We start from the raw sequence: 922746 nt of genomic DNA on the forward strand, positions 1-922746 counted from the left end.
GACATTATAATAGATTTTGTCTTTGAGAAAATAGTCTGGTAATAATGGCGAGAAGGTCACACCCGTTCCCATACCGAACACGGAAGTTAAGCTTCTCAGCGCCGATGGTAGTTGGGACAAGCGTCCCTGTGAGAGTAGGACATTGCCAGGCTGTACTATATGGAGGATTAGCTCAGCTGGGAGAGCATCTGCCTTACAAGCAGAGGGTCGGCGGTTCGATCCCGTCATCCTCCACCAAAGTTTTTTGCGAAGTAAATAACCAAAGTTTTTTGCAAAGTAAATAACTTTCCATATGTGCCGGGGTAGCTCAATTGGTAGAGCAACTGACTTGTAATCAGTAGGTTGGGGGTTCAAGTCCTCTCGCCGGCACCATGCTTTACTTCCTTGATTATTCAATGGCAGCAGCAAAGAATATTACTTATCATATAAGTACCAATTATATGAGCCATTAGCTCAGTTGGTAGAGCATCTGACTTTTAATCAGAGGGTCGAAGGTTCGAGTCCTTCATGGCTCACCAAGTTTTTTCACAATAGTGAAAGTAGCTTTCCATTTTAATTTGCGGGTGTGGCGGAATTGGCAGACGCACCAGACTTAGGATCTGGCGCCGCAAGGCGTGGGGGTTCGACTCCCTTCACCCGCACCATATTACCTAATAATTAAAACGTTAAATGCGGAAGTAGTTCAGTGGTAGAACACCACCTTGCCAAGGTGGGGGTCGCGGGTTCGAATCCCGTCTTCCGCTCCAAAGAAAGTTGCCGGGGTGGCGGAACTGGCAGACGCACAGGACTTAAAATCCTGCGGTAGGTGACTACCGTACCGGTTCGATTCCGGTCCTCGGCACCATTTTAATAACAGATTAGTAAAGAAATGCGCCCGTAGCTCAATTGGATAGAGTGTCTGACTACGGATCAGAAGGTTATGGGTTCGACTCCTTTCGGGCGCGCCATATTTTACGGGAAGTAGCTCAGCTTGGTAGAGCACTTGGTTTGGGACCAAGGGGTCGCAGGTTCGAATCCTGTCTTCCCGACCATTCTTCTTAAACATAATTTGGGGCCTTAGCTCAGCTGGGAGAGCGCCTGCTTTGCACGCAGGAGGTCAGCGGTTCGATCCCGCTAGGCTCCACCAAGTTATTTTCAGGGTTATTTTCTATATTTGGCGGTGTAGCTCAGCTGGCTAGAGCGTACGGTTCATACCCGTAAGGTCGGGGGTTCGATCCCCTCCGCCGCTACCAAGTATTTTTATGAAGTAAAAATACAAAAGTTTTTTTGCACAGCAAAATAACTAAAAATACCTCAATTTGGACCTTTAGCTCAGCTGGTTAGAGCAGACGGCTCATAACCGTCCGGTCGTAGGTTCGAGTCCTACAAGGTCCACCAGTAATTTTATAATATGGAGGAATACCCAAGTCCGGCTGAAGGGATCGGTCTTGAAAACCGACAGGCGGGTTAAACCGCGCGGGGGTTCGAATCCCTCTTCCTCCGCCATATTATTACTTCAGCAACGAGCGTTACTTCAATGATTTAACCTCGAATTGTATTAGTCAAGCCGTAGCTTAATAAGCTTTCTGAGATTGATACAAAATGCATTGAAACACTTTTTATTGTCGCGGGGTGGAGCAGTCTGGTAGCTCGTCGGGCTCATAACCCGAAGGTCGCAGGTTCAAATCCTGTCCCCGCAATTAAGGTTAGTTATTTTCAAGAAAAACACTTGAAAAAACCTTGGTCTGGTAGTTCAGTTGGTTAGAATGCCTGCCTGTCACGCAGGAGGTCGCGGGTTCGAGTCCCGTCCAGACCGCCATTTTTATTGAGATGGCAAAATAAAGTGGCTCAGTAGCTCAGTCGGTAGAGCAAAGGACTGAAAATCCTTGTGTCGGCGGTTCGATTCCGTCCTGAGCCACCATTTATGTAATATTCTAATATTATGGCGATTGTGGCGAAGTGGTTAACGCACCTGATTGTGGTTCAGGCATTCGTGGGTTCGATTCCCATCAGTCGCCCCATGTATCATTTTATTTTCTGCGGGTGTAGTTTAGTGGTAAAACCTCAGCCTTCCAAGCTGATGTTGTGAGTTCGATTCTCATCACCCGCTCCAATTTATGGGCCTATAGCTCAGCTGGTTAGAGCGCACGCCTGATAAGCGTGAGGTCGATGGTTCGAGTCCATTTAGGCCCACCAGAATTTTTTGCGAAGCAAAATTATTAGAATTTTTTTTGAAAGAAAACTAACTTTCTATTATTCCGCAGTAGCTCAGTGGTAGAGCTATCGGCTGTTAACCGATCGGTCGTAGGTTCGAGTCCTACCTGCGGAGCCATTTTTATGGGGAAGTACTCAAGAGGCTGAAGAGGCGCCCCTGCTAAGGGTGTAGGTCGGGTAACCGGCGCGAGGGTTCAAATCCCTCCTTCTCCGCCATAATTATTTGGCCCCTTGGTCAAGCGGTTAAGACACCGCCCTTTCACGGCGGTAACACGGGTTCGAATCCCGTAGGGGTCATACAAAAAGGCTGATGATAAACTTATCATCAGTTTTTTTGTGCTTATTTTTATCAGACAAATGACGGCAGCACTGTGAATAAGTTATTCTTCTAGGTTAGTTCCTTCATTCAGTGCTGTAGAACCTTCACTTATTTCTTATACCAAGATAGACAGCATTTGATCCACTGTGATATCAGGATGAATTAAATCCTGCCTGTTTCTTTCTATCACTATCTGTTCTACTATTTGTTCTGCTCCATTGCTTAAACCTCTTTATAAAAGGTGATCAAATCCACTTGGTAATATAGGCAGGATTCAAGGCTGTCCTGTGCTGTTATCCCATAATGTGAGCCAATCTGTTCTATTGTTTGTATTACTGCCTAGGATCTTAAACCTGTTAGTTCTCAATGGCCTTCATTGCCCAAACCTCTCCTTAATCAAATTGCTCGTTCCCTTACCTGTAAGATATCATGCTGCTTAAGATTTAATTGTGCCAATCATCTACATTTTGCCCTACCCAAATCCCGGTGTTATATAAGAAAAAAAACAAAACAATCCTTTAAAATACGAATAGCTTGTTCTACATCTAGGGAGGCATTTTCCATGGTTAATTACTATTTTAGGATAATATTTTTCTTTTCTTTGCTACTAGGAAAAACCTTGATAACGCTTACATTCGCTGCATATTTAGCACTTTTACTTGGCAAAGTTTCTTATAAATCAAATAATATTTTTTACTCAAAAAACCAAAAAAACTTTATATATTTTTGTCGATTAATGAAGGATTTCTTGCCAATTCTTGTCGAAAGGTGTTGAAAAAAACAGGAAAATGACGGTCTGTATATTTTATTGTCAGAAAAGATAAAAAAGTTTTACAAGGCTTATTTGTAATTTGCACTTATAATTAACCCTTGAAATACATTTTCACAAGGATGAGGTTAATAATGGCAGTGAATACGTTATATCCAACAGACTATCAGTTGCATTTATTTCATGAGGGGAACCTTTTTCAAAGTCACCAGCTGTTCGGAGCACACGTCTTTAAAGAATCAGACAAAGTATATACGCGATTTTGTGTGTGGGCTCCTAACGCCAACAAAGTGAGGCTGGTCGGAAATTTCAATAACTGGAATGGAGAAGGTTACGATTTACATAGGGTAAACAATGAAGGTGTATGGATTATTGTCATTAATCAGGACCTGAATGGCTGCCTCTATAAGTATGAAATAATTACAGCACAAAATGAAAGACTTTTAAAATCGGATCCTTATGCATTTTATTCTGAACTGCGGCCAAATACCGCTTCCATCGTTTATTCTTTGAGAAATTACGATTGGCAGGATAATCATTGGATGCACCGAAAGCAAAAAAGAAACTTCTTATCTGAACCACAGATCATTTATGAGGTGCATTTTGGTTCATGGAAAAAACATGAGAATGGTGATTTTTTAACATATAAGGAAATGGCTGAAGTACTCATACCTTATGTGCTTGAACATGGATTTACACATATTGAATTATTACCTCTTATCGAGCACCCCTTTGACGGATCTTGGGGATATCAGGGTACTGGATACTTTTCAGCAACCTCCCGCTACGGCACACCAAAGGACTTCATGTACTTTGTAGATCAATGTCATCAGAATGGAATTGGCGTAATACTTGATTGGGTGCCGGGTCACTTTTGTAAGGATTCACATGGTTTATACCGTTTTGATGGTTCACATATTTATTCTTACGAAACAGAAAGTGACAGGGAAAATCATGTTTGGGGTACAGCGAACTTTGACCTTGGAAAAGGAGAGGTGCAAAGTTTCCTCATCTCAAATGCATTCTTTTGGATAGATTACTTCCATATTGATGGGTTTAGGATGGACGCCGTTGCAAACATCATATATTGGCCGAATTCAGTTGAAAACCTTGAAAACCCATTTGGGATAGACTTTCTAAAAAAATTGAATATAGAAGTTCATCAGTACGATCCAACTTTTGTCATGATTGGAGAGGATTCAACAGATTTCCCTAATGTTACTGCACCGGTCCATTATGGTGGATTAGGCTTCGATTATAAATGGAATATGGGCTGGATGAATGACATTTTAAAATATATGGAAACTCCTCCATTTGCACGCTCAAGTGTTCATACGAAAGTAACTTTTTCGATTCTTTATGCCTTTTCAGAAAACTTTATGCTCCCATTTTCACATGATGAAGTTGTCCATGGTAAAAAGTCACTGTTAGATAAAATGCCGGGTGATTATTGGGAAAAGTTCGCACAGCTGCGCATGCTTCTAGGATATATGTTCGCTCATCCTGGAAAGAATCTTTTATTTATGGGATTTGAACTGGGTCAGTTTGCAGAATGGAAAGACAAAGAACAGTTAGATTGGAACCTGTTAGATTATGAAATGCACCAGAATGTAAATCAATATGTTAAACAATTAACAAAACTCTATAAACGATCTAAAGCGATGTATGAACTAGACCATATGCATGAAGGTTTTGAATGGATTGATTGTAATAACTATAGCCAATCGGTCTTCTCGTTTATTCGAAAAGGAAAAGCCGAAAATGATTATTTGGTTATTATTTGCAATTTTACGGGTATACACTATCCGGAATATAAGATTGGTGTACCTGCTCAAGGCGAGTTTCGTGAAATATTTAATAGTGACGATGCAGACTTTGGCGGTGCTGGCTTTATTAATAAAAAAACATTTATGGCTGAAGAAGAGCCATTTCATGGAAGACCATATTCCGTTAATGTGACGATACCGCCTTTTGGCTTTCAGATCATTCGACCGGTGAAAAAACGAAAGGAGAGAAAAGGTAATGGGAAAGAAAAAGTGCGTGGCAATGCTATTGGCAGGAGGGAAAGGAAGCAGACTTAACTCACTTACGAAGGATTTGGCAAAGCCTGCTGTTCCTTTTGGAGGAAAGTACAGAATCATTGATTTTCCATTAAGCAATTGTGCTAATTCAGGTATTGATACAGTCGGAGTCTTAACTCAATATCAACCGTTGCTATTAAACTCGTATATAGGTATTGGCAGTGCTTGGGACCTTGACCGAAAAGATGGGGGCGTAACGGTTTTACCTCCATATGCTGAGACTTCTGAGGTAAAATGGTATACCGGAACTGCGAGTGCTATTTATCAAAACCTAAATTATTTAAAACAATACCAGCCTGAATATGTATTAATTCTCTCAGGTGATCATATTTACAAAATGAACTATGAAAGCATGCTTGAGTATCACATAGAAAAACGAGCTGATGTAACGATTTCTTTAATTGAAGTTCCTTGGGCGGAAGCAAGCCGTTTTGGGATTATGAATACAAACGAGGATTTAAGAATAACAGAGTTTGAGGAGAAGCCAGCAGAGCCAAAGAATAATCTAGCTTCGATGGGCATTTATATTTTTAGCTGGAATATACTGAAGGAATATCTTGAGATGGACGCTAGAAATAGTAAATCCTCCCACGATTTTGGTAAAGACATCATTCCAACTTTATTAGATGAAAATAAAAAGTTATATGCCTATCCTTTTAAAGGCTATTGGAAAGATGTTGGTACAGTCAAGAGTCTTTGGGAAGCAAATATGGATCTATTAAATGACGAATGTGATTTAGATCTATTTGATCACGATTGGAGAATCTATTCTGTCAATCCTAATCAACCCCCTCAGTATATCTCTCCTGAAGCAATAGTTAAGGAGTCACTAATTAATGAAGGCTGTACCATTGAAGGGGAAATTGATAATTCTGTTTTATTTCAAGGGGTTAGTGTTGGTAAAGGATCCATTATAAAGGAATCTGTAATCATGCCAGATGCTGTAATTGGTGAGAACGTTAAGATTGAAAAAGCGATCGTTCCAAGTGACGCTGTTATTCCAGATGGAACCGTAATACGTTCATTTGATGATGAAATTATTCTTGTTACAGAAGAAATGTTAAGTGGGATATATCCTGCTTTTAAATAAACGGGAGGGACTTGTATTGCAAAGAAAATTATTAGGTGTTATTGACGCCACCACATACCATGATGATTTAGAAGAGCTTTTGACCCATCGCTCACTCGCAGCCCTGCCTTTTGCAGGACGTTATCGTATTATCGATTTTGTACTTTCTAATATGGTGAATTCAGGAATTCAAAGTGTAGCCATCTTTCCTAAAATGATGTATCGTTCGTTAATGGATCACCTTGGATCGGGGAAGAATTGGGATTTAAATCGCAAACGTGATGGACTTTTCTTTTTTCCAACTCCCGTGGTTGATTCAGATATAAATAAAATTGGTTCTTTTGAAAACTTTGCAGCAAACTTGGATTTCTTTTACCGCAGTTCTCAAGAGTACTCTTTAATTACCAATTGTTATACCGTTTTCAATATGGATTTTGCACCATTGTTAGAATGGCATATGCATTCAGGGTGTGATATTACCGAAATATTCCATGAAAATGGGACTCCTATGAAGATGTATTTAGTGAAAACCTCTTTACTTGTTAAATTAATTGAAACAAGAAATGAAACTGGGTATACATGCATGAAAGATGTCGTTTTAGACTCTGAACATTTCTACTCCATTTGCCGCTATGAATATTCCGGATATGCGGTAATGATCAACTCTATTCAAAACTATTTTTCTACTAGTTTAAATTTATTAAATTCCGATGTCTGGAAGCAATTGTTTATAAAAGAACACCCCATCCTGACAAAGGTAAAAGATGAGCCGCCAACACGTTATTTAAAGGGCTCAACTGTCCAAAATGCCATGATTGCGAATGGCTGCTTAATAAATGGCTCAGTTGAAAATAGTATTATCTCCAGGGGCGTTAAAATTGGTAAAGGGGCAGTTATTAAGAATTGCATTATCATGCAAAAATGTGTAATTGAAGATAATTGCTACCTGGATTCCGTTATTTTAGACAAAGACGTAAAGGTAGAGGCGGGTACAATTCTAACAGGTACTGCCAGGGATCCTTATGTTGTACGGAAAGGAACTAAACAAGGAGCTCTGATGAAATCGTGAAAGTATTATTTGCAGTATCAGAATGTGGACCATTTGCGAAATCTGGGGGGCTAGCAGACGTTGCAGGCTCCCTGCCTAAGGAATTAAAAAGTCTTGGTACGGATGTAAGAGTTATCATGCCTAAATATGGTACTATTGCCGATGAATTTAAGGCGGATATGGTAAAAATTAAAGAATTTACTGTACCTGTTGGCTGGAGAAATCAATATTGCGGTATAGAAGAGCTTTCCTATGAGGGAGTAACCTATTACTTTGTTGATAATGAGTATTATTTTAAACGCGAAGGATTTTATGGCTATTATGATGATGGCGAGAGATTCGCTTATTTTAATCGAGCTGTGTTGGAAGCGCTGGAACATCTTGATTTTTATCCAGATGTACTGCATTGCCATGATTGGCATACAGCTATGATTCCTTTTTTATTAAGAATGGAGTATTACAAGCGAAAAGGCTACGGACTTATTCGTACGGTTTTCACTATCCATAATTTACAATTTCAAGGGATTTTCCCAAGAGAGGCGCTTTCTGACTTGCTGGGATTAGATTGGGGAGCATTTAACCCTGAAAATTTAGAATTCTTTGGCTGTATTAATTTCATGAAGGGTGCTCTTGTAGCAGCTGACGAAATTACAACAGTGAGCCCAACCTATAAACAAGAAATCCAAACGCCTGTATATGGTGAGAAATTGGACGGTCTCTTAAGAACAAGAGAAGAAGATCTTGTTGGGATTGTAAATGGTATCGATGATAAATTCTATAATCCTGCCGATGATTCCCTAATCTATAAAACGTACAACAGTAATAATCTTGAAGGTAAAGCAATAAATAAAAGTGAAGTCCAAAAATTCTTTGGGCTGCCACAAAAACCGAATACACCGCTAATGGTGATGATTACTCGGCTGACAAAACAAAAGGGATTAGATCTCGTTAAGTGTGTTCTAAATGATATTCTTCATGAAGATATTCAAATGGTGGTTCTAGGGACAGGGGACTATGCTTATGAGGAGTATTTACGCCATGCAGCAAGCTCTTATCCAGATAAATTAAAGGTTCACATCGGTTTTAGTGAGGGACTTGCTCACAAGCTATATGCTGCGGCAGACCTGTTTCTAATGCCATCCTTATTTGAACCATGTGGTCTTGGTCAATTAATCGCTATGAGATACGGTGCGGTGCCAATTGTACGTGAAACAGGCGGGCTAAATGATACTGTACAATCTTGGAATGAAACTACCAATGAGGGAAATGGTTTTTCTTTTAAGAATTTTAATGCCCATGACATGTTATATACGATTAGAAGGGCATTACGCTTTTATCATGATCCCGAGTGGGAAACAATCGTTCAAAAAGCAATGAAAAAAGATAATAGCTGGGCCCAGTCTGCATTTAAGTATAATCAGCTGTATGCAGAGCTGATCTCGAGGAGTGAAACCCATGTTTTCTAATACAACAGAGTTTAAGGATACTTTTTTAAAGAGGTTGAATATGGTATGCGGTAAGAGCTTTTCAGAAAGCTCAGAGCGTGATCATTATCAAACACTTGGTATTATGATTCGTGAATTTGTTAGCCATGATTGGATTAAAACGAATGAACGATACCTTGCTGCAAAGGGAAAACAAGTCTATTATCTTTCAATAGAATATTTATTAGGAAAGCTCCTTAGGCAAAATCTAATTAATTTGGGAATCGAAGAAACAGTACAAGTTGGTCTTAGAGAACTTGGTATCGATTTGAGTAACCTAGAGGAATTAGAAAGTGATGCAGGATTGGGAAATGGCGGCTTAGGTAGATTAGCCGCTTGTTTTCTTGACTCTCTTGCTTCCCTAAATCTCCCCGGACACGGTCATGGAATCCGCTATAAACATGGACTATTTGAACAGAAGATTGTCGATGGATATCAAGTCGAACTTCCGGAGCAATGGCTCAGAAGCGGGAATGTTTGGGAAGTTCGCAAGGCTGACTTAGCGGTTAAAATACCTTTTTGGGGTAAGGTGGAAGGAAGAACAGAGAATGGCCGTCTAGTGTTTCAACATTTGAATGCAGAATCCGTTACTGCAGTCCCACATGATATGCCTGTTATTGGATATAACTCTGAAACAGTTAATACACTTAGATTATGGAATGCAGAGCCATCTCAATTCCCTATTCATGAAGACATTTTAAAGTACAAACGGGAAACAGAATTAGTCTCAGAATTCCTATACCCGGATGATACACATGATGAAGGGAAAATACTGCGGCTAAAGCAGCAATATTTTTTAGTATCTGCAAGTATTCAGTCCATCATCAAAACGTATCGAAAGCAACACGGAAACTTGAAGGAACTTCACCAACATGTCTGCATTCATATTAATGATACCCACCCAGTTTTAGCAATCCCTGAACTAATGAGAATCTTAATTGATGAGGAAGGATTTGATTGGGATCTTGCCTGGTATATAACAAGGCATACGATTTCCTATACAAACCATACGACCTTATCTGAAGCATTGGAAAAATGGCCCATTCGGATTTTTCAGCCGTTATTACCACGAATTTATATGATTGTAGAAGAAATAAATGAACGGTTTTGCGGAGATTTGTGGGATAAATACACAGGAGATTGGGATAAGATTGCACGGCTCGCAATCATCGCTGATGGATTTGTAAAAATGGCTCATTTAGCTATAGTGGGGAGCTTTAGTGTTAACGGGGTTGCAAAGCTCCATACAGAAATTCTAAAGACTCGTGAAATGAATCAATTTTATCAATTGTTTCCAGAGAAATTTAATAATAAAACGAATGGAATTGCCCATCGCCGCTGGCTGCTGAAAGGGAATCCAGAATTATCAAACCTAATTACTGATTCGATTGGTTCTTCATGGACTCAATCACCTGCGGACTTAATTCAATTGCTAAACTATCAACATGATTCATCCTTCATGGAACAGCTATTGAAAATAAAAAGGGATAATAAGGAACGACTTTCTGAAGTAATCCAGAGTAAGAATGGGATTGTTGTGGACTCCTCTGCTATCTTTGATGTGCAAGTAAAGCGCCTGCATGCCTATAAAAGACAGCTTCTAAAGGTATTACATATCATGTATCTTTATAATCGAATTAAAGAGGATTCTAGTTTTTCTATGGTTCCAAGAGTATTCATTTTTGGTGCCAAGGCGTCGCCTGGTTATTACTATGCAAAGAAAATTATTAAGCTCATTAATACGGTAGCAGAAAAGGTTAACAATGACCCATTTATAGGCGATAAAATGAAAGTGGTTTTTCTTGAAAATTATCGCGTTTCGCTCGCAGAAAAAGTCTTTCCGGCAGCTGATTTAAGTGAACAAATTTCTACAGCGAGTAAAGAAGCCTCTGGTACTGGTAACATGAAGTTTATGATTAATGGGGCACTTACAGTAGGAACAATGGATGGGGCAAATATTGAAATTCATGAATTGGTCGGAGATGAGAACATCTTTACCTTCGGACTTTCTGCGGATGAGGTCCTACACTTTTACCAGCATGGAGGCTATCAATCGATTGAATATTATCACCATGACAGCCGTATCCGCCAAGCTGTTGACCAGCTCGTAAATGGATTTTTCCCTGGTGTTTATAACGAATTTGAACCGATTTTTGACTCATTGCTGGAGGAAAATGACCAATACTTTGTACTAAAGGATTTTGCTTCCTATGCGGACACTCAAAAGTTAATTGGTGAGACCTTTAGGGACCAGCAAGTCTGGCAAAAGAAGTGTCTAGTTAATATTGCTCACGCAGGTTATTTTTCAAGCGATCGGACAATCAAAGAGTATGCGGACCATATTTGGGGAATTAAGCCTCTATAATAAAAAGCATCTGCTGTTAAATAGCAGATGCTTTTATCAATTAAGAAACAAAGTGTCCAAGGAAAATCCCAATGGCTAGTAAAAAGCCAAAGATTGTATTGGTTTGTGCTGTTGCTTTCATAGCAGGAGCCATTTGGATGGGAGAAACACCCGCTTTAAAACCTTTAATTGCCTTCATTGCTTTAGGAATACTAAGAACTACGAGCAGCGTCCAAATGGGAGCAACATTTGTAATGATTAGACCTGCTATCCAAAGAAATGAAAAAACGAACATATAACCCATTAAGGTTACTGCTTTGTTTTTTCCTATTAAAATGGCTAGTGTTTTGCGGCCATTTTCTTTATCGCCTTCTAAATCCCTAATGTTATTAGAAAAATTAATCGCACCAACAAGAACTAAAATAGGCACTGAGATTAAGACGCTGTAGGTTGTTACAGTTCCAGTTTGTATGAAAAATGAAATTAAAATAATTAACATACCCATAAAGAACCCTGCAAAAATCTCTCCAAATGGTGTATATGCAATTGGATAAGGCCCGCCTGTATATAAATAGCCGACTGCCATACAAACAAGCCCAAGAATTGCCAGCCACCAGCTAGTACTCATACAAATATATACCCCAATCAATAAGGCAATTCCATAGAGGCTTAGTGCGATTTGCATTACCGTTTTCGGCTTAATTCCATCACGAACAATTGAACCGCCAATTCCGATGGAGTGCTCATTGTCGAGTCCTCGTTTATAATCATAATACTCATTGAACATATTAGTAGCTGCTTGGATTAATAAACTTGCGATTAACATCGCAAAGAAAAGACCGAAATGTATCTCTCCATGTGTTAATGAAAGTGCTGTACCTAACAAAACTGGGACGAATGAAGCAGTTAACGTATGAGGACGGGTCATTTGCCACCAAACCTGAAAACCACGATTCGATTCAACAGCAGGCTTTGACGTATGCTGTAAATTTGGCTGCATTGTTTTCTCTCCCTTGTATGAAATTTTTTCTATTATCTATAGTAAAATCATTAAATTATACGATTATTGTCTAAAGATTGTCCAAACCTTAGTTTAGGGAATTTGGCAACTGCAGTCAATTATTTTTTATTAGTGAATTTAGTAGATAATTCCTGCTTGGTTAGTAATGAGTTTTTGGAGGGAAAATGAAATAAACGAATGTAAATCAAATACAACCCTGCGCGGAAGGAATTAAGATATAATAAGATAGTCATGAGTATACTTAGTGACAAGTATTACTGACTTCTTTACAATAAGGTAGTATGTTAATTAGGCATAAAAATGAATGGATGACAGTCACTTGACTGTTTTGGAGGGATTTTTTTGGTTACCATTCAGGAAACGGAATTGAAGGACAGAGGGATATCGGCAGTCCAGTCTGCTCAAAAACTAGGTCGCCCCATTTTAATTAGCGAAGTTCATAAAATGGACAGAATTGATCCTATATCCTTTTTCAATGTCGGAAGAGAGCGCTATCTTGGGGAACGTTTCTATTGGAAAGACCCATCAGAAGAGGTTGTGCTTATTGGCATTGGCATAACAAAACAAATTCAGTCGGATCAGGCTACTGACCGCTTTTTTCATGTTGAAGAAGAGTGGAAGAAATTTTTAACCGATAGTTTAATCTTTAACCCATTCAATAAAAATGGGTTAGGACCTGTGATGTTTGGCGGTTTTTCCTTTGATCCACTTAAAGCAAAAACACCGCTGTGGTCTAAATACGCTGATTCTCTATTTCATGTTCCAAAATATATGTTAACAATTGTTAAGGGACAAACGTATTTAACGACGAATATTGTTTGTACCCCAAATGATGATTATACACTTTTTGAAAAAGTAATAACGGAGCGAACACAGCTCCTTGCATCACTAAAAGAAAATACTGACTTTATACCAGCTAAACTTCTCGAAATGAAAGAAATTTTACCTCTGCAGTGGAAACAGACTGTGGATGATGTGGTAGAGGATTTGAAAACCGGTTCACTGAAGAAGGTAGTACTAGCACGCGAATTAAGATTATTCTTTGATCATCCCGTTAAAGCAGATGTTATTCTTGAAAATTTATACAATCAACAACGAGATAGCTTTATCTTTGCTTTTGAATCCAACGGAGATTGTTTTATTGGTGCTACACCTGAAAGACTTGTGAAAAAACAAGGGGAAAATGTGTTCTCAACCTGTCTGGCAGGTTCGATTAGACGCGGTAAAAACGAAGAAGAAGACAATAAGTTAGGGCAAACATTACTAAATGATCAGAAAAACCTTAATGAACACGGATTTGTGGTTGAAATGATTAAGGAAGCATTAGAGGAATCATGTGAGGAAATTATCCTTCCAGATAAGCCTCAATTAATGAAAATCCGGGACATTCAACATCTTTATACACCGGTTATTGGTAAATGCCAAAAGGATGCTTCGCTGCTTTTGTTAGTAGAGAGACTACACCCAACTCCTGCTTTAGGGGGTCTTCCTAAACAAGAAGCTGTTGAAAAAATTAGGCAGGTAGAAGTGCTAGACCGTGGTTTTTATGCTTCTCCGCTGGGCTGGGTGGATTATCGAGGAAATGGCGAGTTTTCTGTTTCTATTCGTTCTGGTCTCATTCAAGGAAAAGAGGCTTCATTATTTGCTGGCTGCGGTGTTGTTGCGAATTCTGACTCAGAAAGTGAATACCTGGAAACAAGCTTAAAATTTAGGCCGATGCTTCGCGCACTTGGAGGAAATTAATATGAATCAACAAGACTCGTTAACAGCTTATTTAGCGGCATTTGTAGCAGAGTTAGTACAGACAGGAATAAAGGATGTCGTCGTCAGTCCAGGGTCAAGATCAACCCCAATGGCAATGGTAATGGCCGAGCATCAAGAGATAAGTACCCATATTCATGTGGATGAACGTTCTGCTGCCTTCTTTGCTTTGGGAATCGCTAAAGTAACAAATAAGCCAGTGGCAATTTTATGTACTTCCGGAACGGCTGCTGCGAACTATTTTCCGGCAATCATTGAAGCACGCTATTCACGTGTACCGCTACTTGTCTTGACTGCTGACCGACCTCATGAGCTAAGAGAAGTAGGTGCACCCCAGGCAATTGACCAAATCCATTTGTATGGTCATCATGTCAAATGGTTTGCAGACATGGCATTGCCTGAAAGCAGTACTGAAATCATACGTTATGCCCGTACTGTTGGTGCACGGGCGGCAGCGATTGCAAGCCAAGCTCCAGCGGGTCCAGTCCATTTGAATTTTCCGTTTAGGGAACCACTGATACCCAACTTGGATGAAGCTATGTTTCAGTTAGAAGAGAGACCAATGGGGTATGTCAAAGTCCGAAATGGAGATTTAACGATTGGTGAGAATGAAATGAAGGACATTTCATTGAAACTTAAGGAATATAACAATGGAATCATTGTTTGTGGTAATATTGCTGACGACCGTTTTGCTCAGGCTGTCACAGACTTATCTGACATGTTAAAGTTTCCAATTTTAGCGGATCCATTATCACAACTTAGAAGTGGACAACATAACCTCGAAAATATTGTTGAAACCTATGATACATTTTTAAGAAATGAAGACGCAAAGGAATACTTGAAACCCGATGTAATTCTGCGCTTTGGGGCGATGCCTTTATCAAAAGCACTTACTATCTTCTTAAAGGAAAACCACCAAGCAGAACAATTTGTTATAGATGGAGCAGGAGGCTGGCGTGATCCATCATCACTATCAACGGAAATGATTTACTGTAATGAAACCATCTTTTGCGAGCAAATGTTAGCTGTTAGTGAAACAAGGACTTCTCCTGAGTTCTTGGACAGGTGGCGGGCAGTTAATAATCTTACAAAAGCAAACATGGCGTTAATAAAGGATAGTCAGCAATTAAGTGAAGGTCGATTGTTCTATCAATTAGCGGATATGCTTCCTGATGAGGCAACATTGTTTGTTGGCAACAGCATGCCCATTCGAGATTTGGATAGCTTCTTTCTCAATAACCATAAATCAATAAAAGTCATCGCGAATAGAGGAGCAAATGGCATTGATGGCACCGTATCAACAGCATTAGGTGCAGGATTATACACACAACCTTTATATCTTGTCTTAGGTGACTTAACATTTTTCCATGATTTAAATGGTTTGGTGACAGCAAAGCTGTATGGGATTGATATCACGGTTATTGTTGTCAACAACAATGGCGGTGGAATATTCTCCTTCCTGCCGCAATCGCAGCATCCTAAGAATTTTGAACTTTTATTTGGCACTCCGTTAAACCTAGACTTTGAGCATGCAGTACGAATGTTCAATGGCAACTTTACAAGGGTCCGAGATTGGGAACAATTAGGGGAACTTATGAAGGAATCCATCGAGGGCAAGGGATTAAATGTCTATGAGGTAGTAACGAACCGAAATAGTAATTTGACAGAACACCGCGAATTTTGGCGTATTGTTTCCGAGGAAATATCAAACTTTGTCAAAGGTGTTCGCTAATGCAGATAGAGGTTAACGATAGTAGGTATCAAGTCGAAGTTTGCGGGGAAGGATTTCCTTTACTTTTATTACATGGCTTTACTGGAGATTCCTCCACTTGGACACCTTTTTGTCAGGTTTGGGGCAAGCATTCAAAATTAATCATACCTGATATTATCGGTCATGGTAAAACAGATTCACCAGAAGATTTAAATCGCTATCAAATAGAATCTGCTGCTGAAGACTTAATTCTCCTATTGGATCAGCTTGAAATTGAAAAATTTGACCTGCTTGGATATTCAATGGGGGGCAGATTAGCACTGACTCTTGCAATACTATATCCAGAAAGAGTTAGAAAGGTTATTTTAGAGAGTGCTTCACCTGGATTGAAAACAGATGAAGAAAGAATCCTGCGCCGTATGAAAGACGAGGAACTAGCAAACTTTATTAAAGACCAAGGGATCATGTCCTTTGTTAACTATTGGGAAGCAATTCCTCTCTTTTCCACTATGAGAAGTCTGCCTAACTCAATTAGAGATTCAATTAGAGAGCAGCGATTGTCCAATAATGCACAAGGCCTTGCGAATAGCTTATTAGGAATGGGAACAGGTTCTCAAGCCTCATGGTGGGAAAAGTTGGACCTGCTAGGCTGTGAAGTGTTATTGTTAACGGGAGAAAAGGATGAAAAGTTTTGTAAGATTGCTGAAAGAATGACAGAGGAAATGAATAGAGCTACATGGATTGTCATTAATGATTCTGGTCATGCAATTCATGTGGAATCAAAAGAAAAATTTGGTACAATAGTAAGTGACTTTTTGTCGAACTAAAACAAAGGAGGAAGATCGTTTTGACAGTAGAATGGATTGCAGGACGTAATTATGATGAAATTTTATATGAAACATATAACGGAATCGCAAAAATTACGATTAATCGCCCCCATGTACATAATGCATTCACACCAAGAACCGTTATGGAATTAATTGATGCTTTTGCCTATGCACGTGATGATTCAAGTGTAGGAGTAATCGTACTAACAGGTGCCGGAGACAAAGCGTTTTGTTCAGGTGGAGACCAAAAGGTACGCGGACATGGAGGCTATGTGGGTGAAGACCAAATTCCTCGTTTGAATGTGCTTGATCTTCAACGTTTAATCCGTGTGATTCCGAAACCAGTTATTGCAATGGTTAAGGGTTATGCGATCGGTGGCGGACACGTCCTTCACGTAGTTTGTGATTTAACGATTGCGGCAGATAATGCTGTCTTTGGACAAACAGGTCCGAATGTTGGAAGCTTTGATGCTGGTTATGGCTCAGGCTATCTTGCTAGAATAATCGGTCATAAAAAGGCTCGTGAAATTTGGTACCTATGCCGTCAGTATAATGCACAGGAAGCACTTGATATGGGCTTAGTAAATACGGTTGTTCCACTTGAAAGAGTGGAAGAGGAAACAATTCAGTGGTGTAATGAAATTCTTGAGAAAAGTCCAACAGCGCTTCGTTTCTTAAAGGCTGCTATGAATGCAGACACAGATGGCTTAGCTGGACTGCAGCAATTAGCTGGTGATGCAACACTTCTTTACTATACAACTGAAGAAGCCAAAGAAGGCCGAGACGCTTTTAAAGAAAAACGTAAGCCTGACTTTGGTCAATTCCCGCGTTTCCCTTGATTCAAAATGTTGCAGCTTGATGGTTTCCATCAGGCTGTTTTTGTATAGAAAAGCGGAAGAGCCTAGCTAGAAATTAGAAAAGGGTAACTAACTTGAAGTAGGTGAAAATGAATGCAACATGAAACCATGCCAAACTTTCTTAAAAAAAGGGCATTTCTCACCCCTGAAAGGACGGCAGTTTATTTCAATGAAACAGCAATATCTTTTAAAGAATTATATGAAAAATCCTCTCAAACTGCTGGAAAGCTGAAGAGTGTAGGAGTAAAAAAAGATCAATATATTGGGGTATTACTCAAAAATCATCTTGATACCATTGTGATTTTATTTGCACTTCAGCTCATTGGAGCCAAGGCAGTTATTTTAAATAATCGATTATCAAAAAAAGAATTGATATGGCAGTTAAATGATTCAAGGGCAGCCTCGTTAATTCTTGAAAATGATTTTTACGAAATCAAACAGGCATTAGAAGTTCCGGTTTTTACAAAAGACGAATTGTTTGCAGCAGCTACAGAAACTCCAGATATACAGGAAGAAATTAATTTAAATGATGTCTGTACCGTCATGTATACATCCGGTACAACAGGAAATCCGAAAGGTGTCCTTCATACATATGGGAACCATTGGTGGAGTGCTGTGGGTTCTGCGCTTAACTTGGGATATACCGATCGTGATCGCTGGCTTTGCAGCGTTCCACTTTTTCATATTAGTGGTTATTCCATTTTAATGAAAAGTGTTATATATGGAATGCCGATTATACTCCATGAAAGCTTTGATGCGCATAAAGCCATTAATGATATTAAAAACAAACATGTTACGATTATGTCTGTGGTTGGAACGATGCTATTTCGGATGGTGGAAGCACTATCGGGTTCACAACTGCCAAATCATTTCCGCTGTGCGCTATTAGGAGGCGGTCCTGCACCGTTACCATTGCTAGAGGCTTGTAAGGCAATAGAAGTTCCTGTTTTTCAATCCTACGGCATGACAGAGACGGCGTCTCAAATCGTTACATTAGCTCCCGAGTACAGTATCACAAAACTTGGTTCAGCGGGTAAACCATTATTTCCTTCACAAATTGAGATTATTTTAGAGGATGGAAAAATAGCACAGGCAAAACAAGCTGGTGAAATTATTGTAAAAGGCCCAAATGTGACATTGGGTTATTTAAATCGTCCAGACGTCATAAAGGAAAAATTTAATCAAGGATGGTTTCATACAGGAGACATCGGCTTTATGGATGAGGAAGGCTTTTTATACGTGCTTGACCGGCGTTCTGACCTCATAATTTCGGGCGGGGAAAACATTTATCCTGCAGAAATTGAATCTGTTTTATTAGCTCATCCTGATGTTGTGGATGCGGGTGTTACTGGCTTCAATGATGAAACATGGGGACAAGTTCCCGTTGCATTTATTGTACGCAAAATAAATGCACATGTTACGGAGGACGAACTTAAACGGTACTGTTTAGAAAACTTGGCGAAATACAAAGTACCTAAATCATTCTATTTTACGGAAAAACTTCCGAGGAATGCTTCTAAAAAACTTCTTCGCAGGAAGCTATCAGAATTGGTTCATGAGGGCAGGATTCATAAATGAGAATAGCTCAAATTAAACTTAGAGTCATCAGTATGCCATTGAAGTCCCCTTTTCACACTCACTTAGGTACGGTTACAGAGCGTGAAGGGATTATTGTAGAGGTAATCGATTCGAATGGCATTTCCGGATATGGAGAGGGTGTCGCTTTTACCACACCGTGGTACACAGAAGAGACGGTAAGGACTAGTTTACATATTATGAGTGATGTTTTAATCCCTTTACTCCAAAAAAATTTAATTAAACACCCTGAAGACGCTGCGATTTTATTTCAGTCCATCAGAAGAAACCATATGGCTAAGGCTGGGTTAGAAATGGCCATTTGGGATCTATATGCCAAAGCCAGTTTAACATCACTCTCAAAGGTCATTGGAGGAACGAGAAGTGAAATTGCTTCAGGTGTGGTGATTGCTGCTGATTCACTCCCAAGTGCACTCAACCAAATTGAAAAATATGTAGAAGAAGGATACCAGAGATATAAGATTAAGATTCATCCTGGTCAGGATTATACTGTCTTAGAAAAAATACGCCGTTATTATCCGGAACTTCCTATTATGGCAGACGCTAATTCTGCATATACCTTGAATGATATGGACAGATTGAAGGCTTTAGATGACTTTAATCTTTTAATGATAGAGCAGCCGCTTGCCAGTGACGATATCATTGAACACTCACTACTTCAAAAAGGTATAAATACACCAATCTGTTTAGACGAAAGTATTGTCAGCTTTCATGACGCAAAAAATGCGATTGAACTTGGCAGTTGTAAGATTATTAATATTAAAGCGGGAAGGGTGGGAGGTCTATACGAAGCAAAAAGAATTCATGATTATTGCCTGAAAAGGGGTATCGATGTTTGGTGTGGCGGAATGATAGAATTCGGTATATCCCGTGCGCATAACATAGCACTTGCTTCACTACCTGGATTTACAATCCCTGGTGATATTTCTGCTTCAAATCGATTTTGGGAGGAAGATATTATTGCACCTGAGGTAAGTGTTAAAAATGGTTTTGTAAGTGTCCCAGATACACCAGGCATTGGGTTCGGCATTAATGAAAAGAGGCTGAAGGAAACCACCCGAATAGAAAAGGTATTTAAATTCTAACAAAATTAAACCAGACAAAAAGTCTGGTTTAATTTTATGTTTATGCTCTATAGATCTGAGGGTTCGAATGTTTTACAATCGGTTTCTTGACTGTTATCTGCTGTTTTTCCTTTGTGACTGACAACATATATACTATCTGCACTGCATTTATTTCCCTTTGCCCAAAAAGAGCAATTGTTAACTTCGCATAATACATCTTGTGCCATTTGTATCACTCCTTGTCGAATATTCGTAATACAAAAATAGCTTTTGATTTTTTACAACTGCTCATCCCTGTAAGTTAAAGGGAACTAACCAATTAATCGTTTAAAGCAGTTTTAAGTGATGATAAATTCTGTTCCATTAGAGAAAAATAAGTTTCATTATCTTTAATGTTTTCTTTGGTTAAAATTCCTAGATTATGAACAGGTAATGCCTTAGCTCCAATTTCCTTCTGAACAATTTGTGCTAATTTAGATTGGACGTTTTGTTCAAACAGAATATAATGCAGTCCCTGTTCATCTGCGAGTGAGATAATCTTTTCTAGCTCTCGCTGCGTTGGTTCGTTTGTTGTAGAAAGACCAGAAATACTGATTTCTTCTAAACCGTATCTTTGTTCCCAATAGCTAAATGCTGCATGTGTGACAAGGATTTCTTTATGTTTCGCGTTTTGAATGGTAGTTGCAAATTCCGAATTTAATTGATCTAATTCATCTGCAAGCTTCTGATAATTTTGATTAAATGTCTCTTTATTTTGAGGCATTTTTTCAGTTAAAGAATCCCTAATGACAGCAGCCATTTCTTTGGAATATAGTGGGTCAAGCCATACATGGGGATTCAAATCTCCATGACCGTCATCCTCATGGTCGTCATGTGCCTCATGTTCTTCAGCGGGATCTAAAATCAAGCTCTCAGCGGTTGGAATCAACGACACGTTTTCGTTTTTTAATGAACCCTTTGCTTTTTCTACAAAGCCTTCTAACCCTAAGCCAATGTAGAAAAATAAATCTGAATCAGCCAGTTTAATCATATCTTTCTGGGATGGTTCAAATGTATGCTCATCTGCTCCTGGTGGATAAATTGTATGGACATTAACGTATTTTCCTCCGATACGCTCCGTAAAATATTGAAGAGGGAATACGGTGGAATAAATGGTTAATTGCTCTTTCTTTTTTTCCAATTTTCCGTTTTCAGGACTGCAGGCAGTTATGACTATGATGGTAATAAGTAAAATAATGGGTAAAAAAATATTTTTTCTCATATATGCTCCTTTAAAAATGTTTATAAACCGGAGTTATTACGATTTGTACTCGAAAATTTTTTTAGTATTAAGGTGATAAAAAAATGTATAATACGGAACGATTCCGATTTCCTTATGTATCTTACAAAAAAAACACCGTAAATGCAAGCAAAATATTTTTTCATTCTTTAGTATTTATGTATGCTTATAGTAATCAAAATTAAGGTGGGATAATTGTGGCGTTATTAAATGAAATTCTAGATTATAACCAAAAATTTGTAGAAAGCCGTGAATATGAGAAGTATGAAACAACAAAATTTCCAAATAAACGAGCAGTCATACTAACATGTATGGACACACGATTATTGGAATTGCTGCCAAAGGCAATGAACTTAAGCAACGGTGACATAAAAACGATTAAAAATGCCGGGGCATTGGTTTCTCATCCATTTGGAAGTATTATGAGAAGTATTCTTATCGCAGTATATCAGCTGCAGGCAGAGGAAGTGCTAGTCATCGCCCATCACGATTGTGGGATGAGCGGATTAAAGGCTGAACCGGTTATCGAAAGTATGTTGAGCCGTGGAGTAGCAGAAGAAACGTTTGATACTCTTACTTATTCCGGTATTGATATTAAAAACTGGCTTCATGGATTTGAGAATGTTACAGAAAGCGTGGAGCATAGTGTGGGAGTAATAAAAAACCATCCTTTAATGCCAGAAGGTGTGCCGGTGCATGGGTTAGTCATTGACCCTAAGACAGGAAAACTTGACCTTGTGGTCGATGGTTACCAAGATTAGTTCTCCTTTTTCTCTGGCACCGGATCTATGCCGCCCGGATGAAAAGGATGACATTTAAGAATTCTCTTTAATGTAAGCCAACCGCCTTTTAAAGCTCCAAACCGTTGAACAGCCTCCAACCCATAATGAGAACATGTGGGGTAAAAACGGCAGCTTGGTGGTTTAATAGGAGAAATAACCAATTGATAAAATCGAATAACAGAAATTAAAATCTTTTTAAACATAGGGAGACTCCCTTCAACAAATTACTTAAAAGATATCATAAATAGAAAAAAACGTCTAAATTGTTAATTATGCCTAAGTAGATGAAAAAACTCGGAATTTATAGTAAGATACAAATTAGATGTAAAAAAGGAGTGGGGAATAATGCCTTCAGTAGAAAGCTTTGATTTAGATCATAATGCCGTTAAAGCACCGTATGTTAGACATTGCGGCGTTCATAAAGTAGGAAGCGACGGTATTGTTAATAAATACGATATACGTTTTTGTCAGCCGAATAAACAGGCCATGAAGCCTGATGTCATTCATACACTGGAACATCTGCTGGCATTTAATCTCCGAGCACACGTAGAGAAATACAATCATTTCGATATTATCGATATTTCACCTATGGGTTGTCAAACAGGTTACTATTTAGTAGTTAGCGGAGAGCCAACTGTTGAAGAAATCATTGACCTTCTTGAAGATACAATGAAGACCGCAGTGGAAATTACTGAGATTCCAGCAGCAAATGAGAGACAATGCGGACAAGCAAAGCTTCATGATTTAGAAGGTGCAAAACGCTTGATGCGCTTTTGGCTTGAGCAAAGTAAAGAAGACTTAAAGCAAGTTTTTGCTTAGGCGTTAGAGCTATAAAAAATTCCTATTCGTGATGAATAGGAATTTTTTTATGACCTGTTTTCTTCATTTTCGTTTTTTAAATAAGGATTGTCTTCAAGTGAGTCTACTGTATGTTTAAATTTATAAGCCTTTGACGTAGTGATAACTGCAAGCAACAAAACCACGATGATGATAATGATACTTACCACGAAAATCGTATACATGTTTTCTCCTCCCCTTCTTCTCCTATATTTTAGCATGTTTTTACTCCTTTTTAACAAAAATAAGGAACTGCTTTATACAGTTCCAGAACTTGAATGGTATGTAATGATTAGTGGATATTTCTTGGATAATAAGTATGGGTGCGTTGACCGTACTCTTCCTGAGCGAATTTACCTTTTAAGCTTTCAATTAAATAAAGCCCCATTAAATCGTATAATTCTTGCTTATCCATCTCTTTAATTAAGTGTAGAAGATCCTCATGTGACATTTCTTCTAAGAAGGCGAATGCTAACATATCAATATCCTCTTCATCACCTGTCAGCTTGTCTCGATACATTTGAAATAATTCATCGACTAACCTCATTCCTTTCACCTCCAAAGAATTTTTAAAATTTTTTCCTTACTTATTCAATTCCCTTAATGATGAAAAATATCCTCTATGGCTGAAGCAAAAGTTTGAAAAAATGGTGAAAATGCATTTTCTTAATATTATGACAATTATACCTCATTCATTTCTAAAAAATGAGTCGAAATTTGAAAAAGAATAAATTTTATTTGATTGTGGGAAATTTTAAATAATATTAGTAAGGGGATGACATAATGGATGATCAAAAGAAGACCTATTATATAGATGTTGGGCATGGAGAAATATCGCGAAGTGCAACAGCATCTACTTGGAGTTTTAAAATTCAGGCAAATGATGAGGAAATTACTCAGCTTCGTGAGTTATTTGACCAAAATTATTCAACAGAATGGCAAAATTTCTTTAGAGCCCATGTTCCATATGTTCAATATCATTATGACCGTGAAAACGACGCATATGACAGTACAATCCAACAAGTGTATGGGATGATTTACAAACTGGGTGACCAAGAAGCTAGAAATCATATTGAAACGATGAATATATTACCAAAGTAGAGTCAAAGGGGAAATCCTATTAATAAGGATTTTCCTTTTTTTCGATTATAATAAATACATAAGAGGTCCAACGGGGTGAGGATAGTGAGAAAGTTTTTAGATAAATTAGGGAATAAGGTTGAGTTATCATTTTCTAGCAATGCCTTTGAACAGGAAGCGAAACATGTGTTGGTAATATGTAGATATTTAAATGATTGGTTACTAACAATGCATGGTGTTCGAGGATTGGAATTTCCGGGGGGCAAAGTAGAACCTGGAGAGTCCCTCGAAGAAGCAGCTATCCGAGAAGTTTATGAGGAGACGGGTGCTACTTTGGAGGAACTTTTACAGATAGCTGAATATAGAGTAACAGATGAAAAAAATACTTTTGTAAAGGCTGTATTTTCGGGGAAAATAAAATCGATACATAAAATGAATAGCTACTACGAGACAAGTGGGCCTGTATTAGTAGAAGGTGATCTGTTAGAATTGCGGTTTGGCAAAGAGTACAGTTTTATCATGAAGGATGAAGTGGTAGCAGAATGTTTGGAGTATATCCATAAGCTTCAAAACGAAAAAGAATAGCGACAAATTTAGATAAGCCGCTACTCCTTGATAAGTTTTTTTTCCAATAGCTCGACAAGCTGATACATAATCGTTGCAACGACGGCGATGACCAGCAAGGATAAAAAGACCAGGGTGAAATTAAAGACTTGGAAGCCATAAATAATAAAGTAACCTAGTCCTCTTGAGGAAACCAAAAATTCTCCAACAATGACACCTACCCATGATAAACCAACATTGACCTTTAAGGTTGAAATAATGGTTGGAAAACTGGCAGGTAGTATAGCTTCCTTAAAGCATTGTAGACGTGTGGCTCCAAATGTTTGCAGTACTTTCAAATAGTTTGGGTCAACTTCTTTAAAAGAAGTATAAACAACAATAGTGGTAATAATCACAGAGATAATGGCTCCCATTGCAATAATGGAAGGATACCCAGGTCCAAGGGCTACGATTAATATGGGACCTAAGGCCACCTTGGGCATCGCGTTTAGAATGACGAGATAGGGGTCAACAATTTTTGAGAGTAATGGCGACCACCAGAGTAATGCTGCTAATACGGTTCCAAGTAATGTACCTAAAAGGAAACCAAAAATCGTTTCTGTTAAGGTTACACCAAGATTGGACATCAAGGAGCCATCTTGTATTTTCTCGAGAAATAATTTCCAAATTTTCGAAGGGGAACTGAACAGCAGAGGGTCTATCCAGCGTTGTTGACTCGAGATTTCCCAACTAGAAAAAAAGAGCAGGAAAATGACAATTTGATAAAAACGTACCCATCTTTTTTGAATGCTCAGGGAATGTAAATAATTTTTATGGAGGAGGTTCACACTATTTTTTTCCTGTTTCAAGTGAATCCAGCTCCTTCCATATTGTTTGAAAGATACCCGAAAAGGCTTCGTGGTTTCTAGCGTGAAAAGGGGTTAAGCTTCTTAGTTCATCTGGCATGTCAAAAATCCTATGAATCTTGCCGGGACTTGGTGAAAAGAGTACGACTCGGTCACTCATCGCTATGGCTTCACCAATATCATGTGTGACCAGAATGGCTGTTTTACCAAAAGAATCGAGTGTGTTTGATACTAGATCCTCTAACTTTAACTTAGTTTGATAATCTAATGCTGAAAATGGTTCATCCAGCATAAGCAGCTTAGGCTCTGTTGCCAGAGTTCTTACGAGAGCAGCACGCTGCCTCATACCGCCCGAAAGCTGCTTTGGCAATTGTTTTTCTATTCCGCTTAATCCCATTTGATTTAAAAGATCTAAAGCTGCATTTTTGGTTTTCTCATTCAATTGTTTGGATAATTTTAGGCCAAGAAGGATATTTTCTTCGATTGTTTTCCATGGGAATAAATAATCTTGTTGAAGCATATAGCCGATTTGGTTCTTTAGCCCCGTTATTGGTTTTTTTTCAAGTAAAATGGTTCCTTGTGTGGGCTTTATTAGCCCGGCAATGATGGAAAGCAAGGTTGTTTTCCCACAGCCGCTAGGGCCGAGGAAGGAAACAAACTCACCTTCCTCAATTTGTAAACTTATTTCCGAGAGGGCCGTTGTTGCAGAGGCTTTTGTGAAATAAGTGTGATGGATATCTTTAATCGCTAAAAAACTCATTTGGACGGCCTCCCATATTTTTTATTCTTTTTTCACTTTTTCAGCGATATCGGTATTTACAAGTGTCGCATGGTCCACCTCTTTTGGAAGCTCGCCAGCTTCATCCATGATGTCTTGGAGATTGTTCCATTCTTCCACATCTAGGACTGGATCAGTTGCAAACGAGCCTTGCTGTTTATAGCGGTCCACGACTGTACTAATCAGTTCAAGATCTGTATCTGGGAAATAGGATTGAATAGCCTCTGCTATTTCGTCAGCGCTATGTGTGTCAACCCATTGCTGTGCCTTGTAAACGGCTCTTGTGAATTTTTCTACAATATCCTTGTTTTCTTTCATGTAACTGTCCTTGGCCATAAAGGTTGTATATGGAACATGGCCAGATTCTGTTCCAAAGGAAGCAATAATATGTCCTTTTCCTTCTTTTTCGAAGATACTCGCCTGTGGTTCAAATAATTGAACAAAATCGCCTGTTCCAGAAGCAAATGCACTCGGAATGTTTGCAAAATCAATGTTTTGAATAAGATTTAAATCTTGATGAGGATCGATACCATGTTTCTTGAGAACGAACTCCCCAACCATTTGCGGCATACCGCCAGTACGCTGCCCTAGAAAAGTAGACTCTTTAAGAAGATCCCATGAGAAATTATCAATTTTTTCTCTTGAGACTAGGAAGGTACCATCTGTCTGCGTGAGCTGGGCAAAATTAATAACCGGATCATTGGACCCTTGAGCATAAACATAAATAGAAGTCTCAGAGCCAACCAATGCAATATCAGCACCATTTGATAACAGTGTTGTCATTGTTTTATCGCCGCCAAAGGCTGTAGAAAGTTCAACATCTAGGCCCTCTTCTTCAAAGAATCCTTTTGCGATAGCAACATATTCAGGGGCATAGAAGATAGAACGAGTAACTTCAACCAAACGAACCTTTTCTATTTTCTCTGAATCGGTTTTGTCAGCATCGTTACAAGCAGCTAGAGAGAACATGAGAAGTACAATAAGTAGTGAAGACAAGCTGATTTTTAACCATTTTTTCATACCAAACCCTCCTTAATACAATAAAAATCTGGGCTGTTGACCTAACATATCGTATGAAAGAGAACTAAATGTGTGAATGCCTATTTATATAAATTTTTTTACGGAATAATGGAAAGGTGAAATGTAGTGAACAATCAGAATGGAAAAATCATTGAAATTTATCGTTTTCCTTCACCCAATCCCAATGTGGTTTTAAGGGAGATTACTTATCTTTCAAATGGCTTGAGAGTAAAAGGACTACTAGCACAACCAAAAATACAAGGAAACTATGATGGCTTCTTATATTTGCGCGGCGGTATTAAGAATGTGGGGAAGGTGAGACCCGCAAGAATTGCCCAATTTGCCTCTGAGGGATTCATCGTATTTGCTCCTTACTATCGAGGAAATCAAGGAGGAGAGGGAAATGAGGATTTTGCCGGGGAGGACAGGGGGGATGCTTTTGCGGGCTATCAGCTTTTAAAATCGCTTCCTAATGTTGGGCATATCCACGTTTTTGGTTTTTCTCGAGGTGGTGTAATGGCATTGTTGACAGCACTTCAATACCCTGAGGCAGCTTCGATTGTTACTTGGGGCGGGGTAAGTGATATGTCACTAACCTATGAAGAGAGAAAAGATTTACGGAAAATGATGAAAAGGGTGATTGGCGGTACACCTGGAAAATATCCTGAGAGATATGAAGAACGAACGCCTCTTTATGAGCTTGAAAAGCTTATAGCTCCTGTTTTAATCATTCATGGAGTTAATGATCAGAATGTATCGGTGGAGCATGCCTATAGGCTGGAAAAAAGGCTTAAGATGTTAAATAAACAGGTGGAATGTTGGTATTTTGATGATTTCACCCACTACTTTCCTCCTGCAGTTAATAGAAAAATCGTGAAGGATTTAGCGAAGTGGATGAAATCCCAAATCAAAAGATGTTAAAATAACAGTAAGACCAATTAAAGAGGAGCGGGTAGATATGGGTATGCCCCTTGAGTTGAATACGATGATCGTTACAAAAGGAAGAGAAAAAAGAATTGAAGAAAATCTTTTCGTATTAGAAAAAGAAGGCTATCGACTTTATCCGATTGATATTCAAATTGAAGTAAGAAAAACTATTGAAAGCGATACGAGCGGAACAGCTGTCATTAAAAAAGTAGAATGGCAAGGAAGCCGCACTTTGTTAACTTATCAATTAATTTCACTAAATTCTACAAATTAGTAAAAAGCCCTTATCGACAGCGATAAGGGCCTACTTTTTTCTAGGCAATAGGTCCGCCTTTTTCTTCAATCTCAGCTGAAACTTTTGTGAATTTCTTAAAGTTTGCACGGAACTTACCTGCTAATTCTTTTGCTTTATTTTCATAATCTTGAGGGTCAGCCCAGGTTTTGCTTGGTTGAAGGACCTCATCAGGTACACCTGCAATGTGGAGTGGAATATTCAGTCCAAAAATATCATCTTTTACGGTTTCAACATTGTTTAGTTCACCTTCAAGTGCTGCCTGAATCATCGCCCTTGTATAGGATAACTTCATGCGGCTGCCCACTCCGAATTCTCCCCCAGTCCAGCCAGTATTCACTAGGAAGACATTTGCATTGTGCTCAAGGATTTTTTCACCCAGCATTTCTGCATAACGTGTTGCTGGCAATGGCAAGAACGGTGCACCAAAGCAGGTAGAGAAGGTTGCTTCTGGTGAGGTAACTCCTCGCTCGGTTCCTGCCAGTTTGGACGTATAACCACTCAAGAAATGATACATTGCCTGCTCTTTTGTTAACTTTGAGATTGGAGGCAGTACTCCAAATGCATCGGCGGTTAAAAAGACGATGGTATTCGGATGACCAGCAATGCTTGGTTGAACAATGTTATCGATGGCATGCATCGGATATGCAGCCCTCGTATTCTCAGTTAGAGAACCGTCGTCATAATCTGCTATTCTTGTATCTGGATTCAGAACAACATTTTCTAATACAGAACCAAAATGGATGGCGTCAAAAATTTGCGGCTCTTTTTCCCTTGAAAGATTAATGGTTTTTGCATAGCAGCCACCTTCGATATTAAACACACCATTTGATGACCAGCCATGCTCATCATCACCAATTAAGCGGCGTTTTGGGTCCGCAGATAAAGTGGTTTTACCGGTTCCAGATAGACCAAAAAACAGTGCAACATCACCTTCAACACCAATATTAGCAGAGCAATGCATAGAGAAAATATTATTCTCAGGTAAAAGATAGTTCATAATCGAAAAGATCGATTTTTTCATTTCACCAGCATATTCTGTACCGCCAATTAAGATGGTTCGTTTTTCAAAAGAGATAATAATAAAGGTTTCAGACTTTGTTCCGTCTACGATAGGATTTGCTTTGAAGTTAGGAGCGGAAATCACAGTGAAACCAGGTTTATGTGTCAGCAATTCTTCTTCACTTGGCCTAATAAATAATTGATGGGCGAATAGATTATGCCAAGCCAATTCATTGACCACTTGGATCGGTAATTGGGTTTTTTTATCTGCCCCAGCAAACCCTTTAAAAACGAAGATTTCATTTTGTCCTTTTAAGTATTCTAATACTTTATGATAGAGGTTATTAAAGACATCTTCAGATATTGGCTGATTTAAATTGCCCCAATCAATTTTATCCTTAATGGAGTCTTCCATAACAATAAATTTGTCTTGAGGCGACCTGCCAGTATATTTACCCGTTGATACACTAATGGCACCAGTTGAGGTTAATTTTCCTTCATTTCTAGATAAGACTTTTTCCACTAATTGAGGAACTGACATTTGAATGTGCACATGACTTTCTTCCAGCAATTGGCTTAATTCATTTGGGATGTGGACTGAATTCATATCAGAACGAACCTTCCTTTGCAAGTTTTTAATATTCAATATATTCACAAAAAGTATAACACATTTAATTGAATAGTCTATACTAATTAGTAAATTTAGGTTGTATTAATAAACCGTAAATTAAAAATGGTAAAATTTCGTATGTTTATCCTAATTTTGCTAAAAAATTCATTGACAATGTTCGACAGCTTCAAGTATGATACTTATTTGAACGGATACTCTCTTATCCTGAGCTGGTGGAGGGACAGGCCCTATGAAACCCAGCAACCTGCTTTATGAGAAGACCATTATATTTATTGGTTCTATTCTCAAGTGCGAAGGTGCTAATCTGACGCAAGGCTTTGACCTTGAACGATAAGAGTGAAAGGACCGGAACAACCTTTCCTCGTAATGGTAAGGTTTTTTGTTTTGTATAAGACCTTTTATCAATAGAGTTATAATAAAAATCCTTTGTTTATTTCATACTAAGGGAATGAGTACCGTATCAATTTCAGTGGTTCTTGAAGTATACCTGTAACCTTCACATGAACCTTGATTTATCTCATATAAGAGGAGGAAATCAGATGTCAACAAAACGTCGTTTGTTCACTTCTGAGTCAGTTACGGAAGGTCATCCAGATAAAATCTGTGACCAAATATCTGATTCGATTTTAGATGCGATTTTAGCAAAGGATGCAAATGCTCGTGTTGCAGCTGAAACATCAGTTACAACCGGGTTAGTATTAGTTGCAGGGGAAATTACTACATCTACTTACGTTGATATTCCTAAAATTGTTCGTGAGACAGTTAAAGGTATTGGTTACGATCGTGCAAAATATGGCTTTGATTCCGAAACTTGTGCAGTATTAACTTCAATTGGAGAACAAAGTCCTGATATTGCAATGGGTGTGGATCAGGCACTTGAAGCTCGTGAAGGACTAATGTCTGATGAAGAAATTGAAGCAATCGGAGCAGGGGACCAAGGTTTAATGTTTGGTTTTGCTTGTAATGAAACAAAAGAACTTATGCCTCTTCCGATCTCTCTGGCACATAAGCTTGCTCGTAAGTTAACAGAGGTAAGAAAAGATGGGGTGCTTGAGTACCTTCGTCCTGATGGAAAGACTCAAGTTACGGTTGAGTATGATGAAAATGATAAGCCTGTTCGTATTGATACCATTGTTATTTCAACTCAACATAATCCTGAGGTAACATTGGAGCAAATCCAACGTAATTTGAAGGAATATGTTATTAATCCAGTGGTACCTAAAGAATTAATCGATGAAAATACAAAGTACTTTATCAACCCAACAGGACGTTTTGTTATTGGCGGACCTCAAGGGGATGCTGGTTTAACAGGTCGTAAAATCATTGTTGATACATATGGCGGATATGCTCGCCATGGCGGAGGCGCTTTCTCCGGCAAGGATCCTACAAAGGTTGACCGTTCTGCGGCTTATGCAGCGCGTTATGTTGCGAAGAATATTGTAGCAGCAGGACTTGCTGATAAAGTGGAAGTACAGCTTGCTTATGCAATTGGGGTAGCGAGACCCGTTTCAATTTCGATTGATACCTTTGGAACTGGTAAAGTGACCGAAGATGTATTAGTTGAACTTGTAGGTTCAAATTTTGACCTCCGTCCAGCTGGAATTATTAAAATGTTGGATCTCAGGCGCCCAATCTACAAACAAACAGCTGCATATGGTCATTTTGGCCGTACAGATGTGGACCTCCCTTGGGAGCGTACAGATAAAGCTGATGAATTACGTCAACAAGCAAATACTAAGTAAACCCAATACGGGAGTTGCATTTAATGTAACTCTCTTTTTCATTTCTACGTCTAAGTTTAGGGCAATGTGTTTAGGTGAAAACTATTTGTACCTGAATTTTCCTACCTTTCACACTGCCATTTTTATGTGAATAGTGGTAGGATAGGAGAGTATGTTTTTTAAGTTTTGATATTTAGATTGGAGTAGGTGACGTACATAATGTGTGGTTTTATTGGTTGTGTACACGACAAGGAACAAAACTATCGTGATGAACAAAAACAACAATTCAAAAATATGAACGATATTATAACCCATCGTGGACCTGATGATGATGGCTTTTATTATGATGGTCATATTCAATTCGGTTTTCGCCGTTTAAGTATTATTGATATTGAATGTGGGCATCAGCCATTAACGTATGAAAATGAGCGCTATTGGATTATTTTTAATGGTGAAGTTTATAACTACCTAGAACTTCGTGAAGAATTGCTCAAAGAGGGCTTACAATTTGTAACTAACTCTGATACAGAAGTTATTATTGCCTTGTATAGTCATTTGAAAGAAAAAGCGGTTGAAAAATTGCGCGGGATGTTTGCCTTTACCATTTGGGATAAACAAGAACAAACAGTGTTTGGTGCAAGGGATCCTTTCGGGATTAAACCATACTTCTATTTTGAGGATGGGGAAAGGACGTTTTTTGCTTCAGAGAAGAAGAGTATCCTTCTAGCACTAGAAAACGATGTTTTAGATTATGATTCTCTGCAGCATTATTTAACGTATCAATTTGTTCCTGAACCAAATACGATGTCAAAAGGCATTCATAAGTTAGAGCCTGGACATTATTTTACAAAAAAAATCGGCTCTCCAATGGAAGTTAAAAAATATTGGAAGGCACATTTTAATCCGGTTCAGAAATCAGAAGCGGCATTTATCAAAGAAATTCAAGAGGTATTAATCGATTCTGTTAAAATGCATATGAGAAGTGATGTTCCTGTTGGTTCATTCCTTTCAGGCGGGATTGACTCTTCGATTATTGCTTCGATTGCTAAACAATTTCATCCTGCCATTAAGACATTTTCAGTAGGTTTCGAGCATAATGGTTTTAGTGAAATCGATGTTGCAAAAGAAACGGCAGATAAACTTGGGGTAGAAAATATCAGTTATGTGATTACTCCTCAAGAATACATGAATGAACTTCCAAAGATCATTTGGCATATGGATGATCCACTTGCAGACCCAGCTGCAATTCCGTTGTACTTTGTGGCACGTGAAGCAAGAAAGCATGTTACGGTTGTTCTTTCTGGTGAAGGTGCGGATGAATTGTTTGGCGGCTACAATATTTATCGTGAACCACAGGATTTAGAAGTGTTTAATAAAATCCCAAGAGTAGGAAAAGTATTACTAAAAGGCATTGCGAACATGATGCCTGAAGGAATGAAAGGGAAGAGCTTTATTGAACGTGGAGTAACTCCTATGGAAGAACGTTATATTGGGAATGCTAAAATGTTCACAGAGGAAGAAAAAAGGGATTTGCTATCTGTTTACCGAGAAGGTATAAATTACTTGGATATCACAAAACCACTTTATGCTGAATCAAAAGGCTATGATCCAGTTGATCGTATGCAATTTATTGATATCCATACATGGATGCGCGGAGATATTTTATTAAAAGCGGATAAAATGACGATGGCTCATTCATTAGAGCTTCGAGTTCCATTTTTGGATAAAGTGGTTTTTGAAGCGGCGTCAAAAATTCCAACTAGCTTGAAAACCGCTAATGGTACAACGAAGTATATTTTACGAAAAGCTGCAGAAGGAATTGTTCCAGAGCATGTATTAAATCGTAAAAAACTAGGGTTCCCAGTGCCGATTCGCCACTGGTTGAAGAATGAAATGAACGAGTGGGCAAAAACGATTATTAGGGAAAGCAACACGGATCATTTATTAAATAAATCTTACGTTTTGAGACTTCTTGAAGACCACTGTCAAGGGAAGGCGGATAACAGCCGTAAAATATGGACCGTGCTAATCTTTATGGTTTGGCACCAGGTTTATGTAGAGGGGAAATATTCCTTTTCAGGACAGAAAGAACTCTTGACTATGAAAAACTAAAAAATTATTAATGGTGTCACTTGTGAGGGGCAAATAGGTTGCAATCTTACCACTTAACTCATAATTTACACTAAAAAAAGAATGGCTCGAAGTTATCTTCAAGCCATTCTTTTTTTTATCGGATAAATACTTTGGTAGATTATAACCTTGTGTCATGTTTTAGTGGTGCAGGTTCGAATAAAGGGAGAGACGAGTCCGAATAGGGAAAGCATTCGGACAAGGCAAGTCAGATTTGAGAGAGACGAGTCCGATTCGAGTAAGCATTTGGACAACGTAAGTCGGATTCGAAAGAGACGAGTCCGAATCGGGCAAGCATTCGGACAAGGCAAGTATTTGAGAGAGACGAGTCCGAATCGGGCAAGTATTTGGACAAGGAGACTCAGATTTCAGAGAGTCATGTCCGAATAAGGCAAGTATTCGGACAACCTGTGTAAGAATCGTGAGAGTCGAGTCCGAATCGGGCAAGCATTCGGACAAGGTAAGTCAGATTTGAGAGAGACGAGTCCGAATCGGGCAAGTATTTGGACAAGGAAAGTCAGATTTCAGAGAGTCATGTCCGAATCAGGAAAGTATTCGGACAAGGCAAGTCAGATTCCAGAGAGTCATGTCCGAATAAGGCAAGTATTCGGACAAGGCAAGTCAGATTCCAGAGAGTCATGTTCGAATAAGGCAAGCAATCGGACAACCCGAATCAGAGAGTCCAGTCCGAATTTGACCCAGTCTGAAAACTGAACTATTTTTTGTGTGTCTGAATTATTCATGTTATTTCTGTAACGACTTATAATATTGAGCCTTCTCTGCATATTCTGTATAGATCCTGTGCATTTCTTTTTTATCGTGCTCATTTAATTCCCTAATAACTTTAGCTGGTCTGCCAAATGCTAATGTATTAGGAGGGATTTTTTTTCCTTGAGGTACAAGACTGCCTGCACCGATAAAAGCACCTTCGCCAATCTCGGCTTGGTCTAGAATAATCGATCCCATACCAATCAATGCCTTCTTTCGTATAATACAACTGTGAAGGATGACCTGATGACCCACGGTTACCTCATCCTCTAAAATTAATGGGTTATTTGGGCTTTGGTGTAGAACAGAGTTGTCTTGGATATTTACTTTTTTCCCGATGACTGTAGGTGCAACATCTCCTCTAATCACAGAGTTAAACCAAACGCTTGATTCCTCACCTATTTCAACATCACCTGTAATGGTGGTAAAATCTGCAATGAAAGCAGAGTCCGCGATTTTGGGGTGTTTATCTTTGTATGGATAAATCATTTAGGTCGCTCCTTTTTGACTGAAATACATATTCATTCTAATATAATACTAAATAGAATATTTTTCTAGGAGGAAAAACTATGTGGAAGTGGGAAGCAGAAGGGGAAGTGAAGGCTGTAATTGTGATCGTTCATGGTGCAATGGAACATCACGGGCGATACGGCTGGCTCATTGAAATGTGGCGCATGTCTGGTTTTCATGTCATAATGGGTGATCTTCCTGGACAAGGCATGACAACAAGATCCCGACGAGGCCATATAGATTCATTTGAAGAGTACATAGATGAAGTCAAGGATTGGATTAAAGCAGCTTATCGTTATGAATTGCCTGTATTTTTATTAGGGCATAGTATGGGGGGCTTAATTGCGATTCGTTTGATACAGGAAGAAAAATTTGACTTGGCAGGAGTCATTCTCTCATCACCATGTCTAGGTTTAGTCCACACTCCTCCGAAAATTTTAGATATATTGTCTTACGGAATTAATGTGGTTTTCCCTTCATTTAAAATGAATTCGGGCTTAACCGTTGAAATGGCTACCAGAAACCAAGACGTGATTGAGGCGGATAGAGATGATAGCCTCTATATCACAAAGGTCTCTGTTAGGTGGTACCGTGAATTAGTAGAGGCCATGAAAGAGGCCTTTCTGTCAATCGAAGGCACAAAGGATGTCCCGATGCTTGTTATGCAAGCCGGGGATGATAAGATTGTTAATAAGATCCCCGTTAAGGAATGGTTCAACCAAGCACCACTATCAGAAAAGCGATTTAAGGAATGGCCAAAGCTTTATCATGAAATTTTTAATGAACCAGAACGGGATGATATTTTTGAATATGCCAAGGATTTTGTTATCAGTCAATTAAAAGCAATAGGGTACATTGTTTAAGAAGGGGAAGGATAGCTCCATGATGCCAATTAGACTCATGTCGAAAGTTTATCGTAAAATTATTCCAGCAGTACATCAAGAGCTAAGGTATTGGAGGTCCCGGGCAGATAGTATCCCTAATGAGGAGCTTAGAATGCAGGCTTTGGCAAGTATTGAACATAAAACCTTTCATTGTGAGGGCGGCGGGATACTTGCTCTTTCCGCTAACGAGGAGTATAAAAAAGCAGTAAAGTTTATCGTTGCGTATCAAACCATTAGTGATTATTTGGATAATCTTTGTGATCGGAGTACCTCACTTGATCCCAAGGACTTTGAAGCCCTCCATGAATCCATGCAAGATGCTCTAACACTTGGCAGCGAACCAAAAAATTATTACCGTTTCCGCGATGATCAGAATGATGGCGGTTATTTAAATGATCTTGCGGAAACGTGCAGATCAGTATTAAAAGATTTAGAGCATTATCACTTAATCAAAGATTACCTATTGGAACTTTGCGAATATTACTGTGACTTGCAAATTCACAAGCATGTTATCCATGAAGAACGTGTTCCCAGATTGGAAAAATGGTTTGAAGTCCATCAAAACAAACTTCCTGACATGGAGTGGTATGAATTTTCTGCTTGTTCGGGTTCAACCTTGGGGATATTCTGTCTGATTTCTTATGCAATGAGAGATGATTTTCATGCCAAGGATGCAGAAAATATTCGTAAAGGATATTTTCCATACATACAAGGCCTTCATATCTTATTAGATTATTTTATCGACCAAGAAGAAGATCGGGAAGGCGGGGACTTGAATTTTTGTTTTTATTATGAAAATCAGGAAACGCTGTTTAAGCGGTTAAGTCATTTTGTCCGTGAAGCAGACCGACATACCGAATTTTTGCCGCATAAAAAGTTTCACCAACTCATAAATCGAGGGCTGTTAGGAATTTATTTATCGGATGGAAAGGTTCGAAAACAGAAAAAGGTGCGAAAACTAGCCAGGGGAATCATAAAGACTGGCGGTATAGTCAGCTATTTCTTTTATATCAACGGACTGGTCTATCGTTCTGTGCAAAAATGGATCCCTTCATTTGTAACAAGACTTATCATAAAATAATAAACCAGGCTGGCAGCCTGGTTTATCTTTTTTCAATTGCAACAATAAAGGGAGGATTATTTTGTTGATTAATAAATCGATACATGAGGACATGCGCTGTTTTCTGATCTATTTCTTGACAATACGTTAGTAAAGCATCTCTCTCAATCGCTCCCTCTGTATGGCCATGGTAGATGACAAGGATAATGATTCCCTCTGGCAACATCATCTCGAGCAATTGTTCAATTGCAGAAATGGTGGTCTCAGGCTTTGTTACAACTGATTTATCACTGCCAGGCAAATAACCTAAATTAAAAATTGCAGCTTTAACCTTTCCGTGGTGTTCAGCAGGTATTAAGTTAGAAAGCTGCTCATGACCTCTATGAAAGATAGTTACGCGGTCCGTCAAACCATGTTGAATTAATCTTTCCTGACTGGTTCGAATAGCGTCCTCTTGTACATCAAAACCATACACGGTGCCATTTTCACCTACGAGATTAGCTAAAAAAAGAGTATCATGACCATTTCCCAGTGTTGCATCAACAACGACATCACCACTAGCAATAGTCATTTGAAGTAATTTCTTTGTATATGGAAGTATCCGATCGAGCTTCATTCTTAGTTCCTCACGATACTCTCATGATAAAATTTCCCCTGATAGCTATCTCTTCTTTTTAGCTCTGCGTCAATGGAATTTAGTACTTCCCACTTGTTCACACTCCACATAGGTCCCACCATTAAGTCAATCGGTCCATCCCCAGTAATACGATGAACAATCATTTCCGGCGGTAAAATTTCTAATTGGTCACAAACTAAATTCACATAGTCCTCTTGAGAAAGAAATTCAAGCATACCTTTCTCATATTGTTTCACCATTGGAGTCCCTTTAAGTAAGTGAAGCAAATGAATTTTTATCCCTTGAACATCAAGCTTAGCAACCTCTCTTGCTGTTTCCATCATCATTTCATATGATTCGAGCGGCAGGCCGTTGATAATGTGAGAACATATACGGATGCCATGTTTTCTAAGTTTATTTACACCCTCAACATAACATTGAAAATCATGGGCACGGTTGATAAGTAATGCAGTACGTTCATGCACTGTTTGCAAGCCAAGTTCAACCCATAGGTACGTTCTTTGGTTTAATTCAGCTAGATATTCAACTACATCATCCGGAAGGCAGTCTGGACGTGTTGCAATCGATAAACCGACTACTCCCTCTTGGTTGAGAACCTTCTCGAATTTTTCACGTAGAACGTCAACCGGTGCATGTGTATTTGTATAGGCTTGGAAGTAGGCCATATATTTGCCATCTTTCCATTTAGTATGCATTTTTTCCTTAATATCAAGGAATTGTGTCTCTAAATCATCGGTGCGGTCTCCAGCAAAATCGCCTGATCCTGCTGCACTACAAAAAGTACAGCCGCCGTGTGCAACCGTACCGTCACGGTTAGGGCAGTCAAAGCCGCCATCTAAAGCAACCTTAAAAACCTTATGTCCAAATTGCTGTCGTAAGTGATAATTCCAGGTATGGTAACGTTTATCGTCAGTAGCATATGGAAAAGGGTTGGTCTGAGTCAATTCAGAAACCTCCTTTTAGTTTTTAGTGTGATAAAGCTATTTGTTGATTTGCACCTGCAGCACAAATCAACAGCCATTTTTTTAAGCATAAAGTCAATTTTATCATGAAAATAAACACTTATCCAACTGAATTGTTTACCAGTAATTATCACGTTATAGGAAAGGGGAGAGAGAACAAAATAAGATATGAAGCACTTTGACTCATTGAGGGAAGTGTTTTACCAAGGCTCTTTAAAGAGCCTGCAAGCTAAATACAAAAGTGCAAAATGACTATTTCCACGTTAAAACCGGCTTTAGGATTTTAACAACAATCTTTAAGAAATAGCCTTTGCCAAAAAAAAGGGGGTCCTTAGATGGCTACTCGTGCTTCAATGGATGCTTTAATGCAGCAATGTGAGGATGTTATTCGTAACGCACAGGATCAATTTAAAGAAAGCAGCCTTCAAGAGCATTACAACAATGATGCATATACACAGGCCTTACAACAGCTAGAGCAAACCTATCAGGATATTGCGAAAATGGCTCATAGTGCCAATGGGCAGCAGCGGGATCAACTCCATCGGATGAGGCTTCAAATTCAACAGCTCCAAAATAATATGATTTTAGAGGGGCAAGCATTTAGAGGAGGAGATCTTTCTTGAAAAAACGATCTAAACAACAAAATCCTGAACAAAAAACCCGCAATGGCAATAACAATCAGGATCTTGAACTTGGTCAGGATGTGGATCTTGTTAAACAATCTAAAAAGAAATATGAAAAATCTGGTGGTCAGCCGGTAAAATCAAAATTTCATCAAGAAAAGGATCAGTCATCTTAATAATTCGCTTCAGACCTTCAACCTGGTGTTGAAGGTCTTTTTAATAATGAAAAAACTATAAAAACACTGTGAAAATAAGGTAAAAACGCCGTTCACAAATTAGAAATAACTCAATATCTTTTTGTGATTTTGGTCACAGAATGGGTTTAAGTATCATGGGATAAATAAAGTATGTAAATTGACTACTAAAAGTTTAGTTCTAATGAGTCTTGTGAATGTATTCACAAAAAGTTCACAATTTGGAAGGAAGTAAGTACCATGAAAAAATTACTGCTTAACATAAATATCCTCCTGTTCTTACTGATATTAAATCCGGTGGTTACCGCCGCAGAAGAGAATCGAAACATTCTGACTTTGGAGGAGCTTTCAATAAAGGTAATGCCAGAATACGCTTACCATCCTAATGATGTTAAGAAAGATCATCCTCCATTATTGATTGGTTATCAAGGAACTATGCGGAATCTCTCGGACCAGCCTCAAAAGGGACATATTGAACTGCCGCTGCCGATGGAAGAACAGAATTTTCGGATTGGCTATGTTGCTGATTATTCAAGTGATTTATCAAAGGTGTATGAAATTGAGTACATAATCAACCAAGAAAAAGGAACTATTTCTTGGACAACAAGTGAAGAGATACAGCCAAATGATGTTTATAAATTCGTTGTTGAATTTTATACCGATACCATAATGGTTGAAAAAGAAAAGAAGGTAGTGTCTTACCAATTTAAAAGCTTTACGAATATTGGCTTGTTCAATGTTTCATTTATAGAACCTCTAAAGGCACAAAATGTAAAAATGGATCCAGAAACAGAAAAGAAAAAGACTCATGCTGACGAAGACGGTGTTCACTCCTATTTCTTTAAAGGATTAAAAGCTGGAGAAGAGAAAAGTTTTACTCTTTCGTATGAGCGTAATGAAACGTCGACTGCAATCGAGATGATGGAAACACAGAAACAACAACCGATTGACAGCGCGGCCAATGAAAAAAGTCCTGCTATCCTTTCTATCGCAGCTGTTAGTGGAGCGGGATTACTAGCTGGTAGTGCATTTATTTATTTTGTGAAAAGTAGGCGCAGGAAGAATTAGCTTAGCAACACATTCTTTTCGGTAATAAGGTACAAAGTACTTTATTCAATAAATTAGAGAGAAAAAGAACTATATTATGGGAGGTGAAAGGATGTTAAAAAAATCGTTTAAAAAATTACTGGCAATTGATAAAAGAGTCTTGATTTTAGGTGCTCTTTTAGCCGGTGTACTCTTTTCCTTTGGGACTGTTAAAACAATGGCTTACCTAGATTCACCAGGTTTTTGTCAAAACTGTCATACAATGAAATCTGTTTATACGTCATTTGTTGATTCTACTCATGCAGAATTACAGTGTAATGACTGCCATTTACCTCATGAGAGTGAGGTAGGGAAGTTATTTTTTAAGGGCCGCGCCGGGATGACACATATTTTTTATAACACCTTGGGTACGGAAGATATACCAGATAGAATTTATGCGACAACACGGACATTGAGAGTTATTAATAAAAACTGTGCAGAATGTCATAAGAGTACTGTAGATAATGTCTCACATGACGCGAAGGAAAACTGTATGTCATGTCACCAGACAGTACCACATGGAAGTGACTTTAAAGATGATACTTATAATCAGCCGCCTAAGTCCGGTGAACTATTAAAAAATAAGGGAGGATTTTAAGAATGAATAGGTTCCGTTATGGGGCATACCTCCTTCTGCTAGTATTTGTTCTGATCGTTACTGGCTGCAGCAATTCCAGTAATGGTGCAAGTGAAAAAACGGCAAGTGCTAAGGAAGTGAAGGGTACGACTGGCCTTTCTAAGGATGAAATAAGCAATGAAGCGTTTAAAGAGATTTTTCCACTTCAATATAATAGTTATATGAAGAATGAGAAGATGGAAGATACTACGTACGGAGGTTCAGTAAAACGCAGTAAGTATGATTCAGATAAAGAGCCATTACTTCCGGTTCTTTTCAATGGTTATGGGTTTGCGACAGAGTATAATGAAGAACGTGGTCATGTTTATGCTCTTGAAGATATTCGTAATGTTAAGCGGATTACGGATAAATCAGTTGGTTCTTGTTATACATGTAAATCAACCGCCGTACCTCAAATGATTGAAGAAATGGGCGACGATTATTGGGGAGCCAACTTTAATCAAGAAATTTGGCCGAAAGGGGAAGCAATGGGACACTCACCAATTGGATGTTCTGACTGCCATGACCCCGAAACTATGGATCTACGTGTGACACGCCCAAGCTTCTATAAAGCCTTAGAAGCGCAAGGAATCGATACTTCTAATCCAACTAAAAATGATATGCGAAGCTATGTTTGCGGTCAGTGTCATGTAGAGTATTATTTTGCAGCAGACAACAGTGAAGTTACATTCCCATGGTCAGAGGGCTTTAAGCCAGAAGACATGTATAAATACTATAATACGGTTGCTAAAGAGGAAGGGTTTGAGAAAGATTGGGTTCACAATATCTCTGGTGCACCAATGTTAAAATCGCAGCATCCTGAATATGAAACACATTCTTCTGGAACTCATGGTAAGGCGGATGTGTCCTGCGCAGACTGCCATATGCCTTATGAGCGTGTAGATGGAAAGAGAAAAATAACCTCACACTATTGGACCTCACCACTCAAAACAATGAATACATCTTGCGGACAGTGCCATGGTGATAGAGATTTAGATAAATTAAAGAATCGTGTAATTGAAATCCAAGAAGCTAACGTGAGTGCACTACATGAGGCACAGGAAATCTCAACAACCGCTCACTATTATATTAATAAGATGATTACTTCTGGAGTCAGCCAAGACAAGATTAAGCAGGCTCAAGAATTTGTACGTAAGGGGCAATGGTTCTGGGATATTATTGCGGCTGAAAACTCTTCTGGATTCCATAATCCTCAAGGTTCGATGGATTCATTAAGGGAATCGATTGTTCAATCAAACAATGCCATTCGCCTAGCAACGGAAGAGCTGGTGAAAAAAGGTGTCAGCATTGAAGAACTTAATGCAGAAATTGAAAAAGTTAAAAAAGCTGTTCAAGCCGAATCGGTAAACGAGGAGAAAAAGGATCATGCTGTAAACAGCTACTTCCCTGCACAGCAGCCAGTGGTAAAAAAATAGACTTATCCACTATTATTCTTGGTCTAATTCTCCCTATGAGAAAATATTTTATAGGGAGAATCCAATCCATAAGAATGGAGAGACCAATATGTTTGTTGTCCATTTCTTTGAAGATAAAAACGAACTATTAAATCAACTGCTTGGAAGGGTCCCTTCTGCGGGAGAAGATGTTGTGATTAAAGGTCGTAAAGGGAAAGTATCTAGCGTTGCATCCATGGATGACGCACACGTTCATGTACACCTTTTCTTTGAAAAGCCTGTCCAAAACAAAAATAAACTAGTAGTTGATAACAAAAAGAAAAAACGATAATGGTAATTAAGATTCCAGAGGTCCTTATAAAGGCCTTTTTTTTATTTTTACAACAATTTAGTAAAGGATTGCGGAGAATCATGAATGGGAATACAATATCTTTTGGAATCCGAAATTAGTGAACGTAAAGGAGCGTTTTTCATGCCGCGTGCGTTATGGCTATTAATTATTGGGATGGCAGTTAATGTAACTGGTAATTCCTTTTTATGGCCTTTAAATACAATTTATATTCATGATCATTTAGGGAAGTCTTTATCGATTGCCGGCGTTGTCTTAATGCTAAACTCAGCAGCAAGTGTAATTGGTAATCTTTATGGAGGCAGTCTTTTTGATAAAATCGGCGGCTATAAATCTATTCTCCTTGGAATATGTATATCCCTTGCAGCTCTTGTAGGGTTAACGTTCTGGCATGGCTGGCCAGAATATATTGTTTTCCTTACCATTATTGGATTTGGTAGTGGGGTCACTTTTCCTGCTATGTATGCGATGGCGGGGATGGTTTGGAAGGAAGGCGGACGTAAAGCATTTAATGCCGTTTATATTGCACAAAACCTTGGGGTAGCGGTCGGTGCCTCACTTGGCGGCATCCTAGCCGATTACTCATTTGAATTAATCTTCCTTGCTAACACCGTTATGTATATGATCTTTTTGCTAATCGCTATTTTTGGCTATAAGGGGATTTCAACTGTTTCGGCTAAACCAGCGAATATCCTTCAGGATACAGCACTTGTAAAAGGGCGAAAAAATCTTTATTCTTTATTGATTTTATGTTTAGGTTATTTGTTATGCTGGGTCGGCTATGTTCAATGGATGACAACAATTGCTTCTTATACACAGGAAATTAACATATCATTATCGCAGTACAGCCTATTATGGACTATTAACGGTGCATTAATTGTTCTTGGCCAGCCATTATTAAATGGCTTGCTTAAGCATCTTGCTGCCACACTTAAGGTGCAAATCTTAATTGGGATTGCTATTTTTATTGTTTCTTTCTTAGTAGCGGGAAATGCTAGCGCATTTTCAGGATTTCTAGTAGCGATGATTATTTTGACGATTGGGGAAATGTTTATTTGGCCTGCTGTACCAACAATTGCGTTTGACTTAGCACCAGAGGGGCGCGAAGGGTTTTATCAGGGGATTGTCAATAGTACTGCTACTGGAGGAAGAATGATTGGACCATTATTAGGTGGAATTCTTGTTGACGTCTATAGTATGTCTGCACTATTTTATGTCTTAATTGCTCTATTCGTTATTGCAATCATAACGACTTTAACGTATGAGCGTATATTGAAAACGGAAAAGAAATTCAAAGTAAAACTATCTTAAACCTATTTTCCGGGCTTCCTTTAAGGAGCCTTTTTTTATGTTTAAAAATAATATGATTGGGTCAAACTGTTTTAGGTAAAAGTTACTTGCATACTGTTGGGAAATTTAATACAATAACCGTAATACTTTTTATAATTAATAACATTGATTAGGAGTAGTAATGATTCATACCTGTCTATAGAGAGTTGACGGCTGGTGCAAGTCAACGGGGTACATCATGAACTCGCCTATGAGTTGCAAACATGAAAGGAACAGTAATGTTTGCCGTATTCCGCGTTAAGGATGAATGAAGCGAGTGTTTACAACACTAATGTGGGTGGTACCGCGGGAAGATACATAGATAATCCTCTCGTCCCTTTTGGGATGAGGGGTTTTTTTATTTTTTTAGGAGGAATAGACAATGAGTTTCGATCATCAGCATATCGAGAAAAAATGGCAACATAAATGGGAAACTGAAAAGACATTTAAAACGAGTGAAGAATTTGATAAACCAAAATTCTACGCATTAGACATGTTTCCCTATCCATCAGGGGCGGGACTTCATGTTGGACATCCAGAAGGTTACACGGCTACAGATATCCTTTCACGGTTAAAAAGAATGCAGGGCTATAATGTTTTACATCCAATGGGCTGGGATGCCTTCGGTTTACCTGCTGAGCAATATGCTCTGGACACAGGAAACGACCCTGCAGAATTTACAGAAAAGAATATTAACACCTTTCGCAGACAAATTAAATCATTAGGTTTCTCATACGACTGGGATCGAGAAGTAAATACAACCGATCCAGAATACTATAAATGGACGCAGTGGATTTTCTTGAAGCTTTGGGAAAAAGGGCTTGCGTACATTGATGAGGTTGCTGTTAACTGGTGTCCAGCACTTGGTACAGTGTTAGCAAATGAAGAAGTCATAGATGGTAAGAGTGAGCGTGGTGGTCACCCAGTTGAACGTAGACCAATGAAACAGTGGATGTTAAAAATTACAGCTTATGGTGATCGTTTACTTGAGGACTTAGAAGAGCTTGACTGGCCAGAAAGTCTTAAAGAAATGCAACGTAATTGGATCGGCCGTTCTGAGGGTGCTGAAGTAACCTTTAACATTGAAGGACATGAAGAAACATTTACGGTATTTACAACTCGCCCAGATACTTTGTTTGGTGCTACGTATGCGGTACTTGCTCCTGAACATTCTTTTGTTGATAAAATCACAACAGGGGAGCAGCGGGCAGCAGTTGATGCATATTTAGATAAAGTAAAAACAAAGAGTGACCTTGAACGAACCGACCTTGCGAAAGAGAAAACAGGAGTTTTTACTGGTGCCTATGCAATCAACCCAGCTAATGGTGAAAAAATGCCAATCTGGATTGCTGATTATGTATTAGTAAGCTATGGCACAGGAGCCATTATGGCGGTACCTGCACATGATGAACGCGACTATGAATTCGCTAAACAATTTGACCTTCCGATTAAGGCTGTTGTTGCAGGGGGAAGTATCGAAACGGAAGCCTATACTGGTGATGGTGAACATATTAACTCTGAATTCTTAAATGGTTTAAATAAAGAAGAAGCAATCACTAAGATGATTTCCTGGTTGGAAGAGAAGGAAATCGGTACAAAGAAAGTAACATTCCGTTTACGTGATTGGCTGTTTAGCCGTCAGCGTTATTGGGGTGAGCCGATTCCAATCATTCATTGGGAAGATGGCACGATGACAGCAATTCCTGAAGATCAGCTGCCACTAACCTTACCGAAAACAACCAATATCAAACCTTCTGGAACTGGTGAATCACCGCTTGCAGTGATAGAGGATTGGGTCAATGTGGTTGACCCTGAAACCGGCAAGAAGGGTCGTCGTGAAACAAATACAATGCCACAATGGGCAGGCAGCTGCTGGTATTATTTACGGTATATTGATCCTAAAAATGATCAAGCACTTGCTTCACCTGAAAAATTAAAGCACTGGCTTCCAGTTGATGTTTACATTGGTGGTGCAGAGCATGCGGTTCTTCACTTACTGTACGCACGTTTTTGGCATAAAGTTTTATATGATATTGGTGTTGTCCAAACGAAAGAACCATTCCAAAAATTATTCAATCAAGGAATGATTTTAGGTGAAAACAATGAAAAGATGAGTAAGTCAAAAGGGAATGTTGTAAACCCTGATGATATCGTTGACAGCCATGGAGCTGATACACTTCGTTTATATGAGATGTTCATGGGACCACTTGATGCTTCTATTGCTTGGTCTACAAATGGTCTTGATGGATCTCGCCGTTTCCTTGATCGAATTTGGCGTTTGATGGTGGAGGAAAGTGGAGATTTAAATCCAAAAATTCAAGAGAATGAAGAAGCTTCTAATTTAGAAAAGGTATACCATCAAACAGTGAAAAAGGTAACCGAGGATTATGAGGGCTTAAGATTTAATACGGCGATTTCACAGATGATGGTGTTTATTAATGAGGCAAATAAAGCAACCGTTCTTCCTAAGCATTATATGGAGGGATTTGTTAAATTACTAGCTCCTGTTGCACCACATATTGCGGAAGAACTTTGGGAAAAGTTAGGTCATAGTGGTACCATTTCTTATGAAACATGGCCTGCTTATGATGAAGCTAAATTAGTTGATGATGAAGTTGAAATTGTTATCCAAGTTAATGGAAAAGTAAAAACTAAGTTAAAAGTACCGACAGATGCCAGCAAGGAAGCATTAGAAGGTATTGCAATGGACGATAATCGAGTGAAGGAACAAATTGAAGGGAAAACCATTCGTAAAGTCATCACCGTTCCTGGTAAACTTGTTAATATCGTAGCTAATTAATTGGGATCCCCCTGGTAGACAGGGGGAAATCAAACATAGGGGTGAGAAAGATGGAAGAAATTCAGGTTATTACACCAGAGGAATTAAAGAAGAAGCTCGAACAAGGGGAGAAACTCGATCTTGTCGATGTTCGTGAGTACGAAGAGGTAGCACAGGGAATGATACCAGGTGCAAAGCATATCCGCATGGGTGAGATTCCTGCTAATCTTGATTATTTTGACAAAGAGAAGGAATATATCTTTATTTGCCGTTCCAGTGCTCGTAGTGGAAATGTCTGTTCCTACTTGCAAGATCAGGGCTATAAAGTTCGTAATATGATCGGCGGAATGCTTGCATGGCCAGGAGATGTAGAATAAACGATTCCATTAGAGGAATCGTTTTTTTTATACATATAATTTTTAATTTTCAGAAAAAGTGGGAAGAATGATAGAAAACCAAAAGGAGGGGTCAAATGATTCAGGTTAAATTGTTCGACCGTGAACACGAAAAAGATTTAGAAAAGGAAATGAACCGTTTTTTAAGGGGACTTGATGAAAAGAAATTGCTCGATATTAAATATAATGTAGCTGCATTACCAGAGGATGAAGAGGAAGATCAAATCTATTGTTTTTCAGCAATGATTATCTATCGGGCTTGACAGCTAGCTGTTAGCCCGTTAGGAGTTTTCTTTTGAGTCAACAGCGTCCGTAACATCTGTTTTTGTTTTGCTACTAGTAATCCTCCAAAGAAACAATGGTCCAATAATGTTAATACTAAAAATTGCCCCAACAACTATCCATAAAAACCACTCCGTATTTAACACATATTCGTAGAACCAATTATGATAAAAGTCCATTATCCCCACAACTCCATTTAAAAACCTTTCATTCCACCATTCTCGGCAGTTGAGTTTATTTTAATACCCAAAATTTGAATATATGAACATTGGTTTGGATATAAAGTGTAACAAGACTAAAATGTCGAAATTTGGAGTCGATTAAGTATGGAAAAGTTTATAGAAGAACTACTTTCAAAAAATTTCACAACAAGTTATCAAGATAATAAACAATTAATACAGGACATTCTCGTAGATAATACAGACTTAAATATTAGAGAATTTTATTTTCACGAGCAGAAGGATATAAAAATTGTTTGCTTTTTTATTGATGGATTGGTTAATGATACAAAAATTGACACAGTTATTGATTCTTTCATCTATCAAGCTCCTATGCTTTTAAGAGATCTGGACGTAACTACCTTATACAATAACTTACCTGATAGGATCATTAAGCATATCCTGCATTCCCATGCCCTTAAATTACTAACTAAGGTCGAGGCAGCTATCGAGGCAATTCTTTCAGGCGATACACTATTCATTATAGATAAATGTAAGGAAACGATTCTTGTCTCGACACGAGGCTGGTCTGAAAGGTCTGTGTCGGAGCCTCAAACAGAACAGGTAGTTATTGGACCCCGAGATGGTTTCACTGAGAATATTAGAACCAATACAGCACTTGTTAGGAGAAGAATAAGAGACCCTCTCCTTTCATTTAAGTCAACGACTGTTGGAAAAAGTTCTAAGACAACCATCAATATTGCTTATCATCGTGGCAAAGTTAAACCGGGTTTAGTAGATGAAGTAATGGAAAGATTGGATAAAATTAAAATTGATGCCATTATCGATTCGGGTTATATAGGAGAACTAATTGAAGATGCGCCATTATCCCCTTTTACCACTGTCCAGACCACCGAGAGACCTGATAAGGTGGCGGCAGCAATTTTGGAGGGCAGGGCTGCTATTTTTGTAGATAATTCTCCTTTTGCAATTATCGTACCTACTTACTTTTGGCAATTTTTACAGGCTAGTGACGATTATTACGCTAGGTATATGGTTGGTTCATTTTTTAGAATGATTCGTTATTTAGCCTTTATTATAAGTCTTGTTTTTACGTCAATCTATGTGATGTTGGTTAGTTTTCACCAAGAAATGATACCTACCTCACTTGCATTAACAATAGCCTCAGGGAGAGATGTTATCCCATTTCCTGTTTTACTAGAAGCATTACTAATGGAAATTAGTTTTGAATTGATGAGGGAAGCAGGATTGCGAATGCCTAAACCAGTGGGTCAAGCTGTAAGTATTGTTGGTTCTTTGGTTCTTGGTCAGGCTGCTGTCCAAGCAGGTCTTGTTTCCCCTTTTATGGTAATTGTTGTCGCTACAACGGGGATAGCTTCTTTTGCAATACCTAATTATACAGCGTCATTTGCAATTAGATTAGTCCGATTTCCTTTATTAATTGCTTCTGGTACGTTAGGATTGTTAGGCTTTTCGGTGGTATTTACATTACTTGCCATTCACGCGCTATCCTTACGCTCTTTTGGTGAATCCTATTTGGCTCCTGTTTCACCTTTTCAGCCATCTGATCAAAAGGACTCCATTATCCGTGTGCCTTGGTGGAAAATGAACACACTTCCTAATTTAGCTAAAGGGAAAAAAGAAGAAAGAACTAATAGAAAGCAAAAGCCACAACCTCCCCCAAAAGAATAATTAATGATAGTTAACAGCTAGTAAAGGAGGGGTCCTATTGTCTCCCAAATTTATTGTATTTTTATCGATATGTACTGTCTTGATGTTAAGCGCGTGTGAAGTAGGAAAAAGAGAATTGGGGGATTTAGCTCTGGTAATGGCTGTAGGGATAGATGAGGGTAAGAAGAAAGGATGGAAAAAAGTAACGATTCAAGTTGTTAGACCTGCTGACGCACGAGGACAAACCGGAGCTCCTTCAGGACAAACCGGTGATCCTATCTGGTCAGCATCTGCAGAAGGAGAAACTATTTTTCATGCCATACGTAACCTATCCACGTTTTCCTCAAGAAGAGTATTTTGGGCACACAACTTTATAATAGTTATTAATGAGGACGTAGCAAGAGAAGGCATAAGGGATATTATTGATTTTTTTACAAGGAACCCAGAACTAAGGATGAGGACATGGGTTGTTGTTACACCTGAAAAAGCTAGTACCGTAGTTTCAACTATGACAGGTTTAGAAACGGTACCTGGGGAGGCATTTGATAAATTATTTAGATACACGCCCATCTCCACACAAGCTCCACGAACCCAAATGATGGAACTTCAGGCAGCCTATCTAAGTGAAAGTTCGGAACCTATTTTAGCTAGAGCCTTGTTAATCAATCGAGGCATTTCAAATAAAAAGCCTGGTCAGGCAGGCTCAGTTGATCAAATTGAACTAGCTGGAGCAGGAGTTTTTAAGGATGATAAATTAGTCGGGATTTTGAAACCAGTGGAAGTGAGGCGGATACTCCCTTTTATTGAACCGCTTGATACAGGGGTGTTAATTTTAAAATGTCCTGACGATAAAGATAAAAAATTGACAGTCGAACTTAAAAATCAAAAGTTCAAGGTAAAACCATCTCTTAAAGATAAAAAACCTGTATTTGATATATATTATGAGACAGATGCAAGTGTTGTAGAAGCAGCCTGTCCAATTTCATTAGATGATAGAAAGAAAGTAAAAGAACTGGAACACCAAATGAATATAACTGTGAAAAAAGAATTAACCGCCGTACTTGATAAGGCTAAAAATGAGTATAAGTCTGATTTTATTGAGCTAGGAAAGGTTTTTTTGAATCATTATCCAGTTGAATGGAGAACAATAGGTCCGAAATGGGAAGAAATTTTCCCCACAGTTACTACAAATATACATATCAAGTCTGAAGTCGTTGACACTGTTTTGTTAAAAAAGCCTACAAAAGAATCAGGAGGTATGTTGAAGTAGATGAAAGTAAGGATTTCCAATGGAATGTTTATGGCGTTAATTATTAATATGGTATATGCGAAGGCAATTGGGTTAACCCAAGGTTCAATGGCTCGTGAAGTAGGATCAGATTTGTGGATTTCCACTATTTTCGCATCCATCCAAGGGTGTATAATGATGATTTTTACGATATTTATCATGCGCCGCTCTCCGGAGTTTAACATTTTTGAACATGGAGAATTGTTACTAGGGAAGTGGTTTGCAAAGTTAATAGGATTAGTCGTATTTTTGTTTTTCGTTGGTGCAACTGGTGCTGTATTCACTACACTAATCTATCATTTAAAGGATTATTTCTTACCAGAAGCCCCTACCTTAATATTTGTTGCTGCAGGCTTAATTATTGGTGTTTACGCATTATATCATGGGATTGAAGTAATTGGGAGAATGGCATTAATTGGCGTATTTTCAATATTAATGTTAAATATCTTAATTATTTTGGGATCCTTAAATCAATTTGATATAAGAGAGCTTATGCCTGTATTCAGGTTTGGACTTGTGTCAGATATTTGGGCAAGCAGACATAATAATACGGATTGGGCAATGGCAACGATGATGGCTATGGTCATTCTTCCAGTAGTAAAAGATAGCACTACCTGGCTGCGTTCAGGGACCTCAGGAATTCTGTTAGGCGGGCTTTTTATTGTTCTATGGCCGATACTAGAGGCGGGAGTGTTAACTGCAGAAGTTACCGGACAATATATTATATCTTGCATGCAAATGGCGAGGAGTGCTGAAATTGGATTGTTTATTCATCGCTATGAAATGATAATGATTGCCTTTTTCTCACTATCAGCTCTTACACAGATAATGATGACCTTTTTTTGTGCTACCATCTCTGTCCAAAAGGTATTTGGTTTGAAAGAGTACAAGCCGATTATTATTCCTGTTTCCCTTGTACTTAGTGCTTGGGGATATTGGATTGTTCTTGACCATCACCGTGCCATCCATTACATTGAAACCTACTGGGTAACCATTGCCATGTCGATTGCTGTTGGGTTACCATTACTATATTTTATATTAGGACTTCTATTTAAAAAGAGATTAAAAGGGTCGACTTCCCATATACAAAACCCCAGTCATTAGGACTAGGGTTTTGTATATGTCTTTTTTGCGGATAACGCCGCGTTTGTCCCAGCAAGTCTCCCTGTTACTAAAGCCGAAGTAATGTTATAGCCACCGGTATAGCCATGGACATCAAGAATCTCACCGCAAAAGTAGAGACCTCCCATCATTTTTGAAGCCATTGTCTGCGGTTCGATTTCTTTCACGGAGACACCCCCGCCAGTTACGAATGCTTTTTCCAGCGGCAAGGTTCCATTTACCTTTATTAAGAATTGTTTACAGCTTTTCGCAAAGGCGCGAATTTTCTCATTTGAAATCGTAGCCCCTTGCTCTGAAGGGTCAATTTCATTTCGCTCCAGCAGAAACAAAAGATAACGTTCAGGGACCAGGCCCTTTAATGTGTTTTTAATGCTTTTTTTTGGCTCACTTTTTACTAGCCTCACGATCTCTTGAAAAAACTCTTCCTCTTTTTTATCTGGGATTACATCCAGACTCATGGTAGCCTCGTTTAACTTCCATTTCTTCATTGCCTTCACCACAAATTGACTGCAGCGGAGGACTGCTGGACCACTAAGCCCAAAATGGGTAAAAATCATATCCATCCTGTGAGTAATAATCGCTTTTCCTTTTGGATTTAGCACACTTAGCTCAATATTCCTTAATGACAAACCTTGGAGAGATTTATTTTTAATAAACGGTTCATTTGAGGTGACCGGCACCTCAGTAGGAAACAGTTCCGTAATGGTATGTCCGGCTTTTTCAGCCCAGACATAGCCGTCTCCAGTTGAGCCGGTATGAGGTACAGATTTACCGCCGACTGCTATGACAACAGCTTTAGCAGATATCTCTTGTCCGTTTTTTAATTTTACCGATGAAACATGACCATCTTTATAAACAACTTCCGCAACCGGGCTATTCGTGTAAACCTTCACCTTAAGCTTTTCTAGCTGGTCCAAAAGTGCATCGACTACTGATTGTGCTTTATCCGAGACCGGAAACATTCTGCCATGGTCCTCTTCCTTTAATTCAATACCTAATTTTTCAAAGAACTTGATTATATCTTCATTACTAAAAATTGAAAAAGCGCTGTATAAAAATTTCCCGTTACCAGGCAAATGTTTAATGATTTCTTCAACAGGGAGACGATTTGTAACGTTACAGCGGCCGCCGCCGGAAATGGCCAGCTTCCTTCCAAGCTTGTCTCCTTTATCAATTAATAGGACGTTTAAACCTTTTTCTCCAGCAGCAATGGCAGCCATTAAACCTGATGGTCCCCCGCCAATTACCACAACATCGTATTGCATACTTCCACCAACTTTATATAAATTCATTTCTTGCACATTCTTACCATTATAAACATATTTTACGAAATTTAGCACGGCTGTTAGTGGCATCGAAGCAAAAAGAGATGTAAACTACTAATAGTGTGCAAAAATGTGTTTACCAAAAGTTTGCTCATACGCGCACAAACTTTTTCTTCACTGGGAAGGGATCCTAATCTTATGTCGTCGAAGCTTATAAGAGGAACGTTTATTTTAACATTGGGTACCATTATATCCAAGGTTCTTGGCTTATTATATGTTATACCCTTTTATCAAATTGTAGGCTCAGAAGGAACAGCGTTGTACCAGTATTCTTACATACCCTACACGATCTTTATTAGTATAGCCACAGCTGGTGTACCGCTTGCTGTTTCAAAATTCATCTCAAAGTATAACGCACTTGAAGAATATGCGGTTGGGCGGAGATTGTTCAAATCTGGACTAGTTATGATGCTTTTAACGGGTATCGTTTCCTTTTTAATTTTGTATTTGTCAGCACCGCTTATAGCTGACATGATCATCTCAGATAAAGATGATGTCGAATCAAGGGTAAACGATATCATCACCGTTATCCGTGCGGTAAGTTTTGCATTGATTGTTATCCCATTTATGAGTTTAATTAGGGGATTTTTTCAAGGACATCAATCAATGGGACCATCTGCTGTTTCTCAAGTGGTTGAACAAATTGTTCGGATTACCTTCACACTTGCAGGAGCCTATATCGTCATAAACTTTTTAAATGGAAGTATAGTAACAGCCGTTAGTGTGGCGACCTTTGCTGCGTTTGTGGGGGCCATTGGCAGTTTAGTCGTTTTATTTTGGTACTGGTATAAACGAAAACCATATTTAGACCAGCTGCTTCAACACGATAAAGGAACTGTACAGGTATCATTAAAGGAAATCTATAAAGAAATTATTATATATGCAGCACCGTTTGTATTTGTTGGGGTTGCCAATCCATTATTTCAAGCCATTGATCAAGTAACTTTTACCCGTGCCATGGAGGAGATTGGTAATAGTTATAAGGCGGCGGAGGCAGCTTTCTCTATTTTAAATTTTGAATCACATAAAATCGTCATTATCCCTGTTTCTCTTGCGACAGGATTCTCATTGGCTCTGGTTCCAAGTATCACGAAGGCATTTGTAGAGGGGGATCGGAAAGCGTTAAAACAGCAATTAAATCAAACCTTTCAGGTCTTATTGTTCTTAACACTGCCGGCAGCGATCGGACTTTCTATATTAGCAGAGCCGATCTACACTATATTTTATGAGCATAAGGAGCTTGGATTCGAAGTACTACGAGCATATGCCCCAGTTGGTATTCTATTTTCATTATTTTTAGTAACGAGTTCCATTCTGCAGGGAATTAATGAACAACGATGGACTGTATTAAGCTTATTAGTAGGATTATTGATTAAATTGTCGCTAAATATTTCTCTCATTACTATGTTTGAAACAAGAGGCGCGGTGTACGCAACGGCCCTTGGCTACATCGGAGCGATTGTGATCCAATTACTTGTTATAAAAAATTATGCAAAATATCCATTCTTATTTGTTTGGAGAAGAAGCTTGTTAATCATTATTTTTGCTGGAATCATGTTGGCAGGAACTGAAATCGTTTATCAGCTGCTATTGTTAGTTCTAACTCCAGAAACAAAGCTTCAATCACTAGTAATGATCATTGCTTGTGCAGGCGTAGGGGCTGTTATCTATTTTTACCTAGGATTAAAATCAGGACTTGTAAACAGACTATTTGGAGACAGGGTTGACCGAATAAAGAAGAAATTAAGATTGACCAATTAAACTCCTAAAAATGAAGGAGGATGACGCTTTGAGAATCGATAAAATGCTCGCTAATTTAGGTTTTGGCAGCCGTAAAGAAGTAAAGCAGCTATTAAAAACCGGAGCTGTTAAGATTGACGACGCGGTCGTGAAAGATCCAAAACAGCATGTAGATACAAATAAACAAAATGTTACCTTAAATGGTGAAGTAATTGAGTATAAAGAATTTATCTATTTAATGATGAACAAGCCTCAAGGCGTACTGTCAGCAACAGAGGACAGTGCTCAGGAAACAGTTATCGATTTATTGGAATTAGAGGACCAAGTGTATGAGCCGTTTCCGGTCGGGAGATTAGACAAGGATACCGAAGGCTTATTACTGATTACAAATGATGGGCAATTAGCCCACAGGCTGTTGTCACCCAAAAAACATGTTCCGAAGACCTATTTTGCGGTGATTGACCAGGAAGTAACACAGGAAGACATAAAGGCATTTGCAGAGGGAGTCACCCTTGATGATGGGTACGAAACAAAACCAGGTGAGCTCAAAATTTTGAAGTCTGGTATTCGTTCAGACATCGAACTGACGATAACCGAGGGGAAGTTCCATCAAGTAAAAAGAATGTTTGAAGCAGTAGGAAAAAAAGTAGTCTATTTGAAGCGAATTTCTATGGGACCATTACCTCTTGATGAGACCCTTGAATTAGGGGAGTATAGAGAATTAACGGATGAAGAAATAGAGCTACTAAGGAATTATCAAGTAAAGTAAAAAGGACAAGGCGACAGTCGCCTTGTCCTTTTTACGCTTGAAGAAAGGATGTTAACATCCAATTATGTTTGCTTAGTTTCTCAATTAATTCTGTGAACATGTCACTTGTTACCTCATCATTCTCGTGTTCGGCAGCCACTTTACCTACCTTTAATTCAGAGATAAGCTGCGAGAAATCATTAACAACATTTTGTACCATCTCTTCTGTGGTCAGGTTCTCAGAAGTTTCTTCAATAGAGGCATATTGGATGTATTCCTTTAATGTTGAAATTGGCTTTCCACCTGCAATTAATAAACGTTCGGCCAATTCATCAATCGTTCCTGCAGCCTCTTCATATAATTCCTCGAATTTCGCATGTAAAGTGAAAAAGTGTGGTCCTTTTACATACCAGTGAAAACGATGGAGCTTTGTGTATAATACATTCCAGTTTGCGAGTTGCTGATTCATCACTTGTTCAAGTGTCAATGTTTGTGTCATCGTTTCATTCCTCCTAATTTCTTATCTGTAATAATTATAACATATATCATTTAAAAGTAAATATTAAATTATAATTATTATAAATAATAGTTGAAGGGAACTTTTATATAAGTAACAATTAAAAAAATGGGTATTATAAAAATATTTACTACTCTGTACGCATTTGAAAATCCAAAAGGGGGAAGCTGCATGAAACTTTCACACAAAGAGACCATTGAACTACATGGCTTTAACAACTTGACCAAATCATTGAGTTTTAATATGTACGATATTTGTTATACACGATCAAGGGAAGAGCGTGAGGCATATTTAAAGTATATCGATGAACAATATAGCGCCGAAAGACTGCAAAAGATATTAACACATGTATCTGATATTATTGGGGCTCATGTATTAAACGTTGCAAGTCAAGATTTTGAACCGGCTGGAGCAAGTGTAACGCTTCTCGTATCAGAGGGGCCAGTCGAAAATGCTCCGTCAGAGCATTTTGAGGAATCACCAGGACCGTTGCCGGAATCGGTTGTTATGCAGTTAGATAAGAGTCATATCACGGTTCATACATACCCTGAATATCATCCAGATGAAGGAATCAGCACTTTTAGGGCGGATATTGACGTATCAACGTGCGGGGAAATATCACCGCTTAAGGCCCTGCATTATCTGATTCGTTCGTTTGAAACTGACGTGATGACAATAGATTATCGTGTTCGTGGATTTACAAGAGATAAGGATGGATATAAATTATTTATTGATCACGAAATCAGCTCAATTCAGAATTATATACCTGAGGACGTTGGCGAACTATTCGACATGATTGATGTAAATGTGTATCAAGAAAATATTTTCCATACAAAGTGTAAACTCCGCGACTTTGATTTAAACAATTATTTATTTGGCTATAAGAAAGAAACGTTACAACCAGAAGAGTTAATTGAAATTACCGAAAGAATAAAACTAGAAATGGATGAAATTTTTTATGGGAAAAATATGGTGTGATGCATGACAATTCTTTTGTTAACCTTATTATGGAGAACAGTAGCCAAAAGGAGAGTGCGCAGCTTTGCAAAAAAGTAAGGCTGCTTTTTTGCGTTAATGGTGTAAAATGGTGTTCATAAGATTTTATTAAGTAGGAGAATATTATGTTTTTAAAAAAAGTGACAATATTAAAAGAAAAGATTCCAACCTTTAACCTTTACCCCTTTTCCATACCAGCAATTGAGAGCCTTGATGAGATTAAAATAGAAAGGAACGTCACCTTTTTTGTAGGAGAAAATGGGTCGGGTAAATCTACTTTATTAGAAGCAATAGCGGACAAATGTGGCTTTAATACAGCTGGCGGCGGAAGAAATAATTCTTATGATGTTTATGAAACAGATTCTGAGCTTAGCCAATTCATAAGGCTTTCCTGGATGCCAAAAGTAACGAATGGTTTCTTTTTACGTGCAGAATCATTTTATCATTTTGCTACCCATATTGATGAGGTGGATGAGAACGGATTTAAAGATTACGGCGGGAAATCATTGTTACAACAATCGCATGGAGAATCTTTTTTGTCACTATTTTTAAACCGATTTAATGGGGAAGCCATTTATCTGTTAGATGAACCGGAGGCTGCATTATCACCTGCAAGGCAATTGACCCTCTTAAAAATCATTCATGACCTCGAAACACGAGGTGATTCCCAGTTCATCATTGCTACTCATTCTCCTATTCTATTGGGTTATCCGGAAGCAGACATTTATAGCTTCGACAATGGTGGAATTTTCAAGATTAACTATGAAGACACAGACCATTACAGCATAACAAAATACTTTTTAGAAAATAGAAAGAGATTTCTTCATGAGCTTTTTAAAGAAGACGAATAGCTCTAGCAAAAAGCAGGGATACCTAAATGATAGTAAAGGGTTCCGTTTTAAGAAAAAACTCACTCTCTTTTAGTTAAGATGTATCGTCTTTAATCGAGTAACCAGCAAAAGTATAATAAGCGGAGATTTTCCGCTTAAGCAAAGCAAAAACCCCCATTTTCCAATTTTTCGAGCCCATAGGCGGAATCTTTCCGTCTATTTTAGCCTTTTTTATACTAATTACTAATTAAGCGGAATTTCTACGGCTATTTATCAACTCAGGTGCTTAACCTCATCCCCTCCCAACCAATAAATAAAGAAAAAGACGTATGCAAATTCATACGTCAATTCACCCGAAAATGGAACCCTTTAAATAATTGGATATCACTTCTTTTTTGCTTTTAATGAAAGAACTACCAGTACTCCCACTATTAAAAGAGAGACGGTTGAGCCTATTATATTGTTTGGCGTTAAAATAAAACCAATAAAAATTAAACTTAATACTACTATAGCGATAATCGTTGTATATGGAAACCATTTAACCCTAAAAGAAGGAGTAACCTTATACTGCGGTCTCAGCTTTAAATGGGCTGAACAAATTCCTATCCAAACTATCATAATTGTGAAGCCAGGGATTGTCATAAGGTAACTAATGATATTACTAGGACTGATGTAAGCTAAGAATACACCAACTAATAGACAGAGACTGGTAATCATAAGACCAATAAAAGGAATTCCGTTACTAGAGGTTCTCATTAATCCTTTAGGAGCAACTCCGCTTTTAGCCATAGAAAATAGTGTTCTCGATGTTGCATAGATCCCTGAGTTGGCGGCTGAAAGAACGGCTGTTAATAGAATGAAATTCATTACATGTGCTGCTCCAGGAAGTCCAGTCATAGTAAAAACTTGAACGAATGGACTTTCTTGACCATTAACAGAATTCCAAGGCATAATACCACAAATAATTAAGATCGGAAAAATATAAAAAATAATAACCCGCCATACTGCACCCTTAATAATACTTGGCATAACTCGTTCAGCGTCCTTCGTTTCAGTCACAGCAACCCCAATTAACTCAGCACCGCCATATGAAAACATAACGACCAAAAAGGCACTTAGCATCCCACTGACACCGTGCGGGAAAAATCCGCCATGTGCAGTATAGTTTGCTAGTGGATCCCCAATATCACTTGGAAAAACTCCAAAAATGATAAGAGCGCCCAAAAAGATAAAAGCGACTAACGCGATTATTTTTATCCCTGCAAACCAAAACTCGAGCTCTCCATAATATTTTACCGGGAATAAATTAATCCCAATAATGACTGCAGCACATATTAGGCTAAGAAGCCATAATGGTATCGAGGGATACCAAAATTGCAGAAAACTTCCAGCTGCTAATAATTCAACCGTGATAACAATGGTCCAGTTAATCCAATATAACCAGCCCGTGATAAATGACAGCTTAAAACCAAAGGCTCGATAAAGAAGCAGCTGTACATTATGATTGGGAAAAGCAATAGCCATCTCACCTAGAGCAGCCATGACGATAAACAATAATAGCCCGCCAATAAGATAGGTAAAGATAACACTAGGTCCAGCGATATTTAACGTATCGGAACTACCTTTGAAAATTCCTGTACCAATCATGCCGGCTAAGGCAATAAACTGGACATGCCTTGGCAGTAATCCTTTTTTTAGTTCATGATGATTATTTTCCATGTTGTCCTACCTTTATTTAAAAAGTTTTCACTATCTTACATAAACGCTTTTAAGCGCTAAAGTATTATACTAATATATCATAATATACTAGATATTCAACCCTATTTTACAAATAAAAGCAAGCACGCACGCGAGATATTCGCGTGCGTGCTTGCTTTTATTTGTTTATCCATATATTACGAAGACATCTTTACTTTTTTTTGTGTGGTCGTCCATTTTCCGCGGCTTGGGCTTATTACCAAGTCATTATAGGCTAAAACATTTAAATCTCGTTGTATGGTGCGAGGAGTGATACCAAATTCCTCTACAAGTTCTTGCGTCGTGACTGTGCCCTTATTACGAATAAACATGTAGATGCATTTGATGCGGTTTAACATCCGGTTAGTTGAAGGTTTCAAAGAACCACTCCCTATCCTTTTATAAAAACCTAGTGTCTATCCCTCTACCGACAGCCTCTTTGATTAGTATGTAATTTTCTTCCCGCAGACAACTCCTTTTATTAATAGATAGTTGCAGTGGATACCCCGATGACTTACATTTATTGTACCCACAATTTCTGAAAATTTCCACCATTAGCGAAATATTTACATAAAAAACATAACTTCGTAACAATAATTGTTCGGTTATTCTCCTCCCTTACTTGATTCTTACTATAGTCTATGGATGTAAATGTTAAGTTTATGACAAATTAATTGAATTTTTTGTAAATTAACACCTTTCGACGTAAAAGTGCTAATGGAAAATATTTCGTTTTTAAACAGAATCTTGATAAGATAATGGCGAGGATATCAAAATATTGAAATTGTTCCGTTGGCTCAATAATACTAACTAAAAGGGGACTAAAGAATGGAATATGCTTTATTAAATGGGGAGATTATAGACCGGTCGGAAGCAAAGGTTGATGTTGAAGACCGTGGTTATCAGTTTGGCGATGGTGTGTACGAAGTTATCCGTGTTTATAATGGAAAAATGTTTACACTAACTGAACATTTAAAACGATTCGCTAATAGTGCTGAAAGTATAGGGATTTCTATACCATTTTCGATTGTAGAATTAACGGAAATGTTAGAAGAACTATTACTGAAAAACAATTTGCAAACAGGAAATATCTATATGCAGGTGACCAGAGGAACTGCGCCTCGGAATCATTTATTTCCAACAGGAAATGTTCCACCAACAATTGTAGCCTATACAATTAAGGGAGTACGACCTTTGGAAAACCTCAAGTCTGGAGTAAAAGCAATCTTAACAGAGGATATTCGCTGGCTTCGCTGCGATATAAAAAGTTTAAATTTACTTGGTAATCTTTTAGCTAAACAAAAAGCAAGCGAGCAAGGCTGTTTTGAGGCGATTCAGCACCGCGGCCAGGATGTCACAGAAGGAAGCTCTTCAAATATCTTTATTGTAAAAAATGGGACAGTCATAACCCATGAATCGAACCATTTAATCCTAAAAGGAATTACAAAAGATGTGATAGTAGATCTCTGTAAGAAAAATAATATCCCAGTACTTGAACGGACTTTTTCACTTGCAGAACTTGGGGAAGCAGATGAAGTATTCTTATCGAGTACAACAGCCGAAGTAATGCCGGTAATTGAAATTGACGGAAATAAAATTAAATCCGGAAATCCGGGTCCACTAACTCGAAATTTGCAAGAATTTTTTAAAAAAGAAATTGAAAAACAATGTGGAGTACTTGTTAATAACGGAATCTAGCATAGAAACGTGCAACGGAAAAAATCTGGTGCACGTTTCTATTTTTATTAACCTATATAATACATACAAGTTGGAAAAAATAGTCTAAAATAAGAAAAGGAATGATAAATATGAACAAACAAACACATTTTTTCTTTGCGATAAAAATTCCGCAAGAAACAAAGCTGATCTTGAAAGAAAATAGGGAGAGGTTAAAAGAATTTCTCCCATTCGGCCGCTGGGTTCACCATGAAGATTTGCATATAACATTAGCTTTTCTAGGAGATGCCCCTTCTGAAAAACTTACTAGAGCGATGGAGAACGTTCAAGCAGCATTAAGCGGGACAAAAGGATTTATATTGAAAATAACCAGGCTTGGAGTCTTTGGTAAACAAGATTCACCGCGGATTTTTTGGGCAGATACAAATGAAAGTAAAGAATTGCAGGTCGTTAGAAAAAAAGTATTTTCCGCATGCTTAGAGGCTGGTTTTCAACTTGAAACAAGACCCTTTAAACCCCACCTCACCCTTGCACGTAAATGGACAGGGGACAAACCTTTTCAGCAAAATCTCCTTAATGTATGGGATAAGCTTCAGCCAGAGCCGCTTTTATTTAAAGTGGATGAGGTTGTTTTATACCAAACACATCTTGATAAAACACCGAAATACGAGGAAAAAACAATATACAAATTGGAATAAGCTACAAATTAACGTAAAAGGTTGGTTGTATGAAACAAATCTATTTTATTATCAATCCAAAAGCGAGAAATGGATACTGCTTAAATGTATGGAGGAAACTTGAAACAAAACTACTCGAAGATAAAATCCCTTACTTGGCCTTCTTTACGGAATACCCTGGTCATGCGATCAAATTAGCGTCGCAAATTGCTGCAAAAGACCATGAGAAAAAAGTCATTATTGCCGTTGGCGGGGACGGAACCATGCACGAAGTCGTGAATGGAATTGTAAAATATAACAATATTACTCTTGGTTTCGTACCAGGAGGATCTGGAAATGACTTTTCTCGGGGCTTTCAAATCCCCTCAGACCCAGAAGAAGCTTTATCGGTTATTCTTCGGCTGATAAAAAAGGAAGCAACAATCATTGATATTGGAATGGTCACGATGAAGGATCATTCAGAAACCTATTTTATTAATAATATGGGTGCTGGGTTCGATGCATTAATTTCCCATGAGGTAAACCATTCTAAAGTTAAAGCTTGGCTCAATAAACTGTCTTTAGGCCGGTTGGTATACGTGTATTTTTTACTAAAAAAACTATTTTCTTATAAATGCGCAACAATTGATTTATCAATTGACGGCAGAAGGCATATACTTGAACAAACATGGTTTGTAACTGTTTCCAATCAGCCCTATTACGGGGGAGGTATGATGATTGCACCTGATGCGATCCCCGATGATGGACTCTTAGATATTACGGTAGTCCATAGTTTGTCAAAATGGAAGCTATTATTGGTTTTTATTAGCGTATTTTGGGGTAAGCACATTCAATTTAAAGAGGTACAGACCTTTAAGGGAAGAATCGTTTTCATTCAATCTTCAGCTTCCTTATATGTCCATGCTGATGGTGAGGACATAGGATACACTCCCTTAAATATCTATGTTCAAACAAAAAAACTAAAGGTTTTAACGAGGGTGGGAAGTATGCGAGAAACTGTTCTGAAAGAGAGGGACTCGAATGAACTCCAATGACCGTATTTTCCTAGCTTATTTAGATGAGATGGATATCATTACGATTCTTCTGCCACTTTCCTATCATCAAGGTTTGTCTTCCACTTTCACGATCACTGATGAGATGCAACATGTTAGAACTTTGCAAATTATCAAGAAGCAGCAAATTGAAAATAATAATAAATATATTTGTCGGCTGGCTGAGGAAATTACTTTTGGTCATTCCTACTGGATTATGGATGAGCATGGTGGAAGAACTGATCTTCAAATAGGTGCAGTAATACGAACACCTGCATTTGATGACCGTTTTTTCTATGGTGGAAACGACCTTGGTGTGAAATGCAGCGATCATCAAACGGGTTTTAAACTTTGGGCGCCAACAGCCACACAAGTAAAATTAAAATTACGAAATCCAATCAGTTCTTACTCAAAAATTGTCAAGATGAAACGCGAGAATAAAGGTGTTTGGTCAGTAGTCATTCACGAGGATTTAGAATTTTATCAGTATACCTTCCTAATCCTTGTCAACCAGGAATGGAGAGAATCGATAGATCCTTATGCTGTTGCAGTTACGGCGAATGGGGAACTAGGGGTTATTGTGAAGCTGGAGAAAACGCGGAGGAAAAAGCCTTCATTACCTCCATTTGAATATCCAGTTGATGCCATTATTTATGAAACGCATATCAGGGATTTCACCATCCATCAAAATAGTGGTGTAAAGAATAAAGGTCTTTATTTAGGGGCAAGTGAGTTAAACACAAAAGGAAAAGACACTGAGCCAACAGGACTTTCTTATATAAAGGATTTAGGTATAACTCATATTGAATTTCTGCCATTCAATGATTTCGCCGGAGTAAATGAATTGGAGCCAAATAAAGACTATAATTGGGGTTATAACCCCATACACTTTAATGTACCAGAAGGTTCCTATTCCACAAATCCATCCGATCCCTACGCCCGAATTATAGAATTGAAGCAATTGATTGATGCCATTCATGGACAAGGAATAAGGGTTATTATGGATGTAGTATACAATCATGTCTACATTCGCGAAACATCTTCCTTTGAAAAAGTTGTTCCGGGATATTATTTTCGACATAACGAGCTTGGCTTTCCTTCGAATGGTACAGGAGTTGGAAATGATATTGCCTCAGAGAGGAAAATGGTAAGAAAGTTCATCGTTGATTCTATCCGTTTTTGGATGGAGGAATATCATATTGATGGTTTTCGTTTCGACCTAATGGGGATTTTGGATGTTGAAACCATGAAGGAAGTTAGGAAAACTTGTGACAGCATTCAAGAGGGAACCCTAATTATCGGAGAAGGCTGGAACCTAAATACCCCGCTTCCCATTGATAAAAAAGCCATCATTCGCAATCACTCAAAGCTTCCTGACATCGGTCAATTCAATGATAAATTTCGTGATACGATAAAGGGAAGTACTTTTAATTTGTATGATAAAGGATACGTATTAGGGAATGAGCATTATTATGAAGGCGCTATCGATGTTATTACTGGAAGCATTGGATTAAATCAAGAAGCTGGCGGCCTCTTAACTGAACCTTTTCAGTCGGTAAATTACGCGGAATGCCATGATAACCATACCATTTGGGATAAACTTGTTTCTTGTCTTCCAGATTTAGATGATGCACTTCATATGAAATATCATAGGCTTGCAACTGGTCTTGTACTATTATCCCAAGGGATTCCTTTTCTGCACAGCGGTCAGGAATTCTTCAGGACAAAACGAGGCGATGGGAATAGTTACAAATCACCAGATCATATTAACCAGCTTGATTGGGATCGGAAGCACCTTTATCAGGATAATGTTAACTATATAAAGGGATTGATTCAGATCCGTAAAGAAATGCCTTGCTTCCGAATGAAAAGTGCTGATGAAATTCGAGCAAATACTCATCTTTTACCGCTGCTTTCGCCACTAATTGGAGTTTACTATCAGTGTTTAAGTAATGATATTAGTGAAGTTCTTCTACTCATCAACCCTTTAAGGACAAAGCAATTAGTTGAAATACCAGATGGCATCTGGACAGTAATCGCCAATGATAAAGATGCGGGAATTTCTTCCACTCAAAAGGTGGAAGGAAAAGAAATAGTACTAGAACCAGTTTGCTTAACCATTCTAGTAAAAAAATAGTTTGGTCAGATGTACTTGACGACTAAAGCTAATTGGAGATAAAATTTAGTAAGATGGCTATTGTGTGTTATTGTCCAATAGCTTTTTTTATTTTTCTAAAATATTTTTCTTAATTAAACTACTAAATGGTGTTTTGAGAGACCCATTTGAGAACGGCATAAATTGAAGGTGAACAATTTTGGAACATATATTAGGACAAGAATGGGAGATTGTCCCTGCGGGGGGCGCAACGGGAGAAGCCTTTTATGCTAGCTATGAAGACCAAAGGCTTTTTCTAAAACGCAATTCCTCTCCTTTTCTAGCAGTTTTATCTGCAGAAGGAATCGTCCCAAAGCTTGTTTGGACAAAACGATTGGAAAACGGAGATGTGATTACGGCACAGCAATGGCTCCCTGGACGTGAATTAAAGCCACATGATATGAACCATGAACGTGTTGCTAGGATGCTCAGGAAGATTCACCGCTCTGAACCAATGGTTGGGATGTTAAGCAGGCTTGAAAAGCAGCCTTTACAGCCAGATATGATATTTCAATCTGTTGTTGAGCTCTTGGATGAAGAAGTGTTATCATTCCCTGTTGTAAAAAAAGCATTGAATTTTCTATTAGAAGAGGCAGCAAATGTCTTCAGTAATGAGAAAGTCGTTTGTCATGGAGATGTCAACCATAACAACTGGCTGCTTACGGAAGACAACCAGTTGTATTTAATTGACTGGGATGGTGCGATGATTGCAGACCCAGCGATTGATCTTGGTATGCTTCTTTATTTGTACATTCCGGAAGCTAATTGGGATAGCTGGTTATCGATGTATGGAAAACCGTTAACAGAAAACCTAAAGCTTAGAATGAAATGGTATGTTGCACTTCAAACTCTATCTTCTATTCAATTTTACAAAAATAAAGACCGGCTTCTCGAAATGGATAAGTGGATTGCCTTTTTAGATGAGCTTTTGTAATCAGGAATACGTGTCTATATTAGACACCCACTGTGATAAATTACCTTGATTGGAAAGAATATGCTCGTCTAAATCTGCAGTTTGGGCGCCGTACTGACTGTAATTGTATACCTCCTGCAATATGCTTTTAACATTTTGGTCAATCTGTGTGTTCACCATTAAAGACTTTACTAATCGTTCCAATTGTTCACATTCTGAAACAGACCCACAGCAATCGGTTTGATGATTATTTAATATATCTTTTAGTAATGAAACTTGGTCCTGATGACTTAATGGCATGTTGGTACACCCTTTCAAGTGAAAATAAAAAAGAATTCACAGTTAGGTTGTGAATTCTTTTTTTGTTTATACATTAATGGGGAACCCCATTATTACCAATAATAAAAAATAATATCTTTATTAGGAGTGGCAAAGCAAAATGAGACTTAGGCATAAACCTTGGGCGAAGGAAATGATTGAGAACCATCCACAATATATTGTCGCAAACCCAGAAAATTATAAAGGAAAGTGGCATGAAGTTTTTCATAATGAACAGCCTCTTCACATTGAAGTTGGAACAGGAAAAGGCCGCTTTATAACAGAAATGGCAAAGGCACATCCCGATATAAATTATATAGGCATAGAACTTTACGACTCCGTTATTGTTGCTGCTTTAGAACGATTAATTGAAGCCGATTTGCCAAATTTAAGATTACTCAATGTCAATGCCAGCGATTTAAGTGATTACTTTGCAAAGAATGATGTTGACAGAGTCTACCTGAATTTTTCAGACCCATGGCCTAAGAGCCGCCACGAAAAAAGAAGGCTGACTTATAAGGACTTTTTGAAGCTTTACGAAAATATTCTGGCGGATAAAGGTGAAATCCATTTTAAAACAGATAATCAAGGCTTGTTTGAATATTCATTGAAAAGTTTTTCCGAGTATGGATTATTATTAACTTTCCTTAGCCTTGACCTTCATAAAAGTGATTATGAAGGAAATATCATGACAGAGTATGAACAAAAGTTTTCCGAAGCGGGTAATCGAATTTACCGCTGTGAGGTAAAATATCAAAACTAATGTCCCAGACAGTCTATTAAAAGACTGTCTTTTTTGTATATGTTAAAATATAACTAATAAATCAAAGGGGGAAAGAAATGGAGACGTTAAAAATTGGCAGGGTTCAGCTTACTTGGTTAGCAGGTGGAATTACAAACTTAGATGGCGGCGCAATGTTCGGAGTCGTTCCTAAACCGCTATGGTCCAAAAGATATCCGCCTAATGAAAACAATCAAATTGAACTCCCTACCGATCCAATCTTAATTCAAATGGATGGCATGAATATTTTGGTAGAAGCAGGACTTGGAAAAGGAAAATTATCTGAAAAACAACTTAGAAATTTTGGCGTTACCGCACAATCTAACGTGGATAGCTCTTTAAAACAAGTAGGATTAAACCCAGAAGATATCGACTATGTTTTAATGACCCATATGCATAACGATCATGCTGGCGGTCTGACAAAATTGGAAGATGGTTTTTATAAATCAGTCTTTTCTAAAGCTAAAATTATTACCTCCGCTGTTGAATGGGATGAAATGAGGAATCCGAATATTCGTTCCAAAAGTACATATTGGAAGGAAAATTGGGAAGCAATTGAATCGCAAGTGATTCCTTTTGGTGAAAAATGGAGTCTAGGAGCGCTCAGGATGTATCATACTGGCGGTCATAGCAATGGACATTCTATTCTTGTTATTGAGGATGAAGGGGAATTGGCCATCCATATGGCTGACTTAATGCCTACGCATGCGCATAAAAGCCCACTTTGGGTAATGGCCTATGATGATTATCCAATGGACTCGATTGCCGCAAAAGAAAAATGGAGTACCTATGCATTGGATAAAGAGGTTTGGTTTACTTTTTACCATGATGCATTTTATCGTGCGGTAAAATGGGGGGCAGATGGTCAAATTCAGAACAGTATAAAGAGGATAAAATAAGGTCACGATAGTAAAAAGCCGTACCTCTTTGGATACGGCTGCTGTTTATTATAGGGCTGGCTCTGTAGCTGACTTTACGTCAATCAGTGTTCCGGTCGTTGCATCTGCAATAAATTCGAACTGTTCATTTACTCCATTTTGGCTTTTAGAAATCCCGCCCTTATAAACTTGATATTTGATGTCGTGTTTCTCAAAAGGCTCCGTTATCATATGGATCCAAGAGCCATTAATGGGTCCGTTTTGATTGAATTGTTTTTTTACGTTTTCTAAAACCTTTTCAGGTGAAACATAGGTTTTCTGTGAAATGACTTCCTTGACTGCATATCCGCTTATTACTCCGACTGCAGCTCCAAGGAGAAATGATTTCCAGTTCATAATGCACCTCCGGATATTCAAATTGCTATTATTTCCAGTATATCTCATTTAATAAAAAGAACATAATAAATCCTTAAGACAAATTAATTGTTGTTAAGAGAACTATTAGTTCAGTAAGATAAAAAATATACATATTGTTATTAGACCATTAAAGGGGGAAATTTATTTTGAATGAGCAGACATTAAATTTATTTAAAACGTTAACAGAGCTTCCAGGAGCACCGGGAAATGAGCATTTAGTTAGAAACTTCATGAAAGAGCAATTATCTCAATACGCGGATGAAATCATTCAGGACAAATTAGGCAGTATTTTTGGTGTTAAAAAAGGTACTGAAAATGGACCAAGAATAATGGTTGCTGGTCATATGGATGAAGTTGGTTTTATGGTAACGGCGATTACGGATAATGGAATGCTAAGGTTTCAACCGCTTGGAGGCTGGTGGAGTCAGGTCTTATTGGCGCAGCGTGTTCAAGTAATGACAAATAATGGGCCAGTTATTGGTGTCGTAGGCTCCATTCCTCCTCACCTATTGGATGAGGCTAAGCGCAGCAAACCTATGGAAATGAAAAATATGCTAATTGATATTGGTGCGGATGATCGTGAGGACGCAGAACGAATTGGTATTAGACCTGGTCAAGCCATCCTGCCTATTTGCCCTTTTACACCGATGGCGAATGAAAAGAAGATACTAGCAAAGGCTTGGGATAACCGATATGGTTGCGGGCTTGCGGTCGAATTACTTCAAGAAGTAAAAGATGAAACTTTGCCAAATATTCTTTATTCCGGCGCAACCGTCCAAGAGGAAGTAGGTTTACGCGGCGCACAAACAGCTGCCAACATGATTAACCCCGACATCTTTTTTGCGTTAGATGCGAGCCCAGCTAACGATATGTCAGGAAGTAAATCGGAATTTGGTCAATTAGGTAAAGGCGCACTCCTCCGAATTCTTGATAAATCAATGGTGACCCACCGTGGAATGAGGGAGTTTATTCTTGATACTGCAGAAACAAATAAGATTCCTTATCAATACTTTGTTTCACAGGGCGGCACGGACGCAGGACGCGTTCATCAATCTAATGAAGGTGTTCCAAGCGGCGTTATCGGTATTTGTTCTCGTTACATTCATACACATGCTTCGATCATCCATATCGATGACTATGCAGCTGCTAAAGAACTCATTGTAAAACTCGTAAAAGCTTGTGACCAAACAACAGTGGATACCATTAAAGCAAACAGTTAATTTTTACAAAGGGGAGGCATGATATGCCTTCTTTTTATATGGGAAAGGAGAGGTTGTAAAATGAAAATTATTATTGGTTCAAATAATCCTGCTAAAGTGGATGCGGTAAAAAATGCATTTCATTATCAACAAACGGAGTTTCTTTCGTTGGATATCCCATCGGGCGTGAGTGAGCAGCCTTTTTCAGATGACGAGACCATTAAGGGAGCTATTAATCGTGCTGTTGGTGCTTTGGAAATGGGAAACGGAGATATTGGAATCGGGCTAGAGGGCGGTGTCCAAGAATCTGCCCAAGGTTTGCTGCTATGTAATTGGGGGGCGCTAGTCTCAAAAAATATGGAACCCATTATTGCCGGCGGAGCCAGGTTTCTACTTCCTCTAGAGATTGCGGATCGATTAAGAGCAGGAGAAGAACTTGGACCCATTATGGATGATTATGCAAAGAAGGAAAACGTGCGAAAGAAGGAAGGGGCAGTTGGTATCTTTACCAATGGATTGATTAACCGTTCAGAGATGTTTTCACATATTATGAACCTCCTGGTTGGTCAATATCACTATCAAAAAGCCACTAGGAAGCAGGATTAGTTTCAAATAAAAGAATCCATTCTTTTTCGACAACAAAAATCGACAAAAGACTTGTCTAATGAACATTAGGGAAGGTATGATATAGATAGGACAATTGTCATATTAGGAGGCGAAGAAAGATGAAATTCTTTAATGCCATTTTGATCATAATCTTATCTATACTCTTACTAAGTGCCTGTGGCAAGTCAAATTTTAAAGCCGAAAGCAAAGAAACGATTGGAACAGTGAAAGAAGCACTTAATGAAAAAGCGAAAAAAACAAACCAAAAAAGCGGAGATATTAACTTTTATTTGCCATTTGGGTATGAAATTGAAGACGAGTCTCCAAATAATATCATTTTGAAAAATGGATCTAAACAATATATTCTTTTTAATAATCCTCAAGAAAATAAAGTGAGCGATGTAGTTTACAAATCAACCGTTGCGCAAAATAAGAACCTGGATATTAATCAACAATTTAAGAAAAGTGACCAGTTTGGCTACCTAATCATTAAGAAACTAGACGAAGATATGAATGAAATGACTATAGGTATTGGTGGAACAAAGATTACAACATTGATTAAAACAAGCAGTATGAAAAATGAAGCTGCAGTGATGACACAAATGGTAAAATCAGTTGTAAATGTGGATTAATAATAAAGGAGGGTATTTCTTTTGAAAAACTTAGCGTCTATGGAGCAATTCGAACAACTCCGTGATGGAGGAAAAACAATATTCATGTTCTCGGCAAACTGGTGTCCAGATTGTCGGATTATCGAACCCATACTTCCAGAAATAGAAGAAAAGTTTAGTGAATTTACTTTTATTCATGTTGATAGGGACGAATTTATTGAGTTATGCCAACAGTTGGATGTATTCGGTATTCCAAGCTTTATTGCATTTGAAAATGGGAAAGAGCTTGGCCGCTTTGTTAGTAAGGATCGGAAAACGCAAGAGGAAATAGAAAGATTTATTAACGATCTAAAATAATACAGTCATACTCCTCCATCTTTTTTGAGATGGAGGATTTTTTAATGTACAATTGGATGGTAGGCTGGAGGGATAAAGATGAAGATGGATAGCATTAAAATGAAAAGAGAATTAGAAACACGCTTAGCTGCGGCCGATCGGCAAATCACGTATGATCGTGAAAAGGATCAATTACGTATTGAACATAAAACCCTTGGAAAAGGAATAACGGTAACTCTGGGGGGGATTGTTGCAAAGTGGCATTCAGAGAAGGAAAAGGCCATTGACGAAGTGGTTTATTATGTAGAAGAGGGACTAAGGGCCATGACGGATTCAGTCCAGTTAACAGACCATGAGAAAAAGATTTTTCCGGTTATTCGCTCGACATCATTTCCTAACGAATCAGAAGAAGGTGTTCACTTTTTAACGGAGGAGCACACTGCAGAAACAAAAATCTTTTATGCCTATGATATGGGCACAACGTACCGATTAATTGATTCCCGTATCATGGAAAAAGAAGGATGGCAGGCAAACCGCATTAAAGAAATCGCCTTATTTAATGTGAGGTCACTAAGGACATCTTTGAAGGAAGATCAAGTAGCAGGTAATACCTTTTATTTTCTGAATTCAAACGATGGCTATGATGCAAGCAGAATATTAAATAAAGGCTTTTTAAATGATATGCAGAAAAAAATCACAGGGACTATGGTCCTTGCTGTACCACATCAGGATGTATTAATCATTGCGGATATTCAAAACAATACGGGATATGATGTTTTGGCACAAATGGCGATGAGCTTCTTTGCTAATGGACGCGTACCAATAACAGCTTTATCATTTTTGTATGAGGATGGAGAATTAGAACCAATTTTTATATTAGGTAAAACACGAAATGAAGACGGAAAAGGATCACGGTAAGTGGTCTTTTTTGCTTATTCTTAGATTTTTTGTCGAAAATTTTATAATAACTGTTAAAATAGATTGATAGAAATAGTAGAAAGAGTGATAGTTTTGAGCTGGATCCAAAACTTTTTTCAAAGGTTTATAAAGGACAATCAGGATGAATATGCTGAATATGACATACATACCAAGAAACTGGATAGGTCGCTGCCTCATAAGATAATAGAGGGCAGTTATCATCTTGATACGAAAATTTCATATCAGTATCCAAAAGGTAAACGACAATTGTATGTGCAGCCAGAGGTTCCAACTATAAAACCTGAAAAAAACAATCGTCAAAAAAGGGTAGAGCAGCGTTCGCGTTCTGAAGTAAAAAGCTCAGAAATTAGAAATTCTGACATTAAAAGCTCAGACACAAAGACAAGGGAGGTAAATAACAAAATTATACCTCCAATTAAGAAAAAACCGTTCCAACTGACTGAAGTTCCTTCACCTATTTATGGGTTTAGCAGACCTGCTAAATCATCAGAATCCATTGTCGAGCATGAGTTAAGCCATTTTCTTGATGACGATTCTGATAAACTATTAGTTTCAATTATGGCGGCAGAGCAAAATTCAATGCCCGAAGTGGAACTCGCTACCTTGGAGACGGCTGTTGCGATACCGGAAGCAAATGAACTCAATGAAGAGGTTCCAGTAATTGAAGTGCTCCCATCAAATGAAAAGGTTCCAGTAATTGAAGTGCTCCCATCAAATGAAAAGGTTTCAGTAATTGAAGTGCTTCCAGCAAATGAAGAGCTTCCAGTAAATGAACCTAAGGTAGAGGAACAAACACCGGATTTAAGAGAAATAAAAGCCCGAAAACGTTCCCATCTTCCTTTCAATGTAATGATGCTAAAACAGGATAAGGTAAAATGGGAGGAAAGAAAAAGCAGAAGAACTTTACCAGAGGAAATAGGCAGGGATAAGGAAGAAACAAACGAAGTAAAGATAAAGCCGGGCAATCTTGAATTAAAAGAAGAAAATCCAATTGACCTTCCTGAAGATGAAGTCATCGTTAATAACCCAGTAACTGTTCAACCTGAACTCAAAGTTGAATCGCTGCCGGCTGCAAGTAACAACGTAAAAGTGGGGTCAAATGTTGAATCAGGTTCAAATTTATATGAATTTCCAAAGATGAACTTGTTAAAACCTCCTGTAATTGTTGAAGATGATACAGAATGGTTACTCTACCAAGAAGAATTATTAAACCAAACGCTGCAGAATTTTAATGTTGGTGCGAGTGTTGTAAATGTAACTCAAGGACCAGCTGTGACTCGTTTTGAAGTCCAGCCAGAGCCCGGTGTAAAGGTAAACAAAATTACAAATTTAAGCGATGATATTAAACTAAGCCTAGCGGCCAGAGATATCCGAATTGAGGCACCTATTCCAGGTAAACATACGATAGGTATTGAGGTGCCAAATCAAAAATCACGTCCTGTGTTAATCAACGAAATTATTCAGAGTCCAGTGTTTCGTGAATCGGCTTCTCCGTTAACAGCGGTATTAGGTCTCGATATTTCCGGTAAACCCATCGTGACAGATTTAAAGAAAATGCCTCATGGATTAATCGCTGGAGCAACAGGTTCTGGTAAGAGTGTATGTATTAACACAATCTTAGTAAGTTTATTATTCAAAGCAAGTCCGGAGGATTTAAAACTATTATTAATTGATCCTAAAATGGTAGAGCTTGCTCCCTATAATCGAATTCCACATTTAGTCAGCCCGGTCATAACGGATGTAAAAGCTGCCACAGCGGCCTTAAAATGGGCTGTAGAGGAAATGGAGAGACGGTATGAGTTATTCGCACATACAGGAGTTCGGGACATAAATCGTTTTAATGAGCTCGCCATCATGCATAAACAATACGCTGATAAACTTCCTTTTATTGTCATTGTTATTGACGAATTAGCTGATTTAATGATGGTATCGCCCGCCGATGTTGAAGAAGCAATTTGCAGAATTGCGCAAAAGGCAAGGGCATGTGGAATTCATTTAATTGTGGCTACGCAAAGACCGTCAGTAGATGTTATTACTGGATTAATTAAAGCTAATATTCCAACGCGAATTTCCTTTTCTGTGTCTTCACAGGTCGATTCCCGCACCATTATAGATATTAGCGGGGCCGAAAAATTACTGGGCCGAGGAGATATGCTCTTTTTAGAGAATGGCTCATCAAAACCGGTCCGTCTTCAAGGAACTTTTGTTTCGGATGAGGAAATTGATCTTGTGGTCGGGCATGTAAGAGAACAACGTGAGCCTGATTACCTGTTTGAACAAGAGGAATTATTAAAAAAGACACAGGTAACAGAAGATGAAGATGAGCTGTTTTACGAAGCATGTGAATTTATTATCGAACAAGGGCTGGCGTCGACCTCAAGCTTACAAAGGAGATTTAAAATCGGCTATAACCGTGCTGCAAGATTAATGGATATGCTCGAATCAAATGGATTTATTACTAGTGCAAACGGCAGTAAGCCCCGCGAAGTTTTGATTACGTTGGCAGACTTGGAGTCTTTGCAAGATACTGGTACAATAAACTAATCTTACGTATCCTTTGTTAAGGAAAAGCAAAAAATATATTGTTAATAAAAGTATCAAATAGTTTTTATTGATGAACAATGATATAATACTTAAATGTGAATCACTCATATATTTTTACACATTAACAAGTTAAAGCGTTAAGGCACTCAGCCTTTCGTTTTAAAAGTTAGCATTTCAAGATAGATGTCATATACTGTTTTACAGATAGACGTTGGTTGGAGGTTCTTTATATGACTATTTACCATTTTGTAGGTATAAAGGGGTCAGGAATGAGTGCATTAGCACAAATTCTCCATGATATGAATTTCGATGTACAAGGCTCCGATGTCGAAAAGCGCTTTTTTACTCAACTGGCCCTTGAAAAATCAGGAATAAAGATTCTCCCCTTTCAAAAGGAAAACATCAAACCGGGGATGACTATTATTGCTGGAAATGCATTTCCTGATACTCATGAGGAAATTCAAGAGGCTATGAAGCTCGGGCTGCCGATTATCCGTTACCACCGATTTTTAGGCGATTTTATGCAAAGTTTTACAAGCGTGGCTGTAACTGGTGCACATGGTAAAACGTCTACAACGGGTCTGCTTGCCCATGTTATTAAAGGAGCAAAGCCGACTTCGTTTTTAATTGGTGATGGTACAGGCAAAGGCGAAGAAGGCTCGAAATATTTTGTTTTTGAAGCATGTGAATACCGTAGACATTTTTTGTCCTATTTTCCTGATTATGCGATTATGACAAATATAGATTTTGATCATCCGGATTATTTTGCCAATATTGATGATGTTTTTTCTGCATTCCAAGAAATGGCAGTTCAGGTTAAGAAGGGGATATTCGCACATGGAGATGATGAACAGCTTCAGAAAATCCAGGCAAAAGTCCCTGTATTGTTTTATGGATTCGGTGAGGAGAACGACTACCAAGCCAAAAATCTGGTGAAAAGTACGAGTGGTACAACATTTGATGTCTTTATTCGTAATACATTTTATGATACATTTACCATTCCTACTTTCGGTGAGCATAGTGTTTTAAATGCACTTGCTGTTATAGGTGTTTGCCATTACGAAGAAATTGATGTTTCGATTGTTAAGGAACAATTGGATACCTTCCAAGGTGTGAAAAGAAGATTTTCTGAAAAAAGTATCGGTTCACAAATATTGATTGATGATTATGCGCATCACCCAACAGAAATTAAAGCGACCATCGATGCAGCCAATCAAAAATATCCAGATCGAGAAATTGTAGCCGTGTTTCAGCCTCATACGTTTTCGAGGACGCAGGCATTTCTAGAGGATTTTGCAAAAAGTTTGAGACTTGCAGATAAGACGTACTTGTGTGAAATTTTCGGCTCTGCTAGAGAAAATCATGGGAAGCTGACGATCAAAGATCTTCAAACAAAAATTGAAGGTGCAGAAATTTTATCGGAAGAAAATACATCCCTGCTTGAGAAACATAAAAATAGCGTCATTATCTTCATGGGTGCAGGGGATATCCAAAAATTCCAAGCATCCTATGAAAATCAGTTAACCTTGTAAAAAACAAAGGATGTCAGTCCAGCTGACATCCTTTGTTTTTTATTTTTTACTTTTTATTTTAAATTTTCAGGGTTAAGACCTTCCAGTTCTGGAATAACGAACAGACCGTCTTTACGGATTAACACATTATCAAAATAGATTTCGCCCCCTCCATATTCTGGACGCTGAATGTTAACCATATCCCAGTGAATATTTGAATGGTTTCCGTTAAAGGCCTCATCATAGCATTGACCTGGTGTAAAGTGGAAGCTGCCTGCGATTTTCTCATCAAATAAAATATCCTGCATTGGAGTTAAGATGAATGGGTTAACGCCGATAGCAAATTCTCCAACATAACGTGCTCCTTCATCAGTATCAAATATTTTGTTGATTCGCTCAGTATCGTTGGCAACAGCCTCTACGATTTTACCATCCTTAAAGGTTAACTTTACATTTTCAAAAGTAAAACCTTGGTAAGGTGATGGAGTATTATAAGAAATCACTCCATTAACTGAATCACGTACGGGTGCACTATATACTTCCCCATCAGGGATATTGGCGTGACCTGCACACTTTATAGCAGGGATATCTTTTATAGAGAAGGTAAGGTCTGTTCCTGGTCCTGTTAGACGAACCTTATCTGTCCGGTTCATCAATTCCACAAGACCGTCCATGGCTTGATCCATTTTTCCATAATCCAAATTACATACATCAAAATAGAAGTCCTCAAATGCCTCGGTGCTCATTTTAGCGAGCTGAGCCATATTTGATGTTGGGTAGCGGAGAACAACCCATTTTGTTTTAGGCACTCGGATATCTCGATGAACCTTCTTTCCAATGGTATTGCCATGAATTTTAATCTTATCGTCTGGAACATCTGCCTGCTCATTTATGTTATCACCTGAGCGCAGTCCTATGTATGCATCCATTTTGCCCATAACATTTGCTTCAAAATCTGCCATCATATTGAACTGCTCTTCTTGGGCTCCAAGTAATAATGCCCGATCAACTTGTTGATCTTTTAATAGTACAAATGGATATCCACCAGCTAAATAAGCTTCCTTAACGAGTGCTGTAACAAGCTCGCGCTGCAGACCAAAGTTTTCGATTAATACCTTTTCACCCTTTTTCAGTTCTACTGAGTAGTTTATTAGGTTTTTTGCTAGTTTTTCGATACGCGGATCCTTCATACTTATCCCTCCAAAACAAAAAATGTAAATCCATCCTCTATTGTAACCGATTCCTTAGAAAGTGAGAAATATTCAACTTAATAAGAAAACGTATTGTAATCCTTTGCAGGAAAATGAGACAATCATATTGAAGTAGTATAAGATACCTATTTAGGTTTAACACATCCTTAGATAGGTAATACATAAAGGTATAAAAAGCGGAGGTAAAAAACAAATGGAAATTATTTTATACTTAAGTGTCGCTTTAATCGCGATTGCATTTTTAGTACTAGTCATCTACCTGGCAAGAACGCTTAACTCTCTTCAAGAGACTCTTTCCAGCGTTTCAACCACTCTCACAGGATTAGAAAAACAATTGGATGGAGTCACTAAAGAAACAACTGAACTCTTACAGAAAACCAATGCATTAGCAGATGATATTCAGGAGAAATCTCAGAATTTAAATAGTGTTGTCTCTGCTGTAAAAAATGTAGGGACTACGGTAAATAAGTTCAATGGCACCTTAAAAACGTTAACTGAATCTTTTGATATACAAGTTGAAGAAAATAAAGAAAAAATTTCACAAATCGTGCAATGGAGTAATGTTTTCATTGAACTAAAGGATAAATGGAATGCTAAGAAGCAAGAAAAAAAAGCCACTCATGTGGAGGAGATTAAGAGAGTTAGGTCGCACTAATCTATTATATGAGGGAGGAATCCAGAATGAGCAGTAATGATTATGAAATGCGAGAAACAAAACAACAAAACAAAAGTGACTCATCCAGCAGTTTTTTATTAGGAGCATTTATTGGCGGACTAGTAGGTGCAGCTGCAGCCATTTTCTTAGCCCCTAAATCAGGCAGAGAGCTAAGAAGTACACTTAACACCCAAGCGGGTACGTTAAAGGAAAAAACGGTCCAGCTGATGAATAAAACAAAGGCACCAGTTGAAGTAGAAGAAGATCATTATATTCCAATTGGTGATTCGCCAAAAGCAACTAGTAAAGATTCAGTTGATGAACTTTCCGTTAGAAAAAAATTAGAAGAAGCAAAAAAAGCCTTTGAAGAGGAAGAATATAAAGTAACACATTGATAGAACAATCGAAAAATAATTCAATTATTTGTATCAAAAACGGTGAAGTGATAGAATGACTTCACCGTTTATTATTGGGAGGAAACAATATGTTGAAAAAAATTGATACATTAGAACAGTTTGAAGATTTATTGAAAAAAGAGGACAAATTTTTTATCTTAAAGCATAGTCTAACTTGCCCAATTAGTCATGCAGCCTATCAGGAGTATGAAAAATACGCAGGCGGGGATCAAGGAATACCGACGTATTATTTAGCTGTGCAAGATGCACGCCCTTTATCAAATGAAATTGCTGAGAAATTTGAAATTAAACATGAATCTCCTCAGGCACTATTGATTAAGAAAGGTGAGCCTGTCTGGAATGCTTCTCATTGGAAGATTACAAACAAATCTTTAACTAGTGCAACAAATGAAAATTTATAGTACCTTTTTTACTGTCATGCATACAATAATTTATTATAAAACCGATTTGCTTTAGTGCTTAAAAGCGTTTAATCATTAAAGAAAAAAGGCGTGACAAAAAAGCTCTTATCAGATATAATAAAGCCTAATTATTGAATAATTAAAAAACTTATATTTAAGGGAGCTAGCTGACAGTATTTAGTCATTCTGCAATCATTCTGTCAGGCTATTGAAAGGACGGGGGACAATAAATGAGCAAAAATAACTTGGAACTGTTAAGGACACGTGTCGATGATTTAAATTTAGAATTGTTGAAACTAATTAATGAGAGAGCTCAACTTGTCCAAGAGATTGGGAAGGCTAAAGAAAGTCAAGGTGTGTACAAATACGATCCGGTTCGTGAAAGAAAAATGCTTGATGTCATTAAAGAACATAATGATGGGCCATTTGATAATGCTACAATTGACCATTTGTTTAAGGAAATCTTTAAGGCTGGCTTAGATTTGCAAAAGGATGATCATCAAAAAGCACTTCTTGTTTCTAGAAAGAAGAAACCTGAAAACACAATCGTCAACTTAAAAGGTGAAACGGTAGGAGACGGAAAACAGCATTTTGTTTTTGGTCCATGTGCGGTCGAGTCCTATGAACAAGTGGCTACTGTAGCAAAAGCAATGAAAGAAAAAGGTTTAAAACTTTTGCGTGGCGGTGCTTATAAGCCAAGAACTTCTCCATATGACTTCCAAGGTTTAGGCGTTGAAGGATTAAAAATCTTGAAACGAGTGGCCGATGAGTATGATATGGCTGTTATCAGTGAGATTGTAAATCCAGCAGATATTGAGATGGCGATTGATTATATCGATGTTATTCAAATTGGTGCACGTAACATGCAAAACTTTGAATTGTTAAAAGCTGCAGGAGCAGTCAATAAGCCAGTTCTTTTAAAACGTGGAATTGCAGCGACTATTGAAGAATTTATAAATGCTGCTGAATATATTATGGCACAAGGAAATGGACAAATCATTCTTTGTGAACGAGGAATTCGAACATACGAACGGGCAACTAGAAATACGCTTGATATTTCTGCTGTGCCGATTCTTAAGCAAGAAACACACTTACCAGTAATGGTGGACGTAACTCACTCAACTGGCCGTAGAGATTTACTTCTTCCTTGCGCAAAAGCAGCACTTGCAATTGGTGCTGATGGGGTGATGGCTGAAGTTCACCCAGATCCTGCAGTAGCACTTTCAGATGCGCAGCAGCAAATGAATCTTGATCAGTTTAATACTTTTTATAGTGAACTGCTTGCTTCTAATTTAGTTAGAGTTTAATTAAGTGTAAACGACCCTCTGCATTCCTTGCGGAAGGTCTTTTTTTTATTAAATAATGAAATTATAGTGAAAATGTGAACAAACATCATTGCGACTTGTTTGTTCTTATCGTATTATTAGATACATAAATAAAAGTTTGTATATTATCTCACAAAGAGAAAAGCGGAAGCGCCTTGTTCAGCCCCGACAAGCACTGGAGGGCCTGTGGATGAAGTCGTGCTTTTTGACTTCATCTGCAGGACCGAAGTGACTCGAGGGGCTAGGCGCTGAAGCTGGACAAAAAAAAGACTAAATTATTGAAAATGCTGTAAAATAAGAGAAAATACGTATCGTGTTTAAGGAGAGTGTAAAAACGTGAATATTACAATTTATGATGTTGCCCGTGAAGCGAATGTTTCAATGGCAACCGTTTCACGTGTTGTCAATGGAAATCCAAATGTAAAGCCTGTTACTCGAAAAAAGGTATTAGAAGTCATCGACAGACTTGGTTACCGTCCTAATGCAGTTGCAAGAGGATTGGCTAGCAAAAAAACTACAACCGTTGGCGTTGTAATTCCAGATATCTCGAATATCTTCTTCGCAGAACTCGCACGTGGTATCGAAGATATCGCAACAATGTATAAGTACAATATTATTTTAAGTAATTCTGATCAAAACAAAGAGAAAGAATTACACTTATTAAATACCATGCTGGGAAAACAAGTTGATGGAATTGTTTTTATGAGTGGAAATATCACCCCAGAGCATGTTGAAGAATTTGGCAAATCACCAGTACCAATTGTCTTAGCTGGATCAATTGAAGAAACTGAACAGATTCCTTCGGTTAACATTGATTATGAGCAGGCTGTATATGACTCAGTGAAGGAATTTATTGATAAAGGTCATAAGCATATTGGATTTGTAGTTGGGCCATTACAAGAGCCGAGAAATATCCACAAAAAACTAAAAGGATATCAGCGGGCACTTGCAGATGCAGCGATTGACTATAATGAGTCACTTATTGTTGAAGGTGATTACACGTATGATTCCGGCTTAGAAGCGTTTGATAAATTATTGGAAGCTCCTAATAGACCGACGGCCATATTAGTTGGCTCTGATGAAATGGCACTTGGTGTTGTCCATGGCGCCGAGGATAAGGGATATAAAATTCCTGAAGACTTCGAAGTCATTACATCAGATAATACTAGGCTTTCATTAATGGTTCGCCCGCAGTTGACCACAATCGTTCAGCCTTTATACGATATCGGTGCAGTGGCTATGCGTCTACTTACCAAATTAATGAATAAAGAAGAGGTAGAGGAACAAACCGTTGTTCTTCCACACCGTATTGAGTACCGACAATCAACGAACTAATAAGAAAGGAAGCGCATATCGTTTATGCGCTTCCTCTTTTTTAATCTTCCATTGTAGATAGGTCACCAGTTGGCAGGTTAAGTTCCCATGCCTTTAAGACTCGTCTCATAATCTTACCGCTTCTTGTTTTAGGAAGCTTATCTCGGAAATCAATTTCTCTAGGGGCTGCATGTGCAGCAAGCCCTTTCTTTACAAATTGTCTGATTTCTTCTTTCAGCTCATCTGAAGCTACATAGCCGTCTCTTAGTGCGATAAAAGCTTTAATAATTTCACCGCGTACAGGGTCAGGTTTTCCGATTACCCCTGCCTCTGCTATAGCAGGGTGTTCGACAAGCTTGCTTTCTACTTCAAATGGTCCAACGCGCTCACCAGATGTCATGATTACATCATCCACACGTCCTTGGAACCAGAAATATCCGTCCTCATCCATATAGGCGGAATCACCGGAAAAATACCATCCGCTTGGCATAAAATAGGATTCATATTTTTCAGGATTATTCCAAATGGTGTGCATCATCGAAGGCCAGCCCTTTTTAATAGCAAGATTTCCCATACGGTAAGGAGGGAGTTCATTGCCTTGATCGTCGATGATAGCAGCCACAACACCAGGAATCGGTTTGCCCATTGATCCTGGTTTAATCTCCATACAAGGGTAGTTACTAATTAGCTGCGCACCAGTTTCCGTCATCCACCAGTTATCGTGAATTCTTTTGTTAAAGACTTTAACTCCCCATTTTACTACCTCAGGGTTTAAAGGTTCCCCAACACTCAAGACATGGCGAAGGCTGCTTAAATTGTATTTTTTCACAATTTCATCACCGGCACCCATTAACATACGGAACGCAGTAGGAGCACTATACCAAACAGTAACACCAAAGTCTTCTATCATTTTGTACCAAGTATCCGGGCTGAAACGTCCGCCTACAATCACGTTGGAAGTACCTGTTAACCAAGGTCCAAAAATACCGTATGAAGTCCCTGTAACCCATCCTGGGTCAGCTGTACACCAATATACATCTTCTTCTTTTAAATCTAATACCCATTTAGCTGTTTGGTATTGTTGGATCATTGCATTATGTACATGCAAGACTCCTTTTGGTTTGCCTGTAGATCCAGAAGTATAGTGAAGAATGAGACCATCCGTACGTTCTACCCATTCAACTCGCAGCTGGCTGCCAGCAGACTCAAATTTTTCTAGGAAGTTAATGTACAAGCCATTTTCTTCAACATTTTCACCCACAAGGAAAATGTGTTTCAAAGCTGGTAGTTCATCAACAGGTACACGATCTAATAATTCAGGAGTTGTTACCAAAACTTTTGCTTCACTATCTTGCAAACGATCACGAACCGCACCTTCCATAAAAGCTTCAAATAATGGTCCGACGATTGCTCCCAGCTTGATAGCACCTAATACAGTAAAATATAGTTCTGGTGACCGTGGCATGAAAATAAATACGCGGTCTCCTTTTTCAACATCTCCATATGTTTTTAACACATTACCAGCTTTATTTGAAAGCTCTTTCATTTCTTTGAATGTATATTTTTCATTCCTAGTATTATCGCGATAATAAAGAGCTACCTTGTTTTTTCGAAATGTTTCAGCATGACGGTCAATAGCCTCATAAGCCATATTCACAAGTCCTGTCTCGTACCAGGAAAATTCCTTTTCGGTCTCCTCCCAACTGAAGGTCTTATACTTTTCATCATAATTTGATAAGTTATGCTCCCCTTGCATTACTGGCAGCTTTTCCACTTTCATTCCATTTCCCCCTTATGCTAGTATGAGATTATTATAGTACAAATATAAACTATTCTCAATTTTTAAAAAAGTTTTATGTTTGTTGATAAATTGTCACATAGATTTCTAATTTGACAGAAAATTATGTAAAGAGGCTAATTATCGATAGAAATTATGTATAATAGAACTGATAAGCGAATGATTTTTCAGGTGGTGTAGGGATGGAACACAAAAAAACATACAATGCAAAAGAATTAAAAACTCCCCATGGGAATTTAATAATTGAAGGTCCTATTTCCTCAGATAAACTTGCTGGATATGAATTTCATGAACATTTAACTGCTTTTCGCCCTCCTGATCAGCAGCATCAAGCACTAGTTGGGATTGCGCAGCTCGAAGAGGGAAGAATTATTATCGCACGACATCACCACACAATTGTGGGTTATGTGACCTACTTATTTCCTGATCCTCTTGAACGATGGTCGGAAGACAAAATGGATAATTTAATTGAATTAGGTGCTATTGAGGTAATTCCTAAATTTAGAGGATGTGCTGTCGGAAAGAATCTCCTTACCGTGTCTATGATGGATGAAGCAATGGAGGATTACTTAATCATTACGACAGAATATTATTGGCATTGGGATTTAAAAGGAACAGGGTTAAATGTTTGGGAATATCGCAAAATCATGGAGAAAATGATGAATGCCGGGGGTCTTGAGTGGTATGCAACGGATGATCCTGAAATCTGTTCGCACCCTGCTAATTGTCTGATGGCGAGAATTGGGAAAAGGGTGGATGTGGAGACAATCCAAAGGTTTGACCGGCTTCGTTTTATGAATCGATTTATGTATTGATACAAAATTTTAATGAGGAGGCCATTCGGATGTTAGTAGAAGAAATAATGAAAACGGAGATTGTTACGGTTACCCCAAGTGTTTCAATCGCTGACACAATGAGATTAATGGAGACAAAAAAAATCCGTCATATACCAGTTATCGATGCTAATAAACAGCTTGTTGGCATTGTAACCTTAAATGATATACGTGAAGCGGCTCCATCTATTTTTCGTGCAAACGAACATTTGGAAGACCTTGAAAAACCCGTTGATACGATCATGAAAAAAGATGTTATCACTGGTCATCCTCTTGATTTTGTGGAGGAAATAGCAGCAGTCTTTTATGAGCATAAGATTAGCTGTGTTCCGATTACAAACAATCAACAGCTTGTTGGGATTGTTACTGAAACGGATTTACTCCGAACGCTCGTTGAGTTGACAGGTGCCCACCAACCTGGGTCACAAATTGAAATAAGGGTACCCAATCTTGCAGGAAAGCTTAGTGAAATTACCAGTATCATAAAGAATCGGAAAGCAAATATTTTGAGTGTACTAGTATATCCTGACAAAAAAGATGACCAATTTAAAATTCTTGTTATAAGATTACAAACCATGAACCCTACTGTCCTCATTCAGGATTTAAAACTATCGGGCTATGACGTTCTTTGGCCGAATCTGCCAGGTGTTTCTCTATGACCGACGCCTGTTCATTTGTATTTTCAGAGGAATTGTTAAATTATAAATTCGGCAATAACCATCCTTTTAATCAGTTTCGACTGAAACTCACTGTCGATTTGTTACATAAATTAAATGCCTTAGACAATATTCAGATTGTTACCCCAAGGATGGCAACGGAGGAAGAACTTTGCCTTGTTCATGATCCAAGCTATATTGATGCTGTAAAGATGGCGGGGTATGGAAAACTTCCACAACAAGTAGCTGAGAATTATGGATTAGGAACGGAAGATACACCGATATTTCCTAAAATGCACGAAGCGAGCGCTCTGCTTGTCGGGGGTACATTAACTGCCGTCGATCAAGTAATGACAGGACAGGCAGTCCATGCTCTTCACTTAGGAGGGGGATTGCATCATGGTTTTCGCGGAAAGGCTTCTGGATTTTGCATTTATAATGATAGTTCAGTAGCTATTAAGTATCTGCAAAAAAAATATAATGCAAGAGTACTATATGTTGATACGGATGCCCACCATGGTGACGGGGTTCAATGGTCCTTTTATGATGACCCCGATGTCTGCACCCTCTCCATACATGAAACAGGAAGATACCTGTTTCCTGGTACTGGAAATGTGAACGAAAGAGGACAAGGAAAGGGGTACGGGTATTCTTTTAATATTCCAGTAGATGCATTCACGGAGGATGATTCTTGGCTGCATGTGTATACCCAATCAATAAAGGAAGTAGCAGCGTTTTTTAAGCCTGATGTTATTCTGACACAAAATGGAGCAGACTCTCATTATTATGACCCTTTAACGCATTTATCGGCAACTATGAAAATCTATCGTGAAATCCCAAAGTTAGCACATGAAATTGCCCATCAATATTGCGGAGGTAAATGGATTGCTGTTGGCGGTGGGGGTTATGACATATGGCGTGTGGTTCCGAGGGCTTGGGCACTTATTTGGTTGGAAATGACTGAAAACTCAAACTGTTATGGAAGTTTACCACAGGATTGGATTGAATACTGGCAGGAAAAGGCTCCAGTGAGCCTTCCAATGAATTGGGATGATCCAGCTGATTTGTATAAGCCGATTCCTAGAAAAGCAGAAATAACGGAAAAAAACTTACTGACTCTCGAAAAAGCACTGTATCCAATTAGAAATAGTCAAAAAAGTGAATCTAAAAAATAAAGGGGCTTGGATAAAAATCCAAGCTCCTTTATTGTCATTTATTGAGGTGCAGGTGTTGGGTCAGGAGCAGGTGCAGGATCAGGATCAGGTGTAACAGTAACACCCACATCCACTTTATTAGATGGTCCAGATTCATTCCCTGCTATATCTACGGCTGTTATATAGTATGAACCGATAGATGCTGAGAAGGAAAGACTAGAGCCACTGATGATACTCCCGACTTTTGAGCCGTTATGATAGACACGGTAGCCAACAATATCATTATCTGCCGGAGGTGACCAAATGAGATTGTTACCGGATAATGAAAGTGTCACCCCATCTGGCCGTTTTCCGTTATCGACCATTTTATCATTCGGAACGAGGATTTTACTCCAACGGTCCATTTTCGGTATGAGCTGACTGTAATTATTAAAACTATTTCCAACCATTTGTTTAATGAAGTCAGGATTTAAGATAACGCCTTGCTGAGAAAATTCTGCTGGTGTTGAATCTAAAGCTAGATACTTTTTATCACCGATTTGCACATAATTTCCTGCAATTAGGCTGTCATCCTGCTTAGTCGGTACATTCTCTGCATTAAAATAATCACTTACAACTAAACCAGCTTGTGAACAAGCTGCTGAAGGCAATAAGCCTGAAACTGCACAAAATGAGCGTTTTACGATTCCAGTTGGTACAGGAAATGATTCAGCAGGACTAATTAACTCAGGTTTAATATCATAAGCAGCATTCAACAGTTCAGCCCATAGATTATTTGTTCTTTGTGAGTAAGACATTCCGCCATTATTTAATGATTTTGGCGTGTCATAACCCGTCCAAATTCCAAATGTTACACTTGGATTGGTGGCTACAAACCAAGCATCATGGAAATCATGACCCGTTCCTGTTTTACCTGCCCAATCGGCTCTGAACTTTAATTTACTATTAATACCCTGAGCCGTACCACTTTTGATTACATCTCGCATCATATCGAGTGTTAAAAATGCAGTTTGTGGTTTAAATACATCGACAGGCTTCACTTCATGTTGATAAATAGTTTTCCCGTTTTTATCGACGATTTTTTCGATCATGTATGCATCAATAAATTTACCCTCATTTGCAAAGGTTCCGAAGGCGTTGGTGTTTTCTTCGACTGTAACCCCATTTTTCAATGAACCTATAGAGGTTGAAAGATTGGTATAATCATCACTTTTTAGCGATGTAAAGCCCATTTTTTCAAGATATTTTGCAGGCTGCTGGTCTAATATATCTTTATATAACTTAACAGCAGGTACGTTATAAGATTTCTTTAGTGCAAATCTTGCTGAGGTGATACCGCTGTACCTCTTGTCATAGTTGTTAGGCCAAGGTCTTGAAATGGAAGGTTCGAGCCTTAAAGCTACGTCCGGTAAAGGTGTCCCTGGTGAGGCTTTCCCCAATTCAATTGCTGGTGCATAAACGAGAAGAGGCTTCATTGTAGAGCCATTTTGCCGAACAGCACTAGTTGCATGATTAAGTTCCTGCTTATTGTGATCTCGTCCACCGACAAAACTGATGATTTTCCCGGTTTTATTCTCGATAAGCATAGCACCGACTTCAACCGGTTCCATGACATTAATCATTTCCCCAGTTTCTGGATCCTGTTTCTGTTCTGGCTTGTCAGGTCCGTAATTTGGGTAGTTATTCTTTACAACTTGGAAAACATCATAAATATCTTTGTTGATCGTTGTATGAATTTCGTATCCATTTTGTCTTAAATTTTGTTTGGCCAAAGTTTTGTATTTATAAAAAAGATTCTCATCTTCTTTTAAATCGTTTTCCTCAAAGCCGTCATTTTTTGCCAATACATTGGTTAGGACTTCGATAGCCCGCTTTTCAATTTCAAATGATAAGTATGGATATTTTTCTAGCGGATTATCCCCCGCAGGAATAAAGTCCTTTGTAATATCATAGGCTGCGGCTTCGGCATACTGTGTTTCGGTTATATGACCGCCATCATACATTCTTTTTAGAACTGTTTTCATTCGTGTAAGTCCAGGTTCTAAATTGTTTTTCACTGTACCTTCTCTTGTAAAAGGTGTGTAGCCAAAGGGACTTTGCGGTAAACCTGCTATAAAGGCAGCTTGTGGAAGGGTTAATTCGCTCGCATTTTTCCCGAATATTCCTTTTGCTGCGGCTTGGACACCGGCGATATTTTTACCAGATGAATTTCTTCCAAATGTTGAAACGTTTAGGTAAGCTTCTAAAATTTCTTTTTTGCTAAAAAACTTTTCAAGACGGAGGGCAAGCAAAATTTCATTTGCTTTTCTTTCGAAGGAGACCTCATTCGTTAAGATTTGATTTTTGATTAATTGCTGTGTTAAGGTACTTCCGCCTGATTGAATGGAAGCGTTCGTTACTTCTTGGAAGAGTGCCCGAAAAACTGCTTTTGGGACAACTCCTTTGTGCGTATAAAAGTACTCATCTTCAGTTGCAATGACTGCTTTTACTAAAAAGTCTGAAACTTGATCAATTTTTACTTCTTCACGTTCAAGGTCTGTACGCAGCTTTCCTAAATAGACATTGTCAGAAAAGTATAAGTCCGATGTTTCTGTATAATTATAAATGTCCTTTTTCATGCTGTCATATGACCGGACAGGTTCGTCCTTAACAAGCGAAGCGAAATATCCTGCACCCACACCACCTGCAAATGCTCCCCCAAGTATTACGACAGTAATAGTCAACAGTAAAAGGTTCCAAAAGACCTGGTATGTAATACGTGCACTTTTTACTGTTTTTTTATGGGTGAACAAGTGGGTTATAGACTTTAATTTCTCTATCCACGCTTGAAATTTATCGTTCATCGAATCACCTCTTTTAAAATCACATATATTATAGCATAATGATGATTACAAAAATGACAAACTTCTACATTTTTCTGATATTACCAATTCTTGTTTGACAGTGAGAATAATTTATGGTAAAAATTCTATAAGTTATCAATTTAATAATCAAGCTATGAAGGGAATCTACTGTAGGTCTTCTATCCCTGTTTTTAGAGAGTCAGCGGCTGGTGAAAGCTGATACAAATAGAAGAGTGAATTACATCCCAGAGCATTCTCCGTGAACATAGAAGTAGTGGAGAACGGACTAAACCGTTAATTTTTCGAGTTGGAGTGATTTTTGCTCAAGCCGGGTGGTACCGCGCGTTATGCGTCCCTGCATTTTTTGCAGGGGCGCTTTTTGTGTTATTTAGGCTCCTTTCTAAGAAAAAAAGAGCTAGCAAACGTAATCAAGCACAAAAATAGGTTGTTCCACGTTAAAATCGGCTTTAGGATGTTAACAACATTTTTAGGGAACAGTCTTATTTTAAGAAATCGGAGGAAAATAAAATGGATTTATTACAAGATTTAGCGTGGCGTGGGCTCATCTACCAGCAAACAGATGAAGAGAGCCTAAGAGATTTGATTAGCAAAGAAAAGATATCCTTATACTGTGGAACTGATCCATCAGCTAACAGCTTGCATATTGGACACTTGGTGCCGTTTTTAACCCTTAGAAGATTTCAACAGCATGGACACCGTCCAATTGTTTTAGTGGGTGGATCAACAGGTTTGATTGGCGACCCAAGTGGAAAAAGTGAAGAGCGGAAGCTGCAAAGTCTTGAAGCAATTCAAAAAAATTCTGAGGGCATCCAAAATCAATTAGCTGCTATATTCGAATTTGAGGGTGAAAATGGTGCAGTTATGGTCAATAACTATGATTGGACAAAATCGATGGATGTTATTACTTTCCTAAGGGACATTGGCAAGCATATCGGTGTAAATTATTTGCTTGCAAAGGATACTATTTCTTCAAGATTGGAATCAGGCATTTCATTCACCGAATTTACCTATACCATTCTTCAGGCGATGGATTTCAATCATTTATATGATACTCATAATTGTAAATTACAAATTGGCGGCAGTGACCAGTGGGGCAATATTACATCTGGACTAGAATTAATTCGAAAAATGCAGCCAGAGGGATCCAAGGCTTTTGGTTTAACCATTCCACTTGTTACAAAAGCTGACGGAACAAAATTTGGAAAAACTGAGGGCGGAGCGGTTTGGCTGGATCCAGAAAAGACGACTCCTTACGAATTCTACCAGTTCTGGATTAATACAGCTGATGCGGATGTTGTAAAATACCTTAAATACTTTACCTTCCTTTCTCATGAAGAGATTGAAGGATTAGAGAAATCTGTACAGGAAGAACCTCATTTACGGAAAGCCCAAAAGGGATTGGCTGAGGAAATGACACGTCTGATTCATGGTGAAGAATCTCTGCAGCAGGCAATAAAAATTACAGAAGCATTATTCAGTGGGGACGTTCGGAGCTTATCTGCTTCAGAAATAGAGCAAGGATTTAAAGATGTTCCTTCTTTTAATGCTGCTGATACAGATGGAAACTTGGTTGATTTATTAGTAGCTGCCAAGATTTCTCCATCAAAGCGCCAGGCCAGAGAAGACATTACAAATGGTGCGGTCACAGTCAATGGTGAACGAGTGACAGATATATCCTATGTATTACAGGGTTCTGATCGCATTGAAGGTCAGTTTACGATTATTAGAAGAGGTAAAAAGAAATATACATTAATTAAATACTAATTATTAGCTAGCCGGCCCTAATTTGGGTCGGTTTTCTTATAATTGGAGCTGCTGGGGAAACTTGGATTGAGGTGTTCGTAAGGGAGAGGAACCACTTGCCCTAAAAAACAAAAACGGAATTGTTCGGTAGAGTGGGGAGAACCCACTTGTCCTAAAAAGCAAAAATGGAAAGGTTCGGTCGAGTGGGGAGGACCCACTTGACCTAAAAAGTTGAAACGGAATTGTTCGGTCGAGTGGAGAGGACCCACTTGCCCTAAAAAGTAAAAACGGAAAGGTTCGGTCGAGTGGGGAGGAGCCACTTGCCCTAAAAAAACAAAAACGGAAAGGTTCGGTCGAGTGGAGAGTTCCCACTTGCCCTAAAAAACAAAAACGGAAAGGTCCGGTCGAGTGGGGAGGACCTACTTGCCTTAAAAAGCTAAAACGAAATTATTCGGTCAACTAAAATAGCTCATGGAATAACAATTCACTTATGTAACAATAAAAGAAGCTACCACGTCTCATATTATAAGTCGTACTTTCGGAGGTACTTATGAAGTTACTCATCCATGCTTGTTTTATCATTCTCCTATTACTTGTTACTTTCTTTGGTGTAGGTCCGGTGCTTTATGCAGACGGGGTGCTAACAGAACGCCTATTGACTGCAGCGGTGGTGGTGATCCTATACGCTATCATTGGGTTCCTATATTCGAGAGCTATCAAGTGGATAAAAAGGAAATAAAATGCTCCTCGTTTTTTTGTTTACCTAATTTAGGAAAAGTTGCAGCCCAGTCTAATTTGACTGGGCTAAATGATATATAATTAATAGTATATTTTATATAAATAGGAAATGGCCCTTACTATTTTTTCTACGAAATTAGTAGATTTCCTTCGGTCTCCTTTTTTAACAAACTATTACAGGAGCATACATAATGAAAAGAATATTCTTCCTTTCCGTATCCATTATTATTATGGTTTCTTTTTTTTATTGGCAAAACAACGCTCTCGTCATTACCAAGCATGTGATTAATTCTGACAAAATTCCGAAAGGTTTTAACCACTATAAAATTTTGCATTTATCAGATCTCCATAATAAGAATTTTGGAAAAAGACAAGAAAAGTTAGTGGGACGCATAAAGAAAGAAAAGCCAGATGTCATCGTCTTTACTGGGGATATTATCGATAGGAGAAGTAAGGACCTAAAACCAGCAGCTTTGCTAATAGATCAATTGGTTGAACTAGCACCCGTTTATTTTGTACCTGGCAATCATGAGTGGGATTCTGACCTTAAAAGGAAACTTGAAACGCTGCTAATGAATAAGGGGGTTGTCATTCTGACTAACAAAGTTCGAATAATTGAAAGAAATGGTGAGCGTATCGAAATGGCAGGACTGGATGACCCGGAGAGTGGACTATCAATCCGTTCTAGTATCAAACGAATATCAGAAAAAATGCAGCCCGATCTCTATTCCATTGTCCTCAGTCATAGACCAACTTGGTTTAACACATATACAAGGGCAGGATTTAATCTGGTGTTTTCCGGCCATGCCCACGGAGGTCAAATACGGCTCCCTATTATTGGTGGTGTATTTGCACCAGGTGAGGGGTTAAATCCTAAGTATTCAGAAGGGATTCATCAACAAGATCATACATCCATGGTTGTTAGTAGAGGACTGGGGAATAGCAGTTTCCCGCTTCGAATCTTCAATCGACCTGAAATTGTTGTCATCACACTTCAAAGTGAGTAGTTTCATCTGTCCAAAGATAAAATAAAGAGAAAAAATAAAAAACCCTAGAAGCTGCGTTATATAAACGCTGCCTATAGGGTTTTTACAATTGCTATTTAATTAACGAGAGTAGAACTCGACGATAAGAGTTTCGTTAATTTCAGCTGGTAATTCAGAACGCTCTGGTAAGCGAGTGAATGTACCTTCAAGCTTGTCTGCATCAAATGTTAAGTAGTCAGGTACGAAGTTATTAACTTCGATAGCTTCTTTAACAACATCAAGATTACGTGATTTTTCACGAAGGCTGATAGTTTGACCAGGAGCTAAACGGTATGATGGGATATCTACGCGAGATCCATCAACCAAGATGTGACCGTGGTTAACTAATTGGCGAGCTGCACGACGAGTACGAGCTAAACCTAAACGGTAAACTACGTTGTCAAGACGTGATTCAAGTAGGATCATGAAGTTTTCACCGTGAACCCCACCCAATTTGCCAGCTTTATCAAATAGGTTACGGAATTGACGCTCAGTTACTCCATACATATGACGAAGTTTTTGCTTTTCTTGTAATTGCAATCCGTATTCAGAAAGCTTCTTACGTTGGTTAGGACCATGTTGTCCAGGAGCGTAAGGACGCTTTTCTAATTCTTTACCTGTGCCGCTTAGAGAGATTCCAAGACGACGAGAAATTTTCCAGCTTGAGCCAGTATAACGAGCCATGAATGACTCCTCCTTAGTGTTTTTATTTTTTGGTAAAATAAAAACCGTTATGAAACATCAATGATAGCCATTTTGTTTTCATGCACCTTCGCCCTAGCAGCAGAGGGTTACAAGATACACCATCAAATGAGTTCGATGACTCATGAGGAACAAAATGAATCCATTCACGTGTTCACATAGGCTGCAGTTATTTTACACAAAGGATATTATATAATTTTATTCATCAATGTGTCAAGTTAATTTCAGGAAATGAATAGTATAAAGAAATAGATGAAAAATGATAGCGTTTTCAAATAGGAGGAATCAGTTTTGGGTAATGAAAATTTTCGCTTTGAAACGGAAGCTGTTCACTCTGGATATTGTTCCAATGAACACCAAGGAAGTTTAGTCCCTCCCTTGTATCAAACTTCCACATTCACCTTTTCAACTGCAGAACAGGGGGAAAGAAGATTCGCTGGTCAAGAAGAAGGATTTATCTACTCTCGTTTGGGAAATCCAACCGTCAAAATTCTCGAAGATCGAATGGCAAAGCTGGAAAAGGGAGAAGCAGCTTTGGCCTTCTCATCAGGGATGGCAGCAGTTTCAGCTGTGTTAACTGCTTTAACGAAATCAGGTGACCATATTCTGTGTTCACAGGGTGTTTATGGTTGTACGTTTGGATTGCTGCAATTGTTAAAAGAAAAATATAACATAAACCATGATTTCTCATTTATGGCTTCAAAAGAAATTCTAGAAGAAGAGATTCGCCCAAATACTGCATGTATCTATATTGAAACCCCAATTAATCCTACCATGAAACTAGTTGACTTAGAATTAGTCGCAAGTATTGCTAAACAACGTGGTATACCAGTTGTGGTCGACAACACCTTTTGCTCTCCATATTTACAAACGCCTATTAGTCTCGGCTGTGATATTGTTATTCATAGTGCAACAAAATATATTTGTGGTCATGGTGATGTAATTGCGGGAATCGTTGTTGGGAAAAGTGATTTTATCAAACAGGTTTCAAGAACCACACAAAAAGATATCGGCGGCACCATCTCACCATTTGACGCTTGGCTTTTATTAAGAGGGTTAAAAACGCTGCCCGTTAGGATGGATCGGCATTGTGAAAATGCCAATATACTTGTTGAATTTTTACGGAATCATCCAAAAGTAGAGAAGCTCTATTTTCCTGGCAATAGTGATTATATAGATGATAACAAGATCATGCATAAACAAATGAAAAAACCTGGCGGGGTGATTTCGTTTTCTGTAATAGGAACAAAAGAAACCGCTCAATTATTTATGAATCAGTTACAATTGGTAAAAATAGCAGTAAGTTTAGGAGATGCTGAAACGTTGATACAGCACCCTGCAACCATGACACATGCAGTCGTTCCTGAGGATGAGCGAAGAAAAATGGGGATTGATGATACATTACTCCGCCTGTCTGTAGGTCTTGAAGCATGGCAGGATATACAAGAGGATATAGAACAAGCGCTTAAAAAAATATAAAAAAACTCGCCGCGGCGAGTTTTTTTTTACAAATGTTTAACAAGAATGGCTGTAATTTCTTCTAACTGCTCTTGGTCCAGCTCATCAAAGCGATTTTTCTCTGGTGAGTCAATGTCTAAGACCCCAAGTAATTTTCCATCCTTGATAAGTGGTATAACGATTTCGGAGTTGGAGGCAGCATCACAGGCAATGTGACCAGGAAATTGATGAACGTCTTCAACCCGAATGGTTTCCATTTTCTTTGCAGATGTTCCACACACTCCTCTTCCCAGCGGAATGCGGACACATGCAGGAAGTCCTTGAAAGGGCCCCAATACTAGCTCGTTATTCTCGTCCAGTAAATAGAAGCCAACCCAATTTATACGATCAAGAAACTGATTTAACAATGCAGAAGTATTGCTAAGATTAGCGATTTGGTTTTTCTCGCCATGGAGAAGGGCATCTAATTGTTTCTTAACCAATTCATAATTTTCTTGGCGGCTTCCTTTATACATTTCGACATTAAACATGTTTTTTCACCCATCCCTTAATGAATTTCTTATTTATTTTATCAAACTTACATGAAAAGTAGCATACTTTGTCGATAAATTCATGAAGGAATCCATCGTCAAAGCAAGAATTGTTATAGAAAGATATAAAACTCGTGTATACAGGAGGTGTACGATGAAAAAGGATTCGAAAGAAGAAATAGTGAAAGCAGCGATATCGCTTTTTAATTCAAATGGATATGCTGGTACATCAATACGTGATATTGCCACCGCAGCAAAAGTGAACTCAGCAACCATCGCTTACCATTTTGAGAATAAGCTTGGATTATTAGAATATTGCTTTACTTACTTTTTTGAGCGATATCTCGGTATTATCGAAGAAAAGTTTTCCTTAATGGACACAGGCGTAAAGGAATGTTTAAAACGGATTACAGCTGACCTGCTCCACTATCAATGTGAAAATATTGAACTTACAAGCTTCGTATACCGAGAAATGTCGATAGATTCTCAGGTAGTCAGGGAAATTATGTCTACCTACGCATTAAAGGAGAAGTACTATTTTCAAAAGATGTTTGAAAAAGGGTTTGAGAGGAAAGAATTCCGTCCTCATTCTATTGCGTATTTAATTATCCAGTATAAAGGTTTACTTATGATGCCGTTTATTAATGCACATTATCTAAGAGAAGTACTTTATATTTTTCCAAATGAAAGGTTCTTTGAACAAAAGTATCTTAAGGAAATTAATCGATGGATTGAAAACACGCTGGCAGCTAAAATGATAGAAAAGAAAGAGGCCATCCTGTAACGGGATTATAAAATAAAAATAATTGGCAGGCACTAGCTCGGAAACCAAATTTCCTTAAGCGAGTGCTTTTTAATTTGGAGTTTAACCCTAAATCATCTTTTTACAAGGATTTTGTCAAAAAATAGTAAATTAAAAATTTCTTTTTCAAAAAAATTGAAAATACTAGTCAAAAAATGTCGTTTACATGGTATCATAGAGGCATTGAACTTTACCGAATTTGTTGGTTTTTAATAGATTAGTTAGAAGATTTAAATGAAGTGTTTGAAACAGGGGGCTTGAACGTGACATATTTTATTGGATTTATTATCCTGCTACTAGCCTTATTTGTATTGGGGTATTTTATAAAGAAAAAGTATTTTAAAGAAATGGATCGGTTAGAAGCCTGGAAAATTGATTTGTTTAACCGGCCGATTTTGGATGAAATGTCAAAGGTAAAACAATTAAATATGACTGGACAAACCGAGGAGTTATTTGAGGGCTGGCGTAACCAATGGGACGATATCGTAACGGTTAAATTGCCAGATCTTGAAGAAATGTTATTTGACGCTGAAGAATTTATTGATAAATATCGATTTAAAAAAGCGAAAACCACTCAACAGGAGATCGAAGATAAGCTGCAGTCAACTGAAGCTGAGATTAATAAAATTGTTGAAGAGCTTCATGAACTTGTTGGAAGTGAAGAAAAGAACAGGACTGAAATCGAGCAGTTAAAGGAATTGTATCGGGAAACGAAAAAGACACTGCTTGCTCATCGACATAGCTTCGGAAAGTCAGAAAAATACTTAGAAGCTCAACTTGAGGACGTTACGAAAAAGTTTCATGAATTTGACGAGAAGACTGAACAGGGGAATTATCTTGAAGCGCGCGAGCTTGTGTTAGGAATTCATGATCAATTAATTAAGGTTAAGAATAATATGGCTGATATTCCACAGCTGTTAATCGAATGTCAATCTCTAATCCCAGCTCAATTGTCTGATATTCTCGATGGATATCGAGAAATGACTGAAAAGGGTTATTACCTCAGCCATATTCAAGTAGAAAATGAAATTGAAGGTTTGCAAGAAAAATTAGTTGAGTATTTAGGACTGATCGAAGAGACGAAAATAGAGGAAGCACTTGAAGGTATTGGTGAAGTTAAAGAGCGAATTGATATTCTGTTTGACTTATTGGAAAAAGAAGTGAATGCTAAGCACTTTATCCTTCAAAATGAAAAAGGGATGAGTGGACTCTTATCTTCAGTTCTTGAGGAACATGATCATCTTTCCAATGAAGTAAAGCATGTTCAAGAAAGCTACCATTTAACAGAAAGTGACTTTGAAATCCAGAGACATCTGGAAAAACAGCTGGCGACCGTTACCAAACACTATGACATCTTGATGGAAAAAATTAATATCAATGAAACAGCATTAACCATTCTTTGTGAAGAGCTTAAAGAAATAAAAACGCATATAGAAATGATTCAGGAAGAGCAAGAAAATTTCGGTCTCAAGTTGCAAGCTCTAAGAAAAGATGAGTTTGAAGCGCGTGAAACATTAAGGGAATTAACAAAAAAAGTTGGCGAAACGATTCGTTTAGTATCAAAAAGTAATATTCCGGGTTTACCAGAAGACTATAAATATTTAGTAGAAGATACAAATGAGAGCATACAAAACGTAAAGCTTCAGCTTCAGGAAAAGCCCCTTAACGTATCAGCGCTAACTCAATATTTGGAGATTGCAGTATTGACAGTGGAAAAACTATCAAATACAACACTCGAACTCATTGAAAATGTTTTGCTTGCTGAAAAGGCGATTCAATATGGAAACAGATACAGAAGTCAGTTCCCTTCAGTTGCCAAGGGACTTAGTGACGCAGAAAATGCATTTAGACATTATGAGTATCAAGAAGCTTTAGAACAGGCTGCTGCTTCACTTGAATCCATTGACCCAGGAGCTTTGAAGAAAATCAAGGCAACAGTCGTAAAGCAATAAGTTATCGCGTTAAACCGATTTTGCTAAAAAGTGGCAAATCGGTTTTTCTTTTTCTCGCTCACAAAGTTTTTTCAATTGATTAAGTTTGTGGTAAGATTTAGTCCTGCAAAGGTAGGTGTGTTAGTAAGATGATTTATTTTGATAATAGTGCAACGACAAGACCATATAACGAGGTTTTAGACTCATTTGTAAAGGTCTCAAGTGAATATTTTGGCAATCCTTCATCCCTTCATGGGCTAGGGCTGCAAGCTGAAAAACTTCTCACACAGGCTCGTACGCAAATAGCCAGCCTCTTAACTGTAAAACCAACAGAGATTTATTTTACTTCTGGTGGGACTGAAAGTAATAACCTGGCAATTAAAGGGGCAGCGCTGACTCATAAGAACAAAGGAAAACACTTAATTTTATCTAGTGTCGAGCATCCTTCTGTCCGCGAAGCAATGGAACAGTTAAAAAAGTTAGGATTTGACATTACCTATTTGCCGGCTGATCGAAATGGAAGAATCATGGCAGATGATGTCAAAGCTTCTATAAAAAAAGATACAATACTGGTTTCAGTTATGCAGGTAAATAATGAGGTGGGAACCATACAGCCAATAGCAGAAATTGGCAAGCTTTTGAAGCAATATCCAACCATCCTCTTTCATGTTGATGCGGTACAGGCTGTTGGAAAGGTACCACTAAATATAATGGAAAATGGTATCGATTTATGTTCTTTTTCGGCACATAAGTTTCATGGATTAAAGGGGACTGGAGCACTCTTTATAAGAGAAGGTGTTCGATTAGACGCTTTGCTTTCGGGTGGAAACCAAGAATGGAAAGTTAGAAGTGGGACTGAAAATGTTGCAGGAGCTGTCGCCATGGCAAAGGCTCTAAGAATGACGTTAGTAAATAGTGAGCTGGGAATAGAAAGAATGAAAAAGGTTAAAACCCTTTTAAGAGCGGGGTTAAGCAAGATAGATGACCTTACCATTAATACCCCATTGGAAAATTCTGCTCCTCATATTCTCAATTTTTCTATAAAAGGTGTTAAAGCAGAAGTTTTGATCCACACGCTAGAGCATAAAGGTATCTATCTTTCGACAACAAGTGCCTGTTCTTCTAAGAAACAGTTACCAAGTCAGACGCTATTAGCCATGGGTGTTCCAGATGATTTGGCTGACAGTGCATTTAGAATAAGCCTATCATATGATAATACGGAAGAAGAGGCTGAAAAAGTAATTGTGGCAATCGAAGAGGCGGCTAAACAACTAAGAAAGGTTATGAAAACATATGATTTATGATCGAATACTAATTCGCTATGGTGAAATCTCTACCAAAGGCAGAAATCGAAAGAAATTTGTAGACAAGTTAAGAAAGAGTGTTAGTGCTGCGTTGGCACCCTATCCAAATATAAAAATACGGGCAGAACGTGACAGGATGTATGTGCTTGTTAATGGGGAAAATGTTGACGATATCATCAACTCATTGAAAAATATATTTGGTATCCAATCTCTTAGTCCAGCAATAAGAGTGGAAAGAGATATTGAACAAATGAAAGAAGCAGCTCTGTCTTTAGTGACGAGCCTATATAAAGAGGGACAAACTTTTAAAATTACCCCTAAACGTTCTGATAAATCTTTTGAATTAGATACAGCTGGTATTAATCATACCTTCGGAGGCTATATTCTCCAAAACCTCCCAGGCATCAAGGTGGATGTAAAAAATCCTGATATTAATTTGAAAATAGAAGTTCTGAGTGAGGCAATCTACATGTCTTGTGAGAACATCTTAGGGGCTGGGGGATTACCAGTTGGCTCAAGTGGCAAGGCGATGTTAATGCTGTCTGGAGGTATTGATAGTCCAGTCGCTGGATATTTAACGATGAAGCGCGGAGTAGAAATAGAAGCTGTACATTTTTTCAGTCCGCCGTATACAAGTGATAGATCCAAGGAAAAAGTAATCGACTTAGCAAAAAAGCTTGCTGAAATATTTGGTTCGATGAAACTTCATATCGTTCCATTTACGGCTATTCAACAATCGATAAAAGAACAAATACCAGAAAATTACTCAATGACAACCACAAGAAGATTCATGCTGCGGATTACCGATGAAATTAGAAAAAAACAGGAAGGACTTGCGATTATTACTGGAGATAATCTTGGTCAGGTCGCCAGTCAAACTTTAGAAAGTATGTATGCAATTAATGAAGTAACCAACACTCCAATACTAAGGCCGCTGCTGACAATGGACAAAAATGATATTATAAAAATAGCCAAAGACATTGATACCTATGATATTTCCATCAGACCTTTTGAGGACTGCTGTACAATATTCGTTCCATCATCACCAAAAACAAAACCGAAAAAAGAAAAAGTCATACACTACGAAAGCTTCTTCGACTACGAACCACTAATCCAAGAAGCATTTGAAGGAACAGAAATGCTCACAATTAAGCCAGACAGAAAAGAACAACCATCAGAATTTGAGGATTTATTCTAACTCAACTGTGATAAGTTGAAATAGATATTGTCACAATGTTGATTGGAACGGAAGGCACGAAGACTCCTGCGGGAGAAGCGAGACCCCGCAGACACGCAGTGTCGAGGAGGCTCGGCGGTCGCCCGCGGAAAGCGAAGTGCCTGGAGTTCCAATCAACATTCTTATGAACAGTAGCTGTAAATAAGAAATTTGTGAAATATTTGTGAACAATTACCAATTCAAAAAAAGAATACAGCCATGTGATTCTACACATTCTATACTCACAAGGAGGTGATATCACATGGCTAATAACAACAACTCAAATCAATTACTTGTACCTGGTGTAGAGCAAGCTCTTTCTCAAATGAAATACGAAATTGCTTCTGAATTTGGTGTACAACTTGGTGGGGATACTACTTCACGCGCTAACGGTTCTGTTGGTGGTGAAATCACTAAGCGTTTAGTTGCAATGGCTGAGTCTCAATTAGGCGGCGGATTTTCACGATAACAAATGAATAAGATGGCTACAGAGAGTGGGATTTTTCCCACTCTCTTTTATTGCTGTTTTTTTAGGATAATAATTTTAAATTTTTAAATAATTTTGTATAATAGGTTTGTGATGATGTATATATCTGGAATGAGGGGGAGAATCATGAACCGCGAAGAGTTAATTGCGCCAGAAAAGTATAATCTTGTATCAGAAGTAGAACGATTTGCACAAGACCCGAAAAGATTAGCATTAAAGTGGGAAAGTGAATCAGGGGAAACAAAAGAGGTTACATATGAAGAATTAATAAAAAAAGTTAATCAAGCGGGAAATGTCTTCACACAGAATGGTTTGAAAAAAGGCGACGTCGTTTTAGTGATAATACCAAGACTTATAGAAGCCTATGTTGTATACTTGGCTGCTTTAAAGGCTGGTCTGGTTGTTATTCCAAGCTCAGAAATGCTGAGAGAAAAGGATCTTCAATATCGCATTACACATGGGGATGTTAAAGCAGTAGTCAGTTATTACCCGTACGTGGATCAATTTAAAACTATTACGAGTCAGCAGCCACTTTTAAAGGTTTCAGTTGGCGAGAAACAAGAAGGCTGGATATTTTTAGAAGAGGAAATGCAAGCAGCATCACAAGAATTTGAAATTGCAGATACACACCGTGAAGATATGGCGTTTTTATCCTATACATCAGGAACGACCGGTAATCCGAAAGGCGTAGTACATACACATGGATGGGCGTTTGCTCACTTAAAAACTGCAGCACCAAAGTGGCTCTGTATTGAAGATGGTGATACCGTGTGGGCAACTGCGGCTCCTGGCTGGCAAAAGTGGATTTGGAGTCCTTTCTTATCCGTACTTGGTTCAGGAGGAACGGGGTTAGTATATAATGGCAAGTTTGAACCCAAAAAGTATTTAAGCCTTTTAGAAAAATATTCTGTAAATGTCCTTTGTTGTACACCAACAGAATATCGGCTAATGGCGAAGGTAGAAAACCTAGATGATTATCATTTACCAAGTTTGCATAGTGCTGTTTCCGCTGGAGAACCACTTAATCGTGAGGTTATTGATACTTTTAAAAGACAGTTTAATGTTGATGTTCGTGACGGCTATGGACAAACGGAAAACACTTTGTTAGTTGGTGTGACCAAAGGGATGGAGTTAAAATCTGGTTCTATGGGTAAACCAACTCCCGGTAATCGAGTGGAAATTATTAATGAGGAAGGCGAAGTTTGTCCGGTGGGTGAAGTTGGAGATATCGCTGTACATGTTGAAACACCAGCACTGTTTAAGAACTATTATAAGGACCCGGAAAGAACGGCCATGCAATTCCGTGGTGATTACTATATAACAGGGGATAAGGCAAAAATGGATGAGGATGGATACTTTTGGTTTGAAGGCCGCGGTGATGACATCATAATCAGTTCAGGCTATACAATTGGACCTTTTGAAGTCGAGGATGCACTTGTAAAACATCCATTTGTTAAAGAATGTGCGGTAGTGGCAAGCCCTGATGAAATCCGCGGCTTTATTGTAAAGGCTTTTGTTGTTTTAAAAGAGGATGTCGATGTAAATGACCCTGAATTAACAAAGAATCTTCAAGAACATGTTAAAACACTTACTGCACCATATAAATACCCAAGAAAAATCGAATATATCTCTGAACTGCCAAAAACAACGTCAGGGAAAATTCGAAGAATAGAACTGCGCCAACAAGAATTGCAATCGACCAAACAATAGTATTGAAAAAGGCTGTCAACTTTTCGACAGCCTTTTTTGCGCTTATTACAAAAATGTTCTCTTCACCTTTTCCCAGAAAGAATTATCTTTTAGCTTAAGGGTTTTAATTTTCTTTTCACTGAGTCTAATCTGGATTTTATCAACATGACGAATGCTCAAAGCTTCATTGTCTAATCCCATTGTAGGGTGCTCATTACCTTCTGAAACGATTTTGAGTGTTAGAGAGCGATTGCCGCCAATAACAAAAGGAGCACCTAATGTACGATATTTGTTGTTATTAATGGAGGCGACCTCACTCACCTGCATGCAGGGAATTAACGGGTCAACAACAGCACCGTTAACGGATTTATTATATGCTGTACTTCCAGTTGGCGTCGCAACAATTAAACCATCGCCGCGGAAGGTTTCAAAGTGTAATTCATCAATAAAAACATCTAATTCAAGCGTTCTAATGATCGAAGAGCGGATACTAAACTCATTGAGGCATGGAAATATCCCTTGTCCATCAACCATGACTTCGATAATAGGATAACGGCGAACCTTTAGATCTTCATTCGAAACAGTCTCAACCTTTGAAACAGCTTCAACCATTTTAGAAGAATCGTTAATTTTGAAATCACAATACATGCTCAAGCTATCCTTTGTCGTTATACCACAATAGAGTACATCATCACGAAATCCTGTCTTCCGTACAGCTTGTAGGAAAGTACCATCATCCCCGATGCTTGCAATAATATTCGCATCGCGGTGGTCATTTACAATGGTTAAACCGTATTGTTTTGCAGAATCGTCTAAATTGCCGACCTTGTCCAGCATTTCTTTATCCAAATGATGATAAAAGTAGATATTACGTCTATTTCCCATAATGCCCTCCAAATTTTGATTGTAAATTTTGAGAAAAATTCCCATGAAACTTTTTATTTTGATAAACTTAGATAGTCTGCTTTAATTTTAGCATTATTTTGAAACAATATTAAATTATGTAAGGGAAATTATATGAATTAAAGGGGGATTTTTAAAATGAATGGGAAACGATGGGCAGCCCTTGGGATTGCTGCGGTATTATTTTTTGTATCAGTGATGATTAACTTTTTATCTGCATTTGCATTTAAAGGGGTTGAAACGGATTTAAGTGAGCTCTTAGCCGCATCAGAGCTGCCTTTTACAGAGGAAATTGTGCAGGAAGGTAATGAAATGAAAAAAATTGCGGTACTCGACGTTGATGGTGTTATACAAGATACAAATAGTGCGGAATCTTTTTTTCAATCTGTTGGATACAATCACCAGGGATTTATGAAAAAATTAGAGTACATAAAAGAAGATGATACCGTAAAGGGGATTGTTCTTAAGATTAACTCTCCCGGTGGCGGTGTAGTGGAAAGTGCAGAAATTCATGATAAATTAGATGAAATACAAAAGGAAACAAAGAAACCAGTCTATGTTTCAATGGGCTCAATGGCCGCTTCAGGAGGCTATTATATTTCAGCTGGTGCAAAAAAAATCTATGCGAGTGAGGAAACTCTTACAGGTTCTCTTGGAGTCATCATGCAAGGAATTAATTATGAAGGATTGGCTGATAAGTATGGGGTAGACTTTGTAACGATCAAAAGTGGCCAATATAAAGACATTATGAGCCCAACACGCCAAATGACAGAAGACGAACGGAAAATTCTCCAAAGTATGATTGACAATTCCTATGAGGGATTTGTGAAGGTAATTTCAGAGGGGAGGAACATGACAACTGAACAAGTTAAAGAGATTGCCGATGGAAGAATTTACGATGGAAGACAAGCAAAAGAGCTAAATTTAATCGATGGCTTTGGATATCTAGATGATGTCATACAACAAATGATGAAAGATGAAAAACTTAAAGACGCTAAGGTTGTCCGATATACTGACGCATTAGGTTTTGGTTCACTATTAAATTTAAAAGTTCAAAAATTAATTGGTACTGAAAATGAGATGACCGGGCTGATGGAAATTTTATCAAGGCCTAATTCTCCGCGTCTAATGTACTTGTATGCAGAGTAGGGGGGAAACAAATGGAATTTGAAAACCAAGAGGAAATGGATAAACCAGCAGCAATTCAGGATACAGATCCTGTCTCCGTTCGATTTGCAGGCTTTTGGATGCGGTTCTGGGCATACCTGCTAGATTTGATTGTTATAGGAAGTATAGAGAGATTAATCATCAATCCTTTATTTCGGATTTTTGAGATTCCATTAGTGGAATTCAATATGTTTGCCCCTATCTCAGTCGCTTCAGCAGTCATATTTTATTTATATTTTGTGTTAATGACAAAGTACTTTCATCAGACTCTTGGTAAAATGGTATTTGGATTAAGAGTCATTGATTTAAAGAGTGACAAATTATCCTGGGGAACGATTCTATTTCGAGAATGGATCGGTCGATTTATTTCCGCAACAATTGTTATAGGTTATATCGTAGTTGCTTTTTTACCAAAGAAACAAGGTATTCACGACCTCTTTACAGACACTTCTGTTATCCATGTGGAAAGATAATTTTGACTCGCTAACGAATGTTAGCGGGTTTATTTTTTTATCTTGAGGTGATACTAATAGGCTGAAAGGGTGTGAAAAAAATGGTTTGGCTGGTGATAGCATTTATTATTATCATTCTATTCATTTTACTAATCATTTTTTCGAAACTAACTATCCGCCTAAATTATTTTCATCATAATGACAACGATGAATTGAAAATACAGTTTAGAATCTGGTTTGGCTTAATTAGATACACAATAAATGTACCGCTTGTCAAAATCGATGATAACTCCCCAAGCATTGTTGTGAAGGAGAATACACAAATGGGCGAGTCAAGTGAGAAAGAGTCACCAACAAAGGAAGAGCAAATTACAAAAGAAGGCATCATGTCCAAATTTACGAACGCAAAAGAAATCGTTCAGCATGTCTTTAATATGAATGTCATCATCAGCAAATTTATCAAAAGAATAGTAATTAAACATTTCGAATGGCATTCATTAGTGGGTGTAGGTGATGCGGCACATACAGGGATTATAACTGGTGCACTTTGGATATTGAAGGGAAGCGTTATAGGTATGCTTAGTCATTTCTTGAGGCTGAAAGAAATGCCAGTACTATCCATTACACCCCATTTTCAATTAGCGATTATCCAAACCCATATCACATGTATTTTTCAGTTTCGTATCGGGTATGCTATTTTAGCAGGATTAAAACTAATTAAATTCTGGAAGGGCGGACTCCCAAATCTCAAAATGGATACTGCCTATGCGAAGGAAAAAACTAAAACCGTGTAAAAGAGGAGGAAACAGCCATGTCTGAACATCCAATTCAAGGTTTAATGACGACTGCTATGGAAAGTTTAAAAGAAATGATTGACGTTAATACCATTATAGGTGATCCTGTTGAAACTCCTGACGGAAGTGTTATTCTGACTGTCTCAAAAGTAGGCTTTGGATTTGCGGCAGGGGGAAGTGAGTTTAAACTAGACGGGTCACAATCAAAAGGACAAGATGAAGGTAAAGGTCAGCCTAAGCTTCCATTTGGCGGAGGTAGTGGTGGCGGAGTCTCCATCACTCCAATTGCATTCCTAATTGTAAACTCAAAAGGTGTAAAAATGCTTCATCTTGACGAAAGTACTCATCTGTATGAGAAAATCTTAGAATTGGCGCCTCAAGCAGTGGATAAGATTCAGCAAATGTTCTCGAAAAGAAATGAGCAGCAAGGATCACAGCAGGTAGCGCAGCAATCAAAGCAAAACGAAGCTCCTAAGCAAGAATTTGATGTATAGGATAAAAAGTTAACTTCCACATATAAAGGGAAGTTAACTTTTTTCATGAAAGTGAAAGCTTAAATCATTGCAAAAAGAATTCTGAAAAGATATATTTACACTGTACATAATTGTAATGAAGGCGAAATGGATTTGCTTTTGTTCGTACGAAAAAGGAGGATGTTTAAATGGCAAACGTAACTTTTAAGGGGAACCCAGTAACTCTATTAGGCAACGAAGTAAAGGTGGGAGACAAAGCTCCTAATTTCAGCGTGTTAGCAAATGATTTATCACCTGTAACCTTAGAAAATACAAAAGGTCAGGTAAGACTAATCAGTGCTGTTCCTTCATTAGATACTGGCGTGTGTGATGCAGAAACTCGTCGTTTTAATGAAGAAGCAAATAGTTTAGGAGATGTTAAAATCCTAACAATAAGTGTAGACCTGCCATTTGCGCAAAAACGCTGGTGTGGAGCAAACGGCATTGAAAATGTACAAACATTATCTGACCACCGCGATCTTTCTTTTGGAGAAGCATACGGTGTTGCGATTCAAGATTTAAGATTATTAACTCGTGCAGTTTTTGTTGTAGACTCAACTGATACTGTTACTTACGTGGAATATGTAAGCGAGGCAACAAATCATCCAAACTATGAAGCAGCACTTGAAGCAGCTAGAAACGCAAAGTAATTTTAAATGACGATAGAAGGCCTCGTCAATTTGATGAGGCCTTTTTCTAATATTCAGGAGGTGTATACATGAAGATCGCTCCAGTCGAACAGCTTTTCACGCTATTCAATGAAACGGCTCTTGTTTTGCAGGAAGAATTATCATGTACATATTTAGAGGCATTAGCCGAAACAGGAGAGAATCTATTTCACGGCTCAATTCTTCAGGAAGAAGTAAGTGAAATAACTGAAAAAAGACTTAATAAACAATATAAAGAATTCAATTTAGACAATTTTACAAAGGAAGAAATTCGTAAAGCCTATCAGCTGGTAATCTTAAAAGGGATGAAAGAAAATGTACAGCCTAACCATCAGATGACTCCTGATAGTGTAGGAATGTTACTTAGTTATCTAGTGGATAAATTTATGACACAGCCTTCCTTCCGCTTATTAGATCCTGCAATTGGAACAGGAAATTTAGTAACAACAGTACTAAATCAATTGCACAAAAATATCCATTCAATTGGTATTGATATTGATGACTTGTTAATTAAACTCGCCTATGTGAACGCAAATTTACAGGAACATCCCATTGAGTTGTTTAATCAGGACAGTCTGGAGCCTTTATTTATCGATCCAGTTGATGCAGTAATCGCTGATTTGCCGGTAGGATATTATCCTAATGATGTACGCGCATTAGATTACCAATTAAGAGCGGAAAAAGGTCACTCCTATGCTCACCATTTATTTATGGAGCAAAGTGTCCGCCACACCAAACCGGGAGGATATCTCTTTTTTATCATTCCAAATGGTCTTTTTGAAAGTGACCAGGCACCACAACTTCGTGAATTCTTTAAGAAAGAAATCATTGTTCAAGGGGTAATTCAACTTCCTATAAGTATGTTTAAGAATAAAAATGCTGCAAAAAGTATCTTGGTCCTGCAAAAGAAGGGTGATGGGATAGAAGCACCAAAACAAGCATTACTTGCCAATCTTCCGAATTTATCCAGTGTAGTTGAGATGGACAATATCTTGAGAAAAATTGATAAATGGTTTCAAGATAATAAGCGGTAAAACCGGAGCTAGAATCGGTTTTATCGCTTTTTTATTGGTTAAGAACAGTTTGAATAATGTGAATAAATTTTCATTTTGGAGGTAACCGTTTCCATCCAATTTCCTCCTTGAAATGTAATATATACAGTGATTAAATGAGGTGATGAAAGCAATAAACGATGTCGGTTTCGCGCAAAATAACCTTGTACGGAGTATTGAGCTTTCCCGAACCGATGTTGTTTTTATAAAAGGAGCGGTAAACGAAATGTCTAAAATTATTGCGATTAATGCAGGTAGTTCTTCATTAAAATTTCAATTATTTGAAATGCCAAGTGAAGATGTTATTACGAAAGGAATCATTGAAAGAATCGGTTTAAATGATTCGATTTTTACAATTTCTGTTAATGGTGAAAAAGTTACTGAAACTACTGATATACCTGATCATGAAGTCGGGGTTAAAATGCTGCTTGATAAGCTAACTACTCTTGGGATTATTCAATCTTTAAATGAAATTGAAGGAATTGGTCACCGTGTAGTTCATGGTGGAGAAGAGTTTAGTGATTCCGCTCTTATTACAGAAGAAGTTCTAAATAAGATTGAGGCTTTATCGGAGTTAGCTCCATTGCATAATCCTGCAAACATTACAGGAATTAAAGCATTCCAAGCTGTTCTTCCTAATGTTCCAGCTGTAGCTGTTTTCGATACAGCTTTCCATCAAACTATGCCAGAAAGTTCTTATCTATACAGCCTTCCATATGAATACTATGAGAAATACGGTATTCGTAAATATGGTTTCCATGGTACAAGTCACAAATATGTTTCCCAGCGTGCTGCTGAACTACTAGGGCGTCCTGTTGAACAACTTAGACTGCTTTCTTGTCATTTAGGTAATGGTGCAAGTATCGCAGCCATTGAAGGCGGAAAATCAATAGATACGTCAATGGGCTTTACGCCATTAGCTGGGGTAACAATGGGAACACGTTCCGGTAACATTGACCCTGCGCTTATCCCATTCATTATGGAGAAAACCAATAAAACCGCAGAAGAAGTTCTCGATGTCTTAAATAAAAAGAGTGGAATGCTGGGTGTTTCTGGATTCTCAAGTGATTTAAGAGATATTGAAATTGAATCACGTAAAGGGAATGAACGAGCACAGCTTGCATTGGATGTTTTTGCTAATCGTATCCATAAATATATTGGTTCATATGCTTCACGCATGTATGGTGTAGATGCTATCATTTTTACTGCTGGTATCGGTGAAAACAGTGATGTTGTCCGTGAAAAGGTACTAAAAGGTCTTGAATTTATGGGCGTCTATTGGGACCCAGCTTTAAATAAAATTAGAGGTGAGGAAAGATTTATTAACTATCCTCATTCACCTGTTAAAGTAATCGTTATTCCTACAAATGAAGAAGTAATGATTGCCCGCGACGTACTCAGATTGGCTAATTTAGCTTGATAAATCAGAGTTTGTAGGTTTGTAAATTGAGAAAAACATTACCTAATTAGTTTTGGGATAACCATTACCTAATTTTCAACTGACACAACTTTTTTCATGTTATTAATTCATGGGAAGGTTGTGTTTTTTTGTCTAAAAATCCAATTTACAGGAAAACGAAAAGGTACACTAATCAATTAGCAACAAAAGTTTTTACTATAGACGATGCTAGGGAGATTGTATTAAAGATTAAACAACTTGAGGGTTTAAGTGATAACTCTATTGCAAATTATGAAAAATTATTTAATGATTTTGACAGGTATTTTGGAGAAAAAACAGATATTGCTTCATTGACCAGAGAGAATGTTAGAAATTTCATTCATTGGCAGCTAAATGAGAAGGTTCAATTTGATAAACACCCTTACAGGAAGACTAAAAAGAAAGGTGTTTCAATTAGTTCAGTTAATACTTATATCAGTTATGGAAGATCAGTCTTTAACATTTTAGTTGATGAACAAATTGTAGAGGAAAATATTTTCAATGAAACAAATAATATAAAGGAAAAAGAAAAGAAAGTTGAAACTTTATCAATTGATGAGATTAATAAACTTTTACGTTCTTTAGATAAAGGGTTGTATAGTGAATTTAGAATGTTTGTTTTACTTCATACCTGCTTAGATTCATTTGGAAGGATAAATGAAATCTTATCCATCAAGAAAGATGATATTGATTTTGAGTCACATTCATTAACTTTTCAAAATACGAAAAATAACAAAATTAGAATTGTACCTTTATCGAAGAAAACCATTAAGTTACTGGAAGAATTGATTGAGGAAACAGAGGACTTTGATAGTGAATATATTTTTCTTACCCACCATGGAAAACCATTAAGACCTGATACAGCTAGGAAACATCTGAAAGAATTAACAACAAGGTTAAAACTGGATAGAATCACTGGCTTTCATATATTTAGGCATACAGCATCTGAAATGTTTCTAAGGCAAAATGGATCAATCCGAGTTTTACAAAAGTTACTCGGTCATTCGGAATTAACGACAACGAGTATTTATGCACATGTTCTGGATTCAACTATTAAACAACAACATCAGCAGTATTCTCCATTAAATCTAATTGATGAAAAAGAAAAAAGAAAAACCACTCGTAAAGGTAAGATAAAATAAGCCGCACCCTTTCAGGCTTTCATATTGTCATTCTGAATTGTTACACCAAAAATAAGGTTAATACACCTTTAATGGATTTAAACAACTGTAAACGACAAATAGAATACTTAGAAACATAAAAAAGACGATGGTTCATTTCGAACTGTCGTCTTTTTCGTCCTCAACATATTGAAACAAGTCTTCTACATTACATTGAAGTGCCTTACAGATTTTATTTATATTATCTACACTAATTGATTTTACCTTTTCTTCTTCAGTCAAAAGATCATTATTAACCCACTGACTTATTGTGTTTGGTCTAATGCCAGTAGTTTTGGATAACCAATACATTGTTTTACCTTCTGTTAGTAATTCTCCAAGCTTAAATCTAAGCACCATTCATTCCCCCCTCAAGATAATCTAATTTTATCACATAATAACGCTTGACGATAGTAACGAATTAGGTTATTATTAACTCAAGAAGTTAATAACGCTTTGGGTTAATACGGAGGGAGGTCATTTAAAAGTTGAAACCGATTAGAGTCATACTTCACAACATCGAAGGCTTCGAAGTTACTTTTGGCTACTTAATCGATGAAGAAACTACTATTGTCTTTTATCACAACCAAGTTTGGCTCGGTAGGTCGAAAGTAAATGACAATGATGTTTATGAAATAACTGAACCAATGTCTTTGCTAGGGGAACAAAAACAGGTTATTGATTTAGAAGATTATGCAAAAAGGATTATTAAACATTTAAAAAATACTTCACTCTTCAGTTATATTGTGCAAAAACATTTCTACGACGATCAGGACATTGATTGGAAAGTTACAAATATTTAACATAACGGCTCTCGAATAAGGGAGCCAAATAAAAGAAAAAGGGAGAGGTTAAAATGAAGAATCAATACTCATTCGGGGAAATCCAGTTAAGTGTAATCGGGGAAGAAAACTTTAATCTTCAAACTGTAATAGGTGGCAAAATGCAATTAGTTCTTGCGAATGGTAAAACTATAGATTTAGATGTTTGCGAAATCCTACATAACAATATAAAGCTATATGACACTGAAACAGACATTGAAATTGTCCAAGAAAGCGAAGTAACAATTTACTAATTTTTTTTCAGGGGACTTAGTTCCCCTGACCATTCTATATCTCGAAAATTCAGGAGGATTCGGTAATGTTAAATTCTAGGTTAGATAGCAACCATCAAATTTATACAGATGGATTAAAAAATTTAAAACGTTTGATGGTCGTTTCTGAATTTATTATGTCATCAGACTTAGAGGATCAGTACTTAAACTTCTTAAAAGAAATTATTTCTGATAAAGAATGGTTAGAGTATAAAGATGAAATTTTAGAGGAAATCGAAATTTACGAAATCACCGATGAAGAAATCACCCAAGAGCTGCAGATGAGTTCCTTTATTAAAATACCATTACTGGTTTAAAAATTGGGGGATTTTAAATGAGTCAGTTAACTCAACTTGCACTTGCTTATAAAATTGGGAAAGAACAAAAGTTACCTACTGGTATAGATAATTTTATAAATGCGTGTGTTATTGAAAACAAATTTGAATTGATTAAAGCAATTGATGTATTAAATGATTACTCATCGATATACATTGTTGAATCCTTTGTTTGTACAATTTTGAAAGGGATATTTTTAGAAAAGAGTAGAGAAGACATGCTTAATACCATTGCTGGGGGATCGATATTCAAGATTTATCAAAAATTATTCGATTCATTTCTAAATGATGAAGACATTAAACAGGTAATTGAGGGAGGTAATGTATATGAACAGATTCGATAATCTTCCAGATGTAAATTCCTTTGAACATTTACATGAAGCAGTAGCATATTACACAAGGGTAGTTGCTAAAGCATTTCGTTGCACAAAGGAGGATAGTGAGAAATTGATGGAATGGAAAGCAGCGTTACATGAAAGAATTAAAAAAGAGCATCGAAATGAATGAACTGCTACTTTACTGTGGCGGTCTTTTCCTTTTTAAAAATAATTAAATAAATTTTAAAATATACGTTTGTTAAATGGAAATAAATCGCTAAAATAAAGCATAGATAACAAATTTAAATATTTCAACTATTTTCACAAAATCTATTGACGATAGTTTCGTAGTTTGATATATTTAAGAGTGAACTATCTATGTCTACAAACACAAATAAGACAATCCTTTTACAGGTTTTGTCTACTTTTTATCGCACTATGTCATTTTGTTTCGCTCTTTGACAAATTAAATATTATTAAACTCTTAATACAAAGTATACTACATAATTTCAACAATGCAAGTTTTTTTATAAGTAATCGAAAATAATTTAACTTACTTGAAAGGGGTGATTATCTTCAGTTAAAAGACTGATTTTATCAAATGAAAATGCTGTAGGGAGGCGAATCAAAAATGGAATTGGAAAGAGTCGAATTCAACAGTAAAGGAGAATGTTATGAAAATAGAAAATTTAAAGTCTGGTCAAATATTTAAGAATTACAAAGCGTTGTGTGTGGAATTAGAAATGGAGATTAAAAGTAGTACTAACAGTAAGAATGCCCAGTATAAGGAGTTAGAGCGTTTTTGTAAGTTCGTTAAAGATGGACACAGAATTATTATTAAAGAATTGTATGATACCCCATTAGAAAAGGTTGATAACCGAGGGAAAAGTGAAGGTAGCCGGAGGAGTATCTATGGAAATGCAGTTCAATTGCTTATAACAGATTTGTTAGCTAGAAGTAATGGAGATGTATCGATAAGTAAAAACAAATTAATGGTGAGCATTGGCATGATCAATGGGAATTACGGTGAATGTAGTCAACAGGTTAAAAAATTAGGAAAGTTCATTGCTATGAATGAGAAGTTTATTTATGACTTTTACAACATAAATAACAGTAACTTCAGAAATATTATTCAATCTGCCTTAGAAAATTTACAAGACAAAAGTATTATCATGTATAGCAATATCCTAAAAGTTCAAGAACAAGGTAAATTCACAACTAGAAAAGCTACTACATGGGAAGTAACTCGGATTATGGAATGCGAAAAAGAAACTCTTGAGGAACTAGGGTTTGAAGAGAAATCAAAAGTCAGAGTATCAAATAAGTGGATGCAATTTAAAAAGGAAGTTCAAACAAAATTAAGTAAACGCACTGATATACAACACTATTACTCAGCATATGAAATAACGGTTAACCAGAAATACATAGAGCAAGAAAGAAACAAGTTAGCTGATTTACTACTTGAACAAGTGGTTAGGGATGAAACGCTTAATAATCTAAACTCAACCATAATTGATAATTTTATACATAATTCACAGGAAAGACATGAAAATGGATTTACTGCTGGAAAGATGTCTAAGGTTCGATTGAATAAAGAGTACATAGAAAACATGAAACAGTTAGCTAATTTACTTATTAATAAGAATGCAGCAAGAATAACAACTTTAGTAAGAAATGTTGAATTAGAAGAAGAACTACCATTAGATTTACTAAATGACTTGGAACAAGCAATGTTGTTTGGATGATAAAAAACGACCACTCTCAGATACCTATTATATAAACCTACATACATGTACCTGAAAATGGTCGAATTTTATACTAAATAATTATTAATCTGAGGAACAATTTATTGTGACGAAAAACCGAACAAATTCAACGGTTTTTGGAATTTGTGAAGGTTGCCTTTAACATCATGCTTACACATATAGGCTTGCAGCCCACTTCCCTAAAGTGCAGGGAAGTTCCTCGCTTGCTTCCAACGATAAAACTGTTGAAAACATATTAACTAATAAAAATTAAACTAATAATGGAATGGGAGAATGTTAATGTCAAATATAAATTATAAAGAAGCGCTTAAGGAAATTCAGTCACACTTGAACAATGATTTATCTGTTAAAGAAAGAATGGAACTAGTCAATAAGTTATTGGATAACGGTGTGAAATTGGAATTCGATTATAACCACTATGAGTTTGTTTTCACTTATACCGAAGAGGAATTTCAAGATATCAATATTGCATCAATTTTTGAATACATAAGCAGTCAGATTTTTATTCAACAAAATGGTCAGAAAAAGAAAAAACATTTCCGTTATGATGAAACGTATCTTGCTAAGGGTTTAAATAATGTTGCAGATTATGTACTTGATAAGTGGGATACCTCAGATGATAGAAATGCTGAATTAGACGAGTATGAAGTGTGGTCTAAATATGAGGTTGACCGGGGCAGGAAGGATAGAGAAAATAAACGTGTTATCGGGTTCAATGCAGATGTAATAGATGACTACTTGGAAAGTGGATTATCAAAAACAGTCACAAAAGGCTTAGAGGTTCACGTTGATATGATTGATGATTATCTGTCTAAGTCTCAGCAATCGTTTAAATTTAGCGAGAAAGAAAAGAGACAGCAACGCAATCAAGAGGTAATAGATAATCTTGAGAAGTATCCAGACTTAAAAGTAAATTATGATACCTGGAAGCAATTAGGTTTAAAGTACGGCTTCGATATGGAGGATTACACTAAAGAAGAAAGAAAGATTCTTAAGCAAAGTTGGATTGTTCAGTTTGAAAATGAGGATCATCCAGTTAGTCCAAAGAAACGCTATTACGAACTCAGAAAGCATTATAATGAAATGGGATATGGTTTACATATACTTCTCCAACAATTGCAAAAGAATATTAGTGTGGATAAATCTAAACAATTAGTACCTTTACAAGATACAGATAATGAAATTTATGAACTCTTTGATTTAACTAAACCTGAACATGTTGCTGCATTACTTAGGATTGACCATGACAAAAGCAAAAAGGAATATTTTCCTTTGTATTACATCTTACATAATGAATACAAGAATAAGTCTGATAGCGGATTGTATTACATCTTTGAGGAGTTCCAAAAGGCTCTACAGCTAACTGATTTCAATGAAATGGAAAAGGATATTGTTAATTTGTTAATGGGTGTACATGAGGAATATTGTATCTATAATCAAGCGTGTACGGTAAATCCATACAATTTAATTGTGAAGTACATAAATGAAAAATACAACTTGAACAAGACTAAGGCTAACATTATACATATCATAGAAAATAAGATTGCTAGTTTAATTGCCAATACATACTATAACATCAAGATTGGAACACATTCTCTCAAATGTACAAAGTGTGAAAAAGAAAAACAGGCTACATTGATTAACTTTGGAATTGATACTCGGAATAAAACAGGATTCAAGTCTATTTGCAGAAAATGTTTAGCGGAAAAGGAAAGAGAAAAAGTATCAAATATTTAAATATACCATATTTATTTATACATAATCAATCATTTTACACCAAAAAATATAAAATTTTTATACATACTCTCTAATAATAGTGTAGGGGTAGACAATCTATTCCTACCTTCTCCCAAACTTGAAGACATCTAGCGATAGGTGTCTATTTTTTCGGGAATGAGGTTATATTTTATGTGTTATAAAGACTTGAATTTAACTAGTAGGCTCAAGGTTTATATGGTTTTGAATAACATTAATCAGACAGAGTTAGGGAGACTGCTGATGGTGTCACAACCAGTAATAAGCCGCATATTAAAGGGCACTAAGCCATCATTGAAGTTAGAACAACGTATATACAAATTAATAAATTGTGATTAAAGGATTCTGCAAAATTGTGGAGTCCTTTTTTGTGTTTACAAAGAGAAAATAAACAAAGGGAGATGTTAGGTAATGGGGAGAAGAATGTACGAAGCTAACAAAATTAAGATTGTGGATCAATTAGTTTACATTAGTCTTAATGGAAAACATGGTCAAGGTAAAGAAGCAATCACAGACTTAAAGAGTTATCTTAAACATGGTATCGGTCAGTATTCTTGGTCATGTGATAAAAAAGGTTATGTCTATGCTTGGGACAGTGAAAATAAGAAGCAAATTACAATGCATAGGTTAGTCTCAGAGAACAATTCAAAACTACATTCAGATCATATAAATGGGAATCCATTAGACAATAGAGCAGTAAATTTACGTATTTGTAATGCTGTTGAGAATAATCGAAATGCAGACGCTCGAATTGACAATAAAACAGGATATAAGAATGTAACATTTAATACAGGGTTATATAGATGTCTGATTAAGATTAATAAGGTTAAAGAATACTTCGGACACTATGAGAAGCCTGAGATGGCTGCTGAAGCCTATAACCATGTAATGAGACAGTTATATCCGGAGTATGCAAGGTTAAATGTTATTCCTGACGGTAGTTTGTCTACTGAGGAAATAGAGCATGTACATAACTATGTGAATAGACGATTGGAAAAGATCAAGGAGAAGAATGAAGCGAATAAGGTAATCGTGGATATTGCTAGTATTTCATTTGTTAAGGCACATCAGGATAAAATGATTGATAAAATTGTCTAACTTGTTAATTATTAGAGTATTTTGCAGGATTCCTTTCTTTCTACCTAGAAGTGTAACGGGTAGAAAGGAGGGATATTGTTATGAGAAAAGCGATTATTAAAACTCCATCAGATAATGAAATAAAAGTTGCTGCTTCTGATTTTTCAATTGAAATTCATCACAAAGGTAGACCGGTAGTTAATTTATCCAAAACTGCTTATACTTACGAAGATGTATTTGAATATATCAAAGATGAGTATGAAGAAGACCTTGATACTATTCAAAAAATAGTTATTACACTGGATAGATAAAGGATTTTATGTGAGGAGTAGATGTAATGCCGGTAATTAATAAAGATGAACAAAGAGAATTCTTTAACAAGGCAATGAAAGAAATTGAAGCAGATCTTGAAGTATTAGAATCATTAGCATCAGATGAAAATAAAAAAGATGCGGACAGAATCACAAGACAGATAAAACATAATTTAAAGGCAGTTTGGATATTTAAAAATCATGAATAATTTTTGAAAGCAGTTCCTTCGGGGGTTGCTTTTATATTTGTCAAAAATATTTCATTTCATAAATCTTCCAAGGAACGTGTGTTTGTAATATGATTGTCCTTGGGAGGTGAGAATAGTGAAAGCAAAAGAAATTATTGATTTATTAGAAACAGGAGATTATCTATTAGAACATTTTGTTGATGATTACAATAGTGAAGTTGCAATTGTAGGGCACATTTCCAAAAAAGGTGAAAATGGACTTCCTTTAGGTGGAATGGATAGATACGAATTTGCTTTAAGGGATAAAAATGAACAAGAGGTATTTTATAATGGATATACTTCTTACTTAAAATCAAAAATTGGATAATTTATTACTACTAAGACGCTCATTTTATGGGTGTCTTTTTTGTTGTTGGGAGGGATTAAACAATGAGATCAGATAGGGAATTAAAAGAAAATGAAATTAGATTGAAACTACAATTCTTGGATAAGTTGGTCGATATTCAGCACTTAGGAATTGATGTGAAAAAGGAAGTTGAAAAACAATGGATTAATATTTCATCTCAATTGGAATGTATTAATTTACACAGTGATAAGTAAGGAGAATAAGTGAATGTTAATTACGTTTCAAATATTGTTATTTGTTGTTTTGTTTTTTAGTGGTGTAATGACTGTTGCTAATAAGGAAAGTGAAGAGTTCAGATTGAAAAGTGTTTCATTAGCGATTGCTAGTATGGTTAGTTTGCTTGTTACATTTTGGATAGGTTAAATATACATAACTCATTAAATCAGTCCTAAAGGAGGTGGAGTAATGCCTAGAGCCGAAAAGAGTAAACGTGATGAATTGACGTTCCAACAGCGTAAATTTGTGAATGAGTATTTGAAGCATGGAAACGGCAGAAATGCAGCAATATCAGCAGGTTATAGTGAAAAAAGTGCAGATAGTCAAGCGAGTCAGATACTAAAGTTACCTAAGATTAGAAAAGCAATTCAAGCAAAAGAGAAGGAATTTGAAATGGCTTCATTAATCACAGTTGAAAGTATCCTTGAAAAAATACTTGCTATTGCTGAAGATGAAAAAGCGACTAACGGTGAAAAGTTGCAAGCCTTGAAATTATTAGGGCAGCATAAAGCAATGTTCACTGATAAGCAGATTGTTACAACTCAAAATACTAATCCATTTGATCAAATGTCTGATGATGAGATTTTAAAAATGTATGAAGAACAAAAGAAATTCCAAAAACAAGCATAATGAAATGTTTATTTTATCGTTACATAAAACATTCGTTAAATGTAATTTTTAAACCTAAGTATTCAAGCTATTAAAAGCCTATTAAATCAATGTTGGTATATTACATAAAATTATTACATTTAATATTACACAAAATATTTACATTAATTATCCCCTGTATTATAATGGAATTAACAACCAATACAGGGAGTGTTAATTATGAAAATTGCATATGCTCGTGTATCTACTCAGGATCAATATTTAGATAGACAGCTTGAAGCGTTAGAGAAATATGGATATGACAAGTTAATAACTGAGAAAATTACTGGAACTAAAAAGGATAGAGAAGGATTAAATAACCTTCTTGATGTTGTTAGGGATGGTGACACAGTTATTGTTGAATCTATATCTCGTCTAGGTAGGAAAACATTAGACATACTTAATATTGTTGAAGAGTTAGGGAATATGGGTGTTACATTTGTTAGCCTCAAAGAGAACATGGACACATCTACTCCGACTGGTAAAGCAATGTTTCAAATGATGTGTGTTATTGCTGAATTGGAAAGAAACATGATAGCTGAACGTGTGAAAGAAGGTCTACAGAGTGCCAAGAAACGAGGTAAGCAGCTTGGTAGACCTAAAATGGATAACGATAAAGTAAGTGTAGCGATGAGGATGTATGATAGTGGTGATTACAGTATCAAAGAGATAATTGAGCAGGTAGGAATATCACAAGGTAAACTGTACAAAGAAATTAATAAGAGAAAGTTAAAGGCTGATCACAACTAAGTGACAGTCTTTTTTTATTGGAATGGGGGAGGTGGAATCAATAGAAGTTGAATTAATAAAGCAGCAACTTGCCCTTGAAAGAGAATTAAAACTAAGACAGGCTAGGAAATCATTTTGGGAATTCTGTAAGGTGTTAGAGCCTGATTTCTATAAAGATGACCGATTATATCTAAAAGAAATTTGCGACACTCTACAAGGATTATATGATGGTACATTAATCAATCCTAACTCAAATAAACCTTATAAAAAACTAATGATGAATATTCCACCAAGACACGGTAAATCACGTACATTAGTCAATTTTACAAAATGGCTGCTTGGTAATGATAACAAAAATAAGATTATCACAGCTTCCTATAATGATGATATGGCAACGGACTTTTCCCGTTATTGTCGTGATGGAATAAAAGAAACTAAGAATATACCTACTGATATTATTTTTGCTGATGTATTTCCTAATACTCGCATTAAAGATGGTAACGCAAGTGTTCAAACATGGGCACTAGAAGGCTCATTCTTTAGTTATAAGGGTGTTGGTATTGGTGGAGGGGTAACAGGTAAGGGTGCTAATATTCTTATCTGTGATGACTTAGTAAAGGATATAGAGGTTGCTACAAATGACGATGCATTAGAGAAGATATGGAAATGGTACACTGGTACATTTATTTCACGTGCAGAATCTAATGCAATTGAAATAATGAATATGACTAGATGGGCAAACGATGATCCATGTGGAAAGATATTGCAAACTGAAGATGCTGACCAGTGGTACATACTTAAAATGGAAGCTTATGATGAGAAAACAGATACGATGTTATGTGAAGACGTTCTATCAAAGGAACGTTATTTTTATTTAAAAAGAAATACTGATCCATTAGCATTTATGAGTAACTATCATCAAGAACCGATTGATGTTAAAGGTTCATTATATAAGGATTTACAAACTTATGATGTTATCCCAACAGATAGTAAAGGTAATCCAGACTTTGAACAGATTATAGACTACACAGATACAGCAGACTTAGGGAGTGACTATTTGTGTTCCATTGTAGCAGGTGTTAGAAAAGGTGAAGTTTATATTTTAGATGTTTACTATACAAAAGATGGTATGGAAATAACCGAACCTAGCACAGCCAAATTATTAGTTGATAATAAAGTGGATTATGCAAAGTTTGAATCTAACAATGGTGGACGAGGGTATGCTCGAAATGTAGAACGTTTATTATGGGAAAATCATAAGACACGTAAACCTGTTGTTGATTGGTTCCATCAATCTAAAAACAAGAAAGCACGTATCCTATCTAACTCACATTTTGTAATGAAACATGTTTACTTTCCTCATGATTGGAATATCAAATGGAAAGAATTCTATAAGGCTATTACCACATATCAAAAAGATAAGAAAAATAAAAATGATGATGCTGCTGATGCTTTAACTGGAATCGTTGAAATGATTGAGAACAAACAAGCATCAATCAAATTATTTAAAGGGGGGTTGTAAGAATTGCCATTATTTATCCATCCAGCAGAGCAAGAAATAACTGCTGAGGTAGTAAATGAATTTATTAAACTACATCAAGCAGAATTACCTCGTTACAACAGATTGAAAAATTTATACGAAAATAAAGCACCCATTCTTAACCGAGAAGCAAAAGATAGTTATAAGCCTGATAATAGGTTAGTCGTTAATTATGCTAAATATATCACTGATATATTTAATGGTTATTTTATTGGAATTCCTATTAAAGTATCTCATGACGATCAAAGCGTAAATGAACGTGTTGACAACTTTTTAAAACGGAATGATATGGACGATAACCAAGCGGAATTATCTAAAATAACTTCCATTTACGGACATGGTTTTGAATTACTTTATCAAAATGAATTATCTGAAACATGCTGCACTTACAATAATCCATTGGATATGTTTATTGTCTATGATGATACTATTGCACAAAAACCTTTGTTTGCAGTTAGATATCAAAAAACCGATAACGGTATTAGAGGGCAACTATTTACATCTGCTGAAGAAGTAACAATTTCAGAGGGTAAAGACGGATTGATTCTTTCTGATAATAAACCTCATTATTATGGTGATGTACCTGTCATTGAATACATAGAAAATGAAGAACGATTAAGTGTATTTGAATCAGTCGAAAGTCTTATCAATGCTTATGATAAAGCAATCTCTGAGAAAGCAAATGATGTTGATTATTTTGCCGATGCCTATCTAAAATTACTTGGCATGGAATTAGATGAGACAACTCTCAATAAGATTCGTGATAATAGAATTATAAATCTATATGGCAGTGATGATGTTGCGAAATTAATTGTCGAGTTTATGGAAAAGCCAAATGGAGATGCAAGTCAAGAACACTTATTAGACCGATTAGAACGTTTAATTTATCAAATGAGTATGGTTGCCAATATAAACGATGAATCATTTGGTAATGCTTCAGGGGTAGCTTTAGAATTTAAACTTCAACCAATGAAAAACCTTGCTTCTATGAAAGAAAGAAAGTTTGTTAGTGGTATGAACAGACGAAATAAAATGGTCTTTAATTTACCAACTAATATGGAAGCTTCTAAGAAAGACGAATGGCGAAATTTAAACTATTCATTCGTTCGTAACATTCCTCGTAATATTGCTGATGAAGCAAATGTTGCTGGATCATTAGAAGGTGTTGTATCCAAAGAAACTCAATTAAGTGTATTGTCATTTGTTGATAATCCTAAGCAAGAATTAGAGCGTATGAGGGCTGAAAATGAAGCAAATGATTATTCTACAGATGAAAATGGAGATTTCGTAACAGGTGATATTTAATGAATGATCAAGATAAAAAAACTTATTGGGAAAGTAGAATGGAGCAATTGTACGCTTCTCAGGATAAACAGAATGATAAATTCATCAAGAAAATGATCAAGGAATATCACAGAATGGAAGAAGATATTAAAAAGGATATTGGAAGTTATTATACAAAATACGGTAAAGATGATGTTATTGAATATCGTAAATTAGTACAATCCTTATCTACTTCAGAACGTGATCTATTGTACAAAAACTATGAGGATTTTATCAGAAGATATCCACAGTATTCTAATTTATTACCTGTCCGTGAAAGTATTTATAAACTAAATAGGCTAGAAGGTTTACAATTGTCAATTCGATTGAGAATGGTTGAACTAGGAGCCTTTGAACAAGAAGGCTTAGAAAAATTATTACAACAAGCATACGAAAATGGTTATCTTTCCTCAATGAATGGATTACAAAATGCCCCATCTTTCTTTAGTGTGAACAGTTATGCTATGCAACTAACTCTGGCTGAAACGTGGACAAATGGTGGTAATTTTTCAAGTCGACTTTGGGGAAATAAGTCAACATTAATTAATACTTTAAATAATGAAATTCGTGACGGTATTATCCGTGGCGATGATTATAGGCAAATGATTAAGGTGTTAAGACATCGTACAGGTGTTGGTGAATTCTGTGCAAAAAGACTTGTTGTTACAGAAACTGCATTTGTAATGAATCAAGGTAATAAACAGGCTTTTATGGATGCTGGAGTAAAAAGATACGAGATATCGGCAGTAATGGATAGACGAACTAGTAATATCTGTAAAAGATTGAATGGCGAACAATTTGAATTTAAAGATGCAAAATCAGGCACTAATTATCCACCGTTTCATGCTTTCTGCAGGTCGACTGCGATTCCAATTGAAAACGATTAGAAGTAGAGTCCTAGTTTATTGCTAAGGCTTTTTATTTTGTCCATAACCGTGCTGGTGACGTTATAAACTGCATGAGTATAAAGCCCACCAAGGCTATAAAGAGAGGGAAATTATTATGGAATCAAATAAATTTTTATTACCTTTAGATTTACAAATTTTTGCTGATCTAGAGCCTACACCTGACCCAGAACCTAATCCTAATCTTAATCCTGAACCAACACCAGAACCACCTGCTAAAACATACACGCAGGAAGAATTAGAGGAGATTATTAAACAAAGGGTATCTCGTGAAAAGAAAGCAGCGGAAAAGGCTGTTGCTGAAGCTGAAAAGTTAGCAAAAATGAATGAGGAAGAAAAGAAACAATTTGAATTTGAAAAATTACAAAAAGAATTAGCTGAGTATAAGAAGAAAGAATCATTCTATTCATTATCAAAAGAAGCTTCAAAAATGCTTTCTGAAAATGAAATCAGTGTAGACGATGATTTACTTGCCTTTGTTGTAAAAGAAACAGCAGAGGACACACAAGCGGCTGTTAACTCTTTTGTAACTTTAATTAATGCAAAAGTTGAAGAAGGGGTTAAAAAGGCATTAGCTGGAAAACCACCAAAAGTAACAACCAATAACAAAACAATCACTAAGCAACAAATTATGGAAGAAAAGGACGCAATTAAACGTCAAAAACTAATTAAAGAGAACATTCACTTGTTCCAATAGGAGGAATTTATAATGGCAGAAACAAACTTACAAGTAAAAGGTGACTTTGCAAAAGCACAATCTATCGACTTTGTTGAACGATTCGGTTCAAACTTATCAAAACTAATTGAGGCATTAGGTGTAACTCGTAAAATGCCTGTTGCAAATGGTATGACAATCAAAACTTATACATCTACTGTAACTATGGCTGCTGATAATGCAGTTGGCGAAGGTGAAACTATTCCACTTTCTAAAGTTACTACTGAACAAGCAGGAGTTATCGAATTAGCATTTAAAAAATATCGTAAAGCTGCTTCAGTAGAAGCTATTCAAAGACACGGTTATGATCAAGCAATTATTGAATCAGACGAAAAATTACTTCGTGAAATTCAAAAGGGTGTACGTACTGATTTCTTTACTTTCTTAGGAACTGGTACTGGTACAGCTTCAGCGGAAAATTTACAAGGTGCGTTTGCTCAGGCGTGGGGTAAAGTACAAGTACTATTCGAAGATGACGCTGCACAAACTGTTGCATTTGTTAACCCTCTAGATATCGCAGATCATTTAGCAAAGGCTGAGTTATCTGTTCAAACTGCATTTGGTTTACAGTATGTTCAAAACTTTGCAGGAGTGGATACAGTAATTATTAACTCATCTGTTCCAAAAGGTACCGTTTATGCTACTGCACCAGAAAATATTGTGCTTGCATACGTTCAACTTACTGGTGGAGAAATTGGTAAAGCGTTTGACTTTACAACTGAAGAACTTGGTTTAATCGGTGTAACTCACGATATTGAAAAGAAAAATTTAACTGCTGAGACTGTAGCATTATCTGGTGTTAAATTATTTGCTGAACGTCTTGACGGTGTAGTAAAAGTAACAATCGCTCCACAAGTATAAGAAAGGATGAAGCTAAATGGCTTATAAAGTAGTCAATAGCTTCTTTGATAAAGAGGATGGTAATCGCTTGTATGAGGTAGGGCAATCTTATCCTCGTACAGGCGTTAAGCCCTCTAAAGAACGAATTGAATTGTTATCGAATGATGAAAACAAGGAGAAAACGATTTTTATCAAAGAAGTTTCTGGTAAAAAGAGAGCAAACGAAAAGAAAAGTGGTGAATAACCATGGTTATCAGAAATAGAGTTTTAGTCCGTAAACCAGACATTAATCCTGATTTACTGGACGAGTTGGAAACAACTGCAATTGACCGTATTAATTTGCGATTAGGTGTATCTGAGTTTCCAAAGGAATTAGAATCTATAGCGGTAGAAGTTATATGTGCGTTGCATAATAAGTCGTTTCATCATGGTATCAAACAAGAAAATGTCGATACATTCAGTGTTTCCTTTGTTGACGATATTTTAAAAGAGTATGAGACAGACTTTGCAAGATATATAGCGATGAAGGAAAAATCAGCTAACGTAAATAGAGGGGTGTTGAGGTTCTTATGATCTTTCAACCCCTCTATTTATATGCTAAGAAACAAATAGGTATTGATGAATTAGGAAACTCCATTTCTAAATTGGATTTGTTTAAAGAATCAGAAGGAATGTTTTCTAGTTGGACTAACAAAGAATTATCAGCAGATAATATATCTTTTGCTGCCAATAATCGGAGTGTAACGGTAGAAAATCGTAAAATTATCACCAAGGCTCTTAAATCTGATTTATTAATTTCTGAAAAAATTAAATTTGATGGTAAATATCATAATATCAACGAAATCAAGGGCGATGATACTTCCCGTTGGAGGATTTTAATCGTGAATCGCTATGGGAGTGAAAACCCATGAAATTTGAATGGATTGGTACTGACAAATTAGCACAAAAATTGTTAGAAAAAAGTGTTGCTGATTTTGAAGCTGTTGCTAAAAAGAATATCCGTGATATTTACACTCGTTCTCAGCAATCAGGTGGAACTCCTGTTGATACAGCAGAATTAAGAATGTCTATGCAATATCGTGGCGATGAAACAGGATATATCAAGCATTACGCACCACACGTTGAATATGGTCATCGTACAAGAAATGGCGGTTATGTACCGGGACAATATTATTTAAAAAGAAATGTAGATACACAACTTCCAATTTATAAGCAAGATTTAAAAGACAAAATAAAGGAGTAATTAAAGGTGATTAAAAAGTTATCATTTACAACGGTACTATCTGCCGTAATCAAAAAGGTACAGGATAATACGGGTTTACGTTGTTACGATAGCGTACCGTTAAATGCTCCTATGCCTTTTTATCATGCAGAAATGGTAGGACAAATACCAGACCCAAGTAAGACTTTGTTAAAAGAACGATATCAAATATTTATTCATGTTTTTGCGGATGGTACCGACGGATCAATGAAAATATTCGATGCCATTCAAAAACTTGAAGAAGCAATGTCAGAAGTTATTGAGTTGGCTGAAGAATATGAGGTTATAATGCAGACTCCTACGGGTGTACAACAGATTATGGATGAAGCAGACGGTTCAAAACATGCCATTATTGGTTATGATTTCACCATTTTTTATGGTTATAAAATGAAAATATAGGAGGCAGACAAAATGAGTCAAGAATTATATACAGAATTATCAGGGAAATTAAATAAAGCAATTGCAGGTAAAGATATTCTCTTATCTTTATGGGATAAAACAGGATTAAATCTTTTAGCGGTAGCAGGTCAACAAGGTCTTACGATTAATCGTGACAAAGATACAATTGAGGTTACATCAAAAGATACTTTAGGTGGATGGAAAGAAAATATTGTCGGTATGAAATCATGGTCAATTGATAACGATGGTGTTTATGTTCGTGACCATGAATCTCATAAACTTTTAAAATCTGTTTTTGATGGTGATGAGCCAATCCTTATTAAAGTTACTAATCAAAAGGAAAAGACTGAAATGTTCGGTGGATTGGCTTTATTAACAAGTTATCCAATTGAAGCGCCTTATGATGATGCAGTAACTTATACTATCTCATTGACTGGTACAGGAGCATTAGTGGATTTAGAAGACGTAGCGATTACACCACAAGTTTAATTGAATAGGAGATGGAATTATTAATGTTTGAAGTAGATGGAATTACATACACGTTGAAATACAATACAAAAAAGGTCAAAACCATTGAATTAGTAACAAAATCAAGTATTGTAGGTGAAGTTACAAAAAATAATGGTATTATGCCATATGCGACATTAGAAGCTTTATTTTCTTTAGCTTTGGTTGAAGAAGCGACCAATGATGTTGTAAAACAAAAAACTGCTGCTGAAATGTTTGAAAAAGTGGTAGAAGAAAACGGACTTATTTCCGTAAATATGGCAATTGTGGAGAAACTGCAAGATGACTTGGGTTTTATGTTCCGCTAGAACTCGTTGAGAGTAATCTAGCGAAAAATTACGAACCTACTCCCCAAGATATAAAAATAGCAGCATTAGCTAGGGACTTTTCTTATGAAAGGGATCTAGCTTTTTTTGTTGTTCAAATTGGAATGTCTCGAACTGAATTTGACATGTTAACTGAAAAAGAAAAGATGTTCATCCGAAAAGAGCATGAAAATAAATTTATGTCTGATACCACATGGTTACGGAATGCAGTGTTAAACGCTGAAGCAAACATTAACAGAAAAAAGAATAAAAGATTCATTGAATTGTTTCCAAAAAATAATAAAGCAGATAAAGAATACAACCAAAATGCAGTTAAAAATATTTTGGAAATAGAAAAAACCAACGGAAAAGGTTGGGTTGATTTGGTCTACAAGGCAAATGGAATGAAAAAGCCTATCCCTAAGGGAAAGGAGTAAAGAAATGGCAGACTACACATTAAGCGCAAAGATAACGGGGGATGCAAGTGGTTTTACGAAGGCATTTCAAAGCGCAAACGAAACACTAAATGATTTATCGAATAGAACAAAAGCGGCTGGAGAAAAAATTAGCGCTTTTGGACAAAAAACAGCAATTGCTGGAGCAGGAATCACAGCTGGCGTTACTTTACCTTTTATTGCTGCAATTAAAACAACAGCTGATTTTGACAGTGCTATGCGTAAAGCAGGTGCCATTGCAGGTGCAAGTGCTTCTGAACTTGATAGTATGACACAAGCGGCTCTTGATTTAGGTGCAAGTACATCTTTATCAGGTAGTGAAGTAGCAACAGCTATGAGCGAAATGGCGGCAAAAGGTTTTGATGCGAATCAGGTTATTGCTGCTATGCCGGGTGTTATCTCTGCTGCTGAGGCTTCAGGTGAGGATTTAGCATTAACGGCTGATGTTGTAGCAAGTGCCTTGAATGGTTTTGGATTAAAAGCGGATCAATCAGGAAAAGTTGCTGACATATTAGCAATGACTGCAAATAAAACTGCTGCTGGTATTAGTGATATGGGATACGCATTAAAATATGCAGCTCCAGCAGCATCAAATCTAGGAATAAGCATTGAAGAATTATCAGCTGCAACAGGTATAATGGCAAACGCTGGTATGGATGGATCATCAGCAGGAACTACATTACGAATGGCTTTTAATAGACTAGCTGCCCCAACTAAAGAAGCAACAGGTGCTATGGCTAGTTTGGGATTCAGTGCGATTGACGCTAAAGGAAACTTTAAACCTCTGAATCAAATTGTAGGCGAGTTAAGTACATCTATGCAAGGTATGACAGAAACACAAAAGCTTGCTACTCTATCAACTATCTTTGGTACAGAAGCAGCAAGTGGAATGCTCATCCTTTTAGGTGCTGGACAAGAAGGATTACAAGGATTAACTAAAGAACTTGAAAACTCATCAGGTGCTTCAGCAGAAGCGGCGGCACAAATGAAAGCAGGTATTGGTGGAGCATTAGACAATTTAAGTGGTGCAATTGAATCAGCGACAATATCCGTTATGAGTCAATTAACCCCTTTAATTACTAAAATAGCAAAATGGACAACAAGTATTGTAGAAAAATTTAATGGTTTAGATGATGGGACTAAGAAAATGATTGCAATGGTAACAGGAATTGTTGCTGTTTCGGGTCCCTTATTAACTATTTTAGGAATTATGACTATGGGAATTGGTGGTCTTGTGTCAGCGATAGGTTTCTTAATTAGTCCTATTGGGTTAATAATCGCTGCTTTTGTTGCCTTGAGTGCTATTTTTGGGTATCAGATGGCAACAAATGAATCCTTTAAAAGTAATACCATTTCAGTGTTTAATCAGATCAAAGAAAAAATATTAGGTGTTATTCAAACAGTTATTCCAATTCTCCAAGGATTTTGGACAACTATTGAACCAATATTATCAAGTGTTGCTAGTTCTCTTATAAACGCATTTACACAAGCTATTCCCACAATAGTAAGTACATTAAGTTCATTAGGTTCACAAATAGGTTCTGTATTCCAAACCATTTGGGGAATTATTCAGACAATCATACCAATTTTTACAACATTCTTCTCAAGCCTAATTAGTGGGTTCCAATCTGCAGGAGGGGCTGGTAGTGGATTTGTCATTCAACTGATATCTATTTTAACTGGATTAAACCCAATAGTTAAAATAATCATTACGCTATTTCAAAACTTTGCACCACAGATTACATCTGCCTTTCAACAAATCGCAACGATGATCATTCCAGTGGTGGCAACAATAGGGACAGCTATTGGTCAATTAGCAAGTGCTGTAATACCAATCTTAATGCAAACTCTATCTACACTAATCCCAATTGTAATGCAAGTGGGCATGACGTTTATGGGAATTATTAATGTAGTCTTACCCGTATTAATTTCTCTGTTTAATCAACTTGTGCCAATTATTATGGAAATAGTAATGATTTTTGCTGATATTATTGCTCAAGTCGTACCATTGGTTGGCGTTTTAATTAGTGCGTTGTTACCTGTTATACAAAGTGTTATTGCTGCGTTTATGAATATTGTTCAAACGGTAGCACCTGCATTTATTGCAATTATTGGTGCTATTATGGCGGTAATAAAAGCGTTATTACCAATTATCATGAGTATTATTACCATAGTGGTACAGGTGGTTGCTGGAATAATATCAGTGGTCAGTCCTCTTGTTGCATTTGTTGCAGGTATTATTAATGCAATAATGGCGGTCATAACCCCTATCATCGTTTTTATTGCAGGAATCATAGCAAGTATTATTAATGTGATAAGACCTATTATTGTTACGGTCACAGGAATATTTAGCACAGTGTTTACAGTAATAAGCGGTGTATTTAGAAACGTATCTACTTTTATTGGTACAGCAATTAACCAAATAGGTTCAGTCATTAGTGGTTTGACTTCTACTGTATCGGGCGTATTTAACAAAATTAGAAGCACAATATCTAGCATTATGGACAGTGTGTCTAATAAAATAGCTGGGGTATTCAATGCAATACAGGGTGCTTGGTCAGGGTTAACCTCGTTTGTGAGTGGTATTTTCAGTGGCATTTCAGGGAATGTCGCTAAACTTGTAGGGCAAGTTAAAGGATTTGTAAATGGTGTAATAGGCGGCATTAATAGTGCCATCAGCCTTATTAATAAAATACCGGGTGTAAGTATAGGTAAAATCCCAATGTTAGCCCGTGGAACAGATGATTTTGCAGGTGGTTTTGCTCGTATCAATGAAGGCGGTAGAGGTGAATTAGTAAATTTACCAGATGGTACACAAGTTATTCCACATGACGTATCGATGAGATATGCAAGAGAGGCTGCTAAAACAAGTAGCAATTCCATTTACAGAGAGGAAAGAACAAATACTCAGAGTTCAGCATTTGGAAATACAACAATTGAAATTCCGGTATATGTAGACGGTTATGAAGCTGCTAGAGCAATATATCCCCACATTGATGATATGCAAGCAACAGATTTTAGCAACCGATTGAGATATGGGGGGAGGAAATCATGAATCTAACAGTTATTCGCAAAGATGGTACAGTTTATGATTTAAACAATTTAGGAATAAAAACTTTGGATTTCATTGTTTCTTCTCCTGAATATCGGAATCATTATGAGGAAGTTGAGGGTGCTGATGGTGTACTTGATTTAGGTACTACCATTGGTGCCAGAAATTTATCAGGAAAATTTGTGTTTTCAGCAGATGACATAATGAATTACACAAAAATGCGGAATGAAGTATTTCGCATTTTTTTATCTAAAGAATCTTTTTATCTCATTGATGATCGAGAACCGAATAGAAGATGGGAAGTAAAGTGTAATACAACATTCAAGCCTGATCAAATATTACATCATGGTTTATTTGAACTTGATTTTATTTGTGCTAAAGGACTTGCTGAATCGGTTAATACTTCATTAGAAACTCAGATTGTCCAAGTAAGTGGAAGTCCAATAGTTAAGTACAAACATACAACAACATCATTTGAAATATTAAATGATGGTGATGAAACAGTAAACCCAAGAAAATTTCCGTTAGTTATTACATACAAAGGTGATTCAACAAACTTAAAAATTAAAAATGTAACAACTGGTGATGAATGGTCTTACACTGGCAGTTCTACAACATCAAACACCATTGTACTAGATGGGATTCGTTCAACTAAAAGTGGATTATCTATTTTTCGTAATACGAATCATAAACTCATCACTCTTGCACCGGGTTGGAATGAGTTTGTATTAACAGGAACAAGTGGGGCATTTGAAATAACTTTTGATTTTAGATTCTATACGATTTAGTAAGGAGGATGGAAATGACAATACAGTTAAAACGTAATGACACAAAAGATGCCATTAGTTATAAATTGACTTATGCGGACGGATCGACTGTTAACTTGACAGGTGCGACCGTTCGTTTTGTAATGGGAACATCAAAACTATTAATCAGTAATGCCCCTGCAACCATTGTCAATGCTTCAACAGGAGAGGTTGAATACACCCTAACTGAAGATGATACATTATATGCTGGTACTTTCAATGCAGAATTCGAGGTAACTTTTTCTAATGGAAAGGTAAAATCGTTTCCGAACAATGGGTACATCTTAGTCAATATTCAAGCGAATGTAAACAAAGATAAATCTACACAAGCTGAGGAAACTGTTGCTTTAAGAGTTTCTCAGATTGAAGTATTTAAAACTGAGGTAAATCAAAAGGTACAAAGTGCGGAAACAAAATCTGCCTCTGCGGAAACGAAAGCTAATGCAGCAGTTACTACTTCAAATAGTGCATTAACAAAATCAGCAGCTGCAGAAACAAAGGCAGATACTGCATTAAGTTCGGCTAACTCAGCAAAAACCACTGCTGACTCTGTTAAGACACAGTTTGAACAAGTGATTGCTGAAGCTGGAAGTAGTAATCCAGAGGTTGTTCAGGCTAGAGGTGGAGAGGTAAATCTTAATGCTCGATTGAATAATTTATCTTCATCTTTGGCGCAAATTACGACGATAGATTTACCATCACAAAACAACTTACAAAACTATGCAAAGAAAATGAAAGATGGAGAAGCGGTTGTAATTGAATGTCGTGGAGATAGTACCTATTTCGGTCACGCAAGCGGAGTTGATCCATTAGGTACACAAACAGCCATTCCTGCACCAGTAGCATTGCAAACTGTATTGCGTTCTTATTTTAACAATAACAACATTACTGTTATTAATAGAGGAGTGAACGGACACAAAACAAGTGATGTTTTATCATCTTGGGATGGGTGGATGAGTAGCACAACTGCAAGTATCATTTACATTAACTATGGAATTAATGATGGTAAAGATGGTTTAGTAACTGCAAGTCAATACCGAGATAATCTACGTTCTATGGTTCGTACTGCTAGAAAATATGGAAAAACGGTTGTATTGGAAACCCCTAACGTTGTTTTACAGCTAGATTCTGCTTATGATTCAATGGGCAATCCTTCTCGTGCGGAAAATATCAAACAGTTTGCCGAGATTATGAGACAAGTTGCCCAAGAATTAAATGTGCCGTTAGTAGATAATTATGTCTTAACACAATACTACGTTCAATGGTCAGAGTATGCGGCAAGCGCACTTCCTGATGGAATGCACCCATCTGATTCACTTTATGTATATAAAGCAATGCAAATGGCTAGTGTTTTTATCTATAATCAAGCTGCTAAAATAAAGGGTACAGGTATCATTCCTGCAAGTTCTCCAGCCTTTCGAGCGTATGGTACTGTTGACGCAGTCAGTATTGTCCCTAATAGTCGTTCCGGTGTTGGGCGATTTGCTCAAAATTTAAAAATTGCTATATGGGTCGATACACCGGGAATGGATATTTATGTTGCGAATCCCCTTTACACTGCCGGTTCAAATAGTATTGATGTGGTGGTTGATAATCTGGTGGTTAAAAACTACAGCTTAAACGATAGCAATTTTACGGATTATCCGATTGATCTAGAAAGTATCATTATAGAAAATTTAAGTGTTGGTTTTCATGTGATTGAATTTGCTTCAAAAGATGTTGATACAACGAAAACGGTTGGGGTTTATTACTTAGCAGTTAGACCCACTCGCAAAGTACGAAGGAATTTATCAGGTAGTGGTGGTGCAGGACAATACGGTTCAGGAGGTACACCACCAAGCACCAGACAATCATTTAAAGTACTTGAAGACTTTGAATATACCAATAGCGCAGGGAACGAAACCCACGTTATTACCGACATACCAACTAGTAGAATGCTCTATGATTTAGATGTCGAAGTAACAGCAAAGTTTGGAATAAAAGATGGATTTGTTTTGTTTGGTAATAAACGACCTTCAGGCAAACAAAGAGGAGGTTTTCTTGTCTCCTTAGATGCGAGTGGATTCCTTGCTTGTTATGAAGGCACTGATCTTAACTATGCGAATGCTGGAGCAGTAGGTTCGGTAAACTTATCAACTGCAAGCCATAAATACCGTGTAACCGTAAACGCTTCTAGTGGGTTGGTAACTGTATTTGTAGATGGTGTACAACAGTTAACTTATACACTAACTAAGCAATACAGGGGCGGTTTCTTAGGGTTCTATCGTAACGCAGCGGGTACGACTTGGGTGGATAAGGTTTGTATTTTTAGATAGTCGCAATCGGAAAAAAAGATGAACATCTTATAGTTTAGCAGACCATAGAAAAATCCCGACTGGCTAAAGGTCGGGATTACTTTTTGAGTTCTAAAATATCGCTTATATCACAATTTAAAACTTCACATATTTTAGCAAGATTTTTTAAAGGTAGTCGAGCAGTTTGATTTCTACACATCTCATTAACGGATGGTTGCCTTATTCCTGTCAACCTAGCTAGTTCGTGTTGAGACATTTTATTTTTGGTTAACATTTGGTCTAATTTGATTATTACTTGCATAGGACTTTCTCCTTATTTTAATTTCGATACGTTTTAGTTATTGATACGTTTAGTTTATTACATTATACTTTAAATAACAATACGTTTAACGTATCGATTGATAAAGGGGGAAATATATATTGAGTAATGATATCACTCGTCTAGCAACTGACCTATTTGTAGTCATGAGTACAATTTCACCTGATGTTGAAGCACAAAAATTAGAAATACGTTTAGAAGAAGTCCTGAGTAATTATGAAATCAAAAGAAAAACACAGAAAGATATTGAAAATGACCTACAAGAAAAAATTTCAATTTTCTTGTCCGCAAGGACTATTGAGGGTTTGTCCAAGAGGACAATTGATGGGTACAGTCACGAATTACACATGTTTGCAAAATACATAAATAAAGCCGTTGTCCAAATTACTACATCTGATATTCGTAAATACCTTGCAAGCAATAATAACTGGCAGATTGGTACAGTTGACCGTAAATTATCGGTAATTAAAACCTTCTTAGGTTGGCTCGTAAAGGAAGAAATGCTCCTACGTGACGTATCAGCAAAGATTAAAGCGCCCAAGAAACCAAAACGTCTGCCAAAATCGTTGTCAATTGAAGAATTAGAGATTGTTAGAGAATCATCCGAAACACTCAGGGAGCGAAGTTTAGTTGAAACTCTTTATTCAACTGGTGCTCGTCTATCAGAGATTAAGGACATGAAGATTAAAGACTTAAATCTACAAGAAATGAGTTTAAGAGTTATTGGAAAAGGTGATAAGGAACGTATTGTATATTTGTCATTCAAATGCCTTTACCATTTAAGAAAATACTTAAAGAGTAGAAATGATAATTGTGAATATCTATTCGTAACTAAAAGAAAACCTGAACATCAAATGACAACTCGGTCAATTCAGAGGATTGTTGATAAAATTGCAGATAGAGCAAAACTGTCAAAGAAATTAACTCCTCATGTGTTTCGTCACTCCTTCGCAACGCTTGCAAGCGAAAATGGTGCAGATTTATCAGATATCCAAGCCTTATTGGGACATGAAAATCCAGCAACTACGATGATTTATAGCCAAGTTTCAGAAAATAGAAAGAAACAAGCACATAAACGATACCACGTACAGTGAGCCAATTTTGGCTCTTTTTTTATTGGGAAAGAGGGGCGGTGAAAATTTGTTAGTAATTACAGACATTGCAGGAAATACGGAAATGCTGACAGGGTATAAACCTTTAAAACGTTATCGAAGTGTAAGTGGTGAAAAGACACTCTCTTTTCTTATTATGCCTACTGAACAAAACCAACATTCTATTGAGATGGTACAGGAAGAAAGTGTACTTGAGTTTAAAGGTGATACTTACAGAATTAAACAAGCAAGGGAAAAGCCGAGAGGGAATACATACATAAAAGAAGTAGTGGCAATCAATACGCTCTTTGACTTAGTTGATGATCACATTTATGAGGTAAGAACACAATCAATGACCTTTCAAATGTTCCTTCAATTCGTGTTCGCTGGTACTCCTTATACTTGGGATATTGTAGACACGTTTTATGCACAGGATTGGGAAAACTTTGGTGATGATAACCGTCTATCATTATTTCAAGAAGGATTAAAAAGGTATGGATCAGAGTTTACCCTTAATGGTACACACTTTACTTTTAAGCGAAAAATTGGAAATGCAATGGATTTCCAATTTAGGTACAACTACAACATTAAGACTTTAAATAAAAGTGTAAATACAAACAATCTAAGTACTTACATTAAAGGTTTTGGAAAACAAAATGAGGATGGTACGTATGTAGTTCAATCAGAATACACATCCCCTAATGTTGCTAAATTTGGAATTCGTCACGCTAAACCTGTTCGGGATGAGCGTTATGCAACTCTTGAAGGGCTTAATGAACGATTAATAGCAGAATTAAAGGATACTCCAGATGTTTCTATTACCATTGATTTTGCAGACATGCGAAGGGCAGGATTTCCTTTTGATGTGCCAAATGAGGGTGATGATACATACCTGATTTATGAGCCAATGGGAATCGATGTGGAAGCCCGAATTATTGATATCACTGAAGAGTTTACAGAAAACAGTGACTACCCTATCAAAACAGATGTAACCCTTTCTAATTTAAGAAACAGAATGATTGATCAGTTTGAAGAATTTAGTCGTACTCAAAAAACGGTAGATGGGATTATGGACGGTAGTAGGAGAATCCCTTTTAATGCCTTAGATGAAGCTGTAAAGAGGGCAACGGCAGCCTTACAAAGTGCAGAAACAGAATTAACATTTGAAAATGGGATAATCGCAAGGGATAAAAATAATCCAAACTTTTTAGTATTATTCAATTCAAACGGTATTGGGATTAGTCGTGATGGTGGGCAAACCTTTAAAGAAGCACTTACAAGTGAAGGGTTTGTGGCATCTGCTGGAGTTATTGGACAGTTTGAAGCTAATAACATTCAAATCGGTGCTGATACCACTTTTGCTGATGGTTATAATCCCAAGGAAATTATCGTAGCATCAAAAAACATGATGCAAAACAGTGGTAACTTTGTTGGTACAGATTATTGGGCGTTGAATGGTGGTACTGTTTTAGAAGTTGTGTCCGATAACGGGCGAAATATTCTCCATTGTAAAGGTAGTATCATGGGTTCTAATGTCAACTTTATTAAACCAAATACAGAATATGTTTTTAGCGCAGAAGTTTATTTTAATAAAAATATCAATGTGACGAAATACAATCCATTGCATTTTTGGCTAGGTACAAGTGGTGAAACATCTGCTGCACTTGAATCCTATGAATTAATCAGTGCTAATACATCCTTAGAACCATACAAATGGCATATCATAGCGATAAAAATTAAGACAAAGGCTATTTTTCCAACAGGATCATTTTTCAAACCGTTTATTTACGATCCAGTGCAAATCAGTACAACAGAGGAATATTGGATTAGAAGTATGATGTTTGCAGAAGGTAATAAACTTGCAACTTGGAGTCCTTCTGTAGAGGATACTAATAGTGCGATTGTAAGTGCTGCTACTGGAATTAAAAATGATCTACGAATGTCAGCACCATTACCAACATCTCTAACCCTTAATCAAGATGGAATCACAGCAAGTACAAGTAATCCAAACAAATACGCACGAATGGATTATAGAGGATTCTACGCAAAGCAAGGAGCAGTACAAATCGAACGTCCAGACGGTTACTTGTCAGTGCAAGATGGTATCTTGCGCAATAGCTTATCTATTCAGGGTTCAGAACCCGCCTTTCAAACTGCAGGTGTAGAAAAATGGGGACAATTTTACAGAACCAATTCCAACAACAGATTTGAAAATATTCAACGGTTTGTATTTAAACACGATAGCCGATATGTAAGAATCATTTGTAATTTATATGCAGATGGCGGTGAACAGTACGGAAACTGGGCAAATGCAGCTTTTGATATTGTTACCGATGATGAAACAACGTCAATTGCAACGGCTGTAGTTGTGGAAAACAGGTGGTCAGATAATCAAGGTTACAGGAAAGACATTCTCATTGATTGTGGAGTGCCTACTGGAAATTTACTTGTAATGTATTGGCGCATGTGGAGCCTTGTTAATCCATATCACACATACGGTAGTGTCAGATATTTAGTGCAGGAGGGATAATATGTGTTTGTTATTTTGTGATGTTGATAGTGAAGGAAAGATTGTTGATAGCTTGATAGGTGATAGAGTTATTCCTTTGAGACAGTATCAATATTTTTTCTATCTACAAGAGGTTGTTAATGTAGTAGTTGCAAACGTACCAAACTATAGAGTAACAAATGGACAATTAACCCTAGAGGGCTGATAAATTCAGTCCTTTTTTTTATTGGAGGGATGTAAATGGAACAACTTGAAAATCGTGTTTCTAAACTCGAAGACAAAGTAACAGGTTTGGAAACTCGTGTTGCGGTTGCTGAATCAAACATTAAAGACATAAATAAAAAGTTAGACTCCATTAGTAATAATACAACTTGGATTCTTAGAATTATTATAGGTGCAATTATCATGGCTATTTTGGGATTGGTATTCAAGGGAGGTATTTAAATGGATAAATTAAAAGCAAAATTATCATCAAGAAAATTCCTAGTTACTCTTGCTGGTGTCATTACAGTTATTGCAAATGATTATTTTCAGTTAGGTCTAAATGGTGAGACTGTTTTTGCTGTTGTAAGCATGGTTGCTTCTTATGTACTTGGTCAAGGTTATGTAGATGGAAAGAAAGTATTAAAAGGGGATGGTCAATAATGACTATAAATATTACTCAAAAATTCTTAATTAAGAATGATTGTTACAAAGCAGGTAGAAAAATTACTCCAAAAGGAATAATGGTACATTCCACAGGTGCAAACAATCCTAAATTAAGTCGTTACATCCAACCTGACGATGGTGTTTTAGGTGTGAATACAAATAAAAATGACTGGAATCAAATAGGGTTAGATAGATGTGTTCACGCTTTTATCGGTAAAGATAAAAATGGGAATGCAAAAATTTATCAAACCTTACCATGGAATTATAGAGGTTGGCATGGTGGTGGAAAATCTAATGATACTCATATTGGATTTGAAATATGTGAGGATGGATTAACTGATCCAGTTTATTTTGCTGTTGTATACAAACTTGCAGTTGAGTTGTGTGTTTACCTTTGCAAAACCTTTAATTTATCAATTAACGAGATTATTGGTCACTACGAAGGATTCCAAAGAGGTATTGCATCTAACCATAGTGACCCCAAGCATTGGTTTTCAAGACATGGTAAGAGCATGGATACTTTACGATCGGATGTTAAAAAGGAAATGGAGGTAGTTCCTGTGAATTTCACAGATAAAGTAACGGTTCAGAATACTGCATTTTGGCAAGCGCAAGTGTTAGTGGAAGAGTATCAAAAAAGAGGGTTCAAATGTTACATAAATCCAGTTAGATCACATGAAACACAAGAAGATGGCTTTGCATGTCCATTTGTAGTAGAAACAAATTTCCAACACGCAAACCTAGTAAAAATGGAACTAGAAACTAAAGGCTATTCTGCTGTGTGGGAAACCATCTAATAAAAATAAGCCCTTCTCTTATTGAGTTGGGCTTATCCTATTTTTCTACCAACTACCCATTGTTGCACCGAATTCTTTAACTTCATCCGTCATTGAGTCGATTTTGGAAGCCTTAATAACAACTTCAGACATAGGCTGGTCATCGTCTGGAACAAAAGCATCTTTATTTATTGTTATCTGTGCAATCTTTATTTCTCCCTGTTTAACAGCAATAGTCACTGTTTTAGCCCCATCTAAATCCGGCTGTTGTAAAAAATCATAAGATTGATTAATGACATGTTGTGTAGCAAGACCAGACTTTAAGTCTTTACTCATTTCCACAAAAACAGTAACATGCTGATTAATATCAATAGCGTCCGTTACCTCAACAGACTTAGCATATACAAAAACCGAAGTATCAATTTCTTTTTTAACTTCCTCTAACGGCTTATTTTCAGGTGCTTTATCCTCAATCGTTTCTGGTGTGGTTTTTACAGTTTCTTCTTTTTTCTGAACTTCTTCATCTTTCTTTTTTGTTGAGTCTTCTGTTTTTTGTTTTGTAGTTACTTCATTCTTCTTAGAATCGTCTTTTTTTATTTCAGTTTTATAAGTAGCACTGGATGGTTCTACATCTGGACTTATAGCCCCACCAATAATCATTACTACGAAACAAAGTGTAGCATAAAGCATTCTCTTCTTACCCTTGCCTGTCTTTCTAAATGTGCTTACAATAGCTGTAATAATAAAAAACATAAAACCAAAAAAACCAGCCACTGCTAAAAACGTACCCATGAATTTTCCCCCTTATTTCTAATCCAATAGGATTATATCACTACTACGACAAAAAATTGGAAAAGTTTCAAAAAATACACAAAAATAACCCTTCTCTTAGAGAGGGGTTTAAAAAGGTAAATAATCAGACAATTCATGTTTTCTTTTTCTTTCTTCTTCCACTTGTTTAATGACCTTCTCTGTAATATCCTCGTTATCACAAATTACCTTTTCTAACTCAGCATGATAAGACATATTCTTCTGTATTTGCTTCCAAAATTCAAACGCTATTTGTTCCTTTGTTCTGCCTCTAAGTTCAAATGATCCTTTTTGGTATGCTCGGCTTGTAACTTGGTAATGTATTTCAACAACTGCGGTCATTTTATATCCCCTTAAAAATTAAAAAAATCATCCCTATTCACATTATAACCCATATTCTTTAATGCTTTTTGAATTTTTACCCATGTTTCTATTCTTGGACTATAATCTGGGTCACTACACATATTTGATACTGTTGTCCGTCCTACCTTTGATTCCTCAGCAATTTCCTGTTGAGTCAATCCCTTCTTATCTACCCATTTCCCAAATTTACTCCTCGTTTTTCCTAACCCAAATAATCCAAACATTGAATCTCACTCCTAGACAAGTTTTGCTATCAGTCTTGTCTAAAAATCCCGTTTTTAAACCTAATGCAAAAAAGTGGAATATTGGACAATCTAGCTCTAATACCTTGTAATATACCAAATGAATTTCCACCTCAACATACTGCCAAGGAATATTCCAGATTGAATAATATCAATATTTCGACACTGTTTTTAACTCTTCCAGATTGGAGCAACTAATTACTATGTAATTACTAAAGAGGTGGCGTTGAAAGGGGGATAAAATTCAAATGATTTTTGATGTTGTCACTACAACAATTTTTGGAGCAATTTCTTTGAAGGCTTATCTTTCTAAACATGGAACAGGAAACGATTCAAAAAAAATCAACAAGATTTTTGCATTAAGTGGATTGAATGTAAAAGACGGTAATCAGACGTTAACTGCTCAACAATTAAAAAAGAAAAATTATGATTGGGGGACTGAATATAGGTATCGTTTGCCCTTGGGACGGAGTTTTGAGGATTATTTAGCAAAGCAAAAAGCTATTGAAGCAGGGATTAATACACGTTCAATTAAACTTCAATTTAAAGACCTCAAATCATTGAAATTAGACCGAAATATCATTGCTAATATAAAAGGTCTATACACCAAGAAACTCACTGAAAACAAAGAAATAGAGATGTTATATGATGGATTATTAAAGATTAGAGTCTATAATGAATCATTGCCAACTGAGGTTAAATTCCAAGAAGGAAAGGGTTGGAAGGTGGTATTCGGAGCGACTAGGGATAGAAATAGATTAGTTTTTCACGACTTCGAAAGGATTCCTCATATTTGCTTTGGTGGTGCTACTAGATACGGTAAATCTAACTTGATTAATTGTATTATCAATTCTTTATTAAGACAGCAGCCTGATAATGTTAAATTCCATTTAATTGATCTAAAAGGTGGAGTGGAACTTTGTGACTATGAAAATATTAGGCAAACCGTATCTATTGCCTACGAACCAGAGAAAGCACTTGAAACACTTGAAAAGGCTTATCAACACATGAGAAAAATGCAACAAAGTATTAGAATATTAGGTAAAAAGAAAATTGAAGACACAAATATTAAAGAAAGAAATTTTATTATTATTGATGAAGTTGGAGAGTTAAACCCTGATGAAGCGGTATCCAAAGAGGAAAAAGCCTTGAGAAAAGAATGTCAAAAGTATATGAGTCAGATTTCACGACTTGGAGCAGGCTTAGGTTTTCGGTTAATACTAGCAACCCAGTACGGAACTGGTGATATTATACCTCGTCAATGCAAGCAAAATAGTGATGCTAAACTTTGTTTCCGAGTACAGTCGGGGGTAGCTTCAAGAGTGGTTCTTGATACAGAGGGTGCAGAATCATTACCAAGAATTAAAGGTCGAGCAATATATCAAATGGCAGATGAGCGTGTTATTGTTCAAACTCCATTAATCACAGAAAAGGATATCAAAGAAACTATAACTCCTTATATTGTTGAAAAAAAGGAGGTTGTATCAATTGAAACCCCTAAACAAAAGGCAAGAACAGATTCTTTTAAGCTTGAAGAAACTAGATTATCTTGACAGAGATCAATTAAATAAAATCCATCGACTAGGCACAATTCGCAATACTAATAGAATCCTCAGCCAACTATCCACCTATCTTGAAAAATATCGTGAAGATTATTCCACTATTTATTACCTTAACAAACAAGGTCGAGAGTATGTAACATCCGAAAAAGTCAGGAAAAAAACTAACTTTGTTAACCATGTAATCATGAGAAATCAATTTTACATTTATGCTGGATTCCCTTCTGAATGGAAAAATGAAATGAAATTAAGTGACGGTGAAATTAGCATTGTTTGTGATGCTTGGTTTAGAGCCAATGGAAAATACCACATTTTAGAAGTTGATTACCAGCAGACCATGAAAGAGAACAGAAATAAAATTGAAAAGTATAGGGGGCTTTACAATAACAAAGGTATGGAAAATAAATTAGGTCATGTTCCACCTTTAATATGGGTTACAACTACTGAACTAAGGAAAAAGAAATTAGTTGAATTATTAAAAGGATTGCCTTATGGAGTTTACACAATTAATGACATCAAATAAGGAGTGATTGATATGAGAAAAGCAAAATCAATTAAATTTGGTGAATTTATGAATGGTGAATATAAGGAGAAAGAGAAGGAGAAAAAACAAAGAATTATTCGTAAAACTACAAAGATAGCAAGTGCAGCCATACTACCTTTAGCAACTATGGGCGCAGTGGGAACATTAGGTTTTGCAATGACTACTTTAGCAGCTACTACAAATGCTGTTCCAGTATCAGTTGCCCCTACTGCAGTAGAAGCAACGGCAAAGGAATGGATGAGTGCTCAGAGTCTTGAAATGTTAGCACACGTCCTTGATCCAATTTGTGATATTTTGGTAGCTTTATCATTTCCAATTGCTAGTGTAATTATTGTAGGCTCATGCTTTCAATTCATGTTTGATAGGGCTGACAAGGGATGGACTATGATTCAAAATGCTGGTCTTGGGTATGTCTTAATTCAGGTATCTCCTCTTATCCTTAATGTATTAAAACAGGTTGGAAATGCAGTCTAGGATAAGGGTTTATATACAACTACATCTAGGAGGCTACAAGAATGGAAATTAGAATCAAACTTAATGGTAGAAAGTTAGTTGCTTGTAAAAAATGCGGTGTATACTCCGAAATTCATGGGAAGAAAAAGAAGAAGGGCTTATGCAATCACTGTACAAATAAAGTAGCAACTGTAGTGTAGGGGGATTTAACTTCTCCCTTTTTTTATTTGTCACGCATTTTACATAATTTTAACATTTAAGCGTTTCCGATATAGATTATGCTTATTCTGTAACATATTTGGGAGGTGTTTTATGGGTCATAAATTAATGACATTAGAAAGAGCTAAAAAAGAAATAAATATGCTTCAAGCTTACGTTAAATTAGTTGAATCGTATCAACCCACAACCATTGAACAGGAGATTGTTAAAGAATATGCCATAAAAAACAGTATTCCGAAAGTGTGTGAAAAGTTAAATGTTAGTCATGATAAAGTAGTAGATGTGATTAGCAGCCTAGGAAAGGATGAACTTCACAAAATTGTAAGGTCGGGATATATGAAGAAAACTAAGCATACTAGAGGTTATAGTTATGATCAATAAATGAAGATCGCTCCTTTTAAGAACGGCTGAAAACGTTACTCTTTCTTCATTATTAGTTCTGTAATAAGTTTTAATTGAATAAAGATTGATTATGGGTTTAACATAAATAAAAACACCATCTTATTATTTTGATGGTGTATTTAAATTGTTTTTGATTTTTTCCATTTCATAAATAGCTAAAAACTTATAACCATACTTAGAAGTTTGAATTCGCTGATATGGCTTTCCTGCGACTTTTACTTTCTCTAACAGATCAAGGGATATTAATTTAGGAGCGAATCTAAAAAAAAGAAAATTATCTTCAGTATCCATTCCGTAGCTATTTTCTATACCGATAGCGAATGAATCTTTAAAAATAATAAATAGCTCTAGATATGTTGCGTTTGTCCCTGCAACTTCTTTTCCAAATGCGTTTTCCGTTAATTCGATTTCATTGGACTCTAAATAATTTTTTACTTCATCAAATGAATATCCGTTTATTTCATTCTCTTTTAAAGTTACAGTTCTAAATTTTTCAATTTCTTTAGATAATCTTTGGTTTTCCTCTAATAATCTAAAATTTGATTCAAGTAACTCATGCTGATTTACAATACTCTTACCTGAAATCCATCCTGATAAAGTGCTATCTCTTTCAAATTCTTTTAAAGATTCCAACACTGTCAATTTAATATCCTTTATATCGAAGTAAAATTTGGATACTTTTCCTAAAACTTCTTTTTTAAATTCAGTATACTTAACATAATTTTCTCTTTCCAAAACACCTTGTCCATGTACTTTAACTTTTTCATCTAAAGCAGAATCCTTAATTACAATAGCAAACCTTGGCTTTCCTAATTCACCTGCATAGTCATATTCCCAATGAGTATAACTTTTACCACTATCCTCTTCTATACTTCCATATCTTCCTCCAAGAATTAGCATATAAACATCAGATTCTTCAATCCATCTTTTTATCGTTTCTTTTTGAGACTTATCTCCCGCCTTGAATAATTCCATACCAGCAGGTATATGACCTGCATTGAGTACAGCTTGGACAGCTGCTTGTCGTTCTTCATGTAAATCGGTGAATGTTGAAGAAATAAATACCTGTAATTTTTTCTGCATATAATGACCTCGTTTTAGGAATTTTTATACAAGTTTAGATAAATTATAGCAAATTCTTTCCATATTATTAACTTATTTAATATTAAATTATTTTTATAGATTGTGGTATAAACCACCTTAAATTTGACAATTAAAATAATGACAATTGAAGGGTGGTAAATTTATGGCTGATAAGTGGAGTACGGAAGAACTTGTAATTCTAAAGAATAATTTTAGTTCAGCAAAGTGGGAAGATTTACTAAATATGCTTCCAGATCGAATAGATTACCTAATTGTTGCTAAAGCATATAAATTAGGTTTAAAAAGAGAAAATGATAAGATAGCGGAATATTACGATGATGAAAAGGAAGCATGGGTGGAAACTAAAAGGTGTTATGGGAAAATATTGTCAACTGTTTCCTCAACTATCCCTGCTAAAAAAGGCACCACTTTAAAAGAAGCAAAAGATAAATTGGGTGAAAAAATTGCAAAAATTTTTATAGATAGTTTTCAAACAAGATATGAAAAATTCATTGATTCGATAGGATATAGGTTTCACAGCAGTCAATTGCAAGCACTATTTTACGGAATGGAAGTCGAATTGTTTTGTATAAGTGATGAAAAGGAACGAGCAAAGATACTTGAAAAGCACAAGAGTTTGTTAAAAAAAGCAGTATTAGAACGAATGGAAAAATGAAATGTAAAAGACTAAGCAGATGGCTGAAAAGGTGACTCTTTTTTTTGTCTTTTTTACAAATCATTACCTAATCAAATTTCATGGACAAACCAATACCTAAATGCTAAAATTGATGAAAATAATATGAAAAAAGTTGTGGGAACGTTGATTTAATAAGATTTATTAACTATCCTCATTCACCTGTTAAAGTAATCGTTATTCCTACAAATGAAGAAGTAATGATTGCCCGCGACGTTGTTCGTTTAGCACAATAATCCTTAATAAAAGGCAGGCTGTCCTAGAGACAGTTTGCCTTTTCACATTTTTTATGTATATTTCTTTGTGATATACTGGAGGGAGAAAAGGAAGGTAGGAGGATTGCCTATGCCATTAACTGACAGGGAAACAGAGGTATTGAATGCAATTAGGGAGTGGGAAAAGCAATTATTAAACTACGAGGCAAATGACCTGCAGCTTACGTATGAAAAATATTTAGAGCGTTCTTTCTCTTTGTTGCCTGAAAAAGTTCAAAGTCAATTTTTTTCAGTTATTGATAGCTGGTTGTTCCATTTGCACGGGATAATTCAGGGCTCTCAATTACAGATGGACGCAAAGGAAAGGATCCTATCTTCAGGTCGTGTTTTTAATAAGGATTTGCATCAAATTGAGGATTTAAAAAAATTAGATATTGATCAATTACAATACATAGCCATGCAGCAAATTGCAAGGCATCGATTATACTCCTTTGCACAGGGGGGCCTGGCGGGGACAGGCGGGCCGCTCCTTTTGGGTACAGACATACCAGCGATGGCGGTTATTAATTTAAGAGCAGTACAATTAATTGCCATGACATATGGTTTTGAGGTAAATACGCCTTACGAGATGATGAGTTCTTTAAAGGTGTTTCATACCGCTTCACTGCCTCCACGTCTACAAAAAGAGGGATGGTCGGTGTTAAGGAACGAAATGAAAACCAGCACTGATCATTATTTTTATGAAGGAAATGAAGAAATTACAGATGTAACTTGGCTGGAACAGCCTATCCAACAATTATTGAAAGCTATGGTCATTACGGTGTTCCGCAAAAGACTCATTCAAGGTATCCCTCTTGTTAGTATGGCCATTGGTGCAGGGACGAATTATCAGTTAACAAGAAAAGTTACGGAATTTGCCCATAACTATTACCAATTGCGTTATCTTAATCAGAAAGAGGAAATCTAATGAGTACAACAGAACATAAGCAGGGAGCTCCAAAGACTGTAAATTGTAAAGTAATTACCGTGAGTGATACGAGAAATAAGGATACGGATAAAAGCGGCAGGTTGATGATAGAATTACTAGAACAAGCTGGGCATGCCATTGTGGACTATTGTATTGTCAAAGATGAAGCAACTCCTATTAAAGAGGCTATCTTACAAGGATGTGAGCGCGAAGATATTGATGTTATTCTAACAAACGGAGGGACAGGAATAGCAAAGCGCGATGTCACCATTGAAAGTGTTCAAAGCATCCTAGATAAAGAAATAGTTGGATTTGGTGAATTATTCAGGATGTTGAGCTATCAAGAAGATATTGGCTCTGCAGCTATACTTTCTCGAGCAATTGCAGGCGTTGTAAAGAATAAAGGGATCTTTTCCACCCCAGGCTCTACTGGGGCAGTAAAATTAGCGATGAATAAGCTAATCCTGCCTGAAATAGGCCATGTAGTTAGGGAAATTAAAAAGGATCTTTAAAAATAAAGGAGAGCTCCCGGTAGATAGGGAGCTCTCTTTATTGATGCATTTTATCAGATACAGTTTGGTTTGCTCTATACCAAAGCCACAAATCATTGATGATAGACGCAAGTTCGGCAATTTCGCTGTTTAATTCACATGAGGTTTTAAAGTTACTTTCATTGGAAAGTTGTGTTTGTTTTTGATTTATCATTTTTTCAAGGTCAGCAATTCGATCCGGAATGCTGCCTCTTATTTGTTCCCATTTGAACAAGATAGCCTGCTGGGTTTCATCACTATATTGAGCCCATTCCAATGCTAGATTGGGAATAGAAATACCAAGACGTTGATCAAAGGAAAAATGTTCGTTCATGTGATAGCCTCCAAGACGAGTTATTGCTTTTATTTTACACTACATCTAGAAAGCATTCACGTATTTATTTATGTGTACGGACAATGAGGACATCACATGGTGCGTAACGAGTAATGTGTTCTGAAACACTGCCAATCAAAAACCTTTCAACTGCATTCATACCAGTAGCACCGCATATAATTAAATCAATATCATGTTTTTTAGCGATTTCCTTGGGGATTTTCACTTTTGGAGAGCCATACTCGATTTCATAGTGAACTTGTATAACTCCTTCGTGTATGGCTTGGTTTTGATATTTTTCCAGCATATCGATGGCAAGCTTGTTTGCGCGTTCGGCAATATCTGGATCATATGAATCAATTAAAAGGAATGACCTTGTGTCGATTACATGTGCTAGTAATAGTTTTGAGTTGTTTCTTTTAGCAATTTCGATCGATTTTTCTAGTGCCCACTCTGATTCTTTTGAACCATCCATTGCAACTAAAATATGGCCATATCTTTCTCCCATAGTGATCCCTCCTTACCTAAATTATACATTATTTTCTAGGAGTAAGATGTTTCAATTTTTCGAAAAATAATCGAGATAAAATCCATCGAAGGAGAGATTGAAATAATGCCAAAACAAGATCCTAGGAAGTCCTTTACATTTGAATTTAATGAACATGGAGCCAACGAGGTAAGTGAACAAATAATGGATTCCTACAATAGTGGCTTTATTGGTCAGGATTTTGAAGTGTCTAACGAAGCTGCGACACAGAGCACAAGTGAATAGGTATTTATAATTATAGGGCTCGCCAACAGGCGAGTTTTCCTATGTAAATGTCTATAAAATTTCTTTTATCGGGACAATTACCCAAGAATCTCATTTTAAACCTGCATATTCTTTAGTGTGTAAGGAATACAAATGAGGAGGAATAAAAATGCAAGAAATTACTAACTATATGGAATCAATTGATCCAAGCGATCAAAGGTTTGGTCACCATGGATTTGGTCATGGGTTTGGATTTGGAAGACCAGGGTTTGGATTTGGCAGACCAGGATTTGGATTTGGTAGACCATTTGGATTCGGCAGACCATTTGGATTTGGGTTTGGCAGACCGTTTGGATTTGGATTCGGGAGACCATTCGGATTTGGATTTGGCTTACCATTCTTAGGGGGATTAGCACTAGGGGCAGCATTAAGCCCTGGGTTTGGATATGGATATGGTTACCCTTACCCTTACCCTTACCCATATTACGGGTATCCGTTTTACCCTTGGTATTAAATATAACTATTGCAAGAGCTTTGCTATCGCAGAGCTCTTAATAATGTTTACTAAAAAAATGAAATTTATAAAAGGTTTGGGATTTCTACACTTTTTTGGTAAAATGAAAGTGTTTTCAAAGAATGTATTTATTGGAGGTAAATAAATGCAAATCGGCATACCTAAAGAAATAAAAAATAATGAAAACCGTGTTGCAATGACACCAGCCGGGGTTTTTAACCTATTGAAATATGGACACGAAGTTTATATTGAAAAAGGAGCAGGACAAGGTTCTGGTTTTACGGATGAAGATTACACGTCTGCCGGTGCAAAAATCGTAGAAACAGCCTCTGAAGCGTGGTCAATGGAAATGGTCATGAAGGTTAAAGAGCCACTTCCAAGTGAGTATCAATTTTTCCGTGAAGGATTAATTCTATTTACATACTTACACTTAGCTCCGGAGCCTGAATTAACAAAGGCTTTGATAGATAATAAAGTAGTTGGTATTGCTTATGAAACTGTGCAACTGCCAAATAAATCATTACCATTATTAACGCCAATGAGTGAAGTGGCTGGAAGAATGGCTGCACAAATTGGAGCTCAATTCTTAGAAAAAGTTCATGGTGGAAAAGGCATACTACTTTCTGGGGTACCTGGTGTACAAAGAGGGAGCGTTACAATTATCGGTGGCGGTGTAGCAGGAACAAATGCTGCGAAAATGGCAATTGGACTTGGTGCAAAGGTTACGATCATTGACTTAAATCCAGAGCGCCTTCGTCAGTTAGATGATATTTTTGGATCTGATGTTACAACTCTGATATCCAACCCTTATAATATAGCTGAAGCTGTAAGAGTTTCTGATGTTGTAATCGGTGCCGTGTTAATTCCGGGTGCAAAAGCTCCGAAACTCGTAACAGAAGAAATGATTCAATCTATGAATCCAGGAAGTGTCGTCGTTGATATTGCCATCGACCAAGGCGGCATTTTTGAAACTACTGACCGGATTACTACTCACGACAATCCAACTTATATTAAACATGGTGTTGTTCATTATGCTGTGGCGAATATGCCTGGAGCGGTACCAAGAACATCAACCATCGCTTTAACAAACGTGACAGTACCTTATGCGATCCAAATTGCCAATAAAGGGTTTAGGCAGGCATGTCTTGAGAATGATGCATTACTGAAGGGGATTAATACATTAGGTGGGTTTGTAACCTATGAAGCAGTCGCAGATGCACATGGTCTGCATTACTCTGATACTAAAACATTACTTGGGCAGATGTAAAAAACAATTGGAAGAGATTGATTCTCTTCCTTTTCTCTTAAGCAGAAAAAAGAAAGCCAGCTTCAAGTCGAAGCTGGCAGTTTAAATTCAAAATTATATAGCCGCATTTGCCGTACCTCATATAAGAAAGTTTTAAACCACCACTCCTCAAAGTGGGTGTTCGCAGAAGCCTTCCTGCATGTCCTCCATGTCGTTTAGACAGAGGCTTGTCATTTTAGCTCCGATAGTAAAACTCCCTTTTACAGCTTAAAGGTTAAAACTTTATTATCACTACGAGCAACGCAGCTTGTATTAGTATAATACTGCAATTTATTCAATTGTGCAATGGTAAAAAAAACAAATTAACTACCTTATGATTTGTAATTCCTTAGGGAATTTGGTTAATACTTTAGCTCCATCCGCAGTAATGAATACATCATCTTCAATACGTACACCTGCTACACCAGGTACATAAATGCCTGGTTCAATTGTATAAACCATTCCTTCCTCTATCACCAATGGGTTTGTTTCTGTCATCGAAGGATACTCATGGACACTGATTCCTAAACCATGGCCTAGACGGTGCGGGAAGTATTCACCAAAGCCTGCATCTGCAATGATTCTTCGGGCCGTTAAGTCTACCTCAGCTGCTGTTACACCTGGTTTACTTGCCTCTACAGCAGCTAATTGTCCTTTTAAGACGGTATCATATATTTCTTTTTGTTTATCATTAATATCACCATATGCAACGGTTCTTGTAATATCAGAACAATAGCGGTCTACCACTACGCCTAAATCGAATAGGACTAAATCGCCCTTTTTGATTTTTGTGCTTCCTGGGTTGCCGTGTGGGGACGCAGCATTTGCACCTGTTAAGACCATTGTAGAAAATGACATTTCGGTTACGCCCTTTTGCTTAAGCGCATATTCAACTGCATTTAAAACTTCTAATTCAGTTCGCCCCTCTTTAATTTCACTGCAGCCAACTTCGATTGCATAATCAGCTAATGCACACGCTTCTTCAATAATTTTTAACTCCTTGGCATCCTTTATCATCCGCAGTTTTCTCATTTTTTCCTCAGCGGAAACAAAAGCAGCACCCGGAAATAATGCTGTCAACTGCTCATAGCGTTCTACATTCATATGTTCTTTTTCGATGGCGACATTTCGTACATGGCTGATTCTTTTATTGATTGAGGTATGTACTAATTTCCATGGATTTTCGATATCACTATAGCCGATGATTTCTTGGTTCCAGCCAGATGTTTTGACATCATGAACCTCCATTCCCGGACAAACAAGGAAAGGCTCTTCCTCTTGGAATACTGCTAATGCAAGTAAACGTTCATGTGGATTTGAGAAAAATCCACTTAAATAAAATACATTTTCAGAAGAGGTGATGAAGCTGACTTCAATACCATTTTCCTTCATCCAAGCTTGAAGTTTTTGTAAACGTTGGTTCATTTCTTTTCCTCCTAAACTAAACATTTCTATTTGAGCGTATCAATTTTACTCCTGTGTGTAAACAATCTGCATATAGGTTGTGCTAAATCAATCTATTTATGGATATAAATGAGGAAGGAATTTAGAAATTTTTATGGAAGTACATAGTATTACACAAATGGAGGAGATGGGAAAATGAAAGTATCTTATCATGGGCATTCAGTTGTTCAAATTCAGGTCAATGGCAAAAATATTATCATTGATCCTTTTATTACTGGAAACCAATTAACGGACTTAAAATTGCGGGATGTAAATCCAGATGTAATTATTTTAACTCATGGTCATGGAGACCATGTTGGAGATACAGTCGAGTTAGCCAAAAGAAACAATGCGCTTGTAATAGCGAATGCCGAGCTTTCTACATTCTTAGGCTGGCAGGGGGTAAACACTCATGCAATGCATATCGGCGGAGCCTATCAATTTGATTTTGGAAAAGTTAAATTGACACAAGCCTTTCATGGTTCCAGCTATGAGACAGAAAATAAAGAACTTGTTTATTGCGGCATGCCCGCAGGAATTCTCTTTATGGCAGAAGGAAAAACGATTTATCATGCCGGAGATACAGGTTTGTTCTCAGATATGAAGCTTATTGGTGAAAGACATCCTATTGATTTAGCTTTCCTGCCAATCGGCGATAATTTCACAATGGGTCCTGAAGACGCAGCATATGCAGCTAAATTACTGGCAGCAAAAACCATTGTTCCGATTCATTACAATACATTCCCGCCAATTAAGCAGGATCCAACCCAATTTATTAAATTGCTTGAAAATAAAAATGGAAAAGTCCTAGAACCTGGAGATTTTATCGAATTATAATACTTTTTTACCCCTTCTGTGCATAAAGTGAAACAAGCAGTTGTTTGAAGGGAGATAAGTCAATTGAAAAAAAACAGATATTTACTATGCCTGTTGCTATGTGGTTTTATGCTTTATTTCGCTGTACCAAGATTATCAGTTTTTGCAGAAGGACTCGAAGGGACATTTGCTCTAACCTGGCTGGCATTTGCATTAATTGTCATTGCAGGAAATCTCACTGCGATATTGTATAGCCCAAAAAGAGCAGTGAAAAAACGACAGCAGCTCAGATTGAACAAAAAATCACGTTCTTATTATTAATAGCCGTACTGTAAGGGGGGCCTGTAAAAAGGCTCCCTTTGTGTTGGTTTATTATTCAAATTAATGGTATAAATAATATATCAATTATTATTATTAATTAATGGGTTATAGAAATGGGTGAAGGTCTTGGCTACAAAACATGAACAGATTCTGCAATATATTGATGAACTTCCTGTTGGGGAAAAAATATCAGTACGGCAAATCGCCAAGGCGATGACTGTTAGCGAAGGTACAGCTTATCGAGCAATCAAGGAAGCTGAAAATAAAGGCTACGTAAGTACAATCGAACGTGTAGGCACGATTAGGATTGAACGGAAGAAAAAAGAGAATATTGAAAAGCTTACCTTTGCAGAAGTCGTTAATATTGTGGAGGGTCAGGTTTTAGGCGGAAAGACTGGCTTGCATAAAACGCTAAATAAATTTGTTATCGGTGCAATGAAACTTGAGGCAATGATGCGCTATACCGGTCCTGACAACTTGTTAATCGTCGGAAACCGAACTCAGGCGCAGGAACTAGCACTGAAAGCAGGTGCAGCTGTCTTAATAACCGGTGGTTTTGATACAGAGGACCATATCAAAAAGCTTGCTGATAGTTTAGAAATGCCAATCATATCAACAAGTTATGATACGTTTACAGTAGCAACCATGATAAACCGGGCCATCTATGACCAGTTGATTAAAAAAGAAATTATTCTGGTTGAGGATATCCTAACACCTCTTACCGAGACGTATTATCTTAAAACTTCTGAAAAGGTTTCAAGGTGGCATACTCTCAATCTAGAAACCACCCATAGCCGTTATCCAGTTGTGGATCAGAACATGAAGATTCAGGGAATGGTAACAGCTAAAGATATCATGGGACAGGAGTCAGATACAACCATCGAAAAGATTATGACAAAACAACCGATGACCGTTTCAGGTAAAACAAGTGTAGCCTCGACAGCGCATATGATGGTTTGGGAAGGAATTGAAGTTCTTCCGGTTGTCGATGATACGAATCGTCTTGAAGGGATTATTAGCAGGCAGGATGTTTTAAAAGCATTGCAAATGAATCAGCGTCAGCCACAGGTAGGAGAGACACTTGATGATATCGTCACCAACCAAATGGTGTTAATGAGGGGAAGAGCTAAAGGGGAAGAAGTGTATACCTGTGAAGTTACCCCGCAAATGACAAACCATCTTGGTACTATATCCTACGGTGTATTTACTACGGTTGTATCGGATGCTGCGAACAGGATTTTACGGAGCTATAAAAAAGGGGATTTGGTTGTTGAGAATATGACTATTTACTTTTTAAAGCCTGTTCAGATGGAGAGTATTTTAGAAATTTATCCAAGAGTCCTTGAAGTGGGCCGAAAGTTTGGAAAGGTCGATGTAGAGGTCTTTAATGATGGAATTTTAGTTGGTAAGGCAATGATGATGTGTCAGCTTATCGATCGAAATTAAGCAAATGAAAAAAGCCGCTTGAAAATAAGCGGCTATCATTTATTTAATACTGTAACTCTCTGCTTCTTCTGCGGCAAATGGAAGATAGTGTTTATACTTTTTGTATCCAACCCAAGTAAACACACCGCCATATGCAATAAAGATGACTGATACAATCAGTGTAACCGTCGTTTGTGAAATAAAGAATAAATGATTAATACCAAATAAGAAGACAAATAAACCAAGGGCTATATTTGATTTGGCACCTAGCCATTTCTTTTCCACTGGCCGGCTGCTTCGGAAGTATTTTGTTTTATAAAATAAATAAAAGGCAAAAAGTATGACGATGAAAAAAACTAGAATTGACATTATATTTCCTCCAAGACGAAAATTCTCTTGTTAATTGTACATATTATTTTAACAAAATACTACCCTTGCTTCAAAACAATAGAGAGGTGATTCCATTGAATGAAAAAATTTTAGAAATGATTGAACAATATGAGACGATAATCGTACATCGCCATGTTCGTCCAGATCCCGATGCATACGGTTCACAATGCGGATTGGTGGAAATACTAAAGGCTTCATATCCAAACAAAAATGTGTTTGCAGTTGGAAAAGAAGAAAGATCGCTTCATTTTATGCGCCGTTTGGATTCCATTGAGGATGAAGTTTATAAAGGGGCTTTGGTTATTGTTTGTGATACCGCAAATCAGGAACGGATTTGTGACAGAAGATATACTCTAGGTGATAAACTAATTAAAATAGATCATCATCCAAATGAAGATCCTTACGGCGATTTATTGTGGGTGGATACAACGGCAAGTTCATGCAGTGAGATGATTTATGAATTTTACTTATTCGGTAAAGACAGAGGGTTAAAACTAAATGATGCAGCTGCAAGGCTTTTATTTGGTGGTATTGTCGGAGACACTGGAAGATTTCTATTTCCAAGTACGACGGACAAAACCTTTGCCTATGCAGGGGAACTGATTCATTATAATTTTTCTCGTACAGAACTCTTTGACAAAATGTACGAGCGTGATCTCAATATCATTAAATTAAACGGCTATATTCTGCAAAATTTTGAAATGCAAAGTAACGGTGTAGCTTCAGTCCGTCTTACAAAGCAGCTATTAGAAGAATATGATGCAGTGCCGTCAGAGGCTTCGTTACTTGTAGGAACATTAGGAGATGTAAAAGGGATTAAAGCGTGGGTGTTTTTTATTGAAGAGGAAGATCAAATTAGGGTGCGTCTGCGTTCAAAGGGTCCAGTCATTAATGGGGTTGCAAGGAAGTTTAAAGGCGGCGGACATCCACTTGCCTCAGGTGCTTCCATTTATTCATGGGATGAAGTGGATCATGTCCTAAAAGAACTTAGCGAAGTGTGTGACAACTACTAAAAAATCGGTCCAATTTCTGGACCGATTTTCTATTCTTCAAAACTAATTTCCAGTTGAATGGAAAGGGTGGTGAAGATGACCATTTCCTTCACCTGCAATTTATATCTTTTGTCGTTTAGTTTAACAGGTTTATTTTGAATGATTTTTTTTATTAATTCTTTGCTTTTATAGACAGTGTCAATGTCCTTTGCAATCATCATACTAATGTCATCTTTTACAGAGTCTTCGATTTCTGAAACACTTAACATATCCAGTTTGTATTTTTCCCCATTGATTATTTTGATGTTGATTTTTTGAATCGTCAACTGCTCAATGGTCCGTTTATTTATTTCCTTATATTCTTCCTGCCAGATTTTTTTTTCGCTTTCTAGGTCAACAATTTTTTCACTTTGCTTTTCAATGAGTGCAGTGTGCTCCTCCTGCCATACTCCATAAATATAAATGAAAATACACCAACTAATAGCGCCGCCAATGACCATTCCTGCAAAAAAACGCTGCCATGCAGGTCTGCGATAATAAGGAGGAATTCTCACGATATATACTCCTGTGTTAACCAATTAATAATCAGGGCACCTGTCTGGGCACCGCCTAAGGCAGATAGGATAATAAGAAGCTGTTTAAAAATGTCCCTCGTTTCTGCATTGAATATCCCTCTCTCAAAGGTGTAAACGGCATCAAATGTCCCTCCAATAGCAGCAACAATTGCCCAAATTCTTAAGTCTGTGGACAGCCTGTACACAGCCGTAAGCGGTGGTTGTCCAGTTAGAAAGGCTGCGATTCCGCCAATTAAGGAACCGCCTAGGATAACGCCCAATGCAATAAAATAGCTCTCAATAAATGTAGGAAAAAAACCAATTTCTTTCATAACCTCAACCGCCCTCACGGAATATCAATACCTTTATACATTTATATGGACAAACCGCCCTGATTATGAATTTTATAATTAAATGTGAAACGTTGAATTGATAGTGGCACTCTGTTGATTTGTGCGGAAGGCACGGAGACTCCTGCGGGAGGACGGGGCAGGGGAGACCCCGCAGGCGCTTAAGCGCTGAGGAGGCTCCCCGGACCGCCCGCGGAAAGCGAAGTGCCAGGAGCGCAAATCAACAGACAAATTACATAGCCAGAAAATAAGAACATATTTTCCTTTTTTAGAGTTTAGCTCTATAATGTAGGTAAGAGTTTTTAATGGAAGGGGTGACAAAAATGTCTTTTATTCACCTTCATGTTTATAGTGCATACAGCTTGTTAACAAGCACAGTTTCGGTTCATGAATTAGTTCAAAATGCAAAGGAAAAAGGATTTAAGGCGATTGCATTAACCGATCGAAATGTTATGTATGGAACGATTGAATTTTATAAATTATGTCTAAAAAACAATATACAACCAATTATGGGGTTAACCGTAGATGTAGAAAGTGAACACAGGAAGGAAGAATCATTTCCATTAGTCTTATTAGCTGAAAATGAAAAAGGATTTAAAAACCTTTTAAAAATTTCTAGTGCAGTTCAAACTAAAGCGTCAAAAGGTATTCCTTTTAAATGGTTAAAACATTATGCAGAAGGACTTATTGCTATTTCTCCAGGAATAGAAGGAGAGATTGAACAAAATCTATTAAGCAATCAACAAGAAGAAGCGATAGCAATCATAGAAAAGTTTCAGCGTATCTTTGGCGTAGAGTCATTTTTTCTAGCTGTGCAAAACCATCAAGTAGAAGAAGAAAAAATTTTGACACAGAGAATCCAGCGTATTGCTAAAGAACTAAGTATTCCATTGGTGGCAACAAATAGAGTTCATTACATAGAACAAGAGGATATGTTTGCCCATGAATGCCTGTTAGCCATAAAAAATGGAGATAAACTTCAGGATGAGCACCGAGAAACGCTAGAAAGTGATCAATATTATTTAAAAACGGCAAAAGAAATGATAGAAGCCTTTCCTGAATTACCCGAAGCGTTAGAGAGCAGTATTACAATCGCTAAAAGGTGCATGGTAAATATCGAATTGAACAAAACCTATTTACCTGAATATCCGACAAAGAACAAGCAGTCTGCAGAAGATTACTTGGAAATATTGTGTGAAAAAGGGTTAATGGAGCGCTACGGGTCACCTACACAAGAACACTATGAACGATTGTCTTATGAATTATCGGTCATAAACTCCATGAAATTTAGTAATTACTTTTTAATTGTTTGGGATTTTATGAGATATGCCCGTGAACGTGGTATTTTGACTGGTCCGGGAAGGGGTTCAGCAGCAGGGTCATTAGTGGCCTATGTTTTGTACATTACCGATGTCGACCCGCTAGCACATCAGTTATTATTCGAACGTTTCTTAAATCCAGAGCGGATATCGATGCCGGATATAGATATCGATTTCCCGGATCATCGCCGCGACGAAGTAATAGAATATGTTGCAAAAAAGTATGGAGAATTACATGTTGCACAAATCGTAACGTTTGGAACCATGGCCGCTAAGGCAGCAATTAGAGATGTTGGCAGAGCTTTTGGCTTGAATACAAAAGAATTAGAACAGCTGTCGAGACGTATTCCATCACGGTTGGGAATAAACCTTAAAGATGCATATAAAGAATCACAGTCTCTTAGAGCTTTTATTGATGAAAGTCCGATGAATCGAAAGCTCTATGAAACAGCATTAAAACTAGAGGGATTGCCTCGTCATACCTCCACACATGCTGCAGGTGTTGTTATTAGTGAAAAGCAGCTCGTTGAGTTAATTCCCATTCAACAGGGGCATAATCATGTTTATTTAACCCAGTATTCAATGGAACATCTTGAGGAAATAGGCTTACTAAAAATGGATTTTCTGGGGTTAAGAAACTTATCATTAATTGAATCAATATTATCTTCCATGCAAAAGAAAACCGGAAAAAAAGTAGACATTAAGACCATACCGTTAAATGATGAAAAAACATTTGAACTGTTAGCAAGAGGAGAGACAACCGGTATATTCCAGTTAGAATCTGAAGGAATGAGGAAGGTATTATTGCGTTTGAAGCCTTCACGCTTTGAAGATATTGTTGCAGTTAATGCCTTATATCGTCCAGGACCAATGGAGAATATTCCTCTATTTATTGACCGAAAACATGGAACGCAAGTAGTTGATTATCCACATGAGGATTTGCAGCCTATACTGGAAAATACTTATGGAGTTATCGTATACCAGGAGCAAATCATGCAAATAGCATCTACAATGGCCGGTTTTTCCCTCGGTGAAGCGGATTTGCTGCGCAGGGCGGTAGGTAAGAAACAAAAGGATGTATTGGACAGGGAACGAAATCATTTTGTCCAAGGTGCCCTAAAGAAAGGGTATAATATTGCACTGGCAAATGATATTTATGATTTAATTGTACGATTTGCCAATTATGGCTTTAATCGCAGCCATGCAGTGGCATACAGTATGATTACGTACCAGCTTGCCTATTTAAAGGCTAATTACCCCCTTTACTTTATGGCGGGGCTGTTAACATCCTCAATTGGGAACGAAACCAAAATCGCCCAATATATATTGGAAACAAAACAAAAGGATATTGAAATCCTTCCTCCCTCCATTAATTACAGCGGGTTTTCCTTTCAAGTAGAGAAGAATGGTATTAGATACAGCCTTGCTGCAATAAAAAGTGTAGGTGCAGCAGCATTAAGAGAAATATTCCAAGCAAGAAAAAGTAAAAAGTTTGAGGATTTATTCGATTTTTGTACAAGGGTTTCTTCAAAAGCCATCAATCGGAAGACTTTGGAGGTTCTCGTCCATTCAGGAAGTTTTGATGAATTTAAAGAAGACCGTTCTGTCCTGCTTGCAAGTTTGGATGTGGCGCTTGAACATGCGCAATTATTTAAAGTGGATGAAACAAGCCAAGTAGAATTATTTCTTGAAGAATTTCAGCTTAAACCGAAATATGTCCAAGTTGATCCTATTAGGCTAGAGGATAAGCTTTCTTTCGAAAAAGAGGCTCTTGGCTTTTATCTTTCCGATCACCCAGTCTCTATTTTTGAAAAAAGACTTAAACATGCTGGAGCAAATGTTTTGCTAGAATTATCGGCAGATAAAAAACGTGTGGCTGTTGGTGTTTATATTACCTCTTTACGGAAAATCAGAACAAAAAAAGGGGATTCGATGGCCTTCTTGAATCTTAGTGATGCAAGTGGTGAAATGGAAGCTGTCGCTTTTCCAGACGTGTACAGAAAGTATTCTCACTTGCTGGAACATGGGAAATTTGCTGTGATAGAAGGAAAAGTGGAAGAACGGGATGGTAAGCTTCAATTTATAATCCAACAGGTAGTTGAAATGGAAACATGGCTCAGTTCAAAATCTAAGCAGGAATCAATTTTATATCTAAAAATAGGCAATGGAAAGCAAGACGAGCAATCATTATTTCAATTAAAACGATTATTTAAGGATAATATAGGAACAACTAACGTTGTTTTACATTATGAAAGCAGCAAGAAAACTATCAGACTGGGCAGTGAATTTATGGTTGACCCCAGCAGTTATTTTATGAAAGTATTACGTGAGTTTCTTGGAGAAGACAATGTCGTTTTAAAAGATTAATTCTTTACAACTCTTTCAGATGTGTTATAGTGGTAAATGAAGATGGGTGTGGTCTGACCACTAAAAAATCAGACTAGGATTATTGTATTTAATGATATCTTTTTGTACTAATTTAAGGGGTGACATATCTTGACATTACGGGAAGAAGCACTACACATGCATCGAATTAACAAGGGAAAGCTTGAGTCAAAATCAAAAGTACCAGTAAGAAATGCCAAGGATTTAAGTTTAGCGTATTCTCCGGGCGTTGCCGAACCGTGTAAAGATATTTATGAAAAGCCAGAAACGGTTTACGATTACACGATGAAAGGCAATATGGTTGCTGTAGTGACAGATGGTACAGCAGTCTTAGGTCTTGGAAATATTGGACCGGAAGCTGCACTTCCAGTAATGGAAGGTAAAGCAGTTTTATTCAAAAGCTTTGCCGGCGTCGATGCCTTCCCAATTTGCTTAAACACAACCGATGTCGAAAAAATCATTGAAACTGTTAAGTTGCTCGAGCCAACATTTGGCGGTGTGAATCTCGAAGATATCGCAGCACCAAATTGCTTTGTCATTGAGGAACGATTGAAAAAAGAAGCGAATATTCCTGTTTTCCATGATGATCAACATGGTACGGCTATTGTCACTGCAGCCGGTCTTGTGAATGCACTAAAGCTGATTAACAAGAAAATTACTGAGATCAAAGTGGTTGCGAATGGTGCTGGAGCAGCTGGAATTGCTATTATAAAATTATTACACAGTTATGGAGTACGAGATATTATTATGTGTGATACAAAGGGTGCCATTTACGAGGGACGCCCGCAAGGAATGAATGACGTTAAGGCAGAAGTAGCAAAATTCACAAATCGTGATAATCTTACTGGAAGCCTTGAAGATGTCATAAAAGGTGCTGATGTATTTATTGGCGTATCGGTTGAAGGTGCTCTTACAAAAGAAATGGTTGCTTCCATGAATAAAGACGCAATCATATTTGCTATGGCAAACCCTTCTCCAGAAATTATGCCGCATGATGCAAAAGAAGCGGGAGCACGAGTGGTAGGAACGGGCAGATCAGATTTTCCAAACCAGGTAAATAACGTACTAGCCTTTCCTGGTATTTTCCGTGGTGCACTCGATGTAAGGGCTACACACATAAACGAGGAAATGAAAGTGGCAGCTGTTGAAGCAATAGCCAGCTTAATAAATGAATCTGAGCTAAACGAGGATTATGTCATCCCTGCACCATTTGATCCGCGTGTTGCCCCGGCCGTTGCTGCGGCAGTAGCAAAAGCAGCGATGGAAACAGGTGTTGCACGTTTAAAGGTTGACCCTGAAGATGTTAAAGAAAAAACAAAGAGGCTCGCTATTATTGGTAAAAGTGAGTGATTAGTTAGTGACGAATACTAAAGTATATCTTGAGATTGTCAAACAGCTAAGAGAGATGATATCTGCAGATAATTTGAAATCTGGAGATAAAATCCCATCTGAACGGGAATTATCAGAGCGCCTGAATGTCGGGCGCTCTTCCGTTCGGGAAGCTTTAAGAGCATTAGAACTGTTAGGTTTAATTGAAACGAGACGCGGTGAAGGCACCTTTATCCGGGATTTTCGAGGAAATCAACTTGTACAGCTGCTTGGAACCTTTATTCTTCAAGATGAGAAAGCAAAGTTAGATGTAATTGAAACAAAGAACCTAATAGAGATGGACATTCTTTGGTTAGTTCTAAAACGAGTTGATGAAAAGCAACTGTTGAAGCTGAAGAGCTTGATTGAATCCGATCAATTATCAGATGATCAATTTTTTTATCAACTTATTGAACTGACAGACAATTATTTGTTTTCGAGAATATGGTTAATATTAAAGGACTATCACCATTCATTGAGTTTAAAGGAAGTGGAGTATAAACGTGATAGCTATTTAATGTTAATCGATGCCTTGGTTGAAAAAGATGAAGAAAAAACATTATCTGCTTATCGCCAATTAAGAAATTTGTCTATTTTAACCGACAAATACTAACAGATTTTGAAGAATTTTTCCTTTATAGTGATAGACAAGCAATCAGCCCGATTGAATGTGGGGCATTTTTAATGTTTGGGTGGTCTGACCAATTTTAGGGGTTAGGTTTGAATTGTCATTATTTAAGGATAGACTTCATTATAAGATGATAAAAACTTTGCCGATTGGCAGATTTTTTCGAACAAAGGAGGTTTGGACAAATTGCTTAAAGAGCTTTTTACAAAAAATACAAATAAAAAGAAAAAATATGCAACGATTCCTACCGAGGCTGCAAAAAGTGATGTACCTGAAGGGATTATGACTAAATGTCCTTCCTGTAAAACGATTATGTATACGAAAGAACTAAATAAAAATTTGAAAGTTTGCCTACATTGCGGCTATCACTTTTCAATGAACGCCAAAGAGCGTATCATCGGCTTTTTAGATGAAGACAGTTTCAATGAAATCGATGAAAATATGGTTTCTGAGAACCCGTTAAATTTCCCGGATTACCTGGAAAAAGTAGAAAAAGACCGTCAAAAAACGAAGATTAATGAAGCGGTAGTTACGGGTAGTGGAACTGTTAATGGCAATAAAATCGTCCTTGCCATAATGGATTCTACTTTTAGAATGGGAAGTATGGGTTCTGTAGTAGGGGAAAAAATAACCCGTGCGATTGAAAAAGCAGATGAAATGTCAGTGCCATTTATTATTTTTACTGCCTCCGGCGGTGCTAGAATGCAAGAAGGCGTTCTTAGTTTAATGCAAATGGCGAAAACGAGTGTGGCATTAAAGAGATTTAGTGATAATGGCGGACTTATTATTTCAATTATGACCCATCCAACAACTGGCGGTGTTTCTGCAAGCTTCGCATCATTAGGAGACTATAACTTTGCAGAACCAGGTGCATTAATCGGTTTTGCAGGGCGCAGAGTTATTGAACAATCCATTCGAGAGGAACTGCCTGAAGACTTTCAAACAGCGGAGTTTCTATTAAAGCATGGCCAGCTTGACGCGATCATTTCTCGTCCTGAGCTAATTGATAAAATCACAAACTTACTAGAAATTCATCAACCAGGAGGTGAGCTCGAATGGTAGGAGAATTAGAATTCGAACGCCCGATAGTGCAGTTAAGAAATAAAATAGCTGAACTCAAAGAGTTCACAAAGACTGCAGATGTGGATTTGTCATCTGAAATTGAAAAATTAGAATTACGACTTGAAAAATTAGAAAAAGACATTTATAACAACATCAAGCCATGGGACCGTGTTCAAATTGCCAGACATCCAAATAGACCTACTACATTAGATTATATCTCTAATTTATTTGACGGTTTCTTTGAATGTCATGGAGACAGAGCATTTGGTGACGATGAAGCGATTGTTGGCGGTGTTGCGAAGTTTCGCGGGCTTCCTGTTACGGTCATCGGCCATCAAAGAGGGAAAGATACGAAAGAAAACATTCGCAGAAACTTTGGTATGCCGCACCCCGAAGGCTATAGAAAAGCACTTCGTCTAATGAAACAGGCAGATAAATTTAGTCGTCCGATTATTTGTTTTATTGATACAAAAGGTGCCTATCCAGGGAAAGCTGCAGAAGAACGGGGACAAAGCGAAGCTATTGCTCGAAACCTATTTGAAATGGCTGGACTTAAGGTGCCAGTTATTTGCATCGTTATTGGTGAGGGAGGAAGTGGTGGTGCCCTTGCTTTAGGCGTAGGTAACCGCATGTACATGCTCGAGAATTCCACTTACTCTGTAATATCACCAGAAGGTGCAGCCGCAATATTGTGGAAGGATTCTGCCCTTGCAAAGAAGGCAGCAGAGTCGATGAAAATAACAGCGCCAGACTTAAAGGAGCTTGGGATAATCGACGATATTATTCCGGAAATTAAGGGTGGTGCACATAAAGACGTTAAGGGTCAATCAGAAGCGATTGACACTTTCTTAAAGAAATCCTTAAAGGAACTTTTGGAACTCTCCGAAGATGAACTGGTTGCGGATCGCTATAACCGATTTAGAACGATAGGTGAATACTCATTTTTAAAGGATTATATAAGTATTTAAAACGTGCTCTCAGGGCACGTTTTAATTTTTGGTAAATATTTTTCATTTCACAATTATGTCAACAATTGTCCATTTTATGTAAATGATTTCGCTTCCAATTAGATGTTAAGCGTTTACAGTTAACCGACAATTCCGTCTATTAAATTTACTAATATGATTGAGTTGTTATAGGGGTCTATTTAATGGTATTTTATAAATATTACTGGATTTTCTGTAGATAATAAATGAAGTACTTATAAAATGAAAACTCCTATCTAGATATACATAAATAACTTAGTAAATCACATGAGGTGGTAGTAATGAAAAAAATTGGCGTTCTAACAAGTGGTGGAGATTCACCAGGTATGAATCCGGCTATTCGGGCTGTAGTTCGAAAAGCGATTTATCACGATGTAGAGGTTTATGGGATTTATGGCGGGTATACTGGCTTAATTTCTGGAAATATAAAAAAACTCGAGCTTGGATCTGTGGGTGATATTATCCATCGAGGAGGCACCATGCTTCATACGGCACGATGCCCAGAATTTAAAACACCTGAGGGACAGCAAAAAGGAATTGAGCAGTTAAAGGCACATGGTATTGAAGGGCTTGTGGTCATAGGAGGCGATGGTTCTTATCGTGGAGCAAGAGCCTTGACTCAGCAAGGTTATCCATGTGTGGGTGTACCTGGTACAATCGATAATGATATTCCGGGGACGGAACTAACAATTGGATTTGATACAGCATTAAATACAGTTATAGATGCCTTGGATAAAATTCGTGATACGGCTACTTCACATGAAAGAACCTTTGTGATTGAAGTAATGGGCAGGGATGCTGGGGATATTGCTTTGTATGCAGGTCTTGCAGGTGGTGCAGAAACCATCCTTATTCCTGAAGAAAACTTCGATATGGCTGAAATTGCTGAGAGGCTGAGAAAAGGTCAGGAACGCGGTAAGAAGCATAGTATCATTATCGTTGCTGAAGGAGTTTGCGGCGGAAATGAATTTGCGAAACAGTTAAGTGAAGCTACTAACTTTGACACTAGAGTATCTGTACTTGGCCATATTCAACGCGGCGGTTCGCCAACTGCAGCCGACAGGGTCCTAGCAAGCCGTTTAGGTGCGAGAGCAGTAGAATTATTAATTGAAGGTAAAGGCGGACGTGCTGTAGGGATGGAAAGTAATCGTGTTGTAGATTATGATATCGTTGAAGCATTAGAAAGAAAGCATAAGCTAGACCTAGACCTTGTTAAACTTTCAAAAGAATTATCTATCTAACCTGTGTTTAAAATTATAATAATCTAGCTCCGGTCGCCATCGGCTCGAGGCATAAGCCAATCCGTCAAGAAGGTTAAAAAGCAACCTTCATGCCGGCTCGTCTTATGCTTGTCGCCGATAAACAGGCGCCCTACGCTTTTTAATTTAGGAGGAAACAAAAGATGTTGCGTAAAACAAAAATCGTTTGTACGATTGGCCCTGCAAGTGAAAGTGTAGAAAAATTAACTCAATTAATGGAATCAGGAATGAATGTTTGCCGATTAAATTTTTCGCACGGTGATTATGAAGAACATGGTCAGCGAATCCAAAATATTCGTGAAGCCTCAAAACTAACAGGTAAGACTGTTGCTATTCTTCTTGATACAAAAGGTCCGGAAATCCGTACAAACAATATGGTTAATGGAGCAATTGAACTAAAATCAGGTGATAACATTACTGTTTCCATGACTGAAGTGGAAGGTACCACAGAAAAGTTTTCAATTACATACCCAGGATTAATTGATGATGTTCATGTGGGCTCTAAAATTTTATTAGATGATGGACTAATTGGATTAGAGGTTCTTAACATCGATAAGGAACAAAATGAAATTCAGACAAAAATCCTTAACAGTGGAACATTGAAGAACAAAAAAGGTGTCAACGTTCCAGGCGTATCGGTAAAACTTCCGGGAATCACAGAAAAAGACACAAATGATATCATTTTTGGAATTGAGCAAGGTGTTGACTTTATTGCAGCTTCTTTCGTTCGCCGTGCAAGCGATGTAATGGAAATTCGTCAGCTATTAGAGGAAAAGCAGGCTACACACATTCACATTATTCCTAAGATTGAAAACCAAGAAGGTGTCGATAACATTGATGAAATTCTTGAAATTTCTGACGGTCTAATGGTGGCACGCGGTGACTTAGGTGTAGAAATACCGGCTGAAGAAGTACCGCTTGTCCAAAAAATGTTAATTAAGAAGTGTAATGCGCATGGTAAACCAGTTATTACTGCAACACAAATGCTTGATTCAATGCAGCGTAATCCGCGTCCAACACGTGCTGAGGCTAGTGACGTTGCTAATGCCATTTTTGATGGTACAGATGCAATCATGTTATCTGGTGAAACAGCAGCCGGAATTTATCCTGTAGAAGCGGTACAAACTATGCATAATATTGCTTCTAGAGCGGAACAAGCATTAGATCACAAAGAAATTTTATCAGCACGCAGTAAAGATTCAGAACATAATCTTACTGACGCTATTGGTCAGTCTGTTGCACATACGGCTTTAAATCTTGATGTAAATGCAATTGTAACACCAACCGAAAGTGGTCATACTGCTAGGATGATCTCTAAATACCGTACGAAGGCACCAATTGTGGCAGTTACAGCAAATGAGCAAATTTGCCGCCGATTAGCGCTTGTATGGGGAGTATATCCTCAACTTGGAAGAATGTGCAGTTCAACTGACGAAATGCTAGACAGTGCTGTGGAAGAAAGTGTAAACAGCGGTATTGTAAAACATGGTGATTTAGTTGTCATCACTGCTGGCGTTCCAGTTGGAGAAACAGGTACAACAAACTTAATGAAAATTCATGTTGTCGGCGATGTTATTGCTAGAGCTCAAGGGATTGGTCGTAAGTCTGCTTTCGGTAAAGTAGTTATTGCCCAAAATGCAGCGGAAGCAATCGAGAAGGTTAAGCCTGGTTCCATTTTAGTAACGCTTGGTTCAGACCGTGATATGGTACCAGCGATTGAAAAATGTGCTGCTCTCATCACGCAAGAGGGTGGGTTAACCAGCCACGCTGCGGTAGTTGGCCTTAACCTCAGCATTCCAGTCATTGTTGGTGTAGAAAATGCATTAGAGTTATTTAGAGATGGCCAAGAAATTACCGTTGACGCGACAAGAGGTGTCATTTATAACGGTCATGCTAGTGTGCTTTAAATCATGAAGAAGGGATTATCCCTTCTTTTTTTTGTTATTCAGTATATAATAGATTTAAGCCTGTTTGAAGGAGATACAACAATGCGCTATTTAGCTCTATTAATTATTGTAATACCCGCAATCGATATCGGATTCCTGCTGTTATCAGGAAAAACAATAGGCGTGCTGCCTACCATTGCTTTTATCATACTAACAGGAGTGTTGGGTGCCTATTTGGCTAAGAGAGAAGGTTTACAGACCATAAAAAAGGCTCAGGAACAGCTTGCTTTTGGTCAAATTCCTGGTGAATCTGTCTTGGATGGTATATGTATTCTCGCTGGAGCTATTCTGCTGTTAACACCTGGATTTGTTACCGATTTATTTGGATTTTTATTGTTATTCCCCCCGTCTAGAAAGCCTTTTAAATTTCTGATGATTAACGCTTTACGAAGAAAGATCCAAAATGGAAATATAAAAATTATAAAATAACGTCAACCTCTAAAGGGAGGCTGACGTTTATTTTTTAGACTTCTTTTCCTTTTATAAAAATCCAAATATCGTGAAAAACATTTGCACGGTAGAGTGTGTTAATAATGACGAGAGTAACTGGGCCTAATATTAATCCAAGAAACCCAACTAATTTAAATCCGACGAACAAAGCGACCAGCGTAGCTAATGGATCCAGACCAATATTAGATGAGAGAATTTTTGGCTCCATAACTTGTCTTTGCACAATCACAAGTAAATACAGGACTCCTAAACCTACTGCAAGACTGATATCCCCTGCAATGACCTCATAAATAATCCATGGTACAAAAACGGCTCCGGTACCAAGGTATGGAATAATATCCACAATCCCTGTTATTAAAGCGATGGTAATCGCGTAATCAACGCGAAGTACAAGAAGTCCAATTAAGATAATAACCGTTGTAATAGAGATAAGGGTTAATTGGGCCTTTAGAAATCCAAATAAAGCTTTTTGTAAATCGACGAAAACCGTTTTTCCACTTGATTTAGCCTTCTCAGGTAAAATGCTGCTGCTAATCCGTGAAAGTCTGTACCAATCCTTACTAATGAAAAAGGTTGCTAAGAAGGAAAAAATTAATACGCTTGCCGCATTTGGGAACCAAGATAAGATAACCGGAATGTTACCGAATAAATTTTGGATGAAGTTACCAACATTTGTTCCAATAGTAGTGCCAACATTTTTTATGTTTGATATGATGGTGTTTTGCTGCCCATCTTCTAATTGATTAAACATACTTGTTAATTGATTATAAAACGGGATAATTTGACCAGTTATATACTCTTCAATATAGCCTATTAAAGTATCCAAATGCTCTGGAACAACACGGGCAAGGTAATTCGCACCGGAAACCAATTCAGCTACTAAAAGTGTAACTAAGCCTGCAACAAAGGCAAAAATAATGATTATAGCTACAAAAACGGCTAAGCCGCGGGGCATTCGAAGTTTTTTTTCAAAAATGTTAACAATTGGGTTGATAAAAAAGGCAATTACTAAGGCGATTAGAAATGGATAGGTCACTTTTGACAAATAATAAAATGATAGAAGTGCAAGAACTACAATACCAATGACTAGAAAGAACCTTAAGGTTCGATATAAGTACTTTTTTTCCAATAACTTGCCTCCTTAGCGTCATTTAAGTAATTCTAGTTTAACATTTCTTGTACAAAACTGCATGATTTTCCAATTGCAAGAAACGGAAGGATGAAATCAATGTTTAATCAGCCATTATTGTTCCTATTGCTGCTTTTAATCATAGGAATTATCGCAAAAAATAACTCATTATTGATTGCCATTGTTGTTTTATTAATTTTAAAATTAAGCGGACTTGAAACAAAATCTTTTACCTTTATACAGAGTAAAGGGATTAATTGGGGAGTTACGGTAATCACCATAGCTGTATTAGCTCCAATTGCATCGGGGGAAATTGGTTTCAAAGATTTGACTAGTGCTTTTAAATCACCGCTTGCTTGGGTAGCTCTTATTTCAGGTATGGCTGTTGCATTACTAGCAAAGGGTGGAGTATCTCTATTACAAGATGACCCGCATATTACTACCGCACTTGTTTTAGGCACAATTCTTTCCGTATCCATTTTCAAAGGGGTTGCTGTTGGTCCTCTAATTGGAGCGGGAATAGCATATACAGCCATGAAAATGATTGATTTTTTTAGTTAGCTATTTTGTAAAATAATATTTTTTTTGAACTTTTCAGCCCCTTTTCATTCACAAAAATCTGATAATTGTTTATAATAGGACTTGAAAGCGCATCCTTTTTTACATAATTCACATAAATATGCTAGATTACTTGTAAAATAACTTTTTTATTTAAAAAAAGTTATTCCGCTTGTCGGTTTTTTCCCGAGCAAGCGCTCATTCTAGATATTTGTTAAAAAGGGCGCTAGTCATTCATATTTGAAATGAAGATTTTCTTTCAACATAGCTGTGACCAATAACAGTTTGCAGCTGATAAAAATACTTCTTTTAACAAATGGCGGGTAATGGGGAAATTAGAATGAGAAGGAGAGATTTTCTATGACAGTAACTCGAGGTCTTGAAGGGGTAGTGGCAACAACTTCTTCTATCAGCTCAATTATTGATGATACTTTAACGTATGTTGGGTATGATATCGATGACTTAGCTGAGAATGCAAGCTTTGAAGAAGTAATTTATTTATTGTGGCACCGCAGATTACCAACTGAGCCTGAATTAGCAGAACTAAAGAAACAGCTTTCTGAAAATGCAGCACTTCCAAAAGAAGTAATTGAGCATTTTAAGATGTATCCGATTGAAAAGGTTCATCCTATGGCTGCACTTCGTTCCGCTGTTTCCTTACTAGGTCTTTATGATGAAGAAGCTGACTCCATGGATCCAGAGTCAAACTATCAAAAGGCGATTCGTCTTCAAGCAAAAATGCCTGCGATTGTGACAACTTTTGCACGCGTCAGAAAAGGTCTTGAACCAATTGCACCTAGAACAGATTTAAGCTTTGCAGCTAACTTCCTTTACATGTTAACTGGTAATGAGCCTGATGAAATCGCAGTTAACGCTATGGATAAAGCTCTTGTATTACATGCTGACCATGAACTTAATGCTTCTACTTTTACAGCAAGAGTTTGTGTAGCAACTTTATCAGATGTTTATTCTGGTGTAACTGCAGCAATCGGCGCGCTTAAAGGACCATTGCACGGCGGTGCAAATGAAGCAGTAATGAAAATGCTTAAAGAAATTGGTACAATTGAAAATGTTGAGCCATATGTTCGTGGAAAACTTGAAAAGAAAGAAAAAATCATGGGATTTGGACACCGCGTTTATCGCGCTGGCGATCCTCGAGCTAAACATTTGAGAGCGATGTCCAAAAAATTAACCGAACTTACAGGCGAGCCGCACTGGTATGAAATGTCTGAAAAAATTGAAAGCATTGTCACTGGCGAAAAGAATTTACCGCCAAACGTTGACTTTTATTCAGCATCCATGTACCACAGCTTAGGTATTGACCATGATTTGTTTACACCAATCTTTGCAGTAAGCAGGGTTTCAGGCTGGCTTGCACACATTCTAGAACAATATGATAACAATCGATTAATTCGTCCGCGTGCGGAATATACAGGTCCAGGTATGCAGACATATGTACCAATTAATCAAAGAGGTTAATAAATATTTACTTTTTTCAAAAAAATTGTTCTAATAGGATTGTAGGAAAAGGTTAAAGAGTCAAACCTTTAACCTTGGACGCAATCTCTTTAATACACAAGGGACAAATGAGTATGACCACTGATACATACCTAGGAGGGAGACACAACTATGCAAGGCGAAAAAATCACAGTAACAAACGGAGTATTAAATGTACCAAACAATCCAATTATCCCATTTATTGAAGGTGACGGTATCGGACCAGATATCTGGGCAGCTTCCGAGAGAGTATTAAATGCAGCGGTAGAAAAAGCATATAAAGGCGAACGCAAAGTAGTATGGAAAGAAGTTCTTGCTGGAGAAAAGGCGTTTAACCAAACAGGTGAATGGCTTCCAAAAGAAACTCTTGATGTAATCAATGAATATTTGATTGCGATCAAAGGCCCGCTTACTACTCCTGTTGGCGGTGGAATTCGTTCATTGAACGTAGCACTTCGTCAAGAATTAGATTTGTTTGTATGCTTACGACCAGTAAGATGGTTTGAGGGTGTGCCTTCACCAGTCAAGCGTCCACAAGATACTGATATGGTAATCTTCCGTGAAAATACTGAAGATATCTATGCAGGTATTGAATATGAAAAAGGTTCAGAAGCAGTTAAGAAAGTAATCGACTTCCTTCAAAATGAAATGGGAGTTAACAAAATTAGATTCCCTGAAACTTCTGGTATTGGTATTAAGCCAGTTTCTGAGGAAGGAACAAATCGTCTAGTGCGTGCAGCTATTAATTATGCGATTAAAGAAGGTCGTAAATCAGTAACACTTGTACACAAAGGTAATATCATGAAGTTCACAGAAGGCGCGTTCAAAAACTGGGGTTATGAACTTGCTGAGAAAGAATTTGGTGATAAAGTCTTTACATGGGCTCAATATGACGCCATTAAAGCTGATCAAGGCACTGACGCTGCAAACAAAGCTCAGGCTGAAGCAGAGGCAGCAGGTAAGATCATCGTGAAAGATGCGATTGCTGATATCTTCTTACAGCAAATTCTTACACGTCCACGTGAGTTTGATGTGGTAGCTACAATGAACTTAAACGGAGACTTTATTTCTGATGCTCTTGCAGCGCAAGTTGGCGGAATTGGAATTGCTCCTGGAGCAAACATCAACTATGAAACAGGACATGCGATTTTCGAAGCTACACATGGTACTGCACCTAAATACGCAGGCCTAGATAAGGTAAATCCATCATCTGTTATCCTATCAGGTGTATTACTTCTTGAACATTTAGGCTGGAATGAAGCAGCTAATATGGTCATTAAATCAGTAGAAAAAACAATTGCTTCTAAAGTTGTAACTTATGACTTCGCTCGTTTAATGGACGGAGCAACAGAAGTTAAAACATCTGAATTCGGTGATGAATTAATTAAGAACATGGAATAATTTATACAGCTTCAGTGCTTTGCGCTGAAGCTGTATAAGCGCGAGTAGGGCTGTTTTCGAACAGCTGCTTCGAATAAGGAATTTAATACTTTCAAAGGGGAGAGTTCATATGTCATTGAAACGTAAAAAGGTTTCTGTAATCGGCGGAGGATTCACTGGGGCAACAACTGCATTCTTACTTGCACAAAAAGAATTAGGTGATGTCGTTCTCGTTGATATCCCTCAAATGGAAAACCCTACAAAAGGAAAGGCATTAGATATGCTTGAAGCAAGTCCAGTTCAAGGATTTGATTCAAACATAACTGGTACATCCAATTACGAAGATACTCGTGATTCTGACATCGTTGTAATTACTGCTGGTATTGCGCGTAAGCCTGGAATGAGCCGTGATGATTTAGTTCAGACAAATCAAAAGGTAATGAAAAGTGTTACACAGGAAATCGTAAAGTATTCTCCAAACTGTACAATCCTTGTATTAACTAATCCAGTTGATGCCATGACATATACAGTGTTTAAAGAATCAGGATTCCCTAAAAACCGTGTTATTGGCCAATCAGGTGTACTTGATACGGCTCGTTTCCGGACATTCGTTGCTCAGGAATTAAATCTTTCTGTTAAAGATATTACCGGCTTTGTTTTAGGCGGGCATGGTGATGATATGGTTCCACTTGTTCGTTATTCCTATGCCGGTGGTATTCCATTAGAAACATTGATTCCTAAAGAGCGTTTAGAAGCGATTGTTGAGCGTACTAGAAAAGGCGGCGGAGAAATTGTTAACCTTCTAGGTAACGGCAGTGCTTATTATGCTCCAGCAGCATCACTTGTAGAAATGTGTGAAGCAATTTTAAAAGATCAGCGCCGTGTTCTCCCTTCCATTGCTTACCTTGAGGGAGAATTTGGATACGAGGGTATATATCTTGGAGTCCCAACAATCCTCGGTGCAAACGGAATTGAGAAGGTTATTGAGCTTGACCTAACTCCTGAAGAAAAAACGGCTTTAGACAAATCAGTTGAATCCGTTCAAAATGTAATGAAAGTCTTAGTGTAAATGATTAAAAATTCGGGGAAAAAGTTCCTCGAATTTTTTCTACTATAAATGTAACCGTTTGCAAAGAGGTGGCGAAATGCTTTTAGGAAAAAAGAGAAAGTTAGGCAGAGAAATAAAAGAAATGTCAGTCGGAGAAAAACTGTCATTAACCGAGAAAGTGGAGGATAAGGACATTCTTCTGTATCTAGGGTTAACTGATGATGCGAATCCACTCTTTATTCAGCATGATTACGCATCCCAAACTCCTTATAAAAAACCGATTGTTCCAAGTATCATGCTGACAGGCATGATTACCTCGGCTATTTCAAAGTATTTACCTGGGCCAGGCAGCCATATATTAAGTCAAGATATCGAATTTCCGAAACCTGTATACCATTATGCAACGGTCCAGCTGTTGTTAGAGGTTGTGGAAGTAGATCATGATAATCACTCAGTGATGATGACAGTTGTAGGAACTAACGAAAAAGACGAAGTAGTGATAAATGGGAAAATGAAAGTCTGTCCTCCTCATCGACTAGGAAGAATGGATGCCAATGTATTAGATAATTTTTAATCACTTAAAGGAATGTATTTCACATTCCCTTTTTTTGTCTTAAGTTCGATAGTGGGTATTCTTTTTATTTCTATATTATAATGTAGAAGGGTAGTGAAATAGATAACACATTCGGAGGTTTTTATGAAAAACAAGGTACTTGTTGTAGACGATGAACAATCAATTGTAACGTTGCTTCAATATAATTTGGAACAAGCCGGCTTTGACGTAGTAACAGCAATGGATGGTTTAGCTGGTAAACAATTAGCGGAAAGTATGGCACCTGATATTATTGTTTTAGATCTTATGCTTCCGAAAATGGATGGAATCGAAGTATGTAAGCAGCTTCGGCAGCAAAAAATTATGATACCCATTTTAATGTTAACCGCAAAAGATGATGAGTTTGATAAAATATTGGGGCTAGAGCTAGGTGCGGATGATTATATGATTAAACCATTTAGCCCAAGAGAAGTGGTTGCACGAGTAAAAGCTATTTTAAGAAGAATTCAGATACAGTCCACTAGTAATGAGGATGACCAACAGGTTGGTACTGATATTTTTATTGGAAACCTCCAAATTATCCCTGAAAAATATGAAGCCTATTTTAAAAATCAACAATTGGAACTGACCCTAAAGGAATACGAATTACTTCATTACTTGGCTCAGAATAAAAATCGTGTTTTAACTCGCGACCAATTATTAAGTGCAGTTTGGAATTATGAATTTGCTGGCGATACTCGTATAGTAGATGTTCACATTTCACATTTAAGGGAAAAGATAGAAGAGGATACGAAGAAACCTGCTTATATCAAAACCGTCCGTGGTCTAGGGTATAAGCTTGAGGAGCCGAAAGGTGAATGACCAAATATCGTACAAAGCTTCTTTTTGCATTAATTTCCTTACTTATTATCGGTTTGATCGGGCTGGAAATCCTACTCGGACAACTTTTTAAAGGCTACTATCTTGATACATATAATGAACGTCTAGATAAAGAGAGTAATCTTCTTAGCTTGCACATTGAAAATAACGGCGGCGTCAATTCATTTAATCAACAAAATATAATCGACCTAAGCAATATCCTAAATGTAAGACTTGCCATCACAGATACTAAGGGGAAGATACTCTTTGACAGTGGTGAAACGAGTCCTTCTAATATTAACGGGATAAGAGAAATTATTAACGAGGTCTTGAAGGAAAAACAACAAAATAAGACGAAGCTTGTTGAACGTGAGGAATACGACTTACACTATGCCTGGAAACCAATACTACAAGCAAATGAAAATGAAGGTTATTTGTTCATCTTTACTAAAACTAGTGAGTTGAAACAAGCGTACGGGCAAATTTGGTGGATTCTGTCCACTTGTCTACTGATGGTGTTTATTATTTTTATTTATCTAGGATATAGAATTACGGCAAGATATACGAAGCCAATAGAAGCGGCAACAAATGTGGCCATTGAGCTCGCAAAGGGTAATTACAGAGCTAGAATAGAAAATGATCAATTAACTGAAACGAGTATGTTAAGCACCTCCATAAATGTACTAGCCCAAAACCTCCAAGAAATGAGTAAAGCTCAAGAAATACAGCAAGATCGCTTAAGTGCTCTAATTGAAAATATGGGTGCAGGACTACTTCTAATGGACAGCCGTGGGTTCGTTAATTTAATTAATAGAGGTTTCATCGATATCTTTCATGTGAACTCTACTAATTATTTAAACAAACTATATTATGAAGTGATTGAGCAAGAGGAAATATGCAATATCATAGCGGATGTTTTTAGGACTGAGCAAAAAATCAGAAAACATCTCCTTCTTCCATTGGGAATCGAGAGAAGATACTTTGATGTTTATGGAATACCGATTATTGGTATAAATAATGTATGGAAAGGGGTTTTGCTCGTTTTCCATGATATTACTGAGATTAAAAAATTAGAAGTAATGAGAAAAGACTTTGTGGCAAATGTGTCACATGAATTGAAGACGCCCGTTACCTCTATCAAAGGTTTTTCTGAAACGCTGTTAGATGGTGCTATGAACAACCAAGATACACTTGAGGCATTTTTATCGATTATTAATAAAGAAAGTGAGCGCATGCAATCACTTATTCAAGATTTACTCGATTTTTCTAGAATTGAGCAGCAGGAGTTTAAGTTGAACATCCAGGACGTTGACCTCTGTGAATTAATTAACGAAGTAATCACAATGCTTACAAAAAAAGCAGAATCAAAAGAAATTCATCTTGAACTCGAGTGTCAGAAGGAAGATTTATATATACAAGGAGACCATGACCGCCTAAAGCAAGTATTCATAAACCTGATTAGTAATGCAATTTTGTATACACCGCCAGGCGGATATATAAAAGTTTCCTTGTTCGATCATGAGAGAACAGTGAAAATCCATGTGAAAGACTCGGGTGTTGGAATTAAACAGGAAGAAATTCCACGTATTTTCGAACGATTTTATCGTGTTGATCGTGCAAGAAGCCGGGATTCTGGCGGGACTGGTCTTGGATTAGCAATCGTAAAACATTTAGTTGAAGCACATCACGGAAACATTTCGGTGAAAAGTACCTTGGGTGAGGGCAGTGAGTTTATCATCGAACTTTATAAATATATGAAATAACCGAAAGGGGTAAATGGATGGAAAAGAAGAAGTTAGTATTAATTGACGGAAATAGTATTGCTTACCGTGCGTTCTTTGCACTGCCCCTGCTTAATAACGATAAAGGCGCACACACAAATGCAGTTTACGGTTTTACCATGATGTTAAATAAAATTATGGAAGATGAAAAGCCAACGCATATTCTAGTGGCATTTGACGCGGGAAAGACAACCTTTCGTCATGCTACTTTTGGTGAATATAAGGGCGGCAGGCAGAAAACACCTCCTGAATTATCGGAACAATTCCCTTTTATTCGTGATCTTCTTGATGCATATGGGATTGAGCGATATGAGCTTGAGAACTATGAGGCCGATGACATTATTGGAACGCTAGCCTTAACAGCTGAAAAAGAAGGTTATGAAATAAAGGTAATATCGGGAGATAAAGATTTAACTCAACTTTCCTCTGAACATACAACGGTATCGATTACTCGTAAAGGGATTACCGATATCGAGGAATATACCCCAGCACATGTAATGGAGAAGTATGGTTTAACGCCTGAGCAAATTATTGATATGAAGGGACTAATGGGCGACCCTTCAGATAACATTCCAGGTGTACCCGGAGTCGGTGAAAAAACAGCGATTAAATTGCTGAAGGAATTTTCAACATTAGAAAATTTACTAGAGTCCGTTGATCAGGTCACTGGAAATAAGTTAAAAGAAAAGCTGGAAGAATTTAAGGATCAAGCAGTGATGAGTAAGCAACTTGCCACCATTGAAAGACATGCACCAGTCGAAGTATCCATAGAAAATGTCGCTTATGAAGGATTTGAAAGAGAAAAACTTGTGGCTCTTTATAAGGAGCTTGGATTTCATTCTTTATTAGAAAAATTAGGTGGAGATACATCAGGTAATGAGCAGCTTGAACTTGAAGACATCGTGTTTCAAACTCCAGATGAAATAACAGATGAAGTATTTACAGATGATAATTATTTGTATGTTGAAATGCTTGATGATAATTATCATTACGCTGATATCATTGGTTTTTCTCTTGTAAATGAAACCGGAAATTATTATTTACCAACTGAATTAGTGATTAAATCTGATCATTTTAAGAAGTGGGCTGAAGATGATACAAAAAAGAAAACAGTCTACGACGCAAAGCGTTCAGAGGTATCGCTAAGAAGGTATGATATACATTTAAAAGGGGTAAATTTCGATACGTTAATGGCTTCTTATATTATTAATCCTTCTGAAACAATTGATGATATTTCAACCATTGCCAAAAAATACGGGTTAAATATCCAATCAGATGAGTCGTTTTATGGAAAAGGAGCTAAACGGAAAATACCTGAAGCAGCACTTACAGCTGAGCACCTTGTTAGAAAAAGTCTTGCAATGGTTGATCTGAGACAAACACTAGAAGACGAGTTAAAAACAAATGAACAATATGAATTGTTTACAGACCTTGAAATGCCGCTATCGCTCATTTTAGCAGATATGGAATCTTGTGGAATTAAGGTGGATAGCGATCGTCTTCAAAGAATGGGCAGTGAAATTCATGATAGACTGGTCGAAATTGAAGGAATCATTTATGAGTTAGCCGGTGAAAAGTTTAATATTAATTCTACTAAGCAATTAGGTGTTATTTTATTTGAAAAACTAAACCTGCCAACCTTAAAGAAAACGAAAACAGGCTATTCCACGTCGGCAGATGTTTTAGAGAAATTAGCAAATGATCATGAAATCATTGAGCATATTCTTAATTACAGACAGTTAGGAAAACTCCAGTCAACTTATATTGAAGGATTGCTCAAGGTGATTAATCCTAAAACGGGTAAAGTTCATACACGATATCAACAGACATTAACAGCAACAGGACGATTAAGCTCCATTGACCCGAATCTGCAGAACATTCCAATTCGTTTAGAAGAGGGCCGGAAGATTCGCCAAGCTTTTGTACCATCAGAACCAGGCTGGCTCATTTTTGCCGCCGATTATTCTCAAATCGAGCTTAGAGTTCTGGCTGACATTGCTGGTGATGAAAAACTAATACAAGCCTTTAAGGATGATCTCGATATTCACACAAAAACAGCGATGGATGTATTCCATGTGAACGCTGACGAGGTAACCTCCAATATGAGACGGCAGGCGAAGGCGGTAAACTTTGGTATTGTCTATGGGATAAGTGACTATGGACTATCGCAAAGTTTAGGAATTACCCGTAAAGAAGCTGGTCTGTTTATTGACCGTTATCTTGCCAGCTATCCTGGGGTAAAGGATTATATGGACGAAATCATCCATTCCGCTAAACAAAAAGGGTATGTAGCGACCCTTTTGCAAAGAAGAAGATATATTCCAGAGATTACACATCGTAATTTTAACATCCGAAGCTTTGCTGAAAGAACAGCAATGAACACCCCAATTCAGGGAAGTGCTGCTGATATTATTAAAAAGGCCATGATTGATATGGCAGAAGCTTTAAAGGATTATAGGTTAAAAACGAGACTGCTGCTTCAAGTGCACGATGAACTGATTTTCGAAGCCCCTGAAGAAGAAATTGAGACACTCAAGAAACTCGTTCCAAGTGTTATGGAAAATGCTCTCGAATTAAAAGTGCCATTAAAAGTTGATTTTTCCTATGGCCCAACATGGTTTGACGCGAAATAGCAAAGCGGAAGCGCCCCTAGGCGCTGCAGCTGGACAGCATAGAGAGGAGCTTATTGAATGCCGGAGCTTCCAGAAGTAGAAACAGTTAGAAAAACATTAAAGAATCTAGTACTGCATAAACAAATTCAAGATATCACCGTCCACTGGCCAAAAATCATTAAAAATCCAGTTGAGGTGGAACAATTTATTGACGCTCTTAGAGGGGAAACCATTGAGGATGTTGGAAGAAGAGGTAAGTTTTTAATCCTCTATACAACTAAGTTTGCCCTTGTTTCCCATTTAAGGATGGAAGGCAAATATGGGCTTTATCCAAAAGAAGAACCGTATGATAAACATACTCATGTTATCTTTCATTTTACCGATGGAAGTGATTTGAGGTATCGAGATGTTCGTAAATTTGGAACCATGCACCTATATCTAAAGGGAGAGGAATTTCAAAAACCTCCATTAATTGACCTTGGACCAGAACCTTTTTCAGAAGACTTCACGAAGGAATATCTATCGGACAAGCTGAAAAAGACAAACAGAAAGATAAAGCCTGCACTGCTTGATCAAAAAGTGTTTGTTGGACTGGGAAACATTTATGTGGATGAAGCCCTTTTTCGTTCTGGAATTCATCCTGAACGAATCGCAAACTCCCTGAGTGATGAGGAATTAACCTTGCTGCACAAAGAGATTGTTAAGACCCTGGATGAAGCGGTTAAAAAAGGAGGAAGTACCATTCGCTCCTACGTAAACTCACAAGGGGAGATTGGAATGTTTCAGCTTGAATTATATGCCTACGGCCGTAAAGGGGAAGAATGCAAAAGATGTGGAACCCCATTAGAAAAAACAACGGTAGGGGGACGAGGTACGCATTTTTGTCCCGCATGTCAAAAAATTTAAGTGTTAGAAGTGAGATGACAATTTAATAACAAAGGATAGGCTCCTCCCATATACTATCGTAGTGATTGACGGAAGGAGCCCTAGACATCATGTTTCAAATGTTCTCACTTCTCCTGCTGGCTTTTGCTCTCAGTCTTGATAGCTTTAGCGTAGGGTTTACGTATGGACTTAGAAAAATGGTACTGCCGCTTAAATCAGTGCTCATCATTGCAACCTGTTCAGCGATTTCTTTAATGATTGCGGTGTCAATCGGCCATGGCCTAGAAAAGATCTTGTCTCCGGATATCACGGCTAGCCTTGGGGGAATTATTCTAATTGCTCTCGGCGCCTGGGTATTATATCAATTTTTCAGGCCAGAGAAAGAAAAGGACTCAGACCTGCTTGAACATGAAAAGCTGATCATTAATTTTGAAATCCGCTCCTTAGGGATTGCGATCAATATCTTAAGGAAACCAATGTCAGCTGACTTTGACCGTTCGGGTACAATCACCGGAATCGAAGCGTTCATGCTGGGTTTTGCCTTATCCATCGATGCGTTTGGTGCTGGAATTGGTGCGGCTATGCTTGGATTCTCTCCTTTTTACCTAGCCGCCAGTGTTGCTGTTATGAGTTCTTTGTTTCTTGTATTAGGAATAAAAAGCGGTGCCTTTTTTCATAAATTTAACTGGGTCCAAAAGTTTACCTTTTTACCGGGGATTTTATTAATTATCATTGGAATATTCAAATTATAAACGTTCAAGTGGAAAGGAATAGAGTATGTCACTTGTAATAGGACTAACAGGCGGAATAGCCAGTGGAAAAAGTACAGTTTCCAACATGTTAAAAGAAATGAACCTCACTGTTATTGACGCAGACGTAGAAGCCCGCCTCGCAGTTGAAAAAGGAGAACCCGCCTATCAAAAAATCGTTGCTGAATTTGGTGATGATGTCCTGCAGTCTAACGGAGAAATTGATAGGGTTAAACTCGGTTCGATCATTTTTCATAACGTTGAAAAACGACAGCTCTTAAACAGCATTGTTCATCCCGAGGTGAGAAAAAGGATGAATAATCAAGTTGAAGCAGCCAGGGGACGCGGGGAACAAGTCATTGTCCTCGACATTCCATTGCTGTTTGAAAGTAAACTAACGCATATGGTTGAAAAAACCGTTCTCGTTTATGTTGATCGGGATATCCAGCTAAAAAGACTGATGGAACGTAATAACTTATCCATGCAAGACGCAGAGGCAAGAATAAAATCACAAATGCCTCTTTCAGAAAAAGTAGCATTAGCAGATGCAGTGATTAATAATAATGGATCCATCGCTGAAACAAAAGAACAGGTAATTGAGGTTTTGAAAAGCTGGGGGATAACAACGCGGGATTAGACAAAATTCAGAAGGGGGAACCCTTCTTTTTTTGTTGTTGTTAAAGCAATGAAATTCATGGAGCCCAAAATATCGACAGAAGAACAGAAAAGGTCCTCGTGAGTGGTTTATGAAGCCCAAAATCAAGTTGGAAGACAAAAAGGGTCTTCATGAATGGATCATGAAGCCGAAAATACCGAAAAATAGAACAGAAAAGGCTTCATGAATGGTTTATGAAGCCGATAATACCGATAGAAGAACAGAAAAGGTCTTTATGAATATATCATGAGATAAAAAGGGCAGCGTAGAAGTACTCATGATTCATCGATCCCAAAACAAAAGATACAAAGACTACATGGAGGATTCATGAGGTCTAAAGTCAAAAAGGAATAGCGGACAAGGTCCTCATGAGTGGTTTATGAAGCACATAATGAGAAGGAAAGTTAAAAAAGGACCTCATGAAACTGTCCATGAGGTCTAAAGTATATAAACTAACCTACTCCTGATGATTAGTGCCATCTAATGCATTATCTACAAAATAAGAATATTTACCGTGACCTTTTAGTATGAATTTTTTCAATAATATCTTTCTAATCCTCTTTTTACTCCTAATAACCTTGCACCAATTAAAGATGAGATTAGTGGTAATCTTTATATCTGGAAATAGTATCTTCAATTCCTCTACATGTCGCATTACCGCCATTTCCACCCGTTCCTCAAAACCACAATTCTTACAAGTTAATTTGGTTCTAGATACAGAAAAATTAAACGAGTGGCAAGCTGCACAGGTCATCCCTTTTTTCAATGTGTCATACTCATATTTTGGTAATCGAACATAAGGATTTTCTGTCTTATGTAAAGAAATTAACAAGTCTGCAAGTTTATGATGCCAATCACTTAGCTTAGCAGGTAAGCTATATAGTTTTTTTACAAAGGATTTAACTTGTGTAGGTAAGATAATCTGCGGATTTTGAGATGGCAGAAATAAGGTGAAATTAGGGTTTATAAAAACTAGGTAAGCTTCGATGGGGAATTTATAATTATATTTTTGGAGTAATTGCCGGAGCTCGGAATGACATCGTTTTAATTGAAGCATAGAATCCTTTTTTCACTGCCAGTTACTGTTTTAAAAATACCATCTTCATAACAATATTCTCCTTCGTAAGTCTTCACATCAATAAGGTAAATCCGTCCATGAAAGATAATTAAAGTGTCAATTTGAAATAGTGTATCTCCTACTTCTAGTAACAAATCATTTAGAACTAAACTTTCTAGTTCACGTATTAGGTTATCAAACTTTAATTCCCCTTCATACCCCTTCTCCTTGTTAAAGAGTTGCTGCTTTTCTTTTTCCGATAATTTCATTCTATGAGCCAAAATTCTTAAGATAACCAATTCTGCAGGAACAGACCTTTCCTTTTTAAACATAACCCACATCCTTTCTTATCTATTATTCTAGTCGAACATCCTAAAACAAAAAATGAATGTTTTGTTAATTCTTCATTGCGAATATCATTAATAATCTTTATTGTAGCTCATTTATTAACCAAGTTATCCATATTAAAAACATTTTTAAAAAATCCGCACATTATATATCGCATTTTTATCTAAATATGTTATACTAATTACATCAAAACAAGTTAATAAGTATAACATATTACGGAAGGGGCCGTGAAATGAAGGCAAGAATTGCAATAAACGGTTTTGGGAGAATTGGAAGGATGGTTTTTAGAAAAGCGATCCTTGAAAATACGCTTGATATTATTGCTATCAATGCTAGTTATCCTGCGGAAACATTAGCACATTTGATAAAATATGATACGGTTCATGGACCATTTCAAGGGGATATCATTGCGCTTGATGAAGAGCTGATTGTAAACGGTAAAAGAGTAAAATTATTAAATAATCGGAATCCTGAGCAACTTCCATGGAAAGAGTTAAATATAGATGTGGTTATTGAAGCAACAGGTAAATTTAACTCACGAGACAAGGCGGGACTGCACTTAGACGCAGGAGCAAAAAAGGTAATTATTACTGCACCGGGGAAGAATGAGGATATCACCATTGTTATGGGAGTAAACGAAGACAAACTAGACATCACTCAACATGATGTTATTTCTAATGCGTCTTGTACCACAAACTGTTTAGCACCTGTGGCGAAGGTGTTGGATGAAAAGTTTGGGATTGAAAATGGTTTAATGACAACCATTCATTCGTATACCAATGATCAACGAAACATTGACAACCCACATAAAGATTTGCGAAGAGCTAGAGCATGTGGACAATCTATCATCCCAACCACAACGGGGGCAGCTAAAGCGTTATCGCTGGTATTACCTCAGTTAAAGGGTAAGCTGCATGGAATGTCACTTCGTGTACCTACACCAAATGTATCACTAGTGGATTTAGTAGTCGATTTGAAACAAGATGTTACGATTGATGATATCAATCAGGCTTTTTCGGAAGCAAAAAATGGTCCATTAAAGGGTATCATCGACTTTACAATGGAACCGCTTGTATCCGTTGATTTCAATACAAATCCGTACTCCGCCATCATTGATGGATTATCAACCATGGTAATGGGGAACAGAAAAGTAAAAGTGCTTGCTTGGTATGATAACGAATGGGGATATTCTTCCCGGGTTGTCGATCTTACCTTATATGTCGCCCATCTAATGGCCAATTCAAATCAGGTGAAAGTTGGGTAATCCAAAAAATACTGTCGACTGGCAGTATTTTTTTTGTAGCTAATTAAAGCCTTTGTGCATAATATAGTTTGAAATTCTTTTGAGGGATAAGCCTCGGCAAGGCCGACTCTAAAAATGTTAGATTCATAGGTTGCAAAACAAATATAAACTTAGTATACTAGTCATCGTGAACTTCTTGAAATTAGGTGACGATTGATTACTTAAAGGGTTAGGACCTCTCTGGACTAACTTTCCCCCGTGGTAATTACTTGGATACCATCAAAAAAGATTTCAAGAATGAAGCAAAAATGTAAGAGGGGGAATTGAATATGGAAACAATGGGACGTCACGTAATCTCTGAATTATGGGGATGCGACTTTGAAAAATTGAATGATATGAATTTCATTGAACAAACTTTTGTCGAAGCAGCTCTCAGATCAGGTGCGGAAATCCGCGAAGTAGCATTTCATAAGTTTGCACCACAAGGCGTAAGCGGTGTGGTCATTATTTCCGAATCTCACTTAACAATTCACAGCTTCCCTGAACACGGATATGCCAGCATTGATGTATATACTTGTGGTGATTTAAATCCAAATGTAGCAGCTGATTATATTGCTAAATGCTTAAATGCACAAACACGCGAGAATATTGAAATTCCACGCGGTATGGGTCCTGTTCAAGTAAAACAGGCAAAAGCTCTATAATTATAAATAAAAAAGCGACGAGGGGTGTATTTTATAGTACACCTCTTTTTATTTTTTTCGTAAAGTATTGTAAAATTAGATAAAAGACTATATTTGGAGGCTTCTATGGCTATATTTGGTAATTTATTTATTCGTTTTAGAAAACAGATCGAAACTTCGGATCATCAGAAAGATAATTCCTTAGCTACCCATTATTATAAAGCATCTTTCAACCAGCTTTTTCAATCCGTTGAGGAATTATTTCGTCAGGATGCAGATTGCCGTATTGTTACGGTTTCCAAAGACCATGGTGAGATTGCTGTAGAAATCAATAAACCGATTCCTTGTTTTCTAATCGTTACGATAGTTTCTGTGAGAGGAATGGAAACAGCAGTAGACTTTAGTATTTCTTCTGAAAAATTTTCACCTATTGGTTTGTATCCAATTTTAAGAAAAAGGATAATTTCCTATTACGATAAAATGAATAAATTACATACTCTTGTCAGAGTCGGCAAAAGCTCATAATACTTCTTGTGTTACCGTTTTCTTTTTAATAAGATAAAGAATAGATACTTATATTTATGAATGGATTGATTTGGGAGTTGATCAAATGAAGTGCCCTTCATGTCAAAATTATGGTACACGTGTGCTTGATTCCCGGCCGGTTGATGAGGGTCGTGCAACCCGAAGAAGGCGTGAGTGTGAAGAGTGTGGATATCGTTTTACCACATTCGAGAAGATTGAAGAAATTCCACTGATCGTCGTCAAAAAGGAAGGTACGAGGGAAGAATTCAGTCGCGATAAAATTTTACGAGGCTTAATTAAGGCTTGTGAAAAGCGCCCAGTTGCTTTAAAAGAATTAGAGGATATTACTCAAGGGGTAGAAAAGGAACTGCGCAGTCAAGGAATATCAGAAATCAAAAGTGAATTAATTGGTGAAATGGTAATGGACAGGCTTGCCCATGTTGACGAAGTAGCTTATGTGCGCTTTGCTTCTGTTTACCGTCAATTTAAGGATATAAATGTTTTTATTCAAGAATTAAAAGAACTGATAAATAAGGAGAAATCCTAGGGAGCTAAAGAAAGTCTTTGGCTCTTTATTACTTTTTAAAGGGTGAATGATATGGCGCAGCATTGGCAGGAATTGATTCCGATTGACCGTTATCTTGTTACGTCAAATGGATTGCTGCATGAATACGACCGCAAAGTGCTGACTTTTTTGTATCAGCCCTTAATCGGATCCACTTGTTTAAGTGTATATATGACTCTTTGGGCAGAGCTTGAAGAAAATAAACTATGGTCTGAATCTTCGACGCATCATTTGCTAATGAATTTGTTAAGTGTGAACTTAAAGGATATCTACGAAGCTAGGTTAAAATTAGAGGGTATTGGCTTGTTAAAAACATACGTAAAAAGTGATGAAAGTGGACGTTCATTTATTTATGAACTGACTCCGCCATTGAATCCAGAGCAATTCTTTTTAGATGGAATGTTAAATATTTATTTATATCGTAAAATCGGCAAAAATCACTTTTCGCGTTTAAAACGTTTTTTTAGCACCCCTAAAAAGCCGCTGGATGAAGATTATTTAGAAGTAACCAGAGAGTTTCAGGATGTGTTTGCGTCGGCAACTCCAGGCAGTCTTCAGTATATGCAAGAGCATGCAGAAGACTTGGAAGCCGAATCCGATCAAGAATTTATTGGCCGGATGGATCAAAAACCAATTCAAATTGATACCAGGACCTTTGATTTTGATTTGTTAATGGCAGGTCTTAATGAATCACTTGTCCCACAAAAAGCATTGACCAAAAAGGTAAAAGAGGTTATCAGTAACCTTGCCTTTCTTTATGGAATTAGTCCAATCGAAATGAAAAACTTTGTATTAGGGGCAATCAATGAAAAGGATGAAATTGATATCGAGGACCTTAGAAAAGGTGCGCGTGATTGGTATCAATTTGAAAATTATGACCAGCTTCCAAGTCTTATCAATAGAACACAGCCTGCTGTTCACCAGGTCCAGTTAACGGAACCGAAAACACAGGAAGAAAAATTAATTCGTTATTATGAAACCACACCTCCCATCGTTATTTTTAAAGAACTCTCAGGCGGAGTGGAGCCTTCTGCTGCCAATTTGAAAATATTAGAGGAAATCATGATAAAATATAAACTTCCTCCTGGTGTAGTAAACGTGTTAATTGAGGTTGTTCTTAGAAAAACGGATATGAAATTTACTAAGGGTTTTGTTGAATCAATTGCAAGCCATTGGGCTCGGCTTAAAATAAAGAGTGTTAAAGAAGCAATGGAAGCAGCGAGGAAAGAAGAGCGGAGCTTTCAAGAAAGCAAAAAGACTGGTAAATCTACGAAAAAACCTATCCGGACGGAAGTTTTACCTGATTGGTTTGATGATAGTGGAAAAACAAGTGATAAATCAAATACAAAAGCAAGTGATAAAGCAGATACAAAAGACCAAAACACAGAGCTTGAAGCGAAAAAGCGTGCGATTGAAGAAAAGCTCAAAGCATTTCGTAAATAGGTGGTGAATGTAATTGGAAAAGATAAATCGAACAATTAAGCGATTAGCCTCGAATGAAAATTTTCAAAAGCGTTATGAAGAGCAGCGAAAGCAAGTATTAAATCATCCTGATATTCATGCATTTCTAACAGAACATGAAAATGAGCTGAATCAGCATTCGATTGAAAAAAGCATGAGTAAACTTTATGAATACACTCAGCAGAGTAAAGAATGTAATCGCTGTGAAAGTCTTGATGGCTGTATAAATTTCATGAAGGGATACCACCCTGATTTAGTACTGGTACGAAACTCAATTGATGTTGTTTATAAACGCTGTCCTAGAAAAGTGATGGCGGATGAGCAAAAGAAAAATCAAAAGCTTATTAAGAGTTTATATGTACCTAGAGATATATTGGAAGCTACCTTTGAGGATTTTGAGGGTGACTTGGGCCGTTTGGACGCAGGGGACCGGGCAGCAACTTTTTTAATGAATTATGAGGCGGGATTAAAGCCTAAGGGATTGTATCTATATGGAAAATTTGGAGTAGGAAAATCCTTTTTGTTAGGGGCTATAGCCAACGAACTTGCTAAAAAGCAAATCCCAACCATGATTGTTTATGTTCCAGAACTGCTGCGAGAAATGAAAAGTGCGATTGGCGATTCTACTTTAAACGAAAAAATCGAAGCATTGAAAAAAGAACCGATTTTAATGCTTGATGATATCGGCGCCGAGGCAGTATCCAGCTGGACAAGAGATGAAGTACTTGGACCAATCTTGCAGTTCAGGATGCTTGAAAAGCTTCCAACCTTCTTTACCTCAAATTTTGACTTCCAGGGGCTTGAGCACCATTTAACCTACAGCCAGCGTGGTGAAGAGGAAAAGATGAAAGCACGGAGAATTATGGAAAGAATTCGTAGTTTAAGTGATCCTGTTCTTGTTGATGGACCAAATCGCCGTGATTAAAATATAAATGTAAGTGGATTACCGAAGCATTTTCGGTAATCCTTATTTTTTTTTCACAATATTGGTGTATTCATAACGTATAAACTTCTATTTTGGCCAAGTCCCCCATATAAATGTAAAACAGAGTATGGAATAAAGGGGGGATTTGGTTGGCAGAAATCATCTTCCGAAGCAAGATGGATGCGAAGAGATGTTATGATCACTTGCTGAAGTGCTTACGGTATCATCCAAATAATGAAGATATTCTTCTTATAGAAGATCGACATATAGTGAAAATTTCGGAAAGTATTGTTAGGTTTGGAGAGGTCAAAGAGGCATTCTATGAATTTATCATAAAAATAAAACGTGATGACTGGTTTAGGGCTATTTTACAAGAGCAATATTATTTTGAGGACCAAGAAGAGCAGGAGCATATTATGGACATCATTTATTCTGTCCTTGAAGGTCAGCGGGAGGATTTAGCTGTTTTCATTAAGGAAAATGGTGAAGAATCTCAAATTAGAGAAGTTGTGGAGGAAATCTTTCAGGATCATATCTCGTTCTCGTTTGACTCCTTTTTAAAATTTCGATTGCGTCCTTATTTGAAAATGTTAGAGAGTTACGTCGAGATATCCATTGATGAATATAAAATGGAGCAAGAATATCAAATGTTTATTCAAACATTAAGGGATTTTTTAGCGAGCCGTGAGCCAAAAATGGTCACACTGCACCTTTTATTTGATGAGGAAATTACTTTTTTTGATGAGCAATTTGAAGAGATAAAAAGGGCAGAATTGATGAAAATGATTGACCGGAAGCTTTTGTTTAATCATCCGGTTTATGTAGATTCGGCTTCCATTGCACCATTACTATCAATTGCGCCAAAGAACATTTTCCTCTATACAAAGAATACGGATGAACCCCTTGTGAGAACCATTAAGAACATCTTTGAAGAAAGAGTATTAATAAAGTCATACAAAGGTTTGCGGCATACAAAGGAATGGCTTCGTCAGAAAAACTCTGCAAATGGAAATGGTGCTTGAAATATAATGGGAAATTGTATGCTTGGTGTATTGATTTTTCAAAATAGAATCATTATAATAACCTACATAGTCCGAAATGCTGAAGCGCCTTGTCCAGCCCCGACAAGCATAAGACGAGCGCTGACAGAAGGCGTCTTTTGCCTTCCGAAGCGATTGGCTTATGACTCGAGGGGCTAGGCGCTGAAGCTAGACATCAATATATCAAGCAAAAGTAATGATAAGGACAACAGTATTTATTCACGGTTACCAGAGAGGGAGGACGCAGGCTGAAAGCCTCCTAGCACGGATTGAATGCTTACCACCTTTAAACTTCAGCGGTGAACGCTTCTTTGAAGTGAGTAATCGTCTGACGGGAAACAGCCCGTTACCCTGTCCTAAAGTCGTTTTTATGTTTCTTATAAAAATGAAAAATTGGGTGGAACCACGTGTTTATTAAACTCGTCCCTTTTCCAGGGACGGGTTTTTTTATTTTTTAGGCTCTGTTAAACTGAATGTTGATTTCTCTGTGTTTGGAAAATAATCGGAGAATTTCCGTTTAAATCAGGAAACACCTATATTATCCTTAAAAATAACGGAGTTTTTCCGCTTATTGTATCCAAATTCTTGGAATTTGTCTTATTTAAAGCAGTTAACCGGAATATCACCGCTTTTATCTGCTTCTTAAGCTTCCTCAATATACAATAGCCGGAAATTCTCCGCCTATGAATTTTCAACTCTATACGAAAATCAACAATGAATAATAACAGAGCCATTTTAAACAGCGTTTTACAGACAAATTTGTCTCGAGCGCTCAAATCAAAGGAGGAATTACCATGTCAGACGTTGTTAAGATTTCGTTTCCAGATGGGGCAGTAAAGGAGTTTCCTCGTGGAACAACAACCGAAGATATTGCCGCTTCCATCAGCCCGGGACTTAAGAAAAAGGCAATCGCTGGGAAATGGAATGGTCAATTATTTGATCTTCGCCGTCCAATCGAAGAAGACGGTTCAATAGAAATCGTTGTCCCAGAATCAAAAGAGGCTTTGGAGATTTTACGTCATAGTACAGCTCACTTAATGGCTCAAGCGATTAAAAGGCTGTACGGCAAAGAGGTAAACCTTGGTGTAGGTCCAGTAATCGAAGGTGGGTTCTATTATGATATCGACCTCGAGGAATCCATTACTCCAGAGGATTTACCGAAAATTGAAAAGGAAATGGCGAAAATCGTCAATGAAAATATCGAGATCGTTCGTAAAGAAGTAAGCCGGGCAGAAGCGGTTCAGTTCTTCAAAGCAGAAGGCGACCCTTACAAGCTTGAGCTAATTGAAGCGATTCCTGATGATGAGCAAGTTACAATCTATGAACAGGGTGACTTCGCTGACCTTTGCCGAGGTATCCACGTTCCTTCAACCGGTAAAATTAAAGAATTCAAATTATTGAGCATCGCGGGAGCGTACTGGCGCGGTGACAGCAAAAACAAAATGCTTCAGCGTATTTACGGTACTGCTTTCTTCAAGAAAGAGGATTTGAAAGAGCACCTTCGTTTACTTGAAGAAGCGAAAGAACGTGATCATCGTAAGATTGGTAAAGAGTTAAACCTGTTTACTAGCTCTCAATTAGTTGGACAAGGGCTGCCATTATGGCTTCCAAAAGGCGCAACAATCCGTCGAGTGGTTGAAAGATATATTGTTGATAAAGAGCAGCGTCTTGGGTATGACCATGTTTATACTCCGATCATGGGAAGTGTCGATTTATACAAAACTTCAGGTCACTGGGATCATTACCAGGAAGATATGTTCCCTGTAATGGATATGGATAACGAGCAATTGGTTCTTCGCCCAATGAACTGTCCGCACCACATGATGGTGTACAAAAATGCGATTCACAGCTATCGTGAACTTCCAATCCGGATTGCTGAGCTTGGAACGATGCATCGTTATGAAATGTCTGGTGCTTTATCAGGTTTACAGCGTGTTCGTGGAATGACCTTAAATGATGCGCATATCTTTGTTCGACCAGACCAAATTAAAGATGAATTTAAGCGAGTTGTTAATCTTGTTCTAGAAGTATACAAAGATTTCAATATCAAGGACTATTCCTTCCGTCTATCCTACCGTGATCCACAAGATACTGAAAAGTACTTCGATGATGATGCAATGTGGGAAAAAGCGCAAAGTATGCTGAAGGAAGCAATGGATGACCTTGGCCTTGATTATTATGAAGCAGAAGGAGAAGCAGCTTTCTACGGTCCTAAACTTGATGTTCAAGTGAAAACAGCTTTAGGAAAAGAAGAAACCCTCTCTACTGTTCAGTTGGACTTCTTACTTCCTGAACGATTTGATTTAACTTATGTTGGGGAAGACGGCAAGCAGCACCGTCCAGTGGTTATCCACCGTGGAGTCGTGTCAACAATGGAACGCTTTGTAGCCTTCTTAATTGAAGAATACAAAGGGGCATTCCCAACTTGGCTTGCTCCCGTACAGGTACAAGTCATTCCAGTTTCACCTGACGTGCATTTTGACTTTGCAAAGCAGGTTCAGGAACAGCTTCAAAATCAAGGCTTCCGTGTTGAATTAGATGGCCGTAATGAAAAAATTGGCTACAAAATCAGAGAAGCCCAAATGCAAAAAATTCCATACATGCTCGTTGTCGGTGACAAAGAAGTAGAAGAAAATGCCGTCAACGTCCGCAAATACGGAGAACAAAAATCAGAAACAGTACCATTTGCAGAATACCTTGAGTCATTACTTGCAGAAGTAAAAAGAGGATAATGGTTTAACAAAGGGAGGTTTTCTCCCTTTGTTTTTTTGAAAAGAAAAAATTTCTATTGAATAATTTTTCGTTTCTTGATAAAATGAATTTCGTTGTCATACGAAATGCATGTTTGACATCACGTCTTTGCTTATGTTATAGTAACTAAGGAAAATTGAATACTAGTTTTGGGAAAAGAAGAAGCACCCGCTTCTCACCTGATTGACGCAATTGGCAGTTGGCAGGTTTTACGTGAACTCTTTGGTTTATTACTTTTGTTTCGTAAAGTGTGGGTGTATACATCCGCACTTTTTTATTTGTAAAAACAAAGCATTTAAAAAAAGTTGTTCATTTCTTGCCGAAACAGCATAGCGTCAAAAGTCAGTCAGCTGACTATCTTGACCCGAAAGTTGTATTCGTGAAAACCTTGGAGGTGGCTAATTATTAGCAAAGACATGTTGTTAAATGAGGGTATTCGCGCTCGCGAAGTTCGTCTAATTGATCAGAACGGCGAACAATTAGGTATTAAAACCAAATTTGAAGCGCTGGAGATTGCCGGACGAGTGAATCTTGATTTGGTACTAGTTGCACCAAATGCGAAGCCTCCGGTAGCCCGAATTATGGACTATGGCAAATTTAAATTCGAGAATCAAAAGAAAGAAAAAGAAGCTCGAAAGAATCAAAAGATTATTGTTACAAAAGAAGTTCGTCTCAGCCCAACAATTGATGAGCATGACTTTAATACAAAACTTCGCAATGCGATTAAGTTTTTGGAAAAAGGCGACAAGGTAAAAGCTTCAATCCGCTTCAAGGGCCGGGCGATTACCCATAAAGAAATCGGTCAACGTGTATTAGACCGTTTTGCTACAGAGTGCAAGGAAGTTGCAACAATTGAATCTCATCCAAAAATGGATGGACGAAGCATGTTCCTCGTTCTAGCACCTAAAACTGAAAAGTAATAAGGAGGACTATCCCAATGCCAAAAATGAAAACTCACCGTGGCGCTGCAAAGCGTTTCAAGAAAACTGGTTCTGGTAAACTGAAGCGTTCACACGCTTATACTAGCCATTTATTTGCAAACAAATCTACAAAAGCTAAGCGTAAGCTTCGCAAAGCTTCACTTGTTTCTAAAGGCGATTTCAAACGCATCCGTTTCTTATTAACAAATCTTAAATAATCGTTAACGATTGATATAGGAGGAAAAATTCATGCCACGTGTAAAAGGCGGTACTGTAACGCGTCAGCGTCGTAAAAAAGTTATTAAATTAGCAAAAGGTTATTATGGTTCAAAACATACATTATACAAAGTAGCTAACCAACAGGTTATGAAATCTTTAATGTATGCATTCCGCGATCGTCGCCAGAAGAAGCGCGACTTCCGCAAACTTTGGATTACTCGTATCAACGCAGCAGCTCGTATGAACGGTCTTTCTTACAGCCGTTTAATGCATGGCTTAAAGCTTGCTGGTATCGAAGTAAACCGCAAAATGCTTGCTGAATTAGCAGTAAGCGATGCAGCAGCATTTACTGAATTAGCAAACGTTGCAAAACAACAGCAGAAATAATTCATTAAGCCATTCTCAATAAGAGGATGGCTTTTTCTATAGGGGAGATGGGGAAGTGACTACCATTTTAGTTGGATACATCATCATGAATCTTATTGGTATGATTGTGATGAAAGTAGACAAAGAACGGGCAAAAAAACATCAATACCGTATTAGTGAAAAGACATTATGGCTCGTAGCGTTATTTGGAGGAGCCGTTGGCACGACATTAGGAATGCAACTATACCGTCATAAAACAAAGCATTTATCTTTTAAGGTGGGTTTTCCCCTTCTAGCAGCTGCTGAAATCATACTTTTGGGTTATTTTTTTACGTTGCAGACATAACAGCCTGCCCCTTTTTATATCTTTAATTAACAAGAAAAGAGCAGCACCCAGGGGGCATGTAAATGAATGAGGACTTGTCTTTGCTGTTAATCATGGTGGAAGCTGGCGGCGTTTTTGCTCCACTTGCTTTCGTGTTATTTCATCTGCTCAGATCGTTCTTATTTATTCCTGTATCAGTTGTCATCATTGCTGGCGGTGTTCTGTTTGGAACTTTATGGGGAACTATTTATTCCGTTATCGGTTTAATGGGGGTTAGCGTTTTCTTTTATGCATTTATTGATAGAATGCCGAAAACACAGGAGCGCATTATAAAAATTAAAAATCGGTGGTTCGGAGAATATCGAAATCTTACGGTTGGTCAAATAGCCATTTTAAGACTTATTCCTTTTGTACATTACCATCTATTGAGCTTTTGTTTAAAACAAAGAAAACCTAAATTTAAAGAGTACATGAAGGCTTCATTCCTAACCAATATTCCAATTGCTCTTTTCTTTACAATATTCGGAGAGTATATATCTACCTTTACACCTTCTCTAATCATTTTGATTCTTCTAGGTTTAACTATACTCGTTTATCTTTTAAGAGAAAAACAAAATATAATTAAATGGAAGGAGTTCTTTAAGAGAACAAAGGAAAAAGCCGCTGGTTAAGCGGCTATTTTTGTTGCAAAAACTCATGTATTGGGCTTTTCCAATGAATTTGGGCAGCAGGATATTTTTCAAGTATCTTTTTTTCAATAAAATAAAAGTCTTCCTTAGCCATTCCTTGAACCGCAGTGGGATGGTTCGGTGAAAGTGAAATAGAAACAACATCTATATTGTTTTTCGTGGCCCCTAAGTATTTTTCTCCTGTAAACACTGCACCATTGTAGGTAACCTGAAAATTCTTAATGACCTCCTCATTATCTAGCAGTAAAAAGCGTTTGTGCTTTCGTGCTGCTTCTAATTTACGAGTTGGTTTGAGGAGGAACTTCATTGTTACAAAAACAAAGAAGAAAAACAAGAAAACAAGCGCTAAGCGCAGCAGCCAAACCATGACATTGCCTCCTAGACCTTTTTCCTACTATACGAACTGGAAGGAGAAAAGTTTCATTCTCCGCGCAGTTTGATATAATTTTGCAGAGGGAGTGATAAAATGCAGTTAGAAAAATTATTTAGAATGCAGCAAGCGTTAGATCAGCATATTGTGGAGAAGCATGAATTACAGAACGAAGATTTATTTAATAGAAAGGTTCTTGCTTTGCTGGTGGAGCTAGGAGAATTGGCAAATGAAACACGCTGTTTCAAGTTTTGGAGTATCAAGCCATCGTCGGAAAAAAGTGTTGTATTAGAGGAGTTTGTTGATGGAATACACTTTATATTATCTTTAGGAATTGAATGTGGTTTTCAGAACCTAGATTACAAACTTGAATTGGAACCTTCAACAGTGAGCACTACAGAGCAATTCCTTTTGATTTATGAAAAAGTAAATGAATTTAAAGACAGCAAGAAGGATTGTGATTTCCAAATTTTACTTCAATGCTATTTACAACTAGGTACCGTGCTTGGAATATCTTATGAGGAAATGGAAAAAGCATATTTTGCAAAAAATGAAGTAAATTATCAAAGACAGCAGAATAATTATTAGCTGAATATTATTTTCTGTATAATAAGGTTGAACAGACATAAAAGGGGGCGAAGCAATGGCTAAATTAGACGAGACGTTAACAATGTTTAAGGAGTTAACCGACGCCAATGGGATTCCCGGCAACGAGAGGGAAGTTCGCGAAGTAATGAAAAAGTACATAGCGCCATATGCAGATGAAGTCACAACTGATGGACTTGGCAGTTTAATTGCCAAGAAGGTAGGAAAAGAGGGCGGGCCGAGAATCATCGTAGCTGGGCACTTGGACGAGGTAGGTTTTATGGTAACGCAAATTGATGACAAAGGTTTCCTGCGTTTTCAAACCGTAGGCGGCTGGTGGTCACAAGTTATGCTGGCACAGCGCGTCACCGTGGTTACCAATAAAGGTGATATCGTTGGGGTCATCGGATCCAAGCCACCGCACATTTTGCCGGCGGAAGCCCGTAAGAAACCTGTAGAAATCAAAGATATGTTTATTGATATTGGTGCCTCTAGTCGTGAGGAGGCTATGGAATGGGGCGTCCTGCCTGGTGATATGGTCGTACCATATTTTGAATTTACGGTTATGAATAATGAAAAATTGCTCTTGGCAAAGGCATGGGATAACCGAATTGGCTGTGCGATCGCCATTGATGTAATGAAGCAATTAAAAGGGACGGAACATCCGAATGAGGTTTATGGTCTAGGAACAACCCAAGAAGAAATTGGCTCTCGAGGTGCCCGTACTTCAGCTGAAAAAATTAATCCGGATATTGGCTTTGCAGTGGATGTTGGGATTGCTGGGGATACTCCAGGAATTTCTGAAAAAGAGGCAATGAGTAAAATGGGGAAAGGTCCGCAAATTATCCTCTACGACGCTACTCTTGTAGCCCATAAAGGCTTGCGTGATCTTATTATCAATGTTGCTGATGAGTTAAATATTCCGTATCAATTCGATGTTATTCCTGGCGGCGGAACGGATGCAGGTCCTATTCATACTGCGCACCATGGTGTTCCTTCCATTCCTATTACCATCGCAACACGTTATATTCATACTCACGCTGCAATGCTTCACCGTGATGACTATGAGAATGCGGTTAAATTGATTGTTGAAGTCATTAAGCGATTAGACCGGGAGACAGTTGATAAGATTACGTATGAATAATGGTTTAAATCCTCGACAGTGAAGTCGAGGATTTTTTTAATACTACCACGTGCCCGAACAGAAACATTTTTGCAATTTGGGTAAAGTGAGCCCCTCGCACCTGCCCCATATATTTCCTTTTTCGGTCCCATAGGTTCCATTAGAAAAGCTGCCGAAATTATTCGGCAGCCGGAAAATTATTTTAATCCACTTTCAAGTGCTGCAAGCATTTCTTTCTTTTCTTCCTCAGAAGAATTTTTCCAAATGACTTCAAATAATACACCTAATCCTGGGAGCATTTTTTCTTCTCCATTTTGAATAGCGTCAACAATTGTATCCTCTAATTCTGCTTGTGAGTTACCAGAAACATTGTGAATAATGGCATTCCGTAAATTTAAGTTCATATGAATTCACTCCTTTTTATCCTGTATTACTCTAATATGATTTCTAATTTTAGTTTTATTATGTATTTTTTTTGGGATATAATGAGAAAAAACACTGAAGGAGTACAAACTTGAAGCATATTGAATCCATTCAAAATCCAAAAGTAAAACAATGGAAAAAACTTTTAACGAAAAAGGAACGAGATAGATCCGGGACATTTTTAGTAGAAGGTTTTCATTTAGTAGAAGAAGCATTAAAACAAAGTGAAAGTGTTATCGAGATTATAGTCTCTGATAAGACAGGTCTTCCTCCGCGATGGGATTCTGGGGAAATACCAGTAACGATTGTAACCGAGGAGATTTCCAATTCATTATCTGAAACGGAGGCACCACAAGGAATCTATGCAGTTTGTCGGCAGGTTCAAGTAGACGTACCAAACGGAAAAACGTATTTGCTAATCGATGCCGTACAGGATCCAGGGAATCTAGGAACGATGATTCGTACGGCTGATGCTGCAGGCATTGACGCAGTTGTGGTAGGAAAGGGAAGTGTCGATGTTTACAACTCAAAAGTACTCCGCTCGGCACAGGGAAGTCATTTTCATTTGCCAATCATAAGAGGGGATCTACATGATTGGATTGAAAGACTCCATGAAAAAAATATTTCTGTTTACGGTACAGCACTTGAAGGTGCTTCAGCATATACTGATATTTCAACAAGTGAGTCTTATGGATTATTAGTTGGCAATGAGGGAAATGGTGTTAATAAAGAACTGCTGGCGAAGACGACTGCAAATCTTTATATTCCGATTTATGGCAAGAGCGAATCACTGAACGTTGCAGTCGCTACAGGCATCCTGTTATATTTTTTGAAAAAATAGACGATACTAGTTTGAATCATGGAGTAAAGTATTATATAATTATCTACATTATTGAAAAATAGCAAAAACGATGACGGAGAAAAGTATCTTATCAAAGACCATTTTAGGGAGAAAGTGCCTTGACTGAAAGCACTTTTATGGGAAGGTTAAGAGAAGTTCACCTCCTGAGTTGGCATCGGGACCATTTCAAATCGAAATGTAAAGATGCACCGGCCTAAGCCGTTATCTCAATGAAGCGAACACATGTGTTTTATACATACCGTGTTTACAAGGGTGGTACCGCGACTATAAACCTCGTCCCTTTCCAGGGATGGGGTTTTTTTGTTTGTTGAAAAATAACCGCTCTATATTTAACGATTAAAAAGGAGGAAATACGATGCAAGAACGATTAAAGGAATTGCAGCAAGAAGCTATTCAAAAAATTGAACAGTCTTCAAGCTTAAAAGAATTGAATGACATTCGCGTTGCCTACTTAGGAAAAAAAGGTCCAATTACGGAAGTATTGCGTGGAATGGGTAAACTTTCAGCAGAAGAGCGTCCGATTATGGGAGCACTTGCAAATGAAGTTCGTGAAGCGATTGCAACTACATTAGAAGCAAAACAAAAGGATTTAGAGGAAGCTGCGGTTTTAGAAAAACTAGCCTCTGAATCCATTGATGTTACACTGCCAGGAAGACCCGTTAAGGTTGGTAATCACCACCCATTAACACGAATCATTGAAGAAATTGAAGATTTATTCATTGGTATGGGTTATCAGGTAGCTGAAGGGCCTGAAGTGGAGCAGGATTATTATAACTTTGAGGCTTTAAATTTACCAAAAGGTCACCCTGCTCGCGATATGCAGGATTCCTTCTATATTACTGATGAGATATTACTGCGTACCCACACTTCACCCGTTCAAGCTCGAACTATGGAAAAGAACCAAGGGAAAGGGCCAATCAAAATTATTTGCCCAGGTAAAGTGTACCGCCGTGATAATGATGATGCGACACACTCTCACCAGTTCATGCAAATCGAGGGTCTTGTTGTTGGTGAAAACATCCGCATGAGTGACCTTCATGGGACATTAGAAATCTTTGCGAAAAAAATGTTTGGTGAAGACCGTGAAATCAGATTGCGCCCAAGTTTCTTCCCATTCACAGAACCATCTGTTGAAATGGACATTTCCTGTATGATTTGCGGCGGACACGGCTGTAATGTTTGTAAGAAAACAGGCTGGATTGAAATTCTTGGTGCAGGAATGGTCCATCCAAACGTTCTTGAAATGGCTGGCTATGATTCTAAAAAATACACTGGATTCGCGTTCGGTATGGGACCAGAGCGAATCGCCATGTTGAAATACGGTGTCGATGACATTCGTCATTTCTATACAAATGATGTACGTTTCTTAAAACAGTTTTCTAAGCATGAATAAGGGAGGAGATTAAAAATGTTCGTTTCATATAAATGGCTCCAGGATTATGTAGACTTATCCGGAGTATCAGCTTCTGAATTAGCAGAGAAAATCACAAAAAGCGGGATTGAGGTTGAGGGTGTAGATGTCCTTAACGAAGGAATTACAGGAGTAGTAGTTGGTCATGTTGTTGAGCGTGTGCAACATCCAAATGCTGATAAACTTAGCAAATGCCAAGTTGACATCGGTCAAGGTGAACCTGTTCAAATAATTTGCGGCGCACCGAATGTGGCACAAGGTCAAAAGGTAGCAGTTGCAACGGTTGGTGCAGTATTACCAGGAAACTTTAAAATCAAACGAGCAAAGCTTCGCGGTGAAGAATCAAATGGTATGATCTGCTCCTTAACAGAACTTGGTGTGGAAGCAAAGGTTGTGCCAAAGGAATATTCAGAAGGAATCTTTGTTTTTCCTCAGGATGCAGAAGTTGGCACTGACGCAATTGCATTATTAAATCGTAATGATGAAGTTCTTGAGCTTGGTTTAACTCCAAATCGCGCAGATTGCTTGAGCATGCTTGGGGTGGCTTACGAAGTAGCAGCGATTCTAGGAAGAGAAGTAAAGCTTCCAGAAATTGATGTTCAGCCAGTAAATGAAAAAGCCGCAGATTATATTACGGTAAAAGTAGAAGCAAATGAAGATAATCCTTTATATGCTGCTAAAGTCATTAAAAATGTAAAAATCGGTCCTGCGCCGCTATGGATGCAAACCAGATTAATATCAGCTGGCATTCGTCCGCACAATAATGTAGTCGATATTACCAACTACATTCTCTTGGAATACGGTCAGCCGCTGCATGCATTTGACTATGATCGTTTAGGTTCAAAGGAAATTCTCGTTCGTCGTGCTCATGATGGTGAAAAGTTCTTAACGCTTGATGATGTAGAACGTACATTAACTTCTGACCATTTAGTGATTACAAACGGAAAAGAGCCTGTTGCATTAGCAGGAGTAATGGGTGGAGCCAATTCTGAGGTTACTTCAGATACTACAACCGTATTGTTGGAGGCAGCTTATTTTACAGGTGGAACGGTAAGAAAAGCGTCTAAAGACCATGGTTTAAGAAGTGAAGCAAGTGCTCGTTTTGAAAAGGGTGTTGATCCTAACCGCGTACGAGCTGCCGGTGAGCGTGCTGCATACTTAATGGCAAAATACGCTGGCGGCGAAGTACTAGAAGGTGCTTCCGAAGTTAATACACTTACAGTAGAACCAGCAGTGGTTTCGATAACTCTAGAAAAAATAAATAGTGTTATCGGCACAAACTTGACTGTTCAGGATGTTGAAGCTATTTTCGAACGTCTTCAATTTACTGTAAATGTTGAAGAGAATGTAATCACTGTTACAGCTCCTACGCGACGTGGTGACATCAAAATCGAAGAAGACTTAATTGAAGAAGTAGCCCGTCTTTACGGCTATGATAACATTCCTAAAACATTGCCATTCGGTTCCGCTACACCAGGTAAGTTATCAGATTACCAAGAAAAGCGCCGAATAGTCCGCCAATATTTGGAAGGTGCAGGATTATACCAAGCAGTGACGTATTCCTTAACAAGTGAGGAAAAAGCAGCACAATTCGCACTGGAGAAACGTGACTTTATTCGTCTGGCAATGCCGATGAGTGAGGACCGCAGTATCTTGCGTTTAAGCATAATGCCGCAGCTTTTGGAAGTTTTAAAATATAACAGTGCCCGCCAAAACGACAGTCTTGCTGTTTATGAAACGGGTGCGGTATTCTTAGCAAATGGAAACGAAATATTACCTGAAGAACAAGAGCATTTAGCTGGTGCTGTCACAGGTCTTTGGCACAGTCATTCTTGGCAGGGTGAGAAAAAAGCTGTTGACTTCTATGTGTTAAAAGGCATTTTAGAAGGATTGTTTGCAAAACTTGGCCTTACTGAAAGTGTGACATATGTTCAAGCGAAAGTTGATAACATGCACCCAGGAAGAACGGCTGAAATTCACTTAAATGGTGAAAGAATCGGTTTTGTCGGCCAAGTACACCCAACTATGCAAAAAGAGCTTGATTTGAAAGATACTTATGTTTTTGAACTTTCATTGAAGGCAGTTCTAGAAGAAGCGACAGCGGCATTAAGATACGAAGCCATTCCACGTTTCCCATCCATTACAAGAGATATTGCTCTTGTCGTTGATAAAGAAACAGTATCAGGCGTGTTAAAGGACGTTATTCAATCAGCAGGCGGAAAGCTTCTTAAAGAAGTCAGCGTTTTTGATTTATATGAAGGTGAACGTATGGAAGAAGGCAAAAAATCTATTGCCTATTCACTGAAATACATGGATCCAGAACGTACATTAACAGATGAAGAAGTAACAAAAGTTCATACTCAAGTACTTGAAGCCTTAAAAGAAAAGGCAGGAGCAGTGTTGAGAGGATAATGATAGATAGAAAATATGACCTAGTGACTTTCAACTAGGTCATTTTTTATGCAGTCTATTTGTGAAGTTAAAAAATGGAAATCTAGGTCAAAGCAGAATCTTTGAGTGACCGAAGAGTATTCATAAAAAGCATTTGGGTCAATGCAGGACCTCTGGAGTGACCGAAGAGCATTCATAAAAAGCATTTGGGTCAATGCAGGACCTCTGGAGTGACCGAAGAGCATTCATAAAAAGCATTTGGGTCAATTCAGGAAGTCTGGAAGCATTTAAGTCAATCCAACATAGGGCTGGAGTGACTGAAACCGAGACAGACTAAAGCCTACTGCATTAGCTCCTCTTTTTCTTTACCAGATTCATTGCTTTTTCCGTATTAGCAAAATGAAGCTTTACAAATTGAGGCAATACCTCTCGTCCTTTTTTCAAAATCAGTTTTGCTGCAGCTTCATCGACCAACGATCCTGCTCCTTTTGGGATTTTAAAGCCTGCCGCTTCACTTAATTTATCGAAATACTGTACAAAAGCGTACCGTGCGAGGATTGAAGCTGCTGCTACTGCAAGATGAATTCCCTCAGCCTTCGTACTAAAATAAACATTTTCCTTCGCAACAGCCTTTTGATTTTTCACATGCTGAAAATAAGTACTCTCTTGAACGAATTGATCAATCAGAATACCCTCCGGTTTAACCGGTTCAATCTTCTCCAGTACATTGAGGATGGCTTGGTTATGAAGAATGGCCTTCATTTTCCCCTGTGACATCCCAGCCTTTTGCAGCTGATTGTATTTTTCATTTTTCAACGTCATTAAACTAAAAGGGACCACATCTTTAATAACCTTTGCGATAGCGATAATTTTGTCATCATTTAAATCCTTTGAATCCCTGACCCCTAATTCTTTTAATAAAGGGATATCTTCCTTTCGAACATAGGCAGCGACAACGGTGATGGGTCCAAAAAAATCACCGGTACCGACTTCATCGGAGCCAATCACCGACCAGCTGCTAAAACCTTGCGGAAGATGACCTTTAGCTGCTTTTGACTTGGCGGGAGCTTTTGCTTCTGCCATGCCCCACCTGCCTGCTTCTGCTTCAGAGCCGCTCCCTTGAAATAAAACTTTTCCAGACTTATAGGCCGTGATCATCGAGCCAGAAGTCTTGGCTGCAAACACACTTCCTGGAGGAGTTTTATCTAGCAATTTACCTTCATAGTAGCTTTTCATTTTATTAATTTCAGACATACTTAGATTTAGTACGACATTTCCCACTTCAAAAACACTCCTCGGCATTATTTAAAAAAAGTAAAAATTCACCAAATTAAACTGTTTACTTTTCGACACACATCCGTTCGTGTTATATTATAAATTAGGGATTTCTTCGAATCGAATGGAGGCAGTAATTTGTCAAATATTGAAAAAACTAGAACAACCGTTGATATATACGGACAGCAATACGTTATCTTAGGAACCGAAAACCAGAGTCATGTTCGACATGTCGCTTCCTTAGTTGACAAAAAAATGCGCGAAATTGGTTCCAGAAATCCGCTGCTAGATGTAAATAAGCTCGCTGTACTTACAGCAGTAAATGCGGTCAATGATTATATTAAAATGAAGGAACAATTAGAGCGGCTGCAATCTGAACTACAAAAGGAAAAGGACTGAATAAGTCATGCTGGATTTAGCAATTATTATTTTATTAATTTTTGGTTTTTTTATCGGGTTAAAAAGAGGATTCATATTGCAGTTGGTCCATTTAACAGGTTTTATTATTGCATACATAGTGGCAAATTTATACTATGACGATTTGGCACCTAGACTAACGCTGTGGGTGCCGTATCCGAATCTAGGTACGACTTCTCCTCTAAAACTATTAAGTGAGAATGGTAATATGGAGGAAGCTTTTTATCGTGCGATTGCTTTTGTTATAATATTTTTTGCGGTAAAGATTTTACTGCAAATCATCGGATCGATGCTTGATTTTATTGCCCATTTGCCTATTCTTAAGCAATTAAATGTGTGGGCAGGCGGGTTACTTGGTTTTGCTGAAGTCTATTTAATTCTCTTTATTTTATTATATATTGCTGCGCTAATTCCAATGGAAACTTTACAAAAACCATTGGATGATTCCATTATGGCGAATCTTATCGTTAATCATACGCCATTTCTTACAGAACAAATTAAGAATATTTGGCTGGAATATACAGCTGCAATGAATTCTCTCTGATGAGAGAATGCCCTACTTCTCTCTAGGAGAGAATGCCCTACTTCTCTCTCTAGGAGAGAAGTTTTTCTATTAAAAGGTTAAAATAATGGTAAGGTGGGTGGAAGTAATGGAGGTAAATAAAAAAGATTTAATTCGACTATTAGAAACAATCGCGATATACATGGAGCTAAAGGGTGAAAATCCTTTCAAGGTATCTGCCTTCCGCAAAGCTGGCTCTGCACTGGAATTTGATGATCGCAGCTTATCTGATATTGAAGACTTTACTTCGTTATCAGGAATCGGCAAAGGGACCGCAGCGGTTATTGAAGAATACATAAATGAAGGCACTTCTACAGTATTAAAAGAGCTAAAGGAAGAGGTTCCGAAAGGGTTGATCCCGTTATTACAATTGCCTGGCCTTGGCGGAAAAAAGATTGCCAAGCTTCACAAAGAACTAGGAATTGAAGATGTTACAACCTTAGAAGAAGCATGTAAAGCTGGAAAAGTACAAGCGCTAGCAGGCTTTGGAAAAAAAACAGAGGAAAAAATTTTAAGCGCCATTGCCAATGTTGGCTCTAGACCTGACCGACTGCCTCTTGCTTATATGCTGCCAATTGCTGATTTAATAGAGGCAAAACTTGCTGAACTTCCTGAGATTCATCAATATTCTCGTGCCGGAAGCTTGCGTAGAGTACGGGAAACCGTAAAAGACCTTGATTTTATCATTTCAAGTAAACAGCCGGAAAAAGTAAAACAATTTCTGCTGGAATTACCGAATATAAAAGAAATTATTGGCGCTGGAGATACAAAGGTATCACTGGTTTTTGGATTTGAGTATGATGTATCGGTTGATTTTCGTCTCGTTAAACCAGAGGAATTCATCACGACTCTTCACCATTTTACTGGTTCAAAGGACCATAATGTCCGGATGAGACAATTGGCTAAAGAACGTGGAGAAAAAATAAGTGAATACGGCGTTGAGAATGTTGAGAGTGGTGAAATACTTACTTTTTCATCAGAGGAAGAGTTTTTCAAGCATTTTGATCTGCCGTTTATTCCACCAGAAATACGTGAAGATGGAAAAGAAGTCGAGGATTTTCCTGCATATGAAGGTGAATTAATCGAACTAAGCGATATCAAGGGCGATCTTCACATGCACTCAACCTGGAGTGATGGGGCACATTCCATCGAGGAAATGGTGGAGGCTTGTCGTGCAAAGGGCTATAAGTACATGGCTATAACGGACCACTCCCAATACTTAAAGGTGGCGAATGGGCTCTCGCGTGAGCGGTTATTACAGCAAAAAGAAGAAATTAAAAAATTAAATGAAAAATACGATGATATACTAATTTTATCAGGCGTAGAAATGGATATCCTGCCAGATGGGACATTGGACTATGAGGATGATTTGCTTGCTGAAATGGATTTCGTCATCGCGTCGATTCACTCTGCTTTTTCACAGCCAAGAGAAAAAATCATGGAGCGGTTACGCACAGCATTAGAAAACGCACATGTTGATTTAATTGCGCACCCGACTGGCCGGAAAATTGGCAGACGTGAAGGTTATGATGTCGATATCGATATGCTGATAGAATTGGCCAAAGAAACGAATACCGCTTTAGAACTGAATGCCAATCCTAACAGATTGGACCTAAAAGCTGAATACTTACGAAAAGCACAGGAAGCAGGAGTTAAACTATTTATTAATACTGATGCCCATAAGAAAGAAACGTTATCACATATGGGTGTAGGGGTTTCAACAGCGAAAAAAGGCTGGATAAAAAAATCATCGGTCATCAATGCACTAGAACCGAATGACTTACTAGAATTTTTGCATAATCGAAAATAGGGGGTTCATCTCCATGCAAGAAAGAACGTTAAAAGTATTGGAATTTACCAAAGTGAGAGAACAGCTTATTGAACATGCTGCTTCATCACTGGGTATAGATAAATTAAAAAGGTTAGTACCATCAATAGATTATGATGAGGTCATTAAGCTGCAGGCAGAAACAGATGAGGCAACGACTGTGTTGCGAATTAAAGGAAATGTCCCGTTATCAGGTATTCACGATATACGAGCACATATTAAGCGCTCGGTCATTGGGGGAGTACTTAGCTCGCATGAGTTGATTCAGGTTGCGAGCACCATCCATGCCAGCAGGCAAATGAAACGGTTTATTGAAGATATCGCAGAAGAAAGAACCGAAATCCCACTATTATTGGAACAGGTCAATCGTATTATTCCTTTAGTCAATTTAGAGGAATCGATTAGACATGCCATTGATGAGAGTGGTGAGGTTCTTGATAGTGCCAGTGATTTGTTACGTTCATTAAGAAATCAATTGCGCTCGAATGAAGCGCGGGTCCGTGAAAAATTAGAAAGTATGATTCGTTCATCCAATGCAGCAAAAATGCTGTCAGATTCGATTATTACAATTCGAAATGATCGCTTTGTTATTCCTGTTAAACAGGAGTACCGAGGACATTATGGCGGTATTATTCATGACCAAAGCTCATCAGGGCAAACTCTATTTATTGAGCCGCAAGTGATTGTCCAATTAAACAATCAATTACAGGACATTAGAGTAAAAGAGCAGCTTGAAATTGATAGAATTTTGACCGAGCTTTCTGCAAAGACTGCTGAATATGAATCGGAGCTGCAGGTCATCGTTGAGATTCTGGGCAATCTCGATTTTATTTTTGCAAAGGCAAGATACGGCCGGAAGATGAAAGCGAGTATGCCTCGAATGAATAATGAAGGCCGAATTGCTTTATATAAAGCTAGACATCCATTAATTCCGATTGACGAAGTGGTAGCAAATGATATTTTGCTTGGCAAGGATTATACGACAATTGTCATTACCGGACCAAACACTGGCGGTAAAACCGTGACCTTAAAAACGCTTGGCTTATGTTCATTAATGGCGCAGGCAGGCTTACAGGTTCCTGCCTATGATGGCTCAGAACTTGCTGTTTTTGACGCGATTTATGCAGATATTGGTGATGAGCAGTCCATTGAACAAAGCTTAAGTACCTTTTCGTCACATATGGTAAATATTGTGGACATTTTGAAAAAGGTCGACTTTAATTCACTGGTCCTATTTGATGAGCTTGGTGCAGGAACTGACCCTCAGGAAGGTGCTGCGCTTGCTATTTCCATTTTAGATGAGGTCCATCATCGAGGGGCAAGAGTGATTGCCACAACGCATTATCCAGAATTAAAAGCCTATGGATATAATCGGGAAGGTGTCCTAAATGCAAGTGTTGAATTTGATGTTGAAACGTTAAGTCCAACCTACAAGCTCCTTCTTGGCGTACCCGGACGAAGCAATGCGTTTGAAATCTCAAAACGCTTAGGGTTAAATGAACGCGTTATTGAAGCAGCAAGATCCCATGTTAGTGAAGATACAAATCAAATCGATAAGATGATTGCGTCTCTTGAGGCAAGCAAGCGCCAAGCTGAAATTGAGCATGAGGAAGCGCGGGATTATTTAAGGCAGGCAGAAAAGCTCCATCAGGATATGCAAAATCAAATGATAGAATTTTACCAAAACAAAGACGCTATGCTTGAAAAAGCGGCTGAGCAAGCTGGTGAAATTCTTGATGAAGCAAAGAGTGAGGCGGAAAAGGTTATTCGTGACCTTCGCAAAATGAGAATTGAAAAGCATGCCGATATAAAGGAACACGAATTAATTGATGCAAAGCGCCGTCTTGAAGCAGCGACTCCAGAAATAAAGAAATCAGCGAATCAAGTCAATAAGAAAACGAAGAAGCACACCTTCACTGCAGGTGATGAAGTGAAAGTTCTAACATTTGGACAAAAGGGTATACTTCTTGAAAAAGTTACGGATAAAGAATGGCAGGTACAAATCGGCATCCTAAAAATGAAGGTGAAAGAAAAGGATTTAGAATTTGTCAGTACGCCTAAACCTGTGGAAACGAGACCAATGGCAATCGTCCAGGGCAGGGACGCTGATGTAAAGTTAGAGTTGGATTTACGCGGAGAAAGATACGAGGCTGCACTTATGAGAGTGGAAAAATATATAGATGATGCGTTATTATCAAACTATCCTCGTGTGTCCATTATACACGGAAAAGGCACAGGAGCATTAAGACAGGGAGTCCAGGAGTATTTACGAAATCACCGTTCAGTCAAGAAAATTCGGTTTGGAGAAGCGGGTGAGGGCGGTTCTGGTGTAACTGTGGTTGAATTTAAATAATATCTGGGGAGAATAGGAAATGAACCAGTTTTGGGATAACGTATATATTCAAAGTGCTGCCAATTATAGTGTGGTGATCTTATGTGTGATTGTCTTCTTAGCCATTTTTGAGTTGGTAACGAAATATAAAAATTGGGAAGAAATCCAAAAGGGCAATGTCGCCGTGGCAATGGCAACTGGAGGGAAAATCTTTGGAATTGCTAATATTTTCCGTTATTCCATTGAACAAAATGATTCATTGGTTACAATGATAAGCTGGGGAGTATTTGGCTTTGTGCTGTTACTGGCAGGATATTTTATCTTTGAATTCTTAACACCTAAATTTAACATCGATCAAGAAATTAAAAATGGTAATCGTGCAGTCGGATTTATTGCCATGATATTGTCAATCGGATTATCTTTTGTTATAGGTGCAGGAATTTCGTAAGGGGAGATTAGAGTGGAGACATTAGCGAAAGTGCTTCTTGGTTTATGCGCCTTGTTTTTGCTAATCGGTTTGGGGTACATGTTCTTTTAATTTGTAAATCATCGCTGATCATTTCAGCGGTGATTTTTTATTACTTGAAATTTTCGTGATATAGTGAGCATATATTGTTATTGTAATTGTTTAAACAGTCTGACTATATTATAATGAAAGGGAAGTGGAAAATTTTACAATAGAATAAGAAGGAGGGTTATTATGTATGATTCTAAACCATGGTTGCAGCATTATCCCGAGGAAATTCCTGCAGAACTGGAATTTCGAAAAGAACCTGTTCAGCAGTATTTAGTAAATGCAGCTAAAAGTTTTCCAGAAAAAACGGCGATTCATTTTATGGGAAAGGAAATGACGTATCAAGAGCTTTACGATGAAGCATTAACCTTTGCCAGTTATCTTCAGCAGATTGGTATTTCAAGAGGTGACCGTGTTGCCATTATGCTTGCCAATACACCACAAGCGGTCATAAGTTATTTTGGTATATTGATGGCTGGGGGAATAGTTGTTCAAACCAATCCGTTATATACCGAACGAGAACTTGAATACCAAATGAAGGACTCCGGAGCAAAAGCGATCATCACACTCGACATCCTCTATCCTCGTGCTTCTAAGGTGATGCCTAAGACTAATTTGCAGCACATTATTGTAACCGCTATCAAAGACTACCTGCCATTTCCCAAAAATTTAGTTTATCCTTTTATCCAGAAAAAGCAATATGGAATTGTTGTTAACGTTAAACATGAAGGCAATACCCATTTATTTAAAGAAATTGTCAAACTAAAACCTAATAAACTAGTCGAATATGACTTTGATTTTGAAGAGGATGTTGCGCTGCTTCAATATACAGGCGGTACAACAGGATCTCCGAAAGGGGTTATGCTGACACATCGAAATTTAGTAGCAAATTCTTCCATGTGTACGGCATGGCTATATAAAGCAAAGCCAGGTGAGGAATCAGTTTTAGGAATCGTTCCGTTTTTCCATGTATATGGAATGACGATTGTTATGATTTTATCGGTTATGCAGGCATATAAGATGATTATATTACCTAAGTTCGATCCATTAACCACCTTAAAGACAATCCAAAAGCAGCGACCTACTTTGTTTCCAGGTGCGCCAACGATTTATATCGGACTATTAAATCATCCTGATTTAAAAAAATACGATTTATCATCGATTGATTCCTGTCTAAGTGGTTCCGCCCCGCTCCCGGTTGAAGTTCAAGAGGAGTTTGAGGCCATTACAGGAGGGAAACTTGTTGAAGGATATGGATTAACAGAATCTTCTCCTGTTACTCATGCAAATTTCTTATGGGATCGTGAACGGATAAAAGGAAGTATTGGTGTTCCTTGGCCAAATACCGAAGTGAGGATTGTTTCAATGGAAGATGGAGAAGACATGCCGGTTGGAGAAATAGGAGAAATTATCATTAAAGGTCCTCAAATCATGAAAGGCTATTGGAACCGTCCAGAAGCAACCGAGGAAACGATTAAAGACGGCTGGTTGTTTACAGGTGACCTTGGCTACATGGATGATAAAGGTTATTTTTATGTAGTAGATAGAAAGAAAGATATGATTATTGCCGGAGGGTATAATATATATCCAAGAGAAATCGAAGAGGTATTATATGAACACCCAGATGTGTTGGAGGCTGTAGCTGCAGGAATTCCAGACCCTTATAGGGGTGAAACCGTTAAAGCATACGTTGTCTTAAAAGAAGGCTCGCAGATTACCTCTGATGACTTAAACCAGTACGCCAGGAAATATCTAGCCGCCTATAAGGCGCCAAGATTATATGAATTTAGAAAAGAATTGCCAAAAACAGCCGTAGGAAAGATTTTAAGAAGAACACTTGTCGAAGAAGAAATGAAAAAGATAGAAGAAGAGAACAAAAAACATGCCTAATTAGAACACAGACTGCACTAATTTTTTTTTGCACAATAATGCTTGTCCTTATGAAGGCAGTAAAGTAATATAAAAATGTCCAGTATTTCTTGACAGAAATACATCTAAAACCTATTATAAAAATATGAATGATTATTCATTCATATTTTTTCTTTTTTAATTACTTGGCTGTGATAAAGCAAAAATTTGATTTTGTTTCAACAGCCTATTACTATTATACTTTCTTCGGGAGGAGGGAGAATTACTATGAAAAAAAACAAGCCAAAATACATGCAAATCATCGACGCAGCAGTAATTGCGATTGCCGAAGTGGGTTATCATCAGGCACAGGTTTCTAAAATTGCAAAGCAGGCTGGTGTAGCAGATGGCACCATTTATCTCTATTTTAAAAACAAAGAAGACATTCTCATCTCACTCTTTGAAGAAAAAATGGGAAGCTTTATTGAAAAAATAGATGAAATGCTGGCAGGAAAACAGAGCGCCGCGGAGAAGTTATTAATGATGATAGAAGCTCATTTTAAAAACCTTTCTGATGATCATCACATGGCAATCGTAACCCAGCTTGAATTACGACAATCCAATAAAGAATTGCGTTTACGTATAAACAATGTTCTAAAAGGCTATTTAAAAGTGATTGATAAAATCATCATAGAAGGAAAAGAAACGGGAGAGTTTTCAAGCGACCTCGATGTCCGCCTTGCCAGACAAATGATATTTGGCACAATGGATGAAACCGTGACAACCTGGGTTTTAAATGAGGAGAAATACGATTTAGTGGCACTCGCTAAACCGGTTCACCAGCTGTTGATTAGGGGCTGCGGAAGTCATTAATTTTCGAGTGTAAAGGAGGAGGGGTTCTATTGGAATACTTAAAATGGTCTAATCAAGATTCGATCGCGACAATCACCATCAGTCGTCCACCGGCAAATGCCCTCTCACAAGGATTATTAAGAGAACTGTCGGCTGTTCTAGACGAAATTGAACCTAATCGTGACATTAAGGTGATTGTCATCCATGGGGAAGGGCGATTCTTCTCTGCGGGAGCTGATATTAAAGAATTCACTACCGTATCATCTTCCGAAGGATTTGCCAAGCTTGGAAAGTATGGTCAGGATTTATTTGATCGGATGGAAAAGTTTCCTAAACCAATCATTGCTGCTATTCATGGCGCAGCACTTGGCGGCGGCTTGGAGCTGGCCATGGCATGTCATATCCGTTTAGTTGGAGAAAATACTAAGCTTGGTCTTCCAGAACTACAGCTTGGACTAATCCCTGGTTTTGCTGGAACACAGCGTCTTCCAAAATATGTTGGGGTTGCACGTGCAGCAGAAATGCTGTTCACGTCTGAGCCAATCACAGGATTGGAAGCGGTTCAATTCGGTCTGGCGAACCATGCTTATCCGGAACAGGAAGTCTTTGAACATGCTCTTAAATTGGCGGGTAAAATCGCTAAGAAAAGTACAGGTTCATTAGAAGCAACGATTCAATTATTAAACTTTGCTAAAAATGAAGAGTTTTATGAAGGCTCTAAAAAGGAAGCAGAGTTGTTTGGAGAAATATTTGTTTCCGATGATGCAAAAGAAGGAATTCAGGCTTTTATTGAAAAACGAGAGCCGCATTTTAAAGGGTGAATAACTTTTATCACTCCGATAGAAGTTGCTAATAATTTTTTTTGCTGTAAATTTTCTTAATCTTTGGAACAGAAATAATGTTTGCATTATAGGAGGGAAATCATGAACATTTATGTACTATTGAAAAGAACCTTTGATACAGAAGAAAAGATTACTATTTCCGGCGGAAAAATCAATGAGGACGGCGCTGAGTTTATCATCAATCCTTATGATGAATATGCTGTGGAAGAAGCAATCCAAGTCCGCGATGCAAATGGTGGAGAAGTAACGGTTATTTCCGTAGGCACGGAAGAAGCTGAAAAGCAATTACGTACCGCACTCGCTATGGGCGCAGACAAAGCCGTTTTAATTAATACAGAAGATGATGTGGAAAATGGGGATCAGTTCACAACATCAAAAATCATTGCTGAATATCTAAAGGATAAAGAAGCGGATCTTATTATCGGTGGAAATGTAGCGATTGATGGCGGATCTGGACAAGTAGGTCCACGTGTTGCTGAATTGTTAAACATTCCTTATGTTACAACCATTACTAAGCTTGAAATTGCTGGAACAAATGTAACCGTTACCCGTGATGTTGAAGGAGATTCTGAGGTAATTGAAACGAGTCTGCCATTATTAGTTACAGCTCAACAGGGTTTAAACGAGCCTCGTTATCCATCTTTACCAGGGATTATGAAGGCAAAGAAAAAGCCGCTTGATGAACTAGAATTAGATGATCTTGATTTAGAAGAAGATGATGTTGAAGCAAAAACAAAAACAATCGAAATTTACTTGCCGCCAAAGAAGGAAGCTGGAAAAGTGTTATCTGGAGAATTAAATGATCAGGTAAAAGAACTCGTTCACCTTCTTCATACAGAAGCAAAAGTAGTTTAATCGTAACGATACTTATACGTTCAGAATGATGATTCTGATTAGCCAAAAAAGATTCGCAGGAGGGTAAAAGAATGACTAGAAAAGTATTAGTATTAGGGGAAACTCGTGACGGTTCTTTACGTAATGTTTCATTCGAAGCAATTGCTGCAGCTAAGACAGTAGCTGACGGCGGAGAAGTGATTGGTGTTTTAATCGGTGAAAATGTTAGCGCTTTAGGCACAGAATTAGTGCAATATGGTGCGGACCGAGTTGTAGTGGTTGAAGGTGAAAAATTAAAACAATATACATCTGACGGCTATGCTCAAGCATTACTTGCTGTAATCGAAAAAGAAAGCCCAGAAGGTCTAGTTTTAGGACATACTTCACAAGGAAAGGATCTTTCTCCGCGAATTGCCGCTAAGCTGTCATCCGGCTTAATTTCAGACACAACTGCAGTTGAAGTTGCTGGCGGGAATGTTGTCTTTACAAGACCTATCTATTCTGGTAAAGCATTTGAAAAGAAAATTGTAACGGACGGATTAATTTTTGCAACAGTAAGACCAAATAATATCGCACCACTTGCCAAGGATGAAAGCCGATCTGGTGAGGTTGCCTCTTTATCTGTTGAGATTAAAGACCTTCGTGCGATTATCAAAGAAGTGGTTAGAAAAGCAAGTGAAGGTGTAGATTTAAGTGAAGCAAAAGTTGTAATCTCTGGCGGACGTGGTGTCAAGAGTGCAGAAGGCTTCGAACCGCTTAAAGAATTAGCCAATGTTTTAGGCGGCGCAGTTGGGGCATCCCGTGGTGCCTGTGACGCTGACTATTGTGATTACTCTTTGCAAATCGGTCAAACTGGTAAAGTTGTAACACCTGACCTTTACATTGCTTGTGGAATTTCTGGAGCTATCCAGCATTTAGCAGGGATGTCAAACTCCAAGGTAATCGTTGCGATCAATAAAGACCCAGAAGCCAATATCTTTAAAGTAGCAGATTATGGTATTGTTGGGGATCTATTTGAAGTAGTACCACTTTTAACAGAAGAGTTTAAAAAGTTAAAGGTTCACTCATAATAAATAAGGCGAGCAGTGGAAACTGTTCGCCTTATTACATATAATAAGCCAGAATATGAACCGTTTTTTAGGGGAAATTACATCCGAGACAGATTATTAGCATGATGGTTTAAACAATGCTATACTTTCGATAGAAATTAGTAATTATTTAGGAGGAATAAACAAATGGCTATTTCAAACGTAACTGATGCAAATTTCTCTGCTGAAACAGGCTCTGGTCTTGTTCTAGCGGATTTCTGGGCTCCATGGTGTGGACCTTGTAAAATGATCGCTCCAGTTCTTGAGGAACTTGATTCCGAAATGGGCGAGAAAGTAAAAATCGTTAAATTAGATGTAGACGATAACCAAGAAACTGCTGCTAAATACGGCGTTATGAGTATCCCTACATTACTTGTTTTCAAAAATGGCGAAGTGGTTGACAAAGTAGTCGGCTTCCAGCCAAAAGACGCTTTAGCTGGTGTATTAGAAAAGCACGTTTAAGAATTGATAACCTTAGCTGGATTCCTCTGGCTAAGGTTTTTATTTTTGGAAATAGAATCAGGCTTTTCTTTATGCGGAGTTTGCTTTAAAATTTTTATGATAGATAAAGACGGGGAGGAGCAGCTAGTATGAATGAGATAATAAAACAAAAATTAACACTGCTGCCTGATCAGCCTGGCTGCTACTTGATGAAGGACCGTCAGGGAACGATCATATATGTAGGAAAAGCTAAAATACTAAAAAATCGTGTACGGTCTTATTTTACCGGTTCACATGATGGTAAAACATTTAGACTCGTCAATGAGATTGAGGACTTTGAATATATCGTCACCTCATCTAATATCGAAGCACTGTTACTCGAATTAAATCTAATCAAAAAATACGATCCTAAATATAATGTCATGCTGAAGGATGATAAAACCTATCCGTTTATTAAATTGACAGCGGAGAGACATCCAAAACTCATCATTACAAGAAAAGTAAAAAAGGATAAAGGCAAGTACTTTGGTCCTTATCCGAACGTCATGGCAGCGAATGAAACGAAAAAGCTGCTAGACCGAATCTACCCATTGCGAAAATGCTCAACCCTTCCAGACCGTGTGTGTTTGTACTACCATTTAGGTCAGTGCCTGGCACCATGTGTAAATGAAGTACATGAAGAGCAATACAAGCAAATGACCGACGAAATTACCCGTTTTCTTAATGGCGGATTTAAAGAGATAAAAAAAGAACTAACGGAGAAAATGACCAGTGCATCTGAAGAATTAGATTTCGAGCGTGCAAAGGAATTCAGAGATAAGATTATCCACATTGAAACCATTATGGAAAAGCAAAAAATCACGATGACTGATTTTACTGATCGCGATGTGTTTGGCTATGCTGTCGATAAAGGGTGGATGTGTGTTCAAGTTTTCTTTGTACGCCAAGGAAAACTGATTGAACGTGACGTTTCCATGTTTCCAATCTACAATGAGCCAGAAGAAGAAATTCTTACTTTCCTAGGTCGATTTTACGAAAAATCGAATCATATTAAACCGAAGGAAATTTTGATTCAGGATGAAATTGATTTAAATCTTGCCGAACAGCTTCTTCAGGTTAAAGTCCTAAAACCTCAGCGCGGTCAGAAAAAAGATCTTATTAAAATGGCAATTAAAAATGCGAAAATTGCATTGAATGAGAAATTCTCTCTAATCGAAAAAGACGAGGTAAGGACGATAAAGGCTGTTGAAAACCTTGGGGAGCTTATGGGTATTTATACCCCGCATCGCATTGAGTCTTTCGACAATTCTAATATTCAAGGGACGGATCCTGTATCTGCGATGGTGGTCTTCATTGATGGGAAGCCGAATAAGCGTGAATACCGAAAGTATAAGATTAAATCGGTTAAGGGACCTGATGATTATGAATCGATGCGTGAAGTAACCAGAAGAAGATATTCTAGGGCGTTGAAAGAAGGACTTCCGCTTCCGGACCTCATTATTATTGATGGCGGAAAAGGGCATGTAGAGGCGGTCAGAGACGTTTTAGAAAACGAACTGGGTTTAGATATCCCCCTAGCTGGGCTAGTCAAGGATGATAAGCACAAAACTTCTCAGCTTTTATATGGGAATCCACTTGAAATTATTCCGCTCGGCAGAAACAGCCAAGAATTTTATTTATTGCAAAGAATCCAAGATGAGGTTCACCGTTTTGCGATCACTTTTCATCGTCAAACACGAGGAAAAAGTGCGTTTCAATCGCTACTGGACGACATTCCAGGTGTTGGTGAAAAACGTAAAAAGCAGCTGTTAAAGGAATTTGGTTCCGTTAAGAAAATGAAAGAAGCTACATTTGACGAGTTTAGAGCCATTGGAATTCCAGCTCCTGTAGCAGAGGAATTAATTAAAAAACTTCAATCATAGTGATTGTCAGAAAAATCTTGCTATGCTATAATGATTGAAAATTATATTACTATCACTTTTTAATAATGAAGTGAAGGTAGAGGTGCGAGCTTCAATAGTAATGATTCGGAGAAGGATGGGCTTCTGTGATGAATCATGAAAGGGGATGGTCGCCGAAGTGAAGAAAGTCTCATTTCTTTCTTTGCTGGTCCTGTATTGAATAAATGCCGGATTGTCAAGGTTTAATGCCTTGGAGAGCTATCTTACATTGTAGACGCAGAATTTTTTTGTGTATTCAAGCAATGAGATGCCCTCTCATTGCTTTTTTATTTTTTTTGCGGGGAAACATATAGTGATTCTTAACCTATAACTGAAAGCAGGGGAAAAGATGGGTTTAATTGTACAAAAGTTTGGCGGTACTTCGGTTGGAAGTGTAGAAAAAATCCTAAATGTAGCACAACGAGTAAAAGATGAAACCGATCAAGGGAATCAGGTTGTAGTGGTTGTTTCGGCAATGGGGAAATCAACTGACCAGCTGGTGGATCTAGCAAAAGAAATTTCCGCGGCTCCTAACAAACGAGACATGGACATGCTCCTAAGTACGGGAGAACAGGTAACAATCGCTTTATTGTCAATGGCTCTAAATGAACAGAATCTTCCTGCCGTTTCGTTTACCGGCTGGCAGGCTGGAATTGTCACGGAGCCTGTTCATGGAAATGCCCGTATTACAACGATAAATACAGAAGCGGTAAAAAATCAGCTTGATGACGGTAAAGTGGTAATTGTTGCAGGCTTCCAAGGGATTACGGAAAATGGTCAAATTACTACTCTTGGCCGTGGAGGTTCAGATACGACGGCCGTGGCACTTGCTGCTGCACTAAACGCTGATAAATGTGATATTTATACCGATGTAACGGGTGTATTCACAACTGACCCTAGATATGTGAAGAGTGCACGGAAATTACAGTCCGTGTCTTATGATGAAATGCTCGAGCTTGCCAATTTAGGTGCTGGAGTGCTCCATCCCAGGGCAGTAGAATTTGCGAAAAACTATCAAGTCAAATTAGAGGTTCGCTCAAGTATGGAAAGAGTAAAAGGAACAGTAATTGAGGAGGAAGCGTCAATGGAACAAAATCTTGTAGTCCGTGGAGTGGCATTTGAAGATGAAATTACGAAGGTAAGTGTATTAGGACTTGCCAATTCTTTAACAAGTTTATCAACCATTTTTACAACCCTGGCTGAGAACCATTTGAACGTAGACATTATTGTTCAAAGTACAACAGAAGCAGAAACAGCAAATCTTGCTTTCTCTATTAAAACCCAAGACCTGATGGAGACATTGAAAGTCCTTGAAAATAGCAAGGATGTACTAAACTATGAACAGCTTGACGCAGAAAATCAACTGGCAAAAGTATCAATCGTCGGCTCAGGAATGATTTCTAACCCTGGAGTAGCAGCAAAAATGTTTGAAGTTCTAGCCGCGAACCAAATTCAAATAAAAATGGTCAGCACCTCAGAAATCAAAGTCTCAGCAGTAGTCGAAGAAAAACACATGCTAAAAGCCGTAGAAGTACTGCACCAAGCATTTGGACTAAATAGAGAAGATTAAAAAAGCCTCCTTGGAGACAACTCCAAGGAAAACTTTTTGCCAATCTGTCCGCCTGAGGTGGACAGTGTCCACGGGTGGTGACAGGCACCGACTGAAGTACCAACTGAAGCACCAGCTGCAACAAGAAAAAGCTTTCATCGGGAGGTCCTGATGAAAGCTTTTCTGCATGCTAAAGTGTGTCTTTACGATCCCATTTGACGGTGAATAGGACTTTGTTTGCTTTTTTTACTGGGTGTTCGAAGGTTTCGGCGATGGCTTGTTTTTGGAGTTCGATTTGTTGAGCGAGAAAGCCAGCTTCAATTTGGAAGTAGTGTTCTGCTTTTGATTTGACTCTCGAAACGAACAGCGGGCTGACAAGTTCAAATTCTATTTCATCTTTACGCTCTTTTTTTAATTCGAGCTGTCCCCAAGAAGCTTTTGAGAAAAAATCGATGATTTCGTCAAAGCTATTTAAAGGGTGACTGCGGGCTAATCGTTTTCCAGCCCAGTAAAGGATTTCTGGTGTGTCTTTACCTAAGATTTCTGGCAGTATGAATTCACGAATCAATTCATATCCAAACAGTGAAATATTTCTTGGTTCATTCGATTGTAAAGTAAGTTCGACGGCAGTACTTTCATTCATTTTGCTTCCCCTCTTTCTACCATTCTATTATATACAATTACGGCTTTAAGTTAAGAACACTTTTTAGGAAATATAGTGTACAGCGTTAGAGTGGTAAAGGATTGTTATTTTGCAATATAATAGCGTGTCTTTCATCATAATTATCTTTCCCATTTATGGCAACAGTCTATGGATGTAATTTAATTATTTATTGTAATTCTACTGGATTTAATACAAGATAATTCCATTTGCAAGAAGAAAACTAATAATTTATTATAATATCAATATATTTTAAAAATTAAATTTTTATATAACTTTTGTGTATCCGTTTTCTTGACGCTCCTTCCTGTTGGGAGTAAAATGGACATGTCACATAATTGTCACAGTGGTGCTAAGTTTGAGAATTCTTATTTACAAGAAAAATAGTTGAAGGCTTATCATCCTGGAAAAATTTAAGGGGGGTTAATTATGGCAGGGAATCGTGAGTTTTTGAATCGAAGATTGCATTCATTACTAGGAGTAATTCCAATAGGTTTATTCCTTGTGCAGCATCTAGTAGTCAACAATTTTGCTACAAGAGGACCAGAGGCCTTTAACAATGCGGCGAATTTTATGGGGAACCTTCCTTTTAGAATTGTCCTTGAAACAGTAATTATTTATTTACCAATTTTATTTCATGCAATCTATGGCCTTTATATTGCTTTTACTGCAAAAAATAATGCCGGAAAGTATGGATACTTCAGAAACTGGATGTTCCTATTACAGCGTGTTTCTGGTGTCATCACGTTAATCTTTATTACATGGCATGTATGGGAAACTCGTGTTGCAGCAGCATTCGGTGCGCATGTTAACTATGACATGATGGCGGATATCCTTTCTTCACCATTCATGTTTGGTTTCTATGTGGTTGGTATCATTTCAACTATTTTCCACTTTGCAAATGGTTTGTGGTCATTCTTGGTTAGCTGGGGTATTACTGTTTCCCCACGTTCACAAGTAATTTCTACATATTTCACCATTGGTGTTTTCATTATTCTATCAATCGTGGGAATTAGCACACTACTAGCATTTGTATAAAAAATTAACTTCATACTCTGTGTTGAAAAATATCGGATTTTTGGATTAAGGGAGTGAGTCACAATGAGTAAGGGTAAGGTGATCATAGTTGGTGGCGGCTTAGCCGGCTTAATGGCAACCATCAAAGTTGCAGAAGAAGGAACACCAGTAGAATTATTTTCACTTGTTCCAGTTAAACGTTCCCACTCTGTTTGTGCCCAAGGCGGTATGAATGGAGCAGTAAATACAAAAGGTGAAGGAGATTCACCATGGATTCACTTTGATGATACCGTATATGGCGGGGACTTCTTGGCTAACCAGCCGCCAGTTAAGGCGATGTGTGAAGCAGCACCTGGAATCATTCACTTAATGGACCGGATGGGTGTTATGTTTAACCGGACTCCAGAAGGACTTTTGGACTTCCGCCGTTTCGGAGGTACACAGCATTCAAGAACTGCATTTGCTGGTGCGACTACAGGTCAGCAGCTGCTTTATGCATTGGACGAGCAGGTTCGTCGTCATGAAGTAGCTGGATTAGTAACAAAGTACGAAGGCTGGGAATTTTTAGGCGCAGTTGTAGATGATGATGGCGTTTGCCGAGGAATTGTTGCTCAAAACCTCACATCGATGGAGATTAAATCCTTTTCCGGTGATGCAGTTATTATGGCAACAGGCGGCCCTGGAATCATCTTCGGAAAAACAACGAACTCTGTTATTAATACAGGTTCTGCTGCATCTATCGTATATCAACAAGGTGCATATTATGCGAATGGTGAAATGATTCAAATTCATCCAACTGCGATTCCTGGTGATGATAAGCTCCGCTTAATGAGTGAATCAGCACGTGGTGAAGGTGGACGAGTTTGGACATATAAAGATGGAAAACCTTGGTACTTCCTAGAAGAAAAATATCCAGCGTACGGAAACTTAGTACCACGTGATATTGCAACACGTGAGATTTTCTCTGTCTGTGTAGATCAGAAGTTGGGTATTAATGGCGAAAACATGGTCTACCTAGATCTTTCACATAAGGATCCAAAAGAATTAGACATTAAACTTGGCGGAATCATTGAAATCTATGAAAAATTCATGGGTGACGATCCTCGTAAAGTTCCGATGAAAATTTTCCCTGCCGTGCACTATTCAATGGGCGGGCTATGGGTTGATTATGATCAAATGACCAATATTCCAGGACTTTTTGCTGCCGGTGAGTGTGATTATTCACAGCACGGTGCCAATCGTTTAGGTGCGAATTCATTACTTTCAGCTATTTATGGCGGTATGGTCGTTGGACCGAATGCGGTTAGATATATCAAGGGTCTTGAGAAGAGTTCAGATGCCGTATCATCTACTGTATTTGATCGTCACGTAAAGGAACAAGAAGAAAAATGGTCTTCCATTATGTCTTTAAATGGCACGGAAAATGCGTACGTTCTTCATAAAGAGCTTGGTGAATGGATGACGGATAATGTGACAGTTGTACGTCACAATGACAGACTATTAAAGACTGATGAAAAGATTCAAGAGTTATTAGAACGTTACAAAAAAATAAACATTCAAGATACAAGCAAATGGAGCAATCAAGGTGCAACTTTTACGCGTCAGTTACAAAACATGCTTCAATTGGCACGCGTAATCACAATCGGTGCTTACAACCGTAATGAAAGCCGAGGCGCGCATTATAAGCCTGAATTCCCGAACCGTGATGATGAAAACTTCTTAAAAACAACAATGGCAAAATTTGTTGATGGCACATCTGCACCAGCTTTCCATTACGAGGATATTGATGTTTCCTTGATCAAGCCTCGTGAACGCAACTACGCAAAAAAGAAAGGGGAGTAGGAACACATGTCTGAAAATAAAACAGTAAAATTTATTGTTACCCGTCAAGATAGCCCTGATTCTGCTCCTTATGAAGAGGAGTTTGAGCTAGCGTATCGTCCAAATATGAACGTAATTTCTGCATTAATGGAAATTCGCAGAAACCCTGTCAATACAAAAGGTCAAGCTACTACACCTATTACTTGGGATAGTAACTGCCTCGAAGAAGTTTGTGGAGCATGTTCAATGGTGATTAACGGGAAGCCGCGCCAATCATGTTCGGCACTTGTTGATCAACTGGAGCAGCCAATCCGCCTAGAGCCGATGAGAACATTCCCGGTTGTGCGTGACCTTCAGGTTGACCGCAGCAGGATGTTTGATGCTTTAAAGAAAGTTAAAGCTTGGATTCCAATCGATGGAACATACGACTTAGGACCTGGTCCTCGTATGCCAGAGAAGAAGCGTCAATGGGCTTATGAGCTTTCAAAATGTATGACTTGTGGTGTTTGTCTTGAGGCTTGTCCGAACGTAAACAGCAATTCAAACTTTATTGGACCTCAGCCGCTTTCACAGGTGCGTTTATTCAACGCTCATCCAACTGGTGCGATGAATAAAGCTGAACGTTTAGAAGCAATTATGGGAGATGGTGGGCTAGCTAACTGTGGTAACTCACAGAACTGTGTACAGTCATGTCCGAAAGGAATTCCATTAACTACATCAATTGCAGCATTAAACCGTGATACAACATTCCAAGCATTTAGAAACTTCTTCGGAAGCGATCAGGTATAATGCAAGATTCTTTAAACCTTCTTTTCTATTACGGAAAGAAGGTTTTCTTGTTTAATGGGTAGGACTTTTAAACTCCCTTTGGTATACTAATAGTAAGATCTTTTCAAAGTTGGATAAAGGATGGTAAATAAGGGTGAAGAAGCTATCGGTACTTATAATTTTGGCAGGACTGGTTGTAATAGGAATCGGAATTTGGCAAATTGTTGAGACTAATTTTATGAGCGATGCTTCACTAAAAGAAGCTAAAAGGATAGTAGCCAAGGCAGAGTCTAACTATGATGAAGAAGAACCGTTCAAGAACCCTAAAAAAGTCGATCCTCCTAAATTCGGAGATACAATAGGTTTGCTGTCGATACCGAAGATTAAATCTGAATTAGCGATTGTTGAAGGTACGGACCCAAATGATTTAAAAAAAGGGGTCGGGCATTATAAAGGATCTTACTTTCCACGTGAAAATGGACAGATTGTTTTATCTGGTCATCGAGATACCGTCTTTCGGCGTCTAGGGGAACTTAAGCCTGGAGATATTTTTGAAATGCAAATGGCAAACGGGAAATTCAAATATGAATTAACGAATACCAAAATTGTAGATGCAGACGATCGGACAATCATTACCCTGCAAAACACAAAGGAAGAATTAATCGTTATCACCTGTTATCCATTCCGATATGTTGGAAACGCACCTCAACGATACATTATTTATGCAAAACCAATATAGTCCTTCGAGCAGGGACTTTTTTTATTGAAATTTTTTTCATAAAATTATTCTCCTTAAAGCATTTCTAGTCACTCTAGATAGGGCATTTACATAAGATATCGTGACTAAATATATACCCACCCACGGTTCATAACTGGCGAAGGCAAGGAGGGTCACAATACTTGAAGGAGAATGAATATACTCACAAGCCGTTACTCACCAAACGTGAAAGAGAAGTATTCGAACTCTTAGTACAGGATAAAACTACTAAGGAAATCGCTGGTGAATTATTTATAAGCGAGAAGACGGTTCGAAATCATATTTCCAATGCTATGCAAAAGCTTGGTGTAAAGGGGCGTTCACAAGCAGTTGTAGAGCTCCTTCGTATGGGAGAGCTAGAACTTTAATCATGACCGGCATCCTACGGGAGGCCGGTTCATGTTTTTATAAGGGGTTTTTTGCTAAAAAATTTGGCTCTATACATATGAGTTTGCAGTGGGTTATGTTTCAACTTGAAATTTTATCGAAAAAAGTAGAAAATAGAGCAAGACGAAAGAACGGTTAAAGTTTACGAAAACAAGGCAAAGGGATGCCATTATAGGAGTGTTATAGAGATGACTGTTGAAAAAACAAAAAAGGTCAGCGCGGAAATTGTTGCTAGTATAGAAAAAGATATGCGTTATATTTCAGGTATTATTAAGCAAAAAGGCAGAGAAATGCTTAGCCATTATAAAATTACTCCGCCGCAGTTTGTGGCCCTGCAGTGGCTTTTTGAAGATGGGGATATGACCATTGGAGAACTGTCTACTAAAATGTATTTGGCATTTAGTACGACAACCGACCTTGTAGACCGGATGGAAAAAAACCAACTGGTTGTTAGGGTAAAGGATCCTAAGGATCGCCGTGTCGTCAGAATTCACTTACTTGAAGAAGGCGAAAGAATAATAGATGAAGTTATAAAGAAACGTCAAGTTTACTTAGAGGAAGTTTTAACCAACTTTTCTTTAGAAGAAATACAACAACTTCAAACCAATTTGATGAAACTGCATCAAGATATGCGTTAAAAAGTGCTGTTTTCTAATAATTGTTGTTAAAATCCTAAAGCCGATTTTAACGTGGAACAACTATTTTGTGCTTGAATTTAAGTTTGCAAGCTCTTTTCTTACAATAGATGGCTAGTTTGGCACAAGTTATAGCTTGTATATGCGCTTTTAAACTTAAAAGCAATAAAGTTTAAGAAAAGAGCCTTAAAAAAGAGGCGAAAATTTTGAAACAACCAATTGGTGTCATAGATTCAGGTGTGGGTGGATTAACGGTAGCAAAAGAGATTATGAGACAGCTTCCGAATGAAAAAATTATTTACTTAGGAGATACTGCAAGGTGCCCATACGGACCTAGACCTCTTAAGGAAGTAAAAAGATTCACCTGGGAACTAACTAAATTTTTATTAGAAAAAAATATAAAGATGCTTGTCATAGCCTGTAATACAGCAACGGCAGCTGTCTTGGATGAAATTAGAAATGAGCTGAGCATACCCGTGATTGGGGTTATCTACCCAGGAGCACGAACTGCTATCAAGCGGACAAAGAACTACCGGGTAGGGATTATTGGTACAGTAGGTACAATCAAAAGCGGCGCCTATGAAAAAGCATTAAAAGCATTAAACAGCCGGTTATATGTTACGGGACAAGCCTGTCCGAAATTCGTGCCACTTGTTGAAAGTGGTGAGTACAACGGGGAGATTGCAGAAAGAATTGTTATCGAAGCATTAAAACCCTTGCAAAATCAAAATTTAGATACGCTTATCCTTGGATGTACCCATTATCCATTGCTTGAACCAGTCATTCAAAAAGTGATGGGTGAAGGTGTGAATGTTATCTCCTCAGGCGATGAAACCGCAAGAGAAATAAGTGCTATTCTTCAGTATAATAATATACTAGAGGCTGATGAAAATGAACCGGAGCACGAATTTTATACGACGGGTTCAAGGTATCTCTTTTCAAAAATTGCTTCTCAATGGCTCGGAGTACCTATAAATAATGTTAAAAAGATTAAATTATAATTAAGTTCCTATTAAAGGAGCTTATTTTTTTTTGAAAAAAATGAAAGAATGTCCTATTTTTCTTACTAAAGGCGGTCTAATTAGTTTCATAGGCTCGTATACATGATAGTACAAACTGTCTTAGGAGGGAAAAAATATGTCTAAAAATAAAGTAAAACCACTTGTTACAGCCGTTTTTGCTTCAACACTTCTTTTATCGGGGTGCGGTTTGTTCGGAAGTGAAGAGCAGAAGAAAGTGGATCCGCCAAAGCAGGTTACTGTAAAAGATACTAACCCGACTAAGGAAACCACCGGCAAGAGTGAAGAAGTCGAAGGAACAGTAAAAACAGAGTTATACTTAATTAATAAAGATGGTTTAGTGGTGCCGCAAACACTAACACTGCCAAAGACAACTTCAGTAGCAAAGCAAGCTTTAGAATACTTAGTTGCAAACGGCCCAGTTACCGATATGCTGCCAAATGATTTCCGTGCAGTGCTGCCAGAAGAAACTCAAATTTCCGTTAACATTAAAGACGGTGTAGCAGTGGTGGACTTCTCGAAGGAGTTTAAGAACTACCAGCCTGAAGATGAAAGAAAAATCCTAGAAGCGGTAACCTGGACACTCACTCAATTTGATACAGTAAATAAGGTAAAGCTTCAGATGAACGGACATGATTTAACTGAAATGCCTGTAAACGGTACACCAATCAGTGAGAACCTATCCCGAGCTACCGGTATCAATCATGATACAGCCGGTGTTACCGATATTACAAACACAAAGCCAGTGACTGTTTACTACATCGGCGGTGAAGAAGGTGCTTATTATTATGTACCTGTTACCAAACGGGTTAGCACTAGTGAAAAGAATAATGTCGTCGCAGTTGTGAATGAGCTGGTAAAAGGACCAAATGTAAAATCTAATTTGGCTTCAGAGTTTATGCCTGACGTAGAACTTCTAGAAGCTCCGAAAATTGAAAAAGGAAAGGTAACGTTAAACTTTAATGAATCCATCTATGGAAGCTTTGAAGAAAAAATTGTTTCTGAACATTTATTAAACGCCCTGGTACTTTCATTAACGGAACAAAAGGGAATTGAAAGTGTTGCCATTACAGTAGATGGCAAGGCGGAATTGGTCAACGATAAGGGTGAAAAATTATCTGAGCCAGTCACTCGTCCAGAAAAAGTCAATACAGGTAGTTTCTAAAAATGTATTTTTGATATACTATATAGTGACAATCAAGAGGTTGCCTTTAGGCTTCCTCTTCTTTATTTGATTTTTTTATGATGAGGATTCTCATCGTTAAGGAGGAAATGCTAGTGCGTGTTGATGGTAGAGAAAGACTGCAATTAAGACCAATACATATTGAAACAGGCTATTTAATGCACCCTGAAGGATCTGTCCTTATTTCAGTGGGGAATACAAAAGTAATTTGTACCGCGAGTATCGAGGAGAGAGTACCTCCTTTTATGAGAGGTGAAGGCAAAGGATGGATAACAGCAGAATATTCGATGCTGCCACGAGCAACGGAAACAAGAAACATTCGTGAATCTTCAAAGGGTAAGGTTACCGGGAGAACGATGGAGATTCAGCGTTTAATTGGACGGGCATTAAGAGCAGTTGTCGACTTATCCTCACTAGGTGAAAGAACCGTATGGATTGACTGTGATGTCATTCAAGCGGACGGCGGGACAAGAACTGCTTCCATTACAGGAGCCTTTGTTGCGATGGCGATTGCCCTTCATCGACTCAGTGAAAAAAAGGGGACAAAGTTTCCAATTACAGATTATTTGGCAGCTACCAGTGTTGGTATTTTAAAAAATAATGAAACAGTTCTAGATTTAAACTATGCTGAAGATTCTAAAGCACTTGTTGATATGAATATCGTGATGACGGGAACTGGTGAATTCGTAGAATTACAAGGAACTGGCGAAGAATCAACTTTCTCTTACCAACAGCTACAGGACCTTTTAGGTGCGGCTCAGGAGGGGCTTATGGAGCTGTTTGAACATCAAAAGAGTGCGTTAGGAGAAGAAATTACATCAAAAATTGACGCAAGACGAAAGAAATAAGGGGATACGGAGATGAAAGAAGTTATCATTGCAACCAAAAATCCTGGTAAGGCAAGGGAATTTGAACATATCTTTGCACCGAGAGGGATAGCCGTCCGGACGCTGCTTGATTATCCTGAAATCAAAGATGTAGAAGAGATCGGTACAACGTTTGAGGAAAATGCCGCTTTAAAAGCGGAAGCTGTTTCGCAGCAGTTGAATAAGATGGTGATTGGTGATGATTCTGGTTTAATTGTAGACGCATTAGAGGGAAGGCCAGGAATTTATTCAGCACGGTATGCCGGTGAATCTAAAAATGATCAGAAGAATCTAGAAAAGGTATTGGAGGAGCTGAAGGGTGTTCCTGAAGAAAATCGTACCGCTCGATTTTATTGTGCCCTTGCGGTTGCTTTGCCTGGTAAAGCAACCATCACCGTAGCTGGGACGTGTGAAGGACGTATTCTCGAACAACCAAAGGGTAACAATGGGTTTGGTTATGATCCAGTCTTTTATGTGCCAGAGAAGAGCCGAGCGATGGCAGAACTATCTTCAGAAGAAAAGAATAAAATAAGTCATCGAGCCAATGCTTTGAAAAAGCTTGAAGGTATGTTAGATTCTATTGTGGAAAGTGCGGAATAATCATGAGCAAAGTTTTAGTTGTTAGTGATAGTCATGGTTTAACGAATGAGCTCGAAATTTTAAGAGAGCGGCACATGAATGAAGTTGATTTGATGATTCATTGCGGTGATTCTGAAATGATGCCGGACGATAAAGTGATGAATGGTTATTTGACGGTGAAGGGAAATTGCGACTTTGGCGGCTTTCCACTGGAAACCACAACGGAAATTGCAGGCCGAAAGTTCTTTATAACTCATGGTCACAGGTACTCAGTAAAGGCGTCATTAATGAACTTGCAATACAAGGCAGCAGAGATGGGTGCAGATATTGTCTGTTTCGGACACTCCCATGTACTCGGGGCTGAAATTATTGGAAATACGTTGTTCTTGAACCCTGGCAGCATACGAATGCCAAGGGCACGCAATGAAAAAACCTACGTGATTCTAGAGTTAGTAGATGAAAAAATCAAATTTTTTGTCTATGATAGCAGTGGAAGTGAACTCAAAGATTTAGCCTATGAATTTGAATTGCCAAAAAGGTGAGGGAAGAGTTTTTCTTCCCCCCGATTTTATTTTTAAAAAAGTTTTAAAAGAGTGTTGACTTTTATCTATATCCTTTATATAATAAATCTTGTCGTTGAAAGTACTATAATGTCCCAGTAGCTCAGCCGGATAGAGCATACGCCTTCTAAGCGTACGGTCGGGAGTTCGAATCTCTCCTGGGACGCCATTTAACTACATACCAATAGATATTACTCACCTTTAGAAGGTGGGTTTTTTTGTTTTTATAGGATTTCTACGACATCCGGAGTGAATTGTACCGATAAATTGGAGGCAGCAGAATTACGGTAACAATCCGGAGGATGATTGTGCCGATAAATTGGTAGCAGCAGAATTACGGTAACATTCCGAGGGTGATTGTACCGATAAATTGGAACCAGCAGAATTAAGGTAAAAATCCGAAGTCAATTGTGCGGATAAATCGGAACTAACAAAATTACGGTAACAATCCAACCAACATCCCCATTGATAAGGTAAGTTTTTTTGATTTTCTTAAAATTCATGCTACACTATTTTCCATAAAGTAGCAGAGGACGGTACCAAGTATGAAAAAACGGGAACGAGCGAAACGGAAAGATAATATTATATTCCTTCCCGGACTCGAAAAAAGATTGACGGATAAGGGCCTTGAGAGCCTTCATAACAAAAGATACCAAGAGGCCATTACCCTGCTTGAGGAAGCGAGGGACCATGACTCAGAAAATAGTGACATATTAATAGGTCTCGTCCTGGCTTACTTTGAAGCAGGAGCCTATACAAAGGCGCGAGAACTGGCTAATGAGATGTTGTTAAAAGGCATCGGTGATTATTTTCATATGGTAGATCTGTATCTAACCATCTTAATTCAACTCCATGAATATCAAGAAATCGTCTCAACGATTGAAGCACTATTTGATGAAAAAGAGATTCCGCCAGACAGACATGACCATTTCCTTACCATCCTGCAATTTAGTAAACGGATGGCTGACAATAGTCAGCAGGAACCAATTGAAGAAGTAAAAGTAGAGACTCCTTTCAAAGAACTTAAACTATCCTCACTAAATAATATAAATGAGCAATTGCTAGTAATTTCAAGTTTGGCAGAAAAGAATATCCGTCCCTATATGGATGAAATCAAAGAATATCTCGACTCAGAGTCGGGCCACCCTTTCTTAAAAACTATGCTCCTGACCCTATTAAAAGAGCAGGAATACGATAAGAGAATAGTGGTGAAAAAGTTTAATGAGGGTGTAAGTATTGTGCCGACAGAACTGCCAGACATCAAAACGCAGCAGAGGTTGAAGGAAATAGAAAAAATCTTAGAAGAAAAATTAGAAAATAGTGACCCTGTTTTATTTGAAAATATTAAAGGGATGGTAGAAAGGACGTTCTTCATCACTTATCCTTTTGAACTAGAGCCTGAAGAGGTATCAGCATGGGCTGCTGCTTTTCACCTGCTGGTTCTTAATTATCTTGGTGGAGATCCAAATGTCGAGGATATTTCAGATGACTATGAGATTTCTACTAAAAAAATAGAACAGGCACTCACAAAAATCAGAGAATTAGAAGAAATTTCTTATCCCAATATATAGGTAACTCTGTTGAAAGTAAAAAATCCTGTGTTATAATGTAAGGGTTGCATTGTGTAAAAACTATCTTTTACATAAAAAAAGAGGGTAATTCATTATCCTGACAAATTCGTTACGAATGAAATGATAATAGATTGTTGGAGGGAAATAGTATGTCAGTAAAATGGGAAAAGCAAGAAGGAAACACTGGTGTCCTTACTGTTGAAGTAAGTGCTGAAAAAGTAAATGAAGGCTTAACTGCAGCTTTTAATAAAGTTGTTAAGACAGTAAATGTACCTGGTTTCCGTAAAGGAAAAATGCCACGTCAAATGTTCGAAAAGCGTTTTGGCGTAGAATCTCTTTATCAAGATGCGTTAGATATTCTTCTTCCAGAAGCATACGGAAATGCAATTGACGAAGCAGGAATTGAACCAATCGACCGTCCTGATATCGACATCGAACAAATGGAAAAAGGTAAAGAACTTATCTTCAAAGCGACTGTACAAGTTAAGCCTGAAGTAACATTAGGCGAGTACAAAGGTTTAGAAGTAGAAGAGTTCGACACGACTGTAACAGACGAAGATGTAGCAAAAGAATTAGAAACTCTTCAAAACCGTCAAGCTGAGCTTGTTGTAAAAGAAGAAGGTACTGCTGAACTTGGCGATACTGTTGTTCTTGATTTTGAAGGTTTCGTTGACGGTGAAGCATTTGAAGGCGGAAAAGCTGAAAATCATTCACTTGAATTAGGTTCTGGTTCATTCATTCCAGGATTTGAAGAGCAGTTAGTAGGAGTAGCTACTGGCGAATCTAAAGACGTTGAAGTGTCTTTCCCTGAAGAATACCATGCAGCTGAACTTGCTGGTAAGCCAGCGGTATTTAAAGTAACTGTTCATGAAATCAAAGGAAAAGAACTACCTGCATTAGATGATGAGTTTGCGAAAGATGTTGATGACGAAGTTGAAACATTAGACGCTTTAAAAGAAAAAATCAAAACTCGTTTAGAAGACAGCAAGAAGCACGAAGCTGAGCACCACCTACGTGATTCTTTAGTTGAAAAAGCTGCTGAAAATGCACAAGTTGAAATTCCAGAAGTAATGGTAACAAACGAAGTAAACCGTATGCTTCAAGAATTCGAACAACGCCTGCAAATGCAAGGTATGAACCTTGAGCTTTACTTCCAATTCTCAGGTCAAGATGAAAATGCTTTACGTGAGCAAATGAAAGAAGAAGCTGTAAACCGTGTTCGCGTTGCTTTAACACTTGAAGCAATTGTTAAAGCTGAAAACATTGAAGTAACTGACGAAGATGTTAATGCTGAACTTGAAAAAATGGCTGGCATGTACAACATGACTGTTGATAACATTAAAGCAGCACTTGGCGGCGTTGATGGGATCAAGGGTGACCTTCAAAAGCAAAAAGCGGTTGAATTCTTAATCGAAAATAAAAAATAATAACGAAATGTTAAAACATGGCACGATTTTATCGTGCCTGTTTTTATACATTTTTTCAATTACATATTATAATAAGTACAGGGAAACCTTTTTAACAAGCAAGGTTTCTATAGCAGGAAAAAGACAATTACATAGCGAATTAAGTAAAACCGGCCTTATCAAAGATTTAATTTGATGAAAAGTGGTTATGCTTAATGAGTACATAGGAATCATTTAAAGGTGCTCCAAACAAAAATCCGTTGCAAGAAAAACATAATTGAAGAAGACTTTTTATTACCAGTCCGCTGGGTCCATGTGATACAATGCAATACATACCACTGAATCGTATCGAAAAAGAAACGGATTTTTGTTTGTGTTACGCAACTTTAAATAGTGTTATAACACGTTTTCAAGGGGTGAAAGAATTGTTTAAATTTAATGATGAAAAAGGCCAATTAAAGTGTTCCTTCTGTGGAAAGACACAAGACCAAGTACGTAAATTGGTTGCCGGACCAGGTGTATATATATGTGACGAGTGTATCGAACTTTGCACAGAAATCGTTGAAGAAGAGCTTGGAACAGAAGAGGAAGTAGAATTCAAAGACGTTCCAAAGCCGAGAGAAATCTGTGAAATTCTTGATGAGTACGTCATTGGTCAAGATCAAGCTAAAAAATCGCTGTCAGTTGCAGTTTACAATCATTACAAGCGCATCAATTCTAACAGTAAGATTGATGACGTTGAACTTTCTAAGAGCAACATCGCTATGATTGGGCCAACTGGAAGTGGAAAAACGTTATTAGCTCAAACATTAGCGAGAATTTTAAATGTTCCATTTGCGATCGCTGATGCAACGTCTTTAACTGAAGCAGGTTATGTTGGGGAAGACGTAGAAAATATTCTTTTAAAATTGATTCAGGCTGCTGATTACGATGTGGAAAAAGCTGAGAAGGGTATTATTTATATCGATGAAATTGATAAAATTGCCCGTAAATCAGAAAATCCTTCGATCACAAGAGATGTATCTGGTGAAGGTGTACAGCAAGCATTATTAAAAATTCTAGAAGGTACGGTTGCGAGCGTTCCACCTCAAGGCGGACGTAAACACCCACATCAAGAATTCATACAAATCGATACAACGAATATTCTATTTATTTGCGGTGGTGCGTTTGATGGCATTGAACCAATCATTAAGCGCCGCTTAGGTCAAAAGGTTATTGGATTTGGTTCTGATGTTAAGCAGCAACAGGAAATTACACAGAAAGAACTTCTTTCTAAAGTATTGCCTGAGGACTTACTCCGCTTCGGATTAATTCCTGAATTTATCGGTCGTCTACCTGTTATTGCGAGTCTTGAGCAGTTAGATGAGGCAGCATTAATTGAAATTCTTACTAAGCCAAAAAATGCTTTAGTAAAGCAATATCAAAAAATGCTGGAAATCGACGAAGTAGAATTGGAATTCGAAGAAGGCGCACTTAGTGAAATTGCGAAGAAAGCGATTGAACGTAAAACTGGTGCACGTGGATTACGTTCTATTATTGAAGGAATCATGCTCGATGTCATGTTTGATCTTCCTTCTCGTGATGATATTCAGAAGTGTATCATTACGAAAGAAACGGTCATCGACAATAGTGTTCCGAAGCTTGTTTTAGAAGATGGAACCGTTGTAGCAGAAGAAAAATCTGCCTAATATTTGCTATCCTAAAGAACCCAGTTAATCACTGGGTTCTTTTTTCTGCGGATTATTCATACCAACAAAAACAGTTTCTTACAATTTGTGGTTTATTCCCTCTATATGCAGGAAATACTTATAGATAACTACTTAAGTTTACTGTAGCAGGAGGGAAAATTATGAGTTGGACGGGGATTGCCTTATTTATACAGCTATTTTTTGGAATTATTATCGGGCTGTATTTTTGGAATTTGCTAAGAAACCAACGGACACAAAAGGTTTCCATTGATCGGGAATCCCGTAAGGAAATGGAACAGCTTCGAAAGATGAGGTCCATATCATTAACCGAACCATTAGCGGAAAAAGTACGCCCAACAAGCTTTCAAGATATTGTTGGACAAGAAGATGGAATAAAGTCATTAAAAGCAGCATTATGCGGACCAAATCCTCAACATGTCATTATTTATGGACCGCCAGGGGTTGGGAAAACAGCTGCTGCTCGATTAGTTTTGGAAGAAGCCAAAAAAAATCAAAAATCTCCATTTAAACAAAACTCTGTATTCATTGAATTAGACGCAACAACTGCCCGATTTGATGAAAGAGGCATTGCCGATCCACTAATTGGATCTGTTCATGATCCAATTTATCAAGGTGCGGGAGCAATGGGACAAGCGGGAATACCACAGCCTAAGCAAGGTGCGGTTACCAATGCTCATGGCGGTGTATTATTTATTGATGAAATCGGCGAGCTGCATCCGATTCAAATGAATAAACTTTTAAAGGTTCTTGAGGACCGTAAAGTTTTTCTTGAGAGTGCCTACTACCATGAAGAAAACACACAAATTCCGACGCATATTCATGATATTTTTAAAAATGGACTGCCGGCAGATTTTCGCTTAATTGGTGCAACAACAAGAACTCCGAGTGAAATACCGCCTGCCATTCGTTCGCGCTGTATGGAAGTTTTTTTCAGAGACTTAACGCAAGAAGAAATCATTCAAGTAGGGCAAAAAGCAGCTGAAAAAGTGAAATTAGACATTAGTGAAGCTGGATTAGATATTTTATCTACATATGCGAGAAATGGGCGCGAAGCCGTTAACATGATTCAAATTTCTGCAGGGCTTGCCATAACCGATGACCGCAAGTTTATAAAAGACGAAGATTTAGAATGGGTTGCACACTCTAGTCAACTGTCACCAAGAATGGAAAGAAAGATTAATGACGACTCCCGGGTTGGTCTAGTAAATGGACTAGCCGTGTATGGTCCGAATACGGGGGCACTGCTAGAAATCGAAGTAACTGTCATCCCAGCCAAGGATAAGGGAACCATTAACATTACAGGAATTGTCGATGAAGAGAGTATTGGCGGACAAGGAAAATCCATTCGCAGAAAAAGTATGGCACGGGGTTCGATTGAAAATGTGATTACCGTCCTTCGGTCAATGGGTGTCCCGGCTGGTGATTTCGATATTCATGTTAATTTCCCTGGCGGGGTTCCGATTGATGGTCCATCCGCAGGAATTGCAATGGCAACTGGAATTTATTCAGCCATTTACAAAGTACCAATTGATAACAAGGTGGCCATGACGGGAGAAATCAGCATTCATGGAAATGTGAAGCCAATTGGCGGTGTATATCCTAAGGTAAAGGCTGCACAAAAAGCAGGTGCTACAACGGTTATCATCCCTGAAGAAAATATGCAATCGATATTAAATGAGATCAAGGGAATCCGGATTGTTCCGGTTACCCATTTGAGTGAAGTTTTTGACATCGCTCTCGTCAATAAACTAGCCCAGGATCTAGTCATTCCTGCATCTATCGAGCTATCTAAAAAAGAATCCATTTAACGAAAACACTTCGGTTGTTTGACCGAAGTGTTTTTTATGAAAGAAATCGTGCTAGTTGGGGAAAATTAAAATATATATTGACAAGCAGATAGTGTGCCTTTCGTATTATTAGACACATATTTGCAAATGAGATAGAATTGTACAAAGACGATTTCTGCTTTTAACAGCTAGGAATAATGATTCATGCATGTGGAGGTGCAATTTAATGGCGAAAGAGAGAGAATTGATCGTCCCCCTCCTGCCGCTTCGAGGGTTGCTTGTATATCCGACAATGGTCCTGCATTTAGATGTTGGCCGCGAAAGATCGGTTGAAGCCCTTGAAAAAGCGATGGTAGATGACCATTTAATTTTTTTAACGACACAAAAGGATATTGCAATAGACGATCCATCAGAAGATGATTTATACCAGATTGGTACATTAACGAAGGTTAAACAAATGCTTAAGCTTCCGAATGGAACCATAAGAGTATTGGTAGAGGGACTAAATAGAGCAAAGATACAATCATTTCATGATGAGGACGAATATTATTCTGTCAGTATTGTGACATATGAAGAATCTACAACAAAGGATGTAGAGGATCAGGCATTAATGAGAACAATGCTTGAGTATTTCGAGCAATACATAAAGTTATCTAAAAAAATCTCTGCGGAAACCTATGCTTCTGTTGTTGATATTGAGGAACCAGGACGAATGGCAGATATTATTGCCTCTCATTTGCCAATCAAACTGAAGGAAAAACAAGAAATCCTTGAGACACTGGATATCAAACAACGAATGAATACGGTTATTTCTACGATTCAAAATGAAAAAGAAGTGCTAAATCTTGAGAAGAAGATTGGCCAGCGTGTTAAGCGTTCTATGGAAAGAACACAAAAGGAATATTACCTTCGTGAACAAATGAAGGCCATCCAAAAGGAATTAGGCGATAAAGAAGGCAAAACTGGTGAAATTGCAGATTTAACTGAGAAAATTAAGAACGCAGGTATGCCTGATCATGTCCAGCAAACCGCATTAAAAGAACTTGACCGCTATGAAAAAGTGCCATCAAGCTCAGCAGAAAGTGCGGTTATTCGTAACTATATTGAATGGCTGATTACAATTCCATGGTCAAAGAAAACAAATGATGACATTGATATTCTTCGTGCGGAAAAGATTCTAAATCAGGATCATTTTGGACTTGAAAAAGTAAAAGAGCGTGTCTTAGAGTTTTTATCGGTTCAAAAACTAACCAATTCCTTAAAAGGCCCTATTTTATGTCTTGCTGGACCTCCAGGGGTAGGTAAAACAAGCTTAGCACGTTCCATTGCTAATTCATTAAATCGGAACTTTGTCCGTATTTCACTTGGCGGTGTACGTGACGAATCTGAAATTCGCGGTCATCGCAGAACCTATGTTGGTGCAATGCCAGGACGTATTATCCAAGGAATGAAAAAGGCAGGAACAATTAATCCAGTGTTCTTACTAGATGAAATTGATAAAATGTCCAGTGATTTCCGTGGTGATCCTTCTTCTGCGATGCTAGAGGTATTAGATCCGGAACAAAACCATAATTTTAGTGATCATTATATCGAAGAGACTTATGACCTATCAAAAGTCATGTTCATTGCGACTGCCAATAACTTGTCAACCATTCCAAGTCCACTTTTAGATAGAATGGAAATTATTACGATTGCCGGTTATACAGAAATTGAAAAAGTTCATATCACTAGAGACCATCTTCTGCCGAAACAGATTAAAGAAAATGGACTTACAAAAGGGATCCTCCAGGTACGTGATGACGCGATTCTTAAGGTTGTTCGCTATTATACCCGTGAAGCAGGAGTGCGGAGTCTCGAACGACAAATGGCAACCATCTGCCGCAAGACAGCAAAAATCGTTGTTTCAGGTGAGAAAAAGAGAGTCGTCGTTACGGAAAAGAACGTAGAAGAGTTCCTAGGCAAGCCAAGATTCCGCTACGGGCAAGCTGAAACAGAGGATCAAGTCGGAGTTGCGACTGGCCTGGCTTACACCACTGTTGGCGGGGATACATTACAAATTGAAGTATCTCTATCGCCTGGTAAAGGAAGACTCGTGTTAACTGGAAAACTAGGAGACGTGATGAAAGAATCAGCGCAGGCTGCCTTTAGCTATATTCGTTCTAAAGCAGGTGAACTGGGAATAGAAGAGAACTTTCATGAAAAATATGATGTTCACATCCATGTTCCAGAAGGCGCTGTTCCAAAAGATGGACCGTCTGCAGGTATTACAATGGCCACTGCTCTTGTTTCCGCACTCACCGGCAGAGCCATTCGCCGTGAAGTAGGAATGACAGGGGAGATTACACTAAGAGGCCGTGTACTTCCGATTGGCGGATTAAAAGAAAAAACGTTGAGTGCTCATCGAGCAGGATTAACAAAAGTCATTCTCCCTAAGGATAATGAAATGGATATTGATGATATTCCAGAAAGTGTAAGAAATGAAATAGAGTTTGTGCTTGTTTCACATGTCGATGAAGTTCTTCGGCATGCACTAGTAGAAGGTGGTTTGCAATGAAAGTAGTTAGTTCCGATATCGTCATCAGTGCCGTAAGGCCAGAGCAGTACCCAGAAACAGATTTGCCTGAGTTTGCATTAGCGGGCCGTTCGAATGTTGGTAAGTCATCTTTTATCAATAAAATGCTAAACCGAAAAGGGCTCGCGAGAATTTCGTCAAAGCCCGGGAAAACACAAACGTTGAACTTTTATTTAATAAATGAAATCCTTCACTTTGTCGATGTACCGGGTTATGGATACGCAAAAGTATCGAAGTCCGAGCGTGCTGCGTGGGGAAGAATGATTGAAACGTATTTTACCTCCCGTGAGCAATTAAGAGCGGCAGTTTTGATTGTTGACCTGCGCCACCCGCCTACACAGGATGATATCATGATGTATGATTTCTTAAAGCATTATGGTATTCCCTGTGTCATTATCGCGACAAAGGCGGATAAAATACCAAGAGGGAAATGGCAAAAACATTTAAAAGTAACGAAAGAAACGCTCGATTTGGAAGAAAATGATCAAATCGTTCTTTTCTCGTCCGAAACGGGTGAAGGAAAAGATAAAGCGTGGTCGATTTTACAGAGTTATATGTGAGCTCTTTTCCTTTTCCGCGTTAAAATCGGCTTTAGGACTTTAACACCTATCATTAGGAGAACAATCTATATGTCAGAAAAACGTCAGGCAATTTGCCTGACGTTTATTTTTTTCTCTTAAAAAGTAAGAAGAGGCCGATCAGAATGATAATTGCAGGCCAAAACTTCCAAACAATACTTAGCCCATTCTGAAGAAATCCAAGATATTCTGCAACTTTATCGTAAAATAATAGCAAGAATGCCAATACTAAAAAAAGAAACGCTTGAAACAGTCCATTGTTTGTTTTTTGAAAACGTAGAAAGTAGCCGATGGATATAAACAATACAAGCATGCCAATGGTGTTGTTTGGCCAGATTAAAATCTTGCCGGCTAAATGGTAGTGCAGACCAAATCCTGCGATGATGACTCCTGGTAAAATGGCTTCATGATCGTTTGCAGAATATCCCTGTCCTAAAAAAGCGATGCCAATAATAATAAGGAGTGTCGGCCACGAATACAATGTCTGTAGAACGGTAAATCCAGATTGCTGCAGGAATAGAAAGGCTCCAAAGCCTACGAGTATAATTCCAGGGAAAATGCGCTGATTCTTCATTTTAACACCACTTCCAGAAAGGTTTACTTGAATCTAGTCTATTTTTTTGGTACTGTACATAAGGATGATATATTTATTTACTATTTACTTTTTTACTATATTAGGCTAGCATCGGCGCCTAGAGGCGCTTCCGATTTATATAGTACCATATTCTTTCGTATTCTGTTCACATTTACCGGGTAAAAGTTGAAAAAGCCCATGTTATAATCAGACTAGTTAATAATGTACTAGTAGTTTTGTATTACTTATTGGGGGTGTTCTAAAAAAATGCATATTGTAGTGATCGGTCTAAACTATAAAACTGCCCCTGTGGAAATCCGTGAGCGGTTGACATTCAATGAAGCCGAGCTTGGGGATGCAATAAAAAAATTAAATACGAAAAAAAGCATCCTAGAAAATATCATTGTATCTACATGTAATCGTACAGAGATTTATGCGGTTGTCGATCAACTGCACACTGGACGCTATTATATTAAAGAGTTTTTATCTGAATGGTTCGGAATTGAACAATCTGAGTTTTCACCTTTTCTATTTGTTTACGAAGAAGACGGTGCGATGGAGCATTTATTCCAGGTGGCATGCGGGCTTCATTCAATGGTTTTAGGGGAAACGCAAATACTAGGGCAGGTTCGTACCAGCTTTATGCTAGCTCAAGAACTGGGAACAACAGGCACCGTTTTTAACCAACTATTTAAGCAGGCCATTACCCTTGCGAAGCGTGGACATGCTGAAACAGAAATTGGCGCCAATGCGGTCTCGGTCAGCTATGCTGCTGTTGAACTAGCAAAGAAAATTTTCGGTTCACTTGAGAATAAGCATGTTCTTATTTTTGGTGCGGGTAAAATGGGTGAACTGGCGGCGCAAAATCTGCATGGCAATGGGGTAAGAAAGGTTACGGTTATCAATCGTACATTTGAGAAGGCTGAAGTTCTTGCTAACCGATTCGCTGGTGAAGCTAAAACAGTTAATGAACTCCAAAGTTCTTTGGTTGACGCAGATATTTTGATTAGCTCTACGGGTGCAAAGGATTTTGTCATTACAAAGTCAATGATGCAAAAAGTGGAGAAAAAGCGTAAGGGCAAGCCATTATTTATGGTTGATATCGCTGTTCCTCGCGACTTGGATCCAAAAATTGCGGAGCTTGAAAGTGTATTTTTGTATGATATCGACGATTTAGAAGGCATTGTTGAGGCGAACCTTCAGGAGCGGAAGAAAGCAGCTCAAGTGATCATGTTGATGATTGAAAAGGAAATTGTTGAGTTCAAACAATGGCTCGGATTGTTAGGAGTAGTTCCGGTTATCTCGGCTTTAAGGGATAAGGCTCTCGCAATTCAAACCGAAACCATGGTCAGCATTGAACGGAAGCTGCCTCATTTATCGGACAGAGATAGAAAGGTTTTAAATAAACATACAAAGAGTATTATCAACCAGCTATTAAAAGACCCTATCTTACAAGCAAAAGAATTGGCTGCTCGTCCAGACGCTGATGAGGCATTGGATTTATTTATGAAAATATTTAATATTGAAGAGCTTGTAGAAAAACAATCGAAAGCAGCCGAAACGAATAATGCAGTGGTTAAAGTACCGCAGGCTTCCTTTCAGTCATAAGAGGTACTGAATATGTTTGACTTCCATATGACGCGGCTGCACGAATTGACAGTTGTCCTATATGCCTTCTGTGTGTTGTTATATTTTTTCGACTTTCTACATCATAACCGGAAGGCAAACCGTATCGCCTTCTGGTTACTTGCGTTTGTATGGGTATTACAAACAGTCTTTCTTACTTCTTATATGATAAAAACAGGACGATTTCCAGTCTTAACAATCTTTGAAGGTTTATATTTTTATGCTTGGATTTTGATAACGCTGTCGCTTGGAATCAACCGTCTTCTAAAGGTCGATTTCATCGTATTCTTTACCAATATTCTTGGTTTTATTGTTATGGCTATTCACACGTTTGCTCCGATTAAATATGATTCCCATGTCATCGGCAATCAGCTAATGTCTGAGCTTTTGCTTATACATATCACAATGGCGATTCTATCTTATGGAGCCTTCTCTTTATCTTTTGTTCTTTCTCTTCTCTATCTGATTCAATATGATTTATTGAAAAGGAAAAAATGGGGGACTAGACTATTGAGAATTGCAGATTTAAGTAAGCTGGAACGCTCCTCTTACATATTAGTTGTAATTGCGGTTCCAATGCTGTTATTAAGTCTCATCCTAGGTTTACAATGGGCCTTCTTAAAGGTTCCTGGAATGCCGTGGTACGATATGAAAATTATTGGATCATTTATTCTATTAACCGGATACAGTATCTATTTGTACCTGCGTATCGTAAAAAATATGTCAGGCAGACAATTAGCTCTTTGGAATGTCGGTTCTTTTTTAATTGTATTAATTAACTTTTTCTTATTTGGTCAATTATCATCATTTCATTTTTGGTACTCATAACATAGGAGGCAGTCATGAGAAAAATTATCGTAGGTTCTAGACGCAGTAAATTGGCACTAACTCAAACAAACTGGGTGATAGAACAGCTTAAAAAGCTTGGCGGCAACTTTGAATTTGAAGTAAAGGAAATTGTCACAAAAGGGGATAAAATCCTTGACGTTACACTTTCAAAAGTAGGCGGAAAAGGATTATTTGTTAAGGAAATCGAACAGGCTATGATGGATAAAGAAATTGATATGGCTGTTCATAGTATGAAGGACATGCCAGCTGTTCTGCCTGAGGGGCTGACAATCGGCTGCATTCCTTTCCGTGAGGATCACCGTGATGCATTAATTTCAAGAGATCATATTAAGCTAAAAGATTTAAAGCCAGGAGCGATTATTGGCACAAGCAGCCTTCGCCGCAGCGCCCAGATTTTAGCACAGCGTCCTGATTTAGAAATTAAATGGATCCGTGGAAATGTTGATACACGATTACAAAAGCTTAAAGATGAAGAATATGACGCTATTATCCTAGCAGCAGCAGGTCTTTCCCGCCTTGGCTGGGCAAAAGAAACCATTACCGAGTTTATTGATGCCGATGTTTGCGTACCTGCCGTTGGTCAAGGTGCGTTATCCATCGAGTGCCGTGAAGATGATAAGGAACTTCTTGAACTTTTTGAGAAATTCACTTGCAAGAAAACAGAAAGAGCAGTTCGTGCGGAACGTGCTTTCCTTCAAAAAATGGAAGGCGGCTGCCAAGTGCCAATTGCAGGGTTTGCTCATATAGCGGATAATGATGAAATCGTTCTGACTGTATTAGTCGCTTCCCCTGAAGGCCAAGAAATCTTTAAAGAGGAACTAAGAGGAACGAATCCAGAAGAGCTTGGCATTCAAGCTGCGGACCTATTAATTGAAAAAGGAGCTAAAGACCTGATTGAGAAGGTTAAACGGGAGCTCGAAGGTCAATGCTAAAACCATTAGGTTTGAAAGACAAAAAGGTCCTGGTGCCTCGTGGAGCGGGTCAGGCAAAATCCTTTTCACAACTTGTCGAAAAGTATGGAGGGATTTCAATCGAAATCCCTCTTATTGCATTTCGGCCAATTGAGCTCACAGCCCAGCTGCAACATGCTATGAATGAGATTGATACATATGACTGGATTGTTTTTACAAGCAATGTCACAGTCGAAACGTTCTTTTCTTTTTATAAAAATAAAAATCATAACTCATTTCCTAAAATTGCTGTGATCGGTAAGAAAACAGAAGAGGTATTGCTGGATAGAGGATTGAAAGCAGAGTTTGTACCTTCTGCCTATGTAACAGAGGTATTTACCGACGAGTTCTTGCCAATAGTGCCGACTGGTTCGAAAGTGTTGATTCCAAAAGGAAATCTGGCAAGGGAATATATTTCTACATCTCTTAGTAACCGAGGTGTGCTTGTAGATGAAATCGTGATCTATGAGACATATATGCCCGAAGACAGTACCAATAAACTAGCTAAAATGCTTTCTAATGATGAACTGGATATCTTAATGTTCACGAGTCCTTCAACAGTTAATCACTTTATGAGTGTGGTAAAGAAGTATAAACTAGAGAAGCATATCGAAAGATGTGTGATAAGCTGCATCGGACCCGTTACTGAAAAAAGATTACTTGCCTCTGGGTTGCCGGTTCACGTCTCTCCAGAGCAGTATACCGTTAACGATATGATTAAAAGCACGATTCAATTTTTAGAAAAATGATATTTGAAAATAGAATTTGGGGGTAAATATTCAATGGAACTTCAATTTTCACGTCATCGCCGATTACGTACAAGTGCTAGTATGCGTGCACTCGTTAGAGAAAATCACTTAACGCCAGACGACTTTATCTATCCGTTATTCATCTATGAAGGTGAAAACATCCGCAGAGAAGTATCTTCCATGCCTGGGGTTTTCCAAGTATCTATGGATAACCTGAAAGCGGAAATGGATGATATCGTTGCACATGGAATTAAGTCCGTTCTATTATTTGGCATTCCGACTACAAAAGATGAGTGCGGAACACAAGCCTTCCATGACCATGGCATTATACAAGTGGCAACCCGATGGATTAAAAAACATTATCCAGAAATCATAATTGTTGCGGATACATGCTTGTGCGAATATACCAGCCACGGACACTGTGGAATGGTCGAAGGCGATAAAATCTTAAATGACGAATCTCTTGATTTACTTGTAAAAACAGCTATCGCTCAAGCAGAAGCAGGTGCAGATATTATTGCCCCTTCAAACATGATGGATGGTTTTGTGGCAGCGATTCGTGCTGGTTTAGACGAAGCCGGATTTAAAGATATTCCAATTATGTCTTATGCCGTTAAATATGCTTCAGCTTTTTATGGACCTTTCCGTGAGGCAGCAGAGGGCGCACCGCAGTTCGGTGACCGCAAAACGTATCAAATGGATCCAGCAAACCGAATGGAGGCCTTCAGGGAAGCAGAATCCGATGTGGCTGAAGGTGCCGATTTCTTAATCGTGAAGCCAGGTATGCCGTATCTTGACATCGTTCGTGATGTTAAAAATAACTTTAATCTTCCTGTTGTAGCGTATAACGTCAGCGGTGAATATTCGATGATCAAAGCAGCTGCTGCAAACGGCTGGGTTGACGAGAAACAAACGGTGATGGAAATGCTAATTGCCTTTAAACGTGCTGGCGCAGACCTTATTATTACGTATGCTGCCAAAGACGCGTGCCGCTGGTTAAAAGAAGATCAATAATTTTATTCTGAAAAGAGGAACAGATAATGCGCTCATATACAAAATCGCAAGAAGCCTTTAAAGAAGCTAAAAACTTGATGCCTGGTGGTGTTAACAGCCCGGTGCGTGCTTTTAAATCTGTAAATATGGATCCGATTTTCATGGAAAGAGGAAAAGGTTCAAAAATCTATGATATCGATGGCAATGAATATATCGATTACGTATTATCATGGGGACCGCTAATCCTTGGTCATACAAATGACAGAGTCGTTGAAGGAATTAAAAAGGTTGCTGAGCTTGGTACAAGCTATGGTGCACCGACTTTAATGGAAAATGAACTGGCTAAACTTGTTATTGAACGTGTACCATCAATTGAAGTCGTAAGGATGGTTTCATCTGGAACAGAAGCGACTATGAGTGCGCTCCGCCTAGCACGCGGTTATACAGGCCGTAACAAGATTTTAAAATTTGAAGGCTGCTACCATGGCCATGGTGATTCCCTTTTAATTAAAGCTGGTTCTGGGGTTGCTACACTCGGTTTACCAGACAGCCCTGGTGTACCTGAAGGAGTGGCTAAGAACACGATTACTGTTGCATACAATGACCTTGAAGGCGTTAAATATGCGTTCGAACAATTCGGTGATGATATTGCTTGTATTATCGTTGAACCGGTTGCTGGAAATATGGGTCTAGTACCGCCGCTACCAGGATTCTTAGAAGGTCTTCGTGAAATTACTTCCGAAAACGGGGCATTGTTGATTTTTGATGAAGTTATGACCGGCTTCCGTGTGGGCTATAATTGTGCGCAAGGCTATTTCAATATCACGCCTGATATCACATGTCTTGGTAAAGTAATTGGCGGCGGTCTGCCAGTTGGTGCTTACGGCGGTAAGGCTGAAATCATGCAGCAAATTGCTCCTGCGGGACCAATCTATCAAGCAGGAACTCTTTCCGGAAATCCGCTTGCAATGACTGCTGGTTACGAGACATTAACACAATTAACACCAGAGCATTACGAAGAGTTCAAGCGCTTAGGTGACCTACTTGAAAAAGGAATTACAGCAGCGGCTGAAAAATATGATATTCCTGTTACGTTTAACCGTGCAGGTTCGATGATTGGATTCTTCTTTACGAAAGAACCTGTCATCAACTATGAAACAGCAAAAACTTCTAACCTAGATTATTTTGCTGCCTACTATCGTGAAATGGCTGAACAAGGAGTATTCCTGCCGCCATCTCAATTTGAAGGACTGTTCTTGTCTACTGCACATACCGAAGAAGATATTGAGAAGACAATTCAAGCAGTTGAAGTTGCTTTTTCAAAACTTAAATAATACTTTTTTCTATAAAAAGACTCAAGAATGGACGTATGCAATAGGCATACGTCTATTTCTGTATTTATACTCACTAGTCGAAAATCAGGTTAAGCATCCGAGCTGATAAATAGACGTAATAATTCCGCTTAATTATTAATTATTATTAAATAAGCTTATATAGACGGAGAGATTCCGCTTATTGGCACGAAAAATTCAAAAATAGGGGACTTTGATTTGAATAAGCGGAATATCTCCCCTTATATTCCCCGAAACTAGCTCCATTCTGCATTTAACCGGAAAAGCTCCGCTTATTTTCCTATTGCTGGTTACCCGATTAAGGAAAAGACATTTACTCACAAATCAATTGTGAGTGTTTTTTATTTTGTAAAAAGCCTTTTTTATCATATTTAAAATCACTCGTTCATAAAGTGTAAGTGACATAGTGATTTTGCTTAAAAGGAAACGAAAGGAGGAGTCGCTTTGTCTCAGGAGAATCAATCGTGCCTGCGATTTTCCTTGGAGGAGTCTTTGTGGTTTAGAAAAGGACAGGAAGTAGCTGAACTTGTGTCGATTTCTCTAGACCCGGATATTACCATCCAGGAAAATGATCAATACGTAACCATACGTGGTTCGCTGGAATTAACAGGCGAATATAGAAATGACCAAGATAGTACAGTGGAAGAGGAAGAAAATGTACCTAGCCAAAAGTATGTAGAAAGAGTGGATCCACAAGAGGAAGGCATTTGTGAGTTCTCACACCGTTTTCCTGTCGATATTACCATCCCCAACAATCGGATTCAAAGCATTTATGATATTGATGTAATTGTGGAGTCATTTGATTATTCCATTCCGGAACGCAGCTGTCTTAAATTGTCCGCAGAATTAACCATCAGCGGCCTGTACGATTCAACACAAGAAGAGGAAGAAGTTGTAGAAGAAGAAGAGTTTGAAGTTCTCCATCGCTATCAGGTAGAAGTTCCTATAGCGGAAGAACAAGAAGAAGCTGAAGAAGAGAATCACTTTGCGGATACTTTCTTATTTGAGGCAGAAGCAAGGAAACAGCCAGAAGAAGAGAAAGTTGAAGCTTTTCCGAAATTCCCAACCTTTACCTATGAAGAGCCAGAAGAAGAGGAAGAGCCACAACAGCCACAACAGCCTGTTGTTTTTGAACATGCAAGAAGTGAAGCGAGTGAGCCAGTTCAAGAGGTAGAAGAAATCATCGAGAAAGCACCAGTACAGCCAATTTCAGAAGAAAAGGCAAAAGAACCAGCAGAAGCAAAAGAGCCAGTGATGGAGGAGAGTTCTTCATCCCCAGAAGTGCCACCGAAACAAGCAAAAAAGAAGGCACAAAAAAAGAAAACAATGACCTTAACGGAGTTCTTTGCCCGTAAGGAAGACAGCTCCGATCAAGCTAGATTAAAAGTTTGTATCGTTCAAAAGGGTGATACACTGGATAGTCTTGCCGACCGTTATGACGTATCCGTTCCTAATCTGCTGCGTTACAATAATCTTGAGCTCAACCAAGATGTCTATGAGGGTCAAGTATTATACGTACCATTCGCATTAGCAAAAAAATAATCAACCAAACACATAGTGAGCGGGTTTCTAACCTGCTCACATCTTTTTAAGGATTTTGCTCTAGCTGAAAGGCAGATGAATGTCGATGCGCGACGCAAATCAGGTAGAATTATTCATCCCCATTTTAAATCACTACCAAGTAACGCCCAATTTTGTTGAGGATCACGGCAATATTAAGAAAATCTATTCCAATAAAGGGACCTTTGCATTAAAGAAAATGGACCCGACAAATGGCACAGACTTTATTCGTCATGTTCATCTTCTTTACCAAAAGGGCTACAATCGAATTGTCCCTATTTACCCAACCATGGACGGAAGATATGCTGTTCTTCATGATAAAGCCTTGTATTACTTAATGCCCTGGATGCCGAATGAAGTAAAGGAAGACAGGACACAGAAACATCAGCAGCTGTTTCGCGAATTAGCCAGGCTTCATACGTTATCTGCCAAAGAGATCACCGTGAACAAAGAGGAGCGGACAGAGCATTACGAAAAAACGATTGCCGTACTTGATAAGAATCAGGAGTTTCTTGATGGGTTTATCGATGAATGTGAAAAAAAGACGTACATGTCGCCATTTGAATTGGTGTTTTGTTTATACTATACCGAAATAACTCAAGCACTTCGCTTTTCTAAAACGAAATTCGAAGAATGGTATGAAAAAACAAAGGAAGAAGAAAAAGCACGAATGGTGATTACCCATGGAAAAGTATCTTCCGAGCATTTTCTTTATGACGACAAGGGTTATGGTTATTTTATTAACTTTGAAAATGCCCGTTACGGCTCGCCCATTCATGATTTATTGCCATACTTATCACGTTCCTTTAATACCCCGCCAACACGAAATGACGAAGCGGTTGAGTGGATTTACCATTACTATAAATATTTTCCCTTCAAAGTGGATGAAAAACTACTATTCTTTAGTTATTTAGCTTATCCAATTCCAATCATTCAGGTGGCCGAACGGTATTATAAAAAAGAACAGCCGAAAAATGAGTTGAAATTTGTTCGAATGCTGCAGCGCAAATACTGGCATTTGAAGAATTCTGAATATGTAGTCATGAGAATGACGGAAATTGATGAGCAGGAGAAACAGGCAAAAGAAGGAGCCCAGCAGCAATAACTTTTGCTTTTTGGGCTCTTAAACAATTTCAAAATAAATTGAAACGGCAATCGCAATAAAAACCGTCAATAAAAGAACATCAAATACGGTTGGAATAAACAATGTACGTATTAATTGGAATATCGTAAACGGCAAGATCAACTGCGCACACACTCTCCTAGTGGTTCGAAACCATGGAGTATAAGCATACTTGGTGATAAACTTCCTCCGCTTCATCGCAACCTTCCTCTCCAAAATAGCATTTCTTTTATATATATTCTTTTTACATAGTGAATTCTCCTAATTCCTTAACGTATTTTACAAATTCGTATATAATATAAAAAAATTGGTTATCATTATTGACGTCAAGATAACTTTTTGGGTAGTATAACTATATCAATTAAAAAGTAAAAGCAAAGACAGGGAAGAGTACGACGTTAATCTGCTTAAAGAGAGGGAACCATTAGCTGAAAGGATTCCTAAGCAGACACTCGGAAGGTCGCCCTTGAGCTTCTTCAGCGAACGGATTACATCCTACTAGTTGAGGACGGATCAAATCCGTTATCCATTTAAGCGCCAATCAGTTTCTTTATGATTGGAAAAAAGGTGGTACCGCGAAGCAAACTCCATTCGTCCTTTTATGACGAATGGGGTTTTTTGTTTGTCTAGTTTTACTTAAATGACAGAAAAAGAAAACAAGGAGATGGTCAAATGGAAACAAAAGAAATTACCATGCCGACGAAGTATGATCCACAGTCGATTGAGCAGGGACGATATGATTGGTGGGTTAAAGGTAAGTTTTTCGAAGCGCAAAATGATGAAGGAAAACAGCCTTATACAATCGTTATTCCACCGCCAAACGTAACGGGGAAGCTGCACTTAGGGCATGCTTGGGATACAACATTACAAGATATCGTTACACGTATGAAGCGGATGCAGGGCTATGATGTACTATGGCTGCCAGGTATGGACCATGCTGGAATCGCGACACAAGCGAAGGTTGAAGAAAAACTTCGCGGCGAAGGCAAAAGCCGTTACGACCTAGGACGTGAAAAGTTCGTTGAGGAAACATGGAAGTGGAAAGAGGAATACGCCTCCCATATCCGCCAACAGTGGGCGAAACTAGGTCTAGGCTTAGACTATAGCCGTGAGCGGTTCACACTTGATGAAGGTCTATCAGCAGCGGTACGTGAAGTATTTGTCACCTTATATAACAAGGGACTTATTTATCGCGGTGAATATATCATCAACTGGGATCCATCAACAAAAACAGCCTTATCAGACATCGAAGTTATCTACAAGGATGTTCAAGGTGCTTTTTATCATATGAAATATCCGTTAGCGGACGGTTCTGGACACATTGAAGTAGCTACCACTCGTCCAGAAACCATGTTAGGTGATACAGCAGTTGCAGTTCATCCAGAAGATGAGCGCTATAAGCACCTAATTGGCAAAACCGTTATCCTTCCTATCGTTGGCCGTGAAATTAAGATTGTTGGCGATGACTATGTGGATATGGAATTCGGTTCTGGGGCCGTTAAAATTACACCAGCACATGACCCGAACGATTTTGAAATCGGGAACCGTCATAATCTTGAGCGCGTACTAGTTATGAATGAAGATGGCACAATGAATGACAGAGCTGGAAAGTACAAAGGAATGGACCGTTTTGAATGCCGCAAGCAAATTGTGAAAGACCTTCAAGAACAAGGCGTTCTATTCAAAATTGAAGAGCATTTGCACTCCGTTGGCCATTCTGAGCGCAGTGGGGCAGTTGTTGAGCCATACCTTTCAACACAATGGTTTGTTAAAATGCAGCCGCTGGCAGACGAAGCCATCGCACTACAAAATAAAGAAAACAAAGTTAACTTCGTACCTGAGCGCTTTGAAAAAACGTACCTGCACTGGATGGAGAATATTCGCGACTGGTGTATTTCAAGACAGCTTTGGTGGGGCCACCGCATTCCTGCTTGGTACCATAAGGAAACTGGTGAAGTTTACGTTGGTCATGAAGCTCCTGCAGACAGTGAAAATTGGGAGCAGGATAAAGACGTATTGGATACATGGTTCAGTTCGGCACTATGGCCATTCTCCACAATGGGCTGGCCAAATGTTGAAGCAGAGGACTTCAAGCGTTTCTTCCCAACCGATGTACTCGTAACTGGTTATGATATCATTTTCTTCTGGGTATCCCGGATGATTTTCCAAAGCTTGGAATTTACAGGTGAACGACCATTTAAAGACGTTCTCATCCATGGTTTGGTTCGTGACGAACAAGGACGTAAGATGAGTAAATCTTTAGGTAACGGTGTGGACCCAATGGATGTTATCGCAAAATACGGTGCTGATTCATTGCGTTACTTCCTTTCAACCGGAAGCTCTCCTGGTCAGGATTTACGCTTTAGCTTCGAGAAAGTTGAATCGACTTGGAACTTTGCCAATAAAATTTGGAATGCTTCTCGTTTTGCATTGATGAACATGGATGGCATGACATATGAAGAAATCGATTTTAGCGGTGAAAAGTCCGTTGCAGATAAATGGATTCTAACTCAATTAAATGAAACCATTGAGAGTGTTACCAAACTTTCAGAGCGTTATGAATTCGGAGAAGCCGGCCGTGCACTATACAACTTCATCTGGGATGATTTCTGTGATTGGTACATTGAAATGGCAAAACTTCCGCTATATGGTGAGGATGAAGCTGCAAAGAAAACTACTCGTTCGATTCTTGCACATGTTCTTGATCAGACAATGCGTTTGTTACATCCGTTCATGCCATTCATTACCGAGGAAATCTGGCAGAACCTCCCTCATAATGGAGAGTCAATCACAACGGCTAAGTGGCCAGAAGTGATTCCGGCTTACTCTGATGAACAAGCGGCTCAAGAAATGAAGATGTTAATGGAAATGATTCGTTCCGTACGAAACATTCGTGCTGAGGTAAACACGCCAATGAGCAAGAAGATTAAAATGCTTGTAAAGGCAAAGGATGATTCAGTACTAAAGGCGCTTGAAAAGAACCGCAGTTATATTGAAAAATTCTGTAACCCAGAAGAATTACAATTGGGAACAAACCTTGAAACACCAGAGAAGGCAATGACAGCTGTCATTACTGGCTTGGAGATCTATCTTCCACTAGAAGGTTTAATTAACATTGACGAAGAAATTGCTCGTCTACAGAAAGAATACGACAAGTTAACCAAAGAAGTAGACAGAGTTGAAAAGAAGCTAAATAACGAGGGCTTTATGAAAAAGGCACCGGAGAGTGTAGTAGCCGAAGAACGGGCAAAGGAAAAAGACTATCGTGAAAAAAGAGCGCTAGTAGAGGCTCGTATAAATGAGTTAAAAGGATTATAATAAAGATATCGAGACGAGTCCTATAGTAGGATTCGTCTTCTTTTAGAAAATAAAGATGGGGTGGCCAAAATGTTTACAACTTATAACGAAGCCCTTGAATGGATACACGCAAGATTAAGGCTTGGGATTAAACCAGGACTTTCCCGAATGGAATGGATGATGGAAAAGCTCGGGTCTCCAGAGCGGAAAATGAAAACTGTTCATATTGGCGGAACAAATGGGAAAGGGTCAACGGTAACCTTCCTACGCAATATTCTCGAAGCAGCAGGCTATACCGTGGGTACGTTTACATCACCATATATTGAACAATTTAATGAGCGAATCTCTGTAAATGGGAAGCCCATCAGTGACGAAGAAATCCTTGAGTTAACCAATGTGATTCGTCCTCTTGCGGATGAATTGGAAGAAACTGAGTTAGGCGGACCAACTGAGTTTGAAGTTATTACAGCAATGTCTTTCTATTATTTTGCCAATATCAATCAAGTGGACATGGTTATCTATGAAGTGGGCTTAGGCGGAAGGTTTGATTCTACTAATATTATTCAGCCAATCGCTTCTATCATTACAAACATTGGGTTAGATCATACAAATATACTAGGGCACACGTACGGAGAAATTGCTTTTGAAAAGGCAGGCATTATTAAAGAAGGGATTCCTACATATACTGCCGTAAAAAATGAAGAAGCAATGAAGGTCATACAGGAACAGGCTGAAAAAAAGCATGCCTCACTATTTCGATTGAATCAGGATTTCACCATTACCTCCCACAGCCCACAAGCTAATGGAGAGATGTTTACATTAGAGTGTAATGACCATAAAATCGAACAGTTGCAAATCAGCATGATTGGTCAATACCAAACAGAAAATGCTTCCTTAGCAGTAATGGCTGTTCAAGCTATCAATCAAGATGGGGATTTTTCCATCTGCGAGGAGGACATTAGGACAGGCTTAAAGAAAGCGTATTGGCCAGGAAGATTTGAAATCCTTTCTCATCGTCCAATCGTCATTATTGATGGCGCTCATAATGATGAGGGAATTTCGGTACTGGTTAAGGAACTTTCTACTCGTTATTCTAACTATCATATTAATATTGTATTTGCAGCCTTAAAAGATAAAAAGCTGGACCAAATGATTGCCCAATTAGATCAAGTGGCAGATGAAATTTCCTTCGTGTCATTTGACTTTCCTCGTGCTGCTCAAGCAAAAGATTTATTTGCGATCAGTAAATCCAAAAATAAAGCAATGGAAGACAAATGGGACATACATCTAGCAGAGATTATTAATTCTTTAAAGAATGACCAGATACTTGTCGTAACAGGCTCTTTGTATTTCATTTCTGAGGTTAAACTTTATTTGAGTGAATTTTTGAAAAACAAGACGATTTCACTATGACAGGCTCCTAGATTTTTGGTAAAATAGAATTATCTTGATTTCAAAATAACTGTTTGATAAGGAGGGGCTAGATTGACAGTTGCCGCAAAAACAAAACGAAATATATTTCTAGTATGGCTCTTGCTCGTTCCAGCAGGATTGTGGTTTACCTATCAAACTTATCCTCCTCACATTTCAGGTAAATGGTTAGATATTGCAGCATTTTTGATTTTAACATCGGTTGTTGCCTTTATGCCAATGGTCATAAATAATACGCCTATTTTCTTAATTCAATGGGTATCACTCGCTACATTCTTAAGTTTCGGAATATTTGTTGAAATGATTTTTGCGCAGGCTGCAGTCATTGTGTTATTACTCAGGCTGCGTCTACAAAAGGAGCAACTTTTCCGTTTACCGCTAAACTTGATCATGTTTTTTCTAGTTTCTTTAGTCAGTGGTGTCGTTTACTATGCACTTGGTGGACAAACAGGTCCTACCATAATAAATAATCTGCATTCTCTTGCACTTGCAGCAGTTTATGCTGTAGTGAATTACTTCCTAAATCAGGTCATTATTTCATTTTATTTATATTTTATCTATAAAAGTAAGGAATCCTACTTTGGGAAAGATTTCATTGTGGAGACAGTTACCACATTTATGACTTTGCCGCTTGGCTTTGTACTCTATATGTTTTATAACTTTCAAGGACTATTAGCGCTATTTATTGTAGCTGTTCCATTTGCAAGTTTATCAATCATATTCAAGCTTTATTATTCAAGTCAAAAAATCAACGAATATTTACAGAAGGCTGCTGAAATTGGTCACCAAATGGCTGAACGCCTTGAGGTTGATGGAGTTATTGACCTTTTTATGCAGAAACTAAGTGAAATGCTTCCCGTTGACTATGCCTACATTTTTGATGTCATCAGTGATGACGAGCTTCAATTAGTCCGTCGCATTCAGTGTGGGACTGGAATTACTACGGAGAGTGCTAAAATCAAAAAAAATCAGGGCATAAGCGGTTTTGTATGGGATAAGAAAAAAGGTTATTTATATCATTCAAAAAAAGATTGGAAGCCCTTTACGAAGGGGTATCTTCCTAGTGACGCAGAAAGTGTGTTAGCAGTTCCTATTGTCAGAAATAAAAAAGTCATTGGAGTCTTAATGCTTGCTTCAAAGCAAAAAAGAGCTTATGAGAGATCTCAGTTGATGATCGTTGATATCCTATGTTCGTATTTTGCAGTTGCCATCGATAATGCCAAGCATTATGAAATCACAAAAACTCAGAGTGAACGCTGCGCCTTAACGAAATTATATAATTATCGATACTTTGAAAAATTACTAACGGAGGAATTCGATAAGCTATTCCAATTCCAACGAAAAGTCCTATCGTTAATCATCCTTGATATCGACCATTTTAAAGAAGTCAATGACACATATGGGCACCAGAGCGGAAATGAGATTCTTTGTGAATTGGCAGCTAGGTTAAGTAATCTTGTGGGTTCAAGGGGAACAGTCGCTCGATATGGCGGGGAAGAATTTGTAGTGTTACTGCCGGAGGCTGATAAAAAAGAAGCCTATCATCTTGCAGAAATGATAAGACAATCTATCGCCAACTGGCCATTTACCTTGCAGCAATCCTTAGAGCTAACACAACAGCAGGTAAAAATTACAGCTTCAATTGGAGTGGCAACTGCTCCTGAGGATGCGGAAGATCCGCTTGCTTTGGTGAGGCATGCGGATAGGGCTCTTTATGTTGGGGCGAAGAGGGCTGGTAGAAATCGGGTTGCGGAGTATTCGTCTTGTTAAAATTGTAGTAGAAAAGGGTGTTCCAATTTGGAACACCCTTTTCTAATGCCTAATTGTAACTAACGATTGGCTTTATTTCTTCAGCCCAATCCATAAATTGATCTGAAATTTCGATTGTCTTACCGCCATCCTGGATTATTCCTAGTGAGCAATTTTCATCAAATTTAACCTTATTATAGCTTTCAGAGTATACGGGATAGCTATAAAGACTAGAATCTCCAGTAATGGTACCTTTTACACAGATTTTAGCGGTTATGTCGAAATGGGAGAAATCTATGTCTGTCATATCAGCATTCCCCAATACATATATAGATGAATGTGAGAGATCTTTTAATTTATCCTTTCCGTCACCAAATATAGCGTCCCCAACGACTACGATTGTTGAATTGTGAATCCCTTGGTTAACCGTTTCAAATTGTGCTTTCCCGTTAACTAAAATTTTGGAGTTATGAATTCCGTTTATTTGTTTATTAAATAGAGTAGTAGTACCAGGTAATCCAGTAATATATAAAGTTGAATTTTCAATCCCCTTATTCATTTGTTTGTTAAATTGAACACCTTTGTCAAAAACTAATTCTGATCCTATTATTTCCGAAGGCTTATCAACACTAACTGGCTGATCGAAACTACATTTTAAATTATTGAATACATCTCTACCTTTGCTTCCAGTGCTAAATTCTTCTTCTTCACATGCAGTCACGCTCGTTGGTTTGGGAATTAACGTTGTATAATCATGATTTTGAACCGGGATCAACTTCTCTTTAATCTCCGCTTTGTCAATTGAAAACGTAAAAATAAATTTTCCGGTAAGTTTTTTTTCAGGATTCTGATTGGTAAAACCGTAGCTCTCATAGCTAAATTCAATAAGTTCCTCTGGTTCTTTTAAAGTCGTATTACAGGTTGGACAGGATGGTGAAGCAGTAAGATTTTTAATTTGAAAATAACTTTTTGTTGGAACATCAATATCTTTTCGAAGTACACTTCCAAAAGCAGGGAAGGCAGAAGAGCTATTAAAGGCTTGTATTAATTTTTCTCCTAGCTTTTTTTCATATTCTTCTATTTTATCAGCTGTAAGAGGGATTTTGTTTGCATAGTCATTTTGAATCAAGGTTTTGATTTCGTCTTTCTTTAATGCAATTTGTTGATGGAAAAAATCTTTTAGGAGTGTATTGTAATATTGAACTCCCATTTCCGCGGCATCAACCGTTTGGATGTCGCTTTCTGTCTTTTTTACTTGTTTAACATTATTGACAGAGGCCCCCATGACAGCCAAACCAAGAACGGAAAAAACAGTTATCGTTAATAACACAATGACAAGAGTCATCCCTCTTTCATTTTTTAGATACTTCACTTAAATTCCTCCTTATAACCTGGAAATAATAGTTTTAACCTCATAGGTTTGGCTTGGGTTCTTTTTATCTTTAATAGTGATTCTAATATATAGGGCCTGTGATGTATTGACATTCCTTGTTGTGGGGAAAGTTGTTTCAATAGTTCCACTATAATCATATAATGAGTACTCATAGTCTGGATTCGATAATTCGACGGTATTCACAACTGTACCAGCAGAATCTTTTCCTAATAATTGAATTTTACGGGCGTCAGGATTGTGATCAATCTTAATATCATAGGACCTATATGATTCGTGAAATTTCGTAATACTGGTGACGACAATATTCATTTCTTGCTGAATAGAAACTTTTTCTTGAGATTTCTTAGAGTAATCAAAGCCGTTCATTAAAACCCCATAGAGAAGAATACTTATAATGGACATGATGGCTAGGGTTGCTAGTACTTCTATGAGTGTAATTCCATCATCGTTTGACAGGGACTTATACATAATCTACACCTCCCCCTTAACTTTCGAAGTAGGTAAATGATTCAGACAAAACCTTTGTCCCTTTTTTTACCTGAACATGTATTTTCGATAGAGATGAATGTAAACTTGGATCATTGTTGGTATCAACAGTAACTTCAACATTATAGTTCTGACTGATCAACTTCATTGTAAGAATCCCGCTGTTTTTTATTATATCTTCAGTTAAATTCAGCTTAGGATAGCTGGATTTTGGAATAGTAGTCCCTGTTGAAGTTTTCGAAAAAGTGATTAAGTTTTTTAATTCTAAGTTTTTTTCCGAGTTTACTTTAAAATCCTCCTGCACCTCTCTTGCAATATTTGTTGCTTTCATTTTGTCGGATGACACAGCATTATATTGAAATGAGTTTGTGAAAAACGTCATAAAGCTGAGCAGGATAATAGATAAAATAACAATTGAGGCTAATAACTCTACGAGAGTAACCCCTTTTTCATTTTTTATTGTATGCAAAAAATATCACCAGCCATATTAAAAATTTCTAGGGTAAAATTACCTAGATAAAATATTTTTCGCCTTCTTTCAAAATACCTAATAGTATTATACAATATTTAATAGACGAATTTTGTCAATTTTTGATGGAAATGAACTATTAATATAATGTTTTGAATAAAATTGTAGTTTAAGAGAATTAGAAGGGGAGTTAATCTATGCAAACAATCATCTGGGCCATCGGTGCTATGCTGCTACTGTTGTTGATAATATCCTTTTTATCACTGGATTTCAATCTAAAAGGAAAGTTTGCTGTCGTTTTGGCTGCATTTGTCATTGCACTTGGCGGACTTGCAGCTGTTAACTTATTCCCTTTATGGCAAACATGGTTGATCCTGTTTGTACTTACTTTTTTTGCCGCATATATAATGGATAGTCGTCTAGGAAAGTTTCTATATAAGTCAATATTACCAGAAGATGAGTTGATCGAAGAAATTAATCTTACTTTTTCAAATAAACAATCGGTAAAAAATACTGAATTAGATTTACTAGATTTAGAGGAAATGGAATTAACTGCTCCCACATCAATTTCTATATCTGCAAGTCAGTCTTCTATGCAACCGGAATCATCTCACGTCTTGGAAGATAAAAGTGAAGAGATTGATCTTTCATTTTTACAGGACCTGGATACAGAGAATCATGTACTTGATCATAATGATGATCCCGAGATTGTTGATGGATACCTATCAGAAATTGAGAACATGCTTTTAGAAGATTCCCAAGAGAAGAGTGAACCAGTGGAAGATAGCTGGCTGGATGAACTAGCAGACTTTGATGATCTTTCGGTGGAGGAAAATGAATTAAAGAATAACAATAAAAATGAAGACCAATTAGATGATGGTGAATTAGAATTATTAGTCGCCTTCAAAGAAACAGCAGCAGGATTAGATAAAGAAAAAATTAATCTAAGTAAAGTACCTGAATTACAAAAGTAGAATGACAGCCGAAGGGAGGCAAATTGGTTGGGCAAACATAGACGTTTATTTAAACTATACGTAGTGCTTTTTTTAAGCATTGCATTTATTTTTAGTTTCTCTCATTTCGGTGCAAAGGCATTTGAAAATTTTACAGGCTCCGATGGAAAATATTCCGAGGGAACGACAGTTGGTACTATAGATGTGTCAGGTAAAACGGATAGTGAAGTGATATCTTTATTAGAGGAGAAGTATGTAGACTGGGTAAAGAACAATAAATTTGAGCTGCAATACAGCGAATTAATTGTCCCATTTGATACAAATTTGTTTCATTTTGATTCTGCAAAAACTGTTTCTTCTATTGTCGATGGACAACAAAATCCAGCTATCATAACAATTGATATGATGCAGGTTGAGGAACAAATTCAAGTTCTATTTCCTCAGCTAGATACTAATAAACTCGAACTTACCAAACTAACTTTGGATTTATCCAAAACAGCGTCGCAGTTTAACAATGGTTCTTTTAGCTTTAATCTAAGTTCTGATTATTTAGTTGTAGATCCTGCTGATAAAAATGCAGTTATTAGTGAAGCAATTGTGGAGTTAAAAGTTGTTCCACTCGATTTACAGACAGTGGTTGAAGCAAATCCTGAAATACTGATTGAGAAAGAATCAGAGTTTTCCCTACTAGAGTTTGCTAAAAACCAAAAGGTTGAAAACTCTTCAATACTGAGTACCATTGCAACGGGTATATATCAAACAATTCTGCCTTCAAATTTTAAGATTGAGGAAAGAAATATTGGCAGTGCACTACCTGATTACGCAGAGTTAGGTTTGGAAGCTAGTGTAAATCTTGTTAATGGATCTGACCTGGTTTTACTCAATCCAAACAAATCATTGTATTCAATAGAACTTAGAATAGATGGCAAAAATCTAGTCGTGACTTTAAAAGGAGAAAAGCTCCTTTACAATTATAAAATCAGCAAAAAAGATGAACAACAGTTAAAGCCAAAGACAATTAAACAATACAGCCCATTAGTCTTGCCAGGACAAATAAAAGTTCAAACAGAAGGGTCAGATGGGAAAATAGTAAAAGTATATCGGGACATATACCAGGATAGTCAAAAGATTAAGAGTGAGTTAATTTCAGAAGATTATTACCCTCCAGTCTACCGTGTTGAAATTCATGGATTAACAGGTACTGAACAAGAGACTGGGACACCAGCTGGAGGTGACCCTACTGTGACTCCTGACCCTAATGCAAATCAGACTCCGCCAGTTGTGGACCCTGCTCAACAGGATTCAGCTGCTGGCCTTTGGGGGAAACCAAATGAACAGCCTAAATAAAGTAAGAAGTGATATGAAATGAAACAGAGTAGAAAAAGGCTTGGGGACTTATTAATAGAGGAAGGCCTACTTACACCTGAACAGCTGCAAACGGCTTTATCAGAAAAAGCTCCAAATCAAAAAATCGGAGATGCCCTACTGCAAAGAGGGTATATAACCGATCAACAATTGGCCGAAGTTCTTGAAAGACAGTTGGGGATACCGCATGTTAATCTATTTCATTATCCGTTTGATACCAATCTTTTTTCTCTCATTTCAAAAGAAACGGCAAAGCGTAATTTAATTATTCCTCTCAAACGAGAAGGAAATAAGCTTTATGTGGCCATGGTAGATCCAATGGATTTTATTGTGATTGACGATTTACGACTGTCAACTGGATTTCAGATTGAAACTGTCATTGCAACAAAGGATGGCGTTTTAAGAGCAATTAATAAATATTACAATGTTGATGAAGATTTAGAAGAGTTATTTGATGAATTTTCGCCAAATGAGCGTGGGCGGGATGATGATGTAACAGATATTGATTCACCAATTGTGCGTATTGTTAATCAGTTGCTCACGAATGCGGTCATTCAAAAGGCAAGTGATATTCATATTGATCCACATGAAACCAAGGTTGTTATTAGGTATCGAGTGGATGGTGTTTTAAGGGTAGAACGAGTTTTACCACGACATATGCAGAGCGTGTTAACGGCTAGAGTAAAAATTATGGCTAATCTCGACATAACTGAACACCGAATACCACAGGATGGACGTATTAAATTAAATCTTGAATTCCATCCGATTGATCTCCGGGTCTCGACGTTACCGACAGTTTATGGCGAGAAAATCGTAATGCGGATTCTTGACATGGGTGCAGCTTTAAATGACCTGAGTAAAATCGGCTTTAATGCACTTAATTATAAAAGGTTCTCTGAATTAATTGAACAGCCAACGGGGATTGTGTTGATTACTGGACCAACCGGATCTGGTAAATCATCTACCCTCTATGCGGCACTAAATAAATTAAACAGCGAGCAAGTAAATATTATTACCATTGAAGATCCTGTCGAATACCAGTTAGAAGGAATCAACCAAATTCAGGTAAACACGAACGTAGGAATGACCTTTGCCGCTGGACTACGGTCGATTCTTCGCCAGGATCCGAACATTATCATGGTTGGGGAGATTCGTGATAAAGAAACAGCAGAGATTGCTGTCCGTGCTTCTTTAACAGGTCACTTAGTGTTAAGTACCATTCATACGAACGATTCACTAGGAACCATTACTAGATTAATTGATATGGGGGTAGAGCCGTTTTTAATCGCCTCCTCATTAAGCGGAATTGTTGCCCAGCGTTTAGTCCGAAAGGTGTGCCGTGATTGTGGACAAATCGAAGAGGCTTCTAAACGAGAAAAAGAAATCTTTGCAAGACGAGGGATGAAGATTGATAAAATAAACCGCGGAAAAGGCTGTCCTTCCTGCAATATGACCGGATATAAAGGGAGAATTGCACTTCATGAAGTGTTGGTTCTAAATGATGATATGCGTAGAGTCATTATGAACGACGACTCTTTACAAAATTTAAAAGAACATGCGATTAAAAATAAAACAATCTTTTTAATTGATGATGGCCTATTAAAGGTTAAACAAGGGTTAACTACAACCGAGGAAGTATTACGTGTTGCCATTTTAGAGTAGGAGAAAACGAGATGAAAGAAAAACTTGAGAATATACTGCGTGCAGCACTCGAATTTAAAGCGTCCGATATTCATTTTACGGTTGGAGTTCCTCCGATTTTTCGGATAAATGGCGATATTAAGCGCTATGGAAAAGATATACTTCTCCCAGATGATACCGAAGAAATCGCAAAACTAACAGTTCCAGAAAATATGTATGATTTATTCAAGGAAAAAGGTGAACTTGATTACTCTTATGGCCTCCCTGGAGTATCGCGTTTCCGTGTCAATGCTTACCACCAAAGGAAGAGTGTTTCCCTTGCATTAAGGGTTGTTGCATCAAAAACACCAACGCTTGAGGATTTAGATTTACCTAAAATTGTTTCAGAGCTTGTTGAAAAACCACAAGGGTTAATTCTCGTCACAGGTCCGACAGGTAGTGGTAAATCAACCACATTGGCCTCAATGATTGATTATGTGAATAGAACGATGCGAAAGCATATTGTTACACTTGAAGATCCAATTGAGTACTTGCATAGACATGGAAACTCCATTATTGATCAGCGAGAAGTTGGTTTTGATACGCAATCGTATGCCAATGGCTTAAAAGGAGCACTACGACAAGATCCAGATATTATTCTTGTTGGGGAAATGCGGGATTTAGAAACAATCGGAATCGCGATTACAGCAGCAGAAACCGGTCACTTGGTATTGGGAACACTCCATACATCGAGCGCGCCGGCTACGATTAATAGGATTATTGACGTATTTCCGCCTGCACAGCAGCCACAAATACGTGTTCAGTTGGCATCGGTTCTAGTAGGAGTAATCTCACAGCGTCTTTTTCCAACCGTTGATAAAAAAGGCAGGAAGGCAGCCACTGAAATCTTAGTTAACAATCCTGCCATTGCGAACTTAATCAGAAATGAGAAGATTCATCAAATCCAAAGCACGATGCAAACTTCACGTGCTCAAGGAATGCACACTCTTGAAATGAGCATCAGAGATTTAATTGACCGCAACTTAATTCAAAAAGAAGCTGCAACCAAATATCTACAAGAAAAGATGATGCTGGATGGCTAGATTTAAATATTCAGGACGTGATCGAAGAGGTAAAAAGCAGGGTACAATAAATGCCGCTTCTCGCCGAGAAGCAATGGTCAAGCTTAAAGAAGATGGAGTCCGTGTCATTGAAATGACAGAAATTCCTGAAACACTAATGACAAAAGATCTATCTTTTGGAAATCCCGTTAAGCTTCAGCATTTTGTCATCTATCTAAGGCAGTTTGCTACCTTAATTAAAGCAGGGGTAACGGTTGTTGATGCTACTGGGATACTTGCAGCCCAAACAGAAAGTAAAGGTTTAAAAAAAGCACTTTTAGCTGTTGAACAGGACCTTAGAGAAGGGAATCCATATTCAGAAGCGGTTTCAAAACATAAGAAAATATTTAACTCCATGTTTATTAATATGGTTAAAGCAGGAGAAGTCAGTGGTAATATTGATGAGACTCTCGAGAAACTTGCCGATGATTTTGAAAAACAGCATGACACACGACAAAAGGTAGTGTCAGCTCTAACCTATCCCGCTGTTATTGGACTTATTGCAATTGGTGCAGTAATTTTCCTGCTCACCTCAGTTGTACCAACTTTTGTAAATATGTTTGCTGATTTAGGTGGAGAACTTCCAAGAATAACAAAGTTTGTTCTAGCAGCCAGCGAATTTACGCAAAATTTTTGGTGGCTCATTTTCCTTATCATTCTTTGCTGTGTCCTTTCGATATTTTATATAAATACCAATAAGAAAACAAAGTATTATTTAGATTATTTTCTCTTAAGAATGCCAGTCTTTGGAAAAATGTTGCAGAAAGCCGCACTTGCTCGAATGATGCGAACGCTGAGCTCACTATTTTCCAGTTCAGTTCCGATTCTCCAAGCAATGTCAATTGTAGAAAAAGTTGTGGAAAATGAAGTAATTGCTAAGGTAATCATTGAATCCCGAAATTCTTTAGAAAAAGGGAGGTCAATGACAGAACCGATGGTTATTCACTGGGCTTTTCCTCCATTGGTTACTCAAATGATTTCTATAGGTGAGGGAACAGGTGCTTTAGATGCAATGTTGTCAAAAATTGCTGAATTCTATGAAAAAGAAGTAGAGCAGAGCACGGATAGACTTAAATCATTAATTGAACCAATTATGATTGTAATACTGGCAGGGATTGTTGGGGTAATCGTAATGGCCATTATGGTTCCAATGTTTGAGATGTTTAACCAAATATAATTAGTTTAAACAATAAAATACTAAATACTACAAAAATGTAAAAATTGGGACGAAATACGACGAAAAACCTCTTTATATTAAATTACATTTATTGTATACTCATAGAGAAATAATACTAGGTTCATAGAACCATAAAGGAGATATAACAATGATAAAAAGACTAAGTATTAAACTTAAGGAACAAAAGGGTTTTACATTAATTGAGTTACTAGCAGTTATAGTAATCTTGGGCATTATTGCAGCAATTGCTATACCCGCTATTGGAAATGTAATTTCTAAAAGTAAAGACGACGCTAAAATTGCAGAGGCGATTTCGATTATTGACGCAGCTAGAATAGCAAATGTTGAACTTGATCCAACTGGGACACTACCAACTGGTGTTACTACCACAAATGATGCTTCTGGAAATTTGGCAACTATTAGTTGGACTGAAGCAGCATTGAAAGAATACTTATCAAAAGTTAAAGATGCTGATTTTGATGTAACATATAATGTTACTACAAAAACTTTCAGTATAGACAATCATGATGCTGAATCAGTTGATGGTGTTGACGTTGCAACAGGTACTCCTGCTACAAGTGATGGAATTTTGACAGAAGAAGAATTAGCAAACGCTTCAAGATAATATGATAAATATAATTATGTTTATTTATGGATTAGTTCTTGGTTCTTTTTATAATGTCGTTGGTATAAGAGTTCCCATAAATAAATCCATTATATCTCCACGTTCTTCTTGTTCGACATGTGGACATAAGTTAGCTTTTTATGAATTAATCCCTATATTTTCATATTTGTTTCAAAGTGGGAAATGCCGCGGCTGTCAGTCGCGGATTTCTCCTATATATCCGGTTTTTGAATTACTTACCGGAATATTATTTGCAACCTCACCACTTGTTATTGGCTGGTTAGGAGAGCTTGTAGTGGCGCTTACTCTAATTTCGATGTTTATGATTATCATCGTATCAGATATAAACTATATGCTCATCCCTGATAAAATTTTATTTTGGTTTGCAGGGATTTTTTTATTGGAACGAATTATTTGGCCGTTAACTCCTTGGTGGGACAGCCTTCTTGGTGCTGGTACCGGTTTTATACTCTTACTTATCATTGCCCTTGTGAGTAAAGGTGGGATGGGTGGAGGAGATATTAAACTTTATGCACTAATTGGATTTGTTTTAGGTTTTAAACTTGTGCTTCTATCATTCTTCCTTTCGACATTGTTTGGTGCAGTTATAGGAGGAGTAGCATTGCTTTTGAAAATCGTAAAAAGAAAGCAACCGATTCCATTTGGTCCATTTATTGCGGCTGGGACGTTGACCGCATATTATTGGGGATCTGATTTAATCAATTTATATTTACAGTTCCTTTATCAAGGATTATAAGTAAGGGGTAATAAATATGGGATTCTCCCTTTTTTCAACTAAAAACAGAATAATAAACTTGGTACTAAATGACCACTCAATTCGTTTTTTAGAATTAAAACAAAGTAATCCCCCTACTGCCCAAAAATGGAGTGAACGTTTTTTACCACCAGGTATCATTGTTGACGGTAAAATTGTTGATAGTGACTCACTAGCCAACATTCTTGAACAATGTATTGAAGAATGGAAAATAAAAGGACGTTCAATCCGCTTCCTTGTACCCGATCCACTTGTCATTATAAGAAAAGTCTCCATTCCTTCCGATATTCAGGAAGATGAAATTAAAGGTTATCTATATTTAGAACTCGGTTCTACCATTCACTTACCATTTGAAGAACCAGTTTTTGATTACCATTTATTAATAAACAATGGGAAAACACAAGATATTCTTCTATTTGCAGCACCGGAGCAATTCGTAATGGAATATGCCGAATTATTCTCGAGTCTAAAATTAAATCCGTTGGCAGCGGATATTTCGCCGTTATCTCTTTATCGTCTCTATCATCATCTGAAAAAAGGGAATGAAAAAGAAATTCTCTTCACCGTCCAGTTTGATTTAACAAGTGTCAACTTGTGTATTTTTGAAGGTAGCGTTCCGATGGTAATGCGCCAGTTTCCATTACCATTCAACATAGAGGACTGGGAATATACCCAAGGCTTATCTGGTATCGTTGAATTTATTTATACTGGCGTTTCTGATGAATTGGCTCTTCATTTTGAGGACATATTTAGAGAAATCAATAAATTAGTAGATTATTATCGTTTTTCGCTTAGCAATGAGAAGCTTGATGTTACTAAGTTCTTGGTAAATGGTGATCACCCGATGTTAAAAGCCATTTATGATGAAATGATAGAGCGGTTAGAAGTTCCTGTGGAAATGCTTGCGCTAACTTCAGAAGAAAAAGGCAAGGCTAGTGTTCCTTCCAGTTTATTATTACCCTTAGGTCTTGCTCTGAAAGAGGTGCAGTAATGTTAGTAGAAATTAACCTCCTTCCTCAAAAAGAACCAAGGAAATTTAGTATGATTATACTAATTGTACTACTTGCACTTATTATCTTTGTTGGTGCGTACTACTTTTGGCAAATTCAATCTGCTAAAAACGAATTGCAGAATTTGGACAAACAAATTTCTGTTACAAAAGAAATTACGGTTAAAGAAGGGGAAAATGCTGATAAGAATGAATCGCAAATGTCTATCAGTTTATTAAAAAATGCGGTAGAATGGGCAAACACCTATCCGATTCAAACGATACCAATTATGCAGCATTTAACATCACTTCTACCAGAACGTGGGTTTATTCAGTCATTTGCCTATGCGGAGGCAGGGACAGTTATCTTAACAGTCCAGTTTGATAGCGCGAGAGAAGCAGCATACTTTTTAGATAATCTTGGTGATTCTGAATGGGTCGGAGAACCAACCTTAAATTCACTTACTATCCAAGAACAAAAAGAGGCTGAAGGCACTGCAACGGAGTTAACAAATGAAGTTGCTGCGGGTGCTGCAGCAGTTCAAAACCCAACACCAACACCTGAAATTGAGACTAACCTTAATTCAAATGACCCATATCTTCCAAGGTATATTGGTCAATTTGAAATTAAGTTAAATATGATAAAAATAAAAGAAGTGACTGGTAAAAATGATGAAGAAGGAGTGACACAATCATGAACATCCGTCTCTCTAAAATCGACAAAATCATTTTGTTAGCAGGAATACTTCTATTAGGATTACTAATTGTTTTTGCTCAATTTTTAAAGTTAACCCCATTAAAATCTGATGTCAGTATGAAACAGCAGTCATTAGAGACAGAACAGAAACTTTTAGACATTGTTACCCAAAAGAAAGCTGATGACACTATTAAGGTTGTTGAAGATACACGAGAGTTACAAAAAAAAGTACCAGTCAAGCCGCTCTTAGAACAGTTAATATTGGACCTAGAAAAAGCCGAAACGGTATCAAAAAGCGTTATTTCCAATATGAGCTTTTCTAAAGACGCTGATGTGGTCATAGCAACGGCTGAGACACCAACAGAGCGGTCCAATGGGACAAGCCAAGGTACGGGAACCACTATTCAAACTAACGTAGATAGTCCACAAGTAGCAGCTACGCCAGATCAAGCAACTGAACCACCTGCTACAAATGGTTTAAAAAAGCTTTCTGTTAGTTTGAGTGTTGAATCACCAACCTATGAGGATCTGGAAAAGTTTATTCAGACCCTTGAAACCTTAGAGCGGATTGTTGTTGTCGAATCAATTAGTTATTCTGGCGGAGAAGAAATCACTTCGCACGAGCAGGAAGTTGCACCTTTAACATATTCTCTTACGGTTTCAGCCTATTACCTGCCAACCTTAGATGATCTAGTTGCCGAGCTGCCGAAAATTGACGCTCCGGCACCAGCAAACAAGAAAAATCCATTAAGTTCCTTCTCTGAAACGACAAAAGCTAATTAATACTATCGCAAACTTGCAAATAATTTGACGAAAGCATTGTATAACAAGACGACAAAAGTCTTGTTATTTTTTTTTGTCTTTGTGATAGGATGGTAGAAATTGCTATTGGTAGAGGGAGGAGTACGGGTTAGTGGACAAGCCGAATCGTGGCAATACCATCAAAATAAAGCTAAATGGAGAAAACCAGACTTTTACAGAAGAGCCCATTAAGAAGGAACAAGAATCTAGCAAAGATTCTTTTACTAAAGTGATAAACATCGATGAGGATTTCAATGATCAGGATGTTTTTCTTGAGACTGCTGCAGCCAAGGATCCAATCGATGAAAGTTTTGATTGGATAATTCCTGAATCTACAGAAAACGACATTCAGGAATATAAGGTTGTCAGCAGTCAGAAGCAGAAAAAGGGCGAAAAAAGGAAGACTGCTACTTTTACAACCTTTTCAATGAAGCGTAATGGTAGTGTGTTAAAATCTATACTTGTAACAGCTGTATTTGCTATCTTGATTGGGACAAGTCTCGGGGTTCTCATGCTTAAGTTAGTTATTAGTGAAAACAGTAAACCTGCAGTCACTCAGCCGGTTGTTGAGGACAAGGGGACTGATAAAGGTTCAGAAGTAGCAACCGGTGGAAAGGGTAGTTCTATTGCCATTGGAGCTCAAACTGTGTTCATCGTACAAGGTGGAGCTTTTTCGACTAAAGATGCTGCGTCTGGGGCAGCGAACGAGGCAAAAGGGAAAGGCGCACCTGCTCAAACACTAACAATGAATGATAAAGAATTTTTGTTCTTAGGTGTGACAGACTCGATTGAAAATGCAAAGAAAATTGAAGGACATTACGAAGCCAATGGCTTTGATGATGTACTGCCAAAACAAATCCCCATTGCGGAAAAGAATTTATCCGATATAAATGAAACTGAAAAAAGCTTTTTAGAAGCAGCACCTGCCATTTTTCAACAGCTATCAAAGGTAACTTCTAACGCCATTGTCTCTGGAAATATATCATCAGAAGCTAGTAAAGAAGTCGCAGGGTTTGGTGATCAACTGAATCAATCAGCAGGCAAGCTAAAAAATGAAAAAGTAATAAATCTAAACAAGGAATTATCCAGCGCGTTGAAGAGTGTAGAAGCATTTCAAGAAAAGAAGAAAAAAGATAGTTTGGTTGAGGCACAACAGCACTTATTAAATTATCTCAGTATCTATTATTCATTGTAGTCGACAAAAGCTGATATTTTCCGGGAAATTATTTTTGAATAACGAGCCTGTCTATTTAGACGGGCCTTTTGTATGATTAAAAACCATTATCTGTCTAACCTCAAGAAAAATTCCGCATAATCTGTCATATTTCTTCAAACTTTAATGATATAAAAATTGTTTGCTTCTACAAATTCTGATACGATTAACATGTATCTCCCTAAATGATGCAAAAGGTAAGGTGATGAAATGCAAAACCTCATTTTAGCCTCTTCTTCTCCACGGCGAAAAGAACTTCTAGAAAACCTCCGATTATCATTCACGATTTCTAGCAGTGAAGTAGATGAAAGCTTTGATCCAACGCTTTCACCAGAGGATGTAGTTATGGATCTTGCCGAACGAAAAGCACAGGTGATTTTTAAAGAAAATCCTAATGCCTATGTCATTGGGTCTGACACCATTGTTGTTGCAGATGGTCAGGTCTTAGGAAAGCCTGAAGACAAGGCAGATGCCAAAAGAATGTTAGAAAAGCTTTCAGGAAGAAAGCACGAAGTTTACACCAGTGTCTCCATATTATCTCCAAATGGAACAGCCCGTTTTTATGAAAGAACAGAAGTCTGGTTTTGGGAGTTAACGGACGAGGAGATCAATTTTTATGTACAAAGTGGTGAACCGCTTGATAAAGCAGGTGGATATGGCATTCAGCAGCTTGGAAGCATGCTTGTCAAAAAAATTAATGGAGATTATTTTGCGGTTGTCGGCCTGCCGGTTGCGAAAACCTACCGCGAATTAAAAAGGCTGGGCTACCAGTTGTCGTAACGGCTAAGTAGTTCTTTAACTCCCTATCATAGGGAGGAAGTAGAATGTCAACCAATTCATTAATGATTCGTGATTTCCCTCAAGATGAACGACCTAGAGAGAGATTTGTTCAGAATGGTCCAGCAAGTTTATCGAACCATGAATTAATCGCCATCTTACTTAGAACTGGTACAAAGGATGAAAGTGTTCTTCAATTATCCAACCGGTTGCTTACAAATTTTGAAGGCTTGCGGCTTTTAAAAGATGCCACATTAGAAGAAATGACTGAAATTAAAGGAATAGGTCAGGCAAAGGCGATTCAAATCCTTGCAGCAGTTGAAATTGGCAGAAGAATTACGAACTTAAACTACACTGACCGCTATGTGATTCGCTCACCAGAAGATGGTGCAAATTACGTGATGAACGACATGCGTTTTCTATCACAAGAGCATTTCGTTTGTTTATACCTCAACACAAAAAATCAAGTACTTCATAAACAAACTATATTTATCGGAAGCTTAAATGCCAGTATCGTGCACCCTCGCGAGGTTTTTCGTGAAGCATTAAAACGTTCTGCTGCTTCTATTATCTGTCTTCACAATCATCCTTCTGGGGATCCCTCCCCAAGCCGCGAGGATATTGAGGTCACTAAGAGGCTTGTAGAGTGCGGAAAAATGATAGGCATCGACGTGCTCGATCACCTCATTATTGGTGAAAATAAATTTGTCTCTCTTAAAGAAAAAGGATATTTATAATACTATGATTTTTTTAATCGTTGGGATATAATAATGTTTATGATTTTTTAGGACATCTTTCGAGATTATCATATAAATTTACTAGAAAAATTACATGAATAGAAGGTATATTTACTTACCTTTAGCTATTTTCGTATCAGAAAGGGAGATACAACTATGTTTGGAATTGGGACAAGAGACCTTGGTATTGACTTGGGGACAGCAAATACCCTTGTGTATGCAAAAGGTAAAGGGATTGTATTAAGAGAGCCATCTGTTGTGGCGATGCAGACAGACACGAAATCCATTGTTGCGGTTGGTAATGATGCAAAGAACATGATTGGCCGTACACCAGGTAATGTGGTAGCGATGAGACCAATGAAGGATGGTGTGATTGCGGACTTTGAAATAACTGCAATCATGATGAAACATCATATTCGTCAAGCGATTAAAAGTAAGAGTATTTTCTCCGGTAAGCCGTATGTAATGGTATGTGTTCCATCAGGAATAACCGCGGTTGAGGAAAGAGCTGTTATTGACGCAACACGTCAAGCTGGTGCGAAGGACGCCTATACGATTGAGGAGCCATTTGCAGCTGCTATCGGAGCAAACCTGCCTGTATGGGAGCCGACTGGCAGCATGGTAGTTGATATAGGCGGCGGTACTACCGAAGTAGCGATCATTTCATTAGGTGGAATTGTTACAAGCATTTCCATTCGCGTTGCTGGTGATGAAATGGACGATGCAATTGTTACGTACATCCGAAAACATTATAATCTCATGATTGGTGAACGTACAGCTGAAGCCATTAAGATGGAAGTTGGTTCAGCAGGAGACTCTGAGGGTATCGATAATATGGAAATTCGCGGACGTGATTTATTAACTGGTCTTCCAAAAACCATTGAAATCACTGCGAAAGAAATTGGTGTTGCTCTAAAAGATACGGTCTATGCGATTGTAGAGGCTGTAAAAAATACATTAGAAAAAACACCGCCAGAGCTTGCTGCGGATATTATGGACCGAGGAATCGTCTTAACAGGCGGTGGTGCTCTGCTTCGAAACCTGGACAAGGTAATTAGTGAAGAAACGAATATGCCAGTTCTAATTGCTGAGAACCCGTTAGATTGTGTTGCTATCGGGACTGGAAAAGCTTTGGATCATATTCAGTTATTCAAAAATAAAGCTAAAGAATCTAGATAAAAAGAAAAGCGAAAGCGCCATGTCTAATGGCGCTGTAGGCTTGACACATTATGTATGAAGATAGAGGTGTATAATCATGCCACAGTTCTTTTTGAATAAACGATTGATCGTTTTGCTGGTTAGCATTATTGTTCTCGTGGCATTGATTGGGTTTTCGTTAAGGGAGAGAAGTAAACTATCCTGGCCGGAGCAGTTCTTAAAGGATACTGCAGGCCTTGTTCAATCCCTGGTTTCAAAGCCTGCTCATTTGGTTGCAGGTTTTTTTGAAAATCTCCAGGACTTGCAAAATACATATGAAGAGAATAAAGAATTAAAATCACGGATGGAGAAACTTGTTAGCCTTGAAGCACAGGTACAGGAGCTGGAAAAGGACAATAAAGAGCTGCGTGATATTCTCGGTGAACAAGATACCCTGAGAGATTTTGAACCATTACAAGCAACTGTAATAGGTAGAAACCCTGATCGTTGGCATGAAATGATTATTATCAATAAAGGGAAAACAAACGGAATTAAAAAAAATATGGCCGTTGTAACCGCGCATGGCTTAATAGGCAAAGTTAAGACAGTCAATCAATTTAGCTCAACGGTTCAATTGTTGAGTGCTATGGATCCAAAGAATCGAATTTCCGCCATCGTCCAAGGCGAAACAAATGTAAATGGTCTAGTCGAGGGCTATGATAAAGAGAAAAAAGCATTATTAATCAAAGCGATTCCTTCAGGTGTAGAAATTAAAAAAGGACAAAACGTCATCACCTCCGGTCTTGGCGGTGTATTCCCACAGGGCTTACAAATTGGTAAGGTCATTGACGTAAAGCCAGACCAATACGGACTAAATCAAACTGCTTTAGTTAAACCAGGTGCGGACTTTTATGATTTGGAAAATATTATTGTGATTACCAGAACCATGACTCAGCCTACTCAGGCGGAAATGGGCACAGGGGAGGAGGAGGATTTGTGAAGAAATTCCTGCTTCCTCTTTTGTTTCTATTCCTTTTCTTATTAGAGAGCATGTTTGCGCAATATGCACCGCCTGAAGTTTTTGGTGACAATTACATTTTGGCGCCTCGTTTTCTTTTCGGAGGGATTTTGTTCCTGGCCATCTATGCAGGCAGAAAATACGGAATCATTTATGCTGCAATCTTTGGACTTTTATTTGATATTGTGTGGATCGAAATTATAGGCATATACCTTTTCCTATTTCCGTTCATTACATACCTTATTTCGAAAATTATGCACGTGCTCCAAACCAATATTATTGTCGCGTTTTTGGTGTCTCTAATGGGGATTGCTCTGCTGGAATTAGGTGTCTATGAAATGGACTTTTTAATTCATATCACCACACTTGAATTTATCAGTTTTATTAAAATGCGTTTTTATCCTACACTCATTTTAAATGCCGTTTTCCTATTGATTGCAGCATATCCATTAAAGCGTTATTTTGAAAGTGTTGCACAAAGCTTGCGAGATGAATGAGGGTTGTATTTCTTTTTAAAAAAAGGAGAATACATAAAGCGTGTCGAATTGTATAATAAAAGTGTGTCTGTGGCTTGAAAATGCCTATTTCTATCGCACGTATGTGTTTCTTATTATTTGAGGTGAGTTTTCTCCATGAAAAAGCGGCAAAATGTTACGATTAAAGGTACGAAGGATGGAATTGTCCTTCATCTTGATGATAGCTGTTCCTATGAGGAACTGAAGAAGGAGCTTGATGAAAAACTTTCGGCAAATCAAACAAATGAAGGTGAGCGGCATTTAACTCCTGTTAAAGTCGATGTCGGTAATAGGTACTTAAATGACGCTCAACGTGAAGAAATAAAAAATCTCATCCGTCAAAAAAAGAATTTAGTAGTCGATGATATTGAATCAAATGTGGTCACAAGAGCAGAAGTGGACAAGCTTAAAGCGGAAAACGAAGTCGTAACGGTTTCGCGCATTATCCGCTCTGGACAGGTATTAGAAGTTCCGGGTGATTTATTGCTTATAGGGGATGTTAACCCAGGTGGAACGGTAATTGCTGGCGGGAATATTTTTATTATGGGTTCCTTAAAGGGAATAGCCCATGCAGGAGTATTTGGTAATGATCAAGCCGTTATTACCGCTTCAAGTATGCAGCCTGCACAGCTAAGGATTCATGATTGCATTAATCGTGCACCTGATAAAGCTCAAAATGCTGAAAAACGTGAAATGGAATGTGCGTACATCGACGATAACCATCAAATCATCGTAGATAGATTGCAAGTTTTAATAAATTTAAGGCCTAATTTAAATAGATTCGAAGGGGGACATTAATGTGGGAGAGGCAATAGTAATTACATCCGGTAAAGGCGGCGTCGGAAAAACCACGACTTCTGCTAATATTGGTACAGCGTTGGCCCTTCAAGGCAAAAAAGTATGTTTAGTAGATACTGATATTGGCCTTCGGAATTTAGATGTTGTGATGGGGCTGGAAAATCGAATTATTTATGATCTTGTGGATGTCGTGGAAGGCAGATGTAAAATCCACCAAGCACTCGTTAAAGATAAAAGATTCGAAGATTTATTGTATTTGCTTCCAGCAGCGCAAACAGTGGACAAATCGGCTGTTAAGCCAGAACAGATGCACAAACTAATTAATGAACTTAAACAAGATTATGACTATATTATTATCGATTGTCCTGCTGGAATTGAGCAAGGATTCCAAAACGCGATTGCCGGGGCGGACCGTGCGATTGTCGTTACGACTCCTGAAGTTTCGGCAGTACGAGACGCTGATCGAATCATCGGTCTGCTGGAGAAGACTAAGACGGTCGAGTCACCGAAATTAGTTATCAACAGAATCCGAAACCATATGATGAAAAGCGGCGATATGTTAGATGTAGATGAAATCACTACGCATTTATCGATTGAGTTAATTGGTATTGTTGCAGATGATGAAGAAGTTATCAAAGCTTCTAATCACGGTGAACCCATTGCCTTAAATCCAAATAGTAAAGCGTCGATTGCATACCGTAACATTGCTAGACGTATCCTCGGCGAATCTATTCCATTGCAGCCGCTAGAAGACAAAAATAAAAGTGTCTTTGGTAAAATTAAACAGTTCTTTGGTGTTCGATAATAACAAGCCTGTCCATATAAACGGACAGGCTTTTAGTATGCTCTAAAACGATTAATACTCAAGTAAATGAACAGTGAGTGCCGCTCTATTATAACGTGGCAATTTTCCTCTAGGAGCATAGGTGTCCACAATAAAAATACCAATTGCATCACCAGCATACAAATAAGCTTGAATATTTATTCCAGTGACAATACTTATCCCTTTTGCGTCAAAGGTAGAACCTACGAGTGGGTCGGATCCATCAGCCAGACGGTTGAGGTTGAATACGGCCGATTGTTCTTCTTCTAATAGGACGGATACATCTGCTGTGATCTGATAAACACCGGACTTGTAAACGGTAATGCTATTTGCTGAAATATCCGGCCAAGTATTTTGATAGGGTCCTGCTATTGTAAATTCTATTAGGTTCCCAGCCGTAAGTGGAGTCATTTTACCATCAGGCAAATCTTGTTTATATAAAGACCCATAAGTAAAGGGCTTTACGTTTTTCGTTCTCATATGTTTTCACCTTGGTTAAATAGGCAATATCAACCGCCTAATTCTTCACTTTGTATTAGTTGAGGATAGGAAACGCCTCGTGAAATAGAATATACCAGTGCTTGCTTTGAAGATAATTCTTTGATCAGATATTCCACTTGAGCTGTTAGTTCTAGCGTCCCACATGTATAAAAATCTAGGGATACATACTTTTCTTCTGGCCATGTATGAATGGATAAATGCGAAGTGGATAAAACGATTACACCTGTTACTCCATGTGGCTCAAATTGATGGAAGTAAGAGTATAAAATCTCCATATCTGCGTCAAGTGCTGCCTTTTTACACATTTCTTCTAAAAATTTAATGTCATTTAAATGGGTAGAATCACACTCAAATGCGTCAATGATCATATGCTTTCCTTCTTTGGTCAAAGTTTCATCATTCCCTCCGTTTTCCTATGTAAGTTATCGTATGGGATTTAGTAAAAATAAATTGTACGGTTGTCCATGCTTTCCCGAAATAGTATCTAAAAAGAGGCTCTGCTCATTCAGCAATTCCGAGCAGAGCCTTTTTTGATGGTTACCTTCGAAGTTCTTGTTTATAAATTTCATGCAATGTTAGGTTTGACAATGTATTCATTCGTGTATTTTCCTGAACTGAACGGAAGTGTGACGGAAATACAAATAAAGTGGACAGGTCTTCAGGGAGTGTTTGATGAGGGACGACTACTTTCCTATTTGTTAAATGCATGGGCTTTTTTGAGGCAAGGTGAAATCCCCAATCCCCGAAAGAAGGAACTTCGGTGTGGTAACTCTTAACTTGCATTCCAGTTCCTTTTAACGATAAGCCAATGCTCCAGTAAACGAATGGAGCATATTCTGGTGAATGAGATTGACAGACAAGAATACCATCTTCAGTTAGAAGATTAGATAATTTACAGAAGAATTCTACTGTATACAATCTACTCAATATTTCATCGCCTGGGTCTGGCAAGTCCACAATGATGACATCATAGGGCACACTTTGTTCTTTTTGGAATACCTGGATATCTTTTTGATGGACAGAAACCCTCTTATCGTGGAGTGCACGTTGGTTTAGTGACGCTACTGTTGGTAGATCGCCCGCCAAGTGAATCATTAATGGGTCAAGGTCCACTAAGTCAATATGCTGCACATCTCGGTATTTAAGAACCTCCCGAATCGCAAAACCATCCCCGCCTCCGGCAATTAGAATGCGTTCTCGCTTTCTAACCATGGAAAGGGCCGGATGAACAAGAGCCTCATGATAGATTTGCTCATCTAACGAACTAAATTGAAGTTGTTTGTCTAGATATAGACGTACATCATTAGTCTCCAAAATTTTCACACTGTCCCCTTTTGTGCCGCCTTCATAAAGTACACGGTGGGGGTTGGAGAGAAGATGACGAAGTTCTTTCGTGTCTTCAGGGTCCTGTTCTGAATAGGAGTTTAGGTTTAAGGACCTAATGGAGAGAACAACAGCCTGTTTTTGAACTGACCTCACTCGCTGGGAAAAGGTAAACCATTTTTTTAGACTTTTAGGGAGAGAACGATTTTCTACACACGGGTTTTTCTCATCATTCCATTTTAAAACTTTCTTCCCAGCGAGATGGAATCCACAATCTCCAAACCAAGGACTATTAACATGATAGTTAAGAGTGTGTAGGGAAGCACTCTGTAACGTTTTATCAATACTCCAGAATACCAACGGAGTATCTTCAGGTGACGCAGATTGGATAACCATGATTCCGCAATGTGTTAAGAGATTGGACAATTTTTTGAAGAATTCTTTTGAGTATAGTTTGCTAAGTTGATTGGTTTCAGGATCTGGAAGATTTGCGATTATTATATCGAATCGCTGCTGTTCGGTTAGGAGGAATTCATATATATTGCTCTGGATTATTTGAACACGATGATCGTAAAAAGAACGCTCATTCATTTCGAGGATTTCAGGTGTCTTCTGGGCAGCTACCAAAGTTGCTGGAGAAAGAGACACTTGACTGACGTGGCATACCGTTGAATATTTAAGGACTTCTCGCAGTGCAAATCCGCATTCATCCCCGATAATCAAAACGTGTTCCGGACGGTCTGATAAAACAAAAGCTGGATGGACTAGTGCTTCATGATAAATTCGTTCATCCAAACTGTTCCATACTAGTTGATCGTTATGGTATAAACGTATATTTTTCGTTTCTAGTAAGAGTACGTCCTGATAGGGACTCTTACCCTCAAACAGTACTTGGTGAGGACCCTTTAATAATTGCTCTAACTCAATTAAATCGTAGACATCACCACGAAAAGAATCTTGTTTGTCGCTGGCAGACAAAATTATTCACCTCTATTTATTTAACTTACAGCCATTATATGGATAAGCAATAAAAACGTGTGGCTTATCCATGTTACCAAGGAAGTTTAAAGTCACTAATTATAATAATTGGTAATATATGTCTAAAATTACAAAACCCTTTGAAAAATGTACAAAAGAGTCGATAAAATGTCCAAAACCCAATTGGAAGGAAAAATGAAAAAAGAAGGCTTCCACAAAAATTATATTTTGCGACAGCCTCCGATAATCCGAGAGATATGTTGAAGGGATACCTATTACTCTTGCCTAGGTCTATTGCAAACCGTATGGCAGCAAACCTTCTTTTTTAACCTTGATGCGCCAAACTTCATTTTTCGATGATTCGGTAACATACAGATAGCCATTATGAAAAGTCAGGTTAGTTGTAAATGTTCCCGCATCTTCAGGCAGGCGAATACTACCGTACTTAAATCCACTCGCATCCACTACGACAATTTCACCAGCTTGGAAATGTGCCACATAAAGATTACCCTCTTTATCCACAGCTAATCCATCTGGTCCAATTCCACCCTCAAACTGAGCGAAAGCAAATGCCATTTCCCGCTGGTCTTTCGCAGTCTTCGATGGAACGGAGATAATTCGGTTGCTGGCAAATTCAGAGATATATACTCGCTGTCCATCAGCAGAAATGGCTATACCATTTGGATAAGCAATGCCCTCTTGAAATAGCTGAGGCTCGGTACCGTTTGGCGGCAAATAGAAGACACGGCCAACAGGATTTGTTACGCTTGATCCAAATGGCTCGGTAAAGTAAAGCCCCCCCACTTCATCAAATACCAGGTCATTAAGTCCTTTCAAAGGCGAACCTTGGTATGAATTAACAATGGTCGTACGCTCTTTGGTTTCGGTGTTATAAGCATAAAGTTCTCCTGTGCCATCGGTGATAAAAAGGCGTCCGTCCTTATGAAACTTTGCTCCGATAGGAAATTTATACTTTTCCACAATTGAAACCTTATCTCCCTCAACCTTCATAATTTCGCCAGTGGCCGGACTGACCATCCATATTTGGCCGTTACGGTCAAAGTTAATCCCTTCCATAAATCCGCTGCCAGTGGCTACCTTTTCCCACTTGCTATTAGGATGAACAATCTCAGAAATGGTGTGTCTGTCCTTAGTTGGAACAGGCTTAGAAGGATATAATGATTTTGCACCAGCCATTGTTACAGTTACAAGGGAGATAATAATTAATAGTGTTATTGCACCTAATCTTTTTCTCATTTCAATATTTCCTCCTTATGTACTTGTGTTGTAAATTATGAAAACGCTATCTAAATATTAAACTAGCACTTTAATAATTGTGTAAACAACGGTAAAAACTATCTGAATTTTTATTAAAAGTAGTAACATTTTTCTGGTATCTAGAAAATCTATTCTGCAAGATTAATCGCTTTGTTAAGTCCAGTGTAAGGGGAAGGTGCTAACCGAAAAATGTGAGTAGCACAAACCAAAGTCTTCTTAAAAATTACCGAGTAGGCATACTCTTGAGGACAACCTCATAGACTTGTACAAAAAGGTCTCTAAAAGGTTGGTGGGATAATGCGGTCTACTCCTGAAGAAATACGGCGACGAATCGCAAAGCGGAAAAGAGAAAAAGGGTCATCAGGAACAGGTCCAGAGCGTGAAATTAATTGGCCGGGGGATGATGAAAAGTACGAATTTAATCATTATTCCTCATACGAAGCAGGCAAGGACGATGGCATTCATCCCTTGTTTAAAAAGGAAGTTTTTATTTTTAAGATTTTAGCATCAGCTGTCTTATTTTTAGTCATTGCCATTATGTTCCGTGAAAACTCGGCAACATTTGCACCAGCTAAGGATTTTGTTATGAAAACCATGGAGCAGGATTTTAAATTTGCCACAGTATCAAAATGGTATGAAGACCAATTCGGTAAGCCATTAGCTCTGCTGCCGTTTACAGAGGAAGAAAAAGGCGGCGAGAAAAACGTAGTCGAGAAAAACCACGATATACCGGTGTTTTCAGGGAAAGTCCTTGAAAATTTCGAGAAAAATGGACAGGGCATTATGATTGAAACAGCAAATGGTGCAGCAGTGGAAGCCATGAAAGAAGGAAATGTCATGTTTGCTGGTGTTAAGGAAGGCACAGGTAAAACCGTCATCATCCAGCACGCAGATCAAACGCAATCTACTTACGGGAATCTCGAGGAAATTAAGGTTAGTTTATATGAATTTATTGAAACGGAAACGGTTGTCGGCACAGCTTCAGAATCAACGGGTGAAGACAAAACGAAGGGTAAGTATTATTTTTCGATCAAAAAGGGCGATGATTTCATCGACCCGATTCAGGTGATTCGCTTTGAATAGAATCATATATTTATTACAACACGTTTATATCCATCCTTTGTTATGGTTTGTCATCGCAATATCGATTACTACAGCACATTTCCTCGAAGTATGCCTGCTAATTGGCATCATTTTCATCCATGAAATGGGGCATGCTGCTGCGGCTTCTTTTTTTTCATGGCGTATAAAAAAAATCACTCTCCTCCCATTTGGCGGGGTGGCTGAAATGGAGGAGCACGGGAATCGGCCATTAAAGGAAGAGGCTATTGTTGTTCTCGCTGGACCGCTTCAGCACATTTGGATGGTGGCATTAGCTTTTGCGCTATTCTCATTTGATTTGATGTCTGAGGATTTGTTTCAATTATTTTTTTACTACAACATTATGATTTTTATCTTCAATCTGTTTCCGGTTTGGCCGCTCGACGGTGGAAAGTTGATCTTCATGTTTCTTTCCTTAAAAAAATCATTTCCTATAGCTCACCGGCTAACATTAATCATTTCTTTTTTCAGCGTTGGAATCTTTTCTGCAGTAACGCTCCTAGCAGCTCCGCAACAACTAAATGTCTGGATTATCGTAGGCTTCTTATTATTCTCGCTTTACCATGAATGGAAGCAGCGCCGTTACATTTTTATGAGATTTCTTCTCGAGCGCTACTATGGTAAAAATAGCGACCTACAAGCCCTGAAGCCCATCCAAGCCAATGAGCAAGACTTGCTCATTGATGTGTTAGAAAAATTCCAACGCGGCTGCAAGCACCCGATTATTGTTGAGAGTGATGGCAAAGAAAAAGGGATGTTGGATGAGAATGAACTGCTGCATGCGTATTTTTCGGAAAAACGATTAACAGATAAAATCAGCGACCTTCTTTTTTCTTACTAAACGGTTATAATATAAACTATTAGTAAAAAAAGTGAGGAAGCCGGATTGGATAAACTAATTATTAATGCTATTTCTAGAGAGAAGAGATTTGCAGTCGTTAAGAATAACACAGTTGAAGAGATTATTTTTGACCGGCCAGAGCAGCGATCTCTGGTCGGTAATATTTATTATGGGACCGTAACCAAGGTGCTGCCCGGAATGAATGCAGCATTTATCGATATAGGCGAAGAGAAAAATGCCTACCTCCATCGTGATGTGCTAGCGTCATATGTTTTGTCACCGGATCGGGGTATCGAAAAAGAGAAGAAAAGTGTATCATCCTTCGTTCATCAGGGAGAAAAGTTAATAGTGCAAGTAGATAAGGATGCAACAGGTCCTAAAGGTGCTAGAGTGACAGGGATTGTTGAGTTGCTTGGGGACAACCTTATTTATATGCCTCAAGGTCGCTATGTGGCAGTTTCTAAAAAAATTGTTGATGAAAAAGACAATCTTCGCAGTTATGGGACGAAACTGAAAAGTGAAGAAGAAGGCCTGATTTTTCGTACATCAAGTACCTCAGCCACTTATGAGGAAATGGTAAACGAACTAAGTACCTTACGAAGCCAGTATACAGAATTACTGGAGAAAGCTGCTTCTTTTAAAAAGCCAGGGATTCTATATCAAAAAGATACCTTTACCGAATTGGTACTTGAATACGTCATGAAAATGTCATCAGGCGAAGTGTTTATTGATGACCTTTCCATAAAACAACTTATACAATTGAGAAATCCTAACCTAAAAGTTACTTATTATAATGGGAAAGAAAATATTTTCACCCTTCATCGAATTGAGCATGAAATTGATAAAGCCCTTAAGCGAATCGTCTGGCTCGACAATGGTGCTTATTTAATATTTGATGAGACAGAGGCTTTAACGATAATTGATGTTAATACCGGGAAATTCTCTGGTAAAAATGATTATCAAGAAACCGTGGTAAAAACCAATACCCTAGCTGCAATTGAGATTGCCCGTCAGTTGAAACTGCGTGATATAGGCGGAATCGTTCTGATTGATTTTATCGATATGAAAAACGAAAAGGACAAGCGTTACATACAAGAAACCATTGAGAAGGAATTCCAGAAGGATAAAACTAGAACTAAAATCATGGGTTTTACCTCACTTGGTATTCTGCAGCTAACGAGAAAGAAAACCAAAGTCTCACTTACAGAAGCGCTTCAAGAAAAATGTCCTGTTTGCGAAGGGACAGGAAAAATATTAAGTGCAGATACGATTGCATTTCGATTGGAACGGGAATTGTTAGAACATAGAAATTCTGATGCGGAAGCAGTATTAATTGAAACTACCGTAGAGGTACAAGAGGCGATCGAACCACACCTTGATATGATAGAAGATTGGCTGCAGTTTAAAGTTTGTTTTTCGATTCAGTCATCTGCTACACATTACTATGTGATAAAACAATTTGGGAATCTTGACGAGATAGCGCAAAAAGCTGGAGAATCCTATTGACACTTTTGCCTATTACATGATAAACTTTTCAATGTTATGTTTGTAGCACCCGTGCTACAACCGCACAGAACAGGTAGTAAGACTTATGCGTTCGCATTAGCGCCTGTATTTGGCGAGTCTGAGTTTATAAGGAGGTGCAAGTATGTACGCAATTATCGAAACAGGTGGTAAGCAAATCAAAGTAGAAGCTGGTCAAGCTGTCTACATCGAGAAGCTTAACGCAGAAGCAGGCGAAACAGTTACATTTGATAAGGTTTTATTCGTTGGCGGAGAAAACGTAAAAGTAGGAAGCCCATTAGTTGAAGGCGCTACTGTTACAGCTAAAGTTGAAAAACAAGGCCGCGCTAAGAAGATCATCGTTTTCAAATACAAAGCGAAGAAAAACAACCGTAAAAAGCAAGGTCATCGTCAGCCATACACTAAAGTAGTGATCGAAGCGATCAACGCATAAGGTGTTGGACAATAGATGATATCTATTAAAATTAATCGTTCTGAGTCCGATTCAATTCAATCATTTACAATAAGTGGTCATGCATTCTTTGCTGATCGGGGAAAGGATATCGTCTGTGCAGGCGCATCCGCAGTATCCATCGGCGCAATCAATGCGGTACATGCCTTAACAGGTGTTACGCCTCTGATTGAGCAAGGAGATGGCTTTCTCCGCTGTGTTGTTCCAGATAAACTTCCGGAAGGCACTCATGAGAAGGTTCAGCTTCTTCTAGAAGGAATGATTATTTCATTGCAGACGATTGAAGAAGAGTACGGAGAACACATAAAAATAACCTTCAAAAAGTAGGAGGTGGAATACATGTTATTAAAATTAGATCTTCAGTTGTTTGCATCTAAAAAGGGAGTAGGTTCTACAAAGAACGGACGTGACTCTATCGCAAAGCGTCTTGGCGCTAAGCGTGCAGATGGTCAATTCGTAACTGGTGGTTCAATCCTTTACCGTCAACGCGGTACAAAGATTTACCCAGGTGAAAACGTAGGCCGTGGCGGTGACGACACTCTATTTGCGAAAATCGACGGCGTTGTTAAATTCGAACGTTTAGGTCGTGACCGTAAAAAAGTGAGCGTTTATCCAACAGCTCAAGAAGCGTAAGCTTTCTATGAAAACTCTAACCTGATTGGTTAGGGTTTTCTTTTTTGAAAAATAAGGTAAAATTATCCAATAAAACTCCAATTTGATCTCCCGAAAATAGCCTCAAAGTACCTCAATTGGAAAACATTCGCGCAAAATTGCTTACTCATGTGAACTTTTTTGATATACTAACAGAAAATAGTTTTTTCGACACTTAAGCTAGGAGTGCGATTATGGACAAAGAATGGGATATCGTTGAAGTGCTGCGGCACTCACGGCATGATTGGCTGAATAGACTGCAGTTAATCAAAGGGAACTTGGATTTAGATAGAATTGATCGGGCGAAAGCATATATAAATGAAATTGTAATCGAAGCACAGCATGAATCGAAGCTGTCGAACTTTCGTTTGCCACTATTTGCCTCCTTGCTTTTGAAATCAAATTGGGAAAATCATCTATTTCAGCTTGAATATGAGGTTCTTAACGATTTAGAAGCAGTGGAAATAAATGATGACATTCTGTCTAATTGGACAAAATCCTTTTTTATTTGCTTGGATCAGGCGATTGAGGCCTTTCAAGAAAATCATTTATCAATCACAATTCAACCGCAATCAGATGGAGTTCGTTTCTTTTTTGATTTTAGCGGAATAATAATAAAAAAAGAACTGATTGAACAATTCCTCACTGGATCTCAAATAGAAGTGACAGTAAAGGAATTCTCAGAGAACGAACTTGGGTTAGAAGTCTTTATGTCGGTGATGTAGGCTTTTATTTCGTTCGTTTATCAGTCAAATCAGGAGGATTCACATGTTTGTCGATCAAACGAAGATATACGTAAAAGGCGGAGACGGCGGTAATGGAATGGTTGCGTTTCGTCGTGAAAAATATGTTCCAATGGGCGGACCTGCTGGCGGAGACGGCGGTAAGGGTGCCAATGTGGTTTTTGAAGTAAATGAGGGCTTGCGTACGTTAATGGATTTTCGTTATCAACGCCATTGGAAAGCCCCACGTGGTGAGCATGGCATGTCCAAAAATCAGCACGGGAAAAATGCCAAAGATATGATTGTTAAGGTACCGCCAGGCACAGTAGTTATGGACGCAGAAACAAAAGAAGTCATTGCCGATCTTGTGGAAAATGGTCAGCGTGCAGTCATTGCCAAGGGAGGACGCGGAGGTAGAGGGAATTCCCGTTTTGCTACCCCTTCAAATCCTGCGCCAGAACTGGCAGAAAATGGCGAACCAGGTCAAGAGCGTGATGTTATCCTTGAGTTAAAGCTGCTTGCTGACGTTGGACTAGTTGGGTTCCCAAGCGTTGGGAAATCAACTTTATTATCGGTTGTTTCATCAGCCAAACCTAAAATTGCTGAATATCATTTTACAACGATCGTTCCAAACCTTGGGATGGTGGAAACAGAAGATAACAGAAGCTTTGTCATGGCCGACCTTCCAGGATTGATTGAAGGTGCGAGTGAAGGTGTCGGACTAGGACATCAATTCTTACGTCATATTGAACGGACACGGGTTATCGTTCATGTCATTGATATGGCTGCGATGGAAGGACGCGATCCTTATGAGGATTATCTGACCATCAATAAAGAGCTAGAAGAGTATAATCTTCGCTTAACAGAACGTCCGCAAATTATTGTTGCCAATAAAATGGACATGCCGGAAGCAGAAGAAAACTTGCGAACATTTAAAGAGCGCCTTGAAGAAGATTTCCCGATTTTCCCAATTTCTGCTTTATCAAGAAAAGGCTTAAGGGAACTATTATATGCGATTGCCGACAAAATCGAGGAAACTCCAGAATTTCCACTTGATCATGAGGAAGAGGAAACGGGAGTTAATCGCGTACTTTATAAACATGAGGCAGATCCTGAGGCGTTCTATATTACCAGAGAACCAGATGGCTCATTCGTTATTCAAGGGGAAAAGGTTGAAAAATTATTTAAGATGACCAATTTCCAAACGGAAGAATCTGTTCGTCGTTTTGCTAGACAGCTTCGTGGTTTAGGGGTGGACGAGGCTTTACGGGCAAAAGGTGCAAAAGATGGGGATACCGTAAAATTATTAGACTTCGAATTTGAATTTGTTGACTAAATAATAACATGTCTTTGAGAAATTCTAGCTAGAGCGCCCCGATTTCGTTACACGGGCGCTTGTGCTTTTCAAATCGGGTGGGTAGAGAGATGAAAAATGAAAAATTTGATAAAAAATTTTACTTAATTAGAGAAGACGTCTTGCCTGAAGCGATGAAGAAAACACTCGATGTGAAGGAAATGCTCGAAAGGGGTAAGGCTGAGTCTATTTGGGATGCGGTGCAGCAAGTAGACTTAAGCAGAAGTGCCTATTATAAATATAGGGACACGGTATTTCCATTTTCCACGATTGTTAAGGAACGATTAGTTACGCTCTTTTTTCATCTCGAAGATCGTTCAGGTACTTTGTCTAAGCTTCTTAGTGTAGTTGCTTCTTCTGGCTGTAATGTGTTGACCATTCATCAAACGATTCCATTGCAAGGAAGGGCAAACGTTACACTTTCGTTGAATACCACCGAGATTTCTACCGATATAGATGAACTGCTTTCAGAACTGCGTAAGCTGGAATTCGTAGAGAAAGTTGAAGTGCTTGGAACAGGAGCATAATGAAATTTTAACAACAGAGAGATTTTTGTTAGGGAGTGTGTGAAATCATGAAAGTTGGTTTTTTAGGACCAAAGGCAACCTTTACCGAATTAGCGGTGAAAAAGGTTTTTCCTGGATTTGAGCTTGAACCATACCGTACCATTCCTGAATCTATGGATGCGGTTGTGAGTGAAAAAGTGGAGCTGGCCGTGGTTCCTGTTGAAAATACCCTTGAAGGTACAGTCAATATTACATTGGATTATTTAACCCATGTGGTTCAATTGCCGATTGTCGGGGAAATCACCATTCCTATTAAACAGCATTTGATGGTCCACCCTGATAACCAAGATATGTGGCAGGATGTTCATAAGGTGTACAGTCATTCTCATGCGATTGCACAGTGCCATAAGTTCTTACATAATCAGTTCCATGGAATTCCATATGAAAGTGTCAGCTCGACTGCTGCGGCAGCGAAGATGGTGATGGATCACCCTGAACAGCGTATTGCTGCAATCGCCAACGAATTGGCTGCTGAAGAATACGGATTATCGATTGTTCAACGTGACATTCATGATTTTGACCATAACCATACTCGCTTTTTTGTCCTATCAGAAAAGGGGATTAATTTTGAGGAGTTTAGTGGATCATCCCATTATAAAACAACTCTTATGGTCACACTTCCGACAGATAAGGCCGGAACGCTGCATATGGTTCTATCTGCTTTTGCATGGCGAAAAATAAACCTGTCAAAAATCGAATCAAGACCTATGAAAACAGGAATTGGCAATTATTTCTTTATAATTGATTTGGAAATGAAGCTTGATGAGGTATTAATTCCCGGCGCAATGGCCGAGCTCGAAGCACTAGGGTGCGGAGTTACTTTATTAGGTAGCTATCCATCTAAAATGATTAAATAAAGTGAAAAGTACCGGGCATATGCTTGGTACTTTTTTTGGAGTGTTCGGGCACAATGAAGTCGTGATTGTGCCCTTAAATGGTGTGTGGACGAAATAAGGGAACAATACTCTGGTTATTGTGCCCTTAAATGGTGTGTGGACGAAATAAGGGAACAATACTCTAGTTATTGTGCCCTTAAATGGCTGGTGGATGAAATAAGGGAACAATACTCTTGTTATTGTTCCCGTAAATGATGAGTGGAGGAAAAGGGAACAATACTCTCGTTATGATTCCCGTAATTGCAAAGTCGGTGAAATAAGGGCACAATCCTTCTGAGATTATTCGTAAACTCAAAAAAACTCCTATGTAAGAATTTCCAGCAGAAATTTTACATAGGAGGGAGAATGCTTATGCCTCAATTAAAAAACCAGCTTCTTTCAAAGCCGCTTCCGTTTTGTCAAGGGTTTGGATACTGGACGCCGCAATCGTATGAAGATGAATCCCGCCAGTTAATTCCGACAATAATGATGCCTTTGTATTTTGAATATTTTCCATGAATTGTTTTACCTCTTGGCGATTGGATACCATAATAGAAGCGGTTAAATCCCCGTAAACCGCATGCTCAATTTTAACATCTTTTACTAATACACCATGATCGACCATTAAATTTAGCTCATTAACCGTGTCATCTGGTGAGTGCTTACATGCGATGATACGCTCGATTGTTGGTGCGCCTGCATTTTGCTTGAAATATAAATAGCCTTGACTGGTTGCGATGATTGGCTCCTCTTTTGCTTTAAGGAGTGTAATATCGCCAACAATTACTTGCCTGCTTACATTTGTGCGTGTTGCTAACTCGCTTCCTGTAAGCGGCACCGGGCTTTCCTTTAACAGTTGAAGAATGAAAGCTCTCCTTTCATCTCCAAGTATCTTTTTTTGTTCACCCATAATTACCACCTCGTATTTCTACCCTATTTTAACATAATTCTAACGTTTAAATTCTTTTACGATATCGACAATAGTTTCCCCAAGCTTCACAACATCTTCCCTCTTGGTTGTCTTCCCAAAAGAAATACGGATAAATTCCTTTGCCTCTTGTGGACTTAATCCTAGAGCAACAGTCACTTTGGCAGGAGTTTGCATGCCAATTTGACAGGCGCTTCCGGTTGAAATCGCGAACCCATAGCGATTGCATTCAAGCATTATCCATTGTCCCTCAATACCAGAAACCCTTAACCCAATAATAGATGGCAACTGTGAGCCTGTATCAGCTTGATAAACATGAACATATTCCTTGATAGGATCAAGCGACTCCAACAAAATTGTACGAAGCTCTAAAAATTGATAATGGTTTTGTACAAGTTGGACATTTAATTTTTGAGCAGCTGCTGTCATAGAAGCAATAGCCGGGACATTAACCGTACCTGGTCTGAAACCACTTTCGTGGGATCCTCCCGGAAAAAAGGCTTTCCAAGAAATTGCTGGATCCACATAAACCCCGCCAATACCTTTTGGACCATATATTTTATGAGCAGAGAAGGAGAAGCTGCTGACAAGCGGAGTAATCTTTTTTAAATCGACTTTTCCAAAAGATTGAACAAAATCACTGTGAAAATGAATGTCATGCTCTCTGCAAATACGAGCAATTTCTGTAATCGGCTGAATCGTACCTATTTCAGAATTAACATGCTGTACTATAACTAAAACCGTTTCAGAAGTAATGGCACGCTCCAATTCTTTTACGTCAATGAGACCAGATGCAGTAAGCGGTAAATACGTAATGCTGTATCCTTCTAATCGGTTGAGAACACCATGAATAGACGAATGCTCAGCCATGCCAGCAATGATGTGCTTCCCAGCTTTTTTAGGAGCTGACAACAGCGCCTCAATCGCTAAAAAATTGCCCTCAGAACCACCGCTTGTAAAGTATAACCCTTTTTTATTAATTCCTAAAAGATTTGCCAGCTCTTCACGGCAATTCTCTAACAAGTCCAGTGACTGCCCGCCAATATCGTGGAGGGAACTAGAATTTCCAAAATACTCAGTTGAAGCCTGCACAAACACCTCTGCTGCTTCAGAATCTAACGGAGTAGTAGCTGCAAAATCAAAATAAATCATTAGTAATCTCCCATACTCTCATTTTTTATTATCAAAAAAAATCTTGATATTAGTTTAAATCTATGTAAATATAGATGTCAAGACACCTGTTAATCCAGGAGGAGTCAAGATGACAATAAATGATGATGTTTTAATTTTAGGAAGTGGGATCGCTGCATTACAGTTAGCCTCGCTTTTAAATAAGGATTTGAATGTGAGGATACTCACAAAGGACAAAATAAGAACAGCCAATTCTTATCTTGCTCAAGGCGGTATTGCCGCAGCTATCGGTGAGCATGATCATCCAACTAAACATATTGCCGATACATTTGAAGCAGGAAGATATCACAATAATCAAGAAGCTGTGGAACAAATCATTTGTGCCGCACCTAGATTGATTAAGTTCATTTCTGAGCAAGGATCTGTTTTTGATAAAAATCAAGATGGTAAATTGCTGCTTGGAATGGAAGGGGCACATAGTGAAAAGCGAATTGTTCATGGCGGAGGAGACGCAACGGGCAAAAACGTTGTCGAATTCCTTATTAGCACGTTGAAGGAAAACGTCACTATTGAGGAAGAAGTATTTGCTTATGAGCTATTGATGAATTCGGAGAAACGCTGCATTGGTGTAAAAGCTAAAATGCCAGATGGTGTAATAAAGAACTACTATAGCAATAATACGATTCTAGCAACAGGCGGCTGCGGGCAATTGTTCACCTATACTTCCAATGCCGATACAGTAAGTGGTGATGGAATCGCAATGGCCTATTTAGCAGGTGCTGAAATCGTTGATATGGAATTTATCCAGTTCCACCCTACACTTTTATATTTAAATGGTGAAACAAAAGGGTTAATTTCTGAAGCCGTACGGGGCGAAGGTGCAGTTCTTGTAACGGAAGATGGCACTCCGATTATGGAAGGCGTTCATCCACTCAAGGACCTTGGCCCAAGGCATGTTGTATCGCAGAAAATCTATGAATATCTTAAAAAAGGCTGCAAAGTATATTTAGATATTAGTAAAATTGAAAACTTTAAGCAGAGATTTCCGTCGATAACAGCCATTTGTGAAGATAACGGTCTTCAGTTATCAGAGGGGAGAATTCCCGTTGCTCCCGGCAGTCATTTTTTAATGGGAGGAATTAAAACAGATTTATTTGGCCGGACTTCAATAAAAGGGCTATATGCGATTGGTGAAGCTGCATGCACAGGATTGCATGGTGCCAACCGTCTTGCAAGTAATTCTTTATTAGAAGGTTTATATATGGGAGAAAAGTTATCTTCCATGCTAAATGGGTCTGTTTATGAAGATACAATTTGGACTGAAATCACGGGTCCATTTATCCCTCAGGAAAAAGTAATATTACCAGACTTAGAGGAAATTAGGGATACGATGATGGAGCGGGTTGGTATTGTCCGAAATCAGGCGAATCTCCAAATACAAAAAGTGTGGGTAGATACTTTTAAAGCAAACCAAATAAATAATCTTGAGCGTTATTCTAATGAAGAGATAACAAAGATTTTTATGCTGATTATCGCAACTTTAATTACCGAAGCTGCTCTACAACGAACAGAAAGCCGTGGAGGTCATTTTCGAAGTGATTACCCAATGGAAGACGACCATTATTGGTTAAACAAAACCATTATTCATAAAATTAGCCGGGGAATGGAGAGTAACCATGAATACATTGAAACTGCGCTCGCTACTTGAGCAATTTTTTATCGAAGATATTGGGGAACAGGATATTACCACTGATTTAATTTTTGCAGACGATACAGAAGGGGAAATCGTCTTTCTCTCAAAAGACAACGGAATTTTTTGTGGAGAAGAAATTATTAAAACGGGTTTTAAACTTTTGAATCCTGACATTGAAACGCAGCTTTTTGTGAAGGACGGTCAAAACATTGAATTCGGCCAGAAGCTTGCAACAGCCTCTGGAAAAATAGCTGATTTATTAAAAGGTGAAAGAGTTGTCCTAAACCTGGTACAAAGAATGAGTGGGATTGCGACTCTTACACGTAAAGCTGTTTCCACATTGGATAGTGGCCATACCAAAATTTGTGATACGCGGAAAACGACACCGGGCTTAAGGATGCTTGAAAAATATGCTGTTACTGCTGGAGGAGGCTTCAATCATCGTTTCGGTTTATATGACGGAATTATGATTAAAGATAACCATATTTCATTTGCCGGCTCAATTACCAATGCAGTAGAAAGTGTTCGCAAAAAAGCAGGTCATATGGTGAAGGTAGAAGTTGAAGTTGAGTCGGAGGCTCAGGTGAGAGAAGCTGTCAGCGCCGGTGCAGATGTGATTATGTTTGATAATCGTACTCCAGACGAGATAAAAGAGTTGATTAAACTAGTTCCTTCAGGATTTATAACGGAGGCTTCAGGCGGGATTCAATTAACCAATTTAGCTAGTTATCGTGATACCGGTGTTGACTATATTTCACTTGGACTCTTAACACATTCATATAAAGCACTCGATATAAGTGTAAAAGTTCTCTTTAGGGAAGGGGAGTAATAAACGTGAGTATTTTAGCAGCCATGCAAAAGAATAAAATGATTCCTGAAAAATACAAACAAATGTCAAAGGAAGAGTTAGAGGCTAGAGTCATTGAAGTAAAAAATAAGCTAGGCTCAAAACTTTTTATCCCAGGTCATCATTATCAAAAAGATGAGGTTATCCAGTTTGCTGACGCAACCGGAGACTCCTTAAAACTTGCACAACTATCTGCTGAAAATACCGAAGCAGAATATATTGTTTTCTGCGGCGTTCATTTTATGGCGGAAACGGCAGATATTCTTACAAATGATAACCAAAAGGTTATTCTCCCAGACATGCGTGCAGGCTGTTCAATGGCTGACATGGCAGACATTGATCAAACTGAAAAGGCATGGGAAATCCTACAGGGGATTTTTGGTGACAGTATTCTTCCATTAACATATGTAAATTCTACTGCAGCGATTAAATCTTTTGTAGGTGCTCATGGCGGTGCCAGTGTGACCTCTTCAAATGCAGAGACAATGGTTAAGTGGGCGTTTACCCAAAAAGAACGGATTTTATTTTTACCTGATCAGCATTTAGGTCGTAATACTGCGTATGACTTGGGTATTGGTTTAGATGAAATGGCAGTTTGGAATCCAATTACGAATAAGCTTGAATACGAAGGCGATTCTTCAAAAATAAAAGTCATCCTTTGGAAAGGTCACTGCTCTGTGCATGAGAACTTTACGGTTCAGAATATCCACGATACGCGCAGCCTATATCCAAATATGACAATCATAGTTCATCCTGAGTGCCGCCGTGAAGTCGTGGAATTATCGGATATGGCTGGTTCAACAAGTTATATCATTAATGCCATTGAAAAGGCAGAGCCAGGCTCTGAATGGGCAATCGGAACGGAAATGAATCTAGTTAATCGCCTCATTCAAAGTCATCCTGATAAAAAAATTATTTCTTTAAATCCTGCAATGTGTCCGTGTTTAACCATGAACCGTATTGATTTGCCGCATTTAGTGTGGAGTTTGGATACATTAGAAGAGACAAATAATACGATTAAAGTGGCTCCTGAGATTGCCAAAAATGCTAAATTAGCGCTAGATCGTATGTTACAAAACGCATAATGATAATGGTAGATGCAATTTTTAAAAATTGCATCTATTTTTATATTTGAAGGGTTGATTCATATTTTTGGGAAAAAAAGCATAAGTTTTTCTGAAGAATGTTAGCACTTTGCCTATCATCACATAGAATATATGGACTTATGCATAGGAGGGAAATCAGAGTGAAGATCCATATCGTACAGAAAGGGGATACTCTTTGGAAAATCGCCAAGAAGTACGGCGTGAATTTTGAAGAGCTGAAAAAGATGAATTCACAGCTCAGCAACCCTGATATGATTATGCCCGGTATGAAAATAAAAGTCCCAACAACAGGTGGAAATATAAAAAAAGAAGCGCCTATGGGAACAAAGCCGGGGGCCACAATCAACTTAGGCGCCAAAAAGGAAATGCCGATTGCCAAAGAGAAACCAAAAGAAATGCCGATTAAACCAGCTCCAAAAAAGGAGGTTCCGATAAAAGAAGCACCAATAAAAGAAGCTCCAATCAAAGAGGCACCAATAAAAGAAGTGCCGATCAAAACAGCACCAGTAAAAGAAGTTCCAATAAAAGAAGCACCGGTTAAGGAAGCACCAATAAAAGAAGCACCTAAAACACCATATACTCCAAAAATGCCTCTGCAAATCATCCCAGAAATCGATATTAACAACTATTATCTAAACAACATGACGAATATTGAGGTTAAACAGCCTCAACTGCCGCCAAAACCAACAAACATACTTCCTGAAATAAAACAACCAGTAAAAGAACCGGTAAAAGAACCGATAAAAGAATATCCAGTCATGCCTGTACATGAAGCCCCGATGGAAAACCAGCTGCCTGTACAACAGCAAATGCCGCAAGATTATTGTGTACCTATCACACCAATCATGCCTGGAGCAGGATTTTGTCCGCCACCACCACAATGGTGTCCGCCGCCTCCTTGTCCGCCAATGTCGGTTATGCCATATCCTCAAGTTCAAGGAGCGGCAATGCCACAGGGACCTACTATGTTACCGAATCAAGCTGGGTCAATGCCAGGAGTTGCAGGTGCGCAATATATGCCACATGGATTTGATGATGAATCTTCATCCTTCATGCCGCAATTACCAATGACAAACCCAATGCAAGGGGGAATGGGTCAAATGCCAATGGGCAGCCAAATGCCAGGAGGAATGGGCCAAATGCCAATGGGTGGTCAAATGCTAGGAATGGGCCAAATGCCAATGGGTGGTCAAATGCCAGGAATGGGCCAAATGCCAATGGGCGGTCAAATGCCAGCTATGGATCAAACGCCAATGGGTGCTCAAATGCCAATGGGCGGTCAAATGCCAGGAGGAATGGGCCAAATGCCGATGGGCGGTCAAATGCCAGGAGGAATGGGCCAAATGCCGATAGGCGGTCAAATGCCAGGAATGGGCCAAATGCCAATGGGTGCTCAAATGCCAGCAGATGGTCAAATGCCTTATTTTGATGAAAGTCCAGCTGATGTACCTGTAGGATCAACAGGAATGCAAGGAATGGGAGCTCCAATGATGAACCCAAGTTTAGGTCAGCCGGGCATGGGAGGTCCAATGGGAGCAGGCTTCAGCCAGCCAGGAATGGGAGCTCCAATGATGAACCCAGGCTTCGGTCAGCCAGGAATGGGAACTCCAATGATGAACCCAGGCTACGGCCAGCCAGGAATGGGAACTCCAATGATGAATCCAGGCTACGGCCAGCCAGGAATGGGAGGTCCAATGGGAACAGGCTTCGGCCAGCCGGGAATGGGGGCTCCAATGATGAATCCAGGCTTCGACCAGGGGGGAATGGGAGCGCCAATGATGAACCCAGGCTACGGCCAGCCAGGAATGGGAGGTCCAATGGGAGCAGGCTTCGGCCAGCCGGGAATGGGAGCGCCAATGATGAATCCAGGTTTCGGCCAGCCAGGAATGGGAGGTCCAATGGGAGCTCCATATAGTCAAATGCCTTTCGGATACCCGCAAACGGGTCCTTCTCCCCAGGTGATGGGAGCACAAGATTTTGAGTCCCCAGATATGGGAATGTCATATTCTGGCGGGCATATGCCAGCAATGCACCAGCAATTTCCTGCTCAGGGAGGCATACCGGTTGGGGCAGGTGGTGACTGCGGCTGTGGTGGACCACAACCACAAGCTATACAGGCGCAACCCTTTGTGCCGCCGACGCCGCCTATTTACAGTGCGCCGTATACAGGACCAGCTAATGTAGCGCACCCTCCATTTATGAACCCATATGGAATGGGACCGATGGATGGAATGCGTTACGATGACGAAAGCAATGAGTATGACTTTTAATCAAAAAGGAGACGATGATTATTTCATTCGTCTCCTCTCTTATTTACGTTCGCAATTTAAAGAAAATATTGTGGAAATGGTACCTTATCGGAAAAGTGTAATTTGGATAAAAACCGATAAAAGTTCGTATATGCTTAAAGGGTTTTACACAAATAAACGTCTTCGGCTCCAAGAAGCCTTTACCTCAACCCTTAGAAAAGAAGGATTTTCAAAAACTTATCTCTTTGTCCATCCCCAGTTAAAAGAACCACTCTTTTTTGAGGGGGCCTATTTTGGATGTATGGAATACATTACTCCAAATAAAATACCTTTTTCATTTCAATCTCAGAAAAATCGGCAGGAGGGACTTGAACTTCTAGAGCAGTTTCATCAAGTAACTTCAACGTTTGAATCACGTTATCGAACACTAATTCCAAAAGGGGTCATTATAGAAAAATGGAAAGACAGAGGTAAAACGTTTACATCGAACATCTCTACCTTAAAATATTTTATTAATGATAAAATATTGGCAGAAATGATTGGTTGGGCAAACTGGTCCCTAAGTGGGATGGAAAAAAACAGGTCTCTTTTTTCAAATGAACCATTTTGCATTCTTCACGGAGATGTGGCACATCATAATTTCTTGCGTGATTCCCATGGGGTATTAAATCTAATTGATTTTGATTTAATTAGTATTGGTCCAGCCTCTTTAGATTATTTACAATATGCGAATCGAATTCTTCCAAGTTTGGACTGGTCATTTGAAAGACTTGCCCAGTTTTCACAATATGAAGAACTGTTAATAGAGAAGGCATTTCTACACGCATTAGCCTATCCTGCTGATATTTTCCGTGAATGGAACAGGCTTATTCGTGAAGGTTCGTATAGAGATCATCAAAAATATAAACAAGTCATGGAATTAACAATTGGTCAGTTTTATTCACGGAAAAAATTTATTGATGGGTTAAAAGTGATGACGAACTAATTTTCATGGTCTATTCTGGAAGACATGAAATCCCCTCAAAGCTCACAACCTAACAATGAGCATATTTAATTATGCTCATGATACTAGCGAGGGGGTTTTTCGCTTGAATTTGAAACAGTGGATGATTCCTCTGTCCGCCTTACTAGCTGTTGGGCTGTCAGGTTGTACTAATGATGACAGTGCTGCTAGAAACAATAATAACAAAAGTATGGGACAGCCGGTGGGCTACTATTCCGATGAAAATCATAAAAATGGCTCTAATGGTATGCCTGGGGATAACGATGGTCCATTCACAGAATTAATGGATCACACTCTTGGTGTTGAAAACCAAACGAATAATGAAGAACGCAGGAAGCAATTTAATAACAGAGATGAAAATGGAAATCCACCGAACCCAACAAAACCGCTCGCAAACCATGACCATAACTTTTTCCAAAGAGACAATAAGTTCAGCACTAGTGACGCGAATTACCATGGTCATATGAATCAAAGGTTAGGGAACACAGGTACCACCACAAAACCGGAATCACAAGATCGTATAACAGAAAGAATTAAAAGCAGAGTGGCAGACGTTGAAAACGTCCGTGAAGTCCGCTCTGTTGTTTATGGGAATTCTGTTATGGTTTCGGTTAAATTAGAAAACAGTAAGAATACTGAAGAAACTAAAAGAGCTATCCAAGACGCCGTTCGGCCATTAGCTGGCGGCCGATCTGTTCAAGTCATCCTTGATGATGGTGCACTTGGACGTGAAGGTAACAGAAACAATGATTCCCAACCTTTAGAACCTAATAGCCGTAAACATTAAAATGTTAAAGAGACAAAGCTGAAAATCGCTTTGTCTCTTTTCATTTTTACTTAAAAGGATAAAAAGGGAAAATAAGGCTAAACTAGTACTGAAGCAGAGTTAGATCTCTAATAATAAGAGGTGATTATGCATGAGGTTCAATTGGGTAGCTCATTATCGGCTTGGTTTAGCCTTTGTTACGGTTGTTCTCTTCATGTCTTTCGGAATGCCAGGAGTACTAGTAACTGGTTTCGCCGAACAAATGGAAAACCATCAGGATCAACAAAATTCGGAACCTCAGCAATTGACCATTATTTTGGAAAGAATCTATCTTGATGGTGAAATAAGTGAGGAAGTAGTTTTTGATTCTTACTGGTCTATTGAAAACTTTTGGGCAAAGTATGATCAATGGCAGCTAGTTGACATTGATGAATCAACTATGGTGTTTAGAAAACAAGTGGATGACATATCACCACTACTAAAAACGAATGGTTATTTTGGAATTACAGATGATGGTGTGCTGACCATTTATAATGGCCGTCCAGATCCATCCCGAATCATTCAATCTTTTTTTCAGATAGATGTGAAAAAACTCGAAAGTAAAAAGCAAGAAGAACTGATACAAGGTATTCCCATTAAGACAAGAGATCGCTATGTAGAAGTACTAGAAACGTTTAAACACTATTCGCTGCAAGAATAATACGGTTAGAGATTGGACCGGAATATGGTTTATGAGGACAAATATTGATTACCCGAAAGAATTTTGGGCTTCATGAACGCTTCATGAGGCCCATTTTTCCGTTTTCAATAAGATTTTGGTCTTCATGAGTCATACATGAGGTCCTTTTGGGCGTATGAAAAAGAATCTTAGGCTTCATGACTTCAACATCAGCTATTTTTCTCATCCTAAAGTTGTAGATAAAGTTCAAGCTTTTTTCGGAGGGAAGTATTTCCAAAATCCTTTAAGCTAAAGACATCAAGTTAAACACTTAAAGGAGCGATTAAAGTGAAAAAAGTAGTTATGATTACAGGTGCGTCTAAAGGCTTAGGAAAAGCGTTAACACTGGCATTTGCGAAAGAAGGAGCACGGTTAGCGATTTGTTCGAGAACAGCGAAAGGGTTGTCAGCAGTTAAAGCAGAAGCAGAGGCATTAGGTGCAGAAGTACTTGCTGTCACAGCAGACGTATCATTGACTAGAGATGTAGAACGTTTTGTCGCGTTGACAGAAGAGGCATTTGGTCAAATTGATATTCTCATAAACAATGCTTCGATTCTCGGTCCAAGTCCAATGCCGCTGTTACTCGATTACCCTGAAGAAGACTTTGCTGAAGTCTTACGAGTAAATTCGATTTCGCCATTCCTCGTAACAAGAAGAGTGATTCCGGGAATGCTGCAGCGCAATCAGGGATCTATCATTAATGTAACGTCAGAAGCAGGGCATGTTGGTTATGCAGGCTGGGGAGCATACGGTATTTCAAAATTTGCTGTTGAGGGACTAACTGAAACCTGGGCAGATGAATTAAGCGCAACGAACGTACGAGTCAATATGGTGGATCCGGGAGAAATGGATACAGAAATGCACCGATTAGCGGTTCCTGAATGTGATTATCCATTAGCAAAACCAGACGATGTCATCGGAGTGTTTTTATATTTAGCTTCAGATAAGTCATCTGGAATAACAGGACAACGGTTTGAAGCTCAAGAGTTTACAAGGGAGGGATTATGATGGGAGCAACTGCATTTGATTTCTATTTACCTTCTGAGTTAAACGCTTCTCATCCGCCTGAACGGAGGGGCATTAGAAGAGACCATGTTAGGATGATGGTTTTAGATAAAAAAACAGGTTTTGTCAGCCATGATAACTTCTTTCGACTTGCTGATTATCTCAATCCTGGAGATTTGATTGTCATGAACAACAGCCGAACTGTGCCTGCAATCTTAAAAGCTGGCTTATACAGACACACAAAAAGTATCAAAAAACAAGTTGAAATCAGACTTGCAAGAAGACGCAATGAAGAGACTTGGGACGCACTAATTGTAACAGATGATGCTCAATTGGGTGATATTCTACAATTTTCATCTGATCTATCAGCGATGGTAATGGATATAAAAAAAGATTCCCCGCTCAAAACGATCCTTTTCTCCAAAAAAGGAACAGAATTGTTTAATTGTATCTATGCAATCGGAGAACCGGTTCGTTATGAATATATTCATAACAATTGGGGGCTGGATTATTATCAAACGGTATTTGCGAGCCATCCAGGCTCAGTCGAAATGCCTTCTGCGGGCAGAGCTTTCAGCTGGGAACTGCTATTTCACCTTCAGAGAAAGGGGATCGAACTGGATTATATTCAGCTTCATACGGGGCTTAGCTATCTGTTGGATGACGAGTTGGAGACATCGCCAACTGATAATTACGAAGAATATCATCTATCCGAAAATAGCATTGAAAAAATTCGGAAAACAAAAGCGTCTGGCGGCAGGGTCATTGCAGTTGGGACAACGGTGGTAAGAGCACTAGAAAGTGCAGGTATTACTGGTGCCTTGAATGGTGTAACAAACCTTTACATCAATCAAAATTTTAGGATAAAAATGGTAGATGGCATCATTACAGGTCTCCATGAACCGAAGGCGAGCCATTTGGATATGCTTACTGCATTCGTACCGCAACATTTGTTATGGAATGCCTATGAAGAAGCGATTGCCCAGCGTTACTTGTGGCACGAATTTGGGGATATGAATCTAATTCTATAAAGGGGAATTCCTATGCGCATGCACCATTTTGGGATTGAAGTAAAAGATTTAGAGACATCCGCTGCATTCTATCAGAAATATATTGGTCTTCAAGAAGAAAGCAGTTTTCTTTTTGCTGGGGAGAAAATTGTCTTTCTAAAAGAAAAGGAATTTCGGCTGGAACTCATTTCTAGTTCAGAGCAGCCAACTAGTAACCCTTCATCCATTCACTTATGCTTTCAGGTTGATAGCATAAATGAAGTTATCTTTCGGTTTAATGAAAATGGTATTTTTCCAATTGAAGGTCCCTATAAGCTTGAAAATGGCTGGGGAACTGTTTTTTATCAGGGTCCTGATAATGAGGTAATCGAGTTCATACAGATTGGAGGAAAAGCTGACAAATGATACGTCAGCTTTTTCGTTACTTCCTGCTTGCCTATAAGATTGTGCTGAGACTATGATTTAAACAATAGATATAAATTTGGGAGAGGTATAGATGTCCAGAAATGAAGAAATCGGTATCTTAAAAGAAATTGCTGAATTATTGAATGAAGGAACAGATTCGAAGACCGTTTTAGCAGCGGTATTAAAAAAACTTTTAAACCTGACGGGACTTCAAACCGGTTGGATTTTTTTAATTGATGAAAAAGGGTCACATCAGCTGGCAGCCAAAGTGTCACTCCCAGAGGTCTTGGCAGAGAACGGAAACCAAAGAATGTGTATGGGTGATTGCTGGTGTGTAAGCCGGTACAATAACCGGAAATTGAACAAGGCGGTGAATATTATTGAATGCCAGCGAATAGAGAATGTCATTCTTGAAGAAGCAGGTGATACAGGGGGTCTGACACATCATGCAACTGTCCCATTGAGAGCGGGGAACGAGCGATTTGGCTTATTAAATGTCGGATCACCGAATAAGACTCACTTTCAGAAAGATGAACTGGCATTACTCGAGGCTGTAGCCTTTCAAATTGGCACCGCACTAAAAAGAATAAAATTAACTCAAAGAGAGCAGGAGACAGCACTCATTTCTGAGCGGAATCGGCTTGCCAGGGATCTGCATGATTCTGTTAATCAGTTACTTTTCTCGCTAAGCTTGACTGCTAGAGCCGGCAGAGAAATGACAGACAACGAAGAAGTAAAGGAAACCTTCTCCTATATCCAGGATCTCGCCCAGGATGCACTTGGTGAAATGAGAGCACTAATTTGGCAGCTAAAACCACAGGGACTTGAAAACGGAATAGTGAGTGCATTAAGCAGCTATGCGGAAATGCTGGGTTTAACCATTGAAGCAAAATTAACTGGAATCTCAAGCTTTCCTGAAAAAGTGGAGGAAGCACTATGGAGAATCGGACAGGAGGCGCTTGGCAATTGTAAGAAGCATTCCCAAACCACTCATGTGTCATTATCTTTGTATCGAAGTGGTGATTCCGTAACAATGACCATTCAAGATAGGGGCTGCGGTTTTTTTTATGATGGGGGGCTTGAACTGCCGTCGTTCGGCTTAAAAAACATGAAGGCACGAACAGAGGCTTTAAACGGGACGTTCTATATAGACAGTGAACTAGGAAAAGGAACAGAAATACAAATAAAAATACCAATCTAGGGGGGAGAAACAATGGGGATTCGTATATTAATCGCAGATGATCATCATGTCGTAAGAAGGGGACTGGCTTTTTTTCTGAAAACACAAAAAGATATAGAGATTATTGGCGAAGCGGGAAATGGCAGAGAGGCGGTCGATCTAGCACGAACATTGAAACCTGACCTTATTTTAATGGATCTTGTAATGCCAGAAATGGACGGAATACAGGCAACCCAAATAATAAAAAATGAACTGCCGGAAATCAAAATCATGATGTTGACAAGTTTTTCTGATCAAGACCATGTGATTCCAGCTTTAGAAGCTGGTGCCTCAGGCTACCAATTGAAAGACATCGAGCCGGATGAATTAATTAATTGTATTAATAAAATCATGAATGGCGAAAATCAGCTTCATCCAAAAGCCACCTCTCATCTGCTTGCTAACCTATCGAATAAAGAAAGTAATGAAAAAAATTTAATCGAACAGCTAACAAAAAGAGAATTAGATGTCTTGAGGGAAATTGCCAGAGGTAAAAGTAATAAAGAAATAGCTTCCTCACTATTCATTACAGAAAAAACGGTGAAAACGCATGTTTCAAACCTCTTGTCGAAGCTTGAATTAGCAGACCGAACGCAAGCTGCTCTTTTCGCTGTCAAAAACCAGCTCGTAGAATAAACCTGGGAATCTATCGTAGCCAACGGAGGGTCCCATGTGACCGAAAAAGAAAAAAGTGAATGTTTCGGTCAAGTGGAGAAGTCCCATGTGACCGAAAAAGAAAAAAGTGAATGTTTCAGTCAAGTGGAGAGGTCCCATGTGACCGAAAAAGAAAAAAGTGAATGTTTCGGTCAAGTGGAGAGGTCCTATGTGACCGAAAAAGAAAAAAGTGAATGTTTCGGTCAAGTGGAGAGGTCCCATGTGACCGAAAAAGAAAAAAGTGAATGTTTCGGTCAAGTGGAGAGGTCCCATGTGACCGAAAAAGAAAAAAATGAATGTTTCGGTCAAGTGGGGGTCCATTGGAGGAAATTAGAGTAATCTATGGCGCAACCGTACTCTCATATTAAATAACGAAGCAAATCACAGTTTTTACAGAATATTTTTATTCTTTCTCTTCACAGCTATCTTTTTCAAATCTTTTATTTTTTTATGATAGAATGGAGTACATGAAAGCTGAGGGAGAGAAAGCGATTGTACGAATTTGTAAAAGGAACCGTGGATTTTGTCGGTCCTGAATATATTGTGATTGAGAATAATGGGATCGGCTATCAAATTTCAACACCGAATCCATTTATTTATTCCAGTAAAATGAATAATAATGTTACTGTCTATACATATCATTACGTGCGTGAAGACTTAATGGCTTTATATGGATTTGAAACAAGAGAAGAAAAAAAGCTGTTTACAAAATTGCTTAATGTATCAGGGATCGGTCCAAAAGGTGCATTAGCCATTTTGGCGTCTGGTGAAGTGCAGCAGGTCGTTTCAGCGATTGAAAGTGAAGATGAAAGCTTCCTAGTCAAGTTCCCTGGGGTCGGCAAAAAAACCGCAAGACAAATGATTCTTGACTTAAAAGGAAAATTACAGGATATTGTTCCGGATTATTTTCCAAATTTATTTAACGCAGATACATTTCCAACTCCAGCACAATCGACCAATCATGCGTTTGAAGAGGCAGTACTAGCCTTGAAAGCTCTTGGTTATTCCGATAAAGAAGTGAAAAAGATTTCACCTGAGTTAAGAAAAGAACAGCTGACAACCGACCAATATATTAAAAAAGCCCTGCAGCGGCTTTTAAAATAAGGTGATTATTCATGGATGAGAGAATTATTTCTAGTGAAGCAAACCAGAACGAACTCTCTTTAGAGCAAAGTCTCAGGCCTCAGAACTTAAGACAATATATTGGTCAAGATCAAGTGAAAAAGAGTCTTGAGATATTCATTGAGGCGGCAAGACTCCGGAAGGAAACATTGGACCATGTTCTTCTCTATGGACCTCCTGGTTTAGGAAAGACGACGCTAGCGGTGATCATTGCCAATGAAATGGGTGTAAACATCCGTACGACCTCTGGTCCCGCAATTGAAAGACCGGGTGACTTAGCGGCTATTCTTACCGCACTTGAACCAGGTGACGTGTTGTTTATTGATGAAATCCACCGACTGCCAAGGCAAATTGAAGAGGTTCTTTATCCGGCTATGGAGGACTTTTGTCTGGATATTGTTATTGGCAAAGGACCAAGTGCTCGTTCAGTTCGACTGGACCTTCCGCCGTTTACGCTTGTTGGTGCTACAACAAGGGCAGGCTCTTTGTCAGCTCCACTGCGCGACAGATTTGGAGTTTTGAGCCGTCTCGAGTATTATAAGGAAGACCAGTTGAAAAATATTGTACTAAGAACAGCTGATTTATTTGAAACTAAAATTGATGAGCAGTCAGCTGCTGAGATTGCAAGGAGAGCCCGTGGAACCCCAAGGATCGCCAACCGGTTACTTCGAAGGGTGAGAGATTTTGCTCAAGTGAAAGGCAATGGAGAAATTGATTTAGCGTTAGCTAGAGAATCTTTAGAACTTTTACAGGTAGATAAACTTGGTCTTGATCATATCGATCACAAGCTGCTAAAAGGGATTATTGAAAGATTCCGTGGTGGACCTGTCGGGCTTGATACAATCGCGGCATCCATTGGGGAAGAGTCTGAAACAATTGAGGACGTATATGAACCATATTTACTGCAAATTGGCTTTCTACAACGTACTCCAAGAGGAAGAATGGTAACAGATTTGGTCTATCGCCATTTTGGCATGGAGCCACCAAAACAGTAATTTTTGATAAGTAGGGATGTTATTTATGAAGGTAGATTTATTTGATTTTCATTTGCCTGAAGAGCTGATTGCACAGGTTCCGCTTCAAAATCGGACGGATAGCAGGGTAATGGTAGTGAATAAGGAAACAGGCGAATTAAAGCATGATATTTTTAAAAATATTAGTGAATATTTGCGTGAGGGGGATTGCCTAGTCTTAAACGATACTAAGGTACTTCCTGCACGCCTTTTTGGTGTAAAAACAGATACCGGTGCCAAAATTGAAGTTCTACTCCTAAAGCAGCTAGAAGGTGACAAATGGGAAACGCTTGTTAAACCTGCTAAGCGTATCAAAGAAGGAGCAGTAATAAATTTTGGTGATGGATTACTGACAGCTGTATGTACAGGTACTTCTGAACATGGCGGAAGAGAATTAGAATTCAAATATGAGGGTATTTTTTATGAAATGCTGGATCGTTTAGGAGAAATGCCGTTACCGCCATATATAAAAGAACAGCTTGATGACCGAGACCGATACCAAACGGTATATGCCCGGGAACCGGGATCAGCAGCAGCCCCAACGGCAGGGCTCCATTTTACCGAAGAGCTGCTCAGCGAAGTAAAGGAAAAAGGTATCCATGTTGCGTTTATTACCCTTCATGTCGGGCTTGGCACATTTAGACCTGTAAGTGTTGATGATGTACTGGAGCATGATATGCACTCAGAGTTTTATATGATTACTGAAGGGACAGCAATGCTGCTTAATGATGTACGTCAAAATGGCGGAAGAATTATAACTGTCGGAACGACATCAACCCGCACACTCGAAACCATTGCTTCAGATAACAATGGTACTTTTGTTGAAAGTAGCGGCTGGACCAACATTTTCATTTATCCGGGGTACCAGTTTAAGGCAATAGATGGCATGATTACGAATTTCCACTTACCAAAATCCACTTTGATCATGCTTGTTAGTGCGTTAGCTGGAAGAGAAAATATTTTGCACGCCTATAATACGGCTGTAAACGAGCGTTATCGTTTCTTCAGCTTTGGCGATGCAATGCTCATTATCTAGGTAACAGGTTAATCATTTTGATTAACCTTAAGGAAGGAGAAAGATAATTTGACTGCGATTCGATATGAATTTATTAAAACATGTAAGCAGACAGGTGCACGTTTAGGAAGAGTACATACACCGCATGGTTCCTTTGACACACCGGCATTTATGCCGGTAGGAACACTTGCTACGGTAAAAACGATGTCACCTGAGGACCTGAAAGAAATGGGTGCAGGGATTATTTTAAGTAATACCTATCACTTATGGCTTCGTCCTGGAAATGAAATTATCAGGGAAGCAGGCGGTCTTCATAAGTTTATGAACTGGGACCGTGCGATTTTAACGGATTCAGGCGGATTCCAGGTATTTAGCTTGAGTGAATTTCGTAAAATTGAAGAAGAAGGCGTTCATTTCCGTAATCATATGAGCGGTGAAAAGTTATTTTTATCGCCTGAAAAAGCAATGGAAATTCAAAACGACCTTGGTTCCGATATTATGATGGCATTTGATGAATGTCCGCCTTACCCAGCTACATATGAATACATGCAAAAATCAGTAGAGAGAACGTCTCGTTGGGCGGAGCGCTGTTTGAATGCTCATCAAAGACCGAATGACCAAGGACTCTTCGGTATTGTACAAGGTGGAGAGTACGAGGAGCTCAGGAAGCAGAGTGCGAAAGATTTAGTTTCACTCGATTTCCCTGGATACGCAGTTGGCGGACTTTCTGTCGGTGAACCAAAGGACGTAATGAATCGTGTCCTTGAATTTACTACACCGTTATTACCGACAAACAAACCACGTTACTTGATGGGTGTGGGATCACCGGATTCCTTGATTGATGGCGCAATTCGTGGTATTGATATGTTTGACTGCGTGTTGCCAACTCGAATTGCTAGGAATGGTACATTGATGACCAGCACTGGTCGTCTTGTTGTGAAAAATGCTCAATTTGCGAAGGATTTCGGTCCGCTTGATCCAGATTGTGATTGCTACACATGCCGAAACTATAGCAGGGCATACATTCGTCACTTAATTAAATGTGATGAAACTTTTGGAATTAGATTAACTAGTTACCATAATCTCTATTTTCTGTTAAAATTGATGGAGAAGGTCAGACAAGCTATCCGTGAGGATAGACTTGGTGATTTCCGAGAAGAGTTTTTTGAACGTTATGGTTTTAACAAACCAAACGCGAAAAATTTCTAATAGATGCATATTGGAAAGGAGGGAAACAGATGCAAGGATTAGGTTCAATCATTCCATTAATATTAATGTTTGTATTATTTTATTTCCTATTAATTCGTCCGCAGCAAAAACGTACTAAAGCGGTTCAACAAATGCAAAACGAATTAAAGAAAGGTGATAAAATTGTCACGATCGGCGGTTTACATGGATTTATCGATTCAATCGATGAAAACAAGGCCGTGATTAAATGTGGAGACGGCAGCCGTCTAACATATGACCGAAACGCGATTCGTGAAGTAACAGAATCTGCAAAGACTTCAACAACTGCAGAAGTTTCTTTAGACAAGTAAGAAAAAAGGAAGCCATTAAATCTGGCTTCCTTTTTTATGCTGTTCTCGAGTTGCTTGTTGCTATATTTACACCAAGGATTCCTCCCATCATAGCAATTAACGTATAACATACATGGTAAATGACTTGTTCCACGTCGAATAGGCGGTCATAGCCTAAGAATTGTGATAAAAAGACAATCAGGCTATAAATTAAACCAGTTACTCCTCCAATCAGCCAGCCTTTGTGCTTACGCTTTCCTCCAGACAGAAATCCTCCGCCAAACAGCCCAATAAAGGAAACTGCAGTAACAATGTATTGAAGTGAGTTTTCTTGGACTGAGGTAAATCTAAGAATCAATGAAAAAATCAAGCTGCTGACAATTGCAAATAAGAAGATAAAAATTAACCCGTACAATATAGCTGTACCAAAGCTTTTTGATTCGATTTTAATCTCCCCCTTCCCAAACCTTAGACAATCAGTTTCTTACCTAGTACAAGCATATTCATCGCATTTTAAAAGTAGAATAAAAACTTTTTAAAATTTATGGAAGATTATTCCTTAAATGATTAAGCGGAAAAAGCGAACAATATCAAAGAGTGTAAAACAAAAGGGGCGGCAGCGGTGGAACAATTCATAACAATTATTCTCCGAACAATATTTTTTTACGTACTGATCCTCATCATTTTTCGCTTAATGGGAAAACGGGAAATAGGAGAGTTAAGCATTCTCGATTTAGTTGTTTTTATAATGATTGGTGAGTTAGCCATTGTTGCTATTGATAATCCTAAACAATCCGTCACGTTAACTTCTGCTGCAATGATATTATTAATGATTATTCAAATCCTGATGGCAAAAATTTCTTTAAAAAGTAAACGATTCCGTGACCTTATTGATGGTAAACCAACGATTATCATAAACAGAGGAAAAATTGACGAAGACGCAATGAGGAAGCAACGATACAATTTTGATGACTTACTCACACAATTACGGGAAAAGGATATCCGCAGTATAGCAGATGTTGAGTTTGCCATTTTGGAGTCTTCGGGGAGCCTTTCTGTCATTGAAAAAATGAATAATCCTAATGGTGAACCTAAGGAAGGAGATATTACGATTCCGTTAATTATTGATGGAGCCGTTGAGGAAGAAAATCTCCAGCGAATCAATAAAACCAATTTTTGGCTTCGTCAGGAATTAAAAAAATTAGGATACCGTGATATCAGGCAGATTTCATTTTGCAGTTATGAAAATGGTAAGTTTTTTGTCGACATTTTGGATGAAGAGTAGGAAGACACGCACTGCAAGCAATACGTGTCTTCTTTGCTGTCAAACCGGTATCAAATTACGTATAATTGGGATTCTCTTCAAATCATCTTTTTTAATTAACCCGCCGATGATGAGCAGAATAATGTAGGCAAGGGACATACCGCTTGCTGCGGACAAAACCCTGACAACTAAATGCTCCCCTAAAAGAATGTGCTCAAAAAGCCAATAGCCTAGATAAGCAGAGACGGCCATAACGATAGCTCCTTTCACGTAATCGCGTATATAAAAACTGAACGATATTTTCTTTAATACCGTAGCGAAATGGAGTACGGTTACGAGTACAAAACCAACGATAATTCCTAATGCAACACCTGTAATTCCAAATGAAGGCTGGGAAGCTAGTAAAAATATTACAGCTGTTTTTACAACCGCCCCTATTAAACTGTTGATCATAGCCGCTCTAGCTAAATTTAGCGCCTGCAAAACAGCCTGGAGCGGTCCTTGATAATAATAAAACAAGAAGAACGGAGCCATGAGACGAATAAAGTAGGAACCTTTTGTTGAGCCATACATGAGCTCCATTAGTGGGTCTGCCAGAACATATAGGACAATAACAGATAAGCCACCTGTTAAAAAGGCAAATCTTAATGCTTGCTGCAGACGGTGTTCAATCAATTTATGGTTATTTTTTGAATTCGCTTCACTAATGGCTGGCACAAGAGACGTCGCTAAAGAATATGTGATGAACGAAGGCAGCAGTAATAACGGCATGGCGAAGCCTGTTAATGAGCCGTATTGCTTTGTGGCTGCAATGGCTGCAACACCAGCAAGGGCTAAACTATGAGCGACAACGATTGGTTCGAAAAACCAAGATACAGATCCTATCATTCTGCTGCCCATAGTAGGTAACGCAATTTCCATTAATTCTTTGAACGTTTTTTTTCCAGAATGAACAGATTTGAAGAAGTTTTTTCTCACCTTAAAGCGTTTTTTTAATTTAAAGGTAGTCATTAAGTAAAGTAAGGAAACAATTTCGCCAATGATGGCTGCAACCATGGCTGCAGCGGCAGCATATTCAATACCATAAGGCAGGAAAGCTTTCGTCATGACGGCAATTAAAGTAATCCTCACCAGCTGCTCTAAAATTTGTGATACGGCTGAGGGGCGCATATTTTGTCTGCCCTGAAAATAGCCTCTCAAAACGGATGAAACTGCAATAATGGGTACTACCGGTGCTATTGCTACTAAAGGGTAATACGTTCTTGGATCGGTAAAGAGAGTGGTAGATAAAATTGGTGCTAACAAAATTAATGCAGGAGTAAAAATCAGTGATAACGAAATGGTAATTGCCAAAGATACGACTAGAATTTTTTTTACTTCCTGATGATTTCCTTTTGCTTCAGCCTCGGCAATATTTTTTGAAATGGCGACAGGCAGTCCCATTTGAGTTAACGTCACAACAAGGATAAAGGTGGGATACGCCATCATATAGAGGCCGACACCTTCTTCACCAATACTTCTAGCTATGACAATTCTGTTAATAAATCCGAGCACCCTCGTAATTAATCCTGCTATTAATAGGATAAAGGTCCCTTTTAAAAACTTTGACATCCTACTTCCCACCTTCTCAAAAAAGAAGAATTCATATACAATTAATCTATATGCATAAGGGTGGACAAAGCATGACAAGGTGTTTTGATTTTAAAGATAATTAAGAGGGGTCTAGGGAGGCTATTTGATGGAGAAGAGTCATGCGTATAATCATTTTATCAACGAGGTAAAACCAGCTTTAATCAGCAAGTTGGAGGAATTTCGCTTGCTTGGTTATCACGATGTATCAGAAATCGGACTGTGGGATTTCTTAACAAGAAAGAAATGGAAGAAGGCAAAGGAGGATATAAGACTGTACGAAATCATAGATGATATCTTATCCGTAAAGGTCAGTGATTATATCAGCTTTACTACCATTGAGATATATAAGAACCATGATTTTAAATTAGAAGATGAAAATGAATGGAAAGAATTACTAAAATAAATTACTTTTTTATATAAAATTGACAGCATTTATAAACTATTTCATAATAAAAGCATGATTTTTTTATATATGGCTTTACGATGCAGTGCTTTGGCTCAAGCCCTAAGGAGGAACAATACATAATGGTTAAGCGCAGTAGAATTATCGCTTTCCTGCTAGTAGTTATACTATTAGGAAGTACTATGGGAATCACCACTTCTGGCATTTTAAAAAATATTAAACTAGGTCTAGACCTTCAAGGCGGCTTCGAGGTTTTGTATGAGGTAACTCCAGCGAAAAAAGGTCAAAAAATTGACAAAGAAACCTTAGCTAGCACAGCCGAGGCCCTAGATAGACGAATAAATGTTCTAGGAGTAAGTGAACCAAATATTCAAATTGAGGGTGAAAATCGGATTCGTGTCCAGCTTGCGGGTGTCACGGATCAAAATGAAGCGCGAGATATTCTTTCTACGCAAGCAAACCTTACTTTCCGTGATGCTAATGATCGCGTAATGATGGACGGTGCTGATTTAGCGGAGAATGGTGCGAGCCAAACTTTTGATGAAAATGGAGCACCTAGTGTTTCACTTAAATTAAAGAGTGCTGAAAAATTCAAAAACGTTACAGAAGAAATTGTGAAAATGACACCTAATAATTATCTGGTCATTTGGCTGGATTTTGAAGAAGGAAAAGATTCATTCAAAACGGAAATTGCAAAAGAAGATCCTAAATTTCTTTCTGCACCTACTGTAAGAGAAATTTTTAACCAAAATACAGTTTCCATTGTAGGTAGCTTCACAGCAGAAGAAGCACAAGAGCTTGCTTCCCTTTTAAATGCTGGAGCACTTCCTGTTAAGCTGACTGAAGTTTATTCCACTTCTGTTGGTGCTAAATTTGGTGAACAGGCACTAGACGAAACCATTTTAGCGGGTATTATCGGAATCGCTCTCATCTATTTATTCATGCTTGTTTATTACCGTTTTCCGGGCTTTATTGCCACTGTTACTTTATCCATTTATATCTATCTGGTATTACTAGTATTTGATTGGATGAACGGGGTTCTAACCCTGCCGGGAATTGCGGCTCTTATCTTAGGGGTCGGGATGGCCGTTGACGCTAACATTATCACCAACGAACGAATTAGAGAAGAAATCAAGGTTGGTAAATCCATTAAATCTGCCTTCCAGGCTGGTAGTAAGGGTGCGTTTACTTCCATACTTGACTCAAACTTAACGACAATCCTAACAGCTGCAGTTCTTTTCTACTTTGGGACAAGCTCTATTAAAGGGTTTGCCACTATGCTATTGGTGAGTATCCTGTTAAGCTTTATTACAGCTGTGTTTGGTTCCCGCCTATTTTTAGGTTTATGGGTAAATAGCGGTTTCTTAAACAAGAAGGCAGGCTGGTTTGGTGTAAAAAAATCTGCCATAAAAGACATTGCTGAAAATTATGATACGCTTGACCTGCCAACGAGATGGGATCGATTTGACTTTGTTAAGGTTAGAAGATTATTCTTCATCATCTCTGGAGCCCTTTTAGCTCTTGGTTTAGTTTTAATCCTTGTATTCCGTCTAAATCTCTCTATTGATTTCTCAAGTGGTACTCGAATTGAAGTATTATCTGATAAGTCTTTAACAGCAGAACAGGTTGAAGCAGCTTTTGAAAAACAGGACATTGAAATTGATGATATTACACTTTCTGGAGAGAACAACGAAGTAGCTTCTGCACGATTGAAAGGGGTTCTATCAAAGGATGAAATAGCAGATTTGAAATCAGCGTTTCATGATGAATTTGGTTCTGACCCAAGTGTAAGTACTGTTTCTCCAACGGTTGGTAAAGAATTGGCGAAAAATGGGGTAATTGCCCTCATTATTGCTTCCATTGGGATTATTATCTATGTAACGCTTCGTTTTGAATTTGCAATGGCAGTTGCGGCGATAGCTTCATTGCTTCATGATGCCTTCTTCATGGTTGCTTTTTTCAGTATAACGCGGTTAGAAGTCGATTTAACCTTTATAGCAGCTGTTCTTACCATAATCGGTTACTCTATTAATGATACGATTGTGACCTTCGACAGAATGCGTGAAAACCTACAAAAGAAGAAACGACTCAAAACGTTTGAAGATATTGCTGATGTTGTCAATGTAAGTGTTCGTCAAACATTAACTCGTTCTGTTAATACTGTTTTAACTGTACTTATAACCGTCGTAGCAATGATTGTTTTTGGCAGTGAATCAATCCGCAATTTCAACATTGCTTTGTTAGTTGGTTTAGTAACCGGCGTATACTCATCCATCTTTATCGCTACTAATCTTTGGGTAGTTCTCAAAGCGAAGGAATTGAAAAAGAAGGGTACGATTAAAACGGTTAAGGAAAAGAAAAAATACTCTGATGAACCACAAGTATAAGTTAAGGAAAACCGCCTAGTGCGGTTTTCTTTTTTATTCATTGAACAAAGAAACTTGCTCCTGTATAATAGTAAGGTCTGAGGGGTGAACGCATGTTAAAGTCGAAAACTAGATGGGTTGTTCGTAAATCTGATCAACAACTAGTAAAAACTCTCGAAAACGAATTGAAAATTACGCCACTTGTTGCGTCGCTGCTTATCAACCGCGGATTAGATACCGTTGATTCTGCACGGTATTTTTTATTTGGAAAAGAGCAATTTCATGATCCCTTTTTGTTAAAAGGTATGGATATCGCTGTAGAAAGAATTCGGGAAGCTATTGAAAAGCAAGAACCAATATTAATATTTGGGGATTATGATGCGGATGGTGTAAGCAGTACAACGGTATTAATGCTTACTCTTCGGGATTTAGGTGCGAATGTCCAATTTTATATTCCTAATCGTTTTACTGAAGGATACGGTCCGAACGAACCGGCCTTTCGCCGAGCAGCTGAAAATGGAGTCAAGTTAATAATTACTGTAGATACAGGCATATCCGCCATAAACGAAGCAGCAATTGCAAAAGAACTCGGTCTCGATTTAATCATTACCGATCATCATGAGCCGGGTCCCGTATTACCTGAAGCACTGGCAATTATTCATCCTAAATTGCCTGATAGTATTTACCCATTTCGTGAACTCGCAGGGGTAGGGGTGGCCTTTAAATTAGCCCATGCATTGTACGGAGAAGTTCCAGAGCACTTGTTAGAAATTGCCGTTATTGGTACCATTGCCGATTTAGTTTCGTTAAAAGATGAAAATCGCCTCATTGCAAAAAAAGGTTTGGAAAAACTTAAAGTCACCAAGAATAAAGGTCTAAAAGCAATTTTAAAAGTAGCGGGTGTAGACCTACAAAGCATTAACGAGGAAACAATAGGTTTTTCACTGGCACCAAGAATCAATGCAGTCGGAAGATTGGAAAGTGCAGATATGGCTGTCGAGCTTTTGCTTACCGATGATTCATACGAAGCAGAGGCTCTAGCACAAGAAATGGATGAATTAAACAAGACAAGACAGTCTATTGTGAACTCCATAACACTTGAAGCCATTGAAGAGGTTGAAAGAAATTATCCTATAGATTCAAATTCAGTACTCGTCATCGGAAAAGAAGGCTGGAATGCAGGTGTGATTGGCATCGTAGCTTCAAGATTAGTAGAAAAGTTTTACCGGCCGACAATCGTTCTTAGCTTTGACAAAGAAAAGGGATTAGCAAAAGGCTCTGCACGAAGTATAGCTGGTTTTGATTTGTTTAAAAATCTTTCGGAATGCCGGGATATTCTACCCCATTTTGGCGGCCATCCTATGGCAGCTGGAATGACATTAAAGCTAGCTGATGTTTCTGACCTGCGTCAAAGATTAAATAATCTAGCAAATGAGCAGTTAACAGAGGATGATTTTATCCCAATTACCACGCTGGACCATGAAATTCAGGTGGAAGAAATTAATTTATCTTCGCTCGATGAATTAAATCTCCTTGCTCCTTTTGGAATGGACAATCCTAAGCCTAAGGTGTTAATCAGTAATGTGGAAATATCGACAATGAGAAAGATTGGGTCAGAACAAAATCACTTGAAGGTTATGGTTAATCGAAATGGTACAAATTTAGATGGAATTGGATTTGGACTCGGACCGTTATTTGACCATATTTCACCAGCCTCAAAAATTTCATTAATTGGTGAATTAGCCGTCAATGAGTGGAATAATAACCGTAAACCACAAATTTTTATCCAAGATGTTTCGGTTGAATCGTGGCAATTATTTGATCATCGCGGGGTAAAACGGATCCACTCAATGGTTACTACAATACCTAATGAAAAGCGTAAATATATTATTTTTAACAGAGACCAGATTGAAAAAATGGACCCTGCTGTTACGAGTGAGGTTATACTCATTGAAAATGAAGCAGATGCTAAGGCATTCGATTCTCATCAGGCCAATGTGGTACTCGTTGACCTGCCGCCGTCAAAGGACCTGCTGCATCATTTATTCAATGGGAAACGTCCTGCTCGAATTTATGCGTTTTTCGATAAAGAAAATAGCGATTTCTTTAGTACGATTCCTACAAGGGATCACTTTAAATGGTTTTATGCATTTTTGTTAAAAAAAGGTCCGATAGATTTGGGTCGTTATGGGGATGAAATCGCTAAGCACCGCGGCTGGTCAACGGAAACGATAACGTTTATGTCAAAAGTGTTTTCTGAACTAGATTTTGTTACAATAAACAATGGATTTATTACTTTGAATCAACAATCACAAAAGCGTGACCTTACTGATTCCGTTACCTACCAAACCAAACAGGCTCAGTTTGCACTTGAAAGAGATTTATTATTTTCATCCTTTCAACAATTGAAGAGCTGGTTTGACCAGGTTATAGAAGAATCAGTTACTACCCGAGGAGGCATTACGTAATGGACTTAGAGCAATTTATTGCAATCGTACCGGATTACCCAAAACCAGGAATTTCATTCAAGGATATTACTCCATTAATGAACAATGGAGAAGCCTATAAGTATGCAACAGATCAAATTGTTGCTTATGCAAAAGATAAACAAATTGATTTAATTGTTGGTCCTGAGGCAAGAGGTTTTATCATTGGCTGCCCAGTTGCCTATTCTTTAGGCATTGGCTTTGCTCCAGTTCGTAAGGAAGGAAAGCTTCCTCGTGAAACAGTTAAAGTAAGCTATGGTTTAGAATATGGAAGTGATGTTTTAACCATTCATAAGGACGCAATTCAGCCTGGACAACGTGTATTGATAACTGATGACCTATTAGCAACAGGTGGAACCATCGAAGCAACAATCCAATTAGTTGAACAGCTTGGCGGTGTAGTTGCAGGAATCGCTTTCCTGATTGAATTATCTTACCTTGAAGGACGTAAGAAACTCGACGGCTACGACATCATGACATTGATGAATTATTAATAGTACCCGAGGGCACTCGTAAATGAGTGCTCTCTTGTTATAAGAAGAAAGCTATTTTTTTTATTGAATTCACTGTATTTCGACACTTTTTTCGCAAAATACAGTAAAATAATATCATTCCCTTTACATCTGAGCGTTTTTTTTCGATAATAGTAACAATCGTTAGTAACTAGTTAATATAGATAAACATTTAATAATATAGGTTTTTTTCGTAAAGATTGTAGTTGTTAAAATCTTAAAGCCGATTTTAACGAGGATCAAACTGTTTTGTGCTTGAAATCAAGATTGTCAGCTCTTTTCTTTGAAAAGAGCCATAAAAAAATGAGACGAAAAATAAGGTGATTTTTATGGCGAACGATCAAGTGTTAACCGCCGAACAAGTCATCGACAAGACGAGAATCTATTTGAACGAAGAGCATTGTGAATTTGTAAAGAGAGCCTACGAATTCGCAAAACATTCTCATCGTGAACAATATAGAAAATCAGGGGAGCCTTATATTATTCATCCTATTCAAGTTGCTGGTATACTGGCGGATTTGGAGATGGATCCTGAAACGGTTGCCGCTGGTTTCCTCCATGACGTTGTTGAAGATACAGATGTTACCTTAAAGGACATCGAGACGGAATTTAATGACGAAGTGGCCATGCTTGTCGACGGGGTTACGAAATTAGGAAAAATTAAATATAAATCACACGAGGAACAGCAGGCCGAGAACCACAGGAAAATGTTTGTGGCTATGGCTCAGGATATCCGCGTAATTTTGATTAAGCTTGCTGATCGTTTGCATAATATGAGGACGCTTAAGCACCTTCCTGTTGAGAAGCAGCGCCGGATTTCAAATGAAACACTTGAAATCTTTGCACCTTTGGCCCATCGTCTTGGAATTTCTAAGATTAAGTGGGAGCTGGAAGACACTGCATTAAGATACTTAAACCCACAGCAATATTACCGTATTGTTAACCTGATGAAAAAGAAGCGTGCAGAACGGGAACAATACTTAGTCGATGTCATGGACGAGGTTCGCAGTAGAATGAATGAAGTGTCCATTAATGCAGAGCTTTCTGGAAGACCAAAGCATATCTATAGCATATACCGCAAAATGGTGCAGCAAAATAAACAGTTTAGTGAAATCTATGATTTACTTGCCGTTCGAATAGTAGTTAATAGTATCAAGGACTGCTATGCTGTCCTAGGAATCATCCATACATGCTGGAAGCCTATGCCTGGAAGATTTAAGGATTATATCGCCATGCCGAAGCCGAATATGTACCAATCTCTTCATACCACTGTGATTGGTCCTAAGGGTGATCCTCTGGAGGTTCAGATTCGAACGTCTGAAATGCACAGAATAGCAGAATTCGGTATTGCCGCTCACTGGGCGTATAAAGAAGGCAAAGCGCTTAGTGATACAACCTCTTACGAACAAAAATTAACTTGGTTTAGGGAAATCCTTGAGTTTCAAAATGACACTGCCAATGCTGAAGAGTTTATGGAGTCATTAAAAATTGATTTGTTCTCTGATATGGTTTTTGTGTTTACACCAAAAGGAGATGTAATTGAATTGCCGTCCGGTTCGGTACCTATTGATTTTGCTTACCGTATTCACTCTGAAATTGGGAATAAAACAATAGGGGCTAAAGTGAACGGTAAAATGGTCACACTTGATTATCGACTTAAGACGGGTGATATTATTGAAATTCTCACCTCTAAGCATTCTTATGGACCAAGTCAAGACTGGTTAAAACTTGCACAAACTTCACAGGCAAAGAACAAAATACGTGCCTTTTTTAAGAAGCAGCGCCGGGATGAAAATGTCGACAAAGGCAAAGAGCTTGTAGAAAAAGAAATCCGTGCCATGGAATTTGATTTAAAAGAAATTCTAACCGCTGATAATTTGAAAAAGGTAGCCGAAAAGTTTAATTTTGCCAATGAAGACGATATGTATGCAGCGGTCGGCTATAATGGTGTAACTGCACTGCAGGTCGCGAATCGTTTAACCGAAAAATGGCGTAAAAAACGGGATCAGGAGCAATCTGCGACGATTACAAATGCTATTTCTGATATGAAAGCATTCCCTTCTACGAAAAAGCGGGAGTCCGGTGTTCGCGTTGCCGGAATTGATAATTTATTAATCCGTTTATCACGCTGCTGTAATCCTGTTCCGGGTGACGAAATTGTTGGATTTATCACAAAAGGACGCGGTGTTTCTGTTCATCGTGCCGATTGTACAAATATCGACTCAAATGACGCGCAAACCAGGTTAATACCAGTAGAATGGGAGTCCTCATTAAATGACCGCAAAGAATATAATGTGGATATCGAGATTAGTGGTTATGACCGCCGTGGGTTACTTAATGAGGTTCTGCAAGCAGTAAATGAAACGAAAACAAATATTTCAGCGGTTTCTGGCCGGTCTGATCGCAATAAAATGGCGACGATCATTATGTCTATTGCTATTCACAATGTCAGCCATTTGCAAAAAGTTGTTGACCGGATTAAACAGATACCAGATATTTATTCGGTTCGCCGGATTATGAATTAGGAGTTTACAAAAAAATGCGAGTAGTTGTACAGCGCAGTAAGAATGCAAAGGTAACAGTTAACGGAGAGATAACGGGACAAATTTCTAAAGGTCTTGTCCTTCTTGTAGGAGTAACACATCAGGATACAGAAGAAGACGCAGCCTTTCTAGCAGATAAAATTGCAAACCTAAGGATATTTGAGGATGACGCCGGAAAGATGAATTTATCCTTATTAGAGGTTGGCGGTGAAATTCTTTCTGTATCTCAATTTACTTTGTATGGTGATTGCCGTAAAGGCAGGAGACCCAATTTTATGGAAGCGGCGAGACCAGAACAGGCAAACCCTCTTTATGAAACATTCAATGGTTTATTACGTGAAAAAGGTATCAAGGTTGAAACGGGTATCTTTGGGGCGATGATGGATGTTGAATTAATCAATGATGGTCCCGTCACTCTAATTGTTGAGAGTAAAAGTTAAAAAATGCTTGGCACTTTTATAGCTGCCAAGCATTTTTTTATGTCTAGCTGCAGCGCCTGTTCAAGGCGCTGCAGCTTTTCTCATTTGTCTTTAAAATACCGTGCTAGACCATTATATATACCAGTTGCTGCATTCTCTTGGAATTGCCCTGATGTTAGGGTCATTTCTTCCGCTGAATTACTTAGGTAGCCTAACTCCATCAGCACTGCCTGCCTTTGATTTTCACGAACAACATGGAAATCACCGGTACGGACACCGCGGCTTTTTAACCTTGTTTGTGCATTCGTAGAGTTATATACATATTCAGCGAGCTTTTTTTGATAGGAATGATAGTAAAAACCTGTCATCCCGCGGACACTTCGGTTTAGGTTACTATCATAATGTAAGCTGATAAACGCATCTGACTGATGAACACTTGCTAATCTCACCCTTGAGGGAAGCGGGAGAAAAGAATCACTGCTTCTTGTAAGAAAAACATTAGCTCCAGCTGCTTTTAACTTGTCAGATAATAGGTAAGCCGTACGCAGTGTTAATTCTTTTTCAAGAGTACCACCTGCACCGGTAGCCCCATTATCAATACCACCATGCCCAGGGTCAATCACAATGGTCTTGGATCTTAAATAAGCTTCTGCCCCTTGTTTATTAATCCCGGGTCCAGTTCCATTGGTGGTTACGAGCCATCCAGCAATAAACCCTTTTGTTCCGTTTGGCAATGTAATCTCGTACCAATCATTCTTAACACTGCTTATTTGAAAGGACTCTCCCTCGTTAGCTCGTAGAAGTACGTTTGATTGAACGGTAGGATCCTTCCTTATATTTGTTCCGTTATGTAGTATGGTAACTTTGCTGTCTTTAGCAAGCTCGGGGGTAGTTGCTTTATCTTTGTTGAAATACCAGCCTGCTGCCCAGCCGAAGTTTCCAGGTGTATATTCGATTTTAAACCAATTATTCTTTTCATCTAAAATGGTAAACTTCTGCCCTTTTGTAATGGAACCAACAATGGCTGAATTTAAGGAAGAATCGCTGCGAACACTTAGATTACTAGCGGTTACAGTCCCAATTGTTCCATTAACAGGATTTGTTTGCTGATTTTCAGTTCCCATTTGAACATAATCAGCACTAATCCAAGCACTTTGGTTGGAGTATTTAATTTCAATCCAATTATTCTTCTTTGAATAAATACTAATAGAAGTCCCTTTTGCGAGTTTCCCGATAATACTTCCTGTAGTAGAAGGTTCATTGCGAACATTTAAAGTATCTGTAACAAAACCAGTATCAATCGATTTTTTGTTATTTTCTTCTTTGGAAGTAGTAGTAGATTTATTATTAAAATCTAGATATTCTCGTGCAACCCAGCCTTCCTCAAAACCAGCTGCTATTTTTACCCAGTTTTCATTATCATCCGTCACACTGACAGCTTGTCCTTTATTTAAATATCCAATGATACGAAAATTTGTTCCTGGACCAGAACGCACACGTAATTGATCGGTATTCGCCTCTGCACTCTTTTTATTTGAGCTGCCAGAACCAGTTGTGGTGGTTCCATTTGTTGTTTTAGTAATAACCCAGTTGGCAACCCAGCCCGTTTTCGCAGCGGAAAGTTGAATTTGAATCCAATCGCCTTGCTCTTTAATAATAGTGAATTTTTCTCCCTTTTTTACTTGTTTCACAAGCTGGTAGCTTAGGCTTGGACCATTACGGACATTAACTGTATTTTCAGCTATAGTAACTGTTCCATTTGCTGCCAAACCTATATCTTGCGGAAGGAATACTCCGAAGACTACCGTGAAACAGACTAACAAAAGAATAAATCTCTTTATCATCCACTCTCTCCCTTCACGATATCTTTCATTTTAGCGTAAAAGGGCATGGAAATCATTCCTTAATTGTTAAATATCTACTATTTTGAAATTTTCTATGACATGTAAGTTTTTACGAAGGATGGAAATAATAAGAACTATAGTGAAGATATGAGGTGATGGGTGATGAGATCGAGCGATAAAACAAATAGCATTCAATCCATGGACAGCAGGCTATTTGGTGTAGATTTTCATGATTTTATACAAAGTGAGCAGCATAATACGACGTTTGAGCTTGCCTCCGAATTTGGACTGACAATCGGCGATGTTAGAAAGTTGAAAAAACATCTCGAAAGATCCTAAATCCTTCTTGACATTGGATTGAATGCTCCGTAATATTATATAAATAAAATACACATGGATAACCAATGATGGAGCATAGTAATTAAGGCCAAACATGAAAAGAGAGGAAATGCCCTGGGCTGAAAGCATTTCTACATGATTCTTAATGAATGAACACTCCGTAGGCTTCTCTCTGAAAAAGGTAACGGTAGTCGGAATAATTCCGCCTCTGTTGGAAAACTTATTTCCAACTTTATTAGGAGCAGAACGTAAGCAGGCGTTAACTGTAAAAGAGGAAGTGCATGAAATTAATGCCTTCAACTAGGGTGGCACCGCGGGAATCTAACTCCCGTCCCTTGTATTTATACAAGGGACGGGAGTTTTTTGTTTTTTATAGAAAATTTTTTTACATAAAAAGTTATGGTAAGGAGGAATTCAGCTATGTCGATTAGCATTCCAAGAGGCACACAGGACATTCTGCCTGGAGAAGTAGAAAAATGGCAGCTGATTGAAGCAAAAGCGAGAGAGCTTTGTGAGAAATATCAATATCAAGAAATCCGGACTCCAATCTTTGAACATACGGACCTATTTTCTCGTGGTGTCGGTGATACCACTGATATTGTCCAGAAAGAGATGTACACATTCGATGATCGTGGAGGCCGAAGCCTCACACTAAGACCAGAAGGTACTGCTGCTGTAGTAAGGTCGTTTGTTGAGAAAAAGATGTTTGGTTATCCAAATCAACCGGTTAAGCTTTATTACATGGGACCGATGTTCCGATACGAACGCCCGCAAGCAGGTCGCTTCCGTCAATTTGTTCAATTTGGTATTGAAGCATTGGGCAGTAATGACCCTGCAATTGACGCAGAAGTTATTTCACTTGCAATGAACTTGTACAAAGAAATGGGCTTAAAAAAGCTAAGGCTTGTGATCAATAGTCTTGGAGATAAGGAGAGCAGAACTGCTCACCGAAATGCGTTAATTAATCATTTTCAGCCAAGAATCGGAGAGTTTTGCCAGGATTGTCAAAGCCGGCTTGAAAAAAATCCATTGAGAATCCTCGATTGCAAGCAGGATCACAATCACGAATTAATGAAAACTGCGCCATCTATTATAGATTATCTAAATGATGATTCTAAAGCTTATTTCGAAAAACTACAGCAGTATTTAACACAGCTAGAGATTGAATTTGTTGTAGATCCGAATCTAGTGCGCGGTTTGGATTATTATAATCACACAGCATTTGAAATTATGAGTGATGCGGAAGGTTTTGGGGCGATTACGACATTATGCGGAGGCGGCCGATACAACGGTTTAGCTGAAGAAATCGGCGGTCCTGAAACTCCGGGAATAGGATTTGCTATGAGTATTGAACGCTTCATAGCAGCACTCAATGCGGAAGCAATCGAGCTGGAGATTAATCAAGGCATTGATTGTTATCTTGCTGCGCTGGGTGATCAAGCAAAAGATTATACAGTAGGACTGCTTCAGAAACTCCGACTCGCAGGTGTATCTGCAGAGCGTGATTATTTGAACCGAAAAATTAAAGCACAATTTAAAGCAGCTGACCGATTGAATGCAAAATATGTTGCCGTTCTCGGTGATGATGAACTCACTAATAATAAAATTAATCTAAAAAATATGGCTACAGGCGAGCAAAAGGAAATAGAATTAACACAATTTGTAGAGTATTTCCAAGAACTTAAGAGATAAGAGGAGAGGATATTTTATGTATGGGAGAACGTATTTTTGTGGCGATGTACCAGAGTCAGCCATTGGTGAAAAAGTAACACTTAAAGGCTGGGTATCAAAACGCCGGGACTTGGGTGGATTAATTTTTATTGATCTGCGCGACCGGTCAGGTATTGTCCAAGTTGTATTCAATCCGGATGTATCGAAAGAAGCATTAGAAACGGCTGAGAAGATTCGCAGCGAGTATGTGCTGGATATTCAAGGAACGGTCATTAGCCGTGAGGCTGGAACGATAAATCCTAATTTAAAAACCGGGAAGATTGAAGTTCAAGCTGAAAATGTAACCATCATTAACGAAGCTAAAACACCGCCATTTACGATTTCTGATAAAACAGACGCATCCGAAGATGTGCGCCTGAAATATCGTTATTTAGATTTCCGTCGTCCGGTGATTTTTGAAACATTAAAGATGCGTCATCAAGTTACAAAGCAAATCAGAGATTTTCTTGATTCAGAAGGATTTTTAGATATTGAAACACCAATCTTAACAAAAAGCACACCAGAAGGAGCTCGTGACTATCTTGTACCGAGCCGTGTTCATCCAGGTGAGTTCTATGCACTTCCACAATCACCACAGTTGTTCAAGCAGTTGTTAATGCTCGGTGGAATTGAACGTTACTACCAAATTGCCCGCTGTTTCCGTGACGAGGATTTGCGAGCGGACCGTCAGCCTGAGTTTACTCAAATTGATATTGAAACTAGTTTTCTTGGTCAAGAGGATATCTTAAGCTTAATGGAAAAAATGATGACAGGGCTGATGAAGGAAGTAAAAGGACTTGATATTACTACTCCATTTCCACGAATGACATATGATGAGGCAATGAGCCGATTTGGATCGGATAAGCCTGATACTCGTTTTGGACTTGAGCTGGTCGATCTTTCTGAAGTAGTTAAGGAATCAGGTTTTAAGGTCTTTGCTGCTGCGGTTGCAAATGGTGGTCAAGTAAAGGGTATTAACGTAAAAGGTGCTGCTGAAAAATATTCTCGTAAAGATATTGATGCTCTAACAGAATTTGTGGGAGTTTATGGAGCAAAAGGTCTTGCGTGGCTGAAGGTAGACGCAGAAGGATTAAAAGGTCCAATTGCTAAGTTCTTTGCTGAGGAAGATTCTAATGCTTTAAGAACAGTTTTAGATGCGAATGAAGGAGACCTTCTTCTATTTGTCGCAGACAAGAATAATGTGGTTGCGGATGCCCTGGGTGCACTACGTTTAAAGCTTGGTAAAGAATTAGGTTTAATCGATCAAAGCAAGTTCAATTTCTTATGGATTACAGATTGGCCGTTGCTTGAATATGGTGAAGAAGAAGGCCGTTATTATGCTGCCCATCACCCATTCACTATGCCGGTTAGAGAAGATCTGCCATATTTAGAAACAGATCCTGCTAGAGTAAGAGCACAAGCATATGACCTTGTATTAAATGGTTATGAGCTTGGTGGCGGTAGTTTGAGAATATTTGAACGTTCTGTACAAGAAAAAATGTTTACTGTTCTTGGATTCACACCTGAAGAAGCGCAAGAGCAATTCGGTTTCTTAATGAACGCTTTCGAGTATGGTACACCGCCGCATGGTGGAATTGCTCTTGGATTAGACCGTTTGGTCATGCTGCTTGCAGGCAGTTCTAACCTGCGTGATACCATTGCTTTTCCAAAAACCGCTAGTGCAAGCGACCTGTTGACTAATGCACCTGGTGCGGTTTCTGAAGCTCAATTAAAAGAACTTCATTTGTCACTAAATGTTACTAATAAAAGTGAGTAAAACGCTTTCATAAAACCTTGAATGGTTAAAAACTTTATGATATTATTAAGTCAATCAAATAAGTGTCCTGAAATGTACGTTGTATTACCTAACTTTTGACCAACATTATTTCTTCGGGAGTCTGGGTTTTCAAGCTGCGTAAAAGCCTCAACCTATACGGTTAAAGGGACTTACAAAAACTTGGAACAAGACACCCACCTGCGAGAGTGGCGGGATCAAAAGAAGGAACCAAGCGCGACGGCACCATTGGGACCCTTATAAAAATAGTCTCCTGCATAAGCAGGGGGCTATTTTTATTTTTTCTGTTTATCTAATAATCCCTATTGATATACTTGAATTTATAGGGGAGTATGTTATATTTTTTTAGGGTAAAAGATATAAATAAGTCGAATTTAATTTTTTGGAGGAACCACATGCTGCATCAATTTTCTCGTAATGAACTTGCCATAGGCAAAGAAGGCCTTGATATCATGAAAAACTCAACAGTAGCTGTACTAGGTATTGGCGGTGTGGGCTCTTTTGCTGCTGAAGCGCTCGCACGATCTGGCGTTGGTCGTTTGATATTAGTCGATAAAGACACTGTGGATATTACGAATGTAAATCGTCAGCTCATCGCACTTTTATCAACGGTTGGACAACCTAAAGCTGAACTCATGAAAGAACGGATTAAAGACATTAATCCTGATTGTGAAGTTATCGCCTTGAAAATGTTTTATACAGAGGAGACGTATGAGGAATTCTTTAGCCATGGCTTGGACTTTGTCGTCGACGCTTCTGATACGATTATTTATAAAATTCATCTTATGAAAGAATGTCTAAAAAGAAATATCCCGATTATCTCAAGTATGGGTGCAGCCAACAAAATGGACCCAACACGCTTTAAAATTGCAGATATTTCAAAAACACACACGGATCCAATTGCGAAAGTCATTCGTACAAAGCTTCGTAAAGAAAGAATTCACAAAGGCATCCCAGTGGTCTTTTCTGATGAAAGCCCGATTGTCATTCGTGAAGATGTCAAGAAAGAGGTTGGGAATGCGAACGCGCCAATTCGAAAAGCACAAATGCCTCCATCCTCTAACGCCTTCGTTCCATCTGCTTGCGGATTAATAATGGCAAGCTATGTAGTAAGGCAATTACTTGCAGATATTAAAATTACACGTGTAGCGGACGAAAAATAGTTGTAAGCCCTGAACCTCAAAGTTCGGGGTTATTTTTTTAAATAAATGGGAAATTTTCACTATAATACGGTAAACTTGATGGAAGGAGGGGATTATCCTTGGAATCAATCGTAGTCATTAAAGATGTTACCAAAGTGATTAAAGGAAGAACGATAATAGATAATATCAGTTTCAACGTACATAAAGGTGAGGTATTTGGATTTTTAGGACCGAATGGAGCTGGTAAAACAACAACTATTCGAATGATAGTCGGTCTGATAGATATTACATCTGGGGATATTATGATTGGTGGTAAAAGTATAAAAACAAACTTTGAGGACGCAGTGAGACATGTCGGAGCGATCGTTGAGAATCCCGAAATGTACAAGTTTCTTAGCGGCTACCAAAATCTACTTCACTATGCACGTATGGTATCAGGAATTACGAAGGAAAAAATCGACGAGACCGTTAAACTTGTCGGATTATCAGACAGAATTCATGATAAAGTAAAAACTTACTCACTTGGGATGCGGCAAAGATTGGGATTGGCACAGTGCCTTTTACATGATCCAAAAGTATTAATCTTAGATGAACCGACAAACGGACTAGATCCGGCAGGGATCAGAGAGATTCGCGATTATATCCGTCTGCTCGCAAGGGAGAAAAATATGGCAGTCATTGTTTCAAGTCATATCCTTTCTGAAATGGAAATGATGTGTGACAGGATTGGGATTATTCAAAATGGGCAGCTAATTGACGTTCAATTGGTACAAGAGTTTGTACATGGCAACAGTGCAAGTTTTGAGTTTGAGGTGATTCCAAGTGAAAGAGCACTTAGTCTCGTGAAATCAAACTTTACCCATATCCCTGTCAATTCTTCGCGAAATGGCATAACGCTGGAGCTGCCAAAGGAAAATGTACCTGCTATGGTTAAGCTGTTCGTTGAAGAGGATATTCAAGTGTTTGGAATAAAAGAAGTATCAAAAACATTGGAAGACCGCTTCCTTGAAGTGACGGCAAATAAGGGAGCGATAGAACATGATTAATTTAATCCGTAATGAAATAATGAAGATTTTTAGAAGGCCAGGAACCTATGTAATGATGAGTATTCTAGTAGTCATTATCTCGGTCACAGGAATCTTTATGAAATATAATCTGGTTGAAGAGGAACCGAATGTGACGGAGGATTGGAAGCCAGTATTACAACAGGAAAATGAAGCATTGAAAAAACAATTAGAATCCAGCTCTATTAAAAGGGAGCAAGAATATTATCAAAAACAAATTGCTATCAATGAATACAGGTTAGAGCATGATATTCCTTTTAGGGAAAAATATAATGGCTGGTCATTTGTAAAAGATAATTCAGAGCTTATTTTATTAGCAGGGCTGTTTACCATTGTGATTTCTGCAGGAATCGTTGCAAGTGAATTTAATTGGGGCACGATTAAACTCTTGTTAATCCGCCCTATCAATCGAAGTAAGATTTTACTATCTAAGTATTTAACTGTACTATTATTTGCTTTGATGATGATAGGAATCTTATTTTGCTTTTCAGCCCTGCTTGGCGCCATTCTTTTTGGACTGCCGGAACAAGCACTTCCTTATTTGAATTATTTTAATGGCAAAGTCACCGAACAGAATATGATTGTTCACTTAATTATTTACTATGGATTAGGTTCGATTGATATGATTATGCTGACCACAATGGCATTTATGCTTTCTTCCGTGTTTCGAAACAGCTCTTTGGCAATTGGGTTATCTTTATTTTTAATGTTTACGGGTGGACAATTCACGGCACTATTGTCAATGAAGTTTGATTGGGCTAAATATATTTTATTTGCAAACACCAATTTAATGCAGTATATCGAGGGAACCCCGCTTCTTGAGGGGATGACAATGTCATTCTCTATCATTATGCTGATCATCTATTTCGTGATTTTTCAATTCTTGGCTTTCTATGTTTTTAAAAAGAGAGATGTTGCTGCTTAAAAAGAAGACCTCTGGGGATTTAGTTAACGGGTTCACTTGTGGGGTGTAAAAAACGTTAATTCAAGATCTAATCAGATAGTAAATCACATTTACAGTATATTTTCACATTCAAAAGGCTTAGAGATATTTTTTCATTCTCTAAGCCTTTTTTGTTTTATCTTTTTTCACTTACTCCGCCCGCAAGGTGTACACGTCATGAGTCACTAAAGCGAGTTTGATAAAGAAGCGGAGAAATTTCCCTTAATTAGGGAATTGCACGGAAATTAGCTTAAATAGGCGGAAAGATTCCGACTATTGACTCGAAAAACGTGAAAATGAGGTATTATTCTTTACTTAATCGGAAAATCTCCGCTTCTTTACCCCTAACCGAGCTCTATTCAGCAGTCAAACGGAAAATCTCCGTTTAATTTAACTATCAACATAATCCACGTAAGTAAACCCGTTAACCTCCAATCCAGAGGTTATTTTTTGCGGATAAGCTTTTCATAAACTGCTGCTAGGGCCTGTTCAAATTTACCAGTTCTCTTAGGTTGATAGTATTTCTTGTACTTTAATTTGTTAGGCAGATATTGCTGAGGTACCCAGCCGGATTCATAATCATGAGGATATAAGTATCCAATTCCTCTCCCTAACTCTTGCGCCCCTTTATAGTGAGCATCGCGCAAATGATCCGGTATTTCACCAAAGTTTCCTTTTTGAATATCGGATATGGCTTCACTGATTGCGATTACCGCAGAGTTGGATTTTGGTGATAAACATAACTCTATAACGGCGTTAGCTAACGGAATTCTAGCTTCAGGGAAACCAATTCTCTCCGAAGTTTCTATAGCAGCTAGTGTACGTGCACCTGCTTGTGGACTGGCTAAACCAACATCTTCATAGGCGATTACGAGTAATCTTCTGCTAATACTTTGAAGATCGCCAGATTCAATTAATCTTCCAAGATAATGCAGGGCCGCATTTACATCACTGCCGCGAATTGATTTTTGAAACGCAGAAAGCACATCATAATGACCATCACCGTCTTTATCCGAGCCATAACTTTTCTTTTGCATACATTCTTCCGCCGTTTTAGTATCGATGTGGATCACTTCTTGCTCATCCTTGTCGGTCGAAAGAACAGCAAGTTCGAGTGCATTTAACGAACTGCGGACATCACCATTTGAGGCAGAAGCAAAATGAGTTAATGCCTCTTCGGTAATATCAATCTTTAGCTTTCCGAACCCACGCTCTTCGTCCTTGAGGGCACGGATTAATGCAAGTTTGATTTCATCGGGAGTTAATGGTTTGAGTTCGAAAATTTGGCAGCGGCTGCGAATAGCTGGATTAATGGCGTGATAGGGGTTACTTGTTGTGGCACCGATTAATGTAATCATGCCATTTTCTAAAAAAGGTAAAAGGAAATCCTGTTTTCCTTTATCGAGTCGATGGACTTCATCTAGCAGCAGAATTACCTTTCCGGACATTTTTGCCTCGGCCGCAACGATTTCCATATCTTTTTTATTGTTTGTAACGGCGTTTAGTGTGCGGAAGGCATATTTTGTACTGCCAGCGATCGCACTTGCAATCGAGGTTTTACCAATTCCTGGCGATCCATATAAAATCATGGATGTCAGCTGTTTAGCTTTTACCATACGGGCAATAATTTTATCATCTGCCACTAGGTGCTGCTGTCCGACGATATCTTCAATTGTTCTAGGGCGCATTCGAAATGCCAGCGGCTTTTGCTGCATATTTCATCTCTCCAACTAAATATATGATAACCATTTAACTCTACCATTTTCTCGTCGAAAAGCATATTAAAGTACAATATGATATAATTGCTAATGCCTATCACATTACTATGTATTTATAATGAATTAAAAATAATAGAGGTGTAAATAAATGAGGATTTCTACAAAAGGCCGTTACGGGTTAACGATTATGATTGAATTAGCTAAAAATCAAGGGGAAGGGCCAACATCATTAAAAACGATAGCCCAAGCAAACAACTTATCTGAACATTATCTTGAACAGCTTATCGCTCCTTTAAGAAATGCTGGATTAGTAAAAAGTATCCGCGGTGCATACGGAGGTTACATCCTAGCTGACGCTCCGACAAAAATTACTGCTGGTGATGTCATTCGCGTACTCGAAGGACCGATTACACTAGTAGAAGGAATTGAGGATGAAGAGCCAGCACAGCGGGAGCTTTGGATTCGTATTCGTGACGCGATTAAATCCGTACTCGACCATACAACGTTAGAAGATTTAGCCAGTCATAGCAATGATACAGAAACAGACGGTTATATGTTTTACATTTAATGTTAACAGTAGAATAGAGAATTATTTTGATTGAAGGTGGAACGATGGAAAGAATCTATCTCGACCATGCTGCGACAACTCCCATGCACCCAAGGGTGATTGAAAAAATGATGGAAGTGATGAATAATAATTTTGGTAATCCATCTAGCATTCATTCATTTGGACGGGAAGCAAGGCACTATATTGATTTGGCACGAGAAACGTTGGCTAGGAGCATTGGCGCAAAGGAAAATGAGATTATTTTTACAAGCGGTGGCACGGAAGCAGATAATATGGCATTATTTGGTGCAGCTGAAAGTAGTCAGCATTTAGGGAAGCACATTATTACCACTCAAATAGAACACCATGCCGTATTGCACGCCTGTGAGAGACTAGAGAAAATGGGATATGAGGTCACCTACCTGCCAGTAGATGACAAAGGGGTAATTTCACTTAATGAAATCAGTAGAGCATTAAGGGACGATACTATATTGGTTTCCATCATGTACGGAAATAATGAAGTGGGAACCATTCAGCCTATAAAGGAAATTGGTGAGCTTCTCCAAACTCATCAGGCATTGTTTCACACAGATGCTGTCCAAGCCTATGGGATCGAAGAAATAAATGTGGAGGAACTGAATGTAGATTTATTATCTGTTTCTGCACACAAAATCAACGGTCCAAAAGGGACTGGATTCCTCTATGTGCGCGACAAGGTTAAATTGACACCTCGTGCCTATGGCGGCGAGCAGGAACGAAAAAGACGAGCCGGTACGGAAAATGTGGCAGCCATTGTTGGATTTCAGGAAGCAGTAAAAATCGCCACCGAAGAACGATTAGTAAAACGGGAAAAGTATCAAGAATTTAAGAAAATATTGGTTGAAAAGCTGGCTGCCCATAATATTGAGTTTTCCATAAACGGATTGCTTGAAAAATCAATGCCCCATGTATTAAACTTAAGCTTTCCAGGAACGAATGTAGAAGCGATGCTGGTAAATCTTGATTTAGCTGGCATAGCTGTTTCAAGTGGTTCTGCCTGCACCGCAGGTTCGATTGAACCTTCACACGTTCTGGTTGCCATGTTTGGTAAAGAATCAGATCGGTTGATCAATTCTATCCGTTTCAGCTTTGGTTTTAACACTACAGAAGACCAAATCATCAAAACAGCTAATGAAACTGCTAGAATTGTTTTTCGTCTGAAAAAATAAATGCATGACATTTTAAATAAAGAGAGGTGAGAATATGGAAAATAGAGAACCAAAAGATATCCGAGTGGTAGTGGGGATGTCAGGAGGTGTTGACTCCTCTGTCGCCGCCTTGCTGTTGAAACAGCAAGGTTATGACGTCATCGGAATCTTCATGAAAAACTGGGACGATACCGACGATACTGGATTTTGTACTGCAACAGAGGATTACAACGATGTCATTCGTGTTTGTAATCAAATCGGCATTCCATATTACGCAGTTAATTTCGAAAAACAATATTGGGACAAGGTATTTACGTACTTCCTTGATGAGTACAAGGCAGGCAGGACACCAAACCCTGATGTTATGTGTAATAAAGAAATTAAATTTAAAGCTTTTCTTGAGCATGCGGTGAACTTAGGTGCGGATTATCTTGCAACCGGTCATTATGCTCAAGTTGAATATCGTGACGGAGAATACAAAATGCTCCGTGGTAAAGATGAAAATAAGGACCAAACTTATTTCTTAAATCAATTGAATCAAGAGCAGCTAAGTAAGGTTATGTTTCCAATTGGAAATCTTGAGAAATCAAGAGTGCGAGAAATTGCTAAAGAGGCAAATTTAGCAACAGCGACGAAAAAGGACAGCACTGGGATTTGTTTTATTGGTGAACGTAACTTTAAAGAGTTCCTAGGTCAATACCTTCCAGCTCAGCCAGGAAACATGGAAACAATGGATGGCGAGATTAAAGGAAAACATGAAGGTTTGATGTACCATACTATTGGCCAGCGTCATGGCTTAGGAATTGGCGGTTCAGGTGAGCCATGGTTTGCAATTGGTAAGGATCTAAAAAGGAATATCCTTTACGTTGGACAAGGCTTCCATAATGAAAAACTATATTCAGACTCGATTATTGCTGATAATGTAAGCTGGGTATCCAATCAAGAAAAACCAGCGGAATTTATATGTACTGCAAAATTCCGTTATCGTCAGGAAGATAATAAAGTGACGGTACAACTTATGGAGAACAATAAAGTCAAAGTAATCTTCGATGAACCCATTCGAGCAGTAACCCCAGGACAAGCGGTTGTTTTTTACAATGGTGATGAATGTCTTGGCGGCGGTACTATCGATGAAGTTTACAAGAATGGACAACGGTTAACATATGTTGGGTAATATACACCCTGATTCCTTAATTGGAGTCAGGGCTTTTTTCGCTAATCTCAAGGAAATGATTTATGATATACTCACAATAGAACGGAGTGATAACATGGATAAAAACCAAATAGGTGTTCAATACATGCAAGAAGGCAAGTGGGAAGAGGCGGCGAAAATCTTTAATGAGATTATTGAAGAAACCCCAAACGATCCCATTGCTTACATAAATTTCGGAAATGTGCTTTCTGCTGTTGGTGATGATGAGAAAGCATTAAAGTTTTATGAAAAAGCCATTCAATTGGATGAAAATACTGCAGCCGCTTATTATAGTGCTGGTACAATTTATTTCAGCCTCGACCAATTTGATAAGGCTAAAAATATGTTTGAACAAGCAATGCAAAAAGGACTTCATACAAGTGATAATTATTTCATGTTAGGTCTAACTCTTGTGCAAATGGATCAAGGGAAATTTGCACTGCCTTATTTACAAAGAAGTGTGGAACTAAATGAGCAAGATGCGGAAGCACGTTTTCAGTATGGATTATGTCTTGCACAGCTCGAATTTATCGATGAGGCAATTGTTCAATTTGAAAAATGCATTGAATTAGACCAGGAGCATACAGACGCCCTTTATAACTTAGGAGTTTCCTATGCCTTTAAAGAACAAGCAGATAAAGCATTAGCTATGTTTGATAAAGCACTAGAAATACAACCAGATCATTTATTAGCAGGACATGCGAAAAAATTGATTGAATCCGCAAAATAAATCCAATTTTAAATAATGGCTGTGTTAGTTAATTGTTGATTTTGCACCCTGTTGATTGGAGCGGAAGGCACGAAGACTCCTGCGGGAGTACGGGGCTGGGGAGACCCCACAGGCGCTTAAGCGCCGAGGAGGCTCCCCCGGCACGCCCGCGGAAAGCGAAGTGCCGGGAGTGGAAATCAACAGGCCATATCAACATAGCCAAAATATTAGAAAGGAGGAAGCACCCGTGGATAAGCAAAGCTCGCTTGATTTATTTGCTGAGCAAGGGAAGTTTGTAAAAGGAAAACACCTTGTTACGATTTTTCATAATGAGCAAAATCTTTACACGGTTTTAAGAATACGTGTCGAAGAAACGAATCATGAATATGACGACAAAGAAGCCGTGATCACAGGCTATTTTCCAAAAATACACGAGCAGGAAACCTATATCTTTTTTGGTGAGTTTAAGGATCATCCGAAGTTTGGCATGCAATTCCAAACCAAACACTTTCGAAAGGACATTCCTCAAACCAAGCAAGGTGTAGCAGCTTATTTATCAAGTGAAATGTTTAAAGGGATTGGGAAGAAAACAGCAGAAAACATAGTAGAAACATTAGGGGAAAATGCGATTTCAAAAATTTTGAATCAGCCCTCCTTACTTGATTCTGTCCCAAAGCTTCCTCCCGATAAAGCAAAAATGCTCTATGATACCTTGATGGAACACCAGGGTCTTGAGCAAGTAATGGTCGCTTTAAACCAATATGGTTTTGGACCACAGCTTTCAATGAGAATGTATCAAACATATAAAGAGCATACTCTGGATATTATCCAAAAGAACCCCTATAAACTTGTAGAAGACATTGAGGGGATTGGGTTTGGCCGGGCAGACGAACTTGGTTATCAACTAGGAATATCCGGGAATCACCCAGACCGGATAAAAGCGGCCTGCCTTTATTCACTCGAGAGCGAGAGTATGCAGACAGGGCATGTATATGTTCATGCAGAGGATCTATTGATACAGGTTAAAAATCTACTAGAAGAAAATAAACGCGATCAAATTGAATACACCGACATTTCAACAGAAATATTGAAACTTGAAGAAGAGGGGAAAATAATTGGTGAGGAAAAGCGCGTTTATGTGCCTTCTTTGTATTACGCTGAAAAAGGGTTAGTAACAAGTATTAAAAAAATCCTTGAACAAACGGAATATAAGGAGCAATTTCCTGAATCTGAATTTTTACTGGCGTTAGGGAATCTTGAAGAAAGACTAAACGTACAATATGCCCCAACCCAAAGGGAAGCAATACAAACAGCGTTAATGTCTCCAATGCTGATTCTAACAGGAGGTCCTGGAACAGGTAAAACAACTGTTATTAAAGGGATTGTTGAGCTTTATGCAGAATTACATGGCTGCTCACTAGATCCTAAGGATTATCATAAAAAGGGAGAGCCCTTCCCGTTTTTGCTTGCTGCCCCTACAGGAAGAGCGGCAAAAAGGATGAGTGAATCAACCGGACTGCCTGCTGTAACGATTCACCGCTTACTAGGATTAAATGGCACAGAAGGGTATGATCATGAGGAGGCTAGTCCTCTTGAAGGGAAGATTCTTATCGTTGATGAGACATCGATGCTCGATATTTGGTTAGCAAATCAATTGTTTAAAGCACTCCCAGATCATATTCAAGTTATTCTCGTCGGTGATGAAGATCAGCTTCCGTCGGTTGGGCCAGGACAAGTGCTAAAAGATTTATTAAGATCAGAGGTTGTCCCCACAGTAAGATTAACGGATATTTATCGACAAGCGGAAGGTTCTTCGATTATTGAATTGGCACATGATATTAAAAAGGGATATTTGCCAGCGAATGTCGCTATGAAACAGCCAGACCGTTCTTTTATTAGATGTTCAACTGCACAAATTCCACAGGTAATCGAAAAGGTTGCCTTAAATGCAAAAAGCAAAGGGTATTCAGCAAAAGATATTCAAGTTTTAGCCCCAATGTACAGAGGTCCGGCCGGGATTGATCGCTTAAATGTATTACTACAAGAAATTTTTAATCCGAACCCTGGCGGATCACGGAAGGAACTTGCATTTGGTGATGTCAAATATCGTATTGGTGATAAAGTACTTCAGTTAGTAAATCAGCCGGAAAGCAATGTTTTTAACGGAGATATAGGGGAAATCATTTCCATTATCTATGCAAAGGAAAATACAGAAAAACAAGACATGGTGTACATTTCCTTTGAAGGGAATGAGATTGAATATACCAGGCAGGACTTAAACCAAATTACCCATGCTTATTGCTGTTCTGTACATAAGTCTCAGGGAAGTGAATTCCCAATTGTCATACTGCCAATTACGAGAAGCTATTATCGGATGTTACGAAGAAATCTCATTTATACGGCCATTACCAGGAGTAAACAATCGCTAATCCTATGCGGTGAAGAAGACGCACTGCGGATGGGGGTCGAGCGGGCTGATGAACTAAGCCGTCAAACGACTTTATGGCAAAAGCTTCAGGAAATGGTTTCAGTAAAGAAAGCAAATGACGAACGGGAAGACGAACCGGAAGATGAACAGACATTATCTGCTGAAGAAAAATTAATGCAGGTGAATCCAATGATTGGAATGGAATACGTTACACCTTATGATTTTATGTAAGGAATTAATAAAATTTGTGTTAACTGCCGATAAGCTTATCGGCAGTTTTTTTGAACTAGACCTTAATGAGTCGTTTATTCAACCTATTGTAGGTTAAAATTTTCCTGCGTTTCTAAATTGCTGCTTTTTTCTCCAATATAGATAAACCATTATCACAATGACAATTACCAACAAAAATAAATACATACTGTATTTTGATACATAAAGCCCAACTTGGTCCCATCTTTCGCCAAGTTTTCTACCTAATGTGATAAAAGTATAACTCCAAAGGATAGCACCAAGATAAGCATAAACAACGAATTTTCTAAATGAAAACTTATTTAGCGCAGCAACATATGCAGTCAGGTGACGTACGCCTGGAATAAAATAACCGATTAATATAAGTGGAGATCCAATTTTATTAAATAATTTTTGTGTGCTATTGACCTTTTCTTCTGTAATGTTAATTTTTGGACCAAACTTTTTTAATAAAGGTAATCCAAATTTGTAACCAATGTAGTAACTAAGGGAAATTCCTACCACTGAACCCAGTACAGCACATATCAGCGAAATGATATAAGATAATTTGCCGTGGTATACGTTATAGCCAACATAGGTTAAAAGGACTTCATCAGGTATAGGAAGCCCAATAATTCCTACGATTAACATGATAATGAGGCCGAAGTAACCAAAATGCTCGATAAGATAATCAATGTGTTGTTCCACTTCAAAACCTCCTGAAGCATTCCGTTAAAAAAGAGACGGCAATTTCAGATGACATTTAATCAATTGATGCTTACTTTCCTTTGATAAATAGCATTATCCAGAAAAATAATAACTTGTTTAATCTTAAATTCATCTACACAAATTATAATTGGGTATTTATCATTATGCAATGTTACGTCTTGCGTCTTAACATCTTTTAGCTGTTTTAAGAATTCAAACTAGTCATTTCCTACATGAGTTGCACAGGAAAGTTTTTTACTTCCGCAATGGAAAACGTTACACCTTATGATTTCATGGTAAATGAGTGAAACTATAAATGTTCACAGGAGGTGGGCACTCTGCGAACATTTGCTTTATTAAAAGGACAGCCAGTGTTTGAATCGAAAACGGGTTCGAAAATTGGCGAAGTAACAGACTTATGTATCACAAATGATGGGGTAGTTAAAGGCCTTATGGTTAAAAAAGGCGTTTTCTTCAAACAAACCTATTTCTTGGACATTCAGGATGTATTATCATTTGGCTGGGATGGGGTCATGATTGAAGTGAATGATTCCCTTGAGAGATTTAAAACAAATCCAGAATATACTCTTTTTCATCAACATTCTCTAAATGGAAAAATGCTTATATCAAAAAGCGGAGAGTCATTGGGATTGTTAGAGGATGTATATTTTCATGAGGAATTGGGCACAATCGTAGGGTACGAAATTACGGATGGTTTCTTTTCGGATATAACGGAAGGGAAACAAGTAATACAATCCGAGAAGCCCCCTGCGATCGGAAAGGATGCCATCATCGTAGACGTTAATCATACGTGAGGTGTTCTTTTCATGTTCAAGTGTCCAAATTGTCAGAGCAAAGATATCGGCAAAATCGGAATAAACCAATATTATTGCTGGAATTGTTATATTGAATTGTCTCTTTCCAAAGGCATAATCAATACCCATCAAGTCGAAGAAGATGGTACACTCAGTTCCTTAGATGACTTGTTTGAAGAAGAAGAGCGTCGTTACACCATTTAAAGTGGAAACACTTAGTTACTGAAGGTAGACAGTTCGAAAGCATGAAGCACTGTCAAACTACAGAAGAGGTGAAACGTATGAATAAAGTAATGACTTCCGTGGTTGCATTTGGAGTTGGAATGGCAGCCTATAATATTGCACAAAGAAATAACATGATGTCTGGCCGTCAAATGAAACGAATGCAAAGAAAAGTAAAACGTGCTTTATTCTAAATATAAATCCCCTTCATAATGAGGGGGATTTTTGCTATATGTATAAATCCGGTATTTGACTCCAAAAATATAGTAGAAGGAGGCATGTATCGGTGGAAATTCGTGTTAAATGGTTTTATCGAATCGGTTTTTTGCTTCTTTTGCTCATCGCTATTTATGTGTTTTTAAGAATTCGCTTTTTCTGGCTGCCTGTCGTTAGAGTGGCTTTTATTATTATTCTCCCATTCTTTATCGGTGGTTTTATCACTTATTTGCTCCATCCTATTGTAGAAAAGCTGCATGACAAGGGTTTACACCGGGGATTAGCCATTTTTTTAATTTACTTTCTATTTTTTGGGGGTATTGGCTTTGCTATCTATAAAGGAATTCCTGCCTTTATTTCTCAAGTGCGGGACCTTGCAGAAAGTGCTCCCATTTTAGCTGAGCAATACAGGAGCTGGATTAAGGAACTTCAATCACATACACGTGAGTGGCCAGATGGACTTCAAGAGCAAATAAATGAAGGTATAATAGGCTTTGAAAGAAAGTTAGATTCTCTCCTAACGGTGATAGCTGATTCCTTATTAAACATTTTGAATTTTGCCTTTGCACTAATGATCATCCCTTTTATCGCTTTCTATATGTTAAAAGATTTCACCATCATAAAAAGAGCTGTTTGGTATCTTACACCTAAACAATGGCGGAGAAAAGGAACCCGATTTCTTAGAGACATTGACGAATCACTTGGGAGCTATATTAGGGGCCAGCTGCTCGTTTGTCTGATTATCGGAAGTCTTTCAGCGATTTTGTTTTGGATTTTCCATTTGAAATATCCTTTGCTGCTGGGTATGATTATCGGGGTAACCAATGTGATTCCCTATTTTGGTCCAATTATAGGAGCTGTCCCTGCCGTATTTATTGCTGCTACAAGCTCGGTTAACCTAGTGATTATTACAATTGCAATCGTATTTGGATTGCAATTTTTAGAAGGAAATATCCTATCTCCCTATATTGTTGGAAAAAGTCTGCATATGCACCCATTAATGATTATGTTAGCTTTAACGGCAGGAGGGGAAGTAGGAGGTATCATCGGAATGATTGTAGCTGTACCTGTTCTGGTTGTCCTTAAAGTCAGTATTCTTCACGCTAAAAATCACTTTGTTCGTGAAAAAGTGAAGGAACCTGTCCCATAAACCAGAACTAGATTGACAAACGTTTTTGGTGTCGCTATAATCCGTTTATAGAATAGTTTGGATTAACATGTTGAAGGACCCTAAGTATGTTGTAGTCCATCTCTAAGAGAGGAGCTTCCTTGGCTGCGAGAAGCTCTAGATGAAGGATAACAGAAAGCTAGTCTGGAGTGCAGCTAACCACTGCCGTTGTTGCCGCGTTAAGGCATTATTTGAGAGATGAACACTCGTTATTTTTGTGTTCATAATCAGGGTGGTACCGCGAGTTAGCTCTCGTCCCTGTTCTGGTGAAGTTCCGCAAAAAGAAACTTCACCATGGGATGAGGGCTTTTTTGTGTTCTTTTTTAACCTTAAGGGAGGGTAATTAATATGAAATACTTGACTGGTTCAGAAATTCGTAAAATGTATTTAGACTTTTTTCAGGAGAAAGGGCATGCTGTTGAACCAAGTGCGTCGCTTGTTCCTCATGATGATCCATCGTTATTGTGGATTAATAGTGGCGTTGCTACATTAAAAAAATACTTCGATGGACGTGTAATCCCTGAGAATCCTAGGATTACAAATGCACAAAAGTCGATTCGTACAAACGATATTGAAAATGTCGGTAAAACAGCGCGCCATCACACTTTTTTCGAAATGCTTGGAAACTTTTCCATTGGTGAGTATTTCAAAGAAGAAGCGATCGAATGGGCTTGGGAATTTTTAACCGATAAAAAATGGATTGGCTGGGACCCAGAACTGCTTTCGGTTACGATTCACCCTGAAGATCATGAAGCATTTGATCTTTGGAATAAAAAAATTGGTATCCCAGAGGAACGAATTATTCGCCTTGAAGGGAACTTCTGGGATATTGGTGAAGGACCAAGTGGACCTAATACGGAAATCTTCTATGACCGAGGGCCAGAATATGGTGATGACCCGACAGATCCAGAATTATATCCCGGCGGCGAAAATGAACGTTATCTAGAGGTTTGGAATCTTGTATTTTCACAATTTAATCATAATCCTGATAATACCTATACACCACTGCCAAAGAAGAACATTGATACTGGAATGGGCCTTGAAAGAATGGCTTCCGTCGTTCAAAACGTACCAACTAACTTTGATACAGATTTGTTTATCCCGATTATCAGAGCGACTGAGGAAATTTCTAGTGTGAAATATGGCCAGGAAAAAGAAAAGGATACAGCATTTAAAGTAATTGCTGATCATATTCGTACAGTGGCATTCGCAGTTGGGGATGGAGCCCTGCCATCCAATGAAGGACGCGGATACGTATTGCGCCGTTTACTGCGCCGTGCGGTTCGTTATGCAAAACAAATAAATATCAACCGACCATTTATGTATGAACTAGTTCCTGTGGTAGGAGAAATCATGCATGATTTTTATCCAGAGGTAAAAGACAAGACGGAGTTTATTCAGAAGGTCATTAAAAATGAAGAAGAACGTTTCCACGAAACATTACACGAAGGTTTATCCATACTAGGTAATGTCATCAAGAAAGAGAAGGAAAAAGGAAGCGATACGATCTCAGGAAGCGATGTTTTCCGCCTATATGATACCTATGGTTTCCCTGTTGAGTTGACAGAGGAATATGCAGAAGAAGAGGGAATGAAGATTGATCACGCTGGTTTTGAAACGGAAATGGAATTACAGCGCGAGCGTGCTCGTTCTGCACGTCAGGATGTTGGCAGTATGCAAGTTCAAGGCGGTGTATTAGGCGACATTGTAGTCGAAAGTCAATTTGTTGGCTATGACCAGCTTGAAACGGTCTCCACAGTGGTTGCAATTGTTAAAAATGGAGAATTGGTTGACGAAGCATTCAGTGGTGACGAGGTACAGATAATTCTTGATGTTACACCTTTTTATGCGGAGAGCGGCGGGCAAATTGCAGATCGTGGCTTAATTTTTGCAGAAGGTGTTAGCGTAAGCGTAAAAGATGTACAAAAGGCACCAAATGGTCAAAATCTTCATCAAGCAGTAGTGGATTCAGGAATTCTAAAGACAAATGCAAAAGTAACTGCAACTGTTCAACAAGATAATCGAGTTCAGATTATAAAAAATCATACTGCTACTCACTTGCTTCACCAAGCATTAAAAGATGTATTGGGAACGCATGTAAACCAGGCAGGTTCACTAGTAGAACCAGATCGTCTCCGTTTTGATTTCTCTCATTTTGGTCAAGTAAAACCGGAGGAATTAGAAGAAATCGAAAAAATCGTTAACGAAAAAATTTGGAAGAATATCGAAGTTGATATTAGCTTAAAACCAATTGCTGAGGCAAAATCAATGGGTGCAATGGCACTTTTTGGTGAAAAATATGGAGATATTGTCCGTGTCGTTAAAGTAGGGGATTATAGCTTAGAGCTATGCGGCGGCTGTCATGTTCCGAATACATCTGTTATTGGGCTATTTAAAATTGTTTCCGAGGGCGGTATTGGTGCAGGTACAAGGAGAATAGAAGCTGTTACCGGAGAATCAGCCTATCAACTGATGAATGACCAGGTTGCGTTATTGAAGGACGCAGCAGACAAATTAAAAACCAATCCGAAAGAGGTAGTGAACCGAATAGAGGTCTTAATGACTGAAATCAAACAACTTCAACGGGAAAACGAGTCACTTTCAGCTAAGTTAGGTAATATAGAGGCTGGAAACCTTGTATCAAAAGCGAAGCAAATTGATGGTGTAACGGTATTAGCTGCAAAAGTTCAAGCTTCTGATATGAATAATTTACGAAATATGGCTGATGATTTGAAACAAAAAATTGGATCGGCTGTAATTCTGTTAGGCAGTGTAAATGAAGGAAAAGTAAATTTAATCGCAGCTGTAACAAAAGACCTAATTGACAAAGGGTACCATGCCGGCAAATTAATCAAAGAAGTTGCAACAAGATGCGGTGGAGGAGGCGGAGGCCGCCCGGATATGGCTCAGGCTGGCGGTAAAGATCCTGAAAAACTAGACTCTGCCCTGCAATTCGTAGAAGAATGGGTAAAATCAATTTGATAACTAGACAAAGTAGTGTAAAATGGTGGTAACAAACTAACTAGTCAAGGCAGTTATCTCCTCTACTAAAAATGCGAGGTGCATATGATGAGCTCATTTGATAAAACGATGAGATTTAATTTTCCTGAAGAGCCTTTTGAACATGACGTAAATGATGTTCTGTTTCAAGTTCATGAAGCCCTGCAAGAAAAAGGATACAATCCAATTAATCAAATCGTCGGATATCTACTATCCGGAGACCCTGCTTATATTCCACGGCATCGTGACGCACGGAATATTATTCGTAAACTCGAGCGGGATGAAATTATTGAGGAATTGGTTAAATCCTATTTAAAACAACGACGTGAGGGTTAAAAATGCGAATTATGGGATTAGATGTTGGCTCTAAGACAGTCGGTATTGCCATAAGTGACGAACTTGGCTGGACTGCACAGGGCCTCAAAACCCTAAAAATTGACGAAGAAAAAAATAAGTTTGGTTTTGACGAAATTGGTCAATTAATAAAAGAGTATGGAATTAGTCAAGTTGTCATCGGTTTACCAAAGAATATGAATGGCACGATTGGACCTCGAGGCGAAGCCAGCAAACGATACGCAGAGGAAATTGAGAACCAGTTTTCGGTTTCCACCATTTTATGGGACGAGCGTTTAACAACAATGGCAGCAGAGCGAGTCTTGCTTGAAGCGGATGTAAGCCGTAAAAAGCGAAAAAAGGTTATTGATAAAATGGCAGCTTCGATGATTCTACAAGGCTATCTGGATAGCAAAAATTAATGAGGTGAAGTTATGGAACACGGAGAAAATCAAATTACAATTGTAGATGAAAAAGGTAATGAACAATTATGTGAAGTACTTTTTACATTTGAATCAGAGGACTTTGGCAAGTCGTATGTTTTGTTTCAACAAGTAGGCGGAGTGGAAGACGATGAAGAGGGCCCAGAGATTCATGCTTATGCCTTTAATCCTAATGATGAAGACGGCGAAGGGGAATTAATTCCTATTGAAACCGAGGAAGAATGGGACATGGTAGAAGAAATGCTTAACACCTTCTATGACGAGCAAGAAGACGAAGAATAATATCAACAGTAAACGACCCTAAAAAAGGGTCGTTTTTTTATGTATTTTTGAATGCGCTTTCGCAGGAAAATTGACATTTTTCGCTATGTATGCTGAAATAATATCTGATATGCTTTTTTAAAAAACATTAAAAAAAGAGTTTGAAAGATACATGTTTAACCGGCTTATGGGAGGGGCAATAAAATGTCATCAGAAGAGACACACTCGAAAAAAGAGGTAATTCGAAAGAAAATGCTTGAGCACCAAAGTGAGGCAAGAATTGTTCGCAGAATCGTTTTAACCATTACAATTGTTACCCTTTTAATACTTATTTTTATCGGAGGAGGGGGCTATCTCTACATTAAGTCAGCCCTTGAACCCGTTGACAAAGATAGTAAAGTTCAAAAAAAGGTGGAAATTCCGATCGGTTCATCTGTTACGGGAATATCTGAAAAATTAGAAGCTAATGGAATAATTAAAAATGCTAAAGTCTTTAAATACTATGTTAAATTTAAAAATGAAGCAGGTTTTATGGCTGGAGAATATGAAATGAGTCCCTCAATGGAGATACCAGAAATTATTAATCGCTTAAAAACAGGTAAAGTACTCCAACAGGCAGCATTCCAGTTAACGATACCAGAAGGTAAGCAATTAAAAGAAATTGCCCAAATTATGGCTAAGGCCGTAAATAAATCCGAAGATGAAGTCTTTAATCAGTTAAATGATCGAACATTCATCCAAACATTGATTGGAAAGTATCCAGATTTACTAACAACAGATATTTTGAATCCAAATATTAAATATCCACTAGAGGGTTACTTGTTCCCGGCAACCTATCCATTCTATAAGCAGAATCCAACCATTGAAGAAATGGTTGTGACAATGCTAGACCAAACTCAAAAAGTAATCACACCTTATCTGCAAGAAACTAGCGAAGAGGAATTTACAGCTCATCAATTATTAACCATGTCATCATTAATTGAGGAAGAAGCGACACAAAAGGCAGATCGAAAAGATATTTCGAGTGTATTCTATAATCGTATAGAACAAGGAATGCCGTTGCAAACAGACCCAACAGTCCTTTATGCTCAAGGAAAGCATAAGGAAAGGGTATTGTATGAGGATTTGGAAGTGAATTCACCTTACAATACGTATAAACATAAGGGGCTTCCACCGGGCCCTATAGCAAATGCAGGGAAAGATTCTTTAGAAGCTGCAATGAACCCATCTGATACAAAATATTTGTACTTCCTTGCTACAAAAGAAGGCGATGTTATTTTTACCAATACTTTGGATGAACACAATGCAGCAAAAGCTGAACATATTACCAATCAATAATTAAACAATTAACTAGGAGGAATAGTTTTCTTTCCTCCTTGTTTATGATAAAATAGTTCAAGTGTTTTATGAGCAGATAATAGCGTTTCTATTGAACGCTATTTTTTCATGTCTAAGAAGCAGCATTGTGGAAACAATGCTTTTTAAAGGATAGAGGCAGGTGATGGCAGTTTGTTGAATGATAAACTGCATTCTTATATTGAGGATCTAATTCCAGGGCGTGAACCATTGTTTATCGAGATGGAAAACTACGCTAAAGAAAATAAAGTACCAATTATGGAGCTGGTGGGAATCGAAGCATTGCTTCAGCTTTTAAGAATTCAGGATTCGAAGAAAATCCTTGAGGTAGGTACTGCAATAGGATATTCGGCATTACGGATGGCTGAAGCACTGCCATTTGCGTCCATTGTGACGATAGAAAGAGATTTGGAAAGGATTCAGACGGCTGAAGAATATTTGAGTCGTTCGAAGCACGGCGAACAGATTTTATTGATTAAAGGTGACGCACTTGAAGTTGAGGACCTTGTTAGGGGACAAGCACCATACGATACCATTTTTGTAGACGCTGCAAAAGGCCAATATCAAAAATTCTTTGAAATGTATTCGAAATACCTAAGTGATGACGGAATGATTATTACCGATAATGTCTTATTTAAAGGACTAGTCACAGAATCAGAGATTGAATCTAAAAGAATTCGAAATCTTGTTAAGAAAATAGACGGTTTCAACCAATGGCTAATGAACCACCCTGATTATCATTCGGTCATTCTCCCAGTTGGGGATGGAGTCGCCATTAGTAAAAAGAAGAGGTGAGTGAAATTGAAAAAAACCGAATTACTAGTAACTCCATTATCTATTGATGATATTTTACCATTAGCAGAAGCCGGTGCTGATGCATTTGTGGTCGGCGAACAGAGATTTGGATTACGCCTAGCAGGTGAATTTAACCGGGAACAAGTAAAACAAGCTATAGGTTTAGCACAAGGACAAGGTAAAAAAGTCTATGTTGCGGTCAATGCTATTTTCCATAATGAAAAAATAGAAGAATTAAGTGATTATATTAAATTTGCTTCAGAGGCCGGTGCCGACGCGATTATTTTTGGTGACCCTGCTGTTTTAATGACTGCTCGTGAAGTGGCACCCGATATGAAACTTCATTGGAGTACTGAAACCTTAGGGACGAATTGGTTTTCATGTAACTATTGGGGTAAAAAAGGCGCGAAAAGAGCCGTTCTTGCGCGTGAAATCAATATGGACGCAATCGTGGAAATCAAAGAAAAAGCCGAGGTTGAAATTGAAGTACAGGTTCACGGGATGAGCTGTATGTTCCAATCCAAACGTTCCCTATTAGGAAACTACTATGAGTACCAAGGAAAAGTGATGGAAATCGAAAATCGTAAAATGGAAAAGAATATGTTCCTTCACGATAAAGAAAGAGAAAACAAATATCCAATCTTTGAAGATGAGAATGGTACCCATATTATGAGCCCAAATGATATTTGTATCATTGATGAGCTCCAAGATATGTTAGAAGCAGGCGTAGATTGTTTTAAAATCGATGGCATTTTAAAGTCACCGGAATATCTTCTTGCGGTAACAAAGGCATATCGTGAGGCCATTGACTTATATTTTGAGGACGCAGATTTATACGAAGACAAAAAAGATGAGTTGTTAGAAGCTATTGAAGAAATTCAGCCAGCAACCCGTAAATTAGACACAGGATTCTTTTTCAAGGAAACAGTTTATTAAAAGGAGGAGTTCATTCATGAATACAGTTAAAGATAAGATTTCTGAAGTTATCGATGGAAAACGTGTGATTGTGAAAAAGCCAGAACTCCTTGCGCCAGCAGGAAATCTTGAAAAGTTAAAAATTGCAGTTCAATACGGAGCGGACGCTGTATTTATTGGCGGTCAGGAATATGGTTTACGTTCAAACGCTGATAACTTTACGTTTGAAGAAATGAAAGAAGGCGTGGAATTTGCCAAAAAATATGGGGCGAAGGTTTATGTTACAACGAATATCTTTGCTCACAACGAAAATATTGATGGATTAGAAGAGTATATCCTTGGATTAAAAGAAACCGGGATTGCTGGAATTATCGTTGCGGATCCATTAATTATTGAAACTTGCCGCAGGCTGGCACCAGAAATTGAGATACACATTAGTACGCAGCAATCTATTACAAACTGGAAAACAGCTCAGTTTTGGAAGGAAAGTGGTGCAGAACGTGTCGTTTTAGCACGTGAGGCAAGTGCAGAAGAAATTAGGGAAATGAAAGAAAAGGTCGATGTAGAAATTGAGATCTTTATTCATGGCGCAATGTGTATTGCTTATTCTGGACGTTGTACATTGAGTAATCATATGACAGCAAGAGATTCTAACCGAGGAGGATGCTGTCAGTCATGCCGCTGGGATTATGATTTATATCAACTAGAGGACCGCACGAACGAAGTGCCGCTTTATAGTGACAATGACGCTCCATTTGCAATGAGTCCAAAAGACCTTAATCTTATCCAAGCCATTCCTCAAATGGTTGAGCTGGGAATTGATAGTTTGAAGATTGAAGGCCGTATGAAGTCGATTCACTATATTGCAACAGTTGTAAGTGTGTATCGAAAAGTAATTGATGCCTATTGTGCAGACCCTGATAACTTTGTCATAAAACGTGAATGGTTAGAAGAGTTAGACAAATGTGCGAACCGTGAAACAGCACCAGCATTTTTTGAGGGAGTTCCAGGGTATAAAGAGCAAATGTTTGGTAATCATAGCAACAAGACAAAGTTTGAATTTGTCGGTCTTGTGTTGGATTACAACGAAGAAACCCAAATGGTTACACTCCAGCAGCGAAACCACTTTAAACCGGGTCAAGAAGTAGAGTTTTTCGGTCCGGAAATTCAAAACTTTACACATGTGATTGATAAAATCTGGGATGAAAAAGGTAACGAACTGGATGCTGCTAGACATCCGCTTCAGATTGTACAATTCAAATTGGACAAACCGGTTTACCCTAACAACATGATGCGAAAGGAGAACTAGGTTGATGCGCAAACCGGTTGTTATTGGAGTTGCCGGAGGTTCCGGCTCGGGAAAGACGAGTGTAACTAAAGCTATTTATGATAGCTTTAAAGGTCACTCTATTACAATGATTCAACAAGATTTTTATTATAAAGACCAAAGTGATTTACCCTTTGAGGAACGCTTGAAGACGAATTATGATCACCCTCTTGCTTTTGATAATGACTTACTCATCGAACATATTGAAAAGCTATTACGGTATGAGCCGATTGAGAAACCAGTTTATGATTATTCCATTCATACTCGTTCAAATGAAATCATTAAAGTTGAACCGAAAGATGTAATTATTTTAGAAGGTATACTTGTTCTTGAAGATGAACGGTTAAGAAATTTGATGGATATTAAGCTGTTTGTTGATACTGATGCGGATATTCGAATTATTAGAAGGATGTCGCGTGATATTAAAGAGCGTGGACGGACATTGGATTCTGTTATCGAACAATATACAAATGTCGTTCGCCCGATGCATAACCAATTTATTGAGCCGACTAAGAGATATGCGGATGTTATTATCCCTGAGGGCGGTCAAAATCATGTGGCAATTGATTTAATGGTCACAAAAATTCAAACAATTCTTGAACAAAAGTCAATTTTATGACACAATAGCGTAAAGATTAGGTTAAAATAAATCCATATTGGATGAATACAAGTTGCGCGCCCTTTTGAGAGGACGCGCTCCTATGTATTTTTGTGATACCTACATATCCATAACGACACAATCTATGGGGGATTGTGAAGACTAGAAGGAGTGAGAAGTTTTGGCAATAGAAAAAGTATTTCCAATGACGCAGGCAGGTAAAGACAAACTGATTCAGGAGCTTGAGCATTTAAAATCAGTTAAACGTAAAGAAGTTGTGGAAAGAATTAAAATCGCTAGAAGTTTTGGTGATTTATCAGAAAACTCTGAGTATGATTCCGCGAAAGAAGAACAAGCATTTGTAGAAGGCCGTATTACAACGTTAGAGAATATGATTCGTAACGCTAAGATTATTGAAGAAGGCGATACTGTAAGTGATTCTGTTACTTTAGGAAGATCTGTTACATTTGTTGAACTTCCTGATGGTGACGAAGAAACGTATACAATCGTTGGAAGTGCTGAGGCTGATCCGTTCGAAGGGAAAATCTCTAACGATTCACCGATAGCAAAAAGTCTACTTGGCAAAAAAGTAGGCGAACAAGTATCTGTCCAAACTCCAGGCGGCGAAATGAGCGTCAGAATTACTTCCATTAAGTAATCAAATTTTCACCTATATGTTTGAAATGGGGACACCTCGTCAAAACTTTTGACGAGGTGTTTTTTATGATACGTAAACGGATTAAAGGTTTACTCATCTTATGCATTGCTGGGCTGCTGGTTCTTATCGCTCGATTAATCCAAATCCAGCTGGTCGAAACCGAAACCTTTTCGAAGCACAATGTGAATTTATTGGAAGAAAGCGTCCAACAACGAACACAAGAATTAGTGATTGATAATGGGCGAGGTAATTTTCTTGACCGAAATGGAGATTTACTTACCCATAAAAAAGTGCCCGTTCTAGTTCTCTTTCCTTTCTTAAAGAATATGACTTGGGATAGTCATGCTGTCTCAACCATTTCTGGAATATCAGAAGATAGATTAAAAATGGCCGTAGAAGGTGCAAAAAAGCCATTTGCCTATGGAGAACCAGAGCCTTTGGAATTAACTTCATCCCAAATGGAAAGAATCAACAAACTAGAGATTCCAGGTGTATTTGCGATTGATAAAAAATTTGAACGTTCTGATATTCCTGCAGAACAATTAATTGGATTAACAGGTGAAAATGCAAAAGAATTAAAAAAGCGTTATCCAGAAAAAGAGCTATCTGAGAAAACCTTGATTGGTGTTTCGGGTCTTGAAGAGAGTTTTGATGAATTTTTGCTTCCTGAAGGAAAATCAAAACTTGTTTATCATGTAGATGGGGACGGAGCTCCTTTATTTGGTATTAATGTCAAATATGTTGATCCGGCTAATCCTTTTTATCCCGTAAATGTAAGAACAACGATCGATAAAAGTGTGCAGCAAATGTCTGAGGAGCTAGTGGACAAGCATGGAATTAAAAAGGGAGGTTTAGTGCTGCTAGATATAGAAAGCAATAGTGTCTTAGCCTCTGTTTCCCGTCCGCTCATTAATCCAAATGACCCTTATAGCGGTTCAGGGATTACAAATCGAATGTTGAAGCAAGAAATAATGGGGTCTATTTTTAAAACAGTGGTTGCAGCCGCGGCTATTGATCAAAACCTTGATGACCCGACCCGGTTATTTAATTGCAGTATAAAAATTAATGGGGAACCTGAATTAAAATATAATTATGGCATGCTCTCCTTCACTGATAGTTTTGCGAGAAGTTGCAACAGGACTTTCGGTGAGCTGGCAAGGGAACTTCAAAAGAAAGATAAAGAGTTGTTGGAAGAATATGCTGCGAAACTGTCGTTAACAGGCACTGTAGGATGGAAGGGTGAAATCTACCATACCAATAATTTTAAACAGTTAGTCGATGAGGATAAAGGAAGGGTATTTTTAACAGAAGAGGCTAAAGGCGACCCCAACTTTGCTGCTATGTCAGGAATCGGTCAGCATGAGGTTCGTGCCACACCTTTGGCAGTAGCCAATATGATGGCCACAATTGCCAGAGGTGGAAAAAAAGAAATGGTTCGAACTGTTTCAAAAATCGAATATAAAAATGGTACGACCATGGTTAACTTTGGCAAACAAGAGTTATCTGGTGACATTATTTCTCCCTATACAGCAATGAAACTGCAGAAATTATTAAGAGAGGTTATTGTTAATCCAAATGGGACTGGAAAGTGGTTTAAAGACCTTCCATACGAAGTTGCTGGAAAATCAGGTACCGCGGAGACAGGAAAATTCCAAGAGGATAAACAACTGCATAATAAATGGTTTGCCGGTTATTTTCCCTATCAAAACCCTAAATACGCGCTTGTTGCCGTGAATTTGGATGTTCTTGATACAGAGGGAGGCGTTAATTTACTCTTTGCCGATATGGTTAAAATGTTACATGAACATGACAAAGAGGGACAATAAGATTAACTTTAGTGAAAATCCTTCAAGTTATTTTCGATTCATGTTAGAATGTTCACAGCCATATTAATTGTTTAGCGGCGCTCCCGCTTTTCTATTTGGAGGGATATTTTAATGAGTAACGATTTCCAATCTGGCTCACGTTCTAGTTATCGGGCTAAAAGAAAGAAAACGAACCTCGTCTTGAATAGTCTTATTGTTATTGTCCTAGCTCTCATTGTCTTTGTAGCCTATACTATTTTTTTATCAGGTGACGATAAAGCGTCTCCTAAAGAGGAACAAACAAAAACAGCAGTAAACAAAGCCTCAGAAAAAGAGGATAAAAATATTGAAGATAAAAAAGAAGTAGAAGAAACAAAGAAAGACAGTGATTCAGAGGGAAGTGCAGATGAAGAAGGAGTAGAAGCCTCTGTACCTGAACAAGAAGATGAATCTCAGGCAGTTATCACAGAGGGGGACGGAACTTCTAATGTAGTTAGAACCATCGAGAACCCAGCCTGGAAGCCTGTAGGTACAGCACAAACGGGTGAACACACCCCTGTGTATGATAGTTCCTCTGTGGATTGGCAGGAAATGCTAAAGGCCATTTCTTATGCTACAGGATTAGAAGAAAGCAATATGACTGTGTATTGGTTAGGCCGCGATAAAACTTCTGGTACTGGGACGTTCAGTACTGTTGCATCGAAAGATAAAACGCAGAAATTCAATGTCTACCTTCAATGGGTGGATGGTGAAGGCTGGACGCCAGTAAAGGTCGAGGAGCTTTCTGCAATTGAACAATAAAAAATAGGATGGGCTAACCATCCTATTTTTTACGTTTAAAATGCACAACTGCAGTAAAGTAAGTCTGACCCTTTTCGTTAGCATACATTTGATGGGAGACTGAATGAACACCTAAAAGAATTGCCTTGTTTTCCTCAATTTTTGCCTCGATTTTCTTTTCCAAGACTTTAAGATCGGTTGCATCAAAAAATTCTACTCTATCCTCAATAAATTCAAGTTTAAAATCCAGCATCGTTATCATCCTTTCCCTATGTACATTCTAGTTATTTTCTGAGAATGAATCAATGGGATAATACCAACATCTCAATAAGGATAATGTATGTGAATACTCCTCGCAATGGAAGAAAGCTGTCGAATAATGGTAGAATAGTGTTTGCGGATACAATGGATAAATCCGAGGAAGATTATAAAAATAATGTTTATGAGAGAGTAAAACAATAAGAAAGAGGTTTTAATATGAAAGTTGCGATAATTGGAGCAATGGAAGAAGAAGTAAAACTATTAAGGGATCATATCGAGGGTCAAACTCAAGAAACGGTTGCTGGATGTGAATTTACATTTGGAAAAATGAATGGGGCAGAAGTGATTTTGCTGCGCTCAGGCATTGGTAAAGTTAATGCAGCCATGTCGACAACCATTCTCCTTGAGAAGTATAAGCCGGATTGTATTATTAATACTGGCTCTGCTGGTGGTTTTAACCCTGATTTAAATGTTGGAGACGCTGTAATTTCTACAGAGGTTCGGCACCATGATGTGGATGTAACAGCCTTTGGTTATGAATACGGACAGGTACCACAGCTGCCTGCAGCCTTTTTAGCCGACGACAAGCTTGTTTACATAGCTGAAAATGCTGCAAAAGAACTAGATAAATTCCAAGTCGTTAAAGGGCTTATTGTTACAGGGGATTCATTCATGGAAGATCCTGAGCGTGTTAATTTTGTCCGTACCAAGTTCGAAAAATTACAGGCTGTCGAGATGGAAGCAGCCGCTATAGCTCAAGTAGCACACCGTTTCGGAGTTCCTTTCGTTATCATTCGCTCTTTATCCGATATCGCTGGGAAAGAATCTGAAGTTTCCTTTGACCAATTTATAGACCAAGCAGCAACCCATTCTGCAACATTGGTTATGAAAATAGTCGCTGCTTTAGGATAGGCAGTATTGATGAGGGTCCGGCCATAAGATGCCGGACCTTTTTCTTGTTTTTCTAAAATTTACATCCACATTTATTGCTTTATTTATGTTACAGTAGTTTAGTAGATTTTAAGAAAAGCAGGTGACCAACAGTGGATAAACAAACAAAAAAGATTTATGAAAAAATGGTTGATTTTAAACAATTTGCTGTCGTACTACTCGCTGTCGGTGTATTTTTCTTTTTAGGTGTAATTATTCCGTCCGACTCAAAGAGTGAGATGGATGTAAATATAATGATGATTGCCTCAATGTCCTTTTTAGCGGTGTCAATTTTACTTTTTATTCAATCAAAACAGTGCCAGCTCAAACTTATGGATATGGAAGATGGCAACCAGAGATAAGCGTTCCCTTTAGGGACGTTTATTTTTTTTTACTAAAAAACAGGCAAATTGATTATTTTTAAAAAAATTTTAAAAAGTGGTTTACAAAGGTTATGTTGATGGATATAATTACCGTAGTTAGTAAAAAATTCCGAAGGAGGTCGAAGAAAATGATGATCAAGTTAATGGCTGCTATCACTGGTAATGCTGTTTGGATGACAACTGCATATGTAAATAAATTGCATTCGACCGACAGGAATGGATTGCTTAACTAATTTTTTTAGTTACTATACATATCCATGCCGCAGGGAGAATGCTGCCCTGCGGTATTTTTGTGCCTAAAAACAGGCCGCAAGGGAGTAATTTCTTGCGGCCTTTTTGTGTGCATTTAATGGATATTAATTACAAATTTGGTAATAAAAGAAAGTGAGGTGATCGTAATGACCCTAAATATATTTTTTATCTCAATAACTTTAAAAAAACATAAGGAAAGTTTCCAACAAGCAGCTCGAAATGAAATGATTGAAAAACTTTATGAGCAAAACAAAGAACGTCAATTGTCGCTTTATCATTTACTATAAATTAACCCTAAAAAAAAGGAAGTGTATTTAAATGACCCTTAATATTTTGTTTTTTTCGATTACAGTTAGGAAACGTGAAGAAAGTCTGCAAGAAGCCATTCGTAATGAAATGATTGAAAAGCTGTATGACCAGCACAAAGACCGTCAAGTTACAGCTTACCATTTAATGTAATAAACCCTTTAGGGGAGGTGAAATTTTATGACCTTAAATATTTTATTTTTATCAATTACAATAAAAAAACGTGAGATGAGTATGGAAGAAGCGTCTCATCATGAACAAATTAAGAAAATTTATGAAACAACGAAAGATCGCCAACTATCCGTTCATCGCATTATGTATTAAAGCTAAACCATAATAAACAAAGAAAGGTGGGTTTTACGATGATATATTTAATTCAAAAACGTGGAGCAAGCTTATGGAGTATGAAAGATACCACCTAGTTAGCCTATTTAAGGAGGCAGCGAATAATGCCAGTACACAGCTTTTTATTGTTTCTATTTTTAAAGCCAAAAAAGAAAATCCCAAAATGATATATATCGAAATGATGATATATGATCATGAATAATAGAGCCGAATGTTTGTTAACAGAATGTTCACATTCCCTTTAGTTAGATACTGTGAAAATATGATAAATTCGAAGTAGATAAAAGGGTCTATCTAAAGGGGTGGGGAATATGTTCATGGTCGTAATGGCTTTGGTCATAACTGGGGCGATCAGCTGTGTAATATCAGCTGAACTTAGCGTAGAATAACAGTAAAGCATTGATCTTTTAAAGAGGTCAATGCTTTTTTTATGTGTATGCTAAAAGGCTTTATTTTCAAATAAAATGTCTTGGACAGACACAATCGGACTGTTTCTAACATAGGAATTAGTTATAGGCAAAGCCCAAAAAAGCACGGGGGTGTATGTGCATGGCAGGCATTTTTACAGCACTTGGTTATCTCATTAAGGAATTTTTATTTCTTGTCTCTTATGTAAAAAACAATGCTTTTCCGCAGCCCCTATCTGCTGCAGATGAGAGGAAATATTTACGGTTAATGGCGGAAGGGGACTCACATGCTCGTAATATGTTGATTGAACACAATTTACGGCTTGTAGCTCATATCGTTAAAAAGTTCGAAAATACGGGGGAAGATTCAGAGGATTTAATTTCCATAGGAACGATTGGATTAATAAAAGCCATTGAGAGCTATTCAGAAGGCAAAGGAACTAAACTTGCTACGTATGCAGCACGATGTATAGAAAACGAAATTCTCATGCATTTACGTGCTCTAAAGAAGACAAAAAAGGATGTCTCGCTCCATGACCCGATTGGACAGGATAAAGAAGGTAATGAGATTTCACTTATTGATGTACTAAAATCAGAATCAGAAGATGTGATTGATACGATCCAGTTAAACATGGAGCTTGAAAAGATTCGAAAATATATTGATGTTCTTGATGACAGAGAGAAGGAAGTAATCGTTGGCCGTTTTGGTCTTGACCTTCAAAAGGAAAAAACACAGCGAGAAATTGCGAAAGAATTAGGCATTTCTCGAAGCTATGTTTCTAGGATTGAAAAAAGAGCATTAATGAAGATGTTTCATGAATTTTATCGTGCTGAAAAAGAGCGTAAAAAAAAGAACTAATGGAAGAGGAGATTATGAAAGTGTTTCGGGTGCTTCCTTATTAATAAACACAAGAATTGAGGTATGAATTGGCATAAGTTTTTCTTTATATATCAAGCTGTCTACAATTTATGGTCAGCACATACGTGGTCGAGACATCAGGTGGTTTAGTTCCTGTGCTGTTTGAAAATTAAGCGGAGGAATTCCTCTTAATTAGTAATTAGTATTAAAATTAGCCTTAATTAGACGGAAGGATTCCGCCTATTGGCTCCAAAAATTCGAAAATAGGGGATTTTACCTTGATTAAGTGGAATACGTCCGCTTATTTTCCCCGAATTGCGCTCCATTTTACATTTAACCGGAAACCCTCCGCTTATTTTCCTTTTGCTGGTTAACTCGGGTAAGACAGACATTTTTAACTAAAAGAGAGTGAGTATTTTCTCAAAACGGAACCCTTGAGAAGATATACCCACTCTTTTTTTCTATGAAAACCGCTAGTGCCTATACATGTCACAAAACCGGGACATAACCTATTATAAAAAGGAAAAGGGGGGATTCATGTGTCATATGGTTATCCGAATTCTTGTTTTTACCCAGCCCCTTATCCAGTTTATCCTGTCCCTTATGCAACGGGTGTGGGAGGCTGGTACGCACTCTTCATCGTGTTATTAATACTAGTCCTCATCTTTGGCGGCTGGTGGTATTATACAACTTTCTGTTAAGGAAAAATGAAGCTTGTGCAAGCGAAGCACAAGCTATTTCTTTGAGCAACTATAATAATAGAATTATTCCATAAATATATTATAATGAAAAGGTACATATATGAGGGGGGAAAATGATGACTGGTACTACATATTCAGATGTTTGGAATCTGGAAGTATTTTTTAAAGGCGGAAGTAATTCAGCTGAACTCGCAGACCATTTAAAGGTAACGAAGGAATTAATTGAGCTTTTTGAGACAAAAGTACATAACTGGAAACTACTCCACACAGTAGAGGATAAGGTTTATTTAAAGGAACTTTTATCCGATTTTGAAATAGCAGGTAAAAAGCTTCGTCAAGCTGCAGCATTTGTAGGCTGCCTTCAAGCGCAAAATACAGAGGATAAAAAGGCATATGCTCTTGAAGCAACCGTAACAGGGCTTAGTGCGTCTTTTCAATCCGTTCTTAGTGCATTTGATAATCAATTATCAACAATCAATGATGAGGTATGGGCACAAGTGTTAGAAGATGACTACCTAACGGAGCTAACGTTTTCGCTAACAGAAAGGCGTGAGCGAGCAAAAGAAAAGCTTTCAATTGAGGAAGAAGCAATCATTAGTGCACTTGGCGTTGATGGCTATCATAGCTGGGGTCAATTGTATGATCTTATTGTTAGTAAGATAAAAGTTCCTATTGAGGAAAACGGTGAAGTAAAACAACTTTCAGTTGGCCAGGCAGCCAATCGATTTTCCAGTTCAAATCGTGCTATCCGCAAAGAAGTGTTTAAAAGCTGGGAAAAATCCTGGAATGAGCAAGCTGATTATTTATCGAAAACATTAAATCATTTATCAGGTTTTCGGTTAAATGTTTATAAAAAACGCGGCTGGGAAGAAGTATTAAAAGAACCGTTAAGCTTGAACAGAATGAAGAAAGAAACGCTAGAAACAATGTGGTCGGTTATTTCTGAAAATAAACAACCGCTCGTGCAATATCTGAATCGTAAAGCTAAACTATTAGGCCTTGAAAAATTAAGCTGGTTTGATTTAGATGCTCCATATGGGAAATCCGAGTCGAAGGTTTCTTACCAAGAGGGTGCAGAATTTATCGAGCAAAACTTCGCTCTTTTCGGTGAAAAGATGGCTGCTTTTGCTAAAAAGGCGTTTGAAAACCAATGGATTGAAGCGGAGGATCGTCCAGGAAAAGCTCCTGGTGGTTTCTGTACGGGGTTTCCTGAAAGTGAAGAATCACGGATTTTCATGACTTATTCAGGTACTCCATCTAATGTTTCAACGCTGGCTCATGAGTTAGGGCATGGTTTTCATTCCTATGCAATGAAAGGTGTACATTACCTTAACCGCGGGTATGCCATGAATGTAGCTGAAACGGCGTCCACCTTTGCAGAAATGATTGTTGCTGATGCGGCTGTAAAAAATGCTAAGGATGAAGAAGAAAAGCTCGCTTTGCTAGATGATAAAATCCAAAGAACGGTTGCTCTGTTAATGAACATCCACGCGAGGTTTTTATTTGAGACTCGTTTTTATGAGGAAAGAAAGCGTGGACCAGTATCTGTTGAAACGTTAAATGTATTAATGGAAGAAGCTCAGAAGGAGGCATACTGTGAAGCTTTAGACGAATACCACCCGCTATTCTGGGCATCCAAGCTCCATTTCTTTATTACGGGCGTTCCGTTTTATAACTTCCCATATACATTTGGCTATTTGTTCTCACTTGGTATCTATGCGCAGGCGCTTGAGGAAGGTACAGGATACGAAGAAAAGTATATTTCTTTATTAAGAGATACTGCTTCCATGAGTGTTGAAGATTTGGCTTCTAAACATTTGCAAGTGGATTTAGATCAAAAAGAATTCTGGGAAAAGGCAGTGAAAATCTGTATTGATGATATCGTTGAATTTCTTCATTTAACAGAGAATAAATAAAAAATAGAGCCCGGCAGATTCCTGCTGGGCTTTGCTTGTCTCGCTCCGGCGCCTAGGAAAAAATGCAGTTCATTTTTTCCCTGAAAAAGGCGCTTCCGTTTTCTTTATTACATTTTCCTAAGTTTAAATGGGCTAACCATAAGGAATGATAAAATGATGATAATGAATAAAAATGTTTGAGCAGGAACATACGGAATAGCTAAAAAGCTTAAGGTTGCCAAACAGCCTGCGGCTGTAATCGGTAAACCAGTAAAATAACCGTTGCTTTCGGAGATATTGAAGCGAGCCAATCTAAAAGCACCGCAACCGATATAAAAAACAGTGAAGAACGATCCAGGTCCGCCAAATTCATTTAAAATTCCTTGATATAGTAATAGTGCTGGCGCGACTCCAAATGATATAATATCACTCATGGAATCTAATTGTTTGCCTAACTCTGACTCGATATTAAATTTTCTTGCTGCCATACCATCAAATCGATCAGCTAATGCAGCGATAAAGATTAGAAGCAAACTTAATCGTAGATTTCCTTCCATTGCAAAGATTATCGCAAAACCACCAAAAGATAAATTCGTTAAAGTAATAACATTCGCCGTTTGGGACTTCAGTTTCTTAATTGTAGAATCAAAAACGTCTAATAAAAACATTTAGCTCCACCACTCCTTTTCAACAAGCAGGAAGAGAACTTTATTTATTTTCCTAACTCTATTTATTTAATATTAAGCTTTTTAATCAATTTCGTAAAGAGTATTTTTACACTTTTTGGGGGTCATGTAATGTTAAAGCATGTATATCGTTTAATGATAGAGCTAACGAATGGAAGATGGACATCAGTCATTTTACAGCGGTTTGCACGCTCGCGGATTAGCCGAGTAGTTATTCCTTCATTTGCGAAGATATATAAATTAAATCAGGATGAAATGGAAAGAGCACTTCATGAATATGACACGCTGCACGATTTATTTATCAGAACGCTGAAAAAAGACGTGAGAATGATTGATAAATATGAAGACACTGTAGTAAGCCCGGTGGATGCAGTGATCGAGGATGTCGGGACCATTAATCAAACAAGTGAAATGATGGTTAAGGGTAAGGCATATTCCATACAAGAAATGTTAGGAAACGATCAGAAAGTAACGAAGTATTTAAATGGTACATATATGGTGCTCTATTTAAGCCCGAGTCATTACCATCGGATTCATAGTCCTGTAGAGGGGATAATCGTTAAACAGTGGGAACTGGGCTCAAAATCATATCCTGTCAATAAGATGGGTTTAAAGTATGGGGTCCGAACGTTAGCAAAAAACTATCGCCTGATTACAGAGGTGAACACAGCCAGCGGGCATATAGCGATTGTGAAAGTAGGAGCCATGTTTGTAAATTCGATTGAAAAGACTCATAAAGGAATGAATCTGCACAAAGGCGAAGAAATGGCTTACTTTAGTTTTGGTTCTACAGTAGTATTGTTGTTTGAACAAGGAATTTTTAAATTAGATTCCTCTATCCATACACCAAAGGATATTCGAATTGGTGAAAAAATTGGAGTACTTGTAAAGGAACGGGACGGCGCTTTGTAAGTGCCGTACTTTTTACCAATAGTATTTGTAAAAAAGAAAAAGCCCTCAGGGGGCATATGGATAATCTCATTAAGATGAAATTTTCATTTTGTTGAATAAGGCACGACGATGAATTTCTGTTTCAATTAGATGTATAAACTCGGGGCTTAGATTTAATTCTCTTGCTTTATAGTACGATTCAATCAATAATTCATCTGACAGTTTACGCAATCTAGAATTCACCTCCATAAGGAAAATAAATGGTATAAAATGTATAAATGAAGCATAAAATGGTAAGTTCCATTGGTGTACCCTAAATCTACCAAATTACTTTCAATAGGACAACCTTTCCAATTATTCACAATTTGCAGTGGATAACTTGTGGTTAATTTGTTTATAAAGTATATAAATGTGACTGAAACAATGGGTATAATGTTAATAACTTTATCCACAGGAGTGGAAATGCTATGATTTTGTCGAAAAATATTTATTATATTTAGTATTTACAACAAAAAGCATTCATAATTAATGAAAATATGTCGGACTTTGACAAATAATAAAACATAACAGCTATAATAGTTTTATTTTGATACAACGGTTAAAATTGGTTATGATGGTACAGATAAACAGATGAATTAATGAGGTGTAAACTTAGTGCTAAAGATTTTTTTACCTGATGAGCATGTAAAAAGCATATTAGATGTTAAACCGGAAGACCTGAAAAAAAGAGGGATTAAGGGCATTATTACTGATTTGGATAATACGCTTGTGGAATGGGATCGACCGAATGCCACACCTGAGCTCATTAAATGGTTTGAACAAATAAAACAACACAATATACTTGTTACAATTGTTTCTAATAATAATGAATTGCGTGTAAAGGAATTCTCTGATCCATTAAAAATTCCATTTATTTTTCGAGCTCGTAAACCAATGGTGCGTGCATTTAATAAGGCACTTTCCGAAATGGGAATCAAAAAGGAAGAAGCTGTTGTTATTGGGGATCAATTATTAACGGATGTATTAGGTGGAAATAGAAGCGGATTTCATACGATTCTTGTGGTCCCTGTTGCACAAACGGATGGTTTTTTTACTAAATTTAACCGTTTTACTGAACGAAGAATTATGAATTGGTTCAGAAGAAAAGGTATGATTCAATGGGAGGATTAAAGTGTGAGTGAACAAGAGCAATATTTATGTGTAGGATGCGGTGTGAAGGTACAAACGGAAAACCCTGCGGAATTAGGGTATACACCGTCATCAGCACTCGAAAAGGAAAGTATTATTTGTCAGCGCTGTTTTCGTCTTAAACACTACAATGAGGTACAGGATGTCAATTTAACCGATGATGACTTCTTGAAAATCCTAAATGGCATAGGCCAGACCGATGCGTTAATCGTTATGATTGTAGATATTTTTGATTTTAATGGAAGCTGGCTCCCTGGATTACATCGATTTGTCGGCAATAACAAAATTATCTTAGTAGGTAATAAGGTGGACCTGCTGCCAAAATCGGTGAAACATAACAAATTAATTAATTGGATGAAACAAGAATCAAAAGAGCTGGGACTAAGACCTGAGGAAGTGTATTTAGTCAGTGCGGAGAAAGGCAAGTTCATCAAAGAAACAGCAGCTGCCATAGATGAAATGCGTAACGGAAAAGATGTCTATGTGGTAGGATGTACAAATGTAGGGAAATCTACTTTTATAAATAGAATTATTAAAGAAGTAACGGGTGAAGGAGATATTATTACTACTTCACACTTTCCTGGCACCACTCTAGACATCATTAAAATTCCACTTGAGGATGGCAAAGCACTGATTGATTCACCTGGAATTATCAATCACCATCAGATGGCCCACTATGTTGATAAGAAGGATTTAAAAATTATTACTCCGAAAAAAGAAATCAAACCAAAGGTGTTTCAATTAAATGAAGGACAAACATTGTTTTTTGGGGGCTTAGCTCGGTTTGATTTTATAAGCGGTGAAAGAAATTCATTTGTGTGTCATGTTTCAAATGAAATTAATATTCATCGGACCAAAACAGAAAATGCCGATGAATTATATCGAAACCATGTTGGGGAAATGCTAGCTCCACCTCGAAAGGATGAATTGGATTCATTTCCTGAGCTAGTAAGACAAGAATTTACGATTAAGGATGCAAAAACGGATGTTGTATTTTCTGGGCTTGGCTGGATTACCGTTAATCAGCCAGGGGTGAAAATTGCAGCATATGTGCCAAAGGGTGTTCAAACCTTGACACGAAAATCCTTAATTTAATTTAGACGGGGAAATGAGGGGAATCAGGTGAAGAAACTTTTTGCGGTTTTGGGAGACCCAATTGGTCACTCAATGTCACCAATTATGCTTAATGATGTTTTATCCTATTATGAAATTGACGCCCATTATCATCCTTTTAAAGTAAGTCCAGAGGATTTAGAAACAGCTATTAGAGGGTTAAAGGCAATTGGAATATCAGGTTTTAATGTAACAATTCCACATAAAAGCGCCATTCTTCCTTTTTTAGATGGTGTCGATGATTTAGCTATGAGTATTGGTGCAGTAAATACTGTGGTTAATGATAATGGTAAACTAATCGGCTATAATACGGATGGGTATGGATTTATAAAAGGTTTAGAACCTTATATAACATCCTTTTCGGACAAGAAAGTCTTAGTCATAGGAGCAGGAGGGGCTGCAAGGGCCATTTATTTCACGATGGCAAAAATGAAGCCGCTGGCAATTGATATTACCAACCGTTCTGTAGAAAGGGCGAAAGAGCTGATAGAAGCATGCCCATTTGAATCAAAATCTAAATCGTTATCTTTGAATGAGGCTGAGGCTCAACTTAACGAATACGATGTAGTGATTCAAACAACTATGGTCGGCATGTACCCTAAGGTTTCAGAAACACCGATTAATCTAAGTTACTTAACAAGCGGAGCATTAGTTTGTGATATTGTTTATAATCCACTAGAAACACAGTTCTTGATGGAAGCAAGGCAGAAGGGGGCAACCGTTCAAAATGGAGTTGAAATGTTTGTTTACCAAGGTGCTCTTGCGTTTGAGAAATGGACTGGAATTTTCCCTGATGTAAAAAGAATGCGAGAGAATGTATTAAGACAGTTGGAGGCGTGAAATGTTAACAGGTAAACAGAAAAGATTTTTAAGGTCAAAAGCCCATCATTTAGATCCAATTTTTCAAGTAGGAAAAGGCGGGGTAAATGAAAATATGATTAAGCAAGTTGCTGATGCGTTAGAGGCAAGAGAACTCTTTAAAATAAGTGTGCTGCAAAACTGTGAAGAAGATAAAGATGTTGTTGCAGAGCAGCTAGCTGCGGGAACAGGTGCTGAAATCGTCCAAATTATTGGGAATACAATCGTACTTTACAAAGAATCGGTAGAAAAGAAACAAATTTCACTTCCATAGTAAAGGAGAGGGAACATCATGACAAAGGTTGGGATATTGGGAGGGACATTTGACCCGCCTCATTACGGACATTTGTTAATTGCTAATGAGGTACTCACCAAACTTAATCTTGATGAAATTTGGTTTATGCCAAACCAAGAGCCCCCTCATAAAAAGAAATCGGAGTCAGTTGAGAATATAGACAGGCTGCAAATGCTTGAACTTTCTATCAAAGCGAATCCATTTTTTAGAATCGAAAAAAATGAGCTGGAGAGATCAGGTCCATCATTTACTGTCGATACCATGAAGATATTGCACGAACGATATCCAAACCATGAATTTTTCTTCATCATTGGTGCAGATATGATTGAATACCTTCCTAAATGGCATAAAGTAGATGAATTGATTAAGCTCGTAAAATTTGTTGGTGTTGAAAGACCAATGTATAGCACCCAAACAGATTATCCTATCATTTATGTAGATGTACCAGCATTTGATGTTTCGTCTAGTATGATAAGAGACAGAGTACAATCTGGTATGACCGTACGCTATTTATTACCCGATTCGGTCATCGATTTTATTAGGGAGAATCATTTATATGGAACGTGAAGAGGCATTGAAAATAGTTAAAGAACAGTTGACTGACCATAGATATCAGCATACGCTGGGTGTCATGGAAACTGCGATTGCATTAGCTAAACAATACGGTGCAGATGTAAAAAAGGCAGAAACAGCAGCAATCTTTCACGACTATGCAAAATTTCGTCCTAAGGATGAAATGAAACAAATTATCATTTCGCAAAAATTCCCTCAGGAGTTACTGAAATATCATTCAGAGCTTTGGCATGCACCTGCAGGGGCCTATTTAGTGGAAATGGAAGCGGGAATAAAGGATAAGGAAGTACTGGATGCCATCCGCTATCATACATCTGGAAGGCCTAGAATGACTCTGCTTGAAAAGGTAATTTATTTAGCGGATTATATTGAACCAGGCAGGCATTTTCCAGGCGTGGATGAGGTTAGAGCCTTAGCCAAAGAAAGCTTAAACTTGGCATTAATACAAGCAGTTAAAAATACCATACTATTCTTAATGAAAAAGAATCAACCGGTGTATCCGGATAGTTTTAAAACATATAATGATCTCGTAATGAGTCAGGAGGATTGATTAATGTCTAATCAAGAGTTATTAAAAATTGCTGTAAAAGCTGCAGATGATAAAAGAGCGGAAGATATTTTAGCATTAAATATGCAGGGTATTTCTTTAATTGCCGATTACTTCATCATTTGTCACGGAAACTCCGACAAACAAGTTCAGGCAATTGCTAGAGAAATTAAAGAAAAAGCAGAAGAAAATGGATATAATGTGCGAAGAATGGAAGGTTTTGATGAAGCGACATGGATTTTAATTGACCTTGGAGACGTGGTTGCACATGTTTTCCATCGTGATGAGAGAAGTTACTATAAATTAGAACGCTTATGGGGCGATGCACCTTTAGAGGATATTCGCAGTGAGCTAACAACATGAGTTATGAGCAGTTTGCCTATCTATATGATGAGCTCATGCAGGATGCTCCTTATGATGAATGGGTGAGATTTGTAAAAGAAAAGTTGGTTCAGTATCAAGTAAGTGGTAAAGATCTACTGGATTTGGCCTGTGGTACGGGAGAGCTCTCCGTTCGTTTCGCAAAGGAGGGCTTTTCGGTTACAGGTGTAGATTTATCTGCTGATATGCTCGCTGTTGCACAGGCAAAAGCACAAGAAGAGGGTTTGCAAATTCCTTTTTTTGAACAAGATATGGCAAATTTAGAAGGACACGAAGAATTTGATATTATCGGTATTTTTTGTGATTCATTAAATTACTTGCAATCTGATGAAGATGTCATACATACGTTTAAAAGTAGCTACAATCACCTTAAGGATGGCGGCATATTCTTTTTTGATGTTCATTCTCTTTATAAAATTTCTGATGTTTTTATTAACCAAAGCTTTACGTTAGCCGAGGAACACTTGTCCTATATTTGGAACAGCTTTGCTGGTGATTCCCCTAATAGTGTAGAGCATGAATTAAGTTTTTTTGTTTTAGATGAAAAGAGTGGACAGTATAATCGATTCGATGAACTTCATTATCAAAGAACATACCCTGTTCAACAATACTCTGAGTGGTTAGAACAAGCAGGTTTTGAATTACTGGAAATCAGTGCAGATTTTAAGAATCAAGAACCACAAGAACAATCGGAACGAATATTCTTTATTTCAAGAAAAAAGCCATCTTTGTAAAAAAGATGGCTTTTCTTGAAAAAAATAAAGGAATTTGTTAAATCTTAACGAATTATTGCTTATAGAACTGTGAGTGAACCTTTTCTAGGTCTTCATTAAATTTTGAATGTGTTGCTTGGAAAACATGTTCAAAAATCTCTCCAAGCTCCTCCTCCATTACTTTAATACCCTCACCTGTGATACCACCCTTAACACAGACTTTTTCTTGTAACGAAGGCAATGTATAATGTCCCTGTTTAATTAACTCTCCAAGACCCACAATCATTTCACTGGCCATCACTGTCGCCGTTTCTTGATCAATCTCAGTTTCTTTAACAGCAGCAAGGATAAAACGTTGTAACAGATAACTGAAAAATGCTGGACCGCAGCTGACAATATCAGAGGCCACCCTCGTAATTTTCTCGTCAATTGTTACTGGTACCGAAATTTTTGCAAATAAACTCTCCACTTTTGTTTTCCAACTGTTACTGCATTGTTCTCCATATGTTATAAGAGAAACTCCAGCTAATGCACGGTTTGTAATACTTGGAATAACCCTAATGACAGAACTAGTTGTTTTCGCCGCAAGTTGATTTGTATCGATTGGGCTTGTGATGGAAATAATGCATTTCCTAGTATTTAAATGGGGATTGATTTCTTCAAGGATTTTAAAAACATCCAAGGGTTTTACACAAATGAACACCAAATCGGATTGAGACGCGACAGCAGCTGCATTTTCCCCAACCCTAATATCATTATATTTATCTTTAAGCAGCATCGCTTTTGTTTTTGTTCTATTTGTTATCACCATTGAAGAAGGGGAAAGTGCTTTTCCATCAATCAAAGCCTCGATTAAAATTGTCCCCATATTACCGGTACCAATGATACCAATTTTCATTATTCCGACCCTCCTTCGCATGCAGATTCTCTAATAACAATATGAAAATTGATAGTGAAATATACCAACTGAAAGGATGAATAACTTATGAAGGATTGGATGTATCAGCATAAAATTTATCTCATTATCACTGTAATCATAGCTCTTATGACCGGTTATTATTTTTTTGATGAAAGAAAATCCTCTTCAGAAATTAATGTGGAAGAAGTTGTCCTAACAGACATAAATGGGAAAGAAGAGGCAGCCCAACCGCCGCAAAACCAAATTCAGGAAATCAAAAGCCTCATAGTAGATGTAAAGGGGCAGGTCAAAATGCCCGGAGTTTATTCAACTAGTCAGGATGAAAGAGTAATAGATGTGGTTCAGCGTGCGGGAGGCTTAACGGAAAATGCTGATGAAAGCAAGGTGAATTTTGCAGAACATGTCCAGGATGCAATGGTGATTTATATTCCCGCAAAGGGAGAGGATGGGAGTGTGACGCAGGGATTGACGACTAATCCTTCGGAAACGGGAGGCGCTAAACAAGGGAAAATTAATCTTAATAAAGCGGGTGAAATTGAATTACAAAACCTGCCTGGAATCGGTCCTTCAAAGGCGGCTGCCATTATAGAATACAGGGAAACAAATGGACTATTTAAAAATGTTGAAGATTTGAAAAATATAAGTGGAATCGGTGACAAAACATTTGATAAACTAAAAGATTTAATTACAGTTCAATAAGGAAATCTTATTGACCTATTAAAGTATCCAATATTACACTTAAGGGAGAAATAAATCGAAATTTGGAGGAGTTGGAGAGAGTGGAACGCATTTCTTGGGATCAATATTTTATGGCTCAAAGCCATTTGCTGGCATTAAGAAGTACCTGCACGCGACTTACAGTGGGAGCAACGATTGTAAGAGATAAGCGAATTATTGCGGGTGGGTATAATGGTTCGATTGCGGGAGGAGACCATTGTATCGATAAAGGCTGTTATGTGATAGATAATCATTGTGTAAGGACGATTCATGCAGAAATGAATGCTCTCCTGCAATGTGCCAAATTTGGCGTACCTACCGCTGAAGCGGAAATTTACGTCACACATTTTCCGTGCTTACAGTGCTGTAAAGCCATTATCCAAGCTGGGATTAAAACTGTCTATTATGCAGAAGATTATAAGAATCACCCGCACGCACTCGAGTTATTTCAGCAAGCAAACGTAAAGACTGAAAAGGTAGAATTAAAAGAATCTGTGATCGATTTACGCCAGTTAAATAAATAGCATGTAGACAAGCGCCGGTCTCTCCGGCGTGAAATCCTGCTGAAAAAAGGGAGAACGATATGAATGGTAAATATTTTTATTTTGCAATTGCTGCATTATTAGGTGTATTAACCTCGTTATTCTCTATGCTTCTGTTCCTTCTATTAACCCTTATTTACCTTATTCTTTTGAACAAATATAAGAGATATTCCACCCCACAGCTTACATTCGTCCTCTGTCTGTTCTTTATTTTTTATCTCACCGGTGAACATACTGCAGCAAATAATAACTCTAAACTGTCAGACAGCCTATCTATCTTCCATGTGCAATATGCAGAGAACACAAAAGTGGATGGTGATATGCTCCAGGTTACAGCGTTAGAAAAAAAGAATAAAGAAAAGCTTATAATACGCTATAAAATTAAATCTGAGGAAGAGAAAGAGAAGTTAAAAGACACCAACTTTTATGGTCGTCTCTGTCAAGTAACTGGACAATTGAAAAATCCTCCCTTTGCTAAAAATCCTAATGCATTTAACTACCGAAATTATTTATCCAGTAAACAAGTTTATAAAATCCTCGAACTAAACACACACCCTTTAAGCAAATGTTCCAGAGTTAAATCAAGTCCATTAACTGTGATTAAAGAAATGCGTTTTATTGGCATTCGTTACCTTGAAAAAAGTTTTCCACCTGAAATTGCAGCCCTTTCAGCAGCATTAATTTTTGGTGATAGGAGTATGTTTGAACCAGAGACATTAATGGACTATCAAAGGACAGGCATTGTCCATTTACTGGCCATTTCTGGTCTGCATGTTTCTTTATTAATCGGGATGCTTTTTTATTTAGGCATTAGAATCGGATTAACCAGACAGTTTATGATGAATGTTCTTCTTATTATTTTGCCAATCTACGCGATTTTAACAGGTGCATCCCCATCTGTAATTCGCGCGGTGTTAACGATTTTCCTTGTTTTATTTTTTTTAAGATGGAAGAAACAATTAAAACTGTCACCGATTGATGCTATAAGCATCACGCTGATGGTTTATGTGTTATTTACTCCGCTGATTATAACAGATGCAGGCTTTCAGTTATCTTTTTCCGTCAGTTTCGCAATTATTTTTTCTTCCACCAGCATTTTGTCTCGTTACCAGAAAATAGTTTCGGCAATGGTTGTCATATCAGTCATTGCACAACTTGCAGCGCTGCCAATATTACTGTACCACTTTTTTGAGGTTTCCTTTATGAGCATTGGTGCCAATCTTCTCTATATTCCACTCTTTTCGTTTGTTTTTCTTCCCGGTTTCTATCTTTTGTTTTTCATTCAGCTTATTTTTGATGATACTCCATCCATTCTCATAAATTTATTTATGAATATTATCACTTTGGCAAATGGCTTAATCGAACGGCTTGCAGACTTATCTTTTGCTCAACTCATAACCGGAAGACCCAATTGGCTAAGCCTTATTGTTTATATTCTGTTTATCCTGATGATTTTTCTAGTATGGGAAATGGGTTTGCAGAACAAAGGGAAACAAGTTATTATTCTTTTGGCGATTATCTTATTTACATTTCAGAACGTTTGGAATGTAGTAAATCCTTTTGGAGAAATCACCATGATTGATGTTGGACAGGGAGATAGTATATTGATCCACTACCCATTTAGTCAGGGTACTTATTTAATTGATACTGGTGGAACAGTTCAGTTCGAAGAGGAGCAATGGAAAAAGGCTGCAAAACCATTTGAAGTTGGGAGAGATGTCGTTGTTCCATTTTTGAAAGGCAAGGGAATCAAGAAAGTAGATAAATTGATTCTCACACATGGTGATAGTGATCATATTGGCGGGGCTTTGGCTGTTTTAAAGGAAATTAAAGTAAAACAGATCATTATGCCATCTGTTGCAGAACCTTCAAAATCAGAATTAACCATTATCCAGGAGGCTACTAAAAAGGGAATACAAGTAGTAAAGGTAGCTGAAGGAAGCCAATGGAAAAATAAAAAAAGCCTCTTTTATGTTTTAGGTCCTGAAAAAAATTATAAAGGTGAGCGAAATAGCGGTTCCATCGCAATAACCGCAAATATTGGAGGTCTTAAATGGTTTTTTGGCGGTGATCTCGATCAAGAAGGTGAAGAAAGGATCATTAGGAAATATCCGAATTTGGATATTGATGTTTTAAAGGCCGGCCATCATGGCAGCAAAACTTCAAGCAGTGAGAAATTTATAAACAGTATTACACCATCGATTTCCTGGATCTCGGTTGGTGAAAAAAATCGCTATGGTCATCCCGATAACGAAGTGTTAGAACAACTATCTAACACAACTATATATAGGACTGACCTGCATGGTGCAGTTTCCTTTCGGTTTTATAATGAAAGTGGAACCTTTTCTCCCTTTTTACATAATATAAAGCAATAGCTCGTGAGACACATAAGAGACTGCAAATATGCAGCCTCCAAAGGTTCATTATGTAGCGTACATTAGGATCCGATAATTTTAATAACTGTTGCAATAATAAACATTGTAGCAAAAAAACCAAAAGAAACGATAAAACCTACCCCAGAATCAATTGCGTCATTGCGTTTACTTTGCACATTCTTTTCAAATTCATTCACAGTATACCCCTCCTATTTCACATAATAGTATAAGCTTTTTTATTTAAAAAATCCAGCATACATTCAATATCTACTTCCTTTATTGACAAGAGTTGACACAAATACTTTAACCTAAAAAGGTGACACTAAATTTACACAGGAACTCCGCCAAGCAATTAAATGATCCTAGGGCTTTGATTGCAGGCGTTCATTATAGATCGGGAATTGGCGCTTGTCAGAAAAGCGTCTATTCCCTTTTAACACTTGTCAAAATGTCCAAGCTTCATTACGATAGATAATGGAACGAGAATCGAAGGGGAGCTTGGATAATGGTATTAGATATATGGAAACAAATTAAACAACGGGAAATTGCTCCCATTTATTTATTATATGGTACAGAAGCATTTTTAATCAATGAAACAAAACAATTACTGCTTAATCAAGTTCTAGAGGAAGAAGAGCAAGACTTTAATTTTACTGCCTATGATCTAGATGAAGTCCCTATTGAAGCGGCGCTAGAAGATGCTGAGACTTTCCCTTTTTTAGGTGAAAAGAAAGTAATTTTTCTACATAATCCTAAGTTTTTAACCGCAGAAAAAACAAAGGAAAAAATGGATCATAATCTCTCCCGTCTTGAAGCATACATTAATGACCCAGCACCCTATACGGTTTTGGTTATCTCAGCACCGTATGAGAAGCTGGATGAACGAAAAAAAATTACCAAGCAATTAAAAAGATCAGCCGTTTCAGTAGAGGCTAAAAAGTTAAATGAACATGAGTTAAAAAAATGGGTAAAAGAGAGAGCAACGATGAATGGCATTGTCTTTGACCCGGATGCGCTGGATTTGTTAATCACCTTGGTTGGAACCAATATGTTTATGATTTCCAGTGAGGTTGATAAACTAGCTCTATATGCCGCAGAGGAAAAAAGGATTAACGCGGCAATGGTGGAAAAGTTAGTTTCAAGGTCTCTTGAACAAAATATTTTTACACTAATTGAGAAGGTTGTACAGCGAAAGCCAGAGGATGCACTTCGAATTTATTATGATTTGTTAAAACAAAATGAGGAACCAATAAAAATTTTAGCCTTATTGGCAGGGCAGTTCAGGTTAATTTATCAAGTCAAAGAGCTCTCACGCCGAGGGTATGGACAACAGCAAATTGCTGGTTTTCTAAAAACCCATCCCTTTCGTGTAAAGCTGGCAGCAGGGCAAGCCAATCAATTTAAAGATGAAGAATTGACTCATCTTATGGCGATGCTTGCTAATGCGGATCACCAGATGAAGACTGGCGGAATGAATAAGTCATTACTAATTGAAATGCTGCTCTTTAAAATAAAACGATAAAACAAAAAACGATTCCAACAGGGGAATCGTTTTTTGCATTTCGCTCTTTATTATTATAAAGAGTTAGCTTTTTTAGCAAGACGTGATTTTTTACGAGCAGCAGCATTTTTATGGATAAGTCCTTTAGCAGCAGCCTTGTCTAGTTTGCTAGCAGCAGTTGAGAATGCTTCTTTAGCAGCAGGAGCATCGTTAAGAGTAACAGCAGCTTCTACTTTCTTAACAGCAGTACGCATTGCAGATTTAGCAGTTGTATTTTGAGCATTACGAGCTTCGCTTGTTTTTACACGCTTAATAGCAGATTTAATGTTAGGCATTACTTTCACCTCCTACAAAGAATCGAGACTATATGAACTCGACTTTACCTTCATTCACAATTAATCAGAACAAGAGATATTTTATCAAACCAAACCCTATATTGCAATACTAGATTTAACTACATATAAGAATAACCTGAATGTTTTAGCCGAAAAGGGGCAAAAATAGGAAATAGTTTCTAACTAGATAAATGATGGGAGCGAGACATGTGCAGGAGAACAAGAACATTGATATTGACTTAAGCCAGTATTCCATTCGAACGGATTTAGCGATTGAAGCAAGAGAGATGGTTATTGCCGATAGGGAAGGCTCCGTTCAACAAGGAGAAAATATCTCCCAAATCGAAGGAGTCATTATTAAAGAAAAAGATATAGATGATATAAAAATATCATTAGTGGAGGTCACGGAAGCTGGAGGAAAACAGCTCGGTAAAAAAGCGGGCCGCTATTTAACGATGGAAGTACAGGGGATTAGACAGCAGGACACTCCTTTACAACAAAAGGTGGAAGAAATTTTTTCTAAAGAATTTGCTCACTTCTTAGAAAGAACTGGGATTAAAAAGGATGCCTCTTGCCTCGTGGTAGGGCTGGGGAATTGGAATGTTACACCTGACGCACTTGGCCCAATGGTCTGTGAGAACTTATTAATCACTCGGCATTTGTTCGAATTGCAGCCTGAACATGTAGAGGATGGGTACCGTCCGGTTAGTTCTTTGGTACCTGGTGTGATGGGGCTGACTGGGATTGAGACCAGCGATATTATTTTTGGTGTAGTAGAGAAAACCAAACCTGATTTTGTCATAGCCATTGACGCCTTGGCTGCGAGGTCTATTGAAAGAGTTAATTCTACCATTCAAGTTTCTGATACAGGTATTCACCCAGGGTCTGGCGTAGGAAATAAAAGAAAAGAATTAAGTAAAGAAACATTAGGAGTTCCGGTCATTGCAATTGGTGTTCCTACCGTTGTCGATGCAGTTTCCATCACGAGTGACACCATAGATTTTATTCTTAAGCACTTTGGAAAGGAACTTAAGGAAGGAAATCGGCCTTCAAGAGCCTTGGCACCAGCGGGGATGACATTTGGGAAACGAAAAAAGCTAACGGAGGAGGATCTTCCTGAAGAAAAGCATCGTCAGACCTTCCTTGGGATGATTGGAACATTAGAAGAAGAAGAAAAACGAAAATTAATATACGAGGTCCTCTCTCCTTTGGGACACAATTTAATGGTTACTCCAAAAGAAGTAGATGTGTTTATTGAAGATATGGCTAATCTGATTGCAAGCGGGTTAAATGCTTCACTCCACAGTAATATTGATCAGGGAAATGCCGGTTACTATACGAGATGAATGATAAGTGTCCACCTCACAATTACGAATAATGGTTCTAGCAATTCTAGTAATGTCATAAGTATTTACTAGAATTAAATTGAGAGGTGGAACCATGAAATCTACTAAGAATTCTGGATTGTTTTTGACTGTGCAAGGTACTAATCTAATAAAAGTAACCTCTTTTATCCTATTGTTTATGCTATTAGTGTTTTCTATTAGTGGGTTATTAACATCTTTAAAGCCCCAATTTCGGCCAGTGTCGGCTTCGGTTAACACCGCTGCAAATCAGGTGAATGGGAAAATGCTTTATCAACTAATGGCTTGGGAGAATCATCATTTTTTATCTATAGAAGATAATTTAACAGCGAGCCCTAAGTTAACCAACTTAATTTTCCAGCTCTCAAGCAATATAAATTTAAATGATCCAAGGAGCCTCTTAGGCAGAGAACTTCCAGGATTTTTTCAGTTTGATGGAAAAATCGTAGTGGCTGGTGAAGGTTCCAATTATACGAACATGCCGATGGAATCAGCACCGCCTATTGAAATAATGAAGGCGGAGCGTGAAGCTTCCCTGCAAAATCTAGAGGGAATTGATCAAGGCAGCAGCAGTGGTGATAAACCATCACCTTCACTTACAACAGGCGGTAAAAAGGTAGTACATCTCTACTTTACGCATAATCGCGAGTCTTACTTACCATATTTACAAGGGGTAACCGATCCTAACCTTGCGTACCATTCCCAGTTAAATGTCACAAAAATCGGGGATCAATTAAAAGCGGGTCTAGAGGCAAGAGGAATTGGAACATCCATTGATAAATCAGATGTAATGGGGTCTGTAAAAATGGCTGGTGCCTATTCGAAATCTGGTGAATTGGTAAGGGAAGCAATGGCAACAAATAATGATATTCACTATTTAATTGATATCCACCGGGATGCCCGACGTAAGGATAAAACAACCCCTATTATTAATGGACAGGCATATGCGCAGCTAGTTTTTGTGGTTGGAGGAAAAAACCCTAATTATGAAAAAAATCTTAAATTAGCAACAGACCTCCATAACTTATTACAAGAAAAATATAAAGGAATTAGTTGGGGAGTTTTAATGAAAAAGGACGCTGGCTCAAACGGTGTATACAATCAAAATCTTTCTGAAAATGCTTTGTTAATTGAATTCGGCGGAGTTGATAATACATTTGAAGAGTTAAACCGTTCAGCTGAAGCGCTTGCAGATGTTTTTAGCGAATACTTTTGGCAGGCAGAGAAAGTAAATTATGATGTAGACCAATCCACAGATAAACAATAGAAGTAAAGGAGCATGTCCTATGAAAATGTTCATGCTGAAATTTTTTTGTATCGTTTCGCTTATGTTTATTTCGGTGTTAGCTGGTATGCAATTAGCGAATGACGGTATTCATAAAATGAAGGGCTATGACGACCCTAATTTTCAAAATGCTGTTGCCTTAAATGATAATGGTGACCATGTTAAGGCAACATTCTTGGGAAATGACATATCAAGCCATGACATCGATGAAAAGAAAAAGAAGCTTGAAGAAATAAGTGCCTTTAATCTATTTTCTTCGATGGGGAAGAAAATCTCGGAAGGTGTTTCTACTGCTTCTGAAAAACTTATTAACCTTATTACTCAATAATAAATATCAGCGGTTCCTCCTCGGAAACCGCTATTTTTATTTGTAAAACCCACCATCATCTTGTTTTCATTGAATCTTATTTCCCGTACTGATATAATCAAAAATAGTGTAATTGTGCGAGTTATAGTAGGAGTGAAACACATGAATAGAGAAGAAAAACTAAAAAGACAATCAAAGATTCGAAATTTCTCAATTATTGCCCATATTGACCATGGGAAATCAACATTAGCAGACCGTATACTAGAAAAAACGAATGCATTAACTTCACGTGAAATGAAATCTCAACTTTTAGATTCAATGGATTTAGAAAGAGAACGCGGGATTACGATAAAGTTAAATGCTGTTCAGTTGAAATACAAAGCGAATGATGGAGAAGAGTATATTTTCCATCTTATTGATACACCCGGGCATGTCGATTTTACCTATGAGGTTTCACGAAGTCTTGCTGCGTGTGAAGGTGCCGTTTTAGTTGTTGACGCGGCGCAGGGGATTGAGGCGCAAACCCTGGCCAACGTTTATTTGGCATTAGATAATAACCTAGAAATTTTACCTGTTATTAATAAAATCGATTTACCAAGCGCTGAGCCAGAAAGGGTTCGTAATGAGATCGAAGAAGTTATTGGACTAGACGCCTCTGGAGCGGTACTAGCCTCTGCTAAAGCAGGTATTGGGATTGAAGATATCCTTGAACAGGTAGTTAAAACGGTTCCTGCTCCGACTGGTGACCCTGATGCCCCGTTAAAAGCTCTAATTTTTGATTCCCTTTATGATGCCTATCGTGGTGTTGTTGCCTACATTCGTGTAGTAGAAGGAAGCGTCAAAGTGGGCGATAAAATTAAAATGATGGCAACAGGTGCAGAATTTGAAGTGAATGAAGTAGGTGTATTCACACCAAAATCATTATTGCTAGATGAACTAACCGTTGGGGATGTTGGATTCCTTTCAGCTTCAATTAAAAATGTCGGTGATACCCGTGTCGGTGATACAATAACTAATGCGAAAAATGGTGCAACCGAACCGCTTCCAGGATATCGTAAATTAAATCCAATGGTGTATTGTGGACTGTATCCAATCGATACTGCGAAGTTTAACGATTTACGTGAAGCATTAGAGAAGCTGCAGTTAAATGATTCTGCACTCCAGTTCGAGCCTGAAACATCACAAGCCCTAGGTTTTGGTTTTCGCTGTGGGTTCTTAGGTCTCCTTCATATGGAGATTATTCAGGAGCGGATTGAGCGGGAATTTAAGATTGATTTGATTACAACAGCACCAAGTGTTATCTATGATGTACACATGACAAATGGAACGCAATTAAAAGTGGATAACCCTTCAAATCTTCCGGATCCACAGAAAATTGACCACGTTGAAGAGCCTTACGTGAAAGCAACGATGATGGCTCCAAATGAATACGTAGGTGCAATTATGGAGCTTTGTCAGCAAAAACGTGGTATTTTTATGGATATGCAATACCAAGGTGAAAACCGTGTAGGCATCATCTATGAAATTCCGCTAGCAGAAATTGTTTATGATTTCTTTGATCAACTTAAATCTAGCACCCGAGGCTATGCATCATTTGATTATGAATTAATTGGCTACAAACCGTCTAGCTTGGTTAAGATGGATATATTGTTAAATGCTGAAAAGGTTGATGCCTTAAGCTTTATCGTCCATAAAGATTTTGCCTACGAACGCGGCAAAGTCATTGTTGAGAAGCTAAAGGAATTAATCCCAAGGCAGCAATTCGAAGTTCCTGTCCAAGCCGCTATTGGTCAAAAAATTGTTGCTCGTTCAACCATTAAATCAATGGGTAAAAACGTATTGGCTAAATGTTATGGGGGAGATATCTCTCGTAAACGAAAGCTGCTCGAGAAACAAAAAGAAGGTAAAAAGCGGATGAAACAGGTTGGTTCTGTTGAAGTCCCACAAGAAGCCTTCATGGCTGTCCTTAAAATGGATGATAACAATACAAAAAAATAAAAACGAAACGGGAGGTTAGGACAAGTCTTATTAATAGGCAAAATCCAGCCTCTTTTTCTTTCAAGAGACTAACCGAATAGAAGGTGAAAGTATGATTAAAGCTGCCTATCTCCATATCCCCTTTTGTGAACATATTTGCCATTACTGTGATTTTAATAAAGTTTTCCTAAAAGGGCAGCCGGTAGATCAATATTTAGAGGCACTTGAGCAGGAAATGATACTTACTTTACAAAAATATCCAACAGATCAACTGGATACCATATTTGTGGGTGGCGGTACACCGACCTCCTTAAATGCGAAGCAGCTTGAGAAATTTTGTGACAGTATTAGCCGAAACTTGCCGATGAGTAAACAACTTGAATTTACTTTTGAAGCGAATCCAGGAGATTTAAGCAAGGAAAAATTACAAATATTAAAGAATGCGGGTGTAAACCGACTCAGTCTTGGTGTTCAAACCTTTAATGATGAACTATTAAAGAGTATTGGTCGTGTCCATCGTGCCAAGGATGTTTACCAGACTGTAGAGAATGCAAAGTCTATTGGCTTCAAAAATATTAGCATTGATTTAATCTTCAGTCTGCCGACCCAAACCATAACAGATTTTAAAGATTCATTGATCGAGGCTTTTTCACTGGACATTCAACATTATTCGGCGTACTCGTTAATTATTGAACCAAAAACCGTTTTTTACAATCTTATGCAAAAAGGGAAACTTCCTACACCGGGAGAAGACGCGGAAGCGGAGATGTATAAACTGCTAATGGAACAAATGGAACAGTATGGATTTAGCCAGTATGAAATTAGTAATTTTTCAAAGCCTGGCTATGAAAGCAAACATAATCTAACATACTGGAATAACGATTTTTATTATGGGTTCGGTGCAGGAGCACACAGTTATGTGGATGGCTGGAGACGATCGAATGCAGGACCATTAAAAAAATATATGGAACAAATTGCTGACGGAAATCTCCCTATTTTTCAAGAACACCAAACTTCAAAAGCAGAACAAATAGAAGAAGAAATGTTTTTAGGTCTGCGAAAAACAGATGGTGTGTCTATATCCCATTTTATCGAAAAGTTTGATATGGACCCACTTCAAATTTTTGAAAATGAGATCTCTGATTTAATTGCTAAAAAATGGATAGAAGTAAAAAAAGATAATATATATTTAACTAAAACAGGGCGGCTGCTAGGAAATGAAGTTTTTCAATCATTTTTAGGTGTCATAAAGTAGGATTTTAAAAAGTTGCTTTTGTATTTTCTTGATAGCAAATGATTGACACCCTCCCCCTTTTTTTGATAATTTATTAATAGAATTAGCACTCGACTTCAATGAGTGCTAACAGAGGTGATGAAAGGTGTTAACAGATCGTCAATTATTGATTCTTCAGGTTATTGTTGATGATTTTATTCGGTCTGCACAACCTGTCGGCTCAAGGAGTTTGTCTAAAAAAGAAGAAATTTCATTTAGTTCAGCAACCATTCGGAATGAAATGGCTGACCTTGAGGAATTAGGCTATATAGAAAAAACTCATACTTCTTCAGGTCGTGTTCCTTCTGAAAAAGGCTATCGGTACTATGTAGACCATTTACTGTCGCCTCAAGTCTTAAATAAGCAGGATATTTCGATTATTCAATCGATCTTTGCGGAAAAGATTTTTGAATTCGAGAAAATCATACAAAAGTCAGCAAAGATTTTATCTGAGCTTACCAATTATACTTCAATCGTTTTAGGTCCAGCTGCAAGCTTTAATAAACTTAAAAGAATACAAATTATTCCTTTAAATAAGGAATCAGCTGTAGCTATCTTTGTTACGGATTCAGGACATGTTGAAAATCGGACATTTTATTTGCCTCCTTCCGTTGATGCAAGTGATTTGGAAAAAACAGTAAACATATTAAATGAACGGTTAACAGGGGTAGCTCTTGAGGATTTAAACGATAAAATTTATAAGGAAGTAGCAACCCTGCTGAGGCAGCATATTCGGAATTACGATTTAATGCTGCACACCATTGCCGATTCACTTAAAATGCCGGTTAATGAAAAACTCTTCTTCGGTGGAAAGACAAATATGTTAAGCCAGCCCGAATTTCATGATATCAGTAAAATACGTACTCTTCTGCAAATGATTGATCACGAAGAGTGGATCTATCCGTTAATCAAAAATGACTCTGCTGGTATCCATGTAAAAATCGGCAGGGAAAACAACAACAGTGCAATGGAAAATTGCAGTCTTATTACCGCAACCTATTCTGTTGGTGCGGAGAGTTTGGGCACCATTGCGATTCTTGGACCAACGAGAATGGAGTACTCACGTGTCATAAGCTTACTGCAGTTTTTAAGTAATGATTTAACCTCAGTATTAACAAACCTGTATCAAAAATAATAGCAGTGGAAATATTGAGTAAGGGTGTAATACTGCGTATTACACTTAGGTAAAATACTGCGTATTACACCTAAGTAAAATACTGCGTATTACACCTAAGTAAAATACTCTTTTTCACTGAGGGTGAAATGATTTGTTTTCACCCACCTTTTCATGAAATTAAACAATTACTATAAATGTTTAACGACCTTTAAGGAGGTGAGTAAGTTGACAAACGAAAAGAACAACACAGTTAATGAAGAAGTTGAATTTGAAAACAGTGAACAAGTTGAACTTACCAATGAGGAAGTTGAAACAGTTTTTGCTGAAGAAGAAACTAAAGAAGATTCAATCGATATAGACTATGCTGCTGAGATTCAAAACCTCACTAGTAAATTAGAAGAAGCAGATAATCGTTATTTGCGTCTTCAAGCAGATTTTGATAACTTCCGCCGTCGTACTCGATTAGATATCGAGGCAGGTGAAAAATATAGAGCACAAAAATTGGTCACTGATTTGCTCCCAGTTTTAGATAACTTTGAGAGAGGTTTAAAAGTTGAAGCTGATAACGAGCAGACCAAAACGTTGCTTCAAGGTATGGAAATGGTATATCGAAGTTTAGTGGATGCCTTGAAAAAAGAGGGTGTCGAGGCAATTGAAGCTGTTGGTAAAGAATTTGATCCGAATTTCCATCAAGCCGTTATGCAAGGAGAAGATGAAAATTTTGGTTCAAATATTGTGACTGATGAATTCCAAAAAGGGTACATCTTAAAGGATCGCTTGATCCGCCCATCAATGGTTAAGGTAAACCAGTAAGACCTACATATTATATTTAGGAGGAAAAGGTTATGAGTAAAATTATCGGTATTGACCTTGGTACAACAAACTCATGTGTCTCCGTACTAGAAGGCGGCGAGCCAAAGGTTATTCCAAATCCAGAAGGAAACCGTACAACACCATCTGTAGTAGCATTTAAAAACGGTGAACGCCAAATTGGGGAAGTAGCTAAGCGTCAGGCTGTTACGAACCCAAATACCATCATGTCGATTAAACGTCATATGGGAACAGATTATAAAGTGGAAGTAGAAGGTAAAAACTATACTCCACAAGAAATGTCAGCTATTATCCTTCAATATTTAAAATCTTATGCTGAAGATTATCTAGGCGAGCCAGTTACAAAAGCTGTAATTACTGTACCTGCTTACTTTAATGATGCAGAGCGTCAAGCAACAAAGGATGCAGGAAGAATTGCTGGTTTAGAAGTTGAGCGTATTATCAACGAGCCCACTGCTGCAGCGCTAGCATACGGTTTAGATAAAACCGACGAAGACCAAACCATTCTTGTTTATGACCTTGGCGGCGGTACATTCGACGTTTCTATCCTTGAATTAGGTGACGGCGTATTCGAAGTTAAATCTACTGCTGGTGATAATCGTCTAGGCGGAGATGACTTTGACCAAGTAATTATTGATTACCTAGTTGAGCAATTTAAAAAAGAAAATGGGATTGACCTATCTCAAGATAAGATGGCATTACAGCGTTTAAAGGATGCTGCAGAAAAGGCGAAAAAGGACTTATCCGGAGTAGCTTCAACGCAAATTTCTTTACCATTTATCACTGCTGGGGCTGCTGGTCCACTTCACCTTGAAGTAACCATGACTAGAGCGAAATTTGATGAGCTATCTGCTCACCTTGTTGAACGTACAATGGGACCAACTCGTCAAGCATTAAGTGACGCTGGTTTATCTCCATCTCAACTTGATAAAGTTATTCTTGTTGGGGGTTCAACGCGTATTCCTGCTGTTCAAGAGGCTATTAAGAAAGCAACAGGTAAAGAGCCGCACCGCGGAGTAAACCCTGATGAAGTAGTGGCAATGGGTGCTGCTATTCAGGGTGGCGTAATCACTGGTGATGTTAAGGATGTTGTTTTACTTGACGTAACACCACTTTCACTTGGTATTGAAACAATGGGCGGCGTATTTACAAAGTTAATCGACCGTAATACAACGATTCCAACATCAAAATCACAAGTATTCTCAACTGCTGCAGATAACCAAACGGCTGTAGATATACATGTTCTTCAAGGGGAACGTCCAATGGCAAATCTAAATAAAACTTTGGGCCGCTTCCAATTATCTGATATTCCACCGGCTCCACGTGGAATTCCACAAATTGAAGTAACGTTTGATATTGATAAAAACGGTATCGTAAATGTACGTGCAAAAGATCTTGGTACGAATAAAGAACAACAAATCACAATTAAATCTTCAACAGGTCTTTCAGATGAAGAGATTCAAAAAATGGTCAGAGAAGCTGAAGAAAACGCTGAAGCTGACAAACAGCGTAAAGAAGAAGTGGAACTTCGTAATGAAGCCGATCAGTTAGTTTTCACAACCGAAAAGACATTAAAAGATCTTGAAGGAAAAGTGGACGCTGCTGAGGTTGCAAATGCAAATGAAGCGAAGGATGCTTTAAAAGCTGCAATTGAAAGCAACGACTTAGCTGAAATTCGTGCTAAAAAGGACGCATTACAAGAAATCGTTCAAGCGTTAACCGTTAAGCTTTATGAACAAGCTGCTCAGGCAGCCCAAGGTGCACAAGGTGCAGAAGGCGGAGCGAGTGGCGCTAAAGATGACAATGTAGTCGACGCTGAATTTGAAGAAATTAAGGAAGAAAAATAAAATTTCGATTAACGAACCTATGAAAAAGTCAAAGTCAGCATCGGCTTTGGCTTTTTCTTTGTAATTTATGTTTTTATTGTGTTAGAATAATCTTTATGTGACAGATTCGGGAGTGGTAATCATGAGTAAACGAGATTACTATGAGGTGCTTGGTGTTAGTAAAAGCGCTTCTAAGGATGAAATAAAAAAAGCATATCGGAAGCTCTCAAAACAATATCATCCAGATATTAACAAAGAGCCTGATGCTGCAGATAAATTTAAAGAAATCGCTGAAGCTTATGAGGTTCTAAGCGATGATCAGAAAAAGGCGCATTATGATCAATTTGGTCATACTGATCCAAATCAAGGCTTTGGCGGCGGCGCTGATTTCGGCGGTGGTTTCGGTGGCTTTGAAGATATTTTTAATACCTTTTTTGGCGGCGGTGGTTCGCGCAGACGTGATCCAAATGCCCCAAGACAAGGTGCAGACCTGCAATATACAATGACTATTTCTTTTGAAGAAGCGGCTTTCGGAAAAGAAACAGATATTGAAATTCCTCGTGAAGAAACCTGTGGTACATGTGACGGTTCTGGTGCTAAAAAAGGAACAAAGCCAGAAACCTGTCAACACTGTCATGGAACAGGACAGTTAAATATAGAGCAAAATACACCATTTGGCAGAGTGGTTAATCGCCGTACTTGTCATCATTGTAACGGTACAGGTAAAGAGATTAAACATAAATGTTCAACCTGCGGCGGAACTGGTAAAGTGAAAAAGCGGAAAAAGATTCATGTTAAAATCCCTGCAGGTATTGATGATGGTCAACAATTAAGAATCTCAGGACAAGGTGAGGGCGGTATTAACGGTGGCCCTTCTGGAGATTTATATATTGTTTTCCACGTTCGAGAACACGAGTTTTTTGAGAGAGATGGCGATGATGTTTATTGTGAAATGCCTATCACTTTTGTTCAAGCTTCGCTTGGGGATGATATTGAAGTCCCTACCTTACATGGTAAGGTAAAACTTAAGGTTCCAGCCGGAACTCAAACTGGAACGAAATTCCGACTCAAAGGAAAAGGGATTCCTAATGTTCGTGGTTATGGAGTAGGGGATCAGCATATAATCGTTCGCATTATTACTCCTACAAAATTAACGGATAAACAAAAGCAGCTTCTTCGTGAGTTTGCGGATCTTAGTGGAAACTCGCCAATAGGTGAACATGAAGAGGGCTTCTTCTCAAAAGTAAAACGAGCCTTTAAGGGCGAATAAGGATTGGAGTTGGTAGAATGAAATGGTCTGAACTTAGTATTCACACTACAAACGAGGCGATTGAACCAATATCGCATATTTTACATGAGGCCGGTGCTAGCGGTGTAGTTATTGAGGATCCTTTTGAACTAACGAAGGAGAGGCAAGATCAGTTCGGGGAAATCTACCAACTCAATCCTGATGATTACCCTGAGGAAGGAGTTATCGTTAAAGCATATCTTCCTGTTAACAGCTTCTTAGGTGAAACGGTAGACGCGATAAAAGATTCAATTAATAACCTTATTATTCACAATATTGATATTGGAATAAATAAAGTGACCATTAGTGAAGTGAACGAGGAAGAATGGGCGACAGCTTGGAAGAAATACTATCATCCTGTTAAAATTTCAGAGAGGTTTACGATCGTTCCTACTTGGGAGATATACACTCCAGTCAGCAGTGATGAACTAATCATTGAACTGGATCCTGGAATGGCCTTCGGCACCGGAACACATCCAACGACTGTAATGTGTATCCAAGCTCTGGAAAGAACGGTTCAACCTGGTGACAGGGTAATAGATGTTGGAACTGGTTCAGGTGTGCTAAGTATTGCTGCAGCTATGCTCGGGGCAGAAGATGTACGTGCTTATGATTTAGATGAAGTTGCTGTAACATCAGCTAGGCTCAATATTAAGTTAAATAAAGTAAGTGATATAGTAACCACTTCACAAAATAATCTTTTAGATGGTGTCGAAGAGAGTTCAGCTGACGTGGTTGTTGCTAATATATTAGCTGAAGTTATTTTACGTTTTACAGATGATGTCGCTCGTGTTGTTAAACCTGGAGGAACGTTTATTGCCTCAGGTATTATCCAGCAGAAGAAAGATCAAGTAAAAGAAGGACTCATTCAGTCCGGATTTGAAATAACGGAGACCATCTTAATGGAAGATTGGGTTGCGATTATTGCTAAAAGGATATAATGCTTAAAAAAGGGGATAATGCCCCTTTTTTCTATTTGCCTGCTTTAAATGAAACAATGGTTGCAGTAAAATAAAGAGTAAAATGTTTTAGAGGGGTGCATCGTGTGCAACGCTACTTTGTTAAACAACGAGCAAATGAAAACAGTTTTGTGATTGATGGTGATGACCGTCATCATATCATTAAGGTAATGCGGATGGCGATCGGGGACAAAATCATTTGTGTTGATCCAAGTGGAAATACGGCAGTTTGTGAAATTGCAAAAATTACCGATGAACAAGTTGTTGCAGACGTTGTACAATGGAAAGATGAGAAGTCGGAGCTTCCTATTTCAATTACGATTGCAAGCGGACTTCCAAAAGGGGACAAACTTGAATGGATTATTCAAAAAAGTACTGAACTTGGTGCCCATAAATTTATTCCTTTTGCCGCACGTCGTTCTGTCGTAAAATGGGATGAAAAAAAAGCCGGCAAAAAAGTAGAGAGATGGCAAAAAATTGCCAAAGAAGCTGCGGAACAATCCCATCGTGGAATTATACCTGAGATAATAAGTCCGATGAATTTTAAAGCTCTGATAGAGAAGAGCAGAAATTTTCATTATAAATTAGTTGCTTTCGAAGAAGAAAGCAGAATTGGCGAAACGTCTGTTTTCTCAGCAACATTACAAAACATGAAACCAGGGGAATCACTGCTATTAGTTTTTGGTCCTGAGGGTGGACTTGCAGAAGAAGAAGTCAATACTTTACAGGAAAATGGTTTTGCCCTATGCGGATTAGGTCCGCGTATTTTAAGAACGGAAACTGCGCCTCTATATGCTCTATCGGCGATTTCCTACCATTTTGAATTAATGAGGAGATGAATACAATGCCAACAGTCGCTTTTCATACACTTGGATGTAAGGTGAATCATTATGAGACTGAAGCAATCTGGCAATTGTTCAAGCAAGAAGGCTACGAACGAGTTGATTATGAATCCATTTCGGATGTCTATATTATTAATACTTGCACGGTAACAAATACTGGCGACAAAAAAAGCCGCCAAGTGATTCGACGTGCTGTCCGGAAAAATCCTGACGCCGTCATTTGTGTTACAGGATGTTATGCTCAAACATCACCTGCTGAAATTATGGCTATACCTGGTGTTGATATCGTAGTTGGAACCCAGGACCGCGTGAAAATGCTTGAATATATTGAACAGTATAAAACAGAACGCCAGCCAATAAATGGTGTAGGCAATATTATGAAAAATCGTGTTTATGAAGAGCTTGATGTTCCTGCGTTTACGGATCGTACACGTGCTTCGTTGAAAATTCAAGAGGGTTGTAACAATTTCTGTACTTTCTGTATTATCCCTTGGGCACGCGGGTTAATGAGATCACGAGATCCGAAGGAAGTTATTCGCCAAGCACAGCAGCTTGTTGACGCCGGTTATAAAGAAATTGTATTAACTGGGATTCACACAGGCGGCTACGGTGAGGACATGAAGGATTACAACCTGGCCTTATTGCTTCGTGATTTAGAAGCCCAAGTTAAAGGAATTGCTAGACTTAGGATTTCTTCTATTGAAGCAAGTCAAATTACCGATGAAGTGATTGAAGTAATCAAACATTCAAATATCATCGTCCGTCATTTGCATATCCCAATCCAGTCAGGATCTAATACTGTGTTAAAAAGAATGCGCCGTAAGTATACAATGGAATTCTTCGGTGAAAGATTAGACCGTCTTAAAGAAGTACTCCCTGGACTTGCTGTTACATCTGACGTTATTGTTGGCTTTCCTGGTGAAACAGAAGAGGAATTTATGGAAACATACAATTTTATTAATGAACATAAATTTTCTGAACTCCATGTTTTCCCTTATTCCAAACGCACAGGAACACCTGCCGCACGGATGGAAGACCAAGTTGACGAAGAGGTTAAAAATGAACGTGTTCACCGGTTGATTACGCTCTCTGATCAGTTGGCAAAAGAATATGCTTCGCATTTTGAAAATGATGTCTTAGAAATAATCCCAGAAGAAGAATTTAGTGATGGGTTATATGTAGGGTATACGGATAATTATCTAAAAGTGGTTTTCCCTGCCACCGAAGAAATGATTGGTAAACTTGTTAAAGTAAAAATTACAAAAGCAGGTTATCCATACAATGAAGGACAATTTGTCAGAATTGTTGAAGACGATATTAAAGCAGAAGTATTTACAAAAGAAGAAGCTGCGATTTAAGGACCTGTTTGGTCCTTTTTTTATTGGGATTTGGGTACTCTAATATTAGAATCAAATATATTATTGAAAAGGGGCATATAAAAATGGCTACTACCAATATTGCTTCAATGATTGACCATACCTTATTAAAAGCAGACGCAACCCGCCAGCAAATTGAAACTCTTTGCCAAGAGGCAATAGAACATAAATTTTTTTCAGTTTGTGTAAATCCAACCTGGGTAAGCACTGCTAGAGAATTGCTTAGTGGAAGTGGAGTTAAGGTTTGTACGGTTATTGGTTTTCCTTTGGGAGCAACCACTTCGGAAACAAAAGCGTTTGAAACAAGCAACGCGATAGAAAACGGTGCTGACGAAGTTGATATGGTCATCAACATCGGTGCTTTGAAGGATAAAAATGACGACTTAGTTGGAAAAGATATTCGTGCTGTTGTTGAAGCTGCAAAAGGTAAAGCCTTAACAAAGGTAATTATCGAAACAAGCTTACTTACAAGGGAAGAGAAGATTCGTGCCTGTCAGCTTGCTGTAAAGGCTGGTACCGATTTTGTAAAAACATCAACAGGTTTCTCAACTGGCGGTGCAACAGTGGAGGATATAAAGCTTATGAGAGAAACAGTTGGACCTGATATTGGAGTTAAAGCTTCGGGCGGAGTTCGAAATACTGAAGATACTGAAAAGATGATACAAGCTGGAGCAACTAGAATTGGAGCAAGTGCAGGAGTCGCAATTCTACAAGGATTAACAGCCACCACTGACTACTAAAAAAGACGGCCAAGGCCGTCTTCAGATTGTAGAGAAAGTGAATTTGCAGTTTGAGGACAGATCGTAGCTCTGCCATTCAGGATATGTCCTCAATCCATGGTCTTGAGGACAAAACGGAAGTTCTGCCAGCGGGATTTGTCCTCAATCCAGGGTCTTGAGGACAAAACATAAGCTTTGTCAGAAGGATTTGTCCTCAATCCAGGGTCTTGAGGACAAAACATAAGCTTTGTCAGAAGGATATGTCCTCAATCCAGGGTCTTGAGGACAAAACATAAGCTTTGTCAGAAGGATATGTCCTCAATCCAGGGTCTTGAGGACAAAACGTAAGCTATACCAGCGGGATTTGTCCTCAATCCAGAGTCTTGAGGACAAAACGAAAGCTACGTCAGCGGAAATTGTCCTCAATCCAGGGTCTTGAGGACAAAACGAAAGCTACACCAGTCAGGATTTGTCCTCAATCCAGGATTCTTATGGACAAATCCTACGCACACAATCTAGATAAGAAAACCGCAACGCAAAAAGTGGCTGTCGAGGACTTTTTCGACAGCCTGAAGACGGCCAAGGCCGTCTTTTATTTATTTACTTGTTTTGCCACCATGGATTTTCAAAATCATTTCACCAAATTTTGTTGCAAATGGTAAAACCATAATGGATGAAACCACATTAAAAATAACACTTATGTGTGCTAACTGAATCATTTTCTCATCCGCTAATACATGGGCATTTTCAGACAAATATGGAATAAAGGGAGTAAAAATTAGAACACCCGCCACATTGAGCCAAACATGTGCAAATGCCGCCAATCTTGATTCTTTCCCGCCCCCAATTGAAGCAATTAGTGCTGTAATGCATGTCCCAATATTTGCCCCAAATACAATCGCGATCCCAGCATCAAGGTGAAGAAGACCTGCTGTTAAAAAACCCATGGTGATACCTGTCATAGCTGTACTTGATTGAATAATTGCGGTAATAAATGCTCCAGTTAAAATACTTAGTAAGATATTGTCGTTAATAGAGAGGATATAATTATTGATAAATGGGAGTGCAGTTAAGGGGTGAGCAAGAAGCTCAAATCCCTTCATTGCTGTAAACACGGAGGCGATTCCAAAGGTGACCATTCCGATACTTCTAATTTTTATTGGTTTAAAAAAGGTAAGTAATGCTCCAATAATAGCCAATGGTACTAAAACTTTATCAAGATTAAAAGTTATCAATTCAGTTTTAAATGTGGTTCCGATATTTGTGCCTAAAATAATCCCGATGGATTGAGGAAAAGTCATGATCTTTGTTGAAATCAATCCAATGGTGATAACCATTACTGCAGAACTGCTCTGTAATAATGCAGTAACAAACGTCCCAGTCACCATACCTTTTAACGGTGTACTTGTAAGTTTCGTTAACCAACCTTTTAGTTTATTACCTGATAGGTTAAATAATCCAAACCTTATTATGGTCATGCCAAATATAAATAATAAGATAAATAAAATAAATAATAGTATGTATAGCATGTCTTCTCCCCCTCCATAAATTGTATGCCCTTGGGAAAAGGACATGCCAGATTTATAGTGGTTGTTCAAAAAATTGTGGATAAATGAATAAAAATATCAAAAGCTTGTTTCAACTCTAGAAATACAGTTGACCTTGTTTCTATGATATATTATAATTGCAAGGTACATGGATTGAATGTAAGTGTGTTGTGTTTCGGAGGGAGGGAAAGAGAATGTCTAAAACCGTCGTTCGTAAAAACGAATCGCTTGAAGATGCTCTTCGTCGCTTCAAACGTACAGTATCAAAAACTGGTACTTTGCAAGAGGCAAGAAAGCGCGAATTCTACGAAAAGCCAAGTGTAAAGCGTAAGAAAAAGTCTGAAGCAGCAAGAAAACGTAAGTTCTAAGAGAGGGTGTAATTTATGAGTCTTCTCGAGCGTTTAAACAATGACATGAAACAAGCGATGAAAAATAAGGAAAAAGACAAACTCACAACAATTCGGATGGTAAAAGCTTCATTGCAAAATGAAGCGATTAAGCTTGGTACAAAAGAGCTTTCCGCCGATGATGAGTTAACGATCCTTTCTCGCGAAGTAAAGCAACGCAAAGAATCCCTCCATGAATTTGATAAAGCAGGTCGTCAAGACCTTGTTGATAAATTGCGTGCAGAGTTGGCTATTGTCGAACTGTATTTACCGAAGCAGCTTTCCGAAGAAGAGTTGTCAGAAATTGTTCAAGAAACAATCTCTGAAGTCGGTGCAAAATCAAAAGCGGATATGGGAAAAGTGATGGCTGCGATTATGCCTAAAGTAAAAGGTAAAGCAGACGGTTCACTTGTAAATAAATTTGTACAACAACACCTTTCATAATTATTCTGACAACCAAAGCCGCAAGCGTTAGCTTGCGGTTTTTCATTGTTTTTGGATAATTTGAAACTTATTTGGATATAAAACGTATACATAGTGTCGACAAGAAGGGAGGGTCATTATGGTTGAGTTCCTAACAAATCCAATCGTTGTAACACTGCTATTAACCATTGCAGGAACAGCAATTGTCTATGAGTTGTTTTCGTCAAAGTTTGGAATATCAGGATTCATAGGTTTATTTGCACTACTACTTTTCTTTTATGGACATTTTCAAGCTGGTCTTGCTGGGTTTGGAACAATTCTGTTATTTGCAGTAGGAATCATGCTCATTTTCTTAGAATTTTTTCTTCCGGGAGCCATTTCGGGCACATTAGGATTGGCAGCATTAATAGCAAGTCTGTTTATAGCAGGAGAAAATCCATTGAATATGGGAATCTCCATTTTCATTGCAATTTGTATTTCCATTGCAGTCCTATTTATTATGATAAAGGTCTTAGGCAGAAAATTGGTTTTGTTTAATCGAATGATTTTATTTGATACAGCTAAAAAAGAAGATGGCTATGTTTCTAACGTAAATCGAACAGATTTATTAGGAAAAGAAGGGATTGCGTTAACAGTATTAAGACCATCTGGAACAGCGGTTTTTAATAATGAAAGAATCGATGTTGTGAGTGAAGGTGACTTCATCGATCAAAATGCAAAAATTACTGTGATAAAGGTTGAGGGAGTACGTATCGTAGTCAGGAAAGTATAATGAATTACTAACAAGGAGGTAAGCGCTATGGAATTAACGAGTGGAAGTTTATTTATGATTGGTATTATCGTTGTTGCGTTAATTTTTCTAGGAATATTATTATCATTTGTTCCGGTAATGCTATGGGTATCTGCCCTTGCTGCAGGGGTTCGTATCAGTATTTTTACATTAGTAGGGATGAGACTTAGACGGGTTACACCAAGCCGAGTTGTAAATCCCCTAATTAAGGCACACAAGGCAGGTCTAAATGTAACAACAAATCAGCTTGAAAGTCATTACTTAGCGGGTGGTAATGTTGATAGAGTGGTAAATGCTTTAATTGCTGCCCATCGTGCGAATATTGAGCTAACATTTGAACGCTGTGCTGCAATCGATTTGGCAGGGCGTGATGTATTAGAAGCGGTACAAATGAGTGTTAATCCTAAAGTCATTGAGACACCTTTTATTGCTGGTGTTGCCATGAATGGTATTGAAGTAAAAGCAAAAGCGAGAATTACCGTTCGTGCTAATATCGACCGTCTAGTCGGAGGTGCGGGTGAGGATACTGTTGTAGCTCGTGTAGGCGAAGGGGTTATTTCGACGATTGGTTCCTCAGCCGACCACAGCAAAGTACTCGAGAATCCAGAATTGATTTCCCAAACAGTTTTGGCCAAAGGTTTAGACGCAGGTACAGCTTTTGAAATTCTGTCGATTGACATTGCTGATATTGATTTAGGAAGGAACATCGGTGCTGAACTGCAGACAGAGCAAGCAGAAGCCGATAAGAAAATAGCCCAGGCAAAAGCTGAAGAGCGGAGGGCTATGGCTGTTGCTACTGAGCAGGAAATGAAGGCAAGAGTAGAAGAAATGAGAGCAAAGGTTGTAGAGGCAGAGGCGAAAGTGCCACTGGCAATGTCAGAAGCATTAAAATCCGGTAATATTAGTGTTATGGAATATATGAATTATAAAAATATTTCTGCTGATACAGATATGCGCGGATCTATCGGCAAGATGACTGGTGATAAAAAAGACGACCGGTAAAAGGAGGTCGGGGCATGGAAACAATATTATTTTTAATTATCGCCGGTATTCTCTCCTCAATCTTTGGCAGAGCAAAGGGCAATAATAGTCCGGGTAGAAGAAAACCTTTTACAGCAAAGGGTTTTGATGATTTTCGTACAAAGGTTGAAAAACACATGGAGAACACCTCGACAAAAACAAGACAAATCTCGACTGGTCAGCCAGTGGCGCAGAAATTGCAAAATACAGTGGAAAACGTTCAACTGATGAATTCTGTTCCACCAAGGATGCCAGAAAAACTAGTTAAGCCGCATGAATCAACAAGGATAGAAGTTGAAACAGATGGTACAACATTAGAAAAACCAGATGAAAAAACCATCATTAATGGGATTATTTGGGCAGAAATCCTTGGTGAACCGCGAGCTAAAAAACCTTACATTCCAAGAAAAGGCTAAATTAATTTTTCCTAATCCGAAGCATTAAAAGAAAAAGAAGTGCTAGAACCCCCTTTCATTTCATAAATATGAGATGAAAGGGGGTTCTTTTTTTATGGCAAAAAAATGGGGCCTGCGTGTCCGAAACTGGATGGCACAAAAAATGGATCTTCCTCAAGATGTCATGATGGATTTGCCCCGAATCACAATGATTGGGCAAATCCATATTTACATCGAGAATCATAGAGGGTTAATTACCTTTACTGATAAAGAATTGCGTCTGTTGTTAAAGCAGGGTCAATTACAAATTAAAGGGAAGTCATTCGTGATAAAAACCATATTACCTGAAGAAATTTTGCTAGAAGGAAAAATTGATCAGGTTATTTATATAAATGATAATCCAGGAGGAACCAAATGAAAAACCAATGGATCGAATTCATATCTGGCAAGGTAACCGTTAAAGTAACAGGAAGAGGTATAGAAAGATTCTTAAATGTATTAATCAGGAACGGTCTCATTGTATGGAATGTAAAACGACACGGGACTGAAACGATAACCTTTACAATGAGACTGCAGGACGCATTAAAAATTAGACGTTATGCAAGAGAGAGAGAATGCTCAATTAAATTTTTAAAAAGGGCAGGTATGCCTTTTTTATTTAAACGGCTATTGAAAAATAGCGGTTTTGTAGGAGGGGCTCTTCTCTTTTTATTAATTATTATGTTTTTATCAAATGTCATTTGGGGTATTGAAATAAAAGGAGCAAAACCGGCCACAGAGTATCAGATTCGAAAAGAATTGGACAAGATGGGAGTAAAGATTGGTAAAGTCCAATTTTTTGTGGATAACGTAGAAGGAATTCAACGGAAATTGACTAATAATGTTGGTAACCTTACCTGGGTTGGTGTGGAATTAAAGGGGACAACCTACCATCTTCAAGTGGTTGAGAAGAAAGAACCTGAAAAGCCAGAACAACTGGCACCAAGAAATCTAGTTGCAAAAAAGAAAGCTGTTATTGATTCCATGTATATTGAAACAGGACAAAAAATGGTTGATATACATGACCATGTAGAGCAGGGGCAGCTGCTAGTATCAGGTGTGATTGGAAGGGAAGGTCAAACCGAGCAAGTTGCAGCCGTTGGAGAAGTTTGGGGGGAAACTTGGTATAGAAGCCATGTTGAATTACCGTTAGAAACGAAATTCTTTGTCTTCAATGGCCAGGAAAAGCAAAAGTTTTCATTCGTCTTAGGTAATCTAGAAATTCCTATTTGGGGATTTGGCGAACCAGAATTCAAGGAATATGAAACGGAAAAGAATGTGAATAAAATCCATTTCCTAAAATGGGAGCTGCCTATCTCAATTGGAAATGAAACATTACGAGCACGTGAAGAGACTATCCGGACGTATACGGAAAAAGAAGCCGAAAAAAATGCACTTGAATTAGCAAAAGATAAAATAAAAAATGGTTTGGATGAAGAAGCTATCATTAAAGACCAAAAAATTTTACACAAAGAGTTGAAAAATGGTAAAGTTATCCTAGATATCCATTTTAAGATAATCGAAAATATAGCGGTTGGACAACCAATACCTAAGGAGACTACTGAATGACAGTTAACTTAAAAACAATAAATGTACAACTTGAAAATCCAACGGAAGCGATAGCTCTCTTAGGCAACGCAGATACAAATTTAAAAATAATTGAAGAAGAACTACAAGTATCCATCGTCACGCGCGGCGAGTCAGTCAGCTTGTCTGGTGATGAGGAAAGAGTAGTACTTGCCAGTCAAATTCTTGATAAGCTTATTTTTGTCATTAGAAAAGGTGTAACAATCAGCCAGAGGGATGTTTTGTCAGCCATCCAAATGGCGCAAAAAGGTACACTGGATTACTTTGATAATCTCTATGACGAGGAAATTGCGAAGAATGTAAAAGGAAAGAGTATACGAATCAAAACGCTTGGGCAAAGACAATATATAATGGCAATAAGACAACATGACCTTGTATTTGGGATTGGTCCCGCAGGAACAGGAAAAACGTATTTAGCCGTAGTTATGGCTGTCAATGCGTTGAAAAATGGGCAAGTTAATAAGATTATTCTAACTCGTCCTGCGGTAGAGGCAGGAGAAAGTCTTGGATTTTTACCAGGTGACTTGAAAGAAAAGGTTGACCCGTATTTACGTCCCTTATATGACGCTTTAAATGACGTTCTTGGGGCTGAACATACTCAAAGATTAATTGAGCGTGGTACAATTGAAATTGCTCCGCTAGCCTATATGAGGGGCCGGACATTAGACGATGCCTTTGTCATATTAGATGAAGCACAAAATACCACACATGCTCAAATGAAGATGTTTTTAACACGGCTCGGTTTTGGTTCGAAAATGGTCATTACAGGTGACCAAACACAAATAGATTTACCAAAAGGGGCAAAGTCAGGACTAATCGCTGCCGAGAACATCTTGTTGGGTGTTAATGGAATATCCTTTGTTTTCTTAGAACAAAGTGATGTGGTTCGTCATCCGTTAGTAGGCAGAATTATTGAGGCTTATGAAAAAAAACCACAGCAAAATTAAGGTATTGAATGAAGGGATAAACCTGCTTAGGGTTTATCCTTTTTGCCATCTAATCATACAATTGACATGTAAAAAGTGGGCTTTCTTTTATTAGAAGATGAAACTTCAGGGAAAAACTGTTATCATTTTACATAAAGCGGATTACATACTTGATTAGGGTTATTTAGGTGCTTTGGAGGGAGTTCGTTGAAAAAAATACAGCAATACTTAATTCAAATAAAAAAGCTTCTAGATTATACCTTCTTCAGAGTGTTAGTTTTTGTGATTTTAGGAGTAGTCTTATTTATCTCTATGTATGGGAATGTGAAGCCGGAGAAACTTGATATAAGTCTTTTGACGGTAGCAGATAAAACCATTCGCTCCCCGGCAACGGTCGAAGATAAAATCAGTACAGAAAAAAAACGTCAAGAGGCATTGGATCAAGTCCAGGACGTCTACACACTGAAAAAGGAATATTCTACGAATCAAGTAGATTTAATTACTTCGATATTTGACTCGGCTTCAGATGTAAATGACGAAATAGAGGATGAAACAAAAAAACAAAATGTCCTCGACGAAGACCCTTTAGATGTCTTTGAACCAACCGTTGAAGAAGAAATGACCATGTTAAAGGGGAAATTAACAGATCGTGTAACAAAGGATCTTTCAGAACGTGTTTTTACTGCACTGGTACAAGCTAGCAATGATGAATTATCCATTGCAAAAGATTTAACGGTGACGGCTATTAATAATGTCATGAATAAACGAATTTCTGCGGATGATGTAGAAAATGCAAAAAAAAGTTTAGAAGAAGAATTAAAATTTACGACCTTAAATGGTGACTTAAAAAATGCAGCGATTGAATTAGGAAGATATGCTGTTATTCAGAATGAATTTTATGACCCGGAGGCAACTGAAGAGTTGCGTAAGCAAGCAGCGGAATCAGTAGAACCTGTAAAAATCCTGCAAGGGCAAATTATTATCGAAGAGGGGAAATTAATTCGTCAGGAAGAATTTCGCCAGCTAGAACTAGTGGGTCTGTTAGATAATAAACAATCGTATAAACCGTTTATTGGTTTACTGATTCTCATTTCGATTATTCTGACCTCGGTTTACTTTTACTTCTACCAGTTGAAGGAAAATCCAGAAAAGAGACAGACCAATCTTCTCTTGTTTGGGATTATTTTTATTTTGACGTTTTTTATATTGAAAATTATCAGTATGCTGCAAATCTTTAACTATTCCGGGATAGGTTACTTATTCCCTGCAGCAATGGGCGGAATGCTTATTAAGATATTAATTGAAGAGAAATTAGCGATTCTATCCTCTATCATCTTTTCGATTTTTGGCAGTATTTTATTTAATGAAGGAGTCTCCGGAACACTGAATTTTTCAGTTGGGATTTATATATTGTTTAGTGCACTTGCAGGTGTGCTCTTTTTAAGCGGGCAGAATCAGCGCTCTAAAATCTTACAGGCTGGATCTTTTGCAGCTGCAATAAATCTATTCACTATTTGGGCACTAATGTTTTTGCCGAATGGACAATTTTCTGGATTAGAATATGGGTATTATATTTTAACAGCCATTTTTTCAGGAATTGGTTCAGCTGTCCTGACAATGGGACTATTACCACTTTTGGAGACTAGCTTTGGTATACTCTCAACAATGAAATTGATTGAGCTTTCTAATCCAAATCATCCATTACTGCGAAAAATATTGATGGAAGCACCTGGAACCTATCACCATAGTGTTATGGTTGCTAACCTAGCAGATGCAGCCTGTGAAGCGATAGGAGCAAATGGTTTACTGGCAAGGGTAGGCTGTTATTATCATGATGTCGGTAAAACAAAACGGCCCAACTTTTTCATAGAAAATCAAATGCAACTTGACAATCCGCATGATCGTCTGCCGCCAGATAAAAGTGCTAATATCATTATTTCACACGTGACAGATGGGTCTGCAATATTAAAAAAATACAATATGCCAAAGGAAATCATTCATATTGCTGAACAACATCATGGTACAACACTTTTGAAGTTTTTTTACCATAAGGCGCTGCAAGGCGAAGAAAATGTTAATGAAGAGGATTATCGTTACCCTGGTCCAAAACCACAGACAAAAGAATCTGCTATTGTAGGTATTGCCGATAGTGTGGAAGCTGCAGTTAGATCTATGAACCAGCCTACACCGGAAACAATCGAATCACTTGTTAAGAAAATCGTCTCCGACCGTCTCCAAGATGGGCAATTAAACGAATGCGAATTAACCTTAAAAGAATTAGAAACGGTATCCCACTCTTTTTGTGAAACGTTAAAGGGGATTTTCCACTCTAGAATTGAATATCCAGAAATGACAAAGAAGGTGGCTGAAGTATGAATAAGTTGATGATTGATTTAGTAGATGAAACGAATCAACTGTCAGATGAGCAAATGCAAGACATCGAAACACTATTAAATTTTGCAGCTGATAAAGAAAATGTCGAGGACAATAGTGAGGTATCCGTTACATTTGTATCAAATGAAAGAATTCACGAAATTAACCGTGAATATAGAGATAAGGATGCGCCTACGGACGTGATTTCATTCGCTATGGAAGAGCTGGGTGAAGGTGAAATTGAATTAATAGGGGAGGAGCTTCCTCGTGTCTTAGGAGATATCATCATTTCCATTCCAAAGGCAGAAGAGCAGGCCAAGGAATATGGACATTCATTTATTCGAGAACTTGGATTTTTATCTGTTCACGGTTTCCTGCATCTTCTGGGCTACGATCATATGGAAAAGGAAGAGGAAGAAAAAATGTTCTCTCGACAAAAGGAAATATTAGATGAGTATGGACTCACGAGATAAGCATGTTCATTTATGGAAATCTTTTTCTTTCGCCATAACTGGAATTAAGACAGCCCTTTGGTCTGAGAGAAATATGCGCATCCATTTATTTGTGTCTTTTATCGTAATTGGGTGTTCCGTTTTCTTTTCAATTAGTAAACTGGAGTGGTTATTTGTTCTTGTAGCAATAGGCGGAATCTTATCATTAGAATTAATCAACACTGCTATCGAGCGTGTAGTTGACTTAGTGACAGAGGACTACCACCCGCTTGCTAAACAAGCTAAAGACTTAGCGGCCGGAGCGGTTTTTATTTATGCTATTACTGCGGTTGTAATTGGAAGTATTATCTTTTTACCATATATTTATAGATGGTTAATTTGAAAAGGAATTACGAATTCGGTAGAATAACTTATCAGCTTTGTGCGATACAGGTAAATTAGTTGACTTTTATGAAAATTCAAATTTTTATATTACTTTTTCGCTACAAATGATGATTTTGTGAAATTTTTAGGGTAAAATAAAGAAAGCGGCAGATTATTGCTGGAAGGGAAGAATGAACTTTGAACATCGAGAAATTAATCGAAGAATCAAAGAAAGCAAGGGAAAAAGCCTATGTTCCTTATTCTAAATTTGGGGTGGGAGCAGCATTATTAACAACAGATGGAAAAATATATCATGGCTGTAACATTGAAAATGCCGCTTATAGCATGTGCAATTGCGCTGAACGTACTGCATTATTTAAGGCTTATTCTGAAGGTGATCGAAACTTTACGATGCTTGCAGTTGTTGCTGATACTGATCGACCTTGCTCTCCATGCGGGGCATGCCGGCAAGTAATCTCGGAGCTCTGTCACAAAGACATGAAAGTCGTTTTAACTAATCTTAAAGGTGACGTTTTAGAACTTACAGTAGCAGAGTTACTTCCAGGTGCCTTTTCTCCGGAGGATTTACATGCTGAGTAATGTTAATAAAGGTTATAAATCAGGTTTCATTTCAATTATTGGGCGCCCTAATGTAGGAAAGTCCACCTATTTAAATCGAGTAATAGGTCAGAAGATTGCAATTATGAGCGATAAACCTCAAACTACTCGTAATAAAATTCAGGGTGTATTGACCTTAGATGATACCCAAATGGTGTTTATTGACACACCAGGGATTCATAAGCCAAAGCATAAACTCGGCGACTTTATGATGAAAGTTGCGCAAAATACACTAAAAGAAGTTGATTTAATTCTATTTATGGTAAATGCTGAGGAAGGTTTTGGTCGTGGCGAGGAATTTATAGTCGAAAAATTTCAAACCATCAACACACCTATTTTCCTTGTTATAAATAAAATTGACCAGATACATCCGGATGAATTACTGCCATTAATTGAATCATATAAAGAAAAGTATTCCTTTAAAGAAATTATTCCCATTTCAGCACTCGAGGGAAATAATGTTGAACGACTGTTAGAACAAATTAAAGCCTATTTACCTGAAGGACCTCAGTATTATCCGGCGGATCAGGTAACCGATCACCCAGAAAGATTTATTATCACCGAGCTAATTAGAGAAAAAGCGCTGCACTTAACACGTGAAGAAATCCCTCATTCTCTTGCTGTTGTCCTAGATAAAATGGAACGGCAGAAGGGAAAGGATATAATCCATGTGATGGCAACTGTCATTGTCGAGAGGGATTCTCAAAAAGGGATTATTATTGGGAAACAAGGAAGTATGCTCAAAGAAATTGGAAAACGAGCCCGTGTGGACATTGAAAATCTTTTAGGCTCAAAAGTTTTCTTAGAGCTTTGGGTAAAAGTTCAAAAAGATTGGCGGAATAAAATGTCCCAGCTTCGCGATTTTGGTTTTAATGAAGACGAGTATTAATACCATACACCCTAATAAAAATATTAACATTCTTATAAAATTATGCATGGACAACATTAACAATATTTTCGTCTTATGATTTTTCCATAGGCAGGCTATGATAATTGTAAGGTTTGGGATTCTTAAAATGGCTAGTTAAATCATGAAAGGTGGGGTTTTCGATGATGGATTTTACGTGGAAAGTATTCCTACAGACAGGCAATATTGACACTTATCTTCTCTTTAAAGAGCTCGAGAAGGAAAACCAAGAAATACCCGGAAATCAGAATGAAGATCTAGCGCAAATGGATTTTCCCGTTTCATAAGTTGTCTAATGTATCGGGATGGTGACAGCTATGCTTCAAAAGTGTGAAGGCATCGTCATTAGAACTACAGATTATGGTGAGACCAATAAAATTATAACTCTATATACTAGGGAGTGGGGAAAGATCGGCGTTATGGCAAGAGGGGCAAAAAAGCCTAATAGCCGGCTTTCCTCCATTACCCAACTGTTTACCCACGGTTATTTTCTAGTACAAAGAGGTACTGGATTAGGCAGTGTACAACAGGGAGAAATGATTACCAGCTTTCGCGGTATTGGGGAAGATATATTCCTCACCGCCTATGCTAGTTATATCGTTGAATTGACTGATAAATGTACGGATGATAAAAAACCAAACCCATATCATTTCGAACTTCTTTTTCAAACACTTAATTTTTTAAATGAAGGATACGATCCAGATATTCTTATGAATATTTATGAAATGAAAATGCTGAATGTGTTGGGATTACATCCTATTCTAAATCAATGTTCCGTTTGCGGCAGCACAGACGGACTTTTTTCTTTTTCCATTCGGGAAGGCGGGTTTATATGCCATCGTTGTATAGAAAAGGACCCATACCATTATAAATTATCGCCATCATCTGTAAAATTATTACGACTCTTTTATTATTTTGATCTCACGAGATTAGGAAACATTTCAGTAAAACAAGGGACAAAGGATGAGCTGAAACAGGTTATTACGGCTTACTACGAAGAGTATTCCGGCCTATATTTAAAAACAAAGAAATTTCTCCAGTCCATGGAAAAATTTCGAAACCAAATTTAGTTTGACTTATTGACTTTTATTTTAGATTTCGTTATTATGTGTCTTAATAATAAATAGTTGCTATGATGGAAAAGAGTACTTAGCAATCTCTGTAAAAGCGAACCTAGGATGGTGTGAGCTAGGGTATAGGGACCTAAGGAAGGCGTTCTTGAGCAAATCATGTGTACAACACATAAAAGAGGCTGCTGTATTGCAGCAAATAGGGTGGAACCGCGGGTAACTCTCGTCCCTATGCTTATTTTAAGCATAGCGACGAGGGTTTTTTATTTTATTGAAGAGGAGTAATGAAAATGAAAGTATCAATGGAGCAGATTGTTTCTCACGCGAAACATAGAGGATTTATTTTTCCAGGTTCAGAAATTTACGGCGGTTTGGCAAATACGTGGGATTACGGTCCACTTGGAGTAGAGTTTAAAAACAATATTAAACAAGCATGGTGGAAAAAATTCGTTCAAGAATCACCATACAATGTTGGTTTGGACGCTAGCATTCTAATGAACCCAAGAACTTGGGAAGCTTCCGGTCATATCGGCAACTTTAACGATCCAATGATTGATTGTAAAAACTGTAAAGCACGACACCGTGCCGATAAGTTAATTGAAAATGCTCTTGATGAAAAGGGAGTAGAGATGATTGTTGATGGCCTGCCATTTGATAAAATGGAAGAACTGGTAAAAGAACATAATATTGCTTGTCCTGATTGCGGCAGTCATGATTTTACCGGCATCCGTCAGTTCAACTTAATGTTTAAAACTTTCCAAGGGGTTACCGAGTCTAGTACGAATGAGATTTTCCTACGCCCTGAAACAGCACAAGGGATATTTGTTAACTTTAAAAATGTCCAGCGTACAATGAGAAAGAAATTACCTTTTGGAATTGCACAAATTGGAAAAAGCTTCCGAAATGAAATCACGCCTGGAAACTTTACCTTCCGTACGCGTGAATTTGAGCAAATGGAGCTTGAGTTCTTCTGTAAGCCTGGCGAAGAGTTAACGTGGTTTGATTATTGGAAGAATTTTGCTGAGCAATGGCTTCATTCATTAGGCTTAAATAAGGAAAATTTAAGGCTTCGAGACCATTCGGAAGATGAACTTTCGCATTATAGTAATGCAACAACCGATTTTGAATATAAATTCCCATTTGGCTGGGGAGAACTTTGGGGTGTAGCCTCAAGAACGGATTATGATTTAAAGCAGCATATGCAATTCTCTGGTGAGGACTTTAACTATATTGACCCAGAGACAAATGAAAGATATATACCATACTGTATCGAGCCTTCTCTTGGTGCGGACCGGGTAACATTAGCATTTTTAATTGATGCCTATGATGAAGAACAACTTGAAGATGGTACTTCAAGAACAGTTATGCATTTCCATCCTGCACTTGCACCATTTAAGGCAGCAGTTTTACCTTTGTCTAAAAAACTTTCTGAAGAAGCCAAAGAAGTGTTTCAAACTTTAGCCAAGCATTTCTCCGTTGACTATGATGAAGCAGGTTCAATTGGTAAACGTTACCGAAGACATGACGAGATTGGTACACCATTCTGTATCACATATGATTTTGATTCAAAAGAAGACAATATGGTAACAATCAGAGACCGTGACACCATGGAACAAACACGAGTACCACTTGCAGAATTAGTCACTTTCCTCCAAGAAAAGATAATGTTTTAGGTTTAAATTTTTCTGAGGGTGCGGTCCGTCCGCCCCTCTACATAATGGATTAAAAATGGTGGTGAGAAAAATAGAACTGACCAAACGCCAAGAACTTATCATTCAAATTGTGAAGGATAATGGACCAATAACCGGGGAAAACATTGCAGAACAGCTAAATTTGACACGAGCAACATTAAGGCCTGATTTATCCATTTTAACAATGGCTGGATATTTAGACGCAAGACCACGTGTAGGATATTTTTATACTGGTAAATCCGGAACTCAGCTTTTGACTGAAAACCTTCAAAAAATACGTGTAAGGGATTATAATTCAATCCCTATCTTAGTAAAGGAAAACGTTTCGGTATACGACGCAATTTGTACAATGTTCCTTGAGGATGTGGGGACATTATTTGTGGTAGACCAAAACTCCCTGCTAGTTGGTGTGTTATCAAGAAAGGACCTTCTAAGAGCAAGTATTGGCAAACAAGAGCTTACTGCACTACCAATCAACATCATTATGACCAGAATGCCAAATATTACAACGTGTGAAATGGATGATAATTTAATCGATGTTGCTAAATTACTAATTGATAAACAAATTGACGCTTTACCTATAGTTAGACCGTCAGAACAGGGATATGAAGTAATAGGGAGAATTACGAAGACAAATATTACGAAAGCATTCGTTGCCTTGGGTAATGGATAATAATAGGACGTCCCAAAACCTGAATGAAATAATAATAGGATTTTCTAGAGGAGCTGTTGAGGAAGAATGATTAGTCCTGTCATATATGTAGTATCTGATTCGGTAGGGGAAACAGCTGAATTGGTTACAAAAGCGGCAATTAGCCAATTTAATGGGTCAGGAATGACATTGAAAAGATTCCCTTATGTTGAGGATAAGGAACATATTGATGAAGTAGTTTCACTTGTTACGATGGACCACGCTATGATTGCTTTTACTTTGGTAAAACCAGATATGCGTGCGTATATGAAGGAAAAGGCAGATGAAGCAGGGATTTATGCTGTAGATTTAATGGGTCCGATTATGGACCAAATCCAAATTTTCAGCGGGAAAACGCCACTGTGCGAACCAGGACTTGTAAGGAAACTAGATGAAGATTACTTTAAAAAAGTAGAAGCCATTGAGTTTGCTGTTAAATATGATGATGGACGCGACCCCAGAGGGATACTAAAAGCCGATATCGTCTTAATTGGAGTATCTAGAACATCAAAAACTCCGTTGTCCCAGTATTTAGCTTTGAAGCGTTTAAAAGTTGCTAATGTACCGTTAGTTCCTGAAGTTGACCCGCCTGATGAATTGTATAAGGTTCCTGCAGAGAAATGCTTTGGACTTAAAATCAGTCCTCAAAAACTTAATAATATTAGGCGTGAGCGGTTAATTTCATTAGGTCTAAATGATCAAGCCAGCTATGCAAATATTGAGCGAATTCGTGATGAATTAACCTTCTTTGAAAAGATAGTAAATAGAATTAATTGTCCAGTTATTGACGTAACCAATAAGGCAGTTGAAGAAACGGCAAATGTTATTCTAAATTACTTTCATAAAAGAAGAGCTTAACACATAATCTTAGATTATGTGTTTTTCATTTAAACCGTAAAAAACTATGGAAATGTATAAAAGAATGTACTATAATAAAAAATTGTGATAAAAATGAATCTTTTAGGTTTAGACTTGCCTGTATACGAATAAACTATTTATTGTTAGATGTCAAGGGAACCTACAGAAAAAAATTCGACATAAGCTTTTTGGGGCTGCTCCTAAAAAGTTAGCGTCTTAAAGAAGGAATATGCGGAATGATGTAGAATTATTACTTATACAAAAGGCATTCCAACTATTTTTGTAGATGCAGATTCATGTCCGATTGATAAGGAATTTGTCGAAGGTACTTCTGCATTTTCCGCCAAAGTTCTTTTTATCGCTTCTAATGGCTATCATGGAAATAACAAGACTACATACGGTATTTTAACTTGGAAATCTATCGATTCCAGAGAGAAGCAGCGGACTTATTCATCATGAATCAAACTGCAAAGGGGGATATTACTGATACATGTATCGAAAGGATCAAAGCCTTTAATCCTGATGATCGATCAATATGTGTGAAACGACTACTAGAAAAAATGTCGAAAAATGCAGGAATTTAGATTTCTTTGTAGAATAAGTACAATGGAGATGTTTTCATGGCAGAACGGATTGCCGAAGAAAAAATTAATCAAATTCGTCAGTCTGTTGATATTGTTGAAATAATTAGTGAATATATTCAACTAAAAAAACAAGGGCGAAATTACTTCGGATTATGTCCTTTCCATGGAGAAAACTCCCCATCATTTTCCGTTTCATCCGATAAACAAATTTACCATTGCTTTGGCTGTGGAGCGGGTGGAAATGTTTTCTCATTCTTAATGGAGCTTGAAGGAATTTCGTTTCTAGAAGCAGCCATTAAATTAGCTGATAAGGCTGATATTGACTTACAAGTCAACTTCTCCGTTAATGGGAAGGGGAAGAGTGTTTCTCCGGAACTTCAGTCGATGCTTGACGCACACGAGCTATTAACCAAATTTTACCATCACTTATTGGTAAATACAAAAGATGGTCAACATGCTTTAGAGTATTTGCTGAAAAGAGGATTTACCCGAGAATCGATTGATAAATTTCAAATAGGATATTCCTTAAATTCATGGGAATTTGTTTATAAATTCCTTACTAAAAGAGATTTTTCTCCAGAATTAATGGAAAAAGCCGGTTTGATTATCAAGCGAGAAAGAGATGGAACCTATTTTGATCGCTTCAGAGATCGAATTATGTTTCCGATTTTTGACCGAAATGGAAACAGTATTGCTTTTTCAGGAAGATCTTTAGGGAATGATGAGCCCAAGTATTTAAATAGTCCCGAAACAGCAATCTTTAATAAAAGTAAAATTTTATATAACTTTCATTTGGCCAAACCGAGTATACGCAAACTGCAGCAAGCAGTTCTTTTTGAAGGATTTGCAGACGTAATTGCTGCTGACAGGTCTGGTGTGGAAAATGGTATCGCTACAATGGGTACCTCCTTGACAGAAGAGCACATCACACTAATACGTCAAAATACCCAGTCCATTACAATTTGCTTTGATTCGGACAAAGCCGGAATTGAAGCAGCTTTTAGAGCAGGAAATATGCTTAATGACGCTGGTTGTACCATTAGAGTTGCTATGATGTCCGATGGACTAGATCCAGATGAATATATAAAAAAAAATGGTCCAGAAAAGTTTCAAAATGAGGTAATAGGGGCAAGTCATACATGGATGGCGTTTAAATTTCTTTACTTTCGAAGAGGAAAAAATCTTCAAATTGAAGGAGAACGGCTTGCTTATATCGAAACAATACTTAAAGAAATAAGTAAATTGACAAAAGCTGTTGAAAAGGATCATTATTTGCGTCAACTTGCCTCAGAATTTTCGATTTCTTTAGACGCATTACAACAACAGTTAAAGCAGATTTTCTTTACGGAAAAAAGGAATTTGAGTGGTCAAAACCAAGCGCCTGCCAATAGGCCAAGTGTAATGATAAAACAGGATAACAAATTAAAACCTGCACATTATACTGCTGAAAGGCGATTAATTGCCCATATGTTAAAAGATCGCGATACCGCTTATAAGGTTCAGGACTTATTACAGGGTAACACGTTTAATACCGATGAACATCAGGCAATAATAACCTATCTAATTGGTTTTTACGAAGAACACATGAATCCTGATTCTAGTGCATTTTTAACCTATATTCAAGATGGAAATCTTAGAAGAATAGTCGCTGACATCGAAATGATGTCAGTTAATGACGAATTGAGCAATCAAGAATTAGCTGATTATATCAAACAGGTGTTGAATTATCAAAAATTGTTAAAGATAAAAGAAAAAGAAGTGGAACTTAAAGAAGCAGAGCGACTAAGTGATTATAGTAAAGCAGCTGCAATTGCTACTGAAATCAGTCAATTGCGTAAATCGCTATAGAATCCATTTTGAATGTCTTTGATTCTGGAAGGAGGGGGACATATGGCTGAAAAATCAGCACGTTCAAAAGAGGCCGAGAATGAATTGACCTTCGAACAAGTAAAAGATCAGTTAACGGTACTGGGTAAAAAAACCGGAGTCCTTGCCTACGATGATATTGCGGAAAGAATGGCAAATTTTGATTTAGAGTCCGATCAAATGGATGAATTTTATGAATTCCTCGGTGATCAAGGAATCGAATTAGTAGGAGAAAGTGACGAAGAAGATCCAAACCCTAAGCAATTAGCAAAAGGAGATGACGATGAGTTCGATTTAAATGACCTTAGCGTTCCTCCTGGTGTAAAGATAAACGATCCAGTTCGTATGTACTTAAAAGAAATTGGTCGAGTAGACCTGCTTTCTGCTGAAGAAGAAATAAAACTAGCTAACCGTATTGAGGAAGGCGACGAAGAAGCAAAACGACGCCTAGCAGAAGCTAACCTCCGTCTTGTCGTTAGTATTGCAAAACGGTATGTTGGACGCGGTATGCTATTTCTTGATTTGATTCAAGAAGGGAATATGGGACTAATCAAAGCAGTTGAAAAATTCGACTACCGTAAAGGATTTAAGTTCAGTACGTATGCAACCTGGTGGATCCGCCAAGCTATTACCCGAGCTATTGCTGACCAAGCTAGAACCATTCGTATTCCTGTGCATATGGTTGAAACCATTAATAAACTTATCCGTGTGCAGAGACAATTACTTCAGGACCTTGGCCGCGAACCAACTCCAGAAGAGATTGGCGAGGATATGGACTTAACACCGGATAAAGTTAGAGAAATCTTGAAAATTGCTCAAGAGCCTGTCTCGCTGGAAACTCCTATTGGTGAAGAAGATGATTCTCACCTAGGTGATTTCATAGAAGACCAAGACGCTACATCGCCTTCAGAGCATGCTGCCTATGAGTTATTAAAAGAGCAGCTTGAAGATGTACTGGATACACTTACAGACAGGGAAGAAAACGTACTTCGCTTACGATTTGGGCTTGATGACGGGCGGACTCGTACTCTTGAAGAGGTTGGAAAAGTCTTTGGTGTAACCCGTGAACGTATTCGACAAATTGAAGCAAAGGCATTGCGGAAATTACGACACCCTAGCCGCAGCAAACGCCTAAAAGACTTTTTAGAATAAAATTAAACATAAGAGATAGTTTACTTCTTAACTAAGGGGTAAACTATTTTTTTGAAAGAGTGAATTGGAAATGAAAGCACTTTCTATTTGGCATTTGTATTTATTTTACTGAATTGTTTTACACTTTGCAAATAGGTAAAAGTAATCCTTTTTTAAAAAATTCACAAATCACTTTTCTAAGAAAGGTTTATCTTTATTGTATTATTTAAACAGTATATGTTAGGAATGAGAAAATCATATTCAAATATAACTAAAATTTTTATATGTTTTTAATTCTTCAAATAAGTAATTGACATATTAGGGAAGAATAAAAGGGCTGACTTTAAAAATAACAGCTATTTATTGCATTTTTTAGTAATATTATCGTGACAAAATAAGTTTAGGGCTTTTCCTTCTGAAGTTTTTAAAGTAAAATAGTAGTTGTTTGTAGAAGACTATTTATTTACAGTTTTACGTACATAAGGGAGGTTATATGATGAATCGAAATCCGGTTATTCCTTACATCCTGATTTTTGTATTTGGAATCGGACTAATGTTCTTATTGTCTTTCAAAGGCCTCGGGGATATGGATGAGCTTGCCAAGGAAAAAGAAGGCGGTACTGAAACAGAACAGGTTGTAAGAGCACCTGAAGACATTTACAAGTCTTGTATAGGCTGTCACGGGGATGCATACCAAGGGGGAATGGGTCCTGCACTAACAGGTGTTGGTGACAGGTTATCCAAGGATGACATCAAAAACGTGATTACGAATGGTAGAGGGAACATGCCAGCTGGTCTCGTAAAACCAGATGAAGCTGACGCAATGGCTGATTGGTTAGCTAATATTAAATAATTTTCAATGAAAAGGTCCTTTGCTTCTGTAAAGGACTTTTTTTATACTAGTAATAATACATAAAAAGTGGTGAATGATTTGAATACAGATAAATTATCAGTTCGGTTAGAAACGGTAGCAAAATATGTTCCCTTTGGTGCAAGGGTAGCGGATATTGGTTCTGATCATGCATACCTGCCTAGTTACCTTGCTAAGAACGGACGTATTTCTTTTGGGATTGCTGGAGAAGTTGCAAAAGGTCCATTTCAGTCCGCTGAAAAAAATGTAATGGCAGAGGGGCTCTCTGACATCATTTCCGTTAGAATGGGCGATGGGTTAGAGGTGATTCAGCCTGGCGACGCAGATTGTATTACTATTGCGGGTATGGGTGGAAGTCTCATTGCAGATATTTTAGATAAAGGGAAAGAAAAGTTAGCTACTGTAAGGCGTCTTGTGCTGCAGCCAAATATCAATGCAATCGCCATTCGGCAATGGCTAATCGATAATGAGTGGGAATTGATCTCAGAAGAAATCATTGAAGAGGATAACAAAATTTATGAAATACTTGCAGCGGAAAAAGGAGACGCTTTAAAGCCCTATCGTGACGTACCCTTTGAAACGGGCATTTTAGTGGGACCTTTTCTTCTGCAAAGAAAAGAAGCACCGTTTACGAAGAAATGGCTTTTGGAAAAGAAGAATTGGAAGCGAATCTATGAACAGCTTGAAAGTGCCGCACCCTCTGCTGAAACGGAAGAGAAAAAACAAGAGGTTGTTAAAAAAATCAATCTTATAGAGGAGGTATTGGACAATGAAGAAAGTGAATGGTCATGAAATCATTCAACTATTTGAACGGTTTTCTCCCAAGGGTCTTGCGATGGAAGGTGACAAGATAGGCTTACAAATTGGACGCTTGAATAAGAAAATAGATACAGTAATGATTGCTCTTGATGTGCTTGAAGAGGTGATAGATGAAGCAATAGAAAGAAATGTACAGCTGATTATTGCCCATCATCCGCCAATCTTTCGTCCTCTTAAGAATGTCTTAACCGACACAGTACAAGGAAGAATGATTGAAAAACTGTTAAAGCATGATATCGCTGTTTATGCAGCGCATACTAACCTTGATGTGGCGAAAGGAGGGGTAAATGACCTCCTAGCTGAAGCACTCGGTTTAGAAAACTCAGAAGTGCTGGTACCTACATATGAAACAAAACTTAAGAAATTAGTGGTTTTTACACCGATAAGTCATGCGAAGGAGATAAGGAAGGTCTTAGGGGACATTGGTGCTGGATTTATTGGAAATTATAGTCATTGTTCATTTTCAACAGATGGAACAGGTCGATTTTTACCCGGAGAAAACACCAATCCACATATCGGACAGCAAGGTCAATTAGAAGAAGTGGATGAAGTAAGAATTGAGACAATTGTACCAGAGTCTTTATTAAAGAGAGCAATCACAGCGATGATAAAGGTGCATCCATATGAAGAGGTTGCATATGATGTTTATCCAGTTGAGAATAACGGTGAGGTGCTTGGACTCGGTAGAATCGGGAAGGTTAAGGAAATGACACTCGCTGAATTTGCTGAGAGGGTAAAAGAAGCTTTAGAAGTGGACAAAGTTAGGGTAGTGGGGGACTTATCTTCGCGGGTCAAGAAAGTCGCTGTATTGGGCGGAGATGGAAACAAGTATTTCATGAGCGCAAAGTTTAAGGGTGCAGATGTCTACGTTACAGGAGATATTTATTACCATACTGCTCATGACGCGATGATGCAGGGGTTAAACATGATAGATCCCGGTCATAATGTCGAAAAAGTCATGAAAAAAGGACTTACCAGTATCCTTTCAAAAATGTGCAAAGAATCTGGTTACGAAGTAGAAATATTCCCTTCAGAAGTTAACACAGATCCATTTCAATTCGTTTAAAAACTGTGAAAATAATGGGGATACGTGGGAACTTGTAAGTATTTGGACAAGGCGAGTGCAAAGGGAGCAAGCCTTTTCCGAATGGAGAAGGTATTCGGACAGCTTAGATGGAATTTGGGGCTAGCCCTGTCCGAAAAGAGAAGGTATTCAGACAGCTTAGGTGGAGTAGGGGCTAGCCTTTTCCGAATGGAGAAGGTATTCGGACAGCTTAGGTGGAAAAGGGAGCTCGCCTGTCCGAAAAGAGAAGGTATTCAGACAGCTTAGGTGGAAAAAGGAGCTCGCTTTGTCCGAAAAGAGCACGCATTCAGACAGTAAAAGTGAAAAAACAGCCAGACCTTGTCCGAATAAAGCAGTTATTCAGACAGCGTACTTGAAAAAGCAACTAGCCTTGTCCAAATACACCTTGTATTCACTATTAAGGACGATATCCTTCTAGTCCTGTCTGAGTTCGTAAAAAAATAATAAAAAAACACACGAAAATGTCGTGTGTTTTTTTATATCTCAAAGGTGACCGTCCTAAGAGATAAAAATTATTTTTTTACTTTAGGTAATATTTTATTAAGTGGTACATTTTTGCGGCGTTCCCATGTAGCTTCGTTATTGGGATCAAATTGTTCTAAAAATGTAATGACTTCTTTGGTAATCGGCGTCGGAGTAGATGCGCCAGAGGTTACGGCTACATGCTTTGCATCTTTTATCCAATCAATTTCTAACTCAGAAATATCAGCAATACGATATGCCCTTGTACCAGCAATTTCTTCAGAAACCTGTGCCAGTCTATTAGAATTATTGCTCATTGGGTCACCAACAACAATGGTCACATCGGCTTCTGTTGCCTGACCAGCGACTGCTTCTTGACGAACTTGTGTTGCCATGCAGATTTCATTGTGAGCTTCCGCATGAGGATATTTTTCCTGTACCTTTTTCATAGTATCGGCAACATCCCATTGGCTCATGGTGGTTTGATTTGTAACAATTAATTTTTCACTCGTAATGTCCAAGGCTTCCACATCACTTGGTGTTTCAACAAGATGTACGGCACCTGGAGCCACGCCTATAGCACCTTCAGGCTCTGGATGGCCCTTTTTCCCGATGTAAATAACCTGATATCCCTGTTTTGTTTTTTCTTCTATCAGATCATGAGTTTTCGTTACATCTGGACAGGTTGCGTCAATTGTTACAAGACCTTTCTTTTTCGCAAGCTCCCTAACCTCAGGAGATATACCGTGGGCTGTAAAAATGACAGTGCCTGAGTCAACTTTCTCTAGAATATCCTTACGATTTTTACCATCAAGCGTAATAATCCCCTCTTCGGCAAAAGCATCGGTTACGTGTTTATTATGAACAATCATTCCAAGAATGTAGATAGGACGCGGTAATGATTTATCTAATGCCGCATTTCTAGCAACTACCATGGCGTCAACCACACCATAACAGTATCCGCGGGGTGAAATCTTTATAATTTGCATATAATAAAGTCCTCCTAAGGAACATTTGACTTTGAATCTATGTAATTATTATATAAAACTAATAGAAATAATACAAAGATACATTTTACCTTAGAAATTTTTGTGAATTTTTCCTGTGAAAATAAGAAAGAAATAAAAAGATGCTGTTTTTTCAGCATCTCTCAATTAAATGTATAGTTTTGGAATAGAAGGACCGTTTTGAGGTTTTCTTTCAACAACTGGATCATTTTCCAAATCTTTTTTCTTTTTTTGTTTTTTCTTCGGTTCTTCCTCATCTTGGACAGATTTCTTTTCCATTATCGGTTTTTCTGTTCTATCTTCCTCAGATTTCTCCTCGGTTGGCATATCTTTAAATCCCTTATACAGTTTCCACATCATCGGAAGATTCTTTACAATTGGTCCATATTGCTGAATCATTGGACCGATAGATTGGGCTGTCTTTAAAACCTGTTGGGTATTATTTAGAAATCCTGTGAGGCCATCAGGATTACTCAGAGTTTGAAGAATGGAGCCAACTCCTCTAGAACCATTTGGAACAGCCTTGCTGGCTGTCTGTAATCCTCTAAAACCACCCATTTGATTACCTTGTTTTTTTCCGCCAAGTATCTTCGAAAGTAAACCACCGCCATTTCCTCTGCCTTGGCCTCTTCCCATCGTTTGTCCCATCATAGGTCTTCCACCGGTAAAGTTTTGCGGGTATCTCATCATTGGCCCGTAGCCGCCATACGGAGGCATTGTTTGTTGCTGACCTCCAAACGGTCGCGGACCCATCACATTGGCTCCCATATGCCCAGGCAGTGAATATCTCGGTCTTGGCTGCTGCATCGTACGTTCCCCTCTCAAAAAAGCCTTATAATTTAAGGTATGCAACGAATTAAAATTGGTTTAGGAATAAGCACAAAGATAAACTGTAAATTTTTCTGATTAAAAGTTGTTTAAAGGTAAAAGATGATAATAACTGGTTATTTCAATGAATCTTTACTATAATGATATGATGGATATAAAAGTGGAAGCTCTTGCTAAGGTAAGAAACTTACTCCATAAACGGTAGATATTAATATATAAGGAGCAATAACATGAAGCAAAATCGTTTTGAGCGTTTTAATTTTCAGCCATTTATTATAGAAGCAGTAAAGGAACAAGGTTTTTATGAACCAACAGAAATTCAAGAACGGATGATTCCATTAGTTTTAAAAAATGAAAGTGCAATTGGTCAATCACAAACTGGAACAGGGAAAACACTTGCTTTTGTTTTGCCTATATTAGAAAAAATAAATCCTGAGCGCCAAGAGGTACAAGCTGTCATCACTGCACCTACAAGAGAGCTTGCTTCGCAAATTTACCATCAAATTCTAAAGGTGACAGAGCATTGCAGTCCTGATAAGGCAATAATGACTAGATGTTATATTGGTGGAACTGACAAGCAAAGAACTATTGATAAATTAAAGATTCAGCCCCATATTGTGGTAGGAACTCCAGGTAGAATAAAAGACCTCATGGTTGAACAAGCACTCTTTGTCCATACTTCCGACGTACTTGTAGTGGATGAAGCGGATATGATGCTTGATATGGGATTTATTGAGGATCTGGATCAAGTGGCAGCGAAAATGCCTGAAAAACTACAAATGCTTGTATTCTCTGCAACCATTCCAGAAAAACTTAAACCATTTCTTAAAAAGTATATGGAGAATCCAAAAACCATTCAAATTGACGCAAAAAGGAAAACGGCAGAAAATTTAACCCATTACCTAATACCTTCCCGACACCGAAATAAAAAGCAACTAGTTCATGACGCACTTATTCAGTACAACCCATATTTAGCCATCGTTTTTACTAATACCAAAAAAATGGCTGAGGAAGTTGCCAACTTCTTGATTAACAAAGGCCTTAAAGTTGCTCGCGTTCACGGAGATTTAAACCCTCGCGAACGAAAAAAAATGATGAAGCAAATACAAGATTTAGAGTACCAGTATATTGTTGCCACTGATCTGGCTTCAAGGGGAATTGATATTGAAGGAATCAGTCATATTATCAACTATGAGTTACCAACAGATTTGGACTTTTACGTTCACCGAGTAGGAAGGACTGCTAGAGCTGGTAATACAGGAGTAGCCCTGACAATATATGATATATCGGACGAGGATGCATTAAACCGCCTTGAAAAAATGGGAATACAATTTAAGTACGTCGATCTTAAAAAAGAGGAATTTGTTGAATTAGAGGATCGTAATAAAAGAAAAACCCGTGTAAGGAAAGAGGATGAAGCAGAGAAGACGGCCAAAACTATGGTCAAAAAGCCTCAAAAGGTAAAGCCGGGTTACAAAAAGAAAATGCAGTGGGAAATGGACAAAATAAAAAAACGTCAAAGAAGATTAAAGAAGAAGTAATAGTGAAGGGAGAGAGAGGGTTTGCTGAAAATAGGTTCACATGTTTCAATGAGCGGTAAAAAAATGTTATTAGCTGCAAGTGAAGAAGCTCTATCATATAGTGCAAATACTTTTATGATCTACACGGGTGCGCCGCAAAACACTAGAAGGAAGAAAATTGAAGATTTAAATATCGAAGCAGGCAGAAGGCATATGGAGGAAAACGGGATTTCTGAAATTGTTGTCCACGCTCCGTACATTATCAATATAGGGAATACGACAAATCCTGATACGTTTGAATTGGGTGTAAGATTCTTACGCACAGAAATTGAAAGAACAGAGGCCATTGGTGCCAAGCAAATCGTGCTGCACCCTGGTGCACATGTTGGGGCAGGTACAGAGGCTGGTATAAAGAAAATCATCGAGGGTTTAAATGAGGTATTAACGGGGAAAGAGCAGTTACAAATAGCCTTAGAAACAATGGCAGGCAAAGGTTCTGAATGTGGAAAGTCGTTCGAGGAATTGGCGATGATCATGGATGGCGTAAACTATAGCGACCGGCTTTCCGTATGTTTTGATACGTGTCATACACACGACGCCGGCTATAATATCGTTGAGGATTTTGATGGTGTGTTAAATGAATTTGATAAAATTGTTGGCATAGATAAGTTAAAAGTTCTTCATATCAACGATAGTAAAAACGCAGTAGGGATGAGAAAAGACCGTCACGAAAATATCGGCTTTGGTCATATCGGCTTTAACGCTCTTAACTACATCGTACACCACCCACAGCTGACTGACATACCAAAAATACTCGAGACACCATTCGTCGGCGAGGACAAAAATAACAAAAAACCGCCATACGCATTCGAAATCGAAATGCTCCGTCAACAAAAGTTTAACGAAGACCTCCTAGATAAAATTTTACTCGGGTAACAAAAGAGCTGTGCTTTTGGCACAGCTTTTTGAATGTCATTTTGTAAATTGAACAAAAAGTTTATTTACTTCTCTTGCAACTTCAGGTCCTCCAATTTTTGCAATTTCTTTAATCAATGCTGACCTTTCACGATCATCAAATATATTTACATTCTTTCCTTTTAAGTATTGAGCAACTTTATATGCCTGCTGCCGATTTACACGGATATTAAACTGTTCTGCATACTTGAAAAGTTCATCACCAGTAATGGTATTAATCTTATGATTTATAATGTTCTCAAAAATCTTCACACTCATCACCCCTTCATCCAATGTATGAAGGGGGAAAATAGAGTGTTACAAATTGAAATCGATACCCTGTAAAGGTAAAGACTTTACATTGATAAGATCCTATTGTATACTACTTTAAGTTAAATCGGAATGATTCTTAAAATTAAGGTGTGAATGTATGAAATCACAATCTGTTATTGAAATAAACAATCTTTCTTATCGCTATGAAAAAGATACAGTCCTAGAAAATATTAATGTCACTGTACCATTTCGGTCATTTCTAGCGATTGTCGGTCCAAACGGTTCCGGGAAATCAACACTGTTAAAATTGATTTTAGGATTATTGAAACCGCAAAAAGGAGAAATTCGCTTATTTGGACAAGAAATAAATAAATTTAAAGATTGGCAGCAAATCGGTTATGTTTCACAAAAAGCTAACTCATTTAATACCGGATTCCCTGCTACGGTTTTTGAAGTTGTTTCTAGTGGATTAACAAAAAAGCTTGGGTTGTTCCGCTTTTTTAAGAAAGAGCATACCCTAAAAGTCCATGAAGCATTGGAAGCTGTAGGAATGAGGAAGTTTACTAATCGAAATATAGGCGAGTTGTCAGGAGGGCAGCAGCAAAGAGTTTTTATTGCCCGAGCACTTGTGAGTGAGCCTGAGCTATTAATTCTAGACGAGCCAACCGTTGGCGTGGATGCTGAAAATGTAAACTCATTTTACCATATGCTCGCTGACTTAAATAAACAGAGAGGGATTACCCTCCTTTTAGTTACACATGACATTGGAACCATTTCAGATAAAGTGACCCATGTTGCTTGTCTGAACAAGCATTTACATTTTCATGGTGAAACAAGTGAATTTGAAAAGCATCAAAGTGAGGGGATGTCTGAATTTTATGGAACGGATGTCCATCTTCTTTCCCATCAACATGACCACGGAGGCGTTTTAAAATGATTCAAGGAATTTTTCAATATGAATTCTTACAAAATGCCTTCCTAACAGGAATCCTGATTGGATTTCTTGCACCGTTATTAGGCGTCTTCATTGTTGTCAGGAGGCTATCTTTGATTGCGGATGCCCTAAGTCATGTTACATTAGCAGGTATTGCAGCCAGCTTATTACTAGAAAAATACTTTGTTGTATTAAGTGGCCTTAATCCCCTTTACTTAGGAATGGTTTTTTCAGTAGGGGGCTCACTGTTCATTGAAAAGCTGCGGGGCGTTTATAAACATTACCAAGAGCTCGCTATCCCGATTATTTTATCTGGGGGAATAGGGCTTGGCGTTATTTTTATTTCACTCGCTGATGGTTTTAATACGGATCTGTATAGTTATTTATTTGGCAGTGTTTCTGCGGTAAGCCGTACAGATTTATGGGTTATATTTGCTATTAGTATCGTCGTTATAGTCACGGTCATTTTATTATATAAAGAGCTATTTTTGTTATCTTTTGATGAAGAGCACGCAAAAGCCTCTGGGATTGCTGCAAAGAGCATTCATTTCATCTTTATTATCATGGTGGCACTTGTAATTGCTGCTTCTATGCGGATTGTCGGGATTATGCTTGTTTCTTCATTGATGACTTTGCCGGTGGCGGCGAGTATACGCATCGCTAAAGGATTTAAACAAACAATCTTCCTGTCAATCATTTTTGGGGAAATTGCAGTTCTTGGAGGACTGTTTAGCTCTTATTATTTAGACCTTGCCCCTGGTGGAACGATTGTTATGATTGCGGTGGTTATTTTAGTATTTACAATCATTTATAAAAAATTAATGATAAAAAGTCAGGTTTCACAAGGGGGTGCAGCAGGGTGAATGTAAATGAAGCCATACAATTCTTAAAAGAAAATGGATTTAAACAAACGGGAAAAAGAGAAGATATGCTTCAATTGTTTGCAGATAGTGATAAATATTTAACTGCCAAGGATGTTTTGGATGAATTAAAGGAAGACTATCCAGGGTTAAGCTTTGATACCATTTATCGTAATCTTTCTCTTTTTGTTAAAATGGGAATTCTTGAGATGACGGAGCTATCTGGTGAAAAGCACTTTCGCTTTTCCTGTTCACGCCACCAACACCATCATCATTTCATCTGTTTGGATTGTGGTAAGACGAAGGAAATTGAAACTTGCCCAATGAACAGTTTAAGTGAGGATTTAAAAGGGTACGACATTTCAGGACACAAATTCGAGATTTATGGACGTTGTCCAGAGTGTCATTAAATACAAACAGCATGGCAAATGCCATGCTGTTTGGTGCTATTTACCGAAGCCAATTTTTAACCCAATTATTCGCTTCCAACCAATTATTGACACGTATGACACCTTTTGGAATGGGGTCCTGGTTATAAGGTGTATTAAACAAAAGGACAGGAATGTCACATTCCTCATGAATCATGACAGCATTGTCATGTTTATCCTCGAGAAAAATATCCACTTGATGTCGTTTTGCTGTGGCTACCTTATCATGCGAACCAATTAATTCTATATGATTGTAGGACAAGCCCTTTTTACTAAACCATTTCTTTGTGTTTTCTAGAAGGTGTGAACCTCTTGCACTAATAAAAAATAACTCATGTTCCTTTTTCCATATATTAAGTATTTTTTCTGCCCCATCTGCAAGTGGGGATTGCTCATAAATGATGGGCTCGTTTTCAACAAACCATTTTGAAAATTTTTCCTCAGGTACCTTAACCACCTTATTTAGGTCATATTCTTTAATATCCTCTAATGTAATGTTTAGCCCAAATCCTTCATTAATAAACGGTACAAGTGCCGATGGACACGTTACCGTACCATCAATATCAATGCCAAATCTTTTCCTCATCTGTATTCACCTTCAACTGCCAATTTTTTAACTTTATTTTACCATACTAAAATGATGAAAGTTACAAACAATAATTAATGCTCCTATTACTGAAAGTGAGGGATTCGGATGGAAGATAAAAAAGACACGAAAGTGGCTGGGTATCTCCCAAGTCCAAAATCTAACCAAAATAGCCCAAGCAATTCTTCAGAATATAAAGAAGAAACAGCAGCTGAAATGGCAGTGCCTATTTCTAATACCCAACCATCGTTCCAGGAAAAATCAAAGAATGGTGCAGGGGCTGGCACGGGTACTAATGCTGGTGCAAACTCTTCGGAATATAGAGAAGAAACAGCTGCTGAAATTGCAGCACCTGTTCCTATAACCCGACCAACTTTCCAGGAAAGATCAAAAAGTGGTTCTGGGGCTGGCACGGATACAAAAGCTGGTACAGGAATGGGATGGGCTGCTTTAGCGTTATCGATTTTATCACTGTTTGTAATGCCGATTCTTTTTGGTGCAGCAGGTATTGTGTTAGGATTCGTTGCTAAACGCCGAGGAGCAGATAGTCTTGGCGCGTGGGCAATTGGGATAGGTGCCATTTCCATTATCGTTGGTATCTTTATCCTACCGTTCTTTTAACAGCGGCTTGCAAATATAGGGGCAAAAAGAAAAGCGGAAGCGCCTTGTCCAAGGAAAAATGCAGTTCAATTTTTCCCAGGGGCGACAGGCATAAGACGAGCCGGCGAGAAGGTGGTACTTTACCTTCTTGACGGATTGGCTTATGACCCCGAGCCCCTAGGCGCTGGAGCTAGACAAAAAAGAAACCCGGCAGCTTTGCCGGGTTTCTTAATGTTTTATTGGGTTACTTCTGCTTCCTCTAATGCTTTTTTTTGAAAATATTCCTCAGCAAGTTGATCGATTTCTTTTTTTAATTCATCGACTAACTGGTCTTCAGGTACTTTACGTACAATCTCACCCTTACGGAACAGTAATCCCTCACCACGTGCACCGGCAATTCCAATGTCAGCTTCTCTTGCTTCACCAGGGCCGTTTACAGCACACCCTAATACTGCTACTTTAATTGGCGCTTTTATTTTCGAAATATAATCTTCCACTTCATTGGCAATACTGATCAAATCAATTTCGATTCTGCCACAGGTTGGACATGAAATTAACGTTGCAGCATTTGAGGATAGACCAAATACTTTTAAAAGCTCTCTAGCAACTTTTACTTCTTCAACAGGGTCGGCACTTAAGGAAATACGGAGTGTATTACCAATGCCTTTGCTAATAATTGCTCCTAGCCCAGCAGCACTTTTTACAGTACCGGCAAACAAAGTACCTGATTCAGTAATACCTAAGTGCAGTGGATAATCGAATGCCTTTGAAGCTTTTTCGTAGGCTTCAATTGCAAGGTTAACATCTGATGCTTTCATGGAAACAATAATGTCATGAAAATCCAGATCTTCAAGGATTTTGATATGATGGAGAGCACTTTCGACCATTCCATCTGCAGTAGGATAACCGTACTTCTCGAGAATTCTTTTTTCTAGCGATCCGGCATTTACACCAATACGGATTGGAATTCCACGCTTCTTGGCAGCATTAACAACAGCTTCCACTTTTTCTCTTTTTCCGATATTCCCTGGATTAATCCGAATTTTATCAGCGCCGCCTTCAATGGCTTTAAGCGCTAATTTATAATCAAAATGTATATCTACTACTAAAGGGATATTAATTCTTTTCTTTATTTCGGGAATTGCATTTGCTGCTCTTTCGTCTGGACATGCAACACGAACAATCTGGCAGCCTGCTTCTTCAAGACGTTTGATTTCAGCAACGGTCGCTTCAACGTCATGTGTTTTAGTAGTGGTCATGCTTTGTATAAATAATTCATTACTTCCGCCAATCGTTAAATTCCCAACCTTAACGGGACGGGTTTTTGTACGATGTGTAATTTCACTCAAGGAAATTCGCTCCTTCAAATTGGATTCGAATAATAGTTAGTTTAAACATGCACCTATTATTTTATCAGTCCTTTGCTGATCTTGACAAGACAGACGCTTTTGTTTCCCTATTTAGAGTAGTCAGGAAATTCATAAGTTGATCCAATTTGAATCTTTTCTGGAGATAATCCTGGGTTTAAACTTTGAAAATCCTCAATCAGTTTGTCAATGGATACAGGTAAGGGTTTTTTTAAATGATTTTCTACGATCGATATCAGAGTTTCACCAGGTTCAACTTCGGCTTCAAAAGAATCCTCCGCCTCTTTAACGTTTGTCATTGTTACAACTGTTTGTTCTGGTTTTTGAGTTTCTTGCTTAGGCAGGGTACCGGCCGTTAAATCAATATATATTACATAAATTGTCAGAAGTCCAAACAAAAATAGAAATATCCTTTTCATAAGACATGCCTCCAAAATGGAATGTTTGTACATTCCTATGCTTGTCCACTTCTTTATAGAACGAAAAAACGCACCCAATGGGCGCGTTTAACTTTCTAAGTTTGTTTTTTCGTTTTGAATTTCTTTAATGGCTAAAAATAAGATAATTACTTCAACAAACCAATTAATATAAAAACTATTTGGTACAGGTGTATTAAGGGCGCTCATAATAGTAAAGAAAACTGTAGGCAGCGTTGCACTGTAGGCAGCCATTCTCCATAAGTGGCGATAACTAATACTTCTGCCAGCTAGATTTTTTAATAATAACCCGATCCAAGCTAGAATGGATACTTCAATAAAGTTTACAGCACTTGATATAAGGAACATAAAAAGGGAAATAGCGGGAATAATAATTCCCTTCAGCCCATCAACTGTATCCACTATATCGATGAAATCCGCTTTCGTAATCGTTAAACCTTCCATCATAGAATAGGAATAGCTATCAACTCTTCCACCTGCAGCGACGGTAATTTCATTCTTCAGCAAAGCGATGGCGTTGCCCTTGTCCTCTACATCTTCGTTTGTAATGACACCAGTAGGATCGACAATAATGGAGAACTCACCTTTATCAACCGTGATCGGTACATCTGTCTCGGCAGAGAGAGTACCATTATCTATGGTAAAAGAGGGGATATCATTGTTTATGACCGATTTTGTACTATCAATTCCTTCATTTAGCATTGTATTTATGTAATAAATTGATGGCAAAATGGATAAAAAAGTGAGAAAAAAGACAAATAAAATGGTTTTGCCAATTCCTTGAAAACGGAAAGAAGCTATATCCTTTGGAGAATAAGTACTTTTATAAAATTGCTTAAAAATATTCATAATTACCACCCTAATAAAGATTCACCATTCTATTGTAACTTTAGGAGCTGTTATAAACAAGAATGTTGATTTATGAAACTATTTAGAAAGCTGGCCGTATAGGTAAATAATACATTTTTAAAAGGATGGAGAAATCATGGAGATCGTTTATTGGTCAGTCATTTCAATTTTATTTATCATTGGGTTCGTCGGTCTGGTTTATCCCATCATTCCAAGTGTTTTGTTTTTATTAGCTGGATATCTATTATATGGTGTCTTTTTTTCATTTGAACACTTTGGATGGTTCTTTTGGCTGATTCAAGGTTTTTTTATTATTCTTTTGTTTGTCGCGGATTATATCGCCAATATGATTGGGGTACAAAAATATGGCGGTTCAAAGGCTGGAGTTTGGGGGAGCACGATAGGACTTTTAGTCGGACCATTCGTTATACCGTTTTTGGGAATTCTCATTGGTCCATTTATAGGTGCAGTAGCAGCAGAGCTTTTAGTTAATAAGCAAGATATTAAAAACAGTTTGAAAATAGGTTTTGGATCTGTTGTTGGCTTTATTAGCAGTGTCATAACAAAAGCAATTATTCAAACTCTTATGATTGTTTATTTCTTATTAGTTGTTTTTTAAAAGAAATAATCCTCCTCACTTGAAAGGGAGGAGGATTTATTTAATTTACCCCGCAGATCTCATAGGGGCAGTTTTGGCAGTCCACCTCTTCTTTTAGGTATTTAATATTTCTTATTGTGAATTTTTGCTGATCATAGGTAATAACATCTTTTTCCCGCAATTCCTTTAATGCACGTTGAATAACTTCCCTTGTTCCGAAGGTTAAATTGGCAAGTTCTTGATGTGTTAAAGGTAAATCAATAAGGATACCATCCTCTGTCATAACACCATAGGTATTGCAAAGGCGAATGAGAATGGAATATAGGCCGCCTTTTTTACCATTCATGATTAGGTCTTGGCACTTCATTTGTGCTTTTAGGTAACTTGTACTTAACCAAGAAACAAAAGCATTCATGGCATCAGGGTCATTCAAGATAAATTCCTCAAATTGCTCTTTTTTTATAGGAAGGATTTCACTGTCAGACAGTGTCTTTGCATAAAATTGATAATGAGGATTATGTTTAAAAAGTTGATATTCAACAATCAATTCGCTGCTATTTAAAATTTTTAAAATAAAGTCCTTTCCGCGCATATGGACTCTCCCTAGTGCCACTGTTCCGCTGAGCAATAGGTATACATATTCCACTGAATCTTTCTCCTGAAAAAGAACGCTTCCCGCTTTAATTTTTAGAGGTTGTTCTGTTTTCTGAAAGAATTGTTCTAATAAATTATATATCGAAAAACTAGTTTTTAGCATATGTCCATCTCCTTTACACCCTACAACTTGATTTAAACATGTATTAACAACCTATCACCGGTTGAAACATGACAATTTATTGAAAACTTGAAAAAATTAATGTATAAAATTTTGTTGTGAAGGAAATTGTATATTTGTTAGGAGCAGAGCTTTTTATTTGAAAGAAAACACTTTCTTTGATAATCTTAAGCTACAAAGCTTTAGGAATATTCTAAAATTGTTTTGATTTTAGACATATCTTTAAGCTAAAAAAACTTTTGTTTACATAGGAGGAAATACCATGGCATTTGAATTACCACAATTACCTTACGCTTATGACGCGCTTGAGCCACACATTGACAAAGAGACAATGAATATTCACCACACAAAACATCACAACACTTATGTAACAAACTTAAATAACGCACTACAAGGCAATGAAGAATTATTAGCAAAATCTGTTGAAGAGGTTATTGCTAACCTTGACGCAGTACCAGAAGCAGCTCGTACAGCTGTACGTAATAATGGCGGCGGTCACGCTAACCACTCATTATTCTGGCAAATTCTTGCACCAAATGGCGGCGGCGCACCAGCTGGCGAATTAGCTGATGCCATCAATAATAAATTTGGCAGTTTCGAAAGCTTCAAAGAAGAGTTTGCTAAAGCAGCAACTACTCGTTTTGGTTCAGGCTGGGCTTGGTTGTCTGTAAGCAATGGTGAATTAGAAGTTTCTAGCACACCAAACCAAGACTCACCTTTAATGGAAGGAAAAACACCTATCCTTGGTCTTGATGTTTGGGAGCACGCTTATTACCTTAACTATCAAAACCGTCGTCCAGACTACATCTCTTCTTTCTGGAATGTTGTTAACTGGGATGAAGTTTCAAAACGTTACACTGCAGCGAAATAATAATAGTTATGTGGAAAGACAGCTGACTTTTTTAGCTGTCTTTTTATTTTATCGTATAAAGGCTTCCTCCTTGTTAAAGAATAACCCTTATCACAAAGGGGAGTTACTATGGCGAAAAAATTTAAGTTCTTAGGTGACGTAGAATTAACAAAAGATTTATCCTTGCTGTTAATCATTGGCGGTTTATATTCTTTAAGTGTTGCTTTATCGAATACTTTTGTAAATATTTATTTATGGAAGCAAACGGGAGAATATTCAGACCTCGCGCTTTATAACCTTTCAATTGTTATTTTGCAGCCCTTAACTTTCATCCTAGCAGGCAGATGGGCAAAAAAAATTGATCGTGTTAAAGTATTAAGAATCGGAGTTAGTTTTTTAGCAATATTTTATTTAATGGTTTTAATAACAGGAAAAAATGCTTCAACCTATCTATTACTGTTAGGCGGCCTGCTTGGAGTGGGATATGGTTTTTATTGGCTTGCTTATAATGTCTTAACTTTTGAAATAACCGAACCTGAAACAAGAGATTTTTTTAACGGCTTTTTAGGAATTTTGTCCTCTACCGGTGGTATGATTGGACCAATTGCCGCAGGCATTATTATTACACGGTTTGAAAAGTTCACTGGGTATTCGATTGTATTTGGAATATCATTATCTCTTTTCGCATTAGCTGTTTTCTTAAGTTTTTCATTAAAGCCACGTCCTGCAAATGGCAGGTATGATTTTAAAAGGATTCTAGAAGAAAGAAAGAAAAATGAAAATTGGCGTCTTATTACAAATGCGCATTTCTTCCAAGGGCTGAGAGAAGGAACATTTTTATTTATAATCTCGGTACTGGTCTACATTTCCACCGGAAGCGAGCTTGCTCTAGGGACCTTTGGACTGATTAACTCCGGAATTTCCTTCATAGCCTACTATGCTGCATCCCGGTTGATTAAAAAAAACAGACGAAAAAAGGCGATCCTTATTGGTGGTATTATCCTTTATTTAGCTGTTTTGATTATCGTTTGGGATGTTAATTATGTAAAACTTTTAATTTACGCAGCGATGATTGCGGTTGCTTATCCGATCTTGCTAGTACCATATGTGTCCACTACCTATGATGTAATTGGTTCTGCTTGGAAAGCCGCCGAAATGAGAATCGAGTATATAGTCGTCCGCGAAATCTATATTAATCTGGGAAGAATTGTTTCCATACTATCCTTCTTAGCAGCAGTTACTTGGTTTAATGAGAAGGAAAGTATCCCAATCCTGCTATTATTTCTAGGGGCTGGTCACTCGCTCATTTATTTGTTTGTAAGGAGAGTCCAATTGCCTACGGCGTAACACGATGAGTAATTCCGATTACTCATCGTGTTTTTTTATTTTTATGGTTTTTGTGTGGATTGTAGGAAGTTGTCAATTGGTAAGTCTTTTTCGTAGAAAGTAAGTTGATTTTCCGCTAAAATAAGGGTTATCATGTCGAATTGGCAAGGAAGTGAGAAACCTGGTTATTAAAAAGAAAAAAACGCAGCGTGTTACTTTTCGCTTAAACATACTTTTTTTTGTTATATTTTTGTTGTTTTCTGTTCTTATTCTACGTTTAGGTTTAGTTCAAATCGTTTATGGGGAAGATTTTAAACGCGAAATTGAGAGAACGGAAGATATCACCGTTAACAATCCGGTGCCCCGAGGGAAAATGTTTGACCGCAACGGAAAAGTTATTGTAGACAATACACCATTAAATGCCATCACATATACAAAGTATCAAGATACAAGCCAAGAAGAAATGCTCAAAACCGCTGAACGCTTAGCAAAGCTGATTGATAAAGATATATCAAAAGTTCGTGAACGTGATAAACAGGACTTTTGGATATTAAAAAACCCTGAGAAAGCAAAAGCAAAAATTACAGAGAAAGAATGGGACAAATACGATCAAGAGGAATTGGATGATAAAGAGATCTATAATCTCCAGCTTAAAAGGATTACTGAGAAGGACCTGAAAAGTTTAACTCCACAGGATTTAGAAACGCTTGCGATATTTAGGGAATTTAACAGCGGTTACGCCTTAACTCAACAAATCGTAAAAAATGAAAATGTCACCCCCGAAGAGTTTGCTGTAGTCAGTGAAAACTTAGAAGCTTTACCTGGTGTTGATACTACTACAGATTGGGAACGATATTATGCATTTGGAAACACATTAAAGACTGTGCTTGGAAATGTTACATCTTCTGATGAAGGCTTACCAAAAGATAAACTAGAAGAGTACCTTGCTCGTGATTATAATCGAAATGATCGGGTCGGTAAAAGTTACATTGAGCTTCAATATGAAGATGTCTTACATGGACAAAAGGGTAAGGTCAAAAATGTTACCGATAAAGCAGGGAAAATCTTGTCTACTGAAGTTGTTTCTGAAGGACAGCGCGGAAAAGACCTTGTTCTAACCGTTGACATGGATCTTCAGCTTGAAATTGAAAAAATTATAGAAGAAGAACTTTGGAAAGCAAAACAAAATTCCAAATCAGCTTTATTAGACCGAGCATTTGTTGTTCTCATGAACCCACATACAGGCGAAATATTAACAATGGCTGGAAAGCAAATTGCTAAAAATGACGAGACCAATAAACAAGAAATGCGTGACTTTGCACTTGGGAATATTACAACCTCTTATGAAGTTGGATCTGTTGTCAAAGGTGCGACAATTTTAACTGGTTATAATACAGGGGCAATTCAGCCAGGTTCAACTCAGTACGATTCGCCTTTATTGATTAAAAATACACAACCTAAGTCTTCTTGGAAGAACTTTGGAAATATTAATGACCTAAGAGCATTACAAATATCTTCAAACGTGTATATGTGGAAAACAGTGATAGAGATGGCAGGCGGGCACTATGCACCAAATAAACCACTACCATTAGATTTAACTGCTTTTGATACTATGCGGCAATCATTTAGTCAATTTGGTCTTGGGACAAAAACAGGAATTGACCTTCCGAATGAGAGTACTGGTTATCCTGGTCCGGTTAAACAATCTGGTTTACTGCTTGACTTAGCCATTGGCCAGTACGATACCTATACGGTAATGCAATTGGCGCAGTATGTTTCAACCATTGCTAACGGCGGGTATCGTGTTCAACCTCATATCGTTAAGGAAATTCGTGAACCTATGCTTGACAACAAACAACTAGGTCCGATTTTCCAGGAAATTCAACCAACGATAATAAATCGTATCGATGGCAAGGATGAATGGATCGATCGGGTACAGGAAGGCTTTAGAATGGTTATGCAAGTAGGAGATGGTACCGGTGTTAGTACCTTTAAGGGTTCCGAGTATAATCCTGCAGGTAAAACAGGAACCGCTCAAGCTTTTTATGATGGTCCTGAAAGGAAGAAATTTGGGGAAATACCGCCAAAAGTGATGAATTTAAGTCTTGTAAGCTTTGCACCGTTTGATAATCCGGAAGTGGCAATGGCTGTTATGGTTCCATGGGCATATCAGGGAAACAGTGGTCCGGCTACTGCCAATGTGATTGGAAAAAGGGTTTTGGATACGTATTTTAATCTAAAGAAGCAGACTCCTGCGACCGAAAACCAAGATACTGCACAAAACGCCGATGGTACAGCAGAAACACCAGAAACACAGCAAAATAATCAATAGATTTAACAAACCTGTCTCAAAAATTGAGGCAGGTTTTTTCATATTATTTTTATAAATGAACATGCTATCATTAATACATTTTATTTATGATTTACAAAAGTCATACATACCTTTACAAAACCTTTACAATCCATTAAAACAAGCTTTACAGAAGGAGTATATTATTAGTCTTGTAAGGAAAACGAACAAGATAAAAACAAACCAATTTTCGTAGGGGGAATTAAGTAATGAAAAGCTTTAAGAAATTAGCACTAACAGCAATGATGTCTGGTGTGCTAGCAATCACTGCAGCTTGTGGCGCACAAGGTACTGAAGGCAACAAAGAACAAGCTGGCGAAGAAGTAAAGCAACTTCAAGGTGAAATTAAAATAGACGGTTCATCTACAGTTTTCCCAATTATGGAAGCAGTTGTTGAAGAATATGGCATGACACAACCAGGCGTTAAAGTTTCTGTTGGTTCATCAGGAACTGGAGGCGGTTTTAAAGCATTCATCGCAGGTGAAACTGAATTAAGTAATGCTTCTCGTCCTATAAAAGATGAGGAAGCAGCAGGTCTTAAAGAAAAAGGTATTGATTTTACAGAAGTAAAATTAGCATTTGACGGACTTTCAGTAGTGGTAAATAAAGACAATGATTGGGTAGAAAGCTTAACAATCGACGATTTAAAGAAGATTTGGATTGAAGATGGTACAACGAAAAAATGGTCTGATATCAATCCTGATTGGCCAAATGAAGAAATCAAATTATACTCTCCTGGTGCAGATTCAGGAACATTTGATTACTTCGATGAAGTAATTCTTGATGAACAACCGATTGTTCAAAAAGCAACTCTTTCGGAAGATGACAATATCTTAGTACAAGGTGTTAAGGGTGATAAAAATGCCATTGGATACTTCGGTTATGCTTACTATGCTGAAAACAAAGATTCTTTAAAAGTTGTTAAAATTGATGGCGGAAATGGCCCTGTTGAGCCGAACAATAAAACTATTGAATCAGGCGAGTATGCACCATTATCACGTCCATTATTCACTTATGTGAAAAACTCTGCGATTAAAGATCAAGAAGAAGTATATGATTTCGTAAAGTTCCTTTTAGAAAATGCTGCAACCTTATCTGAAGATGTTGGCTATGTAAAATTACCTGAGGCAGACTATACAAAGCAACTAGATACATTAGAAACTCTTAAGTAAGAGTTAGAATAATTTTATAGGTGAGAAGCATGGTAAAATGTGCTTCTCATCTTGTCATTGGAATGAAAGGGGTTTTCAAATTGGCCACTCAAAACACCAATTCCTTCTCGGTTCAAAAAATGATTCAAGAGAAGAAGAAAAAGAAAAGTGCTGGTGGAATTACAGAAAAAATCATGCCATATATCTTATTCCTCACGGCAGCTGTCTCTGTTTTAACAACGATTGGCATTGTCCTTACGCTTATTTTTGAAACATTTTTATTTTTTGATGCTGTATCGATTAAAGAATTCTTTACAGGTAAAGTATGGTATCCTTTTTCCGAAACCAATGGATCTTTCGGTATTCTACCGCTAATAATGGGAACTTTAAAGGTAACTGTAATAGCTGCTATTGTTGCTGTTCCTATCGGATTGGCTTCAGCCATTTATTTGAGTGAGTATGCAACTGATCGAGCTCGCAGAATTATTAAACCGATATTAGAAGTTTTAGCTGGAATTCCAACGATTGTTTATGGGTTTTTTGCGCTAACCTTTGTTACTCCTATATTACGTGATATCATTCCATCCCTTGAAATTTTTAATGCTTTAAGTCCTGGTATTGTCATTGGAATTATGATAACACCGATGATAGCTTCACTTTCAGAAGATGCGATGACTTCGGTTCCAAATGCAATGCGAGAAGGTGCACTAGCACTAGGAGCGACTAAATTTGAAGTAGCTATTAAAGTCGTTTTGCCAGCAGCTATTTCAGGAATAGTTGCCTCTATTGTATTAGGTATCTCACGCGCTATCGGCGAAACAATGATTGTGGCAGTAGCTGGGGGATCTACACCTAATCTTGAATGGAATATAACGGGTTCCATTCAAACGATGACAGCATATATTGTCCAAGTCAGCCAAGGGGATGTAGGATATGGTACGACGATCTATTATAGTATTTATGCTGTTGGGATGACGCTTTTTGTATTTACATTAGTGATGAATTTATTGGCTCAATACATCACTCGTCGTTTTAGGGAGGAATATTAATGAATCTAATTAATCATGATACCGTAGTAAAGCGGATGAAACCAAGATTATCAAAAAATTCTATTTCAAAATGGATATTTTTTGCTTTAACTATGTTTGTTTTATTAATACTAGGAATATTATTATATCGGATATTCTCTCAAGGATTTGGCTATTTAGATTTGCAATTTTTGCAAAGTCTGCCTTCAAGGAAACCTGAAAATGCAGGGGTTTATGCTGCGTTAATTGGAACCATTTGGTTAATGGCTGTTGTTGCACCTGTTTCATTGCTGCTTGGTGTAGGGACAGCCATCTATCTCGAAGAATATGCAAAAGAGAATGCGTTGACAAATTTTATTAAAGTTAATATCTCTAATCTAGCTGGTGTCCCTTCTATTGTTTTTGGGTTACTTGGTTTAACAGTATTTGTTCGTGCGTTAGCATTTGGAACAAGTGTTTTGGCCGCAGGACTTACCATGAGTCTACTTGTGTTGCCAGTTATTATTGTGGCTGCACAAGAAGCTATTCGCGCGGTGCCAAATCAATTAAGAGAGGCTTCATTTGGGTTAGGAGCTACTAAATGGCAGACTATTGTCCGTATTGTTCTTCCTGCTGCAATTCCTGGTATACTTACGGGCGGAATTTTGGCTCTATCTCGTGCCATTGGAGAAACTGCACCTCTTGTTGTCCTTGGAATGCCTTTATTTCTTGCATTTTTACCAAAAACATTTTTAGATAGTATTACTGTTTTACCTTTACAAATTTACAATTGGACAGGTCGCCCGCAGGTAGAGTTTCACGCTTTAGCTGCAGCAGGTATTATCGTTTTACTTTTCATGTTAATTGTTATGAATTCAATTGCTGTACTAATTCGAAATAAATTCCAGAAAAGATATTAAGGCTAGGATTTAGGGAGGCAAACTATAATGGAAACATCAACAGCCACTGCAAATATTGTCAACACAGAAGAAAAACAAATTGTATATAAAACAAGCGACTTAGATCTATGGTATGGTGATAATCAAGCGCTAAAGAAAATAAACCTAGATATTATGGAAAATGAAATTACTGCTATTATCGGACCTTCAGGTTGTGGAAAATCAACGTATATTAAGACATTAAATCGTATGATAGAACTTGTACCAGGTGTTAGAACTTCAGGTGAAATTCTCTATCGAGGGAAAAATATCCTAGATAAATCCTATCAAGTAGAAGAATTGAGAACAAAGGTTGGAATGGTATTCCAAAAGCCCAATCCATTTCCAAAATCAATTTATGAAAATGTGGCTTATGGACCAAAAATACATGGTATTCGCGATAAAAAAATCTTAGATCAAATTGTTGAAAAAAGCTTACGTGGGGCTGCGATTTGGGATGAGGTAAAGGATCGTCTTACTCAAAATGCTTACGGGCTGTCTGGGGGGCAGCAACAGCGTCTCTGTATCGCCCGCTGTCTTGCGATAGAACCAGATGTCATTTTAATGGATGAGCCTACTTCTGCACTTGATCCCATTTCGACATTAAAGGTAGAAGAACTTGTACAAGAATTGAAGAAGGATTTTAGTATTATTATCGTTACTCATAACATGCAGCAGGCTGCACGTATATCTAAGAAAACTGCTTTCTTTTTAAATGGAGAAGTGATAGAATTCTCTGAAACTAATAAAATTTTCTCTACTCCAGCAGATAAGAGAACTGAGGACTATATTACAGGAAGATTTGGATGATGAGGTGAAGAGATGAGTACAAGATCGAAATTTGATAGTAAATTAACGGCTTTAAAAGAGAAACTTTTAGAAATGGAACGTTTAGCGGAGACTGCTGTTCGTGATTCACTAAGTGCCCTAATTAACCATGATATTGAATTAGCTAATGCAGTCATTGATGGTGATGATAAAATAGACACCTTAGAACATGAAATTCATGATACCGTTTTGCTTTTGATTGCAAGAGAATCACCCGTCGCAAAAGATTTGAGAACACTCAATGTGGCTTTAAAGGTTTCATCGGAAGTAGAACGTATGGCCGATATGGCAGTAAATATAGCAAAAGCAGCCATTCATATTGGTAATGAAAAGCACTTTAAAGAAATTCGTGATATTCCAAAGATGATGGATCAAGCACTTGAAATGGTCACAATGTCAATTAAAGCATATATTGATGAAGATGTGATGCTTGCACAGAATTGTGCTGAGAAGGATGATGAAGTGGATAATATGTTTGGTAAATTAGTTCATGAACTAATTAGCATGGTCCCAGAAAACCCGAATGCAACAAACCAGATTATTCAACTATCTTTTGTATGCAGATTTATCGAAAGAATTGCTGATCATTCAACGAACATTGCTGAGAATGTAATCTATCTTGTAACTGGAAAAAAATTCAACCTAAATGAGTAATAATAATCCACCTAAGATGAGACCTCTAAATGATGTCTCATCTTTTTTTTATGCTAAGAAAATTGTCACTTTATGCAGAAGCAAAATACGACAAAATACGTTTATTGTACAGTTCGCTTACCGGTGGTACCATTAAGTTTATCTATGAAAGAATATTTAGATTACTTTTGCATATGTATGTGTTTGCAGAATGGAGGAGAACAATGATTGAAGAAATTATTAAACTAAGAGAGGATGGTTTATCATTCCGAAAAATCGCCTCACAACTCAACACTACGGTTGGAAGAGTCCAATACCGATGGAATAAATATATAAATAGTCAGGAAAATCATATAGTAGATGATACTGTTGAAGAGATATCTAAGAAGGAAGATGACGTTTTAGAACAGTCTTCGATGGAATATTCTCCAATTAAAGGTGAACTTCAAGTGAAACTGGTTACCCCAAGAAAAATTATCGTTTATTGGGAAGCATCAAAGATTCCCGAGAAAGTTATTACTTTATTTTATAACGGGAAGTATGAGGAATTGGTCTATATCATTAGACTATATGATGTAACAGATATCATTTTCACGGGAGAAAATGCACATCATTACTATGATATCGCGGTACCCTATCATAAGGGACATTGGTTTATCAAAGGCCTTACAGCAAATAGGAGTTATGTAGCCGAATTAGGTGTTAAATTTAATGATAATGACTTTTTTCCAATCCTGCGCTCATATTCTGTTCAAACCCCCCCATTAGGAAATGTAAATGGAAGTGAAATTTATAATAATTTAGTACACAATCAACAAATTGATCAATACTCCCCAAAATGGATTGATTATGTAAGTACGTACAGTTATTACGGAGAAGCAAAAAATGTGGGGCAGAATAATGAATGATAAATTAATAAATGAAATGACCCAAAAATATTCCTATGATTGGCGATTAAAAATTCTAATCCTGACATGGGAATACCCGCCAAACGTTGTAGGCGGGCTTTCAAGGCATGTTAATGGTCTTTCTGTACATTTAGCTGAGCAAGGCCACGAGGTCCATGTGGTAACAGCAGGCAATGCCAGTCTCGCGGCTCACGAAATCATGAGTGGCGTTCATGTCCATCGTGTCACGCCACTCAATAACCAAGACGACCATTTTCTATCTTGGATTGCTGGTTTGAATCTAGCTATAAGTTACAAAGGTGAAAAAATAGCAGAAAATATAAAGTTTGATATCGTACATGCTCATGATTGGCTGGTGGGAACGGCTGGAATTACGTTAAAAGAAGTGCTATCGATTCCATTATTATCTACGATTCATGCGACTGAACATGGCAGGAATAATGGAATTTATACAGAGATGCAGCGGTTTATCCATGAAAAAGAACTTCAGCTCATGACAGAATCAGATCAAGTCATTGTGTGCAGTAACTATATGAGAGAAGATCTTTTAGCAAACTTCCATCTCTCAGATAAAAAAATAACCATTATTCCAAACGGTATCGAACCCTGTAATAGTAAAGTAGATTCAAATAAGATTTATCCATTTATTAAGAATAAAAGATACATTTTTTCAGTCGGCCGAATCGTAAAAGAAAAAGGGTTTGAGACGTTAATTGAGGCGGCACAGGCAGCAAAGGAACAGGGACAGGAAATTTATTTTGTTATTGCGGGTAAAGGGCCAATGCTGGAAAGATATCGGAAGATGGTAACAGAAAAACAATTAGATCATTATGTGGCTTTTATTGGCTATGTTACGGATGAGGAAAGAAATGCGCTATTAATGAATAGTGAAATAGCTGTGTTCCCTAGTTTATATGAGCCTTTTGGCATTGTGGCTCTAGAAGCTATGATTCTTGGTAAACCCACCATTGTTTCAGAAACAGGAGGGCTAAAAGGGATTGTGATGGATCGGCAAACGGGCTTGCTCATGGTTCCAGGTGATGCAGAAAGCCTACTGAAGAATATTGAATTTTTATTACAGAATCCGCAAATAGCAGAAGAGATTGGTTTAAAAGGAATGAAGATTGTTAAGAGTTTATATGGATGGAAGCGAATTGCTTCCCAAACCGTTAACGTAATGGAAGATACTCTGTTACATCAAAGGGCCAATATGAGTGAAAAGACAAGATAGTTTAAGCAGAAATAATATCTAGGTTAACGAAATTCTGGATAGTAAAATAAGCTTTTAAAAAACACACTAGCATTTCCTTTTGAAAAATGATATTATAGAAAAGTCGTATGAACGAACTAGCTTAATCGTTTGGAGGGAAATTGACATGCGTGTAAATATTACGTTAGCTTGCACTGAGTGTGGAGATCGTAACTATATTTCAACAAAAAATAAACGTAACAACCCAGATCGTCTTGAGCTTAAGAAGTATTGCCCAAGAGAAAAGCGTACAACAGCACACCGTGAAACAAAATAAGCAGTAGGGCTTCCTGCTGCTTTTTTTGTTGTAAAAAAATAAGGAGATGACGATGCACTTGTCCGAAAAAAACCTTATACGTAAAGAAATGAAAGAGAGTCTAGCGCTTCTTTCTAAACCTAATTATGAACATTATTCCTATATAATTGCTAACACCCTATATAAAGATGAGGATTGGCAAAAAGCGAACGTCATCGGAATTACAATCTCGAAGGAACCTGAAGTCGATACATACCAAATTATACAAAAGGCGTGGGAGGAAGGAAAAGTGGTTGCCGCACCGAAATGCAATCCGAAGACAAAGACTTTGTCCTTTCGAAAAATAACGGAATTTTCACAACTTGAATCCGTTTTTTATGGATTACTTGAGCCCATTATAGAACAGACGATAGAGGTAAAGCCTGAGGATATCGAGCTTTTATTTGTACCTGGTTTAGCGTATACAAGACAGGGATTTCGTCTTGGTTTTGGCGGAGGGTACTATGATCGTTATTTAACGAAATATAACGGAAAAACTATTTCTCTTGCCTTTAATCTCCAAGTCATTCCCCAATTCTCTATAGAAAAGCATGATATTCCGGTTTCAAAGATAATCACAAATGATGAGGTAATAAAAATAAAATGATTCAAACTATAGTTATTAGTACAATCATTATTTTAGGCGGCATTGCAGGTTATTTAGAACGATCATTAAGCAGTAATGGCGCCATTGCTGCGGTAATAGTAGGGGCAGCTGTCTATTTTGGATTTGGAATAAAAGGACTTCTCCTTCTTGGATTATTTTTTATTACATCCAGCCTATGGTCCAAATATAAGAGCTCAGCCAAAAAAGATATTGAGGAAAAATTAGCTAAGGGAGCAACTAGGGACTGGGGTCAAGTGGCAGCAAATGGTGGTTCTGCAGCGTTAATCAGCATTATATATTATTTTCAACAGGATTTGGTTTGGCTGATTGGTTTTATCGTTTGTCTTGCTAGTTCAAATTCTGACACCTGGGCATCAGAAATCGGCACCTTAAGTAAAAGGAAACCCTTATACATACGTACGTTTAAGCCAATTGAAAAAGGGACATCAGGAGCTGTCAGTTTATTAGGGACTACAGCTGCCATTTTTGGTTCTATGCTAATAGCTTTTGCAGGTGCTTGGCTTTTTGATTTGCAACTATTCCACGTCTTTATCATTTTCTTGTTCGGCTTTTTAGGTAATGTCATCGATACAATATTTGGCGCTTATTATCAACAGGTTTACATATGCAATAAATGTGGAATTGCAACAGAGAAAAAAGTGCATTGCCAAATGGCAGCCAAAAGAATAAAAGGGTATCATTTAGTGGATAATGATATGGTGAATTTTTTGTCAGGTCTTATTGCTGCGCTATTAGCAATGATTGTTATTTATTTTGTAACTAGGTAGTTATAAGGTACGATTTCTCACCGATTAAAACTGATAAATACTTGTGAACTAATATACAATAATAGAGTAATGAATTTATTAATATATCCACTATGTCCAGAGGAGGAATATCATGGTAAAAGTAAATAGAGTTGTCCTTGTTGGAACTGGTTTTGTCGGCTCAAGCTATGCTTTTGCGCTCTTAAATCAAGGAATAACTGAAGAACTTGTGCTAGTTGATTTAAACGAGGCCAAAGCTGAGGGGGATGCGATGGATTTAAATCATGGTTTGCCATTTGCACCATCACGAACCAAAATTTGGTATGGAAGCTATGCGGATTGTGATCAAGCTGACCTTGTTGTGATCACGGCTGGCGCTAACCAAAAGCCAGGCGAAACTCGTCTTGATCTTGTAGAGAAGAACACGAATATTTTTAAAGGGATTGTTGAACAAATAATGGCAAGTGGTTTTGATGGTATTTTTCTAGTTGCAACGAATCCGGTTGATATTTTAACCTATGCAGTATGGAAGTTTTCTGGGCTTCCAAAGGAACGTGTAATTGGTTCGGGTACAATTTTAGATACTGCTCGATTCCGCTTTTTATTGGGACAATATTATGATGTGGATACACGTAATGTTCATGCCTACATTATTGGGGAACATGGAGACACTGAACTTCCAGTATGGAGCCACGCAGATATTGCTGGAATGAAAATATCTGAATGGACAAGTAAGCATGAAACGAACCAAGAGGACCTTGACAATATATTTATCAATGTACGAGATGCAGCGTATCATATTATTGAACGAAAAGGTGCGACCTATTATGGAATTGCGATGGGACTTGTTCGATTAACAAAAGCGATTTTACGTAATGAGAATTCAGTATTAACTGTTTCTGCTTATTTAGATGGGGAATACGGTCATAAAGACGTCTATATTGGCGTCCCTGCCGTGGTAAATCGCAGTGGTATCAGAGAGGTCGTAGAACTTGACCTAAATAAGAAAGAGAAGGAAAAATTCTCAAACTCCGTGAAGGTACTAAAGGAAACAATGGATCCTGTTTTAAGTAAATACTAAAAAGAGTTGGATAAAAATAGACTCCTGCTCACACAATATGGGTAGGAGGGATGAATAATGTCTCGTATGTTGACATCCATATTTATGATTGGGTCAATCGGCTATGTTGCATTCCGCTTTAGGTATCGAATCATTAACGTAATGCTAAGGTCTGGCTGGATGCGTCGACTTGCCGTAGGCTCCATCATGAGCTTTCCAGGTGTGAAAAACAAAATGATGCAGACCGTTTTTGGAGGACCAACTGAAAGACCATCTGAATGGTGAAAACCACAGATGGTTTTTTTTATTGAAAAAATGCGGTCCTTATTAACCTGTTTTTGTCATTATTAGGCGAGTTTTTCGTTTATAATGAAATAAACGGTAAACAATGTTACAAAAATAGTCCTAATAGAAAGTAGTGGGCGTATTGAACAATAAAGAAGATTACCTCTTTTGGAGATTAGCTTATTTTTTCGTTTCAGAACAAGGCTACCGAATCGTTCAATTATTTGATAATCAAAAAGAATTATGGCTGGAAAGACTGGAAAATAAAAAAGCCCCCATCATTCGGTTATTACGGCAGGATTTAGACTGGAGCAATACCATGCAAAGAGATATAGAATTTACCGCCTCAAATGGTGAAAAGGTTCGAAAACAGCTTGGTCGTGGGGAGCTTTCGATTTTAAATGTCTATATTAGTCAGTATCCGCCTGTTGATGAGTACGAATTTCGGCTGGTACGTCCATTTATTTTCCCTCAAGGTAATAAAACAAGTGTTAGTTCTGTACTAATAACCCGTGATCAATATGAGGAAGGATTTAAATCTTTATCAACCAGGCTTGAAAGCGAAGTCTCCTTCCCCGTTCATGAAGAGTATTCTGAGCAAGATGTTAATGCTCAAAAGAAGGCAACGTTAGACTTTGCGATACAATCAGCAAGGAAAGAGAAAGAAATATTTACGAATGGAAAGCCATTTTTTACATACTTTTTTATGATTATCCAGGTGGCTGTTTTTTTATTATTAGAGCTACAAGGGGGAAGTACAAATACATCTACACTAATTAAATTCGGGGCAAAATTTAATCCATATATTTATGACGGAGAATGGTGGAGATTCATTACACCCATTTTCCTGCATATAGGTTTTTTACATTTGGCCATGAACACCTTGGCACTGTATTTTTTAGGTCCTGCTGTGGAAAGAATCTTTGGGAATTTGCGATTTCTACTTATTTATCTATTTGCAGGTATATCAGGAGTTATTGCCAGTTTTATCTTTAGCCCAAATATTTCTGCAGGAGCTAGTGGAGCAATCTTTGGTTGTTTTGGAGCATTGCTTTATTTCGCTCTCATATATCCGAAACTTTTTTTTCGAACAATGGGACCAAGTGTTATAACGGTTCTTGTCTTTAATTTAATATTTGGTTTTACCGTCTCAATTGTAGATAATGCTGGACATTTAGGCGGATTAGCCGGTGGTTTTCTTGCAGCAGGGATTGTGCATTTCCCTAAAAAGAAAAAGCCATTTTTGCAGCTGCTATTTTTGTTGGTATCTGCAGGTATTATTTACGGCTCGCTATTGTATGGCTTTGAACATTCCAAGACAGGTGGAAATGAAAGTTCCACAATGATGTTAGCGCAAGAATATATAAAACAGGAAAATTACGAACAAGCATATGCCGTTTTAACGAAATATGCAGAATCCAATCAACCATCTGCGGAGGTATATTTTGCGTTATCGTTTATTGAAATCAAGCTTGGTGAGCTAAAGGATGCGAAAACACATCTTCTTAAAGTGATTGAAATGGATCCGGACTTACCGGAAGCATACTACAATCTTGCATTAATTTATCTAGAGGAAAATGACGTATTGAAAGCAAAGGAAAATGCTGAAAAGGCAGTGGAAATAAGACCAAGTCAACAAGAATACGCTGATTTGGTTCAAGAACTTAATCGACTGCTCCCATCATCTGACGGAGGAGAATAGGCTCACCCGAAGCAGTTTCGATTAACACTAAAATATGAGTCTTATCCGTTGCAATTAAAATTAGAGGAAGGGTACTGCCTCTGGGACTTTCACTAGTTCCGTCTGCTTTTTTTATACCTAGTATATAGTTTTTATATAAGCCTTCCCAAAGATTACCTACAATTGCATCGGTCTGTGATTTTGTAAAACCAGGCAATACATTCTTTGCCAGTTCATTGAATTGGCTGAGGGGGTAAGCCTGGTAATTTTTTAAATTAATTGCAAAATGGCGCAGTGCTTTGTTCCAGCTTAGCTGGAGCATTCTCTCGGTTTGTTGGTCCAGTTGTTTCTTGATTTTCTCTTCATCTGCGGCAGGGGTAATAAAGTAAATTTGATCAGATGACATTTCCTGTGAGCTGGAAATTTGATCTTCCTTACCATGAAGCTCCGCATGGTGAAAAGTAATTGCTTGTAATAGTGAACTATTATCAATCTTCTTTCTTTTTTCCTGTTCGAGCTCTGCTGTATTTTGTTTCCATTTCCACATTTCATCTAATAGGCGGCCATTGGCATATAATAGGGCAGCATCCTGTCTTAAGTAGGCTTTCCGGTCAAGAGTGGAATGTTCTTTCCAGAGGATCGTATGCGCTTGTTGATCTGTTATCGCTAGTGTAGTCTCTGCCGTTTTGAAGGTTACATTTGGGTCAATAGGGAAGTACGTAATACTCTCCTGTGCCTTTGGATTGGCATGCTGATATATACCAATAGCTAGAACAAGGGTAATTGATATTCCTAGTACTAAATAGATTCTTATCATCTAATCCCAACCTTCTTTTACTATTAATGGAGTATAGTAGTTATAGTAAAGGTTATGGGAACAACTTGTTGGACATGCAAAAATTTTATACGGTTAGAGTTGCTTTCTAAAGAACGTCTTGAGAGCAGCATGGGCTTAAGGTATACTTTACATGTAATGTTTCTTATTCTTTAAGTAAGAGGGCTAAAAAAAATGAAGTCAATCTATGATATTCAACAATTATTAAAGCAATATGGAACGATTATTTATATTGGTGACCGAATAGCTGACCTTGAATTGATGGAGTCAGAATTAAAAGATTTATATCAAGCCCAGCTAATAGAACCCAAAGAATACTCGACTGCATTGTTAATTTTAAGGCATGAAATAAGATTCTTAAAAGAAAAAGAAGAAAAAGATAGGTGATTACAGTGTCAGAACAATGGATAGTTGGAGTTGACCTTGGAGGGACAACAACCAAATTAGCTTTTATAAATTTGAACGGAGAAATTCAGCATAAATGGGAGATTCCAACGGATAATTCAAACGAAGGTCAAAATATTACCGCGAATATTTCTATTGCAATCAATCAAAAGCTAGAAGAATTGAAAGAACAGAAAACTAAATTAATTGGAATTGGTATGGGGGCTCCAGGACCGATAGATTATGAGACTGGTGTTGTCTTAAATGTTGTTAATCTAGGGTGGAAAGATAACTTTCCATTACAAGAGAGCTTGCATTCTTTAACGGGCTTACCAGTTGCTATTGAAAACGACGCTAACTGTGCTGCATTAGGCGAAATGTGGAATGGCGCAGGTAAAGGCGCAAGTAATCTAGTATGCGTGACACTTGGAACGGGTGTAGGCGGTGGAGTTATTGCTAATGGTAATATTGTTCGAGGTGTTAACGGTGCCGCTGGGGAAATTGGTCATATAGCGTCAATACCTTTTGGCGGTGCACCTTGTAATTGCGGAAAGTCTGGCTGTCTCGAAACCATTGCATCTGCAACTGGCATTGTACGCTTAGCAGAGAATGAGCTATCGAATCCTGAATCAAAGGGAGAGCTTGCTGCCCTCCTTGTGGAAAATGGAAAAGTTACAGCAAAGGATGTTTTTGATAGTGCTCGTAATGGTGATGAACTTGCAAATAAAGTCCTCCATGAAGTCAGTTTTCATTTAGGATTTGCTCTAGCGAATATTGCTAATACACTGAATCCCGAAATGATTGTTCTGGGTGGTGGAGTTTCGCGTGCCGGTGATATTTTATTGGACACGGTGAAAGCAAATTTCTCTAAGTTTACTTTTTCGGCGGCTAGGGATTCTACAAATCTTTCGCTTGCCACACTAGGAAATGATGCTGGAGCAATTGGTGCAGCATGGCTGATAAAAAATAAACTAAACTTATAAGAAAATATCCTAAAAACCTGCATCCAAATGCAGGTTTTTATTATGCTCATTTTCTACCGCCTTTTGTCATATCATTTTTATGATGGAAGGAGGATGAAATATGGAGGTTAGAGTCCGGGAAGGTGACTCCTATGCGTATTATGGCCGATTATTCATGGTTCCACTAGAACTTATTATCGATTCAAACGAGAAGGTAAATCCATCTAATTTGAAAACTGGCACGAAAATAATGATACCAGGCTATGTTTCTGTTCCATACACCATAAAAGAAGAGGATACATTATGGAAAATTAGTAAGGCAAAAAATTTATCCATTGATGCCATAATGATACTAAATCAAATGCAAAATCCAAATCAAGTAGTACCCGGTGAAACCCTATATTTGCCTGAGCGTATTTCACAACACCATGTTAGTTTGAAACTTCCTTATGGTTCGAAAATTTTAACGAAGCAGATCAAAGCGTTAAAAAAGTTTTATCCATTTATAAATGTAGATACAATTGGCACTAGTGTTCTAGGTAATCATATTCAAGAAATAAGGATTGGAAAGGGTTTAAAAAAAGTTCATATGAATGCTTCTTTTCATGCGAATGAATGGATTACATCCATGATTTTAATGAGCCTTGTTAATCAATACCTTGTTTCTTTAACGAATCGAAGCCAACTAGCAGGTATTAATTCGATAAATTTATATAATGAAACAGAACTCTCCATTGTTCCAATGGTAAATCCGGATGGGGTGGATCTCGTATTGAATGGACCGCCAACAGGCAGTCGTCAAGAGGTATTGAAGATAAATGAAGGTAGTGGTGAATTTGTCCATTGGAAAGCAAATATAAGAGGGGTAGATTTAAATAATCAGTTTCCAGCTAATTGGGAGATTGAGCAGGAAAGGAAGGCACCAAAGTCGCCTGCACCTAGAGATTATCCAGGAAGCTCTTCTTTATCAGAACCAGAAGCAAAAGCAATGGCTGATTTAATAAAGAACAATCAATTTGATCGTATTCTTGCCTTTCATACTCAAGGAGAGGAGTTTTATTGGGGATATGAAGGATTTGAACCACCTGAATCTGAATTCTTAGCAAGAGAATTTGAACGGGTGAGTGGATACAAGGCAATACAAAATGTTGATAGTCATGCTGGATTTAAAGATTGGTATATTCAAGAATATAAACGCCCTGGTTTCACACTTGAATTGGGAAGGGGCATAAATCCGCTGCCTTTATCACAAATTCATGACATTCTCAAAAGAGTTGAGGGAATATTTCTAGCGTCACTTTATTTGTAAATAACCCCCTTTACGGCTTGTAAAATGATTTCAATGACATTAAAATAAATTATTGTGTTGGTCTTTGTTGATAAGAAAAAGTCGTAAGTATGCGACTTTTTTCTTATTTCAAGAATGTTCTGTAATTATTGAAACATTTCTGTAAAATAAACGTACTAATTAATGTGAAGAAATTGGAGGGAGGGGGAAAATGAGCTTTAGCAAATGTACTTTACTAATAAAATTTATTTTTCAAATTATATTTTTGCTCGTTTTTGCCTCTTTTTTTAGTGCGTGCGCACATCAACAAGATGCCGAACCCAGCCCTTCTAAAGATACTGACAAGGAAAATGTCCCGCCCGCACAACCTGAAGATACATGGAAACTCCCCATTGAAATTCCAGAAGGTGAATTTTACAAAGTTGGCGGCTGGTATTCCGACCATCAAATACTTTATATTACCAATCTTGAACAAACATCGTCTGTTTATCTTTATAATCTTTTAACAGGCAGTAGTGAATTACTTTATAAGAGTGAAGTCCCAATTGTCACTTTACAGACAAGCCCATCAAAAAAGAATATACTTATTCAATCATCCCCTTCTACGTATGAAGGACAAGTTACCATCCTCTCTCTAGAGGGCTCAGAAATCTTGAAACAAGCTATACCATCATATGAATTAGCTTTTGAATGGAACCCATTTAATGAGTCTCAGATACTCATCTCAACTTTTAATGAAGATTGGACATTTCAAATGTTGCTTTTAGACATTGAGCAAAGAGAGACAACTGAACTAACACTTCCTCAACCATTTGTTAAATGGCTGGGAAATGAGGAAGTTGCCTATCTGAATTGGAATGATGATGGACCATCTCTTTTTGCTCCCCTCATGATGAAAAGTTTACGTGCTGAGACGGGGGAAGAAATATTTACAGATGTACTTCAATTCGCAGCTTTCAATGACATTTTAATGACTGTTACGGTTAAGGATGATGAACAGTTACAGGCTACTTATACTTTTTATGATGAGGACAAAAGGATAGTAAATTCTTTTTCGATTCCTCATTTATCAATGTTTTCCGGCTGGTTGGTCCCTTACAATGATTTAAATGTCAGTAAAGGAGAGTTTCTTACCCTTAAACCAGTGAAAAGTGCAGAGGCTGATGCTTACCGTGAAGGTTTTGAGCTTGTTTCCTATGATATTAATAACGGCAAACAAAACGTTATTTTGAATGGCCTGAAGAATGAACCAATTTTGTTATCCCCTTCTGGCAAATTTGCACTGTACGGTAATCGTTTTGAAAAAGTCATTGATTTAGAAACAGAAGAATTAAGGGAGCTTATAGAAAAATAAAAAGACTGCCAGTTGGCAGTCTTTCAATTTTGTTTAGTGTGTACCAGTAGGGAAACCACTTTCAATAAGCGTCATGATTGCAAACCAGCCAAAAACCGCCAATGTACCTACTGCAAAAAATGCTCCTAATAAATTTTTATTTTTTAGGGCAGTGAATGCACCATAAGCAGCAAGTAATGCTACCAAAGCAAAAATAATAACTACTCCCATTAATAAAGCCCCCTTTATTAGATAATACTTGGGCTTAGCCCAACACATTTCTAAGAGTTATGTAAGAATATTATATACATTCGATTCTTATTTTATATTCTTTTTAATCATTTGTCGAGGGCTAAAAGGTTAGCAATGAAGCTTACATAGTGTAAAATAATAGTAACGTAAAATAGTTGGAGGTATGTTAGAAATGAAATGGTCACAAATCCCGTTGGGAGTATTACAAACAAATTGTTACGTCGTTGAAAGTCCTGACAAATCCTGTTTAATCTTTGATCCAGGGAGCGAAGGGAAAAAGCTAATAAAGTGGTTATCAAAAAGAGAGCTTAATCCAATTGCTATTTTTTTAACACATGCACATTTCGACCATATCGGCGCTGTTGATGAGATAAGAGATCATTATAATATTCCGGTTTATATACATGAAGAGGAAGAAGATTGGCTGATAGATCCTGCATTAAATGGTTCTAAGTTTTTTCAAATGCAAGAGTTAATGAAAATGAAAAAAGCAGACTTCATCTTAAAAAAAGAAGAAACGATAACAATTGGTAATTTCACGTTTTCTATCTTTGAGACTCCAGGACATTCTCCTGGAAGCGTGTCGTATTACTTTGAGTCAGAGGGATTTGTTGTATCAGGGGACGCGTTATTCAAGAGCAGCATTGGCAGAACAGACCTGCCAGGTGGTAATCATAAACTTCTAATGAAGAGCATTCATGAAAAATTATTATTTTTACCTGAAGAAACAACGGTATTATCAGGACATGGACCAATAACCACGATTGGAGAGGAGATGGATAGTAATCCATTTTTAAATGGGTTTTAATTCATTGTTCATTGTAAACAAAGAAAAACCCTTCTCGAATGAGAAGGGTTTTTCTGGGGGACGTTCTATTCATATTAAAAATGGGAGGGGATATCGTTAAGCTACTAGAATAACAATATAATAAAGTTTTCACTATGTCAATGATGTAAACCTACATAAAGGAGCTTTTATGATTACCTACTTAAAGAGTTTAATTTCAAGCTCACCAACGAACTTAATTTCCTATGCAGAATACATTGAAGCAGTTCTCTACCATCCTGATTATGGGTACTATATGAAAGATAAACAGAAAATTGGCAGTAAAGGTGATTTTATTACTACAAGTAATATTTCCGATATCTATGGCCGAATGGTTGCGAAATGGTTTGCAAGTGTTTATAAAAAGCATGATCTTGAACCGAATTTCTGTGAAATTGGGGCCGGCAATGGACGTTTTGCCCATGCCTTTTTACAGGAATGGGAGAATTCCATCAAAACACCAATCAATTATATGATTGTAGAAAGCAGTCCATATCATCTGAAATTACAGAATGAATTGATCCCCTCTCACCATAAGGTAATCCAAGTAAACCACCTAGATGAACTAGGGTGTTTTAAAGGGATGGTTTTTTCAAATGAATTATTTGATGCCCTGCCCGTTCATGTCATAGAGAAAGAGAACGGTCAATTATACGAGGTTATGGTAGGAATAAAGAATGAAACCTTATATGAAGAGAAGGTTTTATTAACCAATCCAGCCATTTATTCCTTTTTAGAGGAAAGTATGCTGGAACTAAAAGATAATCAGCGAATAGAAGTGCCTTTGTTAATGGAAGGCATGATTCTGGATATATCGAGGGTATTAACGAAGGGGCTGGTAGTGACCGCTGATTATGGATATACGAAAGAAGATTGGAAGCATCCTTCAAGAATGAAGGGAAGTTTAAGAGGGTATTATCAGCATCAGATGATTGATGATGTTTTGGAGCATCCTGGAGAAATGGATATAACAACACACATTCATTTCGATTGGTTTATTCAAAAGGGTGAGCAAGCGGAGTTAGTATTTCATTCCAAGTTAAGACAGGATGAGTTTTTATTAAAAGCAGGAATCTTAAAGGAATTAGAAAACCATTACGACCCTAATCCTTTTTCAGAGGTTAGCAAACGAAACCGTGCAATAAGGAGTTTAATTATGCCATCTGGAATAAGTTCTTTTTTTCATTTGATCATTCAACAGAAAGGTATTATTAATACGGATCATTTTGAAGAAGAATAAAAAACACCGGAGAAGAACTCCGGTGTTTTTTATGTTGATTACTTCTTAATGTCCTCCAACTCCACCAAGCGGCATCATAAATGTTGTCCAATAAGTGAAGCCTGCGAAGAATACGGTTAAATATGCTCCGAAAACATACATATACATACGTTCGGAAAGTTTAAGATAGCTTAACAAAACAAAGAATCCAGTTTGGGCTAGGAATAGCATTGCAGTCTTATCCATATCTCCTAGATAGAACATTACGGTAAATATACCCGTCCAGAAACCCAAAACTCTGAACATGCGATCCATATGTATCCCTCCTTTTCCCCTACAGTACCATCATGCAATATTATAAAGAAAAGGAGTTCAAAAGTAAATAAAGTTTCAAATTAGTTTGTAACTAGTGCCTGGTAGGAGCAAGTTTCACAACCAGCAATGATATTATCCTTCTCAACTAACTCTACGGATTCAAATAAAGCTTCAAACATTCCTTTTAGAAACTCATGATGCATAGCACAAACACTTTCATGCTCCTCTGCGACTTCTTTGAAGGGACAATTATAGATCTGGAAGTAGATTTTTGTTTGATCTCCATTTGCTTCAAATTCTGGATAGAACCCAGCTAAAGTGGCTGCACTTTTGAGTATTGTTAATTTCTGATCAAAATCTATTTCTTCTCCAAAAGATTTTTTTGCTAGTTCTTGTTCAATAACTTCTGTACCAAATCGCTTCCCAGTTAAGTATAGTGCCTGTTTACCTGCTTCACCCAATGTCAGCATGGTAGAGATGGCTACTTTGGATAATAACATGTAATCCCGGAACGGAAAGTGCAATTGAATAACATCATCTGATAAACGGTATAACCTGCTTGGTCTGCCGCCTTTACCTGTCTTTTTAGTTTCAGATGCTAACATGTTAACATCCTCAAGCTTAGATAAGTGTAATCTTGCAACGTTCGGATGGATATTAAAATTCTCTGCAACCTCTTGTACTGTCACTTCTTGATGACGTTTTGTAATGTATTGGTAAATGTAGTACCTGGTTGGATCTGATAAAACATTTGTTATCTTTAATGTTTGTTCCATCACTGTTCACCTCGAACCCCCATAATTTAATCCAATTATAATACAGCTATTTAAACATGGGAATGAGGTTAACAATGTTAACACTATATGTTTAGAAAATGTTCACAATTGCCGAGTGCTTGGAGACCATTGCTTATACAAAGGTTAAACAGGGTATATACACGTTGTTTGTCAAGGGTTATTTTTCGGTAGAATTAGTAGTGATAAAAGTAAAAAATATTTTCAAACAGGATGATTAATGAAGGAAAATCTTGAAAGGTGTCGAATAATTGCAAAGACAAAATAAAAAGGTGGTGTTATTTATTGTAAGTGCAATCGAAATACTAGCAAATAGAATTATTACAGATGCAGCTCGAAATCAAGCAACTGATATTCACATTGTTCCCAGGAAAAAAGACACACTTATTCAAATCCGCTTAACCAACAAACTCATCCCCCGGTTATCACTTCCAAAAGATGAATGCGACAGATTAATTTCACATTTTAAATTCACAGCAAATATGGACATAGGAGAACGACGACGCCCTCAAAGCGGTGCTATTTTTTGTGAGGTGGACGGAAAACTAATGGGTCTTAGACTATCAACCCTTCCTTCTAACAACCGAGAAAGTCTTGTTATTAGACTTCTGCCCCAACAAGAACAGATTCCCTTTCATCAACTCTCACTTTTCCCTGGTATGACCAGAAAGCTACTCGCTCTCCTAAAACATGCACACGGGCTCATAATATTTACAGGTCCGACTGGATCTGGGAAAACGACCACATTATATTCCCTTTTAAATGAAACCGCACATCTTTTTCATCGAAATGTAATCACACTTGAAGACCCCATCGAAAAAAACTACGATTCTGTTTTACAAATACAAGTGAATGAAAAAGCGGGTGTGACCTATGCGGCCGGTTTAAAGGCCATTCTACGTCATGATCCAGACATTATTATGGTGGGGGAAATTCGTGATGCGGAAACAGCGAAGATTGCAGTCCGAGCTGCATTGACGGGGCATTTAGTTCTTTCAACCATGCATACAAGAGATGCAAAGGGTGCGGTTTATCGTCTCCGTGAATTTGGTGTAAATTGGCTAGAAGTAGAACAAACCTTAATTGCTGTAACTGCACAGCGATTAGTAGAATTAACATGTCCCTATTGTCAAGGGGAGTGTTCACCATTCTGTTATTCATATGGAAGATGGAAGAGGGCAAGTGTTTTTGAACTTCTATCAGGGAGAAACCTTAATGCTGCCATGAAAGAAGCAAAAGGTGAAAATATTATTTCACGGTACACCACAGTAAGGGAAGTAATCAAGAAAGGGATAGCTTTAGGTTATATTAAAGAATCTGAATATGAACGCTTGGTGTATGAACATGAAGCGACATAATTGGCCGATTAATGAGCAGGCTCTCTTATTAAAACGGATAGGAGAATTATTGGCACGGGGTTACCCAATTGCAGAAGCAATTGAATCAATATCTTTGCATTTACCTAAGAATCGAAAGGAGGAGCTGTATCAATGTTTAGTCGATTTGAGAAATGGGATATCCTTTCAGGATGTTCTAAGTAATTTAGGATTTCAAAAAGACTTAATTGGTTACGTCTATTTTGCGGAACAGCATGGCAGCTTCGCAGAAGCACTCTTGGAAGGAAGTAATTTGGCAATAGTAAAAGAGAAAGATAGAAAAAAATTATTGAAACTGTTACAGTATCCAGCTTTGCTTTTTGTTATTACTAGTTTTTTGTTTGTATTTGTCCAACAATCATTGCTGCCCAAATTTACAGACATCTTCGCCTCAATGAGGCTTGAAGCTAATTTCTTTATGAAGGTACTTTCCTCATTTAAAGTTTATTTTCCATTCGTAATGATGGTCTTCCTATCATTGGTGGCAATAGGTGCCATTTATTATGTTTTTGTATTTAGTAAAATCTCCATCCTGCAGCAGCGTTCACAGCTTGTAAGAATACCAGTGGCAGGAAAAATCCTTCGATTATTATTTACCCATTATTTTGCTGTCCAACTAAGCTTCCTTTTAGCAGGTGGAATTTCCGTGTTAGAAGCCTTGCTATTATTTGAGAAGAATACTAGACAGCCTTTTTATAGCAAGCTGGGATTGGAAATTAAGGAGAAGCTTTTAACTGGTGAGAAACTAGAGTCTATCTTATCTTCCTTTTCATTCTTTGAAAGAGAATTCCCGATGATCATAAAACATGGACAAGAAAATGGAAAATTGGAGCAAGAGTTACTTTTTTTCAGTCAGCATTGTGTTTTAAATATGGAGGAAAGAATAGAAAAATGCCTAAAAACGATTCAGCCTATACTATATCTCTTTATCGGGTTTCTCGTTGTATCAATGTACTTAGCCATCTTACTCCCAATGTTCCAGCTATTAGAAGGAATTTAGGAAAAAGGACGGCCATTCGGAACAAGATAAAATATTAAAATGGAGGAATGAATGATGATGAAAAATGAAAAAGGTTTTACTCTTGTTGAAATGATGATTGTTATGCTGGTTATCTCTGTTTTATTAATTGTAACCATCCCAAATGTAGCAAGGCATAATACCAACATTAACAACAAAGGCTGTCAGGCATTTGTGAAAATGGTTCAAGCGCAGGTACAATCTTATATTATGGAAAATAATAAGGTGCCAACGATGGCAAATCTAATTACAGATGGATATCTTATTGAAGATGCTGGTTGTCCGAATGGAACAAAGAGTATACAAATTGATTCAGAAGGAAAAGTAACGGCAGTACCTACAACGTAATGCTCGAATGTCAAAAGGGATTTACATTAATTGAATCTTTGATTGTTCTCTCCATCTTTCTAATTATCTCCTCTATAACTGCCTTTAACATAAAACCTCAATATTATTCAACTATTGATAAGGCCTTTATTTCCCAATTAAAAGCAGATTTATATTATGGTCAGCAGTATGCTATTGCTCATCAGATAGAAGTAAAAGTGATCTTTTATGAACATGAGCACATGTACACAATCGCTACAGGCAGTAAACAGCTAGTTGAAAGAAATCATTCTCCAATGATTACTGTGACTCAAGGATCGATACAATTAGTCTTTAAGTTTAACCCAAATGGAAATGTAGACAGATTCGGTACATTATTTATTCGGACACAACAAAACAATTATCGATTCATTCTTTTGATTGGAAAGGGACGGTTTTATGTTACGGAAGAGTAATGGATTCTTTTTACTTGATCTCCTATTATCGCTTGCTGCATGGTTTATGATGGGCATGTTTTTTATGCCATTATTAATAGATTTATCCAACCAATCTCAACAGCTAGTAAGGGATAAAAAAGGAGAACAGTTTTTATTTGAAGAACTCCAAGCAAATTTAACAGATGTGAGAACAAGCTCAAATTACTCGATCTTTCATAATGGAACTGAATATAAGATTTATTGGAATCATTTGTCAGGTATTGAAAAGGAGGTGTGTGTGAAGGTTGATGAAACTGCCTTACTTCGAGGAACCGAAATTTGTAAAGTACCTGAATGAAAAAGCCTTTACGCTCCTTGAAGTGCTTTTTGCTTTTTCGATTTTTATGATCATTGCATTCTTCATGCTTCCTGTTCTTCATATCATTTTAGATAATAATGACTCAACTGGAAGGCTTCAGAATATGGAATGGGATGTTTTTTGCAGCCAGATCAAAAAAGAGATTCGTATTAGCTCTAAAGCCGATGTTGTATCAGGGAGACTCGTGCTGACGAATAATAATGAAACGATTAACTACGAGAAATATGGGAGTAACATTAGAAGGCGTGTCAATTCTTTGGGTCACGAGACATTACTACAAAATGTATCTTCCGTCACTTTTATCAGGATAAATAACTCCGTGAAAATAATCGTATTAGATGTTTGGGGGAAAGAATACATTGTTGTAGTGTATCCCTATATTCAATGGGTTCCGATTGTATGAAGAATAACGAACAAGGGTTTACGTACCCATTAACGTTAGCAATGCTTCTCCTATTTCTTTCACTCTTTTCTTTTCGTGTCGATCAATTGTTAACCGAAAGGAAGCTGGCTCATGAAACTAACCTAATTCTACAGGAGGAGTATTATTTTCATTCTTCGGTTAAAAAAGTTGAAGAAATCATGCAATTGGGAGGTGTAATCCCATCAAAAGGTACATTTACCTATTTAAACGGAAGCATGGGATTTCAAGCTGACATTCCAATTGGAACTATACAGAAAATCAACTTTACTCTTAAAATGCATACTGGTGAAACAGTAGTAGGACGCGGTTTTTTCGATATTACTTCTAAAAAAATGATAAAGTGGACTGAAATTTATTAAGCGTACTAGTTGTTTGAAAAATTAAAATATGGACATACTTTTAGTGAAGAATGAAGGCAGGTGTGTCCATGAAAACAAATGATTACGTGAAATATATGACTCAAACTCTTGTTAAATATGCGGACCAGCCAAAAGATGAAAGAAAAAGGCTCAGGGAAGAAAGAAAACAAACGAGAGCGTCTTTTTGGTATCGTTGGTTCGGGATTCTTCCCTATATATTTTATATTGAAGTGAAAAACAGAAGAAGAAAAGAGTAAAGAAGCAGATTCAAAAACTGCTTCTTTACTCTTTTACACAGCATTATCGGTTAAATAAAACAATCCACCATTTATAAATGAAATGTTTATTTTTGGTTCATATTGGTCTTGCAAGGCTTTTTTCTCTGTTTCATAATTTTCATTTTCCTCTTCCACATCCTCGTAAAAATGATCAAGAAGACGCAAATCTTGCTCCCAGCGTTTCCGAGCTTCCTCGGCCCACGTATGGTCATCTTCATTAATTACAGCTTTCAGATAGTTTTCGATTCTCGACATTCCGCTTTTTGGCTTAACAAGAGGTGAAAGAGTAAACGAATAATCCGGTATTTTCGGTGTCAGTTGGACATTCTGCAGTCGCTCATGAAAATCCTCAATCATTTGTCCATTAATAAGCTGCAAACCAATTGATTTATAAATATCCCGCTTACGGTCGCATTGATACGAGATCTTAACATTCATGCAAAGCCAAGGCATTAATGGAGTTTGTTGTTGACCATTAAGGTGATTCTCATAAAGCCTGATATAGCTTGCCAGCTTTTTGGTTGATTGAAAAATTTGGTGCAGGCGAGGAGAACCAAAATGAACGGTTTCTCCCTTAATATGTTCAGGTACTATCTGAGGGTTCGTAATAAACGTAAGCTTCATCGGATTAGGTATTCCGCCCGTTTTTTCTAAGTAATGCCAATAAAAAGGTCGGTTCATTAATTCTTTATCGAGTTCGATTGTTAATTGAACCGTTAGGTATCCTGGACCATTTTCTGTTATTTCACATTCATTAGCCAGAAAATAGCGTATCAGAAAATTATGAATTTCCAGCTGCTGCATGTGAATCCTCCTTCTGCATATCTTTAGCTAAATCAATCATTGATGTAAGATTTTCCATCTTAATCCGCATTTCTCCCTCAGAGCAGGATTGTCCAAAAATATCAATTAGATGATCTTCAATACTTCCAAAGTCTAACTTCGTTAAAATATCGTCTAAATCACCTATTACTTTTTCAAATAGTTCAATTTTTTCATATAGAAGCTTTAATATATGTTCTTCCACTGTGTTCTGAATTGCAAAATTGTAGATCATTACATCCTTTTCTTGCCCTAGACGATGGATCCTCCCGATTCTCTGCTCCAATCTCATTGGATTCCATGGTAAATCGAAATTTATTATATGATTACAGAATTGAAGGTTAATACCTTCTCCACCCGCTTCAGTTGCGATGAGTACTTGTGCATGCTTTTGAAATAGCTCACGCATCCAATCTTTTTTACCTCGTTTAAAGCCCCCGCGGAACGGAACGGATGATATCCCGTTTTGTTTTAAATACCATTGGAGGTACATTTGGGTTGCTCTGTATTCAGTAAAAATAATTACCTTATCATCAATTTTTTGAATCAATTCTAAAGCCTTTTCCGCTTTAGAGTTGCTAGAAACAGCTTCCACTTTTGAAATTAAATGTTGAATCTGGTCTTGAAACTCCTTCGTAGGGTTTTCTTTTTTCTGAAGCATGTTTTTTAGTGTATAAAAAACTGCTTCCCTGCTGCTGCAGGCTTCCCTCTGCAGGGTCATCACCGAGAATGCACTTGTTTGGACCCAATCGCCTTCGCTCTTTAAATCAGTAATAGCTTGGTACAATTCTTTTTCCTCGGGTGTAAATTCAATCGGTATAGTTTCAACATGTCTTTTGGTCCATTCAATGCCTGTATCCGCACGTCGGTTTCGAATCATTACCTTATTAACCAACTCTTTTAAATGCTCATTATCATTTAATGAGCGTGCATCCCGTTTGTATTTATCATAGAATGCTGTTTCACTGCCTAAATGGCCAGGTTTTAATAGGGATACGAGGTTAAAAATTTCACCAATTCGATTTTGAATAGGTGTAGCAGTGAGAAGCAGACAAAACTTCTTTTTAAGATTTTGTACAAACTCATAGTTTTTTGTCTTGTTGTTCTTAAGTTTGTGAGCCTCATCAATAATAATTAAATCATAGTCCTGTTTATAGATAATATCGCGGTGTGGATCCCGTTTTGCAGTATCTATTGACGAAACGACAACATCGCATTGTTCCCAAACATAGCTTTTCTTTTGAGAAACCGCAGGTATAAAAAATTTACTATTCAATTCATAAGCCCATTGGGTTACTAAGGAAGCTGGGACAAGAATGAGAACTTTTTTTACAAGTCCACGAATCATGTATTCTTTTAAAATAAGACCCGCTTCTATCGTTTTTCCAAGCCCAACTTCATCAGCAAGAATGGCCTTTCCATTCATATTCTCAATTACTTGTTTTGCCGTTTCCAGCTGGTGGGGAAGCGGCGTCAAATTCGGTAAATGATTAGGTGCTTGCAGGCCTTCAAATTCATTGATAATCAGATGTTTTTCAACTCCGACTGCCAGTTTAAAAAGGTCCCAATTTCCCCATGGTCCATCATTCTCAATCCTATGTAAAAATTCATCCTGCCAGGAGGAATCAAATTCTATTTCAACTGTCATGTTTTCAGCTCCTTCATGCACAAAAAATTTATTGCTCACCTTATGCTTTAATGGTAGGATGGAAATAGATTTGAATGTTTTAATTATTGCAATAAAATAAAATTTTTTCAGATGTATATTTTAGTATGACCCGAATGTGAAAATATTATAATGCGGATGATGACAAGGGGAGAGACTACTTATGTAGCGCCGAAGGAGCAAGCACAATGTGTGAATCTCTCAGGCAAAAGAACTCTTGTTTGACGCAGCTCTGGAGAGTGCTGACTAAAAGAGCAGCCACCAAAGGGGAAAGCCGAGCTTAGGTAAACTTTCAGGTGCAAGGACAGAGACCTTCTTTTTTTAGTAAAGGGAGGTTTCTGTCCTTTTTTGTTATTTTATGCGCTGTAGTCTAAAAAATGGAACATCAAAAGGGGGATTCGTGATGACTGAATTAAAACGTACACCATTATTTGAAGTGTATAAGCAATATGGTGGGAAAACGATTGATTTTGGAGGCTGGGAGCTGCCTGTTCAATTCTCAAGCATTAAGGAAGAACATGAAGCTGTCCGTACTAAGGCTGGTTTATTCGATGTTTCTCATATGGGGGAAGTAGAAGTAAAGGGTCCAGACAGCTTAAACTACTTGCAAAAGATGTTAACGAATGATATTTCAAAAATTAATAATGGCGGAGCACAATATAATGCAATGTGCTATGAAAATGGCGGCACTGTTGATGATTTGCTCGTTTATAAAATAGAGGACAATCATTATTTGCTAGTTGTTAATGCCTCAAATATCGAAAAGGACTATAAATGGCTTGAGGATCATTTAGAGGGTAATGTGTCGATTGAAAATTTATCTGAAAAAATGGCTCAATTGGCGCTGCAAGGTCCGCTTGCTGAAAAAGTCCTTCAAAAGCTAGCAGGTAATACTAATCTTAGTACAATTGGCTTCTTTAAGTTCCAAGAGAAAGTAACGATTGATGGGAAAAATGCACTGATCTCACGAACTGGTTATACAGGGGAGGATGGCTTTGAAATATATTGCGATTCCTCAGATGCTGTTGAACTCTGGAAAGCGATTCTTTCTGCCGGGGAAGAGGAAGGGGTAGTTCCTTGTGGTTTAGGTGCCAGGGATACGCTCAGATTTGAAGCGACTCTTGCACTATATGGCCAAGAATTGTCTCCTGAAATCACTCCGCTTGAAGCTGGAATTGGCTTTGCAGTTAAGTTAAATAAAGAAGCAGATTTTATTGGTAAAGAAGTACTTAAGCAGCAAAAGGAAAAGGGTGCAGCAAGAAAATTAGTAGGAATTGAAATGATTGACCGTGGAATACCACGACATGGTTACCCTGTCTATAAAGGTGAGGAACTTATTGGTGAGGTGACAACCGGGACGCAATCACCATCTTTGAAAAAGAATATTGGACTTGTGTTAATTAAAAAAGAATACGCAGGTTTAGAATCAGAAATAGAAGTTGAAATTCGCGGAAAACGCTTAAAGGCGAAAGTAGTACCAACACCTTTTTATAAACGAGAAAAGTAAACACGAGGGGAGATTAGGTTTATGAAACATCGATATTTACCTATGACTGAAGAAGATAAAAAGGCAATGCTTGAAACAATCGGCGTTAACTCCGTTGATGAATTGTTCAGCGATATTCCAGAAAAGGTTAGATTTAAAGGTGAGTACAACATTAAAGCTGCAAAATCTGAGACTACTTTGATGAAAGAACTTTTCCAAATGGCTTCTCGTAATGCAGATTTAAAAACAAATGCATCCTTTCTGGGAGCAGGTGTTTATGACCACTATATGCCTGTAATTGTTGACCATGTTATTTCTCGGTCTGAATTTTATACGGCTTATACACCTTATCAACCTGAAATCTCACAAGGTGAGCTCCAAGCCATTTTTGAATTTCAGACAATGATCTGTGAGTTAACTGGTATGGATGTAGCTAACTCCTCTATGTATGATGGAGGAACTGCATTAGCTGAAGCAGCGATGCTGAGCGCAGGACATACGAAACGTAAAAAGATTATTGTTTCAGGTGCTGTACATCCTGAGTCAAGGGAAGTCTTAAAAACTTATGCAAAAGGTCAATATCTTGAAGTAATTGAGGTACCAGTTAAAGATGGAATTACAGATACTGAAGCATTAAAAGGATTAGCCAATGAGGAAATTGCAGCTGTTATTGTACAGTACCCAAATTTCTTCGGAAGAATTGAACCTTTAAAAGAACTAGAAGAAATTGTTCATGCTAATAAATCATTATTTGTTGTTTCAAGCAATCCACTTTCTCTTGGAGTATTAACACCTCCAGGGAAGTTTGGTGCAGATATTGTTATTGGTGACGCGCAGCCGTTTGGAATCCCTACTGCGTTTGGAGGCCCACACTGCGGTTATTTTGCCGTAACCACAAAGTTAATGAGAAAGGTACCAGGACGTCTCGTTGGCCAAACGACTGACGATCAGGGCCGCCGTGGATTTGTATTAACACTACAAGCTCGTGAACAGCATATCCGTCGCGATAAAGCGACATCAAATATATGTTCAAACCAAGCGTTAAATGCATTGGCTGCATCTGTAGCGATGACTGCCCTTGGTAAAAAAGGCGTACGTGAAATGGCCGCGGCTAACTTGCAGAAGGCACACTACGCAAAAACTGTATTTAAAGAAGCAGGCTTTCAGGTTGTCTACGAAGGACACTCCTTCAATGAATTTGTTGTGAAACTAAACAAGCCAGTAAAAGAGATCAATCAAGCCTTGTTACAAAAAGGAATCATCGGCGGTTACGACTTAGGACGTGACTATCCGGAGCTTGCCAACCATATGCTGGTTGCTGTAACAGAGCAAAGAACGAAGGAAGAAATTGATACTCTTGTTAAAGAAGTGGGGGATTTGCATGCATAACCAAGACCAGGCACTCATTTTTGAATCTAGCACACCAGGAAGAATTGGATACAGCCTCCCGGAAATGGATGTTCCTGAATTAGACCTAAGCAGTCTTCTGCCTGAAGGGTATTTGCGCAGTGAGGAGCCAGAACTTCCTGAGGTTTCAGAGCTTGATATTATGCGTCATTATACTGCTCTATCCAGAAGAAATCATGGTGTAGATTCTGGTTTCTATCCATTAGGTTCTTGTACCATGAAATATAATCCGAAAATTAATGAAAACGTAGCCCGTTTTAATGGATTTGCTCATGTTCATCCATTGCAGGACGAGAGCTCGGTTCAAGGTGCTCTTGAGTTGTTGTATGATTTGCAGCAGCATTTAATTGAAATTACAGGAATGGATGAAGTTACTTTACAACCAGCAGCTGGCGCTCATGGTGAATGGACTGGATTAATGATGATTCGTGCCTACCATGAAGCCAATGGAGATTTGAAACGTACGAAGGTTATTGTTCCAGACTCTGCTCATGGAACAAACCCTGCTTCTGCAACCGTTGCAGGTCTTGAAACGATTACAGTAAAATCAAATGAATTTGGTCTAGTAGACCTTGATGATTTAAAAAGAGTGGTTGGGGAAGATACTGCTGCCTTAATGTTAACAAATCCCAATACCCTAGGACTTTTTGAAGAAAATATTGTGGAAATGGCTGAAATCGTTCATGCTGCCGGCGGAAAGCTTTACTATGATGGGGCGAACTTAAATGCTGTTCTATCAAAAGCTAGACCTGGAGATATGGGCTTTGATGTTGTTCACTTGAATCTTCATAAAACCTTTACAGGTCCACATGGCGGCGGAGGTCCTGGTTCAGGTCCTGTTGGTGTAAAAGCAGACCTTATTCCGTATTTACCAAAGCCTGTGATTACAAAACGCGGAGAAGAGTTTGTATTTGATTATGACCGTCCGCAATCAATCGGGCGCGTGAAGCCTTACTATGGTAACTTTGGTATCAATGTTCGTGCTTATACCTACATTCGTTCTATGGGCCCTGATGGCTTAAAAGCTGTAACTGAATATGCTGTACTAAATGCAAACTATATGATGAGAAGACTTGCTGAATATTATGATCTTCCGTTCGATAAGCATTGCAAACATGAATTTGTACTAAGCGGAAGAAGACAGAAAAAATTAGGTGTTCGTACGTTGGATATAGCAAAACGCCTGCTTGATTTTGGCTATCATCCGCCAACCATCTACTTTCCATTAAATGTGGAAGAATGTATCATGATTGAGCCAACGGAAACAGAATCTAAAGAAACGCTCGATTCATTCATTGACATCATGATCCAAATTGCCAAAGAGGCAGAGGAGAATCCAGAAATCGTCCAAGAAGCGCCGCATACCACTGTGGTAGGTAGGATGGACGAAGCAACAGCTGCGCGTAAACCAATCTTAAAATACCAAAAGGCTTAGAGATTTTAGGTCAGATTCAGTTTGCTGAATCTGACCTTTTGGTTTTTGGGGAAGTGGAATTGTGCCGGTAAATTAGGCGGGACGAAAATAGGGGAAAAATCCAATAAAAGTAATAAAAATAGACTTCCAGAATATAGGAAGTCCTCATCGATTATTTCTTTGTTTTTACTTTTCCAGACCATTTTTTGAACCCGCCTTGAAGCTGGGTAAGATCCTTGTAACCTTTACGGTGCAAGAATTGAGCTGCCCTAGAGCTGCGCAATCCATTTTGGTCATATAAATAAACAGGTAAATCTGGACGAAGCTCCTTCATTCGCATTCTCATTTGTGACATTGGAATATTTCGGGCTCCTAAAATATGACCTGCTTCGAATTCGTTCGGTTCACGAACATCGATTAATTGTGCCTTTCGATAACCGGCACGAAACTCCTCTTCCGTTACCGTTTTTACAATCCTTTTTTGATAAAAATAGGTGAAAACGGAGTACGCTGCAACTGCCACGATGATGATTAGTAGGACATAAAGTGAATTCAATTTCTATTGCTCCTTTCAAGCATGGTACACTATGTTTTATTATATAAGCCAATTAAAGAAAGATAAAGAATAAACGACAAAAAACTTCAAATTCATTATACCTGAAACATCTGGTTTTGAATTTATATCAGATTTTGGTAGACTAAAACAGATAAATTAGATAAAGATGAGGTTTTTATATGAGCAAAGAGGTATGGCGTTTTATAGATTCAGGTAATTGTTCTCCATCATTTAACATGGCGTTGGATGAGGCATTACTTGATTGGCATAGTGAAGGGAAAATCCCCCCCGTTATACGCTTCTATGGCTGGGAACCAGCGACTTTATCCATTGGATATTTCCAAAAGGTTGAAAAGGAAATCGATCTGGAGGCAGTAAAAGCCCATGGATTAGGGTTTGTTCGAAGACCCACAGGCGGCCGAGGAGTGCTCCATGAGCATGAACTTACTTATAGTGTAATTGTTTCGGAAAATCACCCGGAAATGCCTAAGACGGTGACAGAGGCGTATCGTGTTATTTCTGAAGGAATCTTAAAAGGATTTCACCAGCTAGGATTAGAGGCTTACTTTGCTGTCCCAAAAACAGATGAGGAACGAAGTGCACTGAAGAATCCTCGTTCAGCAGTTTGTTTTGACGCACCAAGCTGGTATGAACTAGTGGTCGAAGGTCGTAAGGTGGCCGGTAGTGCACAAACAAGGCAAAAGGGAGTAATCCTCCAGCATGGATCGATTCTATTAGATTTAGATGAGGACAAGCTATTCAGCTTATTTAAATATCCTAGTGAAAGAGTAAAAGACAGGATGAAATCTGCTTTTAAAAGTAAGGCAGTTGCCATTAATGAAATTAGTTCAAGAAAAATTACATTAGACGAAGCAAAAGAAGCTTTCTATAAAGGCTTTGCAGAGGGTCTTAATATCGAACTACAATCCTATCAATTAACCGATGAAGAACTTGCATACGTGAATAGAATTGCTAAAGAGAGATATGAAAGTGATGAGTGGAACTTCAAAAGATAGATGAATAGGCGTACCATTTAAGGGGTACGCCTGTTTTTTATTGGTTGGTTACTTTTTCTATTTCCTTAATATACTTTTCATACCAGACTTTCCATTCTTCTTTACGCTCAATGCTCCTGCCGTCTAGAAGCGCTTCAATGACATCTAAGCATACATGCCAACCAGCAAGGTCTCTTGGTGTATGGTCAGTAATTGTATTAATTTTCTCTATTAGGCGCAATGAACATCCTTTTGATTCTTCGGTCAATTCGAACCGAACGGTGTCTTTCCACCAAGAGAATTCCAGAACAGTATTTACTTTTAAGTCTAAGATAGAAAGATCTTCAAAAGTGCCATCCCCCATATCAAATTTAATGACTCCGCCTTTATGAAGTTCGTCTACACGTAACTCCGAAAACCATTTTGGCAGTTTCTCGTTATCTGTTAAATACGACCATACCTCTTTAACTGAATGTTTAAGATGTCGTTCAAAAGTGGCAATATAGAAGTTTTCAACTTTTTCAATATGTGCTATCATCTATTTTTTCCTCCTCTTATTCGCTTATGAATTAAGTATACCTTTTTTAATATTCTAGATAATCAATTATCTCCGTTAAATTTTCCTGCATTAAAAAATCGCAACCTGCGAAATTTGTTAAAATTTCCGGTTTTATGCCGAAAATTAATAGATATCTTATCTATACTCTTGTTTCTATTTTATTTTGAGTTTGACAAAGTTTATATTTTTTGCCTCTAACACAATATGTAGTGTTGTCGAAAATATTTTCGGTACTATATATTGATTTGTGTATCCTATCTATGTTAATTTATTTATATTAAGTCAACAAGAAATACAAGATATAGTCTTGCTTACTAGAATTTCACTCAATATATAGAATTTTTTGAAGGAGTTGTTCTCATGTCTGTTGTTTTTAGACAAAAAATGAATATTGATTTTGAAAGGTTGAATGAGGATATCCACTTATTCCCCCAAGTGCACCCGGTTACCCCAGATATGAAAATAACTCATAAGGGTGTTTCACGATTGGTCATGTTGGACCGGTACACCTTCAAAGACACTGCAAAAATCACCCTAACGAATGGCGACTTTGTTGTTCTCACTATAAAAGAAGATCCAAAATTCCCAGCACGCGGTCTTGGATACATCATGGAGATTGATTGGGAGAGTAAAAAAGCAAAGGTTTTAGTAGAAGAGGAATTTAGAGGTGTCCTAGATGACCCTGAAGAAAGCACAACTGGATTAATATGGCGTTCACTTGATGTGATTGAGAAACCTCTTGAATTGTTTTATGAGCAAATTGCAAAGCGAAATGCAACTGGACTTGCTTCGGTTGAAGAGACGGAAGAGAAGCGGATTGAGTGGTTTGAGAAGTTTTACAATGAGCTTGTTTCAATGAATTTCATTCCAGCAGGTCGTGTCCTTTATGGGGCAGGAGCAGAAACGGATGTAACGTTCTTTAACTGTTATGTAATGCCTTTTGTTCCAGACTCACGTGAAGGGATCTCTGATCACCGTAAACAGGTAATGGAAATCATGAGCCGCGGCGGTGGTGTTGGTACAAATGGATCTACATTGCGCCCAAGAAACACCTTAGCAAGAGGTGTAAATGGAAAGTCATCTGGTTCGGTATCGTGGTTAGATGATATTGCGAAATTGACACATCTAGTAGAACAAGGTGGATCAAGACGCGGAGCTCAGATGATAATGTTAGCGGACTGGCATCCAGACGTTATTGAATTTATTATTTCAAAAATGCAAAACCCAAGAATTCTACGGTTCTTAATTGAAAATACAAACGATGAAACAATCAAGAAACATGCTCAGGACAAACTAAAATTAACACCGCTAACTTCCCAAGAGAGAGCCATGTATCAGGGAATTGTTAACTATAAACATATTCCTGGCCTAGGTGGTTTTGGTGAAGAAATCATTGCTGAGGCAGAAGAAAAACTTCAAACTGGCGGGAACTATACCGTTCATAATCCAGAATTCCTAACAGGAGCTAACATTTCTATCTGTTTGACAAAAGAATTCATGGAAGCTGTTGAAAATGATAGTGATTACGAGCTTCGTTTCCCATATGTAGAACATTATAGTAAAGAGGAAATGAAGAATTACAATGAGGAATGGCATAAAGTTGGTGATGTTCGCGAATGGGAGAGACTTGGTCATAAAGTACGAGTTTACAAGAAAATCAAAGCGAAAGAGCTTTGGAACCTTATAAACATTTGCGCAACCTACTCTGCAGAGCCAGGAATATTCTTCATTGATAATGCCAACGAAATGACAAATGCAAAGGCTTATGGGCAGCAAGTTGTTGCAACAAATCCGTGTGGTAAAGTAGCTTAGTTTGCCTCACGTTAAAAATTGCGGAATTAAGCGGGAACCCTGAAATGGGAATCCGAACCGAAGGCTGAGGGTAATACTTCAGTCAGGGGCAACGCATACGAAGTGATCCTGCATATGCAGACTATAATCTTCGCACGAGGCCGCAACATTACACACAATTTAATAAGGAATTAAGGAGTTATGGATATGAATAGAGGGTATGCGGGCTTTTATAAAGGGTTCTATTTAAGAAGTTCCTACGAGTATGCGTACGCGAAATTTCTAGACTTTAATTCCATTCCTTGGAGATATGAAGAGATAACCTTTGATTTAGGATATAAAATGTATAAGCCAGATTTCTTTATCTACAATTCAGCCGAAGATTTAGTTAAAATAGTTGAAATTAAATCTAGAGATAAAAATGCTAAAGAAATGGCTCTTAAATCACTTAAAATAATAGAATCTAAATACAAAATTCCATGTGAACTTATTTCTTATGAAGAACTTTTAAGGATTTATAGTTGTTTACCATTTACTTTGAACAGTACAATCTCAGAATGGATTAATGATGATAAAACCACTATAAATAAATCGTTGTACGGTTCTTTAAATGGTCATTTTAATATAATGCATTCACTAGCTACTAAAAAGAAAATTGGAGAAAACACAAAAAAATTATGGAATACAAATAGTCCCGCTAAACAAAAAATGCTTGAAGGGTTAAGAAAGTCTGGTTTGTCCCAAAAAGGCAAAATAAAGACCCTAAGAATTACTAAGCATTGTTTAAAGTGTGGTAAAGAATTCCAATGTTTAATAACTTCTCCTAAAAAATTCTGTAGCCAACAATGTTCTGGATCCATTGCTATTAAACATGCAACTGATCAATATGTTAACCAAAGGAATAAAGTTCATGGTGAAATAAGAGATTTTATTATTAAATGGTCATTGGAAAATGTTGACCTAATTCTACAAACTCCAATGAACAAAATTAAAACTTCAATCAATCCTCTTGTTCAAGAAATAGAAGAACAGTTTGGAGTTAAAGATTTAAGAGTAATTTCAAAAGCAGTCTTTGGTGAAGATCGTGGTAGAAAAGAGCTTATTAATTTTATGACAAAGGTGTGTAATGAAAAGATATGCTGAACTAACGGGAATCTAAACCGTTAGAACTAGAGGATAAAAAGCCTTTAGGATAACAAACTGGAACAACCACTTGCACCATTTTCTGTATGTAATCTTGCAGCTGTTAATCTTGCAGAAATGGCTGATAAGGAAACAAAAACAGTAGATTTTGATAAGTTAAGGAAAACAGTGGCAGTAGGCGTTAGAATGCAGGATAACGTTATTAATGCTACACCATACTTCCTTGAAGAAAATAAGAAGCAAGCTCTAGGTGAGCGTCGTGTTGGTCTTGGTGTAATGGGCTTGCATGATATGCTAATCTATTGTGAAACGGTGTATGGCTCAGAAGAAGGTAATAAACTTGTTGATCAAGTATTTGAAGTTATTGCAACCACAGCCTACAAAACATCAGTAGAACTTGCAAAAGAAAAGGGAAGCTTCCCATTCTTAAACGGTGAAACATACGAGGAAACTAACCGTTTACGACAAGCATTTATCGATACAGGATATATGAAAAAAATGCCTGAAGATGTTCGTCAATCAATATTAGAAAACGGAATAAGAAATTCACATTTGTTAACTGTTGCTCCTACAGGATCCACTGGTACAATGGTTGGGGTTTCTACAGGCCTAGAACCTTATTTCTCATTCTCATATTTCCGAAGCGGACGTCTAGGGAAATTTATCGAAGTGAAGGCTGATATTGTTCAAGAATACCTTGATAAACACCCTGAAGCAGATGCAGAAAATCTTCCAAGCTGGTTTGTTGCAGCGATGGAACTTGCACCTGAAGCGCATGCAGATGTTCAATGTGTTATCCAACGCTGGATTGATAGTTCAATTAGTAAAACTGTTAATGCCCCACAAGGGTATAGTGTTGAACAAGTGGAAAAAGTTTACGAACGTCTTTACAAAGGCGGTGCAAAGGGTGGTACAGTCTATGTGGATGGATCACGTGATTCACAAGTTCTTACCCTTAAAGCAGAAGAAAACGAAATTCCAACCCAGTTCAAAGAAAAAACCAAACAGCATGTCGTACTTGTTGATACGATTAGTGACCTTCGTTCAACAGATGTAACGATTGGTTCAGAAGTTGGCAACACATGCCCTGTCTGCCGCAAAGGAAAAGTAAAAGAAATTGGCGGCTGTAATACATGTTCAAACTGTGGCACACAGCTTAAGTGCGGTTTATAATAAATGCAAAAGAGGATGCCCCTTGGGGCATTCTTTATTTTTTTGCTAAATTTATTAAATTCACCAGACAAACCTCCAAAAAAATAGCCCAGTCTCCTATGAACTTAGGCTACACACCGTATTAAATTTCGAAGGCATGTTAAGCACCCGTTCGCTCCGATTTCCTATATTCTGAAACGAATCTTATAAATTTAATAAACATTCTAATGACTAAATATTTAACATTCATTGAAATAAAGGTATGATACCATTTCCACCACTTGTGCCATTTAACCATGTTTAGGTATCTACCTGTTAATACTTCAATAAGCAGTTGCGGGATCGTAAATAAAAATAATTTTCCAACAACACGCAGAATGGATTTGTCATTGTAAGTGAATTGATTATAAAAGACAGACACAATTGGACATAATAATAAGTCAAAGACGATATGAAACTTAAAATATTTTGGAAGGATTCGAATAGGATAAGAAAGTAATTTCTTCTCCACCAAAAAAATATCAAGTAGAATAGACGAGAGTGCTGTTGTTAAATAGACAATTATCCAATCCTTAATTAATTTTTTTTTAAAAGCAAATGGGAATGAGAATAAACCTATCAAGGCAAATATTCGTAGAATAACTTTACCCATTACACAACCCCCCCTTCATCAAAACAGGTTTCCAAAGGATATAGGTATCATTCCCTAACAATAATCAATTAACAATAAGTATGGTTTATAAAAAAATGAAAAAACGAGGATGCCCCTTAGGGAGTCCTCGTTTTCTTACTAACCAATCAAGTAACCTCCGATAATTCCAGTCACAACGATCACCCAAGGCGGCAGCTTCCAATAGGCAAGCAAGCTAAATAATAAGGCAGCAAATGCAAAATCTATTGGACCTAGAATAGAACTAATCCAAATGGGAGTATAAAAAGCAGAAATTAAAATACCCACCACAGCTGCATTTACACCCATTAATGCTCCTTTAATTTTTGGATTACCGCTTAAGCTTGCCCAAAACGGTAGTGTACCTAACACCAGTAAAAACGCTGGCAGAAAGATTGCAAAGGTAGCCAGCAAGCCGCCAGTCCATCCACCCACAACAGCACCAATATATGCAGCAAAGGTAAACAATGGTCCTGGTACTGCTTGGGCAGCTCCATACCCTGCTAGGAACGCTTCTTTACTGAGCCATCCACCTGGAACAAATTCACGTTCAAGTAATGGTAAAACTACATGCCCACCGCCAAAGACCAAAGAACCAGAACGATAAAAACTATCAAACAACGCCACCCAGCTAGAAGAAGTCATCTCCCTTAAAATAGGAAGGGCAACTAATAACCCGAAAAATAAACCTAAACAAACGAATGCCAATTTTCGAGAAAATGGAACATGTATAGCAGTTTGAGAATCTTCCTTCTGCTCCTTATATATAATAAAACCTGCAACAGCTGCGATTAGGATTACACTAACCTGAGAATATGCCGTTTGCCATAATAGGGTACATAGTAAAGCGAGTAAAGCAATTGCTTTTCGAGATAGATCAGGAGTTAACTTTTGAGCCATCCCCAAAATAGCATGAGCAACGACGGCAACTGCTACAATTTTTAAACCATGAATCCAGCCGGAATTTCCAATTTCTATTTTATTTAGAACAAGGGCAAAAAGGATCAGAATGATGACGGATGGGATTGTAAAACCAACAAAGGCTAAAATTCCTCCTACTAAACCCCCGCGCATTACGCCTATCCCTATTCCAACCTGACTACTAGCTGGACCAGGTAAGAATTGACAAAGAGCCACTAAATTTGCATATCGCTGTTCGTCAAGCCACTTTCTCTTTCGAACATATTCCTCATGAAAATAACCTAAATGAGCAATCGGACCGCCAAATGAGGTTAGTCCAAGTTTGGTAGAAACAAAAAGGATTTCTATTAGTAAACTAAGTTTAGATTGTTTCATAAATCCCCCTTTAAATTTTGAGTTTTATAAACATAAGTTTATACGTGTTTTTGGAAACATTCACTAAAAATAACCTCCATAAATATTAAGAAACTGTAAATCAATACATACCATACCAGGGTATTATATAATTAGTGTAATTTATATCGCCTCAGAATTGTCAAAAACTCTTCATACGTTCTTCATATTATCTGACTACTATTGTTATAGTATTAACTTAGGAAAAGGCCCTTTTTATCCAAAGAAAAAAAATAAGGTGATTCGATGTACAATCTCATGAGTCAATTTAGTTCATTTGTCAGCAAACCGTTTTTTATCATCGCCAATAACTTGGAATCATGGCCGATTGTATTTGCATTAATATTGGGACTAGTGGGTGCCCTGGCACCATGTCAACTAACCGGAAACATCAGTGCATTAACACTATACGGTAACCGGTCCTTTCAAGAAAAAGTCGTCTGGAAAGATGTTATCTTTTTCACTTTAGGTAAAATTGCAGCCTTTTCGTTGTTAGGTGCCCTTGTCTGGATATTAGGAAGAGAAATTCAAGATAACCTCATCTCCTATTTCCCTTGGATTCGCAAAATAATGGGGCCGTTACTAATCATTGTTGGGATATACATGTTAGGTTTAATGAAAATCAAAGGGACAATTAATTTATTCCAAAGCACAAAAGAATACAATAAGGAAACTCCATTTGGTTCATTCATGTTAGGTTTTAGTTTTTCCCTTGCATTCTGCCCGACCATGTTTATCTTATTCTTTATTACGCTTATGCCAGTTGTATTGTCCAGCTCATATGGGTTTATTCTGCCGTCTATATTTGCATTTGGAACGGCCCTGCCGCTGCTCCTATTTATATTTATAATTTGGTATCTAGGCGGCGGTGGTGTATTAATGAAAAAAGGAAGAAAGTTCGGAGTCGTTATCCAAAGGGTAGCCGGATTTATTATGATAGTACTCGGTATTATGGATACCATTACTTATTGGTCCCTTTAAGTTAAAAACCGAAGTATGAACAAAATGTGAAAGTTAGGAAATAATAAAATAAAAATATAAAAAGCACTTTACATAGGGTAGGGGGGTATGGTTAAATAGAATTAAGGTTAACAAAATTGTTAAATTGGAAAGGATGTATATAAATGGAAAAAGTAACATTAAACGTTCAAGGTATGTCTTGCAATCATTGTGTAAAGGCAGTTGAAGGCAGTGTTGGTGAACTTAATGGAGTAAGTTCTGTAAAAGTTGATTTAAAAGCTAATACAGTCGATGTTGAATTTAATAATCAAGAGGTAACCCTCGATAAAATTAAAGAAACAATCGATGACCAAGGTTACGATGTAGAGTAAAAAATTTGAAAGATACGTGCTATTTTGAGTAGCACGTTCTTTTTACAAATTATTATACCCTAAAGGGGTATAAAGGGGTGGATTTTATGGCTCAAAGTTTAAAAGAAACCAATTTGCAAATCTCTGGAATGACCTGTGCTGCTTGCGCTACAAGAATTGAAAAGGGATTAAATAAATTAGAAGGTGTAGAAACAGCAACCGTCAATTTAGCTCTAGAAAAATCAGCAATAAAATACAATCCAGAAAAACTTAAGGTTGGAGATATAGAGAAAAAGATAAGGGATCTGGGATACGATGTCGTTACTGAAAAAGCAGAGTTTGATATCACCGGAATGACCTGTGCTGCCTGCTCCACCAGAATAGAAAAAGGCTTAAATAAATTAGAAGGTGTCGTTAAGGCAAATGTGAATCTAGCCCTTGAAAAAGCGACGGTTGAGTATAACGGTTCGGCTTTATCACCGGCTGATATTATTAAGAAAGTTGAAAACCTTGGTTATGGAGCCCATATAAAGGAGGACGAAAAAGAAACAATCGATCATCGTCAAAAGGAAATTAAGAAACAAACGAAAAAGTTTATTTTTTCAAGCGTACTATCCCTCCCATTATTGTGGGCAATGGTTGGACATTTTTCATTTACCTCCTTTATCTGGGTTCCTAAAGCCTTTATGAATCCATGGGTTCAACTTGTATTGGCAACACCCGTTCAATTTATCATTGGCGGCCAGTTCTATGTAGGAGCCTATAAGGCATTGAAAAATAAAAGTGCCAATATGGATGTCCTTGTTGCTCTGGGTACATCTGCAGCTTATTTTTACAGTTTATATTTATCGATTATGTCGCTTTCAATGGATACTCACTCAGTTGAACTTTACTATGAGACTAGTGCAGTCCTGATTACATTAATCATCTTAGGTAAGCTATTTGAGGCAAAAGCAAAAGGTCGTTCGTCAGAAGCGATTAAGAAATTAATGGGACTTCAAGCTAAGATCGCAACGGTTGAAAGAAATGGGCTGGAACATGAAATCCCTCTTGAAGAAGTAATTGTTGGAGATATTCTGCATATCAAGCCTGGAGAAAAAATTCCGGTGGACGGAAAAATTATCGAAGGAAATTCAGCCATTGATGAATCCATGCTTACAGGGGAAAGCGTCCCTGTTGATAAGACTATCGGTGATGAGGTTATTGGTGCAACTCTTAACAAAAATGGCTTCCTTAAGGTTGAGGCAAAGAAGGTTGGCAGGGACACGGCTCTTGCACAAATCATTAAGGTGGTTGAAGAGGCACAAGGTTCGAAGGCGCCTATCCAGCGCTTAGCCGATAAAATATCTGGCATATTTGTTCCAATTGTGGTAGGGATTGCTGTAATAGCTTTTATCATATGGTATGTGTGGGTGGCACCTGGAGATTTTGCAGAAGCTTTAGAAAAAATGATTGCTATCCTTGTCATTGCCTGCCCATGTGCATTAGGTTTAGCAACACCAACCTCTATCATGGCTGGGTCCGGAAGAGCAGCTGAATTTGGTATTCTCTTTAAAGGTGGAGAACATTTGGAAATGACCCATCGAATTTCTACCGTAGTTTTGGATAAAACCGGGACAGTTACAAATGGAACTCCTGTATTAACCGATGTTTTTACCGATGAATTAGTTGATGAGAATGAATTTTTATCGTTAGTGGCTTCAGCTGAAAAGCAGTCGGAGCACCCGCTTGCCCAGGCCATCGTTCAAGGAATAAAGGAAAAAGGAATTCCTTTAACAAATGTAACAGAATTTGAAGCAATTCCTGGATTCGGTATCAAAGCGATGGTAGATGGGAAAGAATTATTAGTTGGTACAAGAAAATTAATGAACAAGTATAATGTCCATGTTGATGGTGCACTTGCACAAATGGATGAATTAGAAAAAGTAGGGAAAACAGCAATGCTTGCTGCTATTAATGGCCAATATGCTGGTACTGTTGCTGTTGCTGATACGATTAAGGAAACATCAAAAATGGCGATTAGCCGTCTCAAAAACATGGGACTTGATGTCATTATGATCACAGGCGATAATCAACAAACTGCATTAGCTATTGCAAAGCAAGCAGGTATTGACCACGTTATTGCTGAAGTTCTTCCGGAGGGAAAAGCGGATGAAATTAAGAACCTGCAAGCCCAAGGAAAGAAAGTGGCAATGGTCGGAGATGGAATAAATGACGCCCCAGCACTTGCGGTTGCAGACATTGGTATGGCGATAGGAACTGGAACAGATGTAGCGATGGAAGCAGCGGATATAACACTTATTCGCGGGGATTTAAATAGTATTGCTGACGCAATCTTCATGAGTAAGAAGACGATAACGAACATAAAGCAAAATCTTTTCTGGGCACTTGCCTATAATTCACTTGGGATCCCAATAGCTGCTCTTGGTTTCTTAGCTCCTTGGCTTGCAGGCGCTGCCATGGCCTTTAGTTCAGTTTCCGTTGTCTTGAATGCTTTACGTTTACAAAAAGTTAAATTATAAAAATATCTAGTCTAAAGGGCTGACACATAATTGTCAGCCTTTTTACCATTTATCACTATCCTCAGCTAGTATACTTATTATAGATAGGATTGAAAAAATAGTGGGCAGGGTGAAATATCATGAATCATATTTTACTAGTTGAAGACGAGGAAAGTGTATCAACCGTTATAAAAGGTTATTTAGAAAAAGAAGGATATAAGGTTCAGCGTGCTGCCACCGGATTAAAAGGGTTAGACCTTGTTAAAACAGTAGATTTTAAACTAATTATCTTAGATTTAATGCTTCCAGATATAAGTGGTGAAGAGGTTTGCAAAATTATACGTCAATCCTCTGATGTTCATATTTTTATGCTTACCGCTAAAGGCTCTTTAAATGATAAAATTGAGGGCTTAAATATTGGTGCCGATGAATATTTGATAAAGCCGTTCAGTCCAAGAGAACTAACTGCTAGAGTGAATGCTTTGTTTAGACGATTAGGCGCTAAATTTCCGTCATCCAAGGTAATTTTTGATGATGGGTATTTGCTGATTGATTGTGATAAGAGGACTGTAAAAGTTATGGAACAGGAAATTCCATTTACTCCAAATGAGTTTGATATTTTATGTGGACTTGTAACCGCAAAAGGAAATGTTTTATCAAGAGAACGGTTAATAGATAAAATCTTTGGTGCCGATTTTAGCGGATATGATCGAACAATTGATGTACATATTAAAAATATCCGGAAAAAAATAGAAAGAGACACGAAGAATCCTAAATATATTGTAACGGTTATGAAGGCAGGTTATAAATTTGGCGGTGAGAGATAAGTGCAATCAATCAGCAAAAAGTTAAGCATCTTATTTGTGTTATGTGCTGTTGCAGCCATCCTGCTGGTTACAATTTTCGTAAATCTTACGGTCTCCAATAAATTTAACCTGTACATGATTGATATTCAAAACAAAAGATATGAGAGAATCGTTTCCTATTTTGAAGAAGCTTATAAGAGAGAAGGGAAATGGACCAAAGATACAGGCATTGAACTAATTCATGAAGCGTATATGGGAAATTATTGTTTGACACTGATGGATAGTAAAAAACAGCCTGTATGGGGAATGGATCCGGATGATATATTAACTCAAATCCATATTGGTGATATGTCCGTCCAAAACAATGGTGTTTACACTACTAAGACATTTGAAATAACGATAGATGGAAAAGTTGTCGGCTATGTTGATATCGGTCAATACTCGTCTGTCCTGTTATCAGAAGAGGATGTAAACTTTAAGGATTCTATCAATAAAAGTATTGTTGTCAGTGGAGTTATTACACTTATGATTATCAGTATTGTAAGTCTTTTTATTTCAAAACAATTTTCCACCCCGATTCGGGAGGTGGCAAACCTGTCTGTTAGCTTGTCTCAAGGGAATTTTGAAGCTAAATCAACTAGTAAAAGTAAAATTGAAGAGCTTGAAAATTTAAGGAAAAGTGTGAATATCCTTGCCGAAAAATTAAAGCACCAGGACACGCTAAGAAAGAGGTTAGTATCGGATATAACTCACGAGATTAGAACCCCTCTAAATGTGCTGCAAAATAATCTTGAAGCCATGATTGATGGAGTGTTCCCGGTAACAAATGAAGGATTAATCTATTTAAATGAGGAAATAATTCGATTTGGCAAATTAATAAATGACTTAAACATATTAAAGGAGTTTGAATCGGAAAGTATCAAGCTTAATTATGAACCCATCCACTTGGATGATTTACTAAAAGAAATGAGTAAAGATTTCTTTATTGGGGTGGAAAAAAAAGGTATATTAATTGAGTATGAAATCCTGGCTAATGAAAAATATCAAATTATTGGCGATATCGATAAAATCAAACAAGTTATCATAAACTTACTGTCAAACGCTATTAAATTTACTGAAAGAAATGGGAAAATTACGATTAAACTATACAAAGAAATGAAGCAGATTGTCGTTGAAGTGATTGATAACGGCATTGGTATTAAGCAAGAAGATTTACCTTTTATCTTTGAACGGTTATACAGAGGAGATAAAAGCAGGAATCAAATTGAAGGAAATGGTATCGGATTAACGATTGTTAAGAATATACTAGAGCTTCATAATGCAAAGATCGAGGTTAATAGTAGGGAAGGAATAGGGACCAAGGTGAAAGTCTATTTTCCTTCAACAAATTAACAGAAGGTAAAAAGAGCTTTGGTAATCATATGATTGCCAAAGCTCTTTGTCATTACTGAATATATTTTGCTCTAATTTTTTCAACGTCAACTGTGTTTATATCATCAACAACTTCAATGATTCCAAGCAATTCTTGTTCATCCAAGAAAATGCCATAAGATCCACTATATTTAATGGAGAATTCAATATTATTAATCCCTCTGGTACCCGTAAAATCCGTTACTATTTGCTTGGTTGATGAATTCAATATCATAAAGTAACCTTCAGCATTATCAAAGGCAGTTAAATCTAAAGTCATTTTTGTCTGTATTCCCTTATTCACGACCATGATTAATGGCTCAAACTCATAACCAGTACCTTTAATCATAATCGTTTGCTCGTTAACAGCCACATCAGCTTTTTTAACTAATCGATCTGTCCCTACCTTACTATAATCATTTCCGTAGATACTAGGCTTTACAGGTTCAGCAGGGGGGGCAGTTACAGCTGAATCAAGCCCTTCGCCGTCACTGCTTGAAGCGCTAATTCCTTCAAGATCATCTACCACCTTTATGACTCCACGTTTCATTCCCATCCAACAGCTAAAATTTAGATCTTCATCCCCAGGTGTGAATTCAATAAGGTTATTACCGCTTTGCAGCTTTTGTTGAATGTTCATGTCTGGCACAACAATCGAATTATTACAGCCGGTAATCTCTTCTCCTTCTATAACCCATTTAAGCGGCATTCCTTTTTGGACATAAAGGGTTTTTGGAGTATAGCCATAGACATTGGCGGTCATATTCAATACCTGAACGCCATCTTGTATGGTTGCTTTAGTTGCATTCGAGGGGTCTGCGTTGGCGCTTGCATCACCGAAGGCACCAATACTTGACATAAGGGCCATCGGGCTTAAATTCATGCCGGCCAGAGCAAGCCCTCTATTACTCATAATAAGACCAAGCATAATTATTAACACACCGCTAAATTTAAGGATTTTTTTTGTGTACCCTTTGCTCAACAACCCTGATAATGCTCCAAATGTCATCATTAAGGGGACAGTACCAATTGAAAACATAAACATCGATAACGCACCAGCAGCTGCACTGCCTGTCCCCAGCGCAAATATTTGCATAGTTTGAAGGGGACCGCATGGCATTAATCCATTCAGAAGCCCAACAAAAAACGGAGCTTTCGGTTTGCTCATTGCTTTACAGGCAACATTAGGTAATTTAATTTGGAATTTCCTAAAAGCCTTAAACCCAGACATATTAAATCCCATCATAATCATGAAAATACCAGCAAACAGCTGTAATCCTGCTTTTGCCGTAAGGGATAGAGCAAATACTGACCCAATGGCACCAATGATACCACCCAGAATCGTATAGGCAACTACTCTTCCAGTATTATATAAAAGAGCTGGTTTTATGGCTTCAAACCTATTTTTGCTCTCTTTACCAATACTTTGTGAAAGCATGATTCCTCCGCACATTCCAACACAATGGATAGAAGTAATGACACCTGCAACAAATAATACAGCATAAGAAGCATTATTAAGGTGAGATTCCATATCATAGTTCCCAGAATTTACTCCAAGCAGCACAACGGCTGCTACCGCGATTAAAATCCCAATAAACTTATAGTCGTTAGACTTTTCTGTGGCATAGCCAACACTTTGAATAGCTGCTTTTATTTTTTTTATACTGCATAGCTTATCATTATATTCAATATCCGCAAATTGACCACTAAAACTTGCTTTTACATTTACTACTCCATCTAGTTTCTTTACTGTCCGTTCAACCCGTTTCTCACAGGATGTACAAGTCATCTCATACACCTTTATGCTCTCTCTTTTTATGCTCATAAGAGTTCCCTGCCTTTACTTGTTAATCAAAATTAACTAATGAATAGGTAAAGTATAGTGAATTCTTGTGTTGATGATGTGAAGAAAGAGAGTACTAAAGTGAACAATTTGTAGACAAAATATAAACAAATTATGAACCATGTTAATAATTAAAAATTGCCCATACTATAAAAAAAGATTGAAAAGAGGAAAACAATTTGGAACCTTTTATGCCACAATTAGTCTACTTTGAACCAAAAGCATTAGAATATCCTCTTGGAAGGGAACTAAAAGAGAAATTCGAGAAATTGAATCTTGAAATTCGTGAGACTACTTCCCATAACCAAATCCGTGATTTACCTGGAGAGAATGAACTCCAAAAATATAGAAATGCAAAATCAACTCTTGTGGTTGGTATCAGAAAGACGTTGAAATTTGATACCTCAAAGCCCTCTGCAGAATATGCTATTCCTTTGGCCACTGGCTGTATGGGGCATTGTCATTATTGCTATTTGCAAACGACGCTCGGCAGCAAACCTTATATCCGAACTTATGTAAACCTAGAGGATATCTTTGAACAGGCACAGAAATACATGGATGAGCGAAAGCCGGAGTTTACACGCTTTGAAGCCGCTTGTACCTCGGACATTGTTGGCCTGGATCATTTAACACATTCACTTAAGAAAACAATCGAATTTATCGGACAATCCGAGTTTGGATTGTTGAGATTTGTAACAAAATTCCATCATGTCGATCATCTCCTCGATGCCAATCACAATGGAAGAACAAGATTTCGTTTTAGTGTTAATTCTCGCTATGTCATAAAGAACTTTGAGCCAGGGACCTCCTCCTTTGAAGATCGTCTGGCAGCTGCAAGAAAGGTTGCAAAGGCTAAATACCCTTTAGGATTTATTGTCGCGCCTATTTATTTACATGAAGATTGGAAGGAAGGCTATCGAGAATTATTTGAACGTTTAAGTGACGAGTTAGCAGGCATAGAAATACCGGAATTAACATTTGAACTTATCCAACACCGTTTTACAAAGCCAGCAAAAAATGTGATAGCAAAAAGGTATCCAAAAACCAAGCTTGAAATGGATGAGGAAAAGCGTAAATATAAATGGGGCCGCTATGGAATAGGCAAATACGTCTATCAAACTGAGGAGGCGAATGAATTAGAAACGACCATTCGCAGTTACATTAACGAATACTTTCCAAATGCAACCATTGAATATTTCACATAAAAAATTTTTTTGCTTGTACACCGTACTATTTTGATGGTAAACCGCTTAAAGATGTAATAATGAGTACACCTTTAGGAGTGGCTGCCATGAAAATTGACGGTGTTTTTTCAGGAGGAGGGATTAAAGGATTTTCCCTCATTGGTGCAATTCAAGAAATTGAAAAAAAGGGTTTTCAATTTGAAAGGGTTGCTGGAACGAGTGCAGGTTCAATTGTTGCTGCATTCATTGCAGCAGGCTATGGCAGTGGTGAGATGGAACAACTTCTTGATGAACTGGATTTAACCAAGTTTCTTGACGCCAGAAAAATGATTATTCCTTTTCCACTCGCTAAATGGCTTTTTGTTTATTGGAAGTTGGGTTTATATAAAGGGAATGAGCTGGAAAAGTGGATTGCCGAGAAATTAGCAGCAAAAGGTATAAGAACATTTTCGGATTTGCCGCCGCAAAGCTTAAGAATAATCGCTTCTGACCTATCTAATGGAAGATTGATGGTACTCCCTGATGATTTGGTTAAATATGGTATCCCTCCGGAGTCGTTTTCAATCGCAAAAGCAGTAAGAATGAGCTGCAGCATCCCGTATTTTTTTGAGCCTGTTAAATTAAAATCGATGGATGGAATAAATGTTATCGTTGATGGAGGAGTATTAAGCAATTTTCCAATGTGGCTTTTTGACCGGGAAAATATACAAAAGTTAAGGCCAGTAATTGGAATTAAATTAAGTTCAGACGAATACGAACACGAAAAACATAAAATTAAAAATGCTATTCAATTGTTTGGTGCACTGTTTGAAACAATGAAGGATGCACATGATTCCCGTTATGTATCTAGAAAGCATGCCCAAAACATCATTTTTATTCCCTCTGAAGGGGCACTGTCAATAGAATTCCATCTTACTGACGCAAAGAAACAGGAATTGTTTGAATTAGGCAGAGAAGCTGCCAAAAAGTTTTTTAAGTCTTGGTGTTACTAAGGAGCAAATAAAAAAGTCGAGCGTTTATAATGACGCTCGATTTTTCTTTTTGCCTTTTTTGCCATCGATGACTGTTAAGTGAACAGGGGATTTCTTTTTAGTCTTGCTTTTCTTTAAAGAAGTAAGTGAACCAAAAGATGTACTTTTTGTTGACTGTTCGCCACCTTTAGTCTGCAATCGTTTTTTAGACTTCTTTGCTGCTTTGATAAAGGCCTGCTGCTCTTTATTTCTAGGAGTAGATCTGCGCATTAACCTAAAAACAAAATAAATAGCTAAACCAACTAATGCGAACACTGCGATATTCTTCAGAAAACCGATAGGATCATCTGCAAAGGTTCCAATAATGCCAATTATCCCTAACACAATAACACTGCCAACCAAAGGAACGGAAATCCGATTTTTCAAGAAAGCCACCTCCCTAAAAGCATCATAAGCATTTTCTTAATTTTTTAAACACATAAATAATAATGTTTAGACATTTTTTCTATTTTTAACATTTATTTAATACACTCTCCGATAGTTCTTTAGGAGTAAGACCGGAGATATGGACCACTTATTTCATACTTTGGAAAATTAATATGTACTTAATTTTATTCTACTTCAATCATGAAAAAACCTCTAGGATGACATAAGATTTCCAATTAAAATGTTTAATTAATGCAAGTGAATGGCAATGAAAGGGCATAATATAATGGAAATCTGCTGTATGAAGATTTTTTAAGTGAAAAAACAGATTTTAAGGGGGTAGATTATTATGGCTAATAGTTCAAAAAAATCAAATTATCCAAAACCAATGTCTTTTACTGCCGTAGTATTCTGGACGGGATTATTTGGAGGTCTATTTTGGGGGACAATCGGTTTTTTAGCATACTACTTAAATTTCACTGAAATTCGTCCAAATGTAATATTAGGACCATGGGCGTTGGGGAACTGGAAAAATGAATGGCTTGGAACTGTCATTTCAATTATTTTACTTGGGATTCTTTCTGTTGGTGCAGCATTTGTATATTCTCTGGCCTTAAAAAAATTTAATGGAATATGGCTAGGCTTAGGATATGGTATTATACTTTTTTTGTTGGTGTACTTGGTATTAAATCCAATCTTTCCAGGGATAAAACCATTTTTAGAGTTAAGTCGCAATACAGTTATTACCACTATATGCTTATATCTTGTCTATGGATTATTTATTGGCTATTCGATTAACTATGAATTTACAATTAATCATATGGAAGAAAATGAGACAGCCTCTTAACGCATTATTAGTCTTTATAGACTAAGGTGTGATAAAATAATTTTTGATATTAGTACAATAAGAAATTAATTTGTTACTGGATTACATACGGGGAGTGGGAGACGATGGAAAAGATAGATAAATTAAGATCAAGTTTTTCTACACACGGCATTGATGGTTTTTTAATTACAAGTCAATTTAACCGTCGATATATGACAAACTTTACTGGTTCAGCTGGGGTAGTACTCATTAGTGCTTCCGAGGCGCAATTTATTACTGATTTCCGATATGTTGAACAGGCTTCAAACCAATGTGAAGGGTATGAAGTTGTCAAAATGACTGGAACGCTTGTGGAAGAAGTAGCGAAGCAAGCTAAAAACCTAGGTATAAAAAAGCTTGGTTTTGAAGAAGATCATTTAACATTTTCTACTTATAAAGCTTATGAAAAAGAACTCGAAGCAGAACTTGTTCCTGTTTCAGGTGTTATTGAAAAATTACGCTTGATTAAGACACAAGCAGAGATTAAGATATTAAAGGTAGCTGCAGATATTGCCGATGCTGCGTTTAAGCATATATTGGATTTTATTCAACCAGGAAAAACGGAGCTTGAAGTATCCAATGAATTAGAGTTCTTTATGAGAAAGGCAGGCGCAACTTCTTCTTCCTTCGATATCATTGTTGCCTCTGGATATCGCTCTGCTCTTCCACATGGAGTTGCAAGTGATAAGGTGATTGAAAAAGGAGATTTTGTAACCTTAGACTTTGGTGCTTATTATGACGGCTATGTATCAGATATCACTAGAACAGTGGCAGTAGGTGAACCTGAGGCGAAGCTTAAAGAAATATATGACATCGTTCTAGAAGCCCAATTAAGGGGAATGGCGGGTATTAAACCTGGAATGACAGGAAAAGAAGCAGATGCACTAACAAGAGATTACATAACGGAAAAAGGTTATGGAGATTATTTTGGGCATTCTACTGGTCACGGAATTGGACTTGAGGTCCATGAAGGGCCGGCTCTTTCTTTCCGTTCGGATCTTGTTCTTGAACCAGGCATGATTGTAACGGTCGAGCCAGGTATCTACTTGCCAGGACTTGGCGGGGTTCGGATTGAAGATGATACTCTCATTACAAAGGACCATAACGAAGCTTTTACTCATTCTACAAAAGAACTTATTATTTTGTAATAGACATAGGAGGATAAAACAATGAGTATTTCTGTTAATGACTTTAAAACAGGTCTAACAATTGAAGTGGATGGCGGGCTTTGGCGCGTTCTTGATTTCCAACACGTAAAACCAGGGAAAGGCGCGGCATTTGTTCGTTCAAAGCTTCGTAATCTTCGTAATGGAGCAATCCAAGAGAAAACATTCCGTGCTGGTGAAAAAGTTGAAAAAGCACAAATTGATAACCGTAAAATGCAATATCTATATGCCAGCGGTGATCAGCATGTATTCATGGACATGGAATCTTACGAACAAGTAGAACTTCCTGCAAACAATATTGAATATGAATTAAAGTTTTTAAAAGAAAACATGGAAGTTCATATCATGATGTACGGTCATGAAACACTTGGTGTGGAATTGCCAAATACAGTTGTACTAGAAGTTACTGAAACAGAGCCAGGAATTAAAGGTGACACTTCTTCAGGCGGTACCAAGTCAGCTACTCTTGAAACTGGACTTAATGTTCAAGTTCCATTCTTCGTCAATCAAGGTGATAAATTAATTATTAACACAACAGAAGCTTCTTACGTGTCCCGCGCGTAATAAAAACCTTAGGCCGTAATACCCGGCCTAAGGTTTTTCTATTTATATTGTTATTATCACACATATTGTGAAAACTTCACTAAATAGTAATAATTGCTTCCTATTGCAAGGAGAGGTTTTTGCTAAAATAAAGATAGAATTACATAATAGTTGCAAAGGGGTGACACAGATAATGAAAAAACTTCTCTCTCTCTTGTTTTTCTGCACAGCTATCGCTCTGCTATTAGCAGCCTGCAGCAGTGCCAAAGATATGAATGTAACACTAGATAAAAAGCATGAGCCATTTCCAGATTATGTTCTAAATTCTTCTGATTTAGTTCAAGAAACGTATGCGATGGTATCGAACTATCCGGAAGTAGTCGCAGGTGTTCCTTGTTATTGCGGCTGTTTTGCTTCTGATGGCCATAAGAGCAATCTAGATTGCTTTATTGACCAATTTGGAGAAGGAAATGCTGTTCAACAATGGGATTCTATGGGTATAGCCTGAGACGTCTGTATAGATATCGCCCGGGAGGCGGTAGAAATGAATCTTAGCGGCAAAAGCCCACAGAAAATATATGACTTAATCACAACAAAATATCAGGATTATGGAGAGCCAACTCCAACGCCAGAACCTAAGTAAGGGATAACGTATGAAAAAAGTTTTGTATGGTCTCTACATTATCATTATAATTGGGATAATTATTAGTATTGTAAATAGTGATATTTTTAGCAGTAAAAATGCTGCAGCTATTGCTGCGGGTGAGAAGATTTATAACAAGCAATGCCTGATTTGTCATGGCGAAAGTGGCAAGGGTGAAGGAAAAAATGCTGGTACCGCTATAAATAATCAAAACTATTTAAATACTGTAAGTGACAAGGATATTTTTAATAGTGTTAAATTTGGCAGAGAAGGTACAGCAATGCCTAGCTACGGTCCAAGATTGTCGGATGAGGAGTTAAAAAATGTTGTTGCCTTTGTAAGGAATTGGCAGTCTAAGGAAATCGAGTTCGATGTTCCAAAGACCATTTCCGGTGATGTTGTTAACGGCGAAAAACTCTATAATGTTTATTGCATTAATTGTCACGGTGAAGCTGGTGCAGGTAAAGTGAAAATGGGGACTGCTCTTTCAAATCCTCAATACTTGAAATATACCACGGACAAGCAAATTTGGATTGCTACTGCTTACGGACGTGAGGATACAAGGATGGCTCCAACATTAAAAGGTCTTGACGGAGTAAGACAGCTTAAACTAGATGAAATAACGGATATTGTTAGTTATATTCGCACACTTAAACCAAAAGAAAATACTAATAATGACTATCTTGAACCTTGAAACCAATAAATTGGTCTCAAGGTTCTTTTACTTTTCATTGTTTAATAATAATAGTAAAACATGTTCCTTCTCCAACTTGACTTTTAACCGTAATTTCTCCTCCGTGTGCCTCCACTAGTTGATTTACAATAGCTAAGCCAAGGCCAAATCCACCTGTTGCTCTTGAGCGTGATTTATCTACTCTATATAGGCGGTCAAATATATGCGGAAGGTCCGCTGGTGGAATTCCTATTCCCTGGTCCTTTATCGTAATTTGAACAACTCCGTTCAGTTCAGATCCCTTAATAAACGTAGTACTAGTTTCATTTGAGTATTTAAGACTGTTATCTAATAAGTTAATTAAAACTTGTTCAAATCGAATCGGGTCAATATCAATAAATATGTTATTAGGACAGTCTAACACTAAATCTATTCCTTTATTTTTAAAGGCAGGCAAGACTCGTTCATAAATAGAGCGGAAAAAATTACTTAAATTAACTTTTTCTTTGTTTATAGAAAATGTATTTTGGTCCAATTTTGCCAGATTAAATAACTCTTTAAGTAAACTGCTGACACGCTGGGATTCTTCCTGGATAATATCTAGGTACTGTACTCTATCCTGTTCATCTAGGTTCTTTCGTCTAGCAATATCTGCATATCCATTAATATAGGTCAATGGGGTACGAAGTTCGTGAGAAATACTAGCTAAAAATTCGTTTCTTTCTTGTTTTAAATAATTTAAATCATTTGCAAGTGTTTGGATGGAATGTGAAAGCTCTCCTAATTCATCATTAGAAGGTTTTGGAAGAGTGACAGAAAAATCACCTTTACTTAATTTCTTTGTTGCTTCTTTCATGGTAATTAGAGGTTTCGTTAACGCTTTTGATAAAAAGAAAATAAAAATTAGAATCGAGAAAAGGATTAAAAATGACGCTACAAAGATATGTTTATTTAGCTGGGAAATGAGCTTTTGAACATCATCTGTGTTTTTGAACATATAAATATAACCGAATTTCTTACCCTTCTTATTAAATGCTGTAACTGTGGCTATATACTGTTCCTTTTTCCAGTCATCTTGAATGATTTTTCCTTTTCTAGGGAGGGGAGTGGTAGAAATAGGTATACTCAATATGTCCTTTATGCTCCTATTAAGCTTGCCAGAAGTAATAAGTATCTCACCCTTTGTATTAGTCACCACCACCTTGGAATCAGATTGTGATCCCATTAAACTTATATGACTTAGTGTGTGGGGGTCAGATTTCATTTCTAATACTGAACGGTGACTGTTCCCTTTTGCTAGAAGTGAATCAAATTCCTGGTGAACCCTGGTGTGTACCAAATTCCTATGTAAAAAAGTCATTGAAACCATTTCGATTAACAATATGCATAAAGACAACCATAACCCTAATTTTATTGAAATCTTCAACGTAACCACCTCTTGGTCTTAATAACGATATATAATCATCATTCGAATGACAAAATCGCTTCCTATTGGAAACGATTTTTCTTATGTCTAACTTATCTTTCAGGATCCTCTGAAATCCACTTATATCCGACGCCCCATACAGTAAATAGATGGTTATCAACTGGAAATCCGGCCGTTCGCAATTTTTCTCGTAAATTTCTTATATGGGAATCTACTGTTCGATCATCAATATGTGAGTTTAAACCCCATATGGTGGACAATAAATGGTCTCGTGAAAAGACTTTTTGAGGATTTTTTAAAAACAATCCAATTAAAGAAAATTCCTTAGGAGTTACTTGAATAGTTAGGTTTTGATATTTTAATTCGACAGATTCTTCCTTCCACTCTAAACCTTTAAAAACAAGTTGTTTCTCTATCAAATTACTTGTTCTTCTTAACAATGCTTCAATCCTTGCTAATAATTCATTTTCGTTGAAAGGTTTGGTTACATAATCATCTGCTCCAAAATTTAATCCTTTAATGACGTCGACAGTCTCAGTTCTTGCAGTAAGCATAATAATCGGAACATTTGAAAATTCCCTCATTTTTTTGCATGTAGTCCAGCCATCCATTTCGGGCATCATAACATCAAGGATCACGATGTCAATTTGATCTGCTTTTAAATAAGCTATTGCCTCTTTACCAGATTGCACCTTTATACATTTAAATCCATGGGGTTTTAAATATAGACCTAAAAGGTCGAGCATGCGGGTTTCATCATCCACAAGTAAAATGGTCTTCATACTTCCACCACCTTTAACACAGTTTATATCATAATATTAAAGGAAAAATATGAAGAATGTTTGCAGATTAAAGGATATTCTTTAAAAAATTGTGAAAATAGTACTTAGTCTAACTCCATAATTTCTGCACATATTTGTGCTAACCTATAAATTGATTAAATCATAAAAAAAGGAGTAGTTATTTAAATGGACAAGAAAATAATGAAAAAACCAGTTTTATTATTGTTATTCGTAGCTCTGTTTTTAGCTTTAGCTGCATGCTCAAATGGAAATAATGAAACTGGAGAAAAAACAAAAGATACTAATTCAACCGAAAGCACACATGATGCTCACTCTAATATGAATCACTCAGGATCAAGTGAAGTTCCTGATGGCCTAATGGCAGCTGAAAATCCAAAATATGAAGTCGGCAGTAAAGCAATTATTGAATCAGATCACATGAAAGGTATGAAGGGTGCTGAGGCAACGATTGTGGGTGCGTATGACACCACTGTTTATACAATATCGTATACTCCTACAAATGGCGGAGAAAGAGTAGAAAACCACAAATGGGTGATTCACGAGGAAATTCAGGGCGCGGGTGACGAACCATTCAAACCTGGATCAGAAGTTAAAATAAATGCGGAACACATGGAAGGTATGGATGGCGCGACTGCTGAAATTGATTCTGCAGAGGCAACAACCGTGTATATGGTTGATTTCACCACTACTGATGGAGAAAAAGTTAAAAACCATAAATGGGTAACGGAAAGTGAATTATCTCCAGCTAAATAATATTTCTTTCGTAGAGCTTTTCCTTTTATGGAATAAGCTCTTTTTTTCTTAGTGATAGATAAAGGCATGTTAAAATATTCATGTATAGAGAAATGATAGGGGAGAGGAAAATTTATGGCTGCTGAAGGCAAGAAAATAAAGATTGCCGTTAATGGCGGTATAGGTTTCGGAGCAAAGTTGAAACCAAAACAGTTAGTAACTATCGCAAAATATTTAAATGAAGATGATGAAATAGAGGTAACAACCTTTCAACAGATTTATATAGAAATACCTGATGACAAACAGGCGGAAATAATAGAGGAATTCAAAAGTGTAGGATTGGCATGTTATCCTGTTGGGAATTTTGTTAAGAGCTTAAGAACCTGTAACTTTTGTAAGGGGGAGGAAGAAGAAGGAATGCCGGTTGCCAAGGAATTAAACCGGCGTATTGCTGGTAAGGCTGTTCCGTTTACACTGAGGGTTGCCTATACAGGCTGTCCCGTTGGCTGCGGAGAGCCGATGTTAAGTGATATCGGTGTGATGAAAGTAAGGGACCATTATAACGTATATGCAGGTGGTAAAGCGAAGGGAAATGATGCGCAAGTAGGCACTATGCTGGCAGAACATTTAACCCCGGAGGAATTGTATTCCGTAATTGAGAATATCATTGACCTCTATGCAAAAGAGGGGAAAAAACGAGAAGCCTTCTTTAAATTTTTAAAACGGATAGATAATAGTTTGTTAATTAATTAAGAAGACGTGTGAAACCCTTGCTATTTAAAAGCTGGGGTTTCACATAGGATATGAATTTTAAGGCATAATGCTGACACCATTAGGCATTTTTCCTACTTTTATAGTTACCTAGGGAAGTTTAAACAATATAATCCTCGTTTTCCCATCTTGATACCAAACCTATTTAAAGGTTCACCTTAACTATTAAAATCGGTTCATCATACTTTCACTTTGCATTCTCTCTTGATTTGTTCCTTCCATCATTCCCCCATCTTTATGGCATGCATTGTACATTTCTTGCAAATCCTCTTTTGAAGAATCTGGATGCATTTCATGCATAAACGGAAGCATTTTTTCAAATGTTTTACCTTCTCCAGAGTTGTTGGTTCCTGCTGCAAATACAACTGTTCCTGCCCCAAGAATTAAAGCAGAACTTAATATTCCTACTGCCCATTTTTTCATATTTTGACAGCTCCTTTCTTTTATCACCTTCATCATATATCAGAAATTTGCAGAAAGAGTGGAAATTTCTTGTTGATTTAATGAAGATTTAAACTATTTTATAGTTGTTTTTTACAGAAGTATGAACAAATAAAGAAAAAAAGGGTTGTGCCATATTATCTCCATTAAAAATGCATAAAAACTGCAAATATACCGATTAAATTATAGTAGTAATTAAACGAATTGTTTTATTGGTAATAAACTTTTTGGAGGTGTAAATATTGAAAAAGAGATTTATAGCTTTATTTGTTTTAGCATTTATTTTCTCTTTTAATCTATCTGTAATGGCAGACGAGGGACATGGCGACAGCGTAAAACAAGCAACAGAAAAGTTCAAAGAAGGGACTAGTGAACAAGAGGGACACAGTGGAGAAACTGCAACTCATTCAGATGAGGCGGATATGCATACAGAGGAGTCAGGGGAGCATTCAGAAGAAGCAGCTAGTCATTCAAAAGAGGCTGAAGCCAATCCAGAAGAAGCTGATATGCACACTGAAGCGGAAGAGGCACATTCCGATGCAGCAGACGCCCATTCTGATGCTGGTATAGCTCACGATGAAGAGGAAGACGTGCATGGTGAAAAAGCAGGAGCTCATTCCGCAAAGGAAGGAGCACATGAAGATGGAGCGCAAGGTGATGATCACCATGGACCTGTAGAGGAGACACCGCCTAACTATAAGATATTAGGAACATATGGAGCGGTAAATCTATCATTTATCCTAATTGGTGTCTGGAATAAATGGTTTAGAAGGAAGGGGATTTAATTATGGCAATGCCTGAGGGAAAATTAAAACCAGATAAGGAACCATTTGATCTTTTATCCATTCCGTGGGTTAAGAGTTTTGTAAAAAGTAAATGGTATCCTGGAATCTTTCAATGGATGGTCATCTTTGTCTTTTCAGTAATTGTGTTTGAATTGGTAATGGGAACGGTCAATCCAAGTAAGAACTTTGGAACAACGATGACATGGGTATTATGGTGGCCGGTAATACCAATTCTATTTTTAGTAGCCGGTCGATTCTGGTGTGCGATTTGCCCATTTGGCAAGTTAAGTGATATTGTTCGGAAGTTTGTCGGCAGCAAGCGGCCCATGCCAAAGTTTCTAAAAAAATATGGAATATGGCTTATTGATTTATTCTTTATTGCTATAACATATAGTGATCACGTATGGGGAATTGTAGAATCGCCAAGAGGCTCAGGGTACCTATTACTTCTACTAGTTACAATGGTTGTAGCAACATCTGTTTTCTATGAAAGAAGAACCTTCTGTAAGACGCTATGTTTCCTCGGCGGATTGGCAGGAAACTATGCACGCTCAGGAGCAGTTAAAGTACAGGCAACTCCTGATATTTGTAAAACCTGTAAAGTTCAATCCTGCTACAAAGGAACAGAGAAGGTTGAAGGATGTCCAATGTTCCAATTTCCTCGTACAATGGAATCTAGTGCGGAATGTAATATTTGCGGGAATTGCGTGAAAAACTGTCCAAATGATTCAATCAAAATTGAAACAAGAATTCCAACAAAGGAACTATGGGGCTTAAAGAATCCCAAGCTTGAACATGCTTCCTTGGCAGCTGTTATTATGGGTATTGTGTTCGTTCAGAACATTACGATGCTTGAACCGTGGCAGGCAATATTGAATGCAATTGGAACTGTTTCCAGAACGGATAGCTACGTAGTAAACTTTACTGTTGCTTTTATCATTGCCATGGCATTACCAATTCTATTATTATTAGGAACTGCAAAAATTGCCTCTTTCTTCGGCATGGAAGGAACAGTGAAAAAGAACTTTACCCGTTTTGGCTATGCGATTATTCCATTAGACCTTGCCGGACATTTAGGTCATAACCTTTTCCATATCTTCACCGAAGGAAAGGCGATCTGGTACAACTCCATTGGATTATTTGGAGTAGAATCAAATCCAGGAAGTTTGAGTTTGGCATCTACTCCAACCGTTCAGATGATTCAATATGCCATTATTGTAATTGGATTAATTGGAACAGTTTATGTAACGTACAGAATGGGTAAGAAATCATCTTTCAAGGCTATGCTGCCGTATTATATTCTTATGATAGCACTTGCAGTTACGAATATTTACTTATTCTCCCTGCCTATGAGTCACAGAGTTTAATTAATTATTATACAAATTTCTAAATAGATAGAATTCAGCCATTAAGAATGAAGAGGAACCACTGCGGTTCTTCTTTTTTATAATTGTGGTTTTATTTTAAATAATGATTTGTTTATTGTAGTCAAAATAAGAAGATTATCATATAATTTAAATAAAAGTTGGTCTAGGGAAAATTATTAGGTTATAGGAAAATGTTTCACCTTTAATCTACAAAATTGAGGTGATGAATTTGTGTTCTTCAAATAATTTTATCGAACAACAAGCTTACGAGATGAGTGAAAAGATAAAGAAAGATTCAATATACAAATTTATTAAAGTAGTTTATTCAGGAGGTAACAATCTTGGGTCGCCTTCTGAATCAGCGCTTATTTCTCAAGTTGTCTTAGAAAGTCAAGAAGGTACTGTTTATTTTGTCGAACCGAATCCTATTGGTGTAAAATTTGCAAAGGGAGAAATTTCATTTAAAGAGTACAAAAAACTTCAAAAGAGAAATACATCCCATGGAATTGCTATTTTCTTTGGAATCATATTTTTTTTTAGCGGTTTAATGTTTATGTTAATGAAATACTTAGCCTGAATGAGGAAATGTACTCTAGGTTACTACAGGTTAGTATGTCACCAAGTTAAATTGGGGTCATTACAATAGAACAATGACATCCATGTGTGTACACAGGAAATTCATTAAATATAAAACCCTGAATCTTCGGATTCAGGGTTTTTCGTATTGTTCGATCCCAGAAATTAATCAATGAAAAAGTGAAATTGGTGCGGATTTAACAAAACGTTCATTTTCAAGTCAACTAGGTATATAGGTTAGGGTTTATAGTACTAGATGGAATACAAAAAAAACACGGAAATCTCTATGAGCTAAAAGTAAATGTGAACATTTTGTGGTGAATTATTGACGAAAACGTAACGTTTGACCTCCTTTTACAAAATGTTCAAAAGTGTAGCAGCTATACATAGATGATAAATATTATATTTATTTCAAAGAGGGCTATAGTGAAAAATAGTTTTTTATAGGAGCTCAAGGAGGATCAATATGCTTAAAAATAAGTTTTTGGCTTTAATTGTTATCACGTCATTTATCGTTAGTTTTATCGTTCCAAATGCATATGCCGAAACAACCTTTCAGCCAGAAAAGTTTCCGTATACTGAGATGCAAATCCAAGTAATGCCAGAGTTTGACTACCCTGAAAATTGGCCAAAAGACACACCATCATTACTTATAGGACAATACGGAACCTTCACAAACAAAAGTGGCCAGGATTTTGACGGCAAAGTTGAAATAGCTGTTCCCGCTGGTGAAATAGGCTTCCAAGCTTACTTAGTTGCTGAATTTCCTGAAGACAATAAGCCAGAAGTGCAACGACCATTCGATGTTGATAAGGAAAAGGGAATCATATCATGGAAACCTTCTAAAGCAATTAAGAGTAATGAAACGTATCGATTTGTAGTGGAGTACTATACCAGTGCTGTAGAAGTAAAGGACAAAAGAAGTTTTACATACGAATATAGCAACCCAACTGAGATTGGAACACTGGACGTAATCTTTTATGCCCCAATGGAGGCAAAAGAGATTACCTTAGAGCCTAAGGCACCAAACAATACAAAAAGTGAATATGATGAAGAGCTATTCTACTATCAATACAAAAATGTAAAAGCTGGTGAAAGCTATAAATATACTTTCTCCTATCAAAAGGATGGTTTTAAATCAACCTTAGATGCTATTAATGAGAAACAACCGCCTAATGATGAAAACCACACTAGTGTTAATGGAACTGCCACAGATCAAATTTCCGGGGGCTCAGGTGGAACTGGAACCGGGGGATCAGCAGGTGATCGACCAATTATTGGTATTGGCGGTGCTATCGTAATTGGTATCGCAATCGTCATTGCTGGTTTGTTTGTTTACTTAGGATTAAAAGGAAAATCATATTCTGCACCTAAAACATCTAGTTCCCAAGCACCAAAACACCACCCGAAAAAGCAGACGGTAAAAAAGGAAATTAAAGCTATCAGTGATGACGACAAAAAAGAATTACGTAAGAAACTCCTAAATGGAAAAATTGATCAAGAAACATATGATGAGGAAATGAAAAAATTAATTTAATGGGGTGAATGGGTTGAAAAAAAACACGATTGTAATGTTAGGTGGATTTATTATTGCCGGAGCTATTGTATTCTTGCTTATGGCAGCCACACCAGGATCAAGTGGTATTGAATTAACCATGAAGGAGCTTTTGACCAATCAAGAAAAACATAAAGATGATTTTGTAACTGTTGAGGGTCTATTAATAGAAGAATCTATTAAATGGAACCCAGATAAAATTGAGTTAAAGTTTGATTTAAAGGATAACGATGGTAATTTAATGCATGTCATTCATAACGGCACAAGACCTGATAATTTCTCTGAAGGTGTAATTGTTATTCTGCAGGGCTCACCAACAAAGAAAGATACGTTTGTTGCAGAAACGGTTAAAACAAGATGTCCTTCAAAATATGAGGGTGAAGATGTTGAAAACTATGATCCTGAGGCACACAAAAAATTATTAGATCAGCCACCAACAGAACCAGATACGGCAAAATAATAAGAAGGTGACGATATGTACTTATTTGCTAACGCAACAATTTATGTGGGCTTAGCGCTTGCAATCTACTCACTCCTCATCATCACATTGGGGATTAGTACCAAGAATCAAAAATTAATTAATAGTGGTAAAGGTGGAGTAATTGCAATCTTAGTTTGTGCTTCAATGGCTATGCTTTCTTTATTCTACTTACTAGCAACCTCTCAATTTCAATATGAATATGTTACTGATTATACGAGCAGTGAGCTGCCAATCATATATAAGCTTACAGCATTATGGGCTGGAAACTCAGGATCCTTGTTATTGTGGACTTTCTTCTTAGTTCTTTACACTGTAATGATTGCCTTCTCAAGAAAAATGAGAGGAAATCCGATGGTCCCTTATATTTCCGCTATTCTATTAGGAAATATCGTATTCTTCTTTTTAATACTTGGGTTTGTTGCAAAACCATTCGTCCTGCTAGACCAAGTTCCAATTGAAGGTCATGGTTTAAACCCAATGCTGCAAAATCCAGGCATGATTATCCATCCAGTTACGCTTTACCTGGGTTATGTAGGACTAGCTATTCCATTCGCTTTTGCCATGGCAGCACTTATATTGAAAAATGTTGATGATTTCTGGATTAAAATGACTAGACGCTGGACGATAATAGCTTGGTTGTTTTTGAGTCTCGGAAATATTTTTGGCGGTCAATGGGCTTATGTTGAGCTAGGCTGGGGTGGTTACTGGGCTTGGGATCCAGTTGAAAATGCGTCCTTTATGCCTTGGTTAACGGCAACTGCGTTCTTGCACTCCGTCATGATTCAGGAACGAAAAAACATGTTGAAGATTTGGAATATAAGCTTAATCATTACTTCTTATGCCTTAACATTGTTCGGAACGTTCCTTGTTCGAAGCGGTGTCCTAACCTCCGTTCATGCATTTGCTAATTCAAACCTAGGATTATATTTCCTTATTTTCATGGGTGTAGCTGTAATTGGAGCCCTCTATGTGTTAATGAGTCGTTACAGTCTCTTAAAGCGAAGCGCAGGAGAATTCAATTCTTATATATCAAAGGAAAGCAGCTTCTTAATTAATAATCTATTGTTGGTGGGAGCAGCGTTTGGTGTATTCTGGGGAACAGTTTTCCCGTTAGTATCAGAAGCGGTTCGTGGTACAAAAGTAACAGTAGGTATGCCATTTTTTAATACGGTTCAAGCGCCAATTTTATTATCAATGATGTTTGTAATGGCTGTATGTCCATTACTTGCATGGCAAAGATCATCCTTAAAGAATTTAAAGAAAAATTTCTTACTACCAGCAATCCTTGCAGTTGTTGCAATGGCTTTAATGGTCGTACTTGGTATGCAAAAAGCCTGGGCTGTAATTGGATTCGGCGTTATCGTGCTACTATTTATCACACACTTTCTTGAGTTTTACCGTGGTGTCAAAGCACGGAGAAAAATGACAAATGAAAAAGTGTATCTATCCCTATATCGCTTAATGACCAAAAACCGTCGGAGATATGGTGGGTATATTGTTCATATCGGTATTGCGTTTATCGCAATGGGAATTATCGGCTCACAAAACTATGACGTACAAACGATGAAGACAGTGAATTTAGGTGATTCCATTGAACTGAAGGATTATCGAATTAACTACGAACGCCTTGATCAAAAGAGAGAAGGTATTAATGACATCGTTTATGCGGAAATGACGGTGTTTAAGAATGGTAAACGAATTGGAAGTATTATGCCTGAAAAAGTATTTTACGGAAACTGGGATCAGCCTTCATCAGAAGTTGGTTTAATCTCATCATTAAAAGAAGACTTATACGTTGTTTTGAGTGATTGGGAAGACGATGGAAAGGCCACTTTTATTGTAAAAATTAACCCGATGATTACTTGGCTTTGGATTGGATCCTTCATGATTGTTATTGGCTCCCTATTTGCTGTTTGGAATGGAAAATATCAAAATATTACTCCACGGTACACAGGAGTACGCAAAGAGGTGTCTTAATATGAAACGTAAAATTTATATTGGACTCCTTTTGATTGCATTTATTTTTCAGGCTTCTATCATCCAAGTACAAGCGAAAGAGTTTGACTATAAATCTAAGGAATTTGAAGCAGTAGCTTCACAATTCATGTGTACATGCGGCTGTGGTCAAGATCATTTTGAATGTGACCCTAAGACTTGTAATCTCACTGTTGGCTTTAAGGAAGACATTGTTGAAATGATGAACAAGGGCTGGAATAAGGAAAAAATTCGTGAATACTACGTTAATATTTATGGAGAAGAAATTTTAACTGCCCCAGAAAAAAGTGGATTCAGTTTAGTTGCTTGGGTAATGCCTTTTGTAGTTTTAATACTTGCAGGGGTGGCGATATTCTTCATCATTCGTAAATGGGTGAAGAAAAAAGGAACAGAAGTACAGACTCCAGACAACGAAAGTGATAAGGATGAAGTGGAAGATGAAATCCTCTCATCAATGATTGAAGAAGAACGCAAAAAGTACCTTTAGGATGTGAACATAATGCAAGAAATTTCGATCATTTCAATGATATTCACAGCTGCGCTTGTGCTCATTTGTTTATTTCTCGTTCTAGCTCCTTTCTTTTCTTGGGATTCATATTTAAGTTTCGCGAACTTGGGTCAGGATACTGCCTCAAACAAAGAAATGCTTTTATCCACTCTAAATGAACTAGAGTTTGAATACAAAATGGATAAAATCTCCCACGCAGATTATAAAAATCTGAAGAAACAATATGAAGTACAAGTTGTCAGCATAATGAAGGATGAAGAAGAGCAAATGACATCTCTGGCTGTTGACAAGGATTTAATGGCTGAAATAGAAAGTGAAATCGAGGCTTCAATGAAGAGTTATCAAAATAAAAAGGGGGAAGGAAAGTGATAAAAAAAATCACCTTTTTCCTCCTCGGGCTGCTGCTGCTTATTCCTATCCACGGAATGGCAGCTGCAGAATCAGCGATATCTGTTGATATGCATTACCTCGTCGTTAGCCCTGCAGAAGATGGTTCAACCAATATGATGAACATGGTGAATTACACCAATACAACAGCAGAGGAATTTAAAGGTGACGGCACAGGTGAAGCAGTTTTGAATGTCACTATCCCAACAGGAGCAATAGGATTTACCTTTTTAGATAACAAAATGGCTCAAAAGCAGGTGGATACGGGATTTATCACTACCGATCCTATTCCAGCAAATCAGACAGTAGTTTTACCATATAGCTATAGAATCGCAAAAGGCAAAGAAATTAATTTAAGCTTTGACTACCCTGTTCAAATGATGCAAATTCTTGTTCCAGAGGGAATGGGAAGCATTGAATTTAAGAATGTTACAGCAACAAATCAAGGTCTGTTCAAAATGGATGATCAGAATTATCAAGGGTACAGTGTTGAAGGCATTCAAGCCCAACAATCCTTTACCATGGTTTATGACAAAGAGAAACAACCATCACCTAGTGAAACACAAGCGTCCACAGATCAAGGAGCAAGTGCAACAAAAGGGAATGTAACGAAAACAGCACCAGCCTTCCATAATCCCGGCCACCTTCGAATGTGGTCACAATCACCATTGCACAGCTGGGATCCACATGTTTTCTTAATTGTTATAGGTGCAATTATTATTGCAGCATTGTCCTATTTTGCCTATTTCAGGATGAAGGCAATGGCGGAAGAAAAGAGGCTTGGAGCAGATAAAGAAGAATCAGCTTTTAAAAACCTTATGGCGAAGCAAAAAGCAATTTTGGATAAAATTATTGAGTTAGAAGAAAACTTCGGTGATGGAAATATGACAGAAGAGGACTATCAAGCTAAATTGGCTGCATACAAACAGCATTTAGTGCAAGTGAAAATAAATTTACGCCAATTTGTAGAGTAACAGTCGGAATGCGAGGGATACTTGATGATTGAAATAAAAAAGCTTACGAAGCAAGCCGACAATAAGTTAATCCTGCGAGGTATTGACCTATCCATTACTCAAGGTGAAACAGTTGCAATACTTGGTCCAAATGGTGCAGGTAAAAGTACACTGCTTAAAGTACTCGCAACATTAATCAAGCCTACATCTGGCCTTGTGAAGATTAACGGATTGGATTTAAAAAAGGATCATATTGAAGTAAAGAAATTGTTTGGTTACTTGCCTCATTCCAGCTTGTTATATGATCACTACACGCCATTAGAAAACTTAGTTTTTTTTGGTGACTTATATGGTGTCAAGGATGTTGAAAAGAGAGCAAGGAATCTTGTAAATGAGGTAGGCTTATCATTCTTTATTAATGAACCTGTAAAGAATTTTTCGCGCGGAATGATTCAAAGGATAGCGATTGCGAGAGCCATCATTCATGAACCCAAAATTATGCTGCTAGACGAACCACATACCGGGTTGGATCAAGGTGCCATTTCCATATTAAACAATGTCATCCTTTCTATGAAAGAAAAAGGATGTACCACATTAATGGTAACCCATGATTTCAAGCAAGCTGCTGCAATTTGTGATCGAATTATTATCGTGAAAAATGGCAAGATTGCGGATGATTTTAAAATAAATAATAAATCACTAAATTTAGTTTCTGAAAAATATCAGGTACTAGTAGAGGGGGTTTCTTGATGTTAAGAACAGCCCTCACTATCGCAAAAAAAGATATCTATTCAGAATTAAGAACAAAGCAAGTTTTGGGAACCATGATTATTTTTGCAGGATTAGTCATCTTAGTACTAAGCTTTGCTTTCGATCCAGCAAATAATACTACAAAAGCAGTTATTCCCGGTGCTGTCTGGATTATCATAGTATTTTCAGGAATATTAGGACTAAATCGCTCATTAGTATCAGAGCAGCGAAATGACACGATGCATGGTCTGCTGGTTGCACCTATGGATGCTTCTAGCATTTACTTAGGTAAATTCCTGGCAAACTTTTCAATGATATTAGTTGTAGAGCTTGTATCCATTCCTTTTCTCTTTCTCTTATTTGATTTTAAAATCACCGGCAGCATTCTCTATTTCATTTTAGTATTATTTGTCGGTAGTTTTGGATTCATTGCGATTGGAACATTTTTGGCAGCACTTGCTTCCAATTCGAAGAGTAGTGAAATGTTATTACCGCTTTTGCTATTCCCAATGACCAGTCCTGTCTTGATTGGTGTTACGCAAGCAACAAAAATCATACTAACGAATATGGAGAAATTACCGACTGCCTTTGCCTGGCTGCAATTGGTAACTGCCTATGATGTAATTTTCTTTGTTCTATGTTTTTTATTAATTGAGTATGTTCTGGAGGTTTAAGAGATGAGTATGAATCTTGAAAGAGAAAAGGCGCAACTTCCAATGGTAGATTTGGCCCCCGTTAGAAGTTCTGTGATAACCAAACTATTATATGGTGGTATGGTAGTTTCAATGTTAGCGGCATTCTACTTTATTTTCATGTATGCCGAAATTGAAAAAACAATGGGTGCCGTACAAAAGATATTTTATATGCATGTTCCCTCAGCCTGGGTAGCATTTTTAGCATTTTTTGTAACATTTGTCTTTAGTATCCTGTTTTTAGTAAAGCGTAAACGAATTTTTGACACATATGCCTATGTATCGGCAGAAATAGGGGTAGTGTTTACAGCTATCGTTCTAACTACAGGTCCAATCTGGGCGAAATCTTCCTGGAATACATGGTGGGCATGGGAACCACGGTTAACTACAACATTGATTCTCTTTTTCCTCTTTATGGCTTATCTAATGGTTCGCCAGATGGATGGCGTTTGGGATAAAAAAGCAAGACTTGCTGCAGTATTCGGAATTATAGGGTTTGCAGATGTTCCAATTGTATTTTTTGCGATTCGCTGGTGGCAATCAAAATTCCATCCAATTGTTTTTGGAGATGGACCTTCTCAACAAGGCGGAGGGATAGCACCTAGTATGCTTGTTGCTTTGTTGGTTACGATTACTGCATTTACCTTCCTTTATGCATATATTCTTCATAAGGGAGTATCATTTGAAAATATGAGAATAAAAGTGGGTCACTACAAAGAAAAATTACGAGAAAGATTAGAAAACTAGGAGGAATTAATCATGGGATTCATGTACGCAGCATATTCAGTCGTTTGGGTAATTATTTTTGGTTACATGCTTCTGATTGGAAAACGTCATAATAGTCTTAAAAAAGATATTGAGTTTTTAAAACAATTAGATAGGTAGAAATAGAAAATGGCCTGTTTACACAGAACAGGCCATTTCTATAAAACTACTTATTTCTGTCAGGAGGAAAACAGAATGAGCAGACGAGTCATTAACTTACTCGTGTTGTTTCTATTAATTGGAATGTTTGGATTTTTTGGATATAGTTTGGCTAGCAAAGGTGACAATACTGATGTAGGGGATCAAGCCTATAATTTCGAACTGCCAAACTTAGATGGAACAAATACGAAGCTTTCTGATTACAAAGGTGAAATTATCATCCTGAATTATTTTGCTTCATGGTGTAAACCGTGTGTGGATGAAGCTCCAGAGCTAGAAGCATTCGCAAAAGATTATGGTGATCAATACCGATTAATCATGATTAACAAGGGTGAAACAAAGGAACGAGTTAAAAAATTCTTAAAAAAATATAATACACCTGCTGTTTATGTATTTGACTACAATTCTAAAGTTGCCAAAAAGTATAATGTTACCGGCCAGCCAGAAACCTTTATCATTGATAGAAAAGGAGTCATAAGAGAGCATTACAATGGTCCTGTTACTTCTGCTCAATTATATGCAATGGTAAAAAAGTATGACCAATAATGATAAAAGAGGATTGAATCACTTTTCGAGTGATTCAATCCTTTTTTTATCCACCAATGGAAATATATTTATATTCTGCTGATACACTTGCTTTGACGATCAGTTGTCCTGGTTGAATTTGTGTATTGCTCGTGATTTTAGCAAATGTAAGTTGCTGGCTTTCATAGGGCTGGATTATGTCGCCGTTTTCTATCACGAGTATGGGGGTCGGATTGAGTGTCACCCTTAGGGTATTGGCTATGGTCCTCGCTTTGTTGTTGGCATTGTTTAAAGCGGTTGTAAGAGCATGTTGATAATAATATTCTTTGTGACTAGTTGTAAATTGAACATTAGCAACATAGTTGGCGCCGTTTTGAACAGCAGTATCTACAACATTACCAATATTCGTTAAGTCCTCTATCTTCACCTGCAAAATATGTGTAATTTTATATCCACGAAATATTTGTGTTCCTTGATTATAGTCGTATTCTGGTTCAATTCGATAATCAAAGGTCTGTATGTGATTTTTAATAATCCCCGACCTAATGAGAGTATCAATTATCTTGTTTGCAGCCATTGAATTCTGCTGCTGTGCGTCAATTAATTCTTTACTATCAGTCACAATACCGAGATTAACAGAGACTGTATCTGGCTGAACGGCGATTTCTCCTTCCCCTCTTACTTTTATTATGTTGTTCTGTTGGCTCTCGGTAATAAGGTATCCAGGGTTCTGAATCTTCATGGTCTTTCCCCCCTTATAAAAAATCCTTTACTAAATAAAATACGCTGAGCCAAATGAAGTATTCCTGGTTCTAGTAACCCTCTCAAAAAAATAGAATATAAGAGTATTTTAAAAGAATTGAAATTTTCAAAGTCATATTGCTTATCAAAGGGCATACATTTTAAATAATGAGACAAGCAACAAAGGAGGAAAAAATGTGGAAACGATCATAAAATTCTTACCAAAAAACATTGCCGATCTAATCAGTAAAATCCCTCCTAATCAAAAAGCAGAATTGGAAGAAATCCGGATTCGCATCGGACGACCTATAGAAATCACGATGAAAGGAGCTCCGAGATTTCTCTCGTACATCATTCAGCAAGAAGATGCGTTCCATCTAATGAATAAAATCAGCCAATTCTCCATCTATACGCTTGAGGAAGAGTTGAAGCGAGGGTATATAACTGTTTCAGGAGGTCATCGGATTGGACTTGCAGGAAAGGTGATTCTTGAAGAAGGAAAGGTAAAAGCGTTAAGGGATATTGCTTCTTTTAATATCCGGATTGCCAAAGAGAAGTTAGGAATAGCAGAGACGATTACTCCCTTTATATTCAATGATTCCTGGATGCATACAATGATTGTCGGTCCTCCCCAAACAGGGAAAACGACGCTTTTACGTGATATTGCCAGAATCATTTCAACCGGAAATCATGAAAGAGGAATCCACGCATATAAGGTAGGGATCGTGGATGAACGTTCAGAAATTGCCGGGTGTGTTAATGGCATTCCGCAAATGTCGTTCGGTCATCGTCTAGATGTGTTAGATGCCTGCCCAAAAGCAGAGGGGATGATGATGATGATTCGTTCCATGAGTCCGGATGTGTTAGTTGTCGATGAAATTGGTCGAATTGAGGACGCAGATGCTATTCAAGAAGCTGTCCACGCAGGCATCAAACTAATTATGACCACACATGGAGCAAGCTTAGATGAGGTAAAGAACAGACCTTCATTAAAATCCATTATTGAGCAGAACATATTTCAACGATTTATTGTACTCAGCAGATCACAAGGACCAGGAACCATTACACATATTTTGGATGGAAGCGGAAAAGAACTGAGTCAAAAAGTGAGAGTGATGTAAATGGTTAAGATAATTGGCGCCATTTTTATTATACTCGCTACCACTTGGACGGGGTTTGAAGCTGCCAAACATTTAAGCGAGCGCCCGAGGCAGCTCAGGCAGTTAAAATCTGCCCTGCAATCACTTGAAGCAGAAATTATGTATGGTCATACACCCTTGCATGAAGCGGCGAGAAGATTGGCTGCACAACTTTCTCAGCCATTGTCTTCTTTTTTTGAAGGATTTGCAAAGAGATTAACTGATACAGAAACAACGGTTAAAGACGCTTGGGGAGACAGCTTAAAGGAGATTTGGAATCAAACAGCATTTAAACAAGGTGAATTTGAAATTATGAAACAATTCGGGGAAACCCTCGGTCGGCACGATCGCTTTTCCCAGCAGAAACATATTATGCTAACTCTTTCCCACCTCGAAAGAGAAGAAGCAGACGCCATTCAAAGCCAAGCAAAATATGAAAAGATGGTAAAGAGTTTAGGGTTCTTTTCAGGATTATTACTGATCATTTTATTAATTTAGGGGGAAAAGCAATGGGCTTAGAAGTGGACATTATTTTTAAAATAGCGGGAGTAGGTATAGTGGTTGCGTTTTTGCATACGGTACTCGATCAGGTTGGGAAAAAGGAATATGCCCAGTGGGTAACACTCTTTGGTTTTATTTACATTTTGTTTCAAGTCGCGTCAATTGTTGACGATCTCTTCCAAAAAATAAAATCTGTCTTCTTGTTTCAATAGAAAGGAGGGCTTTGCCATTGAAATTATTAAGATAGTTGGCGTGGCTCTTGTTGCAACCTTCCTTGCTTTAATCATTAAAGAGCAAAAACCTAATTTCGCCTTCCTGTTAATTGTATTTGTTGGCTGCAGCATTTTTCTGTTTCTTGTCGATAAAATATATGAAATTATTCATATGCTTGAAAAGCTTGCAGTGAATGCAAATGTAAATTTGATCTACGTAGAGACCATACTAAAAATCATTGGAATTGCCTATATTGCTGAGTTTGCATCTCAAATTACCAAGGACGCAGGCCAAGGGGCAGTGGCTTCAAAAATTGAACTCGCTGGAAAGGTGTTGATACTGGCGATGGCAATTCCAATATTAACCGTCATGATTGAAACAATAATTAAGCTGATTCCAAGCTAGAAAGGCATTTCCTTTTGAAAATATGAGGTGAAAATGATGAAGCAAAAGTTGCAGATTATTCCCATTATGATTCTATTATTTCTATTTTTTACTTCAACAAATGTACAAGCTAACGAAGAAGTGAAGGATAACCATACACCTCTAACACCGCAGGAATTAGTAGATGCACAGCTCGAAACTATGGATTTAACAGAACTTAAACAATATTGGGAGGATATTCAAACTAAATATGGCGGCTTCCTCCCTGAAAGCCAAAAGGGGAGTCTGTACGATTTTGTAAAGGGGGACAAGCAATTCTCCTTTAAGGAATGGACACAGGGAATCATTAAATTCTTGTTTCATGAATTTGTTGTAAATGGTAAACTGCTAGGTTCATTAATCCTGCTAACGATATTCAGTATGTTTCTCCAATCGATGCAAAATGCATTTGAGAGCAGTACCATCAGTAAAGTTGCCTACTCCATTGTCTATATGGTCCTAGTAATCATTGCCCTTAATAGTTTTCATATCGTCATACAATATACCAATGAGGCTATTGGAAGCATGATTTCATTCGTGCTTGCGCTGATTCCGCTTTTGTTAGCCTTGATCGCTTCTTCTGGAGGAATAATCTCAGCCGCTTTCTTTCATCCAGTTATCTTATTTTTAATGAATATCAGCGGAATGTTTATGCAATTTGTTATACTCCCACTTCTCTTTTTAGCCACTCTTTTAAGTATCGTGAGTACGATGTCAGACCAGTATAAAGTGACACAGCTGGCACAGCTGTTAAGAAACTGGAGCATTGGTTTAATGGGGCTTTTCTTGACGGTCTTTCTTGGAGTCATATCGGTCCAAGGTGCTTCTACTGCCATAACGGATGGTGTAGCCATCCGTACAGCAAAATTCGTTACAGGCAACTTTATTCCTGTCATTGGCAGAATCTTCACTGACGCAGCTGATACAGTGGTAAGTGCATCTGGATTATTAAAGAATTCAGTGGGTATTGCAGGGGTTGCTATTCTCCTCATTATCGTGGCATTCCCTGCTTTTAAAATATTGATAATCGCCTTTATTTATAAATTTGCAGCTGCGATATTACAGCCCTTAGGCGGGGGTCCCGTTATTAAATGCTTAGATATCATCAGCAAAAGTGTTATCTATGTTTTTGCAGCGCTAGGTATTGTCTCTCTCATGTTTTTTTTAAGTATTACAGTAATTGTCGCAGCAGGGAATTTAACAATGATGATGAGATAGGGGAGAACGTTATGCAGTTTTTAATAGAGTGGGTTACGAATATCATCCTATTTATTCTTTTAGCAACGGTTATTGATATGCTGCTGCCTAATACAAATCTACAAAAATATACAAAAATGGTTACGGGGCTGCTGCTTATTGCCATCATCCTTACGCCGATTTTTAAGTTACTCTCTAAGGATTTTGAAACCGTGATGGCTCAGATTCCCACATTTCAGGATTCTGGAGAAAAAAATATGGAAAATTTAATAGAAATGCAGAAAAAAGAAATACAAGCCTCCAATCATGCATATATTTTAGAAACAATGGCTGTCCAGCTTGAAAAGGGAGTAGAGGAGGAGTTGATGGAACAATTTGGTTTGGAAATTGCAAAAATTAATCTTACAACCAAGGATGATAGCCAAGAATCATTCCCTGAAAACCTAGAAATGGTTATCGTGCTATTAAAACAGCCAGAATCATCTTTAAGGACAGTCGAAGCTATACAACCAGTTAGTATTACTACCGAAACACCTCTTCCATCTAAGGAACCAACAGAAGAATCAGAAGAAATCGCCGCATTTCTTTCGCAGCAATGGAATGTCACTGAAAAAGCAATTGAGATCTCGGTTGAAGGGGGGATGAATAAGTAGAATGGAAAATAATAAAGGACCATTTTCATGGTTGAAAAACATAATGGCTAAGGGTGAGACTTCCGATAAAAAGTCCGGGAAATATCAATATATGATTCTAGTGCTGTGCATCGGTGCTGCATTCATGATTGTTGGAAATGTACTATTTTCCGATAAATCAGCTCCGCTTGATAGTAAGGCTGTAACCACGAGCCAAGCAGAAACTACTGATGTTGAGGCGTTTAGCCTTAAGAAGGACTCAAATAATAAAAGTATTTCTGGATACGAGGAAGAGTATGAAAAGCAGCTTAAGAAGGCACTGGAAGAAATGCTGGGTGTAGACGATGTAACGGTTGTCGTGAACATTGATTCTACTGACAAGAAAATTCTTGAGAAAAATACGGTGACAAAATCTCAGACAACGGAAGAAAAAGACAATGAGGGCGGGGAACGAAAGGTACAGGATACCTCCACGGACCAGCAATTAGTCATTATTCGTGAAGGAGAGAAAGAGGTACCCATTGTGGTTGAATATCAAAAACCTGCTATTCGTGGAGTATTAGTGGTGGCTAAAGGAGCAGGAAATATTCAAGTTAAAAAAAATATTATTGAGGCAGTAACAAGATCACTTGATGTACCAAGTCATCGCGTTGCCGTTATGCCTAAAAAATAAAAGGGGGATATTAAAAATGTTATTGAAAAAACAAACAGTTTGGTTGTTAACTATGTTAAGTTTGGTGGTTGTATTGTCCGTTTATTACATTACTTCTCCGGAACAAAAAAGCAATGAACTTGCTGCAGTGAAGCAAGAAGAGAAAGCAGATTCAAAGGAAAAAGAAACGAAAACTGATACTGAAGCAAAAGAAGGCGACACTGTTATTTCTTCAGTTGCTGGTGATGAAGAATTTGAAGCACTACGATTAAAGCTTCAAGATGAACGCAGCGAATTAAAGGAACAATTAAACGCTGTTGTGGCAACGACTGATCTTCCAGCGGCTGAAAGAAGCGAAGCAGTGGATCAAATGAAAAAATTAAATGAAATTGCCCAAAAGGAAGAAATGCTTGAAACTTTAATTAAAGCTATGGATTATGAGGATGCCCTTGTTAGAGCAGATGGTTCAACAGTTAAAATTATTGTAAAGTCTAATAAAGAGTCTTCTAAATCCGAAGCAAATGCAATTATCCAAATGGTTAAGAAAGAAATTGGCGAAACTAACTTTGTTGCTGTTGAATTCCAGCCAACTAAATAATCCGATAGACCTATAAGGAGAGCTCCTGCTTTCCTTTTTTTACTGTTCACTTAACAAGATTATTGAACTTTAATAAGATATTAGCGTATAGTATTAGTAGTTAGTCTTAATCTAGCAGGACAAGGAGTGTTTAGATTGTTAAAAGTACAAGAAATTCGTGAATTAATTAAATTAGTGGACCAATCCAGCATTGATGAATTTGTATATGAAATTGAAGGCTCAAAAATTAAAATGAAAAAAAATCTTGGAACTACAACTGTTACCACTGTACAAGTACCACAAGCAGCAGTGGCTCAGGCAGTTCCTGTCGTGCAGCCAGAAACAGTTACAAGTAAAGCGCCTGTACAAGAAATAAAGCAGGAAGAAGCAGTAACTAATGCTCCAAGTCAGGCTGATACTTCAAATTTACACAAAATTACTTCTCCAATGGTTGGGACTTTTTATGCCTCACCAACACCAGAAGCAGACGCTTATGTAAAAGCGGGTTCTGTTGTGACAAAGGATTCTATCGTATGTATTGTGGAAGCAATGAAATTATTTAATGAAATTGAAGCTGAAGTAAATGGTGAAATTGTAGAAGTTCTTGCGAAGAACGGACAATTAGTAGAATATGGACAACCATTATTTTTAGTGAAGCCAGAATAAGGAGCGATAACAGGATGATAAAGAAACTGTTAATTGCAAATAGAGGAGAAATTGCAGTAAGGATTATTCGTGCGTGTAGAGAAATGGGTATTGAATCAGTAGCCGTCTTCTCCGAAGCAGATCGTGAAGCGCTGCATGTACAACTTGCAGATGAAGCCTATTGCATTGGACCAAAATTATCAAAAGAGAGTTACTTAAATGTGACGAATATCATTAGTGTAGCAAAACTAACAGGTTGTGATGCGATTCACCCTGGCTATGGTTTTTTAGCTGAAAATGCAGATTTCGCTGAGCTTTGCCGTGAATGCAATATTATCTTCGTAGGACCAAGCCCAGAAGCGATCACGAAAATGGGAACGAAAGATATTGCAAGGGAAACAATGCGTGAAGCTGGAGTTCCGATTGTACCTGGTTCAACTGGTATCATTAATGATATTGATGAAGCGCTTGAGCTTGTAAGTAAAATTGAATATCCAGTGATTATCAAAGCAACTGCTGGCGGTGGCGGTAAAGGGATCCGCGTGGCAAAAAATGAACAAGAACTAGTTAAAGGTATTTCTATTACACAGCAGGAGGCATTGACTGCCTTTGGTAATCCAGGAGTATACATAGAAAAGTATATCGAGGATTTCCGTCATGTTGAAATACAAGTACTTGCAGACTCCTATGGAAACACGATCCATCTTGGAGAGAGAGACTGTTCTATTCAACGCAGACTTCAAAAGCTTTTAGAAGAAACACCTTCACCGGCCTTGGATGGAGAAATTCGTGCTGAAATGGGAAATGCAGCAGTTAAAGCCGCAAAAGCAGTTGATTATTCAGGTGCAGGAACGGTAGAATTTATATATGACTACCGCAATCGGAAATATTACTTTATGGAAATGAACACAAGGATACAGGTGGAGCACCCTGTAACAGAATTGGTCACAGGTGTGGATCTAATTAAGGAGCAAATCCGAGTTGCTTCTGGAGAGAAATTAACGTTAAATCAACAGGACGTTACGTTTACAGGCTGGGCAATTGAGTGCCGAATTAATGCCGAGAATCCAGAAAAGAACTTCATGCCTTCAGCAGGGAAAATTAATATGTATTTGCCTCCTGGCGGTTTTGGCGTTCGGATTGATTCAGCAGCATATCCAGGTTACACCATTCCACCTTATTATGATTCCATGATTGCGAAAGTTATCACATATGGTAGTAGCAGGGAAGAAGCAATCTCACGAATGAAACGTGCACTAAGCGAATTTGTGATTGAGGGAGTTCATACCACCATCCCTTTCCATTTAAGATTGCTTGAGCATGAAAGTTTCGTAGAGGGACAATTCAATACGAAGTTTCTTGAGTTACATGATGTGATGAAGTCTAGCTAAAATCTGGAGGTGTACTTTATGAGTGAGTATAATGTACTAGAAATGAGTCAAGGAAACAGCGGGCATGGGAAAGTAGAGATTGCACCTGAAGTCATTGAAGTCATTGCAGGTATTGCTGCTTCCGAGGTTGAAGGAGTAGCGCAAATGCGTGGGAATTTTGCTACCGGTGTAGTAGAACGTTTAGGCAAGAAAAACCATGGTAAAGGTGTTAAAGTGGAACTTTCAGAAGAAGGAATTACAGTAGATGTATACTGCTTAATGAAATTTGGCGTATCCATCCCTACAGTAGCAGGGAAAATACAGGATAACATTCGCCAGGCATTGTTAAATATGACTGCATTAGAAGCAGAGGCAGTAAACATTCACGTTGTCGGCATTTCCTTTGAAACCCAAAAGCTAGAACCAGAAGTAGAAGAAGAGATTTAACCCATTTGACCAAAGGAGTAATCCTTTGGTTTTTTTTCTTTTTTGGTTATTAGTAGACTGCTTCTAGGTAAAAATAAGTTCTTACAGTGCGAATCAGTTTTAGTTGTGCTATTATCTTTTTATGTACAAAACATTAATACGACATGGTTGTATAAAATTTGACAAAATTAATTATTATCTCTAAAGGAGTTAACGGTATAATGAAAAGAAGAACAGCAAGAGAAAAAGCGTTACAAGCTCTTTTTCAAATTGATGTAAGTAACACAGAACCATCTTCAGCAATCGATCATGTTTTGGAAGGCGAAACGGGAGATGACTACCTTACCAAGCTAGTTTTGGGCGTTGTGGAACAAAAAGATCAAATTGATCCATACATTAAAGAAAATCTTGAAAAATGGACGATGGACCGTTTAGCAACGGTTGATAGAAATTTATTAAGGATCGCTATTTACGAGTTATTATATTTCCGTGATGAAATTCCTGAAAATGTTATTTTAGATGAAGCGATAGAAATTGCTAAAATTTACGGAGATGAACAATCCAGCCGTTTTATTAATGGTGTCCTATCGAAGGTAAAAGAAAAATTATAAGACGACTAATTATGAATAGGGGGAGAAACAAATGGCAGCAACTATTATTGATGGGAAAGAAATAGCAGCGAAAAAAAAGGTAGAAATTGCATCTGAGGTCCAAAAACTAAAGGCATTGGGAATTACACCAGGACTTGCGGTTATTCTTGTTGGAAATAATCATGCATCGAGAACATATGTGACTAATAAAGAAAAAACTTGTCGAGACCTAGGTATGCACTCAGTACTAATTGAACTACCAGAAACGGCTACCCAGGAAGAATTACTTCAAAAAATAGAGGAACTAAATGTAGATCCCGCTATCCATGGCATTTTAGTACAGCTTCCTCTTCCAAAGCACATCGATGAAACAAGAGTTATTGAGTCAATATCTCCTCTAAAGGATGTAGACGGATTTCACCCGATAAATATTGGAAGAATGATGACGGGGCAAGATGCATTCTTACCGTGTACCCCTTTTGGAATCATGGTACTCTTAGAAGAAATGGGTATATCGGTTGCCGGGAAACATGTTGTTGTCGTGGGGAGAAGTAATATTGTAGGAAAGCCAGTTGGTCAGTTGTTTCTTAATCAACATGCAACGGTAACCTATTGTCATTCGAAAACAATCGATTTACAATACCATACTACTCAAGCTGATATTCTTGTCGCAGCAGTTGGCCTGGCCAACTTTATTAAGGCTGATCATGTAAAAGAAGGTGCGGTTGTGATTGATGTAGGGATCAATCGGAATGAAGCAGGTAAGCTTTGTGGCGATGTTGCGTTTGATGAAGTAAGTCAGAAGGCAGGTTATATTACCCCTGTACCAAAAGGAGTAGGTCCGATGACCATTACTATGCTCATGTATAACACTCTTAAATCAGCAAAAAATACGCTGCGGTCCTAAAAGGGAGTTCCTTATGCAGGAAAAAAAGTATTTATCTGTGCTTGCATTAACAAAATACATAAAAAGAAAATTTGATGCAGACCCTCATTTACAAGATGTACATGTTCGAGGAGAAATCTCAAACTTCAAACAGCACTCAAGCGGACATATGTATTTTACATTAAAGGATGACAAAGCTAGGATTCTTGCAGTGATGTTTGCTGGCCAATCACGTGCCATGAAGTTTTTACCAGAAAACGGAATGAAGGTGGTTGTAAAAGGGGACATCTCGGTTTATGAACCAAGTGGTCAATATCAAATATATATTAAAGAAATGCAGCCAGATGGAATCGGGGAATTATTTTTAGCCTACGAGCAGTTAAGAAAAAGACTTGAAGCTGAAGGGCTATTCTCAATAGAACAAAAAAAGCCTATTCCTAGTTATCCGAAAACGGTGGGGGTTATAACATCACCAACAGGGGCTGCAATAAGGGATATTATCACCACAATTAAAAGACGTTATCCCATTGCAAATATCCTTGTTTTACCAGCGCTTGTACAGGGTGAGAATGCAGCGGCTTCGATAGCACGGGCTATTAGTAAAGCAAACAAGATGGAAAACTTAGATATACTAATTGTTGGGCGCGGAGGCGGTTCGATTGAAGAGTTATGGGCTTTTAATGAGGAGATAGTTGCTAGGGCCATTAATCAATCGGAAATTCCTATTATTTCTGCAGTTGGCCATGAAACTGATTTTACGATTGCCGATTTTGTCGCAGACATGCGTGCTCCAACACCAACTGCAGCAGCAGAGCTTGCCGTTCCTCATATTGATGAATTAATGGAAAGACTGCTTCAGCGGAAGACCCGGATGCTTCAATCCATGAACGGTAGATTTCGATATGAAAAACAACGATTAGAGCGTGCACAAAAATCCTATGCATTTCGTTATCCACATCGTCTTTACGAACAAAAACTTGAACAGGTAGATAAATTAACAGAATCACTTGTACGTGGGACTGCTAGATTGACTGATCTAAAAAAGTCCCAATATGAAACGATTCATAACCGACTCAATCGAAACCATCCAAAAGTAGTATATCGTGACGCAGAAATTAGATTTGAGCGTTCGAAAAAAGATATCCAACGGGCAATGGGACAAATCTTCTTGAAGAAACAAAACGAATTTGAAAGAATTCTCGCTATGCTTCAAGCTTTAAGCCCGTTAAAAATAATGGAACGAGGATTTAGTCTCGTTTATTCAGAAGATAATGTGTTAATAAAAAGTGTTAAACAAGTAAAAGAGAACGAACCACTTCAAATTCAATTAACAGATGGTAGCCTTCTCTGTAATGTAGAGAACATAAAGGAGAGCGAAAATCGTGACGAATGAACAAAAGATTTCCTTTGAGGAAGCAATGAATAAGCTTGAGCAAATTGTTGATAAGCTTGAAGAAGGGGATGTCCCTCTCGAAGCGGCCATTGCCTTTTATAAAGAGGGAATGGAGCTGTCCAAACTCTGTCATGATAAGCTAAAAAATGTCGAAGAACAATTAACACAGATTATTACGGAGGACGGACGTAAACAAAACTTTACGATTGAAGAGGAGGTATAGGCTTTGACTACTAAAGTTCTAGATGCTTTTACACAAGAACATAAACAACTACTTGAATCTGAGCTTCAAACCTTGGTGGAAAAGCTTAATGCGCCTCCTATTATTAAAGAAGCAATGCATTATTCACTTAAGGCAGGCGGTAAGAGAATCCGTCCTTTACTGGTATTTGCTACGCTTGCTGCTTTTGAAAAAGATCCAAAAATCGGTCTAATGGCCGCTGCCGCAATTGAAATGATTCATACATATTCACTAATCCATGATGACCTGCCAAGTATGGACAATGATGATCTAAGAAGAGGCAAGCCTACGAATCATAAAGTATTTGGAGAGGCCATTGCCATTTTAGCAGGAGATGCATTATTGACCTATAGCTTTCAGGTAATTGGACAAACTCCTAACGAATTCGCGTCTAGTGAAACCAAACTTGAACTCATTATGGAGATGGCCAAAGCTGCTGGCAGCGAAGGAATGGTGGGTGGTCAGGTGGCTGATATGGAAGGAGAGGGAAAAACTCTTTCCGTTGAGGAACTTGAGTATATCCACATCCATAAGACAGGGAAGTTATTGAAGTTCAGCGTTATCGCTGGCGCATTGTTAGGTGGAGCAAGTCAAACTCAATTGGAAAACCTGTCTGCATTTGCCCATCATTTAGGACTTGCATTTCAAATACAAGACGACATTCTTGACCTAGAAGGAAATCAGGAATTACTAGGTAAACCTGTTGGAAGTGATTCTGCTAATGAGAAGAGCACCTATCCACGGTTATTGTCTATGGAGGGTGCGAAGAAAGCGTTAGGACAGCAATTGCACCTGTCTAAACAATATTTGTATAAGACAGGACTTAACATCCTTTTACTTAAAGAAATTGCTGATCTTATAGCATCAAGAGACCACTAAATAACTGGTATTTGAACAACAACGTAATTGTGTTATAATTGTTGTCAATGTAGAAATCGTTGTCAATGCCGTTACCACTTTTTGTGTTAGCGGCTATTTTTTACTAGGTGTATGGAAAGAAATAGAATGAAAGTGAGTGGTCCAAACATGGATCTGTTATCAATAAAAGACCCTTCCTTTTTAAAAGGGATGTCAAATCAAGAATTGGAGGTTTTAAGTCAAGAAATACGCCAATTCTTGATTGAAAAACTGTCTGTTACTGGAGGCCATATTGGACCGAATTTAGGTGTTGTCGAATTAACCATTGCCTTACATAAATGTTTTGACAGCCCCAAAGATAAATTTATTTGGGATGTAGGACATCAGTCTTATGTTCATAAAATACTTACAGGCAGAGCGTGTGAATTTGATACATTGCGTCAATTTAAGGGACTGTGCGGCTTCCCAAAAAGAATTGAAAGCGAGCATGATGTTTGGGAAACAGGGCATAGTTCAACTTCCCTTTCAGCTGCGATGGGAATGGTCATCGCTAGAGACTTGAAAAAAGAGAGTTCCTTTGTTGTACCTATCATTGGCGATGGTGCGTTAACTGGAGGAATGGCGTTAGAAGCATTAAATCATATAGGCCATGAGAAAAAGAATATGATTGTCATTCTGAACGACAATGAAATGTCCATTGCCCCAAATGTTGGTGCTCTTCATAACATTCTTGGTCAATTACGGACAGCTGGTAAATATCAATGGGTTAAAGACGAGTTAGAATTGTTATTGAAAAAGGTACCAGCTGTCGGAGGGAAACTTGCAGCCACTGCGGAACGTGTGAAAGATAGTCTTAAATATTTATTTGTGTCGGGAATGTTCTTTGAGGAGATGGGGTTTACATACTTAGGTCCGGTTGATGGTCATGATTATGAAGCTTTATTTGAAAATTTACGCTATGCCAAAAAAACGGAAGGACCAGTCCTTCTTCATGTCATCACGAAAAAAGGGAAAGGTTTTCAGCCAGCTGAAAGTGATAAAAAAGGTACTTGGCATGGCACAGGACCTTATAAGATGGACACAGGTGCCTTTGTTAAGTCTGATAAAGCCCCTCCAGCATGGAGCAGTTTAGTAAGTGAAACAGTTCGCAAGCTAGCTCGTGAGGATGAGAGGATTGTCGCGATAACGCCAGCTATGCCTGTTGGGTCAAAACTAGAAGGCTTTGCTAGTGAGTTTCCAGAAAGAATGTTTGATGTGGGGATAGCAGAACAGCATGCAGCTACCGTTGCGGCTGGTTTGGCGACCCAAAATATGAAACCCTTTTTAGCGATTTATTCAACTTTCTTACAACGAGCGTATGACCAGGTTGTTCATGATATATGCCGTCAAAATTTAAATGTTTTTATCGGGATTGATCGGGCTGGTTTAGTAGGTGCAGATGGTGAAACGCACCAGGGCGTATTTGATATAGCTTTTCTAAGACATGTTCCTAATATGGTTTTAATGATGCCTAAAGATGAAAATGAAGGGCAGCATATGGTTTATACTGCGATGACCTATGATGATGGTCCAATTGCAATGAGATTTCCACGAGGTAATGGATTGGGTGTACCGTTGGATGAAACATTTAAGAGCATTCCAATCGGAACCTGGGAGGTTTTGAAGGAAGGCGAGGATGCGGCAATTTTAACGTTTGGTACAACCATTCCTATGGCTCTAGAAGCTGCAGAAACGCTTGAGAAACAAGGGATTTCCGTAAAAGTCATAAATGCTCGTTTTATTAAGCCTTTAGATGAAAAAATGCTCAATGAGTTATTTTTAAATAATATCCCTATTCTAACCATTGAAGAAGCAGTCTTACAGGGCGGTTTTGGAAGCTCTGTTCTAGAATATGCACATGAAAAAGGATTTTACCAGCAAGCAATCGACCGAATGGGGATACCTGACCAATTTATCGAACATGGTGATGTAGAATCACTTCTGGAAGAAATTGGAATGACTACGTCGGAAGTCGTAAAAAGAATGACCATACTAGCTCGAAAAAAACAACAAAGGGCATAATTCATGAAGAATAAAGAACGATTAGATGTATTATTAGTTGAAAGAGGATTAGCAGAAACAAGAGAAAAAGCAAAACGTTCTATTATGGCAGGTTTGGTTTACTCCAACGAAGAACGTTTAGATAAGCCTGGCGAGAAAGTGAAAGTAGATATCCCGTTAATGATAAAGGGGAATGTACTTCCCTATGTCAGTCGAGGTGGTCTAAAACTGGAGAAGGCAATAAAGATTTTTGATGTCTCAGTAAAAGATAAGATTATGCTAGATATAGGTGCCTCAACTGGTGGATTTACTGATTGTGCATTACAGAACGGTGCAAAAATGTCTTATGCACTGGATGTAGGGTACAATCAGTTAGCTTGGAAGCTGCGTCAGGATGAAAGAGTAGTGGTAATGGAAAGAACCAACTTTCGGTATGTGACACCTGCTGATTTAGTTGGTGAAATGCCTAATTTTGCCACAATAGATGTTTCCTTTATATCTTTAAAATTAATATTACCTGTCTTAAAAACCCTGCTTGTACCTGGCAGTGACATTGTGGCACTTGTTAAGCCTCAATTTGAAGCAGGTCGTGAGCAAGTTGGTAAAAAAGGTATCGTACGTGATGAAAAGGTACATTTACAGGTTGTTAATAAAATCGTTGATTTTGCTCTTGTGCAAGGATTCAATGCTGTTAATTTATCCTTTTCTCCGATTACCGGTGGAGATGGAAATATTGAGTTTCTCCTTCACCTTAAATGGATGGGAGAGCAGGACGCCGGTCAAAATCAATTGCCTAGAGAGCCAGAGCACATTGTAAAAGACGCTCATCAGGAATTTAAATCTAAACAAGATGTGGAAGGATAAGCCTATGCTTTTCCTTCCTTTTTGATTGGGCCCTTTTTTGAAAAATAATAATTGTACTTCCATGGCAAAATGGGCTAACATATGGGTATAAGCGACATTTTTGTACAAAATACATGAATGTTTTGGATGATTACGGGGTGAATGGATTGAATAAGGGTCAACGTCATATAAAAATTAGAGAAATTATCACTGCTAATGATATTGAAACACAAGATGAACTTGTTGATGAATTAAAGAGTGCAGGATTTAATGTTACGCAAGCAACAGTTTCTCGAGACATTAAAGAATTGCATCTGGTTAAAGTTCCGTTATTAGATGGGAGATATAAGTATAGCCTCCCAGCTGATCAACGGTTTAATCCGTTACAGAAATTAAAAAGATCATTAATGGATGCCTTTGTTCGCATCGATTCCGCAGGTCATTTATTAGTAATGAAATGTCTGCCTGGTAATGCTATGGCCATTGGTGCTCTGTTAGATAACCTAGATTGGGATGAAGTACTAGGAACCATTTGTGGTGACGATACGATTTTAATCATTTGTCGTACGCCAGAAGATACAGAGACAATCACTAACCGGTTCCTTGATATGCTTTAATAGGGGGAATATACCTTGTTATCAGAATTATCGATAAAGAACTTTGCAATAATAGAGGCCCTTTCCATTTCGTTTGATAAAGGGCTGACCGTTTTAACAGGAGAAACAGGTGCAGGGAAATCCATTATTATAGATGCCATTCACCTGCTTGTAGGTGGCAGAGGATCCGCTGAGTTTGTCAGACATGGAGAAGAAAAAGCTGAAATTGAAGGTCTTTTCCAAATCGATGAGCACCATCCTTGCCACTCAAAGGCTTTTGAGTTTGGGATCGAAATTGAAGAAGGAATGGTTGTTTTACGAAGAGATATCTCTCGTTCGGGCAAAAGTGTGTGTAGAATTAACGGGAAACTAGTGACCATATCGACCCTTCGTGAAGTGGGATCAACCCTAGTGGATATACATAGCCAGCACGAACACCAAGATTTAATGGACGAGAGCAGACATTTACTCTTACTCGACCAATATGGATATGATGAAATATCTCAGTCACAGGCAGAATACCAGGAAGTGTTTCACCGCTATGAACAAACGTCCCAAAAGCTTAAATCGCTGAGTGAAAATGAGCAAAAAACCGCACATCGCCTCGATCTCATTCAATTTCAGTTTGATGAAATTCAAAATGCTAAATTAAAGTTGAAAGAAGACGAAGAACTTTTTGAAGAGAAAAGAAAACTTGCGAATTTTGAGCGTGTATTCGAGGCTGTTCAATCCAGTTATAATGCCTTAACTGGAGAACAAAAGGGACTTGATTGGATTAGTATGGTAATGGGTCAGCTAGAAGACGCTGCAGCACTGGATTCAGCATATAAAGAAATATATGAATCCGTTATGAACAGCTTTTATCAATTGGAAGATGCCTCACGTATGTTGAGGAATGAACTAGACGGATTAGAATATGACCCACAGCGTTTAAATGAGATTGAAGAGCGATTAAATGAAATTAATCAGTTGAAGCGTAAGTACGGAAAAACGATTGAAGAAATCTTAGAATATGCCGCTAAAATAGAAGAAGAAATTGAAACATTGCAAAACAAGGAAACACATATCGGTCAATTAGAAAAGCAGTTAACGTCCATTAAAAAAGATTTAATCCTTGAGGCTAAACAGTTAACCGAGCTTAGAAAACGCTGGGCTGATAAGCTCACTACTTTAATACATAATGAGTTAAAAGAGCTTTACATGGCAAAAACCGTGTTCGAAATTCGGTTTGAATCGATTTTACCTCATTTTTCAAAAAATGGTGTAGATCACGTGGAGTTCTATATTTCCACCAATCCTGGTGAACCGTTAAAGCCGTTATCTAAGATTGCCTCTGGCGGGGAGCTTTCAAGAATTATGCTGGCGCTTAAGAGTATTTTTTCAAAGCATCAAGGAGTTACTTCGATTATATTTGATGAGGTAGATACAGGAGTCAGCGGCAGAGTGGCTCAGTCAATTGCCGAAAAGATTTATAATGTTGCTGTTGATTCACAGGTACTATGTATTTCCCATTTACCACAAGTAGCTGCGATGGCTGATACTCATCTTTTTATTTCTAAGGTTACGGAAGGCGGCCGTACAAAAACCTCAGTTAATCCACTTAGTATTGAAGAAAAAATAAAGGAAATAGGGCGTATGATTTCAGGTGCTGAAATTACGGATTTAACAAAGAAACACGCGGAGGAATTGTTGTTTTTAGCTTCAGAAAACAAAAAAATTGTAAAGCTTCCCAATTAGGGGAGCTTTTTTATGTTGTATCAGGTTATAAATGGCGCTGATGCAGGCAAAATTAAAGATGTAGCCATTTCTATAGTGTGAAACAGAAGCGAGGAGAGTGAAGATTTTGAAGTTAGAAATAATTAGAAAGATCATTGGTGGAATTCTCCTTGTTTCATTAATCAGCGTTTTATATTATCAGCCATTACAGCAATACCTTGATATACCAAAGACCATTACAGTCTTTGAAGGGCAAAATTATACTTTCCAAAAGGCTGTACCGGTATCAGCCTCATTAGTATCTCACAATCCTAATATCACACTTGAACAGGATCCAAACACAGTTTCCCTAACAGCTAGTGAAAACGGCAAAGATGAAATGTTACTAGAATTTGCAGGAATTCCAGTAAAAAAGGTCGATGTAAATGTCTTAAAGGACTTTAAAGTCCAGCCAGGAGGTCAGTCTATCGGTGTTAAATTAAACACGGTTGGCGTATTGGTCGTAGGTCACCATTTAGTTAATACCGAAGATGGAAAAAAATCCCCTGGAGAAATTGCAGGAATAAAAATTGGTGATATTATTACCGAAATCAATGGAAACAAAATTGAAAAAATGACAGATGTAGCACCTTTTGTACAAAATGCAGGACAAAACGGGCAAGCATTAGATATGGTAATTAGCAGGGAAAGTGGAAAGTTCACAACGAAACTTACTCCACTAAAAGATAAGGGAGAGAACTCCTATAAGCTTGGATTATACATTCGTGATTCAGCAGCAGGTATTGGAACGATGACTTTTGTTCATCCACAGACGAAAAAATATGGTGCCTTAGGGCATGTAATATCTGATATGGACACGAAGAAGCCAATTGTTGTTGAAGATGGTCAAATCGTTCGTTCAACTGTCACCTCTATTGAAAAAGGAAGCAATGGTGATCCCGGTGAAAAGCTTGCACGTTTCTCTTCAGATCGTGAAATTGTCGGAAACATCACAAAAAATAGTCCATTTGGCATATTTGGAGTGTTAAATAAAGAATTAAAGAACGGTATTATGGATAAACCGTTGCCAATTGCTCTATCTCACCAAGTAAAAGAAGGGCCAGCCAAAATCTTAACCGTTGTAAATGATGACAAGGTTGAAGAATTTGAAATTGAAATTGTCAGCACGATCCCGCAGAAATTTCCAGCAACAAAAGGCATGGTATTAAAAGTTACAGACCCAAGACTTCTTGAAAAAACTGGAGGAATCGTTCAAGGTATGAGCGGAAGTCCCATCATCCAGGATGGTAAGCTGATTGGTGCCGTAACACATGTCTTTGTCAATGATCCAACCTCAGGTTATGGAGTACACATTGAATGGATGTTAAGTGAAGCAGGAATTAACATATATGAAAAACCGCAGGAAAAGGCAAGTTGAAAATGAATTGGTTGTAAAACAAAATAGGCGAAACCGCCTATTTTGTTTTATATAAAGATTATTCGACAAAAGAATAGAATTTTAAGGCTTATATGCGAATTTAGTCGAAATTTAAAGGAAAACAAAGAAAAGATAAGATATTATCACTATTTTAAGAAATATTAAAAAAACTAGAGGAATTTTAGTTGCATTGTCGAATTTCTAATTTAGAATAGAATTAAGACAATAAAGAACAATGATAAATAGAGATATGACCCATTTGGATCGAGGAGGATATAAAAGGTGAAAAAAATTAAAGTTTGTGTCGTTGACGACAATAGAGAATTAGTGGGATTATTAGAGGACTATATTTCGTCCCAGGATGATATGGAGATTGTAGGTATCGCACATAATGGTCAGGATTGTTTAGATCTTCTTGAATCCACAGATACAGATGTACTCGTTTTAGATATTATTATGCCTCATCTTGATGGGTTAGCAGTGCTTGAGCGCTTAAGAGAATTAAAAAAGGGTGCAATTCCAAACGTTATTATGTTGACTGCATTTGGTCAAGAAGACGTTACAAAGAAGGCTGTGGAACTCGGAGCTTCCTACTTTATTTTAAAGCCATTTGATATGGAGAATTTAGGAAACCATATCCGTCAGGTAAGTGGTAAAAGTAGTCAGGTTAGCCGCAAAGCCCCTACTGGAAATTACCGTTCGCATACTGAACATAAACCAAGAAATCTCGACGCCAGCATTACAAGTATTATCCATGAAATTGGTGTTCCTGCGCATATTAAGGGATATTTATATTTACGTGAGGCCATTTCGATGGTATACAATGACATTGAATTGCTTGGATCGATTACGAAGGTTTTATATCCTGATATTGCAAAGAAATATAATACGACAGCCAGCCGTGTGGAACGTGCGATTCGCCATGCAATCGAGGTAGCGTGGAGCCGTGGGAATATTGATTCCATTTCCTCTTTATTCGGGTACACTGTAAGCATGTCTAAGGCGAAACCAACAAACTCAGAGTTTATTGCTATGGTTGCAGATAAACTGCGTTTAGAGCATAAGGCCTCTTGAAGAGATCTATAATATAAGGAAAAGCCTTCATTTTAAAAATGAGGGCTTTTTTTGTATAATAAATCTTATTTATTTTCTTTTTCAAGTTCCATTAACTTTTGAATAAGTATATGTTGAGGCATATGCATAAGTTGTTCTATTGGAACATTTAATTTTTCGGCCAGCTTAACCGCTGTTTCAGGGGATAATTGTAAAGGTTTCATTGCAGGTTCGTACCTCCATTCTTTAGTTAGGGAGTGAAAAAATGACACAAATTTTTGCTCATCGAGGTTATTCTGCACTTTTTGCAGAAAATACAATGAGTGCATTCATAGCAGCTGAGAAGGCAAATGCAGACGGTTTAGAGCTAGATGTCCAATTAACCAAAGACGGTGAAGTGGTGGTCATTCATGATGAAAAAGTTGATCGGACAACAAGTGGTTCTGGCTTTGTTAAAGATTATACTTTTAATGAGTTACGAAAGCTCAATGCCAACAAAAAAAGTGCGAAAATAGAACCAATTCCATCATTAATTCAGGTTCTTGAATGGATGCAATCCAATCAATTAGTTTGTAACATAGAGTTGAAAAATAACCTGTTCCCATATGAAGGGATGGAAGAAAAGGTTATTCAGCTTGTTCGAAACTATAACTTAATGGATCGGATTATCCTTTCTTCTTTTAATCACTATAGTATCGTCTTATGTTATCGGATAGCACCTGAAATCGAGACAGCACCGCTATTTAATGAGCGAATCTATATGCCGTGGGTTTATGCGCAATCCATCCGCGCAAAAGGTATTCATCCCAAATTAGCAACGATAACAGATGATATTATCGATGGCGCAATAAAAAATGGAATTGCAGTTAGACCATACACTGTTAATAAAGACAACGATATCAGCAGGCTTTTGAAAATTAACTGTACAGCACTTATCACGGATGATCCGGTAAAGGCGATAAAAATTAAACAACAATTTGAAAAGAGACCATAGTTGGCCTCTTTTATTTTTTTGTGTTTGAAAACCGCGTTTGTACTTTATTTCTCTTTCTATCACGATGAAAAATGAAGCCTGCCACAAACCCCAAACCTCCAATGAATAGAAACAGGCCTAAAAGGAATTGAAGCCATAGGAAAGGAATTGGGCTTTGCAGAATCCCAAATGTCATATCACGCATTAATTTAATCCCATAACCTGCTAAAAAGCCTGGAATAACCAATATAAGTAGAGCAATAATCCGCCTCATAATTAAATCCTTCCAATTGTTTGATACGTTATAAGAATTATACCTTCAAAAGAAATATTAGTACAAGGATATAATTTGTCAAGGTAAGGAAAAAAATATAGAATAGATAATGAAAAATATTGCATGTTTTCGATTATGTTGGTGTGAAAAAGTTTTCTTTTTCAAATATAATAAAGGGGCGGAAAAATGCAAAATGTTATGATTGTTGGTGCCGGTAAAGGTGGTACAGCGATCCTTAAATTACTTAATGAAACAGAAGTATTGAATGTCCAGGTTGTGATTGATAGAAACTTTGATGCACCGGGGATCGTACTGGCACAAAGTGAGGGGATAAAGACCGGGATAGACTGGAAACCATACTTAAACGAACAAATTGATATCATCATAGAGGTAACTGGAAATGAACATGTTTTTCAAGAGTTAAGGAGTACGAAGGACAAGAAAACCGTTTTAATTCCTGGGAGTGTTGCATTTCTTTTAGCAAAGCTATTAGAAGAAAAGGAAGAACTAATCGTTAAGCACCAAAATGCCTCCTATCAACAAGAACTAATCTTTAATGCAACGAATGATGGAATGTTGGTAATAGACCCTAAAGGGATTGTGATTTTATTTAATCGCATGGCCGAAGAAATGACAGGTGTAAAACGAGGTCAAGCGATTGGGAAAAACGTCATTGACGTAATTCCAGAAAGTAGACTTCCTTTCATTCTTGAAACAAGAAGAATAGAGAAGAATCAAGAAATGACTTTGGGGAACGGGCGAAAAATTATCACAACCCGTATTCCTATCATTGAAGAAAATGGAACGTTAATTGGTGCGTTTGCAGTTTTTAAAGATATCACAGAAGTAGTGAACCTTGCTGAGGAAATTACGGATTTAAAAGAAATTCAAACCATGCTTCAGGCGATTATCCACTCAAGTGATGATGCGATTTCTGTAGTGGATGAAAACGGAAGAGGTCTTCTCATTAATCCGGCGTATACCCGGCTAACCGGGCTAACAAAAGAGCGCGTGATTGGACACCCGGCAACTGCTGATATATCAGAAGGTGAAAGTATGCATATGAAGGTTCTTCAAACAAGAAGAGCAGTCCGTGGAGTCCCGATGCGAGTTGGTGCAAATAAACGGGAAGTTATTGTTAATGTGGCCCCGATTATTGTAGAAGGGAAATTAAAAGGCAGTGTTGGAGTTATTCATGATATGTCAGAAATTAAATCCCTAAACCGGGAATTGAACCGTGCGCGTCAAATCATCCGAACGCTTGAAGCCAAGTATACCTTTGAGGATATTATCGGAAGTTCTGAGGAGATGACGCTTGCAATTGAGCAGGCTAAACTTGGCGCAAAAACGCCGGCAACCGTTCTTTTACGTGGTGAGTCTGGTACAGGGAAAGAATTGTTTGCCCATGCTATACATAATGCAAGTGATCGAAAATACAACAAATTTATACGTGTTAATTGTGCTGCCATTTCAGAGACCCTTCTAGAGAGTGAATTATTTGGTTATGAAGAGGGAGCCTTTTCAGGGGCAAAAAGAGGAGGGAAAAGAGGTTTTTTTGAAGAGGCGAATAATGGAAGTATTTTTCTCGATGAAATAGGTGAACTATCAGCTAATACTCAGGCGAAATTACTGAGGGTCTTGCAAGAAAATGAAATCATTAGAGTAGGCGGCACAAAACCAATTCCGATAAATGTTAGAATCATTGCTGCAACACATGTGAATCTTGAAAAAGGAATTGCGAAAGGTTCTTTTAGGGAAGACTTATACTATCGTTTAAATCGTATGCCTATACATATACCTCCACTCCGGAATCGAAAAGAAGAGATACCTGTTTTGTGTGAAAGGCTTATCCAAAAAATTAATCGTGATTATGGAAGAAATGTGGAGGGTGTTGCCCAGGCTGCACTCCTGAAATTAATGAATTATGATTGGCCGGGAAATGTACGGGAACTAGAGAATATTCTTGGACGGGCAATGATCTTTATGAATTACTATGAAACATTGATTAATATACATCACCTCCCTGAACTAAGAAAAAAAACGGGAACTGAACCACAAGTATCAGACGTTAGTGAATCCATTCAGCAGGATCGGTCCTTAACTGCTATGGTTGAAGAGTATGAATCTGAAATTATCCAACAATCGCTTCAACGTTTTAATGGGAATAAGACGGCGGCTGCTAAAGCACTTGGTTTGTCGGTAAGAAATCTTTATTATAAGTTAGAAAAATATAAACTTGAAAATAATAGCATGCAATAAATTTCATAGTATGAAAATAATTGCACTTTTTATTCTGGGTTATAAAGCGTTTTCAAGGAATTTCACTTGGCACGGATTTTGCATATTAAAATGATGGAGTTGAAGAAAGAAAGGGTTGATGACAACTTGTTGCTTGAAACACTAATAAACAAAGCAACCCAATTGGATGACATCACGGTCGCTGTTGCAGTGGCAGAAGATGAAGAAGTAATAGGAGCCGTTATCGAGGCATTAAACCGAAATCTTGCCAATTTTATCTTATTTGGTGATAATGAAAAAATTAATATGATTTTGAATCTGAATGATAAAGACCAACAAAAAAGTAATAAAAGTCTTACTATTGTTCATGCAGAATCCAACACAATGGCCGCAGAACTGGCAGTCAAGGCTGTATCGACTAAGGAAGCTACTGTTTTAATGAAAGGGAATATCCCAACGAGTGATCTATTAAAGGCTGTTTTAAATAAAGAATACGGTCTAAGAACGGGAAATGTATTATCGCATGTGGCGGTCTTTGAGGTCCCAGAGTACAATCGGTTTATCATCGTTACGGATGCAGGAATGAATATTTCACCAAATTTAGAGCAGAAAGCGCAAATTATAAGAAATGCGGCAGCCATAGCAAGAGCAATTGGAATAGAATATCCTAAAGTTGCTCCTATAGCCGCTGTTGAAGTAGTAAATCCAGCTATGCAAGCCACTATTGATGCCGCTTCATTGACCATTATGAATAAACGAGGGCAAATCACAGGCTGTATTATAGATGGTCCATTAGCATTAGATAACGCCGTTTCTGCTTTAGCCGCTGAACACAAAGGAATTCATAGTGAAGTAGCAGGAAGAGCTGATATTTTATTAGTTCCCGCTATTGAAGTTGGAAACGTCTTATATAAGTCATTCATTTACTTTGCAAAAGCGAAAGTAGGGGCGGTTATTGCTGGTGCGAAGGCTCCTATTGTATTAACCTCAAGAGCTGATTCAGCGGAAAGTAAGCTATATTCACTTGCACTTGCTATCTGCTCTGTTACAAAATAGATTGTTTAACTAAAAGGGAGGATTTTTACCATGGAAATTTTTAAGTACTTAGAACAATACGATTACGAGCAAGTTGTTTTTTGTCAGGATAAACAATCGGGATTAAAAGCAATTATTGCGATACATGATACAACATTAGGTCCTGCTCTAGGCGGTACCCGTATGTGGACATATGAATCAGAAGAAGCAGCCATTATTGATGCATTACGTTTAGCAAAAGGGATGACGTACAAAAACGCAGCAGCAGGACTAAATCTTGGCGGTGGAAAAACCGTTATTATTGGTGACCCTCGTAAAGATAAAAATGAAGAATTGTTCCGTGCTTTCGGCCGCTATGTTCAGGGATTGAATGGAAGATATATCACTGCAGAGGATGTTGGAACAACGGTTGCAGACATGGATTTAATTCATGAAGAAACAGACTATGTCACTGGTATTTCACCAGCATTCGGTTCTTCTGGCAATCCTTCACCTGTTACGGCTTATGGGGTATACCGTGGTATGAAAGCTGCAGCAAAGGAAGCGTTTGGAACAGATTCATTAGAAGGTAAAGTAATTGCGATTCAAGGTGTTGGGAATGTAGCTTATACTCTTTGTAAATACTTGCATGAAGAGGGCGCACAACTAATTGTTACGGATATTAATAAAGAGGCTGTTCAGCGTGCGGTAGAAGATTTTGGTGCACGTGCGGTTGACCCAAATGAAATATATGGAGTTGAATGTGATATCTATGCTCCTTGTGCTCTTGGGGCAACCATTAATGATGATACGATTCCACAACTTAAGGCAAAGGTTATCGCTGGGTCTGCAAATAATCAGTTAAAAGATACTCGTCATGGTGATATTATCCATGAAATGGGTATTGTTTATGCTCCCGATTATGTAATAAACGCTGGAGGCGTAATTAACGTTGCTGATGAACTTTATGGGTATAACCATGAACGTGCGATGAAGAAGGTCGACCAAATTTATGCAAGTATTCAAAAGGTAATCGAAATTTCTAAGCGTGACGGCATTCCAACATATGTTGCAGCAGATAGAATGGCTGAAGAGAGAATTGAAAAGATGCGTAATTCTCGCAGTCAATTCCTCCAAAATGGTCATCATATTTTAAGCCGTCGTTAAAAAATGAAAGGGCAGAGCGCTGAGTGAGTAATTCAGCGTCTTTTCCCTTTAAATGATGTAAAAATGTAAAAAAATGGAGGTAAAACACGTTGCCTGATACTAAATATCGAATACTCGTCATCAATCCAGGTTCCACTTCCACTAAGATTGGGGTCTTCGATAATGAAATTTCCATTTTTGAAAAAACAATCCGTCATGATTCAGAAGTCATTAATACATTTAATAATATTATTGATCAATATGAATTTAGAAAAAATACAATCCTGGAAACACTGGATAATGCCGGGATTAATATATCGAAGCTGAGTGCTGTATGTGGACGCGGCGGGTTGCTTCGTCCAATCGAAGGCGGTACCTATGCAGTCAATAATACCATGCTTGAAGATTTACGGACTGGTTTTGCTGGGCAGCATGCTTCAAATCTAGGTGGTATTATTGCCTCCGAGATTGCTTCTGGTTTAAATATACCTTCGTTTATTGTCGATCCCGTTGTTGTAGATGAACTTGAACCTATAGCTAGAATTTCTGGTTTTTCTTTAATTGAGCGGGTAAGTATTTTTCATGCACTTAATCAAAAAGCTGTTGCACGAAGAGTCGCAAGTGAATTAGGAAAAAAATATACCGAATTAAACCTTATTGTTACCCATATGGGAGGGGGCATTACGGTTGGGGTACATAAGCAGGGCAAAGTCATTGATGTAAACAATGGCCTCCACGGTGATGGTCCTTTTAGCCCGGAACGCGCTGGAACGGTTCCAGTAGGAGATTTAGTTGCGTTATGCTTTTCTGGTCAGTACTACCGTGATGAAATAATGAAGAAACTTGTCGGTCAAGGGGGGCTTGTTGGTTACCTTGGAACCAACGATGCCCTCGAAGTGGAAAAAAGAATTGAAGCTGGTGATGAACAGGCGTCTCTGATTTACGAAGCAATGGCTTACCAAGTCGCAAAGGAAATAGGAGCTGCCAGTGCAGTTTTAGCTGGGAAAGTAGACGCGATTGTGTTAACCGGCGGACTCGCGTATGGGAAAGGATTTGTGAAATCCATCACCGATAGAGTTAATTGGATTGCAGATACCATTGTCCATCCAGGTGAGAATGAACTTCAAGCATTAGCGGAAGGTGCACTAAGAGTTCTACGTGGAGAGGAAAAGGTTAAAGACTATCCTAGTACGTTTAAAACAGCAAAAATCTAACAATTTGGGGAGGAAACACAGTGTCACAGGAATACGATTTAGTCATTCTTGGCGGTGGTACCGGCGGTTATGTGGCTGCCATTCGTGCCTCTCAGCTTGGCTTAAAAACGGCAATCGTTGAAAAAGGAAAACTAGGAGGAACATGTCTTCATAAAGGGTGCATCCCAAGTAAGGCTCTTCTAAGAAGTGCTGAGGTATATGCCACTGCAAAACACAGTGAAGATTTTGGTGTCATAACAAGTGAAGTCTCCTATAACTTTGGAAAAGTACAGGAAAGAAAAAATAAAATCATTGAACAACTTCATAAAGGTGTACAACATCTCATGAAACAAGGGAAAATTGATGTTTATGAAGGGTTAGGCAGGATATTAGGGCCATCGATTTTTTCACCAATGCCTGGAACGATTTCGGTAGAAATGAATAATGGCAATGAAAATGAAATGCTCATTCCGAAAAATGTTGTCATTGCGACAGGTTCGAGACCTAGAACGCTTCCTGGACTTGAAATTGATGGAGAATTCGTTATCACCTCTGACGAAGCATTGGAGCTTACAAGCTTACCCGCTTCTATCATTATTGTCGGAGGCGGTGTGATTGGAATTGAATGGGCTTCTATGCTATCTGATTTCGGGGTCGAAGTCACGGTTATTGAATATGCAGACCGCATTATTCCAACTGAAGACCATGAGATATCTAAAGAAATGCAGCGCCTCATGAAGAAAAAGGGAATTAAACTTGTAACAGGAGCCAAGGTTCTGCCGGAAACGCTAGTAAAGAGTGATGGTGTAACTATTTCTGCAGAAGTGAAAGCTGGCATAAAAGAATTCAAGGCAGATAAACTTCTCGTATCAGTAGGCCGACAAGCAAATGTCGAAGGAATTGGATTGGAAAATACAGATATTCAGATTGAAAAGGGTTTTATTGTTACCAATGAATTCTACCAAACAAAAGAATCTCATATTTACGCCATTGGTGATGTGATAGGCGGTCTGCAGCTGGCGCATGTTGCCTCCCATGAGGGAATAATTGCAGTTGAGCATATTGCTAGAAAAGATCCTTCAGAGCTTAATTACAACCTTGTATCTAGATGTATCTATAGCAATCCTGAGGTTTCGAGTGTGGGGATTACTGAGGAACAGGCGCGCGTTAAGGGTCATAAAGTAAAAGTGGGCAAATTCTCATTCCGAGCGATCGGGAAGGCTCTTGTATTTGGAGAATCCGATGGTTTTGTCAAGATTGTCGCTGATGAGGAGACTAATGATATTTTAGGGGTGCATATGATTGGTCCTCATGTAACAGACATGATAACAGAGGCAGGATTGGCAATGGTATTGGATGCAACACCATGGGAAATAGCTCATACCATTCATCCTCATCCAACACTATCGGAGGCCATTGGTGAAGCTGCGCTTGCAGTGGACGGAAGAGCAATCCACTCATAATTTTGAATGCGTATCTATATGAGCAAACGGGAGGTAAAAATAAATGGCTGAGAATCGTCATCATGTATTAGGTTTAAGTGATGAAAAGGTTTTAGAAATGTATGAAACAATGCTTCTAGCCCGCCGGATTGATGAACGGATGTGGCTATTGAATCGTGCTGGTAAAATACCATTTGTCATTTCATGTCAAGGACAAGAAGCAGCGCAAGTAGGTGCAGCATTTGCTCTTGATAAGGAAAAAGATTATGTATTGCCCTATTATCGCGATATGGGTGTAGTTTTAACTTTTGGAATGACGCCAAAAGAACTAATGCTGTCTGGATTTGCTAAAGCGGAGGACCCAAATTCAGGCGGCAGGCAGATGCCTGGACACTTTGGGCAAAAGAGAAATCGAATTGTTACTGGATCATCTCCTGTAACAACTCAGGTTCCTCATGCAGTCGGTGTAGCGTTAGCAGGGAAGATGGAGAGGAAGGATCTTGTTACCTTTGTAACTTTTGGTGAAGGTTCTTCAAATCAAGGTGATTTCCATGAAGGAGCTAACTTTGCAGGAGTTCATAAATTACCAGTCATATTTATGTGTGAAAACAATAAATATGCCATTTCTGTTCCAATCGAGAAACAATTGGGATGTGAAAAAGTATCTGATCGTGCCATTGGATATGGTATGCCAGGATTTACTGTTGATGGAAACGATCCATTAGAAGTGTATAAAGTGGTAAAGGAAGCAGCAAACCGCGGCCGCAGAGGAGAGGGTCCTTCATTAATTGAAACAGTCTCCTATAGACTGACACCACACTCTTCAGATGATGATGACCGCTCGTACCGCGCCCCTGATGAAGTGGCTAAAGCGAAAACAAAGGATCCAATTATAACCTTTGGCGCTTATCTAAAAGAAACAGGTGTGTTGAATGATGAGTTGGAAAAAGAAATTAACGATCGTGTGATGAAACAAGTGAACGAAGCCACTGATTATGCTGAGAATGCACCGTATGCAGCACCTGAACACGCGTTGAAATACGTTTATGGTGATAAGTAAGGGGGATGTAACATGGCAGTAATTTCTTATATAGATGCGGTCACAATGGCCATTCGGGAAGAAATGGAACGTGATCCAAAGGTATTTGTGCTAGGTGAAGACGTAGGAGTAAAAGGCGGTGTTTTTAAAGCGACTCAGGGCTTATACGAACAATTTGGTGAAGAGCGTGTCATTGATACACCGCTTGCTGAATCTGCGATTGCCGGGGTAGGAATCGGAGCAGCGATGTATGGAATGAGACCGATTGCTGAAATGCAATTCGCTGATTTTATTATGCCTGCTGTGAACCAAATTATTTCAGAAGCGGCAAAAATTCGTTATCGATCAAATAATGACTGGAGTTGTCCGATTGTTATTCGGGCTCCATATGGCGGCGGCGTACATGGTGCCCTTTATCATTCGCAATCGGTTGAGGCAGTTTTTGCGAATACGCCAGGATTGAAGATTGTAATGCCATCCACACCTTATGATGTGAAAGGGTTATTAAAAGCAGCTATTCGTGATAATGATCCAGTGTTATTCTTTGAGCATAAGCGTGCATACCGGTTAATTAAAGGTGAAGTCCCAACAGCTGATTATACATTGCCAATCGGAAAAGCAGATGTAAAGCGTGAAGGTGAAGACATAACCGTGATTACTTATGGGCTTTGTGTTCATTTTGCCCTTCAGGCAGCTGAAAAATTAGCCAAGGATGGAATCTCCGCACATATTTTGGATCTAAGAACAGTCTATCCACTCGATAAAGAGGCAATCATTGAAGCAGCAGCCAAAACTGGTAAGGTTTTACTTATTACAGAAGATAACAAAGAAGGCAGTATTATTAGTGAAGTTTCTGCCATCATTGCTGAAAATTGCTTATTTGAATTAGATGCGCCAATTATGCGCCTGGCAGGACCAGATGTTCCGGCAATGCCATATGCTCCTACAATGGAGAAGTTCTTTATGGTCAATCCAGACAAAGTTGAAAAAGCAATGCGCGAGCTAGCAGAGTACTAATAGGAGGTTGGGAACTTGGTAATCGAACAAATTAAAATGCCTCAGTTAGGGGAAAGTGTAACCGAAGGAACAATCTCAAAGTGGCTTGTTTCTGTAGGAGATAAAGTAAATAAATATGATCCATTAGCCGAGGTAATGACGGATAAAGTAAATGCAGAGGTCCCTTCTTCCTTCACAGGTACAATTAAAGAGCTAATTGCTGAAGATGGTGACACACTTGCGGTCGGAGAAGTCATTTGTACCATTGAAATCGAAGGCGGTGCGGTTCAAGAAGAAAAAACTAGTGACCAAAAAGCTGATGTTCCAGAGATGGCTGCAGTTTCTGAACCAACCGACCAAAGTAACAAAGCTCGATTTTCTCCAGCAGTTTTAAAAATTTCTCAAGAACATGGTATTGATTTATCTCAGGTGACAGGCACCGGTGCAGGCGGCCGTATTACACGGAAAGATTTATTGAAATTAATAGAATCTGGTAATATCCCTACTGCAGGAGGGAAGGGAGAGGGAACTTTGGCTGAGGAGGCTCAAGTTGCTGCAGTACAAGAGACTACCCCATCTGTTGCAGCTCAGTCAGCAGCAGCTCCGAAGCAGTCTGTTCCTGCTCCGAGTATACCTGTCACTGCAGGCGATATCGAAATACCTGTAACAGGAATCCGTAAAGCAATTGCTGCAAATATGCTGCGTAGTAAGCATGAAGCACCGCATGCTTGGACCATGATAGAAGTGGATGCAACCAATCTTGTAGAATACCGCAATTCCTTAAAAGACGAATTTAAGCAAAAAGAGGGCTTTAATTTAACTTTCTTTGCCTTTTTCGTAAAAGCTGTTGCACAAGCCTTAAAGGAATTCCCACAGATTAATTCGATGTGGGCTGGGGATAAAATTATTCAAAAGAAAGATATCAATATCTCCATTGCAGTTGCAACAGAGGATGCATTGTATGTACCTGTTATTAAGCATGCCGACGAGAAGACGATAAAGGGAATTGCTCGTGAAATTTCTGAACTTGCTGTTAAAGTAAGAACCAATAAGCTTCGCTCAGAAGATATGCAGGGTGGAACGTTTACTGTCAACAATACTGGTTCATTTGGCTCTGTGCAATCCATGGGTATCATCAATTACCCACAGGCGGCAATTTTACAGGTAGAATCAATTGTTAAACGCCCTGTAGTGATGAATGGAATGATTGCCGTTCGTGATATGGTTAATCTATGTATGTCACTCGACCACAGAGTTTTAGACGGATTAATTTGCGGTCGATTCTTACAACGAGTAAAAGAAATCTTAGAAAACACATCAAAATCTACAACTTCAATTTATTAAAGAAAAATAACCGCTGCCGGATTGGTCTGCGGTTATTTTCATTGCTTGAAATCAAATAGTGTCCTAAAATAAAAAGTAACAGGAATTTAAAGAATATTATGTATTTGAGGGGGGAGTTTTATGAGTTTAGATAACCTGCGAAATCAATCTTTTCCTTTAAGTAGAATAGAGGACTGGCAAGCAAAAGCAGAAGAAACTTTGAAGGGTAAAAGTATTGAAAAGTTAAAAAGCAGTACATATGAAAATATTATTTTGAAACCGCTTTATTATCGGCGGGATAAGCAGCAAGCACCGGAGTATCCGGGAGGTACAGATTTTCGTAGAGGTATTTATCCTTTAGGATACGTAACAAATGATTGGAAGGTAGCACAGAAAATTACATATCATTCTGTTGACCAATTAAAGGAAAAGCTTCAAGGGAGCGTTGAAAAAGGACAAACAGCGCTTTCATTTGAAGTTTCGGAGGTGCTTTTTGATTCAAAAGGAATAATAAATGAATTACTTGGAGATTTACCTGCTGAATTTCCGTTTGCCGTAAATGGGAGAGGTTTGCAATCAGCATTGCTAGCAGCATTAACAGAACGTAAGGAAAATGCTGATCTGGTTAGTGGCTATGTCGGCAGCGACCCCATTTCTCTGTTTGTGGAAACCGGATTTATTGAAGAAGACTTCTTCAAGAGTTGGATGATTGATATAAAGCTTGCAAATGAAAAACTACCAAAATTACGGACAGTCCTAATAAATACCTCAACCTACCATCAAGGTGGTGCCAATGCGGTTCAAGAGTTGGGAATTGCAGCAGCGACCGGTATCTTTCATCTTCAGAAATTATTAGATAGTGGTATGAAGTTAGAGAATGTTCTTGGAAAAATGATATTTCAATTCTCAATTGGCAGTAATTTCTTTATGGAGCTAGCTAAGATACGTGCAGCGAGAATTCTTTGGAATAAAATTACTAAGGTTTATGGGGCTGATCCAAAGGACCGGGGAATGCATATTGCAGCAGAGACGTCTTCATTTACAAAAACCGTTTATGACCCATATGTTAACCTCCTACGTGCTGGAAATGAGGGATTCGCAGCAGTTCTGGGAGGAGTCCAATATCTGCATATAACTCCGTTTGATGATATAACTGGCAGTTCTCTCCTTTCAGAACGAATTGCCAGAAACACGCAAAACATTCTAAAGGAAGAAGCATATCTGCAAAAAGTGGTCGACCCTGCGGGAGGATCTTGGTACGTAGAAGCATTAACAGTAGAACTTGCAGAAAAAGCTTGGCAGTATTTTCAGCAGATTGAAGCAAAAGGCGGTATGTTGGAAGTATTAAAATCGGGCTGGTTACAAGATGAAATAACATGTATTCGAACAAAACGGGAGCAGGATGTATCTACAAGAAAACAAAGTATTGTAGGGACAAATGTGTATGCCAATCTTGCTGAAACGGCTGGTTCTTCTACAATTCAAACGTGTAATAACCTTATAGGTGTTGATGGTACTAACACGATTAAAATTAAGAGAATAAAAAATATGAGGTTATCAGAACCATTTGAAAAACTGCGGAAAATAAGTGAAGAGAATGAAAGTAAATCAGGTTCGAAACCCAAAATCGGCATGATTTGTCTAGGAGAGTTAAAAAACTTTAAACCTAGGTTAGATTTTATGAGAGGATTCGCAGCTGCTGGCGGAATTGAAGCGGTGGAAAGTGGTTCTATTACCTCCTTAGAGGATGCCAAACAATTTGTTATAGGAACAGACACAAAATATTTTTGCTTATGTGGAAGCAATGACCATTATGAATCAATTGGACATGATATTCTTTCAGAGCTAAATAGAGAATTTCCTGAGCGGACTTTTTACTTAGCAGGACTGCCAGAAAAAGAGTTGCAAACCAAATGGGCAAATGAAGGGATAAAGCAGTTTATTCATATGAATAGTAACTGTTATGAAATTCTTTCAACCATTCTAAAAGAAATGGGGGTGGCATTAAATGAGCGTACAAAAGCCTAATTTCGTAAATATTTCCTTGTTTGATGAACAAGAGTTCCTAACGAAAGAAAAGTGGCAGGAACTGGTTAACAAAGAGATAGATACTTCCATTGATGATTTGTTGTTTGAAACGAACGAACAAATTCAATTAAAACCACTCTACACATCTGATGACCATGAAGGGATCGAGCATTTAGACGACCTGCCCGGTATTCCTCCATTTACTCGTGGACCCTACCCGACGATGTATGTGAATCGTCCATGGACGGTGAGACAATATGCAGGTTTTTCTACCGCTGAGGAGAGCAATGCATTCTATCGCCGTAATCTAGCAATGGGTCAAAAGGGCTTGTCTGTTGCTTTTGATTTAGCGACACATCGAGGTTATGATTCAGATCATCCGCGTGTTGTCGGAGATGTCGGCAAGGCTGGTGTTGCCATTGATTCCGTGCTTGATATGAAGACCCTATTTGATGGAATTCCCTTGGATCAAATGTCAGTATCCATGACTATGAATGGTGCCGTTTTACCAATTCTTGCTTTTTTCATTGTTACAGCTGAGGAACAGGGAGTCACACAGGATAAGCTGTCCGGAACGATTCAAAATGATATTTTAAAAGAGTACATGGTCCGTAACACCTATATTTATCCGCCTGAGATGTCAATGAAAATTATCGCAGACATTTTTGAATATACCTCTAAATATATGCCTAAGTTTAATAGTATCAGTATTTCAGGCTATCATATGCAGGAGGCTGGGGCGCCGGCTGACTTGGAATTAGCCTACACCCTTGCTGATGGGTTGGAGTATGTAAGAACAGGGCTAGAGGCTGGAATTGACATTGATAAATTTGCACCAAGATTGTCGTTTTTCTGGGCAATAGGGATGAATTATTTTATGGAAGTTGCCAAAATGAGGGCAGCCCGATTAATCTGGGCAAAAATGATGAAATCCTTCGAGCCGAAAAGTGAGAAATCAATGGCACTTAGAACCCATTCCCAAACATCGGGTTGGAGTTTGACGGAGCAAGATCCTTTTAATAATGTCATTCGTACCTTACTTGAAGCGCATGCTGCGGCAATGGGACATACGCAATCCCTCCATACCAATGCTTTGGATGAGGCCATTGCCCTGCCCACTGATTTTTCGGCGCGAATTGCCCGTAATACGCAATTATTTTTACAAGAGGAAACGGGTATCACCAATGTAATTGATCCTTGGGCGGGATCTTATTATGTTGAAAAGCTGACGCAAGAATTGGTAGAAAGAGCTTGGACACATATTGAAGAAATTGAAAACCTAGGCGGTATGGCTAAAGCAATTGAGACGGGTCTTCCAAAAATGAGAATTGAAGAGGCTGCTGCTAGGAGACAAGCACAAATCGACTCAGGAAAAGAAACGATTATCGGTGTAAATCGATATCGACTTGAAAAGGAAGAAGCCATTGATATATTGGATATTGATAATACAGCAGTTCGATTAAAACAGATTGAGAAATTAACTAGATTAAAAGATGGCCGTGATGAATCAAAGGTTGCAGAAGCTTTGGAAGCTTTAACAAAGGGTGCTGAAACGGGCGAAAGCAACTTGTTAGAGTTAGCCGTGCAAGCTGCAAGAGTTCGTGCCACCTTAGGTGAAATTTCAGACGCGATTGAGAAGGTTTCCAGCAGACATAAAGCTGTGATTCGCTCGATTAGCGGGGTGTATAGTAAATCATTTTCAAACGAAGAGGAAATAAGCGAAGTCAAAAAGATGACCGATGAATTCCTAGAGAATGAAGGGAGAAGACCAAGAATTCTAATTGCAAAAATGGGTCAGGATGGACATGACCGAGGTGCTAAGGTCATTGCCACCGCCTTCGCTGACTTAGGGTTTGATGTTGATATCGGTCCATTATTCCAAACCCCGGAAGAAACGGCCATGCAGGCGGTTGAAAATGATGTTCATGTAATAGGAATGAGTTCATTAGCTGCAGGACACAAGACGTTATTACCACAACTTGGAGAAGAGTTAAAAAAGCTCGGTCGAGAAGACATCTTAATCGTTATTGGCGGCGTCATTCCGGCACAGGACTATCAATTTTTATATGATAATGGAGCAGCAGCTATTTTCGGACCAGGAACCATTATCCCCGTTGCCGCTCAAAAAGTGATCAAGGAAATTTATAAGCAGCTTGGCTATGAGGAAGTGGGAAAATAGATGTCTGAGGATCTGAAACCGGAATGGAGCGACCCGAATGAACCGGATAAATTCTCAAGCGTAATAAAAAGAGGACAGGAGCTGGAAGGTCAGCCCGTCACCATTGAAAAAAACACGGTCTTTCAAAAACGCAAGTCTATGGAACCAACGATTCAAGAGTTAGTTGATGGGGTGCTCACGGGAAATAGAGGCCAGCTCGCCCGCGCCATCACACTAGTTGAAAGTAATGCTGAACAACATTTTCATAAGGCGCAGGAGCTTCTCCAAAAGCTCTTGGCCCATAGTGGTAAAGCAGTCAGAATTGGGATAACCGGTGTGCCTGGTGCTGGAAAAAGTACATTTATCGAAGCGTTTGGCACCTACCTTTGTGACCTAGGTTTACGAGTGGCAGTACTAGCAATCGATCCCAGTTCGAGTCTCTCGGGTGGCAGTATTCTTGGCGATAAAACGAGGATGGAGCAATTGTCGCGGAATCCAAGAGCTTTTATTCGGCCATCACCAACGGCCGGAAAACTGGGTGGAGTACATCGGAAAACTAGAGAAGCGATGTTGATTTGCGAGGCAGCTGGCTTTGATGTGATCTTAATCGAAACTGTCGGAGTGGGCCAAAGCGAAGTAATTATTAGAGACATGGTCGACTTTTTCATGCTACTTGTCCTAACAGGTGCGGGTGATGAATTACAGGGAATGAAGAAAGGAATCATGGAGCTAGCTGATGCTGTCCTTGTTCATAAAGCAGACGGAGCCAATAAGGAAAAAGCGGAGCAGACAAGAAAAGAGTATAGCCGTGTCCTTCATTTTCTTCAGCCAGCAACTAAGGGCTGGGCATCCAAGGCGTATACCTGTTCCTCCTTAACAGGTGAGGGGATTAGAGAGGTTTGGGATGTTATTAAGGACTTTGAGGAGAAAGGAAAATCCTCTGGAGTCTTTGCAGAAAGACGAAAAGGACAGCAGCGTGATTGGATCTATTCTCTCATAACTGATCAGCTGCACTATAGCTTCTTTCACCACCCGGAAGTTAAACTCAAATTACCTCAATTGGAAAATGAGGTAATGGCTGGGGAAAAAACGGCTGCTACAGCTGTTGATATACTCTTCCAGACGTTCCTATCAGGTGAAAAGTAGTGACTGTCAATTTATTGACAATCTTTCTCGTTGAAAAAGTTCCTATTTATTTGAAAGAAACACATTTTTACTGTTATCATGTAGTTATATCGACTTAATTAGGAGTGAAATGTATGAGCATGGATTTCAATTTTTTCATGAATGATGTTGTAGCTCAAGCACGTAAAGAGATTACAGCAGCTGGCTATAAAGAATTAAAGACGCCTGAAGAGGTTGAAGAGGCGCTTGAACAAAAAGGTACAACCTTAGTGATGATTAACTCTGTATGTGGTTGTGCAGGTGGCATTGCACGACCAGCAGCCTCCCATGCCCTTCATTATGATAAACGTCCTGATCAACTTGTTACTGTTTTTGCAGGACAGGACAAAGAAGCGACAGAAAAAGCGCGCAGCTATTTTACGGGTTATCCACCGTCCTCACCATCTTTTGCCTTATTGAAGGATGGAAAAATTGTTTCAATGGTAGAAAGACACCAAATCGAAGGCTATGATCCAGCTACAGTTGTAGCAAGACTGCAAAAAGAATTCGAAGAAAACTGCGAAGAACTTTAAATCAAAGTCAAAAGAACCAATTTCCTTAACGGGAAATTGGTTTTTTTTATATTAAAAAAGTAATAATAAATTTTAATAAATATACTTGCATAGTTATTCTGTTCCGTGTTAAAATTCATTACGTTGTATAAATATTAAGCTTTAACTCTATAAAGATAGAAAAAATATTATTAATTTTTTAAATTAATTTTCAGAAAATTATAGGAGGAAAACAAATGAAAAAGTTAATGGGTTTATTCTTAATAATGATATTAGCTGTTGGTGTATTGGCAGCTTGTGGTGGAGCGAAAGATTCCAATGAAGGTGATAAAAAGACTCTTGTGATGGCTACCTCAGCGGATTATGCTCCATTTGAATATATTGAATCAGATAAAAGTGACGAAATTGTTGGCTTTGATGTTGACTTAGCTAAAGCGATCGCTGGAAAACTTGGCTATGAAGTGGAAATTAAAGATATGGATTTCGGCGGGTTGATTCAGTCGCTTAAATCTGGACAAGCAGACTTTGTATTAGCAGGAATGACTCCTACTGAAAAAAGAAAGAAAAACGTAGATTTCAGTGATATTTATTACACAGCACAGCACATGGTTATCTCTAAAACAGACAGTGGCATTGCAACAGTAGAAGATTTAAAAGGTAAAACAGTTGGCGTTCAGTTAGGCTCAATTCAAGAAGGTAAAGCAGAAGAAATTAATAAAACAGTAGCTATCAAAGTAGAAAATCGTAACCGTATTCCAGAGCTTATTCAAGAATTGAAAGCTGGACGTTTTGACGCTATCATTATTGAAGACACAGTAGCAAAAGGCTATCTTGATAAAGAATCAGATTTAACCAGCTTCACAATGAGCGATGACCCAGAAGAAGCAGGATCTGCGATTGCATTTCCAAAGGATAGCGATTTAACGGAGAAATTTAACAAAGAGCTTAAAAACATGAAAGAAAACGGCGAATTACAAGAATTGATTGTTAAATGGTTTGGCGGGGAAAACTAATTCTACAACCAAGACGTTCAGAAGTCTTCTGAACGTCTTACTAATTTCTTTAAGAGAGGACGGCAGATGAATGAACTTAGATTTCACACAATTCATTCCTTCGATGCCATATATATTAGAAGGAATACTTGTTACTCTTAAGATTGTCATTTTAGCAGGGATATTAGGATTTGCTTTAGGTATTATTCTTTCGTTGTTTAAAATTAGCAAATTTAAATTTCTCGGCTGGTTTGCGGACGCATATACGTCAATTTTTCGTGGTACTCCATTAGTTTTACAACTGATGTTGATTTATTATGGTTCGCCGCAGTTAATCGGATATCAAATTGAACCATATACAGCTGCGATATTATCCTTTGCCCTTAATTCCGGCGCTTACATATCTGAGATTATTAGAGCAGGAATTCAGGCAATTGATAAAGGACAGCAGGAGGCAGCAATGGCTCTTGGTGTGCCTTACACAAAAATGATGTGGGATATCATAATGCCTCAAGCCCTTAAAAATATCCTGCCAGCATTAATGAACGAATTTATTACCTTAACAAAGGAATCGGCCATTGTCACCACCATTGGTGTAATGGATATTATGCGTCGTTCCTACCAGGTTGGGGCTGAAAATTATTCGTTTTTTGAACCACTCTTGATTGCCGGTTTAATTTATTATGTAATGGTGGTTATCTTGACCTTCTTAGGAAAAGCGGTCGAAAGGAGAATGAGACGCAGTGATTAAGGTAGAGAATTTATATAAAAACTATGGCAAGCTTGAAGTATTAAAAGGGATTTCCACGACAATCGAGGCGGGAGAAGTTGTTGCAATTATTGGTCCCTCTGGTTCAGGAAAGTCTACCTTTCTGCGTTGCATGAACCTTCTTGAGACTCCAACTAGCGGTAGTATTTTTGTAAGAGACCAGGATGTTACCGATAAAAAAACAAATATTTTGAAGGTGCGACAAAACGTAGGAATGGTTTTTCAACACTTTCATCTATTTCCGCATAAAACTGTTCTCCAAAATCTTACTTATGCACCGATGAAGGTAAAAGGTTTGTCAAAGGGAGAAGCAGAAAAGATTGCCTTGGATTTGCTAGAAAGAGTTGGGTTAGCGGAAAAAGCGAATGAATACCCAACCAGGTTATCAGGCGGACAAAAACAGCGGGTGGCGATTGCGCGAGCACTTGCTATGGAGCCAGAAGTTATGCTTTTTGATGAGCCGACCTCTGCTCTTGACCCAGAGATGGTTAAGGAAGTTTTAGAGGTAATGAAATCACTTGCTCATACTGGAATGACAATGGCTATTGTGACACACGAAATGGGATTTGCTCGTGAAGTTGCGGATCGAGTTCTCTTTTTAGACGGCGGAGTGTTAGTAGAAGATGCAAAACCTCAAGAATTTTTCACAAACCCAAAGAGCAAGCGTGCACAAGATTTCTTGCAAAAAATGCTCTAATCAGGATATGCTAAAGATGATCAGTGATGATCATCTTTTTTTTTTAGGAGAATGCTATGAAATATCGAATTGGATACCGAACAATCAAAACGGCCTTAGGCACTGCCATCTCAATATTACTTGCTCAACAGTTAGGACTACACAACTTTGCCTCAGCAGGTATATTAACGATTTTATGTATCAAGGTTACGAAAAGAAAATCTATACGGGCTTCATGGGATCGGTTTTTAGCTTGTACATTAGCGATGCCATTTTCGAGTCTATTTTTTGAACTAATTGGCTACCATCCAATAGTAATCGGGATTATGCTATTATTTTTTATCCCGACTGTAGTGATGTTTAAAGCTAACGATGGAATTGTTACAAGCAGTGTTATTATTTTACATATTTATATGGCAAACAAATTATCACCAGCACTTTATCTTAATGAACTTGGGGTAATTATTATCGGAATTGGCGTTGCACTTCTAATTAATTTATATATGCCTAGTGCAGATGATAAATTAAAGGACTATCAATTGAGAATCGAGGAAAACTTTAAAGTTATTTTCTATGAAATGGTTTCTTATCTTAGAACAGGGGAAAGCACCTGGTCTGGAAAAGAAATTACAGAAACGGCAAACTTACTAGACGAAGCAAAATTATTCGCCTTTCGAGATGTTGAAAACCATTTTTTACGGGAAGAAAATGATTATTTTCATTATTTTAAAATGAGAGAAAAGCAATTTGAAATCATTGAACGAGTGCTGCCGATTGTTACTTCACTAACTGTAACATTACCGCAGGGAAAAATGATTGCTGAATTTCTCCAAGAATTATCCCAACATATTCAACCTGTCAATACGGCCCACATTTATCTTGAAAAGTTAAAAGAGATGAAAAAGGAATTTGAAGAAATGGATCTGCCAAAGACAAGAGAAGAATTTGAGGTGCGTGCGTCACTCCTTCAATTAGTAAAAGAGATGAATGAATATCTAATCATTAAAAGTACTTTTAATACAACGAGATGGAATAAAGTAAGGAAAGTAGAAGCAAACTAAGGAAAAAATGGCAGGTGGATTTTATGTTGAAGATGCTATCGCCAATCCTGTTTGCTTTTTTTATTTCACCCATTTGGCCTCTCGGACCGAATCCTCTTCCTGGTGATCCTTTCGTTATTGTCAATAAACAAACAAATGAATTGGCTTTCGTTGATGAAAATAAAGTCCAAACTGTTGTGAGTGTTGGTACTGGTAAGACGAAGGAGTTAACACCAGAAGGGCTTTTTACGATAACGGTAAAAGCAGAAGATCCATATTACCGCCGTAAGGATATTCCTGGAGGTGACCCCAAGAACCCACTTGGATCTAGATGGATAGGTTTTGATGCTGAAGAAACAGATGGGAGAATATACGGAGTTCATGGTACTAATCAGCCTGCTTCCATCGGAAGATATGTATCACAAGGGTGTATTCGTACACAGAATGAAGTCATTTCTTCTTTGTACCCCATCATTCCATTAGGTACAAAAATATTAGTCACTTCAACGAGTAAATCATTTGAACAGCTTGCGAAAGAATATAGAGCAATTAAATAAATTGTAAAAGGGACTGTTTTCGAACAGTCCCTTTCCTATGATTTCTAATTAAATAAATTGAGCAATCCCAATTAAGAGTGTTGAGGCTAACATAGCAATTAGCATTAAATATACGACTATTTTTCTTGTCTTTTTAGAATTCAAAGTGGGTTCCCCCTTTATTTTATTAGCTTTCTTTATATTTTACAGGGAAAAGCCCATTTGAACAATGGAACAACATCTCATTTTGGGAAGGAATTATGAACTTTTTAGCGAATATTGTAATTGTCGAAACTATTTAAATTATGAAAAATAGAGGGGTAAAAATGATTAAAAAAGTAGACCACATTGGAATTGCTGTTCGGTCGCTCGAGACCACTCTGCCTTTTTATACAGAGGTCCTTAGGCTTCCTTTATTAGGCATTGAAGAAGTAGAAAGTCAAAAAGTAAGAGTTGCATTTTTGAAAGCAGGGGAAACAAAAATAGAGCTCTTAGAACCAACAACAGAGGACAGTACAATAGCTCACTTTATTGAAAAACGTGGTGAGGGGATGCACCATATCGCTTTAGGTGTGAACTCTATTGAAGAAAGAATAATAGAGATGAAAGAAAAAGGTATTCGCATGATTGACCAAGAGCCAAGAATGGGTGCAGGAGGAGCACATATAGCATTCATGCATCCCAAGTCGGCTTCGGGTGTATTAGTTGAACTATGCGAAAAGAAGGGGTGAAGGGTAATGATAGACATCTATGAGAAAATAAATGAATTATATGATAAGCGCCGGGAAGTGGAGCTTGGCGGCGGGGACGAAAGAATTGAAAAACAACATGAGAAGGGAAAATTAACAGCAAGAGAACGAATTGAGCTTTTGGTTGATAAAGGATCATTCGTTGAATTAAGCCCATTTATAGAACACAGGACGAACGATTTTGGTCTAGATGAACAAAAAGGACCTGGTGATGGCGTTGTTACTGGTTACGGAAAAGTAAACGGGCGGCCAATTTACTTGTTTTCACAAGATTTTACTGTATTTGGCGGTGCCCTTGGGGAGATGCATGCAAAAAAAATCGCCAATGTAATGGATTTAGCTGCTAAAAACGGTACACCGTTTGTTGGTCTAAATGATTCTGGAGGAGCACGAATTCAAGAAGGTGTGGTTTCACTAGATGGTTACGGTCACATCTTTTATCGAAATGCTATTTATTCTGGAGTAATTCCGCAGATTTCTGTCATCATGGGCCCTTGTGCCGGTGGAGCTGTCTATTCACCTGCAATCACCGATTTCGTATTCATGGTTGAAAAAACAAGTCAAATGTTTATTACAGGTCCAAAAGTAATTGAAACTGTGACGGGTGAGAAGATCTCTGCAGAAGACCTTGGCGGTGCCCATGTTCATAATAGTATTAGTGGAAATGCGCATTTTGAAGCTGGTTCTGAGCAGGAGGTATTAGAAGAGGTTCGAAAGCTTCTTGGCTATCTTCCTCAAAATAATGAAGAGAAGCCACCAATACTTGCGGTAAATGAAGAAAATGACTATCGACCAGATTTGACCGACGTTATTCCTTTTGACGCTGTCCGTCCTTATGATGTTCGTAAAGTAATAGAACAAGTAGCGGATGCAGACTCTTTTATGGAAATTCAGAAAAACTTTGCAAAAAATATCGTCGTTGGCTTTGCGCGGATTAAAGGGGAAACGGTAGGACTCGTTTGTAATCAGCCAAAAGTTATGGCGGGCGGGCTTGATATTAATTCTTCCGATAAAGCTGCAAGATTTATTCGCACTTGTGATTCGTTTAATATCCCGATTATCACATTTGAAGATGTTACCGGCTTCTTCCCAGGTGTAAAACAGGAGCATGGAGGGATTATCCGACACGGTGCAAAGATTCTTTATGCCTATTCAGAAGCTACTGTTCCGAAGTTAACCGTTATTTTAAGAAAGGCTTATGGAGGCGCATATGTTGCACTCAATAGTAAGTCTATTGGAGCGGATTTAGTTTTCGCGTGGCCTAATGCTGAAATTGCGGTTATGGGACCTCAGGGAGCGGCCAATATCATTTTTGCAAAGGAAATACAAAATAGTGATAACCCAGAACAGGTAAGACAGCAAAAGATTGAAGAATATCGAGAAAAGTTTGCCAATCCATATGTTGCGGCAAGCAGAGGAATGGTCGATGATGTCATTGACCCGCGAGAAACGAGAATAAAAATTATCCAGGCATTAGAGATGCTTCGAAATAAAAAGGAATCAAGACCGTTCAAGAAACATGGGAATATCCCACTTTAATGTAATCATTTGAAGACAGGATTATGAAAGAGTATACTCTAGAGGGAATACATAAAACGGAGGGTTATTCAGATGATTAATCATGAGCGTCTTTTGAATGAATTTTTAGAACTTGTACAAATTGATTCTGAAACTAAATATGAGACTGAAATCGCTAAAGTCTTAAAACAAAAGTTTACAGATTTAGGTCTTGATGTGTTTGAAGATGATACAACGGCTATAACGGGACATGGAGCAGGTAATTTAGTTTGTACACTAGCTGCCACTAAAGATGGTGTAGATCCTATTTACTTCACTTCCCATATGGATACAGTCGTTCCAGCAAGAGGTGTTAAGCCCTCAATTAAAGACGGCTATGTCGTCACAGATGGAACAACAATTTTAGGTGCCGATGACAAAACGGGTCTATCAGTTATGCTTGAAACGATCCGCGTTCTAAAAGAACAAAATATTCCTCATGGTCAAATTCAATTTGTTATTACTGTCGGTGAAGAATCTGGCCTTGTAGGGGCAAAAGCACTAGATTCTTCCTTATTGAAAGCAAAGTATGGCTATGCATTGGACAGTGATGGTTTAGTAGGAAATATCGTGGTGGCTGCTCCTACCCAAGCCAAAATTAAAGCGGTCATTTACGGAAAAACCGCTCATGCTGGTGTTGCACCTGAAAAAGGAGTTTCTGCGATTACCATTGCAGCGAAATCGATTGCGAGAATGTCGTTAGGCAGGATTGACTCAGAAACAACCGCAAATATCGGACGCTTCGAAGGCGGCACACAAACGAATATCGTTTGCGACCGTGTTGATATTTTAGCTGAAGCTCGTTCTCTCATTGCTGAAAAAATGGAAGCGCAAGCTGCCAAAATGAAGGAAGCCTTTGAAACTGTTGCAGCTGAAATGGGCGGTAGAGCAGAAGTTGACATCGAAGTCATGTACCCAGGCTTTAAATTTGGGGAAGGCGATCAGGTTGTAGAAATCGCACGTAAAGCAGCAGCAAAAATTGGCCGCAGCTGTGAATTACAGCATAGCGGCGGCGGAAGTGACGCTAACGTTATTGCGGGCTTTAACATTCCAACCGTAAACCTTGCAGTTGGTTATGAAGATATCCATACAACGAATGAACGTATGCCAATTGAGGAATTAAACAAGCTGGCAGAAATGACAATTGCTATTATTGAAGAGGTTACAAATCAATAAGGAATGTGGAAGGGGAGCCAACTGGTTCTCCTTTTTGCTATACTATAAGTACCATTGTTTTTTAGGAGAAGTGTCACGCATGAAGGAAATGTATCCGAAAAAGGGCAGAGTCATTCTACATGTAGATATGAATAGCTTTTATGCCTCTGTGGAGATGGCTTATGACCCAGAATTGAAGGGGAAACCCGTTGCAATTGCTGGTAACGTCGAGGAGCGCCGGGGGATCATTATCACCTGCAGCTATGAAGCTAGAAAGTTTGGAGTCAAGACTACTATGCCGCTGTGGGAAGCGAAAAAGCTTTGTCCGCAATTAATTATTAGGAAACCGAATTTTGACAGGTATCGGACGGCGTCTATCGCCATGTTTGAGATTCTTAGGAATTACACAGAATTGGTCGAACCTGTATCCATTGATGAAGGATATATGGATATAACCGATTCCTTTGAGCTAGGCAGTCCAATCGAAATTGCTCAGAGTATTCAAAAAAGAGTGCTGGAACAGCTCGATTTGCCATGCAGTATTGGTATAGCTCCAAATAAATTTTTGGCAAAAACAGCTTCTGATATGAAAAAACCAATGGGAATAACGATACTGCGAAAGCGTGACATCCCTTCCATTTTGTGGCCGTTAAACACGAGTGAGATGCATGGTGTTGGAAAAAAGACTGCTGAAAAGTTAACAACCATTGGTATTCATACAATCGGAGAATTAGCGGCAGGCAATGAGATACAGCTTAAATCATTGCTTGGTATTAACGGAATACGAATAAAGGAAAGGGCAAATGGAATCGATACTCGACCGGTTGATCCTGAGTCGGTATCTGATTTTAAAAGTATTGGAAACTCAACAACACTGCCAAAGGATACGAGCAATCAACAAGAATTGTACCGGATTTTGGAATCATTAGCAGAAACGGTTTCAGTAAGGTTAAAGCGGAAAAATGTCTTAGCCACAACGCTGGGCATTACAATCCGTTTTAAGGATAGAAGAACGATTACCCGCAGTAAAAAACTTGCCAATCCTATACAGCAGAAAGAGGACATTGCTTCGATGGCTAAGCAGATTTTTATTAAGGAGTGGAACGGAAACCCTGTCCGTTTGTTAGGGATAACAGGCTATGATTTAGTGGAACATGACCTTGCTTTTAAACAGCTAGATTTATTTTCATTTGAAAAGGATGCCAAAAAGGAACCGTTATTGAAAACACTGTCCACTTTACGTGAGAAATATGGGAAAAATATCATTGAAAATGCAGGCATTCGAAAAGTAAACAATGCTCATAACATTGGTACCGGAACGAGTTTTAATAAAGATTTTCTCCGTTCTTTCCCGGAAAAAAAGAAGGAAGACAATTAAAAGCTCCGCCATTGTTTATCAACAATAACGGAGCTTTTTTTGTATTATTTACAGATATCTACATCTAAATCGGTTACAGGCCACCAGAAGAATCCATCCTTTTCTAACAGCTCGTCAGCCTCTTTCGGTCCCATTGAACCAGATTCGTAATTTGGATAGTTTTCGGCTTTTGTTTTTTCCCATACTTCAGAAATATTATCAACAAACGCCCAAGAATAAGCGACTTCATCCCAATGAGTAAAATTGGTTGCGTCTCCGCGCATGCAATCATATAGTAGCTTTTCATACCCTTCAGGTGTGTTCATAGCATGTATTCCTGTGTTGGCAAAACTTAATTTAACTTCTTGTGCATCGAGATGCCCGCCCGCCTTTTTAGCGTTGAGATGAAGGGTGATTCCTTCTTCAGGCTGAATATGAATAACAAGCAGATTCGGGTTCAACAGTTTCTCCGGCTGGTAATAAAGGTTCATCGGAATGTCTTTAAATTGAACCACAATCTTCGTCGATTTTGTTGCCATCCTTTTTCCAGTTCGAATATAAAAAGGTACACCCGCCCAGCGGAAATTATCAATCATAATCTTTCCAGCGACAAAGGTTTCTGTATTGGACTCTTTATCAACCATTGGCTCGGCCCGGTATTCAGGTACCGGTTGATCCTCTACCGTACCAGATCCATACTGCCCGCGGACAAAGTATTTATTTATTTTATCCCCTTTAATCATTCTTAATGAACGAAACACTCTGACCTTCTCAGAACGTATCTCATCTGTTGTCAATTTAATTGGGGGCTCCATTGCAAGCAATGCTACCATTTGCATGATGTGGTTTTGAACCATATCCCGAAGAGCTCCGCTTGTTTCATAATAACGTCCGCGTTCTTCCACTCCAAGTACTTCACTTGAGGTAATTTGAATATTGGAGATATAGCGGTTATTCCATAATGGTTCAAACAGGGCATTGGCAAAACGAATAACTTCGATATTACGAACCATTTCTTTGCCTAAGTAGTGATCAATTCTGTAAACTTCGCTCTCTGAAAAAGCCATACGAATTTGTTTGTTTAACAATTTTGCTGATTCTAAATCATGTCCAAAAGGTTTTTCTATTACAAGTCGTTTGTATCCTTTGACATCCGTCAAACCATCCGATTTTAAATGGAGAGCAATTGGTCCAAAGAATTCAGGTGCCATCGCAAGATAGAAAATACGATTACCTTCTAATTCATACTGATCATCAATTTGCTGTGCTAATTTTTTTAGGTTTTGATATGAGCTGGAATCGGCCACATCATGTGACTGATAATAGAAATGAGAGATAAACTCGTCAATTTTTTCCTTTTTGCCTAGAGCAGTTAATACCGAGTCTTTTACAGAATTCTGAAACTCTTCAGTAGATAAGGGTCTCCTTGCTACGCCTATAACTGCAAATTTGTCTAATTTACCTTTCTGAAACAATCGGTAAAGGGACGGAAAAAGTTTCCGAACGGCTAAATCTCCCGTTGCACCAAATATCATAATTAATGAAGTCATATTTTTAGATTGTTCCACGATAAGTACCTCTCTTTATATGTATTCAATTTATATTTCGCAAAAAACAACTCAAGAATGTATTCAAATCTATTCCTTTTAAAGAGAATATACGCACAAAGGGCAATTGTGCAAGCGATATGCTATATTATTTATATTATTATTCGGAAGGCGTGTTTATATTGGATATATTATTTTTAGGTACTGGTGCTGGAATTCCAGCAAAGCTTCGCAATGTTACATCTATAGCCCTAAAATTACTCGAAGAACGAGGTGCTATTTGGTTGTTCGATGCAGGTGAAGCCACACAGCATCAAATTTTACATACTTCGATTAAACCGCGTAGAATTGAGAAAATTTTCATTACCCACCTTCATGGTGATCATATCTATGGCCTTCCTGGACTATTGGCCAGCCGTTCTTTTCAAGGCGGAGAAACAGAAGTGATTATTTATGGACCCAAAGGACTGAAAGACTATATCACCATAAGCCTAACGGTCAGCCAAACCTATTTAAAATACCCACTAAAAATCGTTGAAATAGACGAAGGGGTTATTTTTGAAGATGAACAGTTTATTGTCGAAGCTCGACTTTTAGAACATGGTATTCCTTCATATGGATATCGGATTATTGAGAAGGATAAACCAGGGACTCTATTAGCGGAAAGACTAGTCGAGGCGGGAGTACAGCCAGGACCGATTTTCCGGAAAATTAAAGAAGGTGAAACGATTACGCTAGATGATGGCACTATTATCGTACCAGCAGATTTTCTCGGTCCGGATATAAAGGGTCGAATTGTAACGATTCTTGGAGATACAAGATACTGTGACAACGCAATTCTTTTAGCCAAGGACGCAGATTTATTAATTCATGAAGCAACTTTTTCAAAAGGTGAAGAGAAGCTTGCCTTTGATTATTTCCACTCGACCACCCATCAGGCTGCAGAAGTGGCGAAACTAGCTGGAAGTAAGCAGCTCTGTTTGACCCACATCAGCTCACGCTACGATCGGCAATCCTGGGGTGAACTTGTTGCCGAAGCACAGGAAATTTTTGCGAATACAGATATTGCAGAAGACTTTAAAGAAATCAGCATAGTGTTTAAATGAAAAGACGGTCAGAAAGCCGTCTTTATCTTTTTAAAAGGCACTTCTCATATACTGTTGCTTTTTAAAACAAAATTTAAAGATGGTGGGTTTTAGAAAATCCATCCACGCTCGTATTGTTTTGGACTCTCAATACTTACTCCTAGTTCTTTGGCAGCTGTTCTAGGCCAGTAAGGGTCACGTAATAATTCTCGAGCCAAAAATACTAAATCTGCACGGTCATTTTGAAGGATTTCCTCCGCTTGAATCGCCGTTGTAATTAATCCAACTGCTCCAGTTGCAATTTCGGCACCATCTCTAATCGTTTCTGAGAATGGAACTTGATAACCGGGGAATTCTGTTATCCTCGCTGGTACCACTGCCCCTGAGCTCACATCAATTAAATCAACACCTTGTTCCTTCATCCATTGACCGAAAAATACGTAATCCAGCGGTGTTAACCCCTCGTCATTATAATCGTGAGCTGAAACACGTACAAACAGGACACCATCCCATACTGTTTTGATAGCTTCAATAATTTCGCGAAGGAATCGGTAACGGTTTTCAGCAGATCCTCCGTATTCATCCGTTCTTTTATTCGATAATGGGGAGAGGAACTCATTTATCAGGTAGCCGTGGGCACCATGAATTTCTATGACATCAAAGCCAGCTTTTGCTGCACGCTCAGCACCTTTTTTAAAAGCATCAACAGTCTCGGCAATGTCTTGTTTATTCATTTCTTTAGGAGTCTTCCTTTGTTCATCAAAAGAAATGGCCGAAGGGGCAATGATTTCACCTTCTAGAACTGCCTTTCTACCCGCATGGGCAAGCTGGATACCCGTTTTAGCACCATGCTCCTTCATCAAGTTGATGATTTCTTTGAATCCTTGAATGTGGTCATCACTCCAAATTCCTAAATCCCTAGGAGAAATTCTGCCCTGCTTCGTTACTGCGGTTGCTTCAACAATAATCAGACCAACTTGACCAACAGCCCGGCTTGTATAATGAGTACGGTGCCAGTTTTGAATATGCCCATCTTCGTTATGACTGGAATACATGCACATCGGCGCCATTACAATTCGATTTTTCAGTGTAACATCCTTAATCGTATAGGGAGAAAATAATTTTGTAGACATATGGAACCTCCTAAAGTCATTTTCTATGTACCTGCTCATCTAAGTAGCAAATGGCAGTCTTTCAATAAACATCACTCTTTGACTCTTAATTCTCTTAATTTATATAAGGTGCCTCTCCACATAATGCCGCCGCGTTTAAAGGTTAGATAACTGGCACGAATGATTGAATAAATAAACAGCAGTGCGGTCACAGGCAGTACTAGAAACATAGCAGGGGAGAATATGGTCATTTTTTTGATGACCATAACGTAGTGAATCCCACTTAACAAAATAATTCCTAAACTTAATAGTGCAACAACTTTATTAGAAGAAAATATTGTTATAAAGGGTAGAACATTGGTAATAAAAACGCCAAATATCGCAAAAAACACCATACTAACCCGGTAATGTAATCCGGCAAATGTATTCTTTTCGAGTCCAATAAGTGCTTCCTGCAAACTTCCGTACCATTCAACCTCAATCAGCGTAAGTGCCGTGACAATCCTCTGATGATAGCCAGCTTGTTTCATTCTCATTCCAAGCTGTAAGTCATCATCCGGCCGCATTTTCACCATTTCATGTGTTCCAAAGCTGCAATATGCTTCTTTCGAAACGAGGTTAAATGCTCCAATTCCAGTCCCAATTTTTGACTTGGGATTATTCGCTGCCCAAGGTCTTTTAAAATAAGAAAACCCGAATAGAAAAAAGGCTACAAATGATTTTAACCAAAATCTTTTCGCGCTCAGGTTTGGTGCAGCTGTTAAATGGTCAAGCTTATGATTCTCAAAATAATGAAGAGCTTTTGCATATGCCTCATTTTCAAACTTTACATCGGCATCGGTGAACAATAGCCATTTTCCTGACGCTTTAAGGAAACCTTGATATAAGGCATTATTTTTCCCAAGCCACCCTTCAGGTAATTCTTCTATGTGGATAACAGAAATTCGCTGATCTTCCTTTGTTAGCTCTTCCATCACCAGCCCAGTGGCATCAGTTGAGCGATCATTGACGAGAATCCATTCAACGTTTCTATAAGTTTGCGCTAATTGACTGAGAATACTTGCTCTTATTTGATTTTCTTCATTGCGTGCCGCTACAATTACAGATAATAAAGGGCCGTTTTTTAAGCAATCCTCAACTTCTAAAGCGTCTATTTTCCGTAAACCCATTAGTCCGTCTATAAGAAAAATAGTCCAGACCAGGATTCCCATTGAAAATAATACCGTTAGCATTTCTTACACTTCCTAGTCTTTTTTACCATAGTTTAAATGAATAGACACAAATTAGGAAGTTGGTTCGGTAATTTCAAGTTGTTCACGTAAAGCCGCTCCCATTTTTTTCGATTGTGCTGTTGCAGCCTTAATACAAGAAATGAACGCTTGCTGAACTTGATGTTCTTCAAGTACTTTAACCCCCGCCTCTGTGGTACCGCCCGGGCTTGTTACGTCTCTTCGTAATTGTTCAGATGATTTAGTGGAGTTTTTCACCATCTCGGCTGCTCCAATTAACGTTTGTACGATTAATTCACTCGCCATATCCTTATCGAGTCCAACCTCAACAGCACTTTTTTCCATTGCTTCTATAAGGTAATAAATATACGCAGGCCCGCTGCCGGAGAGTCCTGTAACAGCATCAAGCTGCTCCTCTTCTACAAAAGTAGTCAAGCCGACCGTTCCAAACAGATCTTTCATTAATTCAATTTGGTGAGGGGTAACTCGTTCATTTACTGCAACAGCTGTGGCGGATTTACCTACGGCTGCGGATGTATTTGGCATTGCTCTAACAACCGCAATTGGTAATCTCGCTAATGTCTCGATGGTACTCATTGACACACCAGCTAACACAGAAACTACCAGCATGGTTTCGGTTAAATATTCACGGATATATTGGATGGCAGTTGCGGAATCTTTTGGCTTCATCGATAAAATGACGATGTCAGCTCCTTCAAACAATTCGTTTAAATCGTAAGTGGTACGGACACCATACGTATCACTTAGCCTCTTCAACCGCTCTTCATTTGAATGATTTGTAACCCATATATTCTTCCTATCAATCAGACTATTTTCTAGAATTCCTGAAATAAATGCCTCCGCCATCGAACCGGCACCGATAAATGCTATCTTTTTCATGAATATTCCCCCTCATACTTTTAATAAAAACAAAAAGACCCCTCATCCGAAAAGGACGAAAGGTCTAGCTTCCGTGGTACCACCTTCATTTACCCATACTTAATTCATGTAAGGGTTCACTCGACTCCGATAACGCCGGATTACGTTAGGTTTTCCTAAGTGCTCATAAGGTAGGTTCAATGATAAAGAGGGCTGTGAAGACTTTCAGCCGATGGTCTTCACTCTCTTATGCCATTTTTCATTTACTGGTCTTAATCATCGCGAATGTACGAATCAAATTTTACTAGTGATTATCCAAGATAACGCCCTTTCTGTCAAGTGATAAAATCTGAATTTTTTATTTATTTTAACTATATTATGCAAAAATAATGACAATGGAAAGGAAAATTCGTTACACTTACTATATAAATAATTGTAAAAAAATGTTCACATTCTATTTAAAATAACGATAGGAGTTTTTTGAATGGCAGAATGGAAAGACGATATCGCAAAAATAATTTTGCCGACTCCTTATGCAGTCGGGGACGTTAATGTTTACTTAATTAAAGGTGAGCGGCTGACACTTGTCGATTGTGGTGTGAAAACCAAGGAGTCATGGATTGCATTTAAGGCTCAGTTGTCTCAATTACACTTAAGCCCGGCAGATATTGAACAGGTGATTATTACTCATCACCACGCAGATCATGTTGGAATGCTTGATTTTTTACCCGATTTTGTAGAGGTTTTCGGGCACCCGTTGAATGAACGTTGGATTAAACCAACAGAGGCCTTTTTTCAAGAACAAGAGGATTTTTTTCGAAGACAATTTGTTGACTTTGGAATCCCCTCAGAACATTTTTCGTCCCTCTTACATCTAAGACAAACATTCAGGTACTCCTGTAACCGATCACTGACGGGAGAACTTGTGGAAGGGATGATTCCGCAAGGGTTAAGCCAGTGGAAAGTCATAGAGACACCAGGCCATGCCCAGAGTCAAATCGCTCTATTTCGAGAAAGTGATGGAATTCTAATTGGAGGGGATTTAATTCTTGCACATATCTCACCGAATCCATTCCTAGAGACGCCAGCACCAGGTGAGGTGGAAAGACCGAAGCCGCAGCTTCAGCATAATCATTCAATGAAAAAGCTGTTATCTTATCCAATTCAATTCGTTTACACAGGTCATGGGGAGGAAGTTTTCCAATTAAAAGAGCTAATTGAAAAAAGACTGATTCATCAACACGAACGGGCAATGAAGGTTAATAATTGGCTAAAGGAGGAGCAGCATACTGTATTTGAACTTTGCAAGAGGCTTTTTCCTACAGCGTATAAGCGTGAATTGATATTAACATTATCGGAAACTGTGGGCCAGCTTGACTATTTAGCCTCAATCGGCGAGATTAGTAGTAGTGAGGATCATCAACCAGTCCTATATCAAGCTAGATGAGGTGTGAGTATGGGTAGGGAACAGCTTAAAGGTAAAAATATTGTCATTACCGGTGCATCCGGGGGGATAGGTGCTGAAATCGCCAAGCTTTGTGCGGAAAGTGGTGCCAACCTTGTGCTGCTTGCAAGAAGCATTGAAAAGTTGAAACAGCTGCAAATGGATTTGCAGCAAAAGTATCAAGTAAGGGTAGAGGTCTATCAATTAGATGTCTCTAATACGGAAAAAGTAAAGGAAGTTTTTACAGCCATTTTTACGGATTTTGGCGAGGTGGACATCCTGGTTAATAATGCAGGCTTCGGTGTATTCCGTGAAGCCCATGCAGCAACAATGGATGAAATTAAAGGGATGTTCGATGTCAATGTTGTCGGACTGATGGCGTGCACTAGTATGGTGCTCCCGAAAATGCGTGAACGCCGTTATGGACATATCATTAATATTGCCTCCCAGGCGGGAAAAATCGCTACGCCAAAATCAAGTGTGTATTCGGCTACAAAGCATGCAGTTCTTGGCTATACAAATTCGCTTAGAATGGAGCTTAGTGATTACAATGTTCTTGTGACATCTGTGAACCCTGGCCCCATAGCAACGAATTTCTTTAATATTGCCGATGAAAAAGGTACCTATGTTAAAAATGTTCAGAAGTTTATGCTTCAGCCTGAATATGTCGCTCGGAAAGTTGTTGACAGCATGCTGACAAAAACGAGAGAAATTAATCTGCCGCGCTGGATGAACATGGGCAGCGTTGTCTATGTTCTCTTTCCAAGACTGTTTGAACGTATCGGAAAAAAAGCATTTAACAAAAAATAAAACCGCTAAGCGCGGTTTTTTGTGTTTTCAGCCTGTTACAAATTCGTATACAGTATCATTCACAGCCTCATATAAATCTACCCCAGGCTGCTCTGCTTTTATTTGAATAATCCGATCTGCCAGCGCCTCTAAATCATTACTGCTCATTGGCAGTGAATCTATATCGGAATAATATTGTTTAAAACAATTTTTTATCATTTTAATAATCAATTTTTTCTCCATTTATGTGCACCCCACCCATAATTATACCGTTTTTTTCTCCCGAAAAATAACCATAACCATGAAACGTGTCAAAAAATTACTATTGAACACGAACGCATATTCGCGTAATATATGTATATAATATAAGGAACAGATGTTCGATTTTTGTGAATGGAGGAAAAGTCATGGTTGATTACAGCACGTTACCGCACAATCAAATTTTATGCGTCGACATGAAGAGCTTTTATGCCAGCTGTTCCGCTGTCATGTATGGTCTTGATCCCTTGACTTGCTATCTAGCTGTGGCTGGTAACAAAGAACGAAATGGAAGTGTTGTGCTTGCCGCGTCACCACGTTTAAAGAAAGAATTCGGAATAAAAACAGGTTCCAGGCTATTTGAAATTCCCGATGACCCGCGCATTCAAGTGGTGGAGCCAAAAATGGCAACTTATTTGCGTATTTCTACTGAAATCACCCGTGTGTTTAATCGTTATGTACCAAAGGAAGCGATCCACACGTATAGCGTTGATGAAAGTTTTATCAAGGTGGATGGGGCACTTCATTTGTGGGGGGATGCCTGTACAATTGCTGCAAAAATAAAGGACGATATTGAACGTGAATTTCAGCTTCCTTGTGCAGTCGGAATTGGTCCTAATATGCTGCTGTCGAAGCTTTGCCTTGATCTCGAAGCAAAAAAGCATGGAATTGCTGAATGGAAGTATGAAGACGTCCAGAACAAGCTTTGGAAGGTTTCACCGCTAAGAGAAATGTGGGGAATTGGCAGGCGTGTTGAAAAAACACTAAATGGGATGGGCATTTTTACGGTTGGTCAGCTGGCTCGCTATGATTTAGAAGCACTGGAAAAGAAATTCGGAATCATGGGCAATCAGCTTTATCATCATGCCTGGGGAGTAGACCTTTCAGACTTGGGAGCACCCTTGGTTGAGGGGCAGATCAGCTTTGGAAAAAGCCAAATCCTTTTAAGAGATTATAAGGAAGAAGAAGAGATAAAGCACGTCATTTTAGAAATGTGTGAAGAAGTAGCCCGAAGAGCGAGATCTCGCCGTAAGGCTGGGAGAACCATCAGCCTTAGTATTGGCTATAGCCAAGATGAACTTGGCGGAGGATTTCATCGCTCAAGAACCATTCAGCAGCCAACGAATGTAACGATGGATCTTTACCGAGTCTGTCTTGAATTATTCCACGAACATTATACAGGAAAGACGGTAAGGCAAATTGCCATTAGTATCGGAAATATCGTCGATGATTATGAGTTTCAGCTCGACCTGTTTGACATGGGGGCGGTGAAGCGGCGGGAGCTTGGCTATGTAGTGGATTCTATTCGGAGACGCTTTGGTTCAGGTTCTCTGCTGCGGGCTGTTTCCTATACAACTGCCGGAACGGCAAAGCACCGGGCAACACTTGTTGGTGGACATAAGAGGTAGTAAGAAAAGCAGAAGCTCCTATGCGTGGAGCAGGACAGCGAAAGTAAGGAGGAGAATATGAATGATTCGCGACCGCGGAAGAATCAAATGGGTTTCAATGATGCTTCCTGAGCATATAAAAATGCTGAGAGACTGGGTGAAGGAAGATCAGTATGAAGAGCGGAAAGAAATCGATGAACAGCAGCTCGAACTTATGAATATGACCTTATCTGAAGCAATCGAATTCGACCAATTCGTTACCATTACTCATTATCGAAATCGAAATTATGAAATTGTCGTTGGAAAAATTCATCATTGGGACCAAATGACTGGCAGGCTTCATATTATCGATCACTTTGAAGAAGTACACCGTGTCCCGATTACAGCGATTGCGGATATCCGATTAACATAGAAAAATCGGCCTCACAAACATATGAGGCCGATTTTTTTGTTAATCTTCTGTTGAAATGCGTCTGTGATTTTGAACTTCTTAACGGAAATCAGCTTTAAATTCACCAGTAATTTTTTGGTAGCCGTTATTCTCTTCAAACAATTGCTCTTGTTCCAAGTCGAAACGGTTCATAATTGGCAAGTCGTTTACTGAGAATAAGTAAGAGTCTTCTGAGGCAGTATGTTCATACCAAGCCCAATTTGGAACAACGAAGTAATCTCCTTTTTTCCAATCGAAGCGGGTGCCATTGATAACGGTCTGACCTGAACCTTTGTGCACTTGGTAAACGGTGGAGTGCGTATGGCGCAATGCCTTTGTTTTGAAGCCATGTGGTAAATGCTGCATTCTAGTGCCAAGCGTCGGATTAGCTGATTTACCTGTAGATGGATTAATATACTCTACTGCATATCCATGGTGTGGATCTGGATCTGGATCGAATTCCATTAACCCTTTAATTCCTTCTATAGTGCGATCCCATTTATAATTTGCAAGTGGAGCAACTGTATATTTATCATCACCAACAGGACGAACCATGCCGCCGCGATAACGTCTCTCTGAGAAATTATCTGGAATATCTGGCTGTTGTAAACCATCCTCATAAGGTTCAAAGAAGGTACCGCCGATTGCGTAAATGGTAGGAATATCTAAAGCATCCATCCAATACATAGGCTCTGTTCCTAAGTGGGCGTGTCCATGCCATAAATTTTTTGGAGTAATTAAAAAGTCGCCTTCCTCCATGAAAATACGCTCACCCTGCACGATCGTATATGCACCGGAACCTTCAGAAATGAAGCGCAATGCACTTTGTGAGTGACGGTGGGATGGTGCTTTTTCACCAGGTAATAACATTTGAACTGCTGCATAGATTGTTTGGGTAGTAGATCCCCATCCCCAAGGTTCACGATACGTTAGGCCAGGATTTTGGAAATAGATAGCCCGGCGTTCCCCGCCGCGTTCTGGTGTAAAGATTTGAGCTGCTTCACTCATTTTCTTTTTAATTAATTCATCGCTCCAAAGATAAGCTTGTGCTTGAGGCTTTGGCGTTTTGTGCATAATTGTAGGAATTGCTTCCCAAAGAGGTCCTAAGTTGTATTGTTGTATATCTCTTGTGTAATCGGTTACAATCGAGCTTTTCATAAACTCTTGAACTTCTGGATTTACTTCAGCCATTTCTCATTCTCCTTTATGATTTAAAATTTATAGAGAAAAGGGGAGCAGCGAATGCTGCTTGACCCCTTGCAATGTCTAATTAAACAGTGACTACCGCTTGTGTTGCCTTTACTTTGTTTTCGAGTGCACCGATTTGGTCAATTTCAATTCGAACTACGTCTCCATCTTTTAAGAATTGCGGAGGATTCATCGCAACTCCAACGCCTCCAGGAGTACCTGTTAATACAACATCTCCAGGCTCTAAGGTCATTAAATTGGATAAGAAAGCTACTAATTTTTGAACAGAGAATACTAGATTAGCAGTATTGGTTTTTTGACGTACTTCACCATTTACTTTTAGGACAACATCTAAGCCGGATGGATTTTGCAATTCATCGGATGTAACCAAATATGGTCCCATTGGTGCACTGCCATCTACTGATTTTCCTTGTAACCATTGGAGCGTGCGTCGTTGAATATCACGATAGGTTACATCATTTGTAATGGTATAACCTGCTACATAGTCTAATGCGTCTTCTTCGGAAACATTGCGAGCTTGTTTACCTACAACAAAGGTGAATTCTGCCTCATAGTCAAGCTGATCAGAGATTGGATAGTGTGGAATGTCGTCCTCTGGCCCTAAAATTGTATTTGCGAATTTTGCAAAAATAACTGGGTTTGAAGGGATTTCACGACCCATTTCTAAAATGTGTTCGCGGTAGTTGTGGCCAACACAGATAATTTTTCCTGGTTTTTGAACGGGTGCCTCTACCTTAACTTCCTCGATGTTATAAATCACTTTTTTATCAAAGCTTTCAGGATTAGCCAAAATGAAATCGATTGCATTTTGCGCAAGTTGAAGGGATTCTTTACCGCCTTGGTATAACTCGTCTGTATTTTCTGGCACATATGCTTTAGCGATTGCTTCGAATCGGTATTTTCCTTCTGCTTTTAATTGTGCTTGGTAAGCATAGTTTAAGTCGATAACCTGGTTTTCAACGATTGCACCTGCACGTGTATGCCCAGCGACAGTATAATTTATAAGTTTCATTAATGCTCCTCCTTGTTTTTCACTAATTATGAAATCAGTTCACTATTTATAAAAATAGTAAAAGAATTCGAGATAATTGTCAATATTATTTGTTTTCAGAATTTACTTTCTAAAACCAAAATACTCTGAATTTCTTTTGCAAAACTGAGAACATATTGTCCAGTCGGATGATCCGCTGATTTAGGTAAGGTCTCCGAAATACCAACGATGGTAATAGCACCAATTAGTTCATTGGTGAAATTTAATAGAGGGACACTAAAAGAAGAGACATGCTTTACTAGAGGTTCCGTTTTTGAAGCAAAAAACACTACTCTTGTCTTCTCTTTTTCAGCTTGAAATTGCTGTAATTCACTTTCATTGAACGTTGAAAGTTCAACTTCTTCCCATTCTTTCATACGGACGTCTTTTTCAAAAGCTGAAAAAACAACGCCAGTAGAAGAGGAAAGCGGCAAGTGTGTCCCTATTTGAGCACCAATATTTATTCCATAATCATCTGCACTTTGAATATATGAAATCAGTGGACCATTTTTTGAAGGAACGGCTAATAGTACGGTTAGGTTGGTTTTATCAGTGATCTTTTTGATATAGGGAATAACCACTTCTATTAAAGAAGATTGGCCTAAAGCTGCATTTCCTAACTGAACTAATTTATGTCCAAGCGTATACGCGTTTGTATGAGGATTACGATAGATTAATCCGAATTGGGACAGTGTCGACAAATATTTATATAAATTGCTTTTTGTCATAGAAGTAAGGTTTTGTATATCAGTAAACTTTAGAGGTTCTTTTTCCCTTGCTAAGATCTCTAATATGTTTAACCCAATTTGCAAGGACTGAATACCGACCGTTTTCGTTTCAGTTGTCATCATAATCACCTCCCTTTTTGGATGATTTGGATAATACAAGAAAATTGATTAATAGAAATTTCTAAATTTTAAAAGTTTTTTGTTGACGAATTGATAAAAAATGATTTAAAGTTTTCTCATGAGGTAACGAAGTTCTCTATTTGTGGAAGATAATAACTTAGTTGGAGGGGAATTGTCAATGACTAATGTAAGCGACATCATTATAGTAGGCGGAGGAATCGGTGGTTTAGCAGCAGCGCTATCCATTCAAGAAACAGGTAAATCAGTAGCAGTTTTTGAGCAAGCACCGGAATTTGGAGAAGTAGGTGCAGGAATTCAGTTAGCACCCAATGCGTTAGAGGTTTTAGACCGTTTAGGTGTAAAGGAAGAAATTCTAAAGCATGCAGTAGTACCAAAACGTCTTGTACTAAAAGATGTTTATACAGCGAAAGAATTAGCAACGTTAGATTTGGGGGAGGGGTTCCAAAAAGAATTCGGCCAGCCTTACATCGTATTGCATCGCTCGGACTTACACAGAGTTCTTTATGAAGCATGTCAAAAAAGCAGTAATATTAAATTCTTTACCAACCAATGCATTCAAACTGCAGAACAAAATGGTGATATTGTAACCATTGTTAACCAAAATGGTGAAACGTATAGTGCAGAAGCTGTTGTTGGTGCGGATGGAGTAAAATCAAATATGCGGAAGCAGTTGGTTGATGATCATCCGGTAAACTCTGCGTATGTAGCTTACCGTGGAACGATTCCAATTGAAGAAGTGTCAAGTAATACAAACTTAGACTTAGATGATGTAATCATGTGGATTGGACCAAACCTGCACATGGTACAATATCCAGTTCGCCGCGGAGAGCTTTACAACCAAGTAGTGGTATTTAAATCATATGATGCGACAGTAGAAGATTGGGGAACTCCAGAAGAAATGGCACGTCGTTTTGAAAATTGTCATCCAAAAGTTGAAAACGCTTTAACATACATTAACCGTCAATTCCGCTGGCAAATGTATGACCGTGAACCTATCGACAATTGGACAAATGGCAACATTACGTTATTAGGAGATTCTGGTCATGCCATGCTTCAATATTTAGCACAAGGCGGCGTTCAAGCCCTTGAAGATGCATTTGTATTGGGTGAGGAATTAAAGAAACATAATTCTTACGAAGAAGCATTTAAAGCATACCAAGAAGTTCGAATCCCACGTTCATCAATGGTACAAGGATCTGCACGCAGGTGGGGCGAAATTATTCATGCTGAGGATCCGACGGCACTTGCACTTCGTAACTTTATTTTCGAAAATCACAAGCCAACTGACTACCATGTCGTGGATTTCCTATATGGCTATTTCAAGAAAAATTATGAACGTGTAAATTGCTAATTAAAAAACGCGTTAGAGCTGGCTCTAACGCATTTTTTAAATTTATGTATGAAGTGAATAAAAGGAGGACGTAAACGATGGTAACGGCAATGCTGAATGAAAAATTGGAATTATTTAAAAAGAGTATAGATGATATTGCAGCGGTATTGAAAAATACGGAAGAGGGTTCACTTTATGTTAAACCGTCTGAAACAGAATGGTCCGCAATGCAAATCATTTCTCATATTATAGAAGCTGTGAATTTTTGGGTTGAAGATTTGGAGGCGCTGCTAGTGGTTCCTGGTGCAAAATGGGGACGGAATCATGAACACGTGCGTCGTTTAGCCGCAGTAGATGAAAACGTTGTTTCTCGGATTAAGAAAGAGGAGGCTTTAACAGCATTACAAAACTTAGTCCCGAAAGTTGAGGCAGCACTTGTAAAAGTGACAGAAGAAGACTTAGTAAAAACAGCACCAAGCTATAATCCAAACTTTGACGGAAAACCGTTATCATTCTTAGTCGACCATTTAATCGTTAAGCACGTAACGGGTCATTATGGGCAACTTGTACGTCATTTAGAAAAAATTCAATAATAGAACAAAAAGGACTTCTCTGCAGGAAGTCCTTTTTCCGTCAGCATTACTCTTCTTTTGTGACCCGTACTTGAGAGTCAAATTTCCCTTTATGAGAACCATCACAAAAAGGTTTGTTGTTGGAAAGCCCGCAGCGGCAAAGAGAAAAGGCTGGCTTCGTTTCCATGACGTTGCCGGCTCCATCTAGCAATTCTACCTCACCAGTAATTCGCAGTGAACCATTATCGTTTACTTTAATTTGTACCTTTGACATTCTTGACACTCCTTTTAAAAGTAAAATGTGATGTTTTCAGAATATATTGAATACAGGGAAAATGCAAGTAAGCAGAAGTCTTGTCCTTAAGCAAGTAACCAGTAAGAGTAAAATAAGCGGAGGATTTCCGGGTAAATACAAAGTGGAGCTCTATTCGGGGTATATAAGGGGAGTTTTTCCGCCTATCAAAGTAAAATCTCCTCTTTTTTTTAACTTTTGAGTAAATAGGCGGAATCTCTCCGCCTATTTAGGCTTTTTTAAATACAATTTGCTAATTAAGCGGAATGTTTCCGTCTATTTTCAGCTCGGGTGCTTAACACTTGGGAAGGCTTTTTAGGTAAGCAGATATATTCTATAAGTCACTGATGTTATGCTTTCTCAACATACTTTTGCAAAAATGTGTCTATAACTCTGCGATATTCTTCAGGATTCTCGTTAAAAGACTGCGCATGACGGCCATTTGCTGCAAGATAAAGCATCTTTGGGCCATGTTTTTTCTCATATAATTCCTTTGTCATGGCAGGGAGTATAAAATCATCGTTTTCGCTGTGAATAAATAAAATAGGATGTTTAATATTTTCGATAACTGAAATGGGTGAGACGTGACGAATCGAATATTTCTCACGGAGGCGCAAAATGAAATCAGCAATGGGAATTAATAATGTTGAAACATTTTTCAATTCTTTTCTTAACTGATAAGATACTTGCTCTTTTAAGTCAGAGAACGGACAGTCTGCTATATAAAAATCAGCACTATCCTCGAGCATTCCAGCGTACAGAAGCATCGTAGCTGCCCCCATCGATTCACCATGAATTCCGAGCGAAAGTGTTGGCCCCTTCTCTTTTTTTAACCAATCAATAACTGCCTTTAAATCAAATTTTTCATAATGACCGAAGCTGGTTGTCTTTCCACCAGATTCACCATGTCTGCGATGATCGTAAATCATGGCATTAAAACCACGCTCTAAGAAAAGGTTCATATATTTTATCGAATTAATCTTTGTTTCCGTTACACCGTGGGAAATAATGACATAGCGATTGGACATGTGTGGTTCTACCAGCAGCGCTTTAATGGGATAGCCAAAAGGGGAATCGATGATTACCTCTCGCTTAGGTAGTGATTCGAAATGCTCGGGGTTAAATCTGCCCGCTTCCTTTTCCCTCTGTACGATAAATTGTTCATCCTTTTTTTTCATATAAATAAGCCTATTTGTAAAATAAAAACCTAAAGAAAATGTAATCAAGAATGAAATTAGAAGAGCTCGCAACGCCTTTCTCACAAGTACACCTCCAAAAGGTTCGTTAGTAGTTATTATTTGGTAATTAATGTTGGCTTTTATTTTAACATAGGAAAAGCCGCTAACTCCATTTAGCGGCTTAGTAAATATATTTAGGTCTAGCAGAAGCGCCTAGAGGCGCATCTGCATTTCTTATTGCTCAGCATTTTGTCTCTTCGTAGGATGAAGTGCCTTTTCTATTTCCTCAGCAGCAATCATTCGTTTACCTGTACCGGCAGATTCAGCATAATCCTTACCTTTTTGGCTGTATCCCTTATCGCGTTTTTGGCTCATTATCGTCAGACTCCCTTCGAAGTGGTTTCATTAAATAAGGTGCATATATATAAGCCCGATTATTCAAGGTAAATTAAACATCATTTTCCCCCTTCAATCCTCATACCTTCATTGTAGAGGTGCTGAATTTTGAAATTCAAGAATAATAGAAATTTTGACAAAATAAGAGGGTTTTCTGCGTTCACACTCGAAATAGTAAAGGAAAAAGTGCTAAAAGGAGAGGAAAATAATGAGTCAAACAGAAGTAGTAATAGTTAGCGCAGTTCGTACTGCACTAGGTAATTTTAACGGGAGTTTGAAAAATGTATCGGCGCCAGAATTAGGAGCAACGGTTATCAAAGGGGCTCTAGAACAAGCAGGAGTCAAGCCGGAGCAAGTGGACGAAGTTATTTTAGGTAATGTCTTGCAAGCAGGACTTGGTCAGAATCCAGCTAGACAGGCAGCCATTGGCGCAGGAATACCTGAAAGTGTTTCATCTATGACGATTAATAAAGTGTGTGGTTCTGGTTTAAAGGCTGTTCACCTTGCAACACAGGCAATTCTAGCAGGAGAAGCGGAGATTGTTGTTGCTGGGGGTATGGAAAATATGAGCCAAGCACCTTATCTGTTAAAAAATGCCCGTGAAGGATTTAAAATGGGTGATCAAAAATTAATCGATACGTTGACAGGTGACGGACTGACATGTGTTTTTAACCAATATCATATGGGCGTTACAGCTGAAAACTTAGCAGATAAATATTCCATTACTAGAGACGAACAGGACCAATTTTCAGCATGGAGTCAGGAAAAGGCTTCTAAAGCAATTGAAGAAGGAAAATTTAAAAATGAAATTGTTCCAGTCGTTATTCCTCAGCGCAAAGGGGATCCAATTGTTTTTGATACAGACGAATATCCGAAAAAAGGGACAACAGCAGAGAAACTCGGTGGATTACGTCCAGCATTTAAAAAAGATGGCAGTGTAACTGCTGGAAATGCCTCGGGAATCAATGATGGTGCAGCAGCTTTAGTAGTGATGAGCCGTAAAAAAGCGGATGAACTGGGGATTAAACCGTTAGTAACCATTAAAGGGAATGCAAGCGCTGGTGTTGACCCAAGCATAATGGGAATCGGGCCAGTTCCGGCAGTAAGAAAAGTACTGGAAAAAACGTCAATTTCTATGGAAGAGATTGAGTTAATTGAAGCGAATGAGGCATTTGCTGCCCAATCTTTGGCAGTTGACCGAGAACTTCATTTTAATAAAGAGATATTAAATGTAAATGGCGGTGCTATTGCTCTTGGTCACCCAATTGGTGCAAGCGGTGCTAGAATTCTCGTTACGCTAATTCATGAAATGAAGAAAAGAAACGCTCAAAAGGGATTGGCAACACTTTGTATCGGCGGCGGCCAAGGGGTAGCAACGGTAGTTGAGCTAGCTTAAGCCTACAATGAGAGGAGACGAGCACGATGAAGAAGATCAGTACATCCTTCCAGGAAGCTGTTGCAGATATTCAAGATGGAGCGACGTTAATGGTCGGCGGGTTCGGTTTGTGCGGCATACCTGAAAATCTAATCCAAGCATTGGTTGATAAGGGCGTAAAGGATTTAACAGTTATCTCCAATAACTGTGGAATTGATGATTGGGGTCTTGGGCCGCTTTTAAAATATAAACAGATAAAAAAAATGATCGGTTCCTATGTGGGGGAGAACAAGGAGTTTGAAAGACAGGTTTTAGCAGGCGAGCTTGAAGTAGAACTAACACCACAAGGTACATTAGCTGAAAAAATAAGAGCAGGCGGAGCTGGTATACCAGCCTTTTACACGCCTGCCGGGGTAGGTACACCGATTGCTGATGGCAAGGAAACAAAAGTTTTTAATGGCAGAGAGTATCTGCTAGAGGAAGCATTGACAGCTGATTTTAGTTTTGTCAGGGCATGGAAGGGAGACAAGATGGGAAATCTTGTTTACCACAAAACAGCACGAAACTTTAACCCGATGATAGCAGCAGCTGGTAAAGTAACGATTGCCGAAGTGGAGACACTCTGTGAAATTGGAGAACTCGATCCGAATTTTATCCACACTCCAAGTGTTTACGTTCAGATGATTATAGAAGGTAAGCAGGAAAAAAGGATTGAGAGATTGACAGTTAGAAAATAGATTGGTGGAGGGAGAGAAAGCAATGGTCTCTGTTAGAGAGAGAATTGCAATAAGGGCAGAGAAAGAAATTGAAGACGGTTTTTATGTGAACTTAGGAATCGGTATGCCGACGCTGGTTGCCAATTATATTTCTGATAATAAACAAGTTGTGCTGCAATCGGAAAATGGATTACTTGGAATTGGTCCATATCCAACGGAGGAAGAGGTAGACCCGGATTTAATCAATGCAGGAAAAGAAACGGTTACGGCAATTAGCGGTGCTTCTTATTTTGATAGTGCTGAATCATTTGCTATGATTCGCGGCGGACATATTAACCTAGCGATCCTTGGCGGGATGGAGGTTTCTGAAACAGGAGATCTAGCGAACTGGATGATACCAGGTAAAATGATAAAAGGAATGGGCGGTGCCATGGATTTAGTCCATGGAGCGCAAAAGATCATTATCATCATGGAGCACGTGAACAAGCGCGGTGAATCAAAAATCTTAAAACAATGTACCCTGCCGTTAACCGGTAAGGGTGTGGTTAACCGAATTATTACAGAACGTGCAGTCATGGATGTAACGGACACAGGATTAAAGTTGATTGAAGTAGCAAAAGGCTTTACAATCGAAGATGTTGTCACCTCAACAGAAGCAACGTTGACAGTGGATGAAAACGTGGTTCTAGAAGCTTATTAAAAAGTATGGCAGGCTGATCAACAGCCTGCTTTTTGTATCAAAAATAATGCTATAATACATATGGAATAATGATTATGGGGGATTTAGTATGAAAAAGAAATTGAAACAAAAAAATCAATCTAAACCAAAAAAAGAAGAAGCAGCGGTTACGCTTAAAGATATGATTAATCCGGAATTAATTAAGCAGTTAAAAGAACAGCAGGACCAGTTGAAGGCAGCAGAAGAGCGTAAACGAGCGGAAGAAGAGCAGCGGAAACGTGAGGAACGCCGCTTAAAAGAAAAAAATAAATCATTTGAGGAGCTGCTGAACGAGAGCGGCATGAACTGGAAGGAATTTAAATAGGAGAGCCAAGGGCTCTCCTATTTTAGCGATGCTCTCTATATATCCCTGCCTTTGAAATCTCTTTAATCAGTGTTACTTCTTCTTTGGTCAGGGGCTGGCTTCTTACCGCCCTAGCATTGTTTCTGACTTGTTCTGGACTGCTCGCTCCAGTAATGACTGTGGCAACACCAGAGTGGGCCAAGTTGTATTGAAGAGCAATTTCCGTAAAAGAGCGTCGTGGAGCAAGTCGATCCTTTAAGATCGGTAACACCTCAAGCAGCTCTTCCTGACTATAGTCTTGATATCCTTTTGGAGACACCTTTTCTAGCATTTTATCACTAAGCAGCCCTTTTGCTAGAGGACCACGGGTTACAACACTGATTCCATGCTCATGCAGATACGGCAATGCTTCTTCTTCCGGACGCCGGTCTAGGATACTATATTGCATCATGACAGAGACAATATGTGATTTCTTTACATACTCACGAATAACATTTGGGCGGATTGATGAAATTCCATAATAGTGGATATAGCCTTCCGATTTTAATTCCTCAAATGCTTCAATCGTTTCGTCGATTCTATCCTCGATTGTTCCCCCATGAAGTTGATAAAGGTCAATGTAATCAGTACCTAGCCGTTTTATACTTTGTTTTACAGCTTCTTTTATGTACAATTTGGATGGGTCCCAAGACCAGCCTGATTTATCTGGCTGCCAGCGGTTCCCAACCTTTGTCGCGATAATAACCTTTTCCCGAACATCCTTTAAAGCAGCCCCGACGATTTTTTCGTTTTCACCAAAATCATATAAATCAGCAGTATCAAAATAATTGATACCCTCTTCTAATGCAGTCTCGATTATCTCACGTGCTTTTTTTTCCTCTGTACCGATCGACATGCAGCCTAAGCCTAATTCAGTAACCGATAATTCTGAGCTTCCCAGTTTTCTTTTTTTCAACAATTATCACCCCGTCTTTTTATATAATTTTACGCAAGTCCGGGGAAGACTACAAACGGAAAGGTTATTTACCGGCGACTTTTTCTACCCATTCGGCAACGGTAGAATAATCCTTATTGTATTCTTTTAGCTTTTGGATGATCTGCCATCCCTTACCTACAAGAATAATTCCCTTATCATGCACGTATACCTTCATCCATACCCCTCCAAATAATGTATGGTAAAATGTATGAGCAGCATATAGCGAATTAGAACAGGAGTTGAATTTGGTGACAAATCTTCATGAAAGAACCATACAAAGCGAAGAAATTTTTTCTGGGAAAATTATTAGCCTGCATCTTCAAGATGTTGAACTTCCGAATGGGAAACAGTCAAAAAGAGAAATAATTAAACATCCAGGGGCAGTCGCTGTTTTAGCTATCACCGATGATAAAAAAATTGTTATGGTCGAACAATTCCGTAAAGCTCTTGAGCGGACAATCGTAGAAATCCCAGCAGGAAAGTTAGAAAAGGACGAGGAGCCGGCTCTCTGTGCACGACGGGAATTAGAGGAAGAAACAGGATATGCTTGTGAAAGTTTGGAGCTATTGATCTCGTTCTATACATCACCTGGATTCGCAGATGAAATCGTACATCTATTTGTAGCAAGTGGACTAACAAAAAAAGAAAATGCGGCAATGCTTGATGAAGATGAGTTTGTAAACATTGAGGAAATAACACTGGATCAAGCGATTCAATATATAAAGGAACAAAAAATTTATGACGCTAAAACTGCTTATGCAGTCCAATACTTACAGCTTCAAGAGGCACTAGAAAATAAATGAAACGCTATTATGTAGATTTACATATTCACATCGGAAGAACCTGGACAGGCAAGCCTGTAAAAATAACAGGTGCTAAATCATTAACGTTTACCAATATCATAGAACATGCCCGGCATGAAAAAGGGCTGAATATGATTGGAATTATTGACAGCCACTCACCAGAAGTAATCCTTGAAATGGAAAGCCTAGTTTCAAGTGGAGACATGGTTGAACATCCGGATGGCGGCTTAGCATTCGGAGATTTAACCGTAATCCCCGGTTCAGAGTTAGAAATCTATGATGAACAATGCAATGGTCCGATTCATGTCCTGTGTTATTTTCCTACTATCGCCATAATGAGAGAGTTCTCTAATTGGCTGGCTGCACATTTAAAAAATGTCCAGCTGAGTTCGCAGCGGATTTACGTAACAGGTATTGAATTGCAAAGAAAAGTAAAAGAACTAGGCGGCTTATTTATTCCGGCTCATGTGTTTACACCATTTAAAAGCTTATACGGTAAAGGTGTCAATAAATCTTTAACTGAAGTATTTGACCCGGCTTTGATTGATGGTATTGAGCTTGGATTAAGCTCGGATACAAGGATGGCAGACCAGATTAAAGAACTACACCATTATACATTTGTGACAAACTCAGATGCTCACTCCCTTGCCAAAATTGCCCGTGAATATCAGGTAGTATTGATGAAAGAACCTTCATTTTTAGAATTAGGAAAGGCATTGAAAAATGATGAAGGTCGACACATATTAGCGAATTACGGGTTAGACCCGCTCCTAGGTAAGTATCACAAAACTGTTTGTGCACACTGTTCCCATCCTGCCGATGAGGAAGACCAAATATGTACTCTTTGTGGAAAAAATAAGATTATTAAAGGGGTTGCCGATAGAATTCTTGAGTTGAAGACAGCCGATCAGAGTCCAGATCAACGTCCTCCCTATATTCACCAAGTTCCACTGGAGTTTATACCGGGCTTAGGACCAAAATTACTTGAAAAGCTCGTCAATCATTTTGGTTCAGAAATGGCTATATTGCATGAAGTTCCATATCAGGCATTGACCGAAGTCGTCCCACCAAAGATTGCTGATATGATTATGAATGCAAGAGAAGGTAAAGTGACTTTAACAGCAGGCGGCGGCGGAAAGTACGGAAAAATAGCAGACTAAATTTAATATGTTTATTTTTTAACCTGGCGGATTCACTAAATCTGTCAGGTTTTTGAATGTTACAGACACGAATAAACCTGAAAGTGAATATATCAGCGCTAGCTCAAATATATCGGCATTAACTAATTATATCAGCGTTAAACCACATCTCCTCTTTTAAAAAAACAAATCTATTAATTTATCGTCATAGATTTACTAGAAAGGCATAAAATGTAATAACCGATTAGGAGAAGTAGGAGGGACTGCAGATGAAGAAGCGATTGTACCAGAACGATGCCGCCAGTTATTTCCGTGAGCATTCCTCGATTTTTTTATTTATTGTTATTTTATTTTTAATGGGTGTCATCTTCGGAGCCATTGTCGTAAATAGTATGAGTATCACCCAAAAAGAGGATTTATTTTACTATTTATCACAATTTTTTGGACAAATACAAAACGGAAAAGTAGCCGAGAATAATGATTTATTTGCACAAAGTTTTCTTCATAACAGTAAGTTTATTGGGCTGATTTGGATTTTAGGAATTTCAATTATTGGGCTGCCGGTAATCCTAATTGTTTTATTTATAAAAGGTCTAGTGGTAGGTTTTACAGTTGGTTTCTTAGTTAGTCAATTAGGCTTGAAGGGTTTTTTGCTTGCATTTGTGTCCATTCTGCCACAAAATTTGATTATCATTCCCGTTTTCATTTTGATGGCTGCTTTATCTGTTATATTCTCAATGAGAATGATAAAAAAACAATTCTTTAAGGCCTATGGACAACCGATTTTACCATTTTTTAAAAACTATATTCTGGTCTTCATTGTTGCTGTAGTTCTTATTTCTGCCGCTTCAGGAGTGGAAGCTTATGTGTCACCATGGTTGATGAAATCGATGATGGGTTCACTTAATTTATAATTATTATTATATAATATATATTTTAAACTCTTGTTTATAATAATTTTATTTTGACACCTCTTTCTCATCTGTTATAATGAGAATAGCAGCGGCGAGGGAGGGACTTCGGGATGGAGACAAGGATTGAGAGAATTAAAAAGCAGTTGCATTCATCAAGCTATAAGCTTACACCTCAACGTGAAGCAACCGTTCGGGTTTTGTTAGAGCATGAAGAGGATCATTTAAGTGCAGAAGATGTATACCTCCTCGTTAAGGAAAAGTCGCCTGAAATTGGATTGGCAACTGTATATCGTACACTTGAATTATTAACTGAATTGAAAATTGTTGATAAAATTAACTTTGGTGATGGAGTTTCGCGTTATGACCTTCGCCAAGAAGGGGCAGCACATTTTCATCATCATCTTGTTTGTATTGAATGCGGAGCGGTGGATGAAATCCAAGAAGATCTTCTTGAAGATGTAGAAGCTGTAGTCGAGCGCAGATGGAATTTTAATATAAAAGATCATCGTTTAACGTTTCATGGCATCTGCTATCGCTGCCAGGATAAAGTGAAAACTGAGGAATCTGCAGAATAATAGCCAAAAGTCCTTTATAAAAAAGGGCTTTTTTTCTTTCTAACAAACTTGCCCAAAATTTATTACTGCATAATTGGAACTCTAGGTATAAAAGTTGGACAAATTGGCATATCTTTAAGTAGGCTAAACTGTTTGGGGGAAGGTAAATGCTTACTTTTATTAAAATTGCACTTCAAACCTTAAAGGTTTTTATCATATTCACTGGATGTACGATACTCTTTTACTATGGTATTATGTGGGTAAATGAGGAGTACCAAAATTATCACCGTTATGATTCACCGCAAGGATCTGCTTTAAAGGTTTCAACATTAAATAAAGACGAGAATCCAATTTGGCTGGATCGGCTGATTTTGTTTTACTTAAATGGGGAGTAGTTTCAATGGATGATTATTTAAAAAATTTTATGCAGTTTTTACTCGTTGAAAAGAGAGTGGCAAAAAACACATTGCTATCATATGAACGAGATTTAAAAACATATCTTCACTACTTGAAAAACGTGGAAGCGATTGAATCATATAATCAAGTCCAGCGGGCTCATATTATCCATTTCCTTTCTTTTTTGAAGGAGCAAGGAAAATCCACAAAAACCTTGGCTAGGCACGTTGCTTCTATTCGCGCTTATCATCAGTTTCTGCTGCGTGAACAGGTGTCGAATCAGGATCCTTCTGTCTTTATTGATCCTCCTAAGTCTGAGCGGTCAATGCCAAAGGTTTTAAGCATAAAGGAAGTTGAAAAACTATTAGATTTTCCCAATGGACAAGGGCATTTTGGTTTAAGGGACAAAGCAATGCTAGAGCTTCTCTATGCTACCGGTATTCGGGTTAGTGAGCTTATTCAAATTGATATAGACCATGTAAATGTAACGTTGGGTTTTGTCACCGTCAGCGGTAAAAATTATAAAGAACGAATCATACCAATTGGAAAAACAGCAGCTGTGGCATTAAAGGATTACATTGAAAAAGGAAGACCCAATTTTGTTACTAAAAATGAAAATCACTCAGTGAATTTTCTGCAGGAAAATCACTCAGTGAATTTTCTACAAGAAAATCACGCTGAACGGGCATTATTTTTAAATCATCATGGAAAAAGGTTAACACGTCAAGGATTCTGGAAAATTTTAAAAAAGCTTGCTCAAGAGGCTGGTATTGAGAGTGAGTTAACACCGAACACACTTCGCCATTCGTTTGCAACACACCTATTGGAAAACGGTGCAGATCTAAAAGCAGTCCAAGAAATGTTGGGACATGCTGATATCTCAACAACCCAAATATATACCCAAGTAACTAAGACAAGGTTAAAGGACGTCTATAGCAAATTCCATCCAAGAGCTTAATAGGATAGTAGTTACACATATAATTTAAAAGTGTCGAAAAGCTGCCAAAATTATTGGCAGCTTTTTCTTGTAATTTTATAATAGTTTAGTAAAATATAGAGGTCAGACTTCTGACTTTTTGTGAATAAAAGTGCATAATAATCCTATTTTATTAAGGGTAATCTATTTTTATTAATTAGAAAGTTTTAAATGGAAAAGAAAAAGGAGGCAGACTAGAATGGCAGTTAATACATATAAACGAGTATTTTTAATCGTAATGGACTCTGTTGGAATTGGTGAATCACCAGATGCAGATAAGTTTGGCGATAAAGGTGCAGATACCCTGGGACATATTGCCGAAAGAATGAACGGTCTACATATGCCAAACATGGGTCAGTTAGGTTTAAGCAATATCCGCGAAATTAAAGGGATTGAAAAAGCCTCAAAACCCTTAGCATACCATACAAAAATGATGGAAGCATCGAATGGCAAGGATACTATGACAGGTCACTGGGAAATAATGGGTTTGAATATTCAAACGCCATTTCGTGTATTCCCTGAAGGATTCCCAGATGAGCTTCTTTCAGAACTAGAAGAACGCACAGGCAGAAAAATTATTGGCAATAAACCCGCTAGTGGAACAGAAATATTGGATGAACTAGGGGAAGAACATATGAAAACAGGAGCCTTGATTGTCTATACCTCTGCAGACTCAGTGCTTCAAATTGCTGCACATGAAGAAATCATTCCAATTGAAGAACAATATAAGATCTGTAAAATTGCCCGTGAGTTAACACTTGATGAAAAATACATGGTCGGCCGCGTTATCGCTCGTCCATTCTTGGGAGAACCGGGTAATTTTAAGCGAACAGCTAATCGTCATGACTATGCATTAAAACCATTTGATAGAACCGTTATGAATGAGATGAAAGATGCTGGATTAGATGTCATTGCAATTGGAAAAATCTCAGATATTTACGATGGAGAGGGAGTTACCCAGTCTTTAAGGACGATTTCCAATATGGATGGCATGGATAAGCTTGTACAGACACTGGATATGGACTTTACGGGAATGAGTTTTTTAAATTTAGTTGATTTTGATGCACTATATGGACACCGCCGCGATCCAGAAGGCTATGGGAATGCACTACAAGAATATGATGCACGCCTTCCCGAAGTGTTTGCAAAGTTAACAGAAGACGATTTGTTAATCATTACAGCTGACCACGGAAATGATCCAGTAGCACCGGGAACGGACCACACACGTGAATATGTCCCACTCATTGTCTATTCGAAGAGAATGTCAGAGGGTAAAGAACTTCCTATTAGAGAAACATTTGCTGATATTGGAGCCACGGTTGCAGATAACTTTAAAGTGAAAATGCCTAATTACGGAAAAAGCTTTTTAAATGATCTAATATAAAAGGGGTATGAATATGAATATCGAGAAAATCCAAAATGCAGCAGGCTTTTTAAAAGAGAAATATTCAAATACACCAAAAATCGGACTTATCTTAGGCTCTGGTCTTGGTGTTCTAGCGGATGAAATTGAGAATCCTGTAAGGATACCATACAATGAAATCCCTGATTTCCCAATTTCAACAGTTGAAGGGCATGCCGGACAGCTTGTTTTTGGAGTCTTGGAGGGAGTGGAAGTGGTTGCGATGCAAGGTCGTTTCCATTTTTACGAAGGGTACGGTATGGACAAAGTAACCTTCCCTGTCCGAGTGATGAAAGAATTAGGTGTGGACATGTTAATCGTAACGAATGCTGCAGGCGGGGTCAATGAAAGTTTTGAAGCAGGAGATCTTATGATTATTAGTGACCATATTAATTTTACAGGAGCTAACCCTTTAATAGGTCCCAATGATTCCAAATTTGGTCCCCGTTTCCCTGATATGTCAGAAGCCTATACAAAAGAATTACGCAATGCAGCAAAAGAGGTTGCATCCCGCTTAAATATTAATGTGAAAGAAGGCGTATATTTCGGATTTTCAGGACCAGTCTATGAAACTCCAGCTGAGATTAGAATGGTTAGAACACTTGGAGGCGACGCTGTTGGTATGTCAACAGTCCCTGAAGTCATCGTTGCCCGCCATGGGGGGATGAAGGTCCTGGGGATTTCTTGTATAACGAATATGGCTGCTGGAATTCTAGATCAGCCTTTATCACATGAAGAAGTTATTGAAACAACCGAAAGAGTAAAAGCAAACTTTCTATTATATATTAAAGAAATTGTTAAAAGCATAGCGGTATAATCTTATAAAAGTGGTGATTAAAATGAGAATGGTTGACTTAATTGAGAAAAAAAGAGATGGGCAGGAACTGACTACTGAAGAAATAAAATATATTATTAATGGATACACAGATGGTTCTATACCAGATTATCAGGTTAGTGCTCTAACCATGGCAATCTTTTTCCAAGGGATGACAGAAAAAGAAAGAGCAGATTTAACGATGGCCATGGTTGAATCTGGCGATCAAATTGATTTGTCACAAATAGAAGGAATAAAAGTGGATAAGCATTCCACCGGCGGGGTTGGGGATACAACAACACTTGTACTTGGACCACTTGTTGCCGCATTGGGTGTTCCTGTTGCGAAAATGTCAGGGCGGGGTTTAGGCCATACCGGCGGAACCATTGACAAATTAGAAGCAGTAAAAGGATTTCATGTTGAAATCGAGAACGAAGAATTTATCGAATTGGTTAACAAAAACAAGATTGCTGTCATTGGACAAAGTGGCAATTTAACTCCTGCTGATAAAAAGTTATATGCGTTAAGGGATGTAACAGCAACGGTTAATAGTATTCCGCTAATTGCAGGCTCAATTATGAGCAAAAAAATTGCTGCTGGTGCTGATGCAATTGTTCTAGATGTAAAAACGGGTGCAGGTGCATTCATGAAGACAATTGACGACTCAAGAGAACTGGCAAAAGCAATGGTGAGTATCGGAAACAATGTCGGCAGACGAACGATGGCAGTTATCTCTGATATGAGTCAGCCGCTTGGGTTTGCAATCGGAAATGCGCTTGAAGTGAAGGAAGCGATTGATACTTTAAAGGGTGAAGGACCGGAGGATTTAACAGAGCTTTGTTTAACTCTTGGAAGTCACATGGTTTACTTAGCAGAAAAAGCAAATTCATTAGAAGAAGCACGCACCATGCTTGAAAATGTTATTAAAGATGGCTCTGCCCTTGAAAAGTTTAAGGTCTTCCTGAGCTCACAAGGTGGAGACGCTTCGATTGTGGATGATCCTTCTAAAATGCCGCAAGCCCAATTTACTTTCGAGTTAGAAGCGAAAGAAGATGGATATGTATCTGAAATTGTTGCAGATGAAGTAGGAACGGCTGCGATGATATTAGGAGCAGGAAGAGCAACGAAAGAATCGGTCATTGATTTAGCTGTTGGTCTTGTTTTAAGAAAGAAAATCGGCAATCAAGTGAAAAAAGGCGAATCATTAGTAACCATTTATAGTAACTTTGAAGATGTCAACGAAGTAAAAGAAATGCTTTATGAAAATATAATTGTATCTCCAAGTAAAGTGGAGGCACCAATCCTTATTCACGAAGAAATAACAGAATAGAACGTTGAAGTATGGTCCAGGAAAATATCCTGGACTTTTTTATTTTATTAACAGGTAAATACTGTATAAAGTTGTTGGATTTGGAAAAAATGGAATCTATATAAAGAATGGAGGGTTATGCGAATGAAACGATATATCTCTTTACTAGTAATAGTCTTGTTAGTAACAAGTCTTTGGATACCATCCGTATCTGCAGAGGAAAAACAAAGTACTGATATCACAGAAAATGTGAGATCCGCGATTTTAATCGAGCGTGACACAGGTCAGATTCTTTATGAAAAAAATAGTAATGAGGAGCTTCCACCTGCGAGTATGACAAAAATTATGACCATGCTGCTAATTATGGAAGCAATTGACCAAGGGAAACTCAAATGGGATGAAAGTGTTCGAACAAGTGAGTATGCTGCATCAATGGGCGGCTCACAAATATTCCTTGAGCCTGGAGAAGAAATGACCGTAAAACAAATGCTTCAGGGTATTGCGATTGGTTCAGGAAATGATGCTTCTGTTGCCGTGGCAGAAAAAATTGCCGGATCGGAAGAAGCCTTTGTTGACATGATGAATAACAAAGTAAAAGAACTTGGTTTAAAGAATACCGTTTTTAAAAATACTACTGGCCTTCCAGGAAGCGGTCATTATAGTTCCGCACATGATATGGCGATTATGGCCAAGGAACTATTAAAATATGAGGATATAACAAAGTTTACTGGAATGTACGAAGCGTATCTTCGTGAAAACACCGATAAAAAGTTTTGGCTTGTTAATACCAATAAACTAGTTCGCTTTTATCCTGGAGTAGATGGTCTAAAAACCGGCTTTACTGGTGAAGCAAAATACTGTCTTACTGCAACTGCACAGAAGGACGGAATGCGTGTAATTGCTGTGGTCTTCGGGGCGCCAACCTCTAAGGAAAGAAACGCTCAAGTAACAAAAATGCTAAATTATGCGTTCGCTCAATATCAAACACACCCAATGTTCAAACGAAATGAAGTAATTAGTAATGCCCACGTGAACAAGGGGAAAGACAAAAAAGTTGAAGCAGTAACAAGCGAGCCACTTTCTTTACTTACTAAAAAAGGCGAAAAGACTGAGGATGTAACACGGAAAGTAAAAATTAATAAAAACCTTAACGCACCTATAAAAAAAGGGGATAAGGTTGGAACGATCCAGTTTGTAAAAGACGGAAAAGTACTCCTTGAAAGTGAATTGGTTGCCAAAAATAATGTAACAGAAGCAACCTGGTGGACCCTATATAAACGTGCATTTGGGATGTTCACAAAAGCAGGATCATAAGCACGGTGCTTCCGCTTTTCGTGTCGAATACCTACTTTTTTTAGCAAATATCAACTAGTTTTGTCTTGAGAGAAGGAGATTGTCCTTACGGTAACGAATTGACTCACTATACCAGATGAAGGAGGCTAGGATATAGTGAGTCTTAACATTGAAATGGAAATTAAACATGATGTTTTATTGCTGCGTTTAAGTGGTGAACTAGATCATCATACTGCCGACGATTTACGGGAACAGGCAGCTCATGCAATAGAAAAGAATGAAATTCGTCATATAATTTTAAATCTTGAACAGCTTTCTTTTATGGATAGCTCGGGATTAGGAGTCATTTTAGGGCGGTACAAGCAAATAAAGCAGGTGCATGGTGAAATGGTCGTTTGTGCAATTTCCCCAGCAATACAACGTTTATTCGATATGTCGGGGATGTTTAAGATTATCAAGCTAGAACCGACAGAAGAATTTGCATTGCAAAGATTGGGGGTGGCCTGAGATGAAGAATCAGATGAATCTTCAATTCAGTGCTTTAAGTCAAAATGAATCATTTGCTCGTGTCACGGTTGCAGCTTTTATCGCACAGCTTGACCCTACTATGGATGAACTTACTGAAATTAAAACTGTTGTATCTGAAGCAGTAACCAACTCCATTATACATGGTTATGAAAATGACCCGGATGGAATTGTTTATATCCAAGTAACAATTGAGGATAATTTAGTGGATATTTCAATTAAAGATGTTGGATTAGGAATTGTAGATGTGGAAGAAGCTCGACAGCCATTATTTACAACGAAGCCAGATTTAGAAAGGTCTGGTATGGGATTCACTATCATGGAAAATTTCATGGATGAGGTTGAGGTTCTCACACAACCAGGTAAAGGAACCGAAGTAAGACTAAAAAAGCATTTACACACAAGCAAAATGCTATGCAATTAAGGAGACTTGCCAATGGATGTGGAGGTCAAAAAAGATAAAGCGCAAACGTATTTAAAGGACCATGAAGTGAAGGAATTGATTAAAAAAAGCCAAGACGGAGACCAAGCAGCAAGAGACCTAATTGCTGAAAAAAATATGCGTCTTGTTTGGTCCGTTGTCCAGCGGTTTCTAAATAGGGGATATGATCCGGATGATCTTTTCCAAATTGGATGTATCGGATTACTGAAATCAGTGGATAAGTTTGATCTTTCCTATGATGTGAAATTTTCTACCTATGCAGTTCCAATGATTATTGGTGAAATCCAAAGGTTTATACGTGATGATGGAACGGTAAAGGTAAGCCGTTCATTAAAGGAAATGGGAAATCGAATTCGAAAGGCGAAAGATGAATTATCGAAGACATATGGAAGAATTCCAACTGTTAACGAAATTTCAGAGCACCTGCAGCTGTCGCCGGAGGATGTTATACTCGCTCAGGAAGCAAGTCGGACGCCATCATCCATTCATGAAACAGTATATGAAAATGATGGAGACCCAATTACTTTATTAGATCAGATCGATGACGGAAACGAAGGCAAATGGTTCGATAAAATCGCCTTAAAAGAAGCAATACGGGAGTTGGATGAACGTGAGCGTCTCATTGTTTACTTACGATATTATAAGGATCAGACTCAATCGGAAGTAGCAGTGAGGCTGGGAATATCTCAAGTTCAAGTTTCCCGGCTTGAAAAAAAGATTTTACAACAAATGAAAGACCGTATGGATCTCTGATGATCCTACGGTCTTTTTGCTGTGTACAGCTAAAAATGGGCCGATAAACATGGATTTTCAAATTACGGTAACAATTGGCCTGGGATAGTACCGATAAATCTGGTCTCCTCAAATTATCGTAACAATAAGCCGGCGATTTTGGGTATTTCTGTTCTTTTTTTAGTAAAGAAAGATTTTTTGCTCATACTAGTTATACAAGTAAATTAATGTGTGGGGAGTGAATGTTTTGGAAAAAACAATCTACATCCGCATGCGGAATCGTGTTCTGGCTAAACCGGAGGAAATTATCTATTTAGACGACATAGCACAGATCATTGCACCAGAAACCATAATCACTATGTTAAAAAAATTAAAAGTCCATCAAATATCTATTCATGACAGAAATATTGTCATTATCGATGTTATGAAAGTTATTAAATTGATTTCCACATTAATCGAGAATGCCGATGTCCAAACCATTGGACCAGCTCAAACGATTGTAGAAGTCATATTAAAGAAAAAGCAAATGTCGTTACCTTTCTTCATCCTTATTTGGTTTTTATTATTTTTTGGTTCTGCGATGGCAATTATGAACTTTCATGACGATGTCAGTATGCGGAGTGTTCAAGAAAAGCTATACAAAATCATTACTGGAGTGGAAGACTCCAAGCCATGGATATTTCAAATCCCCTATTCAGTTGGGTTAGGCCTAGGGATGATTTTATTTTTTAATCATGTGTTTCAAAAAAGAATCAACGAAGAACCAAGTCCCCTGGAAGTAGAGATGTTTAACTATCAAATGGACCTAGATAACTATGTCATCATTCATGAAAATAAGGAAAGTATGAAGCGAACCAATGACGATTAAAGTACTTGCTGTCATGTTTATCGGTCTTGCAGGAGGATTAGCAGTTGGTTCTGGATTTGTTGCTTTTTTAACAGTTCTTGGTATTATCCCGAGACTTACGCAATTAACAAAGACAATGAAAATGATTCGGCATTACGAATGGGCAGTTGTTTTGGGGGCATTAACAGGGATAGCTGGGAGTCTAAGAGATCCTGTCTTAGGGATAAGTCCATATTTTATGGTGCCTCTTGGATTAACTGGAGGAGTTTTTGTTGGGATGTTAGCCGCAGGGTTAACAGAGGCATTAAATGTATTCCCTGTCCTAGCAAAGAGGCTGGGGATTGATGGGAAAATTATTATTCTAATCATGGCAATCGTTTTAGGGAAAATTGCAGGGTCAATTTTTCAATGGGTCTATTTTGTTCATCATTAACGTCAGCCTCTAGGCGCCATCGGCTCGAGGTCAAAAGCCGATAAGCAGGCGACTTTCGCATTTCGATTAAGAAAGGACATCCAAGGAATGAGTATTCGAAGGCGGGTAATATTAATTACTGATGGTGACGAGTATGCAAAGAGGGCAGTAGAAATTGTTGCTCGTGAAGTGGGAGGGCGTTGTATTACGCAGTCTCATGGGAATCCTTCTGCTCTAACAGGGGAGGAGATCGTGAAACTAATTAAAAAGGCTGTTAATGATCCAGTATTAGTTATGTTTGATGATAGTGGACTTGTTGGTGAAGGTGCAGGCGAACGGGCATTAAAGTATGTAGCCACCCATAAGGATATTGAAGTTTTAGGAATTATTGCTGTTGCTTCAAAAACCCATCAAGCAGAGTGGACAAGAATAGATGTAAGTATTGACCGGGATGGTGAGTTAACGCCATATGGCGTAGATAAACACGGTATCCCAGAGCTAGAGATTGGAAGATTAAATGGTGATACGGTTTACTGCCTTGATGAATTAGATGTTCCCATAATCGTCGGAATCGGAGATGTGGGAAAAATGTCGCGGCGTGACCATTATGAACGAGGGGCACCTATTACGAAAAAAGCGGTAGAGTTAATACTCGAAAGGAGTGGATTTCGTGACGAGAGAGAAAGAACACGCATGGCCGATACCTGAATCGCTACAAGAAATTGAACATTATATGAAACAGCGGGTCGGTTTAGGGGTTAGTTTTGACTTTGGAGTTCGCAAGTTAAAAATTCTCAAAAAAGATGTGCACTTCTACTGGATTACTGGATTATGTGATACTCAATTTATTATAGAAACAGTTGAAGAACTTGTTAGAATAAACGACCATGAAAAGTTATCAACGGACCTCTTTAAAATAGTTGAAAACAGGCTCGTGAATCAGTCTGTTCAGCCGGTAAAAACACTTGATGAAATGGTTACCCAGGTATTGTCTGGTCTAATCGTTGTTGTTGTCGAAGGTGCAAATACTGCACTGGCTGTTGACGTCAGAAGTTATCCTGGCCGTAGCCCCCAAGAGCCAGATACAGAAAAAGTCGTTAGAGGTTCTCGGGATGGTTTTGTAGAAAATATTGTATTGAATACGGCTTTAACAAGAAGAAGAATTCGGGATGAACGATTGCGGTTTGAAATACTGAAGGTCGGTGAGCGTTCAAAAACAGATATAGCGATCGGCTACATAAATGACATTGCAGACCCGGATTTAGTCAATATCATTAGAAAAGAGCTAAAGGCGATTAGTGTTGATGGCATTCCGATGGCAGATAAAACAGTTGAAGAGTTTCTCTTAAAACAAGGATTTAATCCTTATCCATTAGTCAGGTATACAGAACGTGCTGATGTAGCGGCAGCACATCTTTTAGAGGGGCATGTGGTTATATATGTTGATACCTCACCAAGTGTAATTATTGCACCAACCACTTATTTTCATCATGTACAGCATGCAGAGGAGTTCCGTGAATCTCCTGTTATGGGTACATTTGTACGCTGGTCTCGATTTCTAGGTATTTTAACATCGATATTTTTGCTTCCATTATGGATGTTATTTGTGTTAGAACCATCCTTGCTGCCAGAAAGGCTCTCATTTATTGGACCAAATGAGCATACCAATATTCCAATTGTACTACAGATTTTATTAGCAGATTTCGGGCTGGAGTTTTTAAAAATCGCAGCAATACATACTCCTACGCCTCTTTCAACAGCAATGGGGTTAATTGCTGCCGTGTTAATTGGCCAGATTGCTATCGATGTTGGATTATTTGTTCCAGAAGTAATCCTATATGTTGCTGTTGCTGGTATTGGTTCCTTTACGACACCAAGCTATGAGCTAAGTGTTGCAAATAAAATAGCCAGAATGATTCTAGTAATTCTTGTGGCAATCTTCCATACACCGGGCTTTGTAATCGGCGCTACTCTGTTGTTTATTCATTTAGTCACAACACGTGCCCTTAATACTCCATATTTTTGGCCATTTCTCCCTTTTGAGCCTAAGGGATTTTTACAAATTATTTTCCGCCGTGCAGTTCCCGGGTCGTTATTTCGGCCTAGTATCGTACATCCGAGGAATCGATACCGTCAACCGCCGGGTGAACAATAACTTATTGCGGAATGCAAAAGGTTATGCTAAAGTATTTTTAATTGTATAAAGTTTGTTTTCTTAAAGAGTGTTGTTAAAATCTTAAAGCCGATTTTAACGTGGAAATAGCTATTTTGCACTAAGAATTTAGTTTGCAGGCTCTTTTCTTATTTAATTTTATCCCAAAATGCAACAAAGTTTAAGAAAAGAGCCCATATAAAAGGATAAGAAGCTAAAATAGGCAGTATCCTTTCTGGATCCTGTCTATTTATTATAACTTTTTTAAAGTACGCACCATACACTAATAAAGAGTCTTTACGGAGAGAGGGAAGGAAATGTATTTTTACGGGACAACAGGCGTAAACGGCAAGGGGAATTTGGAAATAGGCGGAGTAGATGCAGTAGAGTTGACCGAGCAATTTGGAACACCTCTCTATGTTTATGACGTATCATTAATGAGGGAACGAGCTAGAGGATTTAAGAAGACATTTGAAGAGCAAAACGTGAAAGCACAGGTCGCTTATGCAAGTAAGGCATTTTCGACGATTGCCATGCTTCAACTGGCGGAAGAAGAAGGTCTATCGCTTGATGTTGTATCTGGTGGAGAGTTATATACGGCAATCGCTGCAGGGTTTCCATCTGAGAGAATTCATTTTCATGGAAACAATAAGAGTAGAGAAGAATTAGAAATGGCGTTAGATCACAAAATTGGCTGTATCGTGGTTGATAATTTTTATGAATTAGATCTATTGAAAACCATCTGTCTTGAAAAAAGTGAAACCATCAGCATTCTGCTTCGGGTAACACCTGGCATTGAAGCGCATACACATGATTACATCTTAACAGGGCAGGAAGATTCTAAGTTTGGATTTGATTTGCAAAATGGACAAGCCGAAGAGGCATTAATGAACGCACTTCGGGTTAAGCAATTTGATGTTTTAGGTCTGCATTGTCACATTGGCTCACAAATTTTTGAAACAACTGGTTTCTTGCTCGCAGCTGATAAAATTGTTGGCAAAATGAATCAATGGAAAAATACGTTAAATTTTGAAGCTAAGGTTTTAAATCTTGGCGGCGGTTTTGGAATACGCTATACAAGTGAAGATGAGCCATTGTTACCTTCACAATATGTTAGTGAAATTATTAAAGAAGTGAAGAGATTGATACAGCAATACTCCATGGAAATGCCAGAGATTTGGATAGAGCCTGGACGCTCACTTGTTGGTGACGCAGGTACGACTCTATATCAAATAGGTTCTTCGAAAGAAGTTCCAGGAGTTAGAAAATATTTAGCTGTTGATGGTGGAATGAGTGACAATATTAGACCTGCTCTCTATCAGGCTAAGTATGAAGCTGTTTTGGCAAATAGACCTTTAGCCGAAGCGACTGCAAAGGTTTCTATAGCAGGTAAATGCTGTGAATCAGGTGATATGCTGATTTGGGATTTACCACTCCCAGAGACAGAGGAAGATGACCTTTTGGCTGTATTTTGCACAGGGGCATATGGATATGCGATGGCAAACAATTATAATCGAATACCACGCCCTGCAGTCGTATTTGTAGAGAACGGCAAAGCAACTCTTGTCGTTAAAAGAGAAACGTATCAAGATCTGCTTCGGTTAGATCTTCCCTTAAAATAAATTAGCTGCCGCAATGCGGCAGTTTATTTATTTTGTTTCTTAAATGGATTATTTTTTAAATATAGTGTAGAATGACAACATGTACGCTATCTTCAAATTACATTTGGAGGATTTCTCATGAAGAAAAGTAATTGGACGGTTTTTAGTCTCCTTGTTGGACTTGCCCTGCTATGGGGGATTATTTATTGGGTTTTTATTGTACCAAAATAATAATGCTAATTGGGATTGATAGATAAACAATTATTATGTATGATTGACAATAATGAAACACTTTACGAATTTGACTACATATTATAGAGAAAACTGTTTATATAAGATGGTTAGAAAAAATATACTATCCCCTAATCTGGGTTTATTTAATATAATGAGGGAGCTATTATGTTAATTCGTTATAAGAAAACATTTGAAAAAATAGCCATGGGCTTATTGTCCTTTATGCCAACTGAAAAGGACTTGAAGAAACTCCAGTTAACCATTAAGGAGTATGAAACAGAAGAAAACTTGCAGCTTTTTCTATGGAAGGAAGAAGATATTATCGGACTTATTGGGGTTCAAATGAATGAACATGATTCTTCCATAATGATTCAACACATTTCTGTCAATCCCTCACACCGCTATCAAGGGGTGGGGAAACGAATGGTTAAAGCCTTGAAGGATTTGTATCCAGAAAAGAATATAACAGCTAATAATAATACTGCACCGTTTGTTGAAAAATGTGATTTTTGCTAACCCTATAATAGAAAGGCAACGAAAAATTATTCGTTGCCTTTTTTATTCATCAGCGCTTTCATTCGTTCTTTTATAACGTCAGTACGGTCTCGTAACATATGTCTATGAATAATAGATTCATCATCAAAATTACTTTCTTGTCCCCAGTTAAACCCTTTGTTTTCACATTCCTTTATGCAGGCTTCTAAAAGTAGGGGATCAGAAATCGGCAATGTAATGGTTTGGTAGCTTTCTTCATTTGCAGCTTGCGCTAACAGTTTTGTAAGCAAAGGGAAAATTAGATCACAATCCAATCCAAGAAGGTTTAACTCCCGATCATGGCCAGAAAAGATTTTTATCGCTTTTTCCAATGTACGTTTAGCGCCATTAAAGTTTCTTCGTCGATGATGGTACCTTGAAACCGCTAAAAGGATAAAGCCTACCCAAGTAGAATCTTTACTTTTGTCGTTAGATTCTTTCCAATACTCTTCTAGTATCTCATGGCATTCAAAATAATCTCTGTCTCCATTAAAATGGGCTAAAAATTCAATATACTGCGCTGGGTACAAAAAATCACCCCTAATTGATTAGATATGTACAGTGTAGCACATAATCAATGTTTCTTCAGTATTCCCCTATGGGAAAAACCCGCCTATGATAGGCGGGCTCGCTTGGATTTAATCTCTAACTTAGAACCAAGAAGCACCAACGATAATTAACAGAATAAATAGTACCACGATTAATGCAAAACCGCCTCCGAAACCGCATCCATCAGACATGTGTCAAAACCTCCTATATGTTTTGTTATTCTTTTCACTCTCATCATATGTACAGTCCTTGTCCAGTGTTATGGGCAAACATCAATTTTTCAATAAATAGCGAAGCCAATTCATTTTCCTATTGGATAACCTATTTGATTCCTCTATACTAGTAATAGTCATAAATATGAAATATACTTCAAGGATTCTGGTGAAAGATGATACACTATAATGTAAAAATTGATGCGTTTGAAGGTCCATTGGATTTATTGCTCCATTTAATAAATCGGCTTGAAATTGATATATACGATATTCCTGTTGCCCAAATTACTGAGCAATACTTAATCTATATAAAAACAATGTCAGAACTTAAATTGGATATAGCCAGCGAGTTTCTCGTAATGGCCGCAACCTTATTAGCCATCAAAAGTAAAATGTTATTACCCAAGCATGAAGAGGAATTGGATGATTTAGATTCCGACATTAGTTACGAAGAAGACCCTCGGGACGAGTTAGTTGAAAGGTTAATTGAGTATCGGAAATATAAAGATGCTGCTCTTGATTTAAAGTCGCTCGAGGAAGAACGAGGACTCATGTATACGAAACCCCCGAGTGACCTTTCAGATTTTGAAAAAGACAAACAGCAGGATAAGACTGAATTAAATGTTACTCTATACGACATGCTGGCCGCTTTTCAAAAGCTATTACGCAGGAAAAAGCTGCAACGTCCAATGGCTACAAAAATTGCCAGACAAGAAATATCCATAGAGGCAAGAATGACAGAAATTATGAATGAATTAAAGCATATAAAAGGACGAAAAAACTTTTTCGATTTATTTCCCGTTGCTGCAAAAGAACATATCGTTGTGACATTTTTGGCAGTATTGGAGCTTATCAAGAGAAAAGCAATAGACGTAGAACAACATGAAAACTTTGGAGATATTTTTGTTCATGCAGTTAAGGAAGGAGTAGAAGGGCTTGGAAATAGTTAATTGGCACAGTATCTTAGAGAGTCTTTTATTCGCTGCGGGTGACGAGGGGCTTACGTTAAAGCATGTGGCCGAGGTCCTCGAGGTAGAAGAACTCAAGGCAGGAGAAATAATAGAAGAATTAAGACAAATATATGAAATAGATAAGAATCGCGGCATTATGATTGTCCAGCTCGCTGGCACCTATCAGCTTGCAACAAAAAAAGAAAATGCAGCGTATCTTAAAAGACTAGTTGACTCCCCTAATACTTCTGCTTTGTCTCAGGCAGCCTTGGAAACATTGGCTATCATCGCTTATAAACAGCCAATCACACGTGCAGAAATAGAGGAGATTCGTGGTGTAAAAACAGAAAGGCCGCTCCATACCTTAATGACGAAAGCACTTATAAAGGAAGTTGGAAGGGCGGAAGGTACAGGAAGAGCATACCTATACGGGACCACAAAAGAATTTCTTGATTATTTTGGATTAAAAAACATCGCTGAATTGCCCAAACTCCCTGATAGAGTCGAAGAAGAATTTGTACAGGAAGAAGCTGACCTCTTTTTTGAAAAGTTCCAGGAAAGCATGAACCCTTAAAAGTAAAACAATTTCATTAGTTGTGATAAAATAAAAATATGATTTCAAAGAATTTCCGAAAATTCTACTTATTCGCGGCTAAAAGGGGATTGATTTAATTGTTAATTAAAGAATGCACCGGATACGAATTGGAAAAGGAAAAATCAAACACTTCTGAAGACTTCTTTAATAGAAGTGAAGTAACTTTCATCGATGGTTCTGAGGAAAGAACACTGCACGTATTGTATGTTAGATACTTTGATGAGTTTCTTCAAGAACTCACTCCTTTTCAGGAAAACCCAATTTTGTCACAAGACAATCTTGAAGTGAACTTTAAGGATATTGTGGCATTAGTATGTTTAATCAAGAACCCGGGTTTACGTAATCGAAAACGGTTATACATTAACTCCAAACAGGAATTTGCTTCATATTTTCAAGATATTGATTTTGATAAATTACCAGAAATAGTACTTGCTGTTAAGCAAAACCATAAATTTGAACTCCGTTCTCCACTGGACTACATTAAGCAATCGAGATAAGAGGAGATTTTAAGAATGCAGAAGGGGTGTTTGGATGGGAAATTCACTAGTTAAGACACAGCTAAAAGATGTTAGAGGATTTTTAACTTCGACAATCGGAACACTAGAAAATTATTTGAATGAAACAACGCTATCTCAAATGGAACAAGAATTATCAGGAGATTCAAGTTATTATAGATTAATTCTTTCCAATTTGAGAAAATTGCTTGTTTTTTGTGAAGAAGGTCTAGATGCTTGTTCAGTAATCTTGCAAAGTGAACCTTTTCAAAAGCCCACTGCTGAGAAAACTCTTTATCGTATTTTTCATCAGTGTATTGAAGAATTTTTCTCTCCCAAAAACGATGCTTGGTTTGAGGATAGTCGCTCTGCCTATACAGGACGAAATTCGATAAAATTTTATAAATCTGTACCTGAAAGTATACAAAAGTTAGTTAAAGGTCTTGAAGGTGAATTTCAAAGGGTTAGAGAAGAACTGGAATACTATGAAACAGATTATCGTACGAAAATGATTCAATCTAAATAAATGATTAAAAAACTGTCCTTTTATAAGGCCAGTTTTTTTGTTCATATTCCATAATATTTTTCATACCTTTTAGGGTTAGATTTGAAATGAAAGGGAGGGATATTATGAATCGATTTAGTCAATATGTCCAAGAGTTATTTGAATGGAACGAGCAAATGAAGGAATTTCTAGAAACAGAAGATGTCAAGGATAATTTAGAGTTATGGGAACAGCTTGAACATTTTACTGATTTAATCGAGAATACTACCGGAACATTATCTGATCATGACATGCTAAGTCTTCAATCGAAAGCTGAAGAAATTCATGAACACTTGGAAAGTTATTTTGCTCGTAAACAAGGAGTGGGGAATATCTGGGGTGAAAAAAAGAGCGTGCCGCCTGGCGGTCATACACTCCCAGAACTCCCATATGCCTATAATGCCCTAGAACCCTATATCTCAGAAGAAATTATGAGACTGCATCATGATAAGCACCATCGCTCCTATGTAGAGGGTTTAAACAAAGCAGAGGTAAATTTGAAGAAGGCTAGAGACAACAATGATTTCTCCCTTATAAAACATTGGTCAAGGGAATTAGCCTTTCATGGTTCAGGGCATTATTTGCATACAATTTTTTGGAGAAATATGATCCCAAAAGGAGGAGGAAGCCCTCAAGGACTCCTAAAAAAAGAAATAGAAAATTATTTCGGCAGCTTTGACAAATTTAAAAAACAATTCTCAGAAGCAGCGAAACAGGTTGAAGGCGTTGGGTGGGCGATCCTTGTTTGGTCCCCGAGAGCGAGACACCTTGAAATATTACAATCCGAAAGACATATGTTGTTGACACAGTGGGACACCATACCTCTCTTAGTTTTAGATGTTTGGGAACACGCGTATTATCTTCAGTATAAGAATAATAGAGCTGGTTACGTGGAAAATTGGTGGAATCTTGTTAACTGGAACGATGTCGAAATGAGGTTTGATAAAGCCTCTGAAATTAAGTGGCCAGCATACTAAATGAGAAGGCAATCGGCTAGGAGTCGATTGCCTTCTCATTTTTTAGGACAAATAGTCATATCAAGCCTTGTCCTGCATAAAATTTTAGAAAGCAAGGGCAGTAAGTATGGCTGCTAGAAATGTTAACGAAGGGGACGAGGTAAACTTATGAGAATGATTTGGAAGCTAGTCATTTTTGCCCTCATGGTCTCACTATTCATTGCAAACATTCCTCAAAAGGTGGATGCTTCCGTTTCCGTAAGTGCACGTGGTGCAGTTCTAATGGAGCAAGAATCTGGGCGTGTCCTATTTGAGAAAGATGCCCACACAAAAAGAAGGATTGCTAGTATTACGAAAATAATGACAGCAATTCTTGCGATCGAATCGGGTAAAATGGATGAGATAGTGAAAGTAAGTGAACAAGCTACCCGTGCTGAGGGATCGTCAGTGTACTTAAAGCCGGGTGAAAAGATTAAACTTAAGCATTTAGTTTATGGACTTATGCTAAGGTCAGGAAATGACACAGCTGTTGCTATAGCTGAACATGTTGGTGGAAGTATGGATGGGTTCGTATATTTAATGAACCAAAAAGCAAGAGAAATCGGAATGTTAAATACACATTTTTCGAATCCACATGGCTTAGACGACCATGAAGACCACTATTCAACCGCCTATGATATGGCTTTATTAACCCGGTATGCTATGGAAAATAAAACATACCAAAAAATCGCTGGAACAAAGACTTATAAAGCACCAAATCCTACTGAAAATTGGGATCGTCAGTGGAAAAATAAAAACCGTTTACTCACAAAATACAAATATACGACTGGCGGTAAAACTGGGTATACAAAACGGGCAAAAAGAACCCTTGTTACAACAGCAGCCAAAGGAGACATGAGTTTAATTGCTGTTACATTGAATGCTTCTGATGATTGGAATGATCATATTGCCATGTATGAAAATGCTTTTAAAACTTATGATATGGCGGAAGTGTTGTCAAAAGGGAAAATAGAAATAAAAACAAATAAGATTTATCAAAAACATCTATATATTAAAAATACTATTGTTTATCCTGCCACAAATGAGGAAATGGACTTGTTCTCCATAAAATATAAATTAAATAAGCCGGGAGAAGATTGGGAGGACTCGGACCATAATGGTGAGGCTGTTGGTAAAGCGCAGGTGTTCCTGGATGGAAAAGTGGTTAGAGAAACACCTATTTATTATCAAGGAAATCCTGAGAAGAAAAAAGGACTATTTGATTCGTTAAAAAGTATATTTCTATCAGTTATTGGCGTGAAACTAAATGGTTAATTATATTTGGGTTTTTATGACAATTGTTGGTTTCGCTTTTGCGATGATTAACGGAACAATGGAGGAAGTAAATAAAGCAATATTTGATGGAGCAAAGGAGGCAGTGACTCTTTGTATTGGTTTAATCAGCATTCTTGTTTTTTGGCTGGGGATGATGCGGATTGCTCAAGAGTCAGGGTTGCTTGAATTATTAACTAAATTATTTCGCCCGCTTGTAAAAAGATTATTTCCTGATGTGCCAACGAACCACCCCGCAATGGGATATATATTATCTAATATGATTGCTAATATGTTCGGCCTGGGTAATGCAGCTACACCGCTTGGAATTAAAGCAATGGAGGAATTAAAGCAATTGAATGGCGGCAAGAATTCAGCCAGTCGTTCAATGGTTACGTTCTTGGCTATAAATACGGCGAGTATTACCATCATTCCTACAACAGTCATTGCGATTCGAATGAACTATAATTCTGCATCCCCAACTGAAATAGTTGTACCAACGTTAATTGCAACCATCATTTCCATGCTCGGAGCTGTTTTGATAGATCGTTATTTTTATAATCGACGGAGTCGTAAAGGATGAATGGAATGGAATTTCTTTCGGTCATTTCCCTAGGTTTTATCCCAGTTTTAATAGGAATTATCCTTCTATATGGTACGGTTAAACGAGTTCCGACCTATGAGAGTTTTGTTGAAGGTGGAAAAGAAGGAATCAAAATTGCTTTTTCCATCATTCCATTTCTTGTAGGTATGCTGGTGGCGATTACGGTCTTCCGTGCTTCAGGTGCGCTAGAAGCATTAATGAACTGGATTAGACCAATGATGGAAGCAATAGGTGTTCCAGCAGAAATTGTCCCCTTAATCTTAATAAGACCGATATCTGGAACAGCTGCACTAGGTATGACTAGTGATTTAATTGCTGTATATGGTCCAGATTCTTTTATTGGAAGGCTGGCATCTGTATTGCAAGGCAGTACAGATACGACCTTTTATGTGTTAACGGTTTATTTTGGTGCCGTAGGGATCAAAAAAATGGGAGACGCATTAAAGGTTGGACTACTTGCGGATGTGGTGGGCATAATAGCAGCTATTCTTGTTGTGATAGTTGTATTTGGTGCAAAGTAAAAAGCTTAATTTGTTCATTATATAAATAAGCAGGTTCCTAGTAAATGACATTTATAGGAACCTGCTTATTTATTTTTTTTATAAAATAGCCGTTACTTTGAAAAAAGGCGATTTTGTGTCATAATTCATTAGGAAAGAATAACTAATTGTTTTCCTAACAAACTGTGGCACTGCACATAGTATTCAAAATAAAGGTAAACAGCTGAGGTGGATCATAATGGAAAGATTGCAAAAGGTAATGGCACGAGCTGGAATAGCTTCACGAAGAAAATCTGAAGAGCTAATAAAAGAAGGTAAGGTAAAAGTTAATGGGAAAATAGTTACAGAAGTAGGTGTAAAAGTTACACCTTCTGACAGGATTGAAGTGAATGGAATCCAAATTGAGAAGGAAGAACCCGTTTATTTTCTTTTGTATAAACCACGCGGTGTCATATCGAGTGTAAGTGATGATAAAGGAAGAAAGGTGGTAACAGATTTCTTTCCATATATACAAGAAAGAATCTTCCCGGTGGGACGGCTTGATTATGATACTTCCGGATTATTACTGCTAACAAATGATGGGGAGTTTGCAAATTTACTTATGCACCCTCGGAATGAGATAGAAAAAACATATGTAGCTAAAACGAAAGGAATTCCATCAAAGGAGAATCTTAGAAAACTGGAGAGAGGAATTCGTCTTGAGGATGGAAAAACTGCGCCTGCTAAAGTCAAAATGCTTTCTGTAGACAAGCAAAAACAAACTGCAATCGTCGAAATTATCATACATGAAGGGCGAAATCGTCAGGTTAGGAGAATGTTTGAAGCAATTGGACATGAAGTTTTGAAACTTAAACGGGAACGATATGGTTTCTTAACATTGCATGGTTTATCTGCTGGGGACGCTAGAGAACTAACACACCATGAAGTGAAACTATTAAGAGGACTATCATTGGAGTCTACTAAAAAAAATTCATAAAGCTGTCACAATTGTGTTTGTATGTATTTACTATTGCTATAGGGGAAAGTGATATAATTTAGACAATTGTGTTTAGAAATAGGAACTTTCAGGGGGGAGAAAAATGAAAAAACGGCGATTAGTTATGAGGACAACAATCCTCATTGTTCTTGCTGCGGCCGTTGCCTACACGCTGTATGCCAACCTTACAAAGGATAATAGAATGAAAGTGGAAGTTGGTAAACAAGCTCCTGATTTTGCATTGGTTGATATGGAAGGTGAAAAACATAAACTTTCCGATTATAAAGGGCAGGGAGTATTTTTGAATTTTTGGGGAACTTGGTGTAAGCCGTGTGAAGCGGAGATGCCTTATATTAATAACCAATACAATCATTATAAAGACAAAGGTGTTCAAGTACTGGCAGTTAATGTCAGTGAATCTGAATTAGCCGTAAATCAATTTGCAGAGCGAAAGGGGTTAGACTTTCCGATTGTGATTGATACCGACGGTCAAGTTCAAGCTGCATATGGAATTAACCCTCTTCCAGCAACATTTTTAATCGACAAGGATGGTAAAGTGGTTAAATATCATACAGGGACATTAACTGAGTCAACTGTAAGGGAGTTTATGGAGAAAATTAAACCTTAAGGGTTTGTAGGGAGTTTTTTGCAATGAAAGATATTAAATGTGAATGCGGACATGTTAATCCACATGGAACCGTATTGTGTGAGGCATGTGGTAAAGTTTTTGATGAGCAGTCAAAAGATAAATCGTTGCTGGATATGCGGTATGAAGGCAGTGCTCGCCGTTCACAAACATATAATAAATCTATTGTTGATAAAATATGGAACTTTTTTTCTTCGGTAAAGGTAGGTGTGTGGCTCATTGTCATCACCTTAGTTGCTTCTGCAGCTGGGACGATTCTTCCACAAGAAATGTACATACCCCCTACAATGCCGGCAGAAGAATACTATGAAGATCAGTATGGTTGGTTTGGGAAATTTTACTATGAGTTAGGCTTTAATAATTTGTATAGCTCATGGTGGTATCTAGTATTAATCGCAATGATAGGTATTTCTCTGGTCATTTGTAGTCTAGACAGGGTGGTGCCCTTGTATAAGGCACTAAAAGCCCAAAGAGTAACTAGGCACGAGGGATTTTTAAAACGCCAGCGTCTGTTTGGAACAAGCGAGAACGTTATCGAACAGGACATCGCTGGTGTTAGAGAACGATTGAAGGCAAAACGCTATCATATACGAGAAGAAAACGGGGACTTACTTGCTGAAAAGGGTCGTTTTTCTCGTTGGGGTCCGTATGTGAACCATGTTGGATTAATTGTCTTTTTAATCGGAGGCATGCTGCGATTTGTTCCAGGAATGTACATTGATAAAGTCTTGTGGCTTCGTGAAGGTGAAACCAAGGTTGTACCCGAAACAGACGGACAATACTATGTAGCAAACGAGAAGTTTATTCTTGAAAATTATGATAAGGAAAGAGACAAAACCTTTGAAGCGGCAATCGATCGCGCTGGCATGGTAGTTAAGAATTATCAGACAAATGCAGTGCTATATAAAAGAGTTGGACCTGCAATTCCTGGGGAAAAGCCAGAATTAAAAAAGGTTAAGGAACACGCAGTCAGAGTTAATCAGCCATTGAAGTTTGAAAAGTTTGCTCTATATCAAGTTGACTATAAACTTGATGAACTTAATACAATGTATTTCTCATTAACAAACAAATCTAGTGGTAAAACCTTTGGAGACATAAAAATAAACCTTTATGATCCAAAGCCAAAATATGACCTAGGAAATGGATATCAGGTTGAAGTTTTGAGCTTCTTTCCAGATTTTGAATTTGCAGAAAGTGGAGAGCCTACTACAAAATCAAGAATACCTAATAATCCTGCCTTTGTTTTTAAAATGACTTCACCAGAAGCACCAAATGGGGAAACTAGTTTTGTTGCGATTCAGCAAACCATTGAGCCATTAGGGGATAATCAATACAAAATGGCTTTCAAAGGAATTGAAACCAAAAATGTTACGGCCCTAACCGTTCGAAAAGATTTAACAATTTGGATTATTATGTTAGGCGGTATTCTATTTATGATTGGTGTTATCCAAGGCGCATATTGGAACCATCGCAGAATTTGGGTACAACATAAAAATGGTGAAATCTGGATTGCAGCCCATACGAATAAAAATTGGTATGGTCTAAAAAGAGAAATTGAAAGTGTACTTGCTAACACGAGTATTAATATACCTATTGACCAGATTGAAAGTCAAAAAGTGGATAAGGAGGGAGTCTAGTTGGTAACAATAAGTAGTAATTTACTTTATATTTCGTTTGTTCTTTATTTAGTTGCGACCCTCTTCTTTGGTGGGGCCATCAAGGCTAAAAAAGATATTGGAGAAAAGAAAGGTACAAACCGCTGGGGGAAAATTGCCGTTTTTTTAACAATAGTCGGCTTTATTTCTCAGGTGGGATATTTTATTACAAGATGGATTGCCGCTGGACATGCACCGGTAAGTAATCTATTTGAATTTACAACCTTTTTCGGAATGTGTCTCGTTGGTGCATTTATAGTCATTTATTTTATTTATCGGACACCGCTACTTGGGTTGTTTACAATGCCTGTTGCAATACTTGTTATTGCCTATGCAAGCATGTTTCCTAGAGATATTTCTCCATTAATACCTGCGCTGCAAAGTGACTGGCTTCATATCCATGTTACAACTGCAGCCTTAGGTGAAGCGATTTTAGCGATTAGCTTTGCTGCTGGATTGATTTATCTAGTAAAGGTAATTGATCAATCAAAAGCGAGCAAGAGAACATTTTGGCTCGAAGCGGTGATGTTTGGTTTAGTAACCACCCTTGGGTTTGTTCTTGTCTCCACATTATTCTCTGCTATGGATTACAAAGCTGAATTTAATTCGATTGATAAGAATAACCAAGTGACCACAATTGAATATGCAATGCCAGCGATTACTGGACCTCATGAAGGGGAACTCCTAACAAAAGATAAATTTGAACCGCTCGTAGAAATGCCTGCAATAATAAATGGAAAGAAAATGAATTCTGTTATTTGGTCATTTATCGGAGGTTTTATACTCTATGGGTTATTAAGATTAATACTAAGAAAACGAATTTCAGCTGCTCTTCAACCTTTAGTTAAAAACATTAATCTGGATTTTGTTGATGAAATAAGTTATCGTTCAGTATTAATTGGTTTCCCGGTATTTACCTTAGGGGCATTGATTTTTGCAATGATATGGGCACAAATTGCCTGGACAAGATTCTGGGGCTGGGATCCGAAAGAGGTATGGGCGTTAGTTACGTGGTTATTCTACGCAGCCTTTTTACACCTCCGTCTTTCAAAGGGCTGGCATGGGGAAAAATCAGCATGGCTTGCCGTGATTGGTTTTGTTATTATCATGTTTAACTTAGTGGCAGTAAACCTTGTGATCGCTGGCCTCCATTCATATGCTGGATAATAAGAAATGAACTTTATAGCCTTTACTTGTCTCAAGTAAAGGCTATTTTTCAAATAATAGTTTGTAATTAGTTGGTTTGTCAAAAAATCGACACTTTTTGCAGAGACAATTTCGTTTAGTTGTAGATTATAATAGTCACATTTTGTAAAATAACTGCATGGGGGGATTATTAATGGATAAAGACGTGAAAATTTTAGTAGTAGATGACGAGGAAAGAATTCGTCGTTTATTAAAAATGTATTTAGAGCGTGAGGAATATTCAATTGATGAAGCAGAGGATGGGAATGAGGCATTAGCCAAAGCGATCGCAAATGATTATGATGTAATCCTTTTAGACTTAATGATGCCTGGTAAAGATGGATTAGAGGTTTGCCGTGAATTAAGGGAAAAGAAGGCTACACCTGTAATCATGTTAACTGCCAAAGGTGAAGAGGTTAATCGCGTACAAGGCTTTGAAGTGGGTACAGATGACTATATTGTAAAACCATTCAGCCCGAGGGAAGTAGTTTTGCGAGTAAAGGCTTTATTAAGAAGGTCATCTCAAACAAGTTATCTCCAAACAGATACAACAACAAAGGATGTTATTGTGTTCCCACACTTAACAATTGATAATGACGCACATAGAGTTTTGGCTGATGGTAAGGAAGTAAGTTTAACGCCTAAAGAATATGAGTTACTCTATTTCCTAGCTAAAGCACCTGATAAAGTTTTTGACCGGGAGCAATTACTAAAAGAAGTATGGCATTATGAATTTTTTGGTGATTTACGTACGGTTGATACACACGTTAAGCGTCTCCGTGAAAAGTTAAATAAAGTTTCTGAGCAGGCAGCAAGAATGATTGTAACAGTTTGGGGAGTAGGCTACAAATTTGAGGTAGTTAATGAATGACCTTTTTACGCAGTGTAGTTGGTAAGCTCTGGTTTACCATAATATTTTTGGTTACCTTTATCCTTTTTATTCTAACAGTCATGCTACTTGAGTTTTTTGAGAATAACACCATTATGGGAACCAAAAATGATTTAACTCATCAGGCTGAGAAAATAGCTAATGTTCTGGAAAATCATCCTGATGAGCAATTTCCTTTAGGTTTAGAAATCTCTTGGGAAATTATTGATGAAGTTACAAATGTAGTCATCATTAAAAATGACCAGGAAGTTTATTTCTCTCCTAACTCGGAAAAATCAGTAAAGTTGTCGGTTCCAGACATCCAAAATGATATCGAATTGTCCAAAGTGTTTGAAGAAAACAGGACAGTTGAAAAAGTATCGAAGCTTTCCATTAATGAATCGGACCAAGACGCTGCAAAATATTCAATCATTGGTGTTCCGTTGCACATTGATGGACAAAATGGTGCTGTTTTTATTTATCAATCATTGGAAGTAGTCGAGGAAACCACTCATTCAACAACTAATTTTATATTGCTTGTTGCGGGTGTTGCGATTATCCTGACAACTATTTTTGCTTTCTTTTTGTCTACCAGGATTACTGCGCCATTAAGGAAAATGAGAGAAGCAGCATTCGAAGTAGCAAGAGGAAAATTTGACACGAAAGTACCAATCCTCACCCATGATGAAATAGGGGAACTTGCTACAGCTTTTAACCAAATGGGGCGGCAGTTAAAGTTCAATATGAATGCTCTTAGTCAGGAAAAAGAACAGCTTGCTAGTATTCTGAGTAGTATGGCAGATGGTGTAATAACCTTTAATCGTGATGGGACAATCTTAATAACCAACCCTCCTGCAGACCGCTTTTTACAATATTGGTACTATGAAAAAGGTGGACCTCACACCACTTCTGAAGAAATACCAACAGAAGCTATGGAACTTTTTCAAAGAGCTGTTGATACGGAGAAGGAGCAAATAGGGGAAATTTCTCTTCAGGGCCGCCATTGGGTCATTTTGGTAAGTCCGCTTTATAGTAACCGATTTATTCGTGGAGCAGTAGCTGTACTAAGAGATATGACAGAGGAACGGGTATTAGAAAAAATGAGAAAGGACTTTATTGCAAATGTTTCTCATGAACTTCGAACGCCGATTTCCATGTTACAGGGCTATAGTGAAGCCATTGTCGATGATATTGCAGAATCTCAGGAAGAAAAAAAGGAAATGGCTAAAGTCATCTATGATGAATCTCTAAGGATGGGGAGACTTGTTAATGAGCTGCTTGATCTCGCTAGAATGGAAGCAGGGCATATCCAATTAACACTTGATGAGGTTAACCTCTATTCGTTTATGAATAGAATTGTCCATAAATTTCAAGGTCTGGCTAGGGAAAATGATATCTACTTAAGTGCTGACCTAGAAAATGATTTACCTAATGTTTTATTTGACCCTGATCGTATTGAACAAGTACTAACCAATTTAATTGATAATGCGATCCGTCATACTCCACAAGGAGGATCAGTCAGGTTACTTGTCAAAGCTGATGATTTGGGAATAAAAGTGGAAGTGTCGGACTCAGGTTCAGGTATACCGGAAGAAGATTTGCCTTTCGTCTTTGAACGTTTTTATAAAGCGGATAAAGCCCGAACGAGAGGAAGAGCTGGTACAGGACTAGGATTAGCTATTGCGAAAAATATAATTGACGCCCATCGAGGGCATATTTCGGTACAAAGTAAAATTGGACAAGGAACGACATTTAGCTTTTTACTTCCACGAAAATAAGAAAAAAATGGCGATTTCTATTGATTCACGGGAAACATATTCTAAAATCTAAAACTCATCTACTACGGGTGAGTTTTTTTGTTTCCTTAGAATGCCTTCACTTTTTGGCTTAAAAAGTCTATATTTAAAATGTGAAACTTTTTGTACATAAGTATCGACTAATTCTATGAACGGGGAGGGGAATGGATGGACTCCGTTTTCGATGAACTATATCAAAAATATCATCATGACGTTTTTCAATTTTTGTTTTATATGGTTAGAAATAAAGAACAGGCAGAGGATTTAGTACAAGAAGTATATATCAGGGTGTTTAAATCGTATCATCGGTTTGAAGGAAAGAGCAGCGAAAAAACATGGCTATTTTCTATCGCGCGAAATGTTGCAATTGATTCTTTTCGGAAGCAAAAGGGATGGAAGGGCAGGCTGCTAGAAAAGTTTGATTGGTCTTCCAGCCAAGTAAAAGATGACTATCCAATCCCAGAAGAAATTATGATTCATAAGGAAGAAATTAAACGGATCTATCAATGTTTGGAACATTGTACAGTGGATCAGCGTTCTGTTGTCATATTGCGCTTTTTAAATGATTTATCAATAACTGAAACGGCCGAAGCTCTTGGATGGACCGAGGGTAAAGTGAAAACAACACAGCACCGTGCAATAAAAGTATTAAAGAAGCATATGGAAATGTTTAATGAAAAGGAGGGATTAGATAGTGAAGAAGTCAGAGTGGAGCGATAAGCAGCTCGAAGAATTACTAAGGCAAATGCCCAAAATCCATGACCATCGCAATCCTCGTGACATATACCAAAATCTTTCCATAAAAAAGCGAAAACGGTCTGCATGGATTATACCGGGTATTGCAACTGCAGCCGCATTACTTCTTTTTTTCTTATTGGTTCCAACAATGTTCGATAGAACTGAATATTCTCTTGATCGTGCTGTTCAGGAGAAAGTTTCCAAGGAGGAACAAAAAAGTCTATCTCAAGAAGATTCATCGACTCTGAAAGAGGATTCAACGAAAAACGAGACAGGAATATCAGGCGCGGAACAAAAAATGCTCATGACTTCGAGTGATAAAACAGCATTGTATGATGATGAATTAGGAAATGGGACAGTTCTTACCTACTGGATTCCTGATTCTCAAGCACAAATTTTAGTGCCTGTATCTACAGTTGTTCAACTAGATCAAAATAAAAACTGGCTCACTGCTTTCATCGAAACAATGGGATTATTAAAGGAAGAGGAATGGGGATTATCCGACTATTATCCACTAAATGCGACTTTAACATTAGATACTACAAATAACACCGTAATGGTTGATGTGCCTAATGATCATAAATATGGAGAAGGTTCTGCGTCTGAAACGAATTTTATTGATTCTTTAAAGAAAAATATCTCTTCAAATAGTCAAGTTAATAAAATTATGCTTACTACGAATGGTCAACCAGGAATAGAATTTGGTAATTTTGGCGAAATCAAAGAAATACAAGTTGAATCAGAAGGTAAACATGCCTATTTCTTTTATACACCAGATGGAACGGAAACCACCTACCTTGTCCCTACCACTGATAGTTATCAAAATATTAATGCTGCTTTCGAAGCAATGAAGACAGATCCAATAGAAATGGGTTTAACAGCCTCATTAGTACCATCCTTTTCTTTTAAGGATATTGAAATCAAGGAAAATAAATTAATTATTACAATCGATGAAAATGCAGTAATGGAAAATAATATAGAAAATGTTTACTCCTTAGAAGCTATTTTATTGACAGCAAAAGGTTTTGGAATAGATACTGTAAGGCTTCTAAACGCTCCTATCAATAGTTTAGGACCGTTTGATTTAACAAAGGATATAAAGGTTCCATTAGCGCCCAATTATCGTCCAATTCAATAAAATTAGACAAAAAAAGATTAACCAGCACAAGGTTAATCTTTTTTTATCTAGTTTCACAAGAGTAATCTCCTGGATCGAAGCCTCGCACTACGAGGAGGCACCTTTCACTTTTCGATACTTTTATGAATAGGGCTCTTTTAAAATTGAATGTTGATTTAACTGTGTTTGGAAAGTAAGCGGAGAATTTCCGTTTAAATTGGTAATTACCCATATTTCCTTAAAAATAAGCGGAGTTTTTCCACTTATTGTATCGAAATCCATGGAATTTGTCTTATTTTAAGCAGTTAACCGGAATATCTCCGCTTATTTCTGCTTTTTAAGCTCATCTTTATACAATAGCCGGAAATTCTCCGCTTATGAATTCTCGGCCCTACACGAAATCAACAATAAATAATAAAAGAGCAATGAATAAAAAACCATTTCTCTCCAAATTATAACAAGTATGTTCAACCGCTCTCATCAAATTGTATGTTCTAAACATGAAGAGATAAACATATGGTTTGTGGAGGAGAGGACAAGATTAAGGAGGAAAATAATTAAATGCGAGACTACATAAGGCGGCTTTTAATCGCCGCAATTATGGCGCTTTGTGTCAGTTTATTATTTTTAGGCGGTAAGCAGACCGAAGCGAGTATGCAGGATTCAAAAGAAATAAAAGCTGGATGGATATGGCCCACGGATGGTGTCATATCTGATACATATGGGACTAGGCATGGTACACATAAAGGAATAGATATAGCTGGAGGTCTTAACTCTCCTATAGTTGCTGTAGAGGATGGTGTAGTAGGTAAATCCTATTATTCCAAAACATATGGAAATGTTATCTTTATTAAACATCCCAATAATTTTGTTACGGTATATGCACACTTAAATAATCGACTTGTAAATGAGGGGCAGGTGATTAAGCAGGGTGATAGAATTGGAACCATGGGAAGAACGGGTGAATCTACAGGTGTTCATCTCCATTTTGAAAGTCATCAAATCGAATGGACCTATGATAAGAAAAATGCTATAGATCCTGAAAGGATGCTTGGCAATGCTGAGGTGGGTGTGGCAGTAACAGGAGGTATGGCGAGTACTTCAGATAGCTTAGCAGCTAGTACCAATGTAAATAGTGATAAATCCCATTATATTGTACAAACTGGAGACACACTGACTTCCATTGCAAAGAAAAGTCATCTTTCAGTTGAAAAGCTAAAGGAAGTAAATCAACTAAAATCAGATCTTATCATGCCTGAACAAATTTTAGTTCTCCATTGATAATTTACAGTGCACTAACCAATACATATGCGGTTAGTGCTTTTTTCTTTTCAAGACTAATTTTTATTTGTATAATAAAATGGAAACTAAATATCGATCTATCTTCGGGGCAGGGTGAAATTCCCGATCGGCGGTATTAGAGTAAAACTCTTGAGCCCGCGAGCCGTATGGCAGGATTTGGTGTGATTCCAAAGCCGACAGTATAGTCTGGATGGGAGAAGATGGAGGTTCTGCGACGTTTAAAAAATGCTGGTATTTTGAACGTTTATTAAGAGTGCCTTTGTAAAATCCCTCAAGATATTTTTCTTGGGGTTTTTTAATTTTAACTCGGACACCTTATCGCTGATGAACCTCTCTTCCTAACTTGATGGATCAAAAAGGAGAGAGGAAAAATTGAAAAAAAAAATGAGTGTCAAAGCAATTGTATCAATTGGAATGCTGAGCAGTATCGCATATCTTTTAATGCTAATTAACTTCCCGCTTCCGCCATTCCCAAATTTCTTATTTATTGATTTCAGCGATATTCCAGCATTAATCGCCGCTTTAATTTTTGGACCTGTTGCAGGAATATTAGTTGAGTTTTTCAAAAATGCACTTAATTATGTAGCTACAGGAAGTGCAACAGGAATTCCCGTTGGGCATATTGCTAATTTTCTAGCTGGTATTTTGTTTGTACTGCCTACGTACTATGTTTATAACAAAATGAAAACCAGAAAAGGAATGACTCTTGCACTCATCGTCGGAACTCTTATTATGGCGGTCATGATGAGTATTTTAAATTACTTGTTTATCTTACCTGCTTATACTTCGCTGCTAAAGTTCCCTGACATGCGTAATTTAGTAGTGCCCGCTATTTTACCTTTTAATATCATTAAAGGCATTGTAATGTCTTCAATATTTATGCTGTTATTCATTAGAATGCAGTCATGGATTAATAAATTAACCATTGTAAAAAGTGCTTAAAGCTAAGAAACCAGGTGTGAGCTTGGTTTCTTTTTATTTCAGGTACACAGATACATAAATAACCCCCGCCTAAGTTAGCGGGGGTAGCAGCTTAACAATCTTTTAATGACAAAATATTATTCGAATTTTGTTGCGTTGCCATCAAATGGTTCATCAGCAACTTTAATTGAATCTGTTGGACAGCCCTCGAAAGCATCCATCATATCATCAATTAAAACATCTGGGATTTCAACAATACCCTCATTATCATCAAGAGTTACGAATGCAATACCCTCATCATCATAATCGTAAATGTCTGGTGCTGCTGCGCCACATGCTCCACATGCAATGCAAGTTTCTTTGTCAACAATCGTATACTTTGCCATGAAAAAAAAACCTCCCAATAAAATAACTTACTATCTTCCATATATTATGGAAACGCATTACTCATTCCTATTGTAAAACTCTACGAGTAACTTTTCAATAGAAAAATGCTCTATAGGTTTTGGATTCCCCCAATCTTCCACAATTTTAAGCAACATCACCCTCAGTTTCATGGTAGAATAAAGGATAGAAAAATAGGTGATTTTGTCGATTCTCAACAAAAAGTGGTGGAATGGAATGAGTAACATTAAAAACATTTTGTTATATTGTTTAAAACAATTAAATGGTGAACGAACAATTTATTCCATCTTTCACCTATTAAATGGAAAGAAGTCGTCGCAAACCCTTCAGGATGCACATTTATTTTCATTAAAAAGGTACTTTCGAATTCTTGAACCATTAACCCGTGATGCTTTTGATGAAATTTTCAACCACTTACTTGAAAAAAAACTGGTGGAAGCTTGTGGGGAACAAAGATTTCTACTTACCTCAGCAGGTGAAGATTATTTATTAAATCATGCACAGCCGTATTATGTGAATGGATGGCGATATCAACCCTTTACTTTAATAGTATGGGAAAGACTCTCGCTGTTAGTACAAGTTACTTCAAATTTTACATTCCAAGAAACAAAATATATCCCAATTCAAAAAAATGTGGAAGTTCATAACTGGCTAAAGGAGTTTCTGAAGTCTACATCTGTACCAAAGGCAGAGCTCGGAAAATCGCTTTTTTTTGAATTAGTGCAAATCCTAGAACACGCAAGGGATGTCAATCCTGAGGTCTTGATATTTCGATTAACAGGATACAAACAAATTGGAAGGACTTCATCCCAAATTGCCAAAGAATTAGAGTTAGATTCAATACAATATCATCTTGAATTTATCAATGCAATTCATTGCTTACTTCATTTTGTTGAAAGTGAACCTGCTCGCTTTAAAGTGTTATCATCGCTGTTTACTAATTTAGACCATAAGGATACCTTAACACTTTCGGCGCGTAAAACCCTGGTACTGTTAAATCAAGGCTTTACCACTGAGGAAATCGCCGGCATTCGGAATTTAAAAATAAGCACGATCGAAGACCATCTAGTGGAATTTGCTTTGAATGTTAAAGATTTTTCAATTAACTCGTTTGTAGATGAAGAAATTCAGCTAATGATTCTAGGAATTTCAAGGCAAGAATCGACTAGGCAGCTTAAGGTAATTAGGAACCATATCAAAACAGCTTCTTACTTTCAAATCAGACTCGTTCTTGCAAAGTATGGTGATAGACAATGGAACTAGAGAATCTTTTGAATAAGCATTTTGGATATAAAACCTTTAAAACGGGGCAGAAGGAAGTGATTTCTTCTCTGTTAGGAGGAAACCACACGATTGCCATGCTTCCGACTGGCACTGGTAAATCCTTATGTTACCAACTCCCCGGTTATTGTTTGGATGGTCAAATTTTAATTATTTCTCCTCTGTTATCTCTTATGCAGGACCAGGTGGAACAATTAATGAAGTTTGGCGAGAAACGGGTCATTGCATTAAACTCGTTTCTTGACGCTGAAAAGAGAGGCTACGTATTACGTAATTTAAAACAATACAAATATATTTTTGTTTCGCCCGAGATGTTAAGCATGCCTATAATAATGAAAAAACTGCAGGCTCTTACTGTTTCATTATTTGTAGTAGATGAAGCACATTGTATTTCACAGTGGGGCTACGACTTTCGCCCGGAATATTCGAAATTAGGGGATTACCGAAAACAATTAGGGAATCCTCTAACCCTTGCTTTAACAGCAACAGCAACCAAAAAAGTAAGAGAGGATATCATTCAATCTCTCGACTTACAGAAATTTACTAAGATTGAATCAACGATTGACCGGCCAAATATTGCTTTTTATATTGAAGAAGTAACTAACTATTATGATAAACAATCAAGACTGATTGAATTAGTTCGAAAGCTTCAGAAACCTGGAATCATTTATTTTTCAAGTAAGAAAATCGCTGAACAAATGGCCTCACTATTAGCGGACAAGGGAATTACGAGAGCTATGGCCTATCATGGAGGCTTAGACCAGGAGCAAAGAATATTAATACAACAACAATTTATTCACGGACAACTCGATATTATTTGTGCAACAAGTGCTTTTGGGATGGGAGTTAATAAGGAAAATATTCGATTTATCGTTCATTATCATATGCCAATGCAAATTGAGTCATACCTGCAGGAGATTGGTCGAGCTGGACGCGATGGTGAGGATAGTGTTGCAATTTTATTATATGCTCGGGGAGACGACCAGCTTCCTATACAGCTGGCAGAAGGCGAATTACCGTCTGAACAGCAAATTGATTGGCTATTCTCATATTTTCCAAAGGAAGAGATACTGATTGACCATTTTCTTGACATGAATCAGCACTTAAGAGAGGATGGGGGATTCTCCGAGGTTCAGTGGAGGATCATTCAAGACTTTATCAAAAAGTCTCTGAAATTCACCAATTTAGAACAAGCAAAACAGCGATTGAAGGACTTTGTTAATGCTAGATTAAAGGTGAAAAAGGACAATATTCATTATCTGAAAAAGTGGATTGAATCCAAGTCGTGTAGAAGAGAATTAATTTTAAATTATTTTGAAGACGAGCTGGTACTAGAAAAAATACAGAATTGCTGCGATGTTTGTGGTATACAGCTAGAACAATACCAGGCAGCTGAAGATTTCCACAGCCATCCTGATAATGCAAAAATGTGGAAGGATTATTTAGCAAATATTCTACTAAATCGTGAGTTGAGGTAATGAAAAATAAATATAATGAACTAATCAAAGGATTAACGGATAGAGAACTTCTCTCCCATCTATATTTGACCCAAATCTTCCTGCTTGTCATTACTTTTGTTTTAGGCATTCTTTTGTTTGACCATTTTTCATATTTGTATACAATTGACTTCTCGGATATAAGAATTTTGTTAATCGGCATTCCTGCCGGTGTAGCTGTTGTCATTGTTGATATTATATTAATGAAATTACTCCCGAAGTCTTTTTACGACGATGGCGGACTGAACGAGAGGATATTTAAAAATCGAAGCGTCATCCACATAGCAGGGATAGCCGCATTGGTAGCATTTAGTGAAGAGTTGCTCTTCCGTGGTGTCATCCAAACCAAGGTTGGACTAATTTTTGCAAGTATTATTTTTGCTATCATACATTATCGTTACCTTTTTAATTGGTTTTTATTTTCTAATATTGTCATTATTAGTTTTTTAATTGGCTTCATTTATGAATGGAGTAACAATTTAGCCATAACGATAATCATGCATTTTACCATTGATTTTTTATTAGGGCTTTATATTAAATATAAAAACACCATAGATGTCGATGGAACAGGAGGATTGCTTCATGAATAAAGAAGAACCTTTTAGAAGCCAGGCAGAACGGCTAAAACGGAGAATTGAAAAAATTAATGAAGAAACAACTGAGGTTCGTGACCAATTACCTCCAAGAGAACAAATTCATAGGGAAAAAAGAAAGAAAACAAAATGGAAAGTAAAATATCCTATCATTCGTATTTTAGTATTATTTTTTATTCTTCTTCCAATCGTTATTTTTAGTGCATACTCGTATCTTGAGGAGGGAAAAGGCAGCAAAACTGAGAAAGTTACTGGTGACTCTTCTGGATATGAAGTGATTAACTTTGAAAAAACTGAAACTGAAAGTACTGTTGAAACAAAGGAAAAGGAAAATGAAAATACTCCAGTGGAGGAGGAGCAAGAGGCCGTTGAAGTTCAAAAATCTATCAGTGAAGATACTTCAATAGCAACTCCAGCTCCTGAACCAACAACGATTAGTGGGCAAGGCACAGATAAAAATGTTGAACCAGCTCCTCAAGTGATTTATCATACGGTTAAACCGGGAGAAAATCTATATCGGATTTCATTGAAATATTACCATTCAAAAGCTGGGGAGGATATTATCCGAAAGGCCAATAACATTTCTAGTAATGAAATTTATTTAGGTCAGGTTTTAAAAATTCCATTAAACAAGTAGCCGATCATGTTTGATCGGTTTTTTTTATTTAATTCTTTCATAATTTATCGGACAAGTTCATATTTATGTTACTGAGGTGGTTGATAGTATGGATAAACCAATTTGTTCACTTGAACATACTGATGAGGCAACAAAACAAATGCTAGAAAACGTACGTAAAAGGAAAATAAAGTTTGATACAGCCAAAAGATGGCACTATTTAACAATCTATTCTATGCTGTTATTTGCTCTTTTATTTTTTAGTTATTTTTATTTTAATATTGCAAAACAATACTCTTATTCTTTCTTTGCAATGTTTTCTGCCTCTGTAAGTGATGCTATAAATATTGGTTTGTTTGCCATTACAGCAATTCTATATGGAGCAATGAATGTCCTAAGACAGCAGAAGGATAAAAAGGAGAAGGAATACCAAGAATTAAGGTGTGAAATAGTAAATCGAAGTAAGGATCTTTGGAAGAAAGAAGAACATTGGAAAAATCGCCATATTGATTTTGAGGTAATGAAAAATATATATGACATTAATCTTTATCACGAAAAAAAATAAGAAGCAGTATTAAACTGCTTCTATAGTCCGATATTAAAAGAACTTCTTCTTACCCTGTTCTTCCTTTAATATTTCTACTGCTTCCATGAAGCGTTGCGAATGAATAATTTCGCGTTCACGTAGAAACCGTAACCCATCATTTAAATCTGGATCATCGCTCAGATTAATAATCCATTGATAAGTAGCTCTTGCCTTTTCTTCAGCCGCAATATCCTCGTAGAGATCAGCAATGGGGTCACCTTTAGCTTGTATATAAGTTGCTGTCCACGGTACCCCAGAGGAATTTTCATAATATAAGGCGTTATCATGAATAGCATAGTGATCTCCTAAACCGGCTGCTTTCATCATTTCTGGAGTGGCATCCTTTGTGAGTTTATAAATCATTGTAGCAATCATTTCCAGATGCGCGAATTCCTCTGTGCCGATATCCGTTAATAATCCAATTACTTTATCAGGTATAGAATATCTTTGATTTAGATATCGTAATGCCGCTGAAAGTTCGCCATCAGCACCGCCATATTGTTCAACTAAATATTTTGCCAATGTAGGATTACAAGTACTCACCCGAACTGGGTATTGAAGCTTCTTTTCGTATATCCACATGTACAATATTCCCTCCCTGAGTTTTTATATTTAGACTTGCCATGGCCATGGTGGTTCGTTCCAATTCCATGGGTGTCCAGAATAACTGTGCCCATATTGCATGAGTGGTCCAAATTGGCTTTCAAATGCCTTTTTTACGGTCTTTCTTTCTTTAACATAATGATTGAATTGCTTAATAGCTTCAAGATCATCAGGGTGTGTATCTAAATATAAGGTTAATTCAACTAAGACAAAGTCAACCGCTTGTAACTGCTCCATGATTTGATAATATTCTGGCGGGATTTGTTTCATCTAGGGTTTCCCCCTTTGGCTAACTCAAATGGGTTGAAGTAGGGATCGTAAAAAGCTTTCCACAGTGTTCCTGCCCTTAGTGCTTCCTGTGGTGAGAATTGAGGCAAATTTGGCGGCTGGAATCCGATATATAGATTCGGCGGAGTAGAAAAAGTTTTTTCTAGAATCGGCTTGCAGGGGTCAAATGGACTAGCAATAGGGTGCCAAGTTTTATATAGTGTAAACATAGTAGCCCTCCCTTGATTAATATCATTAATAAATATGAAAAATCTCTAGATTCATGACATAATATTGAAATAAAAAGGATATTCCCAATGTTTTGTTGAAGTATAAATAGGAAGGATAATTACATAGAGGTGATGGATAGTGTTTGTAAAAAATATGATGATTCCAAATCATGCCTGTGTGACGGTACAAGAAGACACAACATTGGCTGTTGCATTAGAACAATTAGAGAAAAATGAAATTGATGGAGTTCCAGTTTTACAAGGAGAAAAGTATATAGGGGTAGCAACACGTTACAAGATTTATGAGAGCTACTTTCATTCCGGCAAATCCAAAGAAGAGTATATAAATACCATCACAGTTAAAGATGTTGCAACCCATCAGGAAAAGTTTTTAGTGGGCGAAGAAGTTTTTGAAAAAACACTTCTAGATTTAAAGGATTTTCCATTATTAGCGGTGGTTGACTCAAACCGTAAATTCCTAGGGGTTGTGACACGGTCAGATGTACTATCCACTTTTCAGAGCGCTTTCGGTGTAAACCGTCCAGGGGTACGGATTGCCTTTACCTCGGTAGAAACAGAAGGTCGAATTGCTAGGCTTTCTGAAATTGCCCATCACTTCCATGAACATATTATTTCACTTGTAACGTTTGATGAGACTGATAAATTAGTTCGAAGAATTGTTATGAAGGTTGAAAAGAAAGATAATATCGATCGCTTTACAAAGAAACTGGAAGAACAAGGTTTCCGGATCTTAAGTATACAGGAAGATTAGTTAATCGAATTGGAAAGAAATTAATTCCTTCTCATACAATCTATGGGAGGGATTTTTGTGTTGAAGTTAATCTGGCGGATGTTTTTTATTTTTCTATGCGGGTATTTATTTATTGAATGGTTTCCAATTACTTATCCATTTCATATTTCTGATATTTTGGTCGGACCGATTATTTATCCATTGGAATTTTTTGCTGCCTTATTCGCTTTTTTCTTCGGATTAGTTGTAAGTGTACAACAAATTCAAGAGATTCTGAAACTTATAAAGAAGGGATTAAAGAAAAAAAGGAGCAAGCTTTAGTTGTTTTTAGTTTTAGTTTTCTTTATGGTATGATTTCCGTAGGACACCTTAGAAGGGAAAAGGGGAATTGAATGAATATTATTTTTGTTTTTGTTTTACTTTTAATTCTGGGAATAGCTTTAATCTTATATATGGCTAAAGAAGCATTCCTCAATCATGTGGTACACCATGAAATGACCTTTGAAGACTTTCCAGAGTCATTCGGAGCGGTATCAATATTTTTTATCTCTGATATACATAAGCGCCTCATTTCAGATGACATTATCAATTCAGTAAAAGGAAAAACTGATATTGTAATAATTGGCGGGGATTTAACGGAGAAGAAGGTTCCTTTTCCAAGGGTTAAGAAAAATCTAGAGAAATTGAAACAGGTAGGTCCTGTATATTTTGTATGGGGCAATAATGATTATGAAACTGACTTTCGTAAATTAGATGCCATACTCTTGGATTATGGAATAAAAGTTTTAGATAATACTTCAGCTATCTTTGAATCTAAAAATGGTGATAAACTATCTTTGCTTGGTGTGGATGAACTAGGTCAAGGGAGAGACAGATTGGACTTGGCGTTGTTAGACGCGGAGAATAACAGCTTTAAAATATTGGCAAGTCACTACCCGGATATCACAGATAAAATATTGCCAGAACATAATATTCGTCTTGTGCTAAGTGGTCATACTCATGGTGGACAAATACATATTTTGGGTTACAGCCCATTTGAAAAAGGGAAAGTAGAAAAATTAGATAATACTACTATTTTAATTAGTAATGGGTATGGTACGACAGGGGTCCCGTTAAGGTTAGGGGCACCTGCACAGTGTCATTTGATCACAATCAAAAAAGGTAGTTAATTTTTTCAAGAATGGTTTGTTAAATGTCGGAGGAATCAGGATGGACGACCAAGAAGGTAAATATAATATTAAAGCGGCTGCATTAATGTTGGGGATTCAGCCAGGAACGCTAAGAGCGTGGGAAAGAAGATATCAAATGATTGCTCCAGTTCGAAATGAAGCTGGCCATCGATTATATACAGAAGAGCATATCAAAATACTTCAGTGGTTAATAAAGAAGGTTAATCAGGGATTTACTATTAGTCAGGCCGTCTCTTTATTGGGGCACAATCAATCGCTGATGGATTCAGAAGCATTAACCCTTAAACAGGGAAATCCACTAATCAATTTAACAGACTCTCTTTATGAAGCCTTAACTCACTTTGAGCATGAGCGGATAGCCGAAATTATTAATAATATGTTTAGTATCTTTACAATGGAAAAAGTAATTATTGATATCTTTGGTCAGATTTTAAAGAAAATAGAGGATTCTTTTGTCTCAGGGAAAATAATACCTGCACAAAAGTATTTTTCCTCTTCGCTTATAAAAGCTAGAATTACGATGATTATTAACAGCTTTCCTATTAATGTACATCATAATAAAGCTATTTGTATAAACTGGGCTGAGGATCAGGATAATACTGATCTGCTATTGTTTACTTTTTATTTACAAAAACGTGGTGTTCAAGTTATAAATATAGGTAAAATTTATTCAGAAGGTGAGCATAATCAAATAATGGATATGATTCATCCAGATTTAATCATCATCTTCTGTGAAGTCCAAGAAGAGTTAACAGAAGTACTTTCATTGGTTAAACACCTATCGTTGAAACATAGGGATATTACGATTGGACTTGGAGGTAAGGCTATAACCGCCATAAAACCATCTGAAAAAGGTCAATACGCATCCTTTATTTTTGGACAAACAAGGAATGAATGGGAAATGTGGCTTTTGGAAAGGATGGTATTTTAGACAAAGCACCAACCAAAGCCATTGACATACACTAGGGATAAGAGTTATGTCACGGCAGGGGGCAAAAGAGCATGCGCTTAGAACGCTTAACAGTCAATAAGATAAAAATTTTTTTAACCTCTGATGATTTACTGGAAAGGGGACTTTCCAAAGATGATATTTGGAAAGATTCTATAAAATGGCATCAACTTTTTCACGACATGCTGGAGGAGGCAAGTGAAGAATTTGATGTTGAGATACAGGGTTCTGTTGCAGTTGAGATTTTTTCCTTGCAGGCTCAGGGGATGATTATGATCATAACCGTCGACGATTATATTGAAGATGAAGAAGTCTTGTTTGATGGCTTTGTAGAGATGCAAGTAAGGGTTGAGGGTTGTGAAAACCTACTGTATCAATTCGAAAGTATTGAAGATATTATCGCACTTTCTCATAGGCTATTTGCATTAAAAGTATGTGGTGGAAGTTTATATTCTTATAACAATCGATATTACTTAAATATGAATAACATTGATTCATCTATAATTGAGAAAATTGCAGCATTTTTATCTGAGTACGGTAATCCATCCATTCTAAGCACACACTTACTTGAAGAATATGGGAAACGAATTGTTGAAGGTAAAGCGGTGGAAACGATTCAAAAATATTTTAAATAGATTTCTGATGCTTTGAGGAAATGTAAATAGGAGTCCGCCGCTCCTTTTTCTTTTAGTAAAAACCCCAGTATATCTAAATGGAAGCGGTTACAAACAATAGATCGAAAATAGTCAATAGTGAATTTTTAATCTTGCATAAATCATTTAAACGTGTATACTTGTGTCTGAAAGCGACAACATTTGTTAAAGTGATTTTTCTAGGAGGTTTACAGGATGTCAGCCGAAAAAGGTAATGAAAAAACTAATCAAGAGGAAGAAAATAATGTATTAACTTCAACACAGACTGTTATACATAAAGCTCTTGAAAAGTTAGGTTATCCTGAAGAAGTATATGAGCTTTTAAAAGAGCCCTTACGTATGATGACAGTGAAAATTCCAATAAGAATGGATGACGGTTCAATTAAGATATTTACCGGCTACCGAGCGCAGCACAACGACGCAGTCGGTCCGACAAAGGGTGGGATTAGGTTTCATCCAAATGTTTCGGAGACAGAGGTAAAGGCCCTTTCCATTTGGATGAGCTTGAAATGTGGTATTGTTGACCTGCCATATGGCGGTGGAAAAGGCGGAATTATTTGTGACCCGCGTGATATGTCATTTAGAGAACTTGAAAGATTAAGTCGTGGATATGTACGAGCCATAAGTCAAATCGTAGGTCCTACAAAAGATATTCCTGCACCAGATGTTTTTACAAATTCCCAAATTATGGCTTGGATGATGGATGAGTATAGCCGTATTGATGAATTTAACTCTCCGGGATTTATTACTGGTAAGCCTCTGGTTCTAGGGGGCTCACATGGGCGTGAATCTGCTACTGCAAAGGGTGTAACCATTTGTATCCGTGAGGCAGCTAAAAGAAAGGGAATCCAAATTGAAGGTGCACGGGTGGTAGTTCAAGGCTTCGGTAATGCGGGAAGCTATTTGTCAAAATTTATGCATGATGCAGGAGCGAAGGTTGTAGGTATTTCCGATGCTTATGGTGCTTTATATGATCCTGAGGGGCTTGATATTGACTATCTTTTAGACCGTCGTGATAGTTTTGGTACTGTTACAAAGTTATTTAATAACACAATCTCGAATAAGGAACTGTTAGAACTTGATTGTGATATTCTTGTACCTGCTGCCATAGAAAATCAAATTACAGCTGATAATGCACATAATATTCGTGCTGGAATCGTTGTAGAGGCTGCTAATGGACCAACAACACTTGAGGCAACTGAGATACTAACCGAACGTGGTGTGTTACTGGTTCCGGATGTACTTGCTTCTGCTGGAGGCGTAACTGTTTCCTATTTTGAATGGGTACAGAATAACCAAGGTTATTACTGGTCTGAGGAAGAAGTGGAAGAAAAACTCGAAAAAGTAATGGTGAAATCATTTAATAATATTTATGAAACAGCCCAAACTCGACGTGTAGATATGCGCTTGGCCGCATACATGGTTGGTGTTCGTAAAATGGCCGAAGCAAGCCGTTTTAGAGGATGGATTTAAAAACATTACGTATTGAAACATATTGGAAAAACTCCTATCATATGACGGTAGGAGTTTTTTGTGGAATAATAAATTGAGGTGATCGTTTTGCAAATAGAAGATATTATTATAGTCGGTGGTGGACCATGCGGCTTAGCTGCAGCCATTGCCTTTAAAGAAATAGGGCTTAATCCGCTTATTATTGAAAAAGGAAATGTTGTAAATGCAATCTACCATTATCCGACACATCAAACGTTTTTTAGTACAAGTGAAAAATTGGAAATCGGAGAAGTCCCATTTATTACTGAAAGTTATAAACCTAAAAGAAATCAAGCGCTTGTATACTACCGGGATGTTGTAAAAAGGAAAAAACTGCGTATCAATTCTTTTGAAAAAGTTTCAAGTGTTTTTAAAGAAGGAGAACAATTTCAAGTAATATCGGATAGACAAATGTATCAATCTCGATTTGTTGTGATTGCTACAGGATACTATGACCACCCAAACTATATGAATATTCCTGGGGAAGATTTGCCGAAGGTATCTCATTATTTTAAAGAAGCACATCCATATTTTGATAAGGATGTCTGTGTAATCGGCGGAAAAAATTCTAGTGTAGACGCAGCGATTGAGCTCGTAAAAGCAGGTGCAAGAGTAACTGTTTTATATCGCGGAAAAGAATATTCCTCTAGTATCAAGCCATGGATACTCCCGGAATTTGAAGCATTAGTACGAAGCGGTATCCTTACAATGGAGTTTGATTCTCATATCATAAAAATAACGGAAGATCAGGTGCGATATAAAAAAGATGGAGAAGAAAAGTCAATATACAATGAATTTGTTTTTGCAATGACTGGATACAGACCAGATCACCAATTCCTAAAAAAGATGGGAATATTAATTGATGAGGAATCCGGTAGACCATTATTTAATCCTGACACAATGGAAACAAACGTTGAAGGGATTTTTATCGCAGGAGTCATCGCTGCTGGTAATAACGCAAACGAAATATTTATTGAAAATGGCAGGTTCCATGGTGGACTTATTGCACAATCAATCAAAGAAAGAGTAATGAAAGGGTGGAAAAAATGAAAAAGGTTGTTTTGTTAACCACTGGAGGAACGATTGCCAGTAAAACGAATAAGGAATCCGGGAAATTAGCTTCAGGTGAGTTAACAGGCGAAGAACTGGCAGCAATGTGTAATCTTCCAAATGATATCGAAGTTATAATCGAATCTGTATTTCAAAAGGCAAGTATACATATTACATTTGATGACCTAGTCCTCTTAAAGAATAAAATCGAAAAATATTATGAGGATGATACCGTTTCTGGAGTCGTGGTAACACATGGCACCGATACTCTTGAAGAAACAGCGTACTTTCTTGATTTAACTATAAAAGATTCAAGACCTGTGGTTATAACTGGATCTCAACGTTCCCCGGAGGAATTAGGAAGCGATGTTTATATAAACTTAAGACATGCTATATACTCTGCCTGTTCAGAGGACTTGTTAAATGCGGGTGCTGTTGTCGTGTTTAATGAACGTATCTTTGCTGCAAGGTATGTAAAGAAAGAACATGCCTCTAATATTCAAGGTTTTAACGTATTTGGGTTTGGCTATCTAGGAATCATCGATAATGATGTTGTTCAAATCTTTCAAAAGCCAATAAAGCGTGAATACTTTGCCATCCAATCACCAGTACCACAAGTAGATATCATAAAATGTTATATTGGTGCTGATGGAAAATTTATTAGAGCTGCGAGAGAATCCGGGGTAAAAGGAATTATCCTTGAAGGTGTTGGACGAGGTCAAGTAGCACCTCAAATGATGGAGGAAATAGAAAAATCACTTTCCGAAGGCATTGCCTTAGTGGTCACAACTAGCGCGGAAGAAGGTTCTGTTTATACAACTTATGATTATAAAGGAAGTGCATATGACCTTTATAATAAGGGAGTCATCCTCGGAAGTGATAATGATTCCAAAAAGGCTAGAATTAAATTAGCAGTGGCACTTGCTAGTGGACTAGAAAAAATAAATTTTTAATCGGCCATTCATAAATGGATTTAATCTTTCATTTAATTAATGACAATATCATGTTAGGATTAAAGTAACGAATTGATTGAAATGAGGATTAACCATGCTGGGAATTTTATCAGCCGGTATTGCCCCCGGACTGGCCCTATTAAGTTACTTTTATTTAAAAGATGAATATGAGTCAGAACCTATAACCGTAGTTTTAAGAACCTTTATGTTTGGTGTTCTGCTAGTGTTTCCAATCATGTTTATTCAGCATGTACTTCATACAGAGAATATAATCAAATCTGGTTTTATTGAAGCATTCCTTTCCTCAAGCCTTCTAGAGGAATTTTTCAAATGGTTTATCCTTTTTTATGCTATTTACCAGCATGTGGATTTTGATGAGCCATTCGATGGAATTGTCTATGGTGTGGCAGTATCGCTTGGTTTTGCCACCGTCGAAAATATTTTTTATTTAATTGCTAATGGAATTGAACATGCGATGGCGAGGGCGCTTCTACCTGTTTCCAGCCATGCTCTATTTGGAGTCATTATGGGATTTTACATCGGTAAAGCAAAATTCACAGAGGGAAAAAAGGCAAAATGGGTAGTTATCTCCTTACTTTTTCCATTCATACTTCATGGATTTTATGATTATATATTAATTTCACAAGAAAACTGGTTATATATTATTTTACCTTTTATGATTTTTCTTTGGTGGTTTGGTTTAAGGAAGGTTAAGCTTGCGAGAATTTTAACAACTAACCATAAGAAAAAACAATATTCAGCTCAAAATTCCTTTCATTCCTAATGAAGAATTCTCTTCATTCTAAATGAAGGGAATTTTTTTTGAATAAATTTGCCATTATGACAAAAAATAGGCTTACATCTAAAAAGATTTACAACTGGGGGTTACATTACCATGAAGAAGAAAATCGTAACATTGACTATTCCACTCTTAATCTCCCTTTGTATAATGCCATTTACGTTTCTAGAGAACAACAGGGCATTTGCATTCTCTAATCAGGTTATCCAGCAAGGTGCGGTTGGAGATGATGTCATTGAGCTTCAATCTAGACTTCAGTATTTGGGATTTTACAATAAGAAAATTGATGGAGTGTTCGGTTGGAGCACTTATTGGGCATTAAGGAATTTTCAATATGAGTTCGGGTTACCTATCGATGGCCTAGCAGGAACGGAAACAAAAGCAAAATTGGTCAAAGCAAGTAAATATAATAAACAGTTTGTGAAGGAACAAATCAATAAAGGAAATAAATTTACACATTACGGTGGAGTAGATCAAAATAAGCAGAGTGCACCACAGTCAAAAGCACCAGCTAAAGCTCCTGCCAAAGCACCTAGTCCAAAACCGGCTGCACCTGCTCCAAAAGCTGCACCAACTAAACCAACTGCGGCTAATACTCCAGGTGGATTCTCAAGTAATGATATTCAATTGATGGCTAATGCTGTATATGGAGAATCAAGGGGTGAACCATATACAGGTCAAGTGGCAGTAGCAGCTGTTATTCTAAATAGAGTCAATAGCGCTTCCTTTCCAAACACAGTGTCAGGAGTTATTTTCGAACCTGGTGCCTTTACGGCTGTTGCCGATGGACAAATTTGGCTTACCCCGAATGCAACAGCTAAAAAAGCAGTTTTGGACGCCATTAATGGCATTGATCCAACTGGCGAAGCACTTTATTATTTTAATCCGGCAACAGCTACAAGCAAGTGGATTTGGTCAAGACCACAAATCAAACGAATTGGGAAACATATTTTTTGCGAATAGAGGGGTGAAAAGGATGATAAGAGGAATAATTATTGGTGTTCTAGCACTGGGTGTGGCAGGAACAGCCTACTGGGGATATCAAGAACATCGGGAAAAAAATGCTATCTTATTAAATGCTGAAAATAATTATCAACGTGCCTTTCATGATCTTACTTATCAAATGGATTTACTTCACGATAAGATTGGAACCACTCTTGCGATGAATTCTAGGCACTCTTTATCCCCTTCACTAGTTGAAGTTTGGAGACTTACCTCTGAAGCACATAGTGATGTGGGGCAGCTGCCGTTGACATTGCTTCCATTCAATAAAACCGAGGAGTTTTTGGCTAAAATTGGAAAGTTTAGTTATCGAACAGCAGTAAGAGATTTAGAAAAAGAACCATTATCAGAAGAGGAATATGAAACCTTAAAAGTTCTATATAAGCAATCTGGGGATATTCAAAATGAACTGCGTAAAGTCCAACATATGGTTTTGCAAAATAATCTTCGCTGGATGGATGTTGAACTTGCGTTAGCCTCAGGAAAAGAACAAACCGACAATACGATTATTGATGGATTTAAAACAGTTGAAAAAACCGTATCAGGCTACGATGAAAGTGATTTTGGTCCGACCTTTACGAACTTGCAAAAGAAGGATGACAACTTTAAGAAAATTAAGGGGAAAACCATATCCGAAAAAGAAGCCATCAGCATTGCGAAGAAATATATGAAATTTGATGGGAATGCAGAGGTTAAAGTAACGGAGAATGGTAAGGGTTCAGACTACGGTTTTTATAGTATCTCGATAAGAAATAAGAAAACAGGTCAAGAGGGCAGCATGGATATTACCAAAAAAGCAGGGTATCCTATTTGGTTTATTAATCATAGAGATGTTACCAAGCAGAATCTTAGTCTAAACGATGCTAATCTTAAAGCTGCAGCATTTCTAAAGGAGAATGGGTATAAAAACCTAGAACTGTTTGAGAGCACTCAATATGATAATACTGGTGTATTTAATTTTGTCACCAAAGAAAACAATATCAGAATTTATCCTGAGGCGCTCAAAGTAGAAGTAGCGCTCGATAATGGCAGCATTATTGGATTCTCGGCAGAGGATTATTTAAAATCATTTAATGAAGCAAGAGAAATTGAAAAACCAGTATTAACTAGTGAACAAGCTCGAGCAAAGGTAAATCCTAACTTTAAAGTAATGGAAGAAAGACAAGCGGTCATTGTAAATGATTTGAACAAAGAAGTATTATGTTATGAATTCTTAGGAACTATTGGTGACGACTCCTATCGAATCTTTATTAATGCAGTAGACGGTGTCGAAGAAGAAGTAGAAAAACTAAAAAATGCCGAAGAAGTCTATGACGAAGTAATCTAAGGTTTAGAATAAAATCATGCCATCGCTCCAATAATAGGAGTAATTGGAATTTGGAGTGATGGTATGAAGATTGTAGAAAGAATTTTAATAAAAGTAATTATAATCCAATTTATCTTTCTTTTTTTCGCTCAGCTATTCTTACATCAACTAGATATTTTTCCACAATTAGAACAGTTAACAAAATACGAAGGTGTAAATGAAAATACATTTACTGAGATTCTACAAACCTTTAGTGATTAAAGAGCAGGATTCCTGCTTTTTTTTTATTCTCAAAGTGGGAACAGTATAAAAGAAAATCAATTATAAAAAATGCTAAAATAAAGAGGCATTCAGCTTTCTTATGGTAAAATAAATAAGAATGTGTCAGACGAACATGTGTAAACTTAGGAGGATCTATGGAAAAAAAATTATCAATTGCAATAGACGGACCTGCTGCAGCCGGCAAGAGTACAGTAGCAAAAGTTGTGGCAGAAAAGTTATCCTACATATATATAGATACCGGTGCAATGTATCGAGCCTTAACATATAAAGCACTGGAAAATAACCTAAATTTAGAAGATGAAAACTCACTATTAAACACTCTATTATCAACAAAATTAGAACTATTTCCGTCACCAAAGGGTCAATTGGTGTTTCTTGATAAACAAGAAGTAACTGAAAACATTCGTTCAGCAAAAGTGACAAATTCCGTTTCCATTGTGGCCAAGCACCAAATGGTCCGTAAGGAAATGGTGAGAATGCAGCAATCCTTCGCCGTAAATGGAGGGGTTGTGATGGACGGCAGGGATATTGGGACACATGTGCTTCCAAATGCGGAAGTAAAAGTTTTCCTGCTTGCAAGTGTAGAAGAAAGAGCGGTAAGACGACATACGGAAAATCTCCAAAAAGGCTATCCTTCCGATTTAGAACAATTAAAGGCAGAAATCGCCCGTCGTGATAAAATAGACTCTGAACGAGAATTTGCGCCTTTGAAAAAAGCAGACGACGCAATTGAAATTGACACAACATCTTTGACGATCCCAGAAGTTGTAGAAAAAATTATGGCTCTAGTGCATGAAAGGGTTGGATGAGTGTGACGTTTTATTCGTTTGCAAGATCAGTTGTTGCGGGAGTTATTAAACCGTTATATCGAATTGAAGTTAGTGGATTAGAGCATTTTCCTAAGGATGGCGGGGTGCTGCTTTGTACAAATCATATTCATAATTTTGATCCTTTGGTTGTTGGTATTACAGCTCCTAGACCTGTCCATTTTATGGCAAAGGAAGAACTATTTAAAGTTCCTGTATTAGGTAATATAGTGAGAAAGTGCAACGCTTTCCCGGTAAAAAGGGGGAAGGGGGACAGGGAATCACTAAGAGCTGGATTAAAGGTATTAAAAGATGGAAATGTTTTCGGGCTTTTTCCTGAAGGAACACGAAGTAAAACCGGTGAAATCGGCAAAGGTCTAGCGGGAGCAGGTTTTTTTGCTCTTAGAACAGATGCTGATGTGGTCCCCTGCGCTATAATTGGTCCCTACAAAAGTTTAGGGAAATTAAAGGTTGTTTATGGAAAACCGATTGCAATGGAGGAAATGAGGGCAGCAAAAGCCTCTGCTGAGCAGGTGACTGAATTAATAATGTCAGAAATCCATAAACTTATTAAAGAGCACCGATAGGTTCTACTTGACAAAATCCGCTATTTGTAAGAAGTTAATAAAAAGAGATTTTATTAGAATATTCACTCGTTTATCATTTTGATATTATATAATTTATTTAGTAGTAATTGGATTAAGGAGGAATACATATGTCGGAAGAAATGAACCAAGTAGAAGTAAAAAATTATACCGTTGGTGATAAAGTCACCGGACAAGTCACGAAAGTAGAAGAAAAACAGGTTATTGTAAATATTCAAGATAGTAAACATGATGGTATCATTCCAATTAGTGAGCTTTCTAGCCTTCATGTTGAAAAAGCCTCTGACGTTGTTTCTGAAGGTGATGAATTAGAACTTGAGGTATTAAAAGTGGAAGAGGACGCCCTTGTCTTATCAAAAAGAAAAGTAGATGCTGAAAAAGCATGGGTAAATCTTGAAAATCTTTTCAATAGCGGAGAAATATTTGAAACTGAAATAAAGGATGTAGTAAAGGGTGGTCTTGTCGTTGATCTTGGCGTACGAGGCTTTGTGCCAGCATCTTTAGTAGAAGCTCATTTTGTCGAAGATTTTTCAGATTATAAAGGTAAAAATCTAACTTTTAAGATTGTTGAGCTCGATAAAGAAAAAAATCGTCTAATTCTTTCACACCGTGCAGTGGTGGAAGAAGAAAAAGGAAAACATAAGAAAAACATCCTTAACAGTATTACTCCAGGATCAGTAATTGATGGAACTGTTCAAAGAATTACAGATTTTGGCGCATTCGTTGATATTGGCGGTATTGATGGCCTTGTTCATATTTCTCAACTATCATATGAACATATTAATAAACCTTCAGATGTGGTGCAAGAAGGTCAAAAAGTAACAGTTAAGGTTCTTAGTGTAGATCGTGATAATGAGAGAATTTCTTTATCTATTAAAGAAACACAGCCAGGACCATGGTCTAATATAGCTGAAAAAGCACCTAAGGGAAGCTCGTTAACAGGAACAGTGAAGAGATTAGTTTCTTATGGTGCATTTGTAGAAGTTTTCCCTGGCGTAGAAGGCTTAGTTCATATCTCCCAAATTGCCCATAAGCATATTGGTACACCTCATGAGGTATTAAAGGAAGGGCAAGAAGTGCAAGTGAAAGTACTAGATGCAAACGAACAGGAGCAGAGACTTTCACTTAGTATTAAAGATCTTCTTGAAAAAGAAGTGGAAGAAAACTTTGATTATGAACTTCCAGAAGAATCTAAAGGATTCCAGCTTGGCGAAATGATTGGCGATAAATTAAAGAATCTGGGAAAATAATGGTGATATTAAGTGTCTAGATCTGAACGGAAATGGGACCATATTCGCTATGCAATAGAAACTGGGCAAAAGCGATCAACAGCATTTGATGATGTCCAATTTATTCATCAAAGTTTACCAAACATTAATGTTTCAGATGTCACCTTTGATCAGAAAATTGGCGAACTTTCTTTAAGTTCGCCAATTTTTATCAATGCTATGACAGGCGGCGGTGGGGAAAAAACCTATTCCCTTAATAAGCAGCTGGCAATAGTGGCAAGAGAAGCTGGACTTGCCATGGCAGTGGGATCGCAAATGTCAGCATTGAAGGATCAATCTGAGCGATATACATATGAAGTAGTTAGAAGAGAAAACCCATCTGGAGTGTTGATTGCCAATTTAGGAAGTGAGGCAACACCTGCTCAAGCAAAAGCGGCAATTGATATGATTGAGGCAAATGCCCTGCAAATCCATTTAAATGTAATCCAGGAACTCACAATGCCCGAAGGAGACCGGGAATTTTCTGGCGCTTTAAAAAGAATAGAAGCCATTATAAAAGTGGTTAACGTCCCTGTCATAGTAAAGGAAGTCGGCTTTGGGATGTGTAAAGAAACGGTAGAGACGCTTTCATCAATAGGTGTTTCAGCTGTGGACATTGGAGGTTTCGGGGGAACCAATTTTGCTCAAATAGAAAACAAGCGAAGTAAAAAATCACAAGCGTTCTTTAATCAATGGGGAATACCTACAGCGATATCAATTTCTGAAGCCTCTCATGCTTCAAAATCAATTACAATCATTGGTTCTGGGGGAGTTACTTCTAGTGAAGAAATTGCTAAAGGAATAGCGTTAGGAGCTAGTGTGATAGGCTTTGCAGGCTTTTTCTTAAAAATCCTTGTTGAAGAGGGAATCGATGCACTATATGAAGAAATTTCGTCCCTTCATGATGAGTTAACCATCATTATGACGGCTTTAGGAGCGAAATCTATTCAAGAACTACAAAGAGTCCCATTGATGATAACTGGTCAAATGCATCATTGGTTAAATCAAAGAGGAATTGATACAAAAACATACAGCCAGCGAACTATAAAATAAGCTCCCGCAGCAAGCGGGAGCTTATTTTTTTCAGCTATACTTATTATCGTTTAATCCACGTGCCTCTTCTGGGCTTTGAAGCTTAGTTGAACCTGGATAATGCAGCGCCTGGTCACGGTCTGATTCAACTTTACCACTTGCTTTTAACTTTTTTTCTTGTCGATCTTTTCCCATTCCTCCACACCTCCTACTATTAACATGAATTTGTTGAGGAAAGATTATTCAGGGAAGTATGAAACTACATAAAGAATACCGATAATGGAGATAGTAGGAGGTGTGTGATATTGGAAGGTTTAATGTTTTATTGGATTTTTTGGTTATTTTGGGTATATATAACCTTTTTTATGAACAAGCAAAATCCCTATCGTACAAAATTAGCAACCGCCATTTTAGTTTTGATAATCCTTTCAAATTTAAAATTTATGTTTTTGAGCTACGAGTTTTATGCTAGTGGATTATTTATGCTGCTATTATCTTATATTATTTTTAGTAAGAAAAAGCTGGGTTCATTACTATATGCCTTTATTTGTTCATTTATTGTAACGATTGCATATGTTGCATTTAACTTATTTGTCATTTATGATCCAGTATGGCTGATTTTTCAAAAGGAATGGATGATGGGAATATTTTTTTGCTGCTTAGCAATCTTTTTACAAGCATCACTTAAAGACAGATTGTTAATGATTGTAAGTGGCAGTGTACAAGGAGAAATCTTATATGCCTTTTATTTGAGTAAATTTGAATTTTCATATTCGATTGGTTCCATGGCATACCTTGATGTGATTTCATTAATTACAATTCTTTTGGTAAGTTGGAGTATCCTAGAAAATGCAGGTTCCTTCTTTCAAAACCATTTTCATTTTTTGGAAAAGGGCAAGCAAAAATCTTCCTAACATAATTCTTCCATGTTATGGATTGCGGTAAAGGACTAACATTGCTAAAATAATATGGTTAGACCCTTCTCTTCAAAGAAGGGTTTCTTTATCATTAGTACGCAATTGCTTAATTATATAAAATTGAGTTTCTCTGCTTTAACGATAATAATAACAAAATATTGATAATCATATGGATGAAAGGATGGCGATTATAATGGTAAAACCTGTTATAGCCATTGTAGGGCGACCAAATGTTGGGAAATCAACTATTTTCAACAGAATTGTAGGGGAAAGAATTTCCATCGTTGAGGATATCCCAGGAGTGACGCGTGATCGAATCTATAGCTCAGGGGAATGGTTGACACATGATTTTAATGTAATTGATACCGGTGGTATTGATATCGGGGATGAACCGTTTCTCGAGCAAATTCGCCAGCAGGCAGAAGTAGCGATTGATGAGGCTGATGTTATCATTTTCTTAACAAACGGAAGAGAAGGGGTAACGGCTGCAGACGAAGAAGTAGCAAAAATTTTATATAAATCAAAAAAACCAGTCGTATTAGCTGTTAATAAAATTGATAATCCTGAAATGCGTGAACAAATCTACGATTTTTATTCTTTAGGATTCGGTGAACCTATACCAGTATCCGGCTCTCATGGCCTTGGATTGGGTGATCTACTAGATGAAGCCGCTAAACATTTCCCTAAAAATAAGGGACAGGACTATGGTGCAGATGTCATTAAATTTTCTTTAATAGGCCGACCTAATGTTGGGAAGTCGTCATTAGTGAATGCAATTTTGGGTGAAGATCGTGTCATTGTAAGCGATATTGCAGGTACAACGAGAGATGCTGTCGATTCTCCTTATACATATAATGGCGATAAGTATGTCATTATTGATACGGCTGGAATGCGGAAAAAAGGAAAAGTCTATGAGAGTACCGAAAAATATAGTGTACTCCGTGCCTTAAGGGCAATAGAACGGTCCGATGTTGTTTTAGTTGTCATTAATGCAGAAGAAGGAATCATTGAACAGGATAAGAAAATTGCCGGATATGCCCATGAAGCTGGAAGGGCAATTGTTATTGTAGTCAACAAATGGGATGCTGTTGAAAAAGATGAAAAAACAATGAAGGAACTTGAACAAAAAATTAGAGAGCATTTTCTCTACTTAAGTTATGCTCCGATTGTTTTCTTGTCTGCAAAGACGAAAAAACGTATTCATACTCTACTGCCAATGATTAATACAGCTAGTGAAAACCATGCAATGCGTGTCGAAACAAGTGTGTTAAATGATATAATTATGGATGCAGTAGCCATGAATCCAACACCAACGGATAAAGGTCGTCGATTAAAAATTTACTACACCACACAAGTAGCTGTTAAACCGCCAACCTTTGTTGTTTTTGTTAACGAACCAGAATTAATGCATTTCTCTTATGAGCGCTTCTTAGAAAATCGAATCCGGGAAGCGTTTGGATTCGAAGGAACCCCGATAAAAATTTATGCAAGAGAAAGAAAATAATTTTACGGTGGGAGTGATCTAAATGCGGGAAAAAAAAGAAGCTGTAGCTGTTATTGGTGCCGGCAGCTGGGGGACCGCACTCGCGATGGTCCTTGCAGACAATGAGCATGAAGTCAGATTGTGGAGTCATAATGAATCCCAGGTTAACGAAATCAATGAGTTTCACACAAATAAAAAGTACTTGCCTGAAATTGATTTACCTGCATTAATTGTTGGTTATGCTTCATTAAGTGACACTCTATCCGGAATTAAAACCGTGATATTAGCGGTACCAACCAAAGCCATACGCGAAGTACTTGGGAAAATACGTACAGTTCAAAACTCGCCATTGACGATTGCGCATGTAAGTAAAGGAATTGAGCCGGATTCCCTTTTGAGAATAACTGAGCTGATAAAGGAAGAAATGCCAAGTGAGCTTTTAAAAGCTGTGGTCGTCCTTTCTGGTCCAAGCCATGCTGAGGAAGTTAGCCTAAGACATCCGACAACTGTAACTGTTTCGTCAGAAAATATGGTTGCAGCAGAAGAGATACAAGATTTGTTTATTAACCATAATTTTCGAGTCTATACCAATCCAGACGTTATAGGGGTGGAAATTGGTGGAGCATTAAAAAATATCATTGCTTTAGCTGCCGGAATTACGGACGGGCTTGGGTACGGTGATAATGCTAAAGCTGCCTTAATAACGCGAGGACTAGCTGAAATCGCTCGACTTGGAACAAAGATGGGAGCGAACCCTCTCACTTTTTCTGGGTTAGCTGGTATCGGGGATTTAATTGTAACTTGTACAAGCGTCCATTCGAGGAACTGGAGAGCGGGAAACCTACTTGGTAAAGGGAACAATCTTGATGAGGTTCTCGATAATATGGGAATGGTTGTTGAAGGAGTTAGGACAACGAAAGCTGCCTATCAACTTGCTAAAAAGTATGAGGTCAGTATGCCGATTACATTTGCCCTTTATGATGTTTTATTTAATGGGAAAAATGCGAAAGATGCAGTTGATGTTTTAATGGCACGTGGAAAGACTCATGAAATGGAGGATTTAGTTAATATTCTCGAAGAAAGAAATCATGAAGATTAAAAAATGCGCATTTTTACTGAAAAAATAGGCATTCATTGAGTGCGTTTTCCCGCATAGTTGCATACAATGCAAGCGAAGCACACGTGTAGTATGAACCTAAATGTTTGGGTTATTTAGTCACTAAGGCTGAAGTAAGGAACTCGCCCCTCTTTACTTCAGTTTTTTTATGTTGATGGGGTGTGTTGATTTGTGCTCCACTAAGGAAGGCTACTTTGAATAATCATCGCAGGGACAGGCGGTTTCTGCCTGTCACGAGGCACTTCGCTTTCCGCAGGCGTTGCGGTGAGCCTCCTCGGCGCTAGCGCCTGCGGGGTCTCTCCAGCTCCGTACTCCTGCAGGAGTCTTCGTGCCTTCCGAACAAATCAACACGCTATAAGAATTAGAATTCCTTCTTTCTTTTATGTAAAAAACAAAAGTACTTAAGAAAGCACTGGCCATATGTTATAATAGCTTTCGGAATAAGGGGGGTGTCCTAATGTCACCAGGTATGTTGAAAATGTGGATATCGATTGCCGGAATGGGAATCATGTTCCTTGCTATTATTACAATTTATTTGAGCCGTTATAAGTTAACAGGAGTGCTAAAGTTTTTTACTGCGGTACTTGCTTACATTTTTTTAATCATTTCGGGAATCACGTTGGTTATTGTCCTTTTTACATAAGGTTGTTTTCAAGAAAAAAGAAAAAATAGGTGATTGTATGAATTGGAAGGCCATTGTCACATTGATCGTTCTAACTTCTTTGTTTTTATCGGGATGTATGTATCCATCTGAGAAGTTAGCGGAAAATCAAATCCCATATACAGACCAAATCGCTGCAGTTCAACAAGCAGTAAATTCTTTTAAGGAGGAGAATGGCGGAATCTTGCCGATAAAAACAAGAGACGCTGAGACTCCAATCTATCAAAAATATCCAATTGAATTTAAAAAATTAGCTCCTAAATATATTGCAGAGCCTCCAGGGAACGCGTTTGAAAGTGGCGGGATATTTCAATATGTCCTAGTCGATGTAGAAACCAATCCAACTGTAAAACTATTAGATTTGAGAATGGCTGATACCATTCGGGATATTAATATTAGGATAAAATCCAACGGTTACCCGCCATATAAAGAAAAAATTGCTGATAATGTATATACAATTGATTTTAACGAATTGGGGTATAAGCAGGAGCCGTACGCCATTAGTCCATACTCGAATCAAAATCTGCCGCTTATAGTAACGACAAATGCGGAGGTCTACGTCGATTACCGTCAAGATTTATTTCAGGAACTGAAGAAAACGGACGAGAAGGTAATACCAGGCGAGGATATTCGTAATATTCTTGTAAAAGATTCGATGTTTGTTCCCGCCTATTCTTTACCGTATACAGTGGATTCTAAGACTAAAGAACCAGTTTTTTTAAAGCAATAAGTAATATCAAATAGTCATAACCCTTCTCCTTCGAAATATATTGTAGGAGTAGGGTTTTTTTGGTTATATAAATGCCATATACCAGTTCGGTTAAAGATATACGGTTTGGGTGTCTCTTCCGTGTTACTTTTTCCATAAACCCTCATTCAATCAACTGTTCAGACACAACAGATACTAGCATATTCAAGAAATAAATAGTTAAGGGGGTAAAAAAATTTTAAAAAACTGTCATAACAATGTAGGACAACGTCATAAATATATATTGTCCAAAAATATCTTGATGGATAATATTATCCCACTTTACTCTATGATCGGGAGGGGATCACTTGGAAAAGGTTGATATTTTCAAAGATATTGCCGAAAGAACTGGCGGTGATATTTATTTAGGAGTAGTAGGTGCTGTTAGAACAGGAAAATCCACATTTATTAAAAAATTTATGGAGCTTGTGGTTTTACCCAATATAGACAACGAAGCAGAGAGATCTAGAACAGTGGATGAACTTCCACAAAGTGCTGCAGGGAAAACAATCATGACAACCGAGCCCAAGTTCGTTCCGAATCAAGCTGCTAGTGTGCATGTAGACGAAGGACTTAATGTAAATATTAGACTGGTTGATTGTGTCGGTTATACTGTACCAGGTGCTAAAGGGTACGAGGATGAAAATGGTCCTAGGATGATTACGACTCCTTGGTATGAAGAGCCGATTCCGTTCCATGAAGCGGCTGAAATTGGAACAAGGAAAGTCATTCAAGAGCATTCTACGATTGGTGTAGTGGTGACTACTGACGGTACAATTGGTGAAATACCAAGAAGCAATTATATCGAAGCTGAGGAAAGAGTGATTAATGAGCTTAAGGAAGTTGGCAAACCGTTTATTATGGTTGTAAATAGCGCTCAGCCATATCATCCGAGCACGGAAACACTTAGATCCAGCTTAGCCGAAAAGTATGACATTCCAGTATTAGCAATGAGTGTTGAAAGCATGCGTGACAGTGATGTACTTAACGTTCTGAGAGAGGCGCTTTACGAATTTCCAGTACTTGAGGTTAATGTTAATCTCCCTAGCTGGGTAATGGTATTGAGAGAGAATCACTGGCTGCGTGAAAGCTATCAAGAAGCAGTGAAAGAAACGGTCAAAGATATCAAGAGATTAAGAGATGTTGACCGGGTGGTGCAGCAATTTAGCGACTTTGACTACATTGAGAAAGCGGGATTAGCCGGAATTGAAATGGGTCAAGGTGTAGCAGAAATCGACTTATTTGCTCCAGATGAACTATACGATGATATTTTAAAGGAAATTGTAGGGGTAGAAATTAGGGGGAAAGACCATCTCCTTGAGCTTATGCAGGATTTTGCTCATGCAAAAGCGGAGTATGATCATATATCAGACGCCCTAAGAATGGTGAAGCAGACAGGTTACGGTATTGCCTCACCGTCACTATCTGATATGAGTCTAGAGGAACCGGAAATTATTCGCCAAGGCGCAAGATTCGGAGTAAGGCTGCGGGCTGTAGCTCCATCAATTCATATGATAAAGGTCGATGTTGAATCGGAGTTTGCTCCTATTATTGGTACTGAAAAGCAAAGTGAGGAGTTAGTTCGCTACTTAATGCAAGACTTCGAAGATGATCCTCTATCCATTTGGAATTCGGATATATTTGGACGCTCGTTAAGCTCCATCGTTAGGGAGGGTATACAAGCAAAACTATCCTTAATGCCTGAGAATGCGAGATATAAATTGAAAGAAACACTAGAAAGAATTATAAACGAAGGTTCAGGCGGTTTAATTGCAATAATTCTTTAATACTGGAGACTCCAAATTGGAGTCTTTTTTCTGTTTTTACAAAAATCAACAGCTAATTTAGTCAAAAATAGGAGGAATTTGTAGAAATGAAGAAAAGATTACCATTATTTCATGAAATATTCTTGATAAGCTTAAATGATTGTGATAATCTTTTAACAGATTCACGTTTAGTGCTTAAAACCTTTATATAATAAGGTTTTTTATTAAAAAGTAGATTAAAATATCAAAAAATGTAATTTTTAATTACTTTGCCAATAAAACCGCACTATGACGTATAGAAATTAGAAAAATTGTTTAGAAATGTAGATAAGTAATCTTATTTACGATTCTTAACTTACATTATTGGGAGGAGGTGAATAGCATGAACAAGACAGAACTAATTAACGCAGTTGCAGAAGCAAGCGAACTTTCTAAAAAAGACGCTACAAAAGCAGTTGATGCTGTTTTTGATTCAATTCTAGATGCTTTGAAAAATGGTGATAAAGTCCAATTAATCGGTTTTGGTAACTTTGAAGTACGCGAACGTGCAGCACGTAAAGGACGTAATCCTCAGACTGGTGAGGAAATCGAAATTGGTGCAAGCAAAGTTCCTGCTTTCAAACCAGGTAAAGCACTTAAAGATGCAGTAAAATAATTACATAAATTTATTGCTTCGGCAAAAAGGTCATGGTAACGTCCATGACCTTTTTTCTATGTAACTTTGAATTTATTTAGTTCTCGCTGCGTGAGGCTAATAGGTCTAGCCGCTAACACTTTTCTCTTTATCTGCAGTTGTGCTAATATGTATTTGTCATATATACTTGTTTGATACAGTATAGGGGGAATATGCATGACTGAAGTGAATCGCACCCAAATTGAGGAAGCGGTGCGTTTAATATTAAAGGCGATTGGCGAAGACCCGACGAGAGAAGGCCTTGTTGATACGCCGAAACGAGTAGCAAAAATGTATGAAGAGGTCTTTAGTGGTCTGAAAGAAGATCCGAAGAAACATTTTGAAACCATATTCAGTGAAGACCATGAAGAACTAGTTTTGGTAAAGGATATCCCATTCTATTCCATGTGTGAACATCATCTTGTACCTTTTTTCGGAAAAGCACATGTAGCATATATACCTAAAAATGGTCGTGTAACAGGATTGAGTAAATTGGCAAGGGCAGTAGAAGCTGTTGCTAAGAGACCTCAGCTGCAGGAGAGAATTACCTCTACCATTGCTGATAGCATGATGGAAAAATTAAGCCCTCATGGAGTAATGGTGGTTGTCGAGGCAGAACATATGTGTATGACGATGCGCGGGGTAAAGAAACCAGGTTCAAAAACTGTGACAACAGCAGTTAGGGGAAATCTTGCCAATGATACAATTGCTCGATCAGAAATTCTAACATTAATTAAGAATTAAGTGGGGGATACTATGGAAAAGCGTGAAGCGCAAAGTAGTGACTTTGTTGTGATAAAAGCAATCGATGATGGAGTTAGTGTAATCGGTTTAACGCGGGGAACGGATACAAAATTTCATCATTCTGAAAAGCTTGATAAAGGGGAAGTATTAATTGCTCAGTTTACAGAACATACATCAGCAATAAAAATTAGAGGAAATGCAAAAATAATGACTCAATTTGGCGAAATTGAAAGCGAAATGAATAAATAACTGAGATCTTGTCTAATTCGTTCATGTTCATTATTTTTATGATTCTTATGCCCTGCGGTAGAAATGTATTTATTTTGTGAATTTCTGCCCATACATACGCTTTTATGATATAATTGTCACTGCCTTGTTTAAACAAAAGGAACAAAAAATATATAAAATTCGGGGAAGCAAGGGTGATTATATTGCCAGACATTCGACAAAAGTTTACAGACATTAAGGAGCAAGTTGAGCAAAAAGTATTTCATCCTTACTTGCTAAAACATATCGAAATGCCTGTAATTGATGAAGATAAACTGCTTATTCTTGTATCCATTATGGATAGACTCGAATTGTCTTACAATGAGATAAAGAATTACGCAATGACAACAATGCTAATACAAATTGCCCTTGATACCCATGAGCATATATCGAATGCTGCTGTTGATGAAATTAATAGACAATTAACAGTCCTAGCTGGGGATTATTATAGTGGATTGTATTATAAACTGCTGGCTGAGTCAGAAGATATCAATATGATAAGAGAACTCTCCAGAGGTGTAAAAGAAGTTAATCAACATAAAGTATCCATTTATCAAAAAGAACTGGATGAAATAGAAAAATTAATGTCAAGTATAAAGAAAATTGAAAGCTCTTTACTCGTTAAATTCTCTGAATGTTTTAAAGTGGACTTATGGAATGAATTTATAATAAATTTATTTTTCTTTAAACGTTTGCTCCTCGAAAAAAACCGCTTCTTGGAAACTGGAAGCAGCTTCATGTTCGAATCGATGAAGGATCTTATTTTTACGAATAAAAATCTTTCAATTAAAAAATTATCAAATAATCAGCAAAGAGATTTGCTTGTGATTTGTGATCGTTATCTTGATTCTTCAAAAAAATTTCTAATAAATGGAATAAGTCAGCTCCCATATTTAAATGATATGCTTGAAGCTAGAATTACTTCGATCATTAATGAACATCAACCATTTGCGAAAACTTTAGTGGAAGAAGGGTAAGCATATGCAGCAATCCAAGGAACAACGAGTTCATAAGGTTTTTGAGAAAATTTCCGATAACTACGACAAAATGAACTCTGTGATTAGTTTCCAGCAGCACATAAAATGGCGTAAAGATACGATGAAAAGAATGAATGTCAAGCCAGGTTCAAAAGCGCTGGATGTCTGTTGTGGAACAGGGGATTGGACCATTGCATTAGCTGAGGCCGTTGGTCCTTCCGGTGAAGTTACTGGATTGGATTTTAGTCAAAATATGCTAAATGTTGGGATTGAAAAAGTAAAGAGCATGGGTCTAAAGCACGTTAACCTAATCCATGGAAATGCCATGGAGCTGCCTTTTGCTGATAATAGCTTCGATTATGTAACAATAGGTTTTGGCTTACGAAATGTACCGGATTATCTTCAAGTGCTAAAAGAAATGAACCGTGTATTAAAGCCAGGAGGCATTGCAGTCTGCTTAGAAACCTCCCAGCCTACTCTTATTGGTTATAAACAACTTTATTATTTTTATTTCCGATTTATCATGCCGTTGTTTGGCAAATTATTTGCAAAGAGCTATCAAGAATATTCTTGGCTCCATGAATCTGCACGAAATTTTCCGGGTATGAAAGAATTAGCGCGGATGTTTGAGACTGCAGGCTTTAAAGATGTTTATTTTAAGCCATATAGTGGTGGAGCGGCAGCAGTTCATATAGGGTATAAAAAGTAAAATTTTTTGATATGTAAACAGGATGAAAAGCTGGTGAATACAAATGAAATTAAAGATGATGTATTCATTTTTGAATTCAGATATTAATATAATTGAGAAAAATTTAGAAGAGACAATCCAGGCGGATTCTCCTCTTTTGAAACGGGCTTCTTTGCACACCCTGCAGGCAGGAGGTAAAAGAATTCGGCCTGTTTTTGTTTTATTGGCTGGAAAGTTTGGCCAGTACGATATTAATGTGATGAAAAACGTTGCAGTTGCACTTGAATTGATTCATATGGCTTCTCTTGTGCATGATGATGTAATCGACGATGCGGATATTAGAAGAGGCCAGCCAACAGTTAAAGCAAAATGGGACAACAAGACTGCTATGTATACGGGTGACTTTATTTTTGCCCTTTCCTTAGAATTGATGAGCAAAATTAATAAGCCCTTAGCTCATAAAATATTGGCCCATACCATTGTTGAAGTATCTATTGGTGAAATCCAGCAAATCAAAGATAAGTATCGTTTTAATCAAAATCTTAGGGATTATTTGCGTAGAATTAAGAGAAAGACTGCCTTGTTAATTTCTGCCAGCTGTCAGCTCGGTGCTATCACTGCTGGTGTTGATGAGACTATTCATAAAAAATTGTACCTTTTCGGATATTACGTAGGAATGGCATTCCAAATAACAGATGATATTTTGGATTTTACCTCGACGGAAGAAGAACTTGGTAAGCCAGCTGGCAGCGACTTACTACAGGGGAATATTACTGCTCCAGCTCTTTTTGCAATGGAAAATGATACAATTCGCCGTGAGATTGAAAAGGTTCACGAGGATATGGAACCTGATCAAATACAGAACATAATTTCCCTTATTAAAGAGTCAGGTGCTATTGAAAGATCCATCGCATTAAGCGATATGTATCTAGATAAGGCCCTAGAAGTACTAGAAGAACTCCCAGCTAATAAAGCAAAAAAAACACTGCGGGATATCGCTAAATATATTGGAAGACGCAAATATTAGGGAAAAGAGAGTGAAACCGTGGTTTACTCTCTTTTTTTATTTATTCACGTTTTGAAATCGCTTTCGACTTGCGAAATATTCGAAAAAATGTTAACATCTTCATGGATTGTCCCACTATGGCAATTATTATACATACTATATTAGGAGTGGAATACATGGAAAAAACATTTTTAATGGTGAAGCCTGATGGTGTACAGCGTAATTTAATCGGAGAGATCGTTGCTCGTTTTGAAAAAAAGGGCTTCCAATTAGTAGGCGCTAAATTAATGAGCATCCCGACAGAACTTGCTGAGGAGCACTATGGTGAACATAAAGAACGTCCATTCTTTGGTGAATTAGTAGATTTCATTACATCTGGTCCTGTTTTTGCTATGGTTTGGCAAGGTGAGAATGTTATTGCAACTGCTCGTCAAATGATGGGTGCAACAAATCCTAAAGACGCAGCACCAGGAACAATCCGCGGCGATTTTGGCTTAACTGTTGGAAAGAATGTTATTCACGGTTCGGATTCACCTGCAAGTGCGGAGCGTGAAATTGGATTGTTTTTTAAAGAAGGCGGAGTTGTTGAATACTCTAAACTAGTTAACGAATGGATTTACTAATTTAGATAAAAGAGGCACTTGTATAGCATATACAGGTGCCTTTTTGTATGCGTATACATTTGAAAAAATAAAAATATTTTAGAAACAATAGTATACAAATAGAGTATCTGTTATTATCATTAGATAAATAATCATCATGCAATTTATGCTATTTTCAGATAATTGTACTAGGTTTATTAGTCTGTTTATGGTATATTTATAAAAATCCTTTAATGAGTTGAAGGGGGAAAGTGTAATGGGAATGAGATACTTAACAGCTGGAGAATCACATGGTCCAGAATTAACAACAATATTAGAAGGACTACCAGCAGGAATGCCTTTATTAGCGGAAGATATTAATACAGAGCTGGCAAGACGCCAGCAAGGATATGGCCGTGGAAGAAGAATGCAAATAGAGAAAGATACGGTTCAAATCACATCGGGAGTTCGTCATGGTCAAACACTTGGATCTCCTATTGCATTAGTGGTTGAGAACAATGACTGGAAGCATTGGACTAAAATTATGGGAGCAGACCCACTAATTGAAGGTCAAGAGGATGAAGTAAAACGTAAAATAACTCGACCAAGACCTGGTCATGCAGACTTAAATGGTGCGATAAAATATGGTCATCGAGACATGAGAAATGTCCTAGAACGATCATCTGCGCGAGAAACTACTGTTAGAGTTGCTGCGGGTGCTGTTGCTAAGAAACTATTATCTTTAGTTGGTGTTACACTTGTTTCACATGTTGTCGAAATTGGTGGTATTAAGGCTAATGGCAACCTAAATTTATCAATTGATGAGCTAAAGGAGCGAACTGAGCTTTCACCTGTACGATGTGCAGACCCTGATGTAGAGCAGGAAATGATGAATGCTATTGACAATGCTAAGAAGAATGGTGATTCCATTGGCGGCGTTGTCGAAGTCATTGCAACTGGAATGCCGGCAGGTGTGGGCAGTTATGTTCAGTATGATAGGAAATTAGATGCAAAACTTGCAGCTGCTATCGTAAGTATCAATGCCTTTAAAGGAGTAGAATTTGGTATCGGCTTTGAGGCAGCAAGAAAGCCTGGAAGTGAAGTTCATGATGAGATTGTTTGGGATCAAGATAATGGTTATACACGAAAGACAAATCGTTTAGGCGGTTTTGAAGGTGGAATGTCCACTGGTATGCCGATTGTCGTTCGCGGAGTTATGAAGCCTATTCCAACGTTATACAAGCCGTTAATGAGTGTTGATATCGATACGAAGGAGCCGTTTTCTGCAAGTGTTGAGCGTTCAGATAGCTGTGCTGTACCTGCTGCAGCTGTTGTTGCGGAAAATGTTGTCGCATGGGAACTTGCTAATTCGCTTATCGATCAATTTTATAGTGATCGGTTTGATACATTCGCTGCTGAAATTAAACGTCAGCGTGAATACGCGAGGGGATTTTAATGGAGACCATTCAAATTCAAACAAGCTCCAAAAGCTATAATGTGTTTGTTGGCGAAGGCGTAAAAAATGAAATCAGCTCTTTTTTAAATAATCATTTTACAAAACTGACTAAAATATTAATTATTACAGATGAAACGGTTGCAAGTATTCATCTTGATAATCTATTAATGCTTCTGACTGAATGGGATCCAGTTGTTTTTACAGCCCCTAGTGGTGAAAAAGCAAAAACGTTCGAGGTATACTATGACGCCTTATCCACCGCATTAGAAAACCAACTAGACCGAAAATCTGTCATTCTTGCTTTTGGCGGTGGTGCAGTAGGTGACTTGTCAGGATTTGTTGCAGCCTCTTTTATGAGAGGTATACCATTTATTCAAGTTCCAACTACTATCCTTGCACACGATAGTGCTGTTGGTGGGAAAGTCGCTATTAATCATCCTCTGGGAAAAAATATGATTGGTGCTTTTCATCAGCCAGAGGCTGTTTTCTATGATTTAGAATTACTCCATACACTGCCTGAACAAGAAATTCGTTCAGGTTTTGCAGAGGTTATTAAACATGCACTTATTTATGACTCAGCCTTTTATGACTGGCTGAAAACAGATATTCATCATCTTGATTCGTTAACCACAGAACAATTATTCAAATCACTTACTAGAGGAATTCAAATAAAAAATGAATTTGTTTCTAAGGATGAGAAAGAAACGGGAATTCGTGCGTACTTGAATTTCGGACATACACTAGGACATGCCATTGAATCAGAAATGGGCTATGGGAATTTTACACATGGCGAAGCCGTAATGATTGGTATGATTTTTGCGTTAAAGATCAGTAAAGAGGTTTCAGGTCTAGCCTTTGATACAGAAGAGTTTATTACCTGGGTGCAAAGATTGGGATACCAAACAGAAATACCAGGTCACTTAACAAACGAGCATTTGCTGGCAAAAATGAAGCTAGATAAGAAATCAGCTGGTGGAACAGTGAAATATGTAGTATTAGAGCAAATAGGAAAACCAAAACTTTGTGAGCTTTCAGATGATTTTTTATTAACACAGCTCGAGAATTTCAAATAACAAGGGGGGCTTTTCATGATTCGAGGGGTGAGGGGAGCAATCACCGTAGATTGTAATTCTGAAGAATCTATTTTAATAGCTACAGAAGAGCTTTTGAGACAAATAATTGAGGGTAACAATATTCTTCCAGAGCAAGTTGCTTCCGTATTTATATCAACCACTGAGGACCTAAACGCTACTTTTCCTGCAAAGGCAATGCGTAAGTTTGCTGGCTGGACCTTTGTACCAGTTATTTGTATGAGAGAATTGCCAATACCTAATTCATTGCAAATGTGTGTTAGAGTTATGATGCATGTAAATACAGCTGTACCGCAGGAAGAAGTTGTACATGTTTATTTAAAAGGGGCAACGGTATTGAGACCTGACTTAGGCAATAGTGTTGCCAAATAGGCGTTTAATTTCAAGTTAATAAAAGGATGGAGTGTAGAGAAATGAGATGGAAAGAGCAATTATTAACACTGACTCCATATCAGCCAGGAAAATCAATTGAGTCAGTTAAAAAACAATATAATTTAGAACAGATTGTTAAGCTTGCATCAAATGAAAATCCTTTCGGGTGTTCAAAAAACGTTCTTTCTGCCTTACAAAGTCACCAGCCAGGCTTTGCTATTTACCCTGATGGCTACATGACAAGCTTAAGGGAAGCTGTAGCTTCTTTTTTAAAGGTAGGTCAAGATGAACTAATATTTGGTAATGGGTCGGATAACATTATTCAGATTATTTCACGGGCTCTGCTGCATCCTGGTGCCAATACCGTAATGGCGACACCTTCCTTCTCACAATACAAACATAATGCGATAATTGAAGGAGCAGAAATAAGGGAAATTCCATTACTTGATGGTCAACATGATTTAGAGAAGATGTATGCTGCGATTGATGAGAATACTAATGTTGTCTGGGTTTGCAGTCCTAATAATCCGACAGGTACATATGTCCCAGAAAGTAAATTAACACCATTCCTGGATAAAGTTCCTTCCGATGTTTTAATCGTGTTGGATGAAGCGTACTATGAATATGTATTTGCAGATGATTACTATGATTCAATTGAATTAACAAGAAAATATCCAAATTTAATCGTACTGCGAACTTTTTCGAAAATTTATGGTCTTGCATCACTAAGGGTCGGCTATGGTGTTGCCAACCGGTCAATCATTCAAGCTTTGGAACCTGCAAGAGAACCTTTTAATGTTAATTCATTTGGACAGGTAGCTGCAATCGCTGCACTTTCCGACCAAGAGTTTGTTCAAGATTGTAAAAAGAAAAATAGACAAGGTTTGACTCAATTCTATGATTTCTGCGAGAGACACAATCTAAGCTATTATCCTTCTCAAACAAACTTCGTTTTAATAGATATTAATGCAGATGCTAATCAAGGGTTCCAATTTTTATTGGAAAAAGGCTATATTGTTAGATCAGGGAGTGCGTTAGGATTTCCTTCTTCTTTAAGGATTACCGTTGGCTCTGCAGAGCAAAATGATGGGGTGCTAAAAGCATTAGGAGAATTTTTAACGCAACAAAATACAGCGAAACTCAGTGAGAACTAGGGGGACTACCAATGAAAGGCCGAGTTTTTGTTATTGGGCTTGGGTTAATTGGCGGTTCTTTAGCTTTATGTATTAAGAAAGAACATAAAGATGCTATCCTAATAGGCTATGATATCCATCAAGAACAAGCTAGACTTGGTAAAATGCTAGGTGTTATTGATGAAGTGGCTGATGATATCGTTGAAGGTGCTAAAACCGCTGATTTAATTATTATTTCCGCTCCAGTAATCGAAACGGAAAAGATTATTCACTTATTGTCAGAGCAATCGTTAAATCCAGAAGTAATTATTACGGACACCGGAAGTACAAAAAGTAAAATTGTGGGCAATGCTGCAAGCCTAAGAAAAAAAGGATACACCTTTATCGGCGGCCATCCGATGGCTGGTTCCCATAAAAGTGGTGTGTCTGCTGCAAAAGAAATTCTTTTTGAAAATGCCTTTTATCTATTTACGCCAGAGGACCATATTGAAGACTCCAAGGTGGAAAGGCTAAAGGAATGGCTCAAGGGTACCAATGCCAAATTTTTAACCGTTACCCCAGAAAATCATGATTACTTAACAGGAATTGTTAGTCATTTCCCTCATATCATTGCTGCGTCGATTGTCCGTCAAACGGAAAGGTTAGCAGAAGGTGAGAGTCTTATTCCACGTTTAGCGGCAGGAGGCTTTAGAGATATTACTAGGATTGCTTCGAGCAGCCCGGCAATGTGGAAGGACATATTACTGCATAATCGCGAGGTTTTGATAGAATTAATCGATAAATGGAAGGAAGAAATGGATTGGGTGAAGGTGTTACTCGAACAGGAGAATAGTGAAGAAATTTTCCGCTATTTTCTGCAGGCGAAGCAATACCGTGATGGTCTCCCGGTAAGAGAAAAGGGAGCCATTCCTGCATTTTACGATTTGTTTGTTGATGTTCCAGATTATCCTGGTGTTGTTTCAGAGGTTACAGGATACTTAGCAAAAGAAAATATCAGTATTACAAACATCCGCATACTAGAAACTAGAGAAGACGAAATTTATGGAGTCCTAGTCATTAGTTTTCAAACAGAAGAGGATCGTGGGCGGGCAGAAAGATGTATTCATGCCTGTTCAAGCTATGCTACATCGATTGGAACATAATTTGATTTGAATATAGGTGATGAAATGGAATTAATAGCATTAAAGCCAACACTGAAGGGTTTAAAGGGCAGTATTGAAATACCTGGAGATAAATCAATTTCACATCGTTCTGTTATGTTTGGTTCGATTGCCCAAGGTATAACAAGGGTGACAAATTTCCTGCCGGGCGATGATTGTTTAAGTACTATTTCTTGTTTCCGAAAGTTAGGAGTCGTCATTGAAGAAAGTGAAGAAGGTCTAACGATTTATGGGAATGGATTTGATGGATTAAAAGAACCTAACGAACTATTGGATGTTGGAAATTCTGGAACAACCATACGGCTATTGTTAGGAATTTTAGCGGGAAGACCATTTTACTCAGCACTTATAGGTGATCAGTCGATTGGAAAAAGACCGATGACTAGGGTAACGGAGCCATTAAGAACGATGGGGGCAAAGATCGACGGCAAAAAGAATGGAGAATTTACTCCACTTAGTATTCGCGGTGGACATCTAAATCCTATTACCTATAATATGCCAGTAGCAAGTGCTCAGGTGAAATCTGCTTTAATCCTTGCGGGTCTTCAAGCTGATGGAGAAACAACCATAATCGAAAAATCTGAATCCCGCGATCATACAGAAAGAATGATTCGTAAATTCGGTGGGGAAGTCGGGAAGGATAACCGTAAAATAACGGTAAAAGGAGGTCAAAAGCTAATTGCTTCTGATATTCTTGTGCCAGGGGATATTTCCTCAGCTTCGTTTTTCCTTGTTGCAGGTGCGATTGTTCCTGATAGCGAAATTCTTTTAAAGAATGTGGGTCTAAATCCGACTAGAACAGGGATTATTGAGATTATGAATCAAATGGGAGCTAATTTGGAAATTCACAACAATGATGAAAATTCGTTTGAACCAGCTGGTGATATTACAATTAAGACTTCCAATCTAAGAGGAACTGTTGTTGAGGGAGATGTTATCCCAAGATTAATTGATGAAATCCCAATCATTGCTCTACTAGCGACACAAGCTGAAGGGAAAACAATTATTAAAGATGCATCCGAGCTCAAAGTGAAAGAAACCAACCGAATTGATACTGTCGTTCAGGAATTAACAAAATTGGGTGCTTCAATAGAAGCCACTAATGATGGTATGATCATTAATGGTGGAACTACCCTTAGAGGTGGAAAAGTATCCAGCCATGGTGACCATAGAATTGGAATGATGCTCGCAATCGCTTCGTTGCTATGTGAGGGCCAAGTAGAGCTAGAAGATCCAGAAGCTATCTCAGTTTCGTATCCGAATTTCTTTAACCATCTAAATAGCCTGAAAAACTAAAGCTGCCTTTGTGCAGCTTTTTATGTCTTTATTTTCCGGTTCTAGTTTTTAAGGATCATTCATAGCTTGTCTTAAAGAAGTATAGCTGTGAAAAGGGTGGTAGGATGGGTTATATTATCGAAAATGCTAATATTCTAAAGGAGAAGAAACTTTCAACATCATCACTATTGATTGAAGGAGAGCACATTACTGCAAAGAAAGAACATATACACCATAATAAATTAATAAAGATGAATGCAGAGTCTTATATCATGACCCCTTCTTATGTACTTTTAGATACAAGAATACCTCTTAATGCCGCCTTTCAAGAATTTCGAGCATACATGGTTGAGAAATTTCTTATGAAAGGATGTACCACATTATTTACCTACAGTTCGATCTCGTACGAAAGTGAATTAACAGAAAAGATCAGAGAAACTAAAACGGCTCTCATTAGCAGTCCCGTCGATTTTCTCATAAGTGTAAAAATTCCATTGCGTCTTTTAACTCCCTCATTTATAAGGAAATGTAAAAAAGAAAGGGTGCCCGCCATCTTTATCGATGTAGAGGACCTTGATGAACTAAACAATATGCCATGGGGATGGATTAAAGAAGCACTTTTTCCTTATAATTGTCCGCTTGTTCCATTAATTTCTAATCACCTAAAGAAGGATGCTAAAAGGGCCATGTCGAAATGGAAGGATATAATGGAAAATCAAAAAATTCCTGCCATCTTACAAGAAATAAAAGAGAATCAGCCATTGTCCATTTCAGTATTAAATAAAATTGGCTTATATCCCCAAAAAGCAAGTTTATTGCATGGAGCTGAAGTAAGCTATAATCTATTTCATAAGGCTGAAGAAATCATCAATGTTGATGAAGTGGAATTATTTCATTATCATAGTGATAGACTTCTAGTTACAGTTCATAAAGGTAAAGTAGTACGTGCAGGGGAAGAGGTTTTATTTAAACCTGGATATGGAGAATATGTTAGGGTACGAACTCCATCTTATTTTGCACTTTAGAATTTAGTTTGCATGCTTTTTTCTTATTTTTTGTTCCTAAAAACTGCAAAGTTTAAGAAAAGAGCCTTAGTTAATTAAGGGAATCGAGAGGAAAGAGATAATGGACAGAGTTAATAAAATTATTACAATGTTGGAAAACGGCCAACATAATGAGGCCATAAATGAATATAATGTTGTATTAACAAAAGGTCAGCCCGATGAAAAATTCCTTCTTGCTGAAGAAATGTTCCAATTTGGATTTTTAGATGAATCTAAGGTACTGGTTGAAAACCTATTAACCATTTATCCTGAAGAGGGTGAACTGCTCGTCTTACTGGGTGAAATATTAGTGGACGCCGGCGATGAGGAACAAGCAATTCTTGAATTAGAAAAAATCTCCGAACACGACCCCAGCTTTGGACAATCTCTCTTGCTGTTAGCAGACTTGTATCAAGTTCAAGGTTTATATGAGGTATGTGAAAGAAAACTGCAGCAAGCAAAGGATATATTGCCGGATGAGGTTATCATTGATTTTGCACTTGGTGAACTCTACAGTGACCAAGGTGAAGTAACGAAAGCGCTGAAATCATATGAGGCTGTTTTAAAGGAGCAGCAAGAGGTTGCAGGAGTTAGTATTTATCAGCGAATGGCTGAGCTTCTAAGTGCCTCTGGTGAATTTGAAGAAGCTCTATTCTATTACGACAAAGCCATTGATGAGAAATTGGAAATTAACACACTATTTGGTTATGCTTTTACAGCACTTCAAGCAGGATATAATCGGACTGCCATCGAAAGGTTTGAGGAATTAAAAGGGCTGGACCCAGAATACCATTCCCTATATCTACATCTGGCTAAGGCATATGAACGGGAAGAAGAACTTGATAAAAGCTTAAACATAATACAAGAAGGTATTAAGCAGGATGAATTTAATAAGGATTTATTTTTCTTTGGCGGCAAAATAGCCATTAAGCTCACACAGCCAGACTTGGCAGAACAATATTTCCGTGAGGCACTTGCATTAGATCCAGGCTTTACTGAAGCAGCACTAACATTAAATAAGCTTTTCTTTCAGCAAGAAAGATATGAAGCTGTAATTGATTTGATTTCACAGCTGGACTTTGTAGAAGATGAAGAACCCCAGCTCTTATGGGATTCCGCCCTTGCCTACGATAAGTTAGAGGAATATTCCGTGGCATTAGACAAATATGAAAGTGCATATACTTTTTTTAAGAATAATGAAGCATTTTTGAACGATTATGGTTATTTTTTAATTGAAGAAGGAAAAATCGACCTTGCTGCCGAAATTTTTAAACAGTTACAAAAAGGTGATCCCACAAATGGAGAGTATGCTGATTTGCTTGACCGTCTAATTAGTAGAGAGAATTAATAAAAAGCTGAATATACAGAGGAGGGAAACTATCATATGGCAACCCCTGTTTCTGTCAACGAGAAAAAGGACTTTATTCGCTGGTTTTTAAATCATTATCAATTAAAACGAAGAGAGTGTGTTTGGATTCTGAATTATTTAATGAGTCACGACCAATTAATGGAGAAGGTTCATTTTGTAGAGCAAGCACAGTATTGTCCGCGTGGGTTGATCATGTCAACTCACTGTGTTGATAAGGTACCATTTCGCTTTTATAAAGAGAATGTTATGACAACTGATGCTGAAAAATCCTTTCATGATATTCGGTTAAATCGTGACGAAGATATTTTTATTCAATTAAACTTTCATGCTTCCAATCAAGCGCACCAGTACGCGGCTGTATTAGAGGAAAATCCATTTGTTCCGAAACACCTTCAAGTAAATGAGAAAGACGGAATTATAGCAGAACAATTTCTGCAAAACAGTATTGAGCGTTTTCAACGCGAAAAGCTGCTTCAATTAATTGACGAAGCCCTTGATAAGCAGGATAAAAAGGCCTTTAGTGACTTAACTGAAAAGCTTAATCAACTTAAGGAAGCAGAGGAAAATGGAAGCTTGCGATAAGCAGGCTTCTATTTTTTATGTTAACAGAATTTTTTCTCTCTTTTCCTTTTATGTTTTATTAAAAAAAATGATATGATAGAGCTAATGAATAAAAGGGGGGTGTATAAATGAAGTGGGTTTCAAAGGATATAGAAACATATTTATCCGCAAAGGAATATGTGGATACGGCAGTAATCCCATTGTATTCTGTTTCATTTGGGAATGAAATGAAACAATCTGCCTCAAGCGCAGAATTTATAACGTTACTAACCAATTACCTTGAGAGACAGTTTACTGGAAGACTTATGTTGGTGCCTCCATATACATACTTAAAAAGTGATCAGTATGAGGATATAATGAATGGATTGAAGAAGTGGGAAGAGAAAATTGAAAAAAACGAGTTTAAACATATATTTTACATAACGACTGAGATTGAGTGGAAAAACGTTGAGGACGAGCTTAAAGGTTCATTAATTTGGCTTCCATCCCTGCCGCTTGAGCATTTGAATGAATCACAAAAGATGTCCATGATTGAGAGTCAGGTAAAACAGCTTCTTACCCTTTTTACACAAAAGTGGCATGAAAATTTGTAATTCTTTGCTGATTAACATGTTTTTAAAATAGTATGATATTGACCTAGGATAAAGATTGATATATCATGGTTATGTCCTAGTTTTATATGTGTTTAAATTATGTCCGATGGACTTAACTTGTGAATAGAGGGGGGATAAGCATGAGTAAGCATCGCGTATCAAGAAGACAATTTTTAAGCTATACTTTGACTGGTGTAGGTGGATTTATGGCAGCAGGTATGTTAATGCCAATGGTTCGTTTTGCCATTGACCCTGTATTAAAGGCCGAAGCAGGTGGAGATTTTATTGCGACTCCATTGAAAATTAAAGATATCACCGCTGAACCACAACGAGTAGATTTTACTTTTGAGCAAAAGGATGCATGGTATACTTCAGACGTTACGAATACCGCCTGGGTGTATAAGAATGAGCAGGATAATATTGTTGCACTATCTCCTGTCTGTAAACACTTAGGTTGTACTGTAGGATGGGCGTCAGACGAATCACATCCGGATCAATTCTTCTGTCCATGTCACTTTGGTCGATATACAAAGGACGGAACGAATGTTAAGGGTACACCACCACTTGCACCACTGGATGTATATCCAATTCAGGAAAAAGACGGTTTACTTTATTTAGGAAAAGCTGAACCACGGACGAAGGAGGCGTAATCATTGTTAAACAAAATTTACGATTGGGTAGATGAACGTTTAGATATTACGCCTTTGTGGCGCGATATTGCTGACCATGAAGTTCCAGAGCATGTAAACCCTGCGCATCATTTTTCTGCGTTCGTTTATTGCTTTGGCGGTCTAACGTTTTTTGTTACTGTTATTCAAATTCTTTCTGGTATGTTCTTAACCATGTATTATGTTCCAGATATCAAAAACGCGTGGGAATCTGTTTTCTATCTTCAAAACGAAGTAGCTTTCGGACAAATCGTACGCGGTATGCACCACTGGGGTGCAAGTTTAGTAATTGTAATGATGTTCTTACATACATTACGCGTTTTCTTCCAAGGCGCATACAAAAAACCTCGTGAACTTAACTGGATTGTTGGAGTTCTCATTTTCTTCATCATGCTGGCATTAGGATTAACAGGTTATTTATTACCTTGGGATATGAAAGCGTTGTTCGCAACTAAGGTTACGCTTCAAATTATCGAAGCGGTGCCGTTTATTGGTGTATACTTAAAAACATTGCTTTCGGGCCATGAAACGATTGTTGGAGCTCAAACCTTAACTCGTTTCTTTGCGATTCACGTGTTCTTCTTACCTGCTGCATTATTTGCTTTAATGGCAGCTCATTTCATGATGATTCGTAAACAGGGTATTTCTGGACCACTATAATACTCTTATTAATTCCGAAATATTTACTATGATAATTTACGAATAAAGGAGGGGGATTGTTCGATGCATCGCGGTAAAGGAATGAAATTCGTAGGCGACTCACGTGTGTTAGCACCTGAGGCACGTACGAGTAAAAATATTCCGAAAGATTACTCAGAATACCCTGGTAAAACAGAGGCATTTTGGCCTAACTTCCTTTTGAAAGAATGGTTGGTAGGGGCAGTATTTCTTGTCGGCTTTTTATGTTTAACTGTTGCACACCCAAGTCCTCTTGAAAGGATTGCGGATCCATCAGATACAGGATATGTTCCAATGCCTGACTGGTATTTCTTATTTTTATACCAATTATTAAAGTATGAATTTGCAGCTGGTCCATACACAGTAATTGGTGCGATGGTTATCCCTGGACTAGCATTTGGAGCATTATTATTAGCTCCATTTATAGATCGTGGACCAGAACGCCGTCCAAGTAAGCGTCCTTTGGCAACTGGATTTATGCTGTTGGCGTTAGCGACTATTACCTTTTTAACCTGGCAGGGTGCTTCTACACATGATTGGGAAGCGGCAAAGGAATATGGTAAAATTGTGGCTGACGTTGAAATTGATAAAACATCAGAAGAATATAAAATTGCTTCAGATAATACATGTATCACTTGTCATGGAGACAGCTTCCAAGGTGGAGCTGGTGCCCCAACGTTAATCGAAACAGGACTAACGGCTGAGGAAATTGCGACAATTGCAAAAGAAGGTAGAGGAACTATGCCTGCGGGAGTCTTTAAGGGTGATGATGATCAGCTTAAAAAGCTATCTGAATACATTGCAAACTTAGGGAAATAATAACAGATTGTAAAAAAGCTGACGGATTTTCGTCAGCTTTTATTATTAAAAGAAACGAGGAATAGAAGTGAAATGGATATATCCTCTACTGGCCAACAAGTCGTTTATATGGTTATTGCTTTTAGTTAATATTGCAGGGACCATTTACGGGTATATATGGTATGGGTGGCAGTTAAAAGAAACGCCCACTATTTTCCTTATTTTTGTACCTGATAGCCCTACTGCTAGTTTATTTTTCGTCTTTGTTCTAGTGGCGTTTCTTTTGAAAAAGAATTGGCCGATTATAGAGGCACTTGCGATTGTCACTTTATTTAAATATGGAATATGGGCTGTGGTGATGAATCTTCTAGTCTTTTCTGTTCAAGGCGAGTTGGATTGGATCGGCGTTATGTTAATATTTTCTCATTTTGCTATGGCGGTTCAAGCATTACTGTATTCCCCTTTTTATCGATTTAGATGGTGGCATTTGATTGTTACAGCGCTATGGACTTTACATAATGATGTGATAGATTATGTCTTTTTCATGCTCCCTCGTTATCACATGTTAAATGATTTTACACCACAAATTGGTTATTTTACCTTTTGGCTATCGGTGTTGTCAGTAGGAATTGGTTATTATTTTGTCATACGACCGAATCGATTTAAACTTACTATTTAAAAACTAGAATGAAAATAGTTTTAGGTAGAATAAAAGATGGTCTAACCTTGTCCAACCCTTCATACATTTTAATAGTAATGATAGGGGGGACAAGGTTTGAAATACAAATGGGTTCTAATATTTTTCATTGTCATTATGCTCTCTCCCATGGCGGTTAGTGCGAATTTGCAAACACCGATAGAGAAGCTTGATAATATCTCTGATGAAGCACTTCAAATGATAAAGTTTCAGAGGTATGAGGATGGTAAAAAGCTTTTAAGTTATTTTTCAGAGCAGTTCTCAGACATCTCAAAAAAAGAACATCCCTTTACGATGGATGAATTAAGAATTATTACCGTATCTCATGACGAGGCAATGGAGGCGGCAGCCAGCACAAATATGGAGTACGAGGAAAGAGTTAAAAGACTTACCAAGTTTCGTTTAGTGGTTGATGCGATTGCTACGAGTCATCAGCCATTATGGACTGAAATGAAGAATCAAATTTTAACGGCATTCCATGAAGCGAGAGAAGCAGCAAATACAGGTGATTCTGCACATTTTCATTCAAATTTCAATAATTTTATGGCCTTATACAATGTTATTTATCCAAGTATGAAAATTGATGTTTCAGCAGAGAATATTCAAAGAATAGACGCACGCATCAATTTTATTGATGAATATCGTTCAGAGGTTGTTAACAACGTTAAAAGCCAACAGGAATTAGAAGGTCTAGAAATGGATTTAAAAAATCTTTTTGAAAACATGGATGAGGATGAAGCAGACCCATCACTGTGGTGGGTAATCATATCTACAGGAAGCATTATCATTTTAACTCTTTCTTATGTAGGTTGGAGAAAATATCAGGGTGAAAAGGATATGCGAAAAAATCGTTCTAGAGTGCATAAGGATTAAGTTTGAACTTCACGTAGATGATTACACCTATAGAAGTACTGGAGGTTCAAAATGGGATTTTTAATTTATTTTCTTATTGTTATGTTGGTACCCTTATGGGCTCAATTTAGGGTGAAGGGTACTTTTGTAAAATATTCTCGTGTAGCTAATTCCAGCTATCGTACAGGGGCAGAGGTAGCGCGGGAAGTGCTTAATGCAAACGGGCTTTTTAATGTGGGAGTTGAAGAGGGAAGAGGATTTTTAAGTGATCACTATGATCCAAGGTCGAAAACGGTTAGGCTATCCCCTGAAAATTTTCGTGGTCATTCCATAGCTTCTACTGCCATTGCAGCCCACGAGTGTGGACATGCTATACAAGACGCACAGCGTTATACATTTTTACGGTTCCGTCATGCTTTAGTACCTGTGGCAAATATTGGATCTAATTTTTCTTGGGTACTTGTTTTGATGGGGATTTTTTTTCAAATGAGCGGACTTTTGTTAGCTGGTATTGTATTCATGGCAGCGGCTGTACTTTTTCAATTGATTACGTTACCGGTTGAATTTAATGCCTCCAATCGCGCAATGGACCAAGTAGTTTCATTAGGGTTAATCCGTAATGAGGAAGAGCGGAATGCTAGAAAGGTTTTAAATGCTGCAGCCTTAACCTATGTAGCAGCAGCTGCGGTAGCTGTTTTAGAGTTATTGAGGCTAGTCCTTATCTTTACTGGAATGAATAGAAGTAATGAATAAAAGCAATGTCCAGCTGGACATTGCTTTTTAAATTTCAATTGGTTTTTTATTTTCATCTAGTGTAAAACCTTCTCCGTGGACATCATGGACAATGGTAACCGAAACAAACGCATGTGGGTCAACGGAAGTAATTAAATTTTTCAAACGTACAATCTCATTTCTAGCCACAACACAGTATAAAACTTCACGATCCATTTTTGTAAAAGATCCATACCCCTTAAGAACGGTGACACCACGGTCCATTTCAGCCATAATTTTTTTGGCGATATCATCATTTCTTTCAGAGACAATCATCGCACCTCGGGCGGTATAGGCCCCTTCTTGGATAAAATCAATTACTCGTGCTCCAATAAATACAGCGACCAGTGTATACATCGCCTCTCTATAATTGAGATAGGTAAGAACAGAAGCCCCAATCACACATATATCAAAAATGAACATGGTCCTCCCCATGCTCCAGCCTACATATTTCTGAACAAGTCGTGCTATGATGTCTACTCCACCTGTTGTACCACCATAACGAAAGATAATACCTAAACCAATTCCTAGAAAAACACCCGCAAATAGTGCTGCCAGCAACAAGTCGTCCTTCAGCGGCATGTCGATAGAATAACGTTGGAATATCCATAAAAATAGGGAGAGGCCAACCGTACCAAGCATTGTATAGATGAAAGAGTTTCTCCCAAGCAATTTCCATCCAATAAAAAAGAGCGGGATGTTTAAAATTAAGTTTGTATAAGATGGATCCCATTTGAACATGAAATAAAGAAGAAGGGTTATACCTGTAAAACCACCTTCAGCAAGTTTATTTTGCATATTAAAATGGACCAGTCCAAAAGACATAATTGCTGTTCCAATTAAGATAAATAAAACATTTTTAATTTTAAGACCAAATATCATGATTTCTCCTCCTTTGCCAAATATTCCCCAGCCAGCGGCTTTTATTATAGCGAATTAACAATAGAAGAGCAATTTTAAGCAGGAAAGTTTATACGTAAGGGCTGTTTTCTAAAAGATTGTTGTTAAAATCTTAAAGCCGATTTTAACGTAGAAATATCTATTTTGTGCTTTAGATTTAGTTTGCAGGCTCTTATCTTAGTTAAATTTTGTTCCAAAAAAGCATCGGGGCTTAAGAAAAGAGCCTACTTGATATAAAAATATTTGTAAAACGAACCTATTTTCGCTAATGTATTTAGTAGAAGCTTTTGTAATTATCAAAAGAGGTGAATGGGTGTGCCCAAAGGGAAGTCTATCAAAGATTTACAGACGGAAGTAGATACATACATAAGTCAATTTAAAGAAGGTTATTTTAGTCCATTGGCAATGGTGGCACGTCTAACAGAAGAGCTAGGAGAACTTGCTAGAGAGGTCAATCATTATTACGGTGAGAAGCCAAAGAAATCCAGTGAAACCGAAAAGGCTATTGAGGAGGAACTTGGAGACCTTCTTTTTGTTATTATTTGCCTGGCCAATTCATTAAATATTGACTTGGAAGAGGCGCATAATTATGTCATGAATAAATTTAATACGAGAGATAAGGATCGTTGGACGAGGATAGAAAATATCAGTGAGGAGAGTAAATGAATGAATAGCGTAAAAATTATAATTGCGGGACCTCGTGGCAGGATGGGGAGTGAGGCAGTAAAAATGGTAACAAATACTGAACATTTTGAACTAGTGGCAGTAGTTGACCATAAATATGACGACCACATGTTAAGTGACCTGGACGGTTTCCAGTCTATTAAAAATGTTCCCATTTACTCAACCATTGAAAAGGGTCTTCAAAGTGCTCAGTGTGATGTATTAATTGACCTTACTACACCTGAAGTTGGTATGCATCATGCGAGAACAGCTCTGCAGTATAACGTGAGGCCAGTTGTAGGAACCACTGGGTTTACAAAAGCAGACTTAGAGGAGTTGGAGCGTATTTGTAAGGACAAGAAGTTAGGGTGTATAATAGCCCCAAACTTTGCACTTGGTGCTGTATTAATGATGAAGTTTTCGCAAATGGCTGCAAAATATTTTAATGATATTGAAATCATCGAACTTCATCATGATCAAAAATTGGATGCTCCATCCGGAACTGCGGTTAAAACTGCTGAAATGATGGCAGCTGTGAGAGAATTTAAAGAACAGGGGCATCCTGATGAGAAAGAAACAATCAGTGGCGCTAGGGGTGCAGAGTTTAATGGAATGCATATCCATTCTGTGAGACTCCCTGGGTTAGTTGCTCATCAACAAGTTTTATTTGGTTCAGATGGGCAAACACTATCGATTCGTCATGATTCCTACAATCGCGCATCCTTCATGTCCGGTGTGAAAATAGCAGTTGAGACCGTAATGAAGCAAGATGTTTTTGTTTATGGACTTGAAAATATTCTAGAATAGGAGTACTACCATGAATATAGCCTTAATCGCACACGATAATAAAAAAAATGATCTTGTACAATTTGCAACAGCCTATCAAACAATCTTTTCAAAGCACACGCTTTTTGCAACTGGGACTACTGGATTGAGAATTCAAGAAGCAACAGGATTACCTATTACAAGATTTCAGTCTGGTCCACTTGGGGGAGATCAGGAAATAGGTGCAATGATCGCACAAAATAAAATGGATGCCATTTTCTTTTTTCGTGACCCGCTAACTGCGCAGCCACATGAACCTGATGTAACTGCACTTGTTCGTTTATGTGACGTCTATTCAATTCCTCTTGCAACAAACATGGGGACTGCTGAACTCCTGATAAGAGGTTTAGATGAAGGGTTTCTAGAGTGGAGGAATATACTTCATAAAAACGGTGAAAGTGATGAACGTTAATCCCTTACATATACTAGCATTTGGAGCCCATGCCGATGACGTGGAAATCGGCATGGGAGGAAGCATTGCAAAACTTTCAGCGAGTGGAAAAAGGATAGGAATTTGTGATTTAACTGATGCAGATTTATCTTCAAACGGGACCATCGTATTAAGAAAGCAGGAAGCAAAGAAAGCGGCTGAAATATTGGGTGTGACTGAGAGATTGTCTTTGGGGTTGCCAGACAGAGGGCTCCTTCTTAAGGAAGAATTTATTAGAGAGATTGCTTCGGTCATTAGACGATTCCAGCCACAAGTTGTCTTTGCCCCCTATTTTGAAGACCGTCATCCTGACCATGGGAACTGCGCCCGCCTTGTAGAAGAGGCGGTCTTTTCTGCTGGAATAAGAAAATACCAAACGAAAAATGAAGAAGCACCTCATAAAGTTTCGAGGCTATATTTCTATATGATAAATGGATTTCATAAACCAGATTTCACCATTGATATTTCAGAGACAATAGAGCATAAAATAGCTGCTTTAAGGGCCTATAAAAGCCAATTTGAACAAACAGATAGTAGTGTTGAAACACCGCTTGTAAATGGGTATATAGAAACCGTTGAAGCAAGAGAAAGATTATTCGGTCAACAAGTTGGAGTTAAATTTGCAGAAGGTTTTAAATCAAATGTGCCAATCCTCCTGAATCGTGACTTGATTGGAGATTAAAAATGAGGAAATTAAAAATTGGAATTACCTGTTATCCCACGGTTGGCGGCTCTGGAGTCGTAGCCACGGAATTAGGAAAAATGCTTGCTGAAAAGGGACATGAAATTCATTTTATTTCATCGAGCATACCTTTTAGACTTAATCGAATGTATCATAATATTTTTTATCATCAAGTTGAAGTAAATCAATACTCTGTATTTCAATATCCACCATATGACATTGCTTTAGCTAGTAAAATGGCAGAGGTTGCAAACAGAGAGAATTTAGACATTCTTCATGTTCATTATGCAATTCCGCATGCAGTTTGTGCAATATTGGCAAAACAAATGTCGAAGGTGGATGTTAAGATAGTCACCACCCTTCACGGGACAGATATAACGGTATTAGGTTACGATCCATCGCTAACTGAAGCCATTAAGTTTGGCATAGAGAAATCGGATGTTGTCACAGCTGTTTCAAGGTCTTTAATCAATCAGACACATGAACTTATTCAGCCAGACAAACAAATCGAAACGGTTTATAATTTTATTGACGAGAGAATTTATCAAAAGAGAGAAGCAAATCATTTAAAAAAAGAATTTGGGATTCAAGATAACGAAAAGGTTGTCATCCATGTTTCGAATTTCCGGCCAGTTAAACGAGTTCAGGACGTAGTAAAGACATTTGCCAGAATATCAGCAGCGTTGCCGGCTAGATTACTTCTAGTAGGGGACGGTCCTGAAATGACTCCTGTGTGCAGGTTAGTCAAAAAATTAGGATTAACGGATAAAGTTCACCTGCTTGGGAAACAGGAAAACCTTGATGAGTTGTATTCAATCAGTGACTTAAAGCTTTTATTATCAGAAAAGGAAAGCTTTGGTCTGGTGGCGCTCGAAGCAATGGCATGCGGGGTGCCGTGTATTGGTACGAATGTTGGTGGAATGCCTGAAGTCATTCAGCATGGAGAAACAGGATACATATGTGAATTAGGGGATATTGAAGATATTTCTACAAAGGCAATCAGGGTATTAAGTGACGAACAATTACATCAGCAATTTGCTGCTAACGGAATTGCTGTGGTTAACACAAAATTTAGAGCACAAGAAATTGTCGGACAATATGAGCAATTATATTTTAAGCTCTTAAATTAAGGGTGATTTGAATGAGAGAGCCATTTTTAGCGGCAGTACCAGTTTTAGAAAAGCTGGAATCTGCCGGGTTTGAAGCTTATTTTGTCGGAGGTTCTGTCAGAGACTTCCTTTTAAATAAGGAAATAAACGATGTGGATATTGCAACCTCAGCAACCCCTAGTGAAGTTAAGCAAATATTCCCAAAAACTGTTGATGTAGGAATTGAACATGGAACTGTTTTAGTCCTTTTTGAAAATCAGTCATATGAAATAACTACGTTTCGTAGTGAAGCAGAATATGAAGATTTTCGCAGACCGAAAGAAGTTTCATTTATTAGAAATCTGAGGGAAGATTTGCAGCGTAGAGACTTCACGATGAATGCGATTGCTATGGATAAGAATGGAAACCTTATTGATCCTTTTAATGGGAAAATTTCGATTTTGAACCAAGTCATACAAACAGTTGGAAAAGCAGTTGATCGATTTCAAGAGGATGCTTTAAGAATGATGCGTGCAGTGCGTTTTGTTAGTCAGTTATCATTCAAAATTGAAAAGGAAACGTTAAATGCATTGATTGACTCGGTACATTTACTTGAAAATATTGCGGTTGAACGAAAACAAGCTGAGTTTGAAAAATTACTTTGTGGTGATGATCGAAAGCAAGCATTAGAACTAATTCTTCAAACGAATATTTATTCCCACCTACCAGGTTTATCGGGTGGAGAAGACGGCATTAAATTAATGGTTGGGTACAAGCTTGAAAAATTAAACAAACGTGAAATGTGGGCATTGCTTGTTTACTGTCTGAATATCGAGAAGAAGGACATCGAGCATTTTCTCAGGGGCTGGCGAATCCCTTTGAAGGAAATCAGGGAGATTCAGCTTATACTTCAGTACCTGTATCAGAGAATCGAAACTAGCTGGTCCTTGTATGATTTATATACTGCTGGTAAAGAAGTTTTTGTTTCGTCTGAAATTCTATACCTTGTCATAAAAGGGATTGAGAATCAAAATACCATTCAGCATTATTTACAATTGTTTGAAAAACTTCCGATTAAAGATCGGTCAGAGATGGATGTCACAGGAAATGACCTAATGAATTGGTTTAACAAAACCGGCGGACCATGGGTGAAAGAAGTATTGTTAAGGGTTGAGCATGCTATTATAGCAGGTAAAATAGCAAATAATAAAAAAATCATAAAGGAGTGGCTGATGGAGTGCAATCACAACTAAGGAAAGATTTGCTTGATGCCTTCACAAATGCTGGGGAAGCCTACCTATCGGGGCAGCGGATTGCAGAATTGATTGGCTGCTCCCGGACAGCTGTCTGGAAGCATATTGAGGAACTCCGTAAAGAAGGATTTGAATTGGAAGCTGTACGGCGTAAGGGATATCGGATTGTGAAAACACCCGAAAAAATCACAGCAGATGAACTTCGGCTTGGACTAAAAACAAATTTTATGGGTAAGAACGTTCACTATGAAGAAACCGTGGAATCAACTCAAAAAATTGCACAGCGGTTAGCTTTTGAAAATGCACCAGAAGGAACAGTTATTATTGCAGAAGAGCAGGTAGCTGGTCGTGGGAGAATGGATCGAAAATGGCACTCACCTAAGTATACAGGCATTTGGATGAGTATTATCCTAAGACCAAACATTCCGCTGCCAAAGGCGCCACAATTAACGCTATTAACAGCGGTGGCGATTGTTCAGGCGATCGAGGATCTTACAGGTCTGCTGCCGGAAATTAAATGGCCTAATGACATCCTCATTAGAGGGAAAAAGGTAACGGGAATATTAACGGAACTTGAAGCAGAAGCGGATCGTATCAATTCAATCATCATTGGAATCGGCATGAATGTTAACCAAACAAAAGAAGACTTTCCTAGTGAGTTGAAAGAGATTGCCACATCACTTTCTCTTGAAAAAGGGGAAAAAGTATCCCGTTCGGACTTAATCAAGGCGATTTTTCTGAATCTCGAAAAATTGTATCTCCTTTATCTTGAAGAAGGTTTCTTTCCTATCAAGCTTCTTTGGGAAGGGTATGCCATTAGTATTGGCAGGAAAATTACTGCCCGCACACTCTCTAATTCCATAATCGGTACCGCACAAGGAATTACAGATGATGGAGTTTTAATATTGGTTGATGAACATGGAAAAACACACCATATTTACTCAGCGGATATTGAGTTATAAAGATAGCGGTTATTGATGAAAAGAATTTCTTGCGGTTTTCTGAATTTTTTCTTATAATTCAAATAATGGGCGGTATCGCTTTCGAGCTGCACCTGAAACTGCTTTTTACAATTAAAAAAGGTTTCTGCCTAGATCCGTATAACGGACCGGGACAGAGGGATAAAACATGTAAAAGAGTACCAAGATCCTCTGCCTTCAGTTGGATCTTTTTATTTGCTCTTTTTTAACCCCTCTTCCTACTAAAAAGGAGGGAATGTTGATGAAGCAAAGTACAGATTTCTTGAAAATGAAAGAAAACAAGGAAAAAATCGTCATGCTCACTGCTTATGATTACCCATCTGCTAAGCAGGCAGAGCAAGCAGGAGTGGATTTAATTTTAGTTGGAGACTCTCTTGGTATGGTGGTACTTGGATATGATTCCACAGTGCCAGTGACGCTGGAAGACATGATTCATCACACAAAAGCGGTTAAACGAGGAGCTAAAGATACGTTTATTGTCGTTGATATGCCGTTCTTAACCTATCATTTATCAGTAAGGGATACGTTACAGAACGCCGGCAGATTAATTCAAGAGTCGGGGGCTCACGCTGTCAAGCTAGAAGGAGCAGATGATGTAATAGAACAGATTTCAGCGCTTACTAATGCTGGAATTCCGGTTTGTGGTCATCTTGGATTAACTCCGCAATCCGTGGGCGTATTAGGCGGTTATAAAGTTCAAGGAAAAGACGCGAAAGGTGCAATGAAATTACTGCAAGACGCAAAAAAATGTGAGGAAGCCGGGGCATTCGCTATTGTGCTAGAATGTGTACCTAAGCAGCTTGCAGAGGAAGTTGCAAAGAATGTAACCATTCCAATAATTGGTATCGGAGCAGGGGGAGAGGTAGACGGACAGGTACTCGTCTATCACGATATTTTAGGTTATGGTGTAGAGAGGGTGCCTAAGTTTGTAAAGCAATATTACTCCCTTAATCCGTTTATTCTTGAATCCATTCAATCCTATGTGAAAGAAGTAAAGTCGGAACAGTTTCCTGAAGATAAACACTCCTTTACGATGAAAGAAAGAGAGCTTAGTGGACTTTACGGAGGGTTAAAATGAGAGTCATTACCACAATACAAGATATGCAAACAGAAATTTTAAAACTGAAATCCCAATCTAAATCAATCGGATTTGTGCCAACTATGGGATTTTTACATGAGGGTCATTTAACTCTATTAAAAAGAGCGAGAGAAGATAATGAGATTGTTGTTTTAAGTATTTTTGTAAATCCGCTGCAATTTGGTCCGACAGAAGATTTTTCAACTTACCCTAGAGATTTTGAGAGAGATCAATCATTAGCTGAGTGTGAAGGGGTAGACTACCTTTTTTATCCTTCAGCAAAAGAAATGTATCCGCATTCTTCTTCCGTTAGCGTAATTGTACAGGAACGTACCGATGTTTTATGCGGGAAGTCTAGACCGGGCCATTTTAATGGTGTAGCAACTGTTTTAACGAAGCTATTTAATATTGTGCTGCCAACAAGGGCTTATTTTGGCAAGAAGGATGCGCAGCAAGTTGCTGTTGTAGAGGGGTTGATCACGGATTTTAATTTTCCGATTGAATTAATTCCTGTAGATATTGTCCGTGAAGAAGATGGTCTTGCGAAAAGCTCTCGAAATGTTAATTTATTGCCTGATGAGAGGCGTCAAGCTGTAGTTCTTTTCAAAAGCCTAACCACCGCTAAGGAGACTATAGAGGGAGGGGAACGGAACCCTCGAGCTATTAAGAATGTAATCTCAAACTTGATAGGTTCAGAATCTAATGGAGAAATTGATTATGTAGAGATTTATTCTTATCCTCAGTTAAAAGCACTAGATTATCTAGAGGGAACCTGTATTTTAGCGATAGCCGTTAAATTTTCAAAGGTTAGATTAATAGATAACATCATCCTAGAGGTCAGCCATGAATTTGGAGGAGTAAAATAATGTTTCGGCATATGATGAATGGAAAAATCCACCGTGCTACGGTGACGGAAGCTAATCTAAATTATGTTGGCAGTATTACAATAGATCAAGATTTACTTGATGCGGTTGGTATGGTCGCAAATGAAAAGGTGCAAATTGTTAATAACAATAATGGGGCAAGACTTGAAACGTATATCATCCCAGGTGAAAGAGGAAGCGGTGTTATTTGTTTAAATGGGGCTGCTGCAAGGCTTGTACAAAAAGGTGATATTGTTATTATTATCTCATATTGCCTGGTAGCTGAAGAAAAAGTTCCAAGCCATAAACCTAAAGTAGCGATTATGGATGAACATAACCGAATAAAAGAACTAATTTATGCTGAACCAGCATTAACGATTATGTAATAAAATCCCCAGTCTGGGGATTTTTTCTTTTTTTATGATAATTTTATATACTATAACGTAAGGTTTTCTTTTTCTTTTTGCTTTTTTGTGATACCGTTTTAATGAAGGTTTGAGGTGTTAGATAGAATGAAAAATAAATTTGTTGTAGTCGACTTGGAAACTACAGGAAATAACCCTAAAAAAGGGGATAAGATAATCCAATTTGCCGCTGTGGTCATTGAAGATGGGAAAATCACGGAAAGCTTCTCATCTCTAATCAATCCCCAGAGGTCAATCCCAGCTTTTATTGAGGAATTAACCGGCTTAGAGGATAAGATGGTAAAAGATGCTCCATTATTTGAAGAAATAGCCCCGAAGGTTAACTCGTTATTAGAAGGTGCTTATTTCGTTGCGCATAATGTTTTATTTGACTTGTCTTTTTTGCAGGAAGAGTTAATTCAAGCTGGATTTGATGGCTTTTATGGATCAGTCTTAGATACCGTTGAAATGGCAAGAATTATATTTCCTACTGCCGATGGCTATAAGTTATCAGACTTAGCAGTTAGAGAGGATCTGCAACATGATCGCCCTCACCAGGCTGATAGTGATGCTCAAGTCACGGCTGAGCTATTTCTTATACTTGTAAATCATTTATTTCAATTACCGGAAATCACGCTCCGACAGCTTTCGCAGCTTGCAGGGGGCTTAAAAAGTGATTTACAACAACTGATAGAAGAAATTATTTTAGAATTAGACCTAACAAGCGTCAGCTGGTACGAATCGATTGAAATATGTAACAATACACTTGCCTTGAAAAAAACACAGAGCAGTACAACTTCCACTCGGATGCAATATGAGGAGAAGTACCAGTTTCCAACCGGCGAAGACGAAAAAGTGGATATGGTTAAACGTGCTTTTACCAACTTTGAAAAGAGAATAGGACAATTTCAAATGATGGATGGGGTTTACCATGCTTTTGAATCTAGGAAGCATACTCTCATTGAAGCAGGAACTGGTGTTGGAAAATCTCTTGGATACCTGTTTCCAGTTGCTTATTTTGCAAAACAAAATAAGCAGCCAATTGTAGTGAGTACACATACCATTCAACTACAAGAACAAATTATTCATAATGAAATTCCTTTACTAACAAAGATCCTTCCTTTTGAAATAAAGTGTGTTTTGTTAAAAGGGAGAAATCATTACATTAGCTTAGAGAAATTCGCTCTTTCTTTGTTGGAGGAAAATGACAATTACGATACCACGTTAACTAAAATGCAAATACTTGTCTGGCTGACGGAAACGGATACGGGAGATCGAGATGAGCTAAACCTCTCAAGCGGAGGCAATATTTTTTGGAATAAAATTAAAAATGATCAAACAATCTTCCCAATGAATAAACTTTGGCAGGAAAAAGATTTCTATTTACGTGCCAAAAGCGAAGCGAAGAATGCAGACATCATCATCACTAATCATTCACTGCTATTAAGTAATCTATCAGCTGAAACATCCCTATTGCCAGAATTTGAATATGCTGTCATTGACGAAGGACATCATTTTGAGAAGGTAGCAAGTCAATATTTTGGCCGCTCATTAGACTACTTAACTACTCGTTTGCTTGTAAGCCAATTTGGTCAATATGAGCAGCGCCTGCTGTTTTATGAGCTAGAAATGATACTTGATTCTCTAAAAATTGCTAGGGATGAGGTACCTCTTGGGAAAGTAAATCAACTGGCAGCCGATCTTTCTTATGAAATGGACGAGTTTTTTAAACTGACTGCCCTGTATGCAAAATCAAATTCTGGAGAAAGAAGAGGCTTAAATCGAGCGAAGGTGCGTTTTTCACATAACAATGGAGGCAAGGAAAAAAATGCCTTAGTCCATAGTGCCGAGCGGTTTGCATTCTTATTGAAAGACCTGGAAACTGCGATAACACAGCGTCTAGGACTGGTAAAAAAATATAAGGAATCACTAAAAAGTAAACAAAAAGGAAAATTAGAGGAAATCATATCCTTTAGAAATGAACTAGAAGAGCTGAGAGTGACAGTTCAAGATTGCTTTATTAAAAAATCAAATGATGTTAAGTGGATAGAAATAGATTTCCGTTCTCAACAGAATGTAACCACCTTCTATGCCCAGCCAGCTTTTGTATCGGCTTCGCTGAAGGAGAGGTTTTTTAATAGTAAAAAGGGAGTTGTCTTAACTTCAGCAACCCTGACTGTCAATCATTCATTCGATTACGTTCTAAAAGAAATTGGGCTAGTCAAAGAGGATACTTTAACCAAGGTTATCCCATCTCCTTTTGATTATAAAAATCAGGTTCAGCTTTTAATTCCTGAGGATTTACCAGAGGTAAATGCAGTGAGTCTAGAAGATTATGTCATTGCCATAACTGAACACATTATCACAATTGCTGAGGCAACTAATGGAAGAATGTTGATTCTCTTTACCGCTCACGACATGTTAAAGAAAACTTATGAGCTTATTAAAGAAAGTGGATTCCTCAATGACTTTGCGATGATTGCTCAAGGAATTACGAGCGGCAGCCGAACCAGACTCACAAGAAATTTCCAAAGGTATGATAAAGCCATTCTGCTAGGGACAAGCAGCTTCTGGGAAGGGGTAGATATTCCAGGAGAGGATTTATCCTGTCTTGTGATTGTCAGATTGCCATTTAGTCCTCCTGACGAACCACTGACAGAAGCTAAATGTCAAGTCATCAAACAGCAGGGTGGAAATGCTTTTACGGAGTATTCATTGCCAGAAGCAATTCTCCGATTTAAGCAGGGCTTTGGACGTTTGATCCGAACTGAAAAAGATCGGGGGATTATGATGGTTTTTGATAAAAGGATTACTACTACAAAATACGGTAAGGCTTTTCTTAAATCAATTCCTGATGTACCGATGAAAAAGGGAGATATCGACGAGTTAGTTCAAATAATTTACAAATGGTTATAATGAAATTTGGAAAATTTACACATCCTAATGATATGGGAGGTATGTGTATGAAAATGTTATTAATTGTGGCAGCAATCTTCTTTCAGTTAACTTCGATTGGCAGTGCCTCTACTTTTGAATATAGTAATGTGGAAAGCATCGATTTAAATTTAAAGGACCATGAGATTGCTGTTACGTTTTTAGGATTAGGTGATGGTGAAGCCACTCTTATTCAAGGCTCAAATGGAGAAAATATCTTGGTTAATACGGGTGGAGAAGCAACAAGCGAAAACCTAAGTGAATTACTCAAAACATACCGTGTAAAAGAAGTTTCAACATTAATTATTACCAGCCGTCAGAATTTATTTGTTGACCAACTTACTCAAATGATACCAAAATATAAAGTAAAGAAATTGATTTCAACACCTGAGATAACAAACGAAATAAAAAATATGACTTCGCCCTTTTCCGAAGTGGAAGTGATTCCATGGAACGAGAGTATAACCCAAGAATTGTTCCCTGATTTATCTGCAGAGGTACTATTTACAGGAAAAGGTGAAAATGAAGGAATCGATTTTACCCTAAAGTTTTTTAAGCATCGCATTTTTTTTATGACTTCCTCTAGTGACCAAGTAGAAGAAAATTTATTACATAAACCATTAGAAGACGTTACGATTTTTAAAGTACCTAACTGGGCTATGGAAGATTCGTTATCTGAGAGATTAATTCAATATGTTAATCCGCAAATAGCGATTTTGTTTGAGTCAGAGCAGCACCAACCTGACCCTGATATTATCTATAATTTGCAGGATGCATGGTCAGAAGTCTTTTTTACCAAAAAGCATGGTACGATAACGATAAAATTTACCGAAAATAACTACGAAGTATTTACCTTTCCTGTAGAAAAGGGAGACTATAGCTGATATTATTGCTTTAGAGAGATAAAGGAGGAATACTATGGAATCAAAAATAGAAGTCCTCTCGACTGTAAAGCTTTCGCATAGTCCGGACTTATACAAAATTGTTGATGCCCTTAATCGAACCTTAAAACAGCAGGACCTAATGTTCGGCTTGGCACTCGACAAGGAAGATCAAAGTAAAGCCATTTTTACGATTTATCGTACATAAAGATGTAAAGCGAAGGCGACCGCCTCGAAGCTGGAAGAAGTGGAGTACAATGAAAAAAATAATCTTAGGTATAGTTTTATTTATTGCAGTTTGTGTAGGGGTATTTATTAAAGTGTATGCAAGTGCCCAGGAGCCGTTAAATGCAGCAGAAGAAAAAGCCGTTTCCTTGGCAAAGGAAAAAGTCGAGATTAGTGAAGTAGATGATTTCCATATCTATCACGGAACAGAAACGGTAAGTGTTCTAGAGGGAAAAAATAAAAAGGGTGAAGATATCATCGTATGGATTCCTGAGAAGAGCAAGAAAGTCATTTGGGATAAACGGAAAAACGGAATCTCAAAAGAAGATGCAGTACAAAGACTTTTGGATGAGAAGAGTCCAAAAAAGATTATCTCCGTTAAATTAGGAATGGAAAATAGTATCCCATTATGGGAAATATATTACCGTTCTGAAAATAATTTAATAAATTATTATTATGTTCACTTTAAAACAGGTGAATGGTTAAAAAAAATTGAAAATTTATAGCTTTATTGGAGCAGGAGGAGAAGGAAATGGCAGTAAAATTAGCAAACAGAGTACTGGCGCTTACACCGTCAACAACATTAGCAATTACAGCAAAGGCGAAAGAACTAAAGGAACAAGGAGTGGATGTGATTGGTTTAGGAGCTGGTGAGCCAGACTATAACACTCCACAGCATATTTTAGACGCGGCAGTTCGTTCCATGAATGAAGGGCATACGAAGTATACTCCTTCCGCAGGATTACCTGCTTTAAAGAAAGCCATTATAGAAAAATTTGAAAGAGACCAAGGTCTTTCCTATAAATTAAATGAAATTATTGTAGGAAATGGTGCGAAGCATGTGTTGTATACGCTCTTTCAGGTACTCTTAAATGAAGGTGATGAGGTTATTATCCCTACACCTTATTGGGTAAGCTACCCTGAGCAAGTTAAATTAGCAGGCGGCGTTCCTGTATATGTAGATGGATTAGAATCACAGCAGTTTAAAATTACGCCTGAACAATTAAATTCGGTCATTTCCGAAAGAACGAGAGCAGTTATTATCAACTCGCCTAGTAACCCTACTGGTGTAATTTATACAGCAGAGGAACTGCGGGAATTAGGTAAATTATGTCTTGAAAAAAACATATTAATCGTTTCGGATGAGATTTATGAAAAGCTTATATATGGTGAACATAAGCATGTATCAATTGCGCAGCTATCACCGGAATTAAAGGAGCAGACCATTGTTATTAATGGAGTTTCAAAATCACACTCTATGACAGGCTGGCGTATCGGCTATGCGGCAGGGAATAAGGAGATTATTGAAGCAATGACAAATCTTGCGAGTCACAGTACATCTAATCCGACGACAACTGCACAGTATGCCTCTATCGCTGCTTATAATGGTCCACAAGAGCCCGTAGAAGAAATGCGGCAGGCATTCGAACATCGGTTAGAAGTAATATATAATCAATTAGTTTCGATACCTGGTTTCACCTGTGTAAAGCCACAAGGAGCTTTTTACTTATATCCAAATGTAAAGGAAGCAGCTAACATAACAGGATATTCTGATGTTGATGCTTTTGTAGAAGCGCTATTAGTAGAGGCAAAGGTAGCGGTTATTCCAGGCTCTGGGTTCGGTACTCCAGATAATATCCGACTATCCTATGCAACTTCTCTAGATTTACTAGAAAAAGCTGTTGCAAGAATGAGAGATTTCGTTGAATCGAAACGTCAAGATTAAAAATATTGGATGACCCAAAAAAGTCTGCATCTGCAGGCTTTTTACTTTTTAGATAAAATCTGGATAAGCCCATCCTCTTACTCAGGCAGGTTGTTCATGTTATACTAATCAAGAGGTGTCGTAAAGATGAAAACAAATATATTATCATGGCTTCAGGAAGGTAATATAACGGTTCCTGCTGTATTATTTTCTGAGTACCGCAATATGAATCTTAATGAATATGAACTTGTTCTTTTATTAAATATCATTACCTTTATAGAAAAGGGAAATGACTTCCCAACCCCAGAAGAGCTTTCCTCACGAATGACGATTACCGTTTCGGAATGTAACGATATTCTGCGAAGATTAATCCAAAAAGGGTTTATTGAAATCATAGATGAATATTCATCAGAAGGAATTAGGTTTGAGAAATACTCCGTTCAACCATTATGGGAGAGACTTGTAGAACAATTTTTAATGAAAAATAAACAGTCACAGGAAGTTACTAAAAAGGCAGACGAAAGTGATCTTTATACGTGTTTTGAGAAGGAATTTGGACGGCCTCTATCCCCGTTTGAATGTGAATCATTGGCCATGTGGATGGATGATGACCACCATGATCCCATTATTATCAAGGCAGCCTTGCGAGAGTCAGTCATGTCAGGAAAGTTAAATTTCCGGTATATTGACAGGATTCTTTTTGAATGGAAAAAGAATGGCATTAAGACTATTGAACAAGCTAAAAATCATGGAAGAAAGTTTCGCCAAAAGCAAACTCCTAATAGACCTGCTCAAGATACTCAAGCGTCTTCAACTCATTCTGTGCCTTTTTACAATTGGCTCGAGCAATAAACATATTGAACGAGAGGGAAATTCCTCTCGTTTGTTTCCATTTTTATAAAATTATTACTCATGGCAGGTGACTCTCTTTGTTAAACAATACACAGATACGTTTTTGTCTAGATAAAATGGACGAAATGTTTCCTGATGCACATTGCGAACTTATACATTCAAATCCATTTGAGCTTGTGATAGCAGTGGCATTGTCTGCACAATGTACGGATGTACTCGTCAACAAAGTTACAAAAGAATTATTTAAAAAATACAAAACTCCAGAGGATTATTTAAGTGTGTCTCTAGAAGAATTGCAAAATGATATTCGCTCTATAGGACTCTATAGAAACAAAGCAAAGAATATCCAAAGTTTGTGCCGATTACTTTTGGATGAATACAATGGAGAAGTACCGCGTGATCGTGATGAATTAACGAAACTTCCTGGTGTTGGAAGGAAAACAGCGAATGTTGTGGTATCAGTGGCTTTTAATATACCAGCCATTGCCGTGGATACGCATGTAGAAAGAGTAAGTAAACGCCTAGGAATATGCCGCTGGAAGGATTCCGTTTTAGAAGTGGAAAAAACGTTAATGAAGAAAGTCCCTAAGGACGAATGGTCTGTTACTCATCATAGATTAATTTTCTTTGGCCGATATCATTGTAAAGCGCAAAACCCACAATGCCCTGTTTGTCCTTTATTAGAGCTGTGCAGGGAAGGTAAAAAGAGAATGAAGGCGAGGGAAGTAGTGAATGGATAATAAACTAATCATCCCTTATCTAGAGGAGCTAGATTTAGAAGCTTCGGATGAGAATATTTCCCTCTTATTAGCGAATTGGGGTGAGGTAAGAGCTGAACTTGAAAAGCTTTATCGTAATCGCGATCAAAAATCCACACTTCAATTAATGAAGAAAGGGATCGGTTATTTTCTTCAATTTCTTAATTGGTCAAATGATAGACAAGTTCATTCAAAAGAGCCTATTCCATTTAAGCTGTTAGAAATAAAACCGGTTAATCTTGAAGAAAGATTAACTTATATACTTTCGCGGCCCAACTTATTTCATTCTTACCGCCAACTTTCTGAGTTATTCACGGAGCAAGAAAAACTGTTTGCTAAGAAAAATATCGTAAAAAAGCGTCTAGACCAAAAGGGCTAGACGCTTTTTTGCTATCGGAGTATTATCCTCCACTTCGATTACCCGTTGGATTGCCATTACCTGTTCCGGTTCCGGTTCCGGTTCCGGTTCCAGTTCCGGTTCCAGTTCCAGTTCCAGTTCCAGTTCCAGAATCAGTAGTTCCGGGTTCATTACCACCATTACCTTCTTCATTACCATTACCATTACCATTACCATTACCTTCGCCGTTACCGTTACCATTGCCGTTGTTGCCATTACCTTCACCATCTTCATTCTGTTGAGGTAAAGGAATCACAACTGAGGTTGCAGCAGGATCACTTCTCTTGCCGTCTATTATGGCTGTAATTGTAATGCTATATGTTGTACCTGGTGTTGGGTTTTGAAGTGTAACGACTCTTTCTGTTATAGTTGATGTTTTTGGTGCAACACCATCAGTTACTGTGATTTCGAATTGGACATTAGCATTGTTTGGATTGTTGTAATCCCATGTCAGGGTCACATTGTTTTTTCCTGCATCATAGATTGCTTTTGGATTGCTAGGTGCTGCAATCTTGTTGTATTTCTCTGAGACTGTTTTTGGTGCATGACCTTTCACAGCGTACTCAGTAATTACCTCACTATCCGGAGTGAATTCACTTGCTAATGCAGGTGGTTTTGACCCTTTTTCAATTCTTACCTTTTGTACGCTGTCTGGAACAGGGAAGTCAGTTGTCTTGATATCTTTTGATACATATTCCATGAGATTCTTAAAGATTAACTGGGCAATCTTTTGATCTGCACCTGGTTGAATAGGCGTTTTAATACTAGAGTAACCCGTCCAAACAGCTGCGGTGTAGTTGGTTGTGTATCCGGCGAACCATGCGTCAGGAACAACCTTGCTGCTTGTGATATTCCATTTTTTCATATCAGCTTCTGTATAATTGGTGGTACCTGTTTTCCCTGCGATTGGAAGCCCTGGAACTCTTGCTGTTGTCCCTGTACCTGGAGAAACTAGAACGCTCTTTAACATATCTGTAATCATGAAAGCAGTCGAATCCTTCATAACAAGTTTCGATTCAGGTGCAGTGTCAAGGACTGTACCATCTCTGAGTTCGATTTTTTTGACGGCATAAGGTTTAGTATACATTCCATTATTTCCAAAAGCACTATAAGCTCCGGCCATTTGAAGAGGTGAAACACCGACCGTTTTTCCGCCAAACCCGCCGATGGCATAGGATTCATAAATTTCCTTTAACGGAATACCTAAGTTGACAGCAAAATCTTTAGCTTTTTCTAAACCAACCTGCTGAAGTGCTTGAACTGCAGGTGTATTTCTAGAATATTGTAAGGCAGTGCGCATAGAAATTGGTCCCATATATTTGTCATCCCAGTTACCAAACTCTTGACCAGTGGAATACTTTATTGGTTTATCATCAATCGTTTGATATGTACCCCAATTAAGGTATTCAATAGCTGGGGCATAATCAAGTACTGGTTTAATGGTTGAACCCGGCTGGCGCTGCGTATCGATTGCGTAGTTAAAGCCACGGCTCACCTCTTGGTTTCGTCCGCCGCCAATTGCACGGATTTCCCCTGTTTTGGTGTCAATGAGAGCAATCCCAGCTTGAAACTCAGCGTCTGGATATTGTATGACCTCATCCGTATTAAGAATGGTATTGACATGTAATTGTGCGTTTTTATCAAGTGTTGTATGAATGATTAAACCATCGGAAAATATATCAAAGTCTCCTTGATCTTCCACTTCGTCGATTACTGCATCAACAAATGAATCATACGGTTTTTCGTCTCTAACTCTTTCCTCGTCTTTAACCAATGTAGCTGTCACTGGAACACTTTGCGCTTCTTCCATTTGTTCTTTGGTAATAAAGCCATGCTGCTCCATTAACATTAATACAATGTTACGTCTCTTTTCTGCTAAGTCTGGATGATCGAATGGGTTGTAATTATTTGGACTTTGCGGCATTCCAGCGAGCTGCGCAGCTTCTGGAAGCGTGAGTTCATTTAATGGTTTCCCATAATAAATTTTTGCAGCTGTTGCAAGGCCATGACTGTTTTCAGAAACAAAAACTTTGTTAACATACATTTCAAAGATTTGGTGCTTTGTATATTTTTGTTCAAGCTGATAGGCCATCCATACTTCCTGAACCTTTCGCTTGATGGTTTTTTCAGGAGTCAAAAATGAGTTTTTTATAACTTGCTGTGTAATCGTACTTGCCCCTTCAGAACCAAATCCTTCGCGGAAATTGGCTACAACAGCACCAGCCAAGCGGATGGGGTCTAAACCATGGTGTTTATAAAATCGTACATCTTCTACTGCTAAAACCGCATCTTCAACAAGTTTTGGAATATCTTTGTAGTTTACATATTCGCGGTTGACCGAACCAACTTCTGTAATCAACTCGCCATCTTTATCTAAAACCTTAGAAGAGATGGGGTCTTTTAATAATTTCGGATCAAGTTTAGGAGTATCCTTTACTAAATAAGCAAAAGTTCCAACGCCAGCCAAAATACCAATTATGCCAAGGGCAACAAGGACTAGAAAAATCTTTTTAACCATGCCGCTAGATTTTTTCTTTGCTTTTTGTTTTCCTTTGGGCTGCTGTAGTTTTTTACGGCGCTCCTCTCTCGATTCTGCCATGATAAATTTCCTTCCTTTCATACTTCAAGCATTTTCACTAAATCTAAAAATGAAAAAGGCTATCTATGATTTTAATATAGTCAATTCTTGGGTGAAATCCAAGTGGAATGAATATTCCCATTTGCTCGATTTCCTCTTTTGTAATAGATTTTCTCCCCCCATTTTTCATTCTATCCCAAAAGGACAGCAAGTGTTGGGCTTGCAGTAAAAACACTTGTTCCTGCTTTGAAAAACGGAGAATAACGAAACAGATACCACCATGAGAAACAACTTCCTGCATATGATCAATTTGATGCTGATGAAAATTTTTTAATGGAAACGAGGTTTGATTTGCCGTTTCCTTCGCTTCAAAATCAATGTATTTACCTTTATATACCCCGTTATAATCAGTGGTTGAAGCTTGTTTGAAATAAGCTTCTTTTATAACAGCGGCACTTCTTTTAGGATAGTCTACTTGAACAATTTGAACAGGTGTAGGTTTCTTATGGATGACAGCGATATTTCTTTCTCGATAATATTCATTCGTTTCATTCAAATCATCTTCTAGAGTCATTCCTCTATTACTATAGGAGTGAGTACTTTGTTTCTTCACTTTGGTTTCTGTTTCGGTCACTTTTGGAATGTACCTTTTTCCGTTTGGATAATTAAAGTTCATGATAAGCACCTCTCAAGCTATTACTTATCATAACAAATCTCCGGTGTTATGGGGTGTATAAAATTATTTGGTATACACACGCTAATAAAAATACTGTACCTTGACTGCCGAGAAAAAGCATGATTCTTTTTTCATAAATCATTCATTCTCAAAAACTACCTATTTGAAAGTAGAAGGTGAATATGAATCATCTTACAATACATGAGATTGAGACTATCAGTCAAATAAAAGCAGAAACGAATAAAAAGAATCTTGATAATATTTCAAGAACAGACGCTTATTTCACATATTTCAAAAATAACTCAGATATTGTATGGTCCTTCCTTGCCAGTATGGTATCAAGGAATGGCGGCTGGAACATGTGCGATCTGGAGGGACATGTCTTTCGAGAAATTTTAGAGCCTAATACAAGAAAAGAATTATTTCTTACTTTTGAGCGAGCCAATTGGTTGATTTTTCATGACGTCTACCCGCAGTTACTGGTCTATCAATATTCGACGAAATTAAAGCGTCCAATGTTTCATCTGCTTCCATACTTTAAATGTTCTGAATTTATCCAAAAAGAGTGGGAGAGATATTGGAAAGAAGGAAATCGGGAACGGCTTACCACCGCATTAATCATTAATGAGCAAAATGTTATTGATACACCTGTAATCCAACATCCAATTTATAAAAAGAGGGTCTTCCAGTCCTGGATTTTTAATATTCAAGATTGGCTTCATTTTAGCTGCGTCCTATTTCCAACTTGTGGGGGAGAATTATATGGTGCCAGTGTAAATGGCTTTAGGTCACTCTCGAAGCGAATTAATCTTGGTAAAAGGCTGGCAAGAATTTTGACCCATCCGCGTCTATTTCCATTTTTTTTCGAGTTTGCTGATAAAACACCACATACGGGGTCGCGATATGATTATGAACAATATTTTAAGACTAAAACCAACCGTAAAACACCAATATTAAGAGCCACCTTTCCAATCATTGAGCACAATCACTATGAATATGAAGATTGGAGTGAAAGAAAGGTAATATCCCCTGCATGGCTGCATTTCCCAGCAATACACCGTCATCCTATTCACTTAACAGATTGGTACTTCGACAAATCAAATCAGTTGGATTTAATGTTAGCCTTACATAAGGCATCGCATATAAAGAAAATATAAAAAGCAAGGCGAGAAGCCTTGCTTTTATGCTCCTTATTCAGCCGGACGATTTGGTCCTTCAAGCTTTTTATCACCATAGCCAACTTTATTTTCTACTTGTGCTGCACCAGATTTTTTGTTTTGTTTCTTTTTGGACATTTTCAACACCTCCAATTTTAGCTTGTTCGATTTTCTATTTTTCATGCGAAATGTGCTAGTGTCGAATGAAAAGGTAATAAATGCCAGAATGGCACTTTCTTTGCCGAATCTCTTCTAGTTTTGTCAAGGGGGAAGGAAGCCTTAAAAAGAAAGCGAATAGTACCTAGTATATAATCGCGAGGAGGTTCTTAATTTGATGAATTCGTCATTGCCGGAAAAGGAAAAGCTGCTTTCTATGCTGACAGAGATACAAGATCAATTAGAAGAATTGGAGATTGTGCTGGAAGCATCTTTCTCAGACCTTCGCATTCAAATGAATAATGAGGAGTTAAATAAATTAACCGCACCTGTTCAGAGACTCTCTAATCTTGAAGAAAAACTAGATAAAATAAATCCAACAACCAATGAAACAAATGCAGAACAAAACAATTCAGTCGCAAAAGCACTAAAACTTGAAATGGGCTTCTGGTTACCGATAGAATATGAATAAAATCAGATTGAGTAGCTTTATTAAAAGCTGCTTTTTATTTTGTATGTTAGAAAGGAATAATGTCCCATGTCAGCAGAAATTCTGGTCTTAACCAAAAAGCTGTTAAACTATAACCATTTATTTGTGAAATATTACCAAGAAGCCCGGGAGAATGGGACCAGCCATGATTTTCATGAAGTGATTAAGCCTTTTGCTAACGAAGTTAAGAAGGTTTCCCAAGAATGGGGCACATTGTTGAAAAACTGGTTAGTAAAAAATCCGCAGAAGCATCTCCATCTGAAACAAATCGATACGACCTTAGATCATATTGATCAATTATCAATACAGGCTTTTTTTCCGAAAACAAGCCGTTCAAGATTTTTAAATGCAAATCGGACGGTCGAATTTTTTCTGTTAGAGATTTTGAAAGAATTAGAAACATAAAAGAGATGCGCAGATCGCATCTCTTTTAGGGCTTGTCTAGCTGTATTTTACTATTTTATGAATTTTCGATGAGGGAGTCTTCCTTATAATCGTCAGGAATTACGGCGCCCTGAGCTTCAAGATCACGTACAAGCAGGCGATATTCTTTGATGTTAATCTCGTTGTGAATATAAGCCTTCTTAGCAAAATCCATTAATGCGTTTAGATCATCAGTACTGTAATCTCGACTTTGAATAAATTTGCTTTTTAGTGAGCGAATGTCCATATGTAACTCCTCCTTCATCTTTTTTTTATAGTAACATGAAAAAAAAGGATTCCTAGTTTTTAAAATATTTAAACTTTAGACAAATTTCTCTCCATTTTGACATTGAAATCGAGTTGAAAATATGCACCCTTAACTTGTTTGATACATAGTGTGTAGTAATGAAAATGCGGAGGAGATGTTTGCCCATGTACGGTAGAAATCAATCGAACTATTATATAAATCATGGATACTCGGGGCAAATGCAGTACAAAAGCCCAGGTTATTATCCATCCAATTTTGAACCCGTTCCTCGTAATCAGCCATATCCTTACCAGGCAGTACAAAGCATGGAATGGTATCCATATCAACAACCAAATCCTTACTTTCAACAGAGCTATCAACCATATGATCCTACCTATCAGCCTGGTGTTAAACTTGCGCAAATGTCCAATCTCACTGGCCATAATCCTCATAAAAATGCACAATTTCTATTTCAAAACCCTCTGCAGCCGCAGGAGGAAATGCAGCTAAATCAGTATATGCCGCAAATGAACGGATATAGTGTAATGAACCCGTATCCAAAACCAAATGCAATGATAAAGCAGCCTGGGGGAATTCAATCTATAATGAATTCTTTTAAATCACAAGACGGGTCTGTCGATGTAAATAAGATGGTGAATACAGCCGGGCAGGTAGTAAATGCAGTGACCCAAGTATCCTCTTTAGTGAAAGGACTTGGAGGAATTTTTAAAGCCTAAAACGGTAGAAAGACGGCAAAAGCCGTCTTTCTTTTTGGGGATTTGTCGAAAAATTTGTGTTTTAACTTTTTATTTAAATTCTTTAGTCGTCTATATTTATTGTTTTTCCTCGTACTTGTGGAATTCGAATTGTCAGTAATCCGTCTCGATAGGAAGCCCTTACCATTTTTTCGTTAATGTTAATAGGTAAGGGAATGGACCGGGTATGTCTCTGTTGTGAAACCCTTTTTTGGAAAAAGTGATTGTTTAGATCTTCCTTCGTTTCCATTTCATTATTCTCGACAGAAATACTTACATGATTAGGTAAGATATTAAGTCTTATTTGCTCCTTTTTAACCCCCGGCAGCTCCGCTATAATAATATATTCGTCCTCTGCTTCCTGAACCTCTACAGGAAAAGCGCCAGTTGGAAACGGACTATTAAAAAATTCATCAATCGATTGTAGAAATCCTTTTACTGGTTTTTCATGGAAAAAGTCATTCATCGTTCTGAAAAATTCACGGAATTGCTCAGGTTTAACCTTCTTATTGTTATTTTGGTCACTTGGAGGCATGGATGACATCAAACTTTCCCTCACTTTCCATATTTTCTCACCATATCATATGCGTTAGGCGATCGTTTGTGCAGCGTCATAAGATTGTGATAACTTTTTGAACCTTTTATTACAAATCAATTTTTAGTGATAAATGTCACATTAAAAATTTTCTAGTCTTTGTATCCTGAGAAAGTAATTTACGAGAAAGCGAGGGAACAGAATGTTCTGTAATCAATGCGAACAAACTCCTGTTGGAGGCTGTACAGTCGTAGGTGTTTGTGGGAAAGATGAAACGATTTCAAGCTTGCAGGATACCATTATATACGGATTAAAAGGAATTGCAGCCTACCGGACGCATGCTAATCAACTTGGCTATACCGATTCATTTGTTGATACAACTACACAAGAAGCTCTTTATATGACATTAACAAATTCTAATTTTAATGTTCAGGAACATATCGACATGGCAATGAAGGTGGGGCAGGCAACAGTACGTGTGATGGAAATGCTCGATGAAGCACACACAAAGCGTCTTGGCATTCCCGAGCCGATCACTGTCAGCCAAAACAAAATTGAAGGAAAATCCATTGTGGTTTCGGGTCATAACTTGTTTGCACTCGAGGAACTACTAAAGCAGACTGAAGGAAAAGGCATTAATATTTATACACATTCTGAAATGCTGCCCGCACATGGATACCCGGCATTAAAGAAATATCCTCATTTAAAAGGTAATATTGGAAAAGCGTGGTATGACCAACGACGTCTATTTGAAAATTTCCCTGGTGCGATTTTGGCAACCACCAACTGTGTTATGCCAATTAAAGGTACATATGCAGATAGAATGTTTAGTTATGAAGTAGCAGGTCTTGAAAATGTACAAAAAATTATCAATGAAGATTTTTCACCGTTAATTGAGCGAGCACTTGAGCTTCCTGAAGCGGATATACATTCAGATGAAACGTTGCTTACAGGTTTCCATCATGAAACGGTTCTGGGCTTAGCACCAGAAGTAATTGAGGCTGTAAAAGCTGGGAAAATAAAACGCTTCTTTGTCATTGCTGGATGTGATGCGCCTGGTAAAGGTGGAGAGTATTATCGCGAATTAGCAACCTCTCTACCGCAGGAAACCGTTATTTTGACAACATCATGTGGTAAGTTCCGCTTTAACGATGTTGATTACGGTGTTGTTCCCGGAACAAATATTCCACGTTATATTGATTTAGGGCAGTGTAACAACTCAGGATCTACTGTTAAGATTGCAATGGCACTAGCTGATGCATTTGGATGCGAAATCAATGAACTTCCTGTTAGTATTGTTTTATCCTGGTTTGAGCAAAAAGCAGTAGCCATTCTTTTAGGGTTATTTAGCTTAGGAATACAGGATATTCGTATTGGACCAAAGCCGCCTGAATTCATTTCAGAAGGTGTCCTGCAGGTTCTAAAGGAAACATTTAACTTAAAATTAATTGGTACTGCTCAAGAAGACATGGCAGACATGCTTCAGTTATCAAAAGCTTAATCAAGAGAAAACCGCAGCAATCAAACGCTGCGGTTTTTTAAATTAAATTAATTTCTGAAAGTAATACATCAATATCTATAATCATATTACCGCGATCATCTACTTCGATTAGGTCGTCCTTTTTCATTTTTGTCAGCGTTCTACTGATCGTTTCACGAGTAGTTCCAATCATGTTGGCCAAATCACGGTTGGTAAACTCAGACTTTAGAAGAATCGTTCCATCCACTAATTCCTTTCCATGCTTTTGCCCAAGACGAATAAGGAGCTTTATGATTTGCTCATATGTATTGTTAAGTATTTGTTCCTCCAGCCTGTTTTGTAAATCCACGATTTTTTCGCCGAGAACTTTAAATACTTTAATACTTAGTTCAGGATACTCAATGAGAACTCCTTCAAATTTTGAAATAGGGACTGCAATCAGCGTTGATGGTTCAAGAACTTCTGCGTATGCAGGGTAACTGCCTTTTCTAAAGAAGCCAACGTGAGGAAACATCTCACCCTTTTTCATCATGGCGACAATTTGTTCTTTTCCGTGAATATCACTTTTGTATACTTTTATTTTCCCATCATAAATGAAATAAACATTCTCTAACGGGTCACCTTGAAGAAAAACATGACTTTGCTTTTTCCATTCTCTTGCAATGGAAATGTTGGCAATCTTCGTTAATTCGTAGTCATCTAATTCCTTAAAAAGCATGAACTCAGAAAGCACCTTCTTAATATCTTCAATTCTCATGCTCCACCTCCACAGACGAAATAAAATACCTTATACTATTGTAACAGACAACTATATAATAATTAACAAGCTTTTTCTGCGAACGTTTATTCGCTATAATGGTAATAACGAGGTGATTTTATGAAATTGAAAAAAAACCTGCAAGACATTCTTGCAGATTTAAAAATAAATGAAAGTTTTAAGGAAAATATTGTTACCTGGAAGACACTTGAGGCCAAAGAAGCTCAAACCGTGTCCCTTCCGGATAACCTTCATTCCGCATTAAGAGATTCACTAACTAGTAAGGGGATAGAAAGGCTGTACACACACCAAAAATCTGCTTATGAAAAGATTATGACTGGTAATAGTATTGTAGCCGTTACGCCTACTGCATCTGGAAAAACACTGTGCTATAACCTGCCCGTTTTACAAAGTATTTTATCCAACCCTAATGCAAGGGCCCTTTATATGTTTCCCACAAAAGCACTTGCGCAGGATCAGAAAAGTGAGATAAATGAAATTATCCAGGCTGCAGGAATTGATATTAATAGTTACACATATGACGGTGATACACCAGCCAACATTCGCCAAAAAGTCCGTAAAGCTGGTCATGTTGTCATAACCAATCCGGATATGCTTCATTCAGCCATCCTGCCTCATCATACGAAATGGGTTTCACTCTTTGAAAATCTCAAATTTGTCGTGATTGATGAGCTTCATACGTATCGAGGCGTTTTTGGAAGTCATGTGGCCAATGTTATTCGCCGACTAAAACGAATTTGTCGTTACTATGGCAGCAATCCAGTTTTTATATGTACATCTGCCACGATTGCAAATCCGCTTGAGCTTGCTGAAAACCTAACGGAAGAAAACATGGTACTGATTGATAATAATGGTGCCCCTAGTGGAAACAAGCACTTTCTCTTTTATAATCCACCAATTGTAAATAAACCCTTAAATATTAGAAGAAGTGCAACACTTGAGGTTCGGAAAATTGCAGGTGAATTGTTGAAAAATAAAATTCAAACCATCGTCTTTGCTAGAAGCAGAGTCCGAGTCGAAATTATTTTAACTTATCTGCAAGAGTTGGTAAAAAATCAATTAGGACCTAAATCTATCATGGGGTATCGTGGAGGATATTTACCAACCGAAAGAAGAAAAATTGAAAAAGGCCTTCGTTCCGGGGATATTTATGGAGTCGTTAGTACAAATGCACTAGAATTGGGAGTAGATATTGGCCAGCTGCAGGTATGTATTATGACTGGGTATCCTGGAACCATTTCCAGCGCTTGGCAGCAGGCGGGGAGAGCAGGAAGAAGACATAGCGAAGCCCTTGTTATTATGGTTGCGAGTTCTAGCCCACTGGACCAATACATTATTCAGAACCCGGAATACTTTTTTAATAAAAGCCCAGAGACAGCAAGAATTAATCCTGATAACTTAATCATTCTAATTGACCATATGAAATGTGCGGCTTTCGAGCTGCCTTTTAAGGCTGATGAGCAGTTTGGAAACGTTGGAACGGAGGATTTGCTTGAATATCTAACTGAGGAACGGATTCTATACCAGAACGGCGATAAATGGTATTGGATGAATGATTCGTTCCCTGCACATAATATTAGTTTACGCTCCGCTTCTCAGGAAAATGTTATCATTGTAGACCAATCAGATGTGGCAAATGTAAAAGTAATCGGAGAAATGGATCGCTTTTCAGCCATGACGCTGCTGCATGATGAAGCCATCTATCTGCACCAAGGAACACAATTTCAGGTAGAAAAGCTCGATTGGGAAGAAAAAAAGGCATTTGTTCGGGAAGTGGATGTTGACTATTTCACAGATGCTAATTTAGCTGTACAACTAAAGGTGTTAGAAGAGGACAAGTTTAAAAAGTTGGAGTATGCAGAGGTTGGTTATGGGGATGTGAGCGTCCGCGCAATGGCGACTATCTTTAAGAAAATTAAATTCGAGACCCATGAAAATATTGGTTCTGGCCCAATTCATCTCCCCGAAGAAGAGCTGCACACGAGTGCCGCATGGATTTCGTTAAATAAGTCGTTCGCAGAAATGGGGCAAGAGCGATTAGAACAGGGACTTGTTGGCACAGCACACGCCTTAAATCATATTGCACCACTATTTGTCATGGCAGACCCACAAGATATTCATGTGATTCCACAGGTTAAAGCGGATCATAATGAGAAACCGACGATTTTCTTCTATGACCGTTATCCTGGAGGCATTGGTTTAAGTGAGAAAATTCATTCGGGAATGCCAGTTGTATTTGCTGAAACGAAAAGGATGATTGATAACTGTAAATGTCAAACAGGATGTCCGTCGTGTATTGGAACCGACACAGTCGGTGAGACGGCAAAAAGTGATACGTTATCAATAATTGAAGCTTTTATAAATCCTTCCAATTAAAATGAGGAAGTGCTGAAATGTCATTGAAAAATAAATTAAATCGTTTAAAGCCGCATATTTCAGGAGGAGCCTCACCAATAAACAATACTCCTCTTAAGACTGCAAGGATAGAGATACCTTTCCTTTCAAAATGGGAAAGTGAAAATGTGACCCCTTATTATTTGGATCAGGATTACTGCCTGATTCGTGAAGTGAAATATCCATTGTCACAAAAGCATGGTCATTATCATTTTCATGATTTTCTTACAGCTGTTGATATTTGGAATAAGCAGCCTATTAGCCATCCGTTATCAGCAGAAGGACATTCTGCAGAGGAATTATTCTTTTTTGATACAGAAACAACCGGACTTGGCGGTGGAACAGGGAATACGATATTTTTACTTGGATATGCAAGCGTAGTCGGTGAAAATCTTGTTTTAAGGCAGCATATACTTCCACACCCAGGTGCGGAAGTCCCTTTATATCAAAGCTTTCTGGAAAACGTCAACTATAAAACATTAGTCACTTATAATGGAAAATCCTTTGATTGGCCACAAGTAAAAACCAGGCACACCCTCGTTAGGGATCATGTACCTAAGCTTCCTGCATTTGGTCATTTTGATTTATTTCATGCAGCAAAAAGACTATGGAAACATAAATTGGAGCGACTTAAACTAGCAGTGGTTGAAAAAGATGTCTTAGGGGTAGAACGACAAGATGATATACCTGGGTATTTAGCTCCGATGATTTATTTTGATTTCGTTGAAAGTAAACAGCCTGATGGAATGCTTGGAATCATCAAGCATAATGAAATCGATATATTATCACTTGTCACATTATATACCCATATAACCTATCAACTTTGTGGAATAGACAACAACCAAACACGTAAAGAATCATTTGAAGTCGGACGCTGGTATGCTGCTCTGGGGGAAAAGGCCGAAGCAGCTAAGGTATTGACGAAGCTTGTGGAGGGCAGTGACTTTACATCTTTACAAGCAAAGCTTGCATTAGCCTATCAATCTAAAAAAGAACAAAACTGGGAAATTAGTTTATCATTATTTAAAGAAGTGGCGGACGTTGAAAACCCGAAGTTAAGTGTTGACGCATGCATCGAGGCTTCTAAAATATATGAGCATAGGATAAAAGATTATAAGCTTGCATTGGATTATTGCCTAAAGGCTTCGGTAATAGTGGAAAATACCAATAGTCCGATGCAAAAAGTTCAGCAACAGATCGAAACAAGACTGACCCGGCTAGAGGGGAAATTCGCTAAATTTCCTAGGCAGGCCCAACATTCTTCAACTCTCGATTATTTGTAACAAAAATTTCACATTTAGCAACGAAAATAATCGTTTTCCCATATTGTTTCTTATAGTTGAAACATGTAAAATATTAAACTGTGAGTAAAAAACGACTATAAAACAATAATGGAGTAGATACTATGTATAAAGCAATTTTGTATTTATTTTTTGTTGTCGTTTGTTTGACTGCAGTACTTTTTTCAAGCTTAAAAGATAACTTATATTCGATGCTATAAAAAGTCAAAGCGCCATCCTTCAGATATAGACATTTATCACTGAGCGCTTAAACTAGACAGTTGTCTAAGTGAAGTCAATTTTAATTTGATAATTGAAAAAATAGGTATTTTCCTTAGTACAAGAAATACTCTCCTATCATAGGCTGTTAATGTAAACAGAATATATTAATTGAAGGGAGAGCTTATATTGTATCTTGGAACTAATTTTGCGCCGCCAGTCATTCATCCGACTCAGCAATTCGTTAACCATACTTTCTCAACAACGGTGGTACCACATATTCATCCGAAACATATTACAACTATTAATCACCATATGTTCCAGCATAAACACTATTGCCCAACTACTGCTTCTTGTGCTGAGGAGTGCTGTAACCAGCACATTAACTGTTGTCCAGGTGGTATGCCGCAAGCACCAATGCCGGCACCAATGCCAACAGCTGTTGCTGGAGCTCAGAGTAATGCATTACCTCCAGGAAGTAACATGGGACCAGGCATGATGGGACCAGGAATGGGACCGGGCATGATGGGACCAGGCATGATGGGGCCAGGTATGGCACCAGGAATGGGACCGGGTATGGCGCCAGGTCAACTACCTCGGCCTAAGCGTTTATGGGGATAACAATTACTAACAAGGGCAATTTTGCCCTTGTTTTTTTTATTATTTTTGATATGTTTATAAAAATAGATGGCGCTCATCTGCCGCCAAATAAGGAGAATAACCTTGATTAAAGTTTTAGCTGTATCAGGTTACAAACCGTTTGAATTAGGGATATTTAAAAACGATCATCCTGCTGTCATGTATATTAAAGAAGCTCTAAAGAAAGAGTTAATCCAAATGATGGAGGGAGGATTAGAGTGGGTATTGATTAGCGGACAATTGGGTGTGGAGCTTTGGGCTGCCGAGGTTGTTTTTGAACTAAAAACAGAGTTTCCTGATGTAAAACTAGCTGTTATTACCCCATTTTTAGACCAGGAATCCTCTTGGAGTGAAAACAACACGGAATGGTATAAATCAATTCTTGCAGAAGCTGATTTTATCGATTCAGTAACGAAGAAAGGGTACGAAAAACCTTGGCAGTTTCGTTTGAAGAATCAATTTTTTATTGAAAAAAGCGATGCACTGCTCCTTTTATATGATCAGGAGAAAGAAGGAAGCCCAAAATACATATACGAAATGGCGGTACAATATCAAAATAATCATTCATATCCTATTCAGCTTGTCACATTTTATGATTTACAAGTAATTGTAGAAGAAGGGGAATTAAAACATTTGGATTTTTAATGAACGAACCTAATTGTTATAGGATAAGAAAGAAAAATTGACAAAATCGCATATTTTTGAAAAAATAATAGGTAATGATTGGCGAATGACTTGAGGTGATTTGTATGGTGTCCGATAAAGTGAAATTAACTGCTAAGGATATTTTAGAAAAAGAATTTAAGACCGGAGTCCGAGGCTATAAACAAGAAGATGTTGATAAGTATCTGGACTTGATTATCAAGGATTATGAAGTGTTCCAACAGGAAATTGAAGATTTGCAGCAAGAAAATCTCCGTTTGCGTAAACAGCTAGAAGAAACATCTAGAAGACAGCCGGTAACACAACCTGCAGGAACGACGAATTTTGATATTTTAAAGCGATTATCGAATCTTGAAAAACATGTATTTGGCAATAAACTTTATGATTAACAGATGGTACCTTGATTTCCTAATTAAAACCATTGATTAATAAAATACAAATGCATATAATAGAAAAGTACTCATTAATAACGTTCGGGTAATCGCTGCAAGGAGCATTTGCTTATTGTAGAGGAAAGTCCATGCTCGCACGAGCTGAGATGCTCGTAGTGTTCGTGCCTAGCCAATTCATAAGCTAGGGCAGTCTTGAGCCATTGGCTTGGCTGACGGCCGGGAAAATACCTAAGTCCGATTAGGATATGGTATGAATACCTGTAAAAGTGCCACAGTGACGGAGCCTTTTCAGAAATGAAAAGGGTGGAACGAGGTAAACCCCACGAGCGAGAAACCCAAATAATGGTAGGGGCACTTTCTCTGAGGAACTGAACGAGGAGAAGGACAGATTCAATGAATCTGTAGATAGATGATTACCACCTAAGTACGAGACGTGTAACGTCGTTTGCAGTACTATGGTACAGAACATGGCTTACAGAACGTTATTAATGTTAATAAAGTTTACGGTATCGACTCTCCATATGAGGAGAGTCTTTTTACTTTTAGGTTATGTTAAAGATTATCGTTGATTTGTATATTTGTGAATGGAATCGCTCGCTCATGATTGCATGGGCTTACTGATTTTGGTCTATAATGGTATGATAGGCAAGCATACATTCATACATAATAAGGTAAATAGTTAAGGGTGGAATAAATGGGAAAATATCAATTAATTGCTACCGCTGCGATGGGGCTGGAAGCATTAGTAGCGAAAGAAGTACGTGCTCTCGGTTATGAGTGTGAAGTGGAAAACGGCAAAGTTATTTATACTGGTGATGAAAGCGCGATTGCCCGCAGTAATATGTGGCTTCGAACAGCTGACAGAGTAAAAATAAAAGTCGGGGAATTTAAGGCTTATACTTTTGATGAATTATTTGAGAAGACAAAAGCATTGCCATGGGAAAAATACCTCCCTGAGGATGCAGAGTTCCCAGTTACCGGAAAATCAGTAAAATCAAAATTATTCAGTGTTTCCGATTGCCAGGCAATTGTAAAAAAAGCAGTTGTGGATCGAATGAAAAGTCATTATAAGCGCAGCTCATGGTTTGAAGAGACAGGTGCGTATTATCGAATAGAAGTTGCATTGTTAAAAGACGTTGCAACAATAACGATTGATACAAGCGGTCAAGGACTCCATAAACGAGGATACCGTGTTAATCAAGGTGAAGCTCCGTTAAAGGAAACCCTTGCAGCAGCCTTGGTATCGTTAACGAATTGGAAGCCCGATAAACCATTTATCGACCCTTTCTGTGGTTCTGGAACGATTCCAATTGAAGCGGCCATGATTGGTCAAAATATTGCGCCTGGTTTTAACCGAGAATTTGTGTCAGAAAATTGGAATTGGATTCCAGGGGAAGTATGGGACGAGGCTCGAACAGAGGCTGAGGATTTAGCAAATTATGATCAACCCTTGGATATTATGGGAACCGATATTGATCATCGTATGATTAAAATCGCTCAAGAAAACTCCTTTGAGGCAGGTCTTGGTGATCTCATCCAATATAAACAAATGCAAGTAAAAGATATAACAACAACCAAAGAATATGGCGTGATTATTGGTAATCCTCCATATGGAGAAAGACTTGGTGAGAAACAAGCCGTTGAGCATATGTATAAGGAAATGGGACAGGCTTTTAGTAAGCTTGATACCTGGTCCATCTATATCATGACCTCCAATGAACAGTTCGAGCAATTTTATGGGAAACCAGCAACAAAGAAGCGGAAGCTGTTTAATGGCTTTATCCGCACAGACCTTTATCAGTATTGGGGAAAAAGACCTCCCCGTACAAATGAATAGTAGAGATTAACAATTGGAGCCTAATGATAAAGGCTCCATTTAATTCGTTATAGGAGTGGTGATATGCAAGACCGTATTCCATTTGTGGTGTCCAAAACTGAGTCCTTTTATGACAAGCTGAGTGAATGGATTGGCGACTTATTTTATGATATTTTACCCGAAGCAGGTTTTGAATTACGAGATGAACAAATTTTTATGGCCTTCCAGCTAGAAAAAGCATTTAAAGATAAAAAGGTCATGTTTGCAGAGGCTGGAGTAGGTACCGGAAAGACAATTGTTTACTTACTTTATGCGATTATGTACGCCAGATACACTAATAGACCAGCCATCATTGCCTGCGCGGATGAAACATTAATCGAACAGCTAGTAAAAAAAGAAGGCGACATTGCCAAGCTCGAAAAGGTACTTGGGCTCAATATGGATGTAAGATTGGCAAAATCAAGGGACCAATATCTTTGTTTAAAAAAGCTGGATTATGTGAGGCATGAAGACTTTAACGATGATATAGCTGGAATTTATGAAGATTTACCAGATTTCGTCCATACTGATGGCTCCATGCAAAAATTTGAAAAATATGGCGACCGTAGGGATTATCCTTCTTTGTCCGATGAAACATGGGGTAAAATCAACTGGGATATGGTCCAAGACTGTTTTTCTTGTGAAAAAAGACATCGTTGCGGACTCACTCTAAATCGTGATTTTTACCGTCACGCGAAAGACTTGATTATTTGCTCACATGATTTTTATATGGAGCATATTTGGACAAAAGAATCACGGAAGCGGGAAGGGCAGCTGCCGTTATTGCCTGACCACTCGTCCGTTGTTTTTGATGAAGGACATTTACTCGAGTACGCAGCACAGAAGGCATTAAGCTATCGTTTTACAGATTCTACCCTAGAGACCTTACTTACAAGGTTGATGGAAAATGAAGTACGTGAAAAAACGCTATATACTATTGAGGAAGCTCTTTTAGACAATGATAAGTTCTTTAGTGTTATTTCACAGCATGCAATTCCTTCAGAAGGTTCAGAAAAACAAATGATTACCATGCATCCTTCTTTAATACAATATGGTAAAACGCTGCTCAATAGGCTCCAAGCAATCGAAGAGGAGCTCGTCTTTGAGAGTGAATTGTATGTGATCAATGAATATGATTTAAAAATTGTCGAGGAATATTTGGAGCAGATCACTTACTCATTATCACTTTTTCTTAAAGAAATGAACGGGATTACTTGGTTTGAAGAAAAGGGTTATGAACGGACACTTGTAATTATGCCGAAAATGGTAGAAGAAGTTATGCGGGATGAAGTATTCTCACAAAAGAAACCGTTCATCTTTTCTTCTGCGACATTATCGAATGAAAAGAAGTTTGATTACATCGCAAATAGCTTAGGTATTAAAGAATATTTATCCTTTTCTGTTGATTCACCTTTTGATTACGAAGAAAAAATGGAAGTATATATTCCGAGATTCAATGAATACTCGTTGGAGGATAAACTCGATTATGTCATTAACAAGATACTTCAGTCAGAAGGCCGGGCACTTATTCTTCTAAACAATCAAAATGAATTAAAAGCCCTAAAAGAAAAGCTGTCAGGGAATATTCCGTACCCCGTTTACTTTGAAGGTGATGAAGAAATAAGCACGCTTGTTTCAAAATTTCAAAATGAAGAGCACGCCGTTCTTTGCACCATTCACCTTTGGGAAGGTTTAGATATACCAGGCAGGTCATTGGAAAATGTTATCGTTTTTTCACTGCCATTCCCGCCGAATGACCCCGTGTTTACGGCTAAGAGAAATGGTGTTAGTGATCCATATGAGGAAGTAGATTTACCATATATGCTGCTGCGATTAAGACAGGGGATAGGTCGATTAATTAGAAGTGAAAACGATCAAGGCAGTGTGCATATCATGCTAAATGAAAATATCGATTCAGCCTTATTACAGAAAATTAAAGATGTTCTACCGATAGAAGCACTAGAAGTATAAGCACAAAGGTCAGCACAATCGGCTGACCTTTGTTTCTTATCTACCTAATAAACGAAGGCCTTCAGCTGTCATTTTCTCAGGTGACCATGCAGGTTCCCAAACGAGATTCACTTCCACGTTTCTTGTTTCTTCGATTCCTTCGATACTATAACGCACTCCTCTTGTAATACTGTCATGAAGTGGGCAGCCAGGTGTCGTTAATGTCATCGTTACCTCTACGTCATTACTATCCGTTACATCAACATGATAAATTAACCCTAAGTCGACAACATTAATATTTAATTCAGGGTCATATACACTTTTTAACGCTTCGATCACTTTATCTTTTAGAATCATCATAAGCACCTCTTTATTTTTTTAAGATTTTTAGGATACTAATTGCAATTAGGATAAATACACTGGATAAAACAAATTGTCCGATATTAAAGATTAGAATGGTCTTAAAAAAGATTGAAAAGAATACAGCAAATACTGCTATTACAAATAAGGAAAATAAAGGAGTAACAATACTCTCATTCATCATTTCTTTTAAGGACGGAACCGATTTTTTTCCGATCTCCTTACTGTATTTATATGTCCACCAAAGGAACGGAACAATTTTATATAAATAGCCCATAATACTAAGGACAATCCAAAGTAATAAATATAAGTAAATGAACGGTCCGACTAGGGCTGAATTTTGATTACTCCATAAGGAGATGAATGCTGCTAGGTGGATGATATTACCTAAACCAATTGCCACTAAGGCAAATGTAAACGAATGATCCAGTTTTTTCTTTAACCTCTTTTTAATAATGATAGAGATATGCCAGCTGAAAACGGAAAATCCTGCGAGTAGCAGGAAAAATCCTGCCTTTAATAAAAATGGATTCCCATTAAAGAATGAAAGTAATGTAATAACAAGACCAGAAACATAAAGTCCGTATACATAACGAGCCTGTACCATAGGAAACCCGTGTGATAATGAAAACATTGGAACCATTTTATAAGAAAAACCGAAAATTAATAGTGTAAACCAGCCTGTTACACCCATTAAAAGATGGCTTTTAAAAATAGCCTGATAGTACGCAGCAGCAAATCCTGTTTGTAGTGAATAAATCAAAGTTATCCCCAAGAATATCGTCAAAAATAAACAAACAAGGGCACTTCCAACAAATGCTGTTAGAATATTTGGTTTTGCCTGCTTTCTCATGGTCATAAACATTTGAAATAAGAACATTAATATGCCCATTAGCATCAGAATTCCTGGAATCAATGCGTTATGTGGAGATATATATAACATCCAGGAAAATGTTGCGATGCCAATAGCTGTAACAAAAAATTGGATAAAACCAAATTTCTCATTCCAAATTGGCGTTAAGAAAGCAACTGGTACAAGCTGATACATGGCACCCATCGCAACCATAAGAGCCCAGCCCAAGACCAGTAAGTGGGCAGCTGACCAGATTGCGGGAATTCGAAAAATGCCGTTTACAACCATTTGTCCATTTACTAGGACTAAGATTTGTGATAACACCAGCGCAATTAGGCTAAAAATTATAAATGAGAATGGAAGCTTACTATTTGTTTCACTTCCCATTGTCTGAGGAAGCATAATTCTTCACCTTCTTACCGGAAAATTTCAATTTTGAAACTTCCATCGTTTTGTGGTTCTGTTCGCTGCTTATAGCCCAGTTCCTCAAGCTGTTCATAAAGGAACATGGGTCTTCTATCATTAATTATTGTTAATACTTCGCCTTCAGCTAAATTTTCTAAAGCTGCCAAAGTCCTCATCATTGGCTGAGGCGGTTCTAAACCTCTATTATCTAATACCATCGTTCATCACCCTTCTCTATCTTTTAAGCATTCTTTGTAAAGGTAACTTTCCAGTGCTTTTCTCCCATTTCCTCTGCTTCATGCGTAAAGCCTTTTGCTTTTAATACAGTAAATAACGGTACAGGCTTGAAAGGAGCATGGAGGATAAAAATATCATTTTCTTTCACTTCTTTGATGGCTTCCATAATTTTTTGGAATGGTTCAATCTTATTCTTTAAATCTTCTCTAACATCTAGCTCAATAATCTTTTTTTCCACTTTTAACAACTCCTTGAATGATTTTTAATAGAATAATTCCTGCTCCAGTGCATCGCGATCAATTAGATAGAAGCCATCTTTGCACAAGTTAATGTAGTTTTTCTTTTTTAAATGGTTAATGGTTCTGCTGACTGTTTCTCTAGAAGTGCCAATCATGTTCGCCAGCTCACGATTTGTAAATTGTGTTGTAAGCTGATACCTGTTACCAGCTTGTTCACCGTTTGACTGACAAAGTCGAATAAGGAGTAAAACAATTTGTTCAAAGGTATTATGGAGAACCTGTGCCTCTAACCTTCCTTGGAGGTCGACGATTTTCTCCCCCAGGACTTTAAAAAGTTTGATGCAGAGTTCTGGATTGGCAATAAGTGTTTCTTCAAATTTATCTATTGGTAAGACAATGAGATTTGCCTCTTCTAACACCTCAGCATGTGCTGGGAAGTTTCCTTCTCTGAAAAACCCTGCATGTGGAAACATCTCACCTGGTTCGAGTACTGATACAATTTGTTCCTTCCCGGAAAAATCAGTTTTATAGATTTTGATTTTTCCTGAATGGATGAAAAATACCCGATCAAGTGGGTCTTCCTGCATAAATACATACATTTTCTGCTTATATAAGCGTGTCAAAGCGATTTTTATAAAGGGTTCCAGCTCCTTATCTGATAATTCTTTAAATAGAGGGACGGCTGATAATCTTTTTTTTATGTCCTCTTGCCTCATTAACATCACCTTCGTATTAGTAATTATTGATTAGCTTCATTTTATCAGTGATGGAAGAGGAATTATGTGACCTCCATCATAGATAGCAAATTTTATTGAAAATAATTCTCAGGTGGCATGTGGTAAAAATCACAAGCTCATCATGAGGAGTTTCACTTTGTGAATTTCTTGTGAACGATAGAATACGTAAGGTAATCAAACGCGAAAGGATGACAGAAATGGAAATACAACGGGGGACAAAAACAAACACAATGGTGAAGGCGAATCGAAATGCACTGTTAAAATCCATTTTAATAATTACGATATTGCTAAGCTTTACCGTTTTGTTGGCTGGCGGCTATTGGATTTTTAAGGAGCAGGCACCACGACCTTTAGAAATAACTAATGAAAACGGGGAAGTGCTTTTTACAAAAGAAAGCATTATGGGAGGACAAGCAGTTTTCCAAAAATATGGCTTAATGGATTATGGAACAGTTTTAGGTCATGGCTCCTATATGGGTCCAGATTATACAGCTGAAGCTCTGAAGATATATACCGAAGGAATGCAGGATTATCGAGCTAATGAGAAGTTTAACAGCAACTATGCTTCTTTATCTGAGGATGAAAAGTCTATTATTAAAAATATTGTTATCAAAGAAATGCGTGAAAATCGTTATGATAGCAGTTCAGATACGATGGAATTAACAAATGCTCAAGCTTTTGGACTTGAAAAAGTAAGAGGATACTATAATGAAATCTTTACTAAAGGTGATGGCTGGGGATTAAAGGAGAATCTGATTAAAGAGTCAGATATGCCAGAGAAAGACCGTGCTTATGTTGCTGAAGGTGATCAAATCGAACAAATCTCAGATTTCTTCTTCTGGACTGCATGGCTTTCAAGCACTGTGCGTCAAGGGGATGAAATTACTTATACTAATAACTGGCCATATTATGAAGATGCAGGTAACCAAATGTCGTTCTCTGCCATCCTTTGGAGCGGTGTTAGCGTAACCTTATTAATTCTCTTTATTGGTATCATTTTGTGGGTGTTCTATCGTTATCATTTAGACATGGACAAAGCATATAAGGAAGGAAACTTCCCACAAATCGACCTGAAGAAAATTCCACTGACGCTGTCACAAGTAAAAACAGGAAAATATTTTGTTATCGTTGTGGCTCTATTCTTTGTCCAGGCTATGCTCGGTGCATTATTAGCCCACTATTATATAGAACCAGATAGTTTCTTTGGAATTAAATGGATTCATGACATTCTTCCATTTAATATTACAAAAGGCTATCATTTGCAGCTAGCGATCTTTTGGATTGCAACAGCTTGGTTAGGAATGGGGATTTATATAGCACCGCTTGTCGGCGGATACGAGCCTAAAAAGCAAGGATTATTGGTAGATATATTATTCTGGGCATTAGTTGTTCTCGTTGTTGGAAGTATGATTGGCCAATGGCTGGGTGCAAACGGCTACTTAGGAAACAATTGGTTCCTCCTTGGTCACACTGGCTGGGAATATATTGAGTTAGGACGTTTATGGCAGATTATTTTGATAGTTGGAATGCTCATTTGGCTTTTCATCGTTTATCGTGGACTTAAGAGTGGATTAAAGCGTGAAAGCGATAAGGGTGGACTTATACACTTATTGTTCTACTCGGCAATTGCTGTACCGGCATTCTACATCTTTGCCTTATTAATCAACCCTGATACAAGCTTTACCTTTGCTGACTACTGGCGCTGGTGGATTATTCACCTTTGGGTAGAAGGTATTTTTGAAGTATTTGCAGTTGTTGTTATCGGATTCTTAATGGTGCAAATGAAACTTGTAACAAAGAGTTCTACCGTAAAAGCACTTTATTTCCAATTAATTTTACTTTTAGGAAGCGGTGTTATCGGTATAGGACATCATTATTATTACAACGGTTCTGCTGAAATTTGGATTGCCCTGGGTGCTGTATTTTCTGCGCTGGAGGTTATTCCCTTAACGCTCTTAATTCTAGAAGCTTATGAGCATTATAAGGTGATGAAAGATGGAGGTAATAACTTCCCTTATAAAGGTACTTTCTGGTTCTTGATCTCTGTTGGTATCTGGAATTTAGTTGGAGCAGGGGTCATGGGCTTCTTAATCAATCTGCCTGCAGTAAGTTTCCTAGAACATGGCCAATTCTTAACACCTGCCCATGGACATGGATCAATGATGGGTGTATACGGTATGTTCGCCTGTGCAGTCTTACTGTACTCATTGAGAAATATTGTCAAACCAGAGGCATGGAACGATAAGTGGGTAAAAATCAGCTGTATTATGTTGAACGTTGGTCTTGCAGGTATGGTATTTGTGTCGCTGCTGCCAGTTGGAATTATTCAATTGAAAGAAGCATATGAGAAAGGATATGCAGCTTCCCGTTCAGCTGATTTCCTTCAAAAGGATATTGTTCAGAGTATATTAACATGGCGTGCTGTTCCAGATACGATTTTCTTAGTGGGTGTTGTTGTGTTACTCGCATTTAGTTTGAAGGCTCTTTTCAATCTTCGAAAGCCAACACATAAGGAAGAAGAGCAGCTTCCGGTAAAAGATTTAGCAGTGGACGAAGACTAAGCATAAATGGAAAAATCCGCAAGGGCTAAGCTTGCGGATTTTCTTTTTGGTTCGATTCGTAGCATTCAAAACAATAGATTTTTCGGTCGTCAGATTGTACTCCGTTAAAGAAGCCATCTAAACAATATATTTCTTTGTCGCATGTGGTGCAATGACCAATTAGTTCTTTCATCATCTTTCTCCTTCCGACACTATTAACAAAATCATCCTATAAGTGTGATGGTCAACACTATGGAAGATAGACATATTCCTTATAATAAAAAAGAAGTAACAAATTAGAGGGAGTGAAAATAATGCTAACATTTGCAACGATTATCCATGTGCCAGATTTTCCACCGCGTGAAAAGCATTCAACTATTTTTAAGGGTTTTGATGAATTAAATTCTGGAGAGTTTATGCAGATTGTGAACGACCACGATCCAAGACCCCTTCAGTATCAGTTTATGATGGAAAGACCTGAACAATTTACTTGGGAGTACCTTGAAGAAGGTCCTGAAGTTTGGAAGGTATCAATCGGTAAAAAGTAAACTGGTTGTACATTATTTCAAATAATACTTAACCTCTGAATATCTTATTTTGTTTTTCCTGAACTCTTTCCCTAAATTTCATTTTACAACAGAATTAATTTTCTGTTGTTTTTTTTATCAATAGATTTTCAGAAAAATATGATAAAATACAAATGGTTAGTAAAAAGGGGGGACTTAATATGAGAATGACTCCAGAACAAGTAGAAAAGAAATTTTTAGAATATGTTAAGAAAATGAGTGCCTATAATGAAGCACTTGGGTTGATTTATTGGGACCTAAGGACGGGGGCTCCAAAACAGGGAATGGATCAGCGGTCCGAAGTAATTGGCATGCTTTCCTCTGAAGTTTTTAAAATGTCAACCTCTGAAGATATGGCAGCATACATAGCAACCCTTTCGCAAAATCAACTATCTGAAAAAAATGCGAAAATACTTGAAGAATGTAAAAAAGAATACGAACGTAACAAAAAAATTCCAGCGGAGGAATACAAGGAATATGTTATTCTCCAATCCAAAGCAGAATCTGTCTGGGAACAGGCAAAGGAACAGTCCGATTTTGCGTTGTTCAGACCTTACTTAGAAAAACTGGTTGCAACGACAAAACGTTTTATTGATTATTGGGGTCATAAAGGAAATCCATATGATGTTTTATTGGATTTATATGAACCGGGTATGACAGTAGAAGTTCTTGACCAGGTTTTCGGAGACTTAAGAGAGAAAATTGTACCGCTAGTCAAGCAGATTGAGAATTCTCCTGCTAAACCTAAAACAGAGTTTCTGTTTAAAACTTTTAAAAAGGATAAACAGAAGGCATTAAGCTTGGAGATTCTTGCTAAGATGGGCTATAACTTTGACGCTGGCAGGCTTGACGAAACCGTACATCCCTTTGCAACCGGATTAAATCCAGGAGATGTCAGGGTTACCACTAATTATGATGAGCAAGATTTCCGCACGGCTATTTTCGGTACCATCCATGAGGGCGGTCACGCGTTATATGAACAAAATATTTCAAAGGACTTGATTGGCACGCCGCTATGCACTGGAACATCAATGGGGATACATGAATCGCAATCCCTGTTCTACGAAAATATTGTCGGCCGCAGTTTTTCTTTTTGGAAAAATAACTATGAGCTCTTGAAGACATATGCAACAGGTCAGTTTGATGAAGTTTCTATAGAAGATTTCTACCGAGCAATAAATGAATCGAAGCCTTCGTTGATTAGAATTGAAGCAGATGAATTAACATACCCTCTCCATATCATCATTCGCTATGAAATTGAAAAAGGTTTATTTAATGGAGAGATAGAGGTGAAGGATCTTCCTACGGTTTGGAATAAATTATATCAAGAATATCTTGGGATTACACCAGACAATGACGCAAAAGGTGTCCTTCAGGATGTTCACTGGGCAGGGGGAAGTTTTGGCTATTTCCCGTCGTATGCACTGGGATATATGTATGCTGCTCAGTTTAAGAACAAAATGCTTGTAGACTTGCCTAACTTTGACCAATTGTTAGAGGAAGGTGATTTGCTGCCAATCAAGGAATGGCTGACGCAGAATATTCATCGGTATGGGAAGCAGAAAAAACCTTTAGAAATCCTTCATGATGTAACAGGGGAAGGATTAAATGCTCAATATCTAATTGATTATTTATTTGAGAAATATGGAAAAGTATATCAATTAAGTGAGTAGGAGGGTAAGGAGGGAAAGAAAAGTTCCCTTCTTATTTATTTCATAAAGGGTGTGTGTAATGGGGAAGATTGGACCAATTATGATGATTGCCGTCAGTGCAGCTTTGTGGGGCATCATCGCAATTTTTGTTAGAAAATTAGCTATTTTAGGTTTTACTTCAATGGAGATTGTTACCTTGAGGGTAGTCACAGCAGTGTTGCTGCTTGGGATAATCGGCATAATAAAATATCCAGGACAAATGAAAATTCATTTTGTCGATAGTAAATACTTCATTGGAACCGGGATTTTCAGTATTGTTCTATTTAATTGGTGTTATTTTACTTCTATTAACCAATTGAGTCTATCATTTTCTGTTATTTTACTTTATACTGCTCCTACCTTTGTAGTGATTCTTTCTTATTTATTTTTAAAAGAAAAGATGGATAGCAGGAAAATCATTTCAGTAATTGGGACATTGATAGGTTGTGTTTTAATTGTTGGAGTTAGTTTAAAAGATACGCCATCATTGAATCTTGTTGGGATATTAACAGGATTAGGCGCCGGTTTCGGTTACGCTTTATATACTATATTCGGAAAATTTGCTTTAGCAAAATATCGCCCATTCACGGTTACTTTTTATACTTTCTTAGTTGCCGCAATAACGTTACTTCTATTTACAGATCTTATTGAGAAAGGAAGTCTGTTAATAAATAGGGAAGTCATCCTTTACGGAGTAGGTTTAGGGTTATTTCCAACCGTAATAGCTTACTTATTATATACAAAGGGCCTTGAGAGAATGGAGAGCAGTAAAGCTTCTATTATCGCAACCGTAGAACCTGTGGCTGCCACATTACTAAGTGTTTTTCTGTATAATGAAAACTTCGGTGTCCTCCAATTTGTTGGAACTGTTATTATCTTGTTATCAGTTATTCTGGTAAACTTGCCGAAAACAACCTTAAAAATTCAACAAAAAAAGGCTTCACTATAAATGAAGCCTTTTTGGCATTTTTACCAAGAACCCCATGTTTTAAATCCTGGTGATCCTGGAGGTGCATTTTGAATCATATCGATAAATGGTATAGTGTAAGCGAAAAGGATAAGTAAAGCTGTAATACCCAGCCATAATTTCCAGTTTTCAAATATCATTGGTGCTTTTTCTTCTAAATTCTCTGCTTCACCTACAGGGAATTCTTCTTCTCCTTTAGGTGCAAAGAAAGCAAGATTAACAAAAATAATAAGCATTAAAATGATTCCAAGGAATAGAATAGAGCCACCAACTGCTTGTGCAATTTGGTAAGGAATCCATTCAGCTGCTTGCGCTGAATCGCCGTATGTTGAGAAGGCTGAACGTCTAGGACCGCCAAGAAGACCTTGGAAATGCATAGCACCTGACATAAAGGCCATTCCGATAAACCAAACCCAACCTTGAATAATTGCTAATTTGTTCATTGCTTTCGTTAACTTACGTCCAGTCAAGTGCGGAACAAGCCAAAAAGTAATTCCAAAGAATGTTAACACAACAGAGGTTGCCGCAGTTAAATGGAAATGCCCTGTTACCCAAATAGTATTATGAACCACTTGGTTCATTTGGTTGGAAGCATTGATGATACCGCCTGCACCAGCAGGGATAAAGCTTGCCATTCCAATGAATGGAACTGTAAAACGAGCGTCTTTCCAAGGTAAAACTTTGAACCAGCCAAACAGTCCAGTGGCCCCTTTAGAACGACCATATCTTTCAAACGTTGCAAATAAAGAAAATGCTGTCATTAATGACGGGATGATAACCATGAACGTTAAAACTACCTGTAAAAATTTCCACGCTGGATCAATACCAGGCTCAGTTAGTTGATGGTGAAAACCAACTGGAATGGAAAATAGTAAAAACAGTATAAAAGATAAACGTGCTAAAGAATCTGAGAAAATTTTACCGCCAATAATTTTTGGTATAATCGCATACCAGCACATATAAGCAGGAAGTAACCAGAAATACACGAGCGGGTGCCCGAAATACCAGAACAATGTACGGCTGACAAGGACATCAACGGTATCTACCAAGCCAAGTGACCATGGAAGTAACTGGAATAATACGGTTGACGCGACACCTAGTGTTGCAACAATCCACATTACTGTATTTATAATAGCCATAAAGCTTAACAATGGACTAGGTTTACCTGGGTTTTCTTTACGCCATCTTGCATAAGTCATAATTTGGGCAGCACCATCAAGCCAGCTGCCAACAACCACAAATGTCATACCTAAGTAGAAAATCCAATGTGCTTTTAATGGTGCATAGAAAGTGTAAAGAACAGAAGCTTCTTTCAGTAAAACCATTGTTGCCGCCATAATTGTTCCAACCGTCATTACCCAAAATCCAATCCAGCCAATCCGGCGTGCTGCTGGTGAATGAGTACCTGCTGTACGGCTGACAGCAGCATATTGGAATCCCATTATAAAGAACGTGGTTAAAACAAGACCCATTAAAACGCCATGTACAGTTAAAACTTGATAATAATCAATACCCCATGGAAGTTCAAATTTACCAGAGCGGACAAGGGTTTGCAGTAATCCCATTAGCCCGCCTAAAGCTAAAGCGATAAAGGCAACATAAAAGTGTGCCATCGCAAGCTTTCCATCACGTGGATCAACTTTTAATTTTGTTGTTTGGCTGCTCATTATTTAACCACCTTTATCTTAGAACTCATTAAGTGGTGACCTGTACCACAGTACTCATTACATACCACTAAGTATTCGCCCTCTTTATCGAATGTTGTGACAATCTCGTTAACATAACCTGGTTCAAGCATCATATTGATATTTGTTCCAGCTACTTGAAAACCATGTACAACGTCTTTTGTTGTCGCAATAACTTTTACTTTCGCTCCAAGAGGCACTTCTACTTCGCCAGGATTGTAGAAGAAGGCAGAAGCGACATACACTAATTCATAGTCCCATTCTTTTCCTTCGACCTTGTTTAATCCCGGCTTATCAAATGGAGCCTGGGTATCAACTTTTTTTGGATCAATAGTAGTTAAGCAGCTTGGCGGCTTGTTTCCTAAATAAAAAGCGCTTACGCCTACTACAGATAAGAAAACCACTAGTGCGCCTATACCGAATATAAGCCAAATTTTTTCAAACTTATGCATATGCATGGTTTTTTCCCCTTTCCCTCTCTAAAAACGGTCTAAAAATAAGAAGTACACACTTACCCAAGTGACAACTAAAAAGATTCCCAAAAAGAAAACGGACGCTAATGTCCCTTTAAGAGAAGAGCTGTCTTCAATTTCTGTTTTTTTGTTTGTTTTCAATTCCGCTTTCGCCATCCCCCAAGACTCCCTTCAGAATAGTTAAATAAAAATAATAAGTTCTCTTTCATAATACAAAACAATTGTGAAGATAAAATAACAAAATTGACAGTTCACAAAATGTTCATTCCTTAGATAAGTACTATGTTAATAGTAATAAATTGATATAACAGTGATTTATATCACAATAATAGGATTGAACTTGTGGCTAATTTGTGAACTATCACATATTACCTGTGATAAAAGTAATTGATTATCTCTGTTATGATCTAAAAAGCCTGTTTTATCAATAGTTGTCACAAATTTGAAACTTTTTCATAGAATAATTATAGATGTATCTAAATTTTGAGAAGCGAGCGTGTTACGAATGGAAAAATATTATTGTGAACCATGCCGTCTCCTCTATGACCAAATTGAATATTGTAAAGTCTGTGGATCCTTAGCAGACAAAAAGATTAAAATTGAGGTTCAAGCTCAATCAGAGAAACAGTAAAAGCTGATAAAGCGCCGTAATCAGGTGCTTTTTATTTATTGGAGTAATGGCCATTCAAGGCTTTTAAGAAAATTGGAAATGTTTTCGTAATGATTTAGCTGCAGCATTTCAGTTATAATCAAAGAGCACAACAACAACAACCTTCAAAACGTTGGCTTCCCTCAAGCAGGGAAGCTTTTTTTTGTACATATATCTCCTTATTTTGGAAAAAATACCATTACCTACAATCAAGGAGATTAAACGAATGCCAACGATTCTTTCAGTAGCAGAAGCAGTTCCGGAGTTTGTAATTAAACAAGAGCAAGCGATTGACTTTGCCAGGGAACTTTTTTCAGAAAAATTTAAGGATATCGAAAGGCTGCTTAAAGCCTTCCAAAATGGTCAAATCGAAAAAAGACACATCGTAAAAGATATTGTCTGGTATAGAGAAGACCATTCATTTGCAGATAAAAACAATGCCTATATTGAATCTGCTGTGACATTGGGAATGCAGGCAATTAAGAAATGCCTTAAAAATGAGACATTCTTAGCTAAAGAAATACATTGTGAAGAAATTGACGCGATATTCTATATTTCAACAACAGGTATGGCAACCCCCAGCATAGAGGCAAGAATCATGAATCGATTACCGTTTCAGGAAAACACCAAAAGAATTCCCATTTGGGGGCTTGGCTGCGCCGGAGGTGCTGCCGGAATATCGCGTGCATTTGAATTTTGCAAAGCCTATCCAGATTCCAAGGTCTTAGTGCTTTCGGTTGAACTCTGCAGTCTAACCTTTCAAAGGAACGACCTTTCTAAGAGTAATTTAATTGGGACCTCACTATTTGCTGATGGGGTTGCATGTGCATTGATTTGTGGTGATGAGGTCAACATTGACGATCTTTGCGCAAAAAAGACGGCTCCAGCGATAATTGAAACTCAATCTACGTTAATGCCGGATTCCTTAGATGTTATGGGATGGGATATACGCGACCAAGGACTATTCGTAGTCTTTTCCAGAGATATCCCAAGTATTATTGAGGAGTGGCTAAAACCTAATGTTAGTAAATTTTTAAATGGGAATGGACTCCAGCTGTCCGATATTGACTATTTTATTGCACATCCTGGAGGAAAAAAAGTCATTGAAGCTTATATTAAATCATTAGGAATACATGATTCGATGACTGACATTTCTCTTGAGGTGCTGAAGCAATTTGGAAACATGTCGTCGGCGACCATCTTGTATGTCCTTAGACGATTTATGGAAAAGGGTGGGGAAGCAGGTGCTTATGGAATGTGCACCGCTCTTGGACCAGGATTTAGTTCAGAGTTGCTTTTACTAAAATGGGGGTAAAGGATGATTCCTTTTTTTATATTTATTTCAGTATTAATTGTTCAACGTTTATTTGAGTTAATGATTGCTAGAAGAAATGAGAAGTGGATGAAGGAACAGGGAGCGTTTGAATTTGGTAGGAGGCATTATCAATTTATCGTGTTGATGCACTCTATGTTTTTTGTTGTTTTACTTTTTGAGAAACTTACTTTTTCTCGTGAGGTTTCTGTTTACTGGCCATTTTTATCATCGGTGTTTGTTTGTGCGCAGCTGATTAGAGTTTGGGCGATTTCTTCACTTGGCCGATATTGGAATACCAAAATTATCGTTTTACCTAATGTTGACGTTGTTAGAAGAGGCCCATATCGGTTTATCAAACATCCGAATTATTTGGTAGTTTCCATTGAACTTTTGGTCGTACCACTGATGTTCGGTGCATATGTGACAGCGTGTCTGTTTACGATATTAAATATACTCTTGCTGTCAATCAGAATACCAGCAGAGGAAAAAGCACTGCGGGAACTCACTCAATACGAAGGAAGTTTTGAAAATTGTAATCGATTTCTACCGAAATTATTAAATAAATATGACAATTAACTTATCTATGTTGAAAATGATTATCAGTTGTGATATCCTAATTTTAAAGAAGAATGAAAATCATTCTCATCACAATCGAGCGGATAGGAAGGTGTCAATATGGCTTTTGCATTTGTAGGTGGAACGGTAATCATATACGCATTTGTCATGAAGCACGTCTTGAAGAATGTAACACATTAACGGTATTTGTTAATAAGCCTAGGTGGTATCCTTGGCTTATTTTTTTTGAAATCTAGTTATGAAAATGAAGAGGGCACCTATATAACCGAGAGTTCTTATAGTGACCGAACCGAACCTGGAAAAAGGGTTAGGGTAACTATGGAGCTTTAATAATGACCGAACCGAAGCTGAAAAAGGGTTAGGGTAACTATAGAGCTCCTATAGTGACCGAAACCAAGTAGAACAAGGGTTTTGGTAACTATGGAGCTCCTATAGTGAACGAGCCAAAGCTGAACAAGGATCTTGGATAACTATGGAGCTCTTATAGTGACTGAAGCAAAGTTGGGAAAAGGGATCGGGTAACTAAGAGCTCCTATAGTGACCAAAGCAAAGCGGGAAGAGGGTTAGGGTAACTATGGAGCTCTTATAGCGACCGAACCGAAGCTGGAAAAAGGGTTAGGGTAACTATGGAGCTCTTATAGCGACCGTACCGAACCTGGAAAAAGGGTTAGGATAACTATGGAGCTCTTATAGCGACCGAACCGAACCTGGAAAAAGGGTTAGGATAACTATGGAGCTCTTATAGTGACCGAACCGAAGCTGGAAAAAGGGTTAGGGTAACTATGGAGCTCTTATAGCGACCGAACCGAACCTGGAAAAAGGGTTAGGGTAACTATGGAGCTCTTATAGTGACCGAACCGAAGCTGGAAAAAGGGTTAGGGTAAATATAGATCTCTTATAGCGACCGAACCGAACCTCCAAAATGGATTTGGGTACCTATGAGCTCTTATAATGACCGAAACCAAGCGCAACAAGGATTTTGGGTAACTACAGAATTCTAATTGAAATTAAATAATAAATTTTTTACTCGTAATAGGTATATTTACCCCTTCTATATGCATTAAAGTGTATTTTCAATATCCGCCTAATCTGCTTTTTAGATTCGATTACCTTGCACCACTCAAATACCAAATTAGTGGTAATTTTTATGTTTGGAAAAAGAAGCTTCAGCTCCCGTATAGATCGCAATATCCCATCCTCTATATTCTCTATACAGCCACATACGCTGCACACAATTTTAGTCTCCCCGGCCTTTACGAAAAAGGAACAGCAAGAGCGGCAGGTTAACCCTTTTTTCAAATTCTCATAGGTGTATGCTGGTAGCCGCGTGTAGGGAGAGCCTGTCTTATGTTCCTTCACTAAAAACTCCGCTAGTTTATAGTGGTCATCGGAAAGCGTAGACGTTCTCGCATTTAATTCCTCGAAAAATTTAGTAAGCTGAGTTGGATAAATAATTGGTTGCTCTAATGGTGCTTGATAGAGGGTGAATGTGGGATTGACAAAGAAGACGTTTGATTTTAAGGAAGTAGAGTATTTAATCTTTTGTAAAACTTGCCGCATCAATGTGCCGCTTCTCTTTATTTGGTCCAGCGGATTCTGAATCTCAGTATCATTCATTGCAAAGAACTGGTCGGATTTATAATAATAGTCCCCTTCAAAATTTTTTACTTCACAAGGAAAATGGGTCCCTTGGCTGATGATAAATGAATCTATTTGAAAACTAGTAGAATTCGTCTCAAGCAATAAATCATTCAATATCAGAAACTTATTTGGATTCAGCCTTTCAGTAAACTGATCAAACTTCACCTCACCTTCGTATCCTTTTTCTAAGTTTGAATAGATTTGTTTTTCCTTACTTGGTAATATCATACGATTGTCCAAAGACCTAAAATTCTTTAACTCATCTGACTCGGTCCGATCCTTAAATGCCATAATCCACATCCTTCCTGTATTCCTTCATTGTACCTAAGGAATAAAATAAAAGAAGTGAATATTATGTTAACAATTTAAGTTTTCACGATAGGAAAAGTTTGAATTATCGTATAAAATATAAAATATTACAAAGTTGTGAACAAGGGGAAAAGACTATGGTGCAAACGGCTAATAAGCAAGAAACTTTAACTTCACTTAAAAACAGAATCCTTGCTTTATATGAATACCTTATCAAAAACGGTGATATAGAAAACGCAGAAAAAACAAAGCAATTAGCAAAAAAACTGCAAAATAGGGAATTTATGATTGCGTTTTGCGGTCACTTTTCAGCGGGAAAATCAACGATGATTAACAAAGTGGTCGGCGAGAATTTGCTGCCATCAAGCCCGATTCCCACCAGTGCGAACCTCGTAAAGGTAAAGTCGGGTGAGGAATATGCGAAGGTTTTTTTCAAAAATGAAAAGCCGCGGGTGTACTTAGCACCGTATGATTATGAATTAGTAAAGAATTACTGCAAGGATGGAGACCAGATTAAGGAAATCGAAATCAGCCATGCTGACTCCCAGCTGCCTGCTAATACGGTTATTATGGACACTCCGGGGATTGATTCTGCTGATGATGCACACAGGGTCGCAACAGAATCAGCCATTCACCTGGCAGATTTAGTTTTATATGTGATGGATTATAACCATGTCCAAGCGGAGCTGAACTTTTTATTTACAAAAGAGTTAACGGAAGCAGGAAAAGAGGTTTACCTCGTTATTAACCAAGTGGATAAGCACAAAGAAGAGGAGCTGTCGTTCCGCCAATTTCAAGATAGCGTTACTGGTTCTTTCGCTGCATGGGGGGTTAAGCCAACACGAATCTTTTATACTTCATTAAAGTACCAAGACCATAAACTCAATGAATTTAGTGAATTAAAAGCTTTTATCGCACAAAAATTGCAAAATAAGAATCACCTTTTACAGCAATCCATTTTTAATTCACTGAGAAAAATAGCACAAGATCATGTAGAACAAGCTCGGAACCAAAGAGAAGATGAACTTCAGCCGTTTTTTGAAGTTTTAAATGAGCTGCCTGAGGACGAAAAAAAGGACCTAACACAAACCTACCAATCCATCAGCGCAAACCTCACGACACTTGAGAAAGGGGTCGAGGAAACTGAAAAAGAAGTGGATACAGAAATAGCTAAGATTTTGAATAATGCTTATTTAATGCCGTTTCAAACAAGAGAGTTAGCAGAGGCATTTCTTGAAGCCGCTCAACCAGAATTTAAGGTAGGATTCCTTTTTTCAAAACAAAAAACGTTAGAAGAAAAGAATGCACGTCTTGACAGACTTTTCCAAGACTTGGTAGAGAGAACGAAATCACAGCTTGAATGGCATTTGCGTGAATATCTGATTGCTATCCTAAAAAGACATAGCCTAGATGACCAAGAGTTACAAACTAAAGCACAATCATTTTCTGTCGAAGTTCCAATCGATTTGATTGTTCATACAGTTAAGCAAGGTGCGAGAGTTTCTGGTGAATATGTGCTTCATTACACAGAGGACTTGGCAAATGGAATCAAAAAAATAGCAAGAGATGCCGTTTTAGATTTTAAAAACGCTTTTATGCCAGTATTGGCAGCTCAAACAAAAAAGTTAAGAGATATGTATACAGAAGATTTCCGAAGTATTGAAAATTATGTCAGTGCACTATCGGAAATAACTAAATTTGAAACAGAAACTGCCCTTAAAGAATCAACAGTAGTAAACTTATTACATGAATACGTAGAAGATAGAGATGATGAGTATTTACTTTTTAATCAGGAAGAAGAGGACGCTGAAGTCATAAAGGGTCAGTCAATTACGAAGCCTAATGCCATTGGAAAAAATGAACCTCTTCTACCGGTCGTCAAGGAAGAAACAAGTGTAATCAGGAAAAATGAAACAGAAAAAGCAAGAGACCAGGTACAAAGTATGGTTACTCGTTTAGAGCAATCTTCAAAGCTAATAAACGTTCTGCCAGGTTTTCAAAAGCTGGCCAAGGAATTGGAAGACAAAGCAGACCGTTTGGCTCATAAAGGGTTCACGGTTGCTTTATTTGGGGCATTCAGTGCTGGAAAGTCTTCATTCGCGAATGCACTTATGGGGGAAAAGGTACTTCCAGTATCACCCAATCCTACAACGGCGGCCATTAATAAAATCAAACCTGTAAATGATCAATATCAGCATGGCACGGTCCTAGTGAAATTTAAGGAAGAGAACTCCATGCTCGAGGATATCAACCGATCATTAAAGTTATTTGACCTGCAAACTACTGCCTTAGAAGGTGCAGTGAAAGAAATTGATAAGGTTATGCTCGATAAGGGGCAGGAGGGTGTAGCGGAAAAAACGCACTATGCTTTTTTACAAGCATTTAAAAAAGGCTTCCTCCTCCACGGAAAGCAGCTTGGAACAGTATTAGAAACAGACTTAAACGAATTTGCTGATTTCGTGGCATTAGAAGAAAAGTCGTGCTTTGTAGAATGGATTGAACTTTACTATGATTGTGAATTGACGCGCAAAGGTATTACCCTCGTTGATACACCAGGGGCAGACTCGATTAATGCCCGCCATACAGGAGTAGCATTTGATTATATAAAGAATTCTGATGCGATTTTGTTTGTTACGTATTATAACCATGCATTTTCAAAAGCAGACAGGGAGTTTTTAATCCAGCTCGGCCGGGTAAAGGATTCCTTCCAGCTCGATAAAATGTTCTTTATTATAAACGCAATTGACCTAGCTGAAAATGAGGAAGAAAAGGAAACCGTAGCGGAATATGTAACAGAGCAATTAATAAAATATGGGATTCGCAAACCACACCTCTATCCATTATCTAGTTTGTTAGCGCTAAAGGAAAAATTGGTGCCGAACACAGGGGCAAGATCAGGCATGGGAAGTTTTGAAGGCGATTTCTATCATTTTATTTCAAATGATTTAACAGAAATGGCAATCACTTCAGCAGGTAATGAGTTAAATCGTGTTCATGAGTTAGTAGGAAAATTGGTTGAAAGTTCCAAAGAAGACCAAACTGTAAAGGACAAAAAACGCACTGAAATCGAAAAACAAAAAACTATGATTAAGGTTTTACTTGAAAAACAAACAGCAGATGTTGTGCAAAAACGAATGACCCAAGAAGGTGAAGAACTACTTTACTATATTAAACAAAGGGTTTTCCTCCGGTTTGGTGACTTTTTTAAAGAAGCTTTTAATCCTTCAGTGTTGAGAGATGATGGAAGAAATTTAAAGAAGGCTTTACAATCGGCTTTAGATGAGCTGTTAGAAAGTATAGGCTTCGATTTCGCACAGGAGCTCCGTGCAACGACTGTCAGACTGGACTCTTTTGCTGGAAAGGTTTTAGCCGACTATTATACGGGGCTAACGCGCAGCATGAGGGAAATAAATAAGGACTTGTCATTTTCAACATTTGAGATGAAACATGAAGGGGAGATTGAGTTCCCTTTAGCTTTCAGAGATTTAAATAAACAGCTGTTTACGAAAGCATTATCTTATTTTAAAAATCCAAAGTCGTTTTTTGAAAAAAATGAAAAGAAGTTGATGAGTGATGAGTTGTATCAGGTATTAAATGTCCCTGCTGATCATTACTTAAAATTTGAAGGTGAAAAACTAACTGCCTATTACGCGGGTATTGTATCAGATCAATTCGAAAAGTTAATCGCTCAGATAGAGCAGCAGGCAGATGATTACTATGTAAGTCTTCTTACCGCTCTAGATGGTGGTGTATCCATCGAGAAATTACAAGAGGTATATCAAAAGCTGGAAGAGTCTATGAAATAATTTCATTGGGGGATGACTATGAATGTAATGATCGACAAGGAATGGCTATTAAAAAACTTATATGATCAGAATGTCCGTATTGTGGATTGCTCTTTTTCATTAGCTGACCCTAAAAAGGGCAGACAGGAATATGAACACAATCATATTCCTGGAGCTTGTTATTTTGATCTTGATAAAGATTTATCGGGCGAGGTTTCGGAACATGGCGGGAGGCACCCATTGCCAGACTTAAAGGAGTTTATTCATAAACTTGAACTTGCAGGTATTGATAAAAACACAACAGTAGTTTCCTATGACCAGGGCGAAGGTGCGTTTGCTGCACGGTTCTGGTGGCTGCTGCAATATCTCGGACATGAAAAAGTGTTTGTTTTGGATGGAGGATTTAAAGGCTGGAAAGAAGGAAACTTTCCTGTGACTTCTGAGGTTCCCGCTTTTAAAAAGACTGCCTTCCAGTCTGACATTAAGTACTCCCTGATTGCAAATATGGAAGAAGTAAAAGCAGCAGCCGAGGAACAGAAAGCCAACGTAGTCCTAATTGATTCGAGAGAAGAAAAACGCTATTTAGGTTTAGAAGAACCTATTGATAAAAAAGCTGGGCGGATACCTGGTGCACTTAATAAGCCATGGTTCGAAGGACTCAATGCTGGCTATTATAAGCCGCCAGAGATACAAAAACAACGATTCTCAGGCATTCATCCTGATAACGAAATCATTGTTTATTGTGGTTCAGGTGTGACGGCGGCACCTAATTTTATAGCTTTAAAAGCAGCTGGTTATGAGAAGGTAAAACTTTACTTGGGAAGTTTTAGCGACTGGATTTCCTATCAAGAAAACAAAATAGAATAGGTTTTTATGTTATAATAGAAATCGTGTTGTTTTTATATGATAGGAGGTCTAAACCTTGGAAAATCAAAAACCTTCACTTATGTTAGTTGATGGAATGGCGCTGTTATTTCGTGCTTTTTATGCTACCGCTGTAACAGGCCAGTTTATGATAAATTCAAAGGGAATTCCGACGAATGGAATCCACGGTTTTATTAAACATTTATTTACTGCAGTTTCTGCTTTTAAACCATCCCATGTGGCTGTTTGTTGGGATATGGGCAGTAAAACTTTCCGCTCTGAATTATTTGACGCCTATAAGGGGAATCGTAGTGAAGCACCAGTCGAATTAATTCCTCAGTTTGATTTAGTTAAGGAAGTAGTCGCAGCCTTTGACATTCCTAACATTGGGTTAGCTGGCTATGAAGCTGATGATTGTATTGGAACAATTGCGTATCAAGCAAGGGAGCATGCCCATGTTTCAATCTTAACTGGTGACCAAGATATCCTTCAGCTACTGGATGAAAGTATTTCGGTCATCTTATTGAAGAAAGGCTACGGTAATTACCTTGTTCATACTCCTGCTACCTTCTTTGAGGAAAAAGGTATCAAACCGCGCCAAATGATCGATTTAAAAGCTTTAATGGGTGATCCAAGTGACAACTATCCTGGAGTTAAGGGAATTGGTGAGAAAACTGCTCTTAAACTTTTAAAGGAATTTGAGCATGTTGAGGGGATTATATCGAATCTTGATCGACTTTCAAAATCTCACAAAACGAAAATTGAGCAGGATTTAGAGATGCTTCACTTATCACGCATGCTTGCTGAAATTAAGTGTGACGTACCAGTGACATGTGACCTTATAGAAGCTGGATTGAAGATTGAGAAAGAAAAAGCCCTAAATAAATTAAATGAACTGGAACTTCGCGGCTTACATCGCCTGCTGCCGCTTGAAGTCTCCGTTGTTTCCTAGAGCCTAGGCTGTCCCAAAAATGGGACAGCCTTTTCCAATAATTATTTAGTGTTGCTTTTTTTCGCAGCATTTTCTAATTTACTTTTAGGGTCTTCTGTCATTTCCGCATCCTGACCGTAGCCTTGTGGATTCACTCCAGGTGCCTTTACACCGCGATTTCTTGAACCGTTTTTACTCACCGCTGTTCACCTCCCATTTTTTTAGTATTTCCACGCAAGAATAATAAAACTCAACTTTCTAAACAATAAAGATTAGAGGTGATAAAAATGAACAAAGGTGTTTATTTAGCCCTATCGAGTATTGCTTTAGCACAGGGCTTAAAGATTCCCATTCATTATTATAAGAAGAAAGAATGGCGCCCAGACCTCTTTTTCCAAACGGGTGGAATGCCAAGCTCCCATTCAGCTGGGGTTTCTACACTCACCACCTATATTGCCTTACAACGCGGGCTGCCAACATTTGATTTTGCCTTATCCTTGGTTTACGGTCTGATTGTGATGTATGATGCACAAGGTATTCGACGACAAACAGGTGAACTTACCTTAAAAGTAAATTCCATGCATGATTTAATGGAAAAAGTGGATAAAGAAGAAAGTGTAGAATTTGAACAAGAATCTCCAAAAAAATTGAAGGAAATGTTAGGCCATCAGCCGGAAGAAGTGATCGGCGGTGCACTCCTTGGGGCATTAGTAGGAGTGGGTGGGCATATATGCACAAAAAATAGTAGAAAAATGTCGAATTTTAAGTTAAAATCGGTTAGTAGATGGTTTTAGATTGCTTGGAGAGGGATGGAGAAGCCAGTGCGGACAGTTGATGAGTACTTGCATTACTTGGAAGGGAAAGGTTTCCAATTTCAAGAGGATGCAATCGGTTTTATTTATTTCGGAAAACACTACACGAATGCTTCCGATGAATTGATTAATTCTGCTATAGAGATTACATTAAAAGCACAGAAAACCTTTGATGGCAGCTTTTATGTGTCATTATTAGAAACCCTTGTTTCGAGCAAAATACAAACAAGAAATGCGGCCCTAAAGTTTGTTAAAGAAAGAGAACTAGTGGCAATATAAGCAAAAGCAAAAATCCTCCCGAATAAGGAGGATTTTTGCTTTACCCTTGAAGCTTTTGTCAGCAATCTATTGTATCATTCTCTTCCCTCAAAGTATTTCTTCTGATTGCTTGCCGCGCTAATTCATCGGCTGTTTTGTTTTCAATGCTTGGAATCCACTTCATAAAAAACAAATCAAATTGTTTGGATAGCTGTAAGGCTTGGTCCAGCAGCGGGGCATACAATTTGTTTTTAACAAATTCCTTCTCCACACCTTTATTAACTAATTCTGAATCAGTTCGAAAAGATACAACTGAATGAGAATAACCTTTTTCTAAGCAGATTTCTAAAGCTTTAATAAAAGCATGATATTCTGCTTCATGGTTTGACATTGAGCCAAGCGGGATCGAATATTTTTCTGCTGTCCCATTCCCTTTAATAAATATTCCAGCACCGCTTGGTCCCGGGTTACCAGCACTGGCCCCGTCAATATAAACTTCAATCAAAGCAGACCCTCCAGTTTCATATTAATTGAAAGTTTATCATATTCTAACTCAAAACGCAGGAAATATATTTTTCCTATTTCTACTTTGTTGATATGGGTATGCTAAGATTAGATGGATAAATCACATTGAAGAACAGTGAAATCATAAGAATTATTCTTTTCAACTTCGAAATTTTTAAGGAAAGGTTGAAAAACATGAAGTATAGACTTGAGTGGAATTATAAAACAGGAAAAAATGAAAAAATACAATTTACCTCTGATTGGATTACAACAGAATTGGCAATACAAACTGGGGAGGAACTTGAAAAGCTAGGAAAAGCAAGTGATATTTATTTTTATGATGAAGTTGGTACATCGTGGATTTTAAAAGAACTGAAAAAGCTGGTCACTGAAATTGAAGATGATCCTCATGAAATTACCGTTTATTTTGATGGTGGATTTCAAAAGGAAACCAATACTGCTGGTCTTGGAGTGGTAATATTTTTTAAACAAGGGAAAAAGAAATATCGAATTCGGGCGAACGAAGTATTCGATGAACTGGAAACGAATAATGAAGCAGAATATGCCGCCTTTTATTATGCGTTGACGATTTTAGAGGAATTAGGCGTCCATCATTTGCCTTGTGAATTTAAAGGGGACTCTCAGGTTGTGTTAAAACAGCTTGAGGGAGAGTGGCCATGTTATGAGGATGTACTCAATGCTTGGCTCGATAGGATTGAAGAAAAAATTAAAGCACTTTCACTCACTCCAAAATACACACCGATTCCAAGGAATGACAATAAAGAGGCAGATAAATTGGCGACCCAAGCTTTAGAGGGAAAAGAGATATTTGCAAAGACACAAATCATTTAAGAAACGGGGTGCCGTAGACTCGTGAAAAAATTAAGCAGAAAAGAACTGTTCAGTCATGTTGAATCCTTATTAGGGCAATATTGTGAGGGGTGTTTTGTCCATCAACAGTTCAAAAAGGAAGGCGGCAGAAGGGTCGCCCATCGTTTTTGTATTTCACAATGTACTGTTGGAGAAAAGCTGCAAGAATATGGAAAACAGCTAACATGACTAAATGTCTAGTTCACAGAGACTATTGGCATCTCAATAGAAAAAGGCTGACGGTATACGCCAGCCTTTGGTTTGTTATTAATAGATTAAAGTTTTACTACGTTAGCAGCTTGTGGTCCGCGGTTTCCTTCAACGATTTCGAAAGAAACTTCTTGGCCTTCTTCTAAAGACTTGAAGCCTTCGCCAGTGATCGCGCTGAAGTGTACGAATACATCGTCTCCGCCTTCAACTTCGATAAAACCGAAACCTTTTTCATTGTTGAACCATTTTACTTTACCGTTTTGCATCTACTATTTCCTCCTAAGCCTTTCAGGACACTGTAAAAGTGCCAAAGATAAATATTATCATGACCACAAAGATAATATAAATACTATTCAATTAATGATACATGACGCTTTAAATATACATGAATATTTTTGGACAGTCAAGGAAAGTAAGCGCTTTTTAAACCAATAAATCGTATTATCATGCAATATTCAAAATTAATAAATCTATCTGAACATAAAATTTTATCAGCCTCATATTCTTATAAAAATGGTTGATAAAGGGTGAGGGTAATGTACCGATTTTCTATTGAGGGAGACGAATGGATATTAAGATTCTCGCCGCAAATCTACATTGAAGCTGAAGAAAAACAAGTTGTCTTGACCGCATTGCTTCAAATCGGAAATGATTTATCATCTTATTCACATGGTGACGCCTTCCTTATGTTTACTAAGAAGATAGGTGCGATTGTTTTTGATGTTGAAAGAATTCCATCATTAATTTTAACCGTCTCTAACATTATTCCAGAAGAAAATTGGTATAGGCAGGATTCAAATTTCAAACTAATACAATAGTAATGCAAATAGGTGGTCAGAACTGACCACCTATTTTGTCATGAAAAAGACAAAATTATAGCTTTACGAATTGCCATGCATTTTGTATCGTAAGATTATCCTCATCAAACTCTAGTAATCCATAACCTGGACAAAAAAACTTATTTTTAAATAAATAGGTGCAAGGAAGCTTATCATCACCATCAAAAAACAAAAGTGTGTGTCCATCTAAATAAAAGGTATATACCATCTCTCCTTGTTGGTAATCACCAAAATAGGTTGAAATGGTGTCTATATTGTACATTATTAATGGCTCCGTTATTTTCTTACTTAGTGAACCATTTACCATAAGATTATCATGATGATTTATTAATCCTATTGATACAATTACATCTTCATCTTCATCAATTCCAACAATATGGTCATTTTTCAAGGAGCGTATGGAAAGATTTTTTCCATTATGAATGATACAAGGATTCAGATTATGTTTAATCGTCAGTAAACCAGATTTTGACCTTAAATAGTTTCCGCAGGCTTCTTCAATGATTTGTAAATTGGGTTTACATAATGGTTGTTTATCCGGAATAGGTGAACCAAGTTGCTCCAAGACTTCCTCAACAATCTCCCAGCCAACATTATTATTCGCAACTGTAAAAATGCCGATATTCTGCTCGGGGAATATTACAATAAAGAGCGATAGGTACCAATCCCGCCGCTATGCCACCAATAATTACCCTCATCGTAATCTTTAATCCAACACATCCCGATAGAGCATTCAGGTACCGTGTAGCGATTCGCCTGTATGCAGAAAATCTCTTGAAGTGATTGTTCAGTAAGAATCTCTTCCCTGTTAAATTTTCCGTTAGCTAAATACATTTGTCCAAATTTAGTCATATCTTCTGCATTGGTTATGCAGAAGAATGAACCATGGCAAGCCACGTTTTCAGGAAATGAATGATCCACTTTAAAGGAACCATCTTCTGATTTTTCATGCTGGAGTGCCAAAGGATAGGTCATAGCTTTCAAAGGATCATACATACTTCGGTTCATCTCAAGGGGAGTGAAAATTTCGTCATTCATCAGCCGAGCAAATCTTTTTCCTGCTGCTCTTTCAGCGACATATGCTGCAAGATTAATAGAATGGTTGCCATATGAATACATCGTATTTGGCGGCGCAACAAATGGAAGATGCGGAATCTCTTCTCTTACATATTTTTCAAGAGCATCGTTCTCACGGTTTCCGAATAGGTCACCACCATCAGGCAGTCCAGCAGTATGACTTAGCAACATCGTAAAGTGACAATGTTTGCGGCCCCTGGAAAACTAAGCCGCAGCTCGGGGATATACTCTTTTATTGGACAATCTAAATCTAGTAAACCTTGTTGGACAAGCTTCATGATTAGTGTTGCGGTAAGCGTTTTACTGACTGAACCAATTCGAAATAAGGTTGCAGGAGTAATGTCAACTCCTTGTTCCTCGGTGTTTGTAACACCGTAGCCTTGCTGTAACAGAACCTCTGAATCAGTGAATATTGAAAGTGCAAAACCAGGAGCTTTTTTTAATAGACTTGCGGCTAAACTATTAATCTTTTCAAAATTCAACATAACATTATACCTCTGTTTGTAGTATGTAAAATTTACCAAATGGAGCTTAATTATATAATGCATTTATCTAATGGTCTAGTAATGGATATATTTTTATCCTTTACAAAGAGACAAATGAAGTGGGAAAATGAATGCTGGATGCTTTACCAAAAGGAGCAATCGTAATGAAATTAATTATTGCCGAAAAGCCAGACCAAGGTTCAACATTGGCTTCTATATTTAAAAGTAAAAAACAAAATGGCTTTATTGAGATTTTTCCAAACGAAACATTTACAAATGGAGCGTACGTCACTTGGGCGATTGGGCACTTATGCCAGTTGGTGAACCCAGAAGCTTATGAACCAGGATGGAAAAAATGGTCGTTGGATAACCTGCCAATGATACCCACTCAATTCCAATATGAAGTAACGAAGGATAAAGTAAAACAATTTTCCGTTATCCAAAAGCTTGTAAATAATCCTGCCGTAACAGAAATTATTCATGCAGGCGACGCTGGGCGTGAGGGTGAATTAATCATCCGTAATATTCTTCGCATTACTGGCTGCAGGAAGCCAATGAAACGTCTATGGATTTCATCTTTAACACCTAATTCGATTCGTGAAGGTTTTAAAAAATTATTAGACGAAGATCACACTAGAAATCTATACTTTGAAGCATATACTCGAGCATGTGCAGATTGGGTAGTTGGAATGAATGCCTCAAGACTCTATAGCTTGCTTTTGCAAAAACAAGGCTTTTCTGATGTGTTTTCGGTTGGAAGGGTACAGACCCCTACATTAGCACTCATCGTAAAAAGAGAATTAGAAATTGAAAATTTTAAATCGGAACCATTTTGGGAAGTGATTGCCCATTTTAACATCGATGGTAAGAAATATTCTGGCAAATGGCAGAATGATGGAGAAACACGTGTAAAAACAAAAGAAATGGCGGAGAAGGTTGCGGCGTTTTGCCGAGAAAAGCCAGCAGAAGTTTCAGATGTACAATCGGATAGAAAAGAGTTCCAACCACCTTTACTATATAATCTCTCTGCTCTTCAAGCAGAAGCAAATAAACGCTATAAATTCCCACCGAAAAAAACTTTAGATGTGCTGCAAAAACTTTACCAAAAAGGGAATGTTTCATATCCCCGCTCGGACTCACGATATGTAACGGTAGAAGAAGCGAATACTTTCCCTGATATTCTTACTAAACTAAGTCATATTAAGGGCTATGATCAATACTTCCCACTGCCTATTGAAACACTTGTTGATAACAAGCGGTACGTAAACGAAAAAAAGGTGACAGACCACTATGCGATTATTCCGACTGAACAAATTCCAAATGTAGACCGGCTTGATCCCGATGAAAAGAAACTTTACGACCTCATTGTCACAAGTTTAATAGCAGCACATTATCCAAAAGCCATTGCTGAATATACGACGGTAACGACTTTAGTAGATGGACGGGCAGTTTTTCAATCAAAAGGTAAGGTTCAAATCGAAGAAGGCTGGAGAAAGGTAATCAACCAAAAGGAAAAAGAGGATGAACCTGCTCTTCCACAACTAGCAAAAGGGGAACAAGGCCGAACGGTGAAGGTTGATGTGAAAGAAAGCCAGACCCAGCCGCCAAAACGCTATACCGAAGGTCAGTTAATTACCTTAATGAAAACGGCAGGTAAGCATATCGAAGACAAGGAAATGGAGAAAATCCTGTCAAAAACGGAAGGTTTGGGTACTGAGGCGACAAGAGCTGGTATTATAACCATGTTGAAGGACAGAAAATATATCGATGTAGCCAAGAACCTAGTTTATGCGACAGCTAAAGCTAGAATCCTAATTGAAGCAATTGGACAGGAAATTCTTGCTTCCCCGGAAATGACAGCAAAATGGGAGCAGAAATTAAAAGAAATATCAGAGGGATCCGCTTCTCCCAAGAATTTCATGGAACAAACAAATAAAATGGTTTATCATTTAATTTCTTCTGGAGTTGACCATGCTGCTAATTGGGTGTTTTCAGAAGAGGTGCGCGAAAATTTTACCCCTAGTAAGAAGATGACAAAGGGTAAAGGCGGTACAAAGCTGGGCAAATGTAAAAAATGTGAAGGCTCCATTGTGGATAAAGGCAGCTTTTACGGGTGTTCTAACTATCAAAAAAACCAATGTAATTTCACAATATCTAAAAAAATACTTGGGAAAAACATTACCCAAAAAAATGTTAAACTTCTATTATCTGAAGGGAAAACAGAATTAATTGAAGGTTTTACAAATAAGGATAAAACTTTTAATGCAAAGCTTTATCTGGATGAGCAGGAAAAAAGGGTTAAGTTTTTATTTGAAGAACATAGTCCCAAAACTGTGACAAAGTTATAATTCAACTTGTCACTATTTTTTATCTATAGTAAACTTTTAAGAGAGTAATTTTTTTGGAGGTACGGGATGCCAACACCGAGTATGGAAGATTATATCGAACAAATATATATGTTAATTGAAGAAAAAGGATACGCCAGAGTTTCAGATATTGCAGAGGCGTTATCTGTCCATCCCTCCTCAGTAACAAAAATGGTTCAAAAGCTAGACAAGGATGAATACCTTGTTTATGAAAAATATAGAGGTTTCAGCTTAACTACTAAAGGAAATAAGATTGGAAAGCGTCTTGTATTTAGACATGATTTACTGGAACAGTTTCTAAAAATCATCGGAGTGAAGGATGAAAATATATATCAAGATGTTGAAGGAATCGAGCACCACTTAAGCTGGGATTCGATTGAAAGAATCGTTGATCTTGTTCAGTTTTTTCAAGAAGATGAATCAAGGATAGAAGCATTAAAAGAAATTCAAAAACAAAACGAAGCTGATTAATGCAAAAGCACCTGGTAGAAACCAGGTGCTTTTGCTGTTGTTTTATTCGAGAAGGCTTCCATGAGTCCCATCTCAATAAAGCATATAAAAAAGAGGCTCCATGAAGTCTTCATGAGACCTATTTCAATAAGGAATCTACAGAATAGGGCTCCATGAAAGCTTTATGAGACCTATTTCAATAAGGAATCTACAGAATAGGGCTTCATGAAAGCTTTATGAGACCCATTTCAAAAAGGAAATACAAAAAAGGGCTTCATGAAATCTTCATGTGACCCATTTCAAAAAGGAAATACAAAAAAGGGCTTCATGAAATCTTCATGAGCCCATTTCAAAAAGGAATTACAAAAAAGGGCTTCATGAAATCTTCATGAGACCCATTTCAAAAAGGAATTACAAAAAAATGACTTCATAGGCTACATTTTCAATTTTCCCACTTCTGAATTAAAATAAGTTTGGATAATGGTCAAAGGATTGATCCTGCTGCTCTGGGCTTAGAACAAGGTTCCCATCGTGATCCTCGGCTGCGAGAACGCCTGTTATGTCTCCGTTTGCTGCTTCAATTAACGCTTTTTGATAGGAGATGACCCGACCTCCGGAAGTAACAAAGCTGATAATCTCACCAAAATGGTTTCGATGAATACCTACTACTGTTTCCACAACGTTTCCCCCCTTTGCTCGATATTCTTTCTATAATTTACGATAAATAAACAAAGAGGGAATAATATTTTAACGACAAATTAATAGAAAAGAAGCATCGGACCGTCCCGATGCTTCTTTTTCTTAATCCCAATTAAAAGGTGTTTCTTGATACACATAGTAGTTAAGCCAGTTTGAAAAGAATAAGTGTCCATGGGAACGCCAGCGATTAATAGGCGGTTGTGTTGGATCATTATTTGGAAAGTAGTTTTCTGGCATATGAATTTCCAGCCCTCTGCTAATATCACGATTATATTCCTGTGCTAATGAATCAGATTCATATTCCAAATGCCCTGTAATCATCACGTGTTTTCGATCTCGGGAGGCAATAAGCAGCGCACCCGCTTCCTCGGACGCGGCTAGAAGCGTAAGTTCAGGATTCTCATGAATCTCACCAATCGATACATCTGTATAGCGAGAATGAGGAGCATAAAAATGATCATCAAACCCTCGCAGAAGTAAATCGTTTTGCTCGAAAATCTTATGCTCATAGATTCCCGAACATTTACGAGACAGTTCAAATTTATCAATCCCATAATGATAAAAGAGTGCTGCCTGGGCTCCCCAACAGATATGCAAGGTAGAGGTGACATTGGTTCTCGTCCAGTCCATAATTTCTGTGAGTTCCTGCCAATACTTTACTTGCTCAAACTCCATCAATTCAACTGGCGCTCCTGTAATAATCATCCCATCATACTTTTGATTTTTAACCTCTGAAAAAGTAGTATAAAATTGTTCTAGGTGCTGCTTGCTTGTGTGTGTAGATTCATAGGAATTGGTTTTTAAAAATTTGACGTTTACTTGCAGCGGGCTGTTTCCCAATAGCCTTAATAGCTGCGTTTCTGCCTTTTCTTTTTCAGGCATTAAATTGAGAATTAGAAGTTTTAGTGGACGAATATCCTGGCTGATTGCCCGTTCGTCGTCCATCACAAAAATATTCTCATGTTCGAGTATTTCTCGTGCTGGCAGCAACTTTGGAATGTTAATTGGCATGGTGCACTCCCCCTTTATTTCTAAGTGTTAAGTATATAGTATTTTTCTAATATTTGGTCAATAACATTATAAACATTATCTTAAATTCAGAAAAGAATAAAGTTTTGTGAAAAATATTACACGAAAATAAAAGGAGGATTTGATACAATAAAAGAGGCTATTAATTCTATTTGAATGCGGGGGATCATTTTTGCAAATGAGAACATCAATTAAGTCCGACATTGAAATTGCACAAGAATCGACCATGAAGCCAATTGTTGAAATTGCGAAATCAATTGGTTTAAAGGAAGATGACCTCGAATTATACGGAAAATACAAAGCAAAAATCTCGTATGAAGCGCTTAGAAATATTGAAACAAATGAAAGTGGGAAAATCATACTTGTTACTTCCATCAATCCTACTCCTGCTGGTGAAGGGAAATCAACCGTAACAGTGGGTCTTGGTGATGCCTTTAAACGCATTGGTAAGAAGGCTATGATTGCGATGCGAGAGCCATCATTGGGTCCCACAATGGGAATAAAAGGGGGGGCCACTGGCGGAGGCTATTCACAGGTATTGCCGATGGAAGACATAAATTTACATTTTACTGGGGATTTGCACGCGATAACTACAGCAAATAATGCGCTGGCTGCATTACTCGATAATCATATTCAGCAAGGAAATGAGCTTAAAATCGACCAGCGGCGTATTGTTTGGAAACGTGCAGTTGATTTAAACGATCGTGCACTAAGAAAAGTGATTATCGGTCTTGGGGGTCCTCTGCAAGGAGTTCCTCGTGAAGATGGCTTTGATATTACGGTTGCCTCAGAAATTATGGCCGTTCTATGTTTGGCTTCAGATTTGAAAGATTTAAAATCGCGATTAGCCCGAATGGTTGTAGCCTATAATGATAAAAAGGAACCTGTAACAGTTGGCGATCTTGGGGTTGAAGGAGCACTTACTTTACTGCTTAAGGATGCGGTTAAGCCAAATCTCGTGCAAACAATCGAACATACTCCTGCACTCGTACATGGTGGACCTTTCGCGAATATTGCTCATGGTTGTAATAGTGTGATTGCTACCCGTGCTGCTGCCAAGTTGGCTGATTTTGTCATTACAGAAGGCGGATTTGGTGCTGATTTAGGAGCTGAAAAGTTTTTACATATCAAAGCAAGAAGTGCTGGTATTAAACCAGAAGCAGTTGTAATCGTAGCAACCATCCGGGCATTAAAGATGCATGGCGGGGTAGCAAAGTCGGATTTGGCAAAGGAGAACATTGCTTCCTTAACGTTAGGTTTTGCGAATCTGCAAAAACATATTGAGACTATCAAGGCCTTTGGTTTACCAGTTGTGGTTGCGATTAATAAATTTATCACAGATACAGAACTGGAAGTTCAAACATTGTTAGAATGGTGCAAGCAAGAGGCTGTTCCAGTCGCTTTAACAGAGGTCTGGGAAAAAGGCGGTGCCGGTGGAGTTGAACTTGCAGAAACATTGTTATCCATCATGGAAAAAGAAGAAAATAACTTTCAACCATTATACGAGGTTTCAGATTCCCTTGAATGCAAAGTGAGAACGATTGTTCAAAAGGTATATGGCGGAAAAGACGTAGAATTCTCAGCTAAAGCGCAAAAGCAGCTAGTGGACTTTGAGAGATTCGGTTGGTCTAATTTAGCAATTTGCATGGCAAAATCGCAATACTCCCTGTCAGATGATCCTGCCAAATTAGGCAGGCCAACTAACTTTATCGTCAATGTAAGAGAGTTCAAGCCATCGATCGGTGCTGGATTTATTGTGGCGTTAACCGGAGAGGTTATGACCATGCCAGGATTACCGAAAAAACCTGCGGCGTTGAATATGGATGTGGACGACACTGGCAAGGCATTAGGGCTGTTCTAAAAGACTAGAGGTGAGTGAATGTTTGACCCTACCGCTTTCGATAATATGAAAGTAGTTGTTGAAGGTGCGTTATATGATTTAGATTTATCGGGTGAGATTGTCATTACAGACCGAAATGATATCATAAATATGGCGAAAATGTCCCGCAGCTTCGATATTGACTTTCATAACTCTTCAACTCAACCAGCTATTGTAACAGCTAAATTGGAAATTAAAGCAGAGTTGATTAATCTTGCAGCAGAGTTAATGCCAAACTCATTGGCACAGCAACAGTCTGGATGTACGATAAAGCTGCAATTCTTTTATGACACTATTACCGATGAAGCTCAATTACAGAGAATACGTGAAATTTTCTTTGATATTTGGGGGGGAACAAGACAGTTTAGTCAATCTGTAACGATTACACCTTCAAAATCACTCATTCGGAATTGTATTTCCATTGAATTTGCCAGACTAATCAGCGAGGACCAGTTGGATGATTTAGTGGAAATGGTCGATTTCATGATAAAGACCAATGAACACTTACAATCATACCTTAGGGAAATTTGTTAACCAGCGTGAAACCAGCTATTTATTTAGCTGGTTTTTTGCGTTATAAATATTTACAAGAAAATGATTTCAAGGTACGATTGTTTTAACTAGATATTAGGACCTCATACCAATTTTAGGGGGAGATCACATTGGTTAAAACGGCATGGGTAACAGATAGTACGGCATATTTAGATGAAGAATTAAAAAATCATCCTGACCTGTATACAATACCGTTAACGATATTATTAGATGGTGAGGAATTTGCTGACGGGAATGATTTAACAGCTGCTGAGCTTTTTGCTAGATTAAAGGATCTTAAGTCGCCGCCAAAAACTTCACAGCCAGCAGTAGGTGTTTTCCAGGAATTGTACGAAAAACTTTCCAAGGATTATGACCAAGTTGCAGCAGTTCTGATATCAGGAAAACTCAGTGGTACCGTATCTTCCAGTGAACAGGCGGCAAAGCTGGTTAATATTCCTGTTAAAACCCTTGATTCTCAAATTCTAACTGCACCAATGACCGCTTTATTAAAAAAAGGGATGGAATTGATGGAGGCAGGTAATAGCCTTGAATCTGTCATGGACCAGTTAGAAATACTAAAGACCACAAATGAGACGTATGTTTTAATTGGAAGTCTAGAACAACTTCATCGGAGCGGCAGGATGTCTGGTTTACAGTTCTTCTTAGGCAGCATGCTTAACGTGAAGCCCATCATTTCCATAGAAGAAGGCGCCCTTAACACGAAAGAAAAAGTGAGAAGTGATAAGAAGGCTAAGGAAAGGATTCTTGACTACTTTAAATCCTCTTATGAGAAAAATAAATTTAAAGAAGTATATATTTTATATGGCTTACATCAGGAACAAGCAAATGAATGGAAAGTGGAATTAGAGCGATTATATCCTGAGTTAAACGTTATTACCTGTCCGTTGGGTGCAGTAATTGGTGTTCATGCAGGTGAGAATACTCTTGGTATCAGCTGGCACAATGGCCTGAAATAACTTTATCCCCAAGTGAGCATACTAAAATGGCAGTTCATTTTAGTTAAGGGGGTAATTTTCATGAAGAATAAGAATTTGACACGTGAAGAGATTGAGAAACAAGACCAAAAAAATGATGTAGAATTTGGCGGTGAGTATACAATTGGTAACACGAAGTCACAAAGCCAAAAAAAGAGCGGTCGTCAGGCGAACAAAAAATAACTCCGAGTTATCGGGGTTATTTTTTGTTTGCTTTTCATGTTAAAATAGCAAGGATGAAGGAAGGTGTCTTATATGATGGATCAAATAATAGAACAAACGAAAACGTTTGTCCGCAGTCAATTAGGTGATGATGCAACAGGACATGATTGGTTCCATGTTGACCGTGTCAGACGGACAGCATTACATATCTGCAAACAAGAACAAGCGGGCGACGCATTTGTTATTGAAATGGCGGCACTTTTGCATGATATTCCTGATGAAAAGCTTAATGATAGTGTCCAAGCGGGGAAAAACAAACTGAATTCATTTTTACAAAGTATTGCTTTACCTGATGAGGTACAAGCTGCTATTGTGCAAATTATTGATACAATTTCATATAAAGGTGGAAGTAAAACGGAACTAAAAACCATCGAGGCAAAAATCGTTCAGGATGCGGATCGGTTGGACGCAATTGGTGCGATTGGGATTGCGAGAACATTTGCTTATGGCGGTAAAAAAGGCCAACCCATTTACGATCCCAGCATAAATGTGCGTGAGGAAATGAGTTTGGAAGAATATCGTAAAGGAAAATCAACTAGTATTCATCATTTCTATGAAAAATTACTAAAGTTGAAGGATTTATTGAACACAGATACTGCAAAAGGAATGGCAGAAAGCCGTCATCAAACGATGGTGGACTTTTTAGAACAATTCTATCTAGAATGGGATGGTCAGGACCGATGAAAATGCTAACAGTAGAAAATATTACAAAAACATATGGGGAAAAACAATTATTTAACAACATCTCCATTACCATCGGTGAAAAAGAGAGAGTCGGATTAATTGGCATTAATGGGACAGGAAAATCATCACTCTTAAAAATTATTGCAGGTTTGGATCAGCCGGATGAGGGAAAAATTATCACCGGTAAGGATTACTCGATTGCATTTTTAGACCAACAACCCGAATTAGATTCAGCTAAAACAGTACTAGAACAGGTATTCCATGGCGAAGCACCTATTCTAAGGTTAATGCGCGAATATGAAAAAACACTAATGCTCCTGAATACATCTCCAAATGATACAAAGGTACAAGAGGATTTATTCCAATTACAAAAGCAGATGGACGCTTTAAATGCATGGGATGCAAGTACAAATGCCAAGTCGATCTTAATGAAACTCGGAATTGAGGATTTCACAAAAAAAATCGGTGAGCTATCTGGAGGTCAGAAGAAACGTGTAGCGCTAGCTCAGGTCCTGATTGCTGAGCCTGATTTACTTATTCTGGATGAACCTACGAACCACTTAGACTTTGACTCTGTAAAATGGCTGGAAGAATATCTAAGCCGATATAGCGGCTCCATTCTTCTTGTTACACATGACCGTTACTTTTTAGACCGGGTTGCTAACCGGATGTTTGAGCTTGATGGCGGAAATCTCTATAGCTACAAAGGAAACTATGCTGCATTTTTAGAAGCAAAAGCGATCCGTGAAGAAAATGAGGCTGCGACCTTTGAGAAGAAACAAAACCTGTTTCGACGTGAACTTGAATGGATGAGGCGAGGTGCAAAAGCGAGAACAACTAAGCAGAAGGCAAGAATTCAGCGGTTCGATGAATTGGAAGATAAGCTTTCAGGCGGGAAGCCGACAGGTGAAAAGGTAGATATTACGTTAAATGGCAGCAGGCTTGGGAAGCAGGTATTTGAACTTAAGGATGCGTCTAAGCGTTATGGAGAAAAAACAATCTTAAAACACTTTGATCTGCTAGTAAAACCAGGAGACAGACTTGGGATTATCGGCAGGAACGGGGCAGGTAAGTCAACATTGTTGAACATTCTGGCCAAAAAGCTTCCGCTTGATGACGGTGAATTCATCATGGGTCAAACAGTTAAAATTGCTTATTATACTCAGGAAAGCGAAGATATGGACGAAAACAAGCGGATGATTGAATACATTAAAGAAACCGCTGAAGTGGTGGAAACTTCGGATGGTAAAACATTATCTGCAGCACTTATGCTTGAACGTTTTCTATTCCCGCCTTTTTCTCATGGAACCCCAATACGGAAATTATCTGGAGGAGAAAAGCGTCGGTTATACTTGTTAAAGTTATTAATGACATCACCAAATGTTCTCTTACTGGACGAGCCGACAAATGATCTTGATACGCAGACATTGACGGTGCTCGAAGATTACTTAGAAGAATTTCCCGGCGTGGTAATTACGGTATCCCATGACCGCTATTTCCTAGATAAAGTCGTAGACCAGCTGCTAGTCTTGCGCGGTGAAGGCCTAATTGATTCATTCTATGGGAATTATAGCGAGTATCTTGAAAAAGAATTAGCTGTTGAAGCGAAGAAGACAGCAACTAATAAGCCAGTACCGGTTAAAGCTCCTGAAAAGGAAAAAAAGAAAAGAATGACCTATAAGGAGAAAAAAGAGTGGGAAGAAATAGATGAAGTCATTGCTAAAACAGAAGCTCGATTAGAAGAAGTTGCCGAAGAAATAGGGAACACAGGCAGTGACTTCACAAAAGCCCAGGAATTAATGAAACTAGAATCAGAATTGAACGAGCATCTTGAGTATTTAATCGAAAGATGGGAATATCTAGCTGAACTAGCGGAAAGCGAGTAAAAAAGTGCGTCGATGACGTGCTTTTTTTAAAGGGAAAAATTATATCATCGTTAATTGGGTTATCAACGATAAATAGAATAATTCGGCGAAAAATCAATTTTATCATCGAAAAAAAATATATGACGTTGGTCCCCATCCACAAGACCAATTTCTAGAATGAAATATCACCATTATGTTAAACTTGTAAAGAGAAACTAAAGAATTAGGTGAATTTCGTGAAAATAAAGGGTATTGAACCAACCCCAAGCCCCAATACAATGAAAATTATTTTAGACCAAGAACTGCCAATGGGAAAAAGCCATAATTATAAAAAAGAAACAGCGGCCACTGCACCGGATGTAATCCAAAACATCTTTCAAGTTGAGGGAATCAAAGGTGTTTATCATGTAGCAGATTTCCTAGCGGTTGAACGCAATGCGAAATTCGACTGGAGGGATTTGCTGCCGCAAGTCCGTAAGGCGTTTGGGGAAACAGCTGAGCAATCAAGACAAACCGGTAACCAAGTAAACGAACATTTTGGTGAAATCAAGGTTGAGGTTCAAATGTTTAAGGATATTCCCCTTCAGGTTAAGCTAACAGATGGAACGACAGAAAAACGGTTTGGGATGCCTGAATACTTTCTAAAAGCTAGAGAACGAGCTCAGCTTCCAGACGAAAATTATATTCTGCTTCGCAGGTGGGATGCTCTTGGTGTTCGCTATGGAGATTTTGATCAAATTGGTCAGGAAGTCATAGAAGAATTAATGGCAGCTTATCCTGCAGAGCGGCTCGAGGATTTAGTATCCCAAGCACAAGTAAAGGAATTCGCAGCTAAACCAAAGCCAATACGAGAACGCAAAAAAGTAACACTGGAATCGTTTGAAAATCCGGATTGGCAGATTCGCTATCAATTGCTTGAACAAATGGATGATCCTGAGCTTGAAGATTTACCCGTATTAGAAAAAGCCTTAGCAGATGAAAAGCCATCGATACGCCGACTGGCTACCGTTTATTTAGGGATGATTAAGGACCAAGCGGTATTGCCTTATTTATATCAAGCATTAAAAGATAAGACAGTTACCGTTCGCAGGACTGCTGGTGATTGCTTATCTGACCTTGGATTCCCTGAAGCCAATGAAGAGATGGCGAAAGCACTACAAGACTCAAGCAAATTAGTTCGTTGGCGGGCTGCAATGTTTTTGTATGAAGTAGGTGATGAAACAGTATTGCCGGCATTGAAGGCAGCAGAAAATGACTCTGAATTTGAGGTCAGCATGCAAATCAAGATGGCGGTCGAAAGAATTGAAGGCGGCGAGGCTGCAAAAGGTTCTGTCTGGAAGCAAATGACTGAGGCACGGAAAACAGAAAGTTAATTGGAATTGCACTTTGTAAATTAGATATAGTACACTGCAAATATAGAAAGTGAGGTTTTTATAATGTCAATGGCTTATGAAGAATACATGAGACAAATGGTTTTACCTATGCGTGAGGAGTTAACAAGAACAGGATTTCAAGAACTTACATCCGCTGAAGAAGTTGAAAATTATATGGAAAGTGCAAGTGGCACAACGCTTGTTGTTGTAAACTCAGTTTGCGGTTGTGCAGCTGGACTTGCTCGTCCTGCTGCCACACAAGCAGTATTAACAAGCGAGAAAAAGCCTGATCATCTTGTAACGGTATTTGCTGGACAAGATAAAGAAGCAACAGCAAAAATGCGTGAGTATTTTGAAGGAATTGAGCCTTCATCACCATCAATGGCATTATTAAAGGGAAATAAAGTGGTTCACTTTATTCCACGGTATGATATTGAAGGAATGCCTATGGAATCCATAATGGATAATTTAAAGGCTGCATTTAATGCCAATTGCTAAAAGGATGTCATTCGACGTCCTTTTTTTTGGAGGTTTTTGATTGTTATGTTTGTCACGACGGCAGGACGAACCAATGAGCAAATGATTGAAAAGGCAATAGAAATAGCAGATAAATTAGCAGTGCTATACATACCGCGCAGAAAAAAGTCGATTCAGACGTTACAAATAGAAACAAACAGTGAGTGTATTGTTGCAGGAAAAGAAAGGCTTGAACTATTTTCCTTAGGAGAGGAGCAGCCCTTCTTTTTCCATCCAAATTCAGCGATGTTTCGAATCAAGCGGCTGGCAAACGGTGAACACGACCCCTTTGCTGAAGCAGCACAACTTACCAAGGGAATGACTTTCCTGGATTGTACACTGGGTCTTGCCTCAGATTCGATTGTGGCAAGTTACTTAGTGGGGGATGAAGGGATGGTGACAGGCACTGAGGCTCAAAAGTTTTTGGCATTTTTGGTCAAGGAAGGACTGAAAACCTGGGATTCGGAAATTTTCGATATGAATAGAGCGATGGCTAGTATAAAGGTTATTCACAGTCATGCACTGGACTATTTAAAATCTCTGCCGGATAAATCCGTCGATTGTGTCTATTTTGACCCGATGTTTGATGAGTCTATCATTGAATCAGATGGGATCAGGGCGTTGGGGCATATTGCTCTTTACGATGATTTGAATGAGGAAACAATAGAAGAGGCATTGAGAGTATCAAAAAAGAGAGTCTTGTTAAAAGACCACTTTAAAAGTAAACGATTTGAAAAATTTAGTTTCCACGTATTAAAGAGAAAGACCGCTAAATTTCACTTTGGTTACCTAGAAAAATAAGAATTTCTATCATTCTGTAAGAAATGATTTTTCCAATTTGCCGCCAAAAGAAGTATAATAATTGGTAAGAGTTAAAATATATCGGAAAAATTAACCCAATTCTTCCAGGAACAAAGGGGGAAATATAGATGAATAAATGGATTCGTAAATCGTTTGTAGTACTCGTTTCAATTTTAACATTTGGTCTTATTACTCCTACCCAACTAATAAATAACGTGAATGCTGAGAAACCTACAGAGAGAGATACGATTGAAGCTGCGCTGTTAAGAGGCTATGCTCAGGAAAACAGCTTTTTTGAAACAGAAAAAGTAGTAGATAAGGAAAAATTACTCGAAGAGTTGATCAAGAAAGCCGAGCTGCAATCCTATCAAAAATTTGGTACGAGGATTAAACCTGTAATTGAAAATGAGTTTCGGGAAATCATTATGCCAAATATCGAAAAAGCTTTGCAAGAAACAGCTGCTCAATTCCCAACGGAGGATTTATTAAATTTAGCTATTACAGAGACTCCTGGCAAGGGGCAATCAGAAAAAATCTTTAATATTAAAAATCGTGAAACAAATATGGATGTTCTTCGTTTTCATGTGAGAAGGGACAATCCACCTCAAGCTGGTTACTGGTTTAATTTTCATTACCATACCTATCATGACGGTTTTCAGAGCCATCATGAGCTAGGGTCTATCTATTGGGATAAAAATACCCCGCCAAAATGGATGAGTTAATGATTTGCGAAATAATATTAAAAAATTTTTTTCATTATTGAAACCTTTCCTAGAGAATCTCGTATATAGACTATTACCTAAAATGGAGGAATGAAAAAATGGCAATAAGTTTATCAAAAGGTCAAAAAGTTGATTTAACGAAAACGAATCCTGGGTTAACAAATGTAGTAGTTGGTTTAGGCTGGGATACGAACAAATATGATGGCGGAAATGATTTCGACCTCGATTCATCCGTTTTCTTATTAGGTGAAAATGGCAAGGTTACAAACGAAACAGACTTCGTATTCTACAATAATCCAAAAGGTGCAAATGGTGCAGTTGTACATAATGGGGATAACCGTACTGGTGCAGGTGATGGTGATGATGAACAAGTAAACATCAATCTAACAGCAATACCTGCTAACATTCAACGTGTTACCTTCACAATTACGATCCATGACGCAGCAGCTAGAAACCAAAACTTTGGTCAAGTGTCTAATGCATATGCTCGTATTTTCAATGAATCAACAGGTGAAGAATTGATCCGTTATGATTTAGGTGAAGATTTCTCTATCGAAACAGCAGTTGTTGTCGGCGAATTATATCGTCATAACGGGGAATGGAAGTTTAGCGCAATCGGCAGCGGCTATCAAGGCGGCTTAGCAGCTCTTGCTACAGACTTCGGATTACAAGTAGGATAACATCTAGAATAAAGACCCAGCGTTAGCTGGGTCTTTGAACGAAAACATATACATCCGGGAGGAATTTTTTTAATGTGGGAAGGTATTATTGAAACATATTCATTGTTTTTTGACTGGCAGCATTGGGTGGAGGTTCTTTCAGATCCGGTTAACTGGGGATTAATTGGAACCTTAGTAATTCTTGAAGGGTTACTATCAGCCGATAATGCTCTTGTTCTAGCAGTAATGGTAAAACACTTACCGCCAGAACAGCGTAAAAGAGCACTTTTTTATGGGTTACTAGGTGCTTATATATTCCGTTTTATCGCAATTGGAATAGGGGTATATTTAATTAAATTTACATTGGTTAAAGTTTTAGGAGCTGCTTATCTTGCTTGGTTAGCAATTAAATATTTTATTGATAAACGGAAAGCCAATCAGGCATTAGAATCAGAAGAAGAAGAGCACGGGATTAACCAGAAGGGCTTGCTCATTCGATTATTTGGAACCTTCTGGGGAACTGTTGCTGCAGTAGAATTAATGGATATTGCTTTTTCGGTTGACAGTGTTCTAGCTGCTTTCGGAATTAGTAATGAAGTTTGGGTGCTGTTGCTTGGCGGTATGCTTGGGGTTCTTATGATGCGTGGTGTTGCCGGAGTATTCTTGGCTTTAATCGACCGTATTCCAGAGCTTGAGACATCAGCATATATTTTGATTCTACTAATATCTGCAAAGATGTTTGCCGGTGTCTTCGGAATTCATGTTAGCCATATCACATTCTTTGTTATTTTACTAATTGTATTTGGAGCTACTTTTGTTGTTCATTTCATGAACAAGAAGAAAGAAGTGGGCAAAGAATCATAATTATGGTCGTACGACATAAAATGGGGAGCAGACGAAAGTCAGTCCCCATTCTTTTTTATTAAAGGAGTCATTTAGAATGAAGCATTTTACCTATTTTTATGAAAATGAGCTTGAGGCTTTATTCTTTCAAAAGCCAATGGACTTTAACAAATATAGTGATCGGGAGCTTTTATCCTATGGACTTGGTGCAACTCTATACATGCCGGCAACTCGTCCAAATATTCATCAAGATCTTCTTTCAAAAAAGCATGAAGGTCTAACTTCCCTTGTAATTGACCTAGAAGACGCCGTTGGTGATATGGAGGTTGAAAAAGCGGAAAGGCTGCTTGTTGAGGAACTCCTAAAATTAAAGGGTGAAATCAATAAAAAATATTTGACCATTGACGACCTGCCTCTAGTGTTTATCCGTATTCGGAATATTGAGCAGCTTAAAAGAATCAAGGAACAATTAGGCGATGCTGCCCAGTTGTTAACGGGGGTGGTTTTACCGAAATTTAATGCAGAGTCTGGTGGTGAATTATTAGCAGAGGTGGTTAGAATTCACAAAGACCACAAGCCTTTTTATGCCATGCCTATTCTGGAAAGTGATAAAATAATACATAAAGAAACAAGAATGACTGAATTAATGGCAATAAAAAATCTCCTTGACCGCTATAAGGAAAATATCTTAAATGTTCGAATAGGGGCTACAGATTTTTGTGGATTGTATGGAATTCGCCGAAGTGTGGATACCACTGTTTATGAGATTGCTGTTTTACGAGATTGCATAACAGATATTATAAATGTTTTCCAACGTTCAGAAAGTCCTTATGTGATTTCAGGACCGGTCTGGGAGTATTTCTCATCTAAACCAAGGATGTTAAAACCGCAGCTTAGACAGACTCCTTTTCGCGAACGATATGGGGATGATGGCTTGAAATGGCGGGCTGAATTAATTGACCAGAATATGGATGGTTTAATTAGAGAAGTGTTAATGGATGTCGCTAACGGGCTTACAGGAAAAACTATTATTCATCCAACTCATATTAAAGCAGTGCAAGCACTTAACGTGGTAACATACGAGGAATATATTGACGCCTGTTCAATTGTTAATGCAAATCAAAGGGAAAATGGAGTGAGGAAAAGTAATTTTTCCAATAAAATGAATGAAGTTAAGCCTCATTTGTTTTGGGCGAAAAAGACCATTTTAAAATCAAAGCTTTACGGGGTGCTACATGAAGGATACACAAATATCGACCTTATCAAAAAAGACGTATACGTATACAATTCTTGACAAAATTAATGTTGACATTGAAGTAACGGCTAATCCATATCGGTTAACTCTTGAAGAACTGTTTATAATGGCAGCAAGAATTAATAAAAAACGGTCGTTTTTGTTTGTTAGTAAGGTTCTCGGAAAACATCTACCTGTACAACCGCAAAAAGGTCTTTTAACAGCTGCTTTACTTGCAGCTAGATATGCTGAAAGTATAAAAAAATTGAATTGTCCATTAATAGAGAGTTTGGTCCATTCATTTGGTCAAAAAGAGACAGATTTTCAAAGTGTTTCTTTTATCCCTAAGTTTATAAACCCGGTTGTGATTGGATTTGCAGAGACGGCTACTTCACTTGGACATGCTTTTTTTGATTGCTTTGAAGAAGCGGAGTATTTTCACACAACAAGAGAATCATTAGATAATTTAATACCTTCTATTACCTTTGAAGAAGAGCATTCTCATGCTACCTCACATCGCTGCTATATTCCGATAGACATGATTGATAATCAGCGAGAAATTATTTTAGTGGATGATGAAATGACCACTGGAAAAACGGCAATCAATATTATCCTATCCATCCATTCCCAGTTTCCAAGGAAGGATTATACCGTCGTGTCTATATTAGACTGGCGATCTGAGGAAAACAAACAAAAATTCAAACAACTTGAAAGAACACTTGGGATCCATATAAATGTCGTAAGCTTAATGAGTGGTAAGATTCATGTAAATGAGATTGGAATGCTTCAAGCTTCTGAAAAGAATCCTGGGGCACACATTGGACTAAAAACAGCAATGGAAGTAGTATCATTATCCACATATTTTGAAAAGGAACATGCCGGAACTGACAATAAGATACCCTATATCAAAGAAACTGGCCGCTTTGGGATAAAAAGCATTGCAAACACTGCTCTTAATCAGAAGATAAATAATGCTGCCGTTGAGTTGAGACTACACAGAACAGGATTGAAAACATTATGTTTAGGGACCGGGGAATTCATGTATATCCCGATGAAATTGGCTGCTGCAATGGGTGAAAATGTCTTCTACCAATCTACTACTAGAAGTCCAATATATATTCAAGACATCGATGGGTATGGGGCAAGACACGGTATCAATTTTCCTAATCCTGAGGATCAGGATGTGGCTAATTTTGTTTACAATATTCCTCCCGGTGAATACGATGAATTATTTGTCTTTTTTGAAAGGGAAGTAGAGGCTGAGAAGCTTCATCCATTATTAAAACAAGTGGAAACATTACAGTTAAAGTCGATCAAAATCGTCTTTTTCTCAGGATAATAGGGGTGGTGAAAGAATGTCGATGATAACCAATCAACCTGCTAAAATGGGAAGCTATTCTGAGGATGATGTTCTTTTTCTATTAAAGGATTTAAGTTCTATTCAGCTTGAAGACTCCACTGTGAATCGTGAAATGAGAGTTCAATCTGGTCAGCATTATAGTGAATCATTGCCGATAGAATACCAGCCTCCAAAGGAATATGTGGATTTGTTTTGGAGTACTGCCAATGATTATAAATCAAAAGTCGCACTATGCGTGGGTATTGTGGCCGAGCAAATCTACCGAAATAAGGGTAATCAAGCCATCCTCGTATCTCTTGCCAGGGCAGGAACGCCGGTTGGAATTCTAATTAAAAGATATATTAAATTCCGCTACGGCATATCTTTACCTCATTATAGTGTCTCCATTATCCGTGATAGAGGTATTGACGAGAATGCACTACATTATATCCTTAAAAATCACCCAGAGGGTAACATTCAGTTCGTGGATGGCTGGACAGGAAAAGGGGCCATTTCACTCGAATTAACAAAGGCGTGCGGAGAATTTTATGAAAAATATCATATCCAGCTTGATGATCAACTTGCAGTCATTGCCGACCCTGGACAATGTACGACGCTTTTTGGAACGAGAGAAGACTTTCTCATTCCAAGTGCTTGTTTAAATTCGACCGTCTCTGGCCTTGTAAGCCGAACGGTATTAAACAACAATTATATTGAGAAAAACGATTTCCATGGAGCAAAGTATTACCGTGAGCTTCTTCCAAGCGATGTATCAAATGATTTTATTGAGTTAATTGCTGGTGAATTTTCCGCCATCAGCCAAGAAGCAGGGAAAACCGCTTTACAAAGGGTATACGAGGAATTGAATGCAGGATTTGCAGGTATGCAGGATGTTAAAACCATTCAAGCTGAATATGAAATAGGAAGCACGAATTATATCAAACCAGGCGTCGGTGAAACAACAAGAGTACTGCTTCGAAGAGTCCCATGGAAAATCCTCATGCGCGATCCTTCAAGTCCTTATGTGAGACATATTCTCATGCTTGCTGAGGAAAAAGGAGTAGAGGTAGAGATATATCCTAGAATGAATTATTTGTGTATGGGGTTAATTAAATCGGTTAAGGAGATTAGTAAATGATAATTGCATCGGATCTTGACCGCACACTGATGTATTCCGATCGAGCAATTGAAGAATTCGGAATGCCAGAGAATCTTGTGTTAAAGCCAGTTGAAATGAATCAGGGAAAATGGGCAGGATATATGACACAAGCTGCTTTTTCAATATTGAAAGAAGTGAACCAGCACAGCTTGTTTATACCGGTTACAACGAGAACAACAGAACAATTTAAACGTTTTGTTATTTTTAAAAATGAAATACCATTGTCCTATGCGATTACAACAAATGGAGCACATATTTTGTATAATGGGGAACCTTTAAAAGAGTGGTCTGAACAATTAATGTTTCAGTTGAAAAGTGGAAGTGCAGCTGAGGAAGAGTTACTCCTTGCATTAGAAATGGTTGGAATTATGTTGGATGGGGAAAGAAAGCAGGCTGATAACCTATTTTTTTACTATATTTTAAACTGTCTTCCGACCCCATCAGAACTCACAGAAATTCGTGGGCTTACAGCCAAATATGGATGGAAAATGAGCCTTCAGGGGAGAAAACTCTATTTTATTCCAACTGCCATTAGCAAAGGGAAGGCACTTGAGTTTATTTGTAACCGAGAAGGAATGGAAGCAATGGCGGGCGCAGGTGATTCTATTTTAGACTGGGATTTTATAAAGAATTGCCGCTATCGATTCGTCCCAAGTCATGGAGAGCTCCTTAAAGTGAAGGGACCAGCTGATGTCACGCTGACAAACCAGCTCGGTGTTGCTGCTGGTGAAGAAATACTCCAGCATTTCCTAAAGGCTTTAACACTCAGTATTTAACTATCTTTTATATATGGGTAAAAGAAGTAAAAATAGATTGAACAAAACAGAGTAAAAGAACCACAAAAAAACAAAATAGACATACTAATACTGGCAAGAACGGGAGAAAGAAACAGAGTAAAGAGTAAGCATAACCAAAACAAATCGATCATAACGAAGGTTTTCGACACCATTAAATTCATAATGATACTTAATTCCTCGCTAACATCTTCCATTCTTGGCCGCTTGTATAAAAACCTCATTTAGTCACCTACTTATATCTAAGTACTCAATCATATGTAAGGACAAGGAAAAAGGTGAAAAATGAGGAAAATACTTTGGGGAAAATGAACTGCTTTTTTCTACATAGTAATGAAACATTTTACGATTACTTTCGTATAAACAATGAACCAATTTTTTAACTGTGATATGATGGTAAAGAATACCCTTACATAATTTAACTGTGACGTACAAAAAATCTTTCGCTTTTATGAGGGAAGGGATTATGAATGAATTTACCATACAACCAAATGAATGTTCGACCCGTATCCCTTACATTTGAAAATTGGCTTGATATGCTTAAAATGCCCCTGTCAGAACGGCCAGGATTTTCAATAGAGCAGGGAAGTATACAGATTGGTCAAGTACTAGCGAAATTCCTCGGAATTCCAATTGATAGTGATGAGTACTATAACCAGCTTTTTGATTATGTGTCTTCCGCTGAAAGTCGCTTACATTTATTAAGTGAAGAATCACTAAATAAAAACATGGATAATCAGCATTTTCAATCGATTCAAAAGGTATTGAATATGAGTCAAGAACAGAAGCTTTCAATCAATCGATTTACCGCTTTTCTTGATGGTGAACGGCTGTTGTATAAGTCAAGTATCCCAGCTATTCATCGAAAAGTAAGGGAAGCGATGATCAGCACGCTCGAACTTTTTGCCCAGCGCGAAAAAGACGGGTTAAAAAATCACGAACTAAGAAGGGTTTTAGTTGACGTCATTAAATGGTCGATGAACCACTTAAATCCTTTATTAGATACCGTTGATCTTAAAAAGGAAATGCCTAAATTCTTATGGTACGGCGATATGAAAAGAAGTCAGCCTTATTTTCTGTATTATTTAATGAAACTTGGCTGCGATTTGGTTATCTTTCATCCTGAAGGCAAGGATGTTTTACATGGGTATCTAGGTGAGGAAATTTTTACGCACCATTATCCAAATAAACAACAAGCGGAACCATTTCCTAAAGAGAAAAGAAATCGTCAAACCACTGTTGCATATCGTGCCTCAAGAGAGATTGAGACGATTCTCAATCAGGAAGGCTCAGGTTTATATAAACCGTGGCAATTAAGGGAATATACTCCATCTTCCATTACCTTAAAAACAACCTATGATGAATTATTTATACTCGGAAAAGAAATGGCAATGGTTCGGCCCGGCTTTGAAGTAGAGAATGGACAGGTCAAAATTCCTTCCCTGTTTGCTAAAATACAGGGTGTGAGTAAAAATCGTAAAGAGTATTGGGACCGAATTCAAAACCTTACAGAATTCGAACACAGTATGCTGATTCGCCAATTACCTTTTACATGGTCAAGCTCGAATGATTTTCGCTTTCACTACCGGAACGCACTTGGCAGAGATGGATTGTTGAACCCGGAAATGATGATGCAGGCACATTATTGGCCGTATTCATTCTTACCGACTGGGTTACAAAAGGGGATTGCGAATGCGATTCGACGAATTTGTGAGCGTCCGGGTTTAAAGTCTTTACCAGGGGAAAGCATGGAAGAGGTAAGCATTTATTTATTTAGTCAGGCTATGTTTACCCCAAAGGAAATTATCCAGTTGATGGAGAAATTTGATTATTCACAGCATGTGCCAAAGTTAATCATTTATAACAATGAATGCCGCGGTATGTTATCAAGATCAGACGCTGCCCTTATCCTGCTATTAAACCAATTTGGTATCGATATTATCGTATATAATCCGCCAGGCCATAATGATATTGAAAATTTCCTTCATGAAAATCTATTTGATACGCACTGGCTTGAGGATGTGGTTTTTGACTTAGAGTATAAAGAACCTTTCAAACTCAAAAGAAAGTTCTTTCAAGGAATTATAAAAAATTTAAGGGGAGATTAACTAGTGAATCTACCACAAAATCAATCTGCAAACTTAATGACAGAGGAAACACTAAGTGAAGCAAAGATTTCAGACATTAAGCTTGCCCTCAGGAAGGAAACAGAAGTTCAGAACCTCGCAAGGTCTATAGATGAGCGAGACCAAATAAAAATTTTGGAGTTTGGGAAAGAGCCTGCTGTGCAAATCTCCCGTTTCTCTGATCAAATCTTAGGTAATATGCGGACGACAAAGGTTGAGGATTCTGGAGAGCTTCTGAAGCAGCTCACCAGAATAATGGATAAATTCGACCCAAAGGACTTTCAAAAAACTTCAACCGGATTTTTTGGAAAGCTCTTCAAAAAGGGTGAAAAGATGATTGAAAAGGTCTTTGGAAAGTACCAAACCATGGGCTCTGAAATTGATAAGGTATACGTGGAAATATCCAAGTATCAGCATGAAATGGTTGATTCAACCAAAATGCTAGAGCAAATGTATGAGCAAAATTATCAATACTATCTGACCCTTGAAAAGTATGTGGTTGCAGGTGAAATGAAGGTTGAAGAACTTAAAAACAATCAGCTGCCGCAGCTCGAAGCACGTGTTGCTGCAGGTGATCAGATTGCTTCGATGCAATTGGATACGTTGAGAAATTCGATTGAAGCTTTAGAGCAGCGAATTTATGACCTTGAAATGGCCAAGATGGTATCATTGCAGACAGCACCGCAAATCCGCTTGCTGCAACGGGGAAATACAAAGTTGATTGGAAAAATTAATTCTGCTTTCGTAACAACGATTCCAATCTTTAAAAACGGGCTCATTCAGGCGGTTGCTGCAAAAAGACAAAAGCTTGTTGCTGATTCGATGAGTGAACTCGATCGGCGTACCAATGAAATGCTACTGAAAAATGCCCAAAACATTTCAAAGCAAAGCACAGATATTGCAAGACTTGCAGGAGGTCCAAGCATCAAAATCGAGACCATCGAAGAATCCTGGAACATTATTATTAAAGGAATGCAGGAAACAAGAGCCATCGAAGAAGAAAACAAACGCCTGCGCGTTGAAGGAACAAAACGTCTAGAACAACTGCAGGACAACTTTAAAAAATTGAAACAACAATACTAATTGATTGTTAACTATAAAAATTTTATTTATGAGGTGAAAGTTATGGCTATAAGCTTACAAAAAGGTCAAAGAGTAGATTTAACAAAAGGGAATCCAGGACTATCTAAAATCATGGTAGGTTTAGGCTGGGACCCAGTTCAAAGCGGTAAGAGCGGAGGCGGCGGTCTCTTCGGCGGATTGTTTGGCGGCGGAGGAGCAGGCGGCGGTGCTAATGTAGACTGTGATGCTTCTGTTATTATGCTAGGTGCAAATGATAAGATTCAAAACAACAATGACGTTATCTACTTTGGTAATTTGAAAAGCAAAGACGGCAGCGTTCAGCATTCTGGAGACAACTTAACAGGTGATGGAGACGGTGATGACGAGCAAGTAATGGTAGAACTAAGCCGAGTTCCAGCTAATGTTCAGAAACTTGTATTTGTTGTTAACATCTATGATTGTGTAAAAAGAAAACAGCACTTCGGGATGATTCGTAATGCTTTTATTCGAGTGGTGAATCCATCCAATGGTCAAGAAATGATTCGTTATAACCTATCAGATGATTACAGCGGCAAAACATCTTTAGTGGTTGGCGAAATTTACCGACACAACACAGAGTGGAAATTTGCAGCTGTTGGAACTGGTACAAACGCTGCAAGCTTAAGTGAAGTAGTGCGTAGTTATTCTTAATCTTTAGGGAACAGGCTTTGCTTGTTCCTTTCTACTATTACGTTCTGAAGAGGTGAGATAGTTGGGCATCAATTTATCTAAAGGACAAAGAATTGATCTTACGAAAACAAATCCGGGACTAACAAAGGCTGTTATCGGGCTAGGCTGGGATACAAACCGCTATCATGGCGGTCAAGATTTCGACCTTGACGCCTCTGCATTTTTAACCGATGCCAATGGACGGGTGACTCAAGACCTAGACTTTATTTTCTATAATAATTTAGCTCATTCCTCTGGAGGAGTAGAGCATACAGGTGATAACCGCACAGGTGAGGGTGACGGGGACGACGAGCAGATAAGAATTGATTTCAGCAAGGTTCCTCCACATGTACACCGTATTGCGATTGCTGTAACGATTCACGAAGCAGACGCTCGGAACCAAAATTTTGGACAGGTTTCTAATGCATTCGCCCGGTTGTTTGATGAAGAAACCAATCGTGAAATTCTCCGTTTTGACCTTGGTGAGGACTTCTCGGTGGAAACAGCTGTTGTTATCTGTGAGCTTTATCGTCACAACGGCGAATGGAAATTCAACGCCATTGGAAGTGGATTTTCAGGAGGATTAGCCGCACTTTGCCGTAATTATGGGTTAGAAGTATAGAGTTTGTCGGAAAATCTGTCCTATTCGGGCAGATTTTCTTTGTGTTTAACGATTCCCACCAATTAATTACCAATTATCCCGCACAATCTACCATGTTATAATTCTAGTAAAGGACTAATTTGCTAGGAGGATTATAATATGCGTAAATGGGTTGTTTCCTCCATCATAGCTGGATTGTTTTTATCGATGTTTACCACTTCACAAGCCTCTTTTGATAGTATTAAGCTCGGTGATTATCCAAAAAACTCCGAACTCTATCAATTAATTAATAATAAATCCTCGCTCCGACAATTAAACGAAATGATTTTATTACCAAAAAGGTTTTTTGATGAAAAAGCGGCTGCTGGAATTATCACTAGGATGGCAAATTTGCCTGAAGGTCTTTTAGAGAAAATTAACGAACAAGACATTAACCTTAAACTGTTTACTGGAAAATTAACCGATAATCAAACAGCTAGATATTTAGCAGGGAAGGTACCAAGAGGGTATAACTCACAAACCACGTGGGATGAAGTACCTGGAATTGGCGGCTCGCAGGTGGTTTTGGTGAAAATAGGGCACAGCGAAAAGGGAAAAGGCCACGGCTCTTTCAATTTAGAGTTACATGAAATTGCACATTCGATTGATCATCTAGTATTCCAAAATATTAGTAAAAATAAAGAATTCCAATCGGTTTGGGAGGCAGAAAGAGGAATATTGTTCCCTGGTAACTCTTATTTTATTCTGCATGCTGAGGAATACTTTGCTGAAACCTTTGCCATGTACTACTTAAATGACGAAACAAAATTACACTTAAAAGAGCTCGCACCTCAGACGTATGACTTTATTCAAAGGCTACACTAATGCTCTTAATATGGTAAAATGAAAAACATATGTATGAACAAGGGAGTGTCAGTTTTGAAGCAATATTTAGAACTATGTGAGCACGTTTTGAAGAATGGTCATGAAAAGGGAGACCGTACTGGAACAGGGACGATTAGTACCTTCGGTTATCAAATGAGATTTGATTTACAAGAAGGCTTTCCTTTATTAACTACAAAAAAGTTACACTTAAAATCAATCATTTATGAACTGCTATGGTTTTTAAATGGAGATACCAATGTCCGTTATTTGCAGGATAATGGTGTACGAATTTGGAACGAATGGGCTGATGAAAACGGCGAACTAGGGCCAGTATATGGACATCAATGGCGTTCATGGACCGGTGCCGACGGAACAACAGTAGACCAAATTAGTGAGTTAATTCATCAAATTAAAACCAATCCTAATTCACGCAGACTGATTGTAAATGCTTGGAATGTTGCAGAAATAGATAAAATGGCGTTAGCACCGTGTCATTGCTTGTTCCAATTTTACGTAGTCGATGGGAAATTATCTTGTCAGCTGTATCAACGTTCAGCAGATGTATTCCTTGGTGTACCATTCAATATTGCCTCTTACGCATTATTGACCATGATGATTGCTCAGGTTTGTGATTTAGAACCAGGTGAATTTGTACACTCATTTGGTGATGTTCATATCTATCAAAACCATTTGGAACAAGTGAAAATGCAAATGGAGCGCGAACCAAGGGTATTACCAAAAGTGAAAATCAATCCAAACGTTAAGGATATTTTCTCATTTGAATTTGAAGATTTCACGCTAGAAGGATATGACCCACATCCACATATTAAAGGAGTAGTCTCCGTATGATATCCTTTATTGTAGCAATGGATGAACACAGAGTCATTGGCAAGGATAATCAATTGCCGTGGCATTTACCGGAGGATTTAAAATTCTTCAAACGCACGACTATGGGACACCCGATTGCAATGGGCAGAAAAACGCACGAATCTATTGGCCGGGCACTTCCCGGCAGAGAAAATATTGTGATTACTCGTCAGCTAGATTATAAGAGCAATGATGTAACAATTTTCTATTCGATGGAGGAATTTGTGGAATATTGCCGAAATCAGGATGATGAAATTTTTGTAATTGGCGGTGCAGAAATCTTCAAAGAAACTTTTGAACATGCAGACCGCCTCTACATAACACATATTTACGAAAAGTTCGAGGGAGATACCTATTTCCCAGAGTTCAATGAACTAGATTGGAAGTTTATTTCCAGTGAAAAAGGCATTAAGGATGAGAAAAATCCCTACAAATATGAATTTAGAATTTATGATCGTATAGTAAAAGACAGCCAATGATTTGGCTGTCTTTTTCATTTTAAAAAAAATATCATTTCACCTAAACAAATTTAACTCTCCTGCTTTATAATATTTTAGAACGTAAAAAGGAGGCAATCATGTTTAGGCTGATCACATGCTTTTTGTATATTAGCGGATTTCTAATCTACAGCATTCCGCAGCTAGCAAGAATAAAGAAAGCGAGTCATTTACCCGTTGAGGAACGTGATAAGCTAGCTCATGAATATCCAAAAAAATTTTCTAAGAAATTTATGAAATTAACAGGCTCAGAGGTAGTGGTAGAGGGTTTGGAGTTGATTCCGGAGGGACCGGTTGTGTTCATTGCGAATCATGAAAGCGATTTTGATATTCCTGTTCTGCTTGGTACCATTGATAAACCTTTCGGTTTTGTTTCAAAAATAGAGCTAAAAAAATTGCCTATCCTATCTTCGTGGCTCAACACGATTAACTGTATACTTATTGATCGTAAGAATCACCAGCAAGCACTTAACAGCATGAAAGAGGGTGTTCAATTGCTTCAAGAAGGTCATTCACTTGTTATATTTCCTGAGGGTAAGAGAAGCAAGGGAGGACCTGTCCAACCCTTTAAGGTGGGAGGTATTCGTCTAGCACAAGACGCGGGAGTGCCAATTGTACCAATTGCTATTAAAGGTACTGCGGATATTTTTGAGAAGAATGGGCGGTTAATAAAGCCTGCTCAAATTAAAGTAACCATTGGCTACCGAATCGATCCTATAATTCATAACCATAAAGACTATAAAGAGATGGCAGAAGAAGTTCGTCAAATCATTATCGCAATGAGTGAAGCACGGAACATCGCTTCATAAAGAAAGAAGCATCGCTTTGATGCTTCTTTCATTTTAAAAGTAGGATCCGTTTAATTCATAATCTGCTAATTTATCAAGCATTCCTCTGAATTCATCTGGATGGCAGAAGTCTTCCTCGTGGAAATGTGCTTTCACCCATTGAATTAATTCATTAGGGCTATTAAAATATTCCCCGCTGCTGTCACTTTTGCGAATCATATACCTGCCGTTATCTTCATCGATGGTTACTTCAACTGGCAGGGCTCCATCAAAACTACTGAGTGAAAATTCCATCTTCATCACATCCATTCGTAATAAGTTTAAAATAGTATATGTTTCTCTTGATGAAATTATAAATGGTAAATAACCAATTGTCAAAATATTTATACAATTCGAAATAGGATTTTACATTGACTTCAGGTGTGGTTCTTGGTAAATTGTTAAGAGTAAATGGTAGAGAAATAAATGCAAAAAATCACATTTAGATAAGTTTTCTTAGATAATGTGAAATTAATATGAATTATTGCGGATATTTTACTCAAAACTGTTGTTCAGTACTATAATCGTAGTAGAAAGATAATTAACTAAAGGGGATGTAAATCAATGTTCTCAAATATTGGAATACCAGGATTAATCCTTATTTTAACTCTAGCCCTTATTATTTTTGGACCTAAGAAGTTGCCTGAAATTGGACGCGCCTTCGGACAAACATTGAAAGAATTCAAAAAATCAACTCGTGAATTAACGGATGATGTAATGAAGGATATAGATGAGGAAAAGCAAAAATTGACTAAATAAGGTGTAAGATATTTTCTTGCACCTTTTTTTCTTCATTTTTCTTTTAGACTATTAAAATGTTGGTAAGAGTGTTTAGTTATTTTCAACCATTGAAATTGGCAGGGGAAATACATGGAAGATAAAGAATTACAATTAGTTGATCACTTAGATGAATTGCGAAAAAGGATTATTATATCTGCGGTCGCGTTTGTTGTTTTTTTCATTGTTGGATTCATTTACGTGACTGATATCTACGATTGGTTAGTTCGAGACCTTGATGTCAAATTGATCGTACTTGGACCAAGCGATATTATTTGGGTTTACTTTATGATTGCGACGATTATTGCCATTGCAGGTACCATCCCGGTCTTGGCAAGCCAAATCTGGCTATTTGTGAAGCCAGCACTTAAGCCTATTGAAAGAAAAATTACTTTATCGTATATACCGGCATTGTTTATTTTATTTATTATTGGGCTTTCTTTCGGTTACTTTATCATTTTTCCAATGGTGCTTGAATTCTTAGTCTCAATGGGAGCAGATATGTTTGTAACGAATTTTACTGCGGATCGATATTTCCGTTTTATTATGAATATGACCCTTCCGTTTGGTGTTCTGTTTGAGTTACCAGCGGTAGTAATGTTCCTAACTTCACTCGGTATTATTAATCCTTTTGTATTAGCTAAAATTCGTAAATACGCGTATTTCGTTTTAATCATAATTGCGATTGTTATTACACCGCCAGATTTCATGTCAGACTTTGTTGTTACGCTGCCATTGTTACTGTTATATGAAATCTCTATCAACTTATCGAAGTTTGTCTACAAGAAACGATTGAAAAAGCTTCAAGATGAAGAGGAAGAATTTGCAGAAGCATAAATAATGGACTATTTGGCCTTCAGAGGTTTATTTCTCTGAGGGTCGTTTTTATTGTCAATCCATCTAAAAAGCATGGTTTATTATTTTTTTATAAATTGGAATGAATTTATATATACATATTTTAAAAACCAAGCGGATTTTGACACCTTTCGATTAGGTTAAGGTGTATAATATAGACAAACGGGTGAAAAAGAGGATTGATATTTTGTTATACAAAAGCCTAGAGTTCAAAAATGTGGTTGGACAGAAGGTTAAAGTTATCGAAATTCCTTTATTGGAGGAAGGCAACACTTATGCATTTATGATCCAACTCCGTTTACAGAAATTTATTACTGCTATTTATCAGGAGACGAAACCGAAAAAATGCTATTCGTTTAAAGAGTATTTGAAAAAGGGTATCAAATGGCCTGATTATGAAGCTTTGTTTAAAAAAACAGAATTGAAGAATAACGCATAACTTTTCAGAACACTGGATACCCCGGTGTTCTTTTAATTTTCACAATTAATTTCATGAAAATAGGGGAATTTATACCTTAAAGAAGTCAAGTCCTAGATTTTGTGTAAATTAATTTACTCATGATTACAATGTTTAATAGCTATTATGAATTTTGATGGTTTGGGAAGGGGGTACCCCCTTCCCAAACCATCAAAATTTCGCGCGCTTCGCTCCTACTCCTACTTTTTCCCTATCATAGATGGTTTCTTTGCTTGTTCATCGGCAATATCCATTAGTACAGCTCCTATTAATCGGAACGCTGATTGTGTATTTGGAAAGATCCGTATGACTTTTTCCCTTCTCCTAACTTCTTGATTCAATCGTTCCAAGGAATTAGTGCTACGTATATGATGATGATATTTAGTAGGTTCATTCAAATATTGAATGGCATCTTCGAAGCCTTCTTCTAATGTATTTATTGCGTTTTCTAGTTTTGGATTTTCCTCATATTTCTCCATAAACTCGTCCTTAAGTTTCCTAGCATCTTCAATTTTTACTACATTAAATATCCCTTTTAATGCCGCTTTTACCTCGTCCATATCTTTTTTTGGTAATTGATTAAAGATATTTCTTTTAAAATGTACAGTGCAGCGCTGCCAGGTTGTTCCCACAAACTCTGTGCCAATTGCCTTTTTTAAGCCCTTATGTGCATCTGATATGATTAATCTTGGTGATTGAAGACCACGTGATTGTAAGTGTTGAAAAAATCTTTGCCAAGCCTCATAGCTTTCAGAGTGGTCTACTTTCAACCCCAGGATTTCTCGCTCATTTTTTTCATTAATGGCAGTTGCGATATAAACAGCCTTAGATACCACTCGGTTATGTTCCCTCACTTTAATGTACATGGCATCTGCAAAGATGTAGGGATAATACATCGTATTAATTGGCCTATTAGCCCATTTATTTACAATCGGGTCAAGTTTCTCTGTTAGAGAGGAAACAAGTGATTTTGAAAAACTTTCCCCACATAACTGTTGTACAATATTCTTTACTTTTCGGGTAGATACACCATTCACTACCATTTCTAACATAGAAAGGACAAGTGCTTGGTCACATCGGGCATACCTTTCAAATACGGATGGAGAAAAATCCCCGTTACGTGTACGAGGTACCCTTAGGGTGATTCTTCCAATACTCATAATGAGATCTCTTTCATAATAACCATTCCGGTAGTCGCGTCGGTCAGTAGAACGCTCGTAAGCTCTAGCGTTTAAATGCTTATCTCTTTCATCTTCCATAACTGAATTTAGAACCAGGACAACAGACGCTTTAACAACTGCATCGATATCAGATTTCATAATACAATCTTTTAAATCCTCAATATTTAGGTTAAACTGAAACTGGGTCAAATTAATTCCTCCTCATTGTTTTCGTCGCTGATAACATTGTAGCCATGAGGAACTAATTTGACTCATTTTGTTTTTACACAATTATACGGACTTAATCCTTAAAGAACAGGGAACCTGTATAATACAAAGGAGTAAACCGTAGGATGTGAGTATATGAACAAAATTAAGATAGTAACCGATTCTACCATGGACATGACAAAAGAACAGGCGGAGCAGTTAGGTGTTGTCGTGGTGCCTTTGTCCGTAACTATAAATGGCGAAACATACTTAGACAGAGTTGAAATTCAACCTCCTGAATTTATGGAAACCATGAAGAGTTTAGATGAATTACCGAAAAGCTCCCAGCCTTCCGCTGGTACCTTTCTTGAAGTATATGACAAGCTAGGTGAAGAAGGCTACGAGGTTTTATCGATCCATATGACAGGAAAAATGAGTGGAACTGTCCGCTCTGCTGAAAGTGCTGCACAGATGACAAAGACGAGGGTAACAGTCCTAGATTCCAAATTTATTTCCATTGCTCTTCAATTCCAAGTGAAAGAAGCGGCTGAAATGGCTAAGCAAGGCAAGAGCATGGAAGAAATTCTTAATCGACTTAAATCCGTCTGCGAAAACACGAAACTATATATTATGATTGATACACTCGAGAACATGGTGAAAGGCGGACGGATTGGTAAGGGTAAGGCCTTTATTGGCTCGTTACTAAATATCAAGCCGATTGCCTCGCTTGAAGGTGCCGAGTACAATCCAGTGGCAAAGGTTCGCAGTCATTCTCAAGTGGTTAAATGGCTTGCTAAACAATTCTCTGAGGATGTCAAAGGGAAAACCGTTCGCGGTGTTGGAATTGTTCATGCCGAAGCACAGGGATTGGCTGCAAAAGTAAAAGATTCTATTATTGATTTAACCGGGTATCAAGATATTTCAGTTGATTATACAGGGCCCACCATCAGTACTCATACTGGACCTGGGGCGATTGCCTTAATGTATTACACTGAATAATAAACAGGATGGTGCCAATGCATCATCCTATTTATTTACCAACAAAATTTCCGATGATTCGTCAACCGTATATCCTAGTCGCTGCAAATGCTTCCGTATCCCACTCCGTTCCCATGTTCTCAAAATCATAGTGCTTAGTATTTTTTTTGGATAGAAAATTCCGATATTTGTCAGTTCTTCAAAATTCATTCCCTGACGTACATACTTTTCGATTATTTCATCACGTTGGTCAATTATCGCTAAAAATTTGTTCATTGCCTCAGTAAATTCCTGTTTCGTAAACACACCCTTTTGGTGACCTGTAATATAAGTATCTGCTTCTAACTCTATTAGTCGTTTACCGGAAGCAATGAACGCATTGATATCCCCATCCGTACCAAAATACCATGGTCCAAAGGAAGTCATATCAAAATCCCCAACAAAGATGACACCTAACTCAGGGAAATAGGGACTGGAATATCCCACCGTGTGACCTGGTGTATGAAGAAAGTTTACTTTCACTCCACTAAAGTTGTATTCCTGCTCATATAGATAGGTTCCCGAAATTTCTCCGAGGTTTTGCACCCATTCCTTAGGCATGTGCTTCCTTAATGCTTCAACCCCATCCGGACCCCATTCTTGATAAACTCCATTTCCTTGAGCAATTCCTTCTATTGATTGAATGGTCTCAAATTCTAATGGGTTAATCCATTTTTCCGCATTGGGAAACAAATGATTATGCAAGGTATGATCGGGATGGTAGTGGGTATTGATAATCAGATCAACCCCATGCTCAACATTCAATGCCCGAAGTTCGGCGGGGGCTGCTCCAGTATCGATGAGTACCTTATCTTTACTATGAATATACAAGCTTCGCGAAAAGGGAACCTTACTATGATTTGGCCCTTCAATTATCAAAAGCTGACCGAGTTGCTGCATTATTACACCTCTGTTTAGTTGACTAAATTTTCTGTTTGTTGAATGAATACTCATTCATAATATCATATCTTCCCATTTCATAAAACCTTTTTGTCGCCCTGTTTTTTATGGGTAAAAATAGCTGTTTTGGTAATGCTAAAAAAAATTGAAAGTAAAAAGGTGTTGCCTATGTTTAAATGGTTATCAGGAAAAAAAGCAGAAGAGACACCAAAGGTTCATAGCTTAGACTTGGAAGAGTTGAAGGAACAGCTTAAAACGGAATTGAATGTTGGTGCGGACCTTGTCTTTAGGACGTTAAAAAGGGACGGGGAGAAACTCATTTTCTGTCTGATAGACAGTTTAATCGATTCAACAAAACTCGATGAAGTCGTAATTAAATCCATTATGAATCAAAAGGAAATAGAATGGTCATGTGAAGGGATTTCAAAAGTGTTACCTATGGCATCAATCCATGCTGTTAATCAGCTAGGTGAAGTTGTTCAGGGAATTAACCAGGGAAAAGTGTATATTTACTCGGAAGGGCAGCCCTATGGAATCCTTGCAGATGTTAGTAAAAACCTTGTACGTGGGCTTGAAAAAGCTGAAACAGAATCACTTGTTTACGGCCCAAAGATTTCTTTTACAGAATCTCTTCAAAGCAACATAAATATTTTAAGGAATAACATAAAGGATGAAGATTTATGTACAGAAGACTTAACAGTTGGTAAAAGGTCAAAAACAAAAGCGAAGATTGTCTATATCAGGGGAATTGCAGATGAACAAATAGTAAACACCTTTAAACAAAGATTGAACGAACTTGAATTGGATTACATACCTGGGACAACTGTCCTTGGTCAGTACATTGAGAGCAACAGCTGGACCGTTTTTCCTCAGTTAATGACGACAGAACTTCCTGATCGTATTTCAATCGCTTTATATAGGGGGAAAGTGGCCGTATTAATGGATAGGAGCCCAGATGCTCTCTATGGTCCAACATCCTTTTTCGCCTTTTTTGAATCAACAGAAGATGTTTATATGCGTTGGAACATGGGGTTGTTTTTACGGTTGCTGCGGCTAGTGGCTACTTTCATTTCTGTTTTACTTACACCTGCATATGTTGCTGTTTTGACCTATCACTATGAAGTAATCCCTTCCCCTTTGCTCCTGTCGTTAGGAGAGTCGAGGGCAAGAGTTCCCTTCCCACCGGTATTTGAAACACTATTACTAGAATTTGTAATTGAATTATTACGGGAGGCAGGGGCTAGGCTGCCGACAAAAGTCGGTCAGACAATCGGTATCGTTGGAGGTATTATCATTGGGCAAGCAGCTGTTCAAGCAGGATTTACTAGCAATATCTTAATTATTATCCTTTGTTTAAGTGCTCTTGGTTCATTTACAACCCCTAGTTATTTAATGGGTACAGCCATTCGACTCATACGCTTCCCGATTATATTGATGGCCGGATTATGGGGAGGCATCGGGATTATGATTGCTTTTTGCTTTTTCATTATCCACCTGCTCCGGCTGGAAACAATTGGCGGTCCATATCTTACGCCTATTTATCCAGCTAGAATAAAGGATATTGGATATAGTTTTTTCAAGCTGCCACCGCAATATCTTTCATTTCGCCCTTTAACCAATCGAACAAAGGACAAGGAGCGCTTTCCTAAAAAGAAAGCGAAACAAAAAAAGGATGTAGATGAATAGGAGCGAACAAAAATGAAGGTGAATTTACATCCAAAAGAAGGATTATTGGTAAATGCATTTATGCTCTCTTTTATCATCCACTCGGTCCAGGTAGGAGTAGGATTGGCCGGGCTTCCAAGAGTAGTTTATTTAGTAGCAAAGCATGACGCTTGGATTTCAGTTTTTTTAGCAGGGATGATAACCTCAATTGTCCTACTATTTATGGTCCAGATGCTTAAGCAATATGACAGTGCCGATTTATATGGCATTCATGTTGATGTATTTGGAAAATGGGCAGGACAATCATTGAATTTTATTTACATGATTTATATGACATCCACTTTTTTTATCATTTTAATGAACTACATTGAGATTGTTCAAGTGTGGATATTCCCGACGTTGCCGACTTGGCAGCTTTCACTCGTACTTATTTTGATCGTTATCTATGCTGTTTATGGTGGAATTAGAGTTATCGTTGGAGTTGCATTTTTTTCTGTTATTGGCACGGTATGGCTGGTAATAGTCCTTTTTGTACCATTACAATTTGGTGATTTTACACATTTGTTCCCAATTTTGAATGTAAATGCGAAACAATTAGTGATAGGTGCTCAGAGTACAACACTTTCTATGCTGGGTTTTGAAATCATCATGTTTGTTTATCCATTTGTAAAGGAAAAACATAAATCAATGCTTTTTGTTCAGATAGGGAATTTGTTTACAACAATTATATTTACACTTGCAACGCTCATTTCTATTGTATTCTTCGCTTCTAATAGTCTAGAAAAAACAATCTGGCCGGTATTATCGATGTTTAAGATTGTTCGACTACCTAACTTGGAAAGGTTTGAATTTATCGCAGTTTCCTTTTGGATGCTCATTATATTGCCTAATATGTGCTTCTATCTTTGGGCTGCTTCAAAGGGCTTTTCTCGAATTTTAGAGAAAAGACAAAAATCGGGTGTTTGGATTATTGCGATTGTTACCTTTGCAGCTACCTTCCTTATTAAGTCTAGATACCAAATGAATACGATTACGGATGTTGTAGCAAAGTTAGGTTTTTACTTTGCTTTTTGCTATCCAGTCCTACTTGCTATGATTGTCTTTATTAAAAAATGGTTTAAAAGGAGGGGGGATAAACATGCAGAAACGCAGTAAATGGCTAAAGATTGCTATTGTAATTAGTTCCTTCTGTATACTAACAAGCTGTGGAGTAGAAACAAAACAATTGGAAAGATTGGGACTGATTACTGCAATAGGATTTGATTTAAAGAAGGAAAATGAAATTAATGGAACTGTTGCAGTATCAAAATTTGATCCAATGGCAAAAGTTATGACCAACGTAATCTCTGCAAATGCCAATACCCTCCAAACGTTAAGAGCGGAGGAAAATCTTGCTATTGATCAAAGACTTGAAATGGGTCAGCTCCGGTGTGTCATTTATAGTAAAGAGTTGGCCGAAAAAGGAATCATTCAGCTTGTCAATGCTCTTAATCGTGATCCGACGGTTGGAAACATGGTTTATTTAACAATTGCTGAAGAAGACGCATCCTCCATCATTAAAATGGACGAGAAGAAAATTAAAGTGAATATTGGGACCTATTTATACAATTTAATTAGACAGAATGTGGAAAGGGAACTTTTAATATCGCCGACACTTCATGAATTTAATCATAAATTCTTTGATAACGGACAGGACCCTGTACTGCCTATCTTACAAGTAAAAAAAGACAAGGTAGCGATTTCTGGAGTTGCCTTATTTAATGATGATAAACTGGCCGCAAGATTAAGTAATGATAAGCTCTTTTATTTAAAACTGTTAACAGATGAATATCGAACAGGATCCAAGGAATTAGAGTTTGATCGCGAAGAATTTTCGAATATCATCAACACCCAAGGTGGTAAGTCTTTTGGGGAAGTATATAACAAATTGTTTTTAAGTATTGATACATTGCGCAGCAATACAAAAATTAAGTTAGTGGACAAAAAGAACATACGCTTTAAAGTCGAAGTTAAAATGGATTCGAGGTTGCTTGAAACCACCAATTATTTAGAGTTAGGAAAAACAGCTAACATGAAGTTCATCGAGAAAAAAGTTAATCAAGAAATGGAAAAACAAATTAAGAAACTCCTTTTATTTTTCCAAGAAAAGAAAGTGGATCCAGTAGGTATTGGGAATGAATATATGGCTCATGTCCGAGGTAAGCCTATGACACAAAAGGAATGGAAAGAATTATATATGAATGCTAAATTTGATGTTCAAGTAAAGAATACAATTGCCAGGACAGGTACAATGGATTAATAAAGCCGTTTTCTTTCTTCTTTTGTGAATCTTTGTTACACTAATCACGAAAATAAGAAGGTTGCGGGTGATTATTTTGAAAAAACAAATTTTGTTTATGTTAATCATTGGTTTATTTGTGTTGTCTGCTTGTGGACAAAAAGGGATTGTGAATGCACTCGATTACCCAGTAAATGATTTTTCTGCGGTAACGGAAGAGAACAAACCTTTTGAAAAGAAAAATTTGGACGGAAAGATTTGGATCGCTGATTTTATTTTTACCAATTGTGCAGATGTATGTCCACCAATGACTGCCAATATGACCAAGCTGCAAAAAATGGTTACAGATGAGGATTTAAAAAATGTGGAATTTGTCTCATTTAGCGTCGACCCAACGGTTGATACACCTGAGAAACTTACTGCTTATGCGAAGAATTTCGGGTTGAAAACAGATAATTGGACATTTTTAACAGGCTATACACAAGAGTTTATTGAGTCGTATGCAAGAGAAACATTTAAGACGTTAGTGAAAAAGCCCCAAGAGGGTGATCAAGTGATTCACCAGACATATTTCTTCTTAGTGGGACCAGATGAAAAGGTTAAGAAAATTTATGATGGGTACAAAGAAGTACCATATGATGAAATGATTAGTGACATTAAATCGCTGCAATAGACCTTTTCCAGGTCTATTTTTTTGGGAATGAATAGGATATAGTACAAGCTTATTTTGTATTATTTTTGTTCTGTTATAATATCATTAGGAAGAGGGTGGTGAATCAAAATGAAAAAAGTTTTCACCCTTCTTTTTCTTTCGACATTTTTCTTAAGTTCTTGCAGACAATCCGATCGGTTGGAATTGCATAAAGTGCGGACGGCTTCGGCTGTTATTTATGAGGAGATTCCTGCCGATTTTGTCCCAAAGGAAATAAAGATTATTTCCGCTGGTGACTCTTTAACAGAAGGTGTAGGAGATAGTACCAAAACAGGAGGATACCTGCCTTATTTAAGAACTTTGCTCGAGGAAGAAAAGGGAATTAAGGAAGTTGATTTCTATAATTTCGGTGTAAAAGGTAATCGTACCCCGCAGTTACTAAATAGACTTAAGACTGATGAGATGAAAGACTCACTTGCTGCTGCTGATTTGGTAATTTTGACAATTGGCGGCAATGACATTATGAAGGTTGTCAGGGATAATATCTCAAATCTCCAGTTGTCCGCATTCAATAAGGAAAGAGAAGTATACATTCATAATTTGATTGAAATTATGAATACGATTATTCGTGTGAATCCCGAAGCCTCTATCGTTTTGGTTGGAGTATACAATCCTTTTTCACAGTGGTTTTCGGATATAAAAGAGCTGGATCAAATCGTATCGGATTGGAATAGGGCTAGTCAAAGCGTTGTTGTTAATTATTCAAATGCTTATTTTGTTGGGATTGAAGACCTTTTTATAAACCCAACAGAAAGTTTATTGCATTCAGACAAGTTTCATCCCAATGATAAAGGGTATGAATTAATTGCAGAGCGATTAAACGAAACTATAGAAGAACGGACATTACCTGATCTCGTTAAAAAGGCGTATATGGTCAGTAAAGAGGAGAATTAGCTTTCTATGAAAAATAAATGGAAAACGGGATTCTTTCTTTTATTAGGGTTCATTGTCATTATTGTTATTATTCTTTTATCTTTAATCATGTTACCAGCGGATGAAAAAGGAAAGATTCAACAAACTGAACCTAATAACAAGAATGTTACTTTCGAGGTTAAATCGAATAAGGCAGATCTCAACGTATTAATAAACCAATATATAAAAAAAGAAGCAGCCGATTCACCCGTTGAATATAGCGTACATCTACAAGATGAAGTGGAATTGTATGGCACCTTACAATTCTTTAGTCAGGAAGTAGATTTAAAGCTTACCTTCGAACCAGAGGCATTAGAGAATGGTGACTTGGTTCTAAAGCAAAAGTCCATTTCAGTTGGCAGCCTGCATTTACCTGTTTCCTATGTACTCCGATTTATCAATGAAAATTATAAGCTGCCAAATGGTGTAGAAATTCACCCAAATGAAAAAATTGTTCATGTAAACATGCAGCAATTAAAACTAAAAAGTGATGTAAGTATAAAAGTAAATACATTTGATTTAATAAAAGATGATATTACTTTTACGATACTGGTACCCGTAGAATGAGGTGGCTCACATCAGTGTGAACCACCTTATTTCTTTACCTAATCTTTCAGGAGTATTGCTTGAAAGGCAGGTTCTCCTTTTGTAAGACCTGCCAATACAATCGTATAGGTTTCATTTGGACGAAACTGTACTTTTGGTAATGGCAGGACCACATTTTTCGTTCCAACCTCTCTAACTTCTAAATCTACGGTCATAGGCATGATTCCTAAATATTCGGTGACCTGTTTATATGAAACGTTTGGAAAGACAACATCTCGGTCTTTAACGGCAATATCCAGGGCACCTGTATCGGATGATAGATGAAGAAAACGTATTTTCGATTCATTAGGCGGCACTTCCGGTTGATTCAGGTACGGTAGCAGGCGCATTTTTTTCACAGAGTCGATGGTTGCAAGGGTATAGGATTTACCGGGCTCAACCGTAATTCTTTTGTTGAGAACACTATCTACTGAATTTCCTGTTGGGTAAATATCAATGTGATACTTACCAGGTTTTAATGCTAAATAATTGCTTGCCACTCTGAATGGGAGGCGTTTTACTTGCATTTGACCATTAATATAAATATCCACATCGGGGGAATCAGGTGAGGTGTGAAGGAACCGGATCCTTCCTTCGGCCTGGCTCTGTTGGATGTTACGAATCGTCATTGCTTTATTCATATATTTTAAATGTTTCAGATAGTAATGCATGTGAAGGTTTGGGTTAGAGTATTTAAAATTGTGAGCCAGCAAGTCGTACATTGCAGCCCTTTGAAGATAATCAGAATGATTTCTATTTCCAGACATCCCATTTGCTCCTTTCTTACGTTCTTTACAAATTAATTTATTCAAGCATGTTTAGGTGGGTGTCTATATTTGGATTTTTTGTTTACAAATGGATAAAAGTGTCATATACTTAATTCAAATAAGTCGGAAGGCGGGTGAAGTGTAATGTTAATTGAAAATACGTTAATTGCCGTTAATTTCAATATCGTTTGCACAGCCCGCGGATTCACCATATAGGGGAATCTATACCCATTATTCCTTTGTGAATAAAACCATGGGCTGTGTGTGCCTGTGGTTTTTTATTTTACATTTTTTGGAGGAATATGGATGAATTTATACACAATTGGTTTGACTGAAAAGATAAATAATGACTTTCAAGCTTTAAAACAAAGTGATGAGATGATTATCGGCCGGGTGGCCTTGGAACATAAGCATATGTATCGTGTATGGACGGAGCATGGAGATTTGCTTTGCGAGGTTTCTGGTAAATTTAACTTTGAAGCGTCAAGTCGTGAGGATTACCCAGCTGTAGGTGATTGGGTCATGCTCAAGCCGCGTGTGGTTGAAGGAAAAGGAACCATTTATTTAGTAATGCCACGCTTTAGTAAATTTTCCCGTAAGTCGGCTGGAAGAACAGCTGAAGAACAAATTGTTGCTGCAAACGTCGATACTGTTTTTCTTGTAAACTCACTAAATGACGACCTTAACTTAAGAAGAATTGAACGTTATCTACTGTTGACATGGGAAAGTGGCGCTAACCCTGTTATTGTCTTAAGTAAGGCAGATTTATGTAAAAATACTGAGGAAAAGCTTGCTGAAGTGGAAGCAATCGCATTTGGTGGAGTACCGGTTATCGCCATTAGTGCAGAGTTGAAGAGTGGAATCGAAAAACTTGGGCCTTATTTACAACCTGGAAAAACCATTGCATTATTGGGGTCATCGGGGGTAGGGAAGTCAACGTTAACGAATTTGTTAGTAGGCGACCAAAAGCAAGCGGTTAAGGAGATTCGTGAAGGTGATGACAAAGGACGTCATACGACCACCCACCGTGAACTGATCCAGCTTCCTAATGGCAGCATATTGATTGACACACCAGGAATGCGAGAATTGCAGCTTTGGGAAAGTTCCGATGGTTTAGTAGAAACGTTTTCAGATATTGACGAATTGGGCGAAATGTGCAAATTCCGTGATTGCAGGCACCAGGATGAACCCGGGTGTGCTGTTTTGGAGGCGATTGAGGAAGGTACAATAGCTGCAGACCGCTTATCCAGCTACAACAAGCTCCAAAAAGAACTCGCCTATATCGAAAGAAAAGCCGATAAACGTGCGCAAACCGAAGAACAGAAGAAATGGAAAAATATTACCAAACAAGCGAGACAAAAAAAGAAAATTAAATAGGGTAATACAGCCGAACCCGGGGACGTGGTTTGGCTTTTTGTACCGTTTTGGTCAACAAATTGTATTTCTTCATAAACATTCGGTATACTCATAGTCATAGCAAAATAAATTTAAAGGGGTGGGAATTATGGGGGAAACGAAACAACTGGCAACATTTGCTGGCGGCTGTTTTTGGTGTATGGTGAAGCCATTTGATGAGCAGCCGGGCATTATTAGTGTCATCTCTGGATATACTGGCGGTCATGTTGAAAACCCTACATATGAGCAGGTTTGTACGGAGTCAACAGGTCATTATGAGGCTGTTCAAATTACCTTTAATCCAGAAATATTTCCATATGAAAAACTGCTTGAACTATTTTGGCAGCAAATAGATCCAACCGATTCAGGTGGTCAATTTTACGACCGCGGTCAGTCTTATCAAACAGCGATTTTCTATCATGATGAAAAACAAAAAGAGCTTGCAGAACAATCTAAACAGGCTTTGCAGGAGAGCGGCCGTTTCACTAAATCGATCGTAACGCCGATTTTACCGGCGAAAACCTTCTATCGAGCGGAAGAATACCATCAGCATTACTATAAGAAAAATAAAGCACATTATGAAGGATACCACGTAGGCTCAGGGAGAGCGGGTTTTATTAAGGCACATTGGGGGGAAAAAGAATGAAAAACAAGGAACAACTGAAAAAAGAATTATCACCAATGCAATATGAGGTTACCCAAAATAACGGAACAGAGCCTCCATTTCGTAACGAGTATTGGAATGAAACGAGGGAAGGTATTTACGTAGATATTGTCTCAGAAAAGCCATTATTTAGCTCTCTTGATAAATACGACGCGGGCTGCGGCTGGCCAAGTTTTACAAAGCCGATTGTAGAGGAAGAAGTAATTGAAAAGGAAGATTATAGCCATTTTATGGTGCGGACAGAAGTAAGAAGTAAAACCGGTGACTCTCATTTAGGCCATGTTTTCGATGATGGTCCTGGTCCAAATGGTCTTCGGTATTGCATTAATTCAGCAGCCTTACGCTTTATTCCGAAAGAAAAGCTAGAAGAACAAGGCTACGGAGCCTATAAGAAACTGTTTGACGAAAATTAAAAAGCCGCCACTGCGCGGCTTTTCCTAATTTCCTTTTGCTTTTGAAGTGGAGGTCATTCCACCAGAAAGGATAAATTTCATCGCGTCTTCGGGTTTAACGTCAATGATTTCTACCTGTTCCTTCGGGATTAAAAAGGTAAACCCGGCCACTTGAAATGTTTGCGGAACGTAAACCGCCACATACTCCTTAAACGGGCTATAGAAATCCTCCAACTGTTCGGAGGTAATAAACCCCATACTCCTCATCTCAGTTCCTGGAATGACGACAAGCGCCACCTTTGAAAAGGACTTTTTCTCACCTAAAAAGGATTGAACAGTATCTTTTATGACAGAGTAAATCGTTTTTACAACAGGAATTTTTTCCAGCCACTTATCAATCAGTCTTATAATGCTGCCAGTTATAAATTTTGTAGATAACCAGCCTAGAAGAGTAATTAATACAATCGTGGTTAGCAAACCAATACCAGGAATATAATCCTCCTGAAGATAAGGCCTTAATGTATTTCCAAGCAGTCCATCGAGAAACAGAAACGTTTTGTAAATAACAAAGATTACAAGAATAATGGGAACAATGGTTAAAATACCGTTAACGAAGTTCTTCAATAGCGTTTTCAAATTTATCACCTACATTTTCTTCATTGATTCTCATAATATAGGCGAATGCACAGACAGGTCAAGTACCTATTACATAAATTAAGAGTGTTAACAGATAAAAACCTTAAGGAGTGAATAGGTATGCATTATGGTTATGGTGGTTTTGGTGGAGATTGCTGTGGATATGGTTATGCAGCACCAGCAGTAGGTGGCTGCGGTTGGGGTTATGGAACTTTCGTTTTAATCGTAGTGTTGTTTATTTTATTAATTATCATCGGCGCTAGCTATTGTTAATCCTAAAATGACTCAGGTAAAGTCCTGAGTCTTTTTTTTTGTTATTTTCTAAAAAGGAGCAAAACACGAACGATAATTAATTGATTTTATAAATAGTTCGTTTTTAATGTTGACGGAAAGCGATATCTTTGATATATTTACCAATGGTTAAGTAAATACGTCTTGGAGGTTTTGGACAATGGAAAATAGATATGATGTTATAGTAGTGGGTGCTGGCCCAGCGGGGATTTTTACCTGCTATGAACTTACACTAAAAATGCCGAACGCAAAGGTGCTATTAGTAGATAAGGGGCATGATATTTACAGGAGAAATTGTCCAATTTTAGATAATAAAATTGAAAAATGTCCTCCAGCTGCAGGCAGGAAAGAGTATGCAGGGTGTTTGCCTGCTTGTTCTATCACTGCTGGTTTCGGTGGTGCAGGTGCATACTCAGATGGAAAGTTTAATATCACAAGTGAATTTGGCGGCTGGATGACCGATTACCTTTCAGATTCTCAAGTTATAGATTTGATTAAATATGTTGATGAGATTAACTTAAAACACGGTGCTACAGAAAGCATTACCGATCCGCTTACTGATAAAGTAAAGGATATCGAGCGCCGCGGCTTTGCAGCTGGCCTAAAATTGTTGCGTGCTCAGGTTCGCCACCTTGGAACAGAGCAAAACTTAGAAATTATGAAAAGTATCTTCGAATACTTAAATGATAAAATTGAAATGTCATTTAAAACAGAAGTACAGGATTTGATTACTGAAAAAACACCTGATGGCTACGTGATAAAAGGAATTAAGCTAAAAGGAGATAGGGACCTATTCGCCGATAAGGTGGTAATTACACCTGGACGGGATGGTTCAAAATGGCTGACTGAAATCTTAAAGTCACGCCGCCTGAAGATGACTAGTAATCAAGTAGATATCGGTGTTCGGGTAGAAACATCTGACATCGTTATGCAGGAAATTAACGAGCATTTATATGAAGGTAAATTTGTCTTCAATACTTCTGTTGGAACAAGAGTGCGCACGTTCTGCAGCAATCCATCCGGCCATGTGGTTGTGGAGAATCACTCAGGAATCATGCTGGCAAATGGTCATGCCTACAAGGATCCGAAGCTAGGCAGCCCTAACACGAACTTCGCATTGCTAGTATCTCATACATTTTCAGAGCCATTTGATAAGCCGACTGAATATGCGCACGAAGTATCACGTCTTGCGAACGCTCTTTCAAATGGCGGCTTAATCGTTCAAAAGTATGGAGATATTTTAAAAGGACGCCGCTCAACTGAAAAAAGAATTAAAGAAGGATTCATCGAGCCGACACTTAAAGAGGCGGTTCCAGGGGACCTTGGTTTGGTTCTTCCATATAATACACTCAAGAGTTTAATTGAAATGACAGAAGCATTGAATCAAGTATCGCCAGGGTTGGCTTCCGAACATACATTGTTCTATGGTGTAGAAGCGAAGTTCTACTCTGCTCGACCAAAACTCAATGACCGATTTGAATCAGAAATCAGCGGTTTGTATGTCGGCGGTGACGGAGCTGGAATTACCCGCGGTCTTGCCCAAGCAAGCGCATGCGGTGTCTGGATCGCAAGAGACATCATCAAAAAAGCAACAACCGAACGAAATCAGGAAGTCGTTATAGCCTAAACCCGCTAAATTTTGCGGGTTTCTTTTTGGGTTTGGAGGTGTTTTTCAGCGTTAAATTGGATATATCGGCGTTGGTCTAAATTTATCTGCGTTAAATGAATATATCGGCGTAACCTAGGTTTTCTGCAAACCAGCACTTTCTGTTAAACTGAACTAAAAAAGGAGGATACATATATTATGCTGCCAAACCGATTATCTCCTGGGGATGAAATTAGGGTGATTGCGCCATCTACGAGTATGGCCGTCATTAAAGGGAAGCAAGTAGAACTAGCAACACAGCGATTAAACCAGCTAGGCTTTACCGTCACGTTTGGAAAACATGTCGAGGACCACGATGAATTTTTTACGACTTCAATTGAACAAAGGGTTGATGATTTGCATGACGCCTTTCGCGACCCAAATGTTAAAGGGATTTTAACAGCACTTGGGGGCTATCATACTAATCAGCTGCTAAACTACATAGATTACGATTTAATTCAATCCAACCCTAAAGTATTTTGCGGCTATAGTGACATTACCGCATTAAGTGCCGCCATTTATCAAAAAACAGGTTTAATCACGTATTCGGGACCATTTTTTTCAACGTTTGGTGTGAAATATGGCTTAGATTATACGCTTCAATCCTTTTTAGAAGCTGTCACGAATGATGCACCATATGAGGTGAATCCTTCATCTGCTTGGAGTGATGATAAGTGGTATTTAGATCAGGAGGAACGTACCTTCATAGATCAGGAAAACTACTTGGTCATACATGAAGGTGAAGCAGAGGGAAAACTGATTGGTGGGAACTTAAGTACGCTGCACCTTTTGCAGGGGACGGAATACATGCCATCATTAAAGGATTGTATTCTTTTTATTGAGGAGGATAACGAAGCACATATTCAATCTTTTGACCGTGTGCTTCAATCATTGCTTCAGCTGCCTGATGCAGCAAGTATAAGAGGTATTCTTATTGGCAGGTTTCAGAAGGATTCAAACGTAACGGAAGCGGCAATCAAACGAGTCATCGAAACAAAAAAGGAATTAAAAGATATCCCGGTGATCGCAAATGTCAATTTCGGACATGTTCAGCCCATTGTGACTATTCCAATGGGAGCCAATGCGGTGATTTCTGGTAGAGGAACAACCACTACAATTACCATTAATTCATAAGAAAAAGGGGGACCAAATCCCCCTTTAACCAATCGTCACTTTTTCTTTTGGATAATGTATTTTCTCCTGGCTATTATCTTTGCCTCTTAAAATCAACAAGCATGTTACAATCCCCAATCTACCGATAAACATCAAAAAGATAATGAGGATTTTCCCGAATGTCGTAAGAATCGGTGTTAAGCCCATTGATAATCCATTCGTACCAAACGCAGATGTTACTTCAAATACGACTTGAATCAAGGTTCCTTTTTCCGTAACTGATAAAATTAAAATCGAGACCAAACAGAGAGTGGCGGCAGTTGATATTACGATAAAGGATTTAATTACATCCTCCGTATGCAGTTCTCTTCTAAACACTTTAATTGACCCTTTTCCTCTTGCATAAAAGAAAATCGCCAGTAAAACAATTGCAAACGTCGTGGTCCGAATCCCGCCGCTGGCACTGCTTGGTGAACCTCCAATGAACATTAAAACCGACATGAAAAGCTGATTGCTCGGTGTAAATTCATTCAAATCCATCGTTGCCAGCCCCGCACTTTTGGTGGTAGCGGAATTAAATAAGGTATAGAAGAACGTTTCGTGCCAAGATTTATCGACGAAAAAATGGTAGCTATCAAGTAAATAAATCATAATGCTGCCTACAATGGTTAAGATGACAAATGTTGCGGTAGTTAATTTCGTAAATAAAGTGAAATGATATCTTTTTTTACTCTTCAAACTTAAAAGGAATTCGTAAACCTCTACAATAACCGGAAAACCTATGGCTCCGATAATCATCAATAAAATAATTACCGTTTGAACAAAGTAATCATTACTAAAGGGGATTAATGAGCCGCCGGTAATATCAAATCCAGCATTCGTCGTGGCGCTGATGGAGCCAAAAAATCCATGTTTAAATGCAGATAAAGGGCTGTCAAAATATTTTAAGAAACGTATTCCTAAGATAATACCACCAACTATTTCAAATGAGATAATGATGATAAAAATCCGTTTTGCAAGCTGCACCAAACCAGATAAGTTGGATTGATTTTGGTCAACCATAATCAGCTGGCGTTCCTTTAATCCCACTTTTTTCCCAATCATAACCCAGAGAAAGGTACTCAGCGACATCACACCTAATCCGCCTATTTGGAGAATTATACACAATAGAAAAATACCAAAATTATTAAATGTATCTTTTATAGAGATAACACTTAGGCCAGTTACACTAACAGCACTTGCGGATGTAAATAGCGCGTCAATTATACTAAGGGACGCATTTTCACGATGTGCCCATGGTATTAACAAAAGCAATGTAGAAATAACTAAAGCAGATAAGTAAAAAACTACGATCAATTGAATCGTTGATAATTCTCTTTTTTTAGATAAGGGTTTACTCGATTTATTCATTTAATCCATCCTTATGTAAATCTAAGTGTTATTCTATATGAACTATCCTAAAATGTAAAAGATAGTTTTCTATGATTAAGATTTATGACATTTTTCTAGATGCTAGAGTTATGAGGACAAATGGTTTCTGCGGACTAGAATAATTATAAAGCTCCCTTTTAAGATAAATAAGATGAAAGTATTAAAATACTCGCTCATACAATGAACTAAAAGGGGAAGTGGTGTCAGGTTGGAACGTACGTATCTTATAAAACCATCACTGGATGATACCTTGCCAATGATTGACTACGGCAAAGGGGTATATTTGTATGATCGGGAAGGAAAAAAATATCTTGATGGTGCCTCAGGTGCTGTCACGGCGAATATTGGCCATGGAGTATCCGAAATCCTTGAAGCAATGGCAGAACAAGCAAAGAAAATTTCGTTTGTTTACCGCTCACAATTTACAAGTGAAGCAGCTGAAAAGCTTGCTGAAAAAATTTCAGCAATTACACCTGGAGACCTAAATTGGTGCTTCTTTGTTAATAGCGGGTCTGAAGCAGTCGAAACTGCGATGAAAATGGCGATTCAATATTGGCAGGAAAAAGGCATACAAACAAAAACGAAGGTGTTATCAAGGTGGGTCAGCTATCATGGAATAACTTTAGGTGCACTTTCTTTGTCTGGGCACACAGGAAGAAGAGCGCGATTTGTTCCATTGCTCGAGGATTTTCCAGTAATCAATCCCCCATACTGCTACCGCTGCCCCTACAGCCTAGAGGCACCTTCCTGCGGATTCCTTTGTGCACAGGAGCTTGAACATGCAATCAAACGTATTGGTGCGCAGCATATTGCCGCTTTTATTGCAGAACCTGTAATCGGAGCGGCCGGGGGTGCCATTGCAGCTCCGAAGGATTATTTTAAGGTTATCAAAAAAATCTGTGATGATAATGACATCCTTTTTATTGCTGACGAGGTTATGACTGGTTTTGGACGAACAGGATCAATGCTGGCAATGGACCAATATGAAGTAATACCAGATATTGTAGCATTAGGTAAAGGGATGGGTGCAGGCTATGCTCCAATAGCGGCAGCACTTGCAAGTGAGAAGGTAATTGAGCCCATTTTGGCGGGCACAAAAGTAGTTATGAGCGGACATACCTTAAGTGCAAATCCACAATCCTGTGCGGTTTCTCTCGCCGTACTAGAATATTTAGACAGAAACAAGATTGTCAGTGAGGTAGAATCCAAGGGAGATTACCTAATAAAACTGCTGCACCCATTAAAAAATAAATATTCCTTTATCGGTGATATAAGAGGGAAAGGCTTATTGATTGGAATTGAGTTTGTCGAGGATACAGCTAATAAAACCCCTTTTTCTCGAAATGCAGGGGTTACTCCAACCATGATTGCTCTCGCAAAAGAAAAAGGGCTGCTCGTTTATCCTGCGGGCGCCGGTATTGATGGAGTAAATGGTGACTCCATTATTGTTTCGCCGCCATTAACCATCACGAAAAGTGAAATAGAAGTATTGGTTCAACTGTTAGAAGAAACATTTGAAGCTTTTTTAAAGCAAATGAAGTCGGGTGGTGTTTAGATGGAGAATCCATTTGGGAAAGTTACAACCTTAGAAAAGGTTTTGGAAGTCTTCTATAACGGAATGACGTTAATGTTTGGGGGATTTGGCGGTGTCGGATCCCCGCCGACACTCATTGATGGAATTCTTGAAAAAGGAATACGGGACATCACATTAATCGGAAATGATACTGGATTTCCACATATCGGTATTGGAAAATTAGTCAGTCAGGGAAGGGCAATAAAGGTGATTGCATCACATATTGGTTCGAATCCGATTGCCGGTAAACTCATGCACGAAGGAAGGCTTGAGGTGGAATTTTCACCGCAAGGCATATTAGCAGAAAGGATTCGTGCTGGGGGAGTGGGTCTCCCAGCGATTCTAACTGATATTGGAATGGACAATGAACTCGTATCAAGAAATAAGCCCCATTTTCTCCTCAACGGGAAGGACTACTTAATTGAAACAGCTTTAACCGCAGAAGTTTCAATCGTTTATGCCAAAAAAGCAGACCCCTACGGAAATTTAATTTACGACAAAAGTGCTCGAAATACGAATCCACTTGTGGCGATGGCAGGAGATATTACCATTGCAGAGGTAGAGGAAATCGTTCCGCTCGGAAGCCTTGACCCTGATGAGATTATTACTCCTGGTGTGTTCGTTGACCATATTTTTCCTTCGAAGGGAGTGAACTGGAAATGGGCTTGGGAGTAGATTTTCGCAATACGATTGCAAAAAGAGCAGCAGAAGAAATCCACAATGGAATGGTGGTAAACCTAGGTATTGGAATTCCCTCCTTAGTTCCCAACCATTTACCGAAGAAAATGATGGTCATGTTCCATGCTGAAAATGGGATTACAGGAATGGGACCAAGCCCAGAAAAAGGGATGGAAGATGAGAATTTATGTAATGCGGGCGGCTATCCCGTTACCTTGAATCCAGGTGGTTCTTACTGTGATAGCGCTGTGGCATTTGGGATGATACGACGAGGGCGGGTGGATATTACCATCTTGGGTTCCCTTCAAGTCAGCGCACAGGGGGACTTGGCAAACTGGATTGTTCCAGGAAAGAAAGTCCCTGGAATGGGCGGTGCGATGGAACTTGCCCAAAAGGCAAGAAAAGTAATTGTATTAATGAATCATTGTGATAAAGCAGGAAATCCAAAAATTGTCACGTCTTGCACGTTACCGCTAACCTCTGCTGCATGTGTGGATATGATCATAACAGAATTGGCGGTATTCAAGGTAACTCCTGAAGGGTTATTGTTAACAGAATTGTTCGCGCCATACGATTTACAGGTAGTCGTTAATAAGACTGAATGTGATTTTACGGTAAGTGATGCGATTCGGAAAATAGCCTATTAATCTCACCATTCTTCTTAGGAAGGAGTGAAAGTATTGAATAATCATGAAGAATTAATTAAGCAATGGCTGAGGGACAATCGCGCTAGAGGAACCCGGTTTTTACAAATCCTAGTCCAAGAGAATAGTACAAGAGGAAATGAAAGCAGTGCACAGGCGGTCATCATTGAAAAATGCCGGCAGTTAGGGTTGAATCTTGATATTTGGGAAATTGACCGGGATGAGTTAAAGGAGCATGAGGCATTCTGCTGTGACCGTCAAAGCTTTGAAGGAAATCCGAATGTCGTTGCTGTATTAAAAGGAACGGGAGGCGGGAAATCAATCATCCTAAATGGTCATATCGATGTGGTACCAGTCGGAGATGAGAAGAACTGGGAACATGATCCATTTAGCGGGCATATTGAGTGCGGTAAACTCTATGGCCGCGGAAGCACAGATATGAAGGGCGGGACCGCAGCGCTTATTATGGCAATCGAAGCAATTATTGCTACGGGCATCAAGCTTAAAGGGGATATTATTTTTCAAAGTGTGATAGAAGAAGAAAGCGGAGGTGCTGGTACGCTTGCTGCCGTCCTAAGGGGCTATCAGGCCGACGGGGCAATTATACCGGAACCAACGGGTATGAAGATTTTTCCGAAACAGCAGGGTTCGATGTGGTTTAGGATTACCGTAAAAGGCAGGGCAGCACATGGGGGAACGAGATATGAAGGTATTAGCGCCATCGAAAAGGCAGTACTAGTGATACAAAAACTGCAGCAATTAGAAAAGAATCGTAATATTAAAATCACGGATCCGCTATTTAACAGCATTCCAATCCCAATCCCGATTAACATTGGAAAAATAAATAGCGGCGAGTGGCCGTCATCTGTTCCTGATTTGGCTGTTATTGAAGGAAGAATGGGCGTATCCCCTGAAGAGACCATTTCGGCAGCTCAAGGGGAAATGGTCGCTGTATTGGCTGAGCTTAATGAACTAGATAAATGGTTCCAAGAGAATCCACTTGAAATTGAGTGGTTTGGAGGAAGATGGCTTCCTGGAAATCTTGATGTCAATCATCCATTAATGAAGACACTATCTGAGAGTTTTGTAGAAATTAAGGGTAAAGAGCCAGTCATTGAAGCAAGCCCTTGGGGGACAGATGGTGGAATTCTCTCAAATGTGGGAAATACACCTGTGGTTGTCTTTGGTCCGGGAATTACTGCCACGGCACATGACGCCAATGAGCACATACATTTGGAGGATATGTTTGCAGCAAGTAAAATTATTGCTCTAACGCTATTAAAGTGGTGTGAAGTGAGTGAGGTATAGAAAATCCCTTCAACCTAGTAAATTTGATACAATAGTAAAAAATGAATCTTTTCATTTGGAGGGATTAAGATGAAGAAAGATTTATGGATAGGCGGCGAATATAGAAGTACTTCTTCCTATATGGAGCTGAAAGGTCCATATAACTTAGAGAGTCTTGCACAGGTAGGTATTGCCAGTCCGAATGATGTTCACGCTGCAGTCGATGCGGCCCAAAACGCCAAAAGAAGTATGGCAGAACTGCCTGCTTATGTGCGGGCTGAGATATTAGAAAAAGTAGTACAATTTCTTAAAGATGATCGTGAAGAATGTGCAAGAATCATAGCAAAGGAGGCAGCGAAGCCACTAAAAGCCGCGAGGACAGAAGTAGACCGAACGATTATGACTTACACCTTTGCAGCTCATGAAGCGAGGAAAATACATGGGGAAACCGTGCCAATGGATGCCGCTCCTGGCGGGCAGGGTAGGCTCGCTTTTACCGTTCGGGAACCACTTGGTGTCATAGCTGCCATCACGCCGTTCAATTTTCCTATGAATCTAGTTGCACATAAAGTGGGCCCAGCCATCGCTAGTGGAAATAGCGTTATTCTAAAGCCAGCAAGTCAAACTCCATTATCTGCCTATAAGATAGCTGAATACTTTCATCGTGCAGGTCTGCCCGCTGGGGCCTTGAATGTCATCACCGGAAGCGGACGCAGCATCGGTGATATCTTAATGAAAGATGAACGTATAAAAATGATTACTTTTACAGGAAGCCCTGAAGTGGGGACCTATATCCGTGAAAACTCAGGATTAAAGCGGGTAACACTGGAATTAGGATCAAATTCGGCATTAATTGTGGATGAAGGGGTTCAATTACAACAAGTGATACCTAGAATTGTGAATGGTGCCTTTGCTTATCAGGGGCAGGTTTGTATCTCGATTCAAAGGATATTTGTTCATGAAAATATCTTTGAGACTTTTGTGGAGCAGTTCGTAAATGAGACACAAAAGTTAAAGGCTGGAAATCCATTAGAGGAAGATACGGATATTTCAGCCATGATAACTCGTTTTGATGTGCTGCGAACACAAAGCTGGGTGGATGAAGCTGTCAAGAATGGTGCTGAATTGAAGTTGGGCGGCAGAGCAGAGGAAGGGATTTTCCAACCAACGGTTCTGATCAATGTTCCGTCTACGGAAAAAGTAAGTTGTGAAGAGGTATTTGCACCTGTCGTTCATATCAATACTTTCAATGAATTTAGTAAAGCAATCCATTTAGTGAATGACTCAAAGTATGGGCTTCAAGCGGGAATCTTTACAAATGACATCCATAAAGCACTCCAGGCAGCAAAAAAACTTGAAGTTGGCGGTGTTATGATTAATGAAATTCCTACGTTCCGAGTAGACCAAATGCCGTATGGCGGAGTTAAAATGAGCGGAATGGGCAGAGAAGGCATTAAATATGCAGTGGAAGAGATGACTGAATTAAAGCTTATCAGCTTTAAAACAGAGTAGAGAAAATGTCTGGCTGATTCCAGTCAGACATTTTTTTCACCTGCTTTTCGGAAAGGAGTCTAAATGATGAATCAAAGTTCCTCCACTATGATAATGGAAGAGAGTAATTTCTTTTTAGAAGTTTATCTTGATCCTTTTAATAAAAGAATTCGAATTGATGATTACCGTGGAAATTTACATTTACTGCTGGAAAGAACGGAGGAGTTAGCACACAAGCATCAAGTGGAAAAATTAATTATGAAAGCGCGTTCAGAAGACTTTTTACACCTATTCGAAAAAAGCTTTCAGCCGGAAGCTGTAGTGGATCGTTATTTTCTTGGATCGAATGCCCATTTTTTTTCGAAGTTTTATACTATGGAACGAAAGAAAAATGACCATTGGATTACAGAGGACGGAATGATTCAGAGCATTTACCAATTAGATACAACTATCAATAAACCCTATCCGCCAAAAGAGTATGAGTTAAAGAGAGCAGATGAATCTTGTGCCGAAGAGCTTTCGGCATTGTACCGCGAAGTGTTTCAAATCTACCCTACACCATTACATGAACCGGAATATGTGAAAAAGACCATGAAGGAAGGGACTGTTTATTACGTTTTCTTTCACCAGGGGAAGATTGTAAGTGCTGCTTCTGCCGAAATAAATTCCTTTTATAAAAATGCGGAATTAACTGATTGTGCAACATTAAAGGACCATCGAAAGTATGGGCTTATGAAAATTATCCTCGGTGAGTTAGAGGACGAACTGAGAAGGCAGGGGATATTTTGTGCCTACTCGATTGCGAGGAGTTTGTCTTTTGGAATGAATGCGGTATTATTCCAACTCGGTTATAAGTATCGCGGTCGACTAATGAATAACTGCTATATCTATGACAAGCTTGAAAATATGAATATGTGGGTGAAGAATCTGGCAAGCTGCTAATATTTTGGCTTTAGGAGCTGATTTTTCGGCACTTTTTGGTTAAGAGGTGATCAAAACCGTGGTTCAATTAACCGCGCTAACACAGGAGGTACTTTCAGCCATTCTGAAATCGATTGATGAGGGAATCCATGTCGTCAATACTGATGGCAAAACCATTTTTTATAATGAAGTTGCAGCACGACATGATGGCATGGATGTGAAGGAAGTCCAGGGCAGACATCTTTTAGACGCCTTTCCCTCCTTAACAGAAAATTCAAGCACCCTGCTCCGGGTGATTAAAACCGGTAAACCTATCTATAATCAAACACAGGTTTATGTTAATATGCATGGAAAACAAATTGATACGATTAATACAACACTTCCTATACTTGTAGATAAAGAGATTATTGGCGCAGTTGAGATTGCAAAAGATTATTCGCGAATGAAGCAATTAGCAGAAAGCCTATTGGATTTACAAAGGAATGTTAATAAAATCAGTAAGAAAAAAACGACAAAGAACGTTAAATATACGTTAGATGATTTAAAGAGTGTAAATGTAGTTTTTTTAAGCACTAAGGAAGAAGCAGGTCGATTGGCAAAATCAGATTCTCCGATTCTAGTATATGGTGAGAGTGGTACGGGCAAGGAGTTATTTGTACAAGGAATTCATCATGCATCCCATCGAGGTGATGGTCCGTTTATTGCGCAAAACTGTGCAGCCATCCCAGAAACACTGCTGGAAAGTATTCTATTTGGTACCGCAAAAGGCAGTTACACAGGAGCGGTTGAGAGAAAAGGGCTATTTGAACTGGCGGATGGCGGAACACTGTTTCTCGATGAGCTTCATACAATGCCAATGGAGCTTCAGGCAAAGTTATTGCGTGTTTTAGAGGATGGCATGGTACGAAGGGTCGGAAGCTCGCAAAACATATCGGTTGATGTGCGTGTCATTGCTGCAATGAATGTTCATCCAAATGATGCACTTCAAAGTCATAAGCTTCGCTCGGATCTCTATTATCGTCTTAATGTGTTTACCTTCTCGCTGCTGCCTATACGGGAACGTAAAGAAGATGTCTTATATTTGACACAATATTTCATTGAGTTTTTTAATAAGACATTGAATAAACGAATTCATGGAGTCGAGCAAAAAGTGGAAGATTTCTTTTTGAGTCATCCATGGCCTGGTAATGTAAGGGAACTGAAGCATACGATTGAATACATGATGAACGTATGCAATGACGAAATCCTGCAAATGAAAGACCTGCCAATTATGATGAAACAGCAAGCAGCAGGATATAAAAATAGTGACTACCAGTTATCCTTAAGAAAAAATGTAGAAGAGCTAGAAAAAAAGCTGATCGACACTGCGCTCAATCAATCAGCGGGAAATATCAAACAAGCAGCCGAGTTGTTGGAGATTCCAAGACAAACCTTACAATATAAAATCAAAAAGATACGTGAATAACTGCCGAAAATTCGGCGTTTTCTTTTTGTGAACCTCAATTGAAAAGCAAAATAACCTATCCTTACCCGGACTAAGTGCATTGGCACAATTCTTGCATAATATTTAAGTAAAGCAGGGTAAGGAGGAAATACACATGAAACAAAATTTATATAAGCCGGATAGGCATTGGAAAGATATAGAGCTTTGGAAAGATGTAAGTGAGGATCAATGGAATGATTGGCTGTGGCAGCTGACCAATACTATTCGAACATTAGAGGATTTAAAAAAGGTAATTAATTTAACTCCAGATGAAGAAGAGGGAGTTAGAATCTCAACTAAGACGATTCCACTGAATATAACACCGTATTATGCTTCACTAATGAATCCTGATGACCCACGCTGCCCAATTAGAATGCAGTCTGTTCCGATTTCTAAAGAAATCCATAAAACGAAGTATGATCTTGAAGACCCTTTGTATGAGGATGAAGATTCACCCGTTCCCGGCTTAACACACCGGTATCCTGACCGTGTTCTGTTTCTCGTCACCAATCAATGCTCAATGTATTGCCGTTATTGTACAAGGAGACGCTTTTCAGGACAAATCGGGATGGGCGTTCCAAAGAAACAGCTTGATGCCGCGATTAACTATATCCGTCAAACGCCGCAAGTACGAGATGTATTAATATCTGGCGGAGATGGGCTTCTCATTAATGATAATATTCTTGAATATATTTTAAAGAATCTACGCGAGATTGATCATGTTGAAATAATTAGGATTGGAACTAGGGCACCTGTTGTATTTCCTCAGAGGATTACTGAAAACCTCTGTAACATTTTAAAAAAATATCATCCAATTTGGTTGAATACTCATTTTAATACATCTATTGAAATTACCGAGGATTCCAAAAAGGCTTGTGAAATGCTCGCTAATTCAGGTGTCCCAGTCGGGAATCAATCGGTCATTTTAGCTGGAATCAACGACAGTGTTCCAATTATGAAAAAGCTTATGCATGACCTTGTTAAAATACGTGTTCGTCCATATTATATTTATCAATGTGATCTGTCCGAGGGAATTGGGCATTTCCGGGCACCAGTCTCCAAAGGTCTTGAAATTATCGAAGGTTTGCGTGGTCACACAAGCGGCTATGCAGTACCTACGTTTGTCTTAGATGGTCCTGGCGGCGGCGGGAAAATTTCACTACAGCCGAATTATTTAATTTCACAAAGTGCGGAAAAGGTTGTTCTCAGAAACTTTGAAGGAGTCATTACCTCTTATCCTGAACCAGAAAATTATAAACCTGGAACAGCAGAGGGCTATTTCAAAGAAGTTTACCCAGATATGGAGGAAAAACAGTCAAATATAGGGATTGCAGGAATTATGAATGACCAGCATTTCAATCTTGTTCCAGAGGGGCTGACAAGACTAAATCGCCGTAAAGAATACAATCAAAATCCTAACCATTCCACATTAAAGGACAAACGAAGTAAACGTGATGAATTGAAAGAAAAGAAATTTCAGGCATTACAAAATAAACCATCAACTTCTGAAAAAAGTGATTCAGATATGGATACAGCTTCAAAGGAATAGAGGGATGATATGAGATTATTATGCGAATGGTGTGGTCAGGAGGCCGAAAAGGGAGAAAATACAGTTTATTGGGAGCTTCCGGATGGAACTAGAGCGATTCAAATTACCGAGACGCCGGCGGTTGCTTGTAAAGAATGTAAGATGACTTATCAAACAGATGAAATCACAAAGGAAATTGAGGATCAATTGTTCCTGATTAATACGAAAAAAATTGGAAAAACCATCAGCTATAAAGAGTTAATGGCACTTCCCAGACTGTTGAAGAGGAATTATTTTGACTTTTCATAATCAAAACCCCTATCTGCTGCTGATAGGGGTTCTTTTATCATTCTGTTTGAACTGATTTAGCAGCGTTTTTTCTAGCACGTAAAAATTTAACCAGGTTTAAAACAATGGTTTTAATAACAGCGTAGAATGGAATTGCAAGTACCATCCCAAGTACTCCGGCCAGATTTCCAGCAGCCAATAATATAATGATAATCGTTGCTGGATGGGTATCTAAACTTTTTCCAAGAATAAGCGGTGATAATACATTACCTTCAATCTGCTGCGCGATGAGGATAACAACAATTACTAATAATGCTTTCGTAGGTGAATCAAACAAAGCTACAATGACGGCTGGTGCTCCTCCAAGAATTGGACCGATATAAGGAATAATGTTGGTAAAAGCTACGATTAAGGCCATGACCAGTGCAAATGGTAAATCTATGATCAAATAGCCGATAAATGCCAGTGTACCCACTGCCAAAGCTACAGTAACCTGTCCCTGAATATAGGCAGAGAGAGTTTCCCCAGTCTCTTTTAAAATCGATAAACCTTCCTCTCTATATGCAGTTGGAAGAAATTTCGATATCGCTGTAGGGAACTTATGCCCATCTTTAAACATATAGAATAATAAAAATGGAACTGTTACAAGTATAATGGCAATATTGGTGATTACACCCAGTATATTGGTTATGCTGCCAGTTATCGTGTTTGGCAGGGTATTTGCAAATTCTATTAGTCTTTCCTGTACAGTCTCGAGAATATCCTTTTGCTCATCCATTACCCATTTAAATTGGGATGACTTCACGACACTGTCAAAAAACTTCATCGTTTTGTCTGCATATACGGGAAGCTCGTTAGAAAGTGCGGTAAATTGTTTTGTAATAGCCGGAATTAAATTTCCAATCGCAAGTACACAAAGGAGAATGAATACAACATATATGATAATGATCGCTAGTAGTCTAGGCACTTTATGACGCTGCAAGAAATTAACAACTGGATTAAGTAAAAAATAAAGAAAGCCTGTAATCAGAATGGGGAAAAAGATGGTTGAAAAAAAGATTCCGATTGGTTCAAATAAGAATGATATCTTGGTTGAAACCCAAATGATGGTTAAAATTAGTAAGACCTGAATTAACCAATATTGAAATTTTTTCTTTGCCAATGTTTGTACCTCTGTTTCTTAATATATTTGGTAAAATTATATCAATTATATGTAATTTATACCAATCATTCTTTAGACCGGTTTATTAATAAGACTCTGGACGTAGATTCATGCGTCGGTTATAGTATTTTTAACAATATCTTACCTAACAAAGAAAAGAAAGGCGCAATGTATGATTAAATCATTTTACCACTTTTTAATGAAATATCGGCACCCTGAACCAAAGGATGCGATTAGTGTGTTTGCAAATGAAGCTTTTTTGGATCACAGCTTTCCAAAAACATCTCAAGATTACAATGAACTAAGCTCCTACCTTGAATTAAATGGACATTACCTAGAGTCCATGACCATATTTGATGACGCATGGCAAATTTATTTGTTATCGGAAAGAAAATAAAATAATGTATTTCTTAGAATCGTCTCTGCAAAAAGAGGCGATTTTTCTTTTTCTTCATTGTGCGCGATACATCGAAGTGTGCATATACTATTGTAATCAAAATTCACGACTCATCATTGAGAGGATGGAGGATATGAAAAGAAGGAATATACCGAAGTATAAGGTCGGTGATACGGTCGTGATAACGATGTATGGTACAGTTGGTAAAGTAACAGATGTCAAGTTGATTGACGGAAATTATGTATACGAAGTAAATAAAAGTGATGGTCTTTTTGTTGAATCAGGACTGCAACTTCTTTCAGAATATGAAGGAACTTTGGTGGAACAGGAACAAATTGATATCGAATACAAATTCTTTTTCGGAGATTTAGTACAGGTGGCTGGATATGGCTCTGATTTGTTTAAGATTGTCGGGTTTCGAACAGAAATTTGGCGCTACAAAGAAGATGCATGGGAAGATGTAATATACGAACTATCTAGGATTAGTGATGGGGAATGGCTGGAAGCGGGTGAAGAAGAAATGACACTCGTTGCAGACGCAGAGAGTGCGGACACCTTTATTCAAAAGTTAGGGCTTCTTTACTTAGTCAATAATGAAGAGAAGCAGCAAGTCGCGATTTCAAAAACACAAAAAAACATTGTCAGAAAAGCAGAACTTGAAGAAATTGAACGAAAAAAGGAAAAAAAACAGCTCATTGATCATTTATTAGATATATTTAATGATTACAAAATTCTATATACCATGTTTAACGACCAGGAGTATTATCAAGTGATGCGTGTTATTCTGAGAAAATTAAAAAGTGTCGCCAATGACGATGGTAAAAGCCATGTTTAGCCTCTACCAGCCGGATATGGACAATAATAAATAAAGGACCAAAGGAATTCCACCCCATTTAATTAGAAAAAATAGACCTTCTAAGATTTTCTCAAAGGCAGTGATGATCAATCCATCCTCCTGATTTACGTCTTCAATAATAGCTTCAAATTTTGTTTGTAGATTTGACATACTATCACCTCATAATTGTTGTTTCTATTCATCCTATGCTTGTCCTTAGAAAAAAAGACATCTTTATTCTTTTATTTTGCTCCTATGTTTAAGGTTTAGAATATTTACCGATTCTTCTAGAAGTAAATAGCATGAATGGGCAGAAATCATCATACATTCTGTAAAAAGGGGGCGATGCTATGAGAGAAATTGAAGTATTTATTGATACGGAAGAAATTGCTGAATTTTTCTTTCATGAGCTGGTGAAAAGAGGATACGTTCCTACGGAAGAAGAATTGGAAGAAATCGCTGATATCACCTTCGAGTATCTCATCGAGAAAAGTATTATCGACGAAGAAGTAGAAGATGAATAGGTAAAATATCACGATACTTTTTCATCTTTTTAATAAGAAGTAACGAAAGACGAGCATTGGAACCTGCTCGCTTTTTGTTTGCGGAAAATTTCTAAACTTTTTTCTTTATTGGGTGAAACTTTCCTATTTCTTTAGCGTATTACATACAACGAGGTTGAGGAGGAATGATGTTGCTAAAAAAGATTCTAAAGTCAATTCTAGGAAGTAAATCTCATCATCCAAAATATTCACATTCAAGTAATGCTTGGAAAAAAATGAACCACAATAAACATAAACATTTAGGCCACAAACACTATAAAAAGAAACATAAGAGCGGCAGTTTCTTTTCGAGCTTTTTTAGCAGTTAGATACTTATATGCTTAAACGAATAACTTTATTGGCCGCTAACATAATGGAAAGCCGATTTCAGCATAATGAAACCATTGCTCACCGCTACCAAGTTATAAACCATCTAGGTGTGGGAAGTTACGGAAATAGTTACTTAGTATATGATCGATTGTCGCAACAAAAGAAAGTGCTAAAAGCGTTACGAATCCATAAAAGAGTGACGCAGTCAGGAAGAAACTCATTTGAAATCGAAAAAAAGCTGCTTCATTCAATCAATCATCCTGGATTTCCGAAGTATTTCGAAGATGGCCTACACAAAAATATTCCTTTTTATACAATGGAATATATTAAAGGAAAGAATTTTGAACAATTAATCTTTCAAGAAGGTCATAAGTATTCTAAACTAGAAGCATTTAATATCGCCAATGATGTACTAGAGCTTATAAACTATTTACATGAACAGCGGCTTGTTCACCGGGATATTCGGATCCCCAATGTAATTGCAACTGGTTCTGAGATCGTGCTTATCGATTTAGGCCTTGCAAGGAAATATGATCAAGGTGTGGGTGAGCACAGAAAAATAAAAAGAAATTTGCGTAAAGAAATAAATCCTCAAAGTGATCTTTATGGTCTTGGTCATTTTTTGCTGTTTTTACTTTATTCTAACTATTCCTTTCCTAAAAAAAAGAAAGAAAGCAGCTGGGAAGAAGAATTGGAGATATCAAATACAGCAAAGCACATCATAAGCAGGCTCTTACAAATAGAAGAATGCTATGAGAACTGCCGGCAAGTAAAGGCTGATATAAAAAAAATAATTGGGAAATAAGGAGGAAATGAGAATGTCTTTTTTTGACAAAGTATTTGCAAGTGTAGGAATTGGGTCTGCTACGGTTGACACAAAGCTTGAGAGGGATAGGTATATGCCTGGAGAGACCGTTAACGGTGTAGTAGAAATTAAAGGTGGAAAGGTAGACCAGCAAGTAGATGATATCTATTTATCATTAAATACTACCTATTTGAAAGAATCAGATGATAAAAAGTATAATGTGACAGCTACTATTGATCGTTTCCGAATTACCAGTCCTTTTACAATTGGAAAAAATGAGAGAAAGGAAATACCTTTTTCCTTCCAGCTTCCACTTGATACGCCGCTGTCAATTGGAAGGTCAAAAATATGGGTTACCACAGGTTTAGATATTAAAAATGCAGTGGATCCTGGTGATAAAGACTATATTCAAGTTGTGCCTAATCAATTAATGACCGGAATCTTTAATGCAGTTGATAGTCTTGGTTTCCGTTTGCGTGAGGCGGATTGTGAAGAGGCCTCATACAAATTACGGGGTCGTCTGCCTTTTGTGCAAGAATTTGAATATGTTCCGACCTCTGGACCTTTCCGTGGAAGATTAGATGAGCTAGAGGTAGTGCTGCGGCCAGCTGGAAATGGTGCACTTGAATTACTATTACAGGTTGATCGTCGTGCTCGAGGGTTGGGCGGATTATTTGCAGAAGCAGCTGGTTTGGACGAAACCAATGTAAGATTAACGGTAACTTCTGCAGATATTCCTAATCTTCAACAGCAAATCCAAAGCGTTATTCAGAGATATTCTTAATCGTCGACAAAAAAAGACGAATTTCTATGGAGGATTTTGCCATGTTCATCTCTAATTATTAAAGTAATGACAATTATTTTAATGATTGGAGGGGATAAGATGATCAAGGCGATAACCAAAAGAGCTATTATTCAATATGATGTGACAATCTTTCAAACTCCAAAATACAGAGAATATAAAGGGTATAAACAAGTTTACCGTACCTTCATTCGTGCGAGTAACCATGAAAGCTGCTTACAGGAAACATTTAGTCTCTTTAATGTTACCGATCGAATACCGACAAATTATCAAGGAAGATTTCTTTCCACTGGAGATATCATATTAATTGATGAAGGTCGTGGCGGACAGCATTATTACCAATTAAAGCCAGGCGGCTGGCAGCCTGTAAATCGAATTCATATAAGATAACAAAACCTAAGGAGTAATTCCTTAGGTTTTGTTTGTGTTTTAGCCTCTGCTCTTTCTTCCCCCAGCAGCACTATTTTCTTTTGCGTGTGCTTCATGTTCTGCTATGATTGCCTCGGGTGGAATGTGATTATTTTTCTTTGGTCGATTTGTTTGTGCTCTATGCTTTTTTCCCATAATGTAAGATACCTCCTTTGGATAATCTAAAAATAGCTTCCCACAAATAAAAAAAATCATGACCATTTCAATCAAAGGTTTTTCAATCGAAAATGGTTATGATATATTGACAAGTGTGAGGTAATCACTTCACTTAAATGAATGGAGGATATTAAGATGAGTGTACATATTGGCGCGAAGGAAAATGAAATTGCAGAAACGGTATTATTGCCCGGAGACCCACTGAGGGCTAAATATATTGCGGAAACCTTTTTAGAGGATGCGAAATGTTATAACGAAGTTAGAAATATGTTTGGTTTCACTGGTACGTATAAGGGAAAAAGAATTTCTGTACAAGGAACAGGAATGGGAGTTCCGTCTATTTCAATTTATGTCAATGAATTAATGAATAGCTATAATGTTCAAAATTTAATTCGTGTCGGGACTTGTGGTGCCATCCAAAAGGATGTAAAAGTTCGCGACGTTATTTTAGCCATGACAAGTTCAACTGATTCAAACATGAATCGCTTGACCTTTGGAGGGGTCGACTTTGCTCCATGTGCTAACTTTGATTTGCTTAAAAAGGCCTATGATGCAGGAATGGAAAAAGGTTTAAATCTAAAAGTAGGGAACATTTTCACAGCAGACTCTTTTTATAATGACAATGCTGAACTTGAAAAATGGGCTAAATATCAGATTCTTGCTATTGAAATGGAAACTACAGCATTATATACGTTGGCGGCTAAATTTAACCGCAGAGCATTATCCGTTCTAACTGTAAGTGACCATATTTTAACCGGTGAAGAAACCACTGCTGAAGAGAGACAATTAACATTTAATGATATGATTGAAGTTGCTTTAGAAGCAGCAACAAAGGAATAGGAAAAATGACCTCTTTCGCTACTTGAAAGGGGTTTTCTTATTGACCTTTTTGGGAAAAATAGATATAGTGCAAAAAGGACAAAGAAAGATAGATAGGTGAAAATATGGGTTGGAAAATTTTATTAACGATAGGTATCTCAACTATACTAATTAGCGGCTGCAGTCAAATCAATTCTCTTCTAAATAAGCTTCCTTTTACTGCAGATGAATCTGGAAAGAATCAGCAGTCAAATGATAATGCGCCAATAAATGATCCACTAAGTTTAGAATCGATATTTTTCAATGAAATAAAAGAGGTAGACGGCAAAAATGTAATTCAAAATTCTACCAATGTCTTGGCGCTGGTAAACAAAGAATTTTACCTGCCTGAAGATTATATACCACAAGATTTGGTGAGACCAAATGTGGAATTTTCATTTGGCAATGTGGAAATAGAAAAAAGTTTAATGAGAAAAGAAGCAGCAGCTGCTTTAGAGAAGATGTTTTCTAATGCAAAGAATAACGGAATTGAGCTTTATGCGATATCGGGATACCGTTCCTATAGCAGGCAACAATCGTTGTTTGAAGCTGAAGTAAATAGAGTTGGGATAGAAAAAGCTGCTGAGGCAGTAGCTAATCCAGGCGCGAGTGAGCACCAATCAGGGCTGGCGATGGATATATCCAGCAAATCCAATAAATTATACTTAAATGAAGCTTTCGCTAACACAACAGAAGGAAGATGGCTCAGAGAAAACGCTCATCGCTTTGGATTTATTTTAAGATATCCGAAAGAAAAAATGGACATAACCAACTATATGTATGAACCCTGGCATTTTCGCTATGTAGGAATAAAGGCAGCAACAATTATGTACGAACATAATTGGACGTTAGAGGAGTATTTTAACGAAGTAAAGAAAATGTAAAGATACAGTACGGCACGTCTAAGGCAGGATGTGTCGGTTTTTTATAGGAGTAACATTTCTTTTTTATTTTTTAGTAAAAGATGTTATTCTAATCTTTAAGGGCTAGTTTTACATATTATTTTTTGACAATGAAAGTGGTGAGGGTTTTGGATGAACAAAATTTTGAACAAGAACATCTTGAACAAGAACAAGTAACAGATAAAAAATCCGGATATATGCACATTAAGAAATTTCATTTTATATTGATTTTGTTTTTCCTTGTATTATTATCTACAGGAATTACTACATTTGCTCTATCATTCGGAGAAGAAAAAGTTATAACTGTAGGTACCGAAAGATCAGAATTTGATAAACTTTACGAAGCCTACGATACATTAAAGAGCGGGTATTTCCAGGAGCTTGACCAAAAGAAACTAATCAATGGGGCAATTGATGGTATGGTAAAGGCCCTAGATGATCCATATACAGACTATATGAGCGTGGAGGAAGCAGAAAACTTCCATAGCTCTATCAATTCATCTTTCCAAGGCATTGGTGCGGAAATTCAAGAGAAAGACGGACATATTACCATAGTTTCACCTATCAAAGGATCACCTGCAGAAAAAGCAGGATTGAAACCGAATGATATCATTATGGCAGTAGATGGAAAAAGCCTGCAGGGAATGACCTCGACAGAAGCAGTAACCATTATCCGTGGTAAAAAGGGCACTAAGGTTGAGTTGACTATCCAACGGCCAGGAACGGATGCCCCGGTAAAAGTTCCGATTATTCGTGATGATATTCCAATTGAAACGGTTTATGGGGAAATGGTTGGCGATGGTATTGCTAAGGTTCACGTAACCAGTTTCTCTACTAATACATCCAAAGACCTTGCTGCAAAGTTAAATGAACTTCAGAAGGAAGGCATGAAAGGGTTAGTCTTAGATTTACGCCAAAACCCGGGCGGATTACTAGATGAAGCCATTAGTATTTCAAGTATGTTTGTACCAAAAGGAAAATTGATATTAAAAGTAGAAGATCGTAATGGGAAAATAGAGGAGTATCCTTCACAAAATGATGGAAATCCTGACTTCCCATTAGTCGTATTAATTGACAAAGGCAGTGCCAGTGCGTCTGAAATTCTTGCTGGTGCTGTAAGTGAATCTGCTGGAGTAAAGCTTATTGGTGAAACTTCCTTTGGGAAAGGAACCGTTCAAACAGCCAAGGATTTCTCTGATAAATCAAATATTAAATTTACAACTGCAAAATGGCTGACGCCAAATGGTAATTGGATTCATAAAAAAGGTATTAAGCCAGACTTCGAAGTTCCGCTTCCGGAGTACGCATCTTTACCAATTATAAATCCGGATAAAGAGCTGAAGTTATCTAGTTCTTCCTCAGAAGTTGAAACAGCACAGAAAATGCTTAAAGCAATCGGGTTTGACCCAGGTCGTGTTGATGGCTTCTTTGATGAGAAGACACAAGAAGCTGTAAGCAGTTTCCAAACTGCTAATAATTTACCTGCTGATGGAGTATTAAAAGGGGATTCCACTATTAAATTAATGGAAAAACTGAGAGAAATGATTGAAACAAATGATACTCAGCTTCAAAAGGCAATTGAAGTTCTAAAAGAGGAAATGAAATAAGGAAGAGGTCTGGACCATAAGGTTCAGGCCTTTTTGTTGAGAAAGTTTAGTTTTCAGGAAGAACATCTAATAATTGCCGAATTCTTTCCTTTTTACGTTCGATTAATTCTGCAATAAATTGCCTATACTCATTATCTTTTTGTGAAGAAATCTCTTCGTATAATTCCTTTAACTGGTCAAGATGTTCTTTGAGGGTATATTCATTCACACCAGAACCTCCTGACTGCACCTTGCGAAGGATGATTTCCACGAGTTTGTCATTGGTTGCCTCAAGTGATTTTGTTCCTTGTCGGACATATATCGCGCCGTAACGAAGCTCATTTCGTTGAACAACAGAAGTATAGGGGACGTATTTTGGATCATATTCAATTATGAGTACCTGAAACCGTTTATTACTCAAATCTGGTTGGTCCTTACTATAATGAAAATCTTCTGTCCGATATTTTAAGTATTTGGGGAGTAAGTTAGAAAGTTTATTGTCAATATCTGCTTTGTCTAAAAAATCATCTTCATTAAGCCCAGTTAAAGAAATAGCCCCCTCATCATTTTGACTGACACCAACTATAATGCAGCCGCCCCCAGAATTTGCAATTGCCAGTGTATGTTTTGCCATCTTAGAAAATTCTGTCCATTTTGTTTTAAAATCTAGAAAATCTGTCTCCCCTGTATTGTAAAGGAGAAGGTCCTTTAACGTTTCATGTGAAGGGTTTCTAACGAAATGCAGGAGACTTTTTGGATAGACATACTCATAGATCATGAGAGATAGTCCTTTCTGAATATTCTTTTTACTATTATTATAATCCACTTCTATCTAGTTGTTAGCCCAATTTCATATATAATAAAAGGAATATTAAATGAAAAAGAGGTTAGCAGGATGAACAACACAGAAGTTTATATATTATCAGGCTTTTTAGGAAGCGGAAAAACGACTCTTTTAAAGCGATTACTCGAGGATGAGAGACTCGCTGGCAGAAAAACGGCTGTAATGATGAATGAGCTTGGAAAGGTCTCAATTGATTCGGAAGTTGCTCGTGAAGAGGATGTGGCGCTGAAAGAACTATTAGGGGGGTGTATCTGCTGTTCCATTCAGGACAAGCTTGAAGCGCAGCTGCAGGGATTATTAGTAAATGAAAAGCCAGAAGTCATTTATATCGAAACAACTGGTGCAGCACACCCAGTTGAAGTTCTGGACGCCATTCTTTCACCATTATTTGCAGAGCACTTTACAATTAAAGGAATTGTTACGACTGTAGACGGATTAAGATGGAGGGATAGAAAAGCGTTAAGTCCACAGCTCCAACAGTTACTTATCGAGCAGGTCAGACACGCAGATTTTATCCTCATAAATAAAATGGATGAACTGTCAGAATCTGAGCAGGCAAAAATTATTTTTGAAATTCAAGGGATCAATTCAGCCGCACGTTGTTTATTAACCAATTTTTCGCAGGTTTCAATGGATGAATTGAGAAAACTGACTATTTCTTTTGATAACAAAACGGAGGCAGCATTCACTATAAAAGCCCTTAATTTAACTACGTTTGTTTATCAATTTCAAGGTCCGATTAGTCATAATAGTTTCGAACAATTTTTGAAGGATTTACCAGCGGGAATTTATCGGATCAAAGGCTATATGAAATTTGATCCATTATCAAAACCATATCTTTTCCAATACTCATATGGCATGCCTTTTTACATGAAAGAAGAAATGAACTTACGCTTAAATTTAGTTTTTATCGGTGAAAATATCGAATGGTCAAAGATAGAAGAAAAGCTTAAACAACTTGAAAAGGAATTCAAAAACCAAAAAGAAAATGAATGAACATTTCTTCTTCAGGTAACTCTTTTAATGTAGTTATTTTACATGTAAAGGGGGATTAGATGAAGAAGAAAACAGTTATCATGATCGTTATTCTTTTCCTCCTAAATGGTCAAGCGATTCATGCTTCCACAAATATTAGTTATAAAATTGAAATGCTGCCATGGGAAGAAGTCAATAAGGTTTTGCCAAAGTATTCAAAGTTTACCGTTCTAGATATGGAAACTGGGAAAAAGTTTAATGTCCAAAGACGTGCTGGAAGTCATCATGCTGATGTACAGCCCTTGACCCCAAAGGATACGAAAATAATGAAAAAAATTTATGGAGGGAAATGGAGTTGGAAGCGGCGCGCAATCATCGTGATCAGTAAAGACCAATGGATTGCTGGATCTATGCATGGGATGCCGCATGGCGCAGGAGCTCTAAAAAATAATTTTCCGGGGCATTTTTGTATCCATTTCTACGGAAGTACTACCCATCGAACAAATGCGATGGACCTTTCACATATGTTGATGATTTTTAAAGCTTCTGGTAAGTTAGAGGAGTATTTGAGTATGGCATCACCATATGAGACAGTTGAAGCATATATTGCTGGTTTAAAACAGCAGGATTTGTTTATTTCTAAGTTAATCAGCGTTCAAAAGTTTAATTGGAAGCCTGTATTAGGAAAAATTGAAAATGTTCGAATCACAAGGATGCCGATATTACCTGCCGAAGATTTAAAGCAGGAAATAAGTATGGATGTACCAGTGGAGATTGACTGGTTTATAAAAAATAAAGGACGTCAGCACTATCGTGGAGAAATTCATTTAATGCGTTTTTCAACGATGGAAGGCTGGAAAATAGATTCTGATTCGTTTTTAAAAGAAAATCATTTGAAGAATTGAAAAAACACCTTTGTAAAGGTGTTTTTTCATGTTAAGCCTGCTGGCCAAATTTAATGAACGTCCTTTCGTCCTCAATTAAGCCGCAGGAGGCACATTGAATTCGATAGTCTGGTCCGTTGTAAGGCAGATGGAAGGGTTCTAAATCATTTTCGCTATATTCTCTTAGGACCTCACCCGATTGAGGGTCTAGTTTTACAGATTGAGAAACTTGTTGGATAATATTAAAACGGCTTCGATTGGTTTTACAATTGGGACATTTATAAGGTGTTGACATTGCTTATCTCCTTTCACAAGATTATTGTATTTATTTTTTGCAATAATATTGGAAAGTATGTAACAATGCAATTGGGGATATCAGGAGGTGGCTGTTTTTGATGATTGCAGATTTCAATTATGATGAATTATTAGCTGAATATCGAAAGATTTGGAATAATCGTTTGCTTACTGCGAGTGATAGAAGCAGTGAAGATACACTTAAGGAAGCAGTCTATAGAGAACTGTTGGATGAAAATTCTCATCCCAGAATTCGTAAAAATAAATTCGAAAAATATTATTCTGCTATTAAAAGAATCACTCAGTCAACCATCTCAAATGAAGCAAAGGTAGCACTTATACTATTACATAATGGTGTTATGGAGCAATTACTAAAGGAGGGATAAAGATGAGAAAGTACTTATTTTTCATGCTTATTATCGTATCTGTATTAAGCATCAGTGCATGCAATAATAAAGACAAAAAAGCCGGTGAATTACCAGAGTTTGTAGAGGTGGAGTTAACGATTAACCCGGAAAAAGGAAATGTCAACGAACCGATTGTTTTTGAGGCAAAGGTAACCCAAGGAGACGAAAATGTTGAAGATGCTGATGAGGTGACCTTTGAAATTTGGCGTGCTCATGATGAAAAGCATGAGAAAATCAAAGTAGAGCATACGGAGAATGGGAGCTATCGTTTAGAAAAATCATTTCATCAAGAAGGAACCTATTATATTATTTCTCACGTAACCGCAAGAGATATGCATAACATGCCTAAAAAAGAATTCGTCATTGGAACTGCAAGTGAACCGGAAGATCCAAGTGAATCGAAGGATTCAATGAATATGGAAGGTCATTAAGAACAAAAGCAGGAAGTGCTTTCACCCAGATGAGCCAGACGCTAAAGCTAGAGTAAAATAGGAAAAGACAGTTGAGGATTTGTTGCTGTCTTTTCCTTTTTTAGATTTCTGTCACATCGATTTGAGAATAGTGGATGTCATGAGATTTAATTAATTTAATTTCAAGTATGCCATCTTTAAATTTTGCAGAGGACCCTTTCCTTTTTACGGCAGCGGGTAGCGTGATGGAATGTTTTTGATCTAGCTCTGGTATATTTTCGACCGTCAACTGGTTTGCAGTATGATAAATCCGCAAATCCTTCAGGAGTGATTCATCCTTAATCGGTATTCGTACAAAAACAGAATCATGCGTTTCAAAAGCTGTAGAGTTCTGTGAATTTACCTGCTGAGAGGGTTGAGGACGAAAATGATTGACGAAATCCTGGGGATTCATGGCACTTCCGGATTGAGAGGACATTACATTTCCCAAAATGCCTTTAATAAATTGGTCGATTTCATCCGATTTCATATGCTGAAGCTTATTCTTCATATCTTTATTAAATGGAAAAAAGTTAAACGGGAACATAAACTCCACACCTTTCAGCAAACTCTCACTAGGCAGTCATACCTTATTCTATGCAGCAAGGATTGCTGGCGTTATAAATAACCAGAAATTTTAAAATATAGTCAAGCCTTCCAAGCATATAGTTAAGAAAACATTATTGTGAGGTAATGACTCATGAAGAAAAAAACGGTATTAATTACGGGAGCAGTTACTGGTTTAGGGAAAAAAACTGTCTGCCAGCTAGCCGAACAGGGGTATCAGCTAGCTATAAACTATCGAAATAGTCATGAAGAAGCCATACTATTATCAAAGGAAATTGAAGAAAAATTCGGGAATAAAATTATTTGTATTCAAGGTGATGTGGCAAATCAATTAGATTGTACACAAATGGTTGAAAAAGTTATAAATGAGTTCAACTCCCTTGATATTGTCATCCATAATGCAGGACCCTATGTCCATGAAAGAAAAAAAATATCGGAATACTCGTTTGATGAATGGAATTATATAATCAATGGGAATTTAAATGCAGTTTTTTATTTATCGAAAGCCATTATTCCTATTATGAGAGAGCGGCGATGGGGAAGAATCATCACAATGGGTTTTGATAGAGTAGAAACGAGTCCTGGGTGGATTTACCGTTCTGCTTTCGCTGCGGCAAAAACAGGGCTTGCCTCACTAACAAGAACGATTGCTATGGAAGAAGCAGCAAATGGTATTACCGCTAATATGGTTTCCCCTGGGGATATCATTTCTCACTGGAAGGAAAAGAGTATCCAAGAAGCGACATTTAGCGAAAGCGTGCCAGTAGGAAGACATGGAACAGGCGAAGACATTTCGCGTGTCATTTCCTTTCTCGTTGACGAAAAGTCTGATTTTATAACTGGAAGTATTATTCCTGTCACTGGAGGAAAGGATGTGCTCGGAAAAGTCTGTTCTCAAAAAAATCAGTCAAAATAATTTTCCTTTTACGATTTTTTGAACTATTCTATTTTTTGGAATGAATTATGTTCCTTTTGTGGATAATAGATGTAACACATCTATGAAAGGAGCAAATAAAATGAGTTTTAACATGAACCGTATTAATCCAAATCAAACTCAAGTATTTTTTCATGATGGTCGTTTTGAAACATTAACGAACGAGGAACTAGAAGAATTTTTGCTCCATATGGGTTTTAGCGAAGTAAATTCCGGTACGGAACAAAATATAACGGATTAATAAAATTTTCTTAATAACAAAAAAAGCAATCGGCCAAAGCCGGTTGCTCTTTATGCTTCTAATAAATGTGATGGTTCTTCTTGTACTGGACCATTATTACGCATGAGGTAGAAGGAGTATTGGTCTTTTGGTATTTCATATAAGTCATACACTTCGCCATCTGCATTCAACTGGTCGTAAAGTGATTTTCTAGTTTCATTTGCCTTAACGACATAAGGGAGTTTTTCTGCAGCCTTAATAGACCTGATATTTACCTTACGAATCCTCATAAAGATTGTTTCTATTCCTAATGTATAAAAAACCTCTTGAAAAAAGGCATCCTTTGCAGGGGCATTATAACCTTTGCCATGAAATGGCTTTCCAAGCCATGTGCCTAAAAATCCTGCATTATCTTCAATATCAAAAAGATTAATGGTTCCAATAGGGGCACCCCATTCATCAAGAATGGTCCGCGAAATACACTCTCCGCGCTCTTCAGCTTCGAGCGTTTGTTTCGTCATAAAGATGAATTCCTCATAAGAAGAACATTTTTGACGCACAAAAGGAAAGACATCTGGATGCGACATAAGTTCAAATAATACATGGCTGTCATGAAGATCTCGTTTCTTAAGCATTGAATTTCCCTCCATTTGGGCAATCCGATCCCATGTCTAAAGAAGCGGCCCACCCACGAAATTTTTTATTCAGATAAACTAAAAAATTTCGGGGTGGGAATCGAACCCACTAGAACCAGGTATTACTGGTGGCGCACCATTTGCCTTCCCTATATCATTTTTTTTGTTGATGAAAAATAATGTGATTTACCCCCCAGATTTTTAGGCCTTTTTCGGTTTCACTTAGAGTATCATACTAGAAAAAATAAAAAAAATAAATAGGTTTTTTGTTGTTTTTTCGTGTTTATTTATTGGCAAATTTCAACAAATTTCTACTGTTCTGAGAAAACGATTTCACCGCCAATCATCGTCCATTTTGGTTTTGCTAAATAATGAAAAGGATGGTGACTCCACAGCACTAAATCAGCCTCTTTTCCCTCTTCAATGCTTCCTAATTGCTGGTCTAACCTTAGGTTCCTCGCAGGTAAAATGGTGATTCCCTCTAATGCTTTTTGCTCTGATAATCCTTCTCGAACGGCAATCCCCGCACATATATTCAAATACTGAATAGGTGTATAGGGGTGATCGGTTGTAATCGATACTTCGACACCGTTATTTGTGAGTTCTTGATAAGTTTTCCAGGTCTTATTTTTTAGTTCGATTTTTGATCTCCTGGTTAAGGTCGGACCGACTGAAACCTTTAAGTTCATCCCAGCTAACTCGCTGGCAATTAAGTGTCCTTCTGTACAATGCTCAATTCTTAGATCCAGGTTAAATTCCTCAGCTAGGCGCAAGGCAGTAATAATATCATCAGCCCGATGAGCATGAATTCTAACGGGAATTTCCCTTTTTAAGGCCATAACTAGGGGCGCTACTCTTAGATTATCTGGATTATCTGTATGGATTGCTTTATAGAACGCTTCCCGGAGCATTCCCATAATTCCCATTCGTGTTATTGAGTCATTATTCCCCTGACTATGAATTCTTTTTGGATTTTCTCCTAAGGCAAGCTTAAGACCTGCAATTTCTTGGACAACCATTTTTTTTACATTCTTCCCGGTTGTTTTGATTACAGATGTAGTACCACCTATCACATTTGCACTTCCAGGCATGACATGTGCAGTGGTGATTCCACTTTTGATGGCATCGGAAAAAGCAGGGTCTAGAGGATAAACACCATCAATGGCTCTAATATGAGGAGTCATTGCTTCTGCTGTCTCGTTTGCATCATTACCAGCCCAGCCAGTTCCTTCATCGTATAGCCCTAGATGGGTATGAACATCAATAAAGCCTGGTAAAAGATAGAGTTGATGACAATCAATGATTTTAACGGTTAAATCAGTTTGAATATTTTTTCCAACCTTTATGATTTTTCCATTTTCTATGAGAACATCACCATTTTTTAGTGGTTCAGATGTAACTGGATAAAGGGTTGCATTTTTTAAAAGAATTTTCATGATCATTAAACCTTTCTGCACGTTGATAATATTATTTTTACCATTTTATCAACTGGAAGAATGAGTGGATAGTGGAAAATAATGATTTTTGAAAAAATTATGAAACCTTTTCGTAATGGCAGCGTAAATATTAGGGGAAGATAGAAAAAATTTACCGTTGGGGGAATCATAAATGATAAAAAGTGAAGAAAAAATGCTTGCGGCAATTCTCTATGTTGTTAGTCTATTTTTTCCGATTATAGGTCCTCTCGTTATTTGGTTATTAAAAAAGGATGAGTCATCATTTATCAATTATCATGGAAGAGAATATTTTAATTTTTTCATTTCATACACGGTTTATTCCGTAATAAGCGGAATATTAATTTTCTTAATCGTAGGCATTTTCTTATTATGGATATTAGGAATCATGGCCCTAGTATTTACCATCATTGCAGCAGTCAAGGCATATGAAGGAAATGAATATCGATTCCCACTAATCTTTAGAGTTATAAAATAATGGCTGTGTTAAGCTAACTTTTGATTTTGCACCCTGTTAATTTGTGTGGAAGGCACGAAGACTCCTCGAAAATGCTATCGAATTTTCTTCGTGCGTGGGCAAATTCAAGGAAGCCCTTCAATGTCCTGCAGGAGTACGGAGCAAGTGAGACCCCACAGGCGCTAGCGCCGAGGAGGCTCACCGAACGCCTGCGGAAAGCGAAGTGCCTCGGACAGGCAAAGACGGCCTGTCCCTGCGATGATTATTCCAAGAAGCATTCCTTAGTGGAACACAAATCAACAGGCCAATTTAACACAGCCAAAAAAATCAAATATAGGCCAACTAACCCAGCAAAAAAATTTTTTGCTGGGTTTTGAACGTTTTTATAGTTCAAACGTCATATCAATATATAAAGCTTTAACAAGGGGGAACTGGCATGGAATTATTAGAAGGTATGAACTGGGGATTAATCGCACCGCTCTTTATCATTCAACTTATCTTACTAATCGTATCACTAGTGGATTTATCTCGAATCGAAAAAACGAATGGCCCTAAACTGCTTTGGGTATTTATCATTATTTTTGTAAATATTATTGGCCCTATTCTATATTTTGTGATTGGAAGGAGAAATGATTAATGTCTCTCATCCAAATTAAAGGCTTAAAGAAGAGTTTTCAAGGAAATGAAGTGATTAAGGGACTGGATTTTGTACTTGAAAAGGGCAAGTGTATTGCCCTATTGGGTCCCAATGGAGCAGGGAAAACAACGACACTCCGGATGCTATCAGGATTAATGAAACCCACTGCAGGATCTATTTCTTTTAGCGGTGCTAAAAAGGATGGAGATATCCGCCACTTAATTGGCTACCTGCCTCAGTTTCCTGTTTTTTATGACTGGATGTCAGGATTCGAATTTCTTCAATACGTCGGCAAGCTTGCTGGCTTAACAAGCAAAGAGGCAAAGGAACGTTCCTTAGAGCTTCTAGAGCTGGTTGGAATCAGTGATGCAAAGAATAGGAGGGTAGGAAAATACTCTGGCGGGATGAAGCAAAGGCTAGGTATTGCACAGGCGATTATTCACCGTCCACAGCTTGTCATGTTAGATGAGCCTGTGTCTGCATTAGATCCATTTGGCAGAAGAGAGGTTTTAGAGCTGCTCGAAGGATTAAAAAAGGAGACCACCATTCTGTTCTCCACGCATATTTTGAATGATGCTGAGGAGGTTTGCGATGAGATCCTATTTTTACATAATGGAGAAATTGTGGAATCCGGAACAATGGTTGAGTTGCGTGAACGGCACCAGCAGGCAAAGATAGACTTAATCTTCCGTAAGAAAACAGAGGAAATGGAAAGTACTTTTAGGAACAATCATTTAACAAAATCTATTCTGATAGACGGAAATCGAATTAGTGTGTTTGTTACCGATGTAGAGACGGCAAGGAAGGAGTTTTTGAAATTAATCTCCAATAAAGACTGGCAATTGGATAAATTTGAAATAAGCAGTATGACCCTTGAAGATGTATTTATGAAGGTGGTGGGGAAATGAGCCAATGGATGACACTTTTTCAAAAAGAGATTATAGAGATGTGGAGAAATTTTAAATGGATTTGGGTTCCAATTACCTTTATTTTATTAGGTGTATCAGAGCCATTAACGAGTTATTATTTACCACAAATTATTAAATCGGTTGGCGGTCTGCCTGAAGGAGCAGTTTTTGAAATACCAACACCAACAGCAGGGGCTGTATTAGCTTCGGGTCTAAGTCAATATTCGACAATCGGGGTGTTAGTCATTGTCCTTGGCACAATGGGTATCATTGCAGGTGAAAGGAAGAGTGGAGTAGCTGCGATGATCCTTGTAAAGCCGGTTTCTTATCTATCTTATGTTACCTCTAAATGGGCGGGTAGTCTTTTTCTAGTGTGGATTTCTTTATTTATTGGTTACTTATCAACCTGGTATTATACGGGGCAGTTATTTGATTGGGTACCGATTGGGGAATTTTTTCAATCGTTCGTTTTATATGGCTTATGGCTGACATTAATAGTAACGGTTACAGTGTTCTTTAGTTCAGCTCTTTTATCGCCTGGAGTGGCAGGATTTATCTCATTAGCACTCGCGCTGGCAGTAAGTATCGCTAGCGGTGCACTTTCTCACTTACTAGAATGGAGCCCTTCGCAGTTAACTAGTTATGCAGGCGCCTTGCTTACGGCAGGGGAACTTCCTGATGATACCCTCCCTGCAAGTTTAGTAGCGCTGGTACTCATTCTCATTTTTCTATTGTTTAGTGTGTTCGTATTTAAGAGAAAAGAGCTTGCCTCATAATTAGCCATGTTTAAAAAAGGGAATCCGTAATCAAGAGGCCAGTCAATTGGCTTCTTTTTTCTATTAATCTTTTATAGCAGATATAAAGAAAACTCCTATCATTTTTTTTATCCATCTTTAATAGAATATATATAAGAGGGGCAGATAAGGAGTTTTCAGGATGAAAATACATGAATTTTACCGTGACAGTGCCAATATTACTTTAAATGGAAGCCTTGCAGCGCTCATTCCTGCTATCACCATCGCTGTTGGAAATCTATATTTTTTTCAAAACAATCAAATTATGTTACTTACCATCCCTTTTGTGGTGTACAGCTTTATAAGCTTTCAGATCTACCTTTATAGAGTAAAACAAGCTATTTCCATTGATCGAAATATGCCTCAATTGTCCAGTTCATATAAAAGTATTTTTTCTGCGCGACATCTTGTGGTTGTCTATATGAATCAGCAAGATTCTAGTTTGCACCTTTTCTATCCTGATGGACACCAGGCAGGAAAGATTGAGAGATATTGGCAAAAGGGCGTTTATCTGTTTAGGAAACCAAGAATTTATGTACTCTATGATAGCCAAGGGGGGCCTATTGGATATTACAAAATAAAAAAATCATTCATAATTGAAGTCTATGATCAAAACAGGAGATATTTAGGCTGTTATGAAAAAGAGCATGTAACATGGTTAAAACAAAAGAAAGAAATGGTAGATGTGACAGGTAGATTGTTTGGCTCAGTTGAAGGTTCAGGTTTTTTTATGGATGAACGAGTCTTAAATCAATCGGGGAAGCAGGTCGGGCGGCTGAGACGCGGGTGGATGCCTGTTGAATGGAGCGGTCGTTTTCCAGAACCAAATACACCAGTACTTTCGCTAACTGAAAACCTATCAGAAAAGGACAAGCTATTAACGATGTCATTTCTAATTAATGAATATTTTATTGAGAGATAAGGAAGTGTCTTTCTAATTGAATATTTGATAGAATAAGGTATAAAAATTGCGGAGGTTATCGTAGTGCAAATTGATTTAATTAAAGGTCATGGTTCAGGAAATGATTTTCTCTTAATTGATGAAATAACGAATGCTTATTCCTTTTCGGAAGGTGAAAGGGCTAAGCTTGCTACATTATTATGTGACCGAGATTCCGATTTAGGAGCGGATGGTATTCTTTTCATCATGAACAGCGACCAAGCTGATGGAAAAATGCGGGTTTTTAATTCGGACGGTTCAGAGGCTTCCATGTGTGGTAACGGTTTGAGGTTAGTCGCCCGATATGTTTGTGAAATGAAAGGACTAAATGAAGCCACGATTGAAACCATGAAGGCGAATTTAAAGGTTAGTGAACAAAAGGATATTTATCCGGATGTGATAACCTACCAAGTAGAGATTTCGCCGGTTTCATTCTTATTGGAAGACTTACCTTTGAAATTAAATCAAGCCAATTTACTAAATGAAAAAATCTCAGAGCTTTCACAGGAGTTAACATTTACTGCACTGGCGGTCCCCAATCCGCACTTAATTTCAATCGTAAATACAGAACAATTGCAATCTGGGGTGCAAAAAGTGATTAGTGAGAAGGTTAACAATCCAAATCAGTTATTTCCGGATGGCGTAAACGTAAGCTTTGTTAAAAATTTGGCAGAGGGAAGTATTTATGTAAACACCTTTGAACGGGGAGTGGGTTTCACAAATGCTTGTGGAACGGCCATGTCGGCCTCTTCATTGGTAACATGCCTGCAAGAACTGAATAACGTGGAAGAAATAGTTAATGTTTACAATAATGGTGGAAGAGTGCAATGTGTCGTTCATGAAGACGATGAAAACTACAGCATTGATCTGATTGGTAATGCAACGTACATGTACCAAGCATATGTGGATGTGGACCTAGAAAGCGAAACCTTTTCTGTAAGTTCGAAAGAGGAATTTACCGAGCAGTCAACCTACGAAAAGCTGCAAGCAGACGCACAAGACTTTCTTAAGAAAGCTGGTTTGTAATAATCTAAATAAGTTTATGTAGGTCACATAGGGTTCTATGTGACCTTGTTTGCTTTCAACACTTCGAGCACGGGTCCAAAAGGCTGAATCGTTTTTGTTTGAAAATAATTCTTAAAAGGATCACCTTGTTTTTTAATTCGTTGTAATGCATTTTCCATGTTAAAGTCCACGGGATTTAGGGTATCATCCACTTCGTCCCAATATAGTGGTGTGGCTACACCGGCATGCTCATTCCCTCTCATGGAATAGGGTGCTACAATCGTTTTTCCTTCACTATGCTGGACATAGTCAACGTAAAGTCTATTTCCACGATTTTTTTTCATTCGTTCCGTTGTAAACGAATCTGGATCCTTCGAAATCAAATAGTCCGCTATAAAACTTGTGAATAAACGTGTATCTTCAAAGGAAAATACGTCCTCAGGCAAAGGCAGATAAATTTGTAATCCTTTATTTCCAGATGTTTTTATAAATCCAATTAGATTTAATTGATCAAGAACCTCTTTAATGAACAATGCAGCTTTTACCGCTAAGTGAAATTCTTCCTTTGAAGGAGGATCTAAATCAAAGACAATTTCACTCGCTCCCTTACTGTGAATTTTTTGAAATGGTATATGGTATTCAATCGCAAGCTGATTACCGAGCCAGATGAGTGTTTTTAGATTGTTACAAACGATATAATCAATGCCTTCTGATATATGTGTATGAACAAAATCGGGTGCATAGTCTGGACAATTTTTTTGATAAAAGGGTTCACCGAACATTCCGTGCGGATAGCGAATCACTGTTAGGACTCGATCTTCTAAAAAAGGCAGCATATATGGTGATACTTCCCTTAGATACAGTATGAAATCTGCCTTTTGAATGTCATGGTTTTTCCAAAGAGGCTTATCAGGGTGGGTAATATCCAAATCTTCCGGTAAATTTTTTTGCTTAAAGATAAATTGTTCATATGTACATTCATTAGGCTTTAAATCAAAACGGAAGCGATGAAAATGAGGTTCACGCAGCTGATTTTCGAAAAGCTCTAAGTATTTTACCTCTAAGCAAATAGCAGGCTCGACATAGATAAACTGGGTGTCTTCACTCACCATATTCTGTTTAATCGTACTTTGAAGAGCTTGCTTCTCGTCTGGTTTAAAGCCAAATAGTACTTGACCAATTCCCTGAATACTTCCTTCCTTGTAGACTCCAACATAAAAGTAACCATTTGTCTTTTCAAATGCTGTAATAAAGCAGGATACATATTTCCAGTTTTTATATTTTAACCAATGTAAGGATCTCTTTCCTTCTTCCCATTGACTGTTTTTTTGTTTTGCAATAATCCCTTCACCATCATGGAGAACAACGTTTTCCCATAATTTTGAAAAGTCCTTATGGGCTTTAACTAGCTGCAGTAAGTTATGATTATAGGGGTCTGCTTCTAGTGGGAGATCGAGCTGTTTAAAAAGCTCGATTAGTCTCTCCTTTCGTTCTTCAAATTTTTTTGAATGAAGAGGTTTGCCAGCTAATACTAGGATATCAAAGACCATTAAACGACAAGGAACCTTTTCTGCTTGTTCAACAATTTTCTTTGAAGCCTTTAATCTTCCACGGACTTGGATCGCAGAGAAATTGGCCTTATATGGATTTTCAAGTAGAACAAGCTCTCCATCAAGTCGAAGCGGCAGAAGAGGTTGAAAGAATTCTTCTAGCGGCTCAAGAAATTCCTTTATCTCTGGGAATTGTGGCAGCAAGGGCTTGTCATTCCTACTGGTTAAGGTAATCCCATTTTTATCCCAATTCAAAATCGCTCGAAATCCATCATACTTAACCTCGTACAGCCAATCAGGTTGAACGCTTAGGTCGAATGTTAGTGTTGGCAGCATCGGTTTCATTAATTAATTTCCTCTCTTTTTCCTTTATTTTGTTTCAAACCAACAGGTTTCATCCTTTACCAAATGTTTTTAGGAATTTCTCTTAAAGCAAAAAACCACAATAATAATAAAAAGAATGGAGAATTGCACTTATGCATACGATGTGGAAAGGCAGCATTAGTTTTGGGCTTGTAAATATCCCAATCAAGCTTCATACAGCCACTGAGGATAAAGACATTAAACTTCGAACGTTGCATGATAAATGCCATGCACCGATTAAATATGAAAAAATTTGCACTGTATGTGAACAGGAAGTAAAACCAGAGGAAATTGTGAAAGCATATGAATATACAAAAGGGAAATTTGTGGTTCTGGATCAAGAAGACCTTGAAAAGCTTCGGAAGGAAAATGAAGAAAAGGCAGTAGAAATTATTGATTTTGTCAAAATGGAAGAAATAGATCCTATTTATTTTGACCGAAGTTATTATATGTCCCCTAATGAAGGCGGTGGGAAAGCATATTCCTTGCTTCGAAAAGCACTTCAGGAATCCCAAAAGGTAGGTATAGCAAAAATTATTATTCGCTCTAAAGAACAAATGGCAGTCATTCGTGTGTATGATAATACATTGGTCATGGAGACGATTCATTTTCCAGACGAAGTCCGCCGTTCGGGAGACGTTCCAAATGTCCCGGCAGATGATAAGGTTACTGATAAAGAATTAGCTACTGCGATTATGTTAATTGATCAATTAACTACTGAATTTGAACCTGAAAAATACACCGATGAATACAGGTCAGCATTATTAGAGTTAATTGAATCAAAACGTACAGGACAAGAAACCGTCACCCCGACAGCTAAAGAGACACCTTCTAACGTTACCGATTTAATGGCAGCACTGCAGGCTTCGATTGATAGGACCAAGCCTAGAAGCGAAGGTGCTGGAAGAAAAGAACCTGCAATAAAAAAGGAAACAGCTATAAATAAAGAAAGTGCAGCGAAGAAGGAAACAGTTGTCAAAAAGCCTGCAGCCCCTAGGAAAAAAGCAGCACCAAAGGTAAAAAAAGAAGCATAATCAAAAAAACCGATTCGACGACCTCGAGTCGGTTTTTTGCGACTTTTTGTCTTATAAATGATGGTATTTTGAATTCGGGCTCTTACATATGATGATGAAAGGACGCAAAAATGAAGATGTGCGGGGGAGTGCAATGGCTTATAATGTGCTTTTGTTTGCTGATCCTGGGATTGATGATTCTTTTGCAATTATGTACGCTTTATTAAATCCACATATAAATCTGGTCGGCATTGTTAGTGGATATGGGAATACAAAAAAAGAACAATCCGTTAAAAATTCTGCTTATTTAGTTGAATTAGGCGGCAGGGAGGATATTCCGATTATTGCTGGTGCAGCTGGTCCTTTATCTGGGGAACCTGTTCAGTATTATCCGGAAATACATGGACCAGAAGGACTAGGGCCAATAAGACCTCCTGATTCTTTTCAAAATATAAAAGTTCATGATTATAACAAAATCCTTGAAATCGTTAATCAATATAAGGGAAATTTAATCATTGTCAATGTAGGAAGATTAACAGAGTTAGCACTCATGTTTATCTTATATGGTGACAATGCTTTAAAGGATATAACGGAATTTTATATTATGGGCGGTGCATTCCTGGTTCCGGGAAATATAACAGCAGAAGCGGAAGCCAATTTCTATTCAGATTCTATTGCAGCAAGAATCGTTATGGAAAAGGCTCATAATGTTCATCTATATCCATTGAATATCACCAATAGAGCGATCATAACGCCTGAGATGGTCGAAATACTTGCGGAAAACAGTCCAACATCTTTTCGCTCATTGCTAAAACCGACATTTGATTATTATTTTAAAGCCTACCAAAAAAACGTTCCGGGAATAAAAGGTGCTCCTATTCACGATGTTGTCCCCTTAATGGCAATAACCAATCCTGAAATTTTTAAATATATACCCCGAAGAGTGAAGGTAGAGGAATTTGGAAATGCCAAAGGAAAGAGTATTGCTGATTTTCGTCCAAAACCGGATCCTGAGCCCGTGGAAACTTTAGATTACATCGGTATGGAAGCTGACATCCCAAAGTTCGTTGAAAACTTTATGGAGATCTTTTTAAAGGGGGATTATGAAAAAAAATAAATATCCCTGTTATTTTTTTATAGTTAGTAGCTTAGTAGTATGCTATACTGTAAATTTAATTGACTTTTAGAGTAATAAAGAGTATGATTAAGGTACGCTTTTAAGTTCGTGTAAATATTTATTGGTTTAAGTAGTCGTAACTGCACGATGTGTGGGTGATGTCTATTACCCGGTGCATTACGGCTTTTTGATTTAATTAAATGGTTATGTGCTTAAAGTGAACAAATCTTTGGGGGTTCTATTCATGAATAACGGTAAAGTAAAATGGTTTAATGCAGAAAAAGGATTTGGATTTATCGAAGCAGATGGCGGTCAAGACGTATTCGTACACTTCTCTGCTATCCAAACAGAAGGCTTCAAAACTTTAGAAGAAGGTCAATCAGTATCCTTTGAAATCGTTGAAGGTGCTCGTGGACCACAAGCTGCTAACGTAGTTAAAGCTTAATTCATGAAAAATAAAAAGGTGGTGCAATAATAAGGCATCACCTTTTTATCATTATAAAGATGAAATTTATCTTAATCAAAGTGTCAAACAGTCTTGCAAAAAGTACAAGGGGTGATCATTTTGGCGTTTGGTAGAAGAAATGATGAAGAAGTAAAGCTTGAAGAAACTAAAATTTGGGAATGTAATTCAGATAATTGTAAATGCTGGATTCGCGACAATTTTAAGAGCACTGAAGTGCCCCTCTGTCCAATATGCAAAAGTGAAATGAGCCTTACCACTAAAGAATTACAGGTCATTCATAATCATAGTAAAAACTTTATGTAATAACATAAGATGAAGCAGGGGATATTCCTCTGCTTTTTCTTATGAATCAATGTTTTCCTTACAATAATCAAATACTGCTAATTCCTCGTCTTCTTCAAGAGCAAAGTCTAAGACTTTTTCTGTGCCTCTTTCATAGAGGTGATAGTGCGAAATTCTGGGTCCCTTTTCATCTGCTACAAACAGGACCTTAATTCCAACGCCTTTTTCAGAGTATAGTTCATCCTCTTCCTCTACTTCTATTTCAAGAAAAAATTCATAGCGGTCTCCGCTTAATAATCCAAATGGATCGACAAGTTTTTCAACTGTATGACCAGTTATATTCAATGAGATCATCCTTTGCAAAATAGTTTCTTTTTTATTATATACATATTTCGAGATTAACTAGAAACAAATGACACCATTCGACCTCAAATTGTTATCAAAATATGGATAAATATTATGAAATAACTGTGAACGATGTCAAATTTAAGATTTATTTAATAAGTATCAAGTAAAATTGAGTTATTAGGAGTACGAGTAAGTTAGAGGTGAAAACTGCACTTTACTTTTGTGAAGAATTTCACATAAGGAGAATAAGGAGGCAATTATCCATGTCAAAAGACAGTCCTGTAAAGAGTTTATTGGCTAATAGAATGCAGCGTAGAACTTTTTTAAAATGGTCAGGGGCAATTGGAGTCCCAGTTATTGCTGGTGGTGTAGGGACTAAATTATTAATCGACAAGCAAAAGGAAGAAAATGTTGCAAGTGCCAGCGATTGGGATAAGGTCGTATCAACTTGCAGTATCAATAATTGTGGAGGCCGCTGTGTTATTAAGGCATATGTAAAAGACGGTGTAGTGGTTCGCGTAGCAACCGACACCCAGGAAAGCGGTGATCCTAGCATTCCTCCTCTTAGGGCATGTGTCCGTGGGCGAAATTATCGTAATTTACTTTATCATCCTGACCGCCTGAAGTATCCTATGAGACGGATAGGAAAGCGAGGCGAAGGTAAGTTTGAAAGAATATCATGGGATGAAGCGATTAATACAATTGCCTCTGAGATTAAACGAATTGGTGATACATATGGTCCGGAATCCAGATATGTCAATTACGCTTCTGGACAAAGCTGGGGGCTTCACGGCGGCAGGAATAGTGCGAGAAAGGTATTAGCATTAACTGGCGGATATTTAAATTACCGGAATGACTATAGTTCCGGGGCAGGAAATGTGGCAACGCCATTTACCTATGGAACGAACAATTCAGGCAGCAGCTTTGATTCCTTATTGCATTCTAAGTACATCATCCTATGGGGGCAAAATCCGTCAGAAATGATTTTCTCGACTCCATATCGTGATTATTTAATGCAGGCTAAGAAAAACGGAGCAAAAATTATTCTCATTGACCCTCGATATACGGATACCGCGATTGCATTTGCTGATGAGTGGATTCCAATTAAACCAACAACTGATAACGCGATGATGGACGCAATGGGCTATGTCCTTGTAACAGAGAAATTACACGATCAGGCATTCCTTGATAAGTATTGTGTAGGCTTTGATGGTGACCATATGCCTGAAGGTATTGCAAGGGAAGAGTCAGTGAAGAGTTATCTATTAGGCGAAAAAGACGGAGTAGCAAAAACACCGGAATGGGCCGAAAAAATATGTGGAGTGCCTGCTGGGAAAATTCGTGAAATTGCGAGAAACTATGCGACGATAAAGCCTGCAGCACTAATTCAAGGGTGGGCTGCACAAAGGCAGGCGTACGGTGAACAATTTATGCGCGGAGGTGCACAGCTGGCTTGTTTGACAGGAAATGTTGGTAAACTTGGAGGCTGGGCAGCTGGAACGGGTTACTGGAGCCGGGCAGATATTGTTTATCCATTTAAGGTAGAAAATCCGGTGAAGGCATCTATTCCTTGTTTCCTTTGGACAAAGGCCGTAGAACATGGCACAGAGATGACCGCAGCAGATGGACTTCAAGGAACTGATAAATTAACAACCAATATTAAAATGATTTTTAATATGGCAGGGAATATGTTAGTAAACCAGCACGCTGATATTAATAAAACAACAAATTTATTAAAGGATGAAAACAAAGTAGAATTTATCTGTGTCAGTGATCTTTTTATGACCCCGAGTGCTAAATATGCTGATATTCTTCTACCAGGAACAACCTTTTTTGAAAGGTACGATATAGGAGTGCCTTGGTGTTTTGGAGATTACGTCGTTTTTGGAGATAAAACGATCGATCCACTCTATGAATGTCGGAATGAATATGATGTATTTGCAGAAGTGGCAGATAAATTAGGGGTTAAGGAACAATTTACTGAAGGCAGGACGATACTCGATCTGGTAAAAGAAAGTGTTAAACGAACACGTGAGGAGCTGGATCCAAACTTCCCTACTTTTGAAGAATTCAGGGAAAAAGGTGTTCATCATTTTAAATTTGATGAACCGCTCGTTGGTTTCAAGGCACAAATTGATGATTTAGAAAACAATCCTTTTGAAACACCTTCTGGAAAAATTGAATTATTTTCTAAAACCCTTTGGGATATGAACCAGCAAGAAGAAATACCTGCTATTGCTAAATACATATCTTCATGGGAAGGACCGGAAGATCCATTAATAGAAAAGTATCCATTACAACTCATAAGTTGGCATTATAAGCGTAGATGTCATTCCACTTATGATAATATGCCATGGCTTGAGGAAGCAGCTAAGCAAGAAATGTGGCTGAATCCTAATGACGCCCAGAAGCGTGGAATAAAGGATGGAGATAGAGTTCAAGTATTTAATGAGCGGGGAAGTTTGTATATTGATGTAAAGGTAACAACTCGTATAACTCCTGGAGTGGCTGGTATTCCACAAGGTGCATGGTATACACCTGACAAAACAGGCATAGACCAAAGGGGATCCATAAATGTGTTAACATCACAACGACCAACTCCTCTTGCGAAATCAAATCCACAATTAACAAACCTTGTTGAAGTGAAAAAAGCATAAGGAGTGATTATTTTGGATCAAATAGGATTTTATATCAATCAAAGTATCTGTCAAGGCTGTAAGGCCTGTAGTGTGGCTTGTAAGGATAAAAACAATATAGAAGTAGGGATTAACTATCGCCGGGTTTATACGAAAGAAGAAGGTTCTTATATGCAGCAGTCAAATGGAGGTATTGTCCAAAATGTGAAATCGTATTATTTCTCAATTGCTTGTAACCATTGTGAACAGCCTGCTTGTATACTAAGCTGTCCGACTGGTGCCATTATGAAGAGTGATGAGAATGGGGTTGTAACAATAGATCAGGAGATTTGTGCTGGTACTCAATTATGTGTCAAGGCATGTCCTTATGGTGGACCACAATACAACAAAGAAACATTTAAATCAAACAAATGTAATTTTTGTATGGACCTTCAGGAAAAGGGGGAAGACCCCGTTTGCGTTGCAACATGTCCATTAGGAGCCATTGAATTTGGACCGATAAAAGAACTTCGAAAGAAGTATGGAAACATTAGTCAAATAAAAGGAATGCCTAGTCCGGCAATAACGAAACCGAACATTGTCATCACGCCTCATAGGGATGCAAAATTAGTTTAAAACCCATATAAATAAGTTGGTGATTAGATGTCTATTCTCGTAAATTGGCTGGAGAGTCTGCATGAAGAAATAAAAATTTCGACTGAATGTATAAGAGTACGAAATCGAAAATCAATGTGCAGTTTTTGCCTAGAAAGATGTGAGCAGCAAGCTTTTGAAATAAAAGACAATTTATTCATCATCGATAAAACAAAATGTTCGATGTGCGGTGAGTGTATTATTGCCTGCCCATTGTCTGCCATTGAAGGTATAGCATGTAACCGAATTTTTGATAACAGAAGCTTAGTTTATGACCCAAGTTATACACCTGCTGTAAAAGAACTGCTCATATATAAAAAAAGAGGAATGACATCCATTCAAGTTACTCGTCAAACAATGAACATCGCATGGGAAACTATAATTTGTGATACAAATGAACAATTACGATTACTTGATGAAAGTCCAATTCTTGTTGTTGAAAAAGTAATGGATGAAGTGCTTTCGAGGAGAGCCTTGTTTGGGAGTTTTCGAAAGGAAGGAAAACAGCTTGCTAAAAGTATGGCTCCAGCGGCTTGGAAGGTTGAAAAGGATGATTGGAAGCTTTCGAAATATTATCCTGATTATCAACTTTTCTCAGTAAAAATGCACAAAGATAAATGCACCCTTTGCCAGGCCTGCTTTTCGCTTTGTCCGGAAGAAGTGTTTCATTTGAAGGAAAGTAACCTTCATATCGTAAACCAAAAGTGTGTGAATTGTGCTTCGTGTACGGATGTTTGTCCGGAAAATGCGATTGAGATTGAACTAGATATAAAAAGTAAATGTGAACGGGTTGAACTACTGCATAAAAAGGATTGTATCGATTGTGGCCATACATTTTACTCCTATAACCCAGAAACTGAAAAATGTCATATATGTGTAAATAGAGATCCTGAATGGTTAAGTCCAAATTAATAATATTTCACTGTATGATAAGTTTTCGTTTGGTTAAATTATAGCCATCTTGATGTAGGGTGGTGAGAATATTGACGAAGCGGAATATTAAAACAAAATCAGGTCTGCAAAGTGCGAAAAGTCTAAATAGCGAAGAATTTGCCAACGAGATGACCCCACAAAATAAAAAGGTAAAGAAATCTAAGCCAAACACATAGTATGCCTAATGTTCACTTAATATAAAGCGCTGGAGGGCTTCTCCAGCGCTTGTTTTAATGTGCTTTTTTTTCGCCAGGCTTTATTGCAAACATGGCCACAAAAGCAGCAATAATACTAAGCCCGCTTAGTGTAATAAAAATCCAATAATTTTCCTGTTTCATTAACAACGCAATAATCGGAGGACCGGCTGCAACACCAATAAATCTCATCGAGCTATAAATAGAGGAGATAGTTCCACGCTCTTCCTTCTCAATTCCCGCAGTTATTAGAGCGTCTAAACATGGTAGACCAATTCCAATTCCAATTCCGGATATTAAAAACATAGTAATCATAAACCAAAGCTTTATCGATAGCCAAAGGGCGGCTATAGAAATTGCGGCGATAACAATGCCTCCAAACGTGAGCCATTTCATTAGTACCTTGTTATCTTTAATTAATTTTCCAGCAATAAACGATGACAGACAAAGTGCCCCAAGCGGCAATGCAAGAAACAATCCTTTCTTTAAATCTTTTATCCCATATTCGGTTTCAAAGATTTCAGAGAGATAAAATAATATGCCAAAAAGGACTAACATCAAAATCCCGCCAATAAAAAAGATAGCGTATAACCATTTTCCTTTTTCAGTAAAGGTATTCTTTACATTTGTGAAAAATTGCTTAAAAGGAATTGGTTTTGACCGAGACTTTGGACTCTTTACTAAAAACATTACCATAATCACTGAAATGGTACAAAAGACTGGAAATGAAAAGAAAGGTAAGAACCAGATAAAGCCTGCTAGTAAGGATCCCAATATCGGGCTTAGAACCTTACCAAATGTATTAGAGGTTTCAATTAACCCAAGACAACTGCTAACATCGTCTTCATTTTTGAACATGTCGCCAACCAAAGGCAGTACAATTGGCATGGCTCCAGCTGCTCCCACTCCTTGTAGGGCTCGGCCAAGCAATATTATCCAATAGGCGTTTTCCAACTTCCAAGCGGCCCATCCTGAAATTAAACCACCTATTCCTGCAATAATGAGACTTGGTATAATTACTTTTTTTCGTCCAATATGGTCCGATAAATATCCTGCCACTGGAATTAAGAAAATTGCAACGATGGAATAAACCGTTATAATCATACTGGTTTGGAATGCTGTGATTGATAATTCTTTTTCCATTGAGGGCAGGACTGGTATAAGCATGGAATTACCAAGCGTCATTACTAACGGAATTGATGACAATGAGAGTATTGCCCACTTTTGTTTGGAAAGTTCACCTGATTTTTTCTTTTTTCCAGCTGAAGAGGATTTATTTCTCACAGCCTCTGAACTCGGGCATAATCGTTCAATATGATCCATTTCTCTTCTATCCCGCCTTCATATGATGTGCTAACGTTAATATTGACATCTTTATTTTAAAATAACTATCAAACAACAATCCTTTAAATGGAATATCCTTAAATTGAATTTTCTAAAAAATATTGTTGACAATATGCTTTAAGATGGTTTAATATAAAAATCAATAAAGGCATGGCATTGATGAAGAGTAGTAACTTTTACGGATTCTATAGAGAGCTGATGGTTGGTGCAAATCAGTGTAGACGTATAAGTGAATGGACTTCGGAGCCTCCAAACCGAACCTCCTATAGGGTCAGTAGGCTTTGGCGAAATCCTCATCGTTAAAAGAGGCAGATATTCAAGCAGATAGTTGCGTTGCTTTGATATCGGTTAAGTGAGCTGATTTTTGGCTAATGAAGGTGGCACCACGGGTCTTCCGTCCTTTTTGGATGGAGGGCCCTTTTTGTTTTTTTATCAAGAAAATAATAATGAAATCTAAGATCAAGAGGAGTACACTTATTTAATTCTTTTCAGAGAGCCGGGGAAGGTGAGAGCCCGGTAAGAATGGATTTGTGGAATGGACTTGTGAGAGGCTGCCTGAATCATTAGTAGGGCCGCACGGAGTTCCACCGTTAAAAGGATAGGATATACGACTTTTTAAAGGTCCTGTATCTGAAGGAGGAAGCTGCAAAAACAGCTTCAAACAGAGGTGGCACCACGACAAGAATCGTCCTCTATACGCATAATTTTGCTTTTTATGCGTATAGAGGACGATTTTTTTATTTATTTACGAAGGGATGTAAAGAGCATGAAAATAAAAAATGGATTTTTCTTAAAGGAATTAAAAGGGGATACATTCACTCCTATTTCTATTCTGCAAAAGATTAGTGGTGCTAAAAAATTTTTATTGGAAAGTTCACATAAGTACCATGACTCTGGGCGTTATTCCCTTATTGGAGCCGATCCAGCATTCGAACTTATATCATATGGTGACACAAACGAAATTGTATATCGGAATGGTGAGAAGAAAGTTTTAATAGGTAACCCACTTGAATTGATTCAAACATTGCTCCCAAAGATGGATGAAGCACCTTTTCCATTTATAGGCGGGGCAGTAGGGTATGTTGGCTATGATATAATCCGCCAGTTCGAAGAAATTGGCGAAGAGTTTCCGAATGGATTGCAAATGCCTGATGTTCATTTAATGTTTTATGAAGAAGTCATTGTGTTTGACCATCTTGAAGAGAAAATAACGCTTTGCGGTGTACCCCTTTCAAACGAAATAGATAAAGATTTACTTGAAAAAAGGCTGGAGCAAAGAATTGAAGAACTGAAACAGCCTGCTATTTATCAGGAAGAAACTCCTTTTCAATTTACAGGTTTTCAGTCTGAAACATCCAAGGAAGAGTTTATCGAAAATGTAGAAATTGCGAAGGAGCATATAAAAGCAGGTGATATTTTTCAGGTGGTACTCTCAAGAAGAATGAAGTCATCATTCCAAGGTTCACCTTTAGCACTCTATCGCAAGCACCGTGCCCATAATCCGACACCTTATATGTTCTATATAGATTTCAATGACTATACCGTAATTGGTTCTTCACCAGAAAGTCTCATAAAAACAAGAGGCTCACAGGTATTCTCAAATCCAATCGCAGGTACAAAAAGAAGAGGAAAAACAATTGAGGAAGATCAATTGATTGCAAAAGAATTGAAAAGTGACGAAAAGGAACTGGCAGAGCATAAAATGCTCGTTGACCTTGGACGAAATGATTTAGGAAGGGTTTGTAAATTTGGTTCTGTAACAGTGGATAAGTATATGGAAGTTGAAAAGTTCCGTCATGTCATCCATCTTGTATCAGAAGTCAGTGGGACGTTAACAAAAGATCATAGTAATCTCGACGCTTTGGCAGCATGTCTTCCTGCGGGGACTGTTTCCGGGGCACCGAAAATCAGAGCAATGGAAATTATTAATAAATTGGAAAAATCAAAACGGGGACTTTATTCCGGAGCTATTGGTTATTTATCCGCCAACGGAAACATTGATTTTGCCTTAGCAATTCGTACGATGATTTTAAAAGAAGGGAACGCCTATATCCAGGCAGGTGCGGGTATTGTTTATGATTCCAACCCCGAATCAGAGTATGAAGAAACGATAAATAAATTAAAAGCCTTTTTGGAGGGAGAACAATGATTTTACTAATCGATAATTTTGACTCCTTTACGTTTAACCTTTATCAATATTTAGGTGAATTAGGTGAAGAAGTAACCGTTATTAGAAACAATCAGCTTACAATCCAGCAGATAAAGGATATGAATCCGAAAGCCATTATTTTGTCACCGGGTCCTGGAAAACCTGAGGATGCTGGAATTTGTATTGAGGTGATTCAAAGCTTATTTCAAGAAATACCTATTTTGGGTATATGTTTAGGACACCAAGCAATAGGGGCAGCATTTGGGAGTGAAATTAAAAGAGCTGATTTTATAAAACACGGGAAAACGTCGCAAATCACCCATAATGGCAATGGAGTTTTTACTTATCTAACGTCTCCATTAGAAGTAATGCGCTATCATTCTTTGGTGGTTGCGAAGGATTGTTTATCGCCTGATTTGGAATGTGTCGCACATTCTCTTGACGACCAAGAGGTAATGGCAATAAAACATCGACATTATCCAGTATTCGGCTTACAGTTTCATCCTGAATCGATTGGGACACCAAATGGTAAGCAAATGCTGCAGAATTTTTTATCTGAAATAGAAGGGATGAAGAGAAATGAAAAACTTTTTACTCCAATTAGCTGAAGGTGAATCTTTCTCAGAACCACAAATGAAAGAGGCAATGGACTTAATATTAGGTGAAGAGGTTTCTGAAAGTGAAATTGCTGCCTTTTTAATGGGTTTAAAATCAAAAGGAGAAACAGTAGGAGAAATTACTGGAATCGTTAAGGGCCTGAAGGAGAATACCCTTCCATTTCGTAAGAAGTTTCCTCAGGTTTTAGATAATTGTGGAACTGGTGGGGATGGTTCTTCGAGTTTTAATATAAGCACTACATCAGCATTTGTTATTGCTGGAGCAGGTATTCCGGTGGCAAAGCACGGAAATCGCAGTATTTCTAGTAAAACAGGCAGTGCAGATGTATTGGAGTATCTCGGCATTAATTTAAATCTGCCAGTTGAGCGTACAGAGGAAATTCTCCATGAACTTGGGATTGCCTTCTTATTTGCTCCGCATGTGCACCCAAAATTAAAGAAGATTATGACGGTCCGAAGACAATTGAGAATCCCTACTGTCTTCAACTTTATCGGTCCACTTACCAATCCTATTGATTTGGATTATCAAGTACTTGGTGTCTATCGGAAAGACTTATTACCGGTATTTGCAGAAGTTCTGCAAAACCTAGGACGTAAACGTGCGGTAGTCATAAGCGGTGCAGGTTCTATGGATGAGGCATCTCTACAGGGTGAGAACTACCTTACTCTATTAGAGGATGGAGTTATCTCCACGCAAACCTTTGTACCGGATGAAGTAGGACTTCCTGAATATGATAACAGTGCAATTAAGGGTGGAGATTCTAAGGAAAATGCGGAGATCCTTAAAAAGGTTCTTTCTGGCGAAAAAGGTCCATGCCGGGATACAGTTTTATTGAATGCCGGGATAGGAATTTATACAAGCGGTAAGGCTACCAACATTGTCGAAGGAATTAATATTGCTAGGGATGTTATTGATTCAGGCGCAGCTTATGAAAAGTTACAACAGTTAATTGAACTCACTCGAAAAGGTCAAAGAGAGGCGATATAAGTGGAAACGATATTAGATCGTATTATTAATGAAAAACATAAAGAGGTCCTAAAACTTCGCGAAGGTGATTCTATCAAAATAGAAGCGAAGCCGAGAAGATCCTTCATCCAAAAATTACAGAATGCAGAAGAGATAGCGATTATTTCAGAATTTAAACGTGCTTCGCCATCTAAAGGAATGATAAACAATGGGGTGGAACCCGCCGACCAAGCGGCAAGATATGAGAAGGCAGGAGCCTCCGCTATTTCAGTGCTAACTGATTCCACCTTTTTTAAAGGTTCATTTGCTGATTTAAGGGCAGTTAGAGAGGCGGTTGAGCTGCCTATCCTTTGTAAGGATTTTATTATTGATTCAAGTCAAATCGACCAAGCAGCTGGATACGGTGCTGATATCATTTTATTAATCGTTGCGGCACTGGACGAGGATACGCTGACCCAGTTGTACCAATATGCAATAAGCATGGATTTAGAGGTATTAGTTGAGGTTCATAATCAAGCAGAATTAGAAATAGCACTCAAACTTGGTGCTCAGCTTATAGGTGTTAATAATCGTGATTTAAAGACCTTTAACGTTTCACTTGAGGTTACAGAGTCTCTAGCAAAATTAATAAAGGACGCTGGAGCTTTTCTAATCAGCGAAAGTGGGATTCATTACAAGGAAGATGTGGAGCGGGTACGAAGTGCTGGAGCGAATGGAATTTTGGTCGGTGAAGCGTTAATGAAGAGTACCGACTTAGCTAAGTCTTTCCAAGATTTTAAATTGCCGCTTGTTGACAGGGTGAAAAAATGAAAGTGAAAATTTGTGGAATTACAGATCTTACAACTGCTATAGCAGCAGTTGATTACGGAGCAGATGCAGTTGGTTTTGTTTTTGCAGAAAGCAAGCGAAAGATTTCAGTTATAAAAGCAAAAGACATCATTACTCATTTACCGAAAGAGGTATTAAAGGTTGGGGTATTTGTTAATGAGTCAAAAGAAAAGATAGAGGAAATTGCCTCCGAAGCAGGCCTCACACATGTTCAACTACATGGCGATGAAACTCCAGCCTTTAGCCAATCTCTATCATTCCCTATAATCAAAGCAGTAGGTATACATGATAATCAGAGTTTAAAGCAACTAGAAAGTTATCCTTGTGAATACGTTCTGCTGGATGGACCGAAAGGAAAATTCAGAGGGGGAAATGGCTTGTCTTTTGATTGGAACTGCATTTCGCCTCACGACCTCAAGGAGAAAAAAGTCATTCTAGCTGGAGGATTAGATGAGGAAAATGTTGAAGAAGCCATTAAGCTCATTCAACCATATATGGTCGATGTTAGCAGCGGAGTAGAAACGGACGGAAAAAAGGATTTAAATAAGATCCAGACTTTTATTAATAAGGCTAAAGGGAGCCAAACAGGAGGAACTAGGAATGAATTCATATACACTGCCGAATGAAAAAGGGCAATTTGGAATTTATGGAGGAAGATTTGTACCAGAAACGCTTATGAAGGCTGTTCTAGAGCTGGATGAAGCATATAAAGCAGCAAAAAAGGACCCCAGTTTCCAAGCAGAAATTGATGGGTATTTAACGGAATATGTAGGAAGAGAAACACCGCTTTATCATGCGAAAAATCTTACAAAATACGCGGGCGGAGCTCAAATATATCTTAAAAGAGAAGACCTGAATCATACAGGTGCCCACAAAATAAACAATGCAATCGGTCAGGCTTTACTAGCTATAAGAATGGGAAAAAGAAAAATTGTTGCTGAAACTGGTGCTGGACAGCATGGCGTTGCGACTGCAACAGTCTGTGCCTTATTAAATTTGGAATGCATTGTTTTTATGGGGGAAGAAGACATCAAACGTCAGGCATTAAATGTCTTTCGAATGGAGCTTCTCGGTGCTAAGGTTGTCAGTGTCACCTCTGGCAGCGCAACATTAAAAGATGCCGTTAATGAAGCCTTAAGATATTGGGTTGAACATGTAGAGGATACACATTATCTCTTGGGTTCTGTTATGGGACCACATCCATTCCCTGTAATGGTAAGAGATTTTCAAAGTGTAATTGGCAAGGAAACTAAAAAGCAGTTCTTAGCAAAAGAAGGAAGGCTTCCAGAAGCTGTGGTTGCTTGTATCGGAGGGGGCAGTAATGCTGCGGGAATGTTCCATCCGTTTATAGAGGACAAAGCAGTCAGTCTCTATGGTGTAGAGGCAGCGGGACAGGGAATAGATACGGATTTCCACGCCGCTTCACTCACAAAAGGAAAACCAGGTGTCCTTCATGGAGCCCTCATGTATCTACTACAGGATGATGATGGACAAATTATTGAGGCTCATTCTGTTTCGGCTGGTCTTGATTATCCTGGTGTAGGACCAGAACATAGTTACTTAAAAGACAGTGGGAGAGCACAATATCATTCTATTACTGATAAAGAGGCATTAGAAGCGTTCCAACTTTTATCAAAATTAGAAGGCATTATACCTGCTCTTGAAAGTGCTCATGCAATAAGCTTTGCAGTTAAGCTTGCAGCCGAAATGAAGGAAACCGAGTATATTGTGGTATGTTTGTCCGGTCGTGGTGATAAAGATGTAACAGCTGTAAAAGAAAGGTTAGAAAGGGAGAGATCATAATGAATAGAATTGAAAAAAGTTTTAAGATGTTAAAAGACCATGACCGGAAGGCTTTTATTCCCTATATTATGGGTGGAGATGGAGGACTTAATAATCTAACTGAGCGTCTACTAACATTAGAAAAATTCGGTGCCACCCTCATTGAAGTTGGTGTTCCTTTTTCCGATCCTGTAGCAGATGGTCCAACCATTCAGCAAGCTGGTATTAGGGCGCTTCAAAATGGAACGACACTAAGGGGAATTATTGCAGAAATAACAAAAGCGAGAGAAGTAGTATCAATTCCCATCGTGCTTATGACTTACCTAAACCCTGTCTATTCATATGGGATTTCTACATTTGCACAAGATATTGCAAAGGCCGGAGTGGATGGCTGTATTATTCCCGACCTTCCCATGGAAGAAGAGGACCTTCTAGCAGCAGAACTTGAGGATGTGGGGATTGAATTAATCCGACTTGTTACGTTGACATCTCCGAAAGAGAGAATAAAAGAAATATCGAATCGAGGGAAAGGCTTTTTATATACCGTTACTGTAAAGGGAATAACCGGAACAAGAAATGAATTTGATCAAGAGGTAGTCGAATTTCTAAAGAAAGTAAAGGAAATTAGTCCCATACCAGTTGTCGCTGGATTTGGCATATCAAACGAAAAGCAAATTAATGAACTAAGTCCCCATTGTGATGGAATCATTGTCGGCAGTAAAATTGTTGACTTATTCAATAAAAATGATTTAACAGGGCTTGAAAGCTTTATGTCAGTATTGAAACCGGAAAAAAATATCATTTAAGAACTGAAATCCACTCCTTTGCGGGTGGCTTTTTTCTTTACCTAGCTTAATCTAGCAAATTGGCAGGAATGTCTGCTTGATACCCTCGTATATCTCCTATATAATTAGTCTATACTTTTACTGAACTTCTCAGCATTTTAAATCATATTCTAGGGATATCCCTTTTCTTGATTATAAACTTCCATTCTTGGAAGTTTTGTTTGTTATTGAGATAGATAAAAAGAGGTGTTAATAAATGAAGGAAATCACAGTTGAGGAATTAACAACGATAAAGAATCCGGTTATTATTGATATCCGCGCGCCTATTGAATTTAAGGATGGTGCTATTCCGGAAGCAATCAACATTCCTTTATTTACAGATAAAGAGCGAGAGGAAATTGGAACCATCTATAAACATGAAGGACAAGCCAAGGCAAAATGGAGAGCCATGGAGATTGTGTCGCCCAAAATCCCTAGTCTGCTTCAACAAATTAAAGCAGCAATGGTAAATGGGGAAGAGTTAATCGTCTATTGCTGGCGTGGGGGGATGCGCAGTAAAGCTGTTGTAACCTTTTTAGAATTTGCCGGCATTTATGTGATGCGTCTAACAGGTGGTTATAAAGCATATCGACAATACATTCTTCAGCAAATCCCAACAATGTTTCCTGAAACAGCAATTGTATTGCATGGTCTAACAGGCGTTGGAAAGACGGAAGTTTTGAAGAAATTAAAAGCAGCTGGATACCCAACACTTGATCTTGAGGGAATGGCAGCTCATCGGGGATCCATTTTTGGAACGATTGGACTGGGAGAGGGCAATAATCAAAAAACGTTCGATTCTCTTTTATACAAAGGACTTCAGGAGATACAAAGTTCCACTCATTTTGTGATGGAAGCAGAAAGTAAACGGATTGGGAAAGCTGTCCAGCCCGAAGAGCTAATGGATAAAAAAATGCGGGGAATTAACTTCTATATTCACACTCCTTTAGAGCAACGGGTTAAGCAGCTGATAAATGAGTACGTGATTCCTTATCAAAATGAGCCATGGTATCACGGTCAAATTGCGCTAGGAATTGAAAAGATCGTAAGAAGAATAAAAGATAATGAAATGAAAAAAATGTTAGTCCAATCGTTGGAGAATAAGGATTATCAACAAATGATCGGCATTTTACTCGAACATTATTATGACCCACGTTACGATCATGCAACGCTTGAATACGATGGTAAATTCATTGATATTTATGCGGATGATTCGGACGTTGCGGCTATCAAAGTGATGGAAGAAATAGATAAACTTATGGTAAAAAAGAATGAGGTATTTGAAGGGCAGATAAAGGCCCTTTAGGGATGAAAAAACCGCCGTACAAATATCGGCGGTTTTTAAGTATATAAAAGTTATTGTTTCTTGAATGGCCTCAATCCACGACGTTTTATTTCATCTCTTAAAATCTGTATCCACTCTTTTTCCTTTCCGGATTTTAAAGCATCCCGATACGTCACCACTAACAGCTCGTTACTCATTATCTTCAACTTTGCAAGCCTCCTCGGAATAATGGATTGAATATTCAGTTTTTACAATTGTAATCGTTTTCTTGCCATTTGAGAACCTTTTTCACAAATTTGTAATAAAAAACACAAAGGGAACTTGAATGGATAATTTAGTTGCACTACTGTATGAGCTTTGATTATACTAAGGAATAGTTATATTTGGAAAGGAAAGGTGCAAGGATGATTCATTTAACATGGCGCGAGCGTGAAACCTTAAAAAGAGTAAAATGTGTTCATACGGATGCTAAAAAATATATTGTGAATAACGCATTAACTGCCGGAAAAATCTATGATGTTAAAAATGAAACGGAAGAGTTTTATTATATTATTGATAATACCGGAAAAGTGGGCGGATTTTACAAAGAATATTTCCAAAATGTAGACTGATGGGCTTTTGCCTGCAGTCTCTTTTTTTGAATGAGGGGGACTAGTATGAAGTTATGGGATGAGCAGTTTGAATTAAAAGGGGAAATGGTCAGATTACTTCCAATCAGCTATGATCATTTAGATGGATTGTGGGAAGCAGCCCAACCTGAAGAGATATGGACGTTTATGGCTACTGTAGTTAGGAGTAAAGAAGAGATGGAGCAGATGATTGTTTCGGCCATTAATAAAAGAGATAAAGGAAATGAATACACGTTTACGGTTGTAAATCAGGATGACCGTATTATTGGAAGCACTAGATTCCTCGATATTTTACCAGAACATAAGAGTTTAGAAATTGGCTCTACATGGTATCATCCAGATTTTTGGAGAACAAGAGTAAACACTGAATGTAAGTACCTGCTTCTAAGTCATGCTTTTGAATGTTGGCAGTTAAGGCGCGTTCAACTTAAAACAGATTCTCGAAACTTCCGATCACAACAAGCAATAGAGCGAATTGGAGCTGTAAAGGAAGGAACGCTAAGGAAGGACCGAAAAATATCGGGTGGATATGTTCGTGATACTGTCTTCTATAGTATTCTCCTGGAGGAGTGGGGAACAGTAAAGAAGGAATTAGCAAGGAAACTTGGTGTACAATAAAAAAGCATTGGGGCTCCAATGCTTTTTTACCCTTATTAATTTGTGCTGGCATTTATTTCTGTCTGTTTTACCTTTTTATATAACTTTCTGCTTAGCCATGTTTGTAGAATTAAAAATGTACCGCCTACTGCCCAATATAGCGGCAGTGCTGCAGGTGAACTAAAAGAAAACATAACAATCATGAGTGGAGACAACAGTCCCATAAATTTCATTTGCTGTTGCTGAGCAGATGGCATACTAGACTGTGAAACTTTAAATTGGAAATAATAAATCACACCCGCAATGAGGGTAATGATGATATCAGGGTCTCCAAGACTAAACCATAGAAAACGGTGGCTAGCAATCTCTTCTGAGCCGCGAATTGCATAATAAAAGCCCGTTAAAATCGGCATTTGAATCAGAAGTGGCAAACATCCCATATTTAGTGGATTTACACCATGCTTCTGATAAAGCCCCATTAATTCCTGCTGCATTTCTTGCTTCTTTTTTGGATCCTTTTCTTCTTTCATTTTCTTTTGGATAGCTTCCATTTCTGGCTTCATAACATCCATTTTTTCTTTCATGTTCATTTGATTTCTATATTGCTTTAGCATAAACGGCATTAATATAAGTCTAATGATAAGGGTAATGAGGATAATCGATAAACCATAGCTTCCATTGAAAAACTCAGCTAAAAAATGAATAGAAACAGCAAATGGTTCAACAAAATAAGTATTGAAAAACCCATCACTCTTTCCATTTGCTCCAGAACAGGCTGATAGAAGCATAGTAGTAAATGCTAATAGTAGTAATATTGGTAAAGAACGTTTGATTTTCATATTTCCTCCTAGGATTGCTTAAATTGTTTTTAGTTTAAATAGGAAGGAGGAAATAGGTTCTTCTGTATCGCCCTGCGAACTCTTTTTTCTACGAATATATTTAAATATTCGAATTAAAATGATGTTCCTGTGTAGAGAAGATTTCTTCTTATAGTTAAACAATGGGTGATTTATTTTTGTATGTGTAGGCTCACTTATGGTTCCCATAAACGAATATTCTACATTCATTGCCCAAAGTAATTTAATGATGACTCCGAAATATAGGCTTAAATAAAGTGTTTCTAAAGCATTTGCATCTGTAAAATCAATGAGCAATTGGTACAAAAATAATCACCTCACTTTTGTTATTATGGATATGAGTATAATGGAGAAAGGTCAAAGAATCAATTGAATCCTTCTGGAAAAGGCATAGTAGGAATATTCACTCAAACATGAAAGAATGCTGCCCATACAGACAGCATTCTGTTTATTTCACTATAGAAGGTTTATTCCAGTGGGCAGTAATCATTTTATAAGCAAATTCCACGTTCTCTTCTGAAGGTGGTTCTACATGATTCAATGGATATTCGAGTCCTAGTGCTTCCCATTTATATACACCGAGCTTATGATATGGGAGAATTTCAACCTTTTGCACATTTTCTAGTGTTCCAATAAATTCTCCAAGCTTTTGAAGATCCTCAGGATGATCAGAAACGGTGGGAACGAGAACATGGCGGACCCATATTGGAACTTTACGATCAGATAAAAATTTTGCGAATTCAAGAATATGATCATTTGCCATACCGGTTAATTGAATATGCTTTTTACGGTTTATATGTTTTAAATCGAGCAAAATCAAGTCGGTATACTGTAATAACTCTTCAAGCTGTTCAATAAATAATTTAGAGTGTGAGAAACAGCCACCAGAAGAATCTATGGTCGTATGAATCCCTTTCTTTTTACATTCCTTAAACAACTCAGTAAGGAATGGTACTTGGAGCAGTGGTTCGCCGCCGCTAACCGTAATTCCTCCACCTGATGATTGGATGAAGGGAAGGTAGGACATGAGATCATCCATGATTTCAGAAACGGTCATCTGTTTGCCGCTGCCGATTTCCCACGTATCAGCGTTATGGCAAAACTGGCAGCGTAATAGGCAGCCTTGTGTAAATACGACATAGCGTATTCCTGGTCCGTCGACTGTTCCTAATGTTTCAATAGAATGAATATTTCCGTTCATGTTGATGATCCCCCTTTATTTTTAAAGCAGGAGCCCCTTAACAAGGAGCTCCACAGTATATTTTACAGTGATTCGTGGAAAGTTCGGTTAATAACGTCTAGCTGCTGTTCTTTTGTTAATTTGATGAAGTTAACCGCATATCCAGAAACGCGAATAGTTAATTGTGGATATAATTCTGGATGTTCCATTGCATCCAATAATGTTTCTTTATTAAATACGTTAACATTCAGATGGTGACCAGATTTAATTGCATATCCGTCAAGGATTGATACTAGGTTACGTACTTGGCTATCTTCTTCTTTCCCTAATGCTTTAGGAACAATGGAGAAAGTATTAGAGATTCCGTCCATTGCAGAACTATATGGAAGTTTCGCAACGGAAGAAAGGGAAGCTAGTGTACCTTTCGTATCACGGCCATGCATTGGGTTTGCACCTGGTGCAAAAGGTTCCCCAGTACGACGGCCATCAGGTGTATTACCAGTCTTTTTACCATAAACGACATTTGATGTAATCGTCAAGATGGACATGGTATGAACGGAGTTACGGTAAGTTTGGTGCTTACGTAACTTTTTCATAAATGTTTCAACGATTTCAACCGCTATGCTGTCAACACGGTCATCGTTATTCCCGTATTTAGGGTATTCTCCGCTTGTTTCAAAATCAACAGCAAGGCCGTTTTCATCACGAATTACTCTTACTTCACCATATTTAATAGCACTTAAAGAGTCAGCAACTACGCTCAATCCTGCTATACCTGTGGCCATTGTACGTAAGATTTGAGAGTCATGTAATGCCATTTCAATTCTTTCATAGCTATACTTATCATGCATATAGTGAATTACATTCAAGGTGTTAATATACAATCCTGCAAGCCATTCCATCATTTGATCAAACTTTTGCATTACTTCATCGTAATTTAACACATCAGAAGTGATTGGCTGGTATTGCGGGCCAACTTGAATTTTTAATTTCTCATCTACACCACCGTTAATAGAGTAGAGAAGAGCTTTTGCTAGGTTTGCACGAGCACCGAAGAATTGCATTTGTTTACCAATTTCCATAGCGGATACACAACAAGCAATTCCATAATCATCGCCATACTCTGGACGCATAATATCGTCATTTTCGTATTGAATAGAGCTGGTCTTAATGGATACTTTTGCACAATATTTTTTAAAGTTTTCAGGCAGCTGTGGTGACCATAACACGGTTAGGTTTGGTTCCGGAGCTGGGCCTAAGTTATCTAAAGTGTGTAGGAAACGGAATGAGTTCTTTGTAACAAGTGAACGGCCATCTTGAGCCATACCACCAATAGATTCTGTTACCCAAGTAGGGTCACCAGAGAATAAGTCATTATAATCAGGTGTACGAGCAAATTTTACTAAACGAAGCTTCATAACAAAGTGGTCGACTAATTCTTGTGCTTCCACTTCAGTTAAAGTTCCATTTTCTAGATCTCTTTCTACATAAATATCTAAGAAAGTAGATACGCGACCAAGACTCATTGCAGCACCATTTTGCTCTTTGATGGCTGCTAGGTAACCAAAGTATAACCATTGAAATGCTTCAGCAGCAGTTGTTGCTGGCTGTGAAATATCAAAGCCGTGGCTGCTGGCCATTTCTTTTAATTCTTTCAATGCACGAATTTGCTCAGCAATTTCTTCACGAAGACGCATATTGTCTTCTGTCATTACTTTGCTAGTATTTTTTTGATCTTTTTGTTTTTCCTTGATTAAGAAATCCACACCATATAATGCAACACGGCGATAGTCACCGATAATTCGGCCGCGGCCGTAAGCATCAGGAAGTCCAGTGATGATCGCCGCTTTACGTGCCAGCATCATTTCATCTGTATAAGCATCGAAAACACCTTGGTTGTGAGTCTTACGGAACTCTGTAAAGAATCTTTCAATATCAGTATTTAATTCGTAACCATAAGATTCTAAAGCAGCTTTTGCCATCCGAATTCCACCGAAAGGCTGCATAGAACGATTAAACGGCTTGTCAGTTTGAACTCCAACCACTTTTTCAAGTTCTTCATTAAGGTAACCAGGAGTGTGAGATGTGATCGTAGATACTGTTTCAGTATCCATGTCTAAGACTCCGCCTTTTTCACGTTCCTGTTTTGTTAGTTCCATTACTTGTTCCCAAAGCCTGTTTGTTGCGTCAGTTGCACCTGCAAGGAAGCTGTCGTCACCTTCGTATTGATTATAGTTTTTTAGTATGAAATCACGTACGTTAACTTCTTTTGTCCAAGTACCTTTTGTAAAACCTTTCCATTGTTCCATGATTATTTTCACCTCGTAAATTTGTATGAGATTTAATATAACAGTGTTGCTGTTATTTCTTAACTTGAGTGTAACAGATTTTTTGTGAGTGAAATCACGTATATTGTTAACATATTGTGAAGTCTCGTTTTTAATGGGTTTTTAGTAGTTGTTTTTGAACTTTTTATGAACGAATTCTAATAGTGAGAAAATCTGTACTATAATTAATTCGTAATCTGTTTAATCTGTTATATAAGAAAAATCCAATGATATCAACATGTTCATAGTGGAAACCTATGAAACAGATATCGATTTAAAATGAAAAAAACAGGAGAATAATCTCCTGCTTTAATCGACGATAATATCCGCAATCATCGGACCATTATGCTCTCTATCCCCATGAATTTCACAAATCAAACGATAAGTACCTTCTTTATCAATTTGAAGGGGTACGTGTGTTTCTTCCCCTTTTTTTACGGTGCCTTTAATTTTTGTACCTTCAATATAAAACGGATGCTCTTCACCGTTAACCCCGCTAATGTATAAGTTTACTTTTTCCCCTGCGTCTAGATGTATAGTACCTGGATCCCAACGGTATACTTCAATTTCCTTACCTTCTTTTGTTTTACTGTTATATTCAACTGTGACCATATGAATTTCTCTACTCTTATCAGTAGCAGTTTGATTAAAAACAGTCGTATCTCCTGCTTTTAACAAAAACCATGCAGAAATGGTTACAAGCAGGAAAGCAGTTACTAATATGAAAACTAGTGTATCTTTCTTTAATACTAAAAATTTCATTATTAACCCCCCTATAATTTGTCCTATTTCATGTGTATGCAGGGAAGGGAGGAAAACTTGTCTCTTTTTTAAAATTTTTTCTATTAGCTCGAACACATAATATAGAAATTGTAATTATCTTTGTATTCAATTATATTAAAATTATTTCAATATAACACCAAACACTTGTCGGTTGAATAACAGTTCTTTTAATAATATTTACAACCTAAAATATTTTGATAAAATCAGATGATAACAGAAAAAGTAAGGATGTTGGAAATTGTCAAAATTAGTTTCTTTATTTATTGTCTTGACGCTTATTTTATCAAATCAAGGTAATGTTTACGCGGAAGAAAAACAGTCTTTAGAGATAAAAAGTGAAGCTGCCGTATTAGTAGATTCAGAAACAGGTGCGTTATTATATAGTAAAAATAGTAAAGAAAGATTATACCCTGCTAGTTTGACAAAAATTGCTACAGCTATTTATGCAATCGAAAATGGAAATCTTGATGATGTTGTCACAGTAGGTGCAAGAGCCGTAAAGGAAGAAGGAACTAGAGTATATTTAGTTGAAGGGGAAAGAGTACCTTTAAAAAAGCTGATTCAAGGAATGCTCATTAACTCAGGGAATGACGCTGCCGTAGCCATTGCTGAACATTTAGATGGTTCGGTTGAACAGTTTGCTGATAATATTAATAAGTATTTAACGGAGAAGATTGGTGTGAGTGATACTCATTTTTCCAATCCCAATGGATTATATAATGAAGAGCATTATACAACCGCATTAGATTTAGCCTTAATAACGAATTATGCAAAAAAGAATCCCATTTTTTCAGAGATCTTTGGAACAAAAGAGCTAGGATGGAGTGGTGAATCGTGGGAAACGACACTGCTCACTCATCACCGCCTTTTAAAAGGTGAAATTCCTGCAGAGGGTATTACAGGCGGAAAAACAGGTTATGTGGATGAATCAAAGCATACATTGGCAACAACAGCAGAGAATGAAAATATAAAGCTGACTGCGATTGTGCTAAAAGCTGATAGCAGCAAGGCTTCATATAGGGACACGAATAAGCTGATTGAATATGGTTTTTCTAATTTTACACACCGTACAATAAAACAAAATGAGCGATTTACTATTCATAAAAAAGAATATTATTCTAAAAATGATATTGTCATTACGGTGCACGTTAATGGGTCTATAGAAAGCATTACAGACCAAGGCATGCTTCAAGTTGTAAACAATGGTCAAGTGTCACAATCCATACAACTTGAAGTAAAGGAACCAAAGCCGATAAAAGTTAAAGATGAAAAACTGTTATCTAGTGAACAGAGCAGTTTTAATGCTATTTATGGAATTATTGTATTAGGACTTGCAGGACTACTTATTGGAGTTAGAAAAAGATTAGTGAAAAAACAATAAGCGCGTAAAAAGCCATGAAGCTCTTCATGGCTTTTTTTGTACGATAGCCGCAATGAATAACATAAGGATAGAAATCATTACCATTGATAGAACGAATGACCAAGCTAAACTCATGTTACCAGATTCCATTGCAACATATATTGCTGTTGGTGCTGTTTGTGTTTTTCCGGGGATATTTCCAGCGAACATTAATGTTGCCCCGAATTCACCAAGAGCCCGGGCAAAGCTCATAATCATGCCGGAGATAACCGAGGGAAGTGTCAGTGGCAGGGAAACGAATAAAAATACCTTCATTCTGCTTCCGCCATCGACACCGGCTGCATCTTCGATATCTTTATCGATGGATTGAAAGCCTAGTTTTACTGCTTGGTACATAAGCGGAAAAGCAACGGTGGTCGAGGCGATAATGGCTGCCCAAGGAGTAAACATGATGGACTGTTGAAAAAGATCCTCGATAAACGCCCCAATAGGGCTATTCCTTCCAAAAAAGTAAATCAATAAAAAACCTATTACAGTAGGAGGCAGAACGATAGGGAGCATAAGGAAAGTTTCTAGCAGAATCTTTCCTTTAAATTTCTTGTTATATAATAGTCTTGCAAAAAAGATACCAAAAAAACTTACAATAATGACTGATATCGTGGCTACTTCAAGAGAGAATCTAAGGGGGTCCCAAAAATTATTAGTAAACATCATCATCAATCCAATACAATAAATCCATATTTTTTAAAAATGGTTTTAGCTGTTTTCCCTTGTAAGTAAGAAAGAAATACTTCAGCCTCTTTTTTATTAGCTGACGATTTTATTATCCCTGCAGGGTAAATAATAGGTTCATGCATTTGTTTATCTGCAGTTGCCACGACTTTTACTTTATCAGATATATAGACGTCTGTCATATAAACAATACCTGCGTCCACATTTCCAGTTTCCACATATGTTAGGGCCTGACGAACATCCTTGGTTTGAATAACAATTGGTTGGAGTGTTTCCCAAAGTCCTAGATTTTCAAGTGTTTGTTTTGCGTATTTCCCGGCTGGAACAGATTGTGGTATGCCAATGGCAATTTTATTGATTTGATTAAGCTTTAAATCAGTAAATCCGTTTATGTTCGCAGGGTTTTCTTTATTGGTCACCAAAACGAGTTCATTCCCTAATAAATCTACCTGAGTCGATTTATCAATTAAATCTTCTTGAATTAATTCAAGAAATGGGTCATTTGCAGCGGAGAGGAAAAGATCAACGGGTGCTCCCTGGAGTATCTGTTGTTTTAATGCACCAGAACCACCGATATTATATAAGAGTTTTATCTGAGGATTTTCGTTCTCAAAATTCTTTTTTATTTCAATTAGTACCTCATTAAGGCTTGCCGCAGCAGAAATGGTTAATTCTACTGTTTCCGTTTGTCGGGATTCTTTTGGAGAACATGCCGATAGGGCAATGAACAGAAAAATAGCCATACCAACAAGAATAGGGTTCTTCATTCAATACTTCCTTTCAAAATCTATCAAAGTTACTTCTATATTATAACGAATGATTATTTTTCCTGAAAGTATGGAATAAGAAAAAACTGCCTGGGCGGCAGTTTTAAGTATAACCATCATTTTCCTATGTTGTTGGAACTTATTGAAGTCTGCTTTCTACCTGCTGGCACACTTCTTCCGCACTCATCCCATTAGCTTCAATAACCGAACCTTTTGTAAAGGTATCCTGCATTCCCATAACATTTGAATCTAAACCAGTCACAACACAGCAATCGCAATTTTGTGCATCTGATTCCTGTCTAAGTTGAACTACATCATGTCCTTTTTCCCTTAATGCTTCTAGAACAGCTGTTAGGGATTCTTCTACTCCAATTCTTGCCATACAAAACACCTCCTTACAAGATTATCATGCCAAAGTTCCATTGAATTATTCTGTATAAGTCACGATATTCTTCAGAAACTAAAAAAGGAGGTGTAATCATGGGAAAGCTTAAAAAGGATCCATCCACCATTGGCTTAGCGTCACCACAAGTTGAAGGCCAAGGAACAACCACAACAGAAACAGGAGCAAGGGAAGCTTCATCCTCGCGCAGAAAACAGAAGAGGGATTAATAAAGAAAAAAGCGGGCACATGTTGTGTCCGCCTTAATTTTTACTTATTGTACATTTCTGCCACTTGTTTTTGAATTTCACTATTTTCAAGATATTCATCGTACGTCATTTGCTTATCAACTAATCCATTTGGAGTTAATTCGAATACCCGGTTAGCGATGGTTTGGATAAACTGGTGGTCATGTGAGGAAAAGATAAGAGACCCTTTAAAGTTTATTAAACCATTATTTAATGCTGTAATGGATTCCAAGTCAAGATGGTTTGTTGGCTCATCAAGAAGTAAAACGTTCGCTCCATTTAACATCATTTTAGAAAGCATACAACGTACTTTTTCTCCTCCAGAAAGGACACTTGCTTTCTTAAGGACTTCTTCACCAGAAAACAGCATTCTTCCTAAAAATCCGCGTAAAAAGCTTTCACTTTCATCTTTAGGTGAGAACTGGCGAAGCCAGTCAACTAGATTTAAGTCGCTGTTTTCAAAATACTCGGAGTTATCCTTAGGGAAATAGGCCTGTGAAGTGGTAATACCCCATTTGAAGGTTCCGCTGTCAGCTTCCATTTCACCCATTAGTATTTTAAATAGAGTTGTTTTCGCAACTTCATTTGGTCCAACAAGAGCAATTTTATCACCTTTGTTCATAAAGAAGCTTACGTTATTAAGGACTTTTACGCCATCAATTGTTTTTGTTAACCCTTCGACCATTAATAAATCATTACCAATTTCTCGTTCAGGCGAGAACCCTACGAAAGGATAACGGCGGGAGGATGGTCGAATGTCGTCTAGTGTGATTTTATCTAATAACTTCTTCCGAGAAGTAGCCTGCTTTGACTTAGAAGCATTCGCACTAAATCGAGCAATAAAAGCCTGTAGCTCTTTAATTTTCTCTTCCTTCTTTTTGTTTGCATCAGAAGTCAGTCTTGTAGCCAATTGACTAGATTCATACCAGAAATCATAGTTCCCTACATAAATTTGAATTTTACCAAAGTCTAAATCGGCAATATGAGTACAAACTTTATTTAAGAAGTGACGGTCATGGGATACAACAATGACTGTATTTTCAAAGTTGATTAAGAACTCTTCTAGCCATTGAATGGCCTTAATATCTAAATGGTTCGTCGGCTCATCCAATAGTAATACGTCAGGTCTGCCAAAAAGAGCTTGTGCAAGAAGTACTTTAACCTTTTCTGAACCGGTTAATTCTGCCATTTTTTTATAATGTAAATCTTCACCGATTCCTAGTCCTTTTAAAAGAATCGCTGCTTCGGGCTCTGCTTCCCATCCATTTAATTCAGCAAACTCACCTTCAAGCTCAGCAGCTTTCATACCATCTTCATCCGTAAAGTTTTCCTTCATGTAAATGGCATCTTTTTCTTGCATGACTTGATAAAGTCTTGCATGACCCATAATAACAGTCTTTAAAACTTCTTGTTCTTCGTATTCAAAGTGGTTCTGTTTTAATACCGCCATCCGTTCATTTGGACCGAGTTGAACTGTTCCGGTTTGAGATTCAATTTCTCCAGAAAGTATTTTTAAAAATGTAGATTTTCCAGCGCCATTGGCACCAATTAGACCATAGCAATTTCCAGGAGTAAATTTAATGTTTACATCTTCGAATAACTTTCGATCACCATATCTTAAACTTACGTTACTTACAGTTATCATTTATAATATCCTCCAACAGCAAAATATCTACTAATTATACCATTAAAATGGGTGAAGAGCGAATTCTTTGTTGAATGAGAGTAATTAATAGTAAAAAATAAAAGATATTGCAGAAAATTTTTCTAATTTTTTTTCCTAGTTTTCACACTTTATTCATATTTTTGTTGTAGAATTGTTTTAAAGAAGTATTGAAGGAATGAAGTAGGTGAGAAGTATGTCGAAAAAGCAGCTTACTGAACTTGTAAATAAGTTAAAACAGGCCGGAATAAAAGCAAGTTTAACAAAACCAAAGTCCAACTACCTATTATCTCTACAGCAAATAAAAAAGTATCCTTCTTCCGTGAATTAAATAGGTATTAAAAAGCGATTAATCCCAAGGACTAACCGCTTTTTTTATCTTCTCTTATTCAATTTCATCCATAATCTCTTCATAGACTTCCTGCTTATCAAACTCTTCTCCCATTGGGAACTTAGAAATAAATTTATTGTTTTTATCAATTAAATAGGTAAAGGATGTATGGACAAATTGACCATTGCCAGGGTCTTTATATTGGAATTGAAGTGATTCTGCAACTTCCCTAATCTTTTTTTGATCGGCTTTGATATTTTCTTGATCACCCGTTAGGAAAATCCAATTATTTGAATTAGTAATTTCGAAAGCGTTCATATATTTTTGTAACACTTCAGGTGTGTCTCGGTAAGGGTCAATGGTAATCGTCACAAACTGAATATCTTTACCGAAGACCTTATTTTTTTCTAAATCACTCTTTAATTGCACCATCTTCTGCGTAGTGGTAGGGCAAATATCTGGACAATTTGTATAAATGAACTCCACAAGCTTTAGTTTTTTATCTTCTCCAAAATTGAGTTGTTTTCCATTTTGGTCGATTAAAGTGATATTAGCTGGTACTTTCGCGCTTGCATCTCGAATGAGAAAAAAAGAAATTCCAGCCGTAATCAATAGGAACACTGCTAAACTGCATATTAGATAGATTTTTTTCATGTTTCTCCCTCCTATCTACTAAGATAAAGAAGTTTTTTGAAAAAAGATGTGGATATTTCGTGAACAAAATAGCTTTATGGTGACGAGGAACTTATTAGTCAATCGTACAATGAGAAACAGGGCAGTTTTCACAATCATTTTCATGCTTAAGATAATCGAGATTATGAATGATGATTTTTTTATGGTCTATCGTAATAATCTTCTTCTTTTTCAAATCGCCTAGCATTCGGCTGATGATTTCCCTAGCAGTTCCGCAGAAATGAGCTAAGTCCTGAGTCGTGATTGGTACGGTTAGGTGTATTCCATCCTCTTTCTTCAAACCATAGCTGTTTGACAGTCGAATTAATGTAGAATAGAGAGCACCTTTTTTTCCATAGAGCACTAAATCTCTGAATTTAGTCATTGTCCTTCTAATATGATCATTCATCCACTTAATAAACTCATAGCCTAGATTACTGTTTTGAAATAATGCTTTTTCGAGGCAATCTAATTGAATACCCGCCACATGACCATCTTCCATGACTCTGGCATTGAAAATATACCGTGGATCTTGGGTAAAGAGGGTTAACTCTCCAACAATGTCATGCTCAGAACATAAACGTAAATAAAGTTCTTGACCCTCGGCATTCATTTTTGAAATTTGGATTCGTCCGGAAAGGATAAGAAACATTTCAGATGCATGCTGACCTTCTTGAAATAGAAAAGATCCTTTTTTTATTTCAATCATTCTTCCGGCAGAATGTAAAAGTTCTATTAATTCATTGATAAGCAGATTCTCGGTTTGATCCGTAGTCATATCTCCCACCTGTTCTAATTAATTTGACTTACTCTAATATTACGTATTAAACAAGCAAAGAAATAGTCAAATAAAGACCAAAATTGTTAAACATTTTTGACGTTTTTGCATATATTAAAGATAGTAAATGAAAGCAAAGATTCATTTTGACATTTGTTTCTAGTTATTGTATTCTTTAAAAGAATCAATATTTTCTAATAAGGGAGTATGTTGTATGTTAGGTGTCGTTCTTAACTAATCCAATCAATTGGATATTTTCATTCCTTTGTAACCTTGTTCGTTTTTAACATGAATGAAGGTTTATTTGAGTACGGTTTTGGAATGAAGTTAAGAACAATGGTCATACCAAGCATACATGATTTTACCATGCTGCTGTGTACAATCCTGTAGACAGTTTTTTTATGGATAAATAATGTATAGTTTAACGAGCATTTACTCGTTTTATTTTAGCTTAGCCGTAATGACATTGTTCATTGCGGCTATTTTTATTTTATTTTGGAGGGAAAAACATTGAATTCACATACATTTAAGGTTTTGGAAGTACAAAAAATTAAAGAGAAAATAGCGGAATTTGCTTTAACAAATGAAGGTAAAGAAAAAATTTATAATCTTGTTCCATCTACACACTTGAAACAAGTTGAAGCTTGGTTAGATGAAGTTTCTGAGGCAGTTGAAATACTTAAGAAGAGTTCAAGTGTGCCTGTCCATGGGCTGGGCGGGATGGAAGCCATCTTGTCAAAATTAAATAAAGGGATAGCTATGGGTCCTGATCAGCTATCTAAGCTGTATGATTTTTTAGATTGTTGTGGGAAGATGCGCCGGTTCATGGCGGATAAAGAATTCTACGCACCAAGAGTTTCATCATATGTAGCAGTGATTGAGGAGCTGCCAGACCTTGCAGGGGAAATTATGCGTTGTATTCGGAATGGCAGGGTAGATGATTATGCTACTAAAGAATTATTGAAAATTAGAAAACAGATTGCTATTCATGAGGAGCGGCTTAAAGAAAAAACGATGCAGCTTATTCGATCAAACAAATATAAAACCTATTTACAAGAGAACGTTGTGAGCCAAAGAGATGGCAGGTATGTGATTCCTATAAAGAAGGAATATCGAAATAAAATTAAAGGCTCAGTTTTAGATACGTCCGCTTCAGGTTCTACCATATTTATTGAACCTGAAGAAATTGCTCTTTTTCAAGACCAGTTAACGTGGCTGCTAGCAGATGAGGATGTGGAAGTCCAAAAGGTTCTGACCTACTTAACAGGACTAGTAGAAGAGAAAGAGCACCAAATACGTATTGCAATCGAAACGATGGTCCATTATGATTTTTTGTTTGCGAAGGCGAAATATAGCCGGTCTATTAATGGAGCAAAAGTTAAGGTTAATGATGAGAAACAGATAAGGTTACTTCAAGCACAACATCCGCTTCTAGGTGATAAGGCGGTTCCGTTGTCATTAGAGATGATGGAGGGAGAAAGTGCACTCGTCATAACCGGGCCGAATACAGGGGGTAAAACGGTAAGTATTAAAACAGTAGGTTTATTGACAGTTATGGTACAGTGTGGTCTGCATATCCCGGCTTCTGCAGAAAGTAATCTTAGTATATTTCAGCGTATTCTAGTGGATATTGGTGATGGTCAAAGTATTACTGAGAATCTAAGTACGTTTAGCTCACGGATCGTCAACATCATTGAAATCCTTAAGGATACAAATGACCAAACCTTAGTTCTTCTTGATGAGCTGGGTTCCGGAACTGACCCAGGAGAAGGAATGGGTCTCGCTACTGCCATATTAGAGCAGCTTTATAACAAAGGAGCAATACTTTTAGCTACAACTCACTATAGTGAAATAAAAGAGTTCGCTGAAGATCACCAAGGATTTATTAATGGATCAATGGAATTTGATATTGAGACACTAAGCCCGACGTACCGGTTAAATATAGGCAGAGGAGGAGAGAGTCAGGCGTTTGCTATTGCCTTAAAGCTTGGAATTCATCCGAAAATCATTGAGAGAGCACATCAAATTACCTATAAGGAAATTAAAACCTACGACAACAAAGAAACGGATATCTTAAAGCAGAAGGAATTAGAAAAACAAGTAATGGTTAACAAATATAAAAATAGAAAAAAATTGATTCATTCCGATGTGAAAATTACTGAATACAGAAAAGGAGACAATGTGAAGATTTCACCGGCAAATGACTTCGGGATTGTTTATAGCGGCCCTGACCAGCAAGGAAACTATATTGTGCAAGTGAAAGGTGAGAAAATTACGATCAATCATAAAAGATTAAAACTATATATTACCGCCGCAGAGCTTTACCCTGCAGATTATGATTTTGATATCATTTTTGAATCGAAAGAGAACCGCAAAAAAAGTAAAATACTATCCAAAAGACATGATGATGAGATTATTATTGAACATGAAAATTAGAGAAGAAGCCTTCCAAATAGGAAGGCTATTTTTTATTTGCATATTGTTCCGCAAGCAGCTGTTTCACTTGGTTATAACTTAAGCCTGACTGGTTATTTAATCTTTTTACTTCTTCAATATCTGTTCCAACTACAGTTAATTTTTTTTGGTGTGGTTTCATTAATATTATTCCTTCCTTATATTGTTATGGCAAAGATTGTTTTTTTAGCAATGAAAAGGATACTTTTGGTACATACTATAAAAAAAGGAGGCGGTTCCCATTTTTTATGGTAAAAGGGCTAAAGATGAAGAAGTTGAAGTAATTATGCTTGAAACCGAGATCTATTCTTGTATGGATGACGCTTGCATAGGCTGGATGAGAAAGGATTTTGTAACGGACGATTTGCTTTGCCCTATGTGTGGAAACGAAATGGCTGCAGGTATAAGAGAGCTTCCGAAAATATAATAAAGTAATTATTTAAAAAGACTGTCAAAATTTTGACAGTCTTTTATTCATCTCCAAAATCAAAAAAATGACCCTCAAATGCTTTCTGTGCTGATTCCGATGAAGGAAAGAGAGCATCATCGTCCTCGATGACATGAAAGGTTTCGTTTAGGAATAATGCTAGGGCATTTGGATCCTTAGGGTGGGCAACAATTTCAGCAGGTCTTATATTCGCAACAGTTGGTACATGTGGATTACGATAGATCACAAACACCTCATCTCCAGGTTTAGCACTCGAAATATCAACCATATCCATATCCATTTACCTTCCTCATTTATAAATTTTCATTTTGCTGGCGAATTTCATCTCCGGTAATTAAGATATTTGCATCCTCAAGATCCTTATGTCGGTCAACCGACTCACCAGGAACATATTTTTCAGTGGGATAAATACCTCCATGTATGGATGTTTGCTTCTTATTGGATGAACTAGAATCCTTACCCATTACAAACACCTCCTTATATAAGCTTTTGCGTTCTGAATGGGGTTTATTCCTTCCTTAATTTTTCAACAAAAAACTCCCCGTTTTGGGGAGCTTGGTAACTGGTTCTATTCATCTTTATGTGCTAAACAGCGATCGCATTCCATTAAGTAACTTTCTGCTTGTTCTTCCATGTGCTGCCCGCATTGTGGGCATTCCTTATTCGGCAGATTACGGAAAAATTCAACTGGACTAATTAACATTGGGAAAACCTCCTCTTTTTTAATACAGTGTATTAACTTTTTATTTGTTGTAGTACAGTAAGACCAAAAAAAACTTCTTTCTATTCTTCTCTTTTTGCTAAACAGCGGTCACATTCCATTAAATAGCTTTCTGCTTGTTCTTCCATGTGCTGCCCACATTCCGGACATTCTTTCTTTGGCAAAGTACGGAAAAATTCAACTGGATTCATTAACATTTAAAATTCTCCTCCTTTTTTAATACAGTGTATTAGTTTTTCATCTGTTGTAGTACAGTATAATCAAAAAAAACTAATTTGTGTAGTCCTTTTTTAAAAATAATTTAATTTTTTTGAAAAATGATACATTTAACCTGCATTTAGATTATCTACAGGAAGGGCCCTAATTATGTACGGTAAAACCAAAACATTTGGTTATAATAATATAAATTCGACAATTTTGTGAACAAAAACACTTCCCTACCGCAATTGTTTACATTACAATCAGAGTAGAAAGAGAATAGATCAAAAGGGGGAAGGCTGTAAATGGATACAGTTTCAGGAGAATTTCATCCATTTTTGATTGTAATCGCCATAGGTTTAACGATTATGGCTTCATATACAGGTTTAGATATGTTTACTTTGATAAAAAATTCTAAGAATAATAAAAGACTATTATTTCTTGGCGGTTCTTTATCAATGGGTGTTGGAATTTGGGTAATGAATTTTGTTGGGTTAATCGCGGCTGATATTAATCGCTTTTCTAGTTACCAAATACCACTGACAATTTTGTCCATCTTTATAGGAATCGCTTTTTCCGGGATGGCGTTCATTCCTCTATTTGGGAAGGTAATTAAAAGTATTCATTTATTTATCGGAAGCATATTCTTAACGACAGCTGTTTTTGCTATTCATATCATAAGTATTTACGCGATGAACTTGACGATTCAATACAATATTCCTCTTTTTATTTTTTCAGGACTATTAATATTGGGGTCCTTTTTATTTTCTTTATGGATCCTTTTTTCTTCAAAAACCTTTACAAAAGGAAACCAAACTTGGCTAAAACCAATCAGCGCTCTGATTATATCAGGTGCAATTGCAGAAGGGCATTTTCTTTTAAAAAGAGCTTCAACGATTATTTCAGCTAATAATCCAGTAAACGGGGCGATTAATGAAGAAACTTTTTTAGTATATCTAGTTTTATTTGTGACAGTTTTAATTATTAGTGGATTAATTGCCTCGAGTACGTTGATTAGTAAGCAGCTTGCTGAATCAGACACAAACTTAAAGGATATTAAAGACGCATTAGATGCTTCGACCATTGTGGCTATTACAGATCCTGCTGGGAAGATAGTATTTGTAAATGATAAGTTTGAAGAAATCTCAAAATATAGTAAGGAAGAAATCATTGGGAAAAACCATCGCCTATTAAATTCGGGATACCACTCAAAAGAATTTTTTCAGGAATTGTGGTCAACCATTCAATCAGGCAAGATATGGCGTGGAGAAATCAGAAATAAAGCCAAAGATGGCTCCTTATATTGGGTGGATACCACCATTGTCCCTTTCTTAGACAAAAAAGGTAAACCGGTCCAATATATAGCTATTCGTTCTGATATTACGAATCGAAAGAAAGCGGAAAAGGCGCTGTTGGAATCGATTAAAGAAACACGGGATATCACATTTGCACTTGACCAATCTTCCATTATAGCGATTACCGATCAAAAGGGGAAAATTACAAGTGTAAATGATAAGTTCTGCGAAATCTCGAAATACAGTCGTCCCGAATTACTTGGTGAGGATCACAGGATATTAAATTCTGATTATCATTCAAAGGAATTTTTCAAGGATCTCTGGCGGACGATTGGTCAGGGAGATGTTTGGAAGGGTGAAATATGTAACCGCGCTAAAGATGGAACTCTCTATTGGGTGGATACGACCATTGTTCCCTTTTTAAATGAAAATGGGAAACCGTATCAATATGTTGCCATTCGAACGGATATTACTGACAGAAAAAGAGCCGAAGAAGATTTAAAAGAATCCATAAAAGATAATACAGATATTCGCTTTGCACTTGACCAATCGACGATTGTGGCATTTACAGATGCAAGAGGAATCATTACAAGTGTAAATGATAAATTCTGTGAAATATCTAAATATAGCCGTGAAGAGATTATTGGGAAAGATCATAGTATCTTAAATTCTGGCCATCATCCCAAGCTGTTCTTCAAAGATTTATGGAAAACGATTGGCGAAGGAAAGGTTTGGAAAGGTGAAATAAAAAATAAAGCAAAAGATGGAACACACTATTGGGTGGATACGACGATTGTTCCTTTCTTGAATGAAAATGGGAAGCCGTACCAATATGTAGCGATTCGTAATGATATTACAGAACGGAAGAAAACAGAAGAAGTCCTCCATCGACAGGATAAGCTGGCTGCTGTTGGACAATTAGCAGCAGGAGTAGCGCATGAGATTCGAAATCCGCTTACATCTATGAAAGGATATGCAGAGTTCCTAACATTAGATGAACAGGACCCAGAGCGCTTAGAATTTATCAATATCATTCTCGATGAAATTGAGAGGGTGAATACCATTGTGGAGGACTTTATGGTATTGGCCAAACCGAAGATGGTAGAACTAGAAGAAAAGAATGTAGTTCCAGTGATTAAAAACGTGGTTTCACTGCTTGAATTTGAAGCAAGGAAAAAGCATGTGAAACTTTCATTTGATTGCCCACATGAAATCATCCAAATTGAATGTGATGAAAACCGCTTAAAACAGGTGTTTTTGAACTTTATCAAAAATGGTATTGAAGCAATGCCAAATGGTGGAGAATTGCATGTGAAAACCATGATTCATGATAATAACGTCCAAATCTCCATTCAGGACACGGGCATCGGGATACCAAAGGAAAAACTAAAACAGCTTGGTGAACCTTTCTATACTACAAAGAAAAATGGAAACGGCCTTGGATTAATGGTCAGTTTTAAAATTATTGAAAATCACAATGGAAAAGTGTTTGTTGAAAGTGAACCAAATAAAGGAACTACCTTCAATATCCTATTGCCAGCAAAACCAGCATGAAAAAACGGAAGTTATCCACTTCCGTTTTTTTTATTTGAAACTTTTCAAAAAATAGACAATTATTTTTTGAAAAATTAAAGCTACTTTTAGGTTGAATAGATTAATATGTTTATATAAGTATTAATGATTTAATTTAGGAGGGGAAATTTTGGGAGAAGCAAATTTTGTCAAAACTATTTGCGGTTATTGCGGCACCGGCTGCGGTTTAGTGCTTGAAGTAAAAGATAATCGAATTATGAAAATTCGCGGTGACAAAGAGGCACCTGTTAACAAGGGCCAGACGTGTGTGAAAGGTGCATTTGCCTATGAATATGTTCACTCGAACAAAAGATTATTCCATCCACTCATCCGAAAAGCCGGGCAATTAGTAGAAACAACCTGGGATGAGGCATATCAGTTTATTGCAGACAAGTTATCTTCAATTAGAGATACATGGGGCCAAAGTTCTATCTCCATGTTTGCCTGTGCTAGAACAACAAATGAATCCAATTACATTACTCAAAAATTCATGAGGACTGTAATTGGCAGTAATAATATCGACGGATGTAACCGTACGTGACACGCTCCGAGCGTTGCCGGTCTGGCAACTGTATTTGGAAGCGGTTTCCCAACAAATACGCTAGAGGATTTTGACCGTGCCGAAGTCTTGCTGTTAATGGGATCAAACACGACGGAGGCACATCCTATTATTGCTAACCGCATTAAAAAAGCAATCAAGAATGGTCTTAAGGTAATTGTTATTGACCCGAGAAAAATTGATATGGTTAAATTTGCTCACCGCCATCTTCAGATCAATGTCGGGACAGATATAGCGCTGATAAATGCCTTCCTTCGGGTAATTATAAAAGAAGACTTGTATAATAAAGAATTCATTGAACGATTTACAATTGATTTTGAGTCATTAATCAAACAAGTAGAGAGATACACACCTGAATATGCTGCTTCCATAACTGGCTTGAGTGCGGAGGATATTGTAACAACAGCAAGGGAATATGCAAGTTCAAGCAGTTCAATGATTGCCTATACACTGGGGATTACAGAACACCACTGTGGTGTGAATAATGTCTTTGATATAGCCAATCTTGCTTTATTGACTGGAAATATCGGCAGGCAGGGAACTGGAATTATGCCTTTACGTGGGCAAAACAATGTCCAAGGTGCAGGAGATATGGGATGTTTACCTAACCAGCTGACAGGGGCAATGAGTATAGCGAATGATGAATTCCGTACGCGTTTTGAGAAAGAATGGAAGGTTACACTAAATCCGCATGCGGGAGACACACAAACAAGAACTTTTGACCGACTCGAAAATGGTGAATTAAAGGCACTCTATATCATTGGAGAAAATCCTTTGCTAGCGGATGTTCATATGAACCATACGAAGGAATTAATGAAAAAGCTTGACTTGCTAATCGTTCAGGATATTTTCCTAACAGAAACTGCCGAAATGGCAGATGTCGTTCTTCCGGCTTGTTCTTGGGGAGAGGTGGATGGAACCTATACCAATACAGACAGAAGAATCCAAAGAGTACGTAAAGCGGTTGATCCAGGACCAAATGTAAAAGAAGATTGGGTCATTCTATGTGAGTTGTCAACGTTAATGGGATATCCAATGAACTATTCAAACAGTGAAGAAATTTGGAATGAAGTGAGAAAACTTGCTTGGGAGATGTATGGCGGTATTTCTTATGAAAGACTTGAGAAAGAATATAGTATTCATTATCCATGTCCAACAGAAGACCATCCAGGTACATTTGTTATGCATGAGAGATTTCACAATCAGGAGACTGTTGGGAAAAAGTCACCATTTGTCCCAGTTGATTTTACACCGCCTTTGGAGCTTCCAGATGATGAATATCCTTTTACACTAACGACAGGCAGACGGTACGAGTCATATAATACCCATTCGCAAACCCGTTACTATGCTTCTGGTGTAAAAGTAAAACAAACGGAAGAAACAGTTGATATTCATCCGGACGATGCCAAATCTCTAGGGATTAGTGATGGTGAAGTGGTTCAAGTTCGGTCTCGAAGAGGAGAGCTAAACGTGAAGGCGAAAATTACGGATCAAGTCGTTCCTGGGCTTGTATTCATGAGCTTCCATTGGAGTGAAACACCAACGAATGTTTTAACACTAAACGAATATGACCCGATTTCTGGAACCGCAGAATATAAAGCATGTGCGGTGGCCATTACTAAGATATAAAAAAAAGCGCGGAATCGTATTCCGCGCTTATTACTATTTTTTAAAAAAAGGCTCTGTTATTATTCATTGTTGATTTTCATGGTGGTATGGGAAATCATAGGAGGAGAAATTCCTTTTAATGTATATGAGGAAGCTCAAGAAGCTAATAAAAGTGGAGATTTTCCGCTTAACTGCTCTAAATAGGACAAAATCCAAAGGTTTGGATCATATAATAGGAAAAACTCCTCTTATATTTAAGAAAATATGGGTATTTCGCAATTCAGTCGGAATTTCTCCGCTTATTTTTCAAATCAACATTTAGTTATAACAGAACCTAAAAACAAGCCGGGGATTATCCGGCTTGCTTGACCATTTGTTTAACTGTTGTTGCTTTTCTTTGATAGTAGAAATAGTTCAGTGCGAACGCAATGACATAGAAACCAATAAAGAAATAGAATGCTGTTACAGGTGTACCTGTTGTATTAACGGACCATCCAAATAGCTTAGGGATTAGGAAAGAACCGTAGGCAGCAAATGCTGCAGAGAACCCAATTACTGGTGCTGCTTCTTTTGGTATGAAAATGGTTGGAATCATTTGGAACGTTGATCCAGAACCAATACCAGAGGCTAGGAATAATACAAGGAATGAAGCTAAGAAACCAGCAAACTGTTTTAGATTTAAGAAATAAATAACCCCTAAAGCACCAATGGCCATCGCAACAAAGACATATGCCGTTACGCGCGCACCGCCCAATTTATCTGCCATCCAGCCGCCAACAGGTCTTGCAGCAGCTGCTACTAATGCACCAAGGAATGCCAGTGAGATATATTCAGGAAACTGTGATTTCAATAATAGCGGGAAAGCCGCTGAATAACCAATAAATGAACCAAATGTTGCTACATAAAGTGCTGTCATAATCCAAGTGTGTTTTCGTTTAACAATAACAAATTGGTCTGCTACAGATTGCTTTGCACCTGGGACATTATCCATTTTGAAATAAGCTAGTACTGTCATGATTACAATGGGAATGACCCAGATAAATGCTGCATTTTGTAACCATATTTGTTGACCGTTTGCTAAAACTTGACCTTTACCAGCAAAAGCGAAAGCACCTGTTGTAACGATTAATGGTGTAACAAATTGTACAACAGAAACGCCCATATTTCCTAAACCGCCGTTAATACCTAACGCTGTACCTTTTTCTTTTTTCGGGAAGAAAAAGCTAATATTTGCTGAAGAGGAAGAGAAGTTCCCTCCACCAAGACCACAAAGTGCTGCTAACAATAACATAATCGAGAATGGTGTATCTGGATTTTGTACTGCAAATCCAATGCCAATTGCCGGTATGGCTAAGACGCCAGTCGAAATAACCGTCCAGTTTTTACCGCCTATCGAACCGACTGCAAAAGTATAAACAAAGCGAAGGGTTGCGCCCACGAGACCTGGAATTGCTGCTAATGTGAACAATTGTTCATCTGTAAAAGCGAAGCCGATATCATTTAATCTAATTGCAACAACAGACCAAATCTGCCAAACAATAAATGCAAGCATGAGAGATGGAACTGAGATCCATAAATTACGCTTTGCGTGTTTTTTTCCTTCTGAATTCCAAAATTTTTCATCCTCAGGATTCCAATAATTAATTCGTGCCATATTTATCTCTCCCCTAAATCCACATTTGTTTTTAAAGTGGATGTTCTTTGTGTTATCACTATAAAACACATGCTAACATGATTTTTGTGACGTACGTCACAAAAATAGTGAAGGAACTGTGAACTTAAGGCGAAAGTCAAAAAGTTGTAATATTTTAGACTGAATCTGCACTTTTTTTGGAAAAAAAATAGACCCTCCGAGGATGGTCTCATTTCTTTTGATCATCAACTTCATGAAACATGGCCACATAATTCTTTGTTTCACCGCTGTCATCTTTAATGGCTGTAATGGTTAACCATTCTTGATAGATTTCTTGGTTTTTTCTTTTGTTCCAAATGAACCCTTCCCAGTAGCCAGAATTGATCAAACTATCCCACATCTTTTTATAAAAAGCATTATCATGTTCTCCTGATTGAAGTACACTAGGCGTTTTCCCGACTACTTCATCCATTGTGTATCCTGTAATTTGGGTGAAAGCAGGGTTCACACTTTGGATGATACCATGTTTATCTGTAACCGTTATTCCATCAGTAGCATGATTAATAATTTTAGCAGAAATATCTTGCTTCTCACGAAAGTAAAGCCAGAGGACTAATATAGAACTTGCTAATGAAAACTCTGATAGTGACATAAATCCAATAGCATAGTGTCCAGTCCAATTAAAAAGAATGGTCAAAATGATTGGAGGGAAAAAGCCTCCAAGCCCGCCCATGGCAGAGACGATACCATTCACGATTCCAGCTTGTTTCGAAAAATATAAAGGTACTAATTTAAAAATGGTGCCATTTCCTAGTCCTGCACAAATAGCTACGAATAAACAGCCAAACGAATAAATTGGCAGAGAGGGAGTAAAGGCAAGTAGAAAACCGGCGAAAGTAAGTCCTGTGAAAACTCCCATTAAAATAAAAAATGGATTTAATTTATCCCCAAGCCAGCCGCCTATCGGCCGAAAAACAGTAGCTAATGCAATAAATCCAGCTGTACGTAGACCAGCATCTACTTTTTCTAACCCGAAATGATTTACTAAGAAAGATGGCAGATAAATTGTGAAGGCAACAAATGACCCAAAGGTAATGAAATAGAATAGACTTAAAAACCAAAGCTTTTCATTTTTATAAACTTCTTTAATTTGTTCGGTTAATGGGTTGTTAACCTTTCTCTCATTTTTATCACCAAATAAAAAATTCAAGACAGCAAAGACCAAAACGACAACAAGGAATATCTGAATGGTGGTTCTCCATCCAAATGCATCTGCTAGAACGGGCGAGGCAAAGGATGTAAGTGCTGTGCCAATATTCCCGGCACCATAGATTCCATTGATAAAGCCATGCTTTTCTTTTGGGAAATATTTAGGCAAAGAGGTAACACCGATAGAAAAAACAGCACCGCCAATACCGAGCATTAAACCTCCCAAAATTAACATAAATAAAGAGTTTGCGATACTTAGAATCCCAATCGGAAGCAATAAAATAATAAAACTAATGGTAAAAATGGTTCTAGCTCCAAACCGATTAGTCCAATATCCAATTGGAACTCTAAGTAAAGAACCAAGGATTACGGGTACGGCTGTGGCCAAGGATATTTGAGTAGAAGATAGCTTAATATCTGCTTGAATATAGGGCATGAGCGACGAAATAAGCACCCAGACCATAAAACCGGCAACAAGGCTTGTGGTTTGAAGATATAATTGTTTTGCACCTTGTGACATTCCAATCCCCCTTCATTTCCATAAGAGTAGTATTTCCAAAATAAAATGATACAACCGAAATTTCTGTCCAGATAAATGATTTTGGCAAATTTTTCTTAGTGTATTATAGAACAAATTATTATAATTAACTGTGAGTTATCACACTAAACTATTAAAATACTATTAAATTTCTTTAAAAATGGAAAATAACTCCTCATTCGTGTAATATCATACTCAAATCACAATAAAAGGAAATTATACTCCTTATCATATCAATAAGGCAGGAGGGGTTTTTTTTGAAATTTAAAGAAAAAAAAACATTTGAAGAACGGTTGGACCTGATAAGCAAACTATCTAAACAATTTAATGTAAGAGCACATAAGGTTGATATCGAGGGAAGTTTTCCATTTGAAAATATTCAAGATTTAAAAGATACCGGGTATACCTCATTAACGGTTCCTAAGAAGTATGGGGGAATTGAAATTTCTCTATATGAAATGCTCCGTTTCCAAGAAAAAATTGCTGAGGGGGATGGGGCAACGGCCCTGTCTATTGGCTGGCATATGGGGATTATTAAAAACCTCGCCGAAAAAAACGCTTGGAATGAAAATATTTTTAGAAAAATATGTGAAGACGTTTTGAATGGTTCTTTAATTAATAGTGCAGCAACAGAGCCTAGAACAGGAAGTCCAACCCGTGGGGGAAGACCTGAAACAACTGCCCATAAAGAAGGAAATCATTGGATTATTAATGGTAGAAAAACATTCACTACAATGGCACCAGTATTAGATTATTTTATAGTAAGTGCGACTTTGAAAGATAGCAGCCTGGCAGGGAACTTCCTTATTCCTAGGTCCTCTAAGGGAATTGTAATAGAAGAAACATGGGATAGTATTGCCTTAAGAGGAACAGGAAGCCATGATCTAATCTTACAAAATGTATCCATACCTGGAGATTATTTTGTAGAACAGATTGGAATAGATGGAAAGAAAGCCAGCGGATGGCTTCTACATATTCCTGCATGTTATCTAGGGATTGCAAAAGCTGCAAAAAGATATGCGATAGAATTTGCGTTAAACTATGCTCCTAATAGTGTTGAGGGTACTATCATAGATTTACCGAACGTTCGACAAAAAATAGGGGAGATGGAATTGAAGCTGATGGAATCAGAGTATTTCTTATATGCAGTTGCGAAGCAATGGGATGATTCTGATGAAGAGAAGAAAGCCGTAATGGGACCCCTTTTGGGAGCTGCAAAATTAACGGTTACGAATAACGCCATCACCATAGTGGATTTGGCAATGAGAATAGTAGGGGCAAGAAGTTTATCATTGAAAAATCCTCTGCAACGGTATTATCGGGATGTAAGAGCGGGACTTCACAACCCCCCAATGGACGATATGACCATCCAGCTCTTAGCAAACAATGCTATCAAAGGATTATGAAATCAGTGTAGTTTTTTTTGATTAATTTGGCCTCACCTTGAACATTTTAACTATAAGGGGTGAAGACAATGCCAAGAGGTAAGGAATTGAGTCAACTTCCTAAGTCTAATACCAAAATAGACGTAGGTACAAATACAAGAGAAGTCCTTGGTAAAGGTTATGATCAACAGATTAAACCTCAGCCTAAAGACATAAATAAGGAAAACGAAGACATGATATAGGAGCAAACAGGCAGGTATAAAAAAGTGCCTCCACCTTTAATAAAGGTGGAGGTATTTTATTCTTCAATCAGTTCGCCAAGTTCAACAATGGTTCGCTCTTCAAGCGGTCCTCTTAGATGGACGGTTGCTGTTCTTCCATCCTCATTTAATTGGTCAATCCAAACCGAAGCCCCATTATATTTCACTTCAATATCAGCAGAAGACGATAATATTTGCTTTACACGATTAACATTCATTTCTTTCACTCCTCTTTCATTAGTCATTATATTTTTACCTTTATGTGGGATTTAATTCATTTTAATTGTAATCGCTTTCTTCTATTATAAATAGTTCTAAAAGGATAGCTTGGATTATATTCTGTAAAAGATAAGACTAAAATCATATTGCATGCCTTAAAATTAGGGTTTATGATTACTTAGAAAAAGATTCCTTCAAAAAATAATGAAACTTAATAAACTTCTTATCGTCTTATATTAAAGGAGTTTCAATTATCCTAAGGCTGAATAAAATAAATTTTATGCCTCCATATGAAATTGACCAAGCTTTGCACAATATAATTTAACCGCTAATTTTAGTGAAATTTGACGAAAAAAATTGGATATTAATGGTAAGGGTTTTGTTTTTATTTTTTTTGAAATGTGATATAGTTATTGAGGTTCGTTTACCGAAGGTTGTTGGTAAGTGAGAGGAGAAAAAGAAATGAAAAAGATTCAACTGCCAAAAATAAAAAATAATGGATCGATTGCTTTCTTTGCAATTGCTGTTGTTTTATTCTGGCTAAAAACTTATACTGCTTATCAAATTGAATTTACACTTGGAATTGATAATAACTTACAAAAGTTTCTTTTATTCATTAACCCATTAAGTTCAGCACTGTTCTTTTTTGGTTTAGCATTACTTTTCAAGAAGCATATGAAATTAGTAATGATTATTACGAACTTTATTTTGTCGTTTTTATTGTACGCAAATATTGCTTATTACAGATTTTTCAGTGATTTTATTACGGTTCCAGTATTGATGTCGACGAAAACAAATGCAGGACAATTAGGAGATAGTGCGCTTTCTTTAATGTCTCCATTCGATTTCCTATACTTCTTGGATTTCTTTATTTTAATTATTCTTGCTGCAACTACTTTTAAAAAGGCAACGGTGGAACATAAAAGGTCATTTAAAGTGGTGTTGTTGTTCGCGGTTACTGTATTTTTATTTAATCTTGGTTTGGCTGAAAAGGATCGTCCGCAGCTTTTAAGTCGTTCTTTTGATAGGAATTACTTAGTAAAATATTTGGGCGCCTATAACTTCACCATCTACGACGTTATTCAAAACATTAAATCTTCAGGTCAACGTGCACTTGCGGATAGCAGTGATATTACGGATGTTGAAAACTACCGAAAAGCAAATTTCTCTAGCCCTAATCCTGAATATTTTGGTAAGGCCAAAGGAATGAATGTAATCTATATTGCAATGGAATCACTTCAAAGCTTCGCCATCGATTATAAAATGCCTGATGGTCAGGAAGTGACACCTTTTTTAAATTCATTAGTGCACGGAAATGAAGCTTTTTATTTTGAAAACTTCTTTCATCAAACCGGTCAAGGAAAGACATCGGACGCAGAATTTTTGATGGAAAATGGATTATACCCAATGGCTCAAGGTGCTGTATTTGTCAACAAAGCCCAAAATACCTACCATGCCATGCCGGCGATTTTAAAAGGTAATGGTTACTATTCTGCTTCGTTCCATGGAAATTATAAAACATTCTGGAACCGGAACGTTATGTATAAGGCATTAGGATACGATCAATTTTTTGATGCCGAATATTACAATATGACAGAGGAAAACACAAAGAATTATGGTTTAAAGGATAAGCCATTCTTCACGGAATCAATGCCATTACTTAAGAGCTTACCACAGCCGTTCTATACAAAGTTTTTAACCCTTTCAAATCATTTTCCATTTGAAATGGATCCAGAGGATACAGAATTCCCTGCTGGGGATACAGGTGATAAAGTGGTTGACCAGTATTTCCAAGCAGCGCATTATATGGATGAAGCGATTGAACAGTTCTTTAATGATTTAAAAGCTTCAGGTTTATATGATAATACCGTTATTGTCATGTATGGTGACCATTATGGTATTTCGGAAAATCACAACGAAGCAATGGCAAAAGTTCTCGGTGTGGAGGAAATCACACCAACGTTAAATGCAGGCTTGCAACGCGTTCCTTTATTTATTCATGTTCCAGGGGTAAAAGGTGGAGTTCAACAGCAATACGGAGGTCAGGCAGACGTTCGTTCGACAATCCTCCACTTCTTAGGAATAGATACGAAAGACTATATGGAACTTGGGTCTGACCTATTATCTCCAGATCACAGAAACTGGGCTTTATTTAGGAACGGTGACTTCGTTTCACCAGAGATTGTCCAGGTCAAAGGGAAATGCTACAGTAATGTAACAGGAGAATTACTCGAAGGGATTGAAGCATGTAAGGAAATTGCGGATAAAGCAGCTACAGAGCTTCAAATTTCAGATGAAATTGTCTATAAAGACCTTTTACGCTTCTACGAGCCGGAGGGATATACTCCAATAAATCCAAACGACTTCGAATATTTAGCTCCAAAAGCTAAAAAAGAAATAAAGGACACGGAAGATACAAGTGATACAGAAAGTACTGATTTTACTGAAGATACAAGTGAAACAGAGACTGAAACTGAGAGTATAAATTCCGCTGATTCTGTTAAAGAATAATAAATCATTACAAATTAATGAGGGGCTTTCATTAAAAATGAAGGCTTCTTTTTTTATTCGTTTTAATGAATAAATATGTAGCTTTAGAATTATGTTTATACTATAATGTATAGTAAAAAAATTGCACATTGCATGGAGTGGAGGAGATTGATATGAGAGATGTAAGGTTAATTAACATATTTGAACATCATATTGCACAAAAATACTTGAATCGATCTGGAATAGCCCATGCAATTGCTGTTGCCTATCATGCCTTTCATTTAGCGAAAGAACATCAAGTTGATATTGATACAGCGGCAAAGGCGGGGCTTCTACATGATATGGGGCATTACACATGGTATAAGAACGGAAAATGGGATTATGATTTATATAAGCAAAATGACATACATCCGATTAAAGGGGCGGAAAGAGCGCACAAGTTATTAATCCGTCTTGGTGAAAATCCAATAAAAGCAAAGACAATCGCATTAGCCATTCTTTTTCACACTGATTCTTTTTTACCATCAAACGACATTGTACGGACACCGTTGCAGCAAATTGTTAAATGGGCAGATGAAAGAGACGAAGAGGAGGGTGGAATGCACCATTATCGAAGTATTGATTATGAACGGGCAAAGCATAGTATAACTCGTTTAGATGACTGGATTGATGTGGAACTAGAAAATATGGCTAAACATGGGTGAATAAAACAAGCTGTGCTCCTGGCACAGCTTGAGATTTATGTATTTATACCCGACGGAATCCTTCTTCTTGTAAAAATCCTTCAGCTTCACCGTATGTATCGAAGCTTTCTTCAAGGTTTAGTCCAAAGTAAATATTCCAAGTATCGTTTTCATTGATTAAAATTAAATGATTTTTCTCCTCGTCGACCCAGCGTTCTTCCACCTGGTTACCGATAATCGCTTCTTCTGCAATTGACTTTTCTACAGGTAATAAAGATTCAATGGACTCTTTAATCAATATTTTCAATTCATCTGCTGAAAAATCACGAATATTAACCATTCCTTTCTCGTCTGTTTGATAGGAATGTAGATTTCCAGCATAAACAAATCCGTTTCCGTTTGGATGAAGGTGGTAAACCACATTCTTCTTGTCGGAAGCGCTGTTCGGCAGTTGGAAATTAATTCGCTTCAGTGAGACGTCTTTTCGTTCTAGTTCAGGAAATGTTTCAATTATGGATAATTTTTCATTAAAAGTAAGCATTAGTGCCTCCAATATTTTCGTAATAGTACTATCATACAGATAGTTTAACTGAAGATACAACAAATTATTTAAAAAGGCTTCAGTGCCTAAGCACTGGAGCCCCTTCTACGGATTAATATCCGCCGCCAAAAAATGCAGATCCGACAATAATTAAAAGAATAAATAAAACAACAATTAATGCAAATGTGTTGTTGTTACCGCCTTGTTGACCCATTCCGTCTCCACCTCCACAGACCGTTATCTACCTTTAATTTATGAAATAACCGCTTGGAAGGCTTGGACGAAGTTCATGGTTGTATTATTTTTTATAAAAAACGATTGTATGGACACCAATGTCATGTTACCATTATATAAATAAATAAAAACGATTTTTGGAGGAGTCTGTCACCAAGGGATAACTATGTCCCTTGGTACAGACTCCTTTTTGTAGTTCCAAAAATTGAAATTCAAAATTAATGAAAAGATTCGAGAGGTGGAATGATAGTATAAAGCTAGAATTGAGAACTAGAATTAATCTGACAACCTAATTGGTTGGTATCTCAGAAATAAGGAGGTTATGTTATGTCTGCACCACACTTAGCGATTGTAGCACCCTTGGTCCTTTCGGTTTTTATTCCAGTATTTTACAGAATATTCCGCCATATACATACAGGATGGTTTGTGCTGCCGTTACCTATTTTGTTGTTCGTCTATTTTCTCACTTTCTTACCGGAAACGATGAGGGGGAAATCATTCATTGAAAGTATGAACTGGATTCCGTCTTTAGGGATTAATTTTACAGCAAAAGTCGATGGACTTGGCCTTTTATTTGCACTTTTAATCACAGGGATTGGAGCCTTGGTTGTTCTTTATTCCATCTATTATCTAGCAAAGACTAAAGAAAAGCTCAATAACTTTTATGTATATTTACTGCTCTTTATGAGTGCGATGCTTGGAGTTGTCTTATCGGATAACTTAATTGTCATGTATGCATTTTGGGAACTGACCAGCTTTTCGTCTTTTCTTTTAATTGGTTACTGGTACGAACGAGATAAATCACGTTATGGTGCACAAAAATCAATGCTCATTACGGTATTTGGCGGGCTCGCCATGCTGGGAGGAATCATCCTTCTGTACATTATGACAGGAACTTTTAGTGTTACAGAATTGATATCTCAAGCAAATACTATTTTTCACCACGCATTATTTGTGCCTGCATTACTTTGTATTTTACTTGGTGCTTTTACAAAGTCTGCGCAATTTCCGTTCTATATTTGGCTTCCGGATGCCATGGAAGCTCCAACACCCGTGAGTGCTTACTTACACTCTGCAACAATGGTGAAGGCAGGAATTTATTTAGTAGCACGTTTTACTCCGGTGTTCGGGGATCATTTTCTATGGTTCTGGCTAGTAACAAGTATCGGGATACTTACCTTGATATGGGGTTCTATATTTGCGGTGAAACAGACCGATTTAAAGGCGATTTTAGCCTTCTCAACTGTCAGCCAATTAGGTCTGATTATGTCCTTACTTGGTGCTGGAGCAGCAGCTCTTCATTATGAATTTTTGGATGAAAATATCTATACGGTAGCTGTCACGGCGGCTATTTTCCACTTAGTTAACCATGCAACCTTTAAAGGTAGCCTATTCATGGCTGCTGGAATCATCGACCATGAAACAGGGACAAGGGATATTCGTAAATTGGGTGGTTTAATGCACTTTATGCCGATTACGTTTACGATTTCTATTATTGGTGCTTTCTCAATGGCGGGACTTCCACCATTTAACGGGTTCTTAAGTAAAGAGATGTTTTTTACAGCCATGGTGCATGTAACGGAAATGGATTTATTTAATCTTGAAACATGGGGTTTTGTATTCCCAGTGCTTGCTTGGATTGCCAGTGTCTTTACTTTTGTTTATAGCATGATACTTGTTTCTAAAACATTCACCGGTAAATATCAGCCGGAAAAACTTGATAAAAAACCACATGAAGCTCCAATGGGATTGCTAATCTCACCGGTTATACTCGTTTCACTTGTTATTATTTTCGGGTTTTTCCCAAACCTTTTATCTGATAGTCTCATCTCACCTGCTATGGCTTCGATTCTTCCAAGTCTGCTTGGGGCGGGTGATGAATTTATGGTTCACATTTCTTTCTGGCATGGACTGAATATTGAACTGCTTATGACCCTCGGTGTAGTGTGTTTAGGAATTATCCTTTATAAGACTCATTCAAAATGGAAAAAAATCTATAAAGCGATTCCAGAGAAGCTTTCTCTTAATCAATTTTATGACTTTTTAATGGAAGGAATAGAATCAGTCTCTTTTAAGATAACTAAAACCTATATGAATGGATCGATTAGGTCCTACCTCGTCTATATATTTGCATTCTTTATTGCTATCCTTGTAACTACACTAATTGGAAAGAATGCCTTTATGTTTGATACAAACAATGTATCTTCAATAGGAATTTATGAAGTTGTATTGGCTATTCTTGTGGTTTTGGGATCGATTTGTATTCTATTTGCTAAATCAAGAATGACTTCTATTATCTTGCTTGGTGCTGTTGGTTATACAGTTTCTTTATTCTATATACTGTTTAGAGCACCAGATTTAGCGTTAACTCAGCTTGTTATTGAAACGATTTCTGTCGCCTTATTCTTGGTGTGTTTCTATCATTTGCCTAAATTAAGGAAATTTGAGACTAGAATGAGGTTTAGACTTACCAATGCTCTCATTTCTGTTGGAGTAGGAGCACTTGTAACCTTAATCGCACTTTCAGCACATAGCAGTAAACTTTTTGATTCTATTTCAAAATATTACGTAGAGAATACGTATACAGAGGCTGCGGGCAAGAACATGGTAAACGTCATACTAGTTGATTTTCGCGGCTTTGATACACTTTTTGAAATCACAGTATTGGCCATTGCTTCTTTAGGAATCTTTGGCATGATCAAATTAAGATTGAATGGGAGAAAAGAAGGATGAGAAAAACGAACAATATCATACTTGAAACAGCCGTAAAAGTTCTTCTCTTCTTTATTGTCCTCTACTCAGTCTATATTTTTACAGCGGGTCATTATTATCCCGGCGGAGGGTTTATAGGAGGACTAATGACAGCAGGAGCGATTGTGCTTTTATTAATAACTTATGATATCAAAACAGTTGCGAAAATTTTACCAGTAAACTACCGGATTCTTACAGCGATTGGGCTGCTATTTGCAATTGGAACAAGTGCGGGTTCTTTGATCTTTGATGTACCATTTTTAACCCATGCATTCGGAGATGTTCACTTACCGCTCCTTGGTGAATTATCTATTCATACAGCAACACTTTTTGATTTAGGAGTGTACTTTGTTGTTGTCGGAGTGACGATGACCATTATTCAAACGATTGGAGAGGATGAATAATGGAAATTTTAATGGCAATTGTGATTGGTATTTTATTTACGACTGCTACCTATTTAATGCTTTCAAAAAGTCTGCTGCGTATCATCGTCGGCACTGGACTATTAAGCCATGGTGCCCATCTCCTTATTCTAACGATGGGTGGTTTGAAGAGGGGGTCTGCTCCTATATTAGGGGGAAATGCGGAGAGCTATACAGATCCACTGCCTCAAGCGTTAATTTTAACAGCCATTGTAATCAGCTTTGGTGTGACAGCCTTTTTCTTAGTCTTGGCTTATCGAGCCTATCAAGAGCTGGGGACAGATAATGTAGAAGAAATGAGGGGAACAGAAAAAGATGACTAATTTAATCATTTTGCCTATATTAATCCCCTTATTTACTGGGGTAGTATTAATTTTTCTAAATAAAAGAATCACAGGTCAGCGAGTTGTAGCAATTATCTCTTCTGTAAGTACAATGATTGCTGCGGGGGTCATTGTACAAAAGGTACACACCGATGGGATTCAATCGCTTAATGTAAGCAGCTGGGACGCTCCATTTGGGATTACTTTAGTTTCTGACATGTTTTCAGCGCTTCTAGTACTAACAACAAGCATTATTGCGTTTGCTTGTTTAATTTACTCCTTTAAATCGATTGGACAAGAACGTGAAAAATACTACTACTATGCTGTTTTTAACTTTTTATTAGTAGGAGTGAACGGAGCTTTTACAACAGGAGATATCTTTAACCTTTTTGTGTTTTTTGAGGTCATGCTTATGTCTTCCTATGTTTTGTTAGTTCTTGGAGGAACAAAGATACAACTAAGAGAATCAATTAAATATTTACTTGTGAATGTCATATCATCTGCATTATTTGTTGTTGCGGTTGCCTATTTATATTCTGTAGTCGGCACGTTAAATATGGCTCATATTTCTAGTCGAATCAATGAAATTAGTGTAAATGGGATGCCAGGAATATTAACAGTTATTGCAGTCTTATTTTTAATCGTTTTTGGCTTAAAGGGAGCGATTTTCCCGCTCTACTTTTGGATGCCGGGTTCCTATTACGCACCTCCAGCTCCTGTATTAGCACTTTTTGGTGCTTTATTGACAAAAGTTGGAGTTTATTCGATTACAAGAACATATACTCTTTTCTTTTATCATGATATGGATGCGTTTGGTATTCTCACCATTCTAGCGATTCTGTCCATTGTGTTCGGTGTTATTGGTGCCATTGCGTACTGGGATATCAAGAACATCATTATTTATAATATTATCATCGCTGTTGGAGTGATTCTATATGGCGTTTCTGTCTTGAACACAGCATCCCTAACAGGTGCTGTTTACTACCTGATTCACGATATGCTTATTAAAGCAGCATTATTTCTGCTCGTAGGAATTGTTATTACGATTACGGGAACGAGTAACTTAAGAAATATTAGCGGATTAATTACCCGTTATCCAGGTCTTGGCTGGACATTCTTTATTGCTGCTCTAACGCTCGCAGGAATTCCTCCTTTGAGTGGTTTTGTTGGAAAACTCCTAATTGTGCAAGGTGGATTTGAGGGTGAGAGCTTTATTGGCGGCTTCATTACATTGATGTCAAGTTTACTCGTACTTTTTTCGGTTATGAAAATTTTTATTAATGGTTTTTGGGGAAAGGACCGTACTTACGGTGGAGAGGAAAAAGCACCTGTAAAACAATTGCTTATTGCTCCTGCTATATTAGTAGCGATATCTGCTCTTTACGGAATTGGTTCCGAATTTATTTTGCCGTATATTTCTCAGGCAGCCGACACCCTGTTGAATCCTAATTTATATATTGATGCTGTCTTAAAGGAGTGAATTAGCTTTGGCATTTCAAATTTTATTGAATGTGGTGTTAGCCTTTTTATGGATGTTTATTAAGGTTTCCTACGATCCCATAAGTTTTATAAAAGGCTTTATTTTTGGACTCCTTGTCATATTTGTGCTAAGACGTTACTTCCATAGCCGTTTTTATTTATTCCGATTATGGTCCTTCATAAAGTTGACTTTTATTTTTATAAAGGAATTAATTTTGTCCAATATAGCCATTGTAAAAATTGTATTAAAACCTAAATTAGATATGAGGCCCGCTATTTTTGCAATGGACACAGTTTTAACAAAGGATTGGCAAATTACTTTACTCTCAAGTTTAATAACATTAACGCCAGGTACATTAGTCATTGATGTTTCAGAGGATAATAAAACCCTTTTTATTCATGCGATGAATATTGGGGAAGTAGAAGATGAGATTAACAGTATTAAGAATTCATTCGAAAAAGCTATTTTGGAGGTGAGCAGGTAATGATTGAGATTATTATTCGATTAGCATTGTTATTCTGCTCTCTTTCGATGCTTGGATTAATTTATCGGGTAATAAAAGGTCCTAGTGTAGCCGATAGAGTGATTGCATTAGATGCAATAGGTGTAAACCTTGTAGCGATTACAGCATTGATATCAATCGTTTTAAACTCTCATGCTTTTCTTGAAATCATACTATTAATAGGGATTCTAGCCTTTATTGGAACAGTTGCGTTTGCTAAGTATTTGGAAAAGGGGGTAATTATCGAACGTGAGCGTAATCATTGATTTCCTTATTGGATTCTTTATTTTAGTGGGAGCTCTATTTTGCCTAATTGCTACGGTTGGAGTAATTAGACTCCCTGATGTTTATACACGAAATCATGCTGCCTCAAAGGCTGCTACATTAGGGGTAATGTCTATTCTATTGGGAACTTTTCTATACTTTTATGCCTTGGAAGGTCATTTTAATTCAAGGCTAATTTTAGGAATTATCTTCCTTTTTATGACTTCCCCTATTTCAGGTCATTTAATTAACAGGGCAGCCTATAATTCAGGAGTAAAACTTTGGGATAAAAGTGTAAGAGACGACTTAAAAGAATATAATAAAAAGGTAATGGAGAAATCATCTGTTGAATAATTACAGAATAAAAATAAAAAGTGTTCCAGTTATTGCTTGGAACACTTTTTAAATAAGGGTTAGATTTGTTACATTTTTTAATGCTCTATAATCCGAACATATTCCCTAGGTTTAAATGGCTCAAATAATTTCCATTGGAAAGTAGATTCCTCCGTGTTTAAAGTCGTATTCAACGGAGTAATTTCATTATTCATTGGAACTAAATTCAAATTATTTACTTGGGATTCCATTTGATTAACTGTAAATTCCCGATGGTTATCTTGCTGTTGCTGCAGGTACCAGGCTGCTGTTAGTAAAAGTAAAAATATAGAAGAACTTACCGCAATTTTTATTTTCAATTTGTACATACACCTCCCGTTAAGGATTAGTTTGCACAAATATTGAAAAAACGAACCATCTTGTCATCCATGTGGACGACTGGATGGTTCGTTTTTTTAAGAAGCAGATTTTAGAGATTTATCTGTTGTATTGCTTCCAATTTTCTTTAATCCAACAATAAAGCGAATGGTAAAGACAAGGGCAGCTGCTATGATAAATATCCCGCAAAGGGCTCCAACTTGGTCAGAGGCTGTCCACTCTGGTAAATGCTCAGCCCATCTGCGCGGGGCACTAATTTTTCCAGCATATAAGAACGATCCAGTTAAACCGGTGAAAAAGATAAAATAGGTAACAATCGCTAACTTATCCAGGCTTTTTTCTTTCTGAGTTCCTTCGGTTTTATTGAAATAATACATAAATCCGAAAATCATTGCAACGACGCCCATCCCCATATACGTATGAAAGTGACCTGGAACCCATTTTGTATTGTGCATGATGTGGTTAATCACAATGGTTGCGTCAATGATTGCCGGTACTGCGCCAGCTACCCAGCCAAACATGGCCAAGAACATCATACTTGAAGCGAAATCCCATTTTATTGCTGAATGGTAGACAATCATTAATGCACCATAGGCTGTGACAACCATAACGGGAAGCCCATTCGCATATGAAAAAACTTGACCAATGATTAACATCCATTTTGGTACTGCGAAATCCATTAACAGATGGTGAGTATAAATCATTAACGTAAAGATAGTGGAACAGTTCCAAGCAATTAAAAAGACTTTATTCGTTTTCCAAGGACGTCCCGTATAGTTAGATAATATTTCGTAAACAGCGATGACAGCCATGTAAATCGTACAGTTTGCAAAAATATGCCCAAACGCATAGGTTAAATGTTTAGCCAGCATTGGATCCATACTAAATGCTGGATTAATAATGTTGATGAAAGAGCCAACAATCACCGTTGCACCTGCAAGAATCGCTGTAGAATTAGTGATGATTACCATTGTAGCTGCAACGACAGATGAAGGTGGGCCATACTTTTTTTTGCCTAGGATAACATCCCAGCCAAGTGACTTTAATAACCCGCCATATTCTTTTTTAAATCTCGCTGCTAAGTAAAAGTACATGAGCAGATAACCAATCCCTAATAGCAACATTCCAAATAAAAATAATAATGCACCCGTTTTACCATAGAGATTAGCTGAGTAGGCTGGCAGCGGGAATAGGAATGTCCAGCCATCAGAAAAATGAAAAACAAAAATAGCGATGAGGATGAATACAACCCCGATCAATGACAATAGTAAATTGGCAAAAAAGATTTTAGCATTTAAATGGATATATGTAGACAGGTAATACCACATGATAGCGCTTCCGCCTAATGCAGCAATTCCAATCATGCCAGTTCCATGTATGGTCATAACTTTATAAAATAATTGTGGTGAAATCTGGACAACATTACCTTGATTTAATAACATAATGACCCCAAAGATCATCATTAAAACTATAACCACAGAGGTAACCATTAGAGATATTGCAACACCTTTATTCGTAATTTTGCTGGCATTATTCATTATGGTCGTCACTTCCTTCTTTGGGTTTAACAGTGATTTCCTTCATCATAACGTGATGTCCCACACTGCAATATTCCAAACATAAAATTTTATAAGTGCCTGGTTTGTCGAACTTTATTGTCGCTGTATTCGTGTAGTGGGGCATCGCTTGTGTTTGAGCAATTAACTTTAAATCTGGATCATAAACACCAAAACCATGCGTAACATCTTTACTAGTCACCTGAAATAGAACCTCATCCCCAACTGTAAACTCTTCATCACTAAGTTCCCAAGCATATTGAAGACCTGTAACCTCAACAACTGTTGTTTTTCCTTTTGCGATGGCATGTTGATTATGATAGGGAAGCTTACTTAGTGACATTGCTGTCGCAAGCCCCATTACTGCCAGCAGCCCAAGGAAATAAAACTTTCGGATTTTGTAGCCTTTTTCTTGAATTGGACCATATTCTCTTAGTTTTCTAGATTCTCCATACACAAAGGCAAAAGCCAAGGCAAGAAGAAAAACCAGAAATAATGTAGCGTACCATGCAATAGATTGGTACATATATATCCCCCCGATAATTAATTGAACATGCAGTCCTCCAACCACATATTTCCACTACCATTTTATTCTAGTAATTGTTAAGAAAAAGTGAATTTTATCATACCCTTGCTCGTAATTTAAAAGTCTCCTTTTTTAACCATATTTCTTTACCCCCACAAATGTCCCCAATGCTGCGAATCATGTGGTAACTAAAAATATGGAGGTTAGATATGGGAACTACTATGATTGATATCGATAAGCTGCTAGAAAAAACTGCAAATCTAACATCTGAGAAAATCAAAAGTAAATTAAAAAAAATAGAAATCGATAAATTATTAGATCAAACACAGGAATGGAAATTAAATATAATTAACTAGAAAAATGTATAGGTAACCGTTAAAGCTCTCATATTCTGGGGGCTTTTTATTTTTTATAATAGTTGAAAAATTTGTCGCTTTAAAGCGGAAAAATAAATTTAGGTAATTCTATTGCTTTTACTCTAAAAAAATACTAGAATAACTTTTATAATATAATAAATTTTTAAAAAATTAAAAATGAGTTTTAGGGGGATGTAACAAATGAAAAAAGGTGTAAAGGCATTGTCTTTTGCCTTAGCTGGAATGATGTTGCTTGCTGGGTGCGGCAGCAAAGAATCAGCTGGGGGAACAGAAAAAGAAGGAGAAAAGGTATTTAAAATTGGGATATCCCAATATGCTACACATCCATCATTGGATGCAGCCACTGAAGGCTTTAAAAAGGCATTAGCAGATAAAGGCATTAAAGTTGAGTATGACGAGCAAAATGCTCAAGGTGAATCGGCCAATGTTCAAACAATCTCTAATAATTTTGTCGGTGATAAAGTCGATCTTATTTTTGCAAATGCGACTCCAAGTGCTACTGGCGCATTAAATGCAACGAAGGAAATCCCAATTATTTTTACATCTGTAACAGACCCTGTGGGTGCTGAATTAGTGAAGGCATTTGATCAGCCGGGTGAAAATATCACTGGTACAACTGACAATCATCCTGATGGAACAGCAAAAACGATAAATTTTATTACTGAAGAGGTTAAAGCAAAAGAAATTGGTGTTATCTATAATTCTGGTGAACAAAATTCTATCGTTCAAGTGGAAGAAGTAAAAAAGTTAGCTGAAGATAAAGGTGCTAAGCTTGTAGAAGTGTCTGTCTCTACATCTGCTGAAGTAAAGCAGGCTGCTGAATCCTTAGTTGGTCGTGTTGACGCTATCTATATTCCAACAGATAATACGGTAGTTTCTGCTCTTGAGTCTGTTATTTCGGTTGCAAACAGCAAAAAAATCCCTCTATTCGTGGGTGAGTTAGATTCAATGAAAAAAGGTGCAGTTGCTGCGAGCGGATTTGAATATTTCGATATTGGATATCAATCAGGTTTAATGGCTGCTGAAATTTTAAGCGGAAATAAGAAACCTTCTGAAATCCCAGTAGAATTACCAAGCAGTTTAACACTTGTTATTAATAAAAAAGCTGCAGAAGCACAAGGGCTAGAAGTGAAAGAGGAATGGAAAGACCTTGGTGAGTTTTACGAAGGTGAATAATAATTCTTTGTAATGCTGGGAGTCAGCCGTTAATATGGTTGACTCCTTCATCACTCCATTAAAGAATTTATACAATTAGAACAAAGACTTAAAGAAAGGATGATCTCAATGTTTATAGCCATATTTGGATCATTTGAAGCAGGTATCATCTACGCGATTATGGCACTGGGCGTCTATCTTTCCTTTCGTATTCTGGATTTTCCGGATTTAACGGTGGATGGGAGTTTTGTAACAGGTGCAGCTTTGTCAGCAGTTTTGATAGCTGGCGGGGTGAACCCGTTTTTAGCTACGATATTAGCACTATTTGCAGGGTTTGCAGCAGGTTGTATAACAGGACTGTTACATACCTTTGGAAAAATTAATAATTTGCTTTCAGGTATTTTAATGATGATTGCCTTATATTCTATTAATCTTAGAATAATGGGAAGATCAAACATTCCCTTGTTAAATACAGAAACTTCATTCACACAAATCGGTGGGATTTTCGAAAATTTGGGAGTAGATTCTTTTTTAAATGGTTTGCTAACGATGGTTGGTCTTGGAGACAGCCTTCCAGATACATGGGGCATTTTAATTTTTATGATTATCGTTACCTTTGTGATTAAATGGCTTACGGATTTATTTTTACAGACGGAAATTGGTCTTGCTGTTAGAGCAACTGGTAACAATAAACAAATGATTCGCAGTTTTTCTGCTAATACGAATCTCCTTACCATTCTAGGACTCGGGTTATCCAATGCTCTGGTTGCATTTTCCGGCGCATTAATTGCACAGCAAGGTGGATTTGCGGATGTAGGTATGGGTATCGGGATGATTGTAATTGGTTTAGCCTCTGTTATCATCGGTGAAGCCTTGTTTGGTACGAAATCGATTGCGCGTGCTACTCTTGCGGTTATCGGAGGTTCCATTATCTATCGTATTGTGGTTACTCTTGCATTAAGGGTGGAATTCCTAGATCCTGGTGATATGAAGGTGATAACAGCATTAATTGTCATCATCGCCTTAACCGCACCAAAAATGATTGATCACTCTAAAGAGAAAAAGCGGAAAGCACGGAGAAGACAAGAAAAGCTGAACATGTTACAAGCATCGGCTGAGCGAAAGGGTGAGAACCATGCTTGAATTAAATCAGATTCATAAGATATTTAATGAAGGTACCCCCGATGAAAAAATTGCTATTGATCATATTAATCTGACCTTAAAACCAGGTGATTTTGTTACGGTTATTGGAAGTAACGGTGCTGGGAAATCAACACTAATGAATATTATTTCAGGGGTACTAGTACCCGATGTTGGTGAAATCCAAATTGGCGGTAAAAATGTAACCACCATGTCAGAGTATAAACGATCGAAAATGATTGGACGGGTATTTCAGGATCCAATGGCAGGAACTGCTCCTAGCATGACGATCGAGGAAAACTTGGCAATGGCCTATTCTCGAAATAAAACGAGAACCTCCAGGAGAGGCGTCACGAAAAAAAGACGTGATTACTTTCGGGAAGTGCTTGAATCATTGCACCTTGGATTAGAAAACCGGTTAAGTGCTAAGGTTGGATTGTTATCCGGTGGAGAACGACAAGCATTATCACTGTTAATGGCAACCTTTACTGAACCCTCAATTTTATTGCTTGATGAGCACACGGCTGCACTGGACCCATCAAGAGCGGAATTAATAACTAATCTAACGCGTGAGATTGTTGGGAAATATCAGCTTACGACGTTAATGGTAACACATAATATGCAGCAAGCGATTGATCTTGGAAATCGCTTAATTATGATGGATAAAGGTCAAATCATTTTAGAAGTAGACGCTGAAGATAAGAAAAACCTTACTATTGAGGGATTATTAGAGGAATTTAAACGCATTCGCGGAGTGCAAATGGCCAGCGACCGTGCCGTTTTGTCCTAAAACTTTTGAGAAACAGCCTTTTTTAGGGTTGTTTCTTTTTTTGTTTTATCAGTAAAGTGGAGAGGTTTCACTTGCCCGAAAAAGACAAAGAGGTGGAGTTGGGTAAAGTGGAGAGGTTTCACTTGCCCGAAAAAGACAAAGAGGCAGGCGTTGGGTAAAGTGGAGTGGGGAAATCACCAGACCTTCTTCGTTACACAAAAGCGTTACTGCTTTACCCCCTGCTCTTGATGGGACACGTTAGTATCACTTAATATATATTCTGAATATTATTAATTAAAAGATAATAGGAGGAATATAAATGAAAGAAAAACGCTTAAAAGCCGAAGAACTTGTAAACGATTTTTTTCCTGTTAGGGATGTCGACTATATCGAAATTTTCACAGGTAATGCGAAGCAAGCCTGTCATTTTTTCTGTACAGCATTCGGGTTTAAGCCGGTAGCTTACTCAGGTCTTGAAACGGGAAATCGTGAAACCGTTTCCTTTGTCCTCCAGCAAAGAAATATCCGTTTAGTCCTCACAGGATCCTATAAAGAAGATACTCGTACGGCTCAATTTGTAAAAAATCATGGTGACGGTGTTAAAGATGTTGCACTACTAGTTGATGATGTTGATAAGGCATATAGTGCTGCAGTAGAGCGTGGCGGCATTGCCCTCGTACCTCCGTTTGAGTTAAAGGATGAGAAGGGGACCATTAAAAAAGCCGTTCTCGGTACATATGGAGATACTATCCATACGTTAGTAGAACGCAAGAATTACCAAGGTGTTTTTATGCCTGGCTATCAGCCATATTCCGTTTACCTTCCGATTGAGGATGCAGGATTAATTGGTATTGATCATGTGGTCGGTAATGTGGAGCGTATGGAAGAATGGGTAGAATATTATTCTAAAGTAATGGGATTCGTAGAGATGAAGCATTTTACAGATAAGGATATTACGACCGAGTATTCCGCGTTAATGTCGAAGGTTATGCATAATGGAGGCAGAATCAAGTTCCCAATTAACGAACCTGCTGAAGGGAAACGCAAATCACAAATTCAAGAGTATTTAGAATTCTATAATGGTCCTGGTGTTCAGCACCTCGCGATTCTAACGGAGGATATTGTCTCAACTGTATCCACCTTGAAAAAGAATGGAGTGGAGTTTTTAAATACACCAAGCACCTATTACGAGGATTTAGGGCAGCGAATTGGCAAAATTGATGAAGAAATTGAGAAGCTGCGTGAATTAAATATTTTAGTTGATCGTGATGATGAAGGCTACTTGCTGCAAATATTCACTAAGCCAATCGTCGATAGACCTACATTATTCATCGAAATCATTCAGCGTAAAGGTGCACGAGGATTTGGTGAAGGAAACTTTAAGGCATTATTTGAATCAATTGAAAGAGAACAAGCCCTAAGAGGAAACTTATAAGGGGCAGGAGTACGTACAGAAAGAAAAAAGGGAGAGGCTTCTCCCTTTTTTCAAGAGTTTAAAGGAAAGAGGTGTGAACAATGGAAGTGTCACCAGACTTACTTGAATGGAGAGACGCTTATAAGCTGCTAATTGGCTCTATTTTGCCACGTCCGATAGCGTTTGTGTCAACCGTGGATGAGAACGGAAACGCCAATGCTGCACCTTTTAGTTTCTTTACTGCCATCTGCGCCGATCCTATGCTCGTCTGTTTTTCACCAATGAGAAGAGGGAGGGATGGGGCAAAAAAAGATACACTCGTGAATATAGAAAAAACAAAGCAATTTGTCATCAATATCGTCAGTGAAAACATGGCGAAGCAGATGAATGATTGTGCCATAGAATTTCCGCCTGAAGTGGATGAGCTGGACGTAGCAGGTTTAACTAAAGAACCTAGTCTAAAAGTGATGGTCCCTCGCATAAAAGAATCACTTGTACATTTGGAGTGTGAGCTCTATCAGGTGTTGGATTTTGGTGACAAGCCAGGCGCAGGGAGTTTAGTAATTGGTAAAGTTTTGAATATACAAGTTGAGGATGAATTAATTCAGAATGGGAGAATTGATACAGCAAAACTACAGCCTATTGGCAGAATGGCAGGGAATACGTATACCAATCCATTAGGAAAAACGTTCGATATAATTAGGAAATAGGAAACTAGGTGACTATATGAGATTCGTAACCTTTAAAAAAAGAGATGGAAATATAAGGTCTGGAGTGCTGTTGGAGTCTGACCTAGTCGTTGATATGCATGAAGCTACGAATGGAAAGCTACCAGGAAATATGATCGAATATCTTGAGCATAGTGAGAGTAATTTGAAAAGAACCGAGGGTCTTTTACAGTTATCCTTAGGTGATAAAGGTGTATATGCACAAAATGATATTAGGTTACTGCCCCCACTGCCACACCCAAAAAGCTTCCGAGATTTCTATGCCTTTGAACAGCATGTGAAATCTGCCAGGGAGAACAGGGGTCTAAAAATGATTCCGGAATGGTATCAAATTCCTGTTTTTTACTTTTCAAATCATCTGGCGATTACGGGTCCTGAGGACAAGATTATAAAGCCTGTCGAATGTGAATGGCTGGATTATGAGCTTGAAGTTGCTTGCATTATAGGAAAGCAGGGGAGAAATATCACTGCCGAAGAAGCAGACGATTATGTTTTTGGTTATTGTATTCTTAATGACTGGAGCGCACGGGATCTTCAAAGGCGGGAAATGAAGGTAGGATTAGGGCCTGCAAAGGGAAAGGATTTTGCAACCTCAATAGGACCATGGATTGTTACTAAGGACGAGATGGCTCTATTAAGATCGGGTAAAGGCTTTGACATAAGTATGAAGGCCAGGATTAATGGGAACCTACTTTCTGAAGGAAATATGAAAGATATCTACTATTCTTTCGGTGAGATGATTGAGAGGGCCTCAGCGGGCGTTACTCTCTATCCAGGGGAGATGATAGGATCTGGTACAGTCGGGACCGGATGTATCCTTGAACTTGGTACAGAGGTCCATCGCTGGCTGCAGCCGGGTGACGTCGTTGAATTAGAGATTGATAGGCTAGGTGTGTTAAAGAATTCTATTATTGAAACGAGGTGAAATCATGTTTTACCGGCAAATGGGCAGGATTCCTCATAAACGCCACACCATGTTTAAAAAAGACGATGGAACTCTCTTTCGTGAGCAGGTAATGGGTACACGCGGCTTTTCAGGGACCCAATCCATTCTCTATCATCATCATATGCCAACAGAAGTACGGAGAGCGGAGTTGATTGGAAGCTACCTGCCAGAATATGAGGAACAAACATCGTTAAAGCACCGCCTGTTTTTAACAAACAAAACTGTAAAAAAAGGCGATGCTCTTGAAGCAAGAGAATATATTTTAGGAAATCAAGATTTATTAATCGGCACAGCTTCTGTAAATGAACCAATGAAAAGCTATTACCGCAATGGTGATGGAGATGAAATGATGTTTGTGCACTACGGTTCAGGTAAACTTGAGACCATGTTTGGGACATTATCTTATCGAGCAGGCGATTATCTAGTAATCCCTATTGGAACCATTTATCGATTGATTCCAGATAAGAAGGAAAATACAAAGTTACTGTTCATAGAATCTTTCAGCCAAATTACAACGCCAAGAAGGTATCGAAATGAATATGGACAAATGCTAGAGCACAGTCCATTCTGTGAACGCGATTTTCGTGGACCCGATATACTCGAGACCTTTGATGAAAAAGGTGAGTTTGAAATTGTAACAAAATCAAGGGGAACGCTTCATTCACATATAGTAGGTCATCATCCTTTCGATGTGGTCGGATGGGATGGATACCTCTACCCTTGGGCTTTTAACGTAGAGGATTTTGAACCAATAACGGGAAGAGTTCATCAGCCGCCTCCCGTTCATCAAACCTTCGAAGGGAATAATTTTGTCGTTTGTTCGTTTGTCCCTAGAATGTTTGATTATCATCCAGAAGCCATACCTGCTCCGTATTATCATAGTAATGTAAATAGTGACGAACTTCTTTACTATGTTAAAGGGAATTTCATGAGCCGCAAAGGGGTGCAGTTGGAGTCGATTACTCTACATCCAAGCGGTATTCCACATGGTCCGCATCCAGGAAAGACAGAAGCTAGCATTGGAAAAAAAGAAACACTGGAACTAGCAGTTATGATTGATACCTTCCATCCGCTTAAAGTTGTTGAATCAGCAAATTTAATAGAGGACCCAGATTATATGTTTTCATGGGTGGAAAAATAACAATCATTTATTAAGAACAATCCAATAATAAAAAATTGGGTTGTTTTTTGTTAGATAAAAATAATAAGATAAGCATTATATAAATAGTAAATGATAGTATGGTTATGTAGACTTTTACATAGGAGGTGAAAATCATGAATTTTGAAACTGTTCAATCGAAATTAAAAAATCATACACCCAACATTTTAGGAAGTGATAAATTCTCAAAATATGCCATAATGGTACCACTTATCCAAAAAGAGGATGGGATTCATGTTTTGTTTGAGGTACGTTCCCTCCAGCTTAGGAGGCAGCCCGGTGAAATTTGTTTCCCGGGGGGCAGAATTGACCCGGAGGATATAGATGAGAAAAATGCAGCAATTAGGGAAACAATTGAAGAATTAGGAATAAACAGAGAAAACTTATCAGAGGTATATCCACTTGACTTCATGATTTCCCCTTTTGGAATGATGATTTATCCTTTTGCAGCAATTATTAAAGAACCAGAAAAGATACAGCCAAATGTTGCAGAAGTAGGAGAAATTTTTACAGTACCTTTAACGTATTTTATTGAAAATGATCCGGATATTTATCATATAAATTTTAAGGTGGAGCCAGAGGAAAACTTTCCATTTGATTTAATTGTTGGTGGTGAGAATTACAATTGGCGGACTCGCGCAATAGATGAATACTTTTATCTTTATGAAGAGAAGGCGATTTGGGGGCTTACAGCAAAAATCCTTTCCCATTTTATCGATATATTAAACCAGTGAAATTATCCCAATGGATAATTTTCACTGGTTTTTGTCCTTCTCAGAAATACAAATGTCTTTTAGAGGAAGAAAAAAACACTTGATTATTTTCTGAATAGGATTAAAATTAAGATTATACTTTTTGGGATAGGTGATGTTGTGATGAAGGTAGTAAAGTTTGGTGGATCCTCTTTAGCGTCAGGAGAACAAGTCGAAAAAGTTTTTCGGATTGTGATGTCCGATTCTGAGCGGAAAGTAGTGGTTGTTTCTGCTCCTGGAAAGAGGTTTGCTGGAGATGAGAAGGTAACGGACTTGTTGATTGAGTGCGCTGAGTTATGTTTGCAAGATAGCAATCCAGAGGAAAAGTTTAACGCCGTTATTTCCAGGTATGCCTCCATTGCAGCAGAGTTAGCTCTCCCTAATGAGATAATTAGTGAAATACATCACGATTTATCAGAGAGATTAAATGGAGACCGCAGTAAGCCAGACCGCTTTATGGATCTTGTAAAAGCAAGTGGAGAGGATAATAATGCGAAATTAGTAGCGGCATACTTTAGGGAGCAGGGCGTAGAGGCAACGTATATAAATCCAAGGGAAGCAGGTTTGCTTGTAAGTGACGAACCAGGTAATGCACAGGTACTACCAGAATCGTATGAGAAGTTATACTCATTACGTCAAATTCCAGGAATCATCATTTTTCCAGGATTTTTCGGCTATAGCAAACAAGGTGAAGTTTTTACGTTCTCACGAAGTGGTTCCGATATAACGGGTTCGATTTTAGCCAACGGGATTAAAGCGACTCTATATGAGAATTTTACGGATGTGGACGCTGTATTTTCTGTTAATCCAAATCTTGTATATAATCCCAAGGAAATCAAAGAGTTAACCTACCGCGAAATGCGAGAATTATCTTATGCAGGATTTTCAGTGCTTCATGACGAGGCACTTGTACCGGCTTTTCGTGCAGGTATCCCAGTGCAGATTAAGAACACGAATAATCCAGTTGCACCAGGGACACGAATCGTGTATTCACGTGATAATACGAACGGACCTGTTGTAGGTATCGCAAGTGATAAAGGGTTCTGTAGCATTTACGTTAGCAAATACTTAATGAATAGAGAAATTGGGTTTGGGCGAAAGCTTTTGAGTATTTTGGAAGAGTATGGATTGTCATATGAACACACACCTTCAGGGATTGATGATGTATCTGTCATTCTGAGAGAAGCTCAGCTTGACCCTGACATGGAAAATGAAATTATCTGGAGAATAGAGTCAGAGTTACATGCTGACGAGGTAAGAGTCCAGCATAGCCTTTCACTGATTATGGTGGTAGGTGAAGGAATGCGCCGAAATGTCGGAACAATGGCACGGGCATCTAAAGCGTTAGCGAAGGCAGAAGTGAATATTGAAATGATTAACCAAGGTTCATCCGAGGTAAGTATGATGTTTGGTGTAAAACAAGTCGATGAAAAAAGAGCCGTTCAAGCTCTGTACGATGAGTTTTTTGCGGCAGTACCTGTATAAAATGGAAAAAGCAGCTCTAAATTAAATTTTAGACTGCTTTTTTTGTTGTAGATTTGTTCCTTGTTTCAGTTTTTATCATATATCGGTGTTAATCCAACTATATCATCGCACAGAAATTCGATTATGATAACTGAGGACGATGATGACTTTTCCTTAATTTAATTTTTGTTCGTACCCCAGCCCAGACGGCAATGATAAGCCCGCCTCCTGTATCAGAGATTAAATCAACCATGGTATCGTCGTTGCCCCCGCCTTGCAGCGTCATATTGAAAAATTGATCAGAGCTAAACTCATAGATTTCCCATATCACACCGCCTAAAGCGGCAAAGGATAAGGTGAACAGGAAGATGATCCAAGGGGATATTTCCTCCTCAGCATCTCGATGAACCAATCGTTCATATAGTGCAATTCCAGAAAACGCAAGAATGGCACCACTAAGGAAATGTAGGAAGGTATCCCACCAGCCAAGGCTATACCACCCCCGGATAGATCCGAAATATTGTGATCCAACCAAGAAAAGTAAATAGGAAATAACAATGGGTAAATTGAACTGGAGCTTTGTGAATAGGGCTAAGAGAAATGGAACAGCTCCACAAAACATTCCGCCGATGGCAACGGTTGATTTAAAAGATTCGCCTTCCGATCGATAATGAAAAAATAGGATAGCCATAAATGCAATATAGAGAATACTTAGTAAAAGGACAAGCTTTCGATTCATTCATTTCACCTCTGGTAGAATGCGGATATTAAGATTATAACCATTTCCTGGCTACCTCACCCTAAATTTTCAAAAAGAAAGAAAAGGGAACTGGAGATTCTTTTCTATGTTTGTTTTCCAATTCGCTTCGACACTATTTTTAGCGTATAGTGTAAATATAAAATATCATGGACGCAGTTTCGTGGAGGAATATATGCAGAGGGCACAAATACCAACTTATGAGCGGATAGCAATTGATTTAGCAAATCGCATTTACGATGGGAAATTTAAAGTAGGTGAAAAAATTCACGGGAGATCGACATTGGCAAGTGAATATAAGGTTTCACCAGAGACGGTAAGAAGAGCAATCAAGATATTAGAAGATGTGGAGATTGTTAAATCGACAAAAGGCAGCGGGATTGTTATTTCCTCGCGGGAAAATGCCTATAAATATATTCATCGATTTTCGAATTTGGCGAGTATTAAGGATCTTGAAAAAGAGATAAACTCTCTTATAGTAGAGAGAGAGAAAATTGATGAGCAGCTATTTGATTCAGTTCGAAAAATCATGGATTATTCAACAAAGCTTCGGCATACCAATCCATTAGCACCGATTGAGGTAGAGGTATTGCCCGGCTGTGTACATATTGGTCAAACGATTTCAGAGGTGAAATTTTGGCAAAACACTGGGGGCACAGTTATTGGAATGAAGAGAAAAGGTGAATTGATAATCTCTCCAGGGCCATATGCACTGATTTTAGAGGGGGATGTACTTCTTATTATTGGTGATGATGAAACTTATGAGAGAGTTGTCCATTTTATGGAGGATTAAAAAAAGCCGGCATTGATATTATCCCCTTTAAGTAGACAGTGTAAAAAAACCACAATAGTTATTGTGGGTGGTACACTTAAACTTGGAGGGGATTTTTCAATGGCTAAAAAGGGACAAGAGTTTAAGAGTTATACTGATGAATTTAAGTTACAAGCAGTTATGAAGTATATCAATGGAAATAAAAGTTATGCGGTTTTAGCTGAAGAACTTGGCATTAAGAATTGTACTCAACTTAAAGTTTGGGTTAGGAAGTGGAAAGATGGGGAACAGTTTGATACAAGAGTTGGAGCTACTAGTCCGTTCAAAGGTAGGCCACGTACCATATTTAAATCTGTCGAAGAAGAAAGAGATTATTTGAAAGCGCAGGTGGATTATTTAAAAAAGCAGTATCCAAATCTGGTAAAGGAGGAGAGGAAATCGCTCAACAAATCAAATATGAGATCATTGATGGATTAAAAGATACCCATCGTATCACCTGGTTGTTAGAGATCGCTTATGTTAAGCCAGCTAGTTACTATAAGTGGAGGGCTACTCAGAAAGATAGATTAGAAAGAGCCAAACAAGATCAGGATATACGAGAACACATGATGGGGATTCATTTACTTCATCCTGAATTTGGATACCCTCGTATGACTACCTGGTTAAATGAAAACGATTATTCAATTAATCATAAAAAGGTATACCGTCTTATGAAGGAAATGGAGATTCAAGCTATCATACGCAAAAAGAGGAAACGACATGGACACACACCTTCTGTGATACAGCCTAATCGTCTTAATAGAAAATTCGAGGCAATAGCTCCTAATCAAAAGATGGTTACAGATATTACATACGTTTCGGATGGTAAGCAATTTTATTATTTATCGGTCATTCAAGATTTGTTTAATAATGAAGTTGTAGCATGGGAGTTATCAAGAAGAAATGACCTTGAACTTGTCTTAAATACTGTTTCTCAATGGACAAGCAAAAAAGACGCAGCTGAAGCCGTTCTACATTCAGATCAAGGCTTTCAGTATACGTCTAAGCTATACAACAAACGACTAGAAGAATATGGCGTAAAAGGCAGCCACTCTCGCAAAGGAAACTGCCTGGATAACGCCTGCATCGAATCCTTCTTTTCGCACCTTAAAACAGAGAAGTTGTATATAGAACAGTGTAAAACAGAAGATGAGATTAGACAAGCAATTGAAGATTACATTTACCACTATAATTACAAACGTTTTCAGAAGAAACTAAACAAACGCGCGCCAGTTGAATACCGACACGCGTTAGTCGCATAGTTTTTTTAAGCTGTCTACTTGACAGGGGTAAGACCACATTGCCGGCTTTTTTCTACAATAACCCTTCTTCTTTTAGGAAATCTGTCGCCACTTTTCTTGGTGATTGCTTGAGGCTGTCAACTTTGTAATTAAGTGCTCTCATTTTATCATCAGTAAGTTTGCCAGCAAGGGAATTAAGTGCTTCTTTAAGTTCTGGGTATTCCTTTAATGTCTCTTCTTTCACAATTGGTACTGCATAATAAGGAGGGAAGAAGTTTTTATCATCCTCTAACACTTTCAGTCCAAATTCCTCAATTAATCCGTCCGTTGAAAAGGCATCAATAACATCACTTTTATGATTGTCAAGAGCGGTGTAACGCAATCCTCCGTCTACTGCCTTTACTTCTTTAAAGTTTAAATTATAGGTTTTTGAAAGTCCAATTAATCCATCTTCTCGATTTGGAAATTCGATGGTAGGTCCCATAATCATTGTTTCACTTACTTTGGCAAGGTCTGATATAGTGTTTAAATTGTATTGTTGAGCCGTATCTTGACGTACCGCCAATGCATAGGTGTTATTGAATCCAAGTGGTTTTAACATGTCAATTCCATATTTATTTTTGAATTCTTTTTTTACATAGTCATACACCTGATCTGGGTCGCTTTGTGGACTTTGATTAAGGATATTTACAAGACCCGTTCCTGTGTATTCAACATACATATCTACATCACCATTTTTAATTGCGCTAAATGCTACCTGTGAGCCGCCTAGATTCATTTTTCTTTCTACTTCAATATCCGTCTTACCTTCTACTAAATCGGCCATCATATGACCTAAAATCAGCTGTTCGCTGTAATTTTTAGAACCAATCACAATTTTGTCCCCTGCACTTGCTTTTGAATAAATAGTGAAAGCTCCAACAGCTACTACGAAAATACTAGCAGTGGCGATTACGAACCGCTTTCCATTTTTACTAGTTTTCGTTGCTGATTTTCGCTTATTCGTATATGAAAATGATGTTTCAAGTTTACCAACCACAAAGTCAATCAGCAGGGCAAGTATACATGCAGGGATAGCTCCGGCGAGAATCATATAATTGTCAACGGTTTGTACACCAGAGAACACAAGGTAACCAAGACCGCCTGCACCAACAAATGCTGCGATTGTCATCAATCCGACAGCTGTTACGGCTGAAATTCTGATACCCGCCATAATCATCGGAAAGGCTAGCGGCAGCTGAACCTTTTTCATCGTTTGACTCTTGGTCAGACCGATACCTTTGGCGGCTTCCAGAATGTCTGCGTCAATATTTGTTAATCCTGTATAGGTGTTTTTTACGATTGGAAGCAGGGAATAAAGAACCACCATAACTATGGCAGGCGTACTTCCAATACCAATAAAGGGTATTAAGAATCCTAGTAAGGCTAAACTTGGTACTGCCTGAATGACGTTGGTTGTACCGATAATTGGCTTTGACAGCTTTGGTTCTCTTGAAATTAAAATGCCAAGCGGAATACCAATAATAACTGCAATTAAGACGGAAATAATACTCAAATAAATATGTTGACCTAATAAATTAATAATCTGTTCATAGTTCGAACTTAAATAATTATAAAAATCACCCATTAAAAGGCCACCTCCAAATCAATTAGTTGGCTGCTTAAAGCCGATAAAATACTGCTTCTTGTGATGAGTCCAGTTAATTGCTTCGAGTGATTGATAACCGGCACATAGCCAATTTTATGTTCATTCATCGTTGCCAAAATGGAAATTAAGTTATGATCCTCGGAAACAGCTAGAACATTTTTCTCCATAACACTATCAATCTCCGAATTACGGTTTAGTAATTGGATTCCTTTTAATGTCACCAAACCTATTAATATATTATTTTTGTCCGTCACCATTAAGCTGTCGACCTTATTCGCTTTCATGATTTCAATTGCCTGTAATACGGTTCGCTTCGTGGTGATTTTTACAGGGTTAGGTATCATAATATCTTCAGCCATTAATAATTCAGGGTTATTCCAAACTCGTCTTTTCCCGATAAATCCTTCGACAAATTCATTAGCTGGGTTCTTGAGAATATTTTCAGGGGTGTCAAATTGTAGAATATCACCATCTTTTAAAATACAAATCTTATCCGCTATTTTAATTGCTTCGTCCATATCGTGGGTGACGAAAATGATGGTTTTGTTAAGCTCCTTTTGCATTTGAACAAGTTCGTCTTGAAGTGAGTTCCTTGTCACAGGGTCCAATGCACTAAAGGGCTCATCCATTAAGATAATATCTGAATCCGTTGAAAAGGCTCTTGCTACCCCGACCCTTTGCTGTTGACCACCACTTAATTCCTTTGGAAATCTGTCTAAATATTCAGCAGGGTTTAATCCAACTACCTGGAGTAGTTCCTCTGTTTTTTTAGCAATTTTAGCGGGGTCTTCACCTTTAAGTTTTGGGATTAATTCCAAATTCTCTCTAATCGACATATGAGGGAAGAGACCGGTATTTTGAATGACATAGCCGATATTTCTTCTTAGCTCGATGGCATCCATATTGGAAATATCATTACCATTAACAAAAATCTTACCTGCAGATGGCTGGATTAATTTGTTGATCATTTTCAGTAATGTGGTTTTTCCGCATCCGCTGGGTCCGATAAAAACAACTAATTGACCTGCGTCGATATCAATAGAGAAGGGCTTAATAATCGTTTTATTTCTGTATTTCTTGACTATGTTTTTAAACTCAATCAAAGTCATTCCTCCTTGAAAAAAATCATTGTACGTAATTTGCAACAACCTAATGTTAACATAAAAGTTGTTGGTTTGTCGAATACTTGTTCTTTCCGAAGCTCACTTTGTTGCAAAAAAGTAGTTGAGTGTAAAAAATTTCAGAATATAAAGAAAGGTGTTAAAATGGTGATAAAATAGGCAAATTGGATGAAATGAGGGGAAGTAAATTGGTGTTTTTAAGAGAAAAACTTAGTATGAAATTTTTCCTCTTCATTGGGTTGGCATTCGTTTTATTACAAATACCGATAATTGGTGATTATTTTAGAATCATAAATACGGTGATCCATGAATCTGGTCACGCATTTATGGCTTTATTTGGGGGTAATATAGAGTCGATTTCATTGTACATGAATGCAGACGGAGTAACACACGGAACAGAATCGATTTGGATTATCAATTTTATTACTTGTGCGGCAGGGTATACAATCGCTTCGTTAATCGCATATGTATCGTTTTGGTTAATTAAAAAGAAAAAAAATATACTTTTTATCGATATGCTATTAGGAGTCATCGTAATAAATTTGATAGTTTGGGTGCGTAACCCATATGGTTTATTCTGGCTCGCATCGTTCGGACTATTGTTTTTAGGATTACTTATTAAAGGAAGTAAAAAGGTCGTTCACAATATAGTGTTGTTAATTGCTTCAATTTTATTAGTGGAATCTGTTAGTACAGCATATGATATCTTCGTCATTAGTTTGATTCAGCCGCATGCAGCAGGAGACGCAACCAACTTATCACAATTAACGGGGATTATTCCAGCGCAAGGATGGGGGATTTTCTTCTTTGCCCAATCAATTTTTTTCATTATACTTAGTTTTATAAAGGGCTTATTCCGCTTAGGAGAGGGTGTAATACAGCATAATTATCAGCTGGAAGGAACAAAAGAATACTAACCAAAAAGCTAGCTGGGTTGAACTGCCCCCAACTTATTAGACACTAAACTAATAATGGAGGTGCAGTTCAGATTGGCGAGCATTCTCTCCATTAATAGGAATAAGAAAGTGGAAAGAACATAGGTTAGATTAATGTGAAAAAATGACTTTAATTATATTTATAAGGGAGAGGGCTATAATGGATATCCTTGCTATCATAAAAAGCCGCAGGAATATTAAAAAGTTCAAATCTGAAGCTGTTCAACTAGACTTAATCTATTCCTGGCTGGAGGCAGCTACAATGGCTCCAAATCACCGAATGACTGAACCGTGGGAAGTGTACTTTATAGGTCCAGATACAAGGGGAAAACTGAATCATAAGACGAATTTTGGGAATGCGCCTGTACTAATGGCTGTGTTATCCAAACACGGAGCAACCTTAGTTGAAAAAGAGGAAAACGCGTTAGCAACAGCTTGTTTTGTGCAAAACTTTAATTTAGCAGCCTGGTCTTGTGGGGTAGGAACATTCTGGTCATCAATTGGAATAACAGTAAAAAACCGCCAAGTTCTAGGAGTTCCTGACAATTATGACCTCATTGGTGTAATCGGAATTGGCTATCCGGAGATTGTACCAGACCCAAAACCAAGAAAATCAATCCAGAATAAAATAACAAATTTACCTTAGCAAAAAGACAACCGAATGGTTGTCTTTTTTCATTAAGTGTATTGTCTTTTAACGGCATTTTGATATTCCAATGTAAGATTATTAATAATTTGTTGTACGGGTAGAATATCCTTGATTTCATCTACTCTTGCACCTGCAAAGACAAGTCCATTTTCGACATCTCCTCCCATGCTTGTAAGCAGGGAATCAAGGGTACAGAAGCGATAAGAGCAATTTTTCAAACAATCATGGCACTTGGCAATTTTTAATTTGTCGGTACCGCTGATCAATTTTGCAAAGTTATTAACGATCACTCTTCCATGCAAACCTACTGTTGTTTTAACGAGAGCTGTATCTTCTTTTCGAGCGTCCACATATTTCTGTTTGAATGAATTAGGAGCGTCACATTCCTCACTGGCCACAAACCTTGTTCCCATTTGAACCCCAGCAGCACCCATGGAAATAGCTTTCGCAATATCTTCGCCCGTCATGATTCCACCAGCGGCTAGGACAGGGATGGATACAGCTTCCACTACCTCCGGAAGAATATCAAACATAGGTCTGTCCGTACCAAGATGTCCACCAGCTTCAAATCCCTCAACCACTACAGCTGCAGCTCCAAGTCTCTCTGAAATTCTTGCTAATTTAGCTGAAGAAACAATTGAAATGACAGGAATGCCAGCCTGTCTCCCCCAAGCGTACATATCCCTTGAAATGCCTGCTCCGGAAATAATAAAATCCACCTTTTCTTCAAGTGCTGCTTTCATCTTTTCTGCAAAATCATTCATTGCGAACAATACATTTACGCCGATATATCCGGCATCTTGGACTAAACTTTTTGCTTTTCTAATATGTTCGCGCATTTCATCCGTTGAAATACCAGTACCTGAAATGATTCCAACACCGCCAGCATTTGCTACGGCTGAAGCTAATTTGCTTAATGAAATACCGACTCCCATACCGCCTTGGAAAATGGGTACCTTTGGCATAATATGTGCAATTTTTAATTGTGGAAAATTCAATTTATAACCCCATTTCATTTATTTAAGAATTTAGAACTTACTCTGCATATTACCACCAATTCTCATTTGTGTATGTGATTTTTATCATCAGGTCATAAAAGTAGGTTATAGAATATATTACCAAATAGTTATAAAAGCATAGGACATTACTATTATTATTTTGAAATTGTAATTTACTCGAAACAGAAAGTAACTTTTATTCAATGTCTTTGTAACATTAATAGGGTAAAATAGTGTAAAATAGGTGTGGAATTTTTTCAATATAACTTTGTGTGAAAATTTAAAGGAGGGATAGAATGGCTTCCGCAACAAGCAGGAGTAAATATTTTGATAATGCCAAATTTATATTAATTTTTCTTGTTGTTTTCGGGCATATGATTAGCCCGTATAAGGAACAGGATAAAGTTTTATTTACCTTATATACGGTGATCTTTCTTTTTCACATGCCAGCATTTATTATGATATCTGGCTATTTCGCTAAAGGGTTTAAAAAGAAAGGGTACTTGCTGAAAACTATTCAAAAAATCTTGGTTCCTTATTTTATTTTTCAAATCATCTATTCTGTTTTTTACTTTCTAGTGGGAAAGGAAAAAACACTTGAATTTGATTTGTTCCAGCCGCATTGGTCATTGTGGTTTTTATTAAGTTTATTCTTTTGGAATTTATTACTTTATGTGTTTGCAAGATTGAAATGGGTTGGATTGTTGATTGCTGTAATACTCGGAATCACAGTAGGTTATTTCGAGGATGCAGGTAGTTTTATGAGTATATCTCGGACCTTTGTTTTCTTTCCTTATTTCCTATTAGGGTTCTTATTAAATGGGGACCACCTAAAACGGATCATAGGGGCGAAATTTGCGGTTCCAGCTGGAGTAGTCATTATTTCCATGACGTTTCTATTTTTTGGATTTAGTTTTCCTCAGGATGCCGTTCCGTGGCTGTTAGGAGATACCTCGTATGAAAATATGGGAGGAATGCAGCTTAGTGATGGGTTGCTGCGTGCAATGCAATATGGTTTAACGTTAATTGTAGTGTTTGGCTTCTTGCCGTTAATCCCTTCTAATCAGTATCGAATAACTAAAATCGGTGAGAGAACGCTATATGTTTATTTATTCCATGGGTTTATTATTAAATCTATTCAAGCCATATTACCGAACGCCTTCACAGAAAATTATTTATTCCTATTAGCCTTCTCCTTCATGATTTGTATGGTTCTGGGAAGTTATATGATAAAAAAATATACCCGGCCGCTTGTCGAGTTGAAAATATAAAACCGAATGTGTTCACAACACATTCGGCTTTTTTCTATCCTAAAAATCCAAATAACGAACTAACAAATGTCTTCTTTTTTCGATTAAGGTTTCCTTTGTCCAAGGGTAGTGGTTTTTCTGGCAGGGTGATTTTCTTAATCTCATGAAGCTGTAACTCCAGGGATTTCACTTGTTTAGTTAAGTCTACGACTTGGCTTTGTAATTCTTCTATTTCTCTACGGTGCTGGAGCAGCTGGTAGGAGGCAACAGAGTCTGCTTTTGAATTCACCTTTGCTTCTAGTTCACTGACAATGGAATACAATCTTTCAAGTTCAGCATTGCTTTCCATTGCTTTTACTGTTCCTTTCCTAACTTTCTTTTCTTGTACCGGAGTAATTTCTTGAAGCAAAGTTCCATTTTGGATTTGTGTCTGAATATTTTTTAGAAGTTGTATATCCTCATTATTAAAATGATAATGTCCTCGCTCATTCCGTTCCATCGGCAGTTCTAGCTGTTTTACCCATCGCTGTATGGTACTAGCTGAAACACCTAATAATTTTGCAACTTGGTTGGTATTCATCATCATTCCTCCCGCTTAAAATTTTGACTAAAGCAGCAAGTGTCAATACTCTATGACTCCCAAAATTTCCACCATTTCTTCTCTTTTGCCGCGGCTACATCTCGAAAACTTGTTAACAAATCCTGAAAGGCTGCTTCTCTTTGAGTAATTTCATGGCGGAATTGGTCTCGTTCTTTGCCACGCTCAAAACGGTCGATTTCAATCACTTCCGTTAGGTTAAAGATTTCTGTATTTGTAATATCTACATAATGCGCCAGTTCTTCTGTGGATTGAGATAATTGCTTTGATAGTGTATAAATCTCCTCTGAAGTTTCGTGAGAGGCATTGACGATACTTTTTGATAAATAAAGCAGTCTATCGGTTGTCTGTTCTGCATTTTTTTCTAGATGGCCAGTTAGATGTTGAAATTCAGCTTTTGTTGTTTCTGTGGACTTAGTAATTGATTCAGAAAGAGTATTAACCGTATAATGTGTGCCATCTGCAATTTCCTTTTTAACCTCTTCAACGACTTCCTTTCGGAGAACATTTCTAATTTCCTCTTTTACTTCATTTAAGAAAGTTTGTTTGTAGTGATCCATAGCCACGAAAAATTCATCGGCATTTTTAATGGCAAGCTCCTCATTCGGTACAGGAGTTCGTTCTTGGGCAGCAATTGCCAACTCTTGGACTTCTGGCCCGGGAATTTCTTCTACCGGTTCAGAGATTTCTACTGCAGCTTCAGAAACTTCTTCTTCGGATTGGGAAAGTTCTTCAACAAAATCAGCAGCTATATCATCAGGAAGATAGATTTCATCTTCCAGTTCAGAAATTATGTTTTCAATATCAGTTTCGCCACGTAGGGTTTGTAAAATCATTGTCGTATTTAGTTTTTTATCATGCAGTTCTTTAATTTCTAAAAGTAAATCTATTTCTACTTGTGAATAAATTCTAGCTCCTTGTTTGGTACGAGGAATATCTAAAAATTCTTCAAGTTCTTCTTCCCATTTCTTTAATGTAGCAGGTTTAACATTTATTTTTTTGGAAACTTCCTTTAATGTGAAAGTTCTCATAAGTATTCAAATCCCTTCTATCTAATTTACGGTAAAACAGCTCTTGATAGTAAATTCTCTATGAAACCCCTCATTTTCCTGCAGGGTGACAAAAGCTATCAAAACAAGACGTATAACACGAAATACCAACAAATTTATGCAAAAAAAGCTGTGCGCAATGCACAGCTTTTGTTTATTCAACAATCCCTAGGATTTTTAATCCGTTAAAAATTCCTGAATCATTTACGGTTGTAGTTTTATGTTTCACATATTGAAAGAGGTCAGGATGACCATTTCCCATCGCAAACCCTTCACCGACACTCATCAGCATTTCTTTATCATTTAAGCCGTCTCCAAACGCAATAGCACTTTCCTTTGAAAGACCCAAATGCTCAAGTATGTACTGAACGGCAATCCCTTTATTGACTTTGTCTCTAATGACATCATAACAATGTCGCATTCCTTCAAGGTTTACTTGGGATAAGTGAATTTCATCTTCCATTTTATATAAAGCTATTTCCTCAGATTCAACGTTTATTAAGGTCATTCCAAGAACCTCATAATCGCTTGTTGGTAAATAAGTGTCGTTTTTATGTAAATGGAACTTCACGATAAATTCTTTCACACAATCTGCTTCTAGGTCAGTGAATATATTTTGATCCTTGGTATAGAAAACCAGTTCATGTTGATTCTTTTTCGCTATGTCAATGAATTGTTTAACACTTTCCTTTTTCATCGGTTCCCGGAAGAGGTCCTTACCTTGATAAATGGCGAAAGCACCATTATACCCGATAAGTGAGTTAACCTTTAACAGATCTGCAAGCTCTCTTATTTCGTGTAAGGGTCTGCCTGTTGCTAGGAAAACCTCTATCCCGGCTTTTTGAGCCTGCTGAATCGCTGTGATGGTAGTTTTATCAATGGAATCATCAGACTTGATGATGGTTCCATCAATATCTAAAAATAAAACTTTATATTTAGACATTGTCATGCTCCTTTTTTGATGTATGTTTTTTAGTTTACCATTTATAACTTATAGATAAAATAATCCTAGTGGGAATAATAGTACCAGATAACTTCGGCAAAAAGGGGAATCTAACAGTTATGTTAAGAAATATAATCTTTTTTCTGTTATTTATTAGCCTTCCGGCGCATGCAGTAGCACAGCAGAAGGTACCAATTTTAATTTACCATTCAATTAATGAATATAAGGGTCAAGGATCGAAGGAGTTATTTGTAACACCAAAGAATTTCGAAAAACAAATGCTTTTTTTGAAAAATAAAGGATATACTTTATTAACATTTGAGAGATGGAACGATATTGGGAATTATAACAAACCTATTTTTATAACATTTGATGATGGTTATAAGAATAATCAACATGCATTTGAAATCCTTCAAAAACTAAAAGATAACCAATTTAAGCCGTCAGCGACCTTTTTTGTCATTTCTGATTTTATTGGTCTTTCCAATCGATTATCTCAGTCTGAGTTAAAAGTGATGGCAGCATCCGGTATTATATCTGTTCAGTCCCACACAGCTACACATCCTGATTTGACAAAGTCAGATAATCTTCAATATGAATTAAAGGGATCAAAGGAAAAAATTGAGAGAATTACTGGAAAACCTGTCATTGCTCTCGCATATCCATATGGAAACGTTAATGATCGAGTGACTTCTGAAGTGAAGAAATATTATTCATTCGGATTAACTACAACACCAGAACTATTTACTAAGAAGGGGCTTAAAAACGAGCTTTTTTACCTTCCTCGTGTGTATGTAAAGTATTCTACCACTCTCGAAGAGTTTGCTGCTATGGTTAAATAATGGTCAAACAAGCACCAAATAGTGATGATTCATGAGCAATCGATAGAAAACTGAGTGTTTTTAGTTTAAATTGGAGACTTGCGAGTGAATTTACGTAAATATTCCTCTTTACAATGAATCAGGTTGAAGATAAAATTATCGTCATAATCCACACGAAATCCTATATGTCGGCCAAAACCCAAATGGGTACGGAGGAACCAATAATCAGGGGTTAATTCTACAAAGTAGAAAGGATGAGACAGTCTTTCGCCATCCTACCCGTCAGCTAACTTCGTCGGCTAAAGCGAAGGAGGTCATAGACCGCCAAGTACAGGGGCTTTTTTGTTTTTTTGAGACAGAATAAGCAGCTTGACTGAAATGGAGGGTCTTTTATTTATGCCTATTTTTAGGGAACAGGTGAAGAAAATGACATTAAAAGATTATTTAACGAAATTGAAAATTGGTTTGCCAAAAACAATGGTCCATCTCGATAAACAGGTATATGAGGCTGGAAGTGTTATTAATGGCACTATCGAGATAACGGGCGGAATGTTAAAAAATAGAATAAAAAGATATGATATTGACCTCGTGGGCATTGATTCAAAGGCCTTTGTAGAAGAAACATTAAATAGTCATTCTGTTTTCTGTTCTCTTGAGTGCAGTCCAAATCAGACCGGAAAGATTTCTTTTTTTATCGATGTTCCAGACGATATTAAAAAAGATCAAAATACCTTTCAATATTCGTTAATGATTAATATTGATCTAGGAAATGCAAATAATATTACTCAAAATGTACCGATTATGATAGGGGCCGTTTCATAGTATATCTATTAAACTAGTTATTCATTGTAAATCGGAAGATTATCCTATTTATTGATATAGCATTGTAAACTGCTAGAAATTTCTATGTAAACTTGCACAAGTATAATAAAGTTAACATATGACTTTATAGGCGGGTGCAATGATGGAAGAAACAATGGTAAAATCTTATTTACAGAAATCATTAGAAGAATGGAAGGATGATATTTCAGTAGTCCTTTCTGAAATTGATAAAGAATATGAAGAAGTGGCACAAGAATTAAAAGTTTACTCATACAAATACGGGATTACCAAGCAAGTTATCCAGTCGACAGTGAATGAGGAAATTATTGAGAGTATACGCCAAAGGTATCATAAACCGTTTGAGGAAAGTTATAATCAATTAAAGGAATATATAAAAGATTTAGAAGAGAAGCAACGCGTTTTTCATATGTTTGTGCAAAAAATTGATGAAGTAAACCGCAAGGAATCTTCTAAGGCTGCAAATGTATAATTCATAATATAGTCTGGTCCATATGGATCAGGCTTTTTTTATCATTCTTTGCGAATTATCGGCAAGTGGAGGAATTTTGCATATAGTAATTAACAGGATTTTATCGAGAGGTGCTGAAGTATGATTACTGCAAGGATCGGAAGCAAGTGTTATCGTCTGCCAGAAAATCTAGAGGATTATTTTAATAAGTTTCGGTCTGAGATTATTGGCATTGATCAGAAATTTCACTCGCCATTTGGTATGAAACCGATTATTTATGCGGATTGGACGGCAAGCGGAAGATTATTTCGACCTATTGAACAAAAAATCTCGGAGGTATTTGGTCCGTTTATGGCAAATACGCATACGGAATCCAATATAACGAGTCTAATGATGACCGGTATCTATAATCAATCAAGAAAAATCATTAAGGAACATGTAAATGCTGATGAGAACGACGCGCTAATTCTTGATGGTTTTGGAATGACGTCTGTTATGAATAAATTACAGAGATTACTGGGGCTTAGAGTACCAGAGCAATGGAGAGACAGCATGAAGATTGCTGAGAAACCCATTGTCTTTCTCACCCATATGGAGCACCATTCCAATCATACTTCATGGCTTGAAACAATGGCAGATGTTGAGATTATCAGGCCAGACGCGAGAGGCGGAATAGATGTAAGTCATCTGGAACACCTTCTTTATCATTATCGGGACAGAGGCATTAAGATTGGCTCCTTTACGGCTTGCTCGAACGTAACTGGAATACAAACCCCTTATCATCAGCTGGCAAAAATCATGCATAGGAACGGAGGACTTTGTTTTGTAGATTTTGCTGCCTCTGCACCCTATGTGAAGATTGATATGCACCCAAAAGATCCGTTGGAAAAACTCGACGCCATTCTCTTTTCTCCACATAAATTTTTAGGTGGACCCGGTACGAGTGGTGTCTTACTATTTGATAAAAGAATTTATACAAGTAAAGTACCAGATCATCCTGGAGGAGGAACGGTTACATGGACAAATCCTTGGGGTGGACACCAATACATTAAGGACATCGAGCTTCGGGAGGATGGTGGAACCCCTGGTATTCTTCAAGCAATCCGTACGGCTTTATGTATAAAATTAAAGGAACAAATGGGTGTTGAGAATATTTTAAAGAGAGAAAAAGAACAGTTAAAGCTGCTTTTAACTGGATTAGAAACGATTCCTAATCTGCATGTATTAGAGAGTCATCAACGAAACCGGATTGGGATAGTTTCATTTACTGTTACCAACATTCATTACAATCTTATTGTCCGGCTGTTAAATGACCGGTTTGGATTTCAGGTTCGAGGTGGATGTTCATGTGCCGGAACGTACGGTCATTATCTATTGAAAATAGACCAGAACAAATCTAAACAAATTTCAAATAAAATTGATTTAGGTGATTTGTCTTCCAAGCCAGGCTGGGTTAGGTTTTCGATACACCCGGTAATGTCTAATGCTGAAATTCAATTGTTTATTAGGGCGATGCAGGAGATTACGGCTAATATTGTGGAATGGAAAAATGATTATGTGTATGACCCGGCTACAAATGATTATTTTTATACAAAACACACTCGTGAGGATATGTCAGTATTCTTTAATCTAGAGGATTAATAGGATTACAAAAACTCAAAAGCTGCATTCTGACGCTAATCGTCCAGTTCGCAGCTTTTTTATGTGGCAACGCTTCTTATATCCCCACATATGTTAATAAGAAAAAGGTGGGGATAACATGATTCACATTGTGAAGCGGGGCGAAACACTTTACCAAATCTCTTTGGATTATCGGGTAAGCCTCGCCAGTCTTTATGCAGCCAATCCTGGGGTTAATTACCAGCAGTTATATGTAGGACAAAAAATTCAAATCCCAGGACTGCCGGATCCAAATACAATTCCCTATTCGATACAAATTTCGATAGGGAAGAGGAGACTTTCGTTATATAGAAATGGAAATGGAAGATTAGAAAAAATCTATCCGATTGCAGTAGGGAAAATGCTAACGGGAACCCCGACTGGTGATTTTGTCATAGTTAATCGACAAATGAATCCTGGCGGACCTTTTGGTGTATTGTGGATGTCTTTATCGAAGCAAGGTTATGGAATTCACGGTACGAATGATCCAAGTTCAATAGGAAAAGCAGTTTCACACGGTTGTGTGCGGATGCATAACCGTGATGTACTCCAACTTGCTGAAAAGGTTCCGAATGGTACAAGAGTTATCATCAGACCGTGAAAAAAACAGCGATGGCCGATTATCTATAAGAAAGAATCGGCCTTGTTTAATTTTAAAAAGTGAATCTAATGCCATCAATCAACCGTATAAGATGTTTGGAGATAAATTGTATTGGGAGATGGGTAGAATGTGGGGTCTATTAGCGATACATATAGTTATTATCCTTGTATTCCTTATCCTTGGTTGGGCAGTAAGGAAGAAGGAAGCCTATTGGTTAATTTCAGGTTTTGCCTCTCGCCCAGTGGAAGAACAGGAAGAGTTAATCCGGAGTGGTTATCCCAGGAAGATTAGCAGCTTACTAATTATAACAGCTTTTGGCATGTTGATTTTGCTTCCACTCATGTTTACCACTTTTAAATATGCGATGGAAGTTCAATTTGGATTTTTGATGATCTTTCTAATGGGCGGATTGGTTTATTTAACAAAATACGAAGTTCCAAAAAAGCGCAAACGCAGTTATATTATTAGTATTTCCCTGTTTATTGCACTAATCGGAGGCTTAGGCACTCTTTCTTATTTTAGTTATCAAGGGTACGAGCTAGTAGTAAAGAAAAAAAGCTTCGAGATTACGGGGATGTACGGTGATGAATGGAATTATGAAGATATTATTTCAATTGAATTAATGGATGAACTGCCTGAGGTTACTGTAAGGACAAATGGGGTAGGACTGTCTACACTTTCAAAAGGACATTTTAAAATGAATGGTTATGGCAACAGTCTGCTCTTTATTCAAAAAGGGTCATCCCCCTATATATATATTGAGTTGAAAGATAAGAAGATTTTTATAAATGATAAAGTTCCTCATCAGACGAAAATCTGGTTTGAACAGGTTAGAGACAAAGCAAAATTAACTAAATAAGAAATCTCACCTCCTTATTAGGGGAGGTGAGATTATGTTGTTTATTTGTAGATTACAATCGAACCAACTGATTTATCTTTAGCTTGTCCGTTCACACGAACCTTAAGTCCAAAGTTACCAATTTTACGTCCAGCATCTGGCATGAATGTGTTTTCAAACGAGTTGCTGTCATTGAAAAGTGAAACTGCTGGTTGACTTGGTCCAAACAATGTTTGTAGACCAGGATAGTCAAGATTTAATCCAGAAGTTGGATTTAAACCAAATGCTGCATCAGCGATATGATAACGAGTAGAAGCTTGGACAGGATCAGAACCATTGGCAAAGCTCCATAGTAAGTCTGTATTTGGATGAGCATCTACAACTCCGACGAAACCTTCGCCAGGGTGTTCACCTGTCCAGTTGTCAGTATAAGTTGGGTCTACGTACCAAACGACAAGACCTCCGTCATAGCTCATTATAGAGTTTCCGCGTTTAATATTTGCTAGCCCCTGGTCGACACCAGCGTGATTACGCCATTCTAATAGGTAATAGTGATCAGAGTATTTGTTTCCGTCTGATTTTTCAAATCCACTTAAACTAAAAGCAGATGAGTCATTTTCAGCACCATCATCAACTAAAGTTTGCCCATCAGCAATAACTTTGATGTTATCAGCAAAGAAACCAATTTGGGAAGTGCCCCAATCTGTAGCATATCGGAGACGAAGTTGAATGCTCTTACCAGAATAAGCTGACAAATCAAAGGATTGAGCCTGCCAGCCATTTGAATTACCTGTAAAACCTGGCATTGAATTTAGGATTGTTGGGTAACCTTGGCTTGTTACGTCTGAACGAGTATTCGTATTACCTAATGACTTCCAAGAAGCACCATTGTCTTCTGAAACCTGAACAAATGCAAAATCCCATTGCTCTTCAATATCGTACCAAGCGTCAAAAGTTAATGTTGCAGATGATTTTCCAGTTAAATTAACGGTTGTAACCATCTTGCTATCAATTTCATCTGCTTGTCCACCCCAATATTGGGAGGTGCCCGCAGCAGGAGTGTTTACTGGTGTTTTCTTCTGAGGCAAGTTTACTTTAGCTGCAATAGCGTTTTTGCCATTTGGTGAGTTGGCTTGATCCAGTAACACTTGTGTTCCTTTGGTAGTTACTTCATTCCAGTCTAATTCAACCGTGTCATTTGTCCAGTTCCCACCTAGGTAGGATTGGAAATATGATTTTGCCAATGGCGAGAAACCGGTTGGTTCTGTACCGCCTATCTTACCAGCCCATGAACCACTTGCCATAATGGACCAGTAAGCAACTGCCTCACCAGTACCAGAGTAGATCGTATCGTATTCATCAGGGTACCCTAAATCATGACCATATTCATGCGCAAATACCCCAGTTGCACCATCTTCAGGCATCATGGTGTAATCATAAAATCCTGGTAATCCTTTACCTAATCCATCAGGGTCTACAAAGGAAGCTGAACGGTGAGACCAGATTGCATTATCCCCTAAAGAACCGCCGCCTGCTTCTTGACCAACACCTGAGTGGATAATCATTAAGTGGTCAACTAAACCGTCTTTTTCAAGTAAATTTCCATCTCCATCTAAATCATGTGGATCTTCCAAATCATACTGATCTAAAGGAATACCAGCTGCTTTTGCTGCTGCATAAGTATCGGCAACTAATTTCTTAGAACCACCAGGTGTGACATTATCATGACCTCCAGTGGCTTTATCAGCACCATAATAAGCTGCGCTTCCAGGAACCTTTAACCAGCCGTAAGCTTTACCATCTACTGAGTAAGTCCCGCCTGATTGTTCTTCGTAGAATTGTTTCATAGAAACAAAATCTTCACCATTGGGGCCTTTAACACCATCTCCACCAAAAATCATATCCTCATAGTGTTCTAATGGATAATCTGGATAATAGTTATCTGATTCACCAGGTTTAATGTTATTGTTTGCAAAATCAGAGTATTCTACAGCTAAGACAAGGACCTTGTCCTCTCTGGCTGTACCTGTGAAGTCTGTTTCCTGAACTGGATTTGGATTACCCTTTAGGTGTCCGTTTTTCTTGCCGTCTCCCTTTAATAATCCATTGTTAAATTCTTTAAATTTACTTTGCTTTTCTGCTTCAGCTTTTTTTACTTTTGCTGCTAATGGATCTGATTCCTTAACTTTGGATTGTTTCCCTTTTAGCTCAAGGTAATTTTTAAGGAATGTTTGCTTTACTTCTTCTGAAGCATTTTTTGGGAGAAGCCCTTGTTTAATAAAAGATTCTATTAAACGCTCTTCATTCACAATCGCTAAATCGAGTGAGCTGTTTGAAGAAAAAGATGAGGCTTCCGCTTTATGTAGTCCCACATTCTTAGATGAAGCATCAATACTTGGGAATCCTGCAACTAAAGTACCAGCAAGCATAACAGAAGAAAGACTAGTTTTTATAAACTTATTCAATTGTATTCCCCATTTCAATGTTTTCGGCCGTATTCATATAATATTTTGAAAATTACGACAGAACAATAGGAAATTTTACCTTAATTTATAGCTGTAATCATCGGGGGATAGGTCTAATGGTGTGGTATTTCGACATAATACCAGGTGGTTTTGTTGTTGTTTGTCGAATTATAAAGAAAAATAAATGTGTTTTGAAAATAATAATAATTTATTTTCAGTGGTAATTAGTTGTGCGCGTGTTGAAAAACAATTGAGTACAAAAGAAGTAGTGGCAACTAGGTTGAAAATAAAAATGGGGGAAATTATTAACAGGTTATAGCATGAAATCAGTTGTATCTTAAACTCTTTTTTATTATATGAAAATATCAAGGTGTATTAATTGTTATGTTGAATACTAAAAGTGGCTGCAATCTATTCTAAAAATATTCAATATCATTAAACATTTTTAAAAGATGGAGGATATTACGGAATATGTTGGAATGAAAAGGTGCGTTTTTCAAATACTAACTATAAACTCATGAATGAAATGGGATATGTGTATGAAGAAACCAAAGAAACGAAATAAAATACCATTTATAATATTGTTTATCATCCATACAAGCATGCTTGGCTACTCTTTTTACAAAAGTAAAAATAAAAAGCAATTATTCACATTATTAATGGCTGATATCGGATTTGCTTATTTGTTAGAGTATGTAGTTTTAAATGTCTTTCATGCCTATACTTATAAACCGAAAATAATGAAAAAGAATTTTTTTGACAATGTCTTTGGCGCTATTTTATCCCAAGGTATTTTTGTGCCTTTTACCGCTGTTTTCTCTACGGTATTAAAAATAGGGTGGGTTGGTAAATTATTTCTCGGAGGAGTTTATTTTTCATTAGTTGAACAAATATTTATAAGGTTAAAAGTTTATAAACATAATTGGTGGAAAACGATTTATACAGTAACCTTGATTCCTTTGTACTTTAAAATTAGTGATTGGTGGAATATGTTTTTAGATAAAAGGAATCCAATCGTTCGTGTGATTTCTCTTTTTTTAATGATATTGGTCACAGAAGCAAATTTGTTATTTTTATTTGCTGCAACTAGAAAGATTCGCTTCGGTATTGGGAGATATCATGCTTGGAGAGAACATTTTATTATGGTTCCGTTATATGCCATTACCCTTTCTTTCTTTTCAACATTGTCATTTTTGAAACAGAATAATTGGTCTTCAAAGCTAAGGGTCTTAATAATGACAATTGGATTAGATCAACTATTTAAGAAGGGGAAAGTAGTAAAGGACAAGTTTCATGTAGTAGATTATTTTACGGTAAGAGTCCTGGCAATATTTTTATATGGATGGTTTAGAGATATTGTTTATGGAGTGAGAAACAGAGGTGAACAGAATAGTGAGGGTAAAGTGCTGGAAAAGAATGATAATTTGACATAAAAAAAAACGCCTTTGGGCGTTAGGGTATGTATTGTAATTAGTAATGAACCATGATAAAATAGTGTTGGTCTTAAATGGTAATTTAACGAATGGCAAATTACCTCTATAATATAATAACATACAATGATGTGGCTGTCAAACATTTAGGGACAAAATTTTCTGGAGAGTGGTCAAATGAGTGATACGGTAAAAAATGACCTGCAGTTGGAGCAGGAACGTGTAAATTTTGTTAGTAAGGAAATTGATAGGAAAAAGCTAAAACTCCAGAAGAACACTGGAGGTGTTAGTTCAGATGTGCTGGAACTTCGAAAGACTTTCTGGGAAGATGTAACCGTAAATATGGATGAACCGGATGATGTGATTGAGACGGCTGCGAGTATAAAGCAACAAGCGGAGTTATTATCAGAACGGGAACGTACGTTTAAACAAATGGATAAACAGATTCGAATCCTTGAACGCTTAAAATATTCACCGTATTTTGGACGGATTGATTTTTTAGAAACAGATGAAAAAAATGTTGATCAAGTTTATCTCGGAATTGCTTCTTTAATGGATGAGCATGATGAGAATTTTTTAATTTATGATTGGCGTGCCCCTATTTCAAGCCTCTATTATGATTATGCTCCAGGTCCTGCATCTTATCCAACCATGGATGGGGAAATCGAAGGCGAAATGAAGCTGAAAAGACAATTTATCATTCGTGATTCCAACATTAAAGCGATGTTTGATACTGGTGTAACCATTGGTGACGAAATGCTCCAAGAGGTCCTTGGGAATAATGCAAACGCACAAATGAAGAGCATTGTCGCTACGATTCAGCGTGAACAAAACTTAATTATCCGTAATGAGCGAAGTAAACTCCTTATTGTTCAAGGAGTAGCAGGCAGCGGTAAAACATCTGCAGCCCTTCAAAGGGTTGCGTATTTATTGTATAGATATCGTGAAACCATAAAGTCAGAGAATATCATGTTATTTTCGCCGAACCCGTTATTTAATTCCTACGTATCGACGGTACTCCCTGAACTAGGGGAAGAGAACATGGAGCAGGCGACCTTTATGGAATATTTAAACCATCGAATTGGCGGTGAATTCGAGGTGGAGGACCCTTTTGATCAGATGGAATTTTTACTTAATGAGGAGGAACATTCCGACTACTTTGTACGGGTAAGAGGAATTCGGTATAAGGCAAGTCTTGCGTTCAAAGAGATCATTGATCAATATGTAAGGGGACTATCCAATAAAGGTTTGTTTTTTAAAGATCTAGTTTTTCGAGGTGAAATGATTTTTTCTAAAGAACTCATCTATGATTATTTTTATTCCCTCGATGAGAGCTTCACAATCCCGAATCGAATGGAAATGGTAAGGGATTGGCTGTTAAGAGAGTTAAAGAGAAAAGTCAGACAGGAACGCTCTAAAAGCTGGGTGGAGGATGAGATTCAATTTCTTGAAAAAGAAGATTATTTAGAGGCATACCAAGAATTAGAAGGAAAAGACCGTTTTACCGAGAAGAGTTTTGATGATTTTGAACAGGAACAAAAGCTTCTTGCTGAAAAGGTAGTCAAACAAAAATTCAGGCCATTATTTTCTCGTGTTAAAAAGTTGAATTTTCTCGACATGAAGGGATTGTACAGCCAGTTATTTATAAAGGGTACTGATAACCAAGAAGTCCTTCTGGATGACTGGACTCAAATTTGTACGCACACACTTAATACATTAGCAAACTATAAAATATCTTACGAGGATGCAACGCCTTTTGTTTACCTACAGGATTTAATAAAAGGAAGAAAATCTTCTACGGGTATTCGACATATATTTATTGACGAGGCTCAGGACTATTCCCCATTTCAGTTTGCCTTGATTCAAAGACTTTTCCCTTATAGTAAAATGACGCTGCTTGGGGACTTTAATCAAGCTATTTTCTCAGGTGCAACAGGATCAGCCACAGTTATTTCGGATTATGAGGAAAAAGGGGAAGATGTTGAAAAGATTATTTTGACAAAAACCTATCGTTCTACAAAGGAAATTGTTGATTTCACCAGCAGCTTAATTGAAGGCGGTGAAACAATTGAACCATTTAATCGCCATGGCAAAAAGCCAACGATAAAACTAGCAGAGGCAAGCCAGATAAATGGATTTATTTTGAGTGAAATAAATGAATTTATGAAAGAAGGGCATCGAACCGTTGCGGTTATTTGTAGAACAGCGGCTGAGAGTAAAAGGGTATACTCTGCATTAAAGAAGTATATCCCTGTACACCTAATTGAAAAGGCGACGATTGCTTACGAAAAAGGAATATTGGTAATCCCGTCATATTTGGCAAAGGGAATCGAATTCGATGCTGTCATTCTTTATGATAGTTCTCAATATAAAAATGAGAGTGAACGGAAATTATTCTACACCGTGTGTACGCGTGCGATGCACAGATTGCACATGTATGCTGCGAATGGAGTCAGTCCGCTCATGGACAGAGTTCCGGAGACATTATACGTGTGGGAATAAAAAAACAGCGGCCAAATGGTATTGGCCGCTGTTTTTTACACTTTAGTTATTCTTCCAATGCTTTTCTACCTGTTCAAATGCAAGTCGGTAAATTTCCTCATCGGATGTGTTTGGATTTGCTAAAACATTGGTTAGATACACTTTTCCATCATAGGTTACTTTTACATTTATTTGGAGCATAAAATCACCTTTCTCATTCAGATTTGAATGCCTCTTAGGCTCATTGATATAATTTTATTGTTCAAATAGAAGGGGGAACATGTATGTCAGTCCAATTTGAAGAGATAACAAAAGAAACGCTTTATATTGCGCTTGAAATGATAAATTCAAATCCAGAATACAATCTTGTTGAAAACGGCATTGCCCTAAGAGAGCTTACAGATATAAAAGAAGAGTTTCTGAACCAAGAAACCATTAGTGTTTTTATTAAGCTTGATGAAACCTATATTGGGGTTATGGATTACTTACTGGAAAATCCAAAAGACCAATGCCCATGGCTGGGGCTATTAATGATTCATCGTGATTATCAAGGGTTTGGTTTTGGTGCACAAGCATATGCACTTTATGAAAGTGAAATGCATAATCGAGGTTTGAAGCGTGTTCGACTCGGTGTTATAAAAGAAAATGTAAAGGCGAAACAGTTCTGGGAATCATTGGGGTTTCTTAATATTAAAACAGTTTTTAATGAAAATGGCAAAGAGATTTTAGTGTTTGAAAAAAACTTCCCGAAGGAAGTACTAGACCTCTAGTAATAAGAACTCTTCGGCAAACCGCTGAACTTGGAGTTTGTCGACGTAATTCTTTCTGTACAAAGATTCTGCCAAAATTAAAGGGGCTTGAATAGCTGCATTTCTTTTTAAATCCCTAATGGACACATCGCCATTTAATAATTGAATGGCTTTTTCTCGGATGTCTTGACTCGTAGAAGAATGATATAGGAGATACGCAATACAAGTAACTTTATCCAACACCACCACTCCTTATTTATATCAAGAATCTAACATATGCAAATAATTCAACTTCCTTTATCAAAAATCCTGCTAAATATTCTGAATTTTTCATAGAGCAACATGATTTATGTAGAATATTGCTTATTTAGCGTGAGTTTTATATAATATTGAAGGGATAAAAGAAACAAAAAGTATTGTGGGAAATGACCTTTCGTCCCGTGGACGAGAGGGTTTTTATTTTTACATAAGATCTGGAGGTAGCATTTTCATGACACAAGCCTTAATTAAGGATTTGTACAGAAATACAGAAAATTATATAGACCAGAAGGTTGAGTTATCAGGCTGGATTCGTACAATCCGGGATTCAAAAACCTTTGGGTTCATTGAGTTGAACGATGGCAGCTTCTTCAAAGGTGTTCAAATTGTATTTGATGAGAAACTGGACAATTTTAAGGAGATTGCAAAACTCCCTATTAGTTCGTCGATTAAAGTAGAAGGAGATTTCATTCATACTCCTCAAGCAAAACAGCCATTTGAAATTAAAGCGACAAATATTTCTATTGAAGGACTTTCTAATAGTGACTATCCTTTACAAAAGAAGAAGCATTCATTTGAGTATTTAAGATCGATTGCTCATTTAAGACCACGGACGAATACATTCTCAGCTGTTTTCCGTATTAGGTCCTTAGCTTCTTATGCGATTCATAAATTCTTCCAAGACAAAGGATTCGTTTACGTTCATTCACCAATTATCACAGGGAGTGATACAGAAGGAGCGGGCGAAATGTTCCGAGTTACAACGTTAGATATCGATAACCCTCCTAAAAATGAAGAGGGGAAAACAGATTTAACGAAGGATTTCTTTAATAAAGAAACCAACCTAACGGTAAGCGGACAGTTATCTGCAGAGGCCTTTGCCTTAGCGTTCCGAAATGTTTACACATTTGGTCCTACATTTAGAGCGGAGAATTCGAATACTGCGAGACATGCTGCAGAATTTTGGATGATTGAGCCGGAATTAGCATTTTCTGAGCTTCCGGATATTATGGACCTAGCTGAGGATATGGTTAAGTATGTAATTGGCTATGTTCTTGAGCAGGCGCCAGAAGAAATGAATTTCTTCAACAGCTTTATTGAAAAAGGATTACTAGATCGCTTAAACAATGCGCATACTTCAAGTTTTGGACGTGTTACCTACACAGAAGCAATAAATATTTTAATCGAATCAGGCGAAACCTTTGCTTACCCAGTTGAATGGGGACTCGACCTGCAAACAGAGCATGAGCGCTATTTATGCGAAAAAGTATTTAAAAAACCAGTCTTTGTAACGGACTATCCGAAGGAAATCAAAGCCTTTTATATGAGGTTGAATGAAGACAATAAGACGGTTGCCGCAACTGATTTACTTGTACCAGGAATTGGAGAATTAATCGGCGGAAGTCAGCGTGAAGAGCGAGAAGACATTCTTGCTGGAAAAATTAATGAACTTGGTATGAATGAAGAAGATTATTGGTGGTACCTAGAGCTTAGAAAATACGGTGGTACAAAACACTCTGGCTATGGCCTAGGTTTCGAACGGTTAATAATGTACCTCACAGGGATATCAAACATCAGAGACGTTATTCCATTCCCAAGAACCACAGGTAACGCAGAATTTTAATAATAATAAAAGAAGACCAATCCCTTGGATTTGGTCTTTTTTTCATTCATCTATTGAGTTTGTAATTCTTCCTCGAAAAAAAATGTGCCGGGATGTTCCTTTACAATATAAGAGTATCTTTTCATGTTTTTGACATACTGCCATTTTAAAATCGTTACTTCTTCGCCAGTGTCTTTAAGTTTCACAGTCTGTCCGCTATTGAATCTGTTATTTGAATTTCTCAAATCAACACCCCTTTTTTTCATCCAAGTTTAATTATAACACATTTTTTGTTTAGCCGCTTGATTCGCTTTTTTCAGTGACCTCTAAACTATAGAATAAAGCGTGATTCCTTTCATTTACATTTTCATTGTGTTACACTATTTAAAAAGTGAGGTGTCATTTTGTCAACTTATAAAGCGAAAAAGAGTAACCTCAAAGACTTATTATCAAAAAATAGAATGAATCTCGAAGGATTAGAAAAGAGTACACACATCCCTTTGGAACAACTTAATGGTTACATGTCAAAAAAAGTGATGAACCTAAGTGCAGCAATGACGATTTCTAAAGAGTTAAATTGCCAGATCGAGGATTTATACGACTGGGAACTAGAAGAGAAAATCTAAGTTCAACTAATATGTCACTAGGGGTAATTATCCTAGTGACATTTTTAATAACTTGACCAGTCTGCTAGAGGATTATGCAAGGCTGAAATGAGGAAAATAATGGACGAGACCTTGCTTAATTCTTCATTCTTTGGTATGATTATGAAGAATTATTTTTGTTCGGTAGTAAAGGGAAGAATAAGTTATAGCTTTTCGCCTGGATCTTTAAAGAGCAAGAATAGTAATACAATGTGTGGAATACACACTAGGAGGCAACAAATATGGAAAACGGTAAAGTAAAATGGTTTAATGCAGAAAAAGGTTTCGGATTTATCGAGCGCGAAGGTGGAGAAGATGTATTCGTTCACTTTTCAGCAATCCAAGGCGAAGGCTTTAAAACTCTTGAAGAAGGTCAATCAGTAACTTTCAATGTTGAGCAAGGTGCTCGTGGACCTCAAGCAGCTAACGTAAACAAAGCTTAATCACATAGTGTGAAAAAAACAGACCTGTATAGGTCTGTTTTTTGTTTATCAATACCTTTACCAAAAGGGTATTGATTTAATTATTAATATATTTTTCAAATACAGTGCCAAAATCTTTAACACTATATTGCTTTTTGCTATCCTCTAACCATTGGAAAGCTGCTTGGTTTAGCATCTTAAATTGAACGACTAAGTTGTTATCTGAACTAGTAACCCGACCTAAAGTGGTTGAAGCAATATCAAGACTTTCTTTGGCAAAACGGAGAGAAATTTCATTGTCATGAGTGATTTCTGAAATTTTTATTAGGGCCTTATATAAATCTTTTACCTCTTCAATATGTTTTTTATGAACGTCAATGGAGAATGGCTGTGCTCCAATTTTAAATTTTATTTCGACATCGAGGTCGACCGTTCCCGCTGTTTCTAGCTTAACATCAGAGATTCGATTTGTCGCATAACTATAGCGGTGCAGCATCCTTTTTTTACTTGTGGCACTAGTTCCATCAAGATGAATGAGGGCATTATTGGTAAAACAATATTCATCTGATTTTGATTTTATTAAAAAATAAATCCTTTCGTTATCTTCATGCATAACATAATCATCAGAATCAACCTTATCATAATTTTCTGGTTTAATGACCGAACCCACATCACTGAGTCCTAATATATCCGCTGCTACTTTACCAAACATTGTATCAACCTCACTAACCCCATATTTTAATTGCCATTCAACTATACGAATAGGTTCTTGAGAAGTTTCAAGATTTTTGAACGACAAAACAATTTATGCTGGAGAATTTCACTTATGCTCTCTGTCTAAATTATCAATAAATATTCCTTAGAAGGATCAAAATTGATTGGAGGGAAAAGCGATAAATGCGTCCGATGATCCTTGGTACTATGGCTGCCTTCTTTTTTGCGTTTACATTTATTATAAATCGATCTATGGAACTAGAAGGGGGGAGTTGGATTTGGAGTGCTTCGCTCCGTTATTTTTTTATGGTTCCTTTCCTGCTTCTATTGGTTTACTGCAGAAAAAACCTTAAGCCGCTATTGGTGGAGATGAGAAAAAATCCACGGGCGTGGCTGTTATGGAGTTTTGTAGGATTTGGTCTATTTTACGGTCCGATTTGTTTTTCAGCTGCTTATGCACCCGGCTGGCTAATTGCTTCCACCTGGCAGATTACGATTATCTCTGGCTCTCTTTTAGCACCGTTTTTTTTAGAGACTGTAATGACTCAAGAGGGCCCAGTTAAGATAAAGGGAAGAATTCCGATGAAAGGCATGGCAATGTCTTCGATTATTTTGCTGGGGATTATATTAATGCAGGTGGAGCAGGCAGATACTCTAAGTTTAATGGAAGTATTCTCAGGCGTTATCCCTGTCGTGGTCGCGTCATTTGCTTATCCTCTTGGGAATAGGAAGATGATGGATGTTTGTGGAGGGAGGCTGGATGTTTTTCAACGCGTATTGGGAATGACCATAGCGAGTATGCCGGTTTGGATTGTTTTAGCTATTTTTGGCATGTTTACGGTGGGGCCGCCAAGTATTAGCCAATCTGTCCAATCTGGTATCATTGCCATTACATCTGGTGTGATTGCAACCATTTTATTCTTCCAAGCAACAGATCTAGTTAGAGGAAATATGCAAAAACTTGGGAATGTGGAAGCGACACAATCAATTTCAGTTTTATTTGCTGTAATCGGAGAATTAATCCTGTTGGAATCACCATTGCCATCTATCTTATCATGGACTGGAATGACGCTGGTCATGGCAGGAATGGTACTTCACAGCTATGTGTCACATAAAGGCGATATTCCTAATGGGAAAAAAGTCAGTGTATAATAGTAAGAACCTAATCAGATCGATTAGGCTATATGATTTTTAACTGGATAGGTATGGGGTTAATTTATCAATTGTCTCCTGTAAAAGTTTTGCGTTTTTCTCATACATGTTTTTTGATTTCTCGTCCTGTGACTCTAGAGAGAATATTTCCAAATCCGCCTGAGTTTTTTTCAGTGTTGCCAATAATAAAGGTCTCTCACTGGGTGGCGGGACTTGTAATTTGTCATCATAGATGTCGACAGTTAATTCTCCATAAGAATCAACTTGAGCAATAAATACATTATCGAGGGTTAACTCAAGCTTATCTAATTCCGTTTCTAGCCAGCCTCTGCTTTTCCCAGAAGACCTTAATGCTTCATCTAGAATACTTCCGTCCATTATGACTGTTTGAGGTTCCTTCTCAGCAGGTACTTTCATTTGTAAATCCTTAGGAGTCAATGGACGATTTTCTTTTTTTAATAAGGCACTAATAGTCCCTCTTGGTTCCAGAACGGCAAATTCAACATCAGCAACACGGTATATGTTCTTCTGGCGAAGTAAGGCAGATAATTCATCAATGGTGTATTTTTCTTTCTTTAAATTTTCCTCCAGAACCTTACCGTCCTTGATTAAAACAGTCCCTCGCCCCTCAATAAAGTCCCGGAAAGATTTACTTTTTAATGCTAAAATGTCAACCAAGAGTGTAGCAAGGCTAAAGATAATAATAGCAGCCATGCCTTGGAGCATATTTTTTTCAAGACCAGTAATCGCCTCACCTGCAATACTTCCAATTGTAATTCCGGAAACATACTCAAAAAATGAAAGTTCAGATATTTGCTTCTTTCCTAATACTTTTGTCATGAAAAATAAAAGAGCTAAGAAGACAAAGGAACGAATGATAATATCAATCCAACTGGGCATATATTCACCTCATAACTTTCAACCTTTATATTGTGGTTCAAGTCGTTCAAGTTCTAAAACTCGGTTCTGTAAATCTTTCTTAACGGAAGCTATTGTTAACATAGTATCATGGAAAACTTCTTGAGCACCTCTATCATTAGAGTTTAAGGCAAGCGAAGATAATTGTGCTTCAATTCCCTTCAGATTAGCAAGACATTGTTTTACACTTGTAGCAATGGTCATAATTACACATCCCTTCCAAATTGAATAACTAAAAGAGTTGGCAGGGAAGCCAACCCTTTTATTCTTATTGGTTATATTGTGGCTCTTCAGACAAAATTTCTTGTAGTCGGGGTTCAAGACTATCAAGGACAGATTGAGTTTGTTGAGCAGCATTCTGATAGAGCTTTTTAGCGTTTTGATTATCAGTTGCTAATGCAAAAGTTTCAAAACTAGCTTGAACACTCTTTAGTCCTGCCAATGCCTGTTTTACTTGGGTTCCAACTGTCATGAAAATTAATCCTTCTTTCTATTTCAAAAATATCTTACATACAATATTTTGCGGCAAATATTTGAAATTTATGTGATTAGAAATAGTAATTTAATAAATAAGACTTTCCATTACTATTGGATGTAATGCATGTGTTTTGTCTACAAAAATAAATCCATCGTACCGGCTGCTCATAACAGATGGCACATAATTTCCATATTGTTCATATTCCGGCCTATATACAACCCCGATAGCACGATGCCCAATGGTTTGTTTGAATTCTCCGCGATTTTCATCGTTAAACAAGAGGTATTGGTTACATGCACCGGCTTTATGCATGAGGTTTTCCCAGCTGCCAGTTTGGGCCTCAGGAACATTGGTAACGCGAAAGTCTACTCCCCATTCCGTTGAAGCAATCACAGTACCACTGTTTGTTCCAAATCCAACAATGTAAACATCTTCAGGATAATTCTGTTGTCTTATCAACTGACCGACATTCACCATTCCAGCATCTTTCATATCGGTGGCACGGGCATCACCTACGTGTGTATTGTGTTCCCAGACGATGACTTTTTCACCTTCACCATAATACTTCATGACAGCATTCAAAGCTTCAACCATGTGGATGTCTCTTACGTTCCAAGACTTTGAATCGCTTAAGACCATAGTGCGGTAATACTCTTCAGCATTCACTGTAACAAGGGCATTGACCTCCATATTTAAGCTGTTTTCTTCCTCATCGTCATATTTCCATTTATTTTTCTGAATGGTATGAAGAAGTGCGACAGCTTCTTTTATACAGTTTTCTGATAAATATCCTGCAGAAACCGCATACGATTCATTATTTCGATTATAAGGCTCAAAGCAGGAGAAGGCATTTCTTGCTTGTTTTAACCCTGAGTTACCAGTTTTCTCTAAATACTTTATGATTTCGTCCATACTCTCCCAAAGACTATAGACATCTAGACCGTAAAATCCTACTTTATTTTTTCGTTTGGTTTGTTGATTATAATTTTTTAACCATTCTACTAATTCAATCACTTCTTCATTCGCCCACATCCATGTTGGCCAGCGATTAAAGCTTTCAAGAGAACTTCTAACATCAGTGTGGAAGACTATGTTTTTTATGTAACGATTAATGTGTTGGCAGGATGGCCAGTCTCCTTCAACCGCGATGACAGAAAAGCCTTTTTCCTTGATTAACCTTTTCGTGAGTTCAGCTCGAATTGTATAAAATTCCGAAGTTCCATGTGAAGATTCACCTAGGAGGACATACTTGGCATCACCAATTGCTGCTAGCAATGGATCAAGATCATCCACTGACGTAAAGGGTTTACTGTATTTTTTTATGGACTCAAACATAGGCAGACATCCTTTCATTCATAGTGATACTGCTAATGTTCCCTAGTGGCTTACCTAAATAACAAAAAAACTCCAAAATTAATTTAAGGAGTTTTTTTGCATATTTCATCTGTACATCGTCCACATTCCAATATCCTTAAAACCAAGTCGTTTATAGATACGTCCAGCTTCAGGATTATCATAAAATAAGCAGAGTACTTTGCCTTCATTTAATACATCTTTAAAAAGCTTTTGCATAATCGCTGTTGCTAATCCTTTGCGGCGATATTCTTTCCGTGTACAAACTCCAACAATCATAGCAGAAATGGAATTTTCGGCAGTCGTGGATACACATGCGGTCATCTGACCGTTTTCTTCCGTGAAATAAGTCCTCGCAGTGTTGGTTTCCATGGATGTTCGCAACATCTCAGCTGCGTCATCTCGGATTTGAAATTCATCAATGGATCTACGTATCGATAATATCTTTTCAATATCATCAAGGGTAGCCTTTTTTATCTCCACATTCGTTTCTTCAAGATTTTCAGTGCTTTTGCACTCAGCAAAATAAGTTTCCTGTTTTTTACCTAACTGCAGTTCAGGGAATGCTTCGAACTTCTCAACAATCTCTGATTTTCCAGATAGGAAGAATGGCCGTGGGTAGGAGGTGATAATCGATACGAACTCGTCAACATTAAATTCGCCTTTTGCATAAGGTATAAAAGATTGATAGAATCTGAGAAGTACGGCCTTGATTTCTCCGTGTTTATCAAATTCTGCCCAGATTTCCTGGAAGTCAGTATCATATCCAAAAACCTCTAAATCCCCAATAATAAATAAATTGATGGAAGGTTCCTCACTTAAAAAAGAAAGGACCATATCGTGGGCATTTTTAGTTAATTTTCTAATCATTTTTTCTCCCCCTTTGTTGTTACTAGCGTAATCAAATCATTGCAAAATTTCAATAATAATAATTTAATGTATACTAAACTATTAATATTTATAATAATCTAGTAATTTTGAAAAATTCACCAATTTGTCACAACCCTTTGTGTAAACAGATATTTTTGGTGTTATACTATAGGTGTAAAGGATAAATAAATAAATAACAATTAACTTCTTAGGAGACTCAACCATCCGTGTTCGTTCCGTTTGTGAACGAGTAGTAAAGGTTTTCCCTTTGCAATGTTTGGTAAGTGGAGCGATGTAACTTGAAATGGAAAGGTGGATACCTAACTAAATCCTCTTTTAGTGAATAAGGAAATTACCTGATTCAAATAAAGGTACAAAAGTTATTGGATATGGGAGTAAAGTTAATTTATCTGCCTATGCAAAAGGGTACGCAGGTAAATCTCTCAAACCAAAATGATTTTTCTTAAAATTATAATGGAAGCTTCCTTATTGAGAAGAAACCTAAAGTAATGAAAAAAAGAAGAATCAAAATTTCCAACGACCGAAACAAATAGTGGGCAATAAATCTGTTTGGTACTAAACTTTGAAAAAGGAGCACAACTAAAAGTAAGGATTGAGTTAACAGATAAATATAGGTGATAAATGAAGCCTCTTTATCGGTATGTTTATCTAACCCTTCAACCAAATCAAAACCTGCATTGCCAAGAAGCTGATCCAAATAAATTAGAGGATAAGAGTCATCGGTAATACCGGTAAGGTTTGTTTCTTTAAAGGAATTTGAATTCCATTCATTTCATGTGAATTAATTCCTTCAACGGAACAACACACATCGGCTGAATCTTAAACCTTCTATTAGAATTGTAAAACGATTCGATAGAAGTGTGAAGACATTATAGCTGATGTCATGGTTGGGTCCCCTAAGAGGTTAAATTCCCAAGAAGCTGTCTCTAAAAGAGGTGGCTTCTTTCCTGTTCTTAATCGGCTGTGTTTAAGTAATTTATTTGGCAGTATGTTAGTTGAAAACCTAGTTGGAAAAATGGGAAATAAAGTGCATAAAAATTCAAAAAACTATCAATATCCTGTTATAATGGAATTAGAAATTTTATTCGAAAGGGGCAAGATAATGTCAGGAATTCCAAATATTGATCAAAATGAGCAACATAAAATACTTATGGAGAAAATTCAACACCGGGGGTTGCCAACTTCAAAGATTATTCAAAGAATTATGCTTATTACAGTTGGCGCAGCATTAATGGCGGTAGGGTTGGAAATTTTTCTTGTACCCAATCATGTAATTGATGGAGGCATTGTAGGAATTTCGATTATGCTTTCCTATTTGACTGGTTGGAAATTAGGTTTCTTTATCTTTTTTCTCAATATCCCATTTTTTTATATCGGTTATAAACAAATTGGAAAAACCTTCGCTTTATCCACTCTTTATGGAATTATCATTCTATCACTTGGCACCACATTGCTTCATCCAGTACCAGCATTTACTCAGGATATCTTACTTGCAACCGTTTTTGGTGGAATCGTTCTCGGAATTGGCGTAGGGATGGTCATCCGCTATGGAGGATCCCTGGATGGTACTGAAATTCTTGCTATTCTCTTTAATAAAAAGCTTCCTTTCTCTGTTGGTGAAATTATCATGTTTTTTAATTTATTTATTCTTGGAAGCGCAGGTTTTGTTTTCTCATGGGATCGGGCAATGTATTCGCTGATTGCCTATTTTGTAGCTTACAAAACCATTGATATTACTGTCACTGGTCTTGATGAATCCAAATCAGTTTGGATCATAAGTGATAATTCAAAGGAAATTGGCGAGGCGATTTTGAATCGTCTTGGCCGTGGTGTTACGTATATTAATGGAGAGGGTGCCTACTCAGGCGATCACAAGAAGGTCATTTTCTGTGTCATTAACCGTCTTGAAGAAGCGAAGTTAAAGGAAATCGTTACTGAAAATGATGAAAATGCCTTTCTTGCGGTTGCCGATATCGCGGAAGTTCGCGGAGGCAGGTTTAAGAAAAGAAATATTCATTAAAGATGCTGCCGTTTGGCGGTTTTTTTCTGTCTTTTTTTGTTATTAAAGTGATATCATTTTTATATAGAGTTAAAAGGAGTGATTCGGAAAAGGCGGGCGTCTTATGAAATTGCCCGTTTTCTGTCGTTTATTGGGGAAAATGCGCAGTAAAACATCATCTTTTGTCAATGTATGCGCTTACCTAGGAAATAATTAAAAAAGAACTCGATTTATTTCCCGAAGAAGAGATATCAGGTTAAAAGCTAACATCTCTCCTGTTGGTATTGGTATTAAAATTAGAAAAGGAGTTCATATACTTCATTTAATTCATAAGCACGTTTCTCATCTAGTTCCTCTTTGGCATGGTTAATTTCCTTAGGAAGCATATTATTTAAAAAGTTTATCTCCTTTTGAGTTAAATGCCTAACAAATTCACCCTCATTTGAAAAATGCCCCTCAGACAATTTACGGTATATTTGTCTACCCTCGGAGTGGTCATTAGTGTAATTTGATAAGATTTCACGTAAATAGCCCAATGTTTTGTCCATTTTTGTCAACCGCCTTTCATTAAATATCTTTTGATGAAATGGATTTTATCATACCTGCATCATTATTAAGATTCACATTTATATATTTGGTGCAGAATATAAAAAAGCAATTCGTGGATGAAAGCATAACCACGAAAGGGGGGATCTGCTTGATAAACCATCTGGCGAGAGCAGTGCCAAATTTATTTACTATTGGAAATTTATTATCAGGAGTATTTTCCATTACCTTTAATATGAATGGTTACTTTCGGACGGCAGCCATGTTTATTTTTTTATCAGCAATTTTCGACCTTTTTGATGGAAGATTAGCGAGAAGATTGAAGGTTAACAGTGAATTTGGAGTTGAACTTGATTCGTTAGCAGACATTGTCAGCCTTGGTGTTGCACCAGCACTCCTTTTTTATTGTTTAGAAGCACCATCATTTCTAACAACTATTGCATTTATGCTCTTTCCCACTATGGGTGCCTTACGGTTGGCGAAATTTAATGTAAAACCAACAAGAGGTTATTTTATGGGTCTGCCAATAACGGCAGCGGGACTATTAATGGCTTGTTTGGGAGTATTCCAATATAGCAATTCACTCATTACGATTTTACTTTCAATTCTAATGGTTAGCCCTATAAGGATAAAAAAGCTATAACGCTTTATGTGAACCTCTAACATCTGTAAACAACTAACATTTCCACCGAAGGTTACCAAACATATTCTCGCCTTAAATACAAACCTTAAGCTAATGGAAGGGGAGTGTTGCTTTCCATTTCATGTTAAAAGAAGGAGTGCTTTGGATGAGAGATGTAGTAAAACCGTTTTTCAATATGTTTGGAAAAAAACGAAAGAGCAGAGGGACTATGTGGGTGTCTCTTCTGGGAGTTGGAATAAGTGCCGCCGTTTTTGGACTAACAAGAGGAAAACGAAAGAATATAGCAGTGCCTTTTCAAGATGTTGTCCAGAGCTTTACACCGAAAAACAACATAAATATTAATAACACCGCACTTGCTGAATTCTCCGAAGAACTATTAGCAAGTGCGTTGAGAAATGATCATAAAGATCGGTAAAAAGAGTCCGCATATAATTGCGGGCTTTTTCATAATGGGGGAAATGGAACCTTCTTGGGACTGTATTCAATGACTTCGGAGGAATATAACGTAATCACTAAAAGGTGACCCATCGTTCTAGCCTGAATTAATATCGGTTGGTTATACATGTTTTTAAATACAAAGTCTGGACCATACCAACTAACAGTTGCATCACGTCCAGGTGGGATATACGGAACATGTCGGCTGTGTGAAAATCGCTGGAGAATTTTCAAACCGGCACTATCAACGGCATTGAATAATGTTGAGGACACTTGACAGATTCCCCCGCCGATGTCCTCAGCATATTCACCTCTCACAATCACTTTAGCTTTTTCGTAGCCCTTTTTTGAGGTTCTCTTACCGACTACTTTATTAAATGAAAATGTTTCTCCAGGAAAAACGACATAATTATTAATTGCTTCGACCGCTAACCTAATATTGGTTGAACGCTTTTTGTTACTTGGATTAAAAGACGTGATATAACGGCCAATGCGAATACTTCTAATATCAGATAGTAATTCACTATCTACTTTTGGATAAACAGAATACATAGGAATCTCTAAGGCTGAAGTGCTTTGTTCGAAAAAAAAGGAATAAAAGCTTTCTGTTAAAGCCTGTCGATTGACACGAAGGCCAAGCTCCTCAGGAATAATATTTCCATGCTGGTCCAATTTTGCATCTTTAGGAGAAATAGAAAACTTTTTATCCAATTCACTTACTAGAAGATCGTATTTTTCTGTATCCAAAATGAAGAAATTTGGATCACCGACAGAATATTCATCTCGATTGATAATCGAAATCGGTTTCCCTTCTTTTGTTAGTTGGATACCGGCTTGAGGGATCACTTGTTGAATCGTAAGTAGTAAACTAAATAACCATTTCATACCCATATCGTACAAACCTCCTCACCATAATGTGAAGCAAAATTTGTGTTTTTATGTAAAAACTAAGCTGAATAATATCTAAATTTATACTTTATTAGAAGGGCTTGGATACAAGTATCATTCTTTTTTAGGATTTATTGAAATAAGTGTAGAATAATAGTATATAATCAAGTTATTACACGAATTAAGCAATGTGCTAGCAGATTGCTATAAATATGATAGGAGTGTCTCCCTTGGCTGAGAATGGAAGAATACAATTGAATGTAAGAATCTCAAAAGAAACATCTGACAAATTAGACGAAATCGTAGAATACTATCAGGAAAACCTCAAATTAGGTCGAGTATATAAAGGGGACGTCTTAACCGATATCATTGAAAAATCACATGAATTGATGAATAAGCAAAAAAAGGGTATAAAAAGATATTAAAACAGAGTATTTGTTAGAATATTTAGAAATAAATTTGAATATTTAATGGTTGGAGGTATAATAGGAAATGTAGATACCAACTGGTTAGTATGTGAGAAGGGGTGGAGAAATGGATTTTTCATATTCTGCTAGAGTAAAAGAGTTACAGACTAGACTGATAAATTTTATGGAGGAACATGTCTATCCAAATGAGAATATTTATGAGCAGCAGTTGAACGACCAGAAAAATAGATGGAGTGCTGTTCCACAGGTAATGGAAGACTTAAAGGAAAAGGCAAAGACAGAAGGTCTCTGGAACTTATTTCTGCCGGAAAGTGAATATGGTGCAGGTCTAAACAATCTGGAATATGCTCCTCTTTGCGAGATAATGGGACGATCCTTAATTGGACCAGAAGTATTTAATTGTAATGCACCTGATACAGGTAACATGGAAGTACTTGTTCGTTATGGTAAAGAGGAACATAAAGAAAAGTGGCTAAAACCATTATTGGCAGGAGAAATTCGTTCATGCTTTTCGATGACGGAACCGGGAGTAGCTTCTTCCGATGCAACGAATATCGAAGCAAGCATTGTTAGAGATGGTGATGAGTACATCATAAATGGACGTAAATGGTGGTCTTCTGGTGCAGGTGATCCTAGGTGCAAAATTGCGATTGTAATGGGTAAGACGGACTTTAATGCCAACCGTCATGAGCAGCAATCGATGATTCTAGTCCCACTTGACACTCAAGGAATTACAATTGAAAGAATGCTTCCTGTTTTCGGGTTTGACCATGCCCCGCATGGACATGCCGAAATTACTTTTGAAAATGTTCGGGTTCCGGCTGCCAACATTCTCTGGGGTGAAGGAAAAGGGTTTGCGATTGCACAGGGACGATTAGGACCCGGAAGAATACATCATTGTATGAGACTGATTGGTGCTGCAGAACGAGCTCTTGAACTTTTATGTAAGCGTGTTCAAAATCGTGATACCTTCGGAAAACCGCTCTCAAGCCAAGGGGTTATTAAAGAGTGGATTGCCGATTCAAGGATTGAGATCGAACAAGCAAGGCTTTTGACTTTAAAGGCAGCTTATATGATGGATACTGTTGGAAATAAAGAAGCAAAAACAGAGATTGCGATGATTAAAGTAGTGGCGCCTAATATGGCATTACGTGTAATTGATAGAGCGATTCAAGCATTTGGGGGAGCAGGAGTTTCAAATGATTTTCCACTTGCAGCGATGTGGGCAAACTCTAGAACATTGCGGCTGGCTGACGGACCAGATGAAGTACACCGTGCTCAGGTCGCTAAGCTTGAATTAAAGAAACACCAGTTGTAATCAAACTTGAGGAATGGTTACTTTTTATAAAAAATTATTTTTGGAGGGAAACCAATGGCTGAAAAGAAAGCATGGCGGGCTCAATACCCAGAATCAATTTCATCAACAATCTCTAACCCTGAAAAAAATATGGTAGAAATACTTCAAGATACTGCAGCAAAATATCCCGAAAATCATGCACTTTCCTTCTATGGCAGAAAAATTTCTTATCAACAATTACTAGGTCTTTCTAAAGGATTTACCTCAGCACTACAGCAAAATCAAGTTCAGAAGGGTGACAGAGTGGCGCTTATGCTTCCTAACTGCCCGCAATATGTTATTTCATTTTACGGTATTTTAGGAGCAGGAGCTATCGTAACGCAGGTGAACCCAATGAGTGTTGAACGCGAGCTTGAGTATATCTTAAACGATTCAGGGGCCGAAACGATAGTTGTAATGGATGCTTTCTATCCAAGAGTAAAAAGCATTCAACAACACACCACCCTGAAAAATATTATTGTGGTCAGCCTGCAGCCCTCTCAACAAGATTTCACTCCAGATCGCAGTTTTGAAACTTTCCTTGGTGCTGGAAATGGGATGGTGACTCCTGTTACGATTGAACTCGAACATGACATCGCAGTTCTGCAGTATACTGGCGGAACAACAGGAAGATCGAAGGGAGCAATGTTAACACACCGTAACATTGTGGCCAATGTCCTTCAATCCTATGAATTCTTCAAGCATGAATTTGAATTAGGGAAAGATCGCTGTTTAACGGTAATTCCACTTTTCCATGTATTTGGTATGACAGCCTGTATGAACTTAACGATTTTTACAGGCGGGGAATCCATCATGCTTCCTCGGTTTGAATTAGAGGAAGTATTGAACACGATTAAAAACGAACAGCCCACTACCTTCCCAGGAGTTCCAACCATGTATGTCGCGATTACGAACCATCCGCATGCAGAGGAGTACGGAATTAATAGTATTAAAACCTGCAATAGCGGCAGTGCACCCATGCCAGTAGAACTTCTTCGGGAGTTTGAAAGAAAAACAGGGGCAAAAATCCTAGAAGGATACGGACTTTCTGAAGCGTCGCCAACCACCCATTGTAACCCCCCATTTACAAATCGCAAACCAGGAAGTGTTGGCATTGGCATGCCATCGACTGAATACAAGATTGTAGATGTTGCAAGTGGCAAGGAGGAAGTTCCGGTTGGTGAATTGGGTGAGGTCATTATAAAGGGTCCTCAAATCATGAAAGGCTATTGGAATATGCCTGAGGAAACAGCCAATACATTACGAGATGGCTGGCTCTTTACTGGTGATATCGCAAAAGTAGACGATGATGGGTATTTATATATCGTTGACCGTAAGAAGGATTTAATTATAGCAAGCGGTTTCAATATTTATCCTCGTGATATTGAAGAGGTGCTTTATGAACACCCTGCTGTCCAAGAAGCAGTTGTCATCGGAGTACCAGACCCCTACCGTGGAGAAGATGTAAAGGCTTTTGTGGTTTTAAAAACCGGGCAAACAGCAACAGAAGAAGAATTGATTCAATACTGTAAATTAAATATGGCAGCTTACAAGGTTCCTCGCATGGTTGAATTTCGTGAACAATTACCAAAAACACAGGTTGGAAAAATTCTCCGCCGTGCCTTACGAGAGGAAACTGTTAAAAACTAAGAGGTCAACCAATTTTCGCTCGTTGCCCATGTTTGTTGCGAAATAGAATATGGTATAATTTCACTAGACATATTACAGATTGTGAGGACATGAACGGTGAAAGACAAAATAACAGAACATAGCATTAATCTGTTCGAGAAAAGGGGTTTCAAGGAAACATCCATCCAGGACATCGTAGATTCCATTGGTGTGACCAAAGGGACGTTTTACTATTATTTTTCGAGTAAAGAAGAACTTCTAATGGACATTCATCTCGGATATATTAATTACTTACTAGAAAAACAAAGGAAAATACTGGATGATAATAGAAGCTGCAAAGAGAAGCTTTTCGATATTGTTTACATGCTTATTAGTAACATTAAAATACAAGGATCGGCTGCGAAGATCTTTTTTAGAGAAATGAAAAACTTAAATGAAGAAAGACTAGCTTTAATTGTGCCAAAGCGGGACGAATTCCGATTGAATGTTGAGCAGATTCTTAAAGATGGAATCGAAAAAGGAGAGTTTCGGTCAGACTTGAATGCTCATATTGTTACCTTTGGTATTCTAGGGGCTTCCAATTGGAGCTATCAATGGTTTAATCCAGAGGGGCCGTCTACAGACCGTGAAGTAGCAGAGATTTTTGTTGAAATGATATTAGAGGGAATTCAAGCAAATTAATAAAAATTTATGGAGGGTGTCTGACACTCGGCTCTCCTTTTCACAATGGCATACTAACCAGTAGGTATATTTTAAATAGACTGAATCTTTCGAATGACAGGAGTGATCGTATGCCTCACCAAATGAGCAAAGATACAATTCCAGTCCGAAAAGGAGAGGAATTAAATTTAGATATTTTAGAGCAATTTTTGCGGGAAAATATTGAAAATCTGCCCAATAGCCCCCTTGAACTTCTTCAGTTTTCCGCTGGCCACTCAAATCTAACCTATCAAATGAAAATAGGTGAATGGCAAGCCGTTTTACGTCGCCCCCCGTTAGGGCCAGTAGCACCGAAAGCGCATGATATGGAAAGAGAATTTAAAATCATCTCTGAGCTCAACCCAGTCTTTTCCGTTACACCAAAGCCAATCCTATATTCCAATCAACAGGACATAGTTGGAAGTCCATTCTTTATCATGGAACGCAAAAATGGCATTGTCATTGATACTTTTTTCCCTGATGAAATAACGGTAACGAAGGAACTGTGCCAGCAGCTTTCAGAAATTATGGTTGATAAATTAGTAGAACTTCACGGAATTAATTACAAAGAAACAAGACTTGGAGAAATCAGTAAACCTGAGGGATTCACAGTAAGGCAGGTACATGGATGGATTGGTCGATATGAACAGTCCAAAACGGATGAAGTGAATGCTGTAGATACGCTCAAAAAATGGCTGTCAGACCATATACCAGCCCAACAGAGTACTGCAATCATTCACTATGACTATAAGTTTAATAACGCAATGTTTAATGAGAACTTGTCTGAAATGGTTGGGCTTTTTGATTGGGAAATGACAACGGTAGGGGATCCTCTTTGTGACCTTGGTGTTGTGATGGGCTATTGGAATCAAGAGGATGACCCGGAGGAGTTAAAACTGGGGCTGGGTAAAGCGCCGGTAACGGTAAACGATGGTTTCTTTACAAGGAAGCAATTCGTTGAGCGCTATGCAAAGAAAAGCGGTAGGGACGTTACAGATGTGAACTATTATTTAACGTTTGCCTACTTTAAGTTAGCGGTTATCTGTCAACAAATATATTTCCGCTATAAGAAAGGGCAAACCAATGATCTTCGATTTGCCAACTTCAACCTTAAAACAAAAATGTTAATGGAACATGCTGTAAAGGTTGCTTCTGGAGAGTTTTAACGAGAATTTAATAAATGTAGAGAGGAAGATTTTATTGGAGAATACACATTTATTAGTAGAAAAGTTGGGTCCTGTTCTGACCTTAACTTTAAATCGACCAGAGAGTCTAAATGCTTTTAGTTCCGAAATGGTTTTGGGATTGACAAACGCTCTTGGTCAAGCAAAAAATGACGCGGATGTACAGGTAATTGTCTTATCAGGTGCCGGCCGCTCCTTTAGTGCTGGCGGTGATGTGAAAACCATGGGACAGAGTGATGGAAATCAAGTCTATGAACATATCGGAAAATTAAACGAATTAATTTTACAAATGAAAGATTTAGAAAAACCGATTATCGCTGCTGTTCACGGCTTTGCAGCAGGAGCGGGATTTAATTTAGCTCTCGCCTGCGATATCATTGTTGCAGCTGAGGACAGTAAGTTTGCGCTTAGCTTCTCGAAGGTAGGTTTGGTATCGGATGGAGGAGGTTCTTATTTTCTTCCCAAGCTGATTGGTCCTCACTTAGCAAAACAGTTTTTCTTTAGTGGAGAACCGATTCCTGCAAAGCGTCTCTATCAATTAGGTGTCATAAATTCATTGTACTCATTAGAGAGGCTCCAAGAAGAGACTACGAAACTAGCATTAAGTTTAGCCCAAGGTGCAGGTAAAGCTTACGGGAAACAAAAGAAATTAATTGACCAATCCTTCAACAGGTCACTTGAAGAAATATTGGAAGAAGAACGACTTACTCAAGTTTTAATGGTACAAACGGACGACCACAAGGAGGGCGTTGCGGCATTTAAGGAAAAAAGAAAGCCCGTTTATAAAGGCAGGTAGAAAGGAAGTTTTAAACATGAAAGCGATTCAATTACAGAAATATGGCGGACCTGAAGTGTTAGAAATAGTAGAGATTGAGAGACCAGTACCTGCAGGTCGTGAAGTCCTAATTGAAATTAAGGCAATCGGCGTCAATTATGCTGATACGGCAAGAAGGGAAGGTAAATATGTGGTCAAGACACCACTTCCCTTTATTCCGGGCGCAGAAATCGCAGGGGTAGTAGCAGCTGTTGGAGAAAAAGTAACCAACGTTAAACCAGGGATGAGAGTAGTTACATTGATTGAGTCAGGTGGTTATTCAGAATTTGCGCTGGCCGATGAGCGCTCATTAATCCCACTTCCCAAGCATTTAGATTTTCGAAATGCAGCAGCGCTTCCTCTCCAAGGATTAAGTGCCTATCATGTCTTAAAAACGATGGGCCGATTAGAAAATGGGGAAACGGTTCTCGTTCATGCAGCAGCCGGGGGTGTAGGAACACTAGCGGTACAATTGGCAAAGCTTTTTGGTGCTGGCAAGATTATTGCAACCGCTAGTAATGCTGAAAAACTAGAACTAGCCCGTCAAATGGGTGCGGATGTGCTTGTGAATTATTCAGAAACAAACTGGGTGGAGCAGGTATTAGAAGCGACTGGAGGAAAAGGAGTAGATGTTGCACTTGAGATGGTAGGGGGTGATGTTTTTAATCAAACCTTAAAATGTCTTGCCACTTTTGGCCGCCTGGTTGTGTTTGGGGCAGCGAGCGGCGAGCAGAGCAAAATGTACCCTTCTTCATTAATGGCTCGAAACCAGTCTGTTATTGGCTTTTTCTTGCCACAGATTATGAGAAAGCCTGAACTGCTTCAACCTAGTTTAGTAGAGTTGCTAACTTATCTTGGTGAAGGAGCGCTTAATCTAACAATCGGCGGTGTATTCCCGTTAGAGGACGCAGCGGATGTACATCGGTTACTACAATCACGGAAAACAACTGGTAAGTTAATTCTAGAACCGTAAATTATTTTACCAATACATGAAAAAGTGGTCTGGTAAATTCCAGACCACTTTTTCATGTGTATATTAACAAACTATGAACAAAGTATTAAATACCCGGGAAGTTTTTGCGATATAGTTGATATGAGAGAAAAATCGTTTAAACTGAAGAAAAGAAGAGTTTATTCCTAGGAGTGACGGATTTGAAAATACTCGTGATAGAAGATAATACAAGTGTCTGCTCAATGATTGAGATGTTTTTTGCCAAGGAAGGAATACAAGGAACCTTTGTTAATGATGGTCTTGAAGGGTATAACACGTTCAAAACAGGGACATGGGATGCGTTAATTGTGGATTGGATGCTGCCAGGGATGGACGGGGTAAGCATTTGCCGAAAAATCAGAGAGGAACATTATACGGTCCCGATTATTATGCTGACGGCGAAGGATACAGAGTCAGACCAAGTACTCGGTCTTGAAATGGGTGCCGACGATTATGTTACCAAGCCATTTAGTCCGCTGACTCTGATGGCTAGAATTAAGGCGGTCACTCGCAGATATCAGACGCAAGTTCCTGCTCCAATGGATGATTTTCTCCAGACGGAGCATTTTAAAATTAGTAAAAATACGAGAGAAGTCCTTGTCGATGGTGTTCCAGTTACAAATCTGACACCTAAGGAATTTGATTTATTATATTATATGGTGGAACATCCTCGCCAAGTATTTTCAAGAGAGCAACTGCTTGAACGGGTTTGGGGATATCAATTTTATGGTGACGAACGAACGGTAGATGTTCACATTAAGCGATTGCGTAAAAAAGTGGAAACGACAACGCAGCCATTTTTCCACACTGTATGGGGAGTAGGTTATAAGTTTGATGAGTCGAATCAGACAGATAAGAATTAATTATTTTTCTCAGCAGTTTATCAGTCATATTAGTATCATTATTGTAGCTTTTCTCGTTTTAAGTCTTTTGTTTGCTCATTATGTGGGTAATTTGGTTTATGAGGAAAAAGCGGATGAATTGATCTCTTATGGAAAAGCCATCATATCTGATATTGAGCAGAATCCGATTGCAACAGATCAAATATTAAATCAATATAGTAATGTTTTGCGTTCGCGAAAAATTAGTTATAGTATGTTTGATCAAAATGCCAAACTTTATGCTGTAGGACGAAGTGGTCCGGCGATTGAGCTGAAACCTTCAGAGTGGGATAAAATTACACAAGGGCAAACAATCATCGTTCAAAGTGATTATAAACGTTTTGACCAAGGTGTTACCTTTGTTGTATTACCGTATTTGGATAATCGCGATAGGTTTGTTGGCGGAATCTTGTTAACCTCGCCAATCAGCGGTTCGAGTGCGATGATTCGCCAAGTGAACCAATTCCTGATTTACACTATTCTAATCGCACTAGGTGTTTCGTTTTTATTCAGCTGGCTGCTATCAAAAATCCATGTGAATCGAATTAAACGACTCCAAGAAGCAACCTCGCTTGTGTCAGCTGGGGATTACCATGTTCACGTACCGTCCTCTAATTTTGATGAAATTGGGGAGTTGGCCAATGATTTTAATCATATGGTAAAAGTATTAAATCATTCGATGGAGGAAATTGACGCACTTGAAAGTCGTAGACGTCAATTTATGGCGGATGTTTCTCACGAGATGCGGACTCCTTTAACCACGATTAGCGGAGTGATCGAGGGGTTAAAAAATGACATGATCCCAGAAGAAGATAAGGAACGAGGAATTAATTTGGTTAGTCAGGAAGCGAAGCGGCTTATTCGACTCGTCAATGAGAACCTGGATTATGAAAAAATCCGCTCGAATCAAATTCAACTGTTCAGGGAAGATATCCAGTTATTGGAACTTTTGGAAATTATACAAGAACAATTATCAGTACAGGCAGACGAGAAAAATGTTCAAATCCTGGTAGAAGCAGACGAAGAGATTATCGTCAATGCTGACTATGATCGACTCGTCCAAATTTTAATTAACATTACGAAGAACAGTATTCAGTTTACTTCAGATGGTACGATTTGGCTGAGAGGGCGAAAGGAACAGAATACAACGATTATTGAAGTAGAGGATACAGGTATTGGCATCGACCCGAGTGAAGTCGAAAAAATATGGCGGCGCTTTTACAAAGCTGAAATCTCGAGAACAAGTAATCCTTACGGGGCATTTGGTCTAGGACTATCGATTGTGAAACAGCTCGTTCTCCTTCATAACGGAGAAATAGATGTAAAAAGTGAAAAAGGAAAAGGTACGAAATTCACGATTACTTTTAAGCAGTAGGGAGGTCTCTACTGTTTTTTATTTTGTTTAAAATCGGACTTTTTTCTTAATAATTTCCAAATCCCGTTATAGTTTGTTAACAGTTTTTTCATATTTGTGGGCTAAAGTATAGATATAATAACAAATTACACAAATTTAGTGTAAAGGAGAAGAAAGACTATGAGCTACAAAGACGAATTTGAAAGGGAATATGACAAAACAAACGAACATAAGGTGGACGAAACCACATACGATCATGATAGAAAATCAGAATATGAAACAGTAATCCAAGATAATCGAGAAGGAGAGAGTAAATCAGAATTTGTACCGAACGAGTTAGAACCTAGAAGATTAGATGAACCTGAAATAGAAGAATCACTAGAACAACCTACTAACCGTGTAGAGTTTAAGAACAGTGCTAAGAAGAAAAAAAGAAATATTAAAGGATTTACCTCAATGGTAGCAGCAGGTGTGATTGGTTCGGTATTAACGTTAACGGTACTACCTTATACCGATTATATGGAGAACTTTAGTAATGCAGGAAGTCAGTCAACTGGTATCTCCGTAAAGAACACAAACCCTGAGGTGAATACAGTAACAGCACAGCCTACCTCAGCAAAATCCTCAGCATCGATTGCTGATACTGTTGAGCACCTATCAAAAACAATTGTAGGGATTGTCAATTACCAGCAGCGTCAAAGCAGAAGTTTATATGGAAGTAATAACTCACAGGATGTTGAAAGTGGGACAGGTTCAGGTGTTATTTTTCAAAAAAATAATGACACTGCCTACATTGTAACCAATAACCACGTGGTCGAGGGTGCCACAAAACTAGAAGTTTCATTATATAACGGTGAAAAGGTAAATGCAGAAGTTGTGGGAACAGATGCTTTAACCGATTTGGCTGTATTAAAAATTGATAGTAAAAACGTTGAAGCTACTGCCCAGTTTGGGGATTCATCTACACTTCGGCCGGGAGATGAAGTGTATGCGATTGGGAACCCGCTTGGACTGGAATTCTCAAGAACCGTAACACAAGGTATCGTCAGTGCAGTAAATAGGAGTATTGACGTTACTACCTCTGCTGGGACTTGGGAAACTACTGTTATTCAAACGGACGCTGCAATCAATCCGGGAAATAGCGGTGGTGCGTTAATTAACCCTGAAGGTTTAGTCGTTGGAATCAATAGCTTGAAAATTGCTGATAGTGGTGTCGAAGGATTAGGATTTGCGATTCCAAGTAATGACCTCATTCCAATTGTGAATCAATTAATTAATAACGGAAAAGTACAGAGACCTTATCTTGGTATTGGGCTCGCTGATTTATCAGAAGTGCCGCAATTATACTGGGAGAACCTTCCTGATAGCGTGAAAGAAGGTGTCATGATTACGGCTGTTGAACCTAACTCCGCTGCAGCGAATGGTGGATTAAGGGCACAAGATGTGATTGTATCCATGAATGGGAACAAAATCGCAAATGCCTCAGATTTAAGAAAATTCTTGTACTCAGATGTAAAGATTGGCGATGAAGTGAAAGTAGAAGTATATCGTGACGGGAAGCTTACCACTGTAAACGTTAAGCTGGCGAAATAATCTAAGGGAGCAATCAAAGGAATGACTTTTATTAAGAAAAATAAAACACTGTCATGCATTATCGTGGTACTCATTCTCGCAATAGGTATCTTTCTAAGTTTGGCGTTATCAAAGGATAAAGCTGTTGCAAAAATAAATGGTGAATCCATTAGTAAGGATGAGTTGTATGATGTGATGGTGGAGCAATATGGAGCCGCTGCGGTTGAACAATTAATCACCGATAAGATTGTTGCTGCTGAAGCAAAAAAAGAAAAGATTACCATTACAGATAAGGAATTGAATGCAGAAGTGGAAAAATTGAAGGAATCTTATGGTGGTGAAGATGTATTTGACCAGATGCTGACGGCAAATAATACCTCTCTGGATGCCCTGAAAGAGGATTTAAAAAGTTACTTAACCTTACGTAAACTTCTTGTACCGCGGATAGAAATTACTGAAGAGGAATTAAAAACTTATTTTGATGAGAATAAGGATTCATTAGGAGTAGCAGAACAAGTAAAAGCAAGCCATATATTGGTTGAAGATGAAGCGACTGCGAAGGAAATTAAACAAAAGCTGACCGATGGAGCGGATTTCGCAAAATTGGCGAAAGAATATTCAACCGATGAGGGGACGAAAGAAAATGGAGGAGAGCTTGGCTTTTTCCCAAAAGGTACGATGGTAACAGAATTTGAGGATGTTGCCTTTGCAATGCAAGTTAATGAAATTAGTGAACCAGTAAAAACAGATTATGGGTATCATATTATAAAGGTTGAAGAGAAAAAGGAAGCAAAAGAAGCGAATTTTGATGACAGTAAAGCCGAAATAAAGGAAACCTTGATTGATCAAAAAGTGGAAACGGAATACTCTACTTGGCTTGAAGAAAAGAAAAAAGATTATGATATCGAAAATTCCCTTGAAAGTGTAGTTGGATAACTGTTCATGAAGAGGTGAAAAGGATGAATCAGGTCGGAAGATATGCAGTAAGTGATGAGGTAGATGAGTTCGAACTGATGAAAATGGTCATGGAACTGCCGGAAAAGGACAAAATGCTAATGTGGTCTCAAGGGTATATTGATTTAATTGTTGAAAAAATGCCTAAGTATGCTCGTGATATTTTGGAGAACCGAATGGAAAAATGGGAGGATACGAAGGCATTTTATCAAGATCAGATTCAAGCAATTTTGAATGATGAAGAATTTAAAAAACAGGCAAAGGGTGAACGGAAGCAGTTTGCCCTTTACATTATGGAGCATTATCGCGAACTTCAGTCATTATTGTTTGCGGCCTATGATGGGAAAATTTCCGAGGATGATGTAAGAAAATTTGTCTATCGTAGAAGGTTCGGTGGAAAGAAGAAGTATATACATTAAGATTGAGCCATGAAGGATTCAATTTTAAAACTTTTGATTAGTCTGAAAAAATAGGCTTGCAATCATTGCTTGAACTATTTACAATAGAAATATCTTGAAGTGAAACGGAGGTGTAAAGAGATGGTTCGTTCTATGTTTGTACGTGTGCAGTGGCTTGAAGCGCTATATTTGTGCCGTGCAATTTTTCATGAGGTAGTTTTCCAAGGGGGTAGTCTGCCCTTTTTTAAAAATTACAAAATGAATATAGAACGGTAACACATCTCTTTACCCATAGCAAAATAGGTAATAAGAGAGTGCCTTTTTCGCACTCTTTTTTCATGCCGATTTTTCGAACTGCGGGTATCTATTGATGCCGCAGTTTTTTTGCGTGAAGAGAGTGTTCAAAAAAAGGAGAATAGAACATGATCGTATGTAGCGTTAATCATATAGCAAAATCATTTGGCGGTAATATTATTTTTGAAAATTTATCTTTTGAGGTCCACGAAGGAAATCGGGTGGGCTTGGTTGGGCGAAATGGCTGCGGGAAAACCACTTTATTAAAGCTGCTTGCCAATCAAGAAACTGTAGACGGCGGCGTTATACATTGGAAAAAGGGGCTGAAAGTTGGCTACCTTGCCCAAATTCCTGAATATAAGGACTTAATTGTTAAGGACGTATTAAAGACAGCATTTGATCAGTTAGTCGAGACTGAAACAAAGTTACAAAAATTAGAAGTCGAAATGGGGCAAGAGCTGACCCCTAACCACCTGCAAATGCTCATGGACCAATATGGAAAGCTCCAAGATGATTTTATCTTAAATGGCGGCTATGAAATGGATGCAGAGATGGACAGAGTTTCCCATGGTTTAAATATTATTGAGCTCTTAGATAAACCTTTTTCACTTTTAAGTGGCGGGGAAAAGACAAAGGTTGGTTTGGCTTTAAGCTTGCTGAAGAAACCTGAACTTCTATTACTTGATGAACCGACCAACCATTTAGACCTAATGGCAATCGAGTGGCTCGGGACATTCCTTAAGGAATATACAGGAACGATTATTTTAATTTCGCATGACCGTTACTTTTTAGACGAAGTGGTCACAAAAGTACTGGATATGGAAGATGGCGAAATTGAGCTATACCATACGAACTTTAGCGGCTTTGTAAAAGAGAAGGAAGAACGGTTATTACGGGAGTTCCAAGAGTATCAGGAGCAACAGCGGAAGATTAAAAAAATGAAGGAAGCGATTAAACGCCTTCGTGAGTGGGCCAATCGCGCCAATCCTCCTAGTGCTGCCCTTCATAAACGGGCTACCAATATGCAGCGGGCACTGGACCGCATGGAGAAGCTTGATCGTCCGAAGCTTGATGTGAAAAAAATGGCGATTGATTTTGAAGCCAATGATCGCAGCGGGAAGGATGTTATTAAATTAGAGGATGTATCAAAAAGCTTTGGTGGCAGAACGCTTTTTGAAAAGGTAAATATGCTTGTTCAATATAAGGATCGAACCGCTATTGTGGGTGAAAATGGAACAGGAAAATCCACGCTGATAAAAATGATTTTAGGTGAATGTGAGAGCGACCTGGGTACAGTTAAAGTTGGCAGCAATGTGAAAATCGGCTATTTGTCTCAGCATGTCTTCCATACGATTGGGGATGATCGGGTTATCGATGTTTTCCGTTCTGAAGTAACTGTGAATGAAGGAGAAGCACGTCATATTTTAGCGCGGTTTTTGTTTTATGGGTCCGCTGTTTTCCGAAAGGTTAATCAATTAAGCGGCGGAGAAAGAATGCGATTGCGCCTTGCGCAGCTTATGTATCAGGACATAAATCTTCTAATCCTAGATGAGCCGACGAACCATCTTGATATTGATTCGTGTGAGGTCTTAGAAGAAGCTCTTGAACAATTTAATGGCACGATTTTAGCAGTGTCACATGACCGTTATTTTCTCAATAAATTATTTAATAAAATTTATTGGCTTCAGGATGGAACCGTTTATTATTTTGATGGGAATTATGACTGGGCTAAGGAGAAATTAGGTGCTTTAAAAGTGGTTCAACCAGTTGTGACTGAAAAAACGACACTAAAAAAGGTTGAAAAGCTACAGACTTCTGCATTGCCTATGCTGGTTATGGATATAGAACAAAAGCTTGAGGAGTTAGAGGCTCAAATACACTTATTAAAGCAGAGGATGGAAACAGGAGTAGACCTTGAAATGCTGCAAAAACAATTCACAGAATTAGAGCGGATGGAAGCAGAAAGAGAACATTTATATAAACAACTCGATGATGTAGTTTAGAATACGATCCACCCTCAAGAGAAAAGCCTCTCTTGGGGGATTTTTTATTTGGATCGTAACGTTTATAATGGTAAGTGAAATGAAAAGGAGGGGTTTGAATGGTGTATCAAGCAGAAGAATCTCGATATGGTACGATGAAATACAATAGAAGCGGGAAGTCTGGCTTACAATTGCCTGCCATATCATTAGGTTTATGGCATAATTTTGGCGGAGTGGATACATATGAGAATGGCCGTGCCATGCTAAGAAGAGCATTTGATTTAGGAATTACCCACTTTGACCTTGCAAACAATTACGGCCCACCACCTGGATCCGCAGAAGAGATGTTTGGCCGTATGGTAAAAACGGACTTTGCACCTTACCGCGATGAAATGATTATTTCCTCTAAAGCTGGTTATACGATGTGGCCGGGACCATACGGGGATTGGGGTTCAAGAAAATACCTGATTGCAAGTTTAGATCAAAGCTTAAAACGGATGGGATTAGATTATGTTGATATCTTTTATTCTCACCGTCCAGATCCGAATACACCGCTTGAAGAAACAATGGGCGCTTTAGACTCTGTCGTCCGCCAAGGTAAAGCATTATACGTCGGTATTTCAAACTATAGTGCAGAACAAACAGAGGAAGCGGTAAAAATTTTGAATCGTTTGGGAACGCCATTAGTCATTCATCAGCCAAGCTATTCTATGCTAAACCGCTGGATCGAAGATGGTCTGCAGGATGTTCTACAAGAAAATGGAGTTGGCTCGATTGCATTCTGCCCATTAGCTCAAGGTTTGTTAACAAATAAATATGTAAACGGAATTCCAACTGATTCTAGAGCGGCTAAACCGGTTAGCTTCTTAAGTAAAGACCAAGTAACAGAGGAAGTAGTAAATCGTGTGAAAAAGCTGAATGAGGTTGCTGGCGAACGCGGGCAAAATCTAGCACAAATGGCTCTGGCCTGGATTCTCAGGGGAGGAAGGGTAACTTCCGCTCTAATTGGGGCAAGTCGGGTAAGTCAAATAGAAGAAAACGTTGCTGCGTTAAACAATCTTTCATTCTCAGAAGAAGAATTAAATAGAATAGAAGATATACTAAAAAGTTAAACCTGCCTATAAATGGAGCCAAAAATTCATGGCTCCATTTATATTTGCTATCCGAATAGAGCAATGATTAAAATTAGATTTATTAAAGCTTAAGGTTGGTATAAAATGAATCGTTTCTCAATAAAACATTTAACTATACTCCTTACAATAACAATAGCAGGAGTTATTTGGTCTGTTATTTTCCATTATCCACTCGTCATTGGATTTCTGCCGGGTTATCTTGTTCTCGTCTACCTATCAAAGCGAAATAAGCAATCTTTGAAACGGATTTTCCAAATTAGTATTCGCGGAGTTTACAAGACTAGGATTGTTATTCTTATTCTTTTCCTAGTAAGTTTTCTGCTTCCATCGTGGTATCTGTCAGGAACCATTGATCAAATGGTTAAAATCGCTCTTTATCTTATTAATCCACATTATTTTTATTTGTTAACTTTTGTTACTGCAATGATGTTCTCTATGCTTTTAGGGACAACAGTGGGAACCCTTAGTGCGATTGGTATTCCAATTTTGGGAACAGCAGTGGTCTTAAATCTACCAACTGAGGTTGTAGCTGGAGCGTTGGTTTCGGGCGCATTTGTCGGAGACCGAACTTCACCATTTTCCAGTGCTCATCAGCTTTTAGCCCATACCTTAGAATTACCGGTAAAAAGGCAATGGAATGCAATGATACCAACGACAGTTACGGCTGTTTTGTTATCTTTGATGTTCTATGGTGCGTTTGACTTCCTTTCTGCTACAAAAATAAATAGCACAGTTTCATTGCAGTGGAATGAGTTGACAATGTTGAAGTTTATTCCGCCTATGGTTTTGCTGCTTTTAGTCTTATTTAGATTTAGCATTATATACGCATTTTTATTGAGTATAGTAAGTGCTGCATTCATATCTATCGTAAACGGTGAGGCTGTTTCGGAGATAGCTCTAGCATTTTGGTATGGGATTAAAGGTTTAGGCGGGGGCTTCCATAATATGTACGAACTGCTGCTGTTTCTTGCCTTAGCTGGAGCCTACAATGGATTAGTGGAGGAATTGAATGTCATACAGCCTTATTTGGATAAATGGCTGCAACGTTCCACGTCTTTAACGGGTGATACATTAAAAACCTTTTCAGCTACCTTACTAATCAGTGCGATTGCAGCAAATCAAACGCTGCCAATTATCTTAACAGGGAGGTCCTTCTTGCCTCATTGGAAAAATAAATATGGGGGGGAAGAGTTAGCAAGAGTGATGGGGGATACGACCATGTTACTCCCTGGAATGGTACCATGGAGTGTACTGGCTATAATGTGCAGTACTATTGTCGGAATCCCTATTATGGAGTATATGCCATATGCATTATTTTTGTGGATATTACCTCTAATAACGCTGATAGTTTCACTCCTCAAACATGTCCAAAAATCAAAAAAAGCAACGGCTGCTTAACGGAACAGAGTTTATGTTCCGTTTTTTTGTGATGAACTTTCTTGTACAAACATATAAGTGGATATATAGATTTTTGGACAAGGGATGGGAATCATGCTGAAAAAATTAGCTGTAATCGGTTTTGGAAGTACGATGATTGGCATCGGGGTAAACGGATTTATTTTGCCCTTCCATTTAATCAATGGGGGTATGTTTGGGATAAGTATTGTGTTTAATTACCTGTGGCATTTTAGCATTGGATTAACCTTTGTGTTATTGAATATTCCAGTTTATCTCTATGCCTATAAATCTGATTTTAATTATTTTTTATACGGCCTGATTGGAGCTTTTTTTTCCGGTTTCATGATTGAATTTTTGGTTCCTTTAAGGGATGTATTCCATCTACAGATTGTTAGCTCTGTCATAATCGGAGGTGTGATTATCGGTATGGGAGTAGGAACGATGCTCAGGAACCGCATTAGTCCAGGAGGAATGGATCTGCTTGCACTGCTGCTTGCAAAGCGGACAAAGATTAATGTAGGGATCATTGCTTATGCCATTGATACAGTGATAATTATATCAAGCCTATTTATTCTACGGGAGCCTAGATTACTATATTCGTTGTTGATTGTATCGATTGTAGGTTTGTTAGCAACTGTCATCACCTCGTGGAATTATTATGAAAAAAGGTGACGATTTAGTAATATAGAATAAAAAGTGTGCGAGGTTAACATGTTAAAGCCAGTAAATGATCATATAAAAGAGGAATTAAACATTCTATTTGTCGGTTTCAATCCCAGTATCCGTTCTAGCGATACAGGACATCATTTTGCCAATCCCAATAACCGGTTTTGGAAAATCTTACACGAAGCAGGATTAACTCCTCGAAAATACCTGCCTATAGAAGATGCCAAGCTGTTAGATCTGGGGATGGGGCTAACCAATATTGTAGCGAGGCCCACGAAAGCAGCAGATGAGATTACAAGGGAAGAATACAAAGAAGGAAAAGATATTCTCAGGAAAAAAATCGAGAAGTTTAAGCCTATGGTAGTTTGTTTTGTGGGTAAGGGAGTCTATCAGGAATATAGCGGCTTAAAAAATGTTCCATGGGGCAGGCAAGAGGAATCAGTCGTACCAGGTACGATTGACTTTGTTGCCCCATCTTCCAGCGGACTTGTGAGGATGAAAGTGGAAGAAATCGTAGAAATTTATAAGGGACTTGGTGAAATTATTAATTCCTGACCATGTGAAAATGTGTGATGACCATATTTAGAGAATTAATACACGAGCCTATCAGCCGCCTGGCTTTTTACACCTTCAATTTGTGAGGTGGAATTAATTAGGTAGATAAACAAAAGAAATATGCAGGCAAAAAGGAATTCATGCAGGTAAGGGAACAGAATTCGCAGGTAAGGGACCCATTTTGGCAGGTAGGAAGAGTTTGAATGAGAAAGGTCATTGAAAAAAAGTTACCATGATTAGGACTCAAACAAATATGGTATCTAATTGCCATATAAAAGGAAATTAGATACCTGTGCCAGGCAGTAGCCTGGCGTTTTCACCTTCAAGTTGGGAGGTGGAATTAACTAGGCAGATAAACAAAAGGAATATGCAGGTAAAAAGGAATTCATGCAGGTAAGTGAACAGAATTCGCAGGTAAGGGATCCATTTTGGCAGGTAGGAAGAGTTTGAATGAGAAAGGTCATTGAAAAAAAGTTACCATGATTAGGACTCAAACAAATATGGTATCTAATTTTCTATATAAAGGAAAATTAGATACCTGTGCCGGGCAGTATCCTGCTTGTTCACCTTCAATTTGGGCTAGGGAATTAATTAGGCAGATAAACAAAAGGAATATGCAGGTAAGAAGGAATTCATGCAGGTAAGTGAACAGAATTCGCAGTAAGGAACATGTTTTGACAGGTAAGAAGATTTGAATGAAAAAGGCGATTAGAAACTCAACTTGATACTGAAGAAAAAATTCACCAAATATCCGTCGTGTTACGTTTCGAACTTTTTACGATAGTGGGCCAAAGCCAATAATGGAAAGATATAACGATAGCTATGATAGTGTATATAAAAAGCACCGGCCATTCCTTGTCCTTTGGGGTAAGCAGTAGTCCAATCCTCTATCTGCAAATTCTCCAATAAGTATGAGATACCTTTGCGGATCGCCGGAGTTGGTTTGTCGGAAACGCTGATTAAGGCATCCAATGCCCACGCTGTATGGATTAAAGTACTAGCCCCGAGCGACACATAAGTTCTTTTATTATCGCTATAACAAGATTCGCCCCAACCCCCATCACGGTTTTGAATTCTATAAAGCCAATCTACGGCTTTTTGAATACTCTCATCACTTCCAGGTATCCCAACAGCAGATAAACCAGTTACCGCACCCCATGTACCATAAATATAACAAATCCCCCATCTCCCATACCAAGAACCATCACCTTCTTGATGATTCAACAGCCATTTTACCCCCTTTTTAATACTAGAATGATCTTTTGATAAATTCGTATAGTTACCAAAGAATTCAAGGGTACGTCCTGTAATATCTGCACATGATGGATCTGTGAGAATGAACTCTGCCTTCTCAATCGGCAGGAATTCGAACAGCTTGGTATCTGTATTTTTTTCAAAAGCTGCCCAGCCGCCGTCGTCATTCTGCATGGTTAACAGCCAGTTAATTCCTCGACTCCAGGCATCATGATGACCAGACCCCATCCTGGAAATCGACCTTAATGAGGCAGTCGTATCATCCACATCAGGATTGATGGTATTAATATCAGAGAAACCCCAGCCCCCTGGTAAACTAGCAGGATTATGGATTACCCAATCCCCGAATTTCGTATGCTGCCTTTTCAGTAAGTATTGATTGGCAGCACCAACCATAGGATCTGCAGGTGAAATCCCAGCCTCTTGTAGTACATAACCAATCAACGAGGTATTCCAAACATCTGCTGTTGTATATTGCATATGTGAGTGGCCGTCAATCACGCATTTCATTGATTTAAGCCCTTCAATGGCTTTCAGAATAACAGGGTCGCTTTTCTTATATCCTAACGAGAGCAGGGCAAAAATCATTAAAAAAGTGGAACTGTAGTAGCTGTAAAACGTGCCATCATCTTCAATATGATCGAGCATATATTTCTTCGCACGCTGTATGGCCAATTTATGAAGTTGTTGGGGTAGTCCGATTAGATTCTTAACCCCATCTCCGATAAAAGAAAAGAGAGAACGCATTTCCTCTGAACGAATCCACGATCCAGAATCAAGCCTGCCGCCCAGTAAATCCGAGAGGTCAGGACTCTTATCTGTCTTTATCGATAGTTTCTTATCAGCAAGAACCATCAATGGGGTAAAGTTTGCCCTGCCGTATACCGAAAAAGAATAGAAATTAATTGGAAATGAGAGTGGTAATAAAATAATTTCAACCTGCAGATGGGAGAAGGAAGGCCATTCTAATTGCCCTGTTAAGGCTAGCATCACTTTTGTGAACATACTAACCTTTTCAATCCCGCCCTTAGATAAAATAAATTTTTTCGCATTCTGAAGGCGTTTATCCTTTTTGTCATAATAGCCGGAGTATAAAAGGGCGTAATAAGATTCCACCGTAGCTGTAAGATTCCCTTCCCGTTCATCATAAAAGAGTTTCCATGAGCCATTTGTATCTTGTCTGCTCACGATCCTCTCAGCTAGTTCCTTTATTAATTCCTCATCATTTATTTCTAATGTCCGTAATAAAATGATCATATAGGCATCTGTCGATAATCCTGTTTCAAATGGATAATCCCAGGAGCCATCGGGAGACTGATCACTTCTAAGTGTTTTAATCAGCCAGTCAATGCCTTTACTAGTATCGGTCATCGTCACATTCAGTCCTCTCCCAATTGAATATTCTCATCTATACATATTCAGGTAGTAGAAAGAGAATTCTCAAGGGGGTTATCGTTATTTTATTTATCAGAAGCCGGGAAAAATCGCCAATCGATATCATTAAGGATGAACTAAAGGCAAAAATGAAACAGCCTGCCGACCATGACAATCATAAATTAACGAGTGAGGAGCAAAGTCTGCTAGAAAGGATAAGAAAAGATACAAGTGCTTTGAACCAGAATAATGTCACAAGGACTATGGCCTATTTTGACTTTTATCAAAAACATCCAGAAATCCATTGGGCATTCTTAGGACATATGGTCTCTAGAAATGGCGGCTGGAACATGACCGATTTAAAAGGTGAATTTCTCACACGCCTACTTACAAATAATGAAAGGAATGCCTATTTTATTTTTTTAGAACGAGGGAATTGGCTGATTTTTCAAGACGCGTATCCACAATTATTACTCTACAGCGAAAGCTTAAAAAGAAATAAACCGCTTTTTTACCTTTTACCCTATTTAAACATATCTACCTTCATGGAGACTGTTTGGAATTACTATTGGAGGAAATCGGACTCATACATTCTAACAATGGGTCTCGTTATCAATGAACAAAATTATATAGAAAAAAGGGTTATTCAGAATCCCATCTTTCAAAAAGATGTACTAAACACCTTAGAGTTTAAACTGCAGGACTACCTTTCTTTTAATCATATTTTGTTTCCCTATCGTAAAAAGAATCTAGCTGGTCAAACGGTTCACCAGTTTCAATCGTTACATGAGCGTATTTTAATAGGCAAAAGACTTTATGCTGTGCTTTTTCAAAAAAAGGAATTATTAAATCAATTTGTACTATGGGCAAAAACATACCGCCATACTGGGTCTAGAAAAGATTACTGGCCGCATATCTTTAATAATGTCAACGAAGGAATTCCTGGGATTCCCTATCAGCTTCGTTTAAATGCATGCAAGCTGCGGTGGGGAGCTAAAAAAATTTATAGTCCAGATTTAACGTACGTCTGGAAAAACGTTCAACACCAAGAAGCGGAAAAGGGAGATTGGTTTCATGATTGGCAAGCAGCCGACTATCTCTCGGAACTCAATGAACCACATATCAATGGGGAGATTGAATATGAATACTGTAAAACGCTCGAAAGGCTTGAACTTGCCGCCTTGGCAAAAAAAGTCATTACCATTTTTGATTAAAGAATATGCTCCTGTATTAGTTTTGTCCATCTTGCTGGGTACTAGCTTGGATATCTACTTCGTTGGGAAGAATTTGTACATGTTCCCGATTCGGCCGTTTCCTGAAGTTTTTTCATTTAATTTTGTTTTTACATTTATTGGGCTGCCGATTCTTGTCTTAGTATTTATTATGAAAATGAAACAGGTTAATAAATGGGGGAAAGTGGGAATTGTTTTATTCCTTAGCTTATTAATGCCGATAAGTGAAAGGTTTTCAGAACTATTTGGTCTCTTTGAGCACTCTAGTGAGTGGAGGCATATATATAGTTTCTATGGTTACTTTGTGTTTTTTTTATTTATTTTTTTATTTTATCAATTAACAAATAAAGAACAGTAAAAAAGCCAAGACGGGAGTCTTGGCTTTCTGTAATGCCGCTACCAACGACACTACGTACCCCTTCCGTCCGTACAGTGGTTAAGTGTCCCGCAACAAGCGAATGTTCGGAAGGGGTACTGTTATAATACCACAAATTTATAAAATTAAACCATGAAACTTTCTTTTCTGCGTTGGAAAGTGTATGATGAAAATGAATTTTTTTACATAAAGGAGATGTTCATTGTGGCAAAAAAAGGACACATACAAATGCAAAACGGTGAAAAAATTGAGTTTGAATTATATCCAAACGAGGCACCTGGTACAGTTGCAAACTTTGAAAAGTTAGCAACTAGCGGTTTTTACAATGGGTTAACGTTTCACCGTGTAATTCCTGGATTCGTGAGCCAAGGAGGTTGCCCTGAAGGCCGTGGAACAGGTGGCCCTGGTTATACCATTAAATGTGAAACACAAGGCAATCCACACACACATGTTCCAGGTGCTCTTTCAATGGCACACGCTGGTAAAGATACAGGCGGCAGCCAATTCTTTATCGTTCATGAGTCTCAGCCGCACCTAAATGGGGTGCATACTGTTTTCGGTAAAGTGACTTCTGGTCTTGAAGCTGCGAAAGCCATGAGAAATGGCGACATCATGGAAAAAGTGGAAGTATACGACGAATAGAATGCAAGCTAGAAGGACCTTTTGATAAGGTCCTTTTTTGTTGGAATGATTCCATTACCACAGGGCAAATTAACGTAAAACATTCACATGGAGGTTCTTATGAAAAGATTTGCGCTGTGCCTCATTCCATTTCTTTTGCTTTCTATGCAAAATCCGGCATTAGCTGAAAAAAATAGAGAAAATCAGCTTAAGGCAGCCATTATTATTGACGATTTCGGCGGCGGAACAGGTGGTGTGAAAGATTTTCTTGAAGGGGATATCCCGATCACTGCCGCTGTTATGCCTTTTACTGAGAACTCTAAGAAACACGCGGAGTGGGCACATAAAAATGGAATAGAGGTAATCGTCCATTTACCGATGGAGCCGAAGAAAGGGAAACGCTCTTGGTTGGGACCTAAACCGATTACAGTAGATCTTTCGCCAAAAGAGGTGAAAAAGAGGGTTAAGGAAGCGTTAAAATCCGTTCCTTTTGCAGTAGGTATGAATAATCATATGGGCTCTAGAGCAGTAGAGGATGAGGAGATCGTTAGAGCGATTGTCGAAGTAGCGAAGGAAAAGAAGTTATATATTATCGATAGTGGAACAAGCCCTAAATCCCAATTCCCTAAAGTAGCAGAGGAAATGAATGTTCCGCTTTTAAAAAGAGATGTTTTCCTGGATGATATATCATCTTCAAGCCACGTCAGAAAACAGATGAACAGGTTGGCTAAAATAACGGAATACACTGGTAAGGGAATTGCGATAGGTCATGTTGGGGTAACGGGTAAAGTATGTTCTGTAGGTGTTTTTCAATCCATGGAGGAATTTGAAAAGAGAAATATTAAAATTGTACCAGCCTCGCAATTATTTTCAACAAAACTAACTGAACAATATTTTGTTCCATAAGAAATGGCTTGGATTTTTTCCAAGCCATTTTTCGTAGAGCCTTACATTTGAATTTTTTAATAATTTTATTGTAAATATTTTGAATGATTTGAAATATATCGTTGTTTTCTTGCCCGTCATTTTTACTCAAATGCTCATTTCCATTTTATCTGATCCATCTAACTGAGGAAAATAACTTTTATAAATTTAATATTGCTTTCGAACCGAAAAAATGAATACCTCAATTCACAATGCTTTTCATCACTCTCTAAAGCTGTTACAATTTCTCCTGAAAAGTATTGAACTTGGGAAGGGATTTAATCATGAAATTAGTATCTTGGAATGTAAATGGGCTTAGGGCTTGTGTAAATAAAGGATTTTTAGATTATTTTAAAGAAGTAAACGCAGATATTTTTTGTGTGCAGGAAACAAAATTACAGGAAGGTCAAATCAATCTTGAACTTGAAGGATACCATCAATACTGGAACTACGCGGTGAAAAAGGGGTATTCAGGCACAGCAGTTTTCACAAAGCTTGAACCAATATCTGTTCGATATGGTTTAGGGGATGAGGCTTCGCAAGATGAGGGACGAATTCTAACGTTAGAATTTGAAAAGTTTTATCTAGTGAATGTTTACACGCCAAATTCTCAAAGGGATTTGGCGAGACTGGGATACAGATTAGAATGGGAAGATCGAATTATCTCCCATCTGATAGACCTAGACCGGGTGAAGCCAGTTGTTCTTTGTGGGGATTTAAATGTGGCGCATCGCGAAATTGACTTGAAAAATCCAAAATCTAACTTAGGTAACTCGGGTTTTACAGTGGAGGAAAGAGGGAAAATGACTACACTGCTGGAGTCTGGGTTCATTGATAGCTACCGCTACTTTTATCCAGAAAAAGAAGGAGCCTATACATGGTGGTCATACATGGCTAAGGTTCGTGAGCGGAATATTGGCTGGCGAATTGATTATTTTATTGTTTCAGAAAACCTTCGTGAATCATTACTAACTGCAGATATTCATTGTGAAGTTATGGGAAGTGATCATTGTCCGGTTGTACTTGAATTTGAAATGTAACTCTGTATAAGTTTTTCTTATTGGAATTCATAAAAACCTCATAATTTCATTTATTAGCTTGATAGAATAAATTAGAAGTAAGAGGTGATACAGATGGATATTAAAAAAGACGTTCAACAGCAATTTGGAAACAATGCTGCTTCGTACGTTTCAAGTTCGATTCATAAGGATGGAAAAGACTTATTGATGATGGTAAAAATGGCAGATGTCAATGGACAGGAAGTACTGCTTGATATTGCGACAGGTGGTGGGCATACAGCAAATGCATTCGCGCCATTCGTAAAAAAAGTGACAGCAGTTGATCTGACAGCAGAAATGTTGGCAGCAGCTAAGAATTTTATTTATAAAAACGGTCATCGCAATGTGGAATTTATTCAAGGGGATGCGGAACAGCTCCCTCTTACAGATGAATCGTTTGATATCGTTACCTGCAGAATTGCACCACATCATTTTCCTAATGTTGATTTATTCATAAAGGAAGTATATCGAGTATTAAAACCAGGCGGACAATTTTTATTGGATGATAATGTTACACCTGAGTCTAAGGAATACGACGCATTTTACAATACAATCGAGAAAATACGGGATTATAGTCATTTTCGTGCCTGGAAAAAGTCAGAATGGATTCAAAAACTTGAGGAAAGTGGTTTGGAAGTTTTTGAATGGCACAGGTTTGAGAAGACGTTTCGATTTGAATCGTGGTGTGCAAATATGAAGCTTTCAGAACTTGAAAAAAATAATTTAACCAAGTTTATTCTTGAATCTTCTAGCAAGATTAAAGATAAATTTAGAATAATCATTCAGGATGAAAAAATTATATCATTTATTGGGGAAGCAATTATATTAAAAGCGTTAAAGCGTGAGTAAAAAACCCAGTGTATCAAAGAGAACAGTCCCTTTGATACACTGGGTTTTTTAGAATTCAAAAGGACTGTGGAGGTCATTTAGGGCAGTTCCAATTACATCAAATTCAGGGGATTTCTCATTAATGGTTATGTTTTCTTCTGGTTCCACCTGCTTTACGGTCATTTTATCGATGTCTTTCTTCTGGTTGTAACTCAAGGTCACATCATCTCCTTTTTCATGAATGAAATTATATTGTATTTTTACCCAATAAAAACGTTCTAAACCATTTTTCTTCTTCACAAAACAACTTCTTTAAAGAGTAGGTTGAGAATGATAATATTGTGGAATAATGTCTGTATTACTTTTCGCTTAAAAAAAATTAAAATTTAGTGTTGATTTTTGTCGTGAATCGTTGTAAGATTATCAATGTCGCTGATATGACGTAGCAAAGTTAGCAACTTAGTTTTCTAGTTAGTTCTTAGAAGGCAATATTACATGCGGGTGTGGCGGAATTGGCAGACGCACCAGACTTAGGATCTGGCGCCGCAAGGCGTGGGGGTTCGACTCCCTTCACCCGCACCAAAATTTTTTGCAAAGCAAAATAATCTTCCTTATATGCGGAAGTAGTTCAGTGGTAGAACACCACCTTGCCAAGGTGGGGGTCGCGGGTTCGAATCCCGTCTTCCGCTCCAATATTGCCGGGGTGGCGGAACTGGCAGACGCACAGGACTTAAAATCCTGCGGTAGGTGACTACCGTACCGGTTCGATTCCGGTCCTCGGCACCAAATTATTTTTCGTAGAAAAATAATAAAATTTTTTTCGTGATAGCGATTAAATATGCGCCCGTAGCTCAATTGGATAGAGTGTCTGACTACGGATCAGAAGGTTATGGGTTCGACTCCTTTCGGGCGCGCCATATTTTATCGGGAAGTAGCTCAGCTTGGTAGAGCACTTGGTTTGGGACCAAGGGGTCGCAGGTTCGAATCCTGTCTTCCCGACCATCATTTGATTAATGGGGCCTTAGCTCAGCTGGGAGAGCGCCTGCTTTGCACGCAGGAGGTCAGCGGTTCGATCCCGCTAGGCTCCACCATAAACAACTTTACATGATATATTTGGCGGTGTAGCTCAGCTGGCTAGAGCGTACGGTTCATACCCGTAAGGTCGGGGGTTCGATCCCCTCCGCCGCTACCAAGGTTTTTTTACGAAGTAAAATAACCAAATATTTTTAAAAGTTATGCGATTGTTTTTACAGCGGAGGAATACCCAAGTCCGGCTGAAGGGATCGGTCTTGAAAACCGACAGGCGGGTTAAACCGCGCGGGGGTTCGAATCCCTCTTCCTCCGCCATCATATTACGATTTCCTTTATGTGGAGGGGTAGCGAAGTGGCTAAACGCGGCGGACTGTAAATCCGCTCCCTCCGGGTTCGGCGGTTCGAATCCGTCCCCCTCCACCAAGTTATTTTCGTTAGAAAATAACCAAAGTTTTTTGCGAGTAAAATAAGTTTCATTTAGGGGTATAGTTTAAAGGTAGAACGAAGGTCTCCAAAACCTTTGGTGTGGGTTCAATTCCTACTACCCCTGCCAATGAATTTGCCGGTGTGGCGGAATTGGCAGACGCGCACGACTCAAAATCGTGTTCCTCTGGAGTGTCGGTTCGACCCCGACCACCGGTATCTAAAAAACATTAAAACCCAAAAAACACTCACAAAGGTTGTAATTTTACTTTTGTGAGTGTTTTTTGTTGTAAACGTAAAAGAGTGAGAGTAGGAATTTTAGCAGCCAAGGAAAATACTTCTTGAAAACTGGATGTATAAAGAGGATCTGTGAGTTATATTAAGAATATGTATTAATTTTTCCTTCTACAGAGGGCTATCAAGACGAGAGCCGAAAATACACTGGTATATGCAATTTGCTTGGTTTATCCCCTTTTGATATAGTTTCATTATTCCTCTAAAAAACCTGTAAACTGATCCATACTAAATACCTCTGATGTATTCAAACTAACTATTACCCATACCAAAATAGAAGGATAATGGTATTAACAAGATTTAGCAAGTTGTATTTAGAGTAAGATGCATGAACGCAATTTTAAGGGTTATGTTTCATATTACTTCATAAAAATACGTTCATTAAATGTTTTTGCATTTTAATATGTTCACAAACGAAGTAAAACCCTCTGCGAATTTATCAAAGATGGGAGTTAAAAATAATGAAAAATGCTTCAACTGTTTTTTATGTTTCAATAGTATTATTGGTAGGTATAGTTTTCATGGGTATCATAATGCCAACATCGTTAGAAAAGGTCACGAGTAGCACTCAAGGGATAATAACCGATTCATTTGGGTGGTATTACCTTTTGCTTGTTTCATTGTTTGTGTTTGTGTGCTTCTATTTATTAGTAAGTCCAATTGGCCGGATTAAGCTCGGGAAACAGGAGGATAAGCCTGAGTTTTCACGTCCAACTTGGCTTGCGATGCTTTTTAGTGCGGGTATTGGGATTGGGTTAATGTTCTATGGAACATATGAACCTATTAGCCATTACATGCTTAGTTCTCCTACTGGTCAAGAGGGAACGGATCAAGGTATTAAAGATGCGATGAGATTTACTTACTTTCATTATGGCATCCATGCGTGGGCAATCTATGGATCGATTGCGATGGTTCTAGCTTATTTTACTTTTAGAAAAGGGGAGCTGAGCTTAATTAGTCGAACTTTACGACCTCTAATCGGGAAACATGCGGATGGAGCTGTCGGGAAAGCGATTGATGTCATTGCGGTCATTTCTACGGTTATGGGTGTGGCTACTTCATTGGGATTTGGGGCTATGCAAATTAATGGGGGCTTGACCTACCTATTCGATGTTCCTAGTACGCTGACAACGCAAACTGTCATAATTCTCGTTGTGACTGTTTTATTTATGATTTCGGCTTTAACGGGTCTAAGTAAAGGGATTAAAATTCTAAGTAATGTGAATATGGGGCTCTCGGCTGTCCTCTTATTGATTGTATTTATCCTTGGACCAACACTTTTTACCCTTAACATGTTTACAGATACAATAGGGACTTATATGCAAAATTTCATTAACATGAGTTTTCGTATTGCTCCCTTAAACGAAGAGGGACGTAATTGGATTAATGGGTGGACAATTTTTTATTGGGCTTGGTGGATTGCATGGGCTCCTTTTGTAGGGGTGTTTATTGCAAGAGTCTCAAAGGGCCGGACGATTCGTGAGTTTGTTGTAGGTGTCTTACTCGTTCCGACACTAATTGGATTCATTTGGTTTACAACCTTTGGGAGTGCCGCGATTTTTACTGAATCATCAGGGCTGCTCTCGATTTCTTCATTAGCTCCCGAGGAATCTCTTTTCGGCGTGTTAGAAGGGTTCCCATTCGGTATGGCGTTATCCCTTTTTGCTATTTTGATTATTGTGACGTTCTTTGTTACATCAGCGGACTCTGGTACTTTTGTTTTAGGAATGATGACAACGAATGGATCCCTAAATCCAAGTACATCAATTAAAGCTACTTGGGGAATCTTTCTCTCTACTACAGCAGTCGCTCTCCTTTATTCTGGGGGCCTGAAAGCTCTGCAAAATACTATGATTATTGCTGCACTTCCATTTTCATTCATTATGGTGTTAATGGTAGTCAGCTTACTTAAATCATTAAACCGAGAAGCAATTGAGCTCGGACTGGGGCAGTTACGTGTAGATCGAAAGAAAACGGTGGGTAAACATAGGAACGAGGATGTTAAGGAAGTTATTTAACGATATAAAACAATTAAACAAGCAACGTTTCAACTTAGGTTGAGACGTTGCTTGTTTTTTATTTTAAGAGAACGGCCGAAAAAGGAAAATTTAAATTTAATTTACAATCAATTTGCGCTTAAATTCTCTTGTTTCTTTAGGATATTCTTATATGCCAAATTTGCCGATGATAGGATGACAAGACCTAAAATACTAACACTGAAAAAGAACCCTACTCCAGATAAATAGGTAACTGCAAAGTATACGGCAGCAAAACCAAAAATGATAAATAAACTAGGGATCGGATTGGAGATGGTGATCAGAAGGGCATTTTTTAAATGAACTCCTAATGGCTGTTCAATTTCAACATAGGAAGCCAATGTATAACAAATGATGAGAATATAAATGCCGCTCATAATAACGCTTGAATAAAATAGAAAAGTGGACATGTTATTTGTTGTTTGCAAAAAACGGATGTTTATCAATAAAATCAAGCCGATTGCGACGATCACGAGTCCTAATTTATTACTGTTGATGAATTCCTTTTTATAATAATGCCAAAAGGTTTGTAACACAGGCGGATGATTTTTTCGAATAAACTGTCTTAAAGTAGCTAACATTGCTATGGTTGCTGGAAAAAATCCAAAAAAGACGAATCCACTTAAAGTAAATAAAATCCATAATAGATTGATATAGGCTAGTCTCGCAACCCATTCACAAAAGGTATAAACCACATTTGAAAATGTACCTAATTGCATGTTATTCCCCCCTTATTGATTAATATATCATGCTTGGCAGGTGTAATTTTCTATTTTTTTTATAAGGTAAAAAAATTATCTAATAAGTAAAAATAAAGAATGAAATTCAATTAATGGTGTCCGTGAAAATAGGTTGAATGTAAAAGTAGTAAAAATTTTCTCAATAATGTAAAAAATCAACATTGTTGAAAGCGATTTCAAAAATTATACTAAAGCTACAATTAAGACGAAGGGGTGACAATTTGTGAATAGCGAGGTAAAAGTTGAAACAAAAGTTGTTCAAACCACAAAAAGTAAAGTACGCAAAAGAGCAAAAGAAAGGTCTCCTTTTAGTGGCTGGAGGGAAAATCTAGCAGGGTATGCATTTATTGGGCCAATGTTTATTGGAACTTCTATATTAGTATTATTTCCTATTCTATCTTCATTTGTGTTAAGTTTTACCGATTGGAATTTTGTATCTGGCTATCAAAATGCTAAATTTGTAGGATTTGAAAATTTTTCGAAATTACTCACCAATACCTTGTTCCTTAAAGGGTTAGTAAATAATGTTCTCTTGATTTTAGCGGTACCGATAACATTACTTTTGTCTCTTGGGTTAGCCGTTATCATTAACAAATATGTTTATATGAAAGATTTGTTTAAAGTAATCTATTTTATGCCGTTTATATCAAGCATTGTAGCGGTTGCCGTTGTCTTTCAAGTACTTTTTCATCCCACGAAAGGTCCTATCAACCAATTGCTATTGACACTTGGGGTTGAAAATCCACCTGGCTGGATAGCAGACGTTACCTTTTCTTTACCTTCTGTTATGTTAATTATGGTTTGGACTGGAATTGGTTTTAATTTAATTATTTACTTGGCGGGTTTGCAGAACATTCCAAAAGAATTATATGAAGCTGCACAAATGGATGGTGCAACTGCTTGGTCTCAATTTTTAAAAATTACGATTCCCTTAGTGTCACCTACAACTTTCTTACTATTTGTTACAGGAGTAATTTCGAGCTTTAAAGTATTTGATTTAATCATCGTACTGACCAACGGCGGGCCTGCAAATTCGACGATAACACCAGTTGTATATTTGTATCAGCAAGCATTTATTGAACTAAAAACAGGCTATGCTTCTGCCATTTCATTGGTTATGTTTGTTATTATTTTGATTATTACTTATATTCAATTTATTGGTCAGAAAAAATGGGTGAATTATTAATAGAAAGGAGCAGGAAGATGATAGCAAGATTAGATGTAAGAAAATTGATTGTGACAATCATTATGATTTTAATCGGAATTGCTTTTCTAATGCCATTTTTGTGGATGATATCTGCTTCTTTTAAAGTAGAAGAGGATGTATTAACGTTTCCGATCCAATGGATTCCAGAAAAATGGAATGCGGTTGAAAATTATAAGGAGGTTTGGACAGGTTCCATGCCATTCCTTCTATTATATTGGAATTCTATTAAAGTAACAGTGCTAACAACATTGGTTTCCTGTACGATATCCTGTTTAGCTGCATATGGGTTTGCCAAAATTAATTTTAAAGGAAGAGATTTCCTCTTTTTAATTGTATTGGCAACGTTCATGATTCCACCTCAAACGTTGTTAGTTACTCAATTTCTATTATATCGATGGCTTGGCCTTTATGATACTCACACTGGTCTTATCCTATTAAATAGTTTCAGTGTATTTGGAACTTTTATGCTGCGCCAATTCTATCTCGGAATTAGCAATGAAATTATTGAATCAGCGAGAATGGATGGAGCTGGTCATTTTAGAATTTTTACTTCGATTTGCTTACCATTAGTAAGACCAGCAATCGCAACCTATGCAATTTTACGATTTATTTGGACTTGGAATGACTTCCAAAATCCATTAATCTTCCTTCGATCAAAAGAATTATATACCATTCAATTAGGTGTACAGAGTTTTTCAGATCAACATGGCAGCGTTTATTCCTTGATGATGGCCGCCTCTGTTTCCGCCATTTTACCTTTACTGATTATCTTCATTATCGGACAAAAAAATGTTATTGAAGGTATCCAGCTGGGTGGAGTGAAAGGGTAAAACCGGTATTTACTCTCAACATTTATTTTTGAGAGAGTTGATATATAAACTATAAATAAGGGGGAAAGTATTTTATGATGAAAAAATGGGGTTCATTGTTACTAATTGGACTTTTTGCAATGTTCATGTTAGCAGCTTGTTCTGGAAATGATGAGGCTTCATCAGATAAGGGGAAATCTGATTCATCTGATGAAGAAGTTACGTTAAAATTTGTCCACTGGATCAACGAGGATGTTGGAAAATGGGAAAGTGTCATTGCAAAATATGAAGCAGAGCATCCAGGAGTAAAAGTGGAATCCATCCCACTTGTAGAAAATATGAGTTCTGTAGATTATTTCAAACAGTTAGATTTAATGGCCTCTGCTGGTGATGATATGGATCTGATTTTGTTCAACAATTCTCAGGATTTAGCAAAACGTATCGATGCTGGACTTGTTGAACCGATTACATCATTTGTCGAAAAAGAAGGCATTGATATTAATGAAGAATACAATAATAGTTATCCAGCATATGATGGTGAGTATTATGGCTTGCCGATGAAAAATGTTACCATGCTTGTTATGATGAATAAAGCCCATCTTGATAAAGCTGGCTTACCGATTCCGACTGAATGGACTTGGGATGATTATGCTGAATATGCTAAAAAGCTGACAGCAGACGGTCACTACGGTTCATACCTGCACACTTGGCATAACTTCCATTCTGTATTAAAAATGATGAGTAAAGAAAAAGATAATTTAATTTTAAATGAAGATGGTACCTCAAATTCAGATGATTCGATGCTGCGCGCTTCATTAGAATTGCGAAATCAATTAGAAAATGTGGATAAATCATCGGTTCCATTTACTGAAATTTTATCGCAAAAAATGGATTATCGTCAGCAATTCTTTAGTCAATCGGCATCCATGGTTCCTACCGGTAGTTTCATGATTACAGAATGGGGTCAATTTACACCAGAATTTGAAATCGCTTGGGCACCATGGCCAAAAAATAAAGAAAGTGATAAATCACTTGCACCAATGGGCGGAGATTTACTATCTATCGCAAAAAGCTCAAAACACAAGCAAGAGGCATATGAATTCATGCGTTGGTTGACAACAGAAGGGATTGTAGAACAGGGAATTTGGACACCGGCATGGAAAGAAGCAGATATGAGCAAAGTTTTAGAAACAGTGGTTAATGGCACTAAAAAACCTGAAGCAGTCCATTTAGAATCATTGAAGAATGCACTTAGCTCAGTTGAGTCAACTGACGTTATCG

Annotated in this window: 968 protein-coding genes, 33 tRNA genes, 1 rRNA gene, 3 other RNA genes, 10 pseudogenes, 5 riboswitches and 10 other annotated features (1 of these 1030 cut by a window edge); of the genes and pseudogenes, 811 read left to right on the top strand and 204 right to left on the bottom strand. The window is 37.9% G+C overall.

Features of this window, described 5'->3' with window-relative positions; genetic code table 11:
• The first annotated feature begins 34 nt into the window (after positions 1-34).
• The 27 genes from rrf (at position 35) to ACN6MT_RS10725 (ending at position 11328) form a co-directional block, all read left to right on the top strand.
• A 5S ribosomal RNA gene (gene rrf / locus ACN6MT_RS10595) occupies positions 35-151 on the top strand.
• A gap of 10 nt (positions 152-161) precedes the next feature.
• Positions 162-237: transfer RNA gene (locus ACN6MT_RS10600), tRNA-Val, on the top strand.
• Between the two features lie 59 nt (positions 238-296).
• A tRNA-Thr gene (locus ACN6MT_RS10605) sits at positions 297-372 on the top strand.
• A 70-nt stretch (positions 373-442) separates the two neighbouring features.
• Positions 443-518: transfer RNA gene (locus ACN6MT_RS10610), tRNA-Lys, on the top strand.
• Between the two features lie 41 nt (positions 519-559).
• Positions 560-644, top strand: a tRNA-Leu gene (locus ACN6MT_RS10615).
• A 27-nt stretch (positions 645-671) separates the two neighbouring features.
• Positions 672-746 (top strand) — tRNA-Gly (locus tag ACN6MT_RS10620).
• A 9-nt stretch (positions 747-755) separates the two neighbouring features.
• Positions 756-844, top strand: a tRNA-Leu gene (locus ACN6MT_RS10625).
• Positions 845-870: 26 nt separating this feature from the next.
• Positions 871-947: transfer RNA gene (locus ACN6MT_RS10630), tRNA-Arg, on the top strand.
• A gap of 7 nt (positions 948-954) precedes the next feature.
• Positions 955-1031: transfer RNA gene (locus tag ACN6MT_RS10635), tRNA-Pro, on the top strand.
• A gap of 19 nt (positions 1032-1050) precedes the next feature.
• A tRNA-Ala gene (locus ACN6MT_RS10640) sits at positions 1051-1126 on the top strand.
• A gap of 29 nt (positions 1127-1155) precedes the next feature.
• Positions 1156-1232, top strand: a tRNA-Met gene (locus tag ACN6MT_RS10645).
• A gap of 68 nt (positions 1233-1300) precedes the next feature.
• Positions 1301-1377 (top strand) — tRNA-Ile (locus tag ACN6MT_RS10650).
• A 15-nt stretch (positions 1378-1392) separates the two neighbouring features.
• Positions 1393-1485: transfer RNA gene (locus tag ACN6MT_RS10655), tRNA-Ser, on the top strand.
• Between the two features lie 120 nt (positions 1486-1605).
• Positions 1606-1679 (top strand) — tRNA-Met (locus ACN6MT_RS10660).
• Positions 1680-1721: 42 nt separating this feature from the next.
• A tRNA-Asp gene (locus ACN6MT_RS10665) sits at positions 1722-1798 on the top strand.
• A gap of 26 nt (positions 1799-1824) precedes the next feature.
• Positions 1825-1900: transfer RNA gene (locus ACN6MT_RS10670), tRNA-Phe, on the top strand.
• Positions 1901-1924: 24 nt separating this feature from the next.
• Positions 1925-2000: transfer RNA gene (locus ACN6MT_RS10675), tRNA-His, on the top strand.
• 18 nt (positions 2001-2018) lie between these two features.
• Positions 2019-2092: transfer RNA gene (locus ACN6MT_RS10680), tRNA-Gly, on the top strand.
• Between the two features lie 6 nt (positions 2093-2098).
• Positions 2099-2175: transfer RNA gene (locus tag ACN6MT_RS10685), tRNA-Ile, on the top strand.
• A gap of 61 nt (positions 2176-2236) precedes the next feature.
• Positions 2237-2311: transfer RNA gene (locus ACN6MT_RS10690), tRNA-Asn, on the top strand.
• A gap of 7 nt (positions 2312-2318) precedes the next feature.
• Positions 2319-2409 (top strand) — tRNA-Ser (locus ACN6MT_RS10695).
• A 9-nt stretch (positions 2410-2418) separates the two neighbouring features.
• Positions 2419-2490: transfer RNA gene (locus tag ACN6MT_RS10700), tRNA-Glu, on the top strand.
• Positions 2491-3415: 925 nt separating this feature from the next.
• Positions 3416-5362 (top strand): 1,4-alpha-glucan branching protein GlgB, encoded by a 1947-nt coding sequence (glgB, locus tag ACN6MT_RS10705; protein WP_419955838.1) that lies wholly within the window; start codon positions 3416-3418, stop codon positions 5360-5362.
• The gene (locus tag ACN6MT_RS10710; RefSeq protein ID WP_419955839.1) at positions 5304-6452 is read left to right on the top strand and encodes a glucose-1-phosphate adenylyltransferase; all 1149 of its coding nucleotides are present in this window, start codon (positions 5304-5306) and stop codon (positions 6450-6452) included. Before glgB ends, ACN6MT_RS10710 begins: the two co-directional genes overlap by 59 nt.
• Positions 6453-6468: 16 nt before the next feature.
• Complete coding sequence (locus ACN6MT_RS10715) at positions 6469-7500, top strand: sugar phosphate nucleotidyltransferase (RefSeq protein WP_419955840.1); 1032 nt, start codon at positions 6469-6471, stop codon at positions 7498-7500.
• Positions 7497-8945 carry a glycogen synthase GlgA gene (glgA, locus tag ACN6MT_RS10720; protein ID WP_419955841.1) on the top strand — a complete coding sequence of 483 codons (1449 nt, stop codon included), beginning with the start codon at positions 7497-7499 and terminating at the stop codon, positions 8943-8945. The genes ACN6MT_RS10715 and glgA overlap by 4 nt, the downstream gene beginning before the upstream one ends.
• Positions 8935-11328, top strand: a complete 2394-nt coding sequence (locus tag ACN6MT_RS10725) for a glycogen/starch/alpha-glucan phosphorylase (RefSeq protein ID WP_419955842.1) — start codon at positions 8935-8937, stop codon at positions 11326-11328. The genes glgA and ACN6MT_RS10725 overlap by 11 nt, the downstream gene beginning before the upstream one ends.
• Positions 11329-11368: 40 nt before the next feature.
• Here the strand turns inward: ACN6MT_RS10725 and ACN6MT_RS10730 are convergent, their stop codons facing one another.
• Positions 11369-12307, bottom strand: coding sequence for a 1,4-dihydroxy-2-naphthoate polyprenyltransferase (locus ACN6MT_RS10730; RefSeq protein WP_419955843.1), 939 nt, complete (start codon positions 12305-12307; stop codon positions 11369-11371).
• A 363-nt stretch (positions 12308-12670) separates the two neighbouring features.
• Between ACN6MT_RS10730 and ACN6MT_RS10735 the strand changes: the two genes are divergently transcribed.
• From ACN6MT_RS10735 to menC, 6 genes are all read left to right on the top strand, one after another.
• Complete coding sequence (locus ACN6MT_RS10735) at positions 12671-14071, top strand: isochorismate synthase (RefSeq protein WP_419955844.1); 1401 nt, start codon at positions 12671-12673, stop codon at positions 14069-14071.
• Position 14072: 1 nt separating this feature from the next.
• Positions 14073-15821: a 2-succinyl-5-enolpyruvyl-6-hydroxy-3-cyclohexene-1-carboxylic-acid synthase gene (gene menD / locus ACN6MT_RS10740; RefSeq protein ID WP_419955845.1), complete on the top strand. Its 1749-nt coding sequence runs from the start codon at positions 14073-14075 to the stop codon at positions 15819-15821.
• Positions 15821-16627 carry a 2-succinyl-6-hydroxy-2,4-cyclohexadiene-1-carboxylate synthase gene (gene menH, locus ACN6MT_RS10745; RefSeq protein WP_419955846.1) on the top strand — a complete coding sequence of 269 codons (807 nt, stop codon included), beginning with the start codon at positions 15821-15823 and terminating at the stop codon, positions 16625-16627. The genes menD and menH overlap by 1 nt, the downstream gene beginning before the upstream one ends.
• Positions 16628-16647: 20 nt before the next feature.
• A complete protein-coding gene (gene menB / locus ACN6MT_RS10750; protein ID WP_419955847.1) occupies positions 16648-17466 on the top strand; it encodes a 1,4-dihydroxy-2-naphthoyl-CoA synthase in 819 nt (272 codons plus the stop codon).
• A 111-nt stretch (positions 17467-17577) separates the two neighbouring features.
• Positions 17578-19062 carry an o-succinylbenzoate--CoA ligase gene (locus ACN6MT_RS10755; protein WP_419955848.1) on the top strand — a complete coding sequence of 495 codons (1485 nt, stop codon included), beginning with the start codon at positions 17578-17580 and terminating at the stop codon, positions 19060-19062.
• Complete coding sequence (menC, locus tag ACN6MT_RS10760; protein WP_419955849.1) at positions 19059-20165, top strand: o-succinylbenzoate synthase; 1107 nt, start codon at positions 19059-19061, stop codon at positions 20163-20165. The genes ACN6MT_RS10755 and menC overlap by 4 nt, the downstream gene beginning before the upstream one ends.
• Before the next feature lie 47 nt (positions 20166-20212).
• Here the strand turns inward: menC and ACN6MT_RS10765 are convergent, their stop codons facing one another.
• Positions 20213-20371 carry a DUF1540 domain-containing protein gene (locus ACN6MT_RS10765; protein WP_082799676.1) on the bottom strand — a complete coding sequence of 53 codons (159 nt, stop codon included), beginning with the start codon at positions 20369-20371 and terminating at the stop codon, positions 20213-20215.
• A 92-nt stretch (positions 20372-20463) separates the two neighbouring features.
• On the bottom strand, positions 20464-21405 hold the full coding sequence (locus tag ACN6MT_RS10770; RefSeq protein ID WP_419955850.1) for a metal ABC transporter solute-binding protein, Zn/Mn family: 942 nt from the start codon (positions 21403-21405) through the stop codon (positions 20464-20466).
• 215 nt (positions 21406-21620) lie between these two features.
• Between ACN6MT_RS10770 and ACN6MT_RS10775 the strand changes: the two genes are divergently transcribed.
• Complete coding sequence (locus ACN6MT_RS10775; protein WP_419955851.1) at positions 21621-22184, top strand: beta-class carbonic anhydrase; 564 nt, start codon at positions 21621-21623, stop codon at positions 22182-22184.
• Here the strand turns inward: ACN6MT_RS10775 and yidD are convergent.
• Positions 22181-22408 carry a membrane protein insertion efficiency factor YidD gene (yidD, locus tag ACN6MT_RS10780; protein ID WP_419955852.1) on the bottom strand — a complete coding sequence of 76 codons (228 nt, stop codon included), beginning with the start codon at positions 22406-22408 and terminating at the stop codon, positions 22181-22183. The two genes, ACN6MT_RS10775 and yidD, sit on opposite strands and share 4 nt — an antisense overlap.
• Before the next feature lie 142 nt (positions 22409-22550).
• Between yidD and ACN6MT_RS10785 the strand changes: the two genes are divergently transcribed.
• Complete coding sequence (locus ACN6MT_RS10785) at positions 22551-23024, top strand: S-ribosylhomocysteine lyase (RefSeq protein WP_063255256.1); 474 nt, start codon at positions 22551-22553, stop codon at positions 23022-23024.
• Between the two features lie 47 nt (positions 23025-23071).
• On the opposite strand, the gene ytzI is transcribed toward ACN6MT_RS10785, so the two are convergent.
• Complete coding sequence (gene ytzI / locus ACN6MT_RS10790; protein ID WP_082799675.1) at positions 23072-23227, bottom strand: YtzI protein; 156 nt, start codon at positions 23225-23227, stop codon at positions 23072-23074.
• 107 nt (positions 23228-23334) lie between these two features.
• Positions 23335-23589 (bottom strand): DUF6154 family protein, encoded by a 255-nt coding sequence (locus ACN6MT_RS10795; protein WP_063255254.1) that lies wholly within the window; start codon positions 23587-23589, stop codon positions 23335-23337.
• 236 nt (positions 23590-23825) lie between these two features.
• On the opposite strand from ACN6MT_RS10795, the gene ACN6MT_RS10800 reads away from it, so the two are divergent.
• Positions 23826-24143: a hypothetical protein gene (locus ACN6MT_RS10800; protein WP_063255252.1), complete on the top strand. Its 318-nt coding sequence runs from the start codon at positions 23826-23828 to the stop codon at positions 24141-24143.
• Between the two features lie 84 nt (positions 24144-24227).
• Positions 24228-24707, top strand: coding sequence for an RNA deprotection pyrophosphohydrolase (gene ytkD / locus ACN6MT_RS10805; RefSeq protein ID WP_419955853.1), 480 nt, complete (start codon positions 24228-24230; stop codon positions 24705-24707).
• A gap of 20 nt (positions 24708-24727) precedes the next feature.
• On the opposite strand, the gene ACN6MT_RS10810 is transcribed toward ytkD, so the two are convergent.
• Genes ACN6MT_RS10810 through ACN6MT_RS10820 form a run of 3 tightly spaced genes read right to left on the bottom strand, consistent with a single transcriptional unit; the run spans position 24728 to position 27329 of the window.
• Positions 24728-25534: an ABC transporter permease gene (locus ACN6MT_RS10810; protein ID WP_419955854.1), complete on the bottom strand. Its 807-nt coding sequence runs from the start codon at positions 25532-25534 to the stop codon at positions 24728-24730.
• A complete protein-coding gene (locus tag ACN6MT_RS10815; protein WP_419955855.1) occupies positions 25515-26291 on the bottom strand; it encodes an ABC transporter ATP-binding protein in 777 nt (258 codons plus the stop codon). The genes ACN6MT_RS10810 and ACN6MT_RS10815 overlap by 20 nt, the downstream gene beginning before the upstream one ends.
• A gap of 21 nt (positions 26292-26312) precedes the next feature.
• Entirely contained in the window at positions 26313-27329 is a 1017-nt protein-coding gene (locus ACN6MT_RS10820) for an ABC transporter substrate-binding protein (protein WP_419955856.1), read from the bottom strand.
• A gap of 126 nt (positions 27330-27455) precedes the next feature.
• Here ACN6MT_RS10820 and ACN6MT_RS10825 point away from each other — a divergent pair, with 126 nt between their 5' ends.
• Both ACN6MT_RS10825 and ACN6MT_RS10830 read left to right on the top strand, forming a co-directional pair.
• Positions 27456-28250, top strand: a complete 795-nt coding sequence (locus ACN6MT_RS10825) for an alpha/beta hydrolase family protein (RefSeq protein WP_419955857.1) — start codon at positions 27456-27458, stop codon at positions 28248-28250.
• A gap of 37 nt (positions 28251-28287) precedes the next feature.
• Positions 28288-28530: a DUF2584 domain-containing protein gene (locus tag ACN6MT_RS10830; protein WP_063255244.1), complete on the top strand. Its 243-nt coding sequence runs from the start codon at positions 28288-28290 to the stop codon at positions 28528-28530.
• 40 nt (positions 28531-28570) lie between these two features.
• Here ACN6MT_RS10830 and pckA read toward each other — a convergent pair whose 3' ends face one another.
• On the bottom strand, positions 28571-30157 hold the full coding sequence (gene pckA, locus ACN6MT_RS10835) for a phosphoenolpyruvate carboxykinase (ATP) (protein WP_419955858.1): 1587 nt from the start codon (positions 30155-30157) through the stop codon (positions 28571-28573).
• Between the two features lie 220 nt (positions 30158-30377).
• A riboswitch (SAM riboswitch) is annotated at positions 30378-30518 on the top strand.
• A 202-nt stretch (positions 30519-30720) separates the two neighbouring features.
• Between pckA and metK the strand changes: the two genes are divergently transcribed.
• Positions 30721-31923 (top strand): methionine adenosyltransferase, encoded by a 1203-nt coding sequence (metK, locus tag ACN6MT_RS10840; protein ID WP_063255241.1) that lies wholly within the window; start codon positions 30721-30723, stop codon positions 31921-31923.
• Positions 31924-32121: 198 nt separating this feature from the next.
• Positions 32122-34014 (top strand): asparagine synthase (glutamine-hydrolyzing), encoded by a 1893-nt coding sequence (gene asnB, locus ACN6MT_RS10845; RefSeq protein ID WP_419955859.1) that lies wholly within the window; start codon positions 32122-32124, stop codon positions 34012-34014.
• Positions 34015-34776: 762 nt separating this feature from the next.
• Here the strand turns inward: asnB and ACN6MT_RS10850 are convergent.
• The gene (locus ACN6MT_RS10850) at positions 34777-35289 is read right to left on the bottom strand and encodes a gamma carbonic anhydrase family protein (protein WP_063252138.1); all 513 of its coding nucleotides are present in this window, start codon (positions 35287-35289) and stop codon (positions 34777-34779) included.
• An 80-nt stretch (positions 35290-35369) separates the two neighbouring features.
• On the opposite strand from ACN6MT_RS10850, the gene ACN6MT_RS10855 reads away from it, so the two are divergent.
• The gene (locus ACN6MT_RS10855; RefSeq protein WP_419955860.1) at positions 35370-36173 is read left to right on the top strand and encodes an alpha/beta hydrolase; all 804 of its coding nucleotides are present in this window, start codon (positions 35370-35372) and stop codon (positions 36171-36173) included.
• Between the two features lie 19 nt (positions 36174-36192).
• Complete coding sequence (locus tag ACN6MT_RS10860; RefSeq protein WP_419955861.1) at positions 36193-37275, top strand: tetraprenyl-beta-curcumene synthase family protein; 1083 nt, start codon at positions 36193-36195, stop codon at positions 37273-37275.
• Positions 37276-37297: 22 nt separating this feature from the next.
• Here ACN6MT_RS10860 and ACN6MT_RS10865 read toward each other — a convergent pair whose 3' ends face one another.
• Positions 37298-37870, bottom strand: a complete 573-nt coding sequence (locus ACN6MT_RS10865; RefSeq protein WP_419955862.1) for a class I SAM-dependent methyltransferase — start codon at positions 37868-37870, stop codon at positions 37298-37300.
• Between the two features lie 2 nt (positions 37871-37872).
• Positions 37873-38835 carry a TIGR01212 family radical SAM protein gene (locus ACN6MT_RS10870; RefSeq protein WP_063252146.1) on the bottom strand — a complete coding sequence of 321 codons (963 nt, stop codon included), beginning with the start codon at positions 38833-38835 and terminating at the stop codon, positions 37873-37875.
• Positions 38836-39188: 353 nt separating this feature from the next.
• Between ACN6MT_RS10870 and ACN6MT_RS10875 the strand changes: the two genes are divergently transcribed.
• The 10 genes from ACN6MT_RS10875 to ACN6MT_RS10920 all read left to right on the top strand — a co-directional run bounded on the left by ACN6MT_RS10875 (position 39189) and on the right by ACN6MT_RS10920 (position 47902).
• A complete protein-coding gene (locus ACN6MT_RS10875; protein WP_419955863.1) occupies positions 39189-39476 on the top strand; it encodes a YtzC family protein in 288 nt (95 codons plus the stop codon).
• Positions 39473-39652, top strand: coding sequence for a hypothetical protein (locus ACN6MT_RS10880; protein WP_063252150.1), 180 nt, complete (start codon positions 39473-39475; stop codon positions 39650-39652). Before ACN6MT_RS10875 ends, ACN6MT_RS10880 begins: the two co-directional genes overlap by 4 nt.
• A 258-nt stretch (positions 39653-39910) precedes the next feature.
• Complete coding sequence (locus ACN6MT_RS10885; RefSeq protein ID WP_419955864.1) at positions 39911-40738, top strand: hypothetical protein; 828 nt, start codon at positions 39911-39913, stop codon at positions 40736-40738.
• 91 nt (positions 40739-40829) lie between these two features.
• Entirely contained in the window at positions 40830-41354 is a 525-nt protein-coding gene (locus ACN6MT_RS10890) for a NapC/NirT family cytochrome c (protein ID WP_419955865.1), read from the top strand.
• A gap of 2 nt (positions 41355-41356) precedes the next feature.
• Complete coding sequence (locus ACN6MT_RS10895) at positions 41357-42808, top strand: ammonia-forming cytochrome c nitrite reductase subunit c552 (protein ID WP_419955866.1); 1452 nt, start codon at positions 41357-41359, stop codon at positions 42806-42808.
• An 88-nt stretch (positions 42809-42896) separates the two neighbouring features.
• Positions 42897-43118: a hypothetical protein gene (locus ACN6MT_RS10900; RefSeq protein WP_419955867.1), complete on the top strand. Its 222-nt coding sequence runs from the start codon at positions 42897-42899 to the stop codon at positions 43116-43118.
• 141 nt (positions 43119-43259) lie between these two features.
• Positions 43260-44447, top strand: a complete 1188-nt coding sequence (locus ACN6MT_RS10905; RefSeq protein WP_419956420.1) for an MDR family MFS transporter — start codon at positions 43260-43262, stop codon at positions 44445-44447.
• Between the two features lie 135 nt (positions 44448-44582).
• Positions 44583-44807, top strand: a binding site (T-box leader).
• Between the two features lie 40 nt (positions 44808-44847).
• Positions 44848-47265: a leucine--tRNA ligase gene (gene leuS, locus ACN6MT_RS10910; protein ID WP_063252158.1), complete on the top strand. Its 2418-nt coding sequence runs from the start codon at positions 44848-44850 to the stop codon at positions 47263-47265.
• A gap of 50 nt (positions 47266-47315) precedes the next feature.
• Positions 47316-47621, top strand: coding sequence for a rhodanese-like domain-containing protein (locus ACN6MT_RS10915; RefSeq protein ID WP_419955868.1), 306 nt, complete (start codon positions 47316-47318; stop codon positions 47619-47621).
• Between the two features lie 95 nt (positions 47622-47716).
• Positions 47717-47902, top strand: a complete 186-nt coding sequence (locus ACN6MT_RS10920; protein ID WP_419955869.1) for a sporulation protein Cse60 — start codon at positions 47717-47719, stop codon at positions 47900-47902.
• A gap of 18 nt (positions 47903-47920) precedes the next feature.
• Here ACN6MT_RS10920 and ACN6MT_RS10925 read toward each other — a convergent pair whose 3' ends face one another.
• The gene (locus ACN6MT_RS10925; RefSeq protein WP_419955870.1) at positions 47921-48100 is read right to left on the bottom strand and encodes a hypothetical protein; all 180 of its coding nucleotides are present in this window, start codon (positions 48098-48100) and stop codon (positions 47921-47923) included.
• Between the two features lie 147 nt (positions 48101-48247).
• Between ACN6MT_RS10925 and ACN6MT_RS10930 the strand changes: the two genes are divergently transcribed.
• From ACN6MT_RS10930 to ACN6MT_RS10940, 3 genes are read left to right on the top strand one after another with little or no spacing between them, the layout of a single operon-like run.
• Positions 48248-49792: a spore germination protein gene (locus tag ACN6MT_RS10930; protein WP_419955871.1), complete on the top strand. Its 1545-nt coding sequence runs from the start codon at positions 48248-48250 to the stop codon at positions 49790-49792.
• Between the two features lie 37 nt (positions 49793-49829).
• Complete coding sequence (locus tag ACN6MT_RS10935; RefSeq protein ID WP_419955872.1) at positions 49830-51041, top strand: Ger(x)C family spore germination protein; 1212 nt, start codon at positions 49830-49832, stop codon at positions 51039-51041.
• On the top strand, positions 51042-52163 hold the full coding sequence (locus ACN6MT_RS10940) for a GerAB/ArcD/ProY family transporter (RefSeq protein WP_419955873.1): 1122 nt from the start codon (positions 51042-51044) through the stop codon (positions 52161-52163).
• Between the two features lie 2 nt (positions 52164-52165).
• On the opposite strand, the gene ACN6MT_RS10945 is transcribed toward ACN6MT_RS10940, so the two are convergent.
• A complete protein-coding gene (locus ACN6MT_RS10945; RefSeq protein WP_419956421.1) occupies positions 52166-53446 on the bottom strand; it encodes an NAD(P)/FAD-dependent oxidoreductase in 1281 nt (426 codons plus the stop codon).
• A gap of 198 nt (positions 53447-53644) precedes the next feature.
• Between ACN6MT_RS10945 and ACN6MT_RS10950 the strand changes: the two genes are divergently transcribed.
• Entirely contained in the window at positions 53645-55267 is a 1623-nt protein-coding gene (locus tag ACN6MT_RS10950; protein WP_419955874.1) for a putative polysaccharide biosynthesis protein, read from the top strand.
• A 28-nt stretch (positions 55268-55295) separates the two neighbouring features.
• Positions 55296-56015: a pseudouridine synthase gene (locus ACN6MT_RS10955; RefSeq protein ID WP_419955875.1), complete on the top strand. Its 720-nt coding sequence runs from the start codon at positions 55296-55298 to the stop codon at positions 56013-56015.
• A gap of 31 nt (positions 56016-56046) precedes the next feature.
• On the opposite strand, the gene ACN6MT_RS10960 is transcribed toward ACN6MT_RS10955, so the two are convergent.
• Positions 56047-56493, bottom strand: coding sequence for a Dps family protein (locus tag ACN6MT_RS10960; protein ID WP_419955876.1), 447 nt, complete (start codon positions 56491-56493; stop codon positions 56047-56049).
• Between the two features lie 189 nt (positions 56494-56682).
• On the opposite strand from ACN6MT_RS10960, the gene speD (ACN6MT_RS10965) reads away from it, so the two are divergent.
• Complete coding sequence (speD, locus tag ACN6MT_RS10965; protein ID WP_419955877.1) at positions 56683-57489, top strand: adenosylmethionine decarboxylase; 807 nt, start codon at positions 56683-56685, stop codon at positions 57487-57489.
• A 143-nt stretch (positions 57490-57632) separates the two neighbouring features.
• Positions 57633-58358: an AAA family ATPase gene (locus ACN6MT_RS10970; protein WP_419955878.1), complete on the top strand. Its 726-nt coding sequence runs from the start codon at positions 57633-57635 to the stop codon at positions 58356-58358.
• A gap of 363 nt (positions 58359-58721) precedes the next feature.
• On the opposite strand, the gene ACN6MT_RS10975 is transcribed toward ACN6MT_RS10970, so the two are convergent.
• Entirely contained in the window at positions 58722-60056 is a 1335-nt protein-coding gene (locus ACN6MT_RS10975; protein WP_419955879.1) for an amino acid permease, read from the bottom strand.
• A 176-nt stretch (positions 60057-60232) separates the two neighbouring features.
• Complete coding sequence (locus tag ACN6MT_RS10980; protein ID WP_063252171.1) at positions 60233-60454, bottom strand: DeoR family transcriptional regulator; 222 nt, start codon at positions 60452-60454, stop codon at positions 60233-60235.
• 448 nt (positions 60455-60902) lie between these two features.
• Between ACN6MT_RS10980 and dat the strand changes: the two genes are divergently transcribed.
• From dat to ACN6MT_RS11005, 5 genes are all read left to right on the top strand, one after another.
• Complete coding sequence (dat, locus tag ACN6MT_RS10985; RefSeq protein WP_419955880.1) at positions 60903-61772, top strand: D-amino-acid transaminase; 870 nt, start codon at positions 60903-60905, stop codon at positions 61770-61772.
• Between the two features lie 110 nt (positions 61773-61882).
• Positions 61883-62449 carry an RNA 2',3'-cyclic phosphodiesterase gene (thpR, locus tag ACN6MT_RS10990; RefSeq protein ID WP_419955881.1) on the top strand — a complete coding sequence of 189 codons (567 nt, stop codon included), beginning with the start codon at positions 61883-61885 and terminating at the stop codon, positions 62447-62449.
• A 29-nt stretch (positions 62450-62478) separates the two neighbouring features.
• Positions 62479-63462: a diacylglycerol/lipid kinase family protein gene (locus tag ACN6MT_RS10995; RefSeq protein ID WP_419955882.1), complete on the top strand. Its 984-nt coding sequence runs from the start codon at positions 62479-62481 to the stop codon at positions 63460-63462.
• Complete coding sequence (gene pulA, locus ACN6MT_RS11000) at positions 63449-65596, top strand: type I pullulanase (protein WP_419955883.1); 2148 nt, start codon at positions 63449-63451, stop codon at positions 65594-65596. The genes ACN6MT_RS10995 and pulA overlap by 14 nt, the downstream gene beginning before the upstream one ends.
• Positions 65597-65774: 178 nt before the next feature.
• On the top strand, positions 65775-66548 hold the full coding sequence (locus ACN6MT_RS11005) for a phosphotransferase (RefSeq protein WP_419955884.1): 774 nt from the start codon (positions 65775-65777) through the stop codon (positions 66546-66548).
• On the opposite strand, the gene ACN6MT_RS11010 is transcribed toward ACN6MT_RS11005, so the two are convergent.
• Positions 66549-66827 carry a YtzH-like family protein gene (locus ACN6MT_RS11010; protein ID WP_063252181.1) on the bottom strand — a complete coding sequence of 93 codons (279 nt, stop codon included), beginning with the start codon at positions 66825-66827 and terminating at the stop codon, positions 66549-66551.
• A 139-nt stretch (positions 66828-66966) separates the two neighbouring features.
• Here ACN6MT_RS11010 and trmB point away from each other — a divergent pair, with 139 nt between their 5' ends.
• On the top strand, positions 66967-67608 hold the full coding sequence (gene trmB / locus ACN6MT_RS11015; protein ID WP_419955885.1) for a tRNA (guanosine(46)-N7)-methyltransferase TrmB: 642 nt from the start codon (positions 66967-66969) through the stop codon (positions 67606-67608).
• Positions 67609-67685: 77 nt separating this feature from the next.
• Entirely contained in the window at positions 67686-68525 is an 840-nt protein-coding gene (locus ACN6MT_RS11020; protein ID WP_419955886.1) for a YtnP family quorum-quenching lactonase, read from the top strand.
• Positions 68526-68573: 48 nt separating this feature from the next.
• On the opposite strand, the gene ACN6MT_RS11025 is transcribed toward ACN6MT_RS11020, so the two are convergent.
• Positions 68574-68900 (bottom strand): PepSY domain-containing protein, encoded by a 327-nt coding sequence (locus ACN6MT_RS11025; RefSeq protein ID WP_419955887.1) that lies wholly within the window; start codon positions 68898-68900, stop codon positions 68574-68576.
• A 167-nt stretch (positions 68901-69067) separates the two neighbouring features.
• Here ACN6MT_RS11025 and ACN6MT_RS11030 point away from each other — a divergent pair, with 167 nt between their 5' ends.
• The 7 genes from ACN6MT_RS11030 (at position 69068) to murC (ending at position 76688) form a co-directional block, all read left to right on the top strand.
• Complete coding sequence (locus ACN6MT_RS11030) at positions 69068-70141, top strand: M42 family metallopeptidase (RefSeq protein WP_419955888.1); 1074 nt, start codon at positions 69068-69070, stop codon at positions 70139-70141.
• 60 nt (positions 70142-70201) lie between these two features.
• Positions 70202-70726 (top strand): DUF84 family protein, encoded by a 525-nt coding sequence (locus tag ACN6MT_RS11035; protein WP_419955889.1) that lies wholly within the window; start codon positions 70202-70204, stop codon positions 70724-70726.
• Positions 70727-70845: 119 nt separating this feature from the next.
• On the top strand, positions 70846-71358 hold the full coding sequence (locus tag ACN6MT_RS11040; protein WP_419955890.1) for a hypothetical protein: 513 nt from the start codon (positions 70846-70848) through the stop codon (positions 71356-71358).
• 21 nt (positions 71359-71379) lie between these two features.
• Positions 71380-71694 carry a thioredoxin family protein gene (locus ACN6MT_RS11045; RefSeq protein WP_063252194.1) on the top strand — a complete coding sequence of 105 codons (315 nt, stop codon included), beginning with the start codon at positions 71380-71382 and terminating at the stop codon, positions 71692-71694.
• A 78-nt stretch (positions 71695-71772) separates the two neighbouring features.
• Positions 71773-72591 carry a DUF1444 domain-containing protein gene (locus tag ACN6MT_RS11050; protein WP_419955891.1) on the top strand — a complete coding sequence of 273 codons (819 nt, stop codon included), beginning with the start codon at positions 71773-71775 and terminating at the stop codon, positions 72589-72591.
• Positions 72592-72684: 93 nt separating this feature from the next.
• Positions 72685-75156 carry a DNA translocase FtsK gene (locus ACN6MT_RS11055; protein WP_419955892.1) on the top strand — a complete coding sequence of 824 codons (2472 nt, stop codon included), beginning with the start codon at positions 72685-72687 and terminating at the stop codon, positions 75154-75156.
• 230 nt (positions 75157-75386) lie between these two features.
• Positions 75387-76688, top strand: a complete 1302-nt coding sequence (gene murC, locus ACN6MT_RS11060; protein WP_063252198.1) for a UDP-N-acetylmuramate--L-alanine ligase — start codon at positions 75387-75389, stop codon at positions 76686-76688.
• A gap of 53 nt (positions 76689-76741) precedes the next feature.
• Here murC and ACN6MT_RS11065 read toward each other — a convergent pair whose 3' ends face one another.
• The gene (locus tag ACN6MT_RS11065; RefSeq protein ID WP_419955893.1) at positions 76742-77857 is read right to left on the bottom strand and encodes an aminopeptidase; all 1116 of its coding nucleotides are present in this window, start codon (positions 77855-77857) and stop codon (positions 76742-76744) included.
• 214 nt (positions 77858-78071) lie between these two features.
• Here ACN6MT_RS11065 and ACN6MT_RS11070 point away from each other — a divergent pair, with 214 nt between their 5' ends.
• The 5 genes from ACN6MT_RS11070 (at position 78072) to ccpA (ending at position 82010) form a co-directional block, all read left to right on the top strand.
• A complete protein-coding gene (locus ACN6MT_RS11070) occupies positions 78072-78533 on the top strand; it encodes a DUF948 domain-containing protein (protein WP_063252201.1) in 462 nt (153 codons plus the stop codon).
• A gap of 26 nt (positions 78534-78559) precedes the next feature.
• Positions 78560-78928 carry a YtxH domain-containing protein gene (locus ACN6MT_RS11075; protein WP_419955894.1) on the top strand — a complete coding sequence of 123 codons (369 nt, stop codon included), beginning with the start codon at positions 78560-78562 and terminating at the stop codon, positions 78926-78928.
• Between the two features lie 89 nt (positions 78929-79017).
• On the top strand, positions 79018-79350 hold the full coding sequence (ytxJ, locus tag ACN6MT_RS11080; protein WP_063252204.1) for a bacillithiol system redox-active protein YtxJ: 333 nt from the start codon (positions 79018-79020) through the stop codon (positions 79348-79350).
• Positions 79351-79580: 230 nt separating this feature from the next.
• Positions 79581-80657: a bifunctional 3-deoxy-7-phosphoheptulonate synthase/chorismate mutase gene (locus ACN6MT_RS11085; RefSeq protein WP_063252206.1), complete on the top strand. Its 1077-nt coding sequence runs from the start codon at positions 79581-79583 to the stop codon at positions 80655-80657.
• Between the two features lie 354 nt (positions 80658-81011).
• Entirely contained in the window at positions 81012-82010 is a 999-nt protein-coding gene (gene ccpA / locus ACN6MT_RS11090; protein ID WP_063252207.1) for a catabolite control protein A, read from the top strand.
• A 40-nt stretch (positions 82011-82050) separates the two neighbouring features.
• Here the strand turns inward: ccpA and acsA are convergent, their stop codons facing one another.
• The gene (gene acsA, locus ACN6MT_RS11095; RefSeq protein ID WP_063252209.1) at positions 82051-83769 is read right to left on the bottom strand and encodes an acetate--CoA ligase; all 1719 of its coding nucleotides are present in this window, start codon (positions 83767-83769) and stop codon (positions 82051-82053) included.
• 200 nt (positions 83770-83969) lie between these two features.
• On the opposite strand from acsA, the gene ACN6MT_RS11100 reads away from it, so the two are divergent.
• From ACN6MT_RS11100 to ACN6MT_RS11110, 3 genes are read left to right on the top strand one after another with little or no spacing between them, the layout of a single operon-like run.
• Positions 83970-84602 carry a GNAT family N-acetyltransferase gene (locus tag ACN6MT_RS11100; RefSeq protein WP_063252211.1) on the top strand — a complete coding sequence of 211 codons (633 nt, stop codon included), beginning with the start codon at positions 83970-83972 and terminating at the stop codon, positions 84600-84602.
• Between the two features lie 29 nt (positions 84603-84631).
• Positions 84632-85279: an acetoin utilization AcuB family protein gene (locus tag ACN6MT_RS11105; protein ID WP_419955895.1), complete on the top strand. Its 648-nt coding sequence runs from the start codon at positions 84632-84634 to the stop codon at positions 85277-85279.
• A complete protein-coding gene (locus tag ACN6MT_RS11110) occupies positions 85276-86451 on the top strand; it encodes an acetoin utilization protein AcuC (RefSeq protein WP_419955896.1) in 1176 nt (391 codons plus the stop codon). Before ACN6MT_RS11105 ends, ACN6MT_RS11110 begins: the two co-directional genes overlap by 4 nt.
• 38 nt (positions 86452-86489) lie before the next feature.
• Here the strand turns inward: ACN6MT_RS11110 and ACN6MT_RS11115 are convergent, their stop codons facing one another.
• Complete coding sequence (locus tag ACN6MT_RS11115; RefSeq protein ID WP_419955897.1) at positions 86490-89273, bottom strand: transglycosylase domain-containing protein; 2784 nt, start codon at positions 89271-89273, stop codon at positions 86490-86492.
• Positions 89274-89418: 145 nt separating this feature from the next.
• Positions 89419-89633 (top strand) — a binding site (T-box leader).
• Between the two features lie 168 nt (positions 89634-89801).
• On the opposite strand from ACN6MT_RS11115, the gene tyrS reads away from it, so the two are divergent.
• The 3 genes from tyrS (at position 89802) to ACN6MT_RS11130 (ending at position 92782) form a co-directional block, all read left to right on the top strand.
• Complete coding sequence (gene tyrS, locus ACN6MT_RS11120) at positions 89802-91058, top strand: tyrosine--tRNA ligase (protein WP_419955898.1); 1257 nt, start codon at positions 89802-89804, stop codon at positions 91056-91058.
• Between the two features lie 529 nt (positions 91059-91587).
• Positions 91588-91776 (top strand): DUF6954 family protein, encoded by a 189-nt coding sequence (locus tag ACN6MT_RS11125; RefSeq protein WP_419955899.1) that lies wholly within the window; start codon positions 91588-91590, stop codon positions 91774-91776.
• Positions 91777-91966: 190 nt separating this feature from the next.
• The gene (locus tag ACN6MT_RS11130; protein WP_419955900.1) at positions 91967-92782 is read left to right on the top strand and encodes a metallophosphoesterase; all 816 of its coding nucleotides are present in this window, start codon (positions 91967-91969) and stop codon (positions 92780-92782) included.
• A gap of 99 nt (positions 92783-92881) precedes the next feature.
• Here ACN6MT_RS11130 and rpsD read toward each other — a convergent pair whose 3' ends face one another.
• Positions 92882-93484, bottom strand: coding sequence for a 30S ribosomal protein S4 (gene rpsD / locus ACN6MT_RS11135; RefSeq protein ID WP_063252221.1), 603 nt, complete (start codon positions 93482-93484; stop codon positions 92882-92884).
• A 309-nt stretch (positions 93485-93793) separates the two neighbouring features.
• Here rpsD and megL point away from each other — a divergent pair, with 309 nt between their 5' ends.
• Positions 93794-94981, top strand: a complete 1188-nt coding sequence (megL, locus tag ACN6MT_RS11140; protein ID WP_419955901.1) for a methionine gamma-lyase — start codon at positions 93794-93796, stop codon at positions 94979-94981.
• Positions 94982-95007: 26 nt separating this feature from the next.
• On the opposite strand, the gene ACN6MT_RS11145 is transcribed toward megL, so the two are convergent.
• A complete protein-coding gene (locus ACN6MT_RS11145) occupies positions 95008-95490 on the bottom strand; it encodes a GAF domain-containing protein (RefSeq protein ID WP_063252224.1) in 483 nt (160 codons plus the stop codon).
• Between the two features lie 154 nt (positions 95491-95644).
• Here ACN6MT_RS11145 and refZ point away from each other — a divergent pair, with 154 nt between their 5' ends.
• The 6 genes from refZ to mbcS all read left to right on the top strand — a co-directional run bounded on the left by refZ (position 95645) and on the right by mbcS (position 102940).
• The gene (gene refZ, locus ACN6MT_RS11150) at positions 95645-96274 is read left to right on the top strand and encodes a forespore capture DNA-binding protein RefZ (protein WP_063252225.1); all 630 of its coding nucleotides are present in this window, start codon (positions 95645-95647) and stop codon (positions 96272-96274) included.
• Positions 96275-96555: 281 nt separating this feature from the next.
• Positions 96556-98244 (top strand): septation ring formation regulator EzrA, encoded by a 1689-nt coding sequence (gene ezrA, locus ACN6MT_RS11155; RefSeq protein ID WP_419955902.1) that lies wholly within the window; start codon positions 96556-96558, stop codon positions 98242-98244.
• A 128-nt stretch (positions 98245-98372) separates the two neighbouring features.
• Entirely contained in the window at positions 98373-99527 is a 1155-nt protein-coding gene (locus ACN6MT_RS11160; protein ID WP_419955903.1) for a cysteine desulfurase family protein, read from the top strand.
• On the top strand, positions 99517-100725 hold the full coding sequence (thiI, locus tag ACN6MT_RS11165) for a tRNA uracil 4-sulfurtransferase ThiI (RefSeq protein ID WP_419955904.1): 1209 nt from the start codon (positions 99517-99519) through the stop codon (positions 100723-100725). Before ACN6MT_RS11160 ends, thiI begins: the two co-directional genes overlap by 11 nt.
• A 280-nt stretch (positions 100726-101005) precedes the next feature.
• Entirely contained in the window at positions 101006-101212 is a 207-nt protein-coding gene (locus ACN6MT_RS11170; RefSeq protein WP_063252233.1) for an alpha/beta-type small acid-soluble spore protein, read from the top strand.
• Between the two features lie 144 nt (positions 101213-101356).
• Positions 101357-102940, top strand: a complete 1584-nt coding sequence (gene mbcS, locus ACN6MT_RS11175; protein WP_419955905.1) for an acyl-CoA synthetase MbcS — start codon at positions 101357-101359, stop codon at positions 102938-102940.
• Between the two features lie 45 nt (positions 102941-102985).
• On the opposite strand, the gene ACN6MT_RS11180 is transcribed toward mbcS, so the two are convergent.
• Positions 102986-103807 (bottom strand): NAD kinase, encoded by an 822-nt coding sequence (locus ACN6MT_RS11180; RefSeq protein WP_419956422.1) that lies wholly within the window; start codon positions 103805-103807, stop codon positions 102986-102988.
• Between the two features lie 153 nt (positions 103808-103960).
• Between ACN6MT_RS11180 and sppA the strand changes: the two genes are divergently transcribed.
• The 8 genes from sppA (at position 103961) to ACN6MT_RS11220 (ending at position 111047) form a co-directional block, all read left to right on the top strand.
• Complete coding sequence (gene sppA / locus ACN6MT_RS11185) at positions 103961-104971, top strand: signal peptide peptidase SppA (RefSeq protein WP_419955906.1); 1011 nt, start codon at positions 103961-103963, stop codon at positions 104969-104971.
• A 35-nt stretch (positions 104972-105006) separates the two neighbouring features.
• Complete coding sequence (locus tag ACN6MT_RS11190; protein ID WP_419956423.1) at positions 105007-105462, top strand: RDD family protein; 456 nt, start codon at positions 105007-105009, stop codon at positions 105460-105462.
• A gap of 80 nt (positions 105463-105542) precedes the next feature.
• Positions 105543-106235 carry a DUF2953 domain-containing protein gene (locus tag ACN6MT_RS11195; protein WP_034676795.1) on the top strand — a complete coding sequence of 231 codons (693 nt, stop codon included), beginning with the start codon at positions 105543-105545 and terminating at the stop codon, positions 106233-106235.
• 17 nt (positions 106236-106252) lie between these two features.
• Complete coding sequence (ytfJ, locus tag ACN6MT_RS11200) at positions 106253-106729, top strand: GerW family sporulation protein (RefSeq protein ID WP_419955907.1); 477 nt, start codon at positions 106253-106255, stop codon at positions 106727-106729.
• Positions 106730-106896: 167 nt separating this feature from the next.
• Positions 106897-107397 carry a thiol peroxidase gene (gene tpx, locus ACN6MT_RS11205; protein WP_419955908.1) on the top strand — a complete coding sequence of 167 codons (501 nt, stop codon included), beginning with the start codon at positions 106897-106899 and terminating at the stop codon, positions 107395-107397.
• Positions 107398-107465: 68 nt separating this feature from the next.
• Positions 107466-108449, top strand: coding sequence for a class I SAM-dependent methyltransferase (locus ACN6MT_RS11210; RefSeq protein ID WP_419955909.1), 984 nt, complete (start codon positions 107466-107468; stop codon positions 108447-108449).
• Positions 108450-108693: 244 nt separating this feature from the next.
• The gene (locus ACN6MT_RS11215) at positions 108694-109887 is read left to right on the top strand and encodes an acetate kinase (RefSeq protein ID WP_419955910.1); all 1194 of its coding nucleotides are present in this window, start codon (positions 108694-108696) and stop codon (positions 109885-109887) included.
• A 128-nt stretch (positions 109888-110015) separates the two neighbouring features.
• The gene (locus ACN6MT_RS11220; protein WP_419955911.1) at positions 110016-111047 is read left to right on the top strand and encodes a tyrosine-type recombinase/integrase; all 1032 of its coding nucleotides are present in this window, start codon (positions 110016-110018) and stop codon (positions 111045-111047) included.
• Between the two features lie 132 nt (positions 111048-111179).
• On the opposite strand, the gene ACN6MT_RS11225 is transcribed toward ACN6MT_RS11220, so the two are convergent.
• A complete protein-coding gene (locus tag ACN6MT_RS11225) occupies positions 111180-111425 on the bottom strand; it encodes a helix-turn-helix domain-containing protein (RefSeq protein WP_419955912.1) in 246 nt (81 codons plus the stop codon).
• A 128-nt stretch (positions 111426-111553) separates the two neighbouring features.
• Between ACN6MT_RS11225 and ACN6MT_RS11230 the strand changes: the two genes are divergently transcribed.
• From ACN6MT_RS11230 to ACN6MT_RS11385, 32 genes are all read left to right on the top strand, one after another.
• The gene (locus ACN6MT_RS11230) at positions 111554-111868 is read left to right on the top strand and encodes a hypothetical protein (RefSeq protein ID WP_419955913.1); all 315 of its coding nucleotides are present in this window, start codon (positions 111554-111556) and stop codon (positions 111866-111868) included.
• 53 nt (positions 111869-111921) lie between these two features.
• Positions 111922-112140 carry a hypothetical protein gene (locus tag ACN6MT_RS11235; RefSeq protein WP_419955914.1) on the top strand — a complete coding sequence of 73 codons (219 nt, stop codon included), beginning with the start codon at positions 111922-111924 and terminating at the stop codon, positions 112138-112140.
• Between the two features lie 65 nt (positions 112141-112205).
• The gene (locus tag ACN6MT_RS11240) at positions 112206-112475 is read left to right on the top strand and encodes a hypothetical protein (RefSeq protein WP_419955915.1); all 270 of its coding nucleotides are present in this window, start codon (positions 112206-112208) and stop codon (positions 112473-112475) included.
• 17 nt (positions 112476-112492) lie between these two features.
• Positions 112493-112837, top strand: coding sequence for a hypothetical protein (locus ACN6MT_RS11245; protein ID WP_419955916.1), 345 nt, complete (start codon positions 112493-112495; stop codon positions 112835-112837).
• Positions 112821-113000 (top strand): hypothetical protein, encoded by a 180-nt coding sequence (locus ACN6MT_RS11250; RefSeq protein WP_419955917.1) that lies wholly within the window; start codon positions 112821-112823, stop codon positions 112998-113000. The genes ACN6MT_RS11245 and ACN6MT_RS11250 overlap by 17 nt, the downstream gene beginning before the upstream one ends.
• A 484-nt stretch (positions 113001-113484) precedes the next feature.
• Entirely contained in the window at positions 113485-114555 is a 1071-nt protein-coding gene (locus tag ACN6MT_RS11255) for a hypothetical protein (protein WP_419955918.1), read from the top strand.
• Between the two features lie 300 nt (positions 114556-114855).
• A complete protein-coding gene (locus ACN6MT_RS11260; protein ID WP_419955919.1) occupies positions 114856-116313 on the top strand; it encodes a hypothetical protein in 1458 nt (485 codons plus the stop codon).
• 261 nt (positions 116314-116574) lie between these two features.
• On the top strand, positions 116575-116670 hold the full coding sequence (locus ACN6MT_RS11265) for a hypothetical protein (RefSeq protein ID WP_419955920.1): 96 nt from the start codon (positions 116575-116577) through the stop codon (positions 116668-116670).
• A gap of 72 nt (positions 116671-116742) precedes the next feature.
• Positions 116743-117429, top strand: a complete 687-nt coding sequence (locus ACN6MT_RS11270; RefSeq protein ID WP_419955921.1) for a hypothetical protein — start codon at positions 116743-116745, stop codon at positions 117427-117429.
• A gap of 80 nt (positions 117430-117509) precedes the next feature.
• Complete coding sequence (locus ACN6MT_RS11275) at positions 117510-117719, top strand: hypothetical protein (RefSeq protein ID WP_419955922.1); 210 nt, start codon at positions 117510-117512, stop codon at positions 117717-117719.
• Between the two features lie 26 nt (positions 117720-117745).
• Complete coding sequence (locus ACN6MT_RS11280) at positions 117746-117928, top strand: hypothetical protein (protein WP_419955923.1); 183 nt, start codon at positions 117746-117748, stop codon at positions 117926-117928.
• 115 nt (positions 117929-118043) lie between these two features.
• A complete protein-coding gene (locus tag ACN6MT_RS11285) occupies positions 118044-118274 on the top strand; it encodes a hypothetical protein (RefSeq protein WP_419955924.1) in 231 nt (76 codons plus the stop codon).
• Positions 118275-118336: 62 nt separating this feature from the next.
• Positions 118337-118507, top strand: a complete 171-nt coding sequence (locus ACN6MT_RS11290; protein ID WP_419955925.1) for a hypothetical protein — start codon at positions 118337-118339, stop codon at positions 118505-118507.
• A gap of 13 nt (positions 118508-118520) precedes the next feature.
• On the top strand, positions 118521-118676 hold the full coding sequence (locus tag ACN6MT_RS11295; protein ID WP_419955926.1) for a hypothetical protein: 156 nt from the start codon (positions 118521-118523) through the stop codon (positions 118674-118676).
• A 42-nt stretch (positions 118677-118718) separates the two neighbouring features.
• Positions 118719-119159 (top strand): terminase small subunit, encoded by a 441-nt coding sequence (locus tag ACN6MT_RS11300; protein WP_419955927.1) that lies wholly within the window; start codon positions 118719-118721, stop codon positions 119157-119159.
• A 198-nt stretch (positions 119160-119357) separates the two neighbouring features.
• Entirely contained in the window at positions 119358-119927 is a 570-nt protein-coding gene (locus ACN6MT_RS11305) for a recombinase family protein (RefSeq protein ID WP_419955928.1), read from the top strand.
• 31 nt (positions 119928-119958) lie between these two features.
• Positions 119959-121428, top strand: a complete 1470-nt coding sequence (terL, locus tag ACN6MT_RS11310) for a phage terminase large subunit (protein WP_419955929.1) — start codon at positions 119959-119961, stop codon at positions 121426-121428.
• A 3-nt stretch (positions 121429-121431) separates the two neighbouring features.
• Positions 121432-122751, top strand: a complete 1320-nt coding sequence (locus tag ACN6MT_RS11315; protein ID WP_419955930.1) for a phage portal protein — start codon at positions 121432-121434, stop codon at positions 122749-122751.
• Positions 122751-123656 carry a minor capsid protein gene (locus tag ACN6MT_RS11320; protein ID WP_419955931.1) on the top strand — a complete coding sequence of 302 codons (906 nt, stop codon included), beginning with the start codon at positions 122751-122753 and terminating at the stop codon, positions 123654-123656. Before ACN6MT_RS11315 ends, ACN6MT_RS11320 begins: the two co-directional genes overlap by 1 nt.
• Positions 123657-123771: 115 nt before the next feature.
• Positions 123772-124371: a capsid assembly scaffolding protein Gp46 family protein gene (locus ACN6MT_RS11325; protein WP_419955932.1), complete on the top strand. Its 600-nt coding sequence runs from the start codon at positions 123772-123774 to the stop codon at positions 124369-124371.
• Between the two features lie 12 nt (positions 124372-124383).
• Positions 124384-125250: a hypothetical protein gene (locus ACN6MT_RS11330; protein ID WP_419955933.1), complete on the top strand. Its 867-nt coding sequence runs from the start codon at positions 124384-124386 to the stop codon at positions 125248-125250.
• Positions 125251-125266: 16 nt separating this feature from the next.
• Positions 125267-125473, top strand: a complete 207-nt coding sequence (locus ACN6MT_RS11335) for a hypothetical protein (RefSeq protein WP_419955934.1) — start codon at positions 125267-125269, stop codon at positions 125471-125473.
• A 2-nt stretch (positions 125474-125475) separates the two neighbouring features.
• A complete protein-coding gene (locus ACN6MT_RS11340) occupies positions 125476-125802 on the top strand; it encodes a phage head-tail connector protein (RefSeq protein WP_419955935.1) in 327 nt (108 codons plus the stop codon).
• Positions 125799-126140, top strand: coding sequence for a hypothetical protein (locus ACN6MT_RS11345; protein ID WP_419955936.1), 342 nt, complete (start codon positions 125799-125801; stop codon positions 126138-126140). The genes ACN6MT_RS11340 and ACN6MT_RS11345 overlap by 4 nt, the downstream gene beginning before the upstream one ends.
• Positions 126137-126472, top strand: a complete 336-nt coding sequence (locus ACN6MT_RS11350) for a hypothetical protein (RefSeq protein ID WP_419955937.1) — start codon at positions 126137-126139, stop codon at positions 126470-126472. Before ACN6MT_RS11345 ends, ACN6MT_RS11350 begins: the two co-directional genes overlap by 4 nt.
• 6 nt (positions 126473-126478) lie before the next feature.
• The gene (locus ACN6MT_RS11355; RefSeq protein ID WP_419955938.1) at positions 126479-126889 is read left to right on the top strand and encodes a DUF5072 family protein; all 411 of its coding nucleotides are present in this window, start codon (positions 126479-126481) and stop codon (positions 126887-126889) included.
• A 12-nt stretch (positions 126890-126901) separates the two neighbouring features.
• On the top strand, positions 126902-127378 hold the full coding sequence (locus ACN6MT_RS11360) for a phage major tail protein, TP901-1 family (protein ID WP_419955939.1): 477 nt from the start codon (positions 126902-126904) through the stop codon (positions 127376-127378).
• Between the two features lie 23 nt (positions 127379-127401).
• Complete coding sequence (locus ACN6MT_RS11365; RefSeq protein ID WP_419955940.1) at positions 127402-127704, top strand: segregation and condensation protein B; 303 nt, start codon at positions 127402-127404, stop codon at positions 127702-127704.
• Positions 127705-127826: 122 nt separating this feature from the next.
• A complete protein-coding gene (locus ACN6MT_RS11370; RefSeq protein ID WP_419955941.1) occupies positions 127827-128138 on the top strand; it encodes a phenylalanine racemase in 312 nt (103 codons plus the stop codon).
• Between the two features lie 4 nt (positions 128139-128142).
• On the top strand, positions 128143-131211 hold the full coding sequence (locus ACN6MT_RS11375; protein WP_419955942.1) for a phage tail tape measure protein: 3069 nt from the start codon (positions 128143-128145) through the stop codon (positions 131209-131211).
• Complete coding sequence (locus tag ACN6MT_RS11380; protein WP_419955943.1) at positions 131208-131996, top strand: phage tail family protein; 789 nt, start codon at positions 131208-131210, stop codon at positions 131994-131996. Before ACN6MT_RS11375 ends, ACN6MT_RS11380 begins: the two co-directional genes overlap by 4 nt.
• Positions 131997-132010: 14 nt before the next feature.
• Positions 132011-134329, top strand: coding sequence for a GDSL-type esterase/lipase family protein (locus tag ACN6MT_RS11385; protein ID WP_419955944.1), 2319 nt, complete (start codon positions 132011-132013; stop codon positions 134327-134329).
• 76 nt (positions 134330-134405) lie between these two features.
• Here the strand turns inward: ACN6MT_RS11385 and ACN6MT_RS11390 are convergent, their stop codons facing one another.
• Positions 134406-134609: a helix-turn-helix domain-containing protein gene (locus ACN6MT_RS11390; protein ID WP_419955945.1), complete on the bottom strand. Its 204-nt coding sequence runs from the start codon at positions 134607-134609 to the stop codon at positions 134406-134408.
• Positions 134610-134728: 119 nt separating this feature from the next.
• Between ACN6MT_RS11390 and xerA the strand changes: the two genes are divergently transcribed.
• The 6 genes from xerA to ACN6MT_RS11420 are packed head-to-tail and all read left to right on the top strand — an operon-like array spanning position 134729 to position 139672.
• Positions 134729-135721, top strand: a complete 993-nt coding sequence (gene xerA / locus ACN6MT_RS11395) for a site-specific tyrosine recombinase/integron integrase (protein WP_419955946.1) — start codon at positions 134729-134731, stop codon at positions 135719-135721.
• Between the two features lie 46 nt (positions 135722-135767).
• Complete coding sequence (locus ACN6MT_RS11400; RefSeq protein ID WP_419955947.1) at positions 135768-138248, top strand: phage tail protein; 2481 nt, start codon at positions 135768-135770, stop codon at positions 138246-138248.
• 1 nt (position 138249) lies between these two features.
• A complete protein-coding gene (locus ACN6MT_RS11405) occupies positions 138250-138432 on the top strand; it encodes a hypothetical protein (RefSeq protein ID WP_419955948.1) in 183 nt (60 codons plus the stop codon).
• A gap of 35 nt (positions 138433-138467) precedes the next feature.
• Entirely contained in the window at positions 138468-138671 is a 204-nt protein-coding gene (locus tag ACN6MT_RS11410; RefSeq protein WP_419955949.1) for a hemolysin XhlA family protein, read from the top strand.
• Positions 138672-138872, top strand: coding sequence for a hypothetical protein (locus ACN6MT_RS11415; protein WP_419955950.1), 201 nt, complete (start codon positions 138672-138674; stop codon positions 138870-138872).
• A complete protein-coding gene (locus ACN6MT_RS11420) occupies positions 138872-139672 on the top strand; it encodes an N-acetylmuramoyl-L-alanine amidase family protein (protein WP_419955951.1) in 801 nt (266 codons plus the stop codon). The genes ACN6MT_RS11415 and ACN6MT_RS11420 overlap by 1 nt, the downstream gene beginning before the upstream one ends.
• 45 nt (positions 139673-139717) lie before the next feature.
• Here ACN6MT_RS11420 and ACN6MT_RS11425 read toward each other — a convergent pair whose 3' ends face one another.
• The 3 genes from ACN6MT_RS11425 to ACN6MT_RS11435 form a co-directional block, all read right to left on the bottom strand.
• Complete coding sequence (locus ACN6MT_RS11425; RefSeq protein WP_419955952.1) at positions 139718-140443, bottom strand: hypothetical protein; 726 nt, start codon at positions 140441-140443, stop codon at positions 139718-139720.
• Between the two features lie 108 nt (positions 140444-140551).
• Positions 140552-140803: a hypothetical protein gene (locus ACN6MT_RS11430; protein ID WP_419955953.1), complete on the bottom strand. Its 252-nt coding sequence runs from the start codon at positions 140801-140803 to the stop codon at positions 140552-140554.
• Between the two features lie 11 nt (positions 140804-140814).
• Complete coding sequence (locus tag ACN6MT_RS11435; protein WP_419955954.1) at positions 140815-141048, bottom strand: helix-turn-helix transcriptional regulator; 234 nt, start codon at positions 141046-141048, stop codon at positions 140815-140817.
• Between the two features lie 266 nt (positions 141049-141314).
• Between ACN6MT_RS11435 and ACN6MT_RS11440 the strand changes: the two genes are divergently transcribed.
• The 5 genes from ACN6MT_RS11440 to ACN6MT_RS11460 all read left to right on the top strand — a co-directional run bounded on the left by ACN6MT_RS11440 (position 141315) and on the right by ACN6MT_RS11460 (position 144222).
• The gene (locus ACN6MT_RS11440; RefSeq protein ID WP_419955955.1) at positions 141315-142619 is read left to right on the top strand and encodes an FtsK/SpoIIIE domain-containing protein; all 1305 of its coding nucleotides are present in this window, start codon (positions 141315-141317) and stop codon (positions 142617-142619) included.
• Positions 142555-143148, top strand: a complete 594-nt coding sequence (locus ACN6MT_RS11445; protein WP_419955956.1) for a replication-relaxation family protein — start codon at positions 142555-142557, stop codon at positions 143146-143148. Before ACN6MT_RS11440 ends, ACN6MT_RS11445 begins: the two co-directional genes overlap by 65 nt.
• Before the next feature lie 12 nt (positions 143149-143160).
• Complete coding sequence (locus tag ACN6MT_RS11450) at positions 143161-143643, top strand: hypothetical protein (protein ID WP_419955957.1); 483 nt, start codon at positions 143161-143163, stop codon at positions 143641-143643.
• Between the two features lie 41 nt (positions 143644-143684).
• Positions 143685-143822, top strand: a complete 138-nt coding sequence (locus ACN6MT_RS11455; RefSeq protein ID WP_419955958.1) for a hypothetical protein — start codon at positions 143685-143687, stop codon at positions 143820-143822.
• Positions 143823-143934: 112 nt separating this feature from the next.
• Entirely contained in the window at positions 143935-144222 is a 288-nt protein-coding gene (locus tag ACN6MT_RS11460) for a hypothetical protein (RefSeq protein ID WP_419955959.1), read from the top strand.
• A gap of 123 nt (positions 144223-144345) precedes the next feature.
• Here the strand turns inward: ACN6MT_RS11460 and ACN6MT_RS11465 are convergent, their stop codons facing one another.
• Positions 144346-145326 (bottom strand): DUF4062 domain-containing protein, encoded by a 981-nt coding sequence (locus tag ACN6MT_RS11465; RefSeq protein WP_419955960.1) that lies wholly within the window; start codon positions 145324-145326, stop codon positions 144346-144348.
• 163 nt (positions 145327-145489) lie between these two features.
• Between ACN6MT_RS11465 and ACN6MT_RS11470 the strand changes: the two genes are divergently transcribed.
• The 4 genes and pseudogenes from ACN6MT_RS11470 to ACN6MT_RS11485 all read left to right on the top strand — a co-directional run bounded on the left by ACN6MT_RS11470 (position 145490) and on the right by ACN6MT_RS11485 (position 147714).
• On the top strand, positions 145490-146002 hold the full coding sequence (locus ACN6MT_RS11470) for a hypothetical protein (protein ID WP_419955961.1): 513 nt from the start codon (positions 145490-145492) through the stop codon (positions 146000-146002).
• A gap of 158 nt (positions 146003-146160) precedes the next feature.
• Positions 146161-146256 (top strand): annotated as a pseudogene (locus tag ACN6MT_RS11475) (hypothetical protein); the annotation flags it as partial.
• 109 nt (positions 146257-146365) lie between these two features.
• A complete protein-coding gene (locus ACN6MT_RS11480) occupies positions 146366-147202 on the top strand; it encodes an EcsC family protein (RefSeq protein ID WP_419955962.1) in 837 nt (278 codons plus the stop codon).
• Positions 147202-147714 (top strand): MogA/MoaB family molybdenum cofactor biosynthesis protein, encoded by a 513-nt coding sequence (locus ACN6MT_RS11485; RefSeq protein WP_419955963.1) that lies wholly within the window; start codon positions 147202-147204, stop codon positions 147712-147714. The genes ACN6MT_RS11480 and ACN6MT_RS11485 overlap by 1 nt, the downstream gene beginning before the upstream one ends.
• Before the next feature lie 37 nt (positions 147715-147751).
• On the opposite strand, the gene ACN6MT_RS11490 is transcribed toward ACN6MT_RS11485, so the two are convergent.
• On the bottom strand, positions 147752-148066 hold the full coding sequence (locus ACN6MT_RS11490) for a hypothetical protein (RefSeq protein WP_034676807.1): 315 nt from the start codon (positions 148064-148066) through the stop codon (positions 147752-147754).
• A gap of 64 nt (positions 148067-148130) precedes the next feature.
• Entirely contained in the window at positions 148131-148574 is a 444-nt protein-coding gene (locus tag ACN6MT_RS11495; protein WP_419955964.1) for a universal stress protein, read from the bottom strand.
• Positions 148575-148679: 105 nt separating this feature from the next.
• On the opposite strand from ACN6MT_RS11495, the gene ACN6MT_RS11500 reads away from it, so the two are divergent.
• From ACN6MT_RS11500 to ald, 3 genes are all read left to right on the top strand, one after another.
• A complete protein-coding gene (locus tag ACN6MT_RS11500) occupies positions 148680-148838 on the top strand; it encodes a hypothetical protein (RefSeq protein WP_419955965.1) in 159 nt (52 codons plus the stop codon).
• A 148-nt stretch (positions 148839-148986) separates the two neighbouring features.
• Positions 148987-149331, top strand: a complete 345-nt coding sequence (locus ACN6MT_RS11505; RefSeq protein WP_419955966.1) for a hypothetical protein — start codon at positions 148987-148989, stop codon at positions 149329-149331.
• A 145-nt stretch (positions 149332-149476) separates the two neighbouring features.
• A complete protein-coding gene (gene ald / locus ACN6MT_RS11510; RefSeq protein ID WP_419955967.1) occupies positions 149477-150598 on the top strand; it encodes an alanine dehydrogenase in 1122 nt (373 codons plus the stop codon).
• A 95-nt stretch (positions 150599-150693) separates the two neighbouring features.
• Here the strand turns inward: ald and ssrS (ACN6MT_RS11515) are convergent.
• Positions 150694-150889, bottom strand: a non-coding RNA gene (ssrS, locus tag ACN6MT_RS11515) — 6S RNA.
• Between the two features lie 54 nt (positions 150890-150943).
• Positions 150944-152041 carry a M24 family metallopeptidase gene (locus ACN6MT_RS11520; protein WP_419955968.1) on the bottom strand — a complete coding sequence of 366 codons (1098 nt, stop codon included), beginning with the start codon at positions 152039-152041 and terminating at the stop codon, positions 150944-150946.
• A gap of 174 nt (positions 152042-152215) precedes the next feature.
• On the opposite strand from ACN6MT_RS11520, the gene ACN6MT_RS11525 reads away from it, so the two are divergent.
• The 3 genes from ACN6MT_RS11525 (at position 152216) to ACN6MT_RS11535 (ending at position 154642) form a co-directional block, all read left to right on the top strand.
• Positions 152216-152896, top strand: a complete 681-nt coding sequence (locus ACN6MT_RS11525) for a metal-dependent hydrolase (RefSeq protein ID WP_034676814.1) — start codon at positions 152216-152218, stop codon at positions 152894-152896.
• A 63-nt stretch (positions 152897-152959) separates the two neighbouring features.
• Positions 152960-153196 carry a hypothetical protein gene (locus tag ACN6MT_RS11530; RefSeq protein WP_419955969.1) on the top strand — a complete coding sequence of 79 codons (237 nt, stop codon included), beginning with the start codon at positions 152960-152962 and terminating at the stop codon, positions 153194-153196.
• A 126-nt stretch (positions 153197-153322) separates the two neighbouring features.
• Positions 153323-154642 (top strand): CBS domain-containing protein, encoded by a 1320-nt coding sequence (locus ACN6MT_RS11535; RefSeq protein WP_034676818.1) that lies wholly within the window; start codon positions 153323-153325, stop codon positions 154640-154642.
• A gap of 39 nt (positions 154643-154681) precedes the next feature.
• On the opposite strand, the gene ACN6MT_RS11540 is transcribed toward ACN6MT_RS11535, so the two are convergent.
• Positions 154682-154990: a YtpI family protein gene (locus tag ACN6MT_RS11540; protein WP_419955970.1), complete on the bottom strand. Its 309-nt coding sequence runs from the start codon at positions 154988-154990 to the stop codon at positions 154682-154684.
• Positions 154991-155085: 95 nt separating this feature from the next.
• On the opposite strand from ACN6MT_RS11540, the gene ACN6MT_RS11545 reads away from it, so the two are divergent.
• Positions 155086-156024 carry a DHH family phosphoesterase gene (locus ACN6MT_RS11545; RefSeq protein ID WP_419955971.1) on the top strand — a complete coding sequence of 313 codons (939 nt, stop codon included), beginning with the start codon at positions 155086-155088 and terminating at the stop codon, positions 156022-156024.
• 29 nt (positions 156025-156053) lie between these two features.
• Here ACN6MT_RS11545 and ytrI read toward each other — a convergent pair whose 3' ends face one another.
• Together ytrI and ACN6MT_RS11555 are read right to left on the bottom strand one after the other, a co-directional pair.
• Positions 156054-156557: a sporulation membrane protein YtrI gene (gene ytrI, locus ACN6MT_RS11550; RefSeq protein WP_419955972.1), complete on the bottom strand. Its 504-nt coding sequence runs from the start codon at positions 156555-156557 to the stop codon at positions 156054-156056.
• A complete protein-coding gene (locus tag ACN6MT_RS11555; RefSeq protein ID WP_283861781.1) occupies positions 156554-156889 on the bottom strand; it encodes a YtrH family sporulation protein in 336 nt (111 codons plus the stop codon). The genes ytrI and ACN6MT_RS11555 overlap by 4 nt, the downstream gene beginning before the upstream one ends.
• 341 nt (positions 156890-157230) lie before the next feature.
• On the opposite strand from ACN6MT_RS11555, the gene dnaE reads away from it, so the two are divergent.
• The 8 genes from dnaE to ACN6MT_RS11595 all read left to right on the top strand — a co-directional run bounded on the left by dnaE (position 157231) and on the right by ACN6MT_RS11595 (position 168289).
• Positions 157231-160593 carry a DNA polymerase III subunit alpha gene (gene dnaE / locus ACN6MT_RS11560; RefSeq protein ID WP_419955973.1) on the top strand — a complete coding sequence of 1121 codons (3363 nt, stop codon included), beginning with the start codon at positions 157231-157233 and terminating at the stop codon, positions 160591-160593.
• 129 nt (positions 160594-160722) lie between these two features.
• Complete coding sequence (locus ACN6MT_RS11565; protein WP_034676829.1) at positions 160723-161961, top strand: NAD(P)-dependent malic enzyme; 1239 nt, start codon at positions 160723-160725, stop codon at positions 161959-161961.
• 55 nt (positions 161962-162016) lie between these two features.
• A complete protein-coding gene (locus ACN6MT_RS11570) occupies positions 162017-162592 on the top strand; it encodes a FadR/GntR family transcriptional regulator (protein ID WP_419956424.1) in 576 nt (191 codons plus the stop codon).
• Between the two features lie 201 nt (positions 162593-162793).
• Positions 162794-163669 (top strand): acetyl-CoA carboxylase, carboxyltransferase subunit beta, encoded by an 876-nt coding sequence (accD, locus tag ACN6MT_RS11575; RefSeq protein WP_419955974.1) that lies wholly within the window; start codon positions 162794-162796, stop codon positions 163667-163669.
• Entirely contained in the window at positions 163663-164637 is a 975-nt protein-coding gene (accA, locus tag ACN6MT_RS11580; RefSeq protein ID WP_419955975.1) for an acetyl-CoA carboxylase carboxyl transferase subunit alpha, read from the top strand. The genes accD and accA overlap by 7 nt, the downstream gene beginning before the upstream one ends.
• A 299-nt stretch (positions 164638-164936) precedes the next feature.
• Complete coding sequence (pfkA, locus tag ACN6MT_RS11585; RefSeq protein ID WP_034676835.1) at positions 164937-165896, top strand: 6-phosphofructokinase; 960 nt, start codon at positions 164937-164939, stop codon at positions 165894-165896.
• 164 nt (positions 165897-166060) lie between these two features.
• Positions 166061-167821, top strand: coding sequence for a pyruvate kinase (gene pyk / locus ACN6MT_RS11590; RefSeq protein WP_419956425.1), 1761 nt, complete (start codon positions 166061-166063; stop codon positions 167819-167821).
• Between the two features lie 81 nt (positions 167822-167902).
• Entirely contained in the window at positions 167903-168289 is a 387-nt protein-coding gene (locus ACN6MT_RS11595; RefSeq protein ID WP_034676837.1) for an FxsA family protein, read from the top strand.
• Between the two features lie 34 nt (positions 168290-168323).
• Here the strand turns inward: ACN6MT_RS11595 and ytvI are convergent, their stop codons facing one another.
• Complete coding sequence (gene ytvI, locus ACN6MT_RS11600) at positions 168324-169439, bottom strand: sporulation integral membrane protein YtvI (protein ID WP_419955976.1); 1116 nt, start codon at positions 169437-169439, stop codon at positions 168324-168326.
• 99 nt (positions 169440-169538) lie between these two features.
• Between ytvI and ACN6MT_RS11605 the strand changes: the two genes are divergently transcribed.
• From ACN6MT_RS11605 to coaE, 11 genes are all read left to right on the top strand, one after another.
• Complete coding sequence (locus ACN6MT_RS11605; protein WP_419955977.1) at positions 169539-170000, top strand: DUF441 domain-containing protein; 462 nt, start codon at positions 169539-169541, stop codon at positions 169998-170000.
• 357 nt (positions 170001-170357) lie between these two features.
• Positions 170358-171476 carry a citrate synthase gene (gene citZ, locus ACN6MT_RS11610; protein ID WP_034676843.1) on the top strand — a complete coding sequence of 373 codons (1119 nt, stop codon included), beginning with the start codon at positions 170358-170360 and terminating at the stop codon, positions 171474-171476.
• A 150-nt stretch (positions 171477-171626) separates the two neighbouring features.
• Complete coding sequence (icd, locus tag ACN6MT_RS11615; protein WP_034676845.1) at positions 171627-172895, top strand: NADP-dependent isocitrate dehydrogenase; 1269 nt, start codon at positions 171627-171629, stop codon at positions 172893-172895.
• A 109-nt stretch (positions 172896-173004) separates the two neighbouring features.
• Positions 173005-173943 carry a malate dehydrogenase gene (gene mdh, locus ACN6MT_RS11620; RefSeq protein WP_419955978.1) on the top strand — a complete coding sequence of 313 codons (939 nt, stop codon included), beginning with the start codon at positions 173005-173007 and terminating at the stop codon, positions 173941-173943.
• Positions 173944-174019: 76 nt separating this feature from the next.
• A complete protein-coding gene (locus tag ACN6MT_RS11625) occupies positions 174020-174496 on the top strand; it encodes a MaoC/PaaZ C-terminal domain-containing protein (RefSeq protein ID WP_034676849.1) in 477 nt (158 codons plus the stop codon).
• A 123-nt stretch (positions 174497-174619) separates the two neighbouring features.
• Positions 174620-175336: a winged helix-turn-helix domain-containing protein gene (locus ACN6MT_RS11630; RefSeq protein WP_419955979.1), complete on the top strand. Its 717-nt coding sequence runs from the start codon at positions 174620-174622 to the stop codon at positions 175334-175336.
• Entirely contained in the window at positions 175333-177096 is a 1764-nt protein-coding gene (gene pnpS, locus ACN6MT_RS11635; protein ID WP_419955980.1) for a two-component system histidine kinase PnpS, read from the top strand. The genes ACN6MT_RS11630 and pnpS overlap by 4 nt, the downstream gene beginning before the upstream one ends.
• 17 nt (positions 177097-177113) lie before the next feature.
• Positions 177114-179747, top strand: coding sequence for a DNA polymerase I (gene polA, locus ACN6MT_RS11640; RefSeq protein WP_419955981.1), 2634 nt, complete (start codon positions 177114-177116; stop codon positions 179745-179747).
• A 57-nt stretch (positions 179748-179804) separates the two neighbouring features.
• Positions 179805-180632: a DNA-formamidopyrimidine glycosylase gene (gene mutM, locus ACN6MT_RS11645; protein WP_419955982.1), complete on the top strand. Its 828-nt coding sequence runs from the start codon at positions 179805-179807 to the stop codon at positions 180630-180632.
• An 89-nt stretch (positions 180633-180721) separates the two neighbouring features.
• Positions 180722-181363, top strand: a complete 642-nt coding sequence (gene ytaF, locus ACN6MT_RS11650) for a sporulation membrane protein YtaF (RefSeq protein ID WP_034676859.1) — start codon at positions 180722-180724, stop codon at positions 181361-181363.
• A 25-nt stretch (positions 181364-181388) separates the two neighbouring features.
• Positions 181389-181997 (top strand): dephospho-CoA kinase, encoded by a 609-nt coding sequence (gene coaE / locus ACN6MT_RS11655; RefSeq protein WP_419955983.1) that lies wholly within the window; start codon positions 181389-181391, stop codon positions 181995-181997.
• Positions 181998-182472: 475 nt separating this feature from the next.
• Here coaE and ACN6MT_RS11660 read toward each other — a convergent pair whose 3' ends face one another.
• Together ACN6MT_RS11660 and ACN6MT_RS11665 are read right to left on the bottom strand one after the other, a co-directional pair.
• Positions 182473-183072, bottom strand: a complete 600-nt coding sequence (locus ACN6MT_RS11660) for a hypothetical protein (protein WP_419955984.1) — start codon at positions 183070-183072, stop codon at positions 182473-182475.
• Entirely contained in the window at positions 183060-183404 is a 345-nt protein-coding gene (locus ACN6MT_RS11665) for a nuclease-related domain-containing protein (RefSeq protein WP_419955985.1), read from the bottom strand. Before ACN6MT_RS11665 ends, ACN6MT_RS11660 begins: the two co-directional genes overlap by 13 nt.
• A 248-nt stretch (positions 183405-183652) precedes the next feature.
• Here ACN6MT_RS11665 and ACN6MT_RS11670 point away from each other — a divergent pair, with 248 nt between their 5' ends.
• The 13 genes from ACN6MT_RS11670 to ACN6MT_RS11730 all read left to right on the top strand — a co-directional run bounded on the left by ACN6MT_RS11670 (position 183653) and on the right by ACN6MT_RS11730 (position 195114).
• Positions 183653-184684 carry a glyceraldehyde-3-phosphate dehydrogenase gene (locus ACN6MT_RS11670; protein WP_034676864.1) on the top strand — a complete coding sequence of 344 codons (1032 nt, stop codon included), beginning with the start codon at positions 183653-183655 and terminating at the stop codon, positions 184682-184684.
• Between the two features lie 308 nt (positions 184685-184992).
• On the top strand, positions 184993-185367 hold the full coding sequence (speD, locus tag ACN6MT_RS11675) for an adenosylmethionine decarboxylase (protein WP_034676866.1): 375 nt from the start codon (positions 184993-184995) through the stop codon (positions 185365-185367).
• Between the two features lie 105 nt (positions 185368-185472).
• Positions 185473-185871 (top strand): hypothetical protein, encoded by a 399-nt coding sequence (locus ACN6MT_RS11680; protein ID WP_034676868.1) that lies wholly within the window; start codon positions 185473-185475, stop codon positions 185869-185871.
• Positions 185872-185956: 85 nt separating this feature from the next.
• Entirely contained in the window at positions 185957-186418 is a 462-nt protein-coding gene (gene nrdR, locus ACN6MT_RS11685) for a transcriptional regulator NrdR (protein ID WP_045523558.1), read from the top strand.
• Between the two features lie 51 nt (positions 186419-186469).
• Positions 186470-187879, top strand: coding sequence for a replication initiation and membrane attachment family protein (locus ACN6MT_RS11690; protein WP_419955986.1), 1410 nt, complete (start codon positions 186470-186472; stop codon positions 187877-187879).
• A 13-nt stretch (positions 187880-187892) separates the two neighbouring features.
• Positions 187893-188822 carry a primosomal protein DnaI gene (gene dnaI, locus ACN6MT_RS11695; RefSeq protein ID WP_419955987.1) on the top strand — a complete coding sequence of 310 codons (930 nt, stop codon included), beginning with the start codon at positions 187893-187895 and terminating at the stop codon, positions 188820-188822.
• A gap of 149 nt (positions 188823-188971) precedes the next feature.
• A complete protein-coding gene (ytxC, locus tag ACN6MT_RS11700; RefSeq protein ID WP_052106433.1) occupies positions 188972-189844 on the top strand; it encodes a putative sporulation protein YtxC in 873 nt (290 codons plus the stop codon).
• A gap of 812 nt (positions 189845-190656) precedes the next feature.
• Positions 190657-192594 (top strand): threonine--tRNA ligase, encoded by a 1938-nt coding sequence (gene thrS, locus ACN6MT_RS11705; RefSeq protein ID WP_419955988.1) that lies wholly within the window; start codon positions 190657-190659, stop codon positions 192592-192594.
• Between the two features lie 169 nt (positions 192595-192763).
• Positions 192764-192895: a sequence feature (ribosomal protein L20 leader region), on the top strand.
• A gap of 134 nt (positions 192896-193029) precedes the next feature.
• Positions 193030-193533, top strand: a complete 504-nt coding sequence (gene infC / locus ACN6MT_RS11710) for a translation initiation factor IF-3 (RefSeq protein ID WP_034676878.1) — start codon at positions 193030-193032, stop codon at positions 193531-193533.
• A 17-nt stretch (positions 193534-193550) separates the two neighbouring features.
• A complete protein-coding gene (rpmI, locus tag ACN6MT_RS11715; RefSeq protein WP_034676880.1) occupies positions 193551-193751 on the top strand; it encodes a 50S ribosomal protein L35 in 201 nt (66 codons plus the stop codon).
• Between the two features lie 31 nt (positions 193752-193782).
• Positions 193783-194139, top strand: coding sequence for a 50S ribosomal protein L20 (rplT, locus tag ACN6MT_RS11720; RefSeq protein ID WP_034676881.1), 357 nt, complete (start codon positions 193783-193785; stop codon positions 194137-194139).
• 55 nt (positions 194140-194194) lie between these two features.
• Positions 194195-194464 carry a DUF1294 domain-containing protein gene (locus ACN6MT_RS11725; protein ID WP_419955989.1) on the top strand — a complete coding sequence of 90 codons (270 nt, stop codon included), beginning with the start codon at positions 194195-194197 and terminating at the stop codon, positions 194462-194464.
• A gap of 62 nt (positions 194465-194526) precedes the next feature.
• Positions 194527-195114, top strand: coding sequence for a TVP38/TMEM64 family protein (locus tag ACN6MT_RS11730; protein WP_419955990.1), 588 nt, complete (start codon positions 194527-194529; stop codon positions 195112-195114).
• A 4-nt stretch (positions 195115-195118) separates the two neighbouring features.
• Here the strand turns inward: ACN6MT_RS11730 and ACN6MT_RS11735 are convergent, their stop codons facing one another.
• The gene (locus ACN6MT_RS11735; protein WP_034676885.1) at positions 195119-195499 is read right to left on the bottom strand and encodes a hypothetical protein; all 381 of its coding nucleotides are present in this window, start codon (positions 195497-195499) and stop codon (positions 195119-195121) included.
• A 99-nt stretch (positions 195500-195598) separates the two neighbouring features.
• Here ACN6MT_RS11735 and ACN6MT_RS11740 point away from each other — a divergent pair, with 99 nt between their 5' ends.
• Positions 195599-196090 (top strand): dUTP diphosphatase, encoded by a 492-nt coding sequence (locus tag ACN6MT_RS11740; protein ID WP_419955991.1) that lies wholly within the window; start codon positions 195599-195601, stop codon positions 196088-196090.
• A 55-nt stretch (positions 196091-196145) separates the two neighbouring features.
• A complete protein-coding gene (locus ACN6MT_RS11745; protein WP_419955992.1) occupies positions 196146-197231 on the top strand; it encodes a M42 family metallopeptidase in 1086 nt (361 codons plus the stop codon).
• 176 nt (positions 197232-197407) lie between these two features.
• Here ACN6MT_RS11745 and sspI read toward each other — a convergent pair whose 3' ends face one another.
• Positions 197408-197614: a small acid-soluble spore protein SspI gene (sspI, locus tag ACN6MT_RS11750; RefSeq protein ID WP_034676891.1), complete on the bottom strand. Its 207-nt coding sequence runs from the start codon at positions 197612-197614 to the stop codon at positions 197408-197410.
• Positions 197615-197724: 110 nt separating this feature from the next.
• Here sspI and ACN6MT_RS11755 point away from each other — a divergent pair, with 110 nt between their 5' ends.
• The 3 genes from ACN6MT_RS11755 to pheT all read left to right on the top strand — a co-directional run bounded on the left by ACN6MT_RS11755 (position 197725) and on the right by pheT (position 202318).
• Positions 197725-198474, top strand: a complete 750-nt coding sequence (locus ACN6MT_RS11755; RefSeq protein WP_419955993.1) for a TrmH family RNA methyltransferase — start codon at positions 197725-197727, stop codon at positions 198472-198474.
• Positions 198475-198535: 61 nt separating this feature from the next.
• Positions 198536-198779: a binding site (T-box leader), on the top strand.
• A 71-nt stretch (positions 198780-198850) separates the two neighbouring features.
• Positions 198851-199888, top strand: a complete 1038-nt coding sequence (gene pheS / locus ACN6MT_RS11760; protein ID WP_034676894.1) for a phenylalanine--tRNA ligase subunit alpha — start codon at positions 198851-198853, stop codon at positions 199886-199888.
• Positions 199889-199903: 15 nt separating this feature from the next.
• Positions 199904-202318 carry a phenylalanine--tRNA ligase subunit beta gene (pheT, locus tag ACN6MT_RS11765; RefSeq protein WP_419955994.1) on the top strand — a complete coding sequence of 805 codons (2415 nt, stop codon included), beginning with the start codon at positions 199904-199906 and terminating at the stop codon, positions 202316-202318.
• Between the two features lie 327 nt (positions 202319-202645).
• Here the strand turns inward: pheT and rnhC are convergent, their stop codons facing one another.
• Entirely contained in the window at positions 202646-203578 is a 933-nt protein-coding gene (gene rnhC / locus ACN6MT_RS11770; protein WP_419955995.1) for a ribonuclease HIII, read from the bottom strand.
• Between the two features lie 132 nt (positions 203579-203710).
• On the opposite strand from rnhC, the gene zapA reads away from it, so the two are divergent.
• The 13 genes from zapA to ACN6MT_RS11835 all read left to right on the top strand — a co-directional run bounded on the left by zapA (position 203711) and on the right by ACN6MT_RS11835 (position 218640).
• Positions 203711-203971: a cell division protein ZapA gene (gene zapA / locus ACN6MT_RS11775; protein ID WP_034676900.1), complete on the top strand. Its 261-nt coding sequence runs from the start codon at positions 203711-203713 to the stop codon at positions 203969-203971.
• Between the two features lie 7 nt (positions 203972-203978).
• The gene (locus ACN6MT_RS11780; protein ID WP_419955996.1) at positions 203979-204533 is read left to right on the top strand and encodes a CvpA family protein; all 555 of its coding nucleotides are present in this window, start codon (positions 203979-203981) and stop codon (positions 204531-204533) included.
• 106 nt (positions 204534-204639) lie between these two features.
• Positions 204640-206361 (top strand): DNA polymerase/3'-5' exonuclease PolX, encoded by a 1722-nt coding sequence (polX, locus tag ACN6MT_RS11785; RefSeq protein ID WP_419955997.1) that lies wholly within the window; start codon positions 204640-204642, stop codon positions 206359-206361.
• A 13-nt stretch (positions 206362-206374) separates the two neighbouring features.
• Entirely contained in the window at positions 206375-208732 is a 2358-nt protein-coding gene (locus ACN6MT_RS11790) for an endonuclease MutS2 (protein ID WP_419955998.1), read from the top strand.
• Between the two features lie 19 nt (positions 208733-208751).
• Complete coding sequence (locus ACN6MT_RS11795) at positions 208752-209159, top strand: DUF350 domain-containing protein (RefSeq protein WP_034676908.1); 408 nt, start codon at positions 208752-208754, stop codon at positions 209157-209159.
• Between the two features lie 252 nt (positions 209160-209411).
• Complete coding sequence (locus tag ACN6MT_RS11800; RefSeq protein WP_034676910.1) at positions 209412-211115, top strand: long-chain-fatty-acid--CoA ligase; 1704 nt, start codon at positions 209412-209414, stop codon at positions 211113-211115.
• A gap of 246 nt (positions 211116-211361) precedes the next feature.
• On the top strand, positions 211362-211946 hold the full coding sequence (locus tag ACN6MT_RS11805) for a TetR/AcrR family transcriptional regulator (RefSeq protein WP_034676912.1): 585 nt from the start codon (positions 211362-211364) through the stop codon (positions 211944-211946).
• A gap of 29 nt (positions 211947-211975) precedes the next feature.
• Positions 211976-212746, top strand: a complete 771-nt coding sequence (locus ACN6MT_RS11810; RefSeq protein WP_034676914.1) for an enoyl-CoA hydratase — start codon at positions 211976-211978, stop codon at positions 212744-212746.
• 102 nt (positions 212747-212848) lie between these two features.
• Positions 212849-213622: an electron transfer flavoprotein subunit beta/FixA family protein gene (locus ACN6MT_RS11815; protein ID WP_419955999.1), complete on the top strand. Its 774-nt coding sequence runs from the start codon at positions 212849-212851 to the stop codon at positions 213620-213622.
• Positions 213623-213693: 71 nt separating this feature from the next.
• Positions 213694-214671, top strand: a complete 978-nt coding sequence (locus ACN6MT_RS11820) for an electron transfer flavoprotein subunit alpha/FixB family protein (RefSeq protein ID WP_034676918.1) — start codon at positions 213694-213696, stop codon at positions 214669-214671.
• 165 nt (positions 214672-214836) lie between these two features.
• Positions 214837-215151, top strand: coding sequence for a thioredoxin (trxA, locus tag ACN6MT_RS11825; protein WP_034676920.1), 315 nt, complete (start codon positions 214837-214839; stop codon positions 215149-215151).
• 128 nt (positions 215152-215279) lie between these two features.
• Positions 215280-217052: an excinuclease ABC subunit UvrC gene (uvrC, locus tag ACN6MT_RS11830; RefSeq protein ID WP_034676922.1), complete on the top strand. Its 1773-nt coding sequence runs from the start codon at positions 215280-215282 to the stop codon at positions 217050-217052.
• A gap of 69 nt (positions 217053-217121) precedes the next feature.
• A riboswitch (Lysine riboswitch) is annotated at positions 217122-217300 on the top strand.
• 119 nt (positions 217301-217419) lie between these two features.
• Positions 217420-218640 carry an aspartate kinase gene (locus ACN6MT_RS11835; protein ID WP_419956000.1) on the top strand — a complete coding sequence of 407 codons (1221 nt, stop codon included), beginning with the start codon at positions 217420-217422 and terminating at the stop codon, positions 218638-218640.
• Positions 218641-218809: 169 nt separating this feature from the next.
• Here the strand turns inward: ACN6MT_RS11835 and ACN6MT_RS11840 are convergent, their stop codons facing one another.
• The gene (locus ACN6MT_RS11840; protein ID WP_034676927.1) at positions 218810-219262 is read right to left on the bottom strand and encodes a YslB family protein; all 453 of its coding nucleotides are present in this window, start codon (positions 219260-219262) and stop codon (positions 218810-218812) included.
• Positions 219263-219709: 447 nt separating this feature from the next.
• Between ACN6MT_RS11840 and ACN6MT_RS11845 the strand changes: the two genes are divergently transcribed.
• From ACN6MT_RS11845 to yihA, 18 genes are all read left to right on the top strand, one after another.
• Entirely contained in the window at positions 219710-220318 is a 609-nt protein-coding gene (locus ACN6MT_RS11845; protein WP_063252238.1) for a succinate dehydrogenase cytochrome b558 subunit, read from the top strand.
• 63 nt (positions 220319-220381) lie between these two features.
• Positions 220382-222139, top strand: a complete 1758-nt coding sequence (gene sdhA, locus ACN6MT_RS11850) for a succinate dehydrogenase flavoprotein subunit (protein WP_063252240.1) — start codon at positions 220382-220384, stop codon at positions 222137-222139.
• A 6-nt stretch (positions 222140-222145) separates the two neighbouring features.
• Positions 222146-222907 carry a succinate dehydrogenase iron-sulfur subunit gene (gene sdhB / locus ACN6MT_RS11855; protein ID WP_063252241.1) on the top strand — a complete coding sequence of 254 codons (762 nt, stop codon included), beginning with the start codon at positions 222146-222148 and terminating at the stop codon, positions 222905-222907.
• Positions 222908-223040: 133 nt separating this feature from the next.
• A complete protein-coding gene (locus tag ACN6MT_RS11860) occupies positions 223041-223625 on the top strand; it encodes a class D sortase (protein ID WP_419956001.1) in 585 nt (194 codons plus the stop codon).
• 161 nt (positions 223626-223786) lie between these two features.
• Positions 223787-224011 (top strand): spore germination transcription factor GerE, encoded by a 225-nt coding sequence (gerE, locus tag ACN6MT_RS11865; RefSeq protein ID WP_009796032.1) that lies wholly within the window; start codon positions 223787-223789, stop codon positions 224009-224011.
• Between the two features lie 207 nt (positions 224012-224218).
• Positions 224219-224668 carry a MarR family winged helix-turn-helix transcriptional regulator gene (locus tag ACN6MT_RS11870; protein WP_174524403.1) on the top strand — a complete coding sequence of 150 codons (450 nt, stop codon included), beginning with the start codon at positions 224219-224221 and terminating at the stop codon, positions 224666-224668.
• 203 nt (positions 224669-224871) lie between these two features.
• Positions 224872-225666 carry a glutamate racemase gene (gene racE, locus ACN6MT_RS11875; RefSeq protein WP_063252246.1) on the top strand — a complete coding sequence of 265 codons (795 nt, stop codon included), beginning with the start codon at positions 224872-224874 and terminating at the stop codon, positions 225664-225666.
• A gap of 136 nt (positions 225667-225802) precedes the next feature.
• Positions 225803-226849, top strand: coding sequence for a GerMN domain-containing protein (locus ACN6MT_RS11880; RefSeq protein WP_419956002.1), 1047 nt, complete (start codon positions 225803-225805; stop codon positions 226847-226849).
• Between the two features lie 113 nt (positions 226850-226962).
• Entirely contained in the window at positions 226963-227715 is a 753-nt protein-coding gene (rph, locus tag ACN6MT_RS11885; RefSeq protein WP_419956003.1) for a ribonuclease PH, read from the top strand.
• 12 nt (positions 227716-227727) lie between these two features.
• Entirely contained in the window at positions 227728-228333 is a 606-nt protein-coding gene (locus ACN6MT_RS11890) for an XTP/dITP diphosphatase (RefSeq protein WP_419956004.1), read from the top strand.
• A gap of 2 nt (positions 228334-228335) precedes the next feature.
• Positions 228336-228854 carry a metallophosphoesterase gene (locus ACN6MT_RS11895; protein ID WP_419956005.1) on the top strand — a complete coding sequence of 173 codons (519 nt, stop codon included), beginning with the start codon at positions 228336-228338 and terminating at the stop codon, positions 228852-228854.
• Between the two features lie 110 nt (positions 228855-228964).
• Positions 228965-229041 (top strand) — tRNA-Arg (locus ACN6MT_RS11900).
• 376 nt (positions 229042-229417) lie between these two features.
• Positions 229418-230443, top strand: a complete 1026-nt coding sequence (locus tag ACN6MT_RS11905) for a tetratricopeptide repeat protein (protein WP_419956006.1) — start codon at positions 229418-229420, stop codon at positions 230441-230443.
• Positions 230444-230592: 149 nt separating this feature from the next.
• Positions 230593-231870: a trigger factor gene (tig, locus tag ACN6MT_RS11910; protein ID WP_419956007.1), complete on the top strand. Its 1278-nt coding sequence runs from the start codon at positions 230593-230595 to the stop codon at positions 231868-231870.
• Positions 231871-232274: 404 nt separating this feature from the next.
• The gene (gene clpX, locus ACN6MT_RS11915; protein WP_034675647.1) at positions 232275-233537 is read left to right on the top strand and encodes an ATP-dependent protease ATP-binding subunit ClpX; all 1263 of its coding nucleotides are present in this window, start codon (positions 232275-232277) and stop codon (positions 233535-233537) included.
• A gap of 161 nt (positions 233538-233698) precedes the next feature.
• Complete coding sequence (gene lonB, locus ACN6MT_RS11920; protein ID WP_419956008.1) at positions 233699-235366, top strand: ATP-dependent protease LonB; 1668 nt, start codon at positions 233699-233701, stop codon at positions 235364-235366.
• A gap of 205 nt (positions 235367-235571) precedes the next feature.
• Positions 235572-237899: an endopeptidase La gene (gene lon / locus ACN6MT_RS11925; protein WP_419956009.1), complete on the top strand. Its 2328-nt coding sequence runs from the start codon at positions 235572-235574 to the stop codon at positions 237897-237899.
• Positions 237896-238477, top strand: coding sequence for a ribosome biogenesis GTP-binding protein YihA/YsxC (gene yihA, locus ACN6MT_RS11930; RefSeq protein ID WP_419956010.1), 582 nt, complete (start codon positions 237896-237898; stop codon positions 238475-238477). The genes lon and yihA overlap by 4 nt, the downstream gene beginning before the upstream one ends.
• A 103-nt stretch (positions 238478-238580) precedes the next feature.
• On the opposite strand, the gene ACN6MT_RS11935 is transcribed toward yihA, so the two are convergent.
• Positions 238581-239069, bottom strand: a complete 489-nt coding sequence (locus tag ACN6MT_RS11935; protein ID WP_419956011.1) for a LiaF transmembrane domain-containing protein — start codon at positions 239067-239069, stop codon at positions 238581-238583.
• A 267-nt stretch (positions 239070-239336) separates the two neighbouring features.
• Here ACN6MT_RS11935 and hemA point away from each other — a divergent pair, with 267 nt between their 5' ends.
• From hemA to ysxE, 8 genes are all read left to right on the top strand, one after another.
• Positions 239337-240677: a glutamyl-tRNA reductase gene (gene hemA / locus ACN6MT_RS11940; RefSeq protein WP_419956012.1), complete on the top strand. Its 1341-nt coding sequence runs from the start codon at positions 239337-239339 to the stop codon at positions 240675-240677.
• Positions 240678-240689: 12 nt separating this feature from the next.
• A complete protein-coding gene (locus tag ACN6MT_RS11945) occupies positions 240690-241523 on the top strand; it encodes a cytochrome C assembly family protein (protein ID WP_419956013.1) in 834 nt (277 codons plus the stop codon).
• A 14-nt stretch (positions 241524-241537) separates the two neighbouring features.
• Complete coding sequence (hemC, locus tag ACN6MT_RS11950; RefSeq protein WP_419956014.1) at positions 241538-242476, top strand: hydroxymethylbilane synthase; 939 nt, start codon at positions 241538-241540, stop codon at positions 242474-242476.
• On the top strand, positions 242470-243243 hold the full coding sequence (locus ACN6MT_RS11955) for a uroporphyrinogen-III synthase (RefSeq protein ID WP_419956015.1): 774 nt from the start codon (positions 242470-242472) through the stop codon (positions 243241-243243). The genes hemC and ACN6MT_RS11955 overlap by 7 nt, the downstream gene beginning before the upstream one ends.
• A gap of 33 nt (positions 243244-243276) precedes the next feature.
• Complete coding sequence (hemB, locus tag ACN6MT_RS11960; protein ID WP_419956016.1) at positions 243277-244257, top strand: porphobilinogen synthase; 981 nt, start codon at positions 243277-243279, stop codon at positions 244255-244257.
• 26 nt (positions 244258-244283) lie between these two features.
• Positions 244284-245570 carry a glutamate-1-semialdehyde 2,1-aminomutase gene (gene hemL, locus ACN6MT_RS11965; protein WP_419956017.1) on the top strand — a complete coding sequence of 429 codons (1287 nt, stop codon included), beginning with the start codon at positions 244284-244286 and terminating at the stop codon, positions 245568-245570.
• Positions 245571-246080: 510 nt separating this feature from the next.
• Positions 246081-247130, top strand: coding sequence for a stage VI sporulation protein D (spoVID, locus tag ACN6MT_RS11970; protein ID WP_419956018.1), 1050 nt, complete (start codon positions 246081-246083; stop codon positions 247128-247130).
• Positions 247131-247215: 85 nt separating this feature from the next.
• Positions 247216-248253: a spore coat protein YsxE gene (gene ysxE, locus ACN6MT_RS11975; protein WP_419956426.1), complete on the top strand. Its 1038-nt coding sequence runs from the start codon at positions 247216-247218 to the stop codon at positions 248251-248253.
• An 18-nt stretch (positions 248254-248271) separates the two neighbouring features.
• On the opposite strand, the gene ACN6MT_RS11980 is transcribed toward ysxE, so the two are convergent.
• The gene (locus ACN6MT_RS11980) at positions 248272-248469 is read right to left on the bottom strand and encodes a hypothetical protein (protein ID WP_082799419.1); all 198 of its coding nucleotides are present in this window, start codon (positions 248467-248469) and stop codon (positions 248272-248274) included.
• A 170-nt stretch (positions 248470-248639) separates the two neighbouring features.
• Positions 248640-248873, top strand: a binding site (T-box leader).
• 70 nt (positions 248874-248943) lie between these two features.
• On the opposite strand from ACN6MT_RS11980, the gene ACN6MT_RS11985 reads away from it, so the two are divergent.
• From ACN6MT_RS11985 to ACN6MT_RS11995, 3 genes are all read left to right on the top strand, one after another.
• Entirely contained in the window at positions 248944-251589 is a 2646-nt protein-coding gene (locus ACN6MT_RS11985; protein ID WP_419956019.1) for a valine--tRNA ligase, read from the top strand.
• Between the two features lie 69 nt (positions 251590-251658).
• Entirely contained in the window at positions 251659-252981 is a 1323-nt protein-coding gene (locus ACN6MT_RS11990; protein WP_419956020.1) for a bifunctional folylpolyglutamate synthase/dihydrofolate synthase, read from the top strand.
• Between the two features lie 72 nt (positions 252982-253053).
• Entirely contained in the window at positions 253054-254769 is a 1716-nt protein-coding gene (locus ACN6MT_RS11995; protein ID WP_419956021.1) for a sensor domain-containing diguanylate cyclase, read from the top strand.
• A 49-nt stretch (positions 254770-254818) separates the two neighbouring features.
• Here the strand turns inward: ACN6MT_RS11995 and ACN6MT_RS12000 are convergent, their stop codons facing one another.
• Genes ACN6MT_RS12000 through ACN6MT_RS12010 form a run of 3 tightly spaced genes read right to left on the bottom strand, consistent with a single transcriptional unit; the run spans position 254819 to position 257096 of the window.
• Positions 254819-256120 carry a type II secretion system protein gene (locus tag ACN6MT_RS12000; protein WP_419956022.1) on the bottom strand — a complete coding sequence of 434 codons (1302 nt, stop codon included), beginning with the start codon at positions 256118-256120 and terminating at the stop codon, positions 254819-254821.
• A gap of 12 nt (positions 256121-256132) precedes the next feature.
• Positions 256133-256609, bottom strand: a complete 477-nt coding sequence (locus ACN6MT_RS12005; protein ID WP_419956023.1) for a PulJ/GspJ family protein — start codon at positions 256607-256609, stop codon at positions 256133-256135.
• Positions 256610-256625: 16 nt separating this feature from the next.
• A complete protein-coding gene (locus tag ACN6MT_RS12010; protein ID WP_419956024.1) occupies positions 256626-257096 on the bottom strand; it encodes a type IV pilus modification PilV family protein in 471 nt (156 codons plus the stop codon).
• 197 nt (positions 257097-257293) lie between these two features.
• Here ACN6MT_RS12010 and ACN6MT_RS12015 point away from each other — a divergent pair, with 197 nt between their 5' ends.
• From ACN6MT_RS12015 to minD, 19 genes and pseudogenes are all read left to right on the top strand, one after another.
• Positions 257294-258070: a hypothetical protein gene (locus ACN6MT_RS12015; protein ID WP_419956025.1), complete on the top strand. Its 777-nt coding sequence runs from the start codon at positions 257294-257296 to the stop codon at positions 258068-258070.
• A gap of 27 nt (positions 258071-258097) precedes the next feature.
• Complete coding sequence (locus ACN6MT_RS12020) at positions 258098-259396, top strand: G5 domain-containing protein (protein ID WP_419956026.1); 1299 nt, start codon at positions 258098-258100, stop codon at positions 259394-259396.
• An 18-nt stretch (positions 259397-259414) separates the two neighbouring features.
• Entirely contained in the window at positions 259415-261076 is a 1662-nt protein-coding gene (locus ACN6MT_RS12025) for a GspE/PulE family protein (RefSeq protein WP_419956027.1), read from the top strand.
• Between the two features lie 11 nt (positions 261077-261087).
• Complete coding sequence (locus ACN6MT_RS12030; protein WP_419956028.1) at positions 261088-262137, top strand: type IV pilus twitching motility protein PilT; 1050 nt, start codon at positions 261088-261090, stop codon at positions 262135-262137.
• Positions 262130-263332 carry a type II secretion system F family protein gene (locus tag ACN6MT_RS12035; protein ID WP_419956029.1) on the top strand — a complete coding sequence of 401 codons (1203 nt, stop codon included), beginning with the start codon at positions 262130-262132 and terminating at the stop codon, positions 263330-263332. Before ACN6MT_RS12030 ends, ACN6MT_RS12035 begins: the two co-directional genes overlap by 8 nt.
• A 148-nt stretch (positions 263333-263480) precedes the next feature.
• Positions 263481-263957, top strand: coding sequence for a prepilin-type N-terminal cleavage/methylation domain-containing protein (locus ACN6MT_RS12040; RefSeq protein ID WP_419956030.1), 477 nt, complete (start codon positions 263481-263483; stop codon positions 263955-263957).
• Positions 263958-263973: 16 nt separating this feature from the next.
• A pseudogene (locus ACN6MT_RS12045) lies at positions 263974-264159 on the top strand (prepilin peptidase); the annotation flags it as partial.
• A gap of 93 nt (positions 264160-264252) precedes the next feature.
• Positions 264253-264714: a prepilin peptidase gene (locus ACN6MT_RS12050; RefSeq protein WP_419956427.1), complete on the top strand. Its 462-nt coding sequence runs from the start codon at positions 264253-264255 to the stop codon at positions 264712-264714.
• Between the two features lie 16 nt (positions 264715-264730).
• Positions 264731-265723 carry a type IV pilus biogenesis protein PilM gene (pilM, locus tag ACN6MT_RS12055; protein ID WP_419956031.1) on the top strand — a complete coding sequence of 331 codons (993 nt, stop codon included), beginning with the start codon at positions 264731-264733 and terminating at the stop codon, positions 265721-265723.
• A complete protein-coding gene (locus ACN6MT_RS12060; protein ID WP_419956032.1) occupies positions 265723-266418 on the top strand; it encodes a PilN domain-containing protein in 696 nt (231 codons plus the stop codon). Before pilM ends, ACN6MT_RS12060 begins: the two co-directional genes overlap by 1 nt.
• Positions 266415-267200 carry a pilus assembly protein PilO gene (locus ACN6MT_RS12065; protein ID WP_419956033.1) on the top strand — a complete coding sequence of 262 codons (786 nt, stop codon included), beginning with the start codon at positions 266415-266417 and terminating at the stop codon, positions 267198-267200. The genes ACN6MT_RS12060 and ACN6MT_RS12065 overlap by 4 nt, the downstream gene beginning before the upstream one ends.
• Positions 267201-267330: 130 nt before the next feature.
• Positions 267331-268413: a hypothetical protein gene (locus ACN6MT_RS12070; protein WP_419956034.1), complete on the top strand. Its 1083-nt coding sequence runs from the start codon at positions 267331-267333 to the stop codon at positions 268411-268413.
• A 228-nt stretch (positions 268414-268641) separates the two neighbouring features.
• A complete protein-coding gene (locus ACN6MT_RS12075; protein WP_419956035.1) occupies positions 268642-269211 on the top strand; it encodes a Maf family protein in 570 nt (189 codons plus the stop codon).
• Positions 269212-269255: 44 nt separating this feature from the next.
• Positions 269256-269945 (top strand): RadC family protein, encoded by a 690-nt coding sequence (gene radC, locus ACN6MT_RS12080; protein ID WP_419956036.1) that lies wholly within the window; start codon positions 269256-269258, stop codon positions 269943-269945.
• 156 nt (positions 269946-270101) lie between these two features.
• Entirely contained in the window at positions 270102-271124 is a 1023-nt protein-coding gene (locus tag ACN6MT_RS12085) for a rod shape-determining protein (protein ID WP_034675007.1), read from the top strand.
• Between the two features lie 76 nt (positions 271125-271200).
• Positions 271201-272082, top strand: a complete 882-nt coding sequence (gene mreC, locus ACN6MT_RS12090; protein WP_034675002.1) for a rod shape-determining protein MreC — start codon at positions 271201-271203, stop codon at positions 272080-272082.
• Positions 272079-272597 (top strand): rod shape-determining protein MreD, encoded by a 519-nt coding sequence (mreD, locus tag ACN6MT_RS12095; RefSeq protein ID WP_419956037.1) that lies wholly within the window; start codon positions 272079-272081, stop codon positions 272595-272597. The genes mreC and mreD overlap by 4 nt, the downstream gene beginning before the upstream one ends.
• A 135-nt stretch (positions 272598-272732) precedes the next feature.
• Positions 272733-273413: a septum site-determining protein MinC gene (gene minC / locus ACN6MT_RS12100; RefSeq protein WP_419956038.1), complete on the top strand. Its 681-nt coding sequence runs from the start codon at positions 272733-272735 to the stop codon at positions 273411-273413.
• A gap of 1 nt (position 273414) precedes the next feature.
• Positions 273415-274218 carry a septum site-determining protein MinD gene (minD, locus tag ACN6MT_RS12105; protein ID WP_034674994.1) on the top strand — a complete coding sequence of 268 codons (804 nt, stop codon included), beginning with the start codon at positions 273415-273417 and terminating at the stop codon, positions 274216-274218.
• Positions 274219-274269: 51 nt separating this feature from the next.
• Here minD and ACN6MT_RS12110 read toward each other — a convergent pair whose 3' ends face one another.
• The 4 genes from ACN6MT_RS12110 to ACN6MT_RS12125 all read right to left on the bottom strand — a co-directional run bounded on the left by ACN6MT_RS12110 (position 274270) and on the right by ACN6MT_RS12125 (position 278295).
• Positions 274270-274716 (bottom strand): hypothetical protein, encoded by a 447-nt coding sequence (locus tag ACN6MT_RS12110; RefSeq protein WP_419956039.1) that lies wholly within the window; start codon positions 274714-274716, stop codon positions 274270-274272.
• 29 nt (positions 274717-274745) lie between these two features.
• The gene (gene speD, locus ACN6MT_RS12115) at positions 274746-275105 is read right to left on the bottom strand and encodes an adenosylmethionine decarboxylase (RefSeq protein WP_419956040.1); all 360 of its coding nucleotides are present in this window, start codon (positions 275103-275105) and stop codon (positions 274746-274748) included.
• Between the two features lie 169 nt (positions 275106-275274).
• Positions 275275-277038, bottom strand: a complete 1764-nt coding sequence (locus ACN6MT_RS12120; RefSeq protein ID WP_419956041.1) for a spermidine synthase — start codon at positions 277036-277038, stop codon at positions 275275-275277.
• 291 nt (positions 277039-277329) lie between these two features.
• A complete protein-coding gene (locus ACN6MT_RS12125) occupies positions 277330-278295 on the bottom strand; it encodes an SMP-30/gluconolactonase/LRE family protein (protein ID WP_419956042.1) in 966 nt (321 codons plus the stop codon).
• A 318-nt stretch (positions 278296-278613) separates the two neighbouring features.
• Between ACN6MT_RS12125 and ACN6MT_RS12130 the strand changes: the two genes are divergently transcribed.
• From ACN6MT_RS12130 to pheA, 10 genes are all read left to right on the top strand, one after another.
• Positions 278614-279399, top strand: coding sequence for a peptidoglycan DD-metalloendopeptidase family protein (locus ACN6MT_RS12130; protein WP_419956043.1), 786 nt, complete (start codon positions 278614-278616; stop codon positions 279397-279399).
• Positions 279392-280258, top strand: a complete 867-nt coding sequence (locus ACN6MT_RS12135) for a M50 family metallopeptidase (RefSeq protein WP_419956044.1) — start codon at positions 279392-279394, stop codon at positions 280256-280258. The genes ACN6MT_RS12130 and ACN6MT_RS12135 overlap by 8 nt, the downstream gene beginning before the upstream one ends.
• 45 nt (positions 280259-280303) lie before the next feature.
• Entirely contained in the window at positions 280304-281764 is a 1461-nt protein-coding gene (locus ACN6MT_RS12140) for an Rne/Rng family ribonuclease (protein WP_419956045.1), read from the top strand.
• A 48-nt stretch (positions 281765-281812) separates the two neighbouring features.
• Positions 281813-281894: a sequence feature (ribosomal protein L21 leader region), on the top strand.
• A gap of 12 nt (positions 281895-281906) precedes the next feature.
• A complete protein-coding gene (gene rplU / locus ACN6MT_RS12145; RefSeq protein ID WP_034674973.1) occupies positions 281907-282215 on the top strand; it encodes a 50S ribosomal protein L21 in 309 nt (102 codons plus the stop codon).
• 15 nt (positions 282216-282230) lie between these two features.
• Positions 282231-282560 (top strand): ribosomal-processing cysteine protease Prp, encoded by a 330-nt coding sequence (locus ACN6MT_RS12150; RefSeq protein WP_419956046.1) that lies wholly within the window; start codon positions 282231-282233, stop codon positions 282558-282560.
• A gap of 12 nt (positions 282561-282572) precedes the next feature.
• Entirely contained in the window at positions 282573-282866 is a 294-nt protein-coding gene (gene rpmA / locus ACN6MT_RS12155; RefSeq protein WP_034674968.1) for a 50S ribosomal protein L27, read from the top strand.
• A 212-nt stretch (positions 282867-283078) separates the two neighbouring features.
• Positions 283079-283609 (top strand): sporulation initiation phosphotransferase B, encoded by a 531-nt coding sequence (locus ACN6MT_RS12160; RefSeq protein ID WP_034674965.1) that lies wholly within the window; start codon positions 283079-283081, stop codon positions 283607-283609.
• 43 nt (positions 283610-283652) lie between these two features.
• On the top strand, positions 283653-284942 hold the full coding sequence (obgE, locus tag ACN6MT_RS12165; protein WP_034674963.1) for a GTPase ObgE: 1290 nt from the start codon (positions 283653-283655) through the stop codon (positions 284940-284942).
• An 89-nt stretch (positions 284943-285031) separates the two neighbouring features.
• Positions 285032-285487, top strand: coding sequence for an ACT domain-containing protein (locus tag ACN6MT_RS12170; protein ID WP_034674960.1), 456 nt, complete (start codon positions 285032-285034; stop codon positions 285485-285487).
• A gap of 47 nt (positions 285488-285534) precedes the next feature.
• Positions 285535-286383, top strand: coding sequence for a prephenate dehydratase (gene pheA, locus ACN6MT_RS12175; RefSeq protein ID WP_419956047.1), 849 nt, complete (start codon positions 285535-285537; stop codon positions 286381-286383).
• A 388-nt stretch (positions 286384-286771) separates the two neighbouring features.
• Here the strand turns inward: pheA and ACN6MT_RS12180 are convergent, their stop codons facing one another.
• Positions 286772-287311 (bottom strand): transcription repressor NadR, encoded by a 540-nt coding sequence (locus ACN6MT_RS12180; RefSeq protein ID WP_419956048.1) that lies wholly within the window; start codon positions 287309-287311, stop codon positions 286772-286774.
• A gap of 39 nt (positions 287312-287350) precedes the next feature.
• A complete protein-coding gene (locus ACN6MT_RS12185) occupies positions 287351-288481 on the bottom strand; it encodes an IscS subfamily cysteine desulfurase (protein WP_419956049.1) in 1131 nt (376 codons plus the stop codon).
• Positions 288482-288590: 109 nt separating this feature from the next.
• On the opposite strand from ACN6MT_RS12185, the gene nadB reads away from it, so the two are divergent.
• From nadB to ACN6MT_RS12205, 4 genes and pseudogenes are all read left to right on the top strand, one after another.
• Positions 288591-290168, top strand: coding sequence for an L-aspartate oxidase (gene nadB, locus ACN6MT_RS12190; RefSeq protein ID WP_419956050.1), 1578 nt, complete (start codon positions 288591-288593; stop codon positions 290166-290168).
• Complete coding sequence (nadC, locus tag ACN6MT_RS12195; RefSeq protein ID WP_419956051.1) at positions 290137-290982, top strand: carboxylating nicotinate-nucleotide diphosphorylase; 846 nt, start codon at positions 290137-290139, stop codon at positions 290980-290982. Before nadB ends, nadC begins: the two co-directional genes overlap by 32 nt.
• Before the next feature lie 5 nt (positions 290983-290987).
• Entirely contained in the window at positions 290988-292085 is a 1098-nt protein-coding gene (gene nadA, locus ACN6MT_RS12200) for a quinolinate synthase NadA (protein WP_419956052.1), read from the top strand.
• A gap of 140 nt (positions 292086-292225) precedes the next feature.
• Positions 292226-292333, top strand: a pseudogene (locus ACN6MT_RS12205) (LysM peptidoglycan-binding domain-containing protein); the annotation flags it as partial.
• Between the two features lie 230 nt (positions 292334-292563).
• Here the strand turns inward: ACN6MT_RS12205 and ACN6MT_RS12210 are convergent.
• Positions 292564-292710 (bottom strand): annotated as a pseudogene (locus tag ACN6MT_RS12210) (pentapeptide repeat-containing protein); the annotation flags it as partial.
• 1622 nt (positions 292711-294332) lie between these two features.
• On the opposite strand from ACN6MT_RS12210, the gene ACN6MT_RS12215 reads away from it, so the two are divergent.
• From ACN6MT_RS12215 to yajC, 14 genes are all read left to right on the top strand, one after another.
• The gene (locus ACN6MT_RS12215) at positions 294333-295340 is read left to right on the top strand and encodes a phosphotransferase (protein ID WP_419956053.1); all 1008 of its coding nucleotides are present in this window, start codon (positions 294333-294335) and stop codon (positions 295338-295340) included.
• 103 nt (positions 295341-295443) lie between these two features.
• Complete coding sequence (locus ACN6MT_RS12220) at positions 295444-296145, top strand: YhcN/YlaJ family sporulation lipoprotein (protein ID WP_419956054.1); 702 nt, start codon at positions 295444-295446, stop codon at positions 296143-296145.
• A 130-nt stretch (positions 296146-296275) separates the two neighbouring features.
• Positions 296276-296824 (top strand): BofC C-terminal domain-containing protein, encoded by a 549-nt coding sequence (locus ACN6MT_RS12225; protein WP_419956055.1) that lies wholly within the window; start codon positions 296276-296278, stop codon positions 296822-296824.
• Between the two features lie 300 nt (positions 296825-297124).
• Positions 297125-297850 (top strand): SDR family NAD(P)-dependent oxidoreductase, encoded by a 726-nt coding sequence (locus tag ACN6MT_RS12230; protein ID WP_419956428.1) that lies wholly within the window; start codon positions 297125-297127, stop codon positions 297848-297850.
• On the top strand, positions 297847-298878 hold the full coding sequence (locus tag ACN6MT_RS12235) for an S-adenosylmethionine:tRNA ribosyltransferase-isomerase (protein WP_419956056.1): 1032 nt from the start codon (positions 297847-297849) through the stop codon (positions 298876-298878). Before ACN6MT_RS12230 ends, ACN6MT_RS12235 begins: the two co-directional genes overlap by 4 nt.
• Before the next feature lie 12 nt (positions 298879-298890).
• On the top strand, positions 298891-299262 hold the full coding sequence (locus tag ACN6MT_RS12240; protein WP_419956057.1) for a VOC family protein: 372 nt from the start codon (positions 298891-298893) through the stop codon (positions 299260-299262).
• A gap of 91 nt (positions 299263-299353) precedes the next feature.
• The gene (locus tag ACN6MT_RS12245; RefSeq protein WP_419956058.1) at positions 299354-300463 is read left to right on the top strand and encodes a GAF domain-containing sensor histidine kinase; all 1110 of its coding nucleotides are present in this window, start codon (positions 299354-299356) and stop codon (positions 300461-300463) included.
• Between the two features lie 12 nt (positions 300464-300475).
• Positions 300476-301117 (top strand): response regulator, encoded by a 642-nt coding sequence (locus ACN6MT_RS12250; protein WP_419956059.1) that lies wholly within the window; start codon positions 300476-300478, stop codon positions 301115-301117.
• 36 nt (positions 301118-301153) lie between these two features.
• A complete protein-coding gene (locus tag ACN6MT_RS12255) occupies positions 301154-301474 on the top strand; it encodes a hypothetical protein (RefSeq protein WP_419956060.1) in 321 nt (106 codons plus the stop codon).
• 153 nt (positions 301475-301627) lie between these two features.
• Positions 301628-302239, top strand: a complete 612-nt coding sequence (gene ruvA, locus ACN6MT_RS12260) for a Holliday junction branch migration protein RuvA (RefSeq protein ID WP_419956061.1) — start codon at positions 301628-301630, stop codon at positions 302237-302239.
• Between the two features lie 11 nt (positions 302240-302250).
• On the top strand, positions 302251-303252 hold the full coding sequence (gene ruvB, locus ACN6MT_RS12265; RefSeq protein ID WP_402614847.1) for a Holliday junction branch migration DNA helicase RuvB: 1002 nt from the start codon (positions 302251-302253) through the stop codon (positions 303250-303252).
• Positions 303253-303277: 25 nt separating this feature from the next.
• Entirely contained in the window at positions 303278-304306 is a 1029-nt protein-coding gene (gene queA / locus ACN6MT_RS12270; RefSeq protein ID WP_419956062.1) for a tRNA preQ1(34) S-adenosylmethionine ribosyltransferase-isomerase QueA, read from the top strand.
• Between the two features lie 48 nt (positions 304307-304354).
• Positions 304355-305494 (top strand): tRNA guanosine(34) transglycosylase Tgt, encoded by a 1140-nt coding sequence (gene tgt, locus ACN6MT_RS12275; protein ID WP_419956063.1) that lies wholly within the window; start codon positions 304355-304357, stop codon positions 305492-305494.
• Positions 305495-305523: 29 nt separating this feature from the next.
• Positions 305524-305823 carry a preprotein translocase subunit YajC gene (gene yajC / locus ACN6MT_RS12280; protein ID WP_034672633.1) on the top strand — a complete coding sequence of 100 codons (300 nt, stop codon included), beginning with the start codon at positions 305524-305526 and terminating at the stop codon, positions 305821-305823.
• A 34-nt stretch (positions 305824-305857) separates the two neighbouring features.
• On the opposite strand, the gene ACN6MT_RS12285 is transcribed toward yajC, so the two are convergent.
• Entirely contained in the window at positions 305858-306217 is a 360-nt protein-coding gene (locus ACN6MT_RS12285) for a TIGR04086 family membrane protein (RefSeq protein ID WP_419956064.1), read from the bottom strand.
• Between the two features lie 207 nt (positions 306218-306424).
• Here ACN6MT_RS12285 and ACN6MT_RS12290 point away from each other — a divergent pair, with 207 nt between their 5' ends.
• Positions 306425-307087, top strand: coding sequence for a YetF domain-containing protein (locus tag ACN6MT_RS12290; protein WP_419956065.1), 663 nt, complete (start codon positions 306425-306427; stop codon positions 307085-307087).
• 39 nt (positions 307088-307126) lie between these two features.
• Here the strand turns inward: ACN6MT_RS12290 and spoVB are convergent, their stop codons facing one another.
• Entirely contained in the window at positions 307127-308677 is a 1551-nt protein-coding gene (spoVB, locus tag ACN6MT_RS12295; protein WP_034672626.1) for a stage V sporulation protein B, read from the bottom strand.
• A 127-nt stretch (positions 308678-308804) separates the two neighbouring features.
• Here spoVB and ACN6MT_RS12300 point away from each other — a divergent pair, with 127 nt between their 5' ends.
• The 6 genes from ACN6MT_RS12300 to dtd all read left to right on the top strand — a co-directional run bounded on the left by ACN6MT_RS12300 (position 308805) and on the right by dtd (position 317448).
• Complete coding sequence (locus ACN6MT_RS12300; protein WP_034672623.1) at positions 308805-309101, top strand: post-transcriptional regulator; 297 nt, start codon at positions 308805-308807, stop codon at positions 309099-309101.
• Between the two features lie 122 nt (positions 309102-309223).
• A complete protein-coding gene (secDF, locus tag ACN6MT_RS12305; RefSeq protein ID WP_419956066.1) occupies positions 309224-311488 on the top strand; it encodes a protein translocase subunit SecDF in 2265 nt (754 codons plus the stop codon).
• 92 nt (positions 311489-311580) lie between these two features.
• The gene (recJ, locus tag ACN6MT_RS12310) at positions 311581-313935 is read left to right on the top strand and encodes a single-stranded-DNA-specific exonuclease RecJ (protein ID WP_419956067.1); all 2355 of its coding nucleotides are present in this window, start codon (positions 311581-311583) and stop codon (positions 313933-313935) included.
• Entirely contained in the window at positions 313935-314447 is a 513-nt protein-coding gene (locus tag ACN6MT_RS12315; RefSeq protein WP_034672617.1) for an adenine phosphoribosyltransferase, read from the top strand. The genes recJ and ACN6MT_RS12315 overlap by 1 nt, the downstream gene beginning before the upstream one ends.
• A 347-nt stretch (positions 314448-314794) precedes the next feature.
• The gene (locus ACN6MT_RS12320) at positions 314795-316990 is read left to right on the top strand and encodes a RelA/SpoT family protein (protein ID WP_034672615.1); all 2196 of its coding nucleotides are present in this window, start codon (positions 314795-314797) and stop codon (positions 316988-316990) included.
• Between the two features lie 14 nt (positions 316991-317004).
• On the top strand, positions 317005-317448 hold the full coding sequence (dtd, locus tag ACN6MT_RS12325) for a D-aminoacyl-tRNA deacylase (protein WP_419956068.1): 444 nt from the start codon (positions 317005-317007) through the stop codon (positions 317446-317448).
• Between the two features lie 80 nt (positions 317449-317528).
• On the opposite strand, the gene ACN6MT_RS12330 is transcribed toward dtd, so the two are convergent.
• Complete coding sequence (locus tag ACN6MT_RS12330; RefSeq protein WP_419956069.1) at positions 317529-319271, bottom strand: SH3 domain-containing protein; 1743 nt, start codon at positions 319269-319271, stop codon at positions 317529-317531.
• A gap of 162 nt (positions 319272-319433) precedes the next feature.
• On the opposite strand from ACN6MT_RS12330, the gene ACN6MT_RS12335 reads away from it, so the two are divergent.
• From ACN6MT_RS12335 to ACN6MT_RS12365, 7 genes are all read left to right on the top strand, one after another.
• Positions 319434-319610 (top strand): hypothetical protein, encoded by a 177-nt coding sequence (locus tag ACN6MT_RS12335; RefSeq protein ID WP_034672610.1) that lies wholly within the window; start codon positions 319434-319436, stop codon positions 319608-319610.
• Positions 319611-319666: 56 nt separating this feature from the next.
• Positions 319667-319949 (top strand) — a binding site (T-box leader).
• An 81-nt stretch (positions 319950-320030) separates the two neighbouring features.
• The gene (gene hisS, locus ACN6MT_RS12340; protein ID WP_419956070.1) at positions 320031-321302 is read left to right on the top strand and encodes a histidine--tRNA ligase; all 1272 of its coding nucleotides are present in this window, start codon (positions 320031-320033) and stop codon (positions 321300-321302) included.
• 16 nt (positions 321303-321318) lie between these two features.
• The gene (gene aspS, locus ACN6MT_RS12345) at positions 321319-323097 is read left to right on the top strand and encodes an aspartate--tRNA ligase (RefSeq protein WP_419956071.1); all 1779 of its coding nucleotides are present in this window, start codon (positions 321319-321321) and stop codon (positions 323095-323097) included.
• A 61-nt stretch (positions 323098-323158) separates the two neighbouring features.
• A non-coding RNA gene (ssrS, locus tag ACN6MT_RS12350) (6S RNA) lies at positions 323159-323354 on the top strand.
• A 156-nt stretch (positions 323355-323510) separates the two neighbouring features.
• Positions 323511-324278 carry a tRNA threonylcarbamoyladenosine dehydratase gene (locus ACN6MT_RS12355; protein ID WP_063255356.1) on the top strand — a complete coding sequence of 256 codons (768 nt, stop codon included), beginning with the start codon at positions 323511-323513 and terminating at the stop codon, positions 324276-324278.
• 98 nt (positions 324279-324376) lie between these two features.
• Positions 324377-325303 carry an ABC transporter ATP-binding protein gene (locus ACN6MT_RS12360; protein ID WP_419956072.1) on the top strand — a complete coding sequence of 309 codons (927 nt, stop codon included), beginning with the start codon at positions 324377-324379 and terminating at the stop codon, positions 325301-325303.
• The gene (locus tag ACN6MT_RS12365; protein ID WP_419956073.1) at positions 325296-326246 is read left to right on the top strand and encodes an ABC transporter permease; all 951 of its coding nucleotides are present in this window, start codon (positions 325296-325298) and stop codon (positions 326244-326246) included. The genes ACN6MT_RS12360 and ACN6MT_RS12365 overlap by 8 nt, the downstream gene beginning before the upstream one ends.
• Before the next feature lie 461 nt (positions 326247-326707).
• Here the strand turns inward: ACN6MT_RS12365 and ACN6MT_RS12370 are convergent, their stop codons facing one another.
• On the bottom strand, positions 326708-327979 hold the full coding sequence (locus ACN6MT_RS12370) for a replication-associated recombination protein A (RefSeq protein ID WP_419956074.1): 1272 nt from the start codon (positions 327977-327979) through the stop codon (positions 326708-326710).
• A 151-nt stretch (positions 327980-328130) separates the two neighbouring features.
• On the opposite strand from ACN6MT_RS12370, the gene cymR reads away from it, so the two are divergent.
• From cymR to ACN6MT_RS12395, 5 genes are all read left to right on the top strand, one after another.
• Positions 328131-328550, top strand: a complete 420-nt coding sequence (gene cymR, locus ACN6MT_RS12375; RefSeq protein WP_063251393.1) for a cysteine metabolism transcriptional regulator CymR — start codon at positions 328131-328133, stop codon at positions 328548-328550.
• 44 nt (positions 328551-328594) lie between these two features.
• Positions 328595-329737 (top strand): cysteine desulfurase family protein, encoded by a 1143-nt coding sequence (locus ACN6MT_RS12380; RefSeq protein ID WP_419956075.1) that lies wholly within the window; start codon positions 328595-328597, stop codon positions 329735-329737.
• A 34-nt stretch (positions 329738-329771) separates the two neighbouring features.
• Entirely contained in the window at positions 329772-330890 is a 1119-nt protein-coding gene (mnmA, locus tag ACN6MT_RS12385; RefSeq protein WP_419956076.1) for a tRNA 2-thiouridine(34) synthase MnmA, read from the top strand.
• 94 nt (positions 330891-330984) lie between these two features.
• Complete coding sequence (locus ACN6MT_RS12390; protein ID WP_419956077.1) at positions 330985-331638, top strand: tetratricopeptide repeat protein; 654 nt, start codon at positions 330985-330987, stop codon at positions 331636-331638.
• A 226-nt stretch (positions 331639-331864) separates the two neighbouring features.
• Positions 331865-334276, top strand: a complete 2412-nt coding sequence (locus ACN6MT_RS12395; protein ID WP_419956078.1) for an ATP-dependent RecD-like DNA helicase — start codon at positions 331865-331867, stop codon at positions 334274-334276.
• Positions 334277-334369: 93 nt separating this feature from the next.
• Here the strand turns inward: ACN6MT_RS12395 and ACN6MT_RS12400 are convergent, their stop codons facing one another.
• A complete protein-coding gene (locus ACN6MT_RS12400; RefSeq protein WP_419956079.1) occupies positions 334370-334981 on the bottom strand; it encodes a DedA family protein in 612 nt (203 codons plus the stop codon).
• Between the two features lie 371 nt (positions 334982-335352).
• Between ACN6MT_RS12400 and ACN6MT_RS12405 the strand changes: the two genes are divergently transcribed.
• The 16 genes from ACN6MT_RS12405 to ACN6MT_RS12480 all read left to right on the top strand — a co-directional run bounded on the left by ACN6MT_RS12405 (position 335353) and on the right by ACN6MT_RS12480 (position 349694).
• Positions 335353-335796 carry a PRC-barrel domain-containing protein gene (locus ACN6MT_RS12405; RefSeq protein WP_419956080.1) on the top strand — a complete coding sequence of 148 codons (444 nt, stop codon included), beginning with the start codon at positions 335353-335355 and terminating at the stop codon, positions 335794-335796.
• Positions 335797-335808: 12 nt separating this feature from the next.
• Positions 335809-336000 (top strand): hypothetical protein, encoded by a 192-nt coding sequence (locus ACN6MT_RS12410; protein ID WP_063251388.1) that lies wholly within the window; start codon positions 335809-335811, stop codon positions 335998-336000.
• A 77-nt stretch (positions 336001-336077) separates the two neighbouring features.
• Positions 336078-336212 (top strand): YrzQ family protein, encoded by a 135-nt coding sequence (locus ACN6MT_RS12415; protein WP_082799354.1) that lies wholly within the window; start codon positions 336078-336080, stop codon positions 336210-336212.
• 92 nt (positions 336213-336304) lie between these two features.
• Complete coding sequence (locus ACN6MT_RS12420; protein WP_419956081.1) at positions 336305-337384, top strand: AI-2E family transporter; 1080 nt, start codon at positions 336305-336307, stop codon at positions 337382-337384.
• Positions 337385-337445: 61 nt separating this feature from the next.
• Positions 337446-337665 (top strand) — a binding site (T-box leader).
• 85 nt (positions 337666-337750) lie between these two features.
• Positions 337751-340384 (top strand): alanine--tRNA ligase, encoded by a 2634-nt coding sequence (gene alaS / locus ACN6MT_RS12425; RefSeq protein WP_063251386.1) that lies wholly within the window; start codon positions 337751-337753, stop codon positions 340382-340384.
• 87 nt (positions 340385-340471) lie between these two features.
• The gene (locus ACN6MT_RS12430; protein WP_063251385.1) at positions 340472-340738 is read left to right on the top strand and encodes an IreB family regulatory phosphoprotein; all 267 of its coding nucleotides are present in this window, start codon (positions 340472-340474) and stop codon (positions 340736-340738) included.
• A 2-nt stretch (positions 340739-340740) separates the two neighbouring features.
• Positions 340741-341157: a Holliday junction resolvase RuvX gene (ruvX, locus tag ACN6MT_RS12435; RefSeq protein ID WP_063251384.1), complete on the top strand. Its 417-nt coding sequence runs from the start codon at positions 340741-340743 to the stop codon at positions 341155-341157.
• A gap of 12 nt (positions 341158-341169) precedes the next feature.
• Positions 341170-341460, top strand: a complete 291-nt coding sequence (locus ACN6MT_RS12440) for a DUF1292 domain-containing protein (RefSeq protein WP_063251383.1) — start codon at positions 341170-341172, stop codon at positions 341458-341460.
• A 183-nt stretch (positions 341461-341643) separates the two neighbouring features.
• Positions 341644-342777, top strand: coding sequence for an endolytic transglycosylase MltG (gene mltG, locus ACN6MT_RS12445; RefSeq protein WP_419956082.1), 1134 nt, complete (start codon positions 341644-341646; stop codon positions 342775-342777).
• A 171-nt stretch (positions 342778-342948) separates the two neighbouring features.
• Positions 342949-343590, top strand: a complete 642-nt coding sequence (locus tag ACN6MT_RS12450) for an O-methyltransferase (RefSeq protein ID WP_063251381.1) — start codon at positions 342949-342951, stop codon at positions 343588-343590.
• Positions 343591-343596: 6 nt separating this feature from the next.
• Complete coding sequence (locus ACN6MT_RS12455) at positions 343597-344526, top strand: peptidase U32 family protein (protein WP_419956083.1); 930 nt, start codon at positions 343597-343599, stop codon at positions 344524-344526.
• Positions 344527-344542: 16 nt separating this feature from the next.
• Positions 344543-345814 carry a peptidase U32 family protein gene (locus tag ACN6MT_RS12460; protein ID WP_419956084.1) on the top strand — a complete coding sequence of 424 codons (1272 nt, stop codon included), beginning with the start codon at positions 344543-344545 and terminating at the stop codon, positions 345812-345814.
• A gap of 1 nt (position 345815) precedes the next feature.
• Positions 345816-346451, top strand: coding sequence for a uridine kinase (gene udk / locus ACN6MT_RS12465; RefSeq protein ID WP_419956085.1), 636 nt, complete (start codon positions 345816-345818; stop codon positions 346449-346451).
• A gap of 160 nt (positions 346452-346611) precedes the next feature.
• A complete protein-coding gene (gene greA / locus ACN6MT_RS12470; RefSeq protein ID WP_063251377.1) occupies positions 346612-347088 on the top strand; it encodes a transcription elongation factor GreA in 477 nt (158 codons plus the stop codon).
• 65 nt (positions 347089-347153) lie between these two features.
• A complete protein-coding gene (locus tag ACN6MT_RS12475; protein ID WP_419956086.1) occupies positions 347154-348914 on the top strand; it encodes a peptidoglycan D,D-transpeptidase FtsI family protein in 1761 nt (586 codons plus the stop codon).
• Between the two features lie 111 nt (positions 348915-349025).
• Positions 349026-349694, top strand: coding sequence for a DUF1510 family protein (locus ACN6MT_RS12480; protein WP_419956087.1), 669 nt, complete (start codon positions 349026-349028; stop codon positions 349692-349694).
• A 22-nt stretch (positions 349695-349716) separates the two neighbouring features.
• Here the strand turns inward: ACN6MT_RS12480 and ACN6MT_RS12485 are convergent, their stop codons facing one another.
• Positions 349717-349926, bottom strand: coding sequence for a DUF2536 family protein (locus ACN6MT_RS12485; RefSeq protein WP_419956088.1), 210 nt, complete (start codon positions 349924-349926; stop codon positions 349717-349719).
• A gap of 224 nt (positions 349927-350150) precedes the next feature.
• Between ACN6MT_RS12485 and mtnN the strand changes: the two genes are divergently transcribed.
• From mtnN to ACN6MT_RS12530, 9 genes are all read left to right on the top strand, one after another.
• The gene (mtnN, locus tag ACN6MT_RS12490) at positions 350151-350846 is read left to right on the top strand and encodes a 5'-methylthioadenosine/S-adenosylhomocysteine nucleosidase (protein ID WP_419956089.1); all 696 of its coding nucleotides are present in this window, start codon (positions 350151-350153) and stop codon (positions 350844-350846) included.
• A gap of 131 nt (positions 350847-350977) precedes the next feature.
• Positions 350978-351226, top strand: a complete 249-nt coding sequence (locus ACN6MT_RS12495; protein WP_063251373.1) for a YrhC family protein — start codon at positions 350978-350980, stop codon at positions 351224-351226.
• A gap of 419 nt (positions 351227-351645) precedes the next feature.
• On the top strand, positions 351646-351786 hold the full coding sequence (locus tag ACN6MT_RS12500; RefSeq protein ID WP_082799353.1) for a YrzI family small protein: 141 nt from the start codon (positions 351646-351648) through the stop codon (positions 351784-351786).
• Positions 351787-351817: 31 nt separating this feature from the next.
• On the top strand, positions 351818-351958 hold the full coding sequence (locus ACN6MT_RS12505; protein WP_082799352.1) for a YrzI family small protein: 141 nt from the start codon (positions 351818-351820) through the stop codon (positions 351956-351958).
• 27 nt (positions 351959-351985) lie between these two features.
• Positions 351986-352129 (top strand): YrzI family small protein, encoded by a 144-nt coding sequence (locus ACN6MT_RS12510; RefSeq protein ID WP_082799351.1) that lies wholly within the window; start codon positions 351986-351988, stop codon positions 352127-352129.
• A gap of 73 nt (positions 352130-352202) precedes the next feature.
• On the top strand, positions 352203-352352 hold the full coding sequence (locus ACN6MT_RS12515; RefSeq protein WP_419956090.1) for a hypothetical protein: 150 nt from the start codon (positions 352203-352205) through the stop codon (positions 352350-352352).
• 347 nt (positions 352353-352699) lie between these two features.
• Entirely contained in the window at positions 352700-353416 is a 717-nt protein-coding gene (sigK, locus tag ACN6MT_RS12520) for an RNA polymerase sporulation sigma factor SigK (protein WP_045517798.1), read from the top strand.
• Between the two features lie 539 nt (positions 353417-353955).
• Entirely contained in the window at positions 353956-354117 is a 162-nt protein-coding gene (locus tag ACN6MT_RS12525) for a hypothetical protein (protein ID WP_169803635.1), read from the top strand.
• Positions 354118-354233: 116 nt separating this feature from the next.
• The gene (locus ACN6MT_RS12530) at positions 354234-356033 is read left to right on the top strand and encodes a M3 family oligoendopeptidase (RefSeq protein WP_419956429.1); all 1800 of its coding nucleotides are present in this window, start codon (positions 354234-354236) and stop codon (positions 356031-356033) included.
• Positions 356034-356140: 107 nt separating this feature from the next.
• Here ACN6MT_RS12530 and pssA (ACN6MT_RS12535) read toward each other — a convergent pair whose 3' ends face one another.
• Positions 356141-356680, bottom strand: coding sequence for a CDP-diacylglycerol--serine O-phosphatidyltransferase (pssA, locus tag ACN6MT_RS12535; protein WP_063251371.1), 540 nt, complete (start codon positions 356678-356680; stop codon positions 356141-356143).
• A gap of 129 nt (positions 356681-356809) precedes the next feature.
• On the opposite strand from pssA (ACN6MT_RS12535), the gene ACN6MT_RS12540 reads away from it, so the two are divergent.
• The gene (locus ACN6MT_RS12540) at positions 356810-357610 is read left to right on the top strand and encodes a phosphatidylserine decarboxylase (protein WP_419956091.1); all 801 of its coding nucleotides are present in this window, start codon (positions 356810-356812) and stop codon (positions 357608-357610) included.
• A 69-nt stretch (positions 357611-357679) separates the two neighbouring features.
• On the opposite strand, the gene ACN6MT_RS12545 is transcribed toward ACN6MT_RS12540, so the two are convergent.
• Positions 357680-357820, bottom strand: a complete 141-nt coding sequence (locus tag ACN6MT_RS12545; protein WP_063251369.1) for a sporulation histidine kinase inhibitor Sda — start codon at positions 357818-357820, stop codon at positions 357680-357682.
• A gap of 423 nt (positions 357821-358243) precedes the next feature.
• On the opposite strand from ACN6MT_RS12545, the gene ACN6MT_RS12550 reads away from it, so the two are divergent.
• The 8 genes from ACN6MT_RS12550 to ACN6MT_RS12585 are packed head-to-tail and all read left to right on the top strand — an operon-like array spanning position 358244 to position 363278.
• The gene (locus tag ACN6MT_RS12550) at positions 358244-358759 is read left to right on the top strand and encodes a YqeG family HAD IIIA-type phosphatase (protein WP_063251368.1); all 516 of its coding nucleotides are present in this window, start codon (positions 358244-358246) and stop codon (positions 358757-358759) included.
• Positions 358760-358762: 3 nt separating this feature from the next.
• Positions 358763-359872, top strand: a complete 1110-nt coding sequence (gene yqeH / locus ACN6MT_RS12555) for a ribosome biogenesis GTPase YqeH (protein ID WP_063251367.1) — start codon at positions 358763-358765, stop codon at positions 359870-359872.
• A 27-nt stretch (positions 359873-359899) separates the two neighbouring features.
• Positions 359900-360730, top strand: coding sequence for a shikimate dehydrogenase (aroE, locus tag ACN6MT_RS12560; protein WP_419956092.1), 831 nt, complete (start codon positions 359900-359902; stop codon positions 360728-360730).
• Between the two features lies 1 nt (position 360731).
• Positions 360732-361022, top strand: a complete 291-nt coding sequence (gene yhbY, locus ACN6MT_RS12565) for a ribosome assembly RNA-binding protein YhbY (RefSeq protein ID WP_419956093.1) — start codon at positions 360732-360734, stop codon at positions 361020-361022.
• A gap of 18 nt (positions 361023-361040) precedes the next feature.
• Positions 361041-361610, top strand: a complete 570-nt coding sequence (locus ACN6MT_RS12570) for a nicotinate-nucleotide adenylyltransferase (RefSeq protein WP_063251364.1) — start codon at positions 361041-361043, stop codon at positions 361608-361610.
• Positions 361600-362166 carry a bis(5'-nucleosyl)-tetraphosphatase (symmetrical) YqeK gene (gene yqeK / locus ACN6MT_RS12575; protein WP_419956094.1) on the top strand — a complete coding sequence of 189 codons (567 nt, stop codon included), beginning with the start codon at positions 361600-361602 and terminating at the stop codon, positions 362164-362166. The genes ACN6MT_RS12570 and yqeK overlap by 11 nt, the downstream gene beginning before the upstream one ends.
• 3 nt (positions 362167-362169) lie before the next feature.
• Positions 362170-362526 (top strand): ribosome silencing factor, encoded by a 357-nt coding sequence (gene rsfS, locus ACN6MT_RS12580; protein WP_063251362.1) that lies wholly within the window; start codon positions 362170-362172, stop codon positions 362524-362526.
• Positions 362523-363278 carry a class I SAM-dependent DNA methyltransferase gene (locus tag ACN6MT_RS12585; RefSeq protein ID WP_419956095.1) on the top strand — a complete coding sequence of 252 codons (756 nt, stop codon included), beginning with the start codon at positions 362523-362525 and terminating at the stop codon, positions 363276-363278. The genes rsfS and ACN6MT_RS12585 overlap by 4 nt, the downstream gene beginning before the upstream one ends.
• Positions 363279-363330: 52 nt before the next feature.
• On the opposite strand, the gene comER is transcribed toward ACN6MT_RS12585, so the two are convergent.
• Positions 363331-364155 (bottom strand): late competence protein ComER, encoded by an 825-nt coding sequence (gene comER / locus ACN6MT_RS12590; protein WP_063251360.1) that lies wholly within the window; start codon positions 364153-364155, stop codon positions 363331-363333.
• Positions 364156-364242: 87 nt separating this feature from the next.
• Between comER and ACN6MT_RS12595 the strand changes: the two genes are divergently transcribed.
• The 3 genes and pseudogenes from ACN6MT_RS12595 (at position 364243) to ACN6MT_RS12605 (ending at position 367810) form a co-directional block, all read left to right on the top strand.
• Positions 364243-364875, top strand: coding sequence for a helix-hairpin-helix domain-containing protein (locus ACN6MT_RS12595; protein WP_419956096.1), 633 nt, complete (start codon positions 364243-364245; stop codon positions 364873-364875).
• Between the two features lie 80 nt (positions 364876-364955).
• Positions 364956-365414, top strand: a pseudogene (locus ACN6MT_RS12600) (ComE operon protein 2); the annotation flags it as partial.
• A gap of 62 nt (positions 365415-365476) precedes the next feature.
• On the top strand, positions 365477-367810 hold the full coding sequence (locus ACN6MT_RS12605) for a DNA internalization-related competence protein ComEC/Rec2 (protein WP_419956097.1): 2334 nt from the start codon (positions 365477-365479) through the stop codon (positions 367808-367810).
• 62 nt (positions 367811-367872) lie between these two features.
• On the opposite strand, the gene ACN6MT_RS12610 is transcribed toward ACN6MT_RS12605, so the two are convergent.
• Entirely contained in the window at positions 367873-368007 is a 135-nt protein-coding gene (locus ACN6MT_RS12610; RefSeq protein ID WP_045517769.1) for a YqzM family protein, read from the bottom strand.
• Positions 368008-368315: 308 nt separating this feature from the next.
• Here ACN6MT_RS12610 and holA point away from each other — a divergent pair, with 308 nt between their 5' ends.
• Positions 368316-369332, top strand: coding sequence for a DNA polymerase III subunit delta (gene holA / locus ACN6MT_RS12615; protein ID WP_419956098.1), 1017 nt, complete (start codon positions 368316-368318; stop codon positions 369330-369332).
• A gap of 53 nt (positions 369333-369385) precedes the next feature.
• On the opposite strand, the gene rpsT is transcribed toward holA, so the two are convergent.
• Positions 369386-369646 (bottom strand): 30S ribosomal protein S20, encoded by a 261-nt coding sequence (rpsT, locus tag ACN6MT_RS12620; RefSeq protein WP_063251355.1) that lies wholly within the window; start codon positions 369644-369646, stop codon positions 369386-369388.
• Positions 369647-369933: 287 nt separating this feature from the next.
• On the opposite strand from rpsT, the gene gpr reads away from it, so the two are divergent.
• The 13 genes from gpr (at position 369934) to deoC (ending at position 384831) form a co-directional block, all read left to right on the top strand.
• Entirely contained in the window at positions 369934-370992 is a 1059-nt protein-coding gene (gene gpr / locus ACN6MT_RS12625; protein WP_419956430.1) for a GPR endopeptidase, read from the top strand.
• A 94-nt stretch (positions 370993-371086) separates the two neighbouring features.
• The gene (gene spoIIP / locus ACN6MT_RS12630) at positions 371087-372277 is read left to right on the top strand and encodes a stage II sporulation protein P (protein WP_063251354.1); all 1191 of its coding nucleotides are present in this window, start codon (positions 371087-371089) and stop codon (positions 372275-372277) included.
• Between the two features lie 19 nt (positions 372278-372296).
• Positions 372297-372623 carry a DUF3679 domain-containing protein gene (locus ACN6MT_RS12635; RefSeq protein ID WP_063251353.1) on the top strand — a complete coding sequence of 109 codons (327 nt, stop codon included), beginning with the start codon at positions 372297-372299 and terminating at the stop codon, positions 372621-372623.
• A gap of 141 nt (positions 372624-372764) precedes the next feature.
• Positions 372765-374600 (top strand): translation elongation factor 4, encoded by a 1836-nt coding sequence (lepA, locus tag ACN6MT_RS12640; RefSeq protein ID WP_063251352.1) that lies wholly within the window; start codon positions 372765-372767, stop codon positions 374598-374600.
• A gap of 91 nt (positions 374601-374691) precedes the next feature.
• Complete coding sequence (hemW, locus tag ACN6MT_RS12645; RefSeq protein WP_419956099.1) at positions 374692-375834, top strand: radical SAM family heme chaperone HemW; 1143 nt, start codon at positions 374692-374694, stop codon at positions 375832-375834.
• Between the two features lie 124 nt (positions 375835-375958).
• Positions 375959-376987: a heat-inducible transcriptional repressor HrcA gene (hrcA, locus tag ACN6MT_RS12650; RefSeq protein WP_063251350.1), complete on the top strand. Its 1029-nt coding sequence runs from the start codon at positions 375959-375961 to the stop codon at positions 376985-376987.
• Between the two features lie 207 nt (positions 376988-377194).
• On the top strand, positions 377195-377782 hold the full coding sequence (grpE, locus tag ACN6MT_RS12655; protein ID WP_419956100.1) for a nucleotide exchange factor GrpE: 588 nt from the start codon (positions 377195-377197) through the stop codon (positions 377780-377782).
• Positions 377783-377814: 32 nt separating this feature from the next.
• Positions 377815-379647 (top strand): molecular chaperone DnaK, encoded by a 1833-nt coding sequence (gene dnaK / locus ACN6MT_RS12660; RefSeq protein ID WP_063251348.1) that lies wholly within the window; start codon positions 377815-377817, stop codon positions 379645-379647.
• Between the two features lie 121 nt (positions 379648-379768).
• Positions 379769-380896: a molecular chaperone DnaJ gene (dnaJ, locus tag ACN6MT_RS12665; protein ID WP_419956101.1), complete on the top strand. Its 1128-nt coding sequence runs from the start codon at positions 379769-379771 to the stop codon at positions 380894-380896.
• Positions 380897-380913: 17 nt separating this feature from the next.
• Entirely contained in the window at positions 380914-381855 is a 942-nt protein-coding gene (gene prmA, locus ACN6MT_RS12670) for a 50S ribosomal protein L11 methyltransferase (RefSeq protein ID WP_063251346.1), read from the top strand.
• Positions 381856-381959: 104 nt separating this feature from the next.
• Positions 381960-382712, top strand: coding sequence for a 16S rRNA (uracil(1498)-N(3))-methyltransferase (locus ACN6MT_RS12675; RefSeq protein WP_419956102.1), 753 nt, complete (start codon positions 381960-381962; stop codon positions 382710-382712).
• Between the two features lie 5 nt (positions 382713-382717).
• Entirely contained in the window at positions 382718-384073 is a 1356-nt protein-coding gene (gene mtaB, locus ACN6MT_RS12680; protein WP_063251344.1) for a tRNA (N(6)-L-threonylcarbamoyladenosine(37)-C(2))-methylthiotransferase MtaB, read from the top strand.
• Between the two features lie 83 nt (positions 384074-384156).
• Positions 384157-384831, top strand: a complete 675-nt coding sequence (deoC, locus tag ACN6MT_RS12685; RefSeq protein ID WP_419956103.1) for a deoxyribose-phosphate aldolase — start codon at positions 384157-384159, stop codon at positions 384829-384831.
• Between the two features lie 575 nt (positions 384832-385406).
• Here the strand turns inward: deoC and ACN6MT_RS12690 are convergent.
• Positions 385407-386339, bottom strand: coding sequence for a Na/Pi symporter (locus ACN6MT_RS12690; RefSeq protein ID WP_419956104.1), 933 nt, complete (start codon positions 386337-386339; stop codon positions 385407-385409).
• A 212-nt stretch (positions 386340-386551) separates the two neighbouring features.
• Here ACN6MT_RS12690 and rpsU point away from each other — a divergent pair, with 212 nt between their 5' ends.
• From rpsU to ACN6MT_RS12805, 23 genes are all read left to right on the top strand, one after another.
• Positions 386552-386725, top strand: coding sequence for a 30S ribosomal protein S21 (rpsU, locus tag ACN6MT_RS12695; RefSeq protein WP_007087607.1), 174 nt, complete (start codon positions 386552-386554; stop codon positions 386723-386725).
• Positions 386726-386740: 15 nt separating this feature from the next.
• The gene (locus tag ACN6MT_RS12700) at positions 386741-387187 is read left to right on the top strand and encodes a GatB/YqeY domain-containing protein (protein WP_063251341.1); all 447 of its coding nucleotides are present in this window, start codon (positions 386741-386743) and stop codon (positions 387185-387187) included.
• Positions 387188-387305: 118 nt separating this feature from the next.
• Positions 387306-387938, top strand: coding sequence for an NfeD family protein (locus ACN6MT_RS12705; RefSeq protein WP_063251340.1), 633 nt, complete (start codon positions 387306-387308; stop codon positions 387936-387938).
• 54 nt (positions 387939-387992) lie between these two features.
• Complete coding sequence (floA, locus tag ACN6MT_RS12710) at positions 387993-388958, top strand: flotillin-like protein FloA (RefSeq protein WP_411834222.1); 966 nt, start codon at positions 387993-387995, stop codon at positions 388956-388958.
• A 14-nt stretch (positions 388959-388972) separates the two neighbouring features.
• A complete protein-coding gene (locus ACN6MT_RS12715) occupies positions 388973-389392 on the top strand; it encodes a hypothetical protein (RefSeq protein ID WP_419956105.1) in 420 nt (139 codons plus the stop codon).
• A 94-nt stretch (positions 389393-389486) separates the two neighbouring features.
• Positions 389487-389789 carry a sporulation protein YqfC gene (gene yqfC, locus ACN6MT_RS12720; RefSeq protein ID WP_063251337.1) on the top strand — a complete coding sequence of 101 codons (303 nt, stop codon included), beginning with the start codon at positions 389487-389489 and terminating at the stop codon, positions 389787-389789.
• Entirely contained in the window at positions 389786-390979 is a 1194-nt protein-coding gene (yqfD, locus tag ACN6MT_RS12725) for a sporulation protein YqfD (protein WP_419956106.1), read from the top strand. The genes yqfC and yqfD overlap by 4 nt, the downstream gene beginning before the upstream one ends.
• Complete coding sequence (locus tag ACN6MT_RS12730) at positions 390976-391944, top strand: PhoH family protein (protein ID WP_063251335.1); 969 nt, start codon at positions 390976-390978, stop codon at positions 391942-391944. Before yqfD ends, ACN6MT_RS12730 begins: the two co-directional genes overlap by 4 nt.
• Positions 391945-392130: 186 nt before the next feature.
• Entirely contained in the window at positions 392131-394299 is a 2169-nt protein-coding gene (locus ACN6MT_RS12735) for an HD family phosphohydrolase (RefSeq protein WP_419956107.1), read from the top strand.
• On the top strand, positions 394296-394769 hold the full coding sequence (ybeY, locus tag ACN6MT_RS12740; RefSeq protein ID WP_419956108.1) for an rRNA maturation RNase YbeY: 474 nt from the start codon (positions 394296-394298) through the stop codon (positions 394767-394769). The genes ACN6MT_RS12735 and ybeY overlap by 4 nt, the downstream gene beginning before the upstream one ends.
• Positions 394747-395130 carry a diacylglycerol kinase family protein gene (locus ACN6MT_RS12745; protein WP_419956109.1) on the top strand — a complete coding sequence of 128 codons (384 nt, stop codon included), beginning with the start codon at positions 394747-394749 and terminating at the stop codon, positions 395128-395130. Before ybeY ends, ACN6MT_RS12745 begins: the two co-directional genes overlap by 23 nt.
• Before the next feature lie 179 nt (positions 395131-395309).
• Complete coding sequence (locus ACN6MT_RS12750; protein ID WP_063251331.1) at positions 395310-395711, top strand: cytidine deaminase; 402 nt, start codon at positions 395310-395312, stop codon at positions 395709-395711.
• Entirely contained in the window at positions 395701-396618 is a 918-nt protein-coding gene (era, locus tag ACN6MT_RS12755; protein ID WP_419956110.1) for a GTPase Era, read from the top strand. The genes ACN6MT_RS12750 and era overlap by 11 nt, the downstream gene beginning before the upstream one ends.
• A 161-nt stretch (positions 396619-396779) precedes the next feature.
• The gene (locus tag ACN6MT_RS12760; protein ID WP_075686228.1) at positions 396780-396923 is read left to right on the top strand and encodes a YqzL family protein; all 144 of its coding nucleotides are present in this window, start codon (positions 396780-396782) and stop codon (positions 396921-396923) included.
• Positions 396924-396953: 30 nt separating this feature from the next.
• Positions 396954-397706 (top strand): DNA repair protein RecO, encoded by a 753-nt coding sequence (gene recO / locus ACN6MT_RS12765; RefSeq protein WP_419956111.1) that lies wholly within the window; start codon positions 396954-396956, stop codon positions 397704-397706.
• A 290-nt stretch (positions 397707-397996) separates the two neighbouring features.
• Entirely contained in the window at positions 397997-399379 is a 1383-nt protein-coding gene (locus ACN6MT_RS12770; protein ID WP_034675037.1) for a glycine--tRNA ligase, read from the top strand.
• A gap of 55 nt (positions 399380-399434) precedes the next feature.
• On the top strand, positions 399435-400070 hold the full coding sequence (locus tag ACN6MT_RS12775) for a helix-turn-helix transcriptional regulator (protein ID WP_169803634.1): 636 nt from the start codon (positions 399435-399437) through the stop codon (positions 400068-400070).
• Positions 400071-400136: 66 nt separating this feature from the next.
• Positions 400137-400946: a pyruvate, water dikinase regulatory protein gene (locus ACN6MT_RS12780; RefSeq protein ID WP_034675036.1), complete on the top strand. Its 810-nt coding sequence runs from the start codon at positions 400137-400139 to the stop codon at positions 400944-400946.
• A 620-nt stretch (positions 400947-401566) separates the two neighbouring features.
• A complete protein-coding gene (gene dnaG, locus ACN6MT_RS12785) occupies positions 401567-403378 on the top strand; it encodes a DNA primase (protein ID WP_063251330.1) in 1812 nt (603 codons plus the stop codon).
• Positions 403379-403420: 42 nt separating this feature from the next.
• Positions 403421-404548, top strand: coding sequence for an RNA polymerase sigma factor RpoD (rpoD, locus tag ACN6MT_RS12790; RefSeq protein WP_034675043.1), 1128 nt, complete (start codon positions 403421-403423; stop codon positions 404546-404548).
• 475 nt (positions 404549-405023) lie between these two features.
• The gene (gene cccA, locus ACN6MT_RS12795) at positions 405024-405380 is read left to right on the top strand and encodes a cytochrome c550 (protein WP_034675735.1); all 357 of its coding nucleotides are present in this window, start codon (positions 405024-405026) and stop codon (positions 405378-405380) included.
• A gap of 78 nt (positions 405381-405458) precedes the next feature.
• Positions 405459-406190 (top strand): tRNA (adenine(22)-N(1))-methyltransferase, encoded by a 732-nt coding sequence (locus ACN6MT_RS12800; RefSeq protein WP_419956112.1) that lies wholly within the window; start codon positions 405459-405461, stop codon positions 406188-406190.
• Complete coding sequence (locus ACN6MT_RS12805; RefSeq protein WP_419956113.1) at positions 406168-407283, top strand: Nif3-like dinuclear metal center hexameric protein; 1116 nt, start codon at positions 406168-406170, stop codon at positions 407281-407283. Before ACN6MT_RS12800 ends, ACN6MT_RS12805 begins: the two co-directional genes overlap by 23 nt.
• Before the next feature lie 530 nt (positions 407284-407813).
• Here ACN6MT_RS12805 and ACN6MT_RS12810 read toward each other — a convergent pair.
• Both ACN6MT_RS12810 and vrrA read right to left on the bottom strand, forming a co-directional pair.
• Positions 407814-408752: a 4-hydroxy-3-methylbut-2-enyl diphosphate reductase gene (locus tag ACN6MT_RS12810; protein WP_034675741.1), complete on the bottom strand. Its 939-nt coding sequence runs from the start codon at positions 408750-408752 to the stop codon at positions 407814-407816.
• Between the two features lie 165 nt (positions 408753-408917).
• The gene (gene vrrA / locus ACN6MT_RS12815; protein WP_419956114.1) at positions 408918-409577 is read right to left on the bottom strand and encodes a VrrA/YqfQ family protein; all 660 of its coding nucleotides are present in this window, start codon (positions 409575-409577) and stop codon (positions 408918-408920) included.
• Between the two features lie 251 nt (positions 409578-409828).
• Here vrrA and ACN6MT_RS12820 point away from each other — a divergent pair, with 251 nt between their 5' ends.
• Both ACN6MT_RS12820 and ACN6MT_RS12825 read left to right on the top strand, forming a co-directional pair.
• Positions 409829-411139 carry a DEAD/DEAH box helicase gene (locus ACN6MT_RS12820; protein WP_419956115.1) on the top strand — a complete coding sequence of 437 codons (1311 nt, stop codon included), beginning with the start codon at positions 409829-409831 and terminating at the stop codon, positions 411137-411139.
• Between the two features lie 21 nt (positions 411140-411160).
• Positions 411161-412054: a deoxyribonuclease IV gene (locus ACN6MT_RS12825; RefSeq protein ID WP_419956116.1), complete on the top strand. Its 894-nt coding sequence runs from the start codon at positions 411161-411163 to the stop codon at positions 412052-412054.
• Positions 412055-412090: 36 nt separating this feature from the next.
• Here the strand turns inward: ACN6MT_RS12825 and ACN6MT_RS12830 are convergent, their stop codons facing one another.
• Positions 412091-412345 carry a DUF2624 domain-containing protein gene (locus ACN6MT_RS12830; RefSeq protein ID WP_419956117.1) on the bottom strand — a complete coding sequence of 85 codons (255 nt, stop codon included), beginning with the start codon at positions 412343-412345 and terminating at the stop codon, positions 412091-412093.
• Positions 412346-412502: 157 nt separating this feature from the next.
• Here ACN6MT_RS12830 and ACN6MT_RS12835 point away from each other — a divergent pair, with 157 nt between their 5' ends.
• From ACN6MT_RS12835 to ACN6MT_RS12845, 3 genes are read left to right on the top strand one after another with little or no spacing between them, the layout of a single operon-like run.
• The gene (locus ACN6MT_RS12835; RefSeq protein WP_034675755.1) at positions 412503-413282 is read left to right on the top strand and encodes a metal ABC transporter ATP-binding protein; all 780 of its coding nucleotides are present in this window, start codon (positions 412503-412505) and stop codon (positions 413280-413282) included.
• Positions 413279-414142, top strand: coding sequence for a metal ABC transporter permease (locus tag ACN6MT_RS12840; protein ID WP_419956118.1), 864 nt, complete (start codon positions 413279-413281; stop codon positions 414140-414142). Before ACN6MT_RS12835 ends, ACN6MT_RS12840 begins: the two co-directional genes overlap by 4 nt.
• Positions 414139-414549 carry a Fur family transcriptional regulator gene (locus tag ACN6MT_RS12845; RefSeq protein WP_034675760.1) on the top strand — a complete coding sequence of 137 codons (411 nt, stop codon included), beginning with the start codon at positions 414139-414141 and terminating at the stop codon, positions 414547-414549. Before ACN6MT_RS12840 ends, ACN6MT_RS12845 begins: the two co-directional genes overlap by 4 nt.
• A 40-nt stretch (positions 414550-414589) precedes the next feature.
• Here the strand turns inward: ACN6MT_RS12845 and ACN6MT_RS12850 are convergent, their stop codons facing one another.
• The gene (locus ACN6MT_RS12850; RefSeq protein ID WP_419956119.1) at positions 414590-415153 is read right to left on the bottom strand and encodes a 5' nucleotidase, NT5C type; all 564 of its coding nucleotides are present in this window, start codon (positions 415151-415153) and stop codon (positions 414590-414592) included.
• Positions 415154-415369: 216 nt separating this feature from the next.
• Here ACN6MT_RS12850 and ACN6MT_RS12855 point away from each other — a divergent pair, with 216 nt between their 5' ends.
• Complete coding sequence (locus tag ACN6MT_RS12855) at positions 415370-415774, top strand: hypothetical protein (protein ID WP_411834225.1); 405 nt, start codon at positions 415370-415372, stop codon at positions 415772-415774.
• 215 nt (positions 415775-415989) lie between these two features.
• Here ACN6MT_RS12855 and ispG read toward each other — a convergent pair whose 3' ends face one another.
• From ispG to ACN6MT_RS12870, 3 genes are all read right to left on the bottom strand, one after another.
• Complete coding sequence (gene ispG, locus ACN6MT_RS12860) at positions 415990-417093, bottom strand: flavodoxin-dependent (E)-4-hydroxy-3-methylbut-2-enyl-diphosphate synthase (protein ID WP_218008372.1); 1104 nt, start codon at positions 417091-417093, stop codon at positions 415990-415992.
• A gap of 116 nt (positions 417094-417209) precedes the next feature.
• Positions 417210-417539 carry a hypothetical protein gene (locus ACN6MT_RS12865; RefSeq protein ID WP_419956120.1) on the bottom strand — a complete coding sequence of 110 codons (330 nt, stop codon included), beginning with the start codon at positions 417537-417539 and terminating at the stop codon, positions 417210-417212.
• 87 nt (positions 417540-417626) lie between these two features.
• Positions 417627-418406 (bottom strand): DUF1189 domain-containing protein, encoded by a 780-nt coding sequence (locus ACN6MT_RS12870; protein WP_034675772.1) that lies wholly within the window; start codon positions 418404-418406, stop codon positions 417627-417629.
• A 136-nt stretch (positions 418407-418542) separates the two neighbouring features.
• Here ACN6MT_RS12870 and ACN6MT_RS12875 point away from each other — a divergent pair, with 136 nt between their 5' ends.
• Positions 418543-419025 carry a DUF456 domain-containing protein gene (locus tag ACN6MT_RS12875; RefSeq protein ID WP_419956121.1) on the top strand — a complete coding sequence of 161 codons (483 nt, stop codon included), beginning with the start codon at positions 418543-418545 and terminating at the stop codon, positions 419023-419025.
• A gap of 40 nt (positions 419026-419065) precedes the next feature.
• On the opposite strand, the gene ACN6MT_RS12880 is transcribed toward ACN6MT_RS12875, so the two are convergent.
• On the bottom strand, positions 419066-419761 hold the full coding sequence (locus tag ACN6MT_RS12880; protein ID WP_419956122.1) for a Crp/Fnr family transcriptional regulator: 696 nt from the start codon (positions 419759-419761) through the stop codon (positions 419066-419068).
• A 280-nt stretch (positions 419762-420041) separates the two neighbouring features.
• Here ACN6MT_RS12880 and ACN6MT_RS12885 point away from each other — a divergent pair, with 280 nt between their 5' ends.
• From ACN6MT_RS12885 to ACN6MT_RS12960, 16 genes are all read left to right on the top strand, one after another.
• Positions 420042-420650, top strand: coding sequence for a superoxide dismutase (locus ACN6MT_RS12885; RefSeq protein ID WP_419956123.1), 609 nt, complete (start codon positions 420042-420044; stop codon positions 420648-420650).
• A 108-nt stretch (positions 420651-420758) separates the two neighbouring features.
• Positions 420759-421976, top strand: a complete 1218-nt coding sequence (locus ACN6MT_RS12890; RefSeq protein WP_419956124.1) for an MFS transporter — start codon at positions 420759-420761, stop codon at positions 421974-421976.
• Positions 421977-422136: 160 nt separating this feature from the next.
• A complete protein-coding gene (locus ACN6MT_RS12895) occupies positions 422137-424287 on the top strand; it encodes a peptidoglycan D,D-transpeptidase FtsI family protein (RefSeq protein ID WP_419956431.1) in 2151 nt (716 codons plus the stop codon).
• A 227-nt stretch (positions 424288-424514) separates the two neighbouring features.
• The gene (locus ACN6MT_RS12900; RefSeq protein WP_063251327.1) at positions 424515-425477 is read left to right on the top strand and encodes a PstS family phosphate ABC transporter substrate-binding protein; all 963 of its coding nucleotides are present in this window, start codon (positions 424515-424517) and stop codon (positions 425475-425477) included.
• A gap of 62 nt (positions 425478-425539) precedes the next feature.
• Positions 425540-426505, top strand: coding sequence for a phosphate ABC transporter permease subunit PstC (pstC, locus tag ACN6MT_RS12905; RefSeq protein ID WP_063251410.1), 966 nt, complete (start codon positions 425540-425542; stop codon positions 426503-426505).
• Positions 426505-427383 (top strand): phosphate ABC transporter permease PstA, encoded by an 879-nt coding sequence (gene pstA / locus ACN6MT_RS12910; protein ID WP_063251326.1) that lies wholly within the window; start codon positions 426505-426507, stop codon positions 427381-427383. The genes pstC and pstA overlap by 1 nt, the downstream gene beginning before the upstream one ends.
• 27 nt (positions 427384-427410) lie before the next feature.
• Positions 427411-428211: a phosphate ABC transporter ATP-binding protein PstB gene (gene pstB, locus ACN6MT_RS12915; protein ID WP_419956125.1), complete on the top strand. Its 801-nt coding sequence runs from the start codon at positions 427411-427413 to the stop codon at positions 428209-428211.
• A 12-nt stretch (positions 428212-428223) separates the two neighbouring features.
• Positions 428224-428883: a phosphate signaling complex protein PhoU gene (gene phoU / locus ACN6MT_RS12920; protein WP_063251324.1), complete on the top strand. Its 660-nt coding sequence runs from the start codon at positions 428224-428226 to the stop codon at positions 428881-428883.
• Positions 428884-428912: 29 nt separating this feature from the next.
• Positions 428913-429770: a DUF4912 domain-containing protein gene (locus ACN6MT_RS12925; RefSeq protein ID WP_419956126.1), complete on the top strand. Its 858-nt coding sequence runs from the start codon at positions 428913-428915 to the stop codon at positions 429768-429770.
• Positions 429763-431001: a glycosyltransferase family 4 protein gene (locus tag ACN6MT_RS12930; RefSeq protein ID WP_419956127.1), complete on the top strand. Its 1239-nt coding sequence runs from the start codon at positions 429763-429765 to the stop codon at positions 430999-431001. Before ACN6MT_RS12925 ends, ACN6MT_RS12930 begins: the two co-directional genes overlap by 8 nt.
• A gap of 145 nt (positions 431002-431146) precedes the next feature.
• A complete protein-coding gene (gene rpmG, locus ACN6MT_RS12935) occupies positions 431147-431296 on the top strand; it encodes a 50S ribosomal protein L33 (RefSeq protein WP_015594975.1) in 150 nt (49 codons plus the stop codon).
• Positions 431297-431348: 52 nt separating this feature from the next.
• Entirely contained in the window at positions 431349-431921 is a 573-nt protein-coding gene (locus ACN6MT_RS12940; RefSeq protein WP_419956128.1) for a 5-formyltetrahydrofolate cyclo-ligase, read from the top strand.
• Positions 431918-432709 (top strand): DUF92 domain-containing protein, encoded by a 792-nt coding sequence (locus ACN6MT_RS12945; protein ID WP_419956129.1) that lies wholly within the window; start codon positions 431918-431920, stop codon positions 432707-432709. The genes ACN6MT_RS12940 and ACN6MT_RS12945 overlap by 4 nt, the downstream gene beginning before the upstream one ends.
• 109 nt (positions 432710-432818) lie before the next feature.
• Positions 432819-433769, top strand: coding sequence for an L-lactate dehydrogenase (locus tag ACN6MT_RS12950; protein ID WP_419956432.1), 951 nt, complete (start codon positions 432819-432821; stop codon positions 433767-433769).
• A 57-nt stretch (positions 433770-433826) separates the two neighbouring features.
• Positions 433827-434033, top strand: a complete 207-nt coding sequence (locus tag ACN6MT_RS12955; protein ID WP_063251318.1) for a hypothetical protein — start codon at positions 433827-433829, stop codon at positions 434031-434033.
• A 133-nt stretch (positions 434034-434166) separates the two neighbouring features.
• Positions 434167-435735 (top strand): rhomboid family intramembrane serine protease, encoded by a 1569-nt coding sequence (locus tag ACN6MT_RS12960; RefSeq protein ID WP_419956130.1) that lies wholly within the window; start codon positions 434167-434169, stop codon positions 435733-435735.
• On the opposite strand, the gene ACN6MT_RS12965 is transcribed toward ACN6MT_RS12960, so the two are convergent.
• Positions 435698-436531, bottom strand: a complete 834-nt coding sequence (locus ACN6MT_RS12965) for a hypothetical protein (RefSeq protein ID WP_419956131.1) — start codon at positions 436529-436531, stop codon at positions 435698-435700. The two genes, ACN6MT_RS12960 and ACN6MT_RS12965, sit on opposite strands and share 38 nt — an antisense overlap.
• 192 nt (positions 436532-436723) lie before the next feature.
• On the opposite strand from ACN6MT_RS12965, the gene ACN6MT_RS12970 reads away from it, so the two are divergent.
• The 4 genes from ACN6MT_RS12970 (at position 436724) to ACN6MT_RS12985 (ending at position 440537) form a co-directional block, all read left to right on the top strand.
• Complete coding sequence (locus tag ACN6MT_RS12970) at positions 436724-436936, top strand: YqgQ family protein (protein ID WP_063251315.1); 213 nt, start codon at positions 436724-436726, stop codon at positions 436934-436936.
• Positions 436937-436941: 5 nt separating this feature from the next.
• The gene (locus tag ACN6MT_RS12975; protein WP_419956132.1) at positions 436942-437916 is read left to right on the top strand and encodes an ROK family glucokinase; all 975 of its coding nucleotides are present in this window, start codon (positions 436942-436944) and stop codon (positions 437914-437916) included.
• Positions 437917-438016: 100 nt separating this feature from the next.
• A complete protein-coding gene (locus tag ACN6MT_RS12980; RefSeq protein ID WP_419956133.1) occupies positions 438017-439204 on the top strand; it encodes a M14 family metallopeptidase in 1188 nt (395 codons plus the stop codon).
• Between the two features lie 190 nt (positions 439205-439394).
• Positions 439395-440537: a hypothetical protein gene (locus ACN6MT_RS12985; protein ID WP_419956134.1), complete on the top strand. Its 1143-nt coding sequence runs from the start codon at positions 439395-439397 to the stop codon at positions 440535-440537.
• A 33-nt stretch (positions 440538-440570) separates the two neighbouring features.
• Here the strand turns inward: ACN6MT_RS12985 and ACN6MT_RS12990 are convergent, their stop codons facing one another.
• Complete coding sequence (locus ACN6MT_RS12990; RefSeq protein ID WP_082799349.1) at positions 440571-440747, bottom strand: DUF2759 domain-containing protein; 177 nt, start codon at positions 440745-440747, stop codon at positions 440571-440573.
• 193 nt (positions 440748-440940) lie between these two features.
• Between ACN6MT_RS12990 and ACN6MT_RS12995 the strand changes: the two genes are divergently transcribed.
• Positions 440941-441576, top strand: coding sequence for an MBL fold metallo-hydrolase (locus tag ACN6MT_RS12995; protein ID WP_419956135.1), 636 nt, complete (start codon positions 440941-440943; stop codon positions 441574-441576).
• 169 nt (positions 441577-441745) lie between these two features.
• The gene (locus ACN6MT_RS13000; RefSeq protein WP_419956136.1) at positions 441746-442834 is read left to right on the top strand and encodes a class I SAM-dependent methyltransferase; all 1089 of its coding nucleotides are present in this window, start codon (positions 441746-441748) and stop codon (positions 442832-442834) included.
• A gap of 45 nt (positions 442835-442879) precedes the next feature.
• On the opposite strand, the gene ACN6MT_RS13005 is transcribed toward ACN6MT_RS13000, so the two are convergent.
• Both ACN6MT_RS13005 and ACN6MT_RS13010 read right to left on the bottom strand, forming a co-directional pair.
• Positions 442880-443128: a DUF2626 domain-containing protein gene (locus ACN6MT_RS13005; RefSeq protein ID WP_063251310.1), complete on the bottom strand. Its 249-nt coding sequence runs from the start codon at positions 443126-443128 to the stop codon at positions 442880-442882.
• 80 nt (positions 443129-443208) lie between these two features.
• On the bottom strand, positions 443209-443904 hold the full coding sequence (locus ACN6MT_RS13010; protein WP_063251309.1) for a helix-turn-helix transcriptional regulator: 696 nt from the start codon (positions 443902-443904) through the stop codon (positions 443209-443211).
• Between the two features lie 269 nt (positions 443905-444173).
• On the opposite strand from ACN6MT_RS13010, the gene comGA reads away from it, so the two are divergent.
• The 8 genes from comGA (at position 444174) to ACN6MT_RS13050 (ending at position 448478) form a co-directional block, all read left to right on the top strand.
• A complete protein-coding gene (gene comGA / locus ACN6MT_RS13015; RefSeq protein ID WP_305802696.1) occupies positions 444174-445280 on the top strand; it encodes a competence type IV pilus ATPase ComGA in 1107 nt (368 codons plus the stop codon).
• Positions 445267-446298 carry a competence type IV pilus assembly protein ComGB gene (gene comGB, locus ACN6MT_RS13020; protein ID WP_063251308.1) on the top strand — a complete coding sequence of 344 codons (1032 nt, stop codon included), beginning with the start codon at positions 445267-445269 and terminating at the stop codon, positions 446296-446298. The genes comGA and comGB overlap by 14 nt, the downstream gene beginning before the upstream one ends.
• 57 nt (positions 446299-446355) lie before the next feature.
• Complete coding sequence (gene comGC, locus ACN6MT_RS13025) at positions 446356-446664, top strand: competence type IV pilus major pilin ComGC (RefSeq protein ID WP_419956433.1); 309 nt, start codon at positions 446356-446358, stop codon at positions 446662-446664.
• A complete protein-coding gene (gene comGD / locus ACN6MT_RS13030) occupies positions 446664-447098 on the top strand; it encodes a competence type IV pilus minor pilin ComGD (RefSeq protein WP_419956137.1) in 435 nt (144 codons plus the stop codon). Before comGC ends, comGD begins: the two co-directional genes overlap by 1 nt.
• Positions 447082-447417 carry a hypothetical protein gene (locus ACN6MT_RS13035; RefSeq protein ID WP_419956138.1) on the top strand — a complete coding sequence of 112 codons (336 nt, stop codon included), beginning with the start codon at positions 447082-447084 and terminating at the stop codon, positions 447415-447417. Before comGD ends, ACN6MT_RS13035 begins: the two co-directional genes overlap by 17 nt.
• The gene (gene comGF / locus ACN6MT_RS13040; protein WP_419956434.1) at positions 447368-447841 is read left to right on the top strand and encodes a competence type IV pilus minor pilin ComGF; all 474 of its coding nucleotides are present in this window, start codon (positions 447368-447370) and stop codon (positions 447839-447841) included. Before ACN6MT_RS13035 ends, comGF begins: the two co-directional genes overlap by 50 nt.
• On the top strand, positions 447838-448221 hold the full coding sequence (comGG, locus tag ACN6MT_RS13045; RefSeq protein WP_419956139.1) for a competence type IV pilus minor pilin ComGG: 384 nt from the start codon (positions 447838-447840) through the stop codon (positions 448219-448221). Before comGF ends, comGG begins: the two co-directional genes overlap by 4 nt.
• Positions 448222-448289: 68 nt before the next feature.
• Positions 448290-448478 (top strand): YqzE family protein, encoded by a 189-nt coding sequence (locus tag ACN6MT_RS13050; protein ID WP_063251304.1) that lies wholly within the window; start codon positions 448290-448292, stop codon positions 448476-448478.
• A gap of 33 nt (positions 448479-448511) precedes the next feature.
• Here the strand turns inward: ACN6MT_RS13050 and ACN6MT_RS13055 are convergent, their stop codons facing one another.
• Positions 448512-449303 (bottom strand): YqhG family protein, encoded by a 792-nt coding sequence (locus tag ACN6MT_RS13055; RefSeq protein WP_419956140.1) that lies wholly within the window; start codon positions 449301-449303, stop codon positions 448512-448514.
• A complete protein-coding gene (locus ACN6MT_RS13060) occupies positions 449281-450969 on the bottom strand; it encodes a DEAD/DEAH box helicase (RefSeq protein WP_419956141.1) in 1689 nt (562 codons plus the stop codon). Before ACN6MT_RS13060 ends, ACN6MT_RS13055 begins: the two co-directional genes overlap by 23 nt.
• Positions 450970-451125: 156 nt before the next feature.
• Positions 451126-451214: riboswitch (glycine riboswitch) on the top strand.
• A gap of 176 nt (positions 451215-451390) precedes the next feature.
• Here ACN6MT_RS13060 and gcvT point away from each other — a divergent pair.
• The 3 genes from gcvT to gcvPB are packed head-to-tail and all read left to right on the top strand — an operon-like array spanning position 451391 to position 455315.
• The gene (gene gcvT, locus ACN6MT_RS13065) at positions 451391-452494 is read left to right on the top strand and encodes a glycine cleavage system aminomethyltransferase GcvT (RefSeq protein ID WP_419956142.1); all 1104 of its coding nucleotides are present in this window, start codon (positions 451391-451393) and stop codon (positions 452492-452494) included.
• Between the two features lie 21 nt (positions 452495-452515).
• Entirely contained in the window at positions 452516-453862 is a 1347-nt protein-coding gene (gene gcvPA, locus ACN6MT_RS13070) for an aminomethyl-transferring glycine dehydrogenase subunit GcvPA (RefSeq protein ID WP_419956143.1), read from the top strand.
• On the top strand, positions 453855-455315 hold the full coding sequence (gene gcvPB, locus ACN6MT_RS13075) for an aminomethyl-transferring glycine dehydrogenase subunit GcvPB (RefSeq protein WP_063251300.1): 1461 nt from the start codon (positions 453855-453857) through the stop codon (positions 455313-455315). The genes gcvPA and gcvPB overlap by 8 nt, the downstream gene beginning before the upstream one ends.
• A gap of 151 nt (positions 455316-455466) precedes the next feature.
• On the opposite strand, the gene ACN6MT_RS13080 is transcribed toward gcvPB, so the two are convergent.
• Positions 455467-455850, bottom strand: coding sequence for a rhodanese-like domain-containing protein (locus tag ACN6MT_RS13080; protein WP_063251299.1), 384 nt, complete (start codon positions 455848-455850; stop codon positions 455467-455469).
• A 179-nt stretch (positions 455851-456029) separates the two neighbouring features.
• Here ACN6MT_RS13080 and ACN6MT_RS13085 point away from each other — a divergent pair, with 179 nt between their 5' ends.
• Complete coding sequence (locus ACN6MT_RS13085) at positions 456030-456866, top strand: lipoate--protein ligase family protein (protein WP_063251298.1); 837 nt, start codon at positions 456030-456032, stop codon at positions 456864-456866.
• Positions 456867-456903: 37 nt separating this feature from the next.
• Here ACN6MT_RS13085 and ACN6MT_RS13090 read toward each other — a convergent pair whose 3' ends face one another.
• Positions 456904-457383 carry an SRPBCC family protein gene (locus ACN6MT_RS13090; protein WP_419956144.1) on the bottom strand — a complete coding sequence of 160 codons (480 nt, stop codon included), beginning with the start codon at positions 457381-457383 and terminating at the stop codon, positions 456904-456906.
• A gap of 381 nt (positions 457384-457764) precedes the next feature.
• On the opposite strand from ACN6MT_RS13090, the pseudogene ACN6MT_RS13095 reads away from it, so the two are divergent.
• From ACN6MT_RS13095 to ACN6MT_RS13105, 3 genes and pseudogenes are all read left to right on the top strand, one after another.
• Positions 457765-459207, top strand: a pseudogene (locus ACN6MT_RS13095) (vitamin B12-dependent ribonucleotide reductase); the annotation flags it as partial.
• Between the two features lie 195 nt (positions 459208-459402).
• Positions 459403-460338 (top strand): restriction endonuclease, encoded by a 936-nt coding sequence (locus ACN6MT_RS13100; protein ID WP_419956145.1) that lies wholly within the window; start codon positions 459403-459405, stop codon positions 460336-460338.
• Between the two features lie 60 nt (positions 460339-460398).
• Positions 460399-461511: pseudogene (locus tag ACN6MT_RS13105) on the top strand (ribonucleotide-diphosphate reductase subunit alpha); the annotation flags it as partial.
• Between the two features lie 139 nt (positions 461512-461650).
• On the opposite strand, the gene ACN6MT_RS13110 reads toward ACN6MT_RS13105, so the two are convergent.
• Both ACN6MT_RS13110 and ACN6MT_RS13115 read right to left on the bottom strand, forming a co-directional pair.
• Complete coding sequence (locus ACN6MT_RS13110; protein ID WP_419956146.1) at positions 461651-462142, bottom strand: CBO0543 family protein; 492 nt, start codon at positions 462140-462142, stop codon at positions 461651-461653.
• 138 nt (positions 462143-462280) lie between these two features.
• Complete coding sequence (locus ACN6MT_RS13115) at positions 462281-463456, bottom strand: chromate transporter (protein WP_419956147.1); 1176 nt, start codon at positions 463454-463456, stop codon at positions 462281-462283.
• A gap of 264 nt (positions 463457-463720) precedes the next feature.
• Between ACN6MT_RS13115 and ACN6MT_RS13120 the strand changes: the two genes are divergently transcribed.
• From ACN6MT_RS13120 to ACN6MT_RS13140, 5 genes are all read left to right on the top strand, one after another.
• Positions 463721-464455 (top strand): sulfite exporter TauE/SafE family protein, encoded by a 735-nt coding sequence (locus tag ACN6MT_RS13120; RefSeq protein WP_419956148.1) that lies wholly within the window; start codon positions 463721-463723, stop codon positions 464453-464455.
• Positions 464456-464598: 143 nt separating this feature from the next.
• Positions 464599-464805: a copper chaperone CopZ gene (gene copZ, locus ACN6MT_RS13125; protein ID WP_063251290.1), complete on the top strand. Its 207-nt coding sequence runs from the start codon at positions 464599-464601 to the stop codon at positions 464803-464805.
• An 86-nt stretch (positions 464806-464891) separates the two neighbouring features.
• Positions 464892-467306 carry a heavy metal translocating P-type ATPase gene (locus ACN6MT_RS13130; RefSeq protein ID WP_419956149.1) on the top strand — a complete coding sequence of 805 codons (2415 nt, stop codon included), beginning with the start codon at positions 464892-464894 and terminating at the stop codon, positions 467304-467306.
• 119 nt (positions 467307-467425) lie between these two features.
• Positions 467426-468112: a response regulator transcription factor gene (locus ACN6MT_RS13135; RefSeq protein WP_419956150.1), complete on the top strand. Its 687-nt coding sequence runs from the start codon at positions 467426-467428 to the stop codon at positions 468110-468112.
• Positions 468113-469483: a sensor histidine kinase gene (locus ACN6MT_RS13140; protein WP_419956151.1), complete on the top strand. Its 1371-nt coding sequence runs from the start codon at positions 468113-468115 to the stop codon at positions 469481-469483. It begins immediately after the preceding gene.
• A gap of 52 nt (positions 469484-469535) precedes the next feature.
• Here the strand turns inward: ACN6MT_RS13140 and ACN6MT_RS13145 are convergent, their stop codons facing one another.
• Positions 469536-471326 carry a sulfite exporter TauE/SafE family protein gene (locus tag ACN6MT_RS13145; RefSeq protein WP_419956152.1) on the bottom strand — a complete coding sequence of 597 codons (1791 nt, stop codon included), beginning with the start codon at positions 471324-471326 and terminating at the stop codon, positions 469536-469538.
• A gap of 197 nt (positions 471327-471523) precedes the next feature.
• Here ACN6MT_RS13145 and splB point away from each other — a divergent pair, with 197 nt between their 5' ends.
• Together splB and ACN6MT_RS13155 are read left to right on the top strand one after the other, a co-directional pair.
• Positions 471524-472549: a spore photoproduct lyase gene (gene splB / locus ACN6MT_RS13150; protein ID WP_419956153.1), complete on the top strand. Its 1026-nt coding sequence runs from the start codon at positions 471524-471526 to the stop codon at positions 472547-472549.
• Positions 472550-472635: 86 nt separating this feature from the next.
• Positions 472636-473520, top strand: a complete 885-nt coding sequence (locus ACN6MT_RS13155) for a patatin-like phospholipase family protein (protein ID WP_419956154.1) — start codon at positions 472636-472638, stop codon at positions 473518-473520.
• A gap of 24 nt (positions 473521-473544) precedes the next feature.
• On the opposite strand, the gene ACN6MT_RS13160 is transcribed toward ACN6MT_RS13155, so the two are convergent.
• On the bottom strand, positions 473545-473934 hold the full coding sequence (locus tag ACN6MT_RS13160; protein WP_419956155.1) for an SA1362 family protein: 390 nt from the start codon (positions 473932-473934) through the stop codon (positions 473545-473547).
• A 340-nt stretch (positions 473935-474274) separates the two neighbouring features.
• Here ACN6MT_RS13160 and ACN6MT_RS13165 point away from each other — a divergent pair, with 340 nt between their 5' ends.
• From ACN6MT_RS13165 to ACN6MT_RS13185, 5 genes are all read left to right on the top strand, one after another.
• Positions 474275-474772, top strand: coding sequence for a YqhR family membrane protein (locus tag ACN6MT_RS13165; RefSeq protein ID WP_063251282.1), 498 nt, complete (start codon positions 474275-474277; stop codon positions 474770-474772).
• A gap of 104 nt (positions 474773-474876) precedes the next feature.
• Positions 474877-475938 carry a M24 family metallopeptidase gene (locus ACN6MT_RS13170; RefSeq protein WP_419956156.1) on the top strand — a complete coding sequence of 354 codons (1062 nt, stop codon included), beginning with the start codon at positions 474877-474879 and terminating at the stop codon, positions 475936-475938.
• 21 nt (positions 475939-475959) lie between these two features.
• Positions 475960-476520: an elongation factor P gene (gene efp, locus ACN6MT_RS13175; protein WP_063251280.1), complete on the top strand. Its 561-nt coding sequence runs from the start codon at positions 475960-475962 to the stop codon at positions 476518-476520.
• Between the two features lie 172 nt (positions 476521-476692).
• Positions 476693-477142, top strand: coding sequence for a PCYCGC motif-containing (lipo)protein (locus tag ACN6MT_RS13180; RefSeq protein ID WP_419956157.1), 450 nt, complete (start codon positions 476693-476695; stop codon positions 477140-477142).
• 10 nt (positions 477143-477152) lie between these two features.
• Positions 477153-477836 carry a c-type cytochrome gene (locus ACN6MT_RS13185; RefSeq protein WP_419956158.1) on the top strand — a complete coding sequence of 228 codons (684 nt, stop codon included), beginning with the start codon at positions 477153-477155 and terminating at the stop codon, positions 477834-477836.
• A 34-nt stretch (positions 477837-477870) separates the two neighbouring features.
• Here the strand turns inward: ACN6MT_RS13185 and ACN6MT_RS13190 are convergent, their stop codons facing one another.
• Together ACN6MT_RS13190 and ACN6MT_RS13195 are read right to left on the bottom strand one after the other, a co-directional pair.
• Entirely contained in the window at positions 477871-478944 is a 1074-nt protein-coding gene (locus ACN6MT_RS13190) for an ATP-binding protein (RefSeq protein ID WP_419956159.1), read from the bottom strand.
• 389 nt (positions 478945-479333) lie between these two features.
• Positions 479334-480023 carry a response regulator transcription factor gene (locus ACN6MT_RS13195; RefSeq protein WP_419956160.1) on the bottom strand — a complete coding sequence of 230 codons (690 nt, stop codon included), beginning with the start codon at positions 480021-480023 and terminating at the stop codon, positions 479334-479336.
• A gap of 186 nt (positions 480024-480209) precedes the next feature.
• Here ACN6MT_RS13195 and ACN6MT_RS13200 point away from each other — a divergent pair, with 186 nt between their 5' ends.
• Both ACN6MT_RS13200 and ACN6MT_RS13205 read left to right on the top strand, forming a co-directional pair.
• Positions 480210-480797, top strand: a complete 588-nt coding sequence (locus tag ACN6MT_RS13200) for a YdhK family protein (protein ID WP_419956161.1) — start codon at positions 480210-480212, stop codon at positions 480795-480797.
• Between the two features lie 114 nt (positions 480798-480911).
• Positions 480912-481529, top strand: a complete 618-nt coding sequence (locus ACN6MT_RS13205; protein ID WP_419956162.1) for a nitrite reductase — start codon at positions 480912-480914, stop codon at positions 481527-481529.
• Between the two features lie 183 nt (positions 481530-481712).
• Here the strand turns inward: ACN6MT_RS13205 and ACN6MT_RS13210 are convergent, their stop codons facing one another.
• Entirely contained in the window at positions 481713-481970 is a 258-nt protein-coding gene (locus ACN6MT_RS13210) for a hypothetical protein (protein WP_419956163.1), read from the bottom strand.
• A gap of 260 nt (positions 481971-482230) precedes the next feature.
• On the opposite strand from ACN6MT_RS13210, the gene ACN6MT_RS13215 reads away from it, so the two are divergent.
• The 14 genes from ACN6MT_RS13215 (at position 482231) to ACN6MT_RS13280 (ending at position 493507) form a co-directional block, all read left to right on the top strand.
• Positions 482231-482773 (top strand): hypothetical protein, encoded by a 543-nt coding sequence (locus ACN6MT_RS13215; RefSeq protein WP_419956164.1) that lies wholly within the window; start codon positions 482231-482233, stop codon positions 482771-482773.
• A 2-nt stretch (positions 482774-482775) separates the two neighbouring features.
• Entirely contained in the window at positions 482776-484140 is a 1365-nt protein-coding gene (locus tag ACN6MT_RS13220; protein ID WP_419956165.1) for a 4Fe-4S binding protein, read from the top strand.
• A gap of 229 nt (positions 484141-484369) precedes the next feature.
• Positions 484370-484717 carry a hypothetical protein gene (locus tag ACN6MT_RS13225; RefSeq protein ID WP_419956166.1) on the top strand — a complete coding sequence of 116 codons (348 nt, stop codon included), beginning with the start codon at positions 484370-484372 and terminating at the stop codon, positions 484715-484717.
• 465 nt (positions 484718-485182) lie between these two features.
• Positions 485183-486253, top strand: a complete 1071-nt coding sequence (locus tag ACN6MT_RS13230; RefSeq protein ID WP_419956167.1) for a hypothetical protein — start codon at positions 485183-485185, stop codon at positions 486251-486253.
• A 13-nt stretch (positions 486254-486266) separates the two neighbouring features.
• Positions 486267-486731 carry a cytochrome c maturation protein CcmE gene (locus tag ACN6MT_RS13235; RefSeq protein WP_419956168.1) on the top strand — a complete coding sequence of 155 codons (465 nt, stop codon included), beginning with the start codon at positions 486267-486269 and terminating at the stop codon, positions 486729-486731.
• 15 nt (positions 486732-486746) lie between these two features.
• A complete protein-coding gene (locus ACN6MT_RS13240; RefSeq protein WP_419956169.1) occupies positions 486747-488729 on the top strand; it encodes a heme lyase CcmF/NrfE family subunit in 1983 nt (660 codons plus the stop codon).
• Between the two features lies 1 nt (position 488730).
• Positions 488731-489234 carry a cytochrome c-type biogenesis protein gene (locus ACN6MT_RS13245; protein ID WP_419956170.1) on the top strand — a complete coding sequence of 168 codons (504 nt, stop codon included), beginning with the start codon at positions 488731-488733 and terminating at the stop codon, positions 489232-489234.
• A gap of 12 nt (positions 489235-489246) precedes the next feature.
• Positions 489247-489624, top strand: coding sequence for a hypothetical protein (locus ACN6MT_RS13250; RefSeq protein WP_419956171.1), 378 nt, complete (start codon positions 489247-489249; stop codon positions 489622-489624).
• Positions 489621-490616, top strand: a complete 996-nt coding sequence (locus tag ACN6MT_RS13255) for a hypothetical protein (RefSeq protein ID WP_063251270.1) — start codon at positions 489621-489623, stop codon at positions 490614-490616. The genes ACN6MT_RS13250 and ACN6MT_RS13255 overlap by 4 nt, the downstream gene beginning before the upstream one ends.
• Positions 490617-490640: 24 nt before the next feature.
• Positions 490641-491345 carry an ABC transporter ATP-binding protein gene (locus tag ACN6MT_RS13260; RefSeq protein ID WP_419956172.1) on the top strand — a complete coding sequence of 235 codons (705 nt, stop codon included), beginning with the start codon at positions 490641-490643 and terminating at the stop codon, positions 491343-491345.
• Positions 491345-492019 (top strand): heme exporter protein CcmB, encoded by a 675-nt coding sequence (locus ACN6MT_RS13265; protein ID WP_419956173.1) that lies wholly within the window; start codon positions 491345-491347, stop codon positions 492017-492019. The genes ACN6MT_RS13260 and ACN6MT_RS13265 overlap by 1 nt, the downstream gene beginning before the upstream one ends.
• Positions 492020-492022: 3 nt before the next feature.
• Positions 492023-492784, top strand: coding sequence for a cytochrome c biogenesis protein (locus ACN6MT_RS13270; protein WP_419956174.1), 762 nt, complete (start codon positions 492023-492025; stop codon positions 492782-492784).
• A 12-nt stretch (positions 492785-492796) separates the two neighbouring features.
• A complete protein-coding gene (locus ACN6MT_RS13275) occupies positions 492797-492922 on the top strand; it encodes a CcmD family protein (protein WP_082799345.1) in 126 nt (41 codons plus the stop codon).
• Positions 492923-492997: 75 nt separating this feature from the next.
• Entirely contained in the window at positions 492998-493507 is a 510-nt protein-coding gene (locus tag ACN6MT_RS13280) for a TlpA family protein disulfide reductase (protein WP_419956175.1), read from the top strand.
• A gap of 46 nt (positions 493508-493553) precedes the next feature.
• On the opposite strand, the gene ACN6MT_RS13285 is transcribed toward ACN6MT_RS13280, so the two are convergent.
• A complete protein-coding gene (locus tag ACN6MT_RS13285) occupies positions 493554-494228 on the bottom strand; it encodes an SIMPL domain-containing protein (protein ID WP_419956176.1) in 675 nt (224 codons plus the stop codon).
• Between the two features lie 196 nt (positions 494229-494424).
• On the opposite strand from ACN6MT_RS13285, the gene spoIIIAA reads away from it, so the two are divergent.
• From spoIIIAA to spo0A, 22 genes are all read left to right on the top strand, one after another.
• Positions 494425-495348 (top strand): stage III sporulation protein AA, encoded by a 924-nt coding sequence (gene spoIIIAA, locus ACN6MT_RS13290; RefSeq protein WP_063251265.1) that lies wholly within the window; start codon positions 494425-494427, stop codon positions 495346-495348.
• On the top strand, positions 495349-495864 hold the full coding sequence (gene spoIIIAB, locus ACN6MT_RS13295) for a stage III sporulation protein SpoIIIAB (protein ID WP_063251264.1): 516 nt from the start codon (positions 495349-495351) through the stop codon (positions 495862-495864). It abuts the gene before it with no gap.
• A gap of 11 nt (positions 495865-495875) precedes the next feature.
• On the top strand, positions 495876-496079 hold the full coding sequence (spoIIIAC, locus tag ACN6MT_RS13300) for a stage III sporulation protein AC (protein WP_007084610.1): 204 nt from the start codon (positions 495876-495878) through the stop codon (positions 496077-496079).
• 16 nt (positions 496080-496095) lie between these two features.
• The gene (gene spoIIIAD, locus ACN6MT_RS13305) at positions 496096-496485 is read left to right on the top strand and encodes a stage III sporulation protein AD (RefSeq protein ID WP_174524393.1); all 390 of its coding nucleotides are present in this window, start codon (positions 496096-496098) and stop codon (positions 496483-496485) included.
• 36 nt (positions 496486-496521) lie between these two features.
• Complete coding sequence (gene spoIIIAE, locus ACN6MT_RS13310) at positions 496522-497721, top strand: stage III sporulation protein AE (protein WP_419956435.1); 1200 nt, start codon at positions 496522-496524, stop codon at positions 497719-497721.
• Positions 497722-497732: 11 nt separating this feature from the next.
• Positions 497733-498353, top strand: a complete 621-nt coding sequence (gene spoIIIAF / locus ACN6MT_RS13315; protein WP_419956177.1) for a stage III sporulation protein AF — start codon at positions 497733-497735, stop codon at positions 498351-498353.
• Between the two features lies 1 nt (position 498354).
• Entirely contained in the window at positions 498355-499005 is a 651-nt protein-coding gene (spoIIIAG, locus tag ACN6MT_RS13320) for a stage III sporulation protein AG (RefSeq protein ID WP_419956178.1), read from the top strand.
• A 16-nt stretch (positions 499006-499021) separates the two neighbouring features.
• A complete protein-coding gene (locus ACN6MT_RS13325; protein WP_063251259.1) occupies positions 499022-499582 on the top strand; it encodes a SpoIIIAH-like family protein in 561 nt (186 codons plus the stop codon).
• Positions 499583-499717: 135 nt separating this feature from the next.
• Complete coding sequence (accB, locus tag ACN6MT_RS13330) at positions 499718-500227, top strand: acetyl-CoA carboxylase biotin carboxyl carrier protein (protein ID WP_419956179.1); 510 nt, start codon at positions 499718-499720, stop codon at positions 500225-500227.
• A 14-nt stretch (positions 500228-500241) separates the two neighbouring features.
• On the top strand, positions 500242-501597 hold the full coding sequence (gene accC, locus ACN6MT_RS13335) for an acetyl-CoA carboxylase biotin carboxylase subunit (RefSeq protein WP_419956180.1): 1356 nt from the start codon (positions 500242-500244) through the stop codon (positions 501595-501597).
• Positions 501598-501615: 18 nt separating this feature from the next.
• Positions 501616-502023 carry an Asp23/Gls24 family envelope stress response protein gene (locus tag ACN6MT_RS13340; protein WP_063251256.1) on the top strand — a complete coding sequence of 136 codons (408 nt, stop codon included), beginning with the start codon at positions 501616-501618 and terminating at the stop codon, positions 502021-502023.
• Positions 502024-502223: 200 nt separating this feature from the next.
• Positions 502224-502613 (top strand): transcription antitermination factor NusB, encoded by a 390-nt coding sequence (gene nusB, locus ACN6MT_RS13345; protein WP_063251255.1) that lies wholly within the window; start codon positions 502224-502226, stop codon positions 502611-502613.
• Between the two features lie 31 nt (positions 502614-502644).
• The gene (gene folD, locus ACN6MT_RS13350; RefSeq protein WP_419956181.1) at positions 502645-503499 is read left to right on the top strand and encodes a bifunctional methylenetetrahydrofolate dehydrogenase/methenyltetrahydrofolate cyclohydrolase FolD; all 855 of its coding nucleotides are present in this window, start codon (positions 502645-502647) and stop codon (positions 503497-503499) included.
• Between the two features lie 13 nt (positions 503500-503512).
• Positions 503513-504871, top strand: coding sequence for an exodeoxyribonuclease VII large subunit (xseA, locus tag ACN6MT_RS13355; protein WP_419956182.1), 1359 nt, complete (start codon positions 503513-503515; stop codon positions 504869-504871).
• A 25-nt stretch (positions 504872-504896) separates the two neighbouring features.
• Positions 504897-505094, top strand: a complete 198-nt coding sequence (gene xseB, locus ACN6MT_RS13360) for an exodeoxyribonuclease VII small subunit (protein WP_235847039.1) — start codon at positions 504897-504899, stop codon at positions 505092-505094.
• A gap of 3 nt (positions 505095-505097) precedes the next feature.
• Positions 505098-505991 (top strand): polyprenyl synthetase family protein, encoded by an 894-nt coding sequence (locus ACN6MT_RS13365; RefSeq protein WP_419956183.1) that lies wholly within the window; start codon positions 505098-505100, stop codon positions 505989-505991.
• Between the two features lie 147 nt (positions 505992-506138).
• On the top strand, positions 506139-508031 hold the full coding sequence (gene dxs / locus ACN6MT_RS13370) for a 1-deoxy-D-xylulose-5-phosphate synthase (protein WP_419956436.1): 1893 nt from the start codon (positions 506139-506141) through the stop codon (positions 508029-508031).
• A 3-nt stretch (positions 508032-508034) separates the two neighbouring features.
• Positions 508035-508874 (top strand): TlyA family RNA methyltransferase, encoded by an 840-nt coding sequence (locus ACN6MT_RS13375; RefSeq protein ID WP_419956184.1) that lies wholly within the window; start codon positions 508035-508037, stop codon positions 508872-508874.
• Between the two features lie 146 nt (positions 508875-509020).
• Entirely contained in the window at positions 509021-509470 is a 450-nt protein-coding gene (gene ahrC, locus ACN6MT_RS13380) for a transcriptional regulator AhrC/ArgR (RefSeq protein WP_283861436.1), read from the top strand.
• 15 nt (positions 509471-509485) lie between these two features.
• Positions 509486-511186 (top strand): DNA repair protein RecN, encoded by a 1701-nt coding sequence (recN, locus tag ACN6MT_RS13385; RefSeq protein WP_419956185.1) that lies wholly within the window; start codon positions 509486-509488, stop codon positions 511184-511186.
• A gap of 106 nt (positions 511187-511292) precedes the next feature.
• Entirely contained in the window at positions 511293-512582 is a 1290-nt protein-coding gene (gene spoIVB / locus ACN6MT_RS13390) for a SpoIVB peptidase (RefSeq protein WP_419956186.1), read from the top strand.
• Positions 512583-512864: 282 nt separating this feature from the next.
• Positions 512865-513656, top strand: coding sequence for a sporulation transcription factor Spo0A (gene spo0A / locus ACN6MT_RS13395; RefSeq protein ID WP_419956187.1), 792 nt, complete (start codon positions 512865-512867; stop codon positions 513654-513656).
• Positions 513657-513721: 65 nt separating this feature from the next.
• On the opposite strand, the gene ACN6MT_RS13400 is transcribed toward spo0A, so the two are convergent.
• Positions 513722-513859, bottom strand: coding sequence for a YycC family protein (locus ACN6MT_RS13400; RefSeq protein ID WP_419956188.1), 138 nt, complete (start codon positions 513857-513859; stop codon positions 513722-513724).
• Positions 513860-513900: 41 nt separating this feature from the next.
• Here ACN6MT_RS13400 and ACN6MT_RS13405 point away from each other — a divergent pair, with 41 nt between their 5' ends.
• Positions 513901-514629 carry a glycerophosphodiester phosphodiesterase gene (locus tag ACN6MT_RS13405; RefSeq protein WP_419956189.1) on the top strand — a complete coding sequence of 243 codons (729 nt, stop codon included), beginning with the start codon at positions 513901-513903 and terminating at the stop codon, positions 514627-514629.
• Positions 514630-514639: 10 nt separating this feature from the next.
• On the opposite strand, the gene ACN6MT_RS13410 is transcribed toward ACN6MT_RS13405, so the two are convergent.
• On the bottom strand, positions 514640-514882 hold the full coding sequence (locus ACN6MT_RS13410) for a DUF2627 domain-containing protein (protein ID WP_034673137.1): 243 nt from the start codon (positions 514880-514882) through the stop codon (positions 514640-514642).
• A gap of 186 nt (positions 514883-515068) precedes the next feature.
• On the opposite strand from ACN6MT_RS13410, the gene ACN6MT_RS13415 reads away from it, so the two are divergent.
• The 17 genes from ACN6MT_RS13415 (at position 515069) to ACN6MT_RS13495 (ending at position 535169) form a co-directional block, all read left to right on the top strand.
• A complete protein-coding gene (locus ACN6MT_RS13415) occupies positions 515069-517141 on the top strand; it encodes a sigma 54-interacting transcriptional regulator (RefSeq protein ID WP_419956190.1) in 2073 nt (690 codons plus the stop codon).
• Between the two features lie 126 nt (positions 517142-517267).
• Positions 517268-518176: a phosphate butyryltransferase gene (gene yqiS / locus ACN6MT_RS13420; protein WP_419956437.1), complete on the top strand. Its 909-nt coding sequence runs from the start codon at positions 517268-517270 to the stop codon at positions 518174-518176.
• Positions 518177-518206: 30 nt separating this feature from the next.
• Positions 518207-519301, top strand: coding sequence for a branched-chain amino acid dehydrogenase (bcd, locus tag ACN6MT_RS13425; protein ID WP_034673141.1), 1095 nt, complete (start codon positions 518207-518209; stop codon positions 519299-519301).
• Between the two features lie 89 nt (positions 519302-519390).
• Complete coding sequence (gene buk, locus ACN6MT_RS13430) at positions 519391-520494, top strand: butyrate kinase (protein ID WP_419956191.1); 1104 nt, start codon at positions 519391-519393, stop codon at positions 520492-520494.
• 20 nt (positions 520495-520514) lie between these two features.
• A complete protein-coding gene (lpdA, locus tag ACN6MT_RS13435) occupies positions 520515-521936 on the top strand; it encodes a dihydrolipoyl dehydrogenase (protein WP_419956192.1) in 1422 nt (473 codons plus the stop codon).
• Positions 521937-521979: 43 nt separating this feature from the next.
• Positions 521980-522975, top strand: a complete 996-nt coding sequence (locus ACN6MT_RS13440; protein ID WP_419956193.1) for a thiamine pyrophosphate-dependent dehydrogenase E1 component subunit alpha — start codon at positions 521980-521982, stop codon at positions 522973-522975.
• A 12-nt stretch (positions 522976-522987) separates the two neighbouring features.
• Entirely contained in the window at positions 522988-523971 is a 984-nt protein-coding gene (locus ACN6MT_RS13445) for an alpha-ketoacid dehydrogenase subunit beta (protein ID WP_419956194.1), read from the top strand.
• A gap of 15 nt (positions 523972-523986) precedes the next feature.
• Positions 523987-525294, top strand: a complete 1308-nt coding sequence (locus ACN6MT_RS13450; protein ID WP_419956195.1) for a dihydrolipoamide acetyltransferase family protein — start codon at positions 523987-523989, stop codon at positions 525292-525294.
• Between the two features lie 120 nt (positions 525295-525414).
• The gene (locus ACN6MT_RS13455) at positions 525415-527301 is read left to right on the top strand and encodes a methylmalonyl-CoA mutase subunit beta (RefSeq protein ID WP_419956196.1); all 1887 of its coding nucleotides are present in this window, start codon (positions 525415-525417) and stop codon (positions 527299-527301) included.
• Positions 527282-529480 (top strand): methylmalonyl-CoA mutase, encoded by a 2199-nt coding sequence (gene scpA, locus ACN6MT_RS13460; RefSeq protein WP_419956197.1) that lies wholly within the window; start codon positions 527282-527284, stop codon positions 529478-529480. The genes ACN6MT_RS13455 and scpA overlap by 20 nt, the downstream gene beginning before the upstream one ends.
• Entirely contained in the window at positions 529481-530605 is a 1125-nt protein-coding gene (meaB, locus tag ACN6MT_RS13465; RefSeq protein WP_419956198.1) for a methylmalonyl Co-A mutase-associated GTPase MeaB, read from the top strand.
• 113 nt (positions 530606-530718) lie between these two features.
• Positions 530719-531156: a BrxA/BrxB family bacilliredoxin gene (locus tag ACN6MT_RS13470; RefSeq protein ID WP_419956199.1), complete on the top strand. Its 438-nt coding sequence runs from the start codon at positions 530719-530721 to the stop codon at positions 531154-531156.
• Positions 531157-531371: 215 nt separating this feature from the next.
• Positions 531372-532148 carry a transporter substrate-binding domain-containing protein gene (locus tag ACN6MT_RS13475; protein ID WP_419956200.1) on the top strand — a complete coding sequence of 259 codons (777 nt, stop codon included), beginning with the start codon at positions 531372-531374 and terminating at the stop codon, positions 532146-532148.
• 70 nt (positions 532149-532218) lie between these two features.
• Positions 532219-532878, top strand: coding sequence for an amino acid ABC transporter permease (locus ACN6MT_RS13480; protein ID WP_034673166.1), 660 nt, complete (start codon positions 532219-532221; stop codon positions 532876-532878).
• On the top strand, positions 532871-533593 hold the full coding sequence (locus tag ACN6MT_RS13485; protein ID WP_034673169.1) for an amino acid ABC transporter ATP-binding protein: 723 nt from the start codon (positions 532871-532873) through the stop codon (positions 533591-533593). The genes ACN6MT_RS13480 and ACN6MT_RS13485 overlap by 8 nt, the downstream gene beginning before the upstream one ends.
• A 56-nt stretch (positions 533594-533649) precedes the next feature.
• Positions 533650-534633, top strand: coding sequence for an aromatic acid exporter family protein (locus ACN6MT_RS13490; protein ID WP_419956201.1), 984 nt, complete (start codon positions 533650-533652; stop codon positions 534631-534633).
• 23 nt (positions 534634-534656) lie between these two features.
• Positions 534657-535169, top strand: a complete 513-nt coding sequence (locus ACN6MT_RS13495) for a L,D-transpeptidase (protein WP_419956202.1) — start codon at positions 534657-534659, stop codon at positions 535167-535169.
• A 48-nt stretch (positions 535170-535217) separates the two neighbouring features.
• Here ACN6MT_RS13495 and prli42 read toward each other — a convergent pair whose 3' ends face one another.
• Positions 535218-535313, bottom strand: a complete 96-nt coding sequence (gene prli42 / locus ACN6MT_RS13500; RefSeq protein WP_157411694.1) for a stressosome-associated protein Prli42 — start codon at positions 535311-535313, stop codon at positions 535218-535220.
• Between the two features lie 161 nt (positions 535314-535474).
• On the opposite strand from prli42, the gene mce reads away from it, so the two are divergent.
• The 4 genes from mce to ACN6MT_RS13520 all read left to right on the top strand — a co-directional run bounded on the left by mce (position 535475) and on the right by ACN6MT_RS13520 (position 539987).
• On the top strand, positions 535475-535879 hold the full coding sequence (gene mce, locus ACN6MT_RS13505; protein WP_034673175.1) for a methylmalonyl-CoA epimerase: 405 nt from the start codon (positions 535475-535477) through the stop codon (positions 535877-535879).
• Between the two features lie 6 nt (positions 535880-535885).
• Positions 535886-537436 carry an acyl-CoA carboxylase subunit beta gene (locus ACN6MT_RS13510; RefSeq protein ID WP_419956203.1) on the top strand — a complete coding sequence of 517 codons (1551 nt, stop codon included), beginning with the start codon at positions 535886-535888 and terminating at the stop codon, positions 537434-537436.
• Between the two features lie 72 nt (positions 537437-537508).
• Entirely contained in the window at positions 537509-538630 is a 1122-nt protein-coding gene (locus tag ACN6MT_RS13515; protein ID WP_419956204.1) for a tripeptidase T, read from the top strand.
• A 79-nt stretch (positions 538631-538709) separates the two neighbouring features.
• Positions 538710-539987: a DNA polymerase IV gene (locus ACN6MT_RS13520; RefSeq protein ID WP_419956205.1), complete on the top strand. Its 1278-nt coding sequence runs from the start codon at positions 538710-538712 to the stop codon at positions 539985-539987.
• A gap of 44 nt (positions 539988-540031) precedes the next feature.
• On the opposite strand, the gene zwf is transcribed toward ACN6MT_RS13520, so the two are convergent.
• The gene (gene zwf / locus ACN6MT_RS13525) at positions 540032-541501 is read right to left on the bottom strand and encodes a glucose-6-phosphate dehydrogenase (protein ID WP_218008371.1); all 1470 of its coding nucleotides are present in this window, start codon (positions 541499-541501) and stop codon (positions 540032-540034) included.
• 194 nt (positions 541502-541695) lie between these two features.
• On the opposite strand from zwf, the gene rnz reads away from it, so the two are divergent.
• The gene (gene rnz / locus ACN6MT_RS13530) at positions 541696-542619 is read left to right on the top strand and encodes a ribonuclease Z (RefSeq protein ID WP_419956206.1); all 924 of its coding nucleotides are present in this window, start codon (positions 541696-541698) and stop codon (positions 542617-542619) included.
• Between the two features lie 89 nt (positions 542620-542708).
• Here the strand turns inward: rnz and namA are convergent, their stop codons facing one another.
• The 3 genes from namA to proC form a co-directional block, all read right to left on the bottom strand.
• Complete coding sequence (namA, locus tag ACN6MT_RS13535) at positions 542709-543731, bottom strand: NADPH dehydrogenase NamA (RefSeq protein WP_419956207.1); 1023 nt, start codon at positions 543729-543731, stop codon at positions 542709-542711.
• 71 nt (positions 543732-543802) lie between these two features.
• Positions 543803-544942 (bottom strand): glycosyltransferase family 2 protein, encoded by a 1140-nt coding sequence (locus ACN6MT_RS13540; protein WP_419956208.1) that lies wholly within the window; start codon positions 544940-544942, stop codon positions 543803-543805.
• Positions 544943-544993: 51 nt separating this feature from the next.
• Positions 544994-545839, bottom strand: coding sequence for a pyrroline-5-carboxylate reductase (gene proC, locus ACN6MT_RS13545; RefSeq protein WP_419956209.1), 846 nt, complete (start codon positions 545837-545839; stop codon positions 544994-544996).
• 463 nt (positions 545840-546302) lie between these two features.
• On the opposite strand from proC, the gene ACN6MT_RS13550 reads away from it, so the two are divergent.
• Complete coding sequence (locus tag ACN6MT_RS13550; RefSeq protein ID WP_419956210.1) at positions 546303-547265, top strand: MBL fold metallo-hydrolase; 963 nt, start codon at positions 546303-546305, stop codon at positions 547263-547265.
• Positions 547266-547274: 9 nt separating this feature from the next.
• On the top strand, positions 547275-548072 hold the full coding sequence (locus tag ACN6MT_RS13555) for an SDR family NAD(P)-dependent oxidoreductase (RefSeq protein ID WP_034673198.1): 798 nt from the start codon (positions 547275-547277) through the stop codon (positions 548070-548072).
• 27 nt (positions 548073-548099) lie between these two features.
• Here ACN6MT_RS13555 and ACN6MT_RS13560 read toward each other — a convergent pair whose 3' ends face one another.
• On the bottom strand, positions 548100-548294 hold the full coding sequence (locus ACN6MT_RS13560) for a YqzH family protein (protein WP_034673200.1): 195 nt from the start codon (positions 548292-548294) through the stop codon (positions 548100-548102).
• Positions 548295-548458: 164 nt separating this feature from the next.
• Here ACN6MT_RS13560 and ACN6MT_RS13565 point away from each other — a divergent pair, with 164 nt between their 5' ends.
• Both ACN6MT_RS13565 and ACN6MT_RS13570 read left to right on the top strand, forming a co-directional pair.
• Positions 548459-549718, top strand: coding sequence for a DNA polymerase thumb domain-containing protein (locus tag ACN6MT_RS13565; RefSeq protein WP_419956211.1), 1260 nt, complete (start codon positions 548459-548461; stop codon positions 549716-549718).
• 61 nt (positions 549719-549779) lie between these two features.
• Positions 549780-550109: a YolD-like family protein gene (locus ACN6MT_RS13570; protein WP_419956212.1), complete on the top strand. Its 330-nt coding sequence runs from the start codon at positions 549780-549782 to the stop codon at positions 550107-550109.
• Positions 550110-550187: 78 nt separating this feature from the next.
• On the opposite strand, the gene ACN6MT_RS13575 is transcribed toward ACN6MT_RS13570, so the two are convergent.
• The 3 genes from ACN6MT_RS13575 to ACN6MT_RS13585 form a co-directional block, all read right to left on the bottom strand.
• Positions 550188-551318 (bottom strand): cupin domain-containing protein, encoded by a 1131-nt coding sequence (locus tag ACN6MT_RS13575; protein ID WP_419956213.1) that lies wholly within the window; start codon positions 551316-551318, stop codon positions 550188-550190.
• 79 nt (positions 551319-551397) lie between these two features.
• Positions 551398-552348 (bottom strand): fumarylacetoacetate hydrolase family protein, encoded by a 951-nt coding sequence (locus ACN6MT_RS13580; RefSeq protein WP_419956214.1) that lies wholly within the window; start codon positions 552346-552348, stop codon positions 551398-551400.
• A 95-nt stretch (positions 552349-552443) separates the two neighbouring features.
• Positions 552444-553217, bottom strand: a complete 774-nt coding sequence (locus ACN6MT_RS13585) for an IclR family transcriptional regulator (RefSeq protein WP_419956215.1) — start codon at positions 553215-553217, stop codon at positions 552444-552446.
• Positions 553218-553392: 175 nt separating this feature from the next.
• On the opposite strand from ACN6MT_RS13585, the gene ACN6MT_RS13590 reads away from it, so the two are divergent.
• Positions 553393-554586, top strand: coding sequence for an FAD-dependent monooxygenase (locus ACN6MT_RS13590; protein ID WP_419956216.1), 1194 nt, complete (start codon positions 553393-553395; stop codon positions 554584-554586).
• Positions 554587-554663: 77 nt separating this feature from the next.
• Positions 554664-555158, top strand: a complete 495-nt coding sequence (locus ACN6MT_RS13595) for a DinB family protein (RefSeq protein ID WP_034673215.1) — start codon at positions 554664-554666, stop codon at positions 555156-555158.
• A 46-nt stretch (positions 555159-555204) separates the two neighbouring features.
• On the opposite strand, the gene ACN6MT_RS13600 is transcribed toward ACN6MT_RS13595, so the two are convergent.
• From ACN6MT_RS13600 to ACN6MT_RS13610, 3 genes are all read right to left on the bottom strand, one after another.
• Positions 555205-555411, bottom strand: coding sequence for a CDGSH iron-sulfur domain-containing protein (locus ACN6MT_RS13600; RefSeq protein WP_034673217.1), 207 nt, complete (start codon positions 555409-555411; stop codon positions 555205-555207).
• 368 nt (positions 555412-555779) lie between these two features.
• Entirely contained in the window at positions 555780-556691 is a 912-nt protein-coding gene (locus ACN6MT_RS13605) for an alpha/beta hydrolase (RefSeq protein WP_419956217.1), read from the bottom strand.
• Between the two features lie 150 nt (positions 556692-556841).
• Positions 556842-556982 carry a hypothetical protein gene (locus tag ACN6MT_RS13610; protein ID WP_419956218.1) on the bottom strand — a complete coding sequence of 47 codons (141 nt, stop codon included), beginning with the start codon at positions 556980-556982 and terminating at the stop codon, positions 556842-556844.
• Between the two features lie 229 nt (positions 556983-557211).
• Between ACN6MT_RS13610 and ACN6MT_RS13615 the strand changes: the two genes are divergently transcribed.
• The 4 genes from ACN6MT_RS13615 to ACN6MT_RS13630 all read left to right on the top strand — a co-directional run bounded on the left by ACN6MT_RS13615 (position 557212) and on the right by ACN6MT_RS13630 (position 560137).
• On the top strand, positions 557212-558399 hold the full coding sequence (locus tag ACN6MT_RS13615) for an acetyl-CoA C-acetyltransferase (protein WP_419956219.1): 1188 nt from the start codon (positions 557212-557214) through the stop codon (positions 558397-558399).
• A 26-nt stretch (positions 558400-558425) separates the two neighbouring features.
• Entirely contained in the window at positions 558426-559115 is a 690-nt protein-coding gene (locus tag ACN6MT_RS13620) for a CoA transferase subunit A (RefSeq protein WP_034673224.1), read from the top strand.
• A gap of 22 nt (positions 559116-559137) precedes the next feature.
• Entirely contained in the window at positions 559138-559794 is a 657-nt protein-coding gene (locus ACN6MT_RS13625; RefSeq protein ID WP_419956220.1) for a 3-oxoacid CoA-transferase subunit B, read from the top strand.
• Positions 559795-559882: 88 nt separating this feature from the next.
• The gene (locus ACN6MT_RS13630; RefSeq protein ID WP_419956221.1) at positions 559883-560137 is read left to right on the top strand and encodes a YqkE family protein; all 255 of its coding nucleotides are present in this window, start codon (positions 559883-559885) and stop codon (positions 560135-560137) included.
• A 22-nt stretch (positions 560138-560159) separates the two neighbouring features.
• Here ACN6MT_RS13630 and ACN6MT_RS13635 read toward each other — a convergent pair whose 3' ends face one another.
• Together ACN6MT_RS13635 and mciZ are read right to left on the bottom strand one after the other, a co-directional pair.
• Positions 560160-561071, bottom strand: a complete 912-nt coding sequence (locus ACN6MT_RS13635; RefSeq protein WP_034673228.1) for an aldo/keto reductase — start codon at positions 561069-561071, stop codon at positions 560160-560162.
• Positions 561072-561135: 64 nt separating this feature from the next.
• Positions 561136-561267 carry a Z-ring formation inhibitor MciZ gene (gene mciZ / locus ACN6MT_RS13640; RefSeq protein ID WP_082799343.1) on the bottom strand — a complete coding sequence of 44 codons (132 nt, stop codon included), beginning with the start codon at positions 561265-561267 and terminating at the stop codon, positions 561136-561138.
• A gap of 73 nt (positions 561268-561340) precedes the next feature.
• On the opposite strand from mciZ, the gene ACN6MT_RS13645 reads away from it, so the two are divergent.
• The 19 genes from ACN6MT_RS13645 to ACN6MT_RS13735 all read left to right on the top strand — a co-directional run bounded on the left by ACN6MT_RS13645 (position 561341) and on the right by ACN6MT_RS13735 (position 578153).
• Complete coding sequence (locus ACN6MT_RS13645) at positions 561341-561895, top strand: NUDIX hydrolase (RefSeq protein ID WP_034673230.1); 555 nt, start codon at positions 561341-561343, stop codon at positions 561893-561895.
• The gene (locus tag ACN6MT_RS13650; RefSeq protein WP_419956222.1) at positions 561892-563055 is read left to right on the top strand and encodes an endonuclease Q family protein; all 1164 of its coding nucleotides are present in this window, start codon (positions 561892-561894) and stop codon (positions 563053-563055) included. Before ACN6MT_RS13645 ends, ACN6MT_RS13650 begins: the two co-directional genes overlap by 4 nt.
• Before the next feature lie 248 nt (positions 563056-563303).
• The gene (spoIIM, locus tag ACN6MT_RS13655; protein WP_419956223.1) at positions 563304-563948 is read left to right on the top strand and encodes a stage II sporulation protein M; all 645 of its coding nucleotides are present in this window, start codon (positions 563304-563306) and stop codon (positions 563946-563948) included.
• A gap of 110 nt (positions 563949-564058) precedes the next feature.
• A complete protein-coding gene (locus ACN6MT_RS13660; RefSeq protein WP_419956224.1) occupies positions 564059-564523 on the top strand; it encodes a Fur family transcriptional regulator in 465 nt (154 codons plus the stop codon).
• 146 nt (positions 564524-564669) lie between these two features.
• Positions 564670-564897, top strand: coding sequence for a YqzK family protein (locus ACN6MT_RS13665; protein ID WP_034673240.1), 228 nt, complete (start codon positions 564670-564672; stop codon positions 564895-564897).
• 5 nt (positions 564898-564902) lie between these two features.
• On the top strand, positions 564903-565856 hold the full coding sequence (gene xerD, locus ACN6MT_RS13670; protein ID WP_419956225.1) for a site-specific tyrosine recombinase XerD: 954 nt from the start codon (positions 564903-564905) through the stop codon (positions 565854-565856).
• Between the two features lie 217 nt (positions 565857-566073).
• Positions 566074-567258, top strand: coding sequence for a phosphopentomutase (gene deoB, locus ACN6MT_RS13675; RefSeq protein ID WP_419956226.1), 1185 nt, complete (start codon positions 566074-566076; stop codon positions 567256-567258).
• A 13-nt stretch (positions 567259-567271) separates the two neighbouring features.
• Positions 567272-568093, top strand: coding sequence for a purine-nucleoside phosphorylase (locus tag ACN6MT_RS13680; RefSeq protein WP_419956227.1), 822 nt, complete (start codon positions 567272-567274; stop codon positions 568091-568093).
• 22 nt (positions 568094-568115) lie between these two features.
• The gene (locus tag ACN6MT_RS13685; protein WP_419956228.1) at positions 568116-569420 is read left to right on the top strand and encodes a pyrimidine-nucleoside phosphorylase; all 1305 of its coding nucleotides are present in this window, start codon (positions 568116-568118) and stop codon (positions 569418-569420) included.
• Between the two features lie 123 nt (positions 569421-569543).
• Positions 569544-570713, top strand: coding sequence for a D-alanyl-D-alanine carboxypeptidase family protein (locus tag ACN6MT_RS13690; protein ID WP_419956229.1), 1170 nt, complete (start codon positions 569544-569546; stop codon positions 570711-570713).
• Between the two features lie 135 nt (positions 570714-570848).
• Positions 570849-571199: an anti-sigma F factor antagonist gene (gene spoIIAA / locus ACN6MT_RS13695; protein WP_034677303.1), complete on the top strand. Its 351-nt coding sequence runs from the start codon at positions 570849-570851 to the stop codon at positions 571197-571199.
• Between the two features lies 1 nt (position 571200).
• Positions 571201-571641 carry an anti-sigma F factor gene (gene spoIIAB / locus ACN6MT_RS13700; RefSeq protein WP_034677305.1) on the top strand — a complete coding sequence of 147 codons (441 nt, stop codon included), beginning with the start codon at positions 571201-571203 and terminating at the stop codon, positions 571639-571641.
• 12 nt (positions 571642-571653) lie between these two features.
• On the top strand, positions 571654-572412 hold the full coding sequence (gene sigF / locus ACN6MT_RS13705) for an RNA polymerase sporulation sigma factor SigF (RefSeq protein WP_034677308.1): 759 nt from the start codon (positions 571654-571656) through the stop codon (positions 572410-572412).
• A 226-nt stretch (positions 572413-572638) separates the two neighbouring features.
• The gene (locus tag ACN6MT_RS13710; RefSeq protein WP_034677310.1) at positions 572639-573259 is read left to right on the top strand and encodes a stage V sporulation protein AA; all 621 of its coding nucleotides are present in this window, start codon (positions 572639-572641) and stop codon (positions 573257-573259) included.
• The gene (locus ACN6MT_RS13715; RefSeq protein ID WP_034677314.1) at positions 573249-573671 is read left to right on the top strand and encodes a stage V sporulation protein AB; all 423 of its coding nucleotides are present in this window, start codon (positions 573249-573251) and stop codon (positions 573669-573671) included. Before ACN6MT_RS13710 ends, ACN6MT_RS13715 begins: the two co-directional genes overlap by 11 nt.
• Before the next feature lie 87 nt (positions 573672-573758).
• A complete protein-coding gene (locus ACN6MT_RS13720; protein ID WP_419956230.1) occupies positions 573759-574358 on the top strand; it encodes a stage V sporulation protein AE in 600 nt (199 codons plus the stop codon).
• On the top strand, positions 574321-575805 hold the full coding sequence (locus tag ACN6MT_RS13725; RefSeq protein WP_419956231.1) for a spore germination protein: 1485 nt from the start codon (positions 574321-574323) through the stop codon (positions 575803-575805). Before ACN6MT_RS13720 ends, ACN6MT_RS13725 begins: the two co-directional genes overlap by 38 nt.
• 314 nt (positions 575806-576119) lie before the next feature.
• A complete protein-coding gene (lysA, locus tag ACN6MT_RS13730) occupies positions 576120-577424 on the top strand; it encodes a diaminopimelate decarboxylase (RefSeq protein ID WP_034677318.1) in 1305 nt (434 codons plus the stop codon).
• Positions 577425-577802: 378 nt separating this feature from the next.
• Positions 577803-578153, top strand: a complete 351-nt coding sequence (locus ACN6MT_RS13735; RefSeq protein ID WP_034677320.1) for a GNAT family N-acetyltransferase — start codon at positions 577803-577805, stop codon at positions 578151-578153.
• 26 nt (positions 578154-578179) lie between these two features.
• Here ACN6MT_RS13735 and ACN6MT_RS13740 read toward each other — a convergent pair whose 3' ends face one another.
• Both ACN6MT_RS13740 and ACN6MT_RS13745 read right to left on the bottom strand, forming a co-directional pair.
• Entirely contained in the window at positions 578180-578701 is a 522-nt protein-coding gene (locus ACN6MT_RS13740; protein ID WP_419956232.1) for a DUF309 domain-containing protein, read from the bottom strand.
• Positions 578702-578821: 120 nt separating this feature from the next.
• On the bottom strand, positions 578822-578911 hold the full coding sequence (locus tag ACN6MT_RS13745) for a YjcZ family sporulation protein (RefSeq protein ID WP_063251248.1): 90 nt from the start codon (positions 578909-578911) through the stop codon (positions 578822-578824).
• Positions 578912-579108: 197 nt separating this feature from the next.
• On the opposite strand from ACN6MT_RS13745, the gene ACN6MT_RS13750 reads away from it, so the two are divergent.
• The 18 genes from ACN6MT_RS13750 (at position 579109) to ACN6MT_RS13835 (ending at position 596111) form a co-directional block, all read left to right on the top strand.
• Positions 579109-579882 (top strand): segregation/condensation protein A, encoded by a 774-nt coding sequence (locus ACN6MT_RS13750; RefSeq protein ID WP_419956233.1) that lies wholly within the window; start codon positions 579109-579111, stop codon positions 579880-579882.
• Entirely contained in the window at positions 579869-580456 is a 588-nt protein-coding gene (scpB, locus tag ACN6MT_RS13755; RefSeq protein ID WP_034677272.1) for an SMC-Scp complex subunit ScpB, read from the top strand. Before ACN6MT_RS13750 ends, scpB begins: the two co-directional genes overlap by 14 nt.
• A 98-nt stretch (positions 580457-580554) precedes the next feature.
• Complete coding sequence (locus ACN6MT_RS13760; RefSeq protein ID WP_419956234.1) at positions 580555-580974, top strand: hypothetical protein; 420 nt, start codon at positions 580555-580557, stop codon at positions 580972-580974.
• 34 nt (positions 580975-581008) lie between these two features.
• Positions 581009-581497 (top strand): YpuI family protein, encoded by a 489-nt coding sequence (locus ACN6MT_RS13765; RefSeq protein WP_419956235.1) that lies wholly within the window; start codon positions 581009-581011, stop codon positions 581495-581497.
• A 104-nt stretch (positions 581498-581601) separates the two neighbouring features.
• A complete protein-coding gene (locus tag ACN6MT_RS13770) occupies positions 581602-582492 on the top strand; it encodes a superoxide dismutase (RefSeq protein ID WP_419956236.1) in 891 nt (296 codons plus the stop codon).
• 147 nt (positions 582493-582639) lie between these two features.
• The gene (locus tag ACN6MT_RS13775) at positions 582640-583785 is read left to right on the top strand and encodes a D-alanyl-D-alanine carboxypeptidase family protein (protein ID WP_419956237.1); all 1146 of its coding nucleotides are present in this window, start codon (positions 582640-582642) and stop codon (positions 583783-583785) included.
• Positions 583778-584365: a nucleoside recognition domain-containing protein gene (locus ACN6MT_RS13780; protein ID WP_419956238.1), complete on the top strand. Its 588-nt coding sequence runs from the start codon at positions 583778-583780 to the stop codon at positions 584363-584365. Before ACN6MT_RS13775 ends, ACN6MT_RS13780 begins: the two co-directional genes overlap by 8 nt.
• A gap of 5 nt (positions 584366-584370) precedes the next feature.
• Positions 584371-584907, top strand: a complete 537-nt coding sequence (locus tag ACN6MT_RS13785; RefSeq protein WP_034677283.1) for a spore maturation protein — start codon at positions 584371-584373, stop codon at positions 584905-584907.
• 217 nt (positions 584908-585124) lie between these two features.
• Complete coding sequence (gene rluB, locus ACN6MT_RS13790) at positions 585125-585862, top strand: 23S rRNA pseudouridine(2605) synthase RluB (RefSeq protein WP_419956239.1); 738 nt, start codon at positions 585125-585127, stop codon at positions 585860-585862.
• Positions 585863-585965: 103 nt separating this feature from the next.
• Positions 585966-586490 (top strand): thiol-disulfide oxidoreductase ResA, encoded by a 525-nt coding sequence (gene resA, locus ACN6MT_RS13795; RefSeq protein WP_034677287.1) that lies wholly within the window; start codon positions 585966-585968, stop codon positions 586488-586490.
• 23 nt (positions 586491-586513) lie between these two features.
• Positions 586514-588145, top strand: coding sequence for a cytochrome c biogenesis protein ResB (gene resB, locus ACN6MT_RS13800; protein WP_419956240.1), 1632 nt, complete (start codon positions 586514-586516; stop codon positions 588143-588145).
• Positions 588146-589330, top strand: coding sequence for a c-type cytochrome biogenesis protein CcsB (gene ccsB, locus ACN6MT_RS13805; protein WP_419956241.1), 1185 nt, complete (start codon positions 588146-588148; stop codon positions 589328-589330).
• Between the two features lie 172 nt (positions 589331-589502).
• The gene (locus ACN6MT_RS13810) at positions 589503-590219 is read left to right on the top strand and encodes a response regulator transcription factor (RefSeq protein ID WP_034677293.1); all 717 of its coding nucleotides are present in this window, start codon (positions 589503-589505) and stop codon (positions 590217-590219) included.
• On the top strand, positions 590216-591994 hold the full coding sequence (locus tag ACN6MT_RS13815) for an ATP-binding protein (RefSeq protein WP_419956242.1): 1779 nt from the start codon (positions 590216-590218) through the stop codon (positions 591992-591994). Before ACN6MT_RS13810 ends, ACN6MT_RS13815 begins: the two co-directional genes overlap by 4 nt.
• 186 nt (positions 591995-592180) lie before the next feature.
• Positions 592181-592732, top strand: coding sequence for an RNA polymerase sigma factor SigX (gene sigX / locus ACN6MT_RS13820; protein WP_419956243.1), 552 nt, complete (start codon positions 592181-592183; stop codon positions 592730-592732).
• Complete coding sequence (locus ACN6MT_RS13825) at positions 592707-593888, top strand: negative regulator of sigma-X activity (protein WP_419956244.1); 1182 nt, start codon at positions 592707-592709, stop codon at positions 593886-593888. Before sigX ends, ACN6MT_RS13825 begins: the two co-directional genes overlap by 26 nt.
• A 540-nt stretch (positions 593889-594428) precedes the next feature.
• Complete coding sequence (locus tag ACN6MT_RS13830; RefSeq protein ID WP_063251245.1) at positions 594429-595148, top strand: peptidoglycan DD-metalloendopeptidase family protein; 720 nt, start codon at positions 594429-594431, stop codon at positions 595146-595148.
• Positions 595149-595244: 96 nt separating this feature from the next.
• A riboswitch (FMN riboswitch) is annotated at positions 595245-595375 on the top strand.
• A 178-nt stretch (positions 595376-595553) separates the two neighbouring features.
• Complete coding sequence (locus ACN6MT_RS13835) at positions 595554-596111, top strand: ECF transporter S component (protein WP_419956438.1); 558 nt, start codon at positions 595554-595556, stop codon at positions 596109-596111.
• A 116-nt stretch (positions 596112-596227) separates the two neighbouring features.
• On the opposite strand, the gene ACN6MT_RS13840 is transcribed toward ACN6MT_RS13835, so the two are convergent.
• Complete coding sequence (locus tag ACN6MT_RS13840) at positions 596228-596476, bottom strand: ferredoxin (RefSeq protein WP_063251244.1); 249 nt, start codon at positions 596474-596476, stop codon at positions 596228-596230.
• A gap of 235 nt (positions 596477-596711) precedes the next feature.
• On the opposite strand from ACN6MT_RS13840, the gene ACN6MT_RS13845 reads away from it, so the two are divergent.
• The 5 genes from ACN6MT_RS13845 to ACN6MT_RS13865 all read left to right on the top strand — a co-directional run bounded on the left by ACN6MT_RS13845 (position 596712) and on the right by ACN6MT_RS13865 (position 601046).
• On the top strand, positions 596712-597758 hold the full coding sequence (locus tag ACN6MT_RS13845) for a helix-turn-helix domain-containing protein (RefSeq protein WP_419956245.1): 1047 nt from the start codon (positions 596712-596714) through the stop codon (positions 597756-597758).
• A complete protein-coding gene (locus tag ACN6MT_RS13850) occupies positions 597749-599254 on the top strand; it encodes a RecQ family ATP-dependent DNA helicase (RefSeq protein WP_419956246.1) in 1506 nt (501 codons plus the stop codon). The genes ACN6MT_RS13845 and ACN6MT_RS13850 overlap by 10 nt, the downstream gene beginning before the upstream one ends.
• Positions 599254-599862 carry a CPBP family intramembrane glutamic endopeptidase gene (locus ACN6MT_RS13855; protein ID WP_419956247.1) on the top strand — a complete coding sequence of 203 codons (609 nt, stop codon included), beginning with the start codon at positions 599254-599256 and terminating at the stop codon, positions 599860-599862. The genes ACN6MT_RS13850 and ACN6MT_RS13855 overlap by 1 nt, the downstream gene beginning before the upstream one ends.
• Positions 599855-600502: a LysM peptidoglycan-binding domain-containing protein gene (locus ACN6MT_RS13860; protein WP_419956248.1), complete on the top strand. Its 648-nt coding sequence runs from the start codon at positions 599855-599857 to the stop codon at positions 600500-600502. The genes ACN6MT_RS13855 and ACN6MT_RS13860 overlap by 8 nt, the downstream gene beginning before the upstream one ends.
• An 88-nt stretch (positions 600503-600590) precedes the next feature.
• The gene (locus ACN6MT_RS13865; RefSeq protein WP_419956249.1) at positions 600591-601046 is read left to right on the top strand and encodes a DUF2663 family protein; all 456 of its coding nucleotides are present in this window, start codon (positions 600591-600593) and stop codon (positions 601044-601046) included.
• Positions 601047-601079: 33 nt separating this feature from the next.
• Here the strand turns inward: ACN6MT_RS13865 and ACN6MT_RS13870 are convergent, their stop codons facing one another.
• Genes ACN6MT_RS13870 through ACN6MT_RS13880 form a run of 3 tightly spaced genes read right to left on the bottom strand, consistent with a single transcriptional unit; the run spans position 601080 to position 602167 of the window.
• Positions 601080-601649: a manganese catalase family protein gene (locus ACN6MT_RS13870; RefSeq protein ID WP_063251238.1), complete on the bottom strand. Its 570-nt coding sequence runs from the start codon at positions 601647-601649 to the stop codon at positions 601080-601082.
• A 30-nt stretch (positions 601650-601679) separates the two neighbouring features.
• A complete protein-coding gene (locus ACN6MT_RS13875) occupies positions 601680-601940 on the bottom strand; it encodes a spore coat protein CotJB (RefSeq protein ID WP_063251237.1) in 261 nt (86 codons plus the stop codon).
• On the bottom strand, positions 601937-602167 hold the full coding sequence (locus ACN6MT_RS13880) for a spore coat associated protein CotJA (RefSeq protein WP_063251236.1): 231 nt from the start codon (positions 602165-602167) through the stop codon (positions 601937-601939). The genes ACN6MT_RS13875 and ACN6MT_RS13880 overlap by 4 nt, the downstream gene beginning before the upstream one ends.
• Before the next feature lie 139 nt (positions 602168-602306).
• On the opposite strand from ACN6MT_RS13880, the gene ACN6MT_RS13885 reads away from it, so the two are divergent.
• The 16 genes from ACN6MT_RS13885 (at position 602307) to fni (ending at position 616325) form a co-directional block, all read left to right on the top strand.
• Positions 602307-602939 carry an HPP family protein gene (locus ACN6MT_RS13885; protein ID WP_063251235.1) on the top strand — a complete coding sequence of 211 codons (633 nt, stop codon included), beginning with the start codon at positions 602307-602309 and terminating at the stop codon, positions 602937-602939.
• Between the two features lie 57 nt (positions 602940-602996).
• Positions 602997-603239, top strand: a complete 243-nt coding sequence (locus ACN6MT_RS13890) for a hypothetical protein (protein ID WP_419956250.1) — start codon at positions 602997-602999, stop codon at positions 603237-603239.
• A gap of 71 nt (positions 603240-603310) precedes the next feature.
• Positions 603311-604087 (top strand): metallophosphoesterase, encoded by a 777-nt coding sequence (locus tag ACN6MT_RS13895; protein WP_419956251.1) that lies wholly within the window; start codon positions 603311-603313, stop codon positions 604085-604087.
• Between the two features lie 40 nt (positions 604088-604127).
• A complete protein-coding gene (locus tag ACN6MT_RS13900) occupies positions 604128-605039 on the top strand; it encodes a MerR family transcriptional regulator (protein WP_419956252.1) in 912 nt (303 codons plus the stop codon).
• 71 nt (positions 605040-605110) lie between these two features.
• On the top strand, positions 605111-605692 hold the full coding sequence (locus tag ACN6MT_RS13905; RefSeq protein ID WP_063251232.1) for a genetic competence negative regulator: 582 nt from the start codon (positions 605111-605113) through the stop codon (positions 605690-605692).
• Positions 605693-605905: 213 nt separating this feature from the next.
• Complete coding sequence (locus ACN6MT_RS13910) at positions 605906-607183, top strand: Glu/Leu/Phe/Val family dehydrogenase (protein ID WP_063251231.1); 1278 nt, start codon at positions 605906-605908, stop codon at positions 607181-607183.
• 87 nt (positions 607184-607270) lie between these two features.
• Complete coding sequence (locus ACN6MT_RS13915) at positions 607271-608251, top strand: YpdA family putative bacillithiol disulfide reductase (RefSeq protein ID WP_419956253.1); 981 nt, start codon at positions 607271-607273, stop codon at positions 608249-608251.
• The gene (locus ACN6MT_RS13920) at positions 608248-609204 is read left to right on the top strand and encodes an asparaginase (RefSeq protein ID WP_419956254.1); all 957 of its coding nucleotides are present in this window, start codon (positions 608248-608250) and stop codon (positions 609202-609204) included. Before ACN6MT_RS13915 ends, ACN6MT_RS13920 begins: the two co-directional genes overlap by 4 nt.
• A 94-nt stretch (positions 609205-609298) precedes the next feature.
• On the top strand, positions 609299-609988 hold the full coding sequence (gene prsW, locus ACN6MT_RS13925) for a glutamic-type intramembrane protease PrsW (RefSeq protein ID WP_419956255.1): 690 nt from the start codon (positions 609299-609301) through the stop codon (positions 609986-609988).
• A 111-nt stretch (positions 609989-610099) separates the two neighbouring features.
• Positions 610100-610966 (top strand): spore cortex-lytic enzyme, encoded by an 867-nt coding sequence (gene sleB, locus ACN6MT_RS13930; RefSeq protein WP_419956256.1) that lies wholly within the window; start codon positions 610100-610102, stop codon positions 610964-610966.
• Between the two features lie 13 nt (positions 610967-610979).
• A complete protein-coding gene (ypeB, locus tag ACN6MT_RS13935) occupies positions 610980-612332 on the top strand; it encodes a germination protein YpeB (protein ID WP_419956257.1) in 1353 nt (450 codons plus the stop codon).
• 63 nt (positions 612333-612395) lie between these two features.
• Complete coding sequence (locus tag ACN6MT_RS13940; RefSeq protein WP_179596437.1) at positions 612396-612572, top strand: YpfB family protein; 177 nt, start codon at positions 612396-612398, stop codon at positions 612570-612572.
• A 155-nt stretch (positions 612573-612727) separates the two neighbouring features.
• Positions 612728-613402, top strand: coding sequence for a (d)CMP kinase (gene cmk, locus ACN6MT_RS13945; protein WP_419956258.1), 675 nt, complete (start codon positions 612728-612730; stop codon positions 613400-613402).
• A 2-nt stretch (positions 613403-613404) separates the two neighbouring features.
• Positions 613405-613986 carry a lysophospholipid acyltransferase family protein gene (locus ACN6MT_RS13950; protein WP_419956259.1) on the top strand — a complete coding sequence of 194 codons (582 nt, stop codon included), beginning with the start codon at positions 613405-613407 and terminating at the stop codon, positions 613984-613986.
• A gap of 128 nt (positions 613987-614114) precedes the next feature.
• On the top strand, positions 614115-615254 hold the full coding sequence (gene rpsA, locus ACN6MT_RS13955; RefSeq protein ID WP_419956260.1) for a 30S ribosomal protein S1: 1140 nt from the start codon (positions 614115-614117) through the stop codon (positions 615252-615254).
• A gap of 12 nt (positions 615255-615266) precedes the next feature.
• Positions 615267-616325: a type 2 isopentenyl-diphosphate Delta-isomerase gene (gene fni / locus ACN6MT_RS13960; RefSeq protein WP_419956261.1), complete on the top strand. Its 1059-nt coding sequence runs from the start codon at positions 615267-615269 to the stop codon at positions 616323-616325.
• Positions 616326-616355: 30 nt separating this feature from the next.
• Here fni and ACN6MT_RS13965 read toward each other — a convergent pair whose 3' ends face one another.
• Positions 616356-616499: a YpzI family protein gene (locus ACN6MT_RS13965; protein ID WP_082799342.1), complete on the bottom strand. Its 144-nt coding sequence runs from the start codon at positions 616497-616499 to the stop codon at positions 616356-616358.
• A gap of 110 nt (positions 616500-616609) precedes the next feature.
• Here ACN6MT_RS13965 and ACN6MT_RS13970 point away from each other — a divergent pair, with 110 nt between their 5' ends.
• The 29 genes from ACN6MT_RS13970 to ACN6MT_RS14110 all read left to right on the top strand — a co-directional run bounded on the left by ACN6MT_RS13970 (position 616610) and on the right by ACN6MT_RS14110 (position 642431).
• Positions 616610-617218, top strand: a complete 609-nt coding sequence (locus ACN6MT_RS13970) for a YphA family membrane protein (protein WP_419956262.1) — start codon at positions 616610-616612, stop codon at positions 617216-617218.
• Positions 617219-617414: 196 nt separating this feature from the next.
• Positions 617415-618725: a ribosome biogenesis GTPase Der gene (gene der, locus ACN6MT_RS13975; RefSeq protein ID WP_419956263.1), complete on the top strand. Its 1311-nt coding sequence runs from the start codon at positions 617415-617417 to the stop codon at positions 618723-618725.
• 22 nt (positions 618726-618747) lie between these two features.
• Positions 618748-619803, top strand: coding sequence for an NAD(P)H-dependent glycerol-3-phosphate dehydrogenase (locus ACN6MT_RS13980; RefSeq protein WP_063251221.1), 1056 nt, complete (start codon positions 618748-618750; stop codon positions 619801-619803).
• A 475-nt stretch (positions 619804-620278) separates the two neighbouring features.
• Positions 620279-620464 (top strand): DUF2768 domain-containing protein, encoded by a 186-nt coding sequence (locus tag ACN6MT_RS13985; protein ID WP_063251220.1) that lies wholly within the window; start codon positions 620279-620281, stop codon positions 620462-620464.
• A gap of 37 nt (positions 620465-620501) precedes the next feature.
• Positions 620502-621212 (top strand): hypothetical protein, encoded by a 711-nt coding sequence (locus ACN6MT_RS13990; protein WP_419956264.1) that lies wholly within the window; start codon positions 620502-620504, stop codon positions 621210-621212.
• A gap of 326 nt (positions 621213-621538) precedes the next feature.
• Positions 621539-623017, top strand: a complete 1479-nt coding sequence (gene spoIVA / locus ACN6MT_RS13995) for a stage IV sporulation protein A (RefSeq protein ID WP_063251218.1) — start codon at positions 621539-621541, stop codon at positions 623015-623017.
• A gap of 361 nt (positions 623018-623378) precedes the next feature.
• Positions 623379-623651 (top strand): non-specific DNA-binding protein Hbs, encoded by a 273-nt coding sequence (hbs, locus tag ACN6MT_RS14000; protein ID WP_034676225.1) that lies wholly within the window; start codon positions 623379-623381, stop codon positions 623649-623651.
• A gap of 195 nt (positions 623652-623846) precedes the next feature.
• On the top strand, positions 623847-624413 hold the full coding sequence (folE, locus tag ACN6MT_RS14005) for a GTP cyclohydrolase I FolE (protein WP_034676224.1): 567 nt from the start codon (positions 623847-623849) through the stop codon (positions 624411-624413).
• 12 nt (positions 624414-624425) lie between these two features.
• Entirely contained in the window at positions 624426-624662 is a 237-nt protein-coding gene (gene mtrB / locus ACN6MT_RS14010; RefSeq protein ID WP_034676222.1) for a trp RNA-binding attenuation protein MtrB, read from the top strand.
• Positions 624663-624835: 173 nt separating this feature from the next.
• The gene (locus ACN6MT_RS14015) at positions 624836-625657 is read left to right on the top strand and encodes a heptaprenyl diphosphate synthase component 1 (RefSeq protein WP_235847035.1); all 822 of its coding nucleotides are present in this window, start codon (positions 624836-624838) and stop codon (positions 625655-625657) included.
• Between the two features lie 4 nt (positions 625658-625661).
• Positions 625662-626366, top strand: a complete 705-nt coding sequence (locus ACN6MT_RS14020) for a demethylmenaquinone methyltransferase (protein WP_034676216.1) — start codon at positions 625662-625664, stop codon at positions 626364-626366.
• A gap of 43 nt (positions 626367-626409) precedes the next feature.
• Positions 626410-627372 (top strand): heptaprenyl diphosphate synthase component II, encoded by a 963-nt coding sequence (gene hepT / locus ACN6MT_RS14025; RefSeq protein ID WP_419956265.1) that lies wholly within the window; start codon positions 626410-626412, stop codon positions 627370-627372.
• A 155-nt stretch (positions 627373-627527) separates the two neighbouring features.
• Positions 627528-627974, top strand: coding sequence for a nucleoside-diphosphate kinase (ndk, locus tag ACN6MT_RS14030; RefSeq protein WP_034676210.1), 447 nt, complete (start codon positions 627528-627530; stop codon positions 627972-627974).
• 241 nt (positions 627975-628215) lie between these two features.
• Positions 628216-629388, top strand: a complete 1173-nt coding sequence (gene aroC / locus ACN6MT_RS14035) for a chorismate synthase (RefSeq protein WP_419956439.1) — start codon at positions 628216-628218, stop codon at positions 629386-629388.
• Positions 629388-630461, top strand: coding sequence for a 3-dehydroquinate synthase (gene aroB / locus ACN6MT_RS14040; RefSeq protein WP_419956266.1), 1074 nt, complete (start codon positions 629388-629390; stop codon positions 630459-630461). The genes aroC and aroB overlap by 1 nt, the downstream gene beginning before the upstream one ends.
• A 15-nt stretch (positions 630462-630476) precedes the next feature.
• Complete coding sequence (aroH, locus tag ACN6MT_RS14045; protein ID WP_034674488.1) at positions 630477-630851, top strand: chorismate mutase; 375 nt, start codon at positions 630477-630479, stop codon at positions 630849-630851.
• Between the two features lie 41 nt (positions 630852-630892).
• Positions 630893-632005 carry a histidinol-phosphate transaminase gene (gene hisC / locus ACN6MT_RS14050; protein ID WP_419956267.1) on the top strand — a complete coding sequence of 371 codons (1113 nt, stop codon included), beginning with the start codon at positions 630893-630895 and terminating at the stop codon, positions 632003-632005.
• Positions 632006-632016: 11 nt separating this feature from the next.
• On the top strand, positions 632017-633126 hold the full coding sequence (locus ACN6MT_RS14055) for a prephenate dehydrogenase (protein WP_419956268.1): 1110 nt from the start codon (positions 632017-632019) through the stop codon (positions 633124-633126).
• A 24-nt stretch (positions 633127-633150) separates the two neighbouring features.
• The gene (gene aroA, locus ACN6MT_RS14060; protein WP_419956269.1) at positions 633151-634440 is read left to right on the top strand and encodes a 3-phosphoshikimate 1-carboxyvinyltransferase; all 1290 of its coding nucleotides are present in this window, start codon (positions 633151-633153) and stop codon (positions 634438-634440) included.
• 104 nt (positions 634441-634544) lie between these two features.
• On the top strand, positions 634545-635444 hold the full coding sequence (locus ACN6MT_RS14065) for a hypothetical protein (protein ID WP_419956270.1): 900 nt from the start codon (positions 634545-634547) through the stop codon (positions 635442-635444).
• A 100-nt stretch (positions 635445-635544) separates the two neighbouring features.
• The gene (locus tag ACN6MT_RS14070) at positions 635545-636810 is read left to right on the top strand and encodes a tetratricopeptide repeat protein (protein WP_063251217.1); all 1266 of its coding nucleotides are present in this window, start codon (positions 635545-635547) and stop codon (positions 636808-636810) included.
• Positions 636811-636846: 36 nt separating this feature from the next.
• Positions 636847-637413 (top strand): ReoY family proteolytic degradation factor, encoded by a 567-nt coding sequence (locus ACN6MT_RS14075; protein ID WP_034676255.1) that lies wholly within the window; start codon positions 636847-636849, stop codon positions 637411-637413.
• 107 nt (positions 637414-637520) lie between these two features.
• A complete protein-coding gene (locus ACN6MT_RS14080; RefSeq protein WP_419956271.1) occupies positions 637521-637985 on the top strand; it encodes a YpiF family protein in 465 nt (154 codons plus the stop codon).
• A gap of 140 nt (positions 637986-638125) precedes the next feature.
• Positions 638126-638635: a ubiquinol-cytochrome c reductase iron-sulfur subunit gene (locus ACN6MT_RS14085; RefSeq protein WP_419956272.1), complete on the top strand. Its 510-nt coding sequence runs from the start codon at positions 638126-638128 to the stop codon at positions 638633-638635.
• 3 nt (positions 638636-638638) lie between these two features.
• The gene (gene qcrB, locus ACN6MT_RS14090) at positions 638639-639313 is read left to right on the top strand and encodes a menaquinol-cytochrome c reductase cytochrome b subunit (protein ID WP_179596385.1); all 675 of its coding nucleotides are present in this window, start codon (positions 638639-638641) and stop codon (positions 639311-639313) included.
• 63 nt (positions 639314-639376) lie between these two features.
• Positions 639377-640150, top strand: coding sequence for a c-type cytochrome (locus ACN6MT_RS14095; RefSeq protein ID WP_419956273.1), 774 nt, complete (start codon positions 639377-639379; stop codon positions 640148-640150).
• 67 nt (positions 640151-640217) lie between these two features.
• Complete coding sequence (locus tag ACN6MT_RS14100) at positions 640218-640808, top strand: DUF1405 domain-containing protein (protein WP_419956274.1); 591 nt, start codon at positions 640218-640220, stop codon at positions 640806-640808.
• A gap of 96 nt (positions 640809-640904) precedes the next feature.
• The gene (gene ypjB / locus ACN6MT_RS14105; protein ID WP_034676241.1) at positions 640905-641699 is read left to right on the top strand and encodes a sporulation protein YpjB; all 795 of its coding nucleotides are present in this window, start codon (positions 640905-640907) and stop codon (positions 641697-641699) included.
• Between the two features lie 51 nt (positions 641700-641750).
• Entirely contained in the window at positions 641751-642431 is a 681-nt protein-coding gene (locus tag ACN6MT_RS14110; RefSeq protein WP_419956275.1) for a zinc metallopeptidase, read from the top strand.
• Between the two features lie 27 nt (positions 642432-642458).
• Here ACN6MT_RS14110 and ACN6MT_RS14115 read toward each other — a convergent pair whose 3' ends face one another.
• Entirely contained in the window at positions 642459-643331 is an 873-nt protein-coding gene (locus ACN6MT_RS14115; protein ID WP_419956276.1) for a YitT family protein, read from the bottom strand.
• A gap of 333 nt (positions 643332-643664) precedes the next feature.
• Between ACN6MT_RS14115 and ACN6MT_RS14120 the strand changes: the two genes are divergently transcribed.
• The 18 genes from ACN6MT_RS14120 (at position 643665) to ACN6MT_RS14205 (ending at position 659349) form a co-directional block, all read left to right on the top strand.
• Positions 643665-644015 (top strand): nucleotide pyrophosphohydrolase, encoded by a 351-nt coding sequence (locus ACN6MT_RS14120; protein WP_157411691.1) that lies wholly within the window; start codon positions 643665-643667, stop codon positions 644013-644015.
• The gene (gene dapB / locus ACN6MT_RS14125; protein WP_063251215.1) at positions 644016-644819 is read left to right on the top strand and encodes a 4-hydroxy-tetrahydrodipicolinate reductase; all 804 of its coding nucleotides are present in this window, start codon (positions 644016-644018) and stop codon (positions 644817-644819) included.
• A gap of 10 nt (positions 644820-644829) precedes the next feature.
• A complete protein-coding gene (mgsA, locus tag ACN6MT_RS14130; RefSeq protein ID WP_063251214.1) occupies positions 644830-645249 on the top strand; it encodes a methylglyoxal synthase in 420 nt (139 codons plus the stop codon).
• On the top strand, positions 645239-645949 hold the full coding sequence (bshB1, locus tag ACN6MT_RS14135) for a bacillithiol biosynthesis deacetylase BshB1 (RefSeq protein WP_063251213.1): 711 nt from the start codon (positions 645239-645241) through the stop codon (positions 645947-645949). Before mgsA ends, bshB1 begins: the two co-directional genes overlap by 11 nt.
• A 2-nt stretch (positions 645950-645951) precedes the next feature.
• A complete protein-coding gene (bshA, locus tag ACN6MT_RS14140) occupies positions 645952-647079 on the top strand; it encodes an N-acetyl-alpha-D-glucosaminyl L-malate synthase BshA (RefSeq protein WP_419956277.1) in 1128 nt (375 codons plus the stop codon).
• Positions 647080-647090: 11 nt separating this feature from the next.
• Positions 647091-648290: a CCA tRNA nucleotidyltransferase gene (locus tag ACN6MT_RS14145; RefSeq protein WP_419956278.1), complete on the top strand. Its 1200-nt coding sequence runs from the start codon at positions 647091-647093 to the stop codon at positions 648288-648290.
• Entirely contained in the window at positions 648275-649252 is a 978-nt protein-coding gene (locus tag ACN6MT_RS14150) for a biotin--[acetyl-CoA-carboxylase] ligase (RefSeq protein ID WP_174524386.1), read from the top strand. The genes ACN6MT_RS14145 and ACN6MT_RS14150 overlap by 16 nt, the downstream gene beginning before the upstream one ends.
• A gap of 259 nt (positions 649253-649511) precedes the next feature.
• Positions 649512-650348 carry a 3-methyl-2-oxobutanoate hydroxymethyltransferase gene (gene panB, locus ACN6MT_RS14155; RefSeq protein ID WP_063251209.1) on the top strand — a complete coding sequence of 279 codons (837 nt, stop codon included), beginning with the start codon at positions 649512-649514 and terminating at the stop codon, positions 650346-650348.
• A complete protein-coding gene (panC, locus tag ACN6MT_RS14160) occupies positions 650345-651214 on the top strand; it encodes a pantoate--beta-alanine ligase (protein WP_419956279.1) in 870 nt (289 codons plus the stop codon). The genes panB and panC overlap by 4 nt, the downstream gene beginning before the upstream one ends.
• A complete protein-coding gene (gene panD, locus ACN6MT_RS14165; protein ID WP_063251207.1) occupies positions 651214-651597 on the top strand; it encodes an aspartate 1-decarboxylase in 384 nt (127 codons plus the stop codon). The genes panC and panD overlap by 1 nt, the downstream gene beginning before the upstream one ends.
• 126 nt (positions 651598-651723) lie before the next feature.
• Entirely contained in the window at positions 651724-654531 is a 2808-nt protein-coding gene (dinG, locus tag ACN6MT_RS14170; RefSeq protein WP_419956280.1) for an ATP-dependent DNA helicase DinG, read from the top strand.
• Positions 654532-654578: 47 nt separating this feature from the next.
• Positions 654579-655433 (top strand): ATP-dependent DNA helicase, encoded by an 855-nt coding sequence (locus tag ACN6MT_RS14175; RefSeq protein WP_419956281.1) that lies wholly within the window; start codon positions 654579-654581, stop codon positions 655431-655433.
• A 34-nt stretch (positions 655434-655467) separates the two neighbouring features.
• Positions 655468-655638: a YpmA family protein gene (locus ACN6MT_RS14180; RefSeq protein WP_082799341.1), complete on the top strand. Its 171-nt coding sequence runs from the start codon at positions 655468-655470 to the stop codon at positions 655636-655638.
• Positions 655639-655687: 49 nt separating this feature from the next.
• Positions 655688-656161: a DUF5590 domain-containing protein gene (locus ACN6MT_RS14185; protein WP_419956282.1), complete on the top strand. Its 474-nt coding sequence runs from the start codon at positions 655688-655690 to the stop codon at positions 656159-656161.
• A gap of 26 nt (positions 656162-656187) precedes the next feature.
• Positions 656188-657381, top strand: a complete 1194-nt coding sequence (locus tag ACN6MT_RS14190) for a pyridoxal phosphate-dependent aminotransferase (RefSeq protein ID WP_419956283.1) — start codon at positions 656188-656190, stop codon at positions 657379-657381.
• A gap of 126 nt (positions 657382-657507) precedes the next feature.
• The gene (locus ACN6MT_RS14195; protein WP_419956284.1) at positions 657508-658212 is read left to right on the top strand and encodes a DnaD domain protein; all 705 of its coding nucleotides are present in this window, start codon (positions 657508-657510) and stop codon (positions 658210-658212) included.
• A 77-nt stretch (positions 658213-658289) separates the two neighbouring features.
• Positions 658290-658952 carry an endonuclease III gene (gene nth, locus ACN6MT_RS14200; RefSeq protein ID WP_419956285.1) on the top strand — a complete coding sequence of 221 codons (663 nt, stop codon included), beginning with the start codon at positions 658290-658292 and terminating at the stop codon, positions 658950-658952.
• Positions 658945-659349 carry a YpoC family protein gene (locus tag ACN6MT_RS14205; RefSeq protein ID WP_419956286.1) on the top strand — a complete coding sequence of 135 codons (405 nt, stop codon included), beginning with the start codon at positions 658945-658947 and terminating at the stop codon, positions 659347-659349. The genes nth and ACN6MT_RS14205 overlap by 8 nt, the downstream gene beginning before the upstream one ends.
• A gap of 22 nt (positions 659350-659371) precedes the next feature.
• Here ACN6MT_RS14205 and ACN6MT_RS14210 read toward each other — a convergent pair whose 3' ends face one another.
• On the bottom strand, positions 659372-661966 hold the full coding sequence (locus tag ACN6MT_RS14210; protein ID WP_419956287.1) for a PBP1A family penicillin-binding protein: 2595 nt from the start codon (positions 661964-661966) through the stop codon (positions 659372-659374).
• A 43-nt stretch (positions 661967-662009) separates the two neighbouring features.
• Positions 662010-662621, bottom strand: a complete 612-nt coding sequence (recU, locus tag ACN6MT_RS14215) for a Holliday junction resolvase RecU (protein ID WP_063251198.1) — start codon at positions 662619-662621, stop codon at positions 662010-662012.
• 182 nt (positions 662622-662803) lie between these two features.
• Between recU and ACN6MT_RS14220 the strand changes: the two genes are divergently transcribed.
• The 3 genes from ACN6MT_RS14220 (at position 662804) to ACN6MT_RS14230 (ending at position 664829) form a co-directional block, all read left to right on the top strand.
• On the top strand, positions 662804-663778 hold the full coding sequence (locus ACN6MT_RS14220; protein WP_419956288.1) for a DUF2515 family protein: 975 nt from the start codon (positions 662804-662806) through the stop codon (positions 663776-663778).
• A 331-nt stretch (positions 663779-664109) separates the two neighbouring features.
• Complete coding sequence (locus ACN6MT_RS14225) at positions 664110-664406, top strand: hypothetical protein (protein ID WP_419956289.1); 297 nt, start codon at positions 664110-664112, stop codon at positions 664404-664406.
• 66 nt (positions 664407-664472) lie between these two features.
• Positions 664473-664829 (top strand): DUF1798 family protein, encoded by a 357-nt coding sequence (locus ACN6MT_RS14230; RefSeq protein WP_419956290.1) that lies wholly within the window; start codon positions 664473-664475, stop codon positions 664827-664829.
• Positions 664830-664884: 55 nt separating this feature from the next.
• Here ACN6MT_RS14230 and yppF read toward each other — a convergent pair whose 3' ends face one another.
• Positions 664885-665094, bottom strand: a complete 210-nt coding sequence (gene yppF, locus ACN6MT_RS14235) for a YppF family protein (protein WP_063251194.1) — start codon at positions 665092-665094, stop codon at positions 664885-664887.
• A gap of 185 nt (positions 665095-665279) precedes the next feature.
• Here yppF and ACN6MT_RS14240 point away from each other — a divergent pair, with 185 nt between their 5' ends.
• The gene (locus tag ACN6MT_RS14240; RefSeq protein ID WP_419956291.1) at positions 665280-665831 is read left to right on the top strand and encodes a YppG family protein; all 552 of its coding nucleotides are present in this window, start codon (positions 665280-665282) and stop codon (positions 665829-665831) included.
• 82 nt (positions 665832-665913) lie between these two features.
• Here ACN6MT_RS14240 and ACN6MT_RS14245 read toward each other — a convergent pair whose 3' ends face one another.
• The gene (locus ACN6MT_RS14245; RefSeq protein ID WP_419956292.1) at positions 665914-666393 is read right to left on the bottom strand and encodes an Hsp20/alpha crystallin family protein; all 480 of its coding nucleotides are present in this window, start codon (positions 666391-666393) and stop codon (positions 665914-665916) included.
• Positions 666394-666586: 193 nt separating this feature from the next.
• Here ACN6MT_RS14245 and hcp point away from each other — a divergent pair, with 193 nt between their 5' ends.
• On the top strand, positions 666587-667885 hold the full coding sequence (gene hcp, locus ACN6MT_RS14250) for a hydroxylamine reductase (protein WP_419956293.1): 1299 nt from the start codon (positions 666587-666589) through the stop codon (positions 667883-667885).
• Between the two features lie 37 nt (positions 667886-667922).
• Here the strand turns inward: hcp and ACN6MT_RS14255 are convergent, their stop codons facing one another.
• The gene (locus ACN6MT_RS14255; RefSeq protein ID WP_419956294.1) at positions 667923-668621 is read right to left on the bottom strand and encodes a Crp/Fnr family transcriptional regulator; all 699 of its coding nucleotides are present in this window, start codon (positions 668619-668621) and stop codon (positions 667923-667925) included.
• A gap of 120 nt (positions 668622-668741) precedes the next feature.
• On the opposite strand from ACN6MT_RS14255, the gene ACN6MT_RS14260 reads away from it, so the two are divergent.
• The 8 genes from ACN6MT_RS14260 to ACN6MT_RS14295 all read left to right on the top strand — a co-directional run bounded on the left by ACN6MT_RS14260 (position 668742) and on the right by ACN6MT_RS14295 (position 678055).
• On the top strand, positions 668742-671018 hold the full coding sequence (locus ACN6MT_RS14260; RefSeq protein ID WP_419956295.1) for a DEAD/DEAH box helicase: 2277 nt from the start codon (positions 668742-668744) through the stop codon (positions 671016-671018).
• Between the two features lie 17 nt (positions 671019-671035).
• Positions 671036-672319, top strand: coding sequence for a ribonuclease H-like domain-containing protein (locus tag ACN6MT_RS14265; protein WP_419956296.1), 1284 nt, complete (start codon positions 671036-671038; stop codon positions 672317-672319).
• Between the two features lie 405 nt (positions 672320-672724).
• Entirely contained in the window at positions 672725-673156 is a 432-nt protein-coding gene (locus ACN6MT_RS14270; protein WP_419956297.1) for a CotD family spore coat protein, read from the top strand.
• A 105-nt stretch (positions 673157-673261) separates the two neighbouring features.
• Positions 673262-673819: a DUF1273 domain-containing protein gene (locus tag ACN6MT_RS14275; protein WP_419956440.1), complete on the top strand. Its 558-nt coding sequence runs from the start codon at positions 673262-673264 to the stop codon at positions 673817-673819.
• A gap of 104 nt (positions 673820-673923) precedes the next feature.
• Positions 673924-674226: a cell division regulator GpsB gene (gene gpsB / locus ACN6MT_RS14280; protein ID WP_063251187.1), complete on the top strand. Its 303-nt coding sequence runs from the start codon at positions 673924-673926 to the stop codon at positions 674224-674226.
• 80 nt (positions 674227-674306) lie between these two features.
• Positions 674307-674709: RNase P RNA component class B (gene rnpB / locus ACN6MT_RS14285), an RNA gene on the top strand.
• Positions 674710-674923: 214 nt separating this feature from the next.
• Positions 674924-676066, top strand: coding sequence for a THUMP domain-containing class I SAM-dependent RNA methyltransferase (locus ACN6MT_RS14290; RefSeq protein ID WP_419956298.1), 1143 nt, complete (start codon positions 674924-674926; stop codon positions 676064-676066).
• 63 nt (positions 676067-676129) lie between these two features.
• Entirely contained in the window at positions 676130-678055 is a 1926-nt protein-coding gene (locus tag ACN6MT_RS14295; protein WP_419956299.1) for an ATP-dependent DNA helicase, read from the top strand.
• A 36-nt stretch (positions 678056-678091) separates the two neighbouring features.
• Here ACN6MT_RS14295 and ACN6MT_RS14300 read toward each other — a convergent pair whose 3' ends face one another.
• The 5 genes from ACN6MT_RS14300 to ACN6MT_RS14320 are packed head-to-tail and all read right to left on the bottom strand — an operon-like array spanning position 678092 to position 680844.
• The gene (locus ACN6MT_RS14300) at positions 678092-678391 is read right to left on the bottom strand and encodes a metal-sulfur cluster assembly factor (protein ID WP_419956441.1); all 300 of its coding nucleotides are present in this window, start codon (positions 678389-678391) and stop codon (positions 678092-678094) included.
• A 13-nt stretch (positions 678392-678404) separates the two neighbouring features.
• Complete coding sequence (locus ACN6MT_RS14305) at positions 678405-679649, bottom strand: hypothetical protein (RefSeq protein ID WP_419956300.1); 1245 nt, start codon at positions 679647-679649, stop codon at positions 678405-678407.
• Between the two features lie 14 nt (positions 679650-679663).
• Positions 679664-679870: a DUF2249 domain-containing protein gene (locus ACN6MT_RS14310; protein ID WP_419956301.1), complete on the bottom strand. Its 207-nt coding sequence runs from the start codon at positions 679868-679870 to the stop codon at positions 679664-679666.
• A 23-nt stretch (positions 679871-679893) separates the two neighbouring features.
• Positions 679894-680127: a DUF2249 domain-containing protein gene (locus ACN6MT_RS14315; RefSeq protein ID WP_063251182.1), complete on the bottom strand. Its 234-nt coding sequence runs from the start codon at positions 680125-680127 to the stop codon at positions 679894-679896.
• Positions 680128-680151: 24 nt separating this feature from the next.
• Entirely contained in the window at positions 680152-680844 is a 693-nt protein-coding gene (locus tag ACN6MT_RS14320) for a Crp/Fnr family transcriptional regulator (RefSeq protein ID WP_419956302.1), read from the bottom strand.
• Positions 680845-681062: 218 nt separating this feature from the next.
• Here ACN6MT_RS14320 and ACN6MT_RS14325 point away from each other — a divergent pair, with 218 nt between their 5' ends.
• Entirely contained in the window at positions 681063-683426 is a 2364-nt protein-coding gene (locus tag ACN6MT_RS14325; protein WP_419956303.1) for a nitric-oxide reductase large subunit, read from the top strand.
• Positions 683427-683451: 25 nt separating this feature from the next.
• On the opposite strand, the gene ACN6MT_RS14330 is transcribed toward ACN6MT_RS14325, so the two are convergent.
• Positions 683452-683601 (bottom strand): hypothetical protein, encoded by a 150-nt coding sequence (locus ACN6MT_RS14330; protein WP_419956304.1) that lies wholly within the window; start codon positions 683599-683601, stop codon positions 683452-683454.
• Between the two features lie 118 nt (positions 683602-683719).
• Between ACN6MT_RS14330 and ACN6MT_RS14335 the strand changes: the two genes are divergently transcribed.
• From ACN6MT_RS14335 to ACN6MT_RS14345, 3 genes are all read left to right on the top strand, one after another.
• Positions 683720-683953, top strand: a complete 234-nt coding sequence (locus tag ACN6MT_RS14335; RefSeq protein ID WP_419956305.1) for a DUF2249 domain-containing protein — start codon at positions 683720-683722, stop codon at positions 683951-683953.
• Between the two features lie 179 nt (positions 683954-684132).
• Complete coding sequence (locus ACN6MT_RS14340; RefSeq protein WP_419956306.1) at positions 684133-685644, top strand: carboxypeptidase M32; 1512 nt, start codon at positions 684133-684135, stop codon at positions 685642-685644.
• Positions 685645-685702: 58 nt separating this feature from the next.
• On the top strand, positions 685703-686611 hold the full coding sequence (locus ACN6MT_RS14345) for a DMT family transporter (protein ID WP_419956307.1): 909 nt from the start codon (positions 685703-685705) through the stop codon (positions 686609-686611).
• A 20-nt stretch (positions 686612-686631) separates the two neighbouring features.
• On the opposite strand, the gene ACN6MT_RS14350 is transcribed toward ACN6MT_RS14345, so the two are convergent.
• Genes ACN6MT_RS14350 through ACN6MT_RS14360 form a run of 3 tightly spaced genes read right to left on the bottom strand, consistent with a single transcriptional unit; the run spans position 686632 to position 688943 of the window.
• On the bottom strand, positions 686632-688296 hold the full coding sequence (locus tag ACN6MT_RS14350) for a b(o/a)3-type cytochrome-c oxidase subunit 1 (protein ID WP_419956308.1): 1665 nt from the start codon (positions 688294-688296) through the stop codon (positions 686632-686634).
• A complete protein-coding gene (locus tag ACN6MT_RS14355) occupies positions 688296-688772 on the bottom strand; it encodes a cytochrome c oxidase subunit II (protein ID WP_063251175.1) in 477 nt (158 codons plus the stop codon). Before ACN6MT_RS14355 ends, ACN6MT_RS14350 begins: the two co-directional genes overlap by 1 nt.
• Before the next feature lie 21 nt (positions 688773-688793).
• Entirely contained in the window at positions 688794-688943 is a 150-nt protein-coding gene (locus tag ACN6MT_RS14360) for a cytochrome c oxidase subunit 2A (RefSeq protein WP_063251174.1), read from the bottom strand.
• A gap of 719 nt (positions 688944-689662) precedes the next feature.
• On the opposite strand from ACN6MT_RS14360, the gene ACN6MT_RS14365 reads away from it, so the two are divergent.
• Both ACN6MT_RS14365 and ACN6MT_RS14370 read left to right on the top strand, forming a co-directional pair.
• The gene (locus ACN6MT_RS14365; protein ID WP_419956309.1) at positions 689663-690751 is read left to right on the top strand and encodes a type III polyketide synthase; all 1089 of its coding nucleotides are present in this window, start codon (positions 689663-689665) and stop codon (positions 690749-690751) included.
• Between the two features lie 3 nt (positions 690752-690754).
• Entirely contained in the window at positions 690755-691327 is a 573-nt protein-coding gene (locus ACN6MT_RS14370; RefSeq protein ID WP_419956310.1) for an isoprenylcysteine carboxyl methyltransferase family protein, read from the top strand.
• Between the two features lie 1023 nt (positions 691328-692350).
• Here ACN6MT_RS14370 and ACN6MT_RS14375 read toward each other — a convergent pair.
• Complete coding sequence (locus ACN6MT_RS14375) at positions 692351-693259, bottom strand: nuclease-related domain-containing protein (protein WP_419956311.1); 909 nt, start codon at positions 693257-693259, stop codon at positions 692351-692353.
• A gap of 155 nt (positions 693260-693414) precedes the next feature.
• Here ACN6MT_RS14375 and ACN6MT_RS14380 point away from each other — a divergent pair, with 155 nt between their 5' ends.
• Genes ACN6MT_RS14380 through ACN6MT_RS14390 form a run of 3 tightly spaced genes read left to right on the top strand, consistent with a single transcriptional unit; the run spans position 693415 to position 698878 of the window.
• A complete protein-coding gene (locus ACN6MT_RS14380) occupies positions 693415-697083 on the top strand; it encodes a dynamin family protein (protein ID WP_419956312.1) in 3669 nt (1222 codons plus the stop codon).
• 18 nt (positions 697084-697101) lie between these two features.
• Positions 697102-697929 carry a sulfurtransferase gene (locus ACN6MT_RS14385; RefSeq protein ID WP_419956313.1) on the top strand — a complete coding sequence of 276 codons (828 nt, stop codon included), beginning with the start codon at positions 697102-697104 and terminating at the stop codon, positions 697927-697929.
• Between the two features lie 55 nt (positions 697930-697984).
• The gene (locus tag ACN6MT_RS14390) at positions 697985-698878 is read left to right on the top strand and encodes a 5'-3' exonuclease (RefSeq protein ID WP_419956314.1); all 894 of its coding nucleotides are present in this window, start codon (positions 697985-697987) and stop codon (positions 698876-698878) included.
• Positions 698879-698919: 41 nt separating this feature from the next.
• Here ACN6MT_RS14390 and sspL read toward each other — a convergent pair whose 3' ends face one another.
• Complete coding sequence (sspL, locus tag ACN6MT_RS14395) at positions 698920-699057, bottom strand: small, acid-soluble spore protein L (protein WP_306073616.1); 138 nt, start codon at positions 699055-699057, stop codon at positions 698920-698922.
• An 87-nt stretch (positions 699058-699144) separates the two neighbouring features.
• On the opposite strand from sspL, the gene ACN6MT_RS14400 reads away from it, so the two are divergent.
• A complete protein-coding gene (locus ACN6MT_RS14400) occupies positions 699145-699651 on the top strand; it encodes a divergent PAP2 family protein (RefSeq protein WP_419956315.1) in 507 nt (168 codons plus the stop codon).
• A 15-nt stretch (positions 699652-699666) separates the two neighbouring features.
• Positions 699667-699948, top strand: coding sequence for a DUF6123 family protein (locus tag ACN6MT_RS14405; RefSeq protein WP_218895556.1), 282 nt, complete (start codon positions 699667-699669; stop codon positions 699946-699948).
• A gap of 58 nt (positions 699949-700006) precedes the next feature.
• Here the strand turns inward: ACN6MT_RS14405 and ACN6MT_RS14410 are convergent, their stop codons facing one another.
• Positions 700007-700432, bottom strand: coding sequence for a reverse transcriptase-like protein (locus ACN6MT_RS14410; RefSeq protein WP_419956316.1), 426 nt, complete (start codon positions 700430-700432; stop codon positions 700007-700009).
• 194 nt (positions 700433-700626) lie between these two features.
• Here ACN6MT_RS14410 and ACN6MT_RS14415 point away from each other — a divergent pair, with 194 nt between their 5' ends.
• Both ACN6MT_RS14415 and ACN6MT_RS14420 read left to right on the top strand, forming a co-directional pair.
• Positions 700627-701283: a ribonuclease H family protein gene (locus tag ACN6MT_RS14415; protein WP_419956317.1), complete on the top strand. Its 657-nt coding sequence runs from the start codon at positions 700627-700629 to the stop codon at positions 701281-701283.
• A 21-nt stretch (positions 701284-701304) separates the two neighbouring features.
• Positions 701305-701490, top strand: coding sequence for a zinc-finger domain-containing protein (locus ACN6MT_RS14420; protein WP_419956318.1), 186 nt, complete (start codon positions 701305-701307; stop codon positions 701488-701490).
• Positions 701491-701576: 86 nt separating this feature from the next.
• Here the strand turns inward: ACN6MT_RS14420 and cspD are convergent, their stop codons facing one another.
• Complete coding sequence (cspD, locus tag ACN6MT_RS14425) at positions 701577-701777, bottom strand: cold-shock protein CspD (RefSeq protein WP_026563856.1); 201 nt, start codon at positions 701775-701777, stop codon at positions 701577-701579.
• Positions 701778-702047: 270 nt separating this feature from the next.
• Here cspD and ACN6MT_RS14430 point away from each other — a divergent pair, with 270 nt between their 5' ends.
• Positions 702048-702329 carry a hypothetical protein gene (locus tag ACN6MT_RS14430; protein ID WP_419956319.1) on the top strand — a complete coding sequence of 94 codons (282 nt, stop codon included), beginning with the start codon at positions 702048-702050 and terminating at the stop codon, positions 702327-702329.
• Positions 702330-702384: 55 nt separating this feature from the next.
• Here ACN6MT_RS14430 and ACN6MT_RS14435 read toward each other — a convergent pair whose 3' ends face one another.
• Both ACN6MT_RS14435 and ACN6MT_RS14440 read right to left on the bottom strand, forming a co-directional pair.
• Positions 702385-702915 (bottom strand): hypothetical protein, encoded by a 531-nt coding sequence (locus ACN6MT_RS14435; protein ID WP_419956320.1) that lies wholly within the window; start codon positions 702913-702915, stop codon positions 702385-702387.
• Positions 702916-702989: 74 nt separating this feature from the next.
• Positions 702990-703975, bottom strand: a pseudogene (locus tag ACN6MT_RS14440) (serine hydrolase domain-containing protein).
• A 101-nt stretch (positions 703976-704076) separates the two neighbouring features.
• Here ACN6MT_RS14440 and ACN6MT_RS14445 point away from each other — a divergent pair.
• Positions 704077-706260, top strand: coding sequence for a DNA topoisomerase III (locus ACN6MT_RS14445; RefSeq protein ID WP_419956321.1), 2184 nt, complete (start codon positions 704077-704079; stop codon positions 706258-706260).
• A 66-nt stretch (positions 706261-706326) separates the two neighbouring features.
• Complete coding sequence (mntR, locus tag ACN6MT_RS14450) at positions 706327-706749, top strand: transcriptional regulator MntR (protein WP_034674059.1); 423 nt, start codon at positions 706327-706329, stop codon at positions 706747-706749.
• A 441-nt stretch (positions 706750-707190) separates the two neighbouring features.
• Here the strand turns inward: mntR and ACN6MT_RS14455 are convergent, their stop codons facing one another.
• Positions 707191-707406 carry a DUF3892 domain-containing protein gene (locus ACN6MT_RS14455; RefSeq protein WP_419956322.1) on the bottom strand — a complete coding sequence of 72 codons (216 nt, stop codon included), beginning with the start codon at positions 707404-707406 and terminating at the stop codon, positions 707191-707193.
• Positions 707407-707529: 123 nt separating this feature from the next.
• Entirely contained in the window at positions 707530-708438 is a 909-nt protein-coding gene (metA, locus tag ACN6MT_RS14460) for a homoserine O-acetyltransferase MetA (RefSeq protein WP_419956323.1), read from the bottom strand.
• 196 nt (positions 708439-708634) lie between these two features.
• On the opposite strand from metA, the gene ACN6MT_RS14465 reads away from it, so the two are divergent.
• From ACN6MT_RS14465 to ACN6MT_RS14580, 24 genes are all read left to right on the top strand, one after another.
• Positions 708635-710317, top strand: a complete 1683-nt coding sequence (locus ACN6MT_RS14465; protein ID WP_419956324.1) for a formate--tetrahydrofolate ligase — start codon at positions 708635-708637, stop codon at positions 710315-710317.
• Between the two features lie 18 nt (positions 710318-710335).
• Entirely contained in the window at positions 710336-710869 is a 534-nt protein-coding gene (locus ACN6MT_RS14470) for a hypothetical protein (RefSeq protein ID WP_419956325.1), read from the top strand.
• Between the two features lie 128 nt (positions 710870-710997).
• A complete protein-coding gene (locus ACN6MT_RS14475; protein WP_419956326.1) occupies positions 710998-711846 on the top strand; it encodes a DegV family protein in 849 nt (282 codons plus the stop codon).
• 60 nt (positions 711847-711906) lie between these two features.
• Positions 711907-712047 (top strand): hypothetical protein, encoded by a 141-nt coding sequence (locus tag ACN6MT_RS14480; RefSeq protein ID WP_169803677.1) that lies wholly within the window; start codon positions 711907-711909, stop codon positions 712045-712047.
• Between the two features lie 72 nt (positions 712048-712119).
• Positions 712120-712770: an HD domain-containing protein gene (locus ACN6MT_RS14485; protein WP_419956327.1), complete on the top strand. Its 651-nt coding sequence runs from the start codon at positions 712120-712122 to the stop codon at positions 712768-712770.
• A complete protein-coding gene (locus tag ACN6MT_RS14490) occupies positions 712767-714656 on the top strand; it encodes an ABC-F family ATP-binding cassette domain-containing protein (RefSeq protein WP_419956328.1) in 1890 nt (629 codons plus the stop codon). The genes ACN6MT_RS14485 and ACN6MT_RS14490 overlap by 4 nt, the downstream gene beginning before the upstream one ends.
• Positions 714657-714871: 215 nt before the next feature.
• Positions 714872-716008 carry a conserved virulence factor C family protein gene (locus ACN6MT_RS14495; RefSeq protein ID WP_419956329.1) on the top strand — a complete coding sequence of 379 codons (1137 nt, stop codon included), beginning with the start codon at positions 714872-714874 and terminating at the stop codon, positions 716006-716008.
• Positions 716009-716071: 63 nt separating this feature from the next.
• Complete coding sequence (locus ACN6MT_RS14500) at positions 716072-716506, top strand: BrxA/BrxB family bacilliredoxin (protein WP_419956330.1); 435 nt, start codon at positions 716072-716074, stop codon at positions 716504-716506.
• 45 nt (positions 716507-716551) lie between these two features.
• Entirely contained in the window at positions 716552-717325 is a 774-nt protein-coding gene (locus ACN6MT_RS14505) for a class I SAM-dependent methyltransferase (RefSeq protein WP_419956331.1), read from the top strand.
• A gap of 128 nt (positions 717326-717453) precedes the next feature.
• Positions 717454-718047: a YpjP family protein gene (locus ACN6MT_RS14510; RefSeq protein WP_034677136.1), complete on the top strand. Its 594-nt coding sequence runs from the start codon at positions 717454-717456 to the stop codon at positions 718045-718047.
• Positions 718048-718145: 98 nt separating this feature from the next.
• A complete protein-coding gene (locus ACN6MT_RS14515) occupies positions 718146-718727 on the top strand; it encodes a TerD family protein (RefSeq protein ID WP_034677134.1) in 582 nt (193 codons plus the stop codon).
• 72 nt (positions 718728-718799) lie between these two features.
• Complete coding sequence (locus ACN6MT_RS14520; protein WP_034677132.1) at positions 718800-719570, top strand: TerC family protein; 771 nt, start codon at positions 718800-718802, stop codon at positions 719568-719570.
• Positions 719571-719646: 76 nt separating this feature from the next.
• Positions 719647-720843, top strand: coding sequence for an HpcH/HpaI aldolase/citrate lyase family protein (locus tag ACN6MT_RS14525; protein ID WP_419956332.1), 1197 nt, complete (start codon positions 719647-719649; stop codon positions 720841-720843).
• On the top strand, positions 720785-722122 hold the full coding sequence (locus tag ACN6MT_RS14530) for a phosphoribosyltransferase family protein (protein WP_419956333.1): 1338 nt from the start codon (positions 720785-720787) through the stop codon (positions 722120-722122). Before ACN6MT_RS14525 ends, ACN6MT_RS14530 begins: the two co-directional genes overlap by 59 nt.
• Before the next feature lie 16 nt (positions 722123-722138).
• A complete protein-coding gene (locus tag ACN6MT_RS14535) occupies positions 722139-723260 on the top strand; it encodes a cysteine protease StiP family protein (protein WP_419956334.1) in 1122 nt (373 codons plus the stop codon).
• On the top strand, positions 723257-724057 hold the full coding sequence (locus ACN6MT_RS14540) for a hypothetical protein (RefSeq protein WP_419956335.1): 801 nt from the start codon (positions 723257-723259) through the stop codon (positions 724055-724057). Before ACN6MT_RS14535 ends, ACN6MT_RS14540 begins: the two co-directional genes overlap by 4 nt.
• 488 nt (positions 724058-724545) lie before the next feature.
• On the top strand, positions 724546-726183 hold the full coding sequence (locus ACN6MT_RS14545; RefSeq protein WP_419956336.1) for a YceG family protein: 1638 nt from the start codon (positions 724546-724548) through the stop codon (positions 726181-726183).
• Between the two features lie 36 nt (positions 726184-726219).
• Positions 726220-727284 carry a toxic anion resistance protein gene (locus ACN6MT_RS14550; RefSeq protein WP_052106444.1) on the top strand — a complete coding sequence of 355 codons (1065 nt, stop codon included), beginning with the start codon at positions 726220-726222 and terminating at the stop codon, positions 727282-727284.
• A gap of 42 nt (positions 727285-727326) precedes the next feature.
• Positions 727327-727953, top strand: a complete 627-nt coding sequence (locus ACN6MT_RS14555; protein ID WP_034677120.1) for a TerD family protein — start codon at positions 727327-727329, stop codon at positions 727951-727953.
• Positions 727954-728014: 61 nt separating this feature from the next.
• Complete coding sequence (locus ACN6MT_RS14560; protein WP_034677118.1) at positions 728015-728593, top strand: TerD family protein; 579 nt, start codon at positions 728015-728017, stop codon at positions 728591-728593.
• Positions 728594-728731: 138 nt separating this feature from the next.
• Positions 728732-729436 carry an anthrax toxin lethal factor-related metalloendopeptidase gene (locus ACN6MT_RS14565; protein ID WP_419956337.1) on the top strand — a complete coding sequence of 235 codons (705 nt, stop codon included), beginning with the start codon at positions 728732-728734 and terminating at the stop codon, positions 729434-729436.
• Between the two features lie 54 nt (positions 729437-729490).
• On the top strand, positions 729491-730285 hold the full coding sequence (locus tag ACN6MT_RS14570) for a thymidylate synthase (RefSeq protein ID WP_034677114.1): 795 nt from the start codon (positions 729491-729493) through the stop codon (positions 730283-730285).
• Complete coding sequence (locus ACN6MT_RS14575) at positions 730282-730782, top strand: dihydrofolate reductase (protein WP_419956338.1); 501 nt, start codon at positions 730282-730284, stop codon at positions 730780-730782. The genes ACN6MT_RS14570 and ACN6MT_RS14575 overlap by 4 nt, the downstream gene beginning before the upstream one ends.
• Before the next feature lie 98 nt (positions 730783-730880).
• On the top strand, positions 730881-731609 hold the full coding sequence (locus tag ACN6MT_RS14580) for a lysophospholipid acyltransferase family protein (RefSeq protein ID WP_419956339.1): 729 nt from the start codon (positions 730881-730883) through the stop codon (positions 731607-731609).
• A 33-nt stretch (positions 731610-731642) separates the two neighbouring features.
• Here the strand turns inward: ACN6MT_RS14580 and ACN6MT_RS14585 are convergent, their stop codons facing one another.
• A complete protein-coding gene (locus tag ACN6MT_RS14585) occupies positions 731643-731882 on the bottom strand; it encodes a hypothetical protein (protein WP_034677108.1) in 240 nt (79 codons plus the stop codon).
• 309 nt (positions 731883-732191) lie between these two features.
• On the opposite strand from ACN6MT_RS14585, the gene ACN6MT_RS14590 reads away from it, so the two are divergent.
• The 3 genes from ACN6MT_RS14590 to ACN6MT_RS14600 all read left to right on the top strand — a co-directional run bounded on the left by ACN6MT_RS14590 (position 732192) and on the right by ACN6MT_RS14600 (position 733698).
• On the top strand, positions 732192-732386 hold the full coding sequence (locus ACN6MT_RS14590) for a twin-arginine translocase TatA/TatE family subunit (protein WP_045524138.1): 195 nt from the start codon (positions 732192-732194) through the stop codon (positions 732384-732386).
• Between the two features lie 111 nt (positions 732387-732497).
• Positions 732498-733241 (top strand): twin-arginine translocase subunit TatC, encoded by a 744-nt coding sequence (gene tatC, locus ACN6MT_RS14595; RefSeq protein ID WP_419956340.1) that lies wholly within the window; start codon positions 732498-732500, stop codon positions 733239-733241.
• A 205-nt stretch (positions 733242-733446) separates the two neighbouring features.
• Positions 733447-733698, top strand: coding sequence for a DUF2535 family protein (locus ACN6MT_RS14600; RefSeq protein ID WP_419956341.1), 252 nt, complete (start codon positions 733447-733449; stop codon positions 733696-733698).
• 218 nt (positions 733699-733916) lie between these two features.
• Here ACN6MT_RS14600 and ACN6MT_RS14605 read toward each other — a convergent pair whose 3' ends face one another.
• Entirely contained in the window at positions 733917-735086 is a 1170-nt protein-coding gene (locus tag ACN6MT_RS14605) for an IS256 family transposase (protein ID WP_419888493.1), read from the bottom strand.
• 153 nt (positions 735087-735239) lie between these two features.
• On the opposite strand from ACN6MT_RS14605, the gene ACN6MT_RS14610 reads away from it, so the two are divergent.
• Complete coding sequence (locus ACN6MT_RS14610; RefSeq protein WP_419956342.1) at positions 735240-736082, top strand: DegV family protein; 843 nt, start codon at positions 735240-735242, stop codon at positions 736080-736082.
• A 27-nt stretch (positions 736083-736109) separates the two neighbouring features.
• On the opposite strand, the gene ACN6MT_RS14615 is transcribed toward ACN6MT_RS14610, so the two are convergent.
• Positions 736110-737000 carry an MBL fold metallo-hydrolase gene (locus ACN6MT_RS14615; protein ID WP_419956343.1) on the bottom strand — a complete coding sequence of 297 codons (891 nt, stop codon included), beginning with the start codon at positions 736998-737000 and terminating at the stop codon, positions 736110-736112.
• A 168-nt stretch (positions 737001-737168) separates the two neighbouring features.
• Between ACN6MT_RS14615 and ACN6MT_RS14620 the strand changes: the two genes are divergently transcribed.
• From ACN6MT_RS14620 to ACN6MT_RS14645, 6 genes are all read left to right on the top strand, one after another.
• Complete coding sequence (locus ACN6MT_RS14620) at positions 737169-738686, top strand: spore germination protein (RefSeq protein ID WP_419956344.1); 1518 nt, start codon at positions 737169-737171, stop codon at positions 738684-738686.
• Positions 738687-738698: 12 nt separating this feature from the next.
• Positions 738699-739820, top strand: a complete 1122-nt coding sequence (locus ACN6MT_RS14625; RefSeq protein ID WP_419956345.1) for a GerAB/ArcD/ProY family transporter — start codon at positions 738699-738701, stop codon at positions 739818-739820.
• A complete protein-coding gene (locus ACN6MT_RS14630) occupies positions 739804-740964 on the top strand; it encodes a Ger(x)C family spore germination protein (protein ID WP_419956346.1) in 1161 nt (386 codons plus the stop codon). Before ACN6MT_RS14625 ends, ACN6MT_RS14630 begins: the two co-directional genes overlap by 17 nt.
• Before the next feature lie 76 nt (positions 740965-741040).
• A complete protein-coding gene (locus ACN6MT_RS14635) occupies positions 741041-741616 on the top strand; it encodes an SCO family protein (RefSeq protein ID WP_063253090.1) in 576 nt (191 codons plus the stop codon).
• A 108-nt stretch (positions 741617-741724) separates the two neighbouring features.
• Positions 741725-742549: an SGNH/GDSL hydrolase family protein gene (locus ACN6MT_RS14640; RefSeq protein WP_419956347.1), complete on the top strand. Its 825-nt coding sequence runs from the start codon at positions 741725-741727 to the stop codon at positions 742547-742549.
• 6 nt (positions 742550-742555) lie between these two features.
• A complete protein-coding gene (locus ACN6MT_RS14645; protein ID WP_419956348.1) occupies positions 742556-743134 on the top strand; it encodes a YpmS family protein in 579 nt (192 codons plus the stop codon).
• A gap of 38 nt (positions 743135-743172) precedes the next feature.
• Here ACN6MT_RS14645 and ACN6MT_RS14650 read toward each other — a convergent pair whose 3' ends face one another.
• A complete protein-coding gene (locus ACN6MT_RS14650; protein WP_063252986.1) occupies positions 743173-743919 on the bottom strand; it encodes a DUF4397 domain-containing protein in 747 nt (248 codons plus the stop codon).
• 306 nt (positions 743920-744225) lie between these two features.
• Between ACN6MT_RS14650 and rsgA the strand changes: the two genes are divergently transcribed.
• From rsgA to msrB, 3 genes are all read left to right on the top strand, one after another.
• Positions 744226-745296 (top strand): ribosome small subunit-dependent GTPase A, encoded by a 1071-nt coding sequence (gene rsgA / locus ACN6MT_RS14655; RefSeq protein ID WP_419956349.1) that lies wholly within the window; start codon positions 744226-744228, stop codon positions 745294-745296.
• Positions 745297-745423: 127 nt separating this feature from the next.
• Positions 745424-745960, top strand: coding sequence for a peptide-methionine (S)-S-oxide reductase MsrA (gene msrA, locus ACN6MT_RS14660; protein WP_419956350.1), 537 nt, complete (start codon positions 745424-745426; stop codon positions 745958-745960).
• On the top strand, positions 745957-746391 hold the full coding sequence (gene msrB, locus ACN6MT_RS14665; RefSeq protein WP_419956351.1) for a peptide-methionine (R)-S-oxide reductase MsrB: 435 nt from the start codon (positions 745957-745959) through the stop codon (positions 746389-746391). The genes msrA and msrB overlap by 4 nt, the downstream gene beginning before the upstream one ends.
• Before the next feature lie 24 nt (positions 746392-746415).
• On the opposite strand, the gene ACN6MT_RS14670 is transcribed toward msrB, so the two are convergent.
• Positions 746416-747006: a DUF502 domain-containing protein gene (locus tag ACN6MT_RS14670; protein ID WP_419956352.1), complete on the bottom strand. Its 591-nt coding sequence runs from the start codon at positions 747004-747006 to the stop codon at positions 746416-746418.
• Positions 747007-747126: 120 nt separating this feature from the next.
• On the opposite strand from ACN6MT_RS14670, the gene ACN6MT_RS14675 reads away from it, so the two are divergent.
• The 3 genes from ACN6MT_RS14675 to ACN6MT_RS14685 all read left to right on the top strand — a co-directional run bounded on the left by ACN6MT_RS14675 (position 747127) and on the right by ACN6MT_RS14685 (position 750076).
• Positions 747127-747279 carry a YjcZ family sporulation protein gene (locus ACN6MT_RS14675; protein WP_063252996.1) on the top strand — a complete coding sequence of 51 codons (153 nt, stop codon included), beginning with the start codon at positions 747127-747129 and terminating at the stop codon, positions 747277-747279.
• A gap of 178 nt (positions 747280-747457) precedes the next feature.
• Positions 747458-748924, top strand: a complete 1467-nt coding sequence (locus ACN6MT_RS14680; RefSeq protein ID WP_419886848.1) for an NAD(P)/FAD-dependent oxidoreductase — start codon at positions 747458-747460, stop codon at positions 748922-748924.
• A gap of 177 nt (positions 748925-749101) precedes the next feature.
• Positions 749102-750076, top strand: coding sequence for a S66 family peptidase (locus ACN6MT_RS14685; protein WP_419886849.1), 975 nt, complete (start codon positions 749102-749104; stop codon positions 750074-750076).
• A gap of 24 nt (positions 750077-750100) precedes the next feature.
• Here the strand turns inward: ACN6MT_RS14685 and ACN6MT_RS14690 are convergent, their stop codons facing one another.
• On the bottom strand, positions 750101-751465 hold the full coding sequence (locus ACN6MT_RS14690) for a TrkH family potassium uptake protein (protein ID WP_419886850.1): 1365 nt from the start codon (positions 751463-751465) through the stop codon (positions 750101-750103).
• Positions 751466-751694: 229 nt separating this feature from the next.
• Here ACN6MT_RS14690 and ACN6MT_RS14695 point away from each other — a divergent pair, with 229 nt between their 5' ends.
• The 9 genes from ACN6MT_RS14695 to ACN6MT_RS14735 all read left to right on the top strand — a co-directional run bounded on the left by ACN6MT_RS14695 (position 751695) and on the right by ACN6MT_RS14735 (position 761400).
• Entirely contained in the window at positions 751695-753041 is a 1347-nt protein-coding gene (locus tag ACN6MT_RS14695; protein WP_419886851.1) for an aspartate aminotransferase family protein, read from the top strand.
• Positions 753042-753734 (top strand): CoA transferase subunit A, encoded by a 693-nt coding sequence (locus ACN6MT_RS14700; RefSeq protein ID WP_419886852.1) that lies wholly within the window; start codon positions 753042-753044, stop codon positions 753732-753734. It begins immediately after the preceding gene.
• The gene (locus ACN6MT_RS14705; RefSeq protein WP_419886853.1) at positions 753719-754384 is read left to right on the top strand and encodes a 3-oxoacid CoA-transferase subunit B; all 666 of its coding nucleotides are present in this window, start codon (positions 753719-753721) and stop codon (positions 754382-754384) included. The genes ACN6MT_RS14700 and ACN6MT_RS14705 overlap by 16 nt, the downstream gene beginning before the upstream one ends.
• A gap of 33 nt (positions 754385-754417) precedes the next feature.
• Positions 754418-755689 carry a peptidase gene (locus ACN6MT_RS14710; RefSeq protein WP_419886854.1) on the top strand — a complete coding sequence of 424 codons (1272 nt, stop codon included), beginning with the start codon at positions 754418-754420 and terminating at the stop codon, positions 755687-755689.
• Positions 755690-755758: 69 nt separating this feature from the next.
• A complete protein-coding gene (locus ACN6MT_RS14715) occupies positions 755759-757180 on the top strand; it encodes an aldehyde dehydrogenase family protein (protein WP_419886855.1) in 1422 nt (473 codons plus the stop codon).
• Positions 757181-757243: 63 nt separating this feature from the next.
• Positions 757244-758101, top strand: coding sequence for a putative beta-lysine N-acetyltransferase (gene ablB, locus ACN6MT_RS14720; RefSeq protein ID WP_419886856.1), 858 nt, complete (start codon positions 757244-757246; stop codon positions 758099-758101).
• A 58-nt stretch (positions 758102-758159) separates the two neighbouring features.
• The gene (locus ACN6MT_RS14725) at positions 758160-759545 is read left to right on the top strand and encodes a sigma-54 interaction domain-containing protein (protein WP_419886857.1); all 1386 of its coding nucleotides are present in this window, start codon (positions 758160-758162) and stop codon (positions 759543-759545) included.
• A 133-nt stretch (positions 759546-759678) separates the two neighbouring features.
• Positions 759679-761112: a lysine 2,3-aminomutase gene (gene ablA, locus ACN6MT_RS14730; protein WP_419886858.1), complete on the top strand. Its 1434-nt coding sequence runs from the start codon at positions 759679-759681 to the stop codon at positions 761110-761112.
• A 9-nt stretch (positions 761113-761121) separates the two neighbouring features.
• Complete coding sequence (locus ACN6MT_RS14735; protein WP_419886859.1) at positions 761122-761400, top strand: YokU family protein; 279 nt, start codon at positions 761122-761124, stop codon at positions 761398-761400.
• A 37-nt stretch (positions 761401-761437) separates the two neighbouring features.
• Here the strand turns inward: ACN6MT_RS14735 and ACN6MT_RS14740 are convergent, their stop codons facing one another.
• Positions 761438-762541 (bottom strand): AI-2E family transporter, encoded by a 1104-nt coding sequence (locus ACN6MT_RS14740; protein ID WP_419886860.1) that lies wholly within the window; start codon positions 762539-762541, stop codon positions 761438-761440.
• A gap of 175 nt (positions 762542-762716) precedes the next feature.
• On the opposite strand from ACN6MT_RS14740, the gene ACN6MT_RS14745 reads away from it, so the two are divergent.
• Positions 762717-762938, top strand: a complete 222-nt coding sequence (locus ACN6MT_RS14745; protein WP_235847105.1) for a YozE family protein — start codon at positions 762717-762719, stop codon at positions 762936-762938.
• Positions 762939-763062: 124 nt separating this feature from the next.
• Entirely contained in the window at positions 763063-763773 is a 711-nt protein-coding gene (locus ACN6MT_RS14750; protein ID WP_419886861.1) for a hypothetical protein, read from the top strand.
• 3 nt (positions 763774-763776) lie between these two features.
• On the opposite strand, the gene ACN6MT_RS14755 is transcribed toward ACN6MT_RS14750, so the two are convergent.
• Positions 763777-763944, bottom strand: a complete 168-nt coding sequence (locus tag ACN6MT_RS14755; protein ID WP_157411755.1) for a hypothetical protein — start codon at positions 763942-763944, stop codon at positions 763777-763779.
• Between the two features lie 179 nt (positions 763945-764123).
• Between ACN6MT_RS14755 and ACN6MT_RS14760 the strand changes: the two genes are divergently transcribed.
• The 4 genes from ACN6MT_RS14760 to ACN6MT_RS14775 all read left to right on the top strand — a co-directional run bounded on the left by ACN6MT_RS14760 (position 764124) and on the right by ACN6MT_RS14775 (position 766642).
• Positions 764124-764297, top strand: coding sequence for a YozD family protein (locus ACN6MT_RS14760; protein ID WP_081954691.1), 174 nt, complete (start codon positions 764124-764126; stop codon positions 764295-764297).
• A 391-nt stretch (positions 764298-764688) separates the two neighbouring features.
• Entirely contained in the window at positions 764689-765450 is a 762-nt protein-coding gene (locus ACN6MT_RS14765) for a serine/threonine protein kinase (RefSeq protein WP_419886862.1), read from the top strand.
• 13 nt (positions 765451-765463) lie between these two features.
• On the top strand, positions 765464-766234 hold the full coding sequence (locus tag ACN6MT_RS14770; RefSeq protein ID WP_419886863.1) for a sporulation protein: 771 nt from the start codon (positions 765464-765466) through the stop codon (positions 766232-766234).
• Between the two features lie 99 nt (positions 766235-766333).
• A complete protein-coding gene (locus tag ACN6MT_RS14775; protein ID WP_419886864.1) occupies positions 766334-766642 on the top strand; it encodes a YodL domain-containing protein in 309 nt (102 codons plus the stop codon).
• Between the two features lie 39 nt (positions 766643-766681).
• Here the strand turns inward: ACN6MT_RS14775 and ACN6MT_RS14780 are convergent, their stop codons facing one another.
• On the bottom strand, positions 766682-766816 hold the full coding sequence (locus ACN6MT_RS14780; RefSeq protein WP_283861149.1) for a hypothetical protein: 135 nt from the start codon (positions 766814-766816) through the stop codon (positions 766682-766684).
• A gap of 156 nt (positions 766817-766972) precedes the next feature.
• Here ACN6MT_RS14780 and deoD point away from each other — a divergent pair, with 156 nt between their 5' ends.
• The 3 genes from deoD to ACN6MT_RS14795 all read left to right on the top strand — a co-directional run bounded on the left by deoD (position 766973) and on the right by ACN6MT_RS14795 (position 770204).
• Positions 766973-767677 carry a purine-nucleoside phosphorylase gene (deoD, locus tag ACN6MT_RS14785; RefSeq protein ID WP_063253024.1) on the top strand — a complete coding sequence of 235 codons (705 nt, stop codon included), beginning with the start codon at positions 766973-766975 and terminating at the stop codon, positions 767675-767677.
• Between the two features lie 104 nt (positions 767678-767781).
• The gene (locus ACN6MT_RS14790) at positions 767782-768579 is read left to right on the top strand and encodes a M15 family metallopeptidase (protein ID WP_419886865.1); all 798 of its coding nucleotides are present in this window, start codon (positions 767782-767784) and stop codon (positions 768577-768579) included.
• Between the two features lie 128 nt (positions 768580-768707).
• Entirely contained in the window at positions 768708-770204 is a 1497-nt protein-coding gene (locus tag ACN6MT_RS14795) for a S41 family peptidase (protein ID WP_419956442.1), read from the top strand.
• A 46-nt stretch (positions 770205-770250) separates the two neighbouring features.
• Here ACN6MT_RS14795 and ACN6MT_RS14800 read toward each other — a convergent pair whose 3' ends face one another.
• Complete coding sequence (locus ACN6MT_RS14800; RefSeq protein ID WP_063253027.1) at positions 770251-770961, bottom strand: helix-turn-helix domain-containing protein; 711 nt, start codon at positions 770959-770961, stop codon at positions 770251-770253.
• Between the two features lie 117 nt (positions 770962-771078).
• On the opposite strand from ACN6MT_RS14800, the gene ACN6MT_RS14805 reads away from it, so the two are divergent.
• On the top strand, positions 771079-772023 hold the full coding sequence (locus ACN6MT_RS14805; protein WP_419886866.1) for a CobW family GTP-binding protein: 945 nt from the start codon (positions 771079-771081) through the stop codon (positions 772021-772023).
• 59 nt (positions 772024-772082) lie between these two features.
• A complete protein-coding gene (locus ACN6MT_RS14810; protein WP_419886867.1) occupies positions 772083-772907 on the top strand; it encodes a hypothetical protein in 825 nt (274 codons plus the stop codon).
• Between the two features lie 31 nt (positions 772908-772938).
• On the opposite strand, the gene ACN6MT_RS14815 is transcribed toward ACN6MT_RS14810, so the two are convergent.
• Positions 772939-773181, bottom strand: coding sequence for a DNA alkylation repair protein (locus tag ACN6MT_RS14815; RefSeq protein WP_419886868.1), 243 nt, complete (start codon positions 773179-773181; stop codon positions 772939-772941).
• A 100-nt stretch (positions 773182-773281) separates the two neighbouring features.
• Between ACN6MT_RS14815 and ACN6MT_RS14820 the strand changes: the two genes are divergently transcribed.
• Both ACN6MT_RS14820 and ACN6MT_RS14825 read left to right on the top strand, forming a co-directional pair.
• Positions 773282-773566 (top strand): hypothetical protein, encoded by a 285-nt coding sequence (locus ACN6MT_RS14820; protein WP_419956443.1) that lies wholly within the window; start codon positions 773282-773284, stop codon positions 773564-773566.
• 2 nt (positions 773567-773568) lie between these two features.
• On the top strand, positions 773569-774018 hold the full coding sequence (locus ACN6MT_RS14825) for a FixH family protein (protein WP_419886869.1): 450 nt from the start codon (positions 773569-773571) through the stop codon (positions 774016-774018).
• Between the two features lie 100 nt (positions 774019-774118).
• On the opposite strand, the gene ACN6MT_RS14830 is transcribed toward ACN6MT_RS14825, so the two are convergent.
• Positions 774119-774583, bottom strand: coding sequence for an Hsp20/alpha crystallin family protein (locus ACN6MT_RS14830; RefSeq protein ID WP_063253033.1), 465 nt, complete (start codon positions 774581-774583; stop codon positions 774119-774121).
• Between the two features lie 153 nt (positions 774584-774736).
• On the opposite strand from ACN6MT_RS14830, the gene ACN6MT_RS14835 reads away from it, so the two are divergent.
• A complete protein-coding gene (locus tag ACN6MT_RS14835) occupies positions 774737-775519 on the top strand; it encodes an SDR family oxidoreductase (RefSeq protein ID WP_419886870.1) in 783 nt (260 codons plus the stop codon).
• 100 nt (positions 775520-775619) lie between these two features.
• Positions 775620-775778 (top strand): hypothetical protein, encoded by a 159-nt coding sequence (locus ACN6MT_RS14840; RefSeq protein WP_169803678.1) that lies wholly within the window; start codon positions 775620-775622, stop codon positions 775776-775778.
• A 50-nt stretch (positions 775779-775828) separates the two neighbouring features.
• On the opposite strand, the gene ACN6MT_RS14845 is transcribed toward ACN6MT_RS14840, so the two are convergent.
• Together ACN6MT_RS14845 and ACN6MT_RS14850 are read right to left on the bottom strand one after the other, a co-directional pair.
• Positions 775829-776392 carry a GNAT family N-acetyltransferase gene (locus ACN6MT_RS14845; RefSeq protein WP_419886871.1) on the bottom strand — a complete coding sequence of 188 codons (564 nt, stop codon included), beginning with the start codon at positions 776390-776392 and terminating at the stop codon, positions 775829-775831.
• Positions 776393-776703: 311 nt separating this feature from the next.
• The gene (locus ACN6MT_RS14850; protein ID WP_419956444.1) at positions 776704-777831 is read right to left on the bottom strand and encodes an amidohydrolase; all 1128 of its coding nucleotides are present in this window, start codon (positions 777829-777831) and stop codon (positions 776704-776706) included.
• 169 nt (positions 777832-778000) lie between these two features.
• Here ACN6MT_RS14850 and ACN6MT_RS14855 point away from each other — a divergent pair, with 169 nt between their 5' ends.
• From ACN6MT_RS14855 to dapF, 6 genes are all read left to right on the top strand, one after another.
• Positions 778001-778324 (top strand): DUF4870 domain-containing protein, encoded by a 324-nt coding sequence (locus ACN6MT_RS14855; protein WP_063253036.1) that lies wholly within the window; start codon positions 778001-778003, stop codon positions 778322-778324.
• A gap of 415 nt (positions 778325-778739) precedes the next feature.
• A complete protein-coding gene (locus tag ACN6MT_RS14860; RefSeq protein WP_063253037.1) occupies positions 778740-778940 on the top strand; it encodes a PLDc N-terminal domain-containing protein in 201 nt (66 codons plus the stop codon).
• Complete coding sequence (locus ACN6MT_RS14865; protein ID WP_419886872.1) at positions 778940-779848, top strand: ABC transporter ATP-binding protein; 909 nt, start codon at positions 778940-778942, stop codon at positions 779846-779848. Before ACN6MT_RS14860 ends, ACN6MT_RS14865 begins: the two co-directional genes overlap by 1 nt.
• Positions 779845-780624 carry an ABC transporter permease gene (locus tag ACN6MT_RS14870; RefSeq protein WP_419886873.1) on the top strand — a complete coding sequence of 260 codons (780 nt, stop codon included), beginning with the start codon at positions 779845-779847 and terminating at the stop codon, positions 780622-780624. Before ACN6MT_RS14865 ends, ACN6MT_RS14870 begins: the two co-directional genes overlap by 4 nt.
• Positions 780625-780784: 160 nt before the next feature.
• Positions 780785-781564: a hypothetical protein gene (locus tag ACN6MT_RS14875; RefSeq protein WP_063253040.1), complete on the top strand. Its 780-nt coding sequence runs from the start codon at positions 780785-780787 to the stop codon at positions 781562-781564.
• A 63-nt stretch (positions 781565-781627) separates the two neighbouring features.
• A complete protein-coding gene (gene dapF / locus ACN6MT_RS14880) occupies positions 781628-782608 on the top strand; it encodes a diaminopimelate epimerase (protein ID WP_419886874.1) in 981 nt (326 codons plus the stop codon).
• Between the two features lie 35 nt (positions 782609-782643).
• On the opposite strand, the gene ACN6MT_RS14885 is transcribed toward dapF, so the two are convergent.
• Positions 782644-784482 carry a DNA ligase D gene (locus ACN6MT_RS14885; RefSeq protein WP_419886875.1) on the bottom strand — a complete coding sequence of 613 codons (1839 nt, stop codon included), beginning with the start codon at positions 784480-784482 and terminating at the stop codon, positions 782644-782646.
• A 131-nt stretch (positions 784483-784613) separates the two neighbouring features.
• On the opposite strand from ACN6MT_RS14885, the gene ACN6MT_RS14890 reads away from it, so the two are divergent.
• The 4 genes from ACN6MT_RS14890 (at position 784614) to ACN6MT_RS14905 (ending at position 787399) form a co-directional block, all read left to right on the top strand.
• Complete coding sequence (locus tag ACN6MT_RS14890) at positions 784614-785534, top strand: Ku protein (RefSeq protein ID WP_419886876.1); 921 nt, start codon at positions 784614-784616, stop codon at positions 785532-785534.
• A 133-nt stretch (positions 785535-785667) separates the two neighbouring features.
• The gene (locus ACN6MT_RS14895) at positions 785668-786630 is read left to right on the top strand and encodes a nucleoside hydrolase (protein WP_419886877.1); all 963 of its coding nucleotides are present in this window, start codon (positions 785668-785670) and stop codon (positions 786628-786630) included.
• 244 nt (positions 786631-786874) lie between these two features.
• A complete protein-coding gene (locus ACN6MT_RS14900) occupies positions 786875-787075 on the top strand; it encodes a cold-shock protein (RefSeq protein ID WP_419886878.1) in 201 nt (66 codons plus the stop codon).
• A 120-nt stretch (positions 787076-787195) separates the two neighbouring features.
• Positions 787196-787399, top strand: a complete 204-nt coding sequence (locus ACN6MT_RS14905; protein WP_192651648.1) for a cold-shock protein — start codon at positions 787196-787198, stop codon at positions 787397-787399.
• A gap of 39 nt (positions 787400-787438) precedes the next feature.
• On the opposite strand, the gene ACN6MT_RS14910 is transcribed toward ACN6MT_RS14905, so the two are convergent.
• A complete protein-coding gene (locus ACN6MT_RS14910; protein ID WP_063253095.1) occupies positions 787439-787732 on the bottom strand; it encodes a DUF6509 family protein in 294 nt (97 codons plus the stop codon).
• 257 nt (positions 787733-787989) lie between these two features.
• Here ACN6MT_RS14910 and ACN6MT_RS14915 point away from each other — a divergent pair, with 257 nt between their 5' ends.
• From ACN6MT_RS14915 to ACN6MT_RS14930, 4 genes are all read left to right on the top strand, one after another.
• Complete coding sequence (locus ACN6MT_RS14915) at positions 787990-790383, top strand: DMSO/selenate family reductase complex A subunit (protein WP_419886879.1); 2394 nt, start codon at positions 787990-787992, stop codon at positions 790381-790383.
• A gap of 3 nt (positions 790384-790386) precedes the next feature.
• A complete protein-coding gene (locus tag ACN6MT_RS14920; protein ID WP_419886880.1) occupies positions 790387-790977 on the top strand; it encodes a DMSO/selenate family reductase complex B subunit in 591 nt (196 codons plus the stop codon).
• Positions 790978-791004: 27 nt separating this feature from the next.
• A complete protein-coding gene (locus tag ACN6MT_RS14925; RefSeq protein WP_419886881.1) occupies positions 791005-791907 on the top strand; it encodes a 4Fe-4S binding protein in 903 nt (300 codons plus the stop codon).
• A gap of 71 nt (positions 791908-791978) precedes the next feature.
• A complete protein-coding gene (locus ACN6MT_RS14930) occupies positions 791979-792104 on the top strand; it encodes a hypothetical protein (RefSeq protein ID WP_419956556.1) in 126 nt (41 codons plus the stop codon).
• 54 nt (positions 792105-792158) lie between these two features.
• Here the strand turns inward: ACN6MT_RS14930 and ACN6MT_RS14935 are convergent, their stop codons facing one another.
• Positions 792159-793445, bottom strand: a complete 1287-nt coding sequence (locus tag ACN6MT_RS14935) for an MFS transporter (protein WP_419886882.1) — start codon at positions 793443-793445, stop codon at positions 792159-792161.
• A gap of 168 nt (positions 793446-793613) precedes the next feature.
• Positions 793614-793871: a binding site (T-box leader), on the top strand.
• A 41-nt stretch (positions 793872-793912) separates the two neighbouring features.
• Positions 793913-794162 (top strand) — a binding site (T-box leader).
• 70 nt (positions 794163-794232) lie between these two features.
• Here ACN6MT_RS14935 and trpE point away from each other — a divergent pair.
• From trpE to mnmH, 8 genes are all read left to right on the top strand, one after another.
• A complete protein-coding gene (gene trpE, locus ACN6MT_RS14940) occupies positions 794233-795615 on the top strand; it encodes an anthranilate synthase component I (RefSeq protein WP_419886883.1) in 1383 nt (460 codons plus the stop codon).
• Positions 795612-796223, top strand: a complete 612-nt coding sequence (locus ACN6MT_RS14945) for an anthranilate synthase component II (protein ID WP_419886884.1) — start codon at positions 795612-795614, stop codon at positions 796221-796223. The genes trpE and ACN6MT_RS14945 overlap by 4 nt, the downstream gene beginning before the upstream one ends.
• Positions 796195-797220 (top strand): anthranilate phosphoribosyltransferase, encoded by a 1026-nt coding sequence (gene trpD / locus ACN6MT_RS14950; RefSeq protein WP_419886885.1) that lies wholly within the window; start codon positions 796195-796197, stop codon positions 797218-797220. The genes ACN6MT_RS14945 and trpD overlap by 29 nt, the downstream gene beginning before the upstream one ends.
• Positions 797221-798009 carry an indole-3-glycerol phosphate synthase TrpC gene (trpC, locus tag ACN6MT_RS14955; RefSeq protein WP_419886886.1) on the top strand — a complete coding sequence of 263 codons (789 nt, stop codon included), beginning with the start codon at positions 797221-797223 and terminating at the stop codon, positions 798007-798009.
• Entirely contained in the window at positions 798006-798653 is a 648-nt protein-coding gene (locus ACN6MT_RS14960) for a phosphoribosylanthranilate isomerase (RefSeq protein ID WP_419886887.1), read from the top strand. The genes trpC and ACN6MT_RS14960 overlap by 4 nt, the downstream gene beginning before the upstream one ends.
• Positions 798628-799830, top strand: coding sequence for a tryptophan synthase subunit beta (gene trpB / locus ACN6MT_RS14965; protein WP_063253052.1), 1203 nt, complete (start codon positions 798628-798630; stop codon positions 799828-799830). Before ACN6MT_RS14960 ends, trpB begins: the two co-directional genes overlap by 26 nt.
• Positions 799830-800615, top strand: a complete 786-nt coding sequence (gene trpA / locus ACN6MT_RS14970; protein ID WP_419886888.1) for a tryptophan synthase subunit alpha — start codon at positions 799830-799832, stop codon at positions 800613-800615. Before trpB ends, trpA begins: the two co-directional genes overlap by 1 nt.
• Positions 800616-800850: 235 nt before the next feature.
• Positions 800851-801939: a tRNA 2-selenouridine(34) synthase MnmH gene (mnmH, locus tag ACN6MT_RS14975; protein WP_419886889.1), complete on the top strand. Its 1089-nt coding sequence runs from the start codon at positions 800851-800853 to the stop codon at positions 801937-801939.
• A gap of 50 nt (positions 801940-801989) precedes the next feature.
• Here mnmH and sda read toward each other — a convergent pair whose 3' ends face one another.
• The gene (gene sda, locus ACN6MT_RS14980) at positions 801990-802115 is read right to left on the bottom strand and encodes a sporulation histidine kinase inhibitor Sda (RefSeq protein WP_411833677.1); all 126 of its coding nucleotides are present in this window, start codon (positions 802113-802115) and stop codon (positions 801990-801992) included.
• A gap of 207 nt (positions 802116-802322) precedes the next feature.
• Between sda and ACN6MT_RS14985 the strand changes: the two genes are divergently transcribed.
• Together ACN6MT_RS14985 and ACN6MT_RS14990 are read left to right on the top strand one after the other, a co-directional pair.
• Positions 802323-802529: a DUF6501 family protein gene (locus tag ACN6MT_RS14985; RefSeq protein ID WP_063253098.1), complete on the top strand. Its 207-nt coding sequence runs from the start codon at positions 802323-802325 to the stop codon at positions 802527-802529.
• A 45-nt stretch (positions 802530-802574) separates the two neighbouring features.
• The gene (locus tag ACN6MT_RS14990; RefSeq protein ID WP_419886890.1) at positions 802575-803165 is read left to right on the top strand and encodes a GNAT family N-acetyltransferase; all 591 of its coding nucleotides are present in this window, start codon (positions 802575-802577) and stop codon (positions 803163-803165) included.
• Positions 803166-803200: 35 nt separating this feature from the next.
• Here ACN6MT_RS14990 and yidC read toward each other — a convergent pair whose 3' ends face one another.
• The 5 genes from yidC to ACN6MT_RS15015 form a co-directional block, all read right to left on the bottom strand.
• Positions 803201-803983: a membrane protein insertase YidC gene (gene yidC / locus ACN6MT_RS14995; protein WP_063253057.1), complete on the bottom strand. Its 783-nt coding sequence runs from the start codon at positions 803981-803983 to the stop codon at positions 803201-803203.
• 18 nt (positions 803984-804001) lie between these two features.
• Positions 804002-804307 (bottom strand): hypothetical protein, encoded by a 306-nt coding sequence (locus ACN6MT_RS15000; RefSeq protein ID WP_419886891.1) that lies wholly within the window; start codon positions 804305-804307, stop codon positions 804002-804004.
• A 142-nt stretch (positions 804308-804449) separates the two neighbouring features.
• Positions 804450-805202: a pyruvate formate-lyase-activating protein gene (pflA, locus tag ACN6MT_RS15005; protein ID WP_419886892.1), complete on the bottom strand. Its 753-nt coding sequence runs from the start codon at positions 805200-805202 to the stop codon at positions 804450-804452.
• Positions 805203-805264: 62 nt separating this feature from the next.
• Positions 805265-807490 carry a formate C-acetyltransferase gene (pflB, locus tag ACN6MT_RS15010; RefSeq protein ID WP_419886893.1) on the bottom strand — a complete coding sequence of 742 codons (2226 nt, stop codon included), beginning with the start codon at positions 807488-807490 and terminating at the stop codon, positions 805265-805267.
• A gap of 327 nt (positions 807491-807817) precedes the next feature.
• A complete protein-coding gene (locus ACN6MT_RS15015) occupies positions 807818-808270 on the bottom strand; it encodes a cupredoxin domain-containing protein (protein WP_419886894.1) in 453 nt (150 codons plus the stop codon).
• Between the two features lie 259 nt (positions 808271-808529).
• On the opposite strand from ACN6MT_RS15015, the gene ACN6MT_RS15020 reads away from it, so the two are divergent.
• Positions 808530-809672: a D-alanyl-D-alanine carboxypeptidase family protein gene (locus ACN6MT_RS15020; RefSeq protein ID WP_419886895.1), complete on the top strand. Its 1143-nt coding sequence runs from the start codon at positions 808530-808532 to the stop codon at positions 809670-809672.
• Between the two features lie 24 nt (positions 809673-809696).
• On the opposite strand, the gene modB is transcribed toward ACN6MT_RS15020, so the two are convergent.
• From modB to ACN6MT_RS15035, 3 genes are all read right to left on the bottom strand, one after another.
• Complete coding sequence (modB, locus tag ACN6MT_RS15025) at positions 809697-810365, bottom strand: molybdate ABC transporter permease subunit (protein WP_419956445.1); 669 nt, start codon at positions 810363-810365, stop codon at positions 809697-809699.
• 2 nt (positions 810366-810367) lie between these two features.
• Positions 810368-811150, bottom strand: a complete 783-nt coding sequence (modA, locus tag ACN6MT_RS15030; RefSeq protein WP_419886896.1) for a molybdate ABC transporter substrate-binding protein — start codon at positions 811148-811150, stop codon at positions 810368-810370.
• A 139-nt stretch (positions 811151-811289) separates the two neighbouring features.
• Positions 811290-811532: a YkuS family protein gene (locus ACN6MT_RS15035; RefSeq protein ID WP_063253065.1), complete on the bottom strand. Its 243-nt coding sequence runs from the start codon at positions 811530-811532 to the stop codon at positions 811290-811292.
• Between the two features lie 95 nt (positions 811533-811627).
• Here ACN6MT_RS15035 and ACN6MT_RS15040 point away from each other — a divergent pair, with 95 nt between their 5' ends.
• On the top strand, positions 811628-811762 hold the full coding sequence (locus tag ACN6MT_RS15040) for a YuzL family protein (protein ID WP_419956446.1): 135 nt from the start codon (positions 811628-811630) through the stop codon (positions 811760-811762).
• 40 nt (positions 811763-811802) lie between these two features.
• Here ACN6MT_RS15040 and ACN6MT_RS15045 read toward each other — a convergent pair whose 3' ends face one another.
• Positions 811803-813425 (bottom strand): ABC-F family ATP-binding cassette domain-containing protein, encoded by a 1623-nt coding sequence (locus ACN6MT_RS15045; RefSeq protein ID WP_063253066.1) that lies wholly within the window; start codon positions 813423-813425, stop codon positions 811803-811805.
• Positions 813426-813639: 214 nt separating this feature from the next.
• On the opposite strand from ACN6MT_RS15045, the gene ACN6MT_RS15050 reads away from it, so the two are divergent.
• Positions 813640-813774, top strand: coding sequence for a hypothetical protein (locus tag ACN6MT_RS15050; protein WP_306073723.1), 135 nt, complete (start codon positions 813640-813642; stop codon positions 813772-813774).
• Positions 813775-813828: 54 nt separating this feature from the next.
• On the opposite strand, the gene ACN6MT_RS15055 is transcribed toward ACN6MT_RS15050, so the two are convergent.
• Both ACN6MT_RS15055 and ACN6MT_RS15060 read right to left on the bottom strand, forming a co-directional pair.
• Positions 813829-814428 (bottom strand): SCO family protein, encoded by a 600-nt coding sequence (locus ACN6MT_RS15055; RefSeq protein WP_419886897.1) that lies wholly within the window; start codon positions 814426-814428, stop codon positions 813829-813831.
• 94 nt (positions 814429-814522) lie between these two features.
• Positions 814523-815224 carry a Crp/Fnr family transcriptional regulator gene (locus ACN6MT_RS15060; protein WP_063253068.1) on the bottom strand — a complete coding sequence of 234 codons (702 nt, stop codon included), beginning with the start codon at positions 815222-815224 and terminating at the stop codon, positions 814523-814525.
• Between the two features lie 510 nt (positions 815225-815734).
• Here ACN6MT_RS15060 and ACN6MT_RS15065 point away from each other — a divergent pair.
• Positions 815735-817660, top strand: coding sequence for an endonuclease MutS2 (locus tag ACN6MT_RS15065; protein WP_419886898.1), 1926 nt, complete (start codon positions 815735-815737; stop codon positions 817658-817660).
• Positions 817661-817685: 25 nt separating this feature from the next.
• On the opposite strand, the gene ACN6MT_RS15070 is transcribed toward ACN6MT_RS15065, so the two are convergent.
• A complete protein-coding gene (locus ACN6MT_RS15070) occupies positions 817686-817820 on the bottom strand; it encodes a hypothetical protein (protein ID WP_268875070.1) in 135 nt (44 codons plus the stop codon).
• Positions 817821-817964: 144 nt separating this feature from the next.
• Here ACN6MT_RS15070 and ACN6MT_RS15075 point away from each other — a divergent pair, with 144 nt between their 5' ends.
• Complete coding sequence (locus ACN6MT_RS15075; protein WP_235847103.1) at positions 817965-818105, top strand: cold-inducible protein YdjO-related protein; 141 nt, start codon at positions 817965-817967, stop codon at positions 818103-818105.
• A gap of 43 nt (positions 818106-818148) precedes the next feature.
• Here ACN6MT_RS15075 and ACN6MT_RS15080 read toward each other — a convergent pair whose 3' ends face one another.
• From ACN6MT_RS15080 to yhfH (ACN6MT_RS15095), 4 genes are all read right to left on the bottom strand, one after another.
• Positions 818149-818400 carry a transcriptional regulator SplA domain-containing protein gene (locus tag ACN6MT_RS15080; protein ID WP_063253099.1) on the bottom strand — a complete coding sequence of 84 codons (252 nt, stop codon included), beginning with the start codon at positions 818398-818400 and terminating at the stop codon, positions 818149-818151.
• 19 nt (positions 818401-818419) lie between these two features.
• Positions 818420-818590, bottom strand: coding sequence for a hypothetical protein (locus ACN6MT_RS15085; RefSeq protein ID WP_169803679.1), 171 nt, complete (start codon positions 818588-818590; stop codon positions 818420-818422).
• Between the two features lie 104 nt (positions 818591-818694).
• Positions 818695-818829: a protein YhfH gene (gene yhfH, locus ACN6MT_RS15090; protein ID WP_082799470.1), complete on the bottom strand. Its 135-nt coding sequence runs from the start codon at positions 818827-818829 to the stop codon at positions 818695-818697.
• 80 nt (positions 818830-818909) lie between these two features.
• On the bottom strand, positions 818910-819044 hold the full coding sequence (gene yhfH, locus ACN6MT_RS15095; RefSeq protein ID WP_082799471.1) for a protein YhfH: 135 nt from the start codon (positions 819042-819044) through the stop codon (positions 818910-818912).
• Positions 819045-819350: 306 nt separating this feature from the next.
• Here yhfH (ACN6MT_RS15095) and ACN6MT_RS15100 point away from each other — a divergent pair, with 306 nt between their 5' ends.
• The 3 genes and pseudogenes from ACN6MT_RS15100 (at position 819351) to fdhF (ending at position 824100) form a co-directional block, all read left to right on the top strand.
• The gene (locus ACN6MT_RS15100) at positions 819351-821894 is read left to right on the top strand and encodes a PAS domain S-box protein (protein WP_419886899.1); all 2544 of its coding nucleotides are present in this window, start codon (positions 819351-819353) and stop codon (positions 821892-821894) included.
• A 208-nt stretch (positions 821895-822102) separates the two neighbouring features.
• Positions 822103-822156, top strand: a pseudogene (locus tag ACN6MT_RS15105) (hypothetical protein); the annotation flags it as partial.
• A 24-nt stretch (positions 822157-822180) separates the two neighbouring features.
• On the top strand, positions 822181-824100 hold the full coding sequence (gene fdhF, locus ACN6MT_RS15110) for a formate dehydrogenase subunit alpha (RefSeq protein WP_419956447.1): 1920 nt from the start codon (positions 822181-822183) through the stop codon (positions 824098-824100).
• Positions 824101-824431: 331 nt separating this feature from the next.
• Here fdhF and ACN6MT_RS15115 read toward each other — a convergent pair whose 3' ends face one another.
• Entirely contained in the window at positions 824432-825733 is a 1302-nt protein-coding gene (locus ACN6MT_RS15115; protein ID WP_063253074.1) for an MFS transporter, read from the bottom strand.
• Positions 825734-825941: 208 nt separating this feature from the next.
• A complete protein-coding gene (locus ACN6MT_RS15120; protein ID WP_419886900.1) occupies positions 825942-827441 on the bottom strand; it encodes an MFS transporter in 1500 nt (499 codons plus the stop codon).
• Positions 827442-827716: 275 nt separating this feature from the next.
• Between ACN6MT_RS15120 and ACN6MT_RS15125 the strand changes: the two genes are divergently transcribed.
• Positions 827717-828865 carry an acyl-CoA dehydrogenase family protein gene (locus ACN6MT_RS15125; RefSeq protein WP_419886901.1) on the top strand — a complete coding sequence of 383 codons (1149 nt, stop codon included), beginning with the start codon at positions 827717-827719 and terminating at the stop codon, positions 828863-828865.
• A 68-nt stretch (positions 828866-828933) separates the two neighbouring features.
• On the top strand, positions 828934-829086 hold the full coding sequence (locus ACN6MT_RS15130) for a hypothetical protein (protein ID WP_419886902.1): 153 nt from the start codon (positions 828934-828936) through the stop codon (positions 829084-829086).
• A gap of 56 nt (positions 829087-829142) precedes the next feature.
• On the opposite strand, the gene ACN6MT_RS15135 is transcribed toward ACN6MT_RS15130, so the two are convergent.
• The gene (locus tag ACN6MT_RS15135; RefSeq protein ID WP_063253077.1) at positions 829143-829322 is read right to left on the bottom strand and encodes an H-type small acid-soluble spore protein; all 180 of its coding nucleotides are present in this window, start codon (positions 829320-829322) and stop codon (positions 829143-829145) included.
• A 463-nt stretch (positions 829323-829785) separates the two neighbouring features.
• Here ACN6MT_RS15135 and ACN6MT_RS15140 point away from each other — a divergent pair.
• Positions 829786-831738: pseudogene (locus tag ACN6MT_RS15140) on the top strand (LTA synthase family protein); the annotation flags it as partial.
• 248 nt (positions 831739-831986) lie between these two features.
• Positions 831987-832517, top strand: a complete 531-nt coding sequence (locus ACN6MT_RS15145; RefSeq protein WP_419886903.1) for an HD domain-containing protein — start codon at positions 831987-831989, stop codon at positions 832515-832517.
• A gap of 43 nt (positions 832518-832560) precedes the next feature.
• Here ACN6MT_RS15145 and ACN6MT_RS15150 read toward each other — a convergent pair whose 3' ends face one another.
• Positions 832561-833037: a hypothetical protein gene (locus tag ACN6MT_RS15150; protein ID WP_419886904.1), complete on the bottom strand. Its 477-nt coding sequence runs from the start codon at positions 833035-833037 to the stop codon at positions 832561-832563.
• A 112-nt stretch (positions 833038-833149) separates the two neighbouring features.
• Entirely contained in the window at positions 833150-833251 is a 102-nt protein-coding gene (locus ACN6MT_RS15155) for a YjcZ family sporulation protein (protein WP_082799474.1), read from the bottom strand.
• A gap of 347 nt (positions 833252-833598) precedes the next feature.
• Between ACN6MT_RS15155 and ACN6MT_RS15160 the strand changes: the two genes are divergently transcribed.
• From ACN6MT_RS15160 to mnhG, 7 genes are read left to right on the top strand one after another with little or no spacing between them, the layout of a single operon-like run.
• The gene (locus ACN6MT_RS15160; protein ID WP_419886905.1) at positions 833599-836004 is read left to right on the top strand and encodes a Na+/H+ antiporter subunit A; all 2406 of its coding nucleotides are present in this window, start codon (positions 833599-833601) and stop codon (positions 836002-836004) included.
• The gene (locus ACN6MT_RS15165) at positions 836001-836426 is read left to right on the top strand and encodes a Na(+)/H(+) antiporter subunit B (RefSeq protein WP_419886906.1); all 426 of its coding nucleotides are present in this window, start codon (positions 836001-836003) and stop codon (positions 836424-836426) included. Before ACN6MT_RS15160 ends, ACN6MT_RS15165 begins: the two co-directional genes overlap by 4 nt.
• Positions 836426-836767: a Na(+)/H(+) antiporter subunit C gene (locus ACN6MT_RS15170; RefSeq protein ID WP_419886907.1), complete on the top strand. Its 342-nt coding sequence runs from the start codon at positions 836426-836428 to the stop codon at positions 836765-836767. Before ACN6MT_RS15165 ends, ACN6MT_RS15170 begins: the two co-directional genes overlap by 1 nt.
• Positions 836760-838247 carry a Na+/H+ antiporter subunit D gene (locus ACN6MT_RS15175; RefSeq protein ID WP_419886908.1) on the top strand — a complete coding sequence of 496 codons (1488 nt, stop codon included), beginning with the start codon at positions 836760-836762 and terminating at the stop codon, positions 838245-838247. The genes ACN6MT_RS15170 and ACN6MT_RS15175 overlap by 8 nt, the downstream gene beginning before the upstream one ends.
• A 7-nt stretch (positions 838248-838254) precedes the next feature.
• On the top strand, positions 838255-838731 hold the full coding sequence (locus ACN6MT_RS15180; protein ID WP_419886909.1) for a Na+/H+ antiporter subunit E: 477 nt from the start codon (positions 838255-838257) through the stop codon (positions 838729-838731).
• Positions 838731-839015 (top strand): Na(+)/H(+) antiporter subunit F1, encoded by a 285-nt coding sequence (locus ACN6MT_RS15185; protein WP_419886910.1) that lies wholly within the window; start codon positions 838731-838733, stop codon positions 839013-839015. The genes ACN6MT_RS15180 and ACN6MT_RS15185 overlap by 1 nt, the downstream gene beginning before the upstream one ends.
• On the top strand, positions 838999-839367 hold the full coding sequence (gene mnhG, locus ACN6MT_RS15190) for a monovalent cation/H(+) antiporter subunit G (RefSeq protein ID WP_063253086.1): 369 nt from the start codon (positions 838999-839001) through the stop codon (positions 839365-839367). Before ACN6MT_RS15185 ends, mnhG begins: the two co-directional genes overlap by 17 nt.
• Positions 839368-839444: 77 nt before the next feature.
• Here mnhG and ACN6MT_RS15195 read toward each other — a convergent pair whose 3' ends face one another.
• From ACN6MT_RS15195 to ACN6MT_RS15205, 3 genes are all read right to left on the bottom strand, one after another.
• A complete protein-coding gene (locus ACN6MT_RS15195) occupies positions 839445-839714 on the bottom strand; it encodes a hypothetical protein (protein WP_419886911.1) in 270 nt (89 codons plus the stop codon).
• A gap of 87 nt (positions 839715-839801) precedes the next feature.
• The gene (locus ACN6MT_RS15200; protein ID WP_419886912.1) at positions 839802-841262 is read right to left on the bottom strand and encodes a cbb3-type cytochrome c oxidase subunit I; all 1461 of its coding nucleotides are present in this window, start codon (positions 841260-841262) and stop codon (positions 839802-839804) included.
• Positions 841255-841806, bottom strand: a complete 552-nt coding sequence (locus tag ACN6MT_RS15205) for a cytochrome c oxidase subunit II (RefSeq protein ID WP_419886913.1) — start codon at positions 841804-841806, stop codon at positions 841255-841257. The genes ACN6MT_RS15200 and ACN6MT_RS15205 overlap by 8 nt, the downstream gene beginning before the upstream one ends.
• 209 nt (positions 841807-842015) lie before the next feature.
• On the opposite strand from ACN6MT_RS15205, the gene ACN6MT_RS15210 reads away from it, so the two are divergent.
• The 10 genes from ACN6MT_RS15210 (at position 842016) to ACN6MT_RS15255 (ending at position 851731) form a co-directional block, all read left to right on the top strand.
• Entirely contained in the window at positions 842016-842162 is a 147-nt protein-coding gene (locus ACN6MT_RS15210; protein ID WP_157411757.1) for a hypothetical protein, read from the top strand.
• Between the two features lie 201 nt (positions 842163-842363).
• Entirely contained in the window at positions 842364-843359 is a 996-nt protein-coding gene (locus tag ACN6MT_RS15215; protein ID WP_034675948.1) for an ABC transporter substrate-binding protein, read from the top strand.
• 108 nt (positions 843360-843467) lie between these two features.
• Positions 843468-844481 (top strand): ABC transporter permease, encoded by a 1014-nt coding sequence (locus ACN6MT_RS15220; RefSeq protein WP_034675945.1) that lies wholly within the window; start codon positions 843468-843470, stop codon positions 844479-844481.
• Positions 844474-845268: an ABC transporter ATP-binding protein gene (locus ACN6MT_RS15225; RefSeq protein WP_419886914.1), complete on the top strand. Its 795-nt coding sequence runs from the start codon at positions 844474-844476 to the stop codon at positions 845266-845268. The genes ACN6MT_RS15220 and ACN6MT_RS15225 overlap by 8 nt, the downstream gene beginning before the upstream one ends.
• Before the next feature lie 298 nt (positions 845269-845566).
• Positions 845567-846682, top strand: a complete 1116-nt coding sequence (gene hppD / locus ACN6MT_RS15230) for a 4-hydroxyphenylpyruvate dioxygenase (protein ID WP_419886915.1) — start codon at positions 845567-845569, stop codon at positions 846680-846682.
• 80 nt (positions 846683-846762) lie between these two features.
• Positions 846763-847371: a flavin reductase family protein gene (locus ACN6MT_RS15235; RefSeq protein ID WP_419886916.1), complete on the top strand. Its 609-nt coding sequence runs from the start codon at positions 846763-846765 to the stop codon at positions 847369-847371.
• A 16-nt stretch (positions 847372-847387) separates the two neighbouring features.
• Positions 847388-848314: a fumarylacetoacetate hydrolase family protein gene (locus ACN6MT_RS15240; protein WP_419886917.1), complete on the top strand. Its 927-nt coding sequence runs from the start codon at positions 847388-847390 to the stop codon at positions 848312-848314.
• A gap of 4 nt (positions 848315-848318) precedes the next feature.
• Positions 848319-849476, top strand: a complete 1158-nt coding sequence (locus tag ACN6MT_RS15245; RefSeq protein ID WP_419886918.1) for a homogentisate 1,2-dioxygenase — start codon at positions 848319-848321, stop codon at positions 849474-849476.
• A 134-nt stretch (positions 849477-849610) separates the two neighbouring features.
• Positions 849611-850228, top strand: coding sequence for an NUDIX hydrolase (locus ACN6MT_RS15250; RefSeq protein ID WP_419886919.1), 618 nt, complete (start codon positions 849611-849613; stop codon positions 850226-850228).
• 141 nt (positions 850229-850369) lie between these two features.
• The gene (locus ACN6MT_RS15255) at positions 850370-851731 is read left to right on the top strand and encodes an aspartate kinase (RefSeq protein WP_419886920.1); all 1362 of its coding nucleotides are present in this window, start codon (positions 850370-850372) and stop codon (positions 851729-851731) included.
• A 121-nt stretch (positions 851732-851852) separates the two neighbouring features.
• Here ACN6MT_RS15255 and ACN6MT_RS15260 read toward each other — a convergent pair whose 3' ends face one another.
• The gene (locus ACN6MT_RS15260) at positions 851853-852449 is read right to left on the bottom strand and encodes a hypothetical protein (RefSeq protein ID WP_419886921.1); all 597 of its coding nucleotides are present in this window, start codon (positions 852447-852449) and stop codon (positions 851853-851855) included.
• Positions 852450-852642: 193 nt separating this feature from the next.
• On the opposite strand from ACN6MT_RS15260, the gene ACN6MT_RS15265 reads away from it, so the two are divergent.
• Positions 852643-853260, top strand: coding sequence for a TrkA C-terminal domain-containing protein (locus tag ACN6MT_RS15265; protein WP_419886922.1), 618 nt, complete (start codon positions 852643-852645; stop codon positions 853258-853260).
• 99 nt (positions 853261-853359) lie between these two features.
• A protein-coding gene (locus ACN6MT_RS15270) for an IS3 family transposase (RefSeq protein WP_419886923.1) occupies positions 853360-854540 on the top strand; the annotation gives its coding sequence in 2 pieces (ribosomal slippage) (positions 853360-853648 and positions 853648-854540; 1182 coding nt in all).
• 52 nt (positions 854541-854592) lie between these two features.
• Here the strand turns inward: ACN6MT_RS15270 and ACN6MT_RS15275 are convergent.
• Both ACN6MT_RS15275 and ACN6MT_RS15280 read right to left on the bottom strand, forming a co-directional pair.
• Entirely contained in the window at positions 854593-856146 is a 1554-nt protein-coding gene (locus ACN6MT_RS15275) for a glycine betaine ABC transporter substrate-binding protein (RefSeq protein WP_419886924.1), read from the bottom strand.
• Positions 856146-857270: an ABC transporter ATP-binding protein gene (locus tag ACN6MT_RS15280; protein ID WP_419886925.1), complete on the bottom strand. Its 1125-nt coding sequence runs from the start codon at positions 857268-857270 to the stop codon at positions 856146-856148. The genes ACN6MT_RS15275 and ACN6MT_RS15280 overlap by 1 nt, the downstream gene beginning before the upstream one ends.
• 209 nt (positions 857271-857479) lie before the next feature.
• On the opposite strand from ACN6MT_RS15280, the gene ACN6MT_RS15285 reads away from it, so the two are divergent.
• The gene (locus ACN6MT_RS15285; RefSeq protein ID WP_419956448.1) at positions 857480-858205 is read left to right on the top strand and encodes a M50 family metallopeptidase; all 726 of its coding nucleotides are present in this window, start codon (positions 857480-857482) and stop codon (positions 858203-858205) included.
• 178 nt (positions 858206-858383) lie between these two features.
• The gene (locus ACN6MT_RS15290; RefSeq protein ID WP_419886926.1) at positions 858384-858869 is read left to right on the top strand and encodes a nitroreductase family protein; all 486 of its coding nucleotides are present in this window, start codon (positions 858384-858386) and stop codon (positions 858867-858869) included.
• A gap of 32 nt (positions 858870-858901) precedes the next feature.
• Here ACN6MT_RS15290 and ACN6MT_RS15295 read toward each other — a convergent pair whose 3' ends face one another.
• On the bottom strand, positions 858902-859888 hold the full coding sequence (locus ACN6MT_RS15295; protein WP_419886927.1) for an NAD(P)H-dependent flavin oxidoreductase: 987 nt from the start codon (positions 859886-859888) through the stop codon (positions 858902-858904).
• A gap of 278 nt (positions 859889-860166) precedes the next feature.
• On the opposite strand from ACN6MT_RS15295, the gene ACN6MT_RS15300 reads away from it, so the two are divergent.
• Positions 860167-861141 carry an acyltransferase family protein gene (locus ACN6MT_RS15300; protein ID WP_419886928.1) on the top strand — a complete coding sequence of 325 codons (975 nt, stop codon included), beginning with the start codon at positions 860167-860169 and terminating at the stop codon, positions 861139-861141.
• 34 nt (positions 861142-861175) lie between these two features.
• Here the strand turns inward: ACN6MT_RS15300 and ACN6MT_RS15305 are convergent, their stop codons facing one another.
• The 3 genes from ACN6MT_RS15305 to ACN6MT_RS15315 form a co-directional block, all read right to left on the bottom strand.
• Positions 861176-861700 (bottom strand): MerR family transcriptional regulator, encoded by a 525-nt coding sequence (locus tag ACN6MT_RS15305; RefSeq protein ID WP_419886929.1) that lies wholly within the window; start codon positions 861698-861700, stop codon positions 861176-861178.
• Positions 861701-861750: 50 nt separating this feature from the next.
• Positions 861751-862749, bottom strand: a complete 999-nt coding sequence (locus ACN6MT_RS15310; protein WP_419886930.1) for a MerR family transcriptional regulator — start codon at positions 862747-862749, stop codon at positions 861751-861753.
• 172 nt (positions 862750-862921) lie between these two features.
• Entirely contained in the window at positions 862922-863710 is a 789-nt protein-coding gene (locus ACN6MT_RS15315; protein ID WP_419886931.1) for an HAD family hydrolase, read from the bottom strand.
• A 119-nt stretch (positions 863711-863829) separates the two neighbouring features.
• Between ACN6MT_RS15315 and ACN6MT_RS15320 the strand changes: the two genes are divergently transcribed.
• From ACN6MT_RS15320 to ACN6MT_RS15345, 6 genes are all read left to right on the top strand, one after another.
• Positions 863830-864552 carry a polysaccharide deacetylase family protein gene (locus tag ACN6MT_RS15320; RefSeq protein WP_419886932.1) on the top strand — a complete coding sequence of 241 codons (723 nt, stop codon included), beginning with the start codon at positions 863830-863832 and terminating at the stop codon, positions 864550-864552.
• Between the two features lie 159 nt (positions 864553-864711).
• Positions 864712-864847, top strand: a riboswitch (cyclic di-AMP (ydaO/yuaA leader).
• 80 nt (positions 864848-864927) lie between these two features.
• Positions 864928-865353, top strand: a complete 426-nt coding sequence (locus ACN6MT_RS15325; protein ID WP_063254472.1) for a sporulation protein — start codon at positions 864928-864930, stop codon at positions 865351-865353.
• Between the two features lie 142 nt (positions 865354-865495).
• A complete protein-coding gene (locus ACN6MT_RS15330; protein WP_063254470.1) occupies positions 865496-865843 on the top strand; it encodes a hypothetical protein in 348 nt (115 codons plus the stop codon).
• A gap of 120 nt (positions 865844-865963) precedes the next feature.
• Positions 865964-867463: an aminotransferase class V-fold PLP-dependent enzyme gene (locus ACN6MT_RS15335; protein WP_419886933.1), complete on the top strand. Its 1500-nt coding sequence runs from the start codon at positions 865964-865966 to the stop codon at positions 867461-867463.
• Between the two features lie 118 nt (positions 867464-867581).
• On the top strand, positions 867582-868082 hold the full coding sequence (locus tag ACN6MT_RS15340) for a L,D-transpeptidase family protein (protein WP_419886934.1): 501 nt from the start codon (positions 867582-867584) through the stop codon (positions 868080-868082).
• Entirely contained in the window at positions 868054-868941 is an 888-nt protein-coding gene (locus tag ACN6MT_RS15345) for a DUF3784 domain-containing protein (RefSeq protein WP_419886935.1), read from the top strand. Before ACN6MT_RS15340 ends, ACN6MT_RS15345 begins: the two co-directional genes overlap by 29 nt.
• Positions 868942-868982: 41 nt before the next feature.
• Here the strand turns inward: ACN6MT_RS15345 and ACN6MT_RS15350 are convergent, their stop codons facing one another.
• Positions 868983-871385 (bottom strand): immune inhibitor A domain-containing protein, encoded by a 2403-nt coding sequence (locus ACN6MT_RS15350; RefSeq protein WP_419886936.1) that lies wholly within the window; start codon positions 871383-871385, stop codon positions 868983-868985.
• A gap of 539 nt (positions 871386-871924) precedes the next feature.
• On the opposite strand from ACN6MT_RS15350, the gene ACN6MT_RS15355 reads away from it, so the two are divergent.
• Positions 871925-872818: a hypothetical protein gene (locus ACN6MT_RS15355; protein ID WP_419886937.1), complete on the top strand. Its 894-nt coding sequence runs from the start codon at positions 871925-871927 to the stop codon at positions 872816-872818.
• Between the two features lie 174 nt (positions 872819-872992).
• Complete coding sequence (gene helD, locus ACN6MT_RS15360; RefSeq protein ID WP_419886938.1) at positions 872993-875317, top strand: RNA polymerase recycling motor HelD; 2325 nt, start codon at positions 872993-872995, stop codon at positions 875315-875317.
• A gap of 42 nt (positions 875318-875359) precedes the next feature.
• On the opposite strand, the gene ACN6MT_RS15365 is transcribed toward helD, so the two are convergent.
• A complete protein-coding gene (locus ACN6MT_RS15365) occupies positions 875360-875497 on the bottom strand; it encodes a BA3454 family stress response protein (protein ID WP_419886939.1) in 138 nt (45 codons plus the stop codon).
• 83 nt (positions 875498-875580) lie between these two features.
• Here ACN6MT_RS15365 and ACN6MT_RS15370 point away from each other — a divergent pair, with 83 nt between their 5' ends.
• Complete coding sequence (locus tag ACN6MT_RS15370; RefSeq protein WP_419886940.1) at positions 875581-876066, top strand: GNAT family N-acetyltransferase; 486 nt, start codon at positions 875581-875583, stop codon at positions 876064-876066.
• On the opposite strand, the gene ACN6MT_RS15375 is transcribed toward ACN6MT_RS15370, so the two are convergent.
• The gene (locus ACN6MT_RS15375; RefSeq protein WP_419886941.1) at positions 876055-876285 is read right to left on the bottom strand and encodes a hypothetical protein; all 231 of its coding nucleotides are present in this window, start codon (positions 876283-876285) and stop codon (positions 876055-876057) included. The genes ACN6MT_RS15370 and ACN6MT_RS15375 overlap by 12 nt on opposite strands.
• Before the next feature lie 250 nt (positions 876286-876535).
• Between ACN6MT_RS15375 and asnS the strand changes: the two genes are divergently transcribed.
• Positions 876536-877927, top strand: a complete 1392-nt coding sequence (asnS, locus tag ACN6MT_RS15380; RefSeq protein WP_419886942.1) for an asparagine--tRNA ligase — start codon at positions 876536-876538, stop codon at positions 877925-877927.
• Between the two features lie 50 nt (positions 877928-877977).
• On the opposite strand, the gene ACN6MT_RS15385 is transcribed toward asnS, so the two are convergent.
• A complete protein-coding gene (locus ACN6MT_RS15385; RefSeq protein WP_063254449.1) occupies positions 877978-878172 on the bottom strand; it encodes a hypothetical protein in 195 nt (64 codons plus the stop codon).
• A gap of 138 nt (positions 878173-878310) precedes the next feature.
• Here ACN6MT_RS15385 and ACN6MT_RS15390 point away from each other — a divergent pair, with 138 nt between their 5' ends.
• Positions 878311-878532: a helix-turn-helix domain-containing protein gene (locus ACN6MT_RS15390; RefSeq protein ID WP_063254448.1), complete on the top strand. Its 222-nt coding sequence runs from the start codon at positions 878311-878313 to the stop codon at positions 878530-878532.
• A gap of 260 nt (positions 878533-878792) precedes the next feature.
• Positions 878793-878993, top strand: a complete 201-nt coding sequence (locus ACN6MT_RS15395) for a cold-shock protein (RefSeq protein ID WP_063254447.1) — start codon at positions 878793-878795, stop codon at positions 878991-878993.
• Positions 878994-879069: 76 nt separating this feature from the next.
• On the opposite strand, the gene ACN6MT_RS15400 is transcribed toward ACN6MT_RS15395, so the two are convergent.
• Positions 879070-879684: a PH domain-containing protein gene (locus ACN6MT_RS15400; protein ID WP_419886943.1), complete on the bottom strand. Its 615-nt coding sequence runs from the start codon at positions 879682-879684 to the stop codon at positions 879070-879072.
• 185 nt (positions 879685-879869) lie between these two features.
• On the opposite strand from ACN6MT_RS15400, the gene ACN6MT_RS15405 reads away from it, so the two are divergent.
• A complete protein-coding gene (locus ACN6MT_RS15405; RefSeq protein ID WP_419886944.1) occupies positions 879870-880838 on the top strand; it encodes a multidrug resistance efflux transporter family protein in 969 nt (322 codons plus the stop codon).
• Between the two features lie 39 nt (positions 880839-880877).
• Here ACN6MT_RS15405 and ACN6MT_RS15410 read toward each other — a convergent pair whose 3' ends face one another.
• From ACN6MT_RS15410 to ACN6MT_RS15430, 5 genes are all read right to left on the bottom strand, one after another.
• Positions 880878-881738: a DUF421 domain-containing protein gene (locus ACN6MT_RS15410; RefSeq protein ID WP_419886945.1), complete on the bottom strand. Its 861-nt coding sequence runs from the start codon at positions 881736-881738 to the stop codon at positions 880878-880880.
• 18 nt (positions 881739-881756) lie between these two features.
• Positions 881757-881960 (bottom strand): DUF1657 domain-containing protein, encoded by a 204-nt coding sequence (locus tag ACN6MT_RS15415; protein ID WP_419886946.1) that lies wholly within the window; start codon positions 881958-881960, stop codon positions 881757-881759.
• A gap of 64 nt (positions 881961-882024) precedes the next feature.
• On the bottom strand, positions 882025-882228 hold the full coding sequence (locus ACN6MT_RS15420; RefSeq protein WP_419886947.1) for a DUF1657 domain-containing protein: 204 nt from the start codon (positions 882226-882228) through the stop codon (positions 882025-882027).
• A 90-nt stretch (positions 882229-882318) separates the two neighbouring features.
• The gene (locus tag ACN6MT_RS15425) at positions 882319-883569 is read right to left on the bottom strand and encodes an erythromycin esterase family protein (RefSeq protein ID WP_419886948.1); all 1251 of its coding nucleotides are present in this window, start codon (positions 883567-883569) and stop codon (positions 882319-882321) included.
• A 105-nt stretch (positions 883570-883674) separates the two neighbouring features.
• Positions 883675-884457 carry a GNAT family N-acetyltransferase gene (locus ACN6MT_RS15430; protein WP_419886949.1) on the bottom strand — a complete coding sequence of 261 codons (783 nt, stop codon included), beginning with the start codon at positions 884455-884457 and terminating at the stop codon, positions 883675-883677.
• A gap of 1171 nt (positions 884458-885628) precedes the next feature.
• Here ACN6MT_RS15430 and ACN6MT_RS15435 point away from each other — a divergent pair.
• Positions 885629-886498: a YitT family protein gene (locus ACN6MT_RS15435; protein ID WP_419956449.1), complete on the top strand. Its 870-nt coding sequence runs from the start codon at positions 885629-885631 to the stop codon at positions 886496-886498.
• A gap of 275 nt (positions 886499-886773) precedes the next feature.
• Here ACN6MT_RS15435 and ACN6MT_RS15440 read toward each other — a convergent pair whose 3' ends face one another.
• Positions 886774-887025, bottom strand: coding sequence for a sigma-G-dependent sporulation-specific acid-soluble spore protein CsgA (locus ACN6MT_RS15440; RefSeq protein WP_419886950.1), 252 nt, complete (start codon positions 887023-887025; stop codon positions 886774-886776).
• Positions 887026-887168: 143 nt separating this feature from the next.
• On the opposite strand from ACN6MT_RS15440, the gene pssA (ACN6MT_RS15445) reads away from it, so the two are divergent.
• A complete protein-coding gene (gene pssA / locus ACN6MT_RS15445; RefSeq protein WP_419956450.1) occupies positions 887169-887666 on the top strand; it encodes a CDP-diacylglycerol--serine O-phosphatidyltransferase in 498 nt (165 codons plus the stop codon).
• 145 nt (positions 887667-887811) lie between these two features.
• On the top strand, positions 887812-888081 hold the full coding sequence (locus tag ACN6MT_RS15450) for a hypothetical protein (protein ID WP_419886951.1): 270 nt from the start codon (positions 887812-887814) through the stop codon (positions 888079-888081).
• A 29-nt stretch (positions 888082-888110) separates the two neighbouring features.
• Here the strand turns inward: ACN6MT_RS15450 and ACN6MT_RS15455 are convergent, their stop codons facing one another.
• The gene (locus ACN6MT_RS15455; RefSeq protein WP_419886952.1) at positions 888111-888992 is read right to left on the bottom strand and encodes a VanW family protein; all 882 of its coding nucleotides are present in this window, start codon (positions 888990-888992) and stop codon (positions 888111-888113) included.
• Positions 888993-889201: 209 nt separating this feature from the next.
• On the opposite strand from ACN6MT_RS15455, the gene ACN6MT_RS15460 reads away from it, so the two are divergent.
• The 18 genes from ACN6MT_RS15460 (at position 889202) to mug (ending at position 907257) form a co-directional block, all read left to right on the top strand.
• On the top strand, positions 889202-889414 hold the full coding sequence (locus tag ACN6MT_RS15460) for a hypothetical protein (protein WP_374933543.1): 213 nt from the start codon (positions 889202-889204) through the stop codon (positions 889412-889414).
• 109 nt (positions 889415-889523) lie between these two features.
• On the top strand, positions 889524-890735 hold the full coding sequence (locus ACN6MT_RS15465; RefSeq protein WP_419886953.1) for an acyl-CoA dehydrogenase: 1212 nt from the start codon (positions 889524-889526) through the stop codon (positions 890733-890735).
• A 54-nt stretch (positions 890736-890789) separates the two neighbouring features.
• Positions 890790-892403 (top strand): long-chain-fatty-acid--CoA ligase, encoded by a 1614-nt coding sequence (locus ACN6MT_RS15470; protein ID WP_419886954.1) that lies wholly within the window; start codon positions 890790-890792, stop codon positions 892401-892403.
• Positions 892404-892499: 96 nt separating this feature from the next.
• On the top strand, positions 892500-893063 hold the full coding sequence (locus ACN6MT_RS15475) for a TetR/AcrR family transcriptional regulator (RefSeq protein ID WP_063254432.1): 564 nt from the start codon (positions 892500-892502) through the stop codon (positions 893061-893063).
• Positions 893064-893173: 110 nt separating this feature from the next.
• The gene (locus ACN6MT_RS15480; RefSeq protein WP_419886955.1) at positions 893174-894247 is read left to right on the top strand and encodes a phosphotransferase family protein; all 1074 of its coding nucleotides are present in this window, start codon (positions 893174-893176) and stop codon (positions 894245-894247) included.
• Positions 894248-894281: 34 nt separating this feature from the next.
• Positions 894282-895061, top strand: a complete 780-nt coding sequence (locus tag ACN6MT_RS15485) for an enoyl-CoA hydratase/isomerase family protein (protein WP_419886956.1) — start codon at positions 894282-894284, stop codon at positions 895059-895061.
• 16 nt (positions 895062-895077) lie between these two features.
• On the top strand, positions 895078-896052 hold the full coding sequence (locus tag ACN6MT_RS15490) for a quinone oxidoreductase family protein (protein WP_419886957.1): 975 nt from the start codon (positions 895078-895080) through the stop codon (positions 896050-896052).
• 179 nt (positions 896053-896231) lie between these two features.
• Positions 896232-896933 (top strand): winged helix-turn-helix domain-containing protein, encoded by a 702-nt coding sequence (locus tag ACN6MT_RS15495; protein WP_419886958.1) that lies wholly within the window; start codon positions 896232-896234, stop codon positions 896931-896933.
• Positions 896905-898326, top strand: a complete 1422-nt coding sequence (locus tag ACN6MT_RS15500) for an ATP-binding protein (RefSeq protein ID WP_419886959.1) — start codon at positions 896905-896907, stop codon at positions 898324-898326. Before ACN6MT_RS15495 ends, ACN6MT_RS15500 begins: the two co-directional genes overlap by 29 nt.
• 159 nt (positions 898327-898485) lie before the next feature.
• Entirely contained in the window at positions 898486-899898 is a 1413-nt protein-coding gene (locus ACN6MT_RS15505; RefSeq protein WP_419886960.1) for a S1C family serine protease, read from the top strand.
• Between the two features lie 21 nt (positions 899899-899919).
• Positions 899920-900813 (top strand): peptidylprolyl isomerase, encoded by an 894-nt coding sequence (locus ACN6MT_RS15510; protein ID WP_419886961.1) that lies wholly within the window; start codon positions 899920-899922, stop codon positions 900811-900813.
• 23 nt (positions 900814-900836) lie between these two features.
• Positions 900837-901250, top strand: coding sequence for a hypothetical protein (locus ACN6MT_RS15515; protein WP_419886962.1), 414 nt, complete (start codon positions 900837-900839; stop codon positions 901248-901250).
• 132 nt (positions 901251-901382) lie between these two features.
• Positions 901383-901505: an RAxF-45 family protein gene (locus tag ACN6MT_RS15520; RefSeq protein WP_419956451.1), complete on the top strand. Its 123-nt coding sequence runs from the start codon at positions 901383-901385 to the stop codon at positions 901503-901505.
• A gap of 146 nt (positions 901506-901651) precedes the next feature.
• Positions 901652-903526 carry a ribosomal protection-like ABC-F family protein gene (gene abc-f, locus ACN6MT_RS15525; protein ID WP_419886963.1) on the top strand — a complete coding sequence of 625 codons (1875 nt, stop codon included), beginning with the start codon at positions 901652-901654 and terminating at the stop codon, positions 903524-903526.
• A gap of 98 nt (positions 903527-903624) precedes the next feature.
• Positions 903625-904617: an L-glyceraldehyde 3-phosphate reductase gene (gene mgrA, locus ACN6MT_RS15530; protein WP_419886964.1), complete on the top strand. Its 993-nt coding sequence runs from the start codon at positions 903625-903627 to the stop codon at positions 904615-904617.
• 105 nt (positions 904618-904722) lie between these two features.
• Positions 904723-906036 carry a Na+/H+ antiporter NhaC family protein gene (locus ACN6MT_RS15535; RefSeq protein ID WP_419886965.1) on the top strand — a complete coding sequence of 438 codons (1314 nt, stop codon included), beginning with the start codon at positions 904723-904725 and terminating at the stop codon, positions 906034-906036.
• A 93-nt stretch (positions 906037-906129) separates the two neighbouring features.
• A complete protein-coding gene (locus ACN6MT_RS15540; RefSeq protein WP_419886966.1) occupies positions 906130-906708 on the top strand; it encodes a YitT family protein in 579 nt (192 codons plus the stop codon).
• Between the two features lie 39 nt (positions 906709-906747).
• Positions 906748-907257 carry a G/U mismatch-specific DNA glycosylase gene (gene mug, locus ACN6MT_RS15545; protein WP_419886967.1) on the top strand — a complete coding sequence of 170 codons (510 nt, stop codon included), beginning with the start codon at positions 906748-906750 and terminating at the stop codon, positions 907255-907257.
• 759 nt (positions 907258-908016) lie between these two features.
• Here the strand turns inward: mug and shc are convergent.
• Complete coding sequence (gene shc, locus ACN6MT_RS15550; protein ID WP_419956452.1) at positions 908017-909882, bottom strand: squalene--hopene cyclase; 1866 nt, start codon at positions 909880-909882, stop codon at positions 908017-908019.
• A 152-nt stretch (positions 909883-910034) separates the two neighbouring features.
• On the opposite strand from shc, the gene ACN6MT_RS15555 reads away from it, so the two are divergent.
• The 6 genes from ACN6MT_RS15555 to ACN6MT_RS15580 all read left to right on the top strand — a co-directional run bounded on the left by ACN6MT_RS15555 (position 910035) and on the right by ACN6MT_RS15580 (position 914945).
• Positions 910035-911099 (top strand): DUF2515 domain-containing protein, encoded by a 1065-nt coding sequence (locus tag ACN6MT_RS15555; protein WP_419956453.1) that lies wholly within the window; start codon positions 910035-910037, stop codon positions 911097-911099.
• Positions 911026-911475 carry a CBO0543 family protein gene (locus tag ACN6MT_RS15560; RefSeq protein WP_419886968.1) on the top strand — a complete coding sequence of 150 codons (450 nt, stop codon included), beginning with the start codon at positions 911026-911028 and terminating at the stop codon, positions 911473-911475. The genes ACN6MT_RS15555 and ACN6MT_RS15560 overlap by 74 nt, the downstream gene beginning before the upstream one ends.
• A 222-nt stretch (positions 911476-911697) precedes the next feature.
• Positions 911698-912135: a peptidylprolyl isomerase gene (locus ACN6MT_RS15565; RefSeq protein ID WP_034673452.1), complete on the top strand. Its 438-nt coding sequence runs from the start codon at positions 911698-911700 to the stop codon at positions 912133-912135.
• A gap of 99 nt (positions 912136-912234) precedes the next feature.
• Complete coding sequence (locus ACN6MT_RS15570; protein ID WP_419886969.1) at positions 912235-913020, top strand: divergent polysaccharide deacetylase family protein; 786 nt, start codon at positions 912235-912237, stop codon at positions 913018-913020.
• Positions 913021-913322: 302 nt separating this feature from the next.
• The gene (locus tag ACN6MT_RS15575) at positions 913323-914078 is read left to right on the top strand and encodes an exodeoxyribonuclease III (RefSeq protein WP_419886970.1); all 756 of its coding nucleotides are present in this window, start codon (positions 913323-913325) and stop codon (positions 914076-914078) included.
• Positions 914079-914171: 93 nt separating this feature from the next.
• The gene (locus tag ACN6MT_RS15580; protein WP_419886971.1) at positions 914172-914945 is read left to right on the top strand and encodes a class I SAM-dependent methyltransferase; all 774 of its coding nucleotides are present in this window, start codon (positions 914172-914174) and stop codon (positions 914943-914945) included.
• A gap of 48 nt (positions 914946-914993) precedes the next feature.
• Here ACN6MT_RS15580 and ACN6MT_RS15585 read toward each other — a convergent pair whose 3' ends face one another.
• A complete protein-coding gene (locus ACN6MT_RS15585) occupies positions 914994-915224 on the bottom strand; it encodes a hypothetical protein (RefSeq protein ID WP_419886972.1) in 231 nt (76 codons plus the stop codon).
• Positions 915225-915421: 197 nt separating this feature from the next.
• On the opposite strand from ACN6MT_RS15585, the gene ACN6MT_RS15590 reads away from it, so the two are divergent.
• From ACN6MT_RS15590 to ACN6MT_RS15645, 12 genes are all read left to right on the top strand, one after another.
• A tRNA-Leu gene (locus tag ACN6MT_RS15590) sits at positions 915422-915506 on the top strand.
• Positions 915507-915541: 35 nt separating this feature from the next.
• Positions 915542-915616 (top strand) — tRNA-Gly (locus ACN6MT_RS15595).
• Positions 915617-915621: 5 nt separating this feature from the next.
• A tRNA-Leu gene (locus ACN6MT_RS15600) sits at positions 915622-915710 on the top strand.
• Positions 915711-915764: 54 nt separating this feature from the next.
• Positions 915765-915841: transfer RNA gene (locus ACN6MT_RS15605), tRNA-Arg, on the top strand.
• Positions 915842-915849: 8 nt separating this feature from the next.
• Positions 915850-915926 (top strand) — tRNA-Pro (locus ACN6MT_RS15610).
• 13 nt (positions 915927-915939) lie between these two features.
• Positions 915940-916015: transfer RNA gene (locus ACN6MT_RS15615), tRNA-Ala, on the top strand.
• A gap of 24 nt (positions 916016-916039) precedes the next feature.
• A tRNA-Met gene (locus ACN6MT_RS15620) sits at positions 916040-916116 on the top strand.
• 62 nt (positions 916117-916178) lie between these two features.
• Positions 916179-916271: transfer RNA gene (locus tag ACN6MT_RS15625), tRNA-Ser, on the top strand.
• A gap of 23 nt (positions 916272-916294) precedes the next feature.
• Positions 916295-916379: transfer RNA gene (locus tag ACN6MT_RS15630), tRNA-Tyr, on the top strand.
• Between the two features lie 56 nt (positions 916380-916435).
• Positions 916436-916509, top strand: a tRNA-Trp gene (locus ACN6MT_RS15635).
• A gap of 8 nt (positions 916510-916517) precedes the next feature.
• Positions 916518-916598: transfer RNA gene (locus ACN6MT_RS15640), tRNA-Leu, on the top strand.
• Positions 916599-917134: 536 nt separating this feature from the next.
• On the top strand, positions 917135-918691 hold the full coding sequence (locus ACN6MT_RS15645; RefSeq protein ID WP_419886973.1) for a glycine betaine uptake BCCT transporter: 1557 nt from the start codon (positions 917135-917137) through the stop codon (positions 918689-918691).
• Between the two features lie 107 nt (positions 918692-918798).
• On the opposite strand, the gene ACN6MT_RS15650 is transcribed toward ACN6MT_RS15645, so the two are convergent.
• Positions 918799-919428, bottom strand: a complete 630-nt coding sequence (locus ACN6MT_RS15650) for a YesL family protein (RefSeq protein WP_419886974.1) — start codon at positions 919426-919428, stop codon at positions 918799-918801.
• A gap of 244 nt (positions 919429-919672) precedes the next feature.
• Between ACN6MT_RS15650 and ACN6MT_RS15655 the strand changes: the two genes are divergently transcribed.
• The 3 genes from ACN6MT_RS15655 to ACN6MT_RS15665 all read left to right on the top strand — a co-directional run.
• Positions 919673-920635, top strand: coding sequence for a carbohydrate ABC transporter permease (locus ACN6MT_RS15655; protein ID WP_419886975.1), 963 nt, complete (start codon positions 919673-919675; stop codon positions 920633-920635).
• Between the two features lie 17 nt (positions 920636-920652).
• Entirely contained in the window at positions 920653-921486 is an 834-nt protein-coding gene (locus ACN6MT_RS15660) for a carbohydrate ABC transporter permease (RefSeq protein WP_419886976.1), read from the top strand.
• A 74-nt stretch (positions 921487-921560) separates the two neighbouring features.
• On the top strand, positions 921561-922746 hold the 5' portion of the coding sequence (locus tag ACN6MT_RS15665) for an ABC transporter substrate-binding protein (protein ID WP_419886977.1). 140 nt of this gene lie beyond the right edge of the window; only the first 1186 of its 1326 coding nucleotides appear in the window; the start codon lies at positions 921561-921563; its stop codon lies beyond the right edge, outside the window.

This window comes from Neobacillus niacini (assembly GCF_048572935.1).
Classification (GTDB): domain Bacteria; phylum Bacillota; class Bacilli; order Bacillales; family Cytobacillaceae; genus Neobacillus; species Neobacillus niacini.

Coding starts and splice junctions, on each gene's coding strand:
- glgB (WP_419955838.1), top strand. CDS start 3,416: ATGGCAGTGAATACGTTATATCCAACAGACTATCAGTTGCATTTATTT.
- ACN6MT_RS10710 (WP_419955839.1), top strand. CDS start 5,304: ATGGGAAAGAAAAAGTGCGTGGCAATGCTATTGGCAGGAGGGAAAGGA.
- ACN6MT_RS10725 (WP_419955842.1), top strand. CDS start 8,935: ATGTTTTCTAATACAACAGAGTTTAAGGATACTTTTTTAAAGAGGTTG.
- ACN6MT_RS10730 (WP_419955843.1), bottom strand. CDS start 12,307: ATGCAGCCAAATTTACAGCATACGTCAAAGCCTGCTGTTGAATCGAAT.
- menD (WP_419955845.1), top strand. CDS start 14,073: ATGAATCAACAAGACTCGTTAACAGCTTATTTAGCGGCATTTGTAGCA.
- menH (WP_419955846.1), top strand. CDS start 15,821: ATGCAGATAGAGGTTAACGATAGTAGGTATCAAGTCGAAGTTTGCGGG.
- ACN6MT_RS10755 (WP_419955848.1), top strand. CDS start 17,578: ATGCAACATGAAACCATGCCAAACTTTCTTAAAAAAAGGGCATTTCTC.
- menC (WP_419955849.1), top strand. CDS start 19,059: ATGAGAATAGCTCAAATTAAACTTAGAGTCATCAGTATGCCATTGAAG.
- ACN6MT_RS10765 (WP_082799676.1), bottom strand. CDS start 20,371: ATGGCACAAGATGTATTATGCGAAGTTAACAATTGCTCTTTTTGGGCA.
- ACN6MT_RS10770 (WP_419955850.1), bottom strand. CDS start 21,405: ATGAGAAAAAATATTTTTTTACCCATTATTTTACTTATTACCATCATA.
- yidD (WP_419955852.1), bottom strand. CDS start 22,408: ATGTTTAAAAAGATTTTAATTTCTGTTATTCGATTTTATCAATTGGTT.
- ACN6MT_RS10785 (WP_063255256.1), top strand. CDS start 22,551: ATGCCTTCAGTAGAAAGCTTTGATTTAGATCATAATGCCGTTAAAGCA.
- ytzI (WP_082799675.1), bottom strand. CDS start 23,227: ATGTATACGATTTTCGTGGTAAGTATCATTATCATCATCGTGGTTTTG.
- ACN6MT_RS10795 (WP_063255254.1), bottom strand. CDS start 23,589: ATGAGGTTAGTCGATGAATTATTTCAAATGTATCGAGACAAGCTGACA.
- ACN6MT_RS10800 (WP_063255252.1), top strand. CDS start 23,826: ATGGATGATCAAAAGAAGACCTATTATATAGATGTTGGGCATGGAGAA.
- ACN6MT_RS10815 (WP_419955855.1), bottom strand. CDS start 26,291: ATGAGTTTTTTAGCGATTAAAGATATCCATCACACTTATTTCACAAAA.
- ACN6MT_RS10820 (WP_419955856.1), bottom strand. CDS start 27,329: ATGAAAAAATGGTTAAAAATCAGCTTGTCTTCACTACTTATTGTACTT.
- ACN6MT_RS10830 (WP_063255244.1), top strand. CDS start 28,288: ATGGGTATGCCCCTTGAGTTGAATACGATGATCGTTACAAAAGGAAGA.
- pckA (WP_419955858.1), bottom strand. CDS start 30,157: ATGAATTCAGTCCACATCCCAAATGAATTAAGCCAATTGCTGGAAGAA.
- metK (WP_063255241.1), top strand. CDS start 30,721: ATGTCAACAAAACGTCGTTTGTTCACTTCTGAGTCAGTTACGGAAGGT.
- asnB (WP_419955859.1), top strand. CDS start 32,122: ATGTGTGGTTTTATTGGTTGTGTACACGACAAGGAACAAAACTATCGT.
- ACN6MT_RS10850 (WP_063252138.1), bottom strand. CDS start 35,289: ATGATTTATCCATACAAAGATAAACACCCCAAAATCGCGGACTCTGCT.
- ACN6MT_RS10855 (WP_419955860.1), top strand. CDS start 35,370: ATGTGGAAGTGGGAAGCAGAAGGGGAAGTGAAGGCTGTAATTGTGATC.
- ACN6MT_RS10860 (WP_419955861.1), top strand. CDS start 36,193: ATGATGCCAATTAGACTCATGTCGAAAGTTTATCGTAAAATTATTCCA.
- ACN6MT_RS10865 (WP_419955862.1), bottom strand. CDS start 37,870: ATGAAGCTCGATCGGATACTTCCATATACAAAGAAATTACTTCAAATG.
- ACN6MT_RS10875 (WP_419955863.1), top strand. CDS start 39,189: ATGGCTACTCGTGCTTCAATGGATGCTTTAATGCAGCAATGTGAGGAT.
- ACN6MT_RS10885 (WP_419955864.1), top strand. CDS start 39,911: ATGAAAAAATTACTGCTTAACATAAATATCCTCCTGTTCTTACTGATA.
- ACN6MT_RS10890 (WP_419955865.1), top strand. CDS start 40,830: ATGTTAAAAAAATCGTTTAAAAAATTACTGGCAATTGATAAAAGAGTC.
- ACN6MT_RS10895 (WP_419955866.1), top strand. CDS start 41,357: ATGAATAGGTTCCGTTATGGGGCATACCTCCTTCTGCTAGTATTTGTT.
- ACN6MT_RS10900 (WP_419955867.1), top strand. CDS start 42,897: ATGTTTGTTGTCCATTTCTTTGAAGATAAAAACGAACTATTAAATCAA.
- ACN6MT_RS10905 (WP_419956420.1), top strand. CDS start 43,260: ATGCCGCGTGCGTTATGGCTATTAATTATTGGGATGGCAGTTAATGTA.
- leuS (WP_063252158.1), top strand. CDS start 44,848: ATGAGTTTCGATCATCAGCATATCGAGAAAAAATGGCAACATAAATGG.
- ACN6MT_RS10915 (WP_419955868.1), top strand. CDS start 47,316: ATGGAAGAAATTCAGGTTATTACACCAGAGGAATTAAAGAAGAAGCTC.
- ACN6MT_RS10920 (WP_419955869.1), top strand. CDS start 47,717: ATGATTCAGGTTAAATTGTTCGACCGTGAACACGAAAAAGATTTAGAA.
- ACN6MT_RS10925 (WP_419955870.1), bottom strand. CDS start 48,100: ATGGACTTTTATCATAATTGGTTCTACGAATATGTGTTAAATACGGAG.
- ACN6MT_RS10930 (WP_419955871.1), top strand. CDS start 48,248: ATGGAAAAGTTTATAGAAGAACTACTTTCAAAAAATTTCACAACAAGT.
- ACN6MT_RS10940 (WP_419955873.1), top strand. CDS start 51,042: ATGAAAGTAAGGATTTCCAATGGAATGTTTATGGCGTTAATTATTAAT.
- ACN6MT_RS10945 (WP_419956421.1), bottom strand. CDS start 53,446: ATGCAATACGATGTTGTGGTAATTGGCGGGGGACCATCAGGTTTAATG.
- ACN6MT_RS10950 (WP_419955874.1), top strand. CDS start 53,645: ATGTCGTCGAAGCTTATAAGAGGAACGTTTATTTTAACATTGGGTACC.
- ACN6MT_RS10960 (WP_419955876.1), bottom strand. CDS start 56,493: ATGACACAAACATTGACACTTGAACAAGTGATGAATCAGCAACTCGCA.
- speD (WP_419955877.1), top strand. CDS start 56,683: ATGAAACTTTCACACAAAGAGACCATTGAACTACATGGCTTTAACAAC.
- ACN6MT_RS10970 (WP_419955878.1), top strand. CDS start 57,633: ATGTTTTTAAAAAAAGTGACAATATTAAAAGAAAAGATTCCAACCTTT.
- ACN6MT_RS10975 (WP_419955879.1), bottom strand. CDS start 60,056: ATGGAAAATAATCATCATGAACTAAAAAAAGGATTACTGCCAAGGCAT.
- dat (WP_419955880.1), top strand. CDS start 60,903: ATGGAATATGCTTTATTAAATGGGGAGATTATAGACCGGTCGGAAGCA.
- thpR (WP_419955881.1), top strand. CDS start 61,883: ATGAACAAACAAACACATTTTTTCTTTGCGATAAAAATTCCGCAAGAA.
- ACN6MT_RS10995 (WP_419955882.1), top strand. CDS start 62,479: ATGAAACAAATCTATTTTATTATCAATCCAAAAGCGAGAAATGGATAC.
- pulA (WP_419955883.1), top strand. CDS start 63,449: ATGAACTCCAATGACCGTATTTTCCTAGCTTATTTAGATGAGATGGAT.
- ACN6MT_RS11010 (WP_063252181.1), bottom strand. CDS start 66,827: ATGCCATTAAGTCATCAGGACCAAGTTTCATTACTAAAAGATATATTA.
- trmB (WP_419955885.1), top strand. CDS start 66,967: ATGAGACTTAGGCATAAACCTTGGGCGAAGGAAATGATTGAGAACCAT.
- ACN6MT_RS11020 (WP_419955886.1), top strand. CDS start 67,686: ATGGAGACGTTAAAAATTGGCAGGGTTCAGCTTACTTGGTTAGCAGGT.
- ACN6MT_RS11025 (WP_419955887.1), bottom strand. CDS start 68,900: ATGAACTGGAAATCATTTCTCCTTGGAGCTGCAGTCGGAGTAATAAGC.
- ACN6MT_RS11035 (WP_419955889.1), top strand. CDS start 70,202: ATGAAAATTATTATTGGTTCAAATAATCCTGCTAAAGTGGATGCGGTA.
- ACN6MT_RS11040 (WP_419955890.1), top strand. CDS start 70,846: ATGAAATTCTTTAATGCCATTTTGATCATAATCTTATCTATACTCTTA.
- ACN6MT_RS11050 (WP_419955891.1), top strand. CDS start 71,773: ATGAAGATGGATAGCATTAAAATGAAAAGAGAATTAGAAACACGCTTA.
- murC (WP_063252198.1), top strand. CDS start 75,387: ATGACTATTTACCATTTTGTAGGTATAAAGGGGTCAGGAATGAGTGCA.
- ACN6MT_RS11065 (WP_419955893.1), bottom strand. CDS start 77,857: ATGAAGGATCCGCGTATCGAAAAACTAGCAAAAAACCTAATAAACTAC.
- ACN6MT_RS11070 (WP_063252201.1), top strand. CDS start 78,072: ATGGAAATTATTTTATACTTAAGTGTCGCTTTAATCGCGATTGCATTT.
- ACN6MT_RS11075 (WP_419955894.1), top strand. CDS start 78,560: ATGAGCAGTAATGATTATGAAATGCGAGAAACAAAACAACAAAACAAA.
- ytxJ (WP_063252204.1), top strand. CDS start 79,018: ATGTTGAAAAAAATTGATACATTAGAACAGTTTGAAGATTTATTGAAA.
- ACN6MT_RS11085 (WP_063252206.1), top strand. CDS start 79,581: ATGAGCAAAAATAACTTGGAACTGTTAAGGACACGTGTCGATGATTTA.
- acsA (WP_063252209.1), bottom strand. CDS start 83,769: ATGAAAGTGGAAAAGCTGCCAGTAATGCAAGGGGAGCATAACTTATCA.
- ACN6MT_RS11100 (WP_063252211.1), top strand. CDS start 83,970: ATGGAACACAAAAAAACATACAATGCAAAAGAATTAAAAACTCCCCAT.
- ACN6MT_RS11105 (WP_419955895.1), top strand. CDS start 84,632: ATGTTAGTAGAAGAAATAATGAAAACGGAGATTGTTACGGTTACCCCA.
- ACN6MT_RS11110 (WP_419955896.1), top strand. CDS start 85,276: ATGACCGACGCCTGTTCATTTGTATTTTCAGAGGAATTGTTAAATTAT.
- ACN6MT_RS11115 (WP_419955897.1), bottom strand. CDS start 89,273: ATGAACGATAAATTTCAAGCGTGGATAGAGAAATTAAAGTCTATAACC.
- tyrS (WP_419955898.1), top strand. CDS start 89,802: ATGGATTTATTACAAGATTTAGCGTGGCGTGGGCTCATCTACCAGCAA.
- ACN6MT_RS11125 (WP_419955899.1), top strand. CDS start 91,588: ATGAAGTTACTCATCCATGCTTGTTTTATCATTCTCCTATTACTTGTT.
- ACN6MT_RS11130 (WP_419955900.1), top strand. CDS start 91,967: ATGAAAAGAATATTCTTCCTTTCCGTATCCATTATTATTATGGTTTCT.
- rpsD (WP_063252221.1), bottom strand. CDS start 93,484: ATGGCTCGTTATACTGGCTCAAGCTGGAAAATTTCTCGTCGTCTTGGA.
- ACN6MT_RS11145 (WP_063252224.1), bottom strand. CDS start 95,490: ATGTTTAATGTCGAAATGTATAAAGGAAGCCGCCAAGAAAATTATGAA.
- refZ (WP_063252225.1), top strand. CDS start 95,645: ATGAAAAAGGATTCGAAAGAAGAAATAGTGAAAGCAGCGATATCGCTT.
- ACN6MT_RS11160 (WP_419955903.1), top strand. CDS start 98,373: ATGATTTATTTTGATAATAGTGCAACGACAAGACCATATAACGAGGTT.
- thiI (WP_419955904.1), top strand. CDS start 99,517: ATGATTTATGATCGAATACTAATTCGCTATGGTGAAATCTCTACCAAA.
- ACN6MT_RS11170 (WP_063252233.1), top strand. CDS start 101,006: ATGGCTAATAACAACAACTCAAATCAATTACTTGTACCTGGTGTAGAG.
- mbcS (WP_419955905.1), top strand. CDS start 101,357: ATGAACCGCGAAGAGTTAATTGCGCCAGAAAAGTATAATCTTGTATCA.
- sppA (WP_419955906.1), top strand. CDS start 103,961: ATGAATGGGAAACGATGGGCAGCCCTTGGGATTGCTGCGGTATTATTT.
- ACN6MT_RS11190 (WP_419956423.1), top strand. CDS start 105,007: ATGGATAAACCAGCAGCAATTCAGGATACAGATCCTGTCTCCGTTCGA.
- ACN6MT_RS11195 (WP_034676795.1), top strand. CDS start 105,543: ATGGTTTGGCTGGTGATAGCATTTATTATTATCATTCTATTCATTTTA.
- ytfJ (WP_419955907.1), top strand. CDS start 106,253: ATGTCTGAACATCCAATTCAAGGTTTAATGACGACTGCTATGGAAAGT.
- tpx (WP_419955908.1), top strand. CDS start 106,897: ATGGCAAACGTAACTTTTAAGGGGAACCCAGTAACTCTATTAGGCAAC.
- ACN6MT_RS11210 (WP_419955909.1), top strand. CDS start 107,466: ATGAAGATCGCTCCAGTCGAACAGCTTTTCACGCTATTCAATGAAACG.
- ACN6MT_RS11215 (WP_419955910.1), top strand. CDS start 108,694: ATGTCTAAAATTATTGCGATTAATGCAGGTAGTTCTTCATTAAAATTT.
- ACN6MT_RS11225 (WP_419955912.1), bottom strand. CDS start 111,425: ATGGTGCTTAGATTTAAGCTTGGAGAATTACTAACAGAAGGTAAAACA.
- ACN6MT_RS11235 (WP_419955914.1), top strand. CDS start 111,922: ATGAAGAATCAATACTCATTCGGGGAAATCCAGTTAAGTGTAATCGGG.
- ACN6MT_RS11240 (WP_419955915.1), top strand. CDS start 112,206: ATGTTAAATTCTAGGTTAGATAGCAACCATCAAATTTATACAGATGGA.
- ACN6MT_RS11245 (WP_419955916.1), top strand. CDS start 112,493: ATGAGTCAGTTAACTCAACTTGCACTTGCTTATAAAATTGGGAAAGAA.
- ACN6MT_RS11250 (WP_419955917.1), top strand. CDS start 112,821: ATGAACAGATTCGATAATCTTCCAGATGTAAATTCCTTTGAACATTTA.
- ACN6MT_RS11255 (WP_419955918.1), top strand. CDS start 113,485: ATGAAAATAGAAAATTTAAAGTCTGGTCAAATATTTAAGAATTACAAA.
- ACN6MT_RS11260 (WP_419955919.1), top strand. CDS start 114,856: ATGTCAAATATAAATTATAAAGAAGCGCTTAAGGAAATTCAGTCACAC.
- ACN6MT_RS11265 (WP_419955920.1), top strand. CDS start 116,575: ATGGTGTCACAACCAGTAATAAGCCGCATATTAAAGGGCACTAAGCCA.
- ACN6MT_RS11270 (WP_419955921.1), top strand. CDS start 116,743: ATGGGGAGAAGAATGTACGAAGCTAACAAAATTAAGATTGTGGATCAA.
- ACN6MT_RS11275 (WP_419955922.1), top strand. CDS start 117,510: ATGAGAAAAGCGATTATTAAAACTCCATCAGATAATGAAATAAAAGTT.
- ACN6MT_RS11280 (WP_419955923.1), top strand. CDS start 117,746: ATGCCGGTAATTAATAAAGATGAACAAAGAGAATTCTTTAACAAGGCA.
- ACN6MT_RS11290 (WP_419955925.1), top strand. CDS start 118,337: ATGAGATCAGATAGGGAATTAAAAGAAAATGAAATTAGATTGAAACTA.
- ACN6MT_RS11295 (WP_419955926.1), top strand. CDS start 118,521: ATGTTAATTACGTTTCAAATATTGTTATTTGTTGTTTTGTTTTTTAGT.
- ACN6MT_RS11300 (WP_419955927.1), top strand. CDS start 118,719: ATGCCTAGAGCCGAAAAGAGTAAACGTGATGAATTGACGTTCCAACAG.
- ACN6MT_RS11305 (WP_419955928.1), top strand. CDS start 119,358: ATGAAAATTGCATATGCTCGTGTATCTACTCAGGATCAATATTTAGAT.
- ACN6MT_RS11320 (WP_419955931.1), top strand. CDS start 122,751: ATGAATGATCAAGATAAAAAAACTTATTGGGAAAGTAGAATGGAGCAA.
- ACN6MT_RS11325 (WP_419955932.1), top strand. CDS start 123,772: ATGGAATCAAATAAATTTTTATTACCTTTAGATTTACAAATTTTTGCT.
- ACN6MT_RS11330 (WP_419955933.1), top strand. CDS start 124,384: ATGGCAGAAACAAACTTACAAGTAAAAGGTGACTTTGCAAAAGCACAA.
- ACN6MT_RS11335 (WP_419955934.1), top strand. CDS start 125,267: ATGGCTTATAAAGTAGTCAATAGCTTCTTTGATAAAGAGGATGGTAAT.
- ACN6MT_RS11340 (WP_419955935.1), top strand. CDS start 125,476: ATGGTTATCAGAAATAGAGTTTTAGTCCGTAAACCAGACATTAATCCT.
- ACN6MT_RS11345 (WP_419955936.1), top strand. CDS start 125,799: ATGATCTTTCAACCCCTCTATTTATATGCTAAGAAACAAATAGGTATT.
- ACN6MT_RS11350 (WP_419955937.1), top strand. CDS start 126,137: ATGAAATTTGAATGGATTGGTACTGACAAATTAGCACAAAAATTGTTA.
- ACN6MT_RS11360 (WP_419955939.1), top strand. CDS start 126,902: ATGAGTCAAGAATTATATACAGAATTATCAGGGAAATTAAATAAAGCA.
- ACN6MT_RS11365 (WP_419955940.1), top strand. CDS start 127,402: ATGTTTGAAGTAGATGGAATTACATACACGTTGAAATACAATACAAAA.
- ACN6MT_RS11370 (WP_419955941.1), top strand. CDS start 127,827: ATGTCTCGAACTGAATTTGACATGTTAACTGAAAAAGAAAAGATGTTC.
- ACN6MT_RS11375 (WP_419955942.1), top strand. CDS start 128,143: ATGGCAGACTACACATTAAGCGCAAAGATAACGGGGGATGCAAGTGGT.
- ACN6MT_RS11380 (WP_419955943.1), top strand. CDS start 131,208: ATGAATCTAACAGTTATTCGCAAAGATGGTACAGTTTATGATTTAAAC.
- ACN6MT_RS11385 (WP_419955944.1), top strand. CDS start 132,011: ATGACAATACAGTTAAAACGTAATGACACAAAAGATGCCATTAGTTAT.
- ACN6MT_RS11390 (WP_419955945.1), bottom strand. CDS start 134,609: ATGCAAGTAATAATCAAATTAGACCAAATGTTAACCAAAAATAAAATG.
- ACN6MT_RS11405 (WP_419955948.1), top strand. CDS start 138,250: ATGTGTTTGTTATTTTGTGATGTTGATAGTGAAGGAAAGATTGTTGAT.
- ACN6MT_RS11410 (WP_419955949.1), top strand. CDS start 138,468: ATGGAACAACTTGAAAATCGTGTTTCTAAACTCGAAGACAAAGTAACA.
- ACN6MT_RS11415 (WP_419955950.1), top strand. CDS start 138,672: ATGGATAAATTAAAAGCAAAATTATCATCAAGAAAATTCCTAGTTACT.
- ACN6MT_RS11420 (WP_419955951.1), top strand. CDS start 138,872: ATGACTATAAATATTACTCAAAAATTCTTAATTAAGAATGATTGTTAC.
- ACN6MT_RS11425 (WP_419955952.1), bottom strand. CDS start 140,443: ATGGGTACGTTTTTAGCAGTGGCTGGTTTTTTTGGTTTTATGTTTTTT.
- ACN6MT_RS11430 (WP_419955953.1), bottom strand. CDS start 140,803: ATGACCGCAGTTGTTGAAATACATTACCAAGTTACAAGCCGAGCATAC.
- ACN6MT_RS11435 (WP_419955954.1), bottom strand. CDS start 141,048: ATGTTTGGATTATTTGGGTTAGGAAAAACGAGGAGTAAATTTGGGAAA.
- ACN6MT_RS11440 (WP_419955955.1), top strand. CDS start 141,315: ATGATTTTTGATGTTGTCACTACAACAATTTTTGGAGCAATTTCTTTG.
- ACN6MT_RS11450 (WP_419955957.1), top strand. CDS start 143,161: ATGAGAAAAGCAAAATCAATTAAATTTGGTGAATTTATGAATGGTGAA.
- ACN6MT_RS11455 (WP_419955958.1), top strand. CDS start 143,685: ATGGAAATTAGAATCAAACTTAATGGTAGAAAGTTAGTTGCTTGTAAA.
- ACN6MT_RS11460 (WP_419955959.1), top strand. CDS start 143,935: ATGGGTCATAAATTAATGACATTAGAAAGAGCTAAAAAAGAAATAAAT.
- ACN6MT_RS11465 (WP_419955960.1), bottom strand. CDS start 145,326: ATGCAGAAAAAATTACAGGTATTTATTTCTTCAACATTCACCGATTTA.
- ACN6MT_RS11470 (WP_419955961.1), top strand. CDS start 145,490: ATGGCTGATAAGTGGAGTACGGAAGAACTTGTAATTCTAAAGAATAAT.
- ACN6MT_RS11480 (WP_419955962.1), top strand. CDS start 146,366: ATGCCATTAACTGACAGGGAAACAGAGGTATTGAATGCAATTAGGGAG.
- ACN6MT_RS11485 (WP_419955963.1), top strand. CDS start 147,202: ATGAGTACAACAGAACATAAGCAGGGAGCTCCAAAGACTGTAAATTGT.
- ACN6MT_RS11490 (WP_034676807.1), bottom strand. CDS start 148,066: ATGAACGAACATTTTTCCTTTGATCAACGTCTTGGTATTTCTATTCCC.
- ACN6MT_RS11495 (WP_419955964.1), bottom strand. CDS start 148,574: ATGGGAGAAAGATATGGCCATATTTTAGTTGCAATGGATGGTTCAAAA.
- ACN6MT_RS11500 (WP_419955965.1), top strand. CDS start 148,680: ATGCCAAAACAAGATCCTAGGAAGTCCTTTACATTTGAATTTAATGAA.
- ACN6MT_RS11505 (WP_419955966.1), top strand. CDS start 148,987: ATGCAAGAAATTACTAACTATATGGAATCAATTGATCCAAGCGATCAA.
- ald (WP_419955967.1), top strand. CDS start 149,477: ATGCAAATCGGCATACCTAAAGAAATAAAAAATAATGAAAACCGTGTT.
- ACN6MT_RS11520 (WP_419955968.1), bottom strand. CDS start 152,041: ATGAACCAACGTTTACAAAAACTTCAAGCTTGGATGAAGGAAAATGGT.
- ACN6MT_RS11525 (WP_034676814.1), top strand. CDS start 152,216: ATGAAAGTATCTTATCATGGGCATTCAGTTGTTCAAATTCAGGTCAAT.
- ACN6MT_RS11540 (WP_419955970.1), bottom strand. CDS start 154,990: ATGTCAATTCTAGTTTTTTTCATCGTCATACTTTTTGCCTTTTATTTA.
- ACN6MT_RS11555 (WP_283861781.1), bottom strand. CDS start 156,889: ATGAAAGAAATTGGTTTTTTTCCTACATTTATTGAGAGCTATTTTATT.
- dnaE (WP_419955973.1), top strand. CDS start 157,231: ATGTCTTTTATTCACCTTCATGTTTATAGTGCATACAGCTTGTTAACA.
- ACN6MT_RS11570 (WP_419956424.1), top strand. CDS start 162,017: ATGATATCTGCAGATAATTTGAAATCTGGAGATAAAATCCCATCTGAA.
- accA (WP_419955975.1), top strand. CDS start 163,663: ATGGTAGGAGAATTAGAATTCGAACGCCCGATAGTGCAGTTAAGAAAT.
- pfkA (WP_034676835.1), top strand. CDS start 164,937: ATGAAAAAAATTGGCGTTCTAACAAGTGGTGGAGATTCACCAGGTATG.
- ACN6MT_RS11595 (WP_034676837.1), top strand. CDS start 167,903: ATGCGCTATTTAGCTCTATTAATTATTGTAATACCCGCAATCGATATC.
- ACN6MT_RS11605 (WP_419955977.1), top strand. CDS start 169,539: ATGTTTAATCAGCCATTATTGTTCCTATTGCTGCTTTTAATCATAGGA.
- citZ (WP_034676843.1), top strand. CDS start 170,358: ATGACAGTAACTCGAGGTCTTGAAGGGGTAGTGGCAACAACTTCTTCT.
- icd (WP_034676845.1), top strand. CDS start 171,627: ATGCAAGGCGAAAAAATCACAGTAACAAACGGAGTATTAAATGTACCA.
- mdh (WP_419955978.1), top strand. CDS start 173,005: ATGTCATTGAAACGTAAAAAGGTTTCTGTAATCGGCGGAGGATTCACT.
- ACN6MT_RS11625 (WP_034676849.1), top strand. CDS start 174,020: ATGCTTTTAGGAAAAAAGAGAAAGTTAGGCAGAGAAATAAAAGAAATG.
- ACN6MT_RS11630 (WP_419955979.1), top strand. CDS start 174,620: ATGAAAAACAAGGTACTTGTTGTAGACGATGAACAATCAATTGTAACG.
- pnpS (WP_419955980.1), top strand. CDS start 175,333: ATGACCAAATATCGTACAAAGCTTCTTTTTGCATTAATTTCCTTACTT.
- polA (WP_419955981.1), top strand. CDS start 177,114: ATGGAAAAGAAGAAGTTAGTATTAATTGACGGAAATAGTATTGCTTAC.
- mutM (WP_419955982.1), top strand. CDS start 179,805: ATGCCGGAGCTTCCAGAAGTAGAAACAGTTAGAAAAACATTAAAGAAT.
- ytaF (WP_034676859.1), top strand. CDS start 180,722: ATGTTTCAAATGTTCTCACTTCTCCTGCTGGCTTTTGCTCTCAGTCTT.
- coaE (WP_419955983.1), top strand. CDS start 181,389: ATGTCACTTGTAATAGGACTAACAGGCGGAATAGCCAGTGGAAAAAGT.
- ACN6MT_RS11660 (WP_419955984.1), bottom strand. CDS start 183,072: ATGCTTCAATTAAAACGATGTCATTCCGAGCTCCGGCAATTACTCCAA.
- ACN6MT_RS11665 (WP_419955985.1), bottom strand. CDS start 183,404: ATGTTTAAAAAGGAAAGGTCTGTTCCTGCAGAATTGGTTATCTTAAGA.
- ACN6MT_RS11670 (WP_034676864.1), top strand. CDS start 183,653: ATGAAGGCAAGAATTGCAATAAACGGTTTTGGGAGAATTGGAAGGATG.
- speD (WP_034676866.1), top strand. CDS start 184,993: ATGGAAACAATGGGACGTCACGTAATCTCTGAATTATGGGGATGCGAC.
- ACN6MT_RS11680 (WP_034676868.1), top strand. CDS start 185,473: ATGGCTATATTTGGTAATTTATTTATTCGTTTTAGAAAACAGATCGAA.
- nrdR (WP_045523558.1), top strand. CDS start 185,957: ATGAAGTGCCCTTCATGTCAAAATTATGGTACACGTGTGCTTGATTCC.
- ACN6MT_RS11690 (WP_419955986.1), top strand. CDS start 186,470: ATGGCGCAGCATTGGCAGGAATTGATTCCGATTGACCGTTATCTTGTT.
- thrS (WP_419955988.1), top strand. CDS start 190,657: ATGTCAGACGTTGTTAAGATTTCGTTTCCAGATGGGGCAGTAAAGGAG.
- infC (WP_034676878.1), top strand. CDS start 193,030: ATGTTGTTAAATGAGGGTATTCGCGCTCGCGAAGTTCGTCTAATTGAT.
- rpmI (WP_034676880.1), top strand. CDS start 193,551: ATGCCAAAAATGAAAACTCACCGTGGCGCTGCAAAGCGTTTCAAGAAA.
- rplT (WP_034676881.1), top strand. CDS start 193,783: ATGCCACGTGTAAAAGGCGGTACTGTAACGCGTCAGCGTCGTAAAAAA.
- ACN6MT_RS11730 (WP_419955990.1), top strand. CDS start 194,527: ATGAATGAGGACTTGTCTTTGCTGTTAATCATGGTGGAAGCTGGCGGC.
- ACN6MT_RS11735 (WP_034676885.1), bottom strand. CDS start 195,499: ATGGTTTGGCTGCTGCGCTTAGCGCTTGTTTTCTTGTTTTTCTTCTTT.
- ACN6MT_RS11740 (WP_419955991.1), top strand. CDS start 195,599: ATGCAGTTAGAAAAATTATTTAGAATGCAGCAAGCGTTAGATCAGCAT.
- ACN6MT_RS11745 (WP_419955992.1), top strand. CDS start 196,146: ATGGCTAAATTAGACGAGACGTTAACAATGTTTAAGGAGTTAACCGAC.
- sspI (WP_034676891.1), bottom strand. CDS start 197,614: ATGAACTTAAATTTACGGAATGCCATTATTCACAATGTTTCTGGTAAC.
- pheS (WP_034676894.1), top strand. CDS start 198,851: ATGCAAGAACGATTAAAGGAATTGCAGCAAGAAGCTATTCAAAAAATT.
- pheT (WP_419955994.1), top strand. CDS start 199,904: ATGTTCGTTTCATATAAATGGCTCCAGGATTATGTAGACTTATCCGGA.
- ACN6MT_RS11780 (WP_419955996.1), top strand. CDS start 203,979: ATGCTGGATTTAGCAATTATTATTTTATTAATTTTTGGTTTTTTTATC.
- polX (WP_419955997.1), top strand. CDS start 204,640: ATGGAGGTAAATAAAAAAGATTTAATTCGACTATTAGAAACAATCGCG.
- ACN6MT_RS11790 (WP_419955998.1), top strand. CDS start 206,375: ATGCAAGAAAGAACGTTAAAAGTATTGGAATTTACCAAAGTGAGAGAA.
- ACN6MT_RS11795 (WP_034676908.1), top strand. CDS start 208,752: ATGAACCAGTTTTGGGATAACGTATATATTCAAAGTGCTGCCAATTAT.
- ACN6MT_RS11800 (WP_034676910.1), top strand. CDS start 209,412: ATGTATGATTCTAAACCATGGTTGCAGCATTATCCCGAGGAAATTCCT.
- ACN6MT_RS11805 (WP_034676912.1), top strand. CDS start 211,362: ATGAAAAAAAACAAGCCAAAATACATGCAAATCATCGACGCAGCAGTA.
- ACN6MT_RS11815 (WP_419955999.1), top strand. CDS start 212,849: ATGAACATTTATGTACTATTGAAAAGAACCTTTGATACAGAAGAAAAG.
- ACN6MT_RS11820 (WP_034676918.1), top strand. CDS start 213,694: ATGACTAGAAAAGTATTAGTATTAGGGGAAACTCGTGACGGTTCTTTA.
- trxA (WP_034676920.1), top strand. CDS start 214,837: ATGGCTATTTCAAACGTAACTGATGCAAATTTCTCTGCTGAAACAGGC.
- uvrC (WP_034676922.1), top strand. CDS start 215,280: ATGAATGAGATAATAAAACAAAAATTAACACTGCTGCCTGATCAGCCT.
- ACN6MT_RS11835 (WP_419956000.1), top strand. CDS start 217,420: ATGGGTTTAATTGTACAAAAGTTTGGCGGTACTTCGGTTGGAAGTGTA.
- ACN6MT_RS11840 (WP_034676927.1), bottom strand. CDS start 219,262: ATGAATGAAAGTACTGCCGTCGAACTTACTTTACAATCGAATGAACCA.
- ACN6MT_RS11845 (WP_063252238.1), top strand. CDS start 219,710: ATGGCAGGGAATCGTGAGTTTTTGAATCGAAGATTGCATTCATTACTA.
- sdhA (WP_063252240.1), top strand. CDS start 220,382: ATGAGTAAGGGTAAGGTGATCATAGTTGGTGGCGGCTTAGCCGGCTTA.
- sdhB (WP_063252241.1), top strand. CDS start 222,146: ATGTCTGAAAATAAAACAGTAAAATTTATTGTTACCCGTCAAGATAGC.
- ACN6MT_RS11870 (WP_174524403.1), top strand. CDS start 224,219: ATGACTGTTGAAAAAACAAAAAAGGTCAGCGCGGAAATTGTTGCTAGT.
- ACN6MT_RS11880 (WP_419956002.1), top strand. CDS start 225,803: ATGTCTAAAAATAAAGTAAAACCACTTGTTACAGCCGTTTTTGCTTCA.
- ACN6MT_RS11890 (WP_419956004.1), top strand. CDS start 227,728: ATGAAAGAAGTTATCATTGCAACCAAAAATCCTGGTAAGGCAAGGGAA.
- ACN6MT_RS11895 (WP_419956005.1), top strand. CDS start 228,336: ATGAGCAAAGTTTTAGTTGTTAGTGATAGTCATGGTTTAACGAATGAG.
- ACN6MT_RS11905 (WP_419956006.1), top strand. CDS start 229,418: ATGAAAAAACGGGAACGAGCGAAACGGAAAGATAATATTATATTCCTT.
- tig (WP_419956007.1), top strand. CDS start 230,593: ATGTCAGTAAAATGGGAAAAGCAAGAAGGAAACACTGGTGTCCTTACT.
- lonB (WP_419956008.1), top strand. CDS start 233,699: ATGAGTTGGACGGGGATTGCCTTATTTATACAGCTATTTTTTGGAATT.
- lon (WP_419956009.1), top strand. CDS start 235,572: ATGGCGAAAGAGAGAGAATTGATCGTCCCCCTCCTGCCGCTTCGAGGG.
- yihA (WP_419956010.1), top strand. CDS start 237,896: ATGAAAGTAGTTAGTTCCGATATCGTCATCAGTGCCGTAAGGCCAGAG.
- ACN6MT_RS11935 (WP_419956011.1), bottom strand. CDS start 239,069: ATGAAGAATCAGCGCATTTTCCCTGGAATTATACTCGTAGGCTTTGGA.
- hemA (WP_419956012.1), top strand. CDS start 239,337: ATGCATATTGTAGTGATCGGTCTAAACTATAAAACTGCCCCTGTGGAA.
- ACN6MT_RS11945 (WP_419956013.1), top strand. CDS start 240,690: ATGTTTGACTTCCATATGACGCGGCTGCACGAATTGACAGTTGTCCTA.
- hemC (WP_419956014.1), top strand. CDS start 241,538: ATGAGAAAAATTATCGTAGGTTCTAGACGCAGTAAATTGGCACTAACT.
- ACN6MT_RS11955 (WP_419956015.1), top strand. CDS start 242,470: ATGCTAAAACCATTAGGTTTGAAAGACAAAAAGGTCCTGGTGCCTCGT.
- hemB (WP_419956016.1), top strand. CDS start 243,277: ATGGAACTTCAATTTTCACGTCATCGCCGATTACGTACAAGTGCTAGT.
- hemL (WP_419956017.1), top strand. CDS start 244,284: ATGCGCTCATATACAAAATCGCAAGAAGCCTTTAAAGAAGCTAAAAAC.
- ysxE (WP_419956426.1), top strand. CDS start 247,216: ATGCGCGACGCAAATCAGGTAGAATTATTCATCCCCATTTTAAATCAC.
- ACN6MT_RS11980 (WP_082799419.1), bottom strand. CDS start 248,469: ATGAAGCGGAGGAAGTTTATCACCAAGTATGCTTATACTCCATGGTTT.
- ACN6MT_RS11985 (WP_419956019.1), top strand. CDS start 248,944: ATGGAAACAAAAGAAATTACCATGCCGACGAAGTATGATCCACAGTCG.
- ACN6MT_RS11990 (WP_419956020.1), top strand. CDS start 251,659: ATGTTTACAACTTATAACGAAGCCCTTGAATGGATACACGCAAGATTA.
- ACN6MT_RS12005 (WP_419956023.1), bottom strand. CDS start 256,609: ATGTATAAGTCCCTGTCAAACGATGATGGAATTACACTCATAGAAGTA.
- ACN6MT_RS12015 (WP_419956025.1), top strand. CDS start 257,294: ATGCAAACAATCATCTGGGCCATCGGTGCTATGCTGCTACTGTTGTTG.
- ACN6MT_RS12025 (WP_419956027.1), top strand. CDS start 259,415: ATGAAACAGAGTAGAAAAAGGCTTGGGGACTTATTAATAGAGGAAGGC.
- ACN6MT_RS12030 (WP_419956028.1), top strand. CDS start 261,088: ATGAAAGAAAAACTTGAGAATATACTGCGTGCAGCACTCGAATTTAAA.
- ACN6MT_RS12035 (WP_419956029.1), top strand. CDS start 262,130: ATGGCTAGATTTAAATATTCAGGACGTGATCGAAGAGGTAAAAAGCAG.
- ACN6MT_RS12040 (WP_419956030.1), top strand. CDS start 263,481: ATGATAAAAAGACTAAGTATTAAACTTAAGGAACAAAAGGGTTTTACA.
- pilM (WP_419956031.1), top strand. CDS start 264,731: ATGGGATTCTCCCTTTTTTCAACTAAAAACAGAATAATAAACTTGGTA.
- ACN6MT_RS12060 (WP_419956032.1), top strand. CDS start 265,723: ATGTTAGTAGAAATTAACCTCCTTCCTCAAAAAGAACCAAGGAAATTT.
- ACN6MT_RS12065 (WP_419956033.1), top strand. CDS start 266,415: ATGAACATCCGTCTCTCTAAAATCGACAAAATCATTTTGTTAGCAGGA.
- ACN6MT_RS12075 (WP_419956035.1), top strand. CDS start 268,642: ATGCAAAACCTCATTTTAGCCTCTTCTTCTCCACGGCGAAAAGAACTT.
- radC (WP_419956036.1), top strand. CDS start 269,256: ATGTCAACCAATTCATTAATGATTCGTGATTTCCCTCAAGATGAACGA.
- ACN6MT_RS12085 (WP_034675007.1), top strand. CDS start 270,102: ATGTTTGGAATTGGGACAAGAGACCTTGGTATTGACTTGGGGACAGCA.
- mreC (WP_034675002.1), top strand. CDS start 271,201: ATGCCACAGTTCTTTTTGAATAAACGATTGATCGTTTTGCTGGTTAGC.
- minC (WP_419956038.1), top strand. CDS start 272,733: ATGAAAAAGCGGCAAAATGTTACGATTAAAGGTACGAAGGATGGAATT.
- ACN6MT_RS12110 (WP_419956039.1), bottom strand. CDS start 274,716: ATGAGAACGAAAAACGTAAAGCCCTTTACTTATGGGTCTTTATATAAA.
- speD (WP_419956040.1), bottom strand. CDS start 275,105: ATGATCATTGACGCATTTGAGTGTGATTCTACCCATTTAAATGACATT.
- ACN6MT_RS12125 (WP_419956042.1), bottom strand. CDS start 278,295: ATGAGAAAAAGATTAGGTGCAATAACACTATTAATTATTATCTCCCTT.
- ACN6MT_RS12130 (WP_419956043.1), top strand. CDS start 278,614: ATGCGGTCTACTCCTGAAGAAATACGGCGACGAATCGCAAAGCGGAAA.
- rplU (WP_034674973.1), top strand. CDS start 281,907: ATGTACGCAATTATCGAAACAGGTGGTAAGCAAATCAAAGTAGAAGCT.
- ACN6MT_RS12150 (WP_419956046.1), top strand. CDS start 282,231: ATGATATCTATTAAAATTAATCGTTCTGAGTCCGATTCAATTCAATCA.
- rpmA (WP_034674968.1), top strand. CDS start 282,573: ATGTTATTAAAATTAGATCTTCAGTTGTTTGCATCTAAAAAGGGAGTA.
- ACN6MT_RS12160 (WP_034674965.1), top strand. CDS start 283,079: ATGGACAAAGAATGGGATATCGTTGAAGTGCTGCGGCACTCACGGCAT.
- obgE (WP_034674963.1), top strand. CDS start 283,653: ATGTTTGTCGATCAAACGAAGATATACGTAAAAGGCGGAGACGGCGGT.
- ACN6MT_RS12170 (WP_034674960.1), top strand. CDS start 285,032: ATGAAAAATGAAAAATTTGATAAAAAATTTTACTTAATTAGAGAAGAC.
- pheA (WP_419956047.1), top strand. CDS start 285,535: ATGAAAGTTGGTTTTTTAGGACCAAAGGCAACCTTTACCGAATTAGCG.
- ACN6MT_RS12180 (WP_419956048.1), bottom strand. CDS start 287,311: ATGGGTGAACAAAAAAAGATACTTGGAGATGAAAGGAGAGCTTTCATT.
- ACN6MT_RS12185 (WP_419956049.1), bottom strand. CDS start 288,481: ATGATTTATTTTGATTTTGCAGCTACTACTCCGTTAGATTCTGAAGCA.
- nadB (WP_419956050.1), top strand. CDS start 288,591: ATGACAATAAATGATGATGTTTTAATTTTAGGAAGTGGGATCGCTGCA.
- nadC (WP_419956051.1), top strand. CDS start 290,137: ATGAATACATTGAAACTGCGCTCGCTACTTGAGCAATTTTTTATCGAA.
- ACN6MT_RS12215 (WP_419956053.1), top strand. CDS start 294,333: ATGGAATGCGTTACGATGACGAAAGCAATGAGTATGACTTTTAATCAA.
- ACN6MT_RS12225 (WP_419956055.1), top strand. CDS start 296,276: ATGAGGTTCAATTGGGTAGCTCATTATCGGCTTGGTTTAGCCTTTGTT.
- ACN6MT_RS12235 (WP_419956056.1), top strand. CDS start 297,847: ATGATGGGAGCAACTGCATTTGATTTCTATTTACCTTCTGAGTTAAAC.
- ACN6MT_RS12240 (WP_419956057.1), top strand. CDS start 298,891: ATGCGCATGCACCATTTTGGGATTGAAGTAAAAGATTTAGAGACATCC.
- ACN6MT_RS12245 (WP_419956058.1), top strand. CDS start 299,354: ATGTCCAGAAATGAAGAAATCGGTATCTTAAAAGAAATTGCTGAATTA.
- ACN6MT_RS12250 (WP_419956059.1), top strand. CDS start 300,476: ATGGGGATTCGTATATTAATCGCAGATGATCATCATGTCGTAAGAAGG.
- ruvB (WP_402614847.1), top strand. CDS start 302,251: ATGGATGAGAGAATTATTTCTAGTGAAGCAAACCAGAACGAACTCTCT.
- queA (WP_419956062.1), top strand. CDS start 303,278: ATGAAGGTAGATTTATTTGATTTTCATTTGCCTGAAGAGCTGATTGCA.
- yajC (WP_034672633.1), top strand. CDS start 305,524: ATGCAAGGATTAGGTTCAATCATTCCATTAATATTAATGTTTGTATTA.
- spoVB (WP_034672626.1), bottom strand. CDS start 308,677: ATGTCAAAGTTTTTAAAAGGGACCTTTATCCTATTAATAGCAGGATTA.
- ACN6MT_RS12300 (WP_034672623.1), top strand. CDS start 308,805: ATGGAGAAGAGTCATGCGTATAATCATTTTATCAACGAGGTAAAACCA.
- secDF (WP_419956066.1), top strand. CDS start 309,224: ATGGTTAAGCGCAGTAGAATTATCGCTTTCCTGCTAGTAGTTATACTA.
- recJ (WP_419956067.1), top strand. CDS start 311,581: ATGTTAAAGTCGAAAACTAGATGGGTTGTTCGTAAATCTGATCAACAA.
- ACN6MT_RS12315 (WP_034672617.1), top strand. CDS start 313,935: ATGGACTTAGAGCAATTTATTGCAATCGTACCGGATTACCCAAAACCA.
- ACN6MT_RS12320 (WP_034672615.1), top strand. CDS start 314,795: ATGGCGAACGATCAAGTGTTAACCGCCGAACAAGTCATCGACAAGACG.
- dtd (WP_419956068.1), top strand. CDS start 317,005: ATGCGAGTAGTTGTACAGCGCAGTAAGAATGCAAAGGTAACAGTTAAC.
- ACN6MT_RS12330 (WP_419956069.1), bottom strand. CDS start 319,271: ATGATAAAGAGATTTATTCTTTTGTTAGTCTGTTTCACGGTAGTCTTC.
- ACN6MT_RS12335 (WP_034672610.1), top strand. CDS start 319,434: ATGAGATCGAGCGATAAAACAAATAGCATTCAATCCATGGACAGCAGG.
- hisS (WP_419956070.1), top strand. CDS start 320,031: ATGTCGATTAGCATTCCAAGAGGCACACAGGACATTCTGCCTGGAGAA.
- aspS (WP_419956071.1), top strand. CDS start 321,319: ATGTATGGGAGAACGTATTTTTGTGGCGATGTACCAGAGTCAGCCATT.
- ACN6MT_RS12355 (WP_063255356.1), top strand. CDS start 323,511: ATGCTGCATCAATTTTCTCGTAATGAACTTGCCATAGGCAAAGAAGGC.
- ACN6MT_RS12365 (WP_419956073.1), top strand. CDS start 325,296: ATGATTAATTTAATCCGTAATGAAATAATGAAGATTTTTAGAAGGCCA.
- ACN6MT_RS12370 (WP_419956074.1), bottom strand. CDS start 327,979: ATGCAGCAAAAGCCGCTGGCATTTCGAATGCGCCCTAGAACAATTGAA.
- cymR (WP_063251393.1), top strand. CDS start 328,131: ATGAGGATTTCTACAAAAGGCCGTTACGGGTTAACGATTATGATTGAA.
- ACN6MT_RS12380 (WP_419956075.1), top strand. CDS start 328,595: ATGGAAAGAATCTATCTCGACCATGCTGCGACAACTCCCATGCACCCA.
- mnmA (WP_419956076.1), top strand. CDS start 329,772: ATGGAAAATAGAGAACCAAAAGATATCCGAGTGGTAGTGGGGATGTCA.
- ACN6MT_RS12390 (WP_419956077.1), top strand. CDS start 330,985: ATGGATAAAAACCAAATAGGTGTTCAATACATGCAAGAAGGCAAGTGG.
- ACN6MT_RS12410 (WP_063251388.1), top strand. CDS start 335,809: ATGTTCAAGTGTCCAAATTGTCAGAGCAAAGATATCGGCAAAATCGGA.
- ACN6MT_RS12415 (WP_082799354.1), top strand. CDS start 336,078: ATGAATAAAGTAATGACTTCCGTGGTTGCATTTGGAGTTGGAATGGCA.
- alaS (WP_063251386.1), top strand. CDS start 337,751: ATGAAATACTTGACTGGTTCAGAAATTCGTAAAATGTATTTAGACTTT.
- ACN6MT_RS12430 (WP_063251385.1), top strand. CDS start 340,472: ATGAGCTCATTTGATAAAACGATGAGATTTAATTTTCCTGAAGAGCCT.
- ruvX (WP_063251384.1), top strand. CDS start 340,741: ATGCGAATTATGGGATTAGATGTTGGCTCTAAGACAGTCGGTATTGCC.
- ACN6MT_RS12440 (WP_063251383.1), top strand. CDS start 341,170: ATGGAACACGGAGAAAATCAAATTACAATTGTAGATGAAAAAGGTAAT.
- mltG (WP_419956082.1), top strand. CDS start 341,644: ATGTCATCAGAAGAGACACACTCGAAAAAAGAGGTAATTCGAAAGAAA.
- ACN6MT_RS12460 (WP_419956084.1), top strand. CDS start 344,543: ATGAATACAGTTAAAGATAAGATTTCTGAAGTTATCGATGGAAAACGT.
- ACN6MT_RS12475 (WP_419956086.1), top strand. CDS start 347,154: ATGATACGTAAACGGATTAAAGGTTTACTCATCTTATGCATTGCTGGG.
- ACN6MT_RS12480 (WP_419956087.1), top strand. CDS start 349,026: ATGAGTAACGATTTCCAATCTGGCTCACGTTCTAGTTATCGGGCTAAA.
- ACN6MT_RS12485 (WP_419956088.1), bottom strand. CDS start 349,926: ATGCTGGATTTTAAACTTGAATTTATTGAGGATAGAGTAGAATTTTTT.
- mtnN (WP_419956089.1), top strand. CDS start 350,151: ATGAAAGTTGCGATAATTGGAGCAATGGAAGAAGAAGTAAAACTATTA.
- ACN6MT_RS12500 (WP_082799353.1), top strand. CDS start 351,646: ATGACCCTAAATATATTTTTTATCTCAATAACTTTAAAAAAACATAAG.
- ACN6MT_RS12505 (WP_082799352.1), top strand. CDS start 351,818: ATGACCCTTAATATTTTGTTTTTTTCGATTACAGTTAGGAAACGTGAA.
- ACN6MT_RS12510 (WP_082799351.1), top strand. CDS start 351,986: ATGACCTTAAATATTTTATTTTTATCAATTACAATAAAAAAACGTGAG.
- ACN6MT_RS12515 (WP_419956090.1), top strand. CDS start 352,203: ATGGAGTATGAAAGATACCACCTAGTTAGCCTATTTAAGGAGGCAGCG.
- sigK (WP_045517798.1), top strand. CDS start 352,700: ATGGCAGGCATTTTTACAGCACTTGGTTATCTCATTAAGGAATTTTTA.
- ACN6MT_RS12530 (WP_419956429.1), top strand. CDS start 354,234: ATGACTGGTACTACATATTCAGATGTTTGGAATCTGGAAGTATTTTTT.
- pssA (WP_063251371.1), bottom strand. CDS start 356,680: ATGTTTTTATTAGACGTTTTTGATTCTACAATTAAGAAACTGAAGTCC.
- ACN6MT_RS12540 (WP_419956091.1), top strand. CDS start 356,810: ATGTTAAAGCATGTATATCGTTTAATGATAGAGCTAACGAATGGAAGA.
- yhbY (WP_419956093.1), top strand. CDS start 360,732: ATGTTAACAGGTAAACAGAAAAGATTTTTAAGGTCAAAAGCCCATCAT.
- ACN6MT_RS12570 (WP_063251364.1), top strand. CDS start 361,041: ATGACAAAGGTTGGGATATTGGGAGGGACATTTGACCCGCCTCATTAC.
- yqeK (WP_419956094.1), top strand. CDS start 361,600: ATGGAACGTGAAGAGGCATTGAAAATAGTTAAAGAACAGTTGACTGAC.
- rsfS (WP_063251362.1), top strand. CDS start 362,170: ATGTCTAATCAAGAGTTATTAAAAATTGCTGTAAAAGCTGCAGATGAT.
- ACN6MT_RS12585 (WP_419956095.1), top strand. CDS start 362,523: ATGAGTTATGAGCAGTTTGCCTATCTATATGATGAGCTCATGCAGGAT.
- comER (WP_063251360.1), bottom strand. CDS start 364,155: ATGAAAATTGGTATCATTGGTACCGGTAATATGGGGACAATTTTAATC.
- ACN6MT_RS12595 (WP_419956096.1), top strand. CDS start 364,243: ATGAAGGATTGGATGTATCAGCATAAAATTTATCTCATTATCACTGTA.
- ACN6MT_RS12605 (WP_419956097.1), top strand. CDS start 365,477: ATGAATGGTAAATATTTTTATTTTGCAATTGCTGCATTATTAGGTGTA.
- holA (WP_419956098.1), top strand. CDS start 368,316: ATGGTATTAGATATATGGAAACAAATTAAACAACGGGAAATTGCTCCC.
- rpsT (WP_063251355.1), bottom strand. CDS start 369,646: ATGCCTAACATTAAATCTGCTATTAAGCGTGTAAAAACAAGCGAAGCT.
- gpr (WP_419956430.1), top strand. CDS start 369,934: ATGGTTATTGCCGATAGGGAAGGCTCCGTTCAACAAGGAGAAAATATC.
- spoIIP (WP_063251354.1), top strand. CDS start 371,087: ATGAAATCTACTAAGAATTCTGGATTGTTTTTGACTGTGCAAGGTACT.
- ACN6MT_RS12635 (WP_063251353.1), top strand. CDS start 372,297: ATGAAAATGTTCATGCTGAAATTTTTTTGTATCGTTTCGCTTATGTTT.
- lepA (WP_063251352.1), top strand. CDS start 372,765: ATGAATAGAGAAGAAAAACTAAAAAGACAATCAAAGATTCGAAATTTC.
- hemW (WP_419956099.1), top strand. CDS start 374,692: ATGATTAAAGCTGCCTATCTCCATATCCCCTTTTGTGAACATATTTGC.
- dnaK (WP_063251348.1), top strand. CDS start 377,815: ATGAGTAAAATTATCGGTATTGACCTTGGTACAACAAACTCATGTGTC.
- dnaJ (WP_419956101.1), top strand. CDS start 379,769: ATGAGTAAACGAGATTACTATGAGGTGCTTGGTGTTAGTAAAAGCGCT.
- prmA (WP_063251346.1), top strand. CDS start 380,914: ATGAAATGGTCTGAACTTAGTATTCACACTACAAACGAGGCGATTGAA.
- mtaB (WP_063251344.1), top strand. CDS start 382,718: ATGCCAACAGTCGCTTTTCATACACTTGGATGTAAGGTGAATCATTAT.
- deoC (WP_419956103.1), top strand. CDS start 384,157: ATGGCTACTACCAATATTGCTTCAATGATTGACCATACCTTATTAAAA.
- ACN6MT_RS12690 (WP_419956104.1), bottom strand. CDS start 386,339: ATGCTATACATACTATTATTTATTTTATTTATCTTATTATTTATATTT.
- rpsU (WP_007087607.1), top strand. CDS start 386,552: ATGTCTAAAACCGTCGTTCGTAAAAACGAATCGCTTGAAGATGCTCTT.
- ACN6MT_RS12700 (WP_063251341.1), top strand. CDS start 386,741: ATGAGTCTTCTCGAGCGTTTAAACAATGACATGAAACAAGCGATGAAA.
- ACN6MT_RS12705 (WP_063251340.1), top strand. CDS start 387,306: ATGGTTGAGTTCCTAACAAATCCAATCGTTGTAACACTGCTATTAACC.
- floA (WP_411834222.1), top strand. CDS start 387,993: ATGATTGGTATTATCGTTGTTGCGTTAATTTTTCTAGGAATATTATTA.
- ACN6MT_RS12715 (WP_419956105.1), top strand. CDS start 388,973: ATGGAAACAATATTATTTTTAATTATCGCCGGTATTCTCTCCTCAATC.
- yqfC (WP_063251337.1), top strand. CDS start 389,487: ATGGCAAAAAAATGGGGCCTGCGTGTCCGAAACTGGATGGCACAAAAA.
- yqfD (WP_419956106.1), top strand. CDS start 389,786: ATGAAAAACCAATGGATCGAATTCATATCTGGCAAGGTAACCGTTAAA.
- ACN6MT_RS12730 (WP_063251335.1), top strand. CDS start 390,976: ATGACAGTTAACTTAAAAACAATAAATGTACAACTTGAAAATCCAACG.
- ybeY (WP_419956108.1), top strand. CDS start 394,296: ATGAATAAGTTGATGATTGATTTAGTAGATGAAACGAATCAACTGTCA.
- ACN6MT_RS12745 (WP_419956109.1), top strand. CDS start 394,747: ATGAGTATGGACTCACGAGATAAGCATGTTCATTTATGGAAATCTTTT.
- era (WP_419956110.1), top strand. CDS start 395,701: ATGCTGAGTAATGTTAATAAAGGTTATAAATCAGGTTTCATTTCAATT.
- ACN6MT_RS12760 (WP_075686228.1), top strand. CDS start 396,780: ATGATGGATTTTACGTGGAAAGTATTCCTACAGACAGGCAATATTGAC.
- recO (WP_419956111.1), top strand. CDS start 396,954: ATGCTTCAAAAGTGTGAAGGCATCGTCATTAGAACTACAGATTATGGT.
- ACN6MT_RS12770 (WP_034675037.1), top strand. CDS start 397,997: ATGAAAGTATCAATGGAGCAGATTGTTTCTCACGCGAAACATAGAGGA.
- ACN6MT_RS12775 (WP_169803634.1), top strand. CDS start 399,435: ATGGTGGTGAGAAAAATAGAACTGACCAAACGCCAAGAACTTATCATT.
- ACN6MT_RS12780 (WP_034675036.1), top strand. CDS start 400,137: ATGATTAGTCCTGTCATATATGTAGTATCTGATTCGGTAGGGGAAACA.
- dnaG (WP_063251330.1), top strand. CDS start 401,567: ATGGCAGAACGGATTGCCGAAGAAAAAATTAATCAAATTCGTCAGTCT.
- rpoD (WP_034675043.1), top strand. CDS start 403,421: ATGGCTGAAAAATCAGCACGTTCAAAAGAGGCCGAGAATGAATTGACC.
- cccA (WP_034675735.1), top strand. CDS start 405,024: ATGAATCGAAATCCGGTTATTCCTTACATCCTGATTTTTGTATTTGGA.
- ACN6MT_RS12805 (WP_419956113.1), top strand. CDS start 406,168: ATGAAGAAAGTGAATGGTCATGAAATCATTCAACTATTTGAACGGTTT.
- ACN6MT_RS12810 (WP_034675741.1), bottom strand. CDS start 408,752: ATGCAAATTATAAAGATTTCACCCCGCGGATACTGTTATGGTGTGGTT.
- vrrA (WP_419956114.1), bottom strand. CDS start 409,577: ATGCAGCAGCCAAGACCGAGATATTCACTGCCTGGGCATATGGGAGCC.
- ACN6MT_RS12820 (WP_419956115.1), top strand. CDS start 409,829: ATGAAGCAAAATCGTTTTGAGCGTTTTAATTTTCAGCCATTTATTATA.
- ACN6MT_RS12835 (WP_034675755.1), top strand. CDS start 412,503: ATGAAATCACAATCTGTTATTGAAATAAACAATCTTTCTTATCGCTAT.
- ACN6MT_RS12840 (WP_419956118.1), top strand. CDS start 413,279: ATGATTCAAGGAATTTTTCAATATGAATTCTTACAAAATGCCTTCCTA.
- ACN6MT_RS12850 (WP_419956119.1), bottom strand. CDS start 415,153: ATGAGGAAAAGATTTGGCATTGATATTGATGGTACGGTAACGTGTCCA.
- ACN6MT_RS12855 (WP_411834225.1), top strand. CDS start 415,370: ATGGCAGTGCCTATTTCTAATACCCAACCATCGTTCCAGGAAAAATCA.
- ACN6MT_RS12865 (WP_419956120.1), bottom strand. CDS start 417,539: ATGAAAAGGATATTTCTATTTTTGTTTGGACTTCTGACAATTTATGTA.
- ACN6MT_RS12870 (WP_034675772.1), bottom strand. CDS start 418,406: ATGAATATTTTTAAGCAATTTTATAAAAGTACTTATTCTCCAAAGGAT.
- ACN6MT_RS12875 (WP_419956121.1), top strand. CDS start 418,543: ATGGAGATCGTTTATTGGTCAGTCATTTCAATTTTATTTATCATTGGG.
- ACN6MT_RS12880 (WP_419956122.1), bottom strand. CDS start 419,761: ATGCTAAAAACTAGTTTTTCGATATATAATTTATTAGAACAATTCTTT.
- ACN6MT_RS12885 (WP_419956123.1), top strand. CDS start 420,042: ATGGCATTTGAATTACCACAATTACCTTACGCTTATGACGCGCTTGAG.
- ACN6MT_RS12890 (WP_419956124.1), top strand. CDS start 420,759: ATGGCGAAAAAATTTAAGTTCTTAGGTGACGTAGAATTAACAAAAGAT.
- ACN6MT_RS12900 (WP_063251327.1), top strand. CDS start 424,515: ATGAAAAGCTTTAAGAAATTAGCACTAACAGCAATGATGTCTGGTGTG.
- pstC (WP_063251410.1), top strand. CDS start 425,540: ATGAAAGGGGTTTTCAAATTGGCCACTCAAAACACCAATTCCTTCTCG.
- pstA (WP_063251326.1), top strand. CDS start 426,505: ATGAATCTAATTAATCATGATACCGTAGTAAAGCGGATGAAACCAAGA.
- pstB (WP_419956125.1), top strand. CDS start 427,411: ATGGAAACATCAACAGCCACTGCAAATATTGTCAACACAGAAGAAAAA.
- phoU (WP_063251324.1), top strand. CDS start 428,224: ATGAGTACAAGATCGAAATTTGATAGTAAATTAACGGCTTTAAAAGAG.
- ACN6MT_RS12925 (WP_419956126.1), top strand. CDS start 428,913: ATGATGTCTCATCTTTTTTTTATGCTAAGAAAATTGTCACTTTATGCA.
- ACN6MT_RS12930 (WP_419956127.1), top strand. CDS start 429,763: ATGAATGATAAATTAATAAATGAAATGACCCAAAAATATTCCTATGAT.
- rpmG (WP_015594975.1), top strand. CDS start 431,147: ATGCGTGTAAATATTACGTTAGCTTGCACTGAGTGTGGAGATCGTAAC.
- ACN6MT_RS12940 (WP_419956128.1), top strand. CDS start 431,349: ATGCACTTGTCCGAAAAAAACCTTATACGTAAAGAAATGAAAGAGAGT.
- ACN6MT_RS12945 (WP_419956129.1), top strand. CDS start 431,918: ATGATTCAAACTATAGTTATTAGTACAATCATTATTTTAGGCGGCATT.
- ACN6MT_RS12955 (WP_063251318.1), top strand. CDS start 433,827: ATGTCTCGTATGTTGACATCCATATTTATGATTGGGTCAATCGGCTAT.
- ACN6MT_RS12965 (WP_419956131.1), bottom strand. CDS start 436,531: ATGATAAGAATCTATTTAGTACTAGGAATATCAATTACCCTTGTTCTA.
- ACN6MT_RS12970 (WP_063251315.1), top strand. CDS start 436,724: ATGAAGTCAATCTATGATATTCAACAATTATTAAAGCAATATGGAACG.
- ACN6MT_RS12980 (WP_419956133.1), top strand. CDS start 438,017: ATGGAGGTTAGAGTCCGGGAAGGTGACTCCTATGCGTATTATGGCCGA.
- ACN6MT_RS12985 (WP_419956134.1), top strand. CDS start 439,395: ATGAGCTTTAGCAAATGTACTTTACTAATAAAATTTATTTTTCAAATT.
- ACN6MT_RS12990 (WP_082799349.1), bottom strand. CDS start 440,747: ATGGGAGTAGTTATTATTTTTGCTTTGGTAGCATTACTTGCTGCTTAT.
- ACN6MT_RS12995 (WP_419956135.1), top strand. CDS start 440,941: ATGAAATGGTCACAAATCCCGTTGGGAGTATTACAAACAAATTGTTAC.
- ACN6MT_RS13000 (WP_419956136.1), top strand. CDS start 441,746: ATGATTACCTACTTAAAGAGTTTAATTTCAAGCTCACCAACGAACTTA.
- ACN6MT_RS13005 (WP_063251310.1), bottom strand. CDS start 443,128: ATGGATCGCATGTTCAGAGTTTTGGGTTTCTGGACGGGTATATTTACC.
- ACN6MT_RS13010 (WP_063251309.1), bottom strand. CDS start 443,904: ATGGAACAAACATTAAAGATAACAAATGTTTTATCAGATCCAACCAGG.
- comGB (WP_063251308.1), top strand. CDS start 445,267: ATGAAGCGACATAATTGGCCGATTAATGAGCAGGCTCTCTTATTAAAA.
- comGC (WP_419956433.1), top strand. CDS start 446,356: ATGAAAAATGAAAAAGGTTTTACTCTTGTTGAAATGATGATTGTTATG.
- comGD (WP_419956137.1), top strand. CDS start 446,664: ATGCTCGAATGTCAAAAGGGATTTACATTAATTGAATCTTTGATTGTT.
- ACN6MT_RS13035 (WP_419956138.1), top strand. CDS start 447,082: ATGTTACGGAAGAGTAATGGATTCTTTTTACTTGATCTCCTATTATCG.
- comGF (WP_419956434.1), top strand. CDS start 447,368: ATGAAACTGCCTTACTTCGAGGAACCGAAATTTGTAAAGTACCTGAAT.
- comGG (WP_419956139.1), top strand. CDS start 447,838: ATGAAGAATAACGAACAAGGGTTTACGTACCCATTAACGTTAGCAATG.
- ACN6MT_RS13050 (WP_063251304.1), top strand. CDS start 448,290: ATGAAAACAAATGATTACGTGAAATATATGACTCAAACTCTTGTTAAA.
- ACN6MT_RS13055 (WP_419956140.1), bottom strand. CDS start 449,303: ATGCAGCAGCTGGAAATTCATAATTTTCTGATACGCTATTTTCTGGCT.
- ACN6MT_RS13060 (WP_419956141.1), bottom strand. CDS start 450,969: ATGACAGTTGAAATAGAATTTGATTCCTCCTGGCAGGATGAATTTTTA.
- gcvT (WP_419956142.1), top strand. CDS start 451,391: ATGACTGAATTAAAACGTACACCATTATTTGAAGTGTATAAGCAATAT.
- gcvPA (WP_419956143.1), top strand. CDS start 452,516: ATGAAACATCGATATTTACCTATGACTGAAGAAGATAAAAAGGCAATG.
- gcvPB (WP_063251300.1), top strand. CDS start 453,855: ATGCATAACCAAGACCAGGCACTCATTTTTGAATCTAGCACACCAGGA.
- ACN6MT_RS13085 (WP_063251298.1), top strand. CDS start 456,030: ATGAGCAAAGAGGTATGGCGTTTTATAGATTCAGGTAATTGTTCTCCA.
- ACN6MT_RS13090 (WP_419956144.1), bottom strand. CDS start 457,383: ATGATAGCACATATTGAAAAAGTTGAAAACTTCTATATTGCCACTTTT.
- ACN6MT_RS13100 (WP_419956145.1), top strand. CDS start 459,403: ATGAATAGAGGGTATGCGGGCTTTTATAAAGGGTTCTATTTAAGAAGT.
- ACN6MT_RS13110 (WP_419956146.1), bottom strand. CDS start 462,142: ATGGGTAAAGTTATTCTACGAATATTTGCCTTGATAGGTTTATTCTCA.
- ACN6MT_RS13115 (WP_419956147.1), bottom strand. CDS start 463,456: ATGAAACAATCTAAACTTAGTTTACTAATAGAAATCCTTTTTGTTTCT.
- ACN6MT_RS13120 (WP_419956148.1), top strand. CDS start 463,721: ATGTACAATCTCATGAGTCAATTTAGTTCATTTGTCAGCAAACCGTTT.
- copZ (WP_063251290.1), top strand. CDS start 464,599: ATGGAAAAAGTAACATTAAACGTTCAAGGTATGTCTTGCAATCATTGT.
- ACN6MT_RS13130 (WP_419956149.1), top strand. CDS start 464,892: ATGGCTCAAAGTTTAAAAGAAACCAATTTGCAAATCTCTGGAATGACC.
- ACN6MT_RS13135 (WP_419956150.1), top strand. CDS start 467,426: ATGAATCATATTTTACTAGTTGAAGACGAGGAAAGTGTATCAACCGTT.
- ACN6MT_RS13145 (WP_419956152.1), bottom strand. CDS start 471,326: ATGAGCATAAAAAGAGAGAGCATAAAGGTGTATGAGATGACTTGTACA.
- ACN6MT_RS13155 (WP_419956154.1), top strand. CDS start 472,636: ATGAAAATTGACGGTGTTTTTTCAGGAGGAGGGATTAAAGGATTTTCC.
- ACN6MT_RS13165 (WP_063251282.1), top strand. CDS start 474,275: ATGGCTAATAGTTCAAAAAAATCAAATTATCCAAAACCAATGTCTTTT.
- ACN6MT_RS13170 (WP_419956156.1), top strand. CDS start 474,877: ATGGAAAAGATAGATAAATTAAGATCAAGTTTTTCTACACACGGCATT.
- efp (WP_063251280.1), top strand. CDS start 475,960: ATGAGTATTTCTGTTAATGACTTTAAAACAGGTCTAACAATTGAAGTG.
- ACN6MT_RS13185 (WP_419956158.1), top strand. CDS start 477,153: ATGAAAAAAGTTTTGTATGGTCTCTACATTATCATTATAATTGGGATA.
- ACN6MT_RS13195 (WP_419956160.1), bottom strand. CDS start 480,023: ATGAAGACCATTTTACTTGTGGATGATGAAACCCGCATGCTCGACCTT.
- ACN6MT_RS13200 (WP_419956161.1), top strand. CDS start 480,210: ATGGACAAGAAAATAATGAAAAAACCAGTTTTATTATTGTTATTCGTA.
- ACN6MT_RS13205 (WP_419956162.1), top strand. CDS start 480,912: ATGGCTGCTGAAGGCAAGAAAATAAAGATTGCCGTTAATGGCGGTATA.
- ACN6MT_RS13210 (WP_419956163.1), bottom strand. CDS start 481,970: ATGAAAAAATGGGCAGTAGGAATATTAAGTTCTGCTTTAATTCTTGGG.
- ACN6MT_RS13220 (WP_419956165.1), top strand. CDS start 482,776: ATGGCAATGCCTGAGGGAAAATTAAAACCAGATAAGGAACCATTTGAT.
- ACN6MT_RS13230 (WP_419956167.1), top strand. CDS start 485,183: ATGCTTAAAAATAAGTTTTTGGCTTTAATTGTTATCACGTCATTTATC.
- ACN6MT_RS13240 (WP_419956169.1), top strand. CDS start 486,747: ATGTACTTATTTGCTAACGCAACAATTTATGTGGGCTTAGCGCTTGCA.
- ACN6MT_RS13245 (WP_419956170.1), top strand. CDS start 488,731: ATGAAACGTAAAATTTATATTGGACTCCTTTTGATTGCATTTATTTTT.
- ACN6MT_RS13250 (WP_419956171.1), top strand. CDS start 489,247: ATGCAAGAAATTTCGATCATTTCAATGATATTCACAGCTGCGCTTGTG.
- ACN6MT_RS13260 (WP_419956172.1), top strand. CDS start 490,641: ATGATTGAAATAAAAAAGCTTACGAAGCAAGCCGACAATAAGTTAATC.
- ACN6MT_RS13265 (WP_419956173.1), top strand. CDS start 491,345: ATGTTAAGAACAGCCCTCACTATCGCAAAAAAAGATATCTATTCAGAA.
- ACN6MT_RS13270 (WP_419956174.1), top strand. CDS start 492,023: ATGAGTATGAATCTTGAAAGAGAAAAGGCGCAACTTCCAATGGTAGAT.
- ACN6MT_RS13275 (WP_082799345.1), top strand. CDS start 492,797: ATGGGATTCATGTACGCAGCATATTCAGTCGTTTGGGTAATTATTTTT.
- ACN6MT_RS13280 (WP_419956175.1), top strand. CDS start 492,998: ATGAGCAGACGAGTCATTAACTTACTCGTGTTGTTTCTATTAATTGGA.
- ACN6MT_RS13285 (WP_419956176.1), bottom strand. CDS start 494,228: ATGAAGATTCAGAACCCTGGATACCTTATTACCGAGAGCCAACAGAAC.
- spoIIIAB (WP_063251264.1), top strand. CDS start 495,349: ATGGTTAAGATAATTGGCGCCATTTTTATTATACTCGCTACCACTTGG.
- spoIIIAC (WP_007084610.1), top strand. CDS start 495,876: ATGGGCTTAGAAGTGGACATTATTTTTAAAATAGCGGGAGTAGGTATA.
- spoIIIAE (WP_419956435.1), top strand. CDS start 496,522: ATGAAGCAAAAGTTGCAGATTATTCCCATTATGATTCTATTATTTCTA.
- spoIIIAF (WP_419956177.1), top strand. CDS start 497,733: ATGCAGTTTTTAATAGAGTGGGTTACGAATATCATCCTATTTATTCTT.
- spoIIIAG (WP_419956178.1), top strand. CDS start 498,355: ATGGAAAATAATAAAGGACCATTTTCATGGTTGAAAAACATAATGGCT.
- ACN6MT_RS13325 (WP_063251259.1), top strand. CDS start 499,022: ATGTTATTGAAAAAACAAACAGTTTGGTTGTTAACTATGTTAAGTTTG.
- accC (WP_419956180.1), top strand. CDS start 500,242: ATGATAAAGAAACTGTTAATTGCAAATAGAGGAGAAATTGCAGTAAGG.
- ACN6MT_RS13340 (WP_063251256.1), top strand. CDS start 501,616: ATGAGTGAGTATAATGTACTAGAAATGAGTCAAGGAAACAGCGGGCAT.
- nusB (WP_063251255.1), top strand. CDS start 502,224: ATGAAAAGAAGAACAGCAAGAGAAAAAGCGTTACAAGCTCTTTTTCAA.
- folD (WP_419956181.1), top strand. CDS start 502,645: ATGGCAGCAACTATTATTGATGGGAAAGAAATAGCAGCGAAAAAAAAG.
- xseA (WP_419956182.1), top strand. CDS start 503,513: ATGCAGGAAAAAAAGTATTTATCTGTGCTTGCATTAACAAAATACATA.
- xseB (WP_235847039.1), top strand. CDS start 504,897: ATGAATAAGCTTGAGCAAATTGTTGATAAGCTTGAAGAAGGGGATGTC.
- dxs (WP_419956436.1), top strand. CDS start 506,139: ATGGATCTGTTATCAATAAAAGACCCTTCCTTTTTAAAAGGGATGTCA.
- ACN6MT_RS13375 (WP_419956184.1), top strand. CDS start 508,035: ATGAAGAATAAAGAACGATTAGATGTATTATTAGTTGAAAGAGGATTA.
- ACN6MT_RS13400 (WP_419956188.1), bottom strand. CDS start 513,859: ATGAAACCTTTACAATTATCCCCTGAAACAGCGGTTAAGCTGGCCGAA.
- ACN6MT_RS13405 (WP_419956189.1), top strand. CDS start 513,901: ATGACACAAATTTTTGCTCATCGAGGTTATTCTGCACTTTTTGCAGAA.
- ACN6MT_RS13410 (WP_034673137.1), bottom strand. CDS start 514,882: ATGAGGCGGATTATTGCTCTACTTATATTGGTTATTCCAGGCTTTTTA.
- ACN6MT_RS13415 (WP_419956190.1), top strand. CDS start 515,069: ATGCAAAATGTTATGATTGTTGGTGCCGGTAAAGGTGGTACAGCGATC.
- bcd (WP_034673141.1), top strand. CDS start 518,207: ATGGAAATTTTTAAGTACTTAGAACAATACGATTACGAGCAAGTTGTT.
- ACN6MT_RS13440 (WP_419956193.1), top strand. CDS start 521,980: ATGGCTGAGAATCGTCATCATGTATTAGGTTTAAGTGATGAAAAGGTT.
- ACN6MT_RS13445 (WP_419956194.1), top strand. CDS start 522,988: ATGGCAGTAATTTCTTATATAGATGCGGTCACAATGGCCATTCGGGAA.
- ACN6MT_RS13455 (WP_419956196.1), top strand. CDS start 525,415: ATGAGTTTAGATAACCTGCGAAATCAATCTTTTCCTTTAAGTAGAATA.
- scpA (WP_419956197.1), top strand. CDS start 527,282: ATGAGCGTACAAAAGCCTAATTTCGTAAATATTTCCTTGTTTGATGAA.
- meaB (WP_419956198.1), top strand. CDS start 529,481: ATGTCTGAGGATCTGAAACCGGAATGGAGCGACCCGAATGAACCGGAT.
- ACN6MT_RS13470 (WP_419956199.1), top strand. CDS start 530,719: ATGAGCATGGATTTCAATTTTTTCATGAATGATGTTGTAGCTCAAGCA.
- ACN6MT_RS13475 (WP_419956200.1), top strand. CDS start 531,372: ATGAAAAAGTTAATGGGTTTATTCTTAATAATGATATTAGCTGTTGGT.
- ACN6MT_RS13480 (WP_034673166.1), top strand. CDS start 532,219: ATGAACTTAGATTTCACACAATTCATTCCTTCGATGCCATATATATTA.
- ACN6MT_RS13490 (WP_419956201.1), top strand. CDS start 533,650: ATGAAATATCGAATTGGATACCGAACAATCAAAACGGCCTTAGGCACT.
- ACN6MT_RS13495 (WP_419956202.1), top strand. CDS start 534,657: ATGTTGAAGATGCTATCGCCAATCCTGTTTGCTTTTTTTATTTCACCC.
- mce (WP_034673175.1), top strand. CDS start 535,475: ATGATTAAAAAAGTAGACCACATTGGAATTGCTGTTCGGTCGCTCGAG.
- ACN6MT_RS13510 (WP_419956203.1), top strand. CDS start 535,886: ATGATAGACATCTATGAGAAAATAAATGAATTATATGATAAGCGCCGG.
- ACN6MT_RS13515 (WP_419956204.1), top strand. CDS start 537,509: ATGATTAATCATGAGCGTCTTTTGAATGAATTTTTAGAACTTGTACAA.
- ACN6MT_RS13520 (WP_419956205.1), top strand. CDS start 538,710: ATGAAGGAAATGTATCCGAAAAAGGGCAGAGTCATTCTACATGTAGAT.
- zwf (WP_218008371.1), bottom strand. CDS start 541,501: ATGATATTTGGTGCAACGGGAGATTTAGCCGTTCGGAAACTTTTTCCG.
- namA (WP_419956207.1), bottom strand. CDS start 543,731: ATGTCTACAAAATTATTTTCTCCCTATACGATTAAGGATGTTACACTG.
- ACN6MT_RS13540 (WP_419956208.1), bottom strand. CDS start 544,942: ATGCTAACGGTATTATTTTCAATGGGAATCCTGGTCTGGACTATTTTT.
- proC (WP_419956209.1), bottom strand. CDS start 545,839: ATGAAAAAGATAGCATTTATCGGTGCCGGTTCGATGGCGGAGGCATTT.
- ACN6MT_RS13550 (WP_419956210.1), top strand. CDS start 546,303: ATGGCAGAATGGAAAGACGATATCGCAAAAATAATTTTGCCGACTCCT.
- ACN6MT_RS13555 (WP_034673198.1), top strand. CDS start 547,275: ATGGGTAGGGAACAGCTTAAAGGTAAAAATATTGTCATTACCGGTGCA.
- ACN6MT_RS13560 (WP_034673200.1), bottom strand. CDS start 548,294: ATGGAGAAAAAATTGATTATTAAAATGATAAAAAATTGTTTTAAACAA.
- ACN6MT_RS13565 (WP_419956211.1), top strand. CDS start 548,459: ATGGTTGATTACAGCACGTTACCGCACAATCAAATTTTATGCGTCGAC.
- ACN6MT_RS13570 (WP_419956212.1), top strand. CDS start 549,780: ATGATTCGCGACCGCGGAAGAATCAAATGGGTTTCAATGATGCTTCCT.
- ACN6MT_RS13575 (WP_419956213.1), bottom strand. CDS start 551,318: ATGGCTGAAGTAAATCCAGAAGTTCAAGAGTTTATGAAAAGCTCGATT.
- ACN6MT_RS13580 (WP_419956214.1), bottom strand. CDS start 552,348: ATGAAACTTATAAATTATACTGTCGCTGGGCATACACGTGCAGGTGCA.
- ACN6MT_RS13585 (WP_419956215.1), bottom strand. CDS start 553,217: ATGATGACAACTGAAACGAAAACGGTCGGTATTCAGTCCTTGCAAATT.
- ACN6MT_RS13590 (WP_419956216.1), top strand. CDS start 553,393: ATGACTAATGTAAGCGACATCATTATAGTAGGCGGAGGAATCGGTGGT.
- ACN6MT_RS13595 (WP_034673215.1), top strand. CDS start 554,664: ATGGTAACGGCAATGCTGAATGAAAAATTGGAATTATTTAAAAAGAGT.
- ACN6MT_RS13600 (WP_034673217.1), bottom strand. CDS start 555,411: ATGTCAAAGGTACAAATTAAAGTAAACGATAATGGTTCACTGCGAATT.
- ACN6MT_RS13610 (WP_419956218.1), bottom strand. CDS start 556,982: ATGAGCCAAAAACGCGATAAGGGATACAGCCAAAAAGGTAAGGATTAT.
- ACN6MT_RS13615 (WP_419956219.1), top strand. CDS start 557,212: ATGAGTCAAACAGAAGTAGTAATAGTTAGCGCAGTTCGTACTGCACTA.
- ACN6MT_RS13620 (WP_034673224.1), top strand. CDS start 558,426: ATGAAGAAGATCAGTACATCCTTCCAGGAAGCTGTTGCAGATATTCAA.
- ACN6MT_RS13625 (WP_419956220.1), top strand. CDS start 559,138: ATGGTCTCTGTTAGAGAGAGAATTGCAATAAGGGCAGAGAAAGAAATT.
- ACN6MT_RS13630 (WP_419956221.1), top strand. CDS start 559,883: ATGAAAAAGAAATTGAAACAAAAAAATCAATCTAAACCAAAAAAAGAA.
- mciZ (WP_082799343.1), bottom strand. CDS start 561,267: ATGAAGGTATACGTGCATGATAAGGGAATTATTCTTGTAGGTAAGGGA.
- ACN6MT_RS13650 (WP_419956222.1), top strand. CDS start 561,892: ATGAAACGCTATTATGTAGATTTACATATTCACATCGGAAGAACCTGG.
- spoIIM (WP_419956223.1), top strand. CDS start 563,304: ATGAAGAAGCGATTGTACCAGAACGATGCCGCCAGTTATTTCCGTGAG.
- ACN6MT_RS13660 (WP_419956224.1), top strand. CDS start 564,059: ATGGAGACAAGGATTGAGAGAATTAAAAAGCAGTTGCATTCATCAAGC.
- ACN6MT_RS13665 (WP_034673240.1), top strand. CDS start 564,670: ATGCTTACTTTTATTAAAATTGCACTTCAAACCTTAAAGGTTTTTATC.
- xerD (WP_419956225.1), top strand. CDS start 564,903: ATGGATGATTATTTAAAAAATTTTATGCAGTTTTTACTCGTTGAAAAG.
- deoB (WP_419956226.1), top strand. CDS start 566,074: ATGGCAGTTAATACATATAAACGAGTATTTTTAATCGTAATGGACTCT.
- ACN6MT_RS13680 (WP_419956227.1), top strand. CDS start 567,272: ATGAATATCGAGAAAATCCAAAATGCAGCAGGCTTTTTAAAAGAGAAA.
- ACN6MT_RS13685 (WP_419956228.1), top strand. CDS start 568,116: ATGAGAATGGTTGACTTAATTGAGAAAAAAAGAGATGGGCAGGAACTG.
- ACN6MT_RS13690 (WP_419956229.1), top strand. CDS start 569,544: ATGAAACGATATATCTCTTTACTAGTAATAGTCTTGTTAGTAACAAGT.
- spoIIAB (WP_034677305.1), top strand. CDS start 571,201: ATGAAGAATCAGATGAATCTTCAATTCAGTGCTTTAAGTCAAAATGAA.
- sigF (WP_034677308.1), top strand. CDS start 571,654: ATGGATGTGGAGGTCAAAAAAGATAAAGCGCAAACGTATTTAAAGGAC.
- ACN6MT_RS13715 (WP_034677314.1), top strand. CDS start 573,249: ATGACGATTAAAGTACTTGCTGTCATGTTTATCGGTCTTGCAGGAGGA.
- ACN6MT_RS13720 (WP_419956230.1), top strand. CDS start 573,759: ATGAGTATTCGAAGGCGGGTAATATTAATTACTGATGGTGACGAGTAT.
- lysA (WP_034677318.1), top strand. CDS start 576,120: ATGTATTTTTACGGGACAACAGGCGTAAACGGCAAGGGGAATTTGGAA.
- ACN6MT_RS13735 (WP_034677320.1), top strand. CDS start 577,803: ATGTTAATTCGTTATAAGAAAACATTTGAAAAAATAGCCATGGGCTTA.
- ACN6MT_RS13745 (WP_063251248.1), bottom strand. CDS start 578,911: ATGTCTGATGGATGCGGTTTCGGAGGCGGTTTTGCATTAATCGTGGTA.
- ACN6MT_RS13750 (WP_419956233.1), top strand. CDS start 579,109: ATGATACACTATAATGTAAAAATTGATGCGTTTGAAGGTCCATTGGAT.
- ACN6MT_RS13765 (WP_419956235.1), top strand. CDS start 581,009: ATGGGAAATTCACTAGTTAAGACACAGCTAAAAGATGTTAGAGGATTT.
- ACN6MT_RS13770 (WP_419956236.1), top strand. CDS start 581,602: ATGAATCGATTTAGTCAATATGTCCAAGAGTTATTTGAATGGAACGAG.
- ACN6MT_RS13775 (WP_419956237.1), top strand. CDS start 582,640: ATGAGAATGATTTGGAAGCTAGTCATTTTTGCCCTCATGGTCTCACTA.
- ACN6MT_RS13780 (WP_419956238.1), top strand. CDS start 583,778: ATGGTTAATTATATTTGGGTTTTTATGACAATTGTTGGTTTCGCTTTT.
- ACN6MT_RS13785 (WP_034677283.1), top strand. CDS start 584,371: ATGGAATTTCTTTCGGTCATTTCCCTAGGTTTTATCCCAGTTTTAATA.
- rluB (WP_419956239.1), top strand. CDS start 585,125: ATGGAAAGATTGCAAAAGGTAATGGCACGAGCTGGAATAGCTTCACGA.
- resA (WP_034677287.1), top strand. CDS start 585,966: ATGAAAAAACGGCGATTAGTTATGAGGACAACAATCCTCATTGTTCTT.
- resB (WP_419956240.1), top strand. CDS start 586,514: ATGAAAGATATTAAATGTGAATGCGGACATGTTAATCCACATGGAACC.
- ACN6MT_RS13810 (WP_034677293.1), top strand. CDS start 589,503: ATGGATAAAGACGTGAAAATTTTAGTAGTAGATGACGAGGAAAGAATT.
- ACN6MT_RS13815 (WP_419956242.1), top strand. CDS start 590,216: ATGACCTTTTTACGCAGTGTAGTTGGTAAGCTCTGGTTTACCATAATA.
- sigX (WP_419956243.1), top strand. CDS start 592,181: ATGGACTCCGTTTTCGATGAACTATATCAAAAATATCATCATGACGTT.
- ACN6MT_RS13830 (WP_063251245.1), top strand. CDS start 594,429: ATGCGAGACTACATAAGGCGGCTTTTAATCGCCGCAATTATGGCGCTT.
- ACN6MT_RS13835 (WP_419956438.1), top strand. CDS start 595,554: ATGAGTGTCAAAGCAATTGTATCAATTGGAATGCTGAGCAGTATCGCA.
- ACN6MT_RS13840 (WP_063251244.1), bottom strand. CDS start 596,476: ATGGCAAAGTATACGATTGTTGACAAAGAAACTTGCATTGCATGTGGA.
- ACN6MT_RS13845 (WP_419956245.1), top strand. CDS start 596,712: ATGAGTAACATTAAAAACATTTTGTTATATTGTTTAAAACAATTAAAT.
- ACN6MT_RS13850 (WP_419956246.1), top strand. CDS start 597,749: ATGGAACTAGAGAATCTTTTGAATAAGCATTTTGGATATAAAACCTTT.
- ACN6MT_RS13855 (WP_419956247.1), top strand. CDS start 599,254: ATGAAAAATAAATATAATGAACTAATCAAAGGATTAACGGATAGAGAA.
- ACN6MT_RS13860 (WP_419956248.1), top strand. CDS start 599,855: ATGAATAAAGAAGAACCTTTTAGAAGCCAGGCAGAACGGCTAAAACGG.
- ACN6MT_RS13865 (WP_419956249.1), top strand. CDS start 600,591: ATGGATAAACCAATTTGTTCACTTGAACATACTGATGAGGCAACAAAA.
- ACN6MT_RS13870 (WP_063251238.1), bottom strand. CDS start 601,649: ATGTGGATATACGAAAAGAAGCTTCAATACCCAGTTCGGGTGAGTACT.
- ACN6MT_RS13875 (WP_063251237.1), bottom strand. CDS start 601,940: ATGAAACAAATCCCGCCAGAATATTATCAAATCATGGAGCAGTTACAA.
- ACN6MT_RS13880 (WP_063251236.1), bottom strand. CDS start 602,167: ATGTTTACACTATATAAAACTTGGCACCCTATTGCTAGTCCATTTGAC.
- ACN6MT_RS13895 (WP_419956251.1), top strand. CDS start 603,311: ATGAATATTATTTTTGTTTTTGTTTTACTTTTAATTCTGGGAATAGCT.
- ACN6MT_RS13900 (WP_419956252.1), top strand. CDS start 604,128: ATGGACGACCAAGAAGGTAAATATAATATTAAAGCGGCTGCATTAATG.
- ACN6MT_RS13905 (WP_063251232.1), top strand. CDS start 605,111: ATGCGCTTAGAACGCTTAACAGTCAATAAGATAAAAATTTTTTTAACC.
- ACN6MT_RS13910 (WP_063251231.1), top strand. CDS start 605,906: ATGTCAGCCGAAAAAGGTAATGAAAAAACTAATCAAGAGGAAGAAAAT.
- ACN6MT_RS13920 (WP_419956254.1), top strand. CDS start 608,248: ATGAAAAAGGTTGTTTTGTTAACCACTGGAGGAACGATTGCCAGTAAA.
- prsW (WP_419956255.1), top strand. CDS start 609,299: ATGCTGGGAATTTTATCAGCCGGTATTGCCCCCGGACTGGCCCTATTA.
- sleB (WP_419956256.1), top strand. CDS start 610,100: ATGAAGAAGAAAATCGTAACATTGACTATTCCACTCTTAATCTCCCTT.
- ypeB (WP_419956257.1), top strand. CDS start 610,980: ATGATAAGAGGAATAATTATTGGTGTTCTAGCACTGGGTGTGGCAGGA.
- ACN6MT_RS13940 (WP_179596437.1), top strand. CDS start 612,396: ATGAAGATTGTAGAAAGAATTTTAATAAAAGTAATTATAATCCAATTT.
- cmk (WP_419956258.1), top strand. CDS start 612,728: ATGGAAAAAAAATTATCAATTGCAATAGACGGACCTGCTGCAGCCGGC.
- rpsA (WP_419956260.1), top strand. CDS start 614,115: ATGTCGGAAGAAATGAACCAAGTAGAAGTAAAAAATTATACCGTTGGT.
- ACN6MT_RS13965 (WP_082799342.1), bottom strand. CDS start 616,499: ATGGGAAAAGATCGACAAGAAAAAAAGTTAAAAGCAAGTGGTAAAGTT.
- der (WP_419956263.1), top strand. CDS start 617,415: ATGGTAAAACCTGTTATAGCCATTGTAGGGCGACCAAATGTTGGGAAA.
- ACN6MT_RS13980 (WP_063251221.1), top strand. CDS start 618,748: ATGCGGGAAAAAAAAGAAGCTGTAGCTGTTATTGGTGCCGGCAGCTGG.
- ACN6MT_RS13985 (WP_063251220.1), top strand. CDS start 620,279: ATGTCACCAGGTATGTTGAAAATGTGGATATCGATTGCCGGAATGGGA.
- ACN6MT_RS13990 (WP_419956264.1), top strand. CDS start 620,502: ATGAATTGGAAGGCCATTGTCACATTGATCGTTCTAACTTCTTTGTTT.
- hbs (WP_034676225.1), top strand. CDS start 623,379: ATGAACAAGACAGAACTAATTAACGCAGTTGCAGAAGCAAGCGAACTT.
- folE (WP_034676224.1), top strand. CDS start 623,847: ATGACTGAAGTGAATCGCACCCAAATTGAGGAAGCGGTGCGTTTAATA.
- mtrB (WP_034676222.1), top strand. CDS start 624,426: ATGGAAAAGCGTGAAGCGCAAAGTAGTGACTTTGTTGTGATAAAAGCA.
- ACN6MT_RS14020 (WP_034676216.1), top strand. CDS start 625,662: ATGCAGCAATCCAAGGAACAACGAGTTCATAAGGTTTTTGAGAAAATT.
- hepT (WP_419956265.1), top strand. CDS start 626,410: ATGAAATTAAAGATGATGTATTCATTTTTGAATTCAGATATTAATATA.
- ndk (WP_034676210.1), top strand. CDS start 627,528: ATGGAAAAAACATTTTTAATGGTGAAGCCTGATGGTGTACAGCGTAAT.
- aroC (WP_419956439.1), top strand. CDS start 628,216: ATGAGATACTTAACAGCTGGAGAATCACATGGTCCAGAATTAACAACA.
- aroB (WP_419956266.1), top strand. CDS start 629,388: ATGGAGACCATTCAAATTCAAACAAGCTCCAAAAGCTATAATGTGTTT.
- aroH (WP_034674488.1), top strand. CDS start 630,477: ATGATTCGAGGGGTGAGGGGAGCAATCACCGTAGATTGTAATTCTGAA.
- hisC (WP_419956267.1), top strand. CDS start 630,893: ATGAGATGGAAAGAGCAATTATTAACACTGACTCCATATCAGCCAGGA.
- ACN6MT_RS14055 (WP_419956268.1), top strand. CDS start 632,017: ATGAAAGGCCGAGTTTTTGTTATTGGGCTTGGGTTAATTGGCGGTTCT.
- aroA (WP_419956269.1), top strand. CDS start 633,151: ATGGAATTAATAGCATTAAAGCCAACACTGAAGGGTTTAAAGGGCAGT.
- ACN6MT_RS14065 (WP_419956270.1), top strand. CDS start 634,545: ATGGGTTATATTATCGAAAATGCTAATATTCTAAAGGAGAAGAAACTT.
- ACN6MT_RS14070 (WP_063251217.1), top strand. CDS start 635,545: ATGGACAGAGTTAATAAAATTATTACAATGTTGGAAAACGGCCAACAT.
- ACN6MT_RS14075 (WP_034676255.1), top strand. CDS start 636,847: ATGGCAACCCCTGTTTCTGTCAACGAGAAAAAGGACTTTATTCGCTGG.
- ACN6MT_RS14080 (WP_419956271.1), top strand. CDS start 637,521: ATGAAGTGGGTTTCAAAGGATATAGAAACATATTTATCCGCAAAGGAA.
- ACN6MT_RS14085 (WP_419956272.1), top strand. CDS start 638,126: ATGAGTAAGCATCGCGTATCAAGAAGACAATTTTTAAGCTATACTTTG.
- ACN6MT_RS14095 (WP_419956273.1), top strand. CDS start 639,377: ATGCATCGCGGTAAAGGAATGAAATTCGTAGGCGACTCACGTGTGTTA.
- ACN6MT_RS14110 (WP_419956275.1), top strand. CDS start 641,751: ATGGGATTTTTAATTTATTTTCTTATTGTTATGTTGGTACCCTTATGG.
- ACN6MT_RS14115 (WP_419956276.1), bottom strand. CDS start 643,331: ATGATATTTGGTCTTAAAATTAAAAATGTTTTATTTATCTTAATTGGA.
- dapB (WP_063251215.1), top strand. CDS start 644,016: ATGAATAGCGTAAAAATTATAATTGCGGGACCTCGTGGCAGGATGGGG.
- mgsA (WP_063251214.1), top strand. CDS start 644,830: ATGAATATAGCCTTAATCGCACACGATAATAAAAAAAATGATCTTGTA.
- bshB1 (WP_063251213.1), top strand. CDS start 645,239: ATGAACGTTAATCCCTTACATATACTAGCATTTGGAGCCCATGCCGAT.
- bshA (WP_419956277.1), top strand. CDS start 645,952: ATGAGGAAATTAAAAATTGGAATTACCTGTTATCCCACGGTTGGCGGC.
- ACN6MT_RS14145 (WP_419956278.1), top strand. CDS start 647,091: ATGAGAGAGCCATTTTTAGCGGCAGTACCAGTTTTAGAAAAGCTGGAA.
- panB (WP_063251209.1), top strand. CDS start 649,512: ATGAAGCAAAGTACAGATTTCTTGAAAATGAAAGAAAACAAGGAAAAA.
- panC (WP_419956279.1), top strand. CDS start 650,345: ATGAGAGTCATTACCACAATACAAGATATGCAAACAGAAATTTTAAAA.
- panD (WP_063251207.1), top strand. CDS start 651,214: ATGTTTCGGCATATGATGAATGGAAAAATCCACCGTGCTACGGTGACG.
- dinG (WP_419956280.1), top strand. CDS start 651,724: ATGAAAAATAAATTTGTTGTAGTCGACTTGGAAACTACAGGAAATAAC.
- ACN6MT_RS14175 (WP_419956281.1), top strand. CDS start 654,579: ATGAAAATGTTATTAATTGTGGCAGCAATCTTCTTTCAGTTAACTTCG.
- ACN6MT_RS14180 (WP_082799341.1), top strand. CDS start 655,468: ATGGAATCAAAAATAGAAGTCCTCTCGACTGTAAAGCTTTCGCATAGT.
- ACN6MT_RS14185 (WP_419956282.1), top strand. CDS start 655,688: ATGAAAAAAATAATCTTAGGTATAGTTTTATTTATTGCAGTTTGTGTA.
- ACN6MT_RS14190 (WP_419956283.1), top strand. CDS start 656,188: ATGGCAGTAAAATTAGCAAACAGAGTACTGGCGCTTACACCGTCAACA.
- ACN6MT_RS14195 (WP_419956284.1), top strand. CDS start 657,508: ATGAAAACAAATATATTATCATGGCTTCAGGAAGGTAATATAACGGTT.
- ACN6MT_RS14205 (WP_419956286.1), top strand. CDS start 658,945: ATGGATAATAAACTAATCATCCCTTATCTAGAGGAGCTAGATTTAGAA.
- ACN6MT_RS14210 (WP_419956287.1), bottom strand. CDS start 661,966: ATGGCAGAATCGAGAGAGGAGCGCCGTAAAAAACTACAGCAGCCCAAA.
- recU (WP_063251198.1), bottom strand. CDS start 662,621: ATGAACTTTAATTATCCAAACGGAAAAAGGTACATTCCAAAAGTGACC.
- ACN6MT_RS14220 (WP_419956288.1), top strand. CDS start 662,804: ATGAATCATCTTACAATACATGAGATTGAGACTATCAGTCAAATAAAA.
- ACN6MT_RS14230 (WP_419956290.1), top strand. CDS start 664,473: ATGTCAGCAGAAATTCTGGTCTTAACCAAAAAGCTGTTAAACTATAAC.
- yppF (WP_063251194.1), bottom strand. CDS start 665,094: ATGGACATTCGCTCACTAAAAAGCAAATTTATTCAAAGTCGAGATTAC.
- ACN6MT_RS14240 (WP_419956291.1), top strand. CDS start 665,280: ATGTACGGTAGAAATCAATCGAACTATTATATAAATCATGGATACTCG.
- ACN6MT_RS14245 (WP_419956292.1), bottom strand. CDS start 666,393: ATGTCATCCATGCCTCCAAGTGACCAAAATAACAATAAGAAGGTTAAA.
- hcp (WP_419956293.1), top strand. CDS start 666,587: ATGTTCTGTAATCAATGCGAACAAACTCCTGTTGGAGGCTGTACAGTC.
- ACN6MT_RS14255 (WP_419956294.1), bottom strand. CDS start 668,621: ATGAGAATTGAAGATATTAAGAAGGTGCTTTCTGAGTTCATGCTTTTT.
- ACN6MT_RS14260 (WP_419956295.1), top strand. CDS start 668,742: ATGAAATTGAAAAAAAACCTGCAAGACATTCTTGCAGATTTAAAAATA.
- ACN6MT_RS14265 (WP_419956296.1), top strand. CDS start 671,036: ATGTCATTGAAAAATAAATTAAATCGTTTAAAGCCGCATATTTCAGGA.
- gpsB (WP_063251187.1), top strand. CDS start 673,924: ATGGTGTCCGATAAAGTGAAATTAACTGCTAAGGATATTTTAGAAAAA.
- ACN6MT_RS14290 (WP_419956298.1), top strand. CDS start 674,924: ATGGGAAAATATCAATTAATTGCTACCGCTGCGATGGGGCTGGAAGCA.
- ACN6MT_RS14295 (WP_419956299.1), top strand. CDS start 676,130: ATGCAAGACCGTATTCCATTTGTGGTGTCCAAAACTGAGTCCTTTTAT.
- ACN6MT_RS14300 (WP_419956441.1), bottom strand. CDS start 678,391: ATGATTCTAAAAGATAAAGTGATCGAAGCGTTAAAAAGTGTATATGAC.
- ACN6MT_RS14305 (WP_419956300.1), bottom strand. CDS start 679,649: ATGCTTCCTCAGACAATGGGAAGTGAAACAAATAGTAAGCTTCCATTC.
- ACN6MT_RS14310 (WP_419956301.1), bottom strand. CDS start 679,870: ATGGTATTAGATAATAGAGGTTTAGAACCGCCTCAGCCAATGATGAGG.
- ACN6MT_RS14320 (WP_419956302.1), bottom strand. CDS start 680,844: ATGAGGCAAGAGGACATAAAAAAAAGATTATCAGCCGTCCCTCTATTT.
- ACN6MT_RS14325 (WP_419956303.1), top strand. CDS start 681,063: ATGGAAATACAACGGGGGACAAAAACAAACACAATGGTGAAGGCGAAT.
- ACN6MT_RS14330 (WP_419956304.1), bottom strand. CDS start 683,601: ATGATGAAAGAACTAATTGGTCATTGCACCACATGCGACAAAGAAATA.
- ACN6MT_RS14335 (WP_419956305.1), top strand. CDS start 683,720: ATGCTAACATTTGCAACGATTATCCATGTGCCAGATTTTCCACCGCGT.
- ACN6MT_RS14340 (WP_419956306.1), top strand. CDS start 684,133: ATGAGAATGACTCCAGAACAAGTAGAAAAGAAATTTTTAGAATATGTT.
- ACN6MT_RS14345 (WP_419956307.1), top strand. CDS start 685,703: ATGGGGAAGATTGGACCAATTATGATGATTGCCGTCAGTGCAGCTTTG.
- ACN6MT_RS14350 (WP_419956308.1), bottom strand. CDS start 688,296: ATGAGCAGCCAAACAACAAAATTAAAAGTTGATCCACGTGATGGAAAG.
- ACN6MT_RS14355 (WP_063251175.1), bottom strand. CDS start 688,772: ATGCATATGCATAAGTTTGAAAAAATTTGGCTTATATTCGGTATAGGC.
- ACN6MT_RS14360 (WP_063251174.1), bottom strand. CDS start 688,943: ATGGCGAAAGCGGAATTGAAAACAAACAAAAAAACAGAAATTGAAGAC.
- ACN6MT_RS14365 (WP_419956309.1), top strand. CDS start 689,663: ATGCCAACGATTCTTTCAGTAGCAGAAGCAGTTCCGGAGTTTGTAATT.
- ACN6MT_RS14370 (WP_419956310.1), top strand. CDS start 690,755: ATGATTCCTTTTTTTATATTTATTTCAGTATTAATTGTTCAACGTTTA.
- ACN6MT_RS14375 (WP_419956311.1), bottom strand. CDS start 693,259: ATGGCATTTAAGGATCGGACCGAGTCAGATGAGTTAAAGAATTTTAGG.
- ACN6MT_RS14380 (WP_419956312.1), top strand. CDS start 693,415: ATGGTGCAAACGGCTAATAAGCAAGAAACTTTAACTTCACTTAAAAAC.
- ACN6MT_RS14385 (WP_419956313.1), top strand. CDS start 697,102: ATGAATGTAATGATCGACAAGGAATGGCTATTAAAAAACTTATATGAT.
- ACN6MT_RS14400 (WP_419956315.1), top strand. CDS start 699,145: ATGAACAAAGGTGTTTATTTAGCCCTATCGAGTATTGCTTTAGCACAG.
- ACN6MT_RS14405 (WP_218895556.1), top strand. CDS start 699,667: ATGGAGAAGCCAGTGCGGACAGTTGATGAGTACTTGCATTACTTGGAA.
- ACN6MT_RS14415 (WP_419956317.1), top strand. CDS start 700,627: ATGAAGTATAGACTTGAGTGGAATTATAAAACAGGAAAAAATGAAAAA.
- cspD (WP_026563856.1), bottom strand. CDS start 701,777: ATGCAAAACGGTAAAGTAAAATGGTTCAACAATGAAAAAGGTTTCGGT.
- ACN6MT_RS14430 (WP_419956319.1), top strand. CDS start 702,048: ATGTACCGATTTTCTATTGAGGGAGACGAATGGATATTAAGATTCTCG.
- ACN6MT_RS14445 (WP_419956321.1), top strand. CDS start 704,077: ATGAAATTAATTATTGCCGAAAAGCCAGACCAAGGTTCAACATTGGCT.
- mntR (WP_034674059.1), top strand. CDS start 706,327: ATGCCAACACCGAGTATGGAAGATTATATCGAACAAATATATATGTTA.
- metA (WP_419956323.1), bottom strand. CDS start 708,438: ATGCCAATTAACATTCCAAAGTTGCTGCCAGCACGAGAAATACTCGAA.
- ACN6MT_RS14465 (WP_419956324.1), top strand. CDS start 708,635: ATGAGAACATCAATTAAGTCCGACATTGAAATTGCACAAGAATCGACC.
- ACN6MT_RS14470 (WP_419956325.1), top strand. CDS start 710,336: ATGTTTGACCCTACCGCTTTCGATAATATGAAAGTAGTTGTTGAAGGT.
- ACN6MT_RS14480 (WP_169803677.1), top strand. CDS start 711,907: ATGAAGAATAAGAATTTGACACGTGAAGAGATTGAGAAACAAGACCAA.
- ACN6MT_RS14485 (WP_419956327.1), top strand. CDS start 712,120: ATGATGGATCAAATAATAGAACAAACGAAAACGTTTGTCCGCAGTCAA.
- ACN6MT_RS14490 (WP_419956328.1), top strand. CDS start 712,767: ATGAAAATGCTAACAGTAGAAAATATTACAAAAACATATGGGGAAAAA.
- ACN6MT_RS14500 (WP_419956330.1), top strand. CDS start 716,072: ATGTCAATGGCTTATGAAGAATACATGAGACAAATGGTTTTACCTATG.
- ACN6MT_RS14505 (WP_419956331.1), top strand. CDS start 716,552: ATGTTTGTCACGACGGCAGGACGAACCAATGAGCAAATGATTGAAAAG.
- ACN6MT_RS14510 (WP_034677136.1), top strand. CDS start 717,454: ATGAATAAATGGATTCGTAAATCGTTTGTAGTACTCGTTTCAATTTTA.
- ACN6MT_RS14515 (WP_034677134.1), top strand. CDS start 718,146: ATGGCAATAAGTTTATCAAAAGGTCAAAAAGTTGATTTAACGAAAACG.
- ACN6MT_RS14520 (WP_034677132.1), top strand. CDS start 718,800: ATGTGGGAAGGTATTATTGAAACATATTCATTGTTTTTTGACTGGCAG.
- ACN6MT_RS14525 (WP_419956332.1), top strand. CDS start 719,647: ATGAAGCATTTTACCTATTTTTATGAAAATGAGCTTGAGGCTTTATTC.
- ACN6MT_RS14530 (WP_419956333.1), top strand. CDS start 720,785: ATGAAGGATACACAAATATCGACCTTATCAAAAAAGACGTATACGTAT.
- ACN6MT_RS14535 (WP_419956334.1), top strand. CDS start 722,139: ATGTCGATGATAACCAATCAACCTGCTAAAATGGGAAGCTATTCTGAG.
- ACN6MT_RS14540 (WP_419956335.1), top strand. CDS start 723,257: ATGATAATTGCATCGGATCTTGACCGCACACTGATGTATTCCGATCGA.
- ACN6MT_RS14545 (WP_419956336.1), top strand. CDS start 724,546: ATGAATTTACCATACAACCAAATGAATGTTCGACCCGTATCCCTTACA.
- ACN6MT_RS14550 (WP_052106444.1), top strand. CDS start 726,220: ATGACAGAGGAAACACTAAGTGAAGCAAAGATTTCAGACATTAAGCTT.
- ACN6MT_RS14555 (WP_034677120.1), top strand. CDS start 727,327: ATGGCTATAAGCTTACAAAAAGGTCAAAGAGTAGATTTAACAAAAGGG.
- ACN6MT_RS14565 (WP_419956337.1), top strand. CDS start 728,732: ATGCGTAAATGGGTTGTTTCCTCCATCATAGCTGGATTGTTTTTATCG.
- ACN6MT_RS14575 (WP_419956338.1), top strand. CDS start 730,282: ATGATATCCTTTATTGTAGCAATGGATGAACACAGAGTCATTGGCAAG.
- ACN6MT_RS14580 (WP_419956339.1), top strand. CDS start 730,881: ATGTTTAGGCTGATCACATGCTTTTTGTATATTAGCGGATTTCTAATC.
- ACN6MT_RS14585 (WP_034677108.1), bottom strand. CDS start 731,882: ATGGAATTTTCACTCAGTAGTTTTGATGGAGCCCTGCCAGTTGAAGTA.
- ACN6MT_RS14590 (WP_045524138.1), top strand. CDS start 732,192: ATGTTCTCAAATATTGGAATACCAGGATTAATCCTTATTTTAACTCTA.
- tatC (WP_419956340.1), top strand. CDS start 732,498: ATGGAAGATAAAGAATTACAATTAGTTGATCACTTAGATGAATTGCGA.
- ACN6MT_RS14610 (WP_419956342.1), top strand. CDS start 735,240: ATGAACAAAATTAAGATAGTAACCGATTCTACCATGGACATGACAAAA.
- ACN6MT_RS14615 (WP_419956343.1), bottom strand. CDS start 737,000: ATGCAGCAACTCGGTCAGCTTTTGATAATTGAAGGGCCAAATCATAGT.
- ACN6MT_RS14620 (WP_419956344.1), top strand. CDS start 737,169: ATGTTTAAATGGTTATCAGGAAAAAAAGCAGAAGAGACACCAAAGGTT.
- ACN6MT_RS14625 (WP_419956345.1), top strand. CDS start 738,699: ATGAAGGTGAATTTACATCCAAAAGAAGGATTATTGGTAAATGCATTT.
- ACN6MT_RS14630 (WP_419956346.1), top strand. CDS start 739,804: ATGCAGAAACGCAGTAAATGGCTAAAGATTGCTATTGTAATTAGTTCC.
- ACN6MT_RS14640 (WP_419956347.1), top strand. CDS start 741,725: ATGAAAAAAGTTTTCACCCTTCTTTTTCTTTCGACATTTTTCTTAAGT.
- ACN6MT_RS14645 (WP_419956348.1), top strand. CDS start 742,556: ATGAAAAATAAATGGAAAACGGGATTCTTTCTTTTATTAGGGTTCATT.
- ACN6MT_RS14650 (WP_063252986.1), bottom strand. CDS start 743,919: ATGTCTGGAAATAGAAATCATTCTGATTATCTTCAAAGGGCTGCAATG.
- rsgA (WP_419956349.1), top strand. CDS start 744,226: ATGAATTTATACACAATTGGTTTGACTGAAAAGATAAATAATGACTTT.
- msrA (WP_419956350.1), top strand. CDS start 745,424: ATGGGGGAAACGAAACAACTGGCAACATTTGCTGGCGGCTGTTTTTGG.
- msrB (WP_419956351.1), top strand. CDS start 745,957: ATGAAAAACAAGGAACAACTGAAAAAAGAATTATCACCAATGCAATAT.
- ACN6MT_RS14675 (WP_063252996.1), top strand. CDS start 747,127: ATGCATTATGGTTATGGTGGTTTTGGTGGAGATTGCTGTGGATATGGT.
- ACN6MT_RS14680 (WP_419886848.1), top strand. CDS start 747,458: ATGGAAAATAGATATGATGTTATAGTAGTGGGTGCTGGCCCAGCGGGG.
- ACN6MT_RS14685 (WP_419886849.1), top strand. CDS start 749,102: ATGCTGCCAAACCGATTATCTCCTGGGGATGAAATTAGGGTGATTGCG.
- ACN6MT_RS14690 (WP_419886850.1), bottom strand. CDS start 751,465: ATGAATAAATCGAGTAAACCCTTATCTAAAAAAAGAGAATTATCAACG.
- ACN6MT_RS14700 (WP_419886852.1), top strand. CDS start 753,042: ATGGAGAATCCATTTGGGAAAGTTACAACCTTAGAAAAGGTTTTGGAA.
- ACN6MT_RS14705 (WP_419886853.1), top strand. CDS start 753,719: ATGGGCTTGGGAGTAGATTTTCGCAATACGATTGCAAAAAGAGCAGCA.
- ACN6MT_RS14715 (WP_419886855.1), top strand. CDS start 755,759: ATGAAGAAAGATTTATGGATAGGCGGCGAATATAGAAGTACTTCTTCC.
- ablB (WP_419886856.1), top strand. CDS start 757,244: ATGATGAATCAAAGTTCCTCCACTATGATAATGGAAGAGAGTAATTTC.
- ablA (WP_419886858.1), top strand. CDS start 759,679: ATGAAACAAAATTTATATAAGCCGGATAGGCATTGGAAAGATATAGAG.
- ACN6MT_RS14735 (WP_419886859.1), top strand. CDS start 761,122: ATGAGATTATTATGCGAATGGTGTGGTCAGGAGGCCGAAAAGGGAGAA.
- ACN6MT_RS14750 (WP_419886861.1), top strand. CDS start 763,063: ATGGAGGATATGAAAAGAAGGAATATACCGAAGTATAAGGTCGGTGAT.
- ACN6MT_RS14755 (WP_157411755.1), bottom strand. CDS start 763,944: ATGTCAAATCTACAAACAAAATTTGAAGCTATTATTGAAGACGTAAAT.
- ACN6MT_RS14760 (WP_081954691.1), top strand. CDS start 764,124: ATGAGAGAAATTGAAGTATTTATTGATACGGAAGAAATTGCTGAATTT.
- ACN6MT_RS14765 (WP_419886862.1), top strand. CDS start 764,689: ATGGAAAGCCGATTTCAGCATAATGAAACCATTGCTCACCGCTACCAA.
- ACN6MT_RS14770 (WP_419886863.1), top strand. CDS start 765,464: ATGTCTTTTTTTGACAAAGTATTTGCAAGTGTAGGAATTGGGTCTGCT.
- ACN6MT_RS14775 (WP_419886864.1), top strand. CDS start 766,334: ATGATCAAGGCGATAACCAAAAGAGCTATTATTCAATATGATGTGACA.
- ACN6MT_RS14780 (WP_283861149.1), bottom strand. CDS start 766,816: ATGGGAAAAAAGCATAGAGCACAAACAAATCGACCAAAGAAAAATAAT.
- deoD (WP_063253024.1), top strand. CDS start 766,973: ATGAGTGTACATATTGGCGCGAAGGAAAATGAAATTGCAGAAACGGTA.
- ACN6MT_RS14790 (WP_419886865.1), top strand. CDS start 767,782: ATGGGTTGGAAAATTTTATTAACGATAGGTATCTCAACTATACTAATT.
- ACN6MT_RS14795 (WP_419956442.1), top strand. CDS start 768,708: ATGAAAGTGGTGAGGGTTTTGGATGAACAAAATTTTGAACAAGAACAT.
- ACN6MT_RS14800 (WP_063253027.1), bottom strand. CDS start 770,961: ATGATCTATGAGTATGTCTATCCAAAAAGTCTCCTGCATTTCGTTAGA.
- ACN6MT_RS14805 (WP_419886866.1), top strand. CDS start 771,079: ATGAACAACACAGAAGTTTATATATTATCAGGCTTTTTAGGAAGCGGA.
- ACN6MT_RS14810 (WP_419886867.1), top strand. CDS start 772,083: ATGAAGAAGAAAACAGTTATCATGATCGTTATTCTTTTCCTCCTAAAT.
- ACN6MT_RS14815 (WP_419886868.1), bottom strand. CDS start 773,181: ATGTCAACACCTTATAAATGTCCCAATTGTAAAACCAATCGAAGCCGT.
- ACN6MT_RS14820 (WP_419956443.1), top strand. CDS start 773,282: ATGATTGCAGATTTCAATTATGATGAATTATTAGCTGAATATCGAAAG.
- ACN6MT_RS14825 (WP_419886869.1), top strand. CDS start 773,569: ATGAGAAAGTACTTATTTTTCATGCTTATTATCGTATCTGTATTAAGC.
- ACN6MT_RS14830 (WP_063253033.1), bottom strand. CDS start 774,583: ATGTTCCCGTTTAACTTTTTTCCATTTAATAAAGATATGAAGAATAAG.
- ACN6MT_RS14835 (WP_419886870.1), top strand. CDS start 774,737: ATGAAGAAAAAAACGGTATTAATTACGGGAGCAGTTACTGGTTTAGGG.
- ACN6MT_RS14840 (WP_169803678.1), top strand. CDS start 775,620: ATGAGTTTTAACATGAACCGTATTAATCCAAATCAAACTCAAGTATTT.
- ACN6MT_RS14845 (WP_419886871.1), bottom strand. CDS start 776,392: ATGCTTAAGAAACGAGATCTTCATGACAGCCATGTATTATTTGAACTT.
- ACN6MT_RS14855 (WP_063253036.1), top strand. CDS start 778,001: ATGATAAAAAGTGAAGAAAAAATGCTTGCGGCAATTCTCTATGTTGTT.
- ACN6MT_RS14860 (WP_063253037.1), top strand. CDS start 778,740: ATGGAATTATTAGAAGGTATGAACTGGGGATTAATCGCACCGCTCTTT.
- ACN6MT_RS14865 (WP_419886872.1), top strand. CDS start 778,940: ATGTCTCTCATCCAAATTAAAGGCTTAAAGAAGAGTTTTCAAGGAAAT.
- ACN6MT_RS14870 (WP_419886873.1), top strand. CDS start 779,845: ATGAGCCAATGGATGACACTTTTTCAAAAAGAGATTATAGAGATGTGG.
- ACN6MT_RS14875 (WP_063253040.1), top strand. CDS start 780,785: ATGAAAATACATGAATTTTACCGTGACAGTGCCAATATTACTTTAAAT.
- ACN6MT_RS14885 (WP_419886875.1), bottom strand. CDS start 784,482: ATGAAACCGATGCTGCCAACACTAACATTCGACCTAAGCGTTCAACCT.
- ACN6MT_RS14890 (WP_419886876.1), top strand. CDS start 784,614: ATGCATACGATGTGGAAAGGCAGCATTAGTTTTGGGCTTGTAAATATC.
- ACN6MT_RS14895 (WP_419886877.1), top strand. CDS start 785,668: ATGGCTTATAATGTGCTTTTGTTTGCTGATCCTGGGATTGATGATTCT.
- ACN6MT_RS14900 (WP_419886878.1), top strand. CDS start 786,875: ATGAATAACGGTAAAGTAAAATGGTTTAATGCAGAAAAAGGATTTGGA.
- ACN6MT_RS14910 (WP_063253095.1), bottom strand. CDS start 787,732: ATGATCTCATTGAATATAACTGGTCATACAGTTGAAAAACTTGTCGAT.
- ACN6MT_RS14915 (WP_419886879.1), top strand. CDS start 787,990: ATGTCAAAAGACAGTCCTGTAAAGAGTTTATTGGCTAATAGAATGCAG.
- ACN6MT_RS14925 (WP_419886881.1), top strand. CDS start 791,005: ATGTCTATTCTCGTAAATTGGCTGGAGAGTCTGCATGAAGAAATAAAA.
- ACN6MT_RS14935 (WP_419886882.1), bottom strand. CDS start 793,445: ATGGATCATATTGAACGATTATGCCCGAGTTCAGAGGCTGTGAGAAAT.
- trpE (WP_419886883.1), top strand. CDS start 794,233: ATGAAAATAAAAAATGGATTTTTCTTAAAGGAATTAAAAGGGGATACA.
- ACN6MT_RS14945 (WP_419886884.1), top strand. CDS start 795,612: ATGATTTTACTAATCGATAATTTTGACTCCTTTACGTTTAACCTTTAT.
- trpD (WP_419886885.1), top strand. CDS start 796,195: ATGAAAAACTTTTTACTCCAATTAGCTGAAGGTGAATCTTTCTCAGAA.
- ACN6MT_RS14960 (WP_419886887.1), top strand. CDS start 798,006: ATGAAAGTGAAAATTTGTGGAATTACAGATCTTACAACTGCTATAGCA.
- trpB (WP_063253052.1), top strand. CDS start 798,628: ATGAATTCATATACACTGCCGAATGAAAAAGGGCAATTTGGAATTTAT.
- trpA (WP_419886888.1), top strand. CDS start 799,830: ATGAATAGAATTGAAAAAAGTTTTAAGATGTTAAAAGACCATGACCGG.
- mnmH (WP_419886889.1), top strand. CDS start 800,851: ATGAAGGAAATCACAGTTGAGGAATTAACAACGATAAAGAATCCGGTT.
- sda (WP_411833677.1), bottom strand. CDS start 802,115: ATGAGTAACGAGCTGTTAGTGGTGACGTATCGGGATGCTTTAAAATCC.
- ACN6MT_RS14985 (WP_063253098.1), top strand. CDS start 802,323: ATGATTCATTTAACATGGCGCGAGCGTGAAACCTTAAAAAGAGTAAAA.
- ACN6MT_RS14990 (WP_419886890.1), top strand. CDS start 802,575: ATGAAGTTATGGGATGAGCAGTTTGAATTAAAAGGGGAAATGGTCAGA.
- yidC (WP_063253057.1), bottom strand. CDS start 803,983: ATGAAAATCAAACGTTCTTTACCAATATTACTACTATTAGCATTTACT.
- pflA (WP_419886892.1), bottom strand. CDS start 805,202: ATGAACGGAAATATTCATTCTATTGAAACATTAGGAACAGTCGACGGA.
- pflB (WP_419886893.1), bottom strand. CDS start 807,490: ATGGAACAATGGAAAGGTTTTACAAAAGGTACTTGGACAAAAGAAGTT.
- ACN6MT_RS15015 (WP_419886894.1), bottom strand. CDS start 808,270: ATGAAATTTTTAGTATTAAAGAAAGATACACTAGTTTTCATATTAGTA.
- modB (WP_419956445.1), bottom strand. CDS start 810,365: ATGATGTTTACTAATAATTTTTGGGACCCCCTTAGATTCTCTCTTGAA.
- modA (WP_419886896.1), bottom strand. CDS start 811,150: ATGAAGAACCCTATTCTTGTTGGTATGGCTATTTTTCTGTTCATTGCC.
- ACN6MT_RS15035 (WP_063253065.1), bottom strand. CDS start 811,532: ATGGCAAGAATTGGAGTAGAAGAATCCCTAACAGCTGTTCTAGAAGCA.
- ACN6MT_RS15045 (WP_063253066.1), bottom strand. CDS start 813,425: ATGATAACTGTAAGTAACGTAAGTTTAAGATATGGTGATCGAAAGTTA.
- ACN6MT_RS15050 (WP_306073723.1), top strand. CDS start 813,640: ATGTCGAAAAAGCAGCTTACTGAACTTGTAAATAAGTTAAAACAGGCC.
- ACN6MT_RS15055 (WP_419886897.1), bottom strand. CDS start 814,428: ATGAAAAAAATCTATCTAATATGCAGTTTAGCAGTGTTCCTATTGATT.
- ACN6MT_RS15060 (WP_063253068.1), bottom strand. CDS start 815,224: ATGACTACGGATCAAACCGAGAATCTGCTTATCAATGAATTAATAGAA.
- ACN6MT_RS15070 (WP_268875070.1), bottom strand. CDS start 817,820: ATGAAACCACACCAAAAAAAATTAACTGTAGTTGGAACAGATATTGAA.
- ACN6MT_RS15075 (WP_235847103.1), top strand. CDS start 817,965: ATGCTTGAAACCGAGATCTATTCTTGTATGGATGACGCTTGCATAGGC.
- ACN6MT_RS15080 (WP_063253099.1), bottom strand. CDS start 818,400: ATGGATATGGTTGATATTTCGAGTGCTAAACCTGGAGATGAGGTGTTT.
- ACN6MT_RS15085 (WP_169803679.1), bottom strand. CDS start 818,590: ATGGGTAAGGATTCTAGTTCATCCAATAAGAAGCAAACATCCATACAT.
- yhfH (WP_082799470.1), bottom strand. CDS start 818,829: ATGTTAATTAGTCCAGTTGAATTTTTCCGTAATCTGCCGAATAAGGAA.
- yhfH (WP_082799471.1), bottom strand. CDS start 819,044: ATGTTAATGAATCCAGTTGAATTTTTCCGTACTTTGCCAAAGAAAGAA.
- ACN6MT_RS15100 (WP_419886899.1), top strand. CDS start 819,351: ATGGATACAGTTTCAGGAGAATTTCATCCATTTTTGATTGTAATCGCC.
- ACN6MT_RS15115 (WP_063253074.1), bottom strand. CDS start 825,733: ATGGCACGAATTAATTATTGGAATCCTGAGGATGAAAAATTTTGGAAT.
- ACN6MT_RS15120 (WP_419886900.1), bottom strand. CDS start 827,441: ATGTCACAAGGTGCAAAACAATTATATCTTCAAACCACAAGCCTTGTT.
- ACN6MT_RS15130 (WP_419886902.1), top strand. CDS start 828,934: ATGCCAAGAGGTAAGGAATTGAGTCAACTTCCTAAGTCTAATACCAAA.
- ACN6MT_RS15135 (WP_063253077.1), bottom strand. CDS start 829,322: ATGAATGTTAATCGTGTAAAGCAAATATTATCGTCTTCTGCTGATATT.
- ACN6MT_RS15145 (WP_419886903.1), top strand. CDS start 831,987: ATGAGAGATGTAAGGTTAATTAACATATTTGAACATCATATTGCACAA.
- ACN6MT_RS15150 (WP_419886904.1), bottom strand. CDS start 833,037: ATGCTTACTTTTAATGAAAAATTATCCATAATTGAAACATTTCCTGAA.
- ACN6MT_RS15155 (WP_082799474.1), bottom strand. CDS start 833,251: ATGGGTCAACAAGGCGGTAACAACAACACATTTGCATTAATTGTTGTT.
- ACN6MT_RS15160 (WP_419886905.1), top strand. CDS start 833,599: ATGTCTGCACCACACTTAGCGATTGTAGCACCCTTGGTCCTTTCGGTT.
- ACN6MT_RS15165 (WP_419886906.1), top strand. CDS start 836,001: ATGAGAAAAACGAACAATATCATACTTGAAACAGCCGTAAAAGTTCTT.
- ACN6MT_RS15170 (WP_419886907.1), top strand. CDS start 836,426: ATGGAAATTTTAATGGCAATTGTGATTGGTATTTTATTTACGACTGCT.
- ACN6MT_RS15175 (WP_419886908.1), top strand. CDS start 836,760: ATGACTAATTTAATCATTTTGCCTATATTAATCCCCTTATTTACTGGG.
- ACN6MT_RS15185 (WP_419886910.1), top strand. CDS start 838,731: ATGATTGAGATTATTATTCGATTAGCATTGTTATTCTGCTCTCTTTCG.
- ACN6MT_RS15195 (WP_419886911.1), bottom strand. CDS start 839,714: ATGTACAAATTGAAAATAAAAATTGCGGTAAGTTCTTCTATATTTTTA.
- ACN6MT_RS15200 (WP_419886912.1), bottom strand. CDS start 841,262: ATGAATAATGCCAGCAAAATTACGAATAAAGGTGTTGCAATATCTCTA.
- ACN6MT_RS15205 (WP_419886913.1), bottom strand. CDS start 841,806: ATGTACCAATCTATTGCATGGTACGCTACATTATTTCTGGTTTTTCTT.
- ACN6MT_RS15210 (WP_157411757.1), top strand. CDS start 842,016: ATGGGAACTACTATGATTGATATCGATAAGCTGCTAGAAAAAACTGCA.
- ACN6MT_RS15215 (WP_034675948.1), top strand. CDS start 842,364: ATGAAAAAAGGTGTAAAGGCATTGTCTTTTGCCTTAGCTGGAATGATG.
- ACN6MT_RS15220 (WP_034675945.1), top strand. CDS start 843,468: ATGTTTATAGCCATATTTGGATCATTTGAAGCAGGTATCATCTACGCG.
- ACN6MT_RS15225 (WP_419886914.1), top strand. CDS start 844,474: ATGCTTGAATTAAATCAGATTCATAAGATATTTAATGAAGGTACCCCC.
- hppD (WP_419886915.1), top strand. CDS start 845,567: ATGAAAGAAAAACGCTTAAAAGCCGAAGAACTTGTAAACGATTTTTTT.
- ACN6MT_RS15235 (WP_419886916.1), top strand. CDS start 846,763: ATGGAAGTGTCACCAGACTTACTTGAATGGAGAGACGCTTATAAGCTG.
- ACN6MT_RS15240 (WP_419886917.1), top strand. CDS start 847,388: ATGAGATTCGTAACCTTTAAAAAAAGAGATGGAAATATAAGGTCTGGA.
- ACN6MT_RS15245 (WP_419886918.1), top strand. CDS start 848,319: ATGTTTTACCGGCAAATGGGCAGGATTCCTCATAAACGCCACACCATG.
- ACN6MT_RS15250 (WP_419886919.1), top strand. CDS start 849,611: ATGAATTTTGAAACTGTTCAATCGAAATTAAAAAATCATACACCCAAC.
- ACN6MT_RS15255 (WP_419886920.1), top strand. CDS start 850,370: ATGAAGGTAGTAAAGTTTGGTGGATCCTCTTTAGCGTCAGGAGAACAA.
- ACN6MT_RS15260 (WP_419886921.1), bottom strand. CDS start 852,449: ATGAATCGAAAGCTTGTCCTTTTACTAAGTATTCTCTATATTGCATTT.
- ACN6MT_RS15265 (WP_419886922.1), top strand. CDS start 852,643: ATGCAGAGGGCACAAATACCAACTTATGAGCGGATAGCAATTGATTTA.
- ACN6MT_RS15275 (WP_419886924.1), bottom strand. CDS start 856,146: ATGGGTGATTTTTATAATTATTTAAGTTCGAACTATGAACAGATTATT.
- ACN6MT_RS15290 (WP_419886926.1), top strand. CDS start 858,384: ATGGATATCCTTGCTATCATAAAAAGCCGCAGGAATATTAAAAAGTTC.
- ACN6MT_RS15295 (WP_419886927.1), bottom strand. CDS start 859,888: ATGAAATGGGGTTATAAATTGAATTTTCCACAATTAAAAATTGCACAT.
- ACN6MT_RS15300 (WP_419886928.1), top strand. CDS start 860,167: ATGGCTTCCGCAACAAGCAGGAGTAAATATTTTGATAATGCCAAATTT.
- ACN6MT_RS15305 (WP_419886929.1), bottom strand. CDS start 861,700: ATGAATACCAACCAAGTTGCAAAATTATTAGGTGTTTCAGCTAGTACC.
- ACN6MT_RS15310 (WP_419886930.1), bottom strand. CDS start 862,749: ATGAGAACTTTCACATTAAAGGAAGTTTCCAAAAAAATAAATGTTAAA.
- ACN6MT_RS15315 (WP_419886931.1), bottom strand. CDS start 863,710: ATGTCTAAATATAAAGTTTTATTTTTAGATATTGATGGAACCATCATC.
- ACN6MT_RS15320 (WP_419886932.1), top strand. CDS start 863,830: ATGTTAAGAAATATAATCTTTTTTCTGTTATTTATTAGCCTTCCGGCG.
- ACN6MT_RS15325 (WP_063254472.1), top strand. CDS start 864,928: ATGCCTATTTTTAGGGAACAGGTGAAGAAAATGACATTAAAAGATTAT.
- ACN6MT_RS15330 (WP_063254470.1), top strand. CDS start 865,496: ATGGAAGAAACAATGGTAAAATCTTATTTACAGAAATCATTAGAAGAA.
- ACN6MT_RS15335 (WP_419886933.1), top strand. CDS start 865,964: ATGATTACTGCAAGGATCGGAAGCAAGTGTTATCGTCTGCCAGAAAAT.
- ACN6MT_RS15340 (WP_419886934.1), top strand. CDS start 867,582: ATGATTCACATTGTGAAGCGGGGCGAAACACTTTACCAAATCTCTTTG.
- ACN6MT_RS15345 (WP_419886935.1), top strand. CDS start 868,054: ATGGTACAAGAGTTATCATCAGACCGTGAAAAAAACAGCGATGGCCGA.
- ACN6MT_RS15355 (WP_419886937.1), top strand. CDS start 871,925: ATGAAGAAACCAAAGAAACGAAATAAAATACCATTTATAATATTGTTT.
- helD (WP_419886938.1), top strand. CDS start 872,993: ATGAGTGATACGGTAAAAAATGACCTGCAGTTGGAGCAGGAACGTGTA.
- ACN6MT_RS15365 (WP_419886939.1), bottom strand. CDS start 875,497: ATGCTCCAAATAAATGTAAAAGTAACCTATGATGGAAAAGTGTATCTA.
- ACN6MT_RS15370 (WP_419886940.1), top strand. CDS start 875,581: ATGTCAGTCCAATTTGAAGAGATAACAAAAGAAACGCTTTATATTGCG.
- asnS (WP_419886942.1), top strand. CDS start 876,536: ATGACACAAGCCTTAATTAAGGATTTGTACAGAAATACAGAAAATTAT.
- ACN6MT_RS15385 (WP_063254449.1), bottom strand. CDS start 878,172: ATGAAAAAAAGGGGTGTTGATTTGAGAAATTCAAATAACAGATTCAAT.
- ACN6MT_RS15395 (WP_063254447.1), top strand. CDS start 878,793: ATGGAAAACGGTAAAGTAAAATGGTTTAATGCAGAAAAAGGTTTCGGA.
- ACN6MT_RS15400 (WP_419886943.1), bottom strand. CDS start 879,684: ATGTTTGGTAAAGTAGCAGCGGATATATTAGGACTCAGTGATGTGGGT.
- ACN6MT_RS15405 (WP_419886944.1), top strand. CDS start 879,870: ATGCGTCCGATGATCCTTGGTACTATGGCTGCCTTCTTTTTTGCGTTT.
- ACN6MT_RS15410 (WP_419886945.1), bottom strand. CDS start 881,738: ATGCCCAGTTGGATTGATATTATCATTCGTTCCTTTGTCTTCTTAGCT.
- ACN6MT_RS15415 (WP_419886946.1), bottom strand. CDS start 881,960: ATGACCATTGCTACAAGTGTAAAACAATGTCTTGCTAATCTGAAGGGA.
- ACN6MT_RS15420 (WP_419886947.1), bottom strand. CDS start 882,228: ATGACAGTTGGAACCCAAGTAAAACAGGCATTGGCAGGACTAAAGAGT.
- ACN6MT_RS15425 (WP_419886948.1), bottom strand. CDS start 883,569: ATGTTTGAGTCCATAAAAAAATACAGTAAACCCTTTACGTCAGTGGAT.
- ACN6MT_RS15430 (WP_419886949.1), bottom strand. CDS start 884,457: ATGATTAGAAAATTAACTAAAAATGCCCACGATATGGTCCTTTCTTTT.
- ACN6MT_RS15435 (WP_419956449.1), top strand. CDS start 885,629: ATGGAGAAAATTCAACACCGGGGGTTGCCAACTTCAAAGATTATTCAA.
- ACN6MT_RS15440 (WP_419886950.1), bottom strand. CDS start 887,025: ATGGACAAAACATTGGGCTATTTACGTGAAATCTTATCAAATTACACT.
- ACN6MT_RS15450 (WP_419886951.1), top strand. CDS start 887,812: ATGAGAGATGTAGTAAAACCGTTTTTCAATATGTTTGGAAAAAAACGA.
- ACN6MT_RS15455 (WP_419886952.1), bottom strand. CDS start 888,992: ATGGGTATGAAATGGTTATTTAGTTTACTACTTACGATTCAACAAGTG.
- ACN6MT_RS15460 (WP_374933543.1), top strand. CDS start 889,202: ATGATAGGAGTGTCTCCCTTGGCTGAGAATGGAAGAATACAATTGAAT.
- ACN6MT_RS15465 (WP_419886953.1), top strand. CDS start 889,524: ATGGATTTTTCATATTCTGCTAGAGTAAAAGAGTTACAGACTAGACTG.
- ACN6MT_RS15470 (WP_419886954.1), top strand. CDS start 890,790: ATGGCTGAAAAGAAAGCATGGCGGGCTCAATACCCAGAATCAATTTCA.
- ACN6MT_RS15480 (WP_419886955.1), top strand. CDS start 893,174: ATGCCTCACCAAATGAGCAAAGATACAATTCCAGTCCGAAAAGGAGAG.
- ACN6MT_RS15490 (WP_419886957.1), top strand. CDS start 895,078: ATGAAAGCGATTCAATTACAGAAATATGGCGGACCTGAAGTGTTAGAA.
- ACN6MT_RS15500 (WP_419886959.1), top strand. CDS start 896,905: ATGAGTCGAATCAGACAGATAAGAATTAATTATTTTTCTCAGCAGTTT.
- ACN6MT_RS15505 (WP_419886960.1), top strand. CDS start 898,486: ATGAGCTACAAAGACGAATTTGAAAGGGAATATGACAAAACAAACGAA.
- ACN6MT_RS15510 (WP_419886961.1), top strand. CDS start 899,920: ATGACTTTTATTAAGAAAAATAAAACACTGTCATGCATTATCGTGGTA.
- ACN6MT_RS15515 (WP_419886962.1), top strand. CDS start 900,837: ATGAATCAGGTCGGAAGATATGCAGTAAGTGATGAGGTAGATGAGTTC.
- ACN6MT_RS15520 (WP_419956451.1), top strand. CDS start 901,383: ATGTTTGTACGTGTGCAGTGGCTTGAAGCGCTATATTTGTGCCGTGCA.
- abc-f (WP_419886963.1), top strand. CDS start 901,652: ATGATCGTATGTAGCGTTAATCATATAGCAAAATCATTTGGCGGTAAT.
- mgrA (WP_419886964.1), top strand. CDS start 903,625: ATGGTGTATCAAGCAGAAGAATCTCGATATGGTACGATGAAATACAAT.
- ACN6MT_RS15535 (WP_419886965.1), top strand. CDS start 904,723: ATGAATCGTTTCTCAATAAAACATTTAACTATACTCCTTACAATAACA.
- ACN6MT_RS15540 (WP_419886966.1), top strand. CDS start 906,130: ATGCTGAAAAAATTAGCTGTAATCGGTTTTGGAAGTACGATGATTGGC.
- mug (WP_419886967.1), top strand. CDS start 906,748: ATGTTAAAGCCAGTAAATGATCATATAAAAGAGGAATTAAACATTCTA.
- shc (WP_419956452.1), bottom strand. CDS start 909,882: ATGACCGATACTAGTAAAGGCATTGACTGGCTGATTAAAACACTTAGA.
- ACN6MT_RS15555 (WP_419956453.1), top strand. CDS start 910,035: ATGAAACAGCCTGCCGACCATGACAATCATAAATTAACGAGTGAGGAG.
- ACN6MT_RS15560 (WP_419886968.1), top strand. CDS start 911,026: ATGAATACTGTAAAACGCTCGAAAGGCTTGAACTTGCCGCCTTGGCAA.
- ACN6MT_RS15570 (WP_419886969.1), top strand. CDS start 912,235: ATGAAAAGATTTGCGCTGTGCCTCATTCCATTTCTTTTGCTTTCTATG.
- ACN6MT_RS15575 (WP_419886970.1), top strand. CDS start 913,323: ATGAAATTAGTATCTTGGAATGTAAATGGGCTTAGGGCTTGTGTAAAT.
- ACN6MT_RS15580 (WP_419886971.1), top strand. CDS start 914,172: ATGGATATTAAAAAAGACGTTCAACAGCAATTTGGAAACAATGCTGCT.
- ACN6MT_RS15645 (WP_419886973.1), top strand. CDS start 917,135: ATGAAAAATGCTTCAACTGTTTTTTATGTTTCAATAGTATTATTGGTA.
- ACN6MT_RS15650 (WP_419886974.1), bottom strand. CDS start 919,428: ATGCAATTAGGTACATTTTCAAATGTGGTTTATACCTTTTGTGAATGG.
- ACN6MT_RS15660 (WP_419886976.1), top strand. CDS start 920,653: ATGATAGCAAGATTAGATGTAAGAAAATTGATTGTGACAATCATTATG.